The sequence below is a fragment of the Janthinobacterium sp. P210006 genome (assembly GCF_036231885.1).
Lineage (GTDB): Bacteria > Pseudomonadota > Gammaproteobacteria > Burkholderiales > Burkholderiaceae_D > Janthinobacterium > Janthinobacterium violaceinigrum.
Window position 1 is genome coordinate 1 of the sequence record NZ_JAZARD010000004.1, and the last position, 800,634, is coordinate 800,634.

The window sequence follows — 800,634 nt, forward strand, 5'->3', positions numbered from 1 at the left end:
ACAAAACCGCCTGCGCACGCTTTACGCCCAGTAATTCCGATTAACGCTTGCACCCTACGTATTACCGCGGCTGCTGGCACGTAGTTAGCCGGTGCTTATTCTTCAGGTACCGTCATTAGCAAGAGATATTAGCCCTCACCGTTTCTTCCCTGACAAAAGAGCTTTACAACCCGAAGGCCTTCTTCACTCACGCGGCATTGCTGGATCAGGCTTTCGCCCATTGTCCAAAATTCCCCACTGCTGCCTCCCGTAGGAGTCTGGACCGTGTCTCAGTTCCAGTGTGGCTGGTCGTCCTCTCAGACCAGCTACTGATCGATGCCTTGGTAGGCTTTTACCCTACCAACTAGCTAATCAGATATCGGCCGCTCCACGAGCATGAGGTCTTGCGATCCCCCACTTTCATCCTTAGATCGTATGCGGTATTAGCGTAACTTTCGCTACGTTATCCCCCACTCCAGGGTACGTTCCGATATATTACTCACCCGTTCGCCACTCGCCACCAGAGCAAGCTCCGTGCTGCCGTTCGACTTGCATGTGTAAGGCATGCCGCCAGCGTTCAATCTGAGCCAGGATCAAACTCTTCAGTTTAATCTCTGTTACTTTGCCCTTTTACAGGCACCATCATTACTGATGGGTCGCTCACTCAAAAAACTGACAGGCCACTACTTGCGTAGCGCCTATTTCATTATTTCTTGTGAACATTTGATATTTTAAGTATTACAGCAATCCGAAGATTACTGCTGCACTGACATCAAATGCCCACACTTATCGACTGTTAATTGTTAAAGAACTGTATTCGGTACTGCTTTCGCGCTATCGACAAAGCGTTGTGTTTGTCAGCTGCGAAGAAGGAAGAGTATGAAGCGTTTTCAGCATTTCGTCAACCTTCTTTTTCGCCGTTTGCTACTGCATCCGGCTCCCTCTGTTTCGCTAAAACCACTGCGTTGCATCGGGGAGGCGAATCATATCAAAGACCGTCGAAGTTTGGCAAGCGCTTTTCCAGGAAAGCGTGCATGCCTTCTTTTTGCGCAGGCGTACCAAAGGCCGCCTGGAATAAACGGCGCTCGTAGGCAACACCATCGGTCAAGGTCGTTTCAAACGCGCGGTTGACGCAATCCTTGATCATCATGGCCACCGAGATCGGCATGGCGGCGATGGTCTTGGCGGCAGCCAGGGTTTCTTCCAGTAATTTATCGGCCGGCACCACGCGCGACACCAGGCCGATGCGTTCCGCTTCCGCTGCGTCGATGGTGCGCGCCGTCAGCAGCAGGTCCATGGCCTTGGCCTTGCCGATGGCGCGCGGCAAGCGCTGCGTACCGCCCGCACCCGGCGTGACGCCGACCTTGATTTCCGGCTGGCCGAATTTGGCGCTGTCGGCAGCGATCAGGAAATCGCACATCATGGCCAGTTCGCAGCCGCCGCCCAGCGCGTAGCCAGCTACGGCGCCCACCACGGGTTTGCGCACGCGCAAGATATGTTCCCAATTGCGGCTGATGTAGCCCTGGGTAAAGGTGTCCGGGTAAGTGTAGTCGGCCATGGCGGCAATGTCGGCGCCGGCGGCAAACGCTTTTTCGCCGCCCGTGAGCACGATACAGCCGATATTGTCGTCGGCGTCGAACTTCAGCAAGGCGTCGCCCAGCTCATTCATCATGTTGTCGTTCAAGGCGTTGAGCGCCTTCGGGCGGTTCAGGCGGATGACCGCCACTTTGTCCTGGATTTCGATGATCAGGTCTTCGTATTGCATATAGTCTCCTCTGGATGAACACGGTAGCGACGATTGTAGCGGCTAACGGCAGCGGCGCGGCAGGTGCGCTGCTATTATTGTGAGCCTGATCATTTTCATATCGAGCAAGATATTTTCTCTTCATTCTTCCAGCATTGCGTCCGCTACCTGCGCGGCGACGGCAGCGCCGCCAGCGCCAATTTTCGCCGCTTGTGGTTCAGCAACGGCCTCAATTGCTTCGGCGCCCAGATCACCTCGCTGGCCCTGCCCCTGTGCGCCGTGCTGTTGCTGCATGCGACGCCGGAACAGATGGGCGTCCTGGTCGCCCTGCAGGCGCTGCCGTTCGCCCTGTTCGGCTTGCCCGTCGGCGTACTGCTGGACCGGCGCAGCAAACACCCGATCATGCTGTTCAGCGAAAGCATGTCGGGCCTGGCCCTGGCCAGCGTGGCCGTGGCCTATTGGTGCGGCGTGCTGTCCATGCCCTGGTTATATATAGTGGGCTTCATTATCGGCACGGGCTTCGTCGTCGGCGGCGGCGCCGAACAAGTCTTTCTGACCTTCCTGGTGGGACGTGATGGCTTGATCGATGCGCAATCGAAATTTGCTGCTACCGAATCGGCATCACGCCTGATCGGTCCCGGCCTGGCTGGCGTGCTGGTACAAGTCTTGTCGGCACCGGTCGCCATCCTGTGCACGGCCTGCGGCTACCTGGTTTCCGTCTTCAATTTGCGCGCCATGAGCGTGCGCGACCCGCGACCCGCGCCGTCCGACAAACACGCCCTGCGCGACATCGCCGACGGCTTGCTATTTGTCTGGCGTGAACCGCTGCTGCGCGCGCTGGCGTGGGGTGCCGGCATCTGGCATTTCCTGTTTTACGCCAGCATGGCCTTGACGGTACTGTTTGCCACGCGCGACCTGGGCATGAGCCCCGGCGTACTGGGCATGACGCAGATGCTCGGTGGCGCCGGCGTCTTGCTCAGCGCCTTCATCGTCAAGCCGCTGACGAAGCGCTACGGCGCCGGCCGCACCATCCTGATCGGGCTGGCGTCGACTTCCGTGTGCTTTGCCCTGACGCCCACCATCCCCGCCGCCCTGTTCGGCAGCGCAGCCGCCAGCGCCGTGGCCTATGCCGTGCTGATGTTCTTTTTCGATTGCGGCGTGATGCTGTTCTTTATTCCCTACCTGGGCTTGCGCCAGAAAGTCACGCCCGACCCCATGCTGGGCCGCATGACTTCGACCATGCGCTTCCTGACGGTGGCAACGGCGCCGCTGGGCGCGCTGGCCGCCGGCTGGATCGCGGAACACTTTGGCGTGCGCAATGGCCTGGCCTGCATCGCGGCCGGCAGCATCCTGTTGACGGTGGCCATGGTGTGGGGCACGCCGCTGCGTAGCGTGCGCACCTGAAGCAATGAACGGGCATACACTGCTGAAAGATTGCCTTGGCGACACTATTCACGCCAAAGCTTGCGAGGTTTGATTTACATCAAGGTTTTAATTAATGTAAATCCATAAGCTGTCTTACATCACTTGAGGAGCACGCTATGTTTAACACCATCTTATTTCCCACCGACGGTTCGCCGTTGTCCGACAAAGCGGCCGAGACCGCCCTCGCCTTCGCCCAATTAAACAAGGCCAAGCTGGTCGCCATCAGCGTGGTGCAACCGTTCCCGTTCTCGCCGATGGCCGATGGCGGCATCGTGCTCGACGCCGGCCTGTACGAGCAACAGATGCAGGAAGCCTCGCAGCGCGCCATCGACAAGATCGGCGAAGCGGCGCGCGCCGCCGGCGTCCCCTTTGAAGGCGTGGTGGCCGTCTCGCCCAGCCCGCACGAGGAAATCGTGAATGCGGCGCAAACCTACCATTGCGACATCATCCTGATGGCCTCGCATGGCCGCAAGGGCTTGAACAAGCTGTTCGTGGGCAGCGAAACGCAAAAAGTGCTGGCGCATACCCATCTGCCAGTGATGGTCCTGCGCTGACACCTGAGCCAAGCAGCTGCGCGTCGCAGGACGCAACCCACTGCCGCGCGTAACGGTTTTGCCAGGTGTGATTCAGCAAGCGCCGACCTTGCCCCCGGCGGCGCCAGCATCGTCTAGCGCGCCGGCGCCTGCTTCGGCAACAACACCCACACGGCGCCGCTTTGTTTCATGCGGCCCGCATTCTCCGCCGCTTCCGCACCGAAACCAAAGAAGTAATCGACCCGGATGGGCCCGCGAATGGCGCCGCCCGTATCCTGCGCCATCACCAGGCGCTGCATGGGGATATCGCTGTTGGCTTGCGTGGTGGCCAGGAACACGGGCGCGCCCAGCGGCACGAAGCGCGAATCGATGGCCACCGAACGCTGCGGCGTCAACGGCACGCCCAGCGCCCCCTTCGGCCCCACCTTGGGATCGGGCAGGCGCTCTTCCTTGAAGAACACATAGCTGGGATTGGCGTTGAACAACTCATCCTTGCGCGTGGGATGGCCGGCGATCCACGCCTTGATGCCCTGCGCGGACGCCTGGCTCAAGGTCAGTTCGCCCTTGTCGACCAGGTAGCGGCCGATCGACTTGTACGGGTGGCCATTCTGGTCCGCGTACGCCACGCGCACGGTTTCCTGCGTATCGGTCAGTTGCACGCGCCCGGAGCCCTGCACTTGCAGGAAGAACGCCTCCACTTCGTCATCTACCCACAGCAATTCCTTGCCCGTGACGGACGTGGCGCGCTCGATGTCGGCGCGCGTGGCATACGGCACTACCTTCTTGCCCACCAACTTGCCCCGCAAGCGCATGTTCTTCAGTTCCGGATACACGCCGGCCAGGTCTACCGTGACAAGATCGTCGGGCACCTTGTACAGCGGCGTCTGGTATGGCCCGCCGCGCTTGCGCGCGCCATGCAGCAATGGCTCGTAATAACCGGTCACCAGTCCAGTATTGGCGCCATCGGCAGCCACCACTTGATTTGGCACAAAGAACGTTTCGAAAAACAGACGGATGGCCTTGTCGCTGTCGGCATTCACCTGGCGCGCGATGGTGCACGATTCTTTCCAGTCAGGACGCTTGACCAGCACGCCGCACGAAGCCATGAAGGCGGGCCAGGCCGCGCGCATGTCATCGCGGGCCCAGCCAGGCAAGGCGGCGAACTTGGCGGGCACGAAGGTGGGGGCGGCCGCATCCGTGGCGTCCTTGGTCTCCTTGACATCGGCCGGCTTGGCCGGCACGGGCTTGACGACGGTCGGGGCTATCGCGGGCGCCTTGTCGCCGGCAGCGCCGGGCGCTACCGGTGGCGTGGTACAGGCAGAAAGAGCAAGCGCGACGGCACTGACTGAAACGAGTAGACTACCGCGTGTCAATAAACGACGGTTCAATAATAAGCTGCGGGTAAATAACATAGGGGTGCGTATGTGGATCTTGATGATAGAAGCGCTGGTGGCGTTCTTCTTGCTGGCATTTATAGTCTGGTGGACCATGTATTCGGGCAAGAAGCCCGCACCACCGGCGCGCAAACAGCTCAGCGAAGAACAGGACAGCGCCGAAAAACTGAAATAAGGGGCGCAAGGCCCCCACTTCCTTAATGCAGGGTGCGCGGCACCGACAGCACGAACTCGGGAATCGGCGCTTCGAACTGATGGCCATCTTCGGCCACACAAAAGTATTCGCCGTGCATCGAACCTTGCGGCGTGCCCAGCATGGTGCCGCTCGTGTATTCGAACTGTTCGCCCGGCTGCAGCAGCGGCTGGTGGCCGACGGCACCCAGGCCGCGCACCTCTTCCACCTTGTTGTTCGCATCCGTGATGACCCAGTGGCGCGAAATGAGCTGCGCGCCAGCCGTGCCCGTGTTGACGACGCGGATCGTGTAGCTGAACACGTGCCGCCCCTGGTCCGGTGCCGATTGCTCGGGCAGATATTGCGTCTTGACCGTTACTGTAAATTCATAAGTCGCCATCGTCATTCCTATTCAGACATTACCAGTCGTGTGTGTCGCGCGCGCCGCATGGGCCATCGCGCGCCGCGTATTCGGTGTTTCACTATGCTTCAATAAGGCATGGTAACGGCGTCAAGCGTAAAATAGCGCATCTTCGCATTTTCTACTCTTAGCCTTTAGCCACCATGACAACATTCCGTATTGCTCCCAGCATCCTGTCCGCCGACTTTGCCCGCCTGGGCGAGGAAGTGCGCAACGTCGTCACTGCCGGCGCCGACATCATCCACTTCGACGTGATGGATAACCATTATGTGCCGAACCTGACCATCGGCCCGCTGGTGTGCGAAGCGATCCGCCCGCACGTGCAAGTGCCCATCGACGTGCATCTGATGGTCAAGCCTGTCGATCGCATTATCCCGGATTTCGCCAAGGCTGGCGCGAACATCATCACCTTCCACCCGGAAGCGTCGGATCACGTCGACCGTTCGCTGCAGCTGATCCGCGACAATGGCTGCAAATCGGGCCTGGTTTTCAACCCGGGCACGCCGCTGCACTACCTGGAACACGTGATGGACAAGATCGACATCATCCTGATCATGTCGGTCAACCCGGGCTTTGGCGGCCAGTCCTTCATCCCGCAAGCGCTGAAGAAAATCGCCGAAGCGCGCCGCATGATCGACGAGTCGGGCCGTGACATCATGCTGGAAGTCGACGGCGGCATCAAGATCGACAACATCGCTGCCGCCGCCGCTGCCGGCGCCGACACCTTCGTCGCCGGCTCGGCCATCTTCGGCAAGCCGGACTACAAGGCCGTCATCGACGCCATGCGCGCCGAATTGGCCAAGACGGTGGGCAACTGATGCAGGCGGGCACGGTAAAGCAACACGTGCTGGCCGGCGTGCGCGCCGCCATCATCGACCTCGATGGCACGATGCTCGACACCGTGCCCGATTTCCATGTCGCCATCAACGGCATGCGCGCCGAGTTCGACCTGGCGCCCATCAGTGCCGAGGCCATCAAGCTGATGGTGGGCAAGGGTTCGGAAAACCTGATCCGTACCGTGCTGGCCCTCGACTTCGACGCGGCCGGCGTGGAACAGCGCTTCGAACAGGCGATGGACGCCTATCAGCGCCACTACCTGGCCATCAACGGCCAGTTCAGCACCCTGTACCCGGACGTGGAAGCGGGCCTGGCGGCAATGAAGGCGGCGGGCCTGCGCCTGGCCTGCGTCACCAACAAGCCGATCGCCTTCGCCCTGCCCCTGCTGAAACAAAAAAACCTGGACGGCTATTTCGAGATCGTCTACGGCGGCGATTCGCTGCCGCAGAAAAAACCGCATCCCATGCCGCTGCTGCAAGTGTGTGCGGACTTCGACCTGGCACCCGCCAAAGTGGTGGCCATCGGCGACTCCTCGAATGACGCGCAAGCGGCCCGGGCTGCGGCTTGTCCCGTATTGACGGTACCGTATGGCTACAATCACGGACACTCTATACACGATACCGATTCCGATGGTATAGTAAATACGCTGCTCGAAGCGGCCCAATTTATTAGCATGCAAAACTAACCGGCATACTGACCAAACCCACCACCATATCGTGAACACGTTTCTCATCAAAAAACACAATGTCACCCAAACCGGCTCGATTGAGGCCTGGCTTTGGCGACGCTGGCAATCCTGGCAGGCTTAAGGGCCGAGCCGTTACGATTGCTGCCGGTTGCACACGCGTCCTTTGCGCATTTTGCGCAAGTTGCATGCCCCGGCAAGTTTTTTGATAACCCACCGCAGGGTTTGTGCACTATGCGCACACGCACCCTGACGGCATGGAGAGAAACATGACCGAACTCGAATTCAAATCGCTGGCCCAGCAAGGCTACAACCGCATCCCCCTGATCGCCGAAGCATTCGCCGACCTGGAAACCCCTCTCACGCTGTACCTGAAACTGGCGCAGACCCAGCAAGGCGGCAAGAACACCTTCCTGCTCGAATCCGTCGTCGGCGGCGAGCGTTTCGGCCGCTATTCCTTCATCGGCTTGCCCGCCACCACCGTGCTGCGCAGCTATGGCAAACGCACGGAAATCGTCAAGAACGGCGCCGTGATCGAAGAACACGAAGGCAATCCGCTCGACTTCATCGAGCAGTACCAGTCGCGCTTCAAGGTGGCCCTGCGCCCCGGCATGCCCCGCTTCTGCGGCGGCCTGGCCGGCTACTTCGGCTACGACACGGTGCGCCACATCGAGAAAAAACTCGCCGGCGGCGCGCCGAAGGATGATCTGAACCTGCCCGACATCCAGCTGATGGTGACGGAAGAACTGGCCGTCATCGACAACCTGTCCGGCAAGCTGTACCTGATCGTCTACGCCGACACCACGCAGCCCGAGTCGTTTTCGAAATCGCAGCAGCGCCTGAAGGACTTGCGCATGATGCTGCGCCGCGGCGTCGATGCGCCCGTCACCAGCGCTTCCGTGCGCACGGAAACCATCCGCGATTTTTCCAAGGAAGACTACCTGAAGGCGGTTGCCAAGGCGCATGAATACGTGATGGCCGGCGACCTGATGCAGGTGCAGATCGGCCAGCGCATCCGTAAACCTTACGTCGATTCGCCGCTGACACTGTACCGCGCTTTGCGCTCGCTCAACCCGTCCCCGTATATGTACTTCTATAATTTCGGCGACATGCAGATCATCGGCGCTTCGCCCGAAATCCTGGTGCGCAACGAAACGACGGCGGGCGGCGGCAAGAAAGTCACCTTGCGTCCGATCGCCGGCACCCGTCCGCGCGGCGCCACGCCAGAGCGCGACGCCGAACTGTCGGCCGAGCTGCTGGCCGATCCGAAAGAGATCGCCGAACACGTGATGCTGATCGACCTGGCGCGCAACGACATCGGCCGCATCGCCGAAACGGGCAGCGTGCAAGTCACCGACCGCATGGTCATCGAGAAATACTCGCACGTGCAGCACATCGTCTCGAACGTGGAAGGCAGCCTGAAGGAAGGCTTGTCGAACCTGGACGTGCTGCGCGCGACCTTCCCTGCCGGCACCCTGACGGGCGCGCCGAAAGTGCGCGCCATGGAAGTGGTCGACGAACTGGAAATCACCAAGCGCGGCATCTACGGCGGCGCCTGCGGCTACCTGTCGTTTGGCGGCGAAATGGATGTGGCGATCGCCATCCGCACGGGCGTGGTCAAGGACGGCATGCTGTACGTGCAGGCTGCGGCCGGCATCGTCGCCGACTCGATCCCCGAAATGGAATGGCAGGAAACCGAAAACAAGGCGCGCGCCGTGCTGCGCGCCGCCGAACAAGTGCAAGATGGCCTGGATGGAGGATTCTAAGATGCTGCTGATGATCGACAACTACGACTCCTTCACCTATAACATCGTGCAGTATTTCGGTGAACTGGGCGAAGACGTGCGGGTCTACCGCAACGATGAAATCACGATCGCGCAGATCGAGGCGCTGAACCCGGACCGCATCTGCATCTCGCCCGGCCCGAAAGCGCCGGCACAGGCGGGCATTTCGGTGGAAGTGCTCAAGCACTTCGCCGGCAAGAAGCCGATATTGGGCGTGTGCCTGGGCCACCAGGCCATCGGCGAAGCGTTTGGCGGCAACGTCATCCGCGCCAAGCAAGTCATGCATGGCAAGACTTCCCTCATCGCGCATACGGGCGTGGGCGTTTTCAAAGGCTTGCCCAGCCCCTTCACAGTGATCCGCTACCACTCTCTGGCGATCGAACGCGCCTCGCTGCCTTCCTGCCTGGAAGTGACAGCGTGGACGGACGACGGCGAAATCATGGGCGTGCGACACCGGGAATACGATATCGAGGGCGTGCAGTTCCACCCCGAATCGATCCTCTCGGAGCACGGCCACGCCCTGCTGAAGAACTTTCTCGAGCGCTGATTCCATGCGCACGCCACGGCGTGCCGTCAGTGTCCTCCTGCGCCATCATTGAAGAAGGAAGCATCATGCCGATCACCCCACAAGAAGCCCTGCTGCGCTGTATCGAACACCGCGAAATCTTTCACGACGAAATGCTGTACCTGTTCCGCCAGATCATGTCCGGCGAAATGTCGCCCACCATGATCGCCGCCCTGACCATGGGCTTGCGCGTGAAAAAGGAAACCATCGGCGAAATCGCCGCCGCCGCGCAAGTGATGCGCGAGTTTTCCACCAAGGTGCCCATGGCCGACACCACCAACCTGCTCGACATCGTCGGCACGGGCGGCGACGGCGCGCACACATTCAATATTTCCACCGCCTCCATGTTCGTGGCGGCGGCAGCCGGCGCGCGCGTGGCCAAGCATGGCGGGCGCAGCGTGTCGTCCTCGTCCGGCAGCGCCGACGTGCTCGACTCGCTGGGCGTCAACATCAATCTGCAGCCCGAGCAGATCGCCCAGTCGATCGCGCAGACGGGCATCGGCTTCATGTATGCGCCCAACCACCACGCGGCCATGAAGCATGCGGCCCCCGTGCGCCGCGAACTGGGCGTGCGCACGATTTTCAATATCCTGGGCCCGCTAACGAATCCGGCCGGCGCGCCGAATATCCTGATGGGCGTATTCCACGCCGACCTGGTCGGCATCCAGGTGCGCGTGCTGCAGCGCCTGGGCGCGCAGCATGCGATCGTCGTGTATGGCCGCGACAATATGGATGAAGTGTCGCTGGGCGCGGCCACCATGGTCGGTGAGCTGGTCAACGGCGAAATCCGCGAGTATGAAATCCATCCGGAAGATTTCGGCTTGCAGATGATCGCCAGCCGCAACCTGAAAGTGGCCGATTCCGTGGAATCGAAAGCCAAGATGATGGAAGCGCTGCGCGGCGAACCGGGCGCGGCCAGCGACATCGTTGCCCTGAACGCGGGCACGGCGCTGTATGCGGCCGGCGTGGCCAGCTCGATCGAAGATGGCCTGGCGCGCGCGCGCACGGCCGTCAGCTCGGGCGCCGCGCTGGCGAAACTCGAACAATTCGTGCAGGTGACGCAACAGCTGGGCACCCCGGCGCAAGCGTGAGCTCCCCGCCCTCCTTTATAGAATAGCGACCATCATGTCCGACATACTCGATAAAATCCTGGCCGTGAAGGCCGATGAAGTGGCCAAGGCCAAGGCCCGCCGCAGCCTGGCCAGCCTGCGCGGCGACGTGGAAAGCGACGGCGCCCTGCGCGACGGCCTGCGCGGTTTCGAAGCAAGCCTGCGCCAGCACATCGCCGCCGGCAAGCCCGGCATCATCGCCGAAGTGAAAAAGGCGTCGCCGTCGAAAGGCGTGATCCGCGCCGACTTCCGCCCTGCCGACATCGCCGCCAGCTATGCGGCGCATGGCGCGGCTTGCCTGTCCGTGCTGACGGACGAGCAGTTCTTCCAGGGTTCCGTGGCATACCTGCAGCAGGCGCGCGCCGCCTGCGCCATTCCCGTGCTGCGCAAGGACTTCATGGTCGACATGTACCAGATCTATGAAGCGCGGGCCATGGGCGCCGACTGCATCCTGCTGATCGTCGCAGCGCTCGACCATGGCCTGATGGCCGAGATGGAAGCGTGCGCCCACGAACTGGGCATGGGCGTGCTGATCGAAAGCCACGATGGCGAAGAGCTGACGGCGGCACTCAAGCTCAAGAGCGCGCTGGTCGGCATCAACAACCGCAACCTGCGCACCTTCGAGACCTCGCTCGACACCACCATCAATCTCCTGCCGCGCATCCCGCAAGACAAATTGATCATCACGGAATCGGGCATCCACAGCACGGCCGACGTGCAGCGCATGCGCGACGCGCACATCCACAGCTTCCTGGTGGGCGAAGCGTTCATGCGTGCGCCGGACCCCGGCGTGGAGCTGGAACGCCTGTTCAGTTAAACCGTGGTAGGCTGGCAACCATGAGACACGCGATCACCGTCCTTGCTGCCACCGTCCTGCTGTCGGCTTGCCAGCATGCACCTCCGCCCGCGGCGCAAGCGCCCCCACGCGCGCAGGCGGCGATACAGCTGGCCGCCAGCATCGATGCCTACAAGGCGCTGGTGGCGCAGCAGATCATGGCGGCCAACGGCGCCTACACGTTCAGCGGGAGCCTGCCGCCCATGCTGCCGGCCATCGTCGTGCTCGACCTGAGCGTGGGGCCCGACGGCGAGCTGAAAAGCGTGCATGTGCACCGCTCACGCGACAGCGAAGCATCGGCCGCGGCGCTGGCCGCCGTGCGGCGCGTGCCCACCCTCTTTCCGCCGGCCGCACACCTGATGCACAGCCGCGCCCGGACTTTCGATTTTTCCGAAACCTTCCTGTTCAACGAACAGTATCGATTCCAGCTGCGGACCTTGTCCGGTCCACAGTAAACGCGGCGGCATCGAATTCGATGCGGTCGCGGCCCCGCTCCTTGGCCAGGTACAGGGCCGCATCGGCGCGCGACAGTAATTCTTCCAGCCCCTCCATCACCGATGCCTGGCAAGCCACGCCGATGCTGACCGTACACGCCGGCAGACCCGCGTGATTGGGTTCATGCAGCAAGGCGCGGATGCGTTCGGCCACGCCCAGCGCATTTTGTGGCGGCATGTCCGGCATCAGCACGACGAACTCCTCGCCACCGAAACGCGCCACGCAGTCCGATTCGCGCAGGGCACCGCCAATGACGGTGGCCACATGCGCCAGCACCTGGTCGCCCACCGCGTGACCGTGGCGGTCATTGATCAATTTGAAGTAATCGAGGTCGATGCTGAGCAGTGTCAGCGGCAAGCGGTGGCGGCGCAGGTTGTCTATCTCGCGCGCATAGGCGTCGCCGAAGCCGCGCCGGTTCAGCACCTGCGTCAAGGGATCGTGGGTCGAGCGGCGCTCCAGTATCTGCTGCAGGCGGCGCGTCGCCACCGTCATGAAGCCCACCGTCAGCAGCAGCGCCATGAAATTGGCGACTGCCAGATAGATGCCGGCCGGCGTGCCGGCCACCGTCAGGTCCACGCTGGCGCCGCCATGCAGCAAGGCAGACACGCCACGCGCCAGCACCACGACAGCTTGCAGCAGCATCAGCGCGCCAAAGAAAAAGCTGGAAAAGTGGCGCTCGCCGTAGCGCCACACCAGCTGCACCTGGCGTGCATAAAACAGGAAGACCAGCAGGGAAAAGACCGTCACGCGCATCGAGAAATCGGGACGCACCAGCAGCCACCAGCCGCTGCCGGCGATGGCCAGGGAAAGTATCAGCAGATAGGCGCGGTGGCTGGGCGCCAGGCCATAGAATTTCTCCGTGCCCAGCATCGACAGGCCGATGCCGGCCACCAGCACCGCATTGGCCGCCAGCATGGACAATGCCGGTGGCAGCATCTCGCGGGTACCGAACAGCAGCGACGCGCACACCAGCAACAGCAAACCGGCCGCCCAATGCCCCAGTCCATGCACCTCGCGCCGGAAACTGCGATAGACCGAGAACATGACGATGCTCATCGCCCCGCACATCAGGGTCGTCATCAGCATAATCGTTCGAGGATCGAGGGTTTGCACGTCGGGCGCTATCTAAAAGAAGCAGTTCGGCAATTTTAGTTTAGTTAAAGAAAAATTAGTTCATTTGCGGTAAATATGATGACACCGCGCCGGCACCAGCCGCTTAGTTGCATTTGAGAAATTACAGCACCCAATAAAAAACCGGCCAGTGACGGCCGGTTCCTGGTCTTAGCGCATGAGCAGCAGCATCATGCGGCGCTCGGACGCTTCGGCCCCGCAGCTTTCTTTGGCGCCGGCAGCAAGCTCAGGCTGACGCCGGGCACGCGGTCGCCCTGCAATACGGCCGCAAACGTCATCAGCTCATCGCGGCGGAATGCGTGCACCGCCACCTTGGCGCCCACCGCATAGCGGCCCAGCAAGGTGTCCAGGTTGGCCGGGTTGCCCGTCACGCGCAAGCCATCGATGGCCACCAGCACGTCGCCCGCCGACAGGCCGGCCAGGTGTGCCGCGCCGCCCTGGTGCACCTGCGCCAGTTTGGCATCGTTGCCGTCGCGGCCCAGGTTGACGTCCAGGCAGGCTTTTTGCCCCTTGCGGGCATCGCTGTATTTCACGCCGAACGGTGCCAGCAGGCGCGCCAGCGGCACATCGTCCGTGCCGCGGATGTAGCGCTCGAAGAAAGGCTTCATGCGCGTGCCGGAAATCTCGTCGAACAGGGCTTCGACTTCGGCCGGCGTCACGCCGCGGCCTTTTCCTTCTCCCTTGCCCTTGTAGAAATCGCGGCCATAGCGCTGCCACAGCGCCTGCATCACGTCATCCAGCGATTTCTCGCCATTCGTCTTCGTGCGCAGGGTCAGGTCGAAGGCCAGCGCGATCAGCGAACCCTTGGTGTAGTAGCTGACGATGGCATTCGGCGCGTTTTCATCCTGGCGGTAGTACTTGCCCCAGGCGTCGAAGCTGGAATCGGCCACGCTCTGCTTGGTGCGGCCGCTGCCGCGCAAGACGCTGTTGACGGTCTTGCCCAGCAGCTTGAAGTAGGCGTCCTCGTCGATCAGGCCCGCGCGCACCAGCATCAGGTCGTCGTAATAGCTGGTGAAGCCCTCGAACAGCCACAGCAGCGGCGAGTAGCTTTCCGCCTGCAGGTTGTACGGCGCGAACGCGGCCGGCTTGATGCGCTTGACGTTCCAGGTATGGAAGTACTCGTGACTGCACAGGCCCAGGAATTTCAGGTAGCCGTCGCCGATTTCCGTGCTGGTCGACGCCGTCGTCGGCAGGTCGGCGCGCGCGCAGATCAGGGCCGTCGAGGCGCGGTGTTCCAGGCCGCCATAACCGTCGCCGACGGCCATGGTCATGAATACATAGCGGTCCATCGGCGCTTTTTTTGTCTTCGGCTCGAAGAAGGCGATCTGCGTTTCGCAGATGGCTTTCAGGTCGCGGCACAAGCGGTCCAGATCCAGGTTCGGCACCTTGCCCGTGACGACGATATCGTGCGGCACGCCATGCGCAGTGAAAGTGGCCAGCGCGAAGTCGCCCATTTCCACCGGGTGGTCGATCAGCTCATCGTAGTTGGCGGCCTGGTAGCTGCCGAAGCCATAGCGCTTCGCTTTCAGTTCCGGCAGGGTGGTGGCGACTCTCCAGGTCTTGCAGGCCGCATCCTTCGGCTGCACGATGTGCACTTCGTGCGCATCGGATTCCTGGCCCAGCACGCGCAGGAACACGCTGGTGCCGTTGAAGAAGCCGTGATTCTGGTCCAGGTGCGCGGCGCGCACGGACAAATCCCAGGCGTAGACGTCGTATTCGACCGTCAGGGCGCCCGTGCACGGGGCGGCTTGCCACGAATGCTTGTCCAGCTTGGTCAGCGCCACGGCCTTGCCCTGGGACTCGGCGCGGATGCTGACGATATTGCGCGAAAATTCGCGGATCATGTAGCTGCCCGGGATCCAGGCCGGCAAGGACAAGACCTGGCCGATGGCGGCCGGCGCCTTGACCGTCAGGGTGACCTTGAACATGTGGCCCGCCAGGTCCGCGGCGGCGATGCTGTAGATGATGCCGGCGGCCGGTGTGGTTTTCACTGCGGTTTTCGCCGCGGCTTTGCTTGTGGCTTTGCCGCTCGCCTTGGCGATGATTTTCTTAGTCGGTGCTTTCTTCATGTTTTCCTCGTGTCTGGCCTGTCTTCCCGGGAGCGCCACTGCCCCGCCTTACAAATCGTCAGGTGTATCAATATCGCGCAAGATGCCGCTGTCGTCCACTGTCACGTCGCATACGGCATGGCTGTTGACGATGCTGCGCGCACCCTGGTCGCCATCGAGCGCCAGCAGCAGCGGCAAGTGAAAGGCGCTGAACGCGACCGGATTGCCGCGCCGGCCCTGGAACACGGGCACGGCGATGCGCGCGCCATCGCCGATGGCTTGCGACAAGGCGGCGATTGTAGCCGCTTCCACCCAAGGCATGTCGCCCAGCGCGATCAGCCAGCCCGGCGCGCCGCGCACGTAATCGATGGCGCAGGTGAGCGAGGCTGCCATGCCCGTGTCGGCATCATGGCAGACGCGCACTTCGCAGCCCAGCGCGCCAAGCACGCGCGCCACCTGCGTGTCGTCGGCGCGCACCACGGCCAGCACGCGCGGCAAGGCGGCCAGCATGTTCGTGGCGGCGGCCGCCACCACCGGCAAGCCCGCGTGCGGGCCTTCCGTCAAAGGCTGCAATAATTTGTTCTGCACGCCGGAAGGGTCGAACCTGCGTCCCCTTCCGGCTGCCAGCAAGATGCCGACCGTGCTCAAAAGACCGCTGCCGTCATGCGGCCGCCAGGTCGAACGGCAGCTTGCGCAGGCGCTTGCCCGTCAGCGCGAACAGCGCGTTGGCAAACGCGGGCGCCAATGGCGGCACGCCCGGTTCGCCCATGCCGGTCGGCGCATCGCCCGAGGGCACCAGGTGCACCTCGATCACCGGCATGTCGGGCATGCGCGGCACGGGGTAGTCGCCAAAGTTCTGCTGCTCCACCACGCCATCCTTGAGCGTGATGGCGGCGCCGGGAATCGTCATGCCCAGCGCCATCAGCGCGGCGCCCTGCACTTGCGCCTCGATCGTCAGCGGATTGACGGCCAGGTTGCAATGCACGCCCGCCCACACCTGGTGCAGCTTGGGCGCGCCTTGCACCACCGAAGCCGTCACCACGTAGGCGACCACGGAATTGAACGATTCATGCATGGCCACGCCCCAGGCCTGCCCTTTCGGCAGCTTCTTCTTGCCATAGCCGGACTTGGCCACGGCCAGGTCCAGCGCGGCGATGTGGCGCGTATGCTTGGCGTCGATCAGCTGCTTGCGATAGGCGACGGGGTCCATCTTCGCCACGTGCGCCGCTTCGTCGATCAGGGTTTCCATGACAAAGGCCGTATGCGTCGAGCCGACGGAACGCCACCACAGCACGGGCACGTTCGCCTTGGCCGTGTGCACGGACAGCTTCATCGGCAAGGTGTACGGTTCGCCCATGCCTTCGACCATGGTGCCGTCGACGCCATTTTTCACCATGAAGGCTTCGAACGGCGTGCCGGCCATGATGGACTGGCCCACGATGGTGTGGTCCCAGGCGAGGATCTTCCCTTTGGCGTCCAGGCCGATCTGCGCGCGGTGCACATGCGACGGCCGGTAGTAGCCGCCCTTGATGTCGTCCTCGCGGCTCCACATCAGTTTTAATGGTCCGCTCTTGCCCGCCGCCCGCCAGGCCTTGGCGACGTTGACGGCTTCGACCACGTAGTCGGACGAGGGCACGGCGCGCCGGCCGAAGCCGCCGCCCGCCATCATCGTATGCAGGGTCACCTGCTCGGGTTTCAGGCCGGATGTGGCAGCGATGGCCGCCTGGTCGCCCGTCTGGAATTGCGAACCGACCCACATCGTGCATTTGTCGGCCTGCAGGTCGACCACGCAGTTGAGCGGCTCCATCGGCGCGTGCGCCAGGTAAGGAAATTCGTAGACGGCTTCGATTTTCTTCGGCGCCCGCGATAATCCCGAGACATCGAATGCGCGCGCCACCGTGCCCGGCGTTGTGGCCAGCGCCTTGAAGGCGGCCAGCTGCTTGTCGCTGCTGACCTTTTCCACGGCGCTGCTGTCCCACTCGATCACCAGCGCGTCGCGTCCCTGCTTCGCGGGCCAGTAGCCGTCGGCGATGACGGCCACGCCGCTGCCGCCACGGTCGGTCTTGACTTCCAGCACCTCCAGTACGCCCTTGATGGCTTTCGCCTTGCTGGCGTCGAACTTCGCCACCTTCGCGCCAAACACGGGCGGGCGCGCCACCATGGCCACTTTCGCGCCAGGCGGCTTGAAGTCGATGCCGAACTGCTGCTTGCCGGTGGACTTGGCTGCCGCGTCCAGGCGTTTCACGGGCTTGCCGATGAGGGCAAAGTCGCGCGGGTCCTTCAGCTTGACGGTGGCGGGCACCGGCTGGCGCATGGCCGCATCGGCAAACTCGCCATACGTCGCCTTCTGTCCGCCGGGGCCATACAGCACGCCCTTGGCGGCGCGCACCTGCTCGGGACTGACTTTCCACTGCGCGGCGGCGGCGCCCACCAGCATGGCGCGCGCCTTGGCGCCGATTTCGCGGTACTGCGTAAACGAATGGGCGATGCTGCCCGAACCGCCCGTCATCTGCATGCCGTAGGCAGCATCCTTGTACTGTTCGCCGGCCGGCGCCAGCGCGCCGTGCACCATGCTCCAGTCGGCGTCGAGCTCCTCGGCGATCAGCATGGGCAAGCTCGTTTGCACGCCCTGGCCGAATTCCAGCCGGTTCACCTGCACCGTCACCGTGTTATCGGGGGCGATGTGCAAGAAGGCGTTTGGCGCATACACGGGCTTGGCGGGGGCGCTATCGGCGGCCATGGCCAGCTTGCCTGCGCCCGGCAGGAAGAAGCCCAGCATCAGGCCTCCGCCGGCCACCGCGCCCGCCTTCATGAAACCGCGCCGCGAGACGCCGTCGGCCACGCCCGGCGAAGCCGATGCCAGCGCCGCGCCCAGGGTCACCCCGCCATGCTGCAATGCTTCCTGATTCAACCATTCGATACGCATGTCGCTCTCCTCAGGCCAGGGTCTTGGCCGCGTCCTTGATGGCGGCGCGGATCCGTTGATAGGTGCCGCAGCGGCAGATATTGCCGCTCATGGCGCCGTCGATGTCGGCATCGCTGGGCGCCTTGTTGGTGCGCAGCAGCGCCGTCGCGCTCATCACCTGGCCGCTTTGACAGTAGCCGCATTGCGGCACGTCGTGCTGCACCCACGCCGCCTGCACGGCCTTGCCCACCTGGTCGTTTTCCATCGCTTCGATGGTGGTGATCTTTTGCGTGCCGACGGAGGAAATCGGCGTGATGCACGAGCGGATGGCCTGGCCGTCGAGGTGCACCGTGCAGGCGCCGCACAGCGCCATGCCGCAGCCGAATTTGGTGCCCGTCATGTTCAGGTTATCGCGCAGCGCCCACAGGATGGGCGTGGAAGGATCGGCATCGACCTGCGTGTCGCGTCCGTTGATATTCAGGGTAATCATCTGCTGCTTCTCCTTTTTGGAATTGTTATGGCGTCTACAAACAACACTTGATGATACGACAGCGGAAAAAAGTGCAAAAAAAAGCGCGCCTTGCGAGGGCGCGCCGTCCAGCCTTCCTGGCGACAGCCCGGATTACTTAATGGTCGAGAATTTCTGTTCCAGCGTCTTCGCATCGACTGCGCCCGGAATGCGGCTGCCGTCGGCAAAGAAGATGGCTGGCGTGCCCGACACGCGCAGCTGCTGGCCCAGCGCCAGGATTTTTTCATGCGGGTTGGCGCAATTGGCGGCCACCGTAGCCGGCGCCTTGCCGTTCAACATCCAGTCGTCCCAAGCCTTGTTGCGGTCCGGCGCGCACCACACATTGCGCGACTTGACGATGGAGTCCGGCGACAGGATGTTGTACATGAAGGTGTAGACGGTGACGTTGTCGATTTCCTTCAGCGCGTTCTGGCGGAAACGCTTGCAGTAGCCGCAGTTCGGATCTTCGAACACGGCGATCACGCGCTTGCCATTGCCCTTGACGGATTTCATGGCCGAATCGAGCGGCAGGTCGGAGAACTTGATGCGATTGACTTCGTCCAGGCGCACCTTGGTCAGGTCCTGCGACGTCTTGGCGTCGAAGACGTGGCCGACGAACAGGTATTGCGCGGTTTTGTCCGTGTACAGGATGTCGCCACCCGTGCGCACTTCGTACAGGCCGCCGTACGGGGTTTCCTTGACCGAATCGACCTTGGCGCCTTCGCCCAGGCGCGGCTCGATCAGCTTCTTGATGCCCGCTTCCGTCGGCGTTTCCGCGCCGGCGCACGACATCATCAGGCCCGAGGCCAGTACCAATGCGACTCTGCTCATTTTTATCACTATCACTTCTCCACTTGAAACGCCTGGCGGAACTGGCATCTGGCCCGGCGCCGTTACCTATTTGACAAAACGATCGCCGCAGACCAGCTGCGGCGACCTTGAATTTTCACTGCTGCCATTATCCGGCGATATCTTAAGATTCACTGATATCTACTGATTTCCCAGTGCGTGCGAAATCATTTTCCGCTTCAGGGCCGGTAATTTATCCAGCAAGTTTAATCCCAAATTGCGAACCACGCGCAACGGCTCCAGATCGGCGCCGAACAAACGCGCCAGGCCATCGGTGGCCAGCTGCATCAGCAGCACGTCTTCCTTGCGTGCGCGGGCATAGCGGGCCAGCACGCGCTCGTCGCCGATGCCGCGGTGAGCCTCGCGCTCGGCGATGGTCTTGACCAGCTGCGCCACGTCGGCAAAACCCAGGTTCATGCCGTGTCCCGCCATCGGGTGCACCACGTGGGCGGCGTCGCCCACCAGGGCCACGCGCGGCGCCACCATGGCGTGCGGGCGCATCAGGGTCAGCGGAAACGCGCGCACCAGCTCCGGCTGCAATGGCGTCAGCTTGCCCAGCTTGTCGTGGCAGTAGGCGGCCAGGCGCGCGGCCAGGGCATCGGCCGGTTCGGCCATCAAGGTATCGGCCAGCGCATCGGGTGCCGACCAGACCAGCGAAACGCGCTCGCCCGGCAGCGGCAGCAGGGCGACGATGCCTTCGCTGCCCGTGAACCACTGGTGGGCCGCGCCATGGTGCGGCTTTGCGCAGGCGAAGTTGCTGACCACGCCCCGCTGGCCATACGAGCGGTAATCGAGGCCGATGTCGCACTGGCCCCGCACCCACGACTGGGCGCCGTCCGCACCCACTACCAATGCGCAAGTGATGGTGTCGCCGCCATCGAGATGCACGATGGCCGAGTCGTTCGTCCATTCCAGGCGGCTGGCGCGGCCCTGCACCACGTTGACGTTCGGCGCGAATTTCAGGGCGGCGTCCAGCGCCTGGCCCAGGTTGCGGTCTTCGACGATCCACGCCAGGGTGCCCACATGGGCGCCATAGGCGTCGAAACCAAGCCCGCCCGCCTGCGCGCCGTCTCCGTTGACCAGCATGGCGTCGACGGGCGCCACCCTGTCGGCTTCCAGGGCGCCCCATACCTTCAGCGACGACAGCAGCTGGTGCGCCGTGTGATTGAGCGCGTACACGCGCACATCCCAGCTGGGCTCGACCGGCTTGCCAGCGGATGCGGGCGGACTCACCGGGGATAACAGGGTGACGCTTTGTCCTGCCTGGGCAAACGCCAGCGCCGTGGTTTTCGCGATGGCGCCATTGCCGACGATGCAAACGTCGCTGTGGCTATGCATGAAGCGCCGCATGGTGGGGGAAGAGGGACTGTTCATGGGGCCATTATAGCGTTTGCCCCACCTGTTTCAGATAGTCCGGAAGTACAGGACGCATGCCCCAGATCAAGCGGCGCCATGAAACACGGGCAGCACGTGGTCCGCGATCTCCTGCAGGGTCTCGGCCAGCGGGCGGCGGTTCTGCCGCAGCTGCAGGCCGATGTGCTGCACGCCGGCGTCGCGCATGGCCGTCAGCTCGGCGATCAGGCCGTCGCGCCCCGTGCGTGCGCCAAAGCGGAAGCGCTGCAGCGGCACGCTCGGGTCGTCGTCCAGGTCCAGGTGGATGAAGCTGACGTAGGGTTTATCGTCCCCTGCGACGGCGCGCCATTGCGCCGCACGCCGCGCATGGTCGTCCGGCGTGCCCGGATAGGCGAGCCAGCCATCCATCTGCGCGCCGATCCACGCGGGCGACTGCTGCGCCAGCCCCGCCACCAGCAGCGGCAGGGGCGCGGCCGGCTTGGGCAGCAGGCGGATGCCGGACGGCAGGCGCGTCTCGCCCCAGTCGCGCAGCATGGCCACCTGCTCGCGGAAGGCGGCGCCGCGCTGGTCGAAGTCGCGGCCGAACACGGGATACTCGACGGGCCGGTCGCCGCTGGCCACGCCCAGCAGCAATCGCCCGCCGCTCAGCTGGTCCACGCTGGCCGCCGCCTTCAGGGTCAAGACGGGCTCGCGCAGGGGCAGCACCACGGCGGCCGTACCCAGCAAGATGTTCTCCGTGATGCCGGCCAGGTAGCCCAGGTAGGTAAATACCTCGAAGACCTGGGCCGCGTCGCCGAACGACGGGTCATATAAAGGCACGTCGCGCAGCCACAGCGCCCGGAAGCCCAGGCGGTCGGCCAGTTTTGCCAGTTCCACATGCTGGCGCAGATCCGGTTCGCCCGGCACGCGGACGGATGCCGCATTCGCCTGGCGCCCCGTGGACGTCCAGTCATTATCGAGCGGCAGTTCCAGGCCGATGCTGAAACCGCCCTGTCCAAGCTTGGTCATGGCGCCCATATCAGTCCCACTGCGGCGCCAGGCCGTCCGGGTTGGCCAGGCGCTCGCCCCGCTCCAGGGTGGCCATCTGCGCCATCTCGTCCGGCGACAGGATGATGCGCTGGAAATGCAGGTTCGCTTCCAGGTTGGCCCGTTTGGTGGACGAGGGGATCACGGCAAAGCCCTGCTGCAGCGACCAGCTGAGCGCCACTTGCGCGGGCGTCATGCCGTGCTTCGCGGCGATGGCGGCGATGACAGGATCGGCAACCACCTTGCCATATGCGAGCGGCATGTAGGCCGTGATGTGGATGCCCTGGCTGCGCGCGAAATCGATGACGGTGCGGTTCTGCAGGAACGGATGGATCTCGATTTGCTGCGTGGCGATTTCCGACGCGCCCACCGTATCGATCGCTTGCTGCAGCTGCGCGTTGGTGAAATTCGACACGCCGATGGCCCTGGTCAGCCCTTGCGCCTTGGCCTCCGCCAGCGCCGCCATGTATTCGGCGACGGGAATGGCGTCCTGCGGCGACGGCCAGTGGATCAGGGTCAGGTCCAGTTGTTCCAGTTGCAGCTTGTGCAGGCTGTCTTTCAGGCTGGGAATCAGTTTGTCGCGCTGCAGGTTCTCGATCCAGATCTTGGTAGTGACGAACAGTGCATCGCGCGGGACTGGGCTGGCGGCGATCGCCTGGCCTACCTCGGCTTCATTGCCGTAGATTTGCGCCGTGTCGATATGGCGGTAGCCCACGTCCAGACCCGTGGTGACGGAATCGATGACGACCTGGCCCTGCAGGCGGAAGGTGCCCAGGCCGATTTCAGGGATGGCGGTGTGTTGGGTAGCGGTGTTCATGCGGTGAGTCCTCTCAAGTCAGTAACGATGGCCACACTATGCGCCCATCCTTTGTTGAGAAAAATACCGTTTATATCAAATCATATTTGAGCCACAAGCAAGTAAGGCAATGAGTCGGCAGGAAATCGAGGGAAATTCGCGGCAGGCTCTTGCATTCCCGTTTTGGTCTGCTATAATTCGCCACCTTGGCCTGGTAGCTCAGTCGGTAGAGCAGAGGATTGAAAATCCTTGTGTCGGTGGTTCGATTCCGCCCCGGGCCACCAAGAATATGTTTTACGTTCAAAAACGCCACCTTCGGGTGGCGTTTTTGTTTGAGGGCTACGCCAATTCACCGCAACATCTCCCTCTTCCGGCCGCATGCCGGCATCCTCCGCTCATCCAATACGGCATTTCCCCTCCAGCGCATGGCCCGGCGGCCTGACGCCAGACACCAGCACCCCGATATCGGCAGATTTTCCCCATGGGAAACATGTTAAAATTAAATAAACATTAACACCGGCATCAAGGATGATGAGAATGAAAAAATGGTTCTTGCTGGCTGCCACCAGCGCACTTGCCGGCATGGGCACGGCACAGGCCACGCAAGTGGCAGAGCAAATGAAAAGCCCATCGAGCGCGATGCCTCAGGAACAGAAGAGTGCCGTCCCGCACAGGCCAAGGGAACGCAAGGTGGAGGGGGAGAAATTTTCCATGGAGATGCTCGACAGCGACCGCCTCGATCCGGCGTATCCAGGCTTGCCGCTAGGCGCGGTCATCGAGGCAGTCAAAAAATTTGTGCGCGAGAAAAAGGGGGAGTTTGAATCGACGGCTGACTACAAGCGCAGAATGGCGGCAGCGCTGAACGAAAAAGTGGTGGCGGATTCGAGCTTGAATGATGCACTGGCCTTTGTTGTTCCCGTCAAAAAAGACGGAGCATATTCCGTCGGCATTGGGTACGATTTCAATGCGGATACGGGAAAAGTGAAGCTGTATGTCTTTCCGCGTACACGACACTTGAATGGCATCGGCGCGCCCGACTATGACATCAACAAGCCTTCCTATAAAGGACTGGACCAGTTTGACTTGAGCTCCAAATTGAACTCAAAAGGTCGTTATAAAGGACGAAGCACCTATCGTGGCTACTATCCCATTGAAGAAACGTACACGTCCACAATGGGCGTTGCCGTCAATCGCATCCCATTCCTGGATATTGACCGGGGCTACACCCAATACATAAAACCTGCATTCCAGTTTACGCTGGAAAATGCCGTCGCGGCAAAAGAACTGCCGGTCTTGAAGGCGATGGTCGTGATGCAGTTGGCATCGCCTTACATTGCCTATGACTACGAGCGGTCCGATTCAACACCACAACGAATCGACGTGACTACGACGGATAGAGTATTTCTTACTGGGAATATCTTGGGCATCATCTTTTACTCCGGCATCACTGGCGATATCCTGGGACGCTTGCCAGCGTCATTTGGCCTGCCTACTGCCAAGCAAGCCGCGAATGAGGGAAGCGCGCCCGCAGCACAGTAATGGCAACTGGCCATATGCCCGCCCAGCCTTGCTTCTCATCTCCCCGTGCCTTACTTACGCCGGGTAACAGCATTTTCCGCACCAATAACAACGCAAACCTTCGGGTTGGCGTTGTTATTGAATCGAGCAAGGCGGCCGTCGGCGGCCAGCCCCGTCGTTCCTACCACATCAAATCATCGGGAATCTGGAACGCCGCGTATGGATCGTCCTCGTCCACTTCGGTGCTGGCCTGCTTGACGCGCACGACGATGGCGGGGTCGCGTTCGGCGATCTTGTCGGCGATGATGCGCGGCACCAGTTCCACGGCGCCGCCCAGGCAGACGATCACCAGGCGGCCCGCCACCAGGTGGGCCTGCACGGCGGCCGTCACGTAGATGCGCTCGATCTTGTTGTTGAACGTGAAGTTGTACGGCACGTCGCCGTTGTTACCCTTGCTCTGGCGGTTCTTTTGCACCATTTGCGCGATCTGCGCCACGATGGCCTTCTGGTTCGCGGCCGCGTCGCGCTGGGCGTTCAGTTCACGCGCCCGCTCGGCGTTCTTGCGCTGGGTCTCGAGCGCGGCCAGGCGCACCTCGTCGACACTTTGCGTGCCGCTCTTGCGCTCGTCCTTCTTTTGCTTGCTCTTGTCCTGGTTGGCCAGTTTGACCTTTTTCTTGTCGACCAGGCCGGCCTTTAAAAACTGCTCTTGCAACGAGACCATAACTACTCCGTATTGAGGGTGCGCCGGCCAAGGCAGCGGCATCGGCCGGTGGAAAGACGCTAGCATAGCAAAAAACAGGGCTGCTGCCGCCGCAGAATGCCTGCCCGGCCCCGCCGGTGGACGCCGGACGCGTGGCAGTAACAAAAAGACACACTCGATTGGAAATTTTGTTGATAAATGTCATATAGTTAGTTACGTTCTGCATATCGGCAATGCGTTGCCGATTGCATGTCCCTTCCATCGCCTGCGTCTACAAGGATTTGCCATGAAACAATTAATCGCCCTCTGCATCGCTGCCGCGTTTGCCAGCACTGCCTTTGCCGCCGCACCGGAAGCGGCCCCTGCCGCCAAGACGGCGCAACAGTCGAAAATGACCACCTGCAATGCCGATGCCGCCGGCAAGAAAGGCGATGAACGCAAATCGTTCATGAAGGAATGCCTGAGCGCCAAGCCGGCACCGGCCATGACGCAGCAAAACAAGATGAAAACCTGCAATGCCGACGCCAAGGACATGAAGGGCGATGCCCGCAAGGCCTTCATGAAGGAATGCCTGAGCGCACCGAAAAAATAAGCGCCGCACGCACCGCCTGCAACGCCAGCCCTGGAGCTGGCGTTTTTTTTGCCCATGGCAGGAAGCCAGGCCCGGCAATCATGCCGAATGATCAAGATGACATGTTGAACGATAGCGCGTAATATTTTTCCATACTGTTCAGCTCGGCAACACAGTTCCCTGGTGAAAGGACGGCAGCGTGGCGGCGTCGAACGATCTCGCGCACTGGCGCGGCCAGATTTTTGCGCGCCTGCTCCAGGCGGTGCTGGTGCTGGGCATCGTCACGGCCATTCCCAGCGCCCTGCTGGCCGCGCGCGAAGCTATCTGGTCCATAGTCATCCTCGACGTGCTGGCCATCGCCTGGGTCGCCGCCATCTGGTACTGGCGGACAGCGCCCTACCGCTGGCGGGTGGCGCAATTCCTGTTGATCGCCTACATCGTCGGCGTCGGCCTGCTGCTGAAAATCGGCCCCATCAGCCAGATCTACATGATGGTCATCCCCGTGCTGGCCGCATTGTTGCTGGGCATGCAACCGGCCCTGTGGGGCCTGGCGCTGACCTCGCTGACCCTGTTCGTGCTGGGCCTGCATCCGGACGTGGCCCTGCACATGCACGGCGTGCCCGACTCGCCCGTGCTGCGCGCGCTGATCATCGCCTTGAACTACCTGTTCATCGCGGCCGTGCTGACCCTGTCCTGCGCCTTCCTGCTGCGCCACCTGGAGCACGCGCTGGACCGCCTGCAGGCCAGCGCGCTGTCGCTGGAACACAGCAGCGTCGTCCTGTCGGCGCTCAATGCGGAGCTGCGCTTGACGGCCACGGCCGTCGCCCGCCTGAACGACATGGTAATGATCGCCGAAGTGGCCGCTGCGCCGCCCAGCCCCGGCGCGGTGCCGGCCACGCGCATCATCTTCGTCAACGACGCTTTCGAGCGCAGCAGCGGCTATGCGCGCGCCGAGGTGCTGGGCCGCAGCCTGCTGTTCCAGCAGGGCCCCGCCACCGATGCGGGCGAACTGGCGCGCATCGCCGCCGCCCTGGCCAGCGCGCAACCGGCCCGGGCGGAACTGCTGAACTACAACAAGGCCGGCAAGGCGTACTGGGTGGAAGCGGAACTGGTACCGTTTACGGATGCGGACGGCAGGCAGACGCACTGGGTGGCCGTCGAGCGCGAAATCGACGAGCGCAAGAAATCGGAGGCGGCCATCCACCGCCTGGCTTTCTATGACGTGCTGACGGGCTTGCCCAACCGGCGCCTGCTGATGGACCGCATCGCCCACCTGCTGGCCGCCGCCCCGCGCAACCAGCAGATCAGCGCGCTGATGTTCATCGACCTCGACCACTTCAAGCACATCAACGACGCGCGCGGCCACGCCACCGGCGACGCGCTGCTGCGCCTGGCCGGAGAACGGCTGGCACAGCTGATGCGCAAGGCCGACACGGTGGCGCGCCTGGGCGGCGACGAATTCGTCGTGCTGCTGGCGCACCTGGCCGAGGACCTGCACGGCGCCGCCCATGCGGCAGCCCAGGTGGCCGAAAAGATCCGCGCCGCCATCGCACGCGACTTCGAGATCGGCGCGCAGTCGTATCATTGCAGCGCCAGCATCGGCGTGACCCTGCTGCCGAAAGCGGGCCAGCAGGCGCACGACCTGCTGCGCGAGGCGGATATCGCCATGTACCGCGCCAAGGCGGAAGGACGCAACGGCATCGCCTTCTTTGAAGCGGCCATGCAGGCGGGCGTGGAGCGCCGCATGACCCTGGAACGGGCGCTGGCGCGCGCCCTCGACATGGGCGAATTGCGCATGCACGTGCAGCCCCAGGTCGACCGCCACGGCCGGGTGTCGGGCGCCGAAATGCTGATGCGCTGGCCGCAGGCGGACGGCACGCACATCGCGCCAGGCGTGTTCATTCCCATCGCCGAGGAATCGGGGCTGATCGTCAGGCTGGGCCACTGGGCCCTGCGCGAAGCGTGCCGCGCCGCCAGCCTGCTGGCGCAGGCGGGATCGCCCGTCGCCGTGTCGGCCAACGTCAGCCCGGCCCAGTTCCGCCAGCCCGATTTCGCCGCCCGCGTGCAGGCGGCACTGGCCGAGCACGGCACGCCGGCCGGCGCCCTGATCCTGGAACTGACGGAAGGCTTGCTGATCGACCAGCGCGACGCCTCGCTGGCGCGCATGCGCGACCTGGCGGCCCTGGGCATCCGCTTTTCCATCGACGATTTCGGCACCGGCTATTCCAGCCTCGCCTACCTGACCTCGATGCCGCTGTACGAACTGAAGATCGACAAGCGCTTCGTCGACGACACGCCGCGCGACACGGCCATCGTGCAAGCAATACTGGCCATGGCGCGCCACCTGGGCTTGCGCGTGGTGGCCGAAGGCGTGGAAACGCAGGAGCAGGCCGACTTCCTGATCGCCCACGATTGCGACGGCTTGCAAGGCTATCTGTATGCGCGGCCCATGCCCCTGCCCGACTTCATGGCCTGGCTGGCTGGCCGGCATTAGCTTTACGGCATTTCCCCCACGAAACTCCTCCGCTAGAATACCGGCCTTGTCGCCCTGCACCTTCACCGCCTTTCCTGTAAAGTGATCTCCGATGCGTCTGGTTCTTCCCCTGTTGGCCCGTCCCCTTCTGCTCACCCTGTTGGCTGCCGCCCTGCCTGCCGCCCATGCGGCCCCTTCCACCACCGCGCCCACGCCCATCACCCTGGACCAGGCCATGGCCGATCCCGACTGGATCGGCACGCCCGTCGAAGCGGCATGGTGGGGCTGGAATGGCCAGCTGTACTACAAGCAGAAGCGCCTCGGCTCGCCCCTGCGCGACACGTTCCAGGTCGCCGGCGCAAACGCCAGGCTCAATAGCGGCAAGAAAATCGACGACGCGCAACTGGCCAACCTCGATGGCCAGCAAATGGTCGTCAACCGGGCCGGCACGCGCGCCATCCTGCTGCGCAACGGCGACCTGTTCGAGCGCGACCTGAAAAGCGGCGCCCTGACGCAGATCACGCGCGGCGTCTCCGCCATCAGCGACCCGCAATACTCGAGCGACGGCGGCGCCGTGCAATACCGCAGCGGCACCGACTGGTTCAGCTGGAACCGGCTTGACCGCCTGAGCGCCCCCGTCGCCCTGCTGCGCGCGGCCAAGGACCCGGACGCCAAGCCGGAAGCGGACGCCCTGCGCGAACTGCAACTGCGCCTGATCGTCAACCTGGCGCGCCAGAAGGAAGACCGCGACACGAGCCGCGAGCGCCGCCACGAAGAGCGCCGCCTGGACAGCACGCGCGCGCCGGAACCGATCTACCTGGGCGAGAAAGTCACGATCTCGGGCAGCGCCCTGTCGCCGGACGGCCGCTGGCTGCTGTTCGTCACGCAAGACAAGGCCGCCGAGAAAGGCAAGCTGGGCAAGCTGGCCCGCTACATCACGGAAACGGGCTACCCGGAAGCGGACGACGAGCGCACGCGCGTGGGCCGCAACATGCCCATCGCGCAAAGCCTGAAACTGGCCGACCTGCGCACGGGCCAGGTGCGCGAGATCGCTGTCGACAATCTGCCCGGCATCGCCACCGACCCGCTGGCCTCGCTGCGTGCCGAACAGAAGCTGCCGCCGCTGAAAGGCAACCGTCCCGTGCGCGTCGACGCCCAGCGCGACGGCATCGCCTGGACCGACGACGGCTCCAAGGTGGCCGTGCGCATCCGCGCCATCGACAACAAGGACCGCTGGATCGCCAATGTCGACCTGGCCAATGGCGCCCTCGTGCCCGTGCACCGCGTCAGCGACGCGGCCTGGGTCAACCGCCGCGCCGACGAATTCGGCTGGCTGCCCGACAACGCCACCCTGTGGTATCTGTCCGAGGAAAGCGGCTACGCCCACCTGTACGCAAAGACGGGCGCGGCCCCCGCGCGCGCGTTGACCAGCGGCAAGTGGGAAGTGAGCAATGTGGAATGGAGCCGCGACGGCAAGCATGCTTACTTCATGTGCAACCCGCAGGCGCCGGGCACCTATGAAGTGTGCGCCAGCACGGCCAGGGATGGCGGCGCGCGCGAAATCACGCAGCTGAAAGGCGTGGAAAACTTCGGCCTGTCGCCCGACGGCGGCAAGCTGCTGCTGCGCTATTCGACCAGCTATATGCCGGCCCAGCTGGCCACGGTGGCCGTCTCGGGCGGCAAGGCCAATCTCCTCACCGATACGCGCAGCGAAGCCTTCAAGGCCCGCCACTGGGTCATGCCGGAACTGGTGCAAGTGCCGTCCACGCATGGCGCGGCGCCCATCTGGGCCAAGCTGTACCGTCCAGCCCAGCTGGAAGCAGGCAAGAAATATCCCATCGTCATGTTCGCCCACGGCGCCGGCTACCTGCAGAACGTGACCGAACGCTACCCCGTGTATTTCCGCGAGCAGATGTTCCACAACCTGCTGGTGGAGCAAGGCTACATCGTGCTCGACGTCGACTACCGCGCCTCGCTCGGTTACGGCAGCGCCTGGCGCACGGCCATCTACCGCCAGATGGGCCACCCGGAACTGGAAGATTTCATCGACGGCGCCAATTGGCTGACACAGCAGCACCAGGGCGACATCCAGAACGTGGGCATCTATGGCGGCAGCTATGGCGGCTTCATGAGCCTGATGGCCCTGATGCGCGCGCCGGACGTCTTCAAGTCGGGCGCCGCGCTGCGTCCCGTGACGGACTGGACGACGTATAACCACGAGTACACGGCCAACATCCTGAACACGCCGGACGTCGATCCGCAAGCGTATCGAGTCTCGTCGCCGATCGAATACGCGGACAAGCTGACGGGCAACCTGCTGATCGCCCACGGCATGATCGACGACAACGTGTTTTACCAGGATTCCGTACGCCTGTCGCAGCGCCTGATCGAGCTGAAAAAGGATAATTGGGAAATGGCCAGCTATCCGATGGAGCGCCATGGCTTCGTGCAGCCGGAAGCGTGGTATGACGAGTACCGGCGGATTTACCAATTATTCCAGCGCACGCTGAAGTAAAAACTGGGGTCAGACCCCCGCCTGCGCTAGCGTCAAGCTTTGCGTTAACTGTGTTGGGGGTCTGACCCCAAACAACCGTTCAGTCAAACGGCAGGGGCCGCGGCGTCGAATCCGACGATGGCGGCAGGACCGGCAGCACGATGTGCGGCTGCTTGCCCGTCAAGGTCTTCAGGAAGGCGACCAGCTTGGCGTTCTCGTCCGGCGTAAAGGTGCGGCCCAGCTGCAGCCGGCCCATCACGTCGACGGCCTGCGTCAGGGTGGCCGCCTCGCCATCGTGGAAGTAGGGATACGTCAATTCCACGTTGCGCAGGGTGGGCACCTTGAAGTTGAAACGGTCCGCATCCTTGCCCGTCACGGCCGAGCGTCCCTCCGCCGTCATCGCGGTCTTGTACGGCTCGACGACGCCCATTTTCTGAAAGGTGTTGCCGCCCACGGCGGGGCCGTTATGACAGGCGATGCAGCCGCTCGATTTAAATAACTGGTAGCCGGCCAGCTCGTCTTTCGTCAGCGCGCTTTTCTTGCCCGACAGCCATTGGTCAAAGCGGGAACCAGGCGTCACCAGCACTTCCTCGAAGGCGGCGATGGCACGCGTGACTTGCTCGATGGTCAGCTTGTCCTGGCCGAACACCTGTCTGAATTCCGCGCGGTAGGAGGGAATCGAGGCCAGCACGTCGATGGCCAGCTCGTGCGTGAACGCCATCTCGCCGGGATTGGCGATGGGGCCGCCCGCCTGCTCCTGCAAGTCCTTGGCGCGGCCATCCCAGAATTGCGCCACGTTCATGCTGGAATTGAGCACCGTGGGCGAATTGATAGGGCCGCGCTGCCAGTTGTGGCCGATCGAGGTCTTGATGTTATCGGTGCCGCCCATGCTCAGGTTATGGCAGCTATTGCAGGAAATAAAGCCGGAACGCGACAGGCGCGGATCGAAAAACAGTTTTTTGCCCAGCTCGACCATCGCGGGATTGGCCACCTTGGCGGCCGTGATCGGCTGGATCGGTTCCCTTTCGGCGGCGTGCAGCATGTTGCCGAAAGTCAGGCTGGCGAGGAAGAGGAAGGGGGATAAGGTGCGGCGCATGGTCTAACTCCTGGAAACATTCCCGAATCGGCGGCACGCGCCGGCGGGGGAAATGCAGCACGCCGGCCCGGTTGCCACCCGTACATCGCAGATTGGATGTTGATTTATATTAACTTTGACGAGTTGATAATGAAAATGACCGGGATCAAGGATAGGCCAACCGACGAATCGTGCTTGCCATTTGGGCAAGCGTGGCACATGATGAGGGCATGCACACGCCAACCTCCCCCACCCTGTTACCGCTGCTGCGCGCCGCCTGCGCCGCCATCGTGCTGCTGGCCACCAGTGCCTGCGGCAGCCCTCCCGCACAAGATGCGCCGCCTGCCCCCGGCAATGCCGGCTTGCTGGCGCAAATCCAGGCGGAAGCGGGCAACGCAGCTTGCGATTCCACACAGCAATGCCAGACCATCGCCATCGGCGCCAAGGCTTGCGGCGGGCCCGAGCGCTACCTGGCCTGGTCCAGCAAGGAAAATGACGGCAAGAAACTCAAGGCCTTGGTCCAGGCGCATGCCGAGGCGAGCCGCAAGCAGCAGCAAGCGGATGGCATGATGTCCACCTGCTCCATCGTCACGGACCCGGGCGCCACGTGCCAGGCGGGACGCTGCGTGCTGCAAAAGAGCGGCCTGGGCGGCAGCTCGGCCATGTAAAAAAAGCCGCTGGTTCAGCGGCTTGTGAGGTTCTGCAACGGTTCAGTCAAGACTGCAATTGCAAGGTCTTCACGATCTTGCTTTCCACTTTCTCGCCCGCGCCCGAGGTGGTGTTCCGGCTCTCCTTGCGCAACAACAACAATAAACGGTCGCCCTGCACGCCATACTGGCGCGTCTCGTCCGTCTTTTGCGTAAAGCTGACGACGACAAAGGCGCGCCCGCTGACGTCGATATGGAACTGGCTGGCCAGCGGCGTGCCGTCGGCGGCGATCCACACCTCGATGCCGCCGTCGAACTTCTTCACATATTTGCGGTCCTTTTCCGGCACCTTGTCGAGCGACAAGGTGAAGCTGAGCAGGCGCGCCGGCTTGCCCTTGTAGCTGTCGGCCTTCTCGCTGCTGAACACGGCTTCATCGATTTCGCGCGACAGGGCGCCCGCCGCCGACACCATGCTCCGCAATTCCGTCGCCTTCATTTCCCCCAGCGCAAAGCCGATCGGCGTCTTGACCTTCGGGTCTTTCACCTTGGCGCGCTGCTCGGCTTCCACTTTTGCCAGCAAATCCTTGCCGTAGAGCACTTGCAAACCCGCCGGCCCGCTCTCGACAGCCACCGTGGCCTGGCCGCTATCCTCTTCCGCCTCCTTGCCCTCGCCCTCCTTGCGCCAGCTTTTCGATTCCACCTGGGCCTTGACGGGCGAGAGTCCCTGCAAGCGCGCCAGCGCCGCATTCAAATCGGCCAGGCCATCGGCCCGCGCCGTTCCGCACACCATACTGAACAAGCCGGCCACCGCCAGCCACTGCACGCCATCACGTCCTTGCATCGCCGTATCCCCATGTCACATATGGATGCCAAAACACCATGTTTTGGCCATCTGTTGCATTTGAACACAGCTTCCTCTGGTCAGGTGGAATCTCTTTCTGCTATAATTCGCCGCCTTGGCCTGGTAGCTCAGTCGGTAGAGCAGAGGATTGAAAATCCTTGTGTCGGTGGTTCGATTCCGCCCCGGGCCACCAAGAATTAAAAAAAACGCCACCTTCGGGTGGCGTTTTTTTTGTCCGGCACCGCCGCAACACCCTACGCGCGACTTTTTTCTGTCGCCGCTGAATCCCTTGTGCGAAAATGCCCCTCCCCCCTGGATGGTGCGCATGATGACAAAACTCGCCGCAATCATAACTGGAATGACACTGCTGCTGGCCGCTTGCAAGCCCGCAGCCACGGCGCCTGCGCATGATATTCCTGCGGCAATGAGCGAGACCGCGACCACCCTGCTGCAGTCGAAACTGCTGCACGCGACTTCGATTGCCGTCGTTTACCGGGGCCAGGAATTCATTCTGCATCAAGGCGAGCTGGAGACCGGCAAAGCCAATCCGCCGAACGATACGACGCTGTATGAAATCGGCTCAGTCAGCAAGACTTTTGCGGGCCTGCTGCTGGCGAACGCCGTGCTCGATGGGAAGGCGTCGCTCGACGATCCCATACAAAATTACCTGCCGGCCGCCTACCCGAACCTGCAGTCGCAGGGGCAGCCCGTGCGCTTGCGCCACTTGATCACGCACACGAGCAATATGCCGGGCATGCTGCCATTGCAGGTGAACACCATATTGAAGGATTTCACGGCACACGCCACGCCGGCAAAGCTCAATGCCGCCTACGCCGGCTACGGACAACGGCAATTCTGGCAGGACTTGCACACAGTCAGCCTCAACGGTCCGTTGGGCAAGGACTACGCATATTCAAGCGCCGGTACCGAACTCGTTGCGCACGCTCTCGAAACCATCTACGGCATGCCCTATGAAGTCTTGCTCACGCAATTGCTCGCGCGCGAAGCCGGCATGCACGATACCAGGCTGAGCCTCGCAGCCACAGATGCCGGCAGACTAGCGCCCGGCTACCACAGCGACAATCCCATCGTCACGACACCGATGCCGCAACTGCCCTGGGGGGCGGCCGGCAACCTGAAGTCGACCATGCCGGACATGGCAAAATACCTGCGCCTGCAATTGAGCGCCCATCCCGCGGTCGCCGAATCGCACAAGCCGCTGGTACGCTTTCAGGACGACTTCAGCATAGGTTACTTCTGGAACATCGGCACGAACGGCCAACTGGGCACGCATTATGTACACCATGGCGGCGTGCCGCGTGCGCAAGGCTACGCCTACATCGTTCCCCAATATCAGCTCGGCGTCTACATCATCACCAACCAGAGCGGCGACGCCACTGCCGGCGCCATGGAAAGCGCGCTCGCGCCTATTTTCGACACCGTGGCATCCATGGAAAGCGCGCAGTAAGCCGGCCCTTGTTGGACAAGTCCTTGCGCCGGTAGTTCAATTGCGCCCCGGGCCAGCAAGCATTCGGCAAGCCATGACAAAAAAGCCAACCTCGGCCTGGCTTTTTTCCTCGGCACTGTCACGCTGCCGGGCTTCGTCCGTATGCGCTGTACCGCACAGTAACATTCGCCAGATCGGCCTACCCTGTAGCTATTACACAGGGAGATATCGCATGCTCAAGATTGCTCTGCTGGTGGCCCTGCTGGGCCTGGTTTTACTGTTCGCCGTCGCCCCCGTGCGCCGCGCCCTGATTACGCCGCACCTGCTCGCGCTGTTCAAGCGCATCCTGCCCACCATGTCCGGCACGGAGCGCGACGCCCTCGAGGCGGGCACCACGTGGTGGGATGCCCAGCTGTTTTCCGGCCGGCCCGACTGGCCCAGGCTGCTGGCCTATGGACCGGCCGCGCTCAGCGCCGAGGAGCGCCACTTTCTCGAGCACGACGTCGAGCGGTTGTGCGAACTGGTCGACGACTGGGAAACGCAGCAGACACTCGACTTGCCGCCCCAAGCCTGGGACTACCTGAAGGCGCAAGGCTTCCTCGGCATGATCATCCCGAAACAATACGGCGGCAAGCAATTCTCCGCCTACATGCATTCGCAAGTGGTGATGAAGCTGTCGAGCCGCTGCTCGGCGCTGGCGGTGACCGTGATGGTGCCCAATTCGCTGGGGCCGGCCGAACTGCTGCTGCACTACGGCACCGAAGAACAGAAGGATTACTACCTGCCGCGCCTGGCCGCCGGCACGGAGATTCCCTGCTTTGCGCTCACCAGCCCGTATGCCGGTTCCGACGCGGCCGCCATTCCCGACCTGGGCGTGGCGTGCATGGGCATGCGTGAGGGGAGACCGACCCTGGGTTTCCGCCTCACCTGGAACAAGCGCTACATCACCCTGGCGCCCGTGGCCACCTTGCTGGGCCTGGCATTCCAGACCAGCGATCCCGACCATTTGCTGTCCGACAACGATGCACCGGGCATCACGTGCGCGCTGATTCCCGCCAGCCACGAGGGCGTGGTGATCGGCCGGCGCCACCATCCGCTCAACGCCGCCTTCCAGAACGGGCCCACGTCGGGCCACGACGTCTTCATTCCCATCGACTGGGTCATCGGCGGCCAGGCGCAAGTGGGGAAAGGTTGGCGCATGCTGATGGAATGCCTGGCGGCCGGGCGCGCCATTTCGCTGCCCTCGTCCAGCGTGGGCATGGGCAAGATGGCCGTGCGCGGCACCGGCGCGTATGCGGCCGTGCGGCGCCAGTTCAACATGCCCATCGGCAAGTTCGAAGGAGTGCAGGAAGCGCTGGCCCGCATGGGCGCCAACCTGTACCTGATGGACGCGGCCCGCACCCTGGCCGCGCACGCCGTCGACCTGGGCGAAAAACCGGCCGTCATTTCCGCCATCGTCAAATACCACGTCACGGAACGGGGACGCGCGCTCGTCAATGACGGCATGGATATCCTGGGCGGCAAGGGCATCTGCATCGGCCCCGGCAATTTCCTGGCCAGCGCCTACCAGCAGATTCCCATCGCCATCACGGTGGAAGGGGCCAACATCCTCACGCGCAGCCTGATCATCTTCGGCCAGGGCGCCATCCGCGCGCATCCGTATGTGCTCAAGGAAATGGCCGCCGTCAGCGAAAGCGACGGCCGCAAGGCCCTGCGCGATTTCGATGCGGCTTTCTTTGGCCACGTGGGCTTTGTGCTGGGCAACCTGGCCAGGGGGCTGTGGTACGGGCTGGGCGGCGCGCGCCTGGCGGCCGTGCCCGGCGCCGGCGCACCCGCGATGGCCCCCTACTACCGCGCCCTGACGCGGCTGTCGACGGCCTTTGCCGTCATGACGGATATGTCGATGTTCGTGCTCGGTGGCGAACTCAAACGACGCGAACGGCTGTCCGCCCGGCTGGGCGATGTGCTGGCGCAACTGTACCTGGCGTCGTCCGTGCTCAAGCGCTACGAGGACGATGGGCGTCCGCCAGCCGACCTGCCCTATGTGCACTGGTCGCTGCAGGATGCGCTGCTCAAGGCGCAGCAAGGCTTGACGGGCGTGCTGGACAACTTCCCCGCGCGCGTGCTGGCGGTGCTGCTGCGCACGCTGCTGTTCCCCTTCGGCCTGCCCCACCGTCCGCCCTCGGACGAGCTGGGCAGTGAGGTGGCGCAGGCCCTGCAAACGCCGGGCACCGACCGCGAGCGCCTGCTGGCCGACGGCCATGTCGCCAGCGAGGGCAGCCACGGCGGCGATCCGCTGGCCTGCGCCGAGCGGGCGCTGGCCTTGCTGCCGGACGTGCTGCACATCGAAAAACGCCTGAAAGACACGCCCGAAGGGGCGGCCCTCCGGCACCTGCCGCAAAGCCTGCACGCCATGCAGCAGTGGCTGGCTTCGGCCAAGGCGACAAGCTCCGTCAGCTGCCAGGAACACAACACCTTGCTGGAATTTGCCCGCCTGGTCGATGGCCTGATCCAAGTTGATGATTTCCCTGCCGCTGCGGCGCCTCAGGCACAGGGCGGCAGCACCGTGCAGCGCCTGGACGAGGAAGCGCCTGGCGAGAGCCGCGCGGCCTAGGCCTGGCGGGTTTGCGGCCTATACTGAATGGAGCGGGCACGGTGCCCGCGCCATGCAGAAAGGAGTCGATCATGACGCGCAAATTCATCGATTGCCGGGAATTTCCAAGCGACACGCATTGCTCGGTGGCCATCTCGGCCGACAGCGAGGAAGAACTGCTGGGCATAGCCGTGGAACACGCCGTCTCGGTACACCATCACCACGACACGCCGGAACTGCGCCAGCAACTGCGTCAATTGTTCAAGGACGGCATGCCGCCCGAACACGTGCCCATGACGGGACAGGCCGGCAGCAGCGCCAGCGGCGCCGCGCACACGCATTAGTGCGTGCCGCCCCCGCGCAATGGCCCGCTCAGGACGCCAGCTTGCGGGCAGGCGCCCTGATGTCCAGGCCCAGCACGAGCGGCACCAGGGCGGCGTACACGACGAGCACCGACAGCCAGACGGCGCCGGGCCAGTGCGCCCGCACGCCAAAATAAATGCTGGAAAACACCAGCGGGCACAGCACGGATGCGAGGCTCACGGATGAGGCCAGCACGCCCTGGAACTGGCCTTGCCGGTCGTCCGCAACCTGGCGCGTGGCCAGCGACTGCAGGGCCGGTGCGCCGATGCCGCCCAAGGCGAACACGGGCATGATGGCGAAGATCATCCAGCTGCGCGTGGCAAAGGCCATGACGAGCAGCGCCACGCCCGCGCACACGACACCGCCCAGGATGGTGGCGCGCTCGCCCAGCAGTTTGACGGCCGGGCCGGGCAAGAAGGCCTGGGCCAGCGCCTGGCATACGCCAAAGGCGCCCAGCGACAAGCCGATCCACAAGCCATTCCACCCGAACGCGTCGCGCCCCCACAGCGCCCAGCACACGCCATACACTTCGCCTGCCGCGCTGAAGGTAAAGAAGATGAAGGCAATGGGCAGCAAGCGCTTTTGCGACCAGACCCAGCGCAGCGGGCGCAAGGGATTCAATGCCGCCAGGTCGATTTTCCCGTGTGTGGGCGGGCGGGATTCGGGCAGCATCAGCAACGCCAGCAGCAGGTTGCTAGCATTCAAGACTGCCGCCGCCATGAACGGCAGGCGCAGCCCGTAGTCGCCCAGCGCGCCGCCCAGCACGGGACCGATGATGAAGCCTGCGCCGAACATGGCGTTGAGCAAGCCGAAACGGCGCGCCCGCGTCGCTTCGGGAGAAATATCGGTGATGTAGGCCGTGGCCACGGAGACGTTGGCGCTCGTCACCCCCGCGATGGCGCGTCCCAGCAGCAGCATCCACAGGCTGGGCGCAAAGGCGAGGAACAGGTAATTGACGGCGGCGCCCGCCAGCGAGACCAGCAGCACGGGGCGCCGGCCCAGGCGGTCGCTGAGCGCGCCCAGCACGGGCGCAAACATGAACTGCATCAGCGCGTACAGGGCCGTCAGGATGCCGATGTACGGCGCCACGCTGGCCGCATGCGTGACCTCCTGCAGCAGCGCGGGCAAGATGGGGAAGATCAGGCCGATGCCCACGGCATCGAGGACGACAGTGGCAAAGATGACAGGCAGCGCGCGCTGCATGGCGGGCGGCGGGCTGGCGGAAACGGAAACTTTCATATACTCAATCTAAATATGTACTCAGTACATAAATAATACGCCCGGCATTCCTGCGCGCCAAGCTTTATATGTACTCAGTACACTTAGTGTATGATCGTGGCAACATGACGATTCCTGCCGACCTCCGCTCCCGCAAACGCCTTGCTACCCGGCAAGCCATCTCGAATGCCGCCACGCGCCTGTTCTTCGTGCGCGGCTTCGAGCAGGTGACGGTGGACGAGATCGCGGCGGCCGCCAGCGTGGGACGCATGACGGTGTTCAACCACTTCCCCCGCAAGGAAGACATGTTCTTCGACCGCGAGGAAGAGGGACGCGAACTGCTGCGCGCGGCGCTGCGCCAGCGCGATCCCGCCATCGCGCCCATCGAAACCCTGCGCCTGCTGGCGCACCGGCTGGTGGCCGAAGACAGCCCCTACGTCAGCTTTTCCGCCGCCGGCCAGGGCTTCATTGCCACCATAGAGGCCAGCGCTACCTTGAAAGCGCGGGCGCGGGCGATCCGCGACGAGCTGGCGCACGTGGTGGCGCAAGCGCTGACCGACGCCACGGGGCGCGATGCAAACGATCCCCTCGCCCACCTGGCGGCCAGCCTGCTGCTGGCCACCTGGAGCACCGCCCTCGTCGAAGCGCACCGTGCCTTCGCGCAACATGGCGACGCGCGGCTGGCCAAGGCCGGCTTCCTGTCCCTGGTAGACCGCGGGCACACGGGCTTGAACGCCGCCATGGCGAGCACGCCCTACGCCTGAAACGGCAGCCCCGTCGTTCAGGCGGCCCATCGTCTGTCGCAGCGCAAGCCCTCGTACTTCCTTGTCTCATTTGCCAGCACCTGGGCTTGCGTACCATCTGGTGCCTTCCTATCATGAAACCACGCGCTGGCAAACGATGCATGCAGGCCGGCACGCGGGAACCGTGCTCCCGTTTCCCGTCACCATACCCATAACCGCATGCAGCCGCTGGGAGGTACACGATGAATACCTTGACGAACGGCCAGCTCAATGAGTTGCAAGCCGCATTGAGAGGGCAACTGTTACAAACGAACGACGCCGGCTACGACAGCGCGCGCGCCGTCTGGAATGCGATGATCGACCGGCATCCGGCCCTCATCGCGCGCTGCGCGGGCACGGCCGACGTGCGCGCGGCGCTGGCGTATGCGCGCGACCGCGGCCTGCCCCTGGCCGTGCGCGGCGGCGGCCACAATATCGCCGGCAGCGCCCTGTGCGACGATGGACTGGTGATCGACCTGTCGGGCATGCGCTCGGTGCATATCGATCCGCAACAACGCCGCGCCCATGTCGAAGGCGGAGCCATCTTGCACGACTTCGATCACGAAGCGCAGGCATTCGGCCTGGCCACGCCGCTGGGCATCAATTCCACCACCGGCGTGGCAGGGCTGACCCTGGGCGGCGGTTTTGGCTGGCTCAGCCGTACGCTGGGCCTGGCGGCCGACAACCTGCTGGCGGCCGACGTGGTCACGGCCGACGGCCAATTCCTGCATGCAAGCGCGACGGAGCATCCCGACCTGTTCTGGGCCTTGCGTGGCGGCGGCGGCAACTTCGGCGTGGTCACGCGCTTCGAATTCCAGCTGCATCCCGTGGGGCCGCAAGTGACGGCCGGCCTCATCGTGTTCCCCTACGCGCAAGCCAAGGCGGTGCTGACGAAATACCGCGACTTCGTCGATGGCATGCCCGACGAGCTGACCGTCTGGGCCGTCCTGCGCAAGGCGCCGCCGCTGCCCTTCCTGCCGCCGGAAGTGCACGGCCAGGACGTGCTGGTCCTGCCCGTCTTTTCGCCCGTGCAATCTGCCGCCATGCAGGAAGCGATCGAGCGCATCGGCAGCTTCGGCCAGCCGCTGGGCATGCACGTGGGCAGCATGCCGTACACGGCCTGGCAACAGGCCTTCGATGCCCTGCTCACGCCGGGCGCGCGCAATTACTGGAAATCGCACAACTTCACGCAGCTCAGCGACGCGGCCATCGATACCGTCATCCGCCATGCCGGCAAGCTGCCGACGCCGCAATGCGAAATCTTCCTCGGCCTGCTGGGCGCGCAGGCGAGTCGGCCGGCGCCGCAGGATACGGCTTATCCGCACCGCGACGCCCTGTACGTGATGAACGTGCATACGCGCTGGGACGAGCCGGCCGATGATGCGCGCTGCATCGCCTGGGCACGCGACTTTTTCAACGACGCGGCACCGTATGCGACGGGCAGCGTGTACGTCAATTTCCTGACCGACGATGAAAGCGGCCGCACGGCCGACGCGTATGGCGTGAACTATCCGCGCCTGGCGCGCATCAAGCAGCAATACGATCCCGCCAACCTGTTCCGCGCCAACCAGAACATCTGTCCGGCCGCCTAGGCTGCCACGGCGCAGCGCCTTGCAATCCCTTGATCCAGGGCAATGCAATGCGCGCGCCGCCCGCCTACAATCGCCGGCTTTGCCCATCCCCCATGCGCCACGCTCCCGAATTACTCCTGCCTGCCGGCTCGCTGGCCAAGATGCATGCCGCCTTCGACTATGGCGCCGACGCCGTCTACGCGGGCCAGCCCCGCTACAGTTTGCGCGTGCGCAATAACGATTTTTCGACCTTGCAAGCCTTGCAGGAGGGCATAGACGGTGCGCATGCGCGCGGCAAGCAATTCTTTGTTGCCAGCAACATCTTCGCCCACAACGCCAAGCTGAAGACGTATTTGCGCGACATGGAACCGGTGATCGCCATGCGTCCCGACGCCCTGATCATGGCCGATCCGGGCCTGATCATGATGGTGCGCGACAAGTGGCCGGACGTCCCCGTGCACCTGTCCGTGCAGGCAAATGCCGTCAACTGGGCCGACGTGAAATTCTGGCACCGCATGGGCCTGACACGCGTGATCCTGTCGCGCGAACTGTCGCTCGACGAGATCGAGGAAATCCGCCAGCGCTGCCCGGAAATGGAGCTGGAAGTGTTCGTCCACGGCGCCCTGTGCATCGCCTATTCGGGCCGCTGCCTGCTGTCCGGCTATTTCAACCACCGCGACCCGAACCAGGGCACGTGCACGAATTCCTGCCGCTGGGATTACAAGGTGAAAAACGCGGCGGAAGACGCCAGCGGCGACCTGGGCGGCATGCAGGTGGTGCCGCTGGCATTTCACCAGGCGCTGGCCGAGGCCGACAACAACGCGTTTTCCGCCCTGCACCAGCAACCGCGCCACCCGCTGGCCGACCAGCCGTATCTGATTGAAGAAGCGCAGCGCCCGGGCCAGCTGATGCCGATACTCGAAGACGAGCACGGCACCTACATCATGAATTCGAAGGACTTGCGCGCCGTCGAACACATCGAGCGCCTGGTGAAAATCGGCGTCGATTCGCTGAAAGTCGAAGGCCGCACCAAGTCGCTCTACTACGCGGCGCGCACGGCGCAAGTCTACCGCCAGGCCATCGATGACGCCGTCGCGGGCCGGCCCTTCGATATCAGCCTGCTGGGCCAGCTGCAAGGCCTGGCCAACCGCGGCTACACGGACGGTTTCTATCAGCGCCACCACACGCAGGCGCACCAGAACTACATGCGCGGCGCGTCCGAGGCGGACCGCAGCCAGTACGTGGGCGACGTGCTGGGCGTGACGGACGGCTGGGCCAGGGTGGAAGTGAAAAACCGCTTTGCCGTGGGCGACCGCATCGAAGCCGTGCATCCGGGCGGCAACCGCGACCTCACCGTCGCGCGCATGCTGGCCGACGACGGCAGCGAGATCCAGGTGGCGCCCGGCAGCGGCCACTTCGTGCGCATCGAACTCGATGGGGCGCTGGACAAGGCCTTGCTGGCCCGCTATTTGTAACCGCCAGTCTGGGGCGCACAGTGGTGAACCAGTATGTAAGTGTTTGATTTGACAAGTAAAAATCTTCGCCCCAGCGCTTAAACAATTTGTTTAAGCCTCAACATTGCTATACGATACGGCCACCCTGCGCCCGGGGGCCGTATCGGCATCCCGTGCGTTCCTGACACGTTCACCGGAACCCCCGATGCCACCTGCCACTCCTGCCCTCATCACCAATGACGCCGTCGTCCTCGGCCTGCTCGCCATGACCCTGGGAGCCGTTTTCTGGACCGCTTCCCGCCCGGATGGCTTCTGGAAAAAGTTCTATACGTATATCCCGTCGCTGCTGATGTGCTATCTGATCCCGGCGCTGCTCAACACCTTCGGCGTCATCGACGGCAGCACGTCGGGCCTGTACGCCGTGGCGCGCGACTATCTGCTGCCCAGCGCGCTGGTCCTGCTGTGCGTGGCCATCGATTTCGGCGGCATCATCCGCCTCGGCCCCAAGGCCATCATCATGTTTCTCACCGGGACGCTGGGCGTGATGCTGGGCGCCCTCGTCTCGTTCGAAGCCTTGCGTTTGATCCACCCGGAAACGGTGGCGGGCGACACGTGGCGTGGCATGACGACTGTCGCCGGCTCGTGGATAGGCGGCGGCGCCAACCAGGCAGCCATGAAGGAAGTGTTTGACGTGGACGCCACCCTGTTTGGCCAGTTCGTCGCCGTCGATGTGCTGGTGGCCAACATCTGGACGGCCGTGCTGCTGTTCCTGGCCGGCCGCGCAGGCGCGTTCGACCGCTGGACGGGCGCGGACTTGTCCGCCATCAATGCGCTCAAGGACAGCATCGAAAGCTACCGCGCCCAGCACGCGCGTGTTGCCAGCCTGACGGACATCATGATCATCCTCGGCGTGGGCCTGGGCGTGACGGGCCTGTCGCACTTCCTGGCCGGCCCCATTATCAGCTGGATCACCACCTTGCCGGCCGCCTGGCGCTTGCAGGATTACAGCCTGACGTCGGCCTTCTTCTGGATCGTCGTGCTCGCCACCACGTTCGGCCTGCTGCTCAGCTTTACCCGGGCGCGCAGCCTGGAAGGCGCAGGGGCATCGACCATCGGTTCGGCCATGCTGTACGTGCTGGTGGCTACCATCGGCATGCACATGGACTTGAAAGCCCTGCTCGACAAGCCCTTTTTATTCCTGCTGGGCCTGATCTGGATCGCCGTCCATGGCGGCCTGATGCTGCTCGTGGCCAAGCTGATCCGCGCGCCCCTGTTCTTCATGGCCGTGGGATCGCAAGCGAACATCGGCGGCGCCGCCTCGGCCCCCGTCATCGCCAGCGCCTTCCACCCGGCCCTGGCGCCCGTGGGCGTGCTGCTGGCCGTGCTCGGCTATGCGCTGGGCACCTATGGCGCCTACATCACGGGATTGATATTGCGCAGCATGGCGGGATGATCAAGATACTGGCGTGCGCCAGGCAAGCTGCATGACACACGACAACGCCAGCCTTTGGGCTGGCGTTGTCGTTTCTGCGCGGAACATGGCGGCGACCGCTGCGTGCAAGCGCCCGTAGCGCGCCGGGGAAAGCTGGTGACCAGCGGTATCGCATCATGACGATGCCAGCGCGCCACGGCGTGGACCAGCCTTGCCCTGGCGCGGCAACGGCAGTGCCACTTGGTTGTTTTTCCTGGCAGACCAGTTGCCTTTCCAGCGACAGCAAAGCTTCGCCAGAAAATCCCCAAAATGTAGCAGAAACCCCTCAAAACCAAATTTCCGCACTATTTTCGTGCAAAATCTGCGATGATAGTTGCCCAAATAACCGATTACCTCCATGGAATTCTGATGAAATACGCATCTGCTCACGAGTATGTCCAGCATGTCGCCGCACGCAATCCAGGTCAACCCGAGTTTCTGCAAGCCGTCACCGAAGTCATGGAGAGCTTGTGGCCGTTCCTGGAACAGCACCCGAAATACGCGGAACAAGGCTTGCTGGAACGCTTGATCGAGCCGGAGCGCGTGGTGATGTTCCGCGTGTCGTGGGTCGATGACCATGGACAGGTGCAAGTGAACCGCGGCTACCGCATCCAGCACAGCATGGCCATCGGACCGTACAAGGGCGGCATCCGCTTCCACCCGTCCGTGACCTTGTCCGTGCTGAAATTCCTCGCCTTCGAGCAAACGTTCAAGAATGCGCTGACGACCTTGCCGATGGGCGGCGGCAAGGGCGGCGCCGATTTCGATCCGAAGGGCAAGAGCCCGGGCGAAGTGATGCGTTTCTGCCAGGCCTTCGTGAGCGAACTGTTCCGTCATGTGGGTTCGGACACGGACGTGCCGGCCGGCGACATCGGCGTGGGCGGGCGCGAAGTGGGCTACATGGCCGGCATGATGAAAAAACTCAGCAACCGCGCCGACTGCGTCTTCACGGGCAAGGGCGCCAGCTTCGGCGGCTCGCTGATGCGTCCGGAAGCGACGGGCTACGGCACCGTGTATTTTGCCGAGGAAATGCTGAAAACGCGGGGCCGTTCGTTCGAAGGCATGCGCGTGTCCGTTTCCGGCTCGGGCAACGTGGCGCAGTACGCGGTGGAAAAAGCCATGGCCATGGGCGCCAAAGTCATCACCGTCTCCGATTCCAGCGGCACCATCATCGACGAAGACGGCTTTACGCCGGACAAGCTGGCCATCTTGATGGAGATCAAGAACCATCTGTATGGCAGGGTCAGCGACTACGCGGAACGCACGGGCGTGCGCTTCGCGGCGGGCGCCTCGCCATGGCATGTGCCCGTCGATATCGCCCTGCCCTGCGCCACGCAAAACGAGCTGCACATCGACGATGCGCGCACCCTGATTGCCAATGGCGTGCAGTGCGTGGCCGAAGGCGCCAACATGCCCACCACCATCGAGGCGGCAAAAGCGTTCGAGGCGGCCGGCGTGCTGTATGCGCCGGGCAAGGCCAGCAATGCGGGCGGCGTGGCAACATCCGGCCTGGAAATGAGCCAGAACGCGGCCCGCATGTCGTGGCCCCGCGAAGAAGTCGATGCACGTTTGCTGCAGATCATGCAAGGCATCCATGCGGCATGCAAGCAATACGGCACGCGCGCCGATGGTTCCGTCAGCTATGTGGATGGCGCCAATATCGCCGGCTTCGTCAAAGTGGCCGATGCGATGCTGGCGCAAGGGGTGATTTAAGACGACTCATTTGGGGTCAGACCCGGCGGGTCTGACCCCAGCAGTGTTCGCCTACGACATTTCAGGCTTCATCAAACTCTTGCGGCTGATGGTCCTGCCCGACACCATGAACTCGCCATTGCCCCGGTAGTGCAGGGTTTCGGGCAGCTTGGGCGAGGTGGCCACGTGGGCTTTCACGCACTCGAAAATGAAAAAGCCCCCTTTCGGATTGCCCGCCACCTGGGCCAGCTTGCATTCGAAGTTGGCGTAGCACTCGGCAATCAGGGGCGCGCCCACCTGCTCGGCCGGCTGCGCCGTCAAGCCGAAGGCGGCGAACTTGTCCGTGTCTTCGCCGCTGCAGTTGCCGATGGCGACCACCTGGTCGACCATGTCGGCCGTGGGCAGGTTAATCACGCACTCCATGCTGCGCTTGATCATTTCATAGCTGTGGTTCGCGTCGGAAATGAAGCAGCCCAGCAACGATGGCGTAAATTCCATCAGCATGTGCCAGGCCATGGTCATGACGTCGCTCTCGCCCTTCCAGGTGGAACTGACCAGCACCACCGGCCCCGGTTCGAGGAAGCGGCGGATATCGGCGACGGGATAGTCTTCTTTGTGGTAATTTTTCATGCAGTCTCCAGGACGCGGTACGCCATAGCATAGCCGAACGGCACCTTGCCGGGCGCGCGCCTGGCCGGCAGCGGCGCTGTCTCATCGATGCCGCGATTTGTGCAGTGCATCGCAACTTTCTCCCTTTTGCGAGAGCTTCCGCCCTAGAATACACTGATCAACTATTCAAGGAAACCGCCATGCGTCATCTGTTTCAGTTGTCCATCCTGTCCCTTGCCTGCCTCGCGAGCGTCGCGCATGCCGACGAGCAGGCGCGCACGGTGGGTGCCTTCAACGCCATCGACATCCGCGGCCCCATCAACATCGAAATCGAGTCGGGCAAAGAGCAGACCCTGCTGCTGCGCGGCGACCAGAAGTTCCTCAGCGGCGTGATCACGGAAGTGGTCGACGGCGAGCTGAAAATTTCCATGAAAGACAAGGACATCAAAAAAACGGATGGCGATCCGCGGATCATCATCACCATGCCCACCTTGCGCAAGCTGATCGCGGAAGGTGCGGGCGAAAAGATCCTGACCAAGCTCAATGGTCCGCGGGTCGACATCAGCTACAAGGGCGCGGGACGCCTGGCCGCCGATGGCCAGGTCGACTGGCTGCGCCTGAAAGCGCAAGGCGTGGGCGAAGTCGATACGAAAGCCTTGCTGGCGAAAAACGTCGACGTCAATTTCGACGGCATCGGCTCCGTCAAGGTGTATTCCTCGGGCGAGCTGAACGCCGTGGTGCGCGGCATGGGCGAACTGACCTATTACGGCAAGCCGAAGATCGTGCACAAGTCGATCGCCGGCATCGGCAGCGTCAACGCCGCCAAATAAGCGTTATAGACAAAAACAAGGCCATCAGGCCGCTGGAGACCGCATGACCGCAACACATGACACCGCAGCGCCGCTGGTGCTGCGCGAGGACGAGGGTGGCCTGGTCACCCTGCGTTTGAACCGTCCCCTGCAATTCAATGCCCTGTCGGAAGCCATGCTGGCGGCGCTGCAAGCTGAACTCGACCTCATCGCCGGGCAGCCGCACGTGCGCTGCGTGGTGCTGGCCGCCGAAGGCAAGGCTTTTTGCGCGGGCCACGACTTGCGCCAGATGCAGGCCACGCGCCAGCTTGCGTATTATCAAACCCTGTTTGCGCAATGCTCGCGCGTGATGCAAGCCATTCAAACCTTGCCCGTGCCCGTGATTGCCCGCGTACACGGCATCGCCACGGCGGCCGGCTGCCAATTGGTGGCCAGCTGCGACCTGGCCGTGGCGGGCGCGTCGGCACGCTTTGCCGTGTCCGGCATCAACGTGGGCTTGTTCTGCGCCACGCCGTCCGTGGCCCTGTCGCGCAATGTATCGGCCAAGCGGGCCTTCGACATGCTGGTGACGGGCCGCTTCATCGACGCCGACACGGCCGCCGACTGGGGCTTGATCAATGAAACGGTGGCCGACGCGGCGCTCGACGACGCCGTGGCGCGCCTGGCGCAGCAGATCATGGCGAAAAGCCCCACGGCCATCCGCCACGGCAAGCAGATGTTTTACAAACAGCGCCAGCTGCCGCTGGACGACGCGTATGCGTATGCGGGCGACGTGATGGCGCGCAACATGATGGAAGAGGATGCGGACGAAGGCGTCACCGCTTTTTTAGAGAAGCGGCCGCCCAGCTGGGCGACCGTCAAGTAGCTTAACGCTGTTCCTTCATCTGCTGCTGGACAGAAAGACTCAAGGTCCCCAGGTCTTCCTTGCCCAGCAGCGGCAATTGCGCCAGCAGCTGGGCAAGGGCGGAACTGCCCGTCACGTCCAGTTCGGACGACTGCACCAGCACCGTGCCGGCGCCCGTGAAGTCGATCTGCTTTTCCTCGCCAGACAGACTGAAACCCGTGAGCGCGCCGGCGGCCGAGGCCCAGCCCTGCACGTGGGCGTAGTCGTAGTGATAGGACGGGCTGGGGCAGTCGGCCCAGCCCAGCACGGCCTGCTCGTCCACGCGGCACGGCAGTTCGAGGAAATGCACGGGACCGTTCGACGAGGCGATCACTTTGCCCGTGCCTATCATGGTCAGATAGCCGGGCAGGGTCGATTCCTGGCAAATCACGTCCTTGGTAAAACCCAGCAGGTTTTTCGCGCGGATGGTCATGTTGGCGTTGTCCAGGTCATAGCACGCCAGGTCGTTGCCATTGTCGCCCAGGATCAATTGCCCCTGCCCTTGCGCCACGACAAAGTGGTGCACATACTTGGGGGCATTGAAGGCATTGCGCACGATCAGGTCGAGCACGCTGCTGCCCATGGCTTCGAAGCGCAGCTCGCCATAGAAGGCGATCATCTTGCCCTTGCGAATGAAGATCTGTTCCTTGACGTCGATGACATACGAAAAACGGTTCAGGTTATCGTTCTTCGGCAAGGTATCGGGGGTGTAAATCGTCATGGCTTACCTTTCGCTCGCTTGGATGTAGACCGTGCCCTGGCCCGTAAACTTCACCTGGTAGGACTCGCCCGATGCCTGGCCGACGAAGGTTTTCCAGTTCAGGTCCGTGACGATGGTCGAGCTCAATTGCCCCGTGTGACCGATATACGCTTGCGGGTCCACGAACACGGGCACGTCCGGCGTGACGGGCAAGCCGATGGCATTGCCGTCGGACAGGATCGCCACTTCGCCCGTGCCTTGCAAGGTGGTGGTAAACAAGCCCTGGCCCGAAGCCATGCCGCGCACCACGCCCTGCACGCCGCCCTGGTTACCGAGGAACATGGTACCGGCCGTCAGGCGCGCATCGAAGGCCAGCAGGGAATCGCTTTCCACATAAAAGGTTTCGCCGCGCACGGGGACGATGGTGACGAACAGGCCGCCCTGCGCGTAAAACACGCTGCCCGTGCCGCGCGCCGACATCAGGGCATAGCCCTCGTTCGTGACGGCGCGCATGGCCAGGCTTTGCACGCCCTGGCCGGCCAGGAAGGAACGGCTGAACGCCACGTCGCCCTGGTAGGACACCATGGCGCCCTTGCGCGCGAACACTTCTTCATTGCCGAGTTTAACCTCGAGCATCTTTTCATTGATCTGCTGATAGACAGGCATCGCGGGTCCTCACTGACTTAACGTTCGGCGGGCTGGATAAACACCACGCCCTGGCCTGTGAATTTATGCTGGTACGATTCGCCCGAGCTCTGGCCGATCATGGTGCGCCAGTTGACGTCGAAGACGAATTCCTGGCGGATGTCGCCCTTGAAGCCGACGAAGGCGTCCGGGTCCACGCGCAGCGGGTGCGCCGGCGTCACTTCCAGCATGATCAGGTTGCCGCGCGAAATGACGGCCAGGTTGCCGTGGCCTTCGACGGTGGTGGAAAACAGGCCCTGGCCCGAACTGGCGCCGCGCAAGCCGGCAAAGCTCGTGCCCGTCTTCAGGCTGGTGTCGTAGGCCAGCAGGCTGCTGCTTTCGATGGTCAGCTTTTCGCCCGTCAACGGAATGACGGTGATCTCGGCCGCATTCTGCGCGAAAAACACGGTGCCCGTGCCGGCGGCCTGCATCACCTGCATGCCTTCGTTCGTCACCTTGCGCTTGAGCGCGCCAAAGATCCCCTCGCCGCCGAGCAGGGATTTTTCAAATTTGATGCTGCCCGTATAGGCGACCATGGCGCCGGCAATGGCCAGCACTTTTTCATCCTGCAGGCGCACTTCCAGCAGGCGGTCGGTATTGGTGCGGAAACTGGTCACGCGCGACTCCCCAAGAATGCCAGGGCACAAAGCCATGGCTGTTCGACAAGATACCGGGGCGATGTGCGCCATGCAAGCGCTATTCCTCCCGAACGGGGGTGTCCAATAAAAAAAAGGCGTGCCCGGAGGCACGCCTTGCGTTCACACCAGCGGCGGATTACTCGGCCAGCACCGGCCTGGCGCCGCGCGCGTTCTGGAACAGCGGCACGGGATCATTGGTATTGACCTCGACCACCGTGACGCCCTGCACCACGCCAGCCACCTGGTAGCCGACGGCGCCCAGGTGGCGCTTGCCTTCGGCCAGGTTGGACCAGCTCAGCGAGACGGAAGCCGTACCGCCCGTGAAGGCCGTGCCCGGCATCAGCGCCTTGAAGCTGCCGTTGGACAAGCCCGGCGCCAGCACCCACGACGACAAGGTGTAATCGGCCTGGCCGTTTTGCGGCGCGAATCCGATCACGCACACCTTGTAGGTGCCGGCGGCGGGCAGGCGCAGTTCCACTTGCTCATTGGAACTTTCGTTGCCGCTGCTGCCGACCAGCACATTAGCGGCGTTGTAGACCTCCATGTCCATGTCGGTATTCGCGCCGCCCGTCGTTTCCGCGTCGTACGTGGCGAAGCGCGCCGCCAGGGTACCGGCCGGTATCACCACGTTGTGCACGTTCACGCCCGTGGCGCCGCCGGCCTTGCAGGCGGCCGATGCGGCAGCGCCCGTCGATGCCTGGCCGATCGTGCGCGTTTCACGCACGGCTTCGACCAGACCCGACTTGACGCCGACCAGCGCACCCGAGAAGCCCGTGCCCAGGGTCAGCACCTTGCTGCCCGTGGCCGCTTCGCTGCTGACCAGCGGAATGGCGGCCAGCGAGGTGCCGCGCGCCGTCAGCGGGCTGCGTACCGTGTGCGTGCCATCGGTCCAGCTCAAGGCGCCGTACGTCCAGGTATTGGCCGGCGCCGTGGTGCGCGTCAGCTTGACCTGGTACTGGCCCTTGGCGCCCGGAGCCAGGTTCAGGCTGGTTGGCGTCACCGCCACCGTGTAGCCGGGCAGGCTGGCCGAGACGGTGTAGACGGCGCTGCCGGCGCCCACGTTCGTCACCGTGCGCGTCAGGGTTTGCGTGCCCAGCACATTGGCCGCCGTCAGCGACGCCAGGTTCAGGTTGTAGGCAGCGATGCTGCCGATGGCCTGGCACGTGGCGGCGCTGTAGACCTTCAGGTTCAGGCCGCACAGGAAGCGCGCATAGTCGATTTCCGACATGTCGTACACGAGGCCGGGATCGGCCGCGCTGTTCGGCGCGATGTGGCCGGCGCCCTGGCCCCATGGCAGCTGGCCCGAGTTCTTCGCCGTGGCATCCCACGACACGGAACCGTTCAAGCCGTCCGAATAGGTGCTGAAGGCCGTCGTCATCAGCGCCGACTTGATGGCCGCAGGCGACCAGTCCGGATGCTGCTGCTTGAGCAGTGCCGCCACGCCCGCCACGTGCGGGCTGGCCATCGAGGTGCCGGAATAGAAATCCCATTCGGCCGCCGGCGCCACGCCGCCCGCTGCCACGGCATCGCGCTGCGCCTGCGTCAGGTCGGCCGTCACGCCGGCCAGCACGTTGGTGCCGGGCGCCGACAGGTCCGGTTTCAGGATGTTCGCGTTGGCCACGTTCGGGCCGCGCGACGAACGGTCGCTGACGATCGGCGCCAGCACCGTGGTGTCCGGTATCGTATGCACCTCGTCCAGCGCCGCCGTGCCGTCGGGCGTCGCCGCCATGAAGGCCTTCAGCGCGTCGCCCTGCGCCTGCGCCAGGTGCACGGTCGATAGCGCATGCGCCTGGTTGAGGATGGTGTTGGCGCCACCGGCCACGTTGGCGATGATCACGCCCGCCGCCCCCGCCGTCTTGGCGTTCGCGCTCTTGTTGACCAACACGTTGCCGCCGCGGTCGCACACCAGCACCTTGCCCGCCACTTTCGCCGGGTCCAGGTAGGCCGACGTGGCATCGGCCACGCCGAAGCAGCGCAGCAGGTTGACATCCGTCGGCAACACGCCGGCCAGGCCCGCGTCGCGCGCCTGGATCAGCGGCAGCGCCGGCGTCTTCGCATTGCTCGATGCGCCTTCCAGCTTCGTGCCGCTGCTGAGGATCACGTTGGCCGCGTACAGGCGGTTGTGGGTGGAATTGGCCACTGTCGCCAGCCAGGGGCTGATGTGCGACACGGGCGCCGGCACGTCCGGTGCGGGCGTGGCCGGGCCGGAATTGCCGCCGGACGTAGCCACGAAGACACCGGCGGCCGCCGCGCCGAGGAAGGCCACTTCCGTCGGTTCGTCGAAGGCGCCGCCGCCCGCGTTCGGGCCGATGGAGAAGTTGATGACGTTGACGCCATCCTTGACCGCCTGGTCGATGGCGGCCACGCTGTCGGCCGTGGCGCAACCGTTGCGGCCCGTCGAGGCGGCCGTCCAGCAGACTTTATAGGCGGCGATGCGGGCGCGCGGCGCCATGCCCGAAGCCTTGCCCAGCGATACGCCGTTCGAGGTGGCCAGGGCGCCGTTGTTGCCGCCCGCCGTGGACGCCGTGTGCGTGCCATGGCCGCCGTGTCCCGTCAGGCCGGCGACGGAATCGCGCGGCGACAGGAATTCCGTCCAGTGCAGCGCGGACGTGGCGGCGCGGTAGTAGCGCGCGCCGATCAGCTTGTTGTTGCAATTCTCGGCGCCAAAGCCTTCGCCTGTCTGGCAAGTGCCCTGCCAGTTGGCGGGCGGCGCGCCGTACACGACGTTGTTGCCGCTGTGGCTGGGCACGCCGTTCTCGTCGAGACGGTCGGCAAAGGCCGTGTTCTCGGGCCAGATGCCGCTGTCGACGATGCCGATGATGATGTCTTCACCCGCGTGCGCCTTGCCGCCCAGCTGCTCCCAGATGCCGCCCGGCTTGTCCAGGCCCAGGAAGCTGGGCGTGTAGCTGGTGTCGAGCTGCAGGATGGAGTCGGCGCTGATGCTGGCCACGCCGCTGTTTTTCTTCAGGGCCCGCACTTCATCGTCCGTCAGCAAGGCGGAAAAGCCGTTGAAGACGACGCTGTACTGGTGCGTGATTTCGGCTGCGCTGACGGTGCCGGCCACGGCGGCCTGTTTGGTGTCGAGGTAGTTCAGGTAAGCCTGCACGTCGGCGGCGCCCACATTGATGCGCGCGCCCGGGGCGGGCTTGGTGGCGGCCAGGCCGTCGACCTGGCCCGTATAGGTGGCGGCCGGCTTGTCGACCAGCTGCACGATGTAGGAACGGCGTTCCTGCGCCTGGGCCGCTTGCGCCAGGCTGGCGGCCAGCAGGAGAATACCGAGCGAAACGGGACGTAATTTCATCTTACGCTCCTTGCACGGTGGAGGCGGCGAACTTGCCGGTACGGCGGCGCGACAGCATGCCGATGGCGCCCAGGCCGGCCAGCATCAGCATGTAGGTCGACGGTTCCGGCACGGCGCTGATGTTGATATTGTCGAGCGCAAACTGGCCCTGGTTGAAGGCGGGAAAGTCGAGGGAATTGCTGCACGCGCCCGTATCGTTGAAGATGCACGCATTGAAGGTCAGGCCCGTAAACGCATAGTTGCTGAAGCCCGCCAGCAGCGAAGCGCTCTGGAAATGGTAATTGCCGTCGCTGCCCTGGCCGGGAAACGCCAGCGAGGTGCTGATCACCTGGCCGTCGCTCAAGGTGCCGTTCAGCTGCAGCTGGCCCCAATTCTGGTTGGGCAAGCCGGACACGGGGGCGATGAAGGAATAATCGAAGCCGGCCAGGGTGAATGCCTGACGGTCGGCGCGCGAGAAGTTCACGCCGCCATCGTTGAGGATGGCCAGGTAATTGCCGGTGGCGCCCTGCGGGCAGGCGGCGATATCGCACGACGAACCCACGCGGCCATTGAGGATGGCGCCCACGCCGCTGACGCCGCCGCCGGCCGCCGTGGTCGGATCGGCCAGGAACAGCAGGTTGTAGCTCGACGTATTGAGCGTCTGGCCGCTTTCAAAGACATCGGGGCGCAAGTTGTCGAAAGTCAGGACACCAGCCATGGCCGGCGCCGAAGCCAGCACGGACAAGCCGGCCAGCGCGGCAAGGACGGTGGCGCGGCCGCGGATAGCGGACGGATTGACGGTGGCGGGCGATACCCGCGCATGTGATAAACGATTCATTCTATTCCCTTGATTGTTGTGGATAGATAGGTCGGCAGGTCTGACGCCCGCTTTCAGCTTTTTCACAAAAGTGTCAACAAATATAGCAAATCGCATAAAACAAATATCATATTTTTAATATCATTTATTTATTTTTTATCTAGGTCCGCGAAACTTTGTTTTGTTTTATCTATGAAAGCTTGAGCAATCTCAACGTTACATCTGAACAACAATCCATCGCACTGCAGACGCGCGCGCCAGCGTGCGGGCGCAACTTCGGATAAGCTCGAAAACCGCGCCTGCCGCGCCCTCCTCGCCGTCACATCGCGGTACACCTGTTCCATCCTGGAACACTTGCCTGTCCCCCTGCGCAACGCATGACGCGTCCCGTCGCGCCACTGCGCCGATGGCATGAAGCTTGCACAACCAGAAGATCGACCATGCCCGGGGAGCAACACCATGCAACACGACCAACTGGCCGCCAGCGGCCGCACAGGCACGCGCCCGGCCCGGCGCAACATCATGTGCTGCGCCCTGGCGCTGGCCTTTTTCCTGCTGGCCGCCAGGCTGGACCTGGCCGAACGGCTGACGCAGGCATTCGCGCGGCAGGAACACTGGCAGCTCGATGAACTGGTCCTGAGCCTGCTGGTGCTGGTACTGGCGCTGGCCGGTCTTGCCGTGCGGCGGGAACGCCATGTGGCGCTGCTGCTGGCGCAGAACCGCGCTCTCACGCAGCGCCTGCTGCGCGCGCAGGAAGAGGAACGCTGCGCGCTGGCGCGCGAACTGCACGATGAAGTGGGACAGGATTGCACGGCCATCCGCGCTGCCGCCAGCTACATCCTGCGCGCCGGCGCAAGTGACCAGGCAAACGTGCAGGCGTGCGCCGCCAGCATCGCCCGCTCCTCGGAAGCGCTGCATGCGATGGTGCGCACCATGCTGCGCCGGCTGCGCCCGCCCGTGCTCGACAGCCTGGGCCTGGAGGCGGCCCTGCAGGCGCTGTGCGACAGCTGGGCGCAGCAGCACGGCATCGCCTGCCATTTCGCGCCGCACGCCATCCCCGCCGGCCTCGACGACAGTACCGCCACCGCCATCTACCGCCTGGTGCAGGAAGGCTTGACGAACGTGGCCCGCCACGCGGGGGCCGACCGTGCCACGGTGGAATTGCGCGCCGATGCGCACGGCTTGCTGCACCTGGCCATCGAAGACAATGGCCAGGGTTTGCGCCAGGATGCGCAGCAGGAATCCGGTTTCGGCATGCTGGGCATGCGCGAGCGCGTGGCGGGCCTGCGCGGCCATATCCGCTGGATCAGCGCGCTGGGCAACGGCTTGCGCATCGAAGTGGCCCTGGCCGCCCGGTGCGCGGCATGAGCGCCATGAACGGCAACATGCGGCCGATCCGCGTGATGCTGGTGGACGACCATCCCGTGGTGCGCACGGGCTACCGGCGCCTGCTGGAACAGGGCGGCGACATCGCCATCGTGGCCGAGGCGGGCAATGGCGAAACGGCGTATGACTTGTACCAGGAGCAGGCGCCCGACGTCTGCGTGACGGACCTGTCCATGCCCGGCATCGGCGGCCTGGAATTGCTGCGCAAGCTGCTCGCGCGCGATGCGGCTGCCCGCGTGCTGGTATTCAGCATGCACGACACGCCGCAGCTGATCGCGCGCGCGTTTGACGGCGGCGCCTGCGGCTTCATCAGCAAGCAAGCCGACCCGGAACACCTGGTCGACGCCGTGCGCGCCGCCCACGCGGGCCGGCGCTACCTGGACCCGCACAGCGCGCCCTGCGTGCTGCAGGGCGCGGCCAGCGCGGAAGCGCAGCGCTTGAGCAGCCTGAGCCAGCGCGAATTCGAGATCTTCCGCCTGCTGGCCGAAGGCCGCAGCGCCGCCGACTGCGCCCGCCTGCTGCACGTGAGCAGCAAGACGGTGGCCAACCACCAGACCTGCATCAAGGAAAAGCTCGACGTGCCCGGCCCCGCCGCCCTCGTCCACCTGGCGCTGCGCAACGGCATCATCGAGCAGCGCCAGCCCTGACCCGTTAAAACGCGTAACGCACGCCCACATTCACGCGGCGCGGCGCGCCTGCCGCATAGAACGTCGCGTTGACCATCGGATACGCGCCATTCGCGGCGGGCAGCGGGCGGGCGGCGAAATTGCCGTTGGCATCGAAACCCGTCGCGCCCAGCTGGGCCGCCGTCGCGTACTTGCGGTCGAACAGGTTGTTGACCTGGGCAAATACGCTGAGGCGGGGCGTCAGCTGGTACTTGCCGTTCAGCTCGACCACGGCGTAGCCGGCGCTCTTGCCCGGCCCCAGGTACGACGGGCCGCCCGCCTGGTGCCCATTGTTTTCATTGCCGCGCGCATAGGCGCTCGACACGGCCGTCATGGCCAGGCCCACCGTCCAGTCGCGTCCGCCCTCGTAATCCACGTGCGCTTTCAGGATATGGCTGGGCGCCAGGGGAATGCGGTTACCGGGCGTGAGGACGATATTGCCTTCCAGGCCGGGCGCCGCCGCATCGCTGCTGCTGTTGGCGCTGCCGTTGACCACTTCGCGGCTTTGATACGTGGCCTGCAGCCACGTGTAGTTGACGCCGAAGTCCAGCGCGCCCGCCTTGCCATCAAGCGCCAGTTCCACGCCCTGGTGGCGCGTCTTGCCGAAATTTTTGAAGTAGCCAAACCCCGCCTGGTTGTCGGCCACGAACAGGATGTCGTCGTGGTTTTCTGCGCGGAACACGCCCGCGCTCCAGCGGGCCACGCCGGCAAACGTGCCGCGCACGCCCGCTTCCCACGTCTTCGTCACCACCTGTTTCAAGGGCGGGTCGCCGGCCATGGCGTTGGGCAGGCGGCACGGGTTTTCCGGGTCGGCGCAACCGAGTTCGATGGCCGTCGGCGTGCGGCTGCCTTCGTTGTAGCCGAGGTAGGCGCTCACGCCCGCGGCCGGCGCATAGGCCAGGCCGATGGCGGGATTGAAGCGGCTGAAACGGTGGTCGCCATCGAGCGAGCCGCTGCCGCCGCCTGGCGTGATGGCGTCGCGGTTGCGCACGGTGCTGCGGTTGTAGCGGCCCGCGACGGTCAAGGTCAGATCTTGAGTGAACGCCATGCTGTCGCTCGCATACACGCTCCACGTGCGCATGCGCCCGCTCAAGTCGACCCGGTTGTCCACGGGCGTGCCGTCGTCATCGATTTCCGTGCCGTCGGCAAAGAAATTCACGGGCGTGATGCTGCGGTCCGGATTCAGATAGCCGAACTGGCTGGTCTGGCGAAACGTGGCGTGGCTCACGTCGTAGGCGGCACCGGCCGTGAGCGTATGGCGCGCTCCCGCCACATCGGCCAGCACAGTGAACTGGCCCGAAAACCCATAGTTTTCCTGCTCAGTATGGCTGCGGTTGATCATGCCGTTGCATTTTTCGGCCGGCTCATCGTTCAGCAGCACGTTGGCGATGCAGCGCCATTTCGGAAAAGGCGTGTTGGATGCGTTCGCGCCGCTGGCAGGAAAGCCCGTGTAGCCGGCGGCCGCCAGCGCCGCCCGCTCGGCCGCGCCGGGCTGGTAGACGGACTGGTCGAGCGATTCGTCGTTCAGGTCGCCGTTAAACGTATGCGTGTCGATCTTGCGGTAATACACATTGCCGGACAGTAGCGAGGCCCCGCTGACCTGGTGCTTGCCCGTCACGTTCAGCAGGGTCGACCTGTTTTCCGTCAAGTCCGGCTTGGTGTAGACGCTGCGGTAATCGCGCGCCAGCAGGCGCTGTTCCTGCAGGCCGTTGCCCGTCAGCGCATTGTCCGCGTGGGCCACGGTGGCGGCAATGTCCGTGCGCGCATCGCCCCAGCCCAGCTTGCCAAATACCTGGCGCACGTCGGACGGCGAATCGTCGCGCCAGCCCTCTTCCTTGAAACGGTTGCCCGTCACGTACCAGTGCCAGCCCTGCGCATTGCTGCCGCCATGTTCGGCCTCCACGGCGCGGCGCTGGTGCGAGCCCAGGCGCGCCTCGATGGCCGTGCCGGGACTGCTGCGGCCATCCTTGGTTTGCAGGGCCAGCGCGCCGCCCAGGGTGTTCAGGCCAAACAGGGGATTCGAGCCCGGCATCAGGGTCAGCGACTCGATCGCCATGCGGGGGATCAAGTCCCAGCTGACGACGTCGCCAAACGGCTGGTTCAGGCGCATGCCGTCGAGGTAGACGGACAGGCCCTGGGGCGTGCCCAGCAAGGGCGAGGCCGTGTAGCCGCGGTAGCTGACATCGGGCTGGAACGGATTGTTCTGCACCTCGTTCACATACACGCTGCCCAGGTTGCGGCGCAGGAAGGCGGAAATGTCGAGCGCGCCGCTGCGGGCGATCTGCTGCGCGCTGGCCGTCTGCACGGGTGCGGCCAGGGTATCGCGCGGCTGCTCCACGGTGGGCAGCGGCATGCTGCCCGTGATGATGACGGTGGGCAAGTCGCCCGAGGCGGCCAGGTGCGCGGCCAGGCTGGCGGCAGCCGGTTCGGCGGCCTGCGCCTGGCACAGCGCCATGGCGGCGGCTGCAAATAAAGTCAGTTTCATGCTGGTCCCCAGTGGTTTTATCGTGGTTTTTATTACTGTCCAGTATCGGACAGCCACCGGGAGATGGACTAGGGAAAAACTCCCGCCGTGCGGGGGACTAGCGTTGCAAGGGCAGGTAGCTCTGTTTGAGCTGGCGCAAGACAAAACTCGATTTGCTGTGGCGGATGCCGGGAATTTTATACAGGCGCTCGCGCAGCAGGCGTTCGTAGTCGCGCGTGTCGCTCACGGCGATGCGCAAATAGTAATCGTAGTCGCCGGAGACGAGAAACGCTTCCAGCACTTCCGGGATCATGGCCAGCGCGTGGCCGAACTCGAACAGGGCCTGGTCGGAATGGTCGTCCAGGGTCACTTGCACGATGACGGTATCGGCCAGCCCCACCTTGGCCGCGTTGACGTTCACCGTGTAGCCCTCGATGACGCCATCGTCTTCCATGCGCTTGATGCGCGCCCAGCATGGCGACGACGTCAGGCCCACCTTGGCGCTCAGGTCGTGCAGGCTGATGCGGGCATCCTGCTGCAGGGCCGTCAGGATGGCGAGGTCGAATTTATCCAGTTTCATTCTGCTTTTCCCTATCATCTCAGCAAATTTTGCTTATATATGCATTTTATACGAGAAAACCAGCAGCCTTTTCTGCGCCAGCAAGCAGAAAATAGGCACATGAAACCCGATCCCGCTCCCCTCCTCGCCCCGCCATCCGATACCGCCGCGCCACGCAATGGCGCCAGCATCCTGATCGACACCCTGCTGGCGCTGGGCGTCGACACCGTCTTCGGCTATCCGGGCGGCGCCGTGCTGCCCCTGTACGACGCGCTGCACGCCCAGCCCCGTCTGCGCCACGTGCTGGTGCGCCACGAACAGGCAGCCGTGCATGCGGCCGAAGGCTATGCGCGCAGCACGGGCCGGCCCGGCGTCGTCTTCGTCACGTCCGGCCCCGGCATGAGCAATACCACCACGGGCTTGCTCGACGCCCTGTGCGATTCGGTGCCCGTCATCTGCATCAGCGGCCAGGTGGCCACCACCAGCATCGGCACGAACGCCTTCCAGGAATGCGACGCGCTGGGCATTTCGCGCCCCGTCACCAAGTGGAACCGGCAAATCCGGTCCGCCGATGAAACGGCTGCCGTCGTGCACGAAGCGTACGCGCAAGCCACGCAGGGACGGCCCGGCCCCGTGCTGGTCGATTTTCCCAAGGATATGCAGCTGGCGCCCGTCGCGCAGCACACGCCGCTGCCGCCCGCCGCCACAGCCCCTGCCGCGCCCCTGCCGCAGCTTGCCGACCTGGAGCGGGCCGCCAGCCTGATCGCCGGCGCGCGCCAGCCCGTGTTCTATGGTGGCGGGGGCCTCGTCAATTCCGGCCTCGATGCCTGCGCCACGTTTCAACAATTAGTGAAACTGGCCGCCGCGCCCTGCACCCTGACCCTGCTGGGCCTGGGCGCCTTTCCCGCCGCGCACCCCGCCTTCCTGGGCATGCTGGGCATGCACGGCACCCTGGAAGCGAACCTGGCCATGCACCACGCGGACCTGGTCGTCTGCGTGGGCGCCCGCTTCGACGACCGGGTGACGGGCCGCCTGGATGCGTTTTGTCCTGGCGCAAAGATCATCCACGTCGATATCGATCCGGCGTCGATCGGCAAGGTGGTGCGCGCCGACGTGGCCCTGCGCGGCGATTGCGCGCCCGTATTGGCCGCCTTGCTGGCGCAGCTGCGCGGACGCCTGCTGGCGGACCGCCAGCCGTGGTGGCAGCGCATCGACGGCTGGCGCGCGCAGGACAGCCTGGCGTTCGACGACACGCCCGAGGTGATCGCGCCGCAGGCGCTGATGCGGCGCCTGCAGGCGGCGCTGGACAGCATGGATGGCGGCGATGCCATCGTCTCCACCGACGTGGGCCAGCACCAGATGTGGGCGGCGCAGCACTTGCGCTTCGCGCAGCCGCGCCGCTGGCTGACTTCGGGCGGCGCCGGCACCATGGGGTATGGCTTGCCGGCCGCCATCGGCGCGCAAGTCGCCCATCCCGGCAAGCGCGTGGTGTGCGTCAGCGGCGACGCCTCGATCCTGATGAATATCCAGGAACTGGCCACCGCCGTGCAGCACCGCCTGCCCGTGAAAGTGGTGTTGTCGAACAATGGCTACATGGGCATGGTGCGCCAGTGGCAAGAGCTCATCCATGGTGGGCGCTACAGCCACAGCTACACGGAAGCGCTGCCCGATTTCGTCGCGCTGGCACGCGCGTTCGGCTGGCAGGCGCACACGGTGAGCCGGCGCGAGGAACTCGACGCAGCGCTGGCGGCCTGCCTGGCATCCGAGGGGCCCTACTTCCTCGACGTGCGCGTGCATGGGGCGGAAAACTGCTTCCCCATGCTGGCGCCCGGCGCGGGACACCATGAGGTGACTTTATCCAAAGGAAAGGTGTACAGCGAACGGTAGGTCGGATTGGCGGCGCAGCCGCCTAATCCGACCTACGTCCAGATCCTGTAGATCCAGTAGCTCTCGTCGTCGCGGATGGCGCGCGCCAGCTCGGTAGGGCTCAAGCCCGTGATTTCGCGCGTCTCGCGGCAGAAATGGGCCTGGTCGGCGTAACCGCCGCTGGCGGCGATATCGGACCAGGACACCGTGCCTTGCAGGATGGCGCCACGCTCGTCGAGAAACAGCTGTTCCGCGCGGCGCATGCGGCGCAAGGTGCGCATGGGCTGGCCGGCCCAGGCCTTGATGCGGCGCTCGATATTGCGCGCGCCGCTGGCCAGGCCCGTCGATGCCGCCTGCACGCCCAGGCGGCGCACCCAGTCCTGCACGGCGCCGGCCGGATGGTCGCCGCTCTTGCGCGCCGCCTGCCAGCGCGGCGCCAGGAAATCTTCCACCAGGCGCATGCGGACGTCATCATCGGGCGCGGCCAGCACGGCGTCCGACAGGACCAGCCAGTCGGCGCCAAACACGGCATCGAGCGGGCGGAACTGGTCCAGCAAGGCATCCATCGACACGCCCGTCAACGCATGCAGGGCGGCCGGGTAAAACATCACGACAAACGTATGCACGGGGCCGGGGTTATAGCTGACCAGCGGATACGAACGGGGGCCGCCGAACAGCGCGGGCGGCATGCGCACGTCCGGCAGCGACAGGCCCGGCGCGGCCGCTTCCACCTCGCCCGCGACGGTCCAGATGATGCTGCACATGGGCACGGCAGGAAAGCGGTTCAGGCGCTGGGCCGGCGGCAAAGGCGCGCAGCCCATGGTGTTGCGCACAAGCATGGCCCGCACGCAGGAGGCGAGCGCGGTGCGCGGCGCGATCAGGCGCGTGACGGGTGCGGGTGCGGAAGTCGGTGTGGAAGCCATGGCGGCCATTGTAGCGGGATTTTTTTGCTGCGCCACGCTGTCGTAAACGTTCAATACACGGGGACCGCAATCGCGTAGAGTATGGTTATTGTTGCAAGCAATCCTCATACTTTCACCGTATCGACAGGAGATGTTCATGCCGCCACTCGACCACGCCGCCGCGCCCGCCATCGCGCGGCCCTTGCGCCAGATCCGCCGCCTGCCGGGGCCGTTCGCCCTGCCCATCGTCGGCAACAGCCTGCAGATCAAGCTCACGCGCATCCACCGCGACGTGGAAGAGTGGGTGCAACGCTACGGCCCCTACATGCGCGCCTGGTTCGGCCGCACCCTGGTGCTGGTGGTGGCCGACAGCGAGGCCGTCGGCGCCGTGCTGCGCGACCGGCCCGACGGTTTCCGCCGCCCCCTGAGCAGTTCCATCGCCTCCGACGAAATGGGCGGCGTGCCCGGCCTGTTCCTGGCCGAGGGCACGGAGTGGCGCAACCAGCGCCGCATGGTCATGGCCGGCATGGCGCCCGGTGCCATCAAGGCGTATTTCCCTGCGCTGGTGACGGTGGCCCAGCGCCTGCAGCGCCGCTGGCATCTTGCCGCCACGCAAGGCCAGGCCATCGACCTCGATGGCGACCTGAAACGCTACACGGTCGACATCATCGCCGGCCTGGCCTTCGGCACGGAAGTCAATACGCTCGAATCGGGTGAGGACGTGATCCAGCGCCACATGGACGACATCCTGCCCGCCGTGGCGCGGCGCAGCCTGTCCATGTTCCCGTACTGGCGCTATTTCAAGCTGCCCGTCGACCGGCGCCTGGACCGCGACGTGGCGGCCCTGTCCGCCGCCGTGGCCGGCCTGGTGCAGCAGGCGCGCACGCGCATGGCGCACGACCCGGCACGGCGCGAGCGTCCGCCCAACCTGCTCGAAGCGATGATCGCCGCCGCCGACCTGGAAGGCAGCGGCGTGAGCGACCGCAACGTGGCCGGCAATGTGCTGACCATGCTTCTGGCCGGCGAAGACACGACGGCCAACACGGTGTCCTGGATGATCTATCTGTTGCAGCGCCATCCGCATACCCTGGCCCGGGCCCGCGAGGAAGTGCGGCGCGTGGCGCCCGACGCGGCCCGCTTCACGATCGAGCAGATGGATAGCCTCGACTACCTGGGCGCCTGCGCCAGCGAAGCCATGCGGCTGAAACCCGTGGCGCCGTTCCTGCCCGTCGAGGCGCTGCGCGACACGGTGATCGGCGATATCGCCGTACCGGCCGGCACGCTCGTGTGGTGCGTGATGCGCCACGACACGGTGTCCGATGTACATTTTCCCGACGCGCAGGCGTTCCAGCCCGAACGCTGGCTGGCCGAGGGCGGCGAGGCAAACAACAGGCGCGCTTCGATGCCCTTTGGCGCCGGCTTGCGCACGTGTCCTGGCCGCTATCTGGCCTTGTTGGAAATCAAGATCGCCATGGCCATGCTGCTGGGCAGCTTCGACATCGCCGGCGTCGACACGCCCGATGGCGGCGAGGCGCAGGAACTGATGGGGTTTGTCATGTCGCCCATCGGCTTGACGATGCGCCTGGCGCGGCCGCAGTGATACCATGGGGGAAATCCCATACACGTGACTCCCCCATGACCATCCGCCTGGAATCGCCGCAGCAAGCCGACGTGCAAACCCTGATCGCCGAGCTTGATGCTTATCAACAAACCCTGTATCCGGCCGAGTGCGTCTACTCGCTGGACCTGGCATCGTTACCGCCGGACAGCCTGCTGTTTGCCGTCGCCCGCGATGCGGCAGGTGCGGCGCGCGCCTGCGGCGCCATCGTCGTCACGCCCGATTTCGGCGAACTCAAGCGCATGTACGTGCATCCGGACAGCCGCGGCCAGGGCTTGGCGAAACGCCTGCTGGCCTTGCTGGAAGAGCAGGCGCTGGCGCGCGGCTGCCGCTTGCTGACCCTGGAAACGGGCATCCACCAGCCCGACGCCATCGCCCTGTACGCGCGCCACGGCTACCAGCGGCGCGGACCGTACGGCGATTATCCGGACGATCCGTTCAGTGTCTTCATGGAAAAACCGTTGCAGGCGGCAGCATGAACGCGCCCGCCGACAGCCTGCTCGACATCCGCGCGCGCCTGCGTGCCTTTGCCAGCGAACGCGACTGGGACCAGTTCCACACGCCGAAAAACCTGGCCATGGCCCTGTCCGTGGAAGTGGCGGAACTGGTGGAACACTACCAGTGGCTGCCCACGGGCGCCGATGGCGAACTGGACGAGGCGAAGCGCACGGGCATCCGCCACGAACTGGCCGACGTGCTGATGTACCTGGTGCGCCTGGCCGACAAGAGCGGCGTCGACCTGCATGGGGCCGTGCTGGAAAAGATGGCACTCAATGCGCAGAAATACCCGGCGCAGCAGGTGCGCGGCGACGCGCGCAAATATAGCGAATACTGATCCCCCCACCCGTGCGTGGCTGCCGCGCGAAAAGGCGTAGCATTCAGGCATGCGTATTCATCTATCACTGCTGCTCGCTTGCCTGCTGCACGCCCCTGTTGCGCTGGCGCAAACTACGCCCGTGCCGCAAGTGAAAGTGGACGCCACGCGCGACCCCGTCGATAAATCCTACCGCAAGATGCTGCAGGGCGTGGACCGCTTCGAGCGCGACCATGCGCTGGCGCCGCAGGCCGTGCTGCGCTTCCGTTTGCTACCGCGCCAGCCGGGCGTGGACATGACGGGCGTGCAGCTGCGCATCGCCGGCGACACCGTCAGCATCCCCCTGCCCTTGGCTGAGGACAACAGCTTTGCCCCCGTGCGCAATGCGCAAGCGGCGCGCGAAGACGCCGTGCTGATCGCCAACCGCAAGGCCACGACCATGAGCTGGCGCGCACAGGTCATCACGCCCGGCTTGCCGCCCGGCACGCGGCGCCTGGGCGACTTGCGCCTGGAATGCCGCGCCGGCATGGATTCGGGGCTGATCTCGAACGACCCGCAAATCATCGCCTGGCTGTCCAGCATGCTCTACAGCACGGACAAGGTGTGTTCCGAGCCCGATGGCAATTATCTGTTCTTCACGGAGCGTCCCCTGTTCGGCGTCACCCTCGTGCATGGCGAGCGCCGGCTGGCCTTGCCATTCACCATGCTGTACGCGGGCGGCGAGCAGACGCCCGCCTCGCTGCCCTATTGCGATTGCCAGGTCTTGCTTGACCGCACGTATTACGCCCCCCTGTGGGACCAAAACTGGCCGGACGACACCCTGCTGGAATTTACTTACATGGACGAGGTGGCGCCATGAAGGGCCTTTCGCTGATCGTGCTGATGCTGCTGGCCGCCTGCTCCGGCACGCGCGCCTTGCAGGCCAGCAAGAATGTCCCGTACGCCACCCTGGAGCAGGTGGTGCAAGCGGGCAGCAGCACGCGCGAGCAGGTGCGCGCGGCGCTGGGAGACAGCACCTCGATTCGCTTCGACAGCGGCAATGAAGTGTGGATGTACACGTATCCGACGGCCTCGGGCGCGCAGGGCGAATATGTGATTCTGTTTGGCGGGGATGGGGTGGTGCGGAAGGTGCGCAGCGGCGAGGTGTACCGGGTGAAGCAGTAAGAGTAAGCCCACAGACAAAACCCGGGGGGAATGCTCCCAATGGGAAGCATTCCGGTCACGCAGTGACTGACCCCGGCTTTTCGCCGTTGGGGTAATTATCTTGCCTTCAGCAAGCCCCGCGACGCCACGCCGGCCGCCACGCTGGCGCTGCGGCCCACGCCGACAGCCTTGCGCTTGGGCGACGCCTTCAGCTTGAAGATGCCGATCGACTGGGCCACGCTGTTGGTGCGCTGCGCCAGGTTGGTGGCCGCGGCGGCGGCCTGCTCCACCAGCGCCGCATTCTGCTGCGTGATGCCATCCATGTGGATGACGGCCTGGTTGACTTGCCCGATGCCCTGGTTCTGCTCGCGCGTGGTGGATGAAATCTCGTCCATCACTTCCGTCACCCTGGCCACCGAAGCGATCACTTCCGTCATGGTGGCGCCCGCATTGCTGGTCAGCACGCTGCCCGCATTGACGGTGGCGATCGAATGGTCGATCAGGTTTTTCACCTCTTTCGCGGCCGTTGCCGAGCGCTGCGCCAGGCTGCGCACTTCGCCGGCCACGACGGCAAAACCGCGGCCGTGCTCGCCCGCGCGGGCCGCTTCCACGGCCGCGTTCAAGGCCAGGATGTTCGTCTGGAAGGCGATACCGTCGATCAAGCCGATGATGTCGAGAATCTTGCGCGACGACGTGCTGATCTCATCCATCGTCGTGACCACTTCGCTGACGATGGTGCCGCCCTTGGCCGCCACGGTGGACGCCTGCGCCGCCAAGTCGTTGGCCGTGGCCACGTGGTCGGCGCTGTTCTGTACGGTGGAGGTCAGCTCTTCCATGCTGGCCGCCGTCTGCTCGAGGCTGGACGCCTGCGATTCCGTGCGGCTGGACAAGTCCATATTGCCCGTGGCAATTTCCGCCGTGGTGATGCGGATATCCTCGAAGTTGGCGCGCACGTCGCCGATGATGCTGTGCAAGTTGATGTTGGTCTGGCGCAAAGCCGCCATCAATTGCCCCATGTCATCGTCGCGCACCTTATCGATCACGCCCGTCAAGTCGCCGCCCGCCATCTTGCGGGCCACCGTGATGGCGTCGCCCAAGGGGGCGACGAGGGAATTGTGCAGATGCGCCCAGAAATACAGCATCAGCGCCACGGCGGCGGCGGCAGCGCCGCTGAGCCAGCTGCGCGTGGCCGTGCTCGTATCGCCATCGATATTCCACACGGCGCAGCCGAGGATGGCCAGCACCACGCCAAAGACGATGCAATGCAGGGCCAGGTCCTGCGACAGGGTCAGCTTGCGCCATTCGGCCAGCTTGGCGGCCCAGCCCTGGCGCACGACGCGGCCATTGCGGATCGCCAGGTTGGCGCTATTGCCATCCTTGAAGCTTTTATACAGGGCTGCCGCTTCATTGATCTGCTCGCGCGTGGGCTTGGTGCGCACGGACATATAGCCGATCGGGCGGCCGTTTTCGATGACGGGCGTGATGTTGGCGAAGACCCAGTAGAAATCGCCATTCTTGCAGCGGTTCTTGACCATGCCGGTCCAGGGCATGCCCGTCTTGATGGTGTCCCACAGGTCGGCAAACGCTTCGGCCGGCATATCGGGGTGACGCAGGATATTCTGTGGTGCACCCAGCAGTTCCATTTCTGAAAAGCCGCTGACCTCAATGAAATACTGATTGGCGTAATTGATGTTTCCCTGTAAATCCGTAGTGGAAACAATCGTCATGCCTTCATTTAATACGTATTCATTTTGCGTGATAGGCGTATTGACCCGCATCGTCGCTCCTCTATTTTTTTCAACTAGCATAACAAAAACATAAAAACAATATACCACATCAAGCAGTCATGATATATCGCCTCGGCGACAGTGACTCTGGTCAAACAATTTAATAAAAGTCAATTCTTTTATGTTTTAGGATTTATTTTGAATCAACTTGATTGATTTTATTGAAATTCAAAACTTTAATAACGTGCAGTATGAATAATTAATTAAATATTATTTATCGTTATCCGGCGCGAGAAACAAGCCGCATCTGCCGATTAAAAGATGGCAACGGCAATCCGATAGGAAAAACCCATGGCGCCGCCCTCCGCCCGGATAATGGAGCGATAAGGTTCATTTCTGAAGGGAAAATAAAAACTGGCGCGAGCGCGCCAGTGGGAGATGTGTCTCCAATCCGCGACACAGGCGCCGCAGCGCCTGCACGGGAATGGATGTCAGCTGTTACTTGTAGGTCTTGCGCGGTGGCGATTTCGGACGCGGTGGCGCAGGCTTGCGCTCCGTCGTGCCGTCATCCAGGCTGATGCGCAGTTTCTGGCCCGAGACCACGACCGATTTCAGGTGGTCGAGGATTTCCGGCGGCATGCCTTCCGGCAGGTCCAGCACGCTGTAGTTGTCAAAGATATCGATGCGGCCGATATGCTTGGCTTCCAGGTTCGCTTCGTTGGCGATGGCGCCGACGATGTTGCTTGGCGTTACGGCGTGCTCACGGCCCACTTCGATGCGGTAAGCCGTCACGCCGGGACGTGGACGCTCCTTCTTCGGCGCGCGCGGCGCAGGTGCTGCGTCGCCCGAGTCCGCTGGCGCATCCTTGAACGCTGGCGCGGACTTGGCGGCAAACGGCTTGCGCGGCGCGGCTGGCGGCGCCAGGTCCGGCGCGTCGCCGTCGCGGCTGATGCGCAGCTGCTGGCCCGCCACCCACACGGTTTTCAGCTGGTCCAGCAATTCTTTCGGCATGCTGTCTGGCAAGTCCAGGACGCTGTAATCGTCGTAGATTTCAATGCGGCCGATGTTTTTCGAATCGATGCCCGCTTCGTTGGCGATGGCGCCCACGATATTGCCAGGCTTCACGCCATGCTGATGACCTACCTCAATGCGGAAGGTTTGCATGCCGGCGTCGGCTGGACGTTGAATGCGTTCCTTTTTCGGGAAGGCCGGGCGTTCGCTGCGCTCGTTACGGTCGAAGCGGTCGCCCCGTTCCGGACGGTCGTTGCGTTCGAAGCGGTCTTGGCGTACTGGACGGTCGTCTTGCCACGTGGCTTGCTCGCGCGCCTTGTTCTTGTCCAGCAACAGAGGCACATTGCCACGCGCCATCTTCGCCAGGGCGGCGGCGATTTCGATGGCGGGAATGTTCTGTTCGCGTTCAAAATCTTCGATCAGCGACTGGAACTGCTCCAGTTCGCCCAGGGCCAGGGTTTCGCTGATCTGTTCCTTGAACTTGGCGATACGCACGTCGTTGACGGCCTGGATCGTTGGCAATTCCAGCATGCCGATCGGCTGGCGGGTCGAGCGTTCGATGGCTTTCAGCAAGTTCTTTTCACGCGGGGTGATGAACAGGATCGCTTCGCCGCTGCGGCCGGCGCGGCCCGTGCGGCCAATGCGATGGGTATAGCTTTCCGGATCGTGCGGCACGTCGTAGTTGACGACGTGGCTGATGCGCTCGACGTCCAGGCCGCGGGCGGCCACGTCGGTGGCCACGAGGATGTCGATCTTACCGTCTTTCAACTGCTGGATCGTGCGCTCGCGCTGCGCCTGCTGGATATCGCCATTGATGGCGGCAGCCGAGAAGCCCCGTGCCTGCAGCTTGCTGGCCAGCTCTTCCGTGCCCAGCTTGGTGCGGGCGAAGATGATCATGCCGTCAAACGCTTCCGCTTCCAGGATGCGGGTCAGCGCGTCGAGCTTGTGCATGCCCGACACCAGCCAGTAGCGCTGGCGGATGTTGTCGGCCGTGCCCGTTTTGGCGGCAACCGTTACTTCGGCCGGGTTCACCAGGTAGGTCGTGGCGATGCGCTTGATGACGGAAGGCATGGTGGCCGAGAACAGCGCCGTTTGATGGCCTTCCGGTGTTTCCTGCAAGATGCGTTCGACATCGTCGATAAAGCCCATGCGCAGCATTTCATCGGCTTCGTCCAGCACCAGGGTCTTCAGCTTGGACAGGTCGAGCGAACCCTTGTCCAGGTGATCGATGACGCGGCCAGGAGTGCCGACGACGACGTGCACGCCGCGGCGCAGGGCCGACAGCTGCGGGCCGTAGCTTTGGCCGCCGTAGATCGGCAGCACGTGGAAGCCGGGGATGTGGGCAGCGTACACCTGGAACGCTTCGGCGACCTGGATGGCCAGTTCGCGCGTCGGTGCCAGGACCAGGGCTTGGGGTGAGCTTTGTTTCAGATCAATGCGCGACAGGATAGGCAAGGCGAAGGCGGCGGTCTTACCCGTGCCCGTTTGCGCCTGGCCCAGCACGTCGCGGTTAGCGAGCAATAATGGAATCGTGGCCGCCTGGATAGGCGACGGTGTTTCGTAACCGACATCCTTGAGCGCGCGAACCAGCGGCTCGCTCAGGTTAAGGTCGGAAAATAAGGAAATTGGTGTATCAGACATGAAATCACTCACAAGTTCGCTCGAATCGCCCAATGCGAAAGAGTGTATCTGCTAGTTTACTCTTTACTGGACCTTACCGGGTGGCTGCATGCCGCAGAACGCCGTTTTTTGCGCCATATCTACCGAAAAAAGGCAGAAAAATCGGCGATCCGCACGCATTTGGCGCGTGATTTTGCCAACATTAAACGATACACAACAATGTGCCGCCCGCGCCTGTTCTACACGGCAACAGAAACGGCGGGCGCCCCAATCCCATGGCGCCCGCCCCGCTTCAGGTGCGCAGGAACTCCAGCAAGTCCTCGTTCAGGCGGTCCTTGTGCGTCGTCGCCAGACCGTGCGGCGCGCCCGCATACACGAGCAATTTACTGCCGATGATGAGTTCGGCCGTGCGCCGCGCCGAGGCGGCGATGGGCACGATCTGATCGTCGTCGCCATGGATCACCAGGGTGGGCACGTCGAATCTGGCCAGGTCGCTGGTGAAATCCGTTTCCGAAAACTGCTTGATGCACAGATAGGCGGCCGGCATGCCCGCCTGCATGCCCTGCAGCCAGAAGCTGTCGCGCACGCCCTGCGACGCGGTGGCGCCGGGACGGTTGTAGCCATAGAAGGCCTCGCTCAAGTCGCGGAAGAAGGCGCTGCGGTCGGCCTGCACGCCCGCGCGGATGCCGTCAAAAACGGAGAGCGGCAAGCCCAGCGGGTTGTCCGGCGTCTGCAGCATCAGCGGCGGCACGGCGCCCACGAGCACGGCGCCGGCCAGGCGCTGCGTGCCGTGGCGGCCGATGTAGCGCGCCACTTCGCCGCCGCCCGTCGAGTGGCCCACCAGGGTGGCGCCCGTCAAGTCCAGCGTGTCGATCAGTGCGGCCAGGTCATCGGCATAGGTATCCATGTCGTTGCCGTCGAAGGGCTGGCTGGAGCGGCCGTGGCCGCGCCGGTCGTGCGCGATGACGCGGTAGCCGTGCGAAGCCAGATAAAACATCTGGTCTTCCCAGGCGTCGGACGACAGGGGCCAGCCGTGGCTGAAGACGACGGGCGGGCCGCTGCCCCAGTCCTTGTAGTAGATCAGGGTGCCGTCGGCGGTACGCAGGGTATTACTCGATTGCAAGTTAATGGCAGTCATGGAACGCTCCTTGTCGGTGGGCCAGCGGCCATTGTGGCCGCAATCGGCTCGCGCGCGCCGCGCGCTACGCCAGAGCATTGCGGTAGAGTAAGATTACCGCTGCTTTGCTTTCCCGTATTCACTTTTGGAGTTGTCATGCGCTTTACCTTTGTCCTCGCCGCCAGCCTGTTCGGCACGGCCGCCCTCGCCCAACCGCTCGTTGCCGAAGCGCCCCTGCGCGCCCACCTGTCCTTCCTGGCCGACGATTTGCTCGAAGGACGGGGCACGGGCCAGCGCGGCGGCGACCTGGCCGTGCGCTACCTGGAAACCCAGGCAGCCGTGGCCGGCCTGCAGCCATTGCCGGATGGCACCTACCGCCAGGCGCTGACCATCGTCGGCAGCAAGGCCTTGCCATCGAGCACCGTGACGTTCAGCGCGGGCGGCAAGACCTTGTCTCCCGCCGTCGGCAAGGACATCGTCTTCGGCGCCGCCAATGGCCAGGAAAAAGTGGCGTTCGACGCGCCCGTCGTGTTTGCCGGCTACGGCATCCGCGCCCCCGAGGAAAACTGGGACGATTTCAAGGGCGTCGACTTGAAGGGCAAGCTGGTGGTGATGATGGTCAACGACCCGCAGCCGACCGCCAGCGAGCCGAACCGCTTTGCCGGCAAGTCGCTGACCTACTACGGCCGCTGGGTCTACAAATACGAGGAAGCGCTGCGCCAGGGCGCCGCCGGCGTCTTGCTGATCCACACGACCGCATCGGCGTCGTATCCGTGGTCCGTGCCGGCCAACGGTTTCGGCCATGAGCGCTTCAGCCTGGCTGGCGCGGGCAATGCGATGGAAGGCTGGCTGCAGGAAGACATGGCGCGCGCCCTGTTCCAGGCGGGCGGGCAAGACCTGGATGCCTTGCGCGCGCAGGCGGAAACGCGCGCGTTCCGCCCCGTGGCCTTGAACGCCACGGTCAAGGTGGCGCTGAACAGCCAGATCCGCAGCATCGAGCAATTCAACGTGGCCGGCATCGTGCCCGGCACGGACCCGAAGCTGAAGGACGAGGCCGTCATTTACTCGGCCCACTGGGACCACCTGGGCAAGGATGACGAAGGCAGCGCCCGCTCAGGGCAAAGCGATCACATCTACAACGGCGCCATTGACAACGCTTCGGGCGCGGCAGCGCTGCTGGCCATGGCCCAGGTTGCCGTCAAACAGCCGGCGCGCCGCACGCAGATCTTCCTGTGGCCGGCCGGCGAGGAAACGGGCATGCTGGGCAGCACGGCCTACACGCGCAAGCCATTGTGGCCGCTGGCGAAAACGGCCGCCGACCTGAACCTGGACAGCATGAATTTCGTCGGCAAGACGCACGACATCGGCGTGGCCGGCGCCGAGCGCAGCAGCCTGTACGCCAGCGCCGCCAAGGTGGCCAAGCGCATGGGCCTGCGTTTGGCACCCACCATTCCCGACCTGTCCGGCGCCTTTTACCGGGCCGACCACTTTGCGTTTGCCAAGGCCGGCGTGCCCGCCTTCAACGTGGGCTCGGCCGTGTTTTCCGGCGACGGCTCGTTCGACTTCGTCAAGGACCCGAAAGCATCGAGCGAGCGCCTGGTGGCGTTCAAGAAGGATTACCACCAGGTCACCGATGAGTACCACCCGTCGTGGGACCTGTCGGGCATGGTGCAGCAGGCGCAGTTCACCCTGAACCTGGGCTATGAAGTGGCGAACGACAAGAATTTGCCGGTGTGGAACAAGGGCGAGGCGTTTGGCAAGGTCAAACGTTAAGACTTTCCACGCATACGAAAACACCGGCCTTGGCCGGTGTTTTTCATTTAAATCGCCATGATGCGTTTCAGGTCGACGAATGCCGTTTCGTACAGGTGCTGGAACGCGCCGATCATGACTTCTTCCACGCCTTCGGCCGCGTCGAACTCGCTCGACCATTCCGCCACGCAGGAAGCGCCGCCCGGCTCGCCCGTGACGCGCAGGGTGGAGCGGTAGTTCTTGACGGGGATCGGGCCCGATACGATGGTATAGCTGTAGCTCTTGTCCGCTTCGCTGTAGCTTTGCAGGCGTTCGGCGATGATGGCGCCGTCCGTGGTTTTCAGGCGGCGCACGCGGCCGCCGTGCTCGGACAGGCTGGTCTTGATCGAGCTCGACCATTCAGCCAGCGACTGGAAGCCGCCGATAAAATCCCACACGCGTTCGGCGCTTGCCGCCAATGTTACAGAAACAATTACTTGGGCCATCTTTAATTCGGTTCCTCATCCAGGTTTGCCGGGCGCGGCGCCCGGCCGGCCGGAGTTGCCCGGCACAGCCGCTATTTTAGCGCCCGCGCGGCTTTGCTGCTGAGCGGGCATCCACGGCCATCCTGATTTCGGCCCCCGTCTTACAGATTTTCCGCCAAGAAAATCAGGGAATTGCCGTGCGCGTGGGCGGCGGCGCGCTGCTGGTAGCTGTCGCGGTGGGTGCAGTTGAAACCGTGCTCGGCGCCCGGATAGATATGGATTTCCACGTCTTGCCGGTCTTCGAAGCGCTCGGCGATCTTTTGCACGGCCTCCGGCGCAATGTGGCTGTCCTGGCCGCCAAAATGCATGAGCAGCGGCACCTGGATCCGGTCGGCCAGGTCCAGCTTGTTCTGGATGCCGCCGCCGTAATAGGCGATGGCCGCGTCGACCAGGCCGGCCGCGGCCGTCTGGAACGACAGCCGGCCGCCGAAGCAGTAGCCGACGGACGCCAGCTTGCCCGTCACTTCCGGACGCGCGCGCAGGACGGCGATGGTGGCCTTGATATCGCTCAAGGCATGTTCGTTATCGGTGGCTTGCATCAGTTCCACGGCGCGCTTCCAGCCGTCCGCATCGTAGCCGAGCTCGATGTGCGCGCCGGCGCGCCAGAACAGGTCCGGCACCAGCACCACGTAGCCATCGGCCGCGTACTGGTCGGCCACGGCGCGGATGTGCTCGTTGACGCCGAAAATTTCCTGCAACAGGATGATGGCGGGGCCCTTGCCCACGTGCGGCACGGCCAGGTAAGCCTGGAAGCTGCCGTCCGGGCCGGCGATATCGATCCACTGCGATGTTGTGCTCATAGAAACTCCAGTCTGAGGTTGGGGGAATGCCACAGCCTGGCATGTTACTGGTTTTTCGCCCTGCCTGCGTCCGCCCGCCTTTGCCCTGCCTCAATACATCTCGCGCAGATAAATCACGGGACCCGACTTGAACACGCCAAAGACGACGATGCCCACGGTGCTGGCCAGGTAGGGATGGTTAGTAGCGGACACGTCCACGCTGCCGCTCCTGTTGGCGCCGGGCGCCAGCAACGTCAGGAGATTGGCTTGCGGCAATGTGCCTTGCGCAACGGTGTACGTCCGGTCATCGACGGCCAGCTTGGCGCAGTCCAGCGTTTTCTTGCAATTGGCCAACACCACGTCCGACTTGTTCAGTGCGCTGATGCTGTCGAGCAGATTCGTCGTCCATTTCTTGCCGTTCCAGTACTGGACTTGCACGGCCAGCCTGACGGGCAGCAACTCGGAGCCATAGCCGTGGGGCACCATCCATTGCCCCGACAGCACAGTCATCCGTGCCTCGTTCTGGATCACTGGCGAGATTGAGCTGACGACGGCGCCGCCCGGATAGGTGCTGCTGGCGCGCAAGCGCACGTCGGTGGGTGCCACCTTCGCCGGCATGCCTGCCTTGCCCGGGAAACGGTAGGCAACCATGGGCGAGGCAACGCCCAGGGTGAATTTCGCGGGCGCCACGCCGGTGACGGTCGTTTGCGCCTTGCTGCCATCGGTGAGGCGGCTGCTGCCATCAGCGGTACTCGGCGGAAAGGCCGTGGCCCCCGTGGCCGCATCCCAGCCATCGAGCAGCACGGGCGCCAGGACGGTCGGGTTGCGGTCGTCATAATTTTTGGTCGTCGTCTCCCCCAGGGCGCGCGCCGTCACGCGCACGCCTATCGCCTGCCCCGAGTAGGCGTAACGGCCGTTCTCCCCATCGTTGGCACAGATGAGCGGCGCAGCGCATGGCGTGGCGATGCCGTTGGACGCTTTGGGCAAGTCGCCTTGGCTGTTGTCCTTGATCAGTTCCGTGACGAAGTGGTGCGGGATGAACTGCACCGCCTTGCTCACGCTTGGGACCGGCGCAGCAAGGTTGGCATTCAGGTAGCCGTTGGGATTGGCCAGATTGAAGGCGATAGTGATCGTTCCCACTTCCGGCCAGTTCATGTCGCTGCTGTCAACGGCGCCATTCTTGAAGACCACGCCTCCCTGCACGGCTGGCTTGGCTGGCGCGGCGATCTCGCTCGCCGTCGGCCTGACCAGGCTGGCCAGTGAAGGCAGCGCCGTCTCTGCGACCTTTTCATTGCCGAAGTTCGGCGTCAACTGGCCCGCGTTATTGAGCGCGCTCATGCTGACCGCCACGGGCGCACCCGCGCGCTGGGGCGTGGCGATGGCAACGGCGCTGAACGCGGCCGGCACGACGATGACGCTGCCGCTGCCCGTCATGCTCAAGCCGGCGTCGCCGGTAATGGCCGATCCCGTATAGGTGGCCTTCAGATTCAGCTGTCCCACGTCCGCATACGACATCAGAGCCGTGGCGATGCCCAGGCTGTTGAACGCCAGGTTGACGGTCGCGCCCCCCGTGCTGCAGGCACTGGTGCTGTTCTGGGCCAGCGGCACGAAAGTTCCCGTCCCCTGCACAAGAACAGGCAGGGTACCGCTGGCGGGATTGGCATAGCTGCAGGCGAGGTTCAGGTCCTTGCTGGTATTTTTGAACAGGGGCACGCACGCCTGCGCGTTGGGGGAAGCCTGCACGGCGCTGACGTCGAACGCCTTTTGCGTGGCCGAGACATGATTGACGGGAATGACCGTCAAGCCTGTCGCCGCAAAGTTCATGTCGCAGCTGCTGCTATTGTCCGATGTGCGCTTGCACACGAGCGCGCCCGTGGTGCCGGGCACGCTGGTCAGGCTCAAGGTGGCCGTGCCGACCGTGTACTGGCGCACGCTGGCCGTTGCCACCCCGCTGCTGTCTATCTGCGTCGCCGTGCCGCCAGGGCTGACGGTGACACTCGCGCCGTTCGTGTACTTGGCGCTGCAGGCGGCATCCGCGCATGCCGTCACCGTCACCGTCTGCGGCGCGCACGTCAGGGCATTGCCCGAATGCTCGATCTGGAAGTGGTGCGGCCCTGCCAGCGTGCCGGGGCCGCACTTCGGCCCCATGGGGTCGGTGTAGGGCCAGCCGCTGTTGTTCGTCACGCAGCTGCATGGATTCGATGGCGTATATGCCTTGCAAGTGATGGTTTGCTGCACCCGGCCCTGCCAGCCCAGGGTGATGTGGTCGACCAGGGCGTTGCCCGTGATATAGGCGTTGGACGAGTCGAGCGTCACGTTGCCGCCCTCGACATTGCCCTTGACGCCATTGCCGGACGCAATGGTCAGGGAGCTGGAGGCTTTCACATCGCCCGTGACGAGCAGGCCGGACGCCTTCAGGTCGATGCTGGGCGACGTCAGGTTGCCCTTGACCTGGCTGCCGGAACCGACCGTCAGCGAGGTGCTGGCCGTGATATCGCCCTGCACCTGGCTGTTCGCTGCATCGATGCTGACGACGGGCGCCTTGGTGCTGCCCTTCAGGTTGCTGCCCGAACCGAGGCTGAAGGAATTGACGGCCGTCACGTCGCCCGTGATCGTCACGCTGGAACTGGTGCTGACGCTGCTGCCGCTGACGGGTCCCGTTATCGTCGAACTGGAACCGATGCTGACGTTGCCGCTGGCCTTGATGCTGCCGGTAATAGTGACATTGGAATTGGTGGTGATCGTACCGCCGTTGAGGGCGCCATTCACGGTGGAGCCGGAGGAAATGTCGATGCTGCCGCCCGTGGCCGTGATATTGCCCGTGACCCGCACGGGCGTACCGCCCAGGATCACGGCGGCAGCCGAAATATCGGCCACGATGACATTGTTGCTTTGCCCGCCCACTTTGAAGCTGCCGCCCTTGGCCGTCAAACTGCCGCCCGTGATCTTCAGGTTCGGCGTATTGGTGTTGCTGAAGTCGAGATTCCTGTTGGCCGTCAGCGATGCCGTGCCGCTCATGCTCAAGCCCTGGTTATAGCCGATGCTCACATCGCTGTTGACCGTGACGCCGTAGCCGCTGGCGATGACGACGGCATCCGTATCGCCCATCTGCAAGCTGGCGCAAGTGTATTGGGTAGCTGACGGCGCCAGCGTACAGCCGCTGACGGCGCCGCCATTGAAATTGAGCGTGGCCGCGTGGGCCAAGGATGAGCCCAGCAGCAATGTCAGGGCAGTCAAAATGTGGAGTAAGCGCACGATATCCAGGAATCCGATGGGTGGGGAGCCAGCGGGCGCGCGGATTATTTCATGCTAACCTACGCCATCGCTGTTGTTGCATTATGGCAGTATTTATCCCCCTCGCGCATATCGCATGATCAAGCAAAGTCCCAAAGAATTCCCCCTGCGCACCGTCGACATCATCGTCTATCCCGGCTTCAAAGCGCTCGAAGCCATCGGCGCCATGAAGGTGTTTGACTACGCCAACACCCATTTGCGCCTGCGCAACCTGCCCGGCGGCTACGACGTGCGCATCGCCTCGACGGCCATCGGCCCCGTCGAGTCGGACACCCTGATGTCGCTGCACGCCAGCAAGGCGCTCGATGCGCACCGCCTGCCCGACCTGGCCGTCATCGTCGGCTGCCACCACGTCGAACAAGTCTTGCAGGACATCCCCGCCCTCGCCGCCTGGGTGGCCGAGGCGGCGCCCCGCATCGATACCCTGGCGGCCCTGTGCACGGGCTGCTTCTTCCTGGCCGAAGCCGGCGTGCTCGACGGCAAGAGCGCGGCCACGCACTGGAGCGCCGTGGACAGCCTGCGCCAGCGCTATCCATTGATACAGGTCAATGCCGATGCGATTTTCGTGCGGGAAGGGAAATTCTGGACGTCGGCCGGCGTGACGGCCGGCATCGACCTGGCGCTGGCCCTGGTGGAAGACGATTTCAGCCGCGATATCGCGCTGGAAGTGGCGCGCGACCTGGTGGTGTACCTGAAACGGCCCGGCGGCCAGTCGCAGTTTTCCGTGCACCTGTCGAGCCAGATGACCACGCATCCCACCATCCGCCAGTTGCAGGGCTGGATCATGGAACACCTGGCAGATGAGCTCACTGTGCCGCTGCTGGCGGCCAGGCTGGCCATGAGCGAGCGCAATTTTACGCGCGTGTTCCAGCGCGAAACGGGCACCAGCCCCACGGAATTCATCGACACGGCCCGCTTCGAAGTGGCGCGCCGCTTGCTGGAAGACAATGTGTCTTCCTTAAAACAGGTGGCCGTGCAGGCGGGCTTGCACAGCGAGGAAAGGCTGCGCCGCCTGTTTCAAAAGAAACTCGCCATCACGCCGCGCGACTACCGCGAGCGCTTTTCCAGCACGGCGCGCTAGGACGTCAGCGCGGCTTGCCGTGACGCACGTGACGCGTGGCCAGTTGGCGGTTCTGCCGGGCCAGCGGCGTAAACAAGAGTGCGCACAGCAGATACGTGGCCAGCAGCGCCAGCCAGATGGCGGGCGTGGCGAGGCTGGCGGCATTGCTCCACCACAAGGCCAGCAGGGAAGACAGGGCCGCGCCGAGGAAGACGGGCAGCATGCGGCGCAAAGTCGCGAGATAGGCAGTGGCAAACATAACGGCTCCCAAAGCAAGGCGGATGCCTTCACACTAGCAGGGGCAGGCGGCGAAGTACAGCCTGCCGCCCTGCCCCGTCCGTCAAGTGTTGCGCAATGAGTACATTGCGTGCCGCTTAGTACAGCACGACGGAACGGATCGATTCGCCGCTCTTCATCAGGTCGAAGCCTTCATTGATGCGTTCGAGCGGCAAACGGTGCGTGATCAGGTCGTCAATGTTGAGCTTGCCTTCCATGTACCAGTCGACGATCTTCGGCACGTCCGTGCGTCCGCGCGCGCCGCCGAAGGCCGAACCGCGCCATTCGCGTCCCGTCACCAGCTGGAATGGACGCGTGGAAATTTCCTGGCCGGCCGCCGCCACGCCGATGATGAACGACTTGCCCCAACCCTTGTGCGTGCACTCGAGCGCCTGGCGCATCAGGGTCGTGTTGCCCACGCACTCGAAGCTGTAGTCGGCGCCGCCGTCCGTCAGCTGCACGATGGCGTCGACGACGTTCTCCACTTCGTTCGGGTTGATGAAATGCGTCATGCCGAACTTGCGCGCGATGGCCTGACGCGCGGGGTTGATGTCGATGCCGATGATCTTGTCGGCGCCCACCATCTTGGCCGCCTGGATCACGTTCAGGCCGATGCCGCCCAGGCCGAACACGGCCACGTTGGCGCCCGCCTCGACCTTGGCCGAGAACAGGACAGCGCCCACGCCCGTCGTCACGCCGCAGCCGATGTAGCACACCTTGTCGAACGGCGCGTCTTCGCGGATCTTCGCCAGCGCGATTTCCGGCACGACGATGTAGTTCGAGAACGTGGACGTGCCCATGTAGTGGAACAGCGGCTGGCCATTGAGCGAGAAGCGGCTGGTAGCGTCCGGCATCAGGCCGCGGCCCTGCGTGGAGCGGATGGCCTGACACAGATTCGTCTTTTGCGACAGGCAGAACTTGCACTGGCGGCATTCCGGTGTGTACAGGGGGATGACGTGGTCATCCTTTTTCAGGGTCGTCACGCCCGGACCCACGTCGACGACGACGCCGGCCCCTTCGTGGCCCAGGATGGCGGGGAAGATGCCTTCCGGATCGGCGCCCGACAGGGTGTAGTAATCGGTATGGCAAATGCCCGTGGCTTTCAGCTCGACCAGCACTTCGCCGGCGCGCGGGCCGGCCAGGTCGACTTCTTCGATGGTCAGCGGGGCGCCCGCCTTCCAGGCAATCGCGGCTTTGGTTTTCATGGGATGTCTTCCTGCTCGGTTTCAGATGCGCCATTATCGGGCGCGGGCAGGCGCGGCGGGACCAGCGGCCCCGCGCTTGTCTGAAAACGCGGCGCATTTGTCCGATGCCGCCGCAAGGTGCAGCAGCGCACGGACGCGCGGCGGGCGCCAGGCGTACGCTTGCGCAAGCTCAATCTTGCGGGCATAAAAACGCGCATTCTTGACGCAACGGCATTCCCATGATGTATGTCCCTTGACGTATTTCCCTTGATGCATCGCCCTGACTCGCCCCGCTGACTCGCCATTTCATCGTTCCTCCAGGAGACTGACATGCGCAACGTACTATCCCGACTGCCCATCGCCTGGCCAGCCCTGCTGCTGGCATGCTGCCTGGCCCTGCTGTCTTCCTGCGGCGGCGGGGGCGGCCACTACCCGCCCGGCGCCGCGACCGGCAGCCTGGCCGTGACCATCGGCGGCTTGCCGGCCGGCGTGGCGGGCGCCGTCACGCTCAGCGGTCCCGGGGCCTACAGCAAGCTGCTGACGGCAAGCGCCACCCTGACGGACCTGGCGCCCGGCGCCTACGCGCTCAACGCCGCCAGCGTGGCGCAAGGCACGGGCACGCTGGCGCCCACGCCCGTCACGCAGCAGGTGCAAGTCAATGCGGGCGCGACGGCCAGCGCCAGCGTCAGCTATGCAGCCACGGCGCCGCTGGCCCTGGCCCTGCAAGAGGTGGCCAGCGGCCTGGACGCCCCCATCTTCCTCACGGCGCCGAGCGGCGACAGCCGCCTCTTCATCCTCGAACGCCCCGGCCGCATCCGCGTGCTGCAAAACGGCAACCTGCTGGCCACGCCCTTCCTCGACATCGGCACGTTGACCAGCACCAGCGGCGAGCGGGGCTTGCTGTCGCTGGCCTTCCATCCGCAATACGCGAGCAATGGCTATTTCTTCATCTATTACACCAATCTGGCGGGCGATATCGTCATCGAGCGGCGACAAGTGTCGGCCGGCAACGCCAACGTGGCCGATCCCCTGTCCGCGCTGACCATCCTCACGATTGCCCACCCCACCTTCAGCAACCACTATGGCGGCCTGCTCAGCTTTGGCCCGGACGGCTACCTGTACGCGGGCACGGGCGACGGCGGCAGCGCGGGTGACCCGCCCGGCAATGCGCAAAACACGAATGTGCTGCTCGGTAAACTGCTGCGCCTGGACGTCAGCGCCAGCAGCGTAGCCCAGCCGTACGCCATTCCGGCTGGTAATCCGTTTGCCGGCACGGCGGGCGCGCGGGGCGAGATCTGGGCGTATGGCTTGCGCAATCCGTGGCGCTACGCCTTCGACGTGCCGGCCCAGCTGCTGTACATCGCCGACGTGGGCCAGGCCAACTGGGAAGAGGTCGACGTGCGTCCCGTCTCCCAGGCGGGCAACAACTATGGCTGGAACGTCATGGAAGGCGCGCACTGCTACAACAGCAGCAGTTGCAGCCAGGCGGGCCTGGTCCTGCCTGCCATCGAATACGGCCACGATGCGGCCGGCGGCTGCTCGATCACGGGCGGCTATGTGTACCGCGGCACGGCCCTGCCGGAACTGGCGGGACAGTACCTGTATTCGGACTATTGCAGCGGCTGGCTGAAGGGTTTCAGCTACGGCAATGGCACGGCCTCCGCCGTGACGGACTGGGGCATCACGAACGTGGGCAATATCCTGTCCTTCGGCCAGGATGCTCAAAACGAACTGTACATGCTGAGCGGCACGGGCAAGGTCTACCGGATCGTGCGCAAGTAAGCATGCGCCAATCAGCGTGGGCCAATACGCGTGCGCCGCTGAAGCGGGCTCACGCACGCGGCCAGGGGCGTTTTTCGACGGGGCGCGGGGAACCGGCTAGAATGGGTTTTTTTCCGCCGCGCCCTGCGCCCCAGCTCAAGAGAACACCATGGCCCGTTTGAAACTTGAATTTCCTGAAGACCAGTACTGCTATTCCTCGCAACTGACGGTACGCACCACGGACATCAATGCCGGCAACCATCTCGGCAACGATTCCATGATTTCCATGATTTCCGAGGCACGCGCCCGCTTCCTGTTCGAATATGGCGTGCGCGACATCGAAGCGGACGGCACCGGCATCATCGTCACCGACCTGGCCACCACCTACCGCGCCGAAGCCCATGCGCGCGACCAGCTGCTGTTCGAAGTGGGCGTCATGGATTTCAATAAATATGGCGGCGACATCACTTTCCGCATCACGCGTCCGCGCGACAGCACCCTGATCGCGATGGCCAAGTCCGGCTTTGTGTTTTTCAACTATAAGCTCAGCCAGGTCGTCCCCATGCCCGAAGATTTCGGCAGCAAGTTCCCGCAGGTGAACTGGGTCGATTAAGGAACGGATTCAGCGGGCACCCTGCCGTCATGCTGTATGCTTGCCAGGAAGACATTAAAACTGGAGCGGCATGCAATCAGCGATAACGGCAAGACTGTGCCTGGCCTTGGCCCTGCTGGGCCCGTGGCCGGCCGCCCTGGCCGCGCCGCAAACCGTCATCCTGTACGGCGACGACGACTATGCGCCGTACAGCTATGTGGAAAACGGCGTCTTCAAGGGCATGTATATCGATATCCTGCGCCTGGCGGCCAGCGCGATGCCCGCTTACCGGCTGGAACTGCAGCCGCGCCCCTGGAAACGGGGACTCGATGCGCTGGAAAAAGGCCAGGTGTTCGGCCTGTTCCCGCCGGGACGCAAGACGGAGCGGCCGTACGTGCAGCCGTATTCGGCCGTGCTGTACCGCGAATCCGTGGTCCTGTTCTGCCATGACGCCGTCATGCGCACGCCGCGCACGCGCTTTCCCGCCGACTTTGCCGGCCTGACCATCGGCGTGAACACGGGTTTCTTGCTGTCGGAAAAATTGATGGCGCCGGCCCGCCAGGGGCTGCTGCACCTGGAAGCGGCCAAGGGCAATGAAGCCAACCTGAAGAAACTGGCCCTGCGGCGCATCGATTGCTATGCCAGCGACCGCGGCGCGGCCCGCCACACGGCGTACCGGCTGCGCGGCGAGCTGGCCCGCTACGGCTTTGCCTTGCATGAAGTGCTGGAACTGTCGTCCGAAGACACGTATATCGCCTACAGCGCGCGCAACACGCCGGCCTACAAGGCCGATTTCGTCGCGCAGATGAATGCCGCCCTGCTGGCCCTGCGCCAAAGCGGCCAGCTGGCGCGCATCGAAGCGGCTTATTTGCGCTGAACGTCGCGCGGCTGCAAGGTCATGACGGGACGGCTGCGGCCCTGGGGCTGGACGCCGAAGGTATTCTTGAACCAATCGTCGATCATGCGCTTTTCATAGCGCAAGGCATCGTTGCTGGGATAGCGATTGATATGCTGCAAATAGGACATGTCCGACAGATAGGCATTGCCGCTGGCGATGACCTTGCCCTGCTGCTCGAGCGTATAGCGCAAGCGCAGCCGCGGCCAGTCCGCGCGGCCCGTCATCACGCGCACATCGAAGGCGCCGCGCCGCGCCGGGTCTTCGCGCCCCGCCAGGTCGACATCGGTGATCTCGATCCGGAGGTCCTGGCCGTGGGGCAAGCCCTTGCCCAGCCAGCTAAAGTGATTGGCCAGGCCCTCCAGAACCTGCTCCCGGTCTCGCGAACTGAACGGCACATCGGAATAGTCGTCGGGCTTGTCGAACGTCACCTGGACGCCCGCCCAGGCGCTGCTGCCAGCGGCCAGCGCCAAGGCGGCTATCCATGCCTTCGTCATGCTGGAAATACGCATATGCATTCCTTTCAGAAAGTTCACGGGCAGGCAGCCGCCGCACTGCCGGCATCTGCCTGTTTCCCGTTTGACTATAGCCTGAAGTGAAAATTTCCGGAGCGCAATACGTTTCGTGCAGCGCAGGCCCGGCGCCCAGCCGGCAGCTTACTTGCGGGCCTTGCGCTTGACCTTGACGCCGAAGGTGTCGGCATACCATTCGTCGATCATCAGCTTTTCATAACGCAACTTTTCATTGCTGAAGTAGGGATTGATGCGGCTCAGGTAAGACATGTCGGACAGCGCGGCATCGGCGCTGCTGATGACCTTGCCATTCTGTTCCAGCACATAGTGCAGGCGCATGCGCGGCCAGTCGACCCGGCCATTCATGACGCGGATATCCTGGCCGGCACGCAGGTTGGGATTTTCACGTCCCGCCAGGTCCACGTCCGTGACGTCGATTTTCAAGGTCTGCCCGGGCGGCAGCAATGCGCCCAGCTTTTCGAAATGCCGGCTCAGTTCTTTCAACACCTCTTCCCGCTCGTGCGGGTCGAACGGCACATCCGTGAATTGATCCGGCTTGCTGAAATGCACTTCCGTTCCTGCCCAGGCCGCGCTGCTGGCCAGCAAGGCCAGACCGGCGATCAGGGCGCGCGTCGTTTGCTTTTGCATGATGTACCCTTTCAGGAAATGTGCGTGGCATGGCGCCACTTTCTTATGCTTGTTTAATATAACGCGCTACCTTCCATTCTGGCGCGTAATTCATACCTTGTTACTTTTCCCCATTTCCGCCAGAACAGCAAGACGCCGTATTTTTTTACAGATTCATTGGCAATATTAACTAAAACAAAGTATTGTCTTGAAAATATAGTTGCCTAAGCGATAAAGTATAGATAGTGTCAGCAGCATGGATTTAAAGTGCCTTTTTGGCATGGATGTTGCATGATTTTAGTCAATTGTTCTTGCTTATTGTTAATACTTAGCTGTCAGTCTACAATCGACAAAATGCGCCCGAAAAACGCGCAACGCCAGTGGTGGCGCACAGCTTAGTCTGGCGCAGGCGTCTCAGCATTGCGTCAGTTATGCCTTTTAGCGGAACTCGTCCTTATGTCATTTTTGTCTTCAGCCTCGCCCAAGTTACCCCCCTGGAAAGTCCTGCTCGTCGACGATGAACCCGACATTCACGACATCACGGAACTGACGCTGAGCCGTTTCCGCCTGGAAGGCCGCGCGCTGAGCTTCGTGCATGCGTACAGCGGCGCCGAGGCCAAGCAGGTGCTGGCGCGCGAAGACGGCATCGCGCTGGTCTTCCTCGACGTGGTGATGGAGCGCGAAGACAGCGGCCTGGAAGTGGCGCGCTGGATGCGCGAAGACCTGGGCAACCAGTTTACGCGCATCGTGCTGCGCACGGGGCAGCCGGGACAGGCGCCGGAAGAACGGGTGATCGTCAACTACGACATCAACGACTACAAGGAAAAGACGGAACTGGACCGCACCAAGCTGTTCACCACCACCTTTGCCGCCCTGCGCGCCTACCGCGACATCATGAAGGTGGAAGAGGCGCGCCAGGCCCAGCTCCACTACCGCGAAGGCCTCGAGCGCGTGATCGCCGCCTCGGCGCACATCTTCAAGCAGCGCAACCTGCGCGACTTCGCCAGCGGCCTGCTGCAGCAGGTCGTCGCCCTGCTGCGCCTGGAAACGAGCATGCTGCTGCGCCTGCGCGGCGCCAGCGCCATCTCGGGCGAGCAGGATTATGAAATCCTCGCGCAGATCGGCGACACGGACGATGGCATCCTCAGCCCGTCCCTGCTGTCGCAGCTGGACGATGCCAAGAGCAACAAGATTTCGCGCCTGCATGGCGACACCTATGTCGGCTACTTCCCGAACAGCAGCGGCAAGGCGTCCTTGCTGGTACTCAAGGGCGTGGAAGAAATCTCCGACCTCGATGCGCAGCTGCTGGAAGTGTTCTGCTCGGGCGTGGCCATCGCCTTCGACAATATCCTGCTGACGCAGGAAATCACCGATACCCAGGCCGAACTGATCCTGCGCCTGGGCGACGTGGTCGAATCGCGCTCGCACGAAGGGGGCAACCACGTGCGCCGCATGGCCGAAGTGTGCCAGCTGCTGGCGCAAGCCTCCGGCATGTCGGCGGAGGAAACCATGGTGCTGCGCCATGCGGCGCCCATGCATGACATCGGCAAGATTTCCACGCCCGACGCCGTGCTGCTGAAACCCGGCAAGCTCGATGCGGCCGAATGGGAAATCATGAAGCAGCATCCGACGGTGGGCATGTCCATCCTCGACGGCTCGCAGCGTCCGCTGCTCAAGGCCGCCGCCGTGATCGCCCACCAGCACCACGAAAAATACGACGGCAGCGGCTACCCGCAAGGCCTGGCCGGCGAGCACATCCACAAATACGCGCGCATCGCCGCCGTGGCCGACGTCTTCGACGCCCTCATGCACAAGCGCTGCTACAAGGACGCCTGGCCGCTGGAACGCGTGGTGGGTTACCTGCGCGAAGTGAGCGGCAGCCACCTGGACCCGCAGTATGTGGAGTTGCTGATTGCCAATCTCGACGAAGCGCTTGCGCTGAATCAACGTTTCCCTGATTAGGCTCCGGATTCCAGATTTAACCCAAGAGCAGATACCGGGGTCAGACCCGCAGGGTCTGACCCCGGCTTCACGGGCCAAGCGGACCTGAAAAATGTCGAGGGCAAGGCGCAGCGACGCAGACAGTACGCCAGTACGGCAGTACGGCAAGGAGCTGCAACGCCGCCGTCGGCATTTTCTCAGGCCCGCGTCTCCGGCCCGCCGTTTTCAGGCTTTCAAGCGCTCTTCGGCTCCAATGGGAAACGGATCTTGTAGTGCAATCCCATCCCCGGCGCACTGACCACCTTCACCGTACCGCCCAGCGGCCCCGTCACCAGGTTGTACAGGATGTGTGCGCCCAGGCCGCTGCCGCCCGAGCCCCGCTTGGTCGTGAAGAAGGGGTCGAACAGCTGGCCCAGGGTGGCGCTGTCCATGCCCATGCCGTCGTCGCTGTAATCGAGTTCCAGCGTCTCGCCGGCCGTGCGCACGCCGATCTTGATCTTGCCCGGCTCGCCTTCGGCAAAGCCGTGCACGAGGGAATTGACCACCATGTTCGTGACGATCTGCGAGACGGCGCCCGGATAGCTGCGCAACTGCACGTCGGGCGCGCACTCGATGTCCACCTTGATGGGCTTGCCCTTGAGCTTGGGCTGCAGCGAGAGCAGGATTTCATCGAGGTATTTGCGCAGATTGAAGCTGCGCAACTCATCCGAGGACTGGTCCACGGCCACCTGCTTGAAGCTGCGCACCAGCGCCGCGGCGCGCTGCGTATTCGTCGTCATGATGCGCAGGGTCTGGTCGATGATGTCGAAAAACTGGCGCAAGCCGTCTTCATCGAGCTGGCCGCCGTCCAGGTCTTCGCGCGTGAGCTTCAATTCCTGCACCAGGTGGCTGGTGGCCGTGACGCAAATGCCCAGCGGCGTATTGATTTCATGCGCCACGCCCGCCACCAGGCGGCCCAGCGACGCGAGCTTCTCCTGGCGCACCAGTTCCGACTGCGCTTCCTGCAAGGCGTTCAGGGCGCTGTTCAGGGCCGCATTCTGCTCTTCCAGCGCTTCCTTGGCCCGGCGCATGGCGCTGTCGGCCTGGATGCGGGCCATCGCCACGGCCACGTGGCTGGCCATGAAGGCCAGCACGTCCAGTTCCGCCTGGCCATACACGACGGACGAGTCGTAGCTTTGCACGATGATCACACCATACTTGCGCTCGCCCAGCAGCATGGGCGCGCCCATCCAGCTGGCGATGCTGGTATTGCCCAGCGGCTCTTCCATCTCGCCGCTGGCCACCAGCGCCGCATAGCTGTCCGCATCGAGCAGGCAAGCCTGGCGCCGCGCCAGCACATACGAACTCATGCCGATGCCGTAATGAAAGCGTTTCACGGGCGCCTGCGCATCTTTTTCATCGACAAAATACGGGATCGTGATGTCCTTGTTGTCCGGGTGATACAGGGCGATGAGAAAATTCTTTGCCGTCACCAGCTCGCTGATGATGGCGTGCAGGCGCGTGTACAAGGTCGTCGCGTCGGAGGCCTGCGCCGACAGGTTGGCGATTTCATACAGCGCATGCTGCAGGTTTTCCGCGCGGCGCCGCTCGGCCACTTCGTGCGCCAGCAGCGCCGTGCGCTCCTGTACCGCCTTTTCCAGCCGGTCCATGCTTTGCATGCCCTGCAGGGCGCTCGACACGTGCGTGGCGATCAGCGCGAACAGGGCCTGGTCTTCCAGGCTGAAGCGGTGCTGGGCATCGTAGCTCTGGATGACGATGGCGCCCAGCACCTGGTGCTGCTGGTCCAGCAGCGGGCAGCCGATCCAGTGCTCGGCCGCCGTGCCGCCGCCCCAGGCGCCGCCATCGATGGCGCGCATGGCGTCGTCGTCGGCCGTCATCACCAGCTGCTTGCGGTTGACGATCACCCACGCCGTGGGCGACTGCGCCGCGCTGGCCAGGCGCACGCCCTCGTCCGGATCGGGCGCGGCATCGAATTCATCGACAAAATAGGGAAAGCGCACGAGGCCGTCGTCGCGGTCGCTGAGCGCGACATAAAAGTTCGCCGCGTACATGATGCGCCCCAGCGCCGCATGCACCGCCTGCAGGAATTCGCTGATATCGCTGCAGGTGCTCGAGCGCTGCCCGATTTCCAGCAACACGGTTTGAACGGCTTCCAGGCGGCTGAGACGACTTTCCATGGGTGACTGTGTGCCTTGTGTAAGTATATGTTCTGAAAATCAATATTATCAGTTCAGCTCCGCCTTGGCACGGCATAAAACGGAGAATCTTGCCTTGAGGCAGAGCAACACACGCTACGCCAGCATTTGCCACCTTGGCGATACAGTGGCAGACTAGGCCCCTTCCTACAGACCAGACCGTCCTCATGACCGCCACGCTACGCGCCTCGCTTCGCCCCTACACCCTCGCCGGCCTGCTGGCCTTTGCCGCGCTGGGCATGCCGCCCCTGTGCGCCGCGCCAGCCAAGGTGCCGGCGGCGGAGACGGCCGATGGAGGACGCTATTTCGGCCCCCTCGTCGCGGGCAAGATGCATGGCCAGGGCCGGCTCGAATACGCGAGCGGCGCGTTTTACGAAGGGGGCTTCGCGCGCGGCGTGTTTTCCGGCCAGGGCACGCTGCGCCAGTCCTCGGGCGTCGAATACGTGGGCGCCTTCCGCCAGGGCGCCTTCGATGGCATCGGCCGCTACACGTCGCCCAAGGGCGAAATCTATGCGGGCAGCTTCGTCAAGGGCAGCTTCGAGGGGATGGGCCGCTTCCAGGGCGCCGACGGCGCCACCTTCGAAGGCCAGTTCAAGCACTGGCGCCCGCACGGCGCCGGCAAGCTGACCGACACGGACGGCACCGTCTTCGAAGGCGAATTCGTCCAGGGCCAGGTGCAGGGCAAGGCCACCGTCACCACCAGCGACGGCATCCACTACGAAGGCGAGCTGAAGGACTGGAAATTCGAGGGCCAGGGCGTGCTGCGCACGGCCGAAGGCGACGAATACCGGGGCGGCTTCAAGAATGGCCAGTTCGACGGCAAGGGCGTGCTGCGCTATGCCGTGGCGCAGGCGGACGGCCGCCGCGAAGACAGCGGCAACTGGACGGAAGGCCAGCTGGACGACCCGGCCCTGGAGAAGCTCACGCGCGACAATATCGAACTGGCCCTGTACAACCAGCGCAGCCTGCTCGACGGCGCCCTGGCGCGCATCGCGCCGCGCGACGGGGCAAAAAAGATCAACCTGTACCTGCTGGGCGTGGCCGGCGATGGCGCGCAGGAAGTGTTTCACCGCGAAACGGCCTTCGTGCAGCGCCAGTTCGACCGCGACTATGGCACCGTGGGCCGCTCCCTGATGCTCGTCAACAGCCGCAACACGGTGGCGCAGCAGCCGATGGCCACGCGCACCAGCATCGCCGCCAGCCTCGACGCGCTGGGCGCGAAGATGGACAAGCAGAACGACGTGCTGTTCCTGTTCCTCACCAGCCACGGCTCGCCCGAGCACGAACTGGCGCTGGCGCAAAACGGCATGGACCTGCACAGCCTGCCCGCGCAGGAACTGGCATCCATGCTCAAGCACAGCGGCATCCGCTGGAAAGTCATCGTGATCTCGGCCTGCTATGCAGGCGGTTTCATCGATGCATTGAAGGATGATCAAACGCTGGTCATCACGGCCGCGCGCCGCGACCGCACCTCGTTCGGCTGCGACGACCAGAACGATTTTACTTATTTCAGCGAAGCGTATTTCAAGGAAGCATTGCCAAAAAGCAGTAGCTTCACGGAAGCGTTCGAGCAGGCCAAAGTGCTGGTGCAAGTGCGCGAAGCGGCCGATTTCAACGAGGGCGGCATGGAAGCGGAAGAACATTCCGAGCCGCAAATGTTCCAGGGCAAGGCCATCGCCGCGCATTTGAAGGCATGGCGCGCCCAGCCGCGCTAAGCGCAGCGCAGCCTTGCTACTTTCTGTACAATAGCCGTCACCATGCGTAAATTCTTCCTCATTTTGCTGCTGTTCGTGCTTCCGCTCCAGATGTCCTGGGCCGCGGCGAGCGCGTATTGCCTGCACGAGGAAGGCAAGGCGGCCCAGCACCTGGGCCACCACAATCACCAGCACAAAGCCGGGGCGGACAAGCAGCCGGCCGGCGACAAGGCCGACAAGCAATCCAAAGGCCAGCCGCACAGCGACTGCAACGTCTGCCATGGCATCGGCCATGCATGGCTGCCGGCCGGCTCCAGCCTGCCCGTCGGCGACACGGCGTCCGTGACTGCGGACACCGCCCCCTTCTTTTACGCTTCCCACATCCCGGACGTTCCCAAGCGTCCCGACTGGTCGTTGGCCATCTAGGCCGACGGGACGTCCCCTTTTGTCATAACGCACTGCGCGCCCTGAAATAATCCGGGCGCAAGCCTGCGCGTCCCGTCGAATTCTTTTTCCGTATTCTGGAGAATTCGATGTACCGATCCCTCTATCTCTTGCTACTCTCCGCTGGCCTGCTGGCCGGCAACTTTGCCCACGCGCAATCTAGCGTGGAAGCGGCCGCGCCCCTGACCTTGCCTGCCGCCCTGGCCCTGGCCGAGGCCGGCAACGCCACCCTGTCGGCCGCCCGCCATGAACTGGCGGCCCAGGGCGGCGCCCTGCAACAGGCGCGCGCCTTGCCCAATCCGGAACTGCAAACCGTGCTGGAAGACACGCGGCGCGCCACGCGCAGCACCACCGTGCAGCTCAATCAATTGATCGAACTGGGCGGCAAACGGGGCGCGCGCGCCGCCGTCGCCCAGCGCGGCGAAGACCTGGCGCACGCGGGCCTGTCCCTGCAGCAAGCCGAAACGCGCGCGGCCGTCACTTCCGCCTTTGTCGACGTGCTGGCGGCGCAGGAAGGCTTGCGCCTGGCCGACAGCGCACAGGCGCTGGCCGCGCGCGCCAGCGACATCACGGCGCGCCGCGTCACGGCCGGCAAGGCCTCGCCCGTCGAGGAAACGCGCGCCCGCGTGGCCGAGGCCAGCGTGCGGCTGGAGCTGAACCTGGCCCGCAGCACCCTGGCCAGCGCCCGCAAGCGCCTGGCCGCCCTGTGGGGCAATGCCGCGCCACGCTTTACCGTCGCCGAGGGTCGCCTGGAAACCTTGCCGGAGCCGCCTGCGGCCAGCGACCTGGCGGCGCGCCTGGCCCAGGCGCCTGCCGTGCGCCAGGCGCAAAGCGCGCTGGCCCAGCGGCAAGCCATGCTGGACGTGGAACAGCGGCGCGCCACGCCCGACGTCACCGTGAGCATCGGCATGAAGCGCTCGGAAGAACTGGGACGCAACCAGGCCATCATCGGCCTGGCCTTGCCCCTGCCCCTGTTCGACCGCAATGCGGGCAACAAACTCGACGCACTGCGCCGCAGCGACAAGGCCAGCGACGAGCTGATCGCCGCCCGCATCGCTGTGCAAACGGCCGTCGCCGCCGCCAGCGAACGGCTGGCCACGGCCAGGCTCGACGTGGAAAGCTTGCGCCAGGACATCTTGCCTGGCGCCCAGAGCGCCTACGACGCGGCCAGCAAGGGTTTCGAGTTCGGCAAGTTCGCCTTCCTCGACGTGCTCGATGCCCAGCGCACCTTGCTGCAAGCCAAAAACCAATACCTGCGCGCGCTGACGGAAGCGCAGCACGCCGCCGCCGACATCGAGCGCCTGCTGGGCACACCAGCTCCCCTGTAAGGAACACCATCCATGAACATCACACTCAACAAAAAGCAGGCGATCGCCATCGCTTCCATCGCGGCGGCCGGTATCGTGCTGGCGGCCCTGATCCTCGGCACGGGCAAGTCCAGCCCCGCGCCGGCCCCTGCCGCCAAGGCGGAAGCGCATGCTGAAAAGAAAGACGAACACGGCCACGAAGCAGTGGAAGGCAGGCTGGAATTGACGGCCGCACAAAGCCGCGCAGCCGGCGTCGTCATCGCCACGGCCGCGCCCGGCCGCATCCAGACCACGGTGGCCCTGCCCGGCGAAATCCGTTTCAACGAAGACCGCACGGCCCACGTCGTGCCGCGCCTGTCCGGCGTGGTGGAGGCCGTGCAGGCGGACCTGGGCCAGCTGGTGAAGAAGGGCCAGGTGCTGGCCGTCATCGCCAGTACGGCGCTGTCGGAACAGCGCAGCGAACTGCTGTCGGCGCAGCGGCGGCTGTCGCTGGCCCGCTCCACGTATGAGCGCGAAGAAAAATTGTGGCGCGAGAAAATTTCGGCCGAACAAGATTATCTGCAGGCGCAGCAAACGTGGCGCGAAGCGGAAATCGCCGTGCAGAACGCGCAGCAAAAGCTCAGCGCGCTGGGCGCCGGCGGCGCCGGCAAGGGACCGCTGAACCGCTACGACATCCGCGCGCCGTTCGACGGCATGGTGCTGGAAAAACACATCACCTTGGGCGAAGCCGTCAAGGAAGACGCGAACATCTTCGTCATTTCCGACCTGTCGACCGTGTGGGCGGAAATCGCCGTGCCCGCAAAAGACCTGGCCACCGTGCGCATGGGAGGCAAGGCAGTGGTCAAAGCGTCCGCCTTCGATGCCAGCGCGCCAGGCACGATCACCTACGTGGGCGCGCTGCTGGGCGAGCAGACGCGCACGGCCAAGGCACGCATCAGCTTGCTGAATCCCGACATGGCGTGGCGCCCGGGCCTGTTCGTCACGGTGGAAGTGGTGTCCGGTGAAGCGGACGCGCCCGTTACCGTGCACAGCACGGCCATCCAGACGGTGGAAGACAAGCCCGTCGTCTTCGTGCAAGTCAAGGATGGCTACCAGGCCACGCCCGTGGTGCTGGGACGCAGCGATGGCAAGTTGACGCACATCAAGCAGGGCCTGGCCGCCGGCACGCCGTACGCGGCGCAAGGCAGCTTTGTCCTCAAATCGGAGCTGGGCAAGGATGCCGCCGGCCACGAACACTGATCACGTCAAGCCAAAGGAAACCATCATGTTTGAACGCTTGATCCGCTTCGCCATCGACCAGCGCTGGCTGGTGATGCTGGCCGTGGCCGCCATGGCCGGCCTGGGCATCTACAGCTATCAAAAGCTGCCCATCGACGCCGTGCCCGACATCACCAATGTACAGGTGCAAATCAATACCCAGTCCGCCGGCTATTCGCCGCTGGAAACCGAGCAGAGGGTCACCTTCCCCATCGAGACGGCCATGGCCGGCTTGCCGAACCTGGAGCAGACGCGCTCGCTGTCGCGCTATGGCCTGTCGCAGGTGACGGTGATCTTCAAGGATGGCACGGACATCTATTTTGCCCGCCAGATGATCAACGAGCGCTTGCAGGAAGCCAAGGAAAGCTTGCCGGCCGGCATCACACCGAAGATGGGCCCCGTTTCCACGGGCCTCGGTGAAATCTACCTGTGGACGGTGGAAACGCAGGACGGCGCGAAAAAGCCGGATGGCACGCCATACACGCCCACGGACTTGCGCGAAATCCAGGACTGGATCATCAAGCCGCAATTGCGCAACGTCACGGGCGTGACGGAAATCAATGCCATCGGCGGCTACGCCAAGCAATACCAGGTGGCGCCCTACCCGGAAAAACTGGCTGCCTACGGCATCAGCCTGCAGGACGTGGTGACGGCGCTCGAGCGCAACAATGGCAACGTGGGCGCCGGCTACATCGAAAAACAGGGCGAACAGCTGCTGATACGCGCGCCGGGCCAGGTGGCGTCGAAGGACGACATCGCCAACATCATCGTTGCCAATGTGCAGGGCGTGGCCATCCGCATCCGCGACGTTGCCGACGTGGTGCTGGGGCGCGAATTGCGCACGGGCGCGGCCACGGAAAACGGCCGCGAAGTGGTACTCGGCACCGTCTTCATGCTGATCGGCCAGAACAGCCGCGCCGTCTCGCAAGCCGTCGACAAGAAAATGGTGGAAATCAACCGCAGCCTGCCCAAGGGCGTGCACGCCGTCACCGTGTATGACCGCACGGTGCTCGTCGACAAGGCCATCAATACGGTGAAGAAAAACCTGCTGGAAGGGGCCGTCCTGGTGATCGCCATCCTGTTCCTGTTCCTCGGCAATATCCGCGCGGCCGTCATCACGGCCATGGTGATACCGCTGGCCATGCTGTTCACGTTTACGGGCATGGTGCAATACCATGTGAGCGCCAACCTGATGAGTCTGGGCGCGCTGGACTTCGGCATCATCATCGATGGCGCCGTGGTGATCGTGGAAAACTGCGTGCGCCGCCTGGCCCATGCGCAGCAGAAACTGGGGCGCCCCCTGACCTTGCAGGAACGTTTTCATGAAGTGTTTGCGGCATCGCAAGAGGCGCGCCGGCCCCTGCTGTACGGCCAGCTGATCATCATGGTCGTGTACCTGCCCATCTTCGCGCTCACGGGCGTGGAAGGACGCATGTTTACGCCGATGGCCCTGACGGTCGTGATTGCCCTGCTGGGCGCCATGCTGCTGTCGATCACCTTCATCCCCGCCGCCGTCGCGCTGTTTATCGGCAACAAGGTGGCGGAAAAGGAAAACGCCATCATGCGCGCCGCCAAGCGCTGGTATGCGCCGCTGCTGGACAAGGTGATGCGCAACACGCCCGTCGTGTTGACGGGCGCGGCCGTGGCGGTATTGCTGTCGGGCTTGCTGGCCACGCGCATGGGCAGCGAATTCGTGCCCAGCCTGAACGAGGGCGACATCGCCATCCAGGCCCTGCGCATTCCCGGCACCAGCCTCACGCAATCGCTGGCCATGCAGCAGCAGCTGGAACGCAAGCTGATGGACAGCCACAAGGAAATCGCCCGCGTGTTCGCGCGCACGGGAACGGCCGAGATCGCTTCCGACCCCATGCCGCCGAATATTTCCGATGGCTACATCATGCTCAAGCCCCGCAAGGAATGGCCGGAGCCGACAAAATCGCGCGAGCAATTGCTGGCGGAAATCGAGGCGACGGCCAGCAGTTTGCCGGGCAATAACTACGAGTTCTCGCAGCCGATCCAGCTGCGTTTCAATGAACTGATTTCCGGCGTGCGCAGCGACGTGGCCGTGAAACTGTTCGGCGACGACATGGCCGTGCTCGACAGCACGGCGGCAAAGATCGCCGGCGTGCTGGGCAAGATTCCCGGTGCCACGGAAGTGAAGGTGGAACAGACGACGGGCCTGCCCATGCTGACGGTGCAGATCGACCGCGAGCAGACGGCCCGCTATGGCCTCAACATTGCCGACGTGCAGTCGGCGATCGCCACGGCCATCGGCGGACAGGAAGCGGGTACCCTGTTCCAGGGCGACCGCCGCTTCGACATCGTCGTGCGCCTGCCCGACAGCCTGCGCAGCGACCTGGAGCAGTTGAAACGCCTGCCCATCGCCCTGCCCCTGGGCGCGGCGGCGGAAGGCCGCGCGCGCTTCATCCCGCTGGGTGAAGTGGCCAGCCTGCAAGTGGCGCCGGGACCGAACCAGATCAGCCGCGAAGATGGCAAGCGCCGCATCGTCGTCAGCGCGAATGTGCGCGGACGCGATATCGGCTCGTTTGTGGCCGACGCCACGCAGCAGCTGCAAGCGCAGGTGGCCATTCCCGCCGGCTACTGGACCAGCTGGGGCGGCCAGTTCGAGCAGCTGCAGTCGGCCACGAAACGCCTGGAGCTGGTGGTGCCCGTGGCGCTGGCCCTCGTCTTCGTGCTGTTGTTCGCCATGTTCGGCAACGTGAAAGATGGCTTGCTCGTGTTCAGCGGCATCCCGTTCGCCTTGACGGGCGGCATCGTCGCCCTGTGGCTGCGCGACATTCCCATGTCGATCTCGGCGGCCGTGGGCTTCATCGCCCTGTCCGGCGTGGCCGTGCTGAACGGGCTGGTGATGATCGCCTACATCCGCCAGCTGCGCGAACAGGGCATGCCCCTGCAGGAAGCGATACGCGAGGGAGCGATCACGCGCCTGCGGCCCGTGCTGATGACGGCGCTGGTGGCGTCGCTGGGCTTCGTGCCGATGGCCATCGCCACGGGCACGGGGGCCGAAGTGCAGCGTCCGCTGGCCACCGTGGTGATCGGCGGCATCCTGTCGTCGACGGCCTTGACCCTGCTGGTGCTGCCGCTGCTGTACCGGCTGGCGTACCGCAAGGAAGAAGAGGTGGAAAAGCACACCGCGCCCGCAGGCGCGGCGGTGTAGTCATGGAGCCAGGCGTAGCAAAATCGTAGCGAGCGGCTTCGAGGCTCGGCGCCCCCTTGTGGCTGAGACGCGCAGCTGTACTCAAGTACAGCGAGCATCGGAAGCCGCAAAGCGTGCCGCGCAGTAGCTTTTGCTAGCCTGGCCGGCGGTAGCCGCCTTCGATCCAGTTGGCGGCCGCCGTTGCATTGAACTTGAACGCGGCCGAAGTGCGTACCTTGGCGATCTGTTCGCCGTCCGCGTCGTAGGCGCTCAGTTCCGCGTACGGGTGGTCTTCGTCGGGCACGATGTCGAACATCACCTTGATTTGCCCCTCGTCGGTGGCGACGAACAGGTTCTTGTGCAATTGCGCATGCAGCTGCTGCTCGTGGCGGCGCAGCACTTCCGAGGCCGTCTTGACCAGCGTGTTGAACGCGTTGACGTCGAGCGGCTTCGGGTTTTTCTTGTCGCGGCCCATGGTCCACGGGCCCACCAGAGCCGGCTCCGGTTCGCCATCCTTGATCATGGCCACGGCCCAGCCTTCATCTTCCTCATTCTTGATCACCCGCGCCGTCCAGCCATTGCCTACCCACAGGCGCGGCTCCTGGATGGGGGCGTCATTGTCCTGCTCGGCTGATTCGTCGGAAAAGTCGGGGAAATCGGTACTCATGGCGGTGCTCGTGATGGAAGGTCGGGGCTAGCATGATAGTCGAAAACGCCCGCCCGTGCCGCCTTGCCGCAAGGTAAGGCGTGGCCCGCCATAGTCGATCCCGGCAATAAGGCAAGCTATCAATTTAGTAGCTTTATTCTAGCAATCGCGCTTTGATATTTCTCAAGTAAACCTATTATTATTTTGCAATCTGAATTGTGTTTTTTATATTCAAATATTGCAGTTGGTAATGCTTGGCCACAAGAAATTATTTCATCACGCGCCGTCCCTCTTCCCTGCACGCCGCGCCGCATCGCCACGCCGGGCACTTTCATCATTCCTGAAAAAAATAGCTGTGCACACACATTCGAGGGTATCTACATGAAAATCTTGTCCACTCTGGCTTGCGCGACGCTCGCCGCGGCCGCCGGCAGCGCCAGCGCTCTTCCCACCTTCACGGCAGGCGGCACGGCGCTGGCCGGTGAAGGCCTGGTCACGTCGGTCGCAGGCGCCACCACGATCGATTTCAACAGCGGGATCTTGCCAACCAACTATATCGACGGCTCCCTGTTCACGGGCACGGACGGCAACCACGCCGCCCCTCCCGGCGACACGAGCATGTATTTGTCCGCGGGCATTTCGTCCGACCAGCACTCGCCCGTGACGGCCAACTTTGCGGGCGGCCTCAGTTACTTCGGCTTTTACATGGGCTCGCCAGACCCCTACAACAGCGTGACGTACAGCTTTGCCGACCAGAGCAGCACTACCCTGACGGGCACGCAACTGGCCAGCCTGGCAGGCGACCAGGCGAACGGCGATCAGTCCGTGGGCCTGTACGTGAATGCCTTCGCCGGCGAAGGCGGCAAGATCACCTCGGTGGCCTTCCATTCGTCCTCGAACGCTTTCGAGACGGACAACCACGCCTTCATCGCCGCTGTGCCGGAGCCGGAAACCTATGCCATGCTGCTGGCCGGCCTGGGCCTGCTGGGCTTCATGCTGCGCCGCAAAGCGTCGTAAGCGGCATCGTCAAAAACGCCGTGAGCAAGCCAAAGCCCGCAACGCGGGCTTTTTTACGGCAGCCATCGCGTGGATGGCAAGGACGCAGGCAAGCCCTTCAGCACATGGACATGGCAGGCCGGTTGGGCCAGGTCAGCGGAGGACCGGGCGGTACCCGGCGCGGGTCGATGGCCGGCAGCGGCGCCTGGTAATTGAACGGGGTGATGATGATCGGCGGTATCGCCGATGGCGCGCCGACGGGCTCGGCACAGGACTGCGGGGCGCTACGCTGGCGCGTGATCCGGTCGTCATGGGGGGATAGCGATTGATCCCCGGTATCTGCAAACAAAAGCATGTTGCCCTCCTTGCGAGACTGAGGTATTCAGTATAGGACGGCTTGCGCACATTACAAGAAAAGAAATCTTGTTCTACATCAGCGTTTTCTCGCTGCCAGCACTGTCCATACCGTGAAAATGACAGCCTGTCGCATGCCGCTGGCAGCCAGCCGGGCGCGCCTCTACAGTGTGACCATGCAACACCCCATCATCCACACAGCGAGGCTTATCATGAAAAAATTGCTCACCTTCGTCCTCATCGTCATGCTGGCCTGCCTGTTCCTCGACAAGGTGGGCGGCAGCGACATGCACATGCAGTTCAACGGCGACGATGTCGACGGACCGCTGGAGTGGCTGTTCGGCCTGGTGTTTGCCGGCGGCGGCTTGCTGATTGCCGCCATGGCGCTGGTATGCGCCGCCGTCGTGACGGGCGTGGCGCTGGCCGGCGTGGGCGTGGTGCTGATCGCCGTGGTGGCCTTGTGCGTGGTGCTGGTACTGGCGCTGAGCACGCCCGTGCTGCTGCCGCTGCTCATTCCCGTCGCCATCGTCTGGCTGATCGTCAGCCGCAACCGCAAGCAGGCGCAAGCGCGTCAGCAGGGCCTGTAATCACTGCGCCATGAACTTGCTGAGCACGCCGTCGCTGCCGCCGTCATTCTGTTCGATGCGGTTGCGCCCGCCCCGCTTGGCCCGGTACAGCGCCTCGTCGGCGCGCGCCAGCACGGCGTCGCAATCGGCATCGGTGCCGGCCATGGCGGCCATGCCGATGCTCACCGTGATCGTGATCAGGATGCCGCCGTCGGTGGTCAGCGAACTTTCCGCCACGCGCCGGCGCAGCCGTTCTGCAAACACGGCGGCCGCCGCCAGGTCGGTGCCGGGCAGCAGGATGGCGAACTCTTCGCCGCCCACGCGGCCCGGCACGTCGACCTTGCGCAGCGCCTGGCACATCAGCGCGCCCAGGTGGCGCAGCACGGCATCGCCCACCGCATGGCCATACTCGTCGTTGACGCGCTTGAAGTGATCGATGTCGAGCATCAGCACGCTGGCGCAGCTGGCCAGCTCGCGCTGCAGGCGCGCATGCTCGTTTGCCAGCGCCGCCATGAAGTGGCGCCGGTTCGGCAAGCCCGTTAAAAAATCCGTGGTGGCCAGCTGCAGCAGTTCCGCATTCATGCGCTTGCGCTCGGTGATATCGAGCGAGGACACCATGACGAAGTCCAGGCTGTCCGCATGGCCAGGCATCACCAGCAAGCTCAGTTCATTCTGCCGCGCCGCGCCATCCAGGCGCACGAAGCTGCTTTCGCATTCGTACAGGTGGGCGCCGCCCGCCAGCGCCAGCAGCGCATCGCCGAAGCGGGGCAAGGCGCTGTCGTCGAAATTCTGCGCCAGGCCCAGCGCACCGCGGCGCTGGTCGTCCTCGTTGGCGCGCACCTGCGCCAGCGCGGCGCCGTTGGCATCGATGATGCGCACCAGCCCCGCCAGCCGCTGCAGCGCATCCGGATGCGCCTGGAAATGGGCGCCCAGGTCGCGCACGCCCGCCTCTTCCAGCGCATCGAGCGCGGCGCGCACGGCTGACCAGTCCTGTTCCCACAGGGCCACGGGCGCATGGTCGTACAGGCTGCGGAAACGCGCTTCGCCCGCGCGCAGGGCCAGCGCCACCTGCGCCTGTTCGATGGCCATGCCGGCCAGGTGCGCCGCCTCGCCCAGCCGCGCCAGATGCGCCGCGCCCGGCAGCATGGGCTGGCGGTGATACGCCATCAGCACGCCCAGCAGCTTGCCCGAACCGCCGCGCACGGGCTCGGCCCAGCACGATTGCAGCTGGGCCCGCCACGCCAGTTCCATCGCCTCGTGCCCATCGGCAGCGGCATGCAGGTCGCCCACGATCACGCGCTGGCCTTCGCGCAGGGCTTGCACGGCGATGCCATGCACGCCTTGCAAGGTGTCGAGGTCATGGCCATGGCTGGACAGGTTGAAAAACGCGGGCAGGCTGGGCGCCGCGCCCAGCACCAGGCGGTGGCGGTTTTCATCGAGCAGCAGGATGCTGCACAGCATGGCAGGATGATCGGCCTGCACGCTGAGCACCACGCTTTCCAGCACGCGTTCCAGCGGCGCGCCCGTGGCCAGCATTTCCAGCACCTGGCGCCGCGTGTGTTCGCGCCGCTCCATCTGGCTGCGCTCGCTGATATCACGGAACGTCCACAGGCGCGCCTGCTCGTTGCCTAATTGCATGCTGCGCACATACTGCTCGACCACCCGCCCATCGCGCAGATGCAGCACGTCGCGCCGCTCGCGGTGGCCGTGCGGCGCATGGGCGCGTGCCCCCAGGAAAGGCGCCGCCTGCTCCAGCTGGCTTTCCACATGGCGCACCAGCGCTGCGCCATCGGCTTGCCAGTCGAGCGCGTCGGGCACTTGCCACAAGTCGCGGAAGCGCCGGTTCGACGTGAAGATGCGACCATCGATGTTGTCGACCAGGATGCCGTCGATGGTCGAATCGAGGATGCTGCGCAGCATGGCCTGGCTGCGCTGCGCCGCCTCGGCCATCGCCAGCACGCTCGCCTGCCCCTGCTCCAGCTGGCCCGTCAGCTCGCTCGAACGGAGCAGCGCCGCCTGGGCGCGGGCGCGGCCCACGGCCAGCAGCCACGCCGCCAAGGCCAGCGCCAGGCTGACCAGCACGCCGGTCATGGCCACCAGGCGGGGCCGCGCCAGCAGTTCGCCGTCAAAACCCGGCATGGCGCGCACGCGCACGGTCCAGGCGCGCCCGGCAATGCTGATCGCCTGCCGCGCAACGAGGGTGGCCGACGCCCCTGCCGACTGCGTGCCCGGCAAGCTGTCAAACATCAGGGCCGCGTCGGCCAATTGCGCGCCATCGTAGATTTCCAGGTCCAGCTGGCGCGACGCCTCGCCGCCCACGCCCGCCATCAGGTCGGCCATGCGGAACGGCGCAAACACCCAGGCGCGCAGCGCTGCGCGCAGCTGCTCCACGCTGGCATGCGGCAAGCTGTTGTCGTACACGGGCAGCACCACCAGGAAGCCATGCGCCTGGGCGTTGCCGCCATCCTGCACCAGCTGGATCTTGCCCGTCATGGCGGCCTGGCCCGTATCGCGCGCCTGCTCGAGCGCGGCGCGGCGCACGGGCTCGGACCAGATGTCATAGCCGAAGGCCAGCAGGTTGCTCTCGCTCAAGGGTTCCAGATAGGTGATCGGTGCATGCCAGGCGCGCTGGCCGTGCGGCCGCACGGCATAGCCGGGATAGCCTTCCGCGCGCACGCTCGCTTCGTGCCGCGCCAGGGCGCCGCCGGACACCAGCGGCAGGTAGCCGATGCCGTGGATGCCGGGAAAGTGACGGTCCACCTGCTGCACCGCCAGATAGGCATGGAATTCGCGGCGCGTGACTTCCCGCGAACTGGCATACAGTCCCTGCACCCCATGCAGCACCTGGATGTAGGTCTGCATGCGGCCGCCGATGTTGTTCATCAGTTCGCGCACGCGGAAATCGAAATCGGCCTGCACCTGCTGTTCGCTGACATCGTGGGCATTGCGCCAGGCGCCATACGTCAGCCCCAGGCACAGCGCCAGCACCAGCATGGCCAACACGTGCGGTCCCACCCAGTGCGACACTGGCCGGGCAAACCACGACGAAGACGCGCGTGTAGGCATGGCAGGCGGAAAGCAGAACGGGGATCAAACCGCGTCACGGCCAGCAACATGGCTGGCAGCGGGCTGCACGACTACCATCGGTAGTCGATGAGAATGATAGTACGTTACAGCAGACAGGCATGCAATGCCGAATGTTGTGTCAAAAAGACCACATATTGCGAAAGTGCAATTCCGTTTTCCCGACATAAAGTCGACGCCATGCCAACTGATAATGATTCTCATTTATAATTCACATCCGCTCTTGCTCCCGGTCCTCGACGATGCCTTCCCAGCCCCTTTCCTCCAACGACGCTTCCTGGCAATTGCCGCTGGCCACGCCAAGGCTGGCGCTGAGTGCCGGCACCCTGTCGTTTGCAGAGCCTACGCACAGCATCGAACACAATGAGGCGGGACTGAAACTGGTGCTGGTGCTGGAGGGCCAGCTCGACTATCAACTGCAAAGCGGCGCCGCCGTCGGCGTTGCGGGTCCCGCCTTCCACATCAGCCTGAGCGACACGCCATTTGCCGTCAGCCACCGCTACGCTGCACGGCAACCGCTGCAGTACCTGAGCGTGCGCATGCCGATGGAAGCCTTGCGCGACACCTTCGGCGCCGAGCTGGGCTCGCTGGCGCGGCGCATCGCCCCGGCCACGCGGCAAGCCATGGCGACGGCGAACGGGCGCGCCGGCAAGGCCTTGCAAGTGCTGGGGCGGCAAATCATGCTGTGCCCGCTGGCCGGTCCGCTGCGCCAGTTGTATTTATCGGGCAAGGCGCTGGAACTGACGGCCGCCGTCATGGACGGCCTGACGGATGCCCGCCCCCCAACTGCCGCGCCCGGCGCACGCCAGTTGCGCAGCCTGCAGCAGGCGCGCGATATCGTGCTGCAGCGCCTGCACGCCCCGCCCACCCTGCCGGAACTGGCGCGTCTGGCCGGCACCAATGCCAGCACGCTGAGCCAGGGCTTTCGCCAGCTATTCGGCACGAGCGTGTTCGCCTACGTGCGCCAGCAGCGGCTGGAACTGGCATACCGCATGCTGGCGGCCGGCAACATCAGCGTGGCCGATGCGGCGCACGCCTGCGGCTATACGGATTCCCATTTCAGCAAGGTGTTCCGCCAACGCTATGGGGTTTCCCCCAGCGACATGCGCTGCGCCTGACGGAATACGCGCAATCGCCAGGAAAACAGCGGCAATCCTTAACGCCCGGGCGCCAGCACTCCTTACCATATTGAGATTGATTCTCAATACGAAAGGTCTGGTTTTTCATGGCAATGTTTTCCCTCCCTCCACGTGGCCTGCGCTGGCCCCGGCATACCCTGCACGTGCTGGCCGCACTCGGTTCCAGCCACCTGGCGCAGGCAGCGGACGCGCCGGCGCCGGAAGCGAGCCTGCCCGTCATCGCCGTCACGGCCACGCGCGAAGCGAGCGCGAACATGGGCAAGACGGGCGCCTCGCTGAAGGACACTCCGCAGTCGCTGAGCATCATCAGCCAGGAACGCATGCAGGAACAAAACCTGCATACGCTCGACGACGTGCTGCAGCAGGTACCGGGCACCACCGTGCAGCCGTTCCAGCTGCTGACCACGGCCTACTACGCGCGCGGCTTCAAGGTCGATTCCTTCGAACAGGACGGCGTGCCCGTGCTGATGGGCAACATGGCCAGTCCCCAGCAAGACATGGCGATGCTGGAGCGCGTGGAAATCCTGCGCGGCGCCAACGGCTTGCTGCATGGCAGCGGCAACCCTGCCGCCACCATCAACCTGGTGGCCAAGCGGCCGCAAAAAACCTTTGCCGCACAGGGCGCGCTGTCGGCCGGCAGCTGGGACCGGCACCGCGGTGAAGCCGACATCGGCGGCCCCCTGAACGCCGCTGCCACGCTGCGCGCGCGCGTCGTCGCCACGCACGAGGAGCGGGGCTTTTTCTATGACGTGGCGCAACAGAACAGCAGCAATCTGTATGGCGTGGCCGAACTGGACCTGGCGCCCGGCAGCATGCTCAGCGTGGGTGCGCAGAAACAGCGCATCCGCTCCATCACCAACATGGCGGGCGTGCCCCGCTATGCGGACGGCGGCGATATCGGCCTGCCCCGCTCCACCTATCTCGATGCGGCGTGGGACCAGTTCGACTGGGATACCGAGCGCGTCTTCGCCAGCCTGGAACAGCGCTTTGCCAACGGCTGGCAAGCGAAGGTGCAAGCCAACCACCTGTCCGGCGATTCCTTCCTGAAATACGCGGGCGCGTATGGCGCCGCGCGCCGCGACCAGCGCCCGTCTTCCAGCGTGATGGGCGCCGCCTACCGCTTCGACAACCTGCAGAACAGCGTCGATGCCTACGCCAGCGGCCCTTTCAGCCTGGGCGGACGCCAGCATGAATTGCTGCTGGGCGCCAACGTCCAGCACACGTCCAGCGAGCAATTCTCGGCCGGCTTCCTGCCGCCGCCCAAGGGGACGTATGACGTCTTCCACTGGAATCCGTACGCGCTGGCGGAACCGGCCACGGGCGCCTACGCCTCGCGCGGCCCGACCAAAATCAGCCAGTGGGGCGCCTACGCGATGGCGCGCTTCCACGTGAGCGATGCGCTGACGGCCATCACGGGCGCGCGCCTGAGCCGCTGGAAACAGGAAACGCGCACGGCAACCGTCGAACCGGACACCCAGCTGACGCCGTATGGCGGCCTGGTCTACGCCCTGTCGCCGCAATGGTCGGGCTATGGCAGCTACACGCAGGTATTCCAGCCGCAAAGCCAGACCACCATCGACGGCAAGACGCTCGACCCCGTGACGGGCAACAACCTGGAAGCGGGCGTCAAGGGCGCACTGGCCAATGGCAGGCTGGACGTGTCCCTGGCCGTCTACCAGATCCGCCAGAACAAGCGGGCCCAGGAAGATCCGAACTTCCCCTGCGCGGGCAACGTCTGCTACTACATCGCGGGCGGCGAAGTGCAGAGCCGCGGCCTGGAAGCGGAAGCGAACGGCCGGCTGACGCCCGACCTGAACCTGTCGGCCAGCTACAGCTACAACACGACGCGCTACCTGAAGGACGCCCAAGCGCAGGGCCAGGCATTTGCCAGCTTCGCCCCCGCCCACATCGTGCGCGCGTGGGCCAACGCTACCCTGCCGTGGGCCGGACGCCGCCTGAGCGCGGGACTGGGCTTGCAGGCGCAGAGCCGCTACAGCGTCACCTCGGGCGGCGTGACCCTGCGCCAGGGCGGCTATGCGCTGGCCAATGCCCGTCTGGGCTGGCGCATCGACCGCCATTTCACGGCCGCGCTCAACGTCAACAACCTGTTCGACAAACACTATTACCAGAGCCTGTCCGGCACGGCCTGGAACAACCGCTATGGCGAGCCGCGCAGCGTGATGCTGTCCGTGCGCGCCCAGTATTGAGGTCCCCATGAACGACGACAATTGCACGCTTTTCCCTCTCGACGGCCACCTGCTGGCCTTGCACGCCGATGCGCTGGCGCAAGCCATCCCCTACCATGCGCGCGGCAAGAGCCGCGCCGACTGGATCATCGGCGTCAAGCACGTGAGCGACGCCCAGTCCGTGCATGGCGACCATTGGGAACGCCACCCGCGCGGCGATGAAACCCTGTGCCTGCTCGAAGGCAGCATCGAACTGGTGCTGCAGGCGGACGACGGCGCGGAACGCCGCATCGCCGTGCAGGCGGGGCAAGCCTGCATCGTGGCGCGCGGCACCTGGCACCGGCTGCAGGTGCACGTGCCGGGACGCCTGCTGTTCATCACGCCCAGCGTCGGCAGCGAACACCGCAAAGTGGGCGGTGCCGCATGAGGCCGCCACTGCAGAATATCCGCCTGTGGCTGATGGTGGCGGCCCTGTACTTCACGCAGGGCGTACCGCTGGGGCTGGCCATGGAAGCGCTGCCGGCCATGCTGCGCCGCGATGGCGCGCCGCTCGACGCCCTGGCCTTCCTGCCGCTGGTGGGCTTGCCCTGGGTGCTGAAATTTCTGTGGGCGGCGCAGGTCGACAACCGCTGGAATGCGCGCCTGGGCCGGCGCCGCAGCTGGCTGCTGCCGATGCAGGCGCTGGCCACGGCCTGCCTGCTGGGCGCGGCCCTGCTGGGGCTGTCGGCCGCCACGGCGCCGCTGATCGTCGCCCTGGCCGCGCTCGGTTCTCTGGCCAGCGCCACGCAGGATATCGCCACCGACGGCATGCTGGCCGAACGCTTTGAAGGCGCCGCGCTGGGCCGCGCCAATGCCTTGCAGGTGGGCGGCACCATGGTGGGCTTTTTCACGGGCGGCTCCGGCGTATTGATGCTGTCGGGCATGTTCGGCCAGCGGACGGCGCTGCTGGCGCTGGCGGCCATCGGCGCGGCCAGCCTGCTGCTCGTCGTGCTGTGGCGCGAGACGCCGCTTGCGGCCCCGCTGCCCGCTGCCGTCACGGCCGCGGGCAAGGCCAGCTTGCGCGGCTTCATTCGCCGGCCCGGCGCGCCCGCGCTGCTGGGCATCGCCTTTTTGTCGTCGATGACGGCCGTGGCCGGCTATGGCCTGTCGAAACTGCTGCTGGTCGACGCCGGCTGGCCGCTGGAAGCCGTCGGCCAGGTGGGCATGGCAGGCGGCATGATCACCGTGCTGCTGGGCTGTGGCGGCGGCGCCTGGCTGATCGGCCGCCACGGTCCCCAGCGCATCTTCGTGCTGGGCATAGCCGCTTCGGCAGCCGCTGCCGGCCTGTGGCTGTGGCTGGCCGCCATGGCGGCGCCCCTGCCGTCCAGCCTGGTCTGGCTGGCGACGGCGCTGGGCTGTTTTGGCGCCGGTTGCGCATCGGTCTCCATGCTGACCATGGCGATGCAGTTTGCGCGCCAAAGCGGCCAGGCGGGCACGGACATGACGGCCGTGCAAAGCATGCGCGACGGCGGCGAAATCCTCACCTCGTCCACCCTGACGGGCGTGGCGGCCGCGGCCGGCTATGGCGGCAGCTTTACGCTCGGCATCGTCTGCGCCCTGCTGGCCATGCTGCTGGCGCGCCAGTTGGCGCAGCAACGCCAGCGGGCCTGAGCGCCGTGCTGTAAAGTGCAGGCGATAACCGATTCAGGAGTATCGCTTGCACGACGACCGCTGGCAGGGAAGCTTGTGGCTGGCGCCGGACTTTGCCATCTTGCATGGCGCAGTGGGCGCCACGGCCAGCCACGCCCATTACGCGCACCAGCTGATGCTGAGCACGGGCGCGCCTTTCACGGCAGAGCTCGACGGCATCGTGCACACGGCGCAGCACCTGCTGATCGACAGCCTGCGCCCCCACGCCATCCTGAGCGCGCCGGCGCCCATGCTGACCATCTATGCGGAACCGCAACGGCTGGGCGGGCTGGCCCTGCTGGCGGTGGCCGGCAGCGCAGGCGCACCCAGCCTCGATCGCCTGGCCGCCGCGCTGCAAGCCCAGCCGCGCGAACACTTGCCCGATCCCCGCTTGCTGCGGGCACTGGACAAGGTCGATGCCCTGCTGTCGGGCAAGGTCAGCGCGGCAGCCGTGGCCGACGCGGCGCACCTGTCGCTGAGCCAGCTGGAACGTTTGTTCAGCGCCCAGCTGGGCTTGCCCGTGCGGCGCCTGGTGCTGTGGCGCCGTTTGCGCCTGGCCATCCGCTTCATCTTGCTCGGCAGCACCCTGACGGATGCGGCCCACGGCGCCGGCTTTGCCGATGCCGCGCATTTTTCGCGCACCATGCGCAGCCTGTTCGGCGTGCGCGCCGACCGCAGCCTGCGCCAGCTCCACGTCACATTGATCGATTGAGGGGCGCGCGCAAGCCTTCCGGCAACTCGGGTGCACGCACGCCCTCTTCCGCGCGGAACGGTTCGCGCAGCTGCGCGCCGTATGCGACGGGGTAATCGGGACGGCTGCCGATGCCCAGGTCCTCGCCCCGCATGCGGTAATCCGGCGCATCGAAACGCGTGCCCAGCATCCGGTCCCAGCAGGTAAAGAACAGGCCGAAATTGACGTCGCCCGCCGTGCCGTATTTCATGTGGTGGAAACGGTGCAGGGGCGCCCAGGCAAACACGTGGCGCAATGGCCCCATGCGCATGTCGACGTTCGCGTGCTGCAGCAGCAATTGCACCGCCACGGCAAACGCCAGCACGGCCATGACGGGCTTCGGGATGCCCAGCATCAACAAGGGCAGCATGCCGCCCGCCGCTTCCAGCAGCAAATGCAGCGGATGCTTCATCCAGCCATTGAAGCCGTACAGACGCGTCACGCTATGGTGCACGGCATGCAGTTTCCACAGGAAATAATAGCGGTGGCTCAGGTAATGCACCAGGGTAATGCCGCAATCGGCAATGACGATGGCCAACAGCAGCTGCCCCCAAAACGGCAGCTGGATTGGCCAGAACGGCCCCAGCGCCACATGTCCGGCCAGCAAGGGAAAGGCCGCCAGTCCCAGCAGGTACAGCGCTTCATTGACGAGCGCGTGCAGCACGTCGCGCCAGCCATCGCCGTGATCATGGTTCCACGCGCCGTCATACGGCAGACAGCGCTCGGCAAGAAAGGAAGTCAGCAGGGCCAGCAGCAACAGCGGCGGCAAGGCCCAGAGGGAATATTGGCGAACCGCAATTAGCCAGGCGGCAGCGCCGATGAAGCCGGCCCAGAAGACGGGGCCGTACAGCGCGGCAAAGAGGGATTTCATGGCAAGACACTCCTGTGGCAAAAACCACAGCATCGCTTGCACTGCTGCCGCGCCGCTTGAAGAAACGGCGCAAACTGCCTGTTTGACAGCCTGCTTCGTCGCCTATTTTGCAGCCGGTTGCGCAGCCTTGCGCGCCGCGTATTGCTGGTAGCCATTCGCGCGCAGGGCGCAGGCGGGGCAGGTGCCGCAGCCGTAGCCCCAGTCGTGCAGCTCGCCCCGCTCGCCCAGGTAGCACGTGTGCGTGCCGCTGCGGATCAGGTCGACGAGCGGCTGGCCGCCCAGGTCTTCCGCCAGGTCCCAGCTTTGCGCCTTGTCCAGCCACATCAGCGGCGTTTCCAGCTTCAGGCGCGTGTCCATGCCCAGGTTCAGGGCCACTTGCAGCGCCTTCATCGTGTCGTCGCGGCAATCCGGATAGCCGGAGAAATCCGTCTCGCACATGCCGCCCACGAGCACCGTCAAGCCGCGGCGGTACGCCACGGTGGCGGCCACCGTCATGAACAGCAAGTTGCGTCCAGGAACAAACGTGTTCGGCAAGCCGTTTTCCTGCATGACGATCTCGACGTTCTGCGTCATGGCCGTATCGGAGATGGCGGAAATCAGGGACAGGTCGATCATGTGATCCTGGCCCAGGCGGCTGTCCCACTCGGGCGACTGCCGGCGTATCTGTTCCAGTACGCCAGGACGCACGGTCAGTTCGATCGCATGGCGCTGTCCATAGTCAAAGCCGATAGTTTCCACGCGGCTATAGTGTTTCAAGGCCCAGGCCAGGCAGGTGGTGGAATCTTGTCCACCGCTAAAGAGCACCAGTGCGGAGTCCGTTGCTAGCATAATTTCTTTCTTTTCAGTTTGATTCTGTTCCGAGTGCGCAGGGAAACACGATTCCCCGCGCAAAAAATACTTATTCGTCCGCCATCAGTTTACCTATTCCGGTAACATGCAGTCAGCATTTACTCATCTGGAGCACCATGTTTTCTGCACGACCCATACGGCATACAGCTGCCGGCAAGGCGATACGACCACGGATTTTGGCACAAGTAGTGGCAAAAGCAATGGGTCAACTGACACTGGCGGCCGCCAGCAGTGTCATCTTGCTGTTCCCCATCGCCCACGCTGCCGCGCAAGAGGGTGCGCAAGAGAGCACGCAAGACGCGCCGGCAGACAACGCCGCCACGGAGGCGGCCCCCGCCCCGCTGCAGTACGACGTCAAGGTCAATGCGCCGGGCGACCTCGATGAGTTGCTGGAAAAAAACCTGGACCTGGAACGCTTCCGCGGCAACCCGCGCATGGACCGCGAGCAATTGCAGCGCCTCGTGCGCGATACGCCGGAGCAAGCCAAGAACCTCGTCGCCACGGCCGGCTACTATACGCCCGTCGTCACGGTGCGCGTCGATACGACGGGCGCCAAACCCCTCGTCATCGTCGACCTCGAGCCGGGCGAACCGGTGACCATCGACAAGGTCGAACTGGAATTGCGGGGCTTCGATCCCACGCCGCCGCTGGCTGCATCTGAACCGTATGACACGGAAGCGCTCAAGCGCAGCTGGTCGCTGAAGACGGGCAGCGTATTCCGCCAGGCCGACTGGGAATCGGCCAAGCGCGCGCTGCTGCGCGAAGTGGTGCAGACGCGCTACCCGCGCGCCCAGCTGGTCGATACGCAAGCCGTGGTCGATCCGGAAACGCACAAGGTCTCGCTGCTGGTGGTGCTCGACAGCGGCCCCGAGCTGCGTTTCGGCGAGCTGCGTATCGAAGGCTTGAAGCGCTACGATGAAAGCATCATCCGCAACCTCGACAAGATCCACCCAGGCGACTACTACAGCGAATCGGCGCTGCAATCGCTGCAGGCGCGCCTGCAGGATACGGGCTACTTTGCCAGCGTGGAAGTGAGCGCCGACATGAGCAGCATCCTCAACGAGCAGATCGAGGCGGGCCAGGAAAGCCAGGCGGCCGAGGACGAGGGCGCTGCCCCCGTGGCCAAGCCCGTCAACCGGGGCCCCGCGCCGCAGCTGCCGCTGGTCGTGCGCGTGACGGAAAACAAGCAGCAGAACGTCAGCGCCGGTCTCGGTTTCAGTACGAACACGGGCAATCGCGCCCAACTCAACTATGACAACCTGAATGTGTGGGGCACGCGCTTCAAGAGCGCCCTCACCATGGAAACGAAGAAACAGGCGGCGCACGCCAACTTCTATTTCCCCACCACCGAGCGCGGCTACAACGACAGCGCGGGCGCCTCGTTCGAGCGCAGCGACATTTCCAACGAAATCACGGCCGTCACCACCATCTCGGCCAAGCGCAACTGGGGCGGCACCAACCTCGAGCGCAGCCTCACATTCGAGTTCCTCAGCGAAGACAAGACCGTCGTGGGCCTGGAACAGACGCGCAGCAAGAGCTTGCCGCTGACCTATGCCATCACCAAGCGCAGTCTCGACAGCCTGCTGTTCCCCACCAAGGGCTATGTCATCAATGCCCAGGTGGGCGGCGCCCTGCTGCCCGTGCTGACGGACGAGCGCTTCGTGCGCGTGGCCGGCAAGGCCGTGTATTACCGTCCGCTGGGCGAAAAGGGCGAAGTGATCGTGCGCGGCGAAATGGGCGCGCTGGGCTCGAAGGAAAAACGGGGCGTGCCGGCCGTCTACCTGTTCCGCGCGGGCGGCGACCAGTCGGTGCGCGGCTATGGCTACCAGGAACTGGGCGTAAAGGAAGGCGACGCCACCATCGGCGGGCGCTACATGCTCACCGGCAGCGCCGAGTACCAGTACTGGTTCAAGCCGAAATGGGCGATTGCCGCCTTCTATGACGCCGGCAACGCGGCCGACACCGTCAAGGCAGCCATGACGCCGAAATCGGGCTACGGCCTGGGCGGGCGCTACAAGAGCCCCGTCGGCCCCATCAATGTCGACGTGGCGTATGGCCACGCCGTCCACAAATACCGTTTGCACTTCTCTCTGGGATTCACTTTCTGATGTCCGACACTATTACCGAATCCCCCCACGCCGCCGCGCCGCCACCGGCGCCGCCGGCCAAGAAACCGCGTCGCTGGCTACGCTACCTGCTGATCGCCGTCGCCAGCCTGGCCGTGCTGCTGGGCGCCGCCTTCTGGTTCCTGGGCCGCGAATCGACCTTGCAGATGCTGGTGCAAAAAGTGGCCAGCGCCAGCGGCGGCGAAATCGCCGTGTCGGGCGTATCGGGCTCGCTGTACAACCGCATGCACCTGGGCCACGTCAGCTACCGCAGCAAGACGCAGCACATCACGGCCGACAACATCGACATCAACTGGTCGCCGTTCCAGTTCTTCTCGGAAGGCATTGCCATCAGCGAACTGCACGTGGCCAGCCTGTCCGTGGAAAGCACGGCGCCGTCCGAGGAACCGTCAACGATGCCGGCCAGCCTGGCTTCGCCCTTTAAAATCGGCATCAGCGACGCGCGCCTGGACAAGGTCACCCTCGTCAGCGCGGGCGGCAACACGGTGTTTGAAAAGATCCATTTCACCTTGTCCGGCGACAAGACGCAATGGCAGCTGGAAGATGCGTCGGCGCTGACGCCGTTCGGCCAGGCCACGGCCAGCGCGACGATTGCCGCCACGCAGCCGTTCAAGCTGAACGGCAAGGCGAGCCTGACGCAGCTCCATGCCGCCGCCGGCGAAAAACCGGCCGCCTTGAGCCTGCAGCTGGGCGGCGACTTGAACGTGCTGAACGTCACGGCCAAGGGCAGCGCGGGCGCGGCCACGGCCGACGCCCAGCTGGCGCTGGCGCCGTTCGACCCCGTCATCATCCTGCGCTCGGCCAGCATCCGTGGCCGCAACATCAATCCGGGCAAGTTCGATGCGACCCTGCCGCAGGCGGACCTGAGCCTGGAACTCGACGCCGCCATCGATACGCGTCCAAACGCGCAAACCGTGTCGGGCAAGCTGGCCATCCTCAACCACGCCACGCCGGGCCCCATCGACCAGCAAAAGCTGCCGCTGCGCCAGTTCGAGGCGCGCCTGGGCGGCACCCTGACGGCCACGACCCTGGAATCTGCCATCATCGATTTCGGCAACGCGGGCAAATTCACGGGCGGCGGCAAGCTCAACCGCGATGCCGCCGATGGCCCCATCGGCAATGCGCAGCTGACCTTGCACACGGACAAGATCGACTTGCAGCACATCTACAGCAGCATCAACAGCACGAAGATCGTGGGCGACATCGTGCTCGACAGCGATGGCAAGACGCAAACCCTGCGCGCAAAACTGGGGGAAGCCAAGCTGCGCCTGGACGTGGAAGCCACCCTGGCTGATTCCCTGGTACAACTGCGCAAGGCGACCTTGCAGGCAGGAAAAAGCAGCGTCAATGCGACGGGGCAGATCAGCCTGAAAGACGAACAGCCGTTCAAGGCCGTGGCCAACGCCAGCCGCCTGAACCCGGCCGACTTCGGCGCCTTCCCCGTGGCCGACCTGAACGTCGACGTGCGCGCCGACGGCCACGTGGCGCCGGCATGGCTGGCGAATGCGGACTTCACCGTGCGCCCCAGCAAGCTGCTCGACCAGCCCCTGTCCGGCAAGGGCAAGCTGACGGCCGATGCGGCCCATTTCAGCGGTATCGACGTGCAACTGGCGCTGGGCAAGAACAACGTGACGGCCAAGGGCAACTTTGGCGGCGCCGGCGAAAAGCTGAACTGGAACGTCGATGCGCGGCAACTGTCTGCCCTGCAAGCCGACTTGCTGGGCGCCGTGCAAGCCAGCGGCGTGGTGCAGGGCACGATGCAGCAGCCGCGCACGAGTTTTGTTGCCGATGCCAAAGGACTGGGATTGACCAGCGGCAAGCGCCCCGCGCCCGACAGCGCCATCCACGCCAGCGGCGAGGTGGGCTTGACGGGACCGAAGCAGCAAGCGGAACTGAAAGTGACGGGGTCCCTGCAAAAGATCAACCCGGCCGCCTTCGGTGCGGCACTGCCCAACGGTAATGTGAATGCGGACTTCAACGGCAGCGGCCGCCTGACGAGCGACTGGCAAGTGGCCCTCAACCTGGCCCTGCGCGAATCGACCCTGCAGAACGCGCCGCTGGCCGGCTACGCCAAGCTGTCGGCCAACGCGAAACGGGTCGACAGCGTGGATGCGGAACTGCGCCTGGGACCGAACAGCCTGCTGGCCAAGGGCGCGCTGGGCGGCGCCACGGACAAGCTGACGTGGAAACTCGACGCGCCGCAACTGTCGACCCTGGGTCCCCGCTTTGCCGGCGTGCTGCAAGCGTCCGGTTCCGTCAGCGGCAAGATGGACGCACCGGCCGCGCAACTGACGCTCGATGGCAGGGATTTGACCTTCTTTGGCGACCAGCAATTGAAATCCATCAAGGGCAGCGCCAGCGTGGGCGCCGGCCAGGGCGCGCTCGACCCCATGGTCAGCAGCCTGGACATCGCAGGCTACAGCACGCCCACCTTCAAGCTGGCCAGCGCCCACCTGGGCACGACGGGCACGCGCGGCAGCCATACGGTGAACCTGGCGGCGCGCAATGACGATTTCGATGCCACCGTGCAAATCCGCGGCAGCCAGAGCGGCGCCAGCTGGACAGGCAGCATCGACAGCCTGCAAAACAAGGGCCGCTATGCGCTCGTGCTGCAAGCGCCCGTGCCCGTCAAAGTGGCCGGTCCTGCCGGCAGCGGCGTGGCAGGCCTGGGCCAGCCCGAGCAGATCAGCGTGGGCAATACCGTCATCAAATTGCCAGCAGGCAGCATCACCATGCAAAGCCTGGCCAAGAACGGCCCCCGCTGGACCAGTTCCGGCCAGGCGGCCGGCGTGGCCCTGACCTATCTGGCGCAAGTGATTCCCTCGCTGCAAGCCAATGCACGCAGCGACCTGACCCTGGGCGCGCAATGGGCGCTCGACATGCAGGTGCCGACGGCGCAACAGAAAGATCCGTCCCTGGCAGGCATGCTGCACATCTACCGCGAAAAAGGCGACGTGACGGTGGGCGTGGAGCAGCCGCTGGCCCTGGGTCTGCGCACCCTCGACGCCCGCGTGGATGTTGCCAACCAGCAGCTGCGTCTGGCCGTGAAACTGGACGGCGCGCGCGCGGGCCAGAGCGATATCAATGCCACCGTGCAAATGCTAGGCGGACGCATCAGCAACGACAGCGCCCTCTCCCTGACGGGCACCACCAGCATCGATTCGCTGGCCTGGCTGGCGCCGCTGACGGGCCAACCAGGCCTGGAACTGGGCGGCGCCCTGAAAGTGGCCCTGTCCGGCAGCGGCACCATCGGCGCGCCGCAATTGAATGGCGACATCAACGGCAGCAAGCTACTGGTGAACTGGGCCGACCAGGGCTTGAAATTGCGCAATGGCGTGCTGCAAGCCAAGCTGGCCGGCGATCAATTACAACTGCAGCGCCTGAGCTTTGACGGCGGCGACGGCAAGGTGCAGGCAGACGGCTGGGTACGCTTTGCAAATGGCGAAGCGAGCCTGGAACTGAAGCTGATGGCCGACCGCCTGCAGGCGCTGTCGCGTCCCGACCGCACCTTGATCCTATCGGGCAACAGCACCCTGGTGCGCAACGACAAGCGCTTTAGCTTTGAGGGCAAGTTCAAGGCCAACCGCGCGCTGATCGAACTGGCGCCGCAAGACACGCCCACGCAAAGCAGCGACGTGGTGGTGCTGGGCAAGGAAGTCAAGGGCAGCAAGGAAGCGCCATCCTTGCCCCTGAATATCGACTTGGAATTTGACCTGGGCAATGCCTTCCACCTGCGCGGCATGGGCCTCGACGCCGACCTGGCGGGCAATGTGCGCGCCCGCGTCATCAACCGCGCCGCGCCGCGCGTGACGGGCAGCATCAAAGTTACCAACGGCCAGTACGCCGCGTATGGACAGAAGCTGTCGATCGAACGGGGCTTGATCGCCTTCACGGGCGCCTACGACAATCCGTCCCTGAACATCCTGGCCGTGCGCAAGCGTCCCGAAGGCGAAGCCTTGTCGGAAACGAATGTGGAAGCGGGCGTGGAAGTGCGCGGCACGGCGCAGGCGCCGACGGCCAAGCTGGTCTCCACGCCCAGCGTGTCGGACAGCGACAAGCTGGCCTGGCTGATCCTGGGCCACGGCGCGGAAACGGCGGCCGGCGATGAAATGGCCCTGCTGACGACGGCCGCAGGCGCCCTGTTCGGCGGCTCCGGCGGCGGCTTGCAAGGCAAGCTGGCCAATTCGCTGGGTCTCGATGAAGTGGGCCTGTCGCAGGCGCAAGGGCTGGAAAGCACGGTCGTCACCGTCGGCAAGCGCCTGTCCTCGCGCGCCTACCTGACGTTCGAGCAAGGCACGAGCACGGCGACGAGCCTGGTCAAGCTCCGTTACAAGCTGAACCGCCGCATCACCCTGCAATTCCAGACGGGCACGAACAATGCGCTCGACGTGCTGTATACATGGGCGTTCGATTGACAGTCCGACCGCTCGACAATACGGACAGCCGGTAATCAATGCCGCTCAGTGCAGACTGAGCGGCATTTTTTTATCGATGGCTGATCACGAAACGCATAGGCGTAAAAACAAACAATGGCGAAATTGGCGCAACCAAGAATCTCCGATAATCATGCTAAAAAATTAAATTATTAAGATACAATCAATTCGCAGCAAATTTATGGGGATATATTTTTTTGAATTTTATAATCAAGGAAAATAGATGAAAACCAAAAAGAAAATTGCTTTTGCCGCTACGCTTGCAACATTGCTGGTTGCCGCCGCGGCTTACGCCCGGCCAATGTATTCCATCACTTATTCTTACTATTCCGACCCATCGTACTCGGATCATGTAGGCGGTGCAGAGTTCACCTGCTCGGGCAGGATGATTTATTGGGGCGAACAAACACCGTACCGCCTGGAAGACATGCAAATGCCATGTTCCTCTACCGGACCGGAATTGCCAGGAACTGGCCACGGCTACCCATAAACGCTTTGCGCAGAAATAATAGAATAGCGTGAAGCACGGGACAGCATGTATTTGGCATGCATGAATATGGCACTTTTAAAAACATGAGCATCCAGCTCTGGAAATGTCTGGAAATGACATGCTATTCCGTAAAAAAAAGCCCGCTACGCGGGCTTTATCTTTTCAGGACTGTTATAAATACATTCCAGGGCCGCGATGACGGCCGGATTTTCGCATCCATATCGCCGGAAATGATGGGGCGGGAACCCGCCGCACTCTTGCAGAAAAGGACGCCAACGGCTTACTCGGCCACGTCGAGTCCCCGCTCGATCATGCCTTCGACATATGCGCGCAGATATTGTTCCAGCGCGGGGCCGGACAGCACGTTGGCCGTCAGCGCGCCGTGCGGCGAGCCTTTCAGCACGCCGTCGTGGTACACGCGCGCAATCCAGGCCACGTCCGTGCCCTGGGTGTAATCGAGTTCATAGTCGAACGTTTCACCGCTGACTTTGCGTGTGTAGACTTCTTTGACAATTGCCATCTAAAACAGCCTTTCTTGACGAGATTAACTGGGATGCGGGTGCGGCACGGGATCGTCCTGCGGCACCGGATGCACGGGCCCCGGCTGGCGCCCGGGCGCTTCTTGCGGCTCCGGCGCCGGCAACGGTTCATCGACGGGCGCGGGATCGGGCGCGCGGTGGGCATTGATGACTGACATGGCTGGCCTCCCTGCAGACAAAGGAAGACCATACCACGAGATGCCGCCGCCTGCCCCCGTGCTGCGCTTATTTCGCTGCCGGTTCGGTGGCGGCTGGCGGCGCGGCGTTCTTTACATATTTCTCCAGCCAGTTATTGCTTTCATACAGCATCTGCATGATCGATTCGCGCGCGCGGTAGCCATGGCTCTCGTTCGGCAGCATCACCAGGCGCGCCGTGCCGCCCAGGCCTTTCACGGCCTGGAACATGCGCTCGCTCTGGATGGGGAAGGTGCCCGGGTTGTTGTCCTGCTCGCCATGGATCATCAGCAATGCATCCTTGATCTTGTCCGCATAGTTAAACGGCGACATGGCCTGGTAGACGGCGGGCGCCTGCCAGAACGGGCGCTCTTCCGCCTGGAAGCCGAACGGCGTCAGGGTGCGGTTGTAGGCACCGCTACGGGCGATGCCGGCGCGGAACAAGCGCGTGTGCGCCAGCAAATTGCCCGTCATGAAAGCGCCATACGAGTGGCCGCCGATGGCGATGCGGTGGCGGTCGGACACGCCACGGCGCACCACCTCGTCGACGGCCGCCTCGGCATCGGCCACCAGCTGCGGCAGATACGTGTCGTTCGGTTCCTGCTCGCCATTGCCCACGATGGGGAACGATGGATTGTCGAGCACGGCGTAACCCATGGACAGGAAGGCGGCCGGCCCCCAGTAGCTGACGGCGTTGAATTTATACGGCGATCCCTTGGTCTGGCTGGCGGCGCTGGCCGTCTTGAATTCCTGCGGATACGCCCACATCAGGGTCGGCAGCGGGCCGTCGCGTTTCACGTCGTAGTTCGGCGGCAGCATCAGGGTGGCCGTCAGGTCCACGCCGTCGGCGCGCTTGTAGCGGATCAGCTCTTTCTGCACATCCTTCAATTGCGGCAAGGGATGGGCGAAATGCGTGAGGGCCGTCAATTGCGCGGCGCCCTGCTGTTTCAGGTTGCGCACAAAGTAATTCGGCTGCTCGGTCGGCGATTCGCGCGTCGACAGCAGGCGGCTGCCGTCCTCGTCCAGCACGGCCACCACGTTTTCATAGTACGGCGCGGCGCTCTGGAACAGGCGCTCCTTTTGCTTCGTCGTCAGGTTCAGGCGGTCGATGAAGGGACGGTCGCCTTCCTTCGAGGCGCCCTGCCCGTCAAGCAGGATGGAATTATCCAGCGCGATCAGCAAGCGCGGCAAGCCGGCCGCGTCCGCACGCATGACGGGCTGGCCCGGATCGTTGTAGCGGTCCTCAAACGACCCCGCGTACACGAGGTCGGCCGGCGTGGATGGTTGATCTGGCGCAATACGCCACTGCTTGACGGCGCGCGTCTTGTACCACGACTCGCTGAGCAGGGCCAGGTCGCCGCGGCCCCAGGCCACGCCTGCGTAGCGCGAACCCAGCCTGGCCAGCACGGATGGCTTGGCCGTGAATGGCGCCGCCTGCGTGTAGACGATGTCGCGGATCTCCGCCGCCCTGGCCGGGTCGCCGCCGTCCTGCGCTTCGGCCCACACGAGGGTGGCGGGCGCATCGACGCGCCAGCTGACGGAGCGCACGCCGGCCGATACGGCATCATTACCTGGCGGCAGTCCTTCTTCCAGCGGCAGGGCCGCCACCGCATGCGTCACCTTGCCCGTCAGGTCGCGCACGTCGATCTGGTGGCCGAAGTCGTGCGCCGGCACGATATAGGAATACGGGCGCACGATGCTCGTCGTCAGCAGATGCTTGCCGTCGGGCGAGGCGGACACGCGCGAGAACTGGCCGGGCTGGCCCACGAGGCGCTGCTTGCCCGCCACGTCCAGCAAGGCCAGCTGCACGGTGATGTAGTGTTCGAACAGCTGCGCATCCTGCTCGTTTTTCAGCAGGTCGGGATAGGTGCGCAATTGCTTGACGCCGCCGCCCGGCACGCTGTCCTGGATCGCGGGTCCCGTGGGGATGCCGCTGGCCACGGGCGCCGCGCCCAGCTTGGCCGGCTTCAGCTGCACCAGCAGGGTTTTGCTATCCGGCATCCAGGAAAAGCCGCGGCCATACACGGTCGACAAAGGCGCGTTGCCCAGCTTGCGCGCCGCTTTCGTCTGCACATCGAGCAGCCACAGTTCCACGCCCGATTCCTTCACACCCCTGGCGGCATCGGCAAAGGCGACATGCGTGAACGCCAGATAGCGCTGGTCGGGCGACCAGGCCAGGTCGGCGATGCGCGGCGAGGCGGGCAAGCCGCTGACCTTGATTTCCTTCTGCGTATCGATGTCGAGCAAGCCCAGCCCGGTGTAGAAGCTGAAACGGCTGGCCGAATACGTGCGCGGATTGATGCGCAGGCCTGCCAGCTTCAGTTCCGGCTGCGCCACTTCGCTGATGCTGGGCAAGGAGGGCGTGGGCAGCACGGCGGCCAGATTGCGTTTCGGACTCAGGCTCAAAGTGGGCGCGCGCGGCGCGTCGACGATGGCTTGCAGGGGCGCTGGCGGGGCACGATAGCCGCCATCTTGCGCCACGGCCAGGGAAGACGAGGCGATCAGGCCGACAGTGATGGGCAGCAAAGGAAAACGAGCAGACATGGCACTCCAGAGAGGTGGATGAAAGACAGTGGCTGACGGCACCGTGCCGCACATGGCGGCACTTCGTGACAGGGCATAGTGCTTTCTCGCCATATAAATGTCAATAAGCAATTTTTCCCGTTTGACAAGCATCGCCGCCCGTCCCCATCTCGCTTACAATCGCTGTTTTACCCGTACCCGAATGCATACATGGAAACCACCACCCTCGCCCTGCTGTTACTGGTCCCGCTGCTGGTCTGGCGCATCTACTCGCGCCTGAAGAAACTGGTGGCGCGCCAGAAATCGCAGCTGTGGCGGCACTGGACGGTGGCGATTGCGTTTCCTGCCCTGCTGCTGTTCCTGGCGACGACGACGAAATTCGACATCCTGCCCCTGTCCAGCCTGGGCGCGGCCGCGCTGGCCGGCGGCTGGCTGGGCGTGCTGGGCCTGAAGCTGACGCGCTTCGAGCAGGTCGGCAAGGACTTTTTCTTTACCCAGCACCGCTACCTGGGCCTGGCCATCACGATGCTGTTCATCGCGCGGCTGCTGTACCGCGGCATGGAAATCTACCTGAACACGCGCCTCGACGTGCCCGTGCCGCCGCCGCCATTCGGCCAGAGCCCGCTGACCATGGCAGCCTACGGCCTCGTCATCGGCTATTACGCCGTCTACGCCTGGGGCTTGCTGCGCTGGCGCCAGCGCAACAAGCCGCTGCAGGCGCCCGAGTAATCCCCAGTAATCCCCCGCCGCACGTCAATAGAACTGGCACAGGCCTGCGCACGCCGACGCCGACAGGGCCTGGCGTATCGTCGCCAGCGGCGGTGTCAGGGAAGGATCTAGGTCCTTGTCCGCCTCCGCCATGCTGGCCAGCAGGCGCTCGCGCAAGGGCGGCGGCATCAGTCCGACATTTGCCGTGGCGTGCTGCGCGGCCGCTTCCAGCATGCGCTTCTTTTGCGCCACGTTCCAGAACGGCACTTGCGCGAACTGCACCACGCCAGTGAACACAACAGCCGTATTCTTGCTGAACGCCCGTGCGCGCAGACGCTCGGGCCCGCTCACCGCCTCCGCCGGCTGGGCAGCGAATTCCTGCTCCATCAAGCCAATCAAGTGCGCATGGCAATGCATGCTGAAAGCAAAAAAAGTGCTCATTTCATCGCCGTAATTGGCCAGATTCTGCGTCACTTGTTCCTTGCGCGCCTGCTGCAGCTGGGCGCCTGACAGCGGCAACGGCCATTCCAGGCCAAACGCATAGTATGTTTTTCCCAAACGCATGGCCTTTTCGCACACGGCCACGCTCTGGTTCACGTCCTGCAGCGCGGCGACGGGCGCCTGGAACAGGCCTTGCGCATCGGTAATTTGGGCAAGCAAGGCAGCGACAGCAGGGTCGCCCTGGCGCGGCAAGCCGCTTTGTGGCGTCGCCTTGGCCATCATCGCTTCCAGGCGCGCACTCGCTTGCTGGAAATCGGTATAGCTGTCGGCCCAGGCGGCAGGCGCCATGAGGATGGAGGAAAGGCACAGCAGGCGGCCGATGCGGCGCACGGGCGTGGAAAGCGACAGGGACATGGGAATGAGGAGGCGGAACGCACTATTGGATAATTGCCAATTATAGGAAAAATATATCCACAGTGCATTTAATTGTGTTTTACACAATTAACTCCCGCGTGACGCTGGCGACGGCGCACAAGCGCGCCGCCAGCGCTTACGGCGCTCAGGCGCTCACGGGCGGATCTGCGGCGCCACGCCGTCGTGGGCGACCGTGCCTTCGACATTGCCGAAATACACGTCCAGATCCTGCTTGGGATGGAAGTTGCGCAGCTTGACTTGCAAGGTGGTGGGATTGATCTTGCTGAACGTGCCGGGGAAGCACAGGCTGACCAGCTCGTCCGGCTTGCCCTTGATCAAGTTCAAGGTAAAGTCTTCGATGCCATTCTTCCAGGTATTACCGGTGGTCAAAATGTACGAAACCCACACGGCATTGACGAAGCCGCTTTCGCCCTGCTTGGCGGCCAGGCGGTTCCACGTCTTGTAGAAGGCCTTGTCGCCGCAGTATTTCTTTTCAAACTCGTTGCCATCGCCCAGGTAGGACGCACCCGGACCGGCCGCGACGAATGGCGCATATTGGTGGCGCACGCGCACGACTTTGCCGGCGGGGAATTTCTGCTGCCACAGGTAGATGACTTTCACGGTCCAGGCCGGTACCCATTCCTCGTCGTACAACTGGGCCAGCAAGCCTTCGCGGATCATGATCTTGCTCTGCGCAGCCGTCAGCGGCGCCACTTTCTTGTCGAACGGCGTGTGCGACGGGAAGTAGGCGATCTGCGCATCCGACAAGCCCAGCTGGTGCAAGCGGGCCGTCACATCGTTGCTGTCGAGCTTGGCGACAAACGTCGTCTGATACGCCTTGCGCTTGCCGTCCACCTCGACGGAAAACTGCTGCGGCTGGCCGTAATACGTGGGCGAGCCATGGTAGCCGGAAGAGTATTCGGGCAGGGGGAAGAAGATCGTCTCTTCCACATCCGCTTTCGATTCGTTGAGGAATTCATACTCGACCTTGATCAATTCCGCACTCACGCTGAGGACTTCCTTTTTCATGGCCACGGCATCGGTCTTGCCGAACAGGATGCCGCCCGCGCTGACCGAGCCGATGCCGTCGTTGGCCACGGCTGGCGCCGAACCCGCGAGCGCCAGCACGGCCGCAGCCAGCATGGTATGCACGCGCATCACGCGGCCTTGCCCGGTGCGGGATCGATACGCCGCTGCAGCACGAAAATCGGTTGCGCCCATTGGGTATCCTTTTTCTTCTTGCTGGTAATCAAGGTCAGTTCCGATGGATCGTAGACGTCCGTGTTGTGCGTCAACGGCGTCGTCATCAGGTACTGCGCTTCCGTGTTTTTCAGGAACTCGCCGACCAATTGGATATTGCGGATATCGAGGTGGGCAAACGGTTCGTCGATGAAGACGAAGCCGCCGGAACCGTCTTCCGATTTCAGCAAGCCGATCAAGAGCACCAGCGACTTCATGACCTGCTGGCCGCCCGACGCTTCGCCATCGTTCATGCCGATGACGCCCTTGCCGTCGAACTTGAAGCGTACGTGCAAGCCCGCCTGCGACAGCTGCACGTCGTCGTTTTCCAGGCGCACGGGGTCGGCATGCACTTCGATGCCGGCCAGTTCGCCCAGCTCCTTGATATTCTTGCTGTAGGTCTTGATGGTGTAGCGCAAGCGTTCCATGTAGGCGCCGCGGGCATTGCCCGTCGCTTCGATGGCGCGGTTGTTCTGGTAGCGGCGCTCATCCGTTTCCGACTGGCGGCCATGCAACTGGTCGGACAGGCGGTGGTGCTGGTCGATGACGGTGGCGTCCAGTTCCCAATCGTCGCGCGCCAGGCTGCTTTGCAGGCTGGCCACGCGCAAGTCGACCTGATGCGCATTCTGGTGTTCGGCCACGAGCGCCGCGCGGCGCGCGGGACGGCGCCAGCTTTTCGGCAAGTGGCGCCACGCATGGCGCAGGGCCAGCAAGGCGCGCGCATGCTCGGCGCGCTGCTCGATCTGCTTCTTGTAGCCCAGGCGCGAACCCGCTTCCGCTTCGGACAGGGCCAGGCGCGCGTTTTGCCACACCGTATCGGCACGCGTGCGCGCCACGGTGGCGTTCTTCGTCAGGTTCTGCAGCTCGCCCAGGCGGCCGCCCACTTCCAGGCGCTCTTCCTTCAGCGGTTTCGAATTGCGCAGCGCTTCGGCAAATTCTTCCTGGCGCGCACTCAGTTCCTTGGCCGCGTCGACGCCGGCGATGCGCGCTTTCAAGGCGCCCACTTCGGCCGCCAGTTTCGAGATCGCCAGGGTCAGGGTATCTTCCTGTCCTTCCAGGCCCGGCAGGGAGCGCAGCAGCGCTTCCAGGCGGCCGCTGCGGCCAGCCTGGCCAAAGCGGTAGCGCGACGCTTCCACGAACAGGGAGCGCCCGCCCCGGCGTTCGCGGTGGTAGGCCTCGGGCGTGATCCACTCCTCATGGTTGCCCAGCTTGAAACCGGCCTCGACGGAGTCGACCCTAGCAATGCGCGACAGCTGCTCGATCAGCCAGCTGGGCACGGGCGCGGAAAATTTCACCACCGCCAGCAGGCTCTCATCCTTGGCAACAGGTGCCGTGACCAGGTCGGGCACGATGAAGTGGCGATAGCGCTCCTTCTCGGCCAGGCGGTAGGCGGCAGCCGCATCCTTGGCCTTGTCCAGCAGCACGACAGAAGCGTAACCGCCCAGCACGCCTTCGACGGCGCCCTGCCAGCGGCTGTCCGTCACTTCGACGATATCGGACAGCATGGCGTGGCCGATGCCCGCGTCGCGCAGCGCACGGCGCATGCCGCGCACATTGTCCGGCTCCGGCATGGCCGTCTTGCCTTGCAGCGCGGCAATCGTCGCCTGTTCGCCCGCAATGCGCGCCGACAAAGCGTCGCGCTGCTGGCGCTGGCGCAGCAATTCCGCTTCCTTCTGTTCCAGCTGGGCCGCCACTTCGGCGATGTCGCTGCCCGAATCGGCCGCCAGCTTGTGCAAGCGGTCTTTCTGCTCGAGCAAGCTGTCCAGCGGTTTGAGCTTGCTGTTGATCAGGCTCAAACGGCTCTGCAAGCCGATCGATTCCTGTTCCAGCAAGGTTTCATTCATCTGCGCGTCGGACAGGGCCTTGGCCTGCGCGGCCAGCGCATTGCGCTTGTCCGTCAGCTGCTGGTCCGCCTGCGCCATCGGTTTGCGCGCATCGCGCAATTGGCGGCTGGCCGCGGCGGCCTTTTCGCGCGCCTCGTGGTACTGCAGGCTGGGCAGCACTTCTTCCAGCAGGTTGCGGCGCTCTTTGTGCAAGCCTTCCCACTGGTGGTAATTGGCCACGCGCAGGCGCAAGCCTTCCAGGTTGGTTTTCGACGCTTCGAGTTCCGTCTCGAAACGTTTCAGTTCCACTTCCGTGTCGCGCTGGTGGCGCTTGGCTTCGTCGTAGGCGTCCAGCACTTCCTTGTCGCCGAACACCTGGAACACCAGGTCGAGCAGCTGGCGCGGCGCGTATTCGCACAACTTGTCCGTCTCGCCCTGCTCCAGCGCCAGCACTTTCGACATGGCAGGCGACAGGCCCGCATTGGCCAGGCGCTTGCGGTAGTTTTCCACGCCCAGCCAGTCGTTGGCATCCGTGATGTCCTCGATCTGCACATTGCCCGGACGCATCAGATACTGGCGCTTCCAGTCACCGCCGTTCTTCTGGATCTGGCAAAACAGGGTCACTTCATCGTCGCTGAAGAAGCCGGAACTGCGGAACGGGCGGTTCGACAGCTGCTTGCCCACGTTCTTGTTGTCGACCACGGCGCGCAGCCAGGCCGTCTGCTGGCCCGAGTGGCGCGCATAGTGCTTATAGGTGCGGCCCATCGAGCAGTCGAGGCCGAACAGGGTGCGCAAGGCGTCGAGCAAGGTGGTCTTGCCCGAGCCGTTCTGCCCCGCGATGGTGATGATCTTCGCGTCGAGCGGAATATTCTTGATGCGCTGCCAGTAATCCCAGTGCACCAGTTCAAGTGATTTGATATGAAACATGGGCGCTTTCAGTGAGGGAGGTCGGACGACGATGCGTCGCCGGCATCGCCGGCGTCGGGCGAGTCGCCGATGTCGGCGGACAGGTCGTCCGCCAGGTCGGCGTCGAGCAGCGGATCGCCGCTGACGGCCACCAGGCGCGACGGCGCGCGCTTGAACACGTCGGCCAGGGCGCCATTGATGATGCGCTCTTTCAACACGTCCGTGTCCATCATCAGGTCCAGCAGCGGACCTTCCAGGATAAAGTCGCCGCGCCGCTCGATAAAGCCCAGCTTGGCCAGGGTACCCAGGTTCATGTCCATGCGCGTCTTCTTGCCCAGCTTGTCGCCGAAGTCCGACAGCAGCGCCTTGTAGGAAATGCCGATCGACGCATCTTCCGCGCGCGGCAGCGGTTTTTCCGTGCCAAACATATCGTTCTGGTCGTCGTCCGCGTGCTGGTGCGTTTCCTGGCGTTCGCGCTTGGGCAGGATGATCTGTGCCCACAACACCACCAGCAAGGCCACGCCATCGCGGGCCAGGCCAAAATTATTGTTTTGCCAAACGTCGCGCGCGCCGAAAATCTTCGGCTCGATGGTACGCGTCAGGGCCAGCGTGACATGGTCGGCATACACGTTGTCGAGCAGTTTCAAGCCGCAGGCCAGCAGGCGCGCATCGATCTCGGCGCGGAACAGCTCGTCGGACAGCACGCGCTTGACGAGCTTGTCGTCGCGGCGCAGGGTTTGATGCGTGAGCAGGCGCGCAATCAGGATTTGGGAATCGTCATTCATCGGCGGTGCCGCTATCTAAATCAAGTGAAACATTCAGTGAAAGCGAGGCGATCGACATGGCCGCCACGTGGGGGTCGGTCAGCTGGACCATCTCGTCGGTCGGTGTAAAGGTAATCGGCAGGCGGGCCAGTTCGGCCGTCGAGCCTTGCAAGCTCGCTTCGGATACATCGCCCAGCAGCGGCAGCATCGAGGCGCGGTAGGACGCCACGGCAAAGCTGGCCGGCAGCAGCGAATCCTGCACGGGCACCGATTTCGGCCCTTCTTCGCCGATGCTGGGGAAATTGCCCAGGCTGGCAAAGTTGGACAGGCGTTCGAGCAAGTCATCGAGTTCGAGCTGCATGGCGGGTCCGTCGCTGATGGTGGTGGGCGCGTCCTCGCCGCTGGGCAGGCCCGTGTTGGTCACGCCTGCCGCCCGTTCGGACAGCAGTTCCGTTTCGGCCACGTCGATCATCTCGGCCGGCGTCGAGAACAGGGGCACGACGGGCTGGTCGATGGCCCCCTCGGCCAGGCTGGCCAGGTCGTCATGCAGCAGGAGCCAGCGCTTGATGTCCGTGGTCGACAGGCCCGACTGCCCCAGGTGCACGCGCTGGCGCTCGATCTGGTTCAGCGCGCGCGAAAACATGCCTTGCATGTTCAGCAATTTGCTTTGCGCGCGGCCGATGGCTTGCGCCGCCTTGTGCGTAGCGCTGTCCGCGTTTTCGTCGGACGTGATGGCCACGAGGATCTCGGAACCCTTCTCGACCCAGTCGCACGCCATGTTCCACTTCGCTTGCGCCGTGCGCAGGCGGAATTCGGAACCGGAAGCGATGGCGTCGGAAAATTCTTCCGTCAAGTCCACCAGGCGGCCCAGCAAATGTTGCAACTGCTCCACCGACACACCGCCCACGGCTTGCGCACCGGCCACCTGCGACAGCAGGAAGCCCATTTCCGCTTCATCTTCCGTCTGGCCCAGGCCCAGCAGGCTGTCGATGGCGGACAGCACATTGCGCGCCATGGGCGTGACGCGGTACACGCCCTGCTGCGCGTCCCAGGCCAGCAACTGGTTCGAGCGCAGGCGCAGCAAGACCGTTTCCAGGCTTTCCGGCAACAGATACGCGAGTTTCGTGTTGATATCGGCGCGCGTATAGGCAGAGGTCGCCGCATCGGACGCCAGCTCGCGCAACACCAGCAGACGCACCAGCACGCCATCGAAACCGCCATGAAACAGGGCCGTAAACACTTGCAGCAAGGGCTGTGCCCGCTTCAAGTGAAAAACTTGCTCGATTTCATCGGCCGAAATATTGGGCTGGAAATGCGCCTGCAAGGAATCGTGATGCTCTTGCTCTGTCTGATTTGCATCCGTAGCCACGGCTGCACTTGCCATTATATCAATCATTCTTTTCCGGATGAGTGTTCAGCGGGCGGCGCAGCGGGCTAACGCAGCGCTGCGGGGCGGGGGCGTCAGTATATCAGTTCTGACATGCAATTTAGCGTGCGGGAGGGGGCAGTGCGGGCGGCCAAGTCCTTGAGTGTTGTATTGACGGAAACCCCAACGGCGAAGATGGCTGCTTCCCGCGGAAGCGGGATGCCCCTGCCGGGCGCATCCCCCCGGCGGGGCCGCCCCCGGTTTATGCATCCGGGCTGGCAACGTGGCGTAAAAACGCGTAGCAAACGCTTACTTCTTGACGATCTTCTGCAAGGTTTGCTCCACATAATCGCCCCCGTCCGCATCGGCGAACGTCACCTTCACGGGATACCATTCCAGCGACGGCGCCAGCCACAGGTCCACTTGCTGGCCCTTCTTGTCCGGCGGCGGCGCCTTGACCAGGTGGATGGCGGCGACCTCTCCCATGCCCGTGGCTACGGGCTCTTCCTTGACGACCTTGAAGACCCAGGGTTCGGCATCGTGCGCGCCGGCGACAAAAAAGGCCCATTCCGAGCCGGGGACGAATTTCTCGGGCGCGGCGCGCGCCACGCTGGCCAGTTGCCAGACGGCGCTGTTGCGGTCCTGTTCGCCGCCTTTCAGCGGATACGTTTCATCGCCTTCGCCAAACACGATGGTCTTGCTGTCGCGCTTGAAGGTGGTCGTGACGGCATCCTTGCGGAAGCGCTTTTCCACGAATTGAAACGGCGCCAGGCCGTAGTCATCGACCGTGCCTTCGCTGCGCTGCTCGAGGATCTTGCCGAACAGGGCAGCCTTGGTTTCGGCCAGCAGCGAATACTTGCCGTCGCCCACGCGCCAGTTGCTGACCGATTCGCCCGACAAGCCGATGCCGCGCTGCTTGGCCTTGATCGAATAGACGAGGTCAGCCGATGGCGCCAGCTTGTATGGGCGCTTGATGACGGGATGCTCTACGGGCGCGTCGGCCATGGCGGGTGTCAGGGTGGCGGCCAGCACGCCGGCGGCCAGCAAGTGTTTCAAGGTGGTCAGAGTCATCATTTATTTTCCTGTAGCGTCATTGACGGAGATCTTGGTGACGGTTTGCGTGGTCAAAGCCCCGCTCGCCTCGGTATTGCGTATTTGTACCGGATACCACTGCATGGACGGCGCCAGCCAGATATCGAGCTGCGACGAATACGTGCCCGCTTTCGGCGGCCGGCGCAAATGCCAGGTCACCAGGCGGCCCATTTGGGTGTCCAGTTCTTCCTCGCCCACCAGCTGGAAGCGGAACACGGTCGCTTCCTTTTCCTCGCCGACGAGGATATCGATATTGCCCACCAGCTGGTTGACGTCGGCACGGCCGATGGCGGCCAGCTGGAACGGCACGCTGGCCTTGTCTTGCGCCCCTTCCTGCCACGGCGCCGTGGCCGTCGTGGCCGAAAACGTGATGGCCTTGGCGTCGCGGTTGAAATGCGTGGCCGTTTGCGCGCGGCCCTTGCGTTTCTCCGTGGCCGTGACGGGCACGATGCCCGTGCCATCGATCACGCCTTCGCTCGTCAGCACCAGCAGGTTGATGCGCGTGATCAGCATGCTCAAGCCCACTTCCAGCTTCAGCTGATACGTCGCGCCCCGGTTGTCCCACGCCATGGCGGCCACGCCCTGCCACTTGGTGCCGTCCGCATCGCGCCGGTCCACGTGCAGGTCGAACCGGGCCGAGGCAGGCGCATTCGTCTTGTAGTGGCGCGCCTGCTCGGCGGCCGGCGGCGGCGGCGCGCTGGCCGGCGCGGGCGCCGCTGCCACGACGGGCGCGGGCGCCGTGACGGCCGGGGCGGCTACCGCGGCCGGTTCGGACGTCACCGGACCTTCCGGCACGTCGCTGGCAGGCGCCGTCCACTGGGGCGTCTCGCTCGACGCCAATTCCGTCGGCGGCGGCGGAGGCGGCGGCCTGGGCACGGGCCGCAGTTCGGGCGGCGGTGGCGGCGGTGGCGGCACCACGGGCAGGGGCTTGGGCGGCTCGGCAATCAAGGCCATGCTGACCACTTGCGCATGCTCCGGCTTCAGCGGCACCACGCTCGCATGCGAGGTCAGCCATTCCAGCGCCACGTAATGCAGTGCGCCGATGACCGCGACAAAGATGACGGTACGGCGGCGCGGTGGCGAAAAGAATGGGTCAGGCATCATAGGCTGTAGTGTAACGCTTTCGCCCCGTTTCCTGCTTCTTGCCCGTGCTCAACTCTTGATGTTTTATGTAAGAAAATGTTGGCGACTTTGCGTCAGTTGCCAGCGGATATCTGCTACGCTAAGCCTATCCATCTACCAGGAGATTTCGCATGGCAAACCCGCATATGCCCCAAATACCGGGCGCAGCAGTTGTGACCGATACGCTCGACTTCGTCAAAAACCTGTGGGGCAGCATGAGCGTGCCCGGCATGGGTGTGCCCGGCATCACGGCGCCCACCATGTCGGTGGAAGAACTGGATAAGAAAATCAACGACCTGAAGGCCGTCGAAGCGTGGCTGAACCTCAATACCAGCATGCTGCGCGGCAGTATCCAGGCACTGGAAGTGCAGCGCGGCACCATCGCCACCCTGAAATCGATGGGCGCCTCGCTGGCGGCAGCCATCACCCAGCCCGGCGCCAGCGACTCGTCGCTGTTTGAATCCGTGCCCTACGCTTCCGCGTTTTTCCAGCAAGCGGCACCGGCGCCGGAAGCAAAACCGGCCCCCGCACCTGCGCCAACGCCCGCGCCTACGCCAGCACCCGCTGCGGCAGCGCCCGGCGATGCCGGCAGCCAGGCAGCAGCCCAGCTGGGTAATCCAAGTGCCTGGTGGAATTTGTTACAAGATCAGTTCAAGCAAGCCGTCTCGACGGCGATGTCGCCCGACGCTGCCAGTGCGGCAGCGGCCAGTTTTGGCCATGACAGCAAGGCCAAGCCGGCCGCAGGCAAGCCCGCCAAACCTGCCGATGCAGGCACGGCAGCCAAGGCCAAGGCCCCGCTGCGCAAGGCGCCCGCGAAACGCGCAGCGCCCAAAGCCAGGACGGCAGGCAAGGCCTGACGTCCTTGTGGCGGCGATATGATCAGGCGATACGATGAATGCGGATCGCCTCGATCATGTTGTCGGCCTGGCGTTTTACGTCACCGATCGTGATCAGGCCTTCGTCGGCCAGCGCCTTGGCGTGCTCGTACGAAGACTGGAATGTTTCCAGCGTGTCTCCCTTGGCGGCGACCGGGCGTACCCAGGCAACGGCGCCGACTTTCATTTTTTTGTACACTTCATTGACCACATCACGCATAGTTTCTTCCTTATTGTTGTAAAGCAACTCAAGCATGGGCGAACCCACGCTGGCCCCTAGTTTATCATCCGGCACGCTCCCGCACGGCTTTTCCCCCTTTTTCCGGCGCCGGCGGCGCATTTTCCGGCTCCGCGACGGCCTCTTCCGGCCCCGGCGGCGGCGTCAGCTGCACCAGCTGCTCCATCAATTGCGCGAAGCGCTGCTGCCCTGGTGCAATTTTGTCTACATACAACAACACTTCCATGGCTTCGGCCGCCAAGTCCGCCTGGTAGCCCCGCTGCTGCAGGAAAGACACGATGATTTGCGCCGAGTTGAACAGGATGCGCAAGTTGTTCGGCAGCTTTTCGCGCGCCGCGCGCATCCAGGCGACCGCTTCGTTGAGCTTGTCCGTCTTCCACAGCAGCACGCCCTTGTTCATCAAGTCCGACGCTTCCTTGCGCGAGGCGATGATCAGGCTGGTGCCCTCGTCGCCCATCTTGGCCTTGTCGAAAATCTTTTGCACCTCGTCCTGCACCACCTGGTTGTCGTGGTTGTTCTTCACCACGTAGCACAGCAGGCCGGCCGGCGCATCCTTGACGCCGACGGCAAACAGCAGGGTCGCCAGCTCCATGCAGATGTTTTTCTCGGGCCGCACCGGGTCCTCGGCCAGCATGGCTTCGAGCTCGTCGCCGCACTTGCGCGCGCGCCGGTAGTCGCCCGTTTCGTGATGCACCATGCCTTCCGTGATCTTCGCGCGCAAGCCGATCTGCTCGGGCGCGAATTCGCGCTGCGCCAGCAGCAGCCACTGCAGCGCTTCCTTGGCATCCTTCTTCAAGCCGCACACGCGCGCCAGGCCCAGGTAGGCGTCGGGCGTCTTCATGACGGAAAACTCGCCGATGGAAATACACTTGCGAAAGGCCTTTTCCGCCATGCTGACATTGCCGATTTTCAAAGCCGCCAGCCCCAGGTTGCGCTGGCGCGGCACGGAATTGGGCGACAGGCGCGCCGCCTTTTCCAGCACGCCGCACGCTTCCTCGTGCTGACCCATCAGCTGGTAGGCAACGGCCATCTGGTCGTAGGCGTCGATGTAATACTTGTTTTCCACGATCACGCCCTGGAAGATCTGCCGCGCCGCCTCATGCTCGCCGTTATTCATGCGGATCTTGCCCAGGCCTGCCCTGGCCCAGCTGTAATCGCGGTCGGCCAGCACTTTTTCATACACGGCGCGGGCCTTTTCCGGCTCGCCGCTTTTCAGCAGCAAGGACGCCTTCATGCGCAGCAGTTCCAGCTCGTGCAGCTTGTTGACCTCGATCTGCGCGTCGCACAGTTTGGCCGCGCGCAGATAATCCTTTTCCATGCAGGCCTGGTCGATTTCGCGGAATACCTGCTTCTTGTGCCACACGCGGTTCAGGCGCGTCAGCAGCACGCCTTCCGTGATGGGCTTGATCAGGTAGGCGTCGGGCTGGTGCTCGGCCGCGCCCATCACCGATTCCACGCTTTTCTCGGCCGACACCATCAGCCACACGCTGGACGGCGCCGTCAGGTTGCGCACGCGCGTCTCTTCCAGCACTTGCTGGCCATTCTTGCCTTCGCCCAGGTTGTAATCGCACAGCACCACGTCGTAGCGCGTCTTGGCCAGCAGCTTCATGGCTTCGCCGCCGCTGGCTGCCTGGTCGATATGGCGTGCGCCCAGGTTGCGCAGCGATTCGCGCAGCAGGATGCGGATGCCGATGAAATCGTCGACCAGCAGATAATGCTTGTCGGCCCAGTCGGTGCTGCCCGCTTCGGCGGCCGTGGCGTGGCTGTCTGTCGTCATGGATTCCTCGTTCAGGGCAGGCGCAGGATGAAACAGCCGCCGCCCAGGGCGCCGCCGTTTTCCAGGGCGATGCTGCCGCTGCTGCCCCGGTGCTTGTGCATCTTCGCCACTTCACTGGAAAAATACAGGCCCAGTCCCGTGCTGTTGGTGGAAAAATTCACGCCGGCCGCCATGCCATCCATGGCCGCGCTGCCCGCGTCGAGCAAGGCCTGCGTATAGCCGTCGCCATTGTCTTCCACGCGCAGCTCCAGCACTCCGCCGGCCTGGCGCACCGACAGGCGGATCGTGTCGCGCGTGTAGCGGATGGCGTTGTTGATGGCATGCGCGAGCACGCCGATGACCAGGTCTTCATCCAGGGTCCAGATCAGCTCTGGCGGACAGGCCGTCTCCAGACGGATGCCTTTCGAGGCCAGCAGGATCTTTTCCTGGTCCACCACCTGGTCGATCACCTGGCCCACCAGTTGCGGCTGCACGTCGAACGGATAGCCGGGCTTGCCCACTTCCTTGTACAGGGCCAGCAGCTGAATCAGGTTATCGTTGAGACGCTTGGTCTGGTACAGCATCTGCGCCATCTGCAGATAGGCCGGGTCCGCTTGCGGGACGTCTTTTGCCTGCTCGGCCGCCAGCAGCGATTCCAGCGTGCCGCTGAGCACGCTGATCGAATTTTTCATGTCGTGCACGGTCGACGCCAGGAACAGGAAAAGCTCGGGCGAGCTGTGTTGATCTTCCACCGGATATCTCCTTGGGCCGCAGCTTGAATATTGCCAAGGATAAATTATACCGCCAGCATGCGGGCGCCAGCCAGCCGCGCGCAAAGTCCGTGACACGACGCAACAATGCCGCCCCCGCTGGTGCAGGGGCGGCATCGGACGGCCAGGCGGGCAAGGTCAGCGCCGCGCGCCCGCCAGGCGACGCACCACTGCGACCAGGCGGTCGATCTCCTCATACGTGTTGTAGAACGCGAACGAGGGCCGCACGGTCGCTTCCACGCCGAAGCGGCGCAGGATCGGCTGGGCACAGTGGTGGCCCGAGCGCACGGCGATGCCCTCGTCGTTCAGGGCCCGCCCCACTTCCGCCGGCTCGTAGCCGGCCAGCACGAACGACGCCACGCTGGCCTTTTCGAACGCCGTGCCGATCAGGCGCACGCCAGCGATGCCTTGCAGATGGTGCGTCGCGTATTCCAGCAGCGCGTGCTCGTAGGCGGCGATGTTTTCCAGGCCGATGCGCTGCACATAGTCGATGGCCGCGCCCAGGCCCACGGCATCGGCGATATTGCCCGTGCCCGCCTCGAAACGGTTCGGCACGCCCTGGTAGACGGTGCGCTCGAACGTGACGTCGGCGATCATGTTGCCGCCGCCCTGCCAGGGCGGCAGCTGCTCCAGCAAGTCCGCCTTGCCATACACGGCGCCGATACCCGTCGGACCGAACACCTTGTGCCCCGAGAACACGTAGAAATCCGCATCCAGCGCCTGCACGTCCACGCGCAGGTGCGACACGGCCTGCGCGCCGTCGACCAGCACGCGCACGCCGGCCGCATGCGCGAGCGCGATGATCTGCGCCACGGGTGTCACCGTCCCCAGCGCATTCGACACCTGCGTCACGGACACCAGCCTGGTGCGCCCGTTGAGCAGCTTGCGGAATTCGTCGAGGAGGATCTGCCCGCTGTCGTCGACGGGAATCACGCGCAGGGTCGCGCCCTTCTCCGCCGCCAGCTGCTGCCACGGCACGATATTGGCGTGGTGCTCGAGCTGCGAGACGATGATTTCGTCGCCGCTGCCGATATATTTCCGGCCGAAGGTATTGGCGATCAGGTTGATGCCTTCCGTGGCACCCCGCACGAAGATGATTTCATTGGCCGAGGCGGCGCCCAGGAAATTGGCCACCTTGGCGCGCGCAGCCTCGTACGCATCGCTGGCGCGCGCCGCCAGCGCATGGGCCGCGCGGTGGATGTTCGAATTTTCGTGCGCATAGAAATACGACACGCGGTCGATCACCGACTGCGGCTTGTGCGTGGTGGCCGCATTGTCGAACCAGGCCAGCGGCTTGCCGTTGACCCGCTCGGCCAGCACGGGAAAGTCGCGCCGCACGGCATGCACGTCGAACGGCGCGGGCGCCTGGTGCTGGCCAGGCGCCGCCGCCGAGGGCAGCTCGGTCTGGAAATAGAACGCAGGCTGGCCGTGCGACGGCGCCACCGGCAGCTGGCGCGCCGGCGCGCGCTGCGGCGTGGCAAACAGGCCCCGCAGATCGTCGGGCGCCGCCTGTCCCAGCCCCTGCTGCGCCAGGCCATCGAGCTTGCCGTGCGAGACGGGATAGCCATGCGCGCCGCCGACAAAATAATACGGCGACGGCGCACCGATGCCCGACGCGCGCGGTGTGGGAATCGAGGCCGGCGACGGCGCCAGCGGCGACTCCAGCGGCGCCGTCACGGGCGGCACCTGCGCCGTCGCCACGCCGGGAGCGATGGCGGCAAACGATGGACCGGGCTGCGGCGGCGGACGGTTGGCATAGCGGGGCGCCGCATCGAGCACGCTGCCGGAACCACCGAGGCTGGGAGATTTATCCAAGCCCGGCAGACGCGCGAAAAACTCGCCCGCCAGGCGGTTCAGGGTCGCCTCGTCGGGCAAGAGGGACGACGGCGCCAGGGCCGCCGCGCCATCACTTGTAGGTGTCTGGATAGTCATGGTATTTACCGATCTCCACGTCTTCCAGTACGGCCAGCGCATCGTCCGTCAGCACGGCCAGCGAGCAATACAGCGAAATCAGGTAGGACGAGATCGCGTGGCGGTTGATGCCCATGAAGCGCACGGACAGGCCCGGGCTTTGCTCGCCCGCCAGGCCAGGCTGGAACAGGCCGATCACGCCCTGGCGCTGCTCGCCCGCGCGCAGCAGGATGATCTTCGTCTTGCCGTCTTCGATGGGCAGCTTGTCGGACGGTACCAGCGGCACGCCGCGCCACGTGAGGAACTGGGAACCGAACAGGCTGACGGTGGGCGGCGGCACGCCGCGGCGCGTGCATTCGCGGCCAAAGGCGGCAATGGCCAGCGGGTGGGCGAGGAAGAAGCCCGGCTCCTTCCACACTTTCGTCAGCAGTTCGTCGAGGTCGTCCGGCGTGGGCGCGCCCGTCAGGGTAAAGATGCGCTGGTCGTCGTGCACGCTGGCCAGCAGGCCGTAGTCGGGATTGTTGATCAATTCGCTTTCCTGGCGCTCCTTGATCGTTTCGATGGTCAGGCGCAGCTGCTCCTTGATCTGGTCGTGCGGGCTGCTGTACAGGTCCGACACGCGCGTGTGCACGTCGAGCACCGTGCTGACGGCATTGAGGAAATATTCGCGCGGCTGGTCGTCGTAGTCGACAAAGGTTTGCGGCAGTTCCGACTCGTCGCGCTGCGAGCAGGCCACGCGCACGTCCTTCGGATTCTTCACGCGGTTGAGGCGGTAGATACCCGCTTCCACGGGCAGCCATTGCAGCAGGTGCACGAGCCAGCGCGGCGTGATCGTGGACAGCTGGGGGACGCTCTTGCTTGCATTGGCCAGCTGGCGCGCGGCGTTATCGCCCAGCGCAAACTGGCTATCGGGGGTTGCTTCGGCCATCAACGACTCCTAATGAGAAAAGTGAATATGCTTATCTGAAAAACAAATAAAGTATCGATTACCCCTCTCACTTGCTCAACATGCTATCGCCACCAATGCAGCGTTTAATCCACCCGCTTTAATCGACCCGCCTTAATCGACCAATTCCGGCTCGCAGCGCGCCATCAAACCCGCCAGGCCGACGCCCAGCGCGACGGCCAGTTTTTCCACCGTCAGCAGCGACGGCGTGGCGGCGCCCCGTTCGATCTCGCCGATGAACGAGCGGTTCAAGTCGGCCGCTTCGGCAAGGCGCTCCTGCGACCAGCCGTGCCCTTCGCGCAACTGGCGCACGGCCAGTCCAAACTGTTTGATCAACATGCTGTCCTCATGGGTGATGGGCAAAGGCGGAATGCGGTGCAACGGCAGCGGCGAGGGCGGGCAGTTCGGCCGCCTCCTGCTGGCTGTGCGCTTGCGTGACATGGCTGCCTGGCGCCACGCTGCGGGTCAGCCAGACATTGCCGCCGATGACGGAGCCCTGGCCGATGGTCACCCGTCCCAGGATCGTCGCGCCCGCATAGATGACCACGTCGTCCTGCACGATGGGATGGCGCGCCAGTCCCTTTTTCAGCACGCCGTCGGCACCGGCGGGAAAGCGCTTGGCGCCCAAGGTGACGGCCTGATAAATGCGCACCCGTTCGCCGATGATGGCCGTCTCGCCGATCACCACGCCCGTGCCATGGTCGATGAAAAAGCTGCTGCCGATGATGGCGCCCGGGTGGATGTCGATGCCCGTCTGCGAATGGGCCACTTCGGCGATGATGCGCGCCACCAGCGGCGCACCCAGCGCATACAAGGCATGCGCCAGGCGGTAATGGATGATGGCCAGGATGCCCGGATAGCACAGCAGCACTTCATCGACGCTGTGCGCGGCCGGGTCGCCATGGAAGGCGGCCGCCACGTCCGTGTCGAGCTGGGCGCGGATGCGCGGCAGCGCGCGGGCGAAACGCTGCACGATGGCCAGCGCCTGCTGCTCGATGGAGACCGTCTGCTGCAAGCCGTGCTGGCGCGCGTGATAACTGAGTTCGCGCCGCACCTGTTCGTGCAAGCCCGTCAGGGTCGTGTCGAGCGTGTGGCCGACAAAGAAATCCTCGCTCTCCTGCTGCAGGTCGAGGGGCCCCAGGCGCATGGGGAACAGGGCCGCGCACAGGGCGCTCACGATATCGCGCAAATGCTGGCGCGACGGGAATTCGCGCGCGCCGCACTCCTGGCTGCTGGCCAGCCCTGCGCGCCACTGCTCGCGCACGGCGCGCAATTCATCGACGATCTGGCGCAATTCCCATTGCGGCTGCGCGGCAAGGGAGGCAGGGGGAGTGGCTCGCTGGTTCATGGTGGTCCTGAAGGGAGATTTAATCTTGCAGCCAAGGCAAACTGTGCCAGCGCCAGCCGCCGCTGTGGCCGCGCTGCTGCTGTTCGTCGAGGTCGCCCTCGAAGCCTTGTGCGATATTGAACACGTGCGTAAAACCGGCCTTGGCCGCCGCTTCGGCCGCCAAGGCCGAGCGCTTGCCGCTGCGGCACAGCAGCACCACGACGGCCTCCTTGCCGCCCGCCCTGGCTTCCAGTTCGCGCGTAAAGCGGGGATTGCGGTTCATGGACGTGCCGGTGGCCCAGGCCACGTGCAGCGAGGCGGGCACGTAGCCGACGAACGTGCGCTCCTCGTTCGTGCGCACGTCGACCAGCACGGCTTTGCCGGCCTGCACCAGCTGCCACGCATCCTGCGCGCTGACGATGCCCGCATACGGCAAGCCCTGCGCCTGCGCCTGGGCGCGCGCATGCTTGAGCACTTCCTCGAACGCCCCTTCGCCATGCGCGGCGCGGGGATCGAACACCAGTTCTGCAGCAGCCATCTTTCCACCTCTTCATTCCGTCGTCAAAAACAAGCACAAGCTCACTGTAGCGAACTTATGTTGTTCGGAAAACAAATTAAAAAGAGTTTGGAAAGCTGAAAAACGTATATGGGATCAGTTCCTTCGGAATCGGAATATGCCCCATTGGGGAATATTCCCCCTGAGGGTCCGACCCCGGAACTCGCTTCCGGGTGTAGTCAGGAAGCCCGCCGGCGCTCGCGCAGCAGAAAGCGCGCAGGATCGAGCGCCTCCGCCAGCTGGCGCTCCAGCGGCAGCGGCTCGCCCTCGAGCTGGCAAGCCAGCAGTTCGGCCGCCAGCGGCGCCCAGATCAGGCCGCGCGACGCGTAGCCGAGCAAGCCAAACAGGCCGGGCCAGCGGGGCACGTCGCGCAGGCGCTCGCAGCGGCCCGGCACGCCGGGATCGGGCAAGGCGCCCGCCAGCGGCAGGCGGTCCGGCGCCACGCAGCGAAAACCCGTGCGTCCGGCCAGCGGCGCATCGAACACGGGAATGTCGAGGATATCGGCGATCTTGCGGATATTTTCGTGCTGGCTGGCCGCGCGCACCGTGGCATCCGCCTCGGCGTCGTAGGTGGCGCCGACGCAGACAACGCCCTCATGCGCCGGCGTCATGTAGGCTTCGCGGCAGGCGACAAACGGCAGCGACGGCAGGCTGCCTGCGGCCAGGTGCGTGACCTGGCCGCGCACGGCGTCCAGCGGCAGGCCCGCCGCCTGCGCGAAATCGACCGCCCCCGTGCCGGCCGCCAGGATGACGGTGGGCGCCGCTGCGATCAGGCCGCCTTCGGCATCGCGCACCAGCCATTCCTCGTCGCCGCGTTCCAGGCGCAGGGCGCTGCTGGAAAAGCGCCGCGTGAGCAAGGCGCCGCAGGCGTCCAGCATGGCCGCGCAGACGGAAGACGGGCGCGCCCAGCCGCCCTGTTCGAACCACCAGGCGCCATCGGGTGCCGGCGCGGCCAGCATGGCGCTCGCCTCGGGCGCGTCCAGCCAGCGGGCGTACTGGCGCGGATACAGGCCACTGGCGGCGATCTGCCGCTGCACCTGCGCATGCGCGCCGTCGCGCGCCAGTTGCAGCACGCCGCATTGCGCGCCGTCGAAGGCGGCGCCGATGCCGCCCAGGTCTTTCCAGTAGCGCAGCGAGTACAGGTAGGCGGCGCGCACCAGGCGCGTGGCGATATTGTCGTCCTTCGACAACTGCGGCATGAAGATGCCCGCCAGGTTGCCAGACGCTTCGCTGGCCGGCTGCGCGTGGCGCTCGACCAGGGTCACTTTCCAGCCCCGCGCGGCCAGCCGTTCGCAGGCAGCCGCGCCGGCCACGCCCGCGCCGATGACGATAGCGCGCCGCTCGGGCGCCACGACAGCCACGTGCTCGCCCCGCCGCGCATAAAACACGGCGCGCAAACGGCTCTCGTCGAAGACAAAACCGTTCTTTTGCAGCGCCGCGCGCTGCGCCTCGTCGAGATGCACGGCCTGCAGGCGGGCGCCGTCCACCAGCAGTCGCGCCAGCAGCGGCACGGCGGCCGGCACCCACGCCAGCAGCACTTCATCGATGCGCGCCGCTACCTGCGCCAGGCAAGCCTCCGGCTCGCCGATCAGCACGTCGAGGGTCAGCAAGCCATCGCGCGAAACCATGCGGTGCAGGCCCGGCACGCAGGGCGGCCATTGCAGGCGCCATTCCTCGGGCAGGTGGCTGGCGTCGACGGGACGCGGCGCCAGCGCGATGTAATGCAGGCGGCGCCCGCCATGCGCGGCACAGGCGGCGCGCAGGCGCGCACCGTCAAAATCCGTGTCGAGCAGGACCAGCGCGCGGCGCATCAACGCCCCGCGCGGCAAAAACAGGCAGGCGCATGGTCGTCGACCATGCCGATGCCCTGCATGTAGGCGTAGACGATGGTCGAACCGACAAACTTGAAGCCCCGCTTGAGCAAGTCTTTCGACAATTTGTCGGACAAGTCCGTCCTGGCGGGACGCTCGCCGGGCTGCCAGCTGTTGACGATGGGCTGGCCATCGACATACGCCCACAGGAAGCCGTCCAGGGTCTGGCCTTCCGCGCGCAGGCGCAGATAGGCTTGCGCATTCGTGATGGCCGCCGCCACCTTCAGGCGGTTGCGCACGATGCCGGGGTCCGCCAGCAGCTGCGCCACCTTGTCCGGGCCATACGCGGCGATTTTTTCCGCATCCCAGCCGTCGAAGGCCGCACGGTAGGTATCGCGCTTGTTGAGGATGGTTTCCCAGCTCAGGCCCGCCTGCGCGCCTTCCAGGTTCAGCATCTCGAACAGCCGGCGCTCGTCGTGGCAGGGCACGCCCCACTCCGTGTCGTGATACGCAAGGTAGCGGGGATTGGCCGGATTGGCCCAGGAGCAGCGGATCGTAGTCATGGTCATGGTGTCTTCGTGTGCAGGCAAGTGTCAGTATAGTTTATCGGCCGCGCAGGATGCGCCCCAGTTCCAGCAGGCCGTGCGCCATCTCGGCAGGGGGAATCGCCGCAAAGCCCAGCAGCAGCCCTGGCGGCGTGGCGCAGGCGGCGCCGGCGTCGGGGTCCGCATAGTGGCCCAGCGGACGCAGTTCGATGCCCCGTTCCAGTCCCGCGCGCGACACCGCTTCTTCGTCGTGCCCGCCGCGAAAATACGCGCACAGTTCCAGGCCGCTGTCGGCCGGACCGCACATGAGCTGGTCGTCCAGTTCGCGCGCCATGCCGCGCACCAGCAGGTCGCGCCGTTCCGCATTGCTGTCGCGCGTGCGGCGGATGTGGCGGCCAAAGTGGCCTTCGGCGATGAAGTCGGCCAGCGCCATCTGCGGCACGATGGCCGTGTGCCGGTCCATCACGGCCTTGGCCTGCACCAGCGCCTCGGCCAGCGCGGGCGGCGCCACCATGTAGCCCAGGCGCAGCCCGGGAAACAGCACCTTCGACAGGGTGCCCACGTACACCACGCAGCCGGCCCGGTCCAGGCTTTGCAGCGAGGCGAGCGGCGCGCCCGTGTAGCGGTATTCGCTGTCGTAATCGTCTTCCACCACCCACGCCTTGTGCTGCGCGGCCCAGGCCAGCAGGGCCAGGCGACGGGGCAAACTCATGCTCGCGCCCAGCGGCATCTGGTGCGACGGCGTCACGTAGGCCAGCTTGGCCTGCGGACAGTGCGCCACGCCATACGCCACATCCAGCCCCTGCGCATCGACGGGGACGGGAAACACGCGCGCACCGGCCGCGCGCAGCGGGCCGCTGGCGCCACGGTAGCCGGGCGACTCCATCCAGGCCGCGTCGCCGGGCGCCAGCAGGATGGTCGACAGCAAAAACAGCGCCTGCTGCGACCCCGAGGTGATGACGATCTGCTGCGGCGAGCACTGGACCCCGCGCGAGGCCTTCAGGTACACGCACAGCAGTTCGCGCAGCGGCAGGTAGCCGGCCGGATCGCTGTAGCCGAACTGATGGTCGGGGCGGCGCCAGCGCCGCGCTTCCAGGCGGTTCCACACGTCGAACGGAAAATGGTCGATGCGCGGCATGCCGACGCGAAAAGCGCGCAGCGGGCCACGGTGTATCGCCACCTGGCGCATGGCCGCCACCACGCCCTGCCCGCGCGCCGACAGGGGCCGCAGCAGGCCGGGCGCGTCCATCTTGCCGGCCGGCGCGGCCATGGACACGGGCAGCGGAACATCGCGGCTGACAAAGGTGCCGCGCCCCACGGCGCCATCGAGATAGCCTTCCGCCACCAGCAGCGCATACGCATTGAGCACCGTCTGGCGCGACACGGCCAGCAGGCGGCAAAAGTCGCGCGTGGGCGGCAGCTGCATGCCGGGACTCATGCGGCCATCGAGGATGGCGGCCTTGATGGCCGCATACAGCTGGCGAAACAGGGGCTCGGTGGCGCCGCGCCGCAGCGGCAAGGTGGCGATGATCTGGTTCAGGTGCGTGGCGGGCATGGAGATCCTCAAATTGGCAGCTTCAAGATAGCACTTATTGGCTGTTTTAAATAGCCAAGACTGGCGCTAAGATGGCGTATCCCCCTACTCCCGTGGAGCATCCATGCATCAGTTTTTCGCCACCGTGGCCTGGCAGCGCGACGGCCAGGATTTCGCCGGCCAGCGCTACAGCCGCGGCCATGAATGGCAGTTCGACGGCGGCCTGACGGTCCCCGCCTCGTCCTCTCCCCTGTCCGTGCCGCTGCCCATGTCGGTGGCGGAAAACGTCGATCCGGAAGAAGCGCTGGTGGCCGCCACGTCGAGCTGCCACATGCTGTTCTTCCTGTCGCTGGCAGCGCAGCGCGGCTACGTCATCGACGGCTACCGCGACGATGCCGTCGGCGAACTGGGAAAAAACAGCGCGGGCCGCCTGGCCATGACGCGCATCGTGCTGCGCCCCCGCATCGCCTTTGCAGGAACGCCGCCCACGCCCGAGGCCTTGGCGGCACTGCACCACGACGCGCATGCACGCTGCTACATCGCCAATTCGCTAACGGCCGAGGTGGTGGTGGAAGGAGCGGCCTAGATGTACACGCCCGCCAGCTTCCGCGAAGAGCGCCTCGACGTGCTGCATGGCCTGATCCGGGCGCATCCGCTGGGAGCACTCGTGCGCCATGGCGACGAGGGCTTGTGCGCCGACCACCTGCCGTTCGAGATCGCCGCGCCCACGCCCGAGGCCCCGTTCGGCATCCTGCGCGCCCACGTGGCGCGCGCCAACCCGCTGTGGCGCAACGCCGGCGGCGACTGCATGGTGATCTTCCAGGGGCCGCACGCCTACATCACGCCCGCCTGGTATGCGGAAAAGCAGCGCAGCGGCAAGGAAGTCCCCACCTTCAACTACGCAGTCGTGCATGCCCACGGTCGCCTGCGCGCCATCGATGACGCGGCGTGGCTGCTGGGATTGGTGGAACGGCTGACGGCGCGCCACGAGGCAGCTCAAGCCGCGCCGTGGCAAGTGGGCGACGCGCCGGCCGGCTATATCGACAAGCTGTTAAAGGCCATCGTCGGCATCGAAATCCCCCTCGCGCGCCTGGAGGGGAAATGGAAGCTGGGGCAGAACCGCAGCATGCACGACCAGGCCAGCATGGCGCACGGCCTGGCGCAGGACGCGGAGCCGGGAGCGGCGCAGGCCCTGGGCGCGCTGATCGCCGCCAACGTCAAGCCAGCCAGCTGACGGCCGCCGAAAACGTCAGGAACGACAGCGCCGTCGACACCAGAATGATGCGGGCGATGCGCGCCGTATTTGCGCCGAAACGCTCCGATAGCAGCGCGACATTGCTGGCGCTGGGCAGGCACGCCACCAGCACCATGCAGGTGAGCGCGAACGGATCGAGCGGCGCGCCCAGCGCGATGGCCGCATGGCCGGCGCCCCACACCAGCAGCGGATGCAGCAGCAGTTTTTTCAGCGCCACCGGTACGTACTCTTTCATCGGCGCCGGGTCGGCCGTGCTCATCTGCGAACGGGCCAGCACGGCGCCGATGGTAAACAGGGCCACCGGCGAGGCGGCATCGGCCAGCAGGCCCACCGTCTGCATCAACGGCTTGGGCAAGGCCAGTTCCAGCCACGACGACAAGGCGCCCAGCACGATGGCCCACGGCATGGGATTGCCCGCCATGCCCTTCAAGGCATTCATGACGGCCGCGCGGCTGCCGTGCGCGCCGCCGCTGCCGATGCGCGACAGGGCGATGCACAGCGAACTGGTGATGAGCATGTCGACCACGATGGTGACGATGACGGGGCCCGAGGAACGGGGGCCGAGCAAGGTCAATAGCAGGGGCACGCCCATGAAACCCGTGTTCGGGAACGCCGCCACCAGCGCGCCGAAGGCGGCATTGTTCCAGTCGATGCGGTGGCTCAGGGTCATGGCCGTGGTGACGCCCACCATGATCAGGGCGCACAGCAGATAGACGCCGAACACGCTGGCGTCGAGCAGCTGGGCGATGGGCGTGGCGGCGCCGAAGCGGTACAGCATGCACGGCAGCGCGAAGTACAGCACAAAACTGTTCAAGCCGCCGATGGCGGCCAGCGGCAGCAAGGTGCGCCGCACGGCCAGGTAGCCGCACAGCACCAGCGCGAAGAAGGGAAAGGTGATGGCAAGGATGGTCAGCATGGAGCGCCATTGTAGCGCGCCCCCGTGCGGCATCCGCTGGCGCAAAAAAAGGCCGCTCGCGCGGCCCAAGGAGGTTTTCGGAAAAACGCGGGCGACCCGCTAGGGCTTGAGCTGGGCGCGGATCTCGCCGGCCGGGTAGGCGGCGCTATGCACGTTCACGTACAGGTTGCCGGCCTGGTAGCTCGCATACTGGGGCGGCGTGAGCATGGTGCCGGCCGGCACGGCAAACATGCCGGCGCCGGTCTGCACCAGGGGCACGATGACGGGGCCGTTGGCGCCGACGGGCGCTTCATGGATGTGCGCGACGGTGGCCACCATGCCCGTGTAGCGCACGCCGCCGCTGACGCTGCGGTCGTGGGCGACGCGGATATTGCTGCTGCCGCTGGCCGTGCTGGTATTGGCCGGCACTTCCTGCCCGCCCGTCAAGGTGACGTCATGGCCGCCCGGCTGGTGCGGACCATGGGAACAGGCGCCCAGCAGGGTTGCCAGCGCCAGCACGGTGGCGGCGCGGCGCGCGTGTTGTTGCAATGTGCTCATCGCAGTACTCCTTCAACGGACATCGGCTCACGGATGGCGCCATACCCCGCACAGCCGGGCCTACGCCGCACTTGCACTACCTGGTGCGAGAGTACTCCCAGGCCGCGCCGCCCGCTTTGCTTTTCGCCAAACTTGCCGCGCGTGCCGGCCCATTCCCGGCAACATCGCGCAGCGATCAAGCCAGATGCCCTTCCGCCACCCAGCCCCGGTTGGCGGCGGGCGCCTTCGGCTTGGGTGCGATGCCGCTGCTTTTTTCCGCGTCGAGGATGATGCTGCGCATGCTATCGCTGGCGGCCGGTCCTGGCGCGAACGCATAGTACTCGTCATTGATGGGCAGGCCCGTCATGGCGTCGACCAGCACCGGATCGGCGGCCAGGCCCGTGTCGCGGCTGGCGATGACGAGGCTGGCGCCTTCGGGCGCGAAGTTCTCATTACCCCAGGCAATAAACGCCAGCAGGACAGGCTTGAAGGCGCGCCCGGACTTGGTCAGCACATAGTCGTAGCGGGGCGGCTTGGCGCAATACAGGCGACGCGTCATCAAGCCCCCTTCGACCAGGTCCGCCAGGCGGCGCGTCAGGATGGTGGGCGCAATCTTGAGGCTTTTTTCAAATTCGTCGAAACGCGTCTTGCCGTAAAACGCTTCGCGCAGGATGAGGATGCTCCACCATTCGCCCACCTTGCCCAGGCTGCGTGCGATCGGGCAGGGCAAATTATTAAAGTTGGTATGTTTCATGACCATCTCCTCACGTTGATTCAACACAACAATCGAAAAAGTATTTCAGTTGCAATACGGAAACTTAGTTACTATCATCTTGAAAGCTTCATTCACCCCATGATGGCGGCGTGAAAATACGCACAAACTCACACTTTTCTTGTTCCAGTACAATCATGGCTCGTTCTGTTCCCCTCAACCCGGTACGAAAAATGGTGTCAGCCTTGCCATGCGGCGTCGCTGACCACGCCCGTTTTTCGCCAGATGCATCCAAGATGACTCCTTTGAAGCTTGCCGTACTGCCAGCCCTGTTTGCCCTTGCCGTTTGCCAGACCACCACCGCCGGTACCGTCTCCTCCGCATCGTTCCAGGCCACCCTCGTCATCCACGAGGTCTGCACCGTCAGCACGCAGCGCGCGCCGGCGCAGGTACACTGCCGCCACAACACGCCCTACCAGCTGCACCAGCAAGCCGCGCCGTCAGGCGGCGGCCTCATCACCGTCACGTTCTAAAAATAAATCGTCGCCGTCACCGTATCCTTGTAATCGCCGGGCGACGGCGCACTCTGCGCCGGCACCAGTCCATACACCGTCACCGGCACGCTGGAGCCCGTGCCCGTGCCCGTCACCATGCTCGTGCCCGCCGTGCCATCACCCCATGGCGCGCCATCGAGGGTGGCCGACAGCAGGTAGCTGACCTTGTCCGTCGTGACGGTATTTTTCATTTGGCGATTCGCCACATTGCCCGCCACGCTGCCGCCGTTGAGGGCGATCTGGTATGCGTTGCTGTTCACGCAACGCACGGACAAGGTACTGGTGCTGCGCAAATTGCCCGTCAAAATCGACGCGTTCGCAAACGCCATCGGCGTGGCCGTGATCGTGCAATCGTTGATGGCCGTGGCGTTCACCGTAAAGCCGAAGCTGCCGCTGTTGACCGTGCAGCCAAACAGGTTGATCAAGCCATACGTGGTGTAGGTATAGGTGCCCAGGCCCGCAAAGCTGGACGTATAGACCGTGTTGGCATTGGCCACCGTCGGCACGGCGGCCAGCGCGGCGCCGGCAGGAATCTTCGCGTACACGGTAAAGTTCATCGAGTAGGTGCCGGGCGGGGCCAGCAGGCCGGCCGACAAAATCATGCCGAAGGTCGATGGCGCCCCCGTGACGCCGGCGCCGCCCCAGATCTTCGCCGGCGCATAGCTGCCGTCCACATACACGTTGTATTCCATGCGGTTACTGCCATTGCCCAGCTTGCGCGGCAGGGCCGAGGTGGAATTCGTGCCCAGTCCCAGCGAAATGCACACTTGCGCATTTGGCGTGAGCAATTGCCCCAGGTTCAGCGAAGAAAACACGCAGCTGAAGGTACCCGTTGCCTGCGCCACGTAATCGGTGCCGGAAATGGGACTGATGTTGCCGAAGTCGATATTGGTCATGCTGACGGAACAGGTGTCGGCCCGCGCCGCGCCGCTGGCGCATCCCAGCAGCATGATCAGCCACAGCAGCAGGCGGCGCATTATCGGCCTCCCGCGGCGACGGCAACGCAAGTGAGCGGTCCCAGCATGGGCAAGCTCCCCGTGGCGGGACGCACGTACGCAAAATGCACGGCGCACAGGCTGTCGCTGTCGCCGATGCGCAATTCGTTTTCCCCGCTCAGGTCATCGACAAACGTCAGGCCGTCGAAGCCCACCACCGTGCGCTTGCCGCTTTGCACATGCAACACGGGCAAGCCCGTGGCCAGCGGCTTGCCATCGGCGCCGTGCACGACGATGGTGGCGGCGCTGTAGCGCTCGACGGGAAATGCGGCCAGCACGCCGGACAGATTGCTGGGCACCACATTGATATTCGTCACGGGCACTCTTGCATCGACATCGAGTCCGTCCGTGCCGATGCTGATCTGATTATTGCCATACGGATTCAAATTCGGCACCAGCAGATAGCCGCTGCGGCCCGTCACGCCGATCTGCCGGTTTTCATGCAGCACGGGCACGTCCGCCACGCCGCCCGTCGAGACCAGCGCAAAGCCATTGCCCACCTGGCGCGCGGCGGCCACGTGGCCATCCATCAGCACGAGGGCCCCGGCGGCGCCCAGCGAACCGGCATTGCTCATGGCATTCGTCTGCACGCGCGCCGTCACGCGGCCGACGTTGCCCAGGTAATCGACCTGCCCCTGGCGGTAGGCGGAGCCGCCCGACGTGCCCGATTGCACGGCCCAGCCGAAGCCGCCGCCGAAATCGGCGCTCTGCTGGGCAGAGAAGCTGCGGCTGTTCAAGTCATTTTGCCGGCTGGTATTGGCGCTGAGGGCGACGTTATTGTCGAACGCCATGCTCAGGCCCACATAAAATCCCCGTTTTTCCCGCTGCCGCAAATCCTGGAACGCGCTGGTATTGATGAAGACGCCCTTGAACACGGTGGCCGAATAGCCGACGGTGGCAATCTTCGAGGCGGGCAAGCCGGGCGCGCGGTAGCCGATATAGCTGAAATTGACGCTTTGCCCCGCCGGCAGGGCCAGGTTCAGCGAAACGCGGTCGGCGGCGCGCGCCACGGGACTGCCGTCGCGCGAGGCCAGGTCGCCGTAGCGGGCGCTGGCGCGCACGCTTTGCAGGTCGATGCTGTAACGGGGGCCCAGGTACTGGTAACCGGCGCTCGCTTGCACGCCGCGGTAGCGGCCCGCACTGGCGGACAGCGCGCCATTGATGACGCCAGCCTGTCCCAGGCGCAGCAAGGCGCCGGCTCCACCGTTGAGCACGCCGGAGGCCAGTTCGCCATGGCCTTCCACGGTCAAACTGTCGCTCACGCCGTAGCGGCCCGTGGCGCTGGCCACGGGTTTTTTCTCATAGGAAAACACGCGCTGGCCATAGTCGCGCCGCATGGCGCCCACTTCGATGGAGTAATCGGTCAGCCCCATGGCCAGCAGGCGCGTGTCGACATACAGCGGCAAGGTCATCGCCACGCTGCGGCCCAGCGCGTCGCGGGTGATGACGGTCGCCTGCCCCGCCCCATTGATGCCGGCCACCTGGTTCAGCACGAAGGGGCCGCTGGGCACGCTGGCCGAATATTGTTGCACGCCATTGATATACAGGCTCAACGACGACGGCACGACGGCCGAACCATCGACCGAAGCCACGGGAAAGGTCAGCAGGTCCGGGCGCAGCTGGAAATTCTTGCGCCATTGCACGCCGCCGATGCGCACGGCGCGGCTCCACGCGAGGGAGCCCGATATGACGTCGCCCAGTTGCCAGGATTCCAGGGTATCGGGATCGGAATGATTCCAGAAAGTATCGAAACGCATGTAGCGGCGCTGGCCGGCGCCCAGGTTCAGCGTGCCAGTATTGCTGAACACGCCGCTGTGGTTGAAATAGCGAAAATCATTGAATAGCGCCGTGCGGTGCGTCTGGCCCAGTTCGGCATAAGCTTCGTAGTTGAGCACGGCGCCTGGCGTAACCTGCGCGGGCGGCGTGCGGCCGACGGAGCGGGCGCTGACCATGAACGGCGCGCGCAAGGTGTCGGCCACGCGCAGCGACAGGCTCTGGCGCGCCGCATCGTAATCGTAGCTGAGCCCCGGAATCGCGTCGAGCGCCACCTCGGTCTGGCCCGGCGCGACGAAGCGCGCCGGGTCCAGCCCAAGCTGTTGCAAATTCTCCACGCTGCTGAACAAGCCTTTACCCTGCTGGGTAAAGCGCAAGATCAGTCCCGTTGCTTCTGCATTCAAAATAACCTCCAGATACAGTTCATTCGGTACCGCCTGATCGCGCGGCAAGCTGGCGGGACCGGGGTCCGCCCCCGACACGGCGCCCGTTGCGGCGCCCGCCATCGTCACCTCCGCCGTGCCGTCCGCCCTGCCCACGCATGGCATGCTGGCCAGTAACAGCATCGAGCACGCCTGCCAAGTGAGCGACCATTTCATGGTGTGACCCGGTTCAGCAGGCGCGTGCCCTGCCGGCAATGTTCAGAGTGGTGTCGAATTTCGGGCAACGATCGCCTTTGCATTGACGGTGACGGAAATCGCCAGCGGCCCTTCCAGCGCGGCGTCCCTGGCGACGGGCAGGCGCCATTCGCGCATGCGCCCCGCCAGCACATAACCAAACAATCCCTTGCTGACGGCAAATTCCTTGCCGGCCTGGTTGGCCAGCACCATGCTGCCGATCTGCGCATGAAAATTCCCGCTATTCTTGATGCGCATCATCCATTCGCCTTCCTTGCGAAAGACTTGCCAGTCCAGCGTTTCCTTGCCCGGGCCGCCGCTGGGCAGCACGAACACGGGCACCGAATAGCGCAGCCGGATATCGACGCCGCTGCGCGCCGGGTCGTCATCGCGCCCCACCTCGTCGATCAGCACGCGATACGTGCGCTCCTGCGCCGACGGAGCGGCCTGGGTGCGCACGAGGCGGATGGTTTGCCGGCTGTTGGCGGCGATTTCCACGATGGGCGGACTGGCGACCAGCTCCTGCGTCGGCGCCAGCGCTTCCTCGCCATTTGCCTGGTCCCACACGAACACGCGCACCTGGCCAAACAGGGGCGCTTCGCCCAGGTTTTGCAAGGTGATGCCGGCGGCAGTCTGCTCGGCCCGCATGGTGAGCGTCACCGGCGAGATCTGCAGGTTGGCGGCGCTGGCCGCGCCCGGCCACGGCGCGCTGCAAAGCACAGCCAGCAGCGGCCAGGAGAGAAAGGCGCGGCGCAACGTCATGGGCGCTCCGCTTAAAAGTAGACGGTCGCGGTAATGGTCGATTTGTAGGTATCGGGCATGGGCGTGCTTTGCGGCGGCACATTGCCGTACACGGTGATGGGCTGGGCCGTGCCGTTGCCCGTGCCGCCATGCGTATCCGTGCCCTGGGTATTGCCCCAGACGGTGGCGCCGGCAGCCTGGAACAGGTTGAACTGCACCGTGGCCGTGTTGCCGCCCGTGCCGCTCAGATAGCGCGTCGTGCCCACGGAACCTGCTCCCGTGCCCGCATTCAGGCCCACGTTGTACAGCGTGGTATTGGTGCACGTGACGTTCAGCGTCGTATTGACGTTCACGGCAGTAGCCAGTACACCCTGAGTTTGACCGAAGTCGAGTGGCAGGGCCGAAATCACGCAGTTGGCGATGATTTTCAAGGTGACGTCGAACGTCGTCGTATTGGTGCCATTCGAATACACGGCAGCATTGCTGACGCCAGGTACACTGACAGCGATCGCAGCGGCAACGGCCATTGCGGCGAGAGGGGAAAATTTAACGCGTAACATAAAGCCTCCGGATGATGGAACATCATGAACGGGCCCTTGCAGCAAGGGCACTGAGGATAGTCACGGAATTGCCGGCGTTTTCTAGGGCACGCAAACCAGGACAACACATACATCGCTAAGGAGTCGAACCGCTTGGGACATCCACTTGCTTGCCTCGATTGCAAACCATATTTTTTTGCAACCGACATTGCTTTTAATCAATGTACGACTGGATTATTAGCGATCTAAAAAATCGCCGCTTCTTCTGGCGGAGAAACATCTTTTGAAACACGAGAAAAGCAGAAAAAAAAGAAAAAGCAGGGCATAATAAACCACAACTTGCTTTTTGGTTAAGTCATCCATGCCATGCCATTGACCAGTGAAACCATCAAAAAGAACATCTTGATCGTGGACGATTCCGCGTTCGAGCAGCGCATGCTGATGGAACTGCTCAGCGAGCAGCCCTACCGTTTCAGCATCGCGTTCAACGGCTACCAGGGCTACCAGCTGGCGCTGGCCACGCATCCCGACCTGATCCTGCTCGACGTGCGCATGCCCGAGATGGATGGCTACACGGCCTGCCGCTTGCTCAAGGCGAACCCCGAAACGGAACAGATCCCCGTGATCTTTCTCAGCGGCGCCGATGCGGCCAAGGAGCGCATCATGGGCTTGCAGGTGGGCGGCGTCGACTACATTTCCAAGCCGTTCACGCCGGAAGAACTGGCCGTGCGCATCCATATCCACCTGGGTTTGATGCGTAAAAGCAACAGTGACTTACCGGCAACGACACCGATCAGCGACAAGCTGCAGCATCCCGACCAGGTGTTCGTCAATGCCGTCAAGCAACTCATTCTCGACAACCTGGGCAGCCTGCCCAACCTGTCCGAAATCGCCCGCAGCGTGGGCACCTACCGCGAAAAGCTGACCCTGATGTTCCGCGAGCAGACGGGCATGACCGTGTTTGCCTTCATCCGCGAAGCGCGCATCGCGCGCGGCGTGGAATTGCTGCAGCAGACGGACATCGACGTGCAGGATATCGCCCTGCTGATCGGCTTTCACAACGCGGGCAACTTCGCCACCGCCTTTCGCGAACGCATGGGCGTCACGCCCAGCGCCTACCGCCAGCGCCTGCAGGAGCAGACGGGACAGCGGCAGGCGGCGGGCGGACGCTAACCGTGCCTGTGCGGCGCGCTCAGAACTTGTAGTTCAGCTTGAGGGACGCAAAGCGGCCACGGGGATCGGCCTGCGTATAGTCGAAGCCCGACGCCGAGTAATCCCACGGCGCGCGCTTGTTGGCCAGGTTCTGCACGATGAAGGTGACGTTCGCTGCGGGCGTCACCTGCCAGCTGGTGGTCACGTCGAACGTACTGAAGGCGGCTACCGATTCATCGAGGTGCGTGTTCTGCGCATAGCTGCCCACGTAATTCCAGGTCAGGGTCGACGACCATTTGCCCTGCTCCCAGGTGGCCGAGGTGACGCCGCGCCATTTCGGGATGGAACCGAAGTAATTGGTGCCGGCGCCATCGGTGAGCGGCGCGCCGTCGGACAGCGGCTCGGCAAAGCGCAGCACGCGGCTCAGCTGGCCGGCCAGGGTCAGCTTGCCCCAGTCCTTGTCGACGAAGCGCTGGCGCAGGTCCAGGTCGATGCCGGACACTTCACGCTGGCCCTGGTTGCGGTACTGGCGGTACAGGGTGGTGATGCGGCCATCGGCATCGCGCGTGATCTTTTGCGGCGCCGACGCTTCGTTGGCGATGGTGGTCGTGGCGCTTTCCGTGCCGATCACGCCATCCTGCTTGATGCGGTAGTAATCGAGGCCGATGCTCGAGCTGCTGGTGGGCGAGACCACCACGCCCAGGTTCAGGTTGTTCGAACGCTCGGGACGCAGCGCCGTATTGGCGATGGTGATGGCCGTCACGCCACGCGTCTGCGTGGGCGTGATCGGGTCGCGCGGATCAAGCACGCTGACATAGCTGACGGCCGTGCTTTGCGTGATTTCCGGCAAGGATGGCGCGCGGAAGCCGCGCGACACGGTGCCGCGCACCAGCAGCCACGGCGCCGCCTGGTAGCGGGCGCTGGCTTTCGGCGAAAACGCATTGCCGAAATCGCTGTAATGGTCGGCGCGGCCGGCCAGGTTGACGGACAGGTCTTTGACGACGGGCACGTTAAATTCGGCAAACAGGGCCGACACGCTGCGCGAACCGTTGATGATGTTGATGGCCGGGCGCAGCTCCGTGCCCGACAGCACGGCCGTCGAGGTTTGCGAATCCATCTTTTCGCGGCGCCACTGGGCACCGGCGGCAAAGCCCAGCGGACCGGCCGGCAATTGCCACAGGTCTTTCGCGGCCGAAAAGTCGACGGTATCGAGCGTCGACTCGGCCGGACGCAGGGTGGACAGGCGCAGGCGGTTGCGCACGGCTTCGCTGTTTTGCGACTGGTCGAAGAAATTGTAGCTGCCGTCGGCCAGCACCTTCTGGAATTCATAGCGGTTGACGAAGTTCTGCACCGTTTCTTCCAGCTTGCTGCTGGAGTGGCCCACGGCCGCATCCCAGTCCCAGCCCGCCAGGGTGCCTTTGAGGCCCGCCAGCGCGCGGTAGAACGTGACCCGGTCCTGCTTCAGGCGCGGCCCCAGGTCGAACAGGGTGGCCGTGAACGGCAGGGGCGTCGCGCCCGGATTGTTCGGATGGCCCACGGGCAGCACCACGGGGATGGTGTCGAGCGCCTGCGTGGCATTGTTCCACACGCGCGTGGCGTTGTTCACCGTCAGCGGCGCGCTGAACGTCTGGTCGGCACGCGAATAGCTGTGCAGCAGATCGACATACGCTTCCGTATCCGCGTTCAGCTTGAAGGTGGCGCGCGCGGCCGTATGCACGCGCTGGATGCCGGGGATCAGGGTCTTATACGGCGACGGATTGTAGGCCAGCACTTGTCCCGTCTTGCCGGACGTGATGTCGCCATAATTGACCAGTTGCAATGGTCCCCGCACGCCGCCCAGGGTCTTGGTGGGATCGGTGCCCGCGTAGTTGGTGATGGCCCAGCCCAGGCTGCCCCGCTGCTGGTTGCGGAAATCCGCATCGCGCATCCACGCCACGTCGCTCTGCTGCAGCTTGTCGCGCTGCTGCGCGTCGATCGAGAAGACCAGGCTGTAGCCGTCTTCCTCGAGCTTGCCGAAGCCCGTCTGCAGGGCCGCGCTCTTTTCGTGCTGGCCCGTGCCTTCCGTCGAGCCGCCCCACTGCGCCGTGACGTCCGTGCCCGTGAATTCCTTGTACAGGATGATGTTGACCACGCCGGCCACGGCGTCGGAACCGTAGACGGACGAAGCGCCATCCTTGAGCACCTCGATGCGCTGCACGGCCGCCATCGGCAGGCTGTTCAGGTCGACAAAGGTTTCCTGCAGGTTTTGCGCCGTGGCATAGCTGGCCACGCGCTTGCCATTGACGAGGATCAGGGTATTTTTCTGGCCGATGCCGCGCAGCGACAAGCCCGAGGTGCCGGCCGAAAAGCTGCCCGTGTATTGTTCGTTGTAGCTGTTGCCGCTGTTGGCGGAGATGGCGCGCAGCACGTCCGAGACGCTGGTCTTGCCGCTGGCTTTCAATTCCTTGGCGGTGATGACCTGCACGGCGCTGGCGCCCTCCTTTTCGCTGACGCGGATATTCGAACCGGTGACGTTGACGCGCACCATGTCCTCCTGGGCATGGACGAAGGCGGGAAAGGCGGCGGCGATGGCAAGACTGATGGCGAGTGGTTTGAACATGGTTTCCTCTTATTGGGATTGCAGCCTTTTTCCGATAAAAAAGGCCGAGCAGGGGCACGCGGACCGGGTGGGCCAGCGGGCAAACGGCAACGAAACGGGTGGGAGTGACTTACGGGATGCGTGGACGGCCACGCATCGGCATCCACTGCGCCATGCATTGCATGGTCAGCTGATGACGAGTGGCGTAAAAACTGGCAGAAGGGGTAGAACGCAACATAAAAGACACCGGTAAGCGGGGAAAGGCCACTATATCGCGGCGCCTTTATGGCGTGAACGAATTAAAAATTGAATGTATATACGATTTGGATCTAAGCACTTGTCGTTTGACAACATTCAGGCATCGGCGGTGGCCGCGGACGGGCCAGCGGGCGCCTGCGCTGCGCGGCGCGCCTGTACGCCCCACCAGTACCAGGAAATCAGGGCATTGACCCAGTAAGCCGCATACAGCACGGCCGTCAGGTGCAGGCCGCGGCTGTAGTAGAGCGGCACGGCCACGGTGTTGACCAGCAGCCAGAAACCCCAGGTTTCGATGCGCCGGCTCATCAGCAAGAATTGCGCGATGATGCTAAATACCAACACTGCCGAATCGATGAAGGGCGCGTAGGCATTCGTGAAGCGGTGCAGCAGCATGCCGTAGATCACCACGGAAGCGATGCCGGCCGGCACCACCCAGGCCAGGCTGCGCCAGCCCGTGCGCGTGATCGGCAGCGGTTTGCCGCCGGCGCCGCGCCGCCATTGCAGCCAGCCGATGACGCAGGTGACGATGAAAAACAGTTGCAGCATCACGTCCGCGTACAGGTTGACCTGGAAAAACAGGACGGCAAACAGCACGCAGCCGACAATGCCGATCCACCAGGAATGAATATTGTTGCGTCCGGCCAGAATGATGGAGGCAGTCATCAGTACATTGGCGGCGATCTCGAGCGGGGCAGTCAAGCGGTCTTCCTTTGCGGGGCAGTGGTGGCACCGCGTCACTATAGCCGATTACACTGCACGGTGTTCGCCATGCCCGAGGCGAAAACGACGGGAGCGGGAGGGAAAAAACGCGCAAAAATCCAGGAAATGCGCTTCGGAGGGGCCTTCAGCCGCCGCAGCCCTTGACTTCCGTGGCCATTCTGGCAAATTGAATATCAAGTTGAAACTCTAGGGAAGTCTCCGTATGCGCATGCGCCATCTCCTGTTTGCGGCAGTGCTGGGCATATCTGCCCTGCCCGCCGTGGCCTGCCGCATGACGATGGCGCTGGAGCAATGGCCGCCGTATGTCTACCGCGATGCCCAGGGCCGCTATACGGGCCTGGACCTGGAGTTGCTGCAAGCCATTTTCAAGGAAGCCCGGTGCACCTTGGTCACCTTGCCGGAACTGCCCACCGCGCGGCGCCAGCTGCTGTTTCAGAAAGGGGGACTGGACCTGATGCTGGCCGCGTCCGAGACGCCGGAACGCCAGTCCTATGCCCGCTTTTCCATCTCGTACCGCGACGAAGCCGTGGGGCTGTTCAGCAAGGCAGGCGCGCCTGGCAGTCAACGCCAGATCGCCAGCTTCGCGCAGCTCGCGGGCGGCAAGTCGACCTTGCTGGCGCCCAAGGTGGGCTGGTACGGCGCGCAATACGCGGCGGCCCGGCCGGTGCTGGAAAAGGCCGGCCGCCTGAATGCGTTCGGCAGCTTCCAGCAAGGCGTGCGCATGCTCGATGCGGGCCGCGCCGACCTGCTGCTGGGCGACGTGCTGGCCGTGCGCCACGAAGCGCGCCAGCAGGGCGTGGCGCTGGCCGCCCTGCCCTTCCTCGCGCTGCGCGCACCCGTGCACCTGATGCTCAATGCACGCAATACCAGCGCCGCCGACCTGGCGCGCCTGAACGCCGCCATCACGCGCCTGGAGCAGCGCGGCACGTTGCCGGCGATCCGCGCCCGCTATGAAGCGCCGTAGCGGCGCTCAGCTCCCGCCAGCCGCTTCCAGGATCTCCAGCCGGGTTTCCCGGCCATTTTTTTGCACGCCCTGCGCCTTGTCGTAGCTTTCGATCAGCGCGCGGTACGGCGGCACGATATGGTCGGTCATGATGGCGGCAAACGCCATCGCGTCGGCGCGGTTCCAGGTGCTCATCACTTCGGCCAGCACGGCATACGTATCGATCGGCACGGCGCCCGCCTGCGTCACGCGCGCCATGGTGATGTCGGTGGCCATCTTCGACCAGTTGCCCGAGGCGTCGATGATGGCAAACACCTTGTAGCCGGCCGCCAGCGCGCTGATGGTGGGAAAAGCCATGCACACGCTGGTGAGCGTGCCGGCGATCAGCAGCGTCTTGCGGCCCGTCTTTTCGATGGCCTCGACCCAGGCCGGATTGTCCCAGGCATTGATCTGGCCCGTGCGCGGGATATAGACGGCTTCCGGATTGAAATGGTGGATTTCCGGGATCAGGGGACCGTTCGGGCCATCAGGCACGGAAGCGGTGGTGAAAGTCGGCATGTTGGCCAGGCGCGACAGCTTGGCCAGCGCCGTGACGTGGCCGCGCAGCACGTGCTGTTCGATGTCGCGCACCAGCTGGAACAAGCCGCTCTGGTGGTCGATCAGCAGCATGACGGCATCGTCGGGGTCTATCATCGGTGGCAAGCCTTGGAAGTTGGCGGGGGTGCTCATGGTGGTCTCCTGGAAAACCATGCCGCGGGATGCGGCATGGGTACTGCACAAAGTGACTTACTTCTCGATGCGGGCGAAGCGGCCGCTGTTGAAATCCTCGAACGCCTGCACGATTTCCGCCTCGGTATTCATGACGAACGGGCCGTGGCCGACGATGGGTTCGTCGATCGGCTCGCCGCTCAGCAGCAGTACCACGGCGTCGTTGTTCGCCTCGATGGTGATGCTGTCGCCATCGCGCTCGAACAAGGCCATCTGCGCTTCGCGCACCACGCTCTCGCCGTTGACCAGCACCGTGCCGTGCAGGACGATCAGCGCCGTGCTCCAGCCTTTGTTCACGGGCAGTTCCGTCAGCTTGCCCTGGGCCAGGCGCATGTCCCACACCTGCATCGGCGAGAACGTGCGGGCCGGGCCATGCCGGCCACCGAAGTCGCCGGCGATCACGCGCACCGCGCCGGCGCCATCGGGCAGCGCCACGCTGGGAATGGTGCCGCTGGTGATGGCCTGGTAGCCGGGCGCCGTCATCTTGTTTTTGGCCGGCAGGTTGACCCACAGCTGCACCATTTCCAGGGTGCCGCCCGACTGCGTGAAGGCGGGCGAGTGAAACTCTTCGTGCAGGATGCCGGCGCCGGCCGTCATCCATTGCACGTCGCCGGGACCGATCACGCCGCCCTGGCCCGTCGAATCGCGGTGCGCCACTTCGCCCTTGTAGACGATGGTCACCGTTTCAAAGCCCCGGTGCGGGTGCGAGCCGACGCCGGGCGGACGGGTGCCGGGGGCAAACTCGGCGGGGCCTGCATAGTCGAGCAGCAGGAAAGGGCTCAGCTGCTTGCCATGGCCGTTGTACGAAAACATCGAGCGCACGGGAAAACCGTCGCCGACCCAGTGCTGGCGCGGTGCGCTGTAGATACCGGTAATTTTGTTCATCTCGCTCTCCTGTTCGGGTGTGCATTACGATGGAGACAGAATACGCTTGCAACGATAAGCGCGGTAGACGGTAAAATTCGCCATCAGCGTTCCAAAAATAGAACGATCAAGGAGGCGGCATGCAGGATCTGAACGACTTGTATTACTTTGTGCAGGTGGTCGACCATGGCGGCTTCGCTCCGGCCGGACGCGCGCTGGGCATGCCGAAATCAAGGCTGAGCCGGCGCATCGCGCTGCTGGAAGAGCGGCTGGGCGTGCGCCTGCTGCAGCGCACGACGCGCCACTTTTCCGTCACCGACGTGGGGCAGTCGTTTTACGAGCATTGCAAGGCCATGCTGGTGGAAGCGGAAGCGGCGCAGGAAGCGATCGAACTGACGCGCGCGGCGCCGCGCGGCACGGTGCGCCTGTCCTGTCCCATCGCCCTGCTGCACACGCTGGTCGGTCCCATGCTGGCCCGCTTCATGCGCGACCATCCGCAAGTGACCTTGCTGCTGGAAGCGACCAACCGCCGCGTCGACCTGGTGGCCGAAGGCATCGACGTGGCCATCCGCGTGCGCCCGCCGCCGCTGCCCGACAGCGACCTGGTGCTGCGCGTGCTGGCCGAGCGCAGCCAGTGCATGGTGGGCAGCCCGCTGCTGTTCGCCGGCGCGCCCGCGCCGAAGGCGCCGGCCGACCTGGCCGACTGGCCCAGCCTGGCCCTGGGCACGCCGCAACAGCACTATCAGTGGGATTTGCACGGCCCGGACGGCGCGCGCGCCCAGCTGCGCCACGTGCCGCGCTTCGTCACGGGCGACATGCTGACCTTGCGCGACGCGGCCGTGGCCGGCGTGGGCGTGGTGCAGCTGCCAACCATGATGATAGGCGAGCAGATCGCCGATGGCAGCCTGCTGCCGCTGATGGAGCAATGGCGGCCGCAGCGCGAAATCATCCATGCCGTGTTTCCTTCGCGGCGCGGCCTGCTGCCGGCCGTGCGCGCGCTGATCGACTACCTGGCGCACGGCTTCGCCGCGCTGGAGGAAGAGTGAGGGTTTTCAGGTACGATGGCAGCCTCTCCCATCGCCTGGACGCCGCATGCGTTTATTGATTCTGTCGGACCTGCACCATGAGCTATGGCGCGACGAAGCGCCGCAAGGGGACCTTGCGCTCAGTTGTCCCGACGTCGTAATCCTGGCCGGCGACATCGACACGGGCGCCCGCGCCGTCGCCTGGGCCGCCAGCGCGTTTGCGGGACTGCCCGTGCTGTACGTGCACGGCAACCACGAAGGCTATGGCCACCACCTGGACAAGGTGCGCCAGGAGCTGCGCACCGCCTGCGCGGCCACGCCGAACGTGCGTTTTCTCGATGCGACTGCTCACGTCATGGAAGACCCGGCGGGCAACAAGGTGCGCTTCCTGGGCGCCACCCTGTGGACGGATTTCCGCCTGCTGGGCGACGACACGCGGCAAGCGGCCATGCGCGACGCGGAAGCCGTCATGAACGACTACAAGCGCATCCGCCTGGCCAACATGGGCTTTCGCAAGCTGCGCGCGGCCGACACGGCCATGTTCCACGCACAGCAAAAGGCGTGGCTGGCGCGCGAACTGGCGCAGCCCTTCGATGGGCGCACCGTGGTCGTCAGCCACATGGCGCCGTCGCTGCAATCGGTGGACGACGCGTATGGCAGCGAAGCGTGTTCGCCCGCCTACGCTTCGCGCCTGGACGAGCTGGCCGCGCAGGCCGACCTGTGGGTGCATGGCCACATCCACGCCTCGCGCGACTACCGGATCGGCCCGTGCCGCGTGGTCAGCAACCCGTGCGGCTACAAGACGCGCAGCGGCGCGCCGCAAAATCCCCAGTTCGACCCGAACTACATCGTCGAGCTGCCGGCCCTTAATCGTCAGGCTTGAGACGGCCCGCCAGCCATTGTTGCAGGCGGTGCTTGCCGGCCCGGCGCGCCGCGCGCGGCGACGCCTCCGACTGGTGCGCGCCGGCGCCGCCGCGCAATCTGGCGACCGCCACCAGCGGGTTGCGCGGCTTGGGCGTGGCTTTCAGTTTGATTTTCATCTTGTCTCCTTTCAGCCCTTGATGCAGACGACCTGGCGCAGGGTATGCACCACTTCCACCAGGTCGCTCTGGTGCGCCATGACGGCGTCGATATTCTTATAGGCGGCCGGGATTTCGTCGACCACGCCGCCATCCTTGCGGCATTCGATGCCGGCCGTCTGCTCGGCCAGGTCAAAGCGGTTGAAGCGGCGCTTCGCCTCGCTGCGGCTCATGCTGCGCCCCGCCCCGTGCGAACAGGAACAGAACGAGTCCGGGTTGCCCTTGCCGCGCACGATGAAGCTGCGCGCGCCCATGCTGCCGGGGATGATGCCCAGCTCGCCCTGCCGCGCCGAAATGGCGCCCTTGCGCGTCACATACAAATCCGCATTGCCATGCGTTTCGCGCGCGATGTAGTTGTGGTGGCAGTTGATCGCCTCGCCATCGAGCTGGAACGGCGGCGCAAATTTCGCCAGTACATCGAGCACGCGGCGCATCATTTCGCTGCGGTTGAGCAGCGCATAGTCCTGCGCCCAGTCCACCGCTTCCACGTAGTCGTCGAACACCGTGGAACCTTCGCTCAGGTACGCCAGATCCGCATCGGGCAACTGCAGCTGGTGACGCCGCATGTCCTTCTGCGCGGCGGCGATGAAATAGCGGCCGATGGCATTGCCGATGCCGCGCGACCCCGAATGCAGCATGACCCACACGCGCTGTTCCTCGTCGAGGCAGATTTCAATGAAGTGGTTGCCGCCGCCCAGGGTGCCCGCCTGGCAGATCCACGTGCGTTCGAACTGGCGCAGCATCTTGGCGATGCCGCGGTGCCGGTCGACGATGCGCTCCAGGCGGCCGCTGAGAGGACGCGCGGCGCGCGCATGGCGCGAGCCCTGCACGCGGCTCCAGTCGTGCTGCTCGAAACCGACGGGCACGTCCGCCTCGATGGCGCTGCGCAGGCGCGCCAGGTTGTCGGGCAGCTGGCTGGCCGTCAGCGTCGTACGCACGGCGTTCATGCCGCAACCGATGTCGACGCCCACGGCGGCTGGGATGATGGCGCCGCGCGTGGGAATCACGCTGCCGACGGTGGCGCCGATGCCGGCATGCACGTCGGGCATGGCCGCCACATGCGGATGGACGATGGGCAGGCTGGCGATATTGTGCAGTTGGCGCAGCGCCTGCGCATCGATATCGTCGGTAAAAATATGCACGGGCACGTGGGCGCCGCGCAATGTCTGGTGGATGGGCATAACGTATTCCTTGGTCTTGTCGTTATGCCGGGGCCCCGATGAAACAAAAAACCCCGGCGAGTTTCCTCACCGGGGTTTTGAAGGACACCGGCTCGGGATCGGCAATGTGCCGATGGCCCCGAGCGTCATGCGCGGGGCTAGTGGTAGTACTTGCTGCCAGCCTGCTCGAACATGGGTATCCTTTCTTTTGTCTGGTTAATCTGAACTGCGGACAGTGATTCTGCACCGTATGCTGCAGTGCGTCAACCGCTTTTCATGGTGCATGCGCCAACGTTGTTATTTTGTCGCAGCCGCTTCTTTTTCTTTGGCGATGCGCGCATCGAGCTTCGCCTCATTCCTGGCAGCGTAGTTGCTACACGCCTGCGTATCGATGAAGGGATTCGGCGTGACGCCTTCCAGCAGTTGCGTGAGTTTCAGGTCGCCGCCGGAGTGGTCCGGATGGGCCGAGATCAGGATGTCGCACGGCAGTTTGGCGAAGTCCTGCATGACGCGGCGAAAGGCCGGCGTCAGGTCCCCATGGCGTTCATCGCCCAGGTAATGAAAATCGTCGGCCGCCACTGGCGTGAGGCTGGCGCCGAACACCACGTTCAGGCAGTCTTCGCGCTGTGCATCTTCGCACGAGACCCAGGTCCAGCTGGTGCTGCCCGGCGTATGGCCGGGCGTGTAGCGCGCCGTGATGGTCACGCCGCCCAGCTGCAGGGTTTCGCCATCGGCGATCTCGCGCACGTTTTCCACGGCCGGCATGGGATCGATTTCGCCCGCTTGCGGGTCCAGGGCGAGCACCGAGCCCGCGCGCAGCGCCTGCGCGCCCAGAGGGCTGGCCACCACTTGCGCGCCGCTGTCGCGGGCCAGGGCGGCGATGCCGCCCGAATGGTCGAAATGCGCTTCCGTATTCAGGATGAATTTGATGTCTTCCAGGCGAAAGCCCAGCTCGAGGATATGCTCCTTGATGGCGGCCACCGATTGCGGCAACGCGCCATCGATCAGGATCAAGCCTTCGCGCGTGTCGATCAGCACCACGCTCAAGCCGCCCACGCCCACGTAATACGTGTCGCCGTGGATGCGCGCCGGCTGCTGCGGGCGGTTCCACTGCGCCGCGTAGGGCGAGGCGATCGGCTGCGTCAGGGGATCGACGGCGGGCGTGGCGGCGGGCGCCGTCAACGGCAGCGCCATGGCGGCCAGCGCGGCGCTCAGCAAGGTCGTGGAAAAGAAGAAAGGCGGCATGCGGCTCCAGGAGTGTATGGTCGATAATTGATGCCATAGGGTAACGTCGCCAGCCTCGCGCGGTCAAGCAGTGGGGCACGCCTGCCGTCCATCCCGCCAATTGCGCTACGATAGAGGTCCGTTGACTGCCGTGCGCCTTGCCGCCCTCTTGCCATGCGTTTGCTGATCCTGTCCGACCTGCACCTGGAAGTCTGGGGTGAAGACTCCCCCGCCATCGACCTTGCCTCCTGCCGTCCCGACGTGGTGATCCTGGCTGGCGACATCGCCACGGGCAGCCAGGCCATCGCCTGGGCCGCGCGCACCTTTGGCGCCCTGCCCGTGCTGTACGTGCACGGCAATCACGAAGGCTATGGACATCAGCTCGAACACATGCAGGACGCCGTGCGCGACGCGTGCGCCAGCGCCAATGCGCACGGCGCCAGCATCCGCCTGCTCGACGGCGATGCCGTGACGCTCGGCGGCGTGCGCTTCCTCGGCATCACCCTGTGGACGGATTTCCTGCTGTTCGGCGCCGAGCGCCAGCAAGAGGCCCTGCAGGCGGCGCAAGCCTACATGCCCGACTACAAGCGCATCAGCACGGGCGGCGACACGCCGCGCCTGCTGTGTGCCACCGACACGGCGCAGCTGCACGCGCAGCACCGCGCCTGGCTGGAGCGGCAGTTGGCGCAGCCGTTCGATGGCAAGACCGTCGTCATCACGCACATGGCGCCCTCGATGCTGTCGGTGGAAGCGCAGTATGCGACGAACCTTGGCTCGCCCGCGTTCGCCTCGCATCTGGACGAACTCGTGGCGCAGGCGGACCTGTGGGTGCATGGCCACATGCACGCCTCGCTCGACTATCGCATAGGCGGCTGCCGCGTCGTGTGCAATCCCTGCGGCTACAGGCGGCCGGACGGCACGCCCGAAAACGAGCGTTTTGACGCCGGCTTCATCGTCGACCTGGCCGGCACGGTTTAACGTTTTTCATAGCGCAGCTGCACCACGCCGCTGGGCAGCTGGCGCGTGCCATTGAGCCGCCAGTCGCTGCGCGGCAAGCCATCCTCGAACAGGCGCACGCCCTTGCCCAGCACCACGGGCAGCACGGACAAGGTGAGACTGTCGATGACGCCTTCGCGCAAGGCCGCGCGGATGACGGCGCCGCCATCGAGGTAGACGTGGCGGCAGCCTTCGGCCGCCAACTGCGCCAGCACCGCTGCCACGCTGCCTTCGCGACGCTGTTCCCCATGCCGCGGCGCGAAGTCGCGGTGGCTCAATACCGCCACGCGCTTGCCCGCATACGGCCACGGCTCGAAGCCCAGCACGGCGTCGTAGGTGGTGCGGCCGATCAGCAAGGTATCGACCTGCTCCATCAATTGCGTGTAGCCGGTTGCCTCGGGCGTATCGGGGGCCAGTTCGGCCAGCCAGGACAGGTCGCCGTTTTCTCCCGCGATGCAGCCATCGAGACTGATGCCGAGAAAGACGCTGACGAAAGGTTGTTGCATGATGTGCCCTCCAATTAATTCTACAGTGTAGAATTATGCCCATGAACTCCACAAAACTTCAAGCCATTGCAAATCCCGTGCGACGCGCGGGTCGTCCCCGCCGCATCGCGCCCGCGCTCGACAACGCCGCCATCCTGCAGGCCGCCCTGGCCCTGCTGGAAGAAAAAGGCGAAGCGTTTTCCATGCGCGCACTGGCGCACAGCCTGGGCGTCGATGCCATGGCGCTGTATCACTATTACGCGGGAAAAGAGGAATTGCTGCTGGCCTTGATGGCGCAGCGTTTTATCGCGCTCGACCCGCAGCAGCCGCCGTTTACGCCCCGCCAGGCGCCCCGGCGGCGCTTGCTGGCGCTATGCGCGCTGTACCTGGAGCTGGTCAGCGCCACGCCGTATTTCGTGCGCCTGATGGCGCGCGGCCTGGTCACGCAAGCGGATGTGGCCGAACGGTTTGCGGCGCTGTTCGAGCTGGCCGTCGATGGCCTGGCGCTGGACAGGAAAACCCGCTTGCGCGGGCGCGATGCGCTCGTCGATTTCCTGCACGGCTACGCGCTGGCGGGCCGGCCCGCCAGCGAGACCGGCTGGCATGCCTCGGTCGCCCTGATCCTGGCGGGCATGCGCGCCGGCGTGCAGGCAGGCGCTTAATTGAACTGCTTGAAGTCCGGCTTGCGCTTTTCAAAGAAAGCCGTAAATGCTTCCTTCGCTTCCGCGCCGCCCAGCATGGCGCTGAACAGTTTGTTTTCGTCCGCGATGGCCGCCTTCATCGGCTCCATGCGGCTTTGCTTCATCAGGCGCTTGGTGGCGCGGATGGAGGCGGCCGGCAGGGCCACCAGCTTGGCGGCCTGGCCTTGGGCGAACGTCATCAGATCGTACAGGGGCACGACTTTCGACACGAGGCCCATTTCCAGCGCTTCGCTGGCCGGGAAGGATTCGCCCAGCATCAGTTTTTCCGCCGCGCGCGGGTAGCCGGCCAATTGCGTGAGCAGCAGGCTGGAACCGAATTCCGGGCACAGGCCCAGCTGCGTGAACGGCATCGAAAAGCTGGCGTTGTCGGCTGCATACACGAGGTCGCAATGCATGAGCAAGGTGGTGCCGATGCCGATGGCAGGGCCGGAGACGGCGGCCACCACGGGCTTGCTGCTGCCGTACAGGGCACGCATGAACTGGAACACGGGACGGTCATGGTCGAGCGAGCCATCCTTCGGGCGCGCCGTCTTCATGAAATCATCGAGGTCGTTGCCGGCCGTGAAAATCTCGCGCTTGCCGCAGATCAGGATGGCGCGCACGGCGTCGTCGCTCTCCGCCGCCACCAGCGCATCGGCCAGGGTCTGGTACATGGCGCCCGTGATCGCATTCTTGCGTTCCAGGCGGTTAAATTCCAGGGTCAGAATACCCTCGCTCGTGCTGCACAAAATATCCATGTCGTCTCCAAATGATAAAGGGCGCCGGAGTCATCCCACAGCGCCCTGTTTTATTGCTTTAGCCCGTCAAACTTAGACGCGTTCGAAAATTCCGGCTGCGCCCATGCCGGCGCCCACGCACATCGTGACCATGCCGTACTTCTGCTTGGTGCGCTGCAGCGCGTGGATCACGGTGGCTGCGCGGATGGCGCCGGTGGCGCCCAGCGGGTGGCCCAGGGCGATCGCGCCGCCCATCGGGTTCACTTTGGCCGGGTCCAGGCCCAGGTCGCCGATGACGGCCAGTGCCTGTGCCGCAAACGCTTCGTTCAACTCGATCCAGTCCAGCTGGTCTTGCGTGATGCCGGCGGCGGCGCACGCTGCCGGAATGGCGAATTTCGGGCCGATGCCCATGATTTCCGGAGGCACGCCACGCACGGCGAACGAGGAGAATTTCGCCAGCGGGGTCAGGTTATGCTCGCGCAGGATTTTTTCGCTGACGATCAGCAGCGCACCGGCGCCGTCGGACATCTGCGAGCTGTTGGCGGCCGTGACAGAACCCTTGGCGGCGAACACCGGCTTGAGCTTGGCCAGCGACTCCATCGACGAATCGGCGCGCGCGCCTTCGTCCGTGTCGACCGTGCGGCGCGTCACATCGACCTGGCCGGTCGCCAGGTTAGGCGTGCGCGTGATGATTTCCACGGGCGTCGTTTCCGCCTTGAAGAAACCGGCTTGCTGCGCGGCGATGGCGCGGCGGTGCGATTCGACGGAGAACGCGTCCTGCTGTTCGCGCGACACTTTCCACTGCTGCGCCACTTTCTCTGCCGTCAGGCCCATGCCGTAAGCCATGCCGATGTTTTCGTCGCTGAACATGTCCAGGTTCATCGATGGGTGGTGGCCCATCATCGGCACCATCGACATCGATTCGATACCGCCGGCGATCATCACGTCGGCTTCGCCCACGCGGATGCGGTCGGCTGCCATGGCAATGGCCGTGATGCCCGATGCGCAGTAGCGGTTGACGGTGACGCCGCCCACGGTTTTCGGCAAGCCGGCCAGCAGCACCGAGTTACGCGCGATGTTGAAGCCCTGCTCCGCTTCCGGGAACGAGCAGCCGATGATGGCGTCGGTGATCAATGCAGGGTCCAGGCCAGGCGCCTGCGCCAGTGCCGATTGCAGCACGCGCACCAGCAGGTCGTCCGGACGGGTGTTCTTGAACATGCCGCGCGGCGCCTTGCCGATCGGGGTGCGGGTTGCAGAGACGATGTACGCGTCTTGAAGTTGTTTGCTCATTTTGTTCTTTCAAAGATGTTGAACGAAGTTCGTGTTCTGTCGAATGTCCGGGGTAGAGGCCTATCGCTTCTGCGACAAATACCAGTCCACCGTCACCTGTGCCGCCAGCGTGCCTTCAGAGTCGAAGATATCGACTTCCACGGGAAACGCCACCTTGCCATCCTGCGCCAGCTGCGCCTTCAATGCCGCCAGGTCGCCCGGTACCCGGCCTTCGGCGCGCGTCGCGCCCCTGGCCACCTTCTGGTACTGGATGCGCGACTCCTTGGCCACCGGGCGCAAGCCCAGTATCAGCTCGGCGAAGCCGCCTGCCATGGCCGCGCCGGAAGCCGTTTCGGCCAGGGTAAACAAGGCGCCCGCATGCTGCGTGCCCAGGTGATTATTCAGTCTGGGATCTTCCGGCATCGACACCTTCGAGGTGCCGGCGCCGATTTCGTCGATGCTGATCCCCAGCAGCCGCACGAAGGGCAAGGTGTCCATCATCTGTTGTTTGATACGGTCATACACCATGCTTGGTCTCACGCGCAGTAATACTTTGAATACGAGGGACAGGATCGTCATCGACGCTGTGCTTAGTTGCGTACCGGTTTACCGGTCTGCATCATGCCCATGATCCGTTCCTGGGTTTTCGGATGGTTCAACAGCTCCAGGAATGCCTTGCGTTCCATATCCAGCAGCCACTGTTCGCTGACGAAGCTGCCCTGGTCCACGTCGCCGCCCGATACGATCTCGGCGATCATCTCGCCCAGCTTGAAATCGTGCGCCGAAATGAAGCCGCCGTCGCGCATGTTGACCAGCTGCGCCTTGATCGTGCCCCAGCCGTAACGACCCGTCACCTGGATCAGCGAAGGCAGTTGCGGACGGAAGCCCGCGTCGAACATGGCGCGCGCTTCGACCTTGGCCACGTGCAGCAGCTCATAGGCGTTGAACACGATCACGTCGTCTTCCTTCAGGTAGCCCATTTTCTTCGCTTCCAGCGCCGATTTCGACACGTTGGCGGTGGCTGCATTGGTGAAGCCCGTTTTCAGGAATTGCAGGATGTCGTTGCCCTTGGCTTCCTTGTAGGCGCGCTGCGCCGCTTCCTTCAGGCCGCCGCCGGCAGGAATCAGGCCTACGCCCACTTCCACCAGGCCGATGTACGACTCGATCGAGGCCACGCGCTTCGATGCGTGCAAGGCCAGCTCGCAACCGCCGCCCAGTGCCAGGCCAGCGACCGCGGCGATCACCGGCACGTTCGCGTATTTCAGCGACATGAAGGTGTTCTGCAGTTCGGCGATGATCGGATCGACGGCTTTCACGCCGCCTTGCATGAACGCAGGCAGGGCCGATTGCAGGTCGGCGCCGGCCGAGAAGGCGCCGCCTTCGGCTGCGTCGGCGTGCCAGATCACCAGGCCCTTGAAGTTCTTCTCGGCTTCGGCCAGCGCGAGCTTGAGTCCGTTGATCACGCCTTCGCCGATCACGTGCATCTTGGTCTTGAACGAGATGATCAATACATCGTCGCCCGTATGCCAGACGCGCACGGATTCGTCTTCGAAGACGGTAGTGCCGGCGGTCTTGCCGTCGATGGCGCCGCTGCCCAGCACTGGTGCGCGGAATGGCTGGCGGTCGTACACGGACAGGGTCGAACGGGGCACGAAGCTGTTCGACACGGCGGAGTACGAACCTTCCGGCGTGTGCACGCCGCCTTTTTCAGCGACCGGGCCTTCGAAGACCCAGGCTGGCAAAGGTGCATTGCACAGCGCGTGGCCGGCGTCGATGTCTTCCTTGACCCAGTTGGCCACTTGCAGCCAGTTCGATGCCTGCCACGTTTCAAACGGGCCCACGTTCCAGCCGAAGCCCCAGCGCATGGCGAAGTCGATGTCGCGCGCATTGTCGGCCACGGTGTCCAGGTGGATGGCGATGTAGTGGAAAGCGTCGCGGAAGATCGCCCACAGGAACTGGCCTTGCGGGTTCGTCGATTCGCGCAGCGCCTTCATCTTCTTGACCGGATCCTTTTCCTTCAGGATGCGGGCGATGATGTCGGCAGCCTTGGCGCCGCCAGCCACGTATTCACCGGTGGCGAAGTCCAGGCGTTGGATTTCCTTGCCGACCTTCTTGTAGAAGCCCGCGCCGCTCTTCTGGCCCAGCGCGCCTTTTTCCACCAGCGATGCCAGCACGGCCGGCGTCTTGTAGACGGCAGCGAACGGGTCGTTCGGCAGGTAGTCCTGCATGGTCTTGATCACATGGCCCATGGTGTCCAAGCCGACCACGTCCGCCGTGCGGAAGGTGCCCGACTTGGCGCGGCCCAGCTTGGAGCCGGTCAGGTCGTCGACGACGTCCACGGACAGGCCGAATTTTTCGGCTTCGTGCACGATGGCCAGGATGCCGAACACGCCAACGCGGTTGGCGATGAAGTTCGGCGTATCCTTGGCGCGGACCACGCCCTTGCCCAGGGTGGTCGTCAGGAAGCCTTCCAGCTGGTCGGAAATCTCCGGCTTGGTGAACGCGGTCGGGATGATCTCGACCAGGTGCATATAGCGCGGCGGGTTGAAGAAGTGCACGCCGCAATAGCGCGATTTCAGGTCGGCGTCGAAGCCTTCGGCCAGCTTGGTGATCGACAGGCCCGAGGTGTTCGAGGCGAAGATCGCGTTCGGGCCGATGTGCGGGGCCACCTTCTGGTACAGGTCGTGTTTCCAGTCCATGCGCTCGGCGATGGCTTCGATGATCAGGTCGCAACCGGCCAGCAGGTCCAGGTTGTCTTCGTAGTTGGCGACCTGGATCAGCGCGGCATCATCCTTGTTGCCCAGCGGCGCAGGCGACAGCTTTTTCAGGTTCTCGATGGCGCGCAGCACGATGCCATTCTTCGGACCTTCCTTGGCCGGCAGGTCGAACAGCACGACCGGCACTTTCGCGTTGATGCAGTGGGCGGCGATCTGCGCGCCCATCACGCCGGCGCCCAGGACGGCTACTTTTTTAACGATGAAATTGGTCATATTTTCCTCAAGTCTTAGAACAGGTCTGCGTCGAGTGCCATCAGGTTGGCCGAACCGGAACGCGCCTGACGGATCAGGGTTGCCGTTTCAGGCTGCAAGCGGGCGAAGTAGAAACGTGCGGTAGCCAGTTTGGCGGTGTAGAACTTGTCGCCGCTGGACTCTTTTTCGAGGGCGATCTTGGCCATCTGCGCGAACAGGTAGCTGTAGATCATGTGGCCGACGACGCGCAGGTAAGGCACGCATGCCGCGCCCACTTCGTCCGGATTCTGGAATGCCTTCATGCCGATTTCCATGGTCAGCTTGGTGACTTTGTCGCCCAGGTCGCCCAGTGGGGTGACAAATTCGCTCATCGCTTCATCGGTGCCGTTGTCTTCGACGAAAGCCTTGATCTTTTCGCCGAACTTGCGCAGCTTGGCACCGTTGTCGCCCAGGATCTTGCGGCCCAGCAGGTCCAGCGACTGGATCGTGTTCGTGCCTTCGTAGATCATGTTGATGCGCGCGTCGCGCACATACTGTTCCATGCCCCATTCCGAGATGTAGCCGTGGCCGCCGAACACTTGCATCGCGTCCGAGGTGGCGATCCAGGCATTGTCGGTGATGAACGCCTTGATCACGGGCGTCAGCAGCGCCACTTCGTCGGCCGCTTCCTTGCGCACGTCGGCGTCAGGGTGGTGCAGTTCGCGGTCGATCTGCAGCGCCACGTAGGAAGTGAACGCGCGCGCGCCTTCGGCGTAGGCTTTGCCCGTCAACAGCATGCGGCGCACGTCAGGGTGCACAATGATGCGGTCGGCCGGCAGTTCCGGGTTCTTGATGCCGGACAGCGAACGCATTTGCGTGCGGTCCTTGGCGTAGATCAGCGCGTTCTGGTAGGCGATTTCCGTCAGGCCCAGCGACTGCATGCCCACGCCCAGGCGGGCCGCGTTCATGAAGACGAACATGGCGTTCAAGCCCTTGTTCGGCTGGCCGATGATCCAGCCTTTCGCGCCGTCCAGGTTCATCTGGCAGGTCGAGTTGCCGTGGATGCCCATTTTTTCTTCGATGGCGCCGCAGGTGATCGGGTTGCGTTCACCGACCGTGCCGTCGGCGTTCGGCAGGAATTTCGGCACGAGGAACAGCGAGATGCCCTTCGAGCCTTCCGGCGCGTCCGGCACGCGGGCCAGCACCAGGTGCAGGATGTTTTCCGCCATGTCGTGCTCGCCGGCCGAGATGAAGATCTTGTTGCCGGTGATGGTCCAGGAACCGTCCGCCTCAGGCAGCGCCTTCGAGCGCAGCAGGCCCAGGTCGGTGCCGCAGTGCGGTTCGGTCAGGCACATGGTGCCCGTCCACTCGCCCGACACCAGCTTCGGCAGATACACTTCCTTCTGGTGGTCGGTGCCGTGTTCCTTCAGGCACTCGTAGGCGCCGTGCGACAGGCCCGGGTACATGGACCAGGCCTGGTTCGACGAGTTCAGCATTTCATAGAACGAGTTGTTCAGTACGACGGGCAAGCCCTGGCCGCCGTATTCCGGATCGCACGCCAGCGCCGCCCAGCCGCCTTCGACGTATTGCTTGTAGGCTTCCTTGAAACCTTTAGGCGTGGTCACGCTTTTCGTGACGGGGTCGTGATGGCAGCCTTCGCGGTCGCCGGAGTGGTTCAGCGGGAACAATACTTCGGAGGTGAATTTGCCGCCCTCTTCCAGCACCTGGTTGATGATGTCGGCGTCGACGTCGGCGTACGACGGCATTTGCTTCAGTTCTTCTTCCACTTGCAGGAACTCATGCAGGACGAATTGCATATCCCGGATTGGCGCGACGTATTGACCCATAATTTTCTCCTGAAGGCGATTAGCTAAAGTGTTGTACTTGTGAACTGCGTGTGCGTTGCTGCGGATACTGCCTGACGGCTTATTTGCTTGTGACTGAATTCTGGTACGACGCCAGCAGGCGGACAAAGCCTGCTTGCGCCCGTTCGATGCTGCCCGGCACGCGCAGGAAGCGCGCGTCGTGATGCAGGGCCAGGATCAGGCCATACATCTCGTACACCAGCTGCTGGGCGTCCGTGTCCGCTTTCAGGTCGCCCGTGGCGATCGATTGCTCGACACAGCGCAGCAGCGCGCCCTGCCAGGCCCGCACCATGGCCACCAGGGCTTCACGGATGGGGCCGGGACGGTCGTCATACTCGACGGCGCCGCTGATATAGATGCAGCCGGAAGCGATTTCCACGCTGACCCGCTTGACCCAGCGCGCAAACATCGATTGCAGGCGCTGGATGCCGCGTGGTTCTTTCATGCTGGGGAAAAAGACTTCTTGCTCGAAACGATAGTGGTAGAGCTTGAGCACTTCCATCTGCAAGTCTTCGCGCGAGCCAAAGTGGGCAAACACGCCCGACTTGCTCATGTTCATTTTGTCCGCAAGCAAGCCGATGGTCAGGCCTTCCAGTCCGTCGCGGCTGGACAGGTCCAGCGCCACGTCGAGGATGGCGGCACGGGTCAGTTCGCCCTTGCGCATGAATTTGACTGAAGTATTCAAGAGTACCGTTCTAAAAGTGATGTTGCCGATCTGGCGGACTGAAGCGAGGGTAAAAAAAGCACGCTTCGAAAAAATCCGAACGCTCGTACTATTATCCACTACCACGTAAAAGTCAAACGGGAACTTTAGAGCCGGCGTTCTATTGGTGCAGCGCAGCATTCTTCGGCCGCGTGATTGGTGCTGCTTTCGGGGCGGCAAACACGGGTTTTACCGGGGATTGCCCCGGGTTTGCCCCGCCCGCGCCGCCGGCGGCATGCCTCAGTCGAGGCCGCCTGCCTTGCTCAGTTGACGGCGGTCGCGCTTGGTCGGCCGGCCCTTGATGGTGCTGCCGGGCTCGCGGAACAGCTTGCGCTCTTCCGCCAGCTGCTCGCGGCGGGCGATGCTGGCCGGCGTTTCCCCGTACAGCAGGCGCGCCACGGGCGCCGCGCCGCGCTTGTCGGACAAGCCCAGCACGGCCACCTCCCACGTCTCCGCGCCATTGTCGATGGCCAGCTCGTCGCCCACGCGCAGGCTGCGCGCCGGTTTCACGCGCTCGCCGCCCACTTTCACCTTGCCCGTGTCGACGGCCTCGCTGGCCAGGGAGCGCGTCTTGAAGAAGCGTGCGGCCCACAGCCATTTGTCCAGCCTTACCGTTGTCATGTCGTTCATGCGTACTTGCCTACTGAAAAAATGCGCATCACCAGCCGGTACGCGAGAAACGCCGCTTCATAGCCGAGGCGGCGGAAACGGCCGATGTGCTTGAAATCGTCCTGGTGGATGACGATGCCGTCGGCCACGCCCTGCTCGATGTGCTGGCGCAGGCTTTGCGCAAACGCCACATCCTTGATGACCACGTTTGCTTCCTGGTTCAGGAACAGGCTCAGCGCATCGATGTTGCTGGAACCGACCGTCGCCCAGTCATCGTCGACGACGGCCACCTTGGCGTGCAGCTGCGTCTTGCGGTATTCGACGATCTTTACCCCGGCAGCCAGCAGCTTCGGATAAAACGAATGCGCCACGGCATCCTGCATGCGAAATTCGCCCACGCCGATCAGCAGCACCACGTCGACGCCCCGCTGGGCCGCCTGGGCCAGCGCGCGGCGCAGCTTGTGGCCGGGCGCGAAATACGGGTTGGCCAGCATCACACTCTTGCGCGCCTGGCCCAGCGCCTGCAGATAGGCGCGCTGGATCGTGCGGCGGTTGCGCAGGTTGTCGCGCACGACAAAGCCGGCCACCACGGGGTTCTTCGCCAGCTCCTTGCTGACGACGCGCATCTTGCGGTACAGCTTGATGCGCCGCACCAGGTTCATCTTGCCCAATCGCGCCCACTGCGCCTGCACTTCCTCGTGGATGGCGTCCACCAGCGGGCCCTTCACCTGCACGGCAAAATCCCAGCGCGGCGCTTCCAGGCTGATGTTGTGGTCGTAGTCGCAAAACATGTCGTCGTTGATATTGATGCCGCCCACCAGGGCAATCTCGCCATCGGCCACGCAGATCTTGCGGTGCGTGCGCGTGATGCCGCGCCGGAACCACGGATTGAAGATGCGGTGGTGCACACCGGCCGCTTCCAGCTGCGCGTGCATGGCGTTGACCCGGCGGTTGCCCGTGCCGAACCAATCCGTGATCATGCACACCAGCACGCCCCGCGCGGCGGCCCGCTTCAGGGCATCGAGCACCAGGGTGCCCGTGGCGTCGTCGGCAAAGATATAGGTTTCAAAATAGACTTCCGAGCGCGCGCCGTCGATGGCGGCAATCAGCGCGGGGAAGTAATCGGTGCCGCAATACAGCAGCTGGATGTCGTTGTGGGCGATGAAATTGACTGTGCGCATGCCGGCAGTCTACGCGAGTTTCAAAGCAGCAACTATCGGCGCGTGGTCCGACAGTTTTGCCCACAAGGTGCCGTGCATCACTTGCGCGCCTTCCACATGGAAACCGCGCACATAGATGCGGTCCAGGCGGAACCAGGGCAAGGCGGCGGGAAAGGTGCGCGCCGGCACGGGCACCGGGGTTTTCGTCTGGCGCCGCGCCAGGGTACGCACGAGGTCGCCCAGGGCCGAATTCGACGCGCGCTGGTCGAACACTTCCACCACGCCCAGCGCATTGCGCAGCTTGTCGCTGAGCGTGTTGCGCCAGTCGTTGAAATCGCCCGCGATGATGACGGGCTCGCCATTCGGCGCCGATTCCATGACGGCATCGATCAGCGCCTGCGTCTGGCGGCCCCGTCCCGATTCGAACAGGCCCAGGTGGACGACATAACAGTGCACGTCGGCCTGCGGCGTCTTGAGCACGCAGTGCAGGATGCCGCGCTGTTCGTAGGCGTGGTCGGAGACGTCGTGGTTGGTTTGCGAAGCGATGGGAAATTTGCTCAGCAAGGCGTTGCCATGGTGGCCATGGTCATACACGGCATTCATGCCGTAGGCGGAATGGTGCTCGGCGCCGGCAAAGAACTCGTGCTGCGACGCCTCGGGCCAATGCTTGTGGCCGTTTTTCTCGGCCCCATAGCGGGCCGCATTGCGGTCGTGCTTGCCCTGCACCTCTTGCAAAAAAACAACATCTGCATGGAACAGCGCGATCGCCTGCTTCAAGGCATGCACCCTGGGCAAGCCCCGCACGGAGGAGACACCCTTGTGTATATTATAAGTTGCTACGCGGATTTTCATGCATTGATTCTACTCCCAGACAGGCCCCGCGCGGCGCCGGCGTAGGTGCGCGTGCGCACCTAAACGAGCACAATCACGCACACCATCAGGCCAGCATGCGTCCCACGCCCGCCGTCACGCTGACGATCAGCGCCGTGATGCCGGCCGCCCAGACGATTTTCACCAGCAACGGTGCGCCGCGCCAGGCCACCGTGCGCTTGCCCTTGGCAAACGCGCCCGGGTGCAGCAGCCAGCCGATGGCCATCAGCGGCATGCCGATCGGCGGCGTGCGGCCGGGCACGGTGGAGCTAAACAGCAGGAAAATAAAACACAGGCAGAAAACGATGCCCAGGGTGCCCAGCAGTTTTTGCTGCGCAGTCAAATGGAACCAGTTCAACATGGAATGCTTTCTAGGGAAATCAGATGGGACGCGCCAGACCCGTCATGGCCGGCAACTGCAAAATCGCTTCCGCGTTGGACGACGAGAAACAACGGTCGGCCGCCGCCAGGTACGGCAGCCATGTGTATTGCAAGTGTTCGCGCGGACTCAGGGTGATGGCGATGTCGCGCGGCACTTGCACGCTGAACACGTGCTCCGTGTTGCGCGTCACACCAGGCGCATAGCGGTGGCGCCAGATCGGGTAAATCTCGTACACGTTCGACAGGTGCCAGTCGCGCAGCACGATGTCGTGCCCATCGGCAACGATGCCGGTCTCTTCGCACAATTCGCGCGCGGCCGTCTGCAGCAGCGGTTCATCGGCGGCGTCGACGGAACCCGTCACGGATTGCCAGAAACCGGGCTGGCCCGCGCGTTCGATCAGCAAGACGTCCAGATCCGCCGTATGGATGACGACCAGCACGGAAACGGGAATTTTATGGCTCATATCAAGAATGAAAAAGGCGCCTCGCAGCGCCTTTTTTTGCCTCAGCAAGTAAAACGGTAGCAGCTGCCTGGGCAGCCGCATGCTTCATTACACTACTTTTGGCTCGGCGCTGCGCAAACGGATGTGCAGTTCGCGCAGTTGCTTCTCGTCCACTTCCGACGGCGCATGGGTCAGCAAATCTTGCGCGCGCTGGGTTTTCGGGAAGGCGATCACGTCGCGGATCGATTCGGAACCCGTCATCATGGTCACGATACGGTCCAGGCCGAATGCCAGGCCGCCATGCGGTGGCGCGCCGTATTGCAGGGCGTCGAGCAGGAAGCCGAACTTCAGCTGTGCTTCTTCGGCATCGATCTTCAATGCACGGAAGACCTTGCTTTGCACTTCTTCGCGGTGGATACGGATGGAACCGCCACCCAGTTCCCAGCCGTTCAAGACCATGTCGTAGGCCTTGGCGATGCAGGCGCCCGGATTGGTTTCCAGCATGTCTTCATGGCCGTCTTTCGGCGCCGTGAACGGATGGTGGGTTGCCGTCCAGCGGTCCGCTTCTTCGTCGTGTTCGAACATCGGGAAGTCGACCACCCACAATGGCTTCCACACGTCTTCGAACAGGCCCGCTTTCTTGCCGAACTCGCTGTGACCGATTTTCACGCGCAGCGCGCCGATGGCGTCGTTGACGACCTTGGCCTTGTCCGCGCCGAAGAAGATCAGGTCGCCGTCCTGTGCGCCCGTCTGCTCGAGGATCGTGGCCAGCACGTCGGCAGGCAGGAACTTGACGATCGGCGACTGCAAGCCTTCAGGACCCTTGGCTTTCTCGTTGACCTTGATGTAAGCGAGGCCCTTGGCGCCGTAGATGGCGACGAACTGGGTGTAGGCATCGATTTCCGAACGGGGCATGCTGCCGCCTTGCGGTACGCGCAGGGCCACCACGCGGCCGTTCGGCATGTTGGCAGCGCCGTTGAAGACCTTGAATTCGACCGACTTCATGACTTCGGTCAAGTCCGTGAAGGCCAGCTTGACGCGCATGTCCGGCTTGTCGGAACCGTACAGGCCCATCGCTTCGGCAAAGTCCATCACCGGGAACGGGTTCGGCAGGTCGATGTCCAGCGTGTTCTTGAAGACGACGCGGATCATGTCTTCGAACAGGTCGCGGATTTCCTGTTCCGTCAGGAACGAGGTTTCGCAGTCGATCTGCGTGAATTCCGGCTGGCGGTCAGCGCGCAAGTCTTCGTCGCGGAAGCACTTGGTGATCTGGTAGTAACGGTCGAAGTTAGCGACCATCAACAGTTGCTTGAACAACTGTGGCGATTGCGGCAAGGCGAAGAAGCTGCCTGCGTTGACGCGCGATGGCACCAGGTAGTCGCGCGCGCCTTCTGGCGTGGACTTGGTCAGCATCGGCGTTTCGATATCGATGAAGCCCAGCGCGTCGAGGTACTTGCGCACTTCCATCGTCACCTTGTAGCGCAGGCGCAGGTTGTTCTGCATTTGCGGGCGGCGCAGGTCCAGCACGCGGTGCGTCAGGCGCGTCGTTTCCGACAGGTTGTCGTCGTCCAGCTGGAACGGCACGGGCACGGAAGGGTTCAGCACTTCCAGTTCCGAGCACACCACTTCGATCTTGCCCGATTTCAGGTTGTTGTTGATCGTGCCTTCGATACGGTTGGTCACCACGCCCGTCACGCGCAGGCAGAATTCGTTGCGTACGGCTTCGGCGACCTTGAACATCTCCGCTTGTTCCGGGTTGCAGACGATTTGCACCAGGCCTTCACGGTCGCGCAAGTCGATGAAAATCAGGCTGCCGTGGTCGCGGCGGCGATGTACCCAGCCGCACAGGCTGACGGTTTGTCCCAGCATGGCTTCGGTAACGAGGCCGCAATATTCAGTACGCATAGACATAAAATTCTCAGTTCAGGTTAGTGAGTGTTCAATCCGGCCACGTCCCGCACGGGACGCCTGCCTTTATTCTTTGGCTGCCGGGGCCGGTACAGCAACAACTTCCGCAGGCGCCACCACGCCCATCGAGACGATATATTTGAGCGCCGCATCGACGCTCATGTCGAGTTCGACGACATCGCTGCGCTTCATCATCAGGAAAAAGCCCGATGTCGGATTCGGCGTCGTCGGCACATATACGCTGACATAATCGCCCACCAGGTGGTTCGCCGCATCGCCGCCCGGCACGCCGGTCAGGAACGCGATGGTCCAGGAATTCTGGTGCGGATACGGCACCAGCACGGCCTTGCGGAAAGCATTGCCCGACGAGGAAAACAAGGTATCCGAGACTTGCTTGACGCTCGAATACAGGGAATTGACGATGGGTATGCGATGCAGCAATTTTTCCCACAGTTTCACCACGTAATTGCCGACCAGGTTATTCGTCAGCAATCCCGTCAGGAAAACGATGAGTATCGTCAGTATCGTGCCCAGGCCAGGAATGTCAAAGCCGAACAGCGAGTTCGGGCGGAAACGTTCTGGCACCAGCAGCAGCGACTGGTCCAGGGTGCCGATCACCAGATTCAGTACCCAGACGGTGATGGCCAGCGGTACTAAAATCAGCAATCCGGTAATAAAGTATTTACGCATCGGTTTCTCGGTAAGGGATAGTATCGGCGCGGCGCGCGTTTCAGTCCGCTTTCGGCGCAGCGGCAGCCGGGGCGGGCGCAGGGGCCGCGGCAGGCGCGCTCTCGGCGGCCGGGGCAGGCTTGGCGCTATCGGCCGGGCCCGTCGGAATCGCCGTGGTGGGCGCCGTGCCGCCGCGGAAATCCGTCGCGTACCAGCCAGTGCCCTTCAATTGGAAACCGGCGGCCGTCAATTGTTTCTTGAAACTGGGCTTGCCGCACGACAGGCACACCGTCAGTACTGGATCGGAGATCTTTTGCAAGACATCCTTGGCAAAACCACACTCGTCACAACGGTAAGCGTAAATCGGCATCTCTACTCCGAGAAAATCATCAAAAACCCTGAATTATAAAGCTTTTCCGCCATTCCCAGCGGAAAATGCCCACCCGCCGGGCCTGTCAGCCTCAGTCCGCCCGGCGGCGCCAGCTCATCCAGCGCTCCTTGCCGGCAAAGACGGCGATGGAATCGTCCACGGCTTCATCGGCCAGGCAGTCGAAATGCGGCGCCAGCAAGGCCTGCAGTTGCTCACGCGAAATACCAAACGGCGGTCCCTTGGCATTGTCGTCAAAGAAGAAGTAGCCGGCCAGCATGGCACCGGGCGCCAGCAGCTGCACCCAGCGGGCCGCTACCTGCGGCCACATGGCGCGCGGCATGGCGCACAGGAAAGCCCGTTCATAGATCAGGTCCAGCGGCGCTGCCGGCTGCCAGGCAAAGAAATCCGCTTCCACCACCTGCCCTGCCCGCTCACCGACGACGGCGCGCGCGGCGGCCACGGCGGCCGGAGAAAAGTCGATGGCCGTGGCATCCCAGCCATGTTCCAGCATGAAGACCAGCTCGTACGCGGAGCCGCAGCCGGGAATCAGGCAGCGCAGCGGCGCCGGGCTGCCGGCAACGAAGCGGCGCAAGCGCGATGGCACGCCGCCATGGTCCCAGGGCGTGAATTGTTTCTCGAAACGCTCATCCCAGAAGGCGGGCGACAGCGGATCGCGGGTATGAAAGTCAGCCATCACTTACGTCCTTGAGCCGTTAAAACGGCAGTTGGTGCCAGCGCATGAATACTTGCAGGCCCAGCGCGCCAAGCGCGAAAGCGCCCACGAAGTACACGATAAAGCTCAGCAGGCGGTTCGTCTGGCGTTGCTCCGCCAACAAGGTTTTCATCAGTTCCACCTCGTTTTCGCGCGGCTCGCCATGCACCGTCAAGGCCTGGTGCAGCAAGCGCGGCAGTTGCGGGAAGATGTGCGCATAACGGGGCGCCTCGGCGCGCAGGCGCTCCATGAAGCCCTGCGGTCCCACCTGGTTGCTCATCCATTTTTCCAGGTAGGGCTTGGCCGTTTGCCACAAGTCCAGTTCCGGGTCCAACTGGCGGCCCAGGCCTTCGATATTGAGCAGGGTCTTTTGCAGCAGCACCAGCTGCGGCTGCACTTCCACGTTGAAGCGGCGCGACGTCTGGAACAAGCGCAGCAGAACTTGCCCAAAAGAAATATCTTTCAGCGGACGGTCGAAGATGGGCTCGCAGCAGGCGCGCACGGCCGCTTCCAGCTCATCGACGCGCGTATCCTTCGGCGCCCAGCCCGATTCGATATGCGCCTCGGCTACGCGCTTGTAGTCGCGGCGGAAAAAGGCGAGGAAGTTTTGCGACAGATAATCCTTGTCGTAATCGTTCAGGGTGCCCACGATGCCAAAGTCCAGGGCGATGTAGCGGCCGAACGATTCAGGCGCGATCGACACGAGGATATTGCCCGGATGCATGTCCGCATGGAAAAAGCCATCGCGGAACACTTGCGTGAAGAAAATCTCCACACCATCGCTGGACAGCTTGCGCAAATCCACGCCGGCCGCCACCAGGCGGTCCGTCTGCGACACGGGGATGCCATACATGCGTTCCATCACGATGACGCTGCTGGAGCAGTAATCCCAGTGCATTTCCGGCACCAGCAGCAAGTCCGAGTTGGCGAAGTTGCGGCGCAGCTGGCTGGCGTTGGCCGCCTCGCGCATCAGGTCCAGCTCGTCGTGCAGGTATTTGTCGAACTCGCCCACCACCTCTTTCGGTTTCAAGCGCTTGCTGTCGGCCCACAGGCGGCTGATCCAGCCAGCCGCGATGTGCATCAGGGCCACGTCTTCGTCGATCAGCTTTTTCATGCCTGGACGCAAGACCTTCACGGCCACTTCACGGCCATCTTTCAAGGTGGCGAAGTGCACCTGGGCAATCGAGGCGGACGCCACCGGCTCGCGCTCGAAGCGGGCAAACAACTGATCCGGGTGCGCGCCCAGGGACTTGGTGATTTGCGCGACGGCCAGGTCGGAATCGAACGGCGGCACCCGGTCCTGCAGCCGCGCCAGCTCTTCGGCGATATCGGGCGGCATCAGGTCGCGCCGGGTCGACAGCACCTGGCCGAACTTGACGAAGATCGGGCCCAGCTCTTCCAGCGCCAGGCGCAGGCGCAAGCCCCGCGGCGACGACAGGTCGCGCCAGAAAATCAAGGTATCGATCAATTTGGCGGTGCGGGGAACTTGCAGACCAGAAATCGCTATCTCATCCAGGCCGTACTTGATGGAAACACGGATGATTTTAAACAGGCGCAGGAATTTCAATATCATGTAGACAAATCCGGTGAGGAAGACTGTGGCTGGAGGGCGGCGGCCGCCTTTTCCAGCCGGGCAAGGCGCTTGGCCAGGCGTTCGACGTCATCGCGCACGCGCGTCACGCCAGCGGAATATTCGTGCAAGGTAGCAGGACGGATCAGCATGGGCTGTTCGTCGAGAAAATATTCAGCCACGTTTTCCGCCAGCTTCTGCTGGCCCGTGCGGACAAAGGCGGCGGCATCCCTGGCGCCGGACACGAGGCGCGTGGCCAGCACGGGGCCCAATACCTTTTCCAGGTCGTGTTCCGCTTCCCAGCGCAAGCCTTTGCTCAATTGCGAAATCGCATTGGCAAACTCGGCATCGCCTTCGATCTTGACGTAGGAAAACGCCCGTTCGCGGTTTTGCAGGATCAGCGGCACATCGGACAATTTCACGCGGATAGTGACGTTGGCCGGCACGTCGGCCGGCGCCGCTTCCAGCATGCCTGCGCTGTCGACGCGCAGGCGCAAGGCCACGGCGCCCGTGTCGATGCAGGCCAGCTTGCCGGCGTGTACGGCCAGCTGCTGGCGCGCCCACGGCTCCTGCGCCAGCAAATGGTTGATAGTGGCGATGACGGGCGTCATCAGGGAAAGATCGGAAAGTGGTGCCATCATGTTGCGCGCTTCGCGCCCCCAAAAAGAAAAAACCGCCCGTAAAACAACGTGGGCGGTTTCGATCTTACCAGTTCAGCAGGAAATATCTGTCAAGCATCATGCATTCCGCATGCACTTAAGCCATTATTCAGCAAGTTTTGACAATTAATTCAATTGCTGGATGCCTGCCAGGACCCAGCCGCTGTTGCCGCTGACGGGTTTCGACATATTCCACACTTCCGCGAACGGTTCCGCTGCAGCGCCGGGCGCCGAACGGATCATGCCCGTAAACTTCACGCTGGCCAGGTAATCGTTGACGCTCGTTTCGATCCCCAGCAATTCGGCATCGATGGTAACGACATCGGTAAAGTCCGGCTGCGCGCCCCGTTCCTGGATTTGCATGCGCAGTTCCGCATACACTTCCGGCGACGTGAATTCGCGGATATCGTTGACGTCCGCCTTGTCCCAGGCCGCTTGCAGGCGAATGAAATTGCTTTTCGCGTGGCGCAGGAACGCTTCCTTGTCGAAGTCGCTAGGCACGCCCCATGGCGCGGCAGCCGGCGCCGGCTTGTCCAGGCCTACGCCGGACGAGACGGGCTGCAGCGGCGGCAGCGGCGGAATGCGCGAACCGATGTCGGGCACGTTGCCGGCCGGTGCCGGCTGGTTGCCGCCAAAGCCCGCGAACGGCGCATTGCCGCTGGCGTTGCTGTCGCGCTTGCCGCGCACCATGCGGTAGATGAAGAAGGCCACGCCCGCCAGCAAGGCCACCATCAGCAGGGTGCTGATCATGCTGGCCAGGGCACCGCCCAGGCCGAAATGCGACAGCAGCGCGCCCAGGCCCAGGCCCAGCAAGGCGCCGCCCAGCAAGCCCTTCCAGCGGCTAGGCGCCTTCGCGGCAGGGGCCGGTGCAGGGGCTGGCGCCGGTTGCGCCTGACGTGGCGCGGCAGCCGGCGCAGGGGCCGGTGCTGGCGCAGGAGCCTGGCGGCCCACGTTTTGCGACTGGCGGCCAAACGAACGGCCACCGCCCATGGGACGGGCCAGCGCCTCGCCCAGCATGGATACCGTGGTCGCGGCCAGCATCATGCCGACCATAAATTTCTTCAGTTTCATTCCATCTCCTAAAATCACCGGCAAGGGTGAGTTACAGCTTGAGTTACATCTTGATGCCGGTATGCAAAGCGGCAATGCCTGCCGTCAAATTGTAGTACTGCACGCGCTCCAGGCCCGCCGTTTCCATCATGGTCTTCAAGGTTTCCTGGTCCGGGTGCATGCGGATCGATTCAGCCAGGTAGCGATAGCTTCCCGCGTCGCCGGCGATTTTCTGTCCGAACCACGGCAAGACCGAGAACGAATACAGGTCATACGGTTTTTGCAGGGGCGCCGCCACCTTGGAAAACTCCAGCACCAGCAGCTTGCCGCCCGGTTTCAGCACGCGGCGCATTTCCGCCAGCGCCACATCCTTGTGCGTCATGTTGCGCAGGCCAAAAGCCACGCTGACACGGTCAAAATAGTTATCGGGGAATGGCAGTTTTTCCGCGTCACACAACAAGGTGGGGGTGAGCAGGCCCCGATTCAAGAGGCGATCGCGGCCCACGCGCAACATCGACTCATTGATATCGGTCAACCAGACTTCGCCGGTAGGGCCCGCCTGCTTGGCGAACGCCTTCGACAGGTCGCCCGTGCCGCCGGCAATGTCGAGCACCTTGAAACCGGGGCGCACGCCCGCGTTGGCAATCGTAAACGTCTTCCACAGACGGTGCAGCCCGCCCGACATCAAGTCGTTCATCACGTCGTATTTGGCAGCGACGGAATGGAACACCTTGGCGACTTCGCGCACTTTGTCGTCTTCTGCAACTGTTTTGTATCCGAAATGGGTCGTATTGGTCATGGTAGGCAGTCTGTTTGAACTTGCGTGCATTATACAAGCGGCAGGCGCATTTCCCCGTGACGCCGGAGAAGGTATTGCCTTTCCACTGTATTCGCAGCCAGCATTGCCGCCTGCGCATACGCCGCCAGCGCCCCCGCCCGGTCGCCCTGGCGGCGCAGCAAGTCAGCCCGGGCCGCGTGCAGATAATGCGAGTTGGCAAGGCTGGGCACGGTTTCCAGGCGATCGAGCCACGCCAGGCCGTGCTCGACGCCATGCGCCATCGCGCAGGCGATCACGGCATTGAGCAAGATCAGGGGTTCCGGCTTGTGCCGCAGCAAGGCGCCGTACAGGGCGCTGATCTGGCGCCAGTCCGTCTGGCTGGCCGTGACGGCCCTGGCGTGCAGGGCGGCAATGGCGGCCTGCAACTGATATGGCCCCGGCGCGCGCGCCGGCAAGGCCTGCGCCAGCACGGACAGGCCTTCGGCAATCAAGTCGCCGTGCCACAGGCGGCGATCCTGTTCTTCCAGGGTCAGCAAGTGACCTTCCGGCGAGAGGCGGGCCTGACCGCGCGACGCCTGCAGCAGCAGCAAGGCCAACAAGCCCTGCACTTCCGGCTGGCCGGGCTGCAAACTGTCGAGCAGGCGCGCCAGGCGCAGCGCTTCCGCGCACAGGTTCGCACGCAACAGGCTATCGCCTCCGCTGGCGCAATAGCCTTCGCTAAACACCAGATAGATGACGTGCTGCACTTGCGCCAGCCGTTGCGGCCAGTCTTGCGCTGGCGGCAACTCGAAGGGGATGCGCGCTTCGGCGATCTTGCGCTTGGCGCGCAATACGCGCTGCGACAGCGCCGCTTCCGCCAGGCCAAAGGCACGCGCGATCTCGGCCGTGGACAAGCCACACAGGGTGCGCAGAGCCAGCGCCACTTGCGCCTCGGGCGCCAGCGCGGGATGGCAGCAGATGAACAGCAGGCGCAAGCGGTCGTCCTCGATCGCTTGCGTTTCCTCAACCATGGCGGCCGGCAGACGCGCCAGCACGGCGTCACCGTCCGGCACGCTCTTGCCTGCGCGCCGCACGTGATCGAGGCCCGCGTTGCGCGCCACGGCACTGAGCCAGGCCGCAGGATTGGACGGAATGCCCGTCTGCGGCCACACTTCCAGCGCCTTGCGGCACGCTTCCTGCAGCACATCTTCCGCCAGGCCCAGGTCGCCAAAGCGCCGCATCAGGCCGGCCAGCACCTTGCCCCTCTCTTGGCGGAAGACGTGCTCGACGGCCGTAATGGCGTCGCCAGCCATGCTCAAGCCGTGACGGGCCGCACTTCGATGGTGCCCAGCGAAGCCACGGGGCAGCGCGCGGCCCAGGCCAGCGCCTCGTCCAGGTAGGCACAGTCCAGCAGGTAATAGCCGCCCAGCTGCTCCTTGGTTTCCGCAAACGGCCCATCCGTGATGACGGGCTTGCCATTTTGCACGCGCACACTGGTGGCGCTGTGCACGGGCGCCAGTTCCGCACCGCCGCGCAGCACGCCTGCGGCTTCCAGCGCCTGCGTATAGCTGGCAAAGTCGGCCATCAGGCTGGCCATCTGCCCCTCTTCCATGGCGGCATAGCGCGCCTCGTCGGCGTAGATCAGGATCAGGTATTCCATAGTCTCTTCTCCAAAAGAAAATGCCCGCAAGCGCGGGCATCCATACGACGAACGGGGCGGCGGCAATCCGACAAGCTTACCGCATTATTTTTTTGACTTAGTGTTTGTGCCCGCAGCTGGGTCCATGGATGTGTCCGGAAGATTGCTTGACCGTCATGTCCGCCTTGGCGTCGCGGCCGCTGTCGCCCGGGTAGCCGGCTGCCGCCAGGCGGTCCAGGTAATCCTGCCACAGGGTCGCTTGCTCCGCGCCCAGCTTGTACAGGTAGGACCAGGTGTACAGGCCCGAATTGTGGCCATCGCTGAAGGTCGGCTGCACGGCGTAGTTGCCGACCGGCTCGATGCCCGTGATGCCCACCAGGCGCTTGCCTAATTGCAAGGTTTCCTGGCCCTTGCCATGTCCCTGCACTTCGGCCGACGGCGAGTACACGCGCAGGTATTCGAACGGCAGCGCAAATTCGCTGCCATCGTCGAACGCCACGTCGAGCACGCGCGACTGGTTGTGCACGGTCAAGCCGGTGGGTTGGGGTGTTGCTGCTTTTTCAGTCATGACAATACTTTATGCGGATAAACGTTGAATGATGGCGTCGCGCAAGGCCGGCAGCAGGGCGCGGCGCGCGGCCAGCACCTGGGGCGCCGTCTCGCGCTGCACGACGGCCCAGCTGGGGTTCGGGAAATGCGCATCGTCGCGGTAGCGGGGAATCACGTGCCAGTGCACATGCGGCGTCATGTTGCCGAAACTGGCCACGTTGACCTTTTCCGGCTGCATCACTTCACGCACGGCCAGCTCGACTTGCCACAGGACTTCCATCACGTAGTTGCGCTCGCCGGGCGTCAAGTCCGTCATTTCCTTCACGTGCTTGTTCCAGATCACACGGCAAAAGCCGGGATAGCTGGGATCATCGACGGCCACCACGGACAGCCGCTCGCTGCGCCACAGCAAGGTCTCCAGACCTTGCTTGTTGGCGTAGCCGTCCAGCAAGGTGCACAGATCGCAGCCCGTGGACATCACACGAGCACCCGTTCGATGCCGCCGTCATTGGCGCGTTTCACGTAATCCGGCATCCAGTTCTCTCCCAGCAAGTGTTTGGCGATCTCGACGACGATGTAATCGGCCGTCGTGCCCGAATCGTCATTGTAGCGCGACAAGCCTTGCAAGCACGACGGGCAGCTGGTGAGGATCTTGACGTCGCCGGTAAACCCATCGCCGCGCAGCTTGTCGGCGCCCTTGACCATCTCTTCTTCCTTGCGGAAACGCACTTGCGTGGAAATGTCGGGACGCGTGACGGCCAGCGAACCCGATTCGCCGCAGCAACGGTCATTCTTCTCGATCTTCACGTTGTCTACCGTGCTGATCAGGGAGTTGATGGTCTTGCCCGATTCCTGCAGCTTCATCGGATTGTGGCATGGCTCGTGGTACATATAACGGGTGCCGTTCACGCCTTCCAGCTTCACCTGTTTTTCCAGCAGATACTCATGGATATCCATGATGCGGCAGCCGGGGAAGATCTTTTCAAACTGGTACGTGGCCAGCTGGTCGTAGCAGGTGCCGCACGACACGAGCACCGTCTTGATGTCCAGGTAATTGAGCGTGTTGGCCATGCGGTGGAACAGGACGCGGTTGTCCGTCATCATCTTCTCGGCCTTGTCGAACTCGCCCGCGCCCCGCTGCGGATAACCGCAGCACAGGTAGCCAGGCGGCAAGACCGTCTGCACGCCCACTTCCCACAGCATCGCCTGCGTGGCCAGGCCCACTTGCGAGAACAGGCGTTCCGAACCGCAACCAGGGAAGTAGAACACGGCTTCCGTATCGGCCGTCGTCGTCTTCGGATTGCGGATGATCGGGATCACTTTATCGTCTTCGATGTCGAGCAGCGCGCGCGCCGATTTCTTCGGCAGGTTGCCCGGCATCTTTTTATTGATGAAATGGATCACCTGCGCCTTGACGGGCGGCTTGCCCGTCGATGGCGGCGGCGCCTTGGTTTGCTTCTTGGCAAATTTCTTCAGCAAGTCATGGCCCAGGCGCTGCGCCTTGTAACCCCAGCCGATCATGACCTTGCGCGTGGCATTGATGGTCACGGGATCGGTGGCGTTGAGGAACATCATCGTGGCCTTGGTGCCGGGATTAAAGCTCTTCTTGTCCATCTTGCGCAGCAAGTTGCGCATGTTCATCGACACGTCGCCGAAATCGATGTTGACGGGGCACGGCGTCACGCATTTATGGCAGACCGTGCAGTGATCGGCCACGTCTTCGAACTCTTCCCAATGCTTGATGGAAATGCCGCGGCGCGTCTGTTCTTCGTACAGGAAGGCTTCGATCAGGGACGAGGTCGCCAAGATCTTGTCGCGCGGCGAGTACAGCAAATTCGCGCGCGGCACGTGGGTCGAGCACACGGGTTTGCACTTACCGCAACGCAAGCAATCCTTGACGCTGTCGGCAATGGCGCCGATATCGCTTTGCTGCATGATCAAGGACTCGTGCCCCATCAGGCCGAACGATGGCGTGTAGGCGTTGCGCAAGTCGGCGCCCATGCCCGGCAGGTTCAGCAGTTTGCCCTTGTTGAAACGGCCTTCCGGATCGATGCGCTGCTTGTAGCTGCGGAAGTCGCCGATCTCTTCTTCCGTCAGGAATTCCAGCTTGGTGATGCCGATACCGTGTTCGCCGGAAATCACGCCATTGAGCGAGCGGGCCAGGATCATGATGCGGCCCACGGCTTCGTGGGCGTCCTGCAGCATTTCGTAGTTGTCCGAGTTGACGGGCAAGTTCGTGTGCACGTTGCCGTCGCCCGCATGCATGTGCAGGGCGACGAACACGCGCGAACGCAAGATGCGCGCGTGAATCGCCGTCGCTTCGTCGAGGATCAGTTTAAACGCGGCGCCGTTGAAGATCTGGCGCAGCTGGGCGCGGATTTCCTGCTTCCAGGTAATGCGCACGGTACGGTCCTGCACCACGTCGAACAGGGTGGCGTCGGGCTGCGTTTCCAGGCGCGCATCGAAGACGGGCAGCAAGCGCTCCATGCCCAGTTCCGCCAGCTCGCCCTTTACATCGGCCAGCGGAAGGTCCAGCTGACCCAGCAGATAGGTCCAGCGTGCCGTGACCTGCGCCAGCAACTGTTGCGCCTGCTCGGCGCGGTCGCCCAGCATTTCCGCATCGTCGACGCGGTCATCGGACGCATCGTCGCTCTTGCCGATCGGCAGGTTGCCCTTGCCAAAGAAGTCGCTCAACGCTGCGGCCAGCTGCAGCTTGTTCTTGATCGACAGCTCGATATTGATGCGCTCGATGCCATCCGTGTATTCGCCCATGCGGTTGAGCGGAATCACGACGTCTTCATTGATCTTGAACGCGTTCGTATGCTTGGCGATCGCCGCCGTGCGGGCACGGTCGAGCCAGAATTTCTTGCGCGCTTCCGGGCTGACGGCCACAAAGCCTTCGCCCACGCGGGTGTTGGCGATACGCACCACTTCCGACGCCGCTTGCGCGACAGCATTTTCATCGTCGCCGACGATGTCGCCGAACAGGGCCATCTTCGGCAGCACGCCCCGCTTCGACTTCGTGGCGTAGCCGACGGCACGCAGGTAGCGCTCATCGAGATGTTCCAGGCCCGCCAGGCGGATGGTCGTGTACTGCTCGCCTTTCGCCGGCAAGCCGTCGAGGTAATCCTTGATTTCCACGATCGACGGGATCGCATCGCGCGCCTGGCCAAAAAATTCCAGGCAGACGGTGCGGGCGAACTTCGGCATCTTGTGCAAGATCCAGCGCGCCGACGTGATCAAGCCGTCGCAACCCTCTTTCTGGATGCCCGGCAAGCCGGCGAGGAATTTGTCCGTCACGTCCTTGCCCAGGCCTTCCTTGCGGAACTTACGGCCAGGAATTTCCAAGATTTCCGTCTTGAACGGCGCGTTCGGTTTCGTGGCGTCGCGCGTGCTCGGGTGGCGCCATTCCAGCTGGAAACGTGCCAGCGCGATATCGTGGATCTTGCCCAGGTTGTGGTCCAGGCGCGTGACGTCGAGCCAGTCGCCGTTCGGGTCCACCATGCGCCACGACGCCAGGTTGTCCAGCGCCGTGCCCCACAGCACGGCTTTCTTTCCGCCTGCATTCATGGCGACGTTGCCGCCGATGCACGAGGCGTGCGCCGAGGTGGGGTCGACGGCAAACACGAAGCCGGCCTTTTCCGCCGCTTCCGACACCTTGTTCGTGATCACGCCGGCGCCCGAATTGATGGTCGCGTATTCATGCGTGAGGCCAGGCAAGACCGTCATTTCGACGGCGCCCAGGGTGATGAGTTTTTCCGTGTTGATGACGGCCGACATCGGCGTCAATGGAATCGCGCCGCCCGTGTAGCCGGTGCCGCCGCCGCGCGGGATGATGGTCAGCCCCAGTTCGATACAGCCCTTGACCAGGCCGGCCATTTCCTCTTCCGTGTCGGGCGTGAGCACGACGAACGGGTATTCCACGCGCCAGTCGGTGGCGTCCGTCACGTGCGACACGCGCGTCATGCCGTCGAAACGCACATTGTGTTTTTCCGTGTAGCGGCCCAGCACCTTGACCGTGCGCTTGCGCAAGTCGTAGGTCTTGCGGAATTCGTCGCCGAAGTCGGCCACGGCCTTGCTGGCCGCTTTCAGCAGCAGTTCCACGTTGGCGCTGCGCGCCTTGGCCACTTCCGGCGCTTCGCCGGCAGCCAGCGCGTCGCCGCCGGCCGCATCGATGCCCAGGCGGCGCTTGTCGACTTCGGCCAGGCGGTGATGCAAGGCATCGATCAAGCCCTGGCGGCGCTTCGGGTTGTCCAGCAAGTCATCCTGCAGGTAGGGATTGCGGCGCACCACCCAGATATCGCCCAGCACCTCGTACAGCATGCGGGCGGAACGGCCCGTCTGGCGGGCACCGCGCAGCTCGTCGAGCAGGCGCCAGGAGTCCTCCCCCAACAGGCGTATGACGATCTCGCGATCGGAAAACGACGTGTAGTTATACGGGATTTCGCGCAGGCGGCTTGCTGCGGGACCATTCGGCGTTTCTGCCAGTAAAGCTTGGATATGTGCGGGAGCGTTCATGGAGTGTGGTGACGATGTGGACTGGACCCTAAAGGCCCATTTTATCTTATTGCGCCGCACCATGCGGGAACAGCCTTATGCCGCCCAAGGTTTAAGCACCTGATCCGCCGCCATAGCAAATATGGGGAAGTCTTATTTTTTGTGAATAAAAAATCAGTCCCGATGATTTTTTAACGCAAAAATGCCAAGAATCAGACTCAGCCACAAACTATCAAACTGCCCAAAAACAGGGCAAACAGGCGTTGCATTGCGCCCCGTTTGCGTGCCGATCAGGCCAGCATTTGTCCAATCCGGTGCCATACGCCATCGGGAACGTACAGCAGCAAACCCGTCATGGTCAGGTAGCGCGCGCACTTGCCGATGGCCATGTAGGCCACGCTGGGCCAGAACGGCAGCTTGAGCCAGCCTGCCAGCGTGCACAGGGGATCGCCCACGATGGGCAGCCAGGCCAGCAGCATGGTCTTGGCGCCATAGCGGGCCAGCCAGCGGAACCAGCGCGTGTCGCGCTCCTTGGCGAACGCCTGCTTGGCCCGGTAGCCCATCCAGTAGTCGACGACGCCGCCCAGGGTGTTGCCCAGGGTGGCGACGCCGATGGTGGCCCAGAACAGCGCGGGATTGGCCTTGATGACGGCAAACACGGCTGGTTCCGAGCCCAGCGGCAAGAGGGTGGCGGAAATAAAGCTGATCAGAAAGACCGATGTCAGCCCGACTTCCGGTGCGGCGATCAGCTGCAGCAGCCAGGCGATTGCGGATTCGATCATGGAACACTTCGCGATGCAGTAAGGCTCTCCATTATAATGAAGAGCAGCTTGCGCGCCGCACAATCCGCGCCGACCGGCAAGGGCTCACCGGCCCCCTAGATCCACAGAGCACTATTGTCGCCAGGCTATCCGCCGCGGCGCCGCCGATATCGCCCGACACGCTCCAGACCCTTTCTGGCCCAGAATCACTTGCTTGCAGACTATGAACATCGACTACCTCAAGAAAATCCTGACCGCCCGCGTCTATGACGTCGCCACCGAAACGCCGCTGGAACTGGCCCCTGCCCTGTCGCAGCGCCTGAACAACCAGATTTACTTCAAGCGCGAAGACATGCAAAGCGTGTTCAGCTTCAAGATTCGTGGCGCCTACAACAAGATGTCCAAGCTGAGCGAAGCGGACCGCAAGCGGGGCGTGATTTGCGCCTCGGCCGGCAACCATGCCCAGGGCGTGGCCCTGTCGGCCGCCCGCATGGGTTGCCGCGCCGTCATCGTCATGCCCACCACCACGCCGCTGGTGAAGGTCGAGGCGGTCAAGGGACGCGGCGGCGTCAACGTGGAAGTGGTGCTGCACGGCGAGTCGTACACGGATGCCTACAACCATGCGCTGACCCTGGAGAAAGAGCAGAAGCTGACCTTCGTGCACCCGTTCGACGACCCGGACGTGATCGCCGGCCAGGGCACGATCGGCATGGAAATCCTGCGCCAGCACGCCGGCCCCATCCACGCCATCTTCGCGCCCATCGGCGGCGGCGGCCTGATCGCCGGCATCGCCGCCTATGTCAAACAGATCCGTCCCGACATCAAGATCATCGGCGTGCAAAGCGTCGATTCGAACGCCATGGCCCGTTCGCTCAAAGCGGGCGAACGCGTGACCCTGAACGACGTGGGCCTGTTCGCCGACGGCACGGCCGTGCGCCTGGCGGGCGAGGAAACCTTCCGCCTGGTGCAGGCGTATGTCGATGAAATCATCACCGTCGACACGGACGCCATCTGCGCCGCCATCAAGGACGTGTTTACGGATACGCGCAGCATTCTGGAACCGTCCGGCGCGCTGGCCATCGCCGGCGCCAAGGCCTATGTGGAACGGGCCAGCCTGACCAAGCATCCCGTCAACAATGAAACCCTGATCACCATCGCCAGCGGCGCCAACATGAACTTCGACCGTTTGCGCTTCGTCGCGGAACGGGCCGAACTGGGCGAATTCCGCGAAGCCCTGTTTGCCGTCACCATGCGCGAACAGCGGGGCAGTTTTAAACGTTTCTGCTCGCTCATCGGCGCGCGCAACGTGACGGAATTTAATTACCGCATCAGCGATGAAAAAGCCGCGCACGTGTTTGTCGGCATCCAGATTGCCGACCGGCATGAGTCCGGCGCGATGGCGCAGAAATTCGAAGAGCACGAATTCAAGACGCTGGACCTGACGCACGACGAACTGGCCAAGTCGCACATCCGCCACCTGGTCGGCGGCAAGAGCCGCCTGGCGCAGGACGAACTGCTGTACCGCTTCGAATTCCCCGAGCGCCCCGGTGCGCTGATGCGTTTCCTCGACAGCATGGCGCCGAACTGGAATATCTCCTTGTGCCATTACCGCAGCCAGGGCGGCGACGTGGGCCGCATTCTGGTGGGCCTGCAAGTGCCGCCCGATGAAATGGGCGAGTTTGCCCGCTTCCTCGATACGCTGGGCTACCGTTACTGGGATGAAAGCAGCAATCCTGTGTATAAGCTGTTCCTGGGATAAATGGTGAGTTAGCCCAACGGCAAATACTGGGGTCTGCCCCCGGCCCTTGCCGTTGGCTTGAAATAGGCTACCATTCATCCTTCACAGAATTTGTAGCCACGCCACCATGACCACCACCAACGACCTCGCCGAACAATCCCCGCTGGGAAAAAGCTCCGCCTACCGCACCGATTACGCGCCGGAACTGCTGTTTCCCATTCCGCGCCAGGGCAAGCGCGACGAGCTGGAATTGCGCGGCACTTTGCCCTTCTTCGGCCTCGATATCTGGAATGCGTATGAACTGTCGTGGCTGAATCAGCGCGGCAAGCCGCAGGTGGCCATTGCCAAGGTCAGCGCGCCGGCCGATTCGCCCAACATCATCGAATCGAAATCGTTCAAGCTGTACCTGAACTCGTTCAACCAGACCAAACTGGACGGCCCGGAAGCGCTGCTGGCCTTGTTGAAACAGGATCTGTCCAACGGTTTCGGCGCGCCCGTGCAAGTGGAACTGACCTTGCAGGAAGATTTCGGCAAGCTGAAAATGGGCGAATTCGACGGCGTGCTGCTGGACCGCCTGGACCTGGAAATCACGCAATACACGCCCTCGCCGCTGCTGCTCAAGGCGGCGCTGGACGAGGCGCCCGTGGAAGAAAAACTCGTCTCGCATTTGCTCAAATCGAATTGCCTGGTAACGGGCCAGCCCGACTGGGGCAGCGTGCAGATCGAGTATGCGGGACCGCAAATCGACCAGGAAAGCCTGTTGCGCTACCTGATTGGTTTCCGCGAGCACAATGAATTCCACGAGCAATGCGTGGAGCGCATCTTTGTCGATATCTTGCGCCAGTGCAAGCCGCAAAAACTGTCCGTGTATGCGCGCTACACGCGCCGCGGCGGTCTCGACATCAACCCCTGGCGCAGCAACTTCAGCACGGGGGCGATGCCGGACAACCTGCGCAATGCGCGCCAGTAATACCGCGCACGCAACACCATAAAACCATGCCAACAGGAATGTTGGCTGTGTTTTAAAACAACGTTGTAGTAGTGCTGCAGTGCATGTCAAAGACGCTGAAAAATCGGAAATTCGGCATTCGGCGGCGGAAAAACCGGTTCGTCGCGTGTTTTTAATCAAGAAATAGCCGATACACCCCGATGTTATTTTTTTGCTAAAATGATGACGACATGGGCTGTAGCGCCCACTGCGCCCGCAGCGGGCGTATACTGTTGAGAATTGGCGTTACAGGCCGCGGAAACAGGCCTATAATTCGGCTCGCAAGCCCTCTGCGCATTGCACCATTTCATTGAGTGTCATGACTAATCTTAGCAAAATATTATCCCTCGAAAACGTCCTGCTGGACCTGGAAGTCTCCAGTAAAAAGCGCGCCTTCGAGCAAGCCGGCCTGATCTTCGAAAACAATTACGGCATCGCCCGCTCTACCGTCTCGGACAATCTGTTTGCCCGCGAACGCCTGGGCTCGACGGGCCTGGGCCACGGCGTGGCCGTGCCGCATGGCAGAGTCAAGGGCAGCAAGACCCTGAAAGCGCCGCTGGGCGCCTTCGTGCGCCTGGCCGAACCGATTCCGTTCGAGTCGCCTGATGGCAAGCCCGTCAATCTGCTGTTTTTCCTGCTGATTCCCGATCATGTCACTCAGCAACATCTGGAAATCCTGTCGGAAATCGCCGAGATGTTTTCCGACGATGCTTTCCGTACGGCACTGGCCACGGATCCGGAACCGAAATCCGTGCATTCGCGCATCGTCAATTGGCAACCCAGTCTGCAAGCGGCGGGTTAAACTTCAGGTATTCCTCCACTCCTGAAGAAGACTGCCATGTTGCAAACGCCGCTGACGATACAACGCCTGTACGACGATAATCGTGAAAGTCTGCAACTGGGCTGGTTCGCCGGCTTCCCCGGCGGCGAACGCCTGATCTCGGGCGACGTCTCGTCGGCCGCCGACCAGGTGGGCCACTTGAACCTGATCCATCCGGGCCGCATCCAGGTCTTCGGCCACCAGGAAATCAATTACTATCAGCGCTTGAAGGTCAATACGCGCACCCACGTGATCGGCGAACTGATCGCCGGCGGCCCGCCCGCGCTGATCATCGCGCAAGGGCTGGAAACGCCGCCCGACATCCTTGCCATCTGCGACGAACAAAACATTCCCCTGTTCTCCACCCCGCTGCCGGCCGCGCAAGTGATCGATTTCCTGCGCGTCTACCTGTCGAAAAAACTGGCGCAGCGCATCATCATGCATGGCGTGTTCATGGACGTGCTGGGCGTGGGCGTGCTGATCACGGGCGATTCGGGCCTGGGCAAGAGCGAACTGGGGCTGGAGCTGATCTCGCGCAGCCACGGCCTGGTGGCCGATGACGCCGTCGAGTTCTCGCGTATCGCGCCCAACATGATCGAAGGCCGCTGCCCGCCCCTGCTGCAAAACCTGCTCGAAGTACGGGGCCTGGGCTTGCTCGACATCAAGGCCATCTTTGGCGAAACGGCCGTGCGCCGCAAGATGCGCCTGAAACTGATCGTGCACCTGGTGCGCCGCAATGCGCTGGAAGAAGAAGTCGAGCGCCTGCCCTTCCTGTTCCCCACGGAAGACGTGCTTGGCTTGCCCGTGCGCAAGGTCGTCATCCCCGTCGCCGCCGGCCGCAACATCGCCGTGCTGCTGGAAGCAGCCGTGCGCAATACGATACTGCAGCTGCGCGGCATCGATACCTTGCAGGAGTTCATGGAGCGGCAACGTTTGGCAATGAGCGGCGACTAGCGTTGCAAGGAGTCCTCGCTCGTAGGCGAGGACCGTTTCGCAGGCGGAGAGCAGTGCTCTCCGAAATCCCTGCTACACCAACGTTTGGCAATGAGCGGCGACTAGCGTTGCAAGGAGTCCTCGCTCTTTTGTTTAACCAACACCACAAGCCGAATTGCAATAGTTTGTAAAGATAATTGCCTCGGGAGCACAGTGCCGATCTTTATTGTATGATCGGCATATGCATATCGTCCTTATCACCGGAATATCCGGTTCCGGTAAATCCGTTGCGCTCAATGTGCTGGAAGATACCGGTTACTACTGCGTCGACAACCTGCCGCCGGCTTTGCTGCCCAGCCTGGTGCAAACCCTGCTCGACGAAGGCACACCGCAACTGGCCGTCGCCGTCGACGCGCGCAGCGCCGAGTCGCTGACCAGCCTGCCGCACAATGTGGCCCTGCTGCGCGACCAGGGGCACGACGTGAAGGTCATGTTCTTGACGGCCACCACGCATTCGCTGGTGGCGCGCTTCTCGGAAACGCGGCGCAGCCATCCGCTGTCGCACGAATTGCGTCCGAACCAGAATCCAGCCAGCCGCCGCACCCTGATCGAATGCATCTCGGAAGAACGGGAACGCCTGTCGGCCATCGAACAGTTGGGCCATGTGATCGACACCTCGGAACTGAGCGCCAACAAGCTGCGCGCCTGGATCAAGGATATCGTCGCTTCCGAACGCGCGCCGCTGACCCTGTTCTTCGAATCGTTCGCCTTCAAGCTGGGCGTGCCGCTGGATGCCGATTTCGTCTTCGACGTGCGGGCCTTGCCGAATCCCTATTACGACCTGGCGCTGCGGCCTCTCGACGGCCGCGACGCGCCCGTGATCGCCTTCCTCGACGCGCAGCCCAGCGCGCTGGAACTGCTGGCCGATATCCGCGCCTTCATCGAGAAATGGTTGCCATCATTTAAGTCCGACAACCGCAGCTACCTGACGGTGGCCCTCGGCTGCACGGGCGGCCAGCACCGTTCCGTGTACATGGCCGAACGGCTGGCGCAATACTTCGGCCCCAACGAACGGGTCGTCCTGCGCCACCGCGAGCGCAGCTAGTTAGTCGAGGTGGCGCAGCGGATGCGCCGCGGCCGGCCAGACGGGAGCGAAGAAGCGCGCCACCATGGCCGCATCGACGTCGTCCAGGCTGGCGGGCTGCCAGCGCGGCGCATTGTCCTTGTCGACCACGAGCGCGCGCACGCCCTCGATGACTTCCCCATGTTCGAAATTGTGGCGCACCACCGTGCGCTCGAGGCGCAGGCAGTCGGCCACGCCCAGGTGGGCGCCCCGCTGCAGCAATTCCAGGGTCACCGACATCATCAAGGGAGAGCGCAGGCGCATGGCCGCCAGGGCCTTGCCGGCAAACGCGCTGTCGTCCTGTGCCAGCGACGCCATGATGGCTGCCACGGAAGGGGCGCTGAAATGGCGGTCCAGCGCCGCGCGCGCCGTGGCCAGCGCAGAAACGCCCGCCTGGGACTGGAATGGCGCGGCCAGAGCCTTGATGGCGACCGGCAAGCCTTCACCGGGCGTCGATTCGAACAGGGCCAGCAGCGCCCCCATCTGCGCCTCGGGCAGGTACACATCGGCCAGGCCCGTGTACAGGGCGTCGGCCGCGTTGATGGTCAAGCCCGTCAAGCCCAGATACAAGCCCAGCTGGCCGGCCAGGCGGGACAGGAAATAACTGCCGCCCACGTCCGGGAACAAGCCGATATTGACTTCCGGCATGGCCATGCGCGTACGGCCCGTGACGATGCGCAGGCGGTTGCCGGGCCCGGCTTGCGCCACGCCCATGCCGCCGCCCATCACCACGCCATCCATCACGGCGATATACGGTTTCGGATAGAAATGAATGAGATGGTTGAGCGCATATTCTTCCGTGAAGAAATCTTCCAGCTGCGCGCTGCCACCTTGCGGCGTGGCCCGGCCCGCATCGTAAAAGAAACGGATGTCGCCACCGGCGCACAGGGCTTTTTCACTGCTGGAACGGATCACCACGGCGTCTACCTGCGGATCGTCGCGCCAGGCCAGCAAAACGGCGCTCAGGGCGCGCACCATGTCCAGCGACAAGGAATTCAGGGCTTTCGGGCGGTCGAGCACGATGTGGCCCGTGCGGTTGCGGATGGAGGTCTGGACGAAGTCGCTCATGGCAGAATGGAAAGAAGTAAGTATGGGAACATTCTAGCGCCTTCGGATGGAACATTGCGTTCCCATGGCGCCCCCTGGCAAGGGCGACAGGCGCAAAAAAGGGCGCAATGTGCGCCCTTAGTTGATCACAGCCGGTTGAAAGTCGCGGCCCGCTCAGGCGGCGGCGAATTCTTCTTCCGAGCTGTCTGGCAGATGCTTGATCGCCTCTTTACCGTGCCCTTGCACTTTGGTTTTGTATTTCATCACTTGCCTGTCGAGCTTGTCGATCAGGGCATCGATTGCGGCATACAGGTCTTGCGCCAGGCTTTCCACATAGACGGTCTTGCCGCTCAGACGCAGATTGACTTCAGCCTTTTGACGTTTTTCTTTCTCTTTGAGGTTATCCACGGTCAGAATCACGGCGATATCGATGACTTGATCGAAATGACGTTTCACACGCTCCAGCTTCGTTTGTACGTATTCACGGATGGCTGGTGTCACTTCGAGATGATGTCCGCTGATGGTGAGATTCATACACACTCCTAAAGATGATCGGGTTCGTGCGGTCCATCGTATCCGGCCCGCAGAGGAACCGAAAAAAACTTACAAACACTTACGCAGGCTCACTGGCGGAATTTTTAATGCTTCCCGGTATTTGGCAACAGTACGTCGCGCAATCACCATGCCTTGTTCCCCCAGCATGTCCGCAATCTTACTGTCGGATAAAGGATTTTTAGGGTCTTCTGCTCCTGTCAGTTGCACGATCAATGCCCGTATCGCCGTCGATGACGCTTCGCCCCCCGCTTCGGTGGCGACGTGGCTACCAAAGAAATATTTCAACTCGAACATGCCGTGCGGGGTCAGCATGTACTTTTGAGTTGTTACCCGCGAGATAGTACTCTCGTGTAAACCCAGTGTATCAGCTATTTCACGGAGCACAAGGGGGCGCATGGCAACGGCCCCATGCGAGAAAAAGTTCTTTTGTCTTTCTACTATCGCCTGTGCCACGCGCAGTATCGTGTCGAAGCGCTGGCGCATATTCTTGATCAGCCACTTGGCTTCCTGCAACTGTGCGCCCATGGCGCCTTCGCCCTTGCCCTGCTTGAGCAAGTTGGCGTACATGGCGTTGACGCGCAGGCGCGGCATGACGTCGTTGTTCAAGGTGACTTGCCAGCCATTGCGCGCGCGCTTGACGACGACGTCGGGCACCACGTAATCGGACACGTCGGAGGCAAACACGGCGCCCGGATGCGGATTGCACTGGCGAATCACCGTCTGCGCTTCGCGCAAGTCTTCATCGTCGCAATCGAGGGCTTTTTTCAGCTTGTTGAAATCGCGCTGGGCAAACCAGGCCAGGTGCTTTTCCACGATGACGAGGGCCATGCGCCGCGTCACCATGGCGATATGGGGCAAGCGCTTGATCTGCAGCGCCAGGCATTCAGACGCATTGCGCGCGCCCACACCGGGCGGATCGAAACTTTGCAGCAGCGACAAGGCCGTGCGCAGCTCGTCGGCGTCGATTTCCAGCTCGTGCGGCAGGCGCGCCAGGATGTCGTCGAGCGACTCTTCCAGGTAGCCATTGTCGTCGAGCGCGTCGATGATCAGCTCGACCAGCGCGCGGTCGCGCAATTCGAGCACCGTCACGCGCATCTGCTCCATCAGGTGCTCGCGCAGGGTGCAGTGATGGGCTTCGAGTTGCGGGCGGGAATCTTCGTCGTCGGGCGTCTTGCCCCGGCTCGCTTCGCTCCAGTCGCTGTCGCCGCCGTCCGCGGCAACCGGGCCCTCGCCCGCCTCGCCGTCAAAGGTTTCCCCTTCGGCCGGTGCCGCAGGCGCTTCCTGGCCTGGCGGCTGGGGCGGCGCTTCGGCCGGCGCGGCCGTGGAACTCAAGGCGCCGTCGGACAGCAGGCGCAGCGAACGGTCGAGCGGATCATCGAGACGCTCGAGCAAAGGATTGTCCGTCAGCAATTGCTCCAATTCCTGGTGTAATTCCAGGGTAGACAATTGCAACAGGCGTATCGATTGCTGCAACTGCGGCGTCAGTGCCAAATGCTGCGAAGTGCGCAGCTGCAATGATTGTTTCATTGGCTCACATACGGAAGTGTTCGCCCAGATAGACCCGGCGTACCGACTCGTTCGCGATGATGTCGTCGGGGCGTCCCGACGCCAGCACCGAGCCCTGGTTGATGATGTAGGCACGGTCGCAAATACCCAGCGTCTCGCGCACATTATGATCGGTGATCAGCACGCCGATATTGCGCTCCTTCAAGAAGCGCACGATGCGCTGGATCTCGATCACGGCGATCGGATCGACGCCGGCGAACGGTTCGTCCAGCAGCACGAAACGGGGATCGGTGGCCAGCGCGCGGGCAATTTCCACGCGGCGGCGCTCGCCGCCCGACAGCGACAGCGCCTGGTTTTCGCGCAACTTTTCAATCTGCAAATCGGCCAGCAGTTTATCCAGGCGCACCTCGATCTCGGCCTTCGTCAGCGGACGGCCTTCGACGGTCTGGATTTCCAGCACGGCGCGGATATTGTCTTCCACCGTCAGCTTGCGGAAGACGGAGGCTTCCTGCGGCAGATACGACAGGCCCATCTGGGCGCGCCGATGGATCGGCAGGCTGGAAATATCCACGCCGCTGATATCGATGCTGCCGCCATCGGACGGCACCAGGCCGACGATCATGTAGAACGAGGTGGTCTTGCCGGCGCCGTTCGGGCCCAGCAGCCCCACCACTTCGCCGCATTCGACTTGCAGCGAGACGTCATGCACGACCTGGCGCTTGCCGTAGGTTTTTTGCAGCCCGCGAACGATCAGGGTACTGCCGCAACGTGTATTGTCCATTATTTCTTTCCTGGCGCAGGCGTGGCCGGCGCTTTCTCCGCCGCCGGTGCCTTGGTCTTCGGCTGGATCACCATGCGCACGCTGCCGCCATCCGGGGTGCTGGTGCCGCTGTCGGAATTTTCCATCGTAAACACTTCCTTGCGGCTGTCATACGAGATGAAGGCGCCGTTGGCCACGTCCGTCGGCTTCGTGCCTTCCAGGCGCGTCAGCTTGGCCTTGGAAAACAGTTTCACCACTTCCGTCTTGTTGTTGTATTCCACGCGCTCCGCTTCGCCTTCCACCCACAGGTCGCCCGCGCCATCGCGCTTCTGGCGGAAGGTGGCCAGCTTGCCGGGATCGGCCCAGAAGGTGATGAACTGGTAGCCTTGCGGGTCTTCCGTGATCAGGGCCCGGCCCGCCTTCATGGTCAGGGTGCCCTTGACCAGCACCACGTCGCCCGTCAGGGTGCGCGTCTGCTTGACGTCGTCGACCAGGCCGCTGCGTGCCGTGATCACGGCTTCCTTCTCGGAATCGGCCTTCTCGGCATGCGCCGCGCCCATCACGCCCAGCGAGCAGACGGTCGAGAATAGAGTCAACAGCAAGATGTTTTTCATAGTATGGTTTCCTTGTTTCATTCTGTCATTTTGCCGCCGCGGCCGGGCGCGGTTTCGGCGGGAGGACCATGCGCAAGGCATTGTGCACCTGCACCACGCCGGTGGCGTTATTGGCTTGCATGCCCACGCCATTGATGCGCGAAGCGCCCGTCAGGATATCGACAGGCACGTCCGTTTCCATTCTTTCTTCATCCGGAAACACCGTCAGCGCTTCCGTCCTGACCGTCAAATTCTGCGCCTTCGGACTGGCCACGCGGTCGATCACGACCTTGCGGTGCAGTTGCAGCCGGGTATTGTCCTGGTCGATATGCGCCAGTTCCGCATTCATGTTCATCGGCGGCATGCCTGGCGTGAGCTTGCGCACGAAGGGCTGGTCGATATCGGACGAATCGTCCAGCGGATAGTGCGTGAGCTTGGTGCCCGACACGATATAGCTGGGCTTGCCCGTCAAGTCCATGCGCACCAGGCTGAAATTGGTGATGAAATAGTCGGGTTCATCCAGATGCTTGCTGGCCGTGATGTCCTGGCCATTCTTGTTCATCACTTCGAGCAGCCAGAAGCTGCCCAGCGCAACGACGACTGCGCCCAGCACGGTAAAAATCACGCGCCAGCGATGGGCGCCTCCTGGCTTACGCATAGGGCTTCACTCTTTCAAATGTCACGGACGGCAAGGCGCGCCTCACTCCAGGAACGGCGCCATGACGCGCGCATAGTTGTCCTGGGCGCGCAGCAGGAATTCGCAGATCTCGCGCACCGCGCCGCGGCCGCCGCCGGCCTGCGTCACATGGTGCGCCAGGCCCTGCACTTCCGGACGTCCGCCCGGCACGCTGACGGCAAACCCCACGCGGCGCAGGATGGGCGCATCGATGACGTCGTCGCCGATATAGCCACATTGCTCTTCCGTCAAGCCCGTCAACGCCAGCAGCTCGCGAAACGGCGTCAGCTTGTCGTGACCGCCCTGGTGCACATGGGTAATGCCCAGGTCTTGCGCGCGGCGTGCCGTGATGGCCGAGCGGCGCGCGCTGATGATGGCCGTCTGCACGCCCGATTCCTGCAGCAGCTTGATGCCCAGGCCATCATACACATTAAACGTTTTCATCATCTCGCCGTCCGGGCCGAAATGCAGGCTGCCGTCGGTGAGCACGCCATCGACGTCAAAGATCATCAATTTGACCTTGGCCGCCCGCGCCAGGTTGTCCGCTACGCTATCCATCAGATCACCTTCGCTTGTGTCAGGTCATGGATATGCAGGGCGCCCACCAGCTTGCCGTCGGCATCGACGACGAGCATCTGGTTGATGCGGAACTGCTCCATCACGGCCACGGCATCCACGGCCAGGCGTTCGGGCGCGATGCTGCGCGGCTGCGCATGCATGACGTCGCGGATCGCCACCTGCGTGAAATCCTGCACGCGCTCGAACATGCGGCGCAAGTCGCCATCGGTAAACACGCCCACGGGGTGGTTGTCCCCATCGACGACGGCCGTCATGCCCATGCCCTTCTTCGTCATTTCTTCCAGCGCCTGCAGCAAGGAGGCGTCCACGGGCACCTTCGGTACCCGTTCGCCGCTGCGCATGACGTCATGCACGTGCGTGAGCAAACGGCGACCCAGGGCCCCGCCCGGGTGCGAACGGGCGAAATCTTCTTCCTTGAAGCCGCGCAAGTCGAGCAAGGCCACGGCGATCGCGTCGCCCAGGGCCAGAGTGACGGTGGTGCTGGCCGTCGGCGCCAGGTTCAGCGGACAGGCTTCTTTTTCAACAGAAATATCCAGGTGCACATCGGCCAGCTGGGCCAGGCTCGAATTCGGCTTGCCCGTCATGGAAATCAGGACGCCGCCCATGCGCTTGACGACGGGCATGATGGCCATCAGTTCCGACGATTCGCCGGAATACGATATGGCAATAAAAGCATCGTCCGAAGTGACCATGCCCAGGTCGCCATGGGCCGCTTCGGCCGGATGCACGAACAGGGCCGGCGTGCCGGTGGACGCGAGGGTGGCGGCAATCTTGCGCGCGATATGGCCGGACTTGCCGATGCCGGAGACGACGACACGCCCCTTGCATTGCAGCAACATCGCCACGGCGCGGCCCACGCTGTCGTCCGTGGCAAGGCGCGCGTGCAGGGCATTGATGGCGTCGGACTCGATCTGCAAGGTGGTACGGGCCAGCGCGACAGCGCGCTCGGTCGTCGCTTGCATGTCAATTCGATCAAAAGCTTTCAGCATTGTTTTTTCATGGGTTACACTCATGCCCAAAGTATAAACGAATTAGGAAAGCAAAAAACTTGCCAGTCACAACAAACAACGATTTCCATTGACCGCACCGGGCAACCCATGTTTTCCTCGCTTGAACTGACCCTGATGTTACTCGGCAGCGCCGTGCTGGGCGTGGTCGCTTTCAGAATGTTGCATTTGCCGCCCATGCTCGGCTACCTGGCCGTCGGCATCGTCATCGGCCCCCATGCGCTGGGCCTGGCGGCGGAAAACGAGGCCAGCCACACCCTGGCCGAGTTCGGCGTCGTCTTCCTGATGTTTTCCATCGGGCTCGAATTTTCTCTCCCCAAGTTTCTCGCCATGCGGCGCATCGTCTTCGGCCTCGGCATGGCGCAGGTGGTCACCACCATCGTCGCCACCGTCGTCTTCGGCTGGTTCGTCGCCCGCTACCTGTCCGCCTACATCCACCTGAGCTGGCAGGCGGCGTTTGCCCTCGGCGGCGCGCTGGCCATGTCGTCGACGGCCATCGTCTCGAAAATGCTCACGGAACGACTGGAGCTGGAAAGCGAACACGGCCGCAAGATCATCGGCATCCTGCTGTTCCAGGACCTGGCCGTGGTGCCCCTGCTGATCCTGATTCCCGCCCTCACGCGCGATTCGGACAACCTGGCCGAAACCCTGGCCTGGGCCGGCGGCAAGGCGCTGGTCGTCCTCATTTTGCTCTTGTTCATCGGCCAAAAGCTGGTGCGAGGCTGGCTGACCATCGTCGCCAAGCGCCGCTCGCAGGAATTGTTCATGCTCAACCTGCTGCTCATCACCCTGGGGGCCGCGTGGATCACGGAACGGGCCGGGCTGTCGCTGGCCCTGGGCGCATTTGTTGCCGGCATGCTCATTTCCGAGACGGAATTCAAGCACCAGGTGGAAGAGGATATCAAGCCCTTCCGCGACGTGCTGCTGGGCCTGTTCTTCATCACCGTCGGCATGCTGCTCAATATCCGCGTGGTGCTCGACAACTGGTGGCTGGTCTTGCTGCTGCTGTGCGGCCCCGTGCTGCTGAAATTCGCCCTGATCGCGGGCCTGGCCCGGCTGTTCGGCTCCAGCAACGGCGTGGCCTTGCGCACGGGGCTGGGATTGGCGCAGGCGGGCGAGTTCGGCTTCGTGCTGCTGAACCTGGCGGGCGGCATCAAGCTGATGGACCCGTTCGTCGTGCAGGTGGTGCTGGCCTCGATGGTGCTGTCGATGCTGGTGGCGCCCTTCCTCATCGCCAAGTCCGACGCCATCGTCATGAAACTGGCCGCCAACGACTGGATGATGCAATCGTTGGCCCTGACGAAGATCGCCACGCGCACCATGGCCTCGCAAAAACACGTGCTGATCGCCGGCTTCGGGCGCAGCGGACAAAGCCTGGCCACCCTGCTGGCGGAAGAAAAGATCGAATACCACGCGCTGGACCTGGACCCGGAACGGGTGCAGGAAGCGCAGCTGGCCGGCGCCCACGTCTCGTATGGCGATGCGGGCCGGCGCGAAAGCCTGGTGGCGGCCGGCATCTACCGGGCCAGCGCCGTCGTGATTACGTATGCGAACACGCCGTCGGCGCTGCGCCTGTTGCATTTGCTCAATGAAATGGCGCCCACCCTGCCCGTCATCGTGCGCAGCCACGACGACACCGACCTCGACCAGCTGAAAAAGGCGGGCGCAGCCGAAGTGGTACCGGAATTGATGGAAGGCAGCCTGATGCTCGCTTCGCACGCGCTGATCATGATGGGCGTACCCCTGCGCCGCGTCGTGCACCGGGTGCAGGCGGCGCGCGAGGAGCGCTACGCCTCGCTGCGCGGCTATTTCCACGGTTCCAGCGACGCGGGCGACGATGCCGAACTGGAACGCCTGCATACGGTCACCGTCAACGAGGGCGCGCAATGCGTGGGATTGCCGTTAAGCACGATCGACGTGGCGGGCTGCGGCGCGGCGGTGACGGCCATCCGCCGCGGCCGCGGCCGCCTCGACGTCACCCCCGAGACGCAGCTGGCCAGCGGCGATGTGGTGGTGCTGCGCGGCACGGCTGACGCCGTGGCCAAGGCGGAAACCTTGTTGTTGAAATAATTAGCCGGTCTTCATCCGCCGACCTGTGCCTGCCAGCTGACGACCTTGTTGCGGCCATCGGCCTTGGCCTGGTACAGGGCCTGGTCGGCGTGCGCCACCAGTTGCTGCGCCACCGTTTCGATCGGCAGCAGCGCCGCATCCGCTTCAAGGCTGGCCACGCCGATCGACACGCTGACCCACGCTTGCGCGCTGCCCGGCAAGTCGAACATGGTGCCGGCGATGCTGGCGCGGATGCGCTCGGCAACAAAGGTGGCGCTGTCGAGGTCGGCGTCGATCAGCAGCACGACGAATTCCTCGCCGCCGAAGCGGCCCAGCGCATCGGAGCGGCGCAATTCCGTGCGGATGCGCGTGGCCACCTCGCGCAGCACCTCATCGCCGCCCTGGTGGCCATACGTGTCATTGACCGACTTGAAATGGTCGATATCGATATACATGCATGAAATGCAATAGTCCTGGCGCCGCGCGCGGGCGATTTCTTCCAGCAGCCGGCGGTCGATATAGCGGCGGTTGTAGACGCCCGTGAGGGAATCGGTCAAGCCGATGTACTTCAGCATTTCATTGCTGATCACGTTTTCCAGGCAAATGGCGATGATGGACGCCATGTGCTTGATGAAATCCGTGCCCAGCGCAGGCGTAAAGCGCGTCACGTCGCTGCTGGCCAGGTTCAGGCTGCCGATCAGGCGCTTGTTGCGCAACAGGGGCACCAGCGCCACGCTGCGCAGGGGCGCGTCGATCTGCGGAAAACGGGGGCCATGCACGGGCGCGTCGAACTGGCCCAGCAGCGGCAGCGGCGGCAAGGCCGCTTCGCCTTCGGCCACGGGCAGCGGCGGCGCAAAGCCCAGCTCCGCCACTTCATGCACGAACAGCAACTGCGGAAACGCGCTGAAATCGACACCCAGCTTTTCCATCACCAGCACGATATCGTCATCCTCGTCGAGCAGGCTCAAGGTGACGCCGTCGAGGTCGGAAATCACGGGCAAGGTGCGAAAGATGGTGCCGATCAATTCGGGAAACGTGGACGCGCTGACGATTTCCAGGTCAAACGCCTGGTGGCGGCACATGATGTCGTGGTTGCGCTCGGCCTGTTCCAACAGGAAAGCCATGCGCGCGCGCAAGGCCTGGTTTTCGGCTTCGAGGCTGGCAATGCGCGGGGCCGGCGGTATTGCTTGATTCATAGAAACCTTAAACCCTTCTGTACGGGCGCCATGCTTAAAATGCCAGTTCGAAACCGATGTCTTGCCCCACCACGATACGCTCGTCGCCGCCTGCGGTCACGATGGCGTTCATGCCGAAGCAGATAGCGCCGTCAAGCTCGGGCTTGGCGCGGTAGCCATGCATGACGTCGAGCGGATCGGGCCCCGGCACGCCCGTGGCCTGGTCCACCGACGGGATCGGGCAGCGCGAGCACGGCTTGACGGGTTTCAAGGTGGTGGCGCCAAATTGCAGGAAGTCGGCGTAGTCTTCCTCGAACGGGGCAATATCGCCGATGACCAGGTTCGGGCGGAAACGGTTCATCGGCAAGGCCTCGCGGCCGGCAGCGCGCAGCTTCTCATTGACGTCGGCGAGCGAGGCGCTGCCGGCGATCAGCACCGGATAGCCATCGGCAAACATGGTCGAAGCGGCCACGCCGCCCGTCCACTTGGTGCTGGTGGCGCGCACCACGTCCGGGTGAAAGCGCACGAGGCGGCACGGCACGCCGATGGCCCTGGAAAACCACGTGGCCGTGACTGCGTCGCAATCGTAGGCGCGCACCGTATCGTCCCACACCTGCACCTCCAGCATGGGCGCGTGTTGCGGATCCGGCAAGCCCAGCTCGATTTCCAGCCGCAGCATGCCCGGCGCGCGCAACTCCAGGGTCGCGGCCTTGATGGACGGCACGATCAGCGCCATGCGCGGATGTTCGCGCTGGGTCAGGAAGCGGCCCTGCTCGTCCACCACCATCCATTCGCGGTCGAACACATGCTCGCTCATCAGCCCGGAATGCGTGAGGACCGCCTCGCGCAAATGGATGCCCGCGCACGATTTGATGGGATACAGGATGATGTCGGACAGGATAGCCATGGACAAGGGAGAAGGAACAGTGTTGCTGCTTCTGCCAGGAAGTTATTCAGAAACGAAGTATGGCAGCAAAGCAGGCAAGCGTAAATCAGCCAGGCTCAACCCATGGGGCTGGCCTGGCGCGGCAGCGGTCAATACGTGTAGAAAATACGCTGGATTTCTTGCGTGCTATTCGTTTTGGTCAGGGCCAGCATCAGCAGGATGCGGGCTTTTTGCGGGTTCAGGGTGTCGGACACGACACTGTCGAGTTCATCGTCGTTGGCTTCGCCATTGCGCGCCACGATGCCCTGGCCGACCCGGCTCGAGCGCACGATCAGCACGCCCTTCTGGCGCGCTTCCACCAGGGCCGGCTTCATTTGCGCGGCCACGCTGCCATCGCCCACGCCTGCGTGGATGATGCCCTTGGCGCCTGCGGCAATGAACGCGTCCATGCCGACGCGGTTCATGTTGGCGTAGCCATACACGATGTCCACTTGCGGCAGGGCATCGAGCTTGCTGATGTCAAATTCCGACTCCAAGGTGTGCTTGCGCGTCGACTGGCGGTAGAAAAAAGCCTTGCTGCCCTGGATGTAGCCGAGCATGCCCAGTTCCGGCGACTTGAAGGTGTCCGTCGTCGAGGTATTCGTCTTGGTGACTTCGCGCGCCGCGTTGATCTGGTCGTTCAAGGCCACCAGCACGCCCTTGCCCACGGCTTCCTTGCTGCCGGCCAGCATCACGGCGTTGTACAAGTTGATGGGGCCGTCAGCCGAAATGGCCGTCGACGGACGCATGGCGCCCACGACTACCACGGGTTTATGGCTTTTCACGGTCAGGTTCAGGAAATACGCCGTTTCCTCGATGGTGTCGGTGCCGTGCGTCACGACCACGCCATCGACGTCGTTCGAGGCCAGCAGCACGTTGATGCGCTTGGCCAGAGTCAGCCAGTGTTCGTTGCCCATGCTTTCGCTGGCGATCTGGAAGACTTGTTCGCCTTTCACATTTGCCACTTTCTTCAATTCCGGCACGGCCGCGATCAGCCGCTCGACGCCCACGGTCGCCGAGGTATAGCCCACGGTGGTGGTGCTGTCGGCGCCGCTGCCGGCAATGGTGCCGCCCGTGGCCAGGATCACCACATTCGGCAATTTGACGGCCGCCTGCTGCGCGCGCGCCGGGGACGCGGCGATAAAGCCCATCAGCAAGGTAGCCAGCATCAGCTGTGCACAAGAATGGAATTTGCGTGAAAACATGGTGCTCCCGTGAGGTGTACTGTCAAAAATAACAAAGTCGTGTGCAAATTATATGCCATCCATGCCGGGGAAAATTCCAATTCATGCGTATTGCGCAAACGTGCGCGCCTGCCCATCGGCTACAGTGGCGCCATGTCCACACTGCTGCCCATCCGCTCCTGCCTCGCCCTGCCGTTTGTCCTGATGGCGCTCAATGCCTGCTCCACGCAGGCCGAACTGCGCATGGCGGCGCAACAGGAACAGTTCGCGCAGGAAGCGGCCAGCCAGGGCCACTGGGCGCAAGCCATGCGCAACTACGCGGACGCCGTCGCGAATGTCGAACTGGGCCATGGCGATCTCGCTTGGCAGGCGCGGCTGCACCACCAGGCGGGACGCGCCGCCAGCGGGGCCTGCCGCTACGACGCGGCCGCATTTCATTTCCGCCAGGCCATCGCGCTGGCACAGCAGGCTCACACTTCGAGCGCCCTCAGCTACAAGGCGCTGATCGATCTGTATGAACGCCAGGACAAGGCGGCGGAAGCCTTGGCCGTGCGCAATGAACTGGGCCGGCACCGGGCGCGGGCAATGAGCGCGCTGGCCGGCCTGGAATCGCTGCCGGCGATGGACGGCCATGAACCGTGCAGGGCAACGGCAACACCGGCGCCGCATTAAGGCAACCGACGGCCGGCATTGTAAAAATAATACCTATTGCATGCATTTCTTTACTATATGGCAAGGAATTAAGGGTTAGCTTAATTCCCGAGACCTTACTATAATTATGTCCCCGACACTGACAGGCTGCACCAATGCTTCAGAAATTCTCCTCAATTCAGATAATCAGAGCAATTGCAGCACTGTCCGTCGTGATGTTTCATTCTCACTTTGCAGTCGCTTCTTTTCCGGACGAATATAAAACCACCCTTCCATTTATTTACAAATGGGGTTATCTCGGCGTCGATCTTTTCTTTGTCGTCAGTGGTTTCATCATTGCGCATATCGCAAGCAAGGGACAAATTCAACCGGCATCGTTCTTAACCAGACGCTTCTTCAGGATATATCCCCTATACTGGATATTTTGCGGGACGGCTGTCTATCTGCAATTATGCTACGGCTACAATCTTGGCGGCGGCGAGCTGGGCATGCCGGAGATCATCAAGTCTTTTGCCATCTTCCCGATGGAAAACCATCCGCCCTATGCCGTAGGCTGGACCTTGGAGCATGAAATAATATTCTACCTGCTGAGCGCAGTTGTTTTATATTTTTCCAGCTTCAGGATATTCATCATTATTCTTTCCCTGCTTGGCGGCGCGGGTCTCGTTTTACCCATCCTGATCAATCAGGGAACGCTTCCTCCCTTCTGGGATTACCATTTATTGTCTCCAACGCATATCAATTTCCTGACAGGTATTTTGATTTATAAAAATCAAGATCGTCTTGTAAAATTCAAATCGGCCGGACCACTGCTTGCCTCCGCCATTATATTTTTCATCTGGGAAAACATGCTGGGCTGGCCAAATTCAAGCTGGAACACCTTGATTTCCACATTGGGCACCAGCATATGTTCAGCCCTGTTAATCATGGCTTTCTTGAATTCAGAGAAATTAAATGCCAGCAACCCAAATAGTTTTTGGCACAGCCGATATACGAAACTCATGATCGGCATTGGCAATGCCTCATTTTCGCTCTATCTGGTGCACTGGATCATTTTCATGGAAGTGGGCCGCAATAAATGGAAGATCTATTTCGAGCTGCCGGACCACGCAGCCGAAAGTTATCGGATAGCAATAATCGCCGCCACCGTGCTGCTTGCCTTCCTCATGTACAAGCTCATAGAAACGCCCTTGATTGCACTCGGTCATTGGATTGCAAAACGTCTGGAAAAATAGCCAGCAAGCGCCAACACATGGCAAGCAGGATGTCCGGTGCAGGCCCAGTGAGGTAGCGCAGAACGACGGATGAAGCCCGCCGTGCCTCACGGCTGGCAGGTACCGGCTATCAGGTTCATCCGTTCAACTCAGCGTTATCAGCCCTTGCCATAGGGCTCGGGTTCTTTATAGAGGATGCAGATGGAAACGCGCTCATCGCTATCGGGCGAAAAGGCATGCTCGCTATGGGAAAAGCTGTCTTTGGCGACCAGATAGTAATGACCGCTGGCGGTAAAGAAATCCGCATAGGACGTCTTGTAGGAAAACAAGCCAGGCTTGTGATGATAGGCGCGCTTGTGGCGAATACCGGGATCAAAGTCCAGGATGGCGAGAAACCCACCGCTCTTCAAGACCCTGTCGGCCTCGGCTACCGCCTTGAGAATTTCCGTCCGGTCCACCAGATACAGGCAAAAGCCGAAGTACACCAGATCCATGCTGGCATCGCCATGCGGAATATGCGACGCAATCGAGACGTCCAGGTGAACATTGGCATTAGGAAATTTATCCATGCCTTCGCGGACAGCCTCGGCAGAGGGATCGATGCCATGGCCCTGCGCAGCAAAGAACTGGCACAGATCCGCCAGTTTGACGCCGTTGCCGCAACCGATTTCGAGGATATGTCCGATACCGTCACGATGGCTGGCCAGCACGCGCTTGATCGCTTCGTTCTCGTAGAATGACTTCTGCTGGTTCAAGGTGGATCTGTTACGGTCGAACCAGCGGTCACCCTCCCCCTCCAAAAATATCTGGCATTGCGTTTGCGCTAAGGAAGTCATCACCATGGCCAGCCCTTTGAAGTCTTGTGCCTGGCTGCGAGCAGCCAAATCCCAACAATATCGGTTCCCGCGGCGCGCTGCTACGCATGCGCACACTGCAGGCATGATTCTTTCACAAACATTCAAAAAATATTAACACCAATCCTGGCACTGCGCGCCTTTCGGACTTGATTTTTATCAGTGGCGGCACCGGTCTGTTTTGAGCCCGGTTCCGGCAATCCGTCCGGGCAAGCAGCGTGGCCCGGAAACGACAATGCCCCGCACAGGCGGGGCATTGTCAAACAGCTCATGCGGCAAACGGCCTTCAGAAATCCATGGTTCCCGACAGCATGAAGGTGCGCGGCGCGCCCAGGCCCAGGCTGGTCCACTGCGGCAGCGCCCAGTAAGCCTTGTTGCCGACGTTGCTCACGCTGGCGCGCACGGTCAGGGGCCGGCCAGCCGCCTTCGTCGCATAGCGGGCGCCCAGGTCAAACACGGTACGGCCCGGTACGGACAGCGAGTTGTCTGCATTGATGTATTGCTTCGATGCCGCCGTCGCATTGGCCGTCAGGGTCACGCCGGGCACAGCCGGGGTGTCCCACTCGACGCCCAGCTTGGCTTGCAGCTTGGGCACGCCCGTCGCCTGCTTGCCCTGGTTGCTGCCGCCCACGGTCTTCGTCAAGACGGGGTCCACATAGGCCACGCCGCCCATCAGGCGCACGTCGCGCAGGGGCGAACCGAAGAAGCCCCAGTCGACGCCGCGGTTGCGCTGTTCGCCGCCAAAGGAAAAGATATTGCTGACCGGATCGACATAGCTGCTGGGCCGCTTGATTTCATACACGCTGACCGTGTGCGCGAACTCGCCCAGGTCGACCTTGAAGCCCAGCTCCGCCTGCTTCGATTTGTACGGCGCAAAGACCTCGCCCGAGTTGGCCGCAGTCAGCGGCGCCGTGGCCCCCTGGCTCAAGCCTTCGATGTAATTGCCGTACAGCGAGATATTCTTGCTGGCCTTGACCAGCAGCGCAACGGCGGGCGTGGTGGCGCTTTCGTCATAGCGCGACGTGCGCGCGCCCGTCTTGATGTTGAAGTTATCGCTGAGCACTTCCTGGCGGCGCAAACCCACCGTCAGCTGCACCTTGTCTTGCGCAAAGGACAGCGTGTCGACGAGGCCAAAGCTGGCTAGGCGCAGTTCCGCCTTGGAAATTTGCGGCGCCTCGAAGCGGGTTGCCGGTCCCCAGACGGGATTGTAGATATTCGTGATCCAGTCTTTCGCCAGGGTATTGCGGCGCCCGTACTGCTTGTCCGTGTGGTGATAATACGTGGCGTTCACGGCCCACTGATGGCCGATCTCGCCCGTGCGCAGCTTGCCCCGCACACCCGCTTCCGCCGACTGCTTTTCCACGTCGAAGCCCAGGTCGGCAACGTTGGTGCGGTAGTCGCCGGCCGTGTTGAACACCTGGATCAGATACGCGCCCGTCGACTGGTAGTCGGCCTGGCTGGCGCCGACGGCGGCGTAGGCCATCACCTGCTCGTTCACATCCAGTTCGCCGCGCAGCATCGCGCCCTTGTCCTTGGTATCGTAAAACGCCCAGCTGGGATTGAGCAGGGTTTCCGCTTTCGGCGGACGCGGCACGGGCAAGCCGGCGGCCAGGTTGACGCCCCGGTTCAAGCCGTCGGCGCGGTCCTCGCTGTGATACAGGTCGGCCGACAGGCGCGCGCCGTTGCCGCGCCAGTCCAGGCCCACGGAAACGAGCTGGGTCTTCTTTTTCTGGTGGTCGATGGCGCCGTCGCCGTCACGGTAGACGCCGTTGACTCTGATGCCGAATTGTTGATTGTCGCCAAAGCGCTGGCCCAGGTCCACGTGGCCGCCCCATTGCGAATCCGACATATACGACGCCGTCACGCGCGCCAGCGGCGTGTCGTCCGCGCGCTTGGGCACCAGGTTGATGCTGCCGCCCACCGAACCGCCCGGTGGCATGCCATTGAGCAAGGCCGACGGCCCTTTCAGCACTTCGATGCGCTCGAACATTTCGGGCGAGGTGCGGTAGTACGGCGAGATGCCGTACAGCCCGCCAAACGCGACGTCGCCGATATTCGAGCTGAAGCCCCGTATCGAATAATTCTCGCCGATGATGCCCGTCATGCCGCTGCTGAAGACGGTGGGATCGGTGGCAGAAATCACATCGGTGATGTCGCGCGCCTGCCGGTCCTCGATGAATTTATCCGTGTAGCTGATGGTGTTGAAGGGCGTCTCCATGAAGTCCTTGTCGCCCAAAAAACCCACGCGGCCGCCGGAAGCCACCTGGCCGCCCACATAGGCATCGGTCACTGCATTGCCCTTGCCCCACACGGTCACGGCCGGCATGGTCGCGGCGGCTTCGGCGGCAGTGCTGTGCGCCGGTTCGCGGCGCAAGGTGTAGCTGCCATTGCCCTCGCGCACGGCTTGCAAGCCGTGGCCGCGCAGCAAGGTATAAAAACCTTCGGGCACGCTGTAGCTGCCGGACAGGCCCGCACAGCTCTTGCCCTGCAGCAGGCTAGCCTCGGCCGTCAATTCGATGCCCGCCTCGGCGGCAAAGGTATTGAGCGCCAGGCCCAGCGAACCGGCCGGCACGTTGAATGCTTGCCGGACTTGCGCCGCTTGCGCGAAGGCCGGCGGGGCCGCCACGCCCAGGGCCCCCACCGTCAGACCCGTGATCAGCGCCAGCTGCACGGCGGTGGCGATGCGGCTCAATGTCAAGACGGGAAGGTGGCGCGATGCCATGCGTTTGCTCATACGGTAAATCCTTTCAGATGGATGATTGCTTGCTCTCACCCTGTCTCCCGAACGAAAAGGCAAAATCCTCAATGCAAATACGACTCATTACGAAAAATATCGCGATTACCGGTAGCCCTTGAGCACATCGTCGATCACCAGCTTCAACGACGTCACGCTGGCCGCCGTGATGTACCAGGCGTCCGCATCGACGAAGACGACGCGGCCATTCTTCCAGGCATTGGTCTGGCGCAAGAGAGGATTGGCCATCTGCTCGGCCGTCATGACGGGACGGTGCTCCATCACGGCCGTGCGGTCCACCACATAGATGATGTCGGGGTTGGCTTGCTGGATGAACTCGCTGGAAATCGGCTGTCCATGCAAGCCCGCTTCGATGGCCGAGCTGGCCGGCTTGACGCCGAGCGCATCGAAAACAAAACCGTAGCGCGACTGCACGCCGAACGAGCTGAAGGCGCCGTTGTTGTGCAGCACGATCAGGGCTTTCTCGGGACGGTCCTGCGTCACCCTGCGGGCCTCCGCCACCTTCGCATCGAGCTCGGCGGCTTTCTGGGCGGCGATATCTTCCTTGCCGAAGATACGCCCCAGTGTCAGCAAGTGCTGCTTGACCACGTCGATGTGCTTGCCCTGGCTATTCTTGAAATCCACGTCGAAGTGCACGGTGGGCGCGATCTGGCTCAGCTCCTTGTAGTGGTTGGCCTGGATCGACGTCATCAGCACCAGGTCGGGCTTGAGCGCGTGGATGTGCTCGAGGTTGGGCTGCACGATGGCGCCCAGGTCGCCGATGCCCTGGTCCTCCTTGTAGCGGGCCAGAAAATGCGGCACATAATCCTTCACCATGCCGGCCACGGGCACGCCCAGCTGGTCGAGGAAATCGACTTCATTCATGTCCAGCACGGCCACGCGTTGCGGGCGGTGTTCGATCACCGTCGTGCCCAGTTTATGCTCGATGGTGATGGGAGAATATGCCTGCTGTGATGCCTTGGAGGCCGGCGCGGCCGGCACCGTGGCGGCCTTGTCGCTGCAGCCGGGCAAGGCGGCCACGGCGGCGAGCAGCGCGGCCAGCGCGCAGAAAGGTGTGTTCCAGATCATCTCAAGCTCCTGTGGGGGTAAAGTAATTGCAGACGCAGCCGCGTTCATCGCGCACGATGTGAAAATCGATGTCGTACAGGGCACGCAGGCGTTCCTCGGTGACGACCTCATGCGCAGGGCCGCTGAAGCGCACGGCGCCGCCCTGCATGGCGACGATGTGGTCCGAATAGTTGGCGGCGAAATTGATGTCGTGAATCACCAGGATCACGGTGCGGCCCTGTTCGTCGCACAGGCGGCGCAACGCGCGCATGATCTGCACGGCGTGTTTCATGTCCAGGTTGTTGAGCGGCTCGTCGAGCAGCAGAATATCCGTCTGCTGGGCAATCGTCATGGCCAGGAAAGCCATCTGGCGCTGGCCGCCGCTCAGCTCATCGACGTAGGCGGCACGCAGCGCGTCGAGCGACAGAAAGGCGATGGCCTCGTCGATCGCTTGCCGGTCCTGCGCCGTCAAGTTGCCGCGGCTGTAGGGAAAGCGGCCGAAGGCGACCAATTCTTCCACCGTCAGGCGCAGGTTGAAATCGGGCGACTGGCGCAGGGTGGCCACTTGCCGCGCATAGTCGGCCAGGCGGATATCTGCAATGCTGCGCCCGCCCAGCAGAATATCGCCATCGCTGGGCTCGATCAGGCGCGCGACCAGCATCAGCAAGGTCGTCTTGCCGGCGCCGTTGGGGCCGATCAAGGACGTGACCTGTCCTTTGGGAAACTGCACGTTGATGTTGGCCAGCACCGTCCTGGCGCCGTAGCTTTTTTCGATCTGTTGGACGTGAATCATGCGGTGCCTCGGGTGCGGACCATGAGCGCGAGAAAATACGCGCCGCACACCAGGTTGACGAGAATGCCGACCGTGGTGCGGTAATTGAAAACGTGTTCGACCAGCAACTGGGCGACCAGGAAGATGGCGATGGCGATGGCGCAGCCCAGGGGCAAGGTGGCACGGTGGCGCCCCGTGCGGGCCAGGGCATAGGTCGTGTTTGCAACGAAGATGCCCATGAAGGCCGTGGGCCCCAGCAAGCTGGTCGAGACCGCCACCAGCACGGCGATCAGCGCCAGCTGCAGCTGCACCATGCGCCGGTAATCGATACCGAGCGACATGGCCTGCTCGCGGCCCAGCGCCAGCACGTCGAGCGCGGGCAAGGTCTTCGCCACGGCCACGCACGCGGCGCCCGCCAGCAGCGCCGAATACAGCAATTGCCCGGGCTGCGCCTTGTTGAACGAAGCCTGGCTGAACCCCTGCAAAATGGCGAACTCGCCAGGGCTGATGCGCAGCTGGATGAACTGGGTAAACGTGCCGATCACCATCGTCAGCACAAAGCCCAGCAACAGCAAAAAATACACGTTGTTCTTGCCATCACGAAACAGCCAATAATGGATGGCCCAGGAATACGCGAGCATCAGCGCAATCGACACGACGAAATTGCCGTTCTGCCCCAGCAGCACCAGGCTGTGCATGCCCATCACGAGAATCAGCAGCGACTGCAGCAGCAGATACACGGCTTCATAGCCCATGACGGCCGGCGTCAGTATCCGGTTGCCGGCGATGGTCTGGAACACGATGGAGGACACGGCCACGCAGACGCCGCCAATGGCGATGGCGGCCAGCCGCGCCAGGCGCTTCGGGATGATGTAATCGAAGTCCAGATTCGCGCCGAGCAGGAGAAACGCCGCCGCCAGCACGGCAACGGCCAGCCACAGCATCGCGGGATTCATTACGCGCCTCATCGCCGCCCCCGGATGATCAGGAAGAGGAACAGCAAGCCGCCCACGCCGCCCGCCGTCAGGCCGATCGGCACCTCGAACGGATAGATCAGCAAGCGCCCGGCAATGTCGCAGGCCAGCAGCAGCGAGGCGCCGCACAGGGCGACGATGGGCAGGGTACGACCCAGGTTGTCGCCGTAGCGCAAGGCCACCAGGTTCGGGATGGCCAGGCCGACAAACGGAATCGCTCCCACCGTGATCACCGTGGCTGCCACCGTGACGGCCACCAGCATCAGGCCCAGCGCTACCGTGCCCCCATAGTTCAGGCCCAGGCTGGTGGCCATGCCCTCGCCCATGCCCAGCACCGTGAAACGCTGCGCATACAGATACGTGAGGACAACGATGGGCAGGATCAGATAAATGATTTCATAGTTGCCCTGCACGATCTTCGAGAAGTCGCCCAGCAGCCAGCCCTGCATGCTTTGCAGGATATTGTTGCGGTAGGCATAGAACTCGGCCACGGCGCTCAGCACGCCGCCATACACGAGGCCGATGACGGGCACGAGTATCGTGTTCTTGAAACGGATGCGGCGGATCAGCGCCACGTAGACCAGGCTGGCGGCAAAGCAAAAGGCCAGCGCAAACGCCATCTTGCCCGCCGTGCCCGCTGCGGGCGCCATCGTCAGCGAGACGAGGATGCCCAGCTTGGCCGCGTCGAGGCCGCCCGACGTGGCCGGCTCGACGAATTTGTTGCGCACGATGTGCTGCAGGATGACGCCGCAGACGGACAGGCCCACGCCCGTCAGCACCAGCGCCGCCAGGCGCGGCAGCCGGCTGGCCGTCAAGGTCAGCCAGGTATCGCCGGACAGTGCGCCGGACAGCGCAAACAGCTGCGTCCAGGCAATGTCCCGCGCGCCCACCAGCAGCGACATACCACACAGCAGGAAGAACAGGCAAAACAGACGTGCGCGTGTCAACTCGTCATCCCGTTCATTGCTGCGGCGCCGCGGAAGCGATGCGCCAGCCCTTGGCCGCCTGGCGCTGGGCCAGGAAGTGGGCATACAGGCCATCGCGTGCGCGCAGCTGTGCCGGCGCGCCCTGCTCGCGGACCTGGCCACCATCGAGCACGACGATCTGGTCGGCCATGGCCACCGTCGACAGCTGGTGGGCGATGACGATCACCGTGCGCTTGCCGCGCAGCCGCGCCAGCGCCTCGGCAATGGCCGCCTGGTTTTCCGCGTCGAGCGCGGCCGTGGCTTCGTCGACCAGCAAAATCGGCGCATCCTTGATCAGCGCGCGGGCGATGGCAATGCGCTGGCGTTCGCCGCCGGACAGGCGCGCGCCGCCCTCGCCCACCGGCGTGGCCAGGCCCTGCGGCAGGCGGGCGATGATCTCGGCCACCCCCGCCTGGCGCGCCGCTTCCAGCACTTCGGCATCGCTTGCGTCCGGCTTGCCGAGGCGAATGTTGTCGGCGATGCTGCCCTGGAACAGATAGCTGTCCTGGAAGATCTGGCTGATCTGGCCTGCCAATTGCTCGCTCGACATGTGCCGCACATCAACGCCCCCCACCAGCACGGCGCCCTGGCTGGCGTCAAAGAAACGCGCGATCAGGCGCACCAGGGTCGTCTTGCCGGAACCGGAGGCGCCGATCAGCGCCGTCATGCTGCCCGGCGCGCAGTGCAGGTTGATGTCCATCAATACGTCGGCTTGATCCTGTGCATAGCGGAATCCCACGCCGCGCAATTCGACGGCGCCATCGCGCGGCGCTTGCGGCACGGCCGCTGCCGGCAAGGGCTGCACGGCAAAAATATCGCGCGCCGCATCGAGTGGCCCCCGCGCGCCGCGCAGCACTTCGCCATAACTGGCCACTTCCTGCAAGGGGTCGACAAAGCGTACCACCAGCAACAGCGCCACGATGACGGCAATGGCGTCGCCCGTACCGGCGGCGCCGCCCAGCAGGGCGTTCAACCACAGCGCGGCGGCGGCCAGCAAGGCGGCAAAGATGGCTTGCACGGTCCAGGCGTTGAGCACCGTCGACAGCGCGGACAGATAGATCAGCCGCGTGCCGGCGTGGCGCTGCTCGTCGATCGCTTGCTGCAGGAAACGCGTGCCGCCCCCCTCTCCACTAAATGCGCGCAACACCGATTGCGCTTGCGCAAACTCCACGAGGCGCTGGCTGGTCTGGGCAAAATGCCGGTGATACGCGTCATCGGCGCGCTGGCCCAGGTGCGCCGTCAGCCGCAAGGCGCCGGCCAGGATGGGCAGCGCCAGCAGGGCAATCACGCCCAGCGGCCAGTGCAGCGCAAACAGCGCGGCCAGCAGCACCAGGGGCGTGACGGCGCCGCAAATCACGGGCGTCAGCACGTGGGCGGGCAGCTGGGCCACATTCATCATGCCCTGCGTAATGACATGGCCCAGCTTTGCCGTGTTATCCGGCGTAAACCAGCCGACGGGCAGGCGCGCCACATGGTCGCCCAGGCGCTGGCGCGCCCCTTGCAGGATCGTCACGCCCACGCGCACGCCCGCCTTTTCCACCTGGCGCCGCCAGGCCCAGCAAGCCACCAGCCCGGCCAGCAGCGCCAGCAGCCACAGGGCCGCGCCGCCCGTATCGGCGGCCAGCAAGCGGCCCAGGGCCAGCACCAACGCCGTCATCGTCAAACCGCTGAGTACGCCATAGGCGAGCGCCATGGCACAGTAGCGGCGGAATACGGGCGCATCGTCGCCCAGCAGTTGAATGAAGGTCTTCAGCATGGCAGCACCGCGTCTTCCTGGGTATCCTGGTAGCCGCCCAGCGCCCACAGCTGCGCATAGCGGCCCTTGTCTGCGAGCAATCCGGCATGGCTGCCCTGCTCAAGAATGGCGCCGTTCTCGACGACGACGATGTGGTCCGCGTGCATGATGGTGTCGAGCCGGTGCGCAATCACCAGCAGGGTGCGGCCACGCGCAAAGCGCGACAGCGCATCCTGGATCGCCACCTCGTTTTCCGCATCGGCCGCCGCCGTCGCTTCATCGAGCACCAGCACGGACGGGTCGAGCAGCACGGCGCGCGCGATACTCACGCGCTGCAGCTCGCCGCCGGACAATTGCGCATCCTCGCCGATCACGGAATCGTAGCCACGCGGCAAGGCCAGGATGCGTTCGTGGATGTTCGCCAGGCGCGCCGCCGCTTCCACCTTGCCGCTGCTGGCGCCAGGCCGGCCCAGCGCGATGTTTTCGCGCACGCTGGCATGGATCAGGCGCACTTCCTGCAGCACGAAGCCGACGCGCCGGTACAGCTCGGTCGTGGCGATCTGCCGCAGGTCGACGCCGCCCAGGGTGATGCGCCCGACGCTCGGGTCGAAAAAGCGCAGCAGCAGCCGCGCCAGGGTCGATTTGCCGGAACCGGAGGCGCCGACGACGGCCGTCACCGTGCCGGGCCGCAAAGTCAGGTTAATATCCGACAACACCTGGTTTTGCCCATCGTAGGCATAGCTGACGCCTTCCAGGCGGATCTCGGTGCCGTTCGGCAACTGCTGCTGTCCGGGCGCCGGCTGCGCCAGCACGGGCGTGTCGAGCAGCGCCAGCACGCGCTGGGCGGCCCCGGTGGCGTTGTTGAGGTCATGCGTCAGGTAGTGCAGCAGCAGCATCGGTGCGGAGATGCCGGGCGCCACCAGGGCGAACGGCAACACATCGACGGGCGCCATCATGTCCAGGGCCACGAACACGGTGCCGGCGATCACCACCACGCCCAGCACGGCGACGGGTGCGATCAGCGCATTCGCATTGGCCATCGAGCCCACCAGCGGCCGCGTGAACGCGGCAAACGCGTCGGCAAACGCATCGACGGCCGCGCGGTAGCTGCCGTGCGCGCGGCCCGTGGCGCCGAAGGCCTTGACCACGGGAATGCCGTTGACGAATTCCACCACCGCATGGTTGATGCGCCCCATGCCGGTGACGAATTGGTCCATATTGCTTCCGCTGGCCTTCATGGCGCGGCCGAAGAACAGGAAAAAGCCGGGAAAGGGCAGGATGGCGATCAGGGCCATGCGCCAGTCCATGGCAAACAGGTACACAACGGAAATGGCGATGGCGCCCACGGCGCGCCCCGTCGTCGTGTAGAAGTGGGCCGTGAGGCTGTGCAGGGTATTGATGTCGTCCTGCATCGCCTGCTTGACCTCGCCAGAGGCGCGGCTGGTGAACCAGCCCAGCGGCACTTGCCCCAGGCGCCGCATCGCTTGCAGGCGCAATTGATGGGTGATGCGGTTGTCGGCCAGGTGCGCGGCCAGCTCACCCAGCGAGATCAGGGCCATGCCCAGGAACAGGCTGGCGGCGCTGGCGATGACGATGCGCCACACGTCGCCCTGCGCCAAGGTTCCGGCGGGGCCCAGGGCCATGGTTGCCAGTTGCGCGATGCCGGCCAGCGGCACCAGGGTGAACATGGAACCGATGCCGGTGAGCAGGGCAGCGACGATCAGGCGCCCGCGGATGGGCTGCAATATGCGGCGGATCGGGTCCGCCTGCTTGGGTTCGGCCGGAGCCGCGTCATGGGTACTCATGAAAAAAGGGCATGCATGGTGTCAGAAGAAAAGAGTGGCTCTCACCCTATATCCCGAACGAGATGGCAAAACCCTCAATCGGGCCAGCGGAAAATCTCAAACAACAGCCTGGGGCATGGCCTGCACCGTGACCCAGTAACGCGTGCGCGCGACAACTTCGATGGGCAGGGCCAGCGCCAGGTTGTGCAGCGCGCGGTCCGTATCGCGTAGCGAAAACACGCCATTGACTTTCAGGCTGGCCACGGCCGGGTCGCAGCGCAGCAGGCCCGGCCGGTAGCGGGCCAGTTCCGCGAGCAAGTCATCGAGGCGCAGGTTGTCGGCCACCAGCACGCCCTTCGTCCAGGCCGCCGCGCTGGCGGACACGGGTGCGGCAGACTGCACGATGTCGGCCGAAAACACGGCGCTGTAGCCCGTGCCGATGCGCATGGGCCGGCCCGGTGCATGCGCGAGGCGCACTTCCACGGCGCCCTCGAAGACGGCCACGCGCGACGTGTGTTCGTCTTGCCGCACAGTAAAACGCGTGCCCAGCGCCTGCACCGCGCCGTGGCGGCTTTGCACGCGGAAAGGCCGCTGCGCCGGGTCCGGATCGTGCGCCGTGGTGACGAGGATTTCGCCCGTGCGCAGGATCAGCAAGCGCTCGCTGGCGTCGAAGCGCACGTCGATGGCGGACGCCGAGGCCAGCATCACGCGCGTGCCGTCAGGCAGCATGATTTCGCGCAATTCCCCCGTCGCCGTGCTGTGCCCGGCCGTGGCCACTTGCCAGGCATCCGTGCCGCGCAGCATGTACGCCATGCCGCCCACAGGCAGCAGCACGGCCAGCAGCTTCAGGGCACGGCGGCGGTTCAGATAGGCGGCGGGTGCCGGTTCGCGCAGCGCATGCCGGGCGGCGTCGCGCGGCACGCTGTGCAGCTTGCCTTCGAACGCCTGCAGGCGCTGCCAGGCGATGGCGTGATGGGGATGGGCGGCGCACCAGCAGGCACAGGCGGCCCGGTCTTCGTCGCTGGCGTCGTCGGACCACAGGCGCGCCATCCACTGGGCCGCCTGCTGGACGATGGCTGGCGCGATCACCACGTCCATGGCTCAGGCGTCGGGCGCATGCAAGGCCTGGTAGCAGGCCAGCAGGCCGGCGGCGATGTATTTTTCGACGGACGAGACGGACACCTGCAATTCGGCGGCGATGTCGCGGTAGCTCAAGCCGTCGAGTTTGCACAGCAGTAATGCCTTGCGCGCCTTGGCGGGCAGCTTGTGCAGCACCGCGTCGATCTCCGCCAGCGCCTCGACCACCAGCGCGCGCTCCTCTTCGGACGGCGCCAGCGCCTCGGGCACGAGGGCCAGCACTTCCAGATAGGCGGCTTCGATCTGGCGGCGGCGGTACAGGTCGATGACCATGCCGTTGGCGATCTGCGTCAGGTGGCGGCGCGACTCCCCGGCGGGCGGCACGCGCCCCGTCTTCATCAGGTGCAGATACACGTCGTGCGCCAGGTCGGCCGCATCGAAGGCATTGCCCAGCTTGCGGCGCAACAAGCCCCGCAGCCAGCCATGGTGGTCGGTGTACAGACTGCTGACTTGCTGCTGAAGCGCTAACTCGGCGGTGCTCACGATACCCTTCCTGTCGCCAACGGCCGGCAAACACAGGCACATCGGATTTTAAATGAGAATTATTCTCATTATAAGCGGAGTCGCCGGCAAAGCGCAACACGGCGGCCCGCGCGGTGCAGGATCGCGCCGTCAGCGCTGTCAGGACCGCTGCCGGCCTGGCTTGAGCAGCCTGAAACCGGCCTGCAGGGAAGGCCGGCTGGCATGCAGCGCCGCCGCCAGCAGCACGCACCACGCGAGCGGAGCAAACGCTCCCAGGCGCTGGGCAAGGAATGCATGGCCTGCAGCCAGCAGCGCCAACAGGGTAACGGTGAGATAAATCGACCGGCGCGGCAGCGGACGCCAGACGCGCACGCCCAGTTCCGTCTTGATGAAAAAATACACGAGAAACCCCAGCAGTTGCGACACGGCCGCCCCCGTGGCGCCACAGCGGGGCATCAGCACGGCGCCCGCCAGCAAGGTGACCAGCAAGCCTGCCGCGAAAGCGGCGATGGCCAAGCCGGGACGACGGGCCAGATTGATGCCGACACCGGTCACTTCCGCCAGTGCATATAACAGCGGCTGCCCGACGGTGGCCACCGCCAGGTATGCGACGCCATGGTAGTTGGCAGGCAAAACCCAGCCGATCAGCCAGGCCAGAGCGCCCGCCAGGCAAAAACCCACTGCCACGATCGCCTGCGCATGGCGGCAAATCGCCGCAATATTCGACAGGTCGCCACCGGCGGCGGCCCATTTGTGCACCTGCGGCACCCAAACGATGGTGAAGATCGACTGGACCAGCCAGGCGCCGGCAGCCACGCGCGTGGCCAGCGCATAAATACCCAGTTCATCGAAGCCGGCAAAGAAACGCAGCAAGACCATGCCGGCCGACAGCATGGCCATGTAGAAAATGCCGCTCGCCATGAGCGGCCCCGCCTGGGACAGCAGGCGCCGCAGCAGCGCGCGGTCCAGGGCGGCGGCCCAGGCTTGCGCCAACGATACGCGCGCGTGCCACAGCAGCCACAAGGTGACCATCCAGGTGGCGGCCACGACCAGGCTGGCCAGATGCACGAAGTTGCGCTGCGGATCCCACCACAGGAGCGGCAACAGCAATAACAGCGTCATTTTCGGCAACACCTGCGCCATGCTGAATATCCAGGCGCGCTCCTGCATGCGAAATAGCTGCGCGATCATGCGATTGGCCAGTGCACTCAGCATGCCCGCCGCGAACAGCATGGCCAGCGCAGCGTGCGTCACATCAAATAACAGTTGCGATACCGGCGCGGCAAACAGCAGTATCGCAGCCAGCGCCACCGGCGCGAGCAGCACGGACGGCAGCAGGCAGGCCTTGAGCAAGCCGCTGCGGGCAGTACTGTAGTGGTATTCGTGCAGGTAGGCCTTATCCAGTCCCAGCGACAGCAGCAGGCCTGCCACCGTGCATGCGGTCATGAAGAAATCCAGCTTGCCGATGTCGGCAGGCGGAAACAGCCAGGCCACGGCGGGCACGGTGGCGAGGCTGCACAGCAGCGACAGAATGGGGCCGGCTGAAAAACCCGCGAGACGGGTCAGGCGCATCGTTCAGCCAGGCCCGGCATCTCAGCCATGCCGGTCGTTGGAGAAACGGTACGGCACCGTGTCCGAATCGGCCGGCACGCGCCAGTGATCGGGCGCATCATAGCGATATGCATGGTCCACCGCATTGACGAGGATGGCGGGCTCGCCGCAGTAGTTCTGCACGCCATGCCAGACGCGGGGCGGCACGACCAGCAGGCCGGGACGCTTCGTGCCCAGCTTGAATTCATTGAGCATGCCAAAGGTCGGCGAATCTTCGCGCGCGTCGTACAGCACCACGCGCATCTGGCCCGCCGCCACAAACAGGCGGTCCGTCGTGATGGCATGCGCATGCCAGGCACTCAGTCCGCCCGGCTCCAGGGTCGACGCGAATATCTGGCCGATCTGCGCTGCCCCCGGCACCCATTCACTACGGAAAATTTCAGTCAAGCTACCGTACGCCGTCAGCACGGGACGGATCTCCTGGAAGATCACGCCATCGATCATCGAAGGCGTCGTTGGCTTCCACTCCTTGGTAATGCTTACGCCATCCTGTTTCGCCCCAGCCAACAGCCAGTTATCTTTATCCGCTACCAAATCTACCCCTAGAAATTTTATAAAAATGCTCTTATGTATTGCAACCGTATTATCTATCGCTGCGGCAACTCCTTCAATCCCCGGCGGCGGCGTAACTCGCGAATAAACGTACCTTTACGCCAATATCTGAGCCAATAACTGGGTTGTGGCGGCCACATACCCAGCAGATAGCAAAGGCGGCGCGACAACGCTTTCCACGTCGTTACGGCAGACTGCAGCGGCGCAATCCGGCGCTCGTGCCCCACCTTGCCATAGAGCGTGGCGACAGCCTGCAACATATTCAGCGGATCTTGCATGTGCTCCCACCAGTACGCATGCTCGCTGTGCTGGCGCTCCAGATAGGCATTGCTGCGGCTGCCGGACTGGATCAGGATGGCGCCGATGCGGGGATGGGCCAGCATGGGCCGTCCCGCGCGATACACGCGGTGCAGCCACGCTTGCGACGGCCAGCAGCGCACCTCCCATGACGGCTGCCAGGGACCGATCTGCAATGCCAGCTCGCGCCGCATGACCCACAAGGTCGCGGGCACCTCCATCCACGGACGATACGGTTGCACGCCGTCCGCCAGTGCCCCCACGATGTCATATCCCACCGGCAAGACCACCAGGCCCAGGTCAAAGACCAGGTCGGCTCCGCCACGCTCGAGGCTCTCGACGCTGCGTTGCAGATGATCGGGCAGCCACATGTCGTCGTGGTTCAGGAATGCCAGATAGGTGCCGCGGGCAAGGCTGATACCGAGATTGTTGGGCCCCGTCTGCTCGCCGTAATTGGTTTCCAGATTCACAAAGCGGATGCGCGCATCGCCGAACGCGGCGACTACCTGGGCCGTATCATCGGTACAGCAGTCGCCGACGATAATCAGTTCCCAGTCCTGCAAGGTGCTGGCGAGTGCCGACTGAATCGCATAGCCGAGGATATTGCTCCTGTTGTACGTGGCCATGACGATGGAAACGAGCGGTGGTTTCTCCGGCTGCATGGCAGGCCTTTTCAAATAGACAAATAAAAAATGCCGCCCAGGTGCATTGAGCGGCATTTCACGAAGGATGGATACAACATGTTGCTGGCGCTCGCCAGCACATATTTTCCTTAGACGTTGAACAGGAAGTTCAGCACGTCGCCATCCTTGACCACGTATTCCTTGCCCTCGGCGCGCATCTTGCCCGCTTCCTTGGCGCCCGCTTCGCCCTTGTAGGCGATGAAGTCGTCATAGGCAATGGTTTGCGCGCGGATGAAGCCCCGTTCGAAGTCGGTGTGGATCACGCCGGCCGCCTGTGGTGCCGTGGCGCCGACGGGGATGGTCCAGGCGCGTACTTCCTTCACGCCTGCCGTGAAGTAGGTTTGCAGGCCCAGCAGCTTGTAGCCGGCGCGGATCAGGCGGTCCAGGCCTGGCTCTTCCATGCCCATGTCGGCCAGGAAGGCGCCCTTGTCGGCGTCGTCCAGGTCAGCGATTTCCGCTTCCAGCGCCGCGCAGATGGCGACGATGGGCGCGTTCTGCGATTTCGCATAGGCGGTCAGCTGGTCCAGCAGCGGATTGTCCGTGAAGCCCGTGTCCGACACGTTGGCAACGAACATGGCCGGCTTGGCCGTGATCAGGCACAAAGGCTTGATCAGTTCCATTTCGTCGGCGTCCAGGCCCATGGCGCGCACCGGCTTGGCATCGTTCAGGTAAGGCATCATGCGTTCCATGATGGCCAGCAGCTTGGCCGCGTCCTTGTCGCCGGAGCGGGCTTTCTTGTTTTCGCGGTGGATGGCTTTTTCCACGGTGCCCATGTCGGCCAGCGCCAGTTCGGTCTGGATGACTTCGATATCGTCGAGCGGGTTGATCTTGCCGGCCACGTGGATGACGTTGTCATCTTCGAAGCAGCGCACGACGTTGACGATGGCGTCCGTTTCGCGGATGTGCGACAGGAACTGGTTGCCCAGGCCCTCGCCTTTCGACGCGCCCGCTACCAGGCCGGCGATGTCGACGAATTCCACGATGGCGTTGACCATGCGTTCCGGCTTGACGATGGCGGCCAGCGCATCCATGCGCGGATCCGGCACTTCGACGACGCCGACGTTCGGCTCGATGGTGCAGAACGGATAGTTTTCAGCCGGAATGCCGGCTTTCGTCAGTGCATTGAACAGGGTGGACTTGCCGACGTTCGGCAAGCCGACGATACCGCATTGGAGACTCATGGAAAACCTTTAAATAATCAATTTTGCCGGCAAGCGGCTGGTGCAAAAACGGCCTGTAGCGGCGTTTTCTGGATAATCTTGCTGTAATAAATCTGGTAAGGGTCAATTGTACCTCTATGCACCCTACTCTTCAAAAAAACCGCCCCGGCGGCGCTAAGTGTCGCCATCTCCGTCGTCCCGCTGCGACGAGTCGAATTCCAGGATGTCGCCGGGCTGGCATTCGAGCATTTCGCAAATCTTCGACAAGGTATCGAAACGCACGCCGCGCACCTTGCCCGATTTCAACAGGGACAGGTTCTGCTCCGTGATGCCGATGAAGGCCGCCAGTTCCTTCGATTTCACTTTTTTCCTGGCCAGTACCAGGTCGAGGCGCACGACGATGCCCATCAGATGAACCCGCTGTTTTCATCGGCCAGGCGCTGGCCTTCGTGCAGGATTTGCGCCAGCGCAAAGAACACGGAACACAACAGCAAGGTCCACAGGTCGCCGCCCGTGATGTCGAGCACCAGGCGCAGCTGGCCTGCCCCCTCTTCCAGCAAGCCGAACAGCATGCCCCGCACGGTCGGCTCCAGCAAGGTCAAGAACGTCCCCAGCAGCAGGCCGCCCGCGAAACGGCGAAAGCACGCGGCCACCTGGGGCGTGAAGTACACGCCCTGCTCGAACTGGCGCAAGACCCGGGCCAGCTGGCGCACGGCATCGCCCAGCACCAGCAGGGCCGGCAAGGCCAGCGCCAGGCCCAGCGCCCGCTGCCACCAGGGCATGGCGGCCAGGCGCTCGAATGGCTGGCTCTGCAGTTGCAAGACCAGTTCATACATGCCGGCGCCCCCCATGGTGCCGTGCGCGGCCGGTGCGGGCGCCAGCCAGCCCAGCACTGTCAGCAGCAGGTACAAGGCAAAGAAGCCCGTCACGCCTAGGCGCACGCGCCGGCTCAGTACGGCTGGTCCCGCATTATTTTTTTTCATATTTAAAAGTATACGAACACGCAAAGTGTCGATAGAATAAATTATCGTAAAACAATAATTAAATCATGTTTTGCGACCATTTTAACATGTTCGCCTACCCTATCGACTGGAGACACCATGAAAACCCTGCTTGCCTCACTCGTTTGCAGCACCGCCTTTTTGCTCAGCGGCGCCGCCCGCGCCCATGACTTGCATGCCATGCTGCAGCAGGCGCTGGCCGACAAGAGCGTGCCGGCCATGGCGATCCTTGTCATTCGCGATGGCAAGATCGAGGCGCAGGCGCACGGGGGCGTGCGGGCCAGCGATGGCCATGACGCCGTGCGCGCCGACGACGTGTGGAATATCGGCTCCGACGGCAAGGCCATGACGGTGACCCTGATCGCGCGCCTGGTGGAACGGGGCGTGCTGTCGTGGGATGCGCCGCTGTCAAGCATGCTGCCCGCGCTGAGCGCCGGCATGCGCGCCGAGTACCGCGGCGTCAACCTGGCGGACCTGCTGGCGCACCGCGCCGGCCTGCCGCCCAATCCCGATGAAGCGTGGATCAATGCCACCTACACGGATACACGCCCGCTGCCCCTGCTGCGCCTGGAATACGCGCAGCGCGCGCTGGCCGACGCGCCGGTGGCCACGCCGCGCGGCGAGTCGCATTACTCGAACAGCGGCGCCATGATCGCCGCCGCCATCGCGGAGCGGGTCACGGGCAAGACCTATGAGGAACTGATGCAGGCGGAGGTGTTCGGCCCGCTGGGCATGCGCGCCGCGTTCGGCCCTACCGTGCGCGGACAGAACCTTGGCCACAAGCAAGGCAAGCCCATCGCCGGCCTGCTGGCCAGCAACCCGCTGATGATGGCGCCCGATGGAGAGATTCACCTGAGCATGGCCGACTGGGCCAAGTTTGCTCTCGACCAGCTGCAGGGCGAACAAGGCAAGGGCAAGCTGCTGCAACGGGAAAGCTATGTGTTCCTGCACACGGCGCAGGGTGACACGAACGCGGCGCTGGGCTGGGGCGTGATGCACTTCCCGCCGCAGGCGCCGCAGCGCGTGCTGACGCACCTGGGCTCGAACGGCTACTGGCACGCGCTGATCGCGCTGGCGCCCGGCAGCGGCGACGGCTTGCTGATCGCCGCCAACGCGGGCGAAGGCAGCAGCGCCCAGGCGAGCCAGCAGCAGATGGCGAAAACCATCATGGCCAGCTTCGGCAAGGCGGGGAAATAATCAGGCGGTGTGCAACTTCATGGTTGCCGCTTCGAACTTGCCGTCGACGATCTGCGGCATGACTTGCAAGGATTTCTCGATCGCTTGCTCGATCAGTTCCTGGTCTTCGCGGCGCGGGCGGTGCAGCACGAAATCGGCCACTTGCTGCTGCAGGCTCAGGGTGCGCGGATGGCCGATGCCCAGGCGCAAGCGCCAGTAATCCTGCGTGCCCAGCGCAGCCGTGATGTCCTTCAAGCCATTGTGGCCGCCGGCCGAGCCGCCCTTCTTCAGGCGCGCGATGCCGGGCATCAAGTCCAGTTCGTCGTGCACGACCAGCACTTCATCAGCGGCGATCTTGAAGAAGCGCGCCAGCGCGCCCACGGACTGGCCCGAGCGGTTCATGAAGGTCAGCGGTTCGAGCAGCCAGACTTCCTTGCCGCCAATCGACGTTTTCGCCAGCATGGCGTTGTAGCGCGAATCGCGCTGCAGGCGCGTGCCGGGCAAGCTGTTGGCGAGGTTGTCCACCAGCCAGAAGCCGGCATTGTGGCGGGTTTGTTCGTATTCGGGTCCCGGGTTGCCGAGGCCGACGATCAGGCGTATGGGCATGGCTGTGTCTGCAATGTAAAAGAAAGCATTATCGGTGAAAACAGGCAGAAAAAAACCCGTCCGGAGCGAACCGGACGGGTTTTTCCTTGCGACTACCGCATTGCTGCGGCGGCAAAATTACTTCTTGTCAGCAGCAACTTCAGCAGCAGCGGCTTCAGCAGCAACGTGGCCAGCCGGTACCGAAGCGGTAGCGATGGTCAGGTTGGCGCCGTGGGTAACAGCGGTCACGCCAGCTGGCAGGACCAGGTCGCCGACGTGCAGCGAGTGACCGACGTCGATGTTCGACAGGTCAACGTTGATGAATTCTGGCAGTTGGCCTGGCAGGCACGATACTTCGATTTCGTTGGCAACGTGGCTGATGGTCGCGCCATGCAGTTTGACTGCTGGGGAAACGTCAGCGTTCGTGAAGTGCAGAGCAACTTTCACGTGGATAGCTTGCTTAGCGTCAACGCGTTGGAAGTCAGCGTGCAGAACCAGTTGTTTGTATGCGTGGACTTGGAAGTCGCGCAACAGAACTTGCTGGGAAACGCCGTCGATTTCCAGGTCCAGGATCGACGAGTGGAATACTTCTTTTTTCAGCGCGTGGTACAGGGCGTTGTGATCCAGCGAGATCAGCACTGGGGCTTCAGCGCCACCGTAGACGATACCAGGGGTTTGGCCGGAAATGCGCAGGCGGCGGCTCGCTCCGGAACCTTGCAATTCGCGTTTAAATGCGATAACTTTCATGTGAAACTCCAAGAAGAACAAGGCTTGCGCCTTGTGTTATGAAGACTCCCGCGACCAGGAATCTTCGAAAATGGGCGCATGCGCGCCCCGAAAACTAAAATACTACGGCGCAACAGGCAAAAAGCCGGTCGCGCCGCAGGTGACGTCTGTTGCTGCTCTTGTCGAATTAATCGATGAAGAGGGAAATAACCGAATCGCCCTTGATGATGCGCTTGAACGTCTCGGCCAGCAGCGGCGCGCACGTCAATTGACGAATCTTGCCGCAGGCCAGGGCCGCTTCGGACAGGGGGATCGTGTCGGTCACGACCAGCTCATCGAGTGGCGACGCCGAAATACGGTCGATCGCCGGGCCCGACAGCACCGCGTGCGTGCAATACGCCACGACTTTTTTCGCGCCGCGCTCTTTGAGCACTTCGGCAGCCTTGGTCAGCGTACCTGCCGTGTCGACCATGTCATCCATGATCACGCAGTTGCGGCCTTCGACTTCACCGATGATGTTCATCACTTCGGACACGTTCGCTTTTGGACGGCGCTTGTCGATGATGGCCAGGTCGCAGCCCAGGCGTTTTGCCAGGGCGCGCGCACGTACCACACCGCCGACGTCCGGCGATACCACCAGCAGATCCTGGTAGTTTTTCTTTTGCAGGTCGCCCAGCAAAATTGGCGAAGCGTAGATATTGTCGACTGGGATATCGAAGAAACCTTGAATCTGGTCAGCGTGCAAGTCCATAATCAGGACGCGCTCGACACCGGCTTCTTCCAGCATGTTCGCCACCACCTTGGCCGAAATCGCCACACGCGCGGAGCGTGGACGGCGGTCTTGGCGGGCGTAGCCGAAGTAAGGAATTGCGGCGGTGATGCGGCCAGCGGAAGCGCGTTTCAAGGCATCGACCATCAGCATGATTTCCATCAAGCTGTCGTTGGTTGGCGCACAGGTGGATTGCAAAACAAAAACATCCTTGCCGCGCACGTTTTCGTTAATCTCGACCATTACTTCGCCGTCAGAGAATTTCGAAACGTTTGCTTTACCGAGAGGGATGCCGAGGTTTTTTGCGACCCCCTCTGCTAACGCTGGATTCGCGTTGCCGGTAAAAACCATCAGGTTTTCGTAAGCCATGGGAGTCCCAAGAGGTGATATAGAAGTCTTGAAAAGCACTAACCGGGCATAGGCCCGGTCAGTCATTGTTTAGAATATGCCGCGTGGCGACATATCTGCTTTTTCCCGTACTGGACGCTAACTTCGCATCGACAGACTACGGTGAAATGGGTGGCAGGGGAAGAAGGATTCGAACCTTCGCATGCTGGAATCAAAATCCAGTGCCTTAACCAGCTTGGCGATTCCCCTACGCAACTGACTGCTTGCCGTCATGTTGGCCAGTATTATACCGACTATTTGACGCTAAGCAAAATCTTTTTTTGCTCTTTACAACACCGTGAGCATCGGGTGGCGATTCAGCGCTTTTGCCTTCCAGGCGATCCAGACTGGTGGCACATTGCTGAGCACCGCATCCGCTTCTTCCTGACTACCAAACGCACTAAACACACAAGCACCGGAACCAGTCATCCTGGCCTCACCGTAAGCACCCAGCCATTCTACCGCATCTGCTACCGGCTTGAAAAGACTGCATGCCACTTGCTGTAAATCATTCTTACCAAATCCACCCGCATCGTTTCCTTCTGCGAGGTACCTGGAAAAGTCCGCTATTGTGACGGGTTCGGTATTTCTCGTCAAGCCTTCCGCGCAAAAAATTGCAGCGGTGGGAACTTGCACGCCCGGCTCGATCACCACATACCAGCAATCGGGCGTGGCGACGGGCTGCAGGGCCTCGCCCACGCCTTCGGCAAACGCATTCTCGCCAAAGATGAAAAACGGGATATCGGCGCCCAGCGGCAAGCCCAGCGCCATCAATTCCTCGCGGCTCAAGCCCGCCTGCCACAGGCGGTTCAAGGCCATCAGGGCCGTGGCCGCGTCGGACGAGCCGCCCCCCAGGCCGCCGCCCATGGGCAGCACCTTGTCGATGGCGATATCGACGCCGCGCGGCAAGGCGCCCGTGCGGCGCAGCACTTCCGCCTGCAGCAGCTGCGCGGCGCGGATGATCAGGTCCTGCTCTTCCGGCACGCCGGCCAGCGCCGTCACGCGGCGGATCAGCGTGTCGTCGCGCAAGGCGAAGTGCAGGGTGTCGCCATGGTCGAGCAATTGGAACACCGTCTGCAGCAGGTGATAGCCATCGGCGCGGCGGCCGTTGACGTGCAGAAATAAGTTCAGCTTGGCGGGGGCCGGGCAGTTGTTCAAGGTCGTCAGAGTCATGGTGCAGATGCGGAAGGGGCGGGTTCGAGCACGATGCGCAGCGACACGGCATCGGCCTGCGCGCTGGCATTGCGTTCGGCATCGATACGCCGCGGTTGGGGCAAGGCGCCCGGTGTATTGTCAGGCGCATCTTGCCACGACACATAGCGCAAGCGCCAGCCGTCCTTCGTTGTCACGCTGTCGTTGGCGGGCGAGGCCACGAAACGCTTGCCATCGGCGCCCATAGCATAGCCCTGCAGCCAGTCGCGCAAGCCCGACACGGGCAAGGACCAGCCCAGCATCTGCGCGCTCAGGGTGTCGACGTCGGGGGCGCTGCGCGGCGCCTTGCCGCTTTGCGTCAGCACGGCCTGCTGCGGCGTGACGGCGATCGTCGCCAGGGTGCTGCCGACGGGCGTATACAGGGTCACGTCCGTGCGCGCGGCCGTCTGCAGCCAGTTGAAATTGACGGTGGCCGATTCGGGCTTGTCGTCCTTCTGGTACACCACGTTCAGGCGGCCCGTCAGCTCCACCTGTTCGCGGTAGGGCGCCACGGCCACGCTCGAAGGCGCGGTGCCGGACGAGAAAGGCGAAGTCAGGGTCGAGCAGGCCGAGAGGGACAGGCACAGAGCCGTCAGAGCGAGGAGATTTTTTGACATGGGCATACGTAAAAACCAGCGACAGGGCGCTGGTTTTTCAGAGTTGGGTTAATCGATTCAATCACAGACTGACATTGAGGCGCGCCAGCGTGCTTTTCAGCGCATCGTTTTTCGGGTCCTTGCCTTGCGCCTCGCGCCACAGTTTTTGCGCTTCATCCTTGTCGCCCTTCTGCCACAGCACTTCGCCCAGGTGGACGGCGATTTCCGGATCGCTGCGCACGGCATACGCGCGGCGCAGCGCGCTTTCCGCCGCGGCCAGGTTCCCCATGCGGAACTGCACCCAGCCCATGCTGTCCATGATGAACGGATCGCCCGGCGCCATCTGCAGCGCCTTCTCGATCAGCGCATACGCTTCCTGCAGGCGGATGCCCCGTTCGGCCAGCGAGTAGCCGAGGGCGTTATACGCATGCTGGTTGTCGGGCGCCAGCGCCATCACGCGGCGCAGGCTCGCTTCCATCAACTCCATCTTGTCCAGGCGCTCGGCCAGCAAGGCGTAGTCGTACAGCAGTTCCGGATTGTCGGGAAAGCGCAGCAAGGCGTTTTCCAGCACCGTGTACGCGCTTTGCACATAGCCGGCGTCGCGCAGGAATTGCGCGTCGACCAGCAGCACCTGCGCCTGGCTTGCCGGATCGTCCGTTTCGATTTCCGTCAGCGCCTTGCGCGCCGCATCGAGATTGCCGCCGCGGGCGATCAGCTGGGCGCGGCGCAAGCGCGCCTCGACATAGCCGCTCGATGCGCTGTTGTCGACCTTGTCCAGCCAGGCGATGGCGCCCGCCGTGTCGCCGCGCGTTTCGGCGATCTGCGACAGGATCATCAGGGCCTTGAACGGGTCGCGCGTGTCGCCGGGGGATTTTTCGAGCACGGCCAGGAAACGCTTGAAGTACTGCTCCGCGCCCTTGGTGTCTTCCAGCTGCAGCGCCACGATGCCGAGCGCATACAGGCCGCCCACGTTATCGGGCTGCGTTTTCAGCAGCAGCAGGAATTGGTCGCGCGCCGGTTCCAGCTGCTTTTGCTCGACCAGCAGGCGCGCATACGCGCTGCGCACTTCGACGGCGTCCGGGTTCTTTTGCAGGAACGTGGCCAGCACCTTGCCAGCCGCCTCGGGTTCGCCCGTCACCTGCGCCAGGGTCAGCACGGCCAGCTCGGAGTTCGGCTTGATCGCCAGCGCCTTGTTCGCCTCGCCGATGGCGCGCTCGCGCTCGCCGATCGACAGGGCGCCCTGCGCCAGCACCAGGTGCGCTTCGAACATGTCCAGGTAAGGCTGCACCAGGCGCGTCACCATCGAATAGGCATACAGCTTGTCGTTCGAGCGCGACAGGATTTGCTGCATCTGGAACAGGGCCACGCCGCGCGCGCCCGGCGGCGCATTGGCCAGGCGCTCGGCAAAGATCGGTTCGGCTTCCTCGATCTTGTCCGTCAGGACGACGAAGCCGAGGAAGAACTGCGTTGCCTCGTCCGATTCGGGCGCCAGGTCGCGCCACAGGCGGATGGCCGCCAGCGCTTCGCTGCCCTGCTTGGCGGCCAGCGCCATTTCGGAAGCGCGGCGCGCCAGGCGCGGGTCGCGCGTCTGCTGCGCCGCCACCATCATCGTCACGTACGGCCCTTGCCACTGGCCGTTCTTGAATTCCATTTCCGCCTTGGTCAGCTTGTACAGCAGGTCGCTGCTCAATTCGACCTTCGGCAAACCCTCCGCCTTGGCGTCCGTCTTGGCGTCCGTCTTGGCGTCCGCCTTGGACTCGGCGCCCTCTTCCTGCGCCGTGGCGGGCACGGCCGCAGAAGGACCGGCCGCGGCATCGGCAGGGGCGACGGGCGTCTGCGCCATGGCATGCGTGGCCATCAGGGCGGACAAGGTTACAATGGCGAAAGCGTTTTTCAAAGGCTGATCCTGGCTAAACGGCAAAGTTTGATTCTACGCCCAACGCGGCTATCGCGTACTTCACGTATGTAACGAAATATATACGTCGTGGCGGCGTGGCGTGTCCGGACCAGCCATCGGCCGGCAAGCCGCCTGTTTTTTACCCGGTTTTCAACCATTCGAGCCCTATGCCAGAATTGCCAGAAGTCGAAGTCACACGGCGCGGTGTCGCGCCCCATATCGAAGGGCGCGCCGTGCGCGCCGTCGTGCTGCGCCGCGACGGCCTGCGCTGGCCCTTCCCCCCTGCCCTGGGCGAACAGCTGTCGGGACAAACCATCGGCCTGACGGGGCGGCGCGGCAAATACCTGCTGATCCACTTCCGCCATGGCACCCTGATCATCCACCTGGGCATGTCCGGCCATTTGCGCGTGCTGCCCACAGGGACGGAGGCGCAAAAGCACGACCATTTCGACCTCGTCGTGGAAGACGCGGACGGCAGCAGCCAGGTACTGCGCATGACGGACCCGCGCCGCTTCGGCGCCGTGCTGTGGCACGACGAGGCCGACGGTCCGCTGGACGGCCACGCGCTGCTGCGCGGCCTGGGCACGGAACCGTTGGAAGGCGGCTTCACGGGCCAGCTGCTGTTCGAGAAAACGCGCAACAAGAACACGAATATCAAGCAGGTGCTGATGGCGGGCGACATCGTCGTCGGCGTTGGCAATATCTATTGTTCCGAAAGCCTGTTCCGCGCGGGGATCAATCCGAAGACGCCGGCCCGGCGCATCGGCCTGGCCCGCTATGAGAAACTGGCGCAGGCGATCCGCGACGTGCTGGCCGAAGCCATCGTGCAGGGCGGCAGCACCCTGCGCGACTTCATCGGCGTGAACGGCCAGTCCGGCTATTTCCAGCAGACGTATTTCACGTACAACCGCGCGGGCAAGCCATGCCGCGTGTGCGGCGCGCCGATCCGGCAAATCGTGCAGGGGCAGCGTTCCACGTTTTACTGCGTGCATTGCCAGAAGTAGCGGTCAACAGTCAGTCAGAACAAAGGGGGCCAGATGGTCAGGGACTTGGAACAATACAGCGCGTGGCGCCAGGATGTGCTGGCGGCCCTGCAGGCATACCGGCAAGCCGCCAGCGCGGCGGGCCTGGTCGACGGCGCTTCCGCGCTGCGCCTGGCGCGCTGCGGGTCCCGCCTGGCCGACGACCGTCTGTCGGTCGCCTTCGTGGCGGAATTCTCGCGCGGCAAATCCGAACTGATCAACGCCATCTTCTTTGCCGACTACGGCCAGCGCATCCTGCCCTCGGGCGCGGGCCGCACCACCATGTGCCCTACCGAGCTGCTGTACGACGCGGCCTGGCAGCCGTCGATCCGCCTGCTGCCCATCGAGACGCGCGCGCAGAACCTGTCGACCAGCGACTACCGCGACCTGCCCGCCGCCTGGACCGTCCTGCCCCTGAACATCGATGCGGGCGGCGACATGCAGGAAGCGCTGCGCCAGGTCAGCCTGACGAAAAAAGTCAGCCAGGAAGAAGCGGCGCGCTACGGCCTGTACGACGCCGAGGACGCCGATGCCCCCGCCATGCTCGACGAGGACGGCCGGGTGGAGATCTCCATGTGGCGCCACGCCATCATCAACTTCCCCCATCCGCTGCTGAAACAGGGCCTCGTCATTCTCGATACGCCCGGCCTGAACGCCATCGGCACGGAACCGGAACTGACCCTGAACCTGATCCCGAACGCGCACGCGGTGCTGTTCATCCTGGCCGCCGACACGGGCGTCACGCGCAGCGACATCGAGGTATGGCGCAACCATATCGGCGCCGGCGCGGGGCGCCTGGTGGTGCTCAACAAGATCGACAGCATGTGGGACGAACTGCGCGGCGATGCGGAAGTGGCGCAGGCGATCGAACGCCAGCAGGCCAGCGTGGCGCATCTCTTGACCCTGGACGCGGGCCAGGTATTTCCCGTCTCTGCGCAAAAGGCCCTGGTGGGCAAGATCAACCACGACGCGGCGCTGCTGGACAGGAGCCGCCTGCAAGCGCTGGAGACGGCCCTGTTCGAGGAGCTGATCCCCGCGCGCAAGGACATCATCCGTCACCAGCTGGCATTCGACCTGGACGCCATCGAAGCGGCGCAGCAGGTGCAGGCGGCGGCGCGCGCGCGCGGCATCGCCGAGCAGCTGCACGAGCTGCACAGCCTGCGCGGCAAGAACCAGAGCGTGATCGCGCACATGATGCGCCGCGTCGATATCGAGAAGAAGGAATTCGACAGCAGCCTGTTCAAGCTGCAAGCCACGCGCGCCGTATTTACGCGCCTGTCCACGGAACTGTATACGAGCCTGGGCATGGACATCGTGCGCAACGATATCGATGGCGTGCGCGCCGCCATGCAGCGCAGCCGCTTCTTCACGGGCCTGCGCGAAGCCGTGCGCCAGTATTTCGAACGCATCACCCGGAACCTGGACCGCTCGGAAGGCAAGACGGCCGAGATCACGGAAATGATGAACGTGATGTACCGCAAATTCGCCACCGAACATGGCCTGGCGCTGGCCTTGCCGATGCCGTTTTCGCTGGCCCGCTACCGCCAGGAGATCGCCGATATCGAAGCCGTGTATCACAAGCAGTTCGGCACGGCCACCCTGCTCACCACCAGCCGCGTCGTGCTGATGGAAAAATTCTTCGACACCATCGCCTCGCGCGTGCGCCGCAGTTTCACCAACGCCAACGACGACGCCAGCGCCTGGCTGAAAGTCATCATGGCGCCGCTCGAAGCGCAAATCGTCGAATACAAGGAACAGCTGAGGCTGCGCTTTGCCTCGATCCAGCGCATCCACGACGCCACAGGCAGCCTGGAGCAGAAAATCGCCGGCTTCGAGGCCAGCCTGGCGGCGCTCGAACGCGACAAGGCGCAGCTGGCGCAATTGCTGGCCGCCCTGCGCGCGGCCAGCGCGACCTGACATACGCAACACCACGCCACACGATACTGGAACCCCGCATGAAACGTCTGCTGCATCCGCTCTCGCCCGCCCCGGGCGCGGCACTTCTTGAAGACTATATCGACCCGACTTTTTCCGCCACCGTCATCGCCTGGCAAAAGCAGCATGGCCGCCACGCGCTGCCATGGCAAAACACGCGCGACGCCTACCTGATCTGGCTGTCCGAAATCATGCTGCAGCAAACGCAGGTGACGGCCGTACTCGGCTACTACGCGCGCTTCCTCGAACGCTTCCCCACCCTGCGCGACCTGGCCAGCGCGCCCGTGGAAGACGTGATGGCGCAGTGGAGCGGCCTTGGCTACTACACGCGGGCGCGCAACCTGCACAAGTGCGCGCAGCGCGTGGTGGCCGAATACGGCGGCGTGTTCCCCAGCGACCCGGCCTTGCTGGCCGACCTGCCCGGCATCGGCCGTTCGACGGCGGCCGCCATCTCCGCGTTTTCCAGCGGCACGCGCGCAGCCATCATGGACGGCAACGTCAAGCGCGTGTTCGCGCGCACCTTCGGCATCGATGCCTATCCCGGCGAAAAACGGGTCGAGGAAGCCATGTGGCGCCGCGCCGAAGCGCTGCTGCCGGAGACCGGCATTGAAGCCTACACGCAGGGCCTGATGGACTTTGGCGCCACCCTGTGCACGCGCAGCAGCCCCGATTGCGGCCGCTGCCCGCTGCAGCCGCGCTGCGTGGCCTACGCCACTGGGCGCACCAAGGATCTGCCGGTGCGCAAGCCGAAAAAAACCAGCCCCGAAAAGCACGCCGTCATGCTGGCCATCATCGACGACGGCCAGGTGCTGCTGGAGCAGCGCCCCGGTTCCGGCATCTGGGGCGGCCTGCTGTCGCTGCCCGAACTCGACGGCCACGTGCTGGCCGGCGAAGACTGTCCGCGCGAGATCGACCAGCATGCGCTGGCGCGCGCCGTGGCGCCGTTCGGCGAGATCGAAACGCAGGAACGGCTGCTGCCCATCGTGCACGTCTTCACGCACTACAAGCTGCACATCGTCCCCTGTCGCATCACCCTGGCGCGGCGCCTGGCGCTGGCAGGGGAAGCCACGCACGTCTGGTATGACGGCGCAAAAATTGCGGATGCGCCGCTGCCCGCACCCATCAAGAAACTGCTGCTGGACCTGTTCGGCGATGCGCGCGCGGCGCAGCGCAGCATGTTCTAGTGCGGCGTCTTGTAGGGCTCGCGCTGGCGGCGCTGTGCCTGCACGGTGCCCACGCAGCGGACGACCTGCCCGAGGTGAGAATTGGCGTGCTGGCCTACAAGGGCGGCGACGCCGTGCAGCAGGACTGGTCGTATGTGACGCGCCACCTGCAGGCGAGCATTCCCGGCATCCGTTTCATCCTGGCCGACTACGACCAGGCGGGCCTGACGCGCGCCGTGCAGTCGCAAGCGATCGCCTTCGCCATCACCAGCAGCGGCCATTACGTGGCGCTCGAGCACAGCGATGGCGCAAGCCGCATCGCCACGCTCGAGTCGCCATGGACGGAGTCGCCGCGCCAGGCCATCGGCTCGGCCATCGTCGTGCGCAGCGCGGCGCCGCTGCACGACCTGGCCGACCTGGCGGGCAAGAACGTGATGGCCGTGGCGCCCGATGCATTCGGCGGCTACCAGATCGCCGCGCGCGAACTGCGCGAAGCGGGCATCGATCCCGCGCACGATTTTGCCAGCCTGCGCTACAGCGGTTTCCCGTCGCAGCAGATCGTCGACGCCGTGCGTTCGGGGCATATGGATGCGGGCATCGTGCGCACCTGCCTGCTCGAGCAAATGGTGGCGCGCGGCGAAGTGCGCGCCGATGAACTGCGCGTGATCACCACGCGGCCGATTCCCGGCTTTCGCTGCGCCAGCTCGTCGCGCCTGTATCCGGACTGGCCCTTCGTGGCCCTGCGCCAGACGCCGCCCGCGCTGGCGAAAAAAGTGGCGCTGGCCCTGCTGGCCATGCCGCGCACCGACGAAGGCTACAGCTGGACGGTGCCAAGCGATTACCAGATCGTCGATGAATTGTTCCGCGAATTGCGCATCGGCCCCTACGCCTATCTGGACAAGCTGACGTTCGAGACGGCGCTGCGCCGCTACTGGGGCTGGATGCTGCTGGTGCTGGCCCTGCTGGTGGCCTGGGCCGTGCACACGGTGCGCGTGGAATACCTGGTCAGCCGCCGCACGGAGCAGCTGCGCGCGGCCCAGCACCAGCAGCGCGCGCTGGAAGAGCAGGCGCGCCAGCGCCAGGCCACGCTCGACCACACGGCGCGCCTGGCCATCCTGGGCGAGATGGCCAGCGCCATCGCGCACGAATTGAACCAGCCGCTGGCGGCCATCGGCAATTTCGCGCGCGGCATGGCGCGCCGCATCGCGGCAGGCCGGCTGGACGCGGCGCCCCTGCTCGACGGCGCACAGGAAATCGCCACGCAAAGCGAGCGCGCGGGCGCCATCATCCGCCACATCCGCGCGATGGCGCAAAAGCGTCCCGCGCACAGCACGCCCTTCGCCCTGGCCGACGCCGTCGAGCAAGCCGTGGCCCTGTTCCGCGCGGCCCATCCGCAAGCCCAGATCAGCTGGCGCCACGGCGCCGCCAGCCCTGACGCGCGCGTGCTGGCCGACCCGCAACAAGTGCAGCAAGTGCTGCTCAATCTGCTCAAGAATGCGTTCGATGCGCAGCTGGAAAACGGCAATCCGGATCACGCCATCGGCGTGCTGCTGCACCGTGAAAACGGCGCCTGCACGGTAGCCGTGCGCGATGCGGGATGCGGCCTGGAAGCGGCGCAGATGGCGCGCCTGTTCGAACCGTTTTTCACCACCAAGGCCGAAGGCCTGGGACTGGGCATGTCGCTCAGCAAAAGCATCATCGAATCGTTCGGCGGTAGCCTGTCGGCGCACGCCAATGCCGATGCGCCGGGCTTGACGGTCTGGTTCCGCCTGCCCGAAGATAGCGCCATGGAAGCAGACCAGGAAAGACACGAGGAAACACCATGAACGAAAGCGATGCGATCATCTTTGTCGTCGACGACGACGCCGCCATGCGCCGCTCGCTGGCCTATCTGTTCGATTCGGCCGGCTGGCAGGTGCAAGCCTTCGAGTCGGCGCGCGAATTCCTGCAGCGCTACGCTGGCCATGCGCCGGGCTGCCTGCTGCTCGACGTGCGCATGCCCTTGATGAGCGGACTGGAACTGCAACAGGAGCTGTCGCGCCATGCGATTACGCTTCCCGTGATTTTCCTCAGCGGCCACGGCGATCTGGCCATGGCCGTGCAGACGATGAAGGCAGGCGCCTGCGATTTTTTGGAAAAGCCGTGCAAGGACCAGGTGCTGCTCGATGCCGTCACGCGGGCCGTGGCCCGCAGCGTGGAAGAAAGCCGCCACGCCGCCAGCGCGAATACGGCGCAATCGGCGCTGGCCAGGCTCACCGCGCGCGAACGCGAAGTGGCGCTGCTGATGGCCGAAGGCAAGGCCTCGAAAGTCATCGCCCGCGAGCTGGGCATCAGCGACAAGACGGTGCAGGTGCACCGCCATAACACGATGGAAAAACTGGGCCTGCACTCAGCAGCCGAGGTGGCCCGGCTGCTGATGGCAGGCGGACAAATTTAAGCCCGCACGATGCGCGCCGGCAGGCCCTGCCGCACCGACGTGCCCGACACGGGATCGACAAACACGTTCTTGTCGCCGCGGCTGGGGTCCGTCAATCCCAGGTCGTTCAGGTTGATGCCGGCACCGATGGCCGGCTCGTCGGGCTGGCGCGACTGGCCGATGCGGTGCGCGCGCGCGCCGTGCTCCTTGTGGCCGAAGCCGTGTTCGACGGCGATCACGCCCCGCTGCACGCCATGGCGCAGCATCACCGTGGCCCTGGCCCTGCCGCCCGGCGTTTCCAGATAAATCGCGTCGCCGTTTTCCAGCTTCAGGCGGGCCGCATCGTCCGGATGCACGGCGACCGGGTTGTCCGGGTGGATGCCGCGCAAGCGCCGCGCGCCGATGCTGTAGGAGTTCTGCAGCGCCGACTTAAAACTGATCAACTCGAACGGCCATTCGCTGGCCGGATACGCCTTGCGCACGGGCGTGCCGTCGGCAAACGCCGCCACCCGCCAGGCGGGCGTGCCGGGAAAACGCTTGCCGCTCAAGCTGTTCTTGCTCACGCCCAGGCCCTCGTTGTACAGCATCATGGGCTTCAGGTAACGGTGCGTGGACCAGTCCTGCGGATACGGCGTCTCGTCGACGGCCAGGGCCGGACCCGGCGCCGCCGGCGCCTTGGGGTTCGCTGGCGGCGGCAGGCGCAGGCCGAACATCTCGCCATAGCTCTGGTAGCGCCCTCCCCGCGCCAGCATGAAAGCCACCTTGCGCCACTCCTCGGGCTTCAGGGTGCGTTCCAGTTCCGGGCGGATGCGCGCCACGCCAGAGAGCGCAATGTCGTCGTCGCTGGCTTCCGGCACGGCCGTCTTCCCCTGCCAGGCGATGTTGGCGCCGCCCCGCAGATACCAGTCTTCCGCGCGCTGCAGGGGAAAGCGCTGGCCATCCATGTCCTGCAAGGCCTCCGGACCAAAACCGGGCAAGTCCATCGTTTTCGCCAGCGCGATGAAGAACGATTCCATGCAGATGGTCTGACCATCGGGCGTCTTTTGCACCCGCGGCTCGACCACGGGCCAGCGCGCCGTGCTCATTTTGACGGGCATGCCGCCCCAGGCGCCGGCCCAGCCCCAGCTTTCATACAGCAAGGTATCGGGCAGCAGGTAGTCGGCAAACGCGGAGCTTTCGTTGATGAAGGGATCGATGGCGACGATCAGGGGGATCTTCTTCGGATCGGCCAGCTCCTTGCCGATCTGCGCGCGCAAGCCCGTGATGCCGTACACGGGGTTGCAGCTCCACAGGATCAGCGCCTTCAGGGTGTACGGGTAGCCGTTCATGGCGCTGGTGAGCCATTCCGTGGCCAGCGCGGGCGCGTTCGGATACCACGGCGCCTTCGCCGGATACGCCTTGCCCGCTTCTTTCTTCAGCTTGAATTCCGAGGTTTTTTCATACGGCACATTGCGCCCGATCGGCATGCCGGCCGCCTTGATCTCGCCGTCGAAACTCTCCAGGTTGTAACGGGGCCCAGGGCCCGCATCCTTGAAGCTGCCGCCGTTGACGAGGGTGCCGCCCTTGCGATTCAGATTGCCGATCAGGGTGTTGAGCATGACCAGCGCATACGCGTTATAGAAACCGGCGCCCGACATCATGCCGCCGTGCGCATTGACGGCGGCGCGCTTGCCATGGCTGGTCAGTTCCTGCGCCAGCCCTTCGATGATGTCGCGTGAAATGCCGCAGGCCGCCGCGTAGTCATCCATGCTGTGGCGCTGCGCTTCCTCGTTGAGCATCGTCATGGCCGTCTTCAGGTGCAGCGGCGCGCCCGCCACGTCCAGCGGGCCGTCGAAGAACAGCCGTCCCTCGCCCTTGGCGGCGCTGTGCGGCACGATGGCTTGCGTGGCGGCGTCGATCACGCAGAACGGGTCGCCATCCTTGTAGCGCTCTTCTTCCCCCAGTTCCACCGCGCCGATGTCGGAGCCGCGCAGGTAGCGGCCGTCGCGCGGGTGGCCCTTCTCGCTGATGATCAGGTGCGTGGCATTGCACCAGGCGGCCTCGCCCGCCGCTTCCGCCACCTTCAGGTTGGGCTGCGCGAGGAAGTGGCGGTCATAGCGTTCGTGCTCGATGATCCAACGTATCATCGCCATGGCCAGCGCGCCATCCGTGCCCGGCTTGATGGGCACCCAGCGGCTGCGGTCGCCCGCCGCCAGGCTGTCCGCATTCGTCAGCACGGGGTCGACGACGACGTAGCTGAAATCGCGCTTGCCCGAGCGGGCTTTCGCGATCAGGGTACCTTGCCGCTTGAACGGATTGCCCGCATTGCCCGGCGCCGTGCCTACGAAAATGCAGAACTCCGTGTTTTCCAGGTCCACTTTTGCGTGCGGCATTTTCTTCATGTCGCCGAACATGGCGCCCGAACCGCTGCGGTAGGCGCCGCCGCAATACGAACCGTGGTTGACCAGGTTCAGACTGCCGTACGACTGCTTGAAAAAGCGCGTGCCGAACGCCAGGCGGCCATCGTCGGTGCTGCACATCAGGCCCACCTGATTCACTTGCGGGCCCAGTTCCGGCTGCGCCGGATCGATGGGTTTTTCCAGCTCGCGCAAGGCGCGCAAACCCTGTACATGGCCTTCGCCAAACAGGTCGCCCCCTTCCGTCACCTCCTTCACCAGCTGGTCGAAGGCGATCGGCTCCCACTGGCCGCCGCCGCGCGGTCCCACGCGCTTCATGGGCGCCAGCACGCGGAACGGCGACTCCATCTGTTCCAGCACGCCGTTGCCGCGGCCGCAAGCCGTCGAGCGGCCTTTCAAGCCCTTTTCCTGGAAGCGCGACAGCGAGACAAAGCTGTCGCGGATCGACGTCTGGTATGGCAGCGCCGGGTCGGCCGACATGGGACTGTACGGATTGCCGGCCACGCGCAGCACCTTGCCGCTTTTTTTATCGAGGCGCACGCGCACGCCGCAAAACGTGGTGCAGCCCATGCACATGGTGTAGCTCACTTGCTGGTCCGGATTGACCGTCAGTTTGCCCGTGGCCGTATCGACGGAAAACTCGGGCGGCAGGGAATTGCCATGCAGTTTCTGCACGGGCTTATCCTTGCCCAGCGCGTGGTCGACCATGCGGCCGGCCGTGGTGGAAAAGCTGGCGGCAAATGCGGCCAGGCCGCCGCCGATGGCGCCGTAGCGCAGCAGCTTGCGGCGCTTTTCGTGCTCGTCTTCAGGGGCGCCGTTGTCTGCGTTGTGGTGTACTTGATCGTTCATCGTTAACTCCTCAGTGCGTGGCCATGGCGGGACGGCTGCGCGTAGCGACGACGCGTCCCGCCCATGGCAAAAATTCCAGCATCAGCAACAGCAGCGCGATCCACAGGCCGGCCGTGCCGATGATCCCCATCAAGCCATCGTTCCCCATCGGCAGGTGGTAGTCGTACAGGCCCGCGCCCGTCTTCGGGATCGTCTGGCCGCCGATGAAAATCGTCCAGCGCATCATCCAGGCGCTGTGCAGCGCAATCAGGCCGTTGACGAGGCCACTCGTGGCGGGGCGCCAGATGGCCAGCACCATCGGCACGATGGACGACAGCACGGCCCAGGCAGCCGTGAACTGCCATTGCGGCATGCCGGCCACCTGGGTAAACGCCATGCTGTGGCTGGCGCTCACGCCGGAGAGACTGACGAACAGCCAGCCGCCGCCCAAGGCCAGCACCAGCGCCAGCGACAGGGCCAGCGCGCGGTTCAGGGACACTTCCAGCGCCTGGTCGCGGCCCGGCAGGCAGCGGTTGAACAGCAGCGCCAGGCCAACGGCACCCACGAAGGCCGTGGCGGCAAATTGCGCCGGCAGGAACGGCGTGTACCACAGGGGACGGGCGCGCACCACCATCACTTCCATGCCCGTGTACAGGCCCACCACGAAGGCGGCCAGCAGGGTGAAGGCGGCGGCGACGCGGATGGCCCGCAAGGAAGCGGCGCCGCCGCGGCCCAGCAAGCGGTAGGCGAAGGCCAGGCGGTCCTTTCCCTGTCCCCGCGTGGCGAAATCCACGCGCAGCGCCAGCCATGCGTACAGCATCAGGCAGCCCAGGTACAGGGGAATGAAGAACGAACCCCACGACATCCACGACTGCGGCTGGAAGTAGATGTAGAAGTGATAGAAGCGGCCCGGCCCGTGCAGGTCGGCCAGCAGCGCCACGGGCGCCGTCATGCCGCACACGAGGGCGGCCAGCAGCGCGATGCGCCCCAGGCGCTCATACGCCTTGCGGCCGAAAACGAAGTACGGCAAGGTCAGCATGAAGCTGCCGTAACTGAGGCCGATGAGGAAAAAATACTGCACCGCCCACGGCAGCCAGGCCGCTTCGCGCGTGACGTTGAGAATTTCGGTGATGTGGCTGTCCATGGTTTATTTCCCGTGTTTGCTCGGTTGCCAAAGTGTCGCTTCGCCCTCGACGTGGCCGGCGAAGCGCGTATCGAGTCCCAGGTAGAACACGTGAGGCTGCGTGCCCTGCTCGGGTTTCAGCACCTTCACCTTGTTCTCGGTCAGCAGCTGGTGCACCAGGCTTTCCGGATCATTGAGGTCGCCGAAGATGCGCGCGCCGCCCACGCAGGTTTCCACGCAGGCCGGCAGCAGGCCTTCGTCGACCCTGTGCGCGCAGAACGTGCATTTGTCTGCCTTGCCCGTTTCGTGGTTGATGAAGCGCGCGTCGTACGGGCAGGCTTGCACGCAGTAGGCGCAGCCCACGCAGCGGTCGCCGTCGACGACGACGACGCCATCCTTGCGCTGGAAGGTGGCGCCCACGGGACAGACGGGAATGCAGGGAGGATTGGCGCAGTGGTTGCACAGGCGCGGCAGCATGTAAGTGCCGCAGCGATTCTCTTCCTTCACTTCATAGGTGGAGACGACAGTGCGGAAGCTGTTTTCCGGCACGGCGTTTTCCATGATGCAGGAGACGGTGCAAGCCTGGCAGCCGATGCACTTCTGCACATCGACCACCATCGCCCAGCGCTGGCCGCCTTCGCCCTTGGTGGCGGCCATGGCGGCCTTGCCGGGCAGCGGCGCGATGGCCGCCCCGATGGTAACGGCTGGCAAGGCGCGCAAGAAACTGCGGCGCGATTCAATCATAGCACTCTCCTTGACGATGGGCGGCAAGCCCTTGTTGACTTGCTGCCATGATAGAAAAGAAGATGCGGCGGGGGTATTGGGGTGATCGGGTGGGAAGCTAGATGATCATGCCGATTGACAGGACCGGCAATGCGGAGTAGGTCGGATTAGCGCGCAAGCGCATAATCCGACACCACCACCGGCCGCGCCAACGGTATTGTCGGATGACGGCCTGCGGCCTAATCCGACCTACAATTCATCCAGAGAATACAGGCGGCGGTGTTCGCGGATCGCGTAGCGGTCCGTCATGCCGGCGATGTAGTCGGCGATCTTGCGCGCCTGCCTGGTGACATCGTCACCGCTGACCTGATAATCGGGCGGCAGCAGGGCCGGTTCAGCCATGAAGCTGTCATACAGTTCGCGCACGATGCGGCTGGCCTTCACGCGCATGCGGTTGACCTGGTAGTGGCGGTACAGGTTTGCGCGCAAAAAGCGCTTGAGCTCTGTCGCATCCTTGCGCATGGCGTCCGAAAAACGGATCAGCGGAGGACTGGCGCGCACTTCGCTGACGTCGCGCGGCGCGGCGTCGGCAATCAGGGCGGTCGAGGTGACGATCAGGTCGTCGGCCAGCGCCGTGATCAGGCGGCGCAGGGTTTCATAGATGGCGCGCCGGCCCGACAGGCCGGGAAACGCCTGCTGCACGTCGCGCCACAGGCGGCCGAAGAATTCCACCTCTTCCAGCTGGGCGATGGTGATCAGGCCGGAGCGCAGGCCGTCATCGATATCGTGGCTGTTGTAGGCGATTTCGTCGGCCAGGTTGGTCAGCTGCGCTTCCAGGGTCGGTTGCGTGCGGTCGATGAAGCGCTGGGCCACGGGCCCCAGTTCGCGCGCGTGCGCCAGCGAGCAGTGTTTCAGGATGCCTTCGCGCGTCTCGAACATCAGGTTCAAACCGTCGAAGGCGCCGTAATGCTCTTCCAGGGTATCGACCACGCGCAGGCTTTGCAGGTTGTGCTCGAAGCCGCCGTGCTCGCGCATGCATTCGTTGAGCACGTCCTGGCCCACGTGGCCGAACGGCGTGTGGCCCAGGTCATGCGCCAATGCGATGGCTTCGACCAGGTCTTCATTGAGGCGCAGGTTGCGCGCGATGGAGCGGCCCACCTGCGCCACTTCCAGGCTGTGCGTCAGGCGCGTGCGGAACAAATCGCCCTCGTGATTGAGGAACACCTGGGTCTTGTATTCGAGGCGGCGGAAGGCCGAGGAATGGATGATGCGGTCGCGGTCGCGCTGGAACTGGCTGCGCGAGGCGTGCGGCGCCTCGGCAAAGCGACGTCCCTGCCCCTGTGCCGAGTGGGCCGCATACGGGGCGAGGAAGTCTTCTGGCAGCATGTTATTGCACTCCGGCGGCCAGGGTAGCCAGCACCAGTTCGTGCGGCGCGGACGTGATGTTCGGGCTGCCCAGGGGTTGCAACAGGATGAACTTGATGGCGCCGCCCTCGTTCTTCTTGTCCACTTCCATCAATTCCAGCCAGCGCTCGACACCGAGGTCCGGCGCCTTGACCGGCAGGCCTGCGGCGGCGACCAGCGCGCGCACGCGCTCCACGGCCGCCTGGTCGATATAGCCCATGCGGCAGGACAGGTCGGCCGCCATCACCATGCCGCAGCCGACGGCTTCGCCGTGCAGCCAGTGGCCGTAGCCCAGGCCCGCCTCGATGGCGTGGCCGAAGGTGTGGCCGAAATTCAGGATGGCGCGCAAGCCGCCTTCGCGTTCGTCCTGGCGCACCACGTCGGCCTTGATCTCGCACGAGCGGGCGATGGCATACGCCAGGGCGCCCTTGTCGCGCGCCATCAGCTTGGCCATGTTCGCCTCGATCCAGTCGAAGAACGCCGCATCGATGATGGCGCCATGCTTGATCACTTCGGCCAGGCCGGCCGACAGTTCGCGCGCCGGCAGGGTTTCCAGGGTCGAGGTGTCGGCGATCACGGCGCGCGGCTGGTAGAAGGCGCCGATCATGTTCTTGCCCAGCGGGTGGTTGATGCCCGTCTTGCCGCCGACGGAGGAATCGACCTGCGCCAGCAGGGTGGTGGGCACCTGCACGAAGCCGATGCCGCGCATGTAGCTGGCCGCCGCATAGCCGGTCAGGTCGCCGATCACGCCGCCGCCCAGCGCCACCAGGGTGGTCTTGCGGTCGCATTTGTTGGCCAGCAGCGCGTCGAAGATCTGCATCAGGCTGGCCCAGTTTTTATACTCTTCGCCGTCCGGCAGGACGATGCTGATCACTTCGCGGCCATCGCTGGCCAGCGCCGCCTGCAGGCGGCCCAGGTACAGGGGGGCGACGGTGGTATTGGTCACGATGGCCACCTTGTGGCCGCTGATATGGCGCAGCAGCGCATCGGCATCGGCCAGCAGGCCGGGACCGATGGCGATCGGATAACTGCGCTCGTCGAGGTCTACGCTCAACAACATTTTGGATTGCTCGTTCATGGAAGGCTCTGCATGAATGACGCAGTTGGGCGAGGCCTCGCATTCGAGGCTGGCCAGCTGCATCAGGATGGTCTGAACCATCGATTGTACGTTAGGACGGCCCGTGTCGATCACAATGTCGGCCACTTCCATGTAATGGGGCTCGCGCTGCGACGTCAGTTCTTCCAGCTTCTTGCGCGGGTCGGCCGTCTGCAGCAGGGGGCGGTTCTTGTCGTGGCTGGTGCGCGCGAGGATGTTGCTGACGCTGGCGCGCAGGTAGACCACCGTGCCCCGCTCCTTCAGGTAGGCGCGGCTGTCGGCATTGAGGATGGCGCCGCCGCCCGTGGCCATGACGATGCCTTCCTGGGCGCTCAGGTCGCGGATGACTTCGGCCTCGCGCCGACGAAAGCTGGCCTCGCCCTCGATTTCAAAGATCCACGGGATGGTCGCTCCCGTGCGTGCCTCGATTTCGTGGTCGGAATCGACAAAGCGCAAGCCCAGCTTGCGGGCCAGGATGCGCCCGATCGTGGTTTTGCCTGCGCCCATGAGGCCTACTAAAAACAGATTTTGCATGTGCTGCGACAATTAATTTGGATTTCGACAATCAGTGGCTTGCCCATAAGGACTAAATACGCCTGGAGGGGAAACATCCACGCGGTTAAAGTCCGTAGCCAGCCCCGGAAGCAAAGTGTAACCGACATAAGTTGCCTCCGTCCCGGAACTATTGCCGCGAATCGTCAATTCGACGTCCAGCCAGTTGGCCCTGTCGCGCGGATAAGTCAGGGTGACGCTCGCCGTTCCAGAACTGTCGGTCTTGCCGCCGGTCGACAAATTGAGCGGAATACCGGGGTCGAGACGGCCATTCAGGTTGTAGTCGTTATTCGGATTGAAGGTGCCGCTGCGGTCCCTGTCTTCATTGTCACAGGCATTCGCTGTCCTCACGACTATCCACGACTGGGCAGCCAGGGAATATTGCAGATAGCCCTTGTAGTAATAGCGGGGCCAGGCGGCGGCAGTGATGATCACGTCCGGCACGGGATTGCCGGCGGCATCCGTCACGAACACGCTATACGTCTTGCGGTAGGTGCTGCTGTCGGAGGCATCGAGCGCGTTGCCGCTGCCGGCGCTGATGAACAGCGATTTTTTCGTCACCGTCAGCTTGACCGTGGCGGCATTGCTCGATACGCCCTGCAGCTGCGCCTTGACGACGACGCCATCGACACCGGTGGTGCCCTGCCCTGCGATATAGCTGACCGTGGCCGCGCCATCACTGTCGGTGCTGACCAGCGAAGGCGAGCTCAACGAACCATTGCTGGCATCGGCCTGGATCGAGAAGCTCACTTGCGCGTTCTTGACCAGATTGTTTTCCGCCGTGCCATCGCGGACGATGGCGCGCAAGGCGCTGCGCTGCGCCGTGCTGCCGGCCGTATTGGCGCCGATGACCGCCGGATCGGCTTGCAGGCTGATCGTGGCCTGGGCCGTCAACGGCGCGACAAACTCCACTTCCGACTGTACCGAAACGCCGCTGCCTTCGTACCGCGCCGTGAGGGCCGTCTGGCCCGCGCCGCTGGCCTGTACGTAGGCGATGGCATTGCCGCCCGCCAGCGCCAGCGGCGCCTGCAACGGCGTGCCGCACGCAGCGTCCTGGTAGATGGTACCGCGCGACGTACTGAAACGCACACTGCCCGTTTGTGGCACGCCAGCCACATCGCTATGCACCGTCACCGCATAGCAGGTATTCGTGTTCAGGGTAGACAACGCAACATTGCTGCCCGACACGGCATTGATCGTGAAGTTCGATGCATTGATTGTAATAGGCAACACTACGCTGTCGCCTTGCGCCTTGACGCTGATGCTGTCGCTGCTGCCCGCCTGGGCGTTATAGCTCAACACCAGCTGGCCGTTGTTGTCGGTCAATGCAGGACTGGCGCCGCCCCCTTTGACCGTGATGGCATTGCTGCGCGCGCTGAACGTCACCGGCTTGCCAACGAGGGGGTTGCCGCTCGAATCGACCAGCTTGACCACCATGTCGGTGCTCGTCTTCAGGTTCACCGTCGAAAAGGCGTTGATGACCAGCCGCGTGCCGCTGACGCCGATGTCCGTGCTGGCCGTCTGCGCCCCCGCGCTGGCCGTGACCTTGATCGTGCGCAAGCTGGCGTCGCCGCCCGTATTCAGGCTGACCAAGGCCTGCCCCTGCGCATTGGTGCTGACCTTCGTCGCGCCCAGCGCGCCCGAATCGGCACTGAATGTCACGCTGGCATCGGGCACGACGGCATTGTTGGCATCTTTGACAAAGGCGATCACGTTGACGGAGGTACCGCCCGACGATGCCAGGGTTCCACCGGACGACGTCAGCAGCAAGGTGGCAATGCCGGACGTGACTGGCACCACTTTCACCACCACGGGGGCCGATTCCACGCCGCCGCTGCTGGCCTTGATGGTAATGTCGCGCAAGCTCGCATCGCCTTTCACGCTGAGTTTTTCCGTCACCATGCCATTGGCATCCGTCACGCGGTTGGTATTGCTGATGGTGCCGGAACTGGCAGTAAAGGTCACCGTTTGCCCTGTCATGGCATTATTGCCGGGATTTTTCACCACGGCCGTCAGCACGACTTCCGTGCCATCCGCGCCCGAAGCGACAATAGTTGTTGCGCCAGCAACCAATACCACGCTGCCGACGCCGGCATTCGCGCCATCCTTGACGCCCAGGGTCGGGTCGCCGCCACCGCCGCCACAGGCGGCCAGTACCGTGCTCATCACCAGCAAAGCCAGCCAATTCAATGCCCTACTCCAAAAAGTATTGCCCAAAGAAAAATTCCGCATAGTCGCCATCAGTCCGCTTTCGTCTGCATTGTTACTTAAACGTAAAGATGTGACATTAACGTGTTGCTGGCCGATCTGCCACTATTTTCGGCGTAATAAACACCATCAGTTCCGTTTTTTCTTGACTGCGGCCCGTGCTGCGGAAAAAAACGCCGAGTACGGGGATGTCGCCCAGCAACGGCACCTTGCTGTCCGTACCCCGTTCGGACTGCTGATAAATGCCGCCCAGCACGACCGTGCCACCGTCTTCCACCATCACTTGCGTGCGCACGTGCTTGGTGTCGATGGCGAAGCCGGAACGGGTTTCCTGGCCCACGCTATCCTTGTTGACATCCACTTCCAGCACCACGTTGCCGTCCGGCGTGATCTGCGGCGTCACTTCCAGGCGCAGGTTTGCCTTGCGGAACGTGATCGACGTGGCGCCGCTGCTGGTGGCCACCTGGTACGGCAGCTCGATGCCCTGCTCGATCAGCGCCAGCACCTTGTCGGCCGTCACCACGCGGGGACTCGATATGATCTTGCCCCGGCCATCGGCTTCCAGCGCGGACAGTTCCAGGTTCAGGAAACGGTTGGCGGCTGCCGAAAACAGGCTCAGGGCAAAACTGGCCGGCTGCAAGCCATTGATGCTGGCGGCCGGCAAGTTGACGAATTGTGTGTTCGGCACGAAGGCACCGGCGCCGGCCACCGTTTGCCCCGTCGCCTCGCCCACGCCCTGATACGTGCCGCCGATGGCCGCGCGGCGCCCGCTGCCGCCCAGGGAAAAGCCGGGCACCTGGCCCGCTGCCAGCCGCTGGTCCGTAAAACCCAGGCGGGCGCCCAGGTTGCGGCTGAAACTGTCGTTCGCCTCGACGATGCGGGCCTCGATCATAACTTGTCGGGTTGCAATATCTGTCTTGGCGATCAGCTGGCGGATCTGTTCCAGGCGTACCGGCACGTCCGTCACGAACAGCTGGTTCGTGCGCGGCTCGATCAGCACGCTGCCACGGCGCGACAGCAAACGGCTGCGCCCTTCCCCCGCATCGAGGCCGAACACGGTGCGGAACGCTTCCGCCTTCTGGTAATTGAGCTGGAAGATCGCCGACTGCAAGGGTTCAAGTTCTGCGATCTGCGCGCGCTGCTCCAGTTCCAGTTTCTCGCGCGCCAGCATTTCTTCGCGCGGTGCAATCCACAGCACGTTGCCATGGCGCCGCATGTCCAGGCCTTTCGCCTGCAGCAGCACGTCGAGCGCCTGGTCCCACGGCAAGTCGCGCAGGCGCAGGGTCAGGTTGCCCGCCACGCTGTCGCTGGCGATGATGTTTTGCCCCGACGCGTCGGCCAGGATGTGCAGGGCCGCGCGCACGCCCACGTTCTGAAAATCAACGGAGATTTTCTCGCCCGCATACAATCGCGGCGCCGTCACCTGCACCACCGCTTCGTCGCCGGCCATGGCGGCCCCATGCAGCCAACTCAGGCACATCGAGCACAGCCAGACAGACGGCTTCATGGCGCGTCCTCCCGCACACCGGCCTTGGCCTCGCCCGTCTTTTGCAGCGACAGGCTGCCACGCCGTTCGCGCCACCCGCCTCCCGCGTCCTGCAGCAACTCCCGGTACTGCAGCGCCTGCTCGCTGACCTGCGTGACGAGACCGTGGTCCGGCCCCAGATACTGGCCTACCGCCACCCGGTACACGCGCTGGCCCGCCAGCAGCAGCGCGCTCAGGCGTCCCGCCTGTTGCACGCTGCCCACCATGCTGATGGCTGGCAAGGGCACGCTTTCCAGCGGCTCGCGTACCCGGCGCGGGTCGGGGCCCGCCACGCTGCCCCGCTGGCCGGGCGCGCTCGCGGGCGGCAATGCGCCAAAAGGGTCGGCCAAGGCGGCGGCCTCGTACGGATACGGCGCGGCTGCGGCCAGCGGACGCCATGCCGGCACGGCGGCGGGCGCGCCCGCTGCGGACGGCAAGGCCGCTTGCGCCGCCCGTTCTCCCGCGTCGGGCAAGCGATACGCTTGCAGCACGGCATCGAGCGTCAGCAAGCGGTCCTTGCCGATGCTCAAGGCCAGCTCATGCACCGTGACAATGCGCGGCAGGCGCGCCAGGTCTGCCAGCAGCGCACCCATGGCGTGGTAGCCGCCGCGCAGCTGCACGGCGATCGGCAAGGCGACATAGGGCGCTTGCGGCCGGGCCGCGCCCGGCTTGAACAGCGAAAACTGCAAGCCGCGGGACTGGCCTGCGGCGTCGATGTCCGTCAGCAGCGCCGCCATCGCTTGCGGATCGGGCAGTTGCTGCTCCAGGAGGGCAAGCTCGGCGCCAGCCTGGCGCTGCTGCGCCCGCCACTGCGGCAATAGTTTCGCCCTGGCCTGCGCCGACAGATAAGCGGCGCGCAAGCGGTCCTCCTCTCCCTGCGCCACTTGCACGGCAGCCATCAAGCCAGCGAGCCACGCGGCGTACAGCAGCACGGCTGCCAGCGTCGCGGCCAGGGCTGCGCAAGCAAGGCGCACGGGCAAGGGCCACTGCGATGCGGTTTTCAAGCTCAGCATGATCAACCTCCGGGGCCAGGCTTAGGGGGCAGGCGCCCGGCGCTTGCCAAAGCCAGACGTATCGTCCACTCCACGGTGCCGTCGGCCGCGCTGCGCACTTCCAGCACTTCCGGCCGGGACCAGGGCGCGGCCTGCTCCAGCGCCAGCAGCAATGCCGCAACCTTGTCCTGCGAAACAGCCTGCCCTTGCAAGCGCACCAGCGCCGTTTCCTGGCGCACACTGTGCAAGGCCGCACCGGCCGGCATCGCCTGGGCCAGGACCGCCAGCATGCGCACCCAGGCATGACGTTGCTCTTGTAGACCGGCAATGGCCTGCTGGCGCAGCACCAGCGCCGCCGTCTCGCCCTGCACCCGCTTGCCGGCGAGCAAGACGGCATCGAGCTGTTGCATGGCATTGCGCCAGTCCTGCTGGCGGCGCAGCTGCACATCGAGCCGGTGCTGCAGCCAGGCGCCTGCCGCCAGCGCCAGCAGCAGTCCCAGCAGCGCCCCGCCGGCCAGTTGCCACAGCAGCAGCTGCATGCGCTTGCGCCGTGCTGCCGGGCGGTACGGCAAGAGGTTGATGCATGACACTTCCGCCACGGTCTTCATCGGGCGTACCGGTGCAGCGCCAGCCCCCAGGCCAACTGATAAGGGAGGCCGCCATCGGGCAAGGCTTGCCAGCCGTCCTGTCCGACGGCCGCCTGCAGCGCCAGCGCCTCGCTATCCATGACGACGGGCGTCAGGCCGGCCGCTGCGGCCGCGTCCAGGCGGCGCTGCACGCTGGCGCGCCGCGCCGCCACCAGCAGCACCTCAATCTCCCGCTCTGTCTGGCCGGCAAGCGGCGGCGCGGGCCCGAGTATGACAAAATCCAGGCTGGCGTCTTCCAGCGCAAACGGCATGTATTGGGCAGCCTCCAGTTCGACCAGGATTTCCAGCTGCTCCTCCGGCAAGCCCGCCTGCAGGCGGATCACATGCGTGATCAGGGACGTGGCCGGCATGGCCAGCGCCACGCGGGTGCAGCCGCTGCCACTGTTGCGGCATGCCAGGCGCACGGCGGCAGCCAGGCCCGCCAAATCTTCAACATTGCCTTCCAGCATCACCCCGGCCGCCAGCGCGGCGCTGCCGCAATGCCGGCATGCCAGTTTGCCCCGCCGGCGTATCAACTCGACCACGTGCACGGCGTCGTCCGCCATGTCGACGCCCAGCAAGCCAAGGCCAAGAAAACTGCGGATGGACATGTTTTTCATAGAGAAACGTCAGCGTGGGAGGAGGTCCTGCCATCCGAAAGCCTAGTCCCGGCAGCGCTGGCTTGTAAACGGATTTCACGCTGCGGTCTGCGGCGCGCGGCGCCTATCTGGCCCGGCCGTGATCTGGCGCAGAATAATTGTTACCAAATCCTGGTTGCCAGCGGGCCAATACACGCTTATATAGAGTATCGACAAGTTCCAACTGTCCGCCCGGCAAGCGCCACAGCGCGCTGCCACCCCGGCAAGCTCGCTTATAATTGGCCGGCATAATTAACCGAAAGACATACGACGCATGACATCTTCAAATTCCGCTGGCTCCGCTGGCTCGAAGCCGCCCACCAAGGGCAGCAAACCCAAACGTTTTCTGCTGATGGCCCTGGTATCGCTGCTGGGCCTGGGCATCGTCGGCGTCTTGCTGGTGGTCTTTGGCCTGGCCATGGCATATCCGAACCTGCCGGCACTCGATACCTTGACCGATTACAAGCCGAAAATGCCGCTGCGCGTGTTCACGTCCGACAGTGTGCTGATCGGCGAGTTCGGTGAAGAACGGCGCAACATGGTGCATATCAAGGATATCCCCGATGTCATGAAGAAAGCCGTGCTGGCCATCGAAGATGACCGCTTCTATGAACATGGCGGCGTCGATTACCTGGGCATCACCCGCGCGGCCCTGCACAACCTGACGGGCGGCGCCAAGCAAGGCGCGTCGACCATCACGCAGCAGGTAGCGCGCAACTTCTTCCTGTCCAGCGAACAGACCTTGAAGCGCAAGGCGTATGAAGTCTTGCTGGCCTGGAAGATCGAGAAAAACCTCAGCAAGGACCAGATCCTCGAGGTCTACATGAACCAGATTTATCTGGGACAGCGCGCCTACGGTTTCGCTTCGGCCGCGCAAATCTATTTCGGCAAGAATATCCAGGACCTGACCGTGGCCGAAGCGGCCATGCTGGCCGGCTTGCCGAAGGCGCCGTCGGCCTACAACCCCGTCGTCAATCCGAAACGCGCGCGCATGCGCCAGCAATACATCCTGCAGCGCATGGCGCAGCTGGGCTACATCACGCCGGCACAGTACGAAGAAGCGAAAAATGAAGAGCTGAAAGTGAAAACCGACAGCAGCGCCTTTGGCGTGCATGCGGAATACGTGTCGGAAATGGCGCGCCAGCTCGTCTACGAGCAATTCAAGGAAGATACGTACACGCGCGGCCTGAACGTCTACACCACCATCACCAAGGCCGACCAGGATGCCGCCTATATCGCCTTGCGCAAGGGCGTGATGGATTACGAGAAACGCCACGGCTACCGCGGCCCGGAAGCGTATATCGAGATTCCGAAAACCAAGGCCGAAGCGGACGACGCGATCGAGACGGAGCTGGCCGACCACCCGGACAGCGACGACATCATCGCCGCCATGGTGCTGCAAGCGTCGCCCAAATCGTTGCAGGCCGTCACCTCGGCCGGCGAGGAAATCACCATTACCGGTCCCGGCCTGACGTTCGGCGCGGCCTGGCTGTCGGAAAAAGCAGCGCCAAACCGCCGCATCAAGCGGGGCGCCGTGATCCGCGTCATGCAAGAAGGCGGCAACTGGGTCTTGACGCAGATGCCGGAAGTGCAGTCGGCGTTCGTCTCGGCCAGCACCACCGACGGCGCCATCCGCGCCATGGTGGGCGGCTTCGATTACAACCGCAACAAGTTCAACCACGTCACGCAGGCGTGGCGCCAGCCCGGCTCCGCCTTCAAGCCCTTCATCTATTCCGCCTCGCTGGAACGGGGTCTGTCGCCGGCGACCATCATCAACGATGCGCCGATTTCATTCGACGCGGGCCAGACGGGCGGCCAGGCGTGGGAACCGAAGAACTACGACAGCAAATACGATGGTCCGATGACCATGCGCAAGGGCCTGATGAAATCGAAGAACATGATTTCCATCCGCATCCTGCACAAGATCGGCGCCAAGTATGGCCAGGAATACGCGACGCGCTTCGGCTTTGATGCGGACAAGAACCCGCCGTACCTGACCCTGGCCCTGGGCGCCGGCAACGTGACGCCGCTGCAGATGGCAGGCGCCTACGCCGTGTTCGCGAATGGCGGCTACAAGATCAACCCGTATCTGATCGCCAAGGTGACCGACAGCGACGGCAATATCCTGTCGCAGGCCAAACCGGACCTGGCGGGCGAGGAAGCCAACCGCGTCATCGACGAGCGCAATGCCTTCATGATGAACAGCATGCTCAACGACGTCGTGCGCTTCGGCACGGCGAACAAGGCCATGGCCTTGAAGCGCCCCGACCTGGCCGGCAAGACGGGTACCACCAACGATTCCATCGACGCGTGGTTTGCCGGCTACCAGGCCAAGCTGGTGGGCATCGCCTGGATCGGCTACGACCAGCCGCGCAACCTGGGCAACCGGGAAACGGGCGGCGGCCTGGCCCTGCCGATCTGGATCAGCTACATGGCGAAAGCCCTGAAAAGCATCCCCGTCGAGGAACGCGCCGTGCCCGAAGGCCTGATCCACGTGGGCGACGAGTATTACTATGCGGAAAATCCACCGGGCACAGGGGTCGGCAGCCTGGAAGGCGCGGCGCGCGGCACGCCGGAAGAAGAAAAGGCGAAAGAGGCTGTGAAGAACGAGCTATTTTAAACACGTAGGCCGGGTAGGTCGGATTAGCGCGCAAGCGCGAAATCCGACAACATCGTTGGCGCCGGTGGTGGTGTCGGGTTACGGCCTGCGGCCTAACCCGACCTGCCCGACCTGCCCGACATTGGACCACAAAAAATGGGCAGCCCGCAAAGGCTGCCCATTTTTCCTGCATCACTTCAAACACTTACTTCAATACAACTGCCGCGCCCGCCTGCTCGCTGGCCATGGCCGACAGGGCCGCAAACAGCTCGGAGTCGTCGCGCGTGTTGCGCCACTCGTCGCCCACGCGCTTGTAATGAAAACCGCCCGAGCGGGCCGCTACCCACATCTCACGCATGGGGGCCTGGCTGTTGACGATGATTTTCGTGCCGTTATCGATGAACTCGATCTCCAGCACATTGCCGCTGCGGCTGCATTCGACGTCGAGCACGTCTTCATCGTTCAGCCGGTCCAGCGCCGCCTCGATCTGGGTCAGGGTGGCTTCGGCCAGGGCCAGGAATTCCGATTCGCTCATGCTACACTCCAAAGATCTTAATCAAACCGTGATTCTAATCGTGAAGTCATCCTCAGCGTTTTATATCGGCATCGCCATTGTGGTTTCTAGCGTCCTGGCCGGCTGCGGCCAGCCCGGTCCCCTGTACCTGCCCAAGCCGCCCGCGGCCAAAGGCGCACCGGCCAAAGGCCCCGTCGAACCGGCCCCCGTGCCGCCACCGCCCGTCATCGTGCCCGCCACCTAAACGGAACGCGCAGGGGCGGCGGCATTCGCCGCCCTGGCGCTTTTTACGCGCTTGCTCCAGGCGAAATACACGCGCGTTGCCAGCAGTAGCGCGACGATGGAACCGAACAGGATAGGTTGCGCGAAATTGTGCTTGCCCGCCTTCATCCACCAGAAATGCAGGATACCCAGCGGCGCGATGATGTAGATCAGCCGGTGCAGCCACTGCCAGCACTTGCCCCCCAGGCGCTTGACCATGCCGTTCGTGCTCGTCACGGCCAGCGGGATCAGCAGCACGAAGGCGATGAAACCCACCGTGATGAACGGCCGCTTGAGCACATCCTTCCACATTTCCTGCACATCAAAAAAGTGGTCGAACCATAAAAAGGTGGTGAAGTGCAGTGCCGCGTAGAAAAACGCGAACAGGCCCAGCATGCGCCGCAGCTTGATCAGCCAATTCCATTGCGTGATGCGCCGCAAGGGCGTGACGGCCAGGCTGATACAGAGAAAATACAGGGTCCAGTCGCCCGTGCCCCGCGTGATGAATTCCAGCGGCTCCACCAGTTGCCCCGTGTACGTCAGCCAGACCATGCGCACGAATGGTATCAGCGCCAGCAGAAAGATCAGGCTTTTCAGCAGCGACAGCTGTTTGCCCGTGGGGTTGATGGCCATGGTATTTCCTTAAAAGAATTTCTTCAGGTCCATGCCCGCGTACAGCGAGGCCACATCGTTATAACCGTTGAACATCAGCGTCTTGCGCTTGCGCGTGAGGAAACCGTCTTCGCCGATGCGCCGCTCGGAAGCCTGCGACCAGCGCGGATGATCGACGTTCGGGTTCACGTTCGAGTAAAAACCGTATTCCGACGGCGCCGACAGGTTCCAGGACGTGCGCGGCTGTTCCTTGACGAAACGGATCTTGACGATGGATTTGGCTGACTTGAAACCATATTTCCACGGCAACACCATGCGTACGGGCGCGCCATTCTGGTTCGGCAAGGTCTCGCCGTACATGCCCAGGGTCAGCAGTGCCAGCGGATGGTTCGCCTCGTCGATGCGCAAGCCTTCCGTATACGGCCACTGCAGCACGCGGCTGCCCACGCCCGGCATCTGTTTCTTGTCGGCCAGGGTAATGAATTCCACATACTTGGCATTGCCCGTCGGCTCGACCTTCTTGATGATTTCCGAGAAGGAATAACCGACCCACGGGATCACCATCGACCAGCCTTCCACGCAGCGCAGCCGGTACACGCGCTCTTCCAGCGGCGCCAGCTTCAGCAGCGCATCGAGGTCCAGGGTCATGGGTTTCTTGACTTCGCCTTCGATGCTGACCGTCCACGGCCGCGTGCGCAAAGTGCCCGCATTTTGCGCAGGCTCGCTCTTGTCCGTGCCGAACTCGTAGAAATTATTGTAGGTGGTGGCGTCTTTATAGGCCGTTTGCTTTTCCAGCGCCGAATAGGCGGGATTGAGCTTGGCAGCCAGCTTGGGATTGGTGCCCTGCGCGAACGCTTCGCGGCTGGCCATTTCCAGCAAGGCCGCGCTGGACATCGAACCCAGCGCCACTTGCTTGATGAAACTGCGGCGCGACTCGAACACGGCGCGCGGCGTGATTTCGGAAGAATACGGCAACTCAATGCCGTTAGGACTGCGCTTGATCAACATGGCGGCTCCGGGAAAAGGTGATTGTTTGTACCTTACACCAGTTTTCCCGGGCCGTTCATGACGCTTCTGTCATGCAAAAAAACGTTACTAAAGTGCCCGAAAAAAGTTCAGGGCAAGGCAACGCCGCCATGGGCTTTTTCTCGGGTACTTTTACAGTTTTCCGTAAGAATGGAGGCCGGAGAGGAACATATTCACGCCCAAAAACGCGAACGTCGTCACCAGCAAGCCCACCAGCGCCCACCACGAGGCGACGCGGCCGCGCAAGCCCGTCATCAGGCGCATGTGCAGCCAGGCTGCATAGTTGAGCCAAACGATCAGCGCCCACGTTTCTTTCGGGTCCCACGACCAGTAGCCGCCCCATGCTTCGGCTGCCCACAGGGCGCCCAGGATAGTCGCTACCGTGAAGAAAGCAAAGCCCACGGAAATGGCCTTGTACATGACGTCGTCGAGCACTTCCAGCGATGGCAGGCGGTCGACCAGGTAGCCGCTCGATTTGAGCAAATACGCCGCCGCCACCATGGCCGACAGGGCGAACGTGCCATAGCCGATGAAGTTGGCCGGTACGTGGATCTTCATCCACCAGCTTTGCAGGGCCGGCACCAGCGGCTGGATTTCGGCCGCGTCGCGCGTGACCGTGTACCACATCAGGAACACGACGGCCGCCGAAATGACCAGCATGACGAAGGCGCCCAGCTGGCGCGTCGCATAATGCTGCTCGTAATACAGGTAGAACATGGCCGTGATCAACGAGAACAGGATGAACACTTCATACAGGTTCGACACGGGAATGTGGCCCACGTCGGCGCCGATCAGGTAAGACTCGTACCAGCGCACCAGCATGCCCGTCAGGCCCAGCACCACGCCAGCCCAGCACAGCAGGGAGCCGACGGACGAGCCGAATTCCGAGCGCGCCACCAGGCCGATCCAGTAGAACAGGGTCGACAGCACGAACAGGGTGCCCATCCACAGGATGGCGGATTGGCTGGACAAGATGTATTTCAGGAAGAACTTCTGGTTCGCCATCTCCAGATGGCCCGCATACAGCTCGATGGCAAACAGCGACAGCACGGCGGCCACGGGGATCAGCCAGCGCACGGGCTTCCAGTACCAGCCCAGCCACGCGAACGTGGGCGCGGCGGCCAGCAGGATGGCTTTTTCATAGATATCCATGAAGGCGCCAAAGCGCACCAGGCCGAACAGGGAGGCCGCCAGCAAGCCGGCGCCGTACAGCCAATCGATCAGGCTCAGGCGCTTGAAAAATCCTGGTTCCTGCGTATATATTTGCTTGTTTGCCAATTCCATCATTTTCTCCATTCCCGGCGACGCGCAAGCGTCCCAGACACAGCGCAGCTTACGCCGATTGCGGCAGCTTTGCCTTCAAAGTCTCAAATTCTTTTTCAAAATCCAGCGTCTTGCGCTGCGTGCTCATGGCCATCAGGGCTTCGCTGCCGCCCTCGCCATCCTTGATCCACACCCACAGGCGGCGCTCGCGGATATAAAACATGGAAAATACGCCGATCACGAGGAACAGGCAACCGAGGTACACGACGCTCTTGCCCGGCGAACGCGTCACTTGCAGCACGGACGCCTTGATTTCCGTGAAGTCATCGAGTTGCAGATACACGGGCGCGCCATAGAAGAAGCTGTCGGACAGCGCATTCGTGGCCAGCTGCAGGAAGCGGCCGTGCTTGTCATCGGCCTCGATGGCTTTCAAGCCATCCTGGGCGCGCGCCGCCTGCCACAAGTCCCACAGGCTGCCATTGAGGATCTTCATGAAGATATCGGCCGCTTTTTCTTGCTCGGCGGCAGGGATTTTCTCCAGGAAACGCGAAATGACCAGGAAACCGCCCTCTTGCCCATTGCCGGCAAAGATGCCCAGGCTTTTCGCCGCCGATTCCTGCAACTGGCCCCGCAAGGCTTCCGCCCCCGCCTGCGGCATGGCGCGCGCCGCATAGCGCGCGGCAGCCTGCTGGCGCAGCGCGGGATCTTGCAGCGCGGCACGCAGACGCATCCACTCGTTCACGCTGTAATTATCGTCGGCGGGAATGCGCAGATAGCTGAACGGGTCGCTGGGGTTGACGCGCATGCCGGCCAGGAACACCGTCGTGCCATCCACGGTCACGGGCTGCATGTAGTTCTGGTACTCGCGCGCCTGGCCCGTCTTGTCGCGCAATTTGTATTGCACCGAGGGGCCCACGTTCTTGAGATCCTTGTTATGCGCGTTCTTCGCGGCCGAACCGAGGCGCTTGTCCAGGCCCACGGCAAACTTATCGTTGAAGCTTTCCGCCTTGTTGACGGCACGCACATCCTGGCCGGCGCTGAGGTTTTCCACGTTGAAGGGACGGAACCCCGACCATTCCACCGTGTAGGAATTGCCATCGCTGCGCTCGAGCGGCGTGCTGCCGCCCACTTCGCCGCCGATATCGAAGCGTTTCGTCGTCTTGCCCGTCATGGGATAGCCAGTCAACTTGAGCTTGCTGCCGCCATCTTCAAAGCTGGACTGGTACAGGGCCAGGCCCTTGTACAGCAGCGGCTGGTTGACTTTGATGGTCGCCGGGAAGCTTTCTCCCGTCGCATGGTCGGTGACGACCACGTCGCTGGCAAACAGCTTGGGCATGCCCGTGCTGTAGAAATCGATATGGAATTTCTTCAACAAGATCGTGATGGGCAGATCCTGGATCAGCACGCCATCGGCCTGGGGAATGATGGCCGTATTGCTCGACGAGCCTTCCGGGATCATGGTGTTGCCGCGGAACGTAGGATTCGACAGGCTCAGGCGGTGCTGGGCGGGAATGTCGGCGATCACGCCGCTGCCGGCAAACGGCGTCTTGCCAAAGAACCATTGCTGCACGCGAATCGGCATTTCCGAATCGAGCAAGCCGCCCACGCAGATGATGACGATGGCGCCGTGGGCAAAGATATAGCCCCATTTATTGGCGGCGCCCCGCTTGGCCGCCACCAGGGTGGCGTTGTCCTTCTCGACCACCTTGGCCCCGTAGCCGGCGTCTTTCAGGCGCATCACCATCTGCTGCGCCAGCACGGCGCGCGGCAGCGGCGCCTGCCATTCCAGCTTGTGGTGGAAGTTGCGCAAGGATTGCTCGCGCACATTGTCGCGCCAGCTGCGCATGTCCTTGAGCATCTTCGGCGCATTGCGCACGATGCACAGCGAGGTCGAGGCGACAAGGAAACCCATGATCACCAGGAACCACCAGGCCGAATACACGGAATACAGGCTCAGCTTGTCAAAGACGGCAAACCAGAACGGCCCGAACTGGTTCACATAATTGGGCATGGGCTCGTTCTGCTTGAGCACGGTGCCGATGATGGAGGCGACGGCGATCAGGGTCAGCAGGCTGATGGCAAAGCGCATCGACGAGACCAGCTCGACGAATTCAGCCAGGCTGCGGCGTTGGGTCTTTAACTCGATTCCGGTCGTGCCTGTGCTCATACGTTGATACTCATACGGGATATGCAATCTTCAAGAAAATGTGGCATGGAGCAAAGATAGTTTCTCCGCGCAAGGCGGCAGCATACTCCTGTTTGGCCCCTGCTATAAAAAAGGGCAGCCCGTCGAAACGGCCGCCCTTGTTCATGTGCGTTGAAACGCGTGGCAATCTCTTGCCACTATGAAAACTTACTTCAGGCCGGCGATGTAATCGGCAACGGCGGCGATTTCGTCATCCGACATGCGGGCAGCGATGGTGTGCATTTGCGCGCTGTTCTTGCGGGCATCGGCCTTGGTGCTGCGGAACATGGCCAGCTGGGCCACCGTGTAATCCTGGTGCTGGCCGGCAATGCGCGGGTACTGGACGGGAATGCCATTGCCCGTCGCGCCATGACAGCTGGCGCAGGCGGCTACTTGCTTGGAAGCAATGCCACCACGGTAGATCTTCTTGCCCAGGTCGATGGTGTCCTTGTTTTTCGCGGCGCCCGGCTTGGACAGCTGCGCGCCCAGGTAGGCGGCGATATTCTTCTTGTCGGCGTCGCTGAGCATCTTGGCATAGGTCGTCATGACGGGCTGGTTGCGCTCCGGCGTCGTGAAATCGACCAGTTGCTTGTAGATATAGCTTTCATGCTGGCCAGCCAGCTTCGGATTGACCGTGATGGTTGAATTGCCGGCCGCGCCATGGCAGGAGACGCAGGCAGGCAAGCCGCGCGCCGCATCGCCATCGGCGTACAGGGTAGCGCCCTTGGCAGCGTCGGCCTTGACGGCGACGGCTGGCGCATGGGCCGGTTTCGGTTCTTCGACCGCGGAAGCAGTTGCCGATACAGCCAGCAAAGCGAGCAGCATGGATTGGACAAACGGTGAAAACGCACGATTCATTCAGGCACCCTGAGACAGTGAGAAATTAGTGGTGGACATTGCCGCGCCCTGGGGATTTTTGCTTTATTTTCAGGGCCGCAAGCCGCATCGCTGCTACGCCGGCAACAATAAACAACCCCTTATTGTACAATAGCTTCTTGGCGTTATCGCTCCCTTATCGCTCCCTTTTGTTGCTTTACTATTCCCATGTCAAAACTCTGGCAAGCCCGTTTCTTTACGACCGTCAATCAATTGCGTGACCTGCCCGATACCACGGTGCCGGAAATCGCTTTTGCCGGCCGCTCCAATGCCGGTAAATCGACCGCCATCAACATCTTGTGTAATCAGAAAGGCTTGGCGTTCGCCTCCAAGACACCTGGCCGTACCCAGCACATCAATTACTTCTCCATCGGCGGCGCCCACGTGGCGCAGCACCGCAAGGATGCCACCATCGTCGAAGAGATCGAATGCCTGCTGGTCGACTTGCCGGGCTACGGCTATGCAGAAGTCTCGGGTTCGGCGAAATTGCACTGGCAGCGCCTGCTGGGCGACTATGTGCAGCGCCGCGAGCAATTGGCCGGTTTGATCCTGATCATGGATTCGCGCCGCCCGTTCACCGACCTGGACATTCAAATGCTGGAATGGTTCGCCCCGACGGGCAAGCCGATCCACTGCATCCTGACGAAAGTCGATAAGCTCAACCGCAATGAATCGGTCAACGCGCTGCGCCAGGCAAAAGCCAAGCTCGACAGCTATGTGGATGAAGACGGCATCGGCTTCCCGTTCACCGTGCAACTGTTCTCCGCACTCAAGCGCGTCGGCATCGAAGAAGCCAACGACAAGATCATGGAACTGGCCGGCATCAGCGAAGACGGCGCCGCCCAGATGGTCGAGCTGATCGAGATGGAAGACGACGTCGAGCCGGAAGCAGGAACCGACAAGCCCGCCTGATCCGCCTCAGCGCGCTGACAAAAAAGGCTGCCCGTTCACACGGTGCAGCCTTTTTTATTGCGCGGGGGCCGGTTGCCTAGCGCCGTCCCGGTCCCGGACGCTTCTCGGAAAAGAATTCCTGGCGCAGGAAGGCCATCAGCTCGGCCGTGTCTTCCACGCGGGCGCTGAGGTTGACGTTGCGGCCCAAGCGCCGCGATTCCCACACGAAGTCGCCTGGCTTCTCAGCACGGATCAGCTGGATCATCTTCTTCAGGATGGCCGTTTCGATATCGGGCTCGTTGCCCAGTTCCACCTTTTCCTGCTTCAGCCAATTGCGCTTGAAGTTGCCGTTCCAGCCCTTGAACTTGACTTCGGCACTGAACGAGGTCTGGTTGACGATGGAAAACACGCCGCCCGAATCTTCGCGGTCGCTGCCGGAATTGCGTCCCTGGGCACCGGCGATATTTGCCTTGGCCACGCGCATGGCGCGGTCGTTTTCGCTTTCCTCGGCCGGCGGCGCGGGATTCTGCGCCTCGCGCTGCTTGCGGCGCTGCTCGATCATCGAACTCATGTCTTCGGCCGGCGGCGGCGGCAACGGCACTTTCGACACCAGCGGCGGCGTGAACGTTTCCAGCTTCGGCTTGTCGCGCGGCACATCCTTCGTCACCACGCGCTTGCTGGGCGCCGGCGGCGGTTTCACCTTGGCAACTTTCGTGTCCTTCGGTTTCGGCGTGGGTTTTGGCTGCGGCTTCGGTTGCGGCTTGTCTTTCAGCGGCGCGATATACACCATCGCGCTTTCCTTCTTCGGCGGCGGAATCTTTTCGATCTTGTCGCTGCGAAACAGGGCATACGCGGCCAGCAGCACGTGCAACAAGACGGACACGCCCAGCGCAACCTTGCGCGTGGTGCTGGTCTTGGACCCGTAGGCCGGTGGTGGCTGGATCAATTGACCGCACGTGGGGCAATAATCGGAGTCTGCAGCCATCAAATGGGTCGTGTCATGCAAAATGAATCGTGCTTTCTGTGTAGCGACAAAAGTAATCTTACAGGGCAGCCATAGTGCCAGAGTCCCTTGCTTTTGGGAACACTTCCTGTACATTTCCAACCCGAAGCGTACAGGATAGCGGCATTCCTTGCAGCCCAAGCTAGGGTACCCGAGCCGCCTCTTGACGGTTGTTACCGTATGTATCACTCCCCATACAAAACCGGCGCCGCATTCACGCAGGAATGGGGCGCCGGTCACGGGTCAGCCAGGTGTTCAGGCCTTGCCGTCGAGTGCAACCAGTTGTTCGTCCGTCAATGGCCCCGTACCGCTGTACTTGTCCAGGAATAAATAGATGACGGGCGTGATAAACAGGGTAATCACTTGCGAAAACAACAGCCCGCCCACCACGGCCAGGCCCAGCGGCTGGCGCAGCTCGGCGCCGGCGCCCAGGCCCAGGGCGATCGGCAAGGCGCCCATCAGGGCCGCCGCCGACGTCATCATGATGGGACGGAAACGCAGGATACACGCCTGGCGGATGGCCTCGGGCGGGCTCATGCCTTCATTGCGCTGCGCATGCAGGGCAAAGTCGATCATCATGATGGCGTTTTTCTTGACGATACCGATCAGCATCAAAATACCGATGATGGCGATCATCGTCAGGTCCATGCCGAACAGGCGCAAGGTCAATAGCGCCCCCACGGCCGCCGACGGCAAGCCGGCCAGGATGGTCAGCGGGTGGATATAGCTTTCATACAGGACACCGAGCAGCACATAGATCACTGCCAGCGCGGCGATGATGAGGATGATCTGGCTCGACTGCGAATCCTGGAACACGGCCGCATCGCCGCCGTAGCGCGTGATGATGGAAGCCGGCAAGCTCATTTCCTTGCCCATCACGTCGATCTTGCCCGTGGCGATGCCCAGCGGCACGTCCGGCGCCAGGTTGAAGGCGATCGTGACGGCCTGCAGCTGCCCCTGGTGGTTGACGGCCGTGGGACCGATCGTGCGTTCCACGTAGGCAATACTCGACAGTTTCACCAGCTCGCCCGACTTGCTGCGCACGGACACGCGCGTGAGCGCATCGTCATACTGGCGGTCCGGCGTGGCCGCTTCCAGGATCACGTAATAGCTGGCTGCCGAGGAATAGATGGTCGACACTTGCCGCTCGCCAAAGGCGCTGTACAGGGCCGTGCGGATGTCGGACATCTGCACGCCCAGCAGATTGGCCTTGTCGCGGTCGATCCGGAGCGATGCCTGCAAGCCCTTGATCTGCGAATCGCTGGTGACGTCGCGGAAGGCCGGGTCGGCACGCATGCCAGCAATAAACTTTTCCGCCCAGTCATTCAAGGCATCGGGACTGACGCTTTGCAAGGTGTACTGGTAACGGCTCTTGCTCTGGCGCCCGCCCAGCTGCAGGTTTTGCACGGGACGGAAATACACGGCCATGCCGGGCACGGCGCTCGTTGCGCGGCGCAGGTTTTCCAGCACCACGGGCATTTTCGGCCGTTCGCTGCGCGGTTTCAGCACCATGAACATGCGGCCCGTGTTGCCGCCGCCGACAAACGAAGTCACGTCCTGCACGCTGGGGTCCGCCTTGAGCACGGCCGCCACGCGGGCTTGCAAATCCTGCAATGCCGCCGAGGAGATATCTTCCGACGCTTCCGTATTCACCTGGATCTGGCCCAGGTCTTCCTCGGGGAAGAAGCCTTTCGGTATCGTGGCATACAGCAATACCGTCAGCGCGAAAGTACACACGGCGATGAACAGCACCACGTTGCGGTGCGCCAGGGCCTTGTCGAGCAAATGCACATAGCCGTTGCGCAATTTCGTGAACCCCGCCTCGAAGTGGCGGCCGATGAAGGACTTTTCGCCATGCGTGGGGTCGTTGTCATTGTGCTCGCGCGAATCGGCCGGCAGGAAGCGGCTGGCCAGCATCGGCACCAGGGTCAGCGACACGATGGCCGACACGAGGATGGACAGCGAGACGACGACGGCAAACTCGTGGAACAGCAAGCCGATCACGCCCGGCATGAAGAAGATGGGGATGAACACGGCCACCAGCGAGACGGAAATCGAGATGATGGTAAAGCCCATTTCCTTCGCGCCCACCAGGGCCGCCTGGATCGGCTTCTTGCCCATTTCGATATGCCGCACGATGTTTTCCAGCACCACGATGGCATCGTCGACCACCAGGCCCACGGCCAGGGTGATGCCCAGCAGGGAAACGTTGTCGAGGCTGTAGCCTAGCCAGTACAGCAGGGCCAGCGCGCCGAGCAGGGAAATGGGCATGGTGACGGCCGGAATGAAGGTGGCCGCCGCGCGGTGCAGGAACAGGAAGATCACCAGCACCACGAGAATCACGGTCAGGGCCAGGGTCAGGTTGACGTCGTGAATGGCTTCGCGGATCGAGACGGAACGGTCGTTGACCAGGCTGATCTGGATAGAGGCAGGCAATTGCGCCTTGAAACCGGGCAAGAGTTTGCGCACGGCATCGACCACTTGCACCGTGTTCGCATCCGGTTGGCGCTGCACCAGCAAGGTGATCGAGCGCTCGCCATTGAAACTGCCCGCCGTCTTGGTCGACTGGAAACTGTCTTCCACCTGGGCCACTTCCTTCAGGCGCACGGGCTGGCCATTGCGCGTGGCAACGATGAGTTCGGCAAAATCGGCCGCCTTCATCATCTGCGGGTTGCCCTGAATGGTCAGAGTCTGGCTGGGGCCGTCCAGGATGCCCAGCGGCGAATTCGTGTTCGACGCGCGCAGCGCGGTGGCCAGCTCGTCCATGGTCAGGTTGCGCGCGTTCATCAGGTCGGCACGGGCACGCACGCGCACGGCAAAGCGTTTCTGGCCATTCACGCTGACCTGGGCCACGCCAGGCAAGGTCGACAGGCTCGGGGCGATCAGGTTTTCCGCATAATCATTCAGATCCGACAAGTTCAGCGATGGCGAAGTCATCTGGATGAACAGCACGGGCGCATCGGCCGGATTGACTTTGCGGTAAGACGGCAAGTCCGTCATTTCCGTGGGCAACTGGCGCTGCGCGCGCAGCAGCGCCGCCTGCACGTCGACGGCGGCCTCGTTGACATTGATGCTCGCGTCAAACTCCAGGGTCAGCGAAGTATTGCCCAGCGTACTCGTGGAGGTGATCAGGCTCAGGCCAGCGATGGTGGAAAACTGCTTTTCCAGCGGCAAGGCAACGGAGGACGCCATGGTATCGGGGCTGGCGCCGGCCAGGTCGGCGCTGACGTTGATGACGGGCGTGTTATAGCTCGGCAAGGCTGCCACGGGAATGTGGCCATACGCCAGCACGCCCGCCAGGATGATGCTCAAGGACAACAGCACCACCATGACGGGGCGGCGAATGCTCAGTTCGGACAGGTTCATGCTGGCTTGCCTTGCGGTGCGACGGCGCCATCGGCGGCCTTGTGTTTGTCCGCCAGACGCACCTTGCCGCCCGGACGCAGGTTCTGCTTGCCATCGACGATGACTTTTTCATCGCCGCTCAAGCCCGTGACGACGGCATTCGGGCCGAACGCATACACGCGGGCAATCTTGCGTACCTTGGCCGTGTTGTCGGGCTCCATCGAATACACGAAGATGCCCGTGGTATTGGTGATAATGGCGTTTTGCGGGATGACCAGCGCATCCTTGAGCGTGCGCACGGTCAGCTGCGTATTCACATACTGGCCGGGCCACAGGTCGGTGCTGCCGTTATTGAAACGGGCTTTGACCTTGATCACGCCCGTGGCGGGATCGACGGCATTGTCGATGAAGTTCAATTTGCCTTCGAGCTGCTTGCCGCCCGCATCGGACAGCAAGGCCGTGACGGGCACGTCGCCCGCCTTCTGCGCCGCCAGCAAGCCCGACAGGCTGCTTTCCGGCAAGGTGAACGACACGTCGATGGGATCGAGCTGGGTAATGCTGGTCAGGGACGTGGTCGGCTGTACCAGGCTGCCCGCGTAGACATTGATGGCGCCCACGCGGCCGCCTTGGGGCGCGCGCAGGACCGTGTAGCTGGAGTCGACCTGGGCGGCGCGCAAGGCGGCCTGATCGGCGGCCAGCAAGGCGCGGGCCGCGTCGAGCTGGCTTTGCAGGGTATCGACGGCGCCCTGGGCGATGAAATTCTTGCTCAGCAAATCCTGGCTGCGCTTGAGCTGGCGTTCGAAGTCCTGCACCGAGGCACGGTCGCGCAAGACCTGCGCCTGCGCCTTGTCCACATTCGCGTGCTCGCTGCGCGCATCGAGCGTAAACATCAGCTCGCCCTGCTTGACGAACTGGCCTTCGCGGATATGTACCTTGGTAATCGTGCTGGTCGTCTGCGGATGCAGGTCGACGCTGCTGATCGGCATCACGCTGCCATTGGCTTGCAGCACCATCGGCACATCCTGGCGCAGCGGCGCAACCACGCTCACCGTGGTCGGCGCCTGTCCGCCCTTGCCCCCTTTGCCGTCCTGGCCGCCGACAGCTGCGCCGGACTGATGGTTGAAATACCAGATGCCGCCACCGATACACAGGGCCGCACCCACGAGGATTGCCAGACTAGTCTTTTTCATTGTTCTGTCACGCTGTTGCAGCGCAGGGCTGCAGGTTGAATGTAGTTGCCAGGGGGCATAAAAGCACAATATTGTCGCACGGAAATGCTCACTTTCCAGCGTAATACTCTGGCACGATGAGGGTGACTTCCAGTCCGCCGTCGGCATGATTGGCCAGCAAGACCGTGGCGCCATGCTGCTCGGCAATATTGCGCGCGATGGTCAGGCCCAGGCCCGTGCCGCCCGATTCGCGCGAACGCGATGTCTCGATGCGGTAAAACGGTTCAAACACTTTCGCCAGTTGATCCGGCGCAATACCCGGCCCGCCATCGCGGATGCGGATGCGTGCCGCGCCCGCGATGCGCTCGACCGTCACCTGCGCATACAGGCCATATTTGACGGCATTGTCGATCAGGTTCACGAGGCAGCGCCGCATGGCGATGGGACGGGCCATCAAGGCCATGCTCGCCTGTCCGCCCAGCGTGACTTTCTGGCCGGCATCGGCCGCGTCGGAGCAAACGCTGTCGAGCAGGGAATCGAGATCGAGCGCCTGCATCGCCTCCGTGCTATCCATCGAGCGGGCCAGATCCAGTCCTTCCTTGACCATGCTCTGCATGGCCGACAAATCGCCCACCAGGCGGTCATACAATTCCGTGTCAGCCACTTTTTCCAGGCGCAGGCGCAAGCGCGTCAGCGGCGTTTGCAGGTCGTGCGTGATGGCGGCCAGCATTTGCGTGCGCTGGGAAATATGCTGGCGGATGCGCGCCTGCATGGCATTGAAGGCGGCGCTGGCCTGGCGGATCTCGCTGGCCCCGGACAGGGTCAGCGGCGGATGGTTGATGTCATTGCCCAGGTCTTTCGCCGCCTGCGCCAGCTGCTTGAGCGGGCGCATGGTCATGCGCGTGACCAGGTAGGCGAGGATGGCAATGCTGATCAGGAAAGGCAGCAAGGTCATCCAGTCGTTGTGTTCGTTGAACGGGGGCTGCTGGCGTGGCGGCAAGACCATCAGGCGCAGCACGTGGCCGTCCTGCATGCGCACGTCGAGGTTTTCGCACGTACCGCCCCATGGCTTGGCGGCAAACATGCCCGGCGACTGGCGCGGCTTGACGCAGGCGGCGGGACGCTCGGCCACGGCGCTGACCTTGAAGCCTTCGCCCAGCTTGGCTTGCAGGGCCGTGGAAAACTCCGTCGGTGCGCCGGGCGTATGTTCCGTCTCGGGACGCAGCTCCAGGCGCACGCTGCCCTTGTTGGCCACTTTCAGGTAGGCGGCGCGCGAGGCCAGCGGCACCACATCGGCCGCCATCACCAGCTGCTCGGCCCGCTCTACGGCATGGTAGTCGCGGTATTGCTCGATGGCGCGCTGGCGTTCGCCCACGGCCAGCCACTGCGTCAGCGCCGCCGAAGCAACGATGCCGATCAGCAAAAACATGAACACGCGGCCCGTCATCGACCCCAGGAAGGCCTTCACGCGTGGGGCTCCACATTGACCTGGCCGGCCAGCACGTAGCCGCCGTTGCGCACGGTCTTGATGATTTGCGGCAAGCGCGCATCTTCACCGAGCTTTTGCCGCAGGCGGCTGATCTGGATATCGATCGAGCGGTCGAACGGGTCGGCGTCGCGCCCCTGCGTCAGGTTCAGCAGCTGGTCGCGGTTGAGCACGCGGTTCGGGTGTTCCAGGAACACGCGCAGCAAGCGGAATTCCGCTCCCGACAGCATGATCACCAGCCCGCTGGGATTGAGCAGATGGCGCGCCGTCAAGTCCAGGGTCCAGCCGGAAAAGCGGATTTGCTGCGCCTTGTCCGACGGCACGTTCGATGGCATGGCATGGCTGCGGCGCAAGACGCTGCGTATGCGGGCCAGCAATTCGCGGGGCTCGAACGGTTTCGGCAAATAATCGTCGGCGCCCATTTCCAGGCCCAGGATGCGGTCCAGCGGCTCATTGCGCGCCGTCAGCATGATCACGGGCACCGTCGATTGGGCGCGCAGCTTGCGGCACAAGGTCAGGCCGTCGTCGCCAGGCAGGTTCAAATCGAGCACGATCAGGTCAGGCCGCGTTTCATCGAGGATTTTCCACATGGCCGTGCCATCTGCCGCGCCCAGGGTGCGGTAGGCGTTCGTTTCCAGGTAATCCGCCAGCAAGCTGCGGATATCGCGGTCATCGTCGACGATGAGAATTGTAGAAGTGGGTTCCATGGTACGAATTATCCCCACTTCCCCCGCCCTTGCACAACGCATTTGTATCGTCTTGTATATAGGAGACCCGAAGAAACATATAGATACAAACTGTCTGGCAGCGGACACTTCGGGGAAACATGGCGCGTCCAACATGGATTCATGTGCAGCAACATGTACATCCCTCATCTTTTACAAAGGAATCCAGATGAACGCCTCAATGACAACCTTGCGCAAGAATTTGATCATCGCCATGAGCGTACTCGGCATGGGTGCGGCATCGCTGACCGTCCACGCCCAGGAAGCGGCCGCCAGCGCGCCTGCCGCCAGTACCAAGATGCAACACGATGGCCAGCACCGCGGCGGCAACCCTGCCGAACGCATGGCCAAATACCAGGCCCGCCTGCACGACAAGCTGAAGCTGACCGCCGCACAGGAACCGGCCTGGGCCACGTTCACGGCCGCCAACGCGCCGAAAAAGCCCATGGGCGACTGGAAAGCCAAGCGCGAAGCGTTTGCCAAGCTGTCGGCGCCGGAACGCATGGAACAATGGATCGCCATGTCGAAGGAACGTATTGCCAGCCAGGAAAGCCGTCTGGCTTCGCTGAAAACGTTCTACGCCGTGCTGACGCCGGAGCAAAAGAAAGTGTTTGACGACAGCGTTCCTGGCGGCAAGCACGGCGGTATGCGCGGCCACCACGGCGGCCACCACGGCATGCAGCAGCAGCCGAAAGCCGGCTAAGTTGTCGCTGGCCTAGAAACAGAAAAAGCCTGCAATGCAGGCTTTTTCTTATTGACGAGACAAGTGATTGCTTACTGCCCGTCGAGCTTGTGCAATGAGGTCAGGAACGTCGCGGCATTCTGGAAGCCGATCACGCGCGACTGGGGAATTTCCTGTCCTTGCTGGTTGAACATGATGATGCCCGGCGGGCCGAACAGCTGAAAACGTTTCAGCATGGCCTTGTCGTCCGCGTCATTGGCCGTCACGTCCACTTGCAGCAGCACGGCTTGCCCCATCTTCTCGCGCACGGCGGGATCGACAAAGGTCAGCTTTTCCATTTCGATGCAGGACACGCACCAGTCCGCATAAAAGTCCAGCAAGGCGGGCTTGCCATTGAGCTGCGCCAGCGCCGCATCGAGCTGCGCCACGGTCTTGACGCGCGTAAACGCTTGCGCATGCACCTGGCCACCGCCCAGGTGCGCCAGCGGCGCCAGCGGGTCGCGGCCACCGCTGGCCACGCCGACCAGCTGCAGCACGCCCAGCACGGCAAACACGAGGCCGAAGGCCTTGGCCACCCACGCGTTCTTCGCGCCGCTCTTGCCCACCAGCAGATACATGCCGTAGCCGACGAACAGGACCGTCCAGCCCAGCATCTGCACGGCGCCCGGCAGCACGGGCGAGACCAGCCACCAGGCCACGCCCAGCAGCAGCACGCCGAAGAAGCGCTTGACGGCATCCATCCAGGCGCCGGCGCGCGGCAGCAAGGTGCCGGCCGAGACGCCCACCAGGATCAGGGGCACGCTCATACCCACGGCCATGGCGAACAGGGCGCTGCCGCCGATGACGACGTCGCGCGTCTGGCTGATGTACAGCAAGGCGCCGGCCAGCGGCGCGGCCACGCACGGTCCCACGATCAGGGCGGAAATGGCGCCCATGACAAACACGCCCGCCAGGCGGCCCGACGATTGCTGGTTCGACACGGACGTCAGCTTGCCTTGCAGGAAGGCCGGCACTTGCAGCTCATAAAAGCCGAACATCGACAGCGACAGGCCCGCCATCAGCAGGGCAAAGAAACCCAGCACCCACGGATTTTGCAGCTTGGCCGCCAGGCCTTCGCCCGCCAGGCCGGCCGCCACGCCCAGCGCCGTGTAGACGATGGCCATGCCCAGCGCATACGTCAGCGACAGCAGCAAGCCGCGCGAGCGGCTGACCTTGGCGCCATCGCCCACGATGATCGACGACAGGATAGGCACCATCGGCAGTACGCACGGCGTGAATGCCAGCCCCAGGCCCAGCAGCATGAACAGGGGCACGATGACGAGCAGCTTGCCGCCTTTCAGCGCCGATTCGATCTTGCCCATCTCGTTTTGCGCCGGCGCCGGGTTGGCCGCCACGGGGGCAGCGGCGACAGGATCGGGGGTACTGGTGATATCGGCACTGGCAATGCTCATCACGGACACGCCAGGCGATGCCTGCGCCTGCGGGCCGTTGACGGCCGCCGTGTCGACTGCCGGCGCAGCCGGCAAGGCGAACTTCGATGGCAGGCCGGCACCGGGCGCCACGCTCTGGCCGCCGCCACCGCCCACCAGCTGGGCCGTGGCATCCTGCGGCGCATAGCACAGGCCCTTGTCGGAACAGCCCTGGCCCGTCGCCTTCAGGGTAAAGGCGCCGGCCGCCTCCACGGGAATCGTGATGGTCAGGGTCTTGCGGAACGTTTCCACATTTTTCTGGAAGGTGTCGTCGAACTTGACCTTGCCAGCCGGATACACGGGGGTGCCCAGCCTGGCGCCCACGGCCTCGAACTTGAAGCGCTCGTGGTACATATAGTAGCCATCGGCGATCACGTAGGTGACGGCGATGGTGGACGGGTCCTGCATGCGGGCGGAAAATTTAAAAGCCAGCTCGGGATCGAGGAATTCATCGTCGGCGCGGGCATGGCCGGCGCCAAAAATGGCAATCAACAGGAAGCAGCAGGCGGCAAACCAGGTGAGCAAGGGATGGCGTGGCGCGGCGCGCGCGGTGGCGCTGGAGGGGAAACGGGACATGAACTACCTTTTCGACCATTCGACAGAGGACGCGCGGAGCAGGCAGCGCTTGTGCCGGGCCGGCGCGAAAGGAGAATAGTACACTGCAGTAAGAATAGCTGCAGCAGAAAACAAAAAAGCCAGGCTAGGCCTGGCTTTCCTTGATGCGGATGCCGCTACTGGGATTACTCGCCAGCAACTTCAACTGCTTCGGTCGTATCTGGACGATCCATCAGTTCAACGAACGCCATAGGAGCGTTATCGCCGACGCGGAAACCCATTTTCAGGATACGCACATAACCACCGTTACGGTTGGCGAAACGTGGGCCCAGTTCAGCGAACAGTTTGACGACCATTTCACGGTCGCGCAGGCGGTTGAAGGCCAGACGCTTGTTTGCCAGGGAGTCGGTTTTGCCCAGGGTCAGAATTGGCTCGACAACGCGGCGCAGTTCTTTTGCTTTTGGCAGGGTGGTTTTGATCGCTTCGTGACGCAGCAGCGATACTGTCATGTTGCGCAGCATTGCCAGACGGTGGGACGAGGTACGATTCAGTTTACGGAGGCCGTGACCGTGACGCATGATAAATCCTTTCGGTGAGTGTTTAAATTCCAGTTCTTCGATCAGCTGATGGGGAAACCCCTGACAGCCGCGGACCGGTTTGGTACGACAAAATAAAAGCCTGGGACACCTGTCCCAGGCAGTTTGCTACAACTACGAATTACTTTTCCAGGCCGGCAGGCGGCCAGTTTTCCAGCTTCATGCCCAAGGTCAAGCCGCGCGATGCCAGCACTTCCTTGATTTCGTTCAGGGACTTGCGGCCCAGGTTTGGCGTTTTCAGCAGTTCGTTTTCCGAACGTTGGATCAGGTCGCCGATGTAGTAGATGTTTTCCGCTTTCAGGCAGTTCGCCGAACGCACGGTCAACTCCAGGTCGTCGACTGGACGCAACAGGATAGGATCGACCAGCGGAGCGCGCGATGGCGCTTCGGCGGCGGCTTCCGTGCCTTCCAGGGCAGCGAACACATTCAACTGGTCCACCAGGACGCGGGCCGACTGGCGGATCGCTTCTTCCGGCGAGATTACGCCGTTGGTTTCGATGTTGATGATCAGCTTGTCCAGGTCGGTACGTTGTTCCACGCGGGCCGATTCAACGAAGTACGATACACGGCGCACTGGCGAGAACGACGCATCCAGAATGATGCGGCCGATGGTCTTGTTCGTGTCTTCCGACAGGCGACGCACGTTACCAGGAACGTAGCCGCGGCCTTTTTCAACCTTGATCTGCATGTCCAGCTTGCCACCAGCGGTCAGGTGGGCGATCACGTGGTCAGGGTTGATCAGTTCGACGTCATGCGGCAGGTCGATGTCGGAGGCCAGGATCGCGCCTTCGCCTTCTTTTTTCAGGGTCAGGGTTACCGAATCGCGGTTGTGGACTTTGAAAACCACACCCTTCAAGTTCAGCAACAGATCGACGACGTCTTCTTGCACGCCATCGAGGGAGGAATATTCGTGGACGACGCCAGCGATCGTCACTTCGGTCGGCGCGTAGCCCACCATCGACGACAGCAGAACGCGGCGCAACGCGTTACCCAATGTGTGGCCATAGCCGCGCTCGAACGGTTCCATCACGACCTTGGCGTGACCTGCACCGAGAGCTTCAACATCGATAATACGTGGCTTCAACAAACTGTTTTGCATGAAATGTCCTTTTCAATACCCTCGGCTCATTACACCGATAAGGCTGATGGCATTAGTAAAACGCCCACCCGAAAGAAAACGAGTGGGCGGTGATGGTGCTAACTGCTATTAACGCGAGTACAGCTCGACGATCAGCGATTCGTTGACGTCGTTAGCGATTTCGTTACGCTCTGGCAGGGACTTGAAGGTACCTTCCATTTTCTTGGCATCAACCGAAACCCAGCTAGGCATACCAACTTGTTCAGCCAGCGACAGTGCTTCAACGATACGCACTTGCTTTTTCGATTTTTCACGAACAGCGATGATGTCACCAACTTTAACTGCGTACGAAGCGATGTTCACAACGATACCGTTCACGGTGAACGCTTTGTGGCTGACCAGTTGACGCGCTTCAGCGCGGGTCGAGCCAAAGCCCATGCGGTAGCAAACGTTGTCCAGACGCGTTTCCAGCAACTTCAACAGCGTTTCGCCGGTGTTGCCTTTACGACGGTCTGCTTCAGCGAAGTAGCGGCGGAATTGACGTTCCAGCACGCCGTACATGCGCTTGACTTTTTGCTTTTCGCGCAGTTGGTTACCGTAGTCCGAGGTGCGGGCGCCGGATTTGACACCGTGCTGGCCTGGTTTGACGTCCAGTTTGCACTTGCTGTCCAGCGAGCGACGTGCGCTCTTCAGGAACAGGTCTGTACCTTCACGGCGGGAAAGTTTTGCTTTAGGTCCGATATAACGTGCCACGATACTTCCTTTTTTTAAATGATAACGCCCCAGCCACATGCATGATCAAACACACTGATGCGGTTAGGCGCTAGTCTGATTTGGTTTCAATCAGACGGTGGCTGAAAACGAAAAACCCGTCAAACAGGATTTGACAGGCAAGAACAGCCGGGCAGTATAACCGTTTCCGGCTCCCTGCTCCAGCGTTTTCACACAACTGTACTGAGTTACAACAGACAGCAAAGCAGCTGGCGCCGAAGCGCCCTCTGCAACACTATCTTAGATACGACGACGTTTCGGTGGACGGCAACCGTTGTGCGGTACCGGCGTCACGTCCTGGATCTCGGTGATCTTGATGCCCAGGTTGTTCAGCGCGCGAACGGCGGATTCACGACCAGGACCTGGGCCCTTGATACGTACTTCCAGGTTCTTTACGCCACACTCAACAGCCACTTTACCAGCGGCTTCCGCGGCGACCTGCGCTGCGAATGGGGTCGATTTACGCGAACCCTTGAAGCCTGCACCGCCGGAGGTAGCCCACGACAAGGCATTGCCTTGACGATCGGTGATGGTAATGATGGTGTTATTGAACGAAGCGTGGACATGTGCGATGCCTTCAGCGACGTTCTTTTTAACTTTTTTACGCACGCGTGCTGATGCGGCGTTATTTTGCGACTTAGCCATAATTATTCCCTAGCGGATTATTTTTTCAGCGATTGAGCGGCTTTACGCGGTCCCTTGCGGGTACGTGCGTTCGTACGCGTACGCTGGCCACGGCAAGGCAGACCCTTACGATGACGCATGCCGCGGTAGCAACCCAGATCCATCAAACGCTTGATGTTCATGGACAGTTCACGACGCAGATCGCCTTCGACGATGAATTTACCTACTTCATCGCGCAGCTTTTCCAGTTCGCTGTCATCCAGATCTTTGATCTTTTTGTTGGTTGCTACACCGGTCGATGCACAGATTTTCTCTGCGCGTGGACGGCCCACACCGTAGATGGCTGTCAGGCCGATAACGGTATGCTGATGATTTGGGATATTAACCCCTGCAATACGTGCCATTTGTTATTCCTCGATTAACCTTGACGCTGCTTGTGACGTGGTTCCACGCAGATTACGCGGACTACGCCTTTGCGCTTGATGATCTTGCAGTTGCGGCAGATCCGCTTGACTGATGCGAGAACTTTCATTTTGGGGCTCTTTCTTTCGCTTCTTTGGTTTGATTCACTGTGTTACTTGGTACGGAACACAATGCGGGCTCGGCTCAGGTCGTACGGCGTTAACTCCACCGTCACCTTGTCTCCAGGGAGAATGCGAATATAGTTCATCCGCATTTTACCTGAAATATGCCCGAGCACCACGTGTCCGTTCTCCAGCTTCACTCGAAATGTTGCATTTGGGAGATTCTCAAGAATCTCGCCCTGCATCTGTATGACGTCGTCTTTTGCCATTCGGTATGTTTACCGCGCTTAACGCGTCGGAATTCCGCCCTTGAAATTTGCTTTGCGCAGCAGCGAATCATATTGCTGCGACATCACGTAGTTCTGTACTTGCGCCATGAAATCCATGGTGACAACTACAATAATCAATAAAGAAGTACCGCCGAAATAGAATGGTACTTTCCACTGGGCTTGCATAAATTCCGGCAATAAACACACCAGGGTGATGTAGACTGCGCCGGCAAGTGTCAAGCGTGTCAGGATCTTGTCGATGTAACGGGCTGTCTGTTCGCCTGGACGGATCCCGGGAATGAACGCACCGCTTTTCTTCAAGTTATCCGCTGTTTCCTTGCTGTTAAATACCAGCGCTGTATAGAAGAAACAGAAAAACACGATCGCCACTGCGTACAACAGCGCATGGATAGGCTCACCAGGCCCCATCGATGCTGCCAAATCTTTCAAGAACCGCACCGCAGGGTTAGCGTTGTCGGCGCCCTTTGAAAACCAGTCCACGATAGTGGCCGGGAACAAGATGATCGAAGAAGCAAAGATCGGCGGGATCACGCCGGCCATGTTCAGCTTCAACGGCAAATGGCTGGTTTGACCGCCATAAATCTTGTTGCCTACCTGGCGCTTCGCGTAGTTGACCAATATTTTGCGCTGACCACGTTCGACGAATACGACGAAGTACGTTACCAGTGCTACCAGGATCACGATGAAAATCGCGCTGAAGCTGCCGATCGAACCATTCGACACCTGAGTGAACAAGCCACCCAACGCCGACGGCAGACCTGCTGCAATCCCGGCAAAAATGATGATCGAGATGCCATTACCCAAACCACGCTCGGTAATTTGCTCACCCAACCACATCAAAAACATTGTTCCGGTCAACAAAGTGACGACCGTCACGAAGCGGAATGCAAGACCAGGTTCCAACACCAGACCAGCTTGCGACTCCAGTGCGACTGCAATGCCTAACGCTTGGAACAGTGCCAGGGCAACCGTGAAATACCGGGTGTACTGGGTGATCTTGCGACGACCTGCTTCGCCTTCTTTTTTCAACGCTTCCATCTGCGGTGACACGATCGACAGCAATTGCATGATGATCGAGGCCGAGATATAAGGCATGATACCCAGCGCAAACACTGTAAAACGAGACAAGGCACCGCCCGAGAACATGTTGAACATGCCCAGGACGCCGCCTTCGTGCTCCTTGAACAGCGAGGCTAATTGTGTCGGGTCAATCCCGGGAACCGGGACGTGAGCACCGATACGATAAACCACCAATGCGCCAAGCAAAAACCAGAGCCGTCCCCAAGGGAAACCGGCCGCTGCACTTTTAGCAAGTTGTGGATTAGTCGCCAATTTTCGCTCCGATCAAGCTGTTAGCGGTCAACTCAGGCTACCGAGCCGCCGGCTGCTTCGATGGCTGCTTTCGCGCCAGCGGACACTTTCAAGCCCTTCAAATTCACCGCTTTGGTGATTTCGCCGGACAAGATCACGCGCACGTCACGGGCCAACACGCCCAGAACGCCAGCTTGCTTCAAGACCAGAATGTCGACATCGCCAACAGCCAGGTTGTTCAGATCGGACAGGCGCACTTCAGCTTTGAAGGTTGCGTGCATCGATTTGAAACCGCGCTTAGGCAGACGGCGTTGCAGAGGCATCTGACCGCCTTCGAAACCGACTTTATGAAAGCCGCCCGAACGCGATTTCTGACCTTTGTGACCACGACCCGAGGTTTTACCCAGGCCGGAGCCGATACCGCGACCGACGCGACGCTTGTAGTGCTTAGCGCCTTCGGCTGGTGCAATAGTATTCAATTCCATGATTTGCTCCGTTCGTGTAAGCCCGAAGGCTTACCCGACAACTTTAACGAGATACGATACTTTATTGATCATGCCGCGTACGGATGGGGTGTCTTGCAATTCGGAAACCGAATTTACACGACGCAGACCCAGACCGCGCACGGTAGCGCGATGCGATTCGCGCGTACCGATCAAGCCCTTGACCAATTGCACTTTGACTGTGTTTGTCATTTTGTCCACCTTAAGCCAGAATGTCTTCGACCGACTTGCCGCGTTTGGCAGCGATATCGGAAGCAGTGCTCATTTTCGACAGGCCGTCCAGCGTAGCGCGTACCAGGTTGTATGGGTTGTTCGAACCGGTGGATTTCGCCACCACGTCCGTCACGCCCATCACTTCGAAGATAGCGCGCATTGCGCCACCAGCGATAACGCCAGTACCAGGCTTAGCTGGGTTCATCAGGACCTTGGAGGCGCCGTGACGACCAACAACCGTGTGATGCAAGGTACCGTTTTTGAGCGGTACTTTGATCAGGTTGCGACGGGCTTCTTCCATTGCCTTCTGCACGCCAACTGGCACTTCTTTCGATTTGCCCTTGCCCATGCCGACGCGGCCATCGCCATCACCAACTACGGTCAGCGCGGCGAAACCCATGATACGACCACCCTTGACCACTTTGGTCACGCGGTTGATCGCGATCATTTTTTCGCGCATGCCATCATCCGGCTTGTCGCTTTGCATTTTTGCTTGCATTTTTGCCATGATTGATCCTTAGAACTTCAGACCGGCTTCGCGTGCGGCTTCTGCCAACGCTTTCACACGGCCGTGGTAACGGAAACCGGAGCGGTCGAACGCAACTTCGGTAATTCCTGCTTTCAACGCTTTTTCAGCGACGCGCTTGCCGATCAAGGCTGCAGCAGCGGCATTGCCGCCTTTGCCGGATTGGCCTGCCAGTTCAGCGCGAACTTCCGCTTCAGCCGTCGAGGCCGAAACCAGGACTTTAGCGTCCGGGCTGATCAGGTTGGCGTAAATGTGCAGGTTGGTGCGATGCACCGACAAGCGATTTACTTTCAATTCCGCAATCTTGATGCGGGTTTGGCGTCCGCGGCGAAGCCGTGATTCTTTCTTATCCATCGTCAGCCCCTAATTACTTCTTCTTGGTTTCTTTAAGCTTAACCACTTCGTCCGCATAGCGAACGCCCTTGCCTTTATAAGGCTCAGGAGCGCGGTAAGCACGAACTTCAGCGGCTACCTGGCCAACCTGTTGACGGTCGATACCTTTAATCAGGATCTCGGTCGGGGTTGGTGTTGCGCAGGTAACGCCGGCTGGCATGTCATGCACTACAGGGTGCGAGAAACCCAGGGACAGATTCAGCTTGTCGCCTTGAGCTTGCGCCTTGTAACCCACGCCTACCAGGTTCAGCTTTTTCTCGAAACCCTTGGTGACGCCAACAACCATGTTGTTGACCAGTGCGCGCAGCGTGCCGGACATGGCATTGGCTTCGCGGCTGTCGTTCGCCACGTCGAAACTCAGGGTTCCTGCATTGTTTTCTACTTTGACCAGGCCGGTGAGGGCTTGGGAAAGCACGCCCAGCGGGCCTTTTACGGTGATCGCTTGTGCGGAGATGGCGACTTCGGCGCCAGCTGGCACTACGATAGGCATTTTAGCTACTCGAGACATGTGTAACTCCTTAAGCCACGTAGCAAATAACTTCGCCGCCGACACCGGTAGCGCGTGCTTTGCGGTCAGTCATGACGCCTTGCGGAGTCGACACGATCGCCACACCCAAGCCATTCATCACAACAGGGATCTCGTCTTTACCCTTGTAGACGCGCAGACCCGGACGGGACACGCGCTCCAAGCGCTCAATAACGGGACGGCCAACATAATACTTCAAACCGATCTTCAGTTCCGCCTTGCCACCAGCTTCGGCAACAGCGAAATCTTCAATGTAACCCTCGTCCTTCAGGACGCTGGCAATCGCAATTTTGACTTTCGACGATGGCATGGCCACGGTCGTCTTTTGCACGCCTTGTGCATTGCGAATGCGGGTCAGCATATCGGCGATAGGATCGCTCATACTCATTGCATATTCTCCTATTACCAGCTTGCTTTTGTCATACCCGGAATTTCACCACGCATGGCGAATTCACGGAGCTTGATACGACCCAGACCGAATTTACGGAATGTGCCGCGCGGACGACCGGTGATTGCGCAACGGTTACGTTGACGCGTCGGATTCGAGTTACGTGGCAGCGCTTGCAGTTTCAAGCGCGCTTCGTAACGCTCTTCTTCCGATTTCGACTGGTCATCAACGATGGCCTTCAGCGCAGCGCGTTTGACGGCGAATTTCGCAGCCAGGTCTACACGCTTTTGCTCACGGTTAATCAGTGCCAATTTTGCCATGATCTCAGTTTCTGAACGGGAATTTAAAGGCGGCGAGGAGCGCTTTGGCTTCATCGTCGGTCTTAGCGGTTGTCGTGATGCTGATATTCATACCGCGCAACGCGTCAATCTTGTCGTACTCGATCTCAGGGAAGATGATCTGTTCCTTGACACCGATGTTGTAGTTACCACGACCATCAAATGCACGGCCGTTCACACCACGGAAATCGCGTACGCGCGGCAGAGCCACGGTAATGAAGCGATCCAGGAACTCGTACATGCGAGCGCCGCGCAGGGTGACCATCGTACCGATCGGATAACCTTCACGGATTTTGAAGCCTGCGATAGCTTTGCGGGACTTGGTGGTCACTGGCTTCTGGCCGGCGATCTTGGTCAAGTCAGCAACAGCGTGCTCGAGAACTTTTTTATCCGCGATAGCCTCACCAACACCCATGTTCAGGGTGATCTTGGTCAGGCGTGGAACTTCCATTACCGACTTGTAACCAAACTTGCTGGTCAGGTCGGCAACGACTTTTTCTTTATAGAATTCTTGGAGACGTGCCATGATTTCTTAAGCCTTCACTACTTCGCCGGAGGATTTAAAGATGCGGACTTTCTTGCCGTCCACTTCTTTGAAACCCACGCGATCTGCCTTGCCAGTCGCTGCATTAAACAATGCAACGTTGGACACGTGAATTGGCATGGTCTTATCGACGATACCACCAGTTACGCCAGTCATCGGGTTTGGCTTAGTCGCTTTTTTAGCGATGTTAATGCCGTCAACCACGATATGTTCAGCATCGATACGCTGCTGTACCACACCACGTTTGCCCTTGTCTTTCCCGGTCAGAACGATGACTTCGTCGTTTTTACGAATCTTATCCATTACGACTCCTTACAGGACTTCCGGTGCCAGGGACACGATTTTCATGAACTTCTCAGTGCGCAGTTCGCGCGTGACAGGTCCAAAAATACGGGTACCGATCGGTTCCAGCTTGGCGTTCAACAGAACGGCGGCGTTGCCGTCGAACTTCACCAGGGAACCGTCTTGGCGGCGAACACCTTTAGCGGTGCGCACAACCACGGCGTTATAAATTTCACCTTTTTTGACACGGCCACGTGGCGCAGCAACCTTAACGGTTACCTTGATCACATCGCCAATGCCAGCATAACGGCGCTTGGAGCCGCCCAATACCTTGATGCACATTACTTCTTTGGCACCGGTATTGTCAGCCACTTCGAGCCGGCTTTCAGTTTGAATCATAGTATTCTCTTTCCCAACTTAAGCCGAAGAATCCACACAATGTAGACCCACGGTCAGTCTTGGTCCCGCCAGAGCCGCCCTGCTGGGCTTCACTGTTTGGGTGCATGACCTTCATACATCAACTGACCGCGAATGCTACTGTCTGTGGCCAGACACTTTGCGGCGTTACATGAACGAAGCCCGCAAGTATTACATACAATTTGCGGGCCTGCAAGTACTAATTAAAACCCACCGCCGAAACGGTGGTTTTTATTTAAACGGTTGGTGCGGCTTGAACCACACGTGTCACCGTCCATGCCTTCGTTTTGGAGATCGGGCGACCTTCCTGGATCTCGACCGTGTCACCGGCCTTGACTTGGTTGGTCTCGTCATGCGCGTGATACTTGTTCGAACGCATGATGATCTTGCCATACAAAGGATGTTTTACGTGGCGCTCGATCAGAACGGTAACGGTCTTGTCCATCTTGTCCGAAACCACTTTACCGATCAGCGTGCGCTTGAGCGACTGTTTCACTGGTTCGTTCATTTGGCTTCCTTCAGATTCATTACCGTCTTCACACGCGCGATATCGCGGCGTACCTTCTTGAGCTGCGAAGTGTTGCTCAGCTGCTGCGTAGCGATTTGCATGCGCAGGCCGAACTGTGCCTTCAACAGGTCATTCAGCTCTTTTTGCAGAGCTGGCTGGTCCTTGCCGCGGAGTTCAGATGCTTTCATATACAACTCCAATTATTGGCCGACTTGACGTACGACAAACGTCGTAGCCAGTGGCAGTTTAGCGGCGGCAAGACGGAATGCTTCCCGTGCCAGCGCTTCATCAACGCCATCCATTTCGTACAGTACTTTGCCTGGCTGAATTTCAGCGACGTAGTACTCAGGATTACCTTTACCGTTACCCATACGGACTTCAGCCGGTTTGTTCGAAATCGGTTTGTCCGGGAAAATACGGATCCAGATACGGCCACCGCGCTTGATGTGACGCGTCATTGCACGACGCGCCGCTTCAATTTGACGCGCAGTGATACGACCGCGCGCAACTGCCTTCAGACCGAATTCGCCAAACGACACGGCGGTGCCGCGGCTGTGCGAAATACCGGTATTACGGCCTTTCTGCTCTTTACGATACTTTCTGCGTGCTGGTTGCAGCATGATTATTCTCCTGCTTTCTCAGCTGGTGCTGCTGCGGCGGCCGGTTTAGCGGCGGTACGCACACGTGCACCTGGTGCTGTGGATGGTTTCGCACCGGCACCGGCTGGACGTGGACGGCCAGCTGGCTTGCCATCGTCACGGCGTGGGCCGCGGCTTTTCTTCTCGTCAGCTGGGGTATCGATGACTGGTGCATCGCCGTTAGGCGCGCGGTCACCTTTGTATACCCACACCTTGACACCGATGATGCCGTAGGTGGTCGACGCTTCGCTGGTACCGTAGTCGATATCGGCGCGCAGGGTATGCAGAGGCACGCGGCCTTCGCGGTACCACTCTTTACGTGCGATTTCGATACCGTTCAGACGGCCGGACGACATGATCTTGATACCGAGAGCACCCAGGCGCATTGCATTTTGCATTGCGCGCTTCATGGCGCGGCGGAACATGATCCGTTTTTCCAGCTGCTGAGCGATCGAATCGGCGATCAGTTGCGAGTCGATTTCTGGCTTGCGAATTTCTTCGATGTTCACGTGAACAGGTACGCCCATGATCTTGGTCAGCGCCGACTTCAGTACTTCGATGTCTTCGCCTTTTTTACCAATGACCACGCCTGGACGCGAGCTGTAGATCGTGAAGCGCGCGTTCTTGGCTGGGCGCTCGATAACGATGCGGCCAACGGAAGCGTTCTTCAGTTTCTTTTTCAGGTAAGCACGTGCTTTCAAGTCTTCGTTCAGCATGGCAGCGAAATTACCGTTGCCTGCATACCAGCGCGAAGCCCAGTTACGGGTGACCGCCAGACGGAAACCGGTTGGATGAATTTTCTGACCCATCGTGGCTCCTTAGTTACCGACAGTCACGTAAACGTGACAGGATTGTTTCGAAATACGGTCGCCACGGCCTTTTGCACGCGCGGTGAAGCGCTTCAGGACGGGGCCCTTTTCGACGTAGATCGTTTTCACGAACAATTCGTCGATGTCCGCGCCATCATTGTGCTCGGCATTCGCAATAGCGGATTCCAGAACGCGTTTGATGATCGCAGCACCTTTTTTCGGGCTGAATTGCAAGATGTTGAGTGCAGCGTCAACTTTCTTGCCACGGATCAGGTCAGCAACCAGGCGGCCCTTTTGGTCCGACAGGCGCACACCTTTGAGGATAGCTTTAGTTTCCATTATTTCTTAGCCTTTTTGTCAGCTGCATGGCCCTTGAACGTACGGGTCAGTGCGAATTCGCCGAGCTTGTGACCAACCATGTTTTCGGAAACATAAACCGGCACGTGCAGCTTGCCGTTATGCACCGCGATCGTCAGGCCGATGAAGTCAGGCATGATTGTCGAACGACGCGACCAGGTTTTGATTGGCTTTTTGTCTTTGGCAGCTTGCGCGGCTTCAACTTTTTTCACCAGGTGGGCGTCACAGAACGGCCCTTTTTTCAATGAACGTGTCATGTGCTACCCCTTATTTCTTGCCGCGGCGCGAGACGATCATGGAAGTAGTACGCTTGTTGCTGCGTGTCTTCTTACCCTTAGTCTGTTGGCCCCAAGGCGAAACTGGATGACGACCAGCTGCTGTTTTACCTTCACCACCACCGTGCGGGTGATCGACCGGGTTCATGACCACACCGCGAACGGTAGGACGAACACCGCGCCAGCGCATCGCACCAGCTTTACCGATTTTACGCAGGCTGTGCTCGGCATTGCCGACTTCACCAACCGTTGCACGGCACTCGATGTGCACGCGACGTACTTCACCCGAGCGCAGACGCACTTGAGCGTAGGTACCTTCACGTGCCATCAGCACGACGCCAGCGCCGGCGGTACGTGCCATTTGGGCACCTTTACCTGGCAGCATTTCGACGCAATGCATCACGGTACCGACTGGGATGTTACGGATTGGCAAGCAGTTACCCGATTTGATCGGTGCTTCCGAACCGTTCATCACGCTGTCGCCAACGGCCATGCCTTTGGTTGCGATGATGTAGTGACGTTCGCCGTCGGCGTAGCACAGCAGAGCGATATTCGCGGTGCGGTTTGGATCGTATTCGATACGTTCCACTTTCGCTGGAATACCATCTTTGGTGCGCTTGAAGTCGATCAAGCGATAGTGTTGCTTATGACCACCACCGATATGACGGGTGGTGATGTGACCGTTGTTGTTACGACCAGCGGTCTTGGATTTCTTTTCAACCAGGGCAGCGAACGGACGACCTTTGTACAGGTCGGCATTCACCACCTTCACCATGCCGCGACGGCCTGGCGAGGTTGGTTTCATCTTAACGAGTGCCATTATGCAGCCTCCTCGGAGAAGTTGATTTCCTGGCCAGGCTTCAGGCACACGAAAGCACGCTTGGTATGGTTACGACGACCGTTGAACTTGCCGGTGCGTTTTTGCTTACCTTCGCGGTTTGCAGTTTGCACGGACAGAACTTCAACCTTGAACAGCAGTTCGACCGCTGCCTTGATTTCAGGCTTGGTTGCATCCGGCAGTACGCGGAATACAATTTGCTCGTTCTTTTCCGCGACCATGGTGGCCTTTTCGGAAATCACGGGCGCCAACAGCACCTTCATCAAGCGTTCTTCGCTATGTTTCAAAATCGCGCTCATGCCAGCATCTCCTCAATCTTGGCCAATGCAGCTTTGGTGACCAGGATCTTCTTGTAGAACACCAGGGACATCGGGTCTGCGTGACGTGGCTCAACGACGAGTACGTTAGGCAGGTTGCGCGATGCCAGTTCCAGGTTTTCGTTCAGAACGTCGGTGATGATCAGAACCGAATCAAAGCCCAGGCCGTTCAATTTTTGCGACAGCAGCTTGGTTTTTGGCGCGTCGATCGTCAGATCGTCGATGACGATCAGGCGCTCTTCGCGAGCCAGCTGCGACAGGATCGAGCAGATACCTGCGCGATACATTTTTTTGTTCACTTTGTGGGTGAAGTTTTCGTCAGGCGAGTTCGGGAAAATCCGACCACCGCCGCGCCACAGTGGCGACGACGACATACCAGCACGAGCGCGGCCGGTACCTTTTTGGCGCCATGGCTTTTTCGTCGTGTGGTGAACTTCTTCACGGTCTTTTTGCTTGCGGTTACCACTACGTGCATTCGCTTGATAAGCGATGACGACTTGGTGGATCAGCGCTTCATTGTAGTCACGGCCGAAAATCGTATCGGCTGCAGCAACGTTCGAGGCGGCTTGACCTTGCGCATTCAGAAGCTTGAGTTCCATCGTTTAAGCTCCCTTCTTGGCTTTGGTTTTGATGGCTGGCGAGACAACTACCTGGCCATTTTTCGCACCTGGAATCGCGCCTTTGACCAGCAACAGCTGACGGTCGGCATCGATACGGGCGATCACGAGGTTCTGGATCGTACGGTTAACGTCACCCAGATGACCGGTCATGCGCTTACCAGGGAAAACGCGACCTGGATCTTGCGCCATACCGATGGAGCCTGGAACGTTATGCGAACGCGAGTTACCGTGCGTTTGACGGCCGGAAGCGAAGTGGTAACGTTTGATAACGCCTGCATAGCCTTTACCGATGGTAACGCCTTGCACGTCGATCTTTTGACCGACCTCGAACAGGGAAGCAGCGACAACATCGCCAGCTTTCAGTTCAGCGGCTTTAGCAGCATCAACGCGGAACTCTTTCAACAGAGTACCGGCTTCAACACCAGCTTTAGCGTGATGACCAGCAACAGCTTTGGTCACGCGGGATGCGCGACGTTGACCGAATGCGACCTGAACAGCGGAATAGCCATCTGTTTCAGGGGTTTTGATTTGCGCAACACGGTTGTTCGATACGTCCAACACGGTGACCGGGATCGAATCCCCTTCATCCGTGAAAATGCGCATCATACCAACCTTGCGACCGAGAAGGCCTAGGCTCATTTTTTCTCCATTCCCACCTGCGATTGGGCGGGGCTTGTTTAACTACAAAGTAACGTAGGACTCAAAAAAGACGAATCCATACCGAAGCCGGCTAGTATATAGCACAAAAACCCTTGACGCAACAAGTTAACACGAGGTATGTCAAAGTGTTGCGCGACGCCCCTGCGGGAGTTGTCGGACACCCCGAAAAATACCCCCTTCTCCAGCGCAAAGCGGCCATCCATGCGCCCTGGCGCCCCAAAAAAAGAAAGGCGCGGACCGGACTTGTCGCCCGGCTCGCGCCCAATGCTTTCACGCCGTCATGCCCGCCGGCCTACCGGACGGGCATGCCGCCTTAACCGCCGTGCGTGCGGTCGCAGTTGGCGGTGCAGGTGTCGAGGATCATTTGGCAGATGGGGCTGCTGCCAGCCAGGCCGCCACCGCCCGTGCAGTTGGCGACCTTTTGCCAGCAACCGGAATAGCATTGCTGCAATTCAATGCTCGTGGCATAGGCATAGCTGCCGCTCAGGCTGCAGGCGAAAAGGAAAAAAGCCAGTTTCTTGATCATGGTGCTGTCTCCAGGTTGTTATGAGTGAGGATGAAAGGCACTGCCTGGCGGCACCAGGCCATCCTGCCTGACGCCGCCCTACTGCTCCGGTACGCTGCGCACGTCGTTGCGCGCGCTGCAAAGATCAATACCAAAGAGTACCGTAAACAATACCAAATTAACACCACTTATTTACCAAATCAGCAATGTTTATATCGCATCGCCGGACAGCTCCCGGCGCTATTGCCCGCCCTTGCCTACCTGGTACCAGTCCACCTTGCGCGTGGCCACCATGATGGCTGCCAGCACGGCAAACAACAGGATGCTGCCCATTACCAGCGCATTGTTTTCCGAGCTCAGCAAACCGTACAGCGCGCCGTACAGCACCGTCAGCGCCACGCCGAAGCCGATGGCGCGCCACGCGTTATGCAGCACGTGCACCAGATAAAAGCTGGTCAGCACGATGCAGGCGGCGCTGGCGATCAGGTAGGCGGCGAGGAAGGCGATGTGCTCGGCCAGGCCCACCAGCAGCAGGAAAAAGATCACCAGCGACAAGCCCACCAGCAAATATTGCACCGGATGGATGGGCAGGTTCTTCAGGATCTCGAAGATGAAGAAGGCGGCAAAGGTCAGCGCCACGAACAGCAAGCCATACTTGGTGGCGCGGTCCGATTGCGAATACACGTTGATCGGCTCGATGAAGCCCACGTTGAAGCGGTCCACCTGGCCCAGCGGGGCGCTGTCGGGCACCTTGAACTCGCCCTCGATCGTGCTCAGCTGCGTTTGCGCATTGGTGGCCAGCGAAGAGATGTTCCACTCGACCTGGAAGCCATCGGCGTTGATCTGGCGGTGTTTCGGCGACGGCAGGAAGCGCCCGCCAAATTGCGGATGGGGCCAGTTCGACTTGACGGTGACCTGGTTGTTTTTCGCCACCGGCACGACATGCAGGCGTTCGATGCCGTCCAGGCCCAGGTCGAACGCAAAGGGCACCTGCTGCGGCGCGGCCAGGGGCATGGCGCCGAGGGGCGCATGCAAGCCGCTGCGGAACGCAAGCAAGTCAGTTCCCTGCTCGAATTCGATCCCCCGTCCGCCCCAGTCGATTTTCGGGATGTTGCGGATGCCGCGCACGTCCTCGATCGACAGGGCAACAAAGGGCTCGCCCAGGGTCACGCGCGAGTCGGGCGACTTGCGCGGCAGCTGCGTACTGGCCGGCACCGTAAAGTCGCCCTTGAACGCATGCTGGCCACTGTAGACGAGCACCTGGTGGATGCCGCGGTAGCGGCGGTCCGCCTCGATGTTGCCACTGATCAACAGGCTGTTCGGGTAGACGAGCAAACGGCGCTGCACCGTTCGGCGCAGCAACTCCGTGCGCACAGGCAACTTCACTTCCTGTGACTTGTCATCGCCCTTGGCCACTTCCACGCGCTCTTCATACTGCTCCGTGTAGGGGATCACCAGGATGGGGCCGATGATGGTTTGTTCGCGCACGGAATCGGCGGCGATGCTGTTGACGGCTTCCTGGCGGAATTCCATCCGCTCCTTGATCGTTTCCTGGATCATCAGCAGAGGCAGGCCGATCAGCAGCATCAGGCCGAACACGATCAGCGCTTTGACGAGTAAAGTTTTTTGCATGGCGCATCCTTGAAGTAAGGCAGCCAGTGTAAAAAAGCTGTATGCGCTGACGATGCAGTCCGTGTGAAGCCGGCAAGTAAAGGGCGCTCACGCCAGCGGCAGGCACAGGCGCGCGCAGGCGCCGCCCTCCGCATGATTGATGACCTCGACCGTGCCGCCATGCAGGGACGCCACTTCACGCACGAAGGGCAGGCCCAGCCCCGTGCTCTTGCCGGCGCTGGGGCGCGGCAAGGAATAGAAGCGCTCGAAGACGCGCTCGAGCGCATACGCGGGTATGCCCGCACCCCGGTCGCGCACGGTAATTTCCACCTGCATGCCCTCGCGCCGCGCCGTCAGGTCGATACAACTGCCGGGCGGCGCAAAGCCAGCCGCATTGTCGAGCAGATTGCCCAGCGCCTGGCGCAGCAGCAGGGGGTCGCCCGCCACGCTGCCCTCCTCCGCCTGCAACTGCAGGCGCACGCCGCGCGCCGCCAGGGCAGCGGCGCCATCCTGCGCCACTTGCGCCAGCAGCGGCCCCAGCGCGATGCGCTCGGGATGCTCCAGGCGCTGCTGCTTTTCCACGCGCACCAGGGCCAGCAGCTTGTCGATCAATTGGCGCTGGCGCGCATTCTGTTCCAGGATGCTGGCGAGGAACTGGCGCCGCTCGGCCGGCGGCATCTCTTCCTGCAGCAGTTCGGCCGACGCCTGGATGGCGGCGATCGGGCTTTTCAATTCATGCGCCAGCGTGTGCATCAGCTGCTCCACATATTCCTTGCCTTCCAGGCGCGTGCGCATCGCCTCCAGCGCCCGCCCCAGGGTGCCGATCTCGTTCCGGCCCAGCGCCGGCAACGCCACCTTGCGCCCCGCTTCCACGTCGCCGATGTAATGCATCAGCTTGCCAAGCGCATGGTGCAGCCACCAGGCAAATGCCAGGCCGATCAGCAGCGACAGCAGCAACAGCACGGCGCCGCGCTGCAGGATCTTGCGCTGGCTGCGCTCGACAAACGCCTGCACGCTGGCATTCGGCTTGGCCACTGTCAGCACGCCGATCACCTCGTTGCCATCGCGAATCGGCGCAGCCACGTGCATGACGGTCGACATCTCGTCGTCGGGCCGGCTGCGCGTGCTGCGCGCGCCGTACTTGCCCTGCAAGGTGAGGTACACATCATTCCAGCGCGAATAATCGCGGCCCACGTCGCGCCCGCTGGAATCGAACAGCACGATGCCGTGTCGGTCCGTGATGGTGATGCGGTAATCGAGCGTGCGCTTGCGCACGCCATTGATATTGATGTCCACGCCATGGCGCGCGTAATCCTGCATGCGCTCGGTCAAGGCCGACTGCGCCAGCTTGCCCTCCTTCAGGTCCGGCGCCACCAGGCTGGCCAGCAGCTGCGAGGTATCGACCAGCGTGTCCTCGAGGGTGGAACGCACGCCCGGCTTGACCTGTTCCATGAAGACATTCAGCAGGAACCACGCAGCCAGGCCCACGATCAGGAAGTAGCCGAGCAGAATGCGCAGGCCGATCTTCATGCGCCGGCCAGGCTGTAGCCGAGGCCACGGTGGGTGTGGATGGGGTCGGCTTGCGCATCGACGGCACGCAGCTTGGCGCGCAGCGATTTGACGTGCGCATCGACGGTACGGTCGAGCGTGTCGGGCGCGCCGCTCCACACGCGCTCCATCAGCTGCGCGCGCGACAGGACGTGGCCCGGATGCTCGAGCAAGGCCTTCAGCAGCAGGTATTCGTAGCGGGTCAGCTCCAGCGGCTGGCCCTGGAACAGCACGCGCGCCTCGAGCGCGCGCAGCTCGAAGCGCGCCGGCGCCGGCACCGCTGGCGCGACGCCAGCAGCTATCGTCATGCCAGTCGCGCGCGGGGCTGGCGCGGCGCCGGCGCGGCGCAAAATGACGCGGATGCGGGCCACCAGTTCGCGCGGCGAAAACGGTTTCGTGACGTAGTCGTCGGCGCCGATTTCCAGGCCGACAATGCGGTCGATCTCATCGCTGCGGGCCGTCAGGAAGATCACCGGCACGTCGGAAAACTGGCGCAGCCGCCGGCACACTTCCAGCCCGCTCATGTCGGGCAGTCCCACGTCGAGCACCACGAGCACGGGCATGCATGCGGCTTCCGCGGGCGTCGGACGCAGCGCGGCCAGCGCTTGCTCGCCCAACATCACATGGCGCGGCGTAAAGCCATCCGTGCGCAAGGCATAGGCGATGCTGTCGGCAATCGCCTGTTCATCTTCCACGATCAGGACAGTCTTGGACATGGCGGCGGCACGCAGTAATGGACAAGCCCGGAGTATCCCTGAAGCGGGCAAGCGGCGTCAATCGCGCGCCTTGCCGTGCGCCGGCGAAAAGCCGCCCATGCCAAAAAAACTTATAGTATATTTATCACAGCATGACTCCACCGATACACCGTGTCCAACACCCGTCCGAGGAGACTATGAAGACCCATACCATCAGCCTGCTATGCGCTGTCAGCCTGCTGGCCGCCTGCGCGGCGCCCGCGACACTCGCCACCTCCAACGCACAACACGACGCCTGCAACGCGGCCGAGCTCAAAGGCCAGCTAGGCGAAGCAGAACTGGCCTGCGTACAGGCGCTGCAAAGCGCCGAGCAGGCCGGGGCCAGCGCGGACATCCTCTCGCAGCGCCAGTACAACCTGGGCCGCATCAAGCGCTTGCAGGGCAAGAATACGGAAGCGGAGCAGCTGTTCCGGCAGGCGCTGGCCACGGAAGAGGCGGCGCAGCCACGCAGCGATGCGCGCGTCGGCCGCCGCATGGTGGAGCTGGCGTCGGCGCTGGCCGCGCAAGGCAAGTGGCAGGAAGGCACGGGCTACCTGGAACGCGTGCTGCCGCTGCTGCCGAAGCTGTCGCCAGCCTCGCGCACCTATTCGGCGGAGGTGCTGCGCCAGTACGCCAGGCAGCTGCAGGGCGGCCCGCAAGCGGGACTGGGCGCGCGCTTTGACGCCGTGGCGGCCAGCCTGCAATAAGCCGTGCCGGAGCCCGGCCTATGGCTGGGCAACGTGGATGCTGGCCTTGATATGCTTGAGGTGGGCCACGATGGTGAACGTCATCACCACCAGCAGCGACCACGAGCTCCATTTGCTGACATGCACGGCCGACCAGGCGCCAAGCTGGTTCGGATAGCGCCACACGCCCCAGAAGGTGCTGATGTTCTCGGCCAGCCAGATAAAGAAGCCGACCAGCACGAAACCGAGCAGCAAGGGCATGCTGCGGTCGCGGTCGAGCGGACGGAACACCACGGTCGTGCGCGCGTACAAGCCCAGCGCGCAGGCGGCCAGGTACCAGCGATAGTCGCCGATGTAGTGGTGGGTGAAGAAGTTGGCGTAGATCAGCACTGCGATCAGCACCGCCATCCAGTACGGCGGATGGTGGCGTATCCGCATATCGAGCAGGCGCCAGGTCTGGATGATGTAGCTGCCGACGGCCGCGTACATGAAGCCGGAAAACAGGGGGACGCCGAACACTTTGGTATAGGCAAAGTCGGGATAGCTCCACGACTGGATCGTCCCCGATACCTTGAATACCTCCAGCACGAAACCCACCGCATGAAACAGGCAGATGGCTTTCAGCTCATCCCACGTTTCCAGTCCGCTCCAGACCATCGCGGCCTGGATCGCCAGCGCCACCAGCAGCAGCACGTCATAGCGCGGCAAGCCGAACAGGCCGGCGCGGGGCACCAGGAACACGGCGGCAAAAAACAGCCCCACGAACAGGCACGACCTCGCCTCCTTGATGCCGAAATACAGGAATTCGGTCAGGAAGCGGGGCCAGCCGCGCAAGCGCTGGCGTGGAGCCGCATTTAACAGGTGGGTATCGAGGGCATTGAGCATGCAGCAACTTTATCGGCGGGCTGCCGCACTGTAAAGCGGTTTTGCAAGCGCACGCCCGTGTCGGCCACGCGCCAATGGCAATGGGGCCGGGCGCACTCACGATCGTGAGCAGGCCCGGCCCCATCATCAGGCAGCGGGACACCCCGCCAGCCTGGAACAGCTGTCAACGCCCGGTACTACGGCGCGGACAACTGCCCTGGAAACTCTTATTGCAGTTTGATTTCGACATCAACACCAGCTGGCAGGTCCAGCTTCATCAGCGCGTCAACGGTTTTGTCCGTTGGGTCAACGATGTCCATCAGGCGTTGGTGCGTACGGATCTCGAACTGATCGCGCGAAGTTTTGTTGACGTGCGGGGAACGCAGCACATCGAAACGTTGAATACGGGTAGGCAGTGGTACTGGGCCTTTGACGACAGCGCCGGTGCGCTTCGCGGTTTCAACGATTTCCAGAGCGGACTGGTCGATCAGTTTGTAATCGAAAGCCTTCAGGCGGATACGGATTTTTTGGTTTGGTGCCGACATGATATTTCCTTAAAAGAACGAACCGCGCGGTGTGCACGGCAATGAGGTCATACGGGGAATTTCTGACGCAACAACCGTCAGGGTCGACATGATAGCACCAAAATGCTTGCCAACCCCGGCAGTTGAATAAAAAGAAGGGCGCCGGGCGACGACGCGTCTTCTTTTATAGCCGCTTAATAATTAAGCGATGATTTTTGCAACAACACCAGCGCCGACGGTACGGCCGCCTTCGCGGATAGCGAAGCGCAGACCTTCTTCCATCGCGATCGGGTTGATCAGCTTGACGGTGATCGACACGTTATCGCCTGGCATAACCATTTCTTTGTCTGCTGGCAACTCGATCGAACCGGTTACGTCCGTCGTACGGAAGTAGAACTGTGGACGATAGTTGTTGAAGAATGGCGTATGACGGCCGCCTTCGTCTTTCGACAGAACATAGATCTCGCCGGTGAAGTGGGCGTGCGGCTTGATCGAGCCTGGCTTTGCCAGAACTTGACCACGTTGCACGTCTTCACGCTTGGTGCCGCGCAGCAGCAGACCAACGTTGTCGCCTGCTTGACCTTGGTCCAGCAGTTTGCGGAACATTTCCACGCCGGTGCAAGTCGTTTTGACGGTATCGGTGATACCAACGATTTCGATCTCTTCGCCGACTTTAACAATGCCGCGCTCGATACGACCGGTCACAACGGTACCGCGACCCGAGATCGAGAACACGTCTTCCACTGGCATCAGGAATGCACCGTCAACAGCGCGCTCTGGCGTTGGGATGTAGGCATCCAGCGCATCGGCCAGACGCAGCACTGCGTCAACGCCCATTTCGCCTTCTTTGCCTTCCAGCGCCATACGTGCCGAACCTTTGATGATTGGCAGGTCGTCGCCTGGGAATTCGTACTTCGACAACAGCTCGCGCACTTCCATTTCAACCAGTTCCAGCAGCTCTGCGTCGTCGACCAGGTCGCACTTGTTCAGGAACACGATGATGTATGGAACGCCAACTTGGCGGGCCAGCAGGATGTGTTCGCGGGTCTGTGGCATTGGGCCGTCAGCTGCGGAGCACACCAGGATCGCGCCGTCCATCTGGGCAGCACCGGTAATCATGTTTTTGATGTAATCGGCGTGGCCTGGGCAGTCAACGTGCGCGTAGTGACGCGTTTCCGTTTCGTACTCGACGTGGGCGGTGTTAATCGTGATACCGCGCGCTTTTTCTTCTGGAGCCGCATCGATCTGGTCGTATGCTTTAGCTTCGCCGCCGAATTTCTTCGACAGAACCGTTGCGATTGCAGCGGTCAGCGTGGTTTTACCGTGGTCGACGTGGCCGATGGTGCCGACGTTGACGTGCGGCTTGGTCCGTTCGAATTTACCTTTTGCCATTTTATTCTTCCTTAGAACAATGATTTAAATGTAGGGACCGGCATTCTCGTGAAAGCCGGCCCGGAACTTCTATTACTTAGCTTTCGAGCTTACGATTGCTTCAGTCACATGCTTAGGTGCTTCAGCATAGTGCTTGAATTCCATCGTGTAAGTCGCACGACCTTGGGTCGACGAACGCAACGACGTGGCGTAACCGAACATTTCCGACAGAGGTACTTCGGCCTTGATGATCTTGCCGCCACCGCCAGCAATTTCATCCATACCTTGCACCATGCCGCGACGCGACGACAGATCGCCCATCACGGTACCGGCGTAATCTTCCGGCGTTTCCACTTCCACGGCCATCATCGGCTCCAGGATGACTGGCGATGCTTTGCGGCAGCCATCTTTGAATGCCATCGAAGCGGCCATGCGGAATGCATTTTCGTTCGAGTCAACATCATGGTACGAACCGAAGAACAGCGTGACTTTAACGTCAACGACTGGGTAGCCAGCCATCACGCCCGAAGTCAGCGTGTCGCGCACACCTTTTTCAACTGCAGGGATGTATTCGCGAGGAACGGTACCGCCCTTGATCGCGTCAACGAATTCGAAGCCCTTGCCCGGTTCTTGCGGTTCGATCTTCAGAACCACGTGACCGTATTGACCACGACCACCCGATTGCTTGACGAATTTGCCTTCCGACTCTTCGCACACTTTACGGATCGTTTCGCGGTAAGCCACTTGTGGCTTGCCGACGGTCGCTTCAACGTTGAATTCACGCTTCATGCGGTCAACGATGATGTCCAGATGCAACTCGCCCATACCGGCGATGATGGTCTGGCCCGATTCTTCATCGGTACGCACGCGGAACGATGGATCTTCTGCTGCCAGACGGTTCAGCGCCAAGCCCATTTTTTCCTGGTCGGCCTTGGTTTTTGGCTCAACTGCCTGGGAAATCACTGGCTCAGGGAAGACCATGCGCTCCAGAACAACGCTTGCCTTTTCATCGCAAAGCGTATCGCCGGTGGTGGTGTCTTTCAGACCCACAACGGCGGCGATGTCGCCAGCGCGCATTTCCTTGATTTCTTCGCGTTCGTTCGCTTGCATCTGCACGATACGGCCGATACGCTCTTTCTTCTGCTTCACGGAGTTCAACACCGAGTCGCCCGAATTCAGGGTACCCGAGTAGCAACGGATGAAGCACAGCTGACCCACGAACGGATCGGTTGCGATCTTGAACGCCAATGCCGAGAACTTCTCATTGTCGTCGGCTGCGCGCTCGACTGGCTGCTCGTCGTCATCCAGACCTGGAACAGGTGGAATGTCGATAGGCGATGGCAGGTACTCGATAACCGCGTCCAACATCGCTTGTACGCCCTTGTTTTTAAAGGCGGTACCGCACAACATTGGAACGATTTCGCTGGCGATCGTACGCTGACGCAAGGCAGCCTTGATCTCGGCTTCCGACAGGTCGCCTTCTTCCAGGTACTTGTTCATCAGCTCTTCCGATGCTTCAGCAGCGGCTTCGACCATGTTCTCGCGCCACTTGGCAGCATCAGCGGCCAGGTGTGCAGGAATGTCGCCGTATTCAAACTTCATGCCTTGCGAAGCGTCGTCCCAAATGACGGCCTTCATCTTGACCAGATCGATAACACCGGTGAAGACATCTTCAGCGCCGATAGGCATCTGAATTGGCACTGGGTTGGCTTTCAGACGCGAACGCATCTGATCGTAGACCTTGAAGAAGTTGGCGCCGGTACGGTCCATCTTGTTCACGAAGGCCAGACGTGGCACTTTGTACTTGTTAGCCTGACGCCATACCGTTTCCGATTGTGGCTGCACGCCGCCGACTGCACAGTAAACCATGCAGGCGCCATCCAACACGCGCATCGAACGTTCCACTTCAATGGTGAAGTCAACGTGGCCTGGGGTGTCGATGATGTTGATGTGGTGAGCTGGGAAGTTGTTAGCCATGCCTTTCCAGAAGCACGTAACAGCAGCCGAGGTAATCGTGATACCGCGCTCTTGCTCTTGTGCCATCCAGTCGGTGGTGGCAGCGCCATCATGGACTTCGCCCAGCTTGTGGTTCACGCCTGTGTAGAACAGGACGCGCTCGGTCGTGGTCGTCTTACCTGCATCGATGTGAGCGGAGATACCGATATTACGATAGCGCTCAATGGGGGTCTTGCGGGCCATAATTAATCCTAAATGAATGGACAAAACCGAGCAGCATTTTTTTGCAAAAATGAGCCCGGCCTCGAACAACAGATGCTTGACAGCCGCCTTGCGGTAGCTGGCTTTATATTAGAAGCGGAAATGCGAGAACGCTTTGTTCGCTTCAGCCATACGATGGACTTCGTCGCGTTTTTTCATCGCGCCGCCGCGGCTTTCAGCCGCTTCCATCAGCTCACCGCCGAGGCGTTGTGGCATCGATTTTTCGCTGCGCTTGTTAGCAGCTTCACGCAACCAACGCATGGACAGAGCCATACGACGGACTGGGCGAACTTCGACCGGCACCTGGTAGTTTGCACCACCGACGCGACGGGATTTCACCTCAACCAACGGCTTGGCGTTGTTGATTGCGGTAGCAAAAACTTCGAGCGGATCTTTGCCCGATTTTGCTGCGATGTGCTCGAAAGCACCGTAGATGATGTTTTCTGCAACCGATTTCTTACCGGACAGCATCAGCACGTTTACAAATTTAGCGACATCAGTGTTGCCGAATTTTGGATCTGGCAAAATTTCGCGCTTGGGTACTTCACGACGACGTGGCATATCAATTCCTTTCAATCTTCAGTTGAGCGCGCGTTCTTCGCACACTCGCGGACGACCATCATAGTCTTCCACTTACTCGACCAGATGCGGTCGACTACATTCACTTAGCTAGTTGCCACTGAGCGAAACTTGGGTTTGCTGCGTACAACTTATTACTTCTTGCCTGCTTTAGCGCGCTTGGTACCGTACTTCGAACGCGATTGCTTACGGTCTTTAACGCCTTGGGTATCCAGGGCACCGCGAACCATGTGGTAACGCACACCCGGCAAATCCTTAACGCGACCGCCGCGCAGCAGCACAACACTATGCTCTTGCAGGTTATGGCCTTCACCGCCAATGTACGAAATCACTTCGAAACCATTGGTCAGACGAACTTTAGCGACTTTACGCAGAGCCGAGTTAGGCTTCTTTGGAGTCGTGGTGTAAACACGTGTGCAGACGCCACGTTTTTGCGGGCTGTTTTCCAGCGCCGGCGATTTGCTCTTCACGGTCAAAGCGACGCGTGGATTGCGAATCAATTGATTGATGGTTGGCATCGTTATAAATCCAACAAAAAACTACGATTAATAACCCGGGCAAGATGCCCGGCGACTAAAACCTCGTCCCGCTTTCATCTACTGCGCACCGGAGGCGCCCGCAGCCACTCGATAAGGAGCGGCCATGAAATGCCAAGCAATACGTAAACGATGAGCAGAATAAAATCGAGAACTCGCTAGTTTAGACCTTGTGTTACAGGGGGTCAATCAGTTTACCGCTTTTTGCTATAAAAAAAGGCAAAAAAGCGGCTTGTTTGTGGCATTTTGACTAATCTTTGATGCCCGGGCGCGCACGCCGGCACCGCGTGGCAATTGATGATTTGGCATTCTTTCTCTGCAGCAAAGCCTCGCACGGACGCATTCTTGTATGACCGCAACACAACAAAAGGATTGATAATAGCGGACATTTTTCGCTGCGTTCCCGCCCCCTTTATGCACCCCTTGCTTCGCCCCGCCAATCTGTTCCTGCTCCTGACCTATGCCTTGCTGACGGCCGTGCCCTTCATCCCCTCGCTGCTGGGACGTCCGCTCGAGCATCCCTGGCAGATGCTCACGTTCGAGCTGCTGGCCTGGCTGGCCGTCTGGAGCATCTTCAAGCGTCCCGCGTACTTCCACTGGCTGCTGGTGCCCGCCTTCCTCGCCCTGCCGACGGAAATCTACCTGTTCATCTTCTATGGCCAGGGCATTTCCACGCACCACCTGGGCATTATCTTCGAAACCAGCCCCAAGGAAGCGATGGAATTCCTGGGGCAAAAAGTGTGGCTGATGGGCGCCGTCATGCTGGGCGTGATCGCCTGGTGCATTCTGAGCTGGTTGGCGGCCGCGCGCACGCGCGCGCTGGACTGGCGCGGCAAGACGCGCCCGGCGGCCTTCGTGCTGCTGGTCCTGCTGGGCGGCTTCTGGTGGTATGGCTACGAATTCGGTTTCGAGGCCAAGGTCCTGCATAGCGCTGCCGCGTCCGCCAAAGCCGGCAAGCCGTCGGCGAGCGGCAAGGCGGGCGCCTCCGGCTTCGGCGACGCCAGCTCGGCCGACGACGAAGCGGCCGAGGAAGACGAGGAAAGCAGCAAGCCGGAGAACGCCAGCATTGCCGGCGCCGATGAAACGGGACTGGGCTGGCCCAGCCTGCCCCACTGGGCGCGCCTGCCCTACGCCTTCGACACCGTCAGCAATTCCTGGCCCTTCGGCCTGGCCGCGCGCGGCTTCGATTTCTACAAGGAGCGCAAATACCTGGCCGAACTGGGTCAGAAAAGCAGCAGCTTCCGTTTCGGCGCGCACCAGCAAAATCCCGATCCCCATCCGGAAGTGGTGGTCATGGTGATCGGCGAATCGTCGCGCTATGACCGCTGGAGCCTGAATGGCTACGAACGCGACACCAATCCCCTGCTGAAACAGGAAAGCAACCTGGTGCCGCTGGCCGATGTCATCACGGCCGTCTCCGCCACGCGCCTGTCCGTGCCCGTCATCATCTCGCGCAAGCCGGCCACGCAAAGCCTGAAGGATGGCTTCTCGGAAAAATCCTTCCTCACCGCCTACAAGGAAGCCGGCTTCAAGACCTACTGGCTGTCGAACCAGATCTCGTTCGGCCAGTTCGATACGCCCGTCTCCGTGTTTGCCAAGGAAGCGGACGTGGTGCAATTCCTGAACCTGGGCGGCTTCACCAACAATTCGAACTTCGACCAGATCCTGTTCGATCCGTTCAAGAATGCGCTGGCCGATCCGGCGCCGAAAAAACTCATCGTGCTGCATACCCTGGGCAGCCACTGGAACTACAGCCAGCGCTATCCGAAGTCCTTCGACAAGTGGCAGCCGTCGCTGTTCGGCGTCGACAAGCCCGTCTACACGGACACGGCTATCAAGCCCCAGCTGAACAACAGCTACGACAGCTCCATCCTGTACACGGACTGGTTCCTGTCGAACGTGATCGGCATGCTGAAGGACGATGGCCAGCGCACTGCCCTGCGCAGCTCGCTCGTCTACGTGGCCGACCATGGCCAGACCCTGTATGACGGCACGTGCCGCCTGGCCTTCCACGGGCATAACACGCAGTTCGAATTCCACGTGCCCGCCTTCGTCTGGTATTCGCCGCAGTTCCAGCAGCACTATCCGGACAAGGTGACGCAGCTGCAGCGCCACCAGAAGGCGCGTCTGTCGACGGAAAACATGTTCCACACCCTGCTCGACCTGGGCGACATCCGCTTTGCCGGCGAACAGCCCGAGTGGAGCATCGCCAGTCCCCGCTTCAAGCAGCACAAGCGCTACGTCGACAGCTACGGCTGGACCAATTACGACAACGCCATCATCCGCGGCGATTGCCGCGAAGTGATCGACAAGAGCACGCCGGAGCAGCAGGACAAGTAAGGACGGCCATCAGGCCCGTTCGAGCACGCCGCCGCAATCGGCCGGTTGCGCCATGTGCGTGCTGAGCCAGTCGAAGACGCGCCCCGCCTTGTCCGCGATGCGGGCGTCAAAGCCGCGCTGCGCCAGCAGGGCAATGCCATTCGTGGCCTGCAGCACGCCGGGCGCCAGCTGCAACACGCCCTTGTCATCGCGGCGCACGCACCACGGCGCCAGGCAGTCTTCCAGCAGCGGCCCCAGCACCAGGTTGTGCGACGAGACGATCACCAGATGCCGCGCCGCCAGGCTGTGCAGCACGGCGGCGGCCGCGGCCACCGATTCGAGGTGGTTCGTGCCACGGAAAATCTCGTCGATCAGGAACAGCGCCGGCGCACCTTCCTCGGCCAGCGCCAGCAATTCGCGCGCGCGCCGCAATTCGGCGATATAGAGACTTTCGCCGCCGTCGAGCGAGTCCTCGTTCTGCATGCTCGAATACAGGGGCAGCAGCGGCACGCGGGCCGCCTGCGCATAGCAAAAGCCGAAGGCGCGCGCACTGATCAGATTGAGCCCCACACCGCGCAGCAAGGTACTTTTTCCCACCGCATTCTGGCCTGAGATGAAAGCCCCGCGGCCATCGAGCCGCAACGACAGCGGCTTGGCGCCATCGAGCAGCGGATGCACCATGGCGTCGAGCGACAATTGCCGCCCGCCGGCTTCCTGCGCCCAGCAGAACTGCGCGCTTCCGCGCAGGTGGCGCGCCAGGGCCAAGTCCGCTTCCAGGTCGGCCAGCAGCAGGAAACTCTGGCGCAGGAAGGCGCGTTCGCGCCGCACCACGCGCAGGCTGTGAAAGTAGCGCCGGATATTGCCCAGCATGAGCCAGTCGTCGTATTCGCTCAGCAGGGGAATCATCTTGATCCAGCGCACCGGCGTGATCTGCCGGTTGATCACGCCGGCAGCCCGCCCGCCTTCCCGCAGGTCCGCCGTGAACGCCGTGTCGAGCGCCCCCAGTCGGCCATGCACCAGCAGCATCTGCTGTAACGTAAAGACGCTGCGCTCCCACGGTTTGCAACGGTCGTGAAAACGCATCTGCAACGCCATCAGCAAGAACCAGACGGGTACCGCGACGGCCCATGCCAGCGGCGCAAACAGCCACGCGGCCAGCAGCGACGCCAGCAGCGCCAGTGTCGGCAGCAGCAACCAGCGGCTCCACCACGATGGTGCCGGCGGCGGGGCGCCGCACAGCAAGGCGGCCACTTCCATGTCGGCCGTACGCAGCGGCAGCATGGCTTGCTCGAGCGCCGCCTGCTGGGCCGGTGCGGCCAGCAGGGCAGCGATGCGCGCGCGCGAGGCGGCATCGGCCGTACCGCTCGCCAGGCGCTGATGCAATCGCTGCTGACCGAGAATGCTGGCCTGCGCGGCAAGCTGCGCATGGTAGCCATCCAGCAGCATTTCCTCCCACGTCTGGCTATCGAGCTGGGGCAAACCACCCTCGATCCCTTGCAACATGGCGATGTCGCTGGCGACAAATGGATAATCGAGTTCCGCCGGTTCGGGCAGGCTGGCAAACTGACGCAGCCAGGGGCGCAGGCGGGCAAAAAGGGAGGGCGAAGGCGACATCATGCTCCAAAGAAGGGGCCAGCATGGCGCCGCGCGCCATCACTGCCTGGGCAGCAGTTCAGGTCGATTGCCAGAATATCAAGATCCATGCGCAAACGCCGCGACGGTGCGCCGCACGCGGACACCGCCTGGACGGCGCGGACACGGCGGACAGCCGGACGCCGGAATTTTTTTCCATCCAAATCAACGACTTAACAACTGGCATGGATCGTGCATTGGAAAAGGCATCCTTCACGAGACCCGACCATGATCCGCGATACCTCTTCCCAAGACGCCGTACTGTCCGCCCCGCCGGGCCAGCGCCACAAGAAACGCGCCCTGCTGCTGGCCGGCGCCGCCGTCGTCATCGGCGCCGCCATCGCTGCCGTTGCCGGCTGGCGCAACAGCGAGCATTCCGTCAATGCCGACCGCCTGCGCATCGCCGACGTCACGCGCGGCACCCTGATCCGCGACGCCGCCGTGAACGGCCGCGTGGTGGCCGCCATCAGCCCCACGCTGTATTCGACCACGGTGGCCACCGTCACGCTGAAAGCGAAGGCGGGCGACACCGTCAGGAAGGGCGACATCCTGGCCGTGCTGGAGTCGCCCGACCTGTCGGACGCGCTGAAACGCGAGCAGTCGAGCGTGCAGCAGCTGGAAGCGGAAGTGGCGCGCCAGCAGATCCTGGCCAAGAAACAGAAACTGCTGGCCCGGCGCGAAGCCGATACGGCGGAAATCGAGCGCCTGTCCGCCCAACGCACGCTGGAGCGCTATGAAAGCGTGGCGCAGGTGGGCATCATTGCCAAGATCGATTACCAGAAGGCCAAGGATGCCTTGAATTCGGCCGAGATCCGCAGCAAGCACGCTTCGCAGGCGGCCGGCCTGGAAGGCGAGGACGTGACCCTGGCGCTGAAGACCCGGGTCAACGAACTGGAACGCCAGCGCCTGAGCCGCGACAACGCCCAGCGCAGGGTCGACGAGCTGACCGTGCGCGCGCCCGTCAATGGCTTCATCGGCACGCTGTCGGTGGCCAACCGCAGCGTGGTGCAAGCCAATACGGCCCTGATGACCCTGGTCGACCTGTCGCAGCTGGAAGTGGAGCTGGAAGTACCGGAAACGTATGTGGCCGACATCGGCCTGGGCATGAGCGCCGAGATCGAGACGGGCGCCATCCGCGCCTCCGGCAAGCTGTCGGCGCTGTCGCCCGAAGTGGTCAAGAACCAGGTGCTGGCGCGCGTGCGCTTCAACGGCGAACAGCCGGCCGGCCTGCGCCAGAACCAGCGCGTCTCGGCACGCTTGCTGATCGACGAGCGCCCCAATGTGCTGATGCTGGCGCGCGGGTCCTTCGTCGAAGCCGAAGGCGGACGCTTTGCCTACGTGGTGCGCGATGGCGTGGCCATCCGCACGCCCATCAAGCTGGGCGCCACCAGCATCTCTGCCGTCGAGATTCTCGGCGGCCTGAAACTGGGCGACAAGGTGGTGGTCGCCGGTACGGAAAATTTCGCGAACGCGGCCCGCGTCGCACTCAATTAATTTCAGTCAACGAGGAGGCTTCCCATGCTGCGCATGCAAAACCTGAGCAAGATCTACCGCACCCACATGATCGAAACGCACGCGCTGCGCGGCTTCGAGATCCACGTCCGCCAGGGCGAATTCGTCACCGTCACGGGACCGTCCGGCTCCGGCAAGACGAGCTTCCTGAACATCGCCGGCCTGCTCGAGGAATTCACCGATGGCGAATACATCCTCGACGGCGTCAACGTCAAGGGCATGGACGACAATGCCCGCTCGCGCCTGCGCAATGAAAAGCTGGGTTTCATCTTCCAGGGTTTCAACCTGATCCCCGACCTGTCGCTGTTCGACAACGTCGACGTGCCGCTGCGCTACCGGGGCTTCAACAGCGCCGAGCGCCGCGAACGCATCGAGGATGCGCTGGCCAAGGTGGGACTGGCCTCGCGCATGAAGCACTATCCGGCCGAACTGTCGGGCGGGCAGCAACAGCGCGTGGCGATCGCGCGCGCGCTGGCCGGCTCGCCGAAACTGCTGCTGGCCGATGAACCGACGGGCAACCTGGACACGCAGATGGCGCGCGGCGTGATGGAGCTGCTGGAGGACATCAATGCGCAAGGCACGACCATCCTGATGGTGACGCACGATCCCGAACTGGCGCTGCGTTCGCAACGCAACGTGCACATCATCGACGGCCAGGTGTCGGACCTGGTGCAGCATGGCGCCACGCTGTCGGCCAGGCCACAGCACGCGACCGCCTAGGAGCCGCCATGTTCCACTACTATTTCAAGCTGGGCCTGCGCAACCTGCGCCGCAATCCCGCCCTGACGGCATTGATGGTGCTGACCCTGGCTGTCGGCGTGGCCGCCAGCGTGGCCACCGTGACCATCCTGCACGCCATGTCGGGCGACCCCTTGCCGCACAAGAGCGACCGCCTGTTCGTGCCGATGATCGATGTGGTTCCCTTGAAAGGCTATACGCCGGGCACCAAGCCCAGCTTCGGCCAGGCGCAGCTCGCCTATACCGATGCGAAGAACTTCATGGCCAGCAAGATCGGCATCCGCCGCAGCGTCATGTACGGCGTGGCCGGCCCCGTGGAACCGGCGCGCAGGGACCTCGGCGCCTTCCGGGCCCAGGGCCTGGCGCCCACGCGCGATTTCTTCGCCATGTTTGAAGTGCCCTTCCTGTACGGCCAGCCATGGAGCGAGGCCGACGACGCCAACGGCGCCGACGTCATCGTCCTGAGCCGCGCCCTCGCGGAAAAGCTGCTGGGCACAGTCAATCCCGTGGGTCAGCGCGTGACGGTGCTGGGACGTCCCTATCTGGTCAGCGGCGTGCTCGATCGCTGGGATCCCGTGCCGCGCGTGCACCGCATCATCGGCAGCAAGGGCGCCTTCGGCACGGAAGATGAATTTTTCATTCCGTTTGCCAGCGCCATCCGCCACGAAACGGGGCATGACGGCGGCATGGCCTGCAGCGGCGTCGAGCGCGGCCCCGGTTTCCAGGGCACCCTGGGATCGGACTGCACCTGGCTGCAATTCTGGTTCGAAATGGCCAGCGCCGGCGAACGCAGCGAGCTGCAGGCTTATCTCGACAGCTATGCGGCCGAACAGCGCAAGCTGGGCCGCATGCCGCGCCATGCGCCCAATATGCTGTACGACGTCAGGCAGTGGCTCGATTTCCTGAACGTGGTCGACAACGACAACAAGCTGGCCGCCTGGCTGGCCTTCGGCTTCCTGCTGCTCTGCCTGGTCAACACCATCGGCCTGCTGCTGGCCAAGTTCTCCGTGCGGGCGGCGGAAGTCGGCATCCGCCGCGCACTGGGCGCCACGCAGCGCGACATCTTCCGCCAGTTCCTGATCGAGACAGGCGTCATCGGCCTGGCCGGCGGCGTGCTGGGCCTGTTGCTGGCCTATGCCGCCCTGGCCGCGGTAAGTTCGCAGTCGAAAGAGCTGGGCACCGTGGCGCACCTCGATGTCCCGATGCTGCTGCTGACGTTTGCCGTTTCCGTACTGGCGGCCTTGCTCGCAGGGCTGTTGCCCACCTGGCGCGCCTGCCAGGTCACGCCGGCCATGCAGCTCAAATCCCAATGACACCCGTCTTTTCACAATGAGGTCCATCATGGAAATCCGCCCCATCCTGTCGGCGCTGATGCGCAACAAGACCGGCGCCGTGCTCGTCGCCGTGCAAGTGGCCATCAGCCTGGCCATCCTGGCCAACGCCTTGTACATCGTCAACCTGCGCCAGGCCATCGCCGCCCGTCCCACCGGCGTGGCGGCCGAAAACGACATATTCTATGTCAAAGTCCAGAGCATGGAGAAAGGCAGCCCGCAGCGCCAGATAGCCGAGCAGAAGCGCCAGGCCGCGATACTGCGCGCCGTGCCGGGCGTGCTCTCCGTGGCGCAAACCACGCAGGCGGTGCTGTCGCGTTCCGGCAGCAGCACCAACGTCGCAGCCAAACGGGGACAGGCCGCAGCCAGCGCCGGCACCTCGATGTACGTCACGCCCGATTCGCTGGTCACAACGTATGGCCTGAAGCTGGTGGAAGGCCGCGATTTCCATGCAGACGAAGTCCTGGAAATCAATGAAGACGTCGATCAAAGCTTCCCCAAGGTGGTGATCGTGACGCGCGCCGCGGCGCAAAAGATCTGGCCCGGCGAAACCAGCTTTGTCGGCAAGCCCCTGTTCAATGGCACCGGTGACAACGATGACGAGATGCGCGTGATCGGCGTGGTGGAACGGCTGCAGACGCAAACCGGCCAGGTCAGCGCCCAGGGCGAGTATTCGATCATCCTGCCGGCGCGCCTGACGGGCGGGCGCGATTCGCTGCTGTTTGCCGTGCGGGCGGAGCCAGGCCAGCGCGACCGCCTGATGAAGGAGGCGGAACAGGCGATCCGCACGTCCAGCAGCGAGCGCCTGCTGGTGCGCACGGATACCCTGGAGCAGCACCGCAAGACACGCTATCTGGCCGACCAAGGCTTGTCCTGGATGCTCATCGCCGTCAGCACCCTGCTGCTGCTGGTGACGGCCAGCGGCATCGTCGGCATCGCCAGCCTGTGGGTCTCGCAGCGGCGCAAGCAGATCGGCGTGCGGCGCGCGCTCGGTGCCCGCCGCATCGACATCCTGCGCTACTTCCTGACGGAGAATTTCATGATCACCAGCGTCGGCGTGGCGGCTGGCGTGCTGCTGGCCCTGGGCCTGAATCAGCTGCTGGTCAGCCAGCTGGAAATGGCGCGCCTGCCGCCCGGCTACCTGCTGGCCGGTGCGCTGGTGTTCTGGCTGCTGGGCGTGGGCGCCGTGTACGGCCCGGCGTGGCGCGCGGCCAGTATTTCGCCGGCCACGGCCACCCGCAGTACCTGAGCCGGCACCTGAGTGATATGCTGCACGCATGCCTACCGTACTGATTATTGACGACAATGCCGCCGTGGCCATCGCGCTCGACGTGCTGTTTTCGCTGCACGAGATCGATGCGCTGCGCGCCGCCTCGCCCGAGGAGGGCCTGCAGCTGCTCGAGCGCCACGCCATCGACCTGGTGGTGCAGGACATGAACTTCACGGCCGACACCACCTCGGGCGAAGAAGGCAGCGCGCTGTTTCACGCCATCCGCGCGCGCTACCCGGACCTGCCCGTGGTCCTGCTGACGGCCTGGACCCAGCTCGACGCGGCCGTCGACCTGATCAAGTCCGGCGCGGCCGACTACCTGGCCAAGCCATGGGACGACCGGCGCCTGATCGCCAGCGTGCAGAACCTGCTGGAGCTGGGACAGGCCAGCCGCGCGCTGCGCCAGCGCGTGGTGGCCGAGCAGCGCCAGCGCCATGCTCTGGAACACGACTTCGACCTGTGCGGCATGGTGTGGCAAGACCCGGCCACCGAACGCGTGGTGCACCTGGCGTGCCAGGTGGCGCGCGCCGACGTGCCCGTGCTCATTTCGGGGCCGAACGGCAGCGGCAAGGAACGCATCGCCGCCATCGTGCAAGCCAATTCCCAGGTCGCCAGCGGTCCTTTCGTGGTGCTCAATTGCGGCGCCGTGCCGGTGGACCTGATCGAGGCGGAACTGTTCGGCGCCGAGGCCGGCGCGTACACGGGCATCACCCGCGCGCGCGACGGCAAGTTCGATGCGGCCGACGGCGGCACCCTGTTTCTCGACGAGATAGGCAACCTGCCGCTGGCCGGGCAAATGAAGCTGCTGCGCGTGCTGGAAACGGGACGCTTCGAGCGCCTCGGTTCGAACCGCGAGCGGCAGGTGAAAGTGCGCGTCATCAGCGCCAGCAACGCCGACCTGCCGGCGATGATCAAGGCCGGCACGTTTCGCGAAGACCTGTTTTACCGCCTGAACGTGATCGAACTGCGCCTGCCGCCGCTGGCCCAGCGCCCGCTCGACATCCTGGTACTGGCGCGGCATTTCCTGGGCAGCGAAAAAACGCTCGATACGCAGGCGCAAACGACCCTGCTGGCCCATGGCTGGCCGGGCAATGTGCGCGAACTGAAGAACGTGATGCAACGCGCCAGCCTGCTGACGGCAGGTCCCGTGATCCGCGCGCAGGAGACGGGCTTGCCGCTGGCAGGCGTGCCAGCGCCGCGCGCGCCGCAGGATGGCGCCGCGACAGAGCCGGACCGCGACAGCGTCAACGCCGCCCTGGCGCGCGCGCAAGGCGTGGTGGCGCAGGCGGCGCAGGAACTGGGACTGTCGCGCCAGGCACTGTACCGGCGCATGGAACGCCTGGGCATCGCGCGCGGCTGATGGCAAACCGCCCCATTCGCCTCTCCCTGCTCACGCGCTGGACGGCGCTGATCGTCACCTTGCTGGTGCTGGGCATCGTCATCGCCCTGCTGCTCGCGCATTTTTTGCCAGGCCAGCCGCTGCTGGTGCTGGCCGGCACCCTGCTGTGCGTGCTGCCGGTGGCCATCATTACCATCCGCGCGCAGCTGCAGGCGATGCTGTCGCTGTTCCGCGCCCTGAGCGGCACGGTCGCCAGCTACCAGGACGGCGACTTCGGCTTCAGCTTGCGCTGGCAGCAGAACGATGAACTGGCCGACCTGGTGGCGGCCCACAATGCGCTGGGCGACGTGCTGCGCAAGCAGCGCCTGGACCTGGTGCAGCGCGAACTGCTGCTCGACACCATGGTGCAAAACACGCCGGTGGCCATGCTGCTGGTGGCCGAGGGCAGCGCCATCGTCTACGCCAACCTGGCCGCGCGCCAGCTGCTGCATCACGGCCGCCGGCTCGAAGGGCGCCACCTGGCGGACATCGTGCGCGAAGCGGCGCCGGCCCTGGCCGAGGCGCTGGCGCGCCGCAACGACGGCCTGTTTACCAGCGGCGAAGGGGAACAGGAAGAGGTGTACCACCTGGCGCGGCGCAGCTTCAGCTTGAACGGGCGCAAGCATGAACTGCTGCTGCTACGCCAGCTGACCCTGGAACTGCGGCGCCAGGAAGTGCAGACGTGGAAAAAAGTCATCCGCGTCATCAGCCATGAGCTCAACAACTCGCTGGCGCCGCTGGCCTCGCTGGCCCATTCGGGCGCCGAACTGGTGCGCCGCGGCCAGACCGAACGCCTGCCGCAAATCCTCGCCACGATCGAGGAGCGCACGCGGCACCTGGAAACCTTCATCCTCGGCTATGCGCGCTTTGCCAAGCTGCCCGCGCCGCGCCTGGCGCCATGCGAGTGGCCACCGTTTCTCGACAGCCTGGCCTCGCAAGCGGCCTTCACGCTCGACGGTACGCCGCCCGCCCAGGCCGCCGTGTTCGACGCGGCGCAAATGCAGCAGGCGCTGCTCAACCTGCTCAAGAATGCGCTGGAATCGGGCTCGCGGGAAGAGCATATCGGCCTGCACGTGAGCGAGGCGCAAGGGCAGCTGCGCATCGAAGTGCGCGACCGCGGGCCGGGCATGAGCGGCGCCGTGCTGGAAAACGCGCTGGTGCCGTTTTATTCCACCAAGCGCAGCGGTACGGGCCTCGGCCTGGCCCTGGCGCGCGAAATCGCCGAAGCCCATGGCGGGCGCATCACGCTGGCCAACCGCGAGGGCGGCGGCCTGGCGGTGACATTGATTCTTCCTTTGCCAGACAGAAACTAGTTACCGCCGTAACGATTTTTCCAATCACGGTCTGTGCGATTATTTTTCAATATTATATTGACAATTAGAGTTTTAAATATTGCAACAGTGCGAGCGCCATGCCCGTATGTTAGAAATAAGCTATTTAAGTTTGCATAATGATATAAAAATAGCTCATTGACAATGAAATGTCTTGGCGATAATTTATCTGAGCGGCACGGTTTTTTTGAAACATCAATCGTTTTTTCGCGGGGATAAATATGAAACTGAAATCACTCATCGCAGTAGCGCTCCTGAGCGCAGCTTCCATCGGTGCAGCGCAGGCGGCAGCGTACAACGTGGACCTGAGCAACACCACGGGCAACCTGTGGACAGGCGGCTTCAACGCCACGCCCAGCCCGCTCGGCGCCTTTACCGATACCTTCACCTTCACTCCCGACGCAACTTTCGGTTCGACCGCGCAAGCCTTCCTGGCCAACCTGTCGGTCACAGGCAGCGACGCTTCGTCCATCAACTTCAGCGGTGCCAACCTGAACGGCATCGCCCTGACTGGCTTTGGCGGTCCCACCGTCTTCGGCTATGCCCAGGGCGAGGTGCTGGCGCAAACCAGCCTGCTATTCAACGGCCCCATGGTCCTCACCGTCATGGGCAACAGCAATGGCGGCAGCTATGGCGGCACCTTCAACCTGAACCTGGCCCCGGTCCCCGAACCGGAAACGTATGGCATGCTGCTGGCCGGCCTCGGCATACTGGGCTTCCTGGCGCGACGCCGTAAGCAATCTTGAGCTCCCCACCCAAAAGACGCTGCGGCGTCTTTTTTGCGTCCGGCTGCTAAACTGCCGCCATGACGACCGACTTTACCTCCACCAGCCATACCGCTTTCAGCCACCCGGGCCATCCGCCTGCCACCACCACCGAGCACCGCGGCATCCGCTACCTGCATCTGGGGACCAAGTGGGTGCAGGGCGCCATGCGCCTGGACAAACCCGACGCCATCGAGCTCGAATACGTGCAGATGATGATGATGTGGATGCTGTTCAAGACGCAGCCCAAACGCATCGTGCAACTGGGCCTGGGCAGCGCCGCGCTGACCAAATTCAGCTACCGCCGCTTTCCCGACGCCGCAGTCACGGCCATCGAACTCAATCCGAACGTGATCGCCATCTGCGGCGCCCAGTTCGCGCTGCCGCCGAACGACGCGCGCCTCGACGTGCGCGAAATGAATGCGCTCGACTTCGTGCTCGACCCTGCCAACCATGGCACGGTCGACGCGCTGCAAGTGGACCTGTACGATGAAGAGGCGCGCGGTCCCGTGCTCGACACGCCCGAGTTCTACCAGGCCTGCTTCGACTGCCTGACGGACGACGGCATCATGTGCACGAATGTCTTCGGCGACTTCCCCAACTACGACAAGAATTTGCAGGCGATGGAACTGGTCTTCGACGCCGTCGTCTGGGTGCCGGAAATGGAAGATGAAAACATCGTCGTGCTGGCCTTCAAAAAATCGCCATCGCTCGACTTCAGCGACTTGTACGAACGCGCCGCCGCCATCAAGAAGCAGTTCAACCTGCCCGCCAAGAACTGGGTCAACGGCTTGAAGCAGTGGATGCTGGACCAGCAGTAAGGCGCCAGCCTCACGCCGGCAGCAGCGCGCCCAAACGGCGCGCCAGGCCATCCATGTTCTCGGCCGGCACCTGCGCATAGCCGAGCAGGAAGCCGTTCCAGCCTGCGCCTTCGTCCATCCTGTCGCCCGTGCCATGCGCGGACAGCGCCAGCGCCACGATGCCATCCTGCGCAGCGCGGCGGCTCAGGGCCAGGTCATCCCACGCCGCATCGTGAAAACGCAGCGCCAGGTGCATGCCGGCCGTGCCGCCATGGATGGCCGCGCCCGCGCACGCATGGTGCTGCAGCGCCTCGCCCAGGGCATCGCGGCGCTGGCGGTACAGGCGGCGCATGCGCCGCACATGGCGCGCAAACAGGCCGCTGCGCAGGAACTCGGCCAGCGCCAGCTGTTCCGCCACCCGCCCCCGGGCGGCGCCCTGTGCCTGCATCTGCGCAAAGGCTCCGGCCAGCGGGGCCGGCACGACGATAAAGGCCAGGCGCAAGGCGGGAAACATGGTCTTGCTGAACGTGCCCAGATACACGACGGGCGCATCGGCCACCAGTCCCTGCATGGCCGCCAGGGGCGGACCGCCATGGCGAAACTCGCTGTCGTAATCGTCCTCGATGATCAGGGCGCCAGCGGCACGGGCGCGCTCCAGCAGCGCCATGCGGCGCGCGGGACTGAGCACGCTGCCCGTCGGGTATTGGTGCGACGGCGTCGTGTAGATCAGGCGCGGCGGCGCCGCGTGCCAGTCCTCTTCCATGGGCGCGATGCCATCCATGTCGACGGCAATGCCCGTCACCTGCAGGCCGGCGCCGCGGCCTGCCGCCAGCGCGCCGCCATAGCCGGGATGCTCGATCCACAAGGTGTCGCCCTGGTCGGCAAAGGCACGCAGGCACACATCGAGGCTGCTCTGCGTGCCGTCCGTGATGAACACCTGGCCCGCATCGCACACGACGCCGCGCGCGGCGCGCAAATGGTCGGCAATGGCCATGCGCAACTGCGGCTCGCCGGCAGGATCGCCGTAATTGAGCTGGCGCGGGGTCAGCGCGCGCCACGCGCGGTCCAGCATGCGCCGCCACTGCGCCAGCGGGAATTCATCGAGTGCCGGCACGCCTGGGGCAAACGCGCCCATCGCGTCGGCGGGAAACACCACCGACGCATTCACATCCTGTCCCGCCACGCCGCGCAAATGCTGCGCGCGGCGCGACAAGCCACCGTTGCCACCGGACGAAGGCGCAGCCGCCGGCATGCCGGCGCTGCCGGCGACCACGGTGCCGCGCCGGTCCGGCAAGACAAACCCTTCGCTGGCCAGTTGCTCGTAGGCGTACAGCACGGTATTGCGCGCCAGTCCCAGTTCGGCCGCCAGCACGCGCGTGGCGGCCAGACGCGTGCCCGGCGCCAGCTGGCCGCCGCGGATCGCCGCGCGCAGGCATTCATGCAGCAGGCGCTGGCGCGACCAGCCCCGCCCGCGGTGCGTGCGCTCGAACGCGTTCAGCAGCAAAGCGAAATCCATGCGCCCCCTTCATTGTGGCTCTAAATTATTTGTCTGTTCTGGATCTTTTTTCAGGGCCAGATGCCGATTATAGTGCGGCCTGCTTCTTCAACCAACGGGACTTCCACCATGACCGCTACCGCCCTGCCCCCCAGCCCCCGTACCCGCGTGCGCCGCGTCGCCGAACTGGCCAGCTATGAACAGACCGCCCTGCACGCCATCCTCGATGCCGCCTACCTGTGCCATATCGCCTTCCGCGACGACAAGGGCAGCCATTGCATCCCGACCGCCTGCTGGCGCATCGGTGGCCACCTGTACATCCATGGTTCGAACGGCAGCCGCATGCTCAAGCAGCTCCTGCTCGATGGCGACGCGTGCGTGACGGTCAGCCATCTCGACGGCCTGGTGCTGGCGCGCTCCGCCTTCAATCACACCATGAACTACCGCTCGGCGATGGTGTACGGGCAGTTCGAGAAAGTCAGCGACATCGGCCAGCAGCATGCGGCCATGGACGCGCTGATGGAGAAGCTGGCGCCGGGCCGCCTGGCACAGGTGCGCGGCGGCAGCGCCAAGGAGTACGCGGCCACCACCGTGCTGCGCATCGCGCTCGACGAATGCGCCGTCAAGCAGCGCACGGGCGGGCCGCTCGACGATGCGGGCGACATGGCGCATGCCGTCTGGACGGGCGAACTGCCCTTTACGCACGGCCGTGGCGCGGCCATCGCCGATGCGCTCAACACCTGCGAATTGCCGCCGTATGCCGCCGCCTGGGGGACGGAATCCGCTTGACCGGCCAGCGTGCTTGCCCGATGATCGGCATTGATGGCGATCGCCACCAATTTACCAACCGATCCAATCACGCATGGAGCATATGATGATGAAGCGAGTATCCCTGGCTGCGGCCTTGACGGTCATGCTGGCCTGTGGCGGCAGCGGCGCGGCACTGGCCGCCGATGCGGGTGACACGGCCCTGAAGGCGGCCATCGCCGGCAGTGCGCGCACGCCGGCCAACGCGCTGCGCGACAGCGCCCGCCACCCGTATGAAACGCTGACGTTCTTCGGCATCAAGCCGAACATGACGGTGGTGGAACTGGCGCCCGGCGGCGGCTGGTACACGGAGATCCTGGCGCCCTACCTGCGCGACAACGGCAAGCTGATCGCCGCCGGCAACGACCCGCAGTCCGCCAGCGAAGGCGCACGCCGCGGCGCGGCGCGCTTCCAGCAAAAACTCGACGCCAACCCGGCCGCTTTCGGCAAGGTAGCCATCGGCGCCTTCGCGCCGCCCACCACCTACCGCATCGCCCCCAAGGGCACGGCCGACATGGTGCTCACCTTCCGCAATATCCACAACTGGATACCGATCGGCGACGAGGGCATGAAAACCCTGTTCAAGGAGGTGTATGACAGCCTGAAACCGGGCGGCGTGTTCGGCGTCGTCGAACACCGCCTGCCGGCGAACAAGGCGCAGGACGCCACGGCCAGCAGCGGCTACATGCACGAGGCGTATGTGATCAAGCTGGCCGAGAACGCCGGTTTCAAACTGGCGGCCAAGTCGGAAATCAACGCCAATCCCAAGGATACGGCGGACCATGAAGGCGGCGTCTGGGCACTGCCGCCCACCTATGCCAACAAGGATGTGGAACGGGCCAGATACACGGCCATCGGCGAGAGCGACCGCATGACCCTGAAGTTCGTCAAGCCGTAAAAAAATGGCGGCGGGCCGATCCGGCGCGCCGCCATTGTCTTGTGTGCCCTGCGCGCCTTACAGGTAGATGCCGTACACGCCGCACAGGCGCTTGACCAGCGTGCAGGCGCCGGCATCGCCGTCCGTCACGCACGCGGTATAGGCTTCCTCGCAGGTTTCGCGCGTCGGCAGCGCATACGCGGAAGAGCTGATGGCGCCGGCAAAACCGACGGCGGCGCAAAAGACAAAGACGGCTTTTTTCACATTGATCATTTTTATCCCATTCCCAAGAGTTGAGTCGTTATAAAAACCACTGAAGACGCAGGCTTCAGCCGCCGGAAACCGCCTGTCGGCAGACGAATTTCGTGGCGAATGGAAATAATAGCACCCTGGAAAGTTAGTAAATACGCAAACAAGAAAACAAGATAACGTTTCTTTTTCTGCCCGTTTCATGAAATAAAAACCGGCCTGCCGCCATTCTGCCGCGCACTTGCATGGAAACAGGCGAAAAAAAACCGCAGGCGACGCTGCGGTTTTTGTATCGACACCTTATTTCTTCGCTTCCTTCGGTTTCACCGGCACCAGGCTCAGGTCCTGGAAGTCATAGCTGAAATCCGTCTCGGCCGACACGGGCGCCATCTTCACCCTGTCGATGCTGCCATCGGGATTGAGCGAGAACGTCACGTAGGCGTCGGCGTTGAAGTTGCGCTCTTTCCAGCGCACGATGAAGGTATCGTGCTGCCAGTGTTCCAGCTCGCCCGTCAGGTCCGGCGTGCGCGTAAAACTGAGGATGTGCTTCTTGCCCTCGGGCTTGATCACGACCTTGCCATACCAGGCATCCTCGTACTCGCCGTCGTACGCCGCCAGCGGCAGCGACGGCTGCGATCTGGCCGCGCGCGCGCTCGACGCCTTGCCCTGCTTCTTGACTTCCTCCGCATGCTGGTCCTGCTCCACCTTGGCCACCAGCGCGAGCCAGTCCGACGGCGCCGCCTGCAGGTAATGGTCGAGAATGCGCCATTGCAGCGCCGTCATGGAGCCGCCGTTTTCCGCATTGGTCAGAATGGCCACGCCCAGTTTTGCTTCCGGCACCATCACCACGCGCGAATAAAATCCCTGCAGCGCGCCGCCGTGCATGGCCACCTTCATGCCCTTGTAGTCGCGCAGCTGGAAGCCCAGGCCATACGCGCTGAAATTCGGCTTGGTCGCCGCCAGCGCCGGTTTCGGCTCGGGAATCTTGATCGGCGTTTGCGCCGTCCACATTTCGCGGCCCTGCTTTTCGCTGAACAGGCGCGCTTCCTTGCCGTCCTTGTCCTTCACGCCGGCGATCTTGCCGCCGTCGAGCAGCACCATCATCCACTTGGCGATATCTTCCGCATTCGTGTTGATGCCGACGGCGCCCACGGCGTTCGGCACGGGCATCGACTTGACGGCGGCGATCTTGCCGTCGATCTTGCTGTGCGCATTGGCGACATCGGGATTGCCCGCGTTCTCAAGCAGGCTCGTAGTCGTGCCCGTCATGCCCAGCGGCGCCAGGATGCGCTCATGCATGGCCTCGCCCCAGCTCTTGCCCGCCTTGTCGGCGATGATCTTGCCGGCCACGATGTACAGCAGGTTATCGTAGGCATAGCTGTTGCGAAAACTCGTGGCGGGACGGATGTAGCGCAGCTTCTCGATGATCTCGTCCGTGCTGAACGTGGTGGTGGGCCACCACAGCAAGTCGCCCGCGCCCAGGCCCAGGCCACTGCGGTGCGTCAGCAAATCGCGGATGGTCATGGCGCCCGTCACGTAGGAATCGTGCATCTGGAAGCCGGGCAAGTGCTTGGTGACGGGATCGTCCCAGGCCAGCTTGCCTTCATCGACCAGCATGGCCAGCGCGGCGGCCGTGAAGCCCTTCGAGTTCGATGCCACTTCGAACAGCGTCTTCGCATCGACGGCCGCCGGCTCGCCCAGCTTGCGCACGCCAAAGCCCCTGGCGGTGACGACCTTGCCATCCTTGACGATGGCGATCGCCATGCCCGGCACGTCAAACACCTTCAGGGCGGTGGCGACGTCGCGGTCAAGATCGAAGGCCGGCGCAGGCGCGGATGCGGCGGCAGCGACGGGTAAGGCATCGGCTGCCAGCGCCGGCACGGCGATGCAGGAAAACGCCAGCACGATGGCGGCGGCAAGACGGTTCATGGAATGCATGGTCAGGATGTCCAAAAAAGGTTCAATGCGCTTGCGCGGCCATCAATTTATCGACGCTTTCCTGCGTCACCGGGTGGTAGCGTTCGCGCGCCTGCGCATACACGTCCTTGGCCCAGGCATGGCCTTGCGGCGTTTTCATCAAGGCGCCGTACAGGGGCACGACGAACTTCTGGCGGCCCACGCTCATCAGGAACGCTTGCAGCGGCTGGCGCACATCGTAGCCGGCGTTCACGGAGGCCAGGTAGAAGCGGTACGCCACTTCATTGTTGCCGCTCTTGCCCACGCCATAGACCTGGTCCAGCTCACGCAATTGCGCCGCGCTGGCCTTGTTGTTGATGTCGTTCAGGAAGTGCATCGATTCGATGGCGATCCACTTGTCCATGCCCAGGTCCTTCGTCGCCAGCTCGCCTTTCAGCCAGGCGTCGCGGTGCTGGTCCAGCAGCGCCAGGCGCGGCGACACGACGCGCTGCGCGCTGGCCGGCACGCCCGTGCCATACAGCCATTCCTGGAGTTCCGCTTCCGGCATCACGTCCGGATGCTGCGCCAGCAGGTTCTTGCGCAGGTAGGCGACGAACTGGTCCGTCGTCACGCTCTGGAACGCATGCTGGTCGAACCAGCCGCGCAGGAAGGGATCGAACACGGCGCGGCCCGCACGGCGCTCCATGGTGGCCAGGAACCAGGCGCCCTTCGGATAGATGATGCCGTCGTCCGTGTACGTTTCCGCGGGATTGGCGTCCGCATCGCGCGTGACCAGCGCCGTTTTCGCCGCCGGCAGTTCCTTGATCGAGGCGGCCAGTTCTTCCTGGTCGACCTGCACGCCCATCTGCGCCACTTCGCTGCCATACAGCTGCTCGACGATGCGCGTGGTGACGTAGGTGGTAAAGCCTTCGTTGAGCCACATGTGCTTCCACGACGCGTTGGTGACCAGGTTGCCCGACCACGAGTGGGCCAGTTCATGCGCGATCAGGTCGACCAGGCTGCGGTCGCCCGCGATCATGGTCGGCGTGAGGAAGGTCAGGCGCGGGTTTTCCATGCCGCCGTAGGGGAACGATGGCGGCAGCACGATCATGTCGTAGCGGCCCCAGCCATACGGGCCATACAGGGCCTCGGCAGCCTGGATCATCTTTTCCGTATCGGCCAGCTCGTATTCGGCGGCCTTGATGCGCGGCGGTTCCGCATACACGGCGGAGCGGGGGCCGAGTTTACGCACTTCCAGTTCGCCGATGGCGATGGCCAGCAGGTAGGAAGGAATCGGCTGCGGCATCCTGAATTTCCAGCCGCCCTTGCCCGTCGCCTTTTCGTCGTTCTCGGCGCTCATCACGACGCGCATGCCGCTCGGCGCCTCGATGCGCGCGCCATAGGTAAAGCGCACGGCCGGCGTATCCTGCGATGGCACCCACGAGCGGGCGTTGATGCTTTGCGACTGGCTGAACATGAAAGGCAGCTTGCCCGACATGGTCTGCTGCGGCGTGAGCCACTGCAGCGCGATGGCGTTGGGTGCCGTGTGATAGTAGACGCGCACCTTGCCCGGCTGGCCCGTGGTCGTGATGCGCAGCGCCTGGCCCTTTTCCGGATCGGCCTTGTCCAGCTGGTACGGCGCCATCTGCCATGCGCCGCGCTTGTCCTGTACCTGCACTTTCGCAATCGACAGATCGCGCGTATCGAGCACCAGGGTGCGCGCCGCCGGGTCGATCCAGTTCAACGACAGCTCGGCATAGCCGCTCAAGGTCTTTTGCTTGAAGTCGGCTTTCAGGTCCAGCTGCAGGTCGCGCGTGCGCACCTGGTCGTAGCGCGCGTAGCTGAGAGGATCGGCGTGCGCGGCCAGGGTTACCTGGCAGAGTAGCGCACAGCCCAGCGCGCGCAGGAAGGTCAAAGTTTGCATGGTCGTCTTTTGAATGATTTGCGAAAGCCCCGGTCCGTGTGCGCCGGGGCGTCGCGCAGAATAGCACTTCCGGCGCAGGCCGGCAGAAAAAAAGCGCCGGAGCGGCCGGCGCCCCCGGCCTATTTCACCTCGGGCCTGGCCTCGCCCTTGGGCTCCGGCGCCTTGAGCGGCGTATTCAAATCCTTCATCAGATTGTTCTTGTCGCGGTCCAGCTTGAACAGCTCCAGACGCGATGGCGTGATCTTTCTCGGCCAGGCGTTATTGCTGGTATCGATATCGGCCGTCTCCCAATACGGGTCCTGCACCAGCCCCACCATCGGCTCGTCCGTGATGATGACCTTGCTGATCTTGTGCGGCGAATAGCGCCACACTTCGGCCGGCACACGCTCGACGATCTTCTTGCCGCTTTTCAGTTCGATTTCCAGGATCAGCGGCATCACCAGGCCGCCGAGATTCGAAAAATCGACCAGGTACAGATGTTTGCCCATGTTGTGCTGCTCAAGCAGCTTTCTCTCCCATGGCTCCAGCGTTTCCTGCTCCTCCGCATAGCTGTTGCGGTCCTTGTTGGTGACCGTGAATTCATCGTGCTGGTTATAGAAATCCTTGAGCGCGGGGTCGAGGTCGACCTTCTTCGGCAGTGCCTTGTTGCGCTGGTCCGAGATCGAAATCGGTTGCGCGGCCTTCTGCGCCTTCTTCCACGCTTTCTCGACTTCGGGATTCTTCGTGCTCACGCCATATTCGCTGATGCCGTCGATGCTGATGTCGACCGCGTCGGTGGTATAGAACCAGCCGCGCCAGAACCAGTCCAGGTCGGTGCCGGACGCATCTTCCATGGTGCGGAAAAAGTCGGCGGGAGTGGGACGCTTGAATTTCCAGCGCAAGGCGTACTGCTTGAAGGCGAAGTCGAACAGCTCGCGCCCTAAAATGGTTTCGCGCAGGATGTTGAGGGCGGTGGCCGGCTTGTCGTAGGCATTCGCCGTGAACTGCAGCAGGGACTCGGAATTGGTCATGATGGGCACCTGGTTCTGGCTCCGCATGTAGTCGACGATCTTGCGCGGCTCGCCATTCCAGGAGGGGAAATGCTCTTCCCACGCCTGTTCGGCCAAGTACTGCAGGAAGGAATTGAGGCCCTCGTCCATCCACGTCCACTGGCGCTCGTCCGAGTTGACGATCATGGGAAAATAATTGTGTCCCACTTCATGGATGATCACGCCAATCAGGTCATATTTCGCCGTCTTCGAATAGGTCAGCACGCCCGTCTTCTTGTCCTTCACGGGGCGTCCGCCATTGAACGAGATCATCGGATACTCCATGCCGCCCACGGCGCCATTGACGGACAGCGCATTCGGATACGGATAGTCGAAACTGTACTTGTTGTACTGCTCGATCGCGTGCACGATGGCGCGCGTGCTGTACTGCTGCCACAGCGGATTGCCCTCGTTCGGATAGTAGGACATGGCCATCACGCGCTTGCCGCCGCTATTCAAGCCCTGCGCGTCCCAGATGAACTTGCGGCTCGACGCCCACGCCACGTCGCGCACATTGGCCGCCTTGAAGTGCCAGGTTTTCATGCCCGTGGCTTTCCCCTTTTCCGCCGCCAGCGCTTCGGCGGGCGTGATCACCAGCAGCGGCGTATCGCTGTTCTTCGCCCGCGCCAGGCGCTCGCGCTGCACCGTGCTCAGGACGGCGGCAGGATTCTGCAATTCGCCCGTGGCGGCCACCACATGGTCGCCCGGCACCGTCAGGTACAGCTCGTAGTCGCCAAATTCCAGCGTGAATTCGCCCGAGCCGAGGAACTGCTTGTGCTGCCAGCCGACGGCGTCGTAATACGCGGCCATGCGCGGAAACCACTGCGCGACCTGGAAGATCGCGTTCTTGTCGTCTTCAAAATATTCATAGCCGGAGCGCTCGACCAGCACCTTCTGGTCATTGATGCTGTAGGACCAGTCGATGCCGAAGCTGATGCTCTGGCCTGGCGCCAACGCCACCGGCAAATCGATGCGCAGCATGGTCTGGTTGACGACATACGGCAGCGGCTTGCCGTTGGCCGCTTTCACGGCGGTGAGCTTAAAGCCGCCGTCGAATTCGCGGCCCGCATGGATGGCGCGCAAGTCCTCGAATTTCAGCGCCTCCTCTTCGCTGCCACCGAGCCAGGCCTGGCGCGACGGCGCGCTCAGGACGCGGCGCTGGTCGGCATCCTTGCGCAAGCCATTCTGGTCCAGCTGCAACCACAGATACGCGAGGCTGTCGGGCGAGCGGTTATGGTAGGTGATCTGTTCGCTGGCCGTGATTTCGCGGCGCGCTTCGTCCAGGGTGGCGCGGATCACGTAGTCGGCGCGCTGCTGCCAGTAGGCGTGGCCCGGCGCGCCGGACGCGGTGCGGTAGGCATTCGGCGTGGGCAGCAATTCTTCGAGCTGGCGGAACTTGTCGTCGAAGGGCGCCGCGGCGCACAGGCCGGGCAAGGGAGACAGCAACGTCAAACACAGGGCAAGCAAGCGGACAAGGACCGGCATGGCGCATTCCATCTGGGAGTCGTGGACAGACTGCATTCTAAGTCGAGTCTGTTTGCAAAACGGTCATTGTTGTCGAAGTCCCACACACCAGGCCGCAGCATCCCCCGGCGGCACTGGCGCGGACGCGGGCATTGGCGTATGATGCGCCTCGAACATTGGGGAGTAGTCGTCCTGCGGTCCTGCCGCAGGAACCTGTATCAACATAATTGGCCCGCAGGCCATGGTGCAGGTGGTTGCAGAACTTGACGAGACCATTGATCCAGGGCGGCCGCATGGGCCGGAGTCGCCCGTGGATCATTGGTTAATTCGTCCGGCCCGCGTACCTCTTGCAATCTCATGGAAGCATTCCTCATCTCCACCGGCATCGTCGGTCTCGCTGAAATCGGCGACAAAACCCAACTCCTGGCCTTTTTGCTGGCCGCCAAATTCCGCAAGCCCTTGCCCATCGTGCTGGCCATTTTCGTCGCCACCATCGCCAACCACGCGTTTGCCGCCGCCGTCGGCGCCTGGATCACCAGCATGCTGGGGCCGGACGTGCTGCGCTGGGTACTGGGCGTGTCCTTCCTGGCGATGGCTGCCTGGACCCTGATCCCCGACAAGCTCGATGAAGACGAAACCAGATTGGCCAAGTATGGCGTCTTCCTGACCACCCTGATCGCCTTCTTCATGGCGGAAATGGGAGACAAGACGCAGGTGGCCACGGTGGCGCTGGCGGCGCGCTACCACGACATCTACTCCGTTGTGCTGGGCACCACTTTCGGCATGATGCTGGCCAACGTGCCGGCCGTGTACCTGGGCGACAGGATCGCCAACCGCGTCTCGCTGCGCCTCGTGCACGGCATCGCGGCGCTGGTCTTTGCCATATTGGGCGTGGCGACCCTGCTGGGCGCGGGCGCGGCGCTGGGCTTCTGACGCACCGCCCTGGCGCAACCTAAAATAATTTCTCATTTACAATGTTCATGTTCATAATTACAATGACGGCGACATGAACACCGGCGCGCTGGTCCCGAACGGCCGGCGCGCTTTCTTGAGGAATATATGCATTGGAATGGAAAAATGGCGGCGCTGTGCCTGGCCGCCTGCGCCTGCCAGCTCCCCGCCGCCACGGCGGCGCCGGCGAATCGCCAGACGGCAGCGCCGTCCGTGCCCGAAGTGCGCACGCGCGACCTGCTGTTGCTGGGCGCGGGCCTGATCCTGCTGCTGGGACTGCGCCGGCCCGAGCACGATACGTGGCAAGACTAAAGCAGCAGTAGCACCGCATACTCGCGGCTCTCGTCGCGCAGGGCGATGCTGTTGCCCTCCTGCGCCACGCCGTCGAGCGACAATCCTGCAGGCCGTCCCTGCGCCTGTTCCACCGTGATCGCGTAGCTGCTGGCGCCAAAGCGGTAATGCAGCTTGAAGGCGCGCCAATCGGCCGGCATGTTCGGCGCCACGCGCAGCACGTTCGCTTCGCGCGTCAAGCCGAGCAGCGATTCGACGATCAGCCGGTACATCCAGCCCGACGACCCCGTGTACCAGCTCCAGCCGCCGCGTCCCACATGCGGCGCCACGGCATACACGTCGGCCGTCACCACATACGGCTCCACCTTGTAGCGCGCCACCGCCTGCGCATCGACGCCGTGGCGCACGGGGTTGATCATGCGCAGCAGTTCCCACGCCTTTTCGCCATCGCCCAGGCGGGCAAACGCCATCGCCGTCCAGATGGCCGCATGCGTGTACTGGCCGCCGTTCTCGCGCACGCCCGGCACATAGCCGCGGATATAACCGGGGTTAAGGCTGGATTTGTCGAACGGTGGATCGAGCAGCTGGATCACGCCGAGATCTGTGCCAGGCCAGCGCCGCACCAAGCGCGCATCGACCTGGCGCATGGCGCCGGCGACCCGCTCCTTGTTGGCCGCGCCCGACAGCACGCCCCAGCTTTGCGAAATCGAATCGATCTGGCATTCCTCGTTCGTGTGTGATCCCAATGGCGTGCCGTCGTCGAAATACGCGCGCCGGTACCACTCGCCATCCCACGCATGTTCCTCGACATTGGCCGCCAGCTTGACGGCTTCGTCGCGGCAGAACTGGGCAAACGCCGCGTCGCCGCGCAGCAAGGCCACTTCCGCGAAGCGCTGCAGCACCTCGTACAGGAAGAAGGCCAGCCACACGCTCTCGCCCTTGCCATGCTCGCCCACCTTGTCCATGCCGTCGTTCCAGTCGCAGGAACCCATCAGCGGCAAGCCGTGCACGCCCAGGCGCAGGCCGTGGCGGATGGCGCGCACGCAGTGCTCGTACAGGTCGGCCGATTCGCCCGAGCGCACGGGCAGGTCGTAATACGAATCCTCTTCCGGCTTGACGGCGCGCCCCTCGATGAAGGGCGCCACTTCCGACAGCACGTTGACGTCGCCCGTGGCGATCACGTAGCGGCAGGCGGCCAGCGGCAGCCACAGGTAGTCGTCGGAGCAGTGCGTGCGCACGCCCCGGTCCGACGGCGGATGCCACCAGTGCTGCACGTCGCCTTCGACAAACTGGTGCGCCGCGCACAGCAGCAAGTGGCCGCGCAGCAGCTGCGGCGCCGTGTGGATCATGGCCATCGCATCCTGCAGCTGGTCGCGGAAACCGTAGGCGCCGCCCGACTGGTAATAGCCGCTGCGCGCCCACAGGCGGCAGGCGATGGTCTGGTACATCAGCCAGCCATTGGCGATCACGTCCAGCGAGGGATCGGGCGTCTCGATGCGCACGGCGCCCAGGGTGCTGTCCCAGTGCGCGCGCACCGCGTCGAGCGCACTGCGGGCCGCCTCCTTGCCCGCATGGCGCTGCACCATGGTGCTGGCATCCGCATTGCGGCGCCCGCCCACGCCGAGCAGGAAGACGATTTCGCGCTCCTGCCCCGGCTGCAGCTCGAACGGCACCTGGATGGCGGCGCACGGGTCCAATCCGGTACCCGCCTTGCCCGACAAGCGCACGCGGCGCAGCGCCGCCGGCTGCGCCAGGCTGCCGTTGCGGCCGATGAATTCATTGCGGTCGCAGGTGATGGAACGGATGCTGGCGTCCGTATTGAAAAAGCCCACGCGGCCTGAAAACTCCGTGTTGTAGTTATTGCGCGCAAACAGGGCGCCGCTGATGGTGTCCACTTCGGTGGCCACGTGCATGCCGGACTTGGCCCGCAGGTCGGCCATCACCCATTCCACATAGCCCGTGACCGACAGGCGGCGCGGCACGCCGCTGTCGTTGCGTACCTTGATGACGGAATATTTGACGGCCGCGTCCAGCGCCACATAGGTGCACAATTCGGTGGCGATGCCCCCTTCGCTGTGCTCGAACACGCTGTAGCCGAAACCGTGGCGCGTGACGTAGTCGCCGCTGCCGCGCGCGGGCAACGATGACGGCGACCAGAACTGGCCGCTCTGCTCGTCGCGCACATAGAACGCTTCGCCGGACAGGTCGGACACGGGGTCGTTCTGCCATGGGGTGAGGCGGAATTCATGCGCATTCTCGCTCCAGGTATACGCCTGGCCGCCTTCGGACACCACGGTGCCGAATTGCGCATTGGCCAGCACGTTCGACCAGGGCGCCGGCGTCTGTTTTCCTTCGCCCGTGGTGATCACGTATTCGCGGCCATCGGGCGTGAAGCCGCCCAGGCCATTTTCCAGTATCAGCTCGCGCTGTGGCGCCCGGTGCGGCACGCCGCCATGCTCGCGGGCGGGCTCTTGCAGCAGCGGCGGCATGCGCAGCACGGGACTGGCCGGGCGCTTGACCTGCTCGGCCAGGGTGCCGCGCAGGTCGCTGATGATGGCGCGCGCCACCGACTGCAGCAGGATGCGGTCTTCGTTGGCGATCTGCTCGGCCAGGCGCACGAAGATGCCGCCCGGACGGTCGATCGCCTGCGCATCGATGCCCGAGGCGATCAGGCCCATGATCTGGTCGTGCAGCAGCTGGCGGTAGCCCGACTGTTCCTCGTACCAGATCACCAGGTCCACCACCAGCCCTTTCAGGCGCCAATAGGCATGCGCCTGCACCATCTGGCGCGCCAGTTCGATATTGGCCGAATCGCGTATCTGCAGCAGCACGATGGGCAGGTCGCCCGAGATGGCATACGCCCACAGGCCGGACTGGCCGCGCTGGTTCTTGATCAGGATGCTGGCCTCGGCACGCAAGGCCGCATTCGGATAGATCACGGCATTGGCCAGGCGCGCATACAGCTGCGCATCGGCTTCGCTGGCATTCAGCTGGCGCAGCACCACCTGGCTGTGCGTCCAGGCCAGCTCGAACACGCGGTCGGCCAGGTGGCGGTCCTGGTATTTGTCGATCAGGTGCAGCGCCGCCTCGCGCTGCTCCACCATGCCGGTCACGCTGTCGACCGTCACGGCTTGGTCGGGGGCCAGCGTGATGACGTAGCGGATGGCCACGATGGGGTCCAGCACGGAGCCGTGGCCGCCGCTCAAGGGGCCGCTTTCCTGCAGCGCCAGCGGTAATTGCGCCGTGTTGCCGCGGCCGATGAAGCGCGCGCGGTCCGTCTCGAACGAGACCTTGTAGCGCTCCGCGTCATGCACCGTCATCACGTGCAGCAGCCACGGCATCTGCTCGTCTTTCGAGCGGGGACGGCGCGTGCACAAAATCGCATTTTCCGGCGCCAGGATTTCCGTCTGCACGAACAGCTTGCTGAACGCGGGATGAGCCGCGTCGGCCGCCGCCGGCGCCATCACCACTTCGGCAAAGCTGGTGATCTCGATGCGCCGCTGGCGGTTCGAATTGTTGCTGATGCGGGTGCGGCGGATTTCGATGTCGTCCTCGGGCGAGACGACGATTTCCGTGTACAGATCCAGGCCGTGGTCGGCGCGGCGGAACTCCGCGCGTCCCTCGGAAAAGATCACCTCGTATTTCTTCGGCTCGGCCAGGGTGGGCTGGTACATGGTGGACCAGACGGCACCGTCGTCGAGGTCGCGCAGGTAGCAGAAATTGCCCCAGTTATCGCGCGTGCTGTCCTCGCGCCAGCGCGTCACGGACAGGTCTTTCCAGCGGCTGTAGCTGCCGCCCGCATTGCTCACCATGACGTGGTAGCGGCCATTCGACAGCAGCTGCGTTTCGGGTACGGCGCTGTTGGCCTGCGTGAGGATACGCATCGGCATGGCCTGCTCGGGCGCGCCGCTGCGCAGCACCGCCAGTTCGGCCGTGTTCGAGTAAAAGGCGCCCGCCTGCGGCGTGCGTTCCTGCAGCACCAGCAAGGCCGATTGCAGCAGCGGATCGGACTCGAAACGGCGCTGCATGGGACGGTCGTGCAGCAGGTAGCTGAGGGCCAGGAAACCCATGCCCTGGTGGTGCACCATGAAGGAACGGATGACGGCGCTGCCCTGCCCGCGCGGCAGGCGCGCGGTGGTAAAGTCGATCGCCTCGAAGAAGCCGTAGCGGCCCATGTAGCCGGCCGCCTGCATGCGCTGCAGGTTCTGGCACGCCGCTTCCGGCTGCACCATCAGGCCCATCATGCTGGCGTACGGCGCCACCACCAGGTCGTCGGCCAGGCCCCGCTTCAAGCCCAGCCCCGGCACGCCGAAGGCGCGGTACTGGTAGTTCAAGCTGGCGTCGACCGTGTTGTAGCCGGACTCGGAAACGCCCCACGGCACATCGCGCTGGCGGCCATAGTCGATCTGCGCCTCGATGACGGAGTGATACGTCTGGTCGAGCAGGGTATTCGGATAATTCGGCATCACCAGCAGCGGCATCAGGTATTCGAACATCGAGCCGCTCCACGACAGCAGCACGGGCTGGCCGGCCACCATGCACAGCTGGCGCCCCAGCGCGAACCAGTGCTCCTGCGGCAGCTGTCCCTGGGCGATGGCGATGAAGCTGGCCAGGCGCACTTCGGAAGCGAGCAAATCGTAGTAGCTGGGGTCGAGGCGCCGCTCGCTCACGTTGTAGCCGATGGCCAGCAGTTTTGTCGACGGGTTGTACAGGAATGCGTATTCGACCTGCGCAAAATCGCGCGCCTGGCCCGCCGCATGGGCGATGTCGCGCATGTGGCGGCCCGCCTGTTCGCTGCCCTGCGCCAGCAGCGCCGCCAGCTCGGGCGGCGTGCCTTCCATGAGCGTCAGGTTGGCCAGTTCGCGCAGGGTCGGCACGCGCTGCCACGCCGCATCGAGGTCCGCTTGCGCCGCCCACGGCGCCAGTTGCAGCAGCTCGGCCAGCGCCGCGCGGCACTGGCGCGCCAGCGCACCGCTCCACATGGACAGCTCGCCATCCTCGCTTTGCAGGGTCAGCGACAGCAGCGCGTCGGCCGCGCCATTCGCCGCATGCAGGTAGGCATGCCATTCGGGCAGGCTGGCCGGCGCGGCAGGCGCCTGCAGCAGCGCCAGCGACGCGCGCATTTCCTTGCCTTCGCCTTCGGCGGCGATGAACTCCTGCAGCACCTGCGCCGTCGTGCGGATGCCCTGTACCACCTGCGCGCCGATGATGGGCGCGTCGTACAGTTCCACCAGTCCCGGCTGCAAGGTCAGCAGATGACCGGCCAGGTTGCCGCTGTCGACCGTCGAGATATACATGGGCTGCAAGGCCTTCAGCGTTTGCGTATCGTACCAGTTGTAGAAATGGCCCTGGAAGCGCTCCAGCTCACCCATGCTGCGCAAGGTGGCGCGGCTGCGCTCGATCAGCTGGCCCATGGTGAGGTAGCCGAAATCATAGGCCGTCAGGTTGGCCAGCAGCGCCAGGCCGATATTCGTCGGCGAAGTGCGGTGCGCCACCACCAGGTTCGGATGCTCCTGCATGTTATCGGGCGGCAGCCAGTGATCGTCGGGTCCGACGAAGGTATCGAAATACGCCCAGGTCTTGCGCGCCACGCCATGCAGGAAACGCCCCTGCTCGGCCGACAGGCGCGCCACGGCCCGTTCGATGGGGCGGCTGATCCACCAGGCGATGGCGGGAGCGGCCAGCCATAGCAGCAGCACCACGGCCGCTGCCGGCAAGGCGGCGGGGCGCCAGGCCAGCAAGGCAGCAAAGGTGGCCAGCGCCAGCGCGGGCGAACACCACATGGCGCGCCAGCTATCGGCCTGCGAGCCGGAAGAGCTGTGCAGGTTCGAGGCGCGCCAGTCGAGCAAATGTTTGTGCGACACGCCCAGGCGCCACAAGGTGCGGGCGATGGCGTCCAGGCTGATCCAGGCTTCGTACGGCAGGAAGACGAGCGTCAGCATGGCGTGCGAAAACTGCACGCCGCAGCGCCGCTCGAACGCGGCCAGGTGCTGGCGCCACAGGGTGTCGCGCGGTTTGCGCAGCAGGTCGTACAGGGCCGAAAACACGGGCGGCAGGAAGATGATGGCCAGCACGGCCGCGCTCCAGAACGCCACGTGCGGCAAAAAGCCCCACACCAGCAGCAGCGACACGGTGGTGGCGGGCGCCACGACGCTGCGGCGCAAATTGTCGAACAGCTTCCAGCGCGACAGCATCGACAGGGGATTGCGTTCGCGCTTGCCCGCGCGGCCCGGCACGCGGCCCAGCAGCCAGCCGACCAGCTGCCAGTCGCCGCGTATCCAGCGCTGGCGCCGGCTCACGTCGGCGTCATAGCGGGCCGGGTATTCTTCATACAGCTGCGAGTCGCTGAGCAGGCCGGCGCGCAGGTAGCAGCCTTCGAGCAGGTCGTGGCTGAGGATTTTATTGTCGGGCAGGCGCTGGCCCAGCACGCGCTCGAACATGTCGAGGTCATAGATGCCCTTGCCGATGAAGGAGCCTTCATAGAACACGTCCTGGTACAGGTCGGAGACGGTGCGCGTGTACGGGTCGATGCCCGGTTCGCCGCCGCACAGCAGCTCGTAGCGCGACGCGTTCGCGCTGGGCAGCGCGACGGCCACGCGCGGCTGCAGGATGCCGTAGCCGGCCACCACGCGCGTGCCGGCCGCATCCAGCACGGGGCGGTTCAGCGGGTGCATCATGGTGGCGATGAATTCGCGCGCCGCGTCGCGCGGCAGCTGCGTATCCGTGTCGAGCGTGATCACGTATTTGATCGTGCGCAGGCCGCGCAACTCGCCTTCCACCAGCGCGAATTTGTCGCGCGCGCCGCCGCGCAGGAACGCGTGCAGGTCGGACAGTTTGCCCCGCTTGCGCTCCTGCCCCATCCACGCATTCTGCTGCGAATTCCACAGGCGCGGACGGTGCAGCAGCAGGAACGGCCCCACGTGGCCCAGCGCTTCGCGTTCGGCCGGGTCGCCATTGTCCTTGAACTCGATGCCTTCCACGCGGTATTTGTCGTTCAGGCCACGGATGGTGTCCTGCGCCTGGCGCAGCAAGGCCTCGTCGCCGGGCAGCGTTTGCGCCTCCGCATCGACAAAGTCCGTCAGCAGGCAAAAGCGCAGGTTCGGATCGCGGTTGGCCAGATAGCGCACTTCCAGCGCCTCGCACAGGGCCGCCACGTTGTCCTGGCTGTAGATCAGGGTCGGCACCACCACGATGCCGCGCGCGTCCGACGGAATGCCGGCCTGGTAATCCATGCGCGGCAGCGGGTGCGGCGACGTCATCAGGGTCGCCAGCCAGTTCACCACGGCCACGGCCAGCTGGCTGCTGCCCAGCAGCGCCAGCACGCCCAGCGCCGCCAGGGACCAGCCCTGCACGCCATGGCGCACGGCACGCTCGAGCAGCAAGGCGCTCGTCGCCAGGCTCAGGAAACAGATGGCCCCAAGATAGACGGCCAGCGGCGCGGCGCGCGCCGTCTGCTGCAGCGCCTCGACGAAGGGCAGCCTGGCGCCGGCCTGCTTTTCCAGCACCAGCACGCCGCGTCCCACCAGGTAAAAGCCGATGTGGCCACGGCGCGCATCGTTGCCGTTGCCATGCGTGTGCGCCAGCTGCACCACCATCTCGGCCACCTCCACCTCGCTGCGCGCGCTGCGCTTCGCGATGCGTTCGATGGCGTGGCGGTAGCTGTCGCGCGTGGCGAAATCCATCAAGCCATACGTGCCGGCCGGGTCCAGGCGCAGGGTCTGCTCGACGACGCTCATGGTCTCGACGAATTCCTGCCAATCCATGGTGCCCAGAAAACGCAGGCTGCCGATGCTGTTGGCGATCGATACCTGGTCGGCCGCCTGCTGCCCGATCTCGGACTGGATCTGCTGCTCGATGGTGAGGCCCGATTCGGCCAGCTTGTGCGTCAGCCACGACAGCGCCAGGGTCAGCGACGAACTTTGCCCCTGCAGGCGGCGCGACAACTCCGCCACGAAGGCGCTGGTCATCGGCGGATTCGAGCGCGCCATGTCGGCCACCAGCAGGATCAAGCCGCTGGGATTGCGCTCGGCGATCTCCGTCATCTGGTCGGCCCAGGTATTGGCCAGGTCGCGCTGCATGCGGTCATCGGCCACGCGCACGGCGACGCGCCGCAGGTTTTCGATCAGGGCCAGGCGCAGCATGATGGGCACGGCCCACAGTTCGCCCAGGGTCAGGGTGGCCACATCCTGGTAGGCCTCGATGAAGTGGCACAGATTTTCCAGGTCAACCCGGCCGTCGCCATGCGAGATGATTTCCAGCGCGATCTTGTACACGCGCGGGCAGCCCGCATCCACGCCGGCAGTCAGCCGTGGCAGCTCCTTGCTGTAGTTCTTCGGCAAATGGCGCCGCGTGGTGCGGATCTGCTCTTCGATCAGATAAAAATTATCGAGCAGCCATTCCGACGCGGGCGTGACCTGGCGCCCGCTTTTCACCGTGGCCGTCAGCTCGTTGACGGTGGCCGTGATCAGGGCCGCATTGTCGGCCAGGCGCGCCAACAGGCGGTCGCGGCCATGGTGCCGTCCCACCGCATGGCCGGCAGCCACGTGCTTGCCGTGGGCCGCCATCTGCATGGCGCTGAACAGCTCGGAACGCAGGGGCAAGGCATCGTCGCGCGCGGCGTCGAAACTGTCCGGCGCGAGGGCATGGTCGCGGAAGATTTCTTTAAACTTGGAAATCTGTTGCTGGATCTGCTGCGTGACTACTGCGGTGTACTCTTTCAACTTGGCCTCGCTAGGTGCGCGCAGGCAGCCAGCGGCCACCGTCACGCTGGCCCAGTCTGGAAGAACACGATCGGACACTGGCGAAGACGGAAAGCGAAGCGCCGGAGCGTTGCGACGAATCTCAGGGTATAGGGAGATTTTCTGAACTTCATCGTAGGTGCGCCCTGCACGCAAGACCGTGCGCTAGCGTACATACCCGAGGTTTTAGGGACGTGCCGGCAAAGAAATCAGCCAGTTGTAAGGAGGAAAAATGCCAGAAGGAAATTAACAGGGGAAATGCGCCAGCCGCACCGTGCCAATGATGGCACGGTGCAATATTTCAACGAGGAAACTTCAACCCTGTCAGGCCGCGATGGCCAGCGGGTGGCGCGTCGCTTCCGCCATCGCCATGCCGCCGTTGAGCTGCCACGCCGCGCCATGGCCCAGGCGGCGCAGACAGGCGGCGGCGCGCGCGCTGCGGTTGCCGCTGCGGCAGAAAAAGACCAGCGGGCGCTGCGGCTGCTGCAGCCAGGCAGCCACCTGTCCGGCCAGGCGGCTCAGCGGGACGCTATGCACGGCACAGCCCTCGAACACCGTGCCGGCGCAGGCCGCGTGTTCATATGCTTCGCGCACATCGACGAGAATGGCGTCGGGGTGCTGGCGCAGGAAAGCGGGCAAGCCGGCCGCATCGAGCTGCAGTTCGCTGGTGGACGCTTCACCTTTGCCGGCGGCGCGCACGGTGCTGCAGAGGCGGCCGTCGTCGCTTGAGCTGCACAGCACGGTGTCCGGCGTCACCAGCCCCGCCTCGAGCAGGGGCGCCAGCGCCTCGGGCGCCAGGGCGCCGGTGAAGGCAAAGCGCTGTCCCAGCAGGTACACATGCGTTTCGCCGCACTCGATTCGGCGCAGGCGCTGCTGGCCCAGTGCCAGCTCACCGTCGATGTCGACGCGGCCCACCTGTTCAATGGCGAGCTCCTGCAGCAGCGCCAGGCGCGCCGCACCATGGTCGGCCGGCGCCGTCGTGTGCACGATGGCGCGCAAGGCCAGGTGCTGGCAGCGGATGAAAGCGGCCAGGCGCGGCACGAGCGCGGCGGCGGGATCGATGACGACGCAACTGGCGCTGGCCGCATCGCTGAGCAGCCAGGTGCACTGGCCATCGACGCCCAGCTGGATTATGCCCTCCTGCGCGCCGTCCTGCGGCGATGGCGCCAGCACGGACGGCAGCAAACAGCTGCTGCGCAGTGCCTCGCCGCAGCGCTCGATGCGCGCGCAGGCGGCAGCGATGGTTACCGCATCGATCAGGGGGCCGAACGACAGGCGGATGGCCGAACTGGCGCGCCATTGCGGTACGTGCATCGCTTCCAGCACGTAGCTGGGCAGGGCCTTGGCGGCGGAACAGGCGCTGCCCGAGCTGACGCGCACGCGCGCCGCATCGAACAGGTCCAGCAACTCCTTCGAAGACAGGCCCGGCACGGAAAAATTGAGCGTCGTCGGCAGCGACAGCTCGAACGGCATATTGAAGACGATGCCGGGGAACGCGTGCTCCAGGCTGGCCACCAGGCTGTCGCGGAACGCGGCCAGGTCGGCGTGGCTGCGGAAAGTCTTGCCGTCTTCCAGGGCGGCCAGCACGGCGCCCAGCGCGGCGATGCCGGCCATGTTTTCCGTGCCGGAACGCAGGCCCGCTTCCTGGCCGCCGCCCATCATCAGTGGCGTAAACGGCGCGCCGGCGCGCACATACAGCATGCCGATGCCCTTGGGCGCATACAGCTTGTGGCCGGAAAACGGCGCGTAATCGATGCGCGTGGCGGCCAGGTTCAGCTTCAGCTTGCCCAGCGCCTGCACGCAATCGACCATCCAGTAGGCATCGGCGCCCCGTTCCTGCAGCAGCTGCGCGATGGCGGACAGGTCGCTGACGACGCCCGTTTCATTGTTGGCCGCCATCGTGCACAGCATGGCCGCATCGCCGATCAGCGCATCGAGCGCCTGCAGATCGTGGCGCCCCTGCGCATCGACGGGCAGCTTGCGCACTTCCAGGTTCAGGCCCAGCAAGCGGTTCCAGTGGGCCAGGCTTTCCGGCACGGCCTTGTGCTCGGTCGCGCCATACAGCAGCAGGCTGCCGATGCGCTTGCCCGCGTCGCGCCGTTCGCGCAGCGCGCACAGGGCCGACAGCACGGCAGTCTGGATGCCTTCGGTGGCGCCGCTGTTGAACATCAGGCGGCCGTCGCCCACGCCCAGCAAGCGGCTGGCGCGCTGGCGTACGCCATCCATCATGGCCTTGGCCTGCAATCCCGTGGCGTGGGTACTGCTGGGATTGCCATAGCCGTGTTCCATCGCCTGCCTGGCGGCGGCAACGGCGGCGGGCAGCACGCAGGTGGTGGCATTGCTGTCGAGGTAGATTTCTTTCATGATGGCAGTCCGAGTATTCGATGAAAAGGGCGCAGCGCAGGCGGCTGGAACGTCTCGATAGTCTACCGGCAGGCCCCCGTGAAGATATGCCAAAAGTCACTGCAAATGGCGTAATATGTAGCATGCCCATGCTACAAAATAGAGAACTACAAAATGAATTCACCAAACACATCGCTCGACAAATTCGACTGTGCCATCCTGGCCGCCCTGCAGCAGGATGGCACCCTGTCGATCGCCGCCCTCAGCGAGAAGATCGGCCTGTCCAGCACGCCATGCTGGAAGCGCGTCAAGCGCCTGGAGGAGGACGGCTACATCGAGAGCCGCGTGGCCATCGTCAACCGGCAAAAAGTGGGCTTGCCCGTGACCGTGTTTGTCAGCGTGCGCACGGGACAGCACGATGAAAAATGGCTGCGCCGCTTTGCCGCCGCCGTCATCGTCTTGCCCGAAGTACAGGAATTTCACCGCATGAGCGGCGACATCGACTACCTGCTGAAAGTCGTCACCACCGACATCAAGGGTTACGACACCTTCTATAAAAAGCTCATCAAGGCCGTGCAGCTGACGGGCGTGTCGTCCGCCTTCTCCATGGAGCAAATCAAGTGCAGCACGGAATTGCCGCTGGAATTGATCGCCCACGGCTTGCCTGCCTGACCCATTTTCTCCGCATGGCGAACAAGCATGAAAAATCGGCATGATTGCCGGCTCTTGCGTTGCTGCATTGCAACATAAATAACCTGAAAGCAGCAATGACGCAGCGAAACGCGGGGCCTGGCCGGTATACTGGCGGCTCGCCTGCCCGCTTTTCTGCCGATTGTGCAGGCCATCACTCAAGGTTTCCATGTCTCTGCTCCGCCGCCTCTCCATCCAGAAAAAACTACTGTTCAGCATGGGCCTGTGCCTGCTGCTCTTCATGGCGATTTCCTCGTTCCTCAGCGTGCGCATGAGCAGCGATTACGTGCGCGAGCGCGTCGTCGGCCAGGAGTTGCCGGCGCAGGTGGGCGAGATCCGCAACGATGTGCTGCGCCAGATCAGCCAGCCCCTGTCCGTGGTGCAAACCATGGCCAACGATGTCTATCTGCAGGACTGGGAAGATGCAGGCTTGCCCGACAGCGGCATCGCCACCTTCCAGCGCTATGCCGCCGTGGTCAAGGACAAGAACAAGGCTGCCTCGATCAACTGGGCTTCCGCCAGCACGGGCAAATATTTCACCACGGAGGGCTTGCTGCGCACCCTGGACAAGAACCTGGCGGCCGACCAGTGGTTTTATCGCTTGCTGGCCGGCGACAAGGCTTACACGCTCGACATCGACAAGGCGGAAAACTCCAGCGACCTGATGCTGTATCTGAATGCGCGCGGCCAGACGGCGGGCGGCAAGCAGATCGCCGCCGGACTGGGCCTGTCCATCAATGCGCTGGCCGACACCATCCGCAGCTACAAGATCGGCCAGACGGGCCATGTCTACCTGGCGCGCGCCAATGGCATCGTGCTGGTGCACCGCGACACGGCCCTGGCCGACGGCAAGCACCAGCTCAAGGATTTGCCCGGCTTTAGCGATGCTTTGAGCAAGCGTCTTCTCACCGGCAACAAGTACGCGTACGCCATCTATGACGCGCCTGCCGGACGCCAATTCGTGGCCGCGTCCTTCGTGCCGGAACTCAATCTGTATGTGATGGCGGAAGTGCCGGAAACGGAAGTGCTGGGCAATGTCACGCGTTCGGCCCTGATCGCCGCGCTGATCGCCGGCCTCGTCGGTGGCGGCATTGCCCTGCTGATCATTTATGTGATCAGCCGCGCCATCGCCGCCCCCGTCGCGCGGGCGGCCGACATGCTCAGCGAGATCGCCAGCGGGAACGGCGACCTGAGCCGCCGCATGCCCGTCGAATCGGAAGACGAGGTGGGCGCCCTGGCTGCCGCCTTCAACCGCTTCGTCGCGTCGCTGAACGTGACGATACGCGAAGTTCGCGACAGTACCGGGGCCATTGCCAGCGCATCGAGCCAGATCGCGTCGGGCAACCTGGACCTGTCGGCGCGCACGGAAGCCCAGGCGTCGAGCCTGGAAGAAACGGCTGCCGCCATGGAAGAGCTGACGTCGACCGTGAAACAGAACGCGGATAACGCGCGCCAGGCCAACCAGCTGGTGGTGTCGGCCTCGAGCCACGCCGTCAAGGGCGGTGACGTGGTGGGACAAGTCGTGCAGACGATGGGCGCGATTACGGAAAGTTCACGCAAGATCGCAGACATTATCGGCGTGATCGACGGCATTGCCTTCCAAACCAATATCCTCGCCCTGAATGCGGCGGTCGAGGCGGCGCGCGCAGGCGAACAGGGCCGCGGCTTTGCCGTGGTGGCAACGGAAGTGCGCAACCTGGCGCAGAGGTCAAGCCAGGCAGCCAAGGAAATCAAGGACTTGATCGTCGACTCGGGCAGCAAGGTGGAAGCGGGCAGCAAGCTGGTCGATTCTGCCGGCGCCACCATGCAGGACATCGTCGTATCCGTCCAGAGAGTCGCCGACCTGATGGGAGAAATCGCGTCGGCCAGCCAGGAGCAAAGCCAGGGCATCGCGCAAGTCAACGCCACGGTCACGCAAATGGATGATGCCACCCAGCAAAATGCGGCATTGGTGGAAGAAGCGGCCGCGGCGGCCCAGTCCTTGCAGGATCAGGCCGGCCGGCTGGCGCAGGTGGTCAGCGTGTTCAAGCTCGAGGAAACGGGACAGGCAGCGCAGCAGGCTATCGTACGGCCCGCGCCACCCAAGGCTGTGCGCCCGGCAATCGCCGCAGCACCGGCCGCGCGCCCGAAAGCGCCAGCCAGCGATGCGTGGGAAGAGTTTTAAGGCAATTATTTCACCCTCATCACAGCGCCGGCGTCTTGACGCTGGCCGCTTGCTTGAAGAAATCATAAATGCCGCTTTCGCTCATGCGGCGCGCATTCGCCAGTTCGCCGCCCTTGGTAGCGTACAGCACCTGGTTGTTGTCGCTTGAGACGAGCACGGCAGCAGGAATGCCCTTTTTGAGGGGATTGCCATAGGTTTGCGCCACATCGAGGTTAAGGTCGAAGTTCCCTACGTCGACCTTGACGACCTTGAACTGCTGTTGCATCAGCTCGGCATTCTTGCCTTCCTTCAAGGCCTTGTCGAGCGCACGGCAATCCTCGCACCAGTTGGCGCCAAAGATCAGCAGTACGGGCACGTGCGCCGCCTTGGCCTCGGCCAAGGCGCGGGCCACATCGGCCTTGGCGTCGGCTGCCGCGTTGTACGGCAGGTGCGGCGTGGCGACGGGATTGCTCGGCGTGGGGGCGGCGGCAACGGCGGTGCCGGCAAGCAGCAGGCTGGCGAGAAGAAGGGAAAGGCGCATGCAGGGCTCCTGAGAAAAATCGTAAGGCCAGCTGAACGGATGCCAGCGGACGTGATTGTCTAGAATATGCCTGCTTGTGGGAAATATCCACCATTTAATTGCACTGTGCTTATGCGAAAAACGTATAAGCAGCCCCAAGAAGTAACCGCTTGAGCATGCACGATGTCCTGCCTCCAGCACTGTCCGGCGCCGCGCGCATGCTGCGCAACGCCTATCCCGGCGGCATGCCCGACATGGCCTGCCAGGCGGTATTGGCCCTGCTGCATGAACACGTCTCCGACCGCAACCTGACGGCAGTGATGGCGGCCGTCACGGACAAGGATGCGGCGACGATTCTCAATGACATCCATGCCTGCGCCAGCAGCAAGCAGGAGCCATCCGCCACCGGGGCCGTCGGGCGCCTGCTGGAGCAACACGGCTTGCAGGCGGTCTGTGCCGAAGACCAGCGCCCGCGGGCAGCGAAATCCCACGCATGGGATAATGTCGGGCTCACACTGAGCAACGCGGCCTGAACGCGCCCTCCCCATGACGACTTCTTTCCTGGCACGCTGGCTGCCGCAACCGAACAACGGCAGCCGCCGCGAACAATTGCGCGCCTGCGCAGGCGCCATCTGCGGCTTGCTGCTCACCGGTCTCATCTGCCATTTCCTGCTGGCCCCCGACAGCGCCAGCGTGTACCTGATCGCGCCCATGGGCGCCTCGGCCGTGTTGCTGTTCTGCCTGCCTGCCAGCCCGCTGGCGCAACCGTGGTCCGTGGTGGGCGGCAACGTCGTTTCCGGCCTGGTCGGCATGGCCTGCGTGAAATGGCTGGGGCCCAGCGTGGGCGTGGCGGCGCTGGCCGCCTGCCTGGCCATCGGCGCCATGTTTGCCCTGCGCTGCCTGCATCCGCCGGGCGGCGCCGTCGCGCTGACCACCGTGGTCGGCGGCGCCAGCGTGCATGCGGCCGGCTTTGAATTCGTCTTCATCACCGTGCTGTTCAATTCAGCCGTGCTGGTCGCCTGCGCCGTGCTGTACAACAACCTGACGGGACGCCGCTACCCGCACATCCAGCAACTGACCGCGCCCCATCCGCACGCCACGAGGGACGACGTGCCCAGCAACCGCCTGGGCTTTTCGCCGGACGACCTCGATGCCGTCCTGCGCCAGCACAGCGAGGTGCTCGATATCAGCCGCGACGATTTGCAGGCCATCTTCCTGCAAACGGAAATGCGCGCCTATCAGCGCCGCTTCGGCGTCGTCACCTGCGCCGACATCATGTCGAAGGATGTGCTCAGCGTGGAATTCGGCACGCCGCTCGATGTTGCCTGGCGCACCATGCGCGAACACGAGGTGGGCGCCTTGCCCGTCATCAACCGGGCGCGCCGCGTCATCGGCATCATCACGCAGACGGATTTCCTGCGTCATGGCGGACTCGACGATTATCAGGGCGTGCGCCAGCGCCTGCGCAGCCTGCTGCAGCGCAGCGGCCTGTCCCACGGCGACAAGCCGGAAGTGGTGGGGCAGCTGATGACGCCGTCGCCGCACACGGCCCGCCTGGGCACGCCCATCATCGATCTGGTGCCCCTGATGGCGGACGCCGGCTATCACCATATTCCCATCCTCGACGATGCAGAACGCCTGGCCGGCATCATCAGCCAGTCCGACCTGATGGCGGCCCTGTACGAGAGCCGCTTTGCCGAGGCCGCCGCATGACGCCATTCCAGGCATTGCTGACTGGCCCCGATGGCGGGCCGTCCGGCACGCCCGTCAGCGCGCATTTCTTCGGTGCCCAACTGGCCATCGACGCGCCCGGCCACAGCGTCGAGGTGGCGCAACTGGTCGTCAGCGTGGGCGGCGTCGACGGGCCGGAACTGTTCCTGAACTGGCTCGATGCGCAAGGCCGGCAGGCGTCGCTCAAGCCGCAGACGGCTGCCGACATCGCCATCGTGTTGACGGAAGCGCCGGCGGCGCTGCAGCCGCAACTGCAGCGCCTGTGGAGCGAACGCCAGCGCAACCGGCGGCAGGTGTCGGGCTGGCTGGCCGGTTTGACGGGCGCGGCCGTCGTTGCCTCTGCCCTGCTGTGGTGGCAGGGCGGCAATGCCATCGGCGCGCTGGCAGGCTTCATTCCCTTGTCGGCGGAAAAACAGCTGGGCGAACTGGCCCTGTCGCAAGTGCGCGCGCAAGGCGGCATCGCCGACAGCGGCGCGGCGCAGCAAACGGTGCAGGATATCGGCCGCAAGCTGACGGCCGGCTCGCGCTACTCCTACCGCTGGCTGGTCAAGCAGGACGACAGCGTCAACGCCTTTGCCATGCCCGGCGGCATCATCGTCGTGCACACGGGATTGCTGCGCCAGGCGGCCGACCCGGGCGAGCTGGCCGGCGTGCTCGCGCATGAAGTGCAGCATGTGGAGCAGCGCCATTCACTGCGGCAAATAATCAGCAGCCTGGGCTGGGGCGCCCTCGTCGGCGTGACCATCGGCGACATCAGCGCCGTGGCCGCCATGCTGGCGCACCAGGCCGGCACCCTGTATTTCAGCCGCGACATGGAAGAGGAAGCGGACCGGCTGGGTTTGCTTGCCTTGCAGCGCGCGCACATCCAGCCCGACGGCATGCTGCGCTTTTTCCAGAAACTGGGCAAGACGGATGGCGCAACGCCGCCAGGCTGGCTGTCGTCGCACCCGCAAACGGCGGCGCGCGCGCAGCAAATCCGCAGCCTGATCGCGGCCACGCCCTGCCCCGCCTGCACCCCATTGAGCAGCCAGCACTGGCAGGCGATGAAAGCCGCCCTGCCGCCTACGGCAAAATAGCAACATTCCCCCCGCACAATTTATCCAAACGCACGGGGCAATGGCGTATGCTTACGCCCCGGCCGTTCCATCTCGACCGGCCACCCCGACCTCGCTACGGTTTTGTCAGGCGTTGTAAGCCTCCGTTCATTCCCTTCCTTACAAAGGACATCGCGCATGAAGCATCGTTTTGCCGCCGGCACCCTCGGCACCCTGGCCATCTCCCTGTTGCTCGCCTACGCGCCCATGGCGCAAGCGGCGCAGCCCACAGCCAAAACCGTGGCCGTCAGCGCGCCCAAAGCGAAGCAGCAGCTGCAGGTGCTGGCCGATCAATACTACGATGCGCTGGCCCGTTTCGAGCCGATCAATGCCACCGAGAGCGGCGACAACCGCTTTGACGACCAGCTCGGCTCTGCCATCGTGCCTGCCGCGCGCGCGAAACAGTTTGCCCTGTACCGCCAGTACCAGAAGACCTTGCGCAGCATTGCCCGCGCGCAGCTGTCGCACCAGGACCAGATCAACTACGATATCCTCGACTATGAACTGGCCACGGCGCTGAGCTTCGAGCGCTTCCCCGAATACCTGCTGCCACTGAACCAGATGGACAGCATGCCCGTCACCCTGGCCAATTATGCGGGCGGCGAAGCATCGCAGCCTTTGACCACGGTCAAGGAGTACGACGCTTACCTGAGCCGTATCGGCCAATTGCCGGGCTGGATAGACCAGGCCATCGCCAACATGAAGGTCGGCATGCAAAAGGGCATCGTGCTGCCCAGGGCGCTGACGGAATCGGCCCTGCCGCAATTCAAGAAACTCGTCAGCGCCACGCCGCAGGACAGCGTCTATTACACGCCCGTCAAGAAACTGCCCGCCAGCTTTTCCGAGGCGGACAAGGCGCGCCTGACGCAAACCTACACCGTCGTCATCCAGGCCAAGCTGATGCCCGCGCTGCAGCGCCTGGCCACGTTCATGGAACAGGATTACCTGCCAGCCGGCCGCACGAGCAGCGGCTGGAGCGCCCTGCCCGACGGCGCGGCCTGGTACCAGGCGCGCGTGGCCAGCAGCACCACCACGGATTTGAAACCGGAGCAGATCCACGCCATCGGCTTGAAGGAAGTGGCGCGCATCCAGGAGCAATATGCGATCGTGGGCCCGAAGATGGGCTACAACGGACCGGCCGCCGGCTTGCCCGTGTGGGTGTCGGAACAGGCGAAATACCGTCCGTTCAAGACGGAGCAGGAAGTGCTCGACGTCTACCGCAAACTGAACGTGCTGCTCGACAGCAAATTGCCAGCCCTGTTCACCCTGGTGCCGAAGGCGCCGCTGGACTTGCGCCTGGAGCCTGAACTGAGCCGCGACACTGCTGCCGACCACTACACGGCGCCGGCCGCCGACGGTTCGCGCCCTGGCGTGTTCTGGTCCGTCGTCACCGATCCGAAACTGTATGGCGATACGGGCATGACCACCTTGTTCCTGCACGAAGGCAAGCCTGGCCACCATTTCCACCTGGCGCTGGTACAGGAAATGGACTTGCCGAACTTCCGCCGTTTCGGCGGCAACAATGCCTTCACGGAAGGCTGGGCCCTGTATGCGGAAACCCTGGGCAAGGAAATGGGCCTGTTCGACGATCCGGCCCAGTACTTCGGCCATCTGAACGACGAGATGCTGCGCGCCGTGCGCCTGGTGGTCGATACGGGCTTGCACACCAAGGGCTGGACGCGCGAGCAGACGATCAAGTACATGCGCGACACCCTCGGTTACGATGCCGTGGCGAAAAGCGAAACGGAGCGCTACATGGCATGGCCGGGCCAGGCGCTGGGCTACAAGATCGGCTCGCTGAAGATCGTGGAACTGCGCCAGCGCGCGCAACAGGCGCTGGGCGACAAGTTCAGCCTGCCGAAATTCCACGAAGTCGTGCTCAGCGACGGCACCCTGCCCCTGAAACTGCTGGAAGCCAAGGTCGACCGGTGGATCGCGCAGCAGAAATAAGACGCAGCGCCTGAAAGCAAAACGGCAGCGCCTCCGTGGCGCTGCCGTTTTTTTTGCCCGCAGCGTATTTCGCTACACCAGCAGCGCCGCACTCATGGAACGCACTTCCTCGGCCGATTCGGCCAGGATGCTTTGCAGAGTCTCGTTATCGATAATGAAATCGATGACGGAATCGGAGGGCGTGAGCATTTCCACGTACGTCACCTGCAAGGGCGACGGCACGGGCGACAATTGCTTGGCCAGCAATAAGGTGTCGAGCAGAGAGTCGGGCGGAATCGACAGCAAGCCGTCGCGCAAGCCTTCGATGGCGTCGCTGACGGCCAGCGGAATCAGCAGCTTCTTCATGACTTCGCGGGAAATGATTTCTTCGGCGGACTCCATCCAGTGATCGGCATCGTCGTCGAGCAGGCCGGGAAATTCATCGGCGCGCGACAACAGGTAAAAGCCGCCCACTTCATGCACGATGCCGGCGAACAGGGCCGTGTCCGCATCGACGTGCGTTACGCGGCGGGCCAGCACGTGCGCCAGCGCCGCCACGTGCGCCGTGTGCTCCCACAGTTGGGTCGCCTTCTGGCGCAGGGCGGGGTCGATGATCTTGCTGCCGAACTGGCGCACCACCATGGCCGCCACCAGCGCATACAGATTGCGGTACCCCATGCGCATGACGGCGGCGCGCACGCTGGTCACGGGCGCCCCCTCGCCACGGCTGTACACGGCCGAATTGGCCAGCGCGACCGTGCGCGCCGCCAGCAAGGGCTCGGCCAGCACCAGCTTGATCGCATGATCGATATGGCAGTCCGGTTCGGCCAGGGCCAATTGCAATTGCAAAGCGGAATTAACACTGGTGGGGAAGGTTAATTCTCCGCGTACCGCTTGGGAAACAATTAAACCGAAAGCCTGTAATTTATTCATCATACGTTCAATCCGCCTTAAATATTTTTCCAGCATCAATTCCATGCAGCAGAAATTAAATGCCAGACCCGGCCTTTAGAATATAGATGGCACGTCATTCGCTTGCAAGTGGGAATCTGGCAATGCCAGCGCATGCAATAGCGATTCATCGCCGATGACAAACAATTTCGGCTGCTGCAATACCTGCAGCAGGAATGGCTGCCCTTCACGCAGACGTCGGCGATAATCGGCCAGCGTATATAAGTTGGGATTGATTTTACGCCTCAAGGTTCGCTCGGCCGGGGCCAATCCCGTCAACAGATCGCCATAATTGGCTTCCTCGCCCACCAGCAGCAAATCGATGGCGCTGCCCGGCATATCCTGCCCCTTCGCCGTGGCACCCGACACGAAGGCCAGGTGCAACTGGGCACGCAAGGGCGCCAGGGTTGCGCTGAGCACGCCGACGATGCCGAAGGTTTTCTGCACCAGCCCGCTCAACTCGGGATACACGAGGCTTTCCTTGTTGGGCCAGAAGCGCCGCACATTGCCGATCCGTTCCGACGTGATCAGGCCGGAATCATGCAGGCGGCGCAGTTCCCGCTGCGCCGATGCGCTGCCCAGGCCCGTCAAGCGCATGATCTCGTTCAAGTGAAAGCCTTCATTCACGCGGACAAAGAGCAAACCCAGCAGTTTCTGCTGGGCGGGAGTAAACAGGGCTTGGGCAATCATGCGCCAAATCTTAGCATGAATGAACTGGAAACTGGCGTGGCAGGGGCAATAGTACGTGATGGCGCAACATCGCGGCAATGCACCGCCACCAGCCCGTTGCGCGCCCGGATGCAGCGAAGCGGCGATGCCCGGGCAAGCGACATCCGGCAATCAGCGCTCCTTGTGAGCGCTCACTTCCCATTCCTTTGCGCGATGAGCAGATGTCCCCGCCTGCCGTATCCGCCAGCGGTCTGCCCACGGCAGCGCCGCTTATGCAATCCATCCATTCCAGCTTGCCCCATACCGCACTCATTCACTGGGGCATATTGATTCACAGGCTAGCCAGAAAAAATACCAGCGCACCGGTTTAATTGTGCACTGCCCCCATGAATAACAGCATGGCGGACTGGACTTTCATTCCATGCTTCATTTATCCATGGCGTCTCTATAAACACCATGCGTGCATGGGCAATCTCCGGCAATAAGATTCTTTTCATGCGCTGCATACGCCTGTTAATGGCGGTGCTGCCGCATAAATACGGAGCGCCACGCTATACCGTATTGCGCGCTGTTTCTCCGCCTGTCCTGGAAAGCGCGCTGGCATAAAAAAACGGCACCCGAAGGTGCCGTTCTTGTCAGCTAGCAGCGTCGATTACGCTTCGTCGCCGTGATGTTGCTGGGTCTCGATATCCTGCAGCGCTTCGGCAGCTTCGCCGGCCATCGAGGCTTTCTCGGCCAGCAGCAGTGCTTGACGCTCTTCCACTTCCCACGCTTCTTTCTCTTTGCGTGCGCGGTGGAAGGCCAGGCCCGTACCGCCAGGAATCAGGCGGCCGACGATGACGTTCTCTTTCAGGCCGCGCAGACCATCGCGCTTGCCCATGATCGCCGCTTCGGTCAGCACGCGGGTGGTTTCCTGGAACGATGCGGCCGAGATGAACGAATCGGTCGACAGCGATGCCTTGGTAATACCCAACAAGACGTTTTCGTAGGTCGCTGGAATCTTGTTCTCAACGGCCATGCGATCGTTCTCGTCCAGCAGTTCCGAACGCTCTACCTGCTCGCCAACGATGTAGTTGGTGTCGCCGGCATTGACGATCTGAACGCGACGCAACATCTGACGCACGATCACTTCGATGTGCTTGTCATTGATCTTCACGCCTTGCAGACGGTACACGTCTTGCACTTCGTCAACGATGTAACGTGCCAGCGCTTCGATACCCAGCAGGCGCAGGATGTCTTGCGGATCGGCCGGGCCGTCCACGATCATCTCGCCCTTGTTCACGACTTGGCCGTCATGCACCAGCACTTGTTTGTCCTTGGTGATCAAGAACTCATGCTTGTTGCCGTCCATGTCCGTGATTTCCAGACGCTGCTTGCCCTTGGTTTCTTTACCGAACGCAACCGTACCCGTGACTTCCGCCAGCATACCGGCATCTTTCGGCGAGCGCGCTTCGAACAGTTCCGCAACGCGTGGCAGACCACCGGTAATATCGCGCGTTTTTTGCGATTCGGTAGGAATACGTGCCAGCACTTCACCAACCGATACCTGTTGACCGTCCTTGACCATGATCAGCGCGCCGACCTGGAAGCCGATCGCCACCGAGTGTTCGGTGCCGGCGATCTTGACTTCTTCGTTCGCGTCGTTGATCAGCTTGACTTGCGGACGCAGGGTCTTGGTCAGCGAACCGCGACGTTTCGCATCGATCGCCACCAGGGTGGACAGACCGGTCACTTCGTCGACCTGACGGGCTACGGTGACGCCTTCTTCGACGTTCTCGAAACGCACTTGACCGGCGTATTCGGTAATGATCGGACGGGTCAGCGGATCCCACGTTGCCAGGGCCGTACCGGCCTTGATGACCATGCCGTCCTTGACGATCAGGGTCGCACCGTACGGTACTTTATGACGCTCACGCTCACGGCCATGGTCGTCGGTAATCAGCACTTCGCCGGAACGGGAAATGACGATTTGCGCGCCCTTGCCGTTCGTCACGTAACGCATGGTTGCCGTGAAGCGGATGGTACCGTTCGACTTGGCTTCCACCGACGATGCCACTGCTGCACGCGATGCCGCACCACCAATGTGGAACGTACGCATGGTCAGCTGGGTACCCGGCTCACCAATCGACTGCGCTGCCACCACACCGACGGCTTCGCCGGCGTTGACCAGCATGCCGCGGCCCAGGTCGCGGCCATAGCACTTGGCGCACAGGCCGAAGCGCGTGTCGCAAGTCAGTGGCGTGCGAACCTTGACTTCATCGATGGACAGACGCTCGATCTCTTCGACCATGTCTTCGTCCATCAGGGTGCCGGCTTCGTACAGCGTTTCCTGGGTTTCAGGATTGACGACGTCATGCACCACCACGCGGCCGAGGATACGGTCGCGCAACGGTTCGATGACTTCACCACCTTCGACCAGTGCCTTCATGACGGCGCCGTTCATGGTGCCGCAATCGTCCTCGATCACCACCAAGTCTTGCGTCACGTCAACCAGACGACGCGTCAGGTAACCGGAGTTAGCCGTTTTCAGCGCCGTATCGGCCAGACCTTTACGCGCACCGTGGGTCGAAATGAAGTACTGCAAAACGTTCAGACCTTCGCGGAAGTTCGCGGTAATCGGCGTTTCGATAATCGAACCATCCGGTTTGGCCATCAGACCACGCATACCGGCCAACTGGCGAATCTGGGCTGCGGAACCGCGCGCGCCGGAGTCGGCCATCATGTAAATGGCGTTGAACGATTCTTGCGTCGACTTGGTGCCGTCGCGGCGGATCACGTCTTCGACTTTGAGCTGGTCCATCATGGCCTTGCCGACTTCATCCGAGGTCTTGCCCCAGATATCGACGACCTTGTTGTAACGCTCGCCGGCGGTCACGAGACCCGAGGCGTATTGCTGTTCGATCTGCTTGACTTCCGATTCGGCCGTCGCGATCAGGGTGACTTTTTGAGGCGGTACCAGCATATCGTCGACGCAGATCGAGATACCGGCGCGTGTCGCCAGGCGGAAACCCGATTGCATCAGTTTGTCTGCGAACACCACGGTGGCGCGCAGGCCGCACTTGCGGAACGACGTGTTGATCAGCTTGGAAATTTCTTTCTTTTTCAGCGCGCGGTTCAGGACGGAGAACGGCAGGCCTTTAGGCAGAATTTCCGACAGGATCGCACGGCCGATCGTCGTTTCGTAGCGGGTAACCGTTTTCTCGAATTCGCCCGTTTCGGCGTTTTTCGGGTATTCGGTAATACGCACGGTCACGCGGGTCGTCAGTTCGACTTCCTTGTTGTCGTAGGCGCGGATCACTTCCGACACGTCAGGGAACATCATCCCTTCGTTCTTCGCATTGATCGCTTCGCGGGTCGCGTAGTACAGACCCAACACGATATCCTGGGAAGGAACGATCGATGGTTCGCCGTTCGATGGGAACAGGATGTTGTTCGATGCCAGCATCAAAGTGCGTGCTTCCATCTGCGCTTCGATCGACAGAGGAACGTGGACCGCCATTTGGTCACCGTCAAAGTCGGCGTTGAATGCGGCGCAGACGAGCGGGTGCAGCTGGATAGCCTTGCCTTCAATCAGGACGGGCTCGAACGCCTGGATACCCAGACGGTGCAACGTTGGTGCACGGTTCAACATGATCGGATGTTCACGGATCACGTCTTCCAGGATGTCCCACACGACCGGTTCTTGAATCTCGACCAGCTTTTTCGCGGCCTTGATCGTGGTCGCCAGACCCATCAGTTCCAGTTTATTGAAAATGAATGGCTTGAACAGTTCCAGCGCCATCAGTTTCGGCAAGCCGCACTGATGCAGTTTCAATTGCGGGCCCACGACGATGACCGAACGACCGGAGTAATCGACGCGTTTGCCCAGCAAGTTTTGACGGAAACGGCCGCCCTTGCCCTTGATCATTTCTGCCAGCGATTTCAGCGGACGCTTGTTGGCGCCGGTCATCGCTTTGCCGCGACGGCCGTTGTCCAGCAGCGAATCGACCGCTTCTTGCAGCATGCGCTTTTCGTTGCGCGTGATGATCTCTGGAGCGCGCAGCTCCATCAGGCGTTTCAGACGGTTGTTACGGTTGATGACGCGGCGATACAGATCGTTCAGATCCGAGGTCGCGAAACGGCCGCCATCCAGCGGTACCAGCGGACGCAGTTCCGGCGGCAGCACTGGCAGCACTTCCATGATCATCCAGTCCGGCTTGATGCCCGAACGTTGGAACGCTTCCAGCACTTTCAGGCGCTTCGCGTATTTCTTGATCTTGGCTTCGGATTTCGATTCCTTCAGTTCCACGCGCAGGGTTTCGGCATCGCGGTGGATGTCGATCGAGCGCAGCAGTTCACGGATACCTTCGGCGCCCATGAAGGCGGTGAAGTCGTCGCCGTACTCTTCGTACTTGGCGGCGTAGTCGTCTTCCGACATGATCTGGCACTTCTTCAGCGGGGTCATGCCTGGATCGGTCACGACGTATGCTTCAAAGTACAGCACGCGTTCGATGTCCCGCAGGGTCATGTCCAGGACCATGCCCAGACGCGACGGCAGCGACTTCAGGAACCAGATGTGCGCGGTTGGCGAAGCCAGCTCGATGTGGCCCATGCGCTCGCGGCGCACTTTGGCCAGCGTGACTTCGACGCCGCACTTTTCGCAGATCACGCCGCGGTGTTTCAGGCGCTTGTACTTGCCGCACAGGCATTCGTAATCCTTGATCGGGCCAAAGATCTTGGCGCAGAACAGGCCGTCGCGCTCAGGCTTGAAGGTACGGTAGTTGATGGTTTCCGGCTTCTTGACTTCGCCGTAGGACCACGAACGGATTTTCTCAGGCGAAGCGAGACCGATCTTGATTGCATCGAAGGTCTCGTTGGTCTGTACTTGCTTGAATAGATCGAGCAGTGCTTTCATGTATCACTCCAGAGGTGATTAAATTTCTATATTCCTGAGACTACATTGCCCGGCGTGGTTTCCCAGCCGGGCTTTGTGTTTCCCAAACCAAATGACAGGTGGCTGTCTTTTAGTTGCGTTCGAGGTCGATATCGATACCCAGCGAACGGATTTCCTTGACCAGCACGTTGAACGATTCCGGCATGCCGGCGTCGATCACGTGGTCGCCCTTGACGAGGTTCTCGTACACTTTGGTACGGCCATTCACGTCATCGGACTTGACGGTCAACATCTCTTGCAAGACATACGACGCGCCATACGCTTCCAGTGCCCAGACTTCCATCTCACCGAAACGCTGACCACCGAACTGGGCTTTACCACCCAGCGGCTGCTGCGTTACCAGCGAGTAAGGACCGGTCGAACGCGCATGCATCTTGTCATCGACCAAGTGATGCAGTTTCAGCATGTGCATGACGCCGACAGTAACCTTGCGCTCGAACGCTTCACCGGTGCGACCGTCATACATGGTCACCTGGTTTTTCGAAGCGGTCATGCCCAGGTTCTTGGCGATGTCGTCCGGATACGCCAGGTCCAGCATGCGGCGGATCTCTTCTTCATTGGCGCCGTCGAACACTGGCGTGGCAAATGGAACACCTTTTTTCAGGTTTTCCGCCAGCTTCATGATCTCTTCGTCGTCGAAGTCGTTCAACTCTTCCGCGCGGCCGTTGTCGTTGTAGATCGTCGTCAGGTACTTGCGCACTTGCTCGACCTTGGTTTGCGCCTTCAGCATTTCGCCGATGCGGATACCCAGACCCTTGGCAGCCCAGCCCAAGTGAGTCTCGAGAATCTGACCAACGTTCATCCGCGAAGGAACGCCCAGCGGGTTCAGCACAACGTCGGCTGGCGTGCCGTCGGCCATGTATGGCATATCTTCCACAGGAACAATACGGGAAACCACACCCTTGTTACCGTGGCGACCTGCCATCTTGTCGCCCGACTGCAGGCGGCGTTTCACGGCCAGGTACACCTTGACCATTTTTTGCACGCCTGGTTGCAGCTCATCGCCTTGCGTCAGTTTCTTGCGCTTCTCTTCGAAGGCCAGATCGAACTGGTGACGCTTCTCGTTGATCGATTCCTTGATCGCTTCCAGCGCTACCGCAGCATCGTCGTCCGCAGGGCGGATGTCGAACCAGTGGTATTTGTCCAGATCGGCCAGGTATTCCTTGGTGATCTTGGCGCCTTTGGCCAGCTTTTTCGGGCCGCCGTTAACAACTTTGCCGATCAGCATTTTTTCCAGACGCTGGAAGGCATCGCCTTCCACGATACGCATCTGGTCGTTCAAGTCCAGACGGAAACGTTTCAGTTCGTCATCGATAATTTGCTGGGCACGCTTGTCGCGCACGATGCCTTCACGGGTGAAGACTTGCACGTCGATCACGGTACCGATCATGCCCGAAGGCACGCGCAGCGAGGTATCTTTCACGTCCGAGGCTTTTTCGCCGAAAATCGCGCGCAGCAGCTTCTCTTCCGGGGTCAGCTGGGTTTCGCCTTTAGGCGTTACCTTACCGACCAGGGTGTCGCCGGCTTGTACTTCCGCGCCGATGTAGACGATACCGGATTCATCCAGACGAGCCAGCTGGTTTTCAGCCAGGTTCGAGATGTCGCGCGTAATTTCTTCCGCGCCCAGTTTCGTGTCACGGGCCACCACCGACAACTCTTCGATGTGAATCGAGGTGTAGCGGTCGTCCTTGACGACGTTTTCCGAGATCAGGATCGAATCTTCGAAGTTCAGACCATTCCATGGCATGAAGGCCACGGTCATGTTCTGGCCCAGCGCCAATTCACCCAGGTCGGTCGATGCGCCGTCGGCGATCACGTCGCGCTTGGCAACACGGTCGCCCACTTGCACGATAGGACGCTGGTTGATGTTGGTGTTCTGGTTCGAACGGGTGTACTTGATCAGGTTGTAGATGTCGACGCCCACTTCACCAGCTTGCGCTTCGTCATCGTTCACGCGAATCACGACACGGCCCGCATCGATGTAATCGACGATACCGCCACGCAGCGCTTGCACGGTGGTGCCCGAGTCGACCGCAACGGTGCGTTCGATACCGGTACCGACCAGCGCTTTTTCCGGACGCAAGCAAGGCACAGCCTGGCGTTGCATGTTGGCGCCCATCAATGCACGGTTCGCATCATCGTGTTCGAGGAACGGAATCAGCGAGGCAGCGACGGAAACGATCTGGCCTGGTGCCACGTCCATGTACTGGATGCGCTCCGGGGAGACCAGGATGGTTTCGCCAGCTTCACGGGCCGAGACCAGTTCATCGGACAGCATGCCTTCGTCGTTGATGGTCGCATTCGCCTGAGCGATGATGTAGCGGCCTTCTTCGATGGCGGACAGGTAGTCGATCTGATCGGTAATCTTGGAGCCTTCGACCTTGCGGTACGGGGTTTCCAGGAAGCCGTATTCATTCAGGCGGGCATACAGAGCCAGCGAGTTGATCAGACCAATGTTCGGACCTTCCGGTGTCTCGATCGGGCAGACGCGGCCGTAGTGGGTCGGATGCACGTCGCGCACTTCAAAGCCGGCGCGTTCGCGTGTCAGACCGCCGGGTCCCAGAGCCGATACGCGGCGCTTGTGGGTAATTTCCGACAGAGGATTGGTTTGGTCCATGAACTGCGACAGCTGGGACGAACCGAAGAACTCGCGAATCGCGGCCGAAATCGGCTTCGAGTTGATCAGGTCGTGCGGCATCAGGTTGTCCGCTTCGGCTTGGCCGAGGCGTTCCTTGACGGCGCGTTCAACACGCACCAGGCCGGCACGGAATTGATTCTCGGCCAGTTCGCCCACGCAACGTACGCGACGGTTACCCAGGTGATCGATATCGTCGACTTCGCCGCGGCCATTGCGCAGTTCCACCAGGATCTTGATCACGGCCAGCACGTCTTCGTTCGACAGGGTCATGGCGCCCGTCAGCTCATCGCGGCCAATGCGGCGGTTGAACTTCATGCGGCCCACGGCCGACAGGTCGTAGCGGTCCGAGTTGTAGAACAGGCCGTTGAACAGCGCTTCAACGGAATCTTCCGTTGGCGGTTCGCCTGGACGCATCATGCGGTAGATCGCCACTTTCGCAGCCATCTGGTCGGCGGTGTCGTCGATACGCAGGGTTTGCGAGATGTAGGCGCCCTGATCCAGGTCGTTGGTGTACAAGGTCTGGATTTCGGAAATGTTGGCATCGCGCAGGCGGCCCAGCAGGTCTTCCGTCAGCTCATCGTTCGCGGACGCGACGACTTCGCCGGTGTCGCCATCGACGATGTTCTTCGCCAATACGCGGCCCAGCAGGTAGTCTTCCGGTACGGAAATGTGCTTGATGCCGGCAGCTTCGATATCACGCACGTGCTTGGCGTTGATACGCTTGTCTTTCAGCACCAGGGTCTTGCCCGACTTGTCGACGATGTCAAAGCGCGCCACTTCGCCGCGCAGACGCTCGGAGACGAATTCCATTTCCGCGCCTTCGGAGCGCAGGTTGAAATTGTCGAAGACGAAGAAGTTCGCCAGGATCTGCTCGTGCGACATGCCGATGGCTTTGAGCAGGATCGTGACGGGCATCTTGCGGCGGCGGTCGACGCGGAAGAACAGGATGTCTTTCGGGTCGAACTCGAAGTCCAGCCACGAACCGCGGTAAGGAATGATACGCGCGGAGAACAGCAGTTTACCGGACGAGTGGGTCTTGCCGCGGTCGTGCTCGAAGAACACGCCAGGCGAACGGTGCAGCTGGGAAACGATAACCCGCTCCGTGCCGTTGATGACGAACGAACCGGTGGTCGTCATGAGCGGCAATTCGCCCATGTAGACTTCCTGTTCTTTCATTTCCTTGACGACAGGCTTGGTTGGCGATTCCTTGTCCAGGATCACCAGGCGCACTTTCGCGCGCAGCGGCGACGCGAACGTCAGGCCACGTTGTTGACATTCTTTGACGTCAAAGGCAGGATCGCCCAGAACGTACGACAAGAATTCGAGACGCGCAAAACCATTGTGCGAAACGATAGGGAAAATCGAAGTGAAAGCCGACTGCAGGCCATCATTCTTGCGGCCGGACGGTGCTATGTCCTCTTGCAAGAAACTATGATAAGACTCGAGCTGGGTCGCCAGCAGGAACGGAACGTGGTGAACGTTGGCGCGCTTCGCGAATGATTTGCGAATGCGTTTCTTCTCAGTAAATGAGTAGTGCATGGACACTCCGTGAGTGACAGAAAGGATAGAAAATTCAGGTTTTGCAAGTGTTCGTTTGCACCGCTGCGTGTGACACAGACGAAACCTCAAGGCTCTGCTTTCCGGCTTGAATCGAACAAAACTGCTGCTACAAATACGATACAGACGACAAAGGAGCCAAAGTCGGATTTCCCCCCTTGCGAGGGGAAACCTCAGACTTTGACTCGGGCGCTAACTGACGCCGGTACAGATATTACTTCATCGAAGCGGTTGCGCCGGCTTCTACCAGTTTCTTGACTGCTGCTTCTGCATCAGCTTTCGACACTGCTTCTTTCACAGTTTTTGGTGCGCCATCGACCAGGTCTTTAGCTTCTTTCAAGCCCAGGCCGGTGATTTCGCGAACTGCTTTAATGACGCCAACTTTGTTTGCGCCGAAGGTGTCCAGAACAACGTTGAACTCGGTTTGCTCTTCAGCAGCTGCTGCTGGGCCTGCTGCAGGACCGGCCGAAGCCATTGCTGCTGCGGACACGCCGAATTTTTCTTCGAATGCTTTAACCAGGTCGTTCAGGTCCATTACGGACATGGCGCTAACTGCTTCCAGGATATCGTCTTTGCTAATTGCCATTTTGAAACTCCTAAATTTATTACGTTAGTTACATCAGATTGGTACTGAGAGAAAAAAGCGCGCGCAATTAAGCGGCTGCTGGGGCTTCTTCTGCTGCTGCTTCTGCAGGAGCTTCGGCGCCTTCGCCTTTTTTCGCTGCCAGGGCAGCCAGACCACGTGCAAAGCCCGAAACCGGAGCCAGCATAACGCCCAACAACTGCGAAATGAGAACTTCACGGCTAGGAATGCTCGCCAACGCGGTGACAGCAGCTGTATCCAGCGGCTTGCCTGCGTAGTTACCTGCTTTGATGACCAGTTTGTCGTTGGTTTTAGCGAAGTCAGCGATGACTTTAGCTGCTGCAACGGCATCGGCCGAGATCGAGTAGATCAACGGGCCGGTCATGGCATCTGCCAGGCTGGCGAATGCGGTACCTTCAACGGAGCGACGAGCCAGAGTGTTTTTCAACACACGCAGGTACACGCCTTGGGCACGCGCTTTAGCACGCAGTTGCGTCAAGTGACCAACCTGGATGCCACGATATTCGGCCACGACGATCGTTTGCGCAGCTGCTACTTGTGCGGAAACTTCGGCGACGACGGCCTTTTTGTCATTCAGATTGAGACTCACGGTCAACCTCCTTAAATGATGTTCGGCAATCACAACCGAGTGGTTGAGCGCCTTGCATCGGTTCGAACACGGCGTCCGAAGTCAAGAAGTACTAAACTGAGCGGATGGATTCACGCAGCATGAGGACTACAAAACTTGTTCGGGTACACCATCTGCGTTGGGCACTTGCCGTTGCCGGCAAGCCTATTAACCTTCTGCATGTGCAATCGCAGTCGGCCCAACGGTCTTTGATTGTCTGCCTGCCTGGTGCGAACACCGGGCAGACAGCCCAAAGATGCGCCCGCAGCGCCCGAAGGCGCTACAGGACTTGATTCTGTTACTTAAGCTGCCAGGCTAGCCTGGTCAACACGGACGCCAGCGCCCATGGTCGACGACAGCGAAACTTTGCGCAGGTACACGCCTTTGCTCGATGCTGGCTTGGCTTTGTTCAGTGCGTCGATCAGTGCGACCAGATTCGATTTCAGATCTGCGTCAGCGAACGATTTACGGCCGATGGTAGCGTGGATGATACCGGATTTGTCGGTACGGTACTGAACTTGACCGGCTTTCGCGTTTTTCACGGCGGTAGCGACGTCAGGAGTAACAGTGCCAACTTTCGGGTTAGGCATCATGCCGCGTGGGCCCAGGATCTGACCCAGGGTACCAACGATACGCATGGTATCTGGCGAAGCGATAACGATATCGAAAGGCATGTCGCCGGCTTTGATCTGCTCAGCCAGGTCTTCCATACCAACGATGTCGGCGCCAGCTGCTTTAGCAGCTTCAGCTTTTTCGCCCGACGCGAATACTGCCACGCGTACGGTTTTACCGGTACCAGCTGGCAGCACGACGGAGCCGCGCACCACTTGGTCGGATTTCTTAGGATCAACACCCAGTTGTACCGATACGTCGATCGATTCATTGAACTTGGCCGTTGCGCACTCTTTGATCAGAGCGACAGCGTTGTCGAAAGCGTACACTTTGGTACGGTCGACTTTGGCTTTCAAAGCCTTGATACGTTTGGATAACTTAGCCATTATACAACACCTTCCACCGTGATACCAATCGAACGAGCGGAACCAGCGATGGTGCGTACAGCAGCATCCATGTCGGCAGCGGTCAGATCAGGGGTTTTCAATTTAGCGATTTCTTCAGCTTGTGCGCGGGTCAGCGTACCGACTTTGTCGGTATGTGGCTTCGGCGAACCTTTGGTGATCGCAGCAGCTTTTTTGATCAGGTAGGTTGCTGGAGGCGTCTTCATCACGAACGTGAAGGACTTGTCCGCAAACGCGGTGATCACGACTGGGATCGGCATGCCTGGTTCCATACCTTGGGTCTGCGCGTTGAACGCTTTGCAGAATTCCATGATGTTCAGACCGCGTTGACCCAGAGCTGGACCGATTGGTGGGGATGGGTTTGCTTTACCAGCTGGCACTTGCAGCTTGATAAAACCAATGATTTTCTTTGCCATGATGGCTCCTATCTTGGATTGAGTAGTAGCGCCCCGCCGATCCTACCCTGGCGGGGCTCCTCTGACCGGATTTCGCTGAGACTGCCGCGGCGCTCCTGGTGGCGCTGATACAACTTAAACTTTTTCGACCTGGCCGAATTCGAGCTCTACCGGGGTAGCGCGGCCGAAGATGGTGACCGAGACGCGTACTTTGGATTTCTCGTAATTGACTTCTTCGACATTGCCGTTGAAATCGGTGAACGGACCATCCTTGATGCGCACTTGCTCGCCCACCTCGTACAAGGTTTTTGGACGGGGCTTCTCAACACCCTCTTGCATCTGCTTCATGATGCCGTCGATTTCGCGCGCGGAGATCGGCGTCGGCTTGTTCGACTTGCCACCAATGAAACCGGTAACCTTGCTGGTGTTCTTCACCAAGTGCCAGCTCTCGTCCGTCATTTCCATTTCAACCAGCACATAGCCAGGATAGAAACGACGTTCGGTGACGGACTTGACGCCATTCTTGACTTCGACCACTTCTTCGATCGGCACCAGGATCTGGCCGAACTGGTCTTGCATGCCCGCGCGCTCGATGCGCTCGGTCAGTGCGCGCATGACGCTTTTTTCCATGCCGGAATAAGCATGCACGACATACCAGCGCTTGCTGCTCACTGGCACGCTCAGCGCTGCACCAGTGTCCGCTACCGGAGCGTCGCCCGGAACGGACTCGTCCGCCGCTTCATCATGCACATTTTCGCTCATTATTTTTTCCAACCCAGAATTACGTCATACAACAAAAACTCGAGCAATTTATCCGTGCCCCACAGGAAAATCGCCATGACCAGCACAAAGGCAAACACGATCGCAGTAATCTGCGTGGCTTCTTTGCGGGTAGGCCAAACGACTTTCTTGGTTTCGCGCACAGCTTCTTTGGCGAAATTGAGAAATTCACGGCCGGTCGTCGAGACATACAAGAGCGCAACAGCAATAACCAAACCAGCCACAAGCGCGCTTGCACGCACCAGAGCTGGTTGGCCTGCCAGGTAATAAAACCCGACTACTCCTGCAATCGCAGCCACTATTGCCAGCGCGACTTTTATCTTGTCACTCGACGTGCTAACGGTTTGCACGGATTGATTTGACATTTTTCTACTTTCGGTGCCCTGCACCTTGACGGTGGCAGGGACGGAGGGCATCGAACCCCCAACCTTCGGTTTTGGAGACCGACGCTCTGCCAATTGAGCTACGTCCCTACGTAAAACTTTCGAGGAGTGCTATTCTACCACCCAGGACGCCCCGGGTGGAAGCATAACATTTCCTTATGCGATGATTTTTGCAACCACGCCGGCGCCGACGGTACGGCCGCCTTCGCGGATAGCGAAGCGCAGACCTTCTTCCATCGCGATCGGGTTGATCAGCTTGACGGTGATCGACACGTTATCGCCTGGCATGACCATTTCTTTGTCTGCTGGCAACTCGATCGAACCGGTTACGTCCGTCGTACGGAAGTAGAACTGTGGACGATAGTTGTTGAAGAATGGCGTGTGACGGCCGCCTTCGTCTTTCGACAGAACATAGATCTCGCCGGTGAAGTGGGCGTGTGGCTTGATCGAGCCTGGTTTTGCCAGAACTTGACCACGTTGCACGTCTTCACGCTTGGTGCCGCGCAGCAGCAGACCAACGTTGTCGCCTGCTTGACCTTGGTCCAGCAGTTTGCGGAACATTTCCACGCCGGTGCAAGTCGTTTTGACGGTATCGGTGATACCGACGATTTCGATCTCTTCGCCGACTTTAACAATGCCGCGCTCGATACGACCGGTCACAACGGTACCGCGACCCGAGATCGAGAACACGTCTTCTACTGGCATCAGGAATGCACCGTCAACAGCGCGCTCTGGCGTTGGGATGTAGGCATCCAGCGCATCGGCCAGACGCAGCACTGCGTCAACGCCCATTTCGCCTTCTTTGCCTTCCAGCGCCATACGTGCCGAACCTTTGATGATTGGCAGGTCGTCGCCTGGGAATTCGTACTTCGACAACAGCTCGCGCACTTCCATTTCAACCAGTTCCAGCAGCTCTGCGTCGTCGACCAGGTCGCACTTGTTCAGGAACACGATGATGTATGGAACGCCAACTTGGCGGGCCAGCAGGATGTGTTCGCGGGTCTGTGGCATTGGGCCGTCAGCTGCGGAGCACACCAGGATCGCGCCGTCCATCTGGGCAGCACCGGTAATCATGTTTTTGATGTAGTCGGCGTGGCCTGGGCAGTCAACGTGCGCGTAGTGACGCGTTTCCGTTTCGTACTCGACGTGGGCGGTGTTAATCGTGATACCGCGCGCTTTTTCTTCTGGAGCTGCATCGATCTGGTCGTATGCTTTAGCTTCGCCGCCGAATTTCTTCGACAGAACCGTTGCGATTGCAGCGGTCAGCGTGGTTTTACCGTGGTCGACGTGGCCGATGGTGCCGACGTTGACGTGCGGCTTGGTCCGTTCGAATTTACCTTTTGCCATTTTGAACTCCTAATGATTTGATTAGATTGCTCAGGCACACGCCCGACGGTCTGGTTTGAATTGCTTCTGTGCTGCCTGCTGCGAATTCTGGTGCCCTTGACGTGGATCGAACACGTGGCCTCTCCCTTACCAAGGGAGTGCTCTACCACTGAGCTACAAGGGCTGTAATTTGTTGCATGCGATGCATCAAGCATCTGAACGGAAACTGGAGCGGGTGAAGGGAATCGAACCCTCGTCGTAAGCTTGGAAGGCTTCTGCTCTACCATTGAGCTACACCCGCGAGGTATCGTTCACTTTATCTTCACTTACTTTTGCTACTACCCAGTTTTCCTTGCAAAAACTTGGTGGAGGGGGCTGGATTCGAACCAGCGTACTCATAGAGAACAGATTTACAGTCTGTCGCCTTTAACCACTCGGCCACCCCTCCGCGGGAACCGCAGAGTATGAAGCATCTACTCACAACTGTCAACCTTATTTGCTGATGCCTGACTGCTGCATTTGCGTATAAAGAAGAAGTTGGCTGCTTCGGGGCGTGATTATAAGCTCCCGATTTGAGAAAGTGCAAGGGTTGGCGAGAAAAAGTCGTCTTTTTTCGCATTTTTTTTATCCCCCCTGCCGGCAAGCCGCATTTTCCCGTCATTTTCCCCTTTTACCGGGCGTCAGGCGGATGCATCCAGGTGTTGCCATGGGGCTTATATTTACGCAATAACTGCTGATGCAGGCCGGACAGCACGGGCAATTTGGGGTTGCGCGGGTCCAGACGGCGCACGCCGGCAATAAACGTCAGCGCCTGCTGCCCCATGCGCTCATCCCAGCCTTCGTGCTCCAGGCATTTAAGCACGGCCACGGCCGCATTGAACACCACTTGCGGATTGTCGGGCAGGCGCGTGACGGCTTCGCCCATCAGATCGACGGCGCCGCGGAAATCGCCCTCGCCCGCCCTGGCGGCGCCGGCCGCCACCATGTCGGCCACTTCCTGGCGGCTTTGCCGCGCCAGCGCCTTGGCCAGCTCTTCGCGCCCCGCCTGCTCGAACACGGCCATGGCGCGCGTCATGGCCGCGCTGTCGGGCGCATTGCGCATGACTTCGCGCATCACCTCGGCTGCGCCGTCTTCGCGCCCATGGGCCAGGCAGTGGCGCGCCAGTTCCGTTTTAAGCATGTTCGAACTTCCCACGCTGTGGCGGTTGGCGGCCAGCGCCGCATCGAGCGATTGCTGCAGGCGTTCCTCGTTGCCCGTATGCGCATGCAGCATGGCGCTGCACAGGGCGCTGCACAGCTCCGTATTCTTTTGCCCGCCCATCGACTTGTCGAGATCGCGGATCACGGCCCCCACCTGCAGGGGATCGCCCTTGCGCACCAGGGTCTGCACCAGGCGCACATGGTCTTCCGGGTCGCGGAATTCCGAATACTTGGCCTTGCTGACCACCAGCTTCAGGGATTTTTCCGCCATGTCGATATCGTCGGCCGCCAGGGCCGCCTCGCCCAGCCGACGCAAGCGGCGCACGGCGTGCGGCGACAGGGCCACGGCCTCGCTCAGGGCCGCCTGCGCCAGTTCCGGCTTGCCTTGCGCCAAATGCGTGCGCGCCAGCCAGTCATACGCGTCGAGGAAACGCTTGTTGTTTTCCAGCAGCCCTTCCAGCATGCCCTGCGCCGCTTCGTATTCGCCCAGCAGAAATTGCGTCTTGGCCTGCCCCAGGCGCGCCCAGCCGATGGCCTTGGCGTCATACAAGGCTGCGTAGATCGGTTCGGCGTCGGCCGCCTCGCCCAGCAGCAGATGCAGCTCCGCGCGCAGGCGCAGGAAATCCGTGGCGTAGCGGGGATACAGGCTGGCGCCCTCGGCGCAGGCGGCAATCGCCGCGCGCTCGTTGCCCACGTCGATCAGTTCGTAGACGGGCACGAAGGCATTGCGCTTGTCCAGCGCGCGGCCGATGCGCTCCAGCATGTTGTCAGCGGTAAATGGCTTGAGGATGTAATCGGTGGGCAGCAGCTCGACGGCGCTGACCACCTTGGCGAAACTGCCTTCGCCCGTGACCATGAAAAACATGGTCGACGCATGCATCAGTTTGTGGTGGCGCAAGTCTTCCAGCATCTGCTGGCCATCCTGCCCGCCGTCGAGATCGTATTCGCACAGGATCAGGTCGTACGATTTGCTGCCCAGCATGCGGATCGCCTGGCCCGAGCTGGCCGCGTCATCGATCTTCGCCAGGCCGCACAGGTTGAGCATATTGTGCAGGCTGGCGCGCATGCCCGGATGGGGCTCGATGATCAGTGCGCTAAGGCCCTTGAGTTCTTTCATGTCGTGATGTCCGAAAACTCCGCGGCGCGCCACACTGGTGCGTGGCGCCAGCCAGCATGAGGCTGCCGAGTATATGACGGCGCCGCGCGCAAGGGAATGGCGGCGTGCCGAAAAACGCCAACTCAGGCGATGGCGCGCTCCGGATGCCACAGTTGCGGCTCATGGTCGATCAGGTCCAGCAGCGCCGCCACCACTTCCGGGTCGAACTGGCTGCCGCGGCGCTGTTCGATGTATTCGCGCACCTGCGGATATGGCCACGGTTCCTTGTAAGGCCGCTCGTGCAGCAAGGCATCGAAAACGTCGACCACGGCAACGATGCGCGCGGCGAGGGGAATGTCGCGCCCCTTCAGGCCGTTCGGATAACCGGCGCCATCGAAATGCTCGTGGTGGCCGCCGGCAATCTGTGCGCCATACGTGAGGTAGCTGACGCCGTCGACCATGTTGGCGGCCCGCTCGAGGATGGTGCGCCCGACGCTGGCATGCAGCTGCATCTGCGCCCGTTCCTCATCCGTATGCTTGCCCGGCTTGAGCAGCACGGCGTCCGGCGTGGCCACCTTGCCCACGTCGTGCAGGATGCTGGCCAGGCCGATCATGTCGAGCAGCTGCGGCGTGAGTTCGTCCGCATACACGCCGCGCTGCTGCATGCGGCGGGCGATGGCGTCGGACAATTGCTGCACGCGCCGCACGTGGCCGCCCGTGTCGCTGTCGCGGAACTCGGCCAGGTCGGCCAGCGCCACGACGGTGGCTTCCTGCGCCTTGCGCAGCTGGCCGAACATATACAGGTTGTCGAAGGCGGCAGCGATGCGCTGGCAAAACACTTCCAGCAAGTCGCGCTGGATCTGCGCCAGCGGCCACGGCGGCGTGACGGAGATGGCCAGCTCGCGGTTGCCTTCCGTATGGATGAACAGCACGTTGGCCGGATGCTCGAACTGGCTGCGCTTTTCCGCAAACGCCTTGTCGATGGTGGGCGTGAGCGCATGGTCGCTTGGCATGGCTTCGGCCTCGGCCAGCACGGCATAGGTGCCCGTGGCGGCCACCACCTCGGGCCGCCCGGCGCCGCCCTGCATCAAACACAGCACGCCGTCGGCGCCCACGTCGAGGATGGCGCTGACCTGGTTGAGCACGCCGGAAGCGAATTCGCGCAGGGAATGGATCTGGTACAGATTGGTGGCGCCGGCCAGGATCTTGCCCAGGCCGATGCGGCTGCGCTCGAGCATCATCAGGCTCTCGTAGGCGCGCAGGGCCGAGATGACGGTCGTAAACAGCTTCTGCGTCGTCAGTTCCGTCTTGGCCTTGTAATCGTTGATGTCGTATTCGATGATGACGCGCTGCTCGGGCGCCTGGCCCGGCTGGCCCGTGCGCAGCACGACGCGCACGATGGAATTGTTCAGTTCGGCACGGATGCGCTTGGCCAGGATCAGTCCCGCATCGTCCGTTTCCATCACCACATCGAGCAGGACCAGGGCGATATCGGGCGTGTCGCGCAAGATCTCGAATGCCTCGCGGCCGCTGTAGGCGGAGAACAGTTCCAGTTCGCGGCCCTTGAAACTGACATTGCGCAGCGCCAGCCGCGTTACCGCATGCACATCCACGTCATCGTCGACGATCAGCACGCGCCACAGGCGCTGGTCGGGCGCGGCCAGCCCGGCAGGACTGGCCACCGGCTCATCCTCGTCGAGCAGCCAGTTATCATCTGCATCGGCTTTGAGGTCGGTCATGAATACTCCTAAGGGATAAGTTCGATGTGGACGCTGCTTTGACGCCTATCAAGCATAATCAGATTAGATGCTGCTTACAACAGGATTCTTCGCGCCGTCGTCGCCAGCGGCTGGTGCCGACGTGGCAGCCGATGCACCGCTGCGCGTGCTGCTGCCGCAACTGTCCTGGCCGGGCCCGACGGCCTGGTAGCGCACTTCATACTTGCCCGCGCTGAGCTGCTCCACCAGCAGCTTGTCGTAAGCGAGGATGTACAGGTAGCGCACGTTCGAGCGCCGCTCCGTGTCATACAGTTTGACGAACACGGGCGCGGCATTGCTGCCGTTGTCGATGCTCACGGCCAGCTCATCGCCCTTGTTACCGATAGGGAAGCCATCGACATAGCCGGAATGCACGGGCCATGGTTCGCCATTCGGCGCCACCAGCGATGCCGACTCTGCCTTGCTTGCGCCATCGCAGGCGGGCTGGATGGCTTTCAGGCTCAGCTGGGACACGGCCAGCACGCGGATCTCGGGCGTCTTCGCTTGCTGGGGTTCGGGCGCATACGGCTTGCCTACCGCCCAGCTATCGACGGCCACGGGCTCGCCTTTCGATGGCGGCGCAGAGCTGGACGCTGGCGTGGCCGCCGGCGCATGGGGCTTGGCGCCATCGCGGGCCAGCCCGCTCCAGGCCGAGGCCAGCGCGGCAGGCATGGGCTGCGAAGTGTCGAGCATCAGCAAGGCGCCCAGCCAGCCCAGCAACAGGCAGACCAGCAAACTCAGCCACCAGCGCCAGTTGCGCCAGACGGGCTGCATGCCGCGCCGCGGCTTGCCCGACGGCGGCGGCACATCCTGCGCCCAGGCATGTTCATGCGGCTGGCCATGGCTTTTCGCGCGGCCATCGCGGCTCTTGCCCTCTTCCTGGTGGGTGCTTTCCAGCCATTCGATTTCCCACTCCTCGGCAGCGATCCACTCGTCGTGTTCCTTGCGCCGTTGCGGATCGGACAAGGTGCCATAGGCGCTATTGAGGATCGCCATGATGCGGGCGGCCTTTTCATCGCCGGGATTCTTGTCCGGGTGGTACTTCTGGCTGAGGGCTTTGTACGCGGCACGTATGACTTCCTGCGGCGCCAGGCGCGCCACTTTCAGGTTGTCATAGTGTGTATGTATCTTTCCCATCGTTCTATCTTGAAATCGGTGCGCGGCGACGGGTTCTTGCAGGATGGAACCGTGCTGTGTCGGTCATCATATACGATATGACAAGATAATAACCACCAGCAAACAGGAAATTGCAGGGCGGGACGGCCCTGCCTTGATATTGCAGGCGCTTACAGGCGATGGCTGCGGTCAGCGGACAACAGCGCTTCCGGCAACTCCACGCGGTGGCCCACGGCCAGCACCTTGAACAATTCCCCCATCTCGGCTGGCGAGACCAGCTTTTGCACGGCGCTCGCCTGCGGCAAATAGGTCTTGACTTGCTGGGGATCGGTACGCAGCAGCAAGTCGCCGAGCCCCGAGCCCAGCAGGAAGGAAGCCTGGTTCATGTAAGCGAGCACATCGAGACCCGCATCCTGCGCCGCCACGGCCATGGCCGTGAAGTCGACGTGGGCCGTGATGTCCTGCAAGCCGGGCAGATAAAACGGTTCCGCGTGCGCGTGGTGGCGGTAATGGCACATCAGGGTGCCCGTGGCGCGCAGGGCCAGGTAATACTCGTGCGCCGGGAAACCGTAGTCGAACAGCACGGCCGCGCCGCCCTTGCCATTGGTCAGCATGCGCGCCAGCGAGCGCATGAAGCCGCAGGCCACGCCGTGGATCTCCGTGACGTAGCCGACGGGCAAGGTATCGGCCTCGGGCACCTGGGCGGCGATCTGCGCGGCCACCTCGGCGCCGGCCGGACGCTCGACAAAGACGAACTGGCCATCGGCAATGCTGACATCGAGTTCGCACCAGCCGGCGGGCGTCTTGCTGATCAGGTTGACGGGCATGGCGTCCAGCACTTCATTGCCGAACACGGCGCCCTCGAAACTGTCGGGAAAGCCGTCGAACCACACCACTTGCGGGAAGGCGGCCAGCGCCAGCTCCTGGCGCGCGCGCAATTCGCCGGACAATTCGACGATCGCATACTGTTCTATAGGGATGCCGGCGCTGGCCGCCTCCGTCAGGATATCGCAGGCCAGCTTGCCCGTGCCGGCGCCGAATTCGAGGATGCGCGGAGCCGTTTGCGCCATAATAGCGGCTGCCACATGGGCCAGGGTGGCGCCGAACAGGGGAGAAATCTCCGGCGCGGTTGTAAAATCGCCATCTTTGCCCAGCTTGGCGGCGCCGCCGCTGTAATAGCCGAGGTCAGGCGCGTACAGCGCCAGCTCCATGAAGCGGACAAAGGGAATGGCGCCGTCATTGCGCGCGATTTCGGCGGCAATCTGGTGCTGCAAAGCATGGGACGCGGCCAGCGCGTCGCTATCGGGTGCGGGAAGAGACATTCCCGCATTGTAGCGAATCGGCGGGCCACGGCGCCAGTAGCAGCCATAGCACCGGCCGAGGCAGCCATGCGCACTTCACACACAAGCACAGTAAATAAAGACATGACTCCAGCATCGACACTGCCACACAGCACTCCCCGCGTTGCCCTCGTCACGGGCGCGGCGCGCCGCATCGGCCGCGCCATCGCGCTGGGCCTGGCGCGCGACGGCTGGGATATCGCCGTCCATTACCGCGACTCGCGCGACGAGGCGCTCAGCCTGGTGGCGGAAATCGCCGCACTGGGCCACCGCGCCCACGCCCTGCCCTGCGACCTGGCGCAGGAAGACGCCGTGCGCCAGCTGCTGCCGCAGGCGCAGGCGGCGCTGGGACCGGTAACTTGCATCGTCAACAACGCATCGTTGTTTGAATACGACAATGCGGGCGATTTTTCCGTCGCCGCGCTGGACGCCCACATGCACGCCAACCTGGCCGCCCCCATCCTGCTGGCGCAAGCGCTGTACCAGGCCACGCCGCCGGGAGAACAAGCCGTGGTCATCAACTTGCTGGACCAAAAACTGTACAATCTCAATCCTGATTTTTTGTCGTACACCCTGTCCAAGGCGGCGCTGCTGTCGGCGACCACCATGCTGGCCCAGGCGCTGGCGCCGAAAGTGCGCGTGGTGGGCATTGCCCCCGGCATCACCCTGGTCTCCGGCGAGCAAACGGAAGCGAACTTTACCAAGGCACATGAAAACACGCCGCTGGGACGCTCCAGCACGCCCGAGGATGTGGCCGACAGCGTCTGTTACGTGGCCCGCGCGCGCGCGCTGACGGGCACGACCCTGCTGGTCGATGGCGGCCAGCATTTGATCGGACTGCCACGCGACGTCATGTTTTTGACCAAATAATCAGCAGCCCTACCGCATACGCAACAAAAAACGAGTATTCCAGCATTCCCTAAAAGGTAAAACTATGTCGTCCGCCCTGTCCCACCCTCGCCTGGCCGATTGCCGCCGCCTGTTCCTGCGCAATTACGAAGTCCTCATCAACATCGGTGTCTACGACTTCGAGAAAAAGGGCGAGCAGCGCGTCCTCATCAACGTCGACCTGTACATTCCCCTGGCCCTGTCGACGCCCAAGGATGACCAGCTGGAAGAAGTGGTCGATTACGACTTCATGCGCGAAACCATCGCCAAGCGCATGGCGCAAGGCCACGTGCAGCTGCAGGAAAGCCTGGTCGACGACGTGCTGGCCGCCATGCTGGCCCACCCGCGCGTGCGCGCCGCGCGCGTGTCGTCCATGAAACCGGACGTGTATCCCGACTGCGAAGGCGTAGGCGTGGAAGTATTCAAGATCAAGGATGAAGCATGAGCAACATGAACAATGCCGCAGTGATGGAACTGATGACGGCCGCCGTGGAAATCCCGGCCAATGTGGAAGCGCAGAAACTGGCGCGCAAGAAGGCGGAAAAGATCGCCCTGGAAAACAACAAGCTGCACAAGCGCCTGTGCCGCCTCGTGGGCCAGGCCATCGGCGATTTCAATATGATCGAAGACGGCGACAAGGTGATGGTGTGCCTGTCGGGCGGCAAGGACAGCTACGCGCTGCTGGACATCCTGATGACCTTGCGCGAGCGCGCGCCGATTCACTTCGATATCGTCGCCGTCAACCTGGACCAGAAGCAGCCGAACTTCCCGCCGGAAATCCTGCCCGCCTACCTGACGGAACTGGGCGTGGCTTTCCACATCGAAAACCAGGATACCTACAGCATCGTCAAGCGCCTGATCCCGGAAGGCAAGACGACCTGCTCGCTGTGCTCGCGCCTGCGCCGCGGCATCCTGTACCGCGTGGCCGACGAGCTGGGCGCCAACAAGATCGCCCTGGGCCACCACCGCGATGACATTCTTGAAACTTTCTTCCTGAATATGTTCTTCGGCGGCAAACTGAAAGGCATGCCGGCCAAGCTGCAATCGGACGACGGCAAGCACATCGTCATCCGCCCGATGGCCTACGTGAAGGAAGAAGACACGCAGCGCTATGCGGAAGTCAAGGGCTTCCCCATCATTCCATGCGACCTGTGCGGTTCGCAGGAAAACCTGCAGCGCAAGCAGATCAAGGGCTTGATGCGCGAATGGGACAAGAAATTCCCGGGCCGCGTGGAAAGCATCTTCTCGGCCCTGTCGAACGTGGCGCCATCGCACCTGATGGACCCGAAACTGTTCGGTTTCAAGGATTTGAAGGCGGACGGCGTGGCCAACCCCATGGGCGACATCGCGTTCGACGAAGAGCCGTGCTCGACGCCCACCACCTTCGGCACGATCCCGCTGCAACCGCTGTAATCGGCTGATCTCAGCCCCTGTTGTTTCGCCGCCACCGCCCAGGTGGCGGCGCCCCGCCTCTTTCCCCCTCCCCTCATTTGCTGTACCGTAGGCAACTCTGCCGGTACGCGGTGTGTCACGCGCACGTCCCTGCCCGGCGGTCAGCACGCATTCTTCCGACAACCTCACTGGAATGAACCATGACGCCATCCGCGCTCAAGCGCCCCCTGCTGTTTTCCCTGCTTGCCCTCAGCCTCGCCACCGCCTTTGCCGCTCCTGCGCCCGCCCAGACCGACAGGCAGGCCGACCGCTGGGATCTGACGGCGCTGTATGCAAACGACGCCGCGTTCGACGCGGATGCGAAAAAACTGTCGGCCCAGCTGCAGCAGCTGGGCGCCTGCAAGGGGCAGCTGGCGTCGCCAGCCCGCCTGAAAAGCTGCCTGGACCTGTACGCCGATGCGCGCAAGCGCGTCAACATGTTGTACACGTATGCGGCGCAGTATTACGACCAGGATACGGGCGACAGCAAGGGCAACCAGCTGAACCAGCGCGCCGCCCTGCTGGGCAACGAATTCACCCAGGCAAGCACCTTCCTGCAGCCGGAAATCCTCGCCCTGGGCGCCAGGCGCATCGATGCCATGCTGGCCAAGGACAAGGGTTTGCAACTGTACCGCTTTCAATTGAGCAACATGTTGCGCAGCGCACCCCATACGCTGGACGCGGCGGGCGAACAGCTGGTGGCGCAATTCGGCCTGGCGACCAGCTCGGCCGCCAGCGTCTACCGCACCCTGGCCAATGCGGAAATCCCGTGGCCGACCGTCAAATTATCGGACGGTAAAGAGGTACGCCTCGACCAGGCGGCCTACACCAAGTATCGCGGCGACGACCAGCGCGCCGACCGCAAGCTGGTGTTCGACGCCTTCTTCGGCAAGTGGAAAGAATATGAACGCACTTTCGGCGAAACCCTGTACGGCCAGCTGAAAACGGATGCCGCGTATGCGAAGGTGCGCCGCTATGCCGACTCGCAAAGCGCCGCGCTCGACGCCGACAATTTGCCGCCGGCCGTCTACCAGACCCTGATCGCGCAAACCAATGCCAACCTGCCCACTCTGCACCGCTACTTCAAGCTGCGCGCGCGCATGCTGGGCATCCAGGACCTCGCGTATTACGACATCTATGCGCCGCTGCTGAAAAGCGACCGCAGCTTCCCGCTGGCCGACGGCAAGCGGATGATGCTCGATTCCGTCGCGCCGCTGGGCCCCGACTACGTCAAGGCCCTCGCGTCGGCCGTGGAGGCGCGCTGGATGGATGTGTACCCGCGCCCGCGCAAGGTGGCGGGCGCCTACATGAATGGCGATGCGTACGACGTGCATCCGTTCGTGCTGCTCAACTACACGGACAATTACGAAGCCGTCAGCACCCTGACACACGAATGGGGCCACGCCATGCACTCGGTGCTGGCCAACAAGGCGCAGCCGTCGATCTATGCGCCGTACAGCATCTTTGTTGCGGAAATCGCCTCGACGACGAACGAGGCGCTGCTGCTCGACGCGCGCCTGAAGCAGGCCAAGGATGACGACGAGCGCCTGCTGTACCTGGGCGCAGCGCTGGAAAACCTGCGCGGCACCTTCTTCCGCCAGGCCATGTTCGCCGAATTCGAAGCGGCCATCCACGGCAAGGTGGACAAGGGCGAGTCGCTGACGGGCGAAGAGATCACGGCCATCTACGCCGGCATCCTCCAGCGCTACCACGGCGCGGCGCAGGGCGTCATGACCATCGATCCCGCCTACGCGCTGGAATGGGCGTACGTGCCGCATTTCTATCACGGCTTCTATGTGTTCCAGTACGCCACCTCGATCGCGGCGGCGCAGGATTTCGCCCAGCGCATCCTCGACAAGGAACCGGGCGCCCTGGCCGCCTACCTGAAGATGCTCAGCGCGGGCGGCTCGGCCTACCCGTATGAGCTGGTGAAGGCGGCCGGCGTCGACCTGGCCTCGCCGAAACCGTACCAGGCGCTGGTGGCGCGCATGAACGGCATCATGGACCAGATCGAGGCGATTGAAACGAAGCGGGGGAAGTAAGCTTTAGCAAACCCCAAGCGAAGGCTGGGGTCAGACCCCCTCTATTGCTGGCGCAAGCCTCTGTGTTAGCGGTGTTGAGGGTCTGACCCCGAAGTTTCGGCCGCCGCAAACGCGGCCGCATCGCTCTCGAACATGTCTTCCAGCTCCTCGCGCGCCTGGCGCGTGAGCGACATCACTTTTTGCTGGTCCTGGAAGTGCGGCGCCACTTCCAGCAGGGTTTTCAGGTTATGCCGGCCAAAGATGCCGGCCGCGCGCTGTGCCCGTTCCGCGCTATAGCCCACCTGCTGCAAGGTCTGCTCGCCCAGCAGCAAGGCGGCGGCGAAGGTCTCGCGCTCGATCAGGGTCACGCCCCGCTTCATCAATTCATAGTAATGCGTGACGTTGCGCGCGCGCGCCAGGATCGTCAGTTCGGGCAGGCGCAGGCGCACGGCGTCGACCAGGGCCAGGCTGTCGTCCACGTTGTCGATGGCGATCACCAGCGCCTTCGCCTTCTCGATACCGGCCGCCACCAGCAGGTCCACGCGCGTGGCGTCGCCATAAAATACCTTGAAGCCGAACTTGCGCAGCAGGTCGATCTGGTCCGGGTCGTGGTCCAGCACCGTCACGCCGATCTTGTTCGCCGCCAGCAGGCGGCCGATGATCTGGCCGAAGCGGCCAAAGCCGGCGATGACGATGGGATTGTCCTGCGCCTCGATATGGTCGTCGGGGCGGCGCTTCTTGTCGCCTTGCAGGCGCGGCGCGACGAATTTATCGTGCAACAGCAGCAGCAAGGGCGTGGCCACCATCGACAGGGTCACCACCACGACCAGCAGCGCGGCCGTTTCCGGCGCAAACACATGCGCGGCTTCGGCGGCGGCAAACACGACGAAGGCGAACTCCCCGCCTTGCGACAGCAACAGCGCGAAGAACAGCTGCTGGCCGCGGGGAATGTCGAAAAACTTCGACAGCACATACAGCAAGGCGATCTTGACCGCCAGCAGGCCGGCCACCAGGGCCAGGATCAGCAGCGGCTGGGCGCGCAGCACGCCGAAATCGACGGACATGCCCACGGCGATGAAAAACAGGCCCAGCAACAGTCCCTTGAACGGTTCCAGGTCGCTGATCAGCTCATGCCGGTATTCGGAATCGGCCAGCAGCACGCCCGCCATGAAGGTGCCCAGCGCCATCGACAGGCCCACCGACTCCATCAGCACGCAGATGGCGATCACCAGCAGCAGGGCAAAAGCCGTGAAGATTTCGCGCAAGTCCGTCTTCGCGATGAAGCGCAGGATGGGGTTGACGAGAAAGCGTCCTCCCACCACGAGGGCGGCCAGCACGGCGGCCAGCTTGGCCACGCGCAGCCAGCCCGGCTCGCCGCTATGCGTGACCAGGCCGCCCAGCAGCGGTACCAGCGCAATCATGGGAATGGCGGCGATATCCTGGAACAGCAAGATGGAAAAGCCGGCGGAACCGGCCGGAGTACTCATCAGTTTTCGTTCGCCCAGGGTGGCCAGCACGATGGCCGTCGACGACAGCGACAGCCCCAATGCGCCCACCAGCGCCGTGCGCCAGTCCACGCCGAACGCCATGGCCACGGCGCACAGTCCCGCGCTGACGACGCCCACCTGCGCCCCGCCCCAGCCGAAAATGGGGCGGCGCAGCAGCCACAAGCGCTTCGGCTCCAGCTCCAGGCCAATCAGAAACAGCAGCAGCACCACGCCGAATTCGGAAAAGCTGAGGATCACCTCGACATTCTTGATCAGGCCCAGGCCCCAGGGACCGATGACGACGCCGGCCACCAGGTAACCCAGCACGGCGCCCATGCCCAGGCGCTTGGCCAGCGGCACCATGATGATGGCGGCCACCAGGTAAAACAGTATGTTGATGAGAAAGCTGTGGTGTTCCATGCGGATTCCGGAAAAACGTGATTGGAATCGCAATCATGCCTGAAGTGGCGCGCTGGCGGGGTATCAGGGTTGTGGCGCATCGATACGCGCGCGTAGTTCGTCGACATTCACACGCTGGAGGTAGCTTTCGATATTCTTCCACACGGCGTGGTAGCCGTAGCCGCCATTTTTCAGCTCGTCGATCGCCTTCTCGCGCGGCCAGCCCTGGTACAGCATGCGGTACATGGCGGCCATCATGCCCGTGCGGTCGGCGCCGTGCAGGCAATGCAGCAGCACGGGGCCCTGCTGTCCGGCGGCGCGGATGGCACGCATGGTGTCGATCACATGGCGGTCGCGGATGGCCCAGGTATTGATGGGGATGCGGACGGCGCGGATGCCGCTGCCTTCCAGCACCTGCGTATCGGAGTGGAAGGAGCGCAGGCTGATCACCGTCTTCACGCCCAACGCCTGCAACTGGGCCACGTCGGCGCTATCCAGCCTGGCGCTGCGGTACAGGACGGGCGTGACCTGGTGCAGGTTCGACACCTGCGGCAGCGGTGTGGCCCAGTCCGGATGGCGTGGCGGCGAAGGTTGCGCCCCGGCCGGCGCGGCGGCCAGCCCCAGGGCGAGGGTCAACAGTATGACATGCAGCATCATGGTTTCCTGGTTATTGACGAACGGCGCCGGCGCGCAGCACCTGCGCCAGCACGTCCAGGGCGGCGCGCGGGCGGCCCAGGGCCAGCGCCTTTGCGCGCATCGATTGCAACTGCTCGGGATGCTCGAGCAACAGGCGCACCCGGTATTCCAGGGTGACGGCATCGAATGCCTTCAGGGCCACGCCCTGCTCCAGCAGATAGTCGGCATTGCGCTCTTCCTGCCCGGGAATCGGCGAGTTGACAATCATGGGCAAGCCCAGCGCCAGGCATTCCGACGTGGTCAGCCCGCCCGGCTTGGTGATCACCAGGTCGGCGCACGCCATCAGACGCTCGACTTCGCCGGTAAAGCCTTGCGCCAGCAGGCGGCCCGGATACTGGCCGGCCAGTGCCTGCAGCGCCGCCAGCGCGGCCGCGTTTTTCCCCGCCAGCGCGATCAGCTGGAAGTCGCCCGGCAGCGCCAGCAGGCGCGCGGCGACCGTTTCAAGGCTGCCGAGGCCCGCCCCGCCGCCCATCAGCAGGATCGTCGTGCGCCGCGGCTCCAGGCCACACGCCTGCGCGCACTGCACGCGGTCGGGCGCCTGCGCGAACGCGGGCATGACGGGGATGCCCGTCACGTGGATGCGGTCGGCTGGGATGCCTTCATGGCGCATGCGGAACGCCACTTCGTCGGTGGCGGCGAAATAGCCCTGCATCTGCTCGTGCACCCACATGCGGTGCAGGTCGAAATCGGTGACCTGCACCCACACGGGGCAAGCCAGCTGTTGCTGGCGCAGGGCGCGCGACAGCAGTTCGGCCGGCAGGAAATGCGTGCAGATGATGGCGTCGGGCTGGAAGGCGGCGATCCGCGCCATCAGCGCGCGCGTGTTGAGGCGCTCGACGGCGCGGCGCAGGCGCTGCATCGAGCTGTCGCGCGGCGCATCGTGGGTGGCGTGATACAGATAGCCCCACAGCGCGGGCGCCTTGTTGACCAGCTTGATATACAAATCCGTGTACAGCTTGCGGAAGGCGGGCGTAACGAACTCCATCACGTCGAGATGCAGGGTCAGCGCCGCTGGGCCGCCGCCATCGCGCGCCGCATACGCCTCGATGGCTTGCGCCGCACGCATGTGGCCGGCGCCGGCCGAGACACTCAGGAGAAGAATTTTTTGTGTCATGAAAAACCGATGCGTGAACAGGTTGCGCGCGGACGCGAAAGATGCATTAGCAGGATAACATCACTGCAAGCTGGCCGGTTTGATCTGGCCACGCGCGCGCTAGCCAATGACGGGGACGGGCAAGGCAGACACTTTCCAGCTGCCTTTGAGCTTGCGTTCCATCAATGCCGGCAAGGCACTGGCGTCAGGCGCGCCTTTTTTCGTGAACTTCACCGGCACCAGCAGATAGATGGTGACCTTGTCATCGTCGGCAATGTCCTCCTCCGGCTCCAGATTCCAGCGCTTGTCGATGGCCAGCAGCGCGTCGACGCCATCCGGCCAGGCCAGGTCCGCCAGGTGCGGGTCGTCGCGCCGCAACAGCTCGCCCGCCGCCAGGCTGGCCTGGTCGAGCGTGCGCCGTCCCAGGCGTGCCAGCAGCGCCACCGGAAAGCGCCAGGGGCTGTGCTGCGCGAAGCCGTGGACCGTCAGCGGCCAGCGGCCAGGCAGGCAGATGGCCAGTTCGGTCATCGGGGATTGCTGGAACAGGCCGGCCGTAAACAACAGCTTGAAATCGCTCTTGCCGCCGATACAGCTGATCCCCAGCGAAAAGCGCGCGTCGCCGCTGTCCGGGCTGAACACGGCCGGCAATACCCAGCCGGCGCTGTTGTGCATGAAGGTGCGGATCGATTCCTGCGGCGAAGCGGCCGCCTGCTGCGGCACGTCGAGTACGCTGACGCCGCCGGCGGCAGCGAGCAATTGGGCGATCGCGGGAAAACCCCAGCCGGTGGCGATATCGACCGGCGCCTGGTTCCAGCGCGTATGCAGGCGGTTCGGATTGGCGCCCGACTGCAGCAGCAATGCCACCACGTCCTGGTGGCCGCCCACGCAGGCGCTGTCCAGCGGCGACAGTATATTGTCCGGCAAGCCGTCGACGGCAGCACCCTGCTCGAGCAGCCAGCGGCAGGTATCCAGATGGCCATGGCTTGCCGCCGCGTCCAGCGGCGTATGGTTGCGGTAGCCGGGCAAGGGCAGGTCGATGTCCAGGCCCAGCGACACGAGCAGGACGCAGACGTCGCGGCTGCCGCCGGCCGCGGCCAGATGCAGCAGCGATTCGCCGTCATCCATGTTGTAGCGGCGCAAGGTCAACAGCAGCGGTGCGGCCTCGAGCAGGCTGCGCACCTGTTCCACCTGATTTTCGCCGACGGCGTCGCAGAGGCGAAAAAACGTCTCCCGGTGCTGGTTATACAGTGTCTTGTTGCCCATCGCTGGTCTCTGCTCGTGGTGGCGGCGCCATCATCGAGCGGAGAATAACATTTTCTTTCAATTAATCTGCCTGTTTTGGCAACTCCAGTGCGCGCGCCCGCGGTGCGGCAAGAGCGGCCGGCGCGACGTCCGTGCGCAGCACCGGATACAGGTTCAGGCGCTCATCCCAGGAAGCGTGGCGGCGCGCGAAAAACTCCAGGCGCGCGGCCGGGCTGGCGGCAAACGCGGGCTCATTGGCCAGCTTCTGGTGAAACTGCGCGGCCAGCGCCGGGTCGGCCGCCAGCTGCGCGCGCGCCACGTCTTCGGCCACATATTCCTCCATGTATTCCTTGCGCTCGAAGGCCGTATTGAAACTGCCCCAGGCCAGCAGGGAATCGGGCGCGCGCGGCTCCAGCATGGCCACGACCAGGCGCGCCTTGGCCTGGTTGACGGGCACGTACAGCGCGCCTGCGCCGACTTCGCGTTCCTCGTGCTGCCACTCGCCCTGCACGCTTGCCGTCTGGCGCCCTTCGAACGACTGCGCGCCGAATTTCACCGTCGTGGCGCGGAAGGCTTCGACCGGCAGCTTGCCGGGCGCGCCAGCCAGTACCTGGTACGCCACGCCGTGCTGGCGCAGCTTGGCCGCCACCATCTGCGCCTGTGCGGCGGGCACCAGGTAGCCGGCCTTCGGCGCGGCCAGCTGCAGGTCGGGCACGATCTCGTCGCGCAGGGGCACATTCCAGATCTGCGGCGTGGTTTCATCGTAGCGCGTCATCAGCGCGCCCGACACCTCGGATGGCGTGCGCGTGTAGGCGTAGCCGCGAAACGCGATCATGCGGCTCTTGTCCGTCGTCTTGTAGGTCAGCGGCAAGGTGGTGCCGGCCAGCTGCGTTGCGCGCTGGTCCGCCTCGAGGGCCGTCTGCCGCCATTGCGCGCCGTGCTGCGCCACTTGCGACAGCAGCGAGACGATGGTGTTGCGGGTGATGCGCACGCGCGTCGGATAGTCTTTCCACGAATGGGTTTCCACCAGCATGCCGAAGCGGTTGCGCAGCTGGAAATAGCCGTGCGAAAAGCGCGGGTTCGGCGCCGAATCGACAAAGCCCGATTGCGGGTTGTCGTTCTCGGCAAACGAAATGTAGAACGGCTTCGGGTCCGAACCCTGGCTGGCCAGGTCGGCCAGCACCTGGTCGCGCAAGGCCGTGCCGGCCACGCGCAGGGCCGCGTCGCCCGCATGAACGGGTTCGACCTGGATCGAGATGTCCGGTTCGAACTGGGCGCCATCGGTGACGTGCAGGTCGACATACACCAGCGGATCCCAGGCATTGACCAGCGCCAGCATGTGCTGCATCTCGGGCGTATCGGCCTTCATGTATTCGCGGTTCAGATTGTAGTTTTGCGCCGTGCTGCGCCAGCCCATCTCCACGGGACCGCGCTGGTTCGGACGGTTCCACCGGCCGAAGCGTTCATGGCCATCGACATTGAAGACGGGGACGAACAGCAGCACCTGCTTGTCCAGCGCGCCGGGCGCCGCCTTGCCTTCCAGTGCTTCGCGCAAGGCCAGGAAGCCCGCATCCTTGCCATCGATCTCGCCCGCATGGATACCGCCCTGCACCAGCAGCACGGGCACCTTGCGGCGCGCCGCTTCGGCCGGCGTCAGCGCGCCCGTATTCGTCACGGCCAGCGCCAGCATGGGGCGGTTTTCCGGCGTGCGGCCGAACTCCACGCAGCGCACCTGCTTCGGATAGCGCGCCTGGAACTGCCGGCACAAGGCTTCCACTTCCGCGTAGCGGCCCGTCTGCAGGAAAGCGGAGCGCTCGGCCACTGTCGTCAGGGCGGGGGCGGCTTGCGCGCTGGCGGCAAACACGGTGAGCAGGGCGGTGGACAGCAGGGCGTGGCGTAGCATGAGGCAGACTCCATCGAGAGAGAACAAGCGGGCAATTATAGAGGGGCGGTCCGATAAAAAACGCGCCGGAAAATAAAAAAGCCGGAACAGCAGATGCTGTCCCGGCTGGATGCGGCCAGTACGGTTTACGAACCAAAGTGGTAGTTAAACTCGATCCATCCCTGGCGGCCTTGCGGGCTGTAATTGCCGATCGGATAGTACGGCCAGCCATTGCTGGTGTCGCGCTTGATCTTGTCGAACACGTTGTTGACGATCAGCGAAACGGTGGCGCGGTCGTTGATGCGGTAGACGCTGCTGATGTTGGCCAGCGCCGTCGGCGTCAGGTAGGCCTTGCCGGCGGCGTTCGGCACCTTGCCGTAGCGGCTCACCAGCAAGGTATTCGACCAGGCGCCCGCGCCCCAGTTGACGCTCAGGTTCAGCTTGTCCGGCCAATCCATGTTCGTCATCGACTTGGTTTCATCGGTCTCTGCGTCACCGGCGAATTGCTGCGATTTCTTGCTCAGCACCCGGGCGTAGTTGGCCTTGAAGGCAAAGCGGCCATAGTCCGTCGTGCGCAGCAAATACTTCAGGCTGATATCGATGCCGCTGCTGCTTTGCTTGGCCGCGTTGATCGGATTGACGGTGATGGTCTTGATCTCGCCTGCCTTGTTCAAGGCATTGGCCGCGTAGCGTTCGATGCGGCCCAGCGTGTCGATACAGGTCGGCGAGCCGATGTCGGCCTTGCCCAGGCGGCAATCGGATTCATCGCGCAGCAGCTTGTCGGCGCTCAGGTTCGTCACCAGGTCGTCGATCTTGATGTTCCAGTAATCGACCGACACGTCGAAATTGGAACTCGGCGACCAGACGGCGCCCACGCCGAACGACTTGCCCTTCTCCGACTGCAGATCCTTGCTGCCGTTCTGCACGTAATCGGCGCCCGGCGACTTGTTGGCAAATTCGCAGCCGTCGATGGCCTTGCCCGCGGCGTCGCAACGGTAATAGTCGGTGGTGCTCGAATAATAGCCCTTGCCGCGTGCCTGGTAGATGTAGTTCATGTCCGGCGCGCGGAAGCTGGTGGCGTAGTTGGCGCGGAACAGCAGATCCGGCGCCGGGCGCAATTCCAGGCCGCCGTTGTAAGTGAACTTGCCTTCCTTGCGGCCGGCAAAGCTGTAGCGGTCATAGCGGCCAGCGACGGTGCCGGTCAGCTTTTCATGCAGCGGCAAGTTCAATTCCGCTCCCAGCGCATAGCGCGAACGGGTGCCGGCGGTGGTGCCCGAACCGGTGGCGACGTTGAAATAGCCTGCGTCGATGCGCGCGTCGGGTTCGTTGCTGAAGCCCTGCTTGCTTGCTTCGGCAATCGTGGCGATCTTCGCCGTGCCGGCAGGCAGCTGGAACAGGTCGCCATTCGTGGCCAGGCTCAGCGTATTCGTCCACGCCTTGTCCTTGCTGACACTGTAGCCGCTGATGCTGTCGAATTCGGCCGGCGTCAGGCGCTGCGCCAGGCGCGCGGGGTCCGGCGCGTAGATGGCCACGCCATTTGCGTCCGTGCCCAGCTTCGGTCCCAGGAAGAAGCTGTCGATGTTCGAGCGCAGCTGCGGCCTGCGCCCTTCGCTCTTGTAGACCGACGCGTTGTAGTTGGCCTCATATTGCCAGGCGCTGCCCGGAATGCGGCCCTTGGCGCCCAGCGAGATGGCGGTTGCCAGGTCGTCCCAGCTGCGGTTGTAGCGCTGCACGCCGCCGATTTCCTCGGGCGAGATAAAGCGCGTCCACTCTTCGTAGGCGCCGCTGTTCTGGTTCAGGAAGGAATTGCCGCTCAGCGAAGCTGAGGTCCACGACGGGCCGCGCGTATTGTTGACGGTCTTGTTCTTGCCGATCAGGACGTCGGCAAACAGCGTGGTGTCGGCATCGAGCTCGTAATTGGCGCTGCCGAACACGTTCTGGCTCTGGTTCTTGGTCTGCGTGGTCCAGAAGGTGGGACGGGCTTTCGGGCTGGCGCAGTAGCTGCCATTCGACGCCGTGTACTTGCTCACGCTGCCGCCGAACATGTCGCCGAACTGGTTGCAGGTGTCGCCCAGGTCGACATAGCTGCCGGCCTTGCCCTTCATCAGGGTGCGGCGCGCGGCCACCGTGGTCGGCACGCCGGAGCGGCTGGTCATGAAGTCGCGCTCCATGCTCCACAGCGGGTCGCGCTGGCTCAGTTCCACGCTGAACAGGGTGTGCAGCTTGTCGAAATTGCCGCCGCCCGTCAGCTGCACGCGCTGGTTGCCGGCGCCGCCGCGCGAAGTGCCGCCGACCTTGACGTTGATGTCGAAGCCTTCCGTCTGTTTTTTCAGGATCACGTTGACCACGCCGGCGATCGCGTCCGAGCCGTAGATGGCCGAGGCGCCGCCGTTGAGGATCTCGATGCGCTCGACGATGCTCGACGGGATGTTCGCCAGATTGGTGAAGTTGACCGCGCCGTCATAGGCGATGGGGAAGTCGGCCAGGCGGCGGCCGTTCAGCAGGATCAGCGTATGGTTCGGCCCCAGGCCGCGCAAGCTGATGGTATTGGCCGACGGCGTAAAGGTGTTGCCGTAGTCTTCGCCCTGCGTAAAGCCGCTGTTCTGCACCTGATTGGTCAGCGCGTCGAAGACGTTCTTGTAGCCCTGCTTGGTGATTTCATCGCCGGTCAGGATGGTGACGGAAGACGGGCCTTCCAGGCTGGCGCGGGGAATGCGCGAACCGGTGACCACGACGGCTGGCGGGGTGGCCGCTGCCTGCTGATCCGCTGCGGGCGCTTGCGTTTGCGCGTGCGCCTGCCATGCGGTGCCGCCCAGGATGGCCAGTACGCCAAGGCTGAGCGGTGTTAACTTGAACTGTTTCGACATCGTTGCGCGTTTCGAGGTGGAGAAAGGCCGCAAGATAGCAAAATGCCAGTCGTTCCAGAACGAATGGATTCATCTTTCTATATATCAAAATTGTTATATAGAAAGATTTGTGGGCAGAAAAATGTCGACCGCCATCGCGAGGCCATGGCAGAAGCATGCGCTTTATGGCCGCATGATGGCAATTTCCTTGTAGGCCGGACGCAGCAGGCGCATGGCCGTGTCGGCCGGACTCTCCGACGAACTCAGCAGCCGGGTCGCGCCCATGGCCGGGGCACAGCTGCCGCTGCTGCGGTAGCGCAGCGCCGCCGCCAGCATGCCTTCTGCCGCGTCGCCCAGCTGATGCTGGTAATCGTCGGCCACGTCGCACGTAGGCGCCATGCCATCGGCAAAGTCGCCAAAGCCCTTGGCATTGACGCCCTGGAACTGCACGGCGAAATAAGTGGTGCCGCAATTGGGCGCAGGATAAAAGCCGTAAGGCTTGCCGCACGTCGTGCCGCCGATCAGGTTGACTTGCACATCGACGCCGCGCAAGCCGTTGATGATGGCTTCGCTGGCCGAACAGGTATTGCCCGTTGTCAGCAAGGTCACGCGCTTGAGGCCCAGCGATGGCAGCGGCGTGCCCTTGGCCAGGGGATTGGGCGCGGGAAAGCCCTGGCTTTGCGCATGGAAGGGCACGGGCGCTTCCGGCTTGGTCTTGTCATTGAAGACCACCTGCTCGAAGGTCTTGCCGGTGGTCACTTGCGGACCGGCGATCATGTAGGCCAGCTCGCTGGCGACATCGAGGTAACCGCCGCCGTTGTAGCGCACGTCGAGCACCAGGTCGCTGATGCCCGCCGCCTGGAAGCGGCGCATGGTCTCGACCAGCTGGCGTTCGGCCACGTTATTGTGCGTATTGAAGGTCAGATAGCCCACCTTGCCTGTAGGCGTATCGATGATGCGCTCGTTCTGCACGGCGCTGGTGTTCACGCTGACTGCCGTCAGGCTCACCGACATGGGCGCCCCACCGCGACTAAATACCAGCGAGTGCGTGCCTTGCGCCGTAGGGAACAGGCCCGCGTTGATGATGGCCACGCTGGCCGCGTCGGGGGCATTGACGAAATCGACGCCATCGATGGTTAGCAGCACGTCGCCCCGCTGCAAGCCCGCCAGCGCCGCCGGCGAACCCGGTTCCACTATCGAGATCACCGCCTTGCGTGGCGGCGTGTTGCGCGTCATGGCCAGCAGCATGCCGTAACCGAGTTCCACGCCGTTGAGCGAAGCTTCCCATTCGGCCGTCGTATACGTGAAATGGAACTGGTCCTTGGGCTTGCCCGACGCCGTCGTGGCCGTCGTCTTCAGCACGTTGAAATACGCGATGGGCGTGGCAAAGCTTTGCGGCAGATACGTGGTCGGCACTTCGCGGTACCACAGATACGTTTCATCGATCCAGCTGCGCACCCACATCTGCTCATTGAGCAAGGTACCGGGCTTGTCGATGCTGCTGCCGCTGCGCGGCGCCTCGCACCGGTTCGCGACCGTGGAGGATGCGACCAGCGCCGTAGAATCGGGCGGCGTGACAGGCGGGACGACGGGCGCACTGTCGCTGCCGCCACCGCCTCCGCCGCAGGCACTCAACAGCAAGACAAGGGCAAGGGGAACCGCCAGGGTGGAAAAGCGCAGGGAACGCATGGCAAACTTTCCGAAAAGAAATTATCGAAAAATTATAATGCGTTTTGCCATCAGACGTTGTTTTCTTTAACACAATGGCGCCCGCAGGTGCCATTGTGTCAAGCTCATACCATCACGCCATCACGCCACGGTGGCCGCCACGGGTGCTGCCACGACGGGCGGCAGCGGCGTCGGCGCGTTGAAGGCGATCAGCAAGCTCGCTTCCTTCTCTTTCGCCGCCTTCAGATGACGCTCCTTCACGTGGCCATAGCCGCGGATGTCTTCCGGGATGCTGGCGATGGCCACGGCTTGCGCCAGTTTGGCCGTCGTCAGTTTCGGCAGCAAGCCGCCCACCGTCGCGCGGTATTCGAGTATCAGCGCGCGTTCCATCTTGCGCTCGGCCGTATGGCCGAAGATGTCGAACGCCGTGCCGCGCAAGCCCTTGAACTTGGCCAGCACGCCAAACGCCTTCATCATCCATGGGCCGAATTCCTTTTTGACCAGGTGGCCCTGGGCGTCGGTTTTCGCCATGATCGGCGGCGCCAGGTGGAACTTGAGCTTGATGTCGCCTTCGAACATGGACGCGATCTTCGCCTGGAAGGCGCCATCCGTGTACAGGCGCGCCACTTCGTACTCGTCCTTGTAGGCCATCAGCTTGTAGAAGTAGCGGGCCACGGCTTCCGTCAGGCGCAGGTGCGGGCCATTCAGGGCGCTTTCGGCGGCGCGTACCTGGCCGACGAAGTCCAGGTATTGCTGCGCATACGCGCGGTCCTGGTAAGCCGTCAGCAGGGCCACGCGCTTTTCGATCAGGTCGTCGAGCGTTTCGATCCGCTTGAATTCCACCACTTTCGCAGGCGTCGTCATGCGCACCAGGCTGGCCGCATCGTGGGCGCCGGCGCGGCCCCAGTTGAAGGCCGCCTTGTTGAACGCCACCGAGACGTTGTTCAAGTCGATGGCCTTCATGATGGCAGCTTCCGACAGCGGCACTTTGCCCTTTTGCCAGGCATAGCCGAGCATGAACATATTCGTCGCGATGGAGTCGCCCATCAGCGCCGTGGCGATCTGGCCCGCGTCGATGAAGTCCACGTGGTCGCTGCCGCACGCCTTTTCGATTTCCATGCGCGCCGAGGCGCCGGGGAATTGCCAGTCCGGGTTCTTCACGAACGCGGCCGTCGACGAACTGGTCGAGTTGATCATGGCCCAGCTGCGGCCCTCTCCCATGCGCGACAGGGCGTCGCGGCTGGCCGTGACGATCAGGTCGCAGCCGATCACGAGGTCGGCCGCACCGGTGCCCACGCGCGTCGAGTGGATATCGTCCTGGCGGTCCGCCAGGCGCACGTGCGACATCACGGGGCCGCCCTTCTGCGCCAGGCCGCTCATGTCGAGCACGGAACATCCCTTGCCTTCCACGTGGGCGGCCATGGCCAGGATCTGGCCCACGGTGACCACGCCCGTGCCGCCGATGCCGGTGACGAGAATGCCGAACGGTTCGGCCGTCGATGGAATGACGGGCGTCGGCAAGGCTGGCGCCGCCGGCGCGTCCTTGTCGGCAGCCGCCGCCTTCTTCGGCTTTTTCAGACCGCCGCCTTCCACCGTCACGAAGCTGGGGCAGAACCCCGTCGTGCACGAGAAATCCTTGTTGCAGGACGACTGGTTGATCTGGCGCTTGCGCCCCAGTTCCGTTTCCAGCGGTTCCACCGACAGGCAGTTCGATTGCACGGAGCAGTCGCCGCAGCCTTCGCAGACGGCTTCGTTGATGACGGCGCGCTTGGCCGGGTCCGGGTATTCATTGCGTTTCCGGCGGCGGCGTTTTTCCGAAGCACAGGTCTGGTCGTAGATCATGGCCGATACGCCGGGCATGTCGCGCAGTTCGCGCTGCACGTCCATCAGTTCCGAACGGTGGCGCACGGTGACGCCTGGGGCCCAGGCGTAATCGTCCGGGTATTTTTCGGGTTCATCGGTGACGACGATGATGGGGCCCACGCCTTCGGCGGCGATCTGGCGCGAAATGATCGCCGGAGATAATGGGCCGTCGAATTCCTGGCCGCCCGTCATGGCCACCGCATCGTTGAACAGAATCTTGTAGGTGATGTTTACCTTGGCCGAGACGGCCGCGCGGATGGCCAGGATGCCCGAGTGGAAATACGTGCCGTCGCCGAGGTTGGTAAACACGTGCTTCTCATTCGTGAACGGCGCCTGCCCCACCCAGGTGACGCCTTCGGCGCCCATGTGGGTAAACGTCGACGTTTCGCGGTCCATCCACAGCACCATGTAGTGGCAGCCGATGCCGGCCAGCGCGCGCGAGCCTTCCGGCACCTTGGTGGAACTGTTGTGCGGGCAGCCGGAGCAGAAGAAGGGCGTGCGGTCCTTTTGCGGATCCGGCTTCACGCTGATCGCCTTCAGCACATTCTCTTTGGCTTCCAGGTAGGCGATGCGTTCCTTCACGCGCTGCTCGACGGGGTGGCCCGCGTAGTAGCGCGAAATGCGGCTGGCAATGGCCCGCGCGATCATGGCCGGGTTCAGTTCATACGTGGCCGGCAGCAGCCAGTCGCCGTGGCCCGTGCCCTTCTGGTTGCTCCATTCGCCCGTGTCGTCGAACTTGCCGACCACGCGCGGACGCTCGCCATCCTTCAGGTTGTACAGCTCTTCCTTGAGCGCATATTCGAGAATCTGGCGCTTTTCTTCCACCACGAGGATTTCGTCGAGGCCCTTGGCAAATTCGTGCACGCCGTCCGCTTCCAGCGGCCAGGTCATGCCGATCTTGTACAGGCGGATGCCGATGTCGGACGCCGTCTGTTCGTCGATGCCCAGGTCCGCCAGCGCCTGGCGCGTATCGAGGTAGGATTTGCCGGCCGTGATGATGCCGATGCGCGCCTTCGGGCTGTCCCAGATGATCTTATTGAGCTTGTTGGCACGCGCATACGCCAGCGCCGCGTACCACTTGTAGCTGTTCATGCGCACTTCTTGTTCCAGCACCGTGTCGGGCCAGCGGATGTTCAGGCCACCGGCCGGCATCTCGAAGTCCGTCGGCAGCGTGATCTGCACGCGGTCCGGGTCGAAATCGACGGCGGCGCCCGACTCGATGATGTCGGTCACGCATTTCATCGACACCCACAGGCCCGTGTAGCGGCTCATGGCCCACGCGTGCAAGCCGTAGTCGATGTATTCCTGCACCGACGACGGGTACAGCACGGGGATGCCGCAAGCGTTCAGGATATGGTCGGACTGGTGCGCCGTGGACGAGGATTTGGCCGCATGGTCGTCGCCGGCCAGCACCAGCACGCCGCCATGCTTGGCGGAACCGGCGTTATTGGCGTGCTTGAACACGTCGCCGCAACGGTCGACGCCGGGACCCTTGCCGTACCACATGCCGAACACGCCGTCGTATTTGGCGTCTTCGAACAGATTCGTTTGCTGCGTGCCCCAGACGGCCGTGGCGGCCAGGTCTTCGTTCAGGCCAGGGTGGAATTTGACGTGGTGCTCATCGAGGTATTTCTTGGCCTTGATCGCCGTCATGTCGACGGACGTCACAGGCGAACCGCGGTAACCGGTGATGTAGCCGGCCGTATTCAAGCCTGCCTTCAGATCGCGCTCGCGCTGCAGCATGGGCAGGCGGATCAGCGCCTGCGTGCCCGTCATGAAGGCGCGGCCGCGCTCCAAGGTGTATTTGTCGTTCAGGGAAATTTCAGACGCGTGCGCGCCCGGCTCAAGACTCGAGCCCTTGATTGGTGCATTCATTACTTGTCTCCATTATTCTCTGTGCTACGCGTGCAAAGTCGGTTGAACTCACACGTACCGGCTGCGCTTTGTGAGCATGCCGGTGCGGAAAAATGACTTGTTTGTCGTAGACTACCACAGGAAGGCGCGCAGTTCTTTGCTGCGCTGCACTCCCGGGCCGGTGCTCTTTTTACTACTATTTGTTACAAAGCAACATTACGCCGCGTTCGTATCTTTCAGCACGCCGCGCTTGATCTGGTCCAGCTCGATCGATTCGAACAGGGCGCGGAAATTGCCTTCGCCGAAGCCCTGGTCGCCCTTGCGCTGGATGATCTCGAAGAAGATCGGACCGATCACCGTCTGCGTGAAAATCTGCAGCAACAGTTCGCGTTCGTTTTCCGTGCTGTGGCCATCGATCAGGATACGCAGGCGGCGCAGTTCTTCCAGCTGCTCGCCGTGGTTCGGCAGGCGGCGGTTGACCAGCTCATAGTAAGTTTCAATCGTGTCCTGGAAATCGATACCCGTATCGCGCATGCCTTGCACGGACGCATAGATATTGTCCGTGCCCAGCGCGATGTGCTGGATGCCTTCGCCATGGTACTGGTCCAGGTATTCGGCGATCTGCGACTTGTCGTCCGACGATTCGTTGATGGGAATGCGGATCTTGCCGCACGGCGAAGTCATGGCCTTGGATTTCAGGCCCGTCAGCTTGCCTTCGATGTCGAAATAGCGCACTTCGCGGAAGTTGAACAGGCTTTCATAGAACGTCGCCCATTCCTTCATGCGGCCACGGTGCACATTGTGCGTCAGGTGGTCGATATACGTCAGGCCGTGACCGGCGGGATTGGCGACGGCGCCGGGAATGGCGACGAAATCGACGTCATAGATGCTGATGTCGCCGATGCCGCCCGGGGCGGCCGCGTCCGGCTTGTCCGCACCCTTGCCGCGCCAGCGGTCGACGAAGTACAGCAGGGAATCGCCCACGCCCTTGATGGCGGGGATATTCAGTTCCATCGGGCCCGTTTTATTGTCGAAACCCCAGGCGCCCAGTTCCAGCGCGCGGCGGTACACAAAGGCCGCGTCGTCGACGCGGATGGCGATGGCGCACACGGACGGGCCGTGATGGCGGGCAAAACGCTGCGCGAACGAATCTTGTTCGGCATTGATGATGAAATTGATGTCGCCCTGGCGGTACAGGGTCACATCCTTGTGGCGGTGGCGCGCGATGGCCGTGAAGCCCATGTTCTCGAACAGCTTGCCCAATGCTTTTGGGTCTGGTGCTGCATACTCGACGAACTCGAAACCATCGGTACCCATCGGGTTATCCCAAGGCTGAAATTGCATGATGTCTCCTCCAAGAAGTAGCGCACAGTATAGGCGCGGTCTGTGGGCATTAAATGCCAAAGATCTCCCGAACAATCATGATTTGCGCAATAATATTGCGTGAAAGTCGAACCACCGGAGGAAGCATGAGCAAAATTACGCTGGATAAAACGGATCGCAAGATCCTCGCCGTCCTGCAGGCCGATGGCCGCCTGTCAAATCAGGACGTGGCCGAACAGGTCAGCCTGTCGCCGTCGCCATGCTTGCGCCGCGTCAAACGGCTGGAAGAAGCGGGCGTGATCCGCCAGTACGTGGCCCTGCTGGACCCGGAAAAGATCGGCCTGGGCTTGCTGGCCTACGTCAACGTACGGCTGGAAAAGCACAGCGACGCCACCGCCCACAGCACGGCGCGCGTGCTGGCGCCCAATCTGGTGACGAATACCTCGCCGCGCGCCGACTTCGCCGTGGCCGTGGCGCAATGGCCGGAAGTGGTGGCCTGCTATGCGATGACGGGTGAAATGGATTATCTGTTGCGCGTGCACGTGGAAGACATGGAACACTTTTCGCGCTTCATGATGGCGACCCTGCTGCGCCACCCGGCCGTGCTGGACGTGAAATCGAGCTTCGCCCTGCAGCGCATCAAGGATACGACGGCCTTGCCGCTGCTGTAATTACTCTGCTGGCGGTGGGGGGAGCACCGGCTTCTTGCGCCCCGGCAAGCGTTCGAACAGTTTATAGGCGGCGCGCGCATTGGCCTTGAACGTGTAGTCGAACATGGCAAACTGTTCCTGCACGGCTTCCTGCAGCATGCTGCTGGGATTCGGCGGCAATAGTTTCAAATAAGCATCGGCTTCGCCATAGTCGCGCTGGATTTCCATGCCCGCCTTCTTGGCGATATGCATCATCGTCTTGTTCGACGACAGGCAGTGCATGTACAGGGTATCGACGTCGTTGTTGCGGCAGTGGATCGCTGCCCGCTCGAACAGTTTCGAGCCCACGCCCATGCCGCGCATGGATTTCGACACGGACACGCCAAACTCGGCCACCTGCTCCTTGTCCGTCACCACGCTTTTCGCGGGCGACTTGTCCTTCGGCGCAAACGCGAGATGTCCCACGCCCACCAGCTTGAACAGGCTGTTGTAGACGCCGTAGACCATGTCGCGCGAGAAATCCATCTTTTGCACGTACTGGGCCACGAGTTCATCGGGCAAGGCGCTGCCAAAACGCAGCAAACGGTCGCTTTTTTCCAGGGTCAGGAAATGCTTCATCATGCGACGCCGGTCGCGCTCATGCAGCTGCTTGACCAGCACGGTCGGACGCCCGCCGCCGCTACGGCTGAGCCAGCGGCGAAACGGGTTTTGAAATAGCTTGGGTAAGGTCACGTCGACTCCTGGAAGCGGTGCTGCGGCACGTCAGGCCGGCATTGTGCAGTGCAGCATTGTACCGTAGTTCCGCCGTTCAAGCCTGGGCCAGGAAGGCCTGCACGGCCGCCACCCGCGCCGCATGGATGACTTCGGGGATGCGTTTCGGCTCCGCGCAGCCTTGCGCCAGCGCACCCGCATTGACGGCGCGCGCCGCGTCCAGCCCGCCCTGCAGCCGTGCCGCCTGAGGGAAATCGCCGCTGACCAGTCCATCGCAGGCCACCGCTTGCAGCATCTGCGTAAAGCGCTGCGGCTTGCGCAAGCCGTCGCAGCGTTCGCACAGGGCAACGATGGCTTCGGCGCTCAGCGCCAGCGCGCCATTGATCTGCTCGCGCTCGCGGGCCGCCATGACGGCCAGCTCGCGGCACTCGTTGGGCACGCGCAAGCGCTCGCTCAGTTGTTCGATGGCATCCTTGCTCATGCGCAGCATCAGGGCCGCAAAACGCACGGGCAACTCGAGGCCTTGCGCTGCCGCATGGTCGATCACCTGCAGCAGGCGCTCGCTCAGCGCAATTTCCCCCATGATGCGCGCCAGGGCACCGCATTCGTGCAGCACCGTCAGCATGCGCGACGGGCGGCTTTCCATCAGCCCCTTGGCCACTTCCTGCCATACGCGCTCGGCCACGAGGGCGTCGACTTCGCCATCGGCCACCATCTGGCGCATCAGCGCCATGGTGGCGGGCGCCACCGTAAAAGCGTCGAAGCGAGCGGCAAAGCGGGCCAGGCGCAGGATGCGCACGGGGTCTTCGCCAAAGGCGTCGGACACGTGGCGGAAGATCTTGTTGCGGATATCCGCGATGCCGCCGAACGGGTCCGTCAGGCTGCCATCCTCGGCCCGGGCGATGGCGTTGATGGTCAGATCGCGGCGCACCAGGTCGTCTTCCAGCGTGACGTCGGGCGCCGTGTGGAAGACAAAGCCCCGGTAGCCGGGCGCCGTCTTGCGCTCCGTGCGGGCCAAGGCATATTCTTCCTGCGTCTTCGGGTGCAGGAAGACGGGGAAATCCTTGCCCACGGGACGGAAGCCCTGGCGCAGCATGTCTTCAGGCGTGGCGCCCACGACAACGTGGTCGTGGTCTTTCACGGGCAAGCCCAGCAGTTGGTCGCGCACCGCGCCACCGACCGTGTATATCTTCATCGTCAACGTCTCTTTAATCGGGCAATTCCGCGTCGTGCTTGGCAGCGACTTCCGTTTCCGCCAGCGCTTCCGCGATCCAGCGGGCCACGGCCGGGTGCGCCTGCACGCGTTCGCAATACGCGTTCAAGGCCGGTGCCAGGCTCACGCCATACGTGCGGAAACGCATGACGACGGGGGCGAAATACGCATCGGCGATGGAAAAGTCGCCAAACAGGAACTGGTGGTGGCCAAAGCGCGACAAGCACTCTTCCCAGATTTCGCTGATGCGGCCGATGTCGGCCTGGGCGGCGGCCGTGCGGCCCCGGCCCGGCAATTTTGCCTTGATATTCATCGACATATCCGTGCGCAAGCCCGCGAAACCCGAGTGCATTTCCGCGCAGACACAGCGTGCCATGGCGCGCGCGGCCACGTCCTGCGGCCACAGGTGCTTATCGGGAAACTGCTCGGCCAGGTATTCGCAGATGGCCAGGCTGTCCCAGATCGTCATCTCGCCCGCCAGCAGCACGGGCACGCGGCCGCAGGCCGAATATTCGGCGATTTTCGTCGCCGTGTCGCTCTGGTCGAGCAAGACGCGCACTTCATGGAACGGGATGCCGAACGCCGTCATGGCCACCCACGGGCGCATCGACCACGACGAGTAATTCTTGTTGCCGATGATGAGGGTCAGGCCCGGCTCGCGCGCGGCGGCCAGGGTTTGCGTCAGGCTGGGATCGAGAATGGTCGTTTGCATGGTCGGCGGGCTTTAGTTGGATGATGGCAAATCGGCAGAAACAGCGCTGTTTTTCGGTCCCACGGTGCCCAGGCGCGCTTTCAGCGACTGCGGGCTCTTCTCGAACAGGGCCGCGTAATAGGTGGCGTTGGCCATCACGTTTTTCACGTAGCCGCGCGTTTCCGTGTACGGGATCGTTTCAGCGAAGACGGCGCCTTCCAGCGGACGCGTCATGGTGGCGCGCCAGATGCGCAGGCGCCCCGGTCCCGCGTTGTAGGCGGCACTGGCCAGCACTTGCGAACCGTCGAGGCCACCGAGCACCATGTTCAGGTAATTCGTGCCCAGCAAGACGTTGGTGCGCACATCGCTCAGGGTTTCCGTGACGAAATCGGTGAGGCCGATCTTCTTGGCGACATAGCGGGCCGTCGACGGCATCACCTGCATCAGGCCCGAGGCGCCCACATGCGACTGCGCATCCATGATGAAGCGCGATTCCTGGCGGATCAAGCCATACACCCAGGCCTTATCCAGGCCCAGCGTCTGCGTGGCCGGGTGCATGACGTCGTCGTGCGGCGTCGGATAGCGCTGCGTGTAATCCACTTCCAGACGCGTGCGGTCCGAGGTGTTGACCATGCGGTCGAGCACATTGTTCTGGCGCGCAAATTCCGCGGCCGCCAGGTGCTGGCGGTCCGTCATCGAACGCAATTCCCAGTTCCACTCGCGCGTGCCTTCGAAGCGCAAACGCATATTGAAAAATTTCAAGGCCCGCTGCAAGCCCGGATTGGCCGCCATGACGGCAATTTCCGCCGGCGTCACGGGCTGGCCCGGCGGCGGCAACACCAGATGGTTGCCCAGCTCTTCATTGGCCAGCAAGCCGTAGAAATTCGATTGCTCGCTGATCGTGCGGTACAGGGCATCGGCCTGCGCATTCGGGCGGCCCGGCGTTTCCGCCTGCTGCGCCCGCGCCAGCCAGTACACCCAGGTGGGGTCCGTGCGCAGGGACGCCGGCATGGCCTGGATGGCGGCCTTCACCAGCGGCCAATTCCCTTCCCGCAGGGCAATGCGCGCCTTCCACTGCATCTGCTCCTGGGTCAGGGGCGCACCATTGGTTTTTTGCCAATATTCAAACGCTTCCGGCGCCAGCGCATACGACGCTTGCAGGGCCAGGCTGGCCCATCCGATGGCCTGCTCCTGCGCCGTCAACTGCGAACTCGCCTTTTGCAGGGCCACCACGCCCAGTTTCAAGGTGCTTTTCGCCATGCGGCCCACGGCCACCAGGTACATTTCATGGTCGGCGCGGCTGGCGCCCGGGCCCTTGGCCAGCACCAGCGCGGGCAAGTCGATCGCTTGCGCCATCTTCGCGTCGGAGGCGCCCAGCAGCAGCGCGATGCGGCGCGCGGGGCCCGTGGCATTGGTCTGGCCCGCCAGGCGGATCTGCGCCCACAGGTCGTTCGTGTCGAACTGGCCGTTTTGCGCCAACACCGCGATCAGGCTGCCGCACGCTTCGCCATAGCCGGGCGGCGACACGAGCAGGTTGCGCGCCTCGGGCGCCACGTTCTGTCCCTTGGCGGCGCGCGACATCAGCGCATAGCACTTGAGCTGGGTGTCGTCGTCGAGCGCGAATTGCGGGTATTGCTCGTCAAACACAACCCAGTCGCGCTTGCGGCCCAGCTCCAGCAGCCAGTCGTTGCGGAAACGGTCGGCGATGGCGCTGCCCTTGTAGCGGTTCAGGTAATCGCGAAATTGCGCCTCGGTCAACTGTTTGATGCGCGGTTTCAGCCGATAATAGTCAACATACGATGGAATCTGGTAATTCGTCAGGCGCCCCGCGTAAAAGTCGGCTTTCTCGATGTCATCCTTGCGCGCGGCGTCGCGCAGCAGCAGGAAGGCATCGTCCTCGCTGCGCGTGTCGGGTGCGGCAGGCGTTACGGTGGCGGACACCTGGGCCAGGGCGACCAGGGGAGACAAGGCCGATGCAACACACAGCATCGTGCCGGCAATCCATTTCAGTGGGGAAATCAATGTACGACTCTCAATCTTAACTTGATGGTGATATGAATAGCGACCCTAGAATAACATGCGATCCGGCTACACGGCCACCCATTGCGCCACAGGAAAAAGCCGGCTTGCGCAAAGCCTTGCTGGCGGCCCGCCGCACCCTGCCCGAGGCCACGCGCACGCAGTGGGATGCGGCCATCGCGCAGCGCCTGCTGGACTGGTGCGCGCAGGAAAACGTCGGGGAACTGGGCGTCTACTGGCCCCTGCATGGCGAGCCGGACTTGCACGGCGCGTATGCGCAGCTGGCCGCGCGCGGCGTGCAGTTAAGCCTGCCGGTGGTGCTGGAAAAGCACGCGCCGCTGGCGTTTTCTACCTGGACGCCGGGCGAAGCGATGGTCAAGGATGGCATGGGCGTGGCCGTACCGGCCCAATTGCGCCTGTGCCCGGCGCCCGCCACCCTGCTGGTGCCTTGCCTGGGGTTTAATGAGCAACGTTTCCGGCTCGGCTATGGAGGCGGCTATTACGACCGCACCCTGGAACACGCGCCACGCCCCCGCACCCTCGGTGTGGCATACGGCTGTCTGAAGGCATCATTTGCCAGCGGCACATACGACATCGCCCTCGATCACATCGTGACCGAGGGCGATCTGCTCTGACGGATCAGATGGGGATTACTTGACCAGGCGCTGCCACAGTGCGGTCGTGGGCGCCGCCTGGTTCATGCTATAGAAATGCAAGCCTGGCGCGCCGCCTTCCAGCAGGCGTTCGCACAAGCCCGTCACCACGTCCAGGCCAAAGGCCTTGATGGACGCGCTGTCGTCGCCAAAGCTGGCCAGCTTCAGACGCACCCAGCGTGGAATTTCCGCGCCGCACATGTCCGAAAAGCGCATCAGCTGCGTGTAGTTCGTGATCGGCATGATGCCTGCCACGATGGGCACGTTGATGCCCATCTTCTGCGTCTGCTCGACAAACTGGAAATACGCGTCGGCATTGTAGAAGTACTGGGTGATGGCGGCATCGGCGCCGGCCTGCACCTTGCGCGCGAACGCGTTCAGGTCGTCCTGCGGCGAACGGGCTTGCGGGTGCACTTCCGGATAGGCGGCCACTTCGATATGGAAATGGTCGCCCGTCTCGGCGCGGATGAATTCCACCAGCTCGTTGGCATAGCGGAACTCGCCCGAGGCGCCATAGCCGCTCGGCAAGTCGCCGCGCAAGGCGACGATACGGTTCACGCCAGCCGCCTTGAAGTCGGCCAGCACGGCGCGGATCGATTCGCGCGAACCGCCCACGCAAGACAGATGGGGCGCGGCTTCTTCGCCGGCCGCCAGGATCTCGCGCACGGTGTCGAGCGTGCCCTGCTGCGTGGTGCCGCCCGCGCCAAACGTCACCGAGAAATACTTCGGATGCAACTCGGACAACTTGACCCGCGTGGCGCGCAGCTTTTCCGCCCCTTCCGGGGTTTTCGGCGGGAAAAACTCAATACTGAAGTTATGGTTTGCCATCGTCATTACTCAAAAGTAAGGTCGACAGGGCCCAGGAAATGACGCTGTACAGCAATGCACCACCCACGGCCGACCAGAAACTGGCGACATGGAAACCAGCGATCACCTGCGCCACGAGCCAGAACATGAAACCGTTGATGATCAAAATGAACAGGCCCAGCGACAAGAACGTCACGGGCAGGGTCAGCAGGATCAGCAGGGGGCGGATCAGCGCATTGACCAGTCCCAGCACGGCGGCGGCCAGCAGCGCGGTCCAGCCGCTGCTCATCGTTACCGAGTGCATCAGGTAGGGAACGGCAAACAGGGCTGCCGCATTGATAAACCAAATCAGTAGCAAGCGCATTTCTCTAGCCTGTCAAAAGTGAGGTCAGGCCGGCGGCGGACGCCGGCCCTCGGAGGGTGAGTTACAGCCCCGGACTACCGATCAGTAGCGGTAGTGGTCTGGCTTGTATGGACCTTCCGTGCGCACGCCGATGTAGTCGGCTTGCTCTTGCGTCAGTTCCGTCAGCTGCGCATTCAACTTTTTGAGTTGCAGGCGGGCGACTTTTTCATCGAGGTGTTTCGGCAAGGTGTACACGCCGACCGGGTAGTTGGCCGTGTTGGCGTACAGTTCGATCTGCGCGATCGTCTGGTTGGCAAACGACGAGCTCATCACGTACGACGGGTGGCCCGTGCCGCAACCGAGGTTGACCAGGCGGCCTTCGGCCAGCAGGATGATGCGGCGGCCCGACGGGAAGATGATGTGGTCGACTTGCGGCTTGATGTTTTCCCACTCGTATTGTTTCAACGAAGCGACGTCGATTTCATTGTCGAAGTGACCAATGTTGCAGACGATGGCCTGGTCTTTCATGCGCGTCAGGTGATCGTGCGTGAGGATATGGTAGTTGCCCGTGCAGGTGACAAAGATGTCGCCATGTTCGCACGCGTAATCCATCGTGACCACGCGGTAGCCTTCCATCGCCGCCTGCAGTGCGCAGATCGGGTCGACTTCCGTCACCCACACTTGCGCCGACAGGGCGCGCATGGCTTGGGCCGAACCCTTGCCCACGTCGCCGTAACCGGCGATGACGGCCACTTTACCGGCGATCATCACGTCGGTGGCGCGCTTGATGCCATCGACCAAGGACTCGCGGCAGCCGTACAGGTTGTCGAACTTCGATTTCGTCACGGAATCGTTCACGTTGATCGCAGGGAAAGCCAGCTTGCCTTCCTTGTGCATCTGGTACAGGCGGTGCACGCCGGTGGTGGTTTCTTCCGTCACGCCCAGGATTTCCGGCAGGCGCTTCGAATACCAGGTCGGATCGGCCAGCAAGTGTTTCTTGATCGAATTGAACAGGCAGATTTCTTCTTCCGAACCGGGGTTGGCCAGTACCGACAGGTCGGTTTCCGCGCGCACGCCCAGGTGCAGCAGCAGGGTGGCATCGCCGCCATCGTCGAGGATCATGTTCGAGTAGACCGCCTTGCCGTCCACGTTCGGCCATTCGAAGATGCGGTGCGTGTATTCCCAGTAGTCGTCCAGCGATTCGCCCTTGACGGCGAACACAGGGGTGCCGGCGGCAGCGATGGCGGCGGCGGCGTGATCTTGTGTGGAGTAAATGTTGCACGATGCCCAACGCACTTGCGCGCCCAGTGCTTCCAGGGTCTGGATCAGCACGGCGGTCTGGATGGTCATGTGGATGGAACCGGTGATGCGCGCGCCTTTCAAAGGCTGCGCTGCCGCGAATTCTTCGCGGATGGCCATCAGGCCAGGCATTTCCGTTTCAGCAATCTTGATTTCTTTGTCGCCCCATGCAGCCAAGGTGATATCGGCGATGGTGTAGTCGTGTTGCGATTTGAGTACGGCGTTCATCACGCCCTCCTTTCAGTTGTTGAAAAAGGTACGTGAGCGCGGTTGCAGGATATTCCGAGCCTGGCGAATTTCTTCGTCGCAACGCTCCTCGGACACGGGATTTTAACATTGTCAAGACCGCCGCGCCAGCCTGTTTGCACCGCATTGCCACGTAACAACACATAAAAAAAGCGCCCGCAGCCAGCAGGCCGGGGGCGCTCATCAGCAAGCGGACTGGATTACTTCAGGCCGGCGGCGTCGCGCAGCAGGGCGACCTTGTCCGTGCGTTCCCACGTGAATTCCGGCTCTTCGCGGCCGAAGTGGCCGTAGGCGGCGCTCTTCTGGTAGATCGGGCGCAGCAGGTCCAGCATTTGCACGATGCCTTTTGGACGCAGGTCGAAGTGCGCCAGCACCAGCTTGGCGATTTCCGCGTCAGGAATCACGCCCGTGCCTTCCGTGTAGACGGTGATGTTGATCGGCTTGGCCACGCCGATGGCGTAGCTGACCTGCACCTGGCATTGGCGCGCCAGGCCGGCGGCGACGATGTTTTTCGCCACGTAGCGGGCCGCATATGCTGCCGAACGGTCGACTTTTGACGGGTCCTTGCCCGAGAACGCGCCGCCGCCGTGCGGGGCTGCGCCACCGTAGGTGTCGACGATGATCTTGCGGCCGGTCAAGCCGCAATCGCCTTGCGGACCGCCGATGACGAAACGGCCCGTCGGGTTGACGAGGAATTTCGTGTCCGTCAGCCATTCGCGCGGCAGGATGGGCTTGATGATTTCTTCGATGACCGCTTCTTCGATCTGCGAATGCGAGATTTCCGGCGCATGCTGGGTCGACAGCACGACCGTGTGCACGCCGACGGGGCGGCCATCGACGTAGCGCAGGGTCACTTGCGATTTCGCGTCCGGACGCAGCCATGGCAAACGGCCATCCTTGCGCAGCTGCGACTGGCGTTCGACCAGGCGGTGCGCGTAGTGGATGGCGGCGGGCATCAGCTCGGCCGTTTCGTCGCAGGCATAACCGAACATCAAGCCTTGGTCGCCAGCGCCTTGATCCAGGTCAATCCCCGCACCTTCATCGACGCCTTGCGCGATGTCCGGCGACTGCTTGTCGTAGGCCACCAGCACGGCGCAACCCTTGTAGTCGATGCCGTATTCCGTGTTGTCGTAACCGATGCGTTTGATGGTTTCGCGCGCAACTTGAATATAATCCACATTGGCGTGAGTGGTAATCTCGCCAGCCAGCACCACCAGGCCCGTGTTGCACAGGGTTTCGGCAGCCACGCGGGCGGCTGGATCCTGGGCCAGGATGGCGTCAAGGATGGCGTCGGAAATTTGATCGGCAACCTTGTCGGGATGGCCTTCCGAGACGGATTCGGAAGTGAAGAGATAGTCGTTTGACATTGCAAGCTCCTGTTTACTATGTGAATGTTCTGTCGCAGTAAAGAGGATTTTGCCTGCGACGCTTTAGCGATATTTATATTCCGCTTCGCAAGTTGTCTATTAACTCAGCGGTTACTGCATACGTGGTATTTTACGCTTCTTAAAAAATTTTGGCACAGCAACACGCCATTCCTGGAAACCGCTTATACATGTTAGTCCCAATTTTCCGCTTCTTGTCCATCTTTCCCCTGCCCGTCCTGCATGGCCTGGGCGCTGCGCTTGGCTGGGTGATTTACGCCATTTCACCGTCCTACCGGCGCCGCATGCGCGAAAACATGCAGGGTGCGGGGTTTTCGCAACACTTGCACACGGCCGTGGCCGAAGCGGGCAAGAGCGTACTGGAATTGCCCTTCATCTGGTGCGCGCCGGCCGAACGCGTGGCGCGCCATGCGACGGTGGAAAACTGGGAACTGGTGGAAAAAGCCCTGCAGCACGGCCGCGGCATCGTCTTCCTGACGCCGCACCTGGGCTGCTTTGAAATCGTCGCCCAGCAGATCGCGCTGCGCACGCCGCTCACCGTGATGTACCGCCCGCCCAAGCGCGCTGCATTGAAGCCGCTGATCGAAGGCGCCCGCGCGCGCGAAAACCTGATGCTGGCGCCCGCCAATATGTCGGGCGTGCGCATCTTTGCCAAATGCCTCAAAAAAGGCCAGCCCATCGGCCTGCTGCCCGACCAGGTGCCGCAGGAGGGCGAAGGCGTGTGGGCCGATTTCTTCGGCCGTCCCGCCTACACCATGACCCTGCCGGCCAAGCTGGCGCAGATGGGCGGCGCCGAAGTCATCATCACCTACGCCGAGCGCCTGCCGGGCGGACGCGGCTATGTCGTGCACTTCGTGCCTTTCACCGAGTCGCTCGACAGTACCTCGGCGGAACAGGCGCGCACCATCAATGCAGCCATGGAACAGTTGATCGCGCGCAGCCCGGCGCAATATCTGTGGAGCTACAACCGCTACAAGGTGCCGCGCGGTGCGCCGCCGCCCGCGCCTGCCGCGCCCGAAGCGACCAAGGAGCAGGCATGAGACTGCTGATCGCCTTCATGTGGCTGCTGCACTGGCTGCCCTTGCCCATCCTGGGCCGCTTCGGCGTGGCCGTCGGCAGCCTGCTGTTCATCGCCATGCCCACGCGGCGCAAGATTGCCCTGACGAATCTGCGCCTGTGTATGCCGCAATTGTCGGAAGCCGAGCGCGTGGCCCTGGCACGCCAGCATTTCCAGGCGTATTCGCGCAGCGTGTGGGAGCGCAGCATCCTGTGGTGGTCGTCGGAAGAACGGCTGAACCGCCTGATCAAGAAGGTGCCCGCCTTCCCGGGCCAGCAGATCGCGGCCAAGCCCACCATCCTGCTGTGTCCGCACTTCGTCTGCCTCGACGTGGCCGGCGCCGCCACGGCCATGGAAATTTCCGCCTCGTCCATGTATGTGCAGCAAAAGAACGCGGCCTTCGACCAGGCCCTGCGCAACGGCCGTTCGCGCTTCAAGCCGCCCAAGCTGTTTACGCGCCAGGACGGCATCAAGACGATTTTGCGCGCCCTGCGCGACGGCCTGCCCTATTTCATGCTGCCGGACATGGATTTCGGCGAAAAGGATGCGGAATTCGTGCCCTTCTTCGGCGTGCCCGCCGCCACCCTGACGGCCACGGCGCGCCTGGCGCTGGCCGCCAAGGCACAGGTCATTCCCGTCATCGCCACCTTCCTGCCCAATTACCAGGGCTGGAAAGTGACTTATTACCCGGCGTGGGACGATTACCCGGGCGACGACATCACGGCCGCCACGCGCCGCATGAACGAATTCATCGAAGAGCGCGTGCGCGAAGCGCCGGCCGAATACTTCTGGACGCACAAGCGCTTCAAGACGCGTCCCGAAGGCGAAGCGTCGTTCTATAACCAGCACAAGTGATACGGCAGACCATGAAACTCCACTTTACGAAAATGCATGGCGCCGGCAATGACTTCATCGTCATCGACGCCATCAACCAGGACATCGATTTCACGCCGGCCCAGTGGCAGCGCCTGGCCGACCGCCGTTTCGGCATCGGCGCCGACCAGATCCTCGTGGTGGAAAAGCCGCGCCTGCCCGGCTGCGACTTCCGCTACCGCATCTACAACAACGACGGGGGCGAAGTGGAGCAATGCGGCAACGGCGCGCGCGCCTTCGTCAAGTTCGTCAGCGAAAAAGGCTTGTCCGACAAGACCAGCATCCGTGTGGAAACCATGGCCGGCATCATTGCGCCCCGCCTGGAGATCGACGGCAGCATCACGGTCGACATGGGCGCGCCCGTGCTGGAACCCGCGCTGGTGCCGTTCGATGCAAACGGCCTCGCTGGTGTAACGGAAGGCAACGACACCGTGTGGCCGCTGGACCTGGCGCTGCCGGGGCTGACGGCCCCCGTGCTGGTATCGGTCGTGTCGATGGGCAACCCGCATGCCGTGCAAGTGGTCGACGATGTCGACGCGCAAGACCTGGAACAATCGGGCCCGCTGATCGAACACCACCCGCGCTTCCCCCGCCGGGTCAACGCGGGCTACATGCAGATCGTCGACCGCCAGCACGTGAAACTGCGCGTGTACGAGCGGGGCGCGGGCGAAACCCTGGCGTGCGGCACGGGCGCCTGCGCCGCTGCCGTGGCCGGCATCATGCGGGGCCGGCTCGACTCGCCCGTGCGCATCAGCGCGCGCGGCGGCGAACTGTCGATCGCATGGCAAGGCCCGGGCCATCCCGTGCTGATGACGGGTCCGGCCGTCACCGTCTTCGAAGGCTCGATCGAGCTGTAGGCAGCGCGGCAAGCCTTTCTACATCATGCCGCCAGGAACTGCTGTTCCTGCGCGACATCCAGCTCGGCCAGGTAGCACTTCAGCCGGTACAGGCGCTGCCGGTAATTGCCTTCCGGCCCCGTCACGCCGCAATCGACGCGCTCGAACAGGCGCACCACCTGATCGAGCAGCTGGCGCTCCTGCGCCGTGCGGATCAGCACCAGGCGCCGCTTGCCGCGCCCATGCGTGGCGCTGATATCGATCAACAGACAATGCCCCTGGTCGGCCGCATGGATATCGAGCAGCAACGCCTCGGCACGCGACAAATGAAAGCGGCGCGCCAGCTCCAGCCGCGCCGCCAGCAGCGGGTGGCTTTGGCCCAGCTGGCGCAAGTGCCCATCGGCATGCAGCGCGGCGCACTGGCCCCAGTCGCCGGGCTCGCCCTGCGGCGCGATCTTCGCCAGCGCCGCCTCCGCTTCACTGCTGCCCTGCGCCTGCGCCTGCAGCAGCCAATACGCGGCCCGCACATCGCTGTTGACGCCGTCGCGGCGGTTGCGCCAGGCATGCATGCCGCACTCGAGCTGAGCCGGGCCATGCCCCAGGTCGGCAGCGCGCTCCAGGCAGGAATGGGCTTCGACCACATTGCGCTGGGAAAATTCCGGTTTCGTATAAATACGCGACAGCACGAACCACGCTTCGGCCAGTCCCTGCTCGCCCGCCTGCGTCAGCCAGCGCACGGCCCGCTTGAAATTGGCGGCGCCATGGCGCGTGGCCAGCCGCTGGCCATGCGCATCCATGCGCGCATAGCCGAGTCCCAGCTCCAGCTGCGCCGTGCGGTCGCCGCCATGCGCGGCCAGCTCGCAGCACTGCCAGCCTTCCGCATCGCCGCCAGGCGCCAATGCCTGGGCACAGCGCGACAGCAGCAGCACCTGCTGCGCGTCGAGGGCGATCGTGCGCGCACCGGCCGCCGCCTGCCGCTGCAGCAGCTCGCGCGCCAGCGGCAAGGCTTGCACCAGGAATCCCGCATGGTCGCCCTGGCTCCAGGCCTGCTCCAGCCCCGCATACAGCGGCGTGTCGCCGTCGAAGGCTTGCTCGCCAGCCAGGCTGGCATCCGGCACGGGGACTGCGGATGCGCCTTCCTGCATGGACAACAACCATTGCGCATCGGGCAAGCCGGCCCGCACGGCGGCGTCCAGCGCCAGGCGCGCCTTGGCGCGCAGGGTTTCGCAACTGCTGGCGGCATTGCCCAGCACCAGTTGCGCCAGCACCAGCCCGGCCTGCACCAGGCCCGCATCGAACGCCTGCGCGTAATACGGGATCAGCGCCTTGGCTGCCGGCTGCGCCACTTCAAAAGGCACATGCGTGCCAATCAGCATGCACGCTTCCTCGCTATCCTCCTGGGCCGCCCGCGCCAGCCAGTGCAAGGCGGTCGGCAAGCTTTGCGGCACTCCCTGGCCGAACAGATACACGCGTCCCAGCGCCAGCTGGCACGCCACATCGCCAGCACGTGCGCCCTTGATCAATCCTAATGTTTCGCGATTTGCCATCGATTCTCGATATTGAGTCAATGATTCTAGTAATAGTGAGCCATCTCCAGGCCCCTGCATGCGGGCCGTCCCTTAGTGTAACGTCCTTGTGTCATAAATCCCCCAAAGCCGGCTGAAGAACTTGATTCAACGCAACAATGTCCTGGCCCGGATACGCCAAGATGACAGGGCGCGGCGGCCGCGACGATGGGAAGGCGCTTGCCATCGGCGCAGGATCGCGCAGAAACCGCGCGTTACAAAAATACAACAGGGCTGTGGATTTATGACGCTTTTCACCAATCTTTTCACGCATATTTGACCAATCCCGCACGTCTTGCGCGCCGACGAATTAAGGTTCATTCATCGAAACGCGACAGTTCGCGCATTTCAATCTGCTCGGATCTCGGACGGAACTCACTTTTAATAGGGAATAAGACATGAAAAAATCACTCGTTGCCCTCGCACTCTTCGGCGCCTTTGCCGCAACAGCACAAGCGCAGTCGTCCGTCCAAATCTACGGCACGATCGATGCAGGCCTGGCCAAAGCGACTGGTTCGAGCACTGCCGTCACCAAACGCGACAACAACAAACTGGGCTTCAAGGGCACGGAAGATCTGGGCAATGGCTTGAAAGCTATTTTCCAACTGGAAATTCGCTATGAATCCGATACCGGCACCATCGAAAACACGTCGGGCACCAATTCGCGTCCGCTGTTCCAGGGTCAAAGCCGCGTCGGCCTGCAGGGCGACTTCGGTACCGTACGCCTGGGCCGTGGCCTGACCGCCTTCCAGGAATCGAGCACCGCGTTCGAACCATGGTCGGGCATGCCTACGCCAGCCGGTTTCCAGACCGACCTGACCGTCGCCGGCTACACCAGCGATCCGCTGAGCGCAGATGGCAACTCGCGTAACCGCTTCTCGAACGCCGTGTTCTACAACTCGCCAGTGATCGAAGGCTTCCAGCTGAACGCCACCGTAGCTGCCAAGGAAGCAAACAACAACAGCCTCGTTCCAGCGCGTGCGCCGGGCAACGCAGTAACATTTGCCTCGGGTAACTATGCACTGCCAGCCAACGTGGCGCCAGCATCGAATCCGTACTCGATGTCCGTAACCTACACATCGCCTGGCTTTGCCGCCATGGCCGCCTACGAGCGTAATGGCGTGCAAGCCAAGCTGTGGTCGGTTGCCGCCTCGGTCAATCCGATTCCTGAGCTGAAAGTCATGTTGTCGATCCAGCACCAGAAAGATGACGACTTCAAAATCATCAATACCGGCACCAAATCGTGGGTACTGGGCGCCAACTACGACGTCGGCCCAGGCAAGATCCGCGCTGGCTACGGTCAAAAAACGCCGGATGGCGTAGTCAAATCCAAGCAGGCATCGATTGGCTATGACTACAACCTGTCGAAACGTACCTACCTGTACGCAGACATTTCGAACAAAAAAGCAGCCGTTGCCAATAGCATCAACTACAACGTTGCGAAAAGCATCAACTACTTCGGTCTGGGCGTACATCACAACTTCTAATGCCCCGCATGTCACCCGCCACGGGTGATTGCTGAGCAAGGAATGCAAGGCGGCATGGGCAACCATGCCGCTTTTTTCATGGGCACACGGAAAATGCATGGGCGCCCCGCCCTTTGCGCCTATGCCGCCGCACTCTCGGTTAGAATGAAGCGTTCACCTTTCACTGACAGATATTCTCAATGACCGCCACACTCGATTCCAGCACCGTCGCCCAGTACCTGAGCGAGCATCCGACTTTCTTCGAAGAGCACACCGCGCTGCTCGGCGAGGTCAAGCTGAGCAGCCCGCTGACGGGGCGCACCATCTCACTGCAGGAACGGCAGATGGAAGTGATGCGCGACAAGTACAAGGCGCTGGAACTGCGCATGTCCAAGCTGAGCCGCCTGGCCGAGGAAAATGGCGATATCGCCAGCAAGTTCCACGGCTGGAACCAGGCCATGCTGCAAGTACGCAACGATGCCGACATGCCGCGCGTGCTGGTCGATGCCTTGCAAAGCAATTTCGACGTGCCCTACGTCAGCCTGCGCCTGTGGCAAGTGCTGCCGGAACACGCGAACGGCTGGTTCACGGACGATGTCACGGCCGACGTGCGCATGTTCGCCAACAGCCTGCAAGCGCCGTACTGCGGCAGCAACCGCGATTTCGAAGCCGTGCACTGGCTGCAGGCCGATAAAGTCGAATCGACCGTCATGATCGCCCTGCGCGCGCCCGGCACCACGGGTACCTTCGGCTTGCTGGTGCTCGGCTCGCCCGACAGCGAACGTTTCACGTCCAGCATGGGCACCGACTTCCTCGTGCATATCGGCGCCACGGCCAGCGCCGCCCTGGCGGCGCTGCGCGCCGGCGCGCCCGCTTAACAAGCATGGGCGACGCGCGCAGCAAGGCCGAATGGCTGGCCAGCTACCTGGCGCAGCTGGCCACGCAGCGCAAGCTGTCGCCGCACACGCTGGACGCCTACGGGCGCGACTTGCGCACCTTGCTGGAACTGAGCGGCGACACGCCCTGGACGGCCCTGGCGCACAATGAAGTGCGCCGCTACACGGCCAAGCTGCATGCCGGCGGCCTCGACCCGCGCTCGATCGCCCGCAAGCTGTCGTCCTGGCGCGGCTTTTTCAACTGGCTCAGCGGCGAGACCCAGCTCGACGCCAACCCCGTCGACGGCATCCGCGCGCCCAAGCGGGCCAAGACCCTGCCCAAGGCCCTGTCGGTGGACGATGCCGTGCGCCTCGTGGCGCCCGCGCAACACCAGCAAGGCGCCGCCGAACCGGAACAACTGTGCAACCGCGCCATGTTCGAGCTGCTGTATTCGAGCGGCTTGCGCGTCTCCGAACTGACCAGCCTGGACACCCATTACTGCAAGGCCGAGAACGGCCAGGACGCTTCGCTGGGCTGGCTGGACATGGCCAGCTTTGAAGTGATCGTCACGGGCAAGGGCAGCAAGATGCGCAAGGTGCCCGTCGGCAAGGCGGCCCTCGTCGCGCTGGCCAGCTGGCTGGCCGTGCGCCCGCCGGCGGCCGATGGCAGCGCCGCGCTGTTCCTCAGCACGCGCGGCACGCGCATCTCGCCCCGCGTACTGCAGCTGCGCCTGAAGGCGCATGCGCTGGCCACAGAGATTCCCGCGAATGTGCACCCGCACGTGCTGCGCCACTCGTTCGCTTCGCACGTGCTGCAATCGTCGGGCGACTTGCGCGCCGTGCAGGAAATGCTCGGCCATTCCAGCATCACCTCGACCCAGGTCTACACGGCCCTCGACTTCCAGCATCTGGCGCACGTGTATGACCAGGCGCACCCGCGCGCCAAGCTCAAGTAAGCGCCCCTGGCCCCTTGCCGACCTGATCCATATCAAGCGACTCGGCGCCCATTTGCAAGCTTTTGCAAAATTCCGGCATAATCGTCCGCATTCGTCCGCTTGCGCGGGGGCACCACCGATTACAGCATAGGCATCCTTCATGGCACTGATTCCCACCACCATCCTCACCGGCTTCCTGGGCGCAGGCAAAACCACCTTGCTCAACCGCATACTGCAGGAAGACCACGGCATGCGCATCGCCGTGATCGAGAACGAGTTTGGCCAGGAAAACATCGACAATGAAATCCTGGTGCAGGATAGCAACGAGCACATCATCGAGATGAACAACGGCTGCATCTGCTGCACCGTGCGCGGCGACCTGATCGTGGGCTTGACGGAACTGGCGCGCAAGCGCGACGCCGGCTTGCTGGCGTTCGACCGCGTCGTCATCGAAACGACGGGCCTGGCCAATCCCGGTCCCGTGGCGCAGACCTTCTTTGTCGACGAAGAAGTGGGCAGCCACTACATGCTCGACGCCATCCTCACGGTGGTCGATGCCCGCCATGCCATGAAGCAACTCGATGAATACGAGGAAGCCCAGCGGCAAGTGGGCTTTGCCGACAAGCTGCTGCTGTCGAAAACCGACCTCGTCAGTGAAGACGACGTGGCCACCCTGACGCGCCGCCTGAAGCGCATCAACCCGCGCGCGCCCATCGCCAAGGTCGATTTCGGCCGCGCGCCGCTGGCCGAAGTGCTCGACATCCGCGGCTTCAACCTGAACGAAAAGCTGGAACTGGACCCGGATTTCCTGGCCACGGAAACGGCCCACGTGCACGATCATGACCATGCGCACGAGCACGCCCATGAACATGCACATGCCGGCGAGAACGCACACCATCACGAGCACAGCGACGCCTGCGCCACCGATTGCGGCCATGCCGACCACCACCACGCGCAGCACAGCGACGATATCGCCGCCTTTGTATTCAAGAGCACGCAACCGTTTGACAGCGCCAAACTCGACGAGTTCCTCGGCGGCCTGGTGCAGGTGTACGGCCCGCGCATGCTGCGCTACAAGGGCGTACTGCTGATGCAGGGCGCGGAACGCAAGGTGGTCTTCCAGGGCGTGCACCAGCTGATGGGCAGCGACCTGGGCGCCAAATGGGGCGAGAACGAAGTGCGTGGCAGCAAAATGGTGTTTATTGGCAAAAATCTACCAAAAGACATTTTTATTCGCGGACTCGAACAATGTTTGGTATAAACTAGCCGGGTTTTGCAAAGTATCCGTTGCAAAGCAGAAACAAAAGGGAAAGTTAAGCACGCTTTCCCGCTGTCTGACACGCATCTTGCTGGTATAAACCAACAGGTGGCCGTCTCTGATCGGCAAGTCAACAAATCGGGATGGCAATATAAAGCAAAGCGTGCCAAAATCAGCGACGAAAACGGCCCATGTCGTTCGCCTGTCATGAAATGCTGGCAAACTGCCGCTGGCCGCATGCCAGGCATGCAACCGATCCACCCAACACGCCCGTTGACGCGCGCATAGCGCGACTGGCATAGAGCGGTAAAAAGTTATCAACATGGCAAATATAGCCGGCCGGTAGTCCTGGCCGCCGCCGGCAAGCCAAGGTCGCAAGCAGTACATCCGGACAGCAATGCCCAGCGGAACCTGTACAGTTGCTCGGCATCGCCGCATCAACTGATCAATTTGAAAACTCTGTCGTATCGAAGGTAAGCGAAGTTATGACCAAAACTAATAAATCGACCCCGGCCGCCAACCAAGACATCCCTCTCATCAGCGAAGACCAAATTCGCGCCATGAGCGAAGATGACTACATGAATCCGGCACAACTGGCATTCTTCAAGGCACGCCTGCAGCAGCTCGAAAAAGATTTGCTGAAAAACGCCGGCGAAACCACGGAACACTTGCGTGAAACCGTGCTGGTTCCGGACCCTGCCGACCGCGCCACCATCGAGGAAGAGCATGCGCTGGAACTGCGCACGCGCGACCGCGAACGCAAATTGCTGAAGAAAGTGCAGCAATCGATCGCCAGCATCGACGCCGGCGACTACGGCTGGTGCGAAGAAACGGGCGAGCCTATCGGCATCCCCCGCCTGATCGCCCGTCCGACCGCCACCCTGTCGCTGGAAGCCCAGCAACGGCGCGAACTGAAGCAAAAACTGTACGGCGACTGATCGCCCTTCCCTCGCGCGCCGCCCTGGCGGCCCCGCGCTGGCGAGTCAAAAAAGCACACAACCTGCGTTGCGTGCTTTTTTTTCGTCCCGCGCCGACTACACTGAAGCAGGCACGGCAGCGGCAAGTCCCGCTTGCAATTGCCTTTTCCATCCCCATTTTTGAACCATGGGCGCGCAGGCGCATGACGCTGCACGCATCGGCACGAATCTTTTGAGGTCACTATGGAACAATTTCACGGCACCACCATCCTCTGCGTCCGGCGCGGCAAGCAAGTCGCGCTGGGCGGCGACGGCCAGGTAACGTTGGGCAACATTGTCATGAAGGGCACGGCCCGCAAGGTGCGCAAGTTGTACCAGGGCAAGGTCCTGGTCGGCTTTGCCGGCGGCACCGCCGATGCCTTCACCCTGCTCGACCGTTTTGAAGGCAAGCTGGAAAAGCACCAGGGCAACCTGCTGCGCGCCTCCGTCGAACTGGCCAAGGACTGGCGCACGGACCGCGTGCTGCGCCGCCTGGAAGCGATGCTGCTGGTGGCCGACAGCGAGTCGACCCTGGTCATCACGGGCAATGGCGACGTGCTGGAGCCGGAAGACGGCATCGGCGCCATCGGCTCGGGCGGCACCTATGCCCAGTCGGCCGCCAAGGCGCTGCAGGAAAACACGGACTTGTCGCCGGCCGAAGTGGTCAAGAAATCGCTGACCATCGCCGCGGAACTCTGCATCTACACGAATATGTCCCACATCATCGAGACCCTGGACTAAGAGTCCCCGAGAAAACGCCCATGGCGGCGTTGCCTGGCCTAGGCGTACAAAAAGGTACTGCCTGCGGCCAAGCGCCTTGCCCTGAACGTTTTTCGGGCACTCTACGCAAAAGAAAGATAGAAAGCCAACTATGATCATGAACATGACCCCGTCGGAAATCGTCACCGAACTCGACAAGCACGTGGTGGGCCAGGCCAAGGCCAAGCGCGCCGTCGCCATCGCCCTGCGCAACCGCTGGCGCCGCCAGCAGGTGGCCGAGCCCCTGCGCCATGAAATCACGCCCAAGAACATCCTCATGATCGGCCCCACGGGCGTCGGCAAGACGGAAATCGCGCGCCGCCTGGCCAAGCTGGCCGAGGCGCCGTTCATCAAGATCGAAGCGACCAAGTTCACGGAAGTGGGCTATGTGGGGCGCGACGTCGACACCATCATCCGCGACCTGATCGACATCGGCATCAAGCAGACGCGCGCGCTGGAAATGAAGAAAGTGCGCGCCCGCGCCGAAGACGCAGCGGAAGACCGCATCATCGACATCCTCGTGCCGCCGGCACGCGACTTCGGCTTCACGCCGAATACGGCAGCGGCCGTGGACAGCGGCAGCGGCGACAGCACGCGCCAGACCTTCCGCAAGCGCCTGCGCCAGGGCGAGCTCGATGACAAGGAAATCGAGATCGAGCTGGCCGAGGCGGGCCCGCAGATGGAAATCATGGCGCCGCCGGGCATGGAAGAAATGACGGAGCAGATCAAGTCCATGTTTTCGGGCGTGGGCGGACAGCGCAAGAAGGCGCGCAAGATCAAGATCCGCGAAGCCTTGAAACTGCTGGTCGAGGAAGAGGCGGCCAAGCTGGTCAACGAGGATGAGCTGAAACAGAAGGCCATCCAGAACGTCGAGCAGAACGGCATCGTCTTCCTCGATGAAATCGACAAGATCGCCTCGCGCTCGGAATCGGGCGGCGCCGACGTCTCGCGCGCCGGCGTGCAGCGCGACCTGCTGCCGCTGGTCGAGGGCACGACCGTCAACACCAAGTACGGCATGATCCGCACGGACCACATCCTGTTCATCGCCTCGGGCGCCTTCCACCTGTCGAAACCGTCGGACCTGATCCCGGAACTGCAGGGGCGCTTCCCCATCCGCGTGGAACTGGAATCGCTGTCGATTTCGGACTTCGAGCGCATCCTGACGAGCACCGACGCCTGCCTGACGATGCAGTACGAAGCCTTGCTGGCGACGGAAAACCTCAAATTGCAATTTGCGCCGGAAGGCATCACGCGCCTGGCGGAAATCGCCTACTCGGTAAACGAGCGCACGGAAAACATCGGCGCGCGCCGCCTGCATACGGTGATGGAAAAACTGCTGGAAGAAGTGTCGTTTACGGCCAGCGAAGGCAGCAGCAGTACGGAAAACGTGCTGGTGATCGATGCCGCCTACGTCAACGAACGCCTGGAAGCGCTGTCGGTCAACGAAGACCTGTCGCGCTACGTGCTGTAATCAGGGAGGGGACCGATGGCAAACAAGGCATTGGCGACGCGGCAGAAAATGCAGTTCCGCGTCGAACCCTCGCAAAAACCGCGCAACCCCGTCGCCACTGCCGCCCTGCAGCGCGCCGCCGGGGCACACGTGAAGACCGTGTCAGGCCAGCGCCAGCAGGAAAAACGGCTGCTGGCGAAACTGCTGTTGAAAGTAGAAACAGACAAATAGGCCGCCCGCGGACACCCCGTTTCCGGGGCGTCCGCCATCAGGCCATCATTGCCGGCCGCCTGCCGTCAGAAACGGTAGGACGCGCCCAGCGAAAACATGTCGACCTTGGTCGTTTGCTTGTTGCTGTACTTGACGGGCACGCGATCCCAGTCGAGGTGCAGCGACCAGTTCTGATTCAGCGCATACGCCGCGCCGATGCCGTAGGTCAGGCCGATCTTGCTCTTCTTGTCCGAACCGCCGCCCAGATAATCGACCTTGCCCTGCGTGTAAGCCGCACCGGCGCGGCCGCTCAGGGTAAACGCGTCAAACTGGTAGCCAAGCACGCCCTGCATGCCGAGGCCCGTGAACTTGCCGCGCCCGGCCGTCTTGCCGGCGCCCGTGTCGAAGCCGGACTTCACTTCGCCCCCCATATACCCCACCAGCTCAATCGAAGGCAGGGCCACGCCGCCCTGAAACGGCAGCGCGTCGAAACTGTAACCCACGTAGGCCTTGCCGTTGCGCTTGCTGCTTTTGTCGCAGTCGCTTTGTCCCGGCACGCAGTCGAGGCCGGTACTGGCGCGAAAGCCGTAGCTGGCGCCCATGTAGATGGGGCCCGGCGCAGGATCGGCAGCCGAAGCATGCAAGGGAGCGATGGCGGCCAGCGCCAGCAGCGCTGCGGGGAAACGTAATTTGAAGGACATGAATAACCTCTACAAGTGGATGAGTGCCTGGTTGTAGCGCGCCGTGCGAGCCACAAGCGGGAGTGTCATCTCTTTTGCCGTAAAGTACTATCACCTTGTGCAAAGTGCCATTAAGGGCTACATTCGGTACCGTCAACCGCTACCAAACTTGTAAAAAAGGATATCTCGTGAGTTCACCCGAACTGGTTTTACGCGTGCTGCGCACGCAACTGCGCGCCGCCGGCATCACGTACAAGGTATTGGCCGAGCGCATCGCCATGAGCGAATCGAGCGTCAAGCGCATGTTTGGCCAGCACGACATGTCGCTGTCGCGCCTGGCCCTGATCTGCAAGGCCTCGGGCATCGCCATGGAAGACGTGCTGCGCGGCGCGGCCGACATCACGCCGCATGCCGACACGCTCACCCTGGTGCAGGAAAAGTCGCTGGTCGCACATCCGCGCCTGCTGCTGGTGGCGATCTGCTGCCTGGGGCACTGGAGCCTGGAGCAGGTGGTGGAAACGTATGCGCTGACGCAGGCCGAATGCATCGGCTGCCTGGCCGAGCTGGACCGGCTGGGCTTGATCGAGCTCAAGCCGCTGAACCGCTACAGCCTGCGCGTCTCGAACGCCTTCCACTGGCTGGCCGACGGCCCCGTGCAGCAGTACTTCCGCGAACACGTGGTGGCCGATTACTTCAGCGGGCATTTCGACGGTGCCGGCGAAACCCTGATGTGCATCCCGGCGCGCCTGTCGCTGTCGAGCGCGCAGGAGCTGGTGCAGAAAATCCGCCAGCTGGCCGAGGAACTGGCCCGCCTGCACCAGAACGACCGCCGCCTGGCGCCCGCCGAGCGCGATGGCTTTACCCTGCTGCTGGGCTTTCGCTCATGGGAATTTGCCGCCTTCACGGCCCTGCGCCGCAGCACGGCGGCCGCCTCGCCCGCCACGCCGGGCGCCGCTTACCAGACCGGTCCCAGGAACAGATAAAGTGTGCTCTCGCCGCCCTTCGAGGCGCCCGATGCCACGTACACGGGACCGAAGCGCGTATCGACGGAAATGAAGGCGCTGCTGGCCTGCGTGAATTTGGTGGATTTCCAGTGCTCGCTCTGATCGAAGCCGCCGCCCATTTCCAGCGAAAAGCCGGCCCGCACGGCGCCGCCGAGGGTGCTGGGCAGGGAGCCGATGCGGCGCGCCATCACGAAGCGCGCCAGGGCCACGCTGCGCCCCGTCACCGACTCGAACTGCGTGCCGGACAGGCGCAGGAAGCCGCCCAGGCTGAGCGGCGCCTCGCCCCGCTGCGCGCGCGCCCATTCGCCATACACATGGCCGGCCCAGTTGCCGCTGCCGAAGGCCTTCAGGCCCGTGATGGCGGAACGCCCCAGCCCCGACTCGCCCGTACCGGTGGTCGAGGCGCGCGTCCAGGTGGCGTCGAACAGCACGCCGCGCGTGGGGAAGCCGGGCGAATCGAGCGTGTCGACGCGGAACTGGACGAACTGGTTGGTGCCCAGCGCCCGCTCCTCGGGGTAGGCCGGATCGGCGGGGATGCTGACACCGGCCTTGACTTCGCTGCGCGAGACGCCGAACTGCAGGTCACCCCAGAAGCCGAACTGGCGTCCCAGCACCAGGCTGGCGCCCTGGCCGCTGTAGGCGACGCGCGCGCTGCGCCGTCCCTTGTCGAACAGGTCGACCGCCTGCGAGCTGTACTGGATCGACGGCGCGATATACCACGGGTTGCCGGCGCCCAGCGGCTGCCAGTACTGCACGCCGAAATTGCGCGTGGTGCCGATCTGCGCCATGCTGCGCAATTCACCGCCCCAGCTGTTCAGGTTCGAGCGCACATGCAGCAGCTTCAGGGCAAAGGTATTGCTGTCCCTGAAATCGCTGGCCATTTCCAGGCCCACGCGCAGGCGGCTGCTGGCCCACGGCGCTTCGACCGCCTTGATGCTCACGGCGCGCTGGTCGCCGGCGTCGACCACGTCCGTCTCCACGCGCGCCACGTCACCCCGGCCATACAGCCTGGCCGCCGCCTTGAGCACATCGTCCTGGCTGACGCTCTGCCCTTCCACCAGGCCCGATTGCGCCTGCAGGATGCGCGGATTGATATCGCCTTCGCTCTCCACGGTCAGGCGCGCGAGGGGCAGTGCCACGTCCAGCAAGGCGGGCGCCGCCAGGCGCAGCTGCTCGCGCGCCGCATATTGTTCCGGCGGCAGGGCCAGCGGCGCCAGGCGGGCGGCCAGCGCCTGCGCCGCCTGTTCGCCCGCGCGCATGGCGCGCGCATAGTTTTCAAAGTCGAGGAAACTGACGCCCGTCAGGTCCGGCGCCACCAGGATATCCTGCGGGCGCAATTCCTTGAGCGAGCGCTGCACGTTCTGCTCCGTCAGGATCTGCAGCATCTGCTGCGCCACGCCGATGGCGCTGCCCAGCTCTTTTTCCGGCGCCAACGGCGTGCCCACGTTGACGGCGATGATGATGTCGGCACCCATGGCGCGCGCCATGTCGACGGGCAGGTTGCGCACCAGGCCCCCATCGACCACCAGCCGGTTGTTGACACGCACGGGGGCGAACACGCCCGGCACGGCCAGCGACGCGCGCATCGACAGGAACAGCGGCGTGTCGACCAGCTCCACCAGCTCGCCGTTGACCAGGTCGGAGGCCACCGAGCGGAAAGGCAGCGGCAGCTGGCTGGCGGGACGGTCGCGCATGCCGGCCGGCAGCAGCCGGTTCAGCGCCATTTCCAGCGCCGCATTGCTGGCCGCGGCCGGCGGCGTGGAAATGCCGTTGCGGCTGGTGCCGAACTCGATGCGCGACGGCAGCAGCAAGTCTTCCTCGCGGCGGCGGAACGCCAGTTCGTCGCGCGGCGGCCGGTCGGCCACCACGCGCGCCCAGTTGGTCTCGCGCGCCATGTTTTCCAGGTCCGCCACGGAAGCGCCGGCCGCATACGCGCCGCCCACCACGCCGCCCATGCTGGTGCCCACCACCATGTCGATCGGCACGTGCAGCTCCTTGAGCACTTTCAGCACGCCGATGTGCGCCAGGCCGCGCGCGCCGCCGCCCGACAGCACCAGGGCGATGCGCGGGCGCTGCGGCACGGGTGCGGGAACGGCCAGGGCGGGAGCGGAAGGAACGGAGACAGCGGGGACGTCAGCGGCGGCGCCAGCTTGCGGCAACGCGCACAGCGCCGCCGCGCAGCCTGCTGCCAGGACGGCACGGATCGAAAACATGAGGACTCCTGTCGCGATGGCGGCACGGCGCCATCAGCATGATGGTAATGGGTAACTCCGAAAATCAGCTCAATTCGACGGCGGCGGCAGGCTGCTGGTCACTTGCGGCGCCGGCATCATGGTGGCCGGACGCTGCTGCTCCATCGGCAGCGGCGGCGGCACCAGGTTCGTGGCCGGCGCAGGGGCCGGCACAGGAGCCGGCGTGGCGGACACTTGCGCCGGCAAGGCCAGCGCCTTGTCGTCGGCCACCAGATCGATGCGCTTGCTCACGCCGCCATCACGCAGCAGCACGTGGCGCGCATGCACTTCCTGCACCGTCACGCCGGGCACCACCTCGGCGCCTTCCGGCAGGGCCACGGACGGCTTGCCATCGGTCGAGATGATGGCCACGCTGCCGCGGCCATTGCTGGCGGCCACCACGCCCTTGAGCTGGTAGTTGCTGGCCGTGGCCACGCTGACCTGGCCGCCGAACAGCGAGGCGCCCGCCTCCACGCTGGCATCCTGCACCACCGGTACGGCCGGTGGATTGATGGGGCGCTGCGGCGCCTTGAACAGCTGCATGGCCCAGTAGGCCAGCGACACCGACAGCGCCACGACGGCGAGCAGACTTGTAATTTGGGGCAAACGCTTCATGGCTTCCTTGGATTCTTATCTTACGAGCTGATTGATTTCGATAATCGGCATCAGCACGGCCAGCACGATCAGCAGTACCACCACGCCCATCGCCAGGATCAGGGCCGGCTCCAGCAGGCCGGCGATGGTGAGCGTGCGGCGCTCCAGGTCCTGCTCCTGCGCGCTGGCGGCGCGTTCCAGCATGGCCGGCAGCTCGCCCGTGATTTCGCCGGCGCGTATCATGTGGATCAGCATGGGCGGAAAATGCTTTTGCGCCGACAGCGCGCGCGCCAGGCTGACGCCCTCGCGCACGGCGCCGCTGGCTTCCTGCACCAGTTCCTGCATCGCCACGTTGGTCAATGTATCGCGGCTGGTGTCGAGCGCGCGCAGGATCGGCACGCCGGACCCCGTGGTGATAGCCAGGGTGCTGGCAAAGCGGGCCGTATTCAGGCTGCGCTCGAACTTCCCATACAGGGGCGCCGTCAGCAGCCAGGTATGCCAGCGCCGCTTCAGGGCCGGCTGCTGCAGCGCGCGGCGCCAGGCAAACCAGGCGCCGACCAGGAGCACGGCCACGATGAGGCCATAGTTGCGCACGAAGTCCGACAGCGCCAGCATGATCACGGTGAGCATGGGCAGCTTTTGCTTGGTATTGGCGAACACGGAAACGATCTGCGGCACCACATAGGTGAGCAGGAAGATCACGATGGAAAACGCCACCACCGTGACGATGGCCGGATAGGTAAAGGCCAGCTTGACCTTCTGCACCAGCGCATTGCGCCGCTCGATGTAGTCGGCCAGGCGCGACAGCACGCGCGACAAATGGCCGATCTGTTCGCCCGACGCTACCAGCGCCCGGTAAATTTCCGCGAAATCGCGCGGGTGGCGCGCCAGCACGTCGGAAAACGCGGCGCCGCCGATCACTTCGGAACGGATTGAGGCGATCAGGTCGCGCAGGTAGGGCCGCTCGGCCTGTTCCAGCAGCGCGGAAAACGCCTGTTCGAGCGGTAGGCCCGCTTCCAGCAGGCTGGCCAGCTGGCGCGTAAACAGGGCCAGTTCGGTGCTGGACAGGCGCTCGCCAAAGCCGCGCCGCTTGGTCACGCCGGCGGCGTCGACCTGCGCGGCGATCGGCTCGACGGCCAGCGGCACCAGGCCCTGCACGCGCAGCTCGGCGCGCGCGGAACGGGGACTGTCGGCATTGAGCACGCCCTTGCGGGTGGCGCCTTGCGCGTCGACGGCTTCATAACGGAATGCGGGCATGGTGGCGGGCCTAGTCTTTGGTCACGCGCAGCAATTCTGCCTGCGTGGTGGTGCCGTCGCGCAGCCAGCGTTCGCCGTCTTCGCGCATGCCCGTCATGCCGTCCTGCAGGGCGACGGCGCGCACGTCCGCTTCCGAGGCGCGGTTGTGGATCTGCGCGCGGATCTGCTCCGTCGTGCGCAGCAGCTCGTACACGCCCACGCGGCCCTGGTAGCCCGTCTGGCCGCAATGCTCGCAGCCGACGGCCTGCCAGTACTGGCCATCGAAGGTTTTGCAGGAGCCGCACAATTTGCGCACCAGGCGCTGCGCCAGCACGCCCAGCAGCGACGACGACAGCAGGAAGGGCTCGATGCCCATGTCCAGCAAACGCGTGACGGCCGCCGAAGCGTCGTTCGTGTGCAGGGTCGCCAGCACCAGATGGCCCGTCAACGACGCCTGCACGGCGATCTGCGCCGTTTCCAGGTCGCGGATCTCACCGATCATGATCACATCGGGATCCTGCCGCAGAATCGCCCGCAGCGCCTTGGCAAACGTCATGTCGATGCGCGGGTTGACTTGCGTCTGGCCCACGCCGGCCAGGTCGTACTCGATCGGGTCTTCCACCGTCAGGATGTTCGTGGTGGTGGCGTTGAGCATCGACAGCGCCGCATACAGGGTGGTGGTCTTGCCCGAGCCGGTAGGGCCCGTGACGAGCACGATGCCGTGCGGCTGCGTGATCAAGCCATCGAACTGCTGCAGCATGGGCGCGCTCATGCCCAGGTGCTGCAGGTCGAGGCGCCCTGCTTCCTTGTCCAGCAAACGCAAGACGGCCCGTTCGCCATGCCCGGTGGGCAGGGTCGAGACGCGCACGTCGACGGGCTTGCCGCCCACGCGCAGGGTGATGCGGCCGTCCTGCGGCAAGCGCTTCTCGGCGATGTCGAGCTGCGCCATGATCTTGATGCGCGAAATCAGCGAACCGTGGATGGCTTTCCTCGGGCGCACGACGTCGCGCAGGCTGCCGTCGATGCGGAAGCGCACGACGGACGTCTGCTCGAACGGTTCGATGTGGATGTCGGACGCGCCTTCGCGCAGCGCCTGCGTCAGCAGCGCGTTGATCATGCGGATCACGGGCGCATCGTCGGACGACTCGAGCAAGTCCTCGATGGCCGGCACGTCCTGCAGCAGCTTGGTCAAGTCCAGGTCGGCGTCGAATTCATCGGCCATCTGCGACGCGTCGCCGCCGCCGCCCGCGTAGGCGCCGGCAATCGCCGCATCGAGGTCGCCGCGCGGCAGCACCGTCAGCTGGATCTGGCCAAAACGGCGCGACACTTCGGCAATGGCCGCCGGCGCCGTCGATGCCGCCACCAGCACCTCGACGGGAGCGCCGTCCTGCGCGCCGGGCCGGGCCAGCAGGCCGAAATCGCGCGCGTAGGCGTAGGGAAGCAGATTGCTCATGGCTGTCCCATCACTTCTGCGGCTGCGGCGGTTGCGACTGCGGCTGCTGCTGGTATTGCTGCAGCAGCGGCTGCGGCGGCGTGGCCGCATTGGCCGGCGCGCCTGGCGGCGGCGTCGGCGCCGGCGGCACGGGACGCGTCACCATGCTGCCGCCCACGGGCTGGCCATCCTGCAGGGCCGGCAGTACGGGCGTGCCCAGGTCCTTCAGCATCAGGTTGCCCGTGGCCGGCACGGCGGCCGTCTCGGCCGAACGCATGTAGTCGTAGCGGTCGGCCGCCAGGCTGCCGCTCTGCTCCTTGTTGCGCACGATGACGGGGCGCAGGAAGATCATCAGATTGGTTTTCTTGCGCTCGCGCGTCTGGTACTTGAACAGGTTGCCGATCAGGGGGATATCGCCCAGGCCGCGCACTTTTTCCGCATTGTCGCCCGTGCTGTCCTCGATCAGGCCGCCCAGGACGATGATCTGGCCATCGTCGGCCAGCACATTGTTTTCGATCACGCGGTTGTTGATGGTGATGCCGCTGACGGCCGACGCCGTGGATTTGTCCACGCTCGACGTCTCGTGATAGATGCCCAGCTTGATCGTGCCGCCTTCGGAAATCTGCGGACGCACCTTCAGGGTCAGGCCCACTTCCTTGCGGTCGATGGTCTGGAACGGATTCGTGTTGGTGCCGGCCGTGCTCGTGTACTGGCCCGTCAGGATAGGCACGTTCTGGCCCACCTTGATGGTCGCCAGTTCATTGTCCAGGGTGATCAGGTTCGGCGTCGACAGGATGTTGGCGTTGCCGTCCGATTCCAGCGCATGCGCCACGGCGCCCAGGCCCAGCGCGCCGTTGATCTGCTTGAAGATGCCGACCGTCAGGCCGCCCGTCGGCAAGACCTTGCCGCCGCCCGTGGCGATGGCGCCGATGTTGTTGGTGGTGCCCGAAGCGAACGACTGCAGCGCGCCCACGCGGTAGTTGCTGGAGCTGTCGCCCGACAGGCCCAGCCACTGCACGCCGAATTCGGACGCCTTGGACGACGTCACTTCGACGATCAGCGCCTCGATGTAGACCTGGGCGCGGCGCACGTCGAGCTGGTCGATCACGGCGCGCAGGTTGCGGTAGACGGCTTCGTTGCAGGTCAGGATCAGCGTATTCGTCGACGCGTCAGCCTGGATGAAACCGGCCGCACCGCCCGACGACAGCTGCTGCGGCCCGTTGTTCAGCGACGCGCCGCCCGTGCCGCCGCTTTGCGTATTGCCGCCCAGGCCAGTGCTGTTCATGCCGCTGTTGGTCTGGCTGATCTGGTTGTTCGTGCTCTGGTTGCTGCTGCCCTGCTGCGCCGAGGCGGCCGTGCCGTCCGACGTCACGACCGAGCGCAAGGTCTGCGCCAGCTTGGTGGCATCCGCATTTTTCAGGTACACCACGTGCACATTGCCCAGCTGCGTGGTGGGCTGGTCCAGCTTGGAAATGAGCGACTTGGCCAGGTTGGCGCGCGCCGCCGACGGGGCGCGCAGCACCAGCGAATTGGTGCGCGGGTCGGCCAGCACGGACACCTTGCCCGCATCGCCCGTCGCGCCGGCGCCCGCATTCCCGCCCTCCATCAGCTTGTTGACCATCGAGGCCAGGTCGGAAGCGATCGCATAGCGCACGGGGATCACGTCCAGGTCCGTCGAGGCAGGGACGTCGAGCGCGGCGATGATCTTCGCCAGGCGCTTGAGGTTATCCGCGTAATCGGTGATCACCAGCGAGTTGTTGCCCGGGTTGGCGTTGATCGTGTTGTTCGGCGAGATCAGCGGGCGCAGCACGGCCAGCAGGTTGGCCGACGATTCGTAGTTCAGGTAAAACACCTGGGTGGCGATCTGGTCGCCCTTCACCTGGCTGCTGCCATTGCCCACCTGGGTGGGCACGGATTGCAGCTTGGCGTCCGCTTCCGGCACCACCTTCGCGTAGCCGTCGCCGGACACCACCGCGTAGCCCTGCAGGCGCAAGGCGGAAGCGAGCAGTCCGAAAGCCTGCGTCTTGCTGATCGATTTTTCCGACACGAGGGTGATCGTGCCCTTGACGCGGGGGTCGATGACGAAATTGATGTTGGTGTAATGGCCCACCGCCTTGATCACCGATTCGATGTCGGCGCCGACGAAATTGAGCGCCGCTTCATCGCCGGGCGCGGCCCAGGCGGGTGCCGGCATGCCGGCCACGGAACAGCACAGCAAGGCGGCGGCCGACAGGCGGCGCAGCGAGAAGGAGAAAGTATGGGGGCTCACGGATGGTTTTTTCATTGTCTGAACTCTAAGGCGATGATGTTTTTTTCGCTATTGCTACGGCGCTGTCCCAGCAAATTCAACAAACTCGCCAAGGTCTCTTCATATCCTGCTGCGGCCTGGGCCTGGCCGGAAAACTGCATGCGCCCCTGTTGCAGGCTGCCGCTGCCGTCGAGCAGCAGCGGTCCCTTGATGGAGCGCAAGGTCAACGTCGCCTGCTGCCCCTGCCAATCGAAATCGAGCTCGTAGCTGCCCAGCGGACGCAAGGACGACAGGCGCGACGCCATGTCCGTCATCTGCAAGGTGGTGCGGCCGACGGCGGAAAACTGCCGCTGCTCCAGGGCCAGCTCCAGGGTGCTCCACGACAGGCGCATGCTGCCCGTCGGCGCTACGGTATTCAAGGGCGCGCCCAGGCCGCCGAGGCCATCGGCCGGCAGCAGCAGGGCCGCCGGGCTGACTTGCCAGTGCGACCACGACCCGCGCAGGTTCACCGTCTGCGACAGGGCCTGCGGGTTCTGCAACTCCACGTCCGCCGATCCCCACAGCACCGAGGGCGAAATGCGCCAGCTGAAACGCCCCGGCAGCAGGGGCGTCACGGCGCCGTTCGCGCTGGCCGCCCCGCCGATAAAGGCCGAGCCGCGCCACAGGGTACCTTGCGCATCGCCCAAGGTCAAACGTCCGCCCGTCTGCTTTTCCACGATGCCCGCGACCCAGCCGGCCGGGAAAAATACCAGCAGGGTGATGCAGACGCTGGCGACGATGGCCAGCAGCCAGCCAAGCAGGCGCATCATCGCGCCGCGCCCGGGCTCTGGTGCAGGGTCAGACTGGCGTCGACCAGCCCCGCCTTGCTCTGCGCCGTGATCTTCGCTTCCTGTACCGCCACGCGGCCTTCGCGGCGCAAGCCGTCCAGCCACAGCATGACGCTGGCAAACGGCACGCCGTTCAGCTGCACGCGCGCATATTCTCCAGTCAGCGACAGCGATTGCGGACTCAGGCCGCGCGCCTTCAGCGAGGCGTCGAGGCTTTCACGGCTCATGGGGGCCACCTGCACGGGCGCCTGGCGCGCCAGATCACCCGCTTCGCGCGCCAGCGCCTGCAGCTGGGCCGCGTTCTGGCGCAGCTCGGGCAAGCTCTTTTGCAGGGCGATGCGGCCCGACCAGGCCGGCTCGAAAAACACGGCATAGACGAGGGCCAGCCCCGCCACCACGCCGCCGATGGCCAGCAGCTTGCGCTCCTGCTGCGTGCGCTCCGTCCAGAACGCCTGCAGGTTCTGTTCCTGGCCCGTCAGCGCGGCGCGGATCTTGTTTACTGCTGCACTCATGCTTTTGCTCCCGTGGCCGGCGTGATCTTCCACACGCCCGGCGCCGTTTCATTCAGGGCCAGCTTGCGCGCGGCCAGGCCGTCGCGCACCTGCGCCTGGGCGCTGGCGTCGACCATGTCCGGTTTCAGCCTGACGATCAGGGCCCGCTCGCGATATTCCAGCGACGCCACCACGCCGCGCCCGGCCAAGCCGCCCAGCGCCTCGCCCAGGGCCGCGCTCATGCTGGTGAAGTCATCCATGCTGGCTTGCCCGCCCTGCAGGCGGGCAGCGGCGATATTGCGCCGCATCTGCTCCGCTTCCAGGCCGAACACGGGCGCTTCGTTCGGATACGCGGCCTTGAAGGTTTGCTGCATCGAGGTGCGCACGGTGGCGGCCTCGCGCTTCAGGCGCATCCATTCGATATTCATGCCGGCCAGGTTGACGATCACGGCCAGCAGTGCCAGGCGCAGCGGCCAGCGCCAGCGGCGCCAGTCGGCGGCCGCGCCCGTCGCCGTGCCCAGCGCAGGGGCCAGGTCCAGCGCCGCGCCCCTGGCGCCGGCGATCCAGTGCGCCCAGTGGTCAGGCTCGACCGTCACGCCCTCCATGCCGGCCGCGAGCTGTTGATATTGCGCCAGCTCCGCCTGCGCCACGTAGACCGTCAGGGGCACGTCGCCGGCAAACGCGCGCGTCGCCAGCAGCGCCTGCTGCGGCTGGGCCGGCAGCACCAGGCCCAGGCCCTCCTGCGGCGCCTGGCGCAAGGCCAGTTCCAGGCCATCGCCGCTGGCCTGCAGGGCAGCCGTCACGCTGCCCGGCTGCAGGGGCAGGCACAGCTGCGACGGCAGCAGCGCCACCTTGCGCGCGCCCTGCGCCAGCAACGCTTTTACCAACACCTCGGCCCAGGCGCGCTGTGCCACGGCCACCGTGCGCATGCCGGCAGCGTCGGGCGCGCCGGCGGCCAGCAGGCAATCCTGAGCGTCGCCGAGAATATGTTCTTCCACCAGGCCCGGCAAGGCCGCGCGCAAACGGGCGCCGGCCAGCGGCGGCGTTTTCAGGCGCAGCAGGGTCACATCGGCGGCCGCCAGCAACAGCACCACCTGCTTCGCGCCGGCAATCAGCTGGCCCAGGCTGCCCAGCGGCGCGCTGCCTTGCTGCAACAGGGCGCCGCCGTCGCCGGCCAGCACGAAGGAGCAGGCCGGCGCGCTGTCGGTGGACGCCTTGGCCGGGTGACGGATATACAGTATTGTCAAAGTGACTCGCTTTCAGCTGTTAATTTTCCCGCAGCCACACCAGGCTGGTGGTGCGCTGCGGATCCGTTTTACGATTGACGAGCGCCACGGCATCGAGGGCGGCGCGGTCCAGCCGCACGCGGATGACGGTGAGGAAATAGCGGCTCTTCACGTCGAGCTCGACACCTTCAATCACTTGCTTCGCATCAATATTATTCTTGAAGTTTGCCAAATCAACAAACTTTTTACGCGGATTGCTCAAAGTCAGGGCGCTGGCCTCGGACAGCGACAGCATCGTCACGGCCGCCAGCACTTCGGCCGGCGCCGTATTCACGTTCACTGACGTCAATTCCGGCAGCACGATGACGAAGTCGCGCAGCTTCTCGATCATCTGCGGCGTATAGCCGGGCACGGCCAGCAAATCCTCCACTTGCGTAAACGCCACCGGCTCGCTGCTGCCGCCCGATGCCGGGCTGGCCTTCTTGCCATCGCTGCCGTTGTCGCTGCTGGTGGTGCGCGGTTTCGGCCGCGCGCGCAGCACGGCATCGGCCGTCGCCTGCGCCAGGCCGCTATCGAGCTGCAAGTTGGACAGCAGGCGCTGATAGGCCTGCACATTGCCCGTATTGACACCGCCCGTGGCATTGATCAGGTTGGCAATATTGAAGCGCGCCTGCGCATCGAGCGCGCGGCCCGAGACGGTGGCGTCGAATTTTTCCGTGTCGACCTTTTCGCGGTCCACATAATCGTCGAGCCGCGCTTCCTCGATGGGCGTGGCCCACACGCCATCGAGCGCCGTCAGCGAAGGGTTGTCCTGGCGCAGCCAGAAGCGGGCGAAGTCGACCATGCCGCGCATGGCCCACTGCGTCTGCAGGCGCAGACGCTGGTTTTCCATCGAGCGCACCTGTACCTGCTGCTGCCAGAACAGGCTGGCGACGACGGTGATGGCCAGCGCCGTCAGCAGCAAGGCCGTGATGACGGCCACGCCGCGCTGGCGTGCTGGGCGGGAAAAACGCTTCATCCCGGCCCCAATAAAAAGACTTTGGACAGGCCCGCGTCCTGGCCCGGCATCTGCAGGGTCACTTCCAGGCCCGGCACTTGCGTGGAAATGGTGGCGCCCGCCGTCAGCACGTTCCAGGCGCCATTGCTCCAGCCCCGCATGACCATGCTGTCGACGCCATGCATCAGGGCCACGTCGGCACTGGAGGTATCGGTATCGTCGCGCGCCGCCTGCCACAGGGTGTCGAGCACGGCCAGGTCGCGCGTGCCGTTCGACTCGCGCCGCGTCAGCACGCCGCCGCGCAGGCGGTAAGTGACCACTTGCAACTGCTGCGGTTCCTGTTCCGATGCGGCCAGGCGCACCAGGGTCAAACGGTCATTCTCGGCCGACAGATTGGTGCGGCCATTCAGCAGGGTATTGTTCTGGCCGGCGCCGGCCAGGTGGTCGCAATCGCTTTGCATCTGGGCAAACGCCAGCTGCATGCCGCGCGCCTGCTCCAGCTGGCTGGTCAGCACTTCGCGCGAACGCATGATGCTGTCCAGGCCGCGCCAGCCCAGCACGGCGACCATGGCCAGGATGCCGATCGCCACGAGCAGCTCGATCAGCGTGAAACCGGCGGTGGAGAGCGTGCGGCGCGCCATCAGTCGTTAAAGGAAAGCAAGACCAGGCGCACGATGCGCCGGGCCGGGTATTGCGCGTCATATACGTTGACGCGCACTTGCCGGATGCGGGGATTCGGCGTGGCCACCACTTCCTCCTCGCAGATGAGTTTTAAATCACCCTGCGGGCAGTCGACCGTGCGCTTGCCCGTCTGCGGGAAGGTTTTTGCCAGGCGCAGCCGCACCAGGTGGTTTTCCGCCGACCAGGTAGCCATCATGGCGCTGCGCAAGCCGTCGCTGTTCTGCGTCAGGCTGCCCACGGCGCGCAAGGACGCACCCAGCGCCGTACCGACGATGACGAGGGCGACGAGGACTTCGAGCAGAGTAAAGCCGCGCGGGCGGCGGTGAGCTGAGGGCCGCATCATTGCTCGACCGTGAAATGGCCGATGCCGTCGGCGCGGATGGCCACGCTGCGTTCGCCGCTGGCCAGGGTCAGCACGAAGGGCTTGTCGACGGGTTCGCGGCCGAAGATGATGCGCAGGGGCTGGGCCACGCTGCTCGACGGCTGCACGCTGAGCAGCATGGGCGTATTGTTGAAGCTGCGCTCGCGCAGCAAATCGTCCTGCGTCACGGGCTGCCACAGCTTTTCATTGAGGACCAGGAAACGGTATTGATTTTCGTCCGCCTCGAAGGCCACCTGCCGGCTGCGCACGATGGCTTCATCGCGCGCCAACTGCAGCAGCAGGGCGATGCGCTCGGCCTCCTTTTGCAGCGCTTGCTGACCGTTCGGCATGGCGTTCAGCGAGACCAGGCCCAGGGTGACGCCGATAATGACCATCACCACCAGCAATTCGATCAGCGTGAAGCCGCGCTGGCGCAGCTGGCGGCCGGTGGTCATGGCAGGCATGCAATGGGAAACTTACAGTTCCCAGGAACCGATATCGGCATCATCGCCGCTACCGCCGGGCTGGCCGTCGGCGCCCAGCGAGATCAGGTCGACTTCGCCTTTCACGCCCGGCGACAGGTACTGGTAAGGGTTGCCCCATGGATCCTTCGGCATCTTTTCCAGGTAGCCGCCCGCCTTCCAGCCGTTCGCGGCCGGTCCCGTGGTCGGCTTTTCGATCAGCGCCTGCAAGCCCTGTTCCGTCGTCGGGTAGCGCTGGTTATCCAGGCGGTACAGTTTCAAGGCTTGCATCACGGTGGCGATGTCGACTTTCGCCGCCGCCACTTTCGACTCGCCCGTGCGGGCGATCAGCTTGGGCACCACGAGCGAGGCGAGGATGCCCATGATCACCACCACAACCATGATTTCGATCAAAGTGAAGCCGCGCGCACGGCGCTGGCGATTCGGATGGTTTGCTGCGTTTTGCATAAGAAAGAGAGAAGAAGGTGAGTAATGAATGCAGAGTATAAAGCGGAAATATGACAAAGCCTGTCATATGGGGAAAAATTTGTGCGGCGCCTGTCAGCCCGGCAAGACCACTTCGCCGCAAACGGCGCAGCCCGGGTCGCGCGCGACGCGCATGCTGCTCCATTCCATGTGCAAGCCGTCGAGCAGCAGCAGGCGCCCGGCCAGGGATTCGCCCGCGCCCATCACCAGTTTCAGCGCCTCGGCCGCCTGCGTGGCACCCACCACACCCACCAGCGGCGCGAACACGCCCATGGTCGAGCACGCCTCATCCGTGAACTGCTGCTCCTGCGGAAACAGGCAGGAGTAGCAGGGCTGGGTGCCCGTGCGCGGGTCGAACACGCTCACTTGCCCGTCGAAGCGGATCACGGCGCCCGACACCAGCGGCACCTTGGCCGCCACGCAGGCGCGGTTGACGGCGTGGCGCGTGGCGAAGTTATCGGTGCAGTCAAGCACCACCGTGCTGGAGCAGACCAGTTCGGCCAGGCGCGCGCCATCGAGGCGTTCCTGCAGCGCCACAATTGCAATGTCCGGATTGATGCCGGTCAAGGTTTCACGCGCCGACAGCACTTTCGGCTGGCCCACGCGCTGCGTGGTGTGGGCGATCTGGCGCTGCAGATTGGTCAGGTCGACCGTATCGTCATCGACCAGGGTCAGCTTGCCGACACCGCTGGCGGCCAGGTACATGGCCGCGGGCGAACCGAGCCCGCCCGCGCCGATCACCAGCACATGCGCGTCGAGCAAGGCTTGCTGGCCTTCGATGCCGATCTCGTCCAACAGGATATGGCGCGAATAGCGCAGCAGCTGATTGTCGTTCATGGCGGCGGCTACGGTTTTTGCACAGGAATCTTCTTGTCGTCCGCCTTGATGTCGGAAGCAATTTCCGGCTTGGCGCCGATCTTGTCCGTCTTCGGGTCCGCCTTGGCCAGCTGCACCGGCAGACCTTGGAAGTGGTTCAGCGCCTGCTGCAGCTGGAAATCGTCCTTGGCGCCATACTCGAGCGGCTTGCGCTTTTTCGCCGTGGCGATCAGGCGCTGCTCTTCTTCCAGCTGTTCGTGCACGCCTTCCATGGTCGGCTTGGCCGCTTCCGGCTTGCCATCGTTGCTGCTCAGGTGTTTTTCCAGGTCCGCCTCGCGGATGCGCAGGCTGTTCCAGCCATCGCCTTCGGCCGTTTCATCGACCAGCAGGTCGGGCACGATGCCGCGCGCCTGGATGGCCCGGCCTTTCGGCGTGTAGTAGCGGGCCGTGGTCAGCTTGACGGCCGTGTCGGCCGTGATCTGGCGCAAGGTTTGCACGGAACCCTTGCCAAAGGTCTGCGTGCCGATGACGGTGGCGCGCTGGTAATCCTGCAGGGCGCCGGCAACGATTTCCGACGCGGACGCGGAACCGGCATTGACCAGCACTACCAGCGGCACGGTTTTCAGCGCGGCCGGCAGCTTGGCCAGCGGGTCCGCCTTGGCGCCCGGCGCCGCATAGAATTCGCGGCGGCCATAAAACACCTGTTTCGATTCCGGCAACTGGCCCTTGGTGGACACGATCACGGAATTACCCGGAAGAAATGCTGTCGCCACGCCGATGGCGCCCGGCACGACGCCACCGGGATCGTTGCGCAAGTCCAGCACCAGGCCCTTGAGCTTGGGGTCTTGCGCATACAGCGCGTTGATCTTTTTGACCATGTCTTCGACGGTCGGTTCCTGGAACTGGGCGATGCGCAGCCAGGCATAGCCGGGCGCGACCATCTTGGCCTTCACGCTTTGCACGCGGATTTCCTCGCGCACGATGGGGAAGACCAGCGGCTTGCTTTCGCCCTTGCGCGACATCGTCAGCACCAGCTTGGTGCCAGGCTGGCCGCGCATCTTCTTGATGACTTCTTCCAGCTGCAAGCCTTTCAGCGGAATGTTGTCGAGACGGGTGATCAGGTCGCCCGCCAGGATGCCCGCCTTGGCGGCAGGGCTGTCCTCGATGGGCGAGACGACTTTCACGTAGCCGTCTTCCATGCTCACTTCGATGCCGATGCCGACAAACTTGCCCTGCACGCTTTCGCGCATTTCCTTGAAGGCATTTTTATCCAGGTAGACGGAGTGCGGGTCCAGGGACGAGACCATGCCGGAAATGGCTTCCGTCAGAAGTTTCTTGTCTTCCACCTTCTCGACGTAATCGGACTTGATCAGGCCGAAGACGTCGGACAGCTGGCGCAGCTCGTCGAGCGGCAGCGGGGCATTCGTGATTTTCTGCGCCACGGCCGGGAACTGCAGCGACATGCCGATGCCGGCCAGTACGCCCAGACCGATCAGGCCGATACTTTTGACTTTGATACCCATGTATTCTTCGCAATCTACAAATTCGCTGCCGCAGCAATGGTGGGGACTTAAAACTTCACCCAGGTGGCGGGGTCGAAGGCGCGGCCCTGATGACGCAGTTCAAAGTATAGCCCTGATTCCTCGTTGCCGCCGCTGTTGCCCGCGCTGGCAATGGCGTCGCCGCCCTTGACGGCGTCGCCCACGCGTTTCAGCAAGGATTGGTTATTGCCATAAATACTCATGTACTGGCCGCCATGGTCGACGATGATCAGATTGCCGAAACCACGCAGCCAGTCGGAAAACACGACCCTGCCCCCGGCGATGGCATGGATTTCGCTGCCTTCGCCCGTGCGGATGAACACGCCCTTCCAGCTGGGGCCGTCGCCGCGCTTGCTGCCGAAGCGGGCGGCGATCTTGCCCGCCACGGGCGCGCGCAGCTGCCCTTTCATGCTGGCAAAGGCGCCGGCCGGCGCGGCCGGGCCCAGGCTCGGACGTTCCGGCTCCGGTTCCGGCTTGGGTTCCGGTTTCGGCGTCACCTTGGCCACTTGCGGCGGCTCGTCGTCGTCGATCGGTTCCAGTTTCACGGGCGGCGGTGGCGGCGTCTGCGGCTTGATCTTGCCCGATTTATTTTGTTGCTCTTTCGCAAGACGTTCGCGTTCGGCCTGCGCCTGGGCCGCCTTGGCGCGCGCGGCCAGCAGGCGTTCGCGTTTTTCTGCCGCGATCTTGGCGTCGGCGGCCGCTTTCGCGGCGGCGCGCTGTTCGGCCAGCAATTGCTGGCGTTTCTTTTCGGCCGCGGCGGCAGCGGCCTGCTCTTCGATCAGTTTTGCCAGCTTGTCGACCAGGTTGCCCATGCGCTGTTCGTCGCGCTCGACATTGCCCACTTCCTTGCGCTGCGCCACCAGGCGCTGCGACAAGCTCGTCAGCAAGGCGGCGCGGCGCGCCTTCTCCTGCACCAACAGGGCTTTCTGGTCGCGCTCTTCCTGCGCGATTTCTTCCAGTTCATCCTTGGCGTTCTGCACGTCCGCCTGGTTTTTCTCCACCGCCAGCAAGTTGGCGCGCAAGGCCTCGAGCAGGCGCGCCTGCGCCTGCGACACATAGGCCATCAATTGCAAGTCGCGGTTGATGCGGTTGGGGTTGTCGCCCGACAAGAGCAGCTTGATGCGGTCTTCATTGCCGGCAACATATTGTTCACGCAGCAATTTCGACAGCTGCGTCTTTTGTTTTTCGACGGTGGCCGTCAATTGCTGGTGCTCTTGCCCCAGCGCATTGAGTTTCACGCCCGTCTCGCTTTGCTCCTGCGCCAGGTCGCGCAAGGCGCGGTTGGCGTTGGAAATGGCCTCTTCCGACTCGGCCAGGGTATCGGCCGCGTCATCCTTGGCGCTTTCCGTCCGGCTGATGTCGCGCTTGAGCGCCGTCAGCTTTTGTTGCAATCCAGCACGTTGCGCTTCCGCGGCCGCCTTCTGCTTGCTGCGTTCGGTGGGCTTGGCACCGTGTGCCGCACCGCTCGACATCAGCAGCGCTGCGCACAGCATGGCACCGGCGCGCCACGCCGGCAGGGGTCGTTCAGCAGAGGGGGCGATTGCTGTGCCGCGGAAGAAAGACAACAAGTTACTTGGCCTTCCCTTGGTTCGCCACGGCCGCTTGCGCTGCCGCAATCGCTGCCGGGTCGCCCAGGTAGTAGTGACGGATCGGTTTCAAATCGGCGTCCAGCTCATACACGAGCGGCTGGCCGTTCGGAATGTTCAGGCCCACGATATCGCTGTCGCTGATGCCGTCGAGCATCTTGATCAGCGCGCGCAGGCTGTTGCCGTGGGCCGAAATGATGATCTTCTTGCCAGCACGGATGGCCGGGGCGATTTCTTCGTCCCAGGCCGGCATCACGCGCGCCACGGTGTCTTTCAGGCATTCCGTCAATGGAATCGACGCTTGCGGCAAGCCGGCATAGCGCGGATCGTTGAACGAGGCGCGGTCATCGTCCGCTTCCAGCGGCGGCGGCGGCGTGTCGTAGCTGCGGCGCCATACCAGCACTTGCTCGTCGCCATACTTGGCGGCCGTCTCGCCCTTGTCCAGGCCTTGCAGGGCGCCGTAGTGGCGTTCGTTCAAGCGCCAGTCGTTCTTGATTGGCAGATACATCATGTCCATCTCGTCGAGCGCCAGCCACAGGGTGCGGATGGCGCGCTTCAGGACCGAAGTGTAGGCCACGTCAAACGTAAAACCTTCCTGCTTGAGGATCTGGCCGGCGGCCTTGGCTTCGTTGACGCCCTTTTCCGTCAGGTCGACGTCGGTCCAGCCGGTGAAGCGGTTATCGAGGTTCCAGGTGGACTCGCCGTGACGCATGAAAACGATTTTGTACATAGTTCTATCTTCTCAAGGGGTTCAAATCAAAAAAGCAAAACGTAAAAAGACCTCGTCCAGCTTCTATTTTATAATGCGCGGATTGACTTAAACCATTGGACCCTACGTGAAATTCATTATCGACCACATTTTTCTGTTTGCCATCGTCATTATTTCCGGCGGCGCCCTCCTCTGGCCACTGCTGTCGATGCGCGGCAAGCGCGCGACCGTGCTGGAAGTCACGCAACTGATCAACCGTGGCAAGACCATCATCGTCGACGTGCGCAGCGCAGAAGAATTCGCCACGGGCCACTTGCCTGACGCAAAAAATATTCCGCTGCCGGAACTGGCAAAACGCCTGGGCGAGCTGGAAAAATTCAAAACGCGCCCCATTGTAGTGGTTTGCCAGAAAGGTTCGCGTTCGGCAACGGCCGTCGGCCTGCTGGGCAAAGCCGGTTTCGCTGAGGCAACGAGCCTGGAAGGCGGCCTCGACGAATGGAAAAAGCAAGGTTTGCCATTGAAAACCTTGTCGCTGGCGAAATAAGCCGGCCTTAACTGAAGGAATCATCATGACCGTACCCGTTATTGTTTACAGCACCGCCGTGTGCCCGTATTGCGTGCGCGCCGAGCGCCTGTTGGAAGCCAAGGGCGTGACCGTGCAAAAGATCCGCGTCGACCTCGACCCGGAAGAGCGCATCAAGATGATGGAACGCACGGGCCGCCGCACGGTGCCGCAAATCTATGTGGGCGAAACCCACGTGGGCGGATTCGACGATTTGTATGCGCTCGATCAAGCCGGCAAGCTGGACCCCTTGTTAAATGGCACGGCAGCCTGATATAAAGCGGGTTCGAGAAATTGCTTGGTTTTTTGTCGTATTGTTTTGATACAATTGCCCTCGCACCTGATCTGGCCGCGCCTACCCGGCGCGGTTTGAATACCGCAAGCACCATATTTGAACGGTGTGCCGTTCTTGTCCTTTACAACGAAAGCGTTCCATGTCTGACGAAAATCTGCAACCAGTCTTCCAAATCCAACGCGTCTACCTGAAAGACATGTCGCTGGAACAACCAAATTCCCCAGCTATTTTCCTGGAACAAGAAGCACCAGCGATCGAAGTGGCTCTGGACGTGGGCGCTGCGCCTCTGGCCGACGGCATCTTCGAAGCCACCGTGACCATCACCGTGACCGCCAAAGTCGGCGAAAAAGTCGCTTTCCTGGTTGAAGGCAAGCAAGCTGGTATCTTCGAAGCACGCAACATTCCTGCCGATCAACTCGATCCGTTGCTGGGAATCGGCTGCCCGAACATCATCTACCCTTACCTGCGCGCCAACATCGCCGACGTGATCACCCGTGCCGGCTTCCCGCCAGTGCACCTGGCCGAGATCAACTTCGAAGTGTTCTACCAACAACGTCTGCAAGCTATTGCTGACGCCGCTGCCGCAGCACCAGCAGCCAGCGAAACGCACTAAGAACATCTCACCAAACCTGCTGCGCGGCGCGCCTTGCGACCTGCGAGGTGCGCTGTGCTCTGGCACAGCTGCGCTTCTCGGCCACAATGCACTGCCGCTCGCGACGGTTTTGTGAGTGTTCTATACGGCAGGTAAGAAACGGCGGCCTGGCCGCCGTGTTTCGTTAAGGTTCAAAAATATCATGTTGAAAAGTGCGCTCTTGAGCAAGTTCCGCTGGATGGCCGGCGCTGCGCTGCTGCTGGCGACCGCCGCCAGCCACGCCGTCGATTTCAAAACGGTGGGCGCCGCTCCCGTGATCCTGTACGACGCGCCGTCCGCCAAGGGCGGCAAGCTGTACGTGGCGCCGCGCGGCATGCCGCTGGAAGTCGTGCTCAGCTACGGCGAATGGGTCAAGGTCCGCGACGCCAGCGGCGAGATGGCCTGGACCGAAGCCAAGGGCCTGTCCGCCAAGCGCAACGTCGTGGCGCGCGCCGCGAACCTCAAGGTTCGCGCCAGCCCCGACGACAACGCCTCCCCCATCCTCCTCGTCGACAAGGGCGTGCTGCTGGAAATGAGCGAGCAGCCGAGCTCCGGCTGGGTCAAGGTGCGCCACAAGGATGGCCAGAGCGGCTACGTCAAGACCAGCGAAGTGTGGGGCTTGTAAGTACCAGCACCGCCAGATTCATCCGGGCAGCGGCCAGTCGCGCCGCGCCCCTCCCCTGCCAGACTGAGGTCGCATGCACGTTTCCCCTGAAAATACTCCCGATACCGCCGCCAAGGCTGGCCCGCGCCCGATTACCGTGCTGGGCGCCGGCGCCTGGGGCACGGCCGTGGCCATGGCCCTGGCCGGCCGCCACGACGTGCTGCTGTGGGGCCGCAACGGCGACGCCATGGCCGCCATGGCCGCCAGCGGCGAAAACAGCTATCTGCCAGGTTTTGCCTTGCCGCCGCAATTGCGCATCAGCGCCGATTTCGACGCGGCCGTCGCGCATGCCGGCGGCGAACACGGCCTCTTGATCGCCGCCTGCCCCGTGGCGGGTCTGCGGCCCATGCTGCAGCAGCTGAAAGACAAGACCATCGGCAACCTGGTGTGGCTCTGTAAAGGATTTGAGGGCGGCACGGGCATGCTGCCGCACCAGATCGTGCAGGAAGTGCTGGGCGACACGGTCGCCGGCGGCGCCCTGTCCGGTCCCTCGTTCGCACAGGAAGTGGCACGCGGCTTGCCGTGCGCGCTGACCATCGCCTCGCACAATGCCGCCTTGCGCGGCGCCGTCGTCTCGGCCTTGCATGGCGGCACCATCCGCGTGTATGCGAGCGAAGACCTGGTGGGCGTGGAAGTGGGCGGCGCCGTCAAGAATGTGCTGGCGATCGCCACGGGCGTGGCCGACGGCCTGGGCCTGGGCCTGAATGCGCGCGCCGCGCTGATCACGCGGGGCCTGGCGGAAATCACGCGCCTGGGCACGGCCCTGGGTGGCCAGACGGAAACGTTCATGGGCTTGACGGGCATCGGCGATTTGATTCTGACCTGCACGGGCGACCTGTCGCGCAACCGCCGCGTCGGCCTGGGCCTGGCGCAAGGCAAGGCGCTGGCCACCATCGTGGCCGAACTCGGTCATGTGGCTGAAGGCGTGCCGTGCGCCAAGGCCGTGCGCGAATTGGCGCGCCGCATGGGTGTCGACATGCCGATCACCAATGCGGTGGCCGGCGTGCTGTTCGATGGCGATTTGCCGCAGGTGATGGTGCAGCAACTGCTGTCGCGCGATCCGCGCGATGAAGCCACCTGAAAGCGTGGCAAGGCGGGGCTTAGCGGCCCGCCTTGTGCATGAGTATGGTCAGCAGCAATAAACTGTCTTCGCGCGCGGCCAAAGCGTGCGCCTGGCCGCCGTGCAGATACAGCATCTGCCCCGGCCCCAGCAGTTGCTCGCGGCCATGCGCATCGACCGCCACCTGCCCTTGCAAACACAGCAAGGTGATCTCGCCGAGCACGTGATGCTCGGGCATGGTCTTGCCCTTGGGCATGCACATGCGGATCAATTCCAGTTCGTCCGTCTTGGCCAGCGCGATGGCGGAAAACTGCGACAGGTCGTCGCCGTCCCTGCGCCGCACCTCGATCACCTGTCCTGAACTTGCGTGTTCCAGTGCCATCATGTGCTCCTTCCGCAATTACTCGGTGACTTCCTCCGGCTCTTTCGCGCCGCGCATCCACTCGACCAGCGGCCACGCATCCTTCAAGCCTTCCGCCAGCGTCGGCAGCAGTTTCTCGGGTTCGTTCACGGGCAGCGGTATTTCGGTCCAGACAAAAAAGCTCTTCAGCTTGATGAATTCGATGTGTTCGGCATCCGCCTCGAAGCCCTTGGGCGGACGCTGCAGCTTGCCCTCGTTCTGGATGGTGCCGAAACGGGCTTTCAAGCGCTTATTTTTCAGCACTTTGGAAAAACCTGGCGCGTCGTTGACCATGTGGTCGCGCAGCGCCTTCAGGCGGCCCGGCGGCGGCATGTATTCGCCAGCGCCGAACAGCAAATTACCGTGGCCATCGATCTGCAGATAATACGTGGGCCCGCCCGCCTTGCTGGGACGGCGCATGTCGTTCGGCGCGATGGCGGCGGAAAAACGCGTTTTATACGGGCTCTTGTCGTGGGCAAAGCGCACGTCGCGGTTGATGCGGAACATGGCCTTCTTCGGATTGCAGTATTTCACGGCCGGGTCGAACTTGCCCAGCTCGCCGATCAGCGACGTCACCAAGGCGAGGAATTCCTCGCGCAGGATGTCGTAGCGGGGCTTGTTCATGACAAACCAGGGACGGTTGTTGTTATCGCTCAGTTCACGTAAAAATTGGGTCAAATCACGCACATGCATGTGTCAGCTTCCGATCAGCAACTATTTGGAAAGCTCTTTCGGGAGGGGGCGTTTGCCTACCACCACGTCGAGCGCCGCTTCGCGATTCTTGCGCAGCACCGTCATTTTAGCTTTTCCGCCGGGCGGCAGTTGGGCGATCAGGTTGAGCATTTCCGTCGTGTCGCCCACGGGCTTGCCTTCCACCGTCAGCAGGATGTCGCCGGGAACGATGCCCGCCTTGTCCGCCGGGCCGTTGCGCACCACGCCGGCGATGATGGCGCCGCTGGTGCGCTGCAAGTTGAAGCTTTGCGCCAGCTCGGGCGTGATGTCCTGCGTTTCCACGCCGATCCAGCCGCGCACTACGTGGCCATCCTTGATGATGGCTTCCATCACGGTTTTCGCCGTCGAGACGGGAATGGCGAAGCCGATGCCGACGGAGCCGCCGCTTTGCGAGTAAATCGCCGTATTGATGCCGATCAAGTTGCCGCGCGTATCGACGAGGGCGCCGCCCGAATTGCCGAAGTTGATCGCCGCATCCGTCTGGATGAAGTTTTCAAAACTGTTGATGTGCAGGTTGTTGCGGCCCAATGCGGAAATGATGCCCATGGTCACCGTCTGGCCCACGCCGAACGGGTTGCCGATGGCCAGCACCACATCGCCCACGCGCGCCAGTTCCGACTGGCCCAGCACGATGACGGGCAGCTTGTCGAGATTGATCTTGATCACGGCCAGGTCCGTTTCCGGATCCAGGCCCACCACCTTGGCGGGCGCCTTGCGGCCATCGGTGAGCACCACTTCGATTTCGTCGGCGCCTTCGACCACGTGGTTGTTGGTCAGCACATAGCCTTCATGGCTGACGATGACGCCCGAACCGAGGCTGTTTTTCAAGTCGTCGTCATCGTCGGCGTCCGGGTCGCGGTCGCCGAAGAAACGTTTGAAGAAGGGGTCGCGCGCCAGCGGATGGGCGCCGCGCTTGGGGACTTGCAGGGTGAGGATGTTGACGACGGCGGGCATGGCGCGCGCCGCCGCGTCGCGGTAGGAACCGGGCGCCAGGCTGCTCGACGCCGTTTCCACCACGGGCACCGGTTTCGCGGGAGAGCCCAGTTGCTGTACCCGGCTGGCCGGGCGCAGCGCGCCGTACACAAAGTACAGCGCCAACGCGATCGTCACGGTTTGCGCAAACAATAACCAGAATCGTCGCATAGCACTCCACCCAGGTCAGCCGGCCGGTGCCGGAACGACTTATTTTGCCAGATCGTTGCTATTCTGTCCGTTCTTCTGCAGGGAGTCGCGGATTTCACGCAGCAGGACGATGTCTTCCGGCGTGGCCGGTGGGGCTGCCGGCGCGACCGGTTCGCTGCGGCGGGCCTTGTTCATCAGGCGCACCATCTGGAAGATGATGAAAGCCAGAATGACGAAGTTGAGCAAAATGGTGAGGAAATTACCATAGGCCAGCACGGCGCCCGCCTTTTTCGCTTCCACCAGGGTCAGGGTGGTGGCCTGGCCATTCAGGGGCAGATAGTAATTGGCGAAATCGAGGCCGCCGAAAATGCGGCCGATGGGCGGCATGATCACGTCTTGCACCAGGGAATCGACAATCTTGCCGAAGGCGCCACCGATAATGACACCGACCGCCAGATCGACGACGTTACCCTTCATTGCAAATTCTTTAAATTCTTGCATCATTGCCATGAATTTCTCCTTCGGATATGTATAAAAAACATGCCGATCATACTATTGATTCCCGGTGCCACCAACTTGTGGTTGTCAGCAGGACCAATTCCGGCACAGCCGCGCGCATCTAGTTCGAAAGAACTAGCCACCTCCTGCAAAAGTATATAAATTATGGTACAAGCAACGTTTTTGTTTTATTCGTTGTTTGCTTCACTTATAATTTGCGGTTGCCAGTAGCGGCTTTTTCGCTGCCGGATAATCAACAAGAAACTGGCACGGGCTGCGCCATTGGCCGAAGTTCCGCAGGGATGTTGCCACTTTACCGTACAAAGATGCGGGTTGCGGCAATCAGTGGGAAAGAGCTTCGGCGACGGTTTTTTCGCGGCCGCCACTCATAATAAAGATTCGCATTTTGACTGATTGGGGTTTGCATGAGTAACGAAAAGCAGGTCGATTCAGGCCGTCGCGGCTTGCTCGTCGCCACGTGCGCGGCGGGCAGTGTAGTTGGATTGGCAACCGCGGGAGCCTTGGTAAGCACCTTCCAGCCGTCGGAGCGCGCAAAAGCGGCCGGCGCGCCCGTCGAAGTAGACATCACCACCTTGCAACCCGGCGAAATGCGCACCGTCGAATGGCGCGGCAAGCCGGTCTGGATTCTGAAGCGCACGCCGGAAATGATCGAGTCCCTGAAAAAGACCGACGGCAAAGTCGCCGATGCCAATTCCCAACGCAATCCCGCCGAATTCACGCCGCCGTACTGCATGAATGAAGCACGCTCGATCAAGCCTGAAATTCTCGTCGCCGTCGGCATCTGCACCCACCTGGGCTGCTCCCCTTCCTCGAAATTTACCCCCGGCCCGCAACCGTCGCTGCCCGATGACTGGGAAGGCGGCTTCCTGTGCCCTTGCCACGGCTCCACCTTCGACATGGCAGGCCGCGTGTTCAAGAACAAGCCGGCGCCGGACAACCTGCAAGTGCCGCGCCATATGTACCTGAGCGACACCAAATTGCTGATAGGTAAAGACGAGAAAGGCGAGGCTTGATCATGGCTGCTTTCAAAGAAACGAAATTCCCGGCGGATGCTCCCGCCGCCGAAAAAGCGCTGGGCTGGGTCGATGACCGCTTTCCCCTGACCAAGCTGTGGAACGATCAATGGGGCAAGTACTACGCCCCGAAAAACTTCAATTTCTGGTACATCTTCGGCTCGCTGGCCATGCTGGTGCTGGTGCTGCAGATCGTCACCGGCATCTTCCTGACCATGCACTACAAACCGGATGCGGCCCTGGCCTTCAATTCCGTCGAGTACATCATGCGCGAAGTGCCGTGGGGCTGGCTGGTGCGCTACATGCACTCGACGGGCGCCTCCGCCTTCTTCATCATCGTCTACCTGCACATGACGCGCGGCCTGCTGTACGGCTCGTACCGCAAGCCACGTGAACTGATCTGGCTGTTCGGTTTCGCCATCTTCCTGTGCCTGATGGCCGAAGCGTTCTTCGGCTACCTGCTGCCATGGGGCCAGATGTCGTACTGGGGCGCACAAGTGATCGTCAACCTGTTTGGCGCCATCCCCCTGATCGGACCGGACCTGTCGCTGTGGATCCGCGGCGACTACGTCGTCTCCGACGCCACCCTGAACCGCTTCTTCGCCTTCCACGTGATCGCCATCCCGCTCGTACTGCTGGGCTTGGTTGCAGCGCACTTGATCGCCCTGCATGAAGTCGGCTCGAGCAATCCGGACGGCATCGAAGTGAAGGAAAACCTGGGCGCCGATGGCCACCCGCTCGATTCGATTCCATCGCATCCGTACTACACCGTGCATGACCTGTTCGGCGTGTCGATCTTCCTCGTCATCTTCAGCGCCGTCGTGTTCTTCGCGCCGGAAATGGGCGGTTACTTCCTGGAATACAACAACTTCCTGCCAGGCGACTCGCTGAAGACCCCGCTGCACATCGCGCCAACCTGGTATTTCACGCCGTTCTACTCGGTGCTGCGCGCCACCACGGCCGACTTCATGTACGTGCTGATGGGTGTCGTGGCCGCCTACGTGGTGTTCATCTGGCTCAAGTCGCGCCTGTCGACGAAGGTCAAGTCCGCCATCGCCGTGATCTCGCTCGTCGCCATCGTCGGCATGCTGCCGCAGGTGCTGGACGCGAAATTCTGGGGCGTGGTGTTCTTCGGCGGTTCCGTCGTGATCTTGGCCTTCCTGCCATGGCTCGACCACTCGCCCGTGAAATCGATCCGCTACCGTCCGACCTGGCACAAATACATCTATGCCATCTTCGGCCTGTCGTTCCTGATCCTGGGCTACCTCGGTACCCAGGCACCAACGGATACGAAAACCATCGTCTCGCAAGTGTGCACCCTGATTTACTTCAGCTTTTTCCTGCTGATGCCATGGTGGAGTGCAATGGGCAAGTTCAAGACCGTGCCGTCGCGTGTGACGTTTCACCCGCACTAAGCCGCTCTCACGCCACGCTCAAAGGACATACATCATATGAAGATTGCAAAAAAACTGCTCGCCATCCTGGCCCTCGTGCCCGCCATGGCCCTCGCCAGCGAAGGCGGCTTTCCGCTGGACAAGGCACCTGACCGCCAGACCAACATGGCAGCGCTGCAACATGGCGCCAAATTGTTCGTCAATTATTGCTTGAATTGCCACGCCGCCGTGTCGATGCGCTACAACCGCCTGCGCGACCTGGGCTTGACGGAAGACCAGATCAAGCAGAATCTGTTGTTCTCAGGCGATAAAGTCGGCGACTTGATGACGACCAGCCTGGCGCCGCAGGACGCCAAGGCTTTCTTTGGCGTCGTACCGCCGGATTTGTCGGTAATTTCGCGCGCGAAATCATCTTCCGCTGGCACAGGCGGCGACTACCTGTATACTTACCTGCGTACGTTCTATAAAGACGACACTCGTCCGACCGGCTGGAACAACATGGTCGTGCCGAATGTTGCCATGCCGCATGTATTATGGGAATTGCAAGGTGTCCAGACTGCCAAGTTCGTGGAAGAGAATGATCCCCACGAAGCTGGCAAGAAGATCCACAAATTTGCCGGCTTCGAGCAGGTCAAGCCAGGTACGTTGAACAAGATCGAGTATGACAATGCGGTAGCCGACCTGGTCGGCTACATGGAGTGGATGGCCGAACCGGCACAGCAAACACGCAAGCGCCTGGGCGTTTGGGTGCTGCTGTTCCTGTCGGTATTTGCTCTGCTGGCATGGCGCCTTAACGCGTCGTTCTGGAAGGAAGTCAAATAAGTGAGGCGCCGGCCGCAGGCCGGCTGGTGCCTGTTTCTGCGTTGTCCGCATGAGTGGACAAGCGACCTGGGGTGAGCCGTTCGCGGCTTCACCCCCTTTGTTTCTAAGGAACTATAAAAAATGATGGTTCTCTATTCGGGTACAACCTGCCCATTTTCGCAACGCTGCCGCCTGGTCCTGTTTGAAAAAGGCATGGACTTCGAAGTGCGCGACGTCGACCTGTTCAACAAACCGGAAGATATTTCGACCATGAACCCGTATGGCCAGGTGCCTATCCTGGTCGAACGCGAACTGATCCTGTATGAATCGAACATCATCAACGAGTACATCGATGAGCGCTTCCCGCATCCGCAACTGATGCCGGCCGATCCGCTGATGCGTGCCCGCGCGCGCCTGATGCTGTTCAACTTCGAAAAAGAACTGTTCGTGCACGTGCACGTGCTGGAAAGCGAACGCGCCAAGAGCAACGACAAGGCCCACGACAAGGCACGCGCGGAAATTCGCGACCGCCTGACGACCCTGGCGCCGCTGTTCCTGAAAAACAAGTACATGCTGGGCGACGAATTCTCGATGCTCGACGTGGCTGTCGCGCCGCTGCTGTGGCGCCTGGACCACTACGGCATCGAACTGTCGAAGACGGCTGCACCGCTGATGAAATACGCCGAACGCATCTTCTCGCGTCCTGCGTACATCGAAGCGCTGACGCCTTCGGAAAAGGTCATGCGCCGCTAAAAGATATCCCCATAAAGCTACTGCGCAGCCCGCTCTCGACTTGGCGTTACTCGCCGTACTCAAGTACGGCTGCGTTACTGAAGCCGATATCGGGCTTGCTCGCTACGCTTTCTGGGGCATCTTGGGCCAGCTGTCATTCTTGGTTCTTGTATTGATAGTTGTTCCATCGTTTCATTGAACTACCGGTGCGCCCGCCTCATGCCGACGGGGGCGCTCCCGCCTCACCGTGCCTACCATGTCTGAAATCTCAACCAAACCTTATATGCTGCGCGCCATCTACGAGTGGTGCACCGACAGCGGCTACACGCCATATCTCGCGGTCAAAGTCGATTCGCGCACCACGGTACCGATGGAATACGTGAAAAAGGGCGAAATCGTGCTCAACATCAGCTTCGGCGCCACCAGCGGCCTGAAGATGGACAACGACGCCATCCGCTTCCACGCCCGCTTTGGCGGCGTCTCGCGCGAAATCTACGTACCGGTCGACAACGTGATGGCCATCTACGCCAACGAAAACGGCCAGGGCATGGCCTTCGAGCCCGTGCTGGGCAACGATGACCCGGACGCGCAACCGACGGACAGCCCGGCATCCGCCGACGTCCCGCCGCCAGTGCTCGCCCCCGCCGCCAGCGGTCCCACCCTGTCGTCCGTGCCCACCGGTTCCCCCGAACAACGCGATGCTGCCACGCCAGGCGACGACGAGCCACCAAAAAAAGGCGGCCGCCCGACCCTGACACGCATTAAATAGCGTATAATTCGCAACGCGCAGTTTTTGCCGACTTAGCTCATTTGGTAGAGCAGTTGATTTGTAATCATCAGGTGGCCAGTTCGAAACCGGCAGTCGGCACCAGAATTCAGTAGTAAATCAAAGGGTTACCCGCTTCGGCTGGTAGCCCTTTTTTCTTTTCTCCCTTCTGCGAACCACTCCCGTGGCGCATTGCTGCACCGCGCCATGACGTCCGGCACATTTAGGCGCAAGATGAGCACGTGCTTGCGTAAAGCAGGCTCCCGATGTCTGGCTTGCCTACCTGGGGGGAACATCATGTCCGCACACACTTACAAGCTGATCGAGCTGGTTGGCACGTCGACGGAGAGCAGCGATCAGGCGATACGCGATGCCATTGCCAAGGCGGCGCTGACGGTCAAGCACATGGACTGGTATGAAGTGACCGATTCGCGCGGGCATATCGTCGATGGCAAGGTGGCGCACTTCCAGGTCACGCTCAAGGTCGGCTTCCGGCTCGAATAAAGCCATGCGGCATGGGTGGCGCCGGCGTGCCTGCTGCGGCGCCTTGCCCTACCTTGCCCTCTCACTATCGCCTGGCGGCAGACCTGCCCTCCAGCCACTCCCTGCCGCCGTTGTCCAGCGCGGTGTCAATGACCTTGTCCGACAAGCTGTAGACAGTCGCCCAGCTGGCGCGGCCATCCTGCGTGTTGGCGGGAAAGCTGTGGGTTTCAATCGGCCAGTGGTATTTGCGTTTCAAGGCCTTGACGATGGCGGCCAGCGAGACGCGGCCTTGCAGCGGTTCGGCGCCGGACTGGTCGCGGTTCGACAGCAGCACGGCCAGGACCTGGCCGCGGCCCGTGCGCGCGCCGGGGAAGGTGGGGGTTTTGTTTGCCATGGCCTATTTTACCGGGCAATGATCGGGCGAGAGGCGATGTGCCGCACCTTTGATATGCCGCAAACGCCGCACCGGCGTTGCAGCCACCATGAACATTTCGCCAGGCGTGCCAGCGCCCCTCTGGCTGCCTGGGCCGATTATCATGGGGCGCAGGAGCCTATCATGCACAGCCTGAACATCCACGCCATGCAATGGCAGCCCGTAGCCGATATTTCCGCCGTCAATCCACTGCTGCCCGACGATCTGGCCTGCTTTCGCGAATTGCGCGACGTGCTGCAACGCTATGGTGCACTCGACCGTTTCGGCATTTCCCTGATCCACCGCCATTTCGACATCGCCGACGACGAAGAGCTGATGGAATACACGGATGTGGAAGCGCGCACCTTGACGGTGAAACCTGTCAAGAAAAGCGACATCGACTGGAATCACACGACGATTACCAACTGGAAATTGACGGAAGACGAGGAAGTGGCGCGCATCGGTTGCGGTTGCGCACGCAATTCCGGTGGGCACCTGGGCTATCACCGCGGTACCTGAGGCTGGCCGCCGCTGCCCGCCAAGCGGCGTCGGCCTTTCTTACACTTCGCCCTATCCAGCTCAGTTCGCTTTGCGCAAGTGTTTGATTCAATGTGGTTTTTTTGTGTGGCATGCAAGCTGCTTATCTGTGTCTACGAGATGAATCCAGGCAAGTCATTCTGGATTCTTTGTCCCCCGGATTTTCCGAGACTGACCACGATAAGAGGCTGCGATGAACGTCGATCACACACGAAACAAGACCCTGGGCTGGCTGGGCGCACTGGCGGCGGCCAGCCTGCTGGCCAGCGGCCAGGCGCAGGCCGGCGCGTACGGCCTGGCCGTCAATGAGTTGAACAATTTCCGCATCACCACCAGCGCCGGCGCGCTGTCGCTGGCCGGCGCCAACCGCAATGCCAGCGACAGCGCTTTTTTCGAAGGCGGCGTGGCCGTCAATCCCCGCGCCGTCAATACGGGCCCGGCCGCCAACGCGGACGTGCTGCAAGTGTGTTCCGGCGGCGGCTGCAACGGCTTGCCGCAGAACCACTACGCGCCCACCACCGCGCTGGAATTCGCGCGCGGCGATGCGCACGCCTTCGGCAACATGCTCAATGGCGGCGCCAGCGTGAGTGCCGTGGCGGAAGCCCAGCGCAACACCATCGGCGCCGCCACGGCCACGGCCGGCGACACGCTGACCGGTTCCGTCAACCTGACCCTGTCGAGCGCCGGCTTCATCACCTTCAGCTTCATGGGACGGCGCGACCTGCGCACCAGCGTGACGACCATGGGCGACAAGTCGAATGTGTCGATCATGGATATCTTCAATATCTCGTGCAACAGTTCCAGCCCCGTCGGCTGCCTGTCGCACGCGAATGCCGATGGCGTGATCTTCCAGTTCGCCCCCGATGGCGACCCGAACAATGGCAGCGACATCAACGGCAACCATGGCGCAGGCAGCCTGGACCCGTTCAGCTTGAACATGACGGCCGGCACCAACGATCCCGCCACCGGACGCGCGTTCACGAACGGCTTCGCGATGTTTTCCCTGACCTCGAATTTCGCCCTGCCCGCCGGCAGCTACACCCTGAACTTTTCCAAGTCCACGCGCACCGACATCGTCGTCATCGATCCGCCGCTAGCCGTACCGGAGCCGGGCACCTTGTTCCTGCTGGGCACGGGACTGGCGGCCCTGGCTGTGACGCGCCGCCGCCGGCCGCAATAATCGACGGCATGAAAAAGCGCGGCGCCTCATGGGCGCCGTTTTTTTGCCTCAGCAGCGGCGTTTTACCCCAGCCGCGCCAGCGCCTGGCGCGCCAGCTGCAATTGCTGCACATAGTAACGGTGCAGCATGGCCGGGTCGCTCAAGTCGCGCCCCAGTATCAGGCGCAGCTCGCTGGCAGGACAGTCGGCAGCCAGGGTCTGCACCTGGGCGCCCAGCTGGCGGGCCAGCCGGCGCGCCGCCTGCTCCTGCGCGGGCCGGTATTCGACGCGCGTGCGCGCCACCTGGTAGCTGCTTTCATTGGCCAGGCGCACCACCTGCACGGCATTGCCGGCCAGGCTGCGCGCCACCGCGGCGGCCAGGCCAGGCACGCCGTTGCCATTCACAATTTCCAGGCGCGGCGGCTGCGCGCCGGCGGCCGCCACCGGCTGTTGCCGCGCGGCGACAGGCAAGCTGCGCACCGCCGCCGGCACGCGCCGCAGCTGGGCCGTGCCATCGCCCTGCGTGATCTCCACGCGCGCCATGGCAGGCGCATCCGGCACTGCCTCGGCTGGCTGAGGCGGCGCCTCGGGCGGCGTGGCGCGCAGCAAGGCCAGGTCGCGCCGCAAGTCGTGCTCCTGCAGGCTGGCCGCCTGGCGCCGCATGACGGCGGCCCGTTCATGCTGGCCCAGCCGTTCCAGCACTTGCGCCAGGTGCAGCCAGGCCAAGGCATTGAGCGGGTCGAGCAGACATGCCTGTTCCAGCGCCGTCAATGCTTGCGCGTCGCGCCCCTTCAGATAATAGGCACGGCCGAGATTGCTGAACAGATAGGCCTGCTGCGGCCGCGCCATGCCCGCTTCCTGCGTCAGCGCCTGCCACTGGGCAATAGCGGCGTCGTGCTCGCCCCGCTGCGCGTGCAGCACGGCCAGGCCGTTGCGCGCGTTCACGTGGCGCGGCGCATGGCGCAGGGCTTGTTCATAGGCCGCCTGCGCGGCGGGCAGGTCGCCCGCGTCAAAATACCGGCGCCCCGCCACGTAGGCGGCATCGGCATCCGGCAACGGCGGCAGCGGCGCATGGGCTGGCGGCGCGGTACAGGCGGCCAGGCCAAGGCAGGCACAGGCGGTGGCCAGGCGGGAGAGCGTCAAGCGCATGGTGACTCCTTTCAGCGGCTGGCCATGGCCGGCACGAGCACGCGATAGACTTCGATCACGGCCGGCCCCATGAGCACCAGCATCAGGGTGGGAAAGACGCAAAAAATCAGAGGGAACAGCAGTTTCAGGGCGATCTTCGCCGCCGCCTCTTCGGCCAGCAGGCTGCGCTTGCTGCGCAGGTTTTCCGAATGCACGCGCAGCGAATCGCCCATGCTCGTGCCGAAGCGTTCCGACTGGATCAACATGGCGACGAGGGTATCGACGTCTTCCACGCCGCTGCGCAGGGCCAGGTTGCGCAGCGCCTTTTCCTTGGAAAAGCCGGCGCGCATTTCCATCAGCACCAGCTGCAATTCCTGCGCCAGCACCACGCTTTTGATGTGGATCTCGCCCGATACCTTCACCAGCGCCCGCTCCAGGCTCAGGCCCGCTTCCACGCACACGGTCAGCAGGTCGAGCGCGTCGGGGATGTTTTCAAAGATGTCGCGCTGGCGCCGCTTGGCCGTGCTGGCCAGCACCAGGTTCGGCAGGTAATAGCCGACGGTGGCGCTCACGCACAGCAGCAACAGCAGCACGCTGCGCAGCTGCGCCGCCATCGCGCTGGCCGCGTACAGCCCCAGCACGGTGGGAAACAGCAGGGCCAGCACGGTTTTCGCCGCAAAGTACAGGGCCGGCGCGCTGGCTTGCCGCCAGCCCGCGTTCATGAAGCGCGTGCGCAGCGGCGAGCGCTCCCAGCCCTCTTCCGGCAGCGACAGCTTGCTGAACGGCTGCGCCACGCGCGCCACGCGCTCCACCCAGCCCGTGTCGGCCACCGCATCGCTGGCCACCGGCGCCGTGGCGCCGAACAGGCGCTGGCGCAAGGTGCCGGGAAAGAAGATCAGCCACGCCAGCAGGGCCAGCGCCACCACCACGGCAAAGACGATCAACAGGAACAGCAGTTGCGGGCCAGTCATGGCGTTTCTCCCTTGGATCGACTGACAAAACATGCAGGGCCAGGCGTGTCGCCGAAGGCAGTACGAAAGTACGACGAGGCGGCGCAACAACGCCATGGAGGTTTTTCAGACGATTCCCTAAATACGGATGCGGATGACCTTGCGCATCCAGACGACACCCAAAGCCACCATGCCGGCCGCGTACCACAGCAGTTTGATGCCGCTGGGGTCCGTCCACAGCAGGCGGATGTATTGCGGATTGACCAGCGCCATGACGCCGATCATCACCACCGGCATCAGTCCCAGCACCCAGGCCGACATGCGCCCCTCGGCCGACAGCACGCGCACCTGCCCCAGCAGTTTCAAGCGGGCGCGGATGATGCGCGCGATGCTGACCAGCACTTCGGCCAGGTTCCCCCCCGATTCGCGCTGCACCAGCACGGCGATGACGAGGTAGCGCAGATCCGTCAGCGGAATGCGCGCGGCCAGGTTTTGCAGCGCTTCGTTCATCGGCACGCCGTAATTGATCTCTTCGTGCGCCATCTTGAATTCACCGCTGATCGGCTCATTGAGTTCATCGCCCACCATTTGCAGCACGTTGGAAAACGAGTGGCCGGCGCGCAGCGCGCGGGCCAGGAAATCGGCCGCTTCCGGCAGTTGCGCCTCGATTTTTTTCAACCGCGCGGCGCGCGCGCGCAGCACGCACAGGCACGGTCCGCTCGCGGCCGTGGACAACAGCAGCAAGGCGCCGGGCAAGGGCATGGACCACGCCGCCAGCAGCAGCAAGGCCGCCAGCAGCAAGGCGCCCGTGCCGCCCAGGAATTGCGCCACCGACCAGGACAAGCCCGACTGCAGCAACAGGTGGTCGAGCTTTGCCGCCTGCGGCGCGCGCCGCAGCAAGCGCTCCAGGCCGGGCGAGCGCGCATAGCGGCGCTGCTTGAGGATGGAAACCCGTTCGCCGCCCGCCTCGCCGCGCGCCGCCATCAGGCGCAAGCGCCGGTTGATGCGCCGCGCCGCGCTGCCGTGCGTGCCCGACCACCACAGCCAGGCGCCCTCCACCATCAGGATGCAGGCAGCGAACAGCAGCACGGCAAAGCCGTAGAACACCAGGTCCATGATGCGCTCCTTACACAGCGAATACATCCGTCGCGAGCGGGCGTGACGCGTGGCCGCCAAGCGCGCCGCACCGTCGGTTTTTCATTCGTAGATGCGGTCGGGGTCGAACACGCTGTCGGGCACGGGCGCGCCGAACATGCGCAGGCGCTCCGTGAAGCGGGGCCGCACGCCCGTGGCGCAAAAGTGGCCCTGCACCTTGCCCCCCGCATCGACGCCCGTCTGCTCGAAGCGGAAGATTTCATGCATGGCGATGATGTCGCCTTCCATGCCCGTCACTTCCTGCAAGCTGACCAGCTTGCGCGCGCCATCCGTCAGGCGCGACACCTGCATCACCACCGTCACGGCCGAACAGATCTGCTGGCGCGTGGCGCGCGGCGTCAGGTTCACGCTGGCCATGCCGACCATGTTTTCCAGCCGCGCCAGCGCATCGCGCGCCGTGTTCGAGTGGATGGTTGCCAGCGACCCTTCATGGCCCGTGTTCATCGCCTGCAGCATGTCGAGCGCCTCGGCGCCGCGCACCTCGCCCAGGATGATGCGGTCGGGCCGCATGCGCAGCGCATTGCGCACCAGCGCGCGCTGGCTCACTTCGCCCTTGCCCTCGATATTCGGCGGACGCGTTTCCAGGCGCACCACATGCGGCTGGCGCAGCGCCAGTTCCGCCGCATCCTCGATAGTGACGATGCGCTCGCTGCCGGGAATGAAGCCGGACAGCACGTTGAGCAGGGTCGTCTTGCCACTGCCCGTGCCGCCCGAGATCAGGATGTTGACCTTGGCCTGGCCCAGCGCCTGCAGCACCTGCACCATGGGCGGCGTCAGGCTTTTGTAGTCGAGCAGATTGGCGATGCTCAAAGGCTGCACGGCAAAGCGCCGGATCGACAGGATGGGACCGTCGACGGCCAGCGGCGGAATGATGGCATTCACGCGCGAGCCGTCCGGCAGGCGCGCGTCGACCATCGGGCTCGATTCGTCGACGCGCCGTCCCACGCGCGAAACGATCTTTTCGATGATCTTCATCAGGTGCGCATTGTCGTGGAAAGTCACGTCCGTCAGCTGCAGCCTTCCGCCCCGCTCCACGTACACCTTGTCGCAGGTATTGACGAGGATATCGGACACGCTGGCGTCGGCCAGCAAGGGCTCCAACGGGCCAAAGCCCAGCATCTCGTGCTGGATGTCGAGCACCAGGCTATGCCGCTCGTGCTGGTTCAGCACGATGCGCTCTTCCTCGATCACGCGCTGCACCAGCAGCGCCAGCTCGTGCTTGAACTGCTCCGCCGTCAGGCGCTTCAAGCGCTCCAGGTCGATACGGTCGAGTATCGTCTGGTGCATGGTTTTTTTCAGTTCCTGGTAGGCATGCAGCGCCAGCGCACCTTGTCCATTGCTGGCGGGGCGCACCGTTTCATTTGCCGCCAGGCGTTCGCGTAAAGTCATCTCGGCTCCCATGATGGCCCCCGGCGGGAGCCTTGTCGTACTCCACCTGCCGCCCCGTCACGCCTCGCTGCGGCTGAACAGGCGGTCGAACAGGCCGCGGCTTTCCGTCACGCGGCGCGCCGTCACCAGTTCCACCAGCTCGGCCAGGCTGCGCGCCACGGCGCTGGTGCGCGACAGCTGCAGCAGCGGGATGCCCTGGTTGACGGAATCGGTGGCGGCCGTGTAATCGTTGGGCACCGTGTGCACCACTTCCGCGCCCAGCGCCTGCTCCAGGTCCGCCAGGCGCAGCCGCCCGCCCTTTTCATAGCGGTTGACGATCAGGCGCAGGCGCTCGCCCGGATAGCCGAGCGAACGGAAGATGTCGAGCAGGCGGCGCCCGTCGCGGATGTCGGGCAGGGCCAGCTGCAGCACCGGGTAGATGGCGTCGGCGTTGTCGAGCGCGCGCAGCGACAGCGCATCGATCTGGCGCCCCACGTCGAGCACGATGTAGTCGTAGTGCTGGCGCGCCACGGCCAGGATGCGGTCCATGTGCTCGGGCTGCATGTCGACCTTGTGCGCAGGATCGTCGGCAGCCGCCAGCACACCGAAATTCGGCGTGATGTGCACCAGACACGAGGCGAGGAAGGCGCCATCCATGCGCGCGATCTGGGCGCAGATATCGGACAGCGTCATGGCCGGCTTCTGGTCCGAGACATACAGGGTGGCGTCGCCGAACTGGCCGTGCAGGTCGATCAGCAGCACCTTGCAACCGGCCAGGCTGGCCAGCGCATACGAAAAATTCGTCGACAGAAAGGTGGCGCCGCTGCCGCCCTTGCACGAGATGAAGGCAAGCACTTTGCCGTCGCGCATCTGCGTCACGCCGGCCTGGATATCGACCCTGTCCATCGCTTCATGAAAAGCCTTGTGCACGAGCGGCAGCTGCAGCACTTCGCGCATGCCGGCGCGCATGGCGCGGATCAGCACATCCTGCTGCTGGCCGCGTGTGAGCAGCATCAGCACGGCCAGCGGATACTGGCGCGCCAGCCGTTCGAACAGGTCGGCATCCTCCGCATCGATGCCGCTGGCGTCGACGATCACCAGCTCGGGCAACTCGGGCAGCATGCGCTCGACGGCGTCGCGCAAGCCGCTGCGCCGCTCCAGCAGGCGCAGCACGGGCATGCGGGCCGCGCCCTGCGCCGCGATTTCATCGTGCAGGCTGGCGTCGCGGGTAATCATCAAGGCTTTCATCACCGCTCCTTCATTCTATGCAAGACATTCGGCTGCGCCAGCGGATCGGCGCTCATGGACAAAAACCGGGATTGTCCGGATAGCCCAGCGACTCGGCCACCGCCATCGTGGCCCCGTTGGGCAAACGCACGGCCCCTGCGCCGGAGGGAAACATCACGCCCAGCAGGGGCAGGATGGGCCGGTACGGCACGCTCTCGCAGCGCGCGCCTTCGCTGGGCACGCACAGGCGCGCACGCACGAAGCGGATGCAGCTGGCGCCATGCGGATCGTCCAGGCAATTGATGCGGTTGCGTTGCGGGCACCCGGGCATCGCCGTCACGGGCACGGCCGCCAGCACGGCGCCGCCGGCCTGCGACAGATAATCGATGCGCACATACGCATCGCTGATGCCGCCGCCCAGCGGCAGCGTGCCCGGTACCGTGCGCAGCACCGCTTGCGTGCGCACGGCCTGTAGGGCGCCGGCATTGCTGAAATCGGTGACGGCGGCGGCGCGCGCGGCGCGCCGGGTGATCTCGTGCACCAGGTTCCACATGTACACGGCGCGCGCCACTTCCAGCATGGCAAACAGGAAGAGGAAGAACAGCAGCGCCAGCATGGCGAACTCGACAGCGAAGACGCCGCCCTGGCGCTGCCGGCGGGGGCGCAGGTTAATTGACATAGCGCAATGTCGCGTTGGCACGCAACGGAATCGGTTCCAGCTGCGGCAGCCACTTGCGCGTCAGCTCGGGCAGGAAATCCACGGGCATGTCCACGGTCACCTTGATGCGCACCTGCAGCGGCGCCGTCGGATAGCTGCCGCAGCTGAAGGACTCGTCGACATACACGCAATCCACGCTGACCCGGGCGGCCTCCATTTGCGGCCAGCTTTCCGCCATCGCATCGACCACCATCTGCCGGGAAAACACGGCGCCCTCGGTGGCCGTGGCGATGCTGCCCATCTGCGGCAGCGGCATGGTCGCCATGTAGCGCGCCGCGTCATGCGCGCTTTTTTGCAGGGCCGTGTACACCAGCAGCGCGCGGCCGAACAGCAGCACGAAGGGCAGCAGTCCCATGAAGAACAGCAGGATCAGCGCCAGCTCGATGGCGGCGACACCGCCCTGGCGGCGCGGCGCGCGGCGGGGCGGCTTCATCGCAGCAGCTCCGCCGGGCCGGCCAGCGATCCCTCGCTGGCCAGGCCCGCGAATTCGGCGCTCAGCACGCCATTGCTGGCAGGCGCCGTCATGAAGAAGCGGCCGATGCCGCGCACCCGGGCCAGCACGTCGCTACCGGCCGGCAAGGGGCAGGCCAGCAGCGCAATGTGCAGCAGGCGCCGCTGCGCCACGCCCGTGTTGCCCGTCGGCGCCGTCTGGTAGGCCAGCGTCAGGTAGGGCGACTTGTCGGTGGGATAGCTGGACTTGGCGGCGGGCGCGGCCGGCGCAGCGGGATACAACTTGGTCCAGTCGCTGGTGGCAAACGGCAGGTAGCCGCCGGCCGGCCTCGGATTGCTGTACCTGGCCGCGCGGGAAAACGACCACAGCGGCCCATAGCTGCCGACGCCGGGCGGTGTCGCGTTCGCTTCCGGATCGGCCACGGACAGCAGCGGGTTGCCGGTACTCAGCGCGCTGGGCGCATCGGGCGTATTCGTCATCCACCAGTTCGCCGCCGCATTCGGATACGCGCGGATGTTCGTGTCGGGCGGCGCCGTGACGGGATGGCAGCCGCTGCCCCCATGCTGGTTGAAGCGCGCATTGAACGCGGTCCACAGCGCGGCGGGAAAAGGCCGGTGCACATGCACCTGGGCGTTGCCGATGTGCGGGTACTGCACCGTGCCGCTGCAGACAAACGGCAGCACGCTCGATTCGCCGACCTGCAGCGGCGAGCCCAGCATGCCGGGCCGGCCCAGGGGATTGAGCACGAAATGCTCGGCTGCCGGGCCGTGCGGATTGAGCTTCAACAGGTTATAGGCCACGCCGCGCCGGAAGCCATATTCCAGCAGCTCGACGGCCGGCAGCAGCGCCGCATTCGTGCGCGGACTGGCTGCACTGGCCGACAGCGCGCAGATGGCCAGCGGCGTCAGGTGCAGGCTGGTCCGTCCCGCCACGGCGCGCGCGCCCGTGTCCAGAGTGCGCAGCGCCGGCGACCAGGCGCCCAGGAACGCCGTCGCCACCCGCCCCAGCGCCGGATCGTTGGCTTGCGTATCGACGCGCACGAACAGCGCCGTGGCAGGATCGGGCACGGCGCCCGCCGCATGCCAGTCGCCGGCGGGCGCGTCGGGCGCGCTGGCGAAGCGGATGCTGGCGTCCGACAGGATGGCGCCCTCCATGCGGCGCCGCCATACGCTGCGGTCGGCCGCACTGCTCTTGGCTTTCGCCACGGCCGCCGCCAGGCCGTCGGGCGTGCCCACCAGCTCCGCGGCCGCCGCCAGCGCCGCGTTGTCGGCCAGGTTCTGCAGTTCCGTCTTGCGGCCGATGACCTGCCCCACGTCCAGCGCCAGGCCGATAAAGCCCAGCACCACGATGAGCAGGATGGAAAAGGCGATCAGCATCGCCCCCCGCTGGCGCCGGCGTCTATTTGCCATTGCCGCCTCCCAGCATGAATTGCACGGGCTGGGGCGCCTGGCCGTTCGGTTCGGCAAACGAGGCGCGGTAGCGCTGCATGACAGCGTGCGCGCTGGGGCCGTCGAGGCCATCGGCCGGGGTGCGATTGGCGGCGCCGGCCGGATCGCGCACCTGCTGCGCCATGGCCACGCGCACGGCATCGCCGAAGCGCCCATCCAGATGCGGCGTGCTGCTGCCGTGCGCGCAGGCGGCCAGCTGCAGCGCCAGCATCGGCGCCGCCAGGCGACGCAGCCATATCAGGAGCGAATTCGGCATGGCGTATCTCCCCGTTTCATTTCAGCTCGAAACCGTTGGCCGCGCGCGGCGGCGGCACGGACGGCGGCGCCGGCCTGCCTTCCATCTTGCCGCCCAACATCAACTCCGTGCGCGACGGGGGCGCCAGCTGCGCCGTCGGCAGCACGGCGTCGGCCGGCAACGGTTTCACCAGGTGCGCGGTAATGACGAACAGCAATTCCGTGCGGTCATGCTGGAAATCCGTGCTGCGAAACAGCGCGCCGAGGATGGGCACTTCACTGAGCCAGGGTACGCCCGTGATGTTGCTCACCTGGTTGTTCTTGATCAAGCCGCCGATGGCGTAGCTTTGGCCGTCGTACAGCTGCACCGTGGTCGAGGCGCGCCGCGTGGTGATCACGGGCAGGATCGAACGGGCGCTGACGCCGGCGGCGGAAATGCCCACCCCCTCGCGCGACAGTTCCGACACTTCCGGCGCCACCTTCAGGTTGATGCGCCCGCCCGACAGCACGGTGGGGGTAAAGCGCAGGCCGACGCCGTACTCGCGCTCTTCCAGGGTGATCTTGTTGTTGTCCTGGCCGACGGGGATGAAAATCTTGCCGCCGGCCAGAAAACTGCCCTCCTGTCCGCTGATCGCCATCACCGTCGGCTCGGCCAGGATGCGCACCAGGCCATCCTGCTTCTGCGCCTCGATGGTCAGCTGCTGGCCATTCGACTTGCGCACGTCGAGCAAGCCGTTGGCCGTGCCGCTGAGGAAATTCGACAGCAAGGTGGTGGCCCAGCTGCCGGACGCGAAGCGCAGGGTGGCGCCCACTTCCAGGCGCTCCAGCAGCGACTTCGACACTTCGGCGATCTGCACGGCCAGCATCACTTGCTGCGGTGCGCTGACGTCGAGCATATTGATGATGCGGCTGTTCGCGCTGTTTGCGCTACCCGCGCCGCCAGCGGGCGCCGCGGCCGCCGCCGGCACGGCAGCGCCATCGGCGGGCTTGGGCAGCGCCAGCGGCGGCGTTGCGCGGCGCACATAGGCGTGCGCCAGCTCGACGGCGCGCAGCACGGCGCCCGCATCCTGCACCGTGCCCGACAGCACCAGGGTATCGGCCACGGCCGTCACGCGGATGGCTTTTTCTTCCGGCATCAGGGCCGCCAGGGTGGCCTGCAAGCCGGCCGGGTCCATGCTGACGCTGACGTTCACCACGCTGCACGTGCCGCTGCGTCCCTGGATGATCATGTTCGTGCTGCCCACGTCGACGCCCACCACATACAAAGTGTCGGGCGCCACCAGCATGGCTTGCAGCACGGCCGGATTGCCCACGCTGCGGGCCAGCACGGCCTCGGGCAGGCGCAGCATGCTCGACTTGCCCACCTGCAGCTGCAAGTTGCCGGGCGAAGCCGCTTCGCCGCCGCAGCGCGGGCCAGGATCGGCGGCCGCGCCGGCAAGCGGCAACAGCAGGCAGCACAGTGTCAGCAGGGCGCGGTTCATGAGCGTGTCCATGGTTGGTCGAGGCAGCTAAAAACATTCGCGCGACTGGCGCGTCCCGTCGATGACGCCGCTGCACTGGCGCAGCGCTTCCAGCGGCGCCTTCGCCACGCGCACGGGGCGCGGTACGGCGGCAGGCACGGGCGCCGCAGGGGCTGGCGCGGGCTCGGCGTCGTGCGGTCCGCCCAGCAGGGTCAGCTTGGTGGCGCCCGCCGTCACGCCCGGCTGCGGGTCGACCTGGTTGCGCAGCACCAGCGACAGGCTGCCCACGCTGCGCGCCAGGTCCAGGTTTTCCGCCTGTTCCGGCGTCACTTCCAGGGTCACGGCATTGACCACGCGGGGCTTGGTCTCGTCGCGTCCCACTTCCTGCGCCACGGCCAGCACCAGGATGCGTTCGAGGACGATCTTGGAAATGTTGCGGCTTTGGGGAAACGCGCGGTCGCCCGCATCCTGCTGCGTGCTCACGATGATGTCGACATAGTTGCCCGGCAAGGCGAAGCCGGCCACGCCGATCACATCGTTGACGCGCACGGTGATGGCGCGCCGCCCTTCCGTGATCAGGGCCGACAGGCCGCCCAGGGTGCCGGCGGGCGCCAGCTTGGCTTCGCTCAGCGGTTCGCCGCGCAGCACGCTGGTTTTCAGCACCCGTCCCGCCAGTTTGGCCGGATCTTGCAGCGCGCCCTGCGGCAGGCTTTCCGCCGGCCATTCGGCCAGGCGCAGCATCTCGGGCGTCAGGCGCTGACCCAGGTTGACGTCGCTGGCGGCCACGACGATCTTGCCCTTGCCGGCCGGCGTCTGACGCAGCAGCCAGTGCGAGGCCAGCAGCACGGCCAGCAGGCCCAGCAAGACCGCCAGGCCCATCATCAGCAGGGCGCGCCGGTTCTTCATGCGATACGCTCGCTCAGGCTGGCAGCCGGCATGTCGCAGCTGGCAAACAGGCTGCCCCAAGCCTGCTCCAGGGCGGCCACCGTCAGGCGCGCTTCGCTACCGGCAAAGCCGGCAAAGTCGCCTATGCGCGCCAGCAATTCCTGCGGATAGCTGGCCAGCAAGGGCCGCCCCTGCGCACCATGCATCTGCAGCAGATGGTTCAGGGCCGGCTCGTCGATGGCCATGCCGGCCAGGCGGCATTGCTGGCGGAACAGGGCGCGGTACGCGTTCTCGGCCAGCGGCCCCACCTGCACCTTGTAGCCGATACGGCGCAGCAAGGCAGGATCGAACAGCTCGCCCGGCGACACATTCGTGACCAGCACGAGGGCGTTGTCGAACGGCACGCTGACCTGTACGCCGCCGGGCAGGCCCAGCTGGTCGCTGCCGCGCGCCAGCGGCTGCATCAGCCGCGTCAGCAGGTCTTGCGCGCCCAGGCGCTGGCGCCCCAGGTCGTCGATGATCAGCATGCCGTTGTTCGCCCGCACATGGGGCGGCGCCTGGTAGCAGCCGCCGCTGGCGTCATGGCGCAGCTCCAGCATGCCGGCGTCGAGCTCGGCGCCCACATGGATCACGGGACGCTGGCACAGCACCCAGCGGATGTCCGTGCTGCGCCGCTCCAGCGCCTGGCGCGCATGGCTGACGTGCTGGGGCGCGGGCGGCAGATGCTGCGCCGGATCGTACAATTGGATGATGTCGTGGCCGACCACGATGGCGTACGGCACGGCAACCAATCCGTGCAGCAATTGTCCCAGTTGCAGCGCCAGGGTTGACTTGCCGCTGCCGGGCGGACCGTACAGCAGCAGCGAGCGCCCCGAATGCAGGGCCGCGCCCACCACGTCGAGCATGCCCGGCCCCGCATGGGCGCTGCCCAGCACGGCGGCCAGGTCGTCGCTGCCCACGCGCTGTTCCTGCACCTGCCACGACTGGCGCGCCACCATGGCGCGGTACGCTTCCAGGGTGACGGGCGCGGCGCCGATATACGCGCAGCGTTCGAGGAAGGCGCCGGCGCGCTGCTTGCCCGCGCTCGTCAGCTGGTACTGCACGTCGATCTCGGATTCGCCGCGCCAGGCCACTTCGGCCATCTGCTCGGCCACCATGAAATCGAGCACTTCACGCAAGACATTGATCGACAGGCGCAAGCGCGTCGTCAGTGCGGACAGGTGCGTCTTGCCCCCCACAAACATCAGCTTGGCGATCAGTTCGACCACCAGTGGCCGCTCCAGCCCCGTTTCACGCAAGCTCTTCGGTTGCGGCGGCAAGGGCGGCATCAGGTTCGCGTCGGCGGGGCGCGGCGCGCTCTCGGTGCTCAGGGAATAATCGACCTCCGTCATGCTGCGTCTCCAAGCCGGTTAAGACTGCATTGAACAGAATTCATTCTAGCGAGCGGGGATTGGCGCCCATTGATCAAGAGCAATGAATACCAATCAGAAATAGTGCCGCCCTTGCACCGCCAGGCAGCCCAGGGCAATGGCCAGTCCGTACGGCATGTTGCCCACGCTGGCCTGGCTGCCCAGTTCGGCGGGCGCCAGGGGAATGCCGGCCATGCGCGCGATCATCGGCCACAGCAGCTGGCGCAGATTGCCCAGGCAGGCGCGCCACTTGCCCTGCCAGGTGATCATCAGCACGGCCATCAGGCCGCCCAGCACGAAGGTGGCAAAACAGATCAGCAGCACGGGCCACGGTCCCGCAAACGCGCCCGCCATGGCGATCAGCTTGACGTCGCCGGCGGCCATGCCGCGCAGCACGTATAGAGGCAGGAACAGGAAGAAGCCCGTCGCCATGCCGCCCAGCCATACCGGCAGCACGTTGTGCGGCCACAGCCACAGATGCAGGACGAGGGCGGCGAGGATGCCGGACAACACCAAACCATTTGGAATCTTGCGGCGGATCAAATCACTGACGGCGGCCCCCGTCACAAAGCACAACAACAGCAGGTCGCACAAGGCATACGCTGGCATGGCACACCTCCCGAAAAAAAACCCGCCGCTGGCCGGCCAGCGGCGGGCACCCGCTTAGGGCGTCAACACCAGGTTCGACGAAATGTCGGTGAGGACGGCCAGCAAGTTGGTCTTGATCAGCAAGAAACCGGCCGTGATGGCGGTAGCCATCAATGCCGCAATCAAGCCGTATTCGATTGCCGTAATGCCATCCTCATCCTTGACAAACTGCTGTACTGCCGACAGGAAGGTATGCATGACAAGCTCCCAAAAGTGAATCACAAGTCCCTGGCGCAATCGGGTGTGAAACATTGCCCATTCCTGCTAATATGTTTCCTGCCGTAAATTTCTGTGCCATTGCATTGACTATAAAGCGCCCACGTTTTGGCAAATTGACGCGCCACAAGTTTCCACATGGAAATTATCAAACCTTGTTGAAATGACGGCTGGCGCAAACAAATGTTGCGATCAGGATTGAAAGTCTTCGTCAGGGCAAGTTTTTTGCAACGCGGTGCCTGAATCTCATGTATTTACATGAAATATTGCATACGTTAATTGCCTATTAGGCAAAAAGACATTATCCTGCTTAGCTCTTCTTTGGAAAGGCCTCTCGCCCGGCGGTAAAGAGCGTCATGCCACCAAATAAATCTTGGCTTCTTGTAGACGGACGCGAACATGCTCTTGCTTGATGCAATGCTGCTATGACGACACTTGTGTGACTACTTTCCAGAGAACGACAATGGATTCCCTACTGAAACACATGGTGGACATGACCGGGCACCGCGACCACACGATGCTCGACATTTCCGTGATCTCGGCGGTCCAGGAACTCGCTGCCGCGTCGCAGACCCGTGTGCTGGCCCTGACCACCGTGCGGGGCCAGGTGTTCGTGCGGTCGCGGGCCATCATCGTGGCGGGCAGCGTGGCCCGCATGGAAGAGCATACCGATCCTACCCTGCCGGGCGAACCGCTGTCGGACTACCCGGCGCTGGCCGCCTGCATCGCGCGCCATGAGGCGAGCGCCGACACCCTGTGCGCCGACGGCCGCCACCTGCTGTGGCTGCCCATCTGGATCGGCGACCAGGTCACCACCTGCCTGGAAATCACCAACCCCACGCCATACACGGGCGCCACCATCCAGGTGATCGGCGGCATCGTCAGCGTGTACCGCAATTTCCAGAACCTGCTCGACTACAGCGAACGCGATTCGCTCACCGGCTTGTTGAACCGCAAGACCTTCGACGACCAGCTGGCGAAAATCCTGCAAAGCCGCGGCGAACCGGAAGCGGACAAGCCGCGTCCCGTCGATGAAGAGCGGCGCCACCATACGGACACGGAGCGGCAATGGCTGGCCGTGATCGACGTCGATCATTTCAAGTTGGTCAACGACAAGTTCGGCCACCTGTATGGCGATGAAGTGCTGATCCTGATCGCCAACCAGCTGCAATCGTCGTTCCGCTCGCAAGATCGCATCTTCCGTTTCGGCGGCGAGGAATTCGTCGTGCTGCTGCGCTCGATCACCCTGGAAAATGCGCAGAAGATCATCGACCGCTTCCGCACGAATGTCGAAGCGCACGATTTCCCGCAAGTGGGCAGAGTCACCGTCAGCGTGGGCTTCGTCAGCATCAACGCCTACGAAGCGCCCGTGATCATCCTGGGCCGCGCCGACCAGGCGCTGTACTACGCGAAAAGCCATGGCCGCAACCTGGCCTGCCACTACGACGAGCTGGTGGCCAAGGGCTTGCTGACGACCATCACCTCGAACGATACGGCGGAGTTCTTCTAAGCATCCGCGAGGGAGAGAAAACGCATGGGATCGACCTGCCACTTGGCAGCGGACTCATGGCCGACGATCTTGTCGGCGCCGCCGAAGCCGAAACCGCGCGACAGGTCGACTGTTTCCGGCTTGATGTAGGTCTTGCTCTTCGTACTGAAAAACACATTCACTTTCGGCGCCAGCAGATTGCTCTCGTGCGCCTCGATGACGACGGCCAGGCGGCCCGATTCCAGCATCACCATGGTGCCTACCGGATAGATACCCACGCAGCGCATGAAATCCTGCGCAAACACGGGATTGAAGTGGAATTTGCTCCACTCGTAAATCTTGCGCAAGGCTTCGGCTGCGGGGATGCCCTTGTGATAGCTGCGGTCCGACGTCAGCGCGTCGTACACATCGACGATGGCGGCCATCTGCGCCAGTTCGCTGATGGCGTCGCCGGCCAGCTGGTCCGGGTAGCCGCTGCCGTCGCGCCGTTCGTGGTGGTGCAGGGCGATGTCGAGCGGAATGGCCCCCACCTCAGGCGAGCGGCGCAGGATGTCGTAGCCATCGCGCGGATGGCATTTGATCAGGGCAAATTCTTCCGGCGTCAAAGGTCCGGGTTTGTTCAGCACGCTGTCGGGCACCAGCGCCTTGCCCGTGTCGTGCAGCAAGCCGCCCAGGCCCGCCTGGTGCGTGGTGGCCGCATCGATGCCCCGCGAGCGGCAAAACGCCACCAGCAGCGCGCACACGCTGACGGAATGCAAAAAGGTGTAATCATCCTTGCTCTTGATGCGCAACAAGCCGACGAGGGCGCCGGGATTGCGCAGGATCGATTCGGTGATATCTTGCACCGTGTGCTGCACGCGGTCGATCTCGACCGCCTTGCCCAGGCGCACGTCGGCCATCACCGTGCGCACCAGGCTCGACGCCTGCCGCCGCACCTGCGTGGCGCGCGCCAGCTCCATGCCCAACGACACGCGCGTGACCACTGGCGGCGCGGTGACGATCTGCACCAGTTCGCGCTCGGTGGCGGCCTGCGCCTGCGCCACGGTGGGCGCGTCCTGCACGTCGAGGCCCCTGCCGCTGTCGATCACCACGTCATGGATGCCGGCCTGCACGATCTTGCGGATTTCATCGTCGCTGCGCAACAGGAAACGGTTGCGCACGAACGGATGCGTCATCCAGTCGCAACTGAGGTCATGGATGTACATGCCCACTTTTAATTGAGACGAATCAACTTTCTTGAGCATGCTGTCATCCCACAAATACCCGGCTGGAGCACCGAAGGCGCTAGAATGAGTATAACAAAATTGTTATTCTGCTGGCCGCGTTCGGCGCTGCGGCGCAACACCCTGTTTTTTCCGCTCACCGCGCTGTTGCCGGCCCCGTGCCTGGCAACGGCGCACGCACCGCATCCGGGATCCATGGAACTACGCCAATTACGCTACTTTGTTGCCATCGTCGACCACGGCTCGCTGTCGCGCGCGGCCCTGGTCCTGCACGTGGCGCAGCCGGCCCTGACGCAGCAGCTGCGCCAGCTGGAAGAGGAACTGGGCGTGCAGCTGCTGCACCGCTCGGCCCAGGGCGTGCTCAGCACCGATGCGGGCAAGGTGTTTTACGAACACGCGCAAGCGATCCTGAAACAGGTGGCCGACGCCCGCTCGGCCGTCACGCAAAGCGCCACGCGGCCCTCCGGCAATGTCACCCTGGGTTTGCCGCACAGCATCTCCGGCGCCCTGGCCCTGCCCCTGCTGCTGGCCGCGCGCGAACGCTATCCTGAAATCACCCTGCAGCTGACGGAAGAAATCACGGGCAACCTGAACGAACAATTGAAATCGGGCCGCATCAACCTGGCCGTGCTGTTCGACGATGGACAGCTCACGCCGTTTGCCTGCAGCCCCCTGGTGGAAGAAGAGATGCGCTTTATCTGCCGCAGCGATTCGCCATTCGCGCCCCTGGGCGCCGCACTGTCGTTCCCGCAAGCACTGAGCGCCACCCTGATCCTGCCGGGCCTGCAGCACGGCGTGCGCCCGCGCATCGACAGCCGCGCCCGCGAACTGGGCCTGGAGACGGCCAACGTGATCGAGATCAACTCGATCGCCATCCTGAAATCGGCCATCCTGGCCGGCATGGGCGCCACCATCCTGCCGGCCGCCCCCCTGCTGGCGGAACTGGACAGCGGCGCCATGCGCAGCTATGCCATCCACAGCCCCGTGCTGTCGCGCACGGTAGCCCTGTGCGCCTCGAAAAACATTCCTCTGACGAACGCGGGCAACGCCGTGAAAAACCTCGTGCTGCAAGTAGCCGCCGAGCTGTGCGGCAGCGGGCGCTGGGTGGGGGCGCATGTGCTCTCGCCCATGACATAAGTATTTCTTATACCCCCATCGGCAAAGCGTATTTGTCCACGCTCCTGACTCGTTCTACACTGACCACATTAACTATTTTAAATTTAAAATAGTTATGTGCCGCCCACACGCGGCCGTCCCGTCTGCACAGCGCGCGCCTTACCGGGCGCGCCCCTTGTACAGCCGTCATCTGAAACACCCTTTTGGAGACAGCCATGTCCGTGACCACGGAAAACGGCTCCGCAGCGTTCGCTAGAAACGCCGGTGCCGCGCCATCTACACCGCTTGAACCTTCCCGTTTGACCACCGTCAGCCTCGACGACAAATACACGGCCACTTCCGGCGCCATCTTCCTGTCCGGCATCCAGGCCCTCGTGCGCCTGCCCATGATGCAGCGCTTGCGCGACCAGGCTGCCGGACTGAACACGGCCGGCTTCATTTCCGGCTACCGCGGTTCGCCCCTGGGCGGCCTCGATGAAAACCTGTGGAAAGCCAAGAAACAGCTGGAAGCGCACCACGTGCAGTTCGTGCCCGGCGTCAACGAAGACTTGGCCGCCACGGCCGTCTGGGGTTCGCAACAAGTGGACCTGATCGGCCCTGCCAAGTATGACGGCGTATTCGCCATGTGGTACGGCAAGGGCCCGGGCGTGGACCGCTGCGGCGACGTCTTCAAGCACATGAACCATGCGGGCACGGCCAAGCTGGGCGGCGTGCTGCTGGTGGCCGGCGACGACCATGGCGCGTATTCGTCGACCCTGCCGCACCAGTCCGACCACCTGTTCTCCGCCTCGATGATCCCCGTCCTGTATCCATGCAATGTGCAGGAATACCTGGACCTGGGCATCCACGGCTGGGCCATGTCGCGTTTTTCCGGCTGCACCGTGGCCTTCAAGGCCCTGGCCGACACGGTCGAATCGTCGGCCTCCATCGATGCCGACCCGTTCCGCGTGGAAGTGAAGATTCCGCAGGACTTCGTCATGCCCGAAGGCGGCCTGAACGCGCGCCTGTCGAGCATCCCGCTGGGCCAGCAGGCGCGCAACCAGGAAGCGCTGATGCAGGATTACAAGATCTATGCGGCCCTGGCCTACGCGCGCGAAAACAAGCTCAACCACACCACCATCGACAGCCCGAACGCCAAGCTGGGCATCATTGCCTCCGGCAAGTCCTACCTCGATGTGCTGGAAGCGCTGGAAGAGCTGGGCATCGACGAGCAGATGGCGGCCGACGTGGGCATGCGCTTGTTCAAGGTGGCCATGCCGTGGCCGCTGGAACCGGACAGCGTGCGCGAATTCGCGCAAGGCCTCGATGAAATCCTCGTGGTGGAAGAAAAACGGCAGATCGTCGAATACCAGCTCAAAGAACAGCTGTACAACTGGCGCGACGACGTGCGTCCCCGTGTCATCGGCAAGTTCGACGAAAAAGGCGAATGGGTGGCGCCGCGCGGCGAATGGCTGCTCACGTCCAAGGCGGATTTTTCCGTCTCGCAAGTGGCGCGCGTCATCGCCAGCCGCATCGCGCGCCTGATTTCCGATCCCGTCACCTGCGACCTGATCAAGGCGCGATTGAGTTTTCTCGACGCCAAGGATGCGGTCCTGAAAAAGGCCGTGAACACGCCGTTCCGTCCCGCGTTCTACTGCTCCGGCTGCCCGCACAACACGTCGACCAAGGTGCCGGACGGCAGCCTGGCCCTGGCCGGCATCGGCTGCCACGTGATGGCCACCTCGATCTACCCGGAAATGAACAAGCTGACCACGCACATGGGCGGCGAAGGCGCGCCGTGGATCGGCCAAGCGGCGTTCTCGGAACTGCCGCACGTATTCCAGAACCTGGGCGACGGCACGTATTTCCATTCGGGCTACCTGGCCATCCGCGCCGCGCAAGCCGCCAAGGTCAACATCACCTACAAAATCCTCTACAACGACGCCGTCGCCATGACGGGCGGTCAGCCCGTGGACGGCTTGATTACCGTACCGATGATGGCGCAGCAAGTGGCGGCCGAAGGCATTGCCCGCATCGCGCTGGTAACGGAAGATTTATCGCGCTACAGCGACCGCTCGAACCTGCCCGCCCACCTGACCTTGCACGACCGCAAGGACATGGATGCCGTGCAGCGCGAATTGCGCGAGGTGCCGGGCGTGTCCGTGCTGATCTACGACCAGACCTGTGCCGCCGAGAAGCGCCGGCGCCGGAAAAAAGGCGAGTATCCGGACATCGCCAAACGCATGGTCATCAACGACGCCGTCTGCGAAGGCTGCGGCGACTGCGGCGTGCAATCGAACTGCGTGTCGATCTTGCCGAAGGAAACGGAATTTGGCCGCAAGCGCACCATCGACCAATCCTCGTGCAACAAGGATTATTCGTGCGCCAAGGGCTTTTGCCCCAGCTTCGTCACCGTCGAGGGCGGCAACCTAAAGAAAACCAAGACGGGCGCAAGCAAAGCGGGCGAGACGGACAACTTCGGCCCGTTGCCGGAACCGGTCCTGCCCGGCTGCGAGGCGCCGTACAACATCCTGATCAACGGCATCGGCGGCACGGGCGTGATCACCGTGGGCGCGCTGATGGGCATGGCGGCCCACCTGGAAGGCAAGGGCGCGTCCGTGCTGGACATGACGGGCATGTCGCAAAAGAACGGTTCCGTCACCTCGCACGTGAAGATCGCCCGCTCCCCCGCGCACATCCGCGCCCAGCGCATCGCAACGGGCGAAGCGGACCTGATCCTGGGCTGCGACATGCTGACGGCCGGCGCGCAGGATGCCGTGTCGAAAATGCGTCCAGGCCGCAGCTTGGCCGTCGTCAACCTGCACGAACAGCCGCCAGGCACGTTCGCGCAAAATGCCGACTGGCAATATCCAACGGCGGAAGTGCGCCAGCTGATCGAGGAATCCGTGGGCGGCGCGGACGCGGCCGACTTCATCGACGCGACCAAACTGGCCACGGCGCTGATGGGCGATTCGATTGCCGCCAACCTGTTCATGCTCGGTTACGCGTGGCAAAAAGGCCGCATCCCGTTGACGGAAGCGGCCTTGCTGCGCGCCATCGAACTCAATGGCGTGGGCATCGAATCGAACAAGAAAAGCTTCCTGTGGGGCCGCCGCGCCGCCGTCGACGTGCGCAAGGTGACGCAGATCGCCACGCCGTCGCAAGCCATCGTCGTGCAGATGCCGCAAAGCCTCGACAGCGTCATCAAGAAGCGCGTGGAGTTCCTCACCGCATATCAGAATGCCGCGTATGCGGATGGTTACTTGACCTTGCTCAAGCAGGTGCGCGACCGCGAAAATACCCTGGGACTGGGGCAGAAGCTGTCGATGGCTGTCGCCAAGAACTACTTCAAGTTGCTGGCCTACAAGGACGAATACGAAGTGGCGCGCCTGTACACGGATGGCCGTTTCGTGGAGCAATTGCAGCAGCAGTTCGAAGGCAATTTTTCCGTGAAATTCAACCTGGCGCCGCCGCTGTTCGCGAAAAAAGATGCGAAAGGCCACCTCGTGAAAGCGGAGTTCGGCTCCTGGATGTGGCGCGCCTTCAAGCTGCTGGCGAAAGCGAAGGGGCTCAGGGGCGGCACCTTCGACGTCTTCGGCTATACGGCCGAGCGCAAGATGGAGCGCGCGCTGATCGTCGAATACCGCGAATTGCTGGCGGGAATGCTGGTCAATCTGACGGCGGAGAACCTGGGCACCTGCGTGGAACTGGCAGCGCTGCCCGAGAAAATCCGTGGCTTCGGCCACGTCAAGGAAGCGGCCGTCGCCACGTATCGCCAGGACAAGGCGAGATTGCTGGCCAAGCTGGCGGACGGCAGCAAGCACGCGGCGTAAGCCAGCGGCGCTTGAATGAAAAACGCAGAGCCTCGGCTCTGCGTTTTTTTTATGCGTCCGGGCAGCGCCCCACGGTCGCTCCCGGCAACAGCACCGGTTGCCAGATTTCCTGCAAGCGTTCCGGCGGCGTGCCGGCCAGCAAGGATTGCAGCATCTCGACCATCTTCGCGCCCGCGCGGCGCAGGTCGGGCTGGTCGATGGTGGTGACGTTGATGCCGATCAAGGTGTCTTCCACATTGCCCCAGACGATGACGGAGATTTCCTTGCCGATTTCAATGCCCGCATCCATCAGCGCGCGCACCACGCCCACGCCGGACAAATGGTTGTCGACGATGACGGCCGTGGGACGGGGCGAGCAAGCCAGCAATTGCTGCATGGCCTGGTAGCCGCTGCGGCGATCGAAGGTATTGTCGAGCAGATAGCGGGGATCGAGCTGCAAGCCCGCCTGGGCCATGCAGCGGATAAAGCTTTCCTTGCGCTCGAAGGCAAAGTGCAGATCCAGCGGCGCGCTCAGCAGCGCGATGCGCTGATGGCCATGCGCGGCCAGGAACGATACGGCCAGGTCGATGCCCGTGTCATTGTCGTAGTCAAAATACGCATACGGCGCGTCGATGCGCGTGCGGCCATTCGCGACAAAGGGAAACTCCACCTTCGTCAGGTAGGCGATGCGCTCGTCGACCACCTTGGTGCGGCCCACCACCAGGCCATCGACCTGGCGCCCGCGCACCATGGTTTCATACGACGGCTGTTCGTTCTGCGGCGACACGGGAGCGATGATCAGGCTCATCTTCGACGCTTCGACGGCATCGGACATGCCATTGACCACGGAAAGAAAGACGCTGTCGCCCAGGTCGCTGGGCAGCAGCGGGTAGATCATGCCCAGCACATTGGTGCGGCCGACGGCCAGGCTGCGCGCCAGCGGATTGGGCCGGTAGCCGACTTTCTTGGCGGCGGCCAGGACGATTTCACGGGTGCGGGAATTGACTTCCGGATAGCCGTTCAACGCCCTGCTGACTGTCGTTTTCGACATGCCGAGGGCAATTGCGAGGCTCTTGAGATTCATGTTAACTACCTGTCTGTATGGCAAAAGAAACCAACTCTGACCGTCAATTATAGCCCAGAGCGCCATACAGGCCCCGCATTCGCGTGCGCCGCCATGGTAGAAAAACAACAACACATTGACTATTTAAAAAGCAATGTTTTTAATGCGGCCAAATGTGCCGCCTCCGCAGCATGGCATGGTCCATGGCAGACAGACAAGGACAGGCAAGCGAAGCGTGTACTCACTTTGATAATGGCGCCGCCAGGCTCAGCATGCCAGTTCGGCAACACGGGGTGCGCACGATAAGATTATCAAGAAAGCATAATTAGCTGGAACTGTGCGAGAATTTGTCCTACTCTTGATTCAGGTAAAGATTACCGACTGGCATGTTGCGCCAGACACAACACATCAACCCGGGCCTCTCCCGTTACGCGCGCGCTGGGCATACTTTCAAAGGTGAACAATGTGGTCTCGCTAACGTCCGTCAACAATCTGCAAGCCTCGCTGGCCACGGCGCAACGCCGGGTCGAGCAAGGCCAGAACCAGGTGCAGCGCGACAGCGAACAACTGGCGCAAAGCCGCCAGTTGCTGGCGCGGGAACAGGAATCGCTGAGCCAGACGCAACGCAGCAGCCAGCAAGCCCAGGCCGATGCCCCCGCCGCCGTACAGGCGCCGCAGCTGGACCAGGCGATCAAGGTGGCCGTGCCGCAACAAGCCATCCCCGCCGCACCGAAAAACACGCCCCAGCTGAACAGCTATGGCCAGACTGTGGGACGCCTGATCGACGTGACGGCGTAGCGCAAGCTTACTTCGCCATTTCCTCTTCCAGCATCGCCAGCCACCACCTCTCGCCCTTCTTCGGCTGCGTCAGGTCGACCGTCTCGCCCATCTGCGGCGTGGCCAGGTTGACGCCCTGCTTTGCCGCCAGCCCCGCGATGCGGTCGAACGGTTCATGCCACGCGTGCAGCCCCAGGTCGAAGGTGCCGTTATGCACGGGCATCAGCCACTTGCCGCGCAAGTCCAGGTGGGCTTGCAGGGTTTCTTCCGGCTGCATGTGCACGTCCGGCCACAGCTTGTCGTAGGCGCCCGTCTCGATCATGGTCACGTCGAACGGGCCGTACTTGTCGCCGATCTGCTTGAAGCCGCCGAAATAGCCGGAGTCGCCGCTGAAAAACACGCGCACGTCCGGCGCATCGATGACCCACGACGCCCACAGGGTCTGATTGCCGTCAAACAAGCCCCGTCCCGAGAAATGCTGCGAGGGCGTGGCCACCAGTTTCACACCGGCAATCGTCGTGCCCTGCCACCAGTCGAATTGCTGCACCTTGTCCTTGGGCACGCCCCATTCAACCAGGGTATCACCCACGCCCAGCGGCGTCACGAAGTGCTCCGTCTTGGCGGCCAGTTGCAGCACGGCGGCATGGTCGAGGTGGTCGTAATGGTCGTGCGACAGGATGACGGCCTTGATCGGCGGCAAGTCAGCAATGCTGATGGGCGGCTGGTGGAAACGCTTCGGCCCTGCCCACTGCACGGGCGAGGCGCGCTCGGAAAACACGGGATCCGTCAGGAAGAATTCGTTGTTGAGTTTCAACAGCAGGGTCGAATGGCCAAGGCGGAACAGGCTGTTGTCGGGCGCGGCCAGCAGTTGCGCCCGGGTCAGCGCCTGCACGGGAACGGCTGCGGCCGGCACCGTGCTGTCCGGCTTGTCAAAGAAGAATGTCCACATCAGCTTGAGCGTTGCTGCCGTGCCCAGCTTGTGCATTTGCACGGGATTGCGGAACTTGCCGTCGTGGCGTTGTGGTGATTCAGCTAGCGCCGCAGGCTCGGCGCGCAAGGTGCAAGAACTCATGATGATCAGGACTCCCAGGAAGAAGAGACGACGTGCGACTCGGTGCAAGTGCATATGCGGCCCGGCAAAGAATTAACAAGGGTTAAATTACACTACACAGTGTAGTTCCTATTTCTGGCAAAGTAAACCAAGAGGTGTAAAATATTGTTTTCAAAGGAGATTTCCCGCCATGGCCGCACCGCAACGCCTCACCGACCGCAAGCGCGTCGCCATCGTCGATGCCGCCATCGCCGAGTTCCGCGAGCACGGTTTTGATGCGACCAGCATGGACAAGATCGCCGCAACGGCTGCCGTATCCAAGCGCACCGTGTACAACCATTTCCCCAGCAAGGACGAGCTGTTTGCGGAAATCCTGCAGCGCATGTGGGAAAGCAGCATGGCCCAGCCTGCCGTGCCCTATGTTGCCGACCAGCCCTTGCGGCCCCAGGTGCTGTCCCTGGTCGAGCAGAAGATGGACTTGCTGTGCGATCCGGCCTTCATCGACCTGGCGCGCGTGATCTTTGGCGAGACCATCCACTCGCCCGAGCGCGCGCAAGCGATGGTGACGCGCCTGAATGAAAAGGAAACAGGCCTGAATATCTGGATCCGCGCGGCGCAGCAGGACGGGCGCATCAAGGCGGGCGAGACCGTGGAAGTGGCGCACCTGCTGATGTCGCCGTTAAAAACCTTTGCCTTCTGGCCGCAGATCACCCTGGGCGAACCCCTGCTGGGCCCGGCACGCCGGCGCGAAGTGACGGCGCTGGCCGTCGATATCTTCCTGTGCTATTACGGCGTGACAAAACAGACAGCATAAACGGGCGGCAAGTGGGCAGACAAGGTCTGCCAATGTTCGCCCCCATCGCCTGAATACCAGGCGCCGCCCGTCGTCGACGCCATCACCAAACTGCGCCCATCGTCGGCCAGCGCCAGCCCGTGGCGGTAGATAAGGTCGTAGCAATGCTGCTGCGGCAAGCCCTCGCGCAAGACTTCGAAACTCTTCCCCCCGTCGCGCGTGCGCGTCACGGCCAGCGCGCCGTCTATGGGGATGCGCAGCACGTCCGCCTGCGCGGGCACGAACCAGGCCGTATCGCCATCGCGCGGGTGCACGGCCACGGCAAAGCCGAAATGCGACAGGGGCGCCGTCGTCACTTCCTGCCAGTGCCAGCCCGCATCTTCCGAATGCCAGATGCCGTTATGGTGCTGGCACCACAGCGCGTCCGGTGTGCCAGCGCTGCGCACGATGCGGTGCGGGTCTTGCACGGCTTCGTTTTCATCGAGCTCGGGCGGCATGTAGTCGGCGCGCATGCCCGTCGCGCTCAAGGCCCAGCTGGCGCCGCCGTCCAGCGTTTGCCAGACGCCGCCGCAGGACACGCCCACCAGCACCTTGTTGCTGTCGCGCGGGTCGACGCAGATGCTGTGGATGCCGGGCACGTCGTAGCCGCCGCCAAACCACTGTGCCCGCTGCGGCACGTTCCACAGGGACTCGACCAGCTGCCAGCTGTCGCCGCGGTCGCCGGACCGGAACAGACCGCCCGGCAGGGTACCCGCCCACAGCACGCCGGGCTGGTCCTCGCCGCCAGCCGCCAGCGACCAGATCTGCCGCAAGGTCCAGTCCACCGCATCGCTGCTGTCTTCGGGCTTGGCGGGATAGGCGGGCACGGCGACTTCCTGCCACGCGCTGGCGCCCCCGTCGAGCCGGTGCAGCTTGGCGCCGAAGTGGCCCAGGTTCAGGGCCGCGTACAAGGTGCCGTCGCGGCCGTCGTGCAGCAGCATGGACACGGGATCGCCGGCAAACTGCACCAGCGCCAGCTGCCAGGCGCCGGCCGCATCGACATCGAACTGGAACAGCCCCTTGCGGGTGCCGAGATACGCGCGCTGCGGGGCTGCTGTCATGGCGTCAACCTCCTGAAAGGGCCTGCAAGATATACACCTGGCTGTCGGGCCGCAAGGCGTCGTCGAGCACGCGCCGCTCGCGGCAGCGCGCGCCATCGATGAAGATCACCACATTGGGGCGCAGCGCGCCCTGCTCGTCGAGCACGTAGCCACGCAGGCGCGGCTGCCGGGCAAACGCGGCATCGAGGGCGGCGCGCAAACGTGGCGCGTCCACGGCCACCACAGGGACGTCGAGGAAACGTGCCAGTTGCTGCGTAAAGTGCAAGTGCGCCATGCTGCCTTCGACGTCATCGGCCTGGTCCTCATTCTAGTCCCCTTTGCGGCCAATACAATTAAAATAGAGGCAAGCACACAAGGAGGCCAGGCATGACGATTACCCCGGAAGAACTAGCGGTGCTGATGCAGGAAGTGGAAGTGGCCGACCCCATCGATTTTGCCGACCTGCCTTTCGACGAGCAGGAATTGCGCGGACTGATCGCCAACCACCTGTGCGAGATGGCCGACGCGATGGAAAGTTTCAGCCCGGAAGACCGCAACCTGGCGCTGCTGGCCGTGGCGGCCAAGCTGGTGCTGGAAAACCTGGTATTGCACGTGCAGCTGCTGCGCCGCCACGGCCTGCCCGTCAGCGACAGCGTGGACGCGCTGCTGCAGCGCCTCAAGGGCGGCAAGCCCACCTGAGTCAGGCGCCGTGCAAGCGGCAGGCGGCTACTGCAGGTTGATGGCCGTCAAGACCATGCTGCCGCCGGGTAGATCCGTGCCCTGGCGGATGTACAGCACGCCATGGCGCGACAACGCCAGGCTGCCCCCCATGCGGTAAGTCCAGACGGTCTTGTGGCTGGCCAGGTCGATCGCATAGGTATTGTTGCGCCCGCCAACAAACAGCAGATTGCCGGTGACGATCAGATCGCCGCCGAAGTACGCATCGAGGGCCGTATCCAGGGGCCAGCTCCACAGGACCGCGCCGTCGCCGAGCCGGCGCGCTTCGAGCGCCTGGCTGGCCTGGTTGCCCACATACACGACGCCCTGCGCCACCACCGGCTGCGTGCTGAACTGTCCTTGCACCGTCCAGCGCACGGCGCGGCTATGCACGTCAACCAGACTCAGGCTGTTATTCGCCGCCTCGCCGGCCAGCGGCCGCTGATTGAGCAGCAGCACGCTGTCCGCATCGGCCAGCACGGGCGCCTGGCGCAGGCTGCTCTTGTTCAGTCCGCCCAGCACCTGCCCCGGCACCGCCACGCTGAAGCGGGCCTTGCCATCTGCGATATTGAACGCCGTCAATGTCCCTGCCGCATGGCTGTACACCGTGTCCCCATTGACGGCGGGCGTCCAGTCATTGACGTTGCCCAGCTTGGACAAGCCAAGGCTGGCAGACCAGCGTGTCTGCCCCGCCGCCGCATCGATGCCGCTGATATCGTTATTGCCACCCACGTAGACATTGCCGCCAAAAAAGGTGGGCGCCGTCGCAAGGGAAACCCCCAGCAGCGTGCCATTCGTATTCGGCGGACGCACGCCGAGCGGCACACCGCCGGCATGTGCATCGAAGACATGCACGGTATCGTAGCCAGCCATGGCCAGCTTGCCGCCCGAAACGGCCGGCGCGCCCAGATAGCCATCGGACGTGAGCGACTGCGTCCAGCGCGCCTGGCTGTCGCTCTCGTTGAGCGCCGTCACAGTCGAGGTGGTGACGTATTTGGTGCTGCTGCCTTCCACCGGCGCGGCCGATTGCTGGCTGACATACACGAGGCCGTTGGCAGCCACCACGGGACTACCGACGACCGCGCGCGGGGAACTGGGGCCCAGCCAGGTCCAGCGCCGCGTGAAGCGGCGGCTGTCGAAGGTGGCCGGCACCAGGCCCGTATGCGCGGCATTGCCATTCACGCCTTCCCAGTCGCCCACGCCGGGCAAGGCTTGCAGTGCGCCCATGCTGCCGGCGAGCGGCGCGACAGTGACCTGGTAATCCATGCTTTCCGTCTTGTACACCCCCACCGTGAGCGGCAAGGATAGCTCGATCTTGCCCGCGTACACCCCGGGAGCCAGGCCAGGCACCGCCTTGAACGTCAGCAGCCAGCTGCCGTCTGCCTGCTTCTGGCGGTCGGCCTGCTGCAGCACGCCGGCCGTACCGCTGGCCGGTTTTTCATGCGACTGGGGACGCGTATCGGTCACGCCATCGGCCAGGCGCACTGTTACGTGGATGTCATCGCAGATGGCGCCAGGCTGGGCCGTGCAGCTGCTGCTGACTGCCGACAAGATCATGCCGGGTTTTTCCTGCAAGCCAGGCGGTACGCCAACAGCACCGCCGGAACCGCCGCCACAGGCGGACAAGGTCGTCGTGATAGCCAGCGGCAATGCGGCGGCCCGCCACAACAAAGGGAATAATGTACGCATGCGATATCCATGTTGAGGTTTCATTTCCTCCCCAATGGAGGTGTGCTGGAAACCTGAATCGAATGTTATAGCATGGGAAACATTGCCAAAATCTAACAAATACTCACGGCGGTGCTTTACTTGCGCACGGCCCGCGCCTGGATGGTGATATCGCTTTCCGCCACGGCCACGCAGGGCAGGATGTAGCCATCCAGCCGTTCATCGGGGCTGATGCCGGGCCAGTCCACCGTGTAGCGTATCGTTCCTTCGGGCATGTGGCAGATGCACGTGCGGCAGGTGCCGTTGCGGCAGGAGCTGAGCAGGCGGATGCCGGCCAGTTCGGCGGCGGCCAGCAGCGTGGTGCCGGCCTCGGCCGGGAATTGCCAGCCTTGGGGAAGGAGAGTGATGGTAAAGGGCGCGTGCATGCGCCAGTGTAACAGTCAGCTTGCCAAGGTCGTCCAGCTAGCGCCATCCGCATGGCTGCGCAGCACGGCTTCCGCAAAGGCCAGGCCCGCCACGCCATCGACCACCGTCGGCAGCCAGCGCGCCGCCTCCGGCACGGGCTCCCCCGCTTGCAGGGCGCGGATGCGCAAGGCCGCATCCAGGTACAGCTGGGCGAACGCTTCCAGATACCCCTCCGGATGGCCGGCCGGCACGCGCGTCGCATGGCGCGCCGCCGCGCTGTCGACCCGGCCCGGGCGCAGCAGCTGGCGGTTGCCGCCCTGCGGCGTGAACCATAATTCGTTCGGCTGTTCCTGGTCAAAGTCCAGCTGCGCCTTGCTGCCGAACAGGCGCAGGCGCACCGTGTTTTCGCAACCGGTCGCCACCTGGCTGGCCCACAGGGTGCCCTTCGCCCCGTTCGCATAGCGCAGCATCACCTGCACGTGGTCGTCCAGGGTGCGGTGCGGAACAAAGGTGGACAATTCCGCCAGCACGGCATGCGGCGTCAATCCGCTGACGAATTGCGCCAGGTGATACGCGTGCAAGCCCACGTCGAGCAGGACGCCGCCGGGCCCCGCCTTGCGCGGGTCGTTATGCCAGTTGCCTTCGCTCATGCCACCCGCCCCAATCGCATCGGCCAGCCAGTCTTGCGAATACTCCACTTGCACGAGGCGCAGCGCGCCGATATCGCCCGCCTCGACCATGGCTTTCGCGTGGCGCAGCAGCGGATAGCCGCTGTAGGTATGCGTGAGTGCAAACAGCAGCTTTTTCTGCCCGGCCAGCGCCGCCAGCGCCTGGCCTTCCGCCAGAGATATTCCCAGCGGCTTGTCGCAGATCACGTGGATGCCCGCTTCCAGGAATGCCGTGGCGACGGGCGCATGCAAGTGATTGGGCGTGACGATGGCCACCGCCTCGATGCCGTCCGCGCGCGCACTTTCCGCCAGCGCCATGGCGCGGTAATCGCTGTAGCAGCGGTCCGGTGACAGGTGCAGCGCGGCGCCGCTTGCCTGCGCGCGCGCCGGGTCGGACGACAGGGCGCCCGCCACCAGTTCATACTGGTCGTCGATGCGCGCCGCGATGCGGTGCACGGCGCCGATGAACGCGCCCTGCCCGCCCCCTACCATGCCCAAGCGTATCCGTCGCTGCATGTCGTCTCCTTAATTCAAGCCAAGCAAGTGATGAATTTGATCCTGGTCAACCGCGCTGCCCGCAAAATCGTCGAATGCGTGTTCGGCCACGTGGATGATGTGTTCGCGGATGAAGCGCGCGCCTTCGGCCGCCCCATCTTCGGGATGCTTCAGGCAGCATTCCCATTCCAGCACGGCCCAGCCAGGAAAGTCGTACTGCGCCATCTTGGAAAAAATCGCCTTGAAGTCGATCTGCCCGTCGCCCAGCGAACGGAAGCGCCCGGCCCGGTCTTGCCAGTCGCCATAGCCGCCGTACACGCCCTGGCGCCCGTTGGGCCGGAATTCCGCGTCCTTGACATGGAAAGCCTTGATGCGCGCATGATAGATGTCGATGAAGGCCAGGTAGTCGAGCTGCTGCAGCACGAAGTGGCTGGGGTCGTACAGGATGGATGCACGCGGGTGGTCGTCGACGGCGGCCAGGAAGCGCTCGAACGTCACGCCGTCGTGCAAGTCCTCGCCCGGATGCAGTTCATAGCAGAGGTCCACGCCCGCCGCGTCGAAGGCGTCGAGGATGGGCAGCCAGCGTTTCGCCAGTTCCGCGAACGCCGTCTCCACCAGGCCGGCGGGGCGCTGCGGCCACGGGTACAGATAGGGCCAGGCCAGCGCGCCGGAAAACGTCACGTGCGCTCGCAAGCCCAGACGCTGCGAAGCGGTGGCCGCCCACAGCAGCTGCTGCGTGGCCCAGGCCGTGCGGGCAGCGCTGTCGCCGCGCACGTGCTCGGGCGCAAAACCGTCGAACAGGGCGTCATAGGCGGGATGCACGGCGATCAGCTGGCCCTGCAAATGCGTGGACAATTCCGTCACCTGCAAGCCGTGGCGCGCCAGCAGGGCGACGACGTCGTCGCAATACTGCTGGCTGCTGGCCGCTTGCTCCAGATCAAACAGCCGCGGCGCCGTCGGCAGCTGCAAGCCCTTGTAGCCCAGGCCGGCCGCCCATTGCGCCAGGTGCTCGAGCGAGTCGAACGGCGGCGCGTCGCCGAGAAACTGGGCCAGGAAGATGGCCGGGCCCTGGATGGTTTTCATATCGATGTCCTGTTAGATAAAGCCAGGGTCAGACCCTCAATGCCGCTAACGCAAAGGTCATTGCTAGCGGGCGAGGTGGTCTGACCCCAGATTTTAAAAAGGCGAGTTCGGAAAGTAAAACTGCTTGGCGTTCTCGCGCGTGATCAGCACCGACGGGATGATCGTATTGGCCGGCAATTTATCACCTTTCAGGCGCGCTTCCGTCGTCAGCTTGATGGCGTCGTACATGAACTTGGGCGAGTACGACACGTCGGCCACGATCAGCGGGTCGGAACCATCCATGATCTTCTTCACGGCGCCCTTCGCGCCCGCGCCGCCGAACACTTGCTTGATGTCCGTGCGCTTGGCTTGCGCGATGGCCTTCTGCACGCCGATGGCCATGTCGTCATCGGCGGCCCAGACGGCGTCGATGTGCTTGAAGCGGGTCAGGTAATCCTGCATGACCTTGAAGGCATCGTCGCGGTTCCAGTTGCCATACTTGGCGTCCAGCACCTTGATGTCGGGATGGCCCTTCATGACGGCGGAAAACGCGTCGTAGCGCTCGTTGTCCAGGGTGGTCGGCATGCCGCGCAGCGCGACGATATTGCCCTTGCCATTCAGACTTCTCGCCAGGTATTCGGCCGGCAGCTTGCCAAACGCCGTGTTGTCGCCCGCAATGTAGGCATCCTGCGACTGCGTGTTCGTCAAGCCGCGGTCCACCACCGTCACGTACACGCCCTTGTTCTTTACTTGCGCCACGGGCTGCGTCAGCGAGGCCGATTCGATCGGGAAAATCACCAGTGTGTTGATCTTGTTCACCGTCAACATGTCCTGCAACTGGTTCGCCTGTTCGGGCGCCGTGGCGGCCGTCTTGACGATGATCTTCAGCCCCGGATGGGCCTTTTCCAGCTCCGCCTTGGCCTGGTTGGCCCACCAGACGATGCCGGACGTGAAACTGTGCGTGGCCGTGGGAATGGCCACGCCGACGACCAGCTTTTCTGCGGCCTGCGCACTCGGCAGCGCCCACGCCTGCATCACCAGCACTGCCATCCCTGCTACCCGTATAAAGCTCTTCATGCTGCTCTCCTCCAAGGTTGTGGGCGCCCGGTGGCCGCCCTTTCAGAACGCCGCTCTTGTTTTATTTGCGGCCTCGCTGCAGGAAGGCGACGGCGATGATTACCACGCCTTGCACTGCGGCATTCAGGTAGACACTGATGATGCTGGTCAAATTCAGGATATTGCTGATCACGGACAGCAGGATGGCGCCGATCACGGTGCCGACGATGCGCCCTTCTCCCCCCTTGAGGGCCGTGCCGCCCACGACGACGGCGGCGATCGCTTCCAGTTCCCACAGCAAGCCCGTCGTGGGCGTGGCCGAACCCAGGCGCGGCACGTACAGCACGGTGGCGATACCCACGCATACGCCCAGCAGCATGTAGGTGGCGATCTTCACCTTGTCGACATTGATGGCTGCATAGCGCGCCACTTGCTCGTTGGAACCAATCGCCTGCACATGGCGGCCAAAGGTCGTGCGGTTGAGGATGACGGCGCCCCCCGCCGCGACGAAGAGGAAAATCCAGATGGGGATGGGCGCGCCCAGTACGCTCGTGTAGTAGACGGGGCTGTACAGCTCGGACAGGGTGGCATCCAGGGTCAGCGCACCGCCATCGGCCAGGTACGTCAAGACGGCGCGGAAGATGCCCAAGGTCCCCAGGGTGACGATGAACGGTTCGATATTGCCCTTGCTGATCAACAAGCCATGCATCAGGCCAAAGCCGGCGCCCAGTACCAGGGCCATGGCGATGCCCAGCACCAGCATGGTGATCGGCGCCAGGTTGCCGCCCGCCCCTTGCGCCAGCGCATTCATGAAATAGATCATGCAGCCCGCAATCAGGGCTGCCATCGAGCCCACCGACAGATCGATGCCGCCCGAGATGATGACGAAGGTCATGCCGACGGCGATGATGCCGATGAAGGCCGTGCGCGTGAGCACGTTCATCAGGTTGTCCACAGTGGCGAAGTCGCCGTTGAGCAAGGTGCCCGCGATGCACAGGGCAAGCAGACCCAGCACGGGGCCAAAGCCCTTGATGCGCGCGCCCAGTCTGGCGATGCTGGCACCGGTGGCGCCGGTGGATACGGTGGTGTCAGTGCGTGCCGGTTGCATGGGCAATCAACTCCTCTTCGGTCAGGTGGTCAGCAGACAGGGTGGCTTGCAAGGTGCCGGCGCGCATCACGGCGACCCGGTGGCACAGGCCGATCAATTCGATCAGTTCGGATGAAATCACGATCACGGCGCGCCCTTCGGCAGCCAGGCGGTGAATCAGAAAATAAATGTCGCGCTTGGCGCCCACATCCACGCCGCGGCTCGGTTCATCGAGCACGACGACACGGGGGTCTGAATGCAGGTATTTCGCCAGCGCCAGCTTTTGCTGGTTGCCGCCCGACAGCATGCGCGCGCGGCTATCGAGGTCGCCCGTGCGGATATTGAAGTCCTCGACGGCCTTGGCCAGCGCCGCCTTTTCCGCTGTCACGTCCAGCCACGGCCGCGCATAGCGCTCCATCGTCATCAGGGTGAGGTTTTCGCGCAAGCCCAGGTTCACGTGCAAGCCCTTGCCCTTGCGGTCTTCGCTCAAATACGTCATGCCGTGCAGCATCGCCTGTTTGGGCCTGCGGATGTCCACGGGCTGGCCGTTGAGATGGATCACGCCCGCGCTGCGCGGGCGCAAGCCCAGCAACGCCTCGAACGATTCCGTGCGCCCTGCGCCCACGAGGCCCGCAAAGCCCAGCACTTCGCCCGCGCGCACCTCGAAGGACAAGTCCCTGGACCAGCCCGGCACCGTCAGCCCCTCGACTTTCAGCAGCACGGGGGCGTCGGCCGCCAGCGCCACTTTCGCCGGGAACATGTCCGACAGTTCGCGCCCCACCATCAGGTTCGCCATCTGCTGGCGCGTGAGGCTGGCCGTCGGCTCGCGCGTGACGAAACGCCCGTCGCGCATGACGATGACCTCGTCCGTGTTGCGCTCCACTTCGTCGAGCTTGTGCGAGATATACAGGATGGTGACGCCGTCCGCTTTCAGCTGCGCCATCACGGCAAACAAACGCTGGGTTTCCGACGACGTCAGGGTGGCCGTCGGTTCATCCATGATCAAAAAGCGGGCGCGGCGCGACAGGGCCTTGGCGATTTCCACCAGCTGTTTCTCGGCCACGATGAGGTCGCGGATCTTCGTGTCGGGCGACACGTCCAGGCCCACCTGTTTCAAGTAGCGCGACGCTTCCTCGCGCATGGCGGCCTCGTCCAGCAGCCAGCCGCGCGTCTTTTCGTGGCCGAGGAACATGTTTTGCGCCACCGTCAGGTGCTCGGCCAGGTTGAATTCCTGGTGGATCAGCACGATGCCGGCGCTTTCGGCTGCGCGCGAACTGCTGAAACGCCGGGGCTGGCCATCGATCAGCAACTGCCCTTCGCTCACGCCTTCATAGCCGGCCAGGATTTTCATCAGGGTTGACTTGCCGGCGCCGTTTTCTCCCAGCAAGCCATACACGCGCCCGGGCGCCAGGGTAAAACTGACGCCATGCAAGACGCGCACGGGGCCGAAATCCTTGCAGACTCCCTCGAAACCGACGGCAACGCTCACTATGCACTCCCTCGCAAGACCAAATGATGGTTCAGCAGCACGCCCGGCACCTGCGCCGCCGGGTCTGCCAAGCGCTGCAGCAGCAATCGGGCCGCCGTCTCGCCCAGCTCGCGCATCGGTTGCGCGATGGTGGTGAGGCCGGGATCGATCTGCGCGGCAATGGCGATATCGTCAAAGCCGATCACAGCCACGTCTTCGGGTACGCGCTTGTTCAGCTGGCGCAGCGCGCTCAGCACGCCGATGGCCAGGGTGTCGGAGACGGCAAAGATGGCCGTGGGCGCATCGGGTCCCGCCATCATCTGCAACGCGGCGGCCGTGCCGGCTTCGTAATCGAGGCTTTGCACCGTGCGCACCCACTGCGGCTGCACGGGCAAGCCGGCGGCCGCCAGGGTGTCCAGATAGCCTTGCTGGCGTTGCCGCGCGTACAGATAGCGTTCATCCGAATTGATCAGGCCGATGCGCGTATGGCCGCGCGCCAGCAGATGCGCGACGGCGTCGGACGCGGCCCGGTGGTTGTCGATGCCGACATAGGGCACGGCCACGGCGGGATCGAATTCGCAGCAGGCCACCCACGGCAGGCTGACGGATTCATGCGACAGGGCATGCTGCACCGTGTCCGGATCGAGGCAGATGGCGCCATCGGCGCGGTGCATGCGCAGCAAGTCGAAATACGAGCGCTCGCGGCCCGCATCGGCGCCCGTGTCGCACAGCAAGACGAAATAGCCGTGTTCGCGCGCCACCGTGTCGATGCCGCGCACGATCTGCGCATAGAACGGGTTGCCCACGTCGGGCACCATGGTCAGCAGCATGCGGCTCTCGGCCGTGCGCAGGCTGCGCGCCAGATGGTTCATGCGGTAACCCAGCGCCGCCACGGAAGCGAGCACCTTGTCGCGCGTGGGCGCCCGCACCCCCGCCTGCTCGTTCATCACGCGCGAGACGGTGGCCACCGACACGCCCGCATGCGCGGCGACGGCGCTGATGGAGACGGTTTCTGCGGGCAAGGATGATGGAACGGCTGGCGGCATGTCGGTGCTCAATAAAATGTAATCGATTACATTTATAGGCCAGTCAGGCGTGCGATGCAAACATTATCGATGCTGCAATGCGCAAAAAACAGGCAGGAAATCGGCCAAAAAAGGGGAAAAGACGGCCCTGCGCGGGCCGCCGGCAGCAGCTATTTCTGGGCTTGCCAAGCGTTCTGCTGCACGGCAAAACCGGCACGCACGGCGGCGAGGGCTGCCACCCACAGGATCAAGCCGGCACCGAGGCAGCCGACGGGATGCAAGGGGCCGTGGCGCACGGTCAGCGGATAGCCGACCGCCCACACGCACAGCGCCATGCCGATCGCCACGTGGCGGCGCGCCTTGAACAGCCAGGCCAGTGGAAAGAAATGCAGGCCCACGATGAAAATGACGGCGGGTATGAACCACGCCTGCAAGCCCAGGTTTTTCAGGACGTTGCCGACGATGAAGATGGCGATCCATTGCCCCGCGTTCACGATATTGAACAGCCGGCCCACGCGTCTGGCCTGCGGCGTTTGTTCCGCCGCCGCATGCGCGGCCCGGTGGCGGCGGAACTGGCGCCACGCCAGCATGAACAGCAAGACGGTGATGCCGGCCACCGGCAGCAAGCGCAAGGGATGCGCGCCATACGTCTGCACGCACCAGGCGGCCACCCACAGGCCGCCAAACAGGGAGAAGAACATGGCGCCGATGGCGCTACGGGCAAGCGCGGCGGCGGGGTCGGGTTGCGGCAAGGTCATGGCGTGTTCTCGCAGTGAAAGAGCTTACTTCATCATCGCACAAAACGTTTCGGGATTGCCGTCAAGAATGACGCCGCTGGGCAAGCGGTGGCTGCGCTGCTGGGCCCGCAACAGGGACGCGGCCAGGGCCGAGTCCCCATCGACGGCGTACACGAAGACGGGCATGTTCAGGCTGGCGGCATCGGCCAGCAAGGCCGGGTTGGCGTCCAGGCTGCGCGCATCCACGTGCACGCCCGCCGGCATGCCGATCTGCTGCTGCACGCGCTGCAGCCACGGCTTGTCCAGCTTGGGCGGGCGGGCATTTTTCGCGATATAGCGGCTGACCCGGTTGGCGCCGGCCGCCTGCGCATTGCGCGCGTCAAACACGAGCAAACCCAGGTAGCCCTGCGGGTCGGCGCGGCGCGCGCACGCGAGGTTGTTCGGCACGCCCGAGGTCAAGAACCAGTTGCCGTGCTTGATGTTCGTACGCAACTGCCCCACCAGGGCAGCGATGGGCGCGCACGACGCCACCACATCCTTGATTTCCGCGTTCAGGGTCTTGGCCGGGAATGCCGTCGCCAGGTCGGCGACATCGCTGACGAACGGCGGCGTTTCCGGCGTGGCCACGCCGCGGTTCTTCATGCTGGCAGCGCGCCAGTCGTCGGCCGTCAGCTGTTTCACGGTGCGGGGCGAGCCCGTGTCGACCACTCGTCCTGTCAGCAGGTCGTGGTGCACCACCCAGCTGCCGTCACCCAGCAGCTGCAAATCGGTCTCGACGCCGTCCCAGGTGCCGAAATACGTGTTGCGCAGCGCGCTCAGCGAGTTTTCCGGCGCATTGCCCGCGCCCCGGTGCGCATGCACCTTCATGCCCAGGCAATCGGCCTGGACGGCCGTGCTGGCCATGCTGAGCAGCAAGGCCAGTGCGGCCGCCTTATTTTTGTTGCGGGTGATAGCCATAGTGAATTCCCTGCAAAACGTGGATGCGGATCGCTTCGTTGACGGGGTAGCTGTAGCCCTGCCCCACCGCCACGACGTGCGTGATATTGGCCAGCAAGCCCTTGCCGGCGATTTGCCAGCGCGTGCTGTCGCCGTCGGCCTGGCGGTTCCAGTCCAGCATCTGGCGGAACAGCTCGCTTTTCGTGACATTATTGTCCGACAGGGTAAAAATGCCCCAGGTTCCCAGGAAGGCGCCGGCCAGCACGCCCGTGGCGATCCAGGCGGAGCGTCGGCTCAGCTGGCCGTCGGCGCCCGCCTGCTCGCCCCGGCGCGCCGCCAGCACCAGCAAGCCCACGGTGGCGACCAGATACAGCAGCTTCGAGAAGTGGCCGATGGCGCCCAAGAGCGAAAAGAACAAGGCCACGGGCGGCACGATGGCCGCGCGCGCCGCTTCCTTGCCCTCTGCATAGTACTTGCCGCCCACTTCGAAGTCGTTGCGGCTGGCGCGGTACTCCACCAGCTTTTCCGCTGTCTGGCGCGCGGCGAACTGGTCGAACAGACGGCTGAACTCGGCCGGGCTCGCATACGCATCCTGCACCACGGCGCCCTTGGGCAAGCGCAAGCCCTTGCTCGCCTCGCTGCCATCGCCGCCGTCGGGCCCGTCGCGCAGCAAGGCCTGGATGCCGGGGCGCGCCACGAAGGCGGGGAAGGACAAGCCAGACGGAATGCGGTCGCCCTTGACGTGCAAGCCCTTGCCGGCCGCTTCCGACGCATAGCGGCGCTTGACGGCCAGACGGAACGATAACTGGTCGGCAGGATGCCAGTTGGCCGAGACGGGCACTTTCTTGCGCACATTGCTGACCACGGCCGCCTTGCGCCGCGCCGGCACGGAATGGGGCTGCCAGCCGTGGCGCGACAGGCTTTGCCGGTAATCGTTCCAGGCCGATTCTTGCTGCTGGCGCAAGCCCGCGTCGTCGTCGGGAATGATGCCCGAATACAGTTTCCACTTGTCGTGCACTTCGCCGATCGCCTGCTGGTACTTGTCATAGTAGCCGGCCGCGCCGCCCGCGATCTTGCGAACATTGAAGTTGATCAACTGCTCCTTGGCCGGCTCCATGCGCTCATCGAGGTGGCCGACCGAGACGGCCAGGAACGGAAACAGCGCGAGAAAAGCTTTTCCCTCGGGCTTGGCGAACAGGGTGGGATCGTCGACCAGGCCCTGCAATTGCAGGCTGCCGCCCACCAGCGAGCGCTGCATCAGGGTGGTGTTGAAAGCCAGGCGGCGAAATTGTGCATCGCGCGTTTCCACCAGCACCGTGACCGTGGTCTTCAAAATGCCGAACACGACCGCCGCCGTGGCGACGCAGCAAAAGACGATTTTTTTCCAGCTGGGGCCGCTGCCATTGTTCTTCAGCCGCCGGCGCCACATCAGCTGCAGCACCACCAGCGCGGCGGCGATGCCCGACAGGCTGCGGCCATAGAATTCCACGCCCTCCACGTCCTGCGGCTTGACGTCGCCGCCCACCACGTCGAGCAGGCGGGCATTGAAGCCCAGCTCGAAGCACAGGTACATGATCGTCAGGACGATCAGGATCAGGGTCTGCCGGATCTGCAGACTGCGCAAACTCGCGGCCATCTTATTTCCTCAGATCGATGACGACGGGCTTGATCTCTTCAGCCTGGAAAACCATGGGCGCCGCCGGCGCGGCAGCGGCGGCACGCGGCGCGGGCAGGCTGATGGCGGCGGGCGCCGCCTTGGCCGCGGTGTCCTGGCGGCGCGGCTTGGCGCTGGCGCGGCTACCCGCTTTCGGCGCGGCGGCCGGCGCAGGAGCGGCGGCCGGGGCAGCGGGAATCACGCGTCCGCTGTCATTGCCCGGCACGGTGGCGATGGCGGGGCCCGTGGCGCGCAAGGCGTCGTCGGCAAACGGCTGCGCGCGCGTATCGACGCCGGGCGGCACGGGCACGCTGGCGTTGAGCAAGCGGTTGTCCGTGTAGATCATGCGCGACAGGCGGTTGTAGTTGGGAAAATCGATATTCAGCGATTTCGCGTCCGCCGCCAGTTCCACGCGGGGGCGGTCCTGGCAATTGCCCACCGTCCACTGCAGCACGTCCGTGCCCTGGAAGGCCAGCACTTCATAGCGGTAGACGCAGTTGCGCTCCTGGGTTTCCACGATCACCACGGTGCGCTCGCCCACGTTTTCCACGCGCGCCACGCGGGCCGTGATGGCGTTGGCCAGCGGCACGACGCGAAACGCCTGCGACAGCTTGATGGAATACTTGCCTTGCGGGTCCTTGCGCAAGGTCCCTTCCGTGCCGTCGCGCAAGCGGAAGGTGGACAGCGGCGTGCCGAACAGCTCGGCAGTATCGAGGCCCATCATGACGCCGCCACGGCCGTTCGGCGTCATGGCGCAGCCCGTCAACAGGACGCCGGCGGCCACGCCAGCCATCAGCTTGCACCAGTGCGAAGATGCAAAATTTTTATACGTTGCCATACTTGATAACTTTCTCTTATTTCAGAATCAGGGATTGATGACGGCCAGCGGATTGCCCGGTCCCGGCGGCGGCAAGACTTTGCGGCGGTCGCGCGACAGCACAGTGAACGCGCCCAGGGTGTCCGGCCCGGCGACGATTTCCAGCTGCTCGCGCTGCAGCCAGGTGCGGATTTCCGCTTCCGTGGCCTCGGCGCGGAACAGCACGCGCGTGCGCACGCCCGTCTCGACGCCGCTGCCGCCATTGCGGAATTCCGCATTGCCGACGACGGCGTTGTCCTTCGGCAGGAACAGCCAGGCCGATTGCACCACCATCACGCTGGCGGCCACGGCCGTGACGACCTTCAGCCAGCGGTTGGCGTTGGCTGCCTGCTTGGCCGCCGGCACCGGTTTCACGGCAGCCGCAACATCGCTTGCAGGCGGCGCCACAGCGATCTGCAACTGCTGCAGCCCCTGGCGCAGCAATTGCCGGTAGGCCACGCGGCCATCCTTGCCCAGCTCAGTCGACAAGGGCGTGCCCGTCAGCGCATAGCCGTCGCCGGGCAAGGCCACGCGGGCAATCACGCCCGGCGCGGCCGGCGCCGTATTTGCGCGGCCGTGCAGCTCCAGCCAGCGCGCCGCCTGCAGGCGCTCCTGGCTGAACACGCCCAGGCAGGCGCCCAGGTCCGCCACGGCCAGGGTCACCGGCATGTCGCACAGCACCAGGCCCGCGCGGGGATCGGCGGGCGCGTCGCGCTCTTCGACGACGAGGCCGCAGGCGTCCGCATACGCCGTGTCGGGCGTGACGAGCCAGCCGCGCCAGCGCTGCTGCGCGCCGTCCCAGGCATCGAGCAGCACGGCGCCAAAGCCGGGGCAGCGCGCCAGCACATGGATTTGTCCGCCCGCGATGGGGCGCGCGGCCAGCGGCGCCGCATCGCTGCGGCGCGCAAAGCGTTGCATGACATGGTCCGGCACGGCGATGCCGCGCCAGTCGGGGGTTGCGCCCGCCACGTCCGACTCCAGCAGTTCGGCGGAAGAGGGCGGCGACGGCAAGCGGGCGGCAACGATGGTCAACGAGGGCGTCAATGCAGTCATGCCGGTGGCCTTTCATTCGGGTTCGACGGCGTGGACACGGGGTCCAGGTGCAGGGATAACGCGGCCACGCACAAAATATCCAAAACTATTTGCGCCGCCTGCAGGTCGCGCGCGGCCAGGGCATCGCCCACGCGCAGCTTGAGCAGGCTCAAGACCCAGCTGCCCAGCAGGGTGGCGCGGTGGGCCGGCTCGACTACCTGGCGCCCGGCACTGTCGGGATCGCCCTTCTGCCTGTGCACGAGGCCCAGCTTGCCGCCGTGGTAATGCGCGGAAGCAATTTGCTCGGCCAGTTCCTTGACGGGCATGCCGCCGCAGCCGCAATGGCGCAGCAGCAAGATCAAGTCGCGGGGCAAGGTGGCGATGAACACGTCGGCCGCGGCGCGCACCTGCTGCGGCGTGAGCTGGTAGTCGCGCAGCGGTTCCGCATACGCATCGGGCGCACGCAGCTCGCAGCCGTCTTGCGCATCGGCATCTTCCTCAATCCGCTGCTTGCGCAGCTGGTCGATGATGAAGCGCTTGAAGTACAAAAACAGGGCGCCGACGTGGTGGGGCGCCGCCTCGCTGTCGCTGTGCAGGACTTTTTCAATGAAGAACTGGTGGCGCAAGTCGGCCAGGGAATCACCGAGCGACGCCGCTTCGCGCGGGCGGCACGGCGTCAGCGCGGCGATGACGCGCTGGTAAAACTCGCCCAGTTCGCCTTGTGTCAGCTGCGGGCGGCGGGTCCAGAAAGCATGAATCCGTTCAAATTGTTCCGATTGCACAGCCGGTCCGATCGAGTGTTGGGCGCCACGCGCCACTGGCCGGCGGCAATGCGCACGGGCAGACAAGCAATGCGCTGGCCAGACATGAGAACAGACAAGAGAAACTTGTCAGTAAGGTAAAATGCATTTAGGCAATTTTCTCATATCAGAGTGGAAATCGCTAACTTTTGTTACTCACACGACAATCCCCCGAGACCCCGATGCATCGCCTGATTCCCCTGTTTTTCAGCCTCCTCTTTTTACTGGGCAGCAACGTGGCGCACGCCGCCGTGCCAGCCGCCATGCCAGCAGTGCCCGGCAAGCGCATCGCGCTGGTGATCGGCAACGCGGCCTATCCGCAGCCATTATTGAATCCCGTGAACGATGCGCGCGCCATGGCCGAGCGCCTGCGCCGCCTGGGCTTTGAAGTGCTGTTGCGCACGGATATCAATGCGGCGCAGCTGCAAAAGGCGTCGGCCGAGTTTTCCACGCAGGCGCGCGGCGCCGATATCGCCCTCGTGTTTTATGCGGGCCACGGCGCGCAGGCGGGCGAAGCCAATTATGTGCTGCCGCTGGGCGCCAACATGACCGCGCTGAGCGCGTCCGCCATCGCCGCGCAGGGCGTGTCCGTCGCCAGCCTGGCGGGCGACTTGCAGCGCACGGGCGCGCGTGGCGCCGTGCTGATCCTCGACGCTTGCCGCCAGGAATATACGCGCGGCGGCCCCGTGGCGGTGCCCGGCGGCAACAACGCGGCCAGCCACGGCTTTGCCGATACGGCCGCGCCACGGGGCGTGGTGATCGCCTATTCGGCGGGGCCGGGCGCGCTGGCGCGCGATTTCTGGTCGCCCGATTCGCGCAACAGCCCGTACACGAGCGCCCTGCTCGACGCGCTCGACGCCCCGGGCTTGCCCATGGGCGAGGTGTTTTCGCAGGTGGCGGCGCGGGTGGCCGCCATGACGCACGATGTGCAAAAGCCCCGCGTATCGTTCGGCGAAACGTCGGCCCGCCTGGTGCTGAACATGGGCAGCGGCAAGGGCGTCAGCCCGCCGGCGCCCGGTGTGCTGGCTTCCGGCAACAACGGCATGCGCGCGCCCCTCCCGGCGCCGGCGCCGGCGCCAGCGACGTCGCCCGCCGTCCCGGGCGCGAAAGTCTGGCCAGGCAATGTATTACAGGACATCAACTATGAAATCCGCATGCAGATCGCTGCCCGGCCGTTTCCCCGCCAGCAGCTGGAAAAGCGCGCACGGGGCGGCGACCTGGTGGCGTTGACGGCCCTCGGCTATGGCATCGGCGGCGGCGATGCGGGCGTCAAGCAGCCGAAGACGGGCATGCAATGGCTGGAAAAGGCGGCCGCCAGGGATTTCCCCATTGCCCAGACCTATCTGGCGGAATTGCTGATGGTCAAGGGCGACCCTGCCTCGCTGAAACGGGCCGGCGTGCTGCTGGACGCGGCTTCGCAAGCGGGCTACAGCCCCGCCCATGCGTATAAATTCGACCTGGCGCGGCGCACGGGCGCGCCGCCGCAGGATGCGGCCCGGCATTTGCAGGACGCCTTCATGGGCTTGATGAAGGATTACCAGGGCGCCGCCAAGGACCTGATGCAGCCGCCCAAAAATAATTCAAAATAATTTTGGATTTCCCTGAACTGGCCCCGTTATCCGGGGGTACATGCAATACAGCATGACAGTGACCAGGGAAATCCCATGCAAGCATCCAGCCCAGCAGCAATCACCACCGGCCAACGGGGCCGCATCCTCGCCTACCAGCCGAGCGGACAAGGTTCCGTCAGCGTGGCCGGCATCCAACATGCCTTCGACGTGGCCACCCACTGGCGCTCGGACGTGGCGCCCGCCATCAACGCCGTCGTCGACGTGCGTTTCAACGAGGCAGGCAGCCTCGCCACCGTCAGCGCCGTGGCGGCGCAGCAACTGGCACAGGAAGAGATGGCCGGCGCGGCCAAGCTGGCGCGCGACAAGGGCCAGCAACTGTGGGGCCAGGCCGTGTCGGCGCTGGGCATCAAGGTGCTGGCCAGCCTTGGCGTGCTGATCGCCGGCGCCTTTGTCTTCAACACCATCGGCATCCGTTTGTTCACCTCCGTCTCGCGCACCTATTGGCAGCTGCTGGGCCTGTCCGCGGACAGCCTGGAAAGCTTTGCCCGCGATGGCGGCGGCGGTTTTACGTCGGCGCAATTCTTCTTCCTGCTGGCCATTGCCGCCTGCTGCGCCACCATGGCCAGCAGCCACCCGAAAGCGGCACTGGGCAAGTGCGCCCCGCTGCTGTTCATCGTCATCCACAGCAGCTTGCTGTTCATCAAGATCAAGGGCGCCGTCAGCGATGCGGGCAACGCCATGGGCGGCATCATGGGCAGCCGCGCGGCCCGCATGGCCGAGCAGATGGCCAGCGAAATGCTGGGCCAGGTGTGGCAGGGACTCTCGTTCGGCATCGGCTTTTATCTGGTGCTGGCAGCTTCCATCGTCCTGGCCGCCTACGGCATCGGTGAATACAAACGTAAAACCATCGGCTAAGTCACCTCACACATTCACTAAAGGAAATATCATGCAACGTACCCTCCCCGCCCTGCTCGCCATCGCCGTGATCCTGTCCGCCTGCGGCAAGTCCGACACTGCAGCACCGGCCGCTTCCGCCCCCGTCGCCGCGAATGTCGCCGACCTGGCCGCGAAAGCCCAGGTGAAAGCGGCCGCCGCCAGCCTGCCACAGGCGGACCCGGCCACCCCAAGCGCCAGCTATGTCGACATCACGAGCGGCAACCAGTTGATGTACAGCTACATCGCCCTGTCCGGCGTGCCGCCCGACTATGCGGCCGTAGCGCAGCGCATCTCACGCGAATATGCGGGCAGCAACGACGCCTTCCGCAAGCAGGAAGTGCTGGACGCCCTGAAACCGCAGATCGACGCCAAGGTCAATGAGGCCAAGACGAAGCGCTACCTGCGCTACCAGATCAATGGCCAGGGCGCGCTGTCGCCATACGCGATGGACAAGGCCGCCTTCCCCGCCAAGTTCGCCGAAGCGGGCACGTATTACTACATGTACGACAACGGCGACTACAAGCTGGCCTTCACGAATGGCGATGGCTATTCCTTGCTGAAAGTGGACCAGGAGGCGGCGCGCAAGATCGAGGCGGCCCGCAGCGGCTACAAGGACTTCGCCATCGTCGTGTATGCCTACGCCCAGGAAGCGGACATGGCCAGCAACCAGGTCAAGGCGCAGATCGTCAAGGTGGCGATCAAGCTGAACGGGCAGGAAATTCCTGTGCAGCAAGCGCTGTAAGCACCGGAGCCTTTGCGTTACACTGTTCGCCACATTGCATCGGGATAGCGACATGGGCGAACAGACACTGGCGGAACAACATCTGGCAAACGGGCAACGGCTGCAGCAGGCGGGCAAGCTGATCGAAGCGATCAACGCCTACCAGGCCGCGTACAAGCAGGACCCGGCCCTGGCGGAAGCGCAACATTTCCAGGGCCTGGCCATGCTGGAACTGGGCCAGGGCGCCATCGGCCTGGGCTTGCTGAAACTGTCGCTCAAGCAGCAACCGGACAATGCCCTGTTCCACTACAACCTCGGCAATGTGCTGCGCGGCACGGACAGCGAGGGCGCGCTGGCCAGCTATGCCACGGCGGCGCGGCTGGCGCCGCATGAGCACGACTTCGCCATCAGCCATGCGGAATTGCTGTTGGGTAAACAGCGGCTGATGGAGACCATCGCCGAACTGGAACGTGCCCACGCGCTGCGCCCGCAGCGCTGGCAAACCCTGCAGGGCCTGGCCGAGCTGTATTACCGCACGGGACAGCAGGAACCGGCGCTGGCCCGCTATGCGCAAGCCCTGGCGCTGCACCCGGCGCTGGCGCAAACGTGCCGCATCGGCTTTGCCAGTCCGCAAGCGGAACATCCCGAAACGTTGACGACGCTCAATGCCATAGACACCCTGCACGATTTTATCCACGAAACGGACTTGCACATCGTCGACGACTTCCTGCCCGACCCCGCCGCCTGGCGCGCGCAGGCGCTGGCCTTGCCGTTCGAGCAGCAGCGCTATGCGGGACAGAATTATCCGGGCAGCCAGACGGCAGGCCAGCCCTGCCAGGCCATCATGGAGCGCATCGCCACGGCGCTGGGCCGTCCCATCCGCTTCATCTCGCCCGACAACGGCTCCTGCCGCCTCAGCTATGCAGACGCCATGGCGCGCACGGATATCCACGTGGACAATGAGACGGGCAACAATTTCAATTTCTATGCGGGCGTGCTGTATCTGAACCCGCCCGAGCAATGCCAGGGCGGCACCACGTTCTGGCGCCACCAGCCCAGCGGCTGGTACCGCAGACTCCCCGAGGCGGACGTGAAAGCGGGCGGCTACGCCAGCTTCAAGGATTTCCAGAAACGCTGGCTGCCGAACAGTAAAGTGCAGAAATTCAACGACTTACAGGAACAGCGCGACAGTTGGCAAGCGCTGCTGGAAGTGCCGATGCGCCACAACCGCCTGATCGTCTACAAGGGACATTATTTCCACTCGATCAGCAATGTGTTTGGCGACAGGCCGGAGAATGGCCGGCTGGTGCAGCTGTTTTTCTTTGAGGTGCCCGACTGAACCCCAAAAGCAAGATCCGGGGTCGTACCCTCAGGGTACGACCCCAGCATTTGCCGTTGGGTTTAATACATGTCCGCGGCGGTAGCCCGTACAGCCTTCAACAGCATATCGGCCCCCGGCGACAGCAAATGATCCTGCTGGCGGATGATGCCGAACGCATCCATCTTGCACGGCAGTTCGATGGGCAGAATGCTCAGCACGTTCAGCGATTCGTAGTAGTGGGCCACTTCCGTCGGCATCACGTGCAGGGAATCCGTCTGCTGCAGCAACGACGTGATCAGCAGCAAGGCCGTCGTGTCGACCACGTCCACGGGCGGTTCCAGGCTGGCGCGGCGGAACATCATGTCGAAGCGGTGGCGCAAGATGCTGCCTTGCGGCGGCAAGATCCACGGCTGGGCCGCCAGGTCCTTCAATTGCAGATTCTTGCGCGACAGCAGCGGATGGCCATTGCGCGCCACGGCGCTGGCCGGCTCTTCCGTCAATTCCTCGTAGATCAGGCCGGCGCTGCTTTCCTTTTCCAGGATGCGGCCGATCATGAAGTCCAGGGTGCCATGCTGCAGCATGTCCATCAGGGTGTTGCTGTGCTCCAGATGCACGCCGATGCGCATCAGCGGCGCCTGCTGCTTGATGCGGGCAATCGCCCGCGGCAGCAAGGCCATGGCCGGCGTCATGATGACGCCCACTTCCACCTGGCCCGTGAGGCCAGACTTCAGGGCCACGATGTCGTCATGCGCCAGCGACAAGCTCGTCAACGCCATGCGCGCGTGGCGTATCATCGTCTCGCCGTAAATGGTGGGCTCCATGCCGCGCGGCAACCTGTCGAACAGGCGCACGTCGAGCATCTCTTCCAGGTCCTTGATTTGCTTGGACGCGGCCGGCTGCGTCATGTGCAATTCCTCCGCCGCGCGGTGAATATTGCGCTGCTCGTCCAGGGCGATCAACAACAGCAATTGCCGCGTCTTCAGGCGGGCTCGCAAGAACCAGTTGGGGTTGAGGGTATCCATGAATAAATCATATCATGATCGATATCGAATACTGATGGATATCGATATTGTTGATATCGGTGTGTCTCCTTTTTGGGTGTGCTCAACGAGCGTTCAAGATGCCTTGCAAGCAGCGCTCGGGTTGGCGGCCGGACCCGCCGTCTGATGGATGAATTCGATGGTGCCGTCCGGCCGGTATTTCAACTCTTCCACGGCCACGGAACGCCGGTATTCTCCGCCGCCCGGCAACTTGTCGTTGTGATAGAAGATGTAGGACTTGCCGTTGAATTCGATGATGGCCTGGTGGATGGTTTTTACGATGGCATTCTTGTCCATGATGGTGCCGCGGAAATGCCACGGCCCCGTGGGCGTGGGCCCCGTCGAATACGCCGTCTCTTCCGGGAAGTTGCGCGAGTACGACAGATAATACGTGCCCGCATGCTTGTGCATATACACCGCTTCCGTAAACGCATCCATGCCGAAGGTCAGGATCGGGCCGTCCAGCTCCGTCATGTTGGGCTTGAGCTTGGCGTACTTCAAGACCGTGTTGCCCCAGTAAATATAGGCTTGCCCATCCGTGTCGATGAACACGGCGGGGTCGATATCGTCCCACGGAATCGCCGTCTGCTTCGTCATGTCGTTCGTGATCAGGGCGCTGCCGCGCGCGTCGACGAAGGGGCCCGTGGGGCTGTCGGACACGGCCACGCCGATGGCCTTGCCGGGGATGGTCCTGTGGTCGACGGTCGAGTAAAAATAGTATTTGCTGCCCCGCTTGACGATGTCGCCCGCCCACGCATCCTTGGCCGCCCAGGCGAAGGTGGAAAAGCGCACGGGCGAGCCGTGATCCGTCCAGTTGGCCATGTCGCACGAGGAATACACGCGCCACTCGTGCATGCGGTAATCCGTATCCGTGGCGCTCGCTTCATCGTGGCCCACGTACAAATACACGCGACCATTGTCGACCAGCGCGGCCGGGTCGCCCGTGTAGATATCCTTGACGATGGGGTTGGCCGCCTGCGCGCCAAAGGCTGCACAGGCGAGCGCTGCCGCCATGCCGATGGCTGCGGCACGTTTGTGTTGATTGAACATCAGATTAACTCCCGTTGGTATTTTTCTGGCCCATGGCCATCAGTCTTTGCACGACGCAAAAGACGAACAGCAGGCCGCCGATGACGATCTTGGTCCACCATGAGCTGAGCGTGCCGTCGAAGGCAATCAGGGTCTGGATGGTGCCCAGCACCAGCACGCCGGACAGGGCGCCCGCCACGTAGCCGTAGCCGCCGCTGAGCAGGGTGCCGCCGATGACGACGGCGGCAATCGCATCCAGCTCCGTGCCTTGCGCATGCAAGCCATAGCCGGACAGCATGTAGAACGAAAACAGCACGCCGCCCAAGGATGCGCAAAAGCCGCTGAACGCGTAGATCAGCACCTTGGTGCGGCCCACAGGCAAGCCCATCATCAGGGCCGACTGTTCATTGCCGCCAATCGCATACACGGCGCGGCCGAACGGCGTGACGTGCGCCAGCCAGATGGCCAGCAGCAAGGTTGCCACGGCGATCACCACGCCGGGCGACACAAAGCCGCCCAGGAAGCCCAATTGCGTCTGCGACATGGCCACGAACAGCGGGTCGTCGATGGTGATGGAATTGATGCTGATCAAGTAGCACAATCCCCGCGCCAGAAACATGCCGGCCAGGGTGACGATGAAGGGCTGCAACTTGAAATAATGGATCAGCGCGCCCATGCTGGCGCCGAATACGGCGCCCAGCGCCAGCACGGTGGCGATCACCAGGCTTGGCGGCCAGTGCGCCACGTTCAGCAGCCAGGCGGCGATCATGGTCGACAGGGCCAGCACCGAACCGACGGACAGATCGATGCCGCCGGAGACGATGACGAAGGTCATGCCGACGGCGATCACCAGCAAAAAGGCGTTATCGATCAACAGGTTGAAGATCACTTGCGTCGACAGCAGGCCCGGGTAGGCGGCACCGCCCAGGCCCAGCATCACCACCAGCAGCAGGACGGTGACGAGCGAGGTGAAATACGGGGTGTGCAGCAAGCCCTTCATGCTTTTCTCCGATGCAGCAATTGCTTGAATTCCGACGACTGCGACAGGCAGACGAGGAAGACGACGACGGACTTGACCACCATGTTCACCTCGGGCGGCACGCCCAGCGAATAGATCGTGTAGGTCAGGGTCTGGATGATGAGGGCGCCGATCATGCTGCCGACCAAGCTGAACTTGCCGCCGGCCAGGGAAGTGCCGCCCAACGTCACCGCCAGGATGGCGTCCAGTTCCAGCATCAGGCCCGCATTGTTCGCGTCCGCGCTCTTGATGTTCGAGCTGATCATCAGCCCCGACAGGCCCGCGCAGGCGGCGCAAAAGACGTAGACGAAAAAGATCAAGGTCGCCGTCCTGATGCCGGCCAGGCGCGCGGCCACGGGATTGATGCCGACGGCCTGGATGAACAGGCCCAAAGCGGTTTTCCGCATCAGCACGGCCGTGATGAGGAACACGGCAGCGACGAGGAACAGCGAAAACGGCAAGCCGAGCAGGTAGCCGCTGCCGATGAAGAAAAACGGCTGGTAGTAGACAGTGACGATCTGCCCATCCGTCAGCAATTGCGCCAGGCCCCGCCCCGCCACCATCAGGATCAGGGTGGCGACGATGGGCTGCAAGCCCAGGCCCGCCACCAGCACGCCATTCCAGGCGCCGCACAGCAGGGCTGCGCCCAAGGCCGCCGCCAGGGCCCAGCCCATGGGAATGTTGCTCACATAGGTGGGCACGCCGTTGTCCATCACCATGGTGCCGCCGATCAGCATGGCGGCCACGGTGCCGGACAGGGCCACGACGGCGCCCACGGAAATGTCGATGCCGCGCGTGGCGATCACGAGGGTCATGCCCAAGGCGGCCAGCATCAGGGGAGCGGCGCGGTTGACGATGTCGATCACGCTGCCGTACAAATGGCCGTCACGGATTTCCAGGTGGAAAAAGCCGGGGATGGCGAAGAAATCAACCAGCAGCAGCAACAGCAGCGCGGCCAGGGGCCGGCTCAGGGGGTGATGCAGAACGGTATGCACAATGGACGTATCCGTGGTGGTAGCCAGGCGCGCCGCCGGTGGCGCGCTGGAGGGCGTGGATAAACTCATGTGGCGTCTCCGGCGATCACTTGCAGCACGGAACTGTCGTCCAGCTCGCCGCGCGCATAGTCGCCGCACGCCTTGCGGTCGCGCATGACGACGATGCGGTCGCTGCAGCGCAGCACTTCCGGCAGTTCGGACGAGATGAACAGGATGGCCATACCCTTGCGGCAGAGTTTACCCACATAGCTCATGATTTCCTGCTTGGCGCGCACGTCGATGCCGCGCGTGGGTTCATCGAGGATCAGCATGGCGGGCGACGTCACCAGCCAGCGCGCCAGCAAGGCCTTTTGTTGATTGCCGCCCGACAGGCTGCCGATGGGCGTCTCGATGCTGGCCGTCTTGATGCCCAGCGCCTTCACGTACTCGTCGGCCAGCGCCTGCTGGCGTTTGAACGGGATGGCGCGCAGCAAGCCCGTGCGGGCTTGCAAGGCCAGGATGATGTTTTCGCGCACGGACAGCGACAAGATCGCCCCCTCGTGCTTGCGGTCTTCCGAGCAAAAGCCGATATCCTGGGCAATCGCGTCGCGCGGCACGTGGAAATGGCGCGGCTTGCCCTGCATGGTGATGGTGCCCGAGTCGGCCTTGTCGGCGCCGAACAGCAGGCGCGCCAGTTCCGTGCGGCCCGAGCCCAGCAAGCCGGCCAGGCCCAGCAATTCGCCCTGGCGGATGTGGAAATCCATGGGCAGCAAGGCGCCCTTGCGGCCCAGTCCCTGCGCTTCGAGCACGGTCGGACCGAAGCTGGCCGCGTCCGCAGCGTGCACCAGGTCCAGCGCCTGCTCCGGCGTGTCAAACGCCACGCCAATCATCTTGTTCACCAGCGCCAGGCGCGACAGTTCGCTGCACGCATACTCGCCTTCGCGCTCGCCATTGCGCATGACGGTGATGCGGTCGGAAATGGCGTAGGTCTGGTCCAGGAAGTGCGTGACAAACAGGATCGCCATGCCCTGCTCGCGCAAACGGCGCAGCACGGAAAACAGCAGGGTGACTTCCGCCTCGTCCAGGCTGGACGTGGGTTCGTCGAGGATCAGAACGCGGGCCGAAATGTTCAGCGCGCGCGAAATGGCCACCATTTGCTGGATGGCCAGCGGAAAGCTGGACAGTTGCGCCGTGACATCGATATCGATCTGCAATTGCTGCAGCAAGGCACGCGCCTGCTGCTGCATGCCACGCCAATCGATGCCGCCAAAGCGGCGCGGATAGCGGCCGATAAAGATGTTTTCCGCCACCGACAGGTTCGGGCACAGATTGACTTCCTGGTATACGGTGCTGATGCCCAACAGCTGCGCATCCGACGTGGACGCGGGTGCGATGGGCGTGCCGTCGAGCAGGATCTGGCCGCTGTCGGGCGTGTACACGCCCGTCAGCACCTTGATCAGGGTCGACTTTCCCGCGCCATTCTGTCCCATCAAGGTATGCACTTCGCCCGGATACAGGCGCAGGGCAACATCGCTGAGGGCTTTGACGCCGGGAAAGGTCTTACTGATGCCGCGCAACTCCAGCAAGGGAGCTGGCTCGGCAGTGTGATGCGCTTGCGTCTTCATCATGCGGCAAGCTTAGTATTTACGGTTCGGAAATTCCTTGGCGGCCACCTCGGCAGGGAACACGCCTTCCACCGTCGTGATGCGTGCCGGCACGGGTTTGCCGGCCACCACATCGCGCGCCACCGACATCAGTTGCGGACCCAGCAACGGGCTGCATTCCACGGTGACGTTCAGCTTGCCGGCGATCATGGCTTCGAACGCGCCTTTGACGCCATCGATGGAAATGATGATGATGTCCTTGCCCGGCTTCATGCCCGCTTCTTCGATGGCCTGGATGGCGCCGATGGCCATGTCGTCATTGTGCGCGTACAGCACGTTGATCTTCTTGCCCTCGGCCTTGAGGAACGCTTCCATCACTTCCTTGCCCTTGGCGCGCGTAAAGTCGCCCGTTTGCGAACGGATGATCTTCAGCTTGGCATTCTTGCCGATGACTTCCTGGAAGCCCGCCTTGCGGTCGATGGCGGGGGCGGAGCCGACCGTGCCCTGCAATTCCACGATGTTCAGGGTGGCATCCGGGGTTTTCTTGGCGTGCTCGAGCAGCCACTGGCCCGCGCGGCGGCCCTCTTCCACGAAATCGGAGCCGATGAAGGTCACGTACAGCGATTTGTCGGCCACGTTGACGGCGCGGTCCGTCAGGATGACGGGGATCTTGGCAGCCTTGGCTTCGCGCAGGACGGTATCCCAGCCCGACTCCACGACGGGCGAGAAGGCGATGACATCGACCTTTTGCGCGATGAACGAGCGCAGCGCCTTGACCTGGTTTTCCTGCTTTTGCTGCGCGTCGGCAAATTTCAGGGTGACGCCGTCTTTCTTGGCTGCATCCTTGATGGAGACGGTATTGGCGGTACGCCATTCGCTCTCGGCGCCCACCTGCGAAAAGCCCATGACCAGGGGCTTGGCGGCAAACGCGGACGAAGTGGCGAAGGTGGTGGCGGAAGCGGCCAGCAGCATGGCGCTGGCGAGGAGGGTGCGGCGGCTCAGGGTCATTCTTGTCTCCAGTTTTTTTATTGGAATACCATCACAGCCGGATGCCGGATGGGCGGTTTTTTTATGAACCCATGGTAGGAGAAAGCAACATAGCCATCCAATCAATTCTTTTTCGCTTGCGATACCGATTTGCGTATCGGTGGATGACGGCGGCAACTCCCTCCCCCGTCAGCGCAGCAGGCGCAGCCCGTACAGGCCGCCGGCCACGGAGTCCTTGCCGGCGACAAATTTCACCACCAGCTTGCCACCGCCCGCCTTGACCAGTTCAGCGGGCAAGGGCACGTCCACCGTATGCAGTTCCTGCGGCACATCGGCCGCCACGGCAATGGTCTGCACCGCCGTGCCGTTGACCTGCACGTCGAACACGCGGCCCGCATCGAGGGTGGACAGGGTCAGGCGCAGGGTTTTCGCTGCCGCTTGCGGGTCGCTCAGTACATAGCTGAACCATCCCGTCGCATGGCGCCAGTGCCTGCCCTTGTTGATGCCGTTTTCTCCCCCCTCGGCCTGGAAGAAATGGTCGGATTCAGGCTGCTGTTGCCCTGGCGCCACTTGGTCGATGGTGCGCGCATCGAGCGCCAGGCGCTCGGCTTCCGCCTGCCGCGTGGTTTCCTGCAGCTGCGCCAGGCTGGCGGGCGTGGACACGGGCCAGTACAGCATGTAGCGCGCATCGTGCAGGCGGAAGAACGGGATCAGTTTCAAGGTGGCCGCATCCTTGCCCTGGATCAAGCCGGGCGCCGTGAAGGTCAGCGGCTGGCCCTTCACAGGCTGGATCTTGTGCATGAAGTCTTTTGTGTCGCTGACAAACAGCGGTGACGATTCCAGCGGGCATACTTGCCCTTGGGCGATATGGCCCATGCGCGAGTCGTCGGCAAAATAGTTCAGTTGTTCATAGGCGAACGGCTGCGTCTTGGCGGCCAGCACGATGGGACCGTGCAGCACGGCATAGTAGTTCGACTGGTCCGGCATCTGCTCCAGGCGCGTGGTCATGGGCAAGGTCACGTCGACGCTGTCGCCCGGCCTCCACGCGCGCGTGACGGTCACGTACTCGCCCGGCCCGCCCCGCATGCGCAGGGCCTTGCCGTTGAGCTTGATGCGCAGCTTGCCCTTGGCCACCCACTGCGGGTAGCGGATCTTCAGGCTGAAGGTTTTATTTCCCTGCACCGTGATGCGCGTCGTGTCCCGGTCGGGGAACTGCGTGCTCTGGATAATCTTGACGCCCTGCTCTTTCCAGTCCAGGGTGGACGCCATGAACAGGTTCACATACAGCGCGTCGCCCGCATGCGCGTAGATGAACTCGCCATACTTGGCCTGGCTTTCGATGCCGGAACCCACGCAGCACCACATGCCCTTGTCCACTTGCGAATACACGCGGTAATGGTTCGGGCGCATGGGCGTAAAGTAGACAAAGCCGCCCGTGCCGGGGCGCTGCGACGACAGGATGTGGTTGTACAACGCGCGTTCGTAGTAATCCGTGTAGCGCACCTGTTCATCGCGGCGGAACAATTGCTCGGTCAGCTTGAGCATATTGTAGGTATTGCACGTTTCCGGCCCTTCCACCTCCTCCACCATCGTCGAAAAATCGTGTTCATCGTGGAAATGTTCCTTGACGCTGTTGCCGCCGATGGCCACCGTGCGCTTGTCGTGCACGGTTTGCCAAAAGAATTGCGCCGCCTGCTGCCAATCGCGCCTGCCCGTCAGTGCGCCGATGCGCTCGAAGCCGATCACTTTCGGGATTTGCGTATTCGCATGCAAGCCCGTCAGCTTGTCCTGCTGCGCCACCAATGGTTGCAATACGGCCTGGTGCGAAAAGCGCACGGCCAGGTCCATATATTTCTGCTCGCCCGTCATCGCGTAGACGTCGGCCAGCACCTCGTTCATGCCGCCGTGCTCGGCACGCAGCATGGCCTGCATCTGCGCGTCGGACAAGGATACCGAGAGTTTCACGGCCCAGTCCGACAAGGCGATCAGCATGGCCTTCGCTTGCAGATTGCCCGCGTACTGGTAGGCGTCGCGCAAGCCCGCAAACACCTTGTGCAAGTTGTACCACGGCACCCAGCGCCCGTTGACGGAGAAAGTGTCGGCCTGCAACTCGCCTTTGGCAATCGCTTGCCAGGCGGCGCTGCCGTCGGGAATGCCGCCCAGATAACCGTTGCCATTGGCGTCCTGGCATTTCTTCAGTTCCGCCAGCATGTAATCGAGGCGTTCGCGCGCCTGCGCGTCGCCCGTGGACGCCACCATCAAGGCCAGCGCGGACAGATAATGCCCGCCCAGGTGGCCGTCGAGGCCCGTCGACTCCCAGTTGCCATAACTGGGCTGGACCTGCGGCAAGCCCGCCTCGCGGCGGAACGGCGCCAGCAATTTATCGGACTCGAAAGCCAGCAGATAGTGCAAGTCCGTCGTTTGCGCGTCGAGGAACGGTCCCGCCCCCAGGCGCACGGACGACAGGGGAAACAGCTCCGCCGCCTGCAAGCCGGGCGTGAACAGTCCGCCGACGGCCAGCGCCAGCGTCAACAAGGTTGTTTTCATGGCGTGGCCTTTACGGTTGCGCGGCCGGCAATTGGTGGCTTTGATAACGGTTCAAGTCGCGGGGATCGACCTGCGGCCAGCCCTGCTGGTCCCACGTCATGGGCAGGATCTTGAGTTTCTGCAAGTAATTGTCCGCCGTTTCATACGCGTGCAGCACCAGGTAATCGTTGCCGTCAAACGTGTAGGCGCTGTTGTGGCCCAGGCCCTGCCACTCCTTGTCGCCTTGCAGCAGCACCGTGCCGCCGCCCTGCGCCATGTCGCGGCCATCCCTGTCCAGATAGGGCCCCGTCACGCTTTTCGAACGGCCCACAGCCAGGTGGTAGGTGCTTTTTTCCTTCTGGCAGCACAGGCCCCAGGAAACGAAAAGGAAATAATCGTCGCCGCGCCGGAAGATGAACGGCGCCTCGATCTCTTCCGGCGCGGGCTTGAATTCGCCCGCGCGGGGCGGCAGCGGCACGCGGCGCGCCAACGAGTGCCACTCTTGCGGCTCCGCAATGCGGGTCCAGTCGGGCGTCAATTTCACCAGCTTGATGCCGTTCCAGAACGAGCCGAACGACATCCACGGCGTGCCGTGCTTGTCCGTGATGATGTTCGAATCGATGGCATTCCACTCGTCGCGCTCTGGCACCGATTGCAGCAGCATGCCCTGGTCCACCCAGCGGTAATCGGGCGAGCGGGGATCGAGGGTGGTGTTGACGGTCACGCCGATGCCGGACGTGTTCTTGCCGAAGCCGGACACGGAGTAGTACAGGTAATACTTACCGTCATGAAACTGCACGTCGGGCGCCCAGACATGGTCGTCAAACGATGGTGCGGCCGTCTTCGCCCAGGTCGGCTGGCCCGCAAACACGCGTCCTTCCGGCTGCCAGTCCACCATGTTCTTCGAGCTGTAAAACGTGATGCCGGGGCCCGTGCTGTACAAATAATACGTGTCGCCTTCCTTTGCCATCACGGGGTCGTGTACGCTGACCTGGGCCGCGTGCGCAGCCCCCATGATCGCCAGGGTGCCCAGGATGGCGGCCATGCCGCGCGTCAACATGTGCATCGAATTCTCCAAAATGGTCAGCCGGCCCATCATGCGGGCCGGCTTGATGAATGACAAGGGTGAAAGGCTAGTCGACGGCCACCACGACAACAGCCTTGGCGGGCACCGACACGGTCAGCTTGCCTCCTTGCGCCTTGGCACTGAACGCCACGGGCTGCACGGCTTGCGGTTGCGCAAAGCTGTTGACGGCGTCCATCTTGCCGGCGGTCAGCACGCGGCCCGTCACGCCTGCCACTTGCTTGCCCGCCAGCGCCACGCTCACGTCGACGGCCTTGTGCGGATTCGTATTGACCAGGGACAGATACACCTTGCCATCCTTGGCGCGCGCCGCCGAGGCGCTCACTTCCGGAATGCTGACCTTGCCCAGGCTGTACTTGCCATTGCCGCTGATGGCGACCGGCAAGCTCGTGGCGTCCTGGAACGGCACATACATCTCAAACGCGTGATACGTAGGCGTGAGGAAATATTTATCCTTGTCCGTGATGATCATTGCCTGCAGCACATTGACCATTTGCGCGATATTCGTCATGCGCACCCGGTCCGCGTGGGCGTGGAAAATGTTGAAATTCAGGGCCGCTACGAGCGCATCGCGCAAGCTGTTTTGCTGGAACAAGAAGCCCGTGTTGGTGCCCGGTTCCACGTCGTACCAGGTGCCCCATTCGTCGACGTACAGGCCCGTCTTTTTCGAGGGGTCGTTCTTGTCGATGGCGGCGAGATTGTTCTTGATCAAGCTATCGATGCGCAGGGTACGGCTCAAGGTGGAAATCCACTCATTTTCGCCAAAACCCGTGGCCGCGCCCTTCTTTTCCCACACGCCCGTCGGTACCGTGTAGTAGTGGAAACTGATGGCGTCCATCATGTTCGGCTTGATTTCGCGGCTCAGGGTGCTGGACCAGCTGATGTCGTCGTCATTGCCGCCGCTGGCGATGAATTTCGGGCGCGCGCTTTCCGGCGTCTTCATGAAGGTGTGATAGTGCTTGTACAGGTCGGCGTAGTACTGCGGACGCATATTGCCGCCGCAACCCCAGGCTTCGTTGCCGATGCCAAAGTAGTCGACTTTATACGGCTGGGCGCGGCCATTCTTGCGGCGCAGCTCGGCCAGGGTGGACTTGCTGTCCGAGGTCATGTATTCGAGCCACTCGGACATTTCCTGCGGCGTGCCGGAACCGAGGTTGCCGTTGATATAGGTCTGCGCGCCCAGGAGTTCCGCCAGGTCGAAGAATTCATGCGTGCCGACGGCATTCGACTCTTCCACGCCGCCCCAGTTGGTGTTGACCTTGGTGGGGCGCTGGTCTCGCGCGCCGATGCCGTCCTTCCAGTGGTATTCATCGGCAAAGCAGCCGCCTGGCCAGCGGACCAGGGGCACGTGCAATTGTTTCAGCGCGCCCAGCACGTCATTGCGCCAGCCCTTGGTATTCGGAATGGAAGACTCCGGGCCCACCCACATGCCTTCATAGATGCCGGTCCCCAGATGCTCGGCAAACTGGCCGTAGATGTTTTTATTGATCACGGAACCGGGCCTGGCCACGTCGATGGTGACATTGACGGGCGCAGCCAGGACGCTGCCGGCGGCCAGGCCGAGGGCCACGATGCTGGTATGGATGAATTTCATGCTGTCTCCTGTTTTTAAGTGAAAAGCAAGGGCCGGGATCGACCCGGCAATGGATGTGGCGATGCCTCTCCGGCTACGGAGTGGGAGGCATACACGAATGGGGTAAGGCGGGAAGGCCCGCGGCCGACAAAACGCCCAGGGCTAGGCGCCTTGCCGAAGACAGTACGAAAGTACGGCTAGGCAAGGCAACAACGCCCTGGACGTTTTGTCAGACCCAGCCGGCGTCGACGATGAATTCTTGGGAGGAGCACATCGCGCCGTCATCGGAGGCAAGGAACAGCACCATGGCGGCGATGTCCTGCGGCATCAGTTTATTCGGCAAGCACTGGCTTTTCTTGATTTCCACTTCCGCCGCCTCGTCGACCCACAGGTCGATCTGGCGCTGCGTCATGACCCAGCCGGGCGTGACCGTATTGACGCGGATATTGTGGGCGCCATAATCGCGCGCCAGGCCCCGCGTGAGGCCCACGACGGCCGCCTTGGTGGTGGCGTACACGGGGTAGCCGCCCGACTTCATGTGCCACGAGATCGAGCTGACATTGATGATGGAACCGCCGCCCTGGCGCTTCATGCCCTCGAACACGGCCTGGCACGTGAAGAACATGGGACGTTGATTGATCGCAATGCGCTCGTTCCAGTATTCCAAGGTGACGTCCTGCGCCTGGTGACGCTGGTCGTTGGCCGCATTGTTGACGAGGATATCGAAGTCGCCCAGCTTCGCGGCCAGTTCGGCCATGACGGCTTGCAGGGATGCGATATCCGTGATGTCGCAATGGCGGAACAGGGGCGCCGTCCAGCCCGCTTTAGCCAGGCGGCGGCACAGGGCCTCGCTCGCTTCCACGGCGATATCGACAAACGCCACCAGCGCGCCCTGGGCGGCAAATTCCGCCACCAGGGATTCGCCGATGCCGCTGCCGCCACCCGTGATGAACACGCGCTTGCCCTGCAAGCTGCCATATTTCGCCAATTGCTTCATCTTGTCTCCACCTGTTTATTTTTTATGTACAACGTGCAACGCAAGCCGGCGCGGCAAGGCCATCGGCCCCGCCGCGCAGCAGGTCTTAGTCTTTGCCCAGCACGCCATCCTTGCGGCGCCAGATCCCCAGCGGATTATCGTCGCGCAGCGACTCCGGCAGCAAGTCCTGCAGCAGGTTCTGATAGGACACGGGGCGCAGGAAGCGGTTGATGGCGGCCGTACCGACCGAGGTGCTGCGGCCGTCCGACGTGGCCGGGAACGGGCCGCCGTGCACCATGGCCGTCGACACTTCCACACCGGTCGGGAAACCGTTGGCCAGGATGCGGCCCACGCGGCGTTCCAGCACGGGCAGCAAGCGTCGCGCGTCTGCCAGGTCGCCCGCATCCATCTGCAGGGTGGCCGTCAGCTGGCCTTCCAGGCTTTCGGTGATCGCCAGCAACTGTTCCATGTCGCGGCATGCCACCAGCAGCGAAGCGGGACCGAAGACTTCGTCGCGCAGATCGTGCCTGGCCAAAAACGCCTCGCCCGAGGTGACGAACAGGGCGGCGGCGCCCTTGCCCTCTTCTCCCGCATTCTGCACCAGCGGCGTCACGTCCGCGTGCTGCGCCAGGGCGGCCACACCCTTGGCATAGCTGCTGGCGATGCCTGCCGTCAACATGGTGGCGGCAGGCGCCGGCGCCAGCGCTTCGGCGGCAGCGGCGGCAAAGGCCGTGAAGTCGGCCCCTTCCAGGCCCAGCACGAGGCCGGGATTCGTGCAGAACTGGCCCACTCCCATCGTCAGCGAGGCGGCAAAGCCGCTGGCAATCGCGGCGCCACGGGCGGCCAGCGCTTGCGGCAGCACAAACACGGGGTTGATGCTGCTCATTTCCGCATACACGGGGATCGGCTGCGGACGTTCGGCCGCCACCTTCATCAGGGCGATGCCGCCCGAACGCGAGCCCGTAAAGCCCACGGCCTGGATGGCCGGATGGGCCACCAGGGCCTGGCCGATGCCGTTGCCCGTGCCCGTCAGCAAGGCGAACACGCCGGCCGGCAGCTTGCAGATGGCAATCGCTTTCACGATAGCGCGCGCCACCAGTTCCGACGTGCCCGGATGGGCCGAGTGGGCTTTCAGCACGACGGGACAGCCGGCCGCCAGGGCCGAGGCCGTATCGCCGCCGGCCACGGAGAAGGCCAGCGGGAAGTTACTTGCCGCAAACACGGCGACGGGACCCAGGCCGATCATGCGCAAGCGCAAGTCTGGACGGGGCGGCACGCGCTCAGGCAGCGGGCTGTCGATGCGCGCATCGGTCCACGAACCCTCGCGCAGCAAGCCGGCGAACAGTTTCAACTGGCCCACCGTGCGGCCACGTTCGCCTTCCAGGCGCGCGCGCGGCAAGCCGCTTTCCGTCATGGCGCGCACGATCAAGTCGTCGCCCAGTTCGCCGATTTGCGCGGCGATGGTGTCGAGAAAGTCGGCACGTTCCGCATCCGTGGTGGTGCGGAACGGGTCGAATGCGGCTTGCGCCAGGCGGCATGCCTCGTCGATTTGCGCGACGTCCACCATGTGGAAGGCGGGCGCGATATGCGCGCGCGCGGCCGGGTCCCACGCTTCGAAGGAGCCGCCATTGCCCTTGACGGCCACGCCGCCGATCCATGCATCACCGGTGATATTGAAACTCATAATGTGCTCACTTTCGCAAATTCGGTTGGGAAGACGTCGAGGCGGTTGCGCAAGGCAGGGCCAAAGGCCGGCGCTTCGATTTCAAAGGTTTCGCCCGGCGCCACGCTGACGCCATCGGCAAAGCTCAGGGTGGCCGTGCCGAAGAAGTGCACGTGCACGTCGCCAGGGCGCTTGAACAGCGGATACTTGAAGTGATGGTGCTCGAGGTTGGCAATCGTGTGCGACATGTTCTCTTCGCCGCTGACAAAGGCCTTTTCCCAGCGCACATTGCCATCCGCGTCCAGCACGCGCGAGGCGCCCGCTATGTGCGCAGGCAATTCGCCCACCAGCAGGGCCGGGCCCACGCTGCACATGCGCAGCTTCGAATGGGCCAGGTACAGGTAGTTCTGGCGCTCCGTCACGTGGTCCGAGAATTCATTGCCGATGGCGTAGCCGACCCGGTAGGGCTGGCCGTCGTCGCCGATCACGTACAGGCCGGCAATTTCCGGCTCTTCGCCGCCATCGAGGGCAAAGTCCGGCATGCGCAGCGGCTGGCCGCTGGCGCGCACGATGGAGCCGTCGCCCTTGTAGAACCACTCGGGCTGGGCGCCGGCCGTGCCGGCGGCTGGCTTGCCGCCTTCCACGCCCAGGCGGAACATTTTCATGGAGTCGCTCAAGGATTCGGCGTCGCCGCCGATCTTCTTGTGCATGGCGTCGCGCGCGCCGGCGCTGCCCAGGTGCGTCAGGCCCGTGCCCGTCACGTAGCAGTGCGCCTCGTCCGCGTGGTCGAGCGGCGCCAGCAAACGGCCGCCGGCGGCCACGTCCGCATAGGAATGCGTGGTAGTGCCGACGCTGGCGTTGACCAGCTCCGCCAGGTTGACCTTTTTGCGGATGGCGTCTTGCGCCAGCGCATACGTCGTGTTGTAGCCTTCGATGACGCGGATCTGGTCGTCTTGCAGCAGGCCGACGAGGCGGCCGCCGTGTTCATTCGTAAATTGCAGCAACAGCATGGAATTCTCCGCTTAATGTGAATGGCGCGGCACGGCGGAACCGCGATTGCCGACCAGGAAGTCGAAATCGCAGCCTTCGTCGGCCTGCAACACGTGTTCGATATACAGCTGCTGGTAGCCGCTCTTCGGCCCAGGCGCGCTGCCCAGTTCACGGGCCGCCAGGCGCTCGGCGATTTCCGCATCGCTGATGTCGATGTTCAGGCTGCCGTTGTGGCAATCGAGGGCGATCATGTCGCCGTCGCGCACGATGCCCAGCGGGCCGCCCGCCATCGCTTCCGGCGCCACGTGCAAGACGACGGTGCCGTAGGCCGTACCGCTCATGCGCGCATCCGAGATGCGCACCATGTCGGTGATGCCTTGCGCCAGCAGCTTGGGCGGCAAGCCCATGTTGCCCACTTCCGCCATGCCCGGATAGCCTTTCGGGCCGCAATTCTTCATGACCAGCACGGAATCGGCATCGACGTCCAGATCCGGATCAACGATGCGCGCTTTATAGTGTTCGAAATCTTCGAAGACGACGGCCTTGCCCCGGTGCTGCATCAGATGCGGCGAAGCGGCCGACGGTTTCAAGACGGCGCCGCGTGGCGCCAGGTTGCCGCGCAGCACGCAGATGCCGCCATCGGCCAGCAGCGGGTTGTCCAGGGTGCGCACCACTTCGTCGTTGTAGATCGGTGCTTCGACGCAGTTGTCCCAGATCGACTTGCCGTTGACGGTCAGCGCATTCTTGTGCGGCAGCAAGTCGCCCTCGCCCAGGCGGCGTATCACGGCCGGCAAGCCGCCCGCATAGTAAAACTCTTCCATCAGGAAACGGCCCGACGGCAACAGGTCGACGATGGTCGGCGTGCCGCGGCCTACCTTGGTCCAGTCTTCCAGTTCCAGGGGCACGCCGATGCGCCCCGCAATCGCCTTCAAATGGATCACGGCATTGGTGGAGCCGCCGATGGCGGCGTTGACCTTGATGGCGTTTTCAAATGCCTCGCGCGTCAGCACTTTCGACAGGCGCAGGTCTTCGTGCACCATTTCCACGATGCGGATGCCCGACATGTGGGCCAGCACGTAGCGGCGCGAATCGACCGCGGGAATGGCGGCGTTGTGCGGCAGCGAGGTGCCCAGCGCTTCGGCCATGCTGGCCATGGTCGAGGCCGTGCCCATGGTGTTGCAGGTACCGGCCGAGCGCGACATGCCCGATTCGGCCGACATGAACTGGTGCAAGGTGATCGATCCCGCCTTCATCTGCTCGTGCAGCTGCCACACGGCCGTGCCGGAACCGATGTCCTTGCCATTGAGCTTGCCGTTCAGCATGGGGCCGCCGCTGACGACGATGGTGGGGATGTCGACGCTGGCCGCGCCCATCAGCAGCGCCGGCGTCGTCTTGTCGCAGCCGACCAGCAGCACGACGGCATCCATCGGGTTGCCGCGGATCGATTCTTCCACGTCCATCGAGGCCAGGTTGCGCGTCAGCATGGCGGTGGGGCGCAGATTCGATTCGCCGTTCGAGAAGACGGGAAATTCCACGGGGAAACCACCCGCTTCCAGGATGCCGCGCTTGACGTGTTCGGCCAGCTGGCGGAAATGCGCGTTGCACGGAGTCAGTTCGGACCAGGTATTGCAGATGCCGATGATGGGCTTGCCGTGAAACTCGTGGTCAGGTATGCCCTGGTTTTTCATCCAGCTGCGGTACATGAAGCCATTCTTGTCCTGCGAGCCGAACCACTCGGCAGAGCGCAGGGCAACCTTCTTTTTTGTCTCAGACATGCCATTCTCCTGGTTGTGCCATGCCGGATCTAATGTCGTCGGCCCGGGCAGCGATGTTGGAATACTAAAGAATCCTGCCATGCCTTTCCAATCAATTTTTAATGCGTTCCGATACCGAAAACGATATCAGCATGTCCCAATGAAAACGCCCTGCGGGCGCATGGCGGCAGGGCGTGGGCTGTTGTGGATGCGAGGCTTACTCGGCGGAAAAGCGGTACACGGTTTCCGTCCGATACACCTGCCCCGGGCGCAAGATGGTGTTGGGGAAATGGGCCTGGTTCGGCGCATCGGGGAAATGCTGGGTTTCCAGGCACAGCGCGCTGCGGTAGCTGTTGGCGCGCAGCTTGCCGTACTGGCTGCCGTCGAGGAAGTTTCCCGAATAGAACTGAACACCGGGCTCCTGCGTGTACACCTGCATCACCCGGCCCGACACGGGATCGCGCACGGTGGCGGCCAGGTTCAGCAGCTGGCCCGGCTTTTGATTGAGCACAAAGTTATGGTCGTAGCCACGGCCGATGCGGATCTGCTCATGCGGCAAGGCGATGCGGTCGCCGACGACGGTGCTCTGGCGCAAGTCGAACGGCGTGCCGGACACGTCCGCCAGCTCGCCCGTGGGAATCGATCCCGCATCGACGGGCAGATAGCGGTCCGCGTTGATCGTCACTTCGTGGCCGAGGATATCGCCCTGCCCCGCCAGGTTGAAATAGCTGTGGTTGGTCAAGTTGACGGGCGTAGCCTGGTCCGTCACGGCGTGGTAGCGCAGGCTCAGCGCATTGTCGTTGTCCAGCTCGTACACCACGGTCACGTCCAGCTGGCCCGGGTAGCCATCTTCGCCGTCCGGGCTGCTGCGCGTAAACGCGATGCCCACGGCGTCCTCCTTGGTGAACGGCTCGGCCCGCCACATGACCTGGTGAAAACCCTGCGTTCCGCCATGCAAGTGATTCGGCGCATTGTTGACGGCCAGCTGGTAATCCTTGCCGTCGAGACTGAAACGTCCCTCGGCGATGCGGTTGCCGAAACGCCCGATGACGGCGCCCAGGTAGGCGCTGTTGGCCAGGTAGGGTTCGATGCGCTCGAAACCGAGCACCACGTCGGCAAAGGTGCCGTCGCGGTCCGGCACGTGGATTTCGCTGATGATGGCGCCAAAGTCGAGCACCTTGACTTGCATGCCCTGGCGGTTCCTCAGCGTAAACACGCTGACGTGGGAGCCATCGGGCAGGATGCCGAACGGGGCTTGCGTGACTGAAACAGAATCAACTGGGGTCATGGCGTCGGGTCCGGAACGTTACAGGGTCGATGAGCGGCCAAACACGGGCATGCCTTGCGCATCCCAGCGCAGCGGCTTCACAAACGTGTGGCGGTCCGGGTTCCACAAAGGATCGCCCACGATTTCCGTGTACGTGCGGGCATGGTACACCAGCAACACGCCGTCGCCATCGGCGGCCGTCGTAAAGCTGTTGTGGCCGGGGCCATAGATGCCGTGCTCGTAGCAGGTGGCAAACACTGGCTCGGGCGACTTGTTCCACGAGAACGGGTCGAGCAGGTCGGCCGACGCATCGGCCCACAGCAAGCCCATCGCATAATTTTCATCGGTGGCACTGGCCGAATAGCTGATGAAGATCTTGCCATTGCGTTTCAGCACGGACGGCCCCTCGTTGACCCAGAAGCCGCGAATTTCCCAGTCGAATTCCGGTTTGCTCAGCATCACGGGCGGACCGGCCAGCTGCCACGGCGTGGCCATCGGCGCGATGTACAGGTTCGAATTGCCTTCGATGGCCACATCCTTCTGTGCCCACAGGTAATACAGCACGCCCTCATGCTCGAACGTGGTGGCGTCCAGGCAGAAGGTGTCGATGCCCGTGTCGATCGGCCCCATGAATTCCCACTCGCCTTCCAGGGGGTTGGCGTTGCTATTGCGGATTGCATACATGCGGTGCTGGAACAGTTTATGTTTGATCTCGCGGCTCGGCGCGGCGGCGAAATACACATACCAGGCACCCTGGTTGAAGTGCAGCTCCGGCGCCCACACCAGCTCGCTGTACGGTCCCGTTTCCGGCTTGTGCCACACGTCGACGGTAGGCGCGTCGGCCAGCCCGGCAATGCTGTCGGCGCGGCGCAGCTCAATGCGGTCGTACTGGGGCACGGAGGCCGTAAAGTAATAATAACCGTCGCTGTGGCGGTAGATATGCGGATCGGCACGCTGTTCGATCAGCGGTTTCAGTACTTCAACCATAAGCACTCCAAATCATTTCATTAGATAAAATTAGTTTGCCTTACAACACCTGAGAAAACCGTAGCGAGCGGAAGGGAGAGGTGGCTAAGAAGCGCAACCGTACTCTAGTACGGTGAGCATCGCAGGCCGCCTATACCGACGCGCAGTAGGTTAGCTCAGGTGTCCTCATGCGGCAACAAAGCCGCGTTTGTGCATTTCCGACTTCACGCCGCTGTAGTACGCATCGCTGATGCGGTACTTGAACATCAGCAAACCCATCAGCAAGTGGAAAAAGCCGGGAATGACCGACAGCATCAGGGCGATGCCGTTCAGGGCGAATTGCGTTTGCTCATGATTGGGCTGGTAATCAAAATACGCGAGCAGCACGCCCACCAGGCCGCCTGCCACGGCCATGCCCGCCTTCTGGCAGACGGAAATGCCGCCAAAGGCGAAGCCGGAGACGCGCTTGCCCGTCTTGACTTGTCCATAATCGATGGTTTCCGCGATGGCCGACCAGAACACGGGCGCATGCAAGTCCACCACGAAGGACAGCAGGAAATACAGGGCAAAGGCCAGTACGGTATCGCTCGGTTTTACGAAGAAATAGATCGCCAGGCTGATCAGCGCGACGCCGATCTGCGTGTAGCGGAACAGTTTAACTTTGCAATAGAACTTGGTGATCCAGGTCGAGGCGATCATGGCCAGGATGGCCGCCACCACGCCCGTGGTCAAAAAGGCGGCCACCGTTTCCGTGCTGCCGCCCAGATAGTATTTCGCGTAATAAATGGCGACGGAACCGCGCACCACGTAACCGATGGTGCCCGTGACGCACACGCCGCACAGTACCAGCCACTGGTCGTTCTGCAGCAGCACCTTCAATTGCGCCAGCAACGATTGCTTTTCCACCACGTGCACGACGCGCTCGGTGGTGGAAAAATAGCAGAACAGGAATAGGGCCACGCCCATGACGGCCATCACGGCCATGGCCGCCTGGTAGCCGACGGCCGGGTTGCCGCCGCCCCAGCGCTGCGACAAAATCGGCACGACAATGGTCACCATGAAGGCGCCGATCTTGGCAAAGAACAGGCGGTAGCCATTGGCCGACAGGCGGTCCTGCGGGTCGCTCGTCAAGCCGCTGATCAGGGAAATATACGGGATGCCAACGCCGGCCGTCATGATCGTCATCAGGATATACGTGGAATAGGCCCAGACCAGCTTGGCGTCGTACTGCCACTCTGGCGTGCTGAAGACAAAGAAGACGCTGACGCCATACGGCACGGCCAGCCACAGCAGGTAGGGGCGGTAGCGGCCCGAGGCAAAGCTGTAGCGGTCCGTGATCTGGCCCATGACCAGGTCGGCGATGGCGCCGATGACTTTCACGGCCACGAACAGCAGGGCCAGGTCGGTGGTTTTCAAGCCATAGATATCGGTATAGAAAAAAGTGATGATCAACATCATCGACGAAATGACGACATTAAGCGCCATGTCGCCGGCGCCGAAGCCGACCTTTTCAACGGTGGATAATTTTTGCGTCTCCATGCTTTCCGTCCATTCTTTTTATGATGAATCGTGCGTGACTGTCCAACTGACAGGGGCGTTGCCGGCCGAAACCATGGCAACGCCCTTGGATACTGCTTTTTTCACTCATGTAAAACGTTCAGGGCAAGGCGCGTTGCCGAAGACAGTACGAGGAGTACGGCGAGGCAATGCAGCGCAGCCATGGACGTTTTACATTTTCCAGCGCAAAGAAAGACCTACCGTGCGGTCATAGCGCCGCGTATCGCGCGCATACACGCCCGGTTCGTTCCAGTAATCCTTGAACTTGGTATCGAGCAAGTTATTCCCATCGAGGGTCACCGTGAACTGCTCGTTGATCTTGTACGACAGCGAGCCGTCGAGCTGGGCCGTCGGTGCCACCTTCAGGTCCAGGCCGGGGCCGCCCTGGTTGTAGCTGTCGATGAATTTCGAGCGCCAGTTGTAGGCCAGGCGGCCCGACCACGCATCTTTTTCGTACAGCAGCACCAGGTTGTAGGCATAGCGCGACACGCCCGTGATCGCATGGCTGCCCGTCTCGTCATCAGTCGTGCCGCTCATGTAGGTACCGTTTGCTTGCAAGCCCAGGCCGCTCAAGATGCCGGGCAAGCCGTCATAGAACTGCTGGTAGCCGATTTCCAGGCCTTGCAGCTTGCCGGCCGCCGTGTTGTACGGGCGGTCCACGTCATACGTCTTGCCGGCAATGGTTTCGCTGGAAATGCGCTGCTGGATATAGCCGTCGAACTTGTGGTGGAACACGGTGGCGGTGACGGAACCGGCCGGCGCGAAATACCATTCCAGTGCGGCGTCGACATTGTCGCCCGTCACCGGTTTCAAATTCGGATTGCCGCCCGCGCCCGTCGCCTTCACCGTTTCCGTCGAGTTGACTAGGGCCACGCCGGGATTGAGCTGGGCAAAGCCGGGGCGGCTGATGGTGCGGCCCGCGGCGAAGCGGCCGACCAGGTCGCCGCGCAGCTTGATTTTCAGGGCCACGCTCGGCAGCACATCGGTGCTGGACGTGTCGCTGATGACGGGCGTGTAGACGCCATCCTGCGAACTGTTGCCTTGCAGGCTTTGCTCCGTGCGCACCACGCGCACGCCCACGGTACCGTCGACGGGATAGTCAGCCAGCTTGAAGGCGACCTTTGCCTTGGTGTAGATGGAATACGTCTTTTCCGTATCCTTGAAAAACGAGCCCGGGTCCATGGCGCGCGCGGCGCTGCTGCCCGTGACGGCTTGGCGCACGGCGCCCGTGTTATTGAGCAGGAAGCTGGCGCATGGCGTGTACCACTGTTTCAATCCATAGTCGGGGCCGCCGCTGGACATCGGTTCCGACAGGCAATTGAGACCGGGAATCGACGTCACGCTCTGGCGGCTGAACGGAAACGCGGCGCCGGACACGTCCGGTGCTTCCGCATTGCCCTCGAAACTCTTGATCGATTCGGCTTCGCGCTTGACGCCGCGCACGCCGACACTGATTTCCTTGAAGATGCCGCCCGCACTGGGCGTGTACGCCAGGTCTGCGCGCACATCGTTCGAGCTGCCCTGGTCCCGGCCGTAGCGGTCGAAAAAGCCCTTCAGATAGTAATTCGACGGGTCTTGCAAATCGATGCCCGTGTAATCGACATGCAGGGTGCCGTTCTGGTTGGTATTGATGGTGGCGTTCGGCACTTGCGTGATGGCGTCGAGGATGGGGTTGCGCCAGGTATAGCTGCTCTTGGTACTGGCCACTTCCGATGTGAAACGCCATTCGGGATTGATCTCCCACAAGCCGCCCACGGCAAATTGATGCGTCTTCGTCTCGTTCTTGTTCGCCTGCGTCGACATGATGGTGTTGACGTTGGTCGACGTGAGGGTTTGCAGCTGGTCGGTGCCGGGAATTTTTGTGGCCGACACGGGCGTGCCCCACCATGGCAAGCCGACGAAGTAATCGGACTCGGCATCGAGCAGGAAACGCGTGGCCATGCCTTCCGCATACAGCTCGACGTCGGCATTCGGACGCCATTGCAGCACGGCATTGGCGGTGGTGCGGCGGCGGTCGCCCTTGATCGGCAGCAAGCCCACCTGATCCGGCCCCGTCAAGCCGGGCAACAGGAAACTTTTATCCACGGGCGCCGTATTGAACGCGCGTTCTTCATGGTAGCGGTGCTGTTGTTGCGACAAGCCCAGCAGCGCGCCCACTTCACCGATGCCCGTCTTCCAGCGGTTCGCCACCATGCCGCTGATGTTCGGGTCCGTGGCTTTCGATTTGTCGCTGTAGACGGCGCGCGTATTCACGCTGGCGGTAAATTCCTTGAAGTCGAACGGACGGTTGGTGCGCACGTCGATGATGCCGGCCACGCCGCCTTCGACCTGGTCCGCGCCCTGCGATTTGTACACGTCGACGCGCTGCAGCATGGTGGCGGGAATGTCGGCCAGGTTGACGTAGCGGCCCGTGGTGGTGAACAGCTCGCGGCCGTTGAGCAGGGTCGTGACATCGCGCAAGCCGCGTATCATGACGGCGCTCGCTTCGCCCGAATCGCGGCGGATCTGGATGCCGGAAATGCGCGCCAGGGTCTCGGCCACGTTGTTATCGGGGAATTTGCCGATGTCGTCGGCCACGATGGAATCGATGACCTGGTCCGAACGCATCTTGATCTGCTGCGAATTTTGCGCGGAACGGCGCACGCCGCTGACGGTCACGACCGACACGTCCGCGGCCGGCTCGGCACCGGCATCGGCCGCCACCGCATCCTGCGCCCAGACCGAAGCCGTGCTCAGCAAGCCGATACCGGCCAGTGCCGCAACGGCTGCCTTCAAGGTGAATGGACGAGGAAAAGTAGCCGCGAGCGGGCCGAGGGCGTGGCGCATCATGAATCTCCAGATATTGTTTTGATATTTTTATGCTGCTTGCATGTCGTTCGCATGCTCGGCGTTTATCTTAGGGGCTGGGCGATAATCTCTCCAATCAATTTTTACACTGTTTTGATATCAATTTTGATATCGGCAACGGCAGCACGTTGGAGCGTGTAAACCGGCAACGGCAAGAGCGTCGCGGGCATGTTCATCGACTGCATGCACAAAAAACAGGCAGCGCTGGCGTGCACCATGAAATCGGGAACAGGACTAAGCTGGGCGCTTGGCACTGCCTTTCCATTCCCCCTTCCTTGCACAGGAGTCCGCATGAACGTTTTAATGGTATTGACCTCGCACGACCAGCTGGGCGACACGGGCCACAAGACCGGCTTCTGGCTGGAAGAATTCGCCGCCCCGTACTACGTGCTGAAAGACGCGGGCGCACGCCTCACCCTGGCTTCGCCCAAGGGCGACCAGCCGCCGCTGGACCCGAAAAGCGACGCGCCCGAATCGCAGACGGCCGCCACGGCCCGCTTCAAGGCCGATCCGGCCGCCCAGGCCGCGCTCGCTTCCACCGTCCTGCTGTCCAGCGTGAAAGCGGCCGACTATGACGCCGTGTTCTATCCGGGCGGCCACGGCCCCCTGTGGGACCTGGCCGAAGACCGGGACTCCATCGCCCTCATCGCAGCGCTGCACGCGGCCGGCAAGCCCGTGGCCGCCGTCTGCCACGCCCCCGGCGTCTTGCGCCACGTCAAAGGCAGCGACGGCCAGCCCTTGGTGAAAGGCAAGCAGGTGACGGGATTTACGAATACGGAAGAAGACGCCGTGGGCTTGACGAAAGTCGTGCCCTTCCTCGTGGAAGACATGCTCAAGGATAACGGCGGCATCTACTCGAAAGGCGCCGACTGGGCCCCGTATGTGCTGACGGACGGCATCTTGATCACGGGACAGAATCCGGCCTCGTCGGAGGCGGCGGCGCAGGCGTTGCTGGGATTGCTGAAGTAACGCGCAACGTTACAGCGAAGCCATGACGGAGCGCAGCAACTTGCTCAACTGGGGCAAGCCTTGCGCTTCGTAATTGGCAATCAATTCGGCTGCGGATCTGGGTGGTTTGCGTAATCGTGCCCGATTTTCCTTGATGACAGCGAGCATGCGTATGGGGGCCAATTCATACTGGGCCACCAGAAAATCATCCGGGTGCACCACTTCAATATTGTGCCCGCGCATGAGCGCATCCGGGAAATCCTTGAGATTGAAGGTGACGATGGCATCGGCATGCCCCACGATAGCAGCCGCCAGGACATGCCGGTCGTTCGGATCGGGCAAGATCAAGGCATCAATCAGGTATTCGTAAGAGTCGATCACGCCGTCTTCGACCGCTTGCGCCATCAGCGCACTTGTCCGTGCCAAGGCGGCAGGATCGAGATCTGGCCGATTGAGCAGCAAGTTGCGTCGCCACTCCGCCTGTATCTGCGCTGTCCAGCGCGCACTGAAGATACCGTCCGCAGCCAAACTCAGCAGGAGATCGCGCAAGGGCGCCGGATACAAGACACAGGCATCCAGGACGGCAGTGTAGCGGAAGTATCCGGCCATCAATACCCCAGTTCAAGCTCCTGTGCCTGATCTGCCAAGGCCTGCAAGGCCTGTTCCGAGCGGCGTTTGCGCTCATCCTTGTATTGCACCACATCCTCAAAGCGCAGCCGGCGGTGCGTACCCACCTTATGATGGGGAATTTTCCCTGCTTCAAGCAAGCGCACCAGATACGGCCGCGACATATTCAAATACATCGCCGCTTCCTGGGTCGTCACGTCAAGTTCCTTGGGCATGACCGTCACAGCCTTCCCTTGCGCCAAGGTGCCCAGCACATCGGCAAACAGGCGCAATACATTCGGCGGCAAGCGCAGCAACGGTGCGTCACCGAGGTCGTGCGCCCCCTCCTCCACGATGGCAATCTGCACGGCGCGCGAATGATCAAGCGCACTGACCAGACAGCGCTGCGCCGCCTTCGCCAGCGCCAGGTCTTCCTTGTTCTCCAGGCGCTCAATCACATTCGACATGGCATCCTCCCTGCTTTCCATTGAAGCTTACGATCCAAACGCAATAAACGCAACCAAAGAAGTATAACAATTTGCGCCGGAACAAGCACGGCACGACGCCAAAGCGAACAGGCACAGGCCAGCCCATCAACTACATAACGAGGGGGAGAAAACGATGTGGGAACTGCGGGGACATCTTGGTGCGGCTGGCGGGGATCGAACCCACGACCCTTGGCTTCGGAGGCCAATACTCTATCCACTGAGCTACAGCCGCGTAGGGGGAATTTCTGAAGTGATGCGAAGGATACCGTTTTTCTTTACCTACGTCTACGGAAACTGTCGTATCGTCGGCAATTGCATGTCACTGCTCAATTTTTGTGCCTATAATTGTGGGTTTCATAAAGGTTTACATCCAGGCATGTAAAAATGCTACCTTACACGGCCATCAGTTTCAAATCTGGACTAAGGACATCATGAGCGACGCACATAACGAACAACAATCAGCGATCAAAACGCCTAAACAATTGCTTGCCGCCGTAGCTGGCTTCTTCCTCATCACCGTTATCGGCATCATCTTGCTGGTGCAGTTCGTCACGGCGCAAAAACTGACGGGTGCCGGTACGGACAGCCAGTCGCCGGAAGCCATTGCCGAGCGCCTGAGCCCGGTGGCCAATGCCGGCTTTACCTTCAAGGATGCCAGCGGTCCGAAGGTGCTGCAAAGCGGCGAAGCCGTCTACACGGCCACCTGCGTGGCCTGCCATGGCGCCGGCGTGGCTGGCGCACCCAAATTTGGCGATGCGGGCAGCTGGTCGGCCCGCCTGGCCCAAGGCTACGATACGGTCCTGAAACACGCGATCGAAGGCTTGCGCGCGATGCCGGCCAAGGGCGGCAATCCCGACCTCGACGATGTGGAAGTGGCACGCGCCGTGGTCTACATCGCCAACGCTTCGGGCGGCAAGTTCAAGGAGCCGGAAGTGCCGGCACCGGCCGCAGCCGCTGACGGCGGCGCCGCGCCAGCCGCAGAGCCTGCAAAGTAAGCGGCTACGCTGCACCAGGAACCGCCCGCAGAGGCGGTTTTTTTTCGCCCGCAGTTTGTGCCAAATCACACGACGCAAAAAAGCCGCCCGGCTTGCGCGGGGCGGCTGGCAACTGATGCCTGAAAAAACTGTCTTACCACATGATGACGCGGTCTTTCGGTGGCAGATACATCTTGTCGCCCGGTTTCACGTCAAACGCCTGGTAGAAACCTGGCTGGTTGCGCATGGTGCCGTTGGCGCGGAACTGGCCTGGCGAGTGCGGGTCCGTTTTCAGCAAGACCAGTTGCTGCGCTTCGCGCATCTTCATGCGCCATACCTGGGCAAAGCCCGCATAGAAACGCTGCTCGCCCGTGAAACCGTCGATGACGGGGGCTTTCTTGCCGTTCAGCGACAATTTGTACGCTTTGTAGGCAATGGCCACACCAGAATTGTCGGCGATGTTTTCGCCCAGGGTCAGTTCGCCGTTGACGAAGTGGCCAGGCACGGGGCTGAAGCTGTTGTACTGCGCCACCAGCTGTTTGGTTTTCTTGGCGAAGTTTTTATGGTCGGCCTTGGTCCACCAGTCGCGCAGGTTGCCGTCGCCGTCATACTGGGCGCCCTGGTCGTCGAAGCCGTGGCTGATTTCATGGCCGATCACGCCGCCGATGGCGCCATAGTTGACGGCGTCGTCCGCGTTGGCGTCGAAGAACGGCGCTTGCAGGATGGCGGCCGGGAAGACGATTTCGTTCAGTTCAGGGTTGTAATAGGCGTTCACGGTCTGCGGCGTCATGCCCCACTCGTCGCGGTCGATAGGCTGGCCCAGCTTGTTCAATTCGCGGTTGTAATTGAGCAGGTGCGAACGCTGGATGTTGCCGATCAAATCGTCCTGCGCCACCGCCAGGCCCGAGTAATCGCGCCATTTGTTCGGATAGCCGATCTTGGTGGTGAACTTGGCCAGCTTGATTTGCGCCTGCTTCTTGGTGACAGGGCTCATCCAGTCCAGCTTGTCGATGCTTTGCTTGTAGGCCGTCATCAGGTTTTTCACCAGCGCTTCCATGCGCACTTTGCGCTCGGCCGGGAAATATTGCTCGACATACAGCTGGCCCACGGCTTCGCCCAGCGCACCTTCGACGGCGCCCACGCCGCGTTTCCAGCGCGGACGCATTTCCGTCACGCCCGTCAGGGTGGTGCCATAAAACGCGAAGTTTTCATCGACATACGCTTTCGGCAGGTAGCCGGCGTTAGCGTGCAGCAAGTGCCATTGGAAATACGCTTTCCACGTTTCCAGCGGCGTCTTGTTGGCGATCTCGGCAAAGCCTTTCAGGTAGCTGGGCTGGCTGACGATCACATAATTGACCTTGCCGGCAATGCCCGTATCCTTCAGGTAGCGGGCCCAGTCGTAGCCTGGCGCCACGGCGGCCAGTTTGGCCAGTTCCACCTTGTTGTAGGTCTTGACGGGATCGCGGTTCTGCACATTGCTCCATTGCGCCTTGGCCAGTTCCGTTTCCAGCGCGAGGATGGCCTTGGCATTCGCGGCAGCGTTCGCGTCGCCGGCCAAACTGAGCATTTTTTCCACGTGGGCCAGGTATTTGGCGCGCGTATCGGCCTTGCCGGCTTCCAGGTAGTAATCGCGGTCAGGCAAGCCCAGGCCGCTTTGCACGATGTCGGCCACGTATTTGGTGGAATCCTTGGCGTCCTGGTGGATGCCGAAGTCGTAAGGCGAGGTCACGCCCAGCTTGCTGAAGTGGGCGATCACGGCCGGCAACTCGGCCTTGTCCTGCAGCGCGGCGATCTTCGCCAGCTCCGCGTTCAACGGTGTCAGGCCCAGGCTTTCCAGCTTGGCTTCATCCATGAAGCTGTTATAAAAATCACCGATCTTCTGGGCATTCGAACCGGCCGCGCGGGCCTTGTCGGCGGCCGCGCCTTCGACGATGCCGCGCAGCTGCGTTTGCGTATCGTCGGCCAGCTTGGCAAAGCTGCCCCAGCTCGACTTGTCGGCAGGAATGACGGTTTCCGCCAGCCATTTGCCATTCAGGTGCTGGAACAGGTCATCCTGCGCGCGCACGGCAGGGTCGACGTATTCGATGGCGATGCCGGACGTCAGCGCCGCTGGCGCGGCAGCCGTGGCGGTGGCGGGAGCGGCTTTCTTGGCAGTATCGGCGGCGCCAGCCATGCCGGACACGCCAGCCAGCAGACTCAGGGTCAATGCACTTAACAAATAACGATTCACGGTTGTCCTCAATATTGTATTGTGTGGAATATAAGGGTCAGAAGGCCCAGGGCTTCTGGCCCGGTTTTTGACTGTAGCATACCGGCTGAAACGACAGAAAGAACTTTGACCGGAATGCAAAAAAGACCACGCAAGGTGGCCTTTTTTGTTGCTACAGGATTACGTTTTCATCGCGACAGCGCTTACCAGATGATGACGCGGTTTTCCGGCGCAACATACATCTTGTCGCCCGGTTTCACGCCAAACGCTTCGTAGAAGCCAGGCTGGTTGACCATGGTGCCATTGGCGCGGTACTGGCCCGGCGAATGGGGATCGGTCTTGATTTGCACGATCTGCTGCGCTTCGCGCATCTTGCTGCGCCATACCTGGCCAAAGCCCATGTAGAAGCGCTGGTCGCCCGTCAGGCCGTCCAGTACGGGCGCCGGCTTGCCGCCCAGCGAGATCTTGTACGCTTTATACGCAATCGCCACGCCCGAGTTGTCGGCGATGTTTTCGCCCAGGGTCAGCGCGCCGTTGACGTGGTAGCCAGGCAAGGGGCTGTAGCCGTCGTACTGCTTGGTCAGCGCGTCGGCCTTGGCCGCAAAGTTCTTGCGGTCGGCCGGGGTCCACCAGTCGCGCAGGTTGCCGTCGCCATCGGACTGGCTGCCCTTGTCGTCGAAGCCGTGGCTGATTTCATGGCCGATGACGGCGCCGATGGCGCCATAGTTGACGGCGTCGTCCGCGTTGGCGTCGAAGAACGGCGGCTGCAGGATGGAGGCCGGGAAGACGATTTCATTCATCGTCGAGCTGTAATAGGCGTTCACCGTTTGCGGCGTCATGCCCCACTCTTCGCGGTCGATCGGCTTGCCCAGCTTGGCCACCTGGCGGGCGGAGCCGAAGTTGGCGGCACGCATCATGTTGCCCACCAGATCGCCCTGCACGATCTGCAGCTTCGAATAATCGCGCCATTTGTTCGGATACGCGATCTTCGGCGTGAACTTGGCCAGCTTGGCTTGCGCTTCCTTCTTGGTTTCCGGGCTCATCCAGTCCAGGGTGTCGATGCTGTCCTTGTAGGCGGCCAGCACGTTTTTCACCAGTTCCTGCATGTGCGCCTTGCGCTCTGCCGGGAAATACTGCGCCACGTACAGCTTGCCGACGGCTTCACCCAGCACGCCTTCGACGGCGCCCACGCCACGCTTCCAGCGCGGCTGGTTTTCCGTCACGCCGCTCAGTACCGTGCCATAGAAAGCAAAGCTTTCGTCGACGAAGTTTTTCGACAGGTAGCTGGCATAGCTGCGCAGCAACTGCCATTCGAAGTACGCTTTCAGGGTGTCCAGGTCCGTGGCGGCCAGCACCTTGTTGTAGCCGGCCAGGTAGCTGGGCTGGTTGACGATGACGTAATCGACCTTGTTGGCGATGCCCTGGGCGGCCAGGCCTGCCTTCAGGTCGTAGCCGGGGGTCAGGTCGTTCAGTTGATTGATGTCGGTCTTGTTGTAGCGTTTGACAGGGTCGCGGTTCTCGACCTTGGTCCATTGCACTTCGGCCAGGGCCGTTTCCAGCGCCACGACAGCCTTGGCGCGGGCGGCGGCGTTCTTGTCGCCGGCCATGGCCAGCATTTTTTCCACGTGCGCCTGGTATTTTTCTTTCACGCCGGCCTGCTTGGCTTCCAGGTAGTAGTCGCGGTCGGGCATGCCCAGGCCGCTTTGGCTCACGTACGCGGCATATTTCGTCGAGGCACGGGCATCCTGGCCCACGTAGACGGCGTACGGCGTGGCCACGCCCGTCTGGCTCAGGTGGGCGATCAGGGCGGGCACGCCCTTCTTGTCGCGCAGCGAGCGGATGCGGTTCAGTTCGCCGGCCAGCGGCTTCGTGCCCAGCGCATCGAGCTTGGCTTCATCCATGTAGCTGGCGTACAGGTCGCCGATCTTCTGCGCTTCGGAACCGGCCTTCTTGTTTTTATCCTGTTGCGTGGCTTCGATGATGCCGCGCAACTGTGGCGTGGTGTCATCGCGCAGCTTGGCGAACGAACCCCAGCTCGACTTGTCGGCCGGGATCTCGGCCGTGGCCAGCCACTTGCCGTTCAAATGGGTGAAGAAATCGTCCTGCACGCGCACGGCGGGGTCGATGTACTGCACATCGATGCCGGAAACGACGCCGGCGGCGGCAGGCGCGGCGCCTGGCGCCACGGTGGGGGCTGCCACGGCGGATGCGGCGGATGCCGGTTCGGCGGCATGGGCAAACGCAGCCAACAGGGTCAGGGTCAGACTGCTCAAGAGATAGCGATTCACGGATTGTCCTTATGGGGCATGTCAAAAAGACCGGGCAGATAGCTTCGGGCGGATAGCCCGCCGCGCCAGGCGCTGCAGGAATGTAGCACGCGATCATGCCTTTTGACCATCCTTGCCCCCGGAATGGCCCCTCAGTTCTATCCGTCAGTTGCCGGGGAGCGTCATGCCCGCGCCGCCGCCGCCCATGCTGACGCCTGCGCCGCCCATGCCGCCCTTGCCCCCCTTGCGCCCGCCATGCTCGCCACCTGGCGCGCCGCGCGACTCGCTGTGGGGCACGGCGGCGTCCATCACGCGCGCCATCTGGCCGGCGATGAACTGGGCCACCATCTGGCGCTGGTGCTCGTCCAGGGCATCGTTGACGCTCAGCCACCACTCGCGCAGCTGCTTTTCTTCGGCCAGGCTCACGGTGCTTTCATTGTCCATGTCGGCGAGCAAGTCGCGCAGCTCCAGCCGGGGCGCCTGCAAGCCCTGCGTCACCGCCGCTTGCAGGCGCTCGCGGCGCGCCTTGCGTTCGCGCAAGAGTTGACGCGATTTCCCTTCCACCTGCTGCCACAAGGTGGTTTGATTCGCATTGAGTTTCAATTCCGTCCTGAAATCGGGCGCCATCGGCAGCAAGTCTTCCAGGCGCATGTCGGCAAGCGGCACGGCCGTAGCGGTCAAGGCGGTCGTGCCCAGCAGCAAGGCCAGGCCCAGGCGGCGCACGGCGGGGAGTAAGTTCAACGAGGTCATGGGGGCTCCGGATAAAAAAAAGCCTGCGTCCGCAGACGCAGGCAAAACCACTTCGGGTCGAGAATGCGAATCCACTATAGGGCCGCCGCACACGCTTTTTTTCGACTCTTACAAATGCTTACTCCCCTCAAGAGTAACTATACATCGCATACAAAGCCGCAACATATGGCAAGCTGGCCGTCCCGTTTTCGCGCGTAGACTGGGCCCAGGTACGCTTTTTCCACAGCCGGCCCACACCGGCAGAGATTCAGGTCTATACTTTCAGAAAAGCGCCGCTCCACGGGGACTGGCGCTTGTGCAAGACACGCTAGCTGCAAAGGTGCAATGATGGGCAAACTCAAAAATACCGGCTTGATCGGCCTGGGCGTGGTGGCCGGCGTCGCCGTGTCGCTGCAATTTTCCGCCATGGCGCAAAAAACCGTCGAGCCGCCCCTGCCGCTGGAAGAACTGCGCCAGCTGGCCGATGTGTTTGGCCTGATCAAGTCCGATTACGTGGAACCCGTGGAAGACAAGAAACTGCTGGAAGACGCCATTTCCGGCATGGTTGCCTCGCTCGACCCCCATTCCGCCTACCTGGACAAGAAAGCCTACGCCGAGCTGCGCGAAGGGTCCGAAGGCAAGTTTGTCGGCCTGGGCATCGAAATCGGCCTGAGCGAAGACGGCTACATCAAGATCGTCTCGCCCATCGAGGATTCGCCCGCCTACCGCGCCGGCATCAAGGCCGGCGATCTGATCACCCGCCTGGACGGCCAGCCCGTGAAAGGCGTCAGCCTGGACGACAGCGTCAAGCGCATGCGCGGCGAACCGGGCACCAAGGTGTCGCTGACCATTGCCCGCAAGGATGAACCGCAGCCGCTGGCCTTTACCATCACGCGCGAGGAAATCCACCAGAAAAGCGTGAAGGCAAAGATGGTCGAGCCGGGCTACGCCTGGCTGCGCGTGTCGCAATTCCAGGAACCGACCGTCGACGACATGGCCGCGCAGATCACGGCCCTGTATCAGCAAGACCCGAACATCAAGGGCATGGTGCTGGACCTGCGCAACGATCCGGGCGGCGTGCTGCAGGGCGCCATCGGCGTCTCGGCCGCTTTCCTGCCGAAGGACTCTGCCATCGTCTCGACCAACGGCCAGTTGCCGGACTCGAAACAGGTGTTCTACGGCCGCGCCGAATACTATATGTTCCGCTCGGAAGGCGATGCGCTGGCGAAATTGCCGGCCGCTATCAAGAAAGTACCGCTGGTGGTGCTCGTCAACACGGGTTCGGCCTCGGCCTCGGAAATCGTCGCCGGCGCCCTGCAGGACTACAAGCGCGCCACCATCATCGGCACGCAAACCTTCGGCAAGGGTTCCGTGCAAACCATCCGCCAATTGACTGCCGACACGGCCGTCAAGCTGACGACGGCCCGCTACTACACGCCGAATGGCCGCTCGATCCAGGCCAAGGGCATCGTGCCCGACCTGCTGGTCGATGAAAATGCGGACGGCGACGGCTTGAACGGCTTGCGCATCCGCGAAGCGGACCTCTCCAAGCACCTGAGCAACGACCGCGACAAGGAAAGCGCCAAGGCCGCCCCCGTCAACGACGAAATGGAAGAGCAATTGCGCATCATCGCCCTGGAAAAGACCCGCAAGCCGCTGGAATTCGGCAGCCAGGACGATTTCCAGCTGCACCAGGCGCTGAACCACCTGAAGGGTTTGCCCGTGCAGCTGGCCAAGGCCGAACCGGTGGTCGTGCAAGCCGACGTCAAGAAGGAACCGAAGAAGTAAGCAGCAGCGCCAGCAGCACTGCGGGGGGGCGGAATGCCCCCCGGCAACCGTCCACGCGACAAAAATCAATCTTCCGCCACACTTCCCCGTCCCCGCAACACGAAACTCTCTACAGTCGAGCCTGTTTGTGTAAAATTTGCTTCACTTATCGGCGCCGCGCCGATTGCCAAATTTGAAAGCTTAACCATGAAACAAGTCGTCATCAGCGGTACCGGACTGTACACGCCGCCATTTTCGATCTCCAACGAAGAGCTGGTCACCTGCTTCAATGCCTATGCGGAAAAGTTCAATGCCGACAATGCCGACGCGATCGCCGCGGGCACCGTCACGGCGCTGGACCTGTCGAGCGTGGCCTTCATCGAAAAGGCGTCCGGCATCAAGTCGCGCTTCGTGATGGAAAAGGAAGGCATCCTCGACCCGGCGCGCATGGTCTCGCGCATCGCGGAACGGGCCGATGACGAACTGTCCTTGCAGGCGGAAATGGCCGTTGCTGCCGCGCATGACGCGCTGGCGCGCGCGGGCCGCACGCCGGCCGACATCGACATGGTGCTGGTGGCTTGCAGCAATATGCAGCGCGCCTACCCGGCCATGGCCGTGGAAGTGCAGGATGCGCTGGGCATCGACGGGTATGGCTTTGACATGAACGTGGCGTGTTCGTCCGCCACCTTCGGCATCCAGCAAGCCGTGGCCGCCGTGCAAAGCGGCCAGGCGCGCGCCGTGCTGGTGCTCAATCCCGAAATCACCAGCGGCCACCTGAACTGGCGCGACCGCGACAGCCACTTCATCTTTGGCGACGCCTGCACGGCCATCATCGTCGAAGCGAAAGACACGGCCGTCTCGCAGCACCAGTTCGAGATCATCGGCACGGAACTGAAAACGCGCTTCTCGAATGCCATCCGCAACAATTTCGGCTTCCTCAACCGTTTCGACGAGTCCGGCGTGGGCCAGGCCGACAAGCTGTTCCGCCAGCAAGGCCGCAAGGTCTTCAAGGAAGTGTGCCCGATGGCCGCCGAGATGATCAAGGCGACCCTGGCCAAGGCCGGCGTGGAAGTGGCGCAAGTGAGCCGCTACTGGCTGCACCAGGCCAACCTGAACATGAACCTGCTGATCGCGCGCCTGATCCTGGGCCGCGACGCGGAAGCGAACGAAGCGCCCGTGATCCTCGACACCTACGCCAACACCTCGTCGGCCGGTTCCATCATCGCCTTCCATAAGTATCAGGATGACATGGCGGCAGGCGCCATGGGCGTCATCTGCTCGTTCGGCGCCGGCTATTCCATCGGCTGCGTGGTCGTGCGCAAGGTGTGAGCATGCGGACGTAGTCGCGCCTGATTCCTTGAATTAGACGCAGATGCGGGTGGATGGCATGCGTTCGCATCCACCTGAACGAAGATACAGCGCAAATTTTTTGCAAAAAAGCGGCAGGAAAATTCCAGCCGCAGCTTTGTTGCGTTTATACTCAATCGCTGAGTAGCATCTTTTTCATCCGCACGTCTCCATAAGGAACCCACCACGCATGCCCCATGACATCAGCCTGATCACCACCATTGCCGCCGCCCTCGGGTTCGGCCTCATCTTCGGCTTCATCGCCGCGCGCCTGAAACTGCCGGCATTGGTCGGCTATCTGGCCGCCGGCATCATCATCGGACCGGCCACGCCCGGTTTTGTGGCAGATGCGGAAATAGCCGGGCAATTGGCGGAAATCGGGGTGATGCTGATGATGTTCGGTGTCGGCCTGCACTTTTCCATCGAGGATCTATGGGACGTGCGCAAGATTGCACTGCCCGGCGCCATCCTGCAGATCGCCGTCGCCACGGCGATGGGCATGGGCCTGGCCCACTGGTGGGGCTGGACTCTCGGTGGCGGGCTGATCTTTGGCCTGGCCCTGTCCGTCGCCAGTACCGTGGTGCTGCTGCGCGCGCTGGAAGAACGGGGCATCCTCGATTCCCTGAATGGCCGCATCGCCGTCGGCTGGCTGGTGGTGGAAGACCTCGTCACCGTGCTGGTCCTCGTGCTGCTGCCCGCGTTTGCTGGCGCGCTGGGCGGCAAGGTTGCCCCTGGCGCCGAAGCCGTCAGCCTGTGGCAAACCCTGGCCGTGACCCTGGGGCAAGTGGCCGGTTTCATCGTCTTCATGCTGGTCGTGGGCCGCAAGCTGTTCCCATGGATCCTGTGGCAAGTGGCGCGCACCGGCTCGCGCGAACTGTTTACCCTGTGCGTGATCGCCGCCGCCGTCGGCATCGCCTACGCTTCCACCAAGCTGTTCGGCGTGTCCTTCGCCCTGGGCGCCTTCTTTGCCGGCATGGTGCTGCGCGAATCCGAACTCAGTCACCGCGCCGCGGAAGAGTCGCTGCCCCTGCGCGACGCGTTTGCCGTGCTGTTCTTTGTTTCCGTCGGCATGCTGTTCGAGCCTAACATCCTCATCGACAAGCCCCTGCAAGTGCTGGCCGTGTGCGCCATCATTATCTTCGGCAAGTCGATCGCCGCCTTCCTGCTGGTGATGGCCCTGCGCTATCCGCCGAAAACGGCCATCATCGTCTCGGCCAGCCTGGCGCAGATCGGCGAATTCTCGTTCATTCTGGCCGCCCTGGGCCTGTCGCTGGGCCTGATGCCGCAGGAAGGGCAAAGCCTGATCCTGGCCGGCGCCATCCTGTCCATCGCCCTGAACCCGCTCGTGTTCAGCATGGCCAAGCCGCTGCTGCGCGTGATGAGCAACAGCGATTTCGCCCGCAAGTTCGAACGCACGACCGACCCGCTGGCCGAGCTGCCGATGACGGTGCCGCAGGAAAAACTGTCGGGCCAGATCGTGCTGGTCGGCTACGGCCGCGTGGGCCGGCGCATCGCCGCCGCCCTGATGGAGCGGGGCATCCACTTCGTCGTGGCCGAGGAAAACCGCGAAATCGTCGACCAGCTGCGCAAGCAGGGCATTCCGGCCGTGGCCGGCAATGCGGGCGAACCGGCCGTGCTGATCCAGGCGCACATCACGCACGCCACCATGCTCGTCATCGCCACGCCGGACACCTTCCACGTGCGCGCCATGATCGAGACGGCGCGCGCGCTCAATCCCGCCATCATGACGGTGGTGCGTACGCACAGCGAGGAAGAGGCGGAATTGCTGCGCGCGGAAAACGCGGGCAAGGTGTTTATCGGCGAGCACGAACTGGCCAATGGCATGGCCGAGCACGTGCTGCAGAGTTTTGATGCGGCCAAGAAGGGGCATGGCCATTAAGGTTCCTTGATGCCGAACCGCTATGCCGGGGTCGGTCCCTGCGGGATCGGGATGTGCCCCACTGGGGCGCATCCCCCCGTCGGGTCTGACCCCAGCCCTCAATTTACAAACTGGCGGCCAGCTCCGCCCCCTCCCGTATCGCCCGCTTGGCATCGAGTTCCGCCGCCAGCGCGGCGCCACCGATCTTGTGGAAACGGGGGCCGCCCGCCTGCAGCGGCTTGCCATCCTTGTCCACGGGCGGCATCAGTTCCGTCAAACTGTCCTGTCCCGCGCAGATGACCACGTTATCCACGGCCAGCAGGCGCTGCTCGCCGCCCACCGTGATGTGCAAGCCCTGTTCGTCGATCCTGTCGTAGGTCACGCCGGCCAGCATGGCCACACCATTTCTCGCCAGCGCCGCCCGGTGCACCCAGCCCGACGTCTTGCCCAGGCCCGCGCCCACTTTCGACGTCTTGCGCTGCAACAGGAAAATCTGCCGCACGGGATCGGGCGCCACGGGCGGTACCAGGCCGCCGCCGGTGGCCGCATCCAGGTCCACGCCCCACTCGCCGGCCCACGTGGCCACGGGTTGCGGCAGCGGGTGCGCCGGGTCGTGCAGCAGATACTCGCCCACGTCGAAGCCGATGCCGCCCGCGCCGATGATGGCCACGCGCGCGCCCACGGGCTTCTTCTCCTGCAGTACATCCAGATACGACAGCACCTTCGGGTGGTCGATGCCGGGAATGGCCGGCAGGCGCACCTTGATGCCCGTGGCGACGATCACGTCGTCGTAGCCGCCGGCCAGCAATTGCTCGCGCGTGACGCGCTGGCCCAGGCGCAGCTTGATATTCGACAAGGCGATGCGGCGGGCGAAATAACGGATGGTTTCCGTGAATTCTTCCTTGCCCGGTATCTGCATGGCCACCTTGAACTGGCCGCCCACGCTGTCGCTGCTGTCGAACAGGGTCACCTCGTGCCCGCATTCGGCGGCCACGGTGGCGGCGGACAGGCCGGCGGGACCGGCGCCGACGACGGCCACCCGGCGCGGCACGGCCTTTTTCGCGTACACGAGTTCCGTTTCATGGCAGGCGCGCGGATTGACCAGGCAGCTGGCGCGCTTGTTGGCGAACGTGTGGTCCAGGCACGCCTGGTTGCAGCCGATGCAGGTATTGATCTCGTCGGCGCGGCCCGCTGCCGCCTTGGCGACAAAGAACGGGTCGGCCAGGAACGGCCGCGCCATCGACACCAGGTCGCAGTCGCCCCGCTCCAGGATGGCGTTGGCTTCGTGCGGCATGTTGATGCGGTTCGACGCCACCACGGGAATAGCGACTTCGCGGCGCAGCCGGCCCGCCACGCTGGCAAAGGCGGCGCGCGGCACCGAGGTGACGATGGTGGGCACGCGCGCCTCATGCCAGCCGAAGCCCGTGTTGAGAATCGTCACGCCCGCCTGCTCCAGGGCCTTGGCCACCACCACCACGTCGTCCCAGGTATTGCCGCCCTCGACCAGGTCGAGCAGCGAATGGCGGTACATGATGATGAAGTTGGGGCCCACGGCGGCGCGGATGCGGCGCACGATCTCCACGGGCAGGCGCATGCGGTTCTCGATGCTGCCGCCCCAGCGGTCCTGGCGCAGGTTGGTGCGCGCGCACAGGAACTGGTTCAATAAGTATCCTTCGCTGCCCATCACTTCGATACCGTCGTAGCCGGCCTTGTGCGCCAGGCGCGCGCAGCGCACGTAGTCGCAGATCGTGCGCTCGATGCCCCGCTCGCTCAAGGGACGGGGGCGGAACGGCGAGATCGGCGATTTCTTGGCCGACGCCGAGACGACGAAGGGCTGATAGCCATAGCGGCCCGCATGCAGGATCTGCATGACGATCTTGCCGCCCTCCTCGTGCACGGCGCGCGTCACCTTGCGGTGGTTCGGCACGTCGCCGAGGAAATTGAGGGTGCCGCCGAACGGCAGCAGCCAGCCCTGGCGGTTTGGCGAAATGCCGCCCGTGACGATCAGCCCCACGCCGCCCCGCGCCCGCTCGCGGTAAAACGCGGCCAGCTTGCCATAATGATAAAAACGGTCTTCCAGGCCCGTGTGCATGGACCCCATGATGACTCTGTTGCGCAAGGTGGTGAAGCCCAGGTCGAGCGGGGCCAGCAGGTGGGGATAGGCAGTCATGGTCGGTCCGATAGAAGATGGTAAGCAGGCCGTACGGTAACAAGCATTGCGGGCCGCCGCAGCGTATTTCTCTAGACCGGGAGTTCTAAATCGCCCGCCGCACGGGTCGGCGATGCGTACAGCTTGTGCCGCGCGGTACTTTCCCGTAGGCTAGGTGGCATGACGCGACTCTTCCTCTGCCTGCTGATGCTGTGCGCCCTCCCCGCTACCGTGCTGGCGCAGGCGCAGGCACTGCGGCTGGACAAGCTCAAGGTCGACGTCAAGCGCATCGAGGTCGACGGGCAGCGCATGTATGAAGTCGATGCCAGCGGCAGCGTGCAGGCGCCGCCGGCTTCCGTCTGGAAGACCCTGACCACCTACGAGCGCATGAATGAATTCGTGCCGGACTTGAGCTCCTGCCGCGTGCTGTCGCGCAACGGCAATGAAGTCATCATCGAGCAGCAGGGCATGGCGCGCTTCCTGTTCATGAACCACCCCATCCACCTGGTGGTGCGGGCCACGGAAACGCCGTTCACGGCCATCGACATCGCCCTGATCTCCGGCGACATGCGGCATTACGAATCGCGCTGGAATCTGTATCCGATCCCCGAGACGGGCGGTACGCGCATCGTCTTTTCCAGCCGGCTGATGCCGGGCTTCTATGTGCCCGGCATGCTGGGCACGACCATGATACGCGGCGATATCGAACGCATGATGGCGGCCGTGCTGGCGCGCATCGACAGCCAGTACGCGGAAAAATCCGGCTGAATTACGCCAGGTAGGTATCGCGGTCGCGGATTTCCGCGAAGTTTTCCAGGCTGCCCAGCTTCACGGTGACGGGGTTCAGGCTGGCCTGCGGCTGCATCGAGCGCCAGGCGAACAGCCATTCCTGCTCCGGCGCTTCGGCGCGCGTCTTGGTGAAGGCGGCGCCCAGGGCGGCGCGCTGGCCGTATTCGACCAGGCCATCGATGCCGGCCCAGCTGGGCAAGGTGCGCTGCACGGCGCGGTGCAGGCGTTCGCCGAATTCTTCCGTATTGTGGATGATCAGACAGGCGTCGGCCGGGGCGAACAGGTCGAACAGTTGCTTGTCCCACACTTGCGAAAAGCTCAGGGTCAGGCAATTGCCCGCTGGTACCAGGCGGAACTGGCCCAGGCTCAGCGCCAGCTCGAGTTCGCTGCGCTGGCCGTAGCGGTGCAGGGTGGGGGGACGTTTGTAATCGTGCATGCTGGACTCGTTCTTCAATAGTAGGGTAAGCCGGCGCGCGCCGCCTAGCGGGGCGGGCGGATATGGCGCCGGATGCGCTGGGCCGTCGCGGCCAGGTAAATTTCGCGCAATAAATAAATAAAACAGCCGATCAGGCAAACCACGGCCAGCACAAAGAAGGCCGCGATGTATTTATCCAGGGTCAGGTTCAGGATGTCGCCCAAAAACAGCATGGCGATGATGACGCAGACAAAGAAGCCGCAGGCCGTGCTGAGCGAAATCGAATAATTGATCAGATGGGTGCGCCGATACAGGGTATCTAGCTCATCCATATAGAAATCGTTGTAGCCGATGTCGAGCCGGTCTTCCAGCACGCGCGTGCGGTCGATGATGCGGCCCAGGCGGTTCGTCAGCACCACCAGCATGGTGCCGATACCGGTCAACAGGAAAACCGGCGCAATCGCCAGCTGGATGATATGGCCGATGTCGCCGATCTGTATGTTCATGGATAAAAAGTCGTGGGTTCACACCGGCGCCCGACCTTGGCGCCAGCACAGGCCATAGTGTAGCAGGTGGCGCACGCCGGCTGGCCGCTTTGCCAACCGGCGTGTTGCAAGATCATGCGAAGCCGCGCCCCGGCACGAAGCGCTCGGTGGCGCGCACCAGCGCCGAAGCGATGCCGTGCTCGAGCGCGCCATGGCCCGCGTCCGGGATCATGTCCAGCTGCGCGCCGGGCCAGGCTTGCTGCAGGCGGTAGGCCGACAGCGGCGGGCAGATGGCGTCGTAGCGTCCCTGCACGATGACGGCCGGCAAATGCGCGATGCGCGCCATGTTACGTATCAGCTGGTCTTCCTCGAAGAAACCGAGATTGGCCATGTAATGCGATTCGAGCCGGCCCACGCCCAGGTCCAGGGCATCGTTCGGCGCATCTTCCGGTTGCGGCATCAGGTAGACGCGGCGGCCTTCGAAGCGACTCCAGGCGCGCGCGGCCGGCCAGTACACGGCGGGATCGCTGCTGAGGATGCGTTTCACGTAGGCCGCCAGCAGGTCGCCCCGCTCCTCTGCGGGAATCGGCGCGGCGAATTCCTCATACAGTTCCGGATAGAACCAGCGCACGCCGTCGATGAACCAGTCGATTTCCGCCTGCGTGCACAGGAAAATGCCCCGCAGCACGAAGCCGAGGCAGGCTTCGGGATGCGCCTGGCCATACGCGAGCGCCAGGGTCGAGCCCCAGGAACCGCCAAACACCAGCCATTGGGCGATGCCGAACTGGGCGCGCAAGCGTTCGATGTCGGCAATCAGCAGCTGCGTCGTGTTGTTGCGCCATTCGCCCAGCGGCGTGGACTTGCCCGCGCCGCGCTGGTCGAACAGGATCACGCGGTAGCGCTGCGGATCGAAGAAGCGGCGGTGCTGCGGCGACAGGCCCGCGCCGGGGCCGCCATGCAGGAACAGCACGGGAATGCCGTCGGGATTGCCGCACTCTTCCCAGTAAATGGTGTGAATGTCATCGACCGCCAGCATGCCGTGCCGGTTCGGCGACAGGGCGGGAAACAGGGGAGTCAGGGAATCGGGCATGGCGGTCCTCTAGATACGGTCAGGGCGCCAGGCACTGCATGCCCGGCAACTGTTCCAATTATAGTGCGCCCCTGCCGGCTCAGGCCAGCAGCAAGGGCAGGCGGTTCGACGACTTGATTTCGCGCATCGACAGGCTGGACTGGATTTCCGCCACGCCGGGCAGGCGGCGCAGCACGGTCGAGACAAATTCGCCATACGCTTCCAAGTCGCGCGCCACCACTTGCAGGAAGTAATCGGCTTCGCCCGCCACATTGTGGCACGACAAGATTTCTGGGATCGTCGCGATGGCTTGCTCGAACTGCGATGGCTGCTCGCCGCCATGGTTGGCAAACACGACCCGCACGAACGCCACCAGGCCGATGCCCAGCTTCTTGCGATTGAGCAAAGCCTGGTAGCCGGTAATAAACCCCTCCTCTTCCAGGCGGCGCAAGCGGCGCCACACGGGGGTTTCGCTGAGCTTCAAGCGCTCGGCCAGGCGCGCATTCGACAGCCTTCCTTCATCCTGCAACAGCCTGAGTATCTGCAAATCGGTGGCGTCGAGGCTAACTTCTGAAATTTTCATCTAATTTTTGTTTTTATGAGAGTGGAATCTACCCGAATACTAGGGCATGCAGAGCAGGAAAAGCAAGCACATTTCATCACGGCAGGAACATAATGGGGCCCGGCGAGCAGGCTGCACCGTGCGCATGCTCCCGCTTTTCTTGTCGACTGGCCCATGTCCGATTCTACCTTCCTGATGTACCTGCTGGCACTGGCTGGCGCCTTTTTATTACCGGGCCCCGACATGGCGCTGGTGCTGGCCACGGGCGCCGCGCGCGGCGTGGCCACGGCGCTGGTGACGGCACTGGGCATCGCCGGTGCGCGCGCCGTGCACGTGGCGCTGTCGGGCGCGGGCCTGGCGGCGCTGATGGTGACGCATCCGCAAGCCTTGCAGTGGGTCAAATGGGCGGGCGCCGCCTACCTGCTGTACCTGGCGCTGCGCCTGCTGCAGTCGGCCCTGTCGAAAAGCGCGGCGTCCGAAGCGCAGGCGCCCGCCACGGCGCACAGCGCCCGCGCCAGCCTGGTGCGCGGCTTCCTGACGAATCTGCTCAATCCGAAGGCACTGCTGTTTTGCAGCATGTTCTTGCCGCAGTTCGTCACCGGCAGCGACAGTGTCGGCATGCAATACCTGCGCCTGGGCGCCACTCTGGTGTTGGTGGGCCTGCTGTTCGACGCCGTGTACGCCATGCTGGCCGCGCGCCTGGCGCGCCGCCTGCGGGGCAAACCTTCGCCTTACGGCAAGTTCGTGCTGCCCTCCGTCTTCGTGCTGCTGGCCGGCCGGCTGGTGCTGGGCTGAACTGCCGTGCCATCGGCAAAGAAAGCGGGATAATCGCTCAGCAAGCGGGCTTCCAGATCGTTGACCTTGCGAAATTGCCGCAGCGTGGGCGCCATGGCCCGGCCCGCATCCCAGCTGCGCCACGCATTTGGCGCGTCGAACTGCGCCAGCAACGCGTCGCCCAGATCCTGGTACACGGCCGCCATGTGGGGCCTGGCTTGCAGCACTTGCAGATACAGCGCCGTCGCTGCCGGCCATTGGCCCAGCTTGGCGCGCAGATTCCCTTCGAACAAGGCCAGGACGGGCTGCTCCAGCCCCGTCTGCGTCCTTAATTCCTGCACGGTGGCCAGCGCGGCCGCGATGCCTTCCTGGTCCTTGGCCAGCAGCCCCCGCGTCAAGTCGTGGATGGGCTGGCATTGCTGCATGGCCAGTTGCTGCTTGGGCGTGAGTTTCTCCACCAGCGCGCCCGTGGAAAAATGGTCTTCCAGCATGGTCAGGAAAGCGTCAAACGGTTGCTCTGCCGCAAAAAGCTTTTCCGCCTCGGCCCGCAGCGCCGGATGCGCCTGGGGCTCCAGCGGCGGCAGCGTCGCTGCCTGCGCCAGCACGCGCTCGAGCGGAGACGCGTCGGCCGCCAGCGGACGGGGCCGGTAGGCAGCCAGCGTGTAAGCGGCGGGCGCCCCCGCCGTCATGGCGCTGATGCGGAAATGGCGCGCGACCGTGCCGCCCACCTCCTGGTAATGCAAGGTGAACTGGGCGGGAATGCGCTTGCCATCAGCCAGCATCTTCAGCACCAGCGGGTGGCCGCCCCAGGTGTAGCGCAGATACTGGGAAAACGCCGTGGCATCGTCGCCGCTGACGGGGCTGCCGGCTGTCCCCAGGCGCAGCAAGGGCTGCCCGTCGAGCGACCACAGCACGGCACCGTCGAGCACCTGCGGCAGCAGGGCGCCGCGCCGCCTTGTCGCCGGCACGGACAGCGCTTGCTCCTCGTACACGGGCGGCATGACGTGGTCCTGCAAGCCACCAGCCTTGAGCGCGCCAGCCAGGCCCTTGCGGTGTTCGCTCTCGATACGGCGAAAACCCGCCACGTCGAACAGCGAATACGTGTCGTAGGTGGATGCCGCCATATCGATGACGTAGCGGCGGCGCGTGGCAAAGTCGAGCACGGACAGGTGCTGGCCATCGCGCACGCTCAGGTAATGCGGGCCCAGCACGACATCGCTGTCCTGCGTATCGCGCGCGGGCAAGCTGGTTTTCACGCCTGGCTTGTTGACGCGTTCGGTAATCACCGTGACGTGAAACGCGACGCTGGCCTGGACGGCGGACGTGCCCAGGAAAAGAAAGGACAGCACGCTGGCGCGGCGCAAGGCGGGAAGAAGAGTCATGGAGATGATGCAGTGGAGAAATGCTGATTCTAAGGCAAAGCACGCGCTGGTCCCGTTTTGCTCGCCAGCATAAAAAAAGACAGCCGCAGCTGTCTTTTTTGTTTGACCGCACCAACGATTACGACATGTGCTGGCCGCCGTTGATCGAGATATTCGCGCCCGTGACGAACGCTGCCTCATCGGAGGCCAGGTAGGCCACCAGACCGGCCACTTCTTCCGGCTTGCCCAGGCGCGCCATCGGAATTTGCGGGATGATTTTGCTGTCGAGCACTTCCTGCGGAATCGCCATGACCATCTTGGTACCGATGTAGCCTGGCGAGATGGTGTTGACGGTGACGTTCTTGCGCGCCACTTCCAGCGCCAGCGACTTGGTGAAACCATGCATGCCGGCTTTCGCGGCCGAATAGTTGGTCTGGCCGAAGGCGCCCTTCTGGCCATTCACGGACGAGATATTGATGATGCGGCCCCAGCCGCGTTCCACCATGCCGTCGCAGACGGGCTTGGTCATGTTGAACACGGAATCGAGGTTGGTGCCCATCACGGCGTCCCAGTTCGGCTTGTCCATCTTCTTGAACGTCATGTCGCGCGTGATGCCGGCGTTATTCACCAGCACGTCGACAGGACCGATTTCCGCTTCCACGGCCGCCACGCAGGCAGCCGCCGAATCGTAGTCGGCCACGTCGCATGGATATGCCTTGAAGTCGTAGCCCATGTCCTTGGTCGTCGCCAGCCATTCCGCGACCTTCGGATTGCCTGGGGAATATGTGGTCACCACGCGATAGCCGAGCGCCGCCAGCTTGAAACACACCGCTTCGCCCAGACCACCCATGCCACCAGTTACCAATGCAACTCTTGCCATTTTCATCCCCTCAGTGTCGTTCTGTTGCTAAAAAGTTAATCATTTAGTGAAAGCTATCCACATCCGCCGCGTGACGGCGGCCAACCACAGCAAACCCCACCGTCACGCACAGCGCGCGACGGCCTGGGTCCGGCGCTAGCGGTTAATCTCGCTCGATGGCGAGTGCTACGCCCATGCCGCCGCCGATGCACAGTGCGGCCAGGCCTTTCTTGGCGTCGCGGCGTATCATTTCGTGGATCAGGGTAACCAGGATGCGCGCGCCCGACGCGCCGATCGGGTGGCCGATGGCAATCGCGCCGCCGTTCACGTTGATCTTGCTGGTATCCCAGCCCATTTCCTTGTTGACGGCAATCGCTTGCGCGGCAAACGCTTCGTTAATTTCCATCAAATCCAGCTCTTCATGCGTCCAGCCCGCTTTTTTCAGGCACAGGCGCGATGCGGAGACGGGACCCATGCCCATGACGGCCGGGTCCAGGCCCGACGAGGCGTAGGCCTTGATGCGTGCCAGCGGCTTGAGGCCCAGTTCCTTCGCTTGCGAAGCGGACATCATGATGACGGCGGCGGCGCCGTCGTTCAGGCCGGAAGCGTTGCCGGCCGTGACGGTGCCGTCCTTGGCAAACGCGGGGCGCAGGCCGGCCAGCGATTCCAGGGTCGAACCGGGCTTGATGTATTCGTCGCTGTCGAAGACAACGGTACCTTTTTTGTTGGCGATTTCCAGCGGCAGGATTTCATCCTTGAACTTGCCCGCTTTTTGCGCCGCTTCCGCCTTCAGTTGCGACTGCAGCGCGAATTCGTCCTGCTCGGCGCGCGTCACTTCGTATTTCTTGGCGACGTTTTCCGCCGTGATGCCCATGTGGTACTGGTTGTACACGTCCCACAGGCCGTCGACGATCATGGTGTCGATCATCTTGAAGTCGCCCATGCGGAAACCGTCGCGCGAACCGTTCATCGCATGCGGCGAAGCGCTCATGTTTTCCTGGCCGCCGGCGATGATGATGTTGGCGTCGCCGCACTTGATCGCTTGCGCCGCCAGGTGCGTGGCCTTCAGGCCGCTGCCGCATACCTTGTTGATGGTGAAGGCCGGGATCGAGCTTGGCAGGCCAGCCTTGATGACAGCCTGGCGCGCGGCGTTCTGGCCGACGGCGGCCGTCAGCACCTGGCCCAGGATCGCTTCGCCGATCAGGTTCGGGTCGATGCCGGTTTGTGCCAGCAAGCCCTTGATTACATGCGCGCCCAGTTCGGACGCAGGAATCTTGGCCAGACTGCCACCGAATTTGCCGACTGCGGTACGGCCGGCGGCCACGATTACGACATCATCCATTTATTTCTCCGATAAGCAGGCCACGAGGGCCAAGGTCAAGGTGGTAATACAATTCAATGAATCCGGGAAGACACAGCAAGCTGTGTTTCATTCTAGCGCGGCATACGCCGCAGTTCCAGCACCGCACCGCAGGCGGCGGCGATGACAGCCTGCCCGGCGATGGCGGCGGGCGGCCTGGCGCGGCGGATAGCCGCTGCCGGGCCGCAACGCGCCTACGGTTGACGAGCGGGACGCGTGTTTTTATTTTTATCATACCCTTCATCGGCGCCGCCGAAAGTGGTTTTTAGAAAATTATTGAAGGGAATAATCAGGGGCACAGGGGTTTGCTTTACCACTTGCAACAGCTCGCCAAATTTTTGACGCGATGCAGCAAACTCACCCTTTGTCACGCTGTCGAATTTCTCCTGGGTTTCTTGGGCAACATCCTTTGCCTGGCGACCATATGCACCAATGCGTTCGATGGCCAGTTGCGACTGCGTGCGCGACAGTTGCAGCAATGCTTGCGGGTCCTTCACGGACAGCAGCTGATTGCCCGCCACCGTAGCGGCAGCCAGCGCCGTGCGGGCCGCATCGAGCTGCAAGTCCAGCACGCTGGTGCCGCTGTCGACGGCAGCCTGGGCATACGCTTGCGCAGTGCTCAATTGTGCTTCCACCACGGCCTTGCCGGCGAGCGCCCATTGTTCGGAAAATGAAAACATGTCGTTCCTCCCCTAAGAGTAGGCGGCGCCATGTTGCGCCGCACAGTACTCAACTGTAAGCGGTGGTTCATTGCTGAACCTTGATATATCTCAAGCTTTCCTGTTGGTTTGTTTCCAATTCAACGTTGATCAGGACAACAACTTGATACCATCGAGCGAGGCAGCGCACTGCTCGCGTATCACGCTAACGAAATCGCGCACATACGCCTTGTCCTGCAGATGGTCGGGCACGGACACATACAGGTCGCTCCACAAGCCGTGCTCGCCCACCGGGCGCGCCACCACATAATCGTAATCGACGTAATTCTTGATAGCCCAGTTCGGCAAGGCGGCAATGCCGCGCCGGCTCGCCACCAGCTGCAGCACGGCCACCGTCAATTCGGCCGTGCGGCGCTCGAACGCGATGCCGGCGGGCCGCAGCACTTCGCGGATCAGGTCGATGCGCTCTTCCGGCACGGGATAGGTAATTAATGTTTCACCCGTAAAGTCGGCCGCCGCCAGCCGGCGCTGCGCCTGCAGCCGGTGCTTTTGCGCCATCACCACCAGCATTTCAAAGCGGAACAGGGGAAACACGGTGAAATCGGGGCCATACGGCGAGCCGATCACGAGATCCGCCTCGCCCGAACGCAGCAAGTCCGCCGGCTCGCTGTGAAAGCCGGACACGAGGTCGATCTCCACTTCCGGCCAGCGCTGGCGGAACGCATCCATCACGGGCATCAGCCAGTCGAAGCAGGTATGGCATTCGAGCGCCACGCGCAACTGCCCCTTGTCCCCTTGCGACAGGCGCGCCACATCGCGCTCGGCCAGTTCGATCTCGGGCAGCAGCTTGTCGGCCAGCTCCAGCAGGCGGCTGCCCGTGGCCGTAAAGGCAATCGGCATCGACTTGCGCTCGAACAAAGGCGCCTTGTAGCGCTCTTCCAGCAAACGGATCTGGTGCGACAGGGCCGACTGGGTCAGGTTGAGCAGCTGCGCGGCGCGCACCAGGCTGCCGGACGAACGCAAGGCACTCAGGGTGCGCAGGTGGCGGATTTCTAGCATCGGGACAATGGGTGATGTGCGTGAATTATTTTCATGTTATTCGGCAAAATGTTTCGTTTTGATTATAGACCAAGTTGCCGCACACTCTAGCGCATTCACATTAAATCTCGATGACATCATGACCGTGCACACCCACATCCTTGGCTTTCCCCGTATCGGCGCCGCGCGTGAGCTGAAACTGGCGCTGGAAAGCCACTGGCGCGGCGCGGCGTCCGAGGCGGACCTGGAAGCGACGGGCCGGCAACTGCGCGCGCGCCACTGGGCGCTGCAACGCGACGCGGGGCTCGACTACGTCACCGTGGGCGACTTCGCCTTTTACGACCAGGTGGCCAACCACATCCAGCTGCTGGGCTGCGAACCGGCCCGCTTCAACTTTGCGCCAGAGCAGTCGCCGCTGTCGCGCTATTTCGCGCTGGCGCGCGGCGCAGACACGCAGGTGGCGCACGGGGACTGCTGCCACGGCCACCAGGCACACGAGGCCAGCCATCACGCGCTGGAAATGACCAAGTGGTTTGACACCAATTACCATTACCTGGTGCCCGAATTGTCGCCGCAGACGCGGTTTTCGCTGGCCGGCGAGCGCCTGCTGGCGGAAGTGGCCGAGGCGCAAGCGCTGGGCCACCCGGTCAAGGCGGCCCTGATCGGCCCCCTCACCTTCCTGTGGCTGGGCAAGGAAAAGACACCGGGCTTTGACCGCCTGGCCCTGCTGGAACAATTGCTGCCCGTCTACGGCGCCCTGCTCGACCGCCTGAAACAGCAAGGCGTCACCTGGGTGCAGATCGACGAACCGATCCTGGGCCTGGACTTGCCCAATGCGTGGCGCAGCGCCTTCGAAAGCACCTACTGGCAGCTGAACCAGGTGGGCGTGAATATCCTGCTGGCCACGTATTTTTCGCCGCTGGAAGAAAACCTCAGCCTGACGTGCCGCCTGCCCGTGGCCGGCCTGCACGTGGACGGCATCCGCGCGCCGCATGAGCTGGTCAGCGTCACGGACTGGCTGCCCGCGCATAAAGTCTTGTCGATCGGCATCGTCGATGGCCGCAATGTCTGGCGCACCGACCTCGACGCGGCCCTGGCCGTGCTGCGGCCGCTGGCCGCCAGGCGCACTGGCCCCCTGTGGCTGGCGCCGTCGTGCTCCTTGCTGCACGCGCCGTTCAGCCTGGCAACGGAAACGGGCCTCGACGGGGAAATCAGGACCTGGCTGGCGTTTGCCACGGAGAAATTGACAGAACTGTCGCTGCTGAAAGACGCGCTGGCCGGCCATCCCGATGCCGCCGCGCTGGCAACGTCCCGCCAGGCCATCGCCGGGCGGCGCGCCAGCGCCCGCGTGCACCGCCCGCCCGTCGCGCAGCGCCTGCAAACGCTGTCGCCCACCGTGGACCGCCGCGACTCCAGCTTTGCCCTGCGCCAGGCCGTGCAGCGCACGCGTTTTCAGCTACCCCGCTTCCCGACGACGACCATCGGCTCCTTCCCGCAAACGACGGCCATCCGCGCCGCCCGCGCCAGCCATAAACGGGGCGACTTGCCGGCGGCCGAGTACGAACGGCAGATGCGCGCCGAAATCGCCCACGCCGTGGAGCGCCAGGAAGCGCTGGGCCTGGACGTGCTCGTGCATGGCGAAGCGGAACGCAACGACATGGTCGAATACTTCGGCGAACAATTGGACGGTTTCATCTTCACGCGCTTGGGCTGGGTGCAGTCGTACGGCTCGCGCTGCGTCAAGCCGCCCATCCTCTACGGCGACGTGCAGCGCCCGGCCGCCATGACCGTCGAATGGACGGTGCACGCGCAAAGCCTGACCGATAAGCCGATGAAGGGCATGCTGACGGGCCCGGTGACGATCCTGCAATGGTCGTTCGTGCGCGACGACCAGCCGCGCGCCGCCACGGCGCTGCAGCTGGCCCTGGCCATCCGCGACGAGGTCGCCGACCTGGAAACGGCCGGCATCGGCATCATCCAGATCGACGAGCCGGCCATCCGCGAAGGCTTGCCGCTGCGTCGCGGCCAGTGGGACGCCTACCTGGAGTGGGCCACGCGCGCCTTCCGCATCGCCGCGTCCGTCGTCGGCGACGCGACGCAGATCCACACGCACATGTGCTACGCGCAGTTCAACGACATCCTGCCGCAGATCGCCGCCATGGACGCGGACGTGATCACCTTGGAGACGAGCCGCTCGGACATGGAACTGCTGGCGGACTTTGGCCAGTTCCAGTATCCGAACGAAATCGGCCCCGGCGTGTACGACATCCACTCGCCGCGCATCCCCTCCACGCCCGACATGGTGAGACTGCTGCAAAAGGCCAGCGCCGTCATCCCGCCCGCCAATTTATGGGTGAACCCCGACTGCGGCCTGAAGACGCGGGGCTGGGCGGAAACGGAAGCGGCCCTGCAAAATATGGTCGCGGCGGCACGGCAGATGCGGGCAGCGTGATGACATAGGCGTACTCAGGCCGCATTCTCGGCTGCTTTCGGGGCGGCGCACGGGTTTTCCGAGGCGCCGCCCTTGTTTTTTGACAAGAAGTTACTGTTGCCCTGCGGAATAGCACACTCCAGGTCCCTGACCGTGATTTTTTTGCAGTAGAATGCAAGAAATTTACTGCTCCCTATTGTTGCCGTACGGAACAGTTGGCCTGCCGCAGTTTCACTTTGATAAATATTTATGTCCAAAAGCCCGTCGCAGAAGCCTATCGAAATCAAGATTTCCACCGTCGTCGCCGTCTCCGCCATTTTGCATAGCGCCGATACGCAGGCACTCGATGCCGCCTTGCGTGACATGACGGGAGGCGTGGCGGACTTTTTCGAGGATGACCTGGCCGTGCTGGACGTGGCGGCCTTGCCCTCCGGCAGCGTGCCCATCGACTGGGCCGCCCTCGTGGCCCTGCTGAAAAAATACCGTTTGAATGCCGTGGCCGTGCGCAATGCGCCGGCCGACATGCATGAGGCCATCCTGGCGCAAGGCCTGAGCCTCGACAGCGGCAAGACGCGCGACGACGCGCCGCCCAAGGATGGCCCCAGGGATACCCCGACGGCGGCCGCCCAGGCGGGTGCCGAGGCACAGGTGATGGTGGTCGACACGCCCGTGCGGGCCGGCCAGCGCATCTATGCGCGCGGCTGCGACCTGATCATCACCGCCGTCGTCAACAATGGCGCCGAAATCATCGCCGACGGCAGCATCCACGTGTATTCCTCGCTGTACGGCCGCGCGCTGGCCGGCGCCTCGGGCAATGCCCAGGCGCGCATCTTCGCGCTGGCCATGGAACCGGAACTGGTCTCGATCGCCGGTGTCTACCGCACGTTCGAGGATGGTTTCCCGCCAGAAATGGCGCGCGGACCCGCGCAAATTCGTTTGGCTGGAGACAGAATCGATATACACTCTGTCAATCCGGTCACTCCCGTGAACCGCTCTTAAGCTGCACAATTCAAGAGATATCTGAAAAGGATTATTTGTGGCAAGAATTATTGTTGTGACGTCCGGCAAGGGCGGTGTCGGCAAGACGACCTCTAGCGCCAGTTTTTCCACTGGTCTGGCCATGCGCGGCCACAAGACAGCCGTGCTCGACTTCGACGTGGGCCTGCGCAACCTCGACCTGATCATGGGTTGCGAGCGCCGCGTCGTCTACGACCTGATCAATGTGATCAATAAAGAGGCCACGCTGAACCAGGCCTTGATCAAGGACAAGCACTGCGACAACCTGTTCATCCTGCCTGCCTCGCAAACGCGCGACAAGGATGCCTTGTCGGAAGAAGGCGTGGAACGCGTGTTGAACGACCTGATCAACATGGGTTTCGAGTTCATCATCTGCGATTCGCCGGCCGGCATCGAACATGGCGCGCTGATGGCGCTGACGTTTGCCGACGAAGCCATCATCGTCACCAACCCGGAAGTATCGTCGGTGCGCGATTCGGACCGCATCCTGGGCATCCTGCAAGCCAAGTCGCGCCGCGCGCAGACGGGCGGCGAACCCGTCAAGGAACACTTGCTGATTACCCGCTACTCGCCGAAACGCGTGGAATCGGATGAAATGCTGTCCTACCAGGACGTGCAGGAAATCCTGCGCATCCCGCTGGTGGGCATCATCCCGGAATCGGAACAAGTGCTGGCTGCCTCGAACCAGGGCAACCCGGCCATCCATTTCAAGGGCACGGACGTGGCGCAAGCCTATGAAGACGTGGTTTCGCGTTTCCTCGGCGAAGATGTCGAGTTGCGCTTTACCAACTATGAAAAGCCTGGATTACTCCAGCGCATTTTTGGGGCGAAGTGATATGGCCTTGCTTTCTTTCCTGTTCCCCCCCAAGCCGAAGACGGCCACCGCGGCCAAGGAACGCCTGCAGATCATCATCGCCCGCGAACGCAGCGGACGCGATGGTCCGGACTTCCTGCCCGCCCTGCACAAGGAATTGATCGCCGTCATTTCCAAGTACACCAAGGTCAATGCCGACGACATCAAGATCTCGCTGGACCGCCAGGGCAACCTGGAAGTACTCGACGTCAACGTGGTGCTGCCGGACGCCTGAAGTCTAATCCGGCCTGACCGTGAGCAACTCCTGCGCCACCGCGGCGCAGGCATTCACGTGCTGGTTGCCGATCTGGCGGAACACGGCGTAGCCGATGGCGGCCGCCACGGCCTGGCCGGCAAACGGCACGAAGCGCGCCACCTGCTTGGTGGCAATCTTGACGCCACTGCGCTTGAGCAGGTGGAGGATCAGTTCGCGCGATACCAGCTTACCCACCAGCATGCCCCCCATGCCCACCGCCGCGCGGTAGGCCATCATCTTGAACTGCGGGTTGAGACGCTCGATCTGCTCGGGCGTGAGACCGAATTCGTGGTTGATATCATTGATCAGCATGGAAAACAGGCCTACGTCGGACATCAGATCGACGCCGGGGATGGGAATGGCCGAAGCGCCCGCCGACATCATGGCGCGCCGCTGCACCAGGCGCCGGCAACGCTCGCGCACCTGCTCGATTTCGGCACGGCTGGCCGGTATCAGGGTCCAATCGGTGCTGCTCTTGTCTGTCATGGCCGTTACTCCGCGGTGAGGGGTCGATCAACAAGTGTAACGTAAAGGCCCTGTCTTCCGATTTCACTGGACACAGTTGCAATCTCTGTTATATTTCACTTGAGCATTCCTTAACATTACGATAAGCAGAGCGGACCGTCTGTTTGTTGCTACACACTCCAGCCCATTATGCGAATTGCCGTACTCGATAGCGACCATAGCCAGGCAGAACTGATCTGCCAGGTGCTCACCGCCGCCGGCCACGCTTGCCACGAGTTTCAGAGTGGCAAGGAGATGCTGGGACAACTGCGCAAGGACAGTTGCGACATGCTCATCCTCGACTGGCATGTCAGCGATCTGGACGGTGCCGAAGTGTTGCGCCGTGCCCGGGAAAAACTGGCGCCGAAGGCGCCCGTGTTGTTTATGACCAACAGCTCGGGCGAAGACGACGTGGTGGCGGGCATGACGGCAGGCGCCGACGACTACATGATCAAGCCCCTGCGGCGCAGCGAACTGACCTTGCGTACCCAGGCGCTGCTGCGCGTGGCCTACCCGGCCCAGAATGGCGCCGAGTACTTGCAATTCGGTCATTACACGTTCGAGACCCGCCCCGGCCGTCTGCTGCGCGATGGCGAAGTGCTGGACGTGACGCACAAGGAATTCGCCCTGGCGCTGCTGTTTTTCCGCAACCTGGGCCGTCCCCTGTCGCGCGCCTACATCCACGAAGCCGTGTGGCAGCGCGACACGGCCCTGCCTTCGCGCACCATGGATACCCACGTCTCGCGCGTGCGCAACAAGCTGCAGCTGAAACCGGAACACGGCTACCGCCTCGTGCCCGTCTACAGCTATGGATATCGCCTGGAAAAACTGGGCGGGTGACGCCGGCGCAGCAGGGCAAAAACAGGCGGACTGCTCAAAGAGCGGGCACAAGGCGCTATAATGTCGGCATAAGAATTCCCAACAGCCCTGAAATGCAACTGCTTGCCGTCGGCCTCAACCATACAACCGCCCCAGTGTCGCTCCGCGAACAGCTGGCGTTTGCGCCTGAGCATCTGGGCCAGGCGGTGATGGCGGCGCGCACCTGGTTCCAGCGCATCGACTTGCGCGACAACGACGAAGCGGCCATCCTGTCGACCTGCAACCGCACGGAGCTGTATGCGGCCAGCCATGTGCCCAATCCGCTCGACGCGGGCGCGCATTTCCTGGCCGATTACCACCAGCTCAACTACAGCGAGCTGCGCCCCCACTTATATATGCTGCCGCAGCACGATGCCGTGCGCCACACCTTCCGCGTCGCCTCCGGGCTGGACTCGATGGTGCTGGGCGAAACGCAGATCCTGGGACAGATCAAGGATGCCATCCGCACGGCCGACGAGGCGGGTGGCCTGGGCACGTATCTGCACCAGTTGTTCCAGCGCAGCTTTTCCGTGGCCAAGGAAGTGCGCAGCAGCACGGAAATCGGCGCCCACAGCGTGTCCATGGCGGCCGCCGCCGTGCGCCTGTCGCAGCGCATCTTCGACAAGATTGCCGAGCAAAACGTGCTGTTCATCGGCGCCGGCGAAATGATCGAACTGTGCGCCACGCACTTTGCGGCGCAGAATCCGAAAAGCATCACCATTGCCAACCGCACCATGGAACGGGGCGAGGAACTGGCGCACCGCTTCAACGGCACGGCCATCCGCCTGGCCGATTTGCCGGAAAAACTGCACCAGTTCGACATCGTCATCTCGTGCACGGCGTCGTCGTTGCCGCTGCTGGGCCTGGGCCTCGTCGAGCGCGCCATCAAGGCACGCCGCCACAAGCCCATGTTCATGGTCGACCTGGCCGTGCCGCGCGATATCGAGGCGGAAGTGGGCCGTTTGAACGACGTCTTCCTGTACACGGTCGACGACCTGGGCAAGGTCGTGCAGACGGGCCTGGAAAGTCGGCAAGCGGCCGTGGCGCAGGCGGAAGCCATCATCGAGACGCGCGTGCAATCGTTCATGAGCTGGGTCGACGACCGCGCCATGGTGCCCGTCATCCAGCATCTGCATGAAAACAGCGAAGCGCTGCGCCTGATGGAAGTGGAACGGGCGCGCAAGATGCTGGCCAAGGGCGCCGACATCGACGCCGTGCTCGAAGCGCTGTCGAAAGGCTTGACGGCCAAATTCCTGCACGGCCCGCAGCAGGCGCTGCACCATGCGCAGGGCGACGAGCGCAAGCAGCTGGTCACCCTGCTGCCGAAACTGTTCCGCCCCCGCCGTTAGCGCAGCCCCACTGGCCGCCCGCGCGGCCGCCCCTGCCCGCCTGCCGGGCTTGCCGGACCCGCACCATCCCTACACTCTTTTACCGCGAATCGCTATGAAACCATCCATGCTGGCCAAACTCGATCAACTGGCGAACCGCCTGGTCGAACTCGACGAACTGCTGATGCATCCGGACGCCACGTCGAACATGGACAGCTACCGCAAGATGACGCGCGAGCATGCCGAACTGGGCCCGCTGGTGGCCCTGTACCGCTCCTACCAGGAAGCGGGCAACGATATTGCGACGGCGCAAGAGATGCTGTCCGACCCGGACATGAAGGAATTCGCCCAGGAAGAGATCGAGGCGGCAAAAGCCACCATGGCGCAGCTGGAGCGCGAATTGCAGACCATGCTGCTGCCGAAGGATGTCAATGACGAGCGCAATATTTTCCTGGAAATCCGCGCCGGCACGGGCGGCGACGAATCGGCCCTGTTCGCCGGCGATTTACTGCGCATGTACACGCGCTTTGCCGAGCGCAACCGCTGGCAGGTGGAACTGGTGTCCTCGTCCGATTCCGACCTGGGCGGCTACCGCGAGGTGATCGTGCGTATCGTCGGCAATGGCGCATATTCCAAGCTGAAATTCGAGTCGGGCGGCCACCGCGTGCAGCGCGTGCCGGCCACGGAAACGCAGGGCCGCATCCACACGTCCGCCTGCACGGTGGCCGTGATGCCGGAAGCGGACGAAGTGGAAGACGTCAACATCAACCCGGCCGACCTGCGCATCGATACCTACCGCGCCTCGGGCGCGGGCGGACAGCACATCAATAAAACGGACTCCGCCGTGCGCATCACCCACTTGCCGACCGGCATCGTGGTGGAATGCCAGGATGACCGTAGCCAGCACAAGAACAAGGCGCAGGCGATGAAAGTGCTGGCCGCGCGCATCAAGGACGTGCAGCTGCGCGAACAGCAATCGAAGGAAGCGGCCACCCGCAAGAGCCTGATCGGCTCGGGCGACCGCAGCGAACGCATCCGCACCTATAACTTCCCGCAAGGCCGGCTGACGGACCACCGCATCAATTTGACCTTGTACAAGCTGGACTTCATCATGGATGGGGATTTGACGGAGCTGACGAATGCGCTGGCGGCAGAGCACCAGGCGGAGCTGCTGGCTGCTTTAGGCGACTAAACGCTGGTGCCATTGCGTCGGCTTACGCTGCGCTAAGCCGACCTACATTCCCAAAGCCAGTTGTAGGTCGGCTTAGCGCGCAGCGCGTAAGCCGACAGCTTTAAGTAGCGGCTAAGCAATAAAAATCTGCCCTTGTGCGAGAATGCGTAACGCTTTTTCCCTATTCACCTCACCGTGTCGCCCATGAAAAATTCACGCACCGTCCTCCTGTCGATCGCCGCCCTGTGTTTCCTGATGCTGGGCGTCGCCATGTATTTGCAGCATGCCATGAACATGGCGCCCTGCCCGCTGTGCGTGATCCAGCGCTACCTGTTCCTCGCCATCGGCATCGCCTGCCTGGCGGGCGCGGCGGCGAACCGGCCGAAAATCGGCGCCGGCATCGGCCTGCTGGCGGCCCTGGGCGGACTGGGCGTGGGCGCCAAGCATTTGTACGTGCTGGCCAATCCCGGCTTCTCGTGCGGCATCGACCCCGTGGAAACGGCGCTGAACAAGATTTTCACGGCGCAAGTCATGCCCTTCATGTTTGAATCGTATGGCGCCTGCGAAAATGCCGGCGAGCCATTTTTCGGCCTGTCCATCCCGCAATGGGCGTTCCTCTGGTTCGCCATTTTTGCCCTCGGCCTGCTGTGGACCTTGCTGCGCCGTAAGAAATAATTGAAAGCACTATGCCAGAAACACTGATCCCCGCCGGCAGCACTGTCGGCGCCCTGCAAATCCGTCCACTGCTCGACCCGCTCGACAACCGCATCCTGCTGGGCCACGCGCTGGGCCTGTCGCGCGTCTCGCTGATCACGCAATCGGAGCGTGTGCTCACTAGCGACGAAGCGGGTCGCTTGTCGGCCTTGCTGGCGCGCCGCCTGCAAGGCGAGCCGATCGCCTATATCGTGGGCCAGCGCGAATTTTTCGGCCTGCCATTCGAAGTGAACGACGCCGTGCTGATCCCCCGCCCCGACACGGAAGTGCTGGTCGAACTGGCGCTCGAGCGCCTGCCGCCCGGCGGACGCGTGCTCGACATGGGCACGGGCAGCGGCGCCATCGCCGTCGCGCTGGCCTACACGCGGCCCGACGCCGTCGTCACGGCCCTGGACGTGAGCAGCGCGGCCCTGGCCGTAGCGCGCCGCAATGCCAGCGCCAACGGCGTCAACATCACCTTCATGGCCAGCGACTGGTTCGAAGCGCTGGGGACGGAAAAATTCGACCTGATCGTCTCCAATCCCCCCTACATCGCCAGCGGCGACCGCCACCTGGCCGAAGGCGATCTGCGCTTTGAGCCGGCCGGCGCGCTGACCGACCACGCGGACGGCCTGTCGGCCCTGCGCACCATCGTCTCCGGCGCCGCGCGCCACCTGGCGTCAGGCGCCTGGCTGCTGATGGAACACGGCTACGACCAGGCGCCGGCCGTGCGCGGCTTGCTGGCCGACGCCGGCTACAGCAAAGTGCAAAGCTGGCGCGACCTGGCCGGTATCGAGCGCGTCAGCGGCGCCCGCCTGGGCTGAGCCCGTCCACGTGCACGGGGCTTGATCCGGCGACGCGCCAGATGCTCCGCAGTTTGTTAAAATATCAAGCGAATTCCTGACCGAAGCGCCGCCCCCGTTCCCCGGGGCGGACGCTGGCGACGCGGCGTTTTTTGGGCCGGTGCCGACGCATTTGCCAAAATTCGGTTAATCTCAGCACAAATTATTTATATGCTGCACAAGAAAGGAAGCTCAAATTGCCCAACCTGTTGACTCGCCGCCTGGCATTGCTGACCGAAGATGCCAACCGCGCGCTGCTGGGCGGCTTGCGCGGCATCGAGCGTGAAACCCTGCGCGTCGACCATGCCGGCCATCTGGCTTCCACGCCCCACCCCGCCGCCCTGGGCTCGGCGCTGACGCACCCTGAAATCACCACCGACTACGCGGAAGCGCTGCTCGAATTCATCACGCCGGCGGAACAGGATATCGCCGTCACGCTCGACAAGCTCGACACCGTGCACCGCCACGCCTACAGCCGCCTCGGCGACGAGTTGCTGTGGAGCCAGTCGATGCCGTGCCAGCTGCCGCCCGAAGCGGAAATCGAGATCGCCAACTACGGCACCTCGAACATGGGCATGCTCAAGCACGTCTACCGGCGCGGCCTGGCCTTGCGCTACGGCAAAGCCATGCAATGCATCGCCGGCATCCACTATAACTATTCGCTCGACGAGCAGCTGTGGCAAGTGCTGGCCAGCAATCCGGACACCAGCGCCAGCCCCGCGCACGCGACGGCCACGCCGAAAGACGTGCAGTCGGAAAGCTACCTGGCGACGATCCGCAATTTCCGCCGCTACAGCTGGCTCCTGATGTATCTGTTCGGCGCCTCGCCGGCCCTGTCGGCCGGTTTCCTGCGCGGCCGCGCGCACAAGCTCGACACCCTGTCCGAGGACACCCTGTTCCTGCCGTATGCCACCAGCCTGCGCATGAGCGACCTCGGCTACCAGAACGACGCCCAGTCGGGCCTGCGTCCGCACGAGAACAGCCTGGACGACTACGTCAACGCGCTCACGCATGCCGTCAACGATCCGTATCCGCCGTATGAAGCGCTGGGTACCAAAAAGGATGGCGAGTGGATCCAATTGTCCACCAACGTGCTGCAGATCGAAAATGAATACTATTCGACCATCCGCCCGAAGCGCGTGATCCGCACGGGCGAGCGCCCCATCCAGGCCCTGTGCCTGCGCGGCGTGCAATACATCGAAGTGCGCTGCATGGATGTCGACCCGTTCGAACCGGTGGGCATCAGCCTGGAAACGGGCCGCTTCCTAGACGCGTTCCTGCTGTTCTGCGCGCTCGACGACAGCGCGCCCATCTCGGCCGAGCAAAGCGCCTGCTATACGAACAATTTCGCCCGCACCGTCAAGGAAGGCCGCAAGCCGGGCCTGACCCTGCGCCGCGACGGCGAGGAGATCGGCCTGCAAGCGTGGGGCGAAGAGCTGCTGGCACGCATCGCCCCCGTGGCGGCACTGCTCGACGCGCGCCACGGTGGCACGCAGCACGCGGACAGCCTGGCCGCGCAAGCCCGTAAACTGGCCGACCCCGATGCGACGCCATCGGCAAAAGTGCTGGCCGAGCTGCGCGCCAACGGCGGCTCGTTTGCCGCCTTCGGCCTGCGCCAGAGCGAACGCCACGCCGCCTATTTCCGCGCGCAGCCGCCGGCGCCGGAACAAAGCGCGTATTTCGACGAGATGGCCGCCAGCTCGCTGGCCGAGCAGCGCGCCATGGAAGCGGCGCCCGCCGGCAGCTTCGACGATTTCGTCGCTGCCTACCGCGCCAGCACCCTGTGCTCGCACACCTGAGCCTGACCTTGCGCAAAGCGCCCCATGCTGACCTTCTACAATGAATTGCACGGCCAGCACCGGGGCCGCTTCGAGATGTTTCGCGGCGCCATGGTGCCCTGCTTCGAGACGCCCGAACGGGCCGACATGGTGGTGGCCGAGCTGGGACGGCGCAACCTGGGCCGCATCGTCACGCCGCACGGCGTGCCGCTGACGTCGCTCGAGCGCATCCACACGCCCCGCTACCTGCACTTCCTGCGCCACGCCTGGCACGACTGGCTGGCGCTCGACCCGGACAATGCGGGCAAGGACGCCTTACCATCCGTGTGGCCCGTGCGCACCTTGCGCAGCGATATCGAACCGGACAACTTCACGGCCAAGCTGGGGCTGTACTCGATGGACAACGGCACGCCGCTGACGGCCGGCACGTGGACGGCGGCCAAGACGGGCGCCGACTGCGCCGTCAACGCGGCCCACGCGCTGCGCCTGGGCGAACGGGCCACGTTTGCCCTCACGCGCCCGCCGGGCCACCACGCGGGCAGCGATTTCTTCGGCGGCTACTGTTTTCTCAACAACGCGGCCCTGGCCGCGCAGCACCTGCTCGACGACGGCGCGCGCAAGGTCGCCATCCTCGATATCGATTACCACCACGGCAACGGCACCCAGAGCATTTTCTATGCGCGCGACGACGTGCTGTTCGCCTCCGTCCACGCCGACCCGCGCAGCGAATATCCGTTTTACCTGGGCCACGCCGACGAGACGGGCAGCGGCGCGGGGCTCGGCTACAACGTGAACCTGCCGCTGCCGGCCGGCACGTCCGCGGCCAGCTGGTTCGCCGCGCTGGAAACGGCCTGCCTGCGCATCGCCATGTACGCGCCCGACGCGCTGGTGGTGTCGCTGGGCGTCGACACGTTCGCCGGCGACCCGCTGTCGCACTTCTGCCTGCAAAGCGGCGACTACCTGCGCGTGGGCGAGCGCCTCGCGCATCTGAACCTGCCCACCGCCTTCATCCTCGAAGGGGGCTATGCGGTGAAGGAAATCGGCATCAATGTCGTCAATGTGCTTGAGGGTTTTGAAACTGCGGAGTAATTCTGGGGTCAGCCCCCCGTCCACATTGACGGTGAGCCTGGGGTTGGCGGTGTTGAGGGTCTGACCCCGGCTTTAGCAGCTCTACATATTCCTGAACAGCGCCATGAACGGCTGGCTCACGGCCAGGGTTTCCGGCCGCGTCTTGAGGCGCAGGATGCCCCGCCCCGCCTCGTCGCGCGTGACGGACGCCACCATCTTCATGTTGACGATGGTGGAGCGGTGGATCTGCTTGAAGATGGCCGGGTCCAGCACGTCGAGCAGTTCGCGGATCGGCTTGCGCAGCAGCGCCTCGCCCTCGGCCGTCATGACGGCCGTGTACTTGGTGTCCGACTGAAAATACGCGATGTCTTCCACCATGATCAGGCGCGTATCCTTGCCGCTGCTGGCCGTCAGCCATACCAGCGGCGGCGACTTGGCGGCCGCCGGCAAAGCGCTGCTCAATTGCTGCAGCAGGCCGGCCAGCGCGCCATCGCCCGTCCTGGCCTTGCCGGCACGCGCCCGCAAGCGCTGCAGGGTCGCTTGCAGGCGCTCGCGGGCGATGGGTTTTAACAGGTAATCGACGGCGCCGTTGTCGAAGGCATCGATCGCGTACTGGTCGTAGGCGGTGACGAACACCACCTGCGTGCCGGGACTCGCTTCCAGCGCGCCGGCCGCCACTTCCAGCCCCGTCAGGCCCGGCATGCGGATATCGAGAAACGCCACGTCGGGGCGCAGGGTGGCGATGGCCTCGAGCGCCGTGCCGCCGTCGTCGCAGGCGGCGACGATGCGCAAATTGGGCCACGCTTCGGCCAGCAGGGCCACCAGCGCATCGCGCAGCAGGGTCTCGTCTTCGGCGATGACGCACGTCATTTCAATCTCATGCATACGACACTCCTTGCGCCGTGCTGTCCGGCACCGTGATGGTGGCCGTCACGCCATCGGGGAAATTGGCGACAATGGCAAACGCGGCGGCATTGCCGTAGGTCAGGCGCAGGCGTTCGCGCACATTGCGCAAACCGATGCCCGTGCCCGCGCCGTCGTCGCTGAACCCCTTGCCATCGTCGGCCACCGTGACGATCACCGTGCCATTGCCGCTGCGCGCCATGATCCAGATGGTGCCGCCGCCGCTTTTCGGCTCCAGGCCATGCTTGATGGCGTTTTCCACCAGGGTTTGCAGCATCATGGGCGGCAGTTCCACCTGGCGCAGGTATTGCGGCACTTCGATCTGCAGGTTCAGGCGCTCGCCCATGCGGATTTTCAGGATATCGAGGTAGGCGCGCGCCCGTTCCAGCTCCGTGCCCAGGGTCGACATCGCCTGCTCCGTGCGCGGCAGCGAGTGGCGCAGGTACAGGATCAGGTTGCCCAGCATTTCGTCGGCCCGCACGGGATCGCTGCGCGTGAGCAGCTGCGCGCTGGCCAGGGTGTTGTACAGGAAGTGCGGCTCCACCTGCGCGTGCAGCAGGCTCAGCTTGGCCACCGTGAGTTCCTTTTCCGTCACCGTCTGGCGCGCCTCGGCCTGCTCGCCGCGGCGCCGCTGCGCCACCCGGCGCGTCATCGCCCGCGTCACCGCTTCCGCATTTTCCAGGTTGCTGCCATGGTCGACGAGGAACCAGTCGGTCCAGGCATTGCGTGCCGGCTCGCAGATCAGGGTCACGCTGCCCGCCTCGCCATTCGGCGTGACGGTGGCAAGGATCTGGTTCGGCCGCGGCTCCAGGAAACCCAGCACGCGCATGCGGGGCAAGCCCGTGTGCGTGTACGGCGCCGCGCGGCGCACGCGGGCCTGCACCTGCAGGCTGTCGCGCGCGCTTTCGACCACTTCGCTGCCCGGCAGTTCGCGGATGGCCGCGTCGATCATGTCGAACACCTCGCCCGCCTCGAACGGGATCTCGATCTGGCGCCGCTGGCGGCTCGACAGGGTGCTGGCATTGACGGCGCCGGCGATCAGGCGCACGCGCCGCACATGCGAAAACGCGTTCGTGACGACGACACTGGCCAGCAGCGCGCCGACGATGACAAAAAAGCCTTCCGTATGCCCGAAGATATAGCGCAGGAAATTCTCCACCAGGATAGCCGTGGCGATGATGTAGGTGACCATCGTGGCCAGGGTGATGCGCAGGATAAAGAAAAGGCTGGTCATGATTTTTCCTTGGGGTTTGAAGTGGGCCCAGCATAGCAATCGGCCCCGGCGACGGAGGCCATTATGCGATGGAAGGGCCATACCGGCGACAAAGGCCAAGAAATAATGCACAAATATGCGCCGCCTCAAAATAAAATCGCTTGCAATTAAATAGCACACGATATATATTGTGTACATGGACGCCGGCAATCGCTTCTTCAGACGGGCATCCTGGGGCACCAGCCCACGAAACAAGTAGCACACTATCTAGTCGTCAACTATTTAATTTACTCGAGGAAAACCATCATGTCGATCAAACAAGTCCTGTACCGCGCTCAAGCTACCGCCACCGGAGGCCGCGAAGGCCGTGCCGTATCGTCCGACAATGTGCTGGACGTCAAGCTGACCACGCCGAAAGAACTGGGCGGCAATGGCGCCGTGGGCACCAATCCGGAACAACTGTTCGCCGCCGGCTACTCGGCCTGCTTCATCGGCGCCATGAAATTCGTTGGCGGCCGCGACAAGATCGCCCTGCCGGCAGACCTGTCCATCGAAGGCAACGTCGGCATCGGCGCCATCGACACGGGCTTCGGCATCGAAGTGGAACTGAAAATTTCGCTGCCGGGCATGGACCGCGCCGCCGCCGAAGCGCTGGTCGCCGCCGCCCACATCGTGTGCCCCTACTCGAACGCCACGCGCGGCAACATCGACGTCACCCTGACGATCGTGTAATCGAACACGCAGAACACGCGGCCCTGCGCCCGTTGCACATCCCCGGCCGCGCCCTGGCGCCGCCGGGGATGTTGCGTTAACGTTGCGTTAACGCAGCGCCTGCAGCAGCTGGTCCGCCAGGGCCGGCGCCGAGGCGGGATTCTGCCCCGTGATCAGCTCGCGGTCGACCACCACGTTGCTGCTCCACGGCGCCTGGTTCTGCACATACTGCGCGCCGGCCGCCTGCAAGCCCGACTGCGGATAGAACTTCATCGTGCCGCCGCCGAGCGCGCCCTGCGCCGCCGCCTCTTCCTCGTTGCTGATCACCGTCATGCGGTAGCCGCTGTAGATCCAGCCGGCCGGCGTGGCGGGCGTCTGGCCCGCTTCCAGCGCGGCCGCAAATGCCCCCGCCTGCGGCAGGGCCGACAGCAGGGCGATGGGGCCGTGGCACAGCAGCGCCGTCGGCTTGCCGTCCGCATGGAACTGGCGCAACAAGGCGCCCAGGCTGGCATCCTTCAACAAGTCCTGCATGGGCGCGTGGCCGCCCGGCACCAGCACGGCCGCATAGTGGCCATAGCCGATCTGCTCCACCCGTTTCAGGCTGATCACGGGCGAGCGGCCCGGCACCGTCAGCGCCAGCTGGTCCAGCAAGGCCTTGTGCGCCGCGTGCGCGGCCGCGTCGCCGCCAAAATAGGCAGCCGTATCCGAGCTGGCGTCCAGGGTGGGCGCCTGGCCCTGCGGCGTGGCGAACGTCACCGTGTGGCCCGCGTCGAGCAGCCGTTTCACGGGCTGCATCAGTTCATTCAGATAAAAGCCCGTCGCGAAGACCTTGCCATCGCGCAGTTCGAGGTGATTCGCGTCGGACAGCACGACGAGGACGTCGGCCGCCTGGGCGGTGGAAAGGGCGGCGAACAGCACACTGCTTAAGAGTAATTTTTTCATCATGAGGATTCCAGTAGAGAAGCCCTCAGCATATTCCGAATCAAAATGGAGAAAAATGATGAATAATGCAGCTGACTAATGCCAAATACGACTGAATGGAAACGCAATGGATAAATTGCAGGCGATGCAGCTGTTTCGCCGCGTGGCCGAGCTGGGCAGCTTTCGCCGCGCAGCCGATGAACTGGACCTGTCGGCCTCGTATGTGAGCCGGCGCATCGGCCAGCTGGAGCAGGAACTGGGCGGGCGCCTGATGACGCGCACCACGCGCCAGCTGGCCCTGACGGAAACGGGCGCCGCCTACCTCGAGCACTGCCGCAAGCTGCTCGACGAACTGGCGCAGGCCGAGGACATGGTGGCCCATTCGACGGCCCACGTGACGGGCCGCCTGCGCATCAACGCGCCGCTGTCCTTGGGCGTGGGCGAGCTGGCCGAGGGCCTGGCCGATTTCATGGCCGAGTGGCCGGCCTTGCGCCTGGACGTCGACCTGAAGGATGCATATGTGGACCTGGCGGCCGCCAACTACGACCTGGGTTTTCGCGTCACCACGGCGCTCACGGATTCGAGCTATGTGGCGCGCCACATCCACGACTACCGCCTGCACATCTGCTGCGCGCCCGCCTACCTGGAGCGCCACGGTCCCCTGCTGGCCCCCACGGACCTGACGCGCCAGCGCTGCTTCATCTACAGCCACGCCCTGTTCGGCAGCCGCTGGCCGCTGCGCCATGCGGGGCCGCACAGCGACATCGAAGTGCCGAACTGGGTGCGCACGAATAACACCCTGTTCATGCGCAGCCTGATCCTGCGGGGCCTGGGCATCGGCATCCTGCCCACCTTTGTCTGCCGCGAAGAACTGGCCAGCGGCGCGCTGGTCGAGCTGTTTCCCGACGTGGAGCGCCCCAGCCTGGCGCTGTTTGCCATCTACCCGTCGCGCCAGCTGGTGGCGCCCCGCGTGACGCGCTGCATCGAGCACCTGAAGCAGTGGTATGCGCAGCGCTACCCCGCGCCGGCGCCGTGAAGCCGGTAAAATCATGGCCACTCTCAATCAAGGATGACCCATGATCAGCTGGCAATGGAACACGTTCGACGAACTCGGCCCCCACGATTTGTACCAGGTGCTGGCCTTGCGCCAGCGCGTGTTCGTCATCGAACAGCAGTGCATTTACCCGGACCTCGATGGCCATGACCAGCAGGCCATGCACTTGCTGGGCTGGCAAACGGCCGGCGGCCAGCGCCAGCTGGCCGCGTACCTGCGCGTGCTGGCGCCCGGCGCCAAGTATGTGGAAATGTCGCTGGGCCGCGTGCTGACGGCGCCCGAGGCGCGCACCACGGGCGCCGGCCGGCAGCTGCTGGCGGAAGGCATCGCGCGGGCCGAGCGCCAGCACCCGGGCCACGCCATCCGCATCGGCGCGCAGCAGTACCTGGAGCGCTTCTACCAGTCGTTCGGCTTTGTCACCGTCAGCGCGCCGTACGATGAAGACGGCATACAGCACATCGACATGCTGCGTGCCGTGGCGGCGGGCACGGCGGCATGACGACGGCCCTCATTTCCTGGAGCGGCGGCAAGGATTCCTGCCTGGCCCTGTGGCGTGCGCGCAACGCCGGCCTGCGCGTGCCGCTGCTGATCACGGCCATGGATGAGGATGGCCGCAAATCGCGCTCGCACGGCGTGCCGCCCGAGTTGCTCGAAGCGCAAGCGGCCAGCCTGGGTGCGCGCCTGCAGCGCTATCACGCCAGCTGGGCCAGCTACGAGGAGAAATTCATCGCCATGCTGCGCGCGGCGAAGGACGAGGGCATAGCCCACGCCATCTTTGGCGACATCGACCTGCAGCCGCACCGCGACTGGGAAGAAAAGGTGTGTGCCGCGGCCGGCCTGACGGCGCATCTGCCCCTGTGGGGCGAAGAACGGCGCGCGCTGGTCGACGAATTTCTCGCCGCCGGCTTCAAGGCCATCGTCGTGTGCATCAATGGCCAGCACCTGCCGCGCGAATTTTGCGGGCGCGAATTCGACGCCGCCTTCCTGGCCGACCTGCCGCCCGGCGTCGACGCCTGCGGCGAAAACGGCGAATTCCACACCTTCGTCTACGACGGTCCCGCCTTCAGCGCGCCGGTGGCGCTGCGCCGCGCGCAGGTGCTGCAATACGACGCGCCGGCCACCTTGGGCGGCGCCACCTATTACTTCCAGGAGCTGGCGCCGGCCTGACGGCGCCTGGCCATGAAAGCAAAAAGGGCGATTCCGTGGAATCGCCCTTTGTCATTGCTACCCTGTGCGCGCTTACTTTTTCGTCACCTTGACCAGCGTGATGTCGAACACCAGGCCGGCGTAGGCCGGGATCACCACGGCGCCCGTCACGGGATCGCGGGAGCCGCTGACACCATAGCCCAGGTCATACGGTATGAGCAGGCGGCGCGTACCGCCCACCTGCATGCCGACCAGGCCGCGGTCCCAGCCCAGGATCATTTTGCCTATGCCCAAGGGAAACTCGAAACCGGTGAGCGCGGGAGATGCATCGAACTGCTTGCCCTTGTTGTCCGGCTTGGTCGCGTCATACAGCCAGCCCGTGTAGGTCACCAGCAGGGTATCGCCGGCCGCTGCCGCCGTGCCGGTGCCGACCACCGGATTGGTAATGGTGAGCTCTTTCACCTGTGTATTCGGGTCCAGCACGACCGGTTTCTCGGTATTGGCAGCAGCACCGCAAGCAGTCAGGGCCACGGCGCAAGCAAGCGTGGCGATCAATTGAAATACCGATTTCATGGTTTCCCTTTAAATATTGGTGTGTGGCTAAGGCCCGTACGGTGCGGACCGGTACGGGCTGGAGTTTAACAGGAGTCGCCGGACCCATTTGTAAGCAGACGTAAGCGCGGCGATAAATTTGTGCGTCAATGCAACGTTGACACAATTATCATATTGTTTAAATTTCCACCTGCGTGCCCAGTTCGATCACCCGGTTGCTGGGGATCTGGTAGTAGTCGGCCGCCGTGCGCGCATTGCGCGACATGGTGACGAACAGGTGCTCGCGCCACGGCATCATGCCGGCGCCCGGCGTCGAGATGATGGTCTGGCGCGCGATGAAGAACGACGTTTCCATCATCTCGAAATCCAGGCCCTGCTCGGCGCATTGCGCCAGCGCCGCCGGAATGTCCGGTTCATCCTTGAAGCCGTAATGCACATTGACCTGGTAGCACTGGTGGCCCAGGTCCACCACGCGCACGCGCTCCGATGGCGCCACCCACGGCTCTTCATGCATGAAGACGGTCAGGAAGATCACCCGTTCGTGCAGCACCTTGTTGTGCAACAAGTTATGCAGCAGCGCATGCGGCACGCCGTCCGTTTCGCCGCGCAGGAAGATGGCCGTGCCGGGCACGCGCAGGGGCGGCGCGATGAACAGCGAGGAAAGGAAGTCGTCGAGCGGAATCGCATGCTTTTCCAGGTTCTCGAACACTAGCTGGCGGCCCCGCTTCCAGGTCAGCATGATGATGAACAAGATCGAGCCCAGCAGCAGCGGGAACCAGCCGCCGTGAAACAGTTTCAGGGCACTGGCCGAGAACAGGTTGACGTCGATGATCAGGAAGAAACCGGTAGCGGCCCAGCACAGCAGCAAATTCATCTTCCAGCGGTAGCGGATGACGAAGAAGGTGAGGATGGTGGTGGCCAGCATGGTGGCCGTGACGGCGATGCCGTAGGCGGCGGCCAGCTTTTCCGACGAGCCGAAGCCGACGACGGCCATCAGCACCACGGCCAGCTGCAGCCAGTTGACGGCGGGAATGTAGATCTGGCCGATTTCGCTTTCCGACGTGTGGCGCACGCGCATGCGCGGCAGGAAGCCCAGCGCGATCGCTTGCTTGGTCATCGAGAAGGTGCCGGAAATGGTTGCCTGCGAAGCGATCACGGTGGCCATGGTCGACAGGATCACCAGCGGGTACACGCTCCAGGCGCCCAGCTGCTGGTAGAACGGATTGGAAATGGCTTCCGGATGGGCCAGCAACAGGCCGCCCTGGCCCAGGTAGTTCAATGCCAGCGCGGGGAAGGCGATCAGGAACCAGGCCATGCGGATCGGCTTCTTGCCGAAGTGGCCCATGTCCGCGTACAGCGCCTCGGCGCCCGTCAGCGCCAGCACCACGGCGCCCAGCGACAGGAAGGCGATGCGGCCATTTTCCAGCAGGAACGCTACCGCATGCAGCGGGTTGACGGCGGCCAGGATGCCCGGCGACTTGATGATGTTGACGACGCCCATGCAGGCCAGCGCGACAAACCAGATCAGCATGATGGGGGCGAAGAAGCGGCCGATGCCGGCCGTGCCGTGCGATTGCACGGAATACAGGCCCACCAGCACGGCAATCGTCAGCCACACCACGTAGGGACTGAAGGCGGGCGTGGCCACTTCCAGGCCCTCGATCGCCGACAGCACGGAAATGGCCGGCGTGATCACGCTGTCGCCATAGAACAGGGTGGCGCCAAACACGCCGATCACCATCAGCGGCACATGCCAGCGCGACGACTTGCTGACGGACGACAGTACCAGCGCCATCAGGGCCATGATGCCGCCCTCGCCGCGGTTGTCGGCGCGCAACACCAGGGTCACGTACTTGAGCGAGACGATCAGGGTCAGGCCCCAGAAAATCAGCGAAACGATGCCCAGCAGGTTGTTGTGCGTGACCTCCAGGCCGTGGGCCGGGTCAAAGACCGTCTTCAGCGTGTACAGCGGACTGGTGCCGATATCGCCGTAAACGATGCCGACGGCCGCCAGGGTCAAGCCAACCAGGCCGCTTTTTTTGTGTTCCGACGTCAAGATTGCACCCGTTTTTGTTTTGTTGCATCGCACAATATGATAGGTATTAGCAAATAGCAAGAGTATTTTTGCATGGTTCCGGGCTGCCCCACAGTCGTTGTTTTATGCCGTTCCGCCATGTCGCGCGGGCTTGCGGCCATTGATTTGTTGCCATTCTACGCCTCGCCAGCGGCGCCGGGCAGCCCCCGGTGTTTTCAGCCATAATGACAGACTGTCTACTCTTTAGCGAACGCCATCATGAATCCAGGCATGCTCTACGCCTCCCTCGCCTTCCTGTGCTGGGGCCTGTTCCCCCTGTATTTCCATGCCATCGGCGAGATCGCACCGCAGGAAATCCTGGCGCACCGCATGGTCTGGTCATTGTTGTTCCTGGGTGTCGTGCTGACCGTGCGCCGCCAGTGGGGCTGGCTGGGCAGCCTGAAGGCGCAGCCGCGGGTCGTGGCCAGCTTCGTGGCCAGCGCGTTTTTGCTGTCCGCCAACTGGTTCATCTATATCTGGGCCGTCAACAACGGCCACGTGGTCGACGCCAGCCTCGGCTACTTCATTACGCCCCTGATCAACGTCATGCTGGGCTTTTTGCTGCTGCACGAGCGCCTGCGCCGCCTGCAGTGGCTGGCCATCGGCCTGGCCGCCTGCGGCGTGGCCTGGCTCACCTGGCAGGCGGGACAAGTGCCATGGATCGCCCTGCTGCTGGCCGCCACGTTCGGCGGCTATGGCTTGCTGCGCAAGACGGCCGCGCTGGGCGCGCTCGAGGGCCTGTCGTTTGAAACACTGATTTTATTTCCTCTGGCGCTGGCCTACATGCTGTGGCTGGCCTGGCATGGCCAGAGCGGCTTCGTAAATACAGACTCCACCGCCACGCGCGCGCTGCTGCTGGCGTCCGGCCCCATCACGGCCATTCCCCTGCTGCTGTTTGCCGCCGGCGCGCGCCGCCTGCCGCTGGCCGTACTGGGTTTGCTGCAATATATCGCCCCCACGGGCCAGCTGCTGATCGGCGTGTGGGTCTTCCACGAAGCGTTCACGCCCGAGCGCATGCTGGGCTTCCTCGTCATCTGGACGGCGCTGGCCCTGTATGCGGCCGAAGGGCTGTGGACGGCCCGCAAGGCGCGCGCCGCCGCCTAGTCCTGCCCCTGGCGTCCGTTTCCGCAGCGCGCAGCGCTGGCCGGAAGCGGGCGTTTACCGTATCCTGTCCGTCTTTGTATATCACCCGAGATTTCTAATGGCAAATTACGTCTACACCATGAATCGCGTGGGCAAAATCGTCCCGCCCAAGCGCCAGATTCTGAAAGATATTTCCCTGTCCTTCTTCCCAGGCGCGAAGATCGGCGTGCTGGGCCTGAACGGCTCCGGCAAATCGACCCTGCTGAAAATCATGGCAGGCATCGACACCGACATCCAGGGCGAAGCCGTGCCGATGCCGGGCCTGAACATCGGCTACCTGCCGCAGGAACCGCAGCTGGACCCGGAAAAGACCGTGCGCCAGGAAGTCGAGTCGGGCCTGGGCGAAGTATTTGAAGCGCAAGCCAAGCTGGAAGCCGTGTACGCCGCGTATGCCGAGGAAGACGCCGATTTCGACGCCCTGGCCACGGAACAGGCACGCCTGGAAGCGATCATCTCGACTTCCGACGGCGGCAATCTGAACCTGCAGCTGGAAATGGCCGCCGACGCGCTGCGCCTGCCGCCATGGGATGCCAAGATCGGCGTGCTGTCCGGCGGTGAAAAGCGCCGCGTGGCGCTGTGCAAGCTGCTGCTGTCGAAACCGGACATGCTGCTGCTCGACGAACCGACCAACCATCTGGATGCGGAATCGGTCGACTGGCTGGAACAATTCCTGCTGCGCTTCCCCGGCACCGTCGTGGCCATCACCCATGACCGCTACTTCCTCGACAATGCGGCCGAGTGGATCCTGGAGCTGGACCGCGGCCACGGCATTCCATGGAAGGGCAATTACTCGACCTGGCTGGACCAGAAGCAAGCCCGCCTGAAGCAGGAAGAGGCGACGGAATCGGCGCGCCAGAAAGCGCTGCAGAAGGAATTGGAATGGTCGCGCCAGAACCCGAAAGCGCGCCAGGCCAAGTCGAAAGCCCGCCTGGCCCGCTTCAACGAGCTGTCCGAACACGAATACCAGAAGCGCAACGAGACGCAGGAAATCTTCATTCCCGTGGCCGAACGCCTGGGCAATGAAGTCATCGAGTTCAAGAACGTGTCGAAAGCGTTCGGCGACCGCCTGCTGATCGATAACCTGAGCTTTACCGTGCCGCCAGGCGCCATCGTCGGCATCATCGGCCCCAACGGCGCCGGTAAGTCGACCCTGTTCAAGATGATCACCGGCAAGGAAACGCCGGACAGCGGCGAAGTGGCCATCGGCCAGACGGCGCGCGTCTCCATCGTCGACCAGAACCGCGATTCGCTGGCCGACAACAAGTCCGTGTTTGAAGACGTGTCCGGCGGCGCCGACATGCTGACGGTCGGCCGCTTCGAAATGCCGTCGCGCGCCTACCTGGGCCGCTTCAACTTCAAGGGCTCGGACCAGCAAAAGCAAGTGGGCAACCTGTCCGGCGGTGAACGCGGACGTTTGCACCTGGCAAAAACCTTGCTGATGGGCGGCAACGTCCTGCTGCTCGATGAACCGTCGAACGATCTGGACGTGGAAACCTTGCGCGCGCTGGAAGACGCCCTGCTGGAATTTGCCGGCAGCGTCATGGTCATTTCGCATGATCGTTGGTTCCTCGACCGTATCGCCACGCACATCCTCGCTTTCGAAGGCAACTCGCAAGTGACCTTCTTTGACGGCAACTATCAAGAATACGAAGCCGACAAGAAGAAACGCCTGGGCGAAGAAGGCGCGAAACCAAAACGTATCCGCTACAAGCCGCTGACCACGTAATTTCGGTCCGGCAATGCAAAAAGGCAGTTACCTCGCGGTAACTGCCTTTTTTTTCAGCACACTTCCAGTTTTTAAAACCGTAGCGAGCGGCAACGAATTGTGGCTGAGAAGCGGAGCTGTGCTATAGCACAGTGAGCATCGGAGGCCGCAAGGCGTGCCGCACAGTAGGTTTTTAGAAGTTGTAGCGTGCGCCCAAAGCGAGGCCCGTCGCCTTGCGGCCCTGGTCGGCGCTCTTGCCGAAGTGTTCCACTTCCGCCGTCAGCGAGACTTTCTCGTTGATCGCGTACTGGGCACCGACGGAAGCGTACACGCCCGTCTTGTCGTTGCCGCTGATGCCGGTCGACAGGCCCGTGCCGCTCAAGCTGTTCTTGACCTTGGCCACGCCCAGCTTGCCGAACACGCCCACTTTATCGCTCACCGGCATGGTGGCCTTGCCGGCCAGGTAGTAGCCGTGCGAATCGCTTTTCACGGAACCGTTGCCGGCGCTGGTGACATAGCTGTAGTCCTTGCTGCCGAAATCGGCATAGCCGCCCTCGATTGCCCAGGTTTTATCGAAATCGTAACCGGCGAAGACCTTGGCGCCGGCCTTGTAGCCGCTGTGATTATCGGCGCTGGTGGCGCCAGGAATATCGAAGTTGTAACGGTTACCCGTGATACCGGCACCCACATAGGCGCCTTCAGCGTGTGCGGCGCTCATGCCGGTCAGTGCGGTGGCCGTAGCGATCATTGCAAACAGGATTTTCTTCTTCATCATGTTCTCTCTCTCAATTAGTGAATGGTGCCTGGATTCGCAGTTCAGCGAAGTGCGATGACTACACAATAACAGCCGAAAAAAGCCACGTCTTTCTCCATTCCGTAAGAACTGTGACAAGATGTAAGCGGAAATTTCAAACTGACAATAAAGCAAAGATGCGCACTGTTGAGCGAACTTAAGATAGACTTAAGAGCATTAGCGATTTTCAGTCCACAGGAGAGGTGCATGCATAAACGCCAGTTTCTCGCCGCCGCCATGGCCGCCGCGGCCCTGCCCGCCATTGCCCGGGCCGCGCCCGCCGCCGCCGGCCTGCGCGGCCCGGCCCTGCTGACCATCACGGGCAGCATCGACAAGCCCAACCGGGGGCCGTTCGACGCCGTGCGCGACCAGATGATGCACAAGCAAAAAATCAGTTTTGAGCGGGCGCGGGCATTCGACTTTGCGGCGCTGGCGAACTTGCCGGCACGCACCATCCACCCCACCCTGGAATACGACGGCAAGGCGCATGCCCTGCGCGGGCCCCTGCTGGTCGATGTCTTGAAGGTGGCGGGCGCCCCGGATGATGGCGAGGTGCGCCTGCTGCTGCGCGCCGTGGACGGCTATGCAGCGGCGCTGACCGTGGCGCAGGCGCGCGCACAGCGTTTTATAGTCGCCACCCACCTGGACGGCCAGGCGATGGCGCTGGGCGGCCTGGGCCCGCTATGGGCGATCCACGATGCGGACCGCATCGCGGCCGTGGCGGCCCTGCCCCTGGGCGAACGGTTCGCCAGCTGCCCGTGGGCGCTGTATCACATCGGCGTGGAAGCTGGCTGACGCTGCTTAAAACGCCAAACACAACCGTGGCGAGCGGCAGTGGGGCGCGGCGCCCCCGTTGGCCGGAGAAGCGGCGCTGTGCGCATGCACGAGGCCGCCGAGACAGTGGGCATCGGCCGCCGCACGCGCTGCAGGTTGCGACAGGCGATCAGGCGTAGGCTTCCGCCATCGACATGACGCGCGGCGCGATGGTGATGCCGTGCTCCTCGAACAGGGCCGTGATGGCCGCCAGGTTGTGCGTGCACTCCTCGGTTTTCCAGCCCTTGAAGATATCCGTGCCATCTTTCTGGAAATGCAGGTCCAGCACTTTGCCCGAGTCCTTGTGCAGGTAGGGCGAACTATAGGTGTTCTCGAAGCCGAGCGCCTTCAATTGTCCCAGCAAGGCATGCGGTGGATGGTCGGGATCGGTGGCGAGGAAAATGCCGAAGGTCTTGCCCGGTGGTTTGGCGGCGATGTCGACCTCATAAATACCGGGGGCCTTGCTGACGGACGTACTCTTTAAAAATAACATACTACACTCCCTGCGCGTGGTGTCCTGCGCCTGAAACGGGCGGCAAGACAGGGGGTGCTGCGCAATGATTCCCCTCGTCAAATCTTATTGCTAATTTGCATCTTTGTCGACAAATCGGCACTTTTATTTGGTAAGTCGTGGTTATCTTGTCGCGTTCGCCAGCGTAAATTATCAATAAAGCCAGTTATCATTGCGCCAATACCCGGCCTGCTGCATACTTTTGGCTTGCGTAAAGATTGCTCCAGCGCCAGGCGCCTGGGCAAGACCTGCACGCCCTGGCCTGCCCACCTTCGTCTCCATGCGCCTTCTGTCGATCAAGTACCGCCTGCTCATCCTCCTGACCCTGATCCTGGGGGCGGGCTTCCTGGCCACCAGCCTGGCCAGCTACCTGGCCTCGCGCCAGGCCATCGAGCATGGCATCGCCGACCAGACCTTGCCTTTGACGGGCGACAATATTTATTCCGAAATCCAGAAAGACATGCTGCGCCCCGTCTTCATCTCGTCGCTGATGGCGCACGACACCTTCGTGCGCGACTGGATACTCGCCGGCGAGCGCGACCCGGCGCAGATCGTGCGCTACCTGGCCGAAGTGAAGAAGAAATACGGCGCCATCACCAGCTTTCTCGTCTCGGACAAGAGCAGCAAATATTATTATGCCGAAGGCACGCTGAAATCCGTCAGCCCGCAAGCGACGCGCGACATCTGGTACTACCGCGTGCGCGCCATGGAAAACAGCGACTACGAAACGAATGTCGACGTGGACATGGCCAACCGCGACAGCATGACCATCTTCATCAACCACCGCGTGTACGACTACGACGGCCAGTTCATCGGCGCCACCGGCATCGGCCTGACCCTGGCCACCATGAGCCACATCATCGACCGCTACCAGGCGCGCTTCCACCGCAACATCTATTTTGTCGACGACGCCGGCACCCTGGTGTTGGCAGGCAAGACCATGCGCAACGGGCACGGCAACATCCGCAGCCTGCCCGGCGTGACCGCCATTGCCGACCGGATCATCAACCAGCAGAGCGAACCGACGCACCTGTCGTACCAGCTGGGCCGCGCGCAAATCCTCGTCAATTCGCGTTTCATTCCGGAACTGGGCTGGTACCTGGTGGTCGAGCAGAATGTCAGCGACGAAGTCCAGTCGCTGCAGCGCGTATTCATCTTCAACCTGGCCATCAGCTTTGGCGTCACCCTGCTGGTACTGGTGCTGACCTTGCTGACGGTGAACCGCTACCAGCGCCGCATCGAGCGCATCGCCTCGACGGATGCGCTGACGGGGCTATTGAACCGCCAATCGCTGGAATTGCTGTTCCAGCGCGCCATGCTTCTGTCCAAGCGCACGGCGCAGCCGATGTCGGCCATCCTGTTCGACATCGATTTCTTCAAGCGCGTCAACGATACGCACGGCCACCTGTGGGGCGACAAGGTCATCCGTGGCGTGGCCGACGTGGCGCGCGCTACCGTGCGCGAAAGCGACGTCATCACGCGCTGGGGCGGCGAGGAATACCTGGTGCTGCTGAATAACTGCAGCCTGGCCAAGGCGGCGGAAGTGGCGGAAAACCTGCGCGCCGCCGTCGAACAGCACGATTTCGGCCTGCCCGAGCCGCAGATACCCGTGACGATCAGCCTGGGCGTGGCCGAGTACCGGCTCGACGAAAGCGAATCGGCGTTCTTTTCACGCGCCGACAGCGCCCTGTATCAGGCGAAACAGCAGGGCCGCAACGGCGTGCACGCGAGCTAGCGCTCGGACTTGCGCTTGGCCAGCGCCTGCGTGGGCGCCACCAGCGCCCGGTACAACTCGCCCGTGGCGGCATCCCAGCCTTGCACCGCCTGCTGCTGGCGTTGCACGGTAGCCGAATCGCCGCGGGCGATGGGCCCGGACAGCGCGGGCGCGGCGCCCAGGCGAAACACATTGGCCACCGCTTCCGTCACCAGGGGCTGCGCCAGTTCGCGCGCCACGGGCTCGGGAATCCCGGCCGCCTGATAGGCGCGCAGCGCCGCATCGAGCACCGTCACCAGGTAATTGCTGGCAAACACGGCCGCGGCGTGATACAGGGTCTTGGCGGCCGGATCGATGGGCACGGGGCGCGCGCCGATGGCGTTCAAGGCCGGCGTGAGGAAGGCCAGCGCCAGCGCATCGCCTTCGACGCCGCAAAAGGTGCCGTCAAAGGTGGCCGCCACCTGCTGCGGATCGGCAAAGCTGCGGATCGGGTGCGCGCTGGCCACCGAGGCGCCCGCCTGCGTGGCCGCCAGCAGCACGCTGGACGCCAGCGCGCCGCTGCAGTGAAACACGATGGCGCCCGCCTGGCGTCCCTCGGCCACCAGTGCCGCGCACGCGGGGCCGATCTGGTCGTCCGCCACGGCCAGCATGGTGACATCGGCATGGCGCAAGGCCGCATAGTGCGCGACAGGCGTGCCGGCACCGATGAAATCGACGGCCGCCTGCGCCGACGCCATCGAGCGCGTCAGCACGTCCTGCACGGCGATACCGTCCACGCCGGCGAACAGACGGCCCAGCACGCGGCCCACATGGCCGGCGCCGACGATGTTGAGGGTGACGTTCATGGCGGCCTAGAAGCTGGAACCGGGCTGGCGCAGGAATGCCGCTTCTTCCGGCGTGGAAGGCCGGTCCAGAATGGCGTTACGGTGCGGGAAGCGGCCAAAGCGGGCGATCACTTCCTGGTGGCGCTGCGCATAATCGAGCATGCTCTCGAAACCGGGCTGCGCCTGCGACAGCAGCTGGAACAATTCGACGGCGCGCGCCTGCATGGCCAGGTCTTCCGCATGTTCGAACGGCAGGTAGACGAACGCGCGCAGCATGGACGGCAGCTGCCGGTCCTGTCCTGCCTGCGTCAGGGCGACGGCCAGCGCCAGCGCCTGGGCGTCGCCGGCAAACGCGCGCGGCGTGCCCCGATAGACGTTGCGCGTGAATTGATCAAGCACGATGAGACGCGCCAGCGCGCCGTGCGGCGTCGCTTCCCATTCGCGCAAGCCGCCCCCGATGGCGGCGTCGATCAGCGCGCCAAAACGCGCGCGTATCTGCGCGTCGTAGCCGTCATCCTTGCGGAACCATTCCATGCGCGACTGGCCATGGCCTGGCTTATCCGGCGGCAGGAACCAGAAATCGAGTACGTTTTGGGCCTGTGCGTCCATGTCCATCCTTTTCAGTTGCGTGCATGCGACAGCTGGAAGCCGGCGATGCCTTCGAAGGCGGCCAGTTCGGCCGACATGGCCGACAGGCTGGCGCCCGTATTCTTGCCATGCGCGATGGCGACGAAGCGCCATTCCTGCATGCCGTCCGTGCTGCCGATGGTCAGCGAACCGCTGGCGATGTCATAACCGCGCTTGGCGGCCATGCGCCGCAGCGCATCTTCGCGCGGAATAAAGCCCTGCCTGAAGCGCATGGTGATGGCCACCGCGTGGCGCGACGGCAGCCAGTTTTCCAGTTTTGACAGGAAGATCATCGCCATCGCGCACAAAAAGGCCAGGCCCATGGCCGACAGATAAAAGCCGATGCCGACCATGATGCCGATCACGGACGAGGCCCAGATCGAGGCGGCCGTCGTCAGGCCGCTGATATTGAAGCCTTCGCGCATGATGACGCCGGCGCCGAGAAAGCCCACGCCCGTGACGATGCCCTGGATGACGCGCGTGGGATCGCTGCCGACGATGGCGCCATGGCCGCCGTACCAGAACTCGGGATAGCCGCCCAGCACCGTCAGCGCGGCCGAGGCCATGCATACCAGGCTGTAGGTGCGCATGCCCGCCGCGCGCCCGTGATACGAGCGCTCGTAACCCACCAGCAAGCCCAGCAGCAGTGCGCCCAGCAGGTTCAGCAGGATCACGCCATTCGTCGCCAGCTCGGCCGGCGACCAGTAGGCGCGCAGGAAGTCGATGGTCGGCATTTAGTCCTGGGGCTTTTTCGTCAGCTGCTTTTCAAACGCCACGTCAAGCTTGCTGACGCGGCGCGCCTTTTGCGGTCCCAGGCCATTGACGAAGGCGACAAAGGCGTCCAGTTCCAGCGGCGGGCACAAAGGCGGCAAGCCCGGGCCTTCCGTGAGAAAGAACAGTTCATCGCCCGTGCGCGCCATCGTGTAGAGGCGGTGGCCGGTGCGTTCCTTGAGCCGCTCGATGGCGGAGGTGGCGCGGGTCGAGCGCATCAGATGGCTCCCGTGCGCTGTTCCAGCCACGCCAGCGCGTCGCCCGCCAGGTGCGGCGACAGGCGCGCACGCACGGTGGCGTGATAGTCGTTGAGCCAGGCCGCCTCGTCGTCGCGCAGCAGGCTGCGCTCCACGCAGCGCGTGTCGATCGGGCACAGGGTGAGGGTTTCGAAGCGCAAAAATTCGCCGAAGGGCGTCGTCCCCGCGGGAACGTTCAGCACCAGGTTCTCGATGCGGATGCCCCACTGGCCGGGCCGGTAGATACCCGGCTCCACGGAAGTGATCATGCCCGGCTCCATGGCCGTCTGCGGCTCCGGCATGGCGGACTGCGAAATCGATTGCGGCCCCTCGTGCACGTTGAGGAAAAAGCCCACGCCATGGCCCGTGCCGTGGCCGAAGTCGATGCCCTCGGCCCACAAGGGCGCGCGGGCGATCGAGTCCAGCATGGGCGACTTCACGCCGCGCGGGAACTGCGCGCGCGACAGCGCGATCATGCTGCGCAGGACCAGGGTGAAATCGCGCTTGTGCTCGGCCGTGATCGTGCCGACGGGAACCACGCGCGTGATATCCGTGGTGCCGCCCAGGTACTGGCCGCCCGAATCGATCAGCAGCAAGCCGTCGCCTTCGATGGTCGCCTCCGTGCCCGCATGGGCGTGGTAATGCATGATAGCGCCGTGTGCATTGAAGCCGGCGATGGTGCCGAAACTGGGGCTGACAAAACCGGCGCGGCGCGCGCGCGCGGCCGTCAGGTGTTCGTCGACGCCGATTTCCGTCAGCGGCGCGCGCTGCGGGTCGGCCAGGGTGGCATCGAGCCAGCTGAAAAACTCGCACAGGGCAGCGCCATCCTGTTCCATGGCCGCCCGCACATGCGCCGCTTCGCTGTCCGTCTTGCGCGACTTGGCCAGGGTAGTCAGGTTGATGGCTTCCACCACGCACACGCCGTCGGGCACGGCCTGGCGCGTGCCGAACGTGATGCGGCGCGGGTCCAGCAGCAAGGTGGCGCCCGCAGGCAGGGCGGCCAGCACGGCCGCCGCGCGGTCATACGCGGCCACGTCCACGCCTTCGCTCTCCAGGGTGGCGCGCAGGGCGGCCGGCAGCTTGCCGTCGGCGACGAACAGGGTGGCGCGCTCCGGTCCCACCAGCGCATGCGCGAGGAAGACGGGGTTGTAGCTGACGTCGGCGCCGCGCAGGTTGAACAGATACGCGATGTCGTCGAGCGTGGAAATCACATGGTGGCTGGCACCGTGGGCCGCCATGCCGGCGCGCAGGGCGTCCAGTTTCTGCGTGCGCGAAAGGGCCGGATACGCGGCCGCGTGCTCGTACACGGGCGCGGCCGGCATGGCCGGACGCTGCGGCCACACGGCTTGCAGCAGATCGGTATCCGTGCGCAGGGTCACTTGCGCGCCCAGCGCCTGCTGCAGCAGGCGCGCATTGGCCAGGCCCAGCACGGCGCCATCGACGGCCACCGTCTGCCCCGGCTGCATGGTCTCGCCCAGCCAGTCGATATACAGCACGCTGGCGCCGGACGGGATCTTCTTCAGGACGATGCCGCTGCCGGCCAGTTCGTCTTCCGCCTGTTCCCAGTAGCGGCCATCGGTCCACACACCGGCGAAATCCTGCGTGACGACCAGGGTGCCGACGGAACCCGTAAAGCCCGACAGCCACTCGCGGCCTTGCCAGCGGGCCGGCAGGTATTCGGACAAATGCGGATCGGCCGAAGGCACGATGCAGGCGTCGATGTGCTGCGCGCGCATGGCGCTGCGCAGTTGCGACAAACGGGAGGCGGGAGTGGATTGGTCAGGTGTCTGCATGGGGACGAAAAGAGCGGTGCTGGGAAGCGCCTATGATACCCCGATTAGCCCGGCGAAGGCACTGCGCGCCCGCAGCGCCCGGCCAACGTGCGCTAGGCGCGCCTGGCCAGGGCCTTTTCCGCCGGTTTCAGGTGGCGTTCGAGCTTTTTCCTGATGCCCGCGTGGCGCACCTGCTCCAGCGCCGTGCGCAGCGCCTGCAGGCTGGCCGGCGTGGGGATGGTTTCCACGCCATGGCCCAGGGCCATGGCCAGCGACTGCGATGGCGCGCTCCTGGCCGTGCCGGGCGCTACGCACGCCTGCGGCAGCAAGGTGGCGATGACGGGCGCAAACCAGCCATCGTCGCGGTAGGAGGCCACCCGCGCGGCGCGCGCCAGCACGCCGGAATCGGCTGTGGCAAAGGCCGCATCGGCCACATACGGCAGCTGGCCCGCATGGATGGCCGCCAGGTGGCACGCCGCCTCTTCCAGGATAAGGCGTGAAAAACCGGCATACGCGTCGTCGCCGGCCAGCACTTGCGCGGGATCCGTGTCGCCGATGTCGTCGCGGCTCCAGTGCCCGCTGTGCGGCGAGCGTGCCAGCGCCAGCAAGGAGGCGTCGCTCAGCTGCGGCAGCAGGGCCAGTTCGCGCAGGGTCAGCGGCATGGGCAGCAGGGCGTGGCGGGCCTGCATGGCCGCGTCCAGCCGCGCCAGGGCCTTGGCGCCGGCCAGGCGCGCCTGCAGAAACGATTGATAGTGCTGCTCCGTCAAGCGCCGCACGTCGTCCTGGGTCAGGTCATTCAGCATCGTCGGCCTCGTAGCGGCGCAAGCCATCGAGGTCCAGCACGCGGATGCCGCCGTAATCGAGGCGCAGCAAGCCTTTCTTTTCCAGCACCTGCAAGGCCTGGTTGGCGCGCTGGCGCGAGGAACCGGACAGCAGGCCGATCTCTTCCTGCGACAGCTGCACCAGGGTATCGACGCCCGGGTACAGATGCGAGTTGAACATCGAGGCCAGGCAGCGCGCCACGCGCGTGTTCAGGTCCAGCAGGCGCTCGTTTTCCACCATGCCGATGAACTGTCCCAGGCGTTCGTTCAGCTGCATCAACAGGAAGCGCGTAAACGGCAGACTCGTTTCCAGCAGCCAGTGGAAGGTGGTGCCGGGCAGGCGCGCCACGCGCGTGTCGCGCAGGGCCATGGTGTCGTATTTGCGGATTTCATTCTTCAGCAATGAACCTTCGCCGAACCAGCTGCCGGGCGGCACGCCGATGAAGGTCATGGCCTTGCCGGAGGCGGAAAAATTATTCATCTTGACCATGCCGCTGATGACGCCGATCCAGTTGTCCACCGGCTCGCCCTTGCGGCAGACAAAGCCGCCTTTCGGCACGAAGGTTTCAAACACATCCGCCTCCACCCGGGCCATTTGCACGGGATCGAGCAGCTGCGCCCAGTTGGCCGCGCGCACGGCATCCTTGAGGCTGATATCAGGGTTGGTCATTGTGCGATGCACCATCGAAAAGTGGGTAAATGTCCCCGAAAAGACAACTCGGCAAACTAACGCAAGCTACTATCATTGCACAAACGCCTTACACATAAAAAACACAGAGCGCCATCCAACGAGGTGGGGCCTGAGACAAGCAACAGGGAGACACTGGTGCAAACGAATACCACAGCAACCATGCCGACTTTTCCGCGGCGCTTATTGCAACACGGGACAGCACGATCCGACAAGCCCGCATTTCGCGAAAAATACCTGGGCATCTGGCAAACCTGGACCTGGCATGAGGTCAACGACGAAGTGCGCGCACTGGCCTGCGGCCTGGCCGCCATCGGCTTCCAGCGCGGCATGAACCTGGCCATCATCGGCGACAACCGGCCCCGCCTGTACTGGGCCATGCTGGCCGCGCAAAGCCTGGGCGGCGTGCCCGTACCGCTGTACCAGGACGCGCCGGCCGCCGACATGGCCTACGTGCTGCAGGACGCGGAAATCCGCTACGCCATCGTCGAAGACCAGGAGCAGGTCGACAAGCTGCTGGAACTGAAAAGCCTGTACCCGCACGTGGCCCACATCGCCTATGACGATGAACGGGGCATGCGCCACTACCGCCAGCCGGAGCTCACCTCCTTTGCCGCGCTGCAGGTGCTCGGCCGGGCCTACGACCGCGAACATCCGGGCTTTTATGACGCCGCCGTGGCAGCGGGCCATGGCAGCGATTCGGCCGTCATCCTGTACACCTCGGGCACCACGGGCAAGCCGAAGGGCGTGTGCCAGAGCCATACGGCGCTGCTGGCCGCCGGCGAAGGCGGCGTGGCCTTCGACAAGCTCACCGACGAGGAAGACATCCTGTCCTACCTGCCCATGGCGTGGGTGGGCGACTGCCTGTTCTCGCTGGCGCAGGCCATGGTGGCCGGCTTCACCGTCAACTGCCCCGAATCGGGCGACACGGTGATGATCGACATGCGCGAAATCGGCCCCACCTGCTACTTTGCGCCGCCGCGCGTGTTCGAGAACATGCTCACCAGCGTGATGATACGCATGGAAGACGCGAGCAGCATCAAGCGCCGCATGTTCAGCCATTTCATGGACGTGGCCAAGCGCTGCGGCGCGCAGATTTTGGATGGCAAGCCCGTGTCGCTGGCGGACCGCCTCAGCTACAAGCTGGGCGAACTGCTCGTCTACGGTCCCCTGAAAAACGTGCTGGGGCTGTCGCGCGTGCGCGTCGCCTACACGGCCGGCGCTGCCATCGGTCCCGACCTGTTCCGCTTCTACCGCTCCATCGGCGTCAATCTCAAGCAATTGTACGGTTCCACCGAAACCTGCGCCTATGTGTGCCTGCAGCCGGATGGCAATATCAAGTTCGACAGCGTGGGCCTGCCCGCGCCGGGCGTGGAAGTCAAGCTGGCGGCCAATGGCGAAGTGCTGGTGAAGTCGCCCGCCACCATGAGCGGCTACTTCAGGCGTCCTGATGCGACGGCCGAAGTGATCGACGACGACGGCTACTTTCATACGGGCGACGCGGGCGTGTTCGACGGCGAAGGCCACCTGAAGATCATCGACCGCGCGGCCGACGTGGGCAAGATGAATTGCGGCGCCATGTTCGCGCCCAACTACATCGAGAACAAGCTCAAGTTCTTCCCCTTCATCAAGGAAGTGGTGGCCTTCGGCCATGCGCGCGACCAGGTCTGCGCCTTCATCAATATCGACATCGAAGCGGTGGGCAACTGGTCCGAGCGGCGCGGCATCGCCTACTCCGGCTACACGGACCTGGCAGCGCGTGCCGAAACCTACGGCTTGATCCGCGACTGCATCGAGCAGGTCAACGCGGAACTGGCGGCCGACCCGCTGATGGACCGCACGCAGGTGCACCGCTTCCTGGTGCTGCACAAGGAACTCGACCCGGACGACGACGAGCTGACGCGCACGCGCAAGGTGCGCCGCAAATTCATCGCCGAAAAATACGCGGTGCTCATTTCTGCCCTGTATGAGGGCAAGGCAACGCAATACATCGAGACCCAGGTGAAATTCGAGGATGGCCGCCTTGGCTCGACCAGCGCCGACCTGCAGATCTGGGACAGCAAAACGTACCGGCCCCAGGGCCTGGCCGCATGATGGAGCACAGCACGATGCAAATGAACGAACTCGACGCCCATTTCGGCACGGCCCGCAAGACGGGTCCCGTCATCCTCGACCTGAAGAACATCTCGCTGTCGTTCGGCGGCGTGAAGGCGCTGACCGACATCTCATTCGACGTCAAGCAGCATGAAATCCGCGCCATCATCGGCCCGAACGGCGCGGGCAAAAGCTCGATGCTGAACGTGATCAATGGCGTGTACCGCCCGCAGCAGGGAGAAATCATCTACCGCGGCGAACACCGGCGCGGCATGGATTGCTACGCGGCCGCCAAGTCCGGCATCGCGCGCACCTTCCAGAACATCGCCCTGTTCAAAGGCATGACGGTGCTCGACAACATCATGACGGGGCGTAACCTCAAAATGAAGTCGAATTTCCTGCTGCAAGCCCTGTACTGGGGACCGGCGCGGCGCGAGGAAATCGAACACCGCAAGAAGGCCGAGGAAATCATCGACTTCCTGGAAATCCAGGCCATCCGCAAGACACCCGTGGGGCGCCTGCCCTACGGCTTGCAAAAGCGCGTGGAACTGGGCCGCGCCCTCGTGGCCGAGCCGGAAATCCTGCTGCTGGACGAACCGATGGCCGGCATGAACGTGGAAGAAAAGCAGGACATGTGCCGCTTCATCCTCGACGTCAACGACCAGCTGGGCACGACCATCGTGCTGATCGAGCACGACATGGGCGTGGTGATGGATATCTCCGACCGCGTCGTGGTGCTCGACTACGGCAAGAAGATCGGCGACGGCACGCCCGACGAGGTGCGCAGCAACCAGGATGTCATCAACGCGTATTTGGGTGGTGTAGCCGGGAATTCAGGCAGCACGCTGCCTGCCGGCGAAACGACCTGCCCGTAATCGGGCAGGGCTACGCACAACCCATTGGACAACTCATGAATATCAATTTTTTCTTTGAAGTGCTGATCGGCGGCCTGCTGTCGGGGGTCATGTATGCGCTGGTGGCGATCGGTTTTGTATTGATCTACAAGGCCTCGGGCGTGTTCAATTTTGCGCAGGGCGCGATGGTGTTTTTCGCTGCCCTCACCTGCGTAGGCATCATGGACAAGTTCGGCCTGTCGCTGTGGCTGGCCATCCCGCTGACGATGGTGACCATGATCGTGCTGGGCATGGCGATCGAACGGGTGGTCTTGCGGCCCCTCGTCAACCAGCCCGAGATCACGCTCTTCATGGCCACCATCGGCCTGACCTTTTTCATCGAAGGCCTGGCGCAGCTGATGTGGGGCTCACAGGTGCACAAGCTGGACCTGCCCATCGAAGACGTGCCGCTGCCCTTCCTGATGGACCATTTCAATATCATCGTCTCGCAGTTCGACGTGGTGGCGGCCGGCATCTGCGCGCTGCTGGTGATCTGTCTGGCCCTGCTGTTCTCGAAGACCAAGGTGGGCCGCGCCCTGCGCGCCGTCGCCGACGACCACCAGGCGGCGCTGGCCGTGGGCATTCCGCTGCAGCGCATCTGGGCCGTCGTGTGGGGCGTGGCCGGCCTGGTGGCCATGGTGGCGGGCTTGCTGTGGGGCGCGCGCAACGGCGTGCAGTTCGCGCTGACCTTCATCGCGTTAAAGGCGCTGCCGGTGCTGATCCTCGGCGGCTTTACCTCGGTGCCGGGCGCCATCGTCGGCGGCCTGATCATTGGCGCGTCGGAAAAGCTGGCCGAAGTCTACCTGGGCCCCATGGTGGGCGGCGGCATCGAAGGCTGGTTCCCGTATGTGCTGGCCCTGCTGTTCCTGCTGGTGCGCCCGGAAGGCCTGTTCGGCGAACGCATCATCCGGCGCATCTGACGCCGCAGCGCCGCACCATGCACACGCCGCACAACGCTATCGCTCCATCGCAAAGGACACGCCATGATTTACCGTGAAGCAGGACAATTCAAGACCAGCTACCAGGCTGACAACCAGATCTTTCCGATCCGCCAGGACCGCCTGGCGCTGACGGCCACGCTCCTCGTCGCCGTCTTCCTCCTGCCGTATTTCGCCTCGCCCTACCTGTTGTCGGCGATCCTGATTCCGTTCCTGATCTTCGCGCTGGCGGCACTGGGCCTGAACATCCTGACCGGCTACGCAGGCCAGCTGTCGCTGGGCACGGCCGCCTTCATGGCCGTAGGCGCCTTTGCCTCGTATAACTTCATGGCGCGCCTGCCGGGATTGCCGCTGCTGGTGTCGTTCATCCTGGGCGGCCTGTGCGCGGCCATGGTGGGCATCGCCTTCGGCCTGCCCTCCTTGCGCATCCGCGGCTTTTACCTGGCCGCGTCCACGCTGGCGACGCAGTTCTTCGTCGTCTGGTGCCTGACCAAGATCCCGTACCTGACCAACTACAGCTCCTCGGGCGTCATCACGGTGCAGAAGATGAGCATCCTGGGCTACCAGTTCGATACGCCACAAAGCAAATACCTGCTGGTGCTGGCCATCGTGGCCGGCATGGCGCTGCTGGCCAAGAACATGATCCGCTCGAACGTGGGCCGCTCGTGGATGGCCGTGCGCGACATGGACATGGCGGCCGAGGTGATCGGTTTCCGCCTGATGCGCACCAAGCTGCTGGCGTTTGCCGTCAGCTCCTTCTACTGCGGCGTGGCCGGCGCGCTGTATGCGTATGCCTATCTGGGCACGGTGGAACCGGAAGCGTACAACCTGGACCTGTCCTTCCGCATCCTGTTCATGATCATCATCGGCGGCGTCGGTTCGATCCTCGGTTCCTTCCTCGGCGCGGCCTTCATCGTGCTGCTGCCCGTCGTCCTGAACACCATCGCGCATGGCCTGGCATTGCCGACCAGCGTGGCCTCGAACCTGGAACTGATGGTGTTCGGCGCGCTGATCATCTTCTTCCTGATCGTCGAACCGCACGGCCTGGCCAGGCTGTGGCAGATCGCGAAAGAAAAGTTGAGACTCTGGCCCTTCCCCCATTAAGTTTTTGCAGTCGATGTCGGTTCACTTGAATACCAAATAAAACAAGAGGAGACACAATGAAACACATCAAATCGCTCATGCTGGCCGCCGCCATCGCCAGTGCCACGCTCACCATTGCCGGCAGCGCGCAGGCGCAGGACAAGGAACAGTACATCGCCCTGCCGTCCTACCGCGTGGGTCCTTACGCGGCCGGCGGCTCCGGTTTCTACGGCGGCATCATCGACTACTTCAACCTGGTCAACCAGGCCGGCGGCGTCAATGGCGTGAAGATCAGCTGGGAAGAATGCGAAACCGAATACAACCCGTCGCGCGGCGTCGAATGCTATGAACGCCTGAAAACCAAGCAGGGCGGCGCCACCCTGGTCGAAACCCTGTCCACGGGTGTCGCCTACGGCATCCTGGACCGCGTGGCGCAGGACAAGATTCCCATGACGATGATCGGCTACGGCCGCTCGGACGCGGCCAACGGCAAGGTCTTCCCGTATGTCTATCCGCTGATCTCCAGCTACTGGAGCCAGGCCGCCGGCATGATCAGATACCTGGGCGACAAGGATGGCGGCATGGACAAGCTGAAAGGCAAAAAAATCGTCCACCTGTACCACGATTCGGCCTTCGGCAAGGAGCCGCTGCCCGTGCTCGAAGCGCTATCGAAACAGTACGGCTTCGAACTGGTGAAAATTCCCGTCGCGCCGCCAGGCAGCGAACAGCAATCGCAATGGCTGCAGATCCGCCAGGCCAAGCCGGACCACGTGATCCTGTGGGGCTGGGGCGTGATGAACTCCGTTGCCATCAAGACGGCGCAACGCAACGGCTTCCCGCGCGACAAAATGCTGGGCGTCTGGTGGGCCGGCTCCGAGGAAGACACGATTCCATCGGGCGACGCGGCCAAGGGCTACACGGCGATGACGTTCAACACGCCGGGCAACTACCCCGTGCTCGACGACATCCGCAAGAAGCTCTACGCGTCCGGCAAGGGCAACCTGTCCGACCAGTCGCGCATCGGCTCCGTCTACCACATGCGCGGCGTGACGGCCGGCATCCTGTGGGTGGAAGCGATCCGCACGGCGCAGGAAAAATTCGGCAAGGGCAAACCGATCACGGGCGAGCAGATGCGCTGGGGCCTGGAAAACCTGAACGTCGACGATGCGCGCCAGAAGGCCGTCGGCGCGCTGGGCATGTTCCCCACCGTGAAGACCAGCTGCGACGACCATGAAGGCTCGGGCGCCGTGAAAGTGCAGCAGTGGGATGGCAAGAAGTGGACCGCCATCACGCCGAAGTGGATCGTCGGCGACAAGGCCCTGGTGCGCAAGCTGGTCGAGGAATCCTCGAACAAGTACGCGGAAGAGAAGAAGATCACGCCGGCGTGCATGAAGTAAATCGCTGCCGATGGTGGTGTCGGATTACGGCCTGCGGCCTGATCCGACCTACGCCGCATCCACGTAGGTCGGATTAGCGAAGCGTAATCCGACAGCATCGCCAACACATATGAAAACGAAGCAGCCATGACCCACACAGCCACGCAAACCCCGATCAAGCCGGACGCGCCGCCGCCCTACCTGTCGGTGAACAATATCGAAGTCATCTACGACCACGTGATCCTGGTCCTGAAAGGCGTGTCGCTGCAAGTCCCGCAAGGCAAGATCGTGGCGCTGCTGGGCGCCAACGGCGCCGGCAAGTCGACCACCCTGAAAACCATCTCGACCCTGCTGCGCGGCGAACGGGGCGACGTCACCAAGGGCGAAGTCCAGTTCAAGGGCGAGCGCGTGGACCAGTTGACGCCGAATGAGCTGGTGAAGCGGGGCCTGTCGCAAGTGATGGAAGGCCGCCACTGTTTCGGCCACCTCACCATCGAGGAAAACCTGCTGACGGGTGCCTACACGCGCAGCCTGTCGCGCGGCGAATTGAAGGAGGCGCTGGACAAGGTCTACCACTACTTCCCGCGCCTGAAAACCCGGCGCAGCAGCCAGGCCGGCTACACCTCGGGCGGCGAACAGCAGATGTGCGCCATCGGCCGCGCGCTGATGGCCAAGCCGTCGATGATCTTGCTGGACGAACCGTCGATGGGCATCGCGCCGCAGATCGTCGAAGAGATCTTCGGCATCGTCAAGGACCTGAACCACAAGGAAAACGTCTCCTTTTTGCTGGCCGAACAGAACACCAACGTGGCGCTGCGCTATGCCGACTTCGGCTACATCCTGGAAAACGGGCGCGTCGTGATGGAAGGGCAGGCGCAGGAACTGGCCAGCAACGAAGACGTCAAGGAGTTTTACCTGGGCGTGTCCAGCGCCGGGCGCAAGAGCTTCCGCGACATGAAGTTCTACCGCCGCCGCAAGCGCTGGCTGGCCTGACGCAGGAGTCAAAGCATGGACCTGGAACGGGCGAAGCAAGTGTGCCGCGGCTTTCCCGGCGCGACGCAAGACATCAAATGGACGAACGTGCTGGCGTTTTCCGTCGGTGGCCGGATGTTTGCGCTGTGCGGCGCGGAAGCGCACAGCACCCGGGGCATGAGCTTCAAGGTCGATGCGGAACGCTTTCTGGAATTGACGGACCGCCCCGGCATCCGCCCGGCGCCGTACCTGGCACGGGCCAAGTGGGTGCATATCGCCAGCCCCGATGCGCTCGACGACGGGGAAATGGCGGCCCTGCTGCACCGCTCATACAGCCTGATTTTTGCCAGGCTGACGAAAAAACTGCAACGTGACATTGGAGAATCCGCAACATGACCGATACGCTCGACAGTCTGGAAGCACGCGCCCCCGAAGAGCGCGAACGCGAATTGATGGCCGGCCTGCCGCAGCTGATCGCGCGCGCGCAAACGGCGCCGGGCTGGGCCCGCATCCTCGATGGCGTCAACGCCGCCGACATCACCAGCCGCGCCGCGCTGGCGCAACTGCCCGTGACGCGCAAGTCCGACCTCAAGCAATTGCAGCACGACGCCCTGCCGTTCGGCGGCTTGAACACGACGCCGAATAACGCGCTGTCGCGCGTGTTTGTCTCGCCCGGCCCCATCTTCGATCCGGAAGGCCGGGGCCCCGACTGGTGGCGCTTCGCGCGGCCCATGTATGCGGCCGGCGTGCGCGCCGGCGGCTTGCTGCAGAACTGCTTTTCCTACCACTTCACGCCGGCCGCCTTCATGGTCGAAGGGGGCGCCGCGCGCCTGGGCTGCACCGTCATCCCGGCCGGCATCGGCCAGACGGAAATGCAGGTGCAGGCGATGATGGATCTGAAGCCGGACACGTATATCGGCACGCCGTCCTTTTTAAAACTGATCATCGAGAAGGCGCGCGAAATGGGCGCCGACATCAGCAGCGTCACCAAGGCCGTGATGGGCGCGGAAGCCTTGCCCGAATCCCTGCGCAGCTGGTTTGCCGCGAACGGCGTGCCGCACGTGTTCCAGACCTATGCCTCGGCCGATATCGGCAGCATCGCCTATGAAACGGCCAGCAATGGCAAGCTCAATCCGGGCATGGTGATCGATGAAAACGTGCTGCTCGAAATCGTCCACCCGGGCAGCGGCATGCCCGTCGCGCCGGGCGAAGTGGGCGAAGTCGTCGTCACCGTCTTCAATGCCGACTATCCGCTGATCCGCTTTGCCACGGGAGACCTGTCGGCCGTGCTGACGGATGCGCCGGCGTCGCCGTGCGGGCGCACGAATACGCGCATCCGCGGCTGGATGGGACGCGCCGACCAGACCACCAAGGTGCGCGCCATGTTCGTGCATCCGTCGCAGGTGCATGAAATCGCGCGCCGCCACCCGCAGATCAGGAAGGCGCGGCTGGTGGTGTCCGGACGCATGGCCAACGACGAGATGGCTTTGCATTGCGAAGTCGACGATCCGCATGATGCCAGCGGCACCGAGGCCATCATCGGCTCGATCCGCGAACTGACCAAGCTGCGCGGCGAGGTGGTGCTCGTGGCCGTGGGCAGCCTGGCGCAGGATGGCAAGATCATCGACGACATGCGCGATTACAAATAAGGCCGATTTGCGGGATAATACCGGCATTGACCATCAGCCCCATTCATCGCCATGCAAGAGTCCATGCAAGAATTTCATCACAACCGTGCCCGTGACCTGATCAAGAACGCGGAACTGCTGTTCGACCAAGATACCGTGCAGGCGTCGATCACGCGCATGGCCGATGTGCTCAACACGCGCTTCAACGCCGAGGATTCGCAGGAATTCCCGCTGGTGCTGGGCGTGATGGGCGGCGCCGTCGTGTTTACGGGCAACCTGCTGCCGCAGCTGAGCTTTCCGCTCGAATTCGACTACATCCACGTCAGCCGCTACGGCGACGACGACAAAGGTGGCGAAGTGGTGTGGAAAGTCATCCCCCGCTCGAATGTAGCGGGCCGTACCGTCATCGTGCTCGACGACATCCTGGACGAAGGCGAAACCCTGGCGCACGTCAAGCAACGCTTGCTGGACATGGGTGCCTCCGAAGTGATCCTGGCCGTGTTTGCCGACAAGGCCATCGGCAAGAAAAAGCCCGTGCAAGCCGATATCGTCGGCCTGGTGATCCCGAACCGCTTCGTCGTCGGCTTCGGCATGGATGCGTATGGCTACTGGCGCAACCTGCCGGGCCTGTGGGCCATCAAGCCCGAGGATTTGAAGCAGGAGTGATTCATGATGGTAGTCGGATTACGCTGCGCTAATCCGGCCTACGCCACCAGGTTCGAGCAGGTCGGATTGGCGCGCAGCGCGTCATCCGACATCCTCACCAACGTTACAGCTTCAGCCGCGCGCGCGCCGCATCGTATTCGGCCTTCAGGCGCGCCACCATCTCTTCGACGCTCGGCACGTCATCCATCAAGCCCACGCCCTGGCCCGCGCCCCAGATGTCGCGCCAGGCCTTGGCGCTGCCCGAGCCAAAATTCATCGAACTCTTGTCCGCTTCGGGCAAGGCTTCCGGATCGAGTCCGGCCGCGACGATCGATTTCTTCAGATAGTTGCCGTGCACACCGGTAAACAGGTTCGTGTAGACGATGTCCGCCGCGCTGGAATCGACGATGGCGTCGCGGTAGCCGTCGCTGACGTTCGATTCCTTGGTGGCCAGCCAGCGCGAGCCGATGTAGGCAAAGTCCGCGCCCATCGCCTGCGCGGCCAGCACGGCGTCGCCCGTGGCGATGGAGCCCGACAGCGCCAGCGGACCGTCAAAGAATTTGCGCACTTCGCCTACCAGCGCGAACGGCGACAGGGTGCCCGCATGGCCGCCGGCGCCGCTGGCCACCAGGATCAGGCCATCGACACCCGCCTCCAGCGCCTTTTTCGCGTGGCGGATCGAGATCACGTCATGCAGCACGATGCCGCCATAGCTGTGGATGGCGTCGAGCATTTCCTTGGGCGGCGCGCGCAGCGAGGAAATGATGATGGGGATCCGGTGTTTCACGCACACTTCCACGTCATGCGCGAGGCGGTCGTTCGACTGGTGCACGATCTGGTTGACGGCGATCGGTCCCACTTTCTTGTCGGGATTGGCGGCCTGGAAGGCGGCCAGTTCGGCCTGCAGCTCCGTGAGCCAGGTGTCGAGCAGTTCGGCGGGACGCGCGTTCAGGGCGGGAAAGGATCCGACGATGCCGGCCTTGCACTGCGCCGCGACGAGGGCCGGGCCGCTGGCGATGAACATCGGCGACGCGATAACGGGTAAGGAGAGGTTTTGCAACGCAACAGGCAATGCCATGGCGGACTCGCTGGAAAGTTGATCGGACGTAAAAAAACACTGAACGTTGATTATAGTGCAGAAAAAGTACGATCGTGCTGAATTTATCGCGCCCGCGCGTCACCCCTCGTTAAGCAAGTACTCACCCTCGACGCGTGCCGCTGCAGCCCTCAGCAGTTGCGAGACGGCCCATTCGGCCAGCGCGGCCGTTTCCTGGCGCAGGAAGCGCCGGTTGGCCTCTTCAAAGATGGGCATGCCGCGCAGCAGCGCGGGTATCTCGGCAAGGGCGATGCGCTGGCGTTCCAGCAGCAGGAATTTCAGCAGCACTTTCACCGCATTCTGCGCGTTGCGCACGGGGTCGGACGCCAGGTAGTCGAGGCGCGAATACGCGCGCTGCAGGGCGCCGGCGGCGTCCTGGAACGGCCGCCCGTGGCCGGGGATCACCACGCGCACGTCCAGGCTGGCGATCAGGTCCAGGGTGGCGCGCGCTTCAGGAAAGCCGGAGCCGCCATCGAGTTCGGGGAAGATCACGCCAAAGCCGTTTTCCCACAGGGCGTCGGCGGAAATGAGGATGCCTTCCTGGGGGCAGTAAAAGATCAGCGAGTGCGGGTCGTGGCCCGGCGCGCCCAGCGCTTGCCAGGCCATGTCGGCCAGGGTGAAGGTGTCGCCCGGCGAGACGGTGGCGTCGAAGCCGAAGCGCGGACATTGCTGGCCCGTGGCCTGGAAGCTGAGGGCGTCGACGTCCCACGCCCCCACCTTGTCTGCTTCCGACGCGGGAATGGCCGTATGGCAGCCATATGCGGCTTGCAGCAGCGCGTTGCCGCCGCAATGGTCGGAGTGCAGGTGCGTATTGAACAAGCGGTCCAGCGGCCGGCCGGCCAGGCTATGGCGCAGCAGGGCCAGGGTTTGCGGCGCATGCGTGACATAGCCGCTGTCGATCAGGGCCGTGTCGTCCCTGCCCTGGAACAGGATGTTATTCGACGACAGCCAGCCGCGTTCGAACACCTGAATGGAATCGGGGAACAGCGCTGGCGATCGCGGCATGGGCGTCCTCAGTAGTCGGGTTCGAAATCGAGCAGGGATACACGGCCCGGCAATTCGGCCCACACGGCGCGCTTGAAGTCGTCGTCGGCCTTGCTCCAGGCGATGATCTCGTCGAGCGTGCGCAAACAGCCTTCGCACAAGCCGCTGCCGCGGTTCATCTTGCACAGGCTGACGCAGGGCGACGGTACCGGTGACGGCAAGGGGAGCGGAACGGCTGGCGGAGTATCGACCATCATGGAGCGGCATCGGTAAACGTGAAGGCTTTCATTATGCCGCGAAACCACGCGGGCGAGTCGGCGGCATCGCCATGCAATGTTTCCGTGCATATATTTTCTAAAGAAAACATGACGAAAAATGCATGCTTCGAAAATATATTTTACGTGACATTCTCACTCTGCGGCGGCCCATCCTGCGCCCCGATCGGGCCAGATCGCGCTTGACTTGAGGTGTTTCAGAACTATACTACCATCCATACAGATGGCAAATGGATGCCACATGGAGTTTTTGGAGACTTATGGCCAAGCAAGACAGCAAGCCCAAAATTGGGGAATCCGAGAAAATCACGATCAACCTCGGTTTGATCGACCTGGGGCAGATCGATCTGCTGGTCCAGGAGGGATTTTATTCCAACCGCACGGATCTGATCCGTACGGCCATACGCAACCAGCTGGGTACGCACGCCGACGTGGTGAAACAGACCGTCGCCCGTAAAAGCCTGGTATTGGGCATGCAGCACTATTCGCGCGCCGACCTGGAAGCGATCCAGGCAGCCGGCCAGCGCCTGCAAATCCAGGTGCTGGGACTGGCCAGCATCGCCAGCGACGTCTCCGTGGAACTGGCACTGGCCACCATCGAGTCTATTTTCGTATTAGGTGCCCTGCATGCCAGCACCGTCGTCAAGACGGCGCTCGCAGGGCGAATTCACTAGCGTATCGGTTCGCGGCGATGACCCGGCCGATGCGCGGCACCGTTAAGGATGGTCATGAAACTACCTCTCAACATGCTGGCGCACATGCGCGCCGCAACCCGCAATCTGATGGGCCAGGGGCCCGCCGCCGCCACCGAAGCCATCCAGCAGGCGCTGGCCGCCGCTGGCCTGGCGCCGCAGGCAGCCGCGCCGCAGCCACCGCCACCGCAGCCGATGCGCGACATCAATCCGCCACCGGCGCCTGCAGCAGGCGCCCAGCCGCAAGCGGCCGCCGCACCGGAAACGCCAGCCGCGCCGCCCACGCCCGCGCAGGCGGCGCAGGACTTCGCGCAGGATTTCATGGCGCGCCTGGGCGTGCCCGTGGGCCTGGGGCAGCACGGCTTCGACATGCCCAGCTTCGAGCTGCCGAATTTTCATCCGCCCGGCTTCAACGCGCCGGCCACGGCGCCGGCGGACATGCCCGCTGGCGCGCAGTTCATCGATGGCGTGTACCGCAACCATGCGGGCACGCGTTCGTACAAGCTGTATATCCCCAGCAGCTATCACGGCCAGGCCATGCCGCTGATCGTCATGCTGCACGGCTGCACGCAGAACCCCGACGATTTCGCCGCCGGCACGCAGATGAATGCGCTGGCCGAAGAAAAGGAGTGTTTTGTCGTCTACCCGGCGCAGACGCAGGGCGCCAACAGTTCGCGCTGCTGGAACTGGTTCAATGCCATCGACCAGCAGCGCGACCAGGGCGAGCCGTCGCTGATCGCCGGCATCGCCCAGCAGGTCATCGACGAATACCCGGTCAATGAGCGCGCAGTGTTCGTCGCCGGCCTGTCGGCGGGCGGCGCCATGGCCGTCATCGTCGGCACCCTGTATCCGGACGTGTTTTCCGCCGTCGGCGTGCATTCGGGTCTGCCCTTTGCCTCGGCACAGGACTTGCCGTCGGCGCTGGCCGCCATGAAAGGCGGCGCCATGCCCAATGCCCAGCGCCAGGCGCCGGCGGGCGGCGTGCCCATCATCGTCTTCCACGGCGACCGCGACACCACCGTCAACCCGCGCAATGGCGATGAACTGATCGCCCAGGGCGTGCGCAGCCAGGCCGGCGGCAAGGCCGCCAGGGCCGATTCCATCGATGGCAGCGTGCCGAATGGCCACCGCTATACGCGCACCACGCACCGCCAGGCCGACGGTTCGCCGCTGGGGGAACACTGGGTGATCCACGGCGCCGGCCACGCGTGGTCGGGCGGCAGCGGCAGCGGCAGCTATACGGACGGCAAGGGCCCGGACGCCAGCCGCGAGATGCTGCGCTTCTTCAAAACCGTCAGCTGAACCGTCAGCTGATTTTGTCGGCAAACGGCGCCACCTGCCGCTGCTTGTCGGCGATCTCGCACACGCCGTCGGCATAGCGGTTGGAGATGGCGATGAACTGGTCCTGGATTTCCAGGAAAGCGTCGACGATCTCGGCGTCGAAGTGCGAGCCGCGCCCCTCGACGATGATCTGCACGGCCTGCGCATGGTCCATGCCCTGCTTGTAGATGCGCCGGCTGATCAGGGCGTCATACACGTCGGCCAGCGCCATCAGGCGCGCCGAAATCGGGATGTCTTCGCCGGCGAGCCCTTGCGGGTAGCCGCTGCCATCCCATTTTTCATGGTGGCTGTAGGCGATCTCTTTCGCGTACTTGAGGAAATCGACTTCGATGCCCAGCTCGTGTTCGGCCGCCAGGATGGCGTCGCGCCCCAGGGTGGTGTGCGTCTTCATGATGGCCATTTCGTGCGGCTCGAAACGCCCCGGCTTGAGCAGGATATGGTCGGGGATGCCCACCTTGCCGATGTCGTGCAGCGGTGCCGTCTTGAACAGCAGTTCGATATTCTTGTCCGTCAAAAAATCGCGGAAGCGCGACAAGCCGCGCACCTTCTCGGCCAGCGCCTTCAGGTAGTGCGAGGTGCGGCGGATATGGTTGCCCGTCTCGCTGTCGCGCGTCTCGGCCAGCGAAGCCATGGCGTGGATGGTGACATCCTGCAGCGCCTTGACTTCCTGCACGCGGCGTTCCACCTCCGTTTCCAGGTACTGGTTCTGGTCGCGCAGGAAATCCTGCATCTGCTTCATCGCCAGTTGCGTCTTGATGCGCGCCAGCACGATGGGCGCCGAAATCGGCTTGGTGATGTAGTCGACGGCACCCAGGGCCAGGCCCAGCTGCTCGTCGGCCACTTCGCTCATGGCGGTGACAAAAATCACGGGAATGGCGGCCGTGGCGGGATCGGCCTTCAGCGCGCGGCACACGTCGTAGCCGCTCATGCCCGGCATCATGATGTCGAGCAGGATCAGGTCGGGCTGGTCGCTGCCGGCGGCGATCTTCAGCGCGCGCTCGCCATTGACGGCAATCTTGGTGCGGTAATCGTCTTCCAGCACCGCGCGCAGCAGGTCGATATTGTCTGGCGTGTCATCGACCACCAGGATGGTTGGCTTGCTTGCCGGCGCTCTCATGCCCGTCCTTCGCTTTGCATAGTTATCCTTGTCACAGTGTCAGCTCCAGCGCATCGGCTACCTCGCCCAGCTGCGCCAGCGCACCTTCGAAATCGTATTGTCCCAGCATGCGCTTCAGCTGGCGCGCATGTTCGGCCTGGCCCGCCGCGACCAGCACGGGACCGATGCCGTCGAGGTGCTTGACGGCCTGCGCATCGTCCTGCTGCAGCAGTTGCGACAGCTCGCGCAAGCCCGCCTCCAGCTGCGCCCGATCCACCGCGGCCACCTGCACCGCCGGCGTAGCGCCCGCCTCGGCCGCATTGCTGCGCGCCTGCATGGCCAGCACGATCTTCGGCACCAGTTCATCAAGCGCCAGGGTGCAGGCGGCCAGCGCCTGCGGCAAGCCGTCGTGCGAGCCCAGGCTGAGTAAATGCTCGACCCGCGCGGCGCTGTCGGCCAGGCCACCGGCGCCGATATTGCCGGCCAGGCCCTTCAGGGTATGCGCTTCGCGGATCGCCGTCTCGAGCTGGTTGTTTTCGATGGCGGCAACGATGCGCTGCATGGCATCGAACTGGGTTTCCACAAAACGGTCCAGCAATTTTCGCATCAAAGCGGCATTGCCGCCCACGCGGCGCATGGCCTCCGCCATTTTCAGGCCGGCGATCACGGGCAGCTCCGCTTCCGGCTGCGCCACCACCGCCGTCATTTCCTGCGGCGCGGCCGGCGCGATCCAGCGCGCCAGCGTACCGAACAACTGCGCCACGTCGATCGGCTTGGCGATGAAATCGTTCATGCCCGCGTCCAGGCATTTTTCCTTGTCGCCCACCATGGCATTGGCCGTCATGGCGATCACGGGCAGATTCGAATAACGGGGGTCCTGGCGCAGCTTGCGGGTGGCCTGGTAGCCATCCATCACGGGCATCTGGCAATCCATCAGCACGCCGTCATAGGCGTTTTCCTCGATCTTTGCCAGCGCGATGGCGCCGTTGCCCGCGATATCGACGCGGATGCCGGCGTCGTTGAGAATATGCTGCGCCACTTCCTGGTTGACCTCATTGTCTTCCACCAGCAGCAGCCAGGCGCCGCGCAGCGCGCGTTCGTCGTCGCGGTAGCTGCTCTGGCGCTGCGTCTTGCGGCTCTGCCCCGTCACGCCGCCAAACACAAACGAGATCTGGTCGAGCAGGGTCGAAGCGCTGACCGGCTTGTTCAATACGCCGTCGAGCGGCAATTCGCGCTGGCGCGCCGCCTCCAGCAGCGCTTCGCGATGGAAGGCCGTGACCATGATGCAGGCCGGCGTCGCATCGATGCCGGCGGCGTCGGCGCGGATGCCGGCCAGGGTATCGAGGCCGTTCATGCCCGGCATTTTCCAGTCCATCAGCACCAGCCCGTACGGCCGCCCCTCGGCGCGCGCCTGCGCCACGGCGCCGATGGCCAGCACGCCGCCAAACACGGCACGCGCCTCGAAGCCCAGCGCCGTCAGCATGCTGACGAAGATTTCACGCGCGCTGGGGTTGTCGTCGACCACCAGCACGCGCAGGCCCTGGAATTGCAGCGGCACCGGCAGGCTGTCGCGCGGCACGGCGGCCAGGCCGAAGCGGGCCGTAAAGAAAAAGGTGCTGCCCACGCCCGCTTCGCTGACCAGGTCAATCTCGCCTTCCATCATTTCCACCAGGCGCTTGCTGATGGTCAGTCCCAGGCCCGTGCCGCCATGGTGGCGCGTGGTCGAGGTGTCGGCCTGGGTAAAGGCCTGGAACAGCTTGCTGCGCTGGGGCGGCGTCAGCCCGATGCCCGTGTCGCGCACGTCCACGCGCAAGACCGCCGCATGCTCCTCGAGCTGCTGCAGGCGGATGGTGACGACGATCTCGCCCTTTTCCGTAAATTTGATGGCATTGTTGGTCAGGTTGATCAGCACCTGCCCCAGACGCAGCGGATCGCCCTGCAATGCATTCGGCACGTCGGGGCCGATGTCGAACAGCAGTTCCAGTCCCTTGTCCTGGGCCCGCATCACGGACAGGTCGGCGATCTGCGCCAGCACGTCTTCAAGGAAAAAATCGACTTTTTCAAAGGCCATCTTGCCCGCCTCGATCTTCGAGAAATCGAGGATGTCGTCGATGATGGCCAGCAGGTTCTTCGAAGCCGATTCCACCTTCTCCAGGTAATTGCGCTGGGTCGACGTGAGATCCGTCTGCAGCGCCAGGTGGGTCATGCCGATGATGCCGTTCATGGGCGTGCGGATCTCGTGCGACATATTGGCCAGGAAGTCCGACTTCATCTTGGTCGCATCCTCGGCCACTTCGACGGCGTGGCGCAGGTCCTGCTCGACGGCCAGGCTGGTGCTCATGTCCTTGAGCGCCTGCAGCAATTCGCCCGTCTCGTCGCGCGAGGTCACTTCGATGATGGAACTGAGGTCGCCATTGGCCACGCGCGTGGCGATCGCCACCGCCTCGCCCAGCGGACGCGTGATCGAGCGTGCCGACCAGGCAAAGGCCAGCCCCGTCAGCAGGGCAGCCAGGCCGATGCCGCCCATCAGCAGCAGCGAAGTGTCGATGTCGTTGCGTATCCTGGCCGCGCTGTCGCGGATCTGCTGCTGCTGCAGGTCGTCGAGCTGGCCCACGTACAGCAGCACCTTTTCCAGCACGGGCAGCGTTTGCGTCTGCATCGTCTGCTCCGCGCCGGCATCGTCGCCCTGCCCGACCAGTGCGAACAGGGACTGCAGGGACGTGTAATAGCCGGCGCGCGCCTGGTGCATCTGCTGCAGCAGGCGCCGCTCGTCGGGCCGCGCATCGAGCCCGTCGAGGATGCGCACCTGGTCGTCGATGCCTTGCCGGATCGCCTCCAGGCGTTCCTGGTTCGCCTGGCGCTGCGCCAGCTTGTGCTGGCTCGGCAGGCTGGCGATGCGCGTGGCCGCCTCGCGCGCCAGGCTGTGGATCTTGCTGGTGGCCTTGGCGGCGACCCAGTCGCGCTGCAGGATATCGTCCGTCTCGGCACGGATGGCATAGATACGGCTGCCCGCCAGCACGATGACGACCAGCATCAGCACGATCAAAATGGCATAACCGGCATTGATGCGCACGCCGATCCGGATATCCCTGAAGCGCATGACTTTCCTATCAGAAATTCTTAAAAATCGAAGTCTGAACGTATTCCCCTACAGAATGCAAGGTTTATTGCAAAGCAATTGCATGCCGAAGCGCTTAATTGGCCGACGTTATGGCTTTTGCGGGCAGCGGCAGCGCGGCGATATGCGCTTGCAGGCAGGCAGGGCACCAGCAGCCGATGGCGCTGTTGCCCGGCACGGGCATGGCGGGCGGCAGGGCCGTGCACCAGCATGGTCCGCTGGCCTGGGGGTCGGTCTGGCCACATTGGAAAGTGGCGCCGCAGCGGCTGCACTGGCTCATGGCTGTGTTTGAATTGGCAAGTGTGTGACACGCCAGGTCCCCGCGCGACGCAGATGTAACTGGCAGTAAAAGGGCTGGCTGGCGGACATATCGGACCAGACTATAGGATGATCAGGGAAAATACAACAAGATCGCCCTATAATGCCTCCAAGATTTTCGTCTTCCCTGTAAAATCTCACCAATCTATTTTCCGGACTCGCCATGAATCAACTAGCTAACTTGAACCTGGACATGAATGACGACTTGACGGCGGTGTCGCCGCAAATCAAGGCGCAGATTCTGGCCGAGGCCCTCCCCTACATCCGCAATTTCCACGGCAAGACCATCGTCATCAAATACGGCGGCAATGCCATGACGGACGAACGCCTGAAGCACGGTTTCGCGCGCGACGTCATCCTGCTTAAGCTGGTCGGCATGAACCCCGTCGTGGTCCACGGCGGCGGACCGCAGATCGACAACGCGCTGAAAAAAATCGGCAAGCAAGGCACCTTCGTGCAAGGCATGCGCATCACCGACGAAGAAACCATGGAAGTGGTGGAGTGGGTGCTGGGCGGCGAAGTGCAGCAGGATATCGTCATGCTGATCAACCATTACGGCGGCCAGGCCGTCGGCCTGACGGGCAAGGATGGCGGCTTGATCCGCGCGCGCAAGATGCAGATGCCGGACCGCGAACATCCGGGTGAATTCCTCGACATCGGCTTCGTCGGCGAGATCGACGCGATCAACCCGGCCGTCGTCAAGGCGCTGCAGGACGATGCCTTCATTCCCATCATCTCGCCGATCGGTTTCGGCCAGGACGGCCAGGCCTACAACATCAACGCCGACGTGGTGGCGGGCAAGATCGCGGAAATCCTGAAAGCGGAAAAGCTGATCATGATGACCAATATCGCCGGCGTCCAGGACAAGCAGGGCAACCTGGTGACCGACCTGTCGGCGCGCGAAATCGACGAGATGTTCGCCGATGGCACGATCTCGGGCGGCATGCTGCCGAAGATCTCGTCGGCGCTCGACGCCGCCAAGTCCGGCGTGAACACGGTGCACATCATCGACGGCCGCATCGAACACTCATTATTGCTGGAAGTGTTGACCGAGCAGGCTTTTGGTACTATGATCCGTTCGCACTAAAAAAATCGCCGTGCATCACGGCGAGTAGTTTGGCGGCGCAGATCACCTGGCGCCGCTTTTAATTTGCCCTTGTAGCTCAGTGGTAGAGCACTCCCTTGGTAAGGGAGAGGCCACGTGTTCGATCCACGTCAAGGGCACCATCGATTTATCCCCGTATCTGAAAAATGTCCATGGCGGCGTTGTCTCGCCTCGCCGTACATGCGTACTGTCTTCGGCTCGACGCCTTGCCCTGAACACTTTTCATCTACTCTGCCGTCATCTCACCATCGTTAGAAATGTCCATGGCGGCGTTGTCCTTCCTCGCCGTACCTGCGTACTGTCTTCGTCAGTCCGCCTTGCCCTGAACACTTTTCCATCTGCTCTGCCGCGTGTTTTGCGCGGCGGAGCTAGCGTCATCTATTCTTCCTGCTGTCGTCAAAACTAATAAATCCGCTCGACCTTCAAGCCCTTCTGACGCAATAGATCCGGAACGCTTTTCGTGCCCACCAGGTGCAGCACGCCGATGGCGGCGAGGCTGGACTTTTCGCGTGCCAGCAGTTTGGCGATGCCGTCGGCCAGGGCGGGGTTGCGGCCGTCGAGCAGCACTTTCTGCACGAACTGGGCGGCGAACGACGGGTCTTGCGCCGCTTTGGCGGCCAGTTTGTCGAAGGCGGCCGCATCGGCCGTGCGCCAGGCGTCGGCGATCTCGCGCGCTTCCTGGCTTTGCTCCTGGTCCTCGATCGACACCACGCCGTCTTCCAGGAAGCGGCACTGGTCGGCCGGCGACATGGCGCCGAACAGCGCCATCTGGCCTTCCATCGATTCGAGTTCCACCACGGGGATCTTGCGCGCCTTGGCCTGCTGCGACAGATAATTGTCCACCGCCAGTTCCGAGCGGTAGCCCAGCGTGGAAAATTCGCCGATGGCCAGCATGCTGGCCAGCATCCACGGCTTCATCGGCGCCACCGATTCGGCCGGAATGCCGTATTTTTGCAACAACGGCGCCAGGCGCGGCGCCAGGGTCTGGCGGCAGTCCGGCGGCACCTTGCTGCCTGGCGCTTCCATGCCGTATTTCAGCACGGCGCCCAGGGCGGCGCGCGGATCGGCGCCGGGATCGATCTCCAGCGCCAGCGCCCCGGCCTGCTGCAGCGCCTGCGTCACCGTCGGTTCGAGCGGATAAAAATCGGGCGCGCCGACATGGATGGTGCCGAACAAATACAGGGTGTGGCCCCCGTCCTGCACATTGAACAGGGCGCCCCGGTTTTGCGCCACGGGTGCCGCGTCGGCCAAGGCCGCCTGCAACGGCAGCAAGAATAATCCGCAAAACATCACTATAATCTGGCGTCGCATGGTTTTCCTGATTGTTGAATTTTTCATCTTCTCTCGCTAGCAAAGACTCCTGTGCCTGTGTCCCATCTTAACCGCTCGTCGCCGGTCTGGCTGTTTGACCTCGACAACACGCTGCACAATGCCTCGCACGCCATCTTTCCCACCATCACGGCCAATATGAACACCTATATTGCCCGCGTACTGGGCGACGGCGTGACGCCGGCCGACGACGCCATCGTCAATGCGGCGCGCGCGGCCTACTGGCGCCGCTATGGCGCCACCTTGCTGGGCATGGTCAAGCACCACCAGGTGCAAGCCGCGCACTTCCTCCACGAGACACATGCGTTCGACGATTTGCACGCCATGATACGCGCCGAGAAGGGACTGGGGGCTTTACTCAAACGCCTGCCTGGCCGTAAAATTTTACTCACCAATGCGCCGCTGCGCTATTCGAGCGACGTCATGCGCCACCTGGGCCTGCGCCAGCACTTTGCGCAGCATATCGCCATCGAGGCGATGCACGTGCACCGCCAGCTGCGGCCCAAGCCATCGACCCTGATGCTGCGCAAACTGATGCGCAAGCACCAGCTCCGCCCGGGCCGCTGCATCCTCGTGGAAGACACCCTGGCCAACCTGAAGGGGGCAAAAAAGCTGGGCCTGCGCACGGCCTGGGTCACGCAATACCTGAAAATGGCCGATCCGATCGGCGTGGCCAAGCTGCCCAAGGCGTTAAATCGCCCCGCTTACGTCGATGTCAAAGTAAAATCTGTCCGGCATTTGGCACGCCGCCTTCACCGACTGCGTTGAAGGGGATTCCTGGGCTTCCGGTTGACGCCGGAAGCCGCACCGCTAGCGGCGGTGACGGACCTCCCCATCAAGGCAGCATTTTTTTTAACGACAAGAGAAAATATGGCAAGCACACCGCCGGGCCAACGCAGGCTACAAATTCTTCAGGCCCTCGCCGCAATGCTGGAGCAGCCGAAAGGCGAAAAGATCACCACGGCCGCACTGGCGGCCAGACTGGCCGTCTCGGAAGCTGCCCTGTACCGCCATTTCGCCAGCAAGGCGCAAATGTTCGAAGGGCTGATCGAATTCATCGAGTCGAGCGTTTTCGGCCTGATCAACCAGATCGCGGAAAAGCACAGCGACGGCATGACGCAGACGCGCGACATCGTCGGCATGCTGCTCAATTTCGCCATCAGCAATCCGGGCATGACGCGCGTGCTGATCGGCGACGCCCTGGTCAATGAGGACGAGCGCCTGCAAGTGCGCATGAACCAGTTCTACGACCGCGTGGAACTGGCGCTCAAGCAGTCCTTGCGCGTGGCCGCCGCCGAAGGCCATGGCAAGGAAAGCGAAGTAGCGGCGCGCGCCACCCTGATCGTCGGCTACGTCATCGGACGCTGGCACCGCTACGCCAAGAGCGGCTTCAAGATCAATCCATCCCAGGAAGCGGCGCTGCAAATCGCCATGCTGCTGGGATAGCTGTCCCCATGCCTGCCGACTGCTTCGCCCTGCTCGACGACGCCAGCGCGCCCGGCGCCGGTTCGCGCCTGTACACGGGCCTGGCGGCGGTCTTGCAATGCACCGAGGGCAGCGGGTGGCCAGCCCTGCTCGCAGGGCTGCAAGAGGCCTTGCAACGCGGCCAGCACGCCGTCAGCGTGTGCAGCTACGAACTGGGCGCGCACTTGCTGGCCATGCCGCCGCGTGCGGCCGGCATCGGCGCGCCGCCGCTGGCGCAAGTGCTCGTCTTTGAACACTGCACACCGCTGTCGCAGGACGAGGTGCTGCAGTGGCTGGATGAGCGCGTCCGCGAGGACACCGCGCTGGCCGGCGTGGCCAACATCCGCGCGAGCGTGGATCAGGCCGAGTTCACGCGCGCGCTGCACCGCATCCACGACTACATCGTGGCCGGCGACACCTACCAGGTCAACTACACCTACCGTTTGCGCTTCGACGCCTTCGGCTCGCCCCTGGCCCTGTATGCGCGGCTGCGCGCGCGCCAGCCCGTGCCGTACGGCGCGCTGGTGATGCTGCCCGATGGCGGCGCCCTGCTGTCGCTGTCGCCCGAGCTGTTCGTGCGCCATGCACAAGGCGAGCTGACGGCGCGTCCCATGAAAGGCACGGCGCCGGCCGCCCCTGCCGAACAGACGCAGGAAAACGCGCGCCGCGCCAGCGCCCTGGCCAGCGATCCGAAAAACCGCGCGGAAAACCTGATGATCGTCGACCTGCTGCGCAACGACATCGGCCGCATCGCCGCCACGGGGTCCGTCACGGTGCCGGCCCTGTTCGAGGTGACGCGCTACAGCAGCGTGCTGCAAATGACGTCGACCGTGCAGGCGCGCCTGCGCGACGACGCCAGCCTGGCCGACATCTTCCAGGCCTTGTATCCATGCGGCTCGATCACGGGCGCGCCGAAACGCCGCACCATGGAAATCATCGCCGAGCTGGAGCCGGTGCCGCGCGGCATCTACACGGGCGCCATCGGCTGGTTCGATCCGCCACACGCCGGCACTCCCCGCCCGGTGGGCGACTTCTGCATGTCCGTACCTATCCGCACCCTGGCCCTGCAGCCGGCAGGCCCTGGCGGCATCCGGCGCGGCGAGATGGGCGTGGGCGCCGGCATCGTGCTCGACAGCGACCCGCAGGAGGAATTTGCGGAGTGCCAGCTCAAGGCCCGCTTCCTCACGGGACTGGCCAACGACTTCGAACTGTTCGAGACCCTGCACGCCAGCCGCACGGGCGGCTGCCGCCAGCAGGAACGCCACCTGGCGCGCCTGGCCGCTTCCTGCGCCTACTTCGGTTTTGCGTGGGACGAGAATGCCGCCCGCACCGCGCTGCAGGCTGCCTGCGCGCAGCGGCCGGACGATGCACCATTCCGCCTGCGCCTGGCGCTGCGCCAGGATGGCCAGTGCACGGTGCAAAGCGGCACCCTCGCCGCCCTGCCGGACACGGTCAACGTCCTGCTGGCGCCCGACGCCACCATGGCGGACGACCTGTTCCTGCGTCACAAGAGCAGCGTGCGCGCGCGCTATGACGCAGCCTGGCGCGCAGCCGAGGCGCAAGGCGCTTTCGACATGCTGTTCTTCAATGAACGGGGCGAGCTGACGGAGGGCGGGCGCAGCAATGTGTTCGTGAAACTCGATGGCCGCTGGCACACGCCCCCGCTGTCCTGCGGCTTGCTGCCCGGCGTGCAGCGCGCGGCCATGCTGGCCGATCCCGCCTGGGACGCGCAGGAAACCGTCATCACGCGCGCCATGCTGGCGCAAGCCGAGGCCATCATCGTGTGCAATGCACTGCGCGGGGCGCTGCCCGCACAGCTGCTTATTTGATATCTACCTGCATTTCATAACCGCCGTAGATCATCCGCTTGCCATCGAACGGCAGCTTGGCCGGGTCCATCATCTCGGCCAGGCGCGGGTCTTTCATGACCTTGTCGTTGATTTCATCGCGCCTGGCGCGCGATTCGAACACGATCCAGGAGAACACCACCACTTCGCCATCCTGCAAGTCCACCGCCTGCGGGAACGAGGTCAGCTTGCCCGGCTTGACATCGTCGCCCACGCATTCGCGAAATTCCTGTGCGCCATATTCACGCCAGACGGCGCCGCAGGCGCGCGACATGGCCAGATAGGTATCGAGCTTGGCTTTCGGTACGGGCACCACAAATCCATCGACATACGCCATGATGTTCTCCTTTGTTGTGACAAACGCGAACACCCAGCTTAGGACAGTGATGGCAAGACGACAAGCGCGGCATTAAAAAAAAGCAGGCGTTCAAGCCTGCTTGTGTCCCGGCAACTTACATCGCCAGCGCTTTTTCCACCGCGCCCACCAGTTTCTTGTCGTCCGGCGTCACCTTGCTGGGGAAGCTTTCCACCACCTTGCCGTGGCGGTCGATCAGGTATTTATGGAAATTCCAGGCGGGCGTCTTGCCCGTCTGCTTGATCAGATCCACGTACAGCGGATTCGGCGCCGGGCCCGACACCACCGATTTGGCAAACATGGGGAATTTCACGCCATAGGTGTTGTAGCAAAAATCGGCGATTTCCTTGCTGTTGCCCGGCTCCTGCTTGCCGAAATCGTTCGACGGGAAGCCCAGCACCACCAGTCCCTTGCTGCCGTACTTGGCGTACAGCGCCTCGAGTCCTTCGTATTGGTTGGTAAAACCACAATAACTGGCCGTATTCACCACCAGCACGACCTTGCCCGCGTACTGGCACAGGTTTTGCGGCGCTTCATCCTGCAAGCGGTTGAACGTCTGCTTGAGGATGGCGGGGCAGGCGGCCGGTGCGGCAGCAGCCGTGGCGGCTTCCGCAGCATGGGCGGGGATGGCCAGGCTGGCACTGGCGGCAAGGGTGGTCAGCGCAAACAGCTGGGCAAAGGTCTTGGACATGAGGGGCACCATGGTGGGAAGGAAAAAAACCATTCTATGTCAAACGCTGCGCGCGCGTATGAGAGCAACAACAACAGCGATAGCTTGAGCGACATCAACGACGGTGCAGTACTTGCCCAACGCACAGTTTTTTTACCTATGCTCGGCCTTCCTGTCCTTTTTCCTGTCTTGTGGAGATGCCATGCCCTTCCCCGCCCTTTCCCGTCCCGTCTGCGCACTGCTGGCCGCCGGCCTGCTGACCCTCGCGCCAGCCGGCGCCCACGCCGCCACAACCGTCAAGGCCGCCAAGGCCGTCAAGCCCGCCGCGACAAGAGACGCCCCCACCCTGCCCGGCTACCAGGCCGACCTGAGCCAGACCACCGTGTCCGGCCTGTCCTCGGGCGGCTTCATGGCCGCGCAGTTTGCCGTCGCCTACTCGGCCACCGTTGCCGGCGCCGGCATCATCGCGGGCGGCCCGTATTTCTGCTCTGGCCAGCCGGGCCGCTTCCCCTACATTCCCTACCTGACGAATGCCCTGACCACCTGCATGAACCCGGGCAGCGCGCAGGTGGCGCCGCCCGTGGCCAGCGAATTGCTGCGCGCAGCGAACGATTTTGCGCGCATGCGCCTGATCGACGACACGGCCAACCTGAAACGCCAGCGCGTGTATCTGTTCAGCGGAACGAAAGACCAGACCGTGACGCAGCCCGTGGTGGAACAGGTAGGAAAATTCTATGCGCTGGCAGGTACGCCGGCCGAGCAGATCCGCTTCGTCGACAATGTCGGCGCAGGCCATGCCATCATCACGGACAACAACCAGGACACGGCTTGCGGCGTGACGGCGTCGCCCTTCATCAATGACTGCGACTTCGTGCAGGCGCGCGACATCCTGCAGCACCTGTACCCGGGGCTGCAGCCCGCGTCGGCCACGCTGACGGGCAAGCTGATCTCCTTCAACCAGCGCAGCTTCATCCAGAGCGCGTACTCGAGCATGAACAATACGGGCTACGCCTATATCCCGAAAGCCTGCGACAGCGAGAGCTGCCGCGTGCACGTGGTCTTCCACGGCTGCCTGCAAACGACGCAAGCCATCGGCGACCGGTTCTATACCAGCACCGGCTACAACCAGGTAGCGGACGCCAACAAGATCATCGTGCTGTATCCGCAGGCCGAACCGAGCCCCGTCTACCCGTACAACCCGAAAGGCTGCTGGGATTTCTGGGGCTACACCAGCCTCAATCCGATCGACCCGGACTTCTACCGCAAGAGCGGCACGCAGATGCAGGCGGTCAAGGGCATGCTGGACAGGTTAGGATCGGCTCGCAACAGCCGTCACTGACAGACGTCACGGATGCTTGAGAAAATCGTAGCGAGCGGCAACGATTTCTGGCCAGGAAGCGCAGGCCGGAAAGCGCGCCGCCCGGCAGATTTAATCCAGCATCCTAGATACCGCCCATGCATATGTACTTGATGACCAGGTAGTCTTCGATGCCGTAGGTCGACCCTTCGCGGCCCAGGCCCGATTGCTTGACGCCGCCGAAGGGTGCGATCTCGTTCGAGATCAAGCCCGTATTGACGCCGACCATGCCCGTTTCCAGGCCTTCGGCCACGCGCCAGATGCGGCCGATGTCGCGCGAATAGAAGTAGGCAGCCAGGCCGAATTCCGTATTGTTGGCCAGGGCGATGACTTCATCGTCCGTCTTGAAGCGGAACAGGGGCGCCAGCGGACCGAAGGTCTCCTCCGTGGCCACGCGCATGTCGTTCGTCACGTCGGCGATGATGGTCGGCTCGAAGAAGCCGTTGCCCAGCGCATGGCGCTTGCCGCCAGCGAGCAGACGGCCGCCCTTGCCCAGCGCATCGGCCACGTGCTCTTCCACCTTGGCGACAGCCTTGGCGTCGATCAACGGGCCTTGCGTGACGCCCGCCTCGATGCCATTGCCCACCTTCAGCTTGGCCACGGCGGCCACCAGCTTGTCGGCAAACGCGTCATACACGCTGTCCTGCACGTACAGGCGGTTGGCGCACACGCAGGTCTGGCCCGCATTGCGGTATTTCGAGGCGATGGCGCCTTCCACTGCCGCATCCAGGTCGGCGTCGTCGAAAACGATGAACGGCGCGTTGCCGCCCAGTTCCAGCGACAGCTTCTTGATCGTCGGCGCGCATTGCTCGGCCAGCAGGCGGCCCACCTGGGTCGAGCCCGTAAACGTCAGCTTGCGCACGATGGGGTTCGACGTCATTTCGCCGCCGATGTCCTTCGGCGCGCCCGTGACGATGCTGAACACGCCCGCAGGCACGCCCGCGCGCTCGGCCAGCACGGCCAGCGCCAGCGCGGAAAACGGCGTCGCTTCGGCCGGCTTGAGGACCATCGGGCAGCCGGCAGCCAGGGCCGGGCCGACTTTGCGGGTGATCATGGCAGCGGGGAAATTCCACGGCGTGATGGCGGCGCACACGCCGATCGGCTCCTTGGTGATGACCAGGCGGCGGTCCGGCCATGGCGATTGCAGGGTGTCGCCTGCGACGCGCTTGCCTTCTTCGGCAAACCACTCGATGAACGAGGCGCCGAACTGCACTTCGCCCTTCGCTTCCGGCAGGGGCTTGCCCTGTTCGGTGGTCATGATCAGCGCCAGGTCGTCGGCGTTTTCCAGGATCAGGTCATGCCAGCGGCGCAGCACGGCCGCGCGCTCCTTGGCCGTCTTCTTGCGCCAGGCAGGCCAGGCGGCATTGGCCGCCTCGATGGCGCGGCGCGTCTCGGCCGCGCCCATCAGGGGCACCGTGCCGATATGCTCGCCCGTGGCGGGATTGCTCACATTAATCGTCTGGCCACCATCGGCATCGACCCAGGCTCCATTCACGTAAGCCTGGTGACGCAACAAGGTAGGATCTTTCAACTGCAGCATATGCATCTCCGGTCTGGTTTGAATTATCGACGAGGGATACTATGCCACAGCGCGGCCGATTCCGCAGGCGCGGCGCCAAACTCCCCCAGGCGCTACTCGACCTTGAAAGACGATAGTTTCGGGTCCGGCGCCGGATATTCCAGCTTCATGCCCTGCAACGTTTCCAGCAGCAGCGAGGCCACCACCAGGTTGCGCTGGGTCTTGGAATTCGATGGCACCACGTACCAGGGCGCATGGTCGGCATCCGTCTCGCGGATGGCCGTTTCATAGGCGCGCTGGTAGCCATCCCACTTCTTGCGCTGGGCGATATCGTTGGGATCGAACTTCCACTGGCGGTCGGGATCGTCGAGCCGCTCCTGCAACCGTCCCCGCTGTTCGTCCTTGGAGATATGCAGGAAGATTTTCAGGATGACGGTGCCCGTTTCGCTCAGCATGCGCTCGAAATCGCGGATCTGCGCGTAGCGGCGCTGGCATTCGGCCTTGTCGATCATGTCCTGCACGCGCGTGATCAGCACATCCTCGTAATGGCTGCGGTTGAAGATGGCGATCTCGCCCTTGACGGGCACGTGCTGGTGCACGCGCCACAGGTAATCGTGCGCCAGTTCGATATCGGTGGGCCCCTTGAACGCCACGGCGCGGATGCCCATCGGGTTGATATTGCTGAAGATGGCCTTGACGGTACCGTCCTTGCCCGAGGTATCCATGCCCTGCAGGACCAGCAGCACCTTCTTTTTGTGCTGCGCGTACAGCATGCTCTGGCACTCGGCGATCTGCGCCGTCAGCGCCACGGTTTCCTCGCGGTCCAGCGCCTTGCACTGGGCCGCCGTCAGCTTCTTGTTTGCCGCCTTGGTGGCGGCGCCCAGCAGGCGCTTGCCCGCGAAATCCTCGTTCAGGTCGAAGTCCTTCCCGGCCCGGAACTGCGTGCGCGCCTTCATGCCGCCACCGCCAGCTTGCGGTGCTCGATTTTCGTGCAGTGGTCCATCACCACCTCCAGCCCCGCCGCGCGCGCCAGGCGCGCCGCTTCTTCATTGACGACCTCCAGCTGCAGCCACAGGCAGCGCGCCTGGACGGCGATGGCTTCCTCGGCGATGGGCAGAATGTCTGCCGGCTTGCGGAAGCAGTCGACGATATCGATGCGCGCCGGCGCGACGGCGGCCGCCGCCTCGGTCAGGGACGCATAGGCCTGCTGGCCCAGCACCTGCTTGCCGGCGAGGGCCGGATTGACAGGCAATACGCGGTAGCCATGCTGCAGCAGGTAATCGGCCACTTCGTGGCTGGCGCGTTCGGGCTTGTCGGACATGCCGACGATGGCGATGATGCGGCTGTCTTGCAGGATGCGGGCGATGTTGGACATATTCTGTTCGTGGTTGGGCGTGCGACATTGCCCGCCTAGCGTAGCAGAATTATCCAGCGCAGGGAGCTATCCAGAAGACCTAGAAGTCCGCACGGCCGCCATTTTCGCCACGAAGGCCTGCGCGCGCGCCGTCACGGCCCCGTAATCGCCCGTGGCGCCCGGGCCACTCAGGCTGCTGCCGATGCCCACGGCCACGGCGCCGCTGGCAAACCATTCATCGAGGTTCTCCACCGTCACGCCGCCCGTGGGCATCAAGGGCGCTTGCGGCAACGGCGCGCGCAGCGCCTTGATGTAGGCGGGGCCGAACATCTCCGCGGGGAAGACCTTGACGATGTCGGCGCCCGCCTGCAGGGCCGTGACGATTTCCGTCGGCGTCATCGCTCCCGGCATGGCCAGCACTTGGTAGCGCTGGCACAGCGCGATGGTCTCCACGTTCACGCCGGGCGAGATGATGAACTGGGCGCCGGCCAGGATGGCGGCGCGCGCCGTCTCCGTATCGAGCACCGTGCCCGCGCCCAGCAGCACGTCATGGCCGTGGCGTTCGCGCAGGGTGCGCAGCACGCCCAAGGTGTCGGGCGTGGTGAAGGCCACTTCCAGCGCCGTGATGCCGCCGGCGATGCACGCCTCGGCGATCTGCACGGCCGCCTGCGCCGAAGGGGCGCGCACGATGCCCACCATGCCCCGTTCGAGGATGCCCTTGAAAACCAGGTGCTTTTGCATATGCTCTCTCCTGTCAGGCCGGCAGGGCGCCGAAGCGCACCTCCGGCAAGCCGCGCAAGCCAGGCTGGCGCGCATGAAACAATCCGCCGGCCAGCGGCTCGCTTTCCAGCTGTGCCGGCGTCAGGTTTTCCTGGGCCGTCGTGACGAACAGCTCGTCATAATCGGGGCCGCCCAGGCTCACGCAGCTGGGCTGCGACACGGGCAAGCCGATCGCGCGCTCGATGCTGCCGTCCGGCGCGAAGCGCAAGACCTTGCCGGCGCCCCACTGCGCGCTCCACAGGTGGTCGTGCGCATCGATGGTGGCGCCATCGGCGGCGCCGGGGCCCGGATCGAGCACGGCAAACACGCGCACCCGGCTGGCGTCGCCCCCCAGGTAATCGTCCCAGCGGTAGATCGCCTTCTTCATCGAGTCGCAAAAATACATGGCCGTGCCATCGACGCTGAAGCAGATGCTGTTCGAGATGGCGATCTGCGGCAGCGGCAGGCGCTCCAGGGTCAGGTCCAGGTTGAGGCGGTAGAAGCTGGCGATGGCATCGCGGCACGGGCGTTCATCGAGCGTGCCGAAGACAAAGCGTCCCTGGCGGTCGCAGCGGCCATCGTTCAGGCGCGTCATGGGCAAGTCGCCCTCCACCGTGTGCAAGGGCGTGACGGCCCCGCTGCGCGCGTCAAACCACGCCAGCCGCGAGGCCAGTCCCAGCAGCAGCACCTCGGCGTTGTCCGTCAGCGCGAAGCAGGCCAGGCGCTCGGGCATGTCCCAGCGCTGGCGTTCGCCCGTGGCCAGCACCAGCGCATGCAGCTGGCAGCCTTCGATATTCGTCCAGAAAACGCGGCCGCTGCGTTCGCACCAGCGTACGCCCTCGCCCAGGAAATCCTGCGCATCGACCAGTAATTGGGCCTGTGTCCCCATGTCTGTTCCTTCTTTCAATGTGATTCGCGCGGAACCGCCGAGCCCCGGCAGCCGACGAGAAAATCCAGGTCCGCCCCTTCGTCGGCCTGCGTCACGTGCCTGATGTACATCGACTGGTAGCCGCCCTTCATGGCTGGTGGCGGCGCGCTCCATTCTGCCCGCCGGCGCGCCAGCTCGGCCTCGTCGACGTCCAGGTGCAAGCGCCGTCCCGCCACGTCCAGTTCAATCATGTCGCCATCGCGCACCAGGGCCAGCGGCCCGCCCACCGCCGCCTCCGGCGCCACGTGCAGCACCACCGTGCCGTAGGCCGTGCCGCTCATGCGCGCGTCCGAGATGCGCACCATGTCGCGCACGCCCTGTTCCAGCAGTTTTTTCGGCAATCCCATATTGCCCACTTCGGCCATGCCCGGATAGCCCTGCGGGCCGCAATTTTGCAGCACCATCACGCAGCTGGCGTCGATATCGAGCGCCGGGTCGTCGACGCGCTTTTTATAGTGCTCGATGCTATTGAAGACGACGGCGCGGCCACGGTGCTGCATCAGCTCGGGCGAAGCGGCAGAGGGCTTGATGACGGCGCCGCGCGGGGCCAGGTTGCCATGCAGGACGGCGATGCCGCCCTCGTCCTTGAATGGCTGCGCCAGCGGCGTGATCACGTCGGGATTGAAGTTTTCCGCCTCGGCCACGTTGACGGCCATGCTGGCGCCCGTGACGGTGAGCGCCTCGCCATGCAGTTTGCCCAGCAGGTCGCGGATGATCACGGGCAGGCCGCCCGCATAGTAGAAATCTTCCATCAGGTACTGGCCCGACGGCATCAGGTTGAGCAGGCACGGTATGTCGCGGCCCAGGCGGTCCCAGTCGGCCAGGCGCATGTCCACGCCGATGCGCCCCGCGATGGCCAGCAGGTGGATCACCGCATTCGTCGAGCCGCCGATGGCGCCGTTGACCATGATGGCGTTTTCAAACGCTTCGCGCGTGAGGATCTGCGACAGTTTCAGGTCTTCGCGCACCATGTCGACGATGCGCCGGCCTGTCAGCTGCGCCTGCAGCTTGCGGCGCGCATCGACGGCGGGAATGGCCGCGTTGCCGGGCAGGGTCACGCCCAGCGCCTCGACCATGCTGGCCATGGTGGAGGCGGTGCCCATGGTCATGCAGTGGCCGGCGGAGCGCGACATGCACGATTCGGCCTGCTTGAATTCGCTGGAGGTCATGCGCCCGGCCCGCACGTCTTCGGAAAACTTCCACACGTCCGTGCCCGAACCGATCGGTTTGCCGCGGTAATTCCCGTTCAGCATGGGGCCGCCCGACAGCACGATGGTGGGCAAGTCCACGCTGGCCGCGCCCATCAGCAGGGCCGGCGTGGTCTTGTCGCAGCCCGTCAGCAGCACCACGCCGTCGATCGGGTTGGCGCGGATCGATTCCTCGACATCCATGCTGGCCAGATTACGGAACAGCATGGCCGTCGGGCGCAGATTCGTCTCGCCCAGCGACATCACGGGAAATTCGACGGGAAAGCCGCCCGCCTCGAGCACGCCGCGCTTGACCATCTCGGCCAGGTCGCGGAAATGGCCATTGCAGGGCGTCAGCTCGGACCAGGTATTGCAGATGCCGATGACGGGACGGCCATCGAAGGCATCGCCAGGATAACCCTGGTTCTTCATCCAGCTGCGGTGGATGAAACTGTCCTTGTCATCGCCGCCAAACCACGCTTGCGAACGCAGCTGGGGCTGCTTTTTATTGTCACTCATACTGTCTCCTGCGGGGAAATCAAGCCGCGCGCGGCGGCGATCAGCAGCGCACCGTGGCCAGCCAGATTTGCCTGCTGCTGGTCGTCGACGATGATGCGCTTGCCATAAAAAAATCCGTGTTCTTCGATCAGCAGCCCGAGCGCCTGGCGCAGCATGGGCTTGCCGGTGATGACGAGCGGGGTATCGGGCCGCATCTGGATGGCGGTGCTGTTGCGCAGCGCCAGCAAGTCGCCGCTGAGCACTGCGCCCATCAGGAAATTGGCCCGCTCGTTGCATTCGATGGCGCTGAACTGGCCCAGGGTGCGCACGCTGAAGCAGGCGCGCGCCAGTCCCGTCTTTTGCGCCGCGGCCGCACCGGCCAGCAGCATTTTCGGCACCAGGGTCTGCGCAAAACCGCCGTCGACCGATTGCTTGATCAGGGTGTGCTGCGTGATCGCCTGCAGCAGCTCGCCCGCGATGGTGGTGCTGCAGCCGAGGATGCGGCGCTGCTCGTCCACGCTGATCAATTTGGTATGCGAGCCGGGCATGATCAGGGTCGCCGCACCCCGCAGCTGCAGGCGCTCGAGCAGCGCGACGACTTCCGTCTCTTCGCCGCGCATCATGTCCATCGCCTCGACGTTATGCAGGCCGACGGCGCCATGCTGGTTGCGCACACCGGGAATCAGCCACAGGGGCTGCGCCAGCACGTCGGGCAAGTCCACCGCCTGCATGCTTTGCGCCAGCTGGGCCAGGCCGGCGGGCGCCGGCACATGCGGCACTTCCTGCACGCCCATGGGCGAGGTGATCATGCCCGAGGCCAGCGCCAGGTTCACCTCGGACGGCGCGATGCGCGCGCTGGCCAGCACGCTGGCGATGGTGTCGCGCAGCGCCTGTTTCAGCGCGCCGTTATGGCCATCGATGGCGGTATTGCGCACGCCCGTTTCCAGCTGCGCCTGGGCGACGACGGCGCCTGCGCGCCACAGCAAGGTACGCGTATTGGTAGTGCCGGCATCGATGGTGAGTATGTTCATGGGCAGGTTCGCGGCGTCGGTAAGGGCAAAAATAAATGAGGGAAAAACTACCTCATGGTAGAACTGCCCCGCATATCTGACCAATCACTTATTTGGCGTCATTGATACCGGTTCGGATATGTCAAATGCGTCGATATCCTGCACGCCCAAACGGTAGGCAAGCGTGAACCGCATCGCCTGTCCCGGCTGCAATTGCACGCCCTGTGCCAGCAGGGAAAAACAGCGCGCATCGGAATACAGATGGCAGCCGTCCTGGGTGCTGGAAAAACGCAGGACCCGGCCCGACGCGGGGTCGGCCACCCGCGCCGCCTCGCGCAGCTGGCCGCTGCCGGCCCAGTAGAAGTCATGCCGGAAGCCCGGCAAGTGGGTCAGCGCGGGCCAGGCCAGGCGCGAAGCGAGCGGCGCCGGCTGGCGGAAGTCGAAGGCGCTGCCCGCCACGTCGAGCGGCGCGCCGCCCGCGCCGCCGCCAGGCCAGGGGCCGTAATGGTCGGCGGCCAGGCGCAGCACATGGTCGCCCACGGCCGCATTGCGGCCCTGCAGATTGAACAGGGGCGCGGCAAGCGCAAAACGGGAAACGCTATCGGCCATGGCGGCGCAATCGAGATGCAGGCTGCCATCGTCATCTAGGCGGTAGGCCAGGCGCACCGACAGGCCGTCCCGGGCCAGGTGCAACAGCAAGTGGCCGCCGTCCGGCGGGTCGCACTGCCAGTGCGCGGGTGCATGCGCCGCGAGGGGCGCCGCGCCCAGCACGTCGGCCAGGCGGCCATAGCGGTCGGGCGCCCACCAGGCGCGCACGCTGGCATCGTGCGCGCCGATGGCCACGCGCATGCCGCGCGCATTGCGCAGCAGATGCATCATGGCGCCTGCCCGGGCGCCGGCGGCGGCCGGCTGCGCTGCTGGAATTCACGCGGCGTGCAACCGAGTTCGCGCTTGAAGACGGCATGCATGTACTGCACCGTCGTAAAGCCGCAACGCACGGCCACCTCGGCCACCTGCCCCGGCCCCCGTGCCAGCAGGGTCTTGGCCGCATCAAGCTTGAAATGCAGGATCTCGTCGTGCACGCTGCGTCCCAGCTCGTGGCGGAAGTGCGCTTCCAGCGAGGAGCGCGACACGCCCACGTAATCGGCCACCTGCTCCGTCTTGATGCCCTGGCACGCGTACTGGCGGATGAAGTGGCGCGCCTGCATCACCTGCGGGTGCTGGAAAGGCTGGTGGCGCGTGGAGGCGAGCACGTTCAGGCCGGCCGGCGGCACGAGAATGCGCGTGCCGGACAGGCGCGCGCCATTGAGCATCTGGTGCAGCAAATGCGCCGCCGTGCGGCCCATTTCCTCCGTGCCCTGGATGACGGAACTGAGCGGAATGCGCGTGAGCATGCGCGCCAGCGGATCGTTGTCGATGCCGATCAGCGCCACCTGCTCCGGCACGGCGATGCCTGCGTGCATGCACGCTTGCAGCAGCTGGCGCGCGCGCGCGTCGCTGACGGCGATGATGCCGACGGGTTTTTCCAGGCTGTTGAGCCAGGCGATCTGCTGCTCCACCGCCTCGTCCCACGACGGTGCGCTGGTGGCGACGCCCCGGTACACGTCGGCGCGCATGTGGTCGCGCTGCATCAGGGCGCAGAACGCCGTTTCGCGCTCCTGCGCCCAGCGGTTGACATCGGCCTCGGGCAGGCTGAAACAGGCAAAGCGCGTCAAGCCCGCTTCCACCAGGTGTTCATAGGCCAGCTTGATGATCTTGAAATTATCGGTCGCCACATACGGGATGCCGGCCGGGTAGTCTTCCGCGCGCGCATACGAGCCGCCCACGGCCACCACGGGCAGGCGGCTGTGCGCCAGCGCCGCGCAGACGGCGGGATCGTCGAAATCGGCGATGATGCCGTCGCCCTGCCAGCGTTCGATGCCGGGCAGGCGGCAGCGGAAATCCTCTTCTAGGAACAGGTCCCACGACACGCGCGTGGTGTTCAGGTAGGCGGCGATGCCCGCGATGATGTCGCGGTCATAGATCTTGTTCCCGTTGAACAGCAGCGCGATCCGGTGCGCGGTCGGCATCTTCATGCTGGTGTCTCCTCCATGTGGCGGCCAGGCCTTTCGGGGCCTCGAAAAACCGTAGCGAGCGGTCCAATATCGCCTTGAGTAGCGCAAGCGGAGGTACGCTGAGCAACGCAGAGGCGATAGTGGGACGCGCAGCAGGTTTGTCGAGGTTCCCCGCTAGCGGCGTCCGGCGCGCGTGCTGACATCGACCCACACGGCCAGGGTGAGGATACTGCCTTTCACGATCATCTGCCAGTAGGTGTCCACGTCCAGCATGGACATGCCGTTATCGAGGCTGGCCATGACCAGCGCGCCGATCAGGGCGCCGTACACGGTGCCCGAGCCGCCGCGCATCGAGGTGCCGCCGATGAAGCAGGCGGCGATGGCATCGAGTTCGCTGAAGGTGCCGGCCGACGGCGAACCGGCCGCCAGGCGGCCCGTGTTGATCAGCCCCGCCAGCGCACACATCAGGCCCATGATGCCGAAGATCCACAGCTTGACGGCTTTCACGTTGATGCCGGATAAACGCGTCGCCTCCATATTGCTGCCCACGGCGTAGATGCGGCGGCCGAACACGGTCTGGCTGGTGATGTAGCTGAACAATCCCAGCAAGGCCAGCAGCAACAGCACGGGCAGCGGGATGCCTTCATAGCCGTTCAGGGTCTGCACGAAGGCATACAGCACGGCGCCGATGACGGCCAGGCGCAAGCCGTCGGCCCAGGGCGCCGTCTGCGGCAAGCCATGCTGCGCGCGGCTGGCGCGCGCGCGCCACGTCAGGAAGGCGGCCAGCAGGAACAGGCCGATGCCCAGCGCGATGCCGGGCACCGCGGGCAGGTAGCCCTGCCCCAGGTACACGAGCGGCTCGGAAACGGGCGCGATCGTGATGCCGCCCGTGATGCCCAGCAGGATGCCGCGGTACGCCAGCATGCCGCCCAGGCCCACGATGAAGGACGGAATGCCCCGGTACGCCGTCAGGTAGCCATTGAGCAGGCCGATCACCAGGCCGCAGCCGAGTACCGCCGCCAGGTTCAGCGCCAGCGGCCAGTGCTGCGTCACGTCCAGCACGGCGGCGATGCCGCCGAGTAGGCCCAGCAGGGAGCCAATCGACAGGTCGATCTCGCCGGCGATAATCACCAGCACCATGCCGCAGGCGAGGATGCCCGTGACGGACATCTGACGCAGCAGGTTCGACAGGTTGCGCGGCGTGAGGAAACTGCCCTGCGTCTTCCACGAAAAAAAAGCCCAGATCAGCGCCACGGCGATCAGCAGGGCCAGCATCTTGTATTGGGTGAACAGTTGTTTGATACTGTGCGGTTTCATGCTGCGGGTTCCTTGTAGGCGGTAGGGGCGGCGGGCGCAGGGTGCTGGGACAGGGCTGCCGCCAGCACGGTTTCCTGGCTCAGGCCATCGTTGATGAAGTCGCCGCGCAACCGGCCTTCGCCCATCACCAGCACGCGGTCGGACACGCCCAGCACTTCGGCCAGTTCCGACGAGACCATGATGATGGCCACGCCCCGGTCGGCCAGCGCCAGCATCAGTTTGTAGATTTCATACTTGGCGCCCACGTCCACGCCGCGCGTGGGCTCGTCGAGGATCAGCACGCGGGGGCGCGTCAGCAGCATCTTGGCCAGCACGGCTTTTTGCTGGTTGCCGCCGGACAGGCTGGTGATGGACAGCGACGGGCTGGCTGTTTTGAGCTCCAGCTGGGCGATCTCGCCGCGCACGGCTGCCAGTTCCGCCTCGCCGTCGATGCGCGTGGCGCGCGCAAATTCTTCCAGCACGGCCAGGGTGATGTTCTGCCCCACGTCCAGGTCAGGCACGATGCCATGGTGCTTGCGGTCTTCCGGCACCATGGCCAGACCCATGGCGATGGCCTTTTGCGGCGAACTGGTATCGATTCTCCGGCCATCGAGCCAGACTTCGGCCTGGCACGGCCCCTGGTAGGCGCCGAACAGGGCCGAGACGAGCTCCGTGCGCCCCGCCCCCACCAGCCCCGCGATGCCGAGGATCTCGCCCTTGCGCAGGGTAAACGACACGTCGTCGACACGCTTGCGCCGCGGATTGTCCGCATCGATGCACGTCACGTGGCGCGCCTCGAACAGCACCTCGCCGATGGCGCCCTTTTGTTTTGCCGAGCGCTGCGGATACAGCTGGTTCATTTCGCGGCCCACCATCTGCGCGATGATGCGTTCCACGTTCATCTGCGCCATCGGCGTGGTGGCGATATGTTTACCGTCGCGGATGACGACGATGGTGTCGCAGATGGCCGCCACTTCATCGAGCTTGTGCGAAATGTAGATGCAGGTGACGCCCTTGGCTTTCAGCGCGCGCAGGATATCGAGCAGCACGGCGATTTCCGATGCCGTCAGCGACGACGATGGTTCGTCGAGAATCAGCAAACGCGCATTCTTGTTGAGCGCCTTGGCGATTTCCACCAGCTGCTGGTGGCCGCCGCCGTAATTCATCACGGGCAGCGCCACGTTCAGTTCGGGAATCTTCAGTTCGCGCAGCAGCTCGTCGGCGCGTTTGTACATGGCCGCGTAATGCATGCGCCCGCCGGGCAGGGTGAGCTCGCGGCCCATGAAGATATTCTCGGCCACGGACAGCTGCGGCACCAGCATCAGCTCCTGGTGGATGATGATGATGCCTGCGTCTTCCGTGTCGCGGATCGATTGCGCGCGCAGGGGCTGGCCATCCCACAGGATCTCGCCATCCCAGGTGCCGTGCGGGTACACGCCGGACAGCACCTTCATCAGGGTCGACTTGCCGGCGCCATTCTCGCCGCACAGGCCGATGCACTCCCCGGCCCGCACCTGCAGGTCGATGCCGTCGAGCGCGCGGACACCGCCAAACTGTTTGACGATGCCTTTCATTTCAAGCAGATAGTCGGACATGCTCACTCTCGTTGCGGATTAACAGAAATCAGGGGTCAGTCCCTGCGGGATCGGAGTGCGCCCCATTCGGGCGTACTCCCCCGGCGGGTCTGACCCCAGCTTTTAGTTGCCCAACTGAGCTTTGGTATAGAAGCCGTCGTCGACGAGAATGTTCACGTTTGCCTTGGTCAGCGGCGTCGGTTTCAGCAGCACCGTGCTGACCTTTTTCAAGCCATTGTCATAGCTGGAGTTGTAGGCCGGTTTTTCATTGCGCGCCAGCTGCACGGCCAGCTTGGCCGCTTCGGCAGCGATGGTTTTCAGCGGCTTGTAGACGGTCATCGATTGCGTGCCGGCGATCACGCGTTTCACTGCCGCCAGGTCGGCGTCCTGGCCGGAAACCGGCACCTTGCCTGCCAGTTTTTGCGCGGCCAGCGCCTGGATGGCGCCGCCGGCCGTGCCGTCGTTCGAGGCGACGATGGCGTCGATCTTGTTGCCGTTGGCCGTCAGTGCATTTTCCACGATGGACAGCGCTTCGGAGGCGCTCCAGTCCTTCACCCATTGCTGGCCGACGACCTTGATGTCGCCCTTGTCGATGAACGGTTTGAGCACCTTCATCTGGCCTTCGCGCAGCATCTTGGCGTTGTTGTCCGTCGGCGCACCGCCCAGCAGGTAGTAATTGCCCTTCGGCTGCAGCTTGACCACGCCTTCGGCCTGCATCTCGCCCACTTTCTCGTTGTCGAACGAGATGTAGGCATCGATATCGGCGTTCAGGATCAGGCGGTCATACGACAGCACCTTGATGCCGGCCTTTTTCGCTTCCTTGACGGTATTGTTGAGGACAGTGGCGTTGAACGGCACGATCACCAGCACGTCCACGCCGCGCGAAATCAGGTTCTCGATCTGCGAGATCTGGCGCTGTTCGCTGGCGTCGGCCGATTGCACGAAGACCTTGGCGCCCTGCTTTTCGGCCGCGGCGATGAAGAAATCGCGGTCGCGCGTCCAGCGCTCCACGCGCAAATCGTCGATGGAAAAGCCGATCTTCGGATTTTTCGCATCGGCCAGGGCGGCGCTGCTTGTCAATGCCAGCATGGCGGTCATGATGGCTGCACTGATGATCTTGTTCATTACGTGTCTCCTTGTTGGATTTTTTTAACGACGTTTTTTCACTACGGGTGTTGCGGCTTCAAAAATCAGTGGTTATGGCGTGGCAAGGTCTGTCCCACGGCCCGATACTTCAGCGCCAGCTCCATGCAGGCGCCCGTTTCCAGCTGGCCCACGCTGGCGCGGTAGATTTCCTGCCATGGCGTGGCGCTGTCGTGGACTGGCGGCGGCAGCTCCGTGGCGCGGCGCGCCAGCTCCTGCGCATCGACCAGCATGTCGCACTGGCCCCCGTTCAGGTCAACGCGGATGATGTCGCCCGTGCGCAGCAAGGCCAGGCCGCCGCCCACGGCGCTTTCCGGCGAGGCGTTCAGGATCGACGGGCTGTCCGAGGTGCCCGACTGGCGCCCGTCGCCCAGGGTCGGCAAGTTCAGGATGCCCGCCTTGAGCAGCGCGTCGGGCGGCTGCATGTTGACCACTTCGGCCGAACCGGGCCAGCCCACGGGACCGGCGCCGCGCATGACCAGCATGCAGCTGTCGTCGATGCCCAGCGCCGGGTCGTTGATGCGCGCGTGGTAGTCGGACGAACCATCAAAGACGATGGCGCGCGCCTCGAACACGCCTTCGCTGCCGGGGCGCGACAGATAGCGCTCGCGGAAAGCGGGCGAAATCACGCTGGTCTTCATGATGGCGAAATCGAACAGGTTGCCCTGCAAGGCCATGAAACCGGCCTTTTCCTTCAACGGCGCGGCAAACGGGCGGATCATCTCGCGGTCCGCGCTTTCGCGCCCGGCCAGGTTCTCCGCCATGCTCCGGCCCGTGACGGTGGGGCGCTCGGCGTGCAGCAAACCCGCCTGCAGCAGCTCCCACATCACGGCCGGCACGCCGCCGGCGCGGTGGAAGCGCTCGCCCAGGTATTTGCCGGCCGGCTGCATGTTCAACAGCAGCGGCACGTCGTAGCCGTGCGCCATCCAGTCGCTTGACGCCAATTCCACGCCCGCATGGCGCGCCATGGCCATCAGGTGCGGCTGGGCGTTGGTGGAGCCGCCGATGGCGGCGTTGACGATGATGGCGTCCAGGAACGCCGCGCGCGTGAGGATGCTCGACGGGCGCACGTCGTCATGCGCCATGCCGACGATGCGGCGTCCCGTTTCGTAGGCGATCTGGCCCCGTTCGCGGTACGGCGCGGGAATGGCCGAGCAGCCCGTCAGGGACATGCCCAGCGCCTCGGCCAGCGCATTCATGGTCGATGCCGTGCCCATGGTGTTGCAGTGGCCGGCCGACGGCGCCGAGGCGGCGGCGATCTGCAGGAATTTGTCGTTGTCGATCAAGCCGGCGGACAGCTGGCGGCGGCCCTTCCAGATGGCCGCTCCCGAGCCCACCAGTTCGCCGTCCATCCAGCCGTCGAGCATGGGACCGCCCGACAGCACGATGGCGGGAATGTCCACCGTGGCGGCAGCCATCAGCTGGGCCGGCGTCGTCTTGTCGCAGCCCGTGGTCAGCACCACGGCATCGATCGGGTAGCCGTGCAGAATTTCCACCAGGCCCAGATACGCCAGGTTGCGGTCCAGCGCGGCTGTAGGACGGCGGCAATTCTCGAAGATCGGGTGCAGCGGGAATTCCATCGGGATGCCGCCCGCGTCGCGGATGCCGTCGCGCACGCGCTGCGCCAGCTCCAGGTGGATGCGGTTGCAGGGACTGATATCGCTGCCGCTTTGCGCAATACCGATGATGGGACGGCCCGAACGCAGCTCCTCGGCCGTGATCCCGTAGTTCATGAAGCGCTCCAGGTACAGCGCCGTCATGTCGATGTGCTCGGGATTGTCGAACCAGTCCTGCGAGCGGAAGCGCCGCGACGGGCGATGGGCGGGAACGTTCATGCGCCGTACCAGCCTGCGTCGACATAGTATTCGCGTCCGGCGCACTTGGCCGCATTGTCTGACGCCAGGAACAGCGCCAGCGCCGCCACGTCGTCCGGCTCCACGCGCACCTGCAGGCATTGTCCCTGCAGGATCACGGCTTCCGCCTCCGGCGTATGCCACAGCCGCTCTTGGCGCGGCGTGCGCACGGCGCCGGGAATGATGCAGTTGACGCGGATGCCGTCGACACCCAGGTCGCGCGCCAGGCCGCGGGTCAGGCCCTCGATGCCGGCTTTCGCCGTCATGTAGATCGACAGGTTCGCTTGCGCCAGATGCCAGGAAATCGAGCCCAGGTTGAGAATCACGCCGCGCCCCTTGGCGCGCATGGCGGGCGCCACCGCCTGCGCGCAGAAGTACTGGTGGCGCAGGTTGACGGCGATGCGCTCGTCCCAGTAGGCGGGCGTGACGTCCTGCAGCTGGTGGCGGTCGTCATTGGCCGCGTTGTTGACGAGGATATCCGTGGCACCCACGCTGTGTTCGATCTCGGCGAAGGTGGCGGCCAGGGCCTCCAGGTCCGTCAGGTCGCAATAGCGGAAAACGGGAGGCTGCGGCAGGTGCGCCAGTTTTTCCTGCAGCGCCAGCGACGCTTCGCTGGCGATGTCGAGAAAGGTGACGTGGGCGCCCTGGCGCGCAAACGCCTCGACGATGGCCACGCCGATGCCGGTGCCGCCGCCCGTGATGACGACGCGTTGGCCTGCCAGGCTGGGATAGCTTGCATGTTGCATGGTGTCTCTCGTTATAGGAAGGGGGAAATCAGATCAGGCCGCGCTGCGCCAGGCTCCGGTACAGCGCGCGCACGCCAAACGTCCAGGGAGGAATCGCATCGCAGCGCTGCACTTCGTTGACCAGCGCGCCCAGCGCGGTGCTGGCGATGGTGACCCGGTCGCCCAGGTGGTGGCTGAAGCCGCCGCCCTGCGCGGCGCGGTCCTTCACGGGCGAGAACATCGTGCCGAGGAAAAGCATGAAGCCATCCGGATACTGGTGGTACTGCCCCGCCGTCTGGCGCACCAGGTCCAGCGGGTCGCGGCTGATCTCGCGCATGAAGCTGGCGCCTTCGAGCACGAAGCCGTCGTCCGCGCCTTCGATCAGCAGCGACACTTCCGCCTGGCGCACGGTATCGAGCGTAAAACCGTCGTCGAACAGTCGGATGAAGGGGCCGATGGCGCAGGAAGCGTTGTTGTCCTTGGCCTTGCCCAGCAAGAGGGCGCTGCGCCCTTCGATATCGCGCAGGTTGACGTCGTTGCCCAAGGTCGCCCCCAGCACCTGGCCGCGGCTGTTGACGGCCAGGACGATTTCCGGCTCCGGGTTGTTCCAGGCCGACGACGGCAGCAAGCCCACCTGCGCGCCGCAGCCAACGGAAGACATGGGCTGCGCCTTGGTAAACACTTCCGCATCGGGGCCGATCCCCACTTCCATGTATTGCGACCAGGCGCCGCGCTGCTGCAACTGCTGTTTCAGCCGCTGCGCCGCGTCCGAGCCGGGCTGCAAGGCCGACAGGTCGCTGCCCAGGGTGGCTTGCAGCGCAGCGCGCAGGCTGGCCGCGCGTGCCGCGTCGCCGCCCGCCTGTTCCTCGATCACCCGTTCCAGCAGGCTGACGGCAAACGTCACGCCGCAGGCCTTGACGGCTTGCAGGTCGCACGGCGCCAGCAGCAGCGGCTGATCGGCTGGCGCGGCCAGGGCTTGCGCCATCAGCGCCTGCACGGGGCCGAGCGCAATACCGGGCGCATGGCGGGCGATATCGAGCGCGTCGCTGCGCTCGAACAGTTCCGCCACCGTCGCTGCCGTCTGCGTGATGTCGACCGCTTCGCCGCCGCGCACGGCGACGACGCAGGGACCGTCACGCCAGATGCGGCCGACGAGGGTGGCCTGCGCCAGATCGGCGGGCAACAGGGAGGCGGGAGAAATCGGCTGCATGGCAAGCTTTCAAAAGAGCGTGGCGGGATGGCTGGTCTTCAAGTCCGGACCGATTCTGCGCGCCGGCCTGTGTCGCCGCAATTACGAAAATCACCAAATTGGATGATGATTATTGGTATTGCAGCGCACCAAAAAAAGCCGCCGCACGGCCTGCATTCCTGCCCTGCCCGCACGGCTGGAAGGGGCCGCATGGCGCATTGCATCAATCTGCTGATCGATACCGTTTTGGATATCGCCGATGTGAAAAAAGTGATTGGTGGGGGATGGATGGACAAACTAGTATCAGCCGTGGCCTGCAATTGGCCATCCGCACGGAGCCCGCCCACTGGGACGACGGCCCTGGCACATTCAACTATCGAAGACGGTGGAGACCTGAAATGAAAACAACAATGAAAATGCTGACCGCGAGCCTGGCGCTGGCCATCTCCGGCATGGCCGTAATACCCGTGACAAGCGCCGCCGACAAGGGCGCCATCGGCATCTCGATGCCGACCAAATCGTCCATGCGCTGGATCGCCGACGGCGACAACATGGTCAAGGTATTCAAGGAGCGCGGCTACAAGACGGACCTGCAGTTTGCCGACGACGATATCCCGAACCAGCTGGCGCAGGTGGAAAACATGATCACCAAGGGCGCCAAGGTGCTGGTGATTGCCGCCATCGACGGCACCACCCTGTCGAACGTGCTGCAAAAAGCGGCCGACAAGGGCATCAAGGTCATCTCGTATGACCGTTTGATCCGTGGCACGAAGAACATCGATTACTACGCCACCTTCGACAACTTCCAGGTCGGCGTGCTGCAGGCGGGCTATATCGAATCGGCGCTGAAACTCAAGGAAGGCAAGGGCCCGTTCAATATCGAGCTGTTCGGCGGCTCGGCCGACGACAACAACGCGCACTTCTTCTACAACGGCGCGCTGTCGGTCCTGAAACCGTACATCGACAGCGGCAAGCTGGTGGTGCGCTCGAAGCAGATGGGCATGGAAAAGGTCGCCACCCTGCGCTGGGACGGCGCCGTGGCGCAGGCGCGCATGGACAACCTGCTCAGCGCCTATTACGGCAATGCGAGAGTCGACGCGGTGCTGTCGCCGTATGACGGCTTGAGCATCGGCATCCTGTCCTCGCTCAAGGGCGTCGGCTACGGCACGCCGAAACAGCCGTTCCCCGTCGTGACGGGCCAGGATGCGGAAATCCCGTCGGTGAAATCGATCATCCGCGGCGAACAGGCATCGACCGTGTTCAAGGACACGCGCGAGCTGGCCAAGGTGACGGCAAATATGGTCGACGCCATGATGTCGGGCAAGGTCCCGACCGTCAACGACACGAAGACCTATAACAACGGCATCAAGGTGGTGCCGTCCTACCTGCTCAAACCCGTCACCGTCGACAAGACGAACTGGAAGCAGGTGCTCGTCACCGGCAGCGGCTACTACACGGAAGCGCAAGTGAAATAAGCGGCCACGCTACTGAAGGCCCGGCCATGCCGGGCCTTTCGCTTCATGCACTATCCAGAACAAGACTGCCGCACGACCGAAGCCAAGCAGCATGCGGTCGTGCCAGAGAGGTTATATGACGAACACTATCCTGGAAATGCGCGGGATACGCAAAACATTCCCGGGCGTCGTTGCGCTCGACAATGTCAACCTGCGGGTACGCAGCGGCGAGATCCACGCCATCGTCGGCGAAAACGGCGCCGGCAAATCGACCCTGATGAAAGTGCTGAGCGGCGTGTACGGCCATGGCAGCTACACGGGCGACATCGACTACCTGGGTCAGACGCGGCACTTCCGCGGCATCAAGGACAGCGAAGAAATCGGCATCATCATCATCCACCAGGAACTGGCGCTGGTGCCGCTGCTGTCGATCGCCGAGAATATCTTCCTCGGCAACGAACCGGCCCATATGGGTGTCATCGACTGGGAATACGCGCAAGCGAAGACGCGCGAGCTGCTGCAAAAGGTGGGCCTCAAGGAGTCGCCCGACACCCTGATCACCAACCTGGGCGTGGGCAAGCAGCAGCTGATCGAAATCGCCAAGGCGCTGTGCAAGGACGTCAAGCTGCTGATCCTCGACGAGCCGACGGCCAGCCTGAACGAGAGCGACAGCGCAGCCCTGCTCGATTTGCTGCTGGACCTGAAACGCCAGGGTATCGCCTCGATCCTGATCTCGCACAAGCTCAATGAAATCTCCAGGGTCGCCGATGCCATCACGGTGCTGCGCGACGGGAACACGGTCGACAGCTTCGACTGCCGCGTGAAGCCCGTCAGCGAAGACCGCATCATCGAAAAAATGGTCGGGCGCGAGATGGCGGACCGCTATCCGCCGCGCACGCCCACCATCGGCGAGACCATCTTCGAGGTGCGCGACTGGCGCGTGTTCCACCCCGAGCATGCCGAGCGTCCCGTCATCAAGGGCATCAACATGCACGCCAAAAAGGGCGAGATCATCGGCATCGCCGGCTTGATGGGCTCCGGACGCACGGAACTGGCGATGAGCATTTTCGGACGCGCCTACGGCCAGCGCATCAGCGGCACGGTGCTCAAGAATGGCCAGGAAATCGACGTCAGCACCATCGGCAAGGCGATCGGCCACGGCCTCGCGTATGTCACGGAAGACCGCAAGGGCCTGGGCCTGATCCTCGAGGAAGACATCAAGAAAAACACCAGCCTGGCCAACCTCGATGCGGTATCGACCCGCACGGTCATCGACGAGGCGCGCGAATTCGGCGTGGCCGACGAATTCCGCCGCAAGCTCAAGATCCGCTGCTCGAGCATCCTGCAAAAAGTGGTCAACCTGTCCGGCGGCAACCAGCAGAAAGTGGTGCTGGCGAAGTGGCTGTTTTCGCGCCCCGACATCCTGATCCTCGATGAACCGAGCCGCGGCATCGACGTCGGCGCCAAATACGAAATCTACAGCATCATCAGCGAGCTGGCCGCCGAAGGCAAATGCATCATCATGATTTCCTCGGAAATGCCGGAATTGCTGGGCATGTGCGACCGGATCTATGTCATGAACGAAGGCCGCTTCGCGGCAGAACTGAGCGCAGCAGAAGCGTCGCAGGAACGCATCATGCGCGCGATCGTTACACACGGAGAAAACAATGGACAATAAACTGACAGCGGGGACGGCGGCAGGCGCCGCCCCCAGCACGGCGCCAGCCGCCAAGAGCTATGCCGGCTTCCTGAAAAACAATATGCGCGACTACGGCATGCTGCTCTCCCTGATCGTCATCATGGGCTTTTTCCAGTACATGACCGACGGCACCCTGATGCAGCCGCTGAACCTGACCAACTTGGTGCTGCAAAACAGCTATATCGTCATCATGGCGCTGGGCATGCTGATGGTCATCGTGGCCGGCCATATCGATTTGTCCGTCGGCTCGGTGGTCGGCTTCGTGGGCGCGCTGGCGGCCGTCCTGATCGTCAATTACCACATGCATTTTGTCGCCGCCAGCATCCTCTGCCTGCTGGCCGGCGCCGTGATCGGCGGCGCGCAAGGGTATTTCGTCGCTTTTTTCAAGATCCCGTCCTTCATCGTCACCCTGGCCGGCATGCTGGTCTTCAAGGGCCTGACCCTGGCGCTGCTGGCGGGCCAGTCGGTCGGCCCGTTCCCGGAAGGCTTCCAGATGCTCAGCTCGGGCTTCCTGCCCGACCCGTTCGGCGGCGAAAACCTGCGCGGCCTGTCGCTGCTGCTGGGCGTGATCGCCGCCGCCGCGCTGATCGTCACCTCGCTGCGCAGCCGCGCCAAGCAGATGAAGCACGGCATGGAAAACGAGCCGCGCGCCTTCTTCCTGCTGAAAAACGCCATCTTCGCCGCCGTGATGGTGTATTTCAGCTATCTGCTGGCGTCGTACCGCGGCTTTCCCAACGTGCTGGCCGTGATGTCGCTGCTCATCGTCGCCTACACCTTTGTTACCAACCGCACCGTGATGGGGCGCCGCGTGTATGCCGTGGGCGGCAACGAGAAGGCGGCGCGCCTGTCCGGCATCAAGACGGAACGGGTCAGCTTCTACACCTTCGTCAACATGGGCATGCTGGCCGCGCTGGCCGGCCTGATCTTCGCCGCGCGCCTGAACACGGCCACGCCGAAAGCGGGCACGGGATTCGAGCTGGACGTGATCGCCGCCTGCTTCATCGGCGGCGCCTCGGCCTCGGGCGGCGTGGGCAAGGTGATGGGGGCCGTCATCGGCGCCTTCATCATGGGCGTGATGAACAACGGCATGTCCATCATGGGCATCGGCATCGATTACCAGCAGGTGATCAAGGGCCTGGTGCTGCTGGCGGCCGTGTTCATCGACGTCATTAATAAAAATAAATGAGAAGAACAAGGAAGCACAGGTTCGAGCCTTAGGGGGCTCTGGCCGGCGTTCGCGCCGGCCTTTTTATTTAGCCGCCAGGCGCGCCGCCCGGTCTCCCCACCACGCCGCTTCCTCGAACACGGAAAAGCCCGACAGATCCGCATGCGCGAACAGGATCGCGCCATCGTGCTCGCGCAGCGCCTTCAAGCCCGCATTGCTGCGAAAGCCGGGCAAGGGCGCGGCCATGGCGTGGCCGCGCACGGTGATGTCGACCCGTTCCACGCAGCGGGCAAAATCGCGTCCATACGCCGTTTCCAGGTCGACGCTGGCCAGCGCCAGCAATTCTTCGGGCGTGGCCACATCTAACCACTTGCGCGCCTCCTGCGGCGTGCGGTCGGACAGGGCCACATAGGCGCTGAAGACGGTTTTCTCGGGCGGGCGCACGCGGATGTCCTGGTGCGTGGAGACGACATAGCCGAGGCCCGGCTCCTGGTACACCACGTTGTCCCAGCACAGGGGCGCATGCGGCAGTTCGTCGGGAAAACGCTTGAGCAGGAAATTGGCCACCAGCCACGGCGCATACGCGGGCGTATCGCGCTTGAGGTCGTAGCCATAGCTGGCGATGTCGCTGACCACGCGCGCCGCCACATACAAGGGCATGGCGCAGATGGCCTTGCGCGCCTTGACCAGGTAGGTGCGCGGCTGGCCATCGACCAGTTCCAGGCACAGCGCTTCCACGCCCTGCGCCGTCGTCTGCACGGAAACCACCGTGCCGCTCCTGCGCCGCACGCCCGACGCCTGCTCCATGGCCGTGGCCACGGGCTGCATGCCGCCCGGCCAGGTCAGCCAGGCACCATTGCCCGCATTTGCCGCCTGGCCCCAGCGGCTGCAGTAGTAGTGCAGGCCGGCCCAGGCCGAAACCTGGTCGTAGCGCGTGCCGTAGTCGTCGCGGCAGCAGTAGTTCAGGTACCAGTGCAGGGTGAGCGAGGTATAGCCTTCGCGCTCCATCCATTGTTTCAGGGTGATGCTGTCGAGCGCCTGCCAGGCCGGATCCTGCGACGATGCCACGGTCGGGAACACGAAGACGCGCTTGCCGTCGTTGCCATGCGCCTGGCGCAGGCGCTGCACCTCGGCAAAGAAGCGTTCATGCTGCGCCAGTTCCGCCGGCGGCACGCCTTCCGTGGGGATGAAGCCATCCTGCCAGTGGCCGTTGAACAGCAGCCGCTCCTCGGGCGCGTGCAGGATGAAACGCTCGTCGTAATACGGTTTTTCGGCCTGCGGATCGCGCTGGATAATCCCCAGGTCGAACAGGATCTCGCGCACATGGGTCGATTCGGGCGAAGGCAGCGGCAGATAGTGGCCGCCCGTCGGATAGGCGAGCTCGCCGAAGTGGCCGCCGGCCGCGTTGCCATACGGCTGCGGCCCATCGATCATGAGGAAATCCTGGTGACCCAGTTTATTCAAGCGCCAGGCGGCAGTCAGCCCGGCGATGCCGGAGCCGAGAATGGCCACGTCGGTAGTGACGGTCTCGCCCGGTGGCGGCAGCGCCGTGCGCTCGCGCAGCAGCTTGCGCAAATAATGCCCCTCGCTGCGGCCCGGGTACAGCACCTTCGGCGTGATCTCCTGCCAGCGCAGGTACGCGGCGATGCTGCCGATGCCGGCCGCCGCCGCCGCGGTGCCGCCGGCGGCCCACAGCATGAAGGAACGGCGCTGCATCAGCGGATCACCTGGCGCCAGTCCTGCTCGAATTCATGCACGAGCGACTGCGTATTGAGACGGTTCGGTGCCATGGGCAGCGGCTGCATGTCGGGCGGGAAGATGAACATCTCGCGCGTGGTGTCCGCATTCAGGTAGCGCATGGGCAGGCGGTAGGTTTTCGGCGGCACGTAATCGAGCTGGGGCGAGGCCAGGATAAACCCCCATTCGCCGAACGACGGCACGTAGGCGTGATACGGCCAGGTGCGCATGCCCACTTCGCGCAGGGTGGCATTGATGGTCCAGTAGGCGTGCGGGGCAAAAAAGGGCGAGGTCGATTGCACCACCATCAGGCCCTTGGCCGCCAGGTGCTTTTTCACCAGGTCGTAGAACGGCACGGAATACAGTTTACCGAGCGCGAAGCTGGATGGATCGGGGAAATCGACGATGGCCGCGTCATACATGTCGCCGTTGTTGCGCAGCCAGACGGCGGCATCGGCATTGACGACGGTGACGCGCTTGTCCGAAAACGAGCCGTGATTGAGCCTTGCCAGTTCCGGGCGCGTGGTAAACGCGGCCGTCATGGCCGGGTCGAGGTCGACCACGGTGACGTGTTCGATCTGGGGATAACGCAGGATTTCGCGCAGCGCCAGGCCATCGCCGCCGCCCAGCACCAGCACGCGGCGCGCCCACGGCAGCGCTTCGAGCACGGGGTGCACCAGCGCCTCGTGGTAGCGGTATTCGTCGCGCGAGGAAAACTGCAGGTTGCCGTTGATGTACAGGCGCGTATCGTCCTTCCAGCGCGTGATCACCAGGCGCTGGTAGGGCGTGGTGGTGGAATACACGATCTCGTCGCCGAACAGGCCGTGCTCGCCCCAGGCCACCATGCGGTCGGACAGGGCAAAGCCGGCGACCAGCAACAGCATCACGGCGCAGGCGCGCAGGAAGCGCCCCGTGAGGTTCTTCAGCTCCGTGCGGAACACCCAGATCGTCCACAGGCCCACGCCCACGTTGAGCATGCCGAACAGGAAGCCCGTGCGCACCAGCCCCAGGTACGGCGACAGCACCAGCGGGAACAGCAGCGAGACGGCCAGCGCGCCCAGGTAATCGAAGGTCAGCACGCGGCTGACCAGCTCGGAAAATTCCGTCTGGCGCGAATTCAGGGCGCGCATCACCAGCGGCACTTCCATGCCGACCAGTGCGCCGATCAGGAACACCATCACATACAATAAGGTGCGGAAAGGCGCGGCCATCCACGAAAAGGTCATGAACAGGATGGCGGCCGACAGGCCGCCGATCAGGCCCACGGCCAGTTCGATGTCGACAAAGCGCGAGAGCACGTCGTCATCGTGCACATATTTTGAAAAGTGAGCGCCCACACCCATGGCAAACAGGTAGCAGCCGATGATGGTGGAAAACTGCAGGATGGAGTCGCCGAGCAGGTAGCTGGACATGGCGCCGGCGATCAGCTCATACGCGAGGCCGCAGGAAGCGACCACGAAGACGGACAAAATCAGAATCTTTTTGTTCATGGGACTTTTTTTTGTTCTAATATGCGTTGACGTTATCAAATACTCATTGCGAGGAAAGCCGTGCCCGCCATCCTAAACTATCTGATCCATCTTATACTGGCCGCCGGGCTGCTGATTGTATTTTTTATCATCTATACGCGCGTCACGCCGTATGACGAGGTGCTGCTGATCCGCCAGGGCAACCACGCGGCCGCGCTGTCGCTGGGCGGCGCCCTGCTGGGCTTTTCCGCCACCATCGCCTCCTCGCTGATGCACACGGCCGACTACCAGCAGTTCTTCGCCTGGGCCTTCGGCGCCATGGTGGTACAGCTGCTTGTGTACCTGGTGACCACGCGCCTGCTGCGCATGTCGAAGGACCAGATCGAATCGAACAACAGCGCCTTCGGCGGCCTGCTGGGCGCCATCTCGCTGTCGATCGGCGCCATCAACGCCGCCTGCATTTCCTGACACCGCTTCATCTTCTTCAAGGACATCCATCATGAGCCTCGGCAGCTTTATCAAGAAACAGTTTATCGACGTACTGCAATGGAACGAAGAGACGGACGGCGTGCTGGCCTGGCGCTTTCCCATGCAGGATTTCGAGATCCAGAACGGCGCCATCCTCAATGTGCGCGAATCGCAGGTGGCCGTCTTCGTCAATGAAGGCAAGATCGCCGACGTTTTCGGTCCCGGCACGCACAAGCTGACCACACAGACCTTGCCGCTGCTGACCAACCTGAAAAACTGGGACAAGCTGTTCGATTCGCCGTTCAAGTCGGACGTGTATTACTTCAGCACCCGCGTGCAGACGGGCCGCAAATGGGGCACGCCGCAGCCGATCACCATCCGCGACAAGGATTTCGACATGATCCGCGTGCGCGCCTTCGGCATGTACTCGTACCGCATCGCCGACGCCCGCACCTTCTTCACCGAGATCAGCGGCACGCGCGAAGTCTATACGCGCGACGAAGTGGAAGACCAGCTGCGCGGCATCCTGATGTCGAGCATGGCCAGCTCGCTGGGCGGCGCGAACGTGCCCTTCCTCGACATGGCCGCCAACCAGGCGCTGATGGCGCAGGAAGTCAAGGATGGCCTGGCGCAGGCGTTTGCCCGCTATGGCGTGGGCCTCGATGAATTCAATGTGGCCAGCATCAGCCTGCCCGAGGAATTGCAGGCGGCGCTCGACGAGCGCATCTCGGCCGGCATGAAGGGCGGCCTGGGCGCCGACAAGATGAGCGGCTACACGAAATTCCAGGTGGCCAATGCGATCCCGCTGGCGGCGCAGAACGAAGGCGGCATGGCCGGCATCGGCGCCGGTCTCGGTGCCGGGCTGTCGATCGGCCAGGTGATGGCGCAGAGCATGGGGGGCGCATTGCAGCAGCCCGCCCCGGCACCCGTTCCGGCGGCGCCGCCCGCCCCCGCGGAAGAACCGGTCGAGGCGCGCCTGGAAAAGCTCAAGGGCCTGCTCGACAAGGGTCTCATTTCGCCGGCCGACTACGACGGCGCCAAGGCTGAACTGCTGAAAAAACTGATCGGCTAAGCGCGACTGCATGCAAACTGTTTCCTGTCCCAGCTGCGGCGCGGAAGTCCGCTTCCGCTCGCACGCTTCCGTGCTCGCCGTGTGCGAGTACTGCCACAGCACCATCCTCAAGGACGCCGATTCCGTCAGGGACGTGGGCAAGATGTCGGCCGTCCTGGAAGACTATTCGCCGATCCAGATCGGCACGGCCGGCGTGCACGACGGCGTCCACTTCACCGTCGTCGGGCGCATCCAGCAGCGCTACAGCGCCGGCACGTGGAATGAATGGTATCTGCTGTTCGACGACGCCAGCACGGCCTGGCTGGGCGACTCGTCCGGCCTGTACACCCTGACGCGCGAACGCGCGACGCAAGACACCCTGCCCGCCTTTGGCGAGCTGGCGCCGGGCCGCCGCTACACGATCTGCGGCGAGCCGTACACGGCGGCCGAGATCCGCAACGCCGAATGCATCGCCGGCCAGGGGGAATTGCCGTTCAAGGTGGGCGCCGGCTGGCGCATCCAGGTGGCGGACTTCCGCAACTACGCCAGCTTTGTCACGCTCGACTACACGGACGGCCCGCAGCCCGTCGTCTACCAGGGCGTGGCCGTCACCCTCGATGGCTTGCAGTGCCAGCTGCTGCGCGACGACGATGCCATCGCCAGGAGCGCCGGCAAGTACCGCGGCAAGCTCGATGCGCTCGACTGCCCGTCCTGCGGCAGCGGCATCCAGTACGTGCCTGGGGCAGCGGCGCAGCTGGTGTGCCCTGCCTGCCACGCGCAGCTCGACGCCAGCGGCCCGGAAGCGCAGGTGCTGGCCATCGGCAAGCAGGTGCACGACAACGCCGACATCACGCTGGAACTGGGCGCCAGCGCAAAGATCAGCAATGCCGACTATACGGTGATCGGCATGATGCGCCGCGCCGACGACGAAGGCAGCGAGTGGAATGAATACCTGCTGTACAACGCGCGCGCCGGCTTCTTCTGGCTGGTGGAAACGGACGATGGCTGGTCGCGCTCCAACGTGCTGCCGAACTGGCCCACCTGGCCGTCCATGGAGGCGGAGCGCTGCACGCTCGATGGCGCCACCTATGCCAAGCTGTATGACTACGGCTCGCAGGTCGTGTATGCGGCGGGCGCCTTCAACTGGAAGGTGGCCGTGGGCGACAGCACGCGCGTGTTTGAATTCGAGCAGGGGCAAACCAAGCTGGCGGCGGAGATCACGGGCGAGGAAATGACCTGGTCGCGCTCCATCCCCGTCGCCTACGACCAGATGGCCGCCTGGTTCGGCGCCGCCTTCCACGGCGGCGCCAAGGCGCAGCATATCCAGCTGAGCCATCGCGGCATCGCCAAGGTCTTCATCGTCATCGTGCTGGTGCTCAATGCAATCCCGATGTTCGTCTCGTTCTCCAGCACCCTGATGTGGAGTTTGCTGGGCTGCCTGGCGCTGTTCCTGCCGGCCGTTTTTCTCGACAAGAATGCAAAGAATCCCCCATGAGTAAATATGTGATCTATGCCTTGATGGTGACGTTTTCCGTCACGGCCGCCAACTGGGTGCGCATGTTCAAGGTCGCCGGCAGCAGCAGCGGCAGCAGCTGGAGTTCGCGCACGGGCAGCGGCGGCGGCAGCTATGGCGGCGGTTCCAGCGGCGGCAGCCACAAATAGGCATGGCAGCCACACCGCATCTGCCGCTGGGCACGCATCTGCTGGCCGACCTGTCGGGCATCGCGCCGGAACGCCTGCGCGACTGCGCGGCGCTCGAACGCCTGCTGCGCGCAGCGGCCACCACGGCCGGCGCCCAGGTGCTGCACAGCCATTTCCACAGCTTTGGCGCGGGCCAGGGCGTCACGGGCGTGGTGCTGCTGGCCGAATCGCACATTTCCATCCACACCTGGCCCGAATGCAGCTTTGCCGCCGTCGATATCTTCATGTGCGGCGCGGCCCGGCCGCAACTGGCCCTGGACGTCCTCAAGGATGCGCTGCAGGCGGCGCACTGCCAGCTGCAGTCGGTGCGGCGCGCGCCGCCCGGGCACGCCTAGCATCGCTGGTGGATCGCGTGGCGATCGCTTACACTGTCGGCTCGTTCCCCCAACCACTGCCTGCCATGCGCCGTTCCGCCCTGTCCCTGCTGCCACTGTTACTGCTCGTCACCGCCTGCGATGACTACACGGCGCCCAGCCTGTACCAGGCCACCACGCCGGAGTGCAAGACGTGGACGGAAGGCTCGCGTTTCGAGCTGCCGCGCGGCATCAGCATCTATGCCACGCCGCCCGTCACGCTGAAGGATGGCGGCACGGAACTGGCGCTGATTTTTACCTTGCCGGTCGGTACGCAAGCCAGTTTTACGCGCCTTTCCTTTTTGCTGGAAGAACCAAAGAAACCGCCCTTCGCCGCAGCCAAGATACTCACCATTTATCAGCGCGGCATGAACCAGAAGGCGGAAATCGTCGACGTCATCGAACAGCTGCCCATCATGTTTGCCGCCGTGGGCAGCAGCAAGGAAACCCAGTGGCGCTTGCGGCTGCAGCTGCCGCGCCAGCTGCCGCAGCGTTTCGATCTGTCCATGCCCGACATGCTCGTCGGCGGCAAGCGCTACCCCGTGCGCACGTTTACCTACCGCTATTTCCCCGAGCGCAGCGCCTACGGCATGTGCAGCTGAACCACGCCATCCATTGACGGCGGCGCACGCCGCTGGCACACTGGCGTTTTCCATCACACAACAGGAGTAGACAACATGCGCCATTCGGATACTGCCGTGCTGTCGGCTGCCTGATCACTGTCTTTCCCGGCTCATACCTTTAGCCTGCAATTGCCCATACGCGTGATCGCGTAGCCGACTTCCCTTTCTTTCGTGCCAGTCATCGCGACTGGCGGTGCCTGCACGCGCAGGCGACATGTCCGCACGCGGACGACAGAATTTGGAATCACGCTACCATGATCGCACTCGATTTTGCGCAACTACGCCCCATCGGACTGCAGCAGGCCATCGCCAGCGCAGCCGCCCAACTCGAACTCCCTTCCCCCGCAGCTCAGCTGCTGCGCGTGAGCGCCGTGCACCGCGACAGCATCATCGTGCATGACGGCTTGCGGGAAAGCCCGGCGCAGATGCTGCCGCAGCTGCTGCACGCACTGCTGGAACAGGAGCAGCTCCTCACGGTCGGCGACTGGGTCGCCGCCGAAGCCGACGCGCACGGCACGCTGTGGATAACGGCGCGCTTATCCCCGGTCACGCAGATCGCCCGGCGCGGCAATGACGGCCGGCGCCAGGTCCTCGCCAGCAATGTCGATACGGCCCTGCTGGTGATGGGCATGGATGGGGATTTCAACGCGCGCCGCCTGGAACGCTATCTGGCCATTGTGCTGGCGGCGCACGTGACGCCCGTGGTGGTGCTCAGCAAGGCTGACGTGGCCGACGACGTGGCAGGCAAGCTGGCGCAGCTGAAACAGCGCCTGCCGCCCCACGTGCCCCTGTTTGCCGTCGATACGCGCCATGCGTACGACGTGGCCATCCTGGAACCGTGGCTGGGTGCGGGCCAGACCCTGGTGCTGCTCGGTTCTTCCGGCGCCGGCAAGTCCAGCCTGACCAATACGCTGTGCGCAGCCGGACAGGCCACCAACGGCGTGCGCCATGGCGACGGCCGCGGCCGGCATACGACGACGGCCCGCTCGCTGCACCTGTGTGCCAGCGGCGCCTGCATCATCGACACGCCGGGCTTGCGCAGCTGGCGGGCCGATGCCGATGCGGACACCCTGGCGGCCACGTTCGACGATATCGCGCAGCTGGCGTCCACCTGCCAGTTCCGCGACTGCCGGCACGCCAGCGAACCCGGTTGCGCCGTGCGCGGCGCCGTCGACGGGGACCGCCTGCGCAATTTTCACAAGCTGCTGCGCGACGCGCGCCGTATCGACGAGACGCCGCTCGAGCGCATCGCCGCGCGCGCCAAGTGGAAGACGATCTTGAAGGCGGGACTGGAACGGGGAAAAGACAAACGCCGTTAATTTTTGCTGAAAAAAAAGGCAGCCCGAAGGCTGCCTTTCTTGCTGCTGGCTCGCTGATTACAGCTTGCGCAGCTTCTGGATCGCTGCCAGCTGCGCAATCGCGCTGGCCAGCTCGGCTTGCGCTTGCGCGTAGTCGATGCCCGAATCCTTGTTGTGGATATTTTCTTCCGCCAACTTCTTCGCTTCCAGCGCTTTCGCTTCATCCAGGTCGTGACCGCGGATGGCGGTATCGGCCAGGACGGTCACGGTATCCGGTTGCACTTCCAGCAGGCCGCCGGCAACGAAGACGAACTCTTCTTCAGCCTGGCCGACTACCTTGATGCGGACCGCGCCCGGACGGATGCGGGTAATCAAAGGCGTGTGGCGTGGGTAGATACCCAGCTCGCCCTGCTCACCCGGCAACGCGACGAATTCTGCTTCGCCTGAAAAAATCAGTTCTTCAGCGGAAACCACGTCAACGTGAATTGTGTGTGCCATGTGTGTCCTATCGGGTTGAAGAACCCCGCCGTGTAACGGGCGGGGTTAGGCCCAGACTTAACTTAGTTAAGTTTCTTGGCTTTTTCGATTGCTTCTTCGATCGTGCCGACCATGTAGAACGCTTGTTCCGGCAGGTGATCGAGTTCGCCCGAAGCGATCATTTTGAAGCCCTTGATCGTGTCTTTGAGCGAAACGTATTTACCAGGTGCGCCGGTAAAGACTTCAGCGACGTGGAAAGGCTGCGACAGGAAACGCTGCATCTTACGTGCGCGGGCGACCAGCAGTTTGTCTTCCGGTGCCAGTTCGTCCATACCCAGAATCGCGATAATGTCGCGCAATTCCTTGTAGCGCTGCAGGGTCGTTTGCACGGCACGCGCGGTGTCGTAGTGCTCTTGACCGACGATCAACGGATCGAGCTGACGCGAGGTCGAATCCAGTGGGTCCACGGCTGGGTAGATACCCAGGGAAGCGATGTCACGCGACAGCGCAACGGTCGAATCCAAGTGAGCAAACGTGGTAGCAGGCGACGGATCGGTGTAATCATCGGCTGGAACGTAGACGGCCTGGATCGAGGTGATCGAACCGGTCTTGGTCGACGTGATACGCTCTTGCAGACGGCCCATTTCTTCAGCCAGGGTCGGTTGGTAACCCACAGCCGACGGCATACGGCCCAGCAGTGCCGATACTTCGGTACCGGCCAGCGTGAAGCGGTAGATGTTGTCGACGAAGAACAGAACGTCCTTGCCTTCATCACGGAACGATTCAGCGATCGTCAGGCCGGTCAGCGCAACGCGCAGACGGTTACCTGGCGGTTCATTCATCTGACCGTAAACCATCGCGACTTTGGAGTTCTCCGGGTTTTCCAGATCGACCACTTTCGCGTCAGCCATCTCGTGGTAGAAGTCGTTACCTTCACGGGTACGCTCACCGACGCCGGCAAACACGGACACGCCGCTGTGTGCCTTGGCGATGTTGTTAATCAGTTCCATCATGTTCACGGTCTTGCCTACGCCAGCGCCGCCGAACAGACCCACTTTACCGCCTTTTGCAAACGGGCAAACCAGATCGATCACCTTGATGCCGGTTTCCAGCAGTTCTTGCGATGGCGACAGTTCGTCGTATGCAGGAGCGGTGCGGTGGATCGACGCGATCTGCTCGTGCGACACAGGGCCGCATTCGTCGATCGGGTTGCCCAGCACGTCCATGATGCGACCCAGGGTTGCTTTACCGACTGGCACCATGATAGGTTTGCCGGTGTTCTGGATCATCATGCCGCGACGCAGGCCATCGGACGAGCCGAGTGCAATGGTACGGACAATGCCGTCGCCCAACTGCTGTTGTACTTCCAGGGTCAGTTCCGAGCCTGCCATCTTCAAGGCATCAAATACCTTAGGCATCGCGTTGCGGGGAAACTCAACGTCCACCACAGCGCCGATACACTGAACGATTTTGCCATCAGCCATGTTCGTTCCTTCAATATAGTTAAATTCGTTTAAACCGCAGCCGCACCGGCGACGATTTCGGAGAGTTCTTTGGTAATCGCAGCTTGGCGGGTCTTGTTGTAGATCAGCTTCAATTCGCCGATCACACTACCCGCGTTGTCGCTTGCAGCTTTCATCGCGACCATCCGTGCCGATTGCTCGGACGCCAGATTCTCCGCGACTGCCTGGTACACCAGCGCTTCTACATAGCGCTCCAGCAATTCGTCGATCACGCTTTGCGCATCCGGCTCGTAGATGTAATCCCACGAGTGGGCACCCTTGTCGGCGACCATCTTGTCGGCCGTCAGGGGCAGCAATTGCTCCACGACTGGTTCCTGCTTCATCGTGTTGATGAATTTGGTGTAGCACAGGTACACTGCATCGATCTTGCCTGCCTGGAACTCTTCGAGCATGACCTTGACAGGTCCGATCAGTTTGTCCAGGTGGGGCGTATCACCGGTTTGAATGGCGTGCGCAATGATCTTGACGCCGATGCGATTCAAAAAACCCAAACCCTTGTTACCGATGGCAACTGCTTCAACCCGGTTGCCAGCTGCTTCCAGCTCGCGCGACTTCGACGTCACCTGGCGCAGGATGTTGGTGTTCATGCCGCCGCACAGACCCTTGTCGGTCGTGACAACGATGAAACCCACTGCCTTCGCTTGCGTACCCTGGGCAGCTGCCAGGAACGGGTGCGTGTATTCCGGATTGGCGGTCGCCAGATTGGCGGCGATATTCCGAATCTTGTCACTGTAGGGACGGGCGGCCCGCATCCGGTCTTGCGCCTTGCGCATTTTGGACGCGGCGACCATTTCCATCGCCTTGGTGATCTTCTTCGTATTCTCTACGCTCTTGATCTTGCCTCGTATCTCTTTGCTTGATGCCATGAGTCCTTACTCCTTCTGCGCGTAGGGCGGCGCCTCACTCAAAGGTGGGCGCCGCCTGGCCGCTTAATATGCGCCGGATTTCTTGAAATCAGCAATGGCCGCCGACAGAGTTGCTTCGCTGTCTTTGTCGAGTTGCTTGGTTTCTTCGATCTTGGCCAGCAGAGCAGCTTGCTTGGTCTTCATGTAAGCGTGGACACCAGCTTCGAACGACAGCACTTGCTTGACTGGCACGTCGTCCATGAAGCCTTTGTTCACCGAGAACAGCGATACGGCCATCAGCGAGATCGACAGTGGCGAGTACTGGGCTTGCTTGAGCAATTCCGTTACGCGCGCGCCGCGGTCCAGCTGCTTGCGGGTCGATTCGTCCAGGTCCGATGCGAACTGCGCAAACGCGGCCAGTTCACGATACTGCGCCAAGTCGGTACGGATACCGCCGGACAGGTTTTTGATGACCTTGGTCTGGGCGGCGCCACCGACGCGCGATACGGAAATACCGGCGTTAATTGCAGGACGGATACCGGCGTTGAACAGCGAGGTTTCCAGGAAGATCTGACCGTCGGTAATCGAAATCACGTTGGTTGGAACGAATGCGGACACGTCGCCAGCTTGCGTTTCAATGATCGGCAGTGCCGTCAGGGAACCGGTCTTGCCTTTGACGGCGCCGTCGGTGAACTTCTCGACGTAGTCGGCGTTCACGCGTGCTGCGCGTTCCAGCAGGCGGCTGTGCAGGTAGAACACGTCGCCTGGGTACGCTTCGCGACCTGGTGGACGGCGCAGCAGCAGCGAGATTTGACGGTATGCAACAGCTTGTTTGGACAGATCATCGTAGACGATCAGTGCATCTTCACCGCGGTCACGGAAGTATTCGCCCATGGCGCAACCGGAGTACGGCGAGATGTATTGCATGGCGGCCGATTCCGAAGCGGAAGCGGCGACAACGATGGTGTATTCCATCGCGCCGTGCTGTTCCAGCGAGCGCACGATGTTCTTGATCGACGAGGCTTTTTGGCCAATCGCGACGTAGATACATTTCATGCCCTGGCCTTTTTGATTGATGATCGCATCAATCGCCACAGCCGACTTGCCGGTTTGACGGTCGCCGATGATCAGTTCGCGCTGGCCGCGGCCAACTGGAACCATCGCATCGATCGACTTCAGGCCGGTTTGCATCGGTTGCGACACGGACTCGCGGGCGATCACGCCCGGGGCGATTTTTTCAATCGCGGCCGTCAGTTTGGTGTCGATGGCGCCTTTGCCGTCGATCGGCTGACCCAGCGCGTTCACAACGCGGCCGAGCAGCTCAGGACCGACTGGCACTTCCAGAATGCGGCCGGTGCATTTCACCGTGTCGCCTTCGGAGATGTGCTCGTAGGCACCCAGAATCACGGAACCGACGGAGTCGCGTTCCAGATTCATTGCCAGGCCAAACGTGTTGCCTGGGAATTCCAGCATCTCGCCTTGCATCACGTCCGACAAACCGTGGATGCGGCAGATACCGTCGGCGACGGAAATAACCGTGCCTTGATTACGCACTTCAGCGCCGCCGTCAAGACCTTGGATCCGGCTCTTGATCAACTCGCTGATTTCAGATGGGTTGAGTTGCATACTAACTCCTAAAAGTGTTTCTCTCAGCTTGCGCGAGGGGTAAGGGTCTGTCTAAGCTGGCCTGCCGAAGCGCGTGTCTTACGACACCAGTGCAGCGTGCAGTTGCTGCAGCTTGGCGCGCACCGAGGTGTCGAGCACTTGGTCGCCAACAACCACGCGCACGCCGCCGAGCAGCGATGGATCCACTGTGACGGCAGGGTTGAGCTTACGACTGAATTTCTTTTCCAGCGTTGCGACCAGCTCGGCCGTTTGGCCTTCGCTCAGATCGAAAGCGCTCGTGATCTCGGCGTCAGCCGCACCTTCCAGACCGTTTTTCAACGTATGGAATTGCGCGCCGATTTCCGGCAGCAGGCTGATGCGGCCATTTTCGATCAACATCGTGACGAAGTTTTTCACTTCCTCATTGAGCGGCGATTTCAACAACGACAGGATGGTGGCGGCGACGTCGCTTTCCGAAACTTTCGGATTGCGCGCGTACGCCTGTACCTCGGGGTGGCTACCGATCTGTGCCAGTTCGGACACCAGTTCGGACCACGCCGCGAGGTTGCTTGACTCCTTACCAGCTTGGGCTACGCGGAACAAAGCTTCCGCGTAGGGACGGGCGACGGTTGCGAGTTCTGCCATGATTACAGCTCGACAGCAAGACGCTGCAACATTTCGGCGTGAGCCGTAGCGTTTACTTCACGCTTCAAGATCTGCTCGGCACCCTTGACAGCCAGGTCAGCCACCTGAGCGCGCAATTGTTCGCGTGCTTTCGACAGTTGCTGTTCTGCGTCCGACTGGGCTTGCGCAATGATACGCGCAGCTTCAGCTTGTGCATTTTGCTTGATCTCTTCAGCAACCAGCTGCGCGCGCTTTTCAGCGTCCGCAACGCGTTGCGACGCTTCTTCACGTGCACTGTTCAATGCCTCTTGCGCACGCTTTTCAGCGACAGCCATCGAAGCCTGACCTTGATCGGCCGCAGCCAATCCATCCGCGATTCGTTTGGCACGCTCATCCAGCGCGTTGTTCAGCGCTGGAAATACGAACTTCATCGAGAACCAGACCAACACCGCGAAGGTGATCATCTGGCCGATGAGCGACATATTGATGTCCATACCTTTGCTCCTAACTAAAAGTTTCTCCTAGGGTTGGAGCGAATTACTGAGCAACAGCCGTCAGAGCGGACAGGAACGGGTTAGCGAACGTGTACAGCAGAGCAACACCAACGCCGATCATCGAAATAGCATCCAGCAGACCAGCGATAACGAACAGTTTGGTTTGCAGTTGTGGCATCAGTTCTGGTTGACGTGCCGAAGCTTCCAGGAATTTGCCACCCAGGATAGCGAAGCCCAGAGCGGTGCCGATTGCGGCCAGGCCGATGATGATTGCTGCTGCCAGAACGGTCATGCTTTGTACTTGTGCGATCAGAGCTTGCATAAAATTCTCCTAAATTTAAAAACGAAAGATACTAAAAAAACAAAATATAAAGTTAATGATTAATGTTTCTCAACCGCGAGGCTCAGATACACAACCGTCAACGCCATAAACACAAAAGCTTGCAAAGTTACAATCAAGATATGGAAAATTGCCCATGGACCACCCAACGCCCACTGTGCCCACCAAGGCAACAACGCGATCAAGATGAAAATCAGTTCGCCGGCATACATATTGCCGAACAGTCGCAGCGACAGGGAGATCAGTTTGGCAACCAACTCAACCATTTGCAGCAGGAAATTGACAGGCGCCAGGGCGATCGTGCCGATCAGGCCGCTCGCATGGAACGGTGCCGTGAACAGTTCCTTGATCCAGCCGCCCAGGCCCTTGGCCTTGATCGAGAACGCGATCACGCACAGCACGACCGACAGCGACATGGCGAAGGTGTGGTTGACGTCGGCGGTCGGCACGGCGCGCAGTTTATGCACGCCAAACCAGCTCAGAATCTTCGGCAACAGGTCAACCGGCAGGAAGTCCATCGCGTTGAGCAGCCAGACCCACACAAAAATTGTGATGGCCAGCGGTGCGATGACCTTGCTTTTCGCGTGGAAGGCCCCATTAATAGTGTCATTGACGATTTCCATGACCATTTCGACGAAGTTTTGCAACTTGCCAGGGACACCAGCCGTCGCGCGGCGCGACGCCATATAGAAAACAGCCAGGAAAACAAAGCCCAGAATGGCCGAAATCCAGAACGTATCCAGATTGATCATGCCGTCGGCACTTCTCAGGTGGGCCAGATGGTGACTGATGTATTCTGTGGCGTTGGCCGGGGCAGCATGGCCCGCTTCAATAGCGTGTTCTGTGGTCATAATGAATTTAGATTTGTCGTTTCAGAGCACAACCGGCCCCAAAACCAATGATTAAACAGCGAGCAATGAAAACCAGTATGCTAAGGTTGCCACCGCGAAACCCAAGATCAGCCATAACCAGGCGGCCGACTGAAACAACACCAGTGCCAATATAAACAGCACCGCTGTGATAAATATTTTCACCACTTCTGCGCGCAAATGCGCCCGGAATGCCTTATTGGCGTCGCTAGAACCGCGAACCACCAACAGGGCATACACCAGGCTACCGATGACTGCGATAGCGCCGCCGTATGCGGCGGACCAGCCTCTGACACTGCCGCCAAAAAACAGGGTGACGGTGGCAAAACTGATAGCGATTGCTAGCTGCAATGCAACTACTTTGTAGACGGGTTTGGCAATACTTTGTTTTGAATCACTCAATTGCCAGGTTCCCAGAAAAATCTACACACGCAAAGACACGGGATTATAGTTGGCTTTGATCTATAGAGTCAAACGTTGCTGCACCGCAGCAGGGCAATTGCTGCGTGAAACTGACGCTTTACCGACTATTCGCCGCCTTTTGCACCACTATATGGCAAAGTCGCTTGTCTGGCCGCTTCCAGCCGTGTTATCAAGGAATTATGCACTGCGCCTGGAAAGCGTTGACAGCTTGTCCAGAGCGCTTGTGGCTTGCCATTTTCCCGTCTTTGCCAACTTGCTATTTAACCACGCAAGCGCGTCAATAATCCATCGAGCACGTCAAGATCGGCAAAATCGATCACCAATTGGCCCCGGCCTTTATTCCCCATCTTGAATACCACGGGCGTGGCCAGCGCATCGGACAGCTCTTCTTCCAGGCGCGCCATGTCGCCGGACTTTTCCTTCTGCCGCGGCTCGACGGGGTTGGCCGCTTCCTCGACCGTGCGCGTGACGAGCTTTTCCGTTTCGCGCACGGACAGGCGCTTGGCCACCACCTGGTTGGCCAGGGTGATCTGGCTGGCCGCATCGACGGCCAGCAGCGCGCGCGCATGGCCCATGTCGATATCGCCGGCCATCAGCATGGTCTGCACGGGATTGGCCAGGTTCATCAGGCGCAACAGGTTCGACACCGCGCTGCGCGAGCGTCCCAGCGCAGTGGCCGCTTGCTCATGCGTAAAATTGAAGTCGGCGATCAGGCGGTGGATGCCCTGCGCCTCTTCCAGCGGATTCAAGTCTTCGCGCTGGATGTTCTCGATCAGCGCCATGGCCGCGGCGGCCAGGTCGTCCACATCGCGCACCAGTACCGGCACTTCCGTCAGTCCCGCCAGCTGCGAGGCGCGGAACCGGCGTTCGCCGGCGATGATTTCATATTTGATCACGCCGCTCAGGGTGTCCTGCCCGATCGGGCGCACCAGGATAGGCTGCATCAATCCTTGCGCCTTGATCGAGGCGGCCAGTTCATTCAGGGCCCCCTCGTCCATGCGCGTGCGGGGCTGGTATTTGCCGGCTTGCATTTGTGACACGGGCAAGTTCGACGGTTGATTCGTGTCCGGACTGGCAAAGTCGCCGCCGCCGCCCAATAAGGCGTCGAGTCCGCGACCCAGTCCTTTTAATTTTTTCGTAGCCATGCTGTCCTAATCGTGTTTTCAGAGTAAGCGCTTACATCATAATGTGCAGGCGCTCGCCCCTTGTTTACATATGTTTGATGCGTTCGACCATCTCGGCGCCGAAGGCGATATACGCCTGCGCACCTTTCGAGCTGGGGTCGAAGGTCACGCCAGGCAAGCCGTACGACGGCGCTTCGGCCAGACGCACATTGCGCGGGATGATGGTATTGAAGACCTTGTCGCCGAAGTGCTGCTCCAGCTGGGCCGATACCTGTTGCGATAATGTCATGCGCGGATCGAACATCACGCGCAACAGGCCGATGATCTTCAGGTCCGGGTTCAGGTTCGCATGCACCTTCTTGATGGTGTTGACCAGGTCGGACAAGCCTTCCAGCGCGTAGTACTCGCACTGCATCGGGATGATCACGCCATGCGCGGCGCACAGGCCGTTCAGGGTCAGCATCGATAATGCCGGTGGGCAATCTACTAATATGAAGTCGTATTCGCCGTCGACTTCGGCCAGCGCATCCTTCAGGCGGCGTTCGCGGTTGTCCAGCTCGACCATCTCCACTTCGGCGCCGGCCAGCTCGCGGTTCGACGGCAGGACGTCGAAGCGCCCCGCTTCCGAACGCTGGCGTGCCGTCTTGACATCGGACTCGCCCAGCATCACTTCATAGGTGGACGCCTTCAAGCCGGCCTTGTTGATGCCGGCGCCCATGGTCGCATTGCCCTGCGGGTCGAGGTCGACCAGCAGCACGCGCTGGTTCAACTTGGCCAGACCGGCGGAGAGGTTGACGCTTGTTGTGGTTTTACCAACACCACCCTTTTGATTTGCTACACAAAAAATTTTGGCCATGTATCTTCTAGTTGTAAATAGGTGCAAACTTCATCGTGCGCCCCGGCATCCGGCCGAAACGATTTATACTGTTTATTTCATTTATACGATATAAATCGTTTATACGGTTTATATAATTTATACCGTATAAACCGTTTATATGATTTACACCGTTTATTTTTTCAATCCTTAAACTCTTGCTATAAAGACCAGATGACGCTCTGCATTTAGCCCTGGCACCGCAATTGCGCGTAGCTCCGTTACTCGCCATTCCGCTGGCAGTCGCTCGCGTTCGTCTGGCGGCGCCACCCCTTTCAAGGCGATGAATTGACCGCCCTCTTCCAGCACGTGGCCCGACCAGTTGACGAAGTCGGACAGGTCGGCAAAGGCGCGCGAGGTGATCACATCGAATTTCTGCTGCACTTCCAGCTGTTCCACGCGTTTCGTGTACACGGTCACGTTGCTCAAGCCCAGTTCGGCCTTCACTTGCGTCAGGAAAGCCGTCTTCTTGTGCACCGTGTCGATCATCGACACCTTCACGTCGGGCCGCGCAATGGCCAGCACCATGCCCGGCAAGCCGCCGCCCGCGCCCACGTCGAGCACGTTTTTCGCCGCCGCGAACGCCGGTACGGCGGCCAGCGAATCGAGCACGTGCAAGGTCAGCATCTGCAGGGGATCGCGCACCGACGTCAGGTTGTACACGCTATTCCATTTGGCCAGCAAGGCCAGGTAATCGAGCAGTTTTTCCGTCTGATCCGCGCTCAGGTCCAGCCCCAGCGCGGCGATGCCTTCATTCAAAATCTGGGCCAATGCGGCCCGGTCAAACTGCTTCATTCAACAACCTCGTCCTTTAAAGTGGTGGTCTGCGCGGCACCGAAGCCGCGCTTTTTCAGGTGGACCAGCAGCAGCGAAATCGCCGCCGGCGTCACGCCGGATATGCGCGATGCCTGGCCCAGGGTTTCCGGGCGCTGCTTGTCGAGTTTTTGCCGCACTTCGACCGACAGCGCGCCGATATCCAGGTAGTTAAAACCGGCCGGCAAGGCCAGGTTTTCATAGTGTTCGTGGCGCTCGATTTCCTTGCTCTGGCGCTCGATGTAGCCCGCATATTTGAGCTGGATTTCCACCTGCTCGCGCACGGCAGGATCCTCCACGCCGGGACCGGCCAGGGCCTGGCCTTCCATGCCCGTCATGCTCATCAAGGTGTCGTAGGCGACGTTCGGGCGGCACAGCAGGTCCGCCAGCGAATACTCGCGTTCGATGGCCTGGCCAACGATGCGTTCCGATTCCGCGGCCGCCAGGATGCGCGGGTTGACCCACGTGGAACGCAGGCGCTCGAGCTCGCGCGCCACCGCTTCGCGCTTGGTTTCGAATGCCTGCCATTGCACGTCGCCCACGCAGCCCAGCGCGCGGCCGATTTCCGTCAAGCGCATGTCGGCATTGTCTTCGCGCAGGCTCAAACGGTACTCGGCGCGGCTGGTGAACATGCGGTACGGTTCCTGCACGCCCTGGGTGATCAGATCGTCGACCAGCACGCCCAGATAGGCCTCGGAGCGGCCCGGTACCCAGGCTTCCTTGTCCTGCGTCAGCAAGGCCGCATTCAGGCCCGCCAGCATGCCTTGCGCGGCCGCTTCCTCGTAGCCCGTGGTGCCGTTGATCTGGCCCGCAAAGAACAGGCCGGCGACGGCCTTCGTTTCCAGCGACGCTTTCAGGCCGCGCGGGTCGAAATAATCGTATTCGATGGCATAGCCGGGACGCAGGATGTGGGCGTTTTCCATGCCCTTCATCGATTGCACCAGGGCGATCTGCACGTCGAACGGCAGGCTCGTCGAGATGCCGTTCGGATAGAACTCGTGCGTCGTCAAGCCTTCCGGCTCGAGGAAGATCTGGTGCGATTCCTTGCCCGAGAAGCGGTGGATCTTGTCTTCGATCGAGGGGCAATAACGGGGTCCGACGCCTTCGATCACGCCCGTGTACATGGGGCTGCGGTCGAGGCCGGCGCGGATGATGTCGTGCGTCTGGCTATTCGTGTGCGTGACCCAGCATGGCACCTGGCGCGGGTGCATGGCCGTGTTGCCCATCACCGAGAAGACGGGCACGGGATCGAGGTCGCCCGGCTGTTCTTGCATCACGGAAAAGTCGATCGTGCGGCCATCGATGCGCGGCGGCGTGCCCGTTTTCAAGCGGCCCTGCGGCAGTTTCAGCTCTTTCAGGCGGGCCGACAGCGAGATCGCGGGCGGATCGCCGGCACGGCCAGCCGAGTAGTTGTTCAAGCCCACGTGGATCTTGCCGTCGAGGAAAGTGCCCGCCGTCAGCACCACGGCGCGCGCCAGGAACTTCAGGCCGATCTGCGTCACGGCGCCCACGACCCGGTCGCCTTCGACGATCAGATCGTCGACCGCTTGCTGGAACAGCCACAGGTTCGGCTGGTTTTCCAGGCGCGTGCGGATGGCGGCCTTGTAGAGAATACGGTCGGCCTGGGCGCGCGTGGCGCGGACTGCCGGGCCTTTCGAAGAGTTCAGTATACGGAACTGGATGCCGGACTCGTCGGTGGCAATCGCCATCGCGCCGCCCATGGCATCGACCTCCTTGACCAGGTGGCCCTTGCCGATGCCGCCGATGGAGGGATTGCACGACATCTGGCCCAGTGTCTCAATATTATGCGTGAGCAATAGCGTCTTCTGCCCCATGCGGGCGGAAGCGAGGGCCGCCTCGGTACCGGCGTGACCACCACCGACAACGATGACGTCGAATTCTGTAGGAAATAACATGATAAATAGGTAACAGTGCAAGTAAAAATGCGGGAAGAGAGCTCCGATTATAGAGTCTTTTTGCGAGCGCAACCTTCCACGGGCCATTTTTTGCTTAATTTTTACTCAGCAGTGGCATGGCAACGGCCGTTTGTGTTTCACGTGGAACACGAACCGTGGCCAGGCAGAGGGCTGCGGTAGCGTGAAATGTTTGCTACAATTGCCCCATCGTCCGCATCCGTGATCACGCCAGTGGCCATCGGGACGAGCATCCAGGAGGACGGCCTCCCCCATCATGGGAACACACCGGGACGGCCCGCTCTGTATAAGGAGCCGCCATGGCCTGGATACTATTACTCATTGCCGGCATGTTTGAAGTCGTGTGGGCATACTCGATGAAACTCTCCGAGGGTTTCACCAAACTCACCCCCTCCGTCATTACCATCGTCATGATGATCGCCAGCTTCGGCTTGCTGTCGCTGGCCATGCGCACCCTGCCCCTGGGCACCGCCTACACGATCTGGACGGGCATCGGCGCCGTCGGCGCCTTCATCGTCGGCATCGTCTTTCTGGGCGAGCAGCTCAATGCCATGCGCGTGTGCGCTGCCGTCCTCATCGTGTGCGGCATCGTACTGATGAAAATGTCGTCCAGCCATTGAGAGGAATCCCCATGCTCCTCGAAAACTATTTTCCCGTCCTGCTGTTCATTCTCGTCGGCATCCTGGTCGGCATCGTGCCCATGCTGCTGGGACGCGTGCTGGGTCCGCACAAACCGGATCCGCAAAAACTGTCGCAGTATGAATGCGGCTTCGAAGCGTTCGGCGACGCGCGCATGAAGTTCGACATCCGCTTCTACCTGGTGGCCATCCTGTTCATCCTGTTCGATATCGAGGTGATCTTCCTGATGCCGTGGGCGGCCAACGTCAATGAACTGGGCTTGCATGGCTTCTGGGCCGTCATGGGCTTCTTGAGCGTGCTGGCCATCGGCCTGGCCTATGAATGGAAACGCGGCGCGCTGGAGTGGGAATGAGAAACCTGCTCTTCCTCAACATCGTGATGGGTGTTGGCCTCGCGTATGCGGCCGTGCGCGAGTACCGGCAAGATGCGCGCACGTTCCGCGTACTGGCCGCCGTGTCCAGCCTGTCGCTGCTCGTGAGCCTGGGACTGGCAAGCCAGCAGCAAGGCTGAACGGTTCCACGTGAAACATGCACGGGGCGGGAAAGCGGAGTAAGCTTGGCTACTGTCCTTGCCGTCAGGAGCCTGCATGTCCGCCTTCCAGTTCCGCACCGTGCCGCATCTGATCGTTGAACCGGGCGCCGCCGCCCAGCTGGGCGCGCACATCGCCCGTCACTTCCCCACCGTCCGCCGTGCCCTGCTCGTCACCGATGCAGGGTTTCTGCGCACGGGACTGGCCGATGCGCCCCTGCACAGCCTGCGGACGGCGGGCATCGACACCCATGTCTTTTCCGAGGTGCAAGCCGATCCGCCCGAAGCCATCGTGCTGGCAGGCGTGGCCCAGGCCCGGATGTTTCACGTGGAACTGGTTATTGGCCTCGGCGGCGGCAGCTCGCTGGACGTGGCCAAGCTGGTCGCCGTACTGGCATCGGGCCACCAGGAACTGGCCCAACTGTATGGCATCGGCAATGTCCACGGCCAGCGCCTGCCCCTCGTGCAATTGCCCACCACGGCGGGCACGGGTTCCGAAGTAACGCAGATCGCCATCGTCACCACGGGTGCCACCAGCAAGATGGGCGTGGTGGCGCCGCAACTGTATGCGGACCTGGCCATCCTCGACGCCAGCCTGACCCTGGGCTTGCCGCCCGCCGTGACGGCCGCCACCGGCATCGACGCCATGGTGCATGTGATCGAAGCGTACACCAGCCGCCTGCTGAAAAATCCCTTGTCCGACATGCTGGCCACGCAGGCGCTGTCGCTGCTGTCCGGCAATCTGCTCACGGCGTGCCGCGATGGCGCCAACTTGCCAGCGCGCCAGGCCATGCTGCTGGGCGCCATGCTGGCCGGCCAGGCGTTTGCCAACGCTCCCGTGGCCGCCGTGCATGCGCTCGCCTATCCCATCGGCGGCCTGTTCCACGTGCCACACGGCTTGTCGAATGCGCTGGTGCTGCCGCACGTGCTGCGCTTTAATCTGTCCCACGCGGCACCCCTGTATGCGCAGCTGGCTGCCATCGTGCAGCCCGGCATCACGGGCAGCGACGAGGCGCGGGCGAACGCCCTGATCGACAGCATGCAGGAGATTGCCCTGGCCACCGGTATCGCGCGTACCCTGCGCGAAGTGGGCATCGCGGCTGGCGACCTGGACCGGCTGGCCGACGACGCCATGCTGCAGACGCGCTTGCTAGGCAACAATCCCCGTCCCGTCACGCGCGGCGCTGCGCGCGCCATCTATGCCGCCGCACTGTGAGCCAGCAGACGCAGCCTGCCAACCTACCCTGCTACACTGCCGCCATGATGCATCCCGATATCCCCATTCATCCTGACAACACCAGCTTTCCGCACGGTGCCTGTGCCGGCTGCCATGACAGCGCGCCGCTGCCGTTTGCCTTCGAGTATGCGTATCAGCCCATCGTCGACCTCGCCACACGCAGCATCTATGCGCACGAGGCACTGGTGCGCGGTCCCAATGGCGAAAGCGCGGCCAGCGTGCTGGCGCAAGTCAACGACGCCAACCGCTACCGCTTCGACCAGGCTTGCCGCGTCAAGGCCGTGGCCGGTGCCGCCAGGCTGGGCATGCATGGCTTTCTGTCGATTAACTTCCTGCCCAACGCCGTCTACCGCCCGGAAGTATGCATCCGCAGCACCCTGGAAGCGGCCACCTTGCACCGCTTCCCCACCGATAAAATCATCTTTGAAGTCACGGAAGGCGAACGGGTGCAAGACCGTCCCCATCTGGTCGATATCTTCCGCGCCTACCGGCGCTTCGGTTTCCAGACCGCCATCGATGATTTCGGCGCCGGCTATGCAGGCTTGAACCTGCTGGCCGAATACCAGCCCGACATCATCAAGATCGACATGGACCTGGTGCGCGGCATCGATACGCACGCGCCACGCCAGGCGATCGTGCGGGCCATCGCCAGCCTGTGCCATCAGCTCGGTGTCCGCGTGCTGGCCGAAGGCATCGAGACACGCGCCGAGCGCGACTTCCTGGCCAGCTGCGGCATTTCCCTGATGCAGGGCTACTGGTTTTCCAAACCGGTCTTCCAGGGACTGGGCCATATCCCCGATACGGCCTGGGAATAAAAACGGCCACGTAAAACGTGGCCGCAGGTTTCATGGTGATACAGCCTAGTTGGGAATGTCGACGACCGTCCCCGTCACGCTAATGGCATTGCCGGGCGCCGGCGCCGCAGCGATCGCCGGCACGTTGACATTCGTGATCAAGGTCGACGCATCGGCCCGCGTTACCGTGCGCACCACCTGCGATGGCGGCAAGGCTTGCTTGGCAGACAGATGCGCATACATGGCGTCGAGCGCCCGGTTCAGGTACACGTGCAGGGGCACGATCAGGGTCGGCAAGGCGCTGCTGAACGAGTCAAAGTGATTGGCATTCGTCACCTCGATATAGCGCAACCGGCTATTTGCGCCCTCCACCGACGCGTTCAAGCCCACATACGCGCGCGAGGCGTGGTTCACGGGTATCAAGGTGTCGCTGCGGCCGTGCACGATGATGGCGGGTTTGCCATTCAATTTGCCGCTGGCCGCCACCTCGGCCATGCCGGCCCGCACGCGCGCGCTTTGCCCACCCAGCGTGCCCTCCAGGGTGGCGCCGTTGACGGCATCCCTGCCCGTCGCCAGGCTGCGCAGGCACAGGAAGCCGTCGAGCGACTGGTCCGCCAGATTGCTGGAGGGCGACACGCCGGCCGTGTAGACCTTGGCGCCGCCCACGCTGTTCTCATACACGACATTGCCCACGATGCCGCTCTGGGCGGCAAAGCTGGCGGCCTTCTGCGCCGACGTAAACGCCACCGGATTGCCGCTGCCGTCCGTCTGCGCAAACGTGAAACCGCACACCTTGTCCGTCACGGAAAATTTGCCGTAGGCAGACGCATACGTGACGGCCACGAGGATGTTCGTGCCCGCGTGCGCCGCCTGCAGCGGATCGGAATCGACCAGCCAGCCATATGCGCGCAAGCGCTGTTTCGCATCCGCCTGCTGTGCCGCCAGGTCCGCGCCGTTCAATAAACCCTTGTTGACGAGTGCCGTGCAGCGTCCCGCGTTGCCCGCCACGGAAGCGATGCACGGCTGGTACAGGGCCGCATAGGTGGCATAGTCGAACAGCGCGCGGCCCGGATTGGCCACCAGCGCCCCGCCCTGGCGCACGCTGTAGGCAGTCGATGGCGCCGGCTGGACCTGCGGCTCGCTGGCCGCCACGCCGCCGATCAAGCCCTTGCTATCCTGTTCCGCCGCCAGCAAGGCCGAGCCGGCGCCATTGGAAATGCTCGACGCGATCGTGATGGTGTTCTTCGGCGTCAGGCGCACGACGCGCGCACTGCCGTCGCGGGCCAGCACGCCGTAGCGCTCGTTCAACACATAATAGGCCATCTCGATCGCCTGCAAGGTGACCTTGCCCCAATCCTTCTCCGGATTCTGCTGCGAGTGCGCATGCTTGAAGGCGATGCGGTTCGGGTTGGCGGCAGCCCAGGCCAGCCGGTCCGCATCGCTCAGGTCCGGCGCGAAGAGCGCGTTCTTGCCGGCCACCACCCTGCCCGCGCGCACGCCGTTCTGCAGGTTGACGCTGTCGTCCTCGAACACATACAGGCCCGTGCCGGAACCCTTGTCCGCATACGCCACGGCGCAGCCCTTTTTCAGGCCCCATTCGCCCGAGCTGCCGATGGCGCCGTAGATGCCGCGCGAACCGCTCGACGTGCCCGTGACGATGCAGGCGTGGTCCGGGTCGAAGCTGGCCGGCACCTGCACCATCAAGGTGACATTTTTCCTGCCCGTGCCATCGTCCGCATACGCGATGTATTCGCTGCCCGCGACCAGGCCCTCGCCCGTGCCCACGTTCCCGGACGCATCCACGTTCGGTCCGTACAGGGTGCCGTAGCCGCTGTTGGCGGCAATGTCGAGCACGGCGCGGTAGTTGGCATGGATCGCATTGCGGCGCAGTTCGGCCGACGTCGGCTGCTCGGCGTTCGCATACGCGGGCGTCGCTGCCGCCAGCCCCGTCTTGCCCAGGCCAGCCGTGAGCAGATCATTCGTCTTGCCGTCGTAGTCGGCGCGCGCAATCGTGCCCAGATAGCTGGGCATCTGGTTCAATTCTTCCGGTGCATGGTTGCTGCCGCAGGCTGCCAACGCCAGCAGGGTGCACAGGCCGCTCCCGGCGCGCGTGATCGTCGTTTGCATGGTGGTTCTCTCCGTTGAGGTAACAGTGGACGCACAATGAAAAACGCCGGACGATCCGTCCGGCGTTGCTTGAAAATCAGACAGCGGCTTTGGCAGCCCTGCCGCCGAAGCGCGCGATGGCTTCACCGACGATGCCGCGCCGGAACAGCAAGACGCAGATGACGAAGATCACGCCCGTGACCATGCCTACCGATTCGCCCAGGGTGCCGAACCATTCGATGCCCGTGTGCGTGGCCAGATAGGTGCCTACATCGCCCAGCTTGTTTTCCAGCGCGATGATCAGCACGGCGCCGAGGATGGGACCGGACAAGGTGCCCATGCCGCCCACCAGTGTCATCAGCACGACCAGGCCCGACATGCCCCAGTACACATCGGTCAGGGTTTCAAAGCCCAGCACCAGGGTCTTGGTGGCGCCGGCCAGCGCGGCCAGCGAGGCGGACAGCACGATGGCCATCAGCTTGTACTTGTTGACGTCGTAGCCCAGCGAGATGGCGCGCGGTTCGTTTTCCTTGATGGCCTTGAGCACCTGGCCGAACGGCGAGTGGATGGTGCGCACGATCAGGGCGAAACCGGCGACAAAAATCGCCAGCACGACGTAGTACAGGACGGTGTCATTGCCCAGGTCTATCATGCCCAGCAAGGTTCCACGTGGAACACCCTGCAAGCCATCCTCGCCGCCCGTGAACGGCAGCCGCAAGGCCAGGAAGTACACCATCTGCGCCAGCGCCAGGGTGATCATCGTGAAGTAGATGCCCTGGCGGCGGATGGCCAGGCCGCCGATCACCAGGCCCAGCAAGGCACCCGTGGCGACGCCGGCCAGCAGGCCCAGTTCCGTTGGCCAGCCCCAGGTGCGCAGCGCGTAGCCGGTGACATAGCCGGCGCCGCCGAAGAAGGCCGCATGGCCGAACGACAGCAAGCCCGTGTAGCCGATCAACAAGTTGAAAGCGCAGGCAAACAGGGCAAAGCACAGCAACTTCATCAGGAAGACGGGATAGCCGTAAAACGGCGCCGCCAACGCCAGCAGCAAGGCAATGGCGTAGCCTACATTCTTATTCATCGTGGTAGCTCCAATACATGACTGATGAGGATTACTTTTCTTTGCCGAACAGGCCGGCCGGACGCAGCAGCAGCACGATGACCATCACCACGAACACCACGGTGGCCGAGCCTTCCGGGTAGAACACGCGGGTCAGGCCTTCGATCACGCCCAGGCCCAGGCCCGTCAGAATGGAACCCATGATGGAACCCATGCCGCCGATCACCACCACGGCAAACACGACGATGATCAGGTTCGAGCCCATCAGCGGCGACACCTGGATGATGGGCGCGGCCAGCACGCCGGCGAAACCGGCCAGCGCCACGCCGAAGCCGAACGTCAACGTCACCATCAGCGGCACGTTGATGCCGAACGCTTCCACCAGTTTCGGGTTTTCCGTGCCGGCCCGCAGGTAGGCGCCCAGCTTGGTTTTTTCGATGACGAACCAGGTGGCCAGGCAGACGGTGAGCGACGCGATCACCACCCACGCGCGGTAGTTCGGCAAGATCATGAAGCCCAGGTCCGTCGCGCCGGCCAGCGCTTCGGGCACGGCATACGGCTGGCCCGAGACGCCATAGAACGAGCGGAACACGCCTTCCATGATCAGGGTGATGCCAAAGGTCAGCAGCAAGCCATACAGGTGGTCGAGTTTGTACAGCCAGCGCAGCATGGTCTTTTCGATCAGGATGCCGACCAGGCCGACGAGGATGGGGGCGATGACCAGCATGGCCCAGTAATTGATGTCGAAATAACTGAGGCCCATCCAGGCCAGGAAGGCGCCCATCATGTACATGGCGCCGTGCGAGAAATTAATCACATTGAGCAAGCCGAAGATGACGGCCAGACCGAGGGACAACATGGCATAGAACGAGCCGTTGACGAGACCCAGCAGCAGCTGGCTCATCATCGCTTGTAATGGAACGCCGAAAATTTCCATGGCATCACAGTATAAAAAGCACCGCCGGAGAACGGTGTGGTATCAAGGGAAACACGCCACCGCAGACTGGCGCGGCGGCGCAAGGCGAACCCTGCGAGCGAAGAGCATGCAGGACGGACCGCCCGCGCACAGGCGGACGATCCGCTGGAGGTCGGACTACAGCGTTACTTCCACAGCGAACACTTCGATTCGGCCTTGGTCACATACGCCTGCGCACCGGGCACGGTGGCCACGACCTTGTAGTAATCCCATGGGTATTTCGACTCGGATGGCTTCTTGACTTCCATCAGGTACATATCGTGCACCATGCGCCCATCGGGACGCACTTCGCCATTCTGGGTAAACATGTCGTTGATCTTGGTCTTTTTCAGGTAGGCCATGACCTTCTCGGTGTCGTCCGTTCCCAGCGCCTTGACGGCCTTCAGGTAGTTTGCCGCAGCCGAATAGTCGGCCGCCTGCAGCATCGACGGTTCCTTCTTCATCTTGGCGAAATAGCGTTTCGACCAGGCGCGCGTGTCCGCATTCAAGTCCCAGTACCAGCCGTCCGTCAGGTACATGCCTTGCGTCAGGTTCAAGCCCAGCGAATGGATGTCATTGATGAAGATCAGCAAGCCGGCCAGCTTCATCGATTTCGTCAGGCCGAACTCGTTGGCTGCCTTGATGCTGTTGATGGCGTCGCCCCCCGCATTGGCCAGGCCCAGGATTTGCGGCTTGGCGGCCTGCGCCTGCAGCAGGAAGGAAGAGAAATCGGACGCGCCCAGCGGATGCTTGACGCTGCCCAGCACCTTGCCGCCGGCCGCCTTGACGACCTCGGCCGTGTCTTTTTCCAGCGAATGGCCAAACGCGTAGTCGGCCGTCATGAAATACCAGTTCTTGCCGCCCTGCTTGACGATGGTGCCGCCCGTGCCGCGCGCCAGCGCCACCGTGTCGTACGCGTAATGCACGGTGTACGGCGTGCATTCCTCATTCGTCAGGCGCGACGAGCCGGCGCCGATGGCAATGAAGATTTTCTTCTTTTCCGCCGCCACCTTGGCCATGGCCAGGCTGGCGCCGGAATTGGTGCCGCCGATCAGCATGTCGACGCCCTGCTGGTCGAACCATTCGCGCGCTTTCGAGGCGGCGATGTCGGCCTTGTTCTGATGGTCGGCAGAAATGAATTCCACTTTTTTGCCAGCAATGACCACGCCGGCGTCGGCGATCGCCATCTTGATGGCTTCCGCGCCGCCGAGGCCGTCGACGTCGGAATACACGCCCGACATGTCGGAAATAAAACCGATCTTGATGGTGTCGCCCGATACCTGGGCGTGCGCGGCAGCAGAAAAGCCCAGTGCGCAAAGAGTGGCGGTGGCAATGGCGATAGCGTTACGTTTCATAGTGTCTCCGTTGGGATTATTGTTTGCTATTCAGTCGATTGCTGGACGATGACGAGTACAACAGACTACATGGGGACTACACGCCAAGCAGCTCGGTCAATACCGGCATCTTGGCCTCCAGTTCGGATGCAGCAAAAGTCTCGACGATCTGACCGTGCTCCATCACATAAAACCGGTCCGCCAGCGGCGCGGCAAACCGGAAATTCTGTTCCACCATGACGATGGTGTAGCCTTTCGCCTTCAGGGTGGTGATCATGCGCGCCAGGCCCTGCACGATGACGGGCGCCAGGCCTTCGGAAATTTCATCGAGCAGCAGCAGGCGCGCGCCCGTGCGCAGGATGCGCGCCACGGCCAGCATCTGCTGTTCCCCGCCCGACAGGCGCGTGCCCTGGCTGTGGCGGCGCTCCTGCAGATTCGGGAACATGGCGTAGATTTCCTCCACCGACATGCCCTTTTCGCCGCTGGCCAGGGTGGGCGGCAGCAGCAGGTTTTCCTCCGTCGACAGCGAGGAAAAAATGCCGCGCTCTTCGGGACAATACCCGATGCCCAGGTGGGCGATTTTGTGCGTGGCCAAACCGATCGCTTCAGCGCCGTTGACTTTGATCGAGCCCGTGCGTGCGCCCGTCAAGCCCATGATGGCGCGCAAGGTGGTGGTGCGGCCGGCGCCGTTGCGGCCCAGCAAAGTCACCACTTCGCCCTGCTGCACTTTCAGATTGACGTCATGCAGGATGTGCGATTCGCCATACCAGGTATGCAGCTGTGTAATTTCCAGCGCGGGTGCGCTGCCATTCGCTTGTGTCGCCATCAATGCGCCCCTTCCAGTTCCGCGTGCGTGGTGCCCATGTACGCTTCCATCACTTGCGGATTGCGCGACACTTCCGCGTAGCTGCCTTCAGCCAGCATGGCGCCGCGCTGCAAGACGGAAATCTTGTCGCAGATGCCGGACACTACGCTCATATTGTGTTCCACCATCAAAATCGTGCGGCCGGCCGACACCTTCTTGATCAGTTCCGTCACGCGGTGCACGTCTTCGTGGCCCATGCCCTGCGTGGGCTCATCGAGCAGCATCATTTCCGGTTCCATCGCCAGGGTGGTGGCAATTTCCAGCGCCCGCTTGCGGCCGTACGGCATGTCGACCGTGATGGTGTCGGCAAACTCCGTCAGGTCGACCTCGGCCAGCAAGGCCATGGCGCGGTCGTTGAGCTGATTCAATGCCCGTTCGCTCTGCCAAAAGTGAAACGAGGTACCGAGCTGGCGCTGCAAGCCGATGCGCACATTTTGCAGCACCGATAAATGGGGGAAGACGGCGGAAATCTGGAATGAACGGATCACGCCCATGCGGGCGATCTGCGCCGGCTTGGCGGCCGTGATGTCTTTTCCATTGAACAGGATCTGTCCGGAAGTGGGGACCAGGAATTTGGTGAGCAAGTTGAAACACGTGGTCTTGCCGGCGCCGTTAGGACCGATCAAGGCGTGGATATGGCCCCGCTCTACCTTCAGGTTCACCTCGCTCACCGCAGTGAAACCCTTGAATTCCTTGGTCAAATTTCTTGTTTCCAAGATTACGTTTGACATCGTGTCTCCTAGTTGTACTTTTTGTACTACTTAGTCATTTTTATAATACACAACTTAAATTTAACGCACAATACAGTATAACTACGGGGATTTTTCGCTCGCCCGAATGGCGCAAACTCGCGGCTTTGCCCAGCTATTTCCAGGCCGCGTGTATCATTTGCGCCGCTTTTTCCGCGATCATCACGGTGGGCGAGTTTGTATTACCAGAAGTAATGTACGGCATGATGGAAGCGTCGACGACACGCAAGCCCGCCACGCCGATCACGCGCAAGGTGCTGTCGACAACGCTGGACGGATCGCCGGCCACGCCCATGCGGCAAGTGCCCACCGGATGAAAGATGGTGGTGCCGATCTGGCTGGCCGCCTGCGCCAGTTCTTCCTCCGTCTGGAATTGCACGCCGGGCTTGTACTCCTGCGGCGCAAAGCGCTTGAGCGCTGGCGCGGCAACGATGGAGCGCGTCAGGCGCAGGGCGTCGGCCGCTACCTTGCGGTCCTGCGGCGTACTGAGATAGTTGGGCACGATGTTCGGCGCCGCATAGCTGTCGGCCGAGGCGATCTGCACGTGGCCGCGCGAGGTGGGGCGCAGATTGCAGACGCTGGCCGTAAAGGCGGGAAATGCATGCAGCGGTTCGCCGAATTTATCCAGCGACAGCGGCTGTACGTGGTATTGCAGGTTCGGCGTGGCTTGCTGGGGATCGGACTTGGCAAACGCGCCCAGCTGCGACGGCGCCATCGACATGGGCCCGCTCTGGAACAGCGCATATTGCAAGCCGATCTGCATCTTGCCCACGATATTGCTGGCCATCACGTTCAAGGTCTTGACGCCCTGCACTTTAAAGACCATGCGCAGCTGCAAATGATCCTGCAGATTGCCGCCCACGCCAGCAGCATCCAGCACGGGCGCGATGCCGTGCTGCTGCAGCAAGGCGGCCGGGCCGATACCGGACAGTTGCAGCAACTGGGGCGAACCGATGGCGCCCGCCGTCAGCAGGGTTTCCCGCCGGGCCGTCGCCTGCCACTGCGTGCCGCCGCCCGTAAACACGATGCCCGTGCAGCGGGGTCCCCCTTCCGTCGTTTCGAGCACCAGACGTTCCACGTGGCAACCCGTCATGATGGTCAGGTTCGGGCGCCGCGACGCCGGTTTCAAGAACGCTTTCGAGGTATTCCAGCGGATGCCGCGGCGCTGGTTGACGTCGAAATACGCGCTGCCGCCATTGTCGCCGCCATTGAAATCGCTGGTTTTCGGAATGCCGACCTGCTGCGCCGCATCGCGGAACGCATTCAGGATATCCCACGACAGCCGCTGTTTTTCCACGCGCCATTCGCCGCCCACGCCATGGTTTTCCGAGGCGCCGCCGTAGAAATCCTCGCTTTGTTTGAAGAGCGGCAAGACTTTGTCCCAGCGCCACGATGCGTCATCCGTCAGGTCGGCCCAATGGTCGTAGTCGCCGGCCTGGCCCCGCATATAGATCATGCCGTTGATGGAAGAGCTGCCGCCCAGGACTTTTCCGCGCGGATACATCAGGCTGCGTCCGCCCAGGCCCGCGTCCGCCTGCGTGGAATACAGCCAGTCCGTACGGGGATTGCCGATGCAATGCAGATAGCCGACGGGGATATGGATCCACACGTAATCGTCCTTGCCGCCCGCTTCCACGAGTAAAACGTTGGCATCCTTGTCGCGTGTGAGCCGGTTGGCCAGCACGCAACCTGCCGTGCCGCCGCCCACGATGATGTAGTCGAATTCGCCTGCCGATTCCAATGAAGCTCCTTTCGGTATGCCATCAAGCTGTCGCGCCGTGTGTCTCCCCACCGCGTCCCGCTACCAGAGTCTGTCTTTTTTCATGCATGCATGGCTGCTGAGCCACATCGAGATTACCACCAGTGCCGGGCCAGGGCGACATTAATCGTGGCCAGCGACATGGGCCAGCATCCAGGATGAGGTTAAAAACAGCGCCAAACAGGGGCTTCAAGCTGTGGATAACCGTATGGATATCCACAGGGACGATATGTGCGTAAACGAAATTTTTTTTGGACGCCTTTTTTTTATCCCAAAACCATCCCCGGCAGATACAACCCTTACTCAGCGTTTATCCGTACGCCAAGCGATTGTTTACAAGGATAAATCGGGACTTATCCACAGAAAAAGGCGCCGTTAACTACTATTACTATTCTTGTATACGAACTTGTTAAGGTAAACCCGACAACGCGCGCTTTGCCTGCCCTTGCCCGTCGAGAGCATTCGCGGATCTGTCTTCAAGCTGTCTTCAAAAAAAACGGCAAGCAGCGTTGACCGATTAAAAAAAAAAATGGGGCCAACAACTGAGCGACGAAAACCGGCACGGCCAACAACACGCGCACAGCACTGCCAAACCGTTTTGCAAGAGGGAAGCGTCAACAGGCTTGAGCAGGCACAGTGCCGGCAAGCCGTTCGACATCGAAAAGAGGGGAAATTTACAACGATTGTGGATAAGTCACTTGATATCCACAGGATGACTTGTGAGTAAACACGAAGTTATGCGCAGGCCCGCATTTTATACAATTTTGCTCCTCGCGTGATACAGCGATTATGCACGCTTTATTTTGCGCGTAAACGATTGATCCTGTTGAAAAAAAGCGACTTATCCACAGAAAAAAAACGCGTTTACTATTACTACTATTTTTATATATAGATCTATTGTATACCGATAAAAAAAGCGGAAGCCCGGGGATATTTCAAAAAAGCATGCAAAAAACGTCAAAAAAAAAGCCAACGGCAACAGTCAGACCCATTGCCAAACCGTCTTCCAGGAATCGCCTGAACGCGCACGTCCATGCAAGAACCACGCTCGTGGTCGCTCAAGGTCGGTTGCCGGACAACGATAGCGATAGGCAAAGCACGTCAAACATGCCACGACAGCAAGAAAATCCGTGATTTTTGCTTGCTGCTGTGGATAAGTGCCTGCATATCCACAGGATGAGATGTGGGAAAAGTCGATCTTTGTCCACAAGCCGATTTTTATCCCAAACAAGTCCTCCGTAGATACAATGCTTGTGCGCCTACTTTTTTGTGCGCCAAGTCGATGATTTTTATACGGTATACCGACTTATCCACAAAAAAATGGCCGTTTACTATCACTACTATTTTTATGTATACATCTTTATTTAAAACACAGAGACAAACGCGAACGGTGGAAAAGTCGCCGAAACGGCTGTTTTCACCGTATACACCGTCTGGCAATCCCCAAAACCTATAAAAACAGCATGAATTCACCCAAAAAAATGCGTTTAGGCATCATCAGTGCCTTGCACGAAGAACAGCAGGGGCTCGTAGAAGCCATGCAAGGCCCCCAGAAGCGTTCGCACGGCATGCGCGACTACACCTTGGGAACCCTGTGGAATATCGACGCTGTGTGCGTCCTGTCGCGTCTGGGCAAGGTTGCTGCTGCCATGACAGCTTCTATCCTTGTGGAAAAGTACGGAGTTACCCACATCGTCTTCACCGGCGTGGCCGGCAGTGGGGATAAAAACGTGAAAGTCGGCGATATCGTGGTGGCCGAAGCGCTGCTGCAGCACGATATGGATGCGCGCCCCCTGTTTCCCCGCTTCGAAGTGCCGTTGACGGGCTTGCAGCGCTTTGCCACGGATCTGGAACTGAGCACGCAACTGGCTGCCGCCGCCGCCGATTTCCTGCGCGACGATGTTTCCAGCGTGCTCAAGGTGGCCGATATCGCGGAATTTGGCTTGCAGCACGCGCAAGTGCACCAGGGCCTGATCGCCAGCGGCGACCAGTTCATCGGCAGCGCCGCGCATGTGAACCAGCTGAAAGAAGATATTCCCGACCTGCTGGCCGTCGAGATGGAAGGCGCGGCCGTGGCGCAAGTGTGTTTTGAACTGGGCGTGCCGTTTACCGTCATGCGCACCATTTCCGACAACGCCAACGAAGAGGCGGCCGTCGACTTCATGCGTTTCGTGCAGACCGTCGCCTCGCCGTACGCGTTTACCGTCATTCAGCAGCTGTGCCAGCGCCTGGCTGGCTGATTTTTTATTCAAGCGTGCATAAAAAAAGGGCAGAACCACTGGTTCCGCCCTTTTTACATGCAACAGCTGCTTATATTTTAGACGCTGAGCATCATCAGGCTGGCGTTGCCGCCCGCTGCCGTCGTATTCACGCACAGCGCCCGCTCAGCGACCAGGCGCCACAGGGGGATGACACCCTCTTGCGTGGTGGCAATGGTGCCCACCAGGGCCCCTTCCCGGGCCGCCAGCAGCGGCTTGAGCTGGCCATCGAGACTCGGTTCGATCATGGCGATCTGGAAATCATGCTTGATGGATTCCAGGCTGCTGATGACCTGGATGCGGTCCTTCAGCGCCGCCGGCAAGTCGCCGGGAATCACATCCGCCGATTGCGCCAGCACCAGGGCCTGGTTACCGGTGGCCAATACGGCGGCCAGCTGGTTCATCAGCGTGCCCGCAGTCGCCGCCGCGCACAGGATCGTGCCGCGCGCGGCAAAGCTCAGGGTATTGCGCTCGCCCGTCGGGCCTGGCAAGACGGTGGTGCTGCCCAGCAAGGTCGTGCGTGCATAGTCCTGTGCCAGCTGCTCGACCTTGTCGTGGCCATGCATCTTTGCCCACACGGTCAGCGCGTCGAGTGCCGGCGCCGCCTGGCGCTGGTGCTGCGCGCCGGCCGGCGCATTGCGCTGCAGGCGTTTCAGGTACAGGGGACCGCCCGCCTTGGGACCGGTGCCGGATTTGCCTTCGCCGCCGAACGGCTGCACGCCGACGACGGCGCCCACGATGTTGCGGTTCACATAGATATTGCCCACGTGCGCGCGCTTGGTGATGAAATCGATGGTTTCATCGATGCGCGTATGGATGCCCAGGGTCAAGCCATAACCGCTGTCGTTGATCGATTGCACCAGTTGCGGCAGTTCGGCCCGCTTGTAGCGGATCACGTGCAGCACGGGGCCGAAGACTTCCTGCGTCAATTGCGCCAGCGACTTGATTTCCAGTACGGTCGGAGCGACAAACGTGCCTTTGACGGTGGGCAAATCGAGCGAATAGTGGTCGATGGCCATGGTTTTCATCTTGTTGATGTGCGCCAGCAGATTACCTTGCGCTTCCGCATCGATGACGGGACCGATATCCGTGGCCAGGCGGTCAGGATTGCCAACGCGCAATTCCTGCATGGCGCCCTTGAGCATGTGGATGGTCTTGTCGGCGATTTCCGTTTGCAGGAACAGCACGCGCAAGGCCGAGCAGCGCTGGCCGGCGCTGTCGAAGGCCGATGACATCACGTCCTGCACCACTTGTTCCGGCAAGGCGGACGAATCGACGATCAGCGCATTCTGGCCGCCCGTTTCGGCGATCAGGGGAATGTCGATGCCTTCGGCCACGGCGCGCGCGGCCAGGTTGCGGTTGATCAATTGTGCCACTTCTGTCGAGCCCGTGAAAATCACGCCTTTCACGCGCGCGTCATTGCACAGGCCGGCGCCCACGACTTCGCCGCTGCCGGGCAGGAACTGCAGCGCGCCGCGCGGCACGCCCGCTTCATGCAGCAATTGCACGGCGCGGTGGGCGATCAGCGGCGTTTGCTCGGCCGGCTTGGCCAGCACCACGTTGCCTGCCGCCAGGGCGGCAGCCAGCTGGCCCGTAAAGATGGCCAATGGGAAATTCCACGGGCTGATGCAGGTGACGGGGCCGAGCGCCAGGGTGTTCGGCGCGTGTTGCACCTGCGCCGCGTAGTAGCGCAGGAAGTCGACGGCTTCGCGGATTTCCGCGATCGCGTTCGGCAGCGACTTGCCCGCTTCGCGTACGGCCAGGGCCATCAGCTCGATATGGTGTTCTTCGAACAGGTCGGCCGCGCGCAATAACGCTTGTGCGCGGAGCGACGGTTCCGTCGTCTGCCAGTCCATGGCGTAGGCGCTGGCGCTGGCCAGGGCCGTTTCCACATCGGCCGGACCGGCTTCCATGACCTTGCCCACGACGTCGTCGTGCTGGGCCGGATTGTGCAACATGTGTGTGGGGCCATTCAGGCTGACGGCGCCATCAATCAGCGGCGCTGCCTGCCATGATTGCTGCTGCGCCAGGCCCGTGGCCAGGGTGCGCAAGGTGTCTTCATTCGACAGGTCCAGGCCGGCCGAGTTCTTGCGTTCACTGCCAAACATGTCCAGCGGCAGCGGAATCGACGGGTGCGGCAAGCCGCCCTGCAGGCGCGCTTGCTCCAGGGGATCGCGGATCAGGCTATCGATGGCCACGCTTTCGTCGACGATCTGGTTGACGAACGAGGAGTTGGCGCCGTTTTCCAGCAGGCGGCGCACCAGGTAGGCCAGCAGGGTTTCATGCGAGCCGACGGGCGCGTAGATGCGGCACGGCTTGTCCAGGTTGTCGGGGCCGACGACCTGGTCGTACAGGGTCTCGCCCATGCCGTGCAGGCACTGGAATTCGTAGTCGGTGATGCCGTCGCGTTTCGCCCACGTATAGATGGTCGACAGGGTTTGCGCGTTGTGCGTGGCAAACTGTGGATAGATCAGGCTGCTGGCGTCGAGCAGTTTTTGCGCGCACACGAGGTAGGAAACGTCCGTGTAGACCTTGCGCGTGTAGACGGGATAGCCTTCCTGGCCATCGACTTGCGCGCGTTTGACTTCCGCATCCCAATACGCGCCCTTGACCAGGCGCACCATGAACTTGCGGCCGCTGCGGCGTGCCAGGTCGATCAGGAAATCGATGGCGAACGGGCAGCGCTTCTGGTATGCCTGCACCACATAGCCGATGCCGTCGAAGCCAGCCAAATCGGTATCAAAGGCAAGTGCTTCCATCAGGTCCAGCGACAGTTCCAGGCGGTCCGTCTCTTCCGCATCGATGTTGAAGCCGATGTTGTACTGTTTTGCCAGCAGCAGCAGTGCCTTGATTTTCGGCAGCAATTCTTCCATGACACGGGCGCGCTGGGCGCGGCTGTAGCGCGCGTGCAGGGCCGACAGTTTCACGGAAATGCCGGGGCCGTTGCGGATGCCGCGGCCGTTCGACGCCTTGCCGATGGCATGGATCGCCGTTTCGTACGAAGCGTAGTAGTTGGCTGCATCCTGCTGCGTCAGGGCCGCCTCGCCCAGCATGTCGTACGAATAGCGGTAGCCGCGCGTTTCGTTGTCGCGGCTGTTTTTCAGCGCTTCTTCGATGGTCTGGCCCGTCACGAACTGGTTGCCCAGCATGCGCATGGCCAGGTCGACGCCCTTGCGGATCAGCGGTTCGCCGCCCTTGGCGATGAGCTTGGTCATGGCCGAGCCGAGACCCGATTCGCTGCTGGTACTGACCAGTTTGCCCGTGATCAGCAAGCCCCAGGTGGCGGCATTGACGAACAACGACGGCGATTCGCCCAGATGCTTGCGCCAGTCGCCCTTGCTGATTTTGTCGGCAATTAAACGGTCGGCCGTTTGACTGTCGGGTATACGCAACAGCGCTTCAGCCAGACACATCAATGCAACACCCTCTTCCGACGACAGCGAGAACTCGTGCATCAGTGCATCGACGCCGGACGCGCGCGTGCGTTTTTGGCGCACGTTCGAGACCAGGCGGTGCGCCAGGGCTTGTCCCTCGGCCGTCGTTTCGGTGCTGCTGGCGCGCACTTGCTGCAACAGCCACTGCACGGCGGAAACCTCATCGCGCCTATAGGCGGCCGTGACGGCGGCGCGTTGTGGTGTCGCTTCGGGCAGGATTTCTGCCTGGAGCGCAGCGAAAGGAATCGGGGTAAAAGCCGAAGGGCCAGCAGGGTGCATAAGTACTCTTTACAAGGAAAAAGGGGACGAAAACTGACGTAATTCTTGCTCTTTTTTGGTGCAAAAAAATACAGAAAGTCGGACGTTAAGATGATTCGATTGTAAAGGGGATTCTTATGGATTAATTCTGGTAATACAGGGGGCTAGCAATAGATAGTTTTTGATGCGACAATTTAACCAAATAATATTAATTTGGGGGTGATAGGAATGCTGGACAAGATCAGTAAGAAAATCTTGATGGAATTGCAGAGCGATGGACGCATCAGCAATGTGGAGCTGGCCGCGCGCGTGAACTTGTCGCCGGCCGCCTGCCTGGAGCGCGTGCGCAAGTTGCACGAATCCGGCTACATCATGGGCTATACGGCCCAGTTGAACCCGCAGCTGCTCGACGTGTCGCTGCTGGTGTTCATCGAAGTCGTGCTCGATCGCACGACGCCGGAAGTGTTCGATGCCTTCAAGCATAGCGTACAAATCATTCCAGAGGTACTGGAATGTCATATGGTGGCGGGCGGCTTCGATTATCTGGTCAAGGCGCGCGTCAAGGACATGGCCGCCTACCGCGAATTCCTGGGCAAGACCCTGCTGCAGAAAGGTGTGCGGGAAACCCACACTTATGCCGTCATGGAAGAGGTCAAAAACACGACCAAATTGCCGATTAAGTGACCCTGGTGTAGCCGCCCCACTTTTCTGATTGAGCTATCGGAACAAATGTTGTAGGGTAGAACTACAATTCTGCTATCCGGTAGCCGCCTGAAACGCCGCGCAGACGGGACGTTCAGGGTGCAAAGTGGGCAATCGTGCCCACCCGCATACGGTTACGGCACGTCCCCGAGGGGGCGTGACGGGTTTGCGCAGCGGGGGACAAATGAAGCAGTTGCAGCATCAGCTGGTGCGTTTCTTTGTATTCACGATCCTGGCCATGGCCGTGGCCTGTTGCCTGGCCTATCTGCTGCTGCTGTCGGGCGGCGACCATCCCTACCTGATCGCCTGCGTGGCTGCCGTCACCGGCGCCGCGCTGCTGGCGTTTGCCGGCCGCCCGCGCGGCGAGCCCGGCTTGCACCAGTTCGCCGACACGGTGGGCAATGCCATCGATGCCATCATGATCGGCGCGGCGGAAACCTCGTATTTTGTCGATTCCGTCAAACAGAAGGTGGAACTCGACGTGCGCACGGCCAGCGACATTGCCGACAGTTCCGCACAAAATGCCGCGATGACGGAAAAGATTGCCGCCAATGCGGAACGGGCCGCCAAGGTGGCCGCCGGCGTGCGCGTGGAAAGCGTGGCGGCGCGCGCCGAAGTGGATCAGGGCCTGCGCCGCATCAATCACGCCCGCGAGGAAGCGCAAGGCGCCTCCAGCACCATGCTGAGTCTGCAGGACAAATCCAAGCGCATCACCGGTTTCACGGAAGCCATTTCCGATATTTCCGCGCGCACCAACTTGCTGGCGCTGAACGCCGCCATCGAGGCGGCGCGCGCCGGCGAACATGGGCGCGGCTTTGCCGTGGTGGCGGGGGAAGTGCGGCAATTGGCGCAGCGCACCAAGGAAGCGTCCGATGAAATCAGCGTGATGGTGCGCGAAATCAATGAACAGTCGGAAAAGGCAGCGCGCGGCATGAGTTCGCTGGCGGCCGGCGTGACGGAAGCGGCGCGCAATGTGGAAAGCGTGCATGCCTCGCTCAGCCATATCGAGGAATCGTCGGGCGTGTCGGAAGACGAGATCGGGCAAATTGCCCGCGCCTCGCGCGAACACGTCGACACGACGCAAGTCATTGCCGACGCCATCCTGCAAATCCGCGACAGCATGTTGTCGACGAACAGCGAATTGCCGCGCGCCACGCAATCGGCCATGGCCCTGGCCGAGCGGGCCGAAGTGATTGCCAGCGCCCTGGGCGAGTCGAGCGTGGCCACGCCGCACGACGAGATCCGCGAGGCGGCCCAGCGCGCCGCGCGTGAAGTGGGGAAACTGTTCGAGCAAGCCATCGCGTCCGGCCGCATCACGCGCGAAGCCCTGTTCGACCGCCACTACCGGCCCATCCCGAACACCAATCCGCCCAAGCACAACACGAAATTCGACGCGTTTACGGACAAGGTGCTGCCGGACCTGCAGGAAGGCGTGCTGGCCGCCCTGCCCCACCTGGCGTATGCGGGCGCCGTCGACAACAATGGCTATTTTCCGACGCACAACAAGAAATTTTCCCAACCGCTGACGGGCGATTACGCCACCGATATCGTCAACAACCGCACCAAGCGCATCTTCAGTGACCGCACGGGCGCGCGCTGCGGCAGCAACACCAAGCCCTTCCTGTTGCAGACGTATAAACGCGACACGGGCGAGGTCATGCACGATTTGTCCGTGCCCATCCATGTCGACGGCAAGCACTGGGGCGGTTTCCGGGTCGGATATCGCTCCAGCAGCCATGCATGAAAAAAAACGCCTGATGATTCATCAGGCGTTTTTTCTGGTGCTGGCAGATCATTTATTCGATATGCGGCTTGGGCGCCACGCCGCCGCCCGCCGCCGTGGCCGTGCGCAAGGTGGGCGTGTTCATGCTTTCCAGGTGATTGCGCAGCCATTTGTGGGCGGGGCTGCGCGCGTCGCGCTCGTGCCACAGCATGTCCAGGTGGACGGCCGGCAGGGTCAGCGGCAAGTCCTTGTACAGCAGGGATTCCGTCATGCCCGTCGAGGCGATCAGATGGCGCGGCAAGACGGTGATCAGGTCGGAATTGGCCACCACGCGGCCGGCCGTGAAGAATTGGTTGACCGTCAACAAGATGCGCCGTTCGCGGTGGATCTGCGACAGCGCCTCGTCGATCAAGCCATGGGCGCGGCCGGAAAAGCTCACCAATAAATGGTTTGCCGCGCAATAGTTATCCAAGGTCAATTCCTTGTTGGCCAGCGGATGGCCGCGCCGCATCACGCACACATACTTGCCGGAATACAGGCGCTCGTGGCGGATCGGCGAACCCGTTTCGCTGGACAATTGCGCCGCCACGCCGGGAAAGAAGCCCACGGCCAGGTCGATATCGCCGCGCAGCAGCATGGGCCGCGGTTCGCGCGTGGTCAGCGGCATCATGCGCACGTTGACGCCGGGCGCTTCCCGTTCGATCGAGCGCATCAGCGAAGGCAGCCAGAACGCGGCAGTCGCATCGGCCATGGCCATGCGGAAGGTGGCATGCGTTTTCGACACGTCGAAGGTTTCCGGCGTGACGGCCGCTTCCAGGCTGGCCAGGGCCGAGCGCACGGATGGCCACAGCGCCTCGGCACGGGGTGTGGGTTTCACGCCATATGCCGTGCGGATCAGCAATTCGTCACCGAGGCTTTCGCGCAGGCGTTTGATGGCGTTCGATACCGCCGGCTGCGTCATCGCCAGGTGGCCGGCTGCGCGCGTCAGGTTTTGTTCCGTCATGACGGCGTCGAAAACGCGCAGCAAGTTCAGATCCAGCGTCAGAAAACTCATGGAAAGCCCAAGGTAAAAGTTGAATTGATTACTTAAGAGTGTAAACCGCGCCGGGCACGAATATTTTCACTCGTAAAAAAATATTACAGTTTTCCATTCACGATTCATATAATTGGTATCAAGAAATGGAATTAGATTTATATGTTGCACTGCACTATAGTACTGGCAAATTCTATAATGCACTGGAACAGTATGTCTACCTTCGCCTCCGCCCTGTACGCAGTATCCGCACCCGTGCTGGAGATTTCCCTGCTCAACGCCCTGCAACTCGTGCTGGTGATCGTGGCCGTGGGCGCATTCGCCCTGCTGTTCAAGCCTTTGCTGGTGGGCATCGCCCGCGCCATGGTGCTGGTGGTGCGTCCCAAGCTGAGCCGCGAAGAGCGCCTGGCGCGCCAGCAGATGCGCGAAGCGCAAGCCTTGAAACGCACTCTGGGCAAGATGGATGGCGTGTCGCCGAGCAATGCGGCCGAATTGCGCGCCCTGTCGACGCGCGCCTGAGCGATCAACTGTTGCAAAATACCAAGCCGGCCTGCGCCGGCTTTTTTTACGCCTGCCGCCAGCCGATTACGCCATGTCGCCCAGCAAATGTGCGCGCAGCAAGGTGTCGGCCGGATGGGCGCCGATCCAGATTTTCAGCAGCGCATTATAGAAAGCCAGGTCCGGCACCGTGTCGCCCACCTGTTTGCCGTTCAGCTTGCACAAGGTTCCCTCTTCCGGCAGCCAGTCCACGGTGAGAATGTCGCCCTTTTTCAGGCCCGGCACCATTTCGAACATGGCGCCGAACTGCATCGTCTGGCTCAGCAGGCGCGTGCGGTCGGCCTGGTCGGAACTGCGCTTCAAGCCCTGCATGAAAGCTTGTCCCAGCTCGTCGGAGGTGACGTCGCGCAGCATGACGATCTCGAGGCGGCGGGGGCCGGGCAGCGCCAGGATGTCGGCCAGCTGGGTTTTCTTTTCCGGCAGGTACAGCGCGATCGTGTAGACCTTGAAGATGACCTTGTAGCGCACGCCGGCGCCGTTGAGTTTCAATTCGCGGCTGGCCAGCTGCACCGTATCGTCCAGCTTGACGCCGCCCACGTCGACGGCCATGGCAGGCTGCGCCAAGGCAGCGCATACGCAGGCGGCCGCCAGCGAACGGATCAAACGGGATGTGCTTATTTGCATCTTCTACCTCCGTGGATAACCATGTGCTGCGGAACAGCGAGCACACAGTGTAGAACAGTTGGCAGAAGCTGGCGCCACGCAGACGTGGCCCGGAAGTGGCGTGGAGAAACGCTTAGGTTTTGGCGGCGGGCAGTTCCGCCTGCAGGCGTTCGTACTTGGCCATCAATTGTTCCGGGCTTTCGCGCCAGGCGGGATTGAAGGGGATGCAGCTGACGGGGCACACTTGCTGGCATTGCGGCTCGTCAAAGTGGCCCACGCATTCGGTGCACTTGTTGGGATCGATTTCGTAGATTTCCGCGCCCATGTAGATTGCGTCATTCGGGCACTCGGGCTCGCAAATGTCGCAATTGATGCATTCGTCGGTGATCAGTAATGCCATGATTTCACTCTTACTTATTGCGATGAGGCAGCGTTGGCGGCAATCTTGTTTTGCAGCCAGCGGTTCACCGAGGGGAAGACAAACTTGGAGACGTCGCCGCCCAGCGCCGCGATTTCGCGCACGATGGTGCCCGAAATGAACTGGTACTGGTCGGACGGCGTCAGGAACATGGTTTCGACATCGGGCAGCAGGTAGCGGTTCATGCCCGCCATCTGGAATTCGTATTCGAAGTCGGAGACGGCGCGCAAGCCGCGCACGATGACCCGCGCTTCGTGCTTGCGCACGAAATCCTTGAGCAGGCCGGAAAAGCTTTCCACTTGCACATTCGGATAGTGGCCCAGCACTTCGTTGGCGATTTCCAGGCGTTCGTCGAGCGAGAAAAACGGTTGCTTGTTCTTGCTGTCGGCCACACCGACGATCAGCTTGTCAAACAGACCCGATGCGCGGCGCACCAAATCTTCATGACCGCGCGTGAGCGGATCGAATGTTCCTGGATAAACGGCTACAACCATTGCGGCTCCCTGATGATGCACCAATATAGACGCGCATTATGCCTGAAATTGGTGACCACCTTGGTGCGACGCCTCGGGTCAGGGAGCCTTTTTGCCTCATTTATAGGCAGATTCAGGCAGTTGCCGGCACTTTGTTGTAAGTTAGCAAATGATAATAAACGGTGCCCGCTTTGTCGGCGCGGATGACTTCCCACGGCGCCATCCACTCGGGTTTTTCCAGGGCGCTGGCTTCGTCGAAGACCAGCGGCAAGCCCGATTCCGCGTACACCATGCCGCCTTCCTTGAGCAGGTTGGCGCACAGCGGCAAGGCTTTCGCCAGGAAATCCTGCTGGTATGGCGGGTCGAGGAAGATCAGGTCGAAACGCTGGCCGCGCGCTGCCAGGCCTTGCGCCGTCAGCAACGCGTCGCCGCGCAGCAGTTGCACGTTGTCGGCGCGCAATTTTGCCTTGTTCTCTTCCAGCTGGCGGATCACGGGCGTGTGCGTGTCGACCATGGTGACGGACGCCGCGCCGCGGCTGGCCGCCTCGAAGCCCAGTGCGCCGCTGCCGGCAAACAGGTCCAGCACCTGGGCATTGGCCCAGTCGCCGTCGCGCAAGTGGTTGATCCAGTTGAACACGGTTTCTCGCACGCGGTCCGGCGTGGGGCGCAAGCCCAGTGCCTGCAAAACAGGCAGCACGGAGCGCTTCCACTGGCCGCCGATGATGCGCACCTGGTTCGGTGGCGGCGCGTGGTGGACGGGAACTTTGGCGGGTTTTTTAATCTTTTTTTGCATGGGGATTTCTTCGATTCGATGGCGGCCACTATAGCATATGGCCCCCTCGCCCAGCGCGAGGCCCCCGGCTGGCGCTGCTGTTCACATGCGCTTATTTGGGTGCGCTGGCGAGCGAATTGAAATCGTCGATCCAGCCCTGCATGCGCTTGATGGCGTGGGCTTTTTGCGCGGGCGTGGCGATCTTGATCATCGTCAAGACCATCTGCGCCGTGCTCGCTTCATAGCTGTCAAAAAAGGCCTTGCGCTCGGAATGCTCGAGGCGCTCGAAACTGTCCTTGATCAGGGTGTTGATCAAGGTCACGCTGGCTTCCTTGCCGAGTTTTTCCTGGTGGATTTTCTTGACCAGGTTCAACACGTTCTGCTGGCGCCGCATGCGTTCGTCGAGCCAGATCTCATTGTTCAGCGGGCGCGCGTCGGACGCCTTGCGTATGATGGCTTCCTGCTCGCTGCTGAAGCTGCCGAACCACAGTTCGAATTGCTCCATGGCTTTCTTGTAGCGCAGCTTCTGGCGCTTGTCCTGGTCGCCGCTCAGGTATTTCTTGCGGTAATCGTCATTGTTCGACTTGAACTTCTTTTCCATCTGCGCGATCTGCTCGGGCTTGAGCGAACGGGCCAGATCGGCCAGCTCGGGCGCCGCCTTCAGCAGCAGCGCCTCGGTGCGCTGCTTGATCTCGCCGTAGTCAGCCATCAGGTCCGCTTGCGTGATATTGCCCTGCAGCTGCTTCTGGCCCGTGCGCAGGATTTCCACGTAATCCTTCAATTGCGTCTTGCGGTGCCAGTCGAACAGCTTGTCGATGTCTTCGCGCACCCAGCCCTTCTGGTCGCGGTCCAGGTCGACGTACGCGTTCAGCCACCAGTACAGCACGGTATCGCCGTTGTTGTAGGCCAGGCGCAAGCCGCTGCAGCCGGCCATGACGACCAGCAGGAGGGCCAGCACGGCATAACTAAACCGGCTAAAGGGCGTGGAAGACGGGGCCTGCGTGTTAAACTTTTTCATATTCTTAACTTATAAAAATTACGGTCTATGAACGTTGTCATTCTCGCCGCCGGTATGGGGAAACGCATGCAGTCGGCCCTGCCCAAAGTACTGCACCCGCTGGCTGGCAAGCCGCTGCTGTCGCATGTGATCGATACGGCGCGCACCCTGGCGCCGTCCCGATTATGCGTGATTTACGGGCATGGGGGCGCAGCGGTGCTGAAGTTGCTCGACGGCTACAAGGTGAACCATGCCGTGCAGATCGACGCTGCCGAGCAGGCGCAGCAGCTGGGCACGGGCCATGCCGTGCAGCAATCGCTGTCCTTGCTGGATGACTCCGTGCCGACCCTGATCCTGTACGGCGACGTGCCGCTGACCAGCGCCGCCTCCCTGCAGCAGCTGGTGCAGGCGGCCGGCAAGGACAAGCTGGCCATCCTGACCGTGGAACAGGACGACCCGTTCGGCCTGGGCCGCATCGTGCGCGACAACGGCGCCATCGTGCGCATCGTCGAGGAAAAGGATGCCACGCCGGAAGAGCGCGCCATCAAGGAGATCAACAGCGGCATCATGGTCGCGCCCACCGTGCAGCTGAAGCAATGGCTGTCGGCCTTGTCGAACGACAATGCCCAAGGGGAATACTATCTGACCGATATCGTTGCCCAGGCCGTGGCCGATGGCGTGGCCGTCACCTCGGCCCACCCGGCTGCCGTATGGGAAGTGGCGGGCGTCAACAGCAAGGTGCAACTGGCGCAATTGGAACGCATCCACCAGAACAATATCGCGCAAGCGCTGCTGGAACGGGGCGTGACCCTGCTCGATCCGGCCCGCATCGATGTGCGGGGCGAAGTGATTTGCGGCCGCGATGTCACCATCGACGTGGGCTGCGTGTTTGAAGGCCGGGTGGAACTGGGCGATGGCGTGCGCGTGGGCGCCCACAACGTCATCATCAATGCCACGCTGGCGGCTGGCGCGCACATCAAGCCCTTCTGCCATATCGAGGATGCCGTCGTCGGCGCCGCTTCCATCATCGGCCCGTACGCGCGCCTGCGCCCGGGCACCGTCCTGGCGGAAGACGTGCATATCGGCAACTTCGTCGAAGTGAAAAACAGCCAGGTCGCCGCGCACAGCAAGGCCAACCACCTGGCCTACATCGGCGACGCCACCATCGGCTCGAAGGTCAACATCGGCGCCGGCACGATCACCTGCAACTACGATGGCGTGAACAAATTCCGCACGGTTATCGAAGACGATGCTTTCATCGGCAGCGACAGCCAGCTGATCGCGCCCGTCACCGTCGGCAAGGGCGCCACCCTGGGCGCCGGCACGACCTTGTCGAAAGACGCGCCGGCAGGCAAGCTGACCGTGTCGCGTGCGCGCCAGGTGACCATCGAGGGCTGGACACGTCCCGTCAAAATCAAGAAGTAAGCGCGACTTCCATCCTTGCGCTCAGGCAGGCCACGTGGCCTGCCTTTTTTTATGTGGATAACTCTGTGGGCAAGCCACTGCACAAGTGGCGGATAAGCCTGTGCGCAAGCCTGCGCATAAGCTGTCGGTAAATTTGTCAATGCCGCCTGTCATGCACCTGCCCATCCATTTCCTGCCGATCTCAAGCCGCTGCGATGGCCGCAATGGCGTTTACCCGCGTATTGTGGATAAGTCTGTGCGTAAGCCTGCGGATAAGCGCTGGATAGCGTGGGTACAAGTGAGGATAACTGCGTTTTTGCCGTGAGCATCCCTGCTCATGCTGTGGGTAAGCCTGTGGAAAAGCGCTGCATAGCTAGTGGAAAGCTGGTGGATAAGTCTTGCGCTGGATCAAATGACAGCCGGAAACCGGCTTCCGGCTGTCATTGCCGCATCAGAAGCGGCGATTGAGTTCCACCCACAGGCGGGCGGAACTGCGCGAGGCCAGCAGGACGGGCGTGCTGCCGATGGGCTTGGCGACAAATGCGCGCGCATTCCATTGCTGCCCGCCAGCCCAGTTCACGCCCAGCCCGGCGCCGTGCAGGCGCGCGCTGTTCGGGCCTGGCGTCCAGCGCTGCTGGTTCACCGTCACGCGCGCGCTGTCGACGAAGGCCACGGCTTGCCACTGTCCCGCGTCGCTGGCGCTGAGCTCATGCCGCCATTCCGCGCTGCCAAAATAGCCGAGGTCGCCAGCGGCCGCGCCCACGTCATAGGCGCGCACCGTGTACGGGCCCCCCACGCTCATCTTTTCGGATGAATCGAGGTTGCTGTCCGCCCACTGCCCCGCGAAGGCCAGGTACACGGCGTTGCGCTGGTCCAGGTTTTGCAGGCGCGACAGGTTGACATTCCATTTCGCGTAATTGCCATGGCTGCGTGCGCTGAAGGCGTCGTTCAGGCGCGCCAGCGGGTCGCTGATGTCGAGCTTGCCAGCCGTCGCGGCCACGCTCCAGCTGGTGATGGCGCCGGCCAGGGAGGCATCGCGCACGTCGCCACCGAGGGTGGCGCTCAAGTTATCCAGGCGGCGGTCGCTGCGCATGGCGCTGGCGTCGATGCGGTCGCGCAAGTGCACCTGGTCGTATTGCAGCTGGATCGACATATTGGCCTCGCGGCTGCGCAGCAGCGGATGGCGCAGCCAGCCACTGGCGACCTGGGCCGTACCATGTGCATGCAGCGGCTGCATGGCGCCTTCCAGGCGGTAGCGCAGGGCGGACAGGGCCACCCCCGCGCGCGTGCCGGCGCCGTTCAGCAGCAGGTCATAGCCGAGACGCGCATACGACATGCCCTTGCCCGAGCTGAGCACGCTGGCGCTGGCCACGTCGCCCTGGTGCAGCGGGTTGTACAGGTACACGGTGGCGCCAAGGCGGGCGCGTCCCGTGTAGCGGTTGCCATTGTTGTCGAGGAAGGCAGCGCCCGCCACGCGCGGACCGGACCAGGCATCGACCAGCAGGTCGGAGCTGCCCACTTCGGCGCCGGGCTTGAGCGTGGCCGTGATGGCGACATTCGGCACGTCGGACAGCAGCAGCAAGCTGCGGTCGAGTTCTGCCTGGCTGATGGTCTGGCCCGTTTGCAGCGGCGCCAGGGTGGCGTTCAGCAAGGCGTCGCTGACGTCGCTGCGGTTGTCGATGCCCACCTGGCCGTAGCGCGCTTCGAGTACTTCGATGCGCACGGCGCCCTGGCGGATGGTCTGGGCGGGCACGATGGCGCGCGCCAGCGGATAGCCGTTGAGCCGGTAATAGCTGGTGATGCGGGCAGCCAGTTCTCCCAGCTGTTCCAGCGACACCGTCGTGCCCTGGGCGTCGGCGACGAGCGCCTGCAAGGTGGCCGTATCGAACGCGCTGTTGCCGGCGATCTCGATGCGCGTGACGGAAAATGGCGCGCTGGCAGGCAGCGGCGCGCCCTCTTTCTGCTCGATGCGCAGCGCCGGCGCGCCGGGGGAAGTATTGGCGGGCGTGGCCGGCTGCAACTGGCGCAGGATGGCGCCCGCGTCGGGCACGACCGGGGTGGTCTGGGCAGCCGCCAGCGGCGCGAAGGCCAGCAGCAGCAGGGACAGCAATGGTTGTTGCATCAGGTGTCGCGGAATCGATGAATGAGTCATGGTGTTATTGATTTACGTTGAGCATGTTGGCGGGCAGCTTGACGCCGCCCAGGACGACTTGCAGGGCCGGGCCGCGGCTGCCGATCTGCATGGTGGTGTTTGGCATGGCATTGCCGGCAGCGCCCGTGTCGGCCGGCGCATCCGTCTGCGTGACGGTGATGGTGGGCGCGGCGGACAGCGCGCCGGGACGCGTGTCGGCCACGCTGCCCAGCACTTGCGCCTGCAGTTGCACGACGGCAGCCTGGGCTGGCGGCGGCAGGCTGGCCGACTTCAAGGTCAGGGCGCCGGCATTGCCCTCGGCTTGCACGAAGGCATAGTCGTTTGAAGCCAGGCCGCTGCCTGTGATGGCGTAGGTGCCGGCCGGACTGCTGGCCGTGGCCGGACTGGTCCAGGCCAGGGTGCCGCTGGTGGCGTCTGCCAGGGTGTCGCTGCCCAGCAGGCCGCTGACCTTGCCGCTTAATCCTTCTGGCGTGCGGCCACCCGTCAAGCTGGTGGCCGTGGCCGTCAACAGCAAGCTGGCCTTGCCGATATCGGCTGTTACCTTGCCTGGTTGCACGAGCACATAGTTGGACGCATCGGCGCCGTGCAAGGCAAAGCCGTCGAGGGTGACGGTCTTGGCGCTGCCGGCGTTTTTGTCGGCAAAGGATGCGCTGCCGCCGGCCACGCTCAACTGGTCATCGCCCAGCGCCAGCACGGTGGCCTTGCCTGTCAAAGTGGCGGCCGTGGTGGCGTCATACACTTTGCTTGCCGCCCCCACGCCGCTGACGGTGACGCTGGCCTTGGCGATGTCGGCCGTGACCTTGCCTGGTTGCACCAGTACATAGTTGCCCGCATCGGCGCCGTGCAAGGCAAAGCCGTCGAGGGTGACGGTCTTGGCGCTGCCGGCGTTCTTGTCGGCAAAAGATGCGCTGCCGCCGGCGACGCGCAGTTCATCGTCGCCCAGCGCCAGCACGCTGGCCTTGCCCGTCAGGGTGGCGGCCGTGGTGGCGTCATACACCTTGTTTGCCGCACCCACGCCGGTCACGGTGACGCTGGCCTTGGCGATGTCGGCCGTGACCTTGCCTGGTTGCACGAGCACATAGTTGGCCGCATCGGCGCCTTGCAAGGCAAAGCCGTCGAGGGTGACGGTCTTGGCGCTGCCGGCGTTCTTGTCGGCAAAGGAAGCGCTGCCGCCGGCCACGCTCAACTGGTCATCGCCCAGCGCCAGCACGCTGGCCGTGCCCGTCAGGGTGGCGCCGGTGGTGGCGTCATACACCTTGTTTGCCGCACCTACGCCGCTGACGGTGACGCTGGCCTTGCCGATGTCGGCCGTGATGTTGTTCGGTTGCAGCAGTACATAGTTGGACGCATCGGCGCCTTGCAGGCGGTAGCCATCAACGATGACGGTCTTGCCCTGGCCTGCGTTCTTGTCCGCAAAGCGGGCGACGCCGCCGGCCACGCTCAACTGGTCGCCGCCCAGCGCTTGCACGGTGGCCTTGCCCGTCAAGGTGGCGCCGGTCGTCGCGTCATACACCTTGCTTGCGGCGCCCACGCCGGCGACGGTAATGCTGGCCTTGCCGATATCGGCCGTCACGTGACCCGGTTGCACGAGGACATAGTTGGCCGCATCCGCGCCCTGCACGACAAAGCCGCCGAGGGTGACGGTTTTGGCGCTGCCCGCGTTTTTGTCGACAAAATGCGCATTGCCGCCCGTCAGGCTGAGCTGGTCGTTGCCCAGCGCCTGCACCTTGGCCGTGCCTGTCAGGGTGGCGCTGTTCGTGGCGTCATACACTTTATTGGCCACGCCCGCATCCTGCACCGCCAGCGTGGCCTGGGTGATGGTGGCACGGTGCTGGCCGCCTTCCAGCGTGTAATTGTCCGCCAGGCCACCCTGGCCGTCCGCCAGCGTCAGGCTGCCGTTGTTGATGTGCTTGTTTGCGCCGACGTTCTTGTTATCGAGGCTGCCATTCCCGGACAGGGACAGACTTTCGCCGTTGACCAGCCCCTGCATGGTCAACTGGCCGGCAGCCATGCTGGTGCTGGCGTCATAGGTGCGCATGCCATCGAGCGTGATAACGGCGCGCTGGATCGTGAGCGGCCCTGCCATCATCTTGATGTCATAACCTTGCTGGCCGGAGTACGCGTAATTGTCCAGGGCGTTATAGCTGCCGGCATCGCGCATGGCGCCGTACAGGCCATTGCTGCTGTAGAGTATTTTCCCGGATTCGGCGGCGCCGGCCAGCGAATAGCGGGCATGGACCAAGCCGCCGGAGTAGCTCTTGCCATCGTAGGTCTTGCTGATGGCATCGGCGTTGATGGTCAGGGCCGTCAGGAAGCTGCGCAGCAGCGGCGTGCTCTGGCCTGCATAGATACGCCAGACGGCGTGGCTGCCACCGCTGGTTGCCATGTCCCAGCCATCGAAGCTCGATGGCGAGCGCAGCTCTGCGTCGCTCAAGCCCCGCACATTGGTCAGGGTGCCCTCGTTTTCGCCGACGCCCGGTGCCGTTGGCGAATTCTTCCAGAAGCTGTTGCTGATCACGCCCGCATTGCTGCCGACCAGCGCGCCCGTGCTGGCATTGCCTTGCACCTCGCCCGTGGCGTAGCTGTTGCTGACGCTATCGGTGGCGCGGGAACTAAAACCGAGCAAGCCGCCCACATCGCGGTCGCCGCTGACCTTGCCGCTGGCGTAGCTGTTGGCGATGGTGCCGCTCTTGTTGTAGCCGACCAGGCCGCCGGCATTGTCTTCGATTGCCGTGATATTGCCGCTGGCATAGCTGCCGCTGACCTGGGCGATGGCGCCGTCATAGCCGCGGTTGTCGCCCACCAGGCCGCCGACATTGCGCAAGCCGCTGGCGTCGCCCGTGGCATAGCTGCCAGTGACGCTGCCGCTGTTGCTGCCAGCCAGGCCGCCTACGCGGTCCGCGATGCCGCTGACCTTGCCGCTGGCGTGGCTGGCGCTGATCGTGCCGCCGTAGTTTTCACCGACCAGGCCGCCGACATTGTTGTCGCCGCTGACCGTGGTGCTGGCATGGCTGTTGCTGACCAGGCCTGCGTTCGAGCCGACCAATGCGCCAACGGCGAAATTACCTTTCACACTGCCGTCCAGCAGGCCGATATTGCTGATGAGCGAGCCTGGGTTCGTGTAGCCGATCAGACCCACGTAATCGTACGTCGGCCGGTCGATGGTCAGGCCGCTGACGGTGTAGCCGCGGCCGTCCAGGCTGCCCGTGAAGGGGTGCGCCTCGCTGCCGACGGGCACGAAGCCGGCGTTGCTCCAGACACCCTTGCCGCCCGCCGTGCTGCTGGCATCGATGTTGGCGCCCAGCACGTAGGCCGCGCCCGGGGCCATGAGCATCAATTGCAGCTGATGGGCGTTGTAGATGGTGGTCGAGTACTCGGATGCCAGCATCGGATATGTGGCGCCGGCCGCGCCGCCAGCATTGTTCAGACCGCCGTCCACGTTGACCAGCACCCAGTTGTTGCCCGTTGCGCCAGGCGTGGTGGTGAAGTTAAAGCCCGTGAAACTGCTGGCCGTACGCATTTGCGCGTCCGTCAGGCCGGTGCCGCCGGCCGACGTGGTCTGGCCCGTGCCGCCGATCGACCAAAAACTATTGCGTGTGGCGGGAAGTGCGCCGTTGTTGCCGACCAGACCGCCCACGCTGTAGCCGCCAGGCGCGATGATCAGAAGGCCGGTGGCGAAACTAGTGTCGATCGATCCCATGTTGTTGCCGACCAGGCCGCCTGCAATGCTTTGGCCCGTCACGCTGCCCGTGGCATAGCCGTTAATGATCTTGCCGATATTTTCGCCGACCAGCCCACCGCTTTGCCAATTGCTGCTGACGGCGCCGGTGGCGTAGCTGTCGATGATGGTGCCGTTGTTGCGCGCCACCAGCCCGCCGCTGACGCTTGTGCTGCTGACGTCGAGTGCCGCATAGCTATTCCTGATCGTGCCATGGTTCTCACCCACCAGGCCGCCAGCGTAATAGTGGGTCTTGATGTGGCCGCCATTCAAACCGATGTTTTGGATCAGGCCATCCTTGGTGGTGCTGGAAAACAGGCCGCTGCCGTTGCCGTAACCGGACATCATGCTGAGCTGGTTGATGGAATGTCCCAGGCCGTCGAAGATGCCGCTAAAGCCCGTGTCCCTGCCCAGCGGCATGAAACCCGCATCCCACCAGTCGGGATTCCAGGCGGCTGAGGCGGTGGCGGAAGCGTCGATGTCGGCGCCGAGCACAAAATTGCCGTTCAGTTTGCCATTGATCCCTTGCAAGTCGGTGCCCGTGACACTGCGGTAAGCGCCCAGCTGGGTAATCACCGTGTAGCCGGTGCGCACGCCGTCCGCACCCAGTTTGGTGCTGAAGTTTTGCCCGGCGGGCAAGTTCACCTGCGCGCCGTTGCCCAGCTGATACACGGCCGTGTTGCCTGCCGCGGCAGCGCCCTGGCCGTACTCCAGTGCCAGGCTGGCCGTGCCGGAACCGTTCAGGTTGGCGTTGATATTGATGTTGCGCTGCGCGTTCAGGGTCAGCTGGTTGGCGGACCAGCTGACCTGGTCGTTGACATGCACGTCGCCCGCCGTGCCATGGCTGCCTTGCGTGCTCTGGATGACCACATTGCCGTTGCGCAGATTGTTCGTCAGGACGGCGCCGCTGATGTCGCCGCCGCTGGCGGCGATGGTGAAGTCGACGGGGTCGATCAGCCAGGTGCCGGCGCGGCCCGACGGCGCCGCCGTGCTGATGCGGGCGTCGTTGCCGATCTTCACGTGGGCGGCGCTCGTTTCGATGAAGCCGCCATTGCCGCCTGCGGGGGCGCTGGCATCGAGGGTGCCGGCCACGTGGGTGGTGCCGGCGGCCATGCCGCCAAGCAGGACGATGCTGCCGTCGCGCTGTTCCACGCCGCGCGCCTCGATGACGCCCGTGTTGTTGACGACGCTGGCCAGCAGCGTATCGCGGGCGCCGGCGCTCATCAGCACCTGGCCCCCATCGGCGCGGATCAGGCCGCCGTTCTCGGCCAGGTTGTTCAGGGTGCTTTGGTCGATCTGCAACTGCAGCAGGCGCGCGCCGTCAAAGCTCAGGGTGGCGGCGCTGCCGGCGCCCAGGGCGACCGTGCCCAGGCGGGCCGCAATGCTGCCCTGGTTGCTTACTTGCCGGCCCAGCAGGGCAATATAGCCGCCGTCGGCCGCGCGCAGCGTGCCTTCATTGACGACCCGGCCAGTACCATTGCCACTAAACGCATGCTTGGCGCCGCCCAGGCTGGCGTTGTCGACGTCGAGCGTCGAGGCCACCAGGCCGCCCACATTGACTTGCGCGCCGCGGCCGAACAGCACGCCGTTCGGATTGATCAGGTACACCTGGCCATTCGCGTTGACCTTGCCGAGGATCTGCGTGCCGTTGCTGTCGAAGATGCGGTTGACGGCCAGCGCGCTGGCCGAGGGCTGGACGAAGTTGACGGTTTCATTGGCGCCCACGTTAAAACTGTTCCAGTTCAGCGCTGCCTGTTGGCTGTCCTGCCGGATGGTGGTGGTGCCGCCCTGCTGGCTGATGCTGGCCGAGCCTGCCACCACCTGTCCGCCCGTGGGCGCGGCCAGCGCCGGCCCTCCCAGCGCCAGTGCCGTCATGGCGGCCGTTGCCGCGGCCAGTTTGCGGCGGCTGCCCTTGCCGCGCCCGCGCGAGGTTTCCGCGACGGCGACCCAGGCGTTCAAGACCTGGCTCCAGACGAGGCGGTAGATATGGTTCAACGATCCGTGACGGTGCATGCTGTGTCCTTGTTGAGATGAATGGGGGATACGCCCGTGCGCCGGCGGGCTTGGCCGGGCTGGCGCAAACGGGCAATGGGAAAGAGCGTGTCAGGAACGCGGGGCGAACAAGGAAGGGGCGGTGCGGTAGCTGGCGAGTTGATTGCGGTGCATGTTTTCCTGTGCTGTGCGTGGACGGCGTCCGTTTGCGGCTCTGTTTATTGCTTTTTTGAATACAATCGTTATAAAAAGCTACAAAGATTTCTGAGCGGAAAGATATCAGAACAGGGAAATTTAAAATTGAGCAAACCTGAGCGATTCCCGACTGATTTAGTCGGGAATGCGCAGGTGCATGCGGTGGATCAGACGGGCAGGCGCAGGGCGAAACTGATGGTGCCGTTGTTGCCGGCGCTGGCCAGTATCACTTGGCCGCCGTGCAATTCGGCGATGCGCTGCACCAGGTACAGGCCCAGCCCGGCGCCGGGTTTGTGCTGGGCGATGCGGCCACGGAAGTATTTCTGGAACAGGCGGGGGATTTCATCGGCGGGCAGCGCTTCTCCCTCGTTGCTGACGGTAATCTGCACGCGGCCGTCATCGAGCATGCCCGCCTGCACGCGGATGGCCAGGGCTTGCGGCGCGTGCCGGTCGGCATTGCTGAGCAGGTTGCGCAGGGCCACGCGCAGCAGGCTGGCATCCACCACGACGCTGTCGGGCAGCGCCTGCACGCTCGCTTCGATGCGGCCGGGCGCCCATTCGGCCAGCACGGCCGCCAGCAGGGCGCGCAAGTCGCATGGCAGGGGGCGGAAGGTTGCCGCGCTCGTTTCCATGCGGTCGGCGCTCAGGTATTCATCCACCAGCGCCGTCATGCGGCCGCTGGCTTCGCGCAGGTTCTGGCAGCGCTGCAGGGTTTTCTCGCGCGGCGCTTCCGTGTTGCGGGCAATTTGCTGGGCCGTGGTATTGATGATGGCCAAGGGCGTGTGGAATTCATGCGACACCATGGCAACGAAATCCTGCTGCTCTTCGCGGGTGCGGGTTTCCACTTCCAGGGCGGCGCGCAATTCGCCTTCCAGCGCGGCGCGCCGGCCGATTTCCTGCCGCAGCGCCGCGGTGCGCAGCGCCACCTGCTCCTCCAGGCGTTCATTCAGGGCGCGCACGGCGCTGACGGCTTCCGCCTGTGCCCGGTCCTTGGCGCGGCGCAATTCGGCATAGCGGCGGTTGAGGCGCAGACTCATCAGCATCATGTGCACAAAGGCGCCCAGGGTGGCCGCATGGTTGGTCCAGAAGTTCGGCGGCACGATGGCCATATTGCGCAGGAAACTGACCACCACGCCCGCATAAAAGATGCCGAAGATAAACAGGAAGGCGCGCGCCGGCCGATGCCCGCGCAGCGCCAGCCAGCTGGCCAGGGTGATGAACAGCACGATCAATGGCAAGGCCGTCATTTGCACGACGAGCACGCCAGCCGCATAGTCGCCGTGCAGCACCAGCAGCGCCCCGCACAGCGCGGCGGCGGCCGTCAAGCCCACCACCACGCGGCTGAAGCGCGGATACAGGGCCGGCAGTTCCAGTTGCAAAGTGGAAAAACGCGCCCCGACGGCGATGGACATCGCCATCGACACGCCCAGCATGGGATCGGACAGCCAGTTCGGCATGGCGAAAATCTGCTGGGGAATGGCGATCGTCAGCGCTTCCGTGGTGGCATTCGTCAGCACGTACAGCAGATACCAGCCGCTGTGGGCTTCGCGCGTCATGCGCCAGAAAAAGATATGGAACAGGATCAGCAGCAAATAGCTGCCGAACTGCAAGCCGTAATACAGGTATTCGCGGCGCGACACATCGTCGAAGGTTTCGCTGGGCAACAAGGTCAGTTCGGTGGACATGGCTTTTTTGCTGTGCAGGCGTACCAGCCAGCGCTGCGGCGTGTCCGCCTGCAGGCGCAGCGGAAACACCACCTGGCGCGCGTCGATGGGCCAGTTGCCGCGCGCCACATCGGCGCCCGCCTCCTGCAAGATCCAGTGGCCCGCCGCGTCCCAGCGGTACAGCCGCACGTCGTCGAGCACGGCGTTGCTGAAACGCAGCACCCATTCATCGGGAGCGGCGGCCGCGCGCGCCACTTCCAGGCGCAGCCAGACGGCGTCCCGCGTGTAGCCGGCGCTGACGGCGCCGGGCAGCGCGCGCCAGCCGGGCGCCGCCAGCGCCGCATCGGGTCCCAGCCGACCCGTCGTGTCGCGCAGCATCTGCAGGTGGCCGCTGGCGGACACGGGCTTCCCGCTGGCCGGCAGCACCAGGGGCGCCGATGCCGCTGATGCAATCTGGGAGAACAGGGCGGTAAACAACAAGCAAATGGCGAGCAGGATTTTCATGGCGACGCAGCTTACCACGGCCAGCGGGGCAGTCAGAAAGACAACTTCCCGGCCCCACGGCGATCGGTTATCCTTGCGCCATGTTGAACCTCATCCTGCTTGAAGACGAAGCTGTGCTGCGCCACGAGTTGACCGAGTTTCTCGGCGATTGCGGCTACCGCGTCAGCGCCGTGGCCGACCTGGCCGCCTTCCACGCCTGCTACGCGCCAGCCGTGCACCGCATTGCCATCATCGACCTGGGCTTGCCCGATGGCGAAGGCATGGTGCTGGTGCGCGCCTTGCGCGCGCAGGGGCAGCCCATCGGCATCGTCGTGTTTACGGCGCGCGGGGCCACGCAGGACAAGGTCAACGGACTGGGCGGTGGTGCCGACTACTACCTGCCCAAGAGCGCCGACCTCGACGAGCTGGCCGCCACCCTGGGCGCGCTGGCCCGGCGTCTCGGTGCGCCGCCTGCCGCCGCGCCGCCCTCCACGGCCTGGGTGCTGGAACTGGGACCGCGCCGCCTCTTGCCGCCCGGCTGCGGCGCCATTGCGCTGTCGCAACAGGACGTCACCGTGCTGCACGCGCTGATGGCCGAGCCGGAACGCATCGTCAGCCGCCAGCAGATCGTGCAATCGCTGGGCGAGGATTTTCTCACCTACGACCAGCGCCGTCTGGACACCCAGATCAGCCGCCTGCGCCGCAAGGCCGAACAGGCGGCGGGCCTGGCGCTGCCCATCAATACCGCCCGCAATGCCGGCTATCGCTTCTTTGCCGACGCCGAAGTGCGCCCCTGAACGGTCCGTCTGCCGCTGCTGAGCAGCTGTGGATAAGCCTGTCGATAAGTGGGCTGGCAACTTGTTGGCAAGCTGTGCGCAAGCGGTGTACAAGTTTCGCTGTGGATACTTTGTCTTGCTTGTCTGTCGCTCTTCATGGACGGCGCAGCGCCTGCCTTGGCCATCGCGTGCCAGTCCAGGCGTGTTTCCTGCCGTCTCTCGTCGTGCTGCCCTTGCCTGCTTCCGTGTTACCTATGCAGGTGCTTGTGTATAAGTTTGTGCATAAGCGTCGCATAAGCGGTGGAAAAGCACGGTATAAATCTGTGGGCAAGCGGTGGGTAAGTTGAATCGAAGAAATCACACAGCGATGCGCGTCTCGAATTTGCTGCGGAACGTGGAGAAATAGCTTTTCACGTTGCGCACATTCGCGTGCGCGGCAAACAGGCGGTGCGCCAGCGCGTGGTAGGCGGGCATGTCGGCCACCTGCACCATCAGCACGAAGTCGGGCCCGGGCGAGACGCGGTAGCATTGCAGCACGGCTGCTTCCATCGCCACGAGCTGCTCGAATTCCGCCATGCGTTCCGCCGCCTGCACATCGAGCGTGATTTCCACGATGGCCGTCAGGCGCGCGCCCACCAGTTGCGGCGCGACGATGGCTACCTGCCGTTCGATGACGCCCCTATCGATCAAATGCTTGACGCGCCGCAAGCAGGTGGGCGCCGAAACGTGCACGGATCGCGCCAGCTCACTGTTGGTTTGCGATGCATCAATTTGCAAGGCATTCAGGATGCGACGATCGATCTCGTCCAGGGTAATGTTGCTATCGTTCATGATTGTGATGAATTGGAAAATAAATTGATTCTAAATGAAATAATATTTCACCGTAAAATGATGATGAAATATTCATTCAAAAGTTCCGTGATTTAGAAAGCTTATTTCACACGCTCTGCATTAGCATGCATGCATTGATTAAATTTTAGACAGAGGTTTCCATGTGCGGCATCGTCGGCGCGGTAGCGCAACGTAATATCACTCCCATCCTGCTTGAAGGCTTGAAGCGCCTGGAATACCGCGGCTACGATTCCTGCGGCATCGCCCTGCATGCCGATGGCCGTTTGCAGCGTTCGCGCTCCACCTCGCGCGTGGCCGAGCTGGAAAAGCAGATCGCCGAAGAAGGCTTGAGCGGCTTTACGGGCATCGCCCACACGCGCTGGGCCACGCATGGCGCCCCTGTCTCGTTCAATGCCCACCCGCACTTTTCCCCAACGGAAGAGAACGCCCGCGTGGCGCTGGTGCATAACGGCATCATCGAAAACCACGACGAACTGCGCGCCGAACTGACGGCCCTCGGCTACGTCTTCCAGAGCCAGACGGACACGGAAGTGATCGCCCACCTGGTCGAGCACATGTACAACGGCGACCTGTTTGAAACCGTGCAGCAGGCCGTCAAACGCCTGGACGGCGCGTATGCGATTGCCGTCTTCTGCCGCGACGAGCCGCACCGCGTGGTGGCCGCGCGCCAGGGTTCACCCCTGATCGTCGGCCTGGGCAACGGTGAAAACTTCGTCGCGTCCGACGCCATGGCCCTGGCCGGCACGACGGACCAGATCATCTACCTGGAAGAAGGCGACGTGGTCGACCTGCAACTGTCGCGCTGCTGGATCGTCGACGTCGATGGCAAGCCCGTCGAGCGCGAAGTGAAAACCGTGCATGCGCACACGGGCGCGGCCGAGCTGGGCCCGTACCGCCACTACATGCAGAAGGAAATTTTTGAGCAGCCGCGCGCCATCGGCGACACGCTCGAAGGCGTGACGGGCATCATGCCGGAACTGTTCGGCGACAATGCCTATGCCATCTTCAAGCAGATCGACCGCGTGCTGATCCTTGCCTGCGGCACCAGCTCGTATGCGGGCATGACGGCCAAGTACTGGATCGAAGCGATCGCCAAGGTGCCCGTCAGCGTGGAAGTGGCCAGCGAATACCGCTACCGCGACAGCGTGCCGCACCCGAACACCCTGGTCGTCACCATTTCGCAAAGCGGCGAAACGGCCGACACCCTGGCCGCCCTGAAACATGCGCGCAGCCTGGGCATGCAGCACACCCTGACCATCTGCAACGTGGCCACCAGCGCCATGGTGCGCGAATGCGCGCTGGCCTACATCACGCGCGCTGGCGTGGAAGTGGGCGTGGCTTCGACCAAGGCGTTTACGACGCAGCTGGCGGGCCTGTTCCTGCTGACCCTGTGCCTGGCGCAAGTCAACGGCCGCCTGGACGAAGCACAGGAAGCGGCGCACCTGAAAGCCATGCGCCACCTGCCCGTCGCCATCGCTTCCGTGCTGGCGCTGGAACCGCAGATCATCGCCTGGTCCGAAGAATTCGCGCGCAAGGAAAACGCCCTCTTCCTGGGCCGCGGCATGCACTACCCGATCGCCCTGGAAGGCGCCTTGAAGCTGAAGGAAATTTCGTACATTCACGCCGAAGCGTATCCGGCCGGCGAACTGAAGCATGGCCCGCTGGCCCTGGTGACGAATGAAATGCCCGTCGTCACCATCGCGCCAAACGATGCGCTGATCGAAAAGCTGAAATCGAACATGCAGGAAGTGCGCGCCCGCGGCGGCCAGCTGTACGTCTTCGCCGACGTCGATTCGCGCATCAGCTCCGGCGAAGGCCTGCACGTGATCCGCCTGCCCGAGCACTACGGCGACCTGTCGCCGATCCTGCACGTGGTCGCGCTGCAATTGCTGGCCTATCACACGGCACTGGCGCGCGGCACGGATGTGGACAAGCCACGCAATCTGGCCAAGTCGGTGACGGTGGAGTAAGCAGGCTGGATGTTGCCTGTCGCTGGCGGCGCGCTGCCGCCGGCGAGGCGGCCATTACCCAGAAGCCGGGTGGGTGCGGGAACGGTACTGTTCTATCCACTTCACGGACTGGGCGATGCCGCCAAAGGGAAAGAAATGCAGGCTGACCTTGCCATGTGCCTCGGTCAGCCCGGCGGCCAGGCGCTCGACAAACAGGTCCGGCCCCGCCGTGCCGAACAGCTTGCCGATGGACACGCCGTACTTGGACCACATCGAGGCGCAGGCGCTCACGCCGCACAAGGCGGCATAGCGGGCCAGCACGGCGATGCTGGCGGGGCCCGGCACGCCCACGCGCACCGGGTGTTCAATGCCGCGCGCGCGCAGCGCTTTCAACCACGTCAATACAACGTCGGCATCAAACGCAAACTGCGTGACGATCAAGGGCGTCATGCCGCGCTGCACGATGCTGCGGCACTTGCGTTCAAGCACATTCCACTGATCGGCCGTACTCATGACCGGATGGCCTTCCGGGTGACCTCCCACGCCGATCACCTTGATGCCCGCGCGCTCGAACACGCCTGTGTCGATCAGCGCGGCACTGTCGGTAAACGGCCCCACGGGGGTGGATGGATCGCCGGCGATCACGAAGCAGCGCTCGACGCCCGCTTCCGCCACGGCACGCTGGACGAATGACTCAAACCCGGCGAGCGAGGCGATGCGGCGCGCAGACAAGTGCGGCATGGGCTCGAAGCCGAGTCCGCGCACGGTCCGCACGGCGGCCAGCCGCGCAGCGTTGTCCTCGCGCGGCAGGTAGGGAATGGCAATCGTTGACGCGGGCACGATGCGGGGCGCCGCTGCGCTCAACGCCGGCATGTCCTTCGCACTGACTTCCAGCGAATAGGCGTGCGTGATGCTGCCAGCGGGCCTGGACTGAGCGGGATGCATCAAGAGATGACCGATGGCGTCGCTGGGGTCACTGCGCACTGGCGATGGCAGGCTGGCGCGCCAGTGCGATGAAGGCCCGCACGTAGTCGATGGCGGTGTCCGTTTCGCGCGCCCCCAGGAAGATCTGCTTGGCCACGCCATGCACGCCCAGTCGCACAGGCACCACGTCCATCTTGAGCGCGTATTCCTCGACCAGCCAGCGCGGCAGGGCGGCCACGCCGCGGCCGCTGGCCACCATCTGCAGCATGATGTCGGTGGTTTCGATGGCTTTGTGGCGCTTGGGCGTGACACCGGCCGGCAGCAGGAACTGGTTATAGATGTCCAGGCGCTCGATGTCCACGGGGTAGCTGATCAGCACTTCCTGGGTCAGTTGCTGGGGCTTCACATAGGCGGCCGACGCCAGGGCATGGCCCTTGGCCACGACGAGCACCTGCTCGTAGTCGAACACGGGTTCGAATGTCAGCCCCGGCTTGTACAGCGGGTCGGGCGTGACCAGCAGGTCGATCTCGTAGCCGAAGAGCGCGCCGATCCCGCCGAACTGGAACTTCTGCTTGACGTCCACGTCCACGTCGGGCCATGCGGTCAGATAGGGCGAGACCACCTTCAGCAGCCACTGGTAGCACGGGTGGCATTCCATGCCGATGCGCAGCGCACCGCGCTCGCCCTGCGCGAACTGGCCCAGGCGTTCTTCGGCCAGGTCCAGCTGCGGCAGCACCCGGTTCGCCACCGCCAGCAAGTACTGGCCGGCCTGCGTCAGGCGCAGGTTGCGCCCTTCGCGCAGCCACACATCGGTACCCAGCTGCTGCTCCAGCTTTTTCATGCTGTGGCTCAGGGCCGACTGGGTCAGGTGCAGCACGCCCGCGGCGGCCGTCAAGGACCCCTGTTTCTCGACCTGCTGGACGATGCTGAGGTGGATGCGTTCAAGCATTGAGATGAGCCATGTTCATGGATGTATGAAATAAGACCATTATACTTCATCGATCCCCGCCGCTATCATCGATCCCCTTGCTGCCGGCAGTTGTCGGCCCTCGCGCATCCATCCATATGAAAGCAAACATGACACGTCCACTGCGTTTAGTAGCGGTTTCCGGCGGGCTGCAACGCCCGTCCAAGGCTGCGGCCCTGGCAGCGCACCTGCTGGACCTGATCGCCGACGCCGTTCCGTGCGAGCAGCGCCTGGTCGAACTGGGCCAGCTCGCACCGCAGCTGGCCGGCGCGAGCTGGCGATCGCAACTGCCCCATACGGTGGAGCGGGAACTTGCGGCGGTCGAGCAGGCGGACATCCTGGTGGTGGCAACCCCGGTCTTCCGCGGCTCGTACACGGGACTGTTCAAGCACTTCTTCGATTTTATTGACCAGGATGCCCTGATCGACAAGCCCGTCCTGTTGGCGGCCACCGGCGGCAGCGAGCGCCATGCGCTGATGATCGACCACCAGTTGCGGCCGCTGTTCAGCTTTTTCCAGGCACGCACCCTGCCGCTGGGCGTGTACGCGACCGACAAGGATTTCGCCGACTACCGCCTGCAGAACGAGGCCCTGATCCAGCGGGCCGCACTGGCGGTCCAGCGGGCATTGCCGTTGCTCGAATTGACGGGCCATGCGCGGCCAGCCGCCGCCAACGAAGCGGTCGCGGCCTGATACGCAGACCAGAACTTTTTAAAACACTGAATCGGCCATCACCAGATTCAGATTTTTTCGCAGAAATCGGGACACCAGATCACCATGAGCAAAGACTTTACATTCAGCATCAAGAGCATTGTTTTCGATGAAAATTATCATCCAGCAGACAATACGCGCCTGACGACCAACTTTGCCAATCTGGCCAGGGGAAAGAGCCGCCAGGAAAACTTGCGCAACACCCTGAAAATGATCGACAGCCGCTTCAACAGCCTGGCGCATTGGGACAACCCGAAGGCGGACCGCTACTCTGTCGAACTCGAAATCATTTCCGTCGAGTTGAATATCGATGTCCAAGGCGGCAATATCCCATTGATCGAGATATTGAAACCGACCGTTATCGACAAAAAAACCGGAGAACGCATCGATGGGATCGCGGGCAATAACTTCTCCTCCTACGTGCGCGATTACGACTTCAGCGTCGTGCTGCCAGAGCACAACAATGATAAATCCACCTTCGGCGTTCCGGATAATTTCGGCGACTTTCATGGCAAGCTGTTCAAACACTTTGTCCAATCCAATGCTTACAAGGAGCGCTTCAGCAAGCCGCCCGTCATCTGCATCAGCGCCTCGAGCAGCAAGACCTATCATCGGACGGAAAATCATCACCCGATACTGGGCGTCGAGTATCAGCAGAATGAATTTTCCTCGACCGATCAATATTTCGAAAAAATGGGCTTGCAGGTGCGCTATTTCATGCCGCCAAACAGTTTGGCGCCGTTGGCCTTTTATTTTGTCGGCGACCTGCTTGGCGACTACACGAATCTGGAGCTGATCGGCACCATCAGCACGATGGAGACATTCCAGAAGATTTACCGGCCCGAAATCTACAATGCCAATTCGGCGGCGGGGAAGTTGTATCAGCCCAGCCTGAAGAACCAGGATTACTCGCTGACGCAAATTGTGTATGACCGGGAAGAGCGCAGCCAGCTGGCTGTCAAGCAGGGCAAATATACAGAAGAGCACTTCATCAAGCCATACAAAAATATTCTTGAACAATGGGCTGCGACCACGCTCTCTCATTAACCCACATACACGAAATTACTGATCATGAAAAAATTATTGCCTACTTCGACCGCCGGCAGCCTGCCCAAACCTTCCTGGCTGGCACAGCCTGAAAAGCTGTGGTCCCCTTGGAAATTACAAGACGAGGAACTGGTTGAGGGAAAACAGGATGCGTTGCGTCTGTCGCTGCAGGAACAGCAGCACGCAGGCATCGATATCGTCAGCGACGGCGAACAAACCCGTCAGCATTTTGTCACCACGTTCATCGAGCATCTGAGCGGCGTGGATTTTGAAAAACGCGAGACCGTCAGAATCCGCGACCGCTACGATGCGAGCGTGCCGACCGTCGTCGGCGCCGTGAGCCGCCCCAAGCCCGTGTTTGTCGAAGACGCCCGGTTCTTACGCCAGCAAACCACGCAGCCCATCAAATGGGCCTTGCCAGGTCCGATGACGATGATCGATACGCTGTATGACAGCCACTACAAGAGCCGCGAAAAACTGGCCTGGGAATTCGCCAAGATCCTCAATCAGGAAGCCCGGGAATTGGAGGCTGCCGGCGTCGACATCATCCAGTTTGACGAACCCGCATTCAATGTTTTCTTTGATGAGGTGAATGACTGGGGGATTGCCACCCTGGAGCGGGCGATCGAAGGCCTCAAGTGCGAAACGGCCGTCCACATTTGCTATGGCTACGGCATCAAGGCCAATACGGACTGGAAAAATACGCTGGGGTCCGAGTGGCGTCAGTATGAAGAGTCGTTCCCCAAGCTGCAGCAATCGAGTATCGACATCATCTCGCTGGAATGCCAGAACTCGCGTGTTCCCATGGACCTGATTGAACTCATCCGCGGCAAAAAAGTGATGGTCGGCGCCATCGACGTGGCCTCCAATACCATTGAAACGCCGGAGGACGTGGCCAGCACCCTGCGCAAAGCGCTGCAGTTTGTCGATGCCGACAAGCTCTATCCGAGCACCAACTGCGGCATGGCGCCGCTGGCGCGCCGGGTCGCCAGAGGCAAACTGCATGCGCTCAGCGCCGGCGCAGAAATCATCCGCAGAGAAATCTCGTAGCAGGCTGGGGAAGTGCCGTTTCGGTCCGTCGCCCAAGGCGACGTGCCGAATGCGATCCTGCCCTCCCCCTATGGAGATTCTATGCTCCATATCAGGCCGATCCTGCACGCATCTATGCCAGCGTCAGCGTGTGCACCTGGCTGTTTTCGCAGTCGATATCGATCAGCCGGCCAGCGTCGTCGAACAACAGGATGTGGTCGTCATCGACATGCACGCGCGCCGTTTCGCAGTCTGCCAGCAGCAACTGGGCCAGGATGGATCCCGTCCTGCCATTGGCCACCAGACATTCCAGGATACTGTCGTCGTTGTGGTGGCTGCGCACCAGCAGCAAACCTGCCGCCTGGGTCACCTCGGGAACTGAAGCAATCACCTGCAAGGGCAGCGTCAAGGGCGCGGTGGCGCCGCCGTGATGCACTTGCAGGCAGGGATGCCCGCCATCTTCCATGATGTAGGCCAGGGTCGGCGCGTCACGCGTGCTATGCGGCAGCAGTGCCATCGCCGTATCGCGTGGATAGGGGAAGCTGTCGCGCTGCACCAGGCGGCGCGCGGGCAATTGATAGCGCCATTGCTGGATGTCCTTCGCCGTCGACAGCAGCAAGGTTTGCGTTCCGTACTCTTCCTGGAAGGCTACCACCCGGCCCGGCAAGTCGGCTACCTGCCAGCTTACGGCCAGCTGGTCCCTGCTGGTATCGATGGCGACGAGCCGGTTGTCGATCACCGCGTTCCAGATCAGACCGTCATAGTTGTCAGCCCAGAAGCGCAGCGGTTCGATGATCCAGTCCGAGACCTTGCGCACGCTCAGGTCGATGCGGCTGACGCGCCACATGCTGTCGCGCGGCACCAGTGCCAGCGCGCGCTGGCCGCCGGCCGCCATCACCAGCCGCGTCGCCGGCACGGCGAACTGCGCCAGTTGCCGGCCATGCCGGTCGATGCGGATCACGCCGCCCTCGCCCAGCGCCAGCAGGTAATGGCCATCAGGCAGGCGGCGTGCATCATGGATCGTCAGCAGGCCCCGTTCGGTCAGATGCACCCGCAATGGTTCGCTGCGCTTTCTCAGCTCGGGGAGCGGTGCCATCGCAGGCAAGGTCAATGCCTGCAGGTCGGCCTGCAGGACGGAGCCGTCGGACAGTGACAGCAGCCTGGTCAGTGATTTCTTGTCGAACGCGATACGTTCGGCCATGCGGTCGGCCAGCAGGGGGCGCATGAGTTCCGCCGTCACACGCCTGGTGGCCGGCGAATGTGGCGACAGCACCAGCAATTCCATGCCCAGACGCATGCGCTGCTGCGCGCCTTCCTCGCTGTCGTCGTCGAGCAACTGCAGCACGGCCGCTTCGCTATCGGCCAGACTGGCTGGCAGCAAGGCCAGCTTTTTCAGCAGCGCCCGCATGCCCAGCACGCCGCCCGTGCGTTCGCCTTCCAGCAGCCATGCCAGCGCCTTGCCCTGCTGCTCCGGCAACGGCCAGATGGCTTCCGCCGCTTCGCTCAGCTGGCCGCGCAAGGCCAGATCCTCGGCCCACAGCAGGCGCATCTCCAGTGCTTGCGGACTGCGGCGCCGTTCCAGCAGCTGCACCGCGGCGGCGAATGCCTGGCCGAGCCGGGCCAGCTTCACCGCCCGTTCGACGTCGCCCGCCATGCACCACAGGCGCACGGCGACTTCGGGCGCCAGCTCCATGGTTTCCGCCAGCTGCGCGGCTTGCTTGATGCGGCCCTTTTTCTCCAGATAGTCGACCGCCTCGCTACCGCATTTGAGCAGTTCCGCCAGCACGTAGGTGGCTTCGTCGATCTTGCCTTCACGATCGAGCCGCTCGAAGGTGGCGCGGTAGGTGCCGCGCAAGTACTGTTCCAGCTCGCCACCGAGGCTGATCGTGCTGCTCGCCTGACCGGGGCCGGAGATCTCCAGGCTGGTGCGCGGGCGTGGCGTGCCGAAGGCGGGACGCCGCGCCTGCGACAGCGTGTCGAGCGGGATCGCATGGCGCAGGGCTTCGCGCACGTCGCCCTGTTCCAGCAGATGCATCATCTTGCGCAGATAGGCGGCCTGGCGCCAGCCGATCACCGTGGAGGCGCGCGTCATGATCGCCAGCCGGGTCGCCAGCGCGTCCAGGCGTTGCTGCAGCGCCGATGGCGGTCTTTGTTGCCGGCGGCCGTGCGCTTGCGCGGGAGCCGCCTGCTTGCGTCCGCCGAGCAGCTTGATCAAGCCCAGCGGTATGGCGCCCAGCAGGACGGCCGCTACGCCCGCCACCGCCAGCGCAATGCCGGCGCCGCGCCGCATGGCCGTGCCGCCGTGTTGCACCTTGTCCACTTGGCGTAGAAACGCTTCGCGTTTGTCACTGGGCGGTGCAAGTGCGTCCGCGAAGATGTCGCGCACGGGCAGCGTTTCCAGCAGGGCCGCGGTAGCGGCAGTCGCAGCGACTGGTGGCGGACGCAATGGCGCATGCAGGGGAATCGCGCGCAGATCGAGCCAGGCGGCCGGATCGATACGAGGCGCCGCCGCAAGGCTGATCAGCTGCGCCTGTGCCGCGCGCACCAGCCAGATGCCGGACGGAGGCGTGGCCGCCCGTTCGTCCGCCGCCAGCGGCGCGCTGCTGAGGATGCCCGCCTGTTCGCACAGCGGCAAGCCATCCAGCGCGGCGCAGTGGCTGTAGCGCGGCGTTGCCAGCAACAGCAGGAAACCCTCCTGTACCCGGTGCAGGCGGGCACCCGGCGCCCAGTGCCGCAGCACGCGGCGGCGCACCTCGGCCTCGCCCAGCAGGGCCAGGTCGAACCACAGCGCATGCACCAGCTGCATGCCGTCATGCAGGGGGCGGCGGACCTTATGACTCATCAATGTCTCTATCGCAGGAAATTTGCAGCAGCGCTTGTTCCTCGTCGATATTGCACACGACGAGGGTACTGCTCTTGGCCGTGATCCACGCGATGCGCGCGCTGACCGGATCCATGCTGGCTTGCTGTATCGCTTCGGGCGAAGTGGCCAGCGTGTAGCGCAGATGGCCGACCCGCAATTCGATGCGGCGGTGGCCCGGATGCAGCACCACCAGGCCGGGGTTGGGGTTTTTCTGGCTGATGGCCACGCCCAGCACGATGGCGCCATCATCGATGTCCATCGTCTCGCCCGTGTCGTGGCTGCCGACCCACCAGCGGCTCGCGCCGGTCTTGATCGCCAGCAGGTTGCCGCTGTGGCCGGCATGCACGCCTTTCAAGGCGCCGTGCAGCAGCTTGCTGCCTTGTTGCTCGATCCGCTGCATCTTGTACGGGAGCGCATTCTGGCGATGCCAGTGATACAGCTGCACGCCGTCGCCATCGGTACAGCCGATATACAGCGAGTCCCCCAGCTGGTCAACGCCGATCACGTTGTCGAGCACAGGGTGGAAGGACACGATGGGCGCTTGCTTGGGCGATGCCGGCGGGGTGGCTTGCCAGCAGACCAGCCGCCCTTTGGTATCGAGCACAACAACGTGTTCGTAGCACTCGATGCGGTGGTTCGCCAGCAGATAGAACGTCTGCAGCCATCGCCCCATGCCGGGTGGCGCATGGAAGTGTTCCCGCGGCGGCCGGTCGCACATGACCGGTTTGCTGGAAAACAGGGGGCCGGGAAAGCTGTGAAAACCCAGCGTGCCGCCGGCCGAGGTGATACAGGACAGCGTCGGCTTGAACACGCCTGCCGCCAGGATGGCGCCATGCTTCGGCGCGGAGATGATGCGCGGCTTGCCGGGTTTGACGGAGGCCGACTGCGGCACGTGATAGATGACCGCACCGCCATTGAGTTGCGCCACACACACGAGGTTGCCGCCGCTGCTGAAGCGCGGCGCCTGTGCGCGTGACGGCTGATGGCCCCGGTGATGGATCACGCCCGCCGGCGCGCGCGGCGCAAACGGTTTTCTCAGCAGGCGCACGCCTGTCGGCGCGTCGGGCAATTCCAGCTGCACGGTGCGGTAGTCATGCCGTTGCCGCACGCTGACATTGAGATGGTTGCCGCAGAGGGCGCGGCGGATCGCCACCCGCTCACGGGCTTGCTTGGGCGCCTCGCCGGCAACGCCGATCAGCCAGCAGTCGGCCAGATCGCTGCCGAGCCTGGTTTGCCACTGCTGGCCCGCGTCGGCGGGCGCCGCGTGCAGGGTGCGCGATTGGAGCAGCTTGCGCAAGCCTTCCAGCCCGGTCTGTTCGAACAGGACGCCGGGCCGCTGCCAGATGCCCCAGCTGAACTGGGCGCCAGCCTGCTGCGCGCGGCGCGCCAGCAGGATGAACAGCGCCAGATGCGCCAGGCGGGGCTCGCCCAGCTGGGACGGGCCCGCGTCGAACAGCGCCACGCTGCGCAGCGAGCGCTGGTGCACCGCCGGCTCGGGGCCGTTGAACAGCAGCTCGCCGCTGGCGGCGCGGCGCAGGAATTCGTCCGGCTCGGCGTCGGCATACACCCATTCCGTCATCAGCAGGCGTTCGTAATGGCCGCGCCGGACGATATTGCCGATGCCGGCAGGCTCGGCGCCGCGCTCCAGCGTGGCGGTGCTGAGCTTGCCGACCAGCGGATGCATGCGCAGCAGCAGTGCGCCGACGGCGGGCGCCAGGTCGGGCGGAAACAGCGTGAGCCACGGCGCCCACGGCTCCAGTGCGGCTGGCAGCGAGGTCATGCCAGCTCCCCGGCCAGCCAGTCCAGCAAGGATGGCGTCAGCGCCTGGGCCGCAGCCAGCGGCAGCAGCAGTTCCGGCGCAGGCCACAGCAGTACCGGGCTGCTGCCGGCACGCTCGACCAGATTGGTTTGCACCAGGTCCGCCGGCAGCGCCGGTTCCAGATGCGTTGGCGTCCACAGGTTGGGGGCGTGCGGATCCGGGGCGCAGTAGCGCGCGCCGTCGATCCATGGCAGCGCATCGTTCGCGCCCAGCAGTACTATCAGGTCGCGCGTGGCCAGCACCGACAAGGCCAGCAACTGGCTGGCAGTGCAGGCGTGCAGGCGCGCCAGCAGCGCCGGGACCAGCGCAGCGGGCGCCACCATGCCGGCCGGCGCCAGCGGGGTGGCGCGCGCTTGCCATGCCATTACCTGCATCAGGCCGTGCTCGCCGCGGCGACCAGCTGCTGGCGGCGTTGCGCCAGAGGCTCCGGTAGCTGCGCGGCATCGAAGTTGGCGTCGATTTCGCGCAGCAGCGCTTCGATGCGCGGGCGGGCATCGCTGGCGCCTGTGTTCGCCAACAGCAGGTCGGCGTTTTCTGCCAGCCGCGCCAGTCGCGCCATCGGCTGTTGCGACGCCTGTTCGACCACCGCGTGCAGCAGCGGATGGCTGGCGTCCGCCAGCAGTTCGCGCAGGATTTCGCGCGCGCTGAGCTGGCCTGCAGCCGTCGGGATCACGTACAGCAGCGGCCACAGGTCGGCGCGGGTGGCCGCCTTGCGGCCGGCCAGCACGGCTGCCGCCGCGATCAGCTGCTGGGCCTTGACGATGCGGCGGTCCGACAGTTGTACCTGGGCCTGGCGCAGCAGGCGGATCGCCTGTGCCAGCGCCAGCCGTACACCCTCCATGTCGACCTGCGGCACGGCCTGGTTCAGCACGTCGAGGCTGGACAGGTCGAGCATGGCCGCCACCTTGTGCTGGCCAGCTGCCCAGCCGCCCGCCAGCAGATCTTCCAGGCGGTTGTCGGGCACCGGCTCGACAAACACGTGCAGCAGGAAGCGGTCGGCGAACGCCGCCAGGCCCTCATCCTCGGGCAGCGCATTGGCGGCGCCGACACAGACCCGCAGCGGACACGCGATGCGCGTATGGCCGCGCCGGAACTGGCGCTCGTTCAGCAGTCCAAGCAGGGTGTTGAGGATGGCGGTCGAGCCAAGGAAGACTTCATCGAGGAAGGCGATTTCCGCCTCGGGCAGCATCCCGGCGATATCCGTTTCCACCTGGCCCACGCGCAGTTTGCTCAGGTTGACGGGGCCGAACAGCTCGGATGGTTCCGTGAAGCGGCCCAGCAGATATTCGAAATACTGTCCACCCAGGCTCTGGGCCACGCGCCGTACTACTGCGCTTTTCGCCGTGCCGGGCGGCCCGATCACCAGCAGATGTTCGCGCGCCACGGCCGCCAGTATCATCAGTTCGGCCAGTTGTTCGCGATCGACCAGGCCAGCGGTGGCCTCGCGAATGGCGGCTCGTAAATGCTGCGCGGCTTGATTCACAGGCAATGTCATGGGTGCACTAGTTTATATTCAGAATAATTTAATATTTTAACAAGAAGTTGATATATTGTCTTGTGGAAATTTTTGTTGTCAGCACCTATGGCTGCCGCCGTCCCGCCGAGCGCCGCCTGTGCGTGCCGGCAGGGCGCGATGCCGGGAACGGGGGCCAGCTCACAGATCGCATTCCCAGGTTTCATCGACCATCGCCTGGCCAAACGCATGCACGGGCTGCTGCGCCACCAGCACATAGCCTTTGCCCTGGTAAATCTGGCGCGCGCTTTTCTGCTGATCGGTGGTCCACAGGCGCATCTTGCGGTAGCCGGCGGCGCGGGCGAAGCGGTGGCATTCGTCCACCAGGTGCGATCCCAGGCCATGGCCGCGCGCCGCTTCTTCCACCAGAAGTAGGCGCAGCTTGGCCACGCCGGCTTCATCGCTGCGCGCCACGGCGATCGAGCCGACCGCTTGCCCTGCCATTTCAGCGATCCAGCAATGTTCCAAGGCCGGATCGAAGTGGCGTGCGAACTCCGCGCAGATGTGTCCGACCAGCTGTTCAAAACTGGCATCCCAGCCGTGCTGCGTGGCATACACCTCGCCATGGCGGCGCGCGATCCATTCCATGTCGCCGGCGCGGTGCGCACGCAGCACGAAAGGCTGGGCATATTTCATGCCTGAGGGCGCCGCGTTACTGCCGAGCAGTTCGCCGATGGTCTGCATGGCATCGAGCAAGCGCAGCTGCTGTGCTTCGTCGAGGGGCGCCAGCATCTCGCCCACTTCGTCGCGCGAACGCTGGTCCAGCGGCGCATACACGCTGCGGCCGTGCTGGGTCAGATGCAGCAACTTCGTGCGGCCGTCGCTGGCGCAAGGCACTTTGCCGACCAGCCCGGCATTTTCAAACTTGGCGACAATGCGGCTCAGGTAGCCGCGATCAAGGCCGAGGTCGCGGCATAGCGCGGCCGACGGCCGGTCGCCATGGTGCGCCAGTTCGTCCAGCACGCGCGATTCGGTCAGCGTGAATTCGCTATGCAGCAAGCCTTCGCGCAAGACGCCGATGTGGCGCGTAAAGAAGCGGTTGAACGCACGGACGGCCGCGACACGGTCGCTGGAAACCTGGACAGGCATGATATCTCCACAATCTATATGCAAGCCATTGTGCGGCATATTGTTGACTCAGTCAACATGTTGGTGCCTGCGCTAGCCTGGGTGCTTGCCGCAGTGCGGCCGCTGGCGCTTCCAGGCTGACGTCCTGGCGCCGATGGGAATGGATTCGTCTTGCCGCACGAAAATATCCATCATCCATCGCAGGAGTGCGCTAGTCTGTCGCTGTTTGCCGTACAGTTAAGCAACTCCCGTACTGCCCATCGTTTCCGGCCCCTTGCCGGCATTGCACGGCCGCGCACGCCGGTGCGATGCTGTCTTGGTACCACCCGTCTCACCTGGCCCATAGGACTGCATGATTTCTTTTCGTAACCCCCTTTCCCGTTCCACGCGCCCGCACTGGCGTGGCTGGCTGCTGCCGCTGCTCTTGACCCTGCTGCTGGCGTGCTCGCTGTCGGCGCCGCCGGCCTGGTCCCAGCCCGTCGATGACGCGGCCACGGCCGACCAGCGCCTCGATGGCTTGCGCAAGCAGATCACGACCATTCAGAAGGCGCTCGATGGCGAGGCCGATCTCGATGACGCAACTTTGTCGCAGATGCGGGCCGATGCGCTGGCGGCCAGCGCCGAGGCGGACAAGGTGGCCGAGTCGCTCGCGCCCACCCTGGCCAGCGTGCAGGCGCGGCTGGCCGAGCTGGGCAAGCCGGCAGCGGGGGGCAAGGATGCGCCGGACGTGGCGGCGCAGCGCAACCAGCTGGACCGCACCAGCAGCGCCCTCGATGCGCAGGTGAAGCTGGCGCGCCTGCTGGCCGTGGAAGCGACGCAGGCGTCGGAACAGGTGTCGACGGCGCGCCGCGCGCAGCTGCAGGCGCGCCTGGGCGAGCGCACGGCCTCGATTTTGGCCGGTTCCTTCTGGAAACAGCTGCATGCCGAATTGCCGCAGAATCTGCAGCGCCTGCGGGCGCTGGAGCTGGAGCTGGCCAACGCGGCAAGCGCCACGCCATGGTCGGCCTGGGGCGGCTTGCTGGCCGGTATCGTGCTGGTGATCGGCGCCAGCGTCTGGGCGTCGCGCTATCTGCTGGTGATCACGGCCACGCGCGTGCCGCATGGCCGTTTGCGCCGTTCGCTGCATGCGCTGGCCGTGCTGGTGCTGGCGCTGGCCACGCCGGGGCTGGTGGCGGAATTGCTGGCCATGGGCTTGCGCTGGGATGGCGGCCTGTCCGACAAAACCTCGACTTTCCTCAGCAGCTTGATCGGCATCATCTGTTTTGCCGGCTTTACGGCGGGCCTCGGTCATGCGCTGCTGTCGCCTTGGCGCGTGTCGTGGCGTCTGCTGCCCCTGCCCGATGCGCTGGCGCACCGCTTGCGCCATTTTCCCTCGATGTTTTCCTTCATCGTCGTGCTCGTGTGGGCCACGGAGCGCGTCACCATCGTCATCAATGCGGGCCTGTCGACGGCCGTGGCCGTCAATTGCATCGTCGCCCTGGTGATGAGCACGACCATCGCCTACGGCCTGATGCGCGCCGAGCGCTGCTGGCGCCAGTTGCGCGAAGCCGATCCCGCCACCCTGGTCACACCGCTGTGGCTGCGCTGCGTCACGGTGCTGCTGTGGCTGGCGCTGGCGTCCAGCGTCATCAGCTTGCTGGTCGGCTATGTGGCGTTCGGCAGTTTTATCGCCAAGCAAATCGCCTGGGTCATCGTGGTGGTGGGCAGCACTTATCTGCTGACGGTGCTGGTCGATGACATCTGCATGCTGCTGGCCTCCGCGCCGCCGCCGCCGGACGCGGCCCACCCCGTGCTGGCCACGCCCAAGGCGCGCGACCAGGCGGCCGTGCTGCTGTCGGGCATCGGCCGCGCCATCGTCGTGCTGCTGGCCCTGATGCTGCTGCTGGCGCCGTTCGGCGAAGGTCCGGGCGAGCTGTTCCAGCGGGTGGGCAAGCTGCAGGATGGCCTGGCCATCGGCGAAGTGGCGATCCGCCCTGCCGCGCTGATCCAGGCCCTGCTGGTGCTGGTCGTGGGCTTTGTTGCGCTGGGCCTGTTCAAGCGCTGGCTGCAAAACAGTTATTTGCCGACCACCAATCTCGACACGGGCATGCAAGTGTCGTTCATCACCCTGTTCGGCTATATCGGCGGGGTGCTGGCCGTGGCGCTGGCCCTGTCGGCGGCCGGCATCGGCCTGGAACGCATCGCGTGGGTGGCGTCGGCCTTGTCGGTGGGGATCGGTTTTGGCTTGCAGGCGGTGGTGCAGAACTTCGTGTCCGGCCTGATTCTATTGGCCGAGCGTCCCGTCAAGGTGGGCGACTGGGTGTCCCTGGGCGGCGTGGAAGGCGACATTCGCCGCATCAATGTGCGCGCCACGGAAATTCAGCTGGGCGACCGTTCCACGGTGATCGTGCCGAACTCGGAATTCATCACGAAGACGGTGCGCAACGTCACGCTGGCCAATCCGCTGGGCCTGGTGCAAGTCAAGCTGCCATTGCCGCTGGGCACGGATGCGCAGGCGGCGCGCGCGCTGATCCTGTCCACCTTTGTCGACAATCCCGACGTGCTCGATACGCCGGCGCCCAGCGTGCAGCTCGATGGCATCGACAATGGCTATCTGCTGTTCAACGCCACGGGCTTTGCCGCGTCGCCGCGCCTGAGCTCGGGCATCCGCAGCGCCCTGCTGTTCGAGTTGCTCAAGCGTCTGGACGCGGCGCATATCGCCATCGCCAAGCCCAGCACGATGGTGCTGAGCACGGTGCCGGCCCAGCCGGAGACGCCGGTGATGTCGGCCGTGGCGCCGGCACCCGCAGCGTCACCCGCGCCCGTGCCGCCGTTGACGAGCTAATCAGCGGACCGTCGACCACAGCAGCGCCGCCAGGTACAGGCCGATGCCGAACGCCGTGTGGGCCATCAGGCTGCGCAGGCGGGCGGCGTTCGGATGGGGCGTCTTGCTGGCGGCCAGGCCGGCACCCATGCCCGGCTGCAAGATGCAAAACGGCGCGGCCACGCTCAGCACGCCCGCCAGCAGGGCCGGCACCAGGGTCGGCTGCTGCACCCATTCCTGCCCCGCCAGCGCCAGCAGCACGGCCGCAAACAGCACGCCGACCGCATAGTGAAACGTCCAGCCCACGATCGCTTCATCGCGCACGGGCGCCGCCTGGGCGATGTTGGCGTGGATGAAGGTGCCGCGCGGCAAATGACCGAGCCAGCGTCCCACCATTGCAAAGTTCAGCGAGGGCAGGCACCAGAAGCGCTTTAACGCCACCGCCCACACATCCATCACCGCCGTCGCGCCCACGCCGATCGCCAGCGCATCGAGCCAGAGTATTTGCATTGTTGCTCCTAACATTCAATTGATTGCTTGAATGTTATAAGGGTGCTAGCATCGTGTCAATGAAAAATGCCGATATCGAATTTCTGACCGGTTCCGCCGGCTTTGCCCATATTTTAGGCAGCGCGCCGCGCCTGCGCCTGCTCGAGCAGATCGCGCAGGGCGAGTTTGCGGTGGAGCAACTGGTGGAGTTGACGGGCCTGTCCGTGGCCAATACGTCGCAGCATTTGCAGCAGTTGCGGCGCGCCGGATTCGTGCAGGCGCGGCGCGACGGCAAGCGCGTGCTGTACCGGCTGGGCAGCGGCCCCATCGTGCAATTGCTGGCCGCATTGGAACTGTATGCGCAGCATCAGCGCAGCGAGTTGCAGGCGCTGAGCCGGGGCGACCACGTGGAAGCCATCACGGGCGACGAGTTGCTGGCGCGCATGCAGGAAGCCAGCATCACCGTGCTCGACGTGCGGCCCGCGCAGGAATTTGCGGCCGGCCACTTGCCCGGCGCGATCAATATCCCTTTTGATGACTTGCAGCGCCGCCTGGGCGAATTGCCGGCGAACGCAGAAATTGCCGCCTACTGCCGCGGCCCGTATTGCGTGCTGTCCGTGCAGGCAGTGGCGGCGCTGCGCCAGCATGGCTTGCATGCGCGCCGTCTCGGCAGCGGCTACGACGATTGGCAGGCGGCCGGCTTGCCTGTCGTCAAGGCGGCGTGATGGCTATCCCCAACAGCAAGCAGGAACTGGTCGACGCCATCAACGGCACGTATGCAAAGTTGATGCAGGAGCTGGCGCGCGTGCCGCCCACGCTGGCGCGCCCCCCCGTGCTGGAAGGGCAAGTGGCGGGCACGCGCATGAGCGTGTGCGACCTGCTCGCCTACCTGGTGGGCTGGAACGAGCTGGTCTTGCACTGGCACGCGCAGCTGCGCGACGGAAAATCCATCGAGGACATCGCCTTTCCCGCCGAAGGTTTCACGTGGAACGCTCTGGGAAAACTGGCGCAGCGCTTCTATGCGGACTATGCTGAACTGGGCATGGACGACTTGCTGCAGCGCCTGGAGCAGGCCAAAAACCAGCTGCTGGCGCTGATCGACAGCCATGACGATGCGCAACTGTATGGCCAGCCCTGGTACACGCATTACACGATGGGACGCATGATCCAGTTCAATACGGCGTCGCCGTATGCAAATGCGCGCACGCGTCTGCGGGCCTGGCTCAAGACCTTGTAGCGGGCGGAGCGGCAGGCTTGCACGATTGCATCAGTACGCTGAGAAAATTTTTCAGGCAGGATAGTGGTTTCAAGCGCAACCCTCTGAAGGATCACCATGCTGACCATCGCCCTCGCCCAGATGAATCCCACCGTGGGCGATTTCGACGCCAATGTCGCCGCCCTCATCGCGCGCATGGACCGCGCGAGCAGCGATGGCGCAGACCTGCTGGTGTGCCCCGAGCTGTCGCTGTGCGCGTATTACCCGGGCGACCTGTTCGAGGATGCCGCCTTCCTGCGCGGCATGCGGCAGGCGCTCGACACCTTGCTGCAGGCGTCCACGCGCTGGCCCGCGCTGGTCACCGTCATCGGCGCGGCGCGGCCCAATCCCGGCATCGGCAAGCCCCTGTATAACGCCTTGCTGGCGATGCGCGACGGGCGCATCGTGGCCGAATACTACAAGCAGCTGCTGCCGACCTACGGCATCTTCGACGAGGGCCGGCATTTCGAACCGGGCCCGCCCGGCGCCTGCACCTTGACGATTGCCGGCTGCAAGGTCGGTTTCATGATCTGCGAGGATGGCTGGAACGACGATGGCCGTGCCTACGCCGTCAACCCCTTCGACGCCCTGCATGCGGCGGAGCCCGACCTGATCGTCAGCATCAACGCCAGCCCATCCGACATCGGCAAGCGCGCGCAGCGCCACGCCGTGTTTGGCGCCGCCTGCGCGCGCGTGAACTTGCCCTTGTTGTTCGTCAACCAGGTGGGCGGCCAGGATCAGCTCGTGTTCGACGGCGCCTCGTTTGCCGTCTCTCCGCGCGACGGCGTGCAATTCGAGGCGGCCCGCTTCGTCGAGGATTTTCAATTGCTGCGCTTTGCCGGCGGCCGTTTTACGCGCACCGATGGCCAGCCCTTCCCCGTGCCCGACCCGGACGGCATCCCCGCCGTCGAATTTGCGCGGCGCCAGATCGTGCTTGGTTTGCGCGATTACGCGCGCCGCTGCCGCTTCACGAAAGTGGTGGTCGGCTGCTCGGGCGGCATCGATTCGGCGCTGACCCTGGCCCTGGCCGTCGAGGCGCTGGGCGCGGACAACGTGGTGGCCATCACCATGCCATCCGTGTTTTCCAGCGCCGGTTCCGTCACCGATTCCGTGGCCCTGTGCGCCAACCTGGGCATCGCGCTGTACACGCATCCGATCCGTGACATCGTGGCGCAGTACGAAGCCGGATACGCGGGGGCCTTTGACGGCAAGCTGCAGGGGCTGCCGCTGGAAAACCTGCAGGCACGCGTGCGCGGCACGATCCTGATGGAATACTCGAACGCGTTTGGCGCCCTGCTGCTCACCACCGGCAACAAGAGCGAAATCTCGGTTGGCTACTGCACCCTGTACGGCGACACGAACGGGGGACTGGGGCTGATCGGCGACCTGTATAAAACAGAGGTGTTTGCCCTGTCGCGCCACGTCAATGCCAGCGCGGGGCGCGAGCTGATTCCCGTTGCCGTGCTCGACAAACCCCCGTCGGCGGAACTGGCGCCGGGCCAGCGCGACACGGACAGTTTGCCGCCGTATCCCGTGCTCGATGAAATTTTGAAGTGGCATATCGAGGGCAGGCGCCTGCCGGCGGCCGAAAGCGCGCAAGCGTCGGCCTTTGTCGGCCAGCTGCGCCAGACGGACGACGGGCGCGCACTGGTGACGCGCATCCTTGGCATGGTCGCCCGCAACGAATACAAGCGGCGCCAGGCGGCGCCCATCATCCGCGTGCGTTCGCGCGCCTTTGGCAGCGGGCGCCAATTGCCGATTGCCGCCCACTACCCCACCGGAGACGACGCATGACCCTCGCCTATCCCGCCGACGCGGCCATCCTGATCGGCCGCTTCCAGCCTTTTCACAATGGCCATGCCGGCCTGCTGCAGAAGGCGCTGGCCACCGCGTCCAGCGTGGTGGTGGTGCTCGGTTCCGCCTTCCATGCGCGCAGTCCGAAGAACCCGTTTACGTGGCAGGAGCGGGCCGCCATGATCGCCGCCACCTTGCCCGAGGCGCAGCGCGCGCGCGTGCATTACGTGGCCGTGCGCGATTACTACGACGATGGCCTGTGGGCCGACGCCGTGCGGCACGCCGTGGCGGGCGCCCTGCCCGCGGCGCAGCGCGTGACCCTGGTGGCCTGCTTCAAGGACGCTACCAGCTATTATCTGCACCACTTCCCCCACTGGCAGCTGCTGAATCTGGAAATCGACGCGGGCGCGCCCATCGGCGCGACGGCCATCCGCAACGTGCTGTTCGAAGCCGAGGACGTGGACGTGTCGCTGAGCGCCGTGGCGCAGCTGCTGCCGGCGGCCATCGGCCAGTATCTGAAGGCGTGGACCTTGCTGCCGTGGTACGCGCCGCTGGTGCAGGAATACCGCGCCATCGAAGCGTACAAGGCGCGCTGGCGCACGGCGCCGTATGCGCCCATCTTTTGCACCGTGGATGCGCTGGTGCAGACGGGCGGCCACGTGCTGCTCGTGCGCCGCGGCGGCTATCCGGGCAAGGACTTGTGGGCCTTGCCCGGCGGCTTCCTGGAGCCGCGCGAACGGCTGCTGCAGGGCGCCCTGCGCGAGCTGGCGGAAGAAACCCAGCTGGGCGTGCTGGCGCCCACCCTCGTCGAGGCGCTGGTCGGCGTGGCCGTGTTCGACCACCCGGACCGCAGCCAGCGGGGGCGCACCATCACGCATGCGCACTATTTTGACTTGAAGACGCGTCAGCTGCCTGCCGTGACGGCGGCCGACGATGCGGCGCTGGCGCAGTGGGTGCCGGTGAGCGCCCTGCCGGCCATGGAAGAGCAGTTCTTCGAAGACCACTTCCATATCCTGAACCACTTCCTCAAGCTCACGCACGAGGGGCGCTGAGGGGGCGCCGCGGGGCGCTTTCCCCCTCGCTGCCTGTCAGGACGTCACGCGTTCCCAGCCATGCCTGACGGCCGCCTTGAAGTCGTCCCACGCGGACTGGGGATACGTGTGTTCCCAGTTGCTGCGCAGCTCGGGCTCGACCTGCTCCCAGCTTTGTCCCCGGTAGCTGTCGCTGCCCGCCATCGAATGCCCATAGCGGTAGGCGGGATCGTAGTCGTCGAAGCGACCGCCGCTGGAGGCGTACTGGCTGCTCCAGTGGTTGCGGTAGTACTGCTCGTCGTCGTAGCTGGTGCCGGGCAGGTTGTCGGCGCCGGGATAGCGGCGCACGTTGGCGCCAGCGCTGGACGGCGGCGGCGCTGCCATGCCGCCCGCAAATTGCTGCGATGTGGATGCCGCGGCGTTCACGTTGCCGGCCGGCGTGCCCTGCTGCGATGGCGCGCCTGACTGCATGCTGGCGCCCTGGCGCATCGCGCTGTCGCTGGTGGGTGCGCCTTGCCAGCCGCCGGCGCGCCAGTGCTCGGCGTGCGCATCGATGTCGAGCGGCGCGTAGCGCTCGACGAGGTCCGTGGCGCGCTGGATATCGGCGTCGCTCGCCTCTTCCAGGGTCAGCACGACATGTCCGCGCCGCACGGCTTCCGCATAGATGTGGCGGTCGGCGTGGCTGCCGAACAGGTCCGTAAAGAAATGCTTGATGTTGTCGAGCAGGTTGTCGCTGTCGTCGCGGCGGATGTTTTCCGCTGCTGAAATATCGTCACCGCCCGCATCGTGCAGGCGGATGTTGGCGCTGGGAAAGCCCGCCGTGATCAGGTCGTGCCGGGCGCGCTCGGCCATATCGCGCAGGACGAAAACTGCTGCCAATGTATGTGCCATGATGGTCTCCAATCGGTGAACAACGTCCTTTCAGTGTAGGCCGTGAAAAACGAAAGGGGCGCTCGTTTGCCCCTTGGAAATCGTTGTGTTCAACAAGTGTTGGCGACCTGATATGGGCGTCGTGGCGCCACGTGAAACCTCAGGCGGGCGTGCCCACGAAACCGCGTAAAAAGTCGATAAAGGCGCGCACTTTTTCCGCAATGTGCTGCGTGTTCGGGTACACGGCATACACGCCCTGCTCCGGGAAGGCGACGTCGGGCAGCAGGCGGCGCAGGCGTCCCGCGCGCACCTCGGCTGCGACCAGCCATTCGGGCAGCAGGGCCACGCCGCAGCCGCCCAGGGCAAAGCCCAGCAGGGCCGAGGCGGAATCGGAATGGATGGCGGCATCGTCCTGCGCGGCAAAGGCGGCGGGGCCTTCCGGCGTCTGCACGTCCCAGCGCAGGGGCGACGCGAGGCGGCTGTGCGCCAGCCAGCGCGCGCGCTGCAGGTCGGGCAAGGTGGCGATGTCGCGGCCGGGCAGGCTGGCCAGGTAGGCGGGCGAGGCGACGGGCCAGATCGCGTACGGCTCGATCAGCGCGGCGCGGTAGCTCGAATCGTTGAGGGAACCCATGCGGATGGCCAGGTCATAGCCGCCCGAAATCAGGTCTTCGTGCGAGGATGACGAGGAATGCTGGATCTGCAGCTGCGGGTGGGCGGCGGCAAAGGCGATCAGCGCGGGGACCACCGTGCGGCTGCCGTATTCCACGGTGGTGGTCAGGCGCAGGGTGCCGCGCAAGCCCTGGTGGCCCTGGCGCGCCGTCTCGATGGCGCCGTGCGCTTCGCTGAGCACGCGCTGGCAATCCTCGTAAAAACGCCGCCCCACGTCCGTCAGCGCCAGGCTGCGCGTGCTGCGCGTGAGCAGCGACACGCCCAGCTCCGCTTCCAGCTGTTTCAAATTGAAACTGACGACGGCCTTGCTCTGGCCCAGCACGGCGGCGGCGGCCGTCAGCGAACCGGCGTCGACGATGGCGATGAAAATACCCAGGCGGTCAAGACTGATCATAAATAAAAATGAGTAAACATGCGGGTTTCCGAGGTTTGTCAAAATTTGTTTGACAGTGTAATCGGGGCTGGCCCGTTACGCAAATGGCGATGGGCGCTTAAGCTGGCCGTTTGCCATTCGGAGCACCATGGACTATCGCAAAAAAGTCGCGGCCATCTATCTGCTGGGGTTTTTCGTCGACCTGATCAACATGTTCATCACCAGCGTCGCCTACCCCGACATCGGCCATGCCTTGCACGCCTCGGTGGCGCAGCTGGCCTGGATCAGCACCGCTTACATTCTCGGCCTGACCGTCGTCATCCCCGCCAGCGCCTGGCTGGCTGCCTATTATGGCAGCAAAACGGTGTTTGTGTCTTCTTTGCTAATCTTTTTGTGCGCCAGCATCGGTGCCGGCCTGGCGCAGTCGATCGAGGCGCTGATCGCCTGGCGCTGCGTGCAGGGGCTCGGCGGTGGCTTGCTGATCCCGCTGGGGCAAAGCATGACCTACCAGCTGTACCAGCCCGCCGAGCGCCCGGGCCTGTCCTCCGTCATCATGCTGGTGGGCTTGCTGGCGCCCGCCCTGTCGCCAGCCTTGGGCGGTGCGATCGTCGACAGCCTGTCGTGGCGGGCGATCTTTTACCTGAACGTGCCGTTTGCCGTGCTGACGCTGCTGCTGGCCGTCTGCTGGCTGCGTCCCGATCCCCCGCGCGCGGCCGTTCCCCGTCTCGACACGGGCGGCCTGCTGGCGGGCAGCATGGCGATTTTGCTGCTGCTGCTGGGCCTGACCATGCTGGGCACGCCGGGCGAGTGGCTGGCCGGCGCCGGCGTGCTGGTGCTGGGCGCCGCCTGCGCGTGGGGCTATGTGCGCGGCGCGCTGCGCAAGTCCACGCCCCTGCTCAACCTGCGCCTGGCTACCGAACCCCTGCTGCGCGTGTCCATGCTCATGTACCTGCTGGTGCCGGGCGTGTTCATGGGCGTGAGCCTGCTGGCCATGCTGTACCTGCAGGGCGTGCTGGGCATGCCCGCGTCCACGGCGGGCGCGCTGATGCTGCCGTGGGCGCTGGCCTCGTTTGCGGCCATTTCGCTCACAGGGAAAAGCTACCGCCGCGTGGGGCCGCAACCGCTGTTCATCTTTGGTGCGCTGCTGCAGGCGGCGGGCATGCTGATGCTGCTGCGGGTGGACTCGGCGGGCCAGTTGTTCTGGCTGGCCGGCGCGTATGCCGTGATGGGCTTTGGCGGCGGCTTGTGCAGCAGCACGGCGCAAAGCACGGCGTTCCTGCGCACGCCGGACGGGCAGCTGAGCCAGGCCAGCGCCGTGTGGAACATCAACCGCCAGCTGGGCTTTTGCCTGGGCGTGGCGCTGCTCAGCGTGCTGCTCAACAGCCTGCTGGCGGCGCGCGGTATCGCCACGCTGGACGACCCCGCCCAGCATGCGCGCGCGGCGCAGGTGTTTCACTGGTGTTTTGCACTGGCCGCCGCCTCGTGCGTGCTGCCGTTGGCGCTGTGCGCGCGCATCGATAACCGCGCCATTCTCGACCTTTTACATCACCATGGAGTAGCGAAAAAATGAAGACAACGAACCCCTGTTTTGACGACGTGTTATCCACGCATGTGCTGATCCGCGAATGGCTCTCCGGCGAGGCCGCGGCGCCCGAACATTGCGCCAATTTGCTGGCGCGTTTTTCGCCCGGTTTCACGATGGTGTCCCCCGGCGGCAAGCAGCTCGACCATGCTGGCTTGACGGCGTTTTTCCAGGGCGCCGGCGGCAGCCGCCCCGGCCTCGTCATGCGCATCACAGACTTGAAGGTGATTCAGGAAAGCGCCGCCGGCGCCACCGTGTCTTACCGCGAATTCCAGTCGCTGCCCGGCGCAGAAAACACCGAGCGGCTATCGACCGTCGTGTATGACAAAACACCGGGTGGGACGCTGCTGTGGCGCCATCTGCATGAGACGTGGGTGGCGCGGGCGGATTGATCTTGCCACGTGGTGGCACGCGCGCTGCCTGAAGGACGATGCGCGTATCATGCGGTTCTTGCACCCGGAGAAAACACAGATGCGCATAGACACGACATCGGATTCGCCAAGCTGGACCAAGGTCTTTGACATTGGTCATGAACTGCGGCAGCTTGGTCCCTTGATGGAAGAAAAATATCCTGATCTCGACTGGGAATTGTTTGTCTGCTTGCGCTGCGTGCCAAAAGACTTGCAGCGAAAAACATTCTGCCGCTATTACGCCAGCGACAAGATGTTCGGCCTCGATATCGCCATGGATGAAGAAGACTTCGTGCCGGTGAAAAAAGACACGCCTGGGCAACGCAAATTGATCGGCACCGCTTTCTTCACTTTTTTTGCCGCCAGCATCCGGAAATACGAGAAAAAACTGCCGGGACTCCAGCCCGTTTCAGCGCAACTGATCGCCGATGTGCGGCAATGGTGCATCGCCAGTCAGTGGCTCGATTCCGCCGTCTGATGCGCCATGCACACGCGGGCACTCACGTGAGGTCGTGCAAGTCCTTGCGCTGCGCCGGGCCGATGGAAAACCGCGAAAACGCCACCTCCAGGCCACCGCGTTCCGGCGTGCAGCACATGGGTCCGACAAGGTAGCGCGATGCCGCGGGAAACGGCGCCAGGCGCAGCAGCGGCCAGCGCTGGCCATCGGTCGAATACTGCACGCGGATCACGCCCTTTTCCACCGTCACGCGCAGCCAGAAACCGTCGGGCATGGCGGGCGCCAGGCTGACGGCCCAATCCGATGTACCCACCGTCAGCACGGTGCTGAGCAGCAGCTGGCCATCGGAAAATTCCACGCCGCACTTGATCCAGTTTTCCGCATCGATGCGCACCATCATGCCGGCCTGGTCGTACAGCGCAGCATACTGCGCCGCCACGTGCAGCTGCGCCGTAAAATCGCCGTCGACGTCCGTGCCGAAAAAGTGGCCGCTGTCGCGGATAAAGCCATAGTGAGTCTTGCGCCAGAAATCCGTGCCCGCATCCGTCGTCACGCGCAATTGCGCGCCGTCGGTGGACCATGTTGCCGGCTGATTCAGCCAGCTGCCTTGCGTGAACATCGCATCTCCTCCTGAGCAAAAAATGCTACATAGTTTGCCCCCATCCCAGCGCCTTGTACAGGGCAATCGCGTCGATGTAGGACGCCGTTTCCGCCAGCAGCGCTTCGCGCCGGATATCGAACAAGGCGCGCTGGTTTTCCAGCACGGCCTGGTAGCTGCCGACGCCGCCCCGATAGCGCGTGCTGGCGATATCGAGCGCCGCATTGCCGTGGCGCGCAGACTGCAGCAAGGAGGCCAATCGCGCCTGGTTTTCCGCCAGCTGCGTGACGGCGTTTTCCACGTCTTCCTGCGCGATTAACAGCGTCTGCGCATAGCGGGCCAGCGCGCCTTGCGCCTCGGCCTGCGTGCCGCGCAAGCGTGCCTTCACGCTGCCCAGGCGGAAGGCCGGATAGCTGACGGAGGGCGCCACCTCGAAGGCGCGCGCGCCGCCGTCGAACACGCTGCTGCCGCGCAGCGCAAAGAAGCCTAAGAAACCTCCGAGGCTCAGGCGCGGATACAGGTCTGCCGTGGCGGCCCCCACGTCTTCGCTGGAGGCGGCCAGCAGGCGTTCGGCGCGCACCACGTCGGGACGGTGCTTGATCAACTGGTTCACGTCGCCCAGCGGCAGCTGGCCCGCCAGCGGCGCCTGCTGCCGCGGCATGGTGGCCAGCGCGATGCCGCCCGGCGCCTGACCGCTCAGGACATCGAGCCGGTACTGCGCCAGGCGCAAGCCCGCCTGCAACGGCGGCAAGGCCGCCTCGCTGCGCGCCAGGTTGGCCAGCGCGTTGTGGCGCTCTTCCGGCAAGCCGCTGCCGGCGCGGATGCGCGCGTCGGTCAAGGCCACCGTGTCGCGCCAGCTTTGTATCTGCGCCTGCGTCAGCGCCAGGTTTTGCTGGTAACCGAGTGCTTCGTAGTAATTGCGCGCCACCTCGGCGGCAATCGTCAGCTGCACTTGCCGCAAGTCCGCCTGCGCCGCGTCGGCGCGCGCCTGCGCCGAACGCGTGACGTGCGCGAGGCGGCCGAACAGGTCGATCTCCCATTGCGCATCGAAACCCAAGCGCGTGCTGGCGCTGGCGGCGCGGCTGTCTGGCGCATCCTGCTGCACGCTGCGCCGCCATCCTGCCTGGCCCGTGACGGTGGGCAGTTCATCGAGGCGGCGCTCGTCGAAGACGGCACGCGCGGCCAGCAGGTTCGCCTGCGCCTGCGCGATATCGAGGTTGTGCGCCAAGGCGCTGGCGATCAGCTGGGACAGGCGCGCATCGTCGAAAAACGTCCACCAGGCGGTGTCGCCGGCAGTGGCCTGGCCAGGCGCAAACTGCGCCTGCTGCGGGCTGGCCAGCTGGATGTCGGGCGTGCCCGGCGTGACGTAGGCGGGGCTGACGGCGCAGCCGGCCAGCAGAGCAATGACAGCAAGGGGAAACAGTCGTTTTTTCATGTGGATTCCTTAGTGCGGCGCGGCGTCGTGCGCCAGTGCCTGCGACAGATCGCGTGCGCGCGGCGTGGCATCGTCGGCCGCGTGACGGCGGGCCAGGAAGGTGTACACGGTGGGCAGCACGAACAGGGTAAAAAAGGTGCCGATCAACATGCCCGACACGATCACCACGCCCAGGCCGAAGCGGCTGTTGGCGCCCGCGCCGGACGCGAACAGCAGCGGCACCAGGCCCACCACCATGGCGGCCGTCGTCATCAGGATCGGGCGCAGGCGGATCTGCGCCGCCTTGCGGATGGCGCTGAGGCGGTCCAGCCGTTCATGCACCTGCAATTCGTTGGCAAATTCCACCATCAGGATCCCGTGCTTGCTGATCAAGCCGATCAGGGTCACGAGGCCGATCTGCGTGTAGATGTTGACGGTGGCGTAGCCGAGGGCCAGCGGGATCAGGGCGCCGCAGATCGACAGCGGTACCGTGATCAGGATGATCAGCGGGTCCGTCAGGCTTTCATACTGCGCCGCCAGCACCAGGTAAATCACGACGACGGCCGCGAGGAAGGCCAGCAGCAGGGCATTGCCTTCCGTGGCGAACTGGCGCGCATCCGATTGCCAGTCGTAGCTGAAGCCGGGCGGCAGGGTTTTCGCCACGCCATCGAGGAAGGCGACGGCGTCGCCCAGGGTCACGCCCGGCGCCGGCACGCCCTGGAAGGTGGCCGCATTTTGCTGGTTGAACTGGGTCAGCATGTTCGGCTCGATCTGTTCCGTCACCGACACGACGGCGGACAGGGGCAGCAGGCTGCCGTCGTCGGCGCGCACGTACTGCTGCGTCAGGGCTTGCGCCGTGAGCCGCTGCTCGCGCGGGCTTTGCGCGATGACGTCGTATGCGCGGCCATCCATGCCGAAGCGGTTCAGATAATTCTCACCCACCAGCACGGCCAGCGATACACCGATGTCCTGCATGCGGATGCCCAGGCTGTTCGCCTTCGAGCGGTCCACGCGCACCTTGACGACGGGGTTGTTGTAATCGAGGTCGCTGTCGACGACGGCAAACAGGCCGCTGTCGCGCGCGCGCTGCTTGACGTCTTCCATGGTGCGGAACAGGGTGGCGTAATCCTGCGCGCTGCGCAGCACCATCTGCACGGGCAAGCCGCCGCTCGATCCCGGCAAGGGCGCCAGCTGGAAAGCGAAGATGCTGGTGCCTTCCACGTCGCCCACGGCGTGCTGCAATTCGGCCTGGATGACGGCCGCATTGCGCGAACGTTCGGCCCACGGCGTCAGGTTGATGCCGCCGATGCTCGACGCCGGCCCTTCGCCGCCATTGATGATCCAGCGCGAGTCCGTTTCGGGGATATTTTTGTAGATCTCATCGAGCTTGTACGAGAAGCGTTCCACGTAATCGAGGTTGGCATGCTGCGGCGCCTTGATCGCCGTCAGCACGCTGGCCTGGTCTTCCGCGGGCGCCAGTTCGCGCTGCGGCAGCAGGTACAGAAACGGCAAGCTGACCATCACCAGCGCGGCGAAACCGGCACTGAGCCAGCGGTGGTGCAGCGAGCGGTCCAGCAGGCGCGCGTAGCGCGTGGTCAAGCCGTCGAAGAAATGCTCGGCGGCGCGCGCCATGCGCCCTTCCGATTGTTTCGGCTGCAGCAGCAAGGAGCTCATCACGGGAGACAAGGTCAGCGCCACCACGCCCGACACCACCACGGCGCCGGCCAGGGTCAGCGCGAATTCCTTGAACAGCGCGCCCGTGAGCCCCCCCATCATGCCGATGGGCGCATACACGGCCGCCAGCGTAATGGTCATGGCGACGACGGGGCCGGCCACTTCGCGCGCACCCACCAGGGCGGCCGCCACGGGCGTCTTGCCTTCCTCGATATGCCGGTGCACGTTTTCCACCACGACGATGGCGTCATCGACCACCAGGCCCACGGCCAGCACCATCGCCAGCAGGGTCAGCAAATTGATGCTGAAGCCGAAGGCCAGCATCAGCGCGGCCGCGCCCAGCATCGACAGGGGGATCGTCACGACGGGAATGAGCACGGAGCGCAGGGAACCCATGCACAGGTAGATGACGATGACGACGATGAGCAGCGCTTCGAGCAGGGTGTGCGCCACTTCGTCGATGGAGGACTGGATGAAGCGCGCCGTCTCGAACGCCAGCTCGACCTTCACGCCTGGCGGCAGGGTTTTCTGGATCTCGGGCAGCAGCTTCTTGATGCCGTCGACGATCACCAGCGGGTTGCCGCCGGGCGTGGGCGACAGGCCCAGATACACGGCCGGCACGCCGTCCATGATGCCGCTTGTTTCCGTCGCCGCAGCGCCCAGTTCCACCGTGCCCACGTCCTTCAAACGCACGAGGGCGGCGCTATCCTTTTCATCGCCGCCCTTGCGGATGACCATGTCGCGGAACTCCGCCACGCTGGTCAGGTCCGTGTTGACGCTGATGTTAGCGACGACGAACTGTCCCTTCACCTTGCCGGGCGCCGCCTGGTAGTTATTGCGCCGCACGGCATCGGCCACGTCGGCCGCCGTCAAGCCCCGCGCGGCCAGTTTTGCCGGGTCGATCCACAAACGCATGGCCAGCTGCTGGCCGCCATACACGTCGACCTTGGCCACGCCGTCGATGGTGGCGAACATCGGCTGCACCACGCGCGCCAGATAATCCGTCAGCGCGGGCGCGGACACGCTCTCGCTGGCAAAGCCCACGTAGGCGACGGCCGAGGAGTCGCCGGCCGCGCGCTCGATCACGGGATCGAAAGCGCCTTCGGGCAGCTTGTAGCGCACCTGGTTGACCTTGGCCATGACTTCCGTCAGCGCCTGCGTGGAATCGCGGTTCAGTTCCATGCGCACGGTGACCGTGCTGCTGCCCTGCACGGACGACGACGTCAGGTAATCGATGCCTTCCACGGACGACACGGCTTGCGCGATCGGCTGCGTGACAAAACCCTGCATCAGTTCCGCCGAGGCGCCCGGATACGTGGTCTTCACCGTGATGGTGGACGATTCGAGCATCGGGTATTGGCGGATCGGCAGCTGCTTGATGGCGATCACGCCCAGCATCAGGATCAAGGTGCTGATCACCAGCGCCAGCACGGGGCGGCGCACGAATAGATCGGTCAATTTCATGGTAGTGGCCTTCCCTTAAGAACCGGCTTTGGGCGCGGCGCGTTTGACTTCATCGAGGGTATTGGCCACGGCCTGCACGGCCATGCCGTCGGCCAGTTTCAGCTGGCCCGAGGCGACCACGCGCTGGCCCTCGCGCAAGCCGTCGAGGATGGCCACGCGGCCCCCTGCCCGCTCGCCCAGTTTTACGCCCACGCGCTTGACGGTGAGCGGCTGCCTGCCTTCCTGCTGCGCCACAAACACCGTGTCGCCATACGCGCTGTAGGTCACCGCCGTTTCCGGTACCGTCAGCTGCCGGCCAGCCTCGCGGGCCACGCGCACATTCGCGTACATGCCCGCCTTGAGTGCGCCACGGGGATCGGTCAGCGCCGCCTGCACCTGCACCATGCGCGAGCGGGCGATCAGTGGGTCGATGGCGTTGATCTTCGCCGTGAAGACCTGATTCGGATAGGCGTCCACCAGCACTTGCACGGCCTGGCCCGGCGCCAGTGCCGCGCTGCTCTGTTCATCGAGGGCGAAGTTCACCAGCAGCGACCTTGTGTCGATCAGGCTGGCCACCGTGTCGGCCGCGTTCAGGTACTGGCCCGCGTGCACCTTGCGGATGCCTAGTTGCCCCGCGAACGGCGCGCGGATGGTCTTTTGCGCGATCAGCGCTTCCGTCTGGCGCACGTCGCCCAGGGCCGCATCGCGCGCGGCCAGCGCCGCATCGAGCTGCTCCTGCGTGGCTGCTTTTTCCCTGACCATCTGCATCGCGCGGGCATGGCTGCTTTCCGCGTTTTTCAGCTGTGCGCGCTGGCGCAGCAGGGCCGCCTGTTCCTGAGCGTCATTGAGCTGCACGAGGATGGCGCCGGCCGCCACGCTCTGCCCCGATTCAAAGCGGATCTGCGTGACGCGCCCGCCCGTTTCGGCCGCCACCTGCACCTGGCGCGCCGCTTCCAGTTCGCCCACGCCGGCAAAGAAACGCTCCTGCGTGCCCAGCACGACGGGCACCAGCGCCACCTTGGTGGCGGGGTAGGCGGCGGCACCGGCCGCATGGGAGTCGGCGCGCGGGTAGAGCGCGGCGCCCGCGACGGCCAGGACGATGGCCAGCGCGGAGGCGCCAACAATTTTCGTATTCATGATGAAGTCCTTTACTGCAAGAAAGGGATAACGACAAAGGGAAGAAGGGGCGCAGCGGAGGCTGGTCAGGTCCGCTGCGCGTCAGAAGCGAACGTTAAAGAGGAAAAACAGGCCGATGGTCCACAGCAGCAGCACCAGGTGCGTCGTCTGCAAGCCTTCCTGGGCGATCCAGTAGCCGAACCACAGGCCGCCCAGGTGCATCAGCAGCAGGAAGGCGGCCATCGCGCACAAGGCCAGGTTCAGCCAGGGCAGCGCAGCCATCAGCGATGCGCCTAGGAACAGGGCCACGCCCGTCCAGGCGGCGATGGCGGCCAGCAGTTGCAAGGCCAGCACCGCGCCCAGCGCAATGCGGTGCAAGGCCAGCGAGGTGAGCGCGCGGCGCAGCAGCGGCGTCTGGGTGGTCGGGTCCTGGCGCAGCGGGTCCATGCGCATGGTGTTGCCGATGGCCCAGACGGAGCCGTGGAAGGCGTGCAGGTTGTTGAGGGTGGCCAGGCTGAGCCAGATGGCCAGGCCGGTGGCGAGGATGGCGTGAAACAGCCAGATCGAGTCAGACAGTTGCATGGGAAAATCCTGTCAAAAGAGTACCTTGCCGGCATACGGACGTGGAAACTCCTCGACAGCGGGGAACTACCGGCCTATTATGCAAGCAATTAGTTGGTTAACTGGCCTCATGATAGTTGAGTGAAATGAATTACACAAGTAAACGTTTGGATAATCAGGACGCGCCGCAAACGACGGAGCGCATCCTGTATTTCATCAAGACCAAGGGACCCGTCTCCACGGCCACCCTGGCCAAGACCCTGGACATGACGGGCGAGGCGGCGCGCCAGCAAGTGCAAAAGCTGGTGGCCGCGGGCCTCATCGAGGGGCGCCAGGAAGCGCAGGCGGGGGCCGGACGGCCGCGCCAGAACTGGGTCTTGACGGAAGCAGGCAATGCGCGCTTTCCCGACACGCATGCGCAGCTGACGATCAAGCTGATCGGTTCCGTGCGCCAGCTGTTCGGCGAAGCGGGGCTCGATAAACTGATCACGCAGCGCGAAGAGGAAAGCCGCAGCGCGTATGCGCTGGCGTGCTCGGCGCCGGACTTGCCCACGCGGCTGCAGCAACTGGCCACCGTGCGCGATGAAGAGGGCTATATGGCCCGCGTGGAAGCGGATGGCAAGGACTGGCTGCTGATCGAAGATCATTGCCCCATCTGCGCTGCCGCGCGCACCTGCCAGGGCTTTTGCCGCTCCGAACTGCAGCTGTTCCAGGAAGTGGTGGGGCCGGGCGCGACCATCGTGCGCGAGCAGCATTTGCTGACGAACGCGATGCGCTGCATCTACCGCATTTCTCCTTTGCCCTAGGCTTTCGGAAACAGGGGGCGGGCGGCCAGCGCCACCAGCCCCGCCAGCCACCACACGACGGGCCAGTTGCTGGCTGCCAGCAGGTGCGGGATGGCGATCGGCGTGAGGAACAGGCCCACATAGACGGCCGTGTTCGCCATGCCCAGGGCCGTGCCCGCGTTGGCGCCGCCCGCTTCCGTGGCCAGTTCCGTGTAGGCCACGCCATGCCAGGCGGACACGGCGATGCCGGCGGCCACCACGGCGGCCATCAACAGCCAGCCCGGCGCCGCCAGCCAGGCGATGCATCCCAGCACAATAAACGACGCCAAGGCCACCAGGGCCGAGCCGCGCAGGTAGGCGGGCCGGTTCGCGTGGCGGTCCGTATGGCGTCCGCTCCAGATGCGCATCACCATGGCGCCCGCCTGCAGGGCCACCATCACGGCCGTGATGGCAGCCAGGCCCAGGTGGCCATGGTCGTGCAGGAAGACGGTGGCGTAGCTGAGCACGGCAAACTGGGGTACGCACAGCAAGCCGATGGCGGCCACCATGCGCCAGACTCTGCGGTTTTTGAGTGGACCCGGCAGGGGCGGCGCAGGCGTGGCCGCAATCAGGCCCGTGGACGCGTTTTGCGGGCCCGTGGCGGCCTCGGCAGAGAAATCGGGCTCATGCATCCATCGCCACGTGAAAAACGCCGACAGGCCGCTTACGCAGGCCAGGGCGCCAAACACGGGCACGAAGCCGTAATGTGACGCCAGGCTGGGCAGGACGAGGGCGCCGAGGCCGCCACCGAGGGGCACGGCCGTCTGGCGGATGCTCATGGCGAAACCCCGTTCGCCCGTGCCGAACCAGCGCATCACGGCGCGGCCGCTGGCGCCATTCACGCTGCCGCCCAGCACGCCGACTGCCGCCAGTCCCGCCGCCAGCGCCCACAAGGGCGGCACGGCGCCGTCAGCGGGCGTGATCCACAGCAGCAGGGCCAGCAAGGCCAGCATGGTGCCCAGCAAGCCCGCCAGCAGCACGGGGCGGTCGCCCCAGCGGTCGGTGGCCATGCCCCAGGGTAATTCGGTCAGGGCCACGCCCAGGCCCATGGCGCCCAGCGCCACCCCCAATTCTGTATTGCTCAGGTGATAGCCGCTGCGCAGCCAGATGGCCGTCGTGGGCATGCCGTTGGCGGCGGCGGAAAAGCTGGCATTGGCGGCCACGCCCACGGCCAGCACTTTCCAGCGGTGGGCATCGCCCAGCGCGGGCGAGGGGATGGCGACGGGAACGAGAACAGGAACGGCTGGGCAGCGGGTGGTCATGGCAGGGAGGGGAAAGTGGTTGACCCTGACAGTGTTGCGCGCTACGATCATTCTGAATATCAGATAATTTACGATTAACCATCCCATAAAACCGGACGATTGCCTTTGCGCCATGAGCCTGCTGAATTTTGACATCGCCTTTTTGCGCAGTTATGTGGCTGGCATCGAGCTGGGCAGCTTTGCCCGCGCGGCCGACAAGGTGGGCCGCTCCACCTCGGCCGTCAGCGCGCAGCTGAAAAAACTCGAGGAGCAGGCGGGCATGCCCCTGTTTCGCAAGGATGGGCGGGGTTTGGCGCTGACGCCGGCGGGCGAAGTGCTGCTCGGCTATGCGCGCCGCCTGCTGGAATTGAACGACGAGGTGGCCGTCGCCTTGCGCGGCGCGGAACTGGAAGGCTGGATCAAGCTGGGCTTGCAGGAAGATTTTGGCGAAGCCTTGCTGCCCGACGTGCTGGGGCGCTTTGCCCGCGCGCACCCGAAAGTGCGCATCGAGGCGCACGTGGCGCGCAACACGGAATTGATGGAACGGCTCGCCATGGGCCAGCTGGACCTGGCCCTGCTGTGGGGCGGCGCCTGCATCGCCGACGTGGCCGAGTATCCGCTGCAGCAGCGCCAGCATATTGCCGAGCCGGCCATGCGCTGGATCGCTTCGTCCAGCCTGGACTGGCGCCCCGAGTCGGGCGAGCCCCTGCCGCTGATCACGTTCGATCGCGACTGCCTGTTCCAGCGCTGCGCCACGCAGGCGCTGGACGGGGCCGGCATCGCCTGGCGCACGGCGTTTACCAGTCCCAGCCTGGCCGGCCTGTGGGCGGCGGCCGCTGCCGGGCTGGGCGTGACGGTGCGCACCAGCCTGGGCTTGCCTTCGTCCGTGTGCGCGCTCGATCACGCGGCGGCGGGCTTGCCCGCCCTGCCCCCGCTATCGCTGGAATTGCTGCGCGCCTCCAGCGTATCCCGGCCGCCCGTCGAGCGGCTGGCCGGCCTGATCATCGAGTCGCTGCAGCAAGGGGCTACCTAAAACTCCTGCACCGTGGGGCGCAGCACGATTTCATTGATGTCCACGCCGTCCGGCTGCTCGATCGCATACGCCACGGCGCGCGCCACGGCATCGGCGGGAATGGCTTGCTTGTAGAACTCCTTCAGTCCGGCTGCGCTTTCCGCGTGGCTGCTGCCGCCGGCCAGTTCCGTATCGACGGCGCCGGGCAGGATGGTGGTGGTGCGGATGGTGCCGCCGCTGGCGGCCAGCTCATGGCGCAAGCCTTCCGAAATGGCGCGCACGGCAAACTTGGTGCCGCTGTAGACGGTGCCACCGGGGCTGAACACCTTCGCGCCCGCCACCGATGAAATATTGATGAAGTGGCCGCTGTTTTGCGCGCGGAAATACGGCAAGGCGGCCGCGATACCGTACAGCACGCCCTTGATGTTGATATCGATCATGCGCTCCCATTCCTCGACCTTCAGCGCGTCCATGGGGGCGATGGCCATCAGCCCCGCGTTGTTGATCAGCACGTCGACCTTGCCGAACACGGCCAGCGCCGTTTCGACCAGGCGCGTCAGGTCGCCCGCCTGGGTCACGTCGGTACGGGCAATGGCCGCCTTGCCGCCGGCGGCCGTGATTTCCTCGGCGATGGTGTTGAGCAAATCCATGCGCCGCGCACCGAGCACGACGCTGGCACCCAGCGCGGCCAGATGGCGCGCCGTGGCTTCGCCCAGGCCGCTGCTGGCACCGGTGATGACGACGACTTTCCCTGCAATTGCTTGATTCATGATGGATTCCCTGTGGGGCAGCACAATGCTGCGGTTGACATCGATCAATGCTGGCGCGCCATGCCTGGAAGCGGCCAAGCTGCAGGCACAGCTTAGCGCATTTGCTCCCTGACTTGCTATAAAAATGATAATTATTGTGAGCGTGCAATCAGCACCTGCACGGGCGCCATGGGGAAATCGCTGGCGCTGTACTGCTCCACTTGCCGCCAGCCCGTGTCGCGCAGCAGCTGCGCCAATTCTCCCTGCCGCGTCACCGTGCGGCCCAGCATGCGCATCGGCAAATAATAGGGCAGCACGCGCGCCGCATCGCCGGGCGCGGGGGGGATTTCAGCCTGCACGCAGACGAACACGCCGCCGGGTTTCAGGGCCGCATGTATCTTGCGCAAGGCGCCGGCCAGGTCGGGCACGAAATGCAGCACGGACGAGCACCAGATGAGGTCGTAGCCGCTGCCGATGTCGTCGCTGTCCAGGTCGCCGCCCAAGGTATCGAGGCGGTCCGATAGTTGCGCATGGGCGATGTTCGCAGCTGCCACGGCCACCGTTTCCGGCCAGTCGAAGACGCAGCCGCGCAAGCCTGCATGGGCTTGCGCCAGCGCAATCGCAACCCAGCCGGGACCGCCGCCCACGTCGAGCAGGCGCAGCGGCGTGCTGCCGTCCGTAAACAGGGCGATGCGCTGCATCACGGACAGGGCTGCGCGCATGGTGACGGCGCGTTGTTCCTGGCCGATTTGCTGCTGCGCGGCGGCGGCCCAGTTGATGCCATTGGCCGTGCTGTAGGGCTTGACCTTGCCGCCGTCGCGCACGAGGGTAGTCAGTTGCGTGGCGAAATGGCGCAGCGCATGCAGCCGGTACAGCCAGGCGTCGCCACAAAAGGACGCAGCGTTGCGGCAGAAATACTGCAAGGTGGTGGCCGTGCAGCGGTAGCTGGCCGCCGTGTCGCCGGCGCTGGGGGCCACGCCGCGCTCGAGCACCTGCATGCTCCACAGCAATTCCAACAGCAGGGCCGTGTGCGGCGCGTGCAGCGACAGGGTCTCGGCCAGTTGCGTGGGCGTGTGCGGCGTGACCAGCACGTCGAGAATGCCCAGTTCCAGGGCGGCGGCCAGCCCGTCCGCCTGGACGGGCGCGACGGCCAGGTCCCAATACGGTTGCAAGGCATGTTGCGAAGTGAACGGCATGATCTTCCTTTCGGCGAGGTGGGCATGGAAGCTATTTTATGCAACAATGAGAATAATTATCATTTGCATTTGTATGCGGCACGGCGCATTTCGTATGCGCAGCGTTGCGCAGGGACTGGGAGGAGCGAGGATGGAACAGGACAGGGAAGCGGCAGGCTGGACGCGGCGCCAGCTGGACCCGCAGATGGGCGAGTGCCGCGCCGACCAGCGCCAGGTCGACCAGGGCGTGCTGCTCGTGCATTCCGATTACCGCCCGCGGCTTGCGCTCGCCGAGCAATCGAAGCATGACGATGCGGGCGGCCTGGTCATCACCATCGGCCTGGAAGGCGCGTCCCATTACGCCACGCGCGATGGCGAGCAATTGCGTTTCCAGGGCGGCCATACGACCATGACGGTGTTTCGCCACACGAGCGGCGAGCGCCGTTTCGAAGCGGGCCAGCGGGCGGCGCAATTGCGCGTGCTGGTCGATGAAGAGGCGCTGGCGCGCTACTGGCCCGAGGGCTTGACGTCCCTGCTGCCCAACGGCGGCGCGCGCCAGCTGGCGCATGCCGCCACGACGGCGGCCAGCGCCCTGCACGCGCGGGCGCTGCTGCGCGCGACGGACCCGCTGGCCGTGCATATCGGCGTGCTCAGCCTGCTGGCGGAGCAGTTGCGGGGATTGCGGCCCGTATCGCCGCACGTGCCGCGCTGGTCCGATACCGATATCGCCAAACTGGAGCGCGCCTACGCGCTGATGCAGGAACAGATGGCGCAGGAGCTCACGCTCGACTACCTGTGCGTGCAAGTGGGGTTGAGCCTGTTCAAGTTGAAGCAAGGATGGCGCTACCGCTACAACGACAGCCCCCAGCGCACCCTGCTGGCGCTGCGCATGCAGCGGGCAAAGTTGCTGTTGGAAAATGGTTGCCAGGTGGCGCAGGCGGGCTGGCAAACGGGCTATCGCCACCCGGCCAATTTCAGCGCCGCGTTCAGCCGCTATTTCGGCTACGCGCCCAAGACCGTGGCGCGCGCGAAGGGCTGAACAGGCGGTGTAGAATCGGCGGGCAGGATCTACTCATTCGACCTACAAGGAGACATGATGGCCCGTAAAATTTTTGTCAATCTGCCCGTCCATTCGCTCGAACGTTCCGTGGCGTTTTTCACGGCGCTGGGTTTCAGCTTCAATGCCCATTTCACGGATGAAACGGCGACGTGCATGATCGTTGCCGATGATATTTTTGTGATGCTGTTGACGCACGATAAATTCAAGCAGTTCACGCCCAAGCAGCTGTGCGATACCAAGGTGGCGACGGAAGTACTCGTGTGCCTGTCGGCCGAGAGCCGGGGCGAAGTCGATGCGCTGGTGGCGAAGGCCGTCCAGGCGGGCGGCAGCCTGTACAAGGAGCCGATCGATTACGGCTTCATGTATGGCCACAGTTTCCAGGACCCCGATGGCCATCAATGGGAGCTGATGTACATGGAACCTAATTCGGTACCTGGAAACGCCTGACCAAACCTACTGCGCGTCGCGCTTTGCGGCCGGCGATGCTCACCGTACTAGAAGTACGGTTGCGCTTCTCGGCCACAAATCACTGCCGCTCGCTACGGTTTTGTCAGGCGTTGCAACAGCCACGTCAAAACACTTGTTAAGCCCACGCCTTAGCTGGCCAGCGACAATAAATCGACCACTTCCAGGCCTGCCAGGTCTTGCGTCGTGTTGCCCGCGAACGCGGCGCGGCTAGGCTGGCCGTTTTTCAGCCAGGTGCGCGTGACGTCCTTGATCTGGCTCAGGGTGCAAGTCAATACGCCCGTGCGGAATTGCTGGCGCACGGCTTCCGTCGTGCCACGCTGCTGCATATTCCACGCCGTCAGCGCTTCCGCGTACGGCGAATGGGGCTTGTCCAGACCCTTGATGACGCAGATGATGGCTTCTTCCACTTGTTCCTGCGAGAAATCGCCGTCGAGGATCTGGTCCAGGGTCGTGCCGAAGTCGGCAAAGGTGCCGGCCAGGCGTGGATCGCGGTAGGAACTGAGGGTAAACGTGCCGGCGCCGGCCGCATAGCTGGCGCTGCCGCCATACGCGCCGCCTTTTTCGCGCAGGGCCGTATGCAGCGCCTGGTTGGTCATCAGTTCGGCGGCCACGGCCAGGGCGGACGCGTCCGGATTGTGTACGCCCGGCACGGCCCAGGACACGAAGCAATGGTTGATCTGGCTCGTCGCATGCAGGGCCGTATTGGCCAGTGGTAACGCTGCCGGCGCTGGCGTTTCAGTCGCTGCGGCGGCATCCGTGTTGGCTGCCGGCAATTCCAGCAGGCGGGCCAGGGTGATGCCATCCTGTTCCAGGCCCGCGCACAACACGGTTGGCGGCTGGGCGATGATGTGCGCGTGCAAGGTGTCGAGTTCGCGCGCGATTTCCTGCAAGCCTTCGGACGTCTTGCTCAGTTGCTGCAAACGGCGGTAGAACGGCAGCGCGGCCGGGCCGCCCACGATGTCGTCGAAGCGGCGCGTAGGCGACAGGGGGGCGGCCGAGGCCAGCATGGCGTAGCGGTTGCCCGATTCGGCCAGGCTGGAGAGCTTGTCCTGCACCAGGCTTTCGATCAGGAAAGCCAGACGCTCTTCTTCATCGAAGCGGGGCTTGGCGATCCAGGCCGACAGCACGGCGGCAATGGCCGCGTGTTCTTCGCGCAAGCCGCTGGCCGAGAATGACAATTCCACGCGCATTGCCTGTTGCGGGCGGGGAATGGCTTCCAGGCCGATGTGGAACGAAGGCACCATGCTCTGGCGCCACGCGCTGGCGTCGTCGAACGACATGTCGCCCACGCCCAGTTCCGGCGCCAGGTCCGTGTACAGGCGCAGCCATGGCCACGACGCTTCCGGCAAGCCCGACACGTCATACAGCACGTTGGCATAGCTGATGCCGTTCGAGGCGATGGAAAACGCCACGGCGCCGTCGACGGCCGGGGGAATCGGCAAGGCCGGGCGCGGCAAGGCGCTGACGTCGCCGGGGCGGATACGGGGCAAGACTTCCGAATTCGACGGCAGCTGCTGATGCGCTTCCAGCGCGGCCGATTCGGCCACGATGTGTTCGCGCTCGGCATCCGTCAGCTTCGCCTGCAGGGCCGCCAGCCTGGCGTCTTCAAGGGCGGCGCGGTCCGTGAAGTAGGCGCTGTCGGGCACCACGTGGGTGGTCAAACGGGTCGGGTTGGCGATCAGCTCGCGCACCAGCTGCTTGAAGAATTCCGGATCTTCGATCTGCTGTTCCAGGGTTTCCAGGATGGCGGCATTGTCGAACGCATCCATCACGTTGCCGTCGTACATGGCCAGCGGCAGGGCGTGCAGCAAACGGCCCAGGCCGTAAGGCATGCGGCCGCTGCTGATTTCGCGCTGGCTGTATTTGATGTCGCGCAAGGCCGCGTGCAGCACGGCGGCAGGGATGCCCTCTTGCGCCGTTTCTTCCAGCGCCGTCCAGATGCGCTGGTGCGCATCGGCGATCTGTTCCTGCGTCAAGCCTTCCATGCCGATGTGGAATACCATCTGACGGATGCCCGCGTCGCGGCCATTCATGTCCGATGGGCGGCCATAGCCGGCCGATTCCATGGCGCGCATGACGGGCGCCGACGATTCGCCCAACAAGCCGTGCGACAGCAGATGCGCGTGGTAGTAGGCGATGGGGTCGCTGGACTCGCCCATCAGCCAGGCAAATTGCAGGCCGAATTCATCGTCGCGCGCTTCCTGCGACGGAATTTTCACCACGTTTTCCTGCGGCGCCGTCCATGCGGGCGCCAGCTGCGGCAGGCGGCGCGGGCTAAAGCCGCTGAGCTTGGACAGCACGCGTTCAGCCACTTGCTGCTGCACGGCCGACGCTTCGATATTGCCGGACGTCATGATGACGGCTTGCGAAGGATGGTAGTGGCTGGCGTGGAATTCTTTCAGCATTTCATGCGTGAGTTCGGGGATCACCAGCGGATCGCCGCCCGATTCCACTTCGTACGTCGTGCCCTTGAGCAAGGCGCTGGCGATGCCGCTGTCGAGCGCGCGCATGGGGCTGTTGAAGGCGCCCTTCATTTCATTGAAGACGATGCCCTGGTAGACCAGCTTGTCGCCTTCGAACGCATGGCGCCAGCCTTCCTGGCGGAAATTCAGGTAATCGAGATTCGGGAAGAAGGCCGCATCGAGGTAGACGTCGAGCAGGTTGAAGAAATCCTTGCGGTCCGTGCTGGCGAACGGGTACACGGTGCGGTCCGGATAGGTCATCGCATTCATGAAGGTGGCCGTCGAGCGGCGCAGCATCGAGAAGAAGGGGTCGCGCACCGGATAGCGGGCCGAGCCGCACAAGGCCAGGTGTTCGAGGATGTGGGCGCGTCCGTCGCTCACTTCCGGCACAGTGGGAAAGGCCACCAGGAACACCATCTCAGCCTGCTCGGTATGCATATGGATATGACGCATGCCCGTTGCCGGCTCGACATATTGCTCGATGGTTGCCTGCAAGACTGGAATGAAGTTGCTGCTGACTTTTTCAAATGTGCTCATGCGGTATGGGATCTCGTCGGTAGGTGATACGGATGGTCGGTAGGGCTACATGGCATATGGGGCCAAAGTGGCGCAATGCCAGAGCTGGCCCGCCAGGGCGGGTGCCAGCTTGATGCCTGTATGAAGCTTTTCCCTATTGTACTAGGAGTATCTGCACGCCGCCGCCGAGGCTTGCTTACGGGACGCAAAAGCAACAACGTTGCCAGATAGCTCACTTACAGGTGGCGCCCCCGGATGAAAGCTTAGCGTACCATGCGCTCTTTCCTCCATGCTGACTGAGCCGAAGGCGCTTACCTTGTCCAGACTTTCCTTTCGCCAACTGTTATTTGCCGCCTTCATCTTGACGACGGGCATTTTGACGGCCACTTCCGTGCAAGCCTTGCTGACCCTCGAGCACCTGGCGCGGCTGGGGCGCGAGACGGCGGCGCAGGCGATTACCCTGACGGAACAGTCGCAGCGCCTGTCCGAGCGCACCCTGGCCATGGAGCGCAGCGCGCGCCAGTTCCTCGTGCTCGATGATCCCGTGTTCCGCGAGCGCTACGCGGCGGCCCGCGCCGAAGCCACGGCGGCGCTGCAGGTGCTGAACCGCGCCACGCCCGAGTTCGCATCCCAGCTGGCCGACGAATGGACGGTGCAGGCGCAAGCGGCCTGGGAAGTCTTGCAAGCAGGTAAGCGCCGCAAGCGCGATGGCCATGCCGTCGTGTACCGCGCGTTTGCCCGCATGACACAGATCAACGACAGCCTGGCGCGCGAAAGCAAGACGGAAATCGGCAGCCGCAACGACGCCCTGCTGGCCGAGCTGGAACGCCAGCGCCGCGTGCTGGGCATGCTGGTGGGCGGCGCCGTGCTGCTGGCGGCCGTGCTGGCCACCTGTTTCGGCTTTCTATTGTCGCGCCCGCTGCGCCGCATCGAGACGGCCATCGAGCGCCTGGGCGACAAGCGCTACGATCAGCCCATCGTCGTCGGCGGCCCGGCCGACACGCGCCGCCTGGGCCAGCAGCTCGATTGGCTGCGCCAGCGCCTGGCGGACCTCGATGCCGACAAGGAACGTTTCCTGCGCCATATCTCGCATGAGCTGAAAACCCCGCTGGCGGCCCTGCGCGAAGGCGTGGCCTTGCTGGAAGACGAGGTGGCGGGCAAGCTCAGCGATGGCCAGCGCGAAATCGCCGGCATCCTGCAGCAAAACACGGCGTCCCTGCAAACCCAGATTGAAGACTTGCTGCGCTACAATACTGCCGCTTTTGACGCCCAGCATCTGGCGCACAGCAAGGTGGATTTGCTGGTCCTGCTGCAAGATGTGGTGGCCGGGCAGCGCCTGCAATGGCTGGCGCGCCGTCTGACGGTCGAGGTACAGGGGGCGTCCCTGATCGTGCTGGCCGACCGCGACAAGCTGGCCACGGCCCTGGCGAACCTGCTGTCGAACGCCGTGCGCTTCAGCCCGGAAGGCGGCACCGTGCGCTTTGCCCTGTCCAGCGAAGGGGGCCGCGTGCGCATCGACTGCACCGACGAAGGCGCTGGCGTGGCGCCAGAGGACGCCGCGCGCATCTTCGAGCCGTTTTACCAGGGTGTGCGCCAGGCGGCTGGCGCGCGCAACGGCAATGGCATCGGCCTGTCCATCGTGCGCGAATATATCGCCGCCCACGATGGCAGCGTCACTCTTTTACCGCGCTCCGCCGGCGCGCATTTTCGGATAGAACTGCCCTTATGATGACGAGAATTCCCCTGGCCGGCATGGCCGCCTGCGCGCTGCTGCTGGGCGCCTGCGCCGCCAAGCCTCCTGTCCAGACGCCCGTGCTGGTGCAAACGCCGCCGCGCGTGGTCGTGGTGGCCGATCCCCAGCTCACGGAACTGCTGGCGTATCAAAGCGCCTTGCGCCTGATGACGCCGTCGGAACTGGTCAAAGCGCAGCTGGACCTGGCGAAGGCCGATCACGCGCCGCCCAACACCATCCGCCGCGCCATGCTGCATGTGACCGTGCGCGGCACGGGCGACCTGGCCCGCGCGCAGGCGCTGCTCGAGCCGTTGCTGACGGCCACGGGCAAGGACGCGCAACTGCTGGCGCCGCTGGTGCAATTGCTCAGCAGCCAGTACGGGGAGCTGCGCCGCCAGGAAGACAGCATCGACAAGCTCAACACGCAGCTGCGCGACGCCCAGCGCCGCATCGACCAGCTCAATGAAAAACTCGAAGCGCTGAAAAACATCGAGCGCAGCCTGTCCGTGCGCCCCGCCGCGGGAGCGCCGAAATGAGCGAGCACGCCCACATCCTGTTGGTCGACGACGATCCCGACCTGCTGCGCCTGCTGACCATCCGCTTGAAGGCGGGCAACTACCGCGTGACGGCCGTGGGCAGCGCGGAAGCGGCGCTGGCGCGTCTGGCCGTGGAATTGCCATCGCTGGTCATTACCGACGTGCAATTGCCGGGCCGCGACGGCCTGGCCCTGTTCGACGAAATCCGCCGTCAGCATGCGGCCCTGCCCGTCATCCTGCTGACAGCCCACGGCACCATTCCCGATGCCGTCGAGGCGACGGCGCGCGGCGCGTTTGCCTATCTGACGAAACCGTTCGACGGCAAGCTGCTGATGGAAAAGGTGGCGTATGCGATCAACCTGTCCACCGTCATGCCGGCGCCCGCGTCCGGCGACGAGAGCTGGCGCGCCGAGTTGATCAGCCGCAGCGCGCAGATGGCCGAGCTGCTGGCTGAGGCCAAGCTGGTGGCGGGGTCCGACGCCAGCATCCTGATCCGCGGCCCCAGCGGCACGGGCAAGGAGTTGCTGGCGCGGGCCCTGCACAACGCCAGCCGCCGCGCCAAGGCGCCGTTCATCGCCGTCAACTGCGGCGCCATACCCGAGCAGTTGCTGGAATCGGAACTGTTCGGCCACGTGAAGGGCTCGTTTACGGGCGCCGTGGGCAACCGCGAAGGCCTGTTCCTGGCGGCCGATGGCGGCACCCTGTTCCTGGATGAGATCGGCGACATGCCGCTGCCGCTGCAGGTGAAACTGCTGCGCGTGCTGCAGGAACGGGCCGTGCGCCCCGTGGGCGCCGACCAGACGCGTCCCGTCGACGTGCGGCTGTTGTCCGCCACGCACCGCGACCTGGACGTGGCCATGGCGGAAGGGCAATTCCGCGAAGACCTGTATTACCGGCTCAATGTCGTGACCTTGACCCTGCCGCCGCTGGCCGAGCGTCGCGAAGACATCGCCTTGCTGGCAAACCATTTCCTGCAGAAGCTGGCGGCCAAGTACGAAAAACCCTTGAACGGCTTCGCGCCCGACGCCCTGACGGCCCTGGTGGCCGCGCCATGGCCCGGCAATGTGCGCCAGCTGGTCAATGTCGTCGAGCAAGTATGCGCGCTGGCCACGGCGCCGCTGGTGCCCTTGAGCCTGGTGCAGCGCGCGCTGCGCGTGCCATCGCTCGAAGCGCTCAGCTATAACGAAGCGAAGCAGCGCTTCGAGCGCGACTACCTGATCCAGCTGCTGCGGCTGACGGACGGCAACGTGGCCGACGCGGCCCGCCTGGCCGACCGCAACCGCACGGAGTTCTACCGTTTATTGCAGAAATATGAGCTGACGCCGGCCCTGTTCCGCGCCGACGGCGACCCTGTCGCTGAATAGCGACAAAAATAAAGCGTGGAAAATCAGCGACTTAGCGTAAAACATTGATGGTCTTTCCACAAGTTGTCGCTGTCAGGCGACAAAAAGCGCGGTTTTTCGGGGCAGATAGCCGGAAAACGCGCCGGAAAAATCAGGTTTGAATATAAGTCGTTGATTTCAATGAGAATTTAAAAGCTGGCACGGTGCTTGCTGTATGGGTAGATGTGACGCTTCAAAGTGTTGCTTTATCCAAGTAAGAAGCTTTTAACTTCATTGAGAGGAACTACCATGCAAACATCGAAACTGTTCAATACCCTGGTTGCCGCTATCGTACTGTCGGGCGCCTCGATCACCGCTTCGCATGCCGCTGACTCCGCACCAAAAGCACAAGCTCCTGCTGACACCGTCGTGGCCGCCAACGCTGCCGCAGCCGTCCCTGATGAAACCATCACTTCCTCGGCCAAGGCCGCCCTGAGCGCCGATGCGCAAGCCGCTGCCCTGCCCGTCAAGGTAGCAACCCAGCAAGGTGTGGTCGTCCTGTCGGGCGACGTGCCGAGCGCCGAAGCGGGTGACCGCGTCGTGCAGATCGTCGCTTCCGTGAGCGGCGTGAAAGAAATCAAGAACGAGCTGAAAGTCAAAGCCGCCGGTTAATCCCCCTCGCGCTGTACTTTACTCCGGGTTGCCCTGTCTGCGGACAGGGCATTTTTTTGTCCGCGCGGTTTTACCCGGCCAGCCATGCTGATGCCGCCAGGCAAGGAGGAGGGAAATACAAGTAGAATAGCCAGCACTGGCGCCGCTCCCGGCGCTGTTTGTCATCTCCGGCACAGCATGCTGTTGCAAGGCTGCGCCGTTACCAGGCTACCGCATGTCTTCTTTTTCTCCCGCCGCCCTGCTGCGCAATCTGAAACCCGATAATTTCACCATCGCCCTGCTCGTCACCGTGGCGCTGGCCACGTTCCTGCCCTGCACGGGCACGACGGCCGTGGTCTTCGGCAACATCACCACGGTCGCCATCGGCGCCCTGTTCTTCCTGCATGGCGCCAAGCTGTCGCGCGAAGCCGTGGTGGCGGGCGCCATGCACTGGCGCCTGCACTTGCTGGTGCTGGCCAGCACCTTTGTCCTGTTTCCGCTTCTGGGCCTGGCCCTGCGTCCGCTGGCGCTGACGTTTCTCACGCCTGACCTGTACATGGGCATTTTGTTCCTGTGCGCGCTGCCGTCCACTGTGCAATCGTCGATCGCCATGACGGCCATGGCGCGCGGCAACGTGCCGGCCGCCATCTGCAGCGCCTCGGCCTCGAATTTCATCGGCATTTTCCTCGCCCCCATCCTGGTCGGCTTGCTGGTGGCCAAGGGTGCGGAAAGCAAGTCGTCGGTGGACGCCGTGCTCTCCATCGTCATGCAGCTGCTGCTGCCCTTCCTGGCCGGCCAGTTCCTGCGCCGCTGGATCGGCCGCTGGGTCGACCGCCACAAGGCCACGCTGAAATTCGTCGACCAGGGTTCGATCTTGCTGGTGGTCTACACGGCTTTCAGCGAAGCCGTCAGCGAAGGCCTGTGGCACACGATCTCGGTGGAAACCCTGGTGGCCCTGGGCTTGATCAGCCTCTTGCTGCTGGCGCTGGTGCTGGGCATTTCCACCTTTGTCAGTCGCCGCCTGGGTTTCAACAAGGAAGACGAAATCGCCATCGTCTTTTGCGGCTCGAAGAAAAGCCTGGCCAGCGGCGTGCCGATGGCCAAGGTGCTGTTCTCCACCCGCTCGCTGGGCATGGTGATCCTGCCGCTGATGCTGTTCCACCAGATCCAATTGATGATCTGCGCCGTGATCGCGCAGCGCTATGCGCGCCGGGATGAGGGGCAGGAAGTGCCCGTGTCGACATCCTGAGCGACGGCCCCGCTTTCCATACCGCGCCTGGCGCGGTATTTTTTTGCCTGCGCGGCGCGGAAAGCCTTGGATAGGCACGCCAGACCGTGGGAGAAACACTTCGGGACATTCAGTTCGAAAGGCCGTTATTTTTCAGGCATTTTTTGTGTTGTAATGTATCGGCTGACAAGCAATATTCAAGGCTGGAGATCGCCAGGATGATGCGCATGAACGATGAGGGTGCCAAGTCCGGGTTTGCTGTGCGAAAAGAGTTGCTTGATAAATTGCAGTGCTGATCCGGGACGCGTTCATGAGGTCATTTGCAGGAATCATCGCCATTTTTTCCTTGAGTGGATTGAGCATTCCACTGCTTTCTCGGGTCGTATGGCATTTTCTTGATTACAGTTTCGATATGCAGCTCATGGTGTTCAAGCTGCAACTGCTGTTATGGCCGACGTCTATCATGATGTTGGCGGCGGCCAACCCTCAGATGGAAACAGGCATTTTCTTGTTTGCGATGGCAGCCAATGTGGTTTTCTATGCCTTTCTTGGCACCTTGGTATGGCTCGGATTGCGTAAGCATGGCGCTTTTTTCGCTATCGCAGGCATAGGATGGGGGGTAATCTGGTGGAAACTGCTCTCGTTGTGAGAGACAAAGAAAGCAGTTTTTTGCTAGATGAATGTTGCTATTGAATTTAGTTATTGACGGCCTCCACCGGCATACTGATGGCCGCATTCAAACTCTGCACGATGCCGTCGAGCGATGATTCGTCGTAGCCGCGGTACACATTCTGGATGCGGCCGTCGCGGCCGATGATGAGCAGATGCGGGATGCCCTGGACGCCATACAAGGTTGCGCTTTTCTTGCCTGGGTCATAGGACATGCCGAGCGTCAGCTTGCTGAGTGCGCGGCTGACCTTGCGGAAGACATCGCGGTTTTCCGTGTTGATGGCGATGACTTGTACCTTGTCCGTGCCTGCCGTCTGCTGGATGCCTTCGAGAATGGGAAGCTCTTTCAAGCAATACGGACACCAGGTGGCCCAGAACGACACCACCAGCACCTTGCCCCGATAGTGGCTGACGGCCACCTCCTTATCCTCCAGAGTCCTGCCCAGGTAGTCGGGTGCCATGTCGCCGGATGCGGGGGCGGCGCTGGCGCCGTGGACGGTGCAGGCAAACAGCAGAAAGGTCAACAGCCGGCGCAGGGTCATATGCTTTGCGAGAAGTGAAGTGAGAAGCGAGCATAGCAAGCGGTCCGGGTTCGATATACACACATTGTCACGCAGGCGCCATCAGCAAGCGATGTCGTCGCTTCTGGCTAGCCTTTCAGCAACTCCTGCGCTCGCCTCAAGCCGTCGACAATCACCGTGTACGCCTGCCGCCGGCTCGCCGCATCGGGTGCGCGCAGCACGTACGACGGGTGATACACGGCCACCACCCAGCGCCCCTCATGCTGCACCGGCGTGCCGATCAGCGGCGCCATGCTCACCGCGCCATCCTGCAATATCGATTTCAATGCCGTGCTGCCCAGCGCCACGATCACCTGCGGTTTTACGCGCTGGATTTCTTCTTCCAGCCAGCCATGGCAGGCGAGGATTTCGCGCTGGGCCGGGGTCTTGTGCAGGCGGCGCTTGCCGCGTGCTTCCCACTTGAAATGCTTGACGGCGTTGGTCAGATAGAGGCTGTCGCGCGCGATGCCTGCTTCCTGCATGGCCTGGTCGAGCACTGCGCCGGCCGGGCCCACGAAGGGCAAGCCCGCCAGGTCTTCCTGGTCGCCCGGCTGTTCGCCCACCAGCATAATGCGGGCGGTCTGCGGGCCGGCGCCGGGCACGGCCTGGGTGGCGCTTTCCCACAGCGCGCAGCGGCGGCACTGGTCCAGCGTGGTGGATGCCGCGCGCGCGGGCTGGGCGCGCTCGGCCGAGATCGGGATCATCGTGGCGCTGCCGCGCTGGCCCACGCTGGCCGTCTGGCCCGTGCGGCGTTCGCCGTTGGCGGCGCCGCTGAGCATGGCGGGCACGATGGCGCCTTCGGGCAGGTTTTTCCAGAAGCGCGAGGGGATATGGCTGTGCAGCAAATCCGCATTCACGCGGGCCGGGTTGAAGATGCTGCGGTAGTAGGTCAGCCACAGGGCTTCGCCCGTATCGTCGATATCGGCCGCGCCGCGCAGCAGGGCCGGTCCCGCGTGCAAGGTCTGACCGTCCCACAGCATGCTGGCCGATGGCGTGGCGATCATCCAGCTGATGGCTCCCATGCGGCGCGCAAAGTGGCGCGCCACTTGCGGCAACACTTCGTGCACGGGTTCGAACCAGGCGACGAAGCGGGGTGCCCCTTGCGCCTCGCCGCGTTCGCGGAAGCGCACATACGCATGCATGTCGTGCTCTTCGCGCCGCACGGCCTTGGCCATGGCATGCAGGCGTGCGCCGTCCGCATCGGCCGGGGACAGCACGTCGTGCTGGCCCAGCTGCCAGCGCCAGAGCACCTGATACAAGAAGGCCCAGCGGTCATGCACATTGAAACAGGCGGCGGCCTGCAGCAGTTCCACCAGCTGGCGGGGCAGGCGCAGGATGGGGGCATCGGTACCGGCCGCGTCCGGCGTGGCGGAAAACAGGTCGCCCTCGCCGGGCCGGGACTGCCATTGCACGCATGCCGGCGGCACTTGCCGGGCGATCAATTCGCGCGCCGCCGCGCGCCACTCGTCAAACGATTGCGCCAGCCGGACGACGGCGTTCATGCTGCCTGCAGCTCCGGCCACAGAGGCATTTGCTGCGGTGCCTCCGCCATGGCGCGGCGCAGGTGTTCCGATGCCGTGGTGTCGCGCGCGGGAAAGTAGTCGGCCGTGATGATGAACGGCGCGATCTTTTTCATGCTGCAGCGCAGGCGCGACAGGTCCGCGTAGCGCACCTGCCGCACGCGGCGCAGGTCGACGATGCGCTGGGCGTTGCGCAAACCAATGCCAGGTACGCGGGCGATCATGTGCTGCGCCGCGCGGTTCAAGTCCAGCGGAAAATGTTCGCGGTGCGCCAGCGCCCAGGCCAGCTTGGGATCGATGTCGAGCGCCAGGTTGCCGCCCGTGGCGGGCAGCAGTTCGCTGGCCTGGAAACCGTAGCTGCGCAGCAAAAAGTCGGCCTGGTACAGCCGGTGTTCGCGCAGCATGGGCGGCGGCGCCAGCGGCACGCTTTTCGGGCTGTCGGGAATCGGGCTGAAGGCGGAATAGTACACGCGCTTGAGTTTATAGCTGCCGTACAAGGTCTCGGCCGTGGAGAGGATTTGCTGGTCGTCGCTGGCATCGGCGCCGACGATCATCTGCGTGCTTTGCCCGGCCGGCGCGAAACGGGGCGAGCGCGGTTCTTCCGCTTTCTCATCGAGCTTGCGGCGGATGGCACCCATGGCCAGTTTGATCGTATGCACGCTCTTTTCCGGCGCCAATTTTTGCACGCTGTCCTGCGTCGGCAGTTCGATGTTGACGCTGAGGCGGTCGGCATAGCGGCCCGCCTGCGCGACCAGGGCGGGATCGGCGTCGGGGATGGTTTTCAGGTGGATGTAGCCGCGGAACTGGTGCGCCTCGCGCAGCTCGCGCGCCACCTGCACCAGCTGCTCCATCGTGTAGTCGGCCGACTGGATGATGCCGGAACTGAGGAACAGGCCATCGATGTAGTTGCGCAGGTAAAAATCGGCCGTCAGCTTGACCACTTCGGCCACCGTAAACCGCGCGCGCGGCACGTTCGACGTGCGGCGGTTGACGCAGTACTGGCAATCGTACAGGCAGTAATTCGTCAGTAGGATCTTGAGCAGCGAGACGCAGCGCCCGTCCGGCGTATAGCTGTGGCAGATGCCCATGCCCGTGGTGGCGCCAAAGCCCTCCTTGCCGATGGAGTCGCGTTTGGGCGCGCCGCTGCTGGCGCAGGACGCATCGTACTTGGCCGCGTCGGCCAGGATTTCCAGCTTGTCCGTCAATTCCATGGCTTGCCTCGATATACTGTGTTTATATACAGTATATCAGGGAATCCGCCTTGTGCAGGCTTGACCTGATGCATGGCAGAACGTTATATATCGGTGTATATTACGGGCCTTGTTCTCTTCTCATTAAGGATACGATCATGCGCCTCACCTCCCTCGCCAAGCTCCTCGGCACCGCCCTGCTCGCCAGCGCCGCCTCGTCCGCCCTTGCCGGCGAAGTGGTCGTATCGGCCGCGGCCAGCCTGACGAATGCGTTCAAGGATGCGGCGCAAAGCTATGAGGCGCAGTATCCGGGCAGCAAGGTGTCCTTGAACTTCGCCGCCTCGGGCGTGCTGCTGCAACAGATCGTCAAGGGCGCGCCCGTGGACGTGTTTGCCTCGGCCGACCAGGAAACCATGGATGCGGCGCAAAAGCAGGGCCTGGTGCTGCCGGCCGACCGCATGGATTTCGTCAGCAACAGCCTGGTGCTGATCGTGCCGCACGATAGCAAGCTGGGCATCAAGAGCTTGAGCGACCTGACGCACAAGGGCGTGACCCGCGTGGCCATCGCCAACCCCGCCAGCGTGCCCGTCGGCCGCTACTCGGAAGGCGCGCTGAAAAAGGCGAACTTGTGGGATGCCGTGCAGCCGAAGGCCATCGGCACGCAGAACGTGCGCCAGTCGCTCGACTACGTGGCGCGCGGCGAAGTCGATGCGGGCTTTGTCTACGCCACCGACGCGGCCATCATGAAGGATAAAGTGAACGTGGTGCTGGACGTGCCGCTCGAGGCGCCCGTGCTGTACCCGATCGCCACCATCAAGGGCAGCAGCAATGGGGCCGAAGCGAAGCGCTTCGTCAGCTACCTGCAGTCGGCGCCGGCGCAAGCGATCCTAGCCAAGTACGGTTTCAAGAAGCCATAATTCAGGTACGCGCCCGCATGGATATCGCCTGGACCGCGCTGGCCCTGTCGCTCAAGGTAGCGGCGTGGGCCACGGCGCTCAATTTGTTGCTCGGCATCGGCACGGGCTATCTGCTGGCGCGCACGCGTTTTCCCGGGCGCGAGCTGCTCGACGCCCTCCTGACCCTGCCGATGGTGATGCCGCCCACCGTGCTCGGCTATTACCTGCTGGTGCTGCTGGGCCGGCGCGGCACGATGGGCATCTGGCTGCAGGATAACTTCGGCATCAACCTGATCTTTACGTGGCAGGGCGCCGTGATCGCATCCACGGTGGTCGCCTTTCCCCTCGTTTTCAAGCCCGCGCGCGCCGCCTTCGAGGCGGTCGACGGCCAGCTGGAGCAGGCGGCCCGCGTGCTGGGCATTTCTGAAATGGCCATCTTTTTCCGCGTGACCCTGCCGCTGGCCTGGCGCGGCATCCTGGCTGGCGTGCTGCTGGGCTTTGTACGCGCGCTGGGCGAGTTTGGCGCCACCCTGATGGTAGCCGGCAGCATTCCCGGCAAGACGCAGACCCTGTCCGTCGCCGTGTATGAAGCCGTGCAGGCGGGCCAGGACGATGTGGCCAATACGCTGGTCCTGATTACATCCGCCGTGTGTATCGTGGTGCTGCTGTCGGCTGGCCGCCTGGCGCCCGGGCGCATCGCTCACAAATAACGCCATGCAACTCGACCTCGACCTCCGCGCCACTTTGCGCTCCGGAAAACGCCGTTTCGACATGCAGGTGCAATGCACGTCCGGCAGCCAGCGCATCGCCCTGTATGGCCCGTCCGGCGCCGGCAAGAGCATGACCCTGAAAGCCATTGCCGGACTCTTCACGCCGGATGCGGGCCATATCCGCCTGAACGGCCGCACCCTGTTCGATTCCGCCGCCGGCATCAACCTGCCGCCGCAGCAGCGCAACGTGGCCTATCTGTTCCAGGATTACGCGCTGTTTCCGCACCTGACGGTGCGCCAGAACGTGGGCTTTGGCCTGAGCCGCGGCTGGTTCAATCCCCGCGCGCGGGAAAAGCTGGCCAAGGTCGACCATTGGCTCGATGCGTTTCACTTGCAGGAACTGGCGCACCAGTTTCCCGACGAGTTGTCCGGTGGCCAGCGCCAAAGGGTGGCGCTGGCGAGGGCACTGGTGGCCGAGCCCAGCGCGCTGCTGCTCGACGAGCCGTTTGCCGCCCTCGATCCGGCCCTGCGTGTCAAAATGCGTCTGGAACTGAGCCAGTGGCAACAGCGCCTGGACGTGCCCATGATCCTGATCACCCATGATCCGGAAGATGCGCGCATCCTGGGTGAACATGTGCTTTACTTGCGTGACGGACAAATTGACAGCATGGAAGAACATAGGGCATTGGGTGAACGCATTGGATAAATCAACGGCAGCGGAAATCGGCCTGCAAGGCTCGGTATGGATGACGGTGGGCGGCGAGCACCTGGGCGGCGTCGGCCGGGTGGAATTGCTGGGCGCCATCGCCGAGTGCGGCTCCATCACGCAGGCGGCCAAGCTTGTGAAGATGAGCTACAAGGCGGCCTGGGACGCCATCGACGCCATGAACAACCTGGCCGGCGAGCCGCTGGTCGAGCGCCTGACGGGCGGCAAGGGCGGCGGCGGCACGCGGCTGACGCCTCGGGGGCGCCAGCTGGTCGACAATTTCCGTATCATCGAGCGTGAGCATGCCCGCTATCTGCGCCAGCTGGGCAGCCAGGCGGAAGGCATCGCCGACGATCTTTTACTCATACGGAGAATGGCCATGAAAACCACGGCACGCAATCAATTCCTGGGCAAAGTTGCTGAACTAAAACAGGGCGCCGTCAACGACGAAGTGACCCTGGAATTGCCAGGCGGCCAGCACATCGTCGCCATCGTCACGCGCGACAGCAGCGAAAACCTGGGCCTGGTGCCGGGCGCGGAAGCGTTCGCGCTGATCAAGGCGTCGTCCATCATCCTCGTGGCCGACAGCGAAGGGGCGCGCTTTTCCGCCCGCAACCAGCTGGCCGGCACCGTCACGCGCGTGCAGACGGGCGCCGTCAACACGGAAGTGGTGCTGGACCTGCCCCGTGGCGGCACGATAGCCGCCATCATTACCAACCAGAGCAGCACCGACCTCGCCATCGAGCTCGGCAGCAATGTGACGGCCATCTTCAAGGCGTCCAGCGTGATCCTGGGCGTGCCGGCCTAAACCCGAAGCAAGCACTGGGGTCGTACCCTGAGGGTACGACCCCGGCCTTTATCTCTTGGGTTCAAGCGAGCTTAATCCTTCAGCCGGGACAACCAATCGGCCGCCGCCGCCAGCGCCAGTTCCAGTTCCTGCGCCGTGTGCGCCAGCAGCGCCGGCACCGCATCGAAGCGGCCCGCATCGATGGCTTCCTCGGTGGCAAACGCGGCGCGGATCAGGCGCTTGGTGCCCAGGGTGCCCACGGAACCGCGCACGCCGTGCAGGATGCGCGCCACGTCGCTGTGGCGGCCTGCCTGCAACGCCGTTTCGGCGTCGTGCACGGGCGTCATGCCCTTGTTCAGCGCGTCTTCCACCATGCGCCGCAGCACGCCGCGGCCCTTCGCATCGCGCCCCATCACGCGCATCAGGGGCGCCATGGAAAATACTTCCTCATCGGCGCCGGGCGCTGCTTCCGCCGTCTGCACTTGCGGGCGCTTGGGCAGGTGGCGCAGGATGACTTCCATCATCTCTTCCACCACCACGGGCTTGGCGATGAAATCGCTGATGCCGGCCGTCATGCAGCGCTCGCGCTCGGACGCCAGCACGCCGGCCGTCATGGCGATCACGGGCAGGTTCAACCGCAGTTCCGTGCGGATGATGTGGGTGGCGCTGAAACCGTCCATGACGGGCATCTGCATGTCCATCAGCACGATGTCGTAGCGCAGCGCTTCCGTGCGCAGCCGTTCCACGGCCTGCAAGCCGTCGCCCACCACGTCCAGCGTGGCGCCCATGTGTTCGAGGATGCCGCGCGCCACGGCCTGGTTCAGGTGGTTGTCTTCCACCAGCAGGAAATGCACGCCGGCCAGTTCCGTGCCCAGCGGCTGATGCAGGATGCGCTGCTCGCCGCCGTCGTCCTTGGCGATCAGCGCCTGGTGCAGGGCATCGAACAGGCTCGAGCCCGTGATCGGCTTCATCAGCACGACGTCGGCCTCGGCCGCGCTGGAGATTTCCTCCAGGTGGTTGCGGGCAAACGCGTTGACCATCACCACGATGGGCTGGCGCTGGCCAGCGGCGGCCTGGCGGATGGCCTTGGCCGTGGCCAGGCCGTCCATCACGGGCATGTGCCAGTCGGCCAGCACCACGTCGTACGGCTGCTGCTGCGCCAGGCGCTCGCGGTACAGTTCGATGGCGGCAAAACCGGAGTCCACTTCGTCGGCCAGCCAGCCCCATGCCTCGATCAGTTTGACGATCAGTTCGCGCGTGGTGCGGTTATCGTCGGCCACCAGCAGGCGCAGCTGGCCCAGGGCGGGCGTGCGCCGCGTTTCGGCCGGCTGCGCCAGCATCTCGAACGGTACGCTGAACCAGAAGCGGCTGCCCTTGCCTTCGCTGCTGGCGACGGCGATTTCGCCGCCCATCATGTGGATCAGCTGCTTGCTGATGGCCAGGCCCAGGCCCGTGCCGCCGAAGCGCCGCGTGATGCTCTGGTCGCCCTGCGAAAACGCGGCAAACAGTTGCTGTTGCTGCTGCTCCGTCATGCCGATGCCCGTGTCGCGCACTTCAAAGCGCAGCCAGGCGCTGCCCTGCTGGCTGTCGGCCAGGCTGACGGCCACTACCACTTCGCCGTTCTCCGTGAACTTGATGGCGTTGCCAGCCAGGTTGACGAGGATTTGCTGCAGGCGCTGGGCGTCGCCCACGAGGCGCCGCGGCACGTCGGGCTCGACGGCGATGGCCAGTTCCAGTTCCTTCTCGCCCGCATTCATGGTCATCGTCGTGGCCAGGGTATTCATGACTTCGTCGAGGTCGAATTCGACGGGCGACAATTCCATGCGGCGCGCCTCGATCTTCGAATAATCGAGCACGTCGTTGAGGATGCCCAGCAGCGACTGGCCCGCCACGCGCACCATGGTCAGGTATTTGCGCTGTTCCGTGTCGAGCCTGGTGTTGCCCAGCAAATACACCATGCCCAGCACGGCATTGAGGGGCGTGCGGATTTCATGGCTCATGTTGGCCACGAAGTCGCTCTTCGCGCGGTTGGCCGCCTCGGCCCGGTCGCGCTCCTGTTCCAGCTCTGCCGCGCGCGCTTCGAGTTCTTGCTGCAGGCGGTCGCGTTCGCTCATCAGGCCGTTGAACGCTTCCGTCAGTTCGCCGATCTCGTCGCGCTGCTGCACCGGCACGGGCGTGAAGCGGCTGCCGCTGCTACGCAGGGCCAGCAGGGTGTCGCGCAGGCGCACCAGCGGCGACAGCAGGCGCACGGTCACCCAGCCCAGAACGGCAGCGGCCAGCAGCGAAGCGAGAATGCTCCACAGCACCAGCCGGTACAGCACGCCATCGAATGGTTCGAAGGCGTCTTCGACGGGCAGCGAGGCGGCCAGCAGCCAGTTTACGGACTTCAGGCGCTTGAAGCTGTTGACGGCCGTGACGCCGCGGCTGTTGGTGCTGACCATGCTGCCTTCGCCGTCTTCCTTCAGCAGCTGCGTGGTCGTCAGGTTGGCATTCGGCTTGCGCGGCTGCAGCAAGCGGCTGGTATCGGGGTGCAGCACGTAGCGCGGCACGTCGCCGCGCGTGAGGATGAAGTAATAGCCGCTCTTGCCGATCTTTTCCGAGCGCAGGCGCCCCAGCAGATTGTCCTTGTACAGGCGCAGCACGCCGATCACCACGCCAGCCACCTGGCCATCGGCGTCCAGCACGGGCGCCACCATCTGCACGATGGGCATGCCGCTCGATTTGCCCAGCATCGGTTCGGTGATCATGGGCTGGCGCGTGCGCAGGACGGTCTGGAAATATTCGCGCTCGGCGACGTTGATGCCGGCGCGCCCCGCTACCTCCGGCATGTCGGCCACGACGGCGCCTTGCGCGTCGAGCACCAGCACGTCGTCGAACAGCACCAGCATCGAGCGGCGCGCATAGTATTCGCGCAGCTTGGCGGGCTGGGCGATCAATTCCGGCGGCTGCTGCCGGGCCGTCAGGGTGACGATCTGCAGCAGCATGGCCAGCTTGTCGTCGAGCTCGGCAGCGGTGCGGCTGATCAGGGAAGACTGCTGGCTCAGCAGTACTTTGGTGAAGTCGGCGCGCATGTGCTGCACCTGGATCATGGTGACGAGCGCGATCATGGCGATCGAGGTCAGGCTGGTGGCCAGCGCGACTTTTGCTTTGATGCCGAGAGGCTTCATGATTTCCTTTTCAGTACCGGGCGGCACAGCGGCAGATAATGCTGTCAGGAATTTTCCTATCAATGCCCCAGCTTGGCAAGCGCCGCTGCGCAAATTGCCTTGCCCCATACGGGCTTTTGACGATGTTGCCATATAATTAAAGGCTGGACGTCGTTTATTCGCCGAAATTACCGTGAAATTGGCACACGGCAACCCTGTATGCAGTAAACTTGTTGTTGCATTTTCTAAAAGGTACCGACATGACTGAAGCGTTACTCACTCCAACCTTGCCCACAGTGAACGTGGAGGCGTTGCGTGCGCGATGCTCGACCTGCAGCATGCATCAATTGTGCCTGCCGATGGGCCTGGATGTGGGTGATATGGACCGGCTGGACCAGATCATCGGCCGCCGCCGCAAGATCGCGCGCGGCGCCTCGCTGTTCCGCATCGGGGACTCGTTCCAGAACCTGTATGCGATCCGCCTGGGGCACTTCAAGACCTACCAGATCAATCCGGGCGGCGAAGAGCAGGTGACGGGCTTCCAGATGGCTGGCGAACTGCTGGGCATGGATGCCATCAGCGCCGACCGCCACCACTGTAATGCCGTGGCGCTGGAAGACAGTGAAGTGTGTGAAATTCCGTTTTCCAGCCTGGAACAATTGCTGGGCAATATGCCGACCCTGCTGCGCCATTTCCACCGCATGATGAGCCAGGAAATCACGCGCGAGCAAAGCGTCATGCTGTTGCTGGGCAATATGCAGGCGACCCAGCGTTTTGCCGCCTTCATCGTCAACCTGGCGTCGCGCTATGAGGCACGCGGCTATTCGGGCAGCAATTTCCAGCTGCGCATGTCGCGCGAGGAAATCGGCAACTACCTGGGCCTGACCATCGAGAGCGTCAGCCGCTTATTGTCGAAGTTCAAGAAGGAAGGCTGGCTGCGCGTCTCGAACCGCGAGATCGAGATCCTGCAGCCGGCCAAGCTGAAGGCCATTACGGCCGGCACGGACAACTGCAAGTAGGATTTACAGCTCTTCATCCGCATGCAGCGCGATGCTGCGCTGCAGGGGCCAGGTCCAGATGCCGGACAGGCGCCATTCGCGTTTGTCGTTTTCCACCAGCACTTGCCAGCGGCTGCGCTCGAGCATGGGCAGCGCCACCGAAAAGTTGCCGGCCGCATCAGGCTGCACCAGCAGCTTGATGTCTTTTTCCGGCTGGGTCGCATGCGCCAGGTGCAGCTGCAGCGGCGCCCGATACGCCTTGCCGAAGCTGTGCACGGAACCGCTGAGGCGCGCTGCCGCCACGTCGTACGACAGCTTGCTTGACATGGCCAGGTCGCTGGCGACCGTATCGCGCCGCAAGTCCTGGTTGATCGCCTTGCCCTGCTTGTAATAATCGCCCACCACCAGCGCGTCGGGCTGCGTAAATGCGATATAGCCCATGGTGCTGCCGACGACGACGGACAGGCCGGGGCCGATCATCAGCAGCCATGGCCAGCGATGCTTGTACCACGGCGCCACGGGGGCTTGCAGCTTGAGGCTGTCGGACATGATATTTCTCCTGTTTAAACGGCCAATCCCCATGCGGGGATTGGCCTTCCTGCATTAGCGCGGCACGATGAAGACCGCGCTTTCACGCACGTGTAGCGACGGGTCGTCCAGCGATTGCAGCTCGATCGCAATCTTGTTCGAGCCCTTCTCGCCCACGCCATGCGGCGTGCGCAGGCGGATGGGCCAGCCCAGGGTTTCCGTCGGCTGCAGGGTCACTTCATCGCGCGTCAGCAAGGTCAGGCCCGGCAAGCCGGATACGCTGATTTTAAAATGCTGGCTTTGCTCCGAGGTGTTCATGATCTGCAGCCGGTAGACGTTCTCGATCATGCCGTCTTCCACTTCGCGTCCCATCGAACCGCGGTCGCGGATCACGTCCATTTTCAGGGGCGTGCGCAGGGCCAGCGAGGTACACACGGCGATGATGATCAGGGCCAGGATGGAAGTGTAGATCAGGACGCGCGGGCGCATGGCGCGCTGGCGTATCTGCTTCGAATTGAAGTTGTTTTCCATCGCATGGTCGGTACTGTAGCGTACCAGTCCCCGTGGCCGGTCGACCTTGTCCATCACGCTGTTGCAGGCATCGACGCAGGCGGCGCAGCCGATGCATTCATACTGCAGGCCGTTGCGGATATCGATGCCGGTCGGACACACCTGCACGCACAGGGTACAGTCGATGCAGTCGCCCAGCTTGTCGTTGTTGCCGGCCTTCTTGCTCATGGCGCCACGGGGTTCGCCCCGCTTGGCATCGTAGGTGATGATCAGCGTGTCCTGGTCGAACATGGCGCTCTGGAAGCGCGCGTAGGGGCACATGTATTTGCACACCTGCTCGCGGAGCCAGCCCGCGTTGCCGTAGGTTGCCAGGCTGTAGAACAAGACCCAGAACCATTCCCACGGACCGAAGTTCAGGGTGGTCACCGCCTGCGCCAGTTCCTTGATCGGCGTGAAGTAGCCGACAAAGGTAAAGCCCGTCCACAGGGCGATGGCGCCCCATACCAGGTGCTTGGCCGTCTTCTTGGCCGTCTTGCGCACGGACGGGCCCTGCTTGTCGAGGGCCATGCGCGCGCTGCGCGTGCCCTCGATCTTGCGTTCGACCCACAGGAAGATTTCCGTGTATACCGTTTGCGGGCAGGAAAAGCCGCACCACACCCGCCCGGCAATGGCCGTGACGAGGAACAACAAATACGCACAGATGATCAGCAGGGCCGCCAGGTAGATGAAATCCTGGGGCCACAGCACGACGCCGAAAATGTAGAACTTGCGCGTGGTCAAATCGAACAGCAGGGCTTGCCTGCCATTCCAGGTCAACCACGGCAAGCCGTAGAACGCAAGCTGGGTAAGCCATACGCATACCCATCGCCAGGTAGCGTAGCGTCCTTTGGCCTCGCGAGGGTAGATTTGCTCGCGGGCCGCATACATCTTGATGACTTGAGGTTCCATTACATCATTTCACGGGCGTCTGGGGATTCGACAGGCTCCAGACATACGCCGACAGCACGTGTACCTTGGACTCGCCGAGGAAATCGCTGAAGGCCGGCATGGTGTTGTTGCGACCCTTGCGTACGGTTTCCATGATGGTGTCGGCGCTGCCGCCGTACAGCCAGATCTTGTCCGTCAGGTTGGGCGCGCCCAGCATCTGGTTACCCTTCGCATCGGCGCCATGGCAGGCCATGCAGGCGCCGAACTTGGCCTTGCCCAGCACGGACTTGACGGGGTCCGACGTGGAACCGGACAGGCTCAGCACATAATGGGCCACGTTCTCGACATCCTTTTCGGAGCCCAGGGCGGCGCCCATCGGCGGCATCTGGCCGTTACGGCCGTGCATGATGGTGGTCTTGATGATGTCGGGATCGCCGCCATACAGCCAGTCCTTGTCCGTCAGGTTGGGGAAGCCCTTGTTGCCGCGCGCATCCGAACCGTGGCATTGCGCGCAGTAGGTCAGGAACAGGCGCTGGCCGATGGCTTGCGCCTGCGGATCGGCAGCCACCGTCTTCAAGTCCTGGCTCAGGTACTTGTTGAACAGGGGACCGTAGTCGGCTTCCGCCTTCTTCAGCTCTTCCTCGTACTGGCCCGTCGATTTCCAGCCCAGGCTGCCGGCATAGTTGCCCAGGCCCGGATACAGGAACAGGTAAGCGAGGGCGAAGACGATGGTGATGTAGAACAGCCACATCCACCAGCGCGGCATCGGCGTGTTGAGTTCCTTCAAGTCCTCATCCCACACGTGGCCCGTGGTGCCGTCGGCGGGCGCGCCGGCGGCCACTTTCACTTTCGACTGCGAGTACAGCAGCACGCCGCAGCCGATGATGCCCAGCAGGGACAGCACGATGATGTAAATATTCCAGAAGCCATTGGTAAAGTCAGCCATGGTGATGCTCCTTCGCCAGGTTCATCTCGGCCTCGGCCGGATAGTCGAGCGCGTCGTCGGCGAACGGCAGGCGCGCTGCCGCGTCGAAGTCGCTATTGCTGCGGCTGAACGTCCACCACAGGATACCCACGAACGTCGTAAAGGAAACCACCGTCATGACGCTGCTGGCGCTGTCAAACAGGTTTTCGATTGCCATGCTAATTCCTTGTTTTGATTAATGTACCGAGGCCTTGCAGATAGGCGACCAGGGCGTCTTCTTCCGTCTTGTCCTGCAGCTGCGCGGGGCCGGCGGCGATCTCTTCATCGCTGTACGGCTGGCCCAGGCGTTTCAGGGCGCGCATCTTCGGCATGATCTCGTCAGGCACCAGCTTGGTCTTCGCCAGCCAGGGGTAGGCCGGCATGTTCGACTCGGGCACCACGTCGCGCGGGTTGTTCAAGTGCGTGCGGTGCCATTCGTCGCTGTAGCGGGCGCCCACGCGGGCCAGGTCCGGCCCCGTGCGCTTGGAACCCCATTGGAACGGACGGTCGTAGACGAACTCGCCGGCGACCGAATAGTGGCCATAGCGTTCCGTTTCCGCGCGCAGCGGACGCACCATCTGCGAGTGGCAGTTGTAGCAGCCTTCGCGCACGTAGATGTCGCGGCCCGCCAGGCGCAGCGGCGAGTACGGCTTCAGGCCGGCGACGGGTTCCGTCGTGCTCTTCTGGAAGAACAGGGGAACGATCTCGACGGCGCCGCCGATGCTGATCACCACGGTGACCAGGGCGATCAGCAGCCAGGGGTTTTTCTCAATCCATGCATGTGAAAATTTCATTTGCTTTCGCTCCTATCAGGCGTGCGCCGCGTTCAGTTCTGGAATGCGGGCGACGGGGAGTTTGCTGCCGCGCAAGGTCATCCAGGTGTTGTAGCCCATGATGCACATACCCGACAGGTACAGCAGGCCGCCGGCCACGCGCACCACGTAGTACGGATACGTCGCTTTCACGCTCTCGACAAAGGTGTAGGTCAGGGTGCCGTCCGGATTGACCGCGCGCCACATCAGGCCCTGCATCACGCCGGCGATCCACATTGCCGCGATGTACAGCACGATGCCGATGGTGGCCACCCAGAAGTGCACGTCGACCAGGCGCGTGCTGTGCATCTGCGTGCGGCCCGCCAGGCGCGGCAGCAGGTAGTAGATGGAACCCATGGTGATGAAGCCCACCCAGCCCAGGGCGCCCGCATGCACGTGGGCAACGGTCCAGTCCGTGTAGTGCGACAGCGAGTTGATGGTCTTGATCGACATCATCGGACCTTCGAAGGTGGCGATGCCGTAGAACGACAGCGAGACGATCATGAATTTCAGGATCGGGTCGGTGCGCAGCTTGTGCCAGGCGCCCGACAGGGTCATGATGCCGTTGATCATGCCGCCCCAGCTTGGTGCCAGGAGGACCAGCGAGAAGACCATGCCGATCGATTGCGTCCAGTCAGGCAATGCCGTGTAGTGCAGGTGATGCGGGCCCGCCCACATGTAGGTGAAGATCAGCGCCCAGAAGTGGACGATCGACAGACGGTACGAGTACACGGGGCGCTCGGCCTGTTTCGGGATGAAGTAGTAGACCATGCCCAGGTAGCCGGCGGTCAGGATGAAGCCCACCGCGTTATGGCCGTACCACCACTGGATCATGGCGTCCTGCACGCCCGCATACGCGGAATACGACTTGGTGAACGAGGCTGGCATGACGGCGCCATTGACCACGTGCAAAATCGTCACGGCCAGGATGTAGGCGCCGAAGAACCAGTTGGCCACGTAGATGTGCTTGACCTTGCGCTTGATCAGGGTGCCGAAGAACACGATGGCGTACGCGATCCAGACGACGGCGATGAGGATGGCGATAGGCCATTCCAGTTCCGCGTATTCCTTGCCGCGCGTCATGCCCATGGGCAGGGTGACGACGGCGCACAGGATCACCGCTTGCCAGCCCCAGAACGTGAAGGCGGCCAGCTTGTCGGAAAACAGGCGTACCTGGCAGGTGCGTTGCACCACGTAGTACGAAGTAGCGAACAGGCCGCAGATGCCGAAGGCGAAAATCACCGCATTCGTGTGCAGCGGACGCAAGCGTCCGTATGTCAGCCATGGTATGTCGAGGTTCAGGGCAGGCCAGGCCAACTGAGCGGCGATGATAACGCCAACCAGCATGCCGATGATGCCCCATACCACAGTAGCGACCGCGAATTGCTTCACGATCTTGTAGTTATAGTTCAGCGATTGATCCACAAAGACTCTCCCTGGAATTACTATTTATGATGGTGGCCAGAGAGTAAGTGTTTGACCGCGAAAAAACTTTGATGTGGATCAAAATTCCCCGGATGAAATAAGCGTAGCGAAGTGGCATCGAAATAAAGTGATATTTCGATCAAAAAAGCCGGACAAGATCCCTGCAAGCGCTGCTTGACCTGTGTCAAAAGACGCTTGCCGGCGCTGGCGGGCGCCAGCGTATTGAGCAGGAAAAAGTCAGGCCGGCGGTTCGTCGGGCGCGGGCTGGGCCGGCGTATCGTCGTCCTGCAGCACGCGCAGGCCAGGTCCGACGAGGTCGTCGAACTGGCCGCTGTCCGAGGCCGTGAAATACACCCACAGGGCGATGAAGACGACCACGACGCTGAGGGGGATGAGGAGGTAGAGAGCTTCCATTAGACTTTCCGCAGGCGCAGGGCGTTGGCGATGACGACGGCCGAGCTGGCAGCCATGCCGACGCCGGACAGCCACGGGTTCAAAAAGCCCAGCGCGGCGGCCGGGATGGCCGTCAGATTGTACAGGGTGGCCCAGCCCAGATTCTCGCGGATGATGCGCATGCTGCGCGCGGCCGTCCTGGCCGTGTCCAGCACGGAAACCAGTTGGCTCGACAGCAGCACCGTATCGGCATGCGCCTGCGCCAGCGCGGCGCCGGAACCCATGGCAAACGAGACGTCGGCCGCGCTCAGCACGGCGGCGTCGTTGATGCCGTCGCCTACCATCGCCACCACGGCGCCCGTCGCCTGCAGCTGCTGCACGAAATCGAGTTTTTCATCGGGCAGGCATTCGCCGCAGGCCGTGGCGATGCCCAGTTGCGCCGCCACGCTTTGCGTCAGCGCCTCCTGGTCGCCGCTCAGCAGCACGACTTGCTTGCCCCGTCGGTGGAAATACGCGACCACGTCAGCCGCTTCCGGACGCAGCGCATCGCTGAGCAGGAAACGCGTCAGCCAGCGTCCCTGCGTGCCCAGGTACAGCGGCGTCATGCCCTGCACGCCGACGGCCGTGTCGCCCAGCGGCGGCCCCGCGATGGCGGCCACGAACGCGGCATTGCCCAGGCGGTAGCGCACGCCGTCGACGATGCCTTCGAGTCCCTGTCCCTGCACTTCCTGCAAGTGTTCCGCATGCGCGCGCGGCTGCTGTCCTGGCAAGCCTTCGGCCGCAAGCAGGATCGCCTGCGCCAGCGGATGGGCGCTGCCCGCTTCCAGCGCGGCGGCCACCTGCAGGCAAGCGTCCTCGCCCATGCTGCCCAGGCCCTCGACCTGCTGCAGCACGGGCCGGCCCAGGGTCAGGGTGCCCGTCTTGTCGAAGACGATGTGGGTGGCGCGGTGCAGGGTTTCCAGCACATGGGGCTGGACGATCAGCACGCCGCGCCGCAGCAGGCTGTCGGTGGCGGCCGCCAGCGCCGTCGGCGTGGCCAGCGACAGGGCGCACGGACACGAAACGACCAGCACGGCAATGGCCACGGGCCACGCCTGCGCCGCATCGTGCCAGCTCCAGAAGGCGAACACGGCGCCGGCAAACAGCAGCAGGCCCAGCACGAACCAGGCCGCCACTTTATCGGCCCATTGGGCGATCTGCGGCTTGCCGCTGCCGGCCCGCTCGATGAGTTTCAATAAATCGGACAGGGTGCTTTCGCGCGCCGGTTTCAGCACGCGCAAGATGATCGCCGCGCTGGCATTGATGGCGCCGCCCGGCACCCGCTCGCCCGTTTTTCTGCGCTGCGCCGCGCTCTCGCCCGTCAGCAGAGATAAATCGAGCGCGCTCGTGCCCTCGACGATGACGCTGTCGGCGGCAATCGCCTCGCCCGGCTTCACGAGGATGACGTCGCCCACGGCCAGGCTGCCGGCCGGCACCAGGGTGGTGGCGCGGCTGTCGGGAAAGCCCGCCATCAGCGAAGCGGACGCGGGCAAGGCGTGCTGCAGGCGCTCGAGCGCGGAGGCGGCCTTGCGGCGCGCCTGCAGCTCGAAATAGCGGCTGCACAGCAGCAGGAAGATGAACATCGTGGCCGAGTCGTAATACACCTCGCCGCGGCCCGTCCACGTCGCCACTACGCTGCCGAAGAAGGCCGCCAGGATGCCCAGTGCCACGGGCACGTCCATGCCCAGGGTGCGCGCGCGCAGGCTGGCCCAGGCGCCCTGGAAGAACGGCATGGCCGAATAGCAGATGGCGGGCAAGGTCAGCAGCAGGCTGGCCCAGCGCATCAGGCTGGCCATGCTGTCGTCCAGGGTGCCATCCTCGGCGGCCAGGTAGGATGGCGCCACGTACATCATCACCTGCATCATCGACAGGCCAGCCACGAACAGCTGGCGGCCCAGCGTTTTGCTGGCCTTTTGCAGGCGCTCGCCATGGCGCACGGCGTCATACGGATAGGCCGTGTAGCCCACTTGCCGCACGGCTTGCAGGATGTCGCCCGGCTCGCATTCGGCGCGGCTCCAGCGCACGTACAGACGCTCCGTGGCGACGTTCAGGCTGGCCGCCTGCACGCCGGGCAAACGCGTCAGCTGGCGTTCGATCAGCCAGACGCAGGCGGCGCAGCGGATGCCTTCGACGGACAGGGTCGCTTCGCAGCTGCTGGCGTCGCGCGCGAATTGCGCATCGTCATTGCTGTACAGGCGCAGTTCGGGCGGCATCAGGGTGGCGTCAAATGCATTGACGGCGTATTCGTCGCGGTCGCGGTAATACGCGCTCTGGCCGATGTCGACGATGGTTTGCGCCACCGCTTCGCAGCCGGGGCAGCACATGGCGCGCGGCACGTCGTCGATGGTGACGCTCCAGCTGGCGCCGGCGGGCACGGGCAAGCCGCAATGGAAGCAGGCGGACGGTTTTAATACAGCATTCATGGGTTTGTTTTCATGCGTCTTTTCATGGATGGCCCGTGACGCACAGGGCGTCGAGCCAGCCCAGCGACACGCCATTGGCGGCGCGCAGCAGGCCCAGCAAGCCGAAGCCCAGCACCAGCAAGCCGCTGGCGATGCGCACGGGACGGCGCTGCATCTGCGCGCGCAAGCGCGTGCCCAGCAAGCCCATGCCGAGCAGGGTGGGCAGGGTGCCCAGGCCGAAGGCGGCCATGGCGGCCGCGCCCTGCAGGGCCGAACCTTGCATCATGGCCGTCAGCAGGGCGCTGTAGACCATGCCGCACGGTACCCAGCCCCACAGGCCGCCCACGGCCAGCGCTTTCAGCGATGTATCCATCGGCATCAGCGGTTTCAACAGGGGGCGCACGCGGCGCCAGACGACGTTGCCGGCCGCTTCCAGGCGGGCCAGGCCGCGCCAGACATCCATCAGGTACAGGCCCAAAGCCACCAGCATCAGGTTGGCCAGCCAGTAGCCGGCCACTTGCAGCGACGCCAGGTGCAGCATGCCCGCGCCCGCCAGGCTGCCGGCCAGGGCGCCGGCAAGCATGTAGCTGGCGATGCGCCCGCCGTTGTAGGCCAGCACGCGCAGCACGTTCGCAGGCAAGGTGGTCTGCAGCGCCGGGCGCGCCACGGCGATGGCGATCACGGGGTGCGCGGGCGTGCCGCCGCCCAGCGACAGGGCGCCCACGATGCCGCCGCACATGCCGATGCAGTGCACGCTGCCGGCCAGGCCGACCAAGAACATGGGCACGAGGCTCAGGGCATTCATCGCGCGGCGCTACACCGTTTTCGAGTAGCGCAGCGGCTGCACCGCATCGGGCGCCGCAGTGGCGCGCGCCAGGGTCAGGTAGCGGTCGAAGACCATGCAGATATTGCGGATCAGCAAGCGCCCTTTCGGCGTCACCGTCAGCCAGTCTTCCTCGATGACGAGCAAGCCGTCGCGCGCCAGTTCGCGCAGCTTTTCCAGTTCGGCGGCGAAATAGCTGCGGAATTTGACGGGGTGCGCCTGTTCGATGGTGGCGATCGACAATTCGAAATTGCACATCAGCATCTGGATGATGATACGGCGCAACAGATCGTCCGTATCGAGCTTGATGCCGCGCGCGATCGGCAGCACGCCTTCGTCGAGCTTTTCGTAGTACGCGTCCAGCGTCTTTTCATTCTGGCTGTAGACGGCGCCCACGGAACTGATGGCCGACACGCCGCAGGCGATCAGGTCCGCTTCCGCGCGCGTGGAATAGCCCTGGAAGTTGCGGTGCAAACGGCCCTGGCGCTGCGCCACGGCCAGGTCGTCCGTGGGCTTGGCGAAATGGTCCATGCCGATGTACACATAGCCGGCGGCCGTCAGGCGCGCGATGCACAGGCCCAGCATGGCCAGCTTGGTGGCGCTGTCGGGCATGTCCGCGTCGAGGATGCGGCGCTGCGGCTTGAACAGGTGCGGCATGTGCGCGTAGTGGTACAGGGCGATGCGGTCGGGGCTGGCGGAAATCACCTTGCGCAGGGTTTCCGTCATGGTCTCCAGGCTTTGCTTGGGCAAGCCGTAGATCAGGTCGATGCTGATCGAGCGGAAGCCCGCGTCGCGCGCCGCCTGCATGATGGCCACCGTTTCCGCCTCGGGCTGGATGCGGTTGACGGCCTTCTGCACGTCGGCGTCGAAATCCTGCACGCCCAGGCTGATGCGGTTGAAACCTTGCGCGCGCAGCGAAAACACGCGTTCGCGCGACACGGTGCGGGGATCGATCTCGATCGAATATTCGCCGTCTTCATCGGAGGCGAAGTCGAAATGCTGGCGCAGGTGCGCCATCAGTTCGTCCATCTGCTTTTCGCTCAGGTAGGTGGGCGTGCCGCCGCCGAAATGCAGTTGTTCGATCTGGTTCATGCCGGCAAACAGCTTGCCCTGCATGGCGATTTCCTGCTTCAAATAGCTGAGGTAGGTGGCGGCCTTGCTGCGGTCTTTCGTGATGATCTTGTTGCAGGCGCAGTAGTAGCACAAGGTGTCGCAGAACGGCACGTGCACGTACAGCGACAGGGGACGGCGGCCGCCGCGCATGCGCAGGGCGGCCAGCGCTTCGAGGAAGTTACCGTAGCCAAATTCCCCATTGAAGCGGTCGGCGGTCGGATACGACGTGTAGCGGGGGCCGGACTGGCTCATTTTGCCGATGATGACCGGGTCGAATTCGACGACGGCGTCCAGGTCGGCGGAAGCACTGCTGAGTAGTGTAGGCATGGTGTGTGTAAAGTCTTGAAAGGTTTAGGCGGCCAGGCGCTTCAGGCCGGCGGGTTTGCCCGCGTTCGCGGCGCCGCCCTTGCCGCCAGGCATGGCGACACGGCGCGGTGGCGGCATCTTGCCGAAATTGAACAGGCTCACGGCTTGCGACAGGCTGGCGGCTTCTTCCGCCAGGCGCGTGGCGGCCGCGGCGGCTTCTTCCACCAGGGCCGCGTTCTGCTGCGTTACCTGGTCCATGTGGGCGATGGCCTGGTTGACCTGGTCGACGCCGATGCTCTGTTCGCGCGAAGCGATGGAAATTTCCTGCATGATGGCCGTCACCTGCTTGACGGAGCTGACCACCTGTTCCATGGTGGCGCCGGCGCGGTTCACCTGCAGCATGCCGGCGCCCACCTTGCCGACGGAAATTTCAATCAGTTGCTTGATATCCTTGGCTGCCACGGACGAGCGCTGCGCCAGGTTGCGTACTTCGCCCGCCACCACGGCAAAACCGCGGCCCTGTTCGCCGGCGCGGGCCGCTTCCACGGCCGCGTTCAGGGCCAGGATGTTGGTCTGGAAGGCGATGCCTTCGATCAAGCCGATGATGTCGACGATCTTCTTCGACGAGGTGTTGATCTCGTCCATGGTGGTGATCACTTCGGAAACGATCTCGCCGCCCTGCACGGCCACCTTCGAGGCGGCCACGGCCAGTTCATTTGCCTGCACGGAGTTGTCCGCGTTCTGTTTGACGGTCGACGAGAATTCCTCGATGCTCGAGGCCGTCTCTTCCAGGCTGGCCGCCTGCGATTCCGTGCGGCCGGACAAGTCCATATTGCCGACGGCGATCTGCTTGGTGGCCACGGCCATGGTTTCCACGTTGATGCGCACGTCGCGGATGGTGGCGATCAGGTTGCTGTTCATCTGTTGCAGCGCGCGCAGCAATTGCCCCACTTCATCCGTGCTTTCCGTTTCAAAACTGCCCGACAGGTCGCCGGCGGCAATCGCCCGCGCGCCGTTCAGGGCCTTGCCCAGCGGCTTGAGCACGGACATGCGCAAGGTGTACCAGAGGAAGACGTTGATCAGGAAACCGAACAGGGTGGCGCCGAAGATGGCGTAATTGGTGATCTGGCCGCCGCTGGCGAACAGGCTGATGACGCACACCAGCAGCTGCAGGCAGTTGACGATGGAGGTGGCGGCCCAGATGCGCAGGTTGAGCGACATGTGCGTCAGGTTGTGCAGCAGGTGCGCCAGGCCCGGGCGCACGATCTGCCCGTTCTTGATGACGATATTGCCGCCTTCCTTGTTGCGGATGGCCGCATACGCTTCCTCGGCCGCTTTCACCTGGTCCTTGTCGGCCTTGACGCGCACGGACATGTAGCCGATGGTCTTGCCCGCTTCGCGGATGGGCGTGACGTTGGCGCGCACCCAGTAGAAGTCGCCGTTCTTGCAGCGGTTCTTGACCAGGCCCGTCCATGGCGTGCCCGCCTGGATCGAGGCCCACAGGTCGGCAAACGCTTCGGCCGGCATGTCCGGGTGGCGCACGATGTTCTGGGGCGAACCGAGCAGCTCGGCCTCGCTGAAGCCGCTGACCTGGCTGAAGTACGGATTCACATACACGATATTGCCGTTCATATCCGTTTTCGACACGATGGCCTGATCGTCCAAGACGAGGACTTCACGGTTAGTCACTGGCAAATTTTGGCGCATGGTCGCGGCTTCCTGATCGGTTAAATAAGTAATTGGTGAGTAAGACTTGCACGATTGCAAGAATGGAGATCAGTGTAAGGAGTCGCCTACGCAAATTTATTGATGTAGATCAAAATCCTCCAGATTGGTCGTGCTTAGACGCATTTAGCGATAGCAATGCAGCATTGTTTTAAAGGTATTGGTTGCCGGCGATGCCTAATCGATGCCCGCCGTCAGCGGCCGCAAGCTGCCCACGGCGTAGCCTTGCGCGTAGTCGATGCCCAGCTCGCGGACGATGGCCAGGGTTTCCGCGTTTTCCACGTATTCGGCCACCGTTTGCAGGCCCATCACGTGGCCCACTTCATTGATGGCCTTGACCATGGCGCGGTTGATGGCGTTGCTGGCGATGTCGCGCACGAAGACGCCGTCGATTTTCAGGTAGTCGACGGGCAGCGCTTTCAGGTAGCCGAACGAGGAAAAGCCGCTGCCGAAGTCGTCGAGCGAAAAGCGGCAGCCCAGGGCCTTGAGCTGGCGCACGAACACTTGCGCCTTGGGCAGGTTGGCGATGACGGCCGTTTCCGTGATTTCAAAGCAGATTTGCTCAGGCGCAATCGCGTATTGCACGAACTGCTCGGTGATGTAGTCTTGCAAGCCCGTGTCGGCCAGCGACATGCCCGACAGGTTGACGGAATACAGGGCCGGTGCGCGGCGCCGGCTTTCCGCCAGCGCGGCCAGCGGTGGCAGGCTGTCGCGCACGCTCTGGATATGGTGGCAGACGGCGCGGATGACCCAGCGGTCGATGGACAGCATCATGTCGTAGCGTTCGGCGGCCGGGATGAAGGCGCCGGGCAGTATCAGGTCGCCCTGGCTGTTGCGGATGCGGATCAGCACTTCGTCGTGGTGTTCCGGGCTGTCGTGCAGGTGCACGATGGGCATGGCGTACAGGCGGAAATAATCGTGCGTGAACGCTTCGTTCAGGCGCGAAATCCATAGCATTTCGCCATGCCGCTGCGCCAGCATGACGTCGGACTCCTGGTACACGTGCAGGCGGTTGCGGCCCTGCTCCTTGGCCAGGTAGCACGCCTGGTCGGCGGCGCTCAGCAGCTCGCTCATGGACTTGCTGTCCTGGTTGATTTCCACGATGCCGATGCTCACGCCCAGTTCGAAGCTGCGTTCGTCCCAGGCGAACTGGAATTCGCGCACGGACTGGCGCAGCTGTTCGCCGATCAGGCGCGCATGCTCGATGGGACAGTGGGGCAGCAGCACGCCCAGTTCGTCGCCGCCGAGGCGCGCCAGGATGTCGCTGTCGCGCATCTGCCCCTGCAGCATCTTGGCCAGCAGCTGCAGCAGCACGTCGCCGGCGCCGTGGCCGCAGGTGTCGTTGATGACCTTGAACTGGTCCAGGTCCAGGTACAGCAGCGCATGCGCGTGGCCGTCCTGCTTGGCCGTGCGCAGCGCGTTGGCCACCAGGTGCTCGAATTCGCGCCGGTTGATCAGGCCTGTCAGGGTGTCGTGCGTGGCTTGCCACGACAGTTGCTGGCTCAGCTTGCGTTCGTGGCTGACGTCGCGGAAGACGACGACGGCGCCGAGGATATCGCCGTCGCGCGACCAGATGGGCGCGGCGGACTCCTCGACGGCGATGCGCCGGCCTTCGCGCGTGATCAGCTGCGAGCGGGGCGAAATGCCGATGGCCTGGCGCTGTTGCAGGCAGCGCATGGCCACGTGCTCGCGTGCTTCGCCCGTGCATTCATCGGCCAGCGGCAGGGTCAGTCCGATGTCCAGGCCCTGCGCCATGTCGTTGGTCCAGCCCGTCAATTGCTCGGCCACGCGGTTCAGGTAGCGCGTCTTGCCCTGCGGATCGGTGGTGATGACGCCGTCACCGATGGAACTGAGCGTCACTTCGGCCAGCTCCTTGCGCTCGGCGATCATGAGCTCGCGCGCCATGTGCTCGGTGATATCCCAGATGATGCCCAAGGTGCGTTCGGGATGGCCGCCGCCGTCCATGAAGACCTGCGCCTTGGCCGCCAGCCAGTGTTCGCTGCCGTCGGGCCAGACGACGCGGTATTGCAGCGCGTAGCCGGCGCGCCGGCGCACGCCGTCCTGCAGCACATCGACGACCTTGTCGCGGTCGCTGGCGTGCACGCAGTCGAGAAAGCTGCGGAACGGCTGCGTCAGCGCGCGCTCTTCCAGGCCCAGCAAGGTGGCGCCCTTGGCCGACCAGCTGACCGTGCCGTCGATGACCTGGCCTGCGACGATGCGCGAATCCCAGATCGCCATGTGCGCCGCTTCCAGGGCCATCTGTAAACGTTTCTGCTGGTCGCCCATCATCCTCTCCCGACTTGGATACTGGGATAGATGCGCTGCCGGTGTTTAAGTTCCCGGCAGCTCGGCGGGTGCGGCGGCCGAGGCGCGCGCTACGTCGCGCACATTCTTTTGCACGGCCACGGCCGCAAACAGGCTGAGCAGGAATGCCATGGCATAGAAGCCCTTTTCGCTGTTTTGCAGGGTGGCATGCCACAGGCCGACGGTCAGCAACAGCAAGGCCAGCAGCACGGAAATCCAGCACAGGCCGAAATAGATGCCCGTCACGGCAATGCCCTCGCTGCGGTCGCGCACGGATTTCTGCAGCGAGATGGCGGCGAACAGGCCGTACATGAGGATGGTGAAGTAATAGCCCTTTTCGTTGAGGGCCATGCCGGCATTCCACAGGCCGGACAGGTAAGTGACGATGCCGATCAGCAAGGCCGCCCAGGACGCGCCGATAAAGGCGCTGCTGGGGCGTGGGGCGGGGGAAGTCTGCATAAGGTCTCCATGGGCAGCGGGCGCCGCCGGCATGGCCGGGGCGGCAGGCACGGATGCGCCTGCCGCCCCATCAGACCAGAAAGTTCATTTGCGCGATTTGACCATGCGCAACAAAGCCGACACGGCCGTAACGCCGGCCAGCACCAGGCCGCCGGCGATGACGCCGGCCACCGCATTGATCAGGCTGGGCGTGACGGCGGCCAGCACGGGGCCGATGCCGGCCACGCTGCCGACCGTTTCCTCGACGTGGTGCAGCATGCCGCTGGCCCAGGGCCAGCCGTGCGTCAAAATGCCGCCGCCCACCATGAACATGGCCAGGGTGCCCACCACGGACAGGAATTTCATCAGCTTTGGCGCCGCCGACACCAGCATGCGGCCAAACGCCCGCACGCCCTGCATCAGCGCGCCCGCGCCCTTGCGCGCGGACAGATAAAACCCGGCGTCATCGAGCTTGACGATACTGGCCACCAGGCCATACACGCCCACCGTCATGATGATGGCGATGCCGACCACCACCGCGACCTGCTCGGCAAAGGTGGCCGCAGCCACCGTGCCCAGGGCGATGACGATGATTTCTGCCGACAAGATGAAATCGGTGCGGATGGCGCCCTTGATCTTGTCCTTTTCCAGCGCCACCAGGTCCACCTGCGGGTCGCGCAGCGCCTGTGCCAGCTCGGCCTTGTGGCTGTCGTCCGGGTGCAGATATTTGTGCGCGATCTTTTCAAAGCCCTCGAAGCACAGGTAGGCGCCGCCCACCATCAGCAGCGGTGTGATGGCCCACGGGGCGAATGCGCTGATGGCCAGCGCGGCGGGCACGAGGATGGCCTTGTTCTTCAGCGAGCCGACGGCGACGGCCCAGACGACGGGCAGTTCGCGCTCGGCGCGCACGCCGGCCACCTGCTGCGCGTTCAGGGCCAGGTCGTCACCGAGCACGCCGGCCGTCTTCTTGGCCGCCACCTTGGTCATCAGGGAAACGTCGTCGAGGATGCTGGCGATGTCGTCGAGCAGGGCCAGCAGGCTGGAGCCGGCCATCTCAGCGTACTCCCGCAGTGGTGGCAGGGAAGCGTGGGGCGAGGAAAGTGTTGTTTTTCATGATGTTATTCTTGGTTGTACGGCAAGGGACGATGTGGCTAAGGCTTGACCCCGATCTTACCTCAGGCAGGGCCGGCAGGGCCGCACGGGGCGGGTTAAAATTGCCTCTCGTCACCATTTTTGGACACCGCATGCACTTTGCCACCTGGATCACCTTTGTCATCGCCGCTTCCATCATCGCCGTCTCGCCCGGCTCGGGCGCCGTGCTGTCGATGTCGCATGGCCTGTCGTACGGGGTGAAAAAGGCCAGCGCCACCATCCTCGGCCTGCAGCTGGGACTGCTGGTGGTGCTGGGCATCGCCGGTGCCGGCGTGGGTTCCCTGCTGCTCGCGTCCGAAGTGGCCTTCAATATCGTCAAGACGGTGGGCGCGCTGTACCTGATCTACCTGGGCCTGTCGCAGTGGCGCGCCAGGGTGGCCGTGACGGGCGACCTGCATGCGGCCGCCGTGCTGCCGACGGGCCGCCGGCGCGTGCTGACGGGTTTTCTCACCAACGTGACGAATCCGAAAGGCATTATTTTCATGGTGGCGGTATTGCCGCAATTCATCAGCCCTGCGTCGCCCCTGCTGCCGCAGCTGCTGATCCTGGCCGTCACCATGTGCACGATCGACCTGATCGTCATGCACAGCTACGCCTTCCTCGCATCCTCGATGCAGCGTTTCTTCCGCGACGCCAGCGCCGTGAAAAAGCAGAACCGCTTCTTTGGCGGCTTGCTGATGGCCGTTGGCGCGGCCCTGTTCTTTGTCAAGCGGGGTGGCCAGGCGGCATCCTGAGCCAGGTCAACATGCAAACATTTGTAAGCCCGCTTGCGATGCCCGCCCGATGCGGATGTAATCGATAGCATGTCATCCTTGTAAGTCCTGCCTGGAGCGCTGCCATGCGTCCTATCCTGTCTTTCCCCCTGCTGAACGCCGTGTGCGCCGTGCTGCTGTCGTCGGCGTGCACCCTGGCCCTGGCGCAGGACCCGCCTGCCCGCGTGGGGCGCATTTCCACCGTCGAAGGGCAGGTGCTGGTGCGCGCGGGCGATGGCGAGGCGCAAAACGCCTTGCTGAACTGGCCCGTCACCACGGACAACCGCCTGACCACCCTGCGCGGCGCGCTGGCGGAATTTCGCGTGGGCGCGGCCGCCGTGCGCCTCGATGGCGATTCCGAGCTGGAAGTAAACGCGCTCGATGACGACCGTTTTACCTTGCACCTCAGCTATGGCACGGCCAGCGTGCGCGTGCGCAATCCCGACGCGCTGCGCGGCTTCGAGCTGACCACGGCCCAGGCGCGCGTGATCCTCACCCAGCCGGGCTGGGTGCGCATCGAGGCGGGGCGCCAGCCCGGCACCAGCGTCGTCAGCGTGCTCGAAGGCGCGGCCGATGTCGATGGCGCGACGGGCAGCGTCACCTTGCGTGCCGGCAAGCGCGCCGAGCTGACGGACGAGGAACTGCGCACGGGCGCCCTGCAGAGAGTCGCTTTCGACAACTGGCCCGAAGCCTTGCCCTCCGCCGCGCCGGCCTTGCGCTACGTCACGGACGATACCACCGGCTATGAAGAGCTGGACCGCTACGGCGCCTGGCAGGACGATGCGGAATACGGCCCCTTGTGGCTGCCCAGCGCCGTGCCGGCCGGCTGGGTGCCGTACAGCGACGGACGCTGGACGTGGATCGCGCCGTGGGGCTGGACCTGGGTCGACAATGCGCCGTGGGGCTACGCGCCCTCGCATTACGGCCGCTGGGTGCTGCTGGGCCACCGCTGGGGCTGGGCGCCGGGCCGCGAACGCGGCCGTGTGCCGTGGGCGCCCGCGCTGGTGGGCTGGGTGGGCGGCAACCAATGGCAGCAGCATGGCCCGCGGCCAGCGCCCGGCGTCGGCTGGTTCCCCCTGTCGCCGCACGACCGCTACGTGCCCGGCTACCGCGCCAGCGCCGACTATGAACGCCGCATCAACCGCGTGGCCGAGGGGCGCCGTTCCGTGGCGGGCGAGCGCGAACGCCGCGAAGGCATGACCATGCTGCCGGGCGAGCGTTTTGGCCAGCAGCGCACGATCGACGTACCGCGCCGCAACCGCACCACCATGCCGCCGCCCGTCATGCAAAGCTTGCCCTTGAGCACGGCGCCTGCGCCGGCGGGCAACTGGCAGCGTCCCGCCGATGCCCCGCGCGGCGACAATGGTTTCCGGCGCGACTGGGTCAACCGTCCCGGCCGCTTGCAGACGGACGATGGCCAGACGCACATGGCGCCGCGCCCCATGCAGCCGAACCGGCCGCCCGTGCCGCAACAGCCGCCACAGCCGTCTCAGCCACCGATACCGCAACGGCCGCCGATACCGCAACAGCCGCCTATACCGGCCCAGCCCGTGATACCGGCGGCGCCGGTCTTGCCGCCCGTGCAAGACCCGGTGGCGCATCCCGGTTGGCGTGGCGAACAGCGGCCCCGTGCCGAGCGGCCGCAGCCGCGCTCCGCCATCGAGCGTCCTGCCGAGGCGCAGCGCCCGGACGGCAACCGCTGGGAGCGTGGCGGCCGCCGCGAAGTGCTGCAGACGGCGCCGTCGCCTGCCATGCCTGCGCCGCCGCCCGTGGCCCAGCCGCGGCCCGCGCCGCCGCCGATGCCGGCGCCGGCGGCGCGTCCGGCACAGGAAGCGCGCGGGGGCGAACGCAGCGGGCCGCCACGCGAACGGAGCAATGACCGGAACAATGAGCGCGGCCGCCCCGGCCGCAATGGCCAGATGCAGGAAGTGGAGCGCTGACGGCCATGCCGTCTGTCGCGCCGTATCGACGTTCAAGCCGCAAAATGCGCAGTTCGTCACATACGGGAGGTAAAGCCGCCGTGGTTTGTCTACAGTACGACCACTGCTTATCCTCCAAGTGACAGCATCGACTTTTCCGGCTATTTTGTCTCAACGAAATAGTTTTCCGCCAGCTTACCCAGCTGGCTTTTTTTTTCCGCCAGGCCGGCGCCATGGCAACGGGCGCATCCGCCTCCAAAGTTGGCTACAATACGCTTTTATGCAGCCGCCGCGCGCCATACGCCGCGCCGCCTGTCCTGACCGGCACTGATTGGAATTCCCATGCAAACCACCCCACCCAGCGAACACATTATTCCTCCCAGCGAATCGCTGATCGAATACCCGAGCGATTTTCCCATCAAGATCATGGGTCCCACGCATGTGGACTTCGCGCCGACCATGCTGGAACTGGTCATCAGCCACGATCCGACCTTCCACGCGGGCCGCATGGAAGAGCGTCCATCGGGCAAGGGCAATTACACGGGCCTGACCGTCACCGTGCGCGCCATCAGCCGCGAGCAGCTCGACGCCCTGTACACGGCGCTGTCGGGCCACCCGATGGTCAAGATCGTCATGTAAGACATGCCGCCGCCCTGGCGGGCTGGCGTTTCGTCAGCCGCCACACCAGGGCAAACGCCGCGCTGGCCGCCGCCGTCACCCACAGCAGCGGCTGTGCGCTGCCATCGGTGATGGCGGCGATCACGGCGCCGCAGGCGGCCGTGATGAGCATCTGGATGAAGAAGAACAGGCCCGAGGCGCTGCCCGCCTGGGCCCCATATGGCTGCAGCACGGCCAGCTGGCAGGCCGGGATGGCCATGCCCACCGACACCATCACCAGCAGCATGGGCGCCACCAGCGACGCCACGTGCTGCGGCGCCCAAGTTCCCGCCAGCAACAGGCTGGCCGCGCCCGCCACATTGATCAGCACTGCCACGCCCAGCATGTAGTCGGCGCCCAGGCGCGGCCCCAGGGCGCGAAACAGGCTCGATCCCGCCACATAGCCGCTGACCGTCAGCGCGAACACGAGCGCATACGCGTGCGGCGACAGATGCATGCCCCTCTGCAACAGCACGGACGATTCCGCGATGAATGGAAAATACGTGCAATACACACAAGCGATGGCCAGCGCATAGCGCAGGAAATACGCGTCGCCCAGCAGGCGGCGGTACAGCGCCAGGGTATTTCCCTGTGGCACGACATTGGCCGGCCTGGTTTCCGGCACCCAGGCGGCGATCAGCCACAGCGACAGCGCGCCCAGCAGGCACAGCACGCCAAACACGGCGCGCCAGCCGAAGGCCGCGTCGAGCACGCTGCCGGCCAGCGGCGCCACGATGGGCGACAGGCCCATCGCCATCGATATTTTCCCCAGCATGCGCGCCTGCGTGGCGGGATCGAAGCGGTCGCGCACCATGACGCGGCCGATGATGGTGCCGCTGCAGCCGCCGAACGCCTGCAGCACGCGCGCGGCGATCAGCACGTGCACATCGGAAGTCACGGTGCAGACGATGCTGGCGAGCACAAAGATGCCCGTGCCGGCCAGCAGCACGGGACGGCGTCCGTAGCGGTCGGCCAGCGGCCCGCAAGCGAGCATCGAGGCGGCCGAGCCGGCCATGAACAGGCTCAGGGTCAGTTGTAACTGGGCATCGCTCGCATGCAGGGCGTCGGCCATGGCCGGCAGCGAAGGCAGGTAGATGTCGATGCTGATGCGCGACAGGCAGACCAGCAGCAGCACGATGCCGCCCCAGGCCCATAAAGCGAGTTGTTTCTGCATTGTTTTACACGGTCCATGCAAGCGTGCGCCCCACTGGCGCACGGGAACGGTGAGAGTAGAATGGTTGTGGTGTAATGCGAAGTGCCAGTCATCAGAAAACTCATTGGACCACTTGGACGATCATTATCATGCCGCGAGGAAAATCACCGCACGCCCTGGACTTGCCTCGTCCCACCAGCTGGCTCGACAAGGCGGGCGTCAACAAGCAGGATGGCGCGTATGAAGCGCTGCGCTCGGCCATCTTGACGAAGATGCTGCCGGCGGGCAGCCGTCTGCCGTCCAGCCGCACCCTGGCCGAGCGGTGGGAGTTGTCGCGCGGCACTATCGAAACCGTGTTCGACCGCCTGCACGCGGAAGCCTACGTGACGCGCGTGCCCGGTTCCGGCACGCGCGTGTGCGCCGTCGTGCCGGAACGCTTCCTGATGGCCGGCTTTGGCGATGCCGCCCCGGCGGCACCGGCCTCCATGCCTGCGCCCGCGTCGGACACGGGCGTGCGCGACGGCTTGCCCTTCGTGGCGCGGCGCGCCGACGCCAGCCTGTTTCCCATGGCCGCCTGGTCCCGGTGCGCCACGCGGGCGCTGGCGGCCGCCACGCCGGAACAGCTGTGCAGCGCCGATCCGGCCGGCCTGCCCCAGCTGCGCCAGCAGATCGCCGATTTCCTCGGCAAGTACCGCGGCATCCGCTGCGACCCGCACGATATCGTCGTCACCACGGGCATCCGCCACGCGATCGACTTGCTGGCGCGCAGCATCGTGCGCGACGGCGACAAGGTCTGCCTGGAAGAACCGGGCTACCCGGCCGCGCGCGCCCTGTTCGCCCTCGCCGGCGCCGTGCCCGTGGACATAGCCGTCGACGCCGAGGGCATCGATTGCGCCGCCCTGGCCGCGCATGCGGACGCCTGCCTCGCGTATGTGACGCCGGCGCACCAGTCGCCGCTGGGCGTGACCATGTCCGTCACGCGCCGCCTGGCCTTGCTGGAATGGGCGAACGACCACGGCGCCTGGGTGGTGGAAGACGATTACGACAGCGAATTCAATTACCAGAGCGCCCCGCTGGCGGCCCTGAAGGCGCTGGACCAGTACCAGCGCGTGATTTACTGTGGCAGTTTCAACAAGACCCTGTTTGCGGGCCTGCGCGTGGGTTTCATGGTGCTGCCGCCGGGCCTGCGTCCGCAGCTGCTGCGCATGGTGCAGTTGACGGGCCGGTCCGTGGGCGTGACGGAACAGCTGGCGCTGGCCGCCTGGATGGAGGAAGGCGCTTTCGTGCGCCATTTGCGCCAGGCGCGGCTGGCCTACAAGGAGCGGCGCGACCTGCTGCTCGCCTGCCTCGAGCAGACGGCGCCGGGCCGCTACACGGTCACGGGCCAGCAGGCGGGCTTTCATTGCGTGCTGTGGCTGCCGCCGGACAGCGACGAGCGGGCGTTTTGCACGCGCGCCGCGCAAGAGGGGCTGGCGCTGCAGCCGCTCGGTGATTTTTGCCACGGCGCCAGGCTGGCGCCGGCCGTGCTGCTGGGCTACACGGCCCTCAGCGCCGCGCAGATACGCCATGCTGCCCAAAAATTGGGCAGACTGCTGCTGCCGGCGCCCACGGCTGAATGAAACGGCCGCCTGGCTTATAATCACGGCTTCGCCGCAGCGTCCGCAGGGCGCCGGCAGCTGACCACAGACTTTGTCATGACCACCACCCGAACCGAAACGGCACTGATCCGCGAGCTGGGCCGCGTCGATTACGAGCCGACCTTTGCCGCCATGCGTGCGTTTACGGACGCGCGCACGACGGACACGCGCGACGAACTGTGGATCGTCGAGCATCCGCCCGTGTTCACCCTGGGCCTGGCGGCCGACCGCGGCCATCTGCTGGCCGGCGCCGAGAATGTGCCCGTGGTGCAGACGGACCGGGGCGGCGAAGTGACGTTCCACGGCCCCGGCCAGGTGGTGATTTACCTGCTGATGGACTTGCGCCGCAACAAGCCGGGCGGCAAGCTGTATGCGCGCCAGTTCGTGCATAAAATCGAGCAAGCCATCATCAACGTGCTGGCGGCGTATAATCTCGCTGGCGAGCGCATCGATGGCGCGCCCGGCATCTATATTGCCGGCGGGCCAGACAAGGGTGCAAAGATCGCCGCGCTGGGATTGAAAGTGCGCGGCAACGGCTGCACTTACCATGGCGTATCGCTCAATGTGGCGATGGACCTGGCGCCGTTTTCCTGGATTAACCCCTGCGGCTATTCCGGCCTGAAGACGGTGGACATGCGCAGCATGGGCGTCGTGGCGCCGCTGGCCGAGGTGCAGCGGGCCCTGGCCCATGAATTGACCGTATTACTCGATGTAAGCGAAGCAAACAGCGCCGCAGGCGCGCCTCAGACAGCGGATGTCTGAGCAAACAAACCAAACTTTGCCCCTCAAGGGCTTGCAGCCATGACTTCTGAGACCATTTCCAGCACCGCCCCCGCCGCTCCCGCCTACAACCCGAGCGAAAAGCAAAAAGGCGCCAGCAAGACTTCGCGCATCCCGATCAAGATCATTCCGATCGAGCAAGTCGAGCGCCTGAAAAAGCCGGACTGGATCCGCGTCAAGGCCGCTTCGGCATCGACCCGTTTCTATGAAATCAAGGACATCCTGCGCGAAAACAAACTCGTCACCGTGTGCGAGGAAGCCAGCTGCCCGAATATCGGCGAATGCTTCGGCAAGGGCACGGCCACCTTCATGATCATGGGCGACAAATGCACGCGCCGCTGCCCGTTCTGCGACGTGGGCCATGGCCGCCCGGACCCGCTGGACAAGGATGAGCCGTCGAATCTGTCGAAAACCATCGCCAAGCTGCGTTTGAACTACGTCGTCATCACCTCCGTCGACCGCGATGACTTGCGCGACGGCGGCGCCGGCCATTTCGTCGAGTGCATCCAGCAAACGCGCGCGCTGTCGCCGAACACCCGCATCGAAGTGCTGGTGCCCGACTTCCGCGGCCGCCTGGAAAAAGCCCTCAACCTGTTCAAGGATGGCTTGCCTGACGTCATGAACCACAACCTGGAAACGGCGCCGCGCCTGTACAAGGAAGCGCGTCCCGGTTCCGACTACCTGCACTCGCTGAAACTGCTGAAAGACTTCAAGGCCATGTATCCGGACGTGAAGACCAAGTCCGGCATCATGGTGGGCCTGGGCGAGACGGACGAGGAAATCCTGCAAGTGATGCGCGACATGCGCGAGCACGACATCGACATGCTGACCATCGGCCAGTACCTGGCGCCGTCGAACAGCCACTTGCCCGTGCGCCGCTACGTGCACCCGGACGTCTTCAAAATGTTCGAAGAGGAAGCGTATAAAATGGGCTTCACCCACGCTGCCGTGGGCGCCATGGTGCGCAGCTCGTACCACGCGGATGAACAGGCGCACAGCGCCGGCGTGGAATCGGCGCTGAATTTCTAAGCACCCTGCGCCACATCAAGGCCGCCCGCTGCAAAGCCGGGCGGCTTTTTTTTGCCTGTTCGTATCGTATGCGCCTCATCGGCTGAGCGTCCTATACTGGCATGCTGAAAAGGCATGGTTGACGAATCGGCTATGAGGTGAGGTATGGACATACGCATCGACGCATCGTGGAAGGCGCGGCTGGAGGGGGAATTCGCCCAGCCGTACTGGGAACGCCTTGCCGCATTCGTGAAGGCGGAATATGCGGCGGGACCGTGTTGTCCTCCGGGCAAATATATCTTCCGGGCCTTCGACCTGACGCCGTTCGAGCAAGTGAAAGTCGTGATCCTGGGGCAAGACCCGTATCACACGCCCGGCGCGGCCATGGGCTTGTGCTTTTCCGTGCCGGACGGCCATCCGCCGCAGCCGAGCCTGCAGAACATCTTCAAGGAATTGTCCACGGACGTGGGCATCGAGCGCACGCGCACGGATTTGTCGGACTGGGCCGGACAAGGGGTGTTCTTGCTCAACAGCGTGCTGACCGTGCGGGCCGGGGCGGCCGGTTCGCACGCGGCCAAGGGCTGGGAGAAATTGACGGACAGCGCGATCCGCCACCTGTCCGCCGAGCGTAGCCATCTCGTCTTCATCCTGTGGGGCGGCTACGCGCAAGCCAAGCGCACCTTGATCGACCCCGGCAAGCACCTGGTGCTGGCGGCGCCCCACCCGTCCCCCTTGTCGGCTGGTAAAGGTTTCTTTGGCAGCAAGCCGTTCAGCCAGGCGAATGCCTACCTGCAGGCGCATGGCCAGGCGGCCATCGCCTGGGGTAAAGCTGATTCTTGACGGCAACCGACAGCGGCAGGCGTTGCTCCCTGCCGCTGTCCTCGCGCGTTCGGGGAACTAGAAGCTCGTCGACAATCCCGCATACAGGCTGCGGCGGGCGCCATACTGCGGCGCGCCCACGCCCACGCCGGAACCGTCGCGCAGCAGATACGATTTGTCGAACAGGTTGATCAGGGCCAAACGGCCTTCGACCTTGCCCACGGGCGTGTTTTTCCACGTGTGCGTGAGCGCCGTGTTGACGGTGAAGTAACTCGGCAAATGGCCGGAATTCGGTGCGCCGCCATCCGGCGTCATGCGCAGGCCGCTGCCGTACAGGAAGTCAGCGCTCACTTGCGAATCGCCGAAGTGATAATGGCCGCCGCCGGACAGCGTGTATTTCTGGTCATGGTCAAGGTAGACATAATTCTTGCTGATGTAGTTCAACTCATCGGCGCCAAACAGGGCCTGGCCCGAATTGATGTTGCGCCCCTGCGCCTTTTGCGTGCTGGCGTTGAGGAACAGGCCCCAGTTTTTCTCGCTGTAGATGGCCGACAATTCCAGGCCCTTGGCGTAGCCGTCCGCATAGTTGAATGGCGTGAGGATCAGCGCCTGGCCGAACTGGCCTTCGTCCAGCAGGTTGTTGATCTTTTTATAGTACACATCGGCCGTCACGGTCAGCTTCGGGGTGAGCTGGTGGCTGATGCCCACGTCGTAGTAATGCGTGCGTTCGGACTTGACGTTGTCCGACTGGCCGATTTCCGGCGCATTCGTCGTGTTCGCATACAGGTCGATGCTGCCTTGCGCCGCCAGTTCCTGCGGCGGCGGCGTGAAGTAGCGCGAATAACCGGCGTGCAGGGCCGTGCCCGGCGCCAGCTGGTACGCGAGGTTGACGCGCGGACTCCATTGCTGCTCGCTCGTGTAGGCCGACACCTTGTCGAAGCGGGCGCCATAGTTCAGGGTCAAAGGCTTGCTGATATGCCATTCATCCTGCAGGTAAAAACTGGCCAGGGTGCCCGTCTTGCCGCTGTTGTCGATGATGGAAACCGGCGTGGTGGCGCTTTGCACCCCGTCCATGGCGGGGAAGACGGCCACCGTGTTGTCGCTGGTGGTTTTCTGGCGCGTGTAGGCCAGGCCTGCGCGCACGGTGTGGTCCTGGTGCCATTTGTAGCTGGCGTCGAACTGGGCGCCGGACGCGCTGTTCGAGCGGCGCGAGTCCGAGGCCACGCCGTTGTAGATCAGGTCGCCGATGGAATCGGGCGTGAAGTGCAGCTCCGAGTACTGGTGGAAGGCGGACACCTGGTAATTGATGTCTCCCAGGCTCTTTTGCAGCGACAGCACGAGGAAGCGGTTCACTTCGCGCTGGTTTTCATTGAGCTGCGACGACGGCAGGCTGGACGTGCCCGCCTGCGCATCGCTGTGGCCATCGAGGCTGAACGCAGGCGCCTGGTTCGGGTTGTTCGGGATCTGGAAGCGGCCGTTGTAGGTGCCGAACATGGCGGCCAGGCGCGTATTGTCATCGAGGAAATACGACAGGCTGCCGAACGTTTTGTTTTGGCGCGTCTTGTCGTGCAGGGCGCTGCGCGTGTCTTGCGGGTTTTCCACGCCCAGGGAATTGCCCAGGTAGCTGCCGGACAGGTAGTAATTGAACTTGCCCACGCTGCCGAAAAATTCGGCACTCGGCTCCACATGGTCGTGGCTGCCCACGAGAATGCCGATGCGCCCGCCCGGCGTCATGCCGCCCTCCTTCGTTTCAATGTCGACGATGCCAGCCGTGCGCAGGCCGAACTGGGCCGGCAAGGCGCCCGTCATGAAATCCGTCTTGTCGATCAATCGCGTGTCGATCGACTGGCCGAAGCCGCTGATGCTTTCCGGTAACTGCACGCCATTGATGCGGTATTGCACGTTGGCATGATCGTCGCGCACGTGCAGGGCGCCCGAGCCCTTGGAATCCTGCGATACGCCTGGCAGGCGCAGCAGCACTTCATTGAATGGCGTGTTGTCGCCCTGGCCCAGCATGTCGACCATGTGGCTGTCGATGCTGTAGATGGTGGTGCCGACTTTCGGCGACAGCTCGATGCGCGCGCTTTTCAGGTGGGCGGACGTGACTTCCACTTTTTGCATCTCTTGTGGTGCAGCGTCGGCGCCGGAAGCGGCCGGGCTGGCATCCGCAGGCTCGGCGGCATGGGCGGAAAAGCTGAACAGGCTGGCAAGGGCGAGCGACAGGGCGCTCAAGCGTGGTGTGTGTTGCATGGTGAACCTCGAAAATAGTCTACGCCAGGCGGCACGGCGCGCATGAAGACGCGCGCGGCAGTGCAGCCTGAAAAAAGGATAAGAACAGCGTGGGAACTACAACGAGGCGGCAGGCGGGCCGCGCACGGGCGGCAGGATGAGGGCAGCGGCAGGCGCCAGGGCGGCGGGCGCGACGGCCAGCAGGCGGTACGGCAGTAACTGGGCGGGCGGCTCGGCGATGGCCGGCGGCACGGCGATATCGGTCACCTTGTCGATGGCCGTGGCGCACAGCGCGCACTCTTCCGCGTCCAGGCTGGTCTTGTGCAGGTGCGAGGCGGCCGTCGACAGCAGGAACACGAGGGCCAGCGCACTGAACAGGGCCACGCACAGGCGCCACGGCGTGCGCGCGAGGGCGGCGGCACCGTGATGGGCAAGCTTGCGGGTGGGCTGGCGGGAAGACATGGGCGCATAGTAGCAAGAAAATCGCCGCCTTGTCAGCGCTTGTTGCAATTCATTTGCGCTATGTCGGCCAGGCAGGATGCCAGCTGATAATGATTTTCACTCCCCTTCATTCATGCTATCGTTTCGCAGCCCAAAATTCCCAGAGTCCCTCATTCATGTCCAAGCGCCCGATCAAATGGCTGTTAGCCAAGCTGCACCTGTATGCGGGCCTGTGGTTCGGCGCCCTGTTCGTCCTGCTGGGATTGACGGGTTCTGCCATCGCTTGGATGCCGGAGCTGGACGCGTATCTGAATCCCACCCTGTTGCAGGCGAGCACGCCCGCGGCGGGCCAGGTGTTTCGCGTGACGCCAGGCACGGTGCAAGCGGTGGTCGACCAGCTGACTGCCGATCCCGCCTACGGCAAGCCGACCCAGCTCAATCCGCCCGCCGATGCGCGCGACGTGTATGTGGCCTCGTACCGGCAGGCGGGCAAACCTTCGCCGTTCAGCCAGGCCATCGTGCGCCAGGTGATGGTCGACCCCTACACCTTGCAAGTCAAAGGCGAGCGCGACTGGGGCCGCTTCGGCCTCACGCGCCCGCTGCTGATGTCGGGCATGTTTCATTTGCACCGCTATCTGCTGACGGGCGACACGGGCAAGACGGTCACGGGGATTTCCGGCGTGCTGTTGCTGCTGATGGCCTTGAGCGGCATCTACCTGTGGTGGCCGCGTATGCAGTGGACGGCGATCAAGCGGGCCCTGACGGTGTCGCATGGCGGCTCCTGGCCCCGTTTCAACTACACCTTGCACAAGGCGGCCGGCTTCTTTGCCGCGCCCGTGCTGGCCGTGATCGCCTTTTCCGGCATCTATTTCAATTTGCCGCAGCTGGTCGTGCCGCTGGTAGACCTGGTGTCGACGGTGCCGGACACGGCCAAGCTGAACAATGTGCAGCGGGATGGGGCGCTGCTCGATGCGGGCGCCGCGATGGCCGCCGCGCAGCGGCTGTATCCGCAGGCGCGCGTATCGCGCATCGTGCTGCCGGCGAAAAAGGACCTGCCGTATGACATCCGCGTGCGCCAGCCCGACGAAATCGCCCATGGCGACGGCGCCACGCGCATCACGCTGGATGCGCGCAGCGGCTTGCCCCTGCGCATACGCGACCCCTTGACGGCGTCGTATGGCGAGCGCTTCCTGGGCTGGCAATTCCCCCTGCATTCGGGCCAGGCGTTTGGCGTGGCCGGGCGCAGTTTCATCACGCTCTTCGGCTTGATGCCCTTGCTGTTCATGCTGACGGGGACCTTGGTGTGGTGGAAACGGCGGCGTGGCCGGAAATAGGCGGCGGCCAAACCAAAACGGGGAAAATTGCTATGATCGCAGTGTTTTCCGGGCCATCGCATGGTCCGGCTTCACTCAATAACAAGGAAAAGCAGAGACCATGAGCAATCCCGACATCACCGTAGCAATGTTGAATGAACGCGGCACGGGCCGCCTGCCCGGCCACCTGGGCATCGTCATCACGGAAGTGGGCGACGGCCAGCTGACGGCGGAATTGCCCGTGCTGCCGCATCTGCTGGCGCCGAACGGTTATCTGCACGCGGGCAGCGTGGTGACCCTGGCCGACACGGCTTCCGGTTATGGCTGCATCGTCAATCTGCCCGAAGGCGCGAGCAATTTCACCACCATCGAACTGAAATCGAACCACCTGGGCACGGCCCGCGAAGGCACGCTCACCTGCACTGCCAAGGTCGAGCACAAGGGCCGCAACACGCAAGTGTGGGATGCCGTGGTGAAAAGCAAGGAAACGGGCAAGACGATTGCCCTGTTCCGCTGCACGCAGATGATTTTGTATCCTAAATAAGCCCAAGGGCAACACCCGCGGTCGTACCTTCCAGGCTACGACCCCGGCCCCCGCTTGTGGGGTGGTTAAATTTTCACCCAGTTACCCTTGTACAAGATTGGGCCCGTCGGTCCGTTCGGATCGGGCGAACCGCCTTTCGGCTCCAGGGTGACGGCCAGCAAGGCCACGTCGCTGCCGATGGCGCGCTGCGACAGGGCCAGTTTCACGTTGCCCTTGTCGGCCAGCAAACCGAGCGAGCGGGGATTGCCGCTCTTCGGCACGGCCCACAGTTCCAGATCCTTATCACTCGGCACGGGCGCATTGCCCACCATGCGCACTTCGAGCGCGCCGTGGCGGCTGTCGGCCGTCAGCAGCAGGGCCGTCTGCGCTTTTTCGTCCGTCAGGCTGGCCACATAGCTGATCTGCGGCGCATCCATCACGCGCGTGGCCACGACGATGACCAGCAGCGCGGCGATGGCGCTCGAAGCCATGCCCAGCGAACGCCAGAACGACAGCGAATCGCGCCACAGTGCCCAGCCGCCCTGCGGCGCCAGGTGCAGGCGCCGCTCGATCTGCTGCCACACGCGCTTGGGCGGCGCCACGGGCGTGGCAAATTCCGCCATCGGTTCCAGGCGCTGCCGCCACTCGGCCGTGATATTGCGCAAATCGGCGTCGTTGTGCAGCCAGCCTTCGAAACGCCGCCGCGCGCCCCCTTTCAAGGTGCCCAGCACGTATTCGGACGCCAGCTTCTGGCGCAGCACGTCATTGCCGCGGATATTCATGATGCCTCCCGTTTTGCCAGGCACGTGCGCAGCCGTTCCAGGCTGCGCCGTATCCAGGTCTTCACGGTGCCGATCGGCAGCGACATCTGCTGCGCCACTTCGCTGTGCGACAGGTCATGATAGAACGCCAGGGCGACCACCTGCCGGTGCAGCCCTTCCAGGGCGGACATGCAAAACGCCAGCGCCTTGGCGTCACCGCTCAGTTGCAGTGACTCGATGGGCGTGGCCTGGGGGTCTCGGAGTGCATTCATGACTTCGCTATCAAACTGTTCGGCATCGATTTCCACGGTATCGTCGCTGCGCCGCAACACATCGAACGCCTTGTTGCGCACGATGGTGGCCATCCAGGTCATCGGCGCCGCCAGATGGCTCTGGTAAGCGGCGGCGTTGTTCCAGATGGCGACGAACCCCTCTTGCAAGGCTTCTTCAGCGAGCTCTTGCTTATGCAATATACGCAGCGCGAAGCCAAACAGTTTCGATGATGTGCAGTTATATAGCTGGCGGAACGCCGTGGCGTCCTTGTTGCCGGCGGCAAGCAGCCAGGTTTTCAGTTGCTGCGGGTCGGGCGATTGAGCGGCTAGGGACACGGCAGGCCTTCACAAGGTGAGTGGAAATCACACTTGGGAAGGTTATAACAGTTTGGCAACTGTTGGCAACAGAGTTTTGTGCGGTGTAGGGTGGGTATTTTTGTGTTGGATCAACCGGCGATGGCGGTTTCCAGCAGCTTGTGCAGTTCCGCGAATTCCGGCTTGCCCACATAGCGCTTGAGGATCTTGCCCTGCTTGTCGAGCACGAAGGTGGTGGGCGTGAGCGCCACGTCGCCGTAGGCCTTGGCTGCCTCGCCCGTCACGTCGAGCGCCACCTTGAACGGCAGCTGGCGCGTTTCGGCAAAGTTCAGCACGTAGTTGGCCGGATCGTATTTCATGGCCACGGCCACGAATTCCAGGCCCTGCCCCTTGTACTTGTTGTAGGTGTCGACCATGTCCGGCATTTCCGCCACGCAAGTCGTGCACGAGGTGGCCCAGAAATTGACCATCACCACCTTGCCGCGCAGGCTGGCCGAGGTGATTTTCTCGCCATGGATGCCGTGGAAGGTCACGTCCGGCGCGCTTTGCTTGTCATTGAGCGACAGATAGCCGGCTGCCGCCACGCCCGCCACGAAGACGGCGATGAGGGCTGGCTTGATCCAGGACTTGCTTGCGGATGGCGAAGTTGACATGGCGAAGTTGAAATGAGTCACTTGAAAAGCGGGGCGATGCGGCCACGATGTCCCTATTATAGCCGCCGCATCGTCGGCGTGCCCTAGGCCGGATGGCGTAGGCGCTTACTGCTGTACCGTATCGCTGACCGTGTTCGTCGTGCGCTGCTGCGGCGGGTCCGGCTGCAATTGCTTCAGTTCCGCTTCCGAAATGTAGTCGAACAGCTTGACCACTTTCTGCACGCCGCCCACGCCGCGTGCCACGTCGGCCGCGACCGTGCCTTCGCGCTGGGTCACTCTGCCCATCAGGAAGACGGTGGCGTTCTCCGTGACGACCTTGAACGAGGCCGCCGAGATGGTTTTCATGTCCACCAGGCTGGCCTTGACCTTGGTCGTGATCAGCGCGTCGTTCGAGCGCGAGGTGTAGCTGGCCGGGCCGGCGATGATCAGTTCATTGGCCACCGATTCCACGCCTTCGATATTGCGCACTTCGCGCTCGACGGCATTTTTCATCGCCTCGTCGCGCACTTCGCCCGTCAGCAGGACACGGCGGTTGAAGCTGGTGACATTCACGTGGCCCACGTCGCCGACGATGGAGGGGATGCGTGCTTCGCCTTTCAGGGCGATCGACTTGTCTTCGGTCTGGGCGCCCAGGGTGCGGCGGTCTGCCGCGGCAACGCCGCCCATCACGGCGCCGCCGACCATCAGTTCGATGCAGCCGGTGAGCGAGGTGAGCATGGCGCCGCACAGCAGTGCGGTGGCCAATGGGCGTTGTGCGCGTTTCCAGCCTGGGCCAGTACCGAATTTAGTCATTCACGTCTCCTCCGAATAGGGCGACGTCGATGCCGTCGCAGATGCAATGTATGGTGGTCAGATGGACTTCCTGGATGCGCGCCGTGCGCTCGGCCGGCACGCAGATATGCACGTCGGCATCCGTCAGCATCTTGCCGATGGCGCCGCCGTCCTTGCCCGTCAGCGCCACGACGCGCATTTCGCGCTCGAGCGCCGCTTCCACGGCCGCCATCACGTTGGCCGAATTGCCCGACGTGGAGATGGCCAGCAGGATGTCGCCGGCCTGGCCGAACGCCTGCACCTGCTTCGAGAAAATCTCGCGGTAGCTGTAGTCGTTCGCCACGGCCGTCAGGATCGAGGTATCCGTCGTCAGCGCCAGGGCCGGCAGCGGAAAGCGCTCGCGTTCGAAACGTCCGACCAGCTCGGCGGCGAAATGCTGGCAGTCGGCGGCGGAACCGCCATTGCCGCACGCCAGGATTTTGTTGCCGTTGGACAATGCATAAAACATCAGGTCGATCGCCTGCGCAATGGGTTGCGCCAGTACGGTAGCGGCCTGGATCTTGAGTTCGGCACTTTCGTGGAAGTGCGAGAGGATGCGTTGATTATTCATAGTCTGCCGATTATAGTGCAGGCGCGCGGCATGGCGGACAAGCACTGTTAAAAATGCTTACATATCGAGGATGTTCTTCAGCCAGCTGATGCGCCCGTCATCGATGGCCACGGCGTCGAAACGGCATGGCGGCACGCTTTTTTGCCCCAGCAGCCAGGTTTGCGCGGCCACCACCATGCGCCGCTGCTTGGCTGGCGTGATGCTGGCCAGGGCGCCGCCGAACGCTGCGCTGCTGCGTAGCCGCACTTCCACGAAGACGACGGAGGGGCCATCGCGCATGATCAGGTCCAGCTCGCCGCCCTTGCACAGATAGTTGCGTGCAAGCAGCACCAAGCCTTGCAGCAACAGATACGCGAGCGCATCGTCTTCGCCTTGCCGTCCCCGTGCCTGCTTGTTCTGGAACGGCAGGGGCGGCATGGCCTGTCCTTATTGCGCCTGCGGCAAGGCGGCCGGTGTTGCTGCCGTGGCCGGCGGCCAGGTACCCAGTGCGCCCTGCTGGTAGGTGGCGGCCTGCTCCGTGCGTTCGAACACGCTTTGGCCATTTTCAAAGCGCACGGCCAGGCGGCCCGTCACGCCATCGAGCGTGAACGGCGCGTTCGGGCGCAGCGCCACTTCGCGCGCCACGCGGAAGGCATCGATGCCCAGCGCGTACAGGCGTTCCATGTCGGCCGTCAGGCGGGCGTCGCCCGGCTGCGGCGGCTGCGGATACACCATCACTTGCGGATGGTCGCGCTGCACTTGCCACGGCAGGTCGAGCAGGCGTGCGCCGTCCAGTTCGGGACCGCTGGCGCCGCGTCCTGCGCCGGGATTCAAGGACGAGGTGCCATACAGGGGCAAATCGCTGCCGATGGCCACGCGCAGCTGGCGCGCCTGGTCGGCGTCGAGCGCGGCAAACAGCAGGCCCGGTGGCGTGGCGGCCAGGCGCGCGCGCAGCTGCACCAGTTCCGCATCGCTCAGGTAGCCATTCGTGGCCGTCAAGTCCATCGTCTCGATCTTGCCGCCCTGGCGCAGCCATTCCTGCTTGAAGGCGGCGCTGGTACGGCGCTGCGAGGGCGAGCCGGCCGACAGGATCAGCGCGCTCGCGCCCGGCTGTTCGCTGGCGGCCCAGGCGGCGACCTGGCGCGCTTCCGCCTCGATCGACAAGCCCATCACCAGCAGCTTGGCCGGCAGGCGCGCTTCGCCGCGGTTGTCCGGGTGGTTCAGGGCAATCGTCGGCTTGCGTACCAGGTCGCTATTTGCCACGGCCGTCACGGCCGAGCGCGACAAAGGTCCCACGACGATGTCCTGTTCCTCTTGCGCTTGCGCAAACTTGTTCAGGATATCCGTGCTGCCATCGCCCGTGTCGACCACCGTCACTTCGAAGCCGCTGCGGTCGCGCTCATATGCGGCCATGAAGCCGGCGCGCAGCAGTTCTGCGGCCGGGCCCAGGGACGCCGAGCGCAGCGGCAGCAGCAGGCCGATGTGATGGACATTGCCGTCGGCGGGCGCCGGCGCCGTGGCGGCCGGCATGTCGAGCGGCGTGCCTGTCGCCGGCTTGCCCGTGATGGGCGCCAGCGGCGCGCCATTGCCGTCATACGCGGTAATATCGGGCACGGCCACGGCAAACGTCACCGGCTCCGGTGCGGGCGGTTTGGGCGGCACGGGGGGCGGCAGTGGCTTCGGAGGTGGTAGCGGCCTTGTGTTAGATTCAATAGGCGCGCACAATTGCCCGGGCGCGTCGCAAGGCGTGCTGCAAGCGCTCAGCATGCCGGTCGCGGCACAAACAAGCAGTAACTTCACACTATTAGCAAGCATTTAACCTCCAAAATGACCGTACAAGAAATCAGTTCCATCGCCAGCCTGCCCATCATGACAGAGGCGGCGCACCAGGTCTATCCTAGCGCAACATTGTATATAGTGGCCACGCCGATCGGCAATGTGACCGATATCAGCCTGCGTGCGCTGCATCTGCTGAGCCTTGCCGACGCCGTCGCCTGTGAAGATACGCGCAACACGGCGCACCTGCTGACGCGTTTTGGCCTGAACAAGCCTTTGATTGCGGCGCATCAACATAACGAGCGCGAAGTGGCGCAAACCCTGATTGCCCGCCTGCACGCGGGCGAGCGCATCGCCCTCGTCTCCGATGCGGGCACGCCCGCCGTTTCCGACCCGGGCGCGCGCATCGTCGACGCCGTGCGCGCGGCGGGACTGCGCGTGCTGCCCCTGCCCGGCCCGTCGGCGGCGATTACCGCCATTTCCGCCAGCGGCTTGCTCAATGACCAGTTTTACTTTGTCGGCTTCCTGCCGGCCAAGGCCAAGCAGCGCGAAAACATGCTGCACAGCCTGCGCGGCGTGACGGCCACCATGGTGTTCTATGAAGCGCCGCACCGCATCCTCGATTGCGCCACGGCCCTGGCGGCCGCGTTCGAGCCGACGCGCCAGGTGGTGTTTGCGCGCGAGCTGACGAAACTGTTCGAAGAAATCCACCGCTGCCCCCTGTCCGAAGCGGAAAGCTGGATCCGCGCCGACGCGCACCGCGAAAAGGGAGAATTCGTCGTCCTGCTGGAAGGCGCCACGGAAGCGCAGGACGCGGAAGACGTGGAAGCGGAACGCATCCTCAATATCCTGCTGACCGAATGCAGCGTCAAGCAGGCGGCCAACCTGACGGCGCAAATCACGGGCCGCAAGAAAAATGCCCTGTATGAGCGGGCGTTGCAGCTGAAGGGGCAGGAATAGCCTGATTCCAGCCTACCCAATTGGGTAGGATCCTGTCCAATCTGGGTATGTTATTAAATAATTACCACTTGCAGCCGCTATCTTTCTTGTCGAGCAGCATCAGCACGGGCGCCAGCAAGCCTGCGCCGGAATAGGCCGTACGGCAATCGCCGCGCTTGCCTTGCGCGATGTCGCGCGCCAGCTGGGTTTCCGTTTGCAGCGGCTTGTCGGGGATTTGTCCCACGGCCGTGCCCACCTTGGACGGGTCGCGCTCGCCCGCCATCTTGCGCGCCGTCTTTCTGGCCGCGTCCATGTCGAATTTCGGCGTTTCTGGGGTTTCTTGCCTGAAGGTGTCTGCACTGGCTGCGGGCGTGGCCGGTGCCGCCGGGACGACCGTGATCGCTTGCGGGCTGGATGCTGGCGCCGTGGCTGCCGCCGGCGTTTCCCGGGGCGTGGCCGGTTTTGGCTTGCTGATGGGCTTGGGTTCGCGTTTCGGCTTGATGACTTCGACAGGCGGTGGCGGCGGCTTGGCGGCCAGCGGGCGTATCCACACGGCGATCGATTCCACGCGCGGCGCCGTATCCGGCTGGATAGCGGGCTGTACATGGCACCACAGGGAGATCAGGGCGCCATGCAGCAGCAGGGACACGGCGATGCCCAGCGCGATGCCGCGGCGGTCCGGCAAGGGCCGGCCACCGCCGCTTCCGCCGTTTCTTTCGATACTGAACTCCATTGCCGTCGTCGCCTTCATGTCTGATCGGGAAAACTTGCCAAGTGAGTGTCGCATACTTCATTCGTTTTGAAAAATACATGCGTCCCAGTGCCGCGCGTAAATAATTTACACAGAGTTTCACCTGGCCCTTGACCGAAGTGGATACGGCCTGTATTATCTTGGTCTTCGGAGTGTGGCGCAGCCCGGTAGCGCACCTGGTTTGGGACCAGGGGGTCCAAGGTTCGAATCCTTGTACTCCGACCAAATTTGTAGAAAAAAACCCAAGAGTTCAGGCTCTTGGGTTTTTTTTCGTCTGTCGTTCGTGCATGCGGCATGCATAAAAAAAGGGGCCATCGGCCCCTTTGCATTTACCCCAGGCGTTTCGCCGCAATGGCGTTGCCCGCGCGGCTGGAACCCTTGCGGCCCAGCTGCTGCGAGATGAACTGGCCCGCATCGACCACCAGGTCCAGGTCGATGCCGGTAGCGATCCCCAGCCCCTGCATCATGTACAGCACGTCCTCGGTGGCCACGTTGCCCGTGGCGCCCTTGGCGTACGGGCAGCCGCCCAGGCCCGAGACGGACGAGTGATAGATGGCGATGCCCGTTTCCAGGCTGGCGTAGATATTCGCCAGCGCCTGGCCGTAGGTGTCGTGGAAGTGGCCGGATAGGCTGCCCACGTGGAAAGCCTGGATCGCGCGTTCCATCACCGCCTGCGTCTTGCGCGGCGTAGCCACGCCGATGGTGTCGGCGATGTCGATTTCGTCGCAGCCCAGGTCGCGCATGCGGCCCACCACGTCGGCCACGGCGTCCAGCGGCACGTCCCCCTGGTAGGGGCAGCCGAAGGCGCAGCTGATGCTGCCGCGCAGGCGCAGGCCGTGTTCCTTGGCTGCCTTGGCCACGCCTTCGAAGCGGGCGATCGATTCGGCGATCGAGCAGTTGATGTTCTTTTGCGAGAACGCTTCCGACGCCGAGCCGAAGATCACCACTTCATCGGCCCTGGCCGCCAGCGCCGCATCGAAACCCTGCATGTTCGGCGTCAGTGCCGAATAGATCGTGCCGGCGCGGCGCGCGATCCTGTCCATCACTTCCGCGCTGGTGGCCATCTGCGGCACCCATTTCGGCGACACGAAGGACGCTGCCTCGATGTTGGCGAAACCGGCCTGTGTGAGGCGGTCGACCAGCTCGATCTTGACGGCGGCGCTGATGGTTTCCTTTTCGTTTTGCAGGCCGTCGCGCGGACCCACTTCGACGATCTTGACCTGCTTGGGCAGACTAGGAGTTGGATTCATTTCAATATCCTTGCAAACGGTTGACGATGCCAGCGACAGAATCTCCGGCGTGCAGGCGGCGCATCTTGGCGGCGATCTGCGCCACGCTTTCGCGGCGCAGGGTGGCTGCCGAAATATGCGGCGTGATGGTGATGCGCGGTTCTTGCCAGAACGGATGCTGCTGCGGCAGCGGCTCGTTGCGGAACACGTCCAGCGTCGCGCCGGCGATATGCCCGGAGCGGATCAGGGTCAGCAAGTCCGGTTCGGCGAGATGCGCGCCGCGCGCCACGTTGATGACATAGGCGCCCGGCAGCAGCATGGACAGGCGCGCGCGGTCCAGCAGGTTGTGCGTGTCTTGTGTGAGCGGCAGCATGCAGACGAGCACGCGCGTGCCGCGTAAAAAGGCTTCGAGTCCCTCTTCGCCCGCAAAGCATGCCACGCCATCGATGTGTTTCTGGCTGCGGCTCCAGCCCCGCAGGGGGAATTCGAACTGCGCCAGCGCTTGCAGCACGCGCGTGCCCAGCACGCCCATGCCCAGCACGCCGACGGGGAAATCCCCCTTGTCGAATGCGGGCAACGGCTGCCAGATGCCGGCGCGGCCCTGCGCCTCGTAATCGTCGAAGCGGCGGAAGTGGCGCAGCACGGCATGGCTCACATACTCGGCCATCTGCACGCCCATGCCCGCGTCGTCCAGGCGCACCAGCGGCACGTGGGCGGGCAGCGCGTCGCCGAATTTCAAGAGCGCGTCGACGCCGGCGCCCGTGTTGAAGATGGCTTTGACGTCGCTCAATACGGGCAGCATGGCGGCCGGCGGCTGCCATACAACGGCGTAGTCGCAGGGCGCGGCCGTGTCGCCTTCGCGCCAGAAATGGATCTGCGCTTCGGGCAGCAAGTCACGGAAGTCGCTGATCCACGCCGCTTCCTTGCCGTCCGAACGTTGTAGAAGAATGCGCATGGACGTTTCCAAGAGCGCTCCTTATGCGGCAGCCTTGAAGGCCAGCAGCGGCGCGCCATCGGCTACCTGGTCGCCGACGGCGTACAGCACTTCTTCCACCAGGCCGTCGTGCGGCGCGGCGATCGTGTGCTCCATCTTCATCGCTTCCATGATGACCAGCGGTTCGCCCTTTTTCACGTCCTGGCCTTGGTTGACCAGCACGGCGACGACCTTGCCCGGCATGGGCGCCGTCAGGCGGCCGCCTTCCGCTTCCACTTCGCCCGCATGCGCCATCGGGTCGCTGTAATGCAGGGTGTAGTGCAAGCCGCTGCTAAACACGTGGAACTGCTCGCCGTCGCGCAGGACCGTGCCATGCACGGCGCGTTCGCCCAGCTTGATGTGCAGCTCGTTGCCTGTGCGCGCCGTCAAGCTGAGGGCCTGGCCGTTGAACAGCCAGCCATCCGTCTGGTAGGCGATGCGCGCGGCATAGGCCTTGCCGTCGCCGGCATGGGTGAATTCATCGGCAAACGCCAGGCTGCGTCCCAGCGTGCTGTTCAAGCGCCAGCCCAGGGCATTGCCCCACGGGTCGGCGCGATTGGCCGATTGCGCTTCGGCGGCCGATTTTTCTTCCAGCAGCAGGGCGACGGACGCCAGCGCCAGGGCCGTGTCGGGCGCCGCCTGCAAGGCGGGGAACAGCGACTCCTGATTGCGCTCGATCAGACCCGTGTCCAGGTCCGCGCTGGCAAATGCCTGGCCTTCGACCAAGCGCTTTAAGAAGGCGATATTGCTGGCCAGGCCCACGATCTGGTAGTCGGCCAGCGCCTGCGCCATGCGCGCCAGCGCTTCGCGGCGGTCCGCGCCCCAGACGATTAGCTTGGCGATCATCGGGTCGTAGAACGGCGAAATGGCGTCGCCTTCGCGCACGCCCGAATCGATGCGCACGGATGCCGGAGCCACCGTGCCACCCAGCTCGAACGTGACGGCCGACGGCGACTGCATGTGGCGCAAGGTGCCGATCGACGGCAGGAAACCCTTTTCCGGGTTTTCCGCGTAGATGCGCGCTTCGATGGCGTGGCCGTGGATGGCCAGTTCATGCTGTTTTTTCGGCAGCGGCTCGCCAAAGGCGACGCGCAGCTGCCATTCCACCAGGTCCGTGCCGGTGATCATTTCCGTCACCGGATGCTCGACCTGCAGGCGCGTGTTCATCTCCATGAAGTAGAACGAACCATCCTGGTTGGCGATGAATTCCACCGTGCCCGCGCCCACGTAGCCGACGGCCTTGGCGGCAGCGACGGCCGCTTCGCCCATGGCCGCGCGGCGGTCGGCAGGCATGCCCGGCGCCGGCGCTTCTTCCAGCACCTTTTGATGGCGGCGCTGCACCGAGCAATCGCGCTCGAACAGGTAGATGCAGTTGCCCAGGGTGTCGGCAAACACCTGGATTTCGATATGCCGCGGACGCGACAGGTATTTTTCGGCCAGCACCTTGTCGTCGCCGAAAGAGCTGATCGCTTCGCGCTTGCACGAGGCCAGCGCGGCCTTGAAGTCGGCGCTGTTGTCGATGACGCGCATGCCCTTGCCGCCGCCGCCGGCCGAGGCCTTCAGCAGCACGGGGTAGCCGATCTTGTCCGCCTGGCCGTGCAAGAAGTCCGCATCCTGTTCCTCGCCGTGGTAGCCGGGCACCAGCGGTACATTCGCTTTTTCCATCAGCGACTTGGCGGCCGACTTCGAGCCCATGGCGCGCATGGCGGATGCCGGCGGGCCGATGAAGACGAGGCCCGCCGCATGGCAGGCGTCGGCGAAATCCGCGTTTTCGGACAGGAAGCCATAGCCGGGATGGATCGCCTGCGCACCTGTCGCCAGCGCCACGGCGATGATCTTGTCGCCGCACAGATAGCTTTCCTTGGCCGGCGCGGGGCCGATCAGGACGGCTTCGTCGCACACGGCAACGTGCTTGGCGTTGGCGTCCGCTTCCGAATACACGGCGACGGTCTGGATGCCCATGCGGCGCGCGGTAGCGGCGACACGGCAGGCGATTTCGCCGCGGTTGGCGATCAGGATTTTAGTGAACATGGTCTCTCTCTTTGCAGCTCGTGGCTGGAAGTTTTTTTTGGGGGTCTGACCCGACGGGTCAGACCCCGGCAGGACAGACGTTGGGTTCTTGTTTAACCCAAAAGCAAAAGCTGGGGTCAGACCCGGCGGGTCTGACCCCGGTTGACTTCGATCAGCAGCCGCACTTCTCTTTCTGCACCGAGTCCAGCATGGCGCCGCGCGTTTGCAAGCCCAGTTTATTCAACAGGGTGCGGTCGTCTTCCGCTTCCGGGTTGTCGGTGGTGAGCAGCTTGTCGCCGTAGAAGATGGAATTGGCGCCGGCCAGGAAGCACATGGCTTGCACGGCTTCGCCCATCTGGCGGCGGCCCGCCGACAAGCGCACGCGCGCCTTCGGCATGGTGATGCGGGCCACGGCGATGGTGCGCACGAATTCGAACGGATCGAGCGCTTCCAGGCCGTACATCGGCGTGCCTTCCACCTGCACCAGGTGGTTGACGGGTACCGATTCCGGATAAGGATTCAGGTTCGCCAGTTGGGCGATCAGGCCCGCGCGCTGCAAGCGCGTTTCGCCCATGCCGACGATGCCGCCGCAGCATACCTTCAAGCCCGCTTCGCGCACGCGGCCCAGGGTATCCAGGCGATCCTGGTATTCGCGCGTGGAGATGACGTTGTCGTAGAACTCGGGCGCCGTATCGAGGTTATGGTTGTAGAAATCGAGGCCCGCGTTTTTCAGGCGGTCGGCTTGTCCCTCTTCCAGCATGCCCAGGGTGGCGCAGGTTTCCAGGCCCAGCGCTTTTACCTTGCTGACCATCTCTTCGACTTTTTCCATGTCGCGCTCTTTCGGGCTGCGCCAGGCGGCGCCCATGCAGAAGCGCGTGGCGCCGTTGGCCTTGGCCTGGCGGGCTGCGTCGAGCACCGTGTCGATGTCGAGGATTTTTTTCGCTTCCACGCCCGTGTCGTAGCGGGCCGCCTGCGGGCAGTAGCCGCAGTCTTCCTCGCAGCCGCCCGTCTTGATCGACAGCAGGGTTGCCAGTTCCACGTCGCCGTCCGGGAAGTTGGCGCGGTGGGTTTGCTGGGCCTGGAACATCAGGTCATTGAATGGCAGGTCGAACAGGGCCAGTACGTCGGCGACGGGCCAGGTGGCCGCTTCCGGCACGGTGATGCGCGCCGCAGGGCGGTGCAGTTCGACGGTTTTTGCTGCTTCTTGGACGTGAGACATGGTGATTCCTTCGTTTCTATTTTTGGATACGTTCAGTTGTTTGGATGCTGCGCCGGCCAGTTGGGCAAGCCGGTGAAATCGAGATAGGCGGCCGCCGCTTCCGCGCTGGGCTGCGCCAGGCGCGGCACCCTGCCAAGCAGCGGCGCCGGAATGCGCTCGATCAGCGCATCGATATTTTCGTCGAGGAAGCGCATTTCCATTTCCAGGGTGTTGGCGACCCAGCCGACGACGCGCAAGCCGCGCGCTTCGATGGCCTCCACCGTCAGCAAGGCCTGGCTGATGCAGCCCAAGCGCATGCCGACCACGAGGATCACGGGCAGGTCGAGCTGCTGCGCCAGGTCGGCCGAATCGAAACCGGGCGACAGCGGCACGCGGAAGCCCCCCACGCCTTCGACCACCACGGCGTCCGAGGCGGCGGCGATTTCCAGGTAGGCGGCCAGGATGGGCACGGACTCGATGCTCACGCCTTCGAGCGCGGCGGCGATGTGCGGCGCCGCCGGTTCCTTCAGCATGTAGGGCGTGGTCAGGCTGCGCAGCATGGTGACGTTGCCGGCGGCGATCAGGCTGTCGGCGTCTTCATTATGCAGCTCGCCGTCGCGCATTTCTGCGCCGGCGGCGACAGGTTTCATGCCGCAGGCGCGCACGCCGCGCGCGACCAGCGCATGCAGCAGGGCCGACGACGTCAATGTCTTGCCGATTTCCGTGTCGGTGCCGGTGACGAAACAGGCAAAGTGCGATGGCAGGCCGGTGGCGGCGGGCGCGGGCTGCACGGCCGGCGCCAGGTCCGCCAGCACCTCGGCCACGATGGGGTCATCAAGGCTCATGGCGAGTCCTTTCGAGGGTGTTGACTGCGTTGATCAATTGCGCCACTTCCTGCGCCGTGTGGCCGGCCGACAGGGTCACGCGCAGGCGCGCCGTACCGGCTGGCACGGTGGGCGGGCGGATGGCGCCGACCCACAGGCCCTGTTCGTACAGGGTGGCGGCGATGGCCATCATTTCCGCATTGTCGCCGACGATGACGGGCTGGATGGCGGAGAGCGACGGCAAGGCTTGCCAGCGCTGCAGCTGCAAGCCTTCGTTCCATTGCGCCACCAGCGCCGCCAGGTGGGCGCGGCGCTGCCGGCCTTCTTCGCCGGCGATGATGTCCAGGCTGGCCAGCAGCGCATGCGCGAGCGCGGGCGCCGCTGCCGTGGTGAAGATGTATGGGCGCGCCTTTTGTATCAGGGTGTCGATCACGGCTGCGTGGGCGCACACAAAGGCGCCGCCCACGCCGGCAGACTTGCCCAGGGTGCCCACATATACGAGGTAGGGCGAATGCAGGTCGAAGTGTTCCAGTGCGCCCCGGCCGTTCTCGCCCAGCGCGCCGAAACCGTGCGCGTCGTCGACCACCAGCCAGGCGCCGTGCTGCTCGCACAGGGCCAGCAGCGCGGGCAGCGGCGCCAGGTCGCCATCCATGCTGAAGACGCTGTCGGTGACGACGATTTTCGTCTGTGCCGTGCTGGCCGCCAGCAGGGCCGCCAGGGCATCGAGGTCCGCATGCGGATACACGCGCGTTTTCACGCGGGCCAGGCGCGTGCCGTCGATCAGCGAAGCGTGGTTCAGCGCTTCCGAAAAAATCTCGGTCTCCGCATCGCCCGCCGACAGGGCCGTCAGCACAGCTAAATTGGCCATGTAGCCGGTGCAGAAATACAGGGCGCGCGCGTGTTCCAGGTTGGCGCCCACGAACGCGGCCAGGCGTTCTTCCAGCTGCGCGTGGGCGCGGCTATGGCCGCTGATCAGGTGCGAAGCGCCGCTGCCGGCGCCATACAGGTCGGCGCCCTCTTTCAGCGCCGCCACGATGCGCGGATGCGACGCCAGGCCCAGGTAGTCATTGCTGCAAAAGGCCAGCATGTCGCGGCCGTCCACCGTCAGGCGCGGCGCGCACGGCGTGTCAACGGTGCGCCGGCGGCGGATCAGGCTGCGCTCTTCCAGCCCTTGCAGCTGCTGTTGTAATCGGGCGATCAGTTCCATCTCAGGCCCCGATCACATGGTTGAAGACGGCCAGGGTCTGCTGGCCCAGGCCCGCGATTTCTGCGTCGTCGAGGATGTACGGCGGCATCAGGTAGACGGTGGAGCCGATGGGGCGCATCAACAGTTCGTGTTCCAGCGCCGTGCTGAAGAAGCGGCGCGAGAAATCGGGCGCCGCATCGACGGCGTCAAACGCCCAGATCATGCCCTGCTGGCGGAAATTGTGTACTTTTTCATGCTGCGCCAGCGGCGCCAGCGCTTGCGTGATTTTGGCGGCGCGCACCCGGTTGGCCGACAGCACATCGTCTTCCTCGAAGATGGAGAGCGTCGCCAGCGCTGCGCGGCAGGCCAGCGGGTTGCCCGTGTACGAGTGCGAATGCAGGAAGCCGCGGCGCACGTCGGTGCTGTAGAACGCCTGGTAGATGTCTTCGCGCGTCATCACCAGGGACAGGGGCAGGTAGCCGCCGCTGATGCCTTTCGACAGGCAGACGAAGTCGGGCCAGATGCCGGCCTGTTCGCAGGCAAAGAAAGTGCCCGTGCGGCCGCAGCCGACGGCGATTTCATCGAGGATCAGGTGGACTTGATAGCGGTCGCACAGGGCGCGCACCAGCGACAGGTACAGCGGGTCGTGCATGGCCATGCCGGTGGCGCACTGCACCAGCGGTTCGATGATGATGGCGGCGATTTTTTCGGATTTTTGCTGGAACAGGCGTTCTACGTCGGCGGCGGCGCGGCGCGCCACGTCCTGCGCCGTTTCGCCTTCGGCCGCCTGGCGGAAGTCGGGCGACATCACCGTCTGCGTTGCCCGCAGCAAGGGGCCATAGGCATCCTTGAACAGGGCCACGTCCGTGACGGCCAGGGCGCCGATGGTTTCGCCGTGGTAGCTGCCTTTCAAGCAGACGAATTCCTGCTTGTCGCCCTTGCCGCTGTTGCGCCACGCGTGAAAGCTCATTTTCAGGGCGATTTCCACGGCCGAGGCGCCGTCGGACGCATAAAAACTGTGACCGAGCACGCCGCCGGTCAATGCGGAGAGTTTTTCCGACAGCTCGATCACGGGTTCATGCGTGAAACCGGCCAGCATCGCGTGTTCCAGCCGGTCCAGCTGGTCCTTCAGTTCCGCATTGATGCGGGGATTCGCGTGGCCGAACAGGTTCACCCACCAGGAGCTGATGGCGTCCAGGTAGCGTCGGCCTTCGTGGTCGTACAGCCAGGCGCCGCGGCCATGGCTGACGGGGATGAGGGGAACCGTCTCGTGGTGCTGCATTTGCGTGCACGGATGCCACACGCTGCGCAGACTGCGTTCGACCCAGCCCGATTGTTTTTCTGCTTTCAAAACTGCTCCAATGAATATTCTTGGTCCATGAGCTCTGGACTATTAACTAGCCCATGAGCCAACTCGGCTTGCGCTTGTCGAGGAACGATTGCACGCCTTCGCGTCCCTGCTCCGAGGCGCGGATCTGCGCGATGCGCTCGGCGGTGTCCGCCAGCAGCGCATCGTCGACGGGTTGGCCGACGATCTCGCGCACCAGCGTTTTCGCTTGCGCTACGGCGTGCGGGCTGTTGCTCGTCAGCGCTTTCAGCACTTCGGCGGTTTTCGCGTCCAGTGCGTCGCCAGCGACTACCTCGTGGGCAAAGCCGATGCGCAGCGCCTCTTGCGCGGAGAATCGCTCCGCGGTCAGGAAATAGCGGCGTGCCGCGTTTTCGCCCATGGCCTTGATGACATACGGTGAAATAGTGGCGGGAATCAGTCCCAGCCGCACTTCGCTCAGGCAGAAATGCACGTCTTCCGCAGCCAGAATGATATCGCATGCGGCGACGAGGCCCATGCCGCCCGCATAACAGTCGCCCTGGATCTTCGCCACGACGGGTTTCGGGCACAGGTAAATCGTGCGCAGCATCTGCGCCAGCTGCAGCGCGTCGGCCTGGTTTTCGGCATGCGTGTAGCCTGCCATCTTCTTCATCCAGTTCAGGTCCGCGCCGGCGCAGAAGGCGGCGCCATTGGCCGCCAGCACGATGGCGCGCACCATGTCGCTGCGTCCCAGTCCCTCGAAGGCGCGCGCCAGTTCTGCGATCGTCGTCTCGTTGAAGGCGTTGCGCACGTCGGGGCGGTTCAGGGTCACGGTGGCGACATTGCCCTCGATGACCAGTTTTAAGGTTTCAAATTCCATGGTTTTCTCCCTTGCCTGCCGATTACATGCGGAATACGCCGAACTTCGTGTCCGGGATTTCCGCGTTGAGCGCGGCCGACAGGCCCAGGCCCAGCACCATGCGGGTGTCGGCCGGGTCGATCACGCCGTCGTCCCACAGGCGCGCGGTGGCGTAGTACGGGTGGCCCTGGTGTTCATATTGATCCTTGATCGGCTGCTTGAAGGCCGCTTCCTCGTCCGCGCTCCATGCGCCGCCCTTGCCTTCGATGCCGTCGCGCTTGACGGTGGCCAGCACGGACGCGGCCTGGTCGCCGCCCATGACGGAAATGCGCGCATTGGGCCACATCCACATGAAGCGGGGCGAAAACGCGCGGCCGCACATGCCGTAGTTGCCGGCGCCGAAGCTGCCGCCGATGATCACCGTGAACTTCGGCACGGCGGCCGTCGCCACGGCCGTGACCATCTTGGCGCCATTGCGGGCGATGCCCTCGTTTTCGTATTTGCGGCCCACCATGAAGCCCGTGATGTTTTGCAGGAAGACGAGCGGGATCTTGCGCTGGCAGCACAATTCGATGAAATGCGTGCCTTTCAGGGCCGACTCGGAGAACAGGATGCCGTTGTTGGCGATGATGCCGACTTTGACGCCGTAGATGTGCGCGAAGCCGCAGATCAGGGTGGTGCCGTAGCGGGCCTTGAATTCGTCGAAATCGCTGCCGTCGACGATGCGCGCGATCACTTCCCTCACGTCGAACGGCTTGCGCGTATCGACGGGGATCACGCCATACAGTTCCTGCGTCGGGTATTTGGGCTCGACGGATGCGCGCAAGTCCATCTGCTGCGGTTTTTTGCGGTTCAGGTTTGAGACGATGGTGCGCGCCAGCGACAGTGCATGCAGGTCGTTCTGCGCCAGGTGGTCGACCACGCCGGACAAACGCGTGTGCACGTCGCCGCCGCCCAGGTCTTCGGCCGTCACCACTTCACCGGTGGCCGCTTTCACCAGCGGCGGGCCGCCGAGGAAAATCGTGCCCTGTTCCTTGACGATGATCGATTCGTCGCTCATGGCCGGCACATAGGCGCCGCCCGCCGTGCAAGAACCCATCACCACGGCGATTTGCGGGATGCCCTTGGCCGACAGGTTCGCCTGGTTGTAGAAGATGCGGCCGAAATGGTCGCGGTCGGGGAAGACGTCGTCCTGGTTCGGCAGGTTGGCGCCGCCCGAATCGACCAGGTAGATGCAGGGCAGGTTGTTCTGGTCGGCGATTTCCTGGGCGCGCAAATGCTTTTTCACCGTCATCGGGTAGTAGGTGCCGCCCTTGACGGTGGCGTCGTTGCAGACGATGACGCATTCCTGGCCCGAGACCCTGCCGATGCCCGTGATGATGCCGGCGGATGGCGCCGCATCGACGCCTTTGGCGTCCTGGTACATGGCGTAGGCCGCCATCTGGGAAAACTCGAGGAAGGGCGTGCCGGGATCGAGCAGCATCTGCACGCGGTCGCGCGGCAGCAGCTTGCCGCGCGCCAGGTGCTTGGCAGCGGCTGCCTCGCCGCCGCCGGCCGCGATTTTCTCGACCTTGTCGCGCAGATCGTCGACGATGGCTTGCATGGCCGCGGCATTGGCCTTGAAATCTTCACTGCGCGGATTGAGTTTGCTTTCGATGTGCGGCATTGCGGTTCCTTTTATTATCGCCCGGTCTCTCGGGTCGCGCTATTCGGGAAAACTGCCGTCGAGATAAAACCAGCGCAGGGCGCCATCGCCGCGCTGGTCCGCCTCGCGCACGAAGCGGCTCACTTCATGCAGGCGGTGCGCGCGGCCGTTGACCTTGTAGCGGGCCACGAATTCCACGCTGTCGCGGTATATCTCTTCGGCTTGATCTGCTGATTCTGCTTTACGTTGACGTAAACGTAAAGCAGATTTTACCTCAAGTCCCAGCCAGTGGACTTTTTCTTCTTCGGCAAACAAGGCGTCGGCGGGACAGGTGCTGGCATGCCAGGTGGCGCGCAGATACGCTTCATCGCGCAAGGTGAAGGCCGTGTAGCGCGAACGCATCAGGGCTTCGGCCGTGGGCGGCACGGCATCGCCCGCGATATACGGGCCGCAGCAGCTGGCGTAGGAGGCGCCGCCACAGGGGCAGGCGGCAGATTTCGGGGATGTGGGCATGCGCTGGCTATCAGGAACGGAAAAAGGGAACAGGAAAGTTCCGCAATTATCCGCCATAACGGCGGCGCCGGTCGCCGCCGCTGCCCGTCCGCCTATTTGCGCGGGCTGAGGAAGTCCAGCGCGAACGGCGGCGCCTTGCCGGCCATGAGATCGGCCAGGATGCGCGCCGTGCCGGCGGCAAAGGTAAAGCCCAGCGGGCCATGGCCCACGTTCAGCCACAGGTTCGCGTATTTGCTGGCGCCCACCAGCGGCGCGCTGTTCGGCGTGGCGGGGCGCAGGCCGGCCCAGGCCGTGGCCTGGTCGTAATCGGCGCCGTGCGGCATGGCTTCGCGCGCCAGCCGCGTCAGGCCGGCGATGCGGCCCCAGTCGATGCTGTTGTCGGCGCCCACCATGTCGACCATGGCGGCCACGCGCAGGTCGCCCTTGATGCGTGCATACAGCACCTTGCGCTCGAAATCCGTGATGCTGATCTCGGGCGCCTGGTCTTGCGCGCGGATGGGCGCCGTCAGGCTGTAGCCTTTCAGCGGATACAGGGGCAGGTAGATCCCCGCCGTGGCGGCCAGGTCACGGCTCTGGATGCCGGCCGCCAGCACATAGTGATCTGCCTGCAGCAGGCCCAGGCTGGTGTCGACGCCCGTGATCCTGCCCTTGTGCGTGACGAGGCGGCGCGCCTCGCCTTTCAGCAGGAGCGAGCAGTTCGGATGCTGCAGCAAACGCGCTTCCAGCGCCAGGCAAAAGGCGTGGCAATCGGCCACTGCCTCGCCCTGCGTGAAAATGCCGCCGGCCAGGGCGCCCTGCAGGGCCGCCAGCGCCGGTTCGCGCTGCACGGCTTCAGACGGCGACAGGACGAGGCGCGCCTCTTCCGATTCCGGCCGCGCCACGGCCCGCTGAAAGATGGCGGGCGTGCGGTAGACGATGAGCTTGCCTGCATCGCGCCAGGCATATGCTTCCGGCGGCACCGTCAATTCCAGCTGAGCCATGCCGGCGCGGCTCCATTCGCCCAATTGCAGCAGCTTGGCCGTCGTGCGCGCATTGCTGGCGCTGTTGCAATTGCGCAAGAAACTGGCCATCCAGCGCCATTGGCGCCAGTCCGCTTCGGGACGGAAGCGCAGCGGGCCGTCTTTCTGCAGCAGCCATTGCAGGGCCTTGAAGGGGATGCCCGCATCGGCCAGCGGCGCCACATAGCGGTAGCTGAGCTGGCCGCCATTGCGGTAGCTGGCGGCAATCGCCACTTGTTCGTTGCGTTCCAGTACCGTGACCTTGTAGCCGGCCTCGGCCAGCCACCAGGCCGATGTCAGACCGACGATGCCGCCGCCGATGATGATGACTTGTTGCTGCATGTTGCCTCGCTGCGTTGCGCTCCCATGGTGCGAGAGCATTCGGGAAGAGCTTAGAGGCTGGCCGCCAACGCAGCCAATGAAACATCATGGTGCAGCCATAACTTTCAGGAATGCACCATTTCAATGCAAGGATTCATTGTTGGCAATCGCACCACGGTAGAGCGCGGTGAGTATCCGCTCTTCGCTGCGCCCCATGGCGGAATACGTGCCCGCATGCTGCGCGGGGTCGCTGCCCGTGCCGCCCACCAGCATCACCATGCCATTCCGGTTCTTGAAATCGAGCACGAAGGCGGACACCAGCCCATACGCGTCGCCCAAGTGGCCCACGGCCGTGAAGCTGGCGCCCTCGGCCAGGCCATTGCCCTGCCCCGCCACCGCATCGAACTGCTGGTTGCCCAGGCCCCAGGCGCGGTACAGGCCCCGCTCGCTGGCGCCATTGCCGGCGTCTGGCGCCAGCTGCCATTGCCGGCCAAACATCAGGGCGATGCTGGCTGGCTGCAATAGTTGCTTGCCCTGATGGCGGCCACCGTCGAGCAGCATCTGCATGACCTTGCCCAGCCCCGCGGCGGAGATGCGCAAGCCGCCCGTGGGACTGAAGACGGTGGCGTTGCTGCCGATCGCATAGTGCGCCAGGCCGGCCGGCGCGTTGGGCGCGCGGGCGTGGAAATCGTCGGCCTGGGCAATCCAGGGACCTGCCGGCCGCCACACTTCCGTGTCCAGCGTGCGCTTGCGGTACAGGGTGGCCGTATTGGCCACCTCGTCCGCGGAGAAGGCGGCCGGGTTGTAGCCGCCGCGCACATCGAGGGGATCGAGCAGCAGGCGCCGCATCAGCAAGTCGAAGCGCTCGCCCGTGACCTTTTCCATCACGGTGCCGATCACGCCCCAGTTCAGGTTGGCATACGTGAAATAGCGGCCCGGTGCCGCGGCCGCATCCCACATGAGGTCGCCGCCTGCTGTAAACACGTCGCGCAAGCTGCGCTCGGGACCCCAGGCATAGCCGCCCGCGTCGCGCAAGGAGGATGTGTGGCTGAGCAGGCTGCGCAGGGTCAGCGGCTGCTGGGGAAAGTGCGGGTTGCGCAGGGAAAAGCCCAGATAGACGCCCACGTCCTGGTCCAGGCTCAGCTTGCCCTGCTCGACCAGGCGCATCAGGCCCAGGGTGGTCATCATCTTCGAGACGGAAGCGATGCGGAACAGGGTGGCCGGCGTCACGGGCAAGCTGTCCGCCGGCGTGGCGCCCATGTGCCGGTAGCCGAATTGCTGCTGATACGACACCTTGCCCTGGCGGATGGCCAGCACGGACAGGCTGGCCAGCGGGTGGGCCGGGTCGTCGACGATGGCGGCCAGCGTGGCATCGAGCGTGCGCGGCTGGCCGTCCTGTCCCGTCGTGTCGGCGCCGCTGCCGGGCGGTGCGGCCAGCGCGGTCCAGGTCGTGCCCAGTAGCAGCAAGCCCAGCAAACCCGTCATTTTATTGTGCATGTTTCCCTGTGTCGCAGTGTGGTGGAGGCGCCACCAGCATAGGCCGGGATGGTTTGCGACGCTAATGAAAATTGCTTATTTATCTATAATGCAAAGCTATACGTACGGTAAAACATTGTTTTTTTAAGTGTATAACCGTTATTTATGGTCATTTTCCATTTATTCATGGGTGGACGGGCTACGCGCAGGCGCCATCGCTATTACACTAGGAGGACAAGGAGAACTGTATGAGCCAGACCAGCGTAGAACTCAAGGTCGATTTAAATGACAATTCGCCTTTATATATGCAGATCGCCCGCAAGCTGAGCGATGACGTACGCAACGGCCGCTACCAGGTAGACCAGGCCCTGCCATCCGAACGTACCCTGTCCGAACTGCTCGACGTATCGCGCGTGACTGCCCGCAAGGCCATCGATCAATTGGTCGAGCAAGGCCTCGTCGTGCGCCGCCGTGGGTCGGGCAACTATATTGCCCCGCGCATCGAGCAGCCGCTGTCGAACCTGTCGAGCTTTTCCGAGCAGCTGCAGCAGCGCGGCTACCGCCCCGGCTCGCGCTGGCTCAAGCGCGATGTTGTCATCGCCAGCAGCGATGAACAGCTGAGCCTGGGCCTGGCGCAGAACACGAAAGTGGCGCGCCTGGAGCGCTTGCGCCTGGCTGACGACGTGGTGATGGCGTATGAAGTGAGCGTGCTGCCGTTCAGCGTGGTGTCGGACCCGGGCGCCGTGGGCGACTCCCTGTACGAATACTTGAGCAGTATCAAGAAGGCGCCCGTGCGCGCCTTGCAGCACATCCGCGCCATGAATGCGACGGACGTGCTGGCCAAGCAGCTGGGCATCCCCGATGGGCAGGCCGTGCTGTTTATCACGCGCATCGCCTATCTGGAATCGGGCGAAGCGGTGGAACTCACGCATTCGTATTGCCGCAGCGATCATTACGACTTCGTGGCGGAAATGCGCCGCGCGCCGTAAATTTATTGCTCGATCAGGCGGATCATGGATTCCGCCACGCCAACGGACGATTCCCAGCTCATGCCCGTCACCAGCCGGCCATCGACCTCGACGTGACTCTTGCCGTTGGCGCCGTGCCTGAAGATGCCGCCATGGCCCTTGATGCTGGCTTCTGCCGAAAAGGGATAGGCCTTGTATACCGGCGATTCCTTGTTGAGAAACGCATCGGGGAACGAGGTGAGCACCTTGCCCTGGATGAGGAAAGTACCGTCACGTAGCTTCAGATTCTTGATGCCCTCGGTGCCATGGCAGATGGCCGCGATCACCCCACCCTGTTGTTCGTAGATACGCAAGGCGATGTCCTGCAGCGCCTTGTTTTCCGGGATGCCGACGATGGCCGCGCCGCCGCCGACGAAGGCCATGCCTGCATAGTCGTTTGCCTTGATCTCGGAGACGGGCTTGGTATGGGCCAGTGCCCACATGAAATCACTGTCGTACAGATGCTTCTTGAGCAGCTGGTCCGACGTGACGATCATTTCCAGGGGAATGGCGCCGCCCTCGGGACTGACGAAGTCGACGGTATACCCTGCTTTGCGAAATGCATCATAGGTATAGGCCAGTTCGGGAAAATTATTGCCTGCGTTAACCTTTGTACCCGGATATTGATGCACATTCGACACCACCAGCAGCACCTTGCGTGCCTGGCGCGGGGCTGCTGGCTCGCGATCTGCCGACTTGCTGACGATCTTCCAGTTGCCGGCGATCTTTTTCAACAGAAAGACATCCACATAGCGGACCCCTTGCTGGGGAATGTGGATCTCGGCCTTGGCGGTGGCCACCTTGCCGCTCACGTCGATCTTGATCAAGCGTCCGTGGCGCCCATTGAATTGCATTGCTTTCTCTTTGGAAAAGAGTTTGGCGTATTCGGGACCGCTCAACTCCCATTCCGCATCGTTTTTACCGTCCAGGTAAAGGCGGGAGCCTGCATAAAAGGCCTGGTTGATCTCCTCCTGTACGTTGAAACTGGTGCCATGCAGATACAGGCGCACGGTCTCCCGGATGGCATTTTCGTCCTGGTCTGCGGTTGCGGCGGTGCCGGCGGCGGTGATGCTTAACAAGCAACAGGCGAATACCGTTCGCAATAAAAACTGAATCATGGCTATACCTTCGAATGAAGAATGACGTTTATCGGAGCAACGACCGATGCTGGTCGCTGGTGCTCGATAATTTATCGAAGTGCCGGGGAATTGATGTCGCCAAACATGATTTCAGACTCCGGAATGGCGATTCCGGAGTGGTTTTACGCGGAAATGGCCCTGGCCGCCTGGCTGGATTGGGCGCGGAAGCTGGCGGGAGTCTGGCCAGTCACTTTCTTGAAGGTCGAGTAGAAGGTGGAACTGGAATTGAACCCGCAGCGTTCGGCAACGGTATCCATGTTCAATTGCGGCTCGTCGCTCAATACCTGTTTCGCTTCGGCGATACGGTATTCGTTGACGTAGGTAGTGAAGCTCTTGCCCAGCTTGTCATTCAGTACCTGAGACACCTGCGCCTGCGTGCATCCCGCCCGCTTGGCAAGTTGGGCCAGGGTCAGGTTCGGATTCAGATAGGATTGCTGCCCGCTCATCTGTTGTTCCAGCGCGGCCAGCACGGCAAGCGTATCTTCGTGCGCCAGGCGGTTATTCTGGTACTTCTGCCTGGGTTCGGATGGCGCCAGGCTTTCCTTTCTCAGCAGAAAGACCATGACCGCCACATGCAGCGAGAAGGTGAACGACAAGGCGCCGACAATATAGGACGTGAACGGCGTGCTCGCGTACGCCGCCAGCATGATACAGCTGCCTGCAAAAACGCTCAGCAGGAGCACGCTGCTGGTCGCCATCCGCTGTCCCTCGTTCCACCATGCACGGCGGCTTTGCCAGAGCAGCCTGGCGGTTGCCAGCAGGTAGCCTAGCCAGAACACATGAATGGCATGACTCGACAGGTCCCACACCGAACGGTACGCGGAATACGGAAAGGCAACGCCTATGCCGATCAGCAGAAAGGACAAGCCCAGATGCCAGCGCCATTGTTGTCCAGCAGGCAGTTGCGCGAGCCCGGCCACGAAAGCGCGCACATAGAGATAGGTCAAGGGACCGATCAGCAGGCAGGCCGACAGGCCCAGCTGGCGGAATTCGATGGCGATCGCCGGGTTGAAGTAGAGGAAGGCGGATTTGGCGGTGCGCACCCCGACGGCAAGCAGCAAGGCGCCCAGCATGCAGTCGGCCAGGCAGCGGGGCCGGCGGCTGAAAAAATAGACGGCCAGGAAAATGCCGTTGATGGCGCCAAGGGCGCTAAACAGGAACAGCAATTGGCGAGCGATCATGGGCGTGTCGTGGATGTTGGCGTCGAGCTGAAGTATAGACACAAACGGCACCGTATCGAAGTACAAGTAATACACCACGTTCCTGCACCAGCCATAAACTCCCGTTATGCCCGCCTGCCATCCTTTCATGGTTGATCCCGCTCGTTGGTATTAAACTGGTTTCACCTTCAACCATGTTCGAAAATCATGTTGAAAACTGAAACCCCGAGCCGGCGGCATCCGGATCTGGACCTGTATCCGGTGGAGCAACTGGTGGCGGCGCTGGTCGATGACCAGTTCTGGGCCGTCGAAGCCGTGCGGCTGGCCTCGCCGCAGATCGGGGCGGCCATCACGGCTGCCCTGCCCCGCATCGCTGCGGGCGGACGCCTGCTGTACGTGGGCGCGGGCACGTCGGGACGCCTGGGCGTGCTCGACAGCGTTGAATTGAATCCCACGTTTTCCTGGCCGCCCGAGCGGGCCGTCGCCATCCTGGCTGGCGGCACGGGCGCCATGTTCACGGCCGTCGAAGGGGCGGAAGATGATTTAGCGCAAGGCGAAAAGGATTTGCTGGCTCTGCAGCCGCAAGTCAATGACGTGGCGATCCTGCTGGCCGCGTCCGGCGCCACGCCGTATGTGCTGGGGGCGCTGCTGGCCGCGCGCAAGGCCGGCGCCTTGACCATCGGCATCGCCAACAATGTGGACACTCCCGTGGCGCACGAGGCGCACTGCGGCATCGTGCTCGATACAGGCGCGGAAGTCATTTCCGGCAGCACCCGCCTGAAAGCGGGCACGGCGCAAAAAATCACCCTGAACACGATTTCCAGTGCCTTGATGGTCGGTTTGCATAAAACTTACGGAAACTTGATGGTAGACTTGAAGCCGACCAACGCCAAGCTGATCTGGCGGGCGGTGCGTCTGACCATGCATGCCACCGGCGCCAGCGAAGTGCAGGCCAGGACCGTGCTGGAGCAATGCCAATTTCACGTCAAGGTGGCAATTGTTGCCTTGATCAAAAAAATCAACACAAACCAGGCACAGGCATTGTTGGCCGGCGCGGACGGCAGTGTGCGGGCGGCACTGGCGGCGTGATCCGATGGCGCGGCATTCTTCTGTCTGGGAGACCAAGAAGGATGTATGGAGCTTGTGAAACAAACCGCCCCGGCGCGCGCGAATAAGCCGTCAAATAAGCCGTGGCTGTGGATCCCCTCCCTGTATTTCGGCCAGGGTATCCCCTATGTCGTGGTCATGACCTTGTCCGTGATCATGTACAAGAACTACGGCTTTTCCAATACGGATATCGCGCTGTATACAAGCTGGTTGTACTTGCCCTGGGTCATCAAGCCCCTGTGGTCGCCCTTCATCGACATGTACCGCACCAAGCGTTTCTGGATCGTCGGCTTGCAGCTGGTGATCGGCGCCGCGCTGGCGCTGGTGGCCCTGACGACGTCCCTGCCCCATTTTTTCCAGATCAGCCTGGCCATCTTCTGGCTGATGGCGTTCAGTTCTGCCACGCATGATATTGCCGCCGACGGCTTTTATATGCTGGGCCTGGAAGAGCACCAGCAGGCCGCCTTCGTGGGCGTGCGCAGCACGTTTTATCGCCTGGCCATGATCGCGGGCCAGGGCGGCCTCGTGTATCTGGCCGGCTATCTGACGCATGCGACGGGCAATGTGCAGCTGGCCTGGTCCGTCGTGTTCGCCATTCTGGCGGGCTTGTTCATCGCCCTCTTCTTGTACCACTATTTCATTTTGCCCAAGCCCAAGGATGACCGGCCCAGCATCCAGGACGCCGGCGTGTCTCCGCTGCAAGAGTTCGTCGCCACGTTTGCCGCCTTCTTCAAGAAGAAGGATATCCTGGTCATCCTGGGCTTTTTGCTGCTGTTCCGCCTCGGTGAAGCGCAATTGCTGAAACTGGCCGCGCCTTTCCTGCTCGACCCCGTCGCCAAGGGCGGCCTGGGCCTCAGTACCGAGGATGTGGGTCTCGTCTACGGCACCATCGGCGTGATCGCCCTGACCCTGGGCGGCTTGCTGGGCGGATTCATCATCTCTCGCTTCGGCTTGAAACGCTGCCTGTGGATCATGGTGCTGTCCGTTCACTTGCCCGACCTGGTCTTCGTCTACCTGGCTACGGCCTTGCCCAGCAGCATCTACGTGATCGCCGGTGGCATTGCGTTGGAGCAATTCGGCTATGGCTTCGGCTTCGCCTCGTACATGCTGTACATGATCATGGTGTCCGATGGCGCGCATAAAACGGCCCATTACGCCATCTGCACGGGCTTCATGGCTCTGGGCATGATGTTGCCGGGCATGGCCAGCGGCTGGATTCAGCAAATGCTCGGCTACCAGCACTTCTTCATCTGGGTGTGCATCGCCACCATTCCCGCTTTCATCATGGCCGCGCTGGTCAAGATCGATCCCGAATTCGGCAAGAAGGCCAAGGCCTGATTCTTTTGAACTGTGCGCCCGCAAGGATGGCGGGCGCACAGTAAAATGCCCCACCGATAGACCTGCGCTCCACCACTGCAAGGAATTGTTTTGTTGTCTACTTTTAAAAAACGCCTGGGCGCCAGCGCGGGCGTGCTGGCCGCGCTGGCCACCGCCACATTGCTCAGCAGCTGTACCAGCACCAAGATGCCTTCCGCCGTGGCGCCAGGAGAAGCGGGCTTGCCGGCCGTGCCGCCCGTGCAGCACATTACGGGCGAAGTGCCGCCGCCGGCGCCGCGCGAGTTCCGCGCCGCCTGGGTATCGACGGTGGCCAATATCGACTGGCCTAGCCGCAGCAATTTGCCGGTCGCCAAGCAGCAAGCGGAAGCGCTGGCCATCCTCGACCGCGCCAAGTCCTTGAATCTGAACGCGATTGTGCTGCAGGTGCGGCCCAGCGCCGACACGATTTATCCTTCGCAGCTGGAGCCGTGGTCGGAGTATCTGACCGGCAAGCAAGGCCAGCCGCCGTTGCCCCTGTATGACCCGCTGGCCTTCTGGGTGGCCCAGGCGCATGCGCGGGGCCTGGAATTGCACGCCTGGTTCAATCCCTACCGCGCCCGCCACGCGACGGCCAAGTCGCCGCTGGCACGCGACAGTTTCGCGTCCACCAACCCGGCATCCGTCAAGCAATACGGCCGCTACCTGTGGATGGACCCGGGCGACGCCGCTGCCTCCAGGCACACGACGGACGTGGTGCTGGACGTGGTGCGCCGCTACGATATCGACGGCGTGCACATCGACGATTACTTTTATCCATATCCGATCGATGCGCCTGGCGCCGGCGCCGGCGCGGAAACGGCCGCGCTGGACGCGGGCAGTGGCGGCGCCAAGCGCGAACTGCCGTTTCCCGATGAGCCTTCCTGGCAGCAATATCTGCTGGCCGGTGGTCAGCTGGACCGCGCTTCCTGGCGCCGCCAGAACGTCAACCAGCTGATTGAAGCCTTGTATACAGGCATCCACCGCGAGAAGAGCTGGGTGCGTTTCGGCATCAGCCCGTTCGGCATCGGCCGTCCGGACCGCCGCCCTGCCGGCATCGTCGGCTTCAGCCAGTACGACAAATTGTATGCGGATGCGGAACTGTGGCTGGCCAAGGGCTGGCTCGATTACCTGTCGCCGCAGCTGTACTGGCCCGTGGCGCAGGCGCCGCAAGCGTTTGGCGTGCTGCTCGACTACTGGCTGGCGCAAAATCCGTATGGCCGCCACGTGTGGCCGGGTCTATATACGAGCCGGATCGACAATTCCGCCAAGTCCTTCACGCCGCAAGAGATCATCAAGCAGATCGAAGTGACGCGCACGCGCCCCGGCGCGAATGGCCAGGTGCATTTCAGCATGGTGCCGCTGATGCAGAACCGCAAAGGTGTCAGCGACCAGCTCAAGGCAACCGTGTATCAAAGCCCCGCCCTGATTCCCGCCACGCCGTGGCTGGGCAAGGAGGCGCCCGCTACGCCCGTGCTGGCCTTGCGCCGCGATTCCACCAGCCTGAACGTCAAATTGGCGGCGGGCGGCGGCAAACCCGTGGCGCAGTACGCCGTCTGGGCCCGCTACGGCGAAGACTGGCGTTTTACCGTGGTCACGGGCGTGCAAGGCGAGCTGACCCTGGTCGATGATGCCACTGGCAAAGTCAATGCGGTGGTCGTCAGCGCCGTGGATCGTCTCGGCAATGAAAGCCCCCGCGTCACCGTGCGCGAACCGTTTACGACGGCTGCCAAGTAACTTTGCCGTATCACCGGTAGTCCATAACCTGCAGGCATGAAACATGCGCAAGCTTTCATGCCTGCAAGCCCAGCTTGGCTTTACACTCATGCCATGATTTCCTTCCCTACAGCCAATAATGCAGCGCCCGTGCTGGGCCTGGGCATCGACGCGGGCGGCACGCAGACGCGCTGGGCCCTGGCCACCGTGGACGGCGCCATCGTGGCCGACGGCGCCGTGGAAGGCTTGTCTGCCTTGCAAATGAGCAGCGATGCGGGTCGCGCAGCCGTGCACGCCACGTTTACCCGGCTGTGCCAGGCCGTGCTGGCCATCGGCCAGCCCCGCGCCGTGGTGGCGGGCTTGACGGGTTTTGGCGGCGACGATGCGGCGCTGGCGCCCATGCTGGCAGAATTGCTGGCGCTGGACGCCAGCGACGTGCGCTTGGGCAATGATATCGACATCGCTTATCGCGACAGTTTTGAACCTGGCCAAGGTTATCTGGTCTACGCTGGCACGGGGTCGATCGCTGCCTGGATCGATGCGGATGGCGTGTTTCACCGCGCGGGCGGGCGTGGCGTGCTGCTCGACGATGGCGGTGGCGGCTACTGGATCGCGCGCGAAGCCTTGCGCCACATCTGGCGCGGCGAAGACGAGGCGCCCGGCAGCTGGCAAGGCTCTCCCATGGCCCAGGCCGTGTTTGCGCAACTGGGCGGCAGCGACTGGTCGCTGTCGCGTGCCTTCATGTATGGCCAGGACCGGGGCGCCATCGGCCGGCTGGCCCTGGCCGTGGCCGCCAGTGCGGAAGCCGACCCGCTGGCGCTGGACATCTTGCAGCGTGCGGGGCAGGAACTGGCGCGCTTGGCGCTGGCCCTGACGGCGCGCTACGGTCCCCGTCCCGTGGTGCTGGCGGGCCGCGCGGCGCAATTGCACCCGGCCATCGCGGCAGCCATGCGCGCCGCTTTGCCTGTATCGTTGACGATGGAGCAAAAAGTTGCTCGTTCGCATGAGGCCGCGGCCAAGCTGGCAGCGAGGACGGCCAGCTTGTATGCTGGCAAAGACTGACTATTTTATTAACCCGGACACGGATCTTTCATGAAAAAAATCGCCCTCGCCCTGCTGGTGGCCCTGCTCTCCGCCTGTACCACGCCCGCGCCGCACCTCGACCATAGCTTGAATGCGCGCAGCCAGAGCCCGCGCGTGAAATTCATCGTCATCCATTACACGGTCAGCGACCTGCCCCGCTCGATCAAGATCCTGACGGAACAAGTGGTCAGCAGCCATTATTTGTTGACCGACACGGACAAGCCGAAGTTTTACGTGCTGGTCGACGAATCGCGCCAGGCCAATCACGCGGGTGTAAGTAACTGGAAGACGTATACACAGTTGAATGTCAGCTCGATCGGCATCGAGATTGTCAACCCAGGCTACAAGGACACGCCGGAAGGCCGCCTCTGGTATCCATTCCCGCAGGCCCAGATCGATGAACTGATCCCCCTGTTGAAAGATATCCAGGCCCGCTACAACATCGCGCCGGAAAACATCCTGGGCCACAACGAGATCGCCCCGCAGCGCAAGCAGGACCCGGGCCCGTTGTTCCCATGGCGCCAGCTGGCCGATGCGGGCCTGATCGTGTGGCCGGACGCCAACCGTGTCGCCACGCAACGCCTGATTTTTGATCAGCAGGTGCCGGACGCCGTCTGGTTCCAGAAGAAGCTGGCCCAGCACGGTTATGCCACGCCGACTACAGGCGTGTTCGACGAAGCAACGCGCAATGTGCTGATCGCTTTCCAGATGAAATACCGCAACAAGCTGTTCGACGGCACGCCCGATGGCGAAACGGCGGCCCTGCTGGAAGTACTGACGACGCCGGCCCCGGCTGTTGCAACAAAGTAGCACGGCCGTTCCAGCCCATGACTTTTTCTTATATGCTGAACATGGACGGCCCTGGTGGCCACGGCAAGGTAAAGGAATAGCTCATGCGGCTGCGTCATATCGAAGTATTTCACGCCATCATGCAAGTTGGCACCATCAGCGGCGCGGCCCAGGTGCTGCATATCTCGCAGCCGGCCGTGACCAAGGTCTTGCAACATTGCGAATTGCAACTGGGCATGCCGCTGTTCGAGCGCGTGCGGGGCAAGCTGTACCCGAAGCCCGAGGCGCACCGTTTGTTTGTCGAGACGGAAAAACTCAACCGCGATTTATTGGGCATCCGCCGCCTGGCAGCCAGCCTGAAGGGCCATGCGGTGGAAACCATCCGCCTGGTGTCCACGCCGACGCTCGCCATCAGCGTCTTGCCGTTCGCCATGACGGAGTGGCGGCGCGACTTTCCCCACACGCGTTGCCAGCTGGCTACCCATCATACGGGTGAGATCGTCAATACCCTGCGCCTGGGTGAAGCGGACCTGGCCGTGTCGCTGCAAGACCCGCGCCATCCGGGTATCGTGGCCGAACCGATTGCGCAAGGCGTCATGACGGTGATCGCGCCTGCCGGCACCTGGCATGCGGCCGATTGCGGCACCCCGTTGACGGCGCATGGCCTGAACGGCGAGCTGATCGGCCATGCCGACAACGATCCGCTGGGCGAACTGGTGGTGGCCGCCTGCGAGGCGCAGGACATTCACCCCGTGTTTTCCACCGTGGTGCAGACCTATCAAATTGCCCGTTCCTTGGTGGAAGCGGGCGCCGGCATGGCCGTGGTCGATCCATTCACGGCTGCGTCCGGTTCACCCGAGCGGCTGCAGCGCCGGCCTTGGGCGCCCACGATCCCCATCCAACTGTATTTATTGACGGCGAGCCACTCGCCACTGTCGCATGGCGCGCGGCGCCTGGCCGACAGCATCGGCGTGGCGGCGCGCAATTGCCTGGAAAGAGGAGTCTGATGTCTGTTGCAAGTTTGCAATTGGAAGCGGTCGGCAGCGATCCGCAATTTCGCCACCTGAGCAGCATCGCCGGCATCGCCGTCGATTTGCGCTACGCCACGCCCGACAATTTCGTGGGCCGCGACTTATACAGCCCCATCGATTGCGCCTGGCTGCACCGCGACGCGGCCGCCGCGCTGGAACAGGCCGTGGCCTGGCTGGCCGCGCAGCGCCCCGACCATCATTTATTGGTGCTCGACGCCCTGCGCCCGCAGCGGGTGCAGCAGCAATTGTGGGATGCGCTGCAGGGAACGGAGTTGCTCGGTTATATCGCCGAGCCGTCGCGCGGCTCGATCCACTCGTTCGGCATGGCGCTCGACATCACCATCGTGGGTCCTGACGGACAGGAGCTGGATATGGGCACGGGTTTTGACGACCTGAGTGAGCGCTCGCACCCGGCACTGGAGCTGGTTTTGCTGGAAAAGGGGGAAATTACGGAGGAGCAAGTGGCGCATCGCCGATTGTTGCGCGACGCTATGTTCCAGGCGGGCTTCTTCGGCATCAACAGCGAATGGTGGCATTTCGATTGCGGCGACCGGGTGCTGGTGCGCCAGACCTACACCCGGGTACTCTGATCAGAAGACCTGTAAACCTTTCAGCATCACGATCAGGATCAGCACGGGCGAGACAAAGCGCAGCAGGAACAGCAGCACATGCGCCAGGGTTTTGTTTTGCAACTGGCCGTGATTGCTGATCGCTTCAATGAAATGCTGCTTGCCCCAAGCCCAGCCTGTAAACAAGGCAATCGCAATGCCGCCCACGGGCAGGAAGATATTCGACGAGACAAAGTCGAACAGATCAAACATATTCAAATTGAACAGCTTGAAATCGGCCAGGCTGCTGTTACTGAGGGCGCACACGGAACCGAGCACGGCCAGCAGCAGCATGGTCACGATGGTGGACTTGGTGCGCGTCCAACCGAAGCATTCGTGGAAAATCACCACGGGCACTTCCATCAGCGACAGCATTGCGCCCGTGGCGGCCACGGCGGCCAGGATGAAGAACACCACCATCAGGGCTTGTCCCATGGGAATTTGCGAGAACACGGCGGGGATGGTGATGAACACCAGCGACGGTCCCGCACTGGGGGCGAAGCCAAACGTGAACACGGCGGGGAAGATGGCGATGCCGGCCAGCATCGATACACCGAGGTCGGCCGCCATCACGCGCAAGGTGGTCACGGGGATATTCTGGTCATCGCGGAAATAGCTGCCGTAGGTCATCATCGTGCCCATGCCGACAGACAATTTGAAGAAGGCCAGGCCCATGGCCGTCAGCACGACGGACGCCGTCAGCTTGGAAAAATCGGGACGGAACAGAAACGCCAGGCCTTCGCCCGCTTTATCGAGCGACAGGCTGACCGCACAGAGCAGCAGCAGCAGCAGGAACAGCAGCGGCATCAGTTTCTTGGCGATCGCTTCGATGCCCTTGGTCACGCCCAGCATCAAGATGCCGCCAATAAATAGCAGCACGCCCCATTGCCAGAACAGCGATTGCCAAGGATTGCTGATCAGGGAGGCGAAGGCCGCTTCCGTCACCAGCTTGTCGCTGCTGAGGATGGAGCCGTCGATGGCCTTGGCGATATAGGCAAACACCCAGCCCACCACTTCCGAATAGAACGCGACGATCAGGAAGGCGGCGGCCATGCCGATGACGCCGACCAGCCACCAGGGCTTGCCCTTCGGTGCCAGCTGTTCCATGGTGGAAATCGGATTGACCTTGGCGCGGCGCCCCAGGGTGATTTCCGCGATCATCACGGGCAGTCCTACTAATAAGGTGGCGAGCAGATAGATGAGCAGGAAGCCGGCGCCGCCATTGGCACCCGTCAGGTAAGGGAATTTCCAGATATTGCCGAGACCGACTGCGGAACCGAGGGTGGCGGCGAGCACGCCGAAGCCAGTGGTAAAGCCAGCTCGTTTCAGGGTCAGGCCTGATCCTTGAGCTTGTTGTTTCATGGTGAATCTTCTATGGATGGACGCGGATTTGCGCTGAGGGGGCGAAATTGTAGCAGCTGGCCGCAAATACCCCGGAAAAGCCTTGCTTCTACAGGGGCGCTTTGCTATAGTTCGCCTCCCCAATGAGACGCACTAGTTTGCGGCACAAAAGGGACAGCCTTCCGGGGCTGGGTAGTAAAAAGAAGGAGTTGACGGACGTAGTAAATTGCTTCATACTATTCCTTCTTCGCAGCTGACAAACACAACGCTTTGTCGATAGCGCGAAAGCAGTACCGAATACAGTTCTTTAACAATTAACAGTCGATAAGTGTGGGCATTTGATGTAAGTGCAGCGCTGCGTAAGCAGCGTCAAACTTAAAATATCAAATGTTCACAAGAAATAATGAAATAGGATACTTCTTCGGAAGTAGCCTGTCAGTTTTTTGAGTGAGCGACCCATCAGCAATGATGGTGCCTGTAAAAGGGCAAAGTAACAGAGATTAAACTGAAGAGTTTGATCCTGGCTCAGATTGAACGCTGGCGGCATGCCTTACACATGCAAGTCGAACGGCAGCACGGAGCTTGCT

714 protein-coding genes, 11 tRNA genes, 2 rRNA genes, 2 pseudogenes and 2 riboswitches are annotated in these 800,634 nt (G+C 63.4%); of the genes and pseudogenes, 259 read left to right on the forward strand and 470 right to left on the reverse strand.

The features are described from left to right. Together VPH41_RS19730 and VPH41_RS19735 are read right to left on the reverse strand one after the other, a co-directional pair. A 16S ribosomal RNA gene (locus VPH41_RS19730) occupies positions 1 to 588 on the reverse strand; the annotation flags it as partial. A gap of 379 nt (positions 589 to 967) precedes the next feature. Beyond that, the gene (locus tag VPH41_RS19735) at positions 968 to 1,744 is read right to left on the reverse strand and encodes an enoyl-CoA hydratase (protein ID WP_328571253.1); all 777 of its coding nucleotides are present in this window, start codon (positions 1,742 to 1,744) and stop codon (positions 968 to 970) included. 189 nt (positions 1,745 to 1,933) lie between these two features. On the opposite strand from VPH41_RS19735, the gene VPH41_RS19740 reads away from it, so the two are divergent. Both VPH41_RS19740 and VPH41_RS19745 read left to right on the forward strand, forming a co-directional pair. Continuing rightward, positions 1,934 to 3,127 (forward strand): MFS transporter, encoded by a 1,194-nt coding sequence (locus tag VPH41_RS19740; RefSeq protein WP_328571254.1) that lies wholly within the window; start codon positions 1,934 to 1,936, stop codon positions 3,125 to 3,127. Positions 3,128 to 3,264: 137 nt separating this feature from the next. Further along, entirely contained in the window at positions 3,265 to 3,702 is a 438-nt protein-coding gene (locus VPH41_RS19745; protein ID WP_328571255.1) for a universal stress protein, read from the forward strand. A 113-nt stretch (positions 3,703 to 3,815) separates the two neighbouring features. On the opposite strand, the gene mltA is transcribed toward VPH41_RS19745, so the two are convergent. Next, a complete protein-coding gene (mltA, locus tag VPH41_RS19750; RefSeq protein ID WP_328571256.1) occupies positions 3,816 to 5,054 on the reverse strand; it encodes a murein transglycosylase A in 1,239 nt (412 codons plus the stop codon). Positions 5,055 to 5,115: 61 nt separating this feature from the next. Here mltA and VPH41_RS19755 point away from each other — a divergent pair, with 61 nt between their 5' ends. Beyond that, a complete protein-coding gene (locus VPH41_RS19755) occupies positions 5,116 to 5,250 on the forward strand; it encodes a hypothetical protein (protein ID WP_264372886.1) in 135 nt (44 codons plus the stop codon). A 22-nt stretch (positions 5,251 to 5,272) separates the two neighbouring features. On the opposite strand, the gene apaG is transcribed toward VPH41_RS19755, so the two are convergent. After that, the gene (gene apaG, locus VPH41_RS19760; RefSeq protein WP_034753698.1) at positions 5,273 to 5,647 is read right to left on the reverse strand and encodes a Co2+/Mg2+ efflux protein ApaG; all 375 of its coding nucleotides are present in this window, start codon (positions 5,645 to 5,647) and stop codon (positions 5,273 to 5,275) included. A gap of 164 nt (positions 5,648 to 5,811) precedes the next feature. On the opposite strand from apaG, the gene rpe reads away from it, so the two are divergent. The 7 genes and pseudogenes from rpe (at position 5,812) to VPH41_RS19795 (ending at position 11,938) form a co-directional block, all read left to right on the forward strand. Further along, positions 5,812 to 6,486, forward strand: a complete 675-nt coding sequence (rpe, locus tag VPH41_RS19765) for a ribulose-phosphate 3-epimerase (protein ID WP_077399332.1) — start codon at positions 5,812 to 5,814, stop codon at positions 6,484 to 6,486. Beyond that, entirely contained in the window at positions 6,486 to 7,190 is a 705-nt protein-coding gene (locus tag VPH41_RS19770) for a phosphoglycolate phosphatase (protein WP_287774226.1), read from the forward strand. Before rpe ends, VPH41_RS19770 begins: the two co-directional genes overlap by 1 nt. 269 nt (positions 7,191 to 7,459) lie before the next feature. Then, a pseudogene (trpE, locus tag VPH41_RS19775) lies at positions 7,460 to 8,860 on the forward strand (anthranilate synthase component I); the annotation flags it as partial. Between the two features lie 97 nt (positions 8,861 to 8,957). Next, entirely contained in the window at positions 8,958 to 9,521 is a 564-nt protein-coding gene (locus tag VPH41_RS19780; RefSeq protein WP_152283959.1) for an aminodeoxychorismate/anthranilate synthase component II, read from the forward strand. A 65-nt stretch (positions 9,522 to 9,586) separates the two neighbouring features. Beyond that, complete coding sequence (trpD, locus tag VPH41_RS19785) at positions 9,587 to 10,630, forward strand: anthranilate phosphoribosyltransferase (protein WP_328571258.1); 1,044 nt, start codon at positions 9,587 to 9,589, stop codon at positions 10,628 to 10,630. Between the two features lie 34 nt (positions 10,631 to 10,664). After that, positions 10,665 to 11,465, forward strand: coding sequence for an indole-3-glycerol phosphate synthase TrpC (gene trpC / locus VPH41_RS19790; protein ID WP_328571259.1), 801 nt, complete (start codon positions 10,665 to 10,667; stop codon positions 11,463 to 11,465). A gap of 20 nt (positions 11,466 to 11,485) precedes the next feature. Continuing rightward, positions 11,486 to 11,938 (forward strand): hypothetical protein, encoded by a 453-nt coding sequence (locus VPH41_RS19795; protein ID WP_328571260.1) that lies wholly within the window; start codon positions 11,486 to 11,488, stop codon positions 11,936 to 11,938. Here the strand turns inward: VPH41_RS19795 and VPH41_RS19800 are convergent. From VPH41_RS19800 to dkgB, 9 genes are all read right to left on the reverse strand, one after another. Beyond that, positions 11,889 to 13,058 carry a GGDEF domain-containing protein gene (locus tag VPH41_RS19800; protein WP_328571261.1) on the reverse strand — a complete coding sequence of 390 codons (1,170 nt, stop codon included), beginning with the start codon at positions 13,056 to 13,058 and terminating at the stop codon, positions 11,889 to 11,891. The two genes, VPH41_RS19795 and VPH41_RS19800, sit on opposite strands and share 50 nt — an antisense overlap. Positions 13,059 to 13,279: 221 nt before the next feature. Next, positions 13,280 to 15,178: a M61 family metallopeptidase gene (locus VPH41_RS19805; RefSeq protein ID WP_328571262.1), complete on the reverse strand. Its 1,899-nt coding sequence runs from the start codon at positions 15,176 to 15,178 to the stop codon at positions 13,280 to 13,282. A 48-nt stretch (positions 15,179 to 15,226) separates the two neighbouring features. Beyond that, positions 15,227 to 15,805, reverse strand: a complete 579-nt coding sequence (locus VPH41_RS19810) for a nucleotidyltransferase family protein (RefSeq protein ID WP_328571263.1) — start codon at positions 15,803 to 15,805, stop codon at positions 15,227 to 15,229. 13 nt (positions 15,806 to 15,818) lie between these two features. Beyond that, positions 15,819 to 18,083 (reverse strand): xanthine dehydrogenase family protein molybdopterin-binding subunit, encoded by a 2,265-nt coding sequence (locus tag VPH41_RS19815; protein ID WP_328571264.1) that lies wholly within the window; start codon positions 18,081 to 18,083, stop codon positions 15,819 to 15,821. 10 nt (positions 18,084 to 18,093) lie between these two features. Then, complete coding sequence (locus VPH41_RS19820; RefSeq protein ID WP_289912256.1) at positions 18,094 to 18,552, reverse strand: (2Fe-2S)-binding protein; 459 nt, start codon at positions 18,550 to 18,552, stop codon at positions 18,094 to 18,096. A gap of 132 nt (positions 18,553 to 18,684) precedes the next feature. Further along, the gene (locus VPH41_RS19825) at positions 18,685 to 19,401 is read right to left on the reverse strand and encodes a DsbC family protein (RefSeq protein WP_193317057.1); all 717 of its coding nucleotides are present in this window, start codon (positions 19,399 to 19,401) and stop codon (positions 18,685 to 18,687) included. 159 nt (positions 19,402 to 19,560) lie between these two features. Then, complete coding sequence (locus VPH41_RS19830; protein ID WP_328571265.1) at positions 19,561 to 20,793, reverse strand: FAD-dependent monooxygenase; 1,233 nt, start codon at positions 20,791 to 20,793, stop codon at positions 19,561 to 19,563. A gap of 66 nt (positions 20,794 to 20,859) precedes the next feature. After that, entirely contained in the window at positions 20,860 to 21,789 is a 930-nt protein-coding gene (locus tag VPH41_RS19835; RefSeq protein WP_328571266.1) for an LLM class oxidoreductase, read from the reverse strand. A gap of 1 nt (position 21,790) precedes the next feature. Then, complete coding sequence (dkgB, locus tag VPH41_RS19840) at positions 21,791 to 22,615, reverse strand: 2,5-didehydrogluconate reductase DkgB (protein ID WP_328571267.1); 825 nt, start codon at positions 22,613 to 22,615, stop codon at positions 21,791 to 21,793. Positions 22,616 to 22,802: 187 nt separating this feature from the next. On the opposite strand from dkgB, the gene VPH41_RS19845 reads away from it, so the two are divergent. Together VPH41_RS19845 and VPH41_RS19850 are read left to right on the forward strand one after the other, a co-directional pair. After that, positions 22,803 to 22,878 (forward strand) — tRNA-Phe (locus tag VPH41_RS19845). 253 nt (positions 22,879 to 23,131) lie between these two features. Beyond that, a complete protein-coding gene (locus VPH41_RS19850; protein WP_328571268.1) occupies positions 23,132 to 24,133 on the forward strand; it encodes a hypothetical protein in 1,002 nt (333 codons plus the stop codon). Between the two features lie 160 nt (positions 24,134 to 24,293). On the opposite strand, the gene VPH41_RS19855 is transcribed toward VPH41_RS19850, so the two are convergent. Further along, on the reverse strand, positions 24,294 to 24,833 hold the full coding sequence (locus VPH41_RS19855; protein WP_034753528.1) for a DUF2058 domain-containing protein: 540 nt from the start codon (positions 24,831 to 24,833) through the stop codon (positions 24,294 to 24,296). A 265-nt stretch (positions 24,834 to 25,098) separates the two neighbouring features. Between VPH41_RS19855 and VPH41_RS19860 the strand changes: the two genes are divergently transcribed. The 3 genes from VPH41_RS19860 to VPH41_RS19870 all read left to right on the forward strand — a co-directional run bounded on the left by VPH41_RS19860 (position 25,099) and on the right by VPH41_RS19870 (position 30,371). Further along, positions 25,099 to 25,404: a PsiF family protein gene (locus tag VPH41_RS19860; protein WP_152283969.1), complete on the forward strand. Its 306-nt coding sequence runs from the start codon at positions 25,099 to 25,101 to the stop codon at positions 25,402 to 25,404. 178 nt (positions 25,405 to 25,582) lie between these two features. After that, positions 25,583 to 27,877 carry a putative bifunctional diguanylate cyclase/phosphodiesterase gene (locus VPH41_RS19865; protein ID WP_328571269.1) on the forward strand — a complete coding sequence of 765 codons (2,295 nt, stop codon included), beginning with the start codon at positions 25,583 to 25,585 and terminating at the stop codon, positions 27,875 to 27,877. Between the two features lie 91 nt (positions 27,878 to 27,968). Next, on the forward strand, positions 27,969 to 30,371 hold the full coding sequence (locus tag VPH41_RS19870) for a S9 family peptidase (RefSeq protein ID WP_328571270.1): 2,403 nt from the start codon (positions 27,969 to 27,971) through the stop codon (positions 30,369 to 30,371). A gap of 79 nt (positions 30,372 to 30,450) precedes the next feature. Here VPH41_RS19870 and VPH41_RS19875 read toward each other — a convergent pair whose 3' ends face one another. Continuing rightward, complete coding sequence (locus tag VPH41_RS19875) at positions 30,451 to 31,392, reverse strand: cytochrome-c peroxidase (protein ID WP_328571659.1); 942 nt, start codon at positions 31,390 to 31,392, stop codon at positions 30,451 to 30,453. A 263-nt stretch (positions 31,393 to 31,655) separates the two neighbouring features. Between VPH41_RS19875 and VPH41_RS19880 the strand changes: the two genes are divergently transcribed. Further along, positions 31,656 to 32,093 (forward strand): hypothetical protein, encoded by a 438-nt coding sequence (locus VPH41_RS19880; protein WP_328571271.1) that lies wholly within the window; start codon positions 31,656 to 31,658, stop codon positions 32,091 to 32,093. A 46-nt stretch (positions 32,094 to 32,139) separates the two neighbouring features. Here VPH41_RS19880 and VPH41_RS19885 read toward each other — a convergent pair whose 3' ends face one another. Next, entirely contained in the window at positions 32,140 to 32,913 is a 774-nt protein-coding gene (locus VPH41_RS19885) for a hypothetical protein (RefSeq protein ID WP_328571272.1), read from the reverse strand. A gap of 117 nt (positions 32,914 to 33,030) precedes the next feature. Between VPH41_RS19885 and VPH41_RS19890 the strand changes: the two genes are divergently transcribed. The 4 genes from VPH41_RS19890 to VPH41_RS19905 all read left to right on the forward strand — a co-directional run bounded on the left by VPH41_RS19890 (position 33,031) and on the right by VPH41_RS19905 (position 37,297). Beyond that, a tRNA-Phe gene (locus VPH41_RS19890) sits at positions 33,031 to 33,106 on the forward strand. Continuing rightward, complete coding sequence (locus VPH41_RS19895; protein WP_328571273.1) at positions 33,074 to 34,381, forward strand: serine hydrolase domain-containing protein; 1,308 nt, start codon at positions 33,074 to 33,076, stop codon at positions 34,379 to 34,381. Before VPH41_RS19890 ends, VPH41_RS19895 begins: the two co-directional genes overlap by 33 nt. A 211-nt stretch (positions 34,382 to 34,592) precedes the next feature. Then, positions 34,593 to 36,974, forward strand: a complete 2,382-nt coding sequence (locus tag VPH41_RS19900) for an acyl-CoA dehydrogenase (protein ID WP_328571274.1) — start codon at positions 34,593 to 34,595, stop codon at positions 36,972 to 36,974. A gap of 71 nt (positions 36,975 to 37,045) precedes the next feature. Next, complete coding sequence (locus VPH41_RS19905) at positions 37,046 to 37,297, forward strand: DUF1059 domain-containing protein (protein ID WP_152283975.1); 252 nt, start codon at positions 37,046 to 37,048, stop codon at positions 37,295 to 37,297. Positions 37,298 to 37,325: 28 nt separating this feature from the next. Here VPH41_RS19905 and VPH41_RS19910 read toward each other — a convergent pair whose 3' ends face one another. Beyond that, positions 37,326 to 38,519, reverse strand: a complete 1,194-nt coding sequence (locus tag VPH41_RS19910) for a TCR/Tet family MFS transporter (protein ID WP_442906308.1) — start codon at positions 38,517 to 38,519, stop codon at positions 37,326 to 37,328. A gap of 140 nt (positions 38,520 to 38,659) precedes the next feature. Between VPH41_RS19910 and VPH41_RS19915 the strand changes: the two genes are divergently transcribed. The 5 genes from VPH41_RS19915 to gdhA all read left to right on the forward strand — a co-directional run bounded on the left by VPH41_RS19915 (position 38,660) and on the right by gdhA (position 45,525). After that, entirely contained in the window at positions 38,660 to 39,298 is a 639-nt protein-coding gene (locus VPH41_RS19915) for a TetR/AcrR family transcriptional regulator (RefSeq protein WP_328571276.1), read from the forward strand. 221 nt (positions 39,299 to 39,519) lie between these two features. Beyond that, positions 39,520 to 40,908, forward strand: coding sequence for an FAD-binding oxidoreductase (locus tag VPH41_RS19920; RefSeq protein ID WP_328571277.1), 1,389 nt, complete (start codon positions 39,520 to 39,522; stop codon positions 40,906 to 40,908). A 92-nt stretch (positions 40,909 to 41,000) separates the two neighbouring features. After that, entirely contained in the window at positions 41,001 to 42,362 is a 1,362-nt protein-coding gene (gene trhP, locus VPH41_RS19925) for a prephenate-dependent tRNA uridine(34) hydroxylase TrhP (RefSeq protein WP_328571278.1), read from the forward strand. Positions 42,363 to 42,546: 184 nt separating this feature from the next. Then, on the forward strand, positions 42,547 to 43,794 hold the full coding sequence (locus VPH41_RS19930) for a DUF819 family protein (RefSeq protein WP_328571279.1): 1,248 nt from the start codon (positions 42,547 to 42,549) through the stop codon (positions 43,792 to 43,794). 387 nt (positions 43,795 to 44,181) lie between these two features. Further along, the gene (gene gdhA, locus VPH41_RS19935; RefSeq protein WP_328571280.1) at positions 44,182 to 45,525 is read left to right on the forward strand and encodes an NADP-specific glutamate dehydrogenase; all 1,344 of its coding nucleotides are present in this window, start codon (positions 44,182 to 44,184) and stop codon (positions 45,523 to 45,525) included. Between the two features lie 51 nt (positions 45,526 to 45,576). On the opposite strand, the gene VPH41_RS19940 is transcribed toward gdhA, so the two are convergent. Continuing rightward, on the reverse strand, positions 45,577 to 46,134 hold the full coding sequence (locus VPH41_RS19940; protein WP_328571281.1) for a flavin reductase family protein: 558 nt from the start codon (positions 46,132 to 46,134) through the stop codon (positions 45,577 to 45,579). Positions 46,135 to 46,313: 179 nt separating this feature from the next. Between VPH41_RS19940 and VPH41_RS19945 the strand changes: the two genes are divergently transcribed. Both VPH41_RS19945 and VPH41_RS19950 read left to right on the forward strand, forming a co-directional pair. Beyond that, positions 46,314 to 46,943, forward strand: a complete 630-nt coding sequence (locus VPH41_RS19945) for a head GIN domain-containing protein (protein WP_152283982.1) — start codon at positions 46,314 to 46,316, stop codon at positions 46,941 to 46,943. 43 nt (positions 46,944 to 46,986) lie between these two features. Continuing rightward, a complete protein-coding gene (locus tag VPH41_RS19950) occupies positions 46,987 to 47,787 on the forward strand; it encodes an enoyl-CoA hydratase (RefSeq protein ID WP_328571282.1) in 801 nt (266 codons plus the stop codon). A 1-nt stretch (position 47,788) separates the two neighbouring features. On the opposite strand, the gene VPH41_RS19955 is transcribed toward VPH41_RS19950, so the two are convergent. From VPH41_RS19955 to VPH41_RS19975, 5 genes are all read right to left on the reverse strand, one after another. Further along, complete coding sequence (locus tag VPH41_RS19955; protein WP_287774277.1) at positions 47,789 to 48,526, reverse strand: AIM24 family protein; 738 nt, start codon at positions 48,524 to 48,526, stop codon at positions 47,789 to 47,791. A 3-nt stretch (positions 48,527 to 48,529) separates the two neighbouring features. Then, the gene (locus tag VPH41_RS19960; protein WP_034784288.1) at positions 48,530 to 49,171 is read right to left on the reverse strand and encodes an AIM24 family protein; all 642 of its coding nucleotides are present in this window, start codon (positions 49,169 to 49,171) and stop codon (positions 48,530 to 48,532) included. A 17-nt stretch (positions 49,172 to 49,188) separates the two neighbouring features. Further along, positions 49,189 to 49,806, reverse strand: coding sequence for an AIM24 family protein (locus tag VPH41_RS19965; RefSeq protein ID WP_226941483.1), 618 nt, complete (start codon positions 49,804 to 49,806; stop codon positions 49,189 to 49,191). Between the two features lie 157 nt (positions 49,807 to 49,963). Beyond that, positions 49,964 to 53,128, reverse strand: coding sequence for a S8 family serine peptidase (locus tag VPH41_RS19970; RefSeq protein WP_328571283.1), 3,165 nt, complete (start codon positions 53,126 to 53,128; stop codon positions 49,964 to 49,966). 1 nt (position 53,129) lies between these two features. Next, positions 53,130 to 53,945, reverse strand: a complete 816-nt coding sequence (locus VPH41_RS19975; RefSeq protein WP_328571284.1) for an NF038120 family PEP-CTERM protein — start codon at positions 53,943 to 53,945, stop codon at positions 53,130 to 53,132. 438 nt (positions 53,946 to 54,383) lie between these two features. On the opposite strand from VPH41_RS19975, the gene VPH41_RS19980 reads away from it, so the two are divergent. Continuing rightward, positions 54,384 to 55,292, forward strand: a complete 909-nt coding sequence (locus VPH41_RS19980) for a histidine kinase (protein ID WP_328571285.1) — start codon at positions 54,384 to 54,386, stop codon at positions 55,290 to 55,292. After that, positions 55,289 to 55,957 (forward strand): response regulator transcription factor, encoded by a 669-nt coding sequence (locus VPH41_RS19985; RefSeq protein ID WP_328571286.1) that lies wholly within the window; start codon positions 55,289 to 55,291, stop codon positions 55,955 to 55,957. The genes VPH41_RS19980 and VPH41_RS19985 overlap by 4 nt, the downstream gene beginning before the upstream one ends. Before the next feature lie 4 nt (positions 55,958 to 55,961). On the opposite strand, the gene VPH41_RS19990 is transcribed toward VPH41_RS19985, so the two are convergent. Together VPH41_RS19990 and VPH41_RS19995 are read right to left on the reverse strand one after the other, a co-directional pair. Beyond that, complete coding sequence (locus VPH41_RS19990; RefSeq protein ID WP_328571287.1) at positions 55,962 to 58,460, reverse strand: TonB-dependent receptor; 2,499 nt, start codon at positions 58,458 to 58,460, stop codon at positions 55,962 to 55,964. A gap of 97 nt (positions 58,461 to 58,557) precedes the next feature. Continuing rightward, complete coding sequence (locus VPH41_RS19995; RefSeq protein WP_070217690.1) at positions 58,558 to 59,019, reverse strand: Lrp/AsnC family transcriptional regulator; 462 nt, start codon at positions 59,017 to 59,019, stop codon at positions 58,558 to 58,560. Positions 59,020 to 59,118: 99 nt separating this feature from the next. Between VPH41_RS19995 and ilvB the strand changes: the two genes are divergently transcribed. After that, a complete protein-coding gene (gene ilvB, locus VPH41_RS20000; RefSeq protein ID WP_328571288.1) occupies positions 59,119 to 60,885 on the forward strand; it encodes a biosynthetic-type acetolactate synthase large subunit in 1,767 nt (588 codons plus the stop codon). Positions 60,886 to 60,917: 32 nt separating this feature from the next. On the opposite strand, the gene VPH41_RS20005 is transcribed toward ilvB, so the two are convergent. Then, positions 60,918 to 61,787 (reverse strand): helix-turn-helix domain-containing protein, encoded by an 870-nt coding sequence (locus tag VPH41_RS20005; protein WP_328571289.1) that lies wholly within the window; start codon positions 61,785 to 61,787, stop codon positions 60,918 to 60,920. 136 nt (positions 61,788 to 61,923) lie between these two features. On the opposite strand from VPH41_RS20005, the gene VPH41_RS20010 reads away from it, so the two are divergent. From VPH41_RS20010 to bamE, 5 genes are read left to right on the forward strand one after another with little or no spacing between them, the layout of a single operon-like run. Then, on the forward strand, positions 61,924 to 63,366 hold the full coding sequence (locus tag VPH41_RS20010; protein ID WP_328571290.1) for a cytochrome P450: 1,443 nt from the start codon (positions 61,924 to 61,926) through the stop codon (positions 63,364 to 63,366). A gap of 35 nt (positions 63,367 to 63,401) precedes the next feature. Beyond that, a complete protein-coding gene (locus tag VPH41_RS20015; RefSeq protein WP_287774287.1) occupies positions 63,402 to 63,863 on the forward strand; it encodes a GNAT family N-acetyltransferase in 462 nt (153 codons plus the stop codon). Then, entirely contained in the window at positions 63,860 to 64,219 is a 360-nt protein-coding gene (locus tag VPH41_RS20020) for a nucleotide pyrophosphohydrolase (RefSeq protein WP_328571291.1), read from the forward strand. Before VPH41_RS20015 ends, VPH41_RS20020 begins: the two co-directional genes overlap by 4 nt. A gap of 49 nt (positions 64,220 to 64,268) precedes the next feature. Beyond that, a complete protein-coding gene (locus tag VPH41_RS20025; protein WP_287774290.1) occupies positions 64,269 to 65,057 on the forward strand; it encodes a hypothetical protein in 789 nt (262 codons plus the stop codon). Next, the gene (gene bamE / locus VPH41_RS20030) at positions 65,054 to 65,362 is read left to right on the forward strand and encodes an outer membrane protein assembly factor BamE domain-containing protein (RefSeq protein WP_328571292.1); all 309 of its coding nucleotides are present in this window, start codon (positions 65,054 to 65,056) and stop codon (positions 65,360 to 65,362) included. The genes VPH41_RS20025 and bamE overlap by 4 nt, the downstream gene beginning before the upstream one ends. A 95-nt stretch (positions 65,363 to 65,457) precedes the next feature. Here bamE and VPH41_RS20035 read toward each other — a convergent pair whose 3' ends face one another. The 3 genes from VPH41_RS20035 to VPH41_RS20045 form a co-directional block, all read right to left on the reverse strand. Then, on the reverse strand, positions 65,458 to 67,119 hold the full coding sequence (locus VPH41_RS20035) for a methyl-accepting chemotaxis protein (RefSeq protein WP_328571293.1): 1,662 nt from the start codon (positions 67,117 to 67,119) through the stop codon (positions 65,458 to 65,460). Between the two features lie 447 nt (positions 67,120 to 67,566). Beyond that, positions 67,567 to 69,720 carry a DEAD/DEAH box helicase gene (locus VPH41_RS20040; RefSeq protein WP_328571294.1) on the reverse strand — a complete coding sequence of 718 codons (2,154 nt, stop codon included), beginning with the start codon at positions 69,718 to 69,720 and terminating at the stop codon, positions 67,567 to 67,569. Positions 69,721 to 69,991: 271 nt separating this feature from the next. Continuing rightward, positions 69,992 to 70,837, reverse strand: a complete 846-nt coding sequence (locus VPH41_RS20045; protein WP_152283996.1) for an alpha/beta fold hydrolase — start codon at positions 70,835 to 70,837, stop codon at positions 69,992 to 69,994. Positions 70,838 to 70,972: 135 nt separating this feature from the next. On the opposite strand from VPH41_RS20045, the gene VPH41_RS20050 reads away from it, so the two are divergent. Then, positions 70,973 to 72,589, forward strand: coding sequence for a M28 family peptidase (locus tag VPH41_RS20050; protein WP_328571295.1), 1,617 nt, complete (start codon positions 70,973 to 70,975; stop codon positions 72,587 to 72,589). A gap of 47 nt (positions 72,590 to 72,636) precedes the next feature. On the opposite strand, the gene VPH41_RS20055 is transcribed toward VPH41_RS20050, so the two are convergent. The 3 genes from VPH41_RS20055 to VPH41_RS20065 form a co-directional block, all read right to left on the reverse strand. Further along, the gene (locus VPH41_RS20055) at positions 72,637 to 73,053 is read right to left on the reverse strand and encodes an SRPBCC family protein (protein WP_152283998.1); all 417 of its coding nucleotides are present in this window, start codon (positions 73,051 to 73,053) and stop codon (positions 72,637 to 72,639) included. Between the two features lie 140 nt (positions 73,054 to 73,193). After that, positions 73,194 to 73,892 (reverse strand): dienelactone hydrolase family protein, encoded by a 699-nt coding sequence (locus VPH41_RS20060; RefSeq protein WP_152283999.1) that lies wholly within the window; start codon positions 73,890 to 73,892, stop codon positions 73,194 to 73,196. A gap of 90 nt (positions 73,893 to 73,982) precedes the next feature. After that, positions 73,983 to 77,126, reverse strand: coding sequence for a polymer-forming cytoskeletal protein (locus VPH41_RS20065; RefSeq protein WP_328571296.1), 3,144 nt, complete (start codon positions 77,124 to 77,126; stop codon positions 73,983 to 73,985). Between the two features lie 115 nt (positions 77,127 to 77,241). Between VPH41_RS20065 and VPH41_RS20070 the strand changes: the two genes are divergently transcribed. Further along, positions 77,242 to 78,246, forward strand: coding sequence for a GlxA family transcriptional regulator (locus VPH41_RS20070; RefSeq protein ID WP_152284001.1), 1,005 nt, complete (start codon positions 77,242 to 77,244; stop codon positions 78,244 to 78,246). Between the two features lie 4 nt (positions 78,247 to 78,250). Here VPH41_RS20070 and VPH41_RS20075 read toward each other — a convergent pair whose 3' ends face one another. Together VPH41_RS20075 and VPH41_RS20080 are read right to left on the reverse strand one after the other, a co-directional pair. Continuing rightward, positions 78,251 to 78,484 carry a hypothetical protein gene (locus VPH41_RS20075; RefSeq protein ID WP_152284002.1) on the reverse strand — a complete coding sequence of 78 codons (234 nt, stop codon included), beginning with the start codon at positions 78,482 to 78,484 and terminating at the stop codon, positions 78,251 to 78,253. Positions 78,485 to 78,599: 115 nt separating this feature from the next. After that, complete coding sequence (locus VPH41_RS20080; protein ID WP_035824324.1) at positions 78,600 to 79,706, reverse strand: S-(hydroxymethyl)glutathione dehydrogenase/class III alcohol dehydrogenase; 1,107 nt, start codon at positions 79,704 to 79,706, stop codon at positions 78,600 to 78,602. Between the two features lie 309 nt (positions 79,707 to 80,015). On the opposite strand from VPH41_RS20080, the gene VPH41_RS20085 reads away from it, so the two are divergent. The 3 genes from VPH41_RS20085 to VPH41_RS20095 all read left to right on the forward strand — a co-directional run bounded on the left by VPH41_RS20085 (position 80,016) and on the right by VPH41_RS20095 (position 82,915). After that, the gene (locus tag VPH41_RS20085; protein ID WP_328571297.1) at positions 80,016 to 81,467 is read left to right on the forward strand and encodes a PQQ-dependent sugar dehydrogenase; all 1,452 of its coding nucleotides are present in this window, start codon (positions 80,016 to 80,018) and stop codon (positions 81,465 to 81,467) included. Positions 81,468 to 81,615: 148 nt separating this feature from the next. Further along, entirely contained in the window at positions 81,616 to 82,059 is a 444-nt protein-coding gene (locus VPH41_RS20090) for a thioesterase family protein (RefSeq protein ID WP_152284004.1), read from the forward strand. 70 nt (positions 82,060 to 82,129) lie between these two features. Beyond that, complete coding sequence (locus VPH41_RS20095) at positions 82,130 to 82,915, forward strand: substrate-binding periplasmic protein (protein WP_328571298.1); 786 nt, start codon at positions 82,130 to 82,132, stop codon at positions 82,913 to 82,915. Here the strand turns inward: VPH41_RS20095 and VPH41_RS20100 are convergent. Then, positions 82,903 to 83,445 carry a DUF3016 domain-containing protein gene (locus VPH41_RS20100; RefSeq protein WP_328571299.1) on the reverse strand — a complete coding sequence of 181 codons (543 nt, stop codon included), beginning with the start codon at positions 83,443 to 83,445 and terminating at the stop codon, positions 82,903 to 82,905. The genes VPH41_RS20095 and VPH41_RS20100 overlap by 13 nt on opposite strands. 144 nt (positions 83,446 to 83,589) lie before the next feature. After that, positions 83,590 to 84,093, reverse strand: coding sequence for a DUF3016 domain-containing protein (locus VPH41_RS20105; RefSeq protein ID WP_152284007.1), 504 nt, complete (start codon positions 84,091 to 84,093; stop codon positions 83,590 to 83,592). 435 nt (positions 84,094 to 84,528) lie between these two features. On the opposite strand from VPH41_RS20105, the gene VPH41_RS20110 reads away from it, so the two are divergent. Beyond that, positions 84,529 to 86,034: a DUF3369 domain-containing protein gene (locus VPH41_RS20110; RefSeq protein WP_152257009.1), complete on the forward strand. Its 1,506-nt coding sequence runs from the start codon at positions 84,529 to 84,531 to the stop codon at positions 86,032 to 86,034. Positions 86,035 to 86,246: 212 nt separating this feature from the next. Here VPH41_RS20110 and VPH41_RS20115 read toward each other — a convergent pair whose 3' ends face one another. After that, positions 86,247 to 88,190 carry a GAF domain-containing sensor histidine kinase gene (locus VPH41_RS20115; RefSeq protein ID WP_328571300.1) on the reverse strand — a complete coding sequence of 648 codons (1,944 nt, stop codon included), beginning with the start codon at positions 88,188 to 88,190 and terminating at the stop codon, positions 86,247 to 86,249. Positions 88,191 to 88,375: 185 nt separating this feature from the next. Here VPH41_RS20115 and VPH41_RS20120 point away from each other — a divergent pair, with 185 nt between their 5' ends. The 5 genes from VPH41_RS20120 to VPH41_RS20140 all read left to right on the forward strand — a co-directional run bounded on the left by VPH41_RS20120 (position 88,376) and on the right by VPH41_RS20140 (position 96,088). Next, on the forward strand, positions 88,376 to 89,923 hold the full coding sequence (locus VPH41_RS20120; RefSeq protein ID WP_328571301.1) for a C13 family peptidase: 1,548 nt from the start codon (positions 88,376 to 88,378) through the stop codon (positions 89,921 to 89,923). 42 nt (positions 89,924 to 89,965) lie between these two features. Beyond that, on the forward strand, positions 89,966 to 90,328 hold the full coding sequence (gene czcI / locus VPH41_RS20125) for a cation efflux protein, CzcI family (RefSeq protein ID WP_328571302.1): 363 nt from the start codon (positions 89,966 to 89,968) through the stop codon (positions 90,326 to 90,328). 107 nt (positions 90,329 to 90,435) lie between these two features. Then, the gene (locus tag VPH41_RS20130; protein WP_328571303.1) at positions 90,436 to 91,674 is read left to right on the forward strand and encodes a TolC family protein; all 1,239 of its coding nucleotides are present in this window, start codon (positions 90,436 to 90,438) and stop codon (positions 91,672 to 91,674) included. 12 nt (positions 91,675 to 91,686) lie between these two features. Further along, positions 91,687 to 92,892 carry an efflux RND transporter periplasmic adaptor subunit gene (locus VPH41_RS20135; RefSeq protein WP_328571304.1) on the forward strand — a complete coding sequence of 402 codons (1,206 nt, stop codon included), beginning with the start codon at positions 91,687 to 91,689 and terminating at the stop codon, positions 92,890 to 92,892. Between the two features lie 25 nt (positions 92,893 to 92,917). Next, complete coding sequence (locus tag VPH41_RS20140; RefSeq protein ID WP_328571305.1) at positions 92,918 to 96,088, forward strand: efflux RND transporter permease subunit; 3,171 nt, start codon at positions 92,918 to 92,920, stop codon at positions 96,086 to 96,088. 133 nt (positions 96,089 to 96,221) lie between these two features. Here the strand turns inward: VPH41_RS20140 and VPH41_RS20145 are convergent, their stop codons facing one another. Next, positions 96,222 to 96,734: a hypothetical protein gene (locus tag VPH41_RS20145; protein ID WP_152284929.1), complete on the reverse strand. Its 513-nt coding sequence runs from the start codon at positions 96,732 to 96,734 to the stop codon at positions 96,222 to 96,224. A gap of 119 nt (positions 96,735 to 96,853) precedes the next feature. Beyond that, positions 96,854 to 97,048, reverse strand: coding sequence for a hypothetical protein (locus VPH41_RS20150; RefSeq protein ID WP_152284928.1), 195 nt, complete (start codon positions 97,046 to 97,048; stop codon positions 96,854 to 96,856). Positions 97,049 to 97,094: 46 nt separating this feature from the next. Here VPH41_RS20150 and VPH41_RS20155 point away from each other — a divergent pair, with 46 nt between their 5' ends. Continuing rightward, the gene (locus tag VPH41_RS20155) at positions 97,095 to 97,730 is read left to right on the forward strand and encodes an Npun_F0296 family exosortase-dependent surface protein (protein WP_328571306.1); all 636 of its coding nucleotides are present in this window, start codon (positions 97,095 to 97,097) and stop codon (positions 97,728 to 97,730) included. A 97-nt stretch (positions 97,731 to 97,827) separates the two neighbouring features. Here the strand turns inward: VPH41_RS20155 and VPH41_RS20160 are convergent, their stop codons facing one another. Then, positions 97,828 to 98,064: a hypothetical protein gene (locus VPH41_RS20160; RefSeq protein WP_152257017.1), complete on the reverse strand. Its 237-nt coding sequence runs from the start codon at positions 98,062 to 98,064 to the stop codon at positions 97,828 to 97,830. 211 nt (positions 98,065 to 98,275) lie between these two features. On the opposite strand from VPH41_RS20160, the gene VPH41_RS20165 reads away from it, so the two are divergent. Further along, entirely contained in the window at positions 98,276 to 98,650 is a 375-nt protein-coding gene (locus tag VPH41_RS20165) for a hypothetical protein (protein ID WP_152284926.1), read from the forward strand. Here VPH41_RS20165 and VPH41_RS20170 read toward each other — a convergent pair whose 3' ends face one another. Next, positions 98,651 to 101,695, reverse strand: a complete 3,045-nt coding sequence (locus VPH41_RS20170; RefSeq protein ID WP_328571307.1) for a sensor domain-containing diguanylate cyclase — start codon at positions 101,693 to 101,695, stop codon at positions 98,651 to 98,653. A 260-nt stretch (positions 101,696 to 101,955) separates the two neighbouring features. Between VPH41_RS20170 and VPH41_RS20175 the strand changes: the two genes are divergently transcribed. The 5 genes from VPH41_RS20175 (at position 101,956) to VPH41_RS20195 (ending at position 107,418) form a co-directional block, all read left to right on the forward strand. Continuing rightward, on the forward strand, positions 101,956 to 102,831 hold the full coding sequence (locus tag VPH41_RS20175) for a helix-turn-helix transcriptional regulator (protein ID WP_328571308.1): 876 nt from the start codon (positions 101,956 to 101,958) through the stop codon (positions 102,829 to 102,831). A gap of 107 nt (positions 102,832 to 102,938) precedes the next feature. Next, positions 102,939 to 105,059: a TonB-dependent siderophore receptor gene (locus tag VPH41_RS20180; protein ID WP_328571309.1), complete on the forward strand. Its 2,121-nt coding sequence runs from the start codon at positions 102,939 to 102,941 to the stop codon at positions 105,057 to 105,059. A gap of 7 nt (positions 105,060 to 105,066) precedes the next feature. Beyond that, complete coding sequence (locus VPH41_RS20185) at positions 105,067 to 105,465, forward strand: cupin domain-containing protein (protein ID WP_328571310.1); 399 nt, start codon at positions 105,067 to 105,069, stop codon at positions 105,463 to 105,465. After that, positions 105,462 to 106,688, forward strand: coding sequence for a RhtX/FptX family siderophore transporter (locus VPH41_RS20190; RefSeq protein WP_328571311.1), 1,227 nt, complete (start codon positions 105,462 to 105,464; stop codon positions 106,686 to 106,688). Before VPH41_RS20185 ends, VPH41_RS20190 begins: the two co-directional genes overlap by 4 nt. Before the next feature lie 46 nt (positions 106,689 to 106,734). Further along, positions 106,735 to 107,418, forward strand: a complete 684-nt coding sequence (locus tag VPH41_RS20195; protein ID WP_328571312.1) for an AraC family transcriptional regulator — start codon at positions 106,735 to 106,737, stop codon at positions 107,416 to 107,418. Here VPH41_RS20195 and VPH41_RS20200 read toward each other — a convergent pair. Both VPH41_RS20200 and queC read right to left on the reverse strand, forming a co-directional pair. Then, positions 107,402 to 108,307 (reverse strand): sterol desaturase family protein, encoded by a 906-nt coding sequence (locus VPH41_RS20200; RefSeq protein WP_328571313.1) that lies wholly within the window; start codon positions 108,305 to 108,307, stop codon positions 107,402 to 107,404. The genes VPH41_RS20195 and VPH41_RS20200 overlap by 17 nt on opposite strands. Positions 108,308 to 108,409: 102 nt before the next feature. Next, a complete protein-coding gene (gene queC / locus VPH41_RS20205) occupies positions 108,410 to 109,135 on the reverse strand; it encodes a 7-cyano-7-deazaguanine synthase QueC (protein WP_328571314.1) in 726 nt (241 codons plus the stop codon). A 221-nt stretch (positions 109,136 to 109,356) separates the two neighbouring features. Here queC and VPH41_RS20210 point away from each other — a divergent pair, with 221 nt between their 5' ends. The 3 genes from VPH41_RS20210 (at position 109,357) to VPH41_RS20220 (ending at position 116,205) form a co-directional block, all read left to right on the forward strand. Continuing rightward, on the forward strand, positions 109,357 to 111,264 hold the full coding sequence (locus tag VPH41_RS20210) for an autotransporter assembly complex protein TamA (protein ID WP_328571315.1): 1,908 nt from the start codon (positions 109,357 to 109,359) through the stop codon (positions 111,262 to 111,264). Continuing rightward, entirely contained in the window at positions 111,264 to 115,697 is a 4,434-nt protein-coding gene (locus VPH41_RS20215; RefSeq protein WP_328571316.1) for a translocation/assembly module TamB domain-containing protein, read from the forward strand. Before VPH41_RS20210 ends, VPH41_RS20215 begins: the two co-directional genes overlap by 1 nt. Before the next feature lie 241 nt (positions 115,698 to 115,938). Continuing rightward, positions 115,939 to 116,205 carry a DUF6289 family protein gene (locus VPH41_RS20220; protein ID WP_151092380.1) on the forward strand — a complete coding sequence of 89 codons (267 nt, stop codon included), beginning with the start codon at positions 115,939 to 115,941 and terminating at the stop codon, positions 116,203 to 116,205. Between the two features lie 280 nt (positions 116,206 to 116,485). Here the strand turns inward: VPH41_RS20220 and VPH41_RS20225 are convergent, their stop codons facing one another. The 3 genes from VPH41_RS20225 to VPH41_RS20235 all read right to left on the reverse strand — a co-directional run bounded on the left by VPH41_RS20225 (position 116,486) and on the right by VPH41_RS20235 (position 119,462). Continuing rightward, complete coding sequence (locus VPH41_RS20225; protein WP_152257023.1) at positions 116,486 to 116,725, reverse strand: hypothetical protein; 240 nt, start codon at positions 116,723 to 116,725, stop codon at positions 116,486 to 116,488. 24 nt (positions 116,726 to 116,749) lie between these two features. Beyond that, entirely contained in the window at positions 116,750 to 116,902 is a 153-nt protein-coding gene (locus tag VPH41_RS20230; protein ID WP_193317658.1) for a hypothetical protein, read from the reverse strand. A gap of 67 nt (positions 116,903 to 116,969) precedes the next feature. Then, positions 116,970 to 119,462, reverse strand: a complete 2,493-nt coding sequence (locus VPH41_RS20235) for an alpha/beta hydrolase family protein (protein WP_328571317.1) — start codon at positions 119,460 to 119,462, stop codon at positions 116,970 to 116,972. Between the two features lie 189 nt (positions 119,463 to 119,651). Here VPH41_RS20235 and VPH41_RS20240 point away from each other — a divergent pair, with 189 nt between their 5' ends. Beyond that, positions 119,652 to 120,170 carry a hypothetical protein gene (locus VPH41_RS20240; protein WP_152284916.1) on the forward strand — a complete coding sequence of 173 codons (519 nt, stop codon included), beginning with the start codon at positions 119,652 to 119,654 and terminating at the stop codon, positions 120,168 to 120,170. Between the two features lie 24 nt (positions 120,171 to 120,194). Here VPH41_RS20240 and VPH41_RS20245 read toward each other — a convergent pair whose 3' ends face one another. The 7 genes from VPH41_RS20245 to VPH41_RS20275 all read right to left on the reverse strand — a co-directional run bounded on the left by VPH41_RS20245 (position 120,195) and on the right by VPH41_RS20275 (position 129,298). Then, positions 120,195 to 121,004 carry a hypothetical protein gene (locus tag VPH41_RS20245; protein WP_328571318.1) on the reverse strand — a complete coding sequence of 270 codons (810 nt, stop codon included), beginning with the start codon at positions 121,002 to 121,004 and terminating at the stop codon, positions 120,195 to 120,197. 153 nt (positions 121,005 to 121,157) lie between these two features. Next, entirely contained in the window at positions 121,158 to 122,162 is a 1,005-nt protein-coding gene (locus tag VPH41_RS20250) for a DUF4424 family protein (protein WP_328571319.1), read from the reverse strand. Beyond that, positions 122,162 to 124,993, reverse strand: coding sequence for an ATP-binding protein (locus VPH41_RS20255; RefSeq protein ID WP_152284912.1), 2,832 nt, complete (start codon positions 124,991 to 124,993; stop codon positions 122,162 to 122,164). The genes VPH41_RS20250 and VPH41_RS20255 overlap by 1 nt, the downstream gene beginning before the upstream one ends. Positions 124,994 to 125,001: 8 nt before the next feature. Next, on the reverse strand, positions 125,002 to 125,757 hold the full coding sequence (locus VPH41_RS20260; RefSeq protein ID WP_152284911.1) for a hypothetical protein: 756 nt from the start codon (positions 125,755 to 125,757) through the stop codon (positions 125,002 to 125,004). Continuing rightward, positions 125,750 to 127,120: a hypothetical protein gene (locus VPH41_RS20265; RefSeq protein ID WP_152284932.1), complete on the reverse strand. Its 1,371-nt coding sequence runs from the start codon at positions 127,118 to 127,120 to the stop codon at positions 125,750 to 125,752. Before VPH41_RS20265 ends, VPH41_RS20260 begins: the two co-directional genes overlap by 8 nt. 291 nt (positions 127,121 to 127,411) lie before the next feature. Next, positions 127,412 to 128,176, reverse strand: a complete 765-nt coding sequence (locus tag VPH41_RS20270; protein WP_287774367.1) for a DUF3108 domain-containing protein — start codon at positions 128,174 to 128,176, stop codon at positions 127,412 to 127,414. Further along, on the reverse strand, positions 128,177 to 129,298 hold the full coding sequence (locus tag VPH41_RS20275) for a DUF3108 domain-containing protein (protein ID WP_328571320.1): 1,122 nt from the start codon (positions 129,296 to 129,298) through the stop codon (positions 128,177 to 128,179). A 149-nt stretch (positions 129,299 to 129,447) separates the two neighbouring features. On the opposite strand from VPH41_RS20275, the gene VPH41_RS20280 reads away from it, so the two are divergent. Next, entirely contained in the window at positions 129,448 to 130,173 is a 726-nt protein-coding gene (locus VPH41_RS20280) for a PhaM family polyhydroxyalkanoate granule multifunctional regulatory protein (protein ID WP_328571321.1), read from the forward strand. A 22-nt stretch (positions 130,174 to 130,195) separates the two neighbouring features. Here the strand turns inward: VPH41_RS20280 and VPH41_RS20285 are convergent, their stop codons facing one another. From VPH41_RS20285 to pdxR (VPH41_RS20335), 11 genes are all read right to left on the reverse strand, one after another. Then, positions 130,196 to 130,411, reverse strand: a complete 216-nt coding sequence (locus VPH41_RS20285; RefSeq protein ID WP_077399068.1) for a hypothetical protein — start codon at positions 130,409 to 130,411, stop codon at positions 130,196 to 130,198. A gap of 64 nt (positions 130,412 to 130,475) precedes the next feature. Next, positions 130,476 to 132,206, reverse strand: coding sequence for a tetratricopeptide repeat-containing response regulator (locus VPH41_RS20290; RefSeq protein ID WP_287774375.1), 1,731 nt, complete (start codon positions 132,204 to 132,206; stop codon positions 130,476 to 130,478). A gap of 11 nt (positions 132,207 to 132,217) precedes the next feature. Next, positions 132,218 to 132,937, reverse strand: a complete 720-nt coding sequence (locus VPH41_RS20295; protein ID WP_328571322.1) for a sensor histidine kinase — start codon at positions 132,935 to 132,937, stop codon at positions 132,218 to 132,220. A gap of 156 nt (positions 132,938 to 133,093) precedes the next feature. Beyond that, positions 133,094 to 134,887, reverse strand: a complete 1,794-nt coding sequence (locus tag VPH41_RS20300) for a family 2A encapsulin nanocompartment cargo protein cysteine desulfurase (RefSeq protein ID WP_328571323.1) — start codon at positions 134,885 to 134,887, stop codon at positions 133,094 to 133,096. Then, entirely contained in the window at positions 134,862 to 135,794 is a 933-nt protein-coding gene (locus VPH41_RS20305) for a family 2A encapsulin nanocompartment shell protein (protein ID WP_071325557.1), read from the reverse strand. Before VPH41_RS20305 ends, VPH41_RS20300 begins: the two co-directional genes overlap by 26 nt. A 132-nt stretch (positions 135,795 to 135,926) precedes the next feature. After that, positions 135,927 to 136,151 carry a helix-turn-helix domain-containing protein gene (locus tag VPH41_RS20310; protein ID WP_070305409.1) on the reverse strand — a complete coding sequence of 75 codons (225 nt, stop codon included), beginning with the start codon at positions 136,149 to 136,151 and terminating at the stop codon, positions 135,927 to 135,929. Positions 136,152 to 136,158: 7 nt separating this feature from the next. Continuing rightward, a complete protein-coding gene (gene epsC, locus VPH41_RS20315; protein ID WP_328571324.1) occupies positions 136,159 to 137,160 on the reverse strand; it encodes a serine O-acetyltransferase EpsC in 1,002 nt (333 codons plus the stop codon). Between the two features lie 19 nt (positions 137,161 to 137,179). Next, positions 137,180 to 137,677 (reverse strand): rhodanese-like domain-containing protein, encoded by a 498-nt coding sequence (locus VPH41_RS20320; protein WP_328571325.1) that lies wholly within the window; start codon positions 137,675 to 137,677, stop codon positions 137,180 to 137,182. A gap of 197 nt (positions 137,678 to 137,874) precedes the next feature. Beyond that, the gene (gene mnmC / locus VPH41_RS20325) at positions 137,875 to 139,506 is read right to left on the reverse strand and encodes an FAD-dependent 5-carboxymethylaminomethyl-2-thiouridine(34) oxidoreductase MnmC (RefSeq protein ID WP_328571326.1); all 1,632 of its coding nucleotides are present in this window, start codon (positions 139,504 to 139,506) and stop codon (positions 137,875 to 137,877) included. Further along, on the reverse strand, positions 139,506 to 140,069 hold the full coding sequence (locus VPH41_RS20330; RefSeq protein ID WP_328571660.1) for a DNA-3-methyladenine glycosylase I: 564 nt from the start codon (positions 140,067 to 140,069) through the stop codon (positions 139,506 to 139,508). Before VPH41_RS20330 ends, mnmC begins: the two co-directional genes overlap by 1 nt. A 40-nt stretch (positions 140,070 to 140,109) precedes the next feature. Beyond that, positions 140,110 to 141,606 (reverse strand): MocR-like pyridoxine biosynthesis transcription factor PdxR, encoded by a 1,497-nt coding sequence (gene pdxR / locus VPH41_RS20335; RefSeq protein ID WP_328571327.1) that lies wholly within the window; start codon positions 141,604 to 141,606, stop codon positions 140,110 to 140,112. Between the two features lie 103 nt (positions 141,607 to 141,709). Between pdxR (VPH41_RS20335) and VPH41_RS20340 the strand changes: the two genes are divergently transcribed. Continuing rightward, entirely contained in the window at positions 141,710 to 142,171 is a 462-nt protein-coding gene (locus VPH41_RS20340) for an OsmC family protein (RefSeq protein ID WP_328571328.1), read from the forward strand. After that, positions 142,172 to 142,819 (forward strand): FMN-binding negative transcriptional regulator, encoded by a 648-nt coding sequence (locus VPH41_RS20345; protein WP_328571329.1) that lies wholly within the window; start codon positions 142,172 to 142,174, stop codon positions 142,817 to 142,819. Here VPH41_RS20345 and VPH41_RS20350 read toward each other — a convergent pair. The 4 genes from VPH41_RS20350 to VPH41_RS20365 all read right to left on the reverse strand — a co-directional run bounded on the left by VPH41_RS20350 (position 142,803) and on the right by VPH41_RS20365 (position 145,279). Beyond that, positions 142,803 to 143,756, reverse strand: coding sequence for an AEC family transporter (locus VPH41_RS20350; protein WP_287774395.1), 954 nt, complete (start codon positions 143,754 to 143,756; stop codon positions 142,803 to 142,805). The genes VPH41_RS20345 and VPH41_RS20350 overlap by 17 nt on opposite strands. A 99-nt stretch (positions 143,757 to 143,855) precedes the next feature. Continuing rightward, positions 143,856 to 144,293 (reverse strand): CHRD domain-containing protein, encoded by a 438-nt coding sequence (locus VPH41_RS20355; RefSeq protein ID WP_328571330.1) that lies wholly within the window; start codon positions 144,291 to 144,293, stop codon positions 143,856 to 143,858. A 175-nt stretch (positions 144,294 to 144,468) separates the two neighbouring features. Further along, the gene (locus VPH41_RS20360) at positions 144,469 to 145,026 is read right to left on the reverse strand and encodes a winged helix-turn-helix transcriptional regulator (protein ID WP_071326735.1); all 558 of its coding nucleotides are present in this window, start codon (positions 145,024 to 145,026) and stop codon (positions 144,469 to 144,471) included. A gap of 88 nt (positions 145,027 to 145,114) precedes the next feature. Then, positions 145,115 to 145,279, reverse strand: coding sequence for a hypothetical protein (locus VPH41_RS20365; protein WP_328571331.1), 165 nt, complete (start codon positions 145,277 to 145,279; stop codon positions 145,115 to 145,117). A 1-nt stretch (position 145,280) separates the two neighbouring features. Here VPH41_RS20365 and VPH41_RS20370 point away from each other — a divergent pair, with 1 nt between their 5' ends. Then, positions 145,281 to 145,517 (forward strand): hypothetical protein, encoded by a 237-nt coding sequence (locus VPH41_RS20370; protein ID WP_152283432.1) that lies wholly within the window; start codon positions 145,281 to 145,283, stop codon positions 145,515 to 145,517. Here the strand turns inward: VPH41_RS20370 and VPH41_RS20375 are convergent. From VPH41_RS20375 to VPH41_RS20390, 4 genes are all read right to left on the reverse strand, one after another. Then, a complete protein-coding gene (locus VPH41_RS20375) occupies positions 145,514 to 146,515 on the reverse strand; it encodes a Csu type fimbrial protein (protein WP_328571332.1) in 1,002 nt (333 codons plus the stop codon). The two genes, VPH41_RS20370 and VPH41_RS20375, sit on opposite strands and share 4 nt — an antisense overlap. After that, on the reverse strand, positions 146,515 to 148,872 hold the full coding sequence (locus tag VPH41_RS20380) for a fimbria/pilus outer membrane usher protein (RefSeq protein ID WP_328571333.1): 2,358 nt from the start codon (positions 148,870 to 148,872) through the stop codon (positions 146,515 to 146,517). Before VPH41_RS20380 ends, VPH41_RS20375 begins: the two co-directional genes overlap by 1 nt. Before the next feature lie 75 nt (positions 148,873 to 148,947). After that, complete coding sequence (locus VPH41_RS20385) at positions 148,948 to 149,685, reverse strand: fimbrial biogenesis chaperone (protein ID WP_152283429.1); 738 nt, start codon at positions 149,683 to 149,685, stop codon at positions 148,948 to 148,950. An 11-nt stretch (positions 149,686 to 149,696) separates the two neighbouring features. After that, on the reverse strand, positions 149,697 to 150,191 hold the full coding sequence (locus VPH41_RS20390; protein ID WP_152283450.1) for a Csu type fimbrial protein: 495 nt from the start codon (positions 150,189 to 150,191) through the stop codon (positions 149,697 to 149,699). Between the two features lie 378 nt (positions 150,192 to 150,569). Between VPH41_RS20390 and VPH41_RS20395 the strand changes: the two genes are divergently transcribed. After that, on the forward strand, positions 150,570 to 151,376 hold the full coding sequence (locus tag VPH41_RS20395; protein ID WP_152283428.1) for a response regulator transcription factor: 807 nt from the start codon (positions 150,570 to 150,572) through the stop codon (positions 151,374 to 151,376). 19 nt (positions 151,377 to 151,395) lie between these two features. Here VPH41_RS20395 and VPH41_RS20400 read toward each other — a convergent pair whose 3' ends face one another. Both VPH41_RS20400 and pnuC read right to left on the reverse strand, forming a co-directional pair. After that, entirely contained in the window at positions 151,396 to 153,954 is a 2,559-nt protein-coding gene (locus VPH41_RS20400) for a TonB-dependent receptor (RefSeq protein ID WP_328571334.1), read from the reverse strand. Positions 153,955 to 154,287: 333 nt separating this feature from the next. Continuing rightward, on the reverse strand, positions 154,288 to 154,890 hold the full coding sequence (gene pnuC, locus VPH41_RS20405) for a nicotinamide riboside transporter PnuC (protein WP_328571335.1): 603 nt from the start codon (positions 154,888 to 154,890) through the stop codon (positions 154,288 to 154,290). 229 nt (positions 154,891 to 155,119) lie between these two features. Here pnuC and VPH41_RS20410 point away from each other — a divergent pair, with 229 nt between their 5' ends. Continuing rightward, complete coding sequence (locus VPH41_RS20410; RefSeq protein ID WP_328571336.1) at positions 155,120 to 155,875, forward strand: substrate-binding periplasmic protein; 756 nt, start codon at positions 155,120 to 155,122, stop codon at positions 155,873 to 155,875. A 6-nt stretch (positions 155,876 to 155,881) separates the two neighbouring features. Here VPH41_RS20410 and VPH41_RS20415 read toward each other — a convergent pair whose 3' ends face one another. Next, the gene (locus VPH41_RS20415; RefSeq protein WP_328571337.1) at positions 155,882 to 156,583 is read right to left on the reverse strand and encodes an isochorismatase family protein; all 702 of its coding nucleotides are present in this window, start codon (positions 156,581 to 156,583) and stop codon (positions 155,882 to 155,884) included. Positions 156,584 to 156,640: 57 nt separating this feature from the next. Then, positions 156,641 to 157,507 (reverse strand): pirin family protein, encoded by an 867-nt coding sequence (locus VPH41_RS20420; protein WP_328571338.1) that lies wholly within the window; start codon positions 157,505 to 157,507, stop codon positions 156,641 to 156,643. 119 nt (positions 157,508 to 157,626) lie between these two features. On the opposite strand from VPH41_RS20420, the gene VPH41_RS20425 reads away from it, so the two are divergent. Then, entirely contained in the window at positions 157,627 to 158,532 is a 906-nt protein-coding gene (locus tag VPH41_RS20425) for a LysR family transcriptional regulator (protein WP_152283423.1), read from the forward strand. A gap of 46 nt (positions 158,533 to 158,578) precedes the next feature. Continuing rightward, positions 158,579 to 159,394, forward strand: a complete 816-nt coding sequence (locus tag VPH41_RS20430) for a metallophosphoesterase family protein (protein ID WP_328571339.1) — start codon at positions 158,579 to 158,581, stop codon at positions 159,392 to 159,394. Here VPH41_RS20430 and VPH41_RS20435 read toward each other — a convergent pair. The 3 genes from VPH41_RS20435 to bla all read right to left on the reverse strand — a co-directional run bounded on the left by VPH41_RS20435 (position 159,378) and on the right by bla (position 161,995). Continuing rightward, entirely contained in the window at positions 159,378 to 159,551 is a 174-nt protein-coding gene (locus VPH41_RS20435) for a hypothetical protein (RefSeq protein ID WP_328571340.1), read from the reverse strand. The two genes, VPH41_RS20430 and VPH41_RS20435, sit on opposite strands and share 17 nt — an antisense overlap. Positions 159,552 to 159,562: 11 nt before the next feature. Then, positions 159,563 to 160,771 (reverse strand): RtcB family protein, encoded by a 1,209-nt coding sequence (locus tag VPH41_RS20440; RefSeq protein ID WP_328571341.1) that lies wholly within the window; start codon positions 160,769 to 160,771, stop codon positions 159,563 to 159,565. Between the two features lie 276 nt (positions 160,772 to 161,047). Beyond that, the gene (gene bla / locus VPH41_RS20445; RefSeq protein WP_328571342.1) at positions 161,048 to 161,995 is read right to left on the reverse strand and encodes a subclass B3 metallo-beta-lactamase; all 948 of its coding nucleotides are present in this window, start codon (positions 161,993 to 161,995) and stop codon (positions 161,048 to 161,050) included. Positions 161,996 to 162,148: 153 nt separating this feature from the next. On the opposite strand from bla, the gene VPH41_RS20450 reads away from it, so the two are divergent. Further along, positions 162,149 to 162,952: a metallophosphoesterase family protein gene (locus tag VPH41_RS20450; RefSeq protein ID WP_328571343.1), complete on the forward strand. Its 804-nt coding sequence runs from the start codon at positions 162,149 to 162,151 to the stop codon at positions 162,950 to 162,952. Here the strand turns inward: VPH41_RS20450 and VPH41_RS20455 are convergent. Beyond that, positions 162,949 to 163,476, reverse strand: a complete 528-nt coding sequence (locus VPH41_RS20455) for a dihydrofolate reductase family protein (RefSeq protein WP_328571344.1) — start codon at positions 163,474 to 163,476, stop codon at positions 162,949 to 162,951. The genes VPH41_RS20450 and VPH41_RS20455 overlap by 4 nt on opposite strands. Positions 163,477 to 163,517: 41 nt before the next feature. Here VPH41_RS20455 and VPH41_RS20460 point away from each other — a divergent pair, with 41 nt between their 5' ends. Beyond that, complete coding sequence (locus VPH41_RS20460) at positions 163,518 to 164,117, forward strand: TetR/AcrR family transcriptional regulator (RefSeq protein WP_328571345.1); 600 nt, start codon at positions 163,518 to 163,520, stop codon at positions 164,115 to 164,117. Here the strand turns inward: VPH41_RS20460 and VPH41_RS20465 are convergent. The 25 genes from VPH41_RS20465 to VPH41_RS20585 all read right to left on the reverse strand — a co-directional run bounded on the left by VPH41_RS20465 (position 164,114) and on the right by VPH41_RS20585 (position 190,282). Continuing rightward, positions 164,114 to 164,893 (reverse strand): enoyl-CoA hydratase, encoded by a 780-nt coding sequence (locus VPH41_RS20465; protein WP_328571346.1) that lies wholly within the window; start codon positions 164,891 to 164,893, stop codon positions 164,114 to 164,116. The genes VPH41_RS20460 and VPH41_RS20465 overlap by 4 nt on opposite strands. 72 nt (positions 164,894 to 164,965) lie before the next feature. After that, positions 164,966 to 166,162 carry an acetyl-CoA C-acyltransferase gene (locus tag VPH41_RS20470; RefSeq protein ID WP_046682137.1) on the reverse strand — a complete coding sequence of 399 codons (1,197 nt, stop codon included), beginning with the start codon at positions 166,160 to 166,162 and terminating at the stop codon, positions 164,966 to 164,968. 60 nt (positions 166,163 to 166,222) lie between these two features. Continuing rightward, entirely contained in the window at positions 166,223 to 166,720 is a 498-nt protein-coding gene (locus VPH41_RS20475; protein WP_328571347.1) for a PaaI family thioesterase, read from the reverse strand. An 11-nt stretch (positions 166,721 to 166,731) separates the two neighbouring features. Beyond that, positions 166,732 to 169,131 carry a 3-hydroxyacyl-CoA dehydrogenase/enoyl-CoA hydratase family protein gene (locus tag VPH41_RS20480; RefSeq protein WP_152256778.1) on the reverse strand — a complete coding sequence of 800 codons (2,400 nt, stop codon included), beginning with the start codon at positions 169,129 to 169,131 and terminating at the stop codon, positions 166,732 to 166,734. A 14-nt stretch (positions 169,132 to 169,145) separates the two neighbouring features. Then, entirely contained in the window at positions 169,146 to 170,936 is a 1,791-nt protein-coding gene (locus VPH41_RS20485; RefSeq protein WP_034753387.1) for an acyl-CoA dehydrogenase C-terminal domain-containing protein, read from the reverse strand. A gap of 79 nt (positions 170,937 to 171,015) precedes the next feature. Continuing rightward, positions 171,016 to 171,618: a TetR/AcrR family transcriptional regulator gene (locus VPH41_RS20490; RefSeq protein ID WP_070278980.1), complete on the reverse strand. Its 603-nt coding sequence runs from the start codon at positions 171,616 to 171,618 to the stop codon at positions 171,016 to 171,018. A 279-nt stretch (positions 171,619 to 171,897) separates the two neighbouring features. Continuing rightward, entirely contained in the window at positions 171,898 to 172,287 is a 390-nt protein-coding gene (locus VPH41_RS20495) for an RNA-binding S4 domain-containing protein (protein WP_152256780.1), read from the reverse strand. After that, a complete protein-coding gene (gene clsB, locus VPH41_RS20500) occupies positions 172,284 to 173,447 on the reverse strand; it encodes a cardiolipin synthase ClsB (RefSeq protein ID WP_099378508.1) in 1,164 nt (387 codons plus the stop codon). Before clsB ends, VPH41_RS20495 begins: the two co-directional genes overlap by 4 nt. A gap of 9 nt (positions 173,448 to 173,456) precedes the next feature. Beyond that, the gene (locus tag VPH41_RS20505; protein WP_152256781.1) at positions 173,457 to 174,278 is read right to left on the reverse strand and encodes an endonuclease/exonuclease/phosphatase family protein; all 822 of its coding nucleotides are present in this window, start codon (positions 174,276 to 174,278) and stop codon (positions 173,457 to 173,459) included. 85 nt (positions 174,279 to 174,363) lie between these two features. Further along, positions 174,364 to 174,657 carry a hypothetical protein gene (locus VPH41_RS20510; protein ID WP_152256782.1) on the reverse strand — a complete coding sequence of 98 codons (294 nt, stop codon included), beginning with the start codon at positions 174,655 to 174,657 and terminating at the stop codon, positions 174,364 to 174,366. Positions 174,658 to 174,676: 19 nt separating this feature from the next. Beyond that, complete coding sequence (nudB, locus tag VPH41_RS20515) at positions 174,677 to 175,141, reverse strand: dihydroneopterin triphosphate diphosphatase (RefSeq protein ID WP_328571348.1); 465 nt, start codon at positions 175,139 to 175,141, stop codon at positions 174,677 to 174,679. A gap of 87 nt (positions 175,142 to 175,228) precedes the next feature. Continuing rightward, positions 175,229 to 177,025: an aspartate--tRNA ligase gene (aspS, locus tag VPH41_RS20520; RefSeq protein WP_287774706.1), complete on the reverse strand. Its 1,797-nt coding sequence runs from the start codon at positions 177,023 to 177,025 to the stop codon at positions 175,229 to 175,231. Positions 177,026 to 177,094: 69 nt separating this feature from the next. Next, the gene (locus VPH41_RS20525) at positions 177,095 to 177,718 is read right to left on the reverse strand and encodes a DUF502 domain-containing protein (RefSeq protein WP_152256784.1); all 624 of its coding nucleotides are present in this window, start codon (positions 177,716 to 177,718) and stop codon (positions 177,095 to 177,097) included. 40 nt (positions 177,719 to 177,758) lie between these two features. After that, positions 177,759 to 178,067: an FmdB family zinc ribbon protein gene (locus VPH41_RS20530; RefSeq protein WP_152256785.1), complete on the reverse strand. Its 309-nt coding sequence runs from the start codon at positions 178,065 to 178,067 to the stop codon at positions 177,759 to 177,761. 91 nt (positions 178,068 to 178,158) lie between these two features. Next, a complete protein-coding gene (locus VPH41_RS20535) occupies positions 178,159 to 178,761 on the reverse strand; it encodes a methyltransferase (protein ID WP_328571349.1) in 603 nt (200 codons plus the stop codon). Between the two features lie 19 nt (positions 178,762 to 178,780). Beyond that, entirely contained in the window at positions 178,781 to 180,352 is a 1,572-nt protein-coding gene (gene ubiB, locus VPH41_RS20540; RefSeq protein WP_152283412.1) for a ubiquinone biosynthesis regulatory protein kinase UbiB, read from the reverse strand. Further along, the gene (locus tag VPH41_RS20545; RefSeq protein ID WP_328571661.1) at positions 180,349 to 180,987 is read right to left on the reverse strand and encodes a ubiquinone biosynthesis accessory factor UbiJ; all 639 of its coding nucleotides are present in this window, start codon (positions 180,985 to 180,987) and stop codon (positions 180,349 to 180,351) included. Before VPH41_RS20545 ends, ubiB begins: the two co-directional genes overlap by 4 nt. A 147-nt stretch (positions 180,988 to 181,134) precedes the next feature. Next, positions 181,135 to 182,079 carry a Tim44 domain-containing protein gene (locus VPH41_RS20550; RefSeq protein WP_287774474.1) on the reverse strand — a complete coding sequence of 315 codons (945 nt, stop codon included), beginning with the start codon at positions 182,077 to 182,079 and terminating at the stop codon, positions 181,135 to 181,137. A 43-nt stretch (positions 182,080 to 182,122) separates the two neighbouring features. Beyond that, positions 182,123 to 182,857, reverse strand: coding sequence for a bifunctional demethylmenaquinone methyltransferase/2-methoxy-6-polyprenyl-1,4-benzoquinol methylase UbiE (ubiE, locus tag VPH41_RS20555; protein ID WP_328571350.1), 735 nt, complete (start codon positions 182,855 to 182,857; stop codon positions 182,123 to 182,125). A gap of 29 nt (positions 182,858 to 182,886) precedes the next feature. After that, a complete protein-coding gene (locus VPH41_RS20560) occupies positions 182,887 to 184,128 on the reverse strand; it encodes an RNA polymerase sigma factor (protein ID WP_328571351.1) in 1,242 nt (413 codons plus the stop codon). Between the two features lie 2 nt (positions 184,129 to 184,130). After that, positions 184,131 to 184,475 carry a YciI family protein gene (locus tag VPH41_RS20565; RefSeq protein ID WP_328571352.1) on the reverse strand — a complete coding sequence of 115 codons (345 nt, stop codon included), beginning with the start codon at positions 184,473 to 184,475 and terminating at the stop codon, positions 184,131 to 184,133. A 97-nt stretch (positions 184,476 to 184,572) separates the two neighbouring features. After that, complete coding sequence (locus tag VPH41_RS20570) at positions 184,573 to 185,022, reverse strand: DUF971 domain-containing protein (RefSeq protein ID WP_328571353.1); 450 nt, start codon at positions 185,020 to 185,022, stop codon at positions 184,573 to 184,575. A 9-nt stretch (positions 185,023 to 185,031) separates the two neighbouring features. Next, complete coding sequence (locus VPH41_RS20575; protein WP_328571354.1) at positions 185,032 to 185,481, reverse strand: HIT family protein; 450 nt, start codon at positions 185,479 to 185,481, stop codon at positions 185,032 to 185,034. Further along, positions 185,481 to 189,521, reverse strand: coding sequence for a DUF3683 domain-containing protein (locus VPH41_RS20580; protein WP_328571355.1), 4,041 nt, complete (start codon positions 189,519 to 189,521; stop codon positions 185,481 to 185,483). Before VPH41_RS20580 ends, VPH41_RS20575 begins: the two co-directional genes overlap by 1 nt. 269 nt (positions 189,522 to 189,790) lie before the next feature. After that, positions 189,791 to 190,282, reverse strand: coding sequence for a YqaA family protein (locus VPH41_RS20585; protein WP_152256795.1), 492 nt, complete (start codon positions 190,280 to 190,282; stop codon positions 189,791 to 189,793). A 202-nt stretch (positions 190,283 to 190,484) separates the two neighbouring features. Between VPH41_RS20585 and ilvA the strand changes: the two genes are divergently transcribed. From ilvA to rapZ, 5 genes are all read left to right on the forward strand, one after another. Beyond that, entirely contained in the window at positions 190,485 to 192,020 is a 1,536-nt protein-coding gene (gene ilvA / locus VPH41_RS20590; RefSeq protein WP_287774488.1) for a threonine ammonia-lyase, biosynthetic, read from the forward strand. Between the two features lie 106 nt (positions 192,021 to 192,126). After that, on the forward strand, positions 192,127 to 192,969 hold the full coding sequence (gene queF / locus VPH41_RS20595) for an NADPH-dependent 7-cyano-7-deazaguanine reductase QueF (protein ID WP_328571356.1): 843 nt from the start codon (positions 192,127 to 192,129) through the stop codon (positions 192,967 to 192,969). 337 nt (positions 192,970 to 193,306) lie between these two features. Continuing rightward, complete coding sequence (locus VPH41_RS20600) at positions 193,307 to 193,789, forward strand: PTS sugar transporter subunit IIA (protein ID WP_071079718.1); 483 nt, start codon at positions 193,307 to 193,309, stop codon at positions 193,787 to 193,789. Positions 193,790 to 193,825: 36 nt separating this feature from the next. Then, entirely contained in the window at positions 193,826 to 194,761 is a 936-nt protein-coding gene (hprK, locus tag VPH41_RS20605; protein WP_034753337.1) for an HPr(Ser) kinase/phosphatase, read from the forward strand. Between the two features lie 220 nt (positions 194,762 to 194,981). Then, positions 194,982 to 195,845: an RNase adapter RapZ gene (gene rapZ / locus VPH41_RS20610; protein WP_035824128.1), complete on the forward strand. Its 864-nt coding sequence runs from the start codon at positions 194,982 to 194,984 to the stop codon at positions 195,843 to 195,845. On the opposite strand, the gene VPH41_RS20615 is transcribed toward rapZ, so the two are convergent. From VPH41_RS20615 to VPH41_RS20650, 8 genes are all read right to left on the reverse strand, one after another. Continuing rightward, complete coding sequence (locus tag VPH41_RS20615) at positions 195,846 to 196,931, reverse strand: enoyl-CoA hydratase/isomerase family protein (RefSeq protein WP_328571357.1); 1,086 nt, start codon at positions 196,929 to 196,931, stop codon at positions 195,846 to 195,848. 153 nt (positions 196,932 to 197,084) lie between these two features. Next, the gene (hpf, locus tag VPH41_RS20620; protein ID WP_152283403.1) at positions 197,085 to 197,444 is read right to left on the reverse strand and encodes a ribosome hibernation-promoting factor, HPF/YfiA family; all 360 of its coding nucleotides are present in this window, start codon (positions 197,442 to 197,444) and stop codon (positions 197,085 to 197,087) included. A gap of 69 nt (positions 197,445 to 197,513) precedes the next feature. Then, positions 197,514 to 198,992, reverse strand: coding sequence for an RNA polymerase factor sigma-54 (locus VPH41_RS20625; protein ID WP_328571358.1), 1,479 nt, complete (start codon positions 198,990 to 198,992; stop codon positions 197,514 to 197,516). Between the two features lie 4 nt (positions 198,993 to 198,996). After that, on the reverse strand, positions 198,997 to 199,752 hold the full coding sequence (gene lptB, locus VPH41_RS20630; RefSeq protein WP_034778383.1) for an LPS export ABC transporter ATP-binding protein: 756 nt from the start codon (positions 199,750 to 199,752) through the stop codon (positions 198,997 to 198,999). After that, positions 199,752 to 200,345, reverse strand: a complete 594-nt coding sequence (gene lptA, locus VPH41_RS20635; protein ID WP_152256801.1) for a lipopolysaccharide transport periplasmic protein LptA — start codon at positions 200,343 to 200,345, stop codon at positions 199,752 to 199,754. The genes lptB and lptA overlap by 1 nt, the downstream gene beginning before the upstream one ends. Positions 200,346 to 200,370: 25 nt before the next feature. Further along, positions 200,371 to 200,982, reverse strand: a complete 612-nt coding sequence (gene lptC, locus VPH41_RS20640) for an LPS export ABC transporter periplasmic protein LptC (protein ID WP_226941425.1) — start codon at positions 200,980 to 200,982, stop codon at positions 200,371 to 200,373. Between the two features lie 42 nt (positions 200,983 to 201,024). Continuing rightward, the gene (locus tag VPH41_RS20645) at positions 201,025 to 201,558 is read right to left on the reverse strand and encodes a KdsC family phosphatase (protein ID WP_096233521.1); all 534 of its coding nucleotides are present in this window, start codon (positions 201,556 to 201,558) and stop codon (positions 201,025 to 201,027) included. Continuing rightward, complete coding sequence (locus tag VPH41_RS20650; RefSeq protein ID WP_442906301.1) at positions 201,558 to 202,592, reverse strand: KpsF/GutQ family sugar-phosphate isomerase; 1,035 nt, start codon at positions 202,590 to 202,592, stop codon at positions 201,558 to 201,560. The genes VPH41_RS20645 and VPH41_RS20650 overlap by 1 nt, the downstream gene beginning before the upstream one ends. 84 nt (positions 202,593 to 202,676) lie before the next feature. Here VPH41_RS20650 and VPH41_RS20655 point away from each other — a divergent pair, with 84 nt between their 5' ends. Further along, a complete protein-coding gene (locus tag VPH41_RS20655) occupies positions 202,677 to 204,656 on the forward strand; it encodes a monovalent cation:proton antiporter family protein (protein WP_152256804.1) in 1,980 nt (659 codons plus the stop codon). Between the two features lie 11 nt (positions 204,657 to 204,667). Here the strand turns inward: VPH41_RS20655 and VPH41_RS20660 are convergent, their stop codons facing one another. The 3 genes from VPH41_RS20660 to VPH41_RS20670 all read right to left on the reverse strand — a co-directional run bounded on the left by VPH41_RS20660 (position 204,668) and on the right by VPH41_RS20670 (position 207,940). Then, the gene (locus VPH41_RS20660) at positions 204,668 to 205,831 is read right to left on the reverse strand and encodes a GGDEF domain-containing protein (protein WP_328571360.1); all 1,164 of its coding nucleotides are present in this window, start codon (positions 205,829 to 205,831) and stop codon (positions 204,668 to 204,670) included. A 34-nt stretch (positions 205,832 to 205,865) separates the two neighbouring features. Then, positions 205,866 to 206,717, reverse strand: a complete 852-nt coding sequence (locus VPH41_RS20665; protein ID WP_328571361.1) for an MOSC domain-containing protein — start codon at positions 206,715 to 206,717, stop codon at positions 205,866 to 205,868. A gap of 128 nt (positions 206,718 to 206,845) precedes the next feature. After that, positions 206,846 to 207,940 (reverse strand): type II asparaginase, encoded by a 1,095-nt coding sequence (locus VPH41_RS20670; protein WP_101483618.1) that lies wholly within the window; start codon positions 207,938 to 207,940, stop codon positions 206,846 to 206,848. A 132-nt stretch (positions 207,941 to 208,072) separates the two neighbouring features. Between VPH41_RS20670 and VPH41_RS20675 the strand changes: the two genes are divergently transcribed. Continuing rightward, complete coding sequence (locus VPH41_RS20675; RefSeq protein ID WP_328571362.1) at positions 208,073 to 208,591, forward strand: hypothetical protein; 519 nt, start codon at positions 208,073 to 208,075, stop codon at positions 208,589 to 208,591. A gap of 134 nt (positions 208,592 to 208,725) precedes the next feature. Continuing rightward, a complete protein-coding gene (locus tag VPH41_RS20680; RefSeq protein WP_328571363.1) occupies positions 208,726 to 209,805 on the forward strand; it encodes an acyltransferase family protein in 1,080 nt (359 codons plus the stop codon). A gap of 137 nt (positions 209,806 to 209,942) precedes the next feature. Here the strand turns inward: VPH41_RS20680 and VPH41_RS20685 are convergent, their stop codons facing one another. The 16 genes from VPH41_RS20685 to VPH41_RS20760 all read right to left on the reverse strand — a co-directional run bounded on the left by VPH41_RS20685 (position 209,943) and on the right by VPH41_RS20760 (position 227,555). Continuing rightward, positions 209,943 to 210,626, reverse strand: a complete 684-nt coding sequence (locus tag VPH41_RS20685) for a class I SAM-dependent methyltransferase (RefSeq protein ID WP_328571364.1) — start codon at positions 210,624 to 210,626, stop codon at positions 209,943 to 209,945. A 298-nt stretch (positions 210,627 to 210,924) separates the two neighbouring features. Next, positions 210,925 to 213,372: a TonB-dependent receptor gene (locus tag VPH41_RS20690; RefSeq protein WP_328571365.1), complete on the reverse strand. Its 2,448-nt coding sequence runs from the start codon at positions 213,370 to 213,372 to the stop codon at positions 210,925 to 210,927. Between the two features lie 105 nt (positions 213,373 to 213,477). Then, complete coding sequence (locus VPH41_RS20695; protein ID WP_328571366.1) at positions 213,478 to 214,461, reverse strand: siderophore ABC transporter substrate-binding protein; 984 nt, start codon at positions 214,459 to 214,461, stop codon at positions 213,478 to 213,480. 1 nt (position 214,462) lies between these two features. After that, positions 214,463 to 215,233, reverse strand: a complete 771-nt coding sequence (locus VPH41_RS20700) for an iron ABC transporter ATP-binding protein (protein ID WP_328571367.1) — start codon at positions 215,231 to 215,233, stop codon at positions 214,463 to 214,465. Then, the gene (locus tag VPH41_RS20705; protein ID WP_442906302.1) at positions 215,230 to 216,168 is read right to left on the reverse strand and encodes an iron chelate uptake ABC transporter family permease subunit; all 939 of its coding nucleotides are present in this window, start codon (positions 216,166 to 216,168) and stop codon (positions 215,230 to 215,232) included. The genes VPH41_RS20700 and VPH41_RS20705 overlap by 4 nt, the downstream gene beginning before the upstream one ends. 8 nt (positions 216,169 to 216,176) lie before the next feature. Beyond that, a complete protein-coding gene (locus VPH41_RS20710) occupies positions 216,177 to 217,133 on the reverse strand; it encodes an ABC transporter permease (RefSeq protein ID WP_328571369.1) in 957 nt (318 codons plus the stop codon). A 13-nt stretch (positions 217,134 to 217,146) separates the two neighbouring features. Continuing rightward, positions 217,147 to 218,907 (reverse strand): ABC transporter ATP-binding protein, encoded by a 1,761-nt coding sequence (locus tag VPH41_RS20715; protein ID WP_328571370.1) that lies wholly within the window; start codon positions 218,905 to 218,907, stop codon positions 217,147 to 217,149. After that, positions 218,901 to 220,691, reverse strand: a complete 1,791-nt coding sequence (locus VPH41_RS20720) for an ABC transporter ATP-binding protein (RefSeq protein ID WP_328571371.1) — start codon at positions 220,689 to 220,691, stop codon at positions 218,901 to 218,903. The genes VPH41_RS20715 and VPH41_RS20720 overlap by 7 nt, the downstream gene beginning before the upstream one ends. Before the next feature lie 96 nt (positions 220,692 to 220,787). Continuing rightward, positions 220,788 to 221,768, reverse strand: coding sequence for a FecR domain-containing protein (locus VPH41_RS20725; protein ID WP_328571372.1), 981 nt, complete (start codon positions 221,766 to 221,768; stop codon positions 220,788 to 220,790). Positions 221,769 to 221,771: 3 nt separating this feature from the next. Next, positions 221,772 to 222,290, reverse strand: coding sequence for a sigma-70 family RNA polymerase sigma factor (locus VPH41_RS20730; protein WP_328571373.1), 519 nt, complete (start codon positions 222,288 to 222,290; stop codon positions 221,772 to 221,774). 138 nt (positions 222,291 to 222,428) lie between these two features. Further along, positions 222,429 to 223,841 (reverse strand): lipopolysaccharide biosynthesis protein, encoded by a 1,413-nt coding sequence (locus tag VPH41_RS20735; protein WP_328571374.1) that lies wholly within the window; start codon positions 223,839 to 223,841, stop codon positions 222,429 to 222,431. Between the two features lie 21 nt (positions 223,842 to 223,862). Beyond that, on the reverse strand, positions 223,863 to 224,387 hold the full coding sequence (locus VPH41_RS20740; RefSeq protein ID WP_328571375.1) for a dTDP-4-dehydrorhamnose 3,5-epimerase family protein: 525 nt from the start codon (positions 224,385 to 224,387) through the stop codon (positions 223,863 to 223,865). An 80-nt stretch (positions 224,388 to 224,467) separates the two neighbouring features. Continuing rightward, positions 224,468 to 225,391, reverse strand: a complete 924-nt coding sequence (locus VPH41_RS20745) for a glycosyltransferase family 2 protein (RefSeq protein ID WP_328571376.1) — start codon at positions 225,389 to 225,391, stop codon at positions 224,468 to 224,470. Between the two features lie 110 nt (positions 225,392 to 225,501). Then, positions 225,502 to 226,593, reverse strand: coding sequence for a redox-regulated ATPase YchF (gene ychF, locus VPH41_RS20750; RefSeq protein ID WP_152256820.1), 1,092 nt, complete (start codon positions 226,591 to 226,593; stop codon positions 225,502 to 225,504). Between the two features lie 153 nt (positions 226,594 to 226,746). Further along, positions 226,747 to 226,980 (reverse strand): helix-turn-helix domain-containing protein, encoded by a 234-nt coding sequence (locus VPH41_RS20755; protein WP_152256821.1) that lies wholly within the window; start codon positions 226,978 to 226,980, stop codon positions 226,747 to 226,749. Further along, a complete protein-coding gene (locus tag VPH41_RS20760; RefSeq protein ID WP_328571377.1) occupies positions 226,980 to 227,555 on the reverse strand; it encodes a DUF2975 domain-containing protein in 576 nt (191 codons plus the stop codon). Before VPH41_RS20760 ends, VPH41_RS20755 begins: the two co-directional genes overlap by 1 nt. 117 nt (positions 227,556 to 227,672) lie before the next feature. Here VPH41_RS20760 and VPH41_RS20765 point away from each other — a divergent pair, with 117 nt between their 5' ends. Continuing rightward, a complete protein-coding gene (locus VPH41_RS20765) occupies positions 227,673 to 228,770 on the forward strand; it encodes a serine hydrolase domain-containing protein (RefSeq protein ID WP_328571378.1) in 1,098 nt (365 codons plus the stop codon). Here VPH41_RS20765 and pth read toward each other — a convergent pair whose 3' ends face one another. The 7 genes from pth to VPH41_RS20800 all read right to left on the reverse strand — a co-directional run bounded on the left by pth (position 228,771) and on the right by VPH41_RS20800 (position 234,900). Then, positions 228,771 to 229,355, reverse strand: coding sequence for an aminoacyl-tRNA hydrolase (gene pth / locus VPH41_RS20770; protein ID WP_152283385.1), 585 nt, complete (start codon positions 229,353 to 229,355; stop codon positions 228,771 to 228,773). Between the two features lie 117 nt (positions 229,356 to 229,472). Beyond that, on the reverse strand, positions 229,473 to 230,081 hold the full coding sequence (locus tag VPH41_RS20775; protein ID WP_152256825.1) for a 50S ribosomal protein L25/general stress protein Ctc: 609 nt from the start codon (positions 230,079 to 230,081) through the stop codon (positions 229,473 to 229,475). Positions 230,082 to 230,247: 166 nt separating this feature from the next. Next, positions 230,248 to 231,198, reverse strand: coding sequence for a ribose-phosphate pyrophosphokinase (locus VPH41_RS20780; RefSeq protein WP_034753270.1), 951 nt, complete (start codon positions 231,196 to 231,198; stop codon positions 230,248 to 230,250). Positions 231,199 to 231,349: 151 nt separating this feature from the next. Beyond that, a tRNA-Gln gene (locus VPH41_RS20785) sits at positions 231,350 to 231,426 on the reverse strand. A gap of 78 nt (positions 231,427 to 231,504) precedes the next feature. After that, the gene (gene ispE / locus VPH41_RS20790) at positions 231,505 to 232,389 is read right to left on the reverse strand and encodes a 4-(cytidine 5'-diphospho)-2-C-methyl-D-erythritol kinase (RefSeq protein ID WP_287774545.1); all 885 of its coding nucleotides are present in this window, start codon (positions 232,387 to 232,389) and stop codon (positions 231,505 to 231,507) included. Next, on the reverse strand, positions 232,386 to 233,024 hold the full coding sequence (locus VPH41_RS20795) for an outer membrane lipoprotein LolB (protein WP_328571379.1): 639 nt from the start codon (positions 233,022 to 233,024) through the stop codon (positions 232,386 to 232,388). The genes ispE and VPH41_RS20795 overlap by 4 nt, the downstream gene beginning before the upstream one ends. A 61-nt stretch (positions 233,025 to 233,085) precedes the next feature. Further along, positions 233,086 to 234,900, reverse strand: coding sequence for a tetratricopeptide repeat protein (locus VPH41_RS20800; protein ID WP_328571380.1), 1,815 nt, complete (start codon positions 234,898 to 234,900; stop codon positions 233,086 to 233,088). Positions 234,901 to 235,067: 167 nt separating this feature from the next. On the opposite strand from VPH41_RS20800, the gene mutM reads away from it, so the two are divergent. The 5 genes from mutM to VPH41_RS20825 are packed head-to-tail and all read left to right on the forward strand — an operon-like array spanning position 235,068 to position 241,457. Then, positions 235,068 to 235,904: a bifunctional DNA-formamidopyrimidine glycosylase/DNA-(apurinic or apyrimidinic site) lyase gene (gene mutM / locus VPH41_RS20805; RefSeq protein WP_152256829.1), complete on the forward strand. Its 837-nt coding sequence runs from the start codon at positions 235,068 to 235,070 to the stop codon at positions 235,902 to 235,904. Positions 235,905 to 235,937: 33 nt separating this feature from the next. After that, a complete protein-coding gene (locus VPH41_RS20810) occupies positions 235,938 to 237,839 on the forward strand; it encodes a dynamin family protein (RefSeq protein ID WP_328571381.1) in 1,902 nt (633 codons plus the stop codon). 38 nt (positions 237,840 to 237,877) lie between these two features. Next, positions 237,878 to 239,041 (forward strand): A/G-specific adenine glycosylase, encoded by a 1,164-nt coding sequence (mutY, locus tag VPH41_RS20815; RefSeq protein WP_328571382.1) that lies wholly within the window; start codon positions 237,878 to 237,880, stop codon positions 239,039 to 239,041. After that, positions 239,041 to 240,846, forward strand: coding sequence for a sensor histidine kinase (locus VPH41_RS20820; RefSeq protein ID WP_328571383.1), 1,806 nt, complete (start codon positions 239,041 to 239,043; stop codon positions 240,844 to 240,846). The genes mutY and VPH41_RS20820 overlap by 1 nt, the downstream gene beginning before the upstream one ends. After that, positions 240,843 to 241,457 carry a response regulator transcription factor gene (locus VPH41_RS20825; protein ID WP_152256833.1) on the forward strand — a complete coding sequence of 205 codons (615 nt, stop codon included), beginning with the start codon at positions 240,843 to 240,845 and terminating at the stop codon, positions 241,455 to 241,457. Before VPH41_RS20820 ends, VPH41_RS20825 begins: the two co-directional genes overlap by 4 nt. Here VPH41_RS20825 and VPH41_RS20830 read toward each other — a convergent pair. The 10 genes and pseudogenes from VPH41_RS20830 to pilM all read right to left on the reverse strand — a co-directional run bounded on the left by VPH41_RS20830 (position 241,454) and on the right by pilM (position 255,520). Next, on the reverse strand, positions 241,454 to 244,681 hold the full coding sequence (locus tag VPH41_RS20830) for a molybdopterin dinucleotide binding domain-containing protein (protein ID WP_328571384.1): 3,228 nt from the start codon (positions 244,679 to 244,681) through the stop codon (positions 241,454 to 241,456). The genes VPH41_RS20825 and VPH41_RS20830 overlap by 4 nt on opposite strands. A gap of 10 nt (positions 244,682 to 244,691) precedes the next feature. After that, positions 244,692 to 245,804, reverse strand: coding sequence for an NrfD/PsrC family molybdoenzyme membrane anchor subunit (gene nrfD, locus VPH41_RS20835; RefSeq protein WP_328571385.1), 1,113 nt, complete (start codon positions 245,802 to 245,804; stop codon positions 244,692 to 244,694). A gap of 3 nt (positions 245,805 to 245,807) precedes the next feature. Further along, positions 245,808 to 246,527 (reverse strand): sulfate reduction electron transfer complex DsrMKJOP subunit DsrO, encoded by a 720-nt coding sequence (gene dsrO, locus VPH41_RS20840; protein WP_152283376.1) that lies wholly within the window; start codon positions 246,525 to 246,527, stop codon positions 245,808 to 245,810. 228 nt (positions 246,528 to 246,755) lie between these two features. Next, complete coding sequence (locus tag VPH41_RS20845; RefSeq protein WP_328571386.1) at positions 246,756 to 247,892, reverse strand: deoxyguanosinetriphosphate triphosphohydrolase; 1,137 nt, start codon at positions 247,890 to 247,892, stop codon at positions 246,756 to 246,758. 1 nt (position 247,893) lies between these two features. Continuing rightward, positions 247,894 to 249,513, reverse strand: a complete 1,620-nt coding sequence (aroKB, locus tag VPH41_RS20850; RefSeq protein ID WP_152256837.1) for a bifunctional shikimate kinase/3-dehydroquinate synthase AroKB — start codon at positions 249,511 to 249,513, stop codon at positions 247,894 to 247,896. Between the two features lie 39 nt (positions 249,514 to 249,552). Continuing rightward, positions 249,553 to 251,748, reverse strand: a complete 2,196-nt coding sequence (locus VPH41_RS20855; protein WP_328571387.1) for an Ig-like domain-containing protein — start codon at positions 251,746 to 251,748, stop codon at positions 249,553 to 249,555. 97 nt (positions 251,749 to 251,845) lie between these two features. Then, positions 251,846 to 253,171: pseudogene (locus tag VPH41_RS20860) on the reverse strand (type IV pilus secretin PilQ); the annotation flags it as partial. Between the two features lie 98 nt (positions 253,172 to 253,269). Then, positions 253,270 to 254,304 carry a pilus assembly protein PilP gene (locus VPH41_RS20865; RefSeq protein WP_328571388.1) on the reverse strand — a complete coding sequence of 345 codons (1,035 nt, stop codon included), beginning with the start codon at positions 254,302 to 254,304 and terminating at the stop codon, positions 253,270 to 253,272. Between the two features lie 2 nt (positions 254,305 to 254,306). After that, positions 254,307 to 254,891: a PilN domain-containing protein gene (locus VPH41_RS20870; RefSeq protein ID WP_328571389.1), complete on the reverse strand. Its 585-nt coding sequence runs from the start codon at positions 254,889 to 254,891 to the stop codon at positions 254,307 to 254,309. Next, complete coding sequence (pilM, locus tag VPH41_RS20875) at positions 254,888 to 255,520, reverse strand: pilus assembly protein PilM (protein ID WP_328571390.1); 633 nt, start codon at positions 255,518 to 255,520, stop codon at positions 254,888 to 254,890. The genes VPH41_RS20870 and pilM overlap by 4 nt, the downstream gene beginning before the upstream one ends. A gap of 301 nt (positions 255,521 to 255,821) precedes the next feature. On the opposite strand from pilM, the gene VPH41_RS20880 reads away from it, so the two are divergent. Continuing rightward, complete coding sequence (locus tag VPH41_RS20880) at positions 255,822 to 258,167, forward strand: penicillin-binding protein 1A (RefSeq protein WP_152282056.1); 2,346 nt, start codon at positions 255,822 to 255,824, stop codon at positions 258,165 to 258,167. A gap of 184 nt (positions 258,168 to 258,351) precedes the next feature. Here VPH41_RS20880 and cyaY read toward each other — a convergent pair whose 3' ends face one another. Continuing rightward, the gene (cyaY, locus tag VPH41_RS20885) at positions 258,352 to 258,681 is read right to left on the reverse strand and encodes an iron donor protein CyaY (RefSeq protein WP_328571391.1); all 330 of its coding nucleotides are present in this window, start codon (positions 258,679 to 258,681) and stop codon (positions 258,352 to 258,354) included. A gap of 40 nt (positions 258,682 to 258,721) precedes the next feature. Here cyaY and lptM point away from each other — a divergent pair, with 40 nt between their 5' ends. After that, positions 258,722 to 258,904 carry an LPS translocon maturation chaperone LptM gene (gene lptM / locus VPH41_RS20890; protein WP_070221692.1) on the forward strand — a complete coding sequence of 61 codons (183 nt, stop codon included), beginning with the start codon at positions 258,722 to 258,724 and terminating at the stop codon, positions 258,902 to 258,904. Here the strand turns inward: lptM and VPH41_RS20895 are convergent. The 5 genes from VPH41_RS20895 to VPH41_RS20915 form a co-directional block, all read right to left on the reverse strand. Continuing rightward, complete coding sequence (locus VPH41_RS20895) at positions 258,901 to 259,554, reverse strand: sulfite oxidase heme-binding subunit YedZ (protein WP_328571392.1); 654 nt, start codon at positions 259,552 to 259,554, stop codon at positions 258,901 to 258,903. The two genes, lptM and VPH41_RS20895, sit on opposite strands and share 4 nt — an antisense overlap. Before the next feature lie 9 nt (positions 259,555 to 259,563). After that, positions 259,564 to 260,541, reverse strand: a complete 978-nt coding sequence (msrP, locus tag VPH41_RS20900; protein ID WP_152282054.1) for a protein-methionine-sulfoxide reductase catalytic subunit MsrP — start codon at positions 260,539 to 260,541, stop codon at positions 259,564 to 259,566. Positions 260,542 to 260,691: 150 nt separating this feature from the next. Continuing rightward, complete coding sequence (gene ccsB / locus VPH41_RS20905) at positions 260,692 to 261,843, reverse strand: c-type cytochrome biogenesis protein CcsB (RefSeq protein WP_034778299.1); 1,152 nt, start codon at positions 261,841 to 261,843, stop codon at positions 260,692 to 260,694. A gap of 49 nt (positions 261,844 to 261,892) precedes the next feature. Then, positions 261,893 to 263,989 (reverse strand): cytochrome c biogenesis protein ResB, encoded by a 2,097-nt coding sequence (locus tag VPH41_RS20910; RefSeq protein ID WP_328571393.1) that lies wholly within the window; start codon positions 263,987 to 263,989, stop codon positions 261,893 to 261,895. Positions 263,990 to 264,175: 186 nt separating this feature from the next. After that, a complete protein-coding gene (locus VPH41_RS20915) occupies positions 264,176 to 264,865 on the reverse strand; it encodes a c-type cytochrome (protein ID WP_152282052.1) in 690 nt (229 codons plus the stop codon). 186 nt (positions 264,866 to 265,051) lie between these two features. Here VPH41_RS20915 and yihA point away from each other — a divergent pair, with 186 nt between their 5' ends. Beyond that, complete coding sequence (gene yihA / locus VPH41_RS20920) at positions 265,052 to 265,795, forward strand: ribosome biogenesis GTP-binding protein YihA/YsxC (RefSeq protein ID WP_071325653.1); 744 nt, start codon at positions 265,052 to 265,054, stop codon at positions 265,793 to 265,795. 76 nt (positions 265,796 to 265,871) lie between these two features. Here the strand turns inward: yihA and VPH41_RS20925 are convergent, their stop codons facing one another. The 5 genes from VPH41_RS20925 to VPH41_RS20945 form a co-directional block, all read right to left on the reverse strand. Further along, on the reverse strand, positions 265,872 to 266,759 hold the full coding sequence (locus tag VPH41_RS20925; protein ID WP_226941188.1) for a hypothetical protein: 888 nt from the start codon (positions 266,757 to 266,759) through the stop codon (positions 265,872 to 265,874). A 273-nt stretch (positions 266,760 to 267,032) separates the two neighbouring features. Continuing rightward, the gene (locus VPH41_RS20930) at positions 267,033 to 270,143 is read right to left on the reverse strand and encodes an efflux RND transporter permease subunit (RefSeq protein WP_152255392.1); all 3,111 of its coding nucleotides are present in this window, start codon (positions 270,141 to 270,143) and stop codon (positions 267,033 to 267,035) included. Further along, positions 270,140 to 271,312: an efflux RND transporter periplasmic adaptor subunit gene (locus VPH41_RS20935; protein ID WP_328571394.1), complete on the reverse strand. Its 1,173-nt coding sequence runs from the start codon at positions 271,310 to 271,312 to the stop codon at positions 270,140 to 270,142. The genes VPH41_RS20930 and VPH41_RS20935 overlap by 4 nt, the downstream gene beginning before the upstream one ends. Positions 271,313 to 271,400: 88 nt before the next feature. Then, positions 271,401 to 272,759, reverse strand: a complete 1,359-nt coding sequence (locus VPH41_RS20940; protein ID WP_152282050.1) for an ATP-binding protein — start codon at positions 272,757 to 272,759, stop codon at positions 271,401 to 271,403. Continuing rightward, positions 272,756 to 273,484: a response regulator gene (locus VPH41_RS20945; protein ID WP_034753223.1), complete on the reverse strand. Its 729-nt coding sequence runs from the start codon at positions 273,482 to 273,484 to the stop codon at positions 272,756 to 272,758. The genes VPH41_RS20940 and VPH41_RS20945 overlap by 4 nt, the downstream gene beginning before the upstream one ends. A 187-nt stretch (positions 273,485 to 273,671) precedes the next feature. Between VPH41_RS20945 and VPH41_RS20950 the strand changes: the two genes are divergently transcribed. Next, positions 273,672 to 274,205: a Spy/CpxP family protein refolding chaperone gene (locus VPH41_RS20950; protein WP_328571395.1), complete on the forward strand. Its 534-nt coding sequence runs from the start codon at positions 273,672 to 273,674 to the stop codon at positions 274,203 to 274,205. 71 nt (positions 274,206 to 274,276) lie between these two features. Here VPH41_RS20950 and dsbD read toward each other — a convergent pair whose 3' ends face one another. The 33 genes from dsbD to creB all read right to left on the reverse strand — a co-directional run bounded on the left by dsbD (position 274,277) and on the right by creB (position 294,934). Next, complete coding sequence (gene dsbD / locus VPH41_RS20955; RefSeq protein WP_328571396.1) at positions 274,277 to 276,229, reverse strand: protein-disulfide reductase DsbD; 1,953 nt, start codon at positions 276,227 to 276,229, stop codon at positions 274,277 to 274,279. Positions 276,230 to 276,393: 164 nt separating this feature from the next. Beyond that, positions 276,394 to 276,786, reverse strand: a complete 393-nt coding sequence (gene rplQ, locus VPH41_RS20960) for a 50S ribosomal protein L17 (RefSeq protein WP_034753219.1) — start codon at positions 276,784 to 276,786, stop codon at positions 276,394 to 276,396. 139 nt (positions 276,787 to 276,925) lie between these two features. Continuing rightward, positions 276,926 to 277,903 carry a DNA-directed RNA polymerase subunit alpha gene (locus tag VPH41_RS20965; protein ID WP_008444343.1) on the reverse strand — a complete coding sequence of 326 codons (978 nt, stop codon included), beginning with the start codon at positions 277,901 to 277,903 and terminating at the stop codon, positions 276,926 to 276,928. A 108-nt stretch (positions 277,904 to 278,011) separates the two neighbouring features. Next, positions 278,012 to 278,635, reverse strand: a complete 624-nt coding sequence (gene rpsD / locus VPH41_RS20970) for a 30S ribosomal protein S4 (protein ID WP_071325659.1) — start codon at positions 278,633 to 278,635, stop codon at positions 278,012 to 278,014. A 258-nt stretch (positions 278,636 to 278,893) separates the two neighbouring features. Further along, positions 278,894 to 279,298, reverse strand: coding sequence for a 30S ribosomal protein S11 (gene rpsK, locus VPH41_RS20975; protein ID WP_010394475.1), 405 nt, complete (start codon positions 279,296 to 279,298; stop codon positions 278,894 to 278,896). 17 nt (positions 279,299 to 279,315) lie between these two features. Further along, positions 279,316 to 279,681 (reverse strand): 30S ribosomal protein S13, encoded by a 366-nt coding sequence (gene rpsM / locus VPH41_RS20980; RefSeq protein ID WP_046681666.1) that lies wholly within the window; start codon positions 279,679 to 279,681, stop codon positions 279,316 to 279,318. A gap of 14 nt (positions 279,682 to 279,695) precedes the next feature. Beyond that, on the reverse strand, positions 279,696 to 279,809 hold the full coding sequence (gene rpmJ / locus VPH41_RS20985; protein WP_010394471.1) for a 50S ribosomal protein L36: 114 nt from the start codon (positions 279,807 to 279,809) through the stop codon (positions 279,696 to 279,698). Between the two features lie 42 nt (positions 279,810 to 279,851). Then, on the reverse strand, positions 279,852 to 280,070 hold the full coding sequence (gene infA / locus VPH41_RS20990; RefSeq protein ID WP_005663428.1) for a translation initiation factor IF-1: 219 nt from the start codon (positions 280,068 to 280,070) through the stop codon (positions 279,852 to 279,854). Between the two features lie 18 nt (positions 280,071 to 280,088). Beyond that, a complete protein-coding gene (gene secY, locus VPH41_RS20995) occupies positions 280,089 to 281,423 on the reverse strand; it encodes a preprotein translocase subunit SecY (protein WP_010394438.1) in 1,335 nt (444 codons plus the stop codon). A gap of 32 nt (positions 281,424 to 281,455) precedes the next feature. Continuing rightward, positions 281,456 to 281,887, reverse strand: coding sequence for a 50S ribosomal protein L15 (rplO, locus tag VPH41_RS21000; protein WP_034753211.1), 432 nt, complete (start codon positions 281,885 to 281,887; stop codon positions 281,456 to 281,458). 30 nt (positions 281,888 to 281,917) lie between these two features. Then, positions 281,918 to 282,097 carry a 50S ribosomal protein L30 gene (gene rpmD / locus VPH41_RS21005; protein ID WP_010394435.1) on the reverse strand — a complete coding sequence of 60 codons (180 nt, stop codon included), beginning with the start codon at positions 282,095 to 282,097 and terminating at the stop codon, positions 281,918 to 281,920. 10 nt (positions 282,098 to 282,107) lie between these two features. Then, the gene (gene rpsE / locus VPH41_RS21010; RefSeq protein WP_010394433.1) at positions 282,108 to 282,626 is read right to left on the reverse strand and encodes a 30S ribosomal protein S5; all 519 of its coding nucleotides are present in this window, start codon (positions 282,624 to 282,626) and stop codon (positions 282,108 to 282,110) included. A 9-nt stretch (positions 282,627 to 282,635) separates the two neighbouring features. Beyond that, positions 282,636 to 282,998, reverse strand: coding sequence for a 50S ribosomal protein L18 (gene rplR / locus VPH41_RS21015; RefSeq protein ID WP_010394431.1), 363 nt, complete (start codon positions 282,996 to 282,998; stop codon positions 282,636 to 282,638). A gap of 13 nt (positions 282,999 to 283,011) precedes the next feature. Beyond that, positions 283,012 to 283,545: a 50S ribosomal protein L6 gene (gene rplF, locus VPH41_RS21020; protein ID WP_071325661.1), complete on the reverse strand. Its 534-nt coding sequence runs from the start codon at positions 283,543 to 283,545 to the stop codon at positions 283,012 to 283,014. A 10-nt stretch (positions 283,546 to 283,555) separates the two neighbouring features. Then, positions 283,556 to 283,951 (reverse strand): 30S ribosomal protein S8, encoded by a 396-nt coding sequence (gene rpsH / locus VPH41_RS21025; RefSeq protein ID WP_034753208.1) that lies wholly within the window; start codon positions 283,949 to 283,951, stop codon positions 283,556 to 283,558. A 14-nt stretch (positions 283,952 to 283,965) separates the two neighbouring features. Beyond that, the gene (rpsN, locus tag VPH41_RS21030; protein WP_038497021.1) at positions 283,966 to 284,271 is read right to left on the reverse strand and encodes a 30S ribosomal protein S14; all 306 of its coding nucleotides are present in this window, start codon (positions 284,269 to 284,271) and stop codon (positions 283,966 to 283,968) included. Positions 284,272 to 284,275: 4 nt separating this feature from the next. Further along, a complete protein-coding gene (rplE, locus tag VPH41_RS21035) occupies positions 284,276 to 284,815 on the reverse strand; it encodes a 50S ribosomal protein L5 (protein ID WP_010394421.1) in 540 nt (179 codons plus the stop codon). Positions 284,816 to 284,821: 6 nt separating this feature from the next. Further along, complete coding sequence (gene rplX, locus VPH41_RS21040) at positions 284,822 to 285,136, reverse strand: 50S ribosomal protein L24 (protein WP_034753204.1); 315 nt, start codon at positions 285,134 to 285,136, stop codon at positions 284,822 to 284,824. 9 nt (positions 285,137 to 285,145) lie between these two features. After that, positions 285,146 to 285,514 (reverse strand): 50S ribosomal protein L14, encoded by a 369-nt coding sequence (gene rplN / locus VPH41_RS21045; RefSeq protein WP_008444317.1) that lies wholly within the window; start codon positions 285,512 to 285,514, stop codon positions 285,146 to 285,148. A gap of 253 nt (positions 285,515 to 285,767) precedes the next feature. Beyond that, positions 285,768 to 286,040, reverse strand: coding sequence for a 30S ribosomal protein S17 (gene rpsQ / locus VPH41_RS21050; RefSeq protein ID WP_010394415.1), 273 nt, complete (start codon positions 286,038 to 286,040; stop codon positions 285,768 to 285,770). Continuing rightward, positions 286,037 to 286,228: a 50S ribosomal protein L29 gene (gene rpmC, locus VPH41_RS21055; RefSeq protein ID WP_010394412.1), complete on the reverse strand. Its 192-nt coding sequence runs from the start codon at positions 286,226 to 286,228 to the stop codon at positions 286,037 to 286,039. The genes rpsQ and rpmC overlap by 4 nt, the downstream gene beginning before the upstream one ends. Before the next feature lie 12 nt (positions 286,229 to 286,240). Next, the gene (rplP, locus tag VPH41_RS21060) at positions 286,241 to 286,660 is read right to left on the reverse strand and encodes a 50S ribosomal protein L16 (RefSeq protein WP_038497037.1); all 420 of its coding nucleotides are present in this window, start codon (positions 286,658 to 286,660) and stop codon (positions 286,241 to 286,243) included. 2 nt (positions 286,661 to 286,662) lie between these two features. After that, a complete protein-coding gene (gene rpsC, locus VPH41_RS21065) occupies positions 286,663 to 287,487 on the reverse strand; it encodes a 30S ribosomal protein S3 (protein ID WP_034753199.1) in 825 nt (274 codons plus the stop codon). 9 nt (positions 287,488 to 287,496) lie between these two features. Beyond that, the gene (rplV, locus tag VPH41_RS21070) at positions 287,497 to 287,829 is read right to left on the reverse strand and encodes a 50S ribosomal protein L22 (RefSeq protein WP_170840583.1); all 333 of its coding nucleotides are present in this window, start codon (positions 287,827 to 287,829) and stop codon (positions 287,497 to 287,499) included. Beyond that, positions 287,826 to 288,101 (reverse strand): 30S ribosomal protein S19, encoded by a 276-nt coding sequence (rpsS, locus tag VPH41_RS21075; RefSeq protein WP_008444295.1) that lies wholly within the window; start codon positions 288,099 to 288,101, stop codon positions 287,826 to 287,828. Before rpsS ends, rplV begins: the two co-directional genes overlap by 4 nt. Positions 288,102 to 288,111: 10 nt before the next feature. Then, the gene (gene rplB, locus VPH41_RS21080) at positions 288,112 to 288,939 is read right to left on the reverse strand and encodes a 50S ribosomal protein L2 (protein WP_034753198.1); all 828 of its coding nucleotides are present in this window, start codon (positions 288,937 to 288,939) and stop codon (positions 288,112 to 288,114) included. Further along, the gene (rplW, locus tag VPH41_RS21085; protein ID WP_010394398.1) at positions 288,939 to 289,256 is read right to left on the reverse strand and encodes a 50S ribosomal protein L23; all 318 of its coding nucleotides are present in this window, start codon (positions 289,254 to 289,256) and stop codon (positions 288,939 to 288,941) included. The genes rplB and rplW overlap by 1 nt, the downstream gene beginning before the upstream one ends. Continuing rightward, a complete protein-coding gene (gene rplD / locus VPH41_RS21090) occupies positions 289,253 to 289,873 on the reverse strand; it encodes a 50S ribosomal protein L4 (protein ID WP_034753197.1) in 621 nt (206 codons plus the stop codon). Before rplD ends, rplW begins: the two co-directional genes overlap by 4 nt. A gap of 3 nt (positions 289,874 to 289,876) precedes the next feature. Continuing rightward, positions 289,877 to 290,533 carry a 50S ribosomal protein L3 gene (rplC, locus tag VPH41_RS21095; protein ID WP_076565200.1) on the reverse strand — a complete coding sequence of 219 codons (657 nt, stop codon included), beginning with the start codon at positions 290,531 to 290,533 and terminating at the stop codon, positions 289,877 to 289,879. 334 nt (positions 290,534 to 290,867) lie between these two features. Beyond that, positions 290,868 to 291,080: a hypothetical protein gene (locus VPH41_RS21100; protein WP_328571397.1), complete on the reverse strand. Its 213-nt coding sequence runs from the start codon at positions 291,078 to 291,080 to the stop codon at positions 290,868 to 290,870. A gap of 219 nt (positions 291,081 to 291,299) precedes the next feature. Beyond that, a complete protein-coding gene (gene creD / locus VPH41_RS21105) occupies positions 291,300 to 292,691 on the reverse strand; it encodes a cell envelope integrity protein CreD (protein WP_328571398.1) in 1,392 nt (463 codons plus the stop codon). 87 nt (positions 292,692 to 292,778) lie between these two features. Further along, a complete protein-coding gene (creC, locus tag VPH41_RS21110) occupies positions 292,779 to 294,200 on the reverse strand; it encodes a two-component system sensor histidine kinase CreC (RefSeq protein WP_328571399.1) in 1,422 nt (473 codons plus the stop codon). Next, positions 294,197 to 294,934, reverse strand: a complete 738-nt coding sequence (creB, locus tag VPH41_RS21115; protein ID WP_328571400.1) for a two-component system response regulator CreB — start codon at positions 294,932 to 294,934, stop codon at positions 294,197 to 294,199. Before creB ends, creC begins: the two co-directional genes overlap by 4 nt. Positions 294,935 to 295,110: 176 nt before the next feature. Here creB and VPH41_RS21120 point away from each other — a divergent pair, with 176 nt between their 5' ends. Further along, positions 295,111 to 295,659, forward strand: coding sequence for a tetratricopeptide repeat protein (locus VPH41_RS21120; RefSeq protein ID WP_328571401.1), 549 nt, complete (start codon positions 295,111 to 295,113; stop codon positions 295,657 to 295,659). 18 nt (positions 295,660 to 295,677) lie between these two features. Here the strand turns inward: VPH41_RS21120 and VPH41_RS21125 are convergent, their stop codons facing one another. The 6 genes from VPH41_RS21125 to rpsL all read right to left on the reverse strand — a co-directional run bounded on the left by VPH41_RS21125 (position 295,678) and on the right by rpsL (position 301,711). Continuing rightward, positions 295,678 to 296,523 carry a DUF817 domain-containing protein gene (locus VPH41_RS21125; protein ID WP_328571402.1) on the reverse strand — a complete coding sequence of 282 codons (846 nt, stop codon included), beginning with the start codon at positions 296,521 to 296,523 and terminating at the stop codon, positions 295,678 to 295,680. 206 nt (positions 296,524 to 296,729) lie between these two features. Next, the gene (gene rpsJ / locus VPH41_RS21130; protein WP_010394389.1) at positions 296,730 to 297,047 is read right to left on the reverse strand and encodes a 30S ribosomal protein S10; all 318 of its coding nucleotides are present in this window, start codon (positions 297,045 to 297,047) and stop codon (positions 296,730 to 296,732) included. A 180-nt stretch (positions 297,048 to 297,227) separates the two neighbouring features. Next, entirely contained in the window at positions 297,228 to 298,418 is a 1,191-nt protein-coding gene (tuf, locus tag VPH41_RS21135) for an elongation factor Tu (protein WP_077398776.1), read from the reverse strand. 72 nt (positions 298,419 to 298,490) lie between these two features. Beyond that, a complete protein-coding gene (gene fusA / locus VPH41_RS21140; protein WP_152282043.1) occupies positions 298,491 to 300,596 on the reverse strand; it encodes an elongation factor G in 2,106 nt (701 codons plus the stop codon). 108 nt (positions 300,597 to 300,704) lie between these two features. Next, positions 300,705 to 301,175: a 30S ribosomal protein S7 gene (gene rpsG / locus VPH41_RS21145; protein WP_010394377.1), complete on the reverse strand. Its 471-nt coding sequence runs from the start codon at positions 301,173 to 301,175 to the stop codon at positions 300,705 to 300,707. Positions 301,176 to 301,327: 152 nt separating this feature from the next. Beyond that, a complete protein-coding gene (gene rpsL / locus VPH41_RS21150) occupies positions 301,328 to 301,711 on the reverse strand; it encodes a 30S ribosomal protein S12 (RefSeq protein WP_010394376.1) in 384 nt (127 codons plus the stop codon). Positions 301,712 to 302,143: 432 nt separating this feature from the next. On the opposite strand from rpsL, the gene VPH41_RS21155 reads away from it, so the two are divergent. Next, positions 302,144 to 304,069 (forward strand): phosphoethanolamine transferase, encoded by a 1,926-nt coding sequence (locus VPH41_RS21155; protein ID WP_328571403.1) that lies wholly within the window; start codon positions 302,144 to 302,146, stop codon positions 304,067 to 304,069. Between the two features lie 9 nt (positions 304,070 to 304,078). Here VPH41_RS21155 and VPH41_RS21160 read toward each other — a convergent pair whose 3' ends face one another. After that, a complete protein-coding gene (locus tag VPH41_RS21160) occupies positions 304,079 to 305,662 on the reverse strand; it encodes a MutS-related protein (protein WP_328571404.1) in 1,584 nt (527 codons plus the stop codon). A gap of 246 nt (positions 305,663 to 305,908) precedes the next feature. Between VPH41_RS21160 and VPH41_RS21165 the strand changes: the two genes are divergently transcribed. From VPH41_RS21165 to VPH41_RS21200, 8 genes are all read left to right on the forward strand, one after another. Beyond that, a complete protein-coding gene (locus tag VPH41_RS21165) occupies positions 305,909 to 307,174 on the forward strand; it encodes an efflux RND transporter periplasmic adaptor subunit (protein ID WP_287773869.1) in 1,266 nt (421 codons plus the stop codon). A 24-nt stretch (positions 307,175 to 307,198) separates the two neighbouring features. Then, a complete protein-coding gene (locus tag VPH41_RS21170) occupies positions 307,199 to 307,912 on the forward strand; it encodes an ABC transporter ATP-binding protein (RefSeq protein ID WP_099665745.1) in 714 nt (237 codons plus the stop codon). 8 nt (positions 307,913 to 307,920) lie between these two features. Next, a complete protein-coding gene (locus tag VPH41_RS21175) occupies positions 307,921 to 309,243 on the forward strand; it encodes an ABC transporter permease (RefSeq protein WP_328571405.1) in 1,323 nt (440 codons plus the stop codon). Between the two features lie 28 nt (positions 309,244 to 309,271). After that, on the forward strand, positions 309,272 to 310,510 hold the full coding sequence (locus VPH41_RS21180; protein ID WP_328571406.1) for an ABC transporter permease: 1,239 nt from the start codon (positions 309,272 to 309,274) through the stop codon (positions 310,508 to 310,510). Positions 310,511 to 310,538: 28 nt separating this feature from the next. Beyond that, positions 310,539 to 311,891 (forward strand): sigma-54-dependent transcriptional regulator, encoded by a 1,353-nt coding sequence (locus VPH41_RS21185; RefSeq protein ID WP_328571407.1) that lies wholly within the window; start codon positions 310,539 to 310,541, stop codon positions 311,889 to 311,891. Beyond that, positions 311,891 to 313,222, forward strand: a complete 1,332-nt coding sequence (locus VPH41_RS21190) for a sensor histidine kinase (protein ID WP_328571408.1) — start codon at positions 311,891 to 311,893, stop codon at positions 313,220 to 313,222. Before VPH41_RS21185 ends, VPH41_RS21190 begins: the two co-directional genes overlap by 1 nt. A gap of 239 nt (positions 313,223 to 313,461) precedes the next feature. Then, a complete protein-coding gene (locus tag VPH41_RS21195; RefSeq protein ID WP_328571409.1) occupies positions 313,462 to 313,986 on the forward strand; it encodes an FxDxF family PEP-CTERM protein in 525 nt (174 codons plus the stop codon). A 59-nt stretch (positions 313,987 to 314,045) separates the two neighbouring features. Continuing rightward, positions 314,046 to 314,825, forward strand: a complete 780-nt coding sequence (locus tag VPH41_RS21200; protein WP_152282034.1) for a spermidine synthase — start codon at positions 314,046 to 314,048, stop codon at positions 314,823 to 314,825. Positions 314,826 to 314,835: 10 nt separating this feature from the next. On the opposite strand, the gene pdxR (VPH41_RS21205) is transcribed toward VPH41_RS21200, so the two are convergent. After that, positions 314,836 to 316,320, reverse strand: coding sequence for a MocR-like pyridoxine biosynthesis transcription factor PdxR (pdxR, locus tag VPH41_RS21205; RefSeq protein ID WP_328571410.1), 1,485 nt, complete (start codon positions 316,318 to 316,320; stop codon positions 314,836 to 314,838). 108 nt (positions 316,321 to 316,428) lie between these two features. Here pdxR (VPH41_RS21205) and VPH41_RS21210 point away from each other — a divergent pair, with 108 nt between their 5' ends. Both VPH41_RS21210 and VPH41_RS21215 read left to right on the forward strand, forming a co-directional pair. Continuing rightward, positions 316,429 to 317,088 (forward strand): pyridoxamine 5'-phosphate oxidase family protein, encoded by a 660-nt coding sequence (locus tag VPH41_RS21210; protein ID WP_442906303.1) that lies wholly within the window; start codon positions 316,429 to 316,431, stop codon positions 317,086 to 317,088. Between the two features lie 88 nt (positions 317,089 to 317,176). Next, the gene (locus tag VPH41_RS21215; RefSeq protein WP_328571412.1) at positions 317,177 to 318,004 is read left to right on the forward strand and encodes a class I SAM-dependent methyltransferase; all 828 of its coding nucleotides are present in this window, start codon (positions 317,177 to 317,179) and stop codon (positions 318,002 to 318,004) included. A 57-nt stretch (positions 318,005 to 318,061) separates the two neighbouring features. On the opposite strand, the gene VPH41_RS21220 is transcribed toward VPH41_RS21215, so the two are convergent. The 4 genes from VPH41_RS21220 to VPH41_RS21235 form a co-directional block, all read right to left on the reverse strand. Next, the gene (locus VPH41_RS21220; protein ID WP_328571413.1) at positions 318,062 to 318,256 is read right to left on the reverse strand and encodes a hypothetical protein; all 195 of its coding nucleotides are present in this window, start codon (positions 318,254 to 318,256) and stop codon (positions 318,062 to 318,064) included. A gap of 276 nt (positions 318,257 to 318,532) precedes the next feature. Next, positions 318,533 to 320,170 (reverse strand): serine hydrolase, encoded by a 1,638-nt coding sequence (locus VPH41_RS21225; RefSeq protein ID WP_328571662.1) that lies wholly within the window; start codon positions 320,168 to 320,170, stop codon positions 318,533 to 318,535. A gap of 22 nt (positions 320,171 to 320,192) precedes the next feature. Beyond that, positions 320,193 to 322,052, reverse strand: a complete 1,860-nt coding sequence (locus VPH41_RS21230; protein ID WP_328571414.1) for a M1 family metallopeptidase — start codon at positions 322,050 to 322,052, stop codon at positions 320,193 to 320,195. A 119-nt stretch (positions 322,053 to 322,171) separates the two neighbouring features. Then, complete coding sequence (locus tag VPH41_RS21235) at positions 322,172 to 324,565, reverse strand: M1 family aminopeptidase (RefSeq protein WP_328571415.1); 2,394 nt, start codon at positions 324,563 to 324,565, stop codon at positions 322,172 to 322,174. Positions 324,566 to 324,710: 145 nt separating this feature from the next. Further along, positions 324,711 to 324,880, forward strand: a riboswitch (yybP-ykoY riboswitch). Positions 324,881 to 324,901: 21 nt separating this feature from the next. Between VPH41_RS21235 and VPH41_RS21240 the strand changes: the two genes are divergently transcribed. Together VPH41_RS21240 and VPH41_RS21245 are read left to right on the forward strand one after the other, a co-directional pair. Then, positions 324,902 to 325,477, forward strand: coding sequence for a TMEM165/GDT1 family protein (locus VPH41_RS21240; RefSeq protein WP_152282026.1), 576 nt, complete (start codon positions 324,902 to 324,904; stop codon positions 325,475 to 325,477). A 144-nt stretch (positions 325,478 to 325,621) separates the two neighbouring features. Then, positions 325,622 to 325,807 (forward strand): hypothetical protein, encoded by a 186-nt coding sequence (locus tag VPH41_RS21245; RefSeq protein WP_152282025.1) that lies wholly within the window; start codon positions 325,622 to 325,624, stop codon positions 325,805 to 325,807. Here the strand turns inward: VPH41_RS21245 and VPH41_RS21250 are convergent. Next, positions 325,804 to 334,356 (reverse strand): GH36-type glycosyl hydrolase domain-containing protein, encoded by an 8,553-nt coding sequence (locus VPH41_RS21250; RefSeq protein WP_442906309.1) that lies wholly within the window; start codon positions 334,354 to 334,356, stop codon positions 325,804 to 325,806. The two genes, VPH41_RS21245 and VPH41_RS21250, sit on opposite strands and share 4 nt — an antisense overlap. Positions 334,357 to 334,848: 492 nt before the next feature. Then, the gene (locus VPH41_RS21255) at positions 334,849 to 336,888 is read right to left on the reverse strand and encodes an aminotransferase class V-fold PLP-dependent enzyme (RefSeq protein ID WP_328571416.1); all 2,040 of its coding nucleotides are present in this window, start codon (positions 336,886 to 336,888) and stop codon (positions 334,849 to 334,851) included. Between the two features lie 153 nt (positions 336,889 to 337,041). On the opposite strand from VPH41_RS21255, the gene VPH41_RS21260 reads away from it, so the two are divergent. Both VPH41_RS21260 and VPH41_RS21265 read left to right on the forward strand, forming a co-directional pair. Beyond that, positions 337,042 to 337,539, forward strand: coding sequence for an Lrp/AsnC family transcriptional regulator (locus VPH41_RS21260; protein ID WP_152255419.1), 498 nt, complete (start codon positions 337,042 to 337,044; stop codon positions 337,537 to 337,539). Positions 337,540 to 337,726: 187 nt separating this feature from the next. Next, positions 337,727 to 339,721 carry a methyl-accepting chemotaxis protein gene (locus tag VPH41_RS21265; RefSeq protein WP_328571417.1) on the forward strand — a complete coding sequence of 665 codons (1,995 nt, stop codon included), beginning with the start codon at positions 337,727 to 337,729 and terminating at the stop codon, positions 339,719 to 339,721. A gap of 19 nt (positions 339,722 to 339,740) precedes the next feature. Here the strand turns inward: VPH41_RS21265 and VPH41_RS21270 are convergent, their stop codons facing one another. Further along, positions 339,741 to 340,241 (reverse strand): thioredoxin family protein, encoded by a 501-nt coding sequence (locus tag VPH41_RS21270; RefSeq protein ID WP_328571418.1) that lies wholly within the window; start codon positions 340,239 to 340,241, stop codon positions 339,741 to 339,743. A 149-nt stretch (positions 340,242 to 340,390) separates the two neighbouring features. Here VPH41_RS21270 and VPH41_RS21275 point away from each other — a divergent pair, with 149 nt between their 5' ends. From VPH41_RS21275 to VPH41_RS21290, 4 genes are all read left to right on the forward strand, one after another. Continuing rightward, positions 340,391 to 340,753, forward strand: coding sequence for a hypothetical protein (locus VPH41_RS21275; protein ID WP_328571419.1), 363 nt, complete (start codon positions 340,391 to 340,393; stop codon positions 340,751 to 340,753). Between the two features lie 13 nt (positions 340,754 to 340,766). After that, positions 340,767 to 341,933, forward strand: coding sequence for an HPP family protein (locus VPH41_RS21280; RefSeq protein ID WP_328571420.1), 1,167 nt, complete (start codon positions 340,767 to 340,769; stop codon positions 341,931 to 341,933). Further along, a complete protein-coding gene (locus VPH41_RS21285) occupies positions 341,930 to 343,027 on the forward strand; it encodes a M48 family metallopeptidase (protein ID WP_328571421.1) in 1,098 nt (365 codons plus the stop codon). The genes VPH41_RS21280 and VPH41_RS21285 overlap by 4 nt, the downstream gene beginning before the upstream one ends. A gap of 156 nt (positions 343,028 to 343,183) precedes the next feature. Next, a complete protein-coding gene (locus VPH41_RS21290; RefSeq protein WP_328571422.1) occupies positions 343,184 to 344,995 on the forward strand; it encodes a DUF885 domain-containing protein in 1,812 nt (603 codons plus the stop codon). 72 nt (positions 344,996 to 345,067) lie between these two features. Here the strand turns inward: VPH41_RS21290 and VPH41_RS21295 are convergent, their stop codons facing one another. The 19 genes from VPH41_RS21295 to VPH41_RS21385 all read right to left on the reverse strand — a co-directional run bounded on the left by VPH41_RS21295 (position 345,068) and on the right by VPH41_RS21385 (position 367,324). After that, positions 345,068 to 345,907, reverse strand: coding sequence for an HDOD domain-containing protein (locus VPH41_RS21295; protein WP_328571664.1), 840 nt, complete (start codon positions 345,905 to 345,907; stop codon positions 345,068 to 345,070). A gap of 75 nt (positions 345,908 to 345,982) precedes the next feature. Continuing rightward, positions 345,983 to 346,615, reverse strand: coding sequence for an ArsR family transcriptional regulator (locus VPH41_RS21300; protein ID WP_152282017.1), 633 nt, complete (start codon positions 346,613 to 346,615; stop codon positions 345,983 to 345,985). Between the two features lie 631 nt (positions 346,616 to 347,246). After that, the gene (rpoC, locus tag VPH41_RS21305; protein WP_034753138.1) at positions 347,247 to 351,488 is read right to left on the reverse strand and encodes a DNA-directed RNA polymerase subunit beta'; all 4,242 of its coding nucleotides are present in this window, start codon (positions 351,486 to 351,488) and stop codon (positions 347,247 to 347,249) included. A gap of 109 nt (positions 351,489 to 351,597) precedes the next feature. Continuing rightward, the gene (gene rpoB / locus VPH41_RS21310; RefSeq protein WP_152282015.1) at positions 351,598 to 355,704 is read right to left on the reverse strand and encodes a DNA-directed RNA polymerase subunit beta; all 4,107 of its coding nucleotides are present in this window, start codon (positions 355,702 to 355,704) and stop codon (positions 351,598 to 351,600) included. Positions 355,705 to 355,936: 232 nt separating this feature from the next. Beyond that, on the reverse strand, positions 355,937 to 356,308 hold the full coding sequence (gene rplL / locus VPH41_RS21315; protein WP_070223390.1) for a 50S ribosomal protein L7/L12: 372 nt from the start codon (positions 356,306 to 356,308) through the stop codon (positions 355,937 to 355,939). A 67-nt stretch (positions 356,309 to 356,375) separates the two neighbouring features. Beyond that, positions 356,376 to 356,915, reverse strand: a complete 540-nt coding sequence (gene rplJ / locus VPH41_RS21320) for a 50S ribosomal protein L10 (protein ID WP_071326751.1) — start codon at positions 356,913 to 356,915, stop codon at positions 356,376 to 356,378. Positions 356,916 to 357,235: 320 nt separating this feature from the next. After that, the gene (gene rplA / locus VPH41_RS21325; protein ID WP_034753134.1) at positions 357,236 to 357,931 is read right to left on the reverse strand and encodes a 50S ribosomal protein L1; all 696 of its coding nucleotides are present in this window, start codon (positions 357,929 to 357,931) and stop codon (positions 357,236 to 357,238) included. Continuing rightward, a complete protein-coding gene (rplK, locus tag VPH41_RS21330) occupies positions 357,931 to 358,365 on the reverse strand; it encodes a 50S ribosomal protein L11 (RefSeq protein ID WP_034783246.1) in 435 nt (144 codons plus the stop codon). Before rplK ends, rplA begins: the two co-directional genes overlap by 1 nt. A gap of 114 nt (positions 358,366 to 358,479) precedes the next feature. Beyond that, positions 358,480 to 359,106, reverse strand: a complete 627-nt coding sequence (gene nusG / locus VPH41_RS21335) for a transcription termination/antitermination protein NusG (protein ID WP_034753130.1) — start codon at positions 359,104 to 359,106, stop codon at positions 358,480 to 358,482. Continuing rightward, positions 359,106 to 359,489, reverse strand: a complete 384-nt coding sequence (gene secE / locus VPH41_RS21340; protein WP_010394308.1) for a preprotein translocase subunit SecE — start codon at positions 359,487 to 359,489, stop codon at positions 359,106 to 359,108. Before secE ends, nusG begins: the two co-directional genes overlap by 1 nt. Positions 359,490 to 359,521: 32 nt before the next feature. Next, positions 359,522 to 359,597: transfer RNA gene (locus tag VPH41_RS21345), tRNA-Trp, on the reverse strand. Between the two features lie 66 nt (positions 359,598 to 359,663). Beyond that, entirely contained in the window at positions 359,664 to 360,854 is a 1,191-nt protein-coding gene (gene tuf / locus VPH41_RS21350; protein WP_077398776.1) for an elongation factor Tu, read from the reverse strand. An 88-nt stretch (positions 360,855 to 360,942) separates the two neighbouring features. Beyond that, positions 360,943 to 361,017: transfer RNA gene (locus VPH41_RS21355), tRNA-Thr, on the reverse strand. A 43-nt stretch (positions 361,018 to 361,060) separates the two neighbouring features. Next, positions 361,061 to 361,134 (reverse strand) — tRNA-Gly (locus VPH41_RS21360). 62 nt (positions 361,135 to 361,196) lie between these two features. Beyond that, a tRNA-Tyr gene (locus VPH41_RS21365) sits at positions 361,197 to 361,281 on the reverse strand. A gap of 222 nt (positions 361,282 to 361,503) precedes the next feature. After that, on the reverse strand, positions 361,504 to 363,150 hold the full coding sequence (locus tag VPH41_RS21370) for a tetratricopeptide repeat-containing response regulator (protein WP_152282014.1): 1,647 nt from the start codon (positions 363,148 to 363,150) through the stop codon (positions 361,504 to 361,506). Between the two features lie 122 nt (positions 363,151 to 363,272). Next, positions 363,273 to 364,868, reverse strand: coding sequence for a DUF3369 domain-containing protein (locus VPH41_RS21375; RefSeq protein WP_328571423.1), 1,596 nt, complete (start codon positions 364,866 to 364,868; stop codon positions 363,273 to 363,275). Between the two features lie 63 nt (positions 364,869 to 364,931). Further along, positions 364,932 to 366,023, reverse strand: coding sequence for a J domain-containing protein (locus VPH41_RS21380; RefSeq protein ID WP_328571424.1), 1,092 nt, complete (start codon positions 366,021 to 366,023; stop codon positions 364,932 to 364,934). Positions 366,024 to 366,172: 149 nt separating this feature from the next. Continuing rightward, complete coding sequence (locus tag VPH41_RS21385; RefSeq protein ID WP_328571425.1) at positions 366,173 to 367,324, reverse strand: class I SAM-dependent methyltransferase; 1,152 nt, start codon at positions 367,322 to 367,324, stop codon at positions 366,173 to 366,175. Positions 367,325 to 367,426: 102 nt separating this feature from the next. Here VPH41_RS21385 and VPH41_RS21390 point away from each other — a divergent pair, with 102 nt between their 5' ends. From VPH41_RS21390 to pepF, 4 genes are all read left to right on the forward strand, one after another. Next, positions 367,427 to 368,212, forward strand: coding sequence for an SDR family oxidoreductase (locus tag VPH41_RS21390; protein WP_328571426.1), 786 nt, complete (start codon positions 367,427 to 367,429; stop codon positions 368,210 to 368,212). A 64-nt stretch (positions 368,213 to 368,276) separates the two neighbouring features. Continuing rightward, a complete protein-coding gene (locus tag VPH41_RS21395; RefSeq protein ID WP_046682033.1) occupies positions 368,277 to 368,675 on the forward strand; it encodes a dihydroneopterin aldolase in 399 nt (132 codons plus the stop codon). A gap of 32 nt (positions 368,676 to 368,707) precedes the next feature. Then, positions 368,708 to 369,643: a tRNA 2-thiocytidine(32) synthetase TtcA gene (ttcA, locus tag VPH41_RS21400; protein ID WP_328571665.1), complete on the forward strand. Its 936-nt coding sequence runs from the start codon at positions 368,708 to 368,710 to the stop codon at positions 369,641 to 369,643. Positions 369,644 to 369,822: 179 nt separating this feature from the next. Then, on the forward strand, positions 369,823 to 371,703 hold the full coding sequence (gene pepF / locus VPH41_RS21405) for an oligoendopeptidase F (protein ID WP_328571427.1): 1,881 nt from the start codon (positions 369,823 to 369,825) through the stop codon (positions 371,701 to 371,703). 65 nt (positions 371,704 to 371,768) lie between these two features. On the opposite strand, the gene kefC is transcribed toward pepF, so the two are convergent. From kefC to hppD, 9 genes are all read right to left on the reverse strand, one after another. After that, positions 371,769 to 373,589: a glutathione-regulated potassium-efflux system protein KefC gene (kefC, locus tag VPH41_RS21410; RefSeq protein ID WP_152282008.1), complete on the reverse strand. Its 1,821-nt coding sequence runs from the start codon at positions 373,587 to 373,589 to the stop codon at positions 371,769 to 371,771. 63 nt (positions 373,590 to 373,652) lie between these two features. After that, the gene (locus VPH41_RS21415) at positions 373,653 to 374,225 is read right to left on the reverse strand and encodes a dual specificity protein phosphatase family protein (protein WP_328571428.1); all 573 of its coding nucleotides are present in this window, start codon (positions 374,223 to 374,225) and stop codon (positions 373,653 to 373,655) included. 10 nt (positions 374,226 to 374,235) lie between these two features. After that, the gene (locus VPH41_RS21420) at positions 374,236 to 375,378 is read right to left on the reverse strand and encodes an MGDG synthase family glycosyltransferase (protein ID WP_328571429.1); all 1,143 of its coding nucleotides are present in this window, start codon (positions 375,376 to 375,378) and stop codon (positions 374,236 to 374,238) included. 99 nt (positions 375,379 to 375,477) lie between these two features. Beyond that, positions 375,478 to 376,620 carry an ankyrin repeat domain-containing protein gene (locus VPH41_RS21425; protein WP_328571430.1) on the reverse strand — a complete coding sequence of 381 codons (1,143 nt, stop codon included), beginning with the start codon at positions 376,618 to 376,620 and terminating at the stop codon, positions 375,478 to 375,480. A 61-nt stretch (positions 376,621 to 376,681) separates the two neighbouring features. Further along, positions 376,682 to 378,502 carry a M14 family metallopeptidase gene (locus tag VPH41_RS21430; RefSeq protein ID WP_328571431.1) on the reverse strand — a complete coding sequence of 607 codons (1,821 nt, stop codon included), beginning with the start codon at positions 378,500 to 378,502 and terminating at the stop codon, positions 376,682 to 376,684. A gap of 125 nt (positions 378,503 to 378,627) precedes the next feature. After that, positions 378,628 to 381,348, reverse strand: a complete 2,721-nt coding sequence (locus VPH41_RS21435; RefSeq protein WP_328571432.1) for a TonB-dependent receptor plug domain-containing protein — start codon at positions 381,346 to 381,348, stop codon at positions 378,628 to 378,630. A 162-nt stretch (positions 381,349 to 381,510) separates the two neighbouring features. Further along, positions 381,511 to 383,016 carry a S41 family peptidase gene (locus VPH41_RS21440; protein ID WP_328571433.1) on the reverse strand — a complete coding sequence of 502 codons (1,506 nt, stop codon included), beginning with the start codon at positions 383,014 to 383,016 and terminating at the stop codon, positions 381,511 to 381,513. 120 nt (positions 383,017 to 383,136) lie between these two features. Then, the gene (locus tag VPH41_RS21445; protein ID WP_328571434.1) at positions 383,137 to 386,733 is read right to left on the reverse strand and encodes an indolepyruvate ferredoxin oxidoreductase family protein; all 3,597 of its coding nucleotides are present in this window, start codon (positions 386,731 to 386,733) and stop codon (positions 383,137 to 383,139) included. 195 nt (positions 386,734 to 386,928) lie between these two features. Then, positions 386,929 to 388,056 (reverse strand): 4-hydroxyphenylpyruvate dioxygenase, encoded by a 1,128-nt coding sequence (gene hppD, locus VPH41_RS21450; protein ID WP_328571435.1) that lies wholly within the window; start codon positions 388,054 to 388,056, stop codon positions 386,929 to 386,931. A 125-nt stretch (positions 388,057 to 388,181) separates the two neighbouring features. Between hppD and VPH41_RS21455 the strand changes: the two genes are divergently transcribed. Next, the gene (locus VPH41_RS21455; RefSeq protein ID WP_034753092.1) at positions 388,182 to 388,706 is read left to right on the forward strand and encodes an Lrp/AsnC family transcriptional regulator; all 525 of its coding nucleotides are present in this window, start codon (positions 388,182 to 388,184) and stop codon (positions 388,704 to 388,706) included. Here VPH41_RS21455 and VPH41_RS21460 read toward each other — a convergent pair whose 3' ends face one another. From VPH41_RS21460 to VPH41_RS21475, 4 genes are all read right to left on the reverse strand, one after another. Then, a complete protein-coding gene (locus VPH41_RS21460; protein WP_152282001.1) occupies positions 388,707 to 389,417 on the reverse strand; it encodes a GNAT family N-acetyltransferase in 711 nt (236 codons plus the stop codon). Between the two features lie 76 nt (positions 389,418 to 389,493). Continuing rightward, entirely contained in the window at positions 389,494 to 390,591 is a 1,098-nt protein-coding gene (locus VPH41_RS21465; protein WP_328571436.1) for a multifunctional CCA tRNA nucleotidyl transferase/2'3'-cyclic phosphodiesterase/2'nucleotidase/phosphatase, read from the reverse strand. Positions 390,592 to 390,604: 13 nt separating this feature from the next. Beyond that, the gene (locus VPH41_RS21470) at positions 390,605 to 391,321 is read right to left on the reverse strand and encodes a glutathione S-transferase family protein (RefSeq protein ID WP_152255443.1); all 717 of its coding nucleotides are present in this window, start codon (positions 391,319 to 391,321) and stop codon (positions 390,605 to 390,607) included. Positions 391,322 to 391,333: 12 nt separating this feature from the next. Then, the gene (locus VPH41_RS21475; RefSeq protein WP_328571437.1) at positions 391,334 to 393,322 is read right to left on the reverse strand and encodes a lytic transglycosylase domain-containing protein; all 1,989 of its coding nucleotides are present in this window, start codon (positions 393,320 to 393,322) and stop codon (positions 391,334 to 391,336) included. Between the two features lie 104 nt (positions 393,323 to 393,426). Here VPH41_RS21475 and VPH41_RS21480 point away from each other — a divergent pair, with 104 nt between their 5' ends. After that, the gene (locus VPH41_RS21480; RefSeq protein WP_328571438.1) at positions 393,427 to 393,954 is read left to right on the forward strand and encodes a 5-formyltetrahydrofolate cyclo-ligase; all 528 of its coding nucleotides are present in this window, start codon (positions 393,427 to 393,429) and stop codon (positions 393,952 to 393,954) included. Positions 393,955 to 393,969: 15 nt separating this feature from the next. On the opposite strand, the gene metF is transcribed toward VPH41_RS21480, so the two are convergent. The 4 genes from metF to metK all read right to left on the reverse strand — a co-directional run bounded on the left by metF (position 393,970) and on the right by metK (position 398,034). Continuing rightward, positions 393,970 to 394,800 carry a methylenetetrahydrofolate reductase [NAD(P)H] gene (gene metF, locus VPH41_RS21485; RefSeq protein ID WP_152255446.1) on the reverse strand — a complete coding sequence of 277 codons (831 nt, stop codon included), beginning with the start codon at positions 394,798 to 394,800 and terminating at the stop codon, positions 393,970 to 393,972. Beyond that, complete coding sequence (locus VPH41_RS21490; RefSeq protein WP_152281997.1) at positions 394,787 to 395,143, reverse strand: phage holin family protein; 357 nt, start codon at positions 395,141 to 395,143, stop codon at positions 394,787 to 394,789. Before VPH41_RS21490 ends, metF begins: the two co-directional genes overlap by 14 nt. A gap of 81 nt (positions 395,144 to 395,224) precedes the next feature. After that, positions 395,225 to 396,649 carry an adenosylhomocysteinase gene (gene ahcY, locus VPH41_RS21495; RefSeq protein WP_034783536.1) on the reverse strand — a complete coding sequence of 475 codons (1,425 nt, stop codon included), beginning with the start codon at positions 396,647 to 396,649 and terminating at the stop codon, positions 395,225 to 395,227. A 27-nt stretch (positions 396,650 to 396,676) separates the two neighbouring features. Next, positions 396,677 to 396,745, reverse strand: a riboswitch (S-adenosyl-L-homocysteine riboswitch). A 122-nt stretch (positions 396,746 to 396,867) separates the two neighbouring features. Beyond that, complete coding sequence (metK, locus tag VPH41_RS21500; protein ID WP_152255449.1) at positions 396,868 to 398,034, reverse strand: methionine adenosyltransferase; 1,167 nt, start codon at positions 398,032 to 398,034, stop codon at positions 396,868 to 396,870. A gap of 188 nt (positions 398,035 to 398,222) precedes the next feature. On the opposite strand from metK, the gene VPH41_RS21505 reads away from it, so the two are divergent. From VPH41_RS21505 to dapF, 3 genes are read left to right on the forward strand one after another with little or no spacing between them, the layout of a single operon-like run. Continuing rightward, on the forward strand, positions 398,223 to 399,092 hold the full coding sequence (locus VPH41_RS21505; RefSeq protein WP_328571439.1) for a lysophospholipid acyltransferase family protein: 870 nt from the start codon (positions 398,223 to 398,225) through the stop codon (positions 399,090 to 399,092). Next, entirely contained in the window at positions 399,089 to 399,964 is an 876-nt protein-coding gene (locus tag VPH41_RS21510; RefSeq protein ID WP_152255451.1) for an LpxL/LpxP family acyltransferase, read from the forward strand. The genes VPH41_RS21505 and VPH41_RS21510 overlap by 4 nt, the downstream gene beginning before the upstream one ends. A gap of 11 nt (positions 399,965 to 399,975) precedes the next feature. Beyond that, the gene (gene dapF / locus VPH41_RS21515) at positions 399,976 to 400,839 is read left to right on the forward strand and encodes a diaminopimelate epimerase (RefSeq protein WP_328571440.1); all 864 of its coding nucleotides are present in this window, start codon (positions 399,976 to 399,978) and stop codon (positions 400,837 to 400,839) included. Between the two features lie 23 nt (positions 400,840 to 400,862). Here dapF and VPH41_RS21520 read toward each other — a convergent pair whose 3' ends face one another. Together VPH41_RS21520 and VPH41_RS21525 are read right to left on the reverse strand one after the other, a co-directional pair. Next, positions 400,863 to 402,365: a tetratricopeptide repeat protein gene (locus VPH41_RS21520; RefSeq protein ID WP_328571441.1), complete on the reverse strand. Its 1,503-nt coding sequence runs from the start codon at positions 402,363 to 402,365 to the stop codon at positions 400,863 to 400,865. 91 nt (positions 402,366 to 402,456) lie between these two features. Beyond that, entirely contained in the window at positions 402,457 to 402,657 is a 201-nt protein-coding gene (locus tag VPH41_RS21525; protein ID WP_152281993.1) for a hypothetical protein, read from the reverse strand. Positions 402,658 to 402,781: 124 nt separating this feature from the next. On the opposite strand from VPH41_RS21525, the gene VPH41_RS21530 reads away from it, so the two are divergent. The 8 genes from VPH41_RS21530 to VPH41_RS21565 all read left to right on the forward strand — a co-directional run bounded on the left by VPH41_RS21530 (position 402,782) and on the right by VPH41_RS21565 (position 410,313). Further along, complete coding sequence (locus VPH41_RS21530) at positions 402,782 to 403,870, forward strand: porin (RefSeq protein ID WP_328571442.1); 1,089 nt, start codon at positions 402,782 to 402,784, stop codon at positions 403,868 to 403,870. A 179-nt stretch (positions 403,871 to 404,049) separates the two neighbouring features. Beyond that, positions 404,050 to 404,727 (forward strand): DUF484 family protein, encoded by a 678-nt coding sequence (locus tag VPH41_RS21535; protein ID WP_152281991.1) that lies wholly within the window; start codon positions 404,050 to 404,052, stop codon positions 404,725 to 404,727. A gap of 5 nt (positions 404,728 to 404,732) precedes the next feature. Beyond that, entirely contained in the window at positions 404,733 to 405,680 is a 948-nt protein-coding gene (locus tag VPH41_RS21540) for a tyrosine recombinase XerC (RefSeq protein WP_328571443.1), read from the forward strand. Between the two features lie 139 nt (positions 405,681 to 405,819). Next, the gene (locus VPH41_RS21545) at positions 405,820 to 406,920 is read left to right on the forward strand and encodes a CobW family GTP-binding protein (RefSeq protein WP_328571444.1); all 1,101 of its coding nucleotides are present in this window, start codon (positions 405,820 to 405,822) and stop codon (positions 406,918 to 406,920) included. Positions 406,921 to 407,402: 482 nt separating this feature from the next. Continuing rightward, positions 407,403 to 407,855, forward strand: a complete 453-nt coding sequence (dksA, locus tag VPH41_RS21550) for an RNA polymerase-binding protein DksA (protein ID WP_034753066.1) — start codon at positions 407,403 to 407,405, stop codon at positions 407,853 to 407,855. Positions 407,856 to 408,077: 222 nt separating this feature from the next. Then, on the forward strand, positions 408,078 to 408,614 hold the full coding sequence (hslV, locus tag VPH41_RS21555; protein WP_010394217.1) for an ATP-dependent protease subunit HslV: 537 nt from the start codon (positions 408,078 to 408,080) through the stop codon (positions 408,612 to 408,614). Between the two features lie 136 nt (positions 408,615 to 408,750). Next, positions 408,751 to 410,103, forward strand: coding sequence for an ATP-dependent protease ATPase subunit HslU (gene hslU / locus VPH41_RS21560; RefSeq protein ID WP_287776072.1), 1,353 nt, complete (start codon positions 408,751 to 408,753; stop codon positions 410,101 to 410,103). 15 nt (positions 410,104 to 410,118) lie between these two features. Continuing rightward, positions 410,119 to 410,313, forward strand: a complete 195-nt coding sequence (locus VPH41_RS21565; RefSeq protein ID WP_034753063.1) for a hypothetical protein — start codon at positions 410,119 to 410,121, stop codon at positions 410,311 to 410,313. 65 nt (positions 410,314 to 410,378) lie between these two features. Here VPH41_RS21565 and VPH41_RS21570 read toward each other — a convergent pair whose 3' ends face one another. Continuing rightward, entirely contained in the window at positions 410,379 to 410,993 is a 615-nt protein-coding gene (locus tag VPH41_RS21570; RefSeq protein WP_328571445.1) for an outer membrane protein, read from the reverse strand. A gap of 167 nt (positions 410,994 to 411,160) precedes the next feature. Between VPH41_RS21570 and VPH41_RS21575 the strand changes: the two genes are divergently transcribed. After that, complete coding sequence (locus tag VPH41_RS21575) at positions 411,161 to 411,955, forward strand: helix-turn-helix domain-containing protein (RefSeq protein WP_226941180.1); 795 nt, start codon at positions 411,161 to 411,163, stop codon at positions 411,953 to 411,955. Here VPH41_RS21575 and VPH41_RS21580 read toward each other — a convergent pair. The 17 genes from VPH41_RS21580 to gpmA all read right to left on the reverse strand — a co-directional run bounded on the left by VPH41_RS21580 (position 411,928) and on the right by gpmA (position 429,920). Continuing rightward, positions 411,928 to 414,189: a patatin-like phospholipase family protein gene (locus VPH41_RS21580; RefSeq protein ID WP_328571446.1), complete on the reverse strand. Its 2,262-nt coding sequence runs from the start codon at positions 414,187 to 414,189 to the stop codon at positions 411,928 to 411,930. The genes VPH41_RS21575 and VPH41_RS21580 overlap by 28 nt on opposite strands. A 69-nt stretch (positions 414,190 to 414,258) precedes the next feature. Further along, complete coding sequence (locus VPH41_RS21585; RefSeq protein WP_152281985.1) at positions 414,259 to 414,822, reverse strand: type II secretion system protein N; 564 nt, start codon at positions 414,820 to 414,822, stop codon at positions 414,259 to 414,261. Between the two features lie 15 nt (positions 414,823 to 414,837). Next, positions 414,838 to 416,058, reverse strand: coding sequence for a type II secretion system inner membrane protein GspF (gene gspF / locus VPH41_RS21590; RefSeq protein ID WP_328571447.1), 1,221 nt, complete (start codon positions 416,056 to 416,058; stop codon positions 414,838 to 414,840). A gap of 10 nt (positions 416,059 to 416,068) precedes the next feature. Beyond that, positions 416,069 to 417,490, reverse strand: coding sequence for a type II secretion system ATPase GspE (gene gspE, locus VPH41_RS21595; protein WP_152281983.1), 1,422 nt, complete (start codon positions 417,488 to 417,490; stop codon positions 416,069 to 416,071). A gap of 10 nt (positions 417,491 to 417,500) precedes the next feature. After that, positions 417,501 to 419,753 carry a type II secretion system secretin GspD gene (gene gspD / locus VPH41_RS21600; RefSeq protein WP_328571448.1) on the reverse strand — a complete coding sequence of 751 codons (2,253 nt, stop codon included), beginning with the start codon at positions 419,751 to 419,753 and terminating at the stop codon, positions 417,501 to 417,503. Beyond that, positions 419,750 to 420,526, reverse strand: a complete 777-nt coding sequence (locus VPH41_RS21605; protein ID WP_152281981.1) for a type II secretion system protein N — start codon at positions 420,524 to 420,526, stop codon at positions 419,750 to 419,752. Before VPH41_RS21605 ends, gspD begins: the two co-directional genes overlap by 4 nt. Then, positions 420,523 to 421,056, reverse strand: a complete 534-nt coding sequence (locus VPH41_RS21610) for a type II secretion system protein M (RefSeq protein ID WP_328571449.1) — start codon at positions 421,054 to 421,056, stop codon at positions 420,523 to 420,525. The genes VPH41_RS21605 and VPH41_RS21610 overlap by 4 nt, the downstream gene beginning before the upstream one ends. Beyond that, positions 421,053 to 422,282, reverse strand: a complete 1,230-nt coding sequence (gspL, locus tag VPH41_RS21615; RefSeq protein WP_226941179.1) for a type II secretion system protein GspL — start codon at positions 422,280 to 422,282, stop codon at positions 421,053 to 421,055. Before gspL ends, VPH41_RS21610 begins: the two co-directional genes overlap by 4 nt. Positions 422,283 to 422,301: 19 nt before the next feature. Then, on the reverse strand, positions 422,302 to 423,279 hold the full coding sequence (gene gspK, locus VPH41_RS21620) for a type II secretion system minor pseudopilin GspK (RefSeq protein ID WP_328571450.1): 978 nt from the start codon (positions 423,277 to 423,279) through the stop codon (positions 422,302 to 422,304). Next, a complete protein-coding gene (locus VPH41_RS21625) occupies positions 423,276 to 423,899 on the reverse strand; it encodes a PulJ/GspJ family protein (protein WP_328571451.1) in 624 nt (207 codons plus the stop codon). Before VPH41_RS21625 ends, gspK begins: the two co-directional genes overlap by 4 nt. After that, positions 423,899 to 424,282: a type II secretion system minor pseudopilin GspI gene (gene gspI, locus VPH41_RS21630; protein WP_442906304.1), complete on the reverse strand. Its 384-nt coding sequence runs from the start codon at positions 424,280 to 424,282 to the stop codon at positions 423,899 to 423,901. Before gspI ends, VPH41_RS21625 begins: the two co-directional genes overlap by 1 nt. Then, a complete protein-coding gene (gene gspH, locus VPH41_RS21635) occupies positions 424,279 to 424,764 on the reverse strand; it encodes a type II secretion system minor pseudopilin GspH (RefSeq protein WP_152281976.1) in 486 nt (161 codons plus the stop codon). The genes gspI and gspH overlap by 4 nt, the downstream gene beginning before the upstream one ends. A 12-nt stretch (positions 424,765 to 424,776) precedes the next feature. Continuing rightward, positions 424,777 to 425,229 carry a type II secretion system major pseudopilin GspG gene (gspG, locus tag VPH41_RS21640; RefSeq protein ID WP_152281975.1) on the reverse strand — a complete coding sequence of 151 codons (453 nt, stop codon included), beginning with the start codon at positions 425,227 to 425,229 and terminating at the stop codon, positions 424,777 to 424,779. 93 nt (positions 425,230 to 425,322) lie between these two features. Then, positions 425,323 to 426,084 carry a HesA/MoeB/ThiF family protein gene (locus VPH41_RS21645; RefSeq protein WP_328571452.1) on the reverse strand — a complete coding sequence of 254 codons (762 nt, stop codon included), beginning with the start codon at positions 426,082 to 426,084 and terminating at the stop codon, positions 425,323 to 425,325. Between the two features lie 8 nt (positions 426,085 to 426,092). Further along, positions 426,093 to 427,586, reverse strand: coding sequence for a S41 family peptidase (locus tag VPH41_RS21650; protein ID WP_328571453.1), 1,494 nt, complete (start codon positions 427,584 to 427,586; stop codon positions 426,093 to 426,095). Positions 427,587 to 427,633: 47 nt separating this feature from the next. After that, entirely contained in the window at positions 427,634 to 429,097 is a 1,464-nt protein-coding gene (locus tag VPH41_RS21655; RefSeq protein WP_287776113.1) for a murein hydrolase activator EnvC family protein, read from the reverse strand. Positions 429,098 to 429,173: 76 nt separating this feature from the next. Then, complete coding sequence (gpmA, locus tag VPH41_RS21660) at positions 429,174 to 429,920, reverse strand: 2,3-diphosphoglycerate-dependent phosphoglycerate mutase (protein WP_328571454.1); 747 nt, start codon at positions 429,918 to 429,920, stop codon at positions 429,174 to 429,176. A 106-nt stretch (positions 429,921 to 430,026) separates the two neighbouring features. Between gpmA and VPH41_RS21665 the strand changes: the two genes are divergently transcribed. From VPH41_RS21665 to VPH41_RS21685, 5 genes are all read left to right on the forward strand, one after another. Then, positions 430,027 to 430,443: a rhodanese-like domain-containing protein gene (locus tag VPH41_RS21665; RefSeq protein WP_046681994.1), complete on the forward strand. Its 417-nt coding sequence runs from the start codon at positions 430,027 to 430,029 to the stop codon at positions 430,441 to 430,443. 25 nt (positions 430,444 to 430,468) lie between these two features. Continuing rightward, positions 430,469 to 430,735, forward strand: a complete 267-nt coding sequence (grxC, locus tag VPH41_RS21670; protein ID WP_096233262.1) for a glutaredoxin 3 — start codon at positions 430,469 to 430,471, stop codon at positions 430,733 to 430,735. A 160-nt stretch (positions 430,736 to 430,895) separates the two neighbouring features. Then, positions 430,896 to 431,369, forward strand: a complete 474-nt coding sequence (secB, locus tag VPH41_RS21675) for a protein-export chaperone SecB (RefSeq protein ID WP_034783580.1) — start codon at positions 430,896 to 430,898, stop codon at positions 431,367 to 431,369. A 181-nt stretch (positions 431,370 to 431,550) separates the two neighbouring features. Beyond that, positions 431,551 to 432,012: an SH3 domain-containing protein gene (locus VPH41_RS21680; protein WP_328571455.1), complete on the forward strand. Its 462-nt coding sequence runs from the start codon at positions 431,551 to 431,553 to the stop codon at positions 432,010 to 432,012. Between the two features lie 73 nt (positions 432,013 to 432,085). Further along, positions 432,086 to 433,132, forward strand: coding sequence for an NAD(P)H-dependent glycerol-3-phosphate dehydrogenase (locus tag VPH41_RS21685; RefSeq protein ID WP_328571456.1), 1,047 nt, complete (start codon positions 432,086 to 432,088; stop codon positions 433,130 to 433,132). 19 nt (positions 433,133 to 433,151) lie between these two features. On the opposite strand, the gene VPH41_RS21690 is transcribed toward VPH41_RS21685, so the two are convergent. From VPH41_RS21690 to mscL, 4 genes are read right to left on the reverse strand one after another with little or no spacing between them, the layout of a single operon-like run. Further along, the gene (locus VPH41_RS21690) at positions 433,152 to 433,496 is read right to left on the reverse strand and encodes a cupin domain-containing protein (RefSeq protein ID WP_328571457.1); all 345 of its coding nucleotides are present in this window, start codon (positions 433,494 to 433,496) and stop codon (positions 433,152 to 433,154) included. A gap of 15 nt (positions 433,497 to 433,511) precedes the next feature. Continuing rightward, positions 433,512 to 434,204 carry a DUF2461 domain-containing protein gene (locus VPH41_RS21695; RefSeq protein WP_328571458.1) on the reverse strand — a complete coding sequence of 231 codons (693 nt, stop codon included), beginning with the start codon at positions 434,202 to 434,204 and terminating at the stop codon, positions 433,512 to 433,514. A 21-nt stretch (positions 434,205 to 434,225) separates the two neighbouring features. Beyond that, positions 434,226 to 435,386 (reverse strand): Do family serine endopeptidase, encoded by a 1,161-nt coding sequence (locus VPH41_RS21700; protein ID WP_328571459.1) that lies wholly within the window; start codon positions 435,384 to 435,386, stop codon positions 434,226 to 434,228. A gap of 39 nt (positions 435,387 to 435,425) precedes the next feature. Next, a complete protein-coding gene (gene mscL / locus VPH41_RS21705; protein WP_152281967.1) occupies positions 435,426 to 435,875 on the reverse strand; it encodes a large conductance mechanosensitive channel protein MscL in 450 nt (149 codons plus the stop codon). A 413-nt stretch (positions 435,876 to 436,288) separates the two neighbouring features. On the opposite strand from mscL, the gene petA reads away from it, so the two are divergent. From petA to VPH41_RS21740, 7 genes are all read left to right on the forward strand, one after another. Beyond that, positions 436,289 to 436,897, forward strand: a complete 609-nt coding sequence (petA, locus tag VPH41_RS21710; RefSeq protein ID WP_152281966.1) for a ubiquinol-cytochrome c reductase iron-sulfur subunit — start codon at positions 436,289 to 436,291, stop codon at positions 436,895 to 436,897. 2 nt (positions 436,898 to 436,899) lie between these two features. Then, positions 436,900 to 438,312 carry a cytochrome b gene (locus tag VPH41_RS21715; protein ID WP_152281965.1) on the forward strand — a complete coding sequence of 471 codons (1,413 nt, stop codon included), beginning with the start codon at positions 436,900 to 436,902 and terminating at the stop codon, positions 438,310 to 438,312. A gap of 36 nt (positions 438,313 to 438,348) precedes the next feature. Further along, positions 438,349 to 439,113, forward strand: coding sequence for a cytochrome c1 (locus VPH41_RS21720; RefSeq protein ID WP_152255482.1), 765 nt, complete (start codon positions 438,349 to 438,351; stop codon positions 439,111 to 439,113). A gap of 120 nt (positions 439,114 to 439,233) precedes the next feature. Then, positions 439,234 to 439,845, forward strand: a complete 612-nt coding sequence (locus VPH41_RS21725; protein ID WP_010394154.1) for a glutathione S-transferase N-terminal domain-containing protein — start codon at positions 439,234 to 439,236, stop codon at positions 439,843 to 439,845. Between the two features lie 235 nt (positions 439,846 to 440,080). After that, positions 440,081 to 440,593 carry a ClpXP protease specificity-enhancing factor gene (locus VPH41_RS21730; protein WP_152255483.1) on the forward strand — a complete coding sequence of 171 codons (513 nt, stop codon included), beginning with the start codon at positions 440,081 to 440,083 and terminating at the stop codon, positions 440,591 to 440,593. 26 nt (positions 440,594 to 440,619) lie between these two features. Then, positions 440,620 to 440,695, forward strand: a tRNA-Thr gene (locus VPH41_RS21735). A 192-nt stretch (positions 440,696 to 440,887) separates the two neighbouring features. Then, entirely contained in the window at positions 440,888 to 441,094 is a 207-nt protein-coding gene (locus VPH41_RS21740; RefSeq protein WP_071325761.1) for a dodecin, read from the forward strand. 64 nt (positions 441,095 to 441,158) lie between these two features. Here VPH41_RS21740 and VPH41_RS21745 read toward each other — a convergent pair whose 3' ends face one another. Continuing rightward, positions 441,159 to 441,467: a hypothetical protein gene (locus VPH41_RS21745; protein ID WP_328571460.1), complete on the reverse strand. Its 309-nt coding sequence runs from the start codon at positions 441,465 to 441,467 to the stop codon at positions 441,159 to 441,161. A gap of 162 nt (positions 441,468 to 441,629) precedes the next feature. Between VPH41_RS21745 and VPH41_RS21750 the strand changes: the two genes are divergently transcribed. Together VPH41_RS21750 and VPH41_RS21755 are read left to right on the forward strand one after the other, a co-directional pair. Then, entirely contained in the window at positions 441,630 to 442,004 is a 375-nt protein-coding gene (locus tag VPH41_RS21750; protein WP_152281958.1) for a hypothetical protein, read from the forward strand. A gap of 211 nt (positions 442,005 to 442,215) precedes the next feature. Next, on the forward strand, positions 442,216 to 443,202 hold the full coding sequence (locus tag VPH41_RS21755) for an EDSAP-1 family PEP-CTERM protein (protein WP_152281957.1): 987 nt from the start codon (positions 442,216 to 442,218) through the stop codon (positions 443,200 to 443,202). A gap of 62 nt (positions 443,203 to 443,264) precedes the next feature. Here the strand turns inward: VPH41_RS21755 and VPH41_RS21760 are convergent, their stop codons facing one another. The 14 genes from VPH41_RS21760 to VPH41_RS21825 form a co-directional block, all read right to left on the reverse strand. Continuing rightward, positions 443,265 to 444,329: a tetratricopeptide repeat protein gene (locus tag VPH41_RS21760; protein WP_328571461.1), complete on the reverse strand. Its 1,065-nt coding sequence runs from the start codon at positions 444,327 to 444,329 to the stop codon at positions 443,265 to 443,267. An 11-nt stretch (positions 444,330 to 444,340) separates the two neighbouring features. Next, positions 444,341 to 445,279, reverse strand: coding sequence for a type II secretion system F family protein (locus VPH41_RS21765; protein ID WP_152281955.1), 939 nt, complete (start codon positions 445,277 to 445,279; stop codon positions 444,341 to 444,343). Positions 445,280 to 445,396: 117 nt separating this feature from the next. Next, positions 445,397 to 446,374, reverse strand: a complete 978-nt coding sequence (locus VPH41_RS21770) for a type II secretion system F family protein (protein WP_152281954.1) — start codon at positions 446,372 to 446,374, stop codon at positions 445,397 to 445,399. A gap of 81 nt (positions 446,375 to 446,455) precedes the next feature. Beyond that, positions 446,456 to 447,802: a CpaF family protein gene (locus tag VPH41_RS21775; protein WP_152255490.1), complete on the reverse strand. Its 1,347-nt coding sequence runs from the start codon at positions 447,800 to 447,802 to the stop codon at positions 446,456 to 446,458. A gap of 57 nt (positions 447,803 to 447,859) precedes the next feature. Continuing rightward, positions 447,860 to 449,029 (reverse strand): AAA family ATPase, encoded by a 1,170-nt coding sequence (locus tag VPH41_RS21780; protein ID WP_328571462.1) that lies wholly within the window; start codon positions 449,027 to 449,029, stop codon positions 447,860 to 447,862. A 52-nt stretch (positions 449,030 to 449,081) separates the two neighbouring features. Continuing rightward, on the reverse strand, positions 449,082 to 449,687 hold the full coding sequence (locus VPH41_RS21785) for a TadE/TadG family type IV pilus assembly protein (RefSeq protein ID WP_328571463.1): 606 nt from the start codon (positions 449,685 to 449,687) through the stop codon (positions 449,082 to 449,084). Continuing rightward, entirely contained in the window at positions 449,677 to 450,159 is a 483-nt protein-coding gene (locus VPH41_RS21790) for a TadE/TadG family type IV pilus assembly protein (protein ID WP_287776128.1), read from the reverse strand. The genes VPH41_RS21785 and VPH41_RS21790 overlap by 11 nt, the downstream gene beginning before the upstream one ends. Beyond that, positions 450,156 to 451,586 (reverse strand): pilus assembly protein TadG-related protein, encoded by a 1,431-nt coding sequence (locus VPH41_RS21795; protein WP_328571464.1) that lies wholly within the window; start codon positions 451,584 to 451,586, stop codon positions 450,156 to 450,158. Before VPH41_RS21795 ends, VPH41_RS21790 begins: the two co-directional genes overlap by 4 nt. Further along, complete coding sequence (locus VPH41_RS21800) at positions 451,576 to 451,881, reverse strand: hypothetical protein (protein WP_328571465.1); 306 nt, start codon at positions 451,879 to 451,881, stop codon at positions 451,576 to 451,578. Before VPH41_RS21800 ends, VPH41_RS21795 begins: the two co-directional genes overlap by 11 nt. A gap of 16 nt (positions 451,882 to 451,897) precedes the next feature. Further along, positions 451,898 to 453,340, reverse strand: a complete 1,443-nt coding sequence (locus VPH41_RS21805; RefSeq protein WP_328571466.1) for a type II and III secretion system protein family protein — start codon at positions 453,338 to 453,340, stop codon at positions 451,898 to 451,900. A 27-nt stretch (positions 453,341 to 453,367) separates the two neighbouring features. Beyond that, entirely contained in the window at positions 453,368 to 454,225 is an 858-nt protein-coding gene (cpaB, locus tag VPH41_RS21810) for a Flp pilus assembly protein CpaB (RefSeq protein ID WP_328571467.1), read from the reverse strand. Then, entirely contained in the window at positions 454,222 to 455,595 is a 1,374-nt protein-coding gene (locus VPH41_RS21815; RefSeq protein ID WP_328571468.1) for an ATP-binding protein, read from the reverse strand. The genes cpaB and VPH41_RS21815 overlap by 4 nt, the downstream gene beginning before the upstream one ends. A gap of 93 nt (positions 455,596 to 455,688) precedes the next feature. After that, positions 455,689 to 456,222: an A24 family peptidase gene (locus VPH41_RS21820; protein ID WP_328571469.1), complete on the reverse strand. Its 534-nt coding sequence runs from the start codon at positions 456,220 to 456,222 to the stop codon at positions 455,689 to 455,691. A gap of 54 nt (positions 456,223 to 456,276) precedes the next feature. Then, a complete protein-coding gene (locus tag VPH41_RS21825) occupies positions 456,277 to 456,459 on the reverse strand; it encodes a Flp family type IVb pilin (RefSeq protein ID WP_034752975.1) in 183 nt (60 codons plus the stop codon). A gap of 481 nt (positions 456,460 to 456,940) precedes the next feature. Here VPH41_RS21825 and VPH41_RS21830 point away from each other — a divergent pair, with 481 nt between their 5' ends. Further along, entirely contained in the window at positions 456,941 to 457,987 is a 1,047-nt protein-coding gene (locus VPH41_RS21830) for a GGDEF domain-containing protein (protein WP_152255499.1), read from the forward strand. Here the strand turns inward: VPH41_RS21830 and VPH41_RS21835 are convergent. Further along, positions 457,984 to 459,210 (reverse strand): HD-GYP domain-containing protein, encoded by a 1,227-nt coding sequence (locus tag VPH41_RS21835; RefSeq protein WP_152281945.1) that lies wholly within the window; start codon positions 459,208 to 459,210, stop codon positions 457,984 to 457,986. The two genes, VPH41_RS21830 and VPH41_RS21835, sit on opposite strands and share 4 nt — an antisense overlap. 174 nt (positions 459,211 to 459,384) lie before the next feature. Here VPH41_RS21835 and VPH41_RS21840 point away from each other — a divergent pair, with 174 nt between their 5' ends. Both VPH41_RS21840 and VPH41_RS21845 read left to right on the forward strand, forming a co-directional pair. After that, the gene (locus VPH41_RS21840; RefSeq protein ID WP_287776139.1) at positions 459,385 to 460,326 is read left to right on the forward strand and encodes a LysR substrate-binding domain-containing protein; all 942 of its coding nucleotides are present in this window, start codon (positions 459,385 to 459,387) and stop codon (positions 460,324 to 460,326) included. A 194-nt stretch (positions 460,327 to 460,520) separates the two neighbouring features. Beyond that, positions 460,521 to 464,117 carry an indolepyruvate ferredoxin oxidoreductase family protein gene (locus tag VPH41_RS21845; protein WP_328571470.1) on the forward strand — a complete coding sequence of 1,199 codons (3,597 nt, stop codon included), beginning with the start codon at positions 460,521 to 460,523 and terminating at the stop codon, positions 464,115 to 464,117. Positions 464,118 to 464,166: 49 nt separating this feature from the next. Here the strand turns inward: VPH41_RS21845 and VPH41_RS21850 are convergent, their stop codons facing one another. Then, positions 464,167 to 465,180: a substrate-binding domain-containing protein gene (locus VPH41_RS21850; protein ID WP_152255503.1), complete on the reverse strand. Its 1,014-nt coding sequence runs from the start codon at positions 465,178 to 465,180 to the stop codon at positions 464,167 to 464,169. Positions 465,181 to 465,624: 444 nt separating this feature from the next. On the opposite strand from VPH41_RS21850, the gene VPH41_RS21855 reads away from it, so the two are divergent. After that, the gene (locus VPH41_RS21855) at positions 465,625 to 465,957 is read left to right on the forward strand and encodes a hypothetical protein (RefSeq protein ID WP_287776142.1); all 333 of its coding nucleotides are present in this window, start codon (positions 465,625 to 465,627) and stop codon (positions 465,955 to 465,957) included. Positions 465,958 to 465,964: 7 nt separating this feature from the next. On the opposite strand, the gene VPH41_RS21860 is transcribed toward VPH41_RS21855, so the two are convergent. Beyond that, complete coding sequence (locus VPH41_RS21860; RefSeq protein ID WP_328571471.1) at positions 465,965 to 467,008, reverse strand: MBL fold metallo-hydrolase; 1,044 nt, start codon at positions 467,006 to 467,008, stop codon at positions 465,965 to 465,967. A 169-nt stretch (positions 467,009 to 467,177) separates the two neighbouring features. Here VPH41_RS21860 and VPH41_RS21865 point away from each other — a divergent pair, with 169 nt between their 5' ends. Beyond that, positions 467,178 to 467,801, forward strand: coding sequence for a TetR/AcrR family transcriptional regulator (locus VPH41_RS21865; RefSeq protein WP_328571472.1), 624 nt, complete (start codon positions 467,178 to 467,180; stop codon positions 467,799 to 467,801). Here the strand turns inward: VPH41_RS21865 and VPH41_RS21870 are convergent. Further along, the gene (locus VPH41_RS21870) at positions 467,774 to 468,880 is read right to left on the reverse strand and encodes a WD40/YVTN/BNR-like repeat-containing protein (protein ID WP_328571473.1); all 1,107 of its coding nucleotides are present in this window, start codon (positions 468,878 to 468,880) and stop codon (positions 467,774 to 467,776) included. The two genes, VPH41_RS21865 and VPH41_RS21870, sit on opposite strands and share 28 nt — an antisense overlap. A gap of 4 nt (positions 468,881 to 468,884) precedes the next feature. Beyond that, positions 468,885 to 469,154 (reverse strand): MoaD/ThiS family protein, encoded by a 270-nt coding sequence (locus VPH41_RS21875; RefSeq protein WP_152281937.1) that lies wholly within the window; start codon positions 469,152 to 469,154, stop codon positions 468,885 to 468,887. A 92-nt stretch (positions 469,155 to 469,246) separates the two neighbouring features. Here VPH41_RS21875 and VPH41_RS21880 point away from each other — a divergent pair, with 92 nt between their 5' ends. After that, complete coding sequence (locus tag VPH41_RS21880; RefSeq protein WP_034783657.1) at positions 469,247 to 469,558, forward strand: hypothetical protein; 312 nt, start codon at positions 469,247 to 469,249, stop codon at positions 469,556 to 469,558. A gap of 27 nt (positions 469,559 to 469,585) precedes the next feature. Here VPH41_RS21880 and VPH41_RS21885 read toward each other — a convergent pair whose 3' ends face one another. The 14 genes from VPH41_RS21885 to VPH41_RS21950 all read right to left on the reverse strand — a co-directional run bounded on the left by VPH41_RS21885 (position 469,586) and on the right by VPH41_RS21950 (position 484,507). Further along, the gene (locus VPH41_RS21885; protein WP_328571474.1) at positions 469,586 to 471,265 is read right to left on the reverse strand and encodes an outer membrane protein assembly factor BamB family protein; all 1,680 of its coding nucleotides are present in this window, start codon (positions 471,263 to 471,265) and stop codon (positions 469,586 to 469,588) included. 116 nt (positions 471,266 to 471,381) lie between these two features. Beyond that, the gene (locus VPH41_RS21890; protein WP_328571475.1) at positions 471,382 to 471,669 is read right to left on the reverse strand and encodes a 2Fe-2S iron-sulfur cluster-binding protein; all 288 of its coding nucleotides are present in this window, start codon (positions 471,667 to 471,669) and stop codon (positions 471,382 to 471,384) included. Between the two features lie 15 nt (positions 471,670 to 471,684). Beyond that, positions 471,685 to 472,833, reverse strand: coding sequence for a Gfo/Idh/MocA family protein (locus tag VPH41_RS21895; protein WP_328571476.1), 1,149 nt, complete (start codon positions 472,831 to 472,833; stop codon positions 471,685 to 471,687). 9 nt (positions 472,834 to 472,842) lie between these two features. Further along, positions 472,843 to 473,895, reverse strand: a complete 1,053-nt coding sequence (locus VPH41_RS21900) for a sugar phosphate isomerase/epimerase family protein (RefSeq protein ID WP_152281934.1) — start codon at positions 473,893 to 473,895, stop codon at positions 472,843 to 472,845. Positions 473,896 to 473,988: 93 nt separating this feature from the next. Then, the gene (locus tag VPH41_RS21905; RefSeq protein WP_328571666.1) at positions 473,989 to 474,924 is read right to left on the reverse strand and encodes a substrate-binding domain-containing protein; all 936 of its coding nucleotides are present in this window, start codon (positions 474,922 to 474,924) and stop codon (positions 473,989 to 473,991) included. A gap of 88 nt (positions 474,925 to 475,012) precedes the next feature. Then, positions 475,013 to 476,038, reverse strand: a complete 1,026-nt coding sequence (locus VPH41_RS21910) for an ABC transporter permease (protein ID WP_287776154.1) — start codon at positions 476,036 to 476,038, stop codon at positions 475,013 to 475,015. Further along, positions 476,019 to 477,506, reverse strand: coding sequence for a sugar ABC transporter ATP-binding protein (locus VPH41_RS21915; RefSeq protein WP_328571477.1), 1,488 nt, complete (start codon positions 477,504 to 477,506; stop codon positions 476,019 to 476,021). Before VPH41_RS21915 ends, VPH41_RS21910 begins: the two co-directional genes overlap by 20 nt. Further along, positions 477,506 to 478,531: a LacI family DNA-binding transcriptional regulator gene (locus tag VPH41_RS21920; RefSeq protein WP_328571478.1), complete on the reverse strand. Its 1,026-nt coding sequence runs from the start codon at positions 478,529 to 478,531 to the stop codon at positions 477,506 to 477,508. Before VPH41_RS21920 ends, VPH41_RS21915 begins: the two co-directional genes overlap by 1 nt. Positions 478,532 to 478,680: 149 nt before the next feature. Next, positions 478,681 to 479,268 carry a hypothetical protein gene (locus tag VPH41_RS21925; RefSeq protein WP_328571479.1) on the reverse strand — a complete coding sequence of 196 codons (588 nt, stop codon included), beginning with the start codon at positions 479,266 to 479,268 and terminating at the stop codon, positions 478,681 to 478,683. Between the two features lie 24 nt (positions 479,269 to 479,292). After that, positions 479,293 to 480,204: a glycerophosphodiester phosphodiesterase gene (locus VPH41_RS21930; RefSeq protein ID WP_328571480.1), complete on the reverse strand. Its 912-nt coding sequence runs from the start codon at positions 480,202 to 480,204 to the stop codon at positions 479,293 to 479,295. After that, the gene (locus tag VPH41_RS21935; protein ID WP_328571481.1) at positions 480,179 to 481,819 is read right to left on the reverse strand and encodes a hypothetical protein; all 1,641 of its coding nucleotides are present in this window, start codon (positions 481,817 to 481,819) and stop codon (positions 480,179 to 480,181) included. The genes VPH41_RS21930 and VPH41_RS21935 overlap by 26 nt, the downstream gene beginning before the upstream one ends. A gap of 1 nt (position 481,820) precedes the next feature. Then, positions 481,821 to 482,630, reverse strand: a complete 810-nt coding sequence (locus tag VPH41_RS21940; protein ID WP_328571482.1) for a hypothetical protein — start codon at positions 482,628 to 482,630, stop codon at positions 481,821 to 481,823. A gap of 72 nt (positions 482,631 to 482,702) precedes the next feature. Then, a complete protein-coding gene (locus VPH41_RS21945; protein WP_328571483.1) occupies positions 482,703 to 483,746 on the reverse strand; it encodes a hypothetical protein in 1,044 nt (347 codons plus the stop codon). Continuing rightward, entirely contained in the window at positions 483,743 to 484,507 is a 765-nt protein-coding gene (locus VPH41_RS21950) for a hypothetical protein (protein ID WP_328571484.1), read from the reverse strand. The genes VPH41_RS21945 and VPH41_RS21950 overlap by 4 nt, the downstream gene beginning before the upstream one ends. Positions 484,508 to 484,707: 200 nt before the next feature. On the opposite strand from VPH41_RS21950, the gene VPH41_RS21955 reads away from it, so the two are divergent. From VPH41_RS21955 to VPH41_RS21970, 4 genes are all read left to right on the forward strand, one after another. Then, positions 484,708 to 486,114, forward strand: a complete 1,407-nt coding sequence (locus tag VPH41_RS21955; RefSeq protein WP_328571485.1) for a caspase family protein — start codon at positions 484,708 to 484,710, stop codon at positions 486,112 to 486,114. A 75-nt stretch (positions 486,115 to 486,189) separates the two neighbouring features. Further along, entirely contained in the window at positions 486,190 to 487,011 is an 822-nt protein-coding gene (locus tag VPH41_RS21960) for a hypothetical protein (RefSeq protein ID WP_328571486.1), read from the forward strand. 31 nt (positions 487,012 to 487,042) lie between these two features. Next, positions 487,043 to 487,774, forward strand: coding sequence for a hypothetical protein (locus tag VPH41_RS21965; RefSeq protein WP_328571487.1), 732 nt, complete (start codon positions 487,043 to 487,045; stop codon positions 487,772 to 487,774). A 52-nt stretch (positions 487,775 to 487,826) separates the two neighbouring features. After that, a complete protein-coding gene (locus tag VPH41_RS21970) occupies positions 487,827 to 489,092 on the forward strand; it encodes a DUF6445 family protein (RefSeq protein WP_328571488.1) in 1,266 nt (421 codons plus the stop codon). Between the two features lie 62 nt (positions 489,093 to 489,154). On the opposite strand, the gene VPH41_RS21975 is transcribed toward VPH41_RS21970, so the two are convergent. From VPH41_RS21975 to VPH41_RS22055, 17 genes are all read right to left on the reverse strand, one after another. Next, the gene (locus VPH41_RS21975) at positions 489,155 to 490,096 is read right to left on the reverse strand and encodes a LysR family transcriptional regulator (protein WP_070219038.1); all 942 of its coding nucleotides are present in this window, start codon (positions 490,094 to 490,096) and stop codon (positions 489,155 to 489,157) included. Positions 490,097 to 490,189: 93 nt separating this feature from the next. Further along, positions 490,190 to 491,164, reverse strand: coding sequence for a glycoside hydrolase family 43 protein (locus tag VPH41_RS21980; RefSeq protein WP_328571489.1), 975 nt, complete (start codon positions 491,162 to 491,164; stop codon positions 490,190 to 490,192). 4 nt (positions 491,165 to 491,168) lie between these two features. Next, on the reverse strand, positions 491,169 to 492,143 hold the full coding sequence (gene yjfF / locus VPH41_RS21985; protein WP_328571490.1) for a galactofuranose ABC transporter, permease protein YjfF: 975 nt from the start codon (positions 492,141 to 492,143) through the stop codon (positions 491,169 to 491,171). Next, a complete protein-coding gene (locus tag VPH41_RS21990) occupies positions 492,140 to 493,225 on the reverse strand; it encodes an ABC transporter permease (RefSeq protein ID WP_328571491.1) in 1,086 nt (361 codons plus the stop codon). The genes yjfF and VPH41_RS21990 overlap by 4 nt, the downstream gene beginning before the upstream one ends. Beyond that, positions 493,222 to 494,763: a sugar ABC transporter ATP-binding protein gene (locus VPH41_RS21995; RefSeq protein WP_328571492.1), complete on the reverse strand. Its 1,542-nt coding sequence runs from the start codon at positions 494,761 to 494,763 to the stop codon at positions 493,222 to 493,224. The genes VPH41_RS21990 and VPH41_RS21995 overlap by 4 nt, the downstream gene beginning before the upstream one ends. A gap of 9 nt (positions 494,764 to 494,772) precedes the next feature. Next, positions 494,773 to 495,747, reverse strand: coding sequence for an ABC transporter substrate-binding protein (locus tag VPH41_RS22000; RefSeq protein WP_152257570.1), 975 nt, complete (start codon positions 495,745 to 495,747; stop codon positions 494,773 to 494,775). A gap of 168 nt (positions 495,748 to 495,915) precedes the next feature. Continuing rightward, on the reverse strand, positions 495,916 to 498,273 hold the full coding sequence (locus tag VPH41_RS22005) for a glycoside hydrolase family 127 protein (RefSeq protein ID WP_328571493.1): 2,358 nt from the start codon (positions 498,271 to 498,273) through the stop codon (positions 495,916 to 495,918). A 10-nt stretch (positions 498,274 to 498,283) separates the two neighbouring features. After that, positions 498,284 to 499,318 (reverse strand): arabinan endo-1,5-alpha-L-arabinosidase, encoded by a 1,035-nt coding sequence (locus VPH41_RS22010; RefSeq protein WP_328571494.1) that lies wholly within the window; start codon positions 499,316 to 499,318, stop codon positions 498,284 to 498,286. Between the two features lie 67 nt (positions 499,319 to 499,385). Beyond that, the gene (locus VPH41_RS22015) at positions 499,386 to 500,930 is read right to left on the reverse strand and encodes an alpha-N-arabinofuranosidase (RefSeq protein WP_328571495.1); all 1,545 of its coding nucleotides are present in this window, start codon (positions 500,928 to 500,930) and stop codon (positions 499,386 to 499,388) included. A 208-nt stretch (positions 500,931 to 501,138) separates the two neighbouring features. After that, the gene (locus VPH41_RS22020) at positions 501,139 to 501,906 is read right to left on the reverse strand and encodes an SDR family NAD(P)-dependent oxidoreductase (protein WP_328571496.1); all 768 of its coding nucleotides are present in this window, start codon (positions 501,904 to 501,906) and stop codon (positions 501,139 to 501,141) included. A gap of 85 nt (positions 501,907 to 501,991) precedes the next feature. Continuing rightward, the gene (locus tag VPH41_RS22025) at positions 501,992 to 503,569 is read right to left on the reverse strand and encodes an aldehyde dehydrogenase (NADP(+)) (RefSeq protein ID WP_328571497.1); all 1,578 of its coding nucleotides are present in this window, start codon (positions 503,567 to 503,569) and stop codon (positions 501,992 to 501,994) included. Further along, positions 503,566 to 504,558, reverse strand: coding sequence for an AraD1 family protein (araD1, locus tag VPH41_RS22030; RefSeq protein ID WP_328571498.1), 993 nt, complete (start codon positions 504,556 to 504,558; stop codon positions 503,566 to 503,568). Before araD1 ends, VPH41_RS22025 begins: the two co-directional genes overlap by 4 nt. Before the next feature lie 12 nt (positions 504,559 to 504,570). Beyond that, complete coding sequence (locus VPH41_RS22035) at positions 504,571 to 506,313, reverse strand: IlvD/Edd family dehydratase (protein ID WP_328571499.1); 1,743 nt, start codon at positions 506,311 to 506,313, stop codon at positions 504,571 to 504,573. Positions 506,314 to 506,509: 196 nt separating this feature from the next. After that, a complete protein-coding gene (locus VPH41_RS22040; RefSeq protein ID WP_328571500.1) occupies positions 506,510 to 507,580 on the reverse strand; it encodes an aldose epimerase family protein in 1,071 nt (356 codons plus the stop codon). A gap of 18 nt (positions 507,581 to 507,598) precedes the next feature. Further along, a complete protein-coding gene (locus VPH41_RS22045) occupies positions 507,599 to 508,546 on the reverse strand; it encodes a glycoside hydrolase family 43 protein (RefSeq protein WP_328571501.1) in 948 nt (315 codons plus the stop codon). A 165-nt stretch (positions 508,547 to 508,711) separates the two neighbouring features. After that, positions 508,712 to 510,064 (reverse strand): MFS transporter, encoded by a 1,353-nt coding sequence (locus tag VPH41_RS22050; protein ID WP_328571502.1) that lies wholly within the window; start codon positions 510,062 to 510,064, stop codon positions 508,712 to 508,714. A gap of 189 nt (positions 510,065 to 510,253) precedes the next feature. Next, positions 510,254 to 512,911, reverse strand: a complete 2,658-nt coding sequence (locus VPH41_RS22055) for a TonB-dependent receptor (RefSeq protein ID WP_328571503.1) — start codon at positions 512,909 to 512,911, stop codon at positions 510,254 to 510,256. Between the two features lie 309 nt (positions 512,912 to 513,220). On the opposite strand from VPH41_RS22055, the gene VPH41_RS22060 reads away from it, so the two are divergent. Continuing rightward, the gene (locus tag VPH41_RS22060) at positions 513,221 to 513,898 is read left to right on the forward strand and encodes a type 1 glutamine amidotransferase domain-containing protein (RefSeq protein WP_328571504.1); all 678 of its coding nucleotides are present in this window, start codon (positions 513,221 to 513,223) and stop codon (positions 513,896 to 513,898) included. A gap of 9 nt (positions 513,899 to 513,907) precedes the next feature. Here VPH41_RS22060 and VPH41_RS22065 read toward each other — a convergent pair whose 3' ends face one another. From VPH41_RS22065 to VPH41_RS22075, 3 genes are all read right to left on the reverse strand, one after another. Continuing rightward, a complete protein-coding gene (locus tag VPH41_RS22065) occupies positions 513,908 to 514,486 on the reverse strand; it encodes a PIN domain-containing protein (RefSeq protein WP_328571505.1) in 579 nt (192 codons plus the stop codon). Next, positions 514,486 to 514,950: a helix-turn-helix domain-containing protein gene (locus tag VPH41_RS22070; protein WP_328571506.1), complete on the reverse strand. Its 465-nt coding sequence runs from the start codon at positions 514,948 to 514,950 to the stop codon at positions 514,486 to 514,488. The genes VPH41_RS22065 and VPH41_RS22070 overlap by 1 nt, the downstream gene beginning before the upstream one ends. A gap of 177 nt (positions 514,951 to 515,127) precedes the next feature. Then, positions 515,128 to 515,203: transfer RNA gene (locus VPH41_RS22075), tRNA-Arg, on the reverse strand. 199 nt (positions 515,204 to 515,402) lie between these two features. Here VPH41_RS22075 and VPH41_RS22080 point away from each other — a divergent pair. Then, positions 515,403 to 515,966 carry a c-type cytochrome gene (locus VPH41_RS22080; protein WP_328571507.1) on the forward strand — a complete coding sequence of 188 codons (564 nt, stop codon included), beginning with the start codon at positions 515,403 to 515,405 and terminating at the stop codon, positions 515,964 to 515,966. A 133-nt stretch (positions 515,967 to 516,099) separates the two neighbouring features. Here VPH41_RS22080 and VPH41_RS22085 read toward each other — a convergent pair whose 3' ends face one another. The 3 genes from VPH41_RS22085 to VPH41_RS22095 all read right to left on the reverse strand — a co-directional run bounded on the left by VPH41_RS22085 (position 516,100) and on the right by VPH41_RS22095 (position 521,171). After that, positions 516,100 to 518,175 (reverse strand): M13 family metallopeptidase, encoded by a 2,076-nt coding sequence (locus tag VPH41_RS22085; RefSeq protein ID WP_152281886.1) that lies wholly within the window; start codon positions 518,173 to 518,175, stop codon positions 516,100 to 516,102. Between the two features lie 182 nt (positions 518,176 to 518,357). Then, positions 518,358 to 520,442, reverse strand: a complete 2,085-nt coding sequence (locus VPH41_RS22090; protein WP_328571508.1) for a M13 family metallopeptidase — start codon at positions 520,440 to 520,442, stop codon at positions 518,358 to 518,360. A 144-nt stretch (positions 520,443 to 520,586) separates the two neighbouring features. Beyond that, positions 520,587 to 521,171, reverse strand: coding sequence for a hypothetical protein (locus VPH41_RS22095; RefSeq protein ID WP_328571509.1), 585 nt, complete (start codon positions 521,169 to 521,171; stop codon positions 520,587 to 520,589). Positions 521,172 to 521,495: 324 nt separating this feature from the next. On the opposite strand from VPH41_RS22095, the gene VPH41_RS22100 reads away from it, so the two are divergent. The 3 genes from VPH41_RS22100 (at position 521,496) to ybaL (ending at position 526,164) form a co-directional block, all read left to right on the forward strand. Beyond that, positions 521,496 to 522,938: a S41 family peptidase gene (locus tag VPH41_RS22100; protein WP_287776201.1), complete on the forward strand. Its 1,443-nt coding sequence runs from the start codon at positions 521,496 to 521,498 to the stop codon at positions 522,936 to 522,938. Positions 522,939 to 523,124: 186 nt separating this feature from the next. Continuing rightward, entirely contained in the window at positions 523,125 to 524,246 is a 1,122-nt protein-coding gene (locus VPH41_RS22105) for a beta-ketoacyl-ACP synthase III (protein WP_328571510.1), read from the forward strand. A gap of 208 nt (positions 524,247 to 524,454) precedes the next feature. Further along, positions 524,455 to 526,164: a YbaL family putative K(+) efflux transporter gene (gene ybaL / locus VPH41_RS22110; RefSeq protein WP_287776203.1), complete on the forward strand. Its 1,710-nt coding sequence runs from the start codon at positions 524,455 to 524,457 to the stop codon at positions 526,162 to 526,164. A 103-nt stretch (positions 526,165 to 526,267) separates the two neighbouring features. Here the strand turns inward: ybaL and VPH41_RS22115 are convergent, their stop codons facing one another. Beyond that, a complete protein-coding gene (locus VPH41_RS22115) occupies positions 526,268 to 528,313 on the reverse strand; it encodes an NADPH-dependent 2,4-dienoyl-CoA reductase (RefSeq protein ID WP_328571511.1) in 2,046 nt (681 codons plus the stop codon). Between the two features lie 159 nt (positions 528,314 to 528,472). Between VPH41_RS22115 and VPH41_RS22120 the strand changes: the two genes are divergently transcribed. Beyond that, positions 528,473 to 529,060 carry an SRPBCC family protein gene (locus VPH41_RS22120; protein WP_328571512.1) on the forward strand — a complete coding sequence of 196 codons (588 nt, stop codon included), beginning with the start codon at positions 528,473 to 528,475 and terminating at the stop codon, positions 529,058 to 529,060. Position 529,061: 1 nt separating this feature from the next. Here the strand turns inward: VPH41_RS22120 and VPH41_RS22125 are convergent, their stop codons facing one another. From VPH41_RS22125 to VPH41_RS22140, 4 genes are all read right to left on the reverse strand, one after another. Next, entirely contained in the window at positions 529,062 to 529,517 is a 456-nt protein-coding gene (locus tag VPH41_RS22125; protein ID WP_152257589.1) for a hypothetical protein, read from the reverse strand. 44 nt (positions 529,518 to 529,561) lie between these two features. After that, positions 529,562 to 530,002 (reverse strand): DUF2721 domain-containing protein, encoded by a 441-nt coding sequence (locus VPH41_RS22130; RefSeq protein ID WP_152257590.1) that lies wholly within the window; start codon positions 530,000 to 530,002, stop codon positions 529,562 to 529,564. A 112-nt stretch (positions 530,003 to 530,114) separates the two neighbouring features. After that, positions 530,115 to 531,071: a prolyl aminopeptidase gene (pip, locus tag VPH41_RS22135; RefSeq protein ID WP_152281880.1), complete on the reverse strand. Its 957-nt coding sequence runs from the start codon at positions 531,069 to 531,071 to the stop codon at positions 530,115 to 530,117. A gap of 79 nt (positions 531,072 to 531,150) precedes the next feature. Then, positions 531,151 to 531,633, reverse strand: coding sequence for an Lrp/AsnC family transcriptional regulator (locus VPH41_RS22140; RefSeq protein ID WP_034752896.1), 483 nt, complete (start codon positions 531,631 to 531,633; stop codon positions 531,151 to 531,153). Positions 531,634 to 531,786: 153 nt separating this feature from the next. Here VPH41_RS22140 and VPH41_RS22145 point away from each other — a divergent pair, with 153 nt between their 5' ends. Then, positions 531,787 to 532,407 carry a LysE family translocator gene (locus VPH41_RS22145; RefSeq protein WP_328571513.1) on the forward strand — a complete coding sequence of 207 codons (621 nt, stop codon included), beginning with the start codon at positions 531,787 to 531,789 and terminating at the stop codon, positions 532,405 to 532,407. Here VPH41_RS22145 and VPH41_RS22150 read toward each other — a convergent pair. The 5 genes from VPH41_RS22150 to VPH41_RS22170 form a co-directional block, all read right to left on the reverse strand. Next, on the reverse strand, positions 532,344 to 533,768 hold the full coding sequence (locus tag VPH41_RS22150) for a hypothetical protein (protein WP_328571514.1): 1,425 nt from the start codon (positions 533,766 to 533,768) through the stop codon (positions 532,344 to 532,346). The genes VPH41_RS22145 and VPH41_RS22150 overlap by 64 nt on opposite strands. 118 nt (positions 533,769 to 533,886) lie before the next feature. Next, positions 533,887 to 534,627 (reverse strand): acetoacetyl-CoA reductase, encoded by a 741-nt coding sequence (gene phbB, locus VPH41_RS22155; protein ID WP_035823615.1) that lies wholly within the window; start codon positions 534,625 to 534,627, stop codon positions 533,887 to 533,889. 142 nt (positions 534,628 to 534,769) lie between these two features. Then, positions 534,770 to 535,948, reverse strand: a complete 1,179-nt coding sequence (locus VPH41_RS22160; protein WP_034783723.1) for an acetyl-CoA C-acetyltransferase — start codon at positions 535,946 to 535,948, stop codon at positions 534,770 to 534,772. 212 nt (positions 535,949 to 536,160) lie between these two features. After that, a complete protein-coding gene (locus VPH41_RS22165; RefSeq protein ID WP_328571515.1) occupies positions 536,161 to 536,646 on the reverse strand; it encodes a phasin family protein in 486 nt (161 codons plus the stop codon). A gap of 129 nt (positions 536,647 to 536,775) precedes the next feature. After that, the gene (locus VPH41_RS22170) at positions 536,776 to 537,684 is read right to left on the reverse strand and encodes a LysR family transcriptional regulator (protein ID WP_152257595.1); all 909 of its coding nucleotides are present in this window, start codon (positions 537,682 to 537,684) and stop codon (positions 536,776 to 536,778) included. Positions 537,685 to 537,802: 118 nt separating this feature from the next. Between VPH41_RS22170 and metE the strand changes: the two genes are divergently transcribed. From metE to minE, 4 genes are all read left to right on the forward strand, one after another. Beyond that, a complete protein-coding gene (metE, locus tag VPH41_RS22175) occupies positions 537,803 to 540,115 on the forward strand; it encodes a 5-methyltetrahydropteroyltriglutamate--homocysteine S-methyltransferase (RefSeq protein WP_328571516.1) in 2,313 nt (770 codons plus the stop codon). 228 nt (positions 540,116 to 540,343) lie between these two features. Beyond that, on the forward strand, positions 540,344 to 541,093 hold the full coding sequence (minC, locus tag VPH41_RS22180; RefSeq protein WP_328571517.1) for a septum site-determining protein MinC: 750 nt from the start codon (positions 540,344 to 540,346) through the stop codon (positions 541,091 to 541,093). A 37-nt stretch (positions 541,094 to 541,130) separates the two neighbouring features. Then, a complete protein-coding gene (minD, locus tag VPH41_RS22185; protein WP_071325832.1) occupies positions 541,131 to 541,946 on the forward strand; it encodes a septum site-determining protein MinD in 816 nt (271 codons plus the stop codon). 1 nt (position 541,947) lies between these two features. Then, entirely contained in the window at positions 541,948 to 542,199 is a 252-nt protein-coding gene (gene minE, locus VPH41_RS22190; RefSeq protein WP_034752886.1) for a cell division topological specificity factor MinE, read from the forward strand. Positions 542,200 to 542,202: 3 nt separating this feature from the next. On the opposite strand, the gene VPH41_RS22195 is transcribed toward minE, so the two are convergent. Further along, positions 542,203 to 542,706: a hypothetical protein gene (locus tag VPH41_RS22195; RefSeq protein WP_152281875.1), complete on the reverse strand. Its 504-nt coding sequence runs from the start codon at positions 542,704 to 542,706 to the stop codon at positions 542,203 to 542,205. 168 nt (positions 542,707 to 542,874) lie between these two features. Between VPH41_RS22195 and VPH41_RS22200 the strand changes: the two genes are divergently transcribed. The 7 genes from VPH41_RS22200 (at position 542,875) to VPH41_RS22230 (ending at position 550,483) form a co-directional block, all read left to right on the forward strand. Further along, positions 542,875 to 543,564, forward strand: coding sequence for a response regulator transcription factor (locus VPH41_RS22200; RefSeq protein WP_046681910.1), 690 nt, complete (start codon positions 542,875 to 542,877; stop codon positions 543,562 to 543,564). Between the two features lie 92 nt (positions 543,565 to 543,656). Next, a complete protein-coding gene (gene hemA / locus VPH41_RS22205; protein ID WP_152281874.1) occupies positions 543,657 to 544,931 on the forward strand; it encodes a glutamyl-tRNA reductase in 1,275 nt (424 codons plus the stop codon). Between the two features lie 94 nt (positions 544,932 to 545,025). Continuing rightward, complete coding sequence (gene prfA, locus VPH41_RS22210; protein ID WP_152257601.1) at positions 545,026 to 546,102, forward strand: peptide chain release factor 1; 1,077 nt, start codon at positions 545,026 to 545,028, stop codon at positions 546,100 to 546,102. Between the two features lie 183 nt (positions 546,103 to 546,285). Continuing rightward, positions 546,286 to 546,756, forward strand: coding sequence for a disulfide bond formation protein B (locus tag VPH41_RS22215; RefSeq protein ID WP_328571518.1), 471 nt, complete (start codon positions 546,286 to 546,288; stop codon positions 546,754 to 546,756). A gap of 11 nt (positions 546,757 to 546,767) precedes the next feature. Next, a complete protein-coding gene (prmC, locus tag VPH41_RS22220) occupies positions 546,768 to 547,598 on the forward strand; it encodes a peptide chain release factor N(5)-glutamine methyltransferase (protein ID WP_152281872.1) in 831 nt (276 codons plus the stop codon). A 215-nt stretch (positions 547,599 to 547,813) separates the two neighbouring features. Continuing rightward, a complete protein-coding gene (gene gshA, locus VPH41_RS22225) occupies positions 547,814 to 549,415 on the forward strand; it encodes a glutamate--cysteine ligase (protein WP_328571519.1) in 1,602 nt (533 codons plus the stop codon). A 24-nt stretch (positions 549,416 to 549,439) separates the two neighbouring features. Beyond that, entirely contained in the window at positions 549,440 to 550,483 is a 1,044-nt protein-coding gene (locus VPH41_RS22230) for a histone deacetylase family protein (RefSeq protein WP_287776223.1), read from the forward strand. Positions 550,484 to 550,564: 81 nt separating this feature from the next. On the opposite strand, the gene VPH41_RS22235 is transcribed toward VPH41_RS22230, so the two are convergent. Next, positions 550,565 to 551,347, reverse strand: coding sequence for a LytR/AlgR family response regulator transcription factor (locus tag VPH41_RS22235; RefSeq protein ID WP_328571520.1), 783 nt, complete (start codon positions 551,345 to 551,347; stop codon positions 550,565 to 550,567). Continuing rightward, entirely contained in the window at positions 551,340 to 552,599 is a 1,260-nt protein-coding gene (locus VPH41_RS22240) for a histidine kinase (protein WP_152281868.1), read from the reverse strand. The genes VPH41_RS22235 and VPH41_RS22240 overlap by 8 nt, the downstream gene beginning before the upstream one ends. Before the next feature lie 285 nt (positions 552,600 to 552,884). Here VPH41_RS22240 and VPH41_RS22245 point away from each other — a divergent pair, with 285 nt between their 5' ends. Beyond that, positions 552,885 to 553,310 carry an organic hydroperoxide resistance protein gene (locus tag VPH41_RS22245; RefSeq protein ID WP_152257608.1) on the forward strand — a complete coding sequence of 142 codons (426 nt, stop codon included), beginning with the start codon at positions 552,885 to 552,887 and terminating at the stop codon, positions 553,308 to 553,310. An 87-nt stretch (positions 553,311 to 553,397) separates the two neighbouring features. On the opposite strand, the gene VPH41_RS22250 is transcribed toward VPH41_RS22245, so the two are convergent. Then, positions 553,398 to 554,234 (reverse strand): type 1 glutamine amidotransferase domain-containing protein, encoded by an 837-nt coding sequence (locus tag VPH41_RS22250; protein WP_328571521.1) that lies wholly within the window; start codon positions 554,232 to 554,234, stop codon positions 553,398 to 553,400. Between the two features lie 103 nt (positions 554,235 to 554,337). Here VPH41_RS22250 and VPH41_RS22255 point away from each other — a divergent pair, with 103 nt between their 5' ends. Genes VPH41_RS22255 through VPH41_RS22265 form a run of 3 tightly spaced genes read left to right on the forward strand, consistent with a single transcriptional unit; the run spans position 554,338 to position 556,431 of the window. Next, positions 554,338 to 555,246, forward strand: coding sequence for a LysR family transcriptional regulator (locus VPH41_RS22255; protein WP_328571522.1), 909 nt, complete (start codon positions 554,338 to 554,340; stop codon positions 555,244 to 555,246). A gap of 40 nt (positions 555,247 to 555,286) precedes the next feature. Next, positions 555,287 to 555,763 carry a GNAT family N-acetyltransferase gene (locus VPH41_RS22260; protein ID WP_328571523.1) on the forward strand — a complete coding sequence of 159 codons (477 nt, stop codon included), beginning with the start codon at positions 555,287 to 555,289 and terminating at the stop codon, positions 555,761 to 555,763. After that, positions 555,760 to 556,431, forward strand: coding sequence for a diphthine--ammonia ligase (locus VPH41_RS22265; RefSeq protein ID WP_328571524.1), 672 nt, complete (start codon positions 555,760 to 555,762; stop codon positions 556,429 to 556,431). The genes VPH41_RS22260 and VPH41_RS22265 overlap by 4 nt, the downstream gene beginning before the upstream one ends. Positions 556,432 to 556,503: 72 nt before the next feature. Here the strand turns inward: VPH41_RS22265 and VPH41_RS22270 are convergent, their stop codons facing one another. Together VPH41_RS22270 and VPH41_RS22275 are read right to left on the reverse strand one after the other, a co-directional pair. Next, positions 556,504 to 556,983: an FKBP-type peptidyl-prolyl cis-trans isomerase gene (locus VPH41_RS22270; RefSeq protein WP_152281863.1), complete on the reverse strand. Its 480-nt coding sequence runs from the start codon at positions 556,981 to 556,983 to the stop codon at positions 556,504 to 556,506. A 157-nt stretch (positions 556,984 to 557,140) separates the two neighbouring features. Further along, the gene (locus tag VPH41_RS22275; protein ID WP_152281862.1) at positions 557,141 to 559,018 is read right to left on the reverse strand and encodes a potassium transporter Kup; all 1,878 of its coding nucleotides are present in this window, start codon (positions 559,016 to 559,018) and stop codon (positions 557,141 to 557,143) included. Positions 559,019 to 559,255: 237 nt separating this feature from the next. Here VPH41_RS22275 and rarD point away from each other — a divergent pair, with 237 nt between their 5' ends. Both rarD and ettA read left to right on the forward strand, forming a co-directional pair. Beyond that, the gene (gene rarD, locus VPH41_RS22280; RefSeq protein ID WP_328571525.1) at positions 559,256 to 560,140 is read left to right on the forward strand and encodes an EamA family transporter RarD; all 885 of its coding nucleotides are present in this window, start codon (positions 559,256 to 559,258) and stop codon (positions 560,138 to 560,140) included. A 97-nt stretch (positions 560,141 to 560,237) separates the two neighbouring features. Then, positions 560,238 to 561,905, forward strand: coding sequence for an energy-dependent translational throttle protein EttA (ettA, locus tag VPH41_RS22285; protein ID WP_086144373.1), 1,668 nt, complete (start codon positions 560,238 to 560,240; stop codon positions 561,903 to 561,905). A 172-nt stretch (positions 561,906 to 562,077) separates the two neighbouring features. On the opposite strand, the gene VPH41_RS22290 is transcribed toward ettA, so the two are convergent. Continuing rightward, positions 562,078 to 562,659: a porin family protein gene (locus tag VPH41_RS22290; protein WP_152281860.1), complete on the reverse strand. Its 582-nt coding sequence runs from the start codon at positions 562,657 to 562,659 to the stop codon at positions 562,078 to 562,080. Positions 562,660 to 562,884: 225 nt separating this feature from the next. Between VPH41_RS22290 and VPH41_RS22295 the strand changes: the two genes are divergently transcribed. Next, entirely contained in the window at positions 562,885 to 563,472 is a 588-nt protein-coding gene (locus VPH41_RS22295; RefSeq protein WP_328571526.1) for a molybdopterin-dependent oxidoreductase, read from the forward strand. A gap of 148 nt (positions 563,473 to 563,620) precedes the next feature. On the opposite strand, the gene VPH41_RS22300 is transcribed toward VPH41_RS22295, so the two are convergent. Then, positions 563,621 to 563,983, reverse strand: coding sequence for a hypothetical protein (locus tag VPH41_RS22300; RefSeq protein WP_152281858.1), 363 nt, complete (start codon positions 563,981 to 563,983; stop codon positions 563,621 to 563,623). A 298-nt stretch (positions 563,984 to 564,281) separates the two neighbouring features. Here VPH41_RS22300 and VPH41_RS22305 point away from each other — a divergent pair, with 298 nt between their 5' ends. After that, positions 564,282 to 565,736, forward strand: coding sequence for a sensor domain-containing diguanylate cyclase (locus VPH41_RS22305; protein ID WP_328571527.1), 1,455 nt, complete (start codon positions 564,282 to 564,284; stop codon positions 565,734 to 565,736). On the opposite strand, the gene VPH41_RS22310 is transcribed toward VPH41_RS22305, so the two are convergent. From VPH41_RS22310 to VPH41_RS22340, 7 genes are all read right to left on the reverse strand, one after another. Next, on the reverse strand, positions 565,733 to 566,560 hold the full coding sequence (locus tag VPH41_RS22310) for a Rossmann-like and DUF2520 domain-containing protein (RefSeq protein ID WP_152281856.1): 828 nt from the start codon (positions 566,558 to 566,560) through the stop codon (positions 565,733 to 565,735). The two genes, VPH41_RS22305 and VPH41_RS22310, sit on opposite strands and share 4 nt — an antisense overlap. Positions 566,561 to 566,566: 6 nt before the next feature. Further along, entirely contained in the window at positions 566,567 to 567,154 is a 588-nt protein-coding gene (locus VPH41_RS22315; protein WP_328571528.1) for a DUF924 family protein, read from the reverse strand. 5 nt (positions 567,155 to 567,159) lie between these two features. After that, the gene (locus tag VPH41_RS22320) at positions 567,160 to 567,900 is read right to left on the reverse strand and encodes an MgtC/SapB family protein (RefSeq protein ID WP_152281854.1); all 741 of its coding nucleotides are present in this window, start codon (positions 567,898 to 567,900) and stop codon (positions 567,160 to 567,162) included. Continuing rightward, complete coding sequence (locus tag VPH41_RS22325; RefSeq protein WP_077398459.1) at positions 567,901 to 568,155, reverse strand: hypothetical protein; 255 nt, start codon at positions 568,153 to 568,155, stop codon at positions 567,901 to 567,903. Continuing rightward, a complete protein-coding gene (locus tag VPH41_RS22330) occupies positions 568,155 to 569,966 on the reverse strand; it encodes an aminopeptidase P family protein (RefSeq protein WP_328571529.1) in 1,812 nt (603 codons plus the stop codon). The genes VPH41_RS22325 and VPH41_RS22330 overlap by 1 nt, the downstream gene beginning before the upstream one ends. A 92-nt stretch (positions 569,967 to 570,058) precedes the next feature. Continuing rightward, positions 570,059 to 570,748: a hypothetical protein gene (locus tag VPH41_RS22335; protein ID WP_328571530.1), complete on the reverse strand. Its 690-nt coding sequence runs from the start codon at positions 570,746 to 570,748 to the stop codon at positions 570,059 to 570,061. After that, positions 570,738 to 571,436 (reverse strand): Crp/Fnr family transcriptional regulator, encoded by a 699-nt coding sequence (locus VPH41_RS22340; protein WP_152281851.1) that lies wholly within the window; start codon positions 571,434 to 571,436, stop codon positions 570,738 to 570,740. The genes VPH41_RS22335 and VPH41_RS22340 overlap by 11 nt, the downstream gene beginning before the upstream one ends. Before the next feature lie 180 nt (positions 571,437 to 571,616). Here VPH41_RS22340 and VPH41_RS22345 point away from each other — a divergent pair, with 180 nt between their 5' ends. From VPH41_RS22345 to VPH41_RS22385, 9 genes are all read left to right on the forward strand, one after another. Further along, complete coding sequence (locus VPH41_RS22345) at positions 571,617 to 573,548, forward strand: AMP-binding protein (RefSeq protein WP_328571531.1); 1,932 nt, start codon at positions 571,617 to 571,619, stop codon at positions 573,546 to 573,548. Between the two features lie 14 nt (positions 573,549 to 573,562). Next, positions 573,563 to 574,423 (forward strand): ABC transporter ATP-binding protein, encoded by an 861-nt coding sequence (locus VPH41_RS22350; RefSeq protein WP_226939077.1) that lies wholly within the window; start codon positions 573,563 to 573,565, stop codon positions 574,421 to 574,423. Between the two features lie 41 nt (positions 574,424 to 574,464). Continuing rightward, positions 574,465 to 575,361 carry a branched-chain amino acid ABC transporter permease gene (locus tag VPH41_RS22355; protein WP_328571667.1) on the forward strand — a complete coding sequence of 299 codons (897 nt, stop codon included), beginning with the start codon at positions 574,465 to 574,467 and terminating at the stop codon, positions 575,359 to 575,361. 63 nt (positions 575,362 to 575,424) lie between these two features. Beyond that, positions 575,425 to 576,483 carry a branched-chain amino acid ABC transporter permease gene (locus VPH41_RS22360; RefSeq protein WP_328571532.1) on the forward strand — a complete coding sequence of 353 codons (1,059 nt, stop codon included), beginning with the start codon at positions 575,425 to 575,427 and terminating at the stop codon, positions 576,481 to 576,483. Between the two features lie 56 nt (positions 576,484 to 576,539). Further along, complete coding sequence (locus VPH41_RS22365; RefSeq protein WP_328571533.1) at positions 576,540 to 577,859, forward strand: ABC transporter substrate-binding protein; 1,320 nt, start codon at positions 576,540 to 576,542, stop codon at positions 577,857 to 577,859. 126 nt (positions 577,860 to 577,985) lie between these two features. Further along, a complete protein-coding gene (locus VPH41_RS22370) occupies positions 577,986 to 578,831 on the forward strand; it encodes an ABC transporter ATP-binding protein (RefSeq protein WP_287776268.1) in 846 nt (281 codons plus the stop codon). A 15-nt stretch (positions 578,832 to 578,846) separates the two neighbouring features. Continuing rightward, a complete protein-coding gene (locus tag VPH41_RS22375) occupies positions 578,847 to 579,206 on the forward strand; it encodes an MmcQ/YjbR family DNA-binding protein (RefSeq protein WP_328571534.1) in 360 nt (119 codons plus the stop codon). Beyond that, on the forward strand, positions 579,203 to 580,459 hold the full coding sequence (locus tag VPH41_RS22380; RefSeq protein ID WP_328571535.1) for a phenylacetate--CoA ligase family protein: 1,257 nt from the start codon (positions 579,203 to 579,205) through the stop codon (positions 580,457 to 580,459). Before VPH41_RS22375 ends, VPH41_RS22380 begins: the two co-directional genes overlap by 4 nt. Positions 580,460 to 580,522: 63 nt before the next feature. Continuing rightward, positions 580,523 to 581,104, forward strand: coding sequence for a hypoxanthine-guanine phosphoribosyltransferase (locus VPH41_RS22385; RefSeq protein ID WP_152257633.1), 582 nt, complete (start codon positions 580,523 to 580,525; stop codon positions 581,102 to 581,104). Positions 581,105 to 581,207: 103 nt separating this feature from the next. Here the strand turns inward: VPH41_RS22385 and VPH41_RS22390 are convergent, their stop codons facing one another. The 3 genes from VPH41_RS22390 to VPH41_RS22400 all read right to left on the reverse strand — a co-directional run bounded on the left by VPH41_RS22390 (position 581,208) and on the right by VPH41_RS22400 (position 583,420). Then, positions 581,208 to 582,161: an NAD(P)H-dependent flavin oxidoreductase gene (locus VPH41_RS22390; RefSeq protein ID WP_141171296.1), complete on the reverse strand. Its 954-nt coding sequence runs from the start codon at positions 582,159 to 582,161 to the stop codon at positions 581,208 to 581,210. 99 nt (positions 582,162 to 582,260) lie between these two features. Continuing rightward, positions 582,261 to 583,184, reverse strand: a complete 924-nt coding sequence (locus VPH41_RS22395; protein ID WP_328571536.1) for an MBL fold metallo-hydrolase — start codon at positions 583,182 to 583,184, stop codon at positions 582,261 to 582,263. An 8-nt stretch (positions 583,185 to 583,192) separates the two neighbouring features. Continuing rightward, entirely contained in the window at positions 583,193 to 583,420 is a 228-nt protein-coding gene (locus VPH41_RS22400) for a DUF1289 domain-containing protein (RefSeq protein WP_413541548.1), read from the reverse strand. 278 nt (positions 583,421 to 583,698) lie between these two features. Between VPH41_RS22400 and VPH41_RS22405 the strand changes: the two genes are divergently transcribed. Beyond that, complete coding sequence (locus VPH41_RS22405) at positions 583,699 to 584,112, forward strand: CopG family transcriptional regulator (protein WP_034752801.1); 414 nt, start codon at positions 583,699 to 583,701, stop codon at positions 584,110 to 584,112. A gap of 54 nt (positions 584,113 to 584,166) precedes the next feature. Continuing rightward, positions 584,167 to 585,432 (forward strand): extracellular catalytic domain type 1 short-chain-length polyhydroxyalkanoate depolymerase, encoded by a 1,266-nt coding sequence (locus tag VPH41_RS22410; protein WP_328571537.1) that lies wholly within the window; start codon positions 584,167 to 584,169, stop codon positions 585,430 to 585,432. Between the two features lie 4 nt (positions 585,433 to 585,436). Here the strand turns inward: VPH41_RS22410 and VPH41_RS22415 are convergent, their stop codons facing one another. From VPH41_RS22415 to VPH41_RS22425, 3 genes are all read right to left on the reverse strand, one after another. After that, the gene (locus VPH41_RS22415; RefSeq protein WP_328571538.1) at positions 585,437 to 586,588 is read right to left on the reverse strand and encodes a response regulator; all 1,152 of its coding nucleotides are present in this window, start codon (positions 586,586 to 586,588) and stop codon (positions 585,437 to 585,439) included. 31 nt (positions 586,589 to 586,619) lie between these two features. After that, positions 586,620 to 589,667, reverse strand: a complete 3,048-nt coding sequence (locus tag VPH41_RS22420) for a response regulator (protein ID WP_328571539.1) — start codon at positions 589,665 to 589,667, stop codon at positions 586,620 to 586,622. A gap of 94 nt (positions 589,668 to 589,761) precedes the next feature. Further along, entirely contained in the window at positions 589,762 to 589,965 is a 204-nt protein-coding gene (locus tag VPH41_RS22425) for a cysteine-rich CWC family protein (RefSeq protein WP_152283884.1), read from the reverse strand. Between the two features lie 231 nt (positions 589,966 to 590,196). On the opposite strand from VPH41_RS22425, the gene argB reads away from it, so the two are divergent. After that, positions 590,197 to 591,090, forward strand: a complete 894-nt coding sequence (argB, locus tag VPH41_RS22430) for an acetylglutamate kinase (protein WP_010393729.1) — start codon at positions 590,197 to 590,199, stop codon at positions 591,088 to 591,090. 65 nt (positions 591,091 to 591,155) lie between these two features. Next, positions 591,156 to 591,230: transfer RNA gene (locus VPH41_RS22435), tRNA-Thr, on the forward strand. 280 nt (positions 591,231 to 591,510) lie between these two features. Here VPH41_RS22435 and VPH41_RS22440 read toward each other — a convergent pair. Further along, positions 591,511 to 592,380: a TraB/GumN family protein gene (locus tag VPH41_RS22440; protein ID WP_328571540.1), complete on the reverse strand. Its 870-nt coding sequence runs from the start codon at positions 592,378 to 592,380 to the stop codon at positions 591,511 to 591,513. A 90-nt stretch (positions 592,381 to 592,470) separates the two neighbouring features. Between VPH41_RS22440 and VPH41_RS22445 the strand changes: the two genes are divergently transcribed. From VPH41_RS22445 to pabB, 3 genes are all read left to right on the forward strand, one after another. Further along, positions 592,471 to 593,205, forward strand: coding sequence for a pyrimidine 5'-nucleotidase (locus VPH41_RS22445; protein WP_328571541.1), 735 nt, complete (start codon positions 592,471 to 592,473; stop codon positions 593,203 to 593,205). Positions 593,206 to 593,307: 102 nt separating this feature from the next. Next, on the forward strand, positions 593,308 to 593,883 hold the full coding sequence (gene slmA / locus VPH41_RS22450; RefSeq protein ID WP_152283882.1) for a nucleoid occlusion factor SlmA: 576 nt from the start codon (positions 593,308 to 593,310) through the stop codon (positions 593,881 to 593,883). A gap of 8 nt (positions 593,884 to 593,891) precedes the next feature. Next, on the forward strand, positions 593,892 to 595,730 hold the full coding sequence (pabB, locus tag VPH41_RS22455) for an aminodeoxychorismate synthase component I (RefSeq protein ID WP_328571542.1): 1,839 nt from the start codon (positions 593,892 to 593,894) through the stop codon (positions 595,728 to 595,730). On the opposite strand, the gene VPH41_RS22460 is transcribed toward pabB, so the two are convergent. Next, positions 595,723 to 596,085 carry a DUF1428 domain-containing protein gene (locus VPH41_RS22460; RefSeq protein ID WP_152283880.1) on the reverse strand — a complete coding sequence of 121 codons (363 nt, stop codon included), beginning with the start codon at positions 596,083 to 596,085 and terminating at the stop codon, positions 595,723 to 595,725. The two genes, pabB and VPH41_RS22460, sit on opposite strands and share 8 nt — an antisense overlap. Before the next feature lie 115 nt (positions 596,086 to 596,200). Then, positions 596,201 to 596,794 (reverse strand): glutathione peroxidase, encoded by a 594-nt coding sequence (locus VPH41_RS22465; RefSeq protein ID WP_152257847.1) that lies wholly within the window; start codon positions 596,792 to 596,794, stop codon positions 596,201 to 596,203. Between the two features lie 181 nt (positions 596,795 to 596,975). Here VPH41_RS22465 and VPH41_RS22470 point away from each other — a divergent pair, with 181 nt between their 5' ends. Further along, a complete protein-coding gene (locus VPH41_RS22470; RefSeq protein ID WP_328571543.1) occupies positions 596,976 to 598,112 on the forward strand; it encodes an extracellular catalytic domain type 2 short-chain-length polyhydroxyalkanoate depolymerase in 1,137 nt (378 codons plus the stop codon). Between the two features lie 103 nt (positions 598,113 to 598,215). Here the strand turns inward: VPH41_RS22470 and gabD are convergent, their stop codons facing one another. The 15 genes from gabD to VPH41_RS22545 all read right to left on the reverse strand — a co-directional run bounded on the left by gabD (position 598,216) and on the right by VPH41_RS22545 (position 615,240). Next, positions 598,216 to 599,670 carry an NADP-dependent succinate-semialdehyde dehydrogenase gene (gene gabD / locus VPH41_RS22475; protein ID WP_100875101.1) on the reverse strand — a complete coding sequence of 485 codons (1,455 nt, stop codon included), beginning with the start codon at positions 599,668 to 599,670 and terminating at the stop codon, positions 598,216 to 598,218. A 92-nt stretch (positions 599,671 to 599,762) separates the two neighbouring features. Further along, positions 599,763 to 600,605, reverse strand: a complete 843-nt coding sequence (locus tag VPH41_RS22480) for a PPK2 family polyphosphate kinase (protein ID WP_152283877.1) — start codon at positions 600,603 to 600,605, stop codon at positions 599,763 to 599,765. Beyond that, entirely contained in the window at positions 600,602 to 601,024 is a 423-nt protein-coding gene (locus tag VPH41_RS22485; RefSeq protein WP_328571544.1) for a CoA-binding protein, read from the reverse strand. Before VPH41_RS22485 ends, VPH41_RS22480 begins: the two co-directional genes overlap by 4 nt. A 66-nt stretch (positions 601,025 to 601,090) precedes the next feature. After that, positions 601,091 to 601,744 carry a bifunctional 2-keto-4-hydroxyglutarate aldolase/2-keto-3-deoxy-6-phosphogluconate aldolase gene (locus tag VPH41_RS22490; protein ID WP_328571545.1) on the reverse strand — a complete coding sequence of 218 codons (654 nt, stop codon included), beginning with the start codon at positions 601,742 to 601,744 and terminating at the stop codon, positions 601,091 to 601,093. A 13-nt stretch (positions 601,745 to 601,757) separates the two neighbouring features. Continuing rightward, entirely contained in the window at positions 601,758 to 602,651 is an 894-nt protein-coding gene (locus VPH41_RS22495; protein ID WP_328571546.1) for an SMP-30/gluconolactonase/LRE family protein, read from the reverse strand. 14 nt (positions 602,652 to 602,665) lie between these two features. Then, positions 602,666 to 604,396: an L-arabinonate dehydratase gene (araD, locus tag VPH41_RS22500; RefSeq protein ID WP_328571547.1), complete on the reverse strand. Its 1,731-nt coding sequence runs from the start codon at positions 604,394 to 604,396 to the stop codon at positions 602,666 to 602,668. Then, a complete protein-coding gene (locus tag VPH41_RS22505; protein WP_328571548.1) occupies positions 604,393 to 605,406 on the reverse strand; it encodes a 2-dehydro-3-deoxygalactonokinase in 1,014 nt (337 codons plus the stop codon). The genes araD and VPH41_RS22505 overlap by 4 nt, the downstream gene beginning before the upstream one ends. 84 nt (positions 605,407 to 605,490) lie before the next feature. Beyond that, positions 605,491 to 606,264 carry an aldose epimerase family protein gene (locus VPH41_RS22510; protein ID WP_328571549.1) on the reverse strand — a complete coding sequence of 258 codons (774 nt, stop codon included), beginning with the start codon at positions 606,262 to 606,264 and terminating at the stop codon, positions 605,491 to 605,493. Beyond that, on the reverse strand, positions 606,261 to 607,460 hold the full coding sequence (locus VPH41_RS22515) for a XylR family transcriptional regulator (RefSeq protein WP_328571550.1): 1,200 nt from the start codon (positions 607,458 to 607,460) through the stop codon (positions 606,261 to 606,263). The genes VPH41_RS22510 and VPH41_RS22515 overlap by 4 nt, the downstream gene beginning before the upstream one ends. A gap of 153 nt (positions 607,461 to 607,613) precedes the next feature. Continuing rightward, positions 607,614 to 608,756 carry a sugar ABC transporter permease gene (locus VPH41_RS22520; RefSeq protein ID WP_328571551.1) on the reverse strand — a complete coding sequence of 381 codons (1,143 nt, stop codon included), beginning with the start codon at positions 608,754 to 608,756 and terminating at the stop codon, positions 607,614 to 607,616. After that, complete coding sequence (gene xylG / locus VPH41_RS22525) at positions 608,753 to 610,330, reverse strand: D-xylose ABC transporter ATP-binding protein (RefSeq protein WP_328571552.1); 1,578 nt, start codon at positions 610,328 to 610,330, stop codon at positions 608,753 to 608,755. The genes VPH41_RS22520 and xylG overlap by 4 nt, the downstream gene beginning before the upstream one ends. Positions 610,331 to 610,432: 102 nt before the next feature. After that, positions 610,433 to 611,407, reverse strand: coding sequence for a D-xylose ABC transporter substrate-binding protein (gene xylF / locus VPH41_RS22530; RefSeq protein WP_152257858.1), 975 nt, complete (start codon positions 611,405 to 611,407; stop codon positions 610,433 to 610,435). Between the two features lie 92 nt (positions 611,408 to 611,499). Further along, a complete protein-coding gene (locus VPH41_RS22535; protein WP_328571553.1) occupies positions 611,500 to 613,287 on the reverse strand; it encodes an IlvD/Edd family dehydratase in 1,788 nt (595 codons plus the stop codon). Then, positions 613,284 to 614,051, reverse strand: coding sequence for an SDR family NAD(P)-dependent oxidoreductase (locus tag VPH41_RS22540; RefSeq protein ID WP_328571554.1), 768 nt, complete (start codon positions 614,049 to 614,051; stop codon positions 613,284 to 613,286). Before VPH41_RS22540 ends, VPH41_RS22535 begins: the two co-directional genes overlap by 4 nt. A gap of 28 nt (positions 614,052 to 614,079) precedes the next feature. Then, a complete protein-coding gene (locus tag VPH41_RS22545) occupies positions 614,080 to 615,240 on the reverse strand; it encodes a fumarylacetoacetate hydrolase family protein (RefSeq protein ID WP_328571555.1) in 1,161 nt (386 codons plus the stop codon). A gap of 27 nt (positions 615,241 to 615,267) precedes the next feature. Between VPH41_RS22545 and VPH41_RS22550 the strand changes: the two genes are divergently transcribed. The 4 genes from VPH41_RS22550 to mmsB all read left to right on the forward strand — a co-directional run bounded on the left by VPH41_RS22550 (position 615,268) and on the right by mmsB (position 619,558). Then, a complete protein-coding gene (locus VPH41_RS22550; protein ID WP_328571556.1) occupies positions 615,268 to 615,621 on the forward strand; it encodes a hypothetical protein in 354 nt (117 codons plus the stop codon). Between the two features lie 50 nt (positions 615,622 to 615,671). Then, the gene (gene chvE, locus VPH41_RS22555) at positions 615,672 to 616,694 is read left to right on the forward strand and encodes a multiple monosaccharide ABC transporter substrate-binding protein (RefSeq protein WP_442906310.1); all 1,023 of its coding nucleotides are present in this window, start codon (positions 615,672 to 615,674) and stop codon (positions 616,692 to 616,694) included. 115 nt (positions 616,695 to 616,809) lie between these two features. Next, the gene (gene mmsA, locus VPH41_RS22560) at positions 616,810 to 618,351 is read left to right on the forward strand and encodes a multiple monosaccharide ABC transporter ATP-binding protein (RefSeq protein ID WP_328571558.1); all 1,542 of its coding nucleotides are present in this window, start codon (positions 616,810 to 616,812) and stop codon (positions 618,349 to 618,351) included. Next, a complete protein-coding gene (gene mmsB, locus VPH41_RS22565) occupies positions 618,341 to 619,558 on the forward strand; it encodes a multiple monosaccharide ABC transporter permease (RefSeq protein WP_152283862.1) in 1,218 nt (405 codons plus the stop codon). Before mmsA ends, mmsB begins: the two co-directional genes overlap by 11 nt. A 63-nt stretch (positions 619,559 to 619,621) precedes the next feature. On the opposite strand, the gene VPH41_RS22570 is transcribed toward mmsB, so the two are convergent. Both VPH41_RS22570 and VPH41_RS22575 read right to left on the reverse strand, forming a co-directional pair. Continuing rightward, positions 619,622 to 621,253 (reverse strand): NAD(P)-binding protein, encoded by a 1,632-nt coding sequence (locus tag VPH41_RS22570; RefSeq protein ID WP_328571559.1) that lies wholly within the window; start codon positions 621,251 to 621,253, stop codon positions 619,622 to 619,624. Continuing rightward, complete coding sequence (locus VPH41_RS22575; protein WP_328571560.1) at positions 621,253 to 622,764, reverse strand: polyamine aminopropyltransferase; 1,512 nt, start codon at positions 622,762 to 622,764, stop codon at positions 621,253 to 621,255. The genes VPH41_RS22570 and VPH41_RS22575 overlap by 1 nt, the downstream gene beginning before the upstream one ends. A 60-nt stretch (positions 622,765 to 622,824) precedes the next feature. Between VPH41_RS22575 and VPH41_RS22580 the strand changes: the two genes are divergently transcribed. From VPH41_RS22580 to rsgA, 7 genes are all read left to right on the forward strand, one after another. Then, a complete protein-coding gene (locus VPH41_RS22580) occupies positions 622,825 to 623,211 on the forward strand; it encodes a DUF350 domain-containing protein (RefSeq protein WP_152283859.1) in 387 nt (128 codons plus the stop codon). Positions 623,212 to 623,242: 31 nt separating this feature from the next. Next, entirely contained in the window at positions 623,243 to 624,283 is a 1,041-nt protein-coding gene (locus VPH41_RS22585; RefSeq protein ID WP_328571561.1) for an SPFH domain-containing protein, read from the forward strand. 10 nt (positions 624,284 to 624,293) lie between these two features. After that, positions 624,294 to 625,757, forward strand: a complete 1,464-nt coding sequence (locus VPH41_RS22590; RefSeq protein ID WP_328571562.1) for a DUF4178 domain-containing protein — start codon at positions 624,294 to 624,296, stop codon at positions 625,755 to 625,757. Next, positions 625,754 to 625,924: a hypothetical protein gene (locus VPH41_RS22595; RefSeq protein ID WP_157814714.1), complete on the forward strand. Its 171-nt coding sequence runs from the start codon at positions 625,754 to 625,756 to the stop codon at positions 625,922 to 625,924. The genes VPH41_RS22590 and VPH41_RS22595 overlap by 4 nt, the downstream gene beginning before the upstream one ends. A 2-nt stretch (positions 625,925 to 625,926) precedes the next feature. Then, positions 625,927 to 626,298 carry an adenosylmethionine decarboxylase gene (gene speD, locus VPH41_RS22600; RefSeq protein WP_328571563.1) on the forward strand — a complete coding sequence of 124 codons (372 nt, stop codon included), beginning with the start codon at positions 625,927 to 625,929 and terminating at the stop codon, positions 626,296 to 626,298. A gap of 65 nt (positions 626,299 to 626,363) precedes the next feature. After that, positions 626,364 to 626,918 (forward strand): hypothetical protein, encoded by a 555-nt coding sequence (locus tag VPH41_RS22605; protein ID WP_152257821.1) that lies wholly within the window; start codon positions 626,364 to 626,366, stop codon positions 626,916 to 626,918. A 275-nt stretch (positions 626,919 to 627,193) separates the two neighbouring features. After that, on the forward strand, positions 627,194 to 628,258 hold the full coding sequence (rsgA, locus tag VPH41_RS22610; protein ID WP_328571564.1) for a ribosome small subunit-dependent GTPase A: 1,065 nt from the start codon (positions 627,194 to 627,196) through the stop codon (positions 628,256 to 628,258). 57 nt (positions 628,259 to 628,315) lie between these two features. Here the strand turns inward: rsgA and VPH41_RS22615 are convergent, their stop codons facing one another. The 13 genes from VPH41_RS22615 to mnmG all read right to left on the reverse strand — a co-directional run bounded on the left by VPH41_RS22615 (position 628,316) and on the right by mnmG (position 640,164). Beyond that, positions 628,316 to 628,735, reverse strand: a complete 420-nt coding sequence (locus VPH41_RS22615; RefSeq protein WP_077398374.1) for a F0F1 ATP synthase subunit epsilon — start codon at positions 628,733 to 628,735, stop codon at positions 628,316 to 628,318. Positions 628,736 to 628,797: 62 nt separating this feature from the next. After that, positions 628,798 to 630,198 carry a F0F1 ATP synthase subunit beta gene (atpD, locus tag VPH41_RS22620; protein ID WP_034752705.1) on the reverse strand — a complete coding sequence of 467 codons (1,401 nt, stop codon included), beginning with the start codon at positions 630,196 to 630,198 and terminating at the stop codon, positions 628,798 to 628,800. A gap of 29 nt (positions 630,199 to 630,227) precedes the next feature. Continuing rightward, positions 630,228 to 631,103: a F0F1 ATP synthase subunit gamma gene (atpG, locus tag VPH41_RS22625; RefSeq protein ID WP_034783836.1), complete on the reverse strand. Its 876-nt coding sequence runs from the start codon at positions 631,101 to 631,103 to the stop codon at positions 630,228 to 630,230. A 63-nt stretch (positions 631,104 to 631,166) separates the two neighbouring features. Beyond that, complete coding sequence (gene atpA / locus VPH41_RS22630; protein ID WP_077398373.1) at positions 631,167 to 632,708, reverse strand: F0F1 ATP synthase subunit alpha; 1,542 nt, start codon at positions 632,706 to 632,708, stop codon at positions 631,167 to 631,169. Between the two features lie 78 nt (positions 632,709 to 632,786). Then, the gene (locus VPH41_RS22635) at positions 632,787 to 633,332 is read right to left on the reverse strand and encodes a F0F1 ATP synthase subunit delta (protein WP_034783838.1); all 546 of its coding nucleotides are present in this window, start codon (positions 633,330 to 633,332) and stop codon (positions 632,787 to 632,789) included. 2 nt (positions 633,333 to 633,334) lie between these two features. Next, positions 633,335 to 633,805 carry a F0F1 ATP synthase subunit B gene (locus VPH41_RS22640; protein ID WP_034752697.1) on the reverse strand — a complete coding sequence of 157 codons (471 nt, stop codon included), beginning with the start codon at positions 633,803 to 633,805 and terminating at the stop codon, positions 633,335 to 633,337. A gap of 43 nt (positions 633,806 to 633,848) precedes the next feature. Next, complete coding sequence (gene atpE, locus VPH41_RS22645) at positions 633,849 to 634,127, reverse strand: F0F1 ATP synthase subunit C (protein ID WP_034752695.1); 279 nt, start codon at positions 634,125 to 634,127, stop codon at positions 633,849 to 633,851. Positions 634,128 to 634,186: 59 nt separating this feature from the next. Next, on the reverse strand, positions 634,187 to 634,996 hold the full coding sequence (gene atpB / locus VPH41_RS22650) for a F0F1 ATP synthase subunit A (protein WP_046681851.1): 810 nt from the start codon (positions 634,994 to 634,996) through the stop codon (positions 634,187 to 634,189). Between the two features lie 51 nt (positions 634,997 to 635,047). After that, on the reverse strand, positions 635,048 to 635,416 hold the full coding sequence (locus tag VPH41_RS22655; protein ID WP_328571565.1) for an ATP synthase subunit I: 369 nt from the start codon (positions 635,414 to 635,416) through the stop codon (positions 635,048 to 635,050). A gap of 281 nt (positions 635,417 to 635,697) precedes the next feature. Next, on the reverse strand, positions 635,698 to 636,582 hold the full coding sequence (locus VPH41_RS22660) for a ParB/RepB/Spo0J family partition protein (protein WP_152283853.1): 885 nt from the start codon (positions 636,580 to 636,582) through the stop codon (positions 635,698 to 635,700). 64 nt (positions 636,583 to 636,646) lie between these two features. Next, entirely contained in the window at positions 636,647 to 637,417 is a 771-nt protein-coding gene (locus tag VPH41_RS22665) for a ParA family protein (protein ID WP_034752687.1), read from the reverse strand. Positions 637,418 to 637,585: 168 nt separating this feature from the next. Continuing rightward, positions 637,586 to 638,230 carry a 16S rRNA (guanine(527)-N(7))-methyltransferase RsmG gene (rsmG, locus tag VPH41_RS22670; RefSeq protein WP_152257816.1) on the reverse strand — a complete coding sequence of 215 codons (645 nt, stop codon included), beginning with the start codon at positions 638,228 to 638,230 and terminating at the stop codon, positions 637,586 to 637,588. Then, the gene (gene mnmG, locus VPH41_RS22675) at positions 638,227 to 640,164 is read right to left on the reverse strand and encodes a tRNA uridine-5-carboxymethylaminomethyl(34) synthesis enzyme MnmG (RefSeq protein ID WP_328571566.1); all 1,938 of its coding nucleotides are present in this window, start codon (positions 640,162 to 640,164) and stop codon (positions 638,227 to 638,229) included. Before mnmG ends, rsmG begins: the two co-directional genes overlap by 4 nt. A gap of 317 nt (positions 640,165 to 640,481) precedes the next feature. On the opposite strand from mnmG, the gene sugE reads away from it, so the two are divergent. From sugE to VPH41_RS22700, 5 genes are all read left to right on the forward strand, one after another. After that, complete coding sequence (gene sugE / locus VPH41_RS22680) at positions 640,482 to 640,802, forward strand: quaternary ammonium compound efflux SMR transporter SugE (protein WP_152283851.1); 321 nt, start codon at positions 640,482 to 640,484, stop codon at positions 640,800 to 640,802. 11 nt (positions 640,803 to 640,813) lie between these two features. Then, complete coding sequence (locus VPH41_RS22685; protein WP_152283850.1) at positions 640,814 to 641,173, forward strand: NADH-quinone oxidoreductase subunit A; 360 nt, start codon at positions 640,814 to 640,816, stop codon at positions 641,171 to 641,173. Then, positions 641,170 to 641,331, forward strand: a complete 162-nt coding sequence (locus VPH41_RS22690) for a hypothetical protein (RefSeq protein ID WP_287776533.1) — start codon at positions 641,170 to 641,172, stop codon at positions 641,329 to 641,331. The genes VPH41_RS22685 and VPH41_RS22690 overlap by 4 nt, the downstream gene beginning before the upstream one ends. Before the next feature lie 76 nt (positions 641,332 to 641,407). Then, positions 641,408 to 642,565 carry an iron-containing alcohol dehydrogenase gene (locus VPH41_RS22695; RefSeq protein ID WP_328571567.1) on the forward strand — a complete coding sequence of 386 codons (1,158 nt, stop codon included), beginning with the start codon at positions 641,408 to 641,410 and terminating at the stop codon, positions 642,563 to 642,565. 44 nt (positions 642,566 to 642,609) lie between these two features. Next, a complete protein-coding gene (locus VPH41_RS22700; RefSeq protein WP_328571568.1) occupies positions 642,610 to 643,401 on the forward strand; it encodes an EAL domain-containing protein in 792 nt (263 codons plus the stop codon). A gap of 45 nt (positions 643,402 to 643,446) precedes the next feature. Here the strand turns inward: VPH41_RS22700 and VPH41_RS22705 are convergent, their stop codons facing one another. The 7 genes from VPH41_RS22705 to VPH41_RS22735 form a co-directional block, all read right to left on the reverse strand. Further along, a complete protein-coding gene (locus VPH41_RS22705) occupies positions 643,447 to 645,507 on the reverse strand; it encodes a 3-hydroxybutyrate oligomer hydrolase family protein (RefSeq protein WP_328571569.1) in 2,061 nt (686 codons plus the stop codon). 76 nt (positions 645,508 to 645,583) lie between these two features. After that, positions 645,584 to 646,564: a branched-chain amino acid ABC transporter permease gene (locus VPH41_RS22710; protein ID WP_152257810.1), complete on the reverse strand. Its 981-nt coding sequence runs from the start codon at positions 646,562 to 646,564 to the stop codon at positions 645,584 to 645,586. A 31-nt stretch (positions 646,565 to 646,595) separates the two neighbouring features. Beyond that, the gene (locus tag VPH41_RS22715) at positions 646,596 to 647,480 is read right to left on the reverse strand and encodes a branched-chain amino acid ABC transporter permease (RefSeq protein ID WP_152283847.1); all 885 of its coding nucleotides are present in this window, start codon (positions 647,478 to 647,480) and stop codon (positions 646,596 to 646,598) included. Between the two features lie 164 nt (positions 647,481 to 647,644). After that, positions 647,645 to 648,853 (reverse strand): ABC transporter substrate-binding protein, encoded by a 1,209-nt coding sequence (locus tag VPH41_RS22720; RefSeq protein WP_152283846.1) that lies wholly within the window; start codon positions 648,851 to 648,853, stop codon positions 647,645 to 647,647. Between the two features lie 76 nt (positions 648,854 to 648,929). Beyond that, positions 648,930 to 649,658 carry an ABC transporter ATP-binding protein gene (locus VPH41_RS22725; RefSeq protein WP_442906305.1) on the reverse strand — a complete coding sequence of 243 codons (729 nt, stop codon included), beginning with the start codon at positions 649,656 to 649,658 and terminating at the stop codon, positions 648,930 to 648,932. After that, positions 649,658 to 650,428, reverse strand: a complete 771-nt coding sequence (locus VPH41_RS22730) for an ABC transporter ATP-binding protein (RefSeq protein WP_035823437.1) — start codon at positions 650,426 to 650,428, stop codon at positions 649,658 to 649,660. Before VPH41_RS22730 ends, VPH41_RS22725 begins: the two co-directional genes overlap by 1 nt. 133 nt (positions 650,429 to 650,561) lie before the next feature. Next, complete coding sequence (locus VPH41_RS22735; RefSeq protein WP_328571570.1) at positions 650,562 to 652,187, reverse strand: GMC family oxidoreductase; 1,626 nt, start codon at positions 652,185 to 652,187, stop codon at positions 650,562 to 650,564. 1,499 nt (positions 652,188 to 653,686) lie between these two features. On the opposite strand from VPH41_RS22735, the gene VPH41_RS22740 reads away from it, so the two are divergent. Further along, positions 653,687 to 654,445, forward strand: coding sequence for a 5'-methylthioadenosine/adenosylhomocysteine nucleosidase (locus VPH41_RS22740; RefSeq protein ID WP_442906311.1), 759 nt, complete (start codon positions 653,687 to 653,689; stop codon positions 654,443 to 654,445). Positions 654,446 to 654,522: 77 nt separating this feature from the next. Here VPH41_RS22740 and putA read toward each other — a convergent pair whose 3' ends face one another. Then, positions 654,523 to 658,176 (reverse strand): trifunctional transcriptional regulator/proline dehydrogenase/L-glutamate gamma-semialdehyde dehydrogenase, encoded by a 3,654-nt coding sequence (putA, locus tag VPH41_RS22745; protein ID WP_328571572.1) that lies wholly within the window; start codon positions 658,174 to 658,176, stop codon positions 654,523 to 654,525. A 207-nt stretch (positions 658,177 to 658,383) separates the two neighbouring features. Here putA and VPH41_RS22750 point away from each other — a divergent pair, with 207 nt between their 5' ends. Beyond that, positions 658,384 to 658,839: an Lrp/AsnC ligand binding domain-containing protein gene (locus tag VPH41_RS22750; RefSeq protein WP_010393827.1), complete on the forward strand. Its 456-nt coding sequence runs from the start codon at positions 658,384 to 658,386 to the stop codon at positions 658,837 to 658,839. A 202-nt stretch (positions 658,840 to 659,041) separates the two neighbouring features. Further along, a complete protein-coding gene (locus VPH41_RS22755; RefSeq protein ID WP_328571573.1) occupies positions 659,042 to 660,601 on the forward strand; it encodes a methyl-accepting chemotaxis protein in 1,560 nt (519 codons plus the stop codon). Between the two features lie 52 nt (positions 660,602 to 660,653). Here VPH41_RS22755 and VPH41_RS22760 read toward each other — a convergent pair whose 3' ends face one another. Next, positions 660,654 to 661,634 (reverse strand): LysR family transcriptional regulator, encoded by a 981-nt coding sequence (locus VPH41_RS22760; RefSeq protein WP_152283839.1) that lies wholly within the window; start codon positions 661,632 to 661,634, stop codon positions 660,654 to 660,656. A gap of 192 nt (positions 661,635 to 661,826) precedes the next feature. Between VPH41_RS22760 and VPH41_RS22765 the strand changes: the two genes are divergently transcribed. After that, positions 661,827 to 662,132 (forward strand): hypothetical protein, encoded by a 306-nt coding sequence (locus VPH41_RS22765; RefSeq protein ID WP_101483346.1) that lies wholly within the window; start codon positions 661,827 to 661,829, stop codon positions 662,130 to 662,132. A 66-nt stretch (positions 662,133 to 662,198) separates the two neighbouring features. Here the strand turns inward: VPH41_RS22765 and VPH41_RS22770 are convergent, their stop codons facing one another. The 5 genes from VPH41_RS22770 to VPH41_RS22790 form a co-directional block, all read right to left on the reverse strand. Further along, positions 662,199 to 662,795: a chalcone isomerase family protein gene (locus VPH41_RS22770; RefSeq protein ID WP_328571574.1), complete on the reverse strand. Its 597-nt coding sequence runs from the start codon at positions 662,793 to 662,795 to the stop codon at positions 662,199 to 662,201. A gap of 112 nt (positions 662,796 to 662,907) precedes the next feature. Then, on the reverse strand, positions 662,908 to 663,174 hold the full coding sequence (locus VPH41_RS22775) for a YfhL family 4Fe-4S dicluster ferredoxin (RefSeq protein WP_034752637.1): 267 nt from the start codon (positions 663,172 to 663,174) through the stop codon (positions 662,908 to 662,910). 14 nt (positions 663,175 to 663,188) lie between these two features. Continuing rightward, positions 663,189 to 663,686, reverse strand: a complete 498-nt coding sequence (coaD, locus tag VPH41_RS22780; RefSeq protein ID WP_034752633.1) for a pantetheine-phosphate adenylyltransferase — start codon at positions 663,684 to 663,686, stop codon at positions 663,189 to 663,191. A 112-nt stretch (positions 663,687 to 663,798) separates the two neighbouring features. After that, on the reverse strand, positions 663,799 to 664,458 hold the full coding sequence (gene rsmD / locus VPH41_RS22785) for a 16S rRNA (guanine(966)-N(2))-methyltransferase RsmD (protein WP_328571575.1): 660 nt from the start codon (positions 664,456 to 664,458) through the stop codon (positions 663,799 to 663,801). Positions 664,459 to 664,549: 91 nt separating this feature from the next. After that, positions 664,550 to 665,455: a DUF6279 family lipoprotein gene (locus VPH41_RS22790; RefSeq protein WP_328571576.1), complete on the reverse strand. Its 906-nt coding sequence runs from the start codon at positions 665,453 to 665,455 to the stop codon at positions 664,550 to 664,552. A 27-nt stretch (positions 665,456 to 665,482) separates the two neighbouring features. Between VPH41_RS22790 and glmU the strand changes: the two genes are divergently transcribed. After that, entirely contained in the window at positions 665,483 to 666,859 is a 1,377-nt protein-coding gene (glmU, locus tag VPH41_RS22795) for a bifunctional UDP-N-acetylglucosamine diphosphorylase/glucosamine-1-phosphate N-acetyltransferase GlmU (RefSeq protein ID WP_328571577.1), read from the forward strand. A 430-nt stretch (positions 666,860 to 667,289) separates the two neighbouring features. Here glmU and VPH41_RS22800 read toward each other — a convergent pair whose 3' ends face one another. The 3 genes from VPH41_RS22800 to VPH41_RS22810 all read right to left on the reverse strand — a co-directional run bounded on the left by VPH41_RS22800 (position 667,290) and on the right by VPH41_RS22810 (position 677,063). Beyond that, the gene (locus tag VPH41_RS22800) at positions 667,290 to 668,960 is read right to left on the reverse strand and encodes a ShlB/FhaC/HecB family hemolysin secretion/activation protein (RefSeq protein ID WP_328571578.1); all 1,671 of its coding nucleotides are present in this window, start codon (positions 668,958 to 668,960) and stop codon (positions 667,290 to 667,292) included. 34 nt (positions 668,961 to 668,994) lie between these two features. Continuing rightward, positions 668,995 to 674,721, reverse strand: a complete 5,727-nt coding sequence (locus VPH41_RS22805; RefSeq protein WP_328571579.1) for a YDG domain-containing protein — start codon at positions 674,719 to 674,721, stop codon at positions 668,995 to 668,997. A gap of 341 nt (positions 674,722 to 675,062) precedes the next feature. Beyond that, entirely contained in the window at positions 675,063 to 677,063 is a 2,001-nt protein-coding gene (locus VPH41_RS22810) for a sensor histidine kinase (RefSeq protein WP_328571580.1), read from the reverse strand. An 80-nt stretch (positions 677,064 to 677,143) separates the two neighbouring features. Here VPH41_RS22810 and VPH41_RS22815 point away from each other — a divergent pair, with 80 nt between their 5' ends. Next, complete coding sequence (locus VPH41_RS22815) at positions 677,144 to 677,839, forward strand: response regulator transcription factor (protein WP_328571581.1); 696 nt, start codon at positions 677,144 to 677,146, stop codon at positions 677,837 to 677,839. 336 nt (positions 677,840 to 678,175) lie between these two features. On the opposite strand, the gene VPH41_RS22820 is transcribed toward VPH41_RS22815, so the two are convergent. Continuing rightward, complete coding sequence (locus VPH41_RS22820; protein ID WP_328571582.1) at positions 678,176 to 678,649, reverse strand: Lrp/AsnC family transcriptional regulator; 474 nt, start codon at positions 678,647 to 678,649, stop codon at positions 678,176 to 678,178. Positions 678,650 to 678,810: 161 nt separating this feature from the next. On the opposite strand from VPH41_RS22820, the gene glmS reads away from it, so the two are divergent. Beyond that, positions 678,811 to 680,640: a glutamine--fructose-6-phosphate transaminase (isomerizing) gene (glmS, locus tag VPH41_RS22825; protein WP_328571583.1), complete on the forward strand. Its 1,830-nt coding sequence runs from the start codon at positions 678,811 to 678,813 to the stop codon at positions 680,638 to 680,640. 54 nt (positions 680,641 to 680,694) lie between these two features. Here glmS and VPH41_RS22830 read toward each other — a convergent pair whose 3' ends face one another. Together VPH41_RS22830 and VPH41_RS22835 are read right to left on the reverse strand one after the other, a co-directional pair. Next, positions 680,695 to 681,564, reverse strand: coding sequence for a methylenetetrahydrofolate reductase (locus VPH41_RS22830; protein ID WP_328571668.1), 870 nt, complete (start codon positions 681,562 to 681,564; stop codon positions 680,695 to 680,697). Positions 681,565 to 681,592: 28 nt separating this feature from the next. Continuing rightward, positions 681,593 to 682,492 carry a LysR family transcriptional regulator gene (locus VPH41_RS22835; RefSeq protein ID WP_328571584.1) on the reverse strand — a complete coding sequence of 300 codons (900 nt, stop codon included), beginning with the start codon at positions 682,490 to 682,492 and terminating at the stop codon, positions 681,593 to 681,595. A gap of 128 nt (positions 682,493 to 682,620) precedes the next feature. On the opposite strand from VPH41_RS22835, the gene msuE reads away from it, so the two are divergent. From msuE to VPH41_RS22850, 3 genes are all read left to right on the forward strand, one after another. Further along, complete coding sequence (msuE, locus tag VPH41_RS22840) at positions 682,621 to 683,202, forward strand: FMN reductase (RefSeq protein WP_328571585.1); 582 nt, start codon at positions 682,621 to 682,623, stop codon at positions 683,200 to 683,202. An 84-nt stretch (positions 683,203 to 683,286) separates the two neighbouring features. Continuing rightward, on the forward strand, positions 683,287 to 684,267 hold the full coding sequence (locus tag VPH41_RS22845; RefSeq protein ID WP_328571586.1) for a DUF1852 domain-containing protein: 981 nt from the start codon (positions 683,287 to 683,289) through the stop codon (positions 684,265 to 684,267). 24 nt (positions 684,268 to 684,291) lie between these two features. Further along, a complete protein-coding gene (locus VPH41_RS22850; RefSeq protein WP_328571587.1) occupies positions 684,292 to 685,317 on the forward strand; it encodes a methionine synthase in 1,026 nt (341 codons plus the stop codon). Positions 685,318 to 685,429: 112 nt separating this feature from the next. On the opposite strand, the gene VPH41_RS22855 is transcribed toward VPH41_RS22850, so the two are convergent. The 5 genes from VPH41_RS22855 to VPH41_RS22875 all read right to left on the reverse strand — a co-directional run bounded on the left by VPH41_RS22855 (position 685,430) and on the right by VPH41_RS22875 (position 692,580). Further along, on the reverse strand, positions 685,430 to 688,138 hold the full coding sequence (locus VPH41_RS22855; RefSeq protein WP_328571588.1) for a bpX6 domain-containing protein: 2,709 nt from the start codon (positions 688,136 to 688,138) through the stop codon (positions 685,430 to 685,432). Next, on the reverse strand, positions 688,128 to 689,939 hold the full coding sequence (locus VPH41_RS22860) for a hypothetical protein (protein WP_328571589.1): 1,812 nt from the start codon (positions 689,937 to 689,939) through the stop codon (positions 688,128 to 688,130). Before VPH41_RS22860 ends, VPH41_RS22855 begins: the two co-directional genes overlap by 11 nt. Next, positions 689,936 to 690,343 carry a bpX5 domain-containing protein gene (locus VPH41_RS22865; protein ID WP_328571590.1) on the reverse strand — a complete coding sequence of 136 codons (408 nt, stop codon included), beginning with the start codon at positions 690,341 to 690,343 and terminating at the stop codon, positions 689,936 to 689,938. Before VPH41_RS22865 ends, VPH41_RS22860 begins: the two co-directional genes overlap by 4 nt. A gap of 8 nt (positions 690,344 to 690,351) precedes the next feature. Beyond that, entirely contained in the window at positions 690,352 to 691,473 is a 1,122-nt protein-coding gene (locus VPH41_RS22870; RefSeq protein ID WP_328571591.1) for an AAA family ATPase, read from the reverse strand. Positions 691,474 to 691,632: 159 nt separating this feature from the next. Next, entirely contained in the window at positions 691,633 to 692,580 is a 948-nt protein-coding gene (locus VPH41_RS22875) for a bifunctional helix-turn-helix transcriptional regulator/GNAT family N-acetyltransferase (protein WP_328571592.1), read from the reverse strand. A 331-nt stretch (positions 692,581 to 692,911) separates the two neighbouring features. Between VPH41_RS22875 and VPH41_RS22880 the strand changes: the two genes are divergently transcribed. Then, complete coding sequence (locus VPH41_RS22880) at positions 692,912 to 695,383, forward strand: DUF3772 domain-containing protein (protein WP_328571593.1); 2,472 nt, start codon at positions 692,912 to 692,914, stop codon at positions 695,381 to 695,383. Here the strand turns inward: VPH41_RS22880 and VPH41_RS22885 are convergent, their stop codons facing one another. After that, positions 695,384 to 695,872 (reverse strand): DUF2938 domain-containing protein, encoded by a 489-nt coding sequence (locus VPH41_RS22885; RefSeq protein WP_328571594.1) that lies wholly within the window; start codon positions 695,870 to 695,872, stop codon positions 695,384 to 695,386. It abuts the gene before it with no gap. A 59-nt stretch (positions 695,873 to 695,931) separates the two neighbouring features. Between VPH41_RS22885 and VPH41_RS22890 the strand changes: the two genes are divergently transcribed. The 4 genes from VPH41_RS22890 (at position 695,932) to VPH41_RS22905 (ending at position 699,952) form a co-directional block, all read left to right on the forward strand. Next, entirely contained in the window at positions 695,932 to 696,576 is a 645-nt protein-coding gene (locus VPH41_RS22890) for an ArsR/SmtB family transcription factor (RefSeq protein ID WP_328571595.1), read from the forward strand. Beyond that, positions 696,576 to 697,088 (forward strand): ClbS/DfsB family four-helix bundle protein, encoded by a 513-nt coding sequence (locus tag VPH41_RS22895; protein WP_328571596.1) that lies wholly within the window; start codon positions 696,576 to 696,578, stop codon positions 697,086 to 697,088. Before VPH41_RS22890 ends, VPH41_RS22895 begins: the two co-directional genes overlap by 1 nt. 96 nt (positions 697,089 to 697,184) lie before the next feature. Then, positions 697,185 to 698,900: an NAD+ synthase gene (locus VPH41_RS22900; protein WP_328571597.1), complete on the forward strand. Its 1,716-nt coding sequence runs from the start codon at positions 697,185 to 697,187 to the stop codon at positions 698,898 to 698,900. Beyond that, complete coding sequence (locus VPH41_RS22905) at positions 698,897 to 699,952, forward strand: bifunctional nicotinamide-nucleotide adenylyltransferase/Nudix hydroxylase (RefSeq protein WP_152284362.1); 1,056 nt, start codon at positions 698,897 to 698,899, stop codon at positions 699,950 to 699,952. The genes VPH41_RS22900 and VPH41_RS22905 overlap by 4 nt, the downstream gene beginning before the upstream one ends. 36 nt (positions 699,953 to 699,988) lie before the next feature. Here the strand turns inward: VPH41_RS22905 and VPH41_RS22910 are convergent, their stop codons facing one another. After that, the gene (locus VPH41_RS22910) at positions 699,989 to 700,822 is read right to left on the reverse strand and encodes a hypothetical protein (RefSeq protein ID WP_328571598.1); all 834 of its coding nucleotides are present in this window, start codon (positions 700,820 to 700,822) and stop codon (positions 699,989 to 699,991) included. Between the two features lie 139 nt (positions 700,823 to 700,961). Beyond that, a complete protein-coding gene (locus tag VPH41_RS22915; RefSeq protein WP_328571599.1) occupies positions 700,962 to 701,864 on the reverse strand; it encodes a LysR family transcriptional regulator in 903 nt (300 codons plus the stop codon). A 127-nt stretch (positions 701,865 to 701,991) separates the two neighbouring features. Between VPH41_RS22915 and VPH41_RS22920 the strand changes: the two genes are divergently transcribed. The 3 genes from VPH41_RS22920 to VPH41_RS22930 all read left to right on the forward strand — a co-directional run bounded on the left by VPH41_RS22920 (position 701,992) and on the right by VPH41_RS22930 (position 704,313). Beyond that, positions 701,992 to 703,413, forward strand: a complete 1,422-nt coding sequence (locus tag VPH41_RS22920) for an MFS transporter (RefSeq protein ID WP_328571600.1) — start codon at positions 701,992 to 701,994, stop codon at positions 703,411 to 703,413. After that, positions 703,410 to 703,817, forward strand: coding sequence for a DUF4440 domain-containing protein (locus VPH41_RS22925; RefSeq protein WP_328571601.1), 408 nt, complete (start codon positions 703,410 to 703,412; stop codon positions 703,815 to 703,817). The genes VPH41_RS22920 and VPH41_RS22925 overlap by 4 nt, the downstream gene beginning before the upstream one ends. Positions 703,818 to 703,896: 79 nt before the next feature. Next, complete coding sequence (locus VPH41_RS22930; protein ID WP_328571602.1) at positions 703,897 to 704,313, forward strand: hypothetical protein; 417 nt, start codon at positions 703,897 to 703,899, stop codon at positions 704,311 to 704,313. A gap of 22 nt (positions 704,314 to 704,335) precedes the next feature. On the opposite strand, the gene VPH41_RS22935 is transcribed toward VPH41_RS22930, so the two are convergent. From VPH41_RS22935 to VPH41_RS22955, 5 genes are all read right to left on the reverse strand, one after another. Continuing rightward, entirely contained in the window at positions 704,336 to 704,911 is a 576-nt protein-coding gene (locus tag VPH41_RS22935; protein ID WP_328571603.1) for a DUF1349 domain-containing protein, read from the reverse strand. 25 nt (positions 704,912 to 704,936) lie between these two features. Then, positions 704,937 to 706,325: a TolC family protein gene (locus tag VPH41_RS22940; protein ID WP_328571604.1), complete on the reverse strand. Its 1,389-nt coding sequence runs from the start codon at positions 706,323 to 706,325 to the stop codon at positions 704,937 to 704,939. A gap of 9 nt (positions 706,326 to 706,334) precedes the next feature. Then, entirely contained in the window at positions 706,335 to 709,442 is a 3,108-nt protein-coding gene (locus VPH41_RS22945; RefSeq protein WP_328571605.1) for a MexW/MexI family multidrug efflux RND transporter permease subunit, read from the reverse strand. Positions 709,443 to 709,457: 15 nt separating this feature from the next. After that, complete coding sequence (locus VPH41_RS22950) at positions 709,458 to 710,558, reverse strand: efflux RND transporter periplasmic adaptor subunit (protein ID WP_328571606.1); 1,101 nt, start codon at positions 710,556 to 710,558, stop codon at positions 709,458 to 709,460. 81 nt (positions 710,559 to 710,639) lie between these two features. Continuing rightward, positions 710,640 to 711,119: a DUF2165 family protein gene (locus VPH41_RS22955; protein WP_328571607.1), complete on the reverse strand. Its 480-nt coding sequence runs from the start codon at positions 711,117 to 711,119 to the stop codon at positions 710,640 to 710,642. Positions 711,120 to 711,244: 125 nt separating this feature from the next. Between VPH41_RS22955 and VPH41_RS22960 the strand changes: the two genes are divergently transcribed. Next, entirely contained in the window at positions 711,245 to 711,904 is a 660-nt protein-coding gene (locus VPH41_RS22960) for a helix-turn-helix transcriptional regulator (RefSeq protein ID WP_152284372.1), read from the forward strand. On the opposite strand, the gene VPH41_RS22965 is transcribed toward VPH41_RS22960, so the two are convergent. Beyond that, the gene (locus VPH41_RS22965) at positions 711,901 to 713,184 is read right to left on the reverse strand and encodes an MFS transporter (protein ID WP_328571608.1); all 1,284 of its coding nucleotides are present in this window, start codon (positions 713,182 to 713,184) and stop codon (positions 711,901 to 711,903) included. The two genes, VPH41_RS22960 and VPH41_RS22965, sit on opposite strands and share 4 nt — an antisense overlap. Before the next feature lie 112 nt (positions 713,185 to 713,296). On the opposite strand from VPH41_RS22965, the gene VPH41_RS22970 reads away from it, so the two are divergent. Next, complete coding sequence (locus VPH41_RS22970) at positions 713,297 to 714,196, forward strand: LysR substrate-binding domain-containing protein (protein WP_328571609.1); 900 nt, start codon at positions 713,297 to 713,299, stop codon at positions 714,194 to 714,196. Here VPH41_RS22970 and VPH41_RS22975 read toward each other — a convergent pair. Both VPH41_RS22975 and VPH41_RS22980 read right to left on the reverse strand, forming a co-directional pair. Then, a complete protein-coding gene (locus tag VPH41_RS22975) occupies positions 714,193 to 714,945 on the reverse strand; it encodes an SDR family oxidoreductase (RefSeq protein WP_328571610.1) in 753 nt (250 codons plus the stop codon). The two genes, VPH41_RS22970 and VPH41_RS22975, sit on opposite strands and share 4 nt — an antisense overlap. 131 nt (positions 714,946 to 715,076) lie before the next feature. Further along, on the reverse strand, positions 715,077 to 716,120 hold the full coding sequence (locus VPH41_RS22980; protein ID WP_328571611.1) for a class I SAM-dependent methyltransferase: 1,044 nt from the start codon (positions 716,118 to 716,120) through the stop codon (positions 715,077 to 715,079). Between the two features lie 130 nt (positions 716,121 to 716,250). Between VPH41_RS22980 and VPH41_RS22985 the strand changes: the two genes are divergently transcribed. Together VPH41_RS22985 and VPH41_RS22990 are read left to right on the forward strand one after the other, a co-directional pair. Then, positions 716,251 to 717,138, forward strand: coding sequence for a helix-turn-helix transcriptional regulator (locus tag VPH41_RS22985; RefSeq protein ID WP_328571612.1), 888 nt, complete (start codon positions 716,251 to 716,253; stop codon positions 717,136 to 717,138). Positions 717,139 to 717,195: 57 nt separating this feature from the next. Then, entirely contained in the window at positions 717,196 to 717,606 is a 411-nt protein-coding gene (locus tag VPH41_RS22990) for a VOC family protein (protein ID WP_287776621.1), read from the forward strand. A gap of 149 nt (positions 717,607 to 717,755) precedes the next feature. Here the strand turns inward: VPH41_RS22990 and VPH41_RS22995 are convergent, their stop codons facing one another. Next, on the reverse strand, positions 717,756 to 720,626 hold the full coding sequence (locus VPH41_RS22995) for an insulinase family protein (RefSeq protein ID WP_328571613.1): 2,871 nt from the start codon (positions 720,624 to 720,626) through the stop codon (positions 717,756 to 717,758). A gap of 295 nt (positions 720,627 to 720,921) precedes the next feature. Here VPH41_RS22995 and VPH41_RS23000 point away from each other — a divergent pair, with 295 nt between their 5' ends. The 6 genes from VPH41_RS23000 to VPH41_RS23025 all read left to right on the forward strand — a co-directional run bounded on the left by VPH41_RS23000 (position 720,922) and on the right by VPH41_RS23025 (position 726,723). Beyond that, positions 720,922 to 722,334: a HAMP domain-containing sensor histidine kinase gene (locus VPH41_RS23000; protein WP_328571614.1), complete on the forward strand. Its 1,413-nt coding sequence runs from the start codon at positions 720,922 to 720,924 to the stop codon at positions 722,332 to 722,334. Next, a complete protein-coding gene (locus tag VPH41_RS23005; protein WP_328571615.1) occupies positions 722,331 to 722,873 on the forward strand; it encodes a hypothetical protein in 543 nt (180 codons plus the stop codon). The genes VPH41_RS23000 and VPH41_RS23005 overlap by 4 nt, the downstream gene beginning before the upstream one ends. Further along, positions 722,870 to 724,237: a sigma 54-interacting transcriptional regulator gene (locus tag VPH41_RS23010; protein ID WP_152284381.1), complete on the forward strand. Its 1,368-nt coding sequence runs from the start codon at positions 722,870 to 722,872 to the stop codon at positions 724,235 to 724,237. The genes VPH41_RS23005 and VPH41_RS23010 overlap by 4 nt, the downstream gene beginning before the upstream one ends. A 267-nt stretch (positions 724,238 to 724,504) precedes the next feature. After that, the gene (locus VPH41_RS23015) at positions 724,505 to 724,867 is read left to right on the forward strand and encodes a BON domain-containing protein (protein ID WP_034752546.1); all 363 of its coding nucleotides are present in this window, start codon (positions 724,505 to 724,507) and stop codon (positions 724,865 to 724,867) included. Between the two features lie 214 nt (positions 724,868 to 725,081). Further along, positions 725,082 to 726,095, forward strand: coding sequence for a bile acid:sodium symporter family protein (locus tag VPH41_RS23020; protein ID WP_328571616.1), 1,014 nt, complete (start codon positions 725,082 to 725,084; stop codon positions 726,093 to 726,095). A gap of 289 nt (positions 726,096 to 726,384) precedes the next feature. Next, positions 726,385 to 726,723, forward strand: a complete 339-nt coding sequence (locus tag VPH41_RS23025; protein WP_328571617.1) for a hypothetical protein — start codon at positions 726,385 to 726,387, stop codon at positions 726,721 to 726,723. Positions 726,724 to 726,769: 46 nt separating this feature from the next. On the opposite strand, the gene VPH41_RS23030 is transcribed toward VPH41_RS23025, so the two are convergent. The 3 genes from VPH41_RS23030 to VPH41_RS23040 form a co-directional block, all read right to left on the reverse strand. Next, positions 726,770 to 727,285 carry a TlpA family protein disulfide reductase gene (locus VPH41_RS23030; RefSeq protein WP_328571618.1) on the reverse strand — a complete coding sequence of 172 codons (516 nt, stop codon included), beginning with the start codon at positions 727,283 to 727,285 and terminating at the stop codon, positions 726,770 to 726,772. A 107-nt stretch (positions 727,286 to 727,392) separates the two neighbouring features. Beyond that, complete coding sequence (locus tag VPH41_RS23035) at positions 727,393 to 728,805, reverse strand: UdgX family uracil-DNA binding protein (RefSeq protein WP_328571619.1); 1,413 nt, start codon at positions 728,803 to 728,805, stop codon at positions 727,393 to 727,395. Continuing rightward, positions 728,802 to 730,034: a putative DNA modification/repair radical SAM protein gene (locus VPH41_RS23040; protein WP_328571620.1), complete on the reverse strand. Its 1,233-nt coding sequence runs from the start codon at positions 730,032 to 730,034 to the stop codon at positions 728,802 to 728,804. The genes VPH41_RS23035 and VPH41_RS23040 overlap by 4 nt, the downstream gene beginning before the upstream one ends. Positions 730,035 to 730,171: 137 nt before the next feature. On the opposite strand from VPH41_RS23040, the gene modA reads away from it, so the two are divergent. From modA to VPH41_RS23060, 4 genes are read left to right on the forward strand one after another with little or no spacing between them, the layout of a single operon-like run. After that, positions 730,172 to 730,930, forward strand: a complete 759-nt coding sequence (gene modA / locus VPH41_RS23045; RefSeq protein ID WP_328571621.1) for a molybdate ABC transporter substrate-binding protein — start codon at positions 730,172 to 730,174, stop codon at positions 730,928 to 730,930. A gap of 17 nt (positions 730,931 to 730,947) precedes the next feature. Then, a complete protein-coding gene (modB, locus tag VPH41_RS23050; protein ID WP_152258284.1) occupies positions 730,948 to 731,619 on the forward strand; it encodes a molybdate ABC transporter permease subunit in 672 nt (223 codons plus the stop codon). Between the two features lie 4 nt (positions 731,620 to 731,623). After that, positions 731,624 to 732,325 (forward strand): sulfate/molybdate ABC transporter ATP-binding protein, encoded by a 702-nt coding sequence (locus VPH41_RS23055; RefSeq protein ID WP_152284386.1) that lies wholly within the window; start codon positions 731,624 to 731,626, stop codon positions 732,323 to 732,325. A 40-nt stretch (positions 732,326 to 732,365) separates the two neighbouring features. Continuing rightward, positions 732,366 to 733,133 carry a TOBE domain-containing protein gene (locus VPH41_RS23060; protein ID WP_287776619.1) on the forward strand — a complete coding sequence of 256 codons (768 nt, stop codon included), beginning with the start codon at positions 732,366 to 732,368 and terminating at the stop codon, positions 733,131 to 733,133. 71 nt (positions 733,134 to 733,204) lie between these two features. Here the strand turns inward: VPH41_RS23060 and VPH41_RS23065 are convergent, their stop codons facing one another. After that, positions 733,205 to 736,279, reverse strand: coding sequence for a response regulator (locus VPH41_RS23065; protein ID WP_328571622.1), 3,075 nt, complete (start codon positions 736,277 to 736,279; stop codon positions 733,205 to 733,207). A 239-nt stretch (positions 736,280 to 736,518) separates the two neighbouring features. On the opposite strand from VPH41_RS23065, the gene fnr reads away from it, so the two are divergent. After that, on the forward strand, positions 736,519 to 737,277 hold the full coding sequence (gene fnr / locus VPH41_RS23070) for a fumarate/nitrate reduction transcriptional regulator Fnr (RefSeq protein ID WP_152258281.1): 759 nt from the start codon (positions 736,519 to 736,521) through the stop codon (positions 737,275 to 737,277). A gap of 3 nt (positions 737,278 to 737,280) precedes the next feature. Here fnr and VPH41_RS23075 read toward each other — a convergent pair whose 3' ends face one another. From VPH41_RS23075 to VPH41_RS23140, 14 genes are all read right to left on the reverse strand, one after another. After that, complete coding sequence (locus VPH41_RS23075) at positions 737,281 to 737,805, reverse strand: FixH family protein (RefSeq protein ID WP_152284389.1); 525 nt, start codon at positions 737,803 to 737,805, stop codon at positions 737,281 to 737,283. Between the two features lie 54 nt (positions 737,806 to 737,859). Next, positions 737,860 to 739,242 (reverse strand): cytochrome c oxidase accessory protein CcoG, encoded by a 1,383-nt coding sequence (gene ccoG, locus VPH41_RS23080; protein ID WP_328571623.1) that lies wholly within the window; start codon positions 739,240 to 739,242, stop codon positions 737,860 to 737,862. Positions 739,243 to 739,246: 4 nt separating this feature from the next. Continuing rightward, positions 739,247 to 740,167 carry a cytochrome-c oxidase, cbb3-type subunit III gene (gene ccoP / locus VPH41_RS23085; protein WP_152284391.1) on the reverse strand — a complete coding sequence of 307 codons (921 nt, stop codon included), beginning with the start codon at positions 740,165 to 740,167 and terminating at the stop codon, positions 739,247 to 739,249. Continuing rightward, a complete protein-coding gene (locus VPH41_RS23090; protein WP_035823305.1) occupies positions 740,160 to 740,363 on the reverse strand; it encodes a cbb3-type cytochrome oxidase subunit 3 in 204 nt (67 codons plus the stop codon). The genes ccoP and VPH41_RS23090 overlap by 8 nt, the downstream gene beginning before the upstream one ends. Before the next feature lies 1 nt (position 740,364). Further along, positions 740,365 to 740,979 carry a cytochrome-c oxidase, cbb3-type subunit II gene (gene ccoO, locus VPH41_RS23095; protein ID WP_092719191.1) on the reverse strand — a complete coding sequence of 205 codons (615 nt, stop codon included), beginning with the start codon at positions 740,977 to 740,979 and terminating at the stop codon, positions 740,365 to 740,367. A 15-nt stretch (positions 740,980 to 740,994) separates the two neighbouring features. Next, on the reverse strand, positions 740,995 to 742,422 hold the full coding sequence (ccoN, locus tag VPH41_RS23100; protein WP_034752511.1) for a cytochrome-c oxidase, cbb3-type subunit I: 1,428 nt from the start codon (positions 742,420 to 742,422) through the stop codon (positions 740,995 to 740,997). Between the two features lie 237 nt (positions 742,423 to 742,659). Next, positions 742,660 to 742,836 carry a cbb3-type cytochrome oxidase assembly protein CcoS gene (gene ccoS, locus VPH41_RS23105; RefSeq protein ID WP_152284392.1) on the reverse strand — a complete coding sequence of 59 codons (177 nt, stop codon included), beginning with the start codon at positions 742,834 to 742,836 and terminating at the stop codon, positions 742,660 to 742,662. Next, positions 742,836 to 745,277, reverse strand: coding sequence for a heavy metal translocating P-type ATPase (locus VPH41_RS23110; protein WP_328571624.1), 2,442 nt, complete (start codon positions 745,275 to 745,277; stop codon positions 742,836 to 742,838). The genes ccoS and VPH41_RS23110 overlap by 1 nt, the downstream gene beginning before the upstream one ends. Before the next feature lie 22 nt (positions 745,278 to 745,299). Then, positions 745,300 to 746,061 (reverse strand): sulfite exporter TauE/SafE family protein, encoded by a 762-nt coding sequence (locus VPH41_RS23115; protein ID WP_328571625.1) that lies wholly within the window; start codon positions 746,059 to 746,061, stop codon positions 745,300 to 745,302. A gap of 9 nt (positions 746,062 to 746,070) precedes the next feature. Continuing rightward, complete coding sequence (gene hemN / locus VPH41_RS23120; protein WP_328571626.1) at positions 746,071 to 747,519, reverse strand: oxygen-independent coproporphyrinogen III oxidase; 1,449 nt, start codon at positions 747,517 to 747,519, stop codon at positions 746,071 to 746,073. Between the two features lie 24 nt (positions 747,520 to 747,543). Beyond that, the gene (locus VPH41_RS23125) at positions 747,544 to 749,205 is read right to left on the reverse strand and encodes a methyl-accepting chemotaxis protein (RefSeq protein ID WP_152284396.1); all 1,662 of its coding nucleotides are present in this window, start codon (positions 749,203 to 749,205) and stop codon (positions 747,544 to 747,546) included. A gap of 195 nt (positions 749,206 to 749,400) precedes the next feature. Next, a complete protein-coding gene (locus VPH41_RS23130) occupies positions 749,401 to 751,509 on the reverse strand; it encodes an EAL domain-containing protein (protein ID WP_328571627.1) in 2,109 nt (702 codons plus the stop codon). A 45-nt stretch (positions 751,510 to 751,554) separates the two neighbouring features. Further along, positions 751,555 to 751,986, reverse strand: coding sequence for an inner membrane protein YiaA (gene yiaA / locus VPH41_RS23135; protein ID WP_328571628.1), 432 nt, complete (start codon positions 751,984 to 751,986; stop codon positions 751,555 to 751,557). 84 nt (positions 751,987 to 752,070) lie between these two features. Next, positions 752,071 to 753,018, reverse strand: a complete 948-nt coding sequence (locus VPH41_RS23140; protein ID WP_328571629.1) for a DUF808 domain-containing protein — start codon at positions 753,016 to 753,018, stop codon at positions 752,071 to 752,073. A gap of 191 nt (positions 753,019 to 753,209) precedes the next feature. Here VPH41_RS23140 and VPH41_RS23145 point away from each other — a divergent pair, with 191 nt between their 5' ends. The 3 genes from VPH41_RS23145 to VPH41_RS23155 all read left to right on the forward strand — a co-directional run bounded on the left by VPH41_RS23145 (position 753,210) and on the right by VPH41_RS23155 (position 756,427). Then, positions 753,210 to 753,851, forward strand: a complete 642-nt coding sequence (locus VPH41_RS23145; RefSeq protein WP_152284399.1) for a LysE family transporter — start codon at positions 753,210 to 753,212, stop codon at positions 753,849 to 753,851. Positions 753,852 to 753,955: 104 nt separating this feature from the next. Further along, positions 753,956 to 755,809, forward strand: coding sequence for a DUF6600 domain-containing protein (locus tag VPH41_RS23150; RefSeq protein ID WP_328571630.1), 1,854 nt, complete (start codon positions 753,956 to 753,958; stop codon positions 755,807 to 755,809). A 321-nt stretch (positions 755,810 to 756,130) separates the two neighbouring features. After that, positions 756,131 to 756,427, forward strand: a complete 297-nt coding sequence (locus tag VPH41_RS23155; protein WP_152258927.1) for a DUF493 family protein — start codon at positions 756,131 to 756,133, stop codon at positions 756,425 to 756,427. Here the strand turns inward: VPH41_RS23155 and VPH41_RS23160 are convergent. Beyond that, positions 756,420 to 757,619: a multidrug effflux MFS transporter gene (locus VPH41_RS23160; RefSeq protein ID WP_328571631.1), complete on the reverse strand. Its 1,200-nt coding sequence runs from the start codon at positions 757,617 to 757,619 to the stop codon at positions 756,420 to 756,422. The two genes, VPH41_RS23155 and VPH41_RS23160, sit on opposite strands and share 8 nt — an antisense overlap. A 128-nt stretch (positions 757,620 to 757,747) precedes the next feature. Between VPH41_RS23160 and pdxR (VPH41_RS23165) the strand changes: the two genes are divergently transcribed. The 4 genes from pdxR (VPH41_RS23165) to VPH41_RS23180 all read left to right on the forward strand — a co-directional run bounded on the left by pdxR (VPH41_RS23165) (position 757,748) and on the right by VPH41_RS23180 (position 761,863). After that, positions 757,748 to 759,217: a MocR-like pyridoxine biosynthesis transcription factor PdxR gene (pdxR, locus tag VPH41_RS23165; protein WP_328571632.1), complete on the forward strand. Its 1,470-nt coding sequence runs from the start codon at positions 757,748 to 757,750 to the stop codon at positions 759,215 to 759,217. A 75-nt stretch (positions 759,218 to 759,292) separates the two neighbouring features. Then, positions 759,293 to 759,997, forward strand: a complete 705-nt coding sequence (lipB, locus tag VPH41_RS23170) for a lipoyl(octanoyl) transferase LipB (RefSeq protein ID WP_328571633.1) — start codon at positions 759,293 to 759,295, stop codon at positions 759,995 to 759,997. Between the two features lie 39 nt (positions 759,998 to 760,036). Next, complete coding sequence (lipA, locus tag VPH41_RS23175; protein WP_152258931.1) at positions 760,037 to 761,044, forward strand: lipoyl synthase; 1,008 nt, start codon at positions 760,037 to 760,039, stop codon at positions 761,042 to 761,044. A gap of 144 nt (positions 761,045 to 761,188) precedes the next feature. Then, positions 761,189 to 761,863, forward strand: coding sequence for a uracil-DNA glycosylase (locus VPH41_RS23180; protein ID WP_328571634.1), 675 nt, complete (start codon positions 761,189 to 761,191; stop codon positions 761,861 to 761,863). 57 nt (positions 761,864 to 761,920) lie between these two features. Here VPH41_RS23180 and VPH41_RS23185 read toward each other — a convergent pair whose 3' ends face one another. Both VPH41_RS23185 and VPH41_RS23190 read right to left on the reverse strand, forming a co-directional pair. Next, positions 761,921 to 764,092 (reverse strand): TonB-dependent receptor, encoded by a 2,172-nt coding sequence (locus VPH41_RS23185; protein ID WP_328571635.1) that lies wholly within the window; start codon positions 764,090 to 764,092, stop codon positions 761,921 to 761,923. A gap of 96 nt (positions 764,093 to 764,188) precedes the next feature. Next, positions 764,189 to 764,533 (reverse strand): hypothetical protein, encoded by a 345-nt coding sequence (locus VPH41_RS23190; protein ID WP_328571636.1) that lies wholly within the window; start codon positions 764,531 to 764,533, stop codon positions 764,189 to 764,191. A 155-nt stretch (positions 764,534 to 764,688) separates the two neighbouring features. On the opposite strand from VPH41_RS23190, the gene VPH41_RS23195 reads away from it, so the two are divergent. Continuing rightward, positions 764,689 to 765,846: a PepSY-associated TM helix domain-containing protein gene (locus tag VPH41_RS23195; RefSeq protein ID WP_328571637.1), complete on the forward strand. Its 1,158-nt coding sequence runs from the start codon at positions 764,689 to 764,691 to the stop codon at positions 765,844 to 765,846. Between the two features lie 100 nt (positions 765,847 to 765,946). Further along, positions 765,947 to 766,369, forward strand: coding sequence for a PaaI family thioesterase (locus VPH41_RS23200; RefSeq protein ID WP_034752471.1), 423 nt, complete (start codon positions 765,947 to 765,949; stop codon positions 766,367 to 766,369). A 65-nt stretch (positions 766,370 to 766,434) separates the two neighbouring features. Here VPH41_RS23200 and VPH41_RS23205 read toward each other — a convergent pair whose 3' ends face one another. The 7 genes from VPH41_RS23205 to VPH41_RS23235 form a co-directional block, all read right to left on the reverse strand. After that, positions 766,435 to 767,130 carry an anti-sigma factor gene (locus VPH41_RS23205; protein WP_152284813.1) on the reverse strand — a complete coding sequence of 232 codons (696 nt, stop codon included), beginning with the start codon at positions 767,128 to 767,130 and terminating at the stop codon, positions 766,435 to 766,437. Continuing rightward, a complete protein-coding gene (locus VPH41_RS23210) occupies positions 767,127 to 767,717 on the reverse strand; it encodes a sigma-70 family RNA polymerase sigma factor (protein WP_152258938.1) in 591 nt (196 codons plus the stop codon). Before VPH41_RS23210 ends, VPH41_RS23205 begins: the two co-directional genes overlap by 4 nt. 110 nt (positions 767,718 to 767,827) lie before the next feature. Further along, positions 767,828 to 768,349: a peroxiredoxin family protein gene (locus VPH41_RS23215; protein ID WP_152258939.1), complete on the reverse strand. Its 522-nt coding sequence runs from the start codon at positions 768,347 to 768,349 to the stop codon at positions 767,828 to 767,830. A gap of 105 nt (positions 768,350 to 768,454) precedes the next feature. Beyond that, positions 768,455 to 769,141, reverse strand: a complete 687-nt coding sequence (locus tag VPH41_RS23220; protein WP_328571638.1) for a BON domain-containing protein — start codon at positions 769,139 to 769,141, stop codon at positions 768,455 to 768,457. Then, positions 769,134 to 769,730 carry a phosphoheptose isomerase gene (locus VPH41_RS23225; RefSeq protein WP_034752465.1) on the reverse strand — a complete coding sequence of 199 codons (597 nt, stop codon included), beginning with the start codon at positions 769,728 to 769,730 and terminating at the stop codon, positions 769,134 to 769,136. The genes VPH41_RS23220 and VPH41_RS23225 overlap by 8 nt, the downstream gene beginning before the upstream one ends. A gap of 57 nt (positions 769,731 to 769,787) precedes the next feature. Next, on the reverse strand, positions 769,788 to 770,147 hold the full coding sequence (locus VPH41_RS23230; RefSeq protein WP_152258941.1) for a YraN family protein: 360 nt from the start codon (positions 770,145 to 770,147) through the stop codon (positions 769,788 to 769,790). Positions 770,148 to 770,156: 9 nt separating this feature from the next. Beyond that, complete coding sequence (locus tag VPH41_RS23235) at positions 770,157 to 771,371, reverse strand: penicillin-binding protein activator (RefSeq protein WP_328571639.1); 1,215 nt, start codon at positions 771,369 to 771,371, stop codon at positions 770,157 to 770,159. A 165-nt stretch (positions 771,372 to 771,536) separates the two neighbouring features. On the opposite strand from VPH41_RS23235, the gene rsmI reads away from it, so the two are divergent. Next, positions 771,537 to 772,445 carry a 16S rRNA (cytidine(1402)-2'-O)-methyltransferase gene (gene rsmI, locus VPH41_RS23240; RefSeq protein WP_328571640.1) on the forward strand — a complete coding sequence of 303 codons (909 nt, stop codon included), beginning with the start codon at positions 771,537 to 771,539 and terminating at the stop codon, positions 772,443 to 772,445. 61 nt (positions 772,446 to 772,506) lie between these two features. On the opposite strand, the gene VPH41_RS23245 is transcribed toward rsmI, so the two are convergent. After that, the gene (locus VPH41_RS23245) at positions 772,507 to 773,157 is read right to left on the reverse strand and encodes a hypothetical protein (RefSeq protein WP_328571641.1); all 651 of its coding nucleotides are present in this window, start codon (positions 773,155 to 773,157) and stop codon (positions 772,507 to 772,509) included. A 166-nt stretch (positions 773,158 to 773,323) separates the two neighbouring features. Between VPH41_RS23245 and VPH41_RS23250 the strand changes: the two genes are divergently transcribed. Further along, positions 773,324 to 773,400, forward strand: a tRNA-Pro gene (locus VPH41_RS23250). Between the two features lie 104 nt (positions 773,401 to 773,504). Here VPH41_RS23250 and VPH41_RS23255 read toward each other — a convergent pair. The 12 genes from VPH41_RS23255 to VPH41_RS23310 form a co-directional block, all read right to left on the reverse strand. Beyond that, positions 773,505 to 774,425: a hydroxymethylglutaryl-CoA lyase gene (locus VPH41_RS23255; protein WP_328571642.1), complete on the reverse strand. Its 921-nt coding sequence runs from the start codon at positions 774,423 to 774,425 to the stop codon at positions 773,505 to 773,507. Between the two features lies 1 nt (position 774,426). Beyond that, positions 774,427 to 775,359 carry a 2-hydroxyacid dehydrogenase gene (locus VPH41_RS23260; protein WP_328571643.1) on the reverse strand — a complete coding sequence of 311 codons (933 nt, stop codon included), beginning with the start codon at positions 775,357 to 775,359 and terminating at the stop codon, positions 774,427 to 774,429. A 21-nt stretch (positions 775,360 to 775,380) separates the two neighbouring features. Beyond that, entirely contained in the window at positions 775,381 to 777,408 is a 2,028-nt protein-coding gene (locus tag VPH41_RS23265) for an acetyl/propionyl/methylcrotonyl-CoA carboxylase subunit alpha (RefSeq protein WP_328571644.1), read from the reverse strand. A 151-nt stretch (positions 777,409 to 777,559) separates the two neighbouring features. Beyond that, the gene (bioB, locus tag VPH41_RS23270; protein ID WP_152258947.1) at positions 777,560 to 778,606 is read right to left on the reverse strand and encodes a biotin synthase BioB; all 1,047 of its coding nucleotides are present in this window, start codon (positions 778,604 to 778,606) and stop codon (positions 777,560 to 777,562) included. A gap of 32 nt (positions 778,607 to 778,638) precedes the next feature. Continuing rightward, positions 778,639 to 779,430 (reverse strand): dethiobiotin synthase, encoded by a 792-nt coding sequence (gene bioD, locus VPH41_RS23275; protein WP_152284822.1) that lies wholly within the window; start codon positions 779,428 to 779,430, stop codon positions 778,639 to 778,641. After that, the gene (bioF, locus tag VPH41_RS23280) at positions 779,420 to 780,616 is read right to left on the reverse strand and encodes an 8-amino-7-oxononanoate synthase (RefSeq protein WP_328571645.1); all 1,197 of its coding nucleotides are present in this window, start codon (positions 780,614 to 780,616) and stop codon (positions 779,420 to 779,422) included. The genes bioD and bioF overlap by 11 nt, the downstream gene beginning before the upstream one ends. A gap of 1 nt (position 780,617) precedes the next feature. Then, positions 780,618 to 781,946, reverse strand: a complete 1,329-nt coding sequence (bioA, locus tag VPH41_RS23285; protein ID WP_328571646.1) for an adenosylmethionine--8-amino-7-oxononanoate transaminase — start codon at positions 781,944 to 781,946, stop codon at positions 780,618 to 780,620. 46 nt (positions 781,947 to 781,992) lie between these two features. Then, on the reverse strand, positions 781,993 to 782,781 hold the full coding sequence (locus tag VPH41_RS23290; protein ID WP_328571647.1) for an enoyl-CoA hydratase/isomerase family protein: 789 nt from the start codon (positions 782,779 to 782,781) through the stop codon (positions 781,993 to 781,995). A gap of 22 nt (positions 782,782 to 782,803) precedes the next feature. Beyond that, positions 782,804 to 784,426, reverse strand: a complete 1,623-nt coding sequence (locus VPH41_RS23295) for a carboxyl transferase domain-containing protein (RefSeq protein WP_099403917.1) — start codon at positions 784,424 to 784,426, stop codon at positions 782,804 to 782,806. 39 nt (positions 784,427 to 784,465) lie between these two features. Beyond that, entirely contained in the window at positions 784,466 to 784,918 is a 453-nt protein-coding gene (locus tag VPH41_RS23300) for a YchJ family protein (RefSeq protein WP_328571648.1), read from the reverse strand. Between the two features lie 92 nt (positions 784,919 to 785,010). Continuing rightward, complete coding sequence (locus VPH41_RS23305; protein WP_328571649.1) at positions 785,011 to 786,297, reverse strand: D-amino acid dehydrogenase; 1,287 nt, start codon at positions 786,295 to 786,297, stop codon at positions 785,011 to 785,013. A gap of 81 nt (positions 786,298 to 786,378) precedes the next feature. After that, positions 786,379 to 787,734, reverse strand: a complete 1,356-nt coding sequence (locus VPH41_RS23310; RefSeq protein ID WP_328571650.1) for a serine hydrolase domain-containing protein — start codon at positions 787,732 to 787,734, stop codon at positions 786,379 to 786,381. A gap of 227 nt (positions 787,735 to 787,961) precedes the next feature. On the opposite strand from VPH41_RS23310, the gene VPH41_RS23315 reads away from it, so the two are divergent. Beyond that, entirely contained in the window at positions 787,962 to 788,702 is a 741-nt protein-coding gene (locus tag VPH41_RS23315; RefSeq protein WP_152258956.1) for a GntR family transcriptional regulator, read from the forward strand. Between the two features lie 2 nt (positions 788,703 to 788,704). Here VPH41_RS23315 and VPH41_RS23320 read toward each other — a convergent pair whose 3' ends face one another. Continuing rightward, entirely contained in the window at positions 788,705 to 789,838 is a 1,134-nt protein-coding gene (locus VPH41_RS23320) for a nuclear transport factor 2 family protein (RefSeq protein WP_328571651.1), read from the reverse strand. A 143-nt stretch (positions 789,839 to 789,981) separates the two neighbouring features. Continuing rightward, a complete protein-coding gene (locus tag VPH41_RS23325; protein WP_328571652.1) occupies positions 789,982 to 791,169 on the reverse strand; it encodes a helix-turn-helix transcriptional regulator in 1,188 nt (395 codons plus the stop codon). Between the two features lie 57 nt (positions 791,170 to 791,226). On the opposite strand from VPH41_RS23325, the gene VPH41_RS23330 reads away from it, so the two are divergent. The 7 genes from VPH41_RS23330 (at position 791,227) to VPH41_RS23360 (ending at position 798,688) form a co-directional block, all read left to right on the forward strand. Continuing rightward, positions 791,227 to 792,108: an N-acetylmuramic acid 6-phosphate etherase gene (locus VPH41_RS23330; protein WP_328571653.1), complete on the forward strand. Its 882-nt coding sequence runs from the start codon at positions 791,227 to 791,229 to the stop codon at positions 792,106 to 792,108. 45 nt (positions 792,109 to 792,153) lie between these two features. Continuing rightward, entirely contained in the window at positions 792,154 to 793,464 is a 1,311-nt protein-coding gene (locus VPH41_RS23335) for an MFS transporter (RefSeq protein WP_328571654.1), read from the forward strand. Between the two features lie 90 nt (positions 793,465 to 793,554). Next, positions 793,555 to 795,216 (forward strand): glycoside hydrolase family 10 protein, encoded by a 1,662-nt coding sequence (locus VPH41_RS23340; RefSeq protein WP_328571655.1) that lies wholly within the window; start codon positions 793,555 to 793,557, stop codon positions 795,214 to 795,216. A 93-nt stretch (positions 795,217 to 795,309) separates the two neighbouring features. Continuing rightward, positions 795,310 to 796,257: a BadF/BadG/BcrA/BcrD ATPase family protein gene (locus VPH41_RS23345; protein ID WP_328571656.1), complete on the forward strand. Its 948-nt coding sequence runs from the start codon at positions 795,310 to 795,312 to the stop codon at positions 796,255 to 796,257. Positions 796,258 to 796,287: 30 nt separating this feature from the next. Beyond that, complete coding sequence (locus VPH41_RS23350) at positions 796,288 to 797,088, forward strand: N-acetylmuramoyl-L-alanine amidase (protein WP_152258963.1); 801 nt, start codon at positions 796,288 to 796,290, stop codon at positions 797,086 to 797,088. Between the two features lie 83 nt (positions 797,089 to 797,171). Continuing rightward, entirely contained in the window at positions 797,172 to 798,074 is a 903-nt protein-coding gene (locus tag VPH41_RS23355) for a LysR family transcriptional regulator (RefSeq protein ID WP_099408255.1), read from the forward strand. Further along, positions 798,074 to 798,688, forward strand: coding sequence for a M15 family metallopeptidase (locus tag VPH41_RS23360; RefSeq protein WP_328571657.1), 615 nt, complete (start codon positions 798,074 to 798,076; stop codon positions 798,686 to 798,688). Before VPH41_RS23355 ends, VPH41_RS23360 begins: the two co-directional genes overlap by 1 nt. On the opposite strand, the gene VPH41_RS23365 is transcribed toward VPH41_RS23360, so the two are convergent. Beyond that, a complete protein-coding gene (locus tag VPH41_RS23365) occupies positions 798,689 to 800,068 on the reverse strand; it encodes a sodium-dependent transporter (RefSeq protein WP_328571658.1) in 1,380 nt (459 codons plus the stop codon). Between the two features lie 481 nt (positions 800,069 to 800,549). Here VPH41_RS23365 and VPH41_RS23370 point away from each other — a divergent pair. Beyond that, positions 800,550 to 800,634 (forward strand): 16S ribosomal RNA (locus VPH41_RS23370); the annotation flags it as partial.

What these genes read in the sequence shown, in the direction of transcription:
- VPH41_RS21160 (WP_328571404.1), bottom strand. Translation starts at nt 305,662, where the DNA reads ATGTCGCCTTCGCCCTCCCTTTTTGCCCGCCTGCGCCCCTGGCTGCGT.
- rpoB (WP_152282015.1), bottom strand. Translation starts at nt 355,704, where the DNA reads ATGCACTACTCATTTACTGAGAAGAAACGCATTCGCAAATCATTCGCG.
- VPH41_RS20550 (WP_287774474.1), bottom strand. Translation starts at nt 182,079, where the DNA reads ATGAAACTGAAGAAATTTATGGTCGGCATGATGCTGGCCGCGACCACG.
- VPH41_RS19990 (WP_328571287.1), bottom strand. Translation starts at nt 58,460, where the DNA reads ATGAAACTGACTTTATTTGCAGCCGCCGCCATGGCGCTGTGCCAGGCG.
- VPH41_RS20470 (WP_046682137.1), bottom strand. Translation starts at nt 166,162, where the DNA reads ATGAGCAAACAACTTCAAGACGCGTACATCGTCTCTGCAACCCGCACC.
- VPH41_RS22320 (WP_152281854.1), bottom strand. Translation starts at nt 567,900, where the DNA reads ATGCCGACCATCGACTTCCTGCGCGCCTACTGGTCGCCGGCCGAGCTG.
- VPH41_RS20040 (WP_328571294.1), bottom strand. Translation starts at nt 69,720, where the DNA reads ATGTCTGATACACCAATTTCCTTATTTTCCGACCTTAACCTGAGCGAG.
- VPH41_RS22065 (WP_328571505.1), bottom strand. Translation starts at nt 514,486, where the DNA reads ATGGCCGGATACTTCCGCTACACTGCCGTCCTGGATGCCTGTGTCTTG.
- VPH41_RS20945 (WP_034753223.1), bottom strand. Translation starts at nt 273,484, where the DNA reads ATGGAACCCACTTCTACAATTCTCATCGTCGACGATGACCGCGATATC.
- rplC (WP_076565200.1), bottom strand. Translation starts at nt 290,533, where the DNA reads ATGAGCCTAGGCCTTCTCGGTCGCAAGGTTGGTATGATGCGCATTTTC.
- VPH41_RS19915 (WP_328571276.1), top strand. Translation starts at nt 38,660, where the DNA reads ATGACGATTCCTGCCGACCTCCGCTCCCGCAAACGCCTTGCTACCCGG.
- VPH41_RS22125 (WP_152257589.1), bottom strand. Translation starts at nt 529,517, where the DNA reads ATGCACGATTACAAACGTCCCCCCACCCTGCACCGCTACGGCCAGCGC.
- clsB (WP_099378508.1), bottom strand. Translation starts at nt 173,447, where the DNA reads ATGCGCACAGTCAATTTCATCGCCCACAACGACATCCAGCTGCTGTAT.
- lptB (WP_034778383.1), bottom strand. Translation starts at nt 199,752, where the DNA reads ATGGACAATACACGTTGCGGCAGTACCCTGATCGTTCGCGGGCTGCAA.
- VPH41_RS23230 (WP_152258941.1), bottom strand. Translation starts at nt 770,147, where the DNA reads ATGCCGCCCCTGCCGTTCCAGAACAAGCAGGCACGGGGACGGCAAGGC.
- lptA (WP_152256801.1), bottom strand. Translation starts at nt 200,345, where the DNA reads ATGAAAAACATCTTGCTGTTGACTCTATTCTCGACCGTCTGCTCGCTG.
- bla (WP_328571342.1), bottom strand. Translation starts at nt 161,995, where the DNA reads ATGCCGCCTTTCTTCTTTTCCACGACCTTGCTGAGCGCCGCGCTGGCC.
- VPH41_RS21965 (WP_328571487.1), top strand. Translation starts at nt 487,043, where the DNA reads ATGCAACGTACCCTCCCCGCCCTGCTCGCCATCGCCGTGATCCTGTCC.
- VPH41_RS22835 (WP_328571584.1), bottom strand. Translation starts at nt 682,492, where the DNA reads ATGCTTGAACGCATCCACCTCAGCATCGTCCAGCAGGTCGAGAAACAG.
- VPH41_RS23305 (WP_328571649.1), bottom strand. Translation starts at nt 786,297, where the DNA reads ATGCTCTCGCACCATGGGAGCGCAACGCAGCGAGGCAACATGCAGCAA.
- VPH41_RS20270 (WP_287774367.1), bottom strand. Translation starts at nt 128,176, where the DNA reads ATGATGACTCTGACCACCTTGAAACACTTGCTGGCCGCCGGCGTGCTG.
- VPH41_RS22305 (WP_328571527.1), top strand. Translation starts at nt 564,282, where the DNA reads ATGCGCCTTCTGTCGATCAAGTACCGCCTGCTCATCCTCCTGACCCTG.
- VPH41_RS23220 (WP_328571638.1), bottom strand. Translation starts at nt 769,141, where the DNA reads ATGACTAAATTCGGTACTGGCCCAGGCTGGAAACGCGCACAACGCCCA.
- VPH41_RS22695 (WP_328571567.1), top strand. Translation starts at nt 641,408, where the DNA reads ATGTCCGCCTTCCAGTTCCGCACCGTGCCGCATCTGATCGTTGAACCG.
- gspG (WP_152281975.1), bottom strand. Translation starts at nt 425,229, where the DNA reads ATGCAAAACGCAGCAAACCATCCGAATCGCCAGCGCCGTGCGCGCGGC.
- hslV (WP_010394217.1), top strand. Translation starts at nt 408,078, where the DNA reads ATGGAACAATTTCACGGCACCACCATCCTCTGCGTCCGGCGCGGCAAG.
- trpD (WP_328571258.1), top strand. Translation starts at nt 9,587, where the DNA reads ATGCCGATCACCCCACAAGAAGCCCTGCTGCGCTGTATCGAACACCGC.
- VPH41_RS23035 (WP_328571619.1), bottom strand. Translation starts at nt 728,805, where the DNA reads ATGAACGCCGTCGTCCGGCTGGCGCAATCGTTTGACGAGTGGCGCGCG.
- VPH41_RS22640 (WP_034752697.1), bottom strand. Translation starts at nt 633,805, where the DNA reads ATGGACATCAATATGTCGCTCATCGGCCAGATGATCACCTTCGCGGTG.
- phbB (WP_035823615.1), bottom strand. Translation starts at nt 534,627, where the DNA reads ATGGCAAGAGTTGCATTGGTAACTGGTGGCATGGGTGGTCTGGGCGAA.
- VPH41_RS22750 (WP_010393827.1), top strand. Translation starts at nt 658,384, where the DNA reads ATGCTGGACAAGATCAGTAAGAAAATCTTGATGGAATTGCAGAGCGAT.
- VPH41_RS22025 (WP_328571497.1), bottom strand. Translation starts at nt 503,569, where the DNA reads ATGAGTTTCAATATCACCGGTGATGCATGGATCGGCGGCGTGGCCGTC.
- VPH41_RS21840 (WP_287776139.1), top strand. Translation starts at nt 459,385, where the DNA reads ATGGAACTACGCCAATTACGCTACTTTGTTGCCATCGTCGACCACGGC.
- VPH41_RS20760 (WP_328571377.1), bottom strand. Translation starts at nt 227,555, where the DNA reads ATGAAAAAAAATAATGCGGGACCAGCCGTACTGAGCCGGCGCGTGCGC.
- VPH41_RS23290 (WP_328571647.1), bottom strand. Translation starts at nt 782,781, where the DNA reads ATGGAATTTGAAACCTTAAAACTGGTCATCGAGGGCAATGTCGCCACC.
- VPH41_RS20830 (WP_328571384.1), bottom strand. Translation starts at nt 244,681, where the DNA reads ATGAACGATCAAGTACACCACAACGCAGACAACGGCGCCCCTGAAGAC.
- VPH41_RS19905 (WP_152283975.1), top strand. Translation starts at nt 37,046, where the DNA reads ATGACGCGCAAATTCATCGATTGCCGGGAATTTCCAAGCGACACGCAT.
- VPH41_RS20235 (WP_328571317.1), bottom strand. Translation starts at nt 119,462, where the DNA reads ATGTCTGCTCGTTTTCCTTTGCTGCCCATCACTGTCGGCCTGATCGCC.
- VPH41_RS22685 (WP_152283850.1), top strand. Translation starts at nt 640,814, where the DNA reads ATGCTCCTCGAAAACTATTTTCCCGTCCTGCTGTTCATTCTCGTCGGC.
- VPH41_RS20675 (WP_328571362.1), top strand. Translation starts at nt 208,073, where the DNA reads ATGTCCACACTGCTGCCCATCCGCTCCTGCCTCGCCCTGCCGTTTGTC.
- VPH41_RS23335 (WP_328571654.1), top strand. Translation starts at nt 792,154, where the DNA reads ATGGAGCTTGTGAAACAAACCGCCCCGGCGCGCGCGAATAAGCCGTCA.
- VPH41_RS20450 (WP_328571343.1), top strand. Translation starts at nt 162,149, where the DNA reads ATGCGTTTGCTGATCCTGTCCGACCTGCACCTGGAAGTCTGGGGTGAA.
- VPH41_RS21155 (WP_328571403.1), top strand. Translation starts at nt 302,144, where the DNA reads ATGCACCCCTTGCTTCGCCCCGCCAATCTGTTCCTGCTCCTGACCTAT.
- putA (WP_328571572.1), bottom strand. Translation starts at nt 658,176, where the DNA reads ATGCACCCTGCTGGCCCTTCGGCTTTTACCCCGATTCCTTTCGCTGCG.
- VPH41_RS20355 (WP_328571330.1), bottom strand. Translation starts at nt 144,293, where the DNA reads ATGAGCACATTGCAACAACACGCGCGCCGCGCCGCCACCGTGCTGGCG.
- VPH41_RS19860 (WP_152283969.1), top strand. Translation starts at nt 25,099, where the DNA reads ATGAAACAATTAATCGCCCTCTGCATCGCTGCCGCGTTTGCCAGCACT.
- VPH41_RS23090 (WP_035823305.1), bottom strand. Translation starts at nt 740,363, where the DNA reads ATGGCAATCGAAAACCTGTTTGACAGCGCCAGCAGCGTCATGACGGTG.
- VPH41_RS22920 (WP_328571600.1), top strand. Translation starts at nt 701,992, where the DNA reads ATGGACTATCGCAAAAAAGTCGCGGCCATCTATCTGCTGGGGTTTTTC.
- VPH41_RS22850 (WP_328571587.1), top strand. Translation starts at nt 684,292, where the DNA reads ATGAAAAAATTATTGCCTACTTCGACCGCCGGCAGCCTGCCCAAACCT.
- mmsA (WP_328571558.1), top strand. Translation starts at nt 616,810, where the DNA reads ATGACGAACACTATCCTGGAAATGCGCGGGATACGCAAAACATTCCCG.
- glmU (WP_328571577.1), top strand. Translation starts at nt 665,483, where the DNA reads ATGAACGTTGTCATTCTCGCCGCCGGTATGGGGAAACGCATGCAGTCG.
- ettA (WP_086144373.1), top strand. Translation starts at nt 560,238, where the DNA reads ATGGCAAATTACGTCTACACCATGAATCGCGTGGGCAAAATCGTCCCG.
- atpB (WP_046681851.1), bottom strand. Translation starts at nt 634,996, where the DNA reads ATGACCACAGAACACGCTATTGAAGCGGGCCATGCTGCCCCGGCCAAC.
- VPH41_RS21960 (WP_328571486.1), top strand. Translation starts at nt 486,190, where the DNA reads ATGCAAGCATCCAGCCCAGCAGCAATCACCACCGGCCAACGGGGCCGC.
- VPH41_RS20190 (WP_328571311.1), top strand. Translation starts at nt 105,462, where the DNA reads ATGAGGCCGCCACTGCAGAATATCCGCCTGTGGCTGATGGTGGCGGCC.
- VPH41_RS20865 (WP_328571388.1), bottom strand. Translation starts at nt 254,304, where the DNA reads ATGCTGAGCTTGAAAACCGCATCGCAGTGGCCCTTGCCCGTGCGCCTT.
- VPH41_RS22095 (WP_328571509.1), bottom strand. Translation starts at nt 521,171, where the DNA reads ATGACCTCGTTGAACTTACTCCCCGCCGTGCGCCGCCTGGGCCTGGCC.
- VPH41_RS21890 (WP_328571475.1), bottom strand. Translation starts at nt 471,669, where the DNA reads ATGCACGCGCCCTTTACCATCACTCTCCTTCCCCAAGGCTGGCAATTC.
- VPH41_RS22575 (WP_328571560.1), bottom strand. Translation starts at nt 622,764, where the DNA reads ATGAACAAAAAGATTCTGATTTTGTCCGTCTTCGTGGTCGCTTCCTGC.
- VPH41_RS21370 (WP_152282014.1), bottom strand. Translation starts at nt 363,150, where the DNA reads ATGAAAGAACTCAAGGGCCTTAGCGCACTGATCATCGAGCCCCATCCG.
- VPH41_RS22425 (WP_152283884.1), bottom strand. Translation starts at nt 589,965, where the DNA reads ATGAGCCAGTGCAGCCGCTGCGGCGCCACTTTCCAATGTGGCCAGACC.
- VPH41_RS22200 (WP_046681910.1), top strand. Translation starts at nt 542,875, where the DNA reads ATGCGAATTGCCGTACTCGATAGCGACCATAGCCAGGCAGAACTGATC.
- VPH41_RS22950 (WP_328571606.1), bottom strand. Translation starts at nt 710,558, where the DNA reads ATGAATACGAAAATTGTTGGCGCCTCCGCGCTGGCCATCGTCCTGGCC.
- VPH41_RS21825 (WP_034752975.1), bottom strand. Translation starts at nt 456,459, where the DNA reads ATGCATACCTTCCTGTCGGCAGTACAGCAGTTTGTCAAGGATGAGGAT.
- VPH41_RS23140 (WP_328571629.1), bottom strand. Translation starts at nt 753,018, where the DNA reads ATGGCCGGCTCCAGCCTGCTGGCCCTGCTCGACGACATCGCCAGCATC.
- VPH41_RS22070 (WP_328571506.1), bottom strand. Translation starts at nt 514,950, where the DNA reads ATGTCGAATGTGATTGAGCGCCTGGAGAACAAGGAAGACCTGGCGCTG.
- VPH41_RS20670 (WP_101483618.1), bottom strand. Translation starts at nt 207,940, where the DNA reads ATGTTTTCACGCAAATTCCATTCTTGTGCACAGCTGATGCTGGCTACC.
- VPH41_RS20420 (WP_328571338.1), bottom strand. Translation starts at nt 157,507, where the DNA reads ATGAACAAAATTACCGGTATCTACAGCGCACCGCGCCAGCACTGGGTC.
- VPH41_RS21695 (WP_328571458.1), bottom strand. Translation starts at nt 434,204, where the DNA reads ATGCATGTGCGTGATTTGACCCAATTTTTACGTGAACTGAGCGATAAC.
- VPH41_RS21185 (WP_328571407.1), top strand. Translation starts at nt 310,539, where the DNA reads ATGCCTACCGTACTGATTATTGACGACAATGCCGCCGTGGCCATCGCG.
- fusA (WP_152282043.1), bottom strand. Translation starts at nt 300,596, where the DNA reads ATGGCCCGCAAGACCCCCATTGAGCGCTATCGTAATATCGGTATCTCC.
- VPH41_RS22870 (WP_328571591.1), bottom strand. Translation starts at nt 691,473, where the DNA reads ATGACATTGCCTGTGAATCAAGCCGCGCAGCATTTACGAGCCGCCATT.
- VPH41_RS21190 (WP_328571408.1), top strand. Translation starts at nt 311,891, where the DNA reads ATGGCAAACCGCCCCATTCGCCTCTCCCTGCTCACGCGCTGGACGGCG.
- VPH41_RS21505 (WP_328571439.1), top strand. Translation starts at nt 398,223, where the DNA reads ATGTTAGTCCCAATTTTCCGCTTCTTGTCCATCTTTCCCCTGCCCGTC.
- ubiE (WP_328571350.1), bottom strand. Translation starts at nt 182,857, where the DNA reads ATGACCAATACGACCCATTTCGGATACAAAACAGTTGCAGAAGACGAC.
- VPH41_RS22700 (WP_328571568.1), top strand. Translation starts at nt 642,610, where the DNA reads ATGATGCATCCCGATATCCCCATTCATCCTGACAACACCAGCTTTCCG.
- VPH41_RS22510 (WP_328571549.1), bottom strand. Translation starts at nt 606,264, where the DNA reads ATGATGCATCTGCTGCGCAATGCGCGCGGCATGCGCGTGGCCATCGGC.
- VPH41_RS20060 (WP_152283999.1), bottom strand. Translation starts at nt 73,892, where the DNA reads ATGAGCACAACATCGCAGTGGATCGATATCGCCGGCCCGGACGGCAGC.
- VPH41_RS20005 (WP_328571289.1), bottom strand. Translation starts at nt 61,787, where the DNA reads ATGGCTTCCACACCGACTTCCGCACCCGCACCCGTCACGCGCCTGATC.
- VPH41_RS19770 (WP_287774226.1), top strand. Translation starts at nt 6,486, where the DNA reads ATGCAGGCGGGCACGGTAAAGCAACACGTGCTGGCCGGCGTGCGCGCC.
- pdxR (WP_328571327.1), bottom strand. Translation starts at nt 141,606, where the DNA reads ATGCCCGCCACGCACCTGAACCAGATCATCGCCACCTTGCCGCTGCGG.
- VPH41_RS20055 (WP_152283998.1), bottom strand. Translation starts at nt 73,053, where the DNA reads ATGGCCCAAGTAATTGTTTCTGTAACATTGGCGGCAAGCGCCGAACGC.
- VPH41_RS21790 (WP_287776128.1), bottom strand. Translation starts at nt 450,159, where the DNA reads ATGAAGCCGCCCCGCCGCGCGCCGCGCCGCCAGGGCGGTGTCGCCGCC.
- VPH41_RS19875 (WP_328571659.1), bottom strand. Translation starts at nt 31,392, where the DNA reads ATGCTGCACGCCGCCGAAAGGGAACCGATCCAGCCGATCACGGCCGCC.
- VPH41_RS20650 (WP_442906301.1), bottom strand. Translation starts at nt 202,592, where the DNA reads ATGAGTGTAACCCATGAAAAAACAATGCTGAAAGCTTTTGATCGAATT.
- VPH41_RS20100 (WP_328571299.1), bottom strand. Translation starts at nt 83,445, where the DNA reads ATGCGTATTTCCAGCATGACGAAGGCATGGATAGCCGCCTTGGCGCTG.
- pepF (WP_328571427.1), top strand. Translation starts at nt 369,823, where the DNA reads ATGACGCCATCCGCGCTCAAGCGCCCCCTGCTGTTTTCCCTGCTTGCC.
- VPH41_RS22945 (WP_328571605.1), bottom strand. Translation starts at nt 709,442, where the DNA reads ATGAAATTGACCGATCTATTCGTGCGCCGCCCCGTGCTGGCGCTGGTG.
- araD (WP_328571547.1), bottom strand. Translation starts at nt 604,396, where the DNA reads ATGAGTGACAATAAAAAGCAGCCCCAGCTGCGTTCGCAAGCGTGGTTT.
- VPH41_RS20245 (WP_328571318.1), bottom strand. Translation starts at nt 121,004, where the DNA reads ATGTCCCTGTCGCTTTCCACGCCCGTGCGCCGCATCGGCCGCCTGCTG.
- nusG (WP_034753130.1), bottom strand. Translation starts at nt 359,106, where the DNA reads ATGAGCGAAAATGTGCATGATGAAGCGGCGGACGAGTCCGTTCCGGGC.
- VPH41_RS22380 (WP_328571535.1), top strand. Translation starts at nt 579,203, where the DNA reads ATGACCGATACGCTCGACAGTCTGGAAGCACGCGCCCCCGAAGAGCGC.
- VPH41_RS23020 (WP_328571616.1), top strand. Translation starts at nt 725,082, where the DNA reads ATGTCTTCTTTTTCTCCCGCCGCCCTGCTGCGCAATCTGAAACCCGAT.
- VPH41_RS19985 (WP_328571286.1), top strand. Translation starts at nt 55,289, where the DNA reads ATGAGCGCCATGAACGGCAACATGCGGCCGATCCGCGTGATGCTGGTG.
- modA (WP_328571621.1), top strand. Translation starts at nt 730,172, where the DNA reads ATGCGCCTCACCTCCCTCGCCAAGCTCCTCGGCACCGCCCTGCTCGCC.
- VPH41_RS20015 (WP_287774287.1), top strand. Translation starts at nt 63,402, where the DNA reads ATGACCATCCGCCTGGAATCGCCGCAGCAAGCCGACGTGCAAACCCTG.
- rpmJ (WP_010394471.1), bottom strand. Translation starts at nt 279,809, where the DNA reads ATGAAAGTTCTCGCATCAGTCAAGCGGATCTGCCGCAACTGCAAGATC.
- mnmG (WP_328571566.1), bottom strand. Translation starts at nt 640,164, where the DNA reads ATGTTATTTCCTACAGAATTCGACGTCATCGTTGTCGGTGGTGGTCAC.
- VPH41_RS20935 (WP_328571394.1), bottom strand. Translation starts at nt 271,312, where the DNA reads ATGAAAAAGACTAGTCTGGCAATCCTCGTGGGTGCGGCCCTGTGTATC.
- VPH41_RS22410 (WP_328571537.1), top strand. Translation starts at nt 584,167, where the DNA reads ATGAAACTACCTCTCAACATGCTGGCGCACATGCGCGCCGCAACCCGC.
- hemN (WP_328571626.1), bottom strand. Translation starts at nt 747,519, where the DNA reads ATGCCTACACTACTCAGCAGTGCTTCCGCCGACCTGGACGCCGTCGTC.
- VPH41_RS22215 (WP_328571518.1), top strand. Translation starts at nt 546,286, where the DNA reads ATGAAAAATTCACGCACCGTCCTCCTGTCGATCGCCGCCCTGTGTTTC.
- VPH41_RS20370 (WP_152283432.1), top strand. Translation starts at nt 145,281, where the DNA reads ATGACTCCTTTGAAGCTTGCCGTACTGCCAGCCCTGTTTGCCCTTGCC.
- VPH41_RS22760 (WP_152283839.1), bottom strand. Translation starts at nt 661,634, where the DNA reads ATGAGTTTTCTGACGCTGGATCTGAACTTGCTGCGCGTTTTCGACGCC.
- VPH41_RS21375 (WP_328571423.1), bottom strand. Translation starts at nt 364,868, where the DNA reads ATGACCGACCTCAAAGCCGATGCAGATGATAACTGGCTGCTCGACGAG.
- VPH41_RS21440 (WP_328571433.1), bottom strand. Translation starts at nt 383,016, where the DNA reads ATGCGTTCCCTGCGCTTTTCCACCCTGGCGGTTCCCCTTGCCCTTGTC.
- VPH41_RS21835 (WP_152281945.1), bottom strand. Translation starts at nt 459,210, where the DNA reads ATGCTCAAGAAAGTTGATTCGTCTCAATTAAAAGTGGGCATGTACATC.
- VPH41_RS20240 (WP_152284916.1), top strand. Translation starts at nt 119,652, where the DNA reads ATGGAAACCACCACCCTCGCCCTGCTGTTACTGGTCCCGCTGCTGGTC.
- VPH41_RS22755 (WP_328571573.1), top strand. Translation starts at nt 659,042, where the DNA reads ATGAAGCAGTTGCAGCATCAGCTGGTGCGTTTCTTTGTATTCACGATC.
- rarD (WP_328571525.1), top strand. Translation starts at nt 559,256, where the DNA reads ATGAATCCAGGCATGCTCTACGCCTCCCTCGCCTTCCTGTGCTGGGGC.
- gdhA (WP_328571280.1), top strand. Translation starts at nt 44,182, where the DNA reads ATGAAATACGCATCTGCTCACGAGTATGTCCAGCATGTCGCCGCACGC.
- rplE (WP_010394421.1), bottom strand. Translation starts at nt 284,815, where the DNA reads ATGGCACGTCTCCAAGAATTCTATAAAGAAAAAGTCGTTGCCGACCTG.
- rpsE (WP_010394433.1), bottom strand. Translation starts at nt 282,626, where the DNA reads ATGGCAAAAATGCAAGCAAAAATGCAAAGCGACAAGCCGGATGATGGC.
- VPH41_RS23150 (WP_328571630.1), top strand. Translation starts at nt 753,956, where the DNA reads ATGCGTCCTATCCTGTCTTTCCCCCTGCTGAACGCCGTGTGCGCCGTG.
- VPH41_RS22415 (WP_328571538.1), bottom strand. Translation starts at nt 586,588, where the DNA reads ATGAGAGCGCCGGCAAGCAAGCCAACCATCCTGGTGGTCGATGACACG.
- VPH41_RS21290 (WP_328571422.1), top strand. Translation starts at nt 343,184, where the DNA reads ATGAAGCATCGTTTTGCCGCCGGCACCCTCGGCACCCTGGCCATCTCC.
- VPH41_RS22160 (WP_034783723.1), bottom strand. Translation starts at nt 535,948, where the DNA reads ATGGATGATGTCGTAATCGTGGCCGCCGGCCGTACCGCAGTCGGCAAA.
- VPH41_RS20210 (WP_328571315.1), top strand. Translation starts at nt 109,357, where the DNA reads ATGGGTCAACTGACACTGGCGGCCGCCAGCAGTGTCATCTTGCTGTTC.
- rplR (WP_010394431.1), bottom strand. Translation starts at nt 282,998, where the DNA reads ATGGATAAGAAAGAATCACGGCTTCGCCGCGGACGCCAAACCCGCATC.
- VPH41_RS20565 (WP_328571352.1), bottom strand. Translation starts at nt 184,475, where the DNA reads ATGGAATACCTGATCCTGATCTACGCCGACGAGGCGCGCTATGCCGCC.
- VPH41_RS21970 (WP_328571488.1), top strand. Translation starts at nt 487,827, where the DNA reads ATGGGCGAACAGACACTGGCGGAACAACATCTGGCAAACGGGCAACGG.
- queF (WP_328571356.1), top strand. Translation starts at nt 192,127, where the DNA reads ATGACCACCACCAACGACCTCGCCGAACAATCCCCGCTGGGAAAAAGC.
- VPH41_RS23300 (WP_328571648.1), bottom strand. Translation starts at nt 784,918, where the DNA reads ATGCCCACATCCCCGAAATCTGCCGCCTGCCCCTGTGGCGGCGCCTCC.
- VPH41_RS20250 (WP_328571319.1), bottom strand. Translation starts at nt 122,162, where the DNA reads ATGCGCGTGCATACCATGCTGGCTGCGGCCGTGCTGGCGCTCGCGGGT.
- VPH41_RS22100 (WP_287776201.1), top strand. Translation starts at nt 521,496, where the DNA reads ATGATGGGCAAACTCAAAAATACCGGCTTGATCGGCCTGGGCGTGGTG.
- dsbD (WP_328571396.1), bottom strand. Translation starts at nt 276,229, where the DNA reads ATGTCCCGTTTCCCCTCCAGCGCCACCGCGCGCGCCGCGCCACGCCAT.
- VPH41_RS23190 (WP_328571636.1), bottom strand. Translation starts at nt 764,533, where the DNA reads ATGTCTTCCCGCCAGCCCACCCGCAAGCTTGCCCATCACGGTGCCGCC.
- VPH41_RS20810 (WP_328571381.1), top strand. Translation starts at nt 235,938, where the DNA reads ATGGTCAGGGACTTGGAACAATACAGCGCGTGGCGCCAGGATGTGCTG.
- msrP (WP_152282054.1), bottom strand. Translation starts at nt 260,541, where the DNA reads ATGTTGATCAAGCGCAGTCCTAACGGCATTGAGTTGCCGTATTCTTCC.
- rpmD (WP_010394435.1), bottom strand. Translation starts at nt 282,097, where the DNA reads ATGACAAACACAGTCAAAGTGCAATTGGTCAAGGGCTTGATCGGTACG.
- VPH41_RS20490 (WP_070278980.1), bottom strand. Translation starts at nt 171,618, where the DNA reads ATGCGCAAGGGCGAACTGACCCGTGCCGCCATCCTCGACGTGGCGCTG.
- rplK (WP_034783246.1), bottom strand. Translation starts at nt 358,365, where the DNA reads ATGGCAAAGAAAATCATTGGTTTTATCAAGCTGCAAGTGCCAGCTGGT.
- lipB (WP_328571633.1), top strand. Translation starts at nt 759,293, where the DNA reads ATGACCACCACCCGAACCGAAACGGCACTGATCCGCGAGCTGGGCCGC.
- VPH41_RS20220 (WP_151092380.1), top strand. Translation starts at nt 115,939, where the DNA reads ATGAAAACCAAAAAGAAAATTGCTTTTGCCGCTACGCTTGCAACATTG.
- VPH41_RS19950 (WP_328571282.1), top strand. Translation starts at nt 46,987, where the DNA reads ATGACCGCAACACATGACACCGCAGCGCCGCTGGTGCTGCGCGAGGAC.
- VPH41_RS20110 (WP_152257009.1), top strand. Translation starts at nt 84,529, where the DNA reads ATGTCATTTTTGTCTTCAGCCTCGCCCAAGTTACCCCCCTGGAAAGTC.
- VPH41_RS21540 (WP_328571443.1), top strand. Translation starts at nt 404,733, where the DNA reads ATGGGCGACGCGCGCAGCAAGGCCGAATGGCTGGCCAGCTACCTGGCG.
- yjfF (WP_328571490.1), bottom strand. Translation starts at nt 492,143, where the DNA reads ATGAAGGGCTTGCTGCACACCCCGTATTTCACCTCGCTCGTCACCGTC.
- ccoG (WP_328571623.1), bottom strand. Translation starts at nt 739,242, where the DNA reads ATGGAACCTCAAGTCATCAAGATGTATGCGGCCCGCGAGCAAATCTAC.
- VPH41_RS21195 (WP_328571409.1), top strand. Translation starts at nt 313,462, where the DNA reads ATGAAACTGAAATCACTCATCGCAGTAGCGCTCCTGAGCGCAGCTTCC.
- VPH41_RS21725 (WP_010394154.1), top strand. Translation starts at nt 439,234, where the DNA reads ATGATGGTTCTCTATTCGGGTACAACCTGCCCATTTTCGCAACGCTGC.
- VPH41_RS22300 (WP_152281858.1), bottom strand. Translation starts at nt 563,983, where the DNA reads ATGTTATTTTTAAAGAGTACGTCCGTCAGCAAGGCCCCCGGTATTTAT.
- VPH41_RS21435 (WP_328571432.1), bottom strand. Translation starts at nt 381,348, where the DNA reads ATGTCGAAACAGTTCAAGTTAACACCGCTCAGCCTTGGCGTACTGGCC.
- msuE (WP_328571585.1), top strand. Translation starts at nt 682,621, where the DNA reads ATGACACGTCCACTGCGTTTAGTAGCGGTTTCCGGCGGGCTGCAACGC.
- VPH41_RS21770 (WP_152281954.1), bottom strand. Translation starts at nt 446,374, where the DNA reads ATGGACCTGGTGTTCTACGGCTTTGCCGTGCTGCTGTTCGCTGCCTGC.
- VPH41_RS21720 (WP_152255482.1), top strand. Translation starts at nt 438,349, where the DNA reads ATGAAGATTGCAAAAAAACTGCTCGCCATCCTGGCCCTCGTGCCCGCC.
- VPH41_RS20930 (WP_152255392.1), bottom strand. Translation starts at nt 270,143, where the DNA reads ATGAACCTGTCCGAACTGAGCATTCGCCGCCCCGTCATGGTGGTGCTG.
- VPH41_RS22340 (WP_152281851.1), bottom strand. Translation starts at nt 571,436, where the DNA reads ATGACCAACCCTGATATCAGCCTCAAGGATGCCGTGCGCGCGGCCAAC.
- VPH41_RS21270 (WP_328571418.1), bottom strand. Translation starts at nt 340,241, where the DNA reads ATGCGCCTTTCCCTTCTTCTCGCCAGCCTGCTGCTTGCCGGCACCGCC.
- VPH41_RS21580 (WP_328571446.1), bottom strand. Translation starts at nt 414,189, where the DNA reads ATGTTTTCGATCCGTGCCGTCCTGGCAGCAGGCTGCGCGGCGGCGCTG.
- metE (WP_328571516.1), top strand. Translation starts at nt 537,803, where the DNA reads ATGACCGTGCACACCCACATCCTTGGCTTTCCCCGTATCGGCGCCGCG.
- VPH41_RS23295 (WP_099403917.1), bottom strand. Translation starts at nt 784,426, where the DNA reads ATGCCGCACATCGAAAGCAAACTCAATCCGCGCAGTGAAGATTTCAAG.
- VPH41_RS22990 (WP_287776621.1), top strand. Translation starts at nt 717,196, where the DNA reads ATGGCCCGTAAAATTTTTGTCAATCTGCCCGTCCATTCGCTCGAACGT.
- VPH41_RS20825 (WP_152256833.1), top strand. Translation starts at nt 240,843, where the DNA reads ATGAACGAAAGCGATGCGATCATCTTTGTCGTCGACGACGACGCCGCC.
- VPH41_RS20530 (WP_152256785.1), bottom strand. Translation starts at nt 178,067, where the DNA reads ATGCCGATTTACGCTTACCGTTGTGACGAGTGTGGTTTTGCCAAGGAT.
- VPH41_RS22975 (WP_328571610.1), bottom strand. Translation starts at nt 714,945, where the DNA reads ATGAATCAAGCAATTGCAGGGAAAGTCGTCGTCATCACCGGTGCCAGC.
- cyaY (WP_328571391.1), bottom strand. Translation starts at nt 258,681, where the DNA reads ATGAGCGAATCGGAATTCCTGGCCCTGGCCGAAGCCACCCTGACCCAG.
- VPH41_RS20525 (WP_152256784.1), bottom strand. Translation starts at nt 177,718, where the DNA reads ATGCGTAAATACTTTATTACCGGATTGCTGATTTTAGTACCGCTGGCC.
- slmA (WP_152283882.1), top strand. Translation starts at nt 593,308, where the DNA reads ATGGCAAGCACACCGCCGGGCCAACGCAGGCTACAAATTCTTCAGGCC.
- VPH41_RS22710 (WP_152257810.1), bottom strand. Translation starts at nt 646,564, where the DNA reads ATGAATAAGAATGTAGGCTACGCCATTGCCTTGCTGCTGGCGTTGGCG.
- VPH41_RS21520 (WP_328571441.1), bottom strand. Translation starts at nt 402,365, where the DNA reads ATGGCAAATCGCGAAACATTAGGATTGATCAAGGGCGCACGTGCTGGC.
- VPH41_RS21800 (WP_328571465.1), bottom strand. Translation starts at nt 451,881, where the DNA reads ATGCCGAATTCGCTCCTGATATGGCTGCGTCGCCTGGCGGCGCCGATG.
- VPH41_RS20330 (WP_328571660.1), bottom strand. Translation starts at nt 140,069, where the DNA reads ATGACTACGATCCGCTGCTCCTGGGCCAATCCGGCCAATCCCCGCTAC.
- ccoP (WP_152284391.1), bottom strand. Translation starts at nt 740,167, where the DNA reads ATGGCTGACTTTACCAATGGCTTCTGGAATATTTACATCATCGTGCTG.
- VPH41_RS23030 (WP_328571618.1), bottom strand. Translation starts at nt 727,285, where the DNA reads ATGACCCTGCGCCGGCTGTTGACCTTTCTGCTGTTTGCCTGCACCGTC.
- rpmC (WP_010394412.1), bottom strand. Translation starts at nt 286,228, where the DNA reads ATGAAAGCATCTGAACTCCGCGGCAAGGACCAGCCAGCTCTGCAAAAA.
- VPH41_RS22885 (WP_328571594.1), bottom strand. Translation starts at nt 695,872, where the DNA reads ATGCAAATACTCTGGCTCGATGCGCTGGCGATCGGCGTGGGCGCGACG.
- VPH41_RS21570 (WP_328571445.1), bottom strand. Translation starts at nt 410,993, where the DNA reads ATGTCCTTCAAATTACGTTTCCCCGCAGCGCTGCTGGCGCTGGCCGCC.
- pdxR (WP_328571410.1), bottom strand. Translation starts at nt 316,320, where the DNA reads ATGGATTTCGCTTTGCTGCTGAACGCGTTCGAGCGCACGCACCGCGGG.
- VPH41_RS20120 (WP_328571301.1), top strand. Translation starts at nt 88,376, where the DNA reads ATGACCGCCACGCTACGCGCCTCGCTTCGCCCCTACACCCTCGCCGGC.
- rpsC (WP_034753199.1), bottom strand. Translation starts at nt 287,487, where the DNA reads ATGGGTCAGAAAATTCATCCAACCGGTTTCCGTCTGGCGGTCACCCGT.
- VPH41_RS20925 (WP_226941188.1), bottom strand. Translation starts at nt 266,759, where the DNA reads ATGGCTGCAGACTCCGATTATTGCCCCACGTGCGGTCAATTGATCCAG.
- VPH41_RS21300 (WP_152282017.1), bottom strand. Translation starts at nt 346,615, where the DNA reads ATGATTGCCCAAGCCCTGTTTACTCCCGCCCAGCAGAAACTGCTGGGT.
- queC (WP_328571314.1), bottom strand. Translation starts at nt 109,135, where the DNA reads ATGCTAGCAACGGACTCCGCACTGGTGCTCTTTAGCGGTGGACAAGAT.
- VPH41_RS22505 (WP_328571548.1), bottom strand. Translation starts at nt 605,406, where the DNA reads ATGAACATACTCACCATCGATGCCGGCACTACCAATACGCGTACCTTG.
- VPH41_RS21990 (WP_328571491.1), bottom strand. Translation starts at nt 493,225, where the DNA reads ATGAGTTTATCCACGCCCTCCAGCGCGCCACCGGCGGCGCGCCTGGCT.
- VPH41_RS23195 (WP_328571637.1), top strand. Translation starts at nt 764,689, where the DNA reads ATGTCCAAGCGCCCGATCAAATGGCTGTTAGCCAAGCTGCACCTGTAT.
- VPH41_RS21805 (WP_328571466.1), bottom strand. Translation starts at nt 453,340, where the DNA reads ATGAACCGCGCCCTGCTGACACTGTGCTGCCTGCTGTTGCCGCTTGCC.
- VPH41_RS20230 (WP_193317658.1), bottom strand. Translation starts at nt 116,902, where the DNA reads ATGTCAGTCATCAATGCCCACCGCGCGCCCGATCCCGCGCCCGTCGAT.
- VPH41_RS22040 (WP_328571500.1), bottom strand. Translation starts at nt 507,580, where the DNA reads ATGACCCCAGTTGATTCTGTTTCAGTCACGCAAGCCCCGTTCGGCATC.
- VPH41_RS20485 (WP_034753387.1), bottom strand. Translation starts at nt 170,936, where the DNA reads ATGGGTCAATACGTCGCGCCAATCCGGGATATGCAATTCGTCCTGCAT.
- VPH41_RS20425 (WP_152283423.1), top strand. Translation starts at nt 157,627, where the DNA reads ATGCAGGATCTGAACGACTTGTATTACTTTGTGCAGGTGGTCGACCAT.
- VPH41_RS21715 (WP_152281965.1), top strand. Translation starts at nt 436,900, where the DNA reads ATGGCTGCTTTCAAAGAAACGAAATTCCCGGCGGATGCTCCCGCCGCC.
- VPH41_RS20915 (WP_152282052.1), bottom strand. Translation starts at nt 264,865, where the DNA reads ATGAATCGTGCGTTTTCACCGTTTGTCCAATCCATGCTGCTCGCTTTG.
- VPH41_RS19735 (WP_328571253.1), bottom strand. Translation starts at nt 1,744, where the DNA reads ATGCAATACGAAGACCTGATCATCGAAATCCAGGACAAAGTGGCGGTC.
- VPH41_RS20715 (WP_328571370.1), bottom strand. Translation starts at nt 218,907, where the DNA reads ATGCTGAAGACCTTCATTCAACTGCTGGGCGACGATGCGCCCGTATTC.
- VPH41_RS21750 (WP_152281958.1), top strand. Translation starts at nt 441,630, where the DNA reads ATGCACAGCCTGAACATCCACGCCATGCAATGGCAGCCCGTAGCCGAT.
- VPH41_RS21215 (WP_328571412.1), top strand. Translation starts at nt 317,177, where the DNA reads ATGAAGCGAGTATCCCTGGCTGCGGCCTTGACGGTCATGCTGGCCTGT.
- rplL (WP_070223390.1), bottom strand. Translation starts at nt 356,308, where the DNA reads ATGGCAATTAGCAAAGACGATATCCTGGAAGCAGTTAGCGCCATGTCC.
- VPH41_RS20575 (WP_328571354.1), bottom strand. Translation starts at nt 185,481, where the DNA reads ATGTCCACGGGCTGCGATCTGTGCACCTTGCTGGACGGCTACGCCAAC.
- VPH41_RS22865 (WP_328571590.1), bottom strand. Translation starts at nt 690,343, where the DNA reads ATGGCATGGCAAGCGCGCGCCACCCCGCTGGCGCCGGCCGGCATGGTG.
- ahcY (WP_034783536.1), bottom strand. Translation starts at nt 396,649, where the DNA reads ATGAACGCCGTACTCAAATCGCAACACGACTACACCATCGCCGATATC.
- VPH41_RS20475 (WP_328571347.1), bottom strand. Translation starts at nt 166,720, where the DNA reads ATGACGATCCTGTCCCTCGTATTCAAAGTATTACTGCGCGTGAGACCA.
- VPH41_RS23350 (WP_152258963.1), top strand. Translation starts at nt 796,288, where the DNA reads ATGAAAAAAATCGCCCTCGCCCTGCTGGTGGCCCTGCTCTCCGCCTGT.
- VPH41_RS20645 (WP_096233521.1), bottom strand. Translation starts at nt 201,558, where the DNA reads ATGGATAGCGTAGCGGACAACCTGGCGCGGGCGGCCAAGGTCAAATTG.
- VPH41_RS20570 (WP_328571353.1), bottom strand. Translation starts at nt 185,022, where the DNA reads ATGACTGAAAAAGCAGCAACACCCCAACCCACCGGCTTGACCGTGCAC.
- VPH41_RS19900 (WP_328571274.1), top strand. Translation starts at nt 34,593, where the DNA reads ATGCTCAAGATTGCTCTGCTGGTGGCCCTGCTGGGCCTGGTTTTACTG.
- VPH41_RS22615 (WP_077398374.1), bottom strand. Translation starts at nt 628,735, where the DNA reads ATGGCACACACAATTCACGTTGACGTGGTTTCCGCTGAAGAACTGATT.
- VPH41_RS22730 (WP_035823437.1), bottom strand. Translation starts at nt 650,428, where the DNA reads ATGTCAAACGTAATCTTGGAAACAAGAAATTTGACCAAGGAATTCAAG.
- VPH41_RS21120 (WP_328571401.1), top strand. Translation starts at nt 295,111, where the DNA reads ATGAAGACCCATACCATCAGCCTGCTATGCGCTGTCAGCCTGCTGGCC.
- rplX (WP_034753204.1), bottom strand. Translation starts at nt 285,136, where the DNA reads ATGGATAAGATTCGTAAAAACGACGAAGTCATCGTTCTGACCGGGAAA.
- VPH41_RS21685 (WP_328571456.1), top strand. Translation starts at nt 432,086, where the DNA reads ATGCACGTTTCCCCTGAAAATACTCCCGATACCGCCGCCAAGGCTGGC.
- VPH41_RS20215 (WP_328571316.1), top strand. Translation starts at nt 111,264, where the DNA reads ATGTCCGACACTATTACCGAATCCCCCCACGCCGCCGCGCCGCCACCG.
- trpC (WP_328571259.1), top strand. Translation starts at nt 10,665, where the DNA reads ATGTCCGACATACTCGATAAAATCCTGGCCGTGAAGGCCGATGAAGTG.
- VPH41_RS22715 (WP_152283847.1), bottom strand. Translation starts at nt 647,480, where the DNA reads ATGGAAATTTTCGGCGTTCCATTACAAGCGATGATGAGCCAGCTGCTG.
- VPH41_RS22105 (WP_328571510.1), top strand. Translation starts at nt 523,125, where the DNA reads ATGAAACAAGTCGTCATCAGCGGTACCGGACTGTACACGCCGCCATTT.
- pilM (WP_328571390.1), bottom strand. Translation starts at nt 255,520, where the DNA reads ATGTCCATCCGCAGTTTTCTTGGCCTTGGCTTGCTGGGCGTCGACATG.
- VPH41_RS19780 (WP_152283959.1), top strand. Translation starts at nt 8,958, where the DNA reads ATGCTGCTGATGATCGACAACTACGACTCCTTCACCTATAACATCGTG.
- bioF (WP_328571645.1), bottom strand. Translation starts at nt 780,616, where the DNA reads ATGGAACTGATCGCCCGATTACAACAGCAGCTGCAAGGGCTGGAAGAG.
- VPH41_RS21245 (WP_152282025.1), top strand. Translation starts at nt 325,622, where the DNA reads ATGGCGGCGCTGTGCCTGGCCGCCTGCGCCTGCCAGCTCCCCGCCGCC.
- VPH41_RS21175 (WP_328571405.1), top strand. Translation starts at nt 307,921, where the DNA reads ATGTTCCACTACTATTTCAAGCTGGGCCTGCGCAACCTGCGCCGCAAT.
- VPH41_RS20795 (WP_328571379.1), bottom strand. Translation starts at nt 233,024, where the DNA reads ATGTCAAAAAATCTCCTCGCTCTGACGGCTCTGTGCCTGTCCCTCTCG.
- VPH41_RS21545 (WP_328571444.1), top strand. Translation starts at nt 405,820, where the DNA reads ATGGCACTGATTCCCACCACCATCCTCACCGGCTTCCTGGGCGCAGGC.
- gspH (WP_152281976.1), bottom strand. Translation starts at nt 424,764, where the DNA reads ATGCCTGCCATGACCACCGGCCGCCAGCTGCGCCAGCGCGGCTTCACG.
- VPH41_RS19815 (WP_328571264.1), bottom strand. Translation starts at nt 18,083, where the DNA reads ATGCGTATCGAATGGTTGAATCAGGAAGCATTGCAGCATGGCGGGGTG.
- VPH41_RS20680 (WP_328571363.1), top strand. Translation starts at nt 208,726, where the DNA reads ATGCTTCAGAAATTCTCCTCAATTCAGATAATCAGAGCAATTGCAGCA.
- VPH41_RS22370 (WP_287776268.1), top strand. Translation starts at nt 577,986, where the DNA reads ATGACCCACACAGCCACGCAAACCCCGATCAAGCCGGACGCGCCGCCG.
- VPH41_RS22815 (WP_328571581.1), top strand. Translation starts at nt 677,144, where the DNA reads ATGTTGAACCTCATCCTGCTTGAAGACGAAGCTGTGCTGCGCCACGAG.
- VPH41_RS22420 (WP_328571539.1), bottom strand. Translation starts at nt 589,667, where the DNA reads ATGCGCTTCAGGGATATCCGGATCGGCGTGCGCATCAATGCCGGTTAT.
- VPH41_RS21850 (WP_152255503.1), bottom strand. Translation starts at nt 465,180, where the DNA reads ATGAATCTCAAGAGCCTCGCAATTGCCCTCGGCATGTCGAAAACGACA.
- VPH41_RS22385 (WP_152257633.1), top strand. Translation starts at nt 580,523, where the DNA reads ATGCAAGAATTTCATCACAACCGTGCCCGTGACCTGATCAAGAACGCG.
- VPH41_RS20505 (WP_152256781.1), bottom strand. Translation starts at nt 174,278, where the DNA reads ATGAAAATCCGCGTAGCAACTTATAATATACACAAGGGTGTCTCCTCC.
- VPH41_RS22270 (WP_152281863.1), bottom strand. Translation starts at nt 556,983, where the DNA reads ATGAAATCGGTATTTCAATTGATCGCCACGCTTGCTTGCGCCGTGGCC.
- VPH41_RS20625 (WP_328571358.1), bottom strand. Translation starts at nt 198,992, where the DNA reads ATGAAACAATCATTGCAGCTGCGCACTTCGCAGCATTTGGCACTGACG.
- VPH41_RS22875 (WP_328571592.1), bottom strand. Translation starts at nt 692,580, where the DNA reads ATGCCTGTCCAGGTTTCCAGCGACCGTGTCGCGGCCGTCCGTGCGTTC.
- VPH41_RS20880 (WP_152282056.1), top strand. Translation starts at nt 255,822, where the DNA reads ATGACATCTTCAAATTCCGCTGGCTCCGCTGGCTCGAAGCCGCCCACC.
- VPH41_RS20950 (WP_328571395.1), top strand. Translation starts at nt 273,672, where the DNA reads ATGAACGCCTCAATGACAACCTTGCGCAAGAATTTGATCATCGCCATG.
- speD (WP_328571563.1), top strand. Translation starts at nt 625,927, where the DNA reads ATGGCAGCCACACCGCATCTGCCGCTGGGCACGCATCTGCTGGCCGAC.
- VPH41_RS22960 (WP_152284372.1), top strand. Translation starts at nt 711,245, where the DNA reads ATGAATTACACAAGTAAACGTTTGGATAATCAGGACGCGCCGCAAACG.
- VPH41_RS21265 (WP_328571417.1), top strand. Translation starts at nt 337,727, where the DNA reads ATGTCTCTGCTCCGCCGCCTCTCCATCCAGAAAAAACTACTGTTCAGC.
- ccoS (WP_152284392.1), bottom strand. Translation starts at nt 742,836, where the DNA reads ATGGAAGCTCTCTACCTCCTCATCCCCCTCAGCGTCGTGGTCGTCTTC.
- rpsH (WP_034753208.1), bottom strand. Translation starts at nt 283,951, where the DNA reads ATGAGTATGAGCGATCCTATCGCCGATATGCTGACCCGCATTCGCAAT.
- VPH41_RS22910 (WP_328571598.1), bottom strand. Translation starts at nt 700,822, where the DNA reads ATGGCACATACATTGGCAGCAGTTTTCGTCCTGCGCGATATGGCCGAG.
- VPH41_RS23145 (WP_152284399.1), top strand. Translation starts at nt 753,210, where the DNA reads ATGCACTTTGCCACCTGGATCACCTTTGTCATCGCCGCTTCCATCATC.
- VPH41_RS22980 (WP_328571611.1), bottom strand. Translation starts at nt 716,120, where the DNA reads ATGCCGTTCACTTCGCAACATGCCTTGCAACCGTATTGGGACCTGGCC.
- glmS (WP_328571583.1), top strand. Translation starts at nt 678,811, where the DNA reads ATGTGCGGCATCGTCGGCGCGGTAGCGCAACGTAATATCACTCCCATC.
- VPH41_RS22165 (WP_328571515.1), bottom strand. Translation starts at nt 536,646, where the DNA reads ATGTTTTCATTTTCCGAACAATGGGCGCTCGCCGGCAAGGCCGTGGTG.
- ttcA (WP_328571665.1), top strand. Translation starts at nt 368,708, where the DNA reads ATGACGGCCGCCGTGGAAATCCCGGCCAATGTGGAAGCGCAGAAACTG.
- creC (WP_328571399.1), bottom strand. Translation starts at nt 294,200, where the DNA reads ATGAAGATCGGCCTGCGCATTCTGCTCGGCTACTTCCTGATCGTGGGC.
- VPH41_RS21530 (WP_328571442.1), top strand. Translation starts at nt 402,782, where the DNA reads ATGAAAAAATCACTCGTTGCCCTCGCACTCTTCGGCGCCTTTGCCGCA.
- VPH41_RS20580 (WP_328571355.1), bottom strand. Translation starts at nt 189,521, where the DNA reads ATGAACGCTCCCGCACATATCCAAGCTTTACTGGCAGAAACGCCGAAT.
- VPH41_RS23355 (WP_099408255.1), top strand. Translation starts at nt 797,172, where the DNA reads ATGCGGCTGCGTCATATCGAAGTATTTCACGCCATCATGCAAGTTGGC.
- VPH41_RS21945 (WP_328571483.1), bottom strand. Translation starts at nt 483,746, where the DNA reads ATGACTGCATTGACGCCCTCGTTGACCATCGTTGCCGCCCGCTTGCCG.
- VPH41_RS22940 (WP_328571604.1), bottom strand. Translation starts at nt 706,325, where the DNA reads ATGAAAAAACGACTGTTTCCCCTTGCTGTCATTGCTCTGCTGGCCGGC.
- modB (WP_152258284.1), top strand. Translation starts at nt 730,948, where the DNA reads ATGGATATCGCCTGGACCGCGCTGGCCCTGTCGCTCAAGGTAGCGGCG.
- rplF (WP_071325661.1), bottom strand. Translation starts at nt 283,545, where the DNA reads ATGTCTCGAGTAGCTAAAATGCCTATCGTAGTGCCAGCTGGCGCCGAA.
- yiaA (WP_328571628.1), bottom strand. Translation starts at nt 751,986, where the DNA reads ATGCAGACTTCCCCCGCCCCACGCCCCAGCAGCGCCTTTATCGGCGCG.
- VPH41_RS20310 (WP_070305409.1), bottom strand. Translation starts at nt 136,151, where the DNA reads ATGTTGATCAAACAGTTTGGACTGGCCGTGCGCCAGTTGCGCGAAGGG.
- rpsS (WP_008444295.1), bottom strand. Translation starts at nt 288,101, where the DNA reads ATGACACGTTCATTGAAAAAAGGGCCGTTCTGTGACGCCCACCTGGTG.
- VPH41_RS20115 (WP_328571300.1), bottom strand. Translation starts at nt 88,190, where the DNA reads ATGGAAAGTCGTCTCAGCCGCCTGGAAGCCGTTCAAACCGTGTTGCTG.
- VPH41_RS21655 (WP_287776113.1), bottom strand. Translation starts at nt 429,097, where the DNA reads ATGCTGTGCGCAGCGCTGCTGATGTCGAGCGGTGCGGCACACGGTGCC.
- VPH41_RS19795 (WP_328571260.1), top strand. Translation starts at nt 11,486, where the DNA reads ATGAGACACGCGATCACCGTCCTTGCTGCCACCGTCCTGCTGTCGGCT.
- VPH41_RS23260 (WP_328571643.1), bottom strand. Translation starts at nt 775,359, where the DNA reads ATGCGCATTCTTCTACAACGTTCGGACGGCAAGGAAGCGGCGTGGATC.
- VPH41_RS21900 (WP_152281934.1), bottom strand. Translation starts at nt 473,895, where the DNA reads ATGAAAACCATCCAGGGCCCGGCCATCTTCCTGGCCCAGTTTCTCGGC.
- VPH41_RS21700 (WP_328571459.1), bottom strand. Translation starts at nt 435,386, where the DNA reads ATGCGACGATTCTGGTTATTGTTTGCGCAAACCGTGACGATCGCGTTG.
- VPH41_RS20130 (WP_328571303.1), top strand. Translation starts at nt 90,436, where the DNA reads ATGTACCGATCCCTCTATCTCTTGCTACTCTCCGCTGGCCTGCTGGCC.
- VPH41_RS21930 (WP_328571480.1), bottom strand. Translation starts at nt 480,204, where the DNA reads ATGGCTATCACCCGCAACAAAAATAAGGCGGCCGCACTGGCCTTGCTG.
- aroKB (WP_152256837.1), bottom strand. Translation starts at nt 249,513, where the DNA reads ATGGGCGCAGGCAAAACCACGATCGGGCGCATCCTGGCCCGCAAGCTG.
- VPH41_RS21815 (WP_328571468.1), bottom strand. Translation starts at nt 455,595, where the DNA reads ATGACGGAGGTCGATTATTCCCTGAGCACCGAGAGCGCGCCGCGCCCC.
- VPH41_RS19880 (WP_328571271.1), top strand. Translation starts at nt 31,656, where the DNA reads ATGCACACGCCAACCTCCCCCACCCTGTTACCGCTGCTGCGCGCCGCC.
- VPH41_RS20870 (WP_328571389.1), bottom strand. Translation starts at nt 254,891, where the DNA reads ATGAAGACCGTGGCGGAAGTGTCATGCATCAACCTCTTGCCGTACCGC.
- metK (WP_152255449.1), bottom strand. Translation starts at nt 398,034, where the DNA reads ATGTCAAACGACTATCTCTTCACTTCCGAATCCGTCTCGGAAGGCCAT.
- VPH41_RS21940 (WP_328571482.1), bottom strand. Translation starts at nt 482,630, where the DNA reads ATGGCTGGCGTGGCCGCCGGCGTCCTGTTGACGGGCTGCGCCATGACG.
- VPH41_RS21690 (WP_328571457.1), bottom strand. Translation starts at nt 433,496, where the DNA reads ATGATGGCACTGGAACACGCAAGTTCAGGACAGGTGATCGAGGTGCGG.
- VPH41_RS21740 (WP_071325761.1), top strand. Translation starts at nt 440,888, where the DNA reads ATGTCCGCACACACTTACAAGCTGATCGAGCTGGTTGGCACGTCGACG.
- VPH41_RS20020 (WP_328571291.1), top strand. Translation starts at nt 63,860, where the DNA reads ATGAACGCGCCCGCCGACAGCCTGCTCGACATCCGCGCGCGCCTGCGT.
- VPH41_RS20140 (WP_328571305.1), top strand. Translation starts at nt 92,918, where the DNA reads ATGTTTGAACGCTTGATCCGCTTCGCCATCGACCAGCGCTGGCTGGTG.
- VPH41_RS20175 (WP_328571308.1), top strand. Translation starts at nt 101,956, where the DNA reads ATGCCTTCCCAGCCCCTTTCCTCCAACGACGCTTCCTGGCAATTGCCG.
- VPH41_RS22490 (WP_328571545.1), bottom strand. Translation starts at nt 601,744, where the DNA reads ATGCAAAAGCACCTGGTTTTCAAGGGCATCCTCGAACGGGGCATGGTG.
- VPH41_RS19755 (WP_264372886.1), top strand. Translation starts at nt 5,116, where the DNA reads ATGATAGAAGCGCTGGTGGCGTTCTTCTTGCTGGCATTTATAGTCTGG.
- grxC (WP_096233262.1), top strand. Translation starts at nt 430,469, where the DNA reads ATGACCGTACCCGTTATTGTTTACAGCACCGCCGTGTGCCCGTATTGC.
- VPH41_RS22770 (WP_328571574.1), bottom strand. Translation starts at nt 662,795, where the DNA reads ATGCAAATAAGCACATCCCGTTTGATCCGTTCGCTGGCGGCCGCCTGC.
- epsC (WP_328571324.1), bottom strand. Translation starts at nt 137,160, where the DNA reads ATGAACCAGCGAGCCACTCCCCCTGCCTCCCTTGCCGCGCAGCCGCAA.
- ccoO (WP_092719191.1), bottom strand. Translation starts at nt 740,979, where the DNA reads ATGAAATTTTCACATGCATGGATTGAGAAAAACCCCTGGCTGCTGATC.
- yihA (WP_071325653.1), top strand. Translation starts at nt 265,052, where the DNA reads ATGTCAAAACTCTGGCAAGCCCGTTTCTTTACGACCGTCAATCAATTG.
- VPH41_RS19850 (WP_328571268.1), top strand. Translation starts at nt 23,132, where the DNA reads ATGAAAAAATGGTTCTTGCTGGCTGCCACCAGCGCACTTGCCGGCATG.
- VPH41_RS21285 (WP_328571421.1), top strand. Translation starts at nt 341,930, where the DNA reads ATGACGCCATTCCAGGCATTGCTGACTGGCCCCGATGGCGGGCCGTCC.
- VPH41_RS21260 (WP_152255419.1), top strand. Translation starts at nt 337,042, where the DNA reads ATGAATTCACCAAACACATCGCTCGACAAATTCGACTGTGCCATCCTG.
- VPH41_RS22665 (WP_034752687.1), bottom strand. Translation starts at nt 637,417, where the DNA reads ATGGCCAAAATTTTTTGTGTAGCAAATCAAAAGGGTGGTGTTGGTAAA.
- VPH41_RS22460 (WP_152283880.1), bottom strand. Translation starts at nt 596,085, where the DNA reads ATGGCGTATGTCGATGGATTTGTGGTGCCCGTACCGAAAGCCAAGCTC.
- rplO (WP_034753211.1), bottom strand. Translation starts at nt 281,887, where the DNA reads ATGGAATTGAATACTATTGCACCAGCCGAAGGCGCTAAGCACTACAAG.
- VPH41_RS20260 (WP_152284911.1), bottom strand. Translation starts at nt 125,757, where the DNA reads ATGAATGACGATTCCCAAATCCTGATTGCGCGCCTGCTCACGCATCAA.
- VPH41_RS20035 (WP_328571293.1), bottom strand. Translation starts at nt 67,119, where the DNA reads ATGCGGGTCAATACGCCTATCACGCAAAATGAATACGTATTAAATGAA.
- VPH41_RS22115 (WP_328571511.1), bottom strand. Translation starts at nt 528,313, where the DNA reads ATGACTGCCTATCCCCACCTGCTGGCCCCGCTCGACCTGGGCTTCACC.
- VPH41_RS20695 (WP_328571366.1), bottom strand. Translation starts at nt 214,461, where the DNA reads ATGATCTGGAACACACCTTTCTGCGCGCTGGCCGCGCTGCTCGCCGCC.
- VPH41_RS22965 (WP_328571608.1), bottom strand. Translation starts at nt 713,184, where the DNA reads ATGACCACCCGCTGCCCAGCCGTTCCTGTTCTCGTTCCCGTCGCCATC.
- VPH41_RS22000 (WP_152257570.1), bottom strand. Translation starts at nt 495,747, where the DNA reads ATGACCCTGAGCCGCCGCACCCTCCTCGCCAGCGCCATGCTGCTGGCC.
- tuf (WP_077398776.1), bottom strand. Translation starts at nt 298,418, where the DNA reads ATGGCAAAAGGTAAATTCGAACGGACCAAGCCGCACGTCAACGTCGGC.
- argB (WP_010393729.1), top strand. Translation starts at nt 590,197, where the DNA reads ATGAATGACGACTTGACGGCGGTGTCGCCGCAAATCAAGGCGCAGATT.
- rplW (WP_010394398.1), bottom strand. Translation starts at nt 289,256, where the DNA reads ATGAGCGCGATTTTGAAACATAGCGAAGAACGCTTGATGAAGGTGCTG.
- VPH41_RS19960 (WP_034784288.1), bottom strand. Translation starts at nt 49,171, where the DNA reads ATGCCTGTCTATCAGCAGATCAATGAAAAGATGCTCGAGGTTAAACTC.
- VPH41_RS21125 (WP_328571402.1), bottom strand. Translation starts at nt 296,523, where the DNA reads ATGCTCAATGCCCTCGATACCCACCTGTTAAATGCGGCTCCACGCCAG.
- rplA (WP_034753134.1), bottom strand. Translation starts at nt 357,931, where the DNA reads ATGGCTAAGTTATCCAAACGTATCAAGGCTTTGAAAGCCAAAGTCGAC.
- VPH41_RS20480 (WP_152256778.1), bottom strand. Translation starts at nt 169,131, where the DNA reads ATGACCAATTTCATCGTTAAAAAAGTAGCCGTCCTGGGCGCCGGCGTG.
- VPH41_RS21780 (WP_328571462.1), bottom strand. Translation starts at nt 449,029, where the DNA reads ATGAAAGCCTTGATGATTACCCGCGACGCCAGCCTGCACGATGAAATC.
- gspD (WP_328571448.1), bottom strand. Translation starts at nt 419,753, where the DNA reads ATGAAAAAACCATCCGTGAGCCCCCATACTTTCTCCTTCTCGCTGCGC.
- VPH41_RS21610 (WP_328571449.1), bottom strand. Translation starts at nt 421,056, where the DNA reads ATGAGTGCAGCAGTAAACAAGATCCGCGCCGCGCTGACGGGCCAGGAA.
- VPH41_RS20615 (WP_328571357.1), bottom strand. Translation starts at nt 196,931, where the DNA reads ATGAGCGACTTCGTCCAGACCTCCATCCGCAACCGCACGGGCCACATC.
- VPH41_RS20735 (WP_328571374.1), bottom strand. Translation starts at nt 223,841, where the DNA reads ATGCGCCTGACCCGTCTCGCGGGTTTTTCAGCCGGCCCCATTCTGTCG.
- VPH41_RS21525 (WP_152281993.1), bottom strand. Translation starts at nt 402,657, where the DNA reads ATGCGTGAAAAGATTGGTGAAAAGCGTCATAAATCCACAGCCCTGTTG.
- VPH41_RS21535 (WP_152281991.1), top strand. Translation starts at nt 404,050, where the DNA reads ATGACCGCCACACTCGATTCCAGCACCGTCGCCCAGTACCTGAGCGAG.
- VPH41_RS20375 (WP_328571332.1), bottom strand. Translation starts at nt 146,515, where the DNA reads ATGCGCCGCCTGCTGCTGTGGCTGATCATGCTGCTGGGATGCGCCAGC.
- araD1 (WP_328571498.1), bottom strand. Translation starts at nt 504,558, where the DNA reads ATGCTGTTGCTGCAATTTACGAATGAACACGGCGGCCGCCTCGTCGGC.
- VPH41_RS22400 (WP_413541548.1), bottom strand. Translation starts at nt 583,420, where the DNA reads ATGATGGTCGATACTCCGCCAGCCGTTCCGCTCCCCTTGCCGTCACCG.
- VPH41_RS20725 (WP_328571372.1), bottom strand. Translation starts at nt 221,768, where the DNA reads ATGGACGTGGTGATCGCGCCAGCCATCGTCCAGCAGGCGGCCCAGTGG.
- VPH41_RS23215 (WP_152258939.1), bottom strand. Translation starts at nt 768,349, where the DNA reads ATGTCAACTTCGCCATCCGCAAGCAAGTCCTGGATCAAGCCAGCCCTC.
- VPH41_RS19975 (WP_328571284.1), bottom strand. Translation starts at nt 53,945, where the DNA reads ATGAATCGTTTATCACATGCGCGGGTATCGCCCGCCACCGTCAATCCG.
- VPH41_RS19745 (WP_328571255.1), top strand. Translation starts at nt 3,265, where the DNA reads ATGTTTAACACCATCTTATTTCCCACCGACGGTTCGCCGTTGTCCGAC.
- VPH41_RS21755 (WP_152281957.1), top strand. Translation starts at nt 442,216, where the DNA reads ATGAACGTCGATCACACACGAAACAAGACCCTGGGCTGGCTGGGCGCA.
- VPH41_RS20285 (WP_077399068.1), bottom strand. Translation starts at nt 130,411, where the DNA reads ATGCGTGATGTGGTCAATGAAGTGTACAAAAAAATGAAAGTCGGCGCC.
- VPH41_RS22390 (WP_141171296.1), bottom strand. Translation starts at nt 582,161, where the DNA reads ATGGCATTGCCTGTTGCGTTGCAAAACCTCTCCTTACCCGTTATCGCG.
- VPH41_RS21235 (WP_328571415.1), bottom strand. Translation starts at nt 324,565, where the DNA reads ATGCCGGTCCTTGTCCGCTTGCTTGCCCTGTGTTTGACGTTGCTGTCT.
- VPH41_RS21430 (WP_328571431.1), bottom strand. Translation starts at nt 378,502, where the DNA reads ATGCTACGCCACGCCCTGCTGTCCACCGCCCTGCTCACCGTGTTTGCC.
- VPH41_RS23345 (WP_328571656.1), top strand. Translation starts at nt 795,310, where the DNA reads ATGATTTCCTTCCCTACAGCCAATAATGCAGCGCCCGTGCTGGGCCTG.
- VPH41_RS21875 (WP_152281937.1), bottom strand. Translation starts at nt 469,154, where the DNA reads ATGGCGCACTTGCACTTTACGCAGCAACTGGCACGTTTCCTCGACGTC.
- VPH41_RS19885 (WP_328571272.1), bottom strand. Translation starts at nt 32,913, where the DNA reads ATGCAAGGACGTGATGGCGTGCAGTGGCTGGCGGTGGCCGGCTTGTTC.
- rplQ (WP_034753219.1), bottom strand. Translation starts at nt 276,786, where the DNA reads ATGCGTCACGGTCACGGCCTCCGTAAACTGAATCGTACCTCGTCCCAC.
- VPH41_RS20385 (WP_152283429.1), bottom strand. Translation starts at nt 149,685, where the DNA reads ATGACGTTGCGCCGCGCCTTTCTCTCCTGGCCGCTGCTGGCTGTGCTT.
- VPH41_RS20165 (WP_152284926.1), top strand. Translation starts at nt 98,276, where the DNA reads ATGAAAAAATTGCTCACCTTCGTCCTCATCGTCATGCTGGCCTGCCTG.
- VPH41_RS22480 (WP_152283877.1), bottom strand. Translation starts at nt 600,605, where the DNA reads ATGAAGGCGCGCACGCAGTTCCGGGCCGGGAAGGACTTCGACCTGAAC.
- VPH41_RS20070 (WP_152284001.1), top strand. Translation starts at nt 77,242, where the DNA reads ATGATCAAGCAAAGTCCCAAAGAATTCCCCCTGCGCACCGTCGACATC.
- VPH41_RS21765 (WP_152281955.1), bottom strand. Translation starts at nt 445,279, where the DNA reads ATGACTGGCCCGCAACTGCTGTTCCTGTTGATCGTCTTTGCCGTGGTG.
- dkgB (WP_328571267.1), bottom strand. Translation starts at nt 22,615, where the DNA reads ATGAACACCGCTACCCAACACACCGCCATCCCTGAAATCGGCCTGGGC.
- VPH41_RS23320 (WP_328571651.1), bottom strand. Translation starts at nt 789,838, where the DNA reads ATGATTCAGTTTTTATTGCGAACGGTATTCGCCTGTTGCTTGTTAAGC.
- nrfD (WP_328571385.1), bottom strand. Translation starts at nt 245,804, where the DNA reads ATGGACAGCCACATCACCGAAATTCTCAACGTCACGCGCGAAGCGGCC.
- VPH41_RS22890 (WP_328571595.1), top strand. Translation starts at nt 695,932, where the DNA reads ATGAAAAATGCCGATATCGAATTTCTGACCGGTTCCGCCGGCTTTGCC.
- VPH41_RS21230 (WP_328571414.1), bottom strand. Translation starts at nt 322,052, where the DNA reads ATGCAAACTTTGACCTTCCTGCGCGCGCTGGGCTGTGCGCTACTCTGC.
- VPH41_RS23065 (WP_328571622.1), bottom strand. Translation starts at nt 736,279, where the DNA reads ATGAAGCCTCTCGGCATCAAAGCAAAAGTCGCGCTGGCCACCAGCCTG.
- VPH41_RS22020 (WP_328571496.1), bottom strand. Translation starts at nt 501,906, where the DNA reads ATGAAGCAATTGGCGAAATATGGCAGCTTGCAGGGCAAGCGCGTGTTC.
- VPH41_RS23075 (WP_152284389.1), bottom strand. Translation starts at nt 737,805, where the DNA reads ATGTCCGACAGCCTCAAGCTGCAAGCCCCCGTGGCGCCGTGGTACAAG.
- VPH41_RS22145 (WP_328571513.1), top strand. Translation starts at nt 531,787, where the DNA reads ATGTCCGATTCTACCTTCCTGATGTACCTGCTGGCACTGGCTGGCGCC.
- secB (WP_034783580.1), top strand. Translation starts at nt 430,896, where the DNA reads ATGTCTGACGAAAATCTGCAACCAGTCTTCCAAATCCAACGCGTCTAC.
- VPH41_RS19945 (WP_152283982.1), top strand. Translation starts at nt 46,314, where the DNA reads ATGCGTCATCTGTTTCAGTTGTCCATCCTGTCCCTTGCCTGCCTCGCG.
- VPH41_RS22295 (WP_328571526.1), top strand. Translation starts at nt 562,885, where the DNA reads ATGCATAAACGCCAGTTTCTCGCCGCCGCCATGGCCGCCGCGGCCCTG.
- VPH41_RS19940 (WP_328571281.1), bottom strand. Translation starts at nt 46,134, where the DNA reads ATGAAAAATTACCACAAAGAAGACTATCCCGTCGCCGATATCCGCCGC.
- VPH41_RS22495 (WP_328571546.1), bottom strand. Translation starts at nt 602,651, where the DNA reads ATGGGGACACAGGCCCAATTACTGGTCGATGCGCAGGATTTCCTGGGC.
- ubiB (WP_152283412.1), bottom strand. Translation starts at nt 180,352, where the DNA reads ATGATATTGAAATTCCTGCGCCTGTTTAAAATCATCCGTGTTTCCATC.
- VPH41_RS20380 (WP_328571333.1), bottom strand. Translation starts at nt 148,872, where the DNA reads ATGCTGTTACTGGCCAGCATGCCATGCGTGGGCAGGGCGGACGGCACG.
- aspS (WP_287774706.1), bottom strand. Translation starts at nt 177,025, where the DNA reads ATGCGTACTGAATATTGCGGCCTCGTTACCGAAGCCATGCTGGGACAA.
- VPH41_RS21895 (WP_328571476.1), bottom strand. Translation starts at nt 472,833, where the DNA reads ATGCAGCGACGGATACGCTTGGGCATGGTAGGGGGCGGGCAGGGCGCG.
- VPH41_RS23365 (WP_328571658.1), bottom strand. Translation starts at nt 800,068, where the DNA reads ATGAAACAACAAGCTCAAGGATCAGGCCTGACCCTGAAACGAGCTGGC.
- VPH41_RS21225 (WP_328571662.1), bottom strand. Translation starts at nt 320,170, where the DNA reads ATGCATTCCATGAACCGTCTTGCCGCCGCCATCGTGCTGGCGTTTTCC.
- VPH41_RS19920 (WP_328571277.1), top strand. Translation starts at nt 39,520, where the DNA reads ATGAATACCTTGACGAACGGCCAGCTCAATGAGTTGCAAGCCGCATTG.
- VPH41_RS22935 (WP_328571603.1), bottom strand. Translation starts at nt 704,911, where the DNA reads ATGTTCACGCAAGGCAGCTGGCTGAATCAGCCGGCAACATGGTCCACC.
- VPH41_RS22720 (WP_152283846.1), bottom strand. Translation starts at nt 648,853, where the DNA reads ATGAAACGTAACGCTATCGCCATTGCCACCGCCACTCTTTGCGCACTG.
- VPH41_RS21845 (WP_328571470.1), top strand. Translation starts at nt 460,521, where the DNA reads ATGTCCGTGACCACGGAAAACGGCTCCGCAGCGTTCGCTAGAAACGCC.
- creD (WP_328571398.1), bottom strand. Translation starts at nt 292,691, where the DNA reads ATGCAAAAAACTTTACTCGTCAAAGCGCTGATCGTGTTCGGCCTGATG.
- gspE (WP_152281983.1), bottom strand. Translation starts at nt 417,490, where the DNA reads ATGAGCAATCTGCTTCCCTACGCCTACGCGCGCGATTTCGGCCTGCTG.
- ccsB (WP_034778299.1), bottom strand. Translation starts at nt 261,843, where the DNA reads ATGGAATTGGCAAACAAGCAAATATATACGCAGGAACCAGGATTTTTC.
- VPH41_RS23180 (WP_328571634.1), top strand. Translation starts at nt 761,189, where the DNA reads ATGGACATACGCATCGACGCATCGTGGAAGGCGCGGCTGGAGGGGGAA.
- VPH41_RS23115 (WP_328571625.1), bottom strand. Translation starts at nt 746,061, where the DNA reads ATGAATGCCCTGAGCCTCGTGCCCATGTTCTTGGTCGGCCTGGCCGGC.
- VPH41_RS20305 (WP_071325557.1), bottom strand. Translation starts at nt 135,794, where the DNA reads ATGGCCGAAGCAACCCCCGATAGCCAGTTTGCGCTGGGCGATAACGCC.
- VPH41_RS22775 (WP_034752637.1), bottom strand. Translation starts at nt 663,174, where the DNA reads ATGGCATTACTGATCACCGACGAATGCATCAATTGCGACATTTGCGAG.
- VPH41_RS22925 (WP_328571601.1), top strand. Translation starts at nt 703,410, where the DNA reads ATGAAGACAACGAACCCCTGTTTTGACGACGTGTTATCCACGCATGTG.
- dksA (WP_034753066.1), top strand. Translation starts at nt 407,403, where the DNA reads ATGACCAAAACTAATAAATCGACCCCGGCCGCCAACCAAGACATCCCT.
- VPH41_RS22350 (WP_226939077.1), top strand. Translation starts at nt 573,563, where the DNA reads ATGCAAATGAACGAACTCGACGCCCATTTCGGCACGGCCCGCAAGACG.
- VPH41_RS22765 (WP_101483346.1), top strand. Translation starts at nt 661,827, where the DNA reads ATGTCTACCTTCGCCTCCGCCCTGTACGCAGTATCCGCACCCGTGCTG.
- VPH41_RS20460 (WP_328571345.1), top strand. Translation starts at nt 163,518, where the DNA reads ATGAACTCCACAAAACTTCAAGCCATTGCAAATCCCGTGCGACGCGCG.
- gspI (WP_442906304.1), bottom strand. Translation starts at nt 424,282, where the DNA reads ATGATGCGGCCCTCAGCTCACCGCCGCCCGCGCGGCTTTACTCTGCTC.
- VPH41_RS21760 (WP_328571461.1), bottom strand. Translation starts at nt 444,329, where the DNA reads ATGCGCTTGACGCTCTCCCGCCTGGCCACCGCCTGTGCCTGCCTTGGC.
- VPH41_RS22970 (WP_328571609.1), top strand. Translation starts at nt 713,297, where the DNA reads ATGAGCCTGCTGAATTTTGACATCGCCTTTTTGCGCAGTTATGTGGCT.
- VPH41_RS21565 (WP_034753063.1), top strand. Translation starts at nt 410,119, where the DNA reads ATGGCAAACAAGGCATTGGCGACGCGGCAGAAAATGCAGTTCCGCGTC.
- VPH41_RS21510 (WP_152255451.1), top strand. Translation starts at nt 399,089, where the DNA reads ATGAGACTGCTGATCGCCTTCATGTGGCTGCTGCACTGGCTGCCCTTG.
- VPH41_RS22660 (WP_152283853.1), bottom strand. Translation starts at nt 636,582, where the DNA reads ATGGCTACGAAAAAATTAAAAGGACTGGGTCGCGGACTCGACGCCTTA.
- VPH41_RS23200 (WP_034752471.1), top strand. Translation starts at nt 765,947, where the DNA reads ATGAGCAATCCCGACATCACCGTAGCAATGTTGAATGAACGCGGCACG.
- minC (WP_328571517.1), top strand. Translation starts at nt 540,344, where the DNA reads ATGTCCAAAAGCCCGTCGCAGAAGCCTATCGAAATCAAGATTTCCACC.
- rpe (WP_077399332.1), top strand. Translation starts at nt 5,812, where the DNA reads ATGACAACATTCCGTATTGCTCCCAGCATCCTGTCCGCCGACTTTGCC.
- VPH41_RS21730 (WP_152255483.1), top strand. Translation starts at nt 440,081, where the DNA reads ATGTCTGAAATCTCAACCAAACCTTATATGCTGCGCGCCATCTACGAG.
- VPH41_RS22365 (WP_328571533.1), top strand. Translation starts at nt 576,540, where the DNA reads ATGAAACACATCAAATCGCTCATGCTGGCCGCCGCCATCGCCAGTGCC.
- VPH41_RS22545 (WP_328571555.1), bottom strand. Translation starts at nt 615,240, where the DNA reads ATGCAGCCGATTTCTCCCGCCTCCCTGTTGCCCGCCGATCTGGCGCAG.
- VPH41_RS23055 (WP_152284386.1), top strand. Translation starts at nt 731,624, where the DNA reads ATGCAACTCGACCTCGACCTCCGCGCCACTTTGCGCTCCGGAAAACGC.
- VPH41_RS21445 (WP_328571434.1), bottom strand. Translation starts at nt 386,733, where the DNA reads ATGAATGCACCAATCAAGGGCTCGAGTCTTGAGCCGGGCGCGCACGCG.
- VPH41_RS21165 (WP_287773869.1), top strand. Translation starts at nt 305,909, where the DNA reads ATGATCCGCGATACCTCTTCCCAAGACGCCGTACTGTCCGCCCCGCCG.
- VPH41_RS22230 (WP_287776223.1), top strand. Translation starts at nt 549,440, where the DNA reads ATGCTGACCTTCTACAATGAATTGCACGGCCAGCACCGGGGCCGCTTC.
- VPH41_RS20745 (WP_328571376.1), bottom strand. Translation starts at nt 225,391, where the DNA reads ATGCAGCCGGAGAAACCACCGCTCGTTTCCATCGTCATGGCCACGTAC.
- VPH41_RS21470 (WP_152255443.1), bottom strand. Translation starts at nt 391,321, where the DNA reads ATGCAAACGACCATTCTCGATCCCAGCCTGACGCAAACCCTGGCCGCC.
- ispE (WP_287774545.1), bottom strand. Translation starts at nt 232,389, where the DNA reads ATGACTCTGACGACCTTGAACAACTGCCCGGCCCCCGCCAAGCTGAAC.
- VPH41_RS20360 (WP_071326735.1), bottom strand. Translation starts at nt 145,026, where the DNA reads ATGAAACATACCAACTTTAATAATTTGCCCTGCCCGATCGCACGCAGC.
- VPH41_RS21860 (WP_328571471.1), bottom strand. Translation starts at nt 467,008, where the DNA reads ATGAGTTCTTGCACCTTGCGCGCCGAGCCTGCGGCGCTAGCTGAATCA.
- VPH41_RS20290 (WP_287774375.1), bottom strand. Translation starts at nt 132,206, where the DNA reads ATGACGACAGACAGCCACGCCACGGCCGCCGAAGCGGGCAGCACCGAC.
- VPH41_RS22250 (WP_328571521.1), bottom strand. Translation starts at nt 554,234, where the DNA reads ATGATGAAAAAATTACTCTTAAGCAGTGTGCTGTTCGCCGCCCTTTCC.
- rsmG (WP_152257816.1), bottom strand. Translation starts at nt 638,230, where the DNA reads ATGAAGCAGTTTGACCGGGCCGCATTGGCCCAGATTTTGAATGAAGGC.
- chvE (WP_442906310.1), top strand. Translation starts at nt 615,672, where the DNA reads ATGGCCGTAATACCCGTGACAAGCGCCGCCGACAAGGGCGCCATCGGC.
- VPH41_RS22585 (WP_328571561.1), top strand. Translation starts at nt 623,243, where the DNA reads ATGAGCCTCGGCAGCTTTATCAAGAAACAGTTTATCGACGTACTGCAA.
- czcI (WP_328571302.1), top strand. Translation starts at nt 89,966, where the DNA reads ATGCGTAAATTCTTCCTCATTTTGCTGCTGTTCGTGCTTCCGCTCCAG.
- VPH41_RS22130 (WP_152257590.1), bottom strand. Translation starts at nt 530,002, where the DNA reads ATGAACATACAGATCGGCGACATCGGCCATATCATCCAGCTGGCGATT.
- VPH41_RS22895 (WP_328571596.1), top strand. Translation starts at nt 696,576, where the DNA reads ATGGCTATCCCCAACAGCAAGCAGGAACTGGTCGACGCCATCAACGGC.
- apaG (WP_034753698.1), bottom strand. Translation starts at nt 5,647, where the DNA reads ATGGCGACTTATGAATTTACAGTAACGGTCAAGACGCAATATCTGCCC.
- VPH41_RS20585 (WP_152256795.1), bottom strand. Translation starts at nt 190,282, where the DNA reads ATGATCGAATCCGCAATCGCCTGGCTGCTGCAGCTGATCGCCGCACCG.
- VPH41_RS22485 (WP_328571544.1), bottom strand. Translation starts at nt 601,024, where the DNA reads ATGTCCAACATCGCCCGCATCCTGCAAGACAGCCGCATCATCGCCATC.
- VPH41_RS22930 (WP_328571602.1), top strand. Translation starts at nt 703,897, where the DNA reads ATGCGCATAGACACGACATCGGATTCGCCAAGCTGGACCAAGGTCTTT.
- VPH41_RS21905 (WP_328571666.1), bottom strand. Translation starts at nt 474,924, where the DNA reads ATGGCAGTGCTGGTGATGCAGGCGTGGGCGCTGCCGAGTGCGCAGGCC.
- VPH41_RS22635 (WP_034783838.1), bottom strand. Translation starts at nt 633,332, where the DNA reads ATGGCAGAACTCGCAACCGTCGCCCGTCCCTACGCGGAAGCTTTGTTC.
- coaD (WP_034752633.1), bottom strand. Translation starts at nt 663,686, where the DNA reads ATGGTTGTAGCCGTTTATCCAGGAACATTCGATCCGCTCACGCGCGGT.
- VPH41_RS22360 (WP_328571532.1), top strand. Translation starts at nt 575,425, where the DNA reads ATGATTTACCGTGAAGCAGGACAATTCAAGACCAGCTACCAGGCTGAC.
- VPH41_RS22375 (WP_328571534.1), top strand. Translation starts at nt 578,847, where the DNA reads ATGGACCTGGAACGGGCGAAGCAAGTGTGCCGCGGCTTTCCCGGCGCG.
- dapF (WP_328571440.1), top strand. Translation starts at nt 399,976, where the DNA reads ATGAAACTCCACTTTACGAAAATGCATGGCGCCGGCAATGACTTCATC.
- VPH41_RS21465 (WP_328571436.1), bottom strand. Translation starts at nt 390,591, where the DNA reads ATGAAGATATACACGGTCGGTGGCGCGGTGCGCGACCAACTGCTGGGC.
- VPH41_RS20560 (WP_328571351.1), bottom strand. Translation starts at nt 184,128, where the DNA reads ATGGCTGGCGACGCCATTACGGCCGTCGAGCACGTCTTCCGCCAAGAG.
- trhP (WP_328571278.1), top strand. Translation starts at nt 41,001, where the DNA reads ATGCGCCACGCTCCCGAATTACTCCTGCCTGCCGGCTCGCTGGCCAAG.
- VPH41_RS22595 (WP_157814714.1), top strand. Translation starts at nt 625,754, where the DNA reads ATGAGTAAATATGTGATCTATGCCTTGATGGTGACGTTTTCCGTCACG.
- bioD (WP_152284822.1), bottom strand. Translation starts at nt 779,430, where the DNA reads ATGAGCCTTGATGACCCCATCGTGGCCGAGGTGCTGGCGGACCTGGCG.
- VPH41_RS21605 (WP_152281981.1), bottom strand. Translation starts at nt 420,526, where the DNA reads ATGATGCGCCTGCTTGGCTGGCTGCTGGCCATCGTCGCCAGCGTCTGC.
- VPH41_RS21820 (WP_328571469.1), bottom strand. Translation starts at nt 456,222, where the DNA reads ATGCCAGCGTATGCCTTGTGCGACCTGCTGTTGTTGTGCTTTGTGACG.
- VPH41_RS21200 (WP_152282034.1), top strand. Translation starts at nt 314,046, where the DNA reads ATGACGACCGACTTTACCTCCACCAGCCATACCGCTTTCAGCCACCCG.
- nudB (WP_328571348.1), bottom strand. Translation starts at nt 175,141, where the DNA reads ATGAGCCATAAAATTCCCGTTTCCGTGCTGGTCGTCATCCATACGGCG.
- VPH41_RS19930 (WP_328571279.1), top strand. Translation starts at nt 42,547, where the DNA reads ATGCCACCTGCCACTCCTGCCCTCATCACCAATGACGCCGTCGTCCTC.
- VPH41_RS21925 (WP_328571479.1), bottom strand. Translation starts at nt 479,268, where the DNA reads ATGACCTTGCCGCAACCCGACCCCGCCGCCGCGCTTGCCCGTAGCGCC.
- VPH41_RS22255 (WP_328571522.1), top strand. Translation starts at nt 554,338, where the DNA reads ATGGATAAATTGCAGGCGATGCAGCTGTTTCGCCGCGTGGCCGAGCTG.
- VPH41_RS21920 (WP_328571478.1), bottom strand. Translation starts at nt 478,531, where the DNA reads ATGCCGCCAGCCGTTCCATCATCCTTGCCCGCAGAAACCGTCTCCATC.
- VPH41_RS21585 (WP_152281985.1), bottom strand. Translation starts at nt 414,822, where the DNA reads ATGAAGCGTTTGCCCCAAATTACAAGTCTGCTCGCCGTCGTGGCGCTG.
- VPH41_RS21240 (WP_152282026.1), top strand. Translation starts at nt 324,902, where the DNA reads ATGGAAGCATTCCTCATCTCCACCGGCATCGTCGGTCTCGCTGAAATC.
- VPH41_RS20965 (WP_008444343.1), bottom strand. Translation starts at nt 277,903, where the DNA reads ATGCAAAACAGTTTGTTGAAGCCACGTATTATCGATGTTGAAGCTCTC.
- VPH41_RS22195 (WP_152281875.1), bottom strand. Translation starts at nt 542,706, where the DNA reads ATGACAGACAAGAGCAGCACCGATTGGACCCTGATACCGGCCAGCCGT.
- VPH41_RS23025 (WP_328571617.1), top strand. Translation starts at nt 726,385, where the DNA reads ATGAGGTCATTTGCAGGAATCATCGCCATTTTTTCCTTGAGTGGATTG.
- lptC (WP_226941425.1), bottom strand. Translation starts at nt 200,982, where the DNA reads ATGCGTAAGCCAGGAGGCGCCCATCGCTGGCGCGTGATTTTTACCGTG.
- atpG (WP_034783836.1), bottom strand. Translation starts at nt 631,103, where the DNA reads ATGGCATCAAGCAAAGAGATACGAGGCAAGATCAAGAGCGTAGAGAAT.
- gspF (WP_328571447.1), bottom strand. Translation starts at nt 416,058, where the DNA reads ATGCCCGCATTCCGTTATGAAGCCGTCGACGCGCAAGGCGCCACCCGC.
- VPH41_RS20455 (WP_328571344.1), bottom strand. Translation starts at nt 163,476, where the DNA reads ATGCAACAACCTTTCGTCAGCGTCTTTCTCGGCATCAGTCTCGATGGC.
- VPH41_RS22520 (WP_328571551.1), bottom strand. Translation starts at nt 608,756, where the DNA reads ATGAAACCGCACAGTATCAAACAACTGTTCACCCAATACAAGATGCTG.
- VPH41_RS20265 (WP_152284932.1), bottom strand. Translation starts at nt 127,120, where the DNA reads ATGGCAAGTGCAGCCGTGGCTACGGATGCAAATCAGACAGAGCAAGAG.
- dsrO (WP_152283376.1), bottom strand. Translation starts at nt 246,527, where the DNA reads ATGATTGAATCGCGCCGCAGTTTCTTGCGCGCCTTGCCAGCCGTTACC.
- VPH41_RS19800 (WP_328571261.1), bottom strand. Translation starts at nt 13,058, where the DNA reads ATGACGACCCTGATGTGCGGGGCGATGAGCATCGTCATGTTCTCGGTC.
- VPH41_RS20430 (WP_328571339.1), top strand. Translation starts at nt 158,579, where the DNA reads ATGCGTTTATTGATTCTGTCGGACCTGCACCATGAGCTATGGCGCGAC.
- VPH41_RS22235 (WP_328571520.1), bottom strand. Translation starts at nt 551,347, where the DNA reads ATGCATGAGATTGAAATGACGTGCGTCATCGCCGAAGACGAGACCCTG.
- VPH41_RS21865 (WP_328571472.1), top strand. Translation starts at nt 467,178, where the DNA reads ATGGCCGCACCGCAACGCCTCACCGACCGCAAGCGCGTCGCCATCGTC.
- ybaL (WP_287776203.1), top strand. Translation starts at nt 524,455, where the DNA reads ATGCCCCATGACATCAGCCTGATCACCACCATTGCCGCCGCCCTCGGG.
- VPH41_RS21490 (WP_152281997.1), bottom strand. Translation starts at nt 395,143, where the DNA reads ATGCGCTTGCTACTGATTTGGTTTATCAATGCGGCAGCCCTGTTTGCC.
- VPH41_RS21885 (WP_328571474.1), bottom strand. Translation starts at nt 471,265, where the DNA reads ATGCGTACATTATTCCCTTTGTTGTGGCGGGCCGCCGCATTGCCGCTG.
- VPH41_RS20700 (WP_328571367.1), bottom strand. Translation starts at nt 215,233, where the DNA reads ATGATTCACGTCCAACAGATCGAAAAAAGCTACGGCGCCAGGACGGTG.
- VPH41_RS21390 (WP_328571426.1), top strand. Translation starts at nt 367,427, where the DNA reads ATGACTCCAGCATCGACACTGCCACACAGCACTCCCCGCGTTGCCCTC.
- VPH41_RS20340 (WP_328571328.1), top strand. Translation starts at nt 141,710, where the DNA reads ATGCATCAGTTTTTCGCCACCGTGGCCTGGCAGCGCGACGGCCAGGAT.
- VPH41_RS21785 (WP_328571463.1), bottom strand. Translation starts at nt 449,687, where the DNA reads ATGTCAATTAACCTGCGCCCCCGCCGGCAGCGCCAGGGCGGCGTCTTC.
- VPH41_RS19870 (WP_328571270.1), top strand. Translation starts at nt 27,969, where the DNA reads ATGCGTCTGGTTCTTCCCCTGTTGGCCCGTCCCCTTCTGCTCACCCTG.
- VPH41_RS23315 (WP_152258956.1), top strand. Translation starts at nt 787,962, where the DNA reads ATGAGCCAGACCAGCGTAGAACTCAAGGTCGATTTAAATGACAATTCG.
- pabB (WP_328571542.1), top strand. Translation starts at nt 593,892, where the DNA reads ATGCCTGCCGACTGCTTCGCCCTGCTCGACGACGCCAGCGCGCCCGGC.
- VPH41_RS20600 (WP_071079718.1), top strand. Translation starts at nt 193,307, where the DNA reads ATGACTAATCTTAGCAAAATATTATCCCTCGAAAACGTCCTGCTGGAC.
- VPH41_RS20395 (WP_152283428.1), top strand. Translation starts at nt 150,570, where the DNA reads ATGCCATTGACCAGTGAAACCATCAAAAAGAACATCTTGATCGTGGAC.
- VPH41_RS22015 (WP_328571495.1), bottom strand. Translation starts at nt 500,930, where the DNA reads ATGAAATTCATCCATACCAGCATCGTGGCCCTCGGCCTGGCCGCCGGC.
- VPH41_RS21650 (WP_328571453.1), bottom strand. Translation starts at nt 427,586, where the DNA reads ATGGGTATCAAAGTCAAAAGTATCGGCCTGATCGGTCTGGGCGTACTG.
- VPH41_RS21795 (WP_328571464.1), bottom strand. Translation starts at nt 451,586, where the DNA reads ATGGCAAATAGACGCCGGCGCCAGCGGGGGGCGATGCTGATCGCCTTT.
- VPH41_RS20345 (WP_328571329.1), top strand. Translation starts at nt 142,172, where the DNA reads ATGTACACGCCCGCCAGCTTCCGCGAAGAGCGCCTCGACGTGCTGCAT.
- VPH41_RS22395 (WP_328571536.1), bottom strand. Translation starts at nt 583,184, where the DNA reads ATGCCGCGATCGCCAGCGCTGTTCCCCGATTCCATTCAGGTGTTCGAA.
- VPH41_RS20300 (WP_328571323.1), bottom strand. Translation starts at nt 134,887, where the DNA reads ATGACTATCCAGACACCTACAAGTGATGGCGCGGCGGCCCTGGCGCCG.
- xylG (WP_328571552.1), bottom strand. Translation starts at nt 610,330, where the DNA reads ATGTCCGACTATCTGCTTGAAATGAAAGGCATCGTCAAACAGTTTGGC.
- VPH41_RS23225 (WP_034752465.1), bottom strand. Translation starts at nt 769,730, where the DNA reads ATGAATAATCAACGCATCCTCTCGCACTTCCACGAAAGTGCCGAACTC.
- VPH41_RS20440 (WP_328571341.1), bottom strand. Translation starts at nt 160,771, where the DNA reads ATGCCCATCCACCAGACATTGCGCGGCGCCCACGTGCCCGTGCATATT.
- sugE (WP_152283851.1), top strand. Translation starts at nt 640,482, where the DNA reads ATGGCCTGGATACTATTACTCATTGCCGGCATGTTTGAAGTCGTGTGG.
- mutY (WP_328571382.1), top strand. Translation starts at nt 237,878, where the DNA reads ATGAAACGTCTGCTGCATCCGCTCTCGCCCGCCCCGGGCGCGGCACTT.
- VPH41_RS20410 (WP_328571336.1), top strand. Translation starts at nt 155,120, where the DNA reads ATGCGCCATCTCCTGTTTGCGGCAGTGCTGGGCATATCTGCCCTGCCC.
- VPH41_RS22405 (WP_034752801.1), top strand. Translation starts at nt 583,699, where the DNA reads ATGGCCAAGCAAGACAGCAAGCCCAAAATTGGGGAATCCGAGAAAATC.
- VPH41_RS21625 (WP_328571451.1), bottom strand. Translation starts at nt 423,899, where the DNA reads ATGGCGCGCCGCACGCTCTCCACCGCCGGTTTCACGCTGATCGAGCTG.
- VPH41_RS22465 (WP_152257847.1), bottom strand. Translation starts at nt 596,794, where the DNA reads ATGTCCAAGACCTTTGCCCAGCTGTTTGCGCTGACCACCCTTGCCGCC.
- VPH41_RS22310 (WP_152281856.1), bottom strand. Translation starts at nt 566,560, where the DNA reads ATGAACGTCACCCTCAACATCGTCGGCGCCGGCCATGTGGGCCGCGTG.
- VPH41_RS20085 (WP_328571297.1), top strand. Translation starts at nt 80,016, where the DNA reads ATGCGCAACGTACTATCCCGACTGCCCATCGCCTGGCCAGCCCTGCTG.
- VPH41_RS20275 (WP_328571320.1), bottom strand. Translation starts at nt 129,298, where the DNA reads ATGATGCCTGACCCATTCTTTTCGCCACCGCGCCGCCGTACCGTCATC.
- VPH41_RS20145 (WP_152284929.1), bottom strand. Translation starts at nt 96,734, where the DNA reads ATGAGTACCGATTTCCCCGACTTTTCCGACGAATCAGCCGAGCAGGAC.
- VPH41_RS22690 (WP_287776533.1), top strand. Translation starts at nt 641,170, where the DNA reads ATGAGAAACCTGCTCTTCCTCAACATCGTGATGGGTGTTGGCCTCGCG.
- VPH41_RS23245 (WP_328571641.1), bottom strand. Translation starts at nt 773,157, where the DNA reads ATGGAGTTCAGTATCGAAAGAAACGGCGGAAGCGGCGGTGGCCGGCCC.
- VPH41_RS19820 (WP_289912256.1), bottom strand. Translation starts at nt 18,552, where the DNA reads ATGATTACCCTGAATATCAACGGACGCGACACGCAGGTCGATGCCGAT.
- VPH41_RS20320 (WP_328571325.1), bottom strand. Translation starts at nt 137,677, where the DNA reads ATGGCTGCTGCAGAACTGGTGTTCGATCCCCGCGCCGCGCATGGCGAA.
- VPH41_RS23325 (WP_328571652.1), bottom strand. Translation starts at nt 791,169, where the DNA reads ATGAAAGGATGGCAGGCGGGCATAACGGGAGTTTATGGCTGGTGCAGG.
- VPH41_RS20045 (WP_152283996.1), bottom strand. Translation starts at nt 70,837, where the DNA reads ATGACTGCCATTAACTTGCAATCGAGTAATACCCTGCGTACCGCCGAC.
- VPH41_RS23310 (WP_328571650.1), bottom strand. Translation starts at nt 787,734, where the DNA reads ATGCACAATAAAATGACGGGTTTGCTGGGCTTGCTGCTACTGGGCACG.
- creB (WP_328571400.1), bottom strand. Translation starts at nt 294,934, where the DNA reads ATGTCCAAGACTGTCCTGATCGTGGAAGATGAACAGGCGATTGCCGAC.
- VPH41_RS21830 (WP_152255499.1), top strand. Translation starts at nt 456,941, where the DNA reads ATGGATTCCCTACTGAAACACATGGTGGACATGACCGGGCACCGCGAC.
- rpsN (WP_038497021.1), bottom strand. Translation starts at nt 284,271, where the DNA reads ATGGCAAAATTGGCACTGATTAACCGTGAGCAAAAGCGTGTAGACCTG.
- VPH41_RS20765 (WP_328571378.1), top strand. Translation starts at nt 227,673, where the DNA reads ATGAAAACCCTGCTTGCCTCACTCGTTTGCAGCACCGCCTTTTTGCTC.
- mnmC (WP_328571326.1), bottom strand. Translation starts at nt 139,506, where the DNA reads ATGCGCCGCGCGCTGGTCCTGCTCGACACGGATTTTGACGGTGCGCGC.
- VPH41_RS20160 (WP_152257017.1), bottom strand. Translation starts at nt 98,064, where the DNA reads ATGCTTTTGTTTGCAGATACCGGGGATCAATCGCTATCCCCCCATGAC.
- VPH41_RS22315 (WP_328571528.1), bottom strand. Translation starts at nt 567,154, where the DNA reads ATGGACATGGACGCACAGGCCCAAAACGTACTCGATTTCTGGTTCCTG.
- VPH41_RS22335 (WP_328571530.1), bottom strand. Translation starts at nt 570,748, where the DNA reads ATGCTGAATGACCTGACCCAGGACGACGTGCGGCGCTTGACGGAGCAG.
- VPH41_RS19995 (WP_070217690.1), bottom strand. Translation starts at nt 59,019, where the DNA reads ATGAAACTGGATAAATTCGACCTCGCCATCCTGACGGCCCTGCAGCAG.
- VPH41_RS22725 (WP_442906305.1), bottom strand. Translation starts at nt 649,658, where the DNA reads ATGGCGACACAAGCGAATGGCAGCGCACCCGCGCTGGAAATTACACAG.
- VPH41_RS21680 (WP_328571455.1), top strand. Translation starts at nt 431,551, where the DNA reads ATGTTGAAAAGTGCGCTCTTGAGCAAGTTCCGCTGGATGGCCGGCGCT.
- rpsM (WP_046681666.1), bottom strand. Translation starts at nt 279,681, where the DNA reads ATGGCACGTATTGCAGGGGTTAATATCCCAAATCATCAGCATACCGTT.
- rpsL (WP_010394376.1), bottom strand. Translation starts at nt 301,711, where the DNA reads ATGCCAACCATCAATCAATTGATTCGCAATCCACGCGTCGCTTTGACC.
- VPH41_RS22140 (WP_034752896.1), bottom strand. Translation starts at nt 531,633, where the DNA reads ATGAAAATTTCAGAAGTTAGCCTCGACGCCACCGATTTGCAGATACTC.
- VPH41_RS20665 (WP_328571361.1), bottom strand. Translation starts at nt 206,717, where the DNA reads ATGGCTATCCTGTCCGACATCATCCTGTATCCCATCAAATCGTGCGCG.
- VPH41_RS22120 (WP_328571512.1), top strand. Translation starts at nt 528,473, where the DNA reads ATGACGCGACTCTTCCTCTGCCTGCTGATGCTGTGCGCCCTCCCCGCT.
- VPH41_RS23060 (WP_287776619.1), top strand. Translation starts at nt 732,366, where the DNA reads ATGACGGTGGGCGGCGAGCACCTGGGCGGCGTCGGCCGGGTGGAATTG.
- VPH41_RS21295 (WP_328571664.1), bottom strand. Translation starts at nt 345,907, where the DNA reads ATGAATAAATTACAGGCTTTCGGTTTAATTGTTTCCCAAGCGGTACGC.
- VPH41_RS20225 (WP_152257023.1), bottom strand. Translation starts at nt 116,725, where the DNA reads ATGGCAATTGTCAAAGAAGTCTACACACGCAAAGTCAGCGGTGAAACG.
- VPH41_RS20435 (WP_328571340.1), bottom strand. Translation starts at nt 159,551, where the DNA reads ATGAAAATCAAACTGAAAGCCACGCCCAAGCCGCGCAACCCGCTGGTG.
- VPH41_RS23130 (WP_328571627.1), bottom strand. Translation starts at nt 751,509, where the DNA reads ATGGGCGACCAGCAGAAACGTTTACAGATGGCCCTGGAAGCGGCGCAC.
- pdxR (WP_328571632.1), top strand. Translation starts at nt 757,748, where the DNA reads ATGCCGCGAGGAAAATCACCGCACGCCCTGGACTTGCCTCGTCCCACC.
- VPH41_RS20690 (WP_328571365.1), bottom strand. Translation starts at nt 213,372, where the DNA reads ATGAGCAAACGCATGGCATCGCGCCACCTTCCCGTCTTGACATTGAGC.
- VPH41_RS20075 (WP_152284002.1), bottom strand. Translation starts at nt 78,484, where the DNA reads ATGTTTGCCACTGCCTATCTCGCGACTTTGCGCCGCATGCTGCCCGTC.
- VPH41_RS22470 (WP_328571543.1), top strand. Translation starts at nt 596,976, where the DNA reads ATGCCCTTCCCCGCCCTTTCCCGTCCCGTCTGCGCACTGCTGGCCGCC.
- rpsJ (WP_010394389.1), bottom strand. Translation starts at nt 297,047, where the DNA reads ATGTCGGCACCAAACCAAAAAATCCGTATCCGCCTGAAGGCTTTCGAT.
- VPH41_RS23155 (WP_152258927.1), top strand. Translation starts at nt 756,131, where the DNA reads ATGCAAACCACCCCACCCAGCGAACACATTATTCCTCCCAGCGAATCG.
- VPH41_RS21180 (WP_328571406.1), top strand. Translation starts at nt 309,272, where the DNA reads ATGGAAATCCGCCCCATCCTGTCGGCGCTGATGCGCAACAAGACCGGC.
- VPH41_RS20095 (WP_328571298.1), top strand. Translation starts at nt 82,130, where the DNA reads ATGCAATCAGCGATAACGGCAAGACTGTGCCTGGCCTTGGCCCTGCTG.
- VPH41_RS23265 (WP_328571644.1), bottom strand. Translation starts at nt 777,408, where the DNA reads ATGTTCACTAAAATCCTGATCGCCAACCGCGGCGAAATCGCCTGCCGT.
- fnr (WP_152258281.1), top strand. Translation starts at nt 736,519, where the DNA reads ATGACTGAAGCGTTACTCACTCCAACCTTGCCCACAGTGAACGTGGAG.
- VPH41_RS22570 (WP_328571559.1), bottom strand. Translation starts at nt 621,253, where the DNA reads ATGCAGCGCCGTTCCTTCATGCTGTGGGCCGCCGGCGGCACCGCGGCG.
- infA (WP_005663428.1), bottom strand. Translation starts at nt 280,070, where the DNA reads ATGGCAAAAGACGACGTCATACAGATGCAGGGCGAGATTCTTGAGAAT.
- VPH41_RS23160 (WP_328571631.1), bottom strand. Translation starts at nt 757,619, where the DNA reads ATGCAGAAACAACTCGCTTTATGGGCCTGGGGCGGCATCGTGCTGCTG.
- ilvA (WP_287774488.1), top strand. Translation starts at nt 190,485, where the DNA reads ATGAACATCGACTACCTCAAGAAAATCCTGACCGCCCGCGTCTATGAC.
- VPH41_RS22800 (WP_328571578.1), bottom strand. Translation starts at nt 668,960, where the DNA reads ATGCAACAACCATTGCTGTCCCTGCTGCTGCTGGCCTTCGCGCCGCTG.
- VPH41_RS21980 (WP_328571489.1), bottom strand. Translation starts at nt 491,164, where the DNA reads ATGTTCAATCAACACAAACGTGCCGCAGCCATCGGCATGGCGGCAGCG.
- VPH41_RS19910 (WP_442906308.1), bottom strand. Translation starts at nt 38,519, where the DNA reads ATGCAGCGCGCGCTGCCTGTCATCTTTGCCACTGTCGTCCTCGATGCC.
- VPH41_RS21220 (WP_328571413.1), bottom strand. Translation starts at nt 318,256, where the DNA reads ATGATCAATGTGAAAAAAGCCGTCTTTGTCTTTTGCGCCGCCGTCGGT.
- cpaB (WP_328571467.1), bottom strand. Translation starts at nt 454,225, where the DNA reads ATGAAGAACCGGCGCGCCCTGCTGATGATGGGCCTGGCGGTCTTGCTG.
- VPH41_RS19955 (WP_287774277.1), bottom strand. Translation starts at nt 48,526, where the DNA reads ATGACGATTTACACCCCCGATACCTTGCCGAAGAACGATAACCTGAAC.
- VPH41_RS22740 (WP_442906311.1), top strand. Translation starts at nt 653,687, where the DNA reads ATGCGTTTAGGCATCATCAGTGCCTTGCACGAAGAACAGCAGGGGCTC.
- VPH41_RS22005 (WP_328571493.1), bottom strand. Translation starts at nt 498,273, where the DNA reads ATGAAAACAACCTTGTTGACGCTGGCGCTGGCCGTCGGCGGACTGTTC.
- VPH41_RS20200 (WP_328571313.1), bottom strand. Translation starts at nt 108,307, where the DNA reads ATGAAATCCCTCTTTGCCGCGCTGTACGGCCCCGTCTTCTGGGCCGGC.
- mscL (WP_152281967.1), bottom strand. Translation starts at nt 435,875, where the DNA reads ATGGCAATGATGCAAGAATTTAAAGAATTTGCAATGAAGGGTAACGTC.
- VPH41_RS22590 (WP_328571562.1), top strand. Translation starts at nt 624,294, where the DNA reads ATGCAAACTGTTTCCTGTCCCAGCTGCGGCGCGGAAGTCCGCTTCCGC.
- VPH41_RS20685 (WP_328571364.1), bottom strand. Translation starts at nt 210,626, where the DNA reads ATGGTGATGACTTCCTTAGCGCAAACGCAATGCCAGATATTTTTGGAG.
- ychF (WP_152256820.1), bottom strand. Translation starts at nt 226,593, where the DNA reads ATGAGTCTCCAATGCGGTATCGTCGGCTTGCCGAACGTCGGCAAGTCC.
- VPH41_RS20845 (WP_328571386.1), bottom strand. Translation starts at nt 247,892, where the DNA reads ATGCTGCCAGAAGACTTCCTCGCCCCGTATGCGGCCCACTCGGCACAG.
- VPH41_RS23005 (WP_328571615.1), top strand. Translation starts at nt 722,331, where the DNA reads ATGATGACGAGAATTCCCCTGGCCGGCATGGCCGCCTGCGCGCTGCTG.
- VPH41_RS23125 (WP_152284396.1), bottom strand. Translation starts at nt 749,205, where the DNA reads ATGCGCCAAAATTTGCCAGTGACTAACCGTGAAGTCCTCGTCTTGGAC.
- VPH41_RS21385 (WP_328571425.1), bottom strand. Translation starts at nt 367,324, where the DNA reads ATGTCTCTTCCCGCACCCGATAGCGACGCGCTGGCCGCGTCCCATGCT.
- VPH41_RS22550 (WP_328571556.1), top strand. Translation starts at nt 615,268, where the DNA reads ATGGCTGGTCTTCAAGTCCGGACCGATTCTGCGCGCCGGCCTGTGTCG.
- VPH41_RS22290 (WP_152281860.1), bottom strand. Translation starts at nt 562,659, where the DNA reads ATGATGAAGAAGAAAATCCTGTTTGCAATGATCGCTACGGCCACCGCA.
- VPH41_RS22170 (WP_152257595.1), bottom strand. Translation starts at nt 537,684, where the DNA reads ATGCTAGAAATCCGCCACCTGCGCACCCTGAGTGCCTTGCGTTCGTCC.
- VPH41_RS19805 (WP_328571262.1), bottom strand. Translation starts at nt 15,178, where the DNA reads ATGAAGAAAGCACCGACTAAGAAAATCATCGCCAAGGCGAGCGGCAAA.
- atpA (WP_077398373.1), bottom strand. Translation starts at nt 632,708, where the DNA reads ATGCAACTCAACCCATCTGAAATCAGCGAGTTGATCAAGAGCCGGATC.
- rsmD (WP_328571575.1), bottom strand. Translation starts at nt 664,458, where the DNA reads ATGCAAAAAAAGATTAAAAAACCCGCCAAAGTTCCCGTCCACCACGCG.
- VPH41_RS20170 (WP_328571307.1), bottom strand. Translation starts at nt 101,695, where the DNA reads ATGCCTACACGCGCGTCTTCGTCGTGGTTTGCCCGGCCAGTGTCGCAC.
- VPH41_RS22995 (WP_328571613.1), bottom strand. Translation starts at nt 720,626, where the DNA reads ATGAGCACATTTGAAAAAGTCAGCAGCAACTTCATTCCAGTCTTGCAG.
- VPH41_RS22845 (WP_328571586.1), top strand. Translation starts at nt 683,287, where the DNA reads ATGAGCAAAGACTTTACATTCAGCATCAAGAGCATTGTTTTCGATGAA.
- VPH41_RS20105 (WP_152284007.1), bottom strand. Translation starts at nt 84,093, where the DNA reads ATGCAAAAGCAAACGACGCGCGCCCTGATCGCCGGTCTGGCCTTGCTG.
- VPH41_RS20135 (WP_328571304.1), top strand. Translation starts at nt 91,687, where the DNA reads ATGAACATCACACTCAACAAAAAGCAGGCGATCGCCATCGCTTCCATC.
- rpsG (WP_010394377.1), bottom strand. Translation starts at nt 301,175, where the DNA reads ATGCCACGTCGTCGTGAAGTACCCAAGCGCGAAATTTTGCCAGATCCA.
- VPH41_RS22080 (WP_328571507.1), top strand. Translation starts at nt 515,403, where the DNA reads ATGAGCGACGCACATAACGAACAACAATCAGCGATCAAAACGCCTAAA.
- tuf (WP_077398776.1), bottom strand. Translation starts at nt 360,854, where the DNA reads ATGGCAAAAGGTAAATTCGAACGGACCAAGCCGCACGTCAACGTCGGC.
- rplP (WP_038497037.1), bottom strand. Translation starts at nt 286,660, where the DNA reads ATGCTGCAACCAGCACGCAGAAAGTATCGTAAAGAGCAGAAAGGCCGT.
- VPH41_RS23205 (WP_152284813.1), bottom strand. Translation starts at nt 767,130, where the DNA reads ATGAATATCCGCGGCAATGACGTGCTGCGCCAGAAGCTGGCGTCCGAA.
- VPH41_RS21910 (WP_287776154.1), bottom strand. Translation starts at nt 476,038, where the DNA reads ATGCAACCGGCACGCACTGACACCACCGTATCCACCGGCGCCACCGGT.
- bioB (WP_152258947.1), bottom strand. Translation starts at nt 778,606, where the DNA reads ATGTCTCACGTCCAAGAAGCAGCAAAAACCGTCGAACTGCACCGCCCT.
- VPH41_RS19825 (WP_193317057.1), bottom strand. Translation starts at nt 19,401, where the DNA reads ATGAGCAGAGTCGCATTGGTACTGGCCTCGGGCCTGATGATGTCGTGC.
- VPH41_RS22515 (WP_328571550.1), bottom strand. Translation starts at nt 607,460, where the DNA reads ATGAAGATGCCGACCGCGCACCGGATCGCGCTGCTGTTCAACGGGAAC.
- VPH41_RS22245 (WP_152257608.1), top strand. Translation starts at nt 552,885, where the DNA reads ATGTCGATCAAACAAGTCCTGTACCGCGCTCAAGCTACCGCCACCGGA.
- VPH41_RS23185 (WP_328571635.1), bottom strand. Translation starts at nt 764,092, where the DNA reads ATGCAACACACACCACGCTTGAGCGCCCTGTCGCTCGCCCTTGCCAGC.
- VPH41_RS20910 (WP_328571393.1), bottom strand. Translation starts at nt 263,989, where the DNA reads ATGAGCACAGGCACGACCGGAATCGAGTTAAAGACCCAACGCCGCAGC.
- ilvB (WP_328571288.1), top strand. Translation starts at nt 59,119, where the DNA reads ATGAAACCCGATCCCGCTCCCCTCCTCGCCCCGCCATCCGATACCGCC.
- metF (WP_152255446.1), bottom strand. Translation starts at nt 394,800, where the DNA reads ATGGCAAACCATAACTTCAGTATTGAGTTTTTCCCGCCGAAAACCCCG.
- gspK (WP_328571450.1), bottom strand. Translation starts at nt 423,279, where the DNA reads ATGAAGCGTTTTTCCCGCCCAGCACGCCAGCGCGGCGTGGCCGTCATC.
- VPH41_RS21280 (WP_328571420.1), top strand. Translation starts at nt 340,767, where the DNA reads ATGACGACTTCTTTCCTGGCACGCTGGCTGCCGCAACCGAACAACGGC.
- VPH41_RS20390 (WP_152283450.1), bottom strand. Translation starts at nt 150,191, where the DNA reads ATGGCCGTTGCCGCTGCGATCGCTGTCAGTGTACCTGGCGTCAGCAAT.
- rplB (WP_034753198.1), bottom strand. Translation starts at nt 288,939, where the DNA reads ATGGCACTCGTTAAGATGAAACCAACCTCGCCAGGCCGTCGCGGCATG.
- VPH41_RS20400 (WP_328571334.1), bottom strand. Translation starts at nt 153,954, where the DNA reads ATGTTCAAACCACTCGCCATCAGTCTTGCCATCGCCGCCGCCTTTCCC.
- VPH41_RS20050 (WP_328571295.1), top strand. Translation starts at nt 70,973, where the DNA reads ATGCGCTTTACCTTTGTCCTCGCCGCCAGCCTGTTCGGCACGGCCGCC.
- VPH41_RS23010 (WP_152284381.1), top strand. Translation starts at nt 722,870, where the DNA reads ATGAGCGAGCACGCCCACATCCTGTTGGTCGACGACGATCCCGACCTG.
- VPH41_RS22855 (WP_328571588.1), bottom strand. Translation starts at nt 688,138, where the DNA reads ATGAGTCATAAGGTCCGCCGCCCCCTGCATGACGGCATGCAGCTGGTG.
- secE (WP_010394308.1), bottom strand. Translation starts at nt 359,489, where the DNA reads ATGTCAAATCAATCCGTGCAAACCGTTAGCACGTCGAGTGACAAGATA.
- VPH41_RS22820 (WP_328571582.1), bottom strand. Translation starts at nt 678,649, where the DNA reads ATGAACGATAGCAACATTACCCTGGACGAGATCGATCGTCGCATCCTG.
- pth (WP_152283385.1), bottom strand. Translation starts at nt 229,355, where the DNA reads ATGCCCATACGCCTGATCGTCGGCCTCGGCAACCCGGGACCCGAATAC.
- VPH41_RS22915 (WP_328571599.1), bottom strand. Translation starts at nt 701,864, where the DNA reads ATGATCAGTCTTGACCGCCTGGGTATTTTCATCGCCATCGTCGACGCC.
- VPH41_RS22830 (WP_328571668.1), bottom strand. Translation starts at nt 681,564, where the DNA reads ATGCATCCCGCTCAGTCCAGGCCCGCTGGCAGCATCACGCACGCCTAT.
- VPH41_RS21380 (WP_328571424.1), bottom strand. Translation starts at nt 366,023, where the DNA reads ATGGGAAAGATACATACACACTATGACAACCTGAAAGTGGCGCGCCTG.
- rpoC (WP_034753138.1), bottom strand. Translation starts at nt 351,488, where the DNA reads ATGAAAGCACTGCTCGATCTATTCAAGCAAGTACAGACCAACGAGACC.
- VPH41_RS23360 (WP_328571657.1), top strand. Translation starts at nt 798,074, where the DNA reads ATGTCTGTTGCAAGTTTGCAATTGGAAGCGGTCGGCAGCGATCCGCAA.
- VPH41_RS22265 (WP_328571524.1), top strand. Translation starts at nt 555,760, where the DNA reads ATGACGACGGCCCTCATTTCCTGGAGCGGCGGCAAGGATTCCTGCCTG.
- VPH41_RS21455 (WP_034753092.1), top strand. Translation starts at nt 388,182, where the DNA reads ATGAGCAAAATTACGCTGGATAAAACGGATCGCAAGATCCTCGCCGTC.
- hpf (WP_152283403.1), bottom strand. Translation starts at nt 197,444, where the DNA reads ATGAATCTCACCATCAGCGGACATCATCTCGAAGTGACACCAGCCATC.
- VPH41_RS20415 (WP_328571337.1), bottom strand. Translation starts at nt 156,583, where the DNA reads ATGAGCACCCCCGCCAACTTCCAAGGCTTGCCACCGATGATAGACCCC.
- lipA (WP_152258931.1), top strand. Translation starts at nt 760,037, where the DNA reads ATGACTTCTGAGACCATTTCCAGCACCGCCCCCGCCGCTCCCGCCTAC.
- VPH41_RS23015 (WP_034752546.1), top strand. Translation starts at nt 724,505, where the DNA reads ATGCAAACATCGAAACTGTTCAATACCCTGGTTGCCGCTATCGTACTG.
- VPH41_RS21250 (WP_442906309.1), bottom strand. Translation starts at nt 334,356, where the DNA reads ATGCAGATGGCGGCCCACGGCAAGCACGTGGCTGCCGGCCATGCGGTG.
- VPH41_RS22880 (WP_328571593.1), top strand. Translation starts at nt 692,912, where the DNA reads ATGATTTCTTTTCGTAACCCCCTTTCCCGTTCCACGCGCCCGCACTGG.
- VPH41_RS22535 (WP_328571553.1), bottom strand. Translation starts at nt 613,287, where the DNA reads ATGAACGTTCCCGCCCATCGCCCGTCGCGGCGCTTCCGCTCGCAGGAC.
- VPH41_RS22330 (WP_328571529.1), bottom strand. Translation starts at nt 569,966, where the DNA reads ATGCAGACACCTGACCAATCCACTCCCGCCTCCCGTTTGTCGCAACTG.
- VPH41_RS23330 (WP_328571653.1), top strand. Translation starts at nt 791,227, where the DNA reads ATGTTGAAAACTGAAACCCCGAGCCGGCGGCATCCGGATCTGGACCTG.
- VPH41_RS22035 (WP_328571499.1), bottom strand. Translation starts at nt 506,313, where the DNA reads ATGTCTGAGACAAAAAAGAAGGTTGCCCTGCGCTCTGCCGAGTGGTTC.
- VPH41_RS20180 (WP_328571309.1), top strand. Translation starts at nt 102,939, where the DNA reads ATGGCAATGTTTTCCCTCCCTCCACGTGGCCTGCGCTGGCCCCGGCAT.
- VPH41_RS22540 (WP_328571554.1), bottom strand. Translation starts at nt 614,051, where the DNA reads ATGCAACATGCAAGCTATCCCAGCCTGGCAGGCCAACGCGTCGTCATC.
- VPH41_RS20510 (WP_152256782.1), bottom strand. Translation starts at nt 174,657, where the DNA reads ATGTTGAACTGGTTCCATTTGACTGCGCAGCAAAAACTGCTGGGCACC.
- VPH41_RS20545 (WP_328571661.1), bottom strand. Translation starts at nt 180,987, where the DNA reads ATGGCACCACTTTCCGATCTTTCCCTGATGACGCCCGTCATCGCCACT.
- VPH41_RS20655 (WP_152256804.1), top strand. Translation starts at nt 202,677, where the DNA reads ATGTTTTCCTCGCTTGAACTGACCCTGATGTTACTCGGCAGCGCCGTG.
- gabD (WP_100875101.1), bottom strand. Translation starts at nt 599,670, where the DNA reads ATGCTGCAGTTGAAAGATCCTACCTTGTTGCGTCACCAGGCTTACGTG.
- VPH41_RS21995 (WP_328571492.1), bottom strand. Translation starts at nt 494,763, where the DNA reads ATGATGAAGACGCAAGCGCATCACACTGCCGAGCCAGCTCCCTTGCTG.
- mutM (WP_152256829.1), top strand. Translation starts at nt 235,068, where the DNA reads ATGCCAGAATTGCCAGAAGTCGAAGTCACACGGCGCGGTGTCGCGCCC.
- pip (WP_152281880.1), bottom strand. Translation starts at nt 531,071, where the DNA reads ATGCCCGATTCCCTGACTCCCCTGTTTCCCGCCCTGTCGCCGAACCGG.
- VPH41_RS21745 (WP_328571460.1), bottom strand. Translation starts at nt 441,467, where the DNA reads ATGGCAAACAAAACCCCCACCTTCCCCGGCGCGCGCACGGGCCGCGGC.
- VPH41_RS20705 (WP_442906302.1), bottom strand. Translation starts at nt 216,168, where the DNA reads ATGAATCCCGCGATGCTGTGGCTGGCCGTTGCCGTGCTGGCGGCGGCG.
- VPH41_RS22060 (WP_328571504.1), top strand. Translation starts at nt 513,221, where the DNA reads ATGAACGTTTTAATGGTATTGACCTCGCACGACCAGCTGGGCGACACG.
- minE (WP_034752886.1), top strand. Translation starts at nt 541,948, where the DNA reads ATGGCCTTGCTTTCTTTCCTGTTCCCCCCCAAGCCGAAGACGGCCACC.
- VPH41_RS21100 (WP_328571397.1), bottom strand. Translation starts at nt 291,080, where the DNA reads ATGATCAAGAAACTGGCTTTTTTCCTTTTCGCCTGCAGCCTGAGCGGC.
- VPH41_RS20495 (WP_152256780.1), bottom strand. Translation starts at nt 172,287, where the DNA reads ATGAACGACATGACAACGGTAAGGCTGGACAAATGGCTGTGGGCCGCA.
- VPH41_RS21975 (WP_070219038.1), bottom strand. Translation starts at nt 490,096, where the DNA reads ATGGATACCCTCAACCCCAACTGGTTCTTGCGAGCCCGCCTGAAGACG.
- VPH41_RS22240 (WP_152281868.1), bottom strand. Translation starts at nt 552,599, where the DNA reads ATGACCAGCCTTTTCTTTATCCTGCGCATCACCCTGGCCACGATGGTC.
- VPH41_RS22955 (WP_328571607.1), bottom strand. Translation starts at nt 711,119, where the DNA reads ATGCAACTGTCTGACTCGATCTGGCTGTTTCACGCCATCCTCGCCACC.
- VPH41_RS20895 (WP_328571392.1), bottom strand. Translation starts at nt 259,554, where the DNA reads ATGGCCATCAACCCCACGGGCAAACAGCTGTCGCTGCTGAAAAGCCTG.
- rpsK (WP_010394475.1), bottom strand. Translation starts at nt 279,298, where the DNA reads ATGGCTAAGTCGCAAAATAACGCCGCATCAGCACGCGTGCGTAAAAAA.
- VPH41_RS22905 (WP_152284362.1), top strand. Translation starts at nt 698,897, where the DNA reads ATGACCCTCGCCTATCCCGCCGACGCGGCCATCCTGATCGGCCGCTTC.
- VPH41_RS20150 (WP_152284928.1), bottom strand. Translation starts at nt 97,048, where the DNA reads ATGAAAGTGCCCGGCGTGGCGATGCGGCGCGGCGTGCAGGGAAGAGGG.
- VPH41_RS22010 (WP_328571494.1), bottom strand. Translation starts at nt 499,318, where the DNA reads ATGCACATGTTGACGCGCGGCATGGCCGCCATCCTGGGCACCCTGGCG.
- VPH41_RS20090 (WP_152284004.1), top strand. Translation starts at nt 81,616, where the DNA reads ATGGCCCGTTTGAAACTTGAATTTCCTGAAGACCAGTACTGCTATTCC.
- VPH41_RS20720 (WP_328571371.1), bottom strand. Translation starts at nt 220,691, where the DNA reads ATGAGTACCCATGACGCGGCTCCGGCCGAACCCAAGCAGGCGGACCCG.
- VPH41_RS22900 (WP_328571597.1), top strand. Translation starts at nt 697,185, where the DNA reads ATGCTGACCATCGCCCTCGCCCAGATGAATCCCACCGTGGGCGATTTC.
- rplN (WP_008444317.1), bottom strand. Translation starts at nt 285,514, where the DNA reads ATGATTCAAACTGAAAGCCGGCTCGAAGTGGCTGACAATACCGGTGCC.
- VPH41_RS22050 (WP_328571502.1), bottom strand. Translation starts at nt 510,064, where the DNA reads ATGGAGACGCAAAAATTATCCACCGTTGAAAAGGTCGGCTTCGGCGCC.
- VPH41_RS21170 (WP_099665745.1), top strand. Translation starts at nt 307,199, where the DNA reads ATGCTGCGCATGCAAAACCTGAGCAAGATCTACCGCACCCACATGATC.
- VPH41_RS19970 (WP_328571283.1), bottom strand. Translation starts at nt 53,128, where the DNA reads ATGAAATTACGTCCCGTTTCGCTCGGTATTCTCCTGCTGGCCGCCAGC.
- hppD (WP_328571435.1), bottom strand. Translation starts at nt 388,056, where the DNA reads ATGCAATTTCAGCCTTGGGATAACCCGATGGGTACCGATGGTTTCGAG.
- VPH41_RS21395 (WP_046682033.1), top strand. Translation starts at nt 368,277, where the DNA reads ATGTCGTCCGCCCTGTCCCACCCTCGCCTGGCCGATTGCCGCCGCCTG.
- rplD (WP_034753197.1), bottom strand. Translation starts at nt 289,873, where the DNA reads ATGGAACTCAAGCTTCTGAATGCGCAAGGTCAAGCCGCCTCGAACGTT.
- VPH41_RS19835 (WP_328571266.1), bottom strand. Translation starts at nt 21,789, where the DNA reads ATGGGCGCCATGACCAAGCTTGGACAGGGCGGTTTCAGCATCGGCCTG.
- prmC (WP_152281872.1), top strand. Translation starts at nt 546,768, where the DNA reads ATGCCAGAAACACTGATCCCCGCCGGCAGCACTGTCGGCGCCCTGCAA.
- VPH41_RS21955 (WP_328571485.1), top strand. Translation starts at nt 484,708, where the DNA reads ATGCATCGCCTGATTCCCCTGTTTTTCAGCCTCCTCTTTTTACTGGGC.
- VPH41_RS22985 (WP_328571612.1), top strand. Translation starts at nt 716,251, where the DNA reads ATGGAACAGGACAGGGAAGCGGCAGGCTGGACGCGGCGCCAGCTGGAC.
- VPH41_RS22805 (WP_328571579.1), bottom strand. Translation starts at nt 674,721, where the DNA reads ATGCACCGTCACGGATCGTTGAACCATATCTACCGCCTCGTCTGGAGC.
- hemA (WP_152281874.1), top strand. Translation starts at nt 543,657, where the DNA reads ATGCAACTGCTTGCCGTCGGCCTCAACCATACAACCGCCCCAGTGTCG.
- hprK (WP_034753337.1), top strand. Translation starts at nt 193,826, where the DNA reads ATGTTGCAAACGCCGCTGACGATACAACGCCTGTACGACGATAATCGT.
- VPH41_RS20465 (WP_328571346.1), bottom strand. Translation starts at nt 164,893, where the DNA reads ATGGATATTTTGTGCAGCACGAGCGAGGGTATTCTGACCCTGGAATTT.
- atpE (WP_034752695.1), bottom strand. Translation starts at nt 634,127, where the DNA reads ATGCAAGCTCTGATCGCACAAGTACAAAGCATGACCGTTCTGGCAGCA.
- VPH41_RS22790 (WP_328571576.1), bottom strand. Translation starts at nt 665,455, where the DNA reads ATGAAAAAGTTTAACACGCAGGCCCCGTCTTCCACGCCCTTTAGCCGG.
- xylF (WP_152257858.1), bottom strand. Translation starts at nt 611,407, where the DNA reads ATGACCGCCATGCTGGCATTGACAAGCAGCGCCGCCCTGGCCGATGCG.
- VPH41_RS21645 (WP_328571452.1), bottom strand. Translation starts at nt 426,084, where the DNA reads ATGAACGACAATCAGCTGCTGCGCTATTCGCGCCATATCCTGTTGGAC.
- VPH41_RS22260 (WP_328571523.1), top strand. Translation starts at nt 555,287, where the DNA reads ATGATCAGCTGGCAATGGAACACGTTCGACGAACTCGGCCCCCACGAT.
- VPH41_RS20255 (WP_152284912.1), bottom strand. Translation starts at nt 124,993, where the DNA reads ATGTTTCATATCAAATCACTTGAACTGGTGCACTGGGATTACTGGCAG.
- VPH41_RS19980 (WP_328571285.1), top strand. Translation starts at nt 54,384, where the DNA reads ATGCAACACGACCAACTGGCCGCCAGCGGCCGCACAGGCACGCGCCCG.
- VPH41_RS23110 (WP_328571624.1), bottom strand. Translation starts at nt 745,277, where the DNA reads ATGAATGCTGTATTAAAACCGTCCGCCTGCTTCCATTGCGGCTTGCCC.
- VPH41_RS22055 (WP_328571503.1), bottom strand. Translation starts at nt 512,911, where the DNA reads ATGATGCGCCACGCCCTCGGCCCGCTCGCGGCTACTTTTCCTCGTCCA.
- VPH41_RS19830 (WP_328571265.1), bottom strand. Translation starts at nt 20,793, where the DNA reads ATGAACAGTCCCTCTTCCCCCACCATGCGGCGCTTCATGCATAGCCAC.
- hslU (WP_287776072.1), top strand. Translation starts at nt 408,751, where the DNA reads ATGAACATGACCCCGTCGGAAATCGTCACCGAACTCGACAAGCACGTG.
- VPH41_RS22810 (WP_328571580.1), bottom strand. Translation starts at nt 677,063, where the DNA reads ATGAAAATCCTGCTCGCCATTTGCTTGTTGTTTACCGCCCTGTTCTCC.
- VPH41_RS20350 (WP_287774395.1), bottom strand. Translation starts at nt 143,756, where the DNA reads ATGCTGACCATCCTTGCCATCACCTTTCCCTTCTTCGCGCTGGTGCTG.
- VPH41_RS22325 (WP_077398459.1), bottom strand. Translation starts at nt 568,155, where the DNA reads ATGCGCTCGACCCGCGCCACCTCCGCCATCGAGCGGCTCAAGGAACGC.
- VPH41_RS20185 (WP_328571310.1), top strand. Translation starts at nt 105,067, where the DNA reads ATGAACGACGACAATTGCACGCTTTTCCCTCTCGACGGCCACCTGCTG.
- VPH41_RS21775 (WP_152255490.1), bottom strand. Translation starts at nt 447,802, where the DNA reads ATGACTTTACGCGAACGCCTGGCGGCAAATGAAACGGTGCGCCCCGCC.
- petA (WP_152281966.1), top strand. Translation starts at nt 436,289, where the DNA reads ATGAGTAACGAAAAGCAGGTCGATTCAGGCCGTCGCGGCTTGCTCGTC.
- VPH41_RS20010 (WP_328571290.1), top strand. Translation starts at nt 61,924, where the DNA reads ATGCCGCCACTCGACCACGCCGCCGCGCCCGCCATCGCGCGGCCCTTG.
- VPH41_RS22345 (WP_328571531.1), top strand. Translation starts at nt 571,617, where the DNA reads ATGCCGACTTTTCCGCGGCGCTTATTGCAACACGGGACAGCACGATCC.
- VPH41_RS20780 (WP_034753270.1), bottom strand. Translation starts at nt 231,198, where the DNA reads ATGGCTTACGAAAACCTGATGGTTTTTACCGGCAACGCGAATCCAGCG.
- VPH41_RS21255 (WP_328571416.1), bottom strand. Translation starts at nt 336,888, where the DNA reads ATGAAAGAAATCTACCTCGACAGCAATGCCACCACCTGCGTGCTGCCC.
- atpD (WP_034752705.1), bottom strand. Translation starts at nt 630,198, where the DNA reads ATGGCTGATGGCAAAATCGTTCAGTGTATCGGCGCTGTGGTGGACGTT.
- VPH41_RS22150 (WP_328571514.1), bottom strand. Translation starts at nt 533,768, where the DNA reads ATGACTCTTCTTCCCGCCTTGCGCCGCGCCAGCGTGCTGTCCTTTCTT.
- VPH41_RS20775 (WP_152256825.1), bottom strand. Translation starts at nt 230,081, where the DNA reads ATGAAAGTTATCGCATTTAAACGCGAATTGCAAGGTTCCGGAGCGAGC.
- rapZ (WP_035824128.1), top strand. Translation starts at nt 194,982, where the DNA reads ATGCATATCGTCCTTATCACCGGAATATCCGGTTCCGGTAAATCCGTT.
- VPH41_RS21870 (WP_328571473.1), bottom strand. Translation starts at nt 468,880, where the DNA reads ATGACAGCAGCCCCGCAGCGCGCGTATCTCGGCACCCGCAAGGGGCTG.
- VPH41_RS22605 (WP_152257821.1), top strand. Translation starts at nt 626,364, where the DNA reads ATGCGCCGTTCCGCCCTGTCCCTGCTGCCACTGTTACTGCTCGTCACC.
- gpmA (WP_328571454.1), bottom strand. Translation starts at nt 429,920, where the DNA reads ATGTACAAAATCGTTTTCATGCGTCACGGCGAGTCCACCTGGAACCTC.
- VPH41_RS21415 (WP_328571428.1), bottom strand. Translation starts at nt 374,225, where the DNA reads ATGATGCTGCATGTCATACTGTTGACCCTCGCCCTGGGGCTGGCCGCC.
- rsgA (WP_328571564.1), top strand. Translation starts at nt 627,194, where the DNA reads ATGATCGCACTCGATTTTGCGCAACTACGCCCCATCGGACTGCAGCAG.
- VPH41_RS20535 (WP_328571349.1), bottom strand. Translation starts at nt 178,761, where the DNA reads ATGGCTGACTTTCATACCCGCGATCCGCTGTCGCCCGCCTTCTGGGAT.
- VPH41_RS19855 (WP_034753528.1), bottom strand. Translation starts at nt 24,833, where the DNA reads ATGGTCTCGTTGCAAGAGCAGTTTTTAAAGGCCGGCCTGGTCGACAAG.
- bamE (WP_328571292.1), top strand. Translation starts at nt 65,054, where the DNA reads ATGAAGGGCCTTTCGCTGATCGTGCTGATGCTGCTGGCCGCCTGCTCC.
- VPH41_RS20155 (WP_328571306.1), top strand. Translation starts at nt 97,095, where the DNA reads ATGAAAATCTTGTCCACTCTGGCTTGCGCGACGCTCGCCGCGGCCGCC.
- rpsQ (WP_010394415.1), bottom strand. Translation starts at nt 286,040, where the DNA reads ATGAACGAACCAGTGAAACAGTCGCTCAAGCGCACGCTGATCGGTAAA.
- VPH41_RS20025 (WP_287774290.1), top strand. Translation starts at nt 64,269, where the DNA reads ATGCGTATTCATCTATCACTGCTGCTCGCTTGCCTGCTGCACGCCCCT.
- VPH41_RS22045 (WP_328571501.1), bottom strand. Translation starts at nt 508,546, where the DNA reads ATGGTTGAAGTACTGAAACCGCTGATCGAACAGCGTGCCGATCCGCAT.
- VPH41_RS20660 (WP_328571360.1), bottom strand. Translation starts at nt 205,831, where the DNA reads ATGAATCAAGCAATACCGCCGGCCCCGCGCATTGCCAGCCTCGAAGCC.
- VPH41_RS21210 (WP_442906303.1), top strand. Translation starts at nt 316,429, where the DNA reads ATGACCGCTACCGCCCTGCCCCCCAGCCCCCGTACCCGCGTGCGCCGC.
- VPH41_RS21420 (WP_328571429.1), bottom strand. Translation starts at nt 375,378, where the DNA reads ATGACACAAAAAATTCTTCTCCTGAGTGTCTCGGCCGGCGCCGGCCAC.
- VPH41_RS23040 (WP_328571620.1), bottom strand. Translation starts at nt 730,034, where the DNA reads ATGGAATTGACGGACAAGCTGGAAATCCTGGCCGACGCGGCCAAGTAC.
- VPH41_RS23255 (WP_328571642.1), bottom strand. Translation starts at nt 774,425, where the DNA reads ATGAATCCAACTCCTAGTCTGCCCAAGCAGGTCAAGATCGTCGAAGTG.
- VPH41_RS20280 (WP_328571321.1), top strand. Translation starts at nt 129,448, where the DNA reads ATGGCAAACCCGCATATGCCCCAAATACCGGGCGCAGCAGTTGTGACC.
- rsmI (WP_328571640.1), top strand. Translation starts at nt 771,537, where the DNA reads ATGACCGTACAAGAAATCAGTTCCATCGCCAGCCTGCCCATCATGACA.
- VPH41_RS20755 (WP_152256821.1), bottom strand. Translation starts at nt 226,980, where the DNA reads ATGGGCATCGTCGTGCGCCTCGACCTGGTACTGGCCAGGAAAAAAGTG.
- prfA (WP_152257601.1), top strand. Translation starts at nt 545,026, where the DNA reads ATGAAACCATCCATGCTGGCCAAACTCGATCAACTGGCGAACCGCCTG.
- mmsB (WP_152283862.1), top strand. Translation starts at nt 618,341, where the DNA reads ATGGACAATAAACTGACAGCGGGGACGGCGGCAGGCGCCGCCCCCAGC.
- VPH41_RS21425 (WP_328571430.1), bottom strand. Translation starts at nt 376,620, where the DNA reads ATGGGCAACAAGACACTGTATAACCAGCACCGGGAGACGTTTTTTCGC.
- VPH41_RS22705 (WP_328571569.1), bottom strand. Translation starts at nt 645,507, where the DNA reads ATGCAAACGACGATCACGCGCGCCGGGAGCGGCCTGTGCACCCTGCTG.
- VPH41_RS20080 (WP_035824324.1), bottom strand. Translation starts at nt 79,706, where the DNA reads ATGAAAACCAAAGCCGCGATTGCCTGGAAGGCGGGCGCCCCGCTGACC.
- kefC (WP_152282008.1), bottom strand. Translation starts at nt 373,589, where the DNA reads ATGGAACACCACAGCTTTCTCATCAACATACTGTTTTACCTGGTGGCC.
- VPH41_RS22860 (WP_328571589.1), bottom strand. Translation starts at nt 689,939, where the DNA reads ATGACCTCGCTGCCAGCCGCACTGGAGCCGTGGGCGCCGTGGCTCACG.
- VPH41_RS21880 (WP_034783657.1), top strand. Translation starts at nt 469,247, where the DNA reads ATGACGATTACCCCGGAAGAACTAGCGGTGCTGATGCAGGAAGTGGAA.
- VPH41_RS21935 (WP_328571481.1), bottom strand. Translation starts at nt 481,819, where the DNA reads ATGGCCGCGAGTTTGCGCAGTCTGCAGATCCGGCAGACCCTGATCCTG.